We start from the raw sequence: 913,812 nt of genomic DNA on the forward strand, positions 1-913,812 counted from the left end.
CGTCGGTATCGACGCCGCTGACCTGGGACGAGGTCGAGGCCGGCGCACGCGGCCGGAAGCCGGCCGTCCGCCAGTTCACCGCCGCCGAGGTCCTGGAACGGGTCGAGGAGTACGGCGACCTGCTCGGCGACCTGCTCGACGGCGGCCCGGAGTTGCCCGCCCGTTGACGGTCGTCGGTGGTTAGGGGTGACGTTTCGTGTCGGGGCGGTAGATCGACGTCGGTCGCCCAGCGTGACGCCTCTCGGGGAGGTCGGCCGGTCTGCTCAACCCCTTTGCTCTGCTTCAATAGAGGAAACACTCGGCCTACCTGCTGCTTTGCAATTGTCCGAGGGTAAGGCGGTCAGATCCGTGGTCACTGTGCGTGCCTGTTGCCTCCGTTGAAGCAGAGCAAAGGATGTGTGCGGTGGGGTGGCTGGCCGGCCCGTGGTCACGGTGCGCGATCGGCCCGGCGCCCACCCTGTGCAGGTGGGCGCCGGGCGGCAAGCGGATCAGCGGTGTCCGAAGACCTTTCTGCTGGTGCCGAGCCGTAGGAATACCGTCTCGCCGGTGGCGTCCTTGACCCCGTCGTTGTCGGTGATCGCGTACACCTCGCCGTTGCCGGCCACGGTCAGACCCTCCAGCTTCTCCTGGGTCCAACCGTTGGTGGCCCGGAGCGCGGGCAGCACGTCGACGGCGAGTTTCTTCGGGAGCACGGTCAACGGGCCGGTCGTCGCCGCGACCGGCAGCGGCACCGTGTAGATCCGCTTCACCGTGGCGGCCGGGCCGTTGAGCTTGTCCCGCTCGATGACCGCCAACCGGTCACCGACCACGGTGATCTCGGAGAGCCCCATCCAGTCGCCCGGCACGGTGGTGCTCTCCAACTGGTAGCCGAACCAGCTCCACGTGCCCGCCGTGACGTCGTACCGGCCGAGACGCACGATCCCGGCCGGGTCGGTGCTCAGCTCCCGCTGCACGGCCACCCAGACGATCTCCCGGCCCTGCCGGTCGGTGGTCGCCGTGACGCCCTCCAGGCCCTGCTTGCCCAGGCCGGCAGCGACCTCGGCGGGTAGCGCGACGCTCTGCCGGGTCACCCCGGCCGCGTCGAGCCGGACCAGCCTGTTCTCCGTGCCCTTGGCGCCCTCGACGGCGAGCCAGAAGCCGCCCTGCGGACGGGCGAAGATGCCCTCCGCGTCGTACCCGACCGGCGCGCCGGCCGCGTCCCGCACCGGCAGCGCGCCGGTGATCACGGCGGGCGTGCGCTTCGCGTCGATGGTGAGGATCCGGGTCTGGCTGTACGCCGCGTCGGTGACGCTGTAGAGCTGGTCCCGCTTGCCCGGGACCGCGCTCAACGCGCCGAGCGCGCCCCACCCGATCGGGGCACCGGACTCCTCCGACGTGGAGACGATGCTCGGGAAGGCCGGGGTGCCCTTGCCGATCCGGAAGAGAGACACCGAGGCCCGGACGTTGACCGAGGCGTCGTCCGTCTCGCTGGAGACGGCGAGCAGGCCGCGCGACGGAATGGGCAGCAGGCCCTCCGGTCCGTTGGTGGTCGGCAGGAGCTGCCGGAACACCGGCCGGATGGGGTTGCCCAGGTCGTACACGGCGACGAAGTTGCTGCGCTCCGAGCCGACGAAGGCGTACCGCACGCCGTCGTACTCGGCGACCGCCACGCCCTCCGGCTCGGTGCCCTTCTTGCCAGCCCGGTCCTCGTTGTGCAGCCCGTACGTGACGGCGAGGCGCTCGAAGGTGTTGCCGGCGTCCCAGGCGACCCGCCCGGTCCGGCTGTCGAAGACCGACCAGCCGCGCGTGCCCCCGTGCCAGTCACCCTCGTTGGCCGTGGCCAGGTAACGGTCGTCGACCCAGGCCACCGCGTCCGGCTCGCGCGGGACGTCGGTGATGCTGCCGGTCAGGTCGATGACACCGTCCTTCTTGGTGTCGATCCCGCTGACCGTGGCGGTGCCCGCGCTGAAAACCCTCGTGATCCGGCCGGTGGGCAGGTCGATCAGGGCGACGCCGTTGTTCTCCTGAAGCGTCACGGCCAACTCGTTGCGGCTGTTGATCGAGACGTACTCCGGCTCCGGGTCGGTCGGCGCGGCCAGCCCGGCGTCGACAAGCGCGGGCAGCGCGCTGCCGTCGGTACCGGTGAGCGCGACCGGTCGCAGCCGCCAGTTGGCCGGCGACTTCCCGGTCAGGTCGACGACCTGCACGAAGCCGGCGGGCGCCTGGGGAAGGTCGCCCTCCTCGCCACCCGGCGGGGTGGCCTCCTCGTCGCGCTCGTTCTCGATGGCGATCGCGGCGTACCGCTTGTCCTTGCTGACGGCGATCGAGTCGGGCTGACCACCGAGGTCGAAGCTCGCCACCCGCTGGCGTGTTGCCAGCTCGATCACGTCGAGCCGGCCGGACGGCTCGGTGTAGCTGCTGCTGGTGTTCACCACCACCAGCACGTACCGGCCGACCACGGTCACCGAGGTGGGCTCGTCCTCGGCGTCGCCGAGCTGCGCCAGCGAGAGCGTGCCGAGGCCCTGTGGCCGGTCCGACCGGGAGATGTCCAGGAAGCCGATCCGCCGGGCCAGCGCATCGGTGTAGATCAGGGTGCGGCCGTCCTCGCTGACCGTCGAGATCTCGGCGACCGTCGCGGTCGCGGGGTCCTCGCCGGCCGGGCGGTTCTGGAAGACCGGGTACGTGGCGACCCGGTCGAAGGCGACTGACCGGCCACCGTGGTGCGCGCCGGCCGACGCGGGGGTGGCCCCGGTCAGGCTGGCGGCAGCCACACCGGCCGCGGTCAGCGCGGTGAGTGCTCTTCTGAGTGTCAAGGACTTCCTCCGTCGGTTCGTACCCGCTCGGAGGCTGGCACTCGCCGGGGAGCGTCAGCTTGCGGCGACGTGAACAGCGGGCGAAGCGCTGAAGCGACGCCCCCGCCGCGACGGCGGTCGTCCGCTGCTGACTGTGATCATCGTGCCGCCTCCGCCGGATCGGCTGGTACGAGCGACCGGGCCAGCCGGGCGTAGCTGTCGCCTCCGTGGCCCGCCGCGACGGCCCGTTCGATGATCGATTGCACGGCCTGTAGCGGCGCGGGGTCGACGCCGCCTGCGGTCGCGGCGTCGCGGACGTGGGCGACCGCCGAGGCTGCCGACGCGATGGTGGAGATGTCGGCGGTGAAGGTCCCGGACGTGAGTTGCTCGGCGAACCGGTCGGCCATGTCCGGCAACAGGCCACCGATTCCTCGGGCGAAGCGGGCGAACGCGGTCGGGGCGATGCCTTCGGTGCTGGCCAGGGCGAAGGCGTGCGCGAGCCCGCCGACGGACATGGTGAACAGGTCGAGCAACGCCATCTCGTACGCCGCCGCCGTGCCGACGTCCGCCCCGAGGTAGGCGCTGGATCCACCGAAGCTCTCCAACCAGGGAAGGCTCTCGTCGAATAGGGCCCGTGGACCGCTGTAGAGAATCGTCGCGGCCGCTGTCCCGATGGTCGGCGCGGGCGTCAGGATGGCGCCGTCGAGGTAGCTGACGCCCTGCTGCGCCGCCCAGTCCGCCATGTCCCGTGCCTCGGCGGCGTGCCCGCTGCTGAGGTTGACGAATGTTCCGCTCGGCGGGCGCTCGAGCCCCGACAGGATGGCGCGGACCGCTCGGTAGTTCATGACGCAGGCGATGACGACCGATGCCCGTTGTGCCGCGTCGGCCACCGTCGGAGCGAGCATCGCCCCCTGGGCCACCAGCGCGCTCGCCTTGGCGGGTGAGCGGTTCCAGAGCACGGTGGGGTGGCCGGCGGCCAGCGACGCGGCGGCCAGCGCCCGGCCCATCGGGCCGAGTCCCAGGACGGCGACGGCGGCGGCGTGATTGTCCAGGTTGTGGTGTGTCACGGCGACGACGCTAAACCTTGACGTTGACGTCAAGGTCAAGCCCTGATCTGCTGCCGGGGTGCGGATCAGCGAACTTGCGCGAGAGGCGGGCACCACCCCCCGCGCCCTGCGTTACTACGAGGAGCAGGGCCTCCTGCGACCGGCCCGTCTCGCGAGCGGTTACCGCCACTACGACTCCCAGGCGCTGCGGGCGGTGCGGCACATCCAACTGTTGTTGTCCGCCGGCTTGAATACCGCGGCGATCGCCGAGATCCTTCCCTGCATCCCCGACGACGTGACCGTGCTGGCCCCCACCTGCCCCGAACTCCTCGACGCGCTGGCGGTGGAGCGCGCCCGCATCACGGCGTCCATGGATCGGCTCGCTGCCGCCCGCGATGTGCTGGACCGGCTCATCCACGCCGGCCCGGCGGCCCGGCGGCCCACCCACTGACGGTCCGAAGACGTCCACGCGCCCGTGACAACCTTCTGCGGGGTCGCCGCGTGGTAGGGGCGTGACCGACCAACAGAAATCTCTGTCCGCGACGGACCGGTCCTACGTCGCGTTCGTCGAGGTGGCGTGGGAGCGACATATCCGGCTGGCCATGCTGCTCTGCGGCGACCGTTGGCGGGCCGAGGAGTTGCTCCAGGACAGCCTGGTCCGGGTCTACGAGCGGTGGCGGCGGCTGTCCCGGCTCGACGACCCGCACGCCTACCTTCGCCGGGCGCTGGTCAACAACCACACCTCGCTCTGGCGGCGCCGCCGCCGCGAGAGCCTCGTCGCGGACGTCCCCGACCGGGCCGCCCCGGGTGGCGGCAGCGACCCCGACGCCGACGTCCTGCGCCGGGCGCTGCTGGCGCTGCCGGCGAAGCAACGCGCGGTCGTGGTGCTGCGCCACTACGAGGACCTGAGCGAGCGCGAGGTCGCCCAGATCCTGGGTTGCTCGCTGGGCACCGTCAAGAGCCAGAACGCCCGGGCGTTGGGCGCGTTGCGACACCTCCTGAACAGATCCTTCGACTCGGTGAGCAGGTGACAGTCATGAACGACATCGACGACCGTCTGGTACGCGGACTGCAGGACCTCGTGGACGGCGAACCGGGTTCCGCCCCGGACGTGCCGGCGCTGCTCGAGCGCGGCCGGCGTGGTCGCCGCCGCCGGGCCACCGCCCTGGCCGGTACGACCTGCGCGCTGCTGGCGTTGGGCGTCGGCACCGCCGTCACCGTGACGACGAACGCCCCACCCGAGCGTCCCGGCGTCACCGCCCAGGCCGCACAGCCGGAGCAGGTCTCGCCGGCGCTGCGCCTGGTCTCGGCGGCCACCGCCAGCGAGAACATCAGCTACCGGATGCGGCTCACCAACTCGGGGCCGGGCGGGCTGACGTACGAGGGCGCGTTCGACCCGAGGACCGCCACGGGGTACGTGCGCGTGCCACACGACGACTCGATCCAGACCGAGCTGCTGATCGACGGCACCCGGTACGAGGGCGCGGAACGGCCGCAGGGCGAGCTGCCGCCCGACAAGGGACCGGGCGAGACGTACGGCCGCTACGGGCAGTACCCCGGTAGGTACGACCGCCTCTCCTTGCAGGGCGACGGGAACGCCGTGTTGGGTGCTGCCCAACCCGACCCGGCCGCCCTGTTCGCCGCGTTGAGCAGCGCGAACGCGACGGTCACCGAGAACCCGGACGGCAGCCTGCATTTCACGTACACGACGGCGGCCCGGGACTGGTCGAGCAGCACGGCCGGTGACGTCACGCTGGACCGTGACGGCCGGATCGCGACGGTGGCGCTCGCCGTCACCTGGGAGTCGACGGCGAAGGGCCGGCTGGACCGGGGGACGGTCACCTCGACGCTCGCGCTGTACGACTACGGCGTCGAGGTGAAGGTCGACCGCCCGACCGACATCGTCATGATCTCGAACTAGCGGCGGGTGGCCCGGCGTCCACGCTGGTGGACGCCGGGCCGGACGTGGCGGGGCGCAGCCGCCACCACGCGCCGCCGACCAGGGCCAGGGTGACGACGGTGACCGCGACGTCGCCGGCCAGGGCCGCCGCCGGGCTCGCCGGGGAGTAGGGCGGCACCAGGTACGCGAAGGCGGCGGCGCTGACCACGTTCGCCGAGGCGGCGGCGAGCACGTGCCGCTGCCCCCAGCCTGAGCCCGTCGACCAGTACACGACGACTGCTGCCACGGCGGCGGTGAGTGCCAGCGCGACGGCCACCCCCGGCCAGCCGGGTGTCGGGTCGGTGAAGAGGTGGGCGACGACGACCAGTAGGCCGACCCAGAGCGGGTGCGGCACCCGCCGGGCGCGACGCGGACGGGTACGACGCCAGCGGGGCAGCAGGGCCGCCGCGACCAGGGCGAGGACGACCACCGTCGCGAAGCTCAGTTGCAGCGGGCTGGCCAGGAAGTTCTTGCGGCCCTCGGGCGAGGTGAAGACCAGCAGGCTGCCGAGCAGGTAGAGCACTCCGACCACGGCGAGCCCGGGTCGCCCGAGCCAGGGCCGATGCCGCCGCTTCGCGCCGAGGAACGACTCGACGAACACGATCGGCGCGCAGATGGTCAGCAGGATGTGGTTACCTACGTAGTCGTACGCCTGCCGGACGCTGAACCCGAGCCCCGGCACCAGCGACGCCTCGGCGGCGGAGCGGGTGTCGGCGTACTGGGTGTCGTCGAGGTAGCCGGGGTTGAACAGCGACTGGTCCACCAGACCGGCCTGCAGGACGCCGAACGCGGCGGCGAGCAGCACGATCGTCGGCCATCCCGCGCCGAGGCGTCGGGCGGTCTCCCGGATCAGGATCGCCGCTCCGCCGTACATCGGGCCCAGGGCGATGATCACCGGGAGGAAGTCGTCGATGGCGAAACCGCCCCACGAGCACTCGGCCGCCCAGGGCGCGAGCAGCAGCAACGCCACCACCGGCACGAGCCTGCGGCGCATCGGGAGACGGTCGGCGGGGTCGGGTTCGGGCGGCACGGGCGCTCCTCGGCGGCTCGGCGGTCGTCGCCCGTCACCGTGCGCGAGCCATCCGGCCAGTCGCTACGGCCATCGGCCGACGACGACGGCGACCAAAGTCGTTGCGTAGGGTGGTGCGGACGTCGTCACCACCGGGAGCACGCGAATGCAGCCACACGCCACGGCCGACCTGCCGGTCCCGCCCACCGCCACCGAGAGCCCGCTGCTCAGCTACCGCGACGAGGCGACAGGTGAGCGCGTCGACCTCACCGCTCAGCAGGTCGGCGCCTGGTCCGCGCGCAGCGCGAGCCTGCTGCGGGACGGCTGCGGGCTCGGTCCCGGCAGCCGCGTAGCGGTGTTACTGCCTCCGCACTGGCGTACCGCCGCGGTGTTGTTGGGGGCGTGGGCGTGCGGCCTGGCGGTGTCGTTCCGGCCGCGCGCCACGGCGGGCCTGGCGGTGCTGGAGCCCGGCGGCGACCGGCCGTTCGACGCGGTCTTCGTGACGCCGGAGCGGCAGGACGACTGGTTGGAGGACGTGCCGGACGCGCCGCACCGCTACCTGGTCGGCACCGGGCCCGGCCGGCTCGCCGACGTGCCGCTGGGCTGGCTGGACTGGTCCGCCGAGGTGCTCCGCCACCCGGAAGTCACGCCCGACCACACCGCAATCCGCCCGACGGACCCGGCGAGCGCGGACGGCACAACCTACGGACAGTGGGGTGCGCTCGCCCGGGAGGTCGCCGGAATGCTCGGCCTGCGGGCCGGTGACCGGTTGCTGGTCGACGCGGCCGAGCATGAGCAGCCGCTGAAGTGGCTGCTCGCGCCGCTGTCGGCTGGCGCGTCGGTGGTCATCAGCGCCAACCTCGATCCGGCCCGACGGGACGCGATCGTCGCCGCCGAACAGGTCACCCGGATCCTCTAACCTGCCTAGATCTGCGTTCTCGCTTCTTCGATCTGCCGCACGACGGCATGGGCGCCGTGCGCCTGCGCGATGGCGTCCGCCTCGTCGAGGGTCGCGACCGCGTCCGCGTGGCGGTCCTGGGCGGCGGCGACGTAGGCCAGCCCGACCATGTTGGCGGCCACACCGGACAGCGCTCCGATCTCTCGGCGCAGCCGTGACGACTCCTCCAGCCGCTCGCGCGCCTCATCGAGACGCCCGGCCACGTGTGCCGCGATGCCCAGGTGGCGCAGTGCCTCGGCTTCGGTCGACCTGTCGCCGGCCTGCGCCGCCAGTTGGCGGGACCTTTCCAGGTGCGGGACGGCGGTCTCATTGTCGCGCCGGATGACCTGGTGCAGGCAGCCGATCCAGAACAGCGCCTCGGCCTGGCCGCGGGTGTCGGCGAGGGCCTGGTACAGCTCGCTCGCCCGCTCGAACAACGGCAGTTCCGCCGGGTCCTCGACGGGGGACGCGTCGCCCCGGGATCGTTCGTCGAGATACCGCGCGTGCAGGATCCGCCCACGGGCCAGCGCGGCGTCGGCCTCCACCGCGTCCAGGTCGCGTTCGGCATCGGCCAGTACGCGGGCGTCGCCGCCGTACACGGCCTGTTCGTAGAGTTTTTGGGCCCGTTCGATGCGATCTTCGGCGTTCATTCGCCGCCCCCGTCCTGGCATCGCCACTGCGTGCCGGATCAGCAGCCTAGTGGTCGAGGCCTGCACTGTGTGGACGGTCAGCGACAGGTGGCGCGGGCACGCCCGCAGTCGCGGAGCGACCCAATCAGCGCTGGCGGATCAGGTTCCGTTACATCGGCATATTCCCTGCTCAGAGGGGCTTTTGTCGATGTCGTCGACGTGTTCTCATACCGATGCGACGGCATCGTCGAACCCGCACCGCTCCCTCACCGAAAGGTGCACCGATGCAGAGCAGATCCCCCTTCCGGCTGGCGGTCCTCACCGCCACCGCCGCCACGTTCCTGGCGTCCGGCGGCGCGTCCGGGGCGCTGGCCACCGCTGCCCCCGTGACCGCCTCCCCGGGCGTCACGGCCTGCGCCGACGAGCCGAGCGCCGCCCGGGTCACCGCGGGCGCGACGGCCCAGGAGCCCGAGCTGTACTCGAAGAACGAGGCCAACGCCTACGGCGTGATCAAGGACGCGCCGCGCCTGCCCAACGGCAGCGTCACCGTGCCGACGGTCTTCCACATGGTCTCCGACCACCCGTTCACCGCCGCCGAGACGGCCCGCTGGAAGACCCTCATCGCGGCGCAGATGACGGTGCTCAACGACTCGTACGCCGGCCGCACGTCGGCGGACGCCTCCGACACGCCGTTCCGGTTCGATCTCGTCGACACGACGTGGACGGTGAACAGCGCCTGGTACACGGTCGAGCCGGGCAAGAACGAGCGCGACATGAAGAAGGCGCTCTACACCGGCGACTCGGAGACCCTCAACGTGTACGCGGCCAACATCGGCGGCGGGCTCCTCGGCTGGGCGTACTTCCCGAAGGGCTACAACAACGGCCGCGACTACATCGACGGCGTGGTGATGCTCGACGAGTCGATGCCGGGCGGCACGGCCGGCAAGTACGCCCTCGGTGACACGCTGACGCACGAGGTCGGCCACTGGCTGATGCTGGAGCACACCTTCGCGCACGGCTGCTCGGCTTCCGGCGACTTCGTGGCGGACACCCCGCGCGAGGCAGCCCCGCAGTTCGACTGCCCGATCGGGGCGGACTCCTGCACCGCACCCGGGCTGGACCCGATCCACAACTTCATGGACTACACGCAGGACTCCTGCATGGACATGTTCACCGCCGGCCAGGCCGACCGAATGAGCGACGCCTGGGTGGCGTTCCGCGCAGGCTGACCTGTCGGGGCCGCCGGGCAGCTCGCGCGTGTTGATCAAGAGGTTTGCGTCACCGGAAAGCTGATCGGTGACGCAAACCTCTTGGTCATCTCCGGGAGGGTGCGTAGCGCCGGGGCGCGCGGCGAGAGCAGGGCGCGGTGTGGTCGGGCGGTAGGGCACATCGGCCGCCGCCGGGTAGTCGCTGATCGCAGAAAACCCAGTGGCGTACGCACTGCTGGTCCTCGGCGGACACGGTCACCCCGCCCGGCTCGACGCGGGCGCTGAGCCGGGCCAGCACGCGGGCGGCGGTACGGGCGAAGATCCGGGCCCGGAACAGGTCGGGCGCGGTGACGGGCAGGTGGATCACCCAGCGCTCGGTCATCGGTCGTGGCTTGCTGCCGTTGGTGGTCGTTCTTCGCGTCGGCTCAGCAGCCGGCGGATCGGGTCGCGCACGGGGGACCGCCCTTCGTCGGGTCGCGTCGAAGTGGAGGGGGCGGCCTCCGCCGGTTGCGGGCGGCGGAGACCGCCCCACCCTGCGACCGCAGCCTTCATCGGCGGTACGGCAGCAGGGCCGCGCCGGGGGAGCGCGGAGGGTGGGGTCTCGGCGGCGATGCGAGACCGGTACGAGAGGCGCCAACCGACCGCAGCAGCACCGCATCACCGACAGTGACGCTACCGATGCAGCATCACCTACGTCAAGTACTGCTTTGACCTCTTCTGCCGAACCATCATCACCTTCGGCTACGTCACCACCATCACCTCTTTCAGTACATGCATTGCCTACGTCGAGAGGGTGGATCAATACTGGGTGGGCCAACCGACTGCAAGGGGCCGCATCGTGCCTATCCCGCCCACCATGGACGAGCTGCTAGACGACCTGCGAGGCAAGATCAAGGACGGTACGTATCCGCCTGGGAGCCAGTTGCCTTCGGGTCGCGCGCTCGCCGACTCCTACGATGTTTCGCACTCGACGATCCAGCGGGCGGTCGCGACGTTGCGGGAGCAGGGCGTACTGGTCGGCCGTCCGGGTCGCGGCGTCTTCGTCGCCGACTCCGCCCGCCGCTGACTTCGTGGGCCTGGTGGCCGTAGGGATAGGAATTCCCTTCGCGCCTTCTGGACGCCGACGTTTCGGAAGAGTTGTGGGTTGTAGGGGGAGGTACGAAAATGGTCAGGCAGCACTACAACGCGGACTGGGCTTTCGCCATAACGCATTGGATCCGAGAGGCCGTCGAGCGGCATTATCGAAGTGATCTCCATCGCTGGCCGGTTATTCAGGCTTTCGATGCCGAGGTTTATCAGGCGAGGCCAGATGCTCGATTGTTTATCCTGAAAGATAAGAGTGCCACTGGAGCGACCCCCACCATCAGCAGCAGCACCGATGCTAAAGAGTGGCCAAGGCACATTCCCGAGATCCAAAGCGATCCATTTGGCCCGGCTGCGCTTCTCGGGGTTGCCGACCGCCTTCACAAAGCCTTCGCGCTAAGGCAGCAGGACGTCGCTCTTCTCATGCCCGAGCTGAAGGGCCACAGCACCGACGAAGAGTGGGACATGCTCACGCCGGATATGAAGTATGCAATCAATCTTCAGATAGCCCACACCGTCGAAAGGCAGCTGCACTACATCCGAGGTTTTGACCGAGTAGGGGAATTCTTGCTTCCGCCAGGGTACGAGTTTTTGTCGCGTGAATGTGAGCGGTTCTTCAATGACCACCCACGTTACGACCGGAATGTCTTCCTCATGACTCGCTTTGACGCGGGCAGCGGCTTCCTCGTTACTCTTGACCAGGAGTTGCGGCGAGTCCTGCGTCATTACGACTTCGATCCAGTTCGGGCCGATGACAAGATGTACATGCCCGATCGAAACCTTTGGAACAACGTCTGCGTCTATATGCTTTGCTCTCAAAGAGGCGTGGCGGTTCTTGAGGATAGAGCGGCGGATGAGTTTAACCCGAATGTCGCCATCGAGTACGGCTTTATGCGGGGGTTGAACAAGCCCACGCTGCTCTTGGCTGACAAGGGTTTCAGAAACCTCCGAGCAGATGTCATCGGAACCCTGCGTGAGACCTTCGACCTTCTAAACATCGAAGGCACTGTCCAGCCTGCCATTGAGCGATGGATTTCGGACTTGAAGGGAAACTTCCAGCAGCGATAAATGTCTACTCGCCATTCTGGCCGCCCTATCAATGTATCAATTCTGACAAACTTGCCATAAGCAACGAGCACATTTCCCGCTACCGTTCGATCGGGCGGAGGCGGGCGTCAGACCCGATCGTGATCTTGGGGGTCCAGTCGTAGACGACCCCGAGCGCCCCGTTTGCACCGGCAGCCTCTCCTCCGCAATCAGGCGTCCACCAACTCGATCCTATTACCCGGTGGCGCCTAGGACGTAGTCGTTTAGGGCGACGGTGCAACAGGAAGTCGGCCCCATCCTTGCAGCACCTATCAGTCCATGGACCAGAAGCCTGGGTAGAAAATGGTTAGAGGGTTTTCGCCTTGATCGTTCGATTCCATTGTCATCCTGATCTGCGAGGCAATTTCGCTGCGATACGTATCTAGTCTAGGAACAAGGGTGTAAATCGAAGTCGTGTCTATCTGCACCGTGCGAAATTCTCTAACGTCAAACGGCAAGCGGTCCGCGATTCTGCTCAGTTGCACAATCGGTTTCCGAACGGCATGACGCAGTGCAAGTTCGTAGAAAACGTTTGGATTGTGGAAAGAAAGGTCGGCGATCACGAGAGGCGCCCGGACAATATACTCAATAACCTGCTTCGAAATGAGCCCAGGGTCGGTTATATGATCGGCGCGTACAAGTTTCATCCCGAACTCTTGAAGGGCTGGCTCGACCAGTGAGCCCATAAACAAGTCAGAGTGTTGGCGTTCCTCGGAATCCGGTTGCCCGATCGGGGCGATATAGAAGCAAGTCTCGGACATCGGGTCACGGACCTGGACATCTACGACGGTTGTTACCTCGACGGGATCCGAGGCAACGGTTCCCTCGATAACCTGCGGCGTACGTTTAGATACGGCGAGCGCTCCCAACTTCTCCATATCTTCGAGAATGTGCTCCTTGGTGAGCAGTCTTTCAGCGCCGGCGATAGTCCTAAGGAGCCCCAGGAACTTTACATTAACGACGAATGTCTCTACGCATTCATTTGCAAAATCCCTGTCGATGCCTTCGCTGAGCACATAATCTTTCAGCACGGAGGTAGTGGGGAGGCGGTTTCCCTTGAAGTTTTCGTAGACCTTCCGGAAGAGCTCGTTCTTCTCAACCGCTAACTTAAACTGTGCGGCGAATCGCTGGGAAGGGGAGGCGTCCGACGACGTTGCTACGGCACCATCAGGGGTTAGCTCTAGATGCTCTGAACGATAGCTTCCCAGCGTAACGCCATACTGGAAGGACCCAGTAATCAGCGCTCGACTGGCGTTACTGTCAGCCTCGCGGTTCATATTTTCGAACAAGGTGAGGCGGCGCACCTTCTGTCCGGCGGCATGTTCTTGTATTGCCAGTCCGAGCGTAAGAGCCTCGTCGAATGTTATTGGCGGAACTGGACGCGTTCGCCGTCTCCGCTTCTCGGCACCGGAAGCTTCGGTAGGTTCAGCTACACCGTTGGACGCGAGAGCTTCAGCAACTACTGTCTCATCCTCGACCGATGTCATTGGCAGATGGTAACTTCAGACGCGTTTGATCAACAGACATGAAGGGACCCAAAAGGGTCTGCTGACAAGGAAATGACATTGGTGATGCGGTGGTTCGAACGCGCGTTCGGAGAATTGTCGAACAGCAGTTCGATCAGCAGGCGGATCAGTGCCCTCTTCAGGTATCCAGGAACTAGACCGTTGCTGACTTAGGCCGGCACTAAAGCGCCTTATCCGCATCGAAGTAACGCGAAATCGAACAAAAGCGATATTTTGCGGGAGGGGAGTGTCGTGCTAGGACCTGAGGACTTTCCGCCGTTCCAACGTGCCGTGTCCCGTGAGTCACAGCGCGGACAAGAAGTAACCGTAAGGCTAGTTGCGGCACGGCTCTTACTCCTACTGCTGGCTGCTGCGGCGGGGGTGGTTACTTGGGAGCTTTACGACTTGGCGCTGGGTGCAGTCATAGCCGCCAGCGCTTTTGCTGCCGCCTCGACAGTCGAAGTCTTCCTACTTGCACACCACCCGAACCAGCGGTGGTATGCCGGAAGGGCTCTTTCGGAATCCATCAAATCTTTGTCCTGGCGCTATGCGGTAGCGGCAGAGCCATTCCTTCGGACCCGGGGTGGCTCGGAGTGCGTAGAAGATTTCACCGGACGACTGCTGGCGATGACCAACGACATGCAATCGGCAGGACTCGCCGCTCCGGCTGCGGCTGGGCAACAAATTACGGAGGGGATGCGCACATTGCGCTCATCCCCCCTCCATGTTCGCCGGGCTGCATACTTGAGCGACCGCCTGGAGCACCAAAGGGCTTGGTACGCTAGTCGGTCCTTGTCGAACCGGATACAAGCAACACGCTGGTCGGTTGGGCTGCTCGTACTAGAAATCGGTGGTGTAGTTTTTGCAGTTTTGCGGGCTGCTGGTTGGACGAAGATTGACTTGCTCGGAGTAGCCGCCGCCGCGATTGCGGCCGGTGCGGCCTGGACACAAACACGGCAACACGACGGCGTTGCGACCGCCTACGCCTTGGCGAGCCAGGAGCTTGCCACCATCGGATCACTCGCCAGCCGGGCCAACTCGGAGCTTCAGATGTCTCAGTTCGTAAACGACGCGGAGGCCGCGATCTCCCGGGAACACACCATGTGGCGCGCTCGTCGACGCTGAAAACGGAGGAGTGAACTTTCCCGCGTCATGGAAGATTAGGGGCGAGGGGAAGTCGGCGCGTAACGCGGTGCACACGTGGCGGACGATTTGTCGATGCGGGTAGGCGCGGGCGCGTTGGCGTAGCGCGCTCAACGCCTCCTGAGCGGTCCGGCATCCCGTGGCGCACCTGGCCGCAGTTGATCAACTAACTGTTCACCCTCGCTGCGCCCGTTCCTCATCGGGTCTGCGTGGCGAGTTCGCCAACGACCGGCAGGGTCACTGAACGGTCGCGCCCACCGGCGTGCCACAGCCCTGTAGACCCGGAGCGCTGGCATGCCCGCAACCGCTCGGTGGCCCCGCCGTGTCGTGATCTCGGCGGCGTTCACCCTCACCCTGCTCGCCACGGCGGTACCCGCCGACGCCCACCCGTACGGCTATCCGCAGACCGTGACCGTCGCGGCGGATGCGGGCCGCCCCGATGTGGTGCACGTGACGTGGAAGCCAGGCGGCGTCGACGAGCTGACCCTCCTCGGCGTCCACCTCGGCCTGTTGCCGCAGGACCGTGTCCTGCTCGACGGCGCGGTCGACACCCGGGAGAAGGACGCGACGATCCTCGCCGGATCTAAGCCGTTCGCCGACTACCTGCTCAAGCAGATGACCGTCAGCGTCGCCGGTCAGGCGTGCGCCGGCACCGTCAGAAAGGCAAGCGACCTCGCCGCCTCCGGTGTGGACGTCGACTACACCTGCGGGGGTGCCGTCGGCGTCGCCCGCGTCGAGGTCCGGATGCTGACCGACCTCGACCCTGCGTACCGGACGGTCGCGACCGGGCCGGAGGGCAAACGCCAGGTGTACGGCACCGACGAGTACTCCCACGACTGGCTGCTCGGCGACGTGCCACCGCCAGCGGCTGCCACCGGCGGGACGGGCCACGACCAGAGCACCACCCGGCGGCTCGTCACCAGCGTCGGTCCGCTGCTGCTGCTCGCGACCGTCGGGTCGTTGCTGCGACGCCAGGTGCGCCGTCGACGGCTCACCCGCGTCCGACCGTCGTCCTGAGATCGGCCGCCATCAGGGCGGCCCCTTGTGCCCGCCGCAGTCGGCATCACGGCGTCGGCGGTTCCTCGCACCAAACAAAGGAGAAACCCCGCCATGACGCACGAACAACGTGCGCGCCGGAAGCGAACACGTGGACTCCTGTCCGCGATGGCGCTCGTCCTCATCGCCGGACCGGCGACGACCCTGCATCCGGCGTTGGCCGGAGCGGAGGCCGTGCCGGCCAGCGCCACCACGCCGCTGATCAACCTGAGCGCCGGGCAGAACGTCGAGGGCACGTTGCCCGTCGTCGTCGAACCGGTCACCGAGAACGACTCGGTGACCACGCTCGCGGTCGACGGCGACAAGATCAGCGCCGAGAAGACCGCCGGTACCGCCCACTTCGCGTTCGAGATGGGCGGCAACGGCACCGAGGCCCGCTACCGCAACTACCTCACCGTCAACGGTCACACGGCCGAGGCCGACCGGGTCTACTTCCCGGACGTCCCGGGCGGGCGGGTGGGCACCCTCGACTTCCCGGGTGACTGGCTGAAGCCCGGCGCGAACACCGTCTCGGTGCACGCCGGAGCGAACTGGGTCGACACCACCACGAAGACCGCCGTCGGCTACCAGGAGCTGCCGAACGGCGAGGGTGGCCGCTGCCCCAACTACGACGACTACGCGCTGAGCAGCATCAGCCTCAGCCTCCTCGGCGTGGTCGCCGACGGCGAGCAGAACCTCTTCAGCTACAACTTCGGCGACGGCACCTGCGGCAGCTCGGCGAAGCTGCTCAACCAGGACCTGACCTTCGTCATCTCCGGCGAACCGGGCAGCACGTCCGGCCTGCGTACCGACCTCGACACCACGAAGCTCAGCAACGGTACGCACACCATCAGCGCGACGGCCCTGTCCGGCGCGAAGACGAGCGTGACGGTCGACGTCAACAACGCTCCGGCCGGCGCGGCGGTGGTCACCCCCGGCGACGGCGCCCGCGTACGCGGAACCCAGCCGGTCATCGCCGCGCTCGCGACCGCCGGCAAGGACAGCGTCGAGTCGCTCGCCATCGACGACAAGCCGGCCGAGAACGCGGAGACGCTGGCCGCCGGCACCGCCACCCTCGGCCTCGCCGTTGAGGCCGGCAACTCGATCGAGGCCCGCTACCAGAACTACGCGCTGGTCAACGGAAACCGGGTCGACCTCGGCGGCGACTACGGCGCGCTCGGCGCGGAGGCCGTAAAGCTGGCGTTCCCGAACCGGTTCCTGCACCTCGGCGACAACGTCGTACAGGTGCGCACCGGTGACTACAACGGCACGCTCAACGGCGCTACCTGCGCCAACCACGACGACTTCAAGCTCACCCGGGAGGCCACCAGCCTCACGCTGAGCACGGCGGGCACGGTGACGGCCGGCACCACGTACCTGGTCACCACCAGCGGCACGACCGTGACGAAGGCGGAGACGACGGCCGCGTCCCTGGCGCTCGGCGACGGCACCTGCGGTGCCAACAAGGACGCCGAGTTCCACTTCACCGTCGCGGACGCGCCGACGACGCGCACCGTCGACACCCTGGCCGCGGCCGGCGACGCGCACCTGAAGGTGTTCGTCGGTGGCAACGGCAGCGATAACGGGTACGACAACAAGGTGCTGGTCAACGGCATCCCGCTCGAGATCGGGATGTGGGAGAAGGAGGTCGCCGACCTCGCCTTCCCGAACGAGTGGCTGGTGCCGGGCGTCAACGCCCTGGAGTTCGTCGCGGGCAGCGACCACGGCAGCGCCAAGCCGGGTGGCTGCGACAACTTCGACGACTTCACGCTGCGGGACTTCGAACTGCTGCCCAGTGGCGCGAAGGCCACCCAGCTGACCCGGTCGGTCGCGCAGACGACGGTCACCATCGGCTCGGCCACCTACCCGGCCGGCTCGCCCGTGACCACGTACCTCGGTGACGGCACCTGCGGCAGCAGCTTCAACGGCGTCCTCACCACGATGGTCCTGTTCGACGTCACCGCCCAGGACGGCTCGGCGCTGCCGGCGCTGGGCAAGCGCGCCGACGTGGACACCACGACGATCGCGGACGGCGCACACACCATCAAGGCGGTCGTCGGCGACAAGACCTCCACCCGGCGGTTCACCACCGACAACACCGCTCCGGAGATCGCCAGCAGCGTCCCGGCGGCCGGCCAGCGGCTGACGTCGACGGTGGCGCTCGACGTCAGCGTCAAGGACGCCAGCGGGGTGGTCGGCACGCCGGTCATCACGCTCGACGGCGCGGCCGTGAAGCAGGGCGACCAGATCGGTCACGGTCTGCCGGCCGGCGAGCACACCATCGCGATGACGGCGACCGACACGCTCGGCAACACCGCGACCCGCGAGGTGCGGTTCAGCAGCGCGAGCATTCCCGACGTCCCGACCGAGCTGAACGCCACGGTCCGGAACACCGACCCGCTCTCGGCGGAGCTGTCCGCCCGGATTCCCGGCACCGAGGGTGTCGGGCTGACCGCGACCTTCACCAAGGCCGACGTCGTCCTGCCGACCAAGGGCTACCAGGGCGAGGCGGCCGACGTGCCGACCACGCTCGACGTCCAGCACGACCGGAGCGTGGACGTCACCTCGCTGCGTCCGCTCGACGGTTCGACCATCGACAGCCCGTCCAGCCGTGGGGTGGTCTTCCAGCGGTACGACCTGCCGTTGGCCGCCAGCCAGCAGGAGCCGACGCTGCGCTGGTCGGGCAGCATCGACCCGGCGCGGATCGTGGCGCTGCGGGCCTGGAACCCGGCGACCGGGAAGTGGGTCGTGCTCACCAGCTCCCGTGGGCGGGCCGGGCAGGACACCGTCCTGACCGCGCCGGTCGAGGCGGGCTACCGCGACGGCGGTGTCGTGCACGTGCTGGTCACCGGCGAGGACCCGTTCGCCGACGACCTGTCGCCGCGCGACGCGACGGCGCAGAACGACAAGGACCGCTTCGAGGACCCCGCGTCGTACGACTTCTCGTTGGCGCACTTCACCGACACCCAGTACGTCACCGAGGGCGCGGCCGGCGGCACGTACGACGACTTCGACGGCAACGTCGAGCCCTCGGACGTCGAAACCGCCGAGGAGCAGGCGATCTGGTCGGCCGCGTACCGCGACCAGATGCAGTGGATCGCCGACAACGCGGACAGCCGCAAGATCGCGTACGCGGCGCACACCGGTGACGTCATCGAGAACGACTACTACGACCCGCTGGCGAAGAACCCGGACGGCTCGCTGAAGCGGCCCGGTCTGCACGAGCAGGTGCAGAGGGAACTCGCCACCGCCTCGGGCTTCCAGAAGATCCTCGACGACAGCGGTGTCGTCAACCAGGTCATCGCGGGCAACCACGACGACCAACTCGGTGCCGAGACCGGCCCCGACTCCCGGTTCAGCCGCACCTTCAGCGCCGACCGGTACTACGGGACGGCGAAGGCCTGGCCGAAGGGTACCGAGTACCACGCCTGGGACGAGCGGACGAACGCCGACGGCTCGGTCACGCCGGGTAGGGACAACCAGAACAACTACCTGCTGTTCTCCGCCGGTGGCCTGGACTTCGTGGCGGTCGGCCTGTCGTACGGCGTCACGCCGGCCGAGGCCAAGTGGGCCGACTCGATCTTCAAGCGGTACAAGGACCGCAACGGGATCCTGCTCTCGCACGACTACCTGAAGCCGTCGGCCAACCCCGACGGCCGTGGCGCGGACTTCTCCGCCCCGGACGGCTCGCCGCTGTTCAAGCAGGTCGTCGAGACCAACCCGAACGTCTTCCTGGTCCTCGCCGGGCACGAGCACGGCGTCGGCACCAACCTGAAGTCGAAGATCGGCGTGACGGTCAGCCACGACGTCGTCGAACTGCTGGCCGACTACCAGTTCTACACGGTCTCCGCCGCCGAGCTGTGGCCGAACCAGGTCGCCGCCGACGGCACGATCGACGTGAACGGCGACGGCACGCCGGACCACAAGGCCACCGACCGGTTGCAGTTCGGCGCGAGCTTCCTGCGGCTGCTCCAGTTCGACGTGGACCGGGCCGAAATGCACATCGACACGTACTCGCCGTTCCTGAAGAACTTCGGGGCGACCGAGTACGACATCCGCCAGGACGGCAGCCAGCCCAAGCCGCGCTACAACGGCGCGGAGGACAACCTGACCCTGCCGGTGGACCTCACCACCCGCAAGACGTCGTTCACCACCGACTCGCTCGCCGCGTACGTGCCGGCCGGGACGATCGGCACCGACGAGGTGACCTCGAACGGTGTGGCCACGACGACGTGGGACAAGCTCCAGCCGGGCACCTCGTACGGCTGGGTCGTGTCGGCGAAGAGCGCCGACGGCGGCGAGGCGGTGGCGCAGCCGGCGGTGTTCACGACCGCCAAGCGGGTCCCCACGATGACCGTCACCACCACCCCGACCGCCTGGGGCACGGCGGCGACGGTGACCGTCAAGGTCGCGGCCGGCAGCACGCCGGTCACCGGCGCGGTGGAGTTGCGCGAGGGTACGACCGTGCGCGGCTCGGCCACGCTGACCAACGGCTCGGCGACGTTCACCCTGCCGGTGGGGTTGGCCGGCGGCCAGCACACGCTGACCGCGTCGTACGCGGGTGACGACCACCTCACCGCGGTCGAGGCCACCGCCACCCTGACGGTGAACCTGCCGTCGGAGTGGAGTTCGTCGACGGTCTACAACGACGGCGACCGGGTGACCTACCAGGGCCGGGTGTTCCGGGCCTCCTGGTACACGAAGAACCAGAAGCCGGGCGCGGACGCCAACGGCGCGTGGCAGGAAATCGCCATGACCGAGGACGGTACGGCGATCTGGACCGCGTCGCGGATCTTCAACTCGGGCGACTTCGCCATGTACGACGGCAGGAAGTGGCGGGCCCAGTGGTACACCCGCAACCAGAAGCCGGGTGACCGCAACGGGTCCTGGGAGGAGATCGCCCCGACCCCGCCGGACAACAGCCCGGCGGCCTGGACGCTGACCAAGGTGTACAACGCCGGCGACCGGGTGTCCTTCAAGGGCCACGTGTACGAGGCGAAGTGGTGGACGCGCGGCCAGGAGCCGGGCGACACGAACGGCCCCTGGAAGCTGATCAAGTAGTCGGGGTTCGCGTGAACGCCGGCCCGGGACCGATTGCTGGTCCCGGGCCGGTGCGCTGTGCGGTGATTGACTCAGCTTCCTGGAAGCCGGGGTGTCCCGAGCGCCCCGACACCCCGCCTTCCTGCAACACGAGTTGACCAAGGCCCGGGGCGCCTCGCTCACCGGGAGGAGCAGTTCTCGCTGACGTCGGGTCGGAGCCGGCGGAGCTGGTTCGCCAGCGTCGCGATCAGGGCCGCAGGGTGCGTCACCCGTCCGGTGGAGGCCATCCGTTCCACCCGCTATCACGTTTGCCCTGCTCCTACGCTTCGGCGGAGGCGGGCGCGTCCGAGGCGTTGGCCACTGTCGACACTGGCGGAGGGCTGATGGCGTCGAGGCGTACACCTCGGGTTGTGGTTGCGGCGGTGGCCGGCGCGCTGTTCGCGCTCGGGGTGGTCGCGCCCGGCCCGGCCGCCGCGCCGCCGCCTCGCGCGGCCCGGGCGGACGGCGACGTGGCCCCCGTGCCGCGCGAGCCGCGCCCACCGCTGCTCCCGGCCGACTTCCGGGGCACCGGCCGGTACGTCGTGCGCGACCTCGGCATCGACGTGCCGTTCAGCTGGCAGGGCCGCGACGGCAACAGCCAGATGATCGCCGGCGGCCCGGAGCACCCGATCTGGTTCACGAACCTGATCTACGAGAACACGCTCTATACGCTCACCTACAAGTGGCCCAACATCCCGCTGTTCCCGCCGCGTGCGTGCAGCAAGGTGCCAGGGTTCTTCAACCGGCAGATCTTCAACGACAAGCTCAAGACGTCGCGGTACGTCGGGCCGGAGATCCTTCAGGGTGCGAAGGACCGGCACGTGGACCACTGGCGGGTGGGAGTGGTCGGCGGCTCGACCGTGCCGGGGGAGTTCTTCCGGTTCCCGCTGGCGCTCGGCGACATCTACGTCGACCAGCGCGACCCGAGCCGGTGGGTGCAGGTGTTGCAGTTCGGCCTACAGAACCTCTTCGATCCCGAGCTGGACGAGTGGTTCACGCTCGACACCTTCGACCACCACCCCGGCGAGGTCACCCTCCCCGACCGCTGCCCACCCCCCACGTCCTGACCCCACCCCACCCCCCGCGACCAGTCTGTTGATCAAGAGGTTCGCGTCACCGATCGGGCGGAATTTGACGCGAACCTCTTGATCAACAGGGGAAGTCTGGGGGCCGGGCTTTACAGGGCGAAGAGGAGGGCGGCGTTCAGGAGGACCACTACGGCGGTCGCGAAGTGGATGCCGAAGGCGACGGCCTTCGTTCCGCCGTTGCGCAGCACGATGAGGGTGTCGCCCAGCGGGACGAGCGCGACGATCAGCATGTACCACGCGACCGCATCGGCGGTGGTGAAGGCGATCAGGGCGAGGCCGAGCAGGCCGAAGGTGACGTCCTTGAGCCCCTTGACCGTCAGGTAGGCGATATCGCCGTCCGGCCGCACCGGTACGCCGTACCCGGCGGCTGCGGCCCGCGGCACCAGCAGGAACCGTGCACCGATGAAGAGGACGAAGAGGCTGAGTACGACGGCGAGTCCGTAGGCCAGGGGTGACAACATGATCCGCTCCAATTTCTAGCGCTGCTAGATACAGGAGCGACGCTAGCAGAGCGTCGGCAGATTCGCTAGCGGTGCTAGCATTGCTGTCATGTCGACTCAGACGCGCCGGGAGCGCGAGCGGGCGGAACGGGAACGCGCCATCGTCGCCGCCGCCCGGGAGTTAGCCCTGGCGGAAGGCTGGGACGCGGTGACGACCAGGCGGCTCGCCGCCGAGATCGAGTACAGCCAGCCCGTCCTCTACAGCCACTTCAAGGGCAAGGACGCCATCATGGCGGCGGTCGCCGTCGAGGGCTTCGCCGAACTGGCGACCGCGCTGGTGGCCGCCCGCGCCTCCGCCGCCGACCCCCGGCAGGCGGTCGCCGACGTCGCGGCGGCGTACGTCGCGTTCGCCGACCAGCGACCTGCCCTCTACGACGCGATGTTCACCCTCGCGGTGGACCTGCCGTTCGCCAGCTCGGACGTCCCGACCGACCTCGCCCGGGGTTTCGCCGAGCTGGCCGAGACGGTACGGCCGTTCGCCGGCGACGGTGACCTGGAGATTTTCACCGAGACGTTCTGGAGTGGTCTGCACGGTCTGGTCACGCTGATGCGCAGCGGCCGCCTTCGCCGGGAAGGCCACGACCGCCGGCTCGCGGCGCTGGTCGACCGCTTCTCAAGCTGAGCGTCGCGCCGCTTGATCGACTCCGTTCCGCCGATGTGGGGGCATCAAACTGCTGGGGAAACCCCCACATCGGCGATGTCGAGTCGATCAAGCCGACAAAGCAAAACGCAGGTCAGTCGAAGGACGGTAGGGACGGGCCGAGGACGTCGTCGGCGTCGACGATCGTGTACGCGTACCCCTGCTCGGCGAGGAAGCGCTGCCGGTGTGCCGCGTACTCGGTGTCGATCGTGTCCCGGGAGACGACCGTGTAGAAGTGCGCCTGCCGGCCGTCGGCCTTCGGACGCAGCACCCGACCCAACCGCTGGGCCTCCTCCTGCCGTGACCCGAACGTGCCGGACACCTGGATCGCCACCGCCGCCTCGGGCAGGTCGATGGAGAAGTTGCCGACCTTGGAGATCACCAACGTGCGTAGCTCACCGGTGCGGAACGCGTCGAACAGCCGCTCGCGTTCCTTGTTGGTGGTGGAGCCCTGCACGATCGGCGCGTCCAGGTACTCGCCGATCTGGTGCAACTGGTCGATGTACGCGCCGATCACCAGCACCTGGTCGTTCGGGTGCCGGTCAACGAGGGCCTTGACCACGGGCAGCTTGGTGCGCGCGGTCGCCGCCATCCGGTAGCGCTCCTCGGCCTCCGCCGTCGCGTACGACATCCGCTCCGCGTCGGTCAGCGTCACCCGGACCTCGACACACTCGGCCGGGGCGATCCAGCCCTGCGACTCGATGTCCTTCCACGGCGCGTCGTACCGCTTCGGCCCGATCAGGCTGAACACGTCGCCCTCGCGGCCGTCCTCGCGTACCAGAGTCGCCGTCAGGCCCAGCCGACGGCGGGCCTGGAGGTCCGCCGTGAAGCGGAAGATCGGCGCGGGCAGCAGGTGCACCTCGTCGTAGACGACCAGGCCCCAGTCGCGGGCGCCGAACAGGTCCAGGTGGGTGAACACGCCCCCCTTCCGGGAGGTGAGCACCTGGTACGTGGCGATGGTGACCGGGCGGATCTCCTTGCGCTCGCCCGAGTACTCGCCGATCTCCTCCTCGGTCAGCGACGTGCGAGCGATCAGCTCGCGCTTCCACTGCCGGCCGGCGACGGTGTTGGTGACCAGGATCAGCGTCGTCGCCTTCGCCTCGGCCATCGCCGCCGCGCCGACCAGGGTCTTGCCGGCCCCACAGGGGAGCACGACCACGCCCGACCCGCCGGCCCAGAACGCCTCGACGGCCTCCCGCTGGTACGACCGCAGCGTCCACGGCTTACGCCCGTCCTTGCCGGCCTCGGCCAGCTCGATCGGGTGCGCCTCGCCGTCGACGTAGCCGGCCAGGTCCTCCGCCGGCCAGCCCAGCTTGAGCAGCGCCTGCTTGAGCCGGCCCCGCTCGGACGGGTGCACCCGGATCGTGTCGTCGTCGATCTTGTCGCCGAGCATGCCGGCGAGCTTCTTGCTCTTCGCCACCTCGATCAGCACCAGCCGGTCGAGCGCCCGCAGCACCAGCCCGTACGCGGGGTCGTTGGCGAGCTGGAGCCGGCCGTACCGGTCCATCGTCTCGGCAACGTCGACAAGCAGCGCGTGCGGCACCGGGTAGCGCGAGTACTTGATCAGCGAGTCGACCACGCCCTCGGCGTCGTGCCCCGCCGCGCGAGCGTTCCACAACCCCAGCGGGGTCAGCCGGTACGTGTGCACGTGCTCCGGAGACCGCTCCAACTCGGCGAAGGGCGCGATCGCCATCCGGCAGGCCTGCGCGTCGGGGTGGTCGATCTCCAGCAGCAGCGTCTTGTCCGACTGCACGATCAGGGGTCCACCACTCACGCCAGCGTCCTCTCCTCGGTTGGCCGTCGGCACCGCGGCGGTCGCATACCCGCCGCTGGCCGACCATCCAGTGTTGCACGACGGAGAACGTCCTAAGAAAGATGCTCACCGGATGCAACCAGGACGGCACTTACGAACGTCTAGGAAAGGGACGACTGTCCAGGGAGGGTGCCATGAGGCGTGTCCGGCACACTTCCCGGCTGTTTGCCCTGGTGGTGGTCGTGCTGGTCGGCACCGGCGCGTGCACGTTCGATCCGCGGTCCGGCGGGAGTGGTGGCGGGGGAGCCGCCCCGGTCGGTGCGGCGGAGCAGGCATCGGGGGCGAGCGGCACGTCCGGGCCGGCCCAGCACGGCCGGCCCACCACGCCGTCGCCCGTACCGAAACCCTCTCGAAAACCCACGCCGAAACCGACCCGCGCGGCGTCGACCCCGAGCACCGGCGCGCCGACCGCCGCCGGCTGCCCGCAGGGCCAGCACCAGCGCGCGGTGGAGACGTACCTCGCCCGCCTCGGCGGGTTCGGGGCCGTCACCGTCGACGGGCGGCAGTCCGCCGCCGACTGCGCCGCCATCAAGAAGTTCCAACAGAGGTACGGCATTCGCCCCGTCGAGGGTCGCGCCGGACCGACCACCCTCGACGTGGCCCAGCGCCTCGCCACCACCGACACGACCCGCTGCCAGGCCGGTGCCGGCACCACGTTCTGCGTGGACCTGACCCGGCAGACCGTCTGGGCGATGCGGGGCGGCAAGGTGGTCATGGCACCGACCGTGACCCGGACCGGAATGTCCGGCTACCGCACCCCCTCCGGCACGTACACGGTCAACTTCCGCAACCCGAAGGAGTGGTCCGACCCGTACGAGGTGTGGCTGCCCTACTGGCAGCACTTCACCCAGGGCATGGGCTTCCACGAGACCACCACCTACCTGCACGACAAGTCGATCGGCTCGCACGGCTGCGTCAACCTGCTGCACGCCGACGCCGTCCGGATGTGGGAGCTGGGCAAGGTCGGCACCCGCGTGGTGCTGATCGGTCGCCGCCCCGGCACCTGAGCGACACGCCCCCACTTCGGGGTTTTATCCCCTGTCACACCGGTCGCAGGAGTGTCACGCTGGGAGTCCAGGGCCAGACCGGGCGGGGAGGCTGGGTATGACGGTCGACCGGGAAGTGGTCGCGCAGTACGAGCAGGCGCCGCCCGACGAGGTGTCCCGCGCGACGGTGTTCGCGTACGCCTTCGCGGCAGCGCTGCTCTTCGGGTGGTTCCTTTTCGGGTGGCTGGTGCTCCAACAGGGCTTCGTCGACTCGGTCGGCGAGTCGGCCGGGGCCGGCTTCGCCCTCCTGCTGCTCGTCTCGGTGGTCGGCACCGTACGACGCAGCCGCCGCTGAGCGACCAAGGGAGAAGCTGAGCGACCACGGGAGGGACGGAGCCGTTCAGTCCGCCAGCACCGCCGCGGTGATCCGGTGCAGCGCGAAGGTGTGCAGCATCTCGGTCCGCTCGTCCTCGGCGCGCAGGTAGCCCGCCCCGATCGAGACCGGCTTCACCAGCCGTGACGCGGTCGCCCCGTGGGCGTCCACGTACCCGACCCAGACCAGCGCCCGGTCCCGGACCGCCTGTTGGAGCACGGCGAGCGCCTCGCTGTGCGTGTGCGCCGGCACCGGGCCACCGCCCAGCCCCGCCGCCCCACCCCGGACCACCGCCGGGGCGCGACGGGCCGCCCGTGCCGCCGCCTCGCCCCGCCGGATGTGCTCCACCACCCCGAGCAGCCGGGGCATCGGCAGCTTCGGGGTGGCCAGCGGGTCCAGCGTCCTGGTGGCCACCCCTACCCGTGCCGGAGCGCGGCGGACCCGTGGCCGGATCAGCATCGTGCTGCCGGTGCCGTCCTCCTGCACCGGCGCGTACCCGGCCTCCCGCAGCGCGGTGAGCATCCGGCTGACCTGGTACGGCGTGGTCAACACCGTCGGCGCCAGCCGACGCAGCGTCAGCGACTCCAGCCGCCGGTCGGCCAGCACCTCGGTGAGGAGCGCCTCGTCGTCGCTGCGCAGGTACGCCCCGGCCGAGCCGGCCCGCAGCCCGCCGTGCTTACGGGCCACGTCGTCCACCAGGTAGCTGAGCCCCTGCGGCACCGGGGTACGCGAACGGCGACGGAACAACTCGTGCAGGTCGTCGGACGTGTAACCGGCGTCCAACGCCCGCCGGATGCTCGCCGTGGTGACCCGGTGCACACTCGCCCCGCCGGCCGACTCGAGTTCCGTCGTCGCCTCCAACTCGGCGGCGAGCGCCGGCTCGGGCGGCCCGGGCACCACCACGGTCAGGTCGGCCTGCACCAGGAAGTGGTCGACCGGGGCGGGCAGCAGCGCGTCCAACGCCCGCGCCGCACCGGACGGATCGCCGCTCTCGGTGTCCGCGTGCAGCCCCAGCGGGTCGCCGCCGGACTCGTCGGTCGACGTCAGCTCGCCCAGCAACAACCGTCCGTACGAGGTGAGCGCCCCCAGCCCGGTCATGCCGAGCTGCGCCGCCTCGGCCAGCACCTCCCGGTGGGCGGCCTCCCGACCCCGGCTGCGCCGTGGCGTCCGCCAGTCCAGCAGGGCCTGCAACTCCTCCGGGGTGGGCGCGGTCGCCGGCTCCAGGTCGGCGAGCACCCCGAGCACCGCCCGGCGGGTTGCCGGCGCGCCGGCCCGCTCCGCCTCCGCGGAGAGCGCGGTGATCGGCCGGTCCCGGTCGTCACGCCGCCCGACCAACCCCACCTGCCGGGTCATGGTCATCCAGGCGCGGGCCAGGTGCTCCCACCGTTGGGCCAGTGATCCGGCCCGCCACACCTCGTACCCGCCGGTCGGCAGCACCTGCTGGTCCGCCCCGTACCGACCGGTGGTCGCACCGGGCATCTCCATCTCACCGGCGAGCCCCGCCGCGTACGCCACCTCGAGCAGCAGCGCGGTGGTCGGCTCGTCCAGGCCGGCGGTGCGGGCCAGCCGGCGCAGGTCGCGGACGCCGATGCCACCCGACCGCAGCACCGGGGCGGGTTCGGCGGCGAGCTGTTCCAGCAGTCCCTCGGTGTGCCGGACCACCTCCATGGTCTGCCCGGCGCCGGCCGAGTCGACCATCTTGGGCTCGCGGGGAGCGGCGGCCACCGACGGCGGGCTGGTCTGCAACGGCCCGAGCGGACCGCTGTCGCGCCGCAGCAGGAGGCCGACCTCGCGGGGCAGCTCGACGGTGCCGCCAGCCGTCCCCGAGCCGGCCGAGACGGTCACCAGCAGCCGGTTGTCGACCAGCCAGCGCACCGGTGAGCCGGTGGGCGCGCCGCCGTTGGTCGGGTCGGCGAGGACGTCGTCCTGCGCGCCGATCGCCGGTGCCTGCAACGCGCCCGGGGGCACGCTACCGACCGGCGGTCCGGCCGCCAGCCGGTCCAGGATCGCCCGGGCTGACGGGGCGCCGCGAGCAGCGTCCGGCGCAGTTTCGCCGGGTCCGCGCAGAGAGCGGCCGCGCGAACGTCCAGGTCCGCTGCGGGTCGACCAAGTCCAGCGGGGTACGGGGAGACCTCGTCGACGGCGGCCGCCACGTGCATGGCGTGCTCGGGGCCGTACAGCAGGAACAGCGCCCTCAGCCGACCCACGGCGGCCCGGACCGCGGTCGGCGCCGGTGGGTGCGGCCCGGCGGTCGCCATGGCGAGGATCGTGTCGGTGGCGGTCGTGCCCTCGTCCGGGTGCCGGGTGAGCCGCCCGGCGTCCAGGATCAGCAGCGTGAACTGGTCCAGCCCGTCCAGCGCGCGGGCCACCGAGACCCGGGACTGGGCGCGGATGGCCAGAGCGGAGATGTCGGCCGGTACGGGCACGACGAGGTCCGGCCGCAGTTGCAGGAGTGCGGCCAGTGACTCGTCGGGCAGCGACCGCAGATGGTCGGCGAGTGAGGTGGTCATCGTCTTTCCACGCTAGCCCGGGGTGGGCCGGTCGCGCCCCTCGGACGTACGGCCGGCTGTGCGTCGGCGAGTAGGTTTCTCGGCATGTCTGCACCGACCGTCGGATTCGACCTCGACATGACCCTGGTGGACTCCCGCCCCGGCATCGCCGCGGCGTACCGGGCGTTGACCGCGAGGACGGGCGTTCCGGTGGACGCCGACCTGGCGGTGTCCCGTCTCGGCCCGCCGCTGCGCACCGAGATCGCCCACTGGTTCCCACCGGAGCAGGTCGAGTCGGCCGTCCTGCTGTATCGCGAGCTGTACCCGGCGTACGCGATCACCCCGACGGTCCCGATGCCCGGTGCGCGGGAGGCCATCGACGCGATCCGCGCCCGGGGCGGGAAAGTGCTCGTCGTCACCTCCAAGATCGCCCGGTTGGCCCGGCTGCACCTGGACCACCTCGGCCTGGTGGTGGACGAGCTCGCCGGTGACCTGTTCGCCGAGCAGAAGGCGACCGCCCTGCGGGAGCACGGCGCGACCCACTACGTGGGCGATCACGTGGCGGACATGGTGGCGGCGGGGGTCGCCGGGGTGCCCGGAATCGCCGTCGCGACGGGCCCGTGCTCCGCGGATGAGCTGCGTGCGGCGGGGGCGAGCGTCGTGCTGGACGATCTCACCGGATTCCCAGCGGCGCTCGACGGCATGATCCAGCTAGCCTTGGAGCAGTAGCGGCTCAAGTGAAGCAGGGGTTTTCAGGTGCCTACGGGTCGAGTGAAGTGGTACGACACGGCCAAGGGATACGGCTTCGTCACCAGCGACGAGGGCGGTGACGTGTTCCTGCCCAAGGGCGCGTTGCCGGCGGGCGTCACCGACCTCAAGGGTGGTCAGCGGGTCGACTTCAGCGTCGTGGACAGCCGCCGTGGCGCGCAGGCCATGGGCGTGAAACTGCTGGACGCGCCGCCGTCGATGGCGGAGCTCCGGCGCCGGCCGGCCGAGGAGCTGCACGGCCTCGTCGAAGACATGATCAAGGTGCTGGAGGCGAAGGTCCAGCCGGACCTGCGTCGGGGCCGGTACCCGGACAAGAAGACCGCGCAGAAGATCGCTCAGCTGGTCCACGCGGTCGCGCGCGAGCTGGAGGTCTGAGGCACCAGCCCGGCGGTGGCGGCGCGGTCGAGGAGCGCCGTCACCGCGGCGAAGCCGGCCTCACCCAGATCGGTCGTGAACTCGTTGACGTAGAGGCCGATGTGCCGGTCCACCACGTCGAGTTCCATCTCCTGGGCGTGCGCGAGGACGTACTCCCGGCTGACCGTCGGGTCCGCCCAGGCCTGCCGGACGGACTCGCGGATCCACCCGGCGGCGGCCTCCGGGTCGACCGCGCCGCGACGGGCCAGGATCGCGCCGAGGGGAATGGGCAGGCCCGTGTCGGCCTCCCACCACTCGCCGAGGTCGACGAGCGCGGTCAGGCCGTGCCGGTGGTAGGTGAAGCGGGCCTCGTGGATGACCAGGCCCGCGTCGTAGCGGCCGGCCGCGACGCCCGGCATGATCTCGTGGAACGGAACCACCTCGATCCGGGCCGGCGGCCGTCCGGCCGACCAGAGCCGGAACAGCAGGTACGCGGTCGTCCGGTCGCCCGGCACGGCCACCGTGGCACCGGTCAGGTCGGCGCGGTCGCCCCGGGTGAGCACCAGCGGCCCGCACCCGCGACCGAGCGCGCCACCGCAGGGCAGCAGGTGGTAGTCGTCGAGCAGCCACGGCAGCGCCGCGTAGCTCACCTTCACCAGGTCGAACGCGCCCTGCTCGGCCGCCGTGTTGGTGACGTCGACGTCGGCGTACGTCACCTCGACCGGCGGTGCGCCGGGCACCCGCCCGTGCACCAGGGCGTCGAACACGAACGTGTCGTTGGGGCAGGGCGAGATCGCCAGGGAGAGCGCCACGCCCCTCACGTTAGCCCCGCCCGCGTGGCCGGTCGGTGCGACCCCGTGCCTGGTGATCCGCGACAACCCGGCCGGCGCCGACTCCTGCCCCTCCGGTGCCCTCGTTCAGGTGCGAGAGGTCACGTCGCTCGGTGTCGAGCTGCCCCGGATGTGGGGCGAAGGGCGTCGGCGGTGAGGGTGAACGGGTGGTTGGGTCGCGCCGTGTCGAGCTGCCCCGGATGTGGGGCGAGGGGGCACCGACGGCGGTGGTGACGGGTGGTTAGGTCGGTCCCTGTCGAGCTGCCCCGGATGTGGGGCGAGCATGGCACCGGCGGCGAGGTGGATGGTTGGTCAGGCCGCACCGCGACGAGCTGCTTCGAATGTGGGGTGAAGGGGCGGCGGCGGTGGTGACGGGTGGCTGGGTCGGTCCCTGTCGAGCTGCTCCAGATATGGGCCTATCTCGCCAACGGCGGCGGTCGTGGCGGCGTTTGATGCCTATGCCGTGCCGTGCCGTGCGGTGCCCGTGCCGTGCGGTGCCCGTGCCGTGCGGTGCCCGTGCCGTGCGGTGCCCGTGCCGTGCGGTGCCCGTGCCGTGCGGTGCCCGTGCCGTGCGGTGCCCGTGCCGTGCGGTGCCCGTGCCGTGCGGTGCCCGTGCCGTGCGGTGCCCGTGCCGTGCGGTGCCCGTGCCGTGCGGTGCCCGTGCCGTGCCTGTGCCCGTGCCTGTGCCCGTGCCTGTGCCCGTGCCGTGCCCGTGCCGTGCCTGTGCCCGTGCCCGTGCCGTGCCTGTGCCCGTGCCCTGCCCGTGCCCTGCCTGTGCCCGCGTGGTGGTCGTGCCGGCGTGGTGGTCGTGCCCGTGCGCGCTGTGGCCGTGGCGGTTGGGCGTTCGGTTATCGCGATGGCCGCGGTGGCTGCGGCGGTTAGTGGCGTCGTGGTGGTGGGTGGTGGCGATCCGAGGTGTGCCGCCCTCCGGGCGATGGCGCATGCCCCACTTCTGGGGCAGCTCGACAGGGGCCGACCACCACAGGGATACCCACAGCCCAAGCGCGTCGTCCACAGGGTTATCCACAGGCGGAGGGCACGCTGTTGACGACGCTCGCCGTGCGGAAAAGCATGGACGGATGGGGATCAGCGGGGATGCGATCGACGTGGGGGCGGTGCTGCGTGATCTTCGTCGACGTGCAGATCTGAGCCAACGGGAGTTGGCCGATCGCTCCGGGGTCCCGAAGAGCACCCTGGCCCGGATCGAGGCGGGGCGGGGTGGCGAGCCGGCGTTTCGCACGGTGGCGCGGCTCGTCGGGGCGGCGGGGGGCGAGCTGTCGATCCGGCTGCACGGCGAACCGCCGGGCGACAAGGTCGCCGATTCGGGCGGCGTGTCGCTGGGCATGCCTGTCGACGAGCCGCGGGACGAGGCCGACCGTCGGTACCCGGCGCACCTCGATGTCCGCCGGGTACGGACCCTCAAGGACTGGCCGGGTGCGTGGTGGGCGTATTCGTACACACTTCCGCGGAGATCGTGGCCTCTGCGCGTGCCGGAGCTGACCTACGACCTCGACCGGGCTCGGCGGGACCGGCGGCGGTGGCGGCAGGAGGCCCAAGCGCGGGTGACGTTCCGGCGCGCGTTCGAAGACGTGCCGGCCACGTCTTGGCGGCTCGTCGCCGAGGTACCCGGAGCAGGACCGGTCGGCGAGCTGCGGGCTCATGAACGGAGCCTCGACCTCCTCCTCGGCGAGGATCTGGACGACCTGCGTGAGCTGGTGATCGAGAGTGTTGTCGTCGCTCCGGACCTGCGGTTTCTTGGTATCGGACGGCGGCTGGTCGAGCTGTTGGCGACGGAGATGGCGCGAGTGGGCCTTCGTACCGCCCACGCGGTCGCCGAGTTCGGCAACGTCTACTTTCTCCTCGCCTGCGGCCTCGAACTCCGAGCGAGCAGACCGTCGGCGCTGATGCTCGACGTCCGAGGCGTCCCCGTCCCCGGGGTCAGCCCAGCGCAGGAGCCGCCTTCGTGAGGGCGGTGAGGGCCTCACGCAGCCGCCAGGCGTCGCGGTCGCGCGGGCCGATCGGGTTGGAGATGGTGCGCAGCTCAGCGAAGGGCACTCCGGCCTGTGCGGCGGCGACGGCCACCCCGTACCCCTCCATGGCCTCGGCCACCGCCTCCGGATGCCGCTGGCGTAGCTCCTCGGTGCCGGCGGCGGTGCCCGTGACGGTGCTGACCGTGAGTACCGGGCCGAGCGTGGCCATGGGTAGGGCGGCTCGCAGCGTTGCCAGTAACGCCGGGTCCGCGGGGACCACGCTGCCGCCGCCGAGCAGCGCCGGTGGCATGCCCAGATCTTCGATGCCGATGAAGCCGTCCGGTGAGTCGGCGCCCAGGTCGGCCGCGATGCTCGCGGTGCCGAGCACGGTGTCGCCGACGGCTGCGCGACCGGTGAAGCCGCCGGCCACGCCGGCGCTGACCACCGCACGGTACGGACGACCGGCCGCCTCGGCCAGGGTCAGCAGCCGCGCGGTGGCGGCACCCGCGACGGCCGGGCCCACCCCGACCGGGGCGACGGTCACGTCGGTGGCGGTCAGCCCGGCCTGTACGGCGTCCGCCTCGGCCGGCACCGCGGTCACCACCAGCAGACCGGTCACGAGAGCGAGCCGGGGGACTCGCGGCGGGTCTCGTCGTCCGCGCCCCCACCTGGACCGCCGACCGACGAAGAGGGCCGGTAGATGTGGTAGCCCGGCGGCGCGAGCCCCGCTTCGTCGTGCCGCTGCGACGTGGCCTGAGGTGGCGCCGGCGAGGTGGGCGCGACGGTCTCGGGCGCGACGGTCTCGGGCGCGGCGACCTCGGGCTCGTCCTCGATCAGTTCGTCGTCACCCAGCGGCCGGCCGGCCAGCTTCTCGGTGCGTAGCCGAGCGGCGACCAGCACTCCCCGGACGGCGGCCACGATGCCCACCCCGGCGGCGACCGCGATGCCGGTCCGGCCGGCGAACGGCACCAGGCCGAGCCCGCCACCGGCGACGAAGGCGAGCATGAGCACCGTCTCGGAGTGGGCGAAGGAGCTGGCCCGCAACCGCTCCGGGATGCGCTCCTGGATCGAGGCGTCCACGGCGAGTTTGGCCACTCCGCTGACCAGCGCGGTGACCAGGCAGAGCAGGGCCACCATCAGTAGCGAGAACTGGATGACGGCGAGTACCCCTACCCCCGCCACAATGATCATGCTGCTGGACTGGATGGCGGTCGGCCGGTGGATGCGCAACCGGGTGCCGACCGCGGTCGCCAGGAAGCTGCCGACGGCCAGAGCGCCGCCGATCAACCCCAGCGCCCATTCCGCGCCCAGGTCCCGACCGAACACCCCGGTCGTCAGATCGCCCTTCTTGATGGCGAAGGCGAGGAAGAGCAGCAGGAAGCCGTACACGGCACGCAGGGTCGCGGCGCCGATCAGGGTGGCGATCACCAGCCGTCCGGCGGGCCGGCCCCGGCCCAGCGGCCGGTCCTTCCGACGGCTCAGGGCGCGTAGCGCGCGGGGGACGCGCTCGGGTGGCTCCGAGTCCGCCTTCGGGGGCAGCCGCAGCGAGATCACCATGCCGATCAGGAAGATCACCGACGCGACCCGTAGCGGCCACTGCGGCCCGAACCAGAAGGCGGCCAACCCGATCGGGGCCACGAGCGCGCCCGCCACCGTGCCGTACACGCTGGCCCGGGCGCCCACCTGGGAGAGGCCCAGCCCTTCCGGCAGCAGCCGGGGTACCGCTGCCGAGCGGGCCACGCCGTAGGCGCGCGACAGCGCGAGAACACCGAACGCGGCCGGATAGAGCCCGAAGCCGTGGATGTAGTCCGAGATGAGCCAGGCCAGGAACGCCCGGCCGAGCATGGTGGCGGCCAGCGCGTACCGCCGGCCGTGCCGGAAGTGGTCCAGCAGCGGCCCCACCACGGGTGCGAGCATCGCGAACGGAACCATGGTCACCAGCAGGTAGAGCGCGACCTTGCTGCGGGCCTCACCCAGCGGCACGTTGAAGAAGATCGTCCCGGCCAGGCCGATCGCGATCAGGGTGTCACCCGCGCAGGAGAGCGCGTGCAGGTCGAACAGCCGGACCATGCCCACCTCGCCGCCGGCGCCCCACGCCCGGGCGTGACCGGCCCGGCGGGTCACCCAGCGGCCGCTGCCCACCGAACCGCGCAGGAGCAGACGGATGGCCCGGATGCCGGTGCCGACGGTCCGCCCGAGGAGGGATCGCCCGGAGTGGGAGTACGGCGGCATGTGCACCATCCTCGCCCATCCGACGCAGGTGTGCCGCATCAGTCGCGGCGAAAGGTTCCCCGGGAGTCCCTGTCACCCCTGCGGGGAGCATGGGGAACAATGGTCTGGTGACCAGGCCCGCCTCCACCCGTGCCGCCCGTCTCGACCAGGTCTGCGCCGCCGCCGTCGAGGTGGCCCGTGCCGGCATCACCGAGGTGGACGCCGACGACGTCGGCGACCACCTGCAGGTCGTGTCCGAGGGCGAACGGCTGGTCACCCACTACTTCGAGTGCCGCCTCGCCGGCTACCGCGGTTGGCGGTGGGCGGTCACCGTCACCCGCGTCCCGCGCAGCCGTACGGTGACCATCTGCGAGACGGTGCTGCTGCCCGGTCCGGACGCGCTGCTCGCGCCCGGCTGGCTGCCCTGGCAGGAGCGGCTCAAGCCCGGCGACCTCGGCCCGGGTGACCTGCTGCCGACCGCTCCGGAGGATGAGCGGCTGGTCCCCGGCTACCTGCTCTCCGACGACCCGGCGGTCGAGGAGACGGCCTGGGAGCTGGGTCTCGGTCGGGCCCGGGTGCTCTCCCGGGAGGGTCGGGCCGACGCGGCGCAGCGCTGGTACGACGGCGACCACGGCCCGACGGCGGCCATCTCCACCGCCGCGCCGGCCGCCGCCCGCTGCGGCACCTGCGGCTTCTACCTGCCGTTGGCCGGGGCGATGCGGCAGGCGTTCGGCGCGTGCGGCAACTTCTACGCGCCCGACGACGGCCGGGTGGTCAGCGCCGACCATGGCTGCGGCGCGCACTCCGAGACGCTGATCGAGGCCGCCGAGACCGCGGTCGAGGACCTACCAACGGTGTACGACGACAGCGCCGTGGAGGCCATGTCGGTCAGCCGGGCACCGGGTTCGGTCGAGGCGGGGGAGCCGGCGGAGCCGTACGGGCACCCCTGAGCGGCCTCCGCCCCGGGCCGTGGGTTCAGCTCGCCCGGCGACGGCGTCGGTTGGCGTCGTGCCGCAGCATGACGGCGAGGCCGGGGAAGCCCCACAGGAAACCGGCCAGGCAGGTCCAGAGCCAGTTCTCGTGATCGTGTTCGGTCAGCCAGCCCCGGAAGAACACCAGCAGCACTAGTCCGACGACCGCCCACGCGATCAGGCCGGCGACGGCGAACGGCACCATCGGCGGGTCCAGCGGCGCGGGGCGCGGTGGCTGGTCGTTCGGCATCGGGCAAGCGTACGCGATGCACTTCCCCTGCCCGCCAGCGATCTGGGACGATGCGCGCGACAACCGGAAGATCACCTGTGAGGTCCTCATGGCAGTAGCGCCGCCCGAGAACGACACACCTCCCAACTCCGCTCAACCGCGTAACGGCTTCGACCGGTTCTTCGAGATCTCCGCCCGCGGCTCAACGTTGAGCCGTGAGGTACGAGGTGGCCTGGCGACCTTCTTCACGATGGCGTACATCGTCGTGCTCAACCCGCTGATCCTGGGCGGCGCGGTCGACGGTGACAACAAGACTCTCCCGATTCCGGCGCTGGCCGCCGCGACGGCGCTGGTCGCCGGCCTGATGACCATCCTGATGGGTGTCGTCGGCCGGTTCCCGCTGGCGCTCGCCGCCGGTCTGGGCGTCAACGCCCTGGTGGCGTACGAGATCGCTCCCGAGATGACCTGGGCCGACGCGATGGGCCTCGTGGTGATCGAGGGTGTGATCATCGCGCTGCTGGTGCTGACCGGTCTGCGTACCGCGGTGTTCCGCTCGGTGCCCACGCAGATGAAGACGGCGATCGGCGTCGGCATCGGCCTCTTCCTGACCATCATCGGTCTGGTGGACGCCGGCTTCGTCCGGCGGCTCCCGGACGCCGCCAACACCACCGTTCCGGTCGGCCTGGGCGTCGGCGGCAAGCTGGTGAGCTGGCCGCTGCTGGTCTTCGTGGTGGGCCTGCTGCTCACGCTGGTGCTCGTGGTGCGCCGGGTTCGCGGCGCGATCCTGATCGGCATCCTCGCGTCCACCGTGCTGGCGGTGATCGTGGAGGCGATCGGCAACATCGGCCCGTCGTTCGTCGACGGCAAGCCCAATCCGAAGGGCTGGGCGCTGAACGTGCCGGAGTTGCCCAAGACGGTTGTGGACGTGCCGGACCTGTCGCTGCTCGGCAAGTTCAACGTGCTCGACTCGTGGGGTCGGGCCGGCTGGGTCGTCGTACTGATGTTCATCTTCACGCTGCTCATCACGGACTTCTTCGACACCATGGGCACGATGGTGGCGGTCGGCCAGGAAGGTGGCCTGCTCGACGAGAAGGGCACCCCGCCGAGGGCCAAGGAGATCCTGCTGGTCGACTCGATCGCGGCGGCGGCCGGCGGTGCGGCCAGCACCTCCAGCAACACGTCGTACATCGAGAGCGCGGCCGGTGTCGCGGAGGGTGCCCGGACCGGCGTGGCCAACCTGGTCACCGGCGCCCTCTTCCTGCTGGCGATGTTCCTGGCGCCACTGGTGGTGATCGTGCCGTTCGAGGCGGCCTCGACGGCGCTGGTGGTGGTCGGTTTCCTGATGATGACCGCGGTACGGACGATCGACTGGTCGGACTACGAGATCGCCATTCCCGCGTTCCTCACCATCGTGCTGATGCCGTTCACCTACTCGATCTCGAACGGGATCGGCGCCGGTCTGATCACCTTCGTGGTGGTCAAGCTGGCCCGGGGTAAGGCCCGGGAGGTCCACCCGCTGCTGTACGGGGTGGCCGCCCTCTTCGTGCTGTACTTCCTACGCGGGCCCATCGAGTCGCTGGTGCTCTGACCGGTGTCGTCCGGGCGGGGGGCCGACCGTGATTCCCCGCCCGGAACAGCACAAACATCCCCGTGAGCCTGGTCATAACGGATGTCGTTAGCCAGGCTCATTAGTTAAGCTAACTAACGTGACGGAGCGGACGGTGACGGCGGAACGCGTGCCACCGGCGCAGCTGGCTCCCCAGTTGCGAGATGCGATCACCCGACTCAACCGGCGGGTCCGACGGGCCCGGCCGGTCGGCGACCTCACGGTCACCCAGGTCTCCGCGCTCACCAGCCTGCGGCTGGCGGGCGGGATGACGCCCCGGGAACTGGCCGAGATCGAACGGGTGCAGCCACCGACGATGACCAAGATCGTCGCGAAGTTGGAGGACCGTGGCCTCGTGCGGCGGACCCCCCACCCGACCGACGGCCGACAGGTCATCCTCGCGGCGACCGAAGGAGGGCAGGCCGTGCTCGACCAGTTCGAGCGGGCCCGCGACGAATGGCTGGCCCACCGGCTGGCCGCGCTCGACGAGGACGAACGGGAGACCCTGCACAGGGCCGCCGAGATTCTCCAGCAGCTCGCTCGCGCCTGAGCCCGCGCCCGCGCCACTGGGCCGTGCCGTCACCTGACGATGACGCGTACGTCCTTGAGGAGGCGCACCGAGAGTGCAGGCCAAGCTGAGCACGATGTTCCAGTCCCTACAGGTCCGCAACTACCGCCTTTTCGCATCCGGGCAGCTGATCAAACTGGTCGGCGTCTGGATGATGTTCATCGCCCAGGACTGGCTCGTCCTCGAGCTCTCCGACAACTCGGCCACCGCGCTCGGCGTGGTCACCGCCTGTCAGTTCACGCCGGTGCTGCTGCTCACGCTCTTCTCCGGCCGGCTCGCCGACCGGTACGACAAGCGGGTCCTGCTGTTCGCCGCGAACGCCTTCTGGAGCGTGCTGGCGCTCGTCATGTCCCTGCTGGTCCTCACCGACCTGGTGCAGCTCTGGCACGTCTTCGCGTTCGCCGCGCTCCTCGGCACGGCCAACGCCGTGGAGACCCCGGTCCGCCAGGCGTTCGTCTCGGAACTGGTCGGCACGCCGCTGCTGCCCAACGCGCTGTCGCTGAACGCCGCCGTCTTCAACTCCGCCCGGATCGTCGGTCCGGCAGTCGCCGGTCTGGCGATCGCCGCCTTCGACGTGGGCCCGGTATTCCTGTTCACCGCCGTCAGCTCCATCGCGCCGCTGGTGAACGTCGTCCGGATGCGGACCGCCGACCTGCACCGCGACGCGCTCCTACCGCGCGACGAGCGGGCGTCCGCAAAGGTCGTCGACGGGCTGCGGTACGTGTGGCGGCGGCCGGACCTGCTGCTGCCGATGGCGGTGATGTCGGTGATCGGCATGTCGCTGTTCAACTTCCAGCTCACCCTGGCCGCGCTGGCGAAGACGGTGTTCAACACCGGTGCCGCCTCGTTCGGCCTGTTCAGCACCGCCCTTGCCGTGGGCGCGCTGGGCGGCGCGCTCAGCGGCACCGGCCGGCGCAGCCGCCCGTCGGTGTGGCTGGTGCTCGGCGCCGCGATCGGCTGTGCCAGCTTCGGCACCCTGGTCGGCTTCGCGTCGGCGTACTGGCTGGTCGTCGCGCTGCTGGTACCCACCGGCTTCTTCATGGTCTTCTTCGCCCAGGCTGCCAACCAGCGCGTCCAGCTCGGCGTGGACGCAGCGTTCCGGGGACGGGTGATGGCCCTGTGGGTGCTGGTGTTCCTGGGCACCAACCCGGTCGGCGCACCGCTGATCGGCTGGGTGGCCGAGCACTTCGGCGCCGGCGCGAGCATCTGGATGGGCGGGCTGATCTCGCTGGCCACCGCTCTGATCGCGCTGACCTGGCAACTGCGCCGCTCCGGTGCGCGGCTGCGCTTCCGGGTGCTGCCCATGCCCCGCTTCTACGTCACTTCCGCCGACTGCTGAGCCACGCGCTCGGGCCCCCGCCGACCGCCGGGCAGGGGCCCGCGAGCGTGGTCCCGATCAACGGATAGCGCGGATGCGGCCAAACCGCTGGCGAGGTGGCACGACGGGGCTTAGCGTCGATATGTGGGAGTCGGACGCGCGCTGATGCTGGCCCTGGCGTTCCTCGCCATGGCCAGCATTCCGGCGGTGTTCGCCCTGCTCTTCTGCTACGACGAGATTCTCGACCGGGTGGTCTGCGGCTGGGCCGAGTGGCGGGAGCGCCGGCGGGAGCGACGCACCATCGCCCGCCTGGACCGGGCCATCGAAGCCGACGCGCTGACCCGGGACATCGACCTGAGCGAGTTCGACCGCACCGATCGTCGTCCCCTGGAACAGCTCGCGGCCGACCTGCGCCGCCTCGGCGGTCAGCGACTCGGCGGCGTCGGCCGGCCGATGGTCTGGCACGGCGCGGTGGTCCAGGCGTACGACGACCGGCTCCGGCTGGCCTGCCGCGCCCTGGGGATCACCGAGCACCTGGCCGAGCTGACCGGCGTCGACCAGGAGATCGAGCGGGTACGCGTGGAGGGCGTGCTGCACGCCGCCGGGTTGACCCTGCCGGCCGCCCGAGCCGGGCACCGGCAACGCCACCGTTGACGGGCCCCCGAATGCGCCTGTTCGTCGCGGTCAACCCGCCCGCTGAGGCGGTCGACCACCTCGGTGCCCAGGTCGCCCGGCTGCGCGTCGGCGCGGCGGCGACCGCTGGTGCCCAGGTGCGGCTCAGCGACCCGGCGGACCTGCACCTCACCCTGGCGTTCCTCGGTGACGTCGAGGCCGGCCGGCTGGTCGACGTGGAGAGTGCGCTCGGGCTCGCCGCCGACTCGTTCCGCGCCGGCCTCGATGCCCCGCCCCGGCTGCGTCTCAGCGGCGGTGGCGTGTTCGGCGACGGCCGGCGCACGGTGCTCTGGGTCGACGCCCAGGGCGATGTCGAGGCGCTGCACGGCCTGGCCCGGCTGGTCCGGGACCGGCTGCGGCTCGCTGGGGTGGCGTACGACGAAAAGCCCTTCCGCCCGCACCAGACCGTGGCCCGGCCCGGGGACCGGATGGACCCGGCCGCCGTCGAAGCCGACCGCGCCGACCTGGACGAGTACGCGGGCCCGGAGTGGCCGACCACGGAGTTGCTGCTGATGCGCAGCCACCCCGGGTCGGGACGCCCGCGTTACGACCGACTCGCCGCCTGGCCGCTCTGACTCGGCGCGCCCGCGTGAACAGCCTTGATCGACTCGGGTTCGTGGAAGTCGGGGTGTTTTGCAGGTGCTGACAGCGCGACTTCCGTGAACCCGAGTCGATCAAGCGCGAAACGTCAGGAGGACTCGCGGGCGGCCGGGCCGCTGCCGAAGAGCACGTCGTCCCAGCTCGGCAGGCGCTTGCGCGGCTTGCCGCTGGCGTCGGTGGACTCGCCACCGGCCGCCGCTGCGGCCGTACCGGTCCGCCGGGGCCGCAGCACCGCCAGTGACGGCACGGCCGGGACCTCCTTGGGCGCGTCCGAGTCGTCGTCGAAGGCCGACCCCTGGCCACCGCCGAGCAGCGCGGCAGCGCCCCGCCGACCGGCCGCTGCCGGGGCGCGTCCGACCCGGCGAGAGCCGCCGGGTTACGCGGTTCGAGCCCACGACCCGACGAGGCCCCGAGTGGACGGTCCAGCGAGGCGAGCAGGGCGTCCCGCCCGGCCCGGATTGGATCGCGTCCCGGTCGCGGGTGCTCGGACGCCGCCGGCAACCCGTGCCCACCCCGACTCGGCTCACCGCGCGACGGACCGGGCAGGCCGTGCCCGCTCCGCTCCGGCGCCGGCTCCTGGCCGAGGATCGGCGTGGGCCGCTCGGCGCACAAATACTGCGCCATGTCGTCGTGCGGCGTGACCACCTGCCGGGCCTTGTCCATGTCCCAGATGGCCTGCGCGGTGGCCTTGCCCGACGGCCAGGTGGCGATGATCCGCCAGGTGCCGTCGTCGCGCCGGTACGCGTCCCAGGAGATCTTCTCGGTGTCGATGCCGTGCTGGCTCAGCCGACCGTTGACCACCTCGGCGAGCGGGGTGGGCTTCTCCGCGCCCTTGAGGCGGGTGCGACGGGCGTGCTGGGCGAGCATGGCCCGCTCCTGGAGCACCGGGCCGGCGTAGCGCAGGACCCGGTCGACCGGCACTCCGGCGATCCGGGCAACGTCCTCGGCCGACTCACCGGAACGGATGCGGGCCTGGATGTCCCGGGGGGACAGCGAGGGAATCGGGTCGACGGTGCTCGGTGCCACCGCGAGCGGCGGGGCACCTGGCTCGGGGTGCATCACACCGGCGATGCGCTCGTCGATCGGCAGGGCGAGCAGTCGCCCGACCTCGTCGGCGAGCACCAGGGCCTGGCCGTCCTCGGAGAGGGCGACGAAGCGTACTGGGCGCATAGCGTTGCCTCCGTCCCGCTTCGCTGGCCGCACGCCACGAGTCGGCCACCCAGGCGTCTCGGACCACCGTACGCGCATCTGTCTCAGGGTGGGGGAAGCGACACCCCGCATGTCGTGACTGAGCTGCGGCAATGATCACGGTGGGTGTCCATCGAGGCGTCAACGGACACCCACCGTGACGAAGGTCAGAGGCGCTCGACCACGTAGTCGATGGAGGCGGTCAGAGCCTCGACGTCGGACGGCTCGACGGCCGGGAACAGCGCCACCCGCAACTGGTTGCGGCCGAGCTTGCGGTACGGCTCGGTGTCGACGATGCCGTTGGCCCGCAGCGCCTTGGCGATCGCGGTGGCGTCCACCCCGTCGGCGAAGTCGATCGTCGCGACCACGTTGGACCGCAGCGCCGGGTCGGCGACGAACGGAGTGGCCACGGTGGACCGCTCGGCCCAGCCGTACACCGTGGCGGCGCTCTCCGCCGTGCGCTTCGCCGCCCACGCGAGGCCGCCCTGCGCGTTCATCCAGTCGGTCTGCTCGGCGGCCAGGAAGATGGTCGCCAGCGCCGGGGTGTTGTAGGTCTGCTCGAGCCGGGAGTTGTCGATCGCGGTCACCAGGTCGAGGAAGGCCGGGATGTAACGGCCGGACGCCTTGATCTCGGCGGCCCGGTCCAGCGCGGCCGGCGACATCAGGGCCAGCCAGAGGCCACCGTCGGAGCCGAAACACTTCTGCGGCGCGAAGTAGTAGACGTCGGTCTCGCCGACGTTGACCTCCAGGCCACCCGCGCCGGAGGTGGCGTCGACCAGCAGCAGCGACCCCTCGTCCGCGCCGGCCACCCGGCTGATCGGCACGGCCACGCCGGTCGAGGTCTCGTTCTGCGGCGTCGCGTAGACGTCCACGCCGGCCTCGGCGACCAGGGCCGGGGCGCTGCCCGCTTCGGCCTTGCGGACCGTCGGCTCGCCCAGGAACGGGGCGTCCTTGACCGACTTGGCGAACTTCGCGCCGAACTCGCCGAAGCTGGCGAACTGGGCCCGGTCACGGACCAGGCCGAAGGTGGCGACCTCCCAGAACGCCGTGGTCCCGCCGTTGCCGATCACGACCTCGTAGCCCTCGGGCAGGGAGAAGAACTCGGCGATGCCGGAGCGCAGCCGGGCCACCTGGTCGCGGACCGTCTTCTGCCGGTGCGACGTACCCAGGTAGCTGGTCGCCACCTCGGCGAGCGCGGACACGGCCGCCGGACGGACCTTGGACGGGCCGCAGCCGAAACGGCCGTCGGCGGGCTTGATCTCGTCGGGAATCCGGATGATCGGTGCGTCAGCCACGGTTCTGAAGATCCTTCCGCAAGGGCGAGGGCGGGCCCGGCGACACTGCCGGCCCTCATCCTCGCACCTGGGATTGGCGGCGACGGCCGGGGTCCCGACGGGCGGTCTGAGTCCTTCGCCACACCGCCACTGTCGAACGGGACGCGACGCGAAGAGGCCCCCGTGCGACGCTGAACGTCGGACGGGGGCCCCGGTGAGCAGCTCAGACGCCGTGCGGTACGGCGCCCCAGCCCTCGACGTCGGACGGCTTGCGGGTCTCCGGACCCACGTAGCGGGCGGACGGCCGGACCAGCCGCTGGAGGCGCTTCTGCTCCAGGATGTGCGCGCTCCAACCGCCCATCCGCGCGCAGGTGAACATCGACGTGAACATGTGCGCCGGTACCTCGGCGAAGTCCAGCACGACGGCCGACCAGAACTCGACGTTGGTGGCGAGCACCCGGTCCGGACGGCGGGCCTGAAGCTCGGCGAGGGCGGCCTTCTCCAGCGCCTCGGCGATCTCGAAGCGCGGTGCGCCCAGCTCCTTGGCGGTGCGTCGGAGCACGCGGGCGCGCGGGTCCTCGGCGCGGTAGACCCGGTGGCCGAAGCCCATCAGCCGCTCACCACGGTCGAGGACACCCTTGACGTAGCCCTCCGCGTCGCCGCTGCGCTCCACCGCTTCGAGCATGGTGAGCACGCGCGACGGCGCGCCACCGTGCAGCGGGCCGGAGAGGGCGCCGATGCCCGACGAGATGCAGGCCGCCGCGTCGGCGCCGGTGGAGGCGACGATGCGCGCGGTGAAGGTGGAGGCGTTCAGGCCATGCTCGGCGGCCGAGATGAAGTACGCGTCGACGGCCTTGACGTGCCGCGGGTCCGGCTCGCCCCGCCAGCGCTTCATGAACCGCTCGACGATGGTCTGCGCCTTGTCGATCTCCTTCTGCGGCACGGCCGGCAGGCCGAGACCGCGAGCGGACTGGGCGACGAAGGAGAGCGCGGTCACCGACACCCGGGCCAGGTCCTCGCGGGCCTGCTCGTCGGAGATGTCCAGCAGCTGGCTGAGGCCCCAGTACGGCGCCAGCATGGCGACCGCCGACTGCACGTCAACCCGGATGTCACCGGAGTGCACCGGCACCGGGAACGGCTCCGCCGGCGGCAGGCCCGGCCCGAACCGGCCGTCGACCAGCAGCGCCCAGACGTTGCCGAACGAGACCTGGCCGATCAGATCCTCGATGTCGACCCCGCGATAGCGCAGCGCGCCACCCTCGCGGTCGGGTTCGGCGATCTCGGTCTCGAAGGCGACGACGCCCTCCAGACCGGGTTTGAAGTCGGCCATGTCGCTCTCCTGGATCTGGTCGGTACGCCCGATCAGCTGATCCGGCCCGGTCGGCCGAGCGCCTTAGGCGACCCTCAGGGATGTGTTCGGAACATCTTGCCTGCTGGGTAACCGGATACGCGACCCAGTGCGACTGTGCTGCACGCGACATCTCAGGGCGCGCATTCTCCGCGCCGGTCGGTGAGACTGGGCGAAGCGGTCTGGCCAGCGCGGGAGGGCGCCGGTCAGCACGCCGAGAAGGAGTGGGGACGTGACGGGCGACACACCCGCCCCGGCCGCGATGCGTAACGAGTACGCCGCGGACCTGGGCCTGACCGAGGCTGACCTGGCCGCCGACTGGTACACCCAGTTCGACAGGTGGTTCGCCGACGCGGTGGCTCACGGGCTGCCCGAACCCAACGCCATGGTGGTGGGCACGGCCGACGACGCCGGCCGGCCGAGTGGGCGGACCGTGCTGCTCAAGGGGTACGACCCGGACGGCTTCGTCTTCTTCACCAACCACCTGTCCCGCAAGGGCGTCGAGGCGGCCGGCAACCCGTACGCCAGCCTGGTCTTTCCGTGGTTTCCGATGCAGCGGCAGGTGGTGGTCGCAGGATCGATCGCCCCGGTCGAGCGGGCGGTGACCGAGTCGTACTTCGCCAGCCGGCCGCGCGGGTCGCAGGTGGGCGCGTGGGCCAGCCCGCAGTCGTCCGTGGTGCCGGACCGGGCCACGTTGGAGGAGCGCTACCGCGAGGTGGCCGAGCGGTACGCCGACGAGAGCGCCATCCCGCCCCCGCCGCACTGGGGTGGCCTGCGGGTCCGGCCGGACTCGGTGGAGTTCTGGCAGGGCCGGTCCGGTCGGTTGCACGACCGCCTGCGCTTCCGTCGCGTCGACGGAAGCGACTGGATCGTCGAGCGGTTGGCGCCGTGACCGGTGTGCAGGAGGCCCGGCCGCGCGGAGCGCGACGCTGGGCGATCGACGTCCGTCCGCTGCGCGTCCCGGCGTACCGACGGCTGTGGCTCGGCAACACCGTGGCGATGTTCGGCTTCCAGTTCACCGCCGTCGCGGTGCCGGTGGAGATGTACGCCCTCACCCGGGACTCGTTCTGGGTCGGTCTGCTGGGCATCGCCGCGTTCGTACCCCTGCTGATCTTCGGGCTCTGGGGTGGCGCGGTCGCCGACGCCCGCGACCGCCGTGCGGTGCTGCTCGGCGGCTCATTGTTGCTCTGGGCATCCACCCTCGGGCTGCTGGTCCAGGCGCTGCTGAACGTGGGCAGTCCGGTGCTGCTGCTGGCGTTGATGGCGGTGCAGTCGGTGGCCTTCGCGATCACCTCGCCGGCCCGCAGCGCCATGCTGCCCCGGCTGGTCCCCGACGACCTCGTTCCAGCCGCGAGCACCCTCAACTACACGACCTTCACCGCCGCGTCGGTCGCCGGTCCGCTCGCCGCCGGCCTCATCCTCGCCGCCTCGTCGGACACGCGGGTGGTGCTGCCGATCGCGTACGGGCTGGACGCGGTGCTGTTCACGGCGATGCTCTGGGCGGCGCTGCGCCTGCCGGCGTTGCCGCCCGAACCGACCGCCGACGGGCAGGTCCGCCGGGCCGGCCTGGCCAGCGTGATCGACGGCTTCCGGTACCTGGCCACCACGCCCGTCCTGCTGCTCTCGTTCGGCGTGGACCTGATCGCGATGATCCTGGCCATGCCGCGGGCCCTGTTTCCGGAGATCGCCAACGAGCGGTTCGGTGGGGGCGGCTCGGTCGGCCTGCTCTACAGCGCCATCGCGATCGGCTCCATGATCGGCGGGCTGACCTCCGGCTGGATCGGTCGGCTGCGGCGGCAGGGGGTCGGCCTGGTCGTCGCGGTGGTCGCCTGGGGCGTCGCGATTGCCGCGGCCGGACTGGCCCACCAGCTCTGGCTGATGGTCCTGCTGCTCGCCGTGGCCGGCGCCGCCGACCTGGTCAGTGCCGTACTCCGGCAGTCCATGCTGCTGGTGTACGCGCCGGACCGCATGCGCGGCCGACTCCAGGGCGTCAACACGGTGGTGGTGGCCGGCGGCCCGCGCCTCGGCGACCTGCGGGCCGGCACCATGGCGGCCGGGTTCGGCGGCGGGGTGGCCTGGGTCGCCGGCGGACTCGCCTCGGCGGTGCTCGTCGTGGTGCTCGCGGTCGCCTTCCCGGCGCTGCTGCGCTACCGGGCCACGACGGCGTCGAGCGGCGACCGGCCGTGACCGGTTAGGGTCGCCGGCATGGACAGCCCTGAGCAGCGCCCCTTCTCCGGCGCACAGTGGACCATCGTCGCCGCGGGCCACGAGGCCGTCATCGTCGAGGTGGGCGGCGGGCTGCGGACGTACCGGCACGACGGCGTCGACCTGCTCGACGGGTACGGCGTCGACGAGGTCTGCCCCGGCTGCGCCGGACAGGTGCTCGCGCCCTGGCCGAACCGGATCCGGGACGGGCGCTACGCGTACGGCGACCGGACGCACCAGCTCGCGCTGACCGAGCCGGAGCGGCACGTCGCCATCCACGGGCTGGTCAACTGGGTGCCGTGGCGGCTGTTGGAGCAGTCCACCGACGCGGTGACCCTCGGCTACGACCTGCCGCCGCAGCCCGGCTACGAGTGGCCGCTGCGGCTGGTCAGCCGGTGGAGCGTGAGCGCGGACGGCCTGCGGGCCGAGCACGAGGTGACGAACGTGGGCACCGAGGTCGCCCCGTTCGGCTTCTCCGTGCACCCGTACCTGCAACTGCCGGGTGTCGCCGTGGACGACCTGGTCATGCGGCTGCCGGCGCGTACCCGGATCATGGTGGACGGCCGGTTGCTCCCGGTCGGCGCGACGCCGGTGGCCGGCACCGAGTACGACTGGACCAGCCCGCGCCGGATCGGCGACGCCGAGTTGGACCTGTGCTTCGGCGAGGTCGTCCGCGACGCCGACGGCGGCTCCTCGGTGAGCCTCGCGGCACCGGATTCCTCGTCCGGGGTGAGCATCTGGGCGGACGCGGAGTTCGGCTGGTGGCAGGTCTTCACCGGCGACGCGCTCACCGGCGAGCGACACCGCCGGTCGGTGGCGATCGAGCCGATGACCTGCCCGCCGGACGCGTTCCGGTCGGGCCGGGACGTGCTCGCGCTCAAGCCCGGCACGACCTGGCGGGGTGCCTGGGGCATCCGTCCCGGGGCCTGATGGAGTTCGCCGAGGTCGTCCGCCGTCGACGGATGGTCCGCAACTACGACCCGGACCGTCCGGTCCCGCCCGACGTGGTGGACCGGCTGCTCGACCACGCCGTACGCGCCCCGTCGGCCGGCTTCGCCCAGGGCTGGGGTTTCCTGGTGCTCGAGGAGGCGGCCGACCGGGAGCGGTTCTGGGCGGCCACCACGCCGGAGGGCGGAGGCCGGGAGCGTTGGTTGGCGGGGATGCGCCGCGCGCCGCTCATCGTGGTGCCGCACGCCAACGAGTCGGCCTACCTGACGCGGTACGCGGAGCCCGACAAGGGCTGGACCGACCGGTCGAAGGACCGCTGGCCGGTGCCCTACTGGTACGTCGACACCGGCTTCGCCGCGCTGCTCATGCTGCTCACCGCCGTGGACGAGGGGCTGGGTGCGTGTTTCTTCGGAATCCCTCCCCAGCGGCTGACCGCGTACCGGGAGAGCTTCGGCGTGCCGGCGAAGTACCAGCCCATCGGTGCCGTCACAATCGGTTACCGAGCGGCGGACCATCGGTCACCATCGTTGCGTCGTGGCCGTCGCGGGATGGATGAAGTGGTGCGGCGCGGCCGGTGGAGCTGAGCGCGGCGTCCCGTTCGTCGGGTTGAGGATCGGACGAGCGATGGCGAAACTGACATCAGGGAGCAGAACGTCGCGTGCGCGGGGCCGCTAGGCTGGCACGGTCATCGGCGCCGCGCCACGCGGCGTCCGCCGCGGCCCGGCTCGGCGCCGTCGGTCCGTCCGGTCTCGGGGAGGGGAGCGTGCCGTCGTGATCTTCAGAGCGGTCCGGGACGGGCGTCCCTACCCGGAGCACAACCTGACGCTCAAGCAGTGGGCGGAGATTCCGCCCCGTCCGCTGCGTCTGGATCAGTTGATCACCACCAAGCGCGAGTTGGCGCTCGACAAGCTCCTCGCGGAGGACTCGACCTTCTACGGCGACCTCTTCCCGCACGTCGTGCAGTGGAGCGGTGGCCTCTACCTGGAGGACGGGCTGCACCGCGCGCTGCGCGCCGCGCTGCAACAGCGCAACCAGATCCACGCCCGGGTCCTGGTCCTCTCCGAGCCGATCGAGTAAGCGGCGGGCCATCGAGTGAGCGGCGCGGCCTGAGGCTTCACTAAGGTGACGGCATGACTGCCCTCGATCTGCTCGACCTGGACCCGTCGTTCACCGAGGAGGAGCGGCAGATCCGCGATGTCGTCCGCCGACTGGTCGACGACCGGGTCCGCCCGCACGTCGCCGACTGGTACGAGGAGGGTCGCGTGCCGGCCCGCGAGCTGGCCCGGGAGTTCGGCAAGCTCGGGCTACTCGGCATGCACCTGAGCGGGTACGGCTGCGCGGGCGCGTCCGCCGTCGCGTACGGGCTGGCGTGTCAGGAGTTGGAGGCCGCCGACTCCGGTGTGCGTTCGCTGGTCTCGGTGCAGGGCTCGCTGGCGATGTACGCCATCTGGCGCTTCGGCAGCGAGGAGCAGAAGCAGCGCTGGCTGCCCCCGATGGCGACCGGCGAGGCGATCGGCTGCTTCGGCCTCACCGAGCCCGACCACGGCTCCGACCCGGGGTCCATGGCCACCCGGGCCCGTCGCGACGGCGACGACTGGGTGCTCACCGGCGGCAAGATGTGGATCACCAACGCGCCGATCGCCGACGTCGCCGTGATCTGGGCGCGAACCGACGACGGGGTACGCGGTTTCGCCGTACCCATGGACACGCCCGGCGTCACGGCGCGCGAGATCCGCCGCAAGATGTCGCTGCGCGCGTCGCTGACCGGCGAGATCGTGCTCGACGACGTCCGGCTTCCGGCCGACGCCCAACTGCCCGGGGCCGTCGGGCTCAAGGCCCCGCTGAGCTGCCTGACCGAGGCCCGCCACGGCATCGTCTGGGGCGCCGTCGGCGCGGCGCGCGACTGCCTGGAAACCACCCTGGCGTACGCCACCACGCGCACCCAGTTCGGCCGACCGCTCGCCGGGTTCCAACTCACCCAGGCCAAGCTCGCCGACATGGCCGTCGAGCTGGTGAAGGCGCAACTGCTCGCGCTGCACCTCGGCCGGCTCGCCGACGCCGGCCGGCTCCGCCCCGACCAGGTGAGCGTCGGCAAGCTGAACAACGTGCGGGAGGCGCTGGCCATCGCCCGGCAGTGTCGCACCATTCTCGGCGCCAACGGCGTCTCCGGCGAGTACCCGGTGCTGCGGCACGCGAACAACCTGGAGAGCGTGTTGACGTACGAGGGCACCTCGGAGATCCACCAGCTGATCGTCGGCCAGCGGCTCACCGGGCTCTCCGCCTTCGCCTGACCTGCCCGTTTACGCATTCCGGCCGCTCGCCGCGCGGCTGTCGTACGGGGGCCGTACCGTCATTGACAGACGACGTGTCTGACGAGGACGGTGAGTGTGATGGCTCGCGACGCTGACATCAACGAGCCCACGAGGGAGTTCCCCGGTTACCCGACCGGCGACGACCTCAGGGAACGCTCGGCCGCGACACCCGACCCGACTCCGGGCGGGCCGGATGGCACCGATGGTCCCGGCACCGGTGGGGGTGGGGGTGGGGGTGCGGCCCGCGGGCTGCTCCTGCTGCTCGGCGCCGCCGCGCTGGCCGTGGTGGTGCTGCTCGGCGTGCAGGCGACCGGCTTCCTGCCGGACTTCCGTAACCCGTTCGCCAAGGAGCAGACCGACCGCAGCCAGCCGCCGCTGCTGAAGTCGATCCAGGATCTGAGCCGCTACGTGGCGGCCGAAGGCAACTTCCAGGTCGTGGTCGACACCCAGAACGACCGGCGCAACGTCCCGGACTTCCTGCTCAACGAGCGCACGCTGTTCGTCGGAGCCGGCAGCATCGAGGCGTACGTCGACTTCACCAAGATCGGTGAAGGTGCCGTGGTGCAGTCCGCCGACGGCAAGTCCGTCGAGATCAAGCTGCCCGCGCCGCAGCTCGGCGAGACCAACCTCGACATGGAGAAGAGCTACGTCTTCGCCGAGCAGCGCGGCCTGCTCAACCGGCTCGGTGACCTGGTCGGTAACGACCCCAACCGGCAGCAGCAGATCTACCAGCTCGCCGAGGAGCGGATCACCGCCGCCGCCCGGGACAGTGGGCTCTCCGCCCGCGCCGAGGAGAACACCCGCAAGATGCTGGAAGGGCTGCTGCGCTCGCTGGGCTACCAGCAGGTCACGGTCACCTACACGGCCCCCTGACCCCGGCGCTCCGGCTCCCGGGCATGTCAGCACCTCGACGCCGGGGTGACCCGGTGCCCGGGAGTCCGTCGCCCGGCTTCGTCGCCCGGCAACGGTGCCCGGGAGTTCGTCGCCCGGCCTCGGTGCCCGGCGCTTCCGAATCGCAGCCGCGCCCGCCCCGACCACCGTCGGGGCGGGCGTCGTCGTAGGGCCGTCCGCGGCCAGGTGCCACCTTCCGGGCCGCGCGTGCGGTGGCTGCCCTCGCCCGACCACCGTCGGGGGCCGTGCTCTTCACCCGTCCCGCCGCCGTCCGGGTGCGCGATGAGCAGATCTTGGACAGTTTCCGTTGGCTGCTAACGGAAACTGTCCAAGATCTCGGAGTGAAGCGTCGCCGGGAGGCCACCACATCGATTGACGTGGTGGCCTCCGGTCCGCGCTGCGCTGCGCGGTGTGCTGTCGTCGTGGGTCAGTGGCCGGTCGAGGCGAGGTAGCGGTCCTCGTTCGGCATGAGGATCCAGAGGATCAGGTAGACGATCACCTGGGTGCCGGGCAGCAGCAGGGACAGCAGGAACAGCAGCCGGACCATCCCGGCCGACATGCCGAACCGCTGACCGAGGCCGGCGCAGACACCGGCGAGCATGCGCCCCTGGCGGGGCCGGACCAGTTTGCGACTCATCGTCGTACTCCCACTCTGCGGCGGTGCGCCGCGTCTGCAATCCACGGTAGAAAGGGGTGGCCATCCCGCCCTCGGTCCCGAGGAGGATTGGCGGCCCGTGGACCCGTAGGTACTTACCCGTGCGGCCCCGCTCGACGCCTCCCCACGCCCCGCCCCGCGCCGCCGCGCGCCCGCGCCCTCGCCAAGGTCGTGCTCGATCCTGGATGTAGTGGCTTCCCGTCACTCGCGAGGCCACTACAACAAGGATCGAGCGTGATCATGAAGGCTGCGCGCAGGTGGCCGGGACGCGGCCGGCGGGCGGCGGACGGGTGGCCCCGCCGCCGCACTCGGTTGAGGGGTGAGCTGGGCGGGTAGGCTCGCAGGTCGGGCACCCACACCCAGGGTGACCGGCGGCCACCCGACCGGGCGGTCACGAGCGGGGCTGCCGACCGGCGGCCACGACCGGGCGGACCCCGCACCACGGGAGCACGCCGAGGAAGCGCAGCCATGATCAGTGTTTTCGACCTCTTCAGCGTCGGCATCGGGCCGTCCAGCTCGCACACGGTGGGGCCGATGCGGGCGGCGCGTACGTTCGTCGCCGGGCTCAAGGCCGACGGGCTGCTCGCCGACACCGCGCGGGTGCAGGCGGAGCTGTTCGGGTCGCTGGGGGCCACCGGGCACGGGCACGGCAGCGGGCCGGCGGTGCTGCTGGGGCTGGCCGGCGAGTCTCCGGAGACGGTCGACACGGACACCGTCGGTCCTCGGGTCGAGCGCATCCGCGCCGAGCGGCGGATCAGCCTCCTCGACGCGCACGAGATCGACTTCGAGCCCGATCGGGACCTGACGCTGCACCGCCGCCGGTCGTTGCCGTACCACCCGAACGGGATGACCTTCGCGGCCTTCAACGCGGCCGGGGAGCAGGTCAGGACCCGCACCTACTACTCCGTCGGTGGCGGTTTCGTGGTGGACGAGGCGGCGGCGGGCGCGGACAAGATCAAGCCGGACACGACGCGGGTGCGGTACCCGTTCCTGACCGGGGCGCAGCTCTTGGACGTCACCACCCGTACCGGGCTGTCGATCAGCGAGGTGATGCTTGCCAACGAGCGCTCGTGGCGCAGCGAGGCGGAGATCCGGGCGGGCCTGCTGGAGATCTGGCGGGTGATGCGGGAGTGCGTGCAGCGCGGTTGCGAGCGGGACGGCGTACTCCCCGGGGGTTTGAAGGTCCGGCGGCGCGCGGCGGAGCTGCGGCGTGGCCTGGAGGCGGACGCCGGGACGGCCGACCCGCTGCACGCGATGGACTGGGTGACGCTGTTCGCCCTGGCGGTGAACGAGGAGAACGCCGCCGGAGGTCGGGTGGTGACCGCCCCGACGAACGGCGCGGCGGGGATCATCCCGGCGGTGCTGCACTACTACCGCCGCTTCATCGACAAAGCCGACGACGACGGGGTGGTGCGGTTCCTGCTCGCGGCCGGCGCGATCGGGGTGCTGTTCAAGGAGAACGCGTCGATCTCCGGCGCGGAGGTCGGCTGCCAGGGTGAGGTCGGCTCGGCGTGTTCGATGGCGGCGGCAGGCCTGGCCGAGGCGCTCGGCGGCACGCCGGAGCAGGTGGAGAACGCGGCCGAGATCGGGATGGAGCACAACCTCGGGTTGACCTGTGACCCGGTGGGTGGCCTGGTGCAGATCCCCTGCATCGAGCGCAACGCCGTGGCTAGCATCAAGGCGATCACGGCCGCCCGGCTGGCACTGCGCGGCGACGGTGTGCACAAGGTGTCGCTGGACAAGGTCATCAAGACCATGCGGGAGACGGGCGCCGACATGAAGGTCAAGTACAAGGAGACGGCGCGTGGCGGTCTGGCCGTCAACGTGATCGAGTGCTGAAGCCGGTCGATTCAGGGCATTCGTTCACCGACTGCTAACCTGGCGTCCGTTTTCAGGAGGCGGGAGGCGGCGGTGACCTCTGGCGTCGCGGCCCTGTGGTCGCACCGCAACTCGCTGCGCATCCTGGTCCGGCGGGACCTGGCGGTGAAGTACCAGCAGTCGGTGCTGGGCTACTTCTGGTCGCTGATCGAGCCGCTGGGCATGGGCGCGATCTACTGGTTCGTGTTCGGGGTGCTCTACTCCCGCGACACCGGCCGGCACCTCGGCGAGGCCGCCGGGTCGTACCCGCTGTTCCTGATCACCGGCATCTTCGCCTGGATGTGGACCAGTTCGGCGCTGAGCGAGGCGACGAACGCGCTGACCGGCCAGTCCCGGCTGATCACCACGATGAACGTGCCCCGGCAGGTCTTTCCGATCGGTCGGGTCAGCGGGCGGTTCGCCGAGTACGCGGCCGGCCTGCCGATCCTGGCCGCCATCGCGGTGATCTACGCGGCGCACGGGCGGATCCACCCCGGCTGGTCGCTGCTCGCCCTGCCGCTGGCGGTGGCCGTGCAGGCCGTGCTGTTGATCGGGCTGGCCCTGTTGCTGTCGGCCTGGAACGTGCTGATGCGCGACGTGGAACGGCTGATGCGGCTGATCATCCGGGTGCTCTTCTACGCCACGCCGATCATCTATCCGCTCAGCCTGGTCCGCGAGTCCGGCCTGCCGCACTGGCTGAAGGTGGTGTACGAGCTGAACCCGCTGGTCGGGATCTTCCAGCTGCACCACGCGATCTGGTACCCGGACGAGTTTCCCGACGCCCGGCTGCTCGCCACGACGATCGTCGGCAGCCTGCTGGTGCTGGCCGCCGGCTGGTGGTCGTTCCGCCGGTTGGAGCCCGCCGTGCTCAAGGAGCTCTGACGTGGCTACGCCGATCATCGAGGCGGACGGTCTGGGCATCCGGTTCGTCCGCAACCGTCGCCGGCAGCTGCGGCTGCGGGAGTTGTTCATCCATCGGGGTGGTCGCGGTGCCCTGCCCGGCCAGTTCTGGCCGCTGCGCGACGTGTCGTTCACCGTCGAGCCGGGCGAGACCGTCGGCGTGATCGGCCGTAACGGCACCGGCAAGAGCACGCTGCTGCGGCTGATCGCCGGCGTGCTCATCCCGGACGAGGGCGACATCCGGGTGCACGGCGCGGTGGCGCCGCTGCTGGAGTTGTCCGCCGGTTTCTCCAACGACCTGACCGGCCGGGAGAACCTGCACCTGGTCGGTGGGCTGCACGGGCTGTCGACGAGCTACCTGAAGCGGCACTTCGACGAGATCGTCGAATTCGCCGGCGAGCAGGTGGAACGGGCCATCGACACGTCGGTGCGGCACTACTCGTCGGGGATGAAGGTGCGGCTGGGCTTCGCGATCATCTCGCACCTGCCGCACCCGATCCTGCTGATGGACGAGGTGACCGCGGTCGGGGACGCGGAGTTCCGCAAGAAGTGTTACGCGACGATTGACCGTCTGCTCGGGGAGGGGCGCACGCTCGTGCTGGTGTCACACAACGAAAAGGACCTGACCCGGTTCTGCCGTCGGGGGTTGTACCTCGACGCGGGCCGGTTGACGCTCGACGGCACGATCGCCGAGGCGCTCGACGCGTACCACGCCGCGGTCCCGCGGTGACGCTCGCGATCGTGCTCGCCGCCGGGACGTCCGCGGCGGGCCTCACCACCGCGAGCGGCGAGCCGCTGGCCGACCGACTCGCCGACCAGCTGCGCCGGGCCGGTGCGGCCGAGGTGCGCTTCGCCGCCACCCTGGACGAGCTGGCCGCGCTGGCCGACGCCGCCACCGGTCCGCTGCTGGTCAGCGGCACCGACCTGGTGGCGCACACCGCCGTGCTGCGGCACCTCGCCACCAGCCCGGTGGGACCGACCGTGGCGCTGGTGCTGGGTGACCCGCCGGTGCCGGGCCGGACGGCCGTGCGCGAGGAGCGCGGCCAGGTGGTCGACGCGGGCCCGCTGGACGCTCTCGACGGCGAGGCGACCGGCGTGTTCGGTGGCGCGCTCCGGGTCGGCGTGGAAGACCTGCCGACCCTCGCCGCCGCCGCCCGGGCCGCCGCCGTCGGCGCGCGGCCGGTCGCCGCCCCGGTCGGCCCGGCCGGCGAGGTGTCGCCACTGCCGGCGACCGGGGCGCCGGCCACGACGACCCCGGGTCCGCCGTGGACCGGCTCGTCGCGGGTCTCGCGGCCCTCGGCACCCTGATCTTCGCCCAGCGGGTACGTCTGCTCGTGGCGCACCGGGTCGAGGACGCCCCCGCCCTGGTCGCCGCCGAGGCGGCGGTGACGTCGGTCGACGAGGACCGGGCCGAGCTGCGGCTGTCGGTGAAGGAGCGCGACGACTTCTTCTCGACGTACTTCGTCAGCACCTGGTCGCCGTACGTGGTGCGGTTGGCGGCCCGGCTACGGCTCACCCCGACCGGGGTGACGGTGATCTCGGTGCTCTTCGCGTTGGGTGCGGCGGTGCTGTTCGGGGTCGGTGGGCGGCTCGCGCTCGTCGGCGGCGCGGTGCTGCTCTACCTGGGCTTCGTGTTGGACTGCGTGGACGGCCAGCTGGCCCGCTACACCCGGCACTTCAGCGCCTGGGGCGGCTGGCTGGACACGATGGCCGACCGGGCCAAGGAGTACCTGGTCTACGCCGGGCTGGGCTTCGGCGTGAGCCACGCCGGGCTGGGTAACGGCTGGGCCCTCGCCATCGCCGCGATGACGTTGCAGACCGTTCGGCACATGACCGACACCTGGTACGGGGCGCTGCACGACGAGGCGGCCCGCCGACCGAGGACGACGACGGGTGCGAGCGGCGGGATCGGCGACCGGCTCAACGCGGCCTCCACCCGGGTGCAGGCGGACACCGGCTCGGTGTCGTACTGGCTGAAGCGGACCGTCGTCTTCCCGATCGGGGAGCGGTGGGCGCTGATCGCGCTGACCGTGGCGCTGTTCAACCCGCTGGTCAGCCTGATCGCGGTGCTGGTGTGGGGTGGGTTGGCGTTCGCGTACACCGGTGCCCTGCGGACGCTGCGGGCCCGCTGGATGTGGGTGCCGGTGCTGGACACGGTCGACGCCACCCTGCACCGCGACGACGGTCCGTTGGCCCGTCGGCTGCCGGTGGTCCGCCCGATGGGGCCGTTCACCCTGGCGGTGATCGCCGCGCTCGGTCCGGCGGCGCTGCTGGTCGCCGCCGTGCTGGGCGACGCGCCGGACGGGCTGCGCTGGGCGGTGCCGGTGGCGTTGCTGGTGCTGCTGGCCGGCGGCCTCGGCGCGGGGGCCGCGCACAACGGGCCGCTGGACTGGCTGGTGCCGGCCGCGTTGCGGGCCGCGGAGTACCTGTTCGCGATCGCGGTCGGGGTGGTCGGTGGCGCGCCGGGATGGCTGATCTTCGGGTACGTCTTCGTGCTCACCGTGCACCACTACGACCTGACGGCCCGCTTGGAGAAGCGGCAGGCGGCGCCCCCGCTGCACGCCGCCACGCTGGGCTGGGACGGACGATCGGTGCTGCTCGCCCTCCTGGCGATTGCCGGCGTCGTGAGTATCGGCATGGCTACACTCGGTGCGTACCTTCTCGTGGTTTTCGTGGTGAGCGTCGTCCTGGCCTGGTTCGTCCGGCCGGCCCGTGGCGCGCGGGCGTCGGCCGCGCCGGTGGGCGCGGGAGGTGTCGCGCCGCGCTGACGAAAGGGGCGGCCGGATGACCCTGATCAGTTTCGTGGTGCCGGCCTTCCGGGTGCAGGGTTATCTGCGCGAGTGCCTGGACTCGATCCTGGGCCAGTCGGAGACCGACCTCGAGCTGATCGCGGTCGACGACTGCTCGCCGGACGCCAGCGGCGAGATCATCGACGAGTACGCGGCCCGTGACCAGCGGGTCCGGGCCGTCCGACTGTCGGAGAACGTCGGTCTCGGTCCAGCCCGCAACATCGGGTTGGACCGGGCCGTCGGCGAGTACGTGTGGTTCCTCGACGGGGACGACTGGCTGGCGCCGGACTGCCTGTCGGAGGTGGCCGACCGCCTGCGGGCGACCCGGCCGGACGTGCTGCTGGTGGACCACGTCCGGACACACTGGAACGACACCGCCACCCGCAGCGCGATGGCCGAGGTGTTCCCCGAGTCGCCCGGTCCGGAGACGTTCGCGCTGCGGGAACGGCCGGAGGCCATGCGGCTGCTGCACACCGCCTGGAACCGGTTGGTCCGCCGGGAGTTCCTGGTCAACCTGGGTCTGCGCTTCGCGGCCGGTTGGTACGAGGATGTCTCGTTCAGCTACCCGGTGCTGATGGGGGCGCGTCGGATCGGCGTCCTCGATCGGGTGTGCGTGAACTACCGGCAGCGCCGCGCCGGCGCGATCACGAAGACCCGGGGGGACCGGCACTTCGAGGTCTTCGCCCAGTGGCACCGGGTCTTCCTCCTGATGGATGCCTGGTCGCCGACCGTGGACGCGCTACGGCCGGCGGTCTTCGAGCGGATGATCTGGCACTACCTCACCGTGCTCGGCAATGGTCAGCGCATCGCCCCCGAGCTGCGGCCGGTGTTCTTCGCGCAGATCACCGCGGACTACGCGCGGTGGCTGCCGGTCGGGGGGTACCCCGTGCCGGACGGCGTCGAAGGGGTGAAGCACCGGCTGGTCGCGAGTGGCCGGTGGCGGACGTTCAGTGCCCTGCGGGCCGCCAGCCGGGCCCGCGACACGGCCCGCCGTCAGGCGCGTACCGCCCGGCGTCGGGTCGGCCCGGTGGCCCGGCGCGGCGCCCGGCTCACCCGCGACGGCCTGCTGCGCGAGTACTACCGGGCGGAGCTGCGCCGGCCGGTGGACCCGACGCTCGCGGTGTACGCCGCCTACTGGTTCCGGGGATACTCCTGCAACCCGGCCGCGATCTACGAGGCCGCCCGCCGGCTGGCCCCCGAGGTGCGCGGGGTGTGGATCGTGCGCCGCGACCGGGTGGACGCCGTGCCGGACGGGGTGGAGTACGTGGTCGCCGGCACCCCGGCCTACTACCGGGTGCTGGCCCGCGCCCGGTGGCTGGTCAACAACGTGAACTACCCGGACTTCGTCCGTAAGCGGCCGGAGCAGGTGCACGTGCAGACCCATCACGGCACGCCGGTCAAGGTGATGGGATTGGATCAGCAGCGCTATCCGATCGGCGCGGGCCGGATGGACTTCGCCGGCCTGCTGCGCCGGGTGGACCGCTGGGACTACAGCGTCAGCTCCAACAGCTTCTCCACCCAGATGTGGGACCGGGCCTACCCGGCCACGTACGCCACCCTGGAGGTGGGTTACCCGCGCAACGACCGGCTGGTCGCCGCCGGTCCCGACGAGGTGCGCCGGCTGCGCGCCGAGTTCGGCCTCACCCCCGACGAGCAGGTGGTGCTGTACGCCCCGACGCATCGCGAGCACCTGCCCGGTTACCGGCCGCCGTTCGACCCGGACCGGTTCGTCGACGCGCTGGGTGACTCGGGTCGGCTGCTGATGCGCAGCCACTACTTCCACGACCGGGAGCGCCGACCCGGTCGTCCGTCCGAGTACCTCCGGGTCCGCGACGTCAGCGGCTACCAGCGCGTGGAGGACCTCTACCTGGTCGCCGACGTGCTGGTCACCGACTACTCCTCGGCGATGTTCGACTATGCGGTGCTGGACCGGCCCATCGTGCTCTACACACCGGACTGGGACGCGTACCGCCTGGCCCGGGGGGTCTACTTCGACGTCACGGCGGAGCCACCGGGCGCGGTGGCCGCCACGTTCGCCGACCTGCTCGATCTGTTCCGGACCGACGAGGTGCGCTCGGACGCGGCGAACAAGGCCCGCGAGCGCTTCCGCAGCCGGTTCTGCGGGCTGGACGACGGGCGGGCTGCCGAGCGGGTGGTGCGCCAGGTTTTCCTCGGCGAGCTGCCTGACCAGCCGCAGGGCTGCTGACCGCTCGCTCCCCTGTACGCCGTGTAATGGTGTCGTCATAAGCCGAACATGAGACGTTTACCCGATGTGCGGGACCAATGATCCTGGTCACAGTCATCAGGGGTTCGGCCGAGAGACGTGGGGGACTGACGGTGAGCACCGTCGCACTCAAAGATGTGACAAAGGTTTTCAAGGACGGCACACTCGCCGTCGACAGCATAAATCTCGATGTGAACGACGGCGAGTTCATGGTGTTGCTCGGGCCGTCGGGCTGCGGCAAGTCCACAGTGCTGCGCATGATCGCCGGCCTGGAGGACCCGACGCAGGGTGCGGTGCTGCTCGACGGGGAACTGGCGAACGACCTGCCGCCACGCGACCGCAAGATCGCCATGGTCTTCCAGGACTTCGCGCTCTACCCGCACATGACCGTCGGCGACAACATCGCCTTCCCGTTGCGGCTGGCCGGGGTGGAACCGGAACCGCGCGGCGAGCGGGTCACCGACGTGGCGAGTGCGCTCGGCATCAGCGACGTGCTCGGCCGCAAGCCCGGCCAACTCTCCGGCGGCCAGCGCCAGCGGGTCGCCATGGGCCGCGCGATCGTCCGGCGGCCGGGGCTCTTCCTGATGGACGAGCCGCTGTCGAACCTGGACAGCGGACTGCGCGCCGAACTGCGGGCGGAGATCTCCGGGCTGACCCGGGAGTTGGGCGTCACCACCGTCTACGTGACCCACGACCAGGCCGAGGCGCTCACCATGGCCGACCGGGTGGCCATCATGCGCCGGGGCGTGCTCCAGGACGTGGGCACGCCCACCCAGGTGTACGGCCGTCCGGCGACGCTCTACGTGGCCGCGTTCCTGGGCAGCCCCCGGATGAACCTGCTGGAGGCGTCGGTCTACGTCCACCTCGACCGGTACATCGCGCTCAACCTCGGCGAACAGTCGCTCTACCTGCCGTGGAACGACATTCGCAGCCGGGCGGTCGCGCACTACCACGGCGAGCGGATCGTGGTCGGGATGCGGGCCGAGGCGCTCACCCCGGTCGCCCCGGACAGCCCCGGTGACGTGCTGCGCGGCCGGATCCGTTACCTGGAGCACCACGGTCACGAGTCGCTGGCGTTCCTCGACATCGGGGCGACCGCGATCATGGTGGACGAGATGGGCGCGCCGCTGGACCCGCCGCCGGTGGGCCAGCGTGGCCTGCGCCGGTTCGGCGCGGTGATGCAGCGGCTCACCGGCAAGCCGGTGGAGTCCGAGGAGGCGCCGACGAACGGCGCCTCGCGGTCGACGAGCGTCCTGCCCGACCCGGGCCGGCACCACCGCCGCCCGGCGGAGCTGGCGGTACGCCTCGCGCCGTACCCGGCCGTCACGGCCGGGCACCCGCTCGCCGTGTCCGTCCGGATGGACGCGCTGCACTTCTTCGACGAGCGCGGCGCACGTATCGACGTGGGGTGGCGGTGACGCCACGCCGGAGCGGGGTGGCGGCGCGCCTGTCCGGTGTCCTACCGTCTGCGCACCTAGTCCAGTCTGTCCCTGACCGAGAGGGGTGCACCCGTGTCGGGTGACCGTCCCAGTCCGCTCGTCATCGAGCGCATCCTGCGCGACCGCCAGGGCATCTGGCAGCAGATCGTGGCCGAGGGCGACCTCAACGCCCTGACCGGGCGGATGTTGGCCAGCTCCGCCATCGCCCTCGCCTGTTACGGCGCGGTGCTCGGCGCGTTCCACAGCCCGTTGATGGCGTTGACGTCCGCGCTGAAGCTGCCACTGCTGTTCCTGGTGACGCTGGCCATCTGCCTGCCCACGCTCTACCTGTTCAACCTGGTGTTCGGCGCCCGGCTCTCGGTGCGTCAGTCGTTGGCGCTGGTGATGGTGGCGATCACCGTCACCTCGATGCTCGCGGTGGCGTTCGCGCCGATCAGCCTCTTCTTCCTGATCACCGCACCCGACTACGGCTTCTTCAAGCTGCTCAACGTCGCGATCCTGACGCTGTCGGCGCTGGTCGGGCTGCGCTTCCTGACCGGTGGCATGCAGGTGCTCAACGACCACGGCCTACTCGCCCCGGCGACGGCGGCGGCCAACGCTCCGGCTCAGGTCAGCGTCCCGGCGGCTAGTGCTCCGGCCCAGGTCAACGCTCCGGTCGCGGTGACCGCCGGCGGCACTCCGGGCACCGCGACGGCGGGCGGCGCCGAGCCGGTCGCGGTTCCGGCCGGCGCGGCCGTCGCGTCGGCGGCGAACGGTGCCGCGCCCGAGGGCACGAGCGCCACGACCACCGCGCCGGCCCCGGCGGCTGTTCCGGCGCAGTGGGGTGGGCAGCCCGGCACCGCGTTCCCGCCCGGCATGGTGCCGCCGGGCTACCCGGCGCAGCAGCGCCACTGGGGCAACCCGCCGGTGCGGCGCGGCGAGCCCACGCAGCGCCCGGCCAGCATGACGCTGCTCTACATCTGGATCCTGCTCTTCGGCTTCGTGGGCACCCAGTTGGCGTGGACGCTGCGTCCGTTCTTCGGCGACCCGGGTCAGGACTTCTCCCTCTTCCGCAGCATCGACGGCAACTTCTACGCCGAGATCCTGCGCACGATCGCCAACCTCTGACGGTTGTCGTAGTCGGGGAAAACCCTGGTTGCCGCCCTGGTTACCGAGAAGTAGCGTCGGGCCATGACCATCGACTCCCGCCAGGTGGCGGCCGGCATCCTGCAATCGGTGCCGTTCGCCCGCACGCTCGGCATCGAATTCGTCGAGGTGGCGCCCGAGGCGGACGGCGGGGTGCGGGCCGTCGTCCGGCTCCCCGACACGCCGGCCACCCACAACCACGTCGGCGGCCCGCACGCCGGGGCGATGTTCACGCTCGGCGAGACGGCCTCCGGCGCGGTCGTGCTGGCCGCCTTCGGGCAGCTGCTCGACCGGGCCGTGCCGCTCGCCGTCCGAGCCGAGATCGCCTACCGCAAGCTGGCCCTGGGGGCGGTGCTGGCGACCGCGCGGCTGAGGCGTCCGGCGTCGGAGGTGGTCGCGGAGCTGGAGGCCGGTCAGCGGCCCGAGTTCGAAATCGAGGTGGAGATCGCCACCGAGGACGGCACGCCCACGTCGGCCATGACGGTGATCTGGACCCTGCGGCCGAACTGAGCGACCCGCCGGCGGCTCAAAACGGGTTTGCGCACCCGGCCGGGTGGTTAGATTCGTACCGTGCTGGGCCTACCTGCTCATGTGACCGCCTGTCTCTTCGATCTGGACGGTGTGCTGACGCAGACCGCCCGGGTGCACAACGCCGCCTGGACCGAGACGTTCGACGAGTTCCTGCGTAAGCGCGCCACGGCAACCGGGCAGCCCTTCCAACCGTTCGACCCCGGCCCCGACTACAACCGCTACGTCGACGGCCGACCCCGTGCCGATGGCGTCCGGTCGTTCCTCGCGTCCCGGGGAATCGTGCTTCCCGAGGGCAGCCCCGACGATCCGCCGGAAGCCGACACGGTCAACGGCATCGGCAACCGCAAGAACGTCCTGCTGCTGGACCGCCTGCGCACAGCCGGCGTCGAGGTCTATCCGGGCTCGGTGCGCTATCTGCGGGCGGCGACCGACGCCGGGCTGCGCCGGGCGGTGGTCACCGCGAGCGCCAACGGGCGCGAGGTGGTGGCGGCCGCCGGCCTGGCCGACCTGCTGGAGGCTCGGGTCGACGGGCTCGTGGCCCGGGAGCAGAAGCTGCGCGGCAAGCCTCACCCCGACACCTTCCTGGCCGGCGCCAAGGTCCTGGGCGTGGATCCGGCGCAGGCCGCCGTCTTCGAGGACGCGCTCTCCGGGGTGGCCGCCGGCCGGGCCGGCGGATTCGGGTACGTCATCGGTGTCGACCGGGTGGGGCAGGCCGACGAACTGCTCGCGCACGGCGCGGACGTGGTGGTCAAGGATCTCGCGGACCTGCTCGACGCGGGCGACGCCGCCCCGCCGGCACCCCACCCCGCCGGCGAACGGGACCGCACGTGATCCGGGAACGGGCCTATCCCGTCGAGCCCTGGCACATCCGGGAGACCCGCCTGGACATGGACGTGCTGGCCCAGTCGGAATCGGTCTTCGCGCTCTCCAACGGGCACGTCGGCCTGCGCGGCAACCTCGACGAGGGCGAGCCGCACGGGCTGCCCGGCACCTACCTCAACTCGTTCTACGAGCTACGTCCGCTGCCGTACGCGGAGGCCGGCTACGGTTTCCCCGAGTCGGGGCAGACCATCGTCAACGTCACCAACGGCAAGCTGATCCGCCTGCTCGTCGACGACGAACCGCTCGACGTCCGCTACGGCGAGCTGCTGTCCCACGAGCGGATCCTCGACCTGCGGGCCGGCACCCTGCACCGGGAGCTGCACTGGCGCTCCCCGGCCGGCCGCGAGGTCAAGGTCCGCAGCACCCGGCTCGTGTCGTTCACCCAGCGGTCGGTCGCCGCGATCAGCTACGAGGTGGAGGCCGTCGACGGCCCGCTGCGGTTGATCGTGCAGTCCGAGCTGGTGGCCAACGAGTCGCTGCCCGCGCAGAGCAAGGACCCCCGGGTCGCGGCCGTGCTGGAATCGCCGCTGCTGGCCGAGGAGGAGCTGACCACCCCGGACGGCGGCCAGCTCATCCACCGCACGAAGGTGTCCGGCCTGCGCGTCGCCGCCGCCATGGAGCACGAGGTGCACGGCCCGGACCACACCACCATCGAGTCCGAGGGGTACGAGGACTGGGTGCGCACCACCATCGGCTGCGTGCTCAAGCCCGGCGAGAAGCTGCGGGTGGTCAAGTATCTGACGTACGGCTGGTCGAGCCGACGTTCGTTGCCCGCGCTGCGCGACCAGGTCGGCGCGGCGCTGGCCGGCGCCCGGTTGGACGGTTGGGACGGGCTGCACCGGGAGCAGCGTGCCTACCTGGACGAGTTCTGGGACGCGGCCGACGTGCTGGTCGAGGGTGATCCGGAGATCCAGCAGGCTGTCCGCTTCGGGCTGTTCCACGTGCTCCAGGCCGGTGCCCGGGCCGAGCAACGGCCGATCTCGGCGAAGGGGCTGACCGGCCCCGGCTACGACGGGCACGCCTTCTGGGACACCGAGATGTTCGTCCTGCCGGTCCTCACGTACACCCAGCCCAGCGCGGTGCGCAGCGCCCTGCAGTGGCGGCACAGCACCCTGGAACAGGCCCGGGAACGGGCGGCGACCCTCAACTTCAAGGGCGCCGCCTTCCCCTGGCGCACCATCGAGGGGCCAGAGTCGTCCGGATACTGGCCGGCGGGTACGGCGGCGTTCCACATCGCCGCCGACATCGCCGACGCGGTCCGACGGTACGTGCTGGTCACCGGGGACACCGCCACCGAGCGGGAGATCGGGCTGGAGCTGCTGGTGGAGACCGCCCGGCTGTGGCGCTCGATCGGGCACCACGACCGGCACGGCCGGTTCCACATCGACGGGGTGACCGGCCCGGACGAGTACACGGCGGTGAAGAACGACAACATCTACACCAACCTGATGGCCCAGCGGAACCTGCTCACCGCCGCCGATGTCGTCATGCGCTACCGGGACGACGCGTTCCACCTCGGCGTCACCGACGAGGAGGCGGCGAGCTGGCGGGACGCCGCCACGTCGATGCACGTGCCGTACGACGACGAGCTGGACGTGCACCAGCAGGTGGAGGGGTTCACCCGGTTGCAGGAGTGGGACTTCGCGCACACGCCAGCGGAGAAGTACCCGCTGCTGCTGCACTATCCGTACTTCGACCTGTACCGCAAACAGGTCGTCAAGCAGGCCGACCTGGTTCTGGCGATGCACTGGCGGGGGGACGCGTTCACCCCCGAGCAGAAGGTTCGCAACTTCCTCTACTACGAGCGTCGGACGGTGCGCGACTCGTCGCTGTCGGCCTGCACCCAGTCGGTGCTCGCCGCCGAGGTCGGCCATCCCGACCTGGCGCACATCTATCTGCGTGAGGCCGCGCTGATGGACCTGCACGACCTCAACGAGAACACCCGCGACGGCGTGCACATGGCCTCGCTGGCCGGCGCGTGGCTCGCCCTGGTCAGCGGGTTGGGCGGGCTGCGTGACCACGACGGTGAGCTGTCGTTCGCGCCTCGGCTCTCCAGCCGGCTGAACCGCCTGGAGTTCTCCCTCCAGTGGCGTGGGCTGGCGCTGCGGGTCGACGTCCGGCCGCACCAGACGACGTACTCACTGCGCCACGGTGGCCCGGACGACGTCGTCGAGCTGCGCCACCATGACCAGATGGTGCGGGTCACCTGCGACGAACCGGTGACGGTGCCGGTGCCGCCGGCCGAGCCCTCGGGGCCGCCGCCGGAGCAGCCGCCGGGACGGTCGCCCCTGCTCCGGCTCCCCGAGGCCAAGCAGCAGTGACGGCCGGGGCGGGAGTGTTCCCGCCCCGGCCGTCGCGCGCGTACGTCAGACCGGCTCGCCGGTCGAGGGGCGTCCGATCGCGTCCCGCGGCGCAGCCGCCTTGGGATCGTCGGGGAGGCGGGCCGAGGCGGCCTGGTCACCGAAGTCCTGGTCACCGACGTCCTGGTTGCGCGCGGCGTCCTGTTCACGCTGGGCGCGTTCGGTCATCTGCTGCTGCCGGGAAATCTGCTGCTTGGCCATCGTGATCCTCGCGATCCGTCGGGGCGCGGCTGCGCCTACACGGTCTGCGGTCTCCTCGTCGCGTACCCGGCGACCCACCCGGCAAACGCCGCGCTCCGGCCGCCTGCACCAGGTGCGTGCGATGCGTCGAGCGGGGTAACCCGACCGCAGGCGAGCACGGAGGTGCGGCATGGACGAGCAGCACGACGTGGTGACCATTCCGGTTCGGGACGCCCAACTCCCCGCCGATCTGCTGCTACCCGCCCAGCCGGTGGGTGTGGTGCTGTTCGCGCACGGCAGCGGTAGCTCCCGACACAGTCCACGCAACGTCGCGGTGGCCCGGGCGCTGAACGCCCGTGGCCTCGCGTGCGTCCTGGTCGACCTGCTCACTCCGGACGAGGAGGAGGTGGACACGCGGACGGCCGAATTCCGGTTCGACATCGGGATGTTGGCCAGCCGGCTGGCCGGGATCGTCGACTGGTTGGTGGCCGAACGTCCGGCGGGTGACGTGCCGATCGGTCTCTTCGGTGCGAGCACGGGTGCCGCCGCCGCGCTGGTGGCAGCGGCGTCCCGCGCCGACCGGGTGGGCGCGGTGGTCTCCCGGGGCGGCCGGCCCGACCTGGCGGGCACCGCGCTGGGTCAGGTGCGGTCTCCCACCCTGCTGCTGGTCGGCGGCCTGGACGAGGAGGTGCTCGCGCTCAACGAGCGGGCGCTCGCCGAACTGGGGGACGTGGGCGAGCTGTGGGTGGTGCCGGGTGCCACCCACCTCTTCGAGGAGCCCGGCACGCTCGACCAGGTCGCCGAGCACGCCGGCACCTGGTTCACCACCCGGCTGACCCGGACGACAACCGCGCCCCGCCGCGTGTGAGTGTCGGCTCTACCCCGCCGCCGGCACCTGCGAGGTGGATCGGCGGCGTTGGACGGTGTCGACGACGCGCCACAGGACGGCGGTGATCGGAACGCTGACGAAGGCGCCGGCGATGCCCGCGATGAGGGTGCCGGCGGTGACCGCCACCAGGATCACGGCCGGGTGCAGGCGTACCTGGCGCTTCATGACCAGCGGCTCCAGCAGGTTGCCCTCGATCTGCTGCACCGCGACCACGGCGGCGAGGGTGAGCAGAGCGGTCGTGGGCCCGTTGGCCGCCAGGGCCACCAGAACCGCGACCGCGCCCGCGACGGTCGCGCCGATGATCGGCACGAAGCCGCCGAGGAACGTGATCAGCGCCAGGGGCAGGGCCAGCGGCACCCGTAGCACCACCAGGGCCAGGCCGATGCCGATCGCGTCGATGGCCGCGATGATCATGGTCCCCCGGCTGTACGCGCCGAGGGTCTGCCAGCCGTTCCGGCCGGCCTCGGCCACCAGGGGTCGGTTCGGGCCGGCCATCCGGGACAGCGTCCAGTGCCACATCGACCGGCCGTCCTTCAGCAGGAAGAAGAGCAGCACCAGGGCGAGCAGCGCGGAGCCGACGACCTCGCTGGCCGTCCGGGCGCCGGACACCGGGTCCGGAGAGCTGCCGCTCAGCCCTTCCCGGGCCTGGTCGATCAGCTTGTCGAGTTGGGCCTCGCTGACCGGCAGGGTGGACGTGACGAAGTCGCGGCTCCGGTCGAGCCCCTGGGTCAGTTGCTGACTGAGCTGGTCGAACTGGCTGGCGGTCAGGTTCCACACCAGCGCTCCGACGCCCACGAGGATGCCGAGCAGCAGCAGGACGGTGAGCAGCGCGGCCAGCGCGGCCGGCAGACGCAGGCGACGCAGCCGGAGCAGCACCGGGTCCAACAGCGCGGTGAGGAAGATGGTGGCGGCCAGGGCAATGGCGAGCGGGGCCAGCAGGACGGCGATCCGACCCAGCAGGTAGAGCCCGGCGACGATCACCACCAGGCAGGCGCTCCAGAGCACCGCGGTCCGGACCAGCCAGGGCAGCCCCGCCCACGCGTGCCGCGCCCCGGCGTCACCGACGGCCGCCGTGCCGCCGGGTGCCGCCGTGCCTCCGGCCGTCGCCGCCGTGGTACCGGTTTCCTGCGCGCCGCCGGTTGTCGGCGGGACGTCCGCCCCCGGTTGGTCTGCCGTCATGTCGGCCCTCCTCGATCTCGGCGAGGTCGGTACCCGGCTGGCCGTGCGCCGACACCCGGCCGTCCGCGCGGATCGTACGCCGGCACGGGTCGATTGGTCGGGCTACGCCCGAACGGAAGGCGTTTGCGCTGTTGGGACGAGGGAACGCGTCAGGGAACTACCCGAGGAGGAGGAGCGCCGTGGGTGACTTCATGGACAAGGCCAAGGACTTCGCCGACAAGCACGACAAGCAGGTCGATCAGGGTATGGAGAAGGCCGGCGACGCGGCCGACAAGCGGACCGGCGGCAAGTACGGCGACCAGATCGACAAGGGCGTCGACCAGGCCCAGGCGCGTACCGGCGAGGGCGACCAGGTCCGCTGACCTAGGGCCTGTTGCCTGAGAACTGGCCGGCCTGCGGCTCGACCGCCCTTATGAAACAGGCCCTAGTGGACGTGTCCCGGGACGCCGAACGTTCGGCGACCCGGGACTGTCGTGTGCGGAGCGTACGTCGATCAGCGCTGCTGCTGCTCGCGTAGCTCGTCCATCGAGGTCGGTCGGTCACTCAGCGCGTCGCGCATCCGGTCGATCATCCCCGTGCCGGGGGCGAGCAGCTTGTTCGCCGGTGGGTGGTCCGGTGCGCTCGGGTGCGGGCGGGTCGGCGCGATCTTCTTGAACGCCGTCACCTTGTCGGCCAGCTCGACCATCTCCTCCCGGGCGGTGGCGGCGCGCAGCCGGGGGAAGAGGTCGTTCTCCTCGTCCTGTACGTGGTGACGGATGGTGCTGGTCAGCTGGGCCAGCAACTCGTCGAAGCGGGGGTCGGACGGGTCGACCGACTCCAGGTCCTTCATCGTGCGCTCGGCGTCGGCGTGCTCGGTGATCTCGTGGTCGGCGATCTGGTCGCCGTCGGGCAGCGCCTTGCGGGCCGTCGGATAGACGTACGCCTCCTCGGCCACGGCGTGCCGGACCAGCTCGGCGATCACCACGTCGGCGAGCTGACGGCGGTACTCGGGCGTACCCTGCCGTGTCTCCAACTCGACGAAGAGGGTCTCGACCGTACGGTGGTCGGCGACGAGGATGTCGACGACATCCTGCTCCCCGGTGCTCTGTGTACTGCTCATCTGGGCCCCTTACCGGTTGCGGATCGGTGGGTGTGTGGCCCCTGGTACCCCCCAACGATCGAGCAAACCTACGATCGCCGATGAATACGCACCCCGGTGACGGCTGGTGCCGCCGGTGCCGCTGGGAAGCGCGGGGTGCGACGGCACGATTGACCGCGCTTCCCGGGGGTAACCGCCGCCATGCCCGACGACCGTCCAGCCGCCGACCGCGACCAGTCGCGGCTCGACGAGGCCGCCGAGCGCAGCGGCCGGGCGGTCGAACGGGTGCGGCACCGCGGCGGCGAGGCCAGCCGGGTCCGTGCCCGGCAGTGGGAGGTCACCGTGGTGATCGCCGCCCAGGCCGGGCTGGCGGCGGCGCTCGCGGCCCTGATCGCCAAGCACTTTCTCGGCCCGGGGTCGCACGTCTTCGCTCCCGCCGCCGCCGTCGGTACGATCGCCACCGCCATCGGGCAGCGGGCCCGACGCACCTTCGAGCTGCTGTTCGGCGTCGGACTGGGCATCGTCATCGGCGACACGCTGCGTTTCTTCCTCGGTTCGGGACCGTGGCAGACGGGGGTGGTCGTCGGCCTGGCCATCGCCAGCGCACTGCTGGTGGCCGGCAAGGGTGGCCCGCTGGTCGGTCAGGCCGGCGGTACCGCCGTACTGATCGCTACGCTCGCTCCGATGGACCGGGGCCTGGAGGTGCCCCGGATCTTCGACGCGCTCGTCGGTGGGGTGGTCGGTCTGGTGGTGGTCGCGCTGTTGCTGCCGGTCAACCCCATGCGGGTGCTGGACCGGGCGGCGGCGCCGATTTTCACGGTCCTCGCAGAACAACTCGAGAAGCTGGGGCAGGTGCTCCGGCAGCGCGACAGCGATGGGACGAGGCACGTCCTGGAAACGCTGCGCGGCACCGAGGGGGATCTGAGTCGACTGCACGACGCGCTGAGCGGCGCGGAGGAGGTGGTGACGATCGCGCCGGCCCGTTGGCACCGCCGCCAGCAGTTCCACAGGTACGCGCGCAGCTCGGAGCACCTCGAACGGTTACTGCTGGACAGCCATGCCCTCGCCCGCTGGTCGACGACCGCCTTGCAGTACGACGAGCCGATCCCGCCGGAGCTGCCGGACGCCATCGGGCGGTTGGGAAAGGCGGTGACGAAGATGCGGGCGGAGTGCCGGACCGGCGGCGATCCACGGCGGACCCGGAAGCTGGTCGAGGAGTGCGCCGAGTTGGCCGGCCGGGCCGCCGCGAGTGGAGTCCGGTCGTTCGGCGACGCGATCGTCACCGGCCTGCGTACCGCGTCGAGCGACCTGCTCCGGGCCTGTGGCTACGACCCGGACGACGCCAACCGGATCGTGCGCCGGGCGGCCGGCGCCGGCGAGTCGGCCATCGCCCCACCGGCCCGGCGTGAGCTGCACCGCGCCCGGCCGACACGGGCTCTCCGCGCGCGTCGCCGGGCGCACCTGGCCAACCGCAGACGGCACGACCGGGCCGGCCCCTCCGCGCGGGAGAGGCCGGCCCGGTGAGCATCGGGTCAGGAGGAGTAACCGCGCTCGGCGATCCAGTTGGCGACCTTCGGCAGGCTCATCCAGTACTCGCCCAGCGCCGGGTCGGCCGGGTCGGCGACCCGGATGAGGTCTCCACCGTCGCGGTATCCGACAAGGGTCAGGTAGTGGCCGCCCTCGTACGAGTGCGGGTTGCCGTCGGTGTCCACGGTCGTGCCCTTGATGTTGGCCACCACCGGGCGGCCGGCGTCGATCGCGGCCAGTACGTCCCGGCGCAGCTGCTCGACCTGGTCGGGGCGGGCCACCGAATCACGGATCTCCGTGGTCCGGTAGTGACCGCCGGTCAGCTCGTTGAGCACTCGGGTGGTGTCGAGGGCGGACGGGGTGCCCGCCTCGGTGGTGCCGAGCAGCTTGGCCACGTCGTCCTGGGAGAGCGCCTTGCCCTGGGCCGAGAGCGCGATACGGGTCGCGGCCGGGCCGCAGTAGAAGAAGTTTGGCTGTGCCTGGTATTCGACGTCGAGGACCCGCTCGGCGCTGCGGCTGGTCTGGCTCGACGAGGACGGGGTCGCCGGCGCGGGGGCGGCCTGCGCGGCGACGGCGGGGCCGAGGGCGCAACCGCCGGCGACCAGCAGGCCGACGACGGACAGGCCACTCTTCTGCACGATCGGGTTCATGGTCGAGTCTCCGTTCGGGGGTAGCCGCCTCCGTGGCGGTCTCGGCCGTGGTTACCGGGGACGTAACGGCCCTGCTCCGGCCGGCATTCCGCTGCCGGCTGCCGTTGCGGGCGTCGTGACCTGGCGTAACGGCCGCCGAGGGTGGGGGATTCCGCGCGCAGGGTGGCTCACGTTCGCGGCCCACCAAAGAGCCACAAACCCGACATACGCCGTGACAGACGTCAGAGGCTGCCGAGTAGTCCCGTCACGGTGATCTCGAGGACCACCCGCTCCGGATTCGGGCGCGCGGTCCGATAGCGCTCGGCGTACCGGCGCTCCGCCTCCGCGACGGAGGCCCGGTCCGATCGGAGCACCGCCCGGCCCTCGATCGTCAACCAGCGTCGGCCGTCCACGTGGCAGACGGCCACCGGAGTGCCCTCCGGGCCGGCGGCGGCCACCTGCCGAGCCTTGCGGGACGTGCCGGAGGTGATCACGCGGGCCAGCCCGGCCACCGGATCGAGGGTGACTCCGACGGGTACCACGTGCGGGGTGCCGTCGGCGCGCAGGGTGGTCAGCGTCGCGAGGTGCCGCTCCGCGCAGAACGCCGCCACCCGGTCGTCGTGGACGTCCAGTCGATGATCACCGGCCACGTGCGTCCTCCGTCGTGTGCGCCAAACCTGATCATCGTACGGAGCGGGTGCGGTCCGGGGTCGACGGACCGTCCGGCTGCCCGGGCAGACTACGGCCCGCCGCCCGGCGCTTGTGGACGAGTCGCGTGAGGTAGATCAGCGCGCCGGCCAGGACGCCCATGTCGTCCAGGTAGATCGGGTCCGGGAGGATGTCCACCGGGAAGATCGTGTAGATCAACGCTCCGTAGAAGGCCACCTTGCCGCCCGCGCCGAGCCCGGTGAGCAGCCGCCTCGTACGCACCACACGCACCGCCAGCACCACCGCGCCGACCAGTGTGGCGAGCGCCAGGATGCCGGCGATCACCACGAGGACCCACGACTGTCGGGACATGCCGTCACGCTAACCCACCGACGCCGAGCCGGCTCGGAACGCTCGTCCCGCGCGGATCGTGCGAGTCGCTGCTCTGGGTCAGAACGCCGGCACCGCCGCCCGACCACGGGCGACCACCGTATTCTCCCGGGTCTGCTCGACGGCTGGCCGGAGGACCTCGCTGAGCGGCAGCACCGAGGCCGACTCCGCCGTGCGCCGTCCGGTTGCCGCGTGGGCCTCCGCCCGGAGACTGCGGGCCGCCGCCACGGCCAGCTCCGCGGCGCGCCAGGTTGCCTGCTCGGTCTCCACGGCGCTGGCGTGCTTGGCCGCCAGGTTGTCGCGGACGGCCCGTTGCAGCACGAGTTCCTGCTCGACGGGGTGCAGCCGCGGATCCCAGCCGTCCCGGTGGGCGAAGACGTCACTGAGTTGCTCCACCGACAGTTCCCGCCGCCAGTACGCGTCCAGCGCGGCCCGGTGCAGGTAGCGCTCGCGGTCGGCGTACTCGGCGGGTGTCCGGGCGGTCTGCGGCAACGGCATCGCGGCTGCAGCGCCGAGCCGCCGTACACCCGCCTCGGCCGCCTCCAACGCCTGCCAGGCGGCCTCGACGGTCTCCTGCGCGGCCACCCACTCGGCCCGTCGGCGCTGGGCGGTGGCGGCAGCGCGTTCGGCGGCCACCGCGATCTCCTGCGCGTAGCGGCGCTGTTCCCGCTGCTCCTGCGCCTGTTCGAGATGGCTGGGCATGGCCGCGTCGCGGATGCGGGCGGCCGGGTCGAGGCGGAGGCGGCCGGGTCGTACCAGGAGCGCGGCGACGGCGAACACGACCACCCCGAGCAGGCTCAGCCAGATGGCGGCGGCCCGGGGTACGTCGGGCAGGACGGCGGAGAGGACGGTCTGCATGATCAGCACCTCGCGGTCGAATGACGGTGTCGAGGGATGGGTCCCGACCGGAACGGCCCGTCGCTTCGACGCGTCGGACTCGGGTGGTCGGGGTGGGCTGTTCCGATGGCGGGCCGGGGCGCAGAGCCGAGCTGGCGTGCCCGAACGGGTGCGGCTGCGCGTCGGGCACCCGGACGACGACCCGGAGATGGGTCAGACGAAGCGGCGGGTGACCCGGCGGACCGGGGTCAGCGCGCGGGAGGCCCGCGTCGGGGCGGGGTGCCCCGACCGGGCATGCCAGCCGGCGCGTGCTCCGTGCCCCCGAAGACCGGGCCGGCCGGTGCGACGGTGTCTGCGTCGGCCGGCGCGGCAGGGGCCGGCTGGCTCGTACGCTCGGTGGTCGGTGCGGCTTCGGGTCGGACGGTGTCCACCCGGCTGCTCACGGCGGTGGGGCGCAGTTGCGCCTCCGCGGGCGGGGTGGCGGCGAGGGCGCCGCCGAGACCGACCGCGAGCACCAGCGCGGTGACCGCCAGCCGGGTCAGCTCCCGTAGCGACCGCAGCACGGCCCAGCGGGCCGGGCGGACCACAGCTACGGACGACACCCGACCAACCTATCGCCCGGCGCGGCGCGACGCAGCACGACGGTGGGCACAACCGGGGTGACCAGGACCACCGCCGACACTGTGGACGGTCCCGACCCGGGGTCGGGCGGCGGGCCGAAAAACGTGACCCCGCCGGAACGGGTCCGACGGGGTCACGTGGGGTCGTCTGCGGTGGCCGGCGTTCAGCTCCCGGTGCCGAGCACCGGCGGCGCGGCGTCCCCGCCGTCGCCCCACACCATCTCGTCCTCGGTCAGCCAGGTCAGCCGGTCGTCGGACTCGTCATCCTCGGCACGGCCCTGACCGCCGAGCACTCCGGGACGACCGTTGCCCGTCCGGCCGGCTGCGGCGGCCCGACCGGGCTCACCGCGCCGGCCGTCGATGCTCCGCCCGACGCCGCTGGCCGAACGGTTCTCCGCCCCGGCGGCGCCACCGGTCGGCCGGGTCGACGTGGTGGGAGTGCTGCTGGAACCGGCGAGCGCGGAGGTGCGCAGAACCCCACCGGCCGGCGCACCGCCGGGTGCCCCGAAGAGCAGGCTCGGGCCGCCTCCGGCGCTCGCGGGCATGGTGGTCGGCCCGGACAGGCCGGCCAGCCCGGCCGCCCCGCCGGCGAGCAGAGCCCCGCTGACCAGCGGGTCCGCGCCGGCTAGGGAGGTGGTGCCCTCCGCGTCGCCGGCGGAGCCGTCCGGCCCGATGACCACGACCGACGTGCCGCCGTCATGGCCGGGAACGGAGTCGCCCCCGGCGGTCGGCGGAGGAGCCACGCCCTCGGGTGTCGCGATGGTCGCGTCGCCCCGGTGCGCGGTGAGACCGGTGGCGGTCGGAGCGCCCGACGGCGTCGTGCTGGCCGGGCCGCTGCGTGGCGTCGGCCGGTCGTCGTTGACCGTGCGCGGCAACTCCACGTCCGGCGGACGGGGGTCCACCACCCGTTCGTAGGCGGAGAGGTCGTAACCGGCGGCCAGCTCGGCCACGAGGTTCACCATCCGCTGGTGGGCCTTCTCCTGCTCTTCCTTGTCCTGCTGGTGGCCCATGATCCCGCCGACCACCGCGCCGGGCAGGCCGAAGGCGGAACCCTTGAGCACGCCCGAAATGGCCTGGTCGTTGTCGTCGGTCTCCTCGGGACTCTCCGCCTTCTTGTGCGCGGTGCGCAGTTGGCCGGCCATCATGGTCAGACCCTGCTTCACGCCGGACATGCCCTCGCCCAGGCTGTCGGAGTGGTCGACGATCAGCGCCAGCCGGCGCTGGAACTCCCGGCCCGCCGGGCCCGTCCAGGTGTTGCCGAGCTTCTCGAGGTCGCCGCTCAACTCACGCCCGAGGCCGTCCAGGATGCCCTTGAGGGCGGCCCACTGGGCGGCGACCCCTTCGATCTGCTCCGGCTTGCCGACCATCACCGCGTCGTACAGCTCCTGGTGGCTCCGACCCTGGTAACGCTGGGTGTACTCAGACACGCCCATCCCCCTTCGGCTGCAACGCCCGGTCGACCCCGGTCAGCGCGGCGGTGATGTCGGTGGCGTTGGCCGCGTTCCGCGCCTCGGCGGTGCGGTAGTTGGCGAGGATGGTGCCGGTGGCCTGCTGCGCCGCCTGCACCGCCTGCCGGAGCCGCTCAGCCTGCTCCACGTACGACTGGTGGACCTCGCTGTAGCGGCGCGAATTCTGGGTCGCGTCATCGAACGAGCCCAGGGCCGGCGGAGTGCACTGCATCTCGGTGTTGAGCTTGCGCAGCACCGACTCGGCCTGACTCAGCCGCAACGCGAGGTGCTGGTGGAAGTCCTCAAGGGACAGCAGGTCGACTTCCGTACGCCCGGTCATGGCAACATCCCCGTCGTTCTGGTTGACAACCGTCAGCGGATCCAGGTTAGTCCACCTCCGCGAGCCGGGGCGACCCGTATGAACGGCTCAGTCGTCGGTGCCGGTCGATACCTCGGGGGCTCAGCCGCCGGTGCCGTCACTCGCCGGGGTGCTCGTGTCGGGCGTCGGCGAACTGGACGGCGAGGGCGGCTGTGACGGCGGGGTGGTCGCCCCCGCGTCACCCGGCGCGAACTGCGCGAGCGCGGACTCCTGGTCCAGGGTCGGCCCGGTCGGGATCAACGCGAGCAGCGAGCCGGGCACCGCCAGCGGGGTGACCCCGTCGTAGCCGAGGGCGGACCGCGCCTCGGGCGAGCCGAGCGGGTACCGGACACCCTGGGGGCTGATCAGGTAGACCGTCGTGCCGGCGGCGCCGGAGCCGCTGGTCCCGGCGCCGGGCGCAGCCTGGGCCAGTACGCCCTTGCCGCCGGGCAGCAGCACCGACTCGGCCGTGCGCACCGCGTCCCGGGCGCCCTGGCGTACGGGCACCGAACCCGGCTCGGTGCCCGCCAGCTCCGCCGGCACCCGGTCGAAGACCTCCAGCGTGGTGGTCGGCGGGCCACCGGCGGCGCCCTCCCGGTAGGTCGCGCAGAGCAGCGTCTGTCCGGCCCGGGCCGGATACAGGGTCGGCAGCGTCCTCGGCATCCCGTCCGCGTCCACCCGCTGCTCCGTCAGGAGACGCCCGGCCTGATCGGGCGTGATGTCGGTGATCCGACCGCCGCCACTGATGAGCAGCAGCGCGGTTATCTCACTGATCGAGACGAGACCCTCGCGCGCCAGCACGTAGTGCTGACCGGCCGCCTGGAAGACCTGGCCGATGGTGGCGGGCCGGCCGGCCACGCTCAACCCGCTGCGCTCACCCAGGCCGGGCAGCGACGGCTTGCGCAGCGGCGGTCCGGCCGGTACGGCGTTGAGGAGCTGCTGCCCGACCGGCAGCGGCGCCGTACCCGTCATCCGCAGCGCCGCGACGGCCTGGTCACCGCCCCGCACCTCCAGCCGGGAGTTGGCGGCGAGCAGGTGCCGCTGACCGTCCACGGTGACCAGAACCGCGCGGTCACCGAGCGGCGTGCCGCCGGGCAGCGCCCGATTGATCACGACGCGGGTGGTGGAGTGACGCGGGTCGACGGGGTCGGGCACGTCGCAGACCGACCACGGCAGGCCCGTCAACGACTTGCGGTCCGGCAGCGCGTCCGGCGCCCCGACGATGCCGACGGTGCGGCCGCGTGGCCGGTCCCGCAGCGACGCCTGCGACATGGTGCGCACCGTGGGGTCCGGCTCGTTCAGGATCAGCCGCGCCGAGGTGTAGTTGAGCGTCGGGTGCAGCTGACCCTGGGCGTACACGTAGGTGGCGCCGGTCTCCCGCTCGATGACCAGCGTGTTCTCGTCCAACGGTGCGGTGTTCCCGGTCAGCTGGCCGTACGCGCCCACGCCGCCCAGGACCACCGCGGCGGCGATAACGCTGCCGATGACCGCCATGCCGAGCCGTCGCATCGGCAGGTTGGTGGTCTCCGGATCACCCGACAGCAGCGCGGAGACGATCCGGCGGGTGACGAAGCGGTACGCCTGCACCTGATCGCGGCGGGTCCGCATGACTTACCTCCGGCGGGGTGGATCCGCGACGATGTCCTCGGGGTGCCGTCGCGGGCTTCCCTACGATAAGGGGCCGACGGCCGGTCCTCGGGGCCACCGCCGGACCACCACGGCTCAGGGCCGTACCGTCCAGGAGGGACAGTCAGCGATGACGCAGGTTCAGGCGCCACCCGCGGATGCCGTCATGCGGCCGTCCGGTGTTCCGGCGCGGGTCACCCCTGCGGCCGACCGGCCGGGCCGGGGGCGCATCGGTCCGGTGCTGGTCGGGCAGCTCGTCGTACTCGAGGTCTGTGCCGTCGCCGTCTGGGCCGCGACGGCCGGTCCGACCTGGCTGCTCGCGACGGTGGCTGTCGTGGCGGCGGTGGTCGTGCTGTCCGCGTTCGCCCGGCGCGGTGGTCGCTGGTGGTTCGAGGACGTGTTACTGCGCCGCCGGATGCGTCGCCGTCGTGAACGGGCCGCCGCGGCCCTGGCCGGCGGTGCGGCCGCGGACCCTCGGCTGGCCGCGCTGGCTCCCGAGCTGGGCGTGATCGAGCTGACCGACCGGGGCACCCGGCTGGGCATCGGGCAGGACGACCAGGGTTGGTTCGCGGCGGTCGCGTTGCAGCCGGCCACCGGCGCCGCGGTCGGCTCGGTGGAGGCGTCGACGGTCGACCGCGCGTTGCGGGTGCTCGCGGAGTTCTCGGCGCCGGTCTCCCGAGCCCAGGTGGTCGCGCACACCCTGGTCTGGTACCCGGCTGCGGGCGCGCCACCGGCCGCACACCGGACCGTGTGGGTGGCGCTGCGGCTCACGGTCCGCGACGCACGGGTCGAGACGGTGAGCCGGGGCGGCGGTCTGCCGGGCGTCCACCGCACGCTGGCGGCCGGGATCGGCCGGTTGGGCAAGGCGTTGACGGCGGCCGGGCTGGCCCACCGGCCGCTGGGCCGCGACGAGCTGCGCGCAGCGGTGGTCTCGGCTGCCGGACTGGACCTGGTGCCGGAGCCACCGGCGGAGACCTGGTCGGGGTTGCGTGGCGGCGGCTGGACGCACCGCTGCCTGACCCTGCGCGGCCGGCCGGGCGCGCCACTCGGCCCGCTGGTGGACGCGATCACCGCCACGTCCGCGCCGTCGCACACGGTGGCGGCGGCGGTGTCGCCCGACGGGCGTGTGGCGGCCCCGCTGCTGCGGGTCGCGGCCATGGACAACCACGTCGAGGCCCTGGTCAAGGTCGTCCGGGACATGGCGCACCGGGCCGGTATGCCGGCCCGGCCGATGGACGGCCAGCACGGGCCGGGTGTCTACGCCAGCGCGCCGGTCGCCTCGGCGCTCGGCGGCGTCGCCCGCCGGCAGCCCCGCTGACCGTTCCTTCCGGGCCCGATCCGGCAGGCGCATCAACCTGTAGTCAGCCGCCCAGGAAATCTGGTCTCCAAAGACTAGATTTTCTGGGCGAGGTCAGTTAATGTTTCCCTCGTTGACGACGAAGATCGGTTGAAGACGCCGACGTGACAGGCCGAGCGTCGAAGCAAGGCCCGGATGTTGTCGGGCCCGCTCGGTAACCGCGGTGGAACCACATCACCGCGTGCAAGACGGCACGTGCACGACAAGACCTTGACGTAACTCCAGGTCAGGGCGCCGCAGGCAGGGCCGATGCAGTGTTCGGGGCTCCGCCTGACGCAGCAGGGATCCGCCGCACATGCTCGGGGCCAGGAAGTCGCGTGGGGTTCCGGCATCGACGGATAGCACGGTAGATAGGTGAAAGCAGAGGAAAGGGAGGGTTTGACGCCGTTGGATCGCCCGCCGTCGGGACGTAGTTCCAGTTCTGCGGTGGACACCGTAATCACTTTGAACGCGAGGTGGTCTCCGGTCACGCTTATGCGATCCTCGCACCGCCTGCTGGTAGCGGCAGGCGGTGCGGAAACGAGAACCCGACGAACCTGTCGGTAGATGGTGTATTCAACCCGTAACCCTGGGCCCCGGCGCGACACGCGCCGGGGCCCTCGTTCACGAAGAAGGAATGAATGGCCCAACCCGACGACATGCTCAACGATGACGACTACCCCGCCTACACCATGGGCCGCGCCGCCGAGATCGTCGGCGCCTCGCAGGATTTCCTACGGCGCCTCGACGAGGCGAAACTGATCGTCCCGTTCCGCTCCGCCGGCGGCCACCGCCGCTACTCCCGATACCAGCTGCGCCTGGCCGTACGAGCCCGGGAGATGGTCGACCACGGCACCGCTCTGGAAGCCGCCTGCCGGATCATCATTCTCGAAGATCAGCTGGAAGAGGCCCTTCAGCACCACCGCGACCACGTATGCCGCCAGCAGGGCGGCGCCGCCTGAGCCCCACGCCGCACGGTCCTTCTCGGGGCGGAGAAGGACCGTCTGCCGCCCCGGCGGCAGAACGAGATCAACGGGCGGTCGAGGTCTTCGCTGAAAACTACGGCCGTCCCGTCAGGGGCGCAGGTGGACGATCCAGTCGTACATGCCGCAGACCCAGACGGCGAGCGGCACCAACGCGATGATCAGCAGGATCTCGACGATGTCGAGTAGCCGACCCCACACCGGTGAGATCCGCTTGCCGGCGACGGACAGGCCGTAGATCAGGCTGACCACGGCCGCCAGCAGCAGTCCGCCGAGGATCAGGCCGAGCCGGACCGCAAGCGCGCCGCCCGCGAAGGTCGCGGCGGCCGCCAGGCCCAGCCCGACGGTGCCGGCGAGCAGCACCGGAACACGCTGCGCCCGGCCCAGCAGCGGACGCGCCCGCAGCAACGACAGCAGGGCCAGCACCAGACACAGCAGCACGGCCGCCAGCCTGCCGTCCAGGGCCAGCACCAGCTCCGCGCCGAGGACCAGCAACGACAACGTCCACAGCAGAGCGGTGAGGAACGCGTCGGCGCGGTCGCTGCGCTCGAGCACCCGCCGCCCGTCCACCGTCTCGCTGTCGGTCTTCAGGTCGTCCGGACCGGTGGGGATCGACGGCACCGGCAGGCGGGCCAGCCGGTAGGCCACCATCGGCAGCGCCGGCACCAGGCCGAAAGCGACCGCCGCCACCACCGCGGCACCGGCCGCGGCGTCGATGCCGAGGAGCAGGCAGAGCAGCGCGCCCACGCCGGCCCCCGCGCCGAGGCCGATCGCGGCGAAGAAGAGGGGGTACCGGTCGTCACCGACGGCCAGCACGGCCACCGCACCGGCGACCACCACGGCGGTCGCCGCGAGCAGGACGTGTGGGCTGGCCAACTCGGTCAGCTTCCGGTCCCCGGCGAGCAGCAGCAGGCCACCGGTACCCGCGTAGAGCAGCCCGGCCATCGCCAGCACCGAGCCCGTGCGGCTGTCGCCCATGGCCCGGGCGAGCACCGCCGCGCCGACCAGCAGCGCCACCGCGACCAGCAGGGCGGCCAGCGCCGCGGGCAGGTGCGGAGGGCCGGTGAACAGGGCCGCCACCGCGCCCGCGCCGAACGCCGCCGCGGCGAACAGCACGGCGAACGACCGGGTCGCGTCGACCTGCCAGGAGCCGGGCCGTTGCGTGGTGGCGGTGGCGACCGCGTCCACCACGTCGTCGAAGACGATCTCCGGGGCGGCGGCGGAGCGCGGGTTGAAGTACAGCACCTCGCCGTCGCGGACACCGAGCTGCGCGGCGGTACGACCACCGTCCAGAGGGGCAGCGCCGAGGCGGGACAGCGCCCAGCCGCCGTGCCGTACCCCGTCGTCGGCCAGGTCCTCCCCCGCGTAGCGCAGCAGGGTGGGCAGCAGGTCGGCCATCGGTACGTCCGACGGCAGCGCCAGGTCCATCCGGGTACGGGGGGCCACAATGGTGATCCGGCTCAGACCGCCGGTCGCCGACTTCGTAGCCACAGTGGCCTCCTGGTGTCCATCTATGATCAGCGGGCCGCGGCGCATCGGTGCGGGTGCACCGCGCCCACGGGAGATTACCTACGATGACGGGCACGTACAGTGCCCACCCGCGAGCTTCACGTCGCGTCGGCACGACGGCAGGGCCGCTTCTGGGGAGGAGACAGCCGTGAGCACGGTGGTGTTCCGCCGACCTCCGCGTCAACCGGGGCCGGCGTTGCCGCGTGGCGAGGTGGTGCTGGAGTCCCCGCCCGAGCTGCCCGAGCAGACACCGCGCGGGATGGGGCAGCTGCTCATGATCCTGCCGATGGTCTGCGGTGTCGGCGCGATGGCGTTCCTCTACGCCGGCCGGGGCAGCGGCATGATGACGTACGTCGCCGGTGGCCTGTTCGGTGTGTCGATGCTCGGCATGGCCATCGGCTCGCTCAGCAACGGCGGCAACGACAAGGCCGAGCTGAACGCCGACCGCCGCGACTACATGCGTTACCTGGCGCAGATGCGCAAGCGCACCCGTCGTGCGGCTGCCCAGCAGCGGGACGCGATGGACTGGCGGCACCCCGAGCCCGACGCGCTCTGGTCGATCGCGGCGTCCCGTCGGCTGTGGGAGCGTCGGATCACCGAGCCGGACTTCGGCGAGACGCGGATCGCGTTGGGCCCGCAGCGGCTCGCCGTGGAGATCGTCCCGCCGGAGACCAAGCCGGTCGAGGACCTGGAGCCGATGAGCGCCATCGCGCTGCGCCGGTTCGTCCGCGCGCACACCACGGTGCCCGAACTGCCGACCGCACTGTCGGTCCGCGCGTTCAGCCGGGTGGTGCTGCGCGGTGACCGGGAGCCGGTGCTCGACCTGACGCGGGCGGCCCTGGGCCAGCTCGTGACCTTCCACGCCCCCGACGACCTGGTGATCGCCGTGGTCGCCGCGCCCGACCGGCAGCCGGTCTGGGAATGGGTGAAGTGGTTGCCGCACGCCCACCACAGTGGCCGGACGGACGCCGCCGGAGCGCGTCGTCTGGTCTTCGCCAGTCTGGCCGAGGCCGAGGCGTCCCTCGCCGCCGAGCTGGCCGGGCGACCCCGCTTCGCGGCCGAGGCGAAGCCGCTGACCACCGCGCCGCACCTCGTCGTGGTGGTCGACGGTGGCGAGATCTCCCCGACCTGCCAACTGGTGGGTCAGGGTCTGCTCGGCGTCACCCTGATCGACCTGTCCGGGACGGTGCCGCGCGACGCCGGCCGCTGGTTGCTCTGCCTGGACGCGGGCGACGGCAACGCGCTCGACCTCATCCGGGGCAATTCGACCTCGCGCCTCGGCCGTCCCGACCGGCTCTCCGCCGAGGCGGCCGAAGGGCTGGCCCGGCAGATCGCGCCGTACCGGCTGTCGCAGCAGCAGACCAGCAACGACGAGCCGCTGGCCCGCAGCATGGAGCTTCCGGACCTGCTCGGTGTCGGCGACGCCGCGGCGGTCGACGTGCACCAGACGTGGCGGCCGCGCGGTCACCGCGACCGGCTGCGCATCCCGCTGGGTGTCGGCCCGGACGGCAACGTGGTCGAGCTGGACTTCAAGGAGTCCGCGCACGAGGGCATGGGCCCGCACGGCCTGGTCATCGGCGCGACCGGTTCCGGCAAGAGCGAACTGCTCCGTACGGTGGTGGCCGCGCTCGCGGTGACCCATTCGTCGGAGGAGCTGAACTTCGTCCTGGTGGACTTCAAGGGTGGCGCGACGTTCGCCTCGTTGGAGGCGTTGCCGCACACCAGCGCGGTGATCACGAACCTGGCGGACGAGTTGCCGTTGGTCGACCGGATGCGCGACGCGCTCGCCGGTGAGATGGTGCGTCGGCAGGAGTTGCTGCGGGCGGCGGGCAACTATGTCTCGCGGTTCGAGTACGAGAAGGCGCGTGCGGCTGGGGAGCCGTTGGCGCCCATGCCGAGCCTGTTGATCATCTGTGACGAGTTCAGCGAGTTGTTGGCCGCGAAGCCGGACTTCATCGACCTGTTCGTGATGATCGGCCGGTTGGGTCGGTCGTTGGGTGTGCACCTGTTGCTGGCCTCGCAGCGGCTGGAGGAGGGCAAGCTGCGGGGTCTGGACACCCACCTGTCGTACCGGATCGGGTTGCGGACCTTCTCAGCCGTGGAGAGCCGGATCGTGCTCGGCGTACCCGACGCGTACGAGCTGCCGAGCGCGCCGGGACACGGTTACCTGAAGACGGACACCAACACCATGCTGCGGTTCCGGGCCGCGTACGTCTCGGGGCCGTACCGGGCGCCCGGCCAGCAGGCCTCCGCGTCGCAGGCCCTCGTGCAGCGTCGGATCGTGCCGTACGGGGTCAACTTCATCCCCGCGCAGGTTCCGCAGGTGTCGGTGGACACCGCGCCGGAGCCGGAGCAGCCGGCCGACGGCAAGGCCGTGGCGATGCTGGACGTGCTGATCGAGCAGCTCAAGGGGCGGGGCCGACCGGCGCACCAGGTGTGGCTGCCGCCGCTGGCCGACCCACCGGGCCTGGGCGAGCTGCTCGGCCCGCTGGCCGTCGACCCGACCTACGGGTTGTGTACGGCGTCCTGGCCGGGCCGGGGACGGCTGACGGTGCCGGTCGGCGTGGTCGACCGCCCGTACGAGCAGCGCCGCGATCCGATGATGGTCGAGCTGGCCGGCGCGGGCGGCAACGTGGTCATCGTCGGCGGTTCGCTCAGCGGCAAGAGCACCATGCTGCGGTCGCTGCTGGCCTCGTTGGCGCTCACCCACACGTCCCGCGAGGTGCAGTTCTTCTGTCTGGACTTCGGCGGTGGCGCGCTGCGCAGCCTGGAACGGCTGCCGCACATGGCCGGGGTGGCCGGGCGACGGGACGTCGAGGCGGTACGCCGCACGGTGGCCGAGGTGGTCGCGGTGCTGGACGACCGGGAGACACGCTTCGCCCAGCACGGCATCGACTCGGTGGCGAGCTACCGACGTCGGCGGGCGGCCGGCGAGTTCGCCGACGACCCGTTCGGCGACGTGTTCCTGGTGGTGGACGGCTGGAACACGCTGCGCCAGGACTACGAGGAGCTGGAGCAGACCATCACGACGCTCGCCAACCGGGGCCTCGGCTTCGGGGTGCACGTCGTGCTCACGGCGGTGCGGTGGGCGGAGATCCGGATCAACATGCGGGACCTGCTCGGCACCAAGCTGGAGCTGCGCCTCGGCGACGCCGCCGAGTCCGAGATCGACCGGCGCTCGGCGATGAACGTGCCGGAGAAGTCGCCCGGTCGCGGCCTGACCCGGGACAAGCTGCACTTCCTGACGGCCATCTCGCGGATCGACGGTCGGCGCGACATCGAGGACCTGAGCGAGGCGTCGGTCGCGCTCGCCGGGCACGTGGCGGCGAACTGGCCGGGGCGTCCCGCGCCGAAGGTACGGCTGCTGCCGCGCCGGCTGCCGGTGCCCGAGCTGGCGCGCATCATCGACCGGTCGGCGCCCGGCCTGCCGATCGGGGTCAACGAGTCGGCGCTCGCGCCGGTCTACCTGGACCTGGCGAACGAGCCGCACCTGACCGTCTTCGGCGACGCCGAGTGCGGCAAGACCAACCTGCTGCGGCTCATCGCCCGGGGCATCACCGAGCGGTACACGCCCGCCCAGGCCCGCCTGGTGATCGCCGACTACCGGCGTGGCCTGCTGGGCGCGGTCGAGGGCGATCACCTGCTCGACTACGCGCCGTCCAACCAGGCGTTCGCGCAGGGGCTCGCCTCGATCCGCAGCGCGCTGTCCAACCGTCTTCCGGGCCCGGACGTGACCACCGCCCAGCTGCGGGACCGCAGCTGGTGGAAGGGTCCGGACCTGTACATCCTGGTCGACGACTACGACCTGGTCGCCTCCGGCGGCAGCAACCCGCTGAGCGCCCTGCACGAGCTGCTGCCGCAGGCCCGGGACATCGGCCTGCACCTGATCATCACCCGCCGGGTCGGCGGGGTGGCGCGGGCGCTCTACGAGCCGGTGCTGCAACGCCTGCGTGAGCTGGACTCGCCCGGCCTGCTGATGTCCGGCAACCGGGAGGAGGGCGCGGTGTTCGGCACGTTACGTCCGAGCCCGCAGCCACCTGGTCGGGGCACACTCGTGCGGCGGCGCGACGGTCAGCAGCTCATTCAGACCGCCTGGTCCGAGCCGGCCTGATCGAGCCGTCCGGGTGGTCCGTACGGGTCGTCCCACCGGTCCGATCCACCATCATCCATCGAACCGCCCCGGTCAGGGCTGCGGTGGCTGGACGGATTCCGCTACCGTCTCTGGTGGAGTGTCCGTCGGTGGGGTGTTGCTGCCTTGCCGCGGGGGAGGGGCGCGGCAAAGCCGCAGCCACACAACATGACGGAAGGGTGTGAAGCATGGCGTTCGAGGTCTCAGCTGCGAGTCTGCATACTGCCGCGAGTGACGTGCGGTCCACGCGCAGCGAGGTCGACGGTGAGCTGAAGAAGCTGTGGAACGTGGTCGACGACCTGGCCATGGCGTGGAAGGGTCAGGCGTCCACGGGGTTCCAGTCGCTCATGACTCGCTGGAACGAGGACACCGTGAGTCTGCTGACCGCGATGGACAACATCGCGGACCTGCTCGACAAGTCGGGTACGACGCACCAGGTCAACGACGAGGAGCAGCAGCAGATGCTGGACAAGTTCCACTCTGCTCTCAACCCGTGATCCGTAGCCAGCAGAGGAGGAAGTCGTGACGATCAAGGTTGACTACGCGGTCCTCGAGAGCAGCAACCAGCAGATGCAAGCCATCTCGAAGACCATCGACGAGAAGCTGGACACGCTGCGGTCGATGCTGTCCAAGCTCGAGTGGGAGGGCGAGGACCGCACCGCCTACGAGCAGCACCAGGCGAAGTGGGACTCGTCGGTCCGGGACATCAACCGGATCCTGAACGAGATCGGTGGTGCCGTCGGCATCGCCCGCGAGAACTACGTCTCGACCGAGATGAGCAACTCCAAGGTCTGGGGCTGACACAATCACCGATGCGGCTCCGGTCCGGCTCGACCGGGCCGGAGCCGCATCGTGTTGACGTCGGCGGGATACGGGAGAGCGATGCGTACGGGGAAGCCTTTCCGATCGACACGGGCCGTGGGCGCGGCCGCGTTGGCGCTCTGCGCCGCGCTGGCCCCAGCGGTGACCGTCGCACCGGCACCGGCCCAGGCCGCTGACACGGTCCGTGGCCTCCAGTGGTACCTGGATTATCTCAAGATCCCCGCCGCGCACCAGATCACCAAGGGCGCGGGTGTCACGGTCGCCGTCGTCGACGCTGGAGTCGAAGCAGATCATCCCGACCTGCGTGGCCAGGTGCTCGCGGGGCACGGCACCAACGTCACGGCCGCCCGGGACGGCCGGCGTGACGACGACAAGGAGAAGGGGCACGGCACCTCGATGGCCGGCATCATCGCCGGGCGCGGCGGTGGCGCGACGCACGAGTTGGGCATCGCCCCGGCCGCGAAGATCCTCCCGGTCTCGATGGGTGCCAGGTCGAGCACCGACGACGTGGTCCTGGGTATCCGGTGGGCGGCGGACAACGGTGCCGACGTCATCAATCTCTCGCTGAGAATCGCGCAGCCGGTGGCTCCTCCCGAACTCGTGGACGCCATCAACTACGCGTTGAGCAAGAACGCCGTGGTGGTCGCGTCTGCGGGCAACATCGAGCAGGGCGACCGCGAGGTCACCGCGCCGGCCAACATCCCCGGCGTCATCGCCGTCTCCGGGTTCGACAAGCGGGGCGGTTTCTTCGCTGGCTCGGTGCAAGGCCCGGAGACCGTCATCGCCAGTCCGATGGAGAGCATCATCGCCCCCGCGCCCAAGGTGGTCTCGCCGAACGGCTACTCGCTGAGCAGCGGCACCAGTTCGGCGGGCGCCATCATCTCGGGTGTGGTGGCGCTGATCCGCGCGAAGTATCCGAAGCTCGACGCGCCCAACGTCATCAGCCGCCTTATCGAGACCGCCCGCGACGCCGGTCCCGCCGGTCGGGACCCGCAGTTCGGCTTCGGCCGGGTCGACCCGGTCGCCGCCCTGACCCGCTCGGTACCCACCGTGACGGCGAACCCGCTGCTGGAGGGCGAGGCCGCCGGTCCGACCCGCCCCGGCGGCGCTGACAAACCGGGTGACGACGACGGCCCGGCGGTCGAGTTCGGCGTCTCGAACAAGGCCGGCGCGATCGTTCAGGCAGCGCTCTGCCTCGGCGTACCGATCATCGGGTTGATCGTGCTGTTCGTGGTGTTGCGACGCCGCAAGCGGCGCACGCCGCCGGCGGCCGTCGGTCCGTACCCGGGTGCACCCGGCATGCCGCCACCCGGCTGGCCCGCCACCCAGCCACCACCGGCCGGCTACGGCCCGCCGCCGGGCCAGCCCGGCCCGGGGTATGGCCCGCCGCCGGGCCAGCCCGGCCCGGGGTATGGCCCGCCGCCGGGCCAGCCCGGCCCGGGGTATGGCCCGCCGCCGGGCCAGCCCGGCCCGGGGTACGGCCCGCCGCCGGGCCAGCCCGGCCCGGGGTACGGCCCGCCGCCGGGCCATCCCATCCAGGGTTATCCGCCGGCGCCGAGCGCTCCGGCGACACCGCCGGCCGGGGCCGGCTGGCCGGGCTCGGGCCCGCCGTCGCCGGGCCCGCACCAGCAGCAGTGAGCGCACACCACCAGTCAGGGTTTCGGGGAGGGGACCGATGACGGACGACAGGACCACCCAGCCGGAACGGTACGTGAACGACGACCTCTACATCCCGGTTCCGGTGGGCGGGATACCGACGTCGGGCCTCGCCGTGACCGGCCTCGAACTCGACAACGTCAACCACGCCGCCACGCCGGAGGGCCTGATCGCCGCGCCCGGTGAGGCCGGCGTCAAGACCGAGTGGGACGCGACCAGCCTGGACTCGGCCATCACCTGGCTGGAGACCCACGCCGCGTACCTGAACAAGCTCAGCTACGACATGGTCGACATCCAGGACCTGATGGGTGGGGCGGCCGGCGGCGTGGCGGGTGGGGCCGGCGGCCAGCCGAGCCCGCTCGGGGGGTTCGACTGGGCGGCCCGGCTGGCCGCCAAGCACCAGGGGCTCTACCAGGGCACCGAGTCCGGTGTCCGCAAGCTCTCGCAGAGCCTGTACGACGCGGCGGAGGCGCTGCGTCAGGTCAAGCAGAACTACGAGACGGCGGAGGAGCAGAACAGGATGTCCGCCGCCGAGATGCAGCGTGTCTTCGGCGACGTGGCCGGCAACGGCGACGGACGCTAGGACGGGGGAGGACGGCAGATGGGCCTGAGCTGGGAAGAGATGTGCCAGAAGGTCGTCATCGACGGCCGGCCGGGTGACGTGGAGAGCGCCGCCCTCGGTTGGGAGCAACTGCTCAAGAATCTCAACAACGTCAAGCAGAGCCTCGAGTCCAACATCAAGGATCTGGGTACGACCTGGAAGGGCCCGGCGTACGAGGCGTTCAAGGGCCACGTCGAGCAGATCGCCAAGGACACCGGGCAGATCGTGGCCGACGCCGAAAAGGGCAACGGCATCGTCCAGTCGCTCAAGTCCGCCGCAGACCAACTCACCGCCGCCCAGCGGGACTTCCCGATCCCGGCGACCTGCGTCAACGACGTGCTGGAGGCGCGCAACGCCAAGCTGACCCTCGGGGTCGGCTTCTTCGAGGCGAAGGTCTCGCCGGACTTCCTGGGCTGGTTCGACCCGGTGACCGCGATCGCCGACTGGATCAACGACCAGTCGGAGGACGCCGCCCGGGTCTACGAGCAGGTGCGCGGTGACTACCAGGCCACCGCCCCCGGCACCCCCGGCGAGGCTGGCAACACCCGACAAAGCACTCCGACAACCGAGACCCCTGATCTGGACACCGGTGGCGGCGGCGGTGGCGGGGGCGGCGGCGTGCCGAAGCTCGGTGGCGGTGGCGGCGGTGGTGGCCTGGGTGCCACACCCTCGATCGGTACCAGCGACATGCCGGGCACCGGCAACCTGCCCAGCGGGTCCGGCACCCACCCCGACCTCTCCGGCGGGTACGACACCGGCACGGGCGACTACCCGGGCACCGGCGGCGTGCCGAGCGTCGGCGGCGCGGACGACGAGTTCAGCAGCGGCCTCGCGGGCGCGGGCGGTGGCGGTTCACCCGGGCTGGGCTCCGGCCTCGGCTCCGGTGGCCTGGGCTCCTCGCCCGGGCTCGGCGGCGGTGGTGGCGGCCTGGGTAGCGCCGGGGAGGCGTCGGCGCTCTCGCGGGTGGCGGTGCGCTCGGTCGGGCGGTCTCCCCGGGCATGGGCCCGATGATGGGTGGCGGCGCGGCGGGTGCCGGTCGCGGTGGCGGCCGGGGTGCCGGTGGTCGGCTCGGCGCGGGCGGCAAGCTGGCCGGTGGCATGGCACCCGGTATGGGTGGCGTCGCCGGTGGTGGTGGCGCTGGTGCCGGCCGGGGTGGCGCCGGTCGTGGCGCGACGGGTGCCGGGGGCGTGGCGCGGGTGCGCGCGGCGCCGGTGGCCTGGCCGGCGCGGGTACCGGTGCCGGTTACGGCGAGGAGGACACCGCCCGCAACACCTGGCTGGAAGAGGACGAGGACGTGTGGGGCGCGGACGGCGGCGGCACCTCCGGCATCCTGCGCTGAGCGCTGCGGCACGGCGCTGGTGTGGTCGACCGCATCAGCGCCGTGACCGGGCTCAGCCGGCGACCGGCTCGTCCGTGCGGCGGCCGGCACGCCAGCCGCGTCGGCGGCCCCGCGCCACGATCGGCCGAGTGACCAGCAGCAGTACGGTGAGCAGCGCGCCGACCACGGCCGCCCAGATCGCCGCGGTGCGTTGCCAGCTCAGCGGATCCGCTGCGGAAGCAGGCGGGGCGAGCGCGCCGACCGGCGGGTTGGTGCGGGTGCCCAGCAGGCTCGACACCGCCCGGTACGGGTTGACCACGCCGTACCCGACCTCGGCGTTGCGGCCCTGCGGCGGGTTGTCCGCCGTACGCTCCAGCCGGTCGGCGACCTGCTGCGGGGTGAGGTCCGGGTAGGCGGCCCGGACGAGCGCCGCCGTCCCCGAGACGTACGCGGCGGCGAAGCTGGTGCCACCCGTCGGCTCGGCGCGGTAGCCGGCCCCACCGGGCGCGGGGCCGACGATGTTCAGTCCCGGCGCGGCGACGTCGACGTAGCTGCCACTGACCGAGGTGCCGACGTGCCCGCCCTGCTCGTCCACACCGGCGACGGCGATGACGCCCGGGTAGGCGGCCGGGTACGCCGGCTTGTCCTCCTGTGTCTCCTGCCGGTTGCCGGCGGCGGCGACCAGGATCACCCGCTTGGCGAGGGCGCGTTCGACGGCCCGGGCCAGTTCGGGGCGGGGCAGGGTCACCAGGGACAGGTTGATCACGTCGGCGCCGTTGTCGACCGCCCAGTCGATGGCTGCGGCGATCTGCCCGGGCAGCGCCTCGTCGTTGGTGCCCTTGGCGTTGGGCAGCACCCGGATGGGCAGGATGCGGGCCGCCGGGGCGATACCGCTGAACGGCGCTCCGGTGCCGTCCTGGCCGGCGATGATGCCGGCGACCATCGTGCCGTGGCCGGCCAGGTCGCACTGGCCTCGGTAGTCGGTCAGGTTGTTGAAGTCGCGCCCGGGCAGAACCTGGTTCTTCAGGGCGGGGTGGAGGGCCGAGACCCCGGAGTCGATGACCGCCACCGTCACCCCGGCGCCTCGCGAGAGCGGCCAGGCCGAGACCGGATCCAGCCGTTGCAGCGCCCACGGCATCTCCACCAGGCCGTCCTCACCGGGCGGGCCGCAGACGGGTGCCGCCGCTGCCGCCGGCACGCATGGGGCCACCACCAGGGTGATCCCGAGCAGGGTCGCGACCGTTCCACTGAGGACAGCGCGGACGGTACGGCGGGGTGGTTCGGTCGCGCTCGGCGGCAGGCATTCGCGCACCCGCAGAGATTACCGCTGCGCCGCGTCGCGCAGCGGCCCGGCGACGCCGGCGACGTCGGGGCGCACGACCGTCGTCAGGGAGTGTCGTCGCCGGGGGTGGGGGTGAACAGTGCGAGGAGGTCACCGACCTGCACCTCGGCCTCGGCGGGGTGGCGGAACCGGCCGGCGGGGTTGAGGGTGTACTCGTTGCGACGCCCGACCCGGGTGCGGTGCAGGTAACCCTCGGCCTCCAGGTCGGCGACGATGGCCTGGGCGGCCCGCTCGGTGACGCCCACCTCTGCCGCCACGTCACGGAGCCGGGCGGTGGGGTCGCGGGCGATGGCGAGCAGCACATGGCCGTGATTGGTGAGGAATGTCCAGTTCCGGCCGCCTCCGGCCGTCGTGCTCGCCACCGTGGGGCCGCCTCTCCGGGTCAACGTATGAAATCTAAATCACGCATATCTTGACGCATCTTGCCGTGCGTGTGACCGTTGAGCGCGAGCCAGCGCCCGCCGCCGGCCCGGGTTGAAAAGACCGTTGAGCAGGTCAAACGCGTGGAGACGAGGTGCGGGGATGAGCCGTTCCGGTACGCCCGGCGGGCAGCCGGGCACCCAGCGGACCGTCGAGCAGGCGCCGGTCTCGACCGAGCCGGCCCGAGCGTACGCCGAGCTGGTCTCCGGCAACCGTCGCTTCGTCGCCGGAGAGCCGCGCCATCCCAACCAGGATGCCGGGCACCGGGCCGCCGTGGCGGACGGGCAGCACCCCTTCGCGGTGATCGTCGGCTGCTCCGACTCGCGGCTGGCCGCCGAGATCATCTTCGACCGGGGGCTGGGTGACCTCTTCGTCGTTCGGACCGCCGGGCACACCACCGGCCCCGAGGTACTGGGCAGCGTCGAGTACGCGGTGGCCGTCCTCGGTGCCCCGCTGGTGGTGGTGCTCGGCCACGACTCCTGCGGCGCCGTGCAGGCGGCCCGCGAATCGGCGGCCACCGGCGTCGCGCCCCCGGGACATCTCCCAGCGGTGGTCGACGCGGTGCTGCCCAGCCTGCGACGAGCCGCGGCCGAGGGCGTGCACGACATCGACGGCATCGTCGACATCCACATCGCGCAGACCGTCGAGACGCTGCTCGGGCAGTCGCCCGTGCTGGCTGACGAGGTGGCGCGGGGGCGGTGCGCGGTGGTGGGGATGTCGTACCGGCTCGCCGCCGGGGCAGTACGACCCGTGACGCCCGTACCGGCCGGCGACGCCTCGGACGACCCGGCGGCCACCACCGCCGCCTGACACGCGACGAGGGCCGCCCCGCTCGACGCGGGACGGCCCTCGAACTGCTGAACGTCGAATCAGAGCAGCGACATGTGTACGTGGTCGGTGTGGTTCGACGGCCCGCTGTACGACTTCCAGCCGGTCGCCGGGAACCAGATCTGCCGGTTCCAGATCACGTAGTAGATGCCGAGCCGGTCGGCGTTGCGGATGAGGAACGCGGCCACGTTGTTGCCGTACATCCGGGTGTCGTCGTTGTGCCACGGGCTGAAGCCGCTCTTCTGCAACGACCAGTCACAGGCGCGGCCCTTCGGGTGCTCGTACGGTCCGCCGTTGCGGTGGCAGCCCACGAACCGGTTGAATCCGGCCCGCTTGACCTCCTTGTACGCGTGCAGCGTGCGCGGCGTGACGCAGCCGGAGGTGGTCGGGTCCTTCTCGCTGCACGACTGCGCCTTCCAGTCGCCGTCGGCGGTGCGACCCGGGCCGATCCGGGCGACCGGAGAGGTGGCGTCCACCAGGCCGCCGGTGAAGCCCTTGCCGCCGACCAGCGCGAGCGCCTTGTCCGCGTCGCGCTTGTCCTTCGCCATCAGCGCGGTCTGCTTCTGCTGCTCCCGTACCTCCGCGTCGAGCAACAGCTTGGCCTGCTCGGCGCGGGACTTCACGGCGTTGACCTCGGCGAGCTTCTTCTCGTTGACCATGTTCATCTCGTCGAGCGCCGCGGCCCGCTGGACGAACGAGTCCGGGGCGTCGGCCTCCAGCAGCATCGCGATCGCGCCGACCCGTCCGGTCCGGTACGACTGAGCGGCGATCTGCGCGACCTGCGGGGCCAGCGCGGCCAGGTCGGCCTTCGCCCGGTCGACCTCGGCCGCCAGTTCGAGCTGCCGCTTCTTGGACTTGTCCAGTTTGGACTTGGCCGCCACGTAGTCCCGGTTGGTCTGCTCGATGACGTCGGTGAGCAGCTTGGGCTCGTCGCCGTCCTCCTCGTGCCCGGACGGTGTGGGGGTCGTCGGGGCGGCGTGGGCCGGGAGGGGCCCGGCGAGCACGGTCAGCGCAGCGAACACGGCCACCACGGGTGTCAACCAGCGGCGTAGGGGTGCCGTCACAATCTTCCCTTCCGTCGACCGCCGACCGGGTTAGCTGACGGGTTCGGGGCGGAAGTGGCCCCTACCGCTGTCGCGGATTCACCCCAGGTGCCTGGGTCCCCGGCTCGCCGGTTGGCGATTGGGCGGTGGCACCGCAGGCGCCGCTGCGCGCCTTCGTCGGTGACCGGCAGCGAGGTTACCCGAGAGTCCACCGCCTGAGCTACGTCCTGATGCCGACTAAAAGCGTCATTTCGCCATGGCGTTGAGTGACCAGTGACGCGGTTCTCAGGGCGGGTGCCCGATCCGGTCACGCTGAGGAGTGTCACCATGCCGTATCCGTGCTCCTGTTCGGCTCTGGCCACCCGGTGGTGGCGGTGGATGGGGGTGCGTTCCGCTGTGGATCGGGCCGGTCGGCCCTCCCCGCCGGCGGGGAACTGAGAGCGGCGAGCGCCTCCGCGCGGTCCGCGCGGGGGCGCGGTGGCGGGGGTCCGCGCCGGGCGTGGCCGTCGACCCGGCCGCGGTCACCACGGCGGCCAGCCCGGTGGTGAGGGGTACGGCGGCGATCAGGCCGAGCGTGGCGACCGCGCTGCGGACGATCTCCTGGGCGAGGAACTCGCTGGTCAGGATCTGCCCGATGGGGCGCGAATCGGCGGTGAGCAGGAGCAGCAGCGGCAGTGACGCGCCCGCGTACGCCAGGACGATGGTGTTGACCGTGGAGGCGATGTGGGCCCGGCCGACCCGGGTGGCGGCCCGGTAGAGCTGTCGTCGACTCAGCCCGGGGTTGGCGTTCGCCAGCTCGGTGACGGTGGCGGCCTGGGTGACGGTCACGTCGTCGAGTACCCCGAGTGAGCCGATGATGATCCCGGCGAGCAGCAGGCCGCGCAGGTCCACATCCGCCTGGAACATCGAGAGCGTGGTGGCGTCCTCGCTGCCGAAGCCGGTGAGCTGGGTGGCGGCCGTGGCGATGGTCGCGAGGACACCGGTGAGCACCAGACTGCCCAGGGTGCCGAGGACCGCGACGGAGGTCTGCGCGGTCACTCCGTGTGTCAGGTAGAGCACCACGAACATGATCAGGGCCGCGCCGACCACCGCCACCAGCAGCGGTGACCGGCCCGCGCCGATGGCCGGTAACACGAAGGTGAGCAGGATGGCGAAGCTGGCGGCCAGGCCGGCGAGCGCGGCCAGGCCCCGCCACCGGCCGAACGCGACGATGGCGGCGGCGAAGACCACCACGAGCCACACCAGCGGCGTCCCGCGTTGGTGCTCGGCGATGTTCCAGGTGCTGATGGTGGGATCGGTCGGATCGGTCAGCTCGACCAGGACGACGTCGTCGCCCACCTCGACCCGAGGCGCTCCGGGCCCGGCGGGGACGGGCGTGCTCACCTGCCGGTCGGCGCGCGGCCCGTCTTCGAGGAGTACGTCCACCGTGCCGCACGGCCCGCTGCTCGGCGTGCCCTCCGGGCTCGTCGAGGGCGGGCACGGTTCGGTCACCACCCGGGTCACCGTGCCGTGGTGGCGCGGCAGGTCCGCGCCGCCGCCGCTCTTCGGTGCGCCGTCCCGGGGCCACAGCACCACGGCGGCGACGACGGTGGCCACGAAGAGCGGCACCACCGTCGCGACAAGGATCCGTCGTACCCGGGGCGGGGCGGGACGAGCGGAATGGCTGTGGTCGGAACCCAATGCGAGACTCCCAACGATCCGGTGCGGGGTACGTGCCGGCGGCCTGTGCGGTTCAGTTCCGCCGGACGAAGGCGGGCACGAGCGCGTCGGTTCGCCGCCTGACGACCCGACAATCACGGAGAGTGATGAAGTGGCCCGGTCGGCGCCGTACGGGGCCGCGCCGTGGCGGCGCCGTCGCCCGTCTCGGCGGCGGAATCCGGTGGGTCATCGCCGGACGATGCTAACCAGCGCGCCTGGAGGTTGCAGGGCGTGTGGACGCATCGGGGGAGTCGAACCGCTGACACCGCCCCGGGCGCGGCGGGATGGTGGAGTCATGCCTGAGCCACCCACCGAGCACCGACGGCACGACAAGCACGCCGGGCACGACAAGCACGCCGGGCACGACCCCGCCATGTTCCGTCGGCGGTTCTGGGTCTGTCTGGTGCTCACCGTTCCGGTGGTCCTGACCAGTGACCTGGTGGTGGACCGGCTCGGGCTCCGGCTGGACGTGCCGGGTCGCTCCTGGGTGGGGCCGGTGCTCGGTTCGGTGGTGTTCCTCTGGGGTGGCTGGCCGTTCCTGGTCGGCGCGGTACGGGAGATCCGGGACCGCGCGCCGGGCATGATGCTGCTGGTCGCGATGGCGATCACCGTGGCGTACACCGCGTCGCTGGCGACCAGCCTGGGTGCCTTCGACCTGGACTTCTGGTGGGAGTTGGCCGCGCTGGTCACCATCATGCTGCTCGGGCACTGGCAGGAGATGAAGGCCATCGGGCAGGCCCGTGGGGCGCTCGCGGCACTGGCGGCGCTGCTGCCCGACGAGGCCGAGCGGGTGGCGGCGGACGGGCGGGTCGAGCGCGTACCGGTCGACGGGCTGCGGGTCGACGACGTGGTGCTGGTCCGACCCGGGGGTCGGGTTCCGGCCGACGGCCGGGTCGTCGACGGTGACGCGGAGTTGGACGAATCGATGATCACGGGAGAGTCGCGTCCGGTCGCCCGGTCGGCGGGCGATCGGGTGGTGGCCGGCACGGTCGCCACCGATTCGGCGATCCGGGTCCGTGTCGAGGCGCTGGGCGACGAGACCGCGCTCGCGGGCATCCAGCGCATGGTCGCGCAGGCACAGCGCTCGGGCGGGCAGGCTCAACTGCTCGCCGACCGGTTCGCCGCCGCGCTGTTCTACGTGGCCGCCGGTACCGCCGTGCTCACCCTGGTGGTCTGGACCGCGCTCGGTGAGCCCGACGAGGCGGTGGTGCGTACCGTCACCGTTCTGGTGATCGCCTGCCCGCACGCGCTCGGCCTGGCCATCCCGCTCGTCGTCGCGCTCTCCACGGCGCTGGCGGCACGAAGCGGGATCCTGGTGAAGGACCGGCTCGCGTTGGAGCGGATGCGGTCCGTCGACGCGGTGCTGTTCGACAAGACCGGCACGCTGACCCGGGGCGAGCACGAGGTCACCGACCTGGTGACGGCCCCCGGCGTGGGCCGCGACGAGGCGTTGCGGATCGCCGCCGGTGTCGAGTCCGACAGCGAACATCCGCTGGCCCGCGCGATCGTGGCGGCGGCCGGGCCGGGTGGGCCGGCCCGTGCCGCCGGCTTCCGCTCGCTTCCGGGCCGCGGGGTGCGGGCCACCATCGACGGTACGGAGTACGCGGTGGGCGGGCCGGCCCTGCTGCGTGAGCGGGGTGGACCACTGCCGGACGGGCTGCGGGAGGCGACCGGGCGCTGGTCGTCACGCGGAGCCGTGGTGCTGTATCTCCTGCGGTTGCCGGACACGGTGCTCGGGGCGTTCGCGCTCACCGACGCGGTACGCCCGGAGGCCCGCGAGGCCATCGCCGAGCTGCGGGCGGATGGCGTCCGCACCATCGCCATGATCACCGGGGACGCGCGGTCGGTGGCCGAGTCGGTCGCTGCCGACCTCGGCTTCCGGGCCGGGGTGGACGAGGTCTTCGCCGAGGTGCTGCCGGCCGACAAGGACAGCCGGGTGGCGGAACTCCAGCGGCGCGGGCTGACCGTGGCGATGGTCGGTGACGGGGTGAACGACGCGCCGGCGCTGGCCCGCGCCGACGTGGGCATCGCGATCGGGGCGGGCACCGACGTCGCGATCGAGTCCGCCGGGGTCGTGCTGGCGTCGTCCGATCCGCGCGGCGTCGGGGCCGTGGTCCGGCTCTCCCGGGCGTCGTACCGCAAGATGCGGCAGAACCTGGCCTGGGCCGCGAGCTACAACGTGGTGGCGTTGCCGCTGGCGGCGGGGGTGCTCGCCGGGGCCGGGGTGGCGCTGAGCCCGGCGGTGGCGGCCGTGCTGATGTCCGCGTCCACCATCGTGGTGGCGCTCAACGCGCAGTTGCTGCGCCGGGTACGTCTCGATTCCGGGCGGAAGTGAGGCGCGCTCAGCCGCGCTTCATGAGTCGGCCGACGGCCGCCATCATCTCGGTGGCCATCTCGTCGGCCCGGCCCTCGGCCGCCCCCTCGTGCATGCAGTGCCGGGCGTGCCCGTCGAGCAGGCCCAGGGCCACCTTGTCGAGCGCGGCCTGGATCGCGGAGATCTGGGTGAGCACGTCGATGCAGTAGCGGTCGTCGTCGACCATCTTCTCGATGCCCCGGACCTGTCCCTCCACCCGGCGCAGGCGCGCGAGCAGTTGGTCCTTGCTGGCGGTGTACCCGCGGATCGGTGTGGGTGCGGTCATGGCGACGAGGATAGCCTACCCCTAGGGGGTATGGTAATGTCCGATCCTGCCGGCATACCCCCACCGGGTACCGGTACTACGAGAGGAGACGTCCGATGGTCGACACGACGTACCAGGTGCAGGGCATGACCTGCGGGCACTGCGTCAGCGCGGTCAGCGCCGAGGTGGGCGCGATCGAGGGCGTGCGCGACGTGCGGGTCGACCTCGCCACCGGCCAGGTCACCGTCAGCAGCGAGCAGCCCGTGGACACCGAGGCCGTCCGGGCCGCTGTCGACGAGGCCGGCTACGACCTCGTCGAGGCGTGAGCGGAGGTCCGCGATGACCACGGTGACCAGGCTGGGCGCGTTCGCCCTCGGTCTCGCGGCGGTCTTCGGCGCGGCGTACGGGGTCGGCCGGGTGGTCGACCCGGCCGACCCGGTCGCGCAGAGCCGGCCCGACGTCGCCCACACCTCGGGGCCCACCGGGAGCGGCGAGGTGGCCGACCTCGTTCCCGGCGGGTTGCTCGTCTCCGACCGGGGCTACACGCTCCAACCGGTCACCGTGCCCGCCGGCCAGTTCACCTTCCGGATCGACGGGCCGGACGGTCGGCCGGTCACCAGGTACGACGTCGCGCACGACAAACGGATGCACCTGATCGTCGCCCGCCGGGACCTGTCCGGCTTCCGGCACGTCCACCCCGATCTCGCCCCGGACGGCACCTGGCGGGTCGCCACCCCGCTGGCCGGCCCCGGGCAGTGGCGGGCGTTCGCCGACTTCACCCCGACCGGGGGCGAGCCGTTGACCCTCGGCGTGGACGTGACCGTCCCCGGCGAGCTGACCGAGCGGCCGCTGCCCGCCCCGACGGCCAGCACCACGGTCGACGGTTACACCGTCACCCTGACCGGTACGCCGGAGCCGGGCCGGACCTCGGCGCTCACCCTGACGGTGAGCCGTGCCGGGCAGCCGGTCACCGACCTGGAGCCCTACCTGGGTGCGTACGGGCACCTGGTGGCGCTGCGTCGGGGCGATCTGGCGTACCTGCACGTGCACCCGGACGGGACGCCCGGCGACGGACGCACCCCGCCCGGCCCCGCCGTCACCTTCCACGCCGAGGTGCCCTCGGCCGGCGCCTACCGGCTCTACCTCGACTTCCAGCACGGTGGGCGGGTGCACACCGCCGAATTCACCATCGTGGCGGGCGTTGCCCCCGCCGCGACGGGCGAGCCGACACCGACCGGCGGGGCCGACCACGGCACCCCCGGGCACGGGCACGACTGACGGGACCGGACGATGACCACCACCAGCAGCAGACCGTTGCCCGAGGCGCCGAACCGGATCGAACTGGCGATCGGGGGGATGACCTGCGCCGCGTGCGCCGCGCGGGTCGAGAAGAAGCTCAACCGCATGGACGGGGTGAGCGCCACCGTCAACTACGCCACCGAGAAGGCGACCGTCCGGTACGCCGACGACGTCACCCCGGACGACCTGATCGAGACCGTCCAGAAGACCGGCTACACGGCGGCCCTGCCGACGCCGCCGACCGCCGAGCCGCCGGTGCAGGATCCGCTGCGCGGTCCACGTACCCGGCTGTGGGTCTCGGCGGTCCTGAGCGTGCCGGTGGTCCTGCTGGCCATGGTGCCGCCCTGGCAGTTCGACTACTGGCAGTGGCTCTCGCTGACGCTGGCCGCCCCGGTGGTCGTCTGGGGTGGGCTGCCGTTCCACCGCGCGGCCTGGACCAACCTGCGGCACGGCGCGGCCACCATGGACACGCTGGTCTCGCTCGGCACGCTCGCCGCGTTCGGGTGGTCGCTCTGGGCGCTCTTCCTCGGTGACGCCGGCCTGCCCGGGATGACGCACCCGTTCCGCTTCGCCATCACCCGCGGCGACGGTGCCGGCAACATCTACCTGGAGGCCGCCGCCGGGGTCACGGTGTTCATCCTGGCCGGTCGCTACTTCGAGGCCCGGTCCAAGCGGACCGCCGGTGCGGCCCTGCGCGCCCTTTTGGACCTCGGCGCGAAGGAGGTGGCGGTGCTGCGGGACGGGGTCGAGACCCGGGTCCCGGTGGACCGGCTCGCCGTCGGTGACCGGTTCGTGGTCCGCCCCGGCGAGAAGATCGCTACCGACGGTGTCGTCGACGAGGGCACGTCCGCCGTGGACGCGAGCATGCTGACCGGTGAGTCGGTGCCGGTCGAGGTCGGTCCGGGCGACGCCGTGGTCGGCGCGACGATCAACGCGGGCGGGCGGCTGATCGTCACCGCCACCCGGGTCGGCGCGGACACGCAGCTCGCCCGGATGGCCGACCTGGTCGAGCAGGCGCAGAGCGGCAAGGCGGCGGTGCAGCGGCTGGCCGACCGGATCTCCGGGGTGTTCGTGCCGATCGTCATCGCCCTGGCCGTGGGCACCCTCGGCTGGTGGCTCGGCACCGGGGCCGGTCCGACCGCCGCGTTCACCGCCGCCGTGGCTGTGCTGATCATCGCCTGCCCGTGCGCCCTGGGTCTGGCCACGCCGACCGCGCTGCTGGTCGGCACCGGTCGCGGCGCCCAGCTCGGCGTGTTGATCAAAGGGCCGGAGGTGCTGGAGTCGACCCGCCGGGTCGACACCGTCGTGCTGGACAAGACCGGCACCGTGACGACCGGTCGGATGACCCTGGTGGGCGTGGTGCCGGCCAGTGGCGAGGACCGCGCGGAGCTGCTCCGGCTCGCCGGTGCGGTGGAGGCCGCCTCCGAGCACCCGATCGCCCGGGCCGTTGCCGTGGCCGCCGCCGAAGCGGGCGAGCTGCCCCCGGTGACCGGCTTCGCCAACCTCGAAGGGCTGGGCGTGACCGGCACGGTCGACGAGCGGGTCGTGCTGCTCGGCCGGGTCCGGCTGCTGCGCGAACGCGGTGTCGACGTACCGCCGGAGGTCGAGTGGGCCGTACGGGACGCCGAGGCCGCCGGGCGTACGGCGATCGTCGCGGGCTGGGACGGGCGGGCCCGGGGCGTGCTCGCGGTCGCCGACGTGGTCCGTCCGACGAGCCGGGCGGCCGTGTCGCGGCTGCGCGCCCTTGGGCTCACACCGGTCCTGTTGACCGGCGACAACACCACCGTGGCCCGGGCGGTCGCCGCCGAGGTGGGCGTGGACGAGGTGATCGCCGAGGTGCTGCCGGCCGGCAAGGTCGATGTGGTCAAGCGGCTCCAGGCGCAGGGCCGCTCGGTGGCGATGGTCGGTGACGGTGTCAACGACGCGCCGGCGCTGGCCCAGGCCGACCTGGGGCTCGCCATGGGCACCGGCACCGACGTGGCGATCGAGGCGTCCGACCTGACCCTCGTCCGGGGTGACCTGGACGCCGCGGTGGACGCCATCCGGCTGTCCCGGCGCACGCTCGGCATCATCCGGGGCAACCTGTTCTGGGCGTTCGGCTACAACGTGGCGGCCCTCCCGCTGGCCGCCGCCGGGCTGCTCAACCCGATGATCGCGGGCGCCACCATGGCGTTCTCGTCGGTCTTCGTGGTGGCCAACAGCCTGCGGCTGCGCCGCTTCCGTTCGGCCACTGGCGAACTGTGACGACCGCGATGGTTGGACCGGTCACGACGGGGGTACCTCTGAGTTCGTAGCGACGCTTGCGATGGAGGTTGGCAATGGGATTCGACGACAAGGTCAATAACGCCACCGAGGACGCGGCCGGCAAGCTGAAGGAAGGCGCCGGTCGGGCCACCGACAACGAGCAGCTCGAGGCCGAGGGTCGCGCCGACCAGTCCACGGCCAAGCTCAAGCAGGCCGGCGAGAAGATCAAGGACGCCTTCAAGAGCTGACGTACGACGTAATCCGCACGCCGGGCCGGTGATCTCACCGGCCCGGCGTGCTGTCGTGTCCGGGGCACCGAACCCTGAGATCCCCCTGATTCCGTCTCCGTGCCGCGCCGCAGCGTCGCCGTACCTGCTAACTTCTATTGGCATGTGCAAGGGCTGGTTATGAGCGCGGCTTCGCCGCCGACCGGCGACGACCTGGTCCGGGTGCTGGCCACGCTGGCCAACCCGCACCGGCTGCGGGTCGTCGCCGCGTTGGCCCGCGAGCGCGCGTACGTCAGTGGGCTGGCCCGGCAACTGGGCATCAGCCGCGCGCTGTTGCAGGTCCACCTACGGAAGCTGGCGGCGGCCGGACTGGTCACCGCCCGCATGGAGTTGTCGGAGGACGGGAAGGCCATGAACTACTACGAGGTGGAGCCGTTCGTGCTCACACTCACCCCCCAGGTCATCGCGGCGGCGATCGAGACGCTCACCGTGCCCGACTCGGGCGAGCAGCCGGAGGAGCGGTCATGAGCGAGCACGACTGGACCGAGGTGGTCGGCGCGTTCGGCGTGTTCGCGCTGCTGATCAGCGTGTTCACCGTGACCGTCGTGCAGCTCGCCAAGACCCGGCGGGCCCGGTACGAGGCGAACCGCGCGGACGACTACCGCAAGCTCGCCGAGACCGCCGCGCAGGCGCAGGCGGAGAACGCCCGACTGCTCGCCGCGATGGACAGTCGGCTGGGCGGGATGGAGACCCGGATGACCACGCTCGAACGTGTCCTGCGCGAGGTCGACTGACCCGCGTGTCGAGGCCCCGGGCCGTCGAGCGGCCACTCGACGGCCCGGGTGGAAGAAGCACCACCTCGCCCGCTGGGCGAGTTTCACCGGTAACGCTCCTTCGAGGAGAGGACAGCACTGCATGCTGCGCGTACGCAAATCCGGAGTCGGCTGGGCGGTGGCCCTGGCCCTCACGGCCGCCGGCCTGACCCCGGCGAGCCCGGCCGTCGCCCGACCCGCCATCGGTTGGCACCCCTGCGCCGAGGACGTCCCCGAGGAGGAGCCGCCGGACGGTCCGGCCCCGGCCGAGTGCGGCACCCTGTCGCTGCCGGTCGACTGGAACCGACCACGAGGGGAGCGTTTCGAGCTGGCGTTGGCCCGCCGGGTCGCCACCGACCCGACCGCCCGACAGGGCACGCTGGTCTTCGGTCCGGGCGGGCCCGGCGACAGCGGCGTCGACCGGGTGGTGAACGGTAGTTCCCGGTTCAGCGCCGACCTGCGCCGCCGGTTCGACATCGTCAGCTTCGACCCGCGCGGCACCGGCGGCAGTCACCCGGTGCGCTGCTCCCGCGACCTGCTCGCCCGGCAGCCCCAGGTGATCGCCGACCAGGCACAGTTCGACGCCACCCTGACCAACAACGCGCTGCTGCGCGCCGACTGCCGGACCCGTACGGGCGCGCTCTACGACCACGTGGACACGACAAGCGCCGCCCGTGACCTGGACGCGGTCCGTGCCGCGCTCGGCGAACGGCAGCTCACCTTCCACGGCAGCTCGTACGGCACGCTCCTGGGCGAGCGGTACGCCGAGTTGTTCCCCGATCGGGTGCGGGCCATGGTGCTGGAGGCCGCGATGGACCACAGCCTCGACACCCGCGCCTTCCTCGACACCCAGGCCGTCGCCGCCGAGGACGCGTTCGACGAGTTCCTCGACTGGTGTGACCGGTCCGCCGACTGCGTGCTGCGTGGTCGGGACGTCCGGGCGATCTGGGCCGGGCTGCATGACCGGGCCGAGGCCGGCACGCTTACCGACCCGGACCGGGCCGGTGCCCCGCTGGCCCCCTTCGAGCTGAGCCGCCTCGCCCACAAGCGGCTCTACGAGACCGACCGGTGGCCGGGGCTCGCGCAGTGGATCGACAAGCTGGCGGGTGCCCCGACGCCGGGCGTCACCACGCTGGCGGACGACGCCGTGGTCCCGTACCCCTTCGCGGTCTTCTGCCAGGACTGGAGCCTGCCGGTCCGCGACTACCGCGAGTACGACGCGCATCTGCGCCGCAGCGCCCGGCTCGCGCCCGACCTGCGCTACCCGCCGGCGCTGTTCGCCCTGGTTACCTGCCTGGGCACCCCGACGCCGGTCGCCAACCCCCAGCACCGGCTGCGGGTACGCACCGACGTGCCGGTGCTGATCGCCGCCACCGTGCACGACCCGGCGAGTGGCTACGCCTGGGCCCGCGCGGTGGCCCGGCAGTTGGGTCGGCACGGGGCGCTGCTCACCTACCAGGGCTGGGGGCACGGCAGCTACACCACCAGTCCGTGCGTGGGTCGGGCCGTCGACGCGTACCTGATCGATCAGGTCGTACCCGCCCGGGGCGCGAGCTGCCCAGCGGTCGACCTGTGACGGGCGGGCGGCGCGGCGGTCACCGCCGCGCCGCCACCCGGGCGGCGCGCAGCTCCAGGTACCGCCGCTCGGGCAGGCTCGTGGTGCCGCGAGCCGCCGCCAGGTACGCCTCCCGCGCCGCCGCCGGCTCGCCGGCCAGCTCCAACAGGTGCGCCCGGACGGCCGCGAGCCGGTGGTGCCCGGCCGTACGCTCGTCGGCGTCCAACGGGGTGAGCAGGGCGAGCCCGGCCCGGGGCCCGTCCACCATGGCCACCGCGACCGCCTGGTTGAGCGTGACCAGCGGGTTCGGGGCGATCCGGCCCAGCAGCCGGTAGAGCGCGACGATCTGCCGCCAGTCCGTCTCCGCCGCCGTCGCCGCCTCGGCGTGCACGGCGGCGATGGCGGCCTGTAGCTGGTACGGGCCGGGCGGCGACCAGGTCAACGCCTCGGTGATCAGTGCGACCCCCTCCGCGATGGCGGCGGCGTCCCAGCGGGAACGGTCCTGTTCCGTCAGCGGCACCAGCTCCCCGTCCGCGCCCACCCGGGCCGCCCGGTGCGCGTCGGTGAGCAGCATGAGCGCCAGCAGCCCGGTGACCTCGCCGTCGTCGGGCAGCAGCCCGTGCAGGACGCGGCCCAACCGGATCGCCTCGGCCGTCAGCTCGGCCCGGTGCAGGTCCGGCCCGCTCGACGCCGTGTACCCCTCGTTGAAGATCAGGTAGAGCACCCGCAGCACCGTTCGCAGCCGCTCCTCCCGCTCGGCCGGTCCGGGCATGGCGAACCGGGCGCCAGCCGCCTCGATCCGCTGCTTGGCCCGCCGGATGCGCTGGCTCATCGTCGCCTCCGGCACCAGGTGCGCCCGGGCGATCTGCGCGGTGCTGAGACCACCCACCGCGCGCAGCGTGAGCGCCACCTGCGCCGAGGGGGCCAGCGCCGGATGACAGCAGAGGAACAGCAGGGTCAGGGTGTCGTCCGCGTCCGGCACCGCTGGCTCGGCGTCCGCCGGAGGCGCCACCTGGGCGTACGCCGGCTCGCGCAGCGCTACCGCCACCTCGCGCTGCCGGCGGGCGCTCTCGCTGCGCCACTCGTCGGTGAGCCGGCGGGTCGCCACGGTGAGCAGCCAGGCGCGCGGGTTGTCCGGTACGCCCTGCCCGGGCCACTGCGTCGCGGCGGCCAACAGCGCCTCCTGGACCGCGTCCTCGCACCTGTCGAACTGGCCGTGCCGGCGGACCAGCAGGCCGAGGACCTGCGGCGCGAGGGTGCGCAGCAGGTCCTCGACCGTCCGGTCGTCGGTCACATCTCCGTCCCGGCCTCGTCCATGATCGGGCGGACCTCCATCGCGCCGCCGAAGCGCACGTCCGGCCAGCGGGCGGCGATCTCGGCGGCCCGCTGCGGGCTGTCGCAGTCCACGGCCAGGTAGCCGGCGAACTGCTCCTTGCTCTCCATGAACGGCCCGTCGACGACCTCGGGGTGACCGCCGGCCAGCCGGACCGTCTGCGTCTGCGACGGGTCGGCCAGCGCCTGGCCGCCGATCAGCTCACCGGTCTCGGTCAGCTCCTTCATGATCTCGTCGACCTCGCCGAACAGGGCGGTGCGGTCCTCTTCGGTCAGGCTCTCGGTGAAGCCGGGCCGGTTCCAGATCAGCAACATGTACTTCACGGGGATGCTCCTCGGTTCCTGGTCGCGCCCCGGCTGGGGTGCGGCTCACCGGAGGGTCGGAGCCGTCACCCCGTTCCCTACCGCGTACCGAAGAAAATCGCAGAAACGTCCGGCCGTGGCGTTCCCACGCCGGGCGGATCAGGGTCGGCCCGGCACCTGCCGAGGTTTGGAGCCGCCGACGACGTCCAGGGATGCCCGGTCGGCGGCCGACGTGCCGGACGACCAGCCCTCGGCGTCGCGCACGCTGAGCCGGTGCCGGGTCACGCCGGGGAACAGCGTCTCCAGCCGCTCCCGGACCGCCTCGCCCCGCGCGGCGAGCACCGGCAACAGCCGATCCGCCCCGGCTTCCGTCTGCCCCGCCGCCTCGGTCGCCGCGTCGGTGGCCGTGCGCAGCCGCTCCCCGATCCGCAGCGCGAACGCGTTGAGAAAGGACTCGTCCCACACCTTCGTCCGGCGGCCCGACCCGGGCCGGCGCTCGGCACGCCCGCGCAGCATCGCGGCCGTCGCCTGCACCAACAGCGATGTGTAGAGCAGCTCCACCGCCACGAGGTCCGCCGGCCACCCCAGCACGGTGGTGAAGCCGAGGTCGTCGGACCAGATGGCCTCACACCGATTCGCCGCCGCCACCTCCTGCACGAGCAGCGCCTTCGCCCCGGCGTACGGCGTCTCGACGCCCAGGCGCACCCCGCTCGGCACGTCGCCCCGCTCGGTGCCGGCGGCCAGCAGCGCCTCGTCGATGCTGTGCCGGGCGATCAGCTCCTGCGCCTTGCCGGTCAACGCCTCCGCCTCGGCCGGGAAGGTGGTCGACTCCGCCTTCGCCAGCAGCGCGCGTACCCGGTCCAGCATCGGCGACCCGCTGCGGGCCGTACCGGCGGCGCGGGGAGCGCCGTTCCGGCGGAGCCCGGCGGCGGACGCAGCACCGCGATCGGCGGCAGGCCCTCCACCAGCGCGAGTACGTCGACCGCCGTGCGCAGCGCGTCGACCCGGTCCAGCCCTTCAGCGCGGGTCCAGTCGGCCACCAGGTCCTCCGGGCCGACGTCGCGGCTGGCCTTCGAGCCCTGGCCGGCGTCCCGGCCCCGAGCGGGCTTCGAACCCTGACTGGCGCTTGAGCCCTGGCCTGCCGCGTCCCGGTCCTGGGCGGCGAGCACGCGGAGCTGGTCGTCCCACCAGGCGGGGACCGGCTCGGCCTGCTCGCGTCGCTGCGCGGCCAGCGCGTCGCGGACCAGTCGGGCCGCGCCGGCGTCGAGCCGCCACCTGGCGATCCGGTGTACGTCGACCGGCTGCCAACCGCGCGGCCAGAGCCGCCCGAGGCCGCGAATCAGTCGTCGGGCCAGGGCGGCGTCCACCGCCGTCGCGCCGTCCGCGGTCCCGGTGCCGACCATCAGCCGGTCGAGCTGCCGTTCGGTCTGTCGTACGTCGGTGCCACGCACCGCCGCCAGCGCCTCGGCGACGAGGTCCTCCGCGTCCGGCACCGGCACCTCCTCGGCCCAGGCGGCCCACAGCGACCCGCCCCCACCATGATCATGCCGTCCCCCACCCAAGACACCCAAAACAGGAAGGTTGACCCCGCCCGTTAGGCGGTGATCAAGAGGTTTGCGTCAGGGTGCAGCCGTTTTCTGACGCCAACCTCTTGATCAACTCCGGGGCGGGGTGGCGGCCAGCGCGGCCGAGAGTCGGCGGAGGAACGCGCGGATGTCGTCCTCGCTGTGGTGCGTCTCGGCCTGGTCGTTGAGCGGGCCCGAACAGCGCAGCGCCTGATCGATCGCTTCCCGCGTCTCGGCCCGGTCGCCCGGGTAGCTCCCGGCGTCCACCCCGTCGGCGACCCGGCTCACCACCGCGTCGTCGAGCGCGCTGTCGAACTGGACCCCGTACAGGATCCCGTTGACGTGGCCCTTCCAACTGTCCGTACCCATGCGCTGACTCCCCCCGGACCGTCGGTGCACGACCGTATCAACGCGACACCGGCACGGCTGTCCCGCCGGCTACGACCAGGCGGTCAGGATCTCCTCGACCGGCGACACGTCCCGCTCCGGATCGGGCGCCGGGACGGGCGGCCCCGTCGGCGTACGGTCGAAGCGCGGCGCCGGTGCCGGTTGCACCTCGCCGTCCACCTCGACGAACGTCCCCCGGGCCGCGTTGTGCGGGTGCCGGTGCGCGTCGCCGGGGGCGAGCACCGGGGCGACGCAGGCATCCCGCTCGGCGAAGATCGCCGTCCACTCGTCCCGCGTCCGCTCGGCGAACCGCTCGGTGAACCGCCTGCGCAGCTCGTCCCAGCCGCTCGGGTCGTACTGGTGGGGCAGGTCCGCGTCGGCGAGGCCGAGACCGGCCAGCAGTTCGCCGTAGAAGGCCGGTTCCAGCGCCCCGACAGCCATGAAGCCACCGTCGGCCGTGGCGTACGTGTCGTAGAAGGGCGCTCCTCCGTCGAGCAGGTTCCGCCCCCGCGGGGCCGCCCACCGGCCGGTGCCGAGCAGCCCGTGCAGGAACGAGGTGAGCAGCGCGGAACCGTCGACCATGGCCGCGTCGACGACCTGGCCGAGGCCCGAGCGCTCCCGTTCGAGCAGCGCGGCCAACACGCCCACGGCCAGCAGCATGCCGCCGCCGGCGAAGTCGCCGATCAGGTTCAACGGCGCGTGCGGGCGCTCACCGGCCCGGCCCAACGGTTCCAGCGCTCCGGCGACCGCGATGTAGTCGATGTCGTGGCCGGCCCGGGCGGCCAGCGGGCCGTCCTGACCCCAGCCGGTCATCCGCGCGTACACCAGGCGGGGGTTGCGGTCCCGGCAGACGTCCGGGCCGAAGCCGAGGCGCTCGGCGACCCCGGCCGGTACGCCTCGACCAGCACGTCCGCCCGCTCGACGAGACGCAGCAGGTCCGCCACACCGGTCGGGGACTTCAGGTCCAGCGCGGTCAGCCGCCGGCCGCGCTGCAACGGTCCTCCGCTCGGCGCGGCCAGCCGACCGGCGCCCGGGCCCCCCGGCCGGTCGACGCGCACCACGTCCGCCCCGAGGTCGGCGAGCACCATGCAGCCGAACGGCGCCGGCGCGAGACTGGCCAGCTCGACCACCCGTACGCCGGCCAGCGGTCCACCTCGCGACGATCCGTCCCTGCCGCGCGTGGACGCCTCAGAGGGCACGGGCGATCAGCTCCTTCATGATCTCGTTGGTGCCGCCGTAGATCTTCTGTACCCGGGCGTCGGCGTACATGCGGGCGATCGGGTACTCCGTCGTGTAGCCGTACCCACCGAAGACCTGGAGGCACCGGTCGACGACCTCGCACTGCCCGTCGGTGAGCCACGACTTGGCCATCGCGGCTGTCGCGACGTCCAGGTCGCCACGCGTGTGCCGGACGACGCAGTCGTCCAGGAAGACCCGACTGACCCGGGTACGCGTCGCGCACTCCGCGAGCACCATCCGGGTGTTCTGGTGGCCCATCAGCGGCTTGCCGAAGGCGGTGCGCTCCTTGGCGTACGCGACGGTCAGCGCCACCGCCCGTTCCATGGCCGCCACCGCGCCGACGCCGATGACCAGGCGCTCCTGTGGAAGCTGCTGCATCATCTGGACGAAGCCCAGACCCTCGACGCCGCCGAGCAGGTTGGCCGCCGGCACCCGGAACTCGTCGAAGAACAGCTCGGCCGTGTCGTTGGCGTGCAGCCCGATCTTGGACAGCAGCCGGCCGCGACGGAACCCCTCCGGGTCCCCGCCCACCTCGCAGATCAGCAGTGAGATGCCGGCCGCCCGCTGCTCGGGGTCGGTCTTGACCGCCACGATGACCAGGTCGGCCAGACCGCCGTTGGTGATGAACGTCTTCGCGCCGCTGACCAGGTAGTCGTCGCCGTCGCGGACCGCCCGCGTCCGCATCGCCTGAAGGTCCGACCCGCCGTCCGGCTCGGTCATCGCGATCGCGCCCACCAGCTCACCGCTGCACAGGCCGGGCAGCCACCGCCGCTTCTGCTCCTCGCTGCCGTACGCCACGAGGTAGCCGGTGACGATGCCACTGTGTACGGCCAACCCGAGGCTGCCCTCTCCGGCGTACGCCTGCTCGTGCAGCACCACGGCCTCGTGGGTGAAGTCGCCGCCCCCGCCGCCGTACTCCTCGGGCACGGACGGGCCGAGCAGTCCCAGCTCGCCCGCGCGCCGGTAGTGCTCGCGGTCCGGGTGCCCCTGCGCCAGCAGGCGTTCGGTGTGCGGCAGCACCTCCTTGGTGAAGAAGGCGCGGGCCAGCTCGGCGAGATCGTCGTGTTCGGGCCGCCGCCAGGGCGCGGGGGAGCCGTCGGGCGTGGGCATGGCACCACCCTCGCGCCCTGTTGGCAGCATGTCAATAAGCCCTCAACGCCTTGATCGACTCCGCTTCCATGAAGTCGGGCCATCCGCCCGAGCAGGACACCCCGCCTTCCCGGAAACCGAGTCGATCACGCAGCCCGATTGGGTGAGGATCGTGCCATGAGAGCGATGCCGCCAGCCCGGCTCGACGGAGCCCGGGTCACGATGGTCGCCAGCCTCGCGCCGGGGCAGTCGCTCACCGGCGCGACGCGGCACTCCGTCAGCAACTTCGCGGAGGTCGTCGCCCATCTCGCGATCGCCCGCTACGACGAGGCCGACAACGAGTTCTACCTCTTCTACTGCACCCATGACTGGCAGGTCTTGACGGACACCTGGCATCCGACCGAGGCAGATGCCGTGGCTCAGGCCGAGTTCGAGTTCGGGGGCGTGACGTTCACGCGTCTGTGAGGGAGGGCTGCTAAGCCCGCAAGCGACCCTCCATGGCGACCTTCGTGGACGCCTGCACAGCGTGATCCACTCCAGGTTGGCGATGTGGCGGTATCCAGGCGATCGGATACGCCCAGGTCGGCGATCTCGTGTGGATCAGCCGCCGGATGGGTGCTACTCGGCCTCGTCGCGGTCGGGGCGATCAACGCGGCGCTCTACTCCGAGACGTCAAACCTGCGGCACCTCGGCCGACACGTGGTCCGCCGTCGCCGGCTCCGGTGATCACTTGATGCTTACCAGTTGCTGGGAACGCCCGCCGAACTGGTGAGCATCAAGTGATCACTGCCCGGAAGGTGCGCACGCCCCACCGCCTCCGCCGGGCGTCGGGGGAGACGGAATCGAGACGGAGACGGTGGGGCGCGGGTCTCCTAGCGCGGGTGCTTCGGCGGCGTCGGGAACTGCCTCAGCAGCACCGCGACCTCCTGGCGCAGGTTGCCGAGGTACGGGTGGAAGGCGTCGCCGGGGCACTCGGTCGGGTCGGCCCCGATCGTTGCCCAGTCCCGGTGCCCGGAGATGACGTCGACCTTGCCACTCGCTCCGCTGACCGGGTTGACGTAGTCGGTCCGGCCGGCGGGGGCGAGTCGACCCGCGGCGGCGAGGCCCGCCAGGACGAACACCAACGACCGGTGCGCGGCGGCGCTGGGCTGCCGGGACGTGAACCGGCCCAGCAGGCAGATGCCGATGTTGCCGGCGTTGTAGCCGCCGACGTGCGCCGCGTTGACCATGAGCGGCCGGCCGTCGCTGCCGAGGCCCGGCCCGTACACCGGGAGCGGGCCCGGGTCGGAGTAGCGGCCCTCGTAGATCCGCCCCGCCTCGTCGATCAGCAGGTGGTAGCCGATGTCGCCGAACTCCTGAAGGACGCACTGGTCGTAGTAGATGGCACGGACCGTCGCGGCCGGGTCCGGGTCCTCGTTGTGCTCGTACACGCCGCTGTGGTGGACGGTCAGCGTCTGCACCGGAAAGAACTCGGCCGGCCACAGTTCGCTGCCGTCGTCGGCGAGGCGCAGTGACTCGTCCGCGCCCCACCGGGATCGGGGCAGGTACGTCGGCAGCCGGCCACCTCGCGGAACCGGAAGGCTGTTCGTTCGCGGGTTGGCGATCGTCCGCCGGGGCCCGTCGACCATGTTCAGCTCGGCGACGGTGGCGTCGGAGCCGTCGGCGGTCTGCACCTCGTACGCGGTGGCGCCGTTGGCGACCACGACGTTCGAGCGGGCCACTGACCGGCCGCCGTCCCGGCCGTTCTGGCACGCGTTCAGCTCCTGCCAGTCGCTCCACCCCTTGCCGGTGCGCAGGCGTACCGCCGCCGAGGGGCCGCCGTGCCGGATGGACAGGTGGGTCAGCGGGATGGCCGGCGAGGTCACCACCGTCCTGCTCATCAGGCGACCGCGCCGGGCGGCCAGCGGAGATGTCACTTCGGTGGAGGTGGCCGGTGCTGCCGTCGCGGAGCCAGCGAACGTGCCGGCGGCCGACAGGCCCACCGCCGCGCCGGCCGCGCCGGAGAGGACTCGGCGTCGAGAAACCACAGTGGTGCTCCCTTGCTTGGTGCGCCAGGCGTCAGCCGGTATGCCGGCCGTCGGCCCGGGGCGTGGTGCCCTGGCGAGCCCTGCGGACACATCGCCAGGATGGGGCACTACAGAGGCTAAAACGGCAGTCTGGACTTTTGGTTTATTGCCACTGAAGAGCGGCGCGAACTCGTTACCTAGCGTGATCATGGCGAGAGCGTGGCTGGGCCGGGCGCTGCCGCTAGGGTCGGGCAGATGAGTGTCGAGACCGCTCCCCGTCGCCGCCGGTTGGAGCCGGACGCCCGGCGCGGCCAGATCCTGGCCTGCGCGGTCCGCCTGTTCGGCGAGCAGCCGTACGCCGACGTGTCGACCACCGACGTGGCCCGGGAGGCGGGCGTGGCCCGAGGGCTGGTCAACCACTACTTCGGCACCAAGAAGGACCTCTACCTGGAGGTCGTTCGGGTCATGGTGACCATTCCGGAGGTCGCCCTCGAACGACTGCCCAAGGGTGATCTGCGGACCCGGGTCGACGCCAGCGTCTCGTGGTTCCTCGACGTGGTGTCCCGGCACAGCACCTCGTGGCTCGCGGCGGTCACCGCCCGGGGGATGGGCGGCGACGCCGACGTGGAGCGGGTGCTCGCCGAGGCCGAGGAGGTCGCCGCGGACCGGATGCTGGTCGCCGTCGGGCTGGCCGACGAGGCCAAGGACCACGAGGAATTGCGGGGGATGGGCCGGGCGTACTGCGGGCTGGCGACGTCCACCGCCCGGGAGTGGCTCCAGCGTGACGCGCTCACCCGCGCCCAGGTGCACCTGCTGCTCACCACCACGCTGCTGACGATCGTGGAGCAGGTCATCCCGCAGGTCATCGCCGCCGACGAGCCGCTGCACCCGGTCGACTCCCGCGTCTAGTCACCCGCCCCGCAGCAGGCAGGTCCCTGGGGGCGACGCCCGACAGCGGAGCACGCCCCCGGGCAACGCCCGACGGCCGGCAGGCCTCCCGGGCGACGCCCCGCCTCCCGGGCGACGCCCCGCCTCCCGGGCGGCGCCCCGCCTCCCGGGCGGCGCCCCGCCTCGCGGGCGGCGCCCCGCCTTCCGGGCGACGCCCCTGCCCGGCTCAGGCCGCCTGGCGGTCGCCCGTCGGGTCGGCGCTCGTGGCCCGACCGGTCCGCGCCGCCGGGGCGGCGTGCCGGTCGGCGGCCTGCGCGGGGTACGCCCCCGTGTTGACCACCCGCAGCGGCCGTTCGCCCTCGTCGGTGCCGAAGCGCCAGCGCGACGGCGTCGGCTGCCGCTGCGGGGCAGGCCCGCCGGGACGCAGCCCGGGGCGGGACAGCAGCACGGTGATCAGGTAACCGACCACCAGGAAACCGTGGCTGACCAGCCGCTCCCCGCTCACCGACCCGGTGGCCAGGTCGTTGACCGAGAGCAGCAGCAGGGTGCCGACGAACGCGCTGAGCATCGGCAGCAGACCCGCCGGTGGGCTGCGGCGTACCGCAACGAAGAGGAAGCCGGCACCGACCGCCACGTTCCAGGCGGCCGACTCGTGCCACAGGTGCTGGCCGGAGGCGTGCAGGTGCTCTGCGGTCGCCCCCTTGCCCACCTGGGCGAGGCCGAGCACCAGTTGGACCGCGCCGAGCAGCCCGAGCGCCGCGCGCAGCCCGACGACCAGGGTGCCGCGTCCGGGCAGGTGGGGCCGCCACCGCGACCGGCGGGCCGCCGGCGCGTCGTCCGCCCCGGCAGCGGCAGCGCCGCCGATGGCGGCCATGATCGTGTCGGTCCGGTCAGGGACATCGGTGACCAATCGAGTACGAATGCGGCGCGTCACCGCCACCGCCGTCGCGAACCAGGCCCGGCACGTGGCGCACTCGTCCAGGTGCCCCTGCGCCGCCGCGCGTTCGTCGGCGGTCTCCTCACCGTCCAGCTGCGCGGACAGGATCTCCCGCCACTGCTCACACCCCATGTGTGGGTAGTCGGTCCGGGCGTCGCTCCGGTTCCCGGCGGTCGTCACCCGTTGTGAAATACTCGCTCGATCATGACGCGCTACGGCCTGCTGATCCTGCCCGCCACCAACCGGGTGTACGCCCGATCCGCCATCGACCTCACCCGGGCCGAGCTGGAGATCTTCGGCCGCTCGGCGCTCGACGGCCGGATCGGCGAGCTGGACACCGAGGTCGTCGGCGGCGCGACGTACATCACGTTCGCAGGTAGCGGGCTGACCGAGCGGGACCTGGCCGTCCTGGGCAACCTCTCCGCCGGGTACGCGCTGTTCGAGATCGTCGGTGACCTGCTGCGCCCGGTCGAGTGGAGCCGGCTGGACCGGTACGACGACGACCTGCTCACCATCCAGAAGTACGTGGGCAAGACCAACGAGCAGTTCACCAAGCTGCTGCTCAACGTCACCCTGCTCGCGTCGGACTGGGCGGGCGAGCTGACCGACCGCCGGTTCCGGGTGCTCGACCCGCTCTGCGGTCGGGGCACCACCCTCAACCAGGCGCTGATGTACGGCTTCGACGCGGCCGGGATCGAGCGCGACCAGAAGGACGTCGAGGCGTACCGGGCCTTCGTCACCACCTGGCTCAAGCAGAAGCGCGTCAAGCACCGGGTGCTGGAATCGGGGCCGGTGCGGCGCGAGCGCAAGGTGGTCGGCCGGCGGGTACGCATCGAGTTGGCCCCGACCCGCGAGGACCACAAGGCAGGTAATACGCAACTGCTGGACGTGGTCAACGCCGACACCACCCGCGCGGGCGAGTTCTTCCGGCCGGAGACCGTCGACGTGGTGGTCGCGGACGCCCCGTACGGCGTACAACACGGCAGTCGTACCGCCGATCAGGGTTTGTCGCGCGACCCGCTGGCGCTGCTCGCGGAGGCCGCGCCGGTCTGGGCGCGGGTGCTGCGGCCCGGCGGCGCGCTCGGCATCTCGTGGAACACCCACGTCGCGAGCCGCGACGACGCGGCGGCGGCGCTGGCCGACGCCGGCCTGACCGTGGTCGACGACGAGCCCTACCGTGCGCTGCGCCACCGGGTGGACCAGTCGATCATGCGCGACGTGCTGGTGGCCCGCCGCCGGGCCTGACCCGCGGCCCAACCTGCGTGGCCCGCCGCCCGGCCTGACCCGCCGCCCAACCTGCGTGGCCCGCCGCCGGCCTGACCCGCCGCCGCCCACCCCCTTCGGGCCCTTTGCTCTGCTTCAACCGAGGCAACAGTGTGGGTGCCTCGCTGTCGCCTCCGTTGAAGCAGTGCAAAGGACGCGGACAGCCACCCCTCACCTCCCGGCTGCCGCGCCTCTGTGCCGCATTTCACCTGATCAGGTGCGGGTGTGAAAACGGCGTCAAGAAAAGGTTCCCGGCCGTCATGGTCGCGTTATGACCCGGGCCGACTGACGCGCACCTGGGCTTTGCTTGCCCCGCGCGACCGGAAGGCGGTCGCGACGAACCTTTCCGGTAAGAGGAGTCAGCGTGTCTGACGTGGTGTTCGTGGTCCTGACGGTGGCGCTGTTCGCAGTGCTCGCCCTGGTGGTGCGGGCGGTGGAGAAGCTGTGAACGCGGCAAACGCGGTCGGTCTGGTGCTCGCGATCGTCCTGGGCGCGTTCCTGGTGTTCGCCCTGCTGTTCCCGGAGCGCTTCTGATGACCATGACAACAGCGGGCGTCATCTTCGTGCTGACGCTGGTGGCGGCGCTCGTCGCCGTCTACAAGCCGTTCGGCGACTACATGTTCCGGGCCGTCTCCGGGACGAAGCAGTCGCGCGTCGAGCGGGGGATCTACCGTCTGGTCGGGGTCAACCCGGCCGCCGAGCAGGCCTGGGGCGTGTACGCCCGCAGCGTGCTCGCGTTCTCGGCCGTCTCGATCCTGTTCCTGTACCTGTTCCAGCGGGTGCAGAACCACCTGTGGCTGTCGCTGGGCTTCGACCCGGTGATGACCCACGGCGCGTGGAACACCGCCGTCTCGTTCGTGACCAACACGAACTGGCAGTGGTACTCGGGTGAATCGACCATGGGCCACCTCGTGCAGATGGCCGGTCTGGCCGTGCAGAACTTCGTCTCGGCGGCGGTCGGCATCGCGGTGGCGGTCGCGTTGGTCCGCGGCTTCGCCCGCAGCCGCACCGGGCAGCTCGGCAACTTCTGGGTCGACCTCACCCGGATCGTGCTGCGGATCCTGCTGCCGATCGCGGTCCTCGGCGCCATCGTGCTGATGATCGGCGGGGTGGTGCAGAACCTGTCCGCCGGCACCGATGTGAGCACGCTGACCGGCGGCACCCAGACGATCACCGGTGGCCCGGTCGCCGGCCAGGAAGTGATCAAGGAGTTGGGCACCAACGGTGGCGGTTTCTACAACGTCAACAGCGCCCACCCGTTCGAGAACCCCACCAACTGGACGAACTGGCTGGAGATCTTCCTGATCCTGCTGATCCCGTTCAGCCTGCCCCGGGTCTTCGGCCGGATGGTCGGGCAGAACCGGCAGGGCTACGCCATCGCCGCGGTGATGGGCATCCTCGCCTTCCTCAGCGTCGCCATCACCAACATCTTCGAGCTGGCCGGCCACGGCACGGTCCCGCAGGCGGTCGGCGCGGCGATGGAGGGCAAGGAGGTGCGATTCGACGTCTCCAACTCGGCCACCTTCGCCGCCGCCACCACGCTCACCTCGACCGGTGCGGTCAACTCGTTCCACGACTCGTTCACCTCGCTCGGTGGCGGGATGCTGCTGGGCAACATGATGCTCGGCGAGGTCGCGCCCGGCGGCACCGGCTCGGGCCTGTACGGCCTGCTCATCCTCGCGGTGATCACGGTCTTCGTGGCCGGGCTGATGGTCGGTCGCACCCCCGAGTACCTGGGCAAGAAGATCGGGTCGCGGGAGATCAAGTTCGCCTCGCTCTACTTCCTGATCACGCCGATCCTGGTGCTCGTCGGCACGGCTGCGGCGTTCGCCACCGGAAACAACTCCACGGCGCTCAACGTCGGGCCGCACGGCCTCTCCGAGGTGCTGTACGCGTTCACCTCGGCCAGCAACAACAACGGCTCCGCCTTCGCGGGCATCACGGTCAACACGGCCTGGTGGAACACCGCACTCGGGTTGTGCATGCTGCTCGGCCGGTTCCTGCCGATCATCTTTGTGCTCGCGTTGGCCGGCTCGCTGGCCCGCCAGGCACCCACCCCCGCGTCCGAGGGCACCCTGCCGACCCACAAACCCCTGTTCATCGGGATGGTCGTCGGCGTCACGGTGGTCCTCGTCGCGCTGACCTTCCTGCCCGCGCTCGCGCTCGGCCCGCTGGCAGAAGGGCTCTGACCATCATGAGGAACGAGGACATGTCCGTCACGTCCGCCCCGACAGAGCAGCTCCCCGGCAGCCCGGCGACACAGGGCAACCGGATCGGCGGGGGCCTGCTCGACCCCAAGCAGCTCGTCCGGTCCCTGCCGGACGCCGTACGCAAGCTCAACCCGGCCACCCTGTGGCGCAACCCGGTGATGCTGATCGTGGAGGTCGGCGCGGCCTTCACCACCGTCCTGGCGGTGACCGACCCGTCGGTGTTCGCCTGGGCGATCACCGCCTGGCTGTGGCTGACCGTGATCTTCGCCAACCTGGCCGAGGCGGTCGCCGAGGGTCGGGGCAAGGCCCAGGCAGCCGCCCTGCGGCAGGCCAAGCAGGACACCATCGCCACCCGGCTGGTCGACTGGAAGCCCGGCGCGCGGGCCAACACCTACCGCGACGAGGCGGTGCCCGCGCCGGAGCTGCGCCAGGGCGACATCGTCCTGGTCGAGGCCGGCGGGATCATCCCGGGCGACGGCGACATCGTCGAGGGCATCGCCAGCGTCGACGAGTCGGCGATCACCGGTGAGTCGGCCCCGGTCATCCGCGAGTCCGGCGGCGACCGCAGCGCGGTCACCGGCGGCACCAAGGTGCTCTCCGACCGGATCATCGTGAAGATCACCCAGAAGCCGGGGGAGAGCTTCATCGACCGGATGATCGCCCTGGTCGAGGGCGCGAACCGGCAGAAGACGCCGAACGAGATCGCGCTGAACATCCTGCTCGCCGCGCTCACGGTCATCTTCCTGCTGGCCGTGGTCACCCTCCAGCCGCTGGCGATCTTCTCCAAGGCGTACCAGGCCGCCGCGCCGGACAGCGGGGCGATCACCGGTTCCGGTGTGACCGGGGTCGTGCTGGTCTCGCTGCTGGTCTGCCTGATCCCCACCACCATCGGCGCGCTGTTGTCGGCCATCGGCATCGCTGGCATGGACCGCCTCGTCCAGCGCAACGTGCTGGCCATGAGCGGCCGGGCCGTCGAGGCGGCCGGCGACGTCAACACCCTGCTGCTGGACAAGACCGGCACGATCACGCTGGGCAACCGGCAGGCCGCCGAGTTCGTACCGGTCGAGGGAATCGACGCCGCGACCGTGGCCGACGCCGCCCAGCTCTCCAGCCTGGCCGACGAGACCCCGGAGGGGCGCTCGGTCGTCGTGCTGGCGAAGAACGAGTTCGGGCTGCGCGAACGCGAACCCGGCGTCATGCCACACGCCACCTTCGTACCGTTCACCGCGCAGACCCGGATGAGTGGCGTCGACCTCACCCCGGACGCCAGCATGGACGGCGGCGCGGTGGGCACCGCCCGCCGGGTCCGCAAGGGCGCCGCCGCAGCCGTCATGAAGTGGGTACGCGAGAACGGCGGTCACCCGACCGAGCAGGTCGGCGAGATCGTGGACGCGATCAGCGGCACCGGCGGTACGCCGCTCGTCGTCGCCGAGCACGTCGACGGTCAGGCCGCCCGCGCGCTCGGTGTCATCCACCTCAAGGACGTGGTCAAGTCCGGCATGCGCGAGCGGTTCGACGAGATGCGCCGGATGGGCATCCGGACCGTGATGATCACCGGTGACAACCCGCGTACCGCGAAGGCCATCGCCGACGAAGCTGGGGTGGACGACTTCCTGGCCGAGGCGACGCCCGAGGACAAGCTCGCGCTGATCAAGCGGGAGCAGGAGGGCGGCCGGCTGGTCGCGATGACCGGCGACGGCACCAACGACGCCCCGGCGCTCGCCCAGGCGGACGTCGGGGTGGCCATGAACACCGGCACGTCGGCCGCCAAGGAGGCCGGCAACATGGTCGACCTCGACTCCGACCCGACCAAGCTGATCGAGATCGTGGAGATCGGCAAGCAGTTGCTGATTACCCGCGGTGCGCTTACCACGTTCAGCATTTCCAACGACATCGCGAAGTACTTCGCGATCATCCCGGCCATGTTCGCCGGCCTCTACCCGAGCCTGGACGCGCTGAACATCATGCGGCTGGCCAGCCCGGAGTCGGCGATCCTGTCCGCCGTCATCTTCAACGCCCTGGTGATCATCGCGCTGATCCCGCTCGCCCTGCGCGGCGTGCGGTACCGGCCGGCCGCCGCGTCGAAGCTGCTCAGCCGCAACCTGCTGGTCTACGGCCTGGGCGGCATCATCGTGCCGTTCATCGGGATCAAGCTCATCGACCTGCTCATCCAGTTCGTCCCGGGGATTTCGTGATGCGCCTACCCACCTGGATCGCCCAACACCTCGCCGCCCTGCGCGCCCTGCTCGTCTTCACGGTGCTGCTCGGCCTGGTCTACCCGCTGGCCCTGGTCGCGCTCGGCCAACTGCCCGGCCTCCACCACAAGGCCGACGGCTCGCTGGTCACCGTGGGCGGCAGCACCGTCGGCAGCTCGCTCATCGGCCAGTCCTTCACCGACGCGGACGGCAACCCCGTCGCCCGCTACTTCCAGTCCCGCCCGTCGGCCGCCGGCGACGGCTACGACCCGACGTCCACCTCGGCCAGCAACCTCGGCCCGGAGAGCGTCGTCGACACCATCGCCACCGACCCGGAGGAGTCCAGCGAGAGCCTGCTCACCCAGGTCTGCGCGCGCAGCAAGGCCATCGGGGAGCTGGACGGCGTCGACGGCCGGCGGCCCTACTGCACCGACGACGGTGTGGGCGCCGTACTCGCCGTCTTCCGCGCCGACGGCCTGACCGGCCCGGTCACCCGGGTGGTCAGCGTCAACCAGGTCGCCCCGGCGACGCCGTTCGTTCCCTCGTACCAGGGGGTCACCGTGGAGCTGGCCAAGCCCGGCGAGGACTACGTGGCCGCGGGCGGGGTGGTCACCCCGATCCGGGGCGACGCGCCCGCCGAGCCGGCGGTGCCCGCCGACGCGGTCACCGCCAGCGCCAGCGGCCTCGACCCGCAGATCAGCCCGGCGTACGCCGAGTTGCAGGTGAACCGGGTCGCGCGCGAGCGCGGCGCGGACCCGGCGGCGATCCGCAAGCTCGTCAAGGAGCACACCGACGGACGTGGGCTCGGGTTCATGGGCGAGCCCGGCGTCAACGTGCTGGAACTCAACCTCGCCCTCGACAAGCGGTTCGCCGCGCGCTGAGCAACACCGCGGGCGGGGCCGTGCCGACCGGGCACGGCCCCGCCCGCCGCTTCGACCAGGGAGGATGGTTCCCGTGCCACGCGGAGAACTACGCATCTACCTCGGGGCCGCTCCCGGCGTCGGCAAGACGTACGCCATGTTGGAGGAGGCCCAGCGGCGGGCCGCGCGCGGCACCGACGTGGTGATCGGCTTCGTGGAGACGCACGGCCGGCAGCACACCGCCGCGATGATCGGCGATCTGGAGCAGGTGCCCCGCCGGACGATGACCTACCGGGGCGCCGAGTTCACCGAGATGGACGTGGACGCGGTGCTGGCCCGCCGGCCGGAGATCGCGGTCGTCGACGAGTTGGCCCACAGCAACGTGCCCGGCTCCCGGCATGACAAGCGCTGGCAGGACGTCCAGGAGCTGCTCGACGCGGGGATCGACGTGCTGTCCACGGTCAACGTGCAGCACCTGGAATCGGTCAACGACGTCGTCGCGCAGATCACCGGCACCACCCAGCGGGAGACCGTGCCGGACGAGATCGTGCGCGCCGCCGAGCAGGTCGAGCTGGTCGACATGACCCCGGAGGCGCTGCGTCGGCGGATGGCGCACGGCAACATCTACCGTCCGGACAAGATCGACGCCGCGCTCGGCAACTACTTCCGGGTCGGCAACCTCACCGCGCTGCGCGAACTGGCGCTGCTCTGGCTTGCCGACAAGGTCGACGAGCAGCTCGACAGGTACCGCAGCCAGCAGGGCATCGCCGCCACCTGGGAGGCCCGCGAACGGGTCGTGGTGGCACTGACCGGCGGCCCGGAGGGTGAGACGCTGATCCGCCGGGCGGCCCGGATCGCGGCCCGCAGCAAGGGCGCCGACCTGCTTGCCGTGCACGTGGCCCGCAGCGACGGCCTGGCCGGCGCCGACCCGGCCCAACTCGCCCGCCAACGGGTGCTCGTGGAGAGCCTCGGCGGCACGTACCACCAGGTGCTCGGCACCGACGTGCCGGCGGCGCTGCTCGACTTCGCCCAGGGCGTGAACGCCACCCAGCTGGTGCTCGGTGCCAGTCGGCGGGGCCGCTTCGCGCAGATCTTCGCCCGGGGCGTCGGGGTGACCACCACCGCGCTCTCCGGAGCGATCGACGTGCACCTGGTCACCCACAAGGAGGCCGGTAGGGGTCGCCGGGCGGCGGCGGTGCCGGCGGCGCTGTCCCGGCGTCGGCGGTTGCTCGGCTTCGGCCTGGCGGTGCTCGGCATGCCGCTGCTCACCCTGCTGCTGAAGACGCTGCCCGATTTGACCCTGACCAACGACATCCTGCTGTTCCTCGCCGGGGTGGTCGGGGTCGCGCTGGTCGGTGGTGTGTGGCCGGCGCTGGTCGCCGCGCTCGGCGGCACCCTGCTGCTCAACTGGTTCTTCACCCCGCCGTACCGGACCCTGACCATCGCCGAGGCCGACAACCTGCTCGCCCTGGCCGTCTTCGTCGCGGTGGCCCTCGCGGTGAGCTGGATCGTCGACGTGGCCGCCCGACGTACCCGGGAGGCCGCCCGCGCCGCCGCCGACGCGCAGACCCTCGCCGCCATCGCCGGCGGCGTGCTGCGCGGCGAACGCCCGCTGCCGGCGCTGCTCGAACAGCTCCGGGAGACGTTCGGGCTGCGCGCGGTGAGCGTGCTGGAGCTGGCCGAGGAGGCCGGTGGCCGTCCCGACCGGGCCCGCGAGGAGCACGCCTGGAACGTGGCGGCCAGCGTCGGCGAGAGCCCACCCTGCACGCCCGAGGGCGGCGAGACGACGGTACCGGTCGACGACCGGATCACCGTCGTGCTCTGCGGCCGGCGGTTGGAGGCCGCCGACCGGCGGATCGTCGAGGCGTTCGCCGCCCAGGCCGCCGTCGCGCTCCGCCAGGAGCGGCTCGCCGAGGAGGCCGCCACCGCCCGGCCACTCGCCGAGGCCGATCGGATGCGTACCGCGCTGCTCGCGGCGGTCAGCCACGACCTGCGTACGCCCCTCGCGTCGGCGAAGGCGGCGGTGACCAGCCTGCGCAGCCACGACATCGAATTCGACGAGGCCGACCGCGAGGAGTTGCTGGAGACCGCCGAGGAGTCGCTCGACCGCCTCGCCCGACTGGTCGCCAACCTGCTCGACATGAGCCGCCTCCAGGCCGGCGCGCTGGGCATCACGTCGACGACCATCGGCCTGGAGGACGCCGTACCCCTGGCCCTGGACGAACTTGGCCCGGCAGCCGCGACCGTCGCCACGGACATCCCGGCCGACCTGCCGGCGGCCACCGCCGACCCGGGCCTGCTGGAACGGGTGCTGGTCAACGTCATCGCCAACGCGCTGCGCTACAGCCCGCCCGACCAGCCGCCCACGATCACCGCCAGCGCGCATGCCGGTGAGGTCGAGCTGCGGATCATCGATCGTGGGCCCGGCATCCCGGAGGACAAGTGGGAGCACGTCTTCCTGCCGTTCCAGCGCCTCGGTGACCGGGACAACCAAACCGGCGTCGGCCTCGGGCTCGCCCTGTCCCGAGGGTTGGCCGAGGCGATGGGTGGCAGCATCACCCCCGAGACCACCCCCGGCGGTGGGCTCACCATGGTGCTGCGGCTGCCCGCCGCCGCCCAGACCAGCCGCAAGGAGCCGCAGGAATGACGCGCATCCTGGTCGTCGACGACGAACCGCAGATCCTGCGGGCTCTGCGGATCAACCTGCGCGCCCGCCGGTACGACGTGGACGTCGCCGCGACCGGGGCCGCCGCGTTGAAGGCCGCCGCCAGCCACCCGCCCGACCTGGTGGTCCTCGACCTCGGCCTGCCCGACATCGACGGTGTGGAGGTGATCCGGGGCCTGCGCGGCTGGACGGCCGTACCGATCATCGTGCTCTCCGGCCGGGCCGGCAGCGAGGACAAGGTCGCGGCGCTCGACGCGGGCGCGGACGACTACGTGACCAAGCCGTTCGGGGTGGAGGAGCTGCTGGCCCGCATCCGCGCGGTGACCCGGCGGCTCGGGGCGCCCAGCGAGGCCGTGCCGGCGCTGCGGATCGGCCGGCACACCGTCGACCTGGCCGACCATCGCGTGTGGCGGGACGACGACACCGAGGTCAAGCTGACCCCCACGCAGTGGAGCGTGCTGGAGAAGCTGCTGCGCCACCCCGGCAAGCTGGTCAGCCAACGCCAGCTCCTGCAGGAGGTGTGGGGGCCGGAGTACCAGAACGAGACCAACTACCTGCGGCAGTACCTGGCCCAGCTCCGCCGCAAGTTGGAGGACGATCCGGCCCGTCCCCGCCACCTCATCACCGAACCGGGCATGGGCTACCGCTACCGCCCCTGACCGTTGACACCCGCACGTGGAGATTGAAGAATTTCGCTAGCAGCGGCAGCGGCGTGCTTCTGTAACCGTCCCCTCCGGTTACCCCTTGGGAGTTCGCCGTGTCCCTGCCCCTGTCCCGTCGCCGGCTGTTGGCCGCCGGCGGCGCCGGCCTCGTCCTGGCCGGCCTGGCCGACCCGTTCCGCGCCGGCCCCGCCCGAGCCGCCGTCACCACCGCCGACCTGGTCGTCTACGGCGCCACGTCCGGCGGGCTGGCCGCCGCGATCACCATGCGCCGACTCGGCGGCACCGCCGTGGTGGTCGAGCCCACGAGCCACGTCGGCGGGCTGAGCACCGCCGGGCTCGGGGCCACCGACACCGGCGTCCAGGCGTCCATCGGCGGGCTGGCCGCCGAGTTCTACCGCCGGGTGTACGTCAAATACCACGGCGGGACGCTCACTCCGACGTCCCCGCTGCGGATGACGTTCGAACCGCACGTCGCCACCGCCGTGTTCGCCGAGATGCTGGCCGAGGCGGGCGTCCCGGTGGTCGTCGGGGCCCGGCTGTCCAGCCTCGGCCGTACCGGCAACCGGATCACCGAGCTGCGCACCGAGGACGGCTCGGTCTACGCGGGTGGCGTGTTCGTCGACGCCACCTACGAGGGTGACCTGCTCGCCATGGCCGGGGTGGGGTTCACCGTCGGGCGGGAGTCCAACGACACCTACGGCGAGACGATCAACGGGGTGCAGTCCCGCAGCACCCACCAGTTCGCCTACCCCATCGACCCGTACGTGACGGCCGGCTCGCCGGCCAGCGGTCTGCTGCCGGGCATCTCCTCCACCCCGCTCGCCCCGCAGGGCAGCGGCGACGACCGCATCCAGGCGTACTGCTTCCGGATGTGCCTGACCCAGGCGGCCAACCGTATCCCGTTCGCCAGACCGTCCGGCTACGACCCGATCCGGTACGAGCTGCTGCTACGCCACATCCAGGCCGGCTACACCGGGCCGTACTTCACCACCGGATCGATCGGCGGCGGCAAGACCGACTCCAACAACAACGGCGCGGTCTCCACCGACGACATCGGCTTCAACTACGCGTACCCGACCGCGAGTTGGACCGTCCGGGAGAGCATCATCGCCGAGCACCGCACGTACCAGCAGGGACTGATGTGGTTCCTCGCCAACGACTCCCGGCTGCCGGCGACCGTGCGCGAGTCCACCGCCCGGTGGGGGCTGCCCGTCGACGAGTTCACCGGCACGGGTGGCTGGCCACCGCTGCTCTACATCCGCGAGGCCCGCCGGATGGTCTCCGCGTACGTGATGACCGAGGCCGACTGCCGGGGACGGACGCGGGCCACCGACTCGGTGGGCCTGGCCAGCTACACGATGGACTCGCACAACTGCCAGCGGGTGGTGGTCGACGGCCGGGTCCGGAACGAGGGGGACGTGCAGATCAGCGTCCCGCAGCCGTACCCGGTGAGCTACCGCGCGATCGTCCCGCACCAGAACCAGTGCGCCAACCTGCTCGTGCCCGTGTGCCTGTCGGCCAGCCACATCGCGTACGGCTCGATCCGGATGGAGCCCGTGTTCATGATCCTCGGGCAGGCGGCGGCCACCGCGGCGTCGTTGGCGCTCTCCGGCGACCTCGCCGTGCAGGCCGTCTCCGTACCCGCTCTCCAGGCCCGGCTGCGCCAGGACGGCGCGGTGCTCGACTGGGGAACGCCCGGCGAGGTGATCCTGGACAACGCGGCGACCAGCGGGATCACCCGGGCCGGGACGTGGCTGCGCAGCACCAGCATCGGCGGCTACTACGGCGCGGACTACGAGCACGACGGCAACGCCGCCAAGGGCGTCAACCGGCTGCGGTTCCGCCCGACGCTGCCCACCGGCGGCTCGTGGACCGTGCACCTGCGCTGGACCGCAGACCCGAACCGGGCGACGAACGTGCCGGTGGACATCGCGTACTCCGGTGGGGTGACCACCCGGACCGTCGACCAGCGGCAGTCCGGCGGCCAGTGGGTGTCGATGGGCACCTATTTGTTCACCGCGGGCAGCGACGGGAGCGTGCTGATCCGCACGGAGGACACCGACGGCTACGTGGTCGCCGACGCCGTGCGCTTCGTACCGGCGTGAACGGGCGCGTCTCCGCTCAGTACTCGACGCCGACCAGCCCTTCGGAGACGGTCCACAGCCGGGCCGCGTCGTCCGTACTGCGGGCCGCACGGTAGACGGTCAACTCGGTTGGCGCGCCGGTGAACTGCCCCAGGCCGTCCGGCCCGTAGAACCGGCCGCCCTGCGCCCGTTCGCTGGTGGCCGCGTAGAGGGCGGGCCGCAGGCCGGCGTCCACCGACTGCACCAGGACGCCCCAGCGGGCCAGCCGGCTCATCAGGGCGTGGTGCGGCGAGGGCCGGCTGCGGCCCAGGTTCGGCCCGGACGCGTACAGGTTGGTCATCGTGGTGCCGGGGTGCGCCACGTTGCTGGTGACGCCCCAACCGCCGACCCGACTACGCCTGTCGAGTTCCAGCCCGAAGAGCAGCGTGGCCAGCTTGGAGGCGTTGTACGCGCGGACCGCCCCGTACCGCCGGGTGCTCTGCAGGTCGTCCCAGTCCAGCCTGCCGGAGCGGGCGGCGCTGCTCGACATGGTGGTGACCCGGGCCCGTCCGGCCCGCAGCAGCGGCAGCAACCGTCCGGTCAGCGCGAAGTGGCCGAGGTGGTTGGTGCCGAACTGCAGCTCGAAGCCGTCGGCGGTGACGTGTCGGGTGGGTGGCGCCATCACACCGGCGTTGTTGATCAAGAGGTGGATCGGTCGCCCCTCGCCGAGCAGTGTGTCGGCCAGTGCGGCCACCGAGTCCAGCGAGGCGAGGTCCAGCTGCCGGGTCGACACGGTGGCGCCCGGCGCGGCGGCCCGGACGGCGTCCAACGCGGCGTCACCCTTGGCCGGGTTGCGGACCGGCAGCACCACCTCCGCTCCGGCGCGGGCCAGCCGCTTCGCCAGGGCGAGCCCCAGCCCGTCGCTGCCGCCGGTCACCACGGCGAGCTTCCCGGTCAGGTCCCCAACGGTCTCATCGAGCACGACAACCTCCACGTCGCGGCGTCATCATCGGTCGCCGACAACACTGGGCCGGATCGCGGCCGGTATTCAGGGTGACCTCGTCCAGGGATCGCCGGTCCCTGGCTGGCGGACCAGTGCCCAGACAGGGCGAGTAACGTTCCGAACGGACCAAGATCGGCGTACGAGGAGGCTCGGTGCAGACGACGACGGTGGACATCCCGACCAGCGACGGAACGGCGGACGCGAGCCTGACCCGGCCCGACGGTGACGGCCCGTTCCCGGCCGTGCTCCTCTTCATGGACGCCTTCGGCCCCCGGCCCCGACTGGTGGAGATGGCCGAGCGGATCGCCGAGCGCGGTTACCTGGTGCTCACGCCCCACCTGTTCTACCGGGCCGGCCGGGCGCCGCTGTTCGACCTGTCCCGGCTCGGTGAGGCTGACCAGCGAGGGGCCCTCTTCGAGAAGATCGTCCCGCTGATCGGGGCGCTGACGCCCGATGTGATCAGCCGGGACAGCGCCGCGTACCTGGACTTCCTGGCCGCCCGCGACGACGTCCGGCCGGGCCCGGTCGTGATCACCGGTTACTGCATGGGCGGTACGAACGCGCTGCGGGCCATCGAGGCGCACCCGGACCGCATCGCGGCCGTCGCCAGCTTCCACGCCGGGCGGGTCGTCACCGACGCGCCGGACAGCCCGCACCTGGGCGTCGGCTCGATCACCGGCGAGCTGTACTTCGGGCACGCCGACGCGGACCAGTCCATGACGCCCGAGCAGATCGCCACCCTGGAGAAGGCGCTCGACGCCGCCGGGGTGCGCTACCGCTCCGAGGTGTACGAGGGCGCGCACCACGGCTTCACGATGGCCGACACCCCGATGTACCACGAGCAGGGCACCGAGCGGCACTGGGCGGCCCTCTTCGATCTGCTGGACCGTGTCCTGCCGGTGCGCTGAGGCGGGCGGCGCGCAGGTCAGCCGAGGCCGCCCTGCGCGTCACGCGGCCGGCCGGGCGTACGCGTGGTGACGCTGAACCGCCCGTCGGCCTCCATCCGCACCTCGCGGACCTGGTCGAGGTCGACGACGCCCTGCTCGCGCAGCAGGGTGTGCAACTCCTCGTCGGTGATCAGCTCCCGGCGCATGTTCTCCCGCACGATCCGCCCGTCCCGCACCAGCACCAGCGACCCGGGCCGGATCAGCCGGGCGGCGGCCGGCCAGCGGTACGCGACGGCGTTCAGCAGGTACGACCAGCCGATGATCACCCCGACCAGCAGCACTCCGTCGGTCACCGAACGGTAGCCGCCGGACATGCCGTTCTGGGCGGCGTCGGCGAGCAGCACGATGACCAGCAGGTCGGTGACGCCGGTGGTGCCGCTCTCCCGTTTGAGGATGACCCGCAGGAGGATGAACAGCGCGAGGTACATGACGCTGCCCCGAACCACGATCTCCACCAACGGGGTGTCCGGGACGAACAGCTCATGCCAGTCGGCCACCTGACGGGCTACCCGCCGCCTGCGTAGCCATGCCTACCCGGTCAGGGGCGCAGCAGCACCGGGCCGGCGTCGATCCTCACCCGGAACAGCGCGTACGGCTTGCGTCGCAGGTCCCGGCCCCGCTGGTACTGCGGCTGCCGGTGCAGCTGGTTCGCGGTCACGTAGAGGTGCCCGTCGGCGGCCACCGACATGGTGTCCGGCCACAGCAGGCGCGGGTCGTGTACGAAGGTCTCGTACTCGCCGTCCGGCAGCCGCCGCAGCACGGCGTTGTGCTCGTACGAGGTGAAGTAGAGCCGCCCCTTGTCGTCGGACTCCAAGCCGTCCGACCCGGTGCCCTTGTCCCCCTCGTCGACGACGGTCGCCGCGACCGCCGCCTGCGTCACCGACGGGTCGGCCAACGCCTCCGCCGAGACGCTGTGCAGGTGCCGGGACAGCAGCGGGGAGTAGTACAGCCGCTCGCCGTCGGCCGAGATGGCGATGCCGTCGGAACCCATCGCCAGCGGCTTCGCCGGGCCGTCCGGCGGGCGGTTCATGAGCGGACGACCCTCGACGAAGGGGCGGAAGGTCGTCACCGGGTCCGCCTTCGTGGACGGGTGATCGTGCAGCCGCCGCCAGGAGGCGCCGCTGGCCAGGTCCACCACGATGATCCCGTTCGGTCCGGAGTCCGTCGAGTCGGTGAGGTAGGCGACCCCGGCCTCGCCCCGACGCAGATCGAAGCGGACGTCGTTGAGGTACGTCGTCGGCGGCGCCACGTCCTGCGGGAAGGTGATCACCTGGGCCACGGTGTCGCTGTCCAGGTCGATCCGGACCAGCTTCGGCCCACCCGGCTTCGTGGGCTGGAGCTTCGGGCTGCCGGTGTCCACCACCCAGAGCCGGTCCGCCGGGTCCACCACGATGCTCTGCACCGACACGAACGCGCCCGCGTCGTCGACGCCCGACGGGCTGTTCCACGCCTCGTCGGGGAAGGGCACCTCCTTGCCGTCCCGCAGCTCGACCACGCCGGCCGGCGGGTCGTCACCCCACTGCGGGAAGTTGACGAAGATCCGGCCCTGGTGCGAGACGCTCACACCGGTCGGCATCGGGCCGGTGAAGGTGTGCACCAACTCCAGCTCGCCAACCGGCTCGTCGCCGACCGGCCCGTTCATGACGCGCGCTTCACGGTGCTCATCGTCCAGCCCCTTGTCGGTCGACTCACTGCCACTTCCGACGCGGCTATTCCCGCCCCGGCGTCCGATATGCCTCTGCCGCTCGCCGCGGTCCGGCGTGGGTCGTCGGTGGCCGCCCGACGTCGGGTCAGACCGGTTCGGCGTGGGTCGTCGGTGGCCGTCCGACGTCGGGTCAGACCGGCTGGGCGGGGGAGACGGGTAGGCCGGGGACGGGGATGTCGACCGCGAGCAGCGCGCCGTCCGTCGGGCCGGCCGACGTGAGGCCGACCGAGGCGGTGCCGATGAAGAGACGCCGCAGGTCGGCGCCGCCGAGGCAGATGCCGGCCGGCTGGGCCGCCGGAAGCTGGATCTCCCGGTCCAGGCTGCCGTCCGGTCGGTAGCGGCGGACCGACGAGCCACCCCACAGCGCGACCCAGAGGTGACCCGCCGCGTCGAGCGTCATCCCGTCCGGGCTGCCCTCGCCCGGCGAGAGCCGCACGAACGGCGTCCGCCCGTGCAGGTCACCGGTGACCGGGTCGACGGCGAACCGGTCGATCTCGCCACGCGGCGTGTCCGCGAGGTACATGGTGGTGCCGGCGGCGTCGAACGCCGGTCCGTTCGGGATGGACATGCCGGTCACCGCGGGCACCGGCGTCGCGCCGGGAGTCAGCCGGAACAGCGTGCCGCCGCCGGGCGTCTGCGCGTACGTCATGCTGCCGGCCCAGAAGCGGCCGTGCGGGTCGGCGACCGCATCATTCATCCGGGTCGGCTCGGGCGCGTCGGCGACCAGGTCGGCGACCGGCCGGGGAGCGCCGGCAGCGGGCAGAACGGCGACGCCGGTGCCGGCGGTGGCGAGCCACTCGCCGGGCCGGTCGGCCACCGGGGCGACCGCGCCGAGCGGGACGTCGAGCCGGCGCAGCTCCTTCAGCGGGGCGGGCCGGTCGCCGTCGGTCTCCAGCAGACGCCCGGCCAGCAGGTCGACCAGGACCAGCCGGTCGTCGACCCAGCGCAACCCCTCGCCCAGCTCCAACCGCTCCGCGTTCCAGACGGTCGGTTCGGTCAGCTCCATCGTTCCTCCTGCGGTTTCCCGGCGGTGGCAGGGGTCCGTGCCGTTGCGCGGACCGTACCGCGCCCCCACGCCATCCACGCGCCCACGCCGGCTCAGGCCGGGACCAGCTCCCGGCAGCGACGCAGCGCGGCGAGAGCGAGCGGCGCGTCCCTGCCCGCGATACCGGCCTCCAGTTCGGCGACCGCCCCAGCCGCGCGGGCCGGATCACCCGCCGTCACGGCCGCCTCGGCCAGCACCAGTACGGCATCGGCGGCCCACGCCAGGATGCCCTTGGCCCGCACCAGTGTCAGCGCCTCGGTCGCGTGCCGCACTGCCTCGTCCGGCCGCCCGCGCAGGACCAACCGAGCCAGCGCCGAGAGCGCCTGCACCAGCGGCCAGATCGCGCCGACCCGCCGCGCGTCCGTCACCACCAGACGCAGCGCGCCGTCGGCCGCCCGTACCTCGTCGTCGTCGCTGGCGCTGCGGGCCAGCACGGTGGCCAGGTCGGCCCGCGCGTCGAGCAGGGTCACCGGCATCCGCTCCGCGCTGACCACCAGTCGGGACAGCCGTTCGGCCAACCCGTCGAACCGCCCGGCGGCCCGGTCCAGCGACAGCTCGGTCGCCTCCACGAGGGAGGCGAGCCGCTGGTAACCGGTCTCCTCGACCAGCTCGCGGCCATCCGCAAGAAGCGCCGTGGCCCGGGACAGGTGCCCGGCGTGCAGCGCGCCCTGCGCCCAGTTCAGGCAGGCCCGCGCGTGTTCGCGGGGTCGGTCGACCAGGTCGGCGGAGCCGCGCAGCTCCTCGACGATCGCCCACGCGCCCGGGTCGCCCAGCTCCAGCAGCAGCGAGGCGCGGGCGATGCGTACCGCGAGGTGCGCCGCCGGGTCCCGGCTGGCGACCGCGGCGGCCTCCGCCTCCGTGCACCGTGCCAGGTGGTCGTCGACGTGCCGTCCGACCACCGTGTCGGGGGCCGCCAGCACCGCGAGGGCCGGGGCCCGGCGGCGCGGTGCCCGCAGGTACGGCACGGCTCGTTCGATCTCGGTGTACCCGCGCAGCGCCTCGCCCTGCTGACGCAGCATCCGGCCGAGCACCAGACCCAGTTCACCCCGGGTGCCGGGCGGCAGCCGGCGGTCGGCCAACAGCCGTTCCAGGACCGGGATCGCGGTCGCCTGGCTGAGCCCGTCGATGGCCGACCGGCCGAGTTTGCCGGCCAGCCGCGCCCGTACCGGTCGGGGCAGCTCGGCGACGTCCATCGTCTGGAGCAGGAAGTCGGCGGCGGTCGCGTCGTCGCCGCGCTCGGTGGCCAGGTCGGCGGCGGCTTCGGCGTTGCGGACGAAGTCGGCGCCGCTACCCGCCAGCCGGTAGTGGTGGGCGAGCTGGGCGACGGGGCGGGGCAACTCCTGTTCCAGCACCCGGGCGACGCGCAGGTGCAACCACTCCCGGGTCTCCCGGGGCACCAGGTGGTACACGATCTGGCGGGCCAGGTCATGACGGAACCGCAACCCCTCGCCGTCGTCGTGCAGCACCCCGGCCCGGTGCGCGGCGGCCAGCGCCGCGGCCACGGTCGCCCGGTCCGCAGCGAGCGCTGCGGCGAGGACACGCTGATCGGGCGCCCGGCCCAGCACGGCGGCGGCGCCGAGCACCTCACGGGTGGCGTCGTCGAGCGGGCGTAGTCGCCAGAGCAGCACATCCTGTAGGACGAACGGCACGCTGTCGTCGGCCAGGGGGTCGCCGCCGCGCTCGGCGAGCGTCCGCAGCACCTCCTCCACCACGAACGGGATGCCGGCGGTGCGGTCGAGCAGGGTGGCGGTGAGCCGGGGCGACGGCTCGTCCAACCGCAGGGTCCGGGCGGCCAGTCGACGCACGTCGTCGGCGTCGAGAGGACCCAGCGGAACGCGGGTGACCGCCCGGGGCGTACGCGAGAGCACGTCGTGGATCGGTGTGCTGCCACCCGGCGGCGGCGTGCGGGCCGTGAGCAGCACGGCCAGACCGTCCACCGGGCGGGCGCCGAGGTAGCCGAGGAATTCGCAGGTCGCCGGGTCGGCCCAGTGCAGGTCCTCGAGCAGCAGCGTGGCCGGGCTCAGCGCGGCCAGCACCGCGGCGGCGGCCCGCAGCAGGCGGTGCCGTTCGGCCGCCGGGTCGGCCAACGGTGGCGGCGCGGCGGGCAGCGCGTCGGCCAGTTCGGGCAGGAGCGGCGCCAGGGCGCCCGCCACCGGGTTGAGGGTGTCGACCGGTCCGAGCCGGTCCGCGCCCGCTCGGATGGCATCCAGCAGGACGCCGAAGGGAAAGGGCTCCGGTACGTCGTCGCACTCGCCGACCAGGTGCGGTCCGTCAAGTGTGGCGAGGAGTTCGGTGACCAGCCGGCTCTTGCCGATTCCGGGCTCGCCTTCGAGCAGGACCAGGCACGGCGGGGCCTCGACGAGGCGGCGTAGCTGGGCCAGTTCGGCTTCGCGTCCGACGAAGTCGACGGGTCCGCGCAGGCGTGCGGGGCGAACGAAGGTGGAACCCCCGCCGCCCCGCGCCGTGTTGTCGTCGCCGCCGCTCACCGTGGGGCGAGCAGATCATCCGTGCGTGGGCGGTCGGCCGCCCGGCGGGCCGGTGGTGACCCAGGTCACGCACCGGCCGCCGGGCCGTCGCCGAGGTCAGGATTGGACGGTGACCGGCACGGTCTTGAGCGACCCGTCGCCGTTGCGGAACTCCAGTACCCCGATGTAACGCCGCCCCGGCAGGAGCCCCGACCAGCGGAGGGTGAGCTTCGCCGTCGCGCCCGGCTGCACGGTGCGCTGCTCCGGGTCGATGGTGGACCGGCCGGTCGAGGTGCCCGGCGCGCCCGGCAGGTAGCTGGTGATGGTGTACGCGTTGGTCTCGTCCGCGATGTTCTCGGTGAACTCCTGCTCCACGACCACGATGTAGTCGCCGGCACCGTCCGGGAGCGTCACCTTGGCACCGTCACGGCCGCTGGCCGTGGCGGTGACGAACTTCCCGTCCTTGTCGTAGACGTTGAGGCTGAACTCCGTGCACTCCATCACCCCCTCCTCGTCGTCCCAGTCGATGTGGGAGCAGGTGGGCCGCGCCGAGGTCACCTGCACGAGTGGACTGCGGGTGCCGGACGGCACGTGCAGGGTGGTCCTGCTGATCGAGGCGGGCAGCGGGACCGGAAGGTTGTCCGACGTGCTCCAGTCCCAGCTCGGCCCGTCGCCCTTGAGGGTCACCGCGGTGCCGGTGCCCGAGGTCAGGCCGGAGAGCTGGGAGATCAGCTTGCCCTTGTAGCCGACCTCGGCGGCGATCGAAACGCTGCCGGAGGTCCCCTTGCCGACGACGGCGTCGGGGGCGACCAGCCCCGAGTTGTGCACGATCACCGGGGTGCGTACGCGGTGCTTGAACTGGTCGCTCCAGGTGAGCGAGCCGTCGGCCCAGGTGTCGAACGGGCCGCCGGTGTTGGTGACCTCCACGCTGAAGCGGGCGGACTTACCGGGACGGATCTGCATCTTCGCCGGGGTGACCTTGACCTTGTAACCCGGCGGGGCCTGCACCGAGGAGGAGTAGGTGCTGGTCTTGTCGCCGACGTTGGTGACGGTCCGGGTGACCGTCTGCTTGCCCACCATCCGGCCGAACGCGATCGACGGGTAGTTGAGCTGCGCGGTGTCGATGGCGCCCGTGGTGTCGCAGCCCTCCAGGTCGCCGAGGCCGAAGTCGCCGCCACGGTCGGCGGAGACCCCGCAGAGGTACCTGATCCAGTCCCGCTGGTCGGAGTCGTACACCAGGCCTGGGTCGAAGGCGCCGCCCGGCTTGACCTGACCGGCCCCGTAGTTGAGCGGGGTGGCGTCCCGGGTGCCGATCTTGATCGGGTTGCCCTTGTCGGTCTTGTCCGTGGCGCTGGTCATCAGCGCCGAGCGGACCGCCGCCGGCGACCAGTCGGGGTGCTTGGCCAGGAGCAGAGCGGCGATACCGGCGATGTGCGGCGCCGCCATCGAGGTGCCGGACTCCAGCGCGAAGTCCTCCCCGCCGATGGACGGCGAGAACGCCGCCACGATGTCCTGGCCGGGAGCGCTGATGTCCGGCTTGAGCAACTCGCCGGCGTTCAGGTTCGACGGTCCCGCCGACGAGAACGCGGCGACCGAGGGCGCTTCGACGATCTCCAACTTGGCCGGCGAGATGGTCGCCGTGGGGTTGCCCTTGGCGACGTACGCGGTGACCGTGGCCAGGTCCACCTCGTTGATGTGCACGGTCGGGACCGTCTGGACGTCGGCGTTGAGGGAGTTCAGCTCGTCGTTGTAGAGCACCATCCCGATGCCGCCGGCCCGGGCCACCTCGACGCTCTTGTCGGTACGCGGGATCTCGCCGCGCAGGCAGAGCACGATCGCGCCCTTGACCTTTGCCGGGTCCAGCGTGTCGTCGGCGCAGAGACCCGCGCCGTACGCGCCGTCCGGGTCGAGCGCGCTGTCCCGCGCGAAGACCAGCCGCGCCGGCCCGACACCGGTGTCACCCAGGCCCGCCCCGGTGATCCGGGTGCCGTCGCCGAGGGTGAGCGTCCGGTTGTTCTGCCGGTCGGTGGTGCTCGCGGCCACCGTGGTCACCCACGGCGTCGAGTTGTCGACCGTGTTGGGGTACGGGCCGGAGTTGCCGGCGGCGGCCGCCACGAACACCCCGGCGGCCGCCGCGTTGAAGAACGCCGCGTCGACCGCGCCGAACTGCTCGCTGTCGTCACCGATCGAGTAGTTGATCACGTCCACGCCGTCGGCGACCGCGTCGTCGATCGCGTGCACGATGTCGATGTCCGTACCGGACGCCGAGCCGGCGCCGTTGTCGTACAGCGCCTTGTAGATCGCCAGCCGGGCGGCCGGCGCCATGCCGGAGATCATGCCGAGGTCGCGGCCGCCCTGCGTCGCCCGTACGCCGTGGTTACCGGCGGCGGTGCTGGCGGTGTGGGTGCCGTGACCGTTGCGGTCCCGGGGCGATGCGTAGTCGTCCGGGAACGCGTCGGCGATGCCGCTGTCGTTGTACCAGCGCGCACCGATCACCTTGTTGTTGCAGGTGACCGGTGCCTCGACGCCGACATCACAGGTGCCCTTCCACTTGGCGTCGATGATCGCCTGGTCCGGCCGGGGCGTGGGCAACGCCGCGAAGCTCGCGCTCTCCGGCCAGTACCCGCTGTCGATGACGCCGACGATGACGCCCTCACCGGCGCGCGACTCCCCGCCGAACTCCTGCTTCCACACCCCACCCTTCCCGGTGAGGCCGAGGTAGTCGGGTGTGTGCGAGGTGGCTGCGTGCACCGTGCGGCTCTCGTACACCGCCCGCACGCCGCGCGTCGCGCGCAACCGGGCCGCCTGCGGTCCGGTCAGGTCCGCGGCGAAGCCGTTGAACGCGGTCTCCAGGGTGACCCGGGTGCGGTCGGCCGGCACGCCGACGCCGGCCAGGACGGCCGAGCGCTGCTGCCGTAGGTGCTCGCGGTAGGCGTTGGCGCTGCCGGAGGTGCGGTTCAGCTTGCCGCCGGGAGCCGGCTTCGTCGCCGCGATCCCCGGAACCCCACCGGTGTACGTCGCCAGCGGCTCCTCGGCGAGCTGGACCAGGTAACGGGCCGTCGGGCCGCTGCTGGTCGGGGCGGCGGTGGCGCTACCGGGCAGACTGGTCAGGCCGGCCGCGGTCAGCGCCACGGCGGCCAGCATGCCGACGCCGCGTCTGGTCCGTCCGGGCCGATGTGTGATCGGTTGTGGCACGTCGTTGCCTCCACGTTCGGTGCCGGCCGTCACGACTGATGACGGTGGCCGAAACGTAGGATCGGCGCCGATCTTCCAGAAGCCTTCGTAACCTCGCTGTCATCTTGGAAACAAGCTCGTAACGTAACGGGTACTTTGCGCGTCATTTCCGACGGCGCTTCCGCTGCTGCTGCCGCTGCTTCCGCTTCCGCTGGTCGTGCTCGTGCCGGGCGCTGCCTGTGTTCGTGCTCGCGCCGGATGCCTGTGTGCGTGCCCGTGCCCGTGCGTGCCCGTGCCCGTGCGTGCCCGTGCCCGTGCGTGCCCGTTCCCGTGCGTGCCCGTTCCCGTGCGTGCCCGTTCCCGTGCGTGCCCGTGCCCGTGCGTGCCCGTTCCCGTGCCCGTGCGTGCCCGTGCCGTCTCCGCGCATCCCGCAAACTGTCCGTGGCGTGCCTGTTTCCTCTTCTGCGCACGGGCGCTTCTGGTCGCGGGCATGGTTCGCCTGCTGAAGGTCTTGCTCGTCGGACGGGTTGGCTTATCTGCGTCGGTGGTAGTGGTTGCGGCGTGGGACTTGTTCGGGATCGAGCCACGCAGGTGGGACGAATACTGGGTGGCCGTCACCGCCGAGTCGGACGTGCCAGTCGCTGTGATGGATGTGGCGGTGGTGGTGGCCACAGAGGAGGACGGCGTTGTCGAGGCTGGTTTCGCCCCCGTCTGCCCAGTGTCTGATGTGGTGGGCGTCGCACCAGCGCGGTGGGCGGTCGCAGCCGGGGAATGCGCAACCACGGTCACGTAGGACGAGCGCCCGGCGCAGCGGCCCGGCGATCAGGCGACGTTGTCGACCGACGTCGAGGACCTGTCCGGCGCTGTCGAGGACGGTGGGCAGGATGGCGGCGTCGCAGGCGAGGCGACGCACTGCATCCGGGGTCAGCGTGGGGCCGGTGTCGAGAAAGCCGGCGCTGAGCTGCCGCGTCAGCGTGTCATAGGCGGTGGTGACGACGAGCTGAGCGGAGTCGCCGCCCCTGGTGGGCAGCTCTCCGGTGCGCAGGGCGAGTCGACAGATGTCGGCGAGCGCGTCATGGCGGCGCTGGCCGGGACTGCGTGTGTCGTCGAGGCCGGTTGGTGCGGTCAGTGGATCGATGGCGGCGCGGAGCAGGCCGGCGGTTTCGGCGTCGAGGGTGCCGGTGAGGCGGAGGCGGCCGTCGGTGAGGGTGGAGAGGCTGACGTGGCGGTCGCGGGCGGCGCGCCGGGCTTCGGCGTCGAGGGCGGCCTTGGCGGCGGCGTCGGCGGTCTCGGGCGCGACGTGGTCGAGGATGCGGGTGCTGAGTCTGCGCAGCAGGGTGGGTTCGAATTGCCCGGCCCAGTCGACGAGCACCGTGACGGCCTTGTCGGCGGCTTCCGGGCCGGCGGTAGCGTGAACGGCGGTGACGGTGTCGATGATGACCCGAGCCTGGTCGAGCGTGATGTCGGCGTCGGCCAGTGCCTGTCGTACCGCGGGGTGGCCGGCGTCGAGGGTGCTGGCGAGATCGACGAGGCGGCGGGCCGTCGGGTTGGTGAGGTGGAGGCGTTCGCGCAGCCATATCGCCGTGGACGACGCGCCTTGAGCGATCGCCGTTCCCCTGCCGTCCAACTCTCGAATCAGTGTCAGTTTGACGGCGGCTAGGCGTTGCTCGATGCGGTGTGCGGCGTCGAGCGCGGCGATGAGATCGTCTGCGGGGAGGGCCCAGACCGTCGTGTCGGCGCAGGCCGCGACCACAGCCTCTGCCTGCGTCAACCCTTCCAACATGACCTGAGAATAGAACACCTGTACGACAATTCTACGACCAAGATCGATGCCCGATGCCCGATGCCCGATCGCCCTGGCCGCGCCGAACGGCTGCCTGATTGCCCCGACCACGCCGAACGACCGCCCGGCCGCGCCGACCGCCTGACCGTCGCACCGCCGGGGCCAGTGGTCCCGAACCGCCCCGACTGCCCGAATCGCCCCGACTGGCCCTGACCGCCCCGACTGGCCCTGACTGCCCCGACTGGCCCTGACCGCCCCGACTGGCCCTGACCGCCCCGACTGGCCCTGACCGCCCCGACTGGCCCTGACCGCCCCGACTGGCCCTGACCGTGCCGACTGGTGCCGACTGGCCCACACCGCCCGAGCGGCCCGACCGCCTTATGCCCCGACTGGCCCTGACCGCGCGGACTGGCCCTGACCGCGTCGAGCGGCCTGACCGCCTTACCGCCGCGACCGCCCCGAGCGGCCCGACCGCCCTTACCGCTCGGAGCGGCCCGCGTAGCGGCGGTAGGCCTGGCGCAGGCGTCACTGTCGGCGGATCAGGCCCGGCCCCGCGGTGATGTCGATTTCGCCGTCTTCGACGTCGTGCCCGGCGGCGCAGCGGAGCACCGCGCGGACCGGCTCGCCGCAGTCGTGGTGGGTGGCGCGGATGCCGGGGCCGGCCTCGTCGGCGCTCCAGGTGTCGCCCCAGTTGCGCAGCGCGGTGATGACGGGCAGCAGGTCGTGGCCCTTGCGGGTGAGTTGGTACTCGTGGCGGGTGCGCTGGCCCGGCTCCCGGTAGGGGATCCGTTCGAGGAGGCCGGCGGCGACCATCTCCTTGAGTCGGGCCGCCATGGCGGGCTCGCCGACTCCGACGCGGCGGACGAAGTCGTCGAACCGTCGGGTGCCGAGCAGTGCCTCACGCATGATCAGGATGGTCGAGCGGCTGCCCACGATGTCCATCGCTCGTGCGACGGAGCAATTCTCCATCGACCAGGATTCGCGGTCGTTTCGTAGGTCCTCCATGTGGTCCAGCTTACCTGGCTTGCGTTGACGCTAGCCAGGTAGATCATCCGGAGTTACCCTGGCTTAGCAATACATAAGTCAGCTAACCTTCGACCCGAGGACGTCCAGTGACCACCAGCAGCACGGCCCCGAGCGGCCCTGCCGTCAGCACCCGCGCGGCCGTTCGCGGTTCCCGCCCGGTGACCCTGATCGCCATGTGCCTGGGCGCGATGATCACGTTCCTCCAGATCACCGCCACGGTCTCCGCCCTGACCACCATCCAGGCCGACCTCCGGGTCGATCCCACCACCGTGATCTGGATCCCCAGCGCCTACACCCTGGTCGTGGCGAGCCTGGTGCTGTCCGCCGCCACCCTGGGCAACCGCTACGGGCGCCGGCGCATGTTCGGCGCCGGCATCCTCGCGATGATCGCCGGTGGCGTCGCCGTGGCCAGCGCGCCCACCGTGGGCTGGGTGATCGTCGGGCAGTTGGTCGCCGGCCTCGGCGGCGCCCTGATCCTGCCGAACAGTCTGGCGATCCTCGGCGCGACGTTCACCGACCCGCACCGCCGTACCGAGGTCATCACCGCCTGGTCCGCCGCCTCCGGCATCGGTCTGGCGATCGGCCCGCTGATCGCCGGTGCGCTGCTGCGTCAGCACTCCTGGCACAGCGTCTACCTGTCGACGATCGTGCTCGGCGTGGTCACCCTTGTCGTCACCGCGATCGGGGTGGGCGAGTCGCGGCCCAGCGCGGGCCGACTCGACCTGCCCGGTCTGCTGCTGGGCACCGTCGCCATCGCCGCCGCCGTCTACGCCATGATCCAGGGCGGACGGGACGGCTACACCAGCGGAGTCGTGTCGACCGCCTGGATCGTCTCGGCCGTCGCGCTCGTCGCGTTCGTGCTGATCGAATTGCGCGCCAGCGCGCCGATGCTCGACGTACGGCTGTTCCGTTCGGCGTCGTTCAGCGCCGTCATGGTCGTCGCCGCGGTGTCGCTGTTCGGCTTCACCGGTGTGGCGATCCTGCTCGTCCTCTTCCACGAACGCGCCCAGGCGCTCAGTCCGCTGGACACCGGCTGGCGGATGCTGGTGCTCTTCGGCGCGTACGTCCTCGTGGCCTTCGCCGCCGGGCGGGCCATCCGGCGTACCGGATTCAAGGCGCCGCTCACCCTCGGCCTGGTGCTCGGCGCGGTGGCCGCCTTCGGGCTGGCGGCGCAGGGCCCGACCACGACGTTCGACCACCGCTGGGCGCTGTTCGTGCTGTTCGGCGCCGCCAGCGGTCTGGTGGTGGCGCCGGCGACGGCGGCGGCGCTGGCCAGCGTGGCTCCCGCCCAGGCCGGCATGGCCTCCGGCGCGGTCAACGCCTCACGGCAGGTCGGCTCGGTGCTCGGCTCGTCCCTGCTGGGCACGCTGCTCACCACCACGATGGCGGCCGACCTGCCGGACCGCCTCGCCGCCCACCAGGTGGGCGAACCCACCCGGAGCGCCGTGCAGGCGGCGGTCGCCGCCGGCGCGACCGGCGACCAGCCGCTGCCCCAACCGGTCCGCTCGGCGCTCGCGGAGGCCATGACCTCCGGAGTCCAGGCCGGTCTGCGGGTCAGCGGCATCGTCTTCCTCGTCACCGCCGTCCTCGCGCTCACCCTCATCCGAAACCGCCCCCACCAGCACTGACGCCGGCCGCGCCAGCGCCCAGCGGCCGCTGGCATCAACGCCAGCCGGCCGCGCTGGAGCGCCGGGCGGATCAGCGCCCGCCGGCCGGTCCGGCGCCGGCGCGGGCCGCGTGATCGCCGGCTCGGCCGGTCCGCCGCCGGGCGCGGGCCGCGTGAGCGCCGGGCCGGCGGCGGGCCGCCGTCCCACAAGCACGAGCCGGGGGTACGCGCCAGCGCCCGGCCCCCGATCAGTCGCCGATCGTGTTCAGATCCTCGATCGCGTCGGCCGGCAGCGTCAGGTCGGCCGCGGCGAGGTTCTCCCGCAGGTGTGCCAGCGTCGACGTGCCGGGGATCAGCGCCATGGCGGGGGAGCGCTGCAGCAGCCAGGCCAGGGCGACCTGCTGCGCCGAGGCGCCCACCCGGTCGGCCACGGCGTTGAGTGTGTCGGACTGCAACGGCGTGAACCCGCCGAGGGGGAAGAACGCAGCGAAGGCGATGTTCTCCGCCGCGCACCGGTCGACAAGCGGGTCGTCCTGGCGGTTCGCGAGGTTGTAGAGGTTCTGCACGGTGACCACCGGGGCGATGGCCTGGGCCTCGTCGAGTTGGGCGAGCGTGACGTTGCTGAGCCCCAGGTGTCGGATCAGCCCCTCCTGTCGCAGCTCCGCCAAGGCGCCGAACTGCTCGGAGAGGGGATCGTCGCCGGTGCCCTCGGCCACGCCGACCCGCAGGTTGACCACGTCGAGGACGTCCAGGCCGAGGTGCTGGAGGTTGTCGTGGACCTGGGCCTTCAGCTCGTCCGGTCGGAGCGCGGGAAGCCAGGAGGCGTCGTCGCCGCGCCGCGCGCCGACCTTGGTGACCAGGTGCAGATCGTCGGGGTACGGATGCAGCGCCTCGCGGATCAGCTCGTTGACCACCACCGGGCCGTAGAAGTCGCTGGTGTCGATGTGGCGTACGCCCCGGTCGACCGCCTCGCGGAGCACGGCGAGAGCCTGCGCGTGGTCGCGCGGAGGGCCGAAGACGTGCGGGCCGGCGAGCTGCATCGCGCCGTAGCCCATCCGGCTGAGGGTGAGGCCGTCGGCGGGAGTCAGTGCGCCGCCCGGAAGGTTGTCGCTCATGTCATCCCTCTATCCGTTGTGGTAGCGGTTATGCGCACTACGACTCTCCTTCGGTCTCCGCCCGACTGCCAGGGCGAAGGTGTGCCTGGCAGTGACGCAGCCCGGGACATAAGCTTGACGCAGCGTTGTTTGTGAGTGCACACTTACAAACATGCGATCCACCGCCGAGGCCCGTCGGGCCGTCGTTCTGAACGCCGCCGTGTCGGCCTTCGCGCGTACCGGCTTCCACGCCACGCCGGTCACCGCGGTCGCGGCCGCCGCCGGTATCTCCGAGGCGTACGTCTTCCGGCTCTTCGCCGGAAAGCTGGGGTTGTTCGTGGCGGCGGCCGAGGCGTGCTTCGAGCGGATCGTCGCGGCGTTGGAGATGGGTGCGGAGCGCGCCGGCGACGCCGGCCCGGACGAGATCCTGGACGCGATGGGCCGCGCCTACGCCGAGTTGATCGCCGACCGCGATCTCCTGCTGCTCCAGGTGCAGGCGCAGGCCGTCACGGACGTCCCCGAGGTCGCCGCGGCCGTGCGAGCCGGCTACAAGCGCGTCGCCACCTTCGTGCAGAACCGGTCCGGCGCCGGCGACGCCCAGGTGCAGCAATTCTTCGCGTACGGCCAGCTCTGCCACCTGATCGTGACGGCCGGCCTGGAGCAGGTGCCCGAGCCGTGGGCCCGGGCGCTGACCGCCGGTATCGACCACCCCTGATTCCACGTCCCACCGCGGGCCGCTTCGGCGGCCCACCTTTTCCACCCGAAATATGAGTGAGTGCACACTCACAAACATCATCGAAGGAGAGAAGCGATGACCAGCAGCGGAATGATCACCGAAGTGGTGCTGCCCGGCGTGGTGGAGCCGGACGGGCTCCAGATCAACCGACGCTCCATGCCCGTACCGGCCGCCGGCCAGGCGCTCGTCGAGGTCGAGGCAACCGGAATCTCGTACGCGGAGCAGAGCATGCGCCGGGACCTCTACCCGGGTCAGCCGGCGTTTCCGTTCGTACCCGGCTACGACCTCGTCGGCACCGTCCGCGCGGTGGGGCCGGGAGGGGACGGCTCGCTGGTCGGCACCCGGGTCGCGGTGGTCACCAAGACCGGCGCCTGGACCACGCACGCCGTGGTGGCCGTCGACGACCTGACGCCCGTACCGCCCGGCCTGGATCCGGCTGCGGTCGAGACCGTCGTCGTGAACGGGGTGACCGCCTGGCAGATGCTGGACGGTGCCCGGCTGCGGGCCGGGCAGACCATCCTCGTGCACGGCGCGAACGGCGGTGTGGGGACGGTCCTCGTCCAACTCGCACGCCACCTCGGGCTGCGGGTCATCGGCACCGCGGCCCCGCGACACCACGAGGCGCTACGGGCGCTCGGCGTCGAACCGCTCGACTACCGCACCCCGGACCTGGCCGCACGTGTCCGGGAGTTGTCTCCCGACGGTGTCGATGCCGTCTTCGATCCGGTGGCCGGACCGGGCGTACGCACCTCGTACCGGCTGCTCGCCCCCGGTGGCACGCTCGTCGTCTACGGCAACGCGTCGGCCAACGGTGCCGCACGGTCGATCGTCTGGGTCTTCGTCAAGCTGCTGGCCCGCCTCTACACCTGGAACGCCCTGCCGAACGGCCACCGGGTCGGCTTCTACAACTTCTGGGCCGGCAGTCGCACGCGCGGCGCGGCGTTCCGGCGGCGGCTGCGTGCCGACCTCGGCAGCGTGCTCGACCTGCTCCGGCAGGGCGTGCTCGTGCCGCAGATCGCCGCCCGCTATCCCCTGACCGAGGTCTCCGCCGCGCTGGCCTTCGCGGAGGCCCGCACCCGGCCGGGCAAGGTGGTGCTGGAGCCCTGAACCGGCTCAGTCGGCGTACTCGGCGAGGTGTCCGCGCAGGGTGGCCAGCGCCCGGGTGAGCAGCCGGGAGACGTGCATCTGGGAGACGCCGATCCGCTCGGCGATCTGGGCCTGGGTCAGGTTGCCGTGGAACCGGAGGCTGAGGATCCGGCGCTCGCGGTCGGGCAGCGTGGCGAGCGCCGGGGCGAGGGCGACGCGGAGGTCGACGAGGTCCAGTTCGTGGTCGTCCACCCCGAGGGTGTCGCCGAGTTCCAGGGTTCCGTCGGCGCCCATGGGCGCGGACAGGGACGTCGTCCGGTACGCCCGGGCCCCCTCCAGCCCTTCCAGCACGGCCTCCTCGGAGACGTCGAGGTGGGTGGCGATGTCGGCGACCGTCGGCGAGCGGCCCAGAGTGTGGGTCAAGGTGCTGTTGGCGGCGCTGATCGACAGCCGGAGTTCCTGGAGGCGGCGAGGAACCCGTACGGCCCAGGTGCGGTCCCGGAAGTATCGCTTGATCTCGCCGGCGATGGTGGGGATGGCGTACCCACTGAAGTCGACGCCGCGGGCGGCGTCGAAGTGGTCGACGGCCTTGACGAGACCGACCATGGCGGTCTGCGTCAGGTCATCGTCGGGCACGCCGCGCCCGGAGTAACGGCGGGCCAGGTGGCGGGCGAGCGGCATCCACGCCTCGATGGCGCGGTCGCGCAGGGCCGGTCGGCGCGGATCGTCGGCCGGGGTGGTGACCAGTTCGAGGATGAGATCTTCCGTGTTGGAGGTGCTCCGACGGGTGGTGCCGGTGCCGGTCGTGTGCTCCACAGTGGTGACCATGGGACTGGTCCTCTCCACGGGTGCCCATCAACGAGGTCGACCGGAGTGAGATCCGAACCGGCTGCCGCCGGAGCGCATGGACGGACGGATGCGCTGTCGAGGAGGGGCCACAACCCGGGCCTCGCCACCGCGTCATGTCGTTCACGTGCCGGCCCCGACGTTACCCGAAAGTTCGAGCCATTACTAGCCGAAAGTATGAGTGGGTGAAGGTAGAGGGAGGTCAGGCGCACATTGGCAGTTCGCCTCCGGGCTCCTAGGGTGGTCAGGACACGGGGAGGTGGAACGTGGTCGACGTCGGCGACGCGGCGCGTTGGCTACAGCTCAACGCACCCCGGGGAGGGCCCGACGAGCTGTCGCTCCTCGTCACCCGGGCGGCCCCGGCGATCGGCGCCACCGAGATCGTGATCTACCTGGCCGACTACACGCAGTCCTGCCTCGTGCCCATGCTGGGCGACGGTCTGATCCGGGACGAGTTGACGATCGAGACGACCCTGGCCGGTCGGGCGTTCACGACCCTCGACGTGCAGCGAGCCGCCGAGGCCCCGGATCGGCTCTGGGTGCCTCTGCTGCTCGGCTGTGAGCGGCTCGGTGTCCTGGAGGTCGTGTCGCCGGCCGCGGGTGACCCGGCGTTGGACGGGCCCGCCTGGGAGTTGGCGGTCAACGTCGCCCAGGTTCTGGTGAACCGCCGGCTCTACGGCGATGTCGTCGAGCGGATGCGTCGCCGCCTTCCGATGCAGGTCGCCGCCGAGATCGTGTGGGGACTGCTGCCGCCGCTGACCTTCGCGACCGACGATCTGGTGATCACCGCGATCCTCGAACCGTGCTACGACGTCGGCGGGGACATCTTCGACTACGCGCTGAACGGCGACGTGCTCAGCATCGGGCTCTTCGACACCTGTGGCCACGGCATCAAGGCGAGCAGCCTGGCTTCACTGGTGGTCAGCGCGTACCGCAACGCCCGCCGATCCGGCCTCGACCTCGTCGACACGGCCATCAGCATCGACCGCTGGGTGCGCTCGGAGCACCCGAACTACTTCGCGACCGCGCTGCTCGCCGAGCTGGATCGGCGGACCGGCCGGCTCAGGCTCATCAACGCGGGTCATCCCGGCGCCATGCTGCTGCGCGACGGCAAGGCGATCCGGGAGCTGCCCGGGCCGACCGCGCTGCCGCTCGGCCTCGGTCACCTGTCGAAGAGGCGGCCCCGGGTGTACGAGGAGGAGTTGCACCCGGGAGACCGCGTCCTCGCCTACACCGACGGCATCACCGATGCGCGCGGTGCCGACGGGGAGCGGTTCGGGCTGGACCGGCTCGTCGACTTCGTCAACCGTGCCCTCAACGACAGCCTGCCCAGCCCGGAGACGATGCGGCGGCTGGTGCGCGCGGTCCTCGCCTACCAGGACGAGCAGCTCGACGACGACGCGACGGCCCTGATCCTGGAGTGGCAGCCGCAGCACCTGCCGCTGGGGCACCTGCGCCACGTCACCGCGCCCCACCCCTGACCGTCGAGTGGGATTTTGCACTCCCAGTGCACTTGTCTGGGATTCGGAGGCTGTCTAGCGTCACAGCATGGCTGACTCGTGGACCTTCGCCGTGGCCCGTGACGATCTCTCCCGGACCACGCTCACCGACGGCGACGTGCCCGAGTTGCCCGATGGCGCGGCGCTGCTGCGCGTCGACCGCGTCGGCATCACCGCCAACAACGTGACCTACGCGGTGCTCGGCGGGGCGATGCGCTACTGGGAGTTCTTCCCGCCCGGCCCGCGCGGGCTCGACGCACAGTGGGGGCTCGTGCCGCTGTGGGGATTCGCCGAGGTGGTCGCGTCGACGGTCGCCGACGTCGAGGTGGGCCAACGGGTCTACGGCTATCTACCGTCCGCCGCCCACCTGGTGGTCCGGCCGGACCGGGTGGACGCGTCCGGGTTCCGCGACGCGAGCCCGCACCGCGCCGATCTGCCCTCGCCGTACAACGCGTACCGGGCGACCAACGGCGACCCGGCCTACCGGGCCGAGCAGGAGGATCTGCTGATCCTGTTCCGGCCGCTCTTCTTCACCTCCTTCATGCTGGCCGACCAGGTGGTCGACAACGACTTCTACGGCGCGCGGTCGCTGGTGCTGTCGTCGGCGTCGAGCAAGACGGCGTACGCCGCCGCGTGCGAACTGCACGGCCGCGGCGCGCGCCTGATCGGGCTCACCTCGCCCGGCAACGTCGCCTTCACGCGGTCACTGGGCTGCTACGACGACGTCGTCCCGTACGACGCGATCGACACCCTGGACGTGGTCGACACCGCGTACCTCGACCTGTCCGGTGCGCCCACGACCCGGGCCGCCCTCCGTGCGCACCTCGGCGACCGGCTCGTCCGGGACATCGCCGTCGGGCTCACCACCCAGACGCCCAACGCCGACGCCGCCGGGGAGGTCTTCTTCGCGCCCGTGCAGATGCGCAAGCGCAGCAGGGACTGGGGGCGCGACGGGCTCGACGCGCGGTTCACCGACGCCTGGCAGCGGTTCGTCCCGAAGGTGAGCGGATGGCTCGACGTGCGGGTCGGCCACGGTCCGGAGGCGCTGCGGGACGCCTGGCTCGACGTCCTCGCCGGTCGTACGCCCCCACGGGTGGGCCACGTCGTCCAGTTCTAGCCGTTACGGCACGATGGCGTCGACGTAGCCGCCGTCGACCCGGACCGCCGCGCCCGTCGTCGCGGAGGCGAGCGGAGAGGCGAGGTACGTGACCATGTTGGCGATCTCCTCCGGCTCGATGAGCCGCTGGAGCAGCGACTGCGGCCGGTGCAGCCGCATGAACTCCCGCTGGGCCTCCTCCCACGGGAGGCTGTCGCCGACGAGATCGGCGACGAGGTCCTCTACGCCGCCGGTGTGGGTGGGCCCGGCGAGCACCGAGTTGACGGTTACGCCGGTGCCGGCCGCGGCCTTCGCGAACCCGCGCGAGACGCCGAGCAGGGCGGTCTTCGAGACGCCGTAGTGGATCATTTCGGCGGGGATGACGACGGCCGAGTCGCTGGCGATGTACTGCACCCGTCCCCAACCGCGGTCCATCATCGCCGGCAGGTAGGCGCGGGTCAGCCGGACGCCGGCCAGCACGTTCACCTCGAAGTAGCGACGCCACTCGTCGTCCGAGATCTCCAACGGCTCGGTCGGTCCGAAGACGCCGAGGTTGTTGACCAGGATGTCGACGCTGGGCAGCAGGTCGAGCGTACGAGCCGTACCCTCGTCGGTCGACACGTCCGCGTCGACCTCGACGACCTCCGCGCCGGGGACCTCGTCGCGCAGCGCCTTCGCCGCCCGCTCCACGCTGGCGGCGGTACGGCCGTTCACGGCCACCCGCGCCCCGGCCCGGGCGAGCCCGACCGTGATGGCCGCGCCGATTCCCTGGGTCGAGCCGGTGACCAGCGCGGTCCTACCGGCGAGATCGATCTGAACCGTCATGTCCCGTCCCCGTCCTTGCGCACCGCACCCGCTTGCCGCAGCCTCGACCGTAACGGTGTCGGCCGGAGCCGGCAGGGTGAGTCGGACAGATCACGCCCGACGCCCGCGGCCGGTGTCCGGTCCGAGCAGAAAACCGTAATGTGACCTGCCACCGCTCGTCTCCGATCAGGAGGCGGTCAGCGCGCACAGGCGCTGGTCGGACCGAGCGCACAAGGAGTGGAACCCATGTCGTCAGCCGGTCGGGCAGTTGCCGATCCCGGGTTGGTCGTCGCGGCGCGACAGGGCGACCGGCGCGCTCTCGACGACCTCGTGGCGGCCTCGCTTCCGCTGGTCTACAACATCGTCGGGCGTGCGCTGCGCGGTCACGCCGACGTCGACGACGTGGTCCAGGAGACGTTGGTACGGGTGATCCGGCACCTGCCCACCCTCAACGACCCGGCGGCGTACCGGTCCTGGCTGGTGGCGATCACCATCCGGCAGGTACGCGACTGGGACCAGCGCCGACGGCTCGCCCTCAACCGGGACGCCGGGCTGGACGCGATCCACAACGTGCCCGACCCCGCCTCCGACTTCGCCGGAATGACGATCCTCCGGCTCGGCCTCACCGACCAGCGACGTGAGGTCGCCGAGGCCACCCGGTGGCTCGATCCGGACGACCAGGAACTGCTGTCGCTGTGGTGGTTGGAGGAGACCGGCGAGCTGACGCGTACCGAGATCGCCGAGGCCGCGAATCTGTCGCCGGGGCACGTCGCGGTACGCATCCACCGGATGAAGGAGCAGATCCAGAGCGCCCGCGGGGTCGTCCGCGCGCTGCACGAACGACCCGGGTGTCCGGACCTGCACGCCGTGACGGCCGAGTGGGACGGCAACCCGAGCCCGCTGTGGCGCAAGCGGTTGGGCCGCCACGTCCGTGACTGTGCGTTCTGCGGTCACCTGGGCGCCGCCTTCCTGCCGATCGACCGGCTGCTCGCGGGGATGTCGCTGCTGCCGCTGCCGGCCGGCCTCAGCGCCCACCTCCCGCAGGCGACCGCGCCCATGACCGTCGCACCGGCTGTCGGGTCGTCGTCGAAGGTCGCCGGCCTGGCGGCGCACGCGCCAAGTGGCCTGCTGCCGTCCCTCGCGGCTTCGGTGGCGGTGGCGGTCACCGCGGTCACCGCGTTGGTGGTGCTCCTGCCGGCTGATCCGGCCGCCGCGCCACAGGCCGCGCCCTCCTGGGCCGCAGCGCCGCCCGCCTCGCCCACCGTGGTCCCCTCGCCGAGCAAGGCTCCGTCACCGAGCGTTCGTCCGTCGCCCTCGAAGGCGCCGGTGGTGCCGGCGGTCAGCTCCGCGCGCAAGGGCGTCGGGGTGTGGAACTTCGCGGGCGCGAGTCAGGCGTTGGCCAACTCGAAGGCCGGTTGGTACTACACCTGGGGCACCCAGCATCCCGGCATCACCACTCCCAAGGGGGCGGCGTTCGTTCCCATGATCCGCAGCGCGGAGAACGTCAACGCCGGAGAACTGGCCCGAGCCCGGGCCGCCGGGCCCTACCTGCTCGGCTTCAACGAGCCGGACCTGCCCGAGCAGGCCAACATGACCGTCGACCAGGCGCTGGACCTGTGGCCGCAACTGATGGCGACCGGCAGCAAACTGAGCAGTCCGGCGGTCGCCTGGGGCGGCGCGGATCCGCAGGGTTGGCTGGGCAGGTTCATGGCCGGCGCCCAGGCCCGGGGTCACCGCGTCGACTTCATCGCCCTGCACTGGTACGGCGGCGACTTCACGACGGCCGCGGCCGTGGACCAGCTCCGGCAGTACCTGCAAGCCGTCTACCAGCGGTACAAGAAGCCGATCTGGCTGACCGAGTTCGCGCTGATCCGCTACGACGGCGGGGGTCAGGTGTTCCCCACTCAGGAGCAGCAGGCCGCCTTCCTCACCGCGGCCACCAGCATGCTCGGCCAACTCTCCTACGTGCAGCGGTACGCCTGGTTCGGCCTGCCCGCGACCGACAAGGACAAGTCCGGGTTGTTCAGCGACGGTTCCAAGGCGACGGCTGTCGGCCGCGCGTTCCAGGCCGCGCGCTGATGACCGGTTCCGCGCTCAAGACCCCCGCCTGGCGGATCGCCGGCGTCGCCGTGACCCTGGCCGCGACGACGCTGGCCGTCGGTCTGACCTGGAACGCGAGCCGCACCGACCAACCCGCCGCGCCCGCGTCGTCAGCTCCCGCGCCGGCCGCGTCGGTGCTGCTCAACGGCACCGACGACGCCTTCATCCAACTGCTGCTCCCGATGGACGAGGGCGTCCTCGCGCTGATCGACCATCTCGACGCCCGTCCGTCGGCCACCGACCCCGCGCTGCGCGCCATCCTCGGTGACATCCGGACGGCGCACCGGTCCGAGGCGTCGGAGCTGCGAAGTCTGCTGGCCGCCGGCAACGTCCCCGAACAGAACATCCACGAGGGGCACCAGATGCCCGGCATGGTGACGGACGACCGTCTCGCCGAGCTACGTGCCGCCCCCGACACCGAGGTGCCGTCCCGGGCGGTGGGTCTGCTCCGGGCGCATCTCGAGCAGACGGTGGTGCTGTGCCGGGGCGAGCAGAACGCCGGGGGCAGCCCGGAGGCGCGGGCGCTCGCCGGCCGGATCCAGGCGACGCGGGCCGCCGAGCTGAGCGCTCTGGCCGGTCGCCCCGGCGCTGCCGGCGATGCGGACCACTGACCTGTACGACACCGTCGGGGTCCGGCGCGGGTGTCGCGGGCTGCCCATCGTGCCGCGACGACCGGGTACGCGGACAGCGTCCGGCGAGGTCGTACCGGTGGGGCAGGGTCACCCCGCCGAGGTGCCGCGACCACACCGACGGCGGGCTGGCGCGGTGGGCACCGCCGGGCCACGGGTAACGCCACCCTGGTCCGGGCGAGCGCGCTGGTGGGCCTGGGGTGGCTGCTCGCGATCCTCGCCGCGCCGCACGTCACCCTCTCCCCGGGCGGGCGGATGCTCGCCCTCTTCTGCCACCTGACCTGCCTGGTGGTGGGCTTCGGCGCGGTGTTGACGGTGGACTGGTTCAGCCTGCGCTGGCTGCTGCGTCGCGAACCGCTCGACGCCGTGCTGAACGCGGCACGGGCGGCTCACCCGCTCATCTGGCTGGGCCTCGTCGGTCTCGTGGTCAGCGGCGCGGCACTGGGACCGGACACGTCCTCCGCGCTGGTGTGGGTCAAGCTGGTCGCGGTGCTCGTCGTCGGCGTCAACGGGCTCTTCCTCGGCCGGGTACGGGATCGACTCGTCGCGGCCCAGGACGGCCCACGCTGGTCCGCTCTGCTGCCCGGCGTCGCCGCCGCCCTCACCTCCCAGCTCGGCTGGTGGGCCGCGACGCTGATCGGCTTCCTCAGCGCGAATCGCTGATCCGGTGGTCAGGCGGCCGGGTGGTCGGCCTCGAAGCGGGACCGGGTGAGGAACGCGAGCTGGGCGCGCTTGTCCGGCATGTCGATCTCGGCGTCGAAGGTGAACCCCTCGATCTCCAAGCGGCGCAGCGCGACGTGGTTGCGGACGTCCGGCTCGACGACGATCCGCCGCGCGGCCGGGTCGCGGAACAGGAACCGCGCCAGGGCTGGACCGACCGCGTCGGTGAGGCCACGGGCGAGGTGCCGGGCCGGGCTGAGCAGCAGGTGCATCCCGATGTCGCCGGGCTGTACGACGTACCGCTCGCCGACCGGGTCCGCCTCGGGCTGGTAGGTCTGGAACAGGCCGACCGGCTCCCCGTCGACGCGGATCAGGTGCGCGTGGTGCGTGGGCAGGCCGTCGACGAAGGTGTAGATCTCGCGGACCTGGTCGAGGGTGTGTGTCCCCATGCCCCAGAACGAGTTCCGGGGCAGCGTGACCCAGCGGTGCAGGAGCGCCGCGTCCCGGGCGGGCGCCACGGGCGTCAGCGTGAACTCGCCGAGGCCGGTGATCTTCTCCTGGTATGTCATGTCGTGCTCCTTTGCTGCTGCGGGCTGGGATGGCGCGAGGGGGACGCGCGTTCCGCCTGCGGCGAAGGTAGGTTAGCCTGCCCTAACAAAGGTTCGCCTTACCTGGAGGGGTGCGTGAAGCGGAACTGGGAAGCCCTGGTCCTCAAGGCCATGGGAGGCCGGGACTTTCAGTTGACGGTGCGGGCCACCGAGTCGGTGGACGGGCACTACCAGCGGCTGCTCCTGGACGACGGCGGCCTACTGGCGGCGTGCGGCGTCCACCCCACGATGTGGGTCCGACTGTGGTTCGACAACGACGGGCGGGCGCACCAGCGGGCGTACACGCTTGTCGACCCCGACCCGGCCACCGGCCGGTTCAGTCTCGAATTCGCCATCCACGACGGCTGCGCCGCCCGCTGGGCGACCTCGGCGCGGGTGGGCGACACCATCGTCGCCACCGTGCAGGGCACCGCCTTCGCGTTGCCCGACCCCGCGCCGGAGCACCTCTACCTCGTCGGCGACGCGGCCTCGCTGCCGGCGGTCAACAGCCTGCTCGACGCCGGCGCCGACATTCCGGCGACGATCTGGCTCGAGTACGCCCACGAGGGCGAGAAGGCCCTCGCGCCGCGCGCCCGGGCACACCACGACGTGACCTGGGTGCCCCGGGACGCCGACGGCCAGCACCTCGTCGACACCGTCCGCTCCGATCTGCCGGCCAACGACGCGGCCCACTACTGGGTCGCCTGCGAGGCGGCCACCACCCGGGGCCTCACCCGGCACATCCGCCGGACGTTGGGCGTGGACAAGGACCGGCTGACCTCGCTCGGCTACTGGAGAGCCCCGTGAGAGGCCGGCTCGGCACCCTCACCGCGCTGTACGTCACCCAGTACCTCGGCATCGGCTTCATCACCGTCGGACTGACCGCCATCCTGCGCGACGGCGGCACCGCCGTGGACGCGACCGGGCGCAGGTCGACCGGCGTACAGGCGGCGGTGTGACGCTCACCCAGCCGGTCGCCGTACCCACGGCGTCGGTCCGCCCACCACACCGCTGGCTCGTCCTGGCCGTGCTCTGCGTCGCCCAGCTCGTCGTGGTGCTGGACAACACGGTGCTGACCGTGGCGGTGCCCGTGCTCACCCGCGAGCTGGGCGCCAGCACCGCCGACGCGCAGTGGATGATCAACGCGTACGCCCTGGCCCTGTCCGGGCTGCTGCTCACGGCCGGCGCGGCCGCGGACCGGTACGGCCGACGCCGGATGCTGCTCGCCGGGCTCGTCCTGTTCGGACTCGGCTCGCTGGCGGCGGGCCTCGCGAGCAGCAGCGGTCAGTTGATCGCCGCACGGGCCGGGATGGGCGTCGGCGGGGCGCTGCTGGTCACGTCGACGCTCGCGGTGGCGATGCAGGTCTTCGACGGGCCCGAACGCTCCCGGGCCATCGGCATCTGGGCCGCCACCAGCGCGTTCGGCTTCGCGGTCGGGCCGCCGATCGGTGGCGCCATCCTGGCCCACCTGCCGTGGGGTGCCATCTTCCTGCTGAACGTGCCGATCGTGCTGGTCTGCCTGCTCGTCGGGCGGGCGCTCGTCCCCGAGTCCCGCGGCACGGCCGGGGGCCGCCTCGACGGGTGGGGCGCCGCGCTCTCCACCGCGGGGCTGACCGCGGTCGTCTTCGCGATCATCGCCGGGCCGGAACGGGGCTGGGCCTCGATCGAGGTGGTCGGCACGGCGGGTGCCGGCGTACTCCTGCTCGGCTGGTTCGTCCGCTGGGAGCGGCGGATCGCCCACCCCATGCTGGACCTGCACTTCTTCCGCAACCGGCAGTTCGTCGGCGCGGTGTCCGGGGTCGTCCTGGTCACCTTCGGGGCGACCGGCGCGCTGTTCCTGCTGACCCAGCACCTCCAGTTCGTCCGTGGCTATCCGGCCTGGGAGGCGGGCCTGCGCATGGCCCCCTTCGCACTGTCCATCGTGCTGCTCAACGTCAGTGGGGTGGCGGCCGCCGTGATCCGCCGTCTCGGGCTGGCCGCCGCCATCGCCGTCGGCATGACCCTGCTCGCGGCCGGCCTCGCGGCGGTGACCCTCCGGTCCGACGCCGGGTACGGGGTACTGCTCGCTGGCCTGCTCGTCATGGGCGTGGGCTGCGCACTGGCCAACCCGGCGATCGTGGAGGCGGTGATGAGCGCGATCCCGGCCGAGAAGGCCGGTGCCGGCGCCGGAGTGGACGGGACCATGACCGAGGTCGGCAGCAGCCTCGGCATCGCCGTACTCGGCGCCGTCCTGAACGCTCGGTTCGCGGCGCTGCTGCCCGCCGCGCTGGCCGGCGCGGACTCGTTCCCGGCGGCGCTCGCCGCCGCGCGGGAGGGACCGCAGCGGGCGGAGGTGACCAGCGCCTTCGCCTCCGCGCTGGAGACGGGGCAACTGGTCGGCGCCGCCGCGGTCCTGGCCGGTGGTCTGCTGGCCGCCGCACTGCTGCGCCGCGCGGACACCGCACAGACGTTGACGGCCGGCAGCCAGGCCAACAGCTAGGCCGGCGGCTCGACCGCCTCGGCGAGCACCTCCAGCACGTGCCGGTACGGCTGCCCGGTTGCCCGACTCATGCCCATCTCGCAGGTGCGGTTGCAGGAGGCGTACGCGTCGTGCGGGCGCTCGTTGACCTCGGCGGCCTGGGCGGCGGTCGCGCCGGCGGTGACCTCGGGGTGCAGCAGTCCCCGGTCACCGGCGAAGGCGCAGCAGCCCCAACTGTCCGGCACAGTCACCGTGTCGGCGACCGCCCGGGCCACCGCGTGCAGATCGTCGACGCCGTCGAGGTGCACGGTCGAGCAGGTGGGGTGCAGCGCGAGCGAACCGAGTCGCCGGGCCTCGGGCAGCGCCGGCAGCAGGTGCCGCGCGGTGAAGGTGACGCTGTCGACGAAGCGCAGCCCGGCGTACCGCAACCGGTCTTCCTCGGCGAGCGCGGCGGTCAACTGAGCGAGGCCGTGGGTGCAGGACGACGCGTCGCAGACGACGGGCAGCCGGCCCTGGTCGCTGGCGGCCCAGAGCACGGCCAGGGTGCGCTCGGCCATCTCGCGGTGCCCGGCCGGGTAGCCCTTGGACTGCCAGGGCGTTCCGCAGCACAGACCCGCCGTGCCGGCCGGTACGACCACCGGCACCCCGGCCAGGTCGCACAGGCGCAGGAACGCCGCCGCCGAGCCGCCGGACGGACCATCCTGGGCCGCGAAGACGCTGCCGATGCAGGCCGCGAAGAACACCGCCTGAGCGTCCGGCGCGCTGCGCGGCGTCGGACGGGACGCTCCGGCCCGGGGGATGTCGTCGCTCCACTGTGGTACGAGTTCGGTGCCGCCGAGGGACCGGAGCACCCCGGTGGCGGCGCGGACCACCGGCGTCGGGGTGACGTGCGCGGTGTTCAGCCCGACCCGGACGCCGGTCATGGCGGCCTTCCAGTGCCGGGCGACACCGGCGGCGGTGCGCTGGGCGCGAGGGCTGTGCCGCTCGGCGCGCAGCCGCTTCATCGCAGCGCCGGTGTCGATGCCGACCGGGCAGGCGGTGACGCAGAGACTGTCGGCGGCGCAGGTGTCCACCGCCGCGTACGCGTAGTCGTCGGTCAACTCCCGGCGGCGCTCCTCGTCACCGGCGGCGGTGGCGAGGGCGATCTGCCGTTGCAGCACGATTCGCTGCCGGGGTGTGGTGGTGACGTCGGCGGTGGGGCAGACCGGCTCGCAGTAGCCGCACTCCACGCAGGCGTCCAACTCCTCGTCCACCGTCGGGACGGCCTTGAGCTGCCGCAGGTGCACGCTCGGGTCGTCGTTGAGCAGCACACCCGGATTGAGCAGGCCGGTCGGGTCGCACAGCCGCTTCAGCTCGCGCATGACGTCGTACAGCTCGTCGCCGTACTGGCGGCGGACGAAGGGTGCCATGGCCCGGCCGGTGCCGTGCTCGGCCTTGAGGGTGCCGCCCTCGGCGAGCACGAGGTCGACCATGTCGTCGGTGAACCGCGCGTAGCGGTCGATCTCGGCCGGCGTGTCGAAGGACTGGGTGAGCATGAAGTGCAGGTTGCCGTCGCGGGCGTGTCCGAAGATCACCGCGTCGCCGTAGCCGTGCCGCTCGAACAGGTCGATCAGGCCGTCGCAGGTGCCGGTGAGGCGGGACATCGGCACCGCGATGTCCTCCAGCAGGGCCGTGGTGCCGGGCGGGCGGGCCCCGGCGACCGCCGTGTAGAGGCCCTTGCGCAGGTGCCAGAGCTTGGCCCGCTCGCGCGGGTCACGGGTCAGCTCGGTGCCGGTGACGGCGGGCAGCCGGTCGAGCACCGACCGGGCGTCGGCGAGCGTCGCGGCCAGGTGCTCCGCGCTGTCCTCGGCGAACTCCACCAGCAGCGCCGCGTGACCGGTGACGGTCAGCCCGCGCAGGGTCGCGTTCGCGCCGGGGTCGCGCTGGCTGACCCGCAGCGCGGCCGCGTCCAGCAGTTCGGCGGTACGTGCGCCGGCGGCGAGCAGGGCGGGCAGCGCGTCGGTGGCGTCGGTGAGACCGGGCAGGATGAGCAGGCCGGTGGCGGCATGGGGGTGGATCTCGACGGTACGGAAGACCGCCTCGGCGACGAAGCCGAGCGTGCCCTCGCTGCCGATCATCAGGTGGGCGAGCATGTCGACCGGGCTGCTGTGGTCGAGCAGCGAGTTCAGGCCGTACCCCATGGTGTTCTTCATCGCGAACAGCCGCTCGACGGTGGACCGCGAGCCGGGGTCGGACCGCACCCGGTCGCGCAGCCGCAGCAGCCCGGCGTGCAGCTCGGGTTCGGCGGCGCGCAGCCGCACGTCGGCGTCGCGGGCGGCGGAGTCGACGACCGTGCCGGACGGCAGCACGAAACGCAGCGACTCCATCGTGCGGTACGCGTTGTCGGTGGTGCCGCAGGTCATCCCGCTGGAGTTGTTGGCCACCATGCCGCCCACCGTGCAGGCGGCCTCGCTGGCCGGGTCCGGGCCGAGCCGGCGGCCGTAGCGGGCCAGCCGGGCGTTGGCCTGCCGGATCGTCAGCCCCGGTTGGAGCCGGATGCGCCGCCCGTCGTCGAGCACCTCCGCGTCGCGCCAGTCGGTGCGCACGTCGACCAGGACCCCCGCGCCGCCGGCCTGCCCGGCGAGGCTGGTGCCGCCGCCGCGCAGGGTCAGCGGCACCCCGGCCTCCCGCGCGCCGGCCATCAGCGCGCCCACCTCGGCCGCCGACGCGGCGCGGACCACCGCCTGCGGCTCGAACAGGTACGGCGAGGCGTCGTGCGCAGCCGCAAGCCGCCGGGGCAGTTCGGCGCTGACCCGGCTCGGGTCGTCGAGGCGGGAGCGCAGCAGGTCGGCGACCTCGCGGGCGCGGACGCCGGCGGCGGTCGGCGCGGGTACGACGGTGCTCATTGGACGGCTCCTCCCGGAAAGGGGCGGTCAGTCGGACGCGACGATCAGCAGCCTGGTCGGGGCGGTGCCGCCCGGCGCGGGCAGCCGCAGCGGTTCGCGGCCGGGGGTGATGCTGCCGAGCACCGAGGCGTGCCGCGCGCCGGTGCCCGAGGGCAGGGTGCCCGGCAGCCCGTGCACGGTCAGGTAGCCCAGCAGCGCGAACGCCAGCGCCTCCTTGGCGTCCGACGGGACACCCACCTCGTCGCTGGACGTCAGGTCGACGCCCGGCAGCTCGTCGACGAGCATGCCCATCAGCGTCGGGTTGTGCGCCCCACCGCCGGAGACCACGAGCCGGGTGACGCCGTGCGCCCGGCAGGCGTCGGCCACCGTCACCGCCGTCAGCCGGGTGAGCGTGGCCAGCACGTCCCGCGAATCCGGGGTGGGCACGTCGGCCAGGGCGGCGAGCAGGTACGGCAGGTGGAACAGCTCCTTGCCGGTGCTCTTCGGGCCGGGCAGCCGGTAGTACGGCTCGTCGAGCAGCCGCCGCAGCAGCGCCGGGCTCACCTGCCCGGCGGCCGCCCCGCGCCCGTCCCGGTCGTACTCCTCGACGCCGCCGCTGAAGTGGCGCACGGCGGCGTCGAGGAGTGCGTTGGCCGGTCCGGTGTCGAACGCGAGAGGGTCGGCGTCCGGCGCGACGACCGTGATGTTGGCGATCCCGCCCAGGTTGAGGGCGGCCGGGATGCCCGGCAGGCCGCGCAGCAGCAGCGTGTCGAAGAGGGCGACCAGCGGCGCGCCCTGGCCACCGGCCGCGACGTCGCGGCTGCGCAGATCGGCCACGACCGGAAGTCCGGTGGCCTCGGCGATCCAGGCCGGCTGACCCAGTTGCAGGGTGCCCCGGACCGTGCCGTCCTCGACCCAGTGGTGCATGGTCTGGCCGTGTGAGACGACCAGGTCGGCCCGCCCCTCGCACAGCTCGGCGAGGGCTCGCGTGCCGGCCTCGGCGAACGCCTGGCCGATGCCGGTGTCCAGCACGCAGATCGCCTCGGTGCTGGTCGGCGCGGGTGGCAGGGCGGCGGCGATCCGGGCCCGCAGCTCGTCCGGGTACGGGTGGCTGAGCCGGCCCAGCGGGCGCATCCGAAGGGTGTCGCCGTTCAGCTCGAACTCGGCGGCGGCGGCTTCGATGCCGTCGTAGGAGGTGCCGGACATCAGGCCGATCACGCGCATGGCGGTCTCCCTCATGCCCGGCCCACGGGTGCCGCCGTCGTCTCGTCGTCATCGTCGACGCGGCTGTGGTCGTACGGCGTCGGGGCCGGGTGGAACCAGCTCGACACCGCGCCGACGGCCAGGGTGATCAGGACGCCGATCGGCACCAGCCACTGGGCGGCGATGGCGGTCGCGGTGGTGGTGCCGGCCGTCGTCACATCGATCTTCACGTAGCGGACGATGTAGGTCATCACCGCGATCGTGACCAGGAAGGCGATTACCGCATCGACCTGGTTGGCCCGCTTGACGAGGCGGCCGAGCAGGAACGCCCCGAGCAGCGCGCCGTAGGTGTAGCCGGCGATGGTCAGGCCGGTCAGGTAGACGTTCCCGGTGCTGGAGCTGAACGCGCAGGCGAAGATCGCCATGAACACCGCCCAGACCAGGGTCATCACCCGGGCGAGCCGGAGCATGGTGTCGTCCGACGGTACCTTCTTGAAGAAGCTGTGGATGAAGTCGGCGACGGTGGAGTTCGACATCGAGTTCAGCGCCGACGACAGCGACCCCATCGCCGCGCCGAGGATGCCGGCGACCAGCAGGCCCGAGATGCCCACCGGCAGGGCGTGCAGGATGAAGTTCGGGTACAGGTTGTCGGTGCTGTTCAGGCCCAGCTCCTTGAAGGTCTGGCCCTTGTTGTACGACCACAGCAGCGCGCCGACCAGCGAGAACGCCGCGAACTGGATGACCACGAAGATGCCCGAGGAGACCATCGCCAACTGGCCCTCGCGCAGCGTCCGGGTCGACAGGATGCGCTGGACGATGAGCTGGTCCGACCCGTGGCTGGCCATCGCGAAGATGGCGCCACCGATGATCGCGGTCGGCAGGGCGAACGGGCTGGTGAGCACGTGCGCGAGGTCGAAGTTGGTGTCGAAGAGCTGGAACTTGCCGGCGTCCAACGCCTGCGAGTAGCCGTCGAGCCCGATGGCGTGGCTGAGCACCGCGATGGCCAGGATCGCCCCGCCGAGGTACAGGCCCATCTGGATGGCGTCGGTCCAGATGACCGCCTTGATGCCACCGAGGTAGGTGTAGACCACCGTGATCAGCGTCAGCACGATGATGATCGCCTGGTAGCCGACGTTCAGCCCGAACTCGTCGAGGAGCAGCTTGATCGGGATGGCCGAGGCGAACAGTCGTACGCCTTCGGCGAGCAGGCGGGTGAAGACGAAGGTGATCGACGCCAGGCCCTGGAGTTTCAGGCCGAACCGCTCACCGAGGTACTGGTAGGCGCTGACAAAGCCACCCCGCTTGTAGAGCGGGATGAGCACCGCGGCCACGATCACGCGGCCGATCACGTAACCGAGGGCCAGTTCGACGTTGCCGAAGCCCTGACTGCTGTACGCGCCGCCGGGCACGCTGATCACGGTCAGGACACTGGTCTCGGTGGCGACCACGGAGAACGAGACGGTCCACCAGGGCAGTTTTCCCTCGCCCACGAAGTAGTCCTTGGACGACTTCTGTTTACCGGACAGGCGTAGTCCGACGGCGGCGATCACCACGAGGTACAGCACGATCACGACAAGGTCGAGTTGACGCACGGTTCACTCCCAACCAGCGGGGTTGTCAATAAGTGACGTTGGCCCACACTAACCCGAAACTTTTTGCCAGTGCCCGTCCGGTCTGGTTACGCTGTGGTCTCAGCCTGCCGATACGGGGCGGACGCGAGGCCCAAACGGTGCGTTGCCGGCGGATTCTCAACGATCTGGCGCGCGTCGCCGAACTGGTCAGGGAGCACTCGCCCGGTCGGCGACTGAGTCACCAGCGAGAGGAACGAACACCCCGTGGACCTCAGCACCCTCGGCACCGAGACCCGCAACGACAAGACCACCGACCTCGACCGCATGTCGCCCACCGAGATGCTCCTCGCCATGAACGACGAGGACCACACGGTCGCGGACGCCGTCCGCCGGGCCGTGCCGGACATCGCGGCCGCCGTCGACGTCGTCGTGGCATCGCTGCGCCGAGGCGGCCGGTTGATCTACCTGGGCGCCGGCACCAGCGGCCGGATCGGCATGCTCGACGCCGTCGAGTGCCCACCGACCTTCGGTACGCCGCCCGAGCGGGTCGTCGGTCTGCTCGCCGGTGGGGCCGGCGCGTTCGGCGTCGCCGTCGAGGGCGCGGAGGACGACCCGGACCGTGCCGTCGCCGATCTCGACGCGATCGGGGTCAGCGACCGCGACACGGTGGTGGGGCTCGCGGCCAGCGGTCGTACCCCGTATGTGGTGGGTGGGTTGGCGCACGCCCGCGCGCGGGGGGCGAGCACCGTCTCCGTCGCCTGCAACACCGACGCGGTGATCAGCCGGCACGCCGACGTCGCCATCGAGGTGCCCACCGGCCCCGAGGTGCTCACCGGCTCGACCCGGCTCAAGGCCGGCACCGCCGAGAAGCTCGTCTGCAACATGCTCTCGACCGCCACGATGGCCCGGCTCGGCAAGGTCTACGGCAACCTGATGGTGGACATGAACGCCACCAACGCCAAGCTCGTCGACCGGGCGCGTCGCATCGTCGCCGAGGCCGCCGACACCGATCTCGACACGGCCGCGGAGGCGCTGGCCGCGGCGCACGGCCACGCCAAGACGGCCATCGTGCTGCTGCTCGCGCACTGCACCGCCGAGGAGGCCGCGGCACGGCTGCGCGAGGCCGACGACGACGTCCGGGCGGCCGTCGCGGCCTGACCGGCCGTCGCGCCGGGGCGGTCAGCGGTTGACGTACGCGGCGAGGCCGCCGAGCTCCTCGCTGGCGATGAACACCGACCGCACGTTGAGGATGGCCTCCTCGACGTGCGTGTCGCAGCCCCAGGCCGAGTCGCCCCACGAATCGGCGATCTTGATCCGGGCGGGTGCGGAGCAGCCCTGGACCCCGCCGAGCTGGCAGTGCTCCGGATGCGGTCGGGCGGCCTGGGCGGCCGCGGCGTTACGCATCCGCTCGGTGAGCTCGGCGGCGGCCGCCGCTCGCTGCTCCGCCTCGGCGCGCAACTGCCGCTCCGCGCGTACCGCCCTGGCCAGCTCCTCGTGGGCTGCCCTGGCGCGCGCCTCGGCGGCCGTCTTCGCCTGCTCGACGTGGTGACGCTCGATGGCCAGGGCCGCGGTGTCGGCGAAGACCCGGGCCAGGGCCAGGTCCGTGTCCTGCGGTACGCGCGGCGTGCGGTGGTACATGGCGAAGGTGCCCAACAGGCCGCCGTCGCGGGCCAGGATCGGCATCGACCAGCAGGCGGCGAGGCCGGCGCGCCCGGCCAGATCCCGGAAGTCCGCCCAGAAGGGGTCGGTGTCGATGTCGGTGACGATGACCGGCTCCCGCCGGTACGCGGCGGTGCCGCACGAGCCGACACCCTCGCCGGTGGCGATCCCGTCGATGGCCTGGTTGTAGAACTCGGGCAGGCTCGGCGCGGCCCCGTGGCGCAGGTGCCGGCCGTCCTCGTCGGCGAGCAGCACGGAGACGAGCACCTGCTCGGGCGTCAGATCCTCGATGCAGCGGGCCATCCCGTCCAGCACCTCGGTCAGCGGCGCCTGACGGGCGATCTGCTCCAGCAGCGCGCGGTGCTCGGCCATCAACCGCTGGGCGTGCTTGACCTGGGTGATCTCCACGCCGATCACGCGGATGCCGGTCACCGTGCCGTCGGCGTCGCGGCGCGGCTCGTAGGTGAAGTCGAAGAACGCCTCCCGCGCGTGCGGCCCGACACCCAGCACGATCCGCGCGTCCCGGCCGGTGTACGGCTCGCCCGTGCGGTAGACCTCGTCCAGCAGGTCGAGGAAGCCCTGACCGGCCAACTCGGGCAGCAGCTCGGCGACCGTGATCCCGGTGCGCGCGCGTTCCGAACCGATGGCGGCGAAGAACGCCGGGTTCGCCGCCTCCACCAGGTGCGTCGGCCCCACCAGGGACGCGAACACCGCGATGGACTGCCCGAACAGCGTCCGCAGATCCTCCTGCGCCACCTGTCCGGCGTCCGAGGACCGTACGGCGGTCGCCCGCTGGTTCGGTACCGCCGTCATACTGTGGTCGCCTCTCTCCGGTACGGCTTCCGTCGCTGCACCGCTGGATCGCGGTCCGCTCACCCTGGCCAGGATACGAAGAGGGCCGCGAAGCCGCCGGGCAGGGCGCGGATCAGTCGCTCTCGTCCACGAACTTGTAGTAGCTCATGCGGAACCGTTGCAGCAGCGCGCGCATGAACTCCGGGCCGGCCTCCGGCGACACCCGCTGTGCGCCGGCCGGCACGCCGTTGTCGTAGAAGTCCTGTGCGACTGCACCCCACTCCGGATCGAGAATGGTCAGCGACACCGGTTGGCCGGGCTGCCAGTTGAACTCGGCCACCCGACGATTGGTGTGCTGGGCGAACGTGTACAGCGCCACCCTGGTCGCCGCCTGCTCGGTCATGCCTGCCTCCTGGTTCACCACGGCTCACTCACCACGGGCTCGGCGGGCGGAAGGCGTTCCACGCCTCGCCCGTGATCGTGCCCCGGGCACGGATCTCGTTGAAGCGGTCCATCGCACCGGACAACGCCTGCTCACTCAGGCCGGTGCCGCGCAGCCGGTCGGCCAGCACCGCCGGGTCGGTGTCCTGGAGCCGGGCCATCGTCTCCGGGCTCAACGGCCGGTTCATCTGCTGTGTCACGAAGTCCGAGCGCAACGGCTCGGCGTTCGACTCGGGGAACGAGTAACCGTGGTCGATCGCGACCAGGCGACCGTCGGGCCCGGTCAGGTAGTTACCCATGTGCCGGTCGGTGTTTCCGCTGATGTAGTCGAGGACCGCCATCCGCTCGCCCTCGGCGGCCGAATAGGAGTTGGTGGGGCGGCCCGGGCTCGCGTTCTCCACGAACTCCTGCATCGACCCGGCCCCGTGCGGTCCGTCCCAGCGCGCCGTCGTCGGCACCAGGCCGAAGCCCAGATCCTCGTCCAGGCGCGAGGCGGCGACCTCACGCGCGGCCAACTCGTTCTCCGGGATGGTGGAACGCACCTGGACGAACTCGTTCTCCGGCACGTTCGGCTTGTAGACGCCGTGCGTGCCGTCGGTGAACGTGACGTCGTACGCGTCGTTGACGTGTCCGCCGGGGTCGAGTTCGGTCATGCTGTGCACCTCCCTGCCGAGCAGCCGCAACTCGGCCTCGCTCGCATGATCGGGCATCAGCGGATCGGCGTTGGAGGCGGAGTCCGGTGCGGCACTCCCGTCGGGGTCCGTCGGCTCTTCACCACCGTGCGACGTGCCACCGTCGTGCGACGTGCCACCGTCGTGGCCCGGCCCGCTGCCGCCGGGCCCACCACCGCCGGGTCCGCTCCCGCCTGGTCCGCCGCCGCCGGGCCCACCACCGGCTGGCCCTGGCTCGCGATCGACGTCCGGTGGCCAGTCGTCCTGCCGGGCCCACGGCGGCGGCTGGCCGCCGCCCGCCGGGTCGGTGTAGCCGCGCGCGCCCGGACCGGGGGCCGGCATGTCGGTGGAGCGCGACCCGCCCGGGGTACGCCGCAGGCCCCGCAACGCCGTGCGCAGAGCGTCGAGTAGTTCGCCGAGCTTGGAGAGGATCGGCCGCAGACGGCTGACGCTGCGGGCCAGCGCCGTGAGGAGCCCGGAGACCTTGGCGGCCCACTTGGCGACGAGCGAGGAGACCTGCGCGGCGACCAGGGGAGTGGCCGTGCCCAGGGTCAGGCCGGCCTCGGCGAGCCACACCCACAGCCGGACGGCGAGGACCGAGACGAAGTCGGCGATGAGGTCCCGGACCAGTTCCCGGACCAGCGCCACCAGCAGGCCCGCGCCCTCGACGACGGTGCCGATCAGATCGGTGGCGTCCGCCAGGCCGGCGAGGTGACGCAGGTGCTGGTCGCTGTAGCGGCGGTACGCCTCGGACGCGGGGCCCGTCCAGGTGGCGATCTCGGTGCGGACGGCCTCGGACAGGGCGAGGGCCTGGTCACTGACCTGCCGGGAGACGTTGTGCCACGTCTGCGCGTACGCGGTGATCTGGTCCGGGTCGCCGGCCAGCCAGTCGAGGGCGTCGGAGAGCGGCTTGACGTGCTCGATGAGCCAGGCCACGCCCCACGAGACGATCGACCCGATCGGGTCGACGCAGGTCGCCAGCACCTCCATCGACGTACCGAAGCCGCCGATGGTCAGGTCGACCCAGGAGCCGCTCTCGATGCCGTTGCGCAGGTCGACCAGGCTCTCGACGAGACCGAGGCCGCTGTACGAGGTGGTGGTGTCCTGTCGGGCGGCGATCAGCGGGTTCGCCACGTCGGTGCTCACCGGTGCATCCGCCCGAGGGAGGCGGAGATCGTCGCGTCGGTGTCGTGGTAGGCGTCCACCGTCTCGTCGAGCGCCCCGGCCGCGCTGTGCAACGCCTCCTGCGCCGCCGCGAGCGCCTCGGTGGCCGGGCCCTGGAGGAAGTCCAGCAGGAAGGGGAGCGCCTGGCAGACGGGCAGGTGCCCGTACGCGCCGGCGCCCATCCGTACGTACGCCGCCGCGTCGTGTGCGACGCCGATCCCCGTGGAGATCCGGTCGACGGAACGGGCGTGCGTGGTCACCGCCGCCGTGGTGACCTCGAAGCCGGCTGCCTCAGCGCCCACGGTCACCCCACCGGCCGTACCCCTGCTCGTCCTCCTCGGGCACCTCCGGGAAGCGCGACTCGTAGCTGCCCACGACGGCGCGGGCGGTCTCGGAGTCGGCGCCCACGGTCTCGGCGGCCGCCTCGGCCACCTGTGGCGCCAACCCGCCCTGGGCCCGGCGCATCACGGCCAGCACCTCGGCGGCGATCTCGTCCGCCCGCCAGCGCAGCACCCGGTCGTCGAGCCGCAGGTCGGTCATGGCGCCGGAAGCGGCGACGGTGACCTGGACCGCGCCGTCCGCGCCCTCGGCGGTCGCCGACATCGCCGCCACGCGCTCCGACAACTCGTGCGCGCGGGCGGCCCGCTCGGAGATGCCCGCCGCCCAGGAAGCGACGAATTCTTCGGTCGCCGCGCCGAAGTCCGCGTTCGGGAACTGCGCCATCAGACCTCCCCCGGGTGACCACCGCCGGCCGCACCCGGGATGGGCCCGAGGCGGCGCAGCCAGCACACGATACGCCCTCACCCTCCGACGTGGAGCCCGCGCCGGCCGCCCGAACGGCGACTCCCGGCCGCTCGGGTGAGCGGCCGGGAGCCATCGCTCGAGGGGACGGGTCGGGCGTGGACCCGCTACCCGCTCAGCCGCGGATCCACTGCTGGTTGCTGCCGCCGGTGCACGTCCAGATCTGCACGGCGGTGCCGTTGGCCGTGCCCGCGCCGTTGACGTCCAGGCAGAGCCCCGAGGCGACGCCGGTGATCGTGCCGTCGCCGTTGACGCGCCACTGCTGACCGCCGCCGCCGTTGCAGGTCATGATCCGCGCGCGGCTCCCCGTCGAGCTGCTGGCCACGTCGAGGCACTTGTTGCCGTAGACGGTGAGCTGGTTGCTGCTGGTGAGCGTCCACTGCTGGTTGGCGCCGCTGTTGCAGTCCCAGATCTGCACGACCGCGCCGTCGGCCTGGCTCTGGCCGTTGACGTCCAGGCACCGGTTCGAGCCCGCGCCCCGGATCGTCCCGGTCGCACCCGGCTCACCGGAGTTGCCCACCGGCGTGACGGAGAGGTTGTCGAATTGGGCGCTGACTCCCTGACCCGTGCCGTACCCGATCTGACCGGCGACCCAGGTCGAGTCGGAGACCGTGCCGACGGTGGTGCCGTCGATGCTCGCCGTGAGGGTGCTGCCGTTGAGCGTCAACGCCAGGGTGTGCCAGCGCCCGGTGCCCAGCGCCGAGGTGTTCCCGCTGGCCAGCGTGCGCCAGTTGCCGCTGGTGTTGTTGCTCCGGATCGACCACGCGCCACCGTCGGTAACCCGGAAGTAGTAGCCGTTGAGGTTCTGCGGCCCCTGGTGGTTGTACGTGTTCGCCCGCCCGATGAGCTGCGCGTAGCCGGACTTCTCCAGCATGACGTCGGAGGAGAGCGTGTAGTTGCGCCAGCTCAGGTCACCCAACAGCGTGTACGGCTCGGCCTGGCCGGACGTCCAGAAGATTGGCGTCTGCTCCGACATCTGACGGACGCACCGACCCGAGTGGCCGCCCCCGCAGGTGGCGATCTCGAACGAACCCTGCTGGTCCATGAGGTACTTGGCCTCACGCCCGACGTCGTAGCTGTCGAACGTGTCGCTGTACGGCAGCTTCAGGGTGCCCTGCGCCGGGCTGGTCGCCGTGCTCTTGCCCTGCCCGCTGGTGGTGGTGATGCTGTAGACGTAGCCGGGCTGGACGGTGAGCGAGAAGCGGCCGCCGCTCGGCGTGAGGTCGCTGCCCCGGACGAAGTGGTCGGCGGTGTTGTTCGACCTGACGTTCGTCGACCAGACGTGGACGGTGCCGGTGGACAGTCCGCCGGTGACGGTGAAGTCGAGGGTCTGCGCCGATCCGGCGTCCATCGTCTCGATGATGGTGCTGTAGTCGCTGTTGTTGGTGGACTTGAGCGACACGTAGCTGCCGTTGTTGCGGTTGCCGCCGAGGTAGCCGCTCGATCCGTCGAGGTAGCGCCAGCCCGGTGCGGTGAACTGCGTGGTCTGCGCCATCACCCACGTGCTCTTGCCGATCGAGTACGCGCCGGACCAGGGCTGCTGGGCCACCGCCACGCCCGTGGTCGCCCACGGGATGTTGGGGGTGATGGCGGCGATGGCGGGCCAGTTGATGTAGCCGGTCATCTTGCCGTCGATGTAGCCACGGTTGATGCCCCGGGCGAGCGCCTGCGCTCCGGCGTTGTAGTCGTCGGAGCCGTTCTCGCTGGCCCAGAGCGCCTTGCCCGTGGAGATCGCGTTGTTCGAGCTGGGGCAGCTGCTCTGGGCGCTGCGGTAACCGCAGACGTAGTGGCTGCCGAAGACCTGTACGGCGTTGGCGAAGGCCGGGTCGCGCAGCGACTCGTCGGCGGCGCCCCAGCCGAAGTCGTCCGAGGCCACGATCTTGACGTTGCTGTAGCCACGGGAGTTGAGGGTCGAGCGGAGGTTCTTGTACCAGGTGGCGTTGTAGCCCTTCTCGTTCCACCCACCGAGGTAGTTGATGGTCAACCCGTGGGTGCCCGCGCAATCCAGCCAGGCGACCAGGTACTCGATCGAGTCGTTGGACCAGAAGTTGCCGTTGCCGATCCAGCCCGGTGCTCCCCACGCCAGGCCCGCCAGGGCGATGTTGGGGTTGCGCGTCCGCGCCTGCTCCATGAGCCACCACTCGTAGCCCCGGTTGCAGTTGATGCTGCCCCGGGTGTGCTCGTGGCTGGGCTCGGCGCCGGAGGTCGAGTTGGTGTCGCCGCCGATCTCGGTCTTCAACAGCTGCATCGCCGCGCCACGGCCCGGCTTGAACAGGTAGTCCAGGATGTCGCTGCGCTGCGGTTCCGGGTAGTCGATCAGCAGCCGGCTGTTGCCACCGCCGCCGCTGACCGCGCCGATCCCGTCGAGCGCCCTTCCACCGGATCCGCCGTTGACCGTGATGGCGGTCGCGGCCTGAGCGGGGGAGGCGACGGCCGTCAGTACGGCTGCCGCCCCGACGAGCGCCCCCACCAGTGCGGCCGTTAACCGACGTGGTCGTCGCGTGTGTCGCCATGACCGGCGTCGTGCCGCCTCGCCAGCACCGCGCCGCCGACTCTCTCTACCGAACATCTGATTCGCCTCCCGGACCGTCCCGACGCCCGAAGCCGTACGGCAGGTTGTCGGGCTGTCGCAAGGCACTGGGGCCGATGATCGAAGATCGTTGATGAGTAGACGTCATATGTTAAGCACCGCATAGATCGACGGTCAATGCCACGAGCGCGCCCAATTGCCGCCATTTGCATCGACGGACTTCGAGTGGCAGCAGAGAAAGATTCGATGAATGCCGTCTGTTGATGCCGTGCCGGGGTGACTCGGCGGCGGAGCCGGACGGTTCCGCCGCCGAGCCGGACCGTGGTGCGGCAGCACCACGGTCCTACCGTCGCTCGACCGTCGGGCTCAGCTTCGGGTCCACCGCTGGTTGGCGGCGCCGTTGCAGTCCCGGATCTCGGCACGCGTGCCGTTGGCGGTCCCGTTGTTGACCAGGGCGAGGCACCGACCGGACCCGACCCCGGTGATCGAGCCGTCGGAGTTGAACCGCCACCGCTGGTTGGACTGGCCGTTGCAGTCCCAGATGATCACCGAGCTGCCGTTCGCCGTGGCAGCGCCGTTGACGTCGAGACACTTGCCGCCGAACACCCGCAGTTCCTGCGCCGCCGTCGAGGTCCAGCTCTGGTTGCTCTGGCCGTGGCAGTCCCAGATGATCGCCGCCGAGCCGTTCGCCTGCGAGGCGCCGTTGACGTCCAGGCAGCGGCCGGAGGCGGTGTTGCGCACCGCCGACGTGCTGCTCGGTGGCGGGGTGGTCGGATTGCCGGTGGGCGACACGGTCGGGCTCGGCGTCGGGTCGGTGCTGCTGAACTGCGTGAAGAACCGCCACACCTCGCCCTTGGTCCAGGTCCGCGCGCCGCTGTCCCCGCCGCCGTCCACCGGGCCGGGGGTGTGCCCGCCGTCGAAGGCGGCCCAGACCACGGGATAGCCGGACCGGCAGCCGGAGTACGTGGTGGTGATGTGGGTCAGGCTGCCCGCTCTCGGCTCGGGTGGGCTCTGTGCCGTGCATCCGTTGTTCCGTACGAACGTGTCCCGCAGGGACCGCCCGGCGGAGATGTTGAGCACCGGGTCCCCGATGCCGTGGATGCCCATGTACGCGATCGGCTGGGTGCCGCCGCCGCAACCGCTGAGCTGGCCGCCGGAGTAGACCGCGACGGCGCGGAAGACGGTGGCGCGGGAGCAGGCCAGCGAGTAGCTCATGCCTCCGCCGTAGCTGAAGCCGAGCGCGAAGAGCTGCGACGTGTCGACGCAGAGGTCGGCCTCGATCAGGCTGATCATGTTGTCGACGAAGGTGACGTCCTGGCCGCCGGGGTTGGCCCAGCCGTTCCCGTTGCCCTGGGGGGCGACGAAGATGGTGCTGTTGTTGGCCTGCTGGCGCAGGCCGTAGTAGGACCAGGCCGCACCGTCCGACCCGCCACCGTCGACGTCGTTCATGGTGCCGCCGTTCCAGTGGAATCCGAAGATCAGCCGGTACGGGTGGTTCCGGTCGTAGTTGTCAGGGATCCGCAGGATGAAGCTACGGTTCTGACCGCTGCTCTGGATGGATCGTTGACCGCTGGTGAGCGTGGGCGCCTTACCGCACCCGGCGGTTCCTGCGGCCGCTGCGACGTTCGCGGCCGACGCGGTGGTGCTCACTCCACCGGTCACTATCGCCGCACCCACGGTCGCGACGACGAGCGCCGCCGTCGCAAGAGAACCGAGGATGGGTCTACGTCCTGTCATGATGGGCTCCCGCCAATCGGCACGAAGTGATAGGTGAGGGGATCCACGGCGACCACGACACGCCACCGCTCACCGCTGCCGACGCCGCTCGGCGCGGACGAAACCCCGATGCGGTGTGCCCACGGACCGACCGGCTCGTCGTCACGGGTCTGCACCGCTGGTACCGCCGCCCAAGCGGGACCAGAGGGTCGTCGAATCGTCGGTGGCCACGTCGTACGCCCGAACGCCACGCCCGGCCGTCGATCGGAGCAACCGGTCCACGGCCGAATCGATTCGGCCCCGACGCTAGAACTGGCAGTGAAATATGTCAATGCTGTGTCGAGTGGGTTGCGGCCCGACGCGAGGGGCCGGCGCTACGGCGCTGCTCGTACCTCGCTGAGGTTCTTGGTGATGCGCAGCAGCACCTGGTCCGGTGGTCCGTCGACGAAGGTGGCCGCGTCGGAGAGCGCGGCGATCAGCGGTAGTCCACGGCCGCCGATGGTCAGCGGCGCGGGAAGGTCGGCGTCGAGCTTGGCGGCGTCCGGGGTGCTGCCCCGGTTGCCGACCTCGATGACACAGACGTCGTCGTCGATGCTGATCGTGAGGTCGACGGCGCTGCTGGGATCGGCGTGGATCACCGCGTTCGAGCACGCCTCGCTGATCAGGACCGCCAGGTTGGCGCGAACGTCATCGCCGATGTCGGTCAGGCTCAGCAGGGTGGCGAGTATGTGCCGGGCTCGGGCCACCGCCGACGGCTGGCGCGGGAGCGACACCATCATGCCCACCCGCATCGCTCAGCCCCCTCCCAGACCCGTGCGTCGCCAGCCCGGATCACCCTGTCATACCCACGGCCGGGTGCCCCGATACCCGTGCCGCCACGATGGATCGGGAACCTTCGGAAGGCGGTCGGTGTCGGCATCTGGCACGGTAGGGGGCGAGCAGGCACCGCACAGCGGGTCGGCGCAGCGCACGTGAGGGGGAGTGGTGGATTTCGCGTTGGCAACCCGGCGAGGGCGGGTCGGCACGGTGGTGGAGGTCGCCGGCGATCTGGACATGAGCACCACGCCGCGTCTGCGGGAAGGGCTGCTGGAGGCGGTCGAGAGCGGCGCCCGGGTGGTGGTGGTCGACCTCGCTGCCGTCGGGTTCATGGACTCCAGCGGCCTGGGCGCACTCGTGATCGCCTACAAGGCGATGCGGGCGCGGGACGGCTGGCTCGGCCTTGCCGGAGTCCAGCCGTCGGTACGCAAGGTGCTGTCGATCACGTCGGTGGATCGGGTCATCGAATCCTTCGACACCGTGCAGGACGCCGAGGAGGCGTCCCCGGCGGCGTCCTGAGCGTCGCTTCAGTGGGTGCTGGCGCGGGCGATGTCAGCGCCGGCGGCGGTACGGCGTGGCCCGTGGCCCTCGTACCAGTCGATGATGAGCAGGGTCGCGTCGTCGGCCAGCACCGGGCCGGCCGTCGCCAGCACCTTGTCCGAGAGCGCCCGGACCGCCTCGCGCGGGTGCAGGTGGGCGATCTCGAGCAGCGCCGCACCCAGGTCCAGGTCGGCGGCATTGCGTTCGCGCATCCCGTCGGTGACGATCACCAGCCGGTCGCCGGGGAGCAGGGAGGTCTCCCCGCTGCGGTAGCGCTCCTCGGGGAACATGCCCAGCGGGAAGTTGCTGGGCAGCTCCACCGGTGCGACCCGGCCGCCCCGGACCAGCAGCGGCGGGACGTGCCCGGCGTTGAGAAGCTCGCAGCGACCGGTACGCAGGTCCAGCCGGCCGAGTACGGCGGTCACGTACGCGCCGGGCACGTTGGCGTGCTCGGCGACGGCCCGGCTGGCCTGGTCGGCCTGCGCGACGAGGCTGTCGCCACGACGGCGGGTGTTCCGCAGGCTGCCCACCCCGAGGGTGGCGGTCAGCGCGCTGGCCACGCCGTGCCCCATCGCGTCGGTGACGCTGACGTGCAGCAGGTCCCGGGCGAGGCTGTAGTCGAAGGTGTCCCCACCGACACTGGCCGCCGGTTCCAGCCAACCGGACAGCGCGAAGGCGCCGGCCTCGCACGTGAACGCGGCGGGCAGCAGGCGCCGCTGGATCTCCGCGGAGAGGGTGAACGGGCTGCTGCGTTGACCCCACTCGAACAGGTCGGTGTGCCGGCGGTTGGCGATGACCACGAACGCCAGCGCGTGCGCGGTCCGGGCGATCTGGGCGATCACCGACTCGTCCGGCTCCTGCGGAAGGGCGATCTCCAACAGGCCGATGGCCTCGCCGCGTTCGGTGACCGGCGCCAGCACAGTCCACCGTCCGTCGCCCGGGAGCACCTGGGTGCTCTGCTGACGAAGGACCTGCTCGCGGGGGCCGCCGTCGAACGGCAGGACCTCGGCGGCCTCCTCGTTCTGGCGACGGCCGGGACCGCCGGGGGTCGGTTGGTGGGTGAGCCGGACCAGCGCGCGACCGCTGAGGTCTGCGATCAGCAGCGAGACACTTGACGCGTGCAGCGCTGCGGCGATGGTGCCCGTGACCGCCTCGACCGCCTCCACCGGGGCGGCGTCCTCGGCCGCCTGCAACACCCCGGTCAGCACCGCCTGCCCTCGCTCGTCCACCCGTCGAGCATAAGCAACCGCTCGCCGGGCCGGGTGTGCTGCCTCGGCCCTCGGGGTGCCGTTCAGGCCCAGCGCACCACCTCGTCATGCCCGAGTCGGGGCAGTCGGGCGCATTCATCGCTGAGTGATCACACAACTACTTGTCCGGCCGATGCAACTTCCCGGTACGCCGGTTCCGTTCTACCTCCGTCACGAGGAGGCAGTCGACGTGAAAGCCGAAGACGAGCAGGCATTCCGCGAGTTTGTGACGTCAGAGATGGCGTCACTGCGCAAGCTGGCGTACGTGACCTGCGGCGACTGGCACACGGCGGAGGACGCCGTCGCCAACGCGCTGGTCAAGCTCTACCCGCGGTGGCGCAACCTGGACCGACCCGATCTGTACGTCAAGACCATGGTCTACCGGGCCGCGATCGACGAGACCCGTCGGCCGTGGCGGCGCGAGCGACCGACCGGTGACGCCATGCCGGACGTGGTGGTGCGGGATCCGGCCGCCGCGACCGACGAGCGGATGCGCCTGCGGGTGGCGCTCGACGCGGTGCCGGCCCGGCAACGGGCCGCGGTCGTGCTCCGGCACTACCTGGGTCTGAGCCTGGAGGACACGGCGGGCGTCCTCAACTGCACGGTCGGCGCGGCCAAGAGCCAGGCCTCGCGGGGCCTGGCGAAGCTGCGCGAGTCACTCGCCGGCGAACGCGTCAATCTCACCGGGAAGCCGATCGAGGAGTGGACCAATGCAGTTGCGTGACCTGGTGGACACGGTGACGAGCGACGAGCCGCCGATGGCCCGTACCGTCGACGACATCATCGCGTTGGGGCGGCGGGCCGAGCGGCGTCGCCGCGCGGGGTTCGCGTCGGCCGGCGCGGCGGGCCTGGTCGCGGTCGCGGTCGCCGGCGTGCTCGTCCTGCCCGCCCTCAGCGCCGAGAAGAAGACCACGCCGGCCCCGGCCGGCGTGACGATGTCCACGCCTGGCCAGGTTGCGTGGTCCGACGCCGAGCCGTTCACCTTCACCTTCAGCGGGTACGACGCCGGCACGCTGCACGTGCAGGACCCGATCGTCGCGTCCACCGCGTACCAGATCGCCTCCGTCTACTCCGACGGTCACGACTCGAACGACCGGCCGGTAAGCGAGGAGGAGGCCGATCCCCCGGGCGTCGGCACCGAGATGGAGAGCAAGAAGGGGGCCGCCGACGACAAGCCGAACCTGTGGGCATACCTGACCGTCTACCGACCGGGCGCCTTCGACGCCACCGGCATCAAGGGCGGCACGAGCGTCACCGTGGCGGGGCGCAAGGCCCTGCGGGCGACCCTGCCGGTCGGCCTCGACCCGCGCAACGAGCCGGACACGCGCAACAAGCTGTTCGCCTGGGAGTACACCGACAACGCCTGGGCCGTTGTCACGTCGGTCTCCACGGACGAGGCCACGCCGAGCTTCGAGGACCTGGGCGGCCTGGTCGAGGGCCTGAAGCCCAGCCGGCCGACGCCGGCCCTGGTGCCGTTCACGGTGGGCTACGTTCCGGCCGGTTACCAGCCGCTGCAGATCGGCACGCACGCCATGCCCGGCCTCAGCGGCATCGCGGCGGCCCGCGCGGGTGACTACGGAGGGGCGACGTACACCAGGCCCGCCGCGCCCACCTCGGGTCTGACCGCGCCCTACGACTCGGCCGAGGACGGCATCGAGAACGGGTTCCACATCTTCGTCACCCCGAACACCAGCTCGAACCAGTCGCCCGAGCCCGGTGCCACCAGGTGCTACGGCGCGTCCGAAGCAAGCGGCCGGAACGCCGACGGCGGCTTCTGCAACATCTGGAGCGCCGACGGCAGGGTGGTCCTCCAGGTCAGCTCCGCGGGTCTCGGTGCCCGGCTGCCCCGGGCCGAGCTGGAGAAGATCGCCAAGGGGATCACGGTGGCTGACGTCCGCAACGAGTCGACCTGGACCCCCGCCGCGACGGCCCTTCGTCCGTAGCCGTTGTTCCGCCGCGCCCCGGCGGTGACCGCACGTCCGGATGCGGTCACCGCCGGGGTCAACTCGTATCAGACGTTCGGTGCGTCCCGGGCCTCGGCGCTGGGCAACTCCTACCGGTGTTCGACGCGGTACGCGCCGTCGCTGTTCGCCGCGCGCTCGCCGAGGTCCTTCCAGGCGCCACCGTCGAGCCCGAGAACATCCAGGAGGTACGCGGAGACGGCGTCGGCGACGAGCGCCACGCGCGCCGGGTCCTCGTCGGTGGTCTCGGCGACACTCTCACCGGCGATGCCACCGAGGGTGTGCTGACCTTCGGCGATGGTCAGCATGCTCTTGGGCGCGGGGCTCAGGTGATAGGCATCGGTGAACCAGTCCGGCCCGCGGGTGGACATCGCCGATTTGTCCTCACCACCCGTGATGACGAGAGTTTGCGTGGTCATGGTGGAGTAGTCAGGTCGCATGAATGGCAGGTGCTCGGCCGCGAACGGGGTGAGGCTGTCGCCGGTGCCGGTCGCCGCGATGAGGACCCCGGCCCGGACCGCGTGGTGCGAGAAGTCCTCGCCCGGTGTGCCGTCAGCGTCAAGCACGCGAGCGCCCAGGAGGGTGCCGACCGTCTGGCCGCCCCAGGAGTGCCCGACGGCGGCTACCCGCCCCTCGTCGACGCGGCCGCGCAGGCCCGCCTGGTCGAGGATGTCCCCGAGGTTGTCGAGGACCGCGTGCAGGTCGGCGATCCGTACGCGCCAGATCGTGCCGAACCGTGGGTCGTCGAACCCGATGCCGTTGCGCCGGGAGTCGAGGTGGGTCGGCTGGACGACGACGAAGCCGGCCGCCGCCCAGCGGTCGACGAGCGGTTCGTAGCCATCCATCGACCAGGCGTTGCCGTGCGAGAAGACGATCAGCGGGAGGTCCCGGCCGGACTCCGGCGCGGTGACCTTGACCGGTAGGTCGATGCCGCGTCCCTCGGTGGGCACTCGGATGGGCTTGATCGCGACGAGTCGCTGTGTGGCTTGTTCGGTATGCATGGTGCGGTGCTTCCTCTGCGTGAGGTCGGTCTGCCGTGATTTAGCGGAACGCTGTTCCGTTAACCGTAGCGGAACAATGTTCCGCCAACAAGGCGGGGCTGGTCGGCTGCCGCCGCTGGTCCTGGCCGGTGAGTCGCTTGACCGCCTTGGCTAATACCGCTAGCCATCAGGCTATGAATGATAGCCGGGGTGTCGTCGAGGAACGCGAGCCGGTGGTCGTACGACCGGAAGTTTCGCGCACCTTGGCAGCGGCGCGCGCCTCCGCTACCTTCATGGGAACGCTCCCATGAACTTAGATACATCGATGTGATCAGGAGGAAACACGACGTGGCTATCCTCTCCCTCCGGCGACGCAGATCCACGGCCCTCAGCGTGGCCGCGGTCGCGGGCGCTGCCGCCGCCGGCGTATGCCTCGCCGTCAGCAGCGCGTCTGCCGGCACGATCTCCGGGCCGCTCTACCGCGACCCGAGTTCGGCGGTCGTACGCTGGGTCGCCGCAAACCCCGGTGACTCGCGCGCCGCCGTCATCCGCGACAAGATCGCGAGCCAGCCGCAAGCCCGCTGGTTCGCCAACTTCAACATCTCGACGGCGCAATCCGAGGCCGCCGCGTACGTGGGCGCCGCCAACGCCGCGCAGCAGATCCCGGTGCTCGCGATCTACCAGATCCCCAACCGGGACTGCGGCGGGGCCAGCGCCGGTGGGGCGCCGGACCTCAACCAGTACCAGACCTGGGTGTCCAACTTCTCGCGGGGACTGGGCAACCAGACGGTCATCATCATCCTGGAGACCGACTCGCTCGCCCTGCTGACCTGCCTGAACAGCAGCGAGATCAACGCCCGCAGCCAGGCGATCTCGACGGCCACCCGCACCCTGAAGTCGGCCAACCCCAACGCCAAGGTCTACCTCGATGCCGGCCATTCCACCTGGAACAGCGCGGGTGAGACGGCCAACCGGCTGCGGGCCGCCGGCGTGCAGTACGCCGACGGCTTCTTCAGCAACGTGTCGAACTACAACTCGACCTCCAGCGAGGCCAACTTCGGTCGAGCGGTGATCTCCTCCCTCAACGGCATGGGCATCTCGGGCAAGCGCCAGGTGATCGACACCAGCCGCAACGGTGGCGCCAGCGGAGACTGGTGCGGCGACGACAACACCGACCGGCGTATCGGTATGTACCCGACGACGAACACCGGCGACAGCAACATCGACGCGTACCTTTGGGTGAAGCCTCCGGGCGAGGCGGACGGCTGCCGCTACACCGCCGGTTCGTTCCAGCCCGACCTGGCCTACAGCCTGGCCAACGGCGTGCCCAACCCGCCCACGACGGCCCCGCCGACGACCCCGCCGCCGACGTCCGCCCCGCCGACCACGCCGCCCCCGACCACGCCTCCGCCGACGACCCCGCCGCCCACCACGCCCCCGCCCACCACGCCGCCGCCGACCGGTAACGGCTGCTCCGCTTCGGTGGCGCTCAACCAGTGGTCCGGTGGCTTCACGGCGAGCGTGACGGTCACCGCCGGTTCCGCGGACATCAACGGCTGGACGGTGACCATCACGCTGCCCAGCGGCGCCGCGGTCACCGGTGTCTGGAACGCGCAGGCCAGCGGCACGAGCGGAACCGTCCGGTACACCAACGTGAGCTACAACGGACGCGTGGGCGCCGGGCAGTCGACCAACTTCGGCTTCCAGGGCACCGGCACCGGCCCGGGCGCGACGGCCAGCTGCGCGGCCGCCTGACCCCAACCGAAGTCACGGCCCGGCGCGGAGGACCACCTCCGCGCCGGGCCGGCACCATCGGGGGTACGGGGGCCGCACCCGGCCAGCGGCGGAGCGACGATTCAGCGATCGGCACCGTACGGCGGCTCGCTGCCCGGGACTCAAGCATGAGCTGCGGACTGTCCGATCGGTCGCGGGTCGGGATCGCGACGGGCCGTTCCGTTCGCTCGTCTTCGCCCACGGGACATCTCGTGGCCGGCGAGCAACGCCAACGCGACGGCCGTCAGCAGGCCACCGAACAACGGGACGACACGCACTCCGGCCGTCGCGAGCAGGCCCGCTCCGATGAGCGAGCCCGCCGCGAGGCCGACGTTGAACGCGACGCTGAGGCTGGCCGACGCCATGTCGGTGGTCGACGGGGCGACCTGCATGATGCGGTGCTGGATCCCCGCGATCAGTGAACTGAACGACATCCCCGCCACGGCGAGCAACGGGATCGCCGCCACCTTGCTCGCGCCGATCCCGTAGAGGCCGAGCATCGCGGCGGTGAGGAGCCCGAGCAGGCCCAGCACGACACCGAGCGGAAACCGGTCCAGAACCCGACCGACCGCCCAGGTGCCGACGACGCCGAACGAGCCTTGAACGAAGAGCAGGACGCCGAGAGACGCGGTGGCGAATCCGCTCACGTCGAGGAGGAAGACGGTCATGTACGTGAAGGCGCCCATGGCGCCGGTGACCGCGAAAATGGTGGCGACGAGGAGCACGACGAAGCGCCGACGGTCCGGCATCGACCCGATGTCTCCCGCACTCTGTCGCGGTGTGACACGCGGCAGGAGCAGGGTGATCGCAAGGCAGATGGCGAAGCCGAGGACGGCCATCGCGGCGAAGGCGGCCCGCCACCCGAACTCCCCGCCCAGCCAGGTGCCCAGCGGTACGCCCAGGACCGGCCCGAGCGCGTTACCGATCGAGAGTCGAGCCACGACGCGCCCTCGAACGTTCGCCGGAAACATCGAGATCGCTACGGGAAACACCACTGCCCAGAAGACGCCGTTGGTGGTGGCGGACACCAGTCGCGCGGCGAGGAGCACCTCGTAGGAGTCGGCGAAGGCCGACACCGTCGTCGCGGCGGCGAAGACACCCAGGGTGCCGGCTAGTAGTGGACGCCGTGGCACTCGCCGGGTGACCCGGGTCAGCGGCAGGGCCACGATCGTGACCACGACGGCGTACCCGGTCACCAGCAGGCCGGCCTCGGACCTGGAGCGTCCCAGGTCTGGCGCGATCAGCGTGAGCAACCCGATCGGCAGAACCTCGGTGGTGACGTAACAGAACGTGGCGGCGGACAAGGCGACGAGGGCATGGACCGCGCGTCGAGGGTGCGCCATCGGCTACCTCCCAATCCTCACAGGTCGTCATTTGATTCCAGCTAACCATGCTTAGGCGGTAGCGTGAAGCCATAGACGCTCTCTGTTGTCGCAGGGCGAGGGAGTGAGGTCGCACGTAGGGCAACCGTCTTAATATGTATAGGTGGTAGCCTCATCGGCATGCCCCTCGATGTGTCCGAGCTACCGTTGGTCGGCGGGCACCCGGCGCTCGACCTGGTCAACACCCTTGAACGAGGCGGCAACTCGCCGCCGCACGACTTCCTGTCCGACAGCTCCGCCCTGCTGAGCTGGTCGGTCCGGGTGGGGATGATCAGCGACGCGGAGGCCGACCAGGTCGACCGGGCGTGGCACGACGAGCCGGCGGCGGCGCACGCGGGGCTCACCGCCGTGCGGGACATCCGTGAAGGACTCCACCTCGTGCTGCTCGCGGCCATCACCGACGCGGCCGGTGACACCGACGCGGCCGGTGACACCGACGCGGACGGTGACACCGTCGCGGCCGGTGCCGCGCTGGTCGGACTGCACGAGCGTTGGTCGGGCGCGGCCGCGCGCGCGAGATTGGTGCTCGGCTCGTCGCAGGTGCGGCTGGCCTATGGCACGGTGCCCGCCATGTTGGTGCCCGACCGGACCGCCGAGGCCGCCTTCGACATCATGCTGACCGCCGATCTGACCCGGGTGCGCCGCTGCCCGGTGCCTGAGGGTGGCTGTGGCTGGCTGTTCCTCGACCAGAGCCGCAACGGTTCCCGTCGCTGGTGCCGCATGGCTGACTGCGGCAACGTGGTGAAGGCGCGACGGCTCACCGAGCGCCGCCGGGCAGCCCGATCCTCGCCCTCGTAGGCATCGGTCGACGGGCCATGCGCCGCAGCTGCGCGGCCCGTTGGTCGGCCTCGCCATGCGGTGCCTACCACTGCCAGGGAGTGGTTGGCGCAGGCAGGGCTGGCAATACTTCGAGTCATGAACGCGAGAGGACAGCTCGGCGACTTCCTCCAGGCCCGGCGCTCTCAGCTGCGCCCGGAGGACACTGGCGTGCCGACGTACGGTGAGCGGCGGCGCGTTCGCGGACTACGCCGGGAGGAACTGGCCCTGTTGGCGGGAGTGAGCGTTTCGTACTACTCCCGGTTGGAGCAGGGCCAGGCGGTGAACGCCTCTCCTGAGGTGCTCGACGCGCTCGCCCGGGCGCTGCGGCTCGACGACGCGGAACGCCGCCACCTCGGCGAGCTCGCGGCGGGAACCCGCCGCCGGCCCGCCGCGCGTCGCCCGACTCCGGAGCGGGTGAGCCCAGCGGTCCGCCAGCTCGTCGCGGTGCTCGGGGACGTACCGGTGGTGGTGCTCGGCCGCCGGGCCGACGTGCTGGCCTGGAACACCGCAGGCCATGCCCTCTTCGCCGGCCACCTGCCTCGGGAGATCCCCGAGCGGCCGGGCCAGTACGTGAACATGGCGCGGCTGGTGTTCCTGGACGCCCACACCCGCGACCTGTATGCGGACTGGCCCACCAAGGCCCGCGCGGTGGTGGCGACGCTCCGGATGGCCTCCGGGCAGCACCCGGACGATCCGCTGATGGCCGCGCTGGTCGGCGAGCTGACGGTACGGAGTCCGGAGTTCGCCACCAGGTGGGCCGACCACCGCGTGAAGGCCGGCGGCGACACCGTCTACCAGATGCGTCACCCGCTGGTCGGCGCGATGGACGTGACGCAGCAGACCCTGCGTACCGAGGACGGCCAGACCGTCGTGGTCGCCACCACCGAGCCCGGCTCCGCATCCCACGCCGCGATGACGTTGCTCGTGCACGGTGCCGTCACCACCCGTGCCGGCGCTGTCCAGCCGGCTGCCCTGCGCGACTGACACCACCGCTCCGACGGTGTAGCGTCCACCGCCACCCTGCCGCGCCGCTGATCCGTCCCCGTCGGTCAGGCCGCGCCCCGGTCGACCAGGCTGAACGTCGTGTCGATCGGGGCGTCACCAAGATGCTCGACGTAGATCGCTTTCTTGGTCGGGCTCCACTGCACCACCCCGTACTCGTCACTGATGATCGAGTAGGAGGTGCGTCCCTTGTCGTCCTTGCCCTCGCGGGACAGCGCGAACACGGTTGCGGCGGAGGCGTAACACTCGGCTCCCACCAGCGACGCGTACTGCTTTGAATCGATCTTGACCCCGAGGCACGGTCGGTGGCCGATGTCCGGATTCAAGGACTTGATCATGAAGTCGACCCCGACCGGCTCGAGCACGAAGAGCGCGTCCTTGCCGGTGCCGTCGCCGGTCTCGAGCTCGCCGTGGAACGGCAGCTTCAGGTCCCGGTCGATCTCCACCAGGTGCAGCAGGATTCGCCGCTGACCGGTGAGTATCGCTTGGGTCGGGTCCGTGCTCCTCGACGCTGACGGGGTGGGCGTGCCCGAGGTGGCCGTGGACGCGGTGGTCGCCGGTGCGCTCGCCGCCGGGCTGCCGGTCGACGTCGAGCCAACGTGATCCGGTTCGGACCCGCCGTCGAGCAGTCGCGGGCCGAACACGGAGGCGGACACCAATACCGCGATCACCGCCGCGGCTGCTCCCCCCGCAGTGAGCCAGCGACGCCGGCCCCAGCCCGGGCGACCGGCGGCGGCGAGACCCGGTGGCGTCGACCGCCCGTCCTGGTCGGTACCACCCGCGGCCGCCGGCACACTCGCCGCCGGTGCCGCGCCCGGAAGGTGGGCCGACTCCCCAGCACCTCCCGCGTACCCCGCCGTCAACAACCCGTCGAGCAGGTCGCGGGCGGTGGGACGAGCAGCGGGGTCCTTCTCCAACGCCCGGGAGACCAGCTCCCGCAGCGGCCCACCGAGTCCGGTCAGATCCGGCGGTTGAGTCAGGATCCGCATCGCGGTGGCGGTAGCGGAGTCGCCCCCGAACGGGTTGCGGCCGGTCGCGGCATGGGCGACCAGGGCACCCCAGGCGAAGATGTCCGCAGCCGGGCCCACCGGATGACCAGACGCGGTGTCCAACCGCTCGGGAGCCATGTACGAGACGGTTCCAACCATCTGGTCGGTCCGGGTGTGCTGGCTCGTCGCCTCGAACGCTCGGGCGATACCGAAGTCGATGACCTTGATTCCACCCGGCGCCACCAGGACGTTCGCCGGCTTCAGGTCCCGGTGGATGACCCCGGCGCTGTGGATGGCGGTGAGCGCGGTAGCCACCCCGACCGCGATGCTGTGTAGCTGCGCCGCCCCCAGCGGCCCCCGCTCCCGGAGCACCTGGGCCAGGCTGGGGCCCTCGACGTACTCCACCACCAGGTATGGCGGGTCGTGGTCCGGGTCCGCGTCCAGAACCTCGGCGGTGCAGAACGGTGGGACCTGGCGCGCGCGGTTCACCTCGCTACGGAATCGGCCCCGGAACTCCTCGTCGTGCGAAAGTTCCGGACGGACGACCTTGACCGCCACCCGCCGTCCCTGCGGCGAGCGGGCCAGGAAGACAGTTCCCATGCCACCATCGCCGAGCCGGTCCAACACGTCGTAACCGCCGAGGCGGGCCGGGTCACCGGGACGCAGCCCGACGTTCACGCCCGATGCCCGCAGACCGCGACCACCACGCGAACCGTTCCGCCTATCACCCGTTCCCCTTAGGTCAGTCGGACGCCGACCGCAGCCTATCGTCCGCCCACCCAACGTCGTCGATGCCATCCACGTCCGGGCAGAGCCGGGGTGTCTCGGGTGTGGCCACCGCGGCGAGCGGCCGAATCAGCCGATGCCGTCGACCGCGGGCCCTGTGCGGCTCGCGTAGAGACTCCTCCAGCGGATGCTAACCGGGGTGACCCGGTGCCAACGCGGGTCACCGCGTCGACCGCCGGTCGCAAACCGGGATTCGTGTGCTCCATCTATGGTCCTGGGCTGGGCGAACGCGGGTCTGGGGAACGCGGGCGAAGGTGGGCAACTCCCTGCCACCCCAGGTGAACCCCCAGGTCGCTAGACTGTGCCCTCGCGCCCTCGTAGCTCAGGGGATAGAGCATCGGTTTCCTAAACCGTGTGTCGCAGGTTCGAATCCTGCCGGGGGCACCAGGCGAACATAGATCACCTGATCTTGCGCACAGGCTCGCGCTCCTGCCGCGGCCTCAAACGAGGTCCCTCGGCTCAAGTACGGCGAGCCTCAGAGCGAAAAGTGCGGTACGGGGCAAACCGTGCCGGTACCGCCACTACGGGGATGCGGCAGCACCGGCGCGGCGTCTTCACGCGGGCGGGGAGGCGCTCGCGTTCGGACGAAGGACGGCGCAGGTTTGCAAAGCCTTCTGCGTGACCGCATCGGTACCGGTCGGCTGGCCGTCAGTCAGCGTGACCCCGTTCTCTTTGAGGCAGTTCTCGTAGGCGGCGTTCCGCCCCCTCGCGCCGGGACGGTTGCCGTTGCCCGTGCCGGCGGTGGGACGCAGTGAGGAGCATGCTTCCTGCGCCTTCTGCCAGGTCGCGTCGTCGACGCCGGCGGGCTTACCGAATCCTGCGCCACCGAAAGCGGCGCCTCCACGCGGCCCCGCACTACCGGACGGTCGAGGGGTCGCGGCTCGGGACGGGCGTGGTCCTCGAGAGGCGCCGGCAGAGGGCCACGAACGCGGGCCACCGGAAGGCATCGTGATGGTCACACCGTTGTCCGCCATGCAGGCGGTATAAGCGGCGAAGGCGTTGGCCCCACCGCTTTCCTTGTCTGATGGCTCGTCGGCCGAGCCGCCCCCGCAGGCTGCGGTCAACGTGATCGCAGCGGACGCCAGGAACAGGGCCGCCAAGCGGCGATGCGACCGGGAAACTGTACGCACGGTGCCTCATCTCATCGGCCGAAGTACTCGCACCAGCCAATCGTCCGGACCTCGCTGCCGGCTCGCCTTAACCTCGGAATCGGCTCGGAGCTTCGCGTTCCAAGCGAACTCCGAGGCAGATCCGAGCCGCCCGCGAGGCCGGGCGGCGACAGTTTCGAAACATGGGTGAAGCACTGACCGGACGCCGCCGCTTGATCGGGGCCGCAGTGGCCGTGGTCGTGCTGGCACTGCTCGGCTATGGGGTGGCGCGGGCACTGACCGCCGACTCGGCTACGGGGCCGACCGGGCCGGCTAACGTGGCGGCTGACCGAGGCGAGGTAAGTACCGAGGTGGCGACGACCGGGGCGGTTCAGCCGGCCCAGACACGCAGCCTCTCGTTCACCGTGGCAGGCACGGTCGACAGCGTCGCGGTGCGTGCCGGCACGACGGTGACCGCAGGGCAGAAATTGGCGACGGTTGACGACACGGACGCGGACAAAGCTGTCACTAACGCACGGGCAGCTCTCGAGGACGCTCAGGACGCCTTGGACGAGGCCGAATCGCGCGCCGATAAGCCGACGGACTGTGGGGTGGACGTGGTCGCCGTCTTCGCCGAGGCGGACGCTGCGTCCAGCGCTCCCCGGTCGTCAAGCGCCTCACCCGGCCCCACGCGGAGCGGACCACCCCCGAGCAGTCCGAGCCCGACCGCGACCGCCGCGCCCGGCCGAACCACCTCGGTTCCTCGGAGCACCACCGGGGCTCCCCGAACGACTACTCCGGCTCCCCGATCCGGTGGCTCCTGCGCGGCGGACCGCCCGCAGCAAGGACAGGACGGCGACCCCGTTCTCAGCGCACGGCAGCGGGTCACCCAGGCGACCACCGTGCTGCGGCAAGCTGAGGACGCGCTCTCCGGGACCACCATCACCGCCCCGATCGCCGGGCGGATCTTGAGCGTCGCGGGCAAGGTAGGCAGCCAGGTCAGCGCCGGCTCGGCCTTCATCACCCTGGCAGACGTGTACGACATGCAGATCGATGCCGATTTCCCGGAGGCTGACGCAGACCGGCTCGCCACCGGCCAGCATGCCGTAGTGACCCTCGCGGACCGACCCGGCCAACACTTCGCAGCCACCGTCGTGCAGGTCGATCCCATCGGCACGAGCGACGGCACGATGGTCCGCTACGGAGCGCTGCTCGCCTTCCGCGAGGCACCAACCCAACTGCTGGTGGGCCAGAGTGCGGCGGTCCGGGTGACCACCGGCGCGAAGGCCGACGTGCTGAGGGTGCCGAGCACTGCTGTGCATGATGTGGCGGGAACGACCGCGACGGTGCAGAAGGACGGCGTAGCGCTGAAAGTCGTCATCGGGCTGCGGGGGGATCAATACACCGAGGTGACTTCGGGGCTCGCCGAAGGGGACGTGGTCGCCCGTTCGTGGTGACAGCGGGCGCTTACCGAATTCATAGCGAGCTCACAGCTGGCCTGGATACACCATTGCAGTGCTGTCTCAAACCCGTACCTCCGTAGCCACCGCCCGCGTGCTCGTCGTCGACGACGAGCCGAATATCGCCGCGTTGCTCAGCGCGACACTGCGGCTGGTCGAGTTCGAGGTGCGGGTGGCGAGCACTGGGCAACAGGCGTTGGCTGCCGTCGAGCAGTTCGATCCAGACCTGGTAGTGCTCGACGTGACGCTGCCGGATTTCGACGGGATCGAGCTCGCGCGCCGGCTCAGGGCTGCCGGACGCGAAGTGCCCGTGCTGTTCCTGACAGCTCGTGACGCGGTGGAGGACCGGATCTCCGGGCTCGCCGCCGGCGCCGACGACTACGTGACCAAACCGTTCAGCCTCGAAGAGGTGGTGCTGCGAATCCGCGCGATCCTGCGGCGTACCCAGCCCGAGGCCGACGTGACCGGACGGGTGCTGCGTCACGCCGATCTCGAACTGGATGAGGACGCCCATGAGGTGCGCCGCGGCGGCCGGCACATCGAGCTGTCGCCGACCGAATTCAACCTGCTCAGATACCTGCTGATCAATGCGGGCAGAGTATTGAGCAAAGCGCAGATTCTGGACCGGGTCTGGAAGTACGACTTTGGCGGCGACGGACGCATCGTCGAGTCATACGTCTACTACCTACGCCGCAAGATCGACAGCTCGGGCCCTCCGCTGATCCACACGGTCCGCGGAGTCGGGTACGCCCTGCGGCTGCCGCGCGGGGACGAGTGAAGTTCGAGCGCTGGAGGCATTGGACGCTTCGGTCACGCCTGGTTCTGGTGGTCGGCGCACTCGCCGCGGTGGGTCTGCTCATCGCAGACGTCGCCGGACTGGTACTCATCCGCGAATATCAGCTGGGGCGGATCGACGACCAGTTACGCGGCATGACGCGCCCGTTCGCCGCTGACTGGCGGCCGACCTCGGTCGCCGCACCCCCGCGCACCCGGGTTTCCCGGCTCGGCCCAGACCGAATCATCTACGTGTACCGGGCCGACGGCACGCTGGACCCGCAGCGCAGCTCGACGGCCGACCCCGGACGGCCGCTGGCCCCGGCGTTGAGCGCAGTCAACGGCGGACCGTTCACGCTGGCCGCCGCGGACGGCAACACCGACTGGAGGGTGATCGGCGTACGTGACGCGCAGACCGGCGGCGCTGCCCTGATCGGGCTGTCACTCGCCGAGGTGCACCAGACCACCGAGCAGCTGATGCTCATCGAGGGAGGTGTCTCCGTGCTGGTGCTGGCGCTGCTCGGACTGGGTGCGGCGTTCGTGGTGCGGCTCGGGCTGCGGCCGTTGACCGAGATGGAACGACTCGCCACGGCCATCTCCGCCGGCAACCTCTCCAGCCGCGTTCCAGACGATCCGCACACCGAGCCGGGTCGGCTGGGCCTGGCGCTCAACTCGATGCTCACCCGAATCGAGTCCGAAGTGGGTGCGCGCACCGCCTCCGAGCAGCGGCTACGGCAATTCGTCGCGGACGCGTCGCACGAACTGCGCACGCCGCTGACCTCCATTCAGGGATTCGCTGAGCTGTACCGCCGTGGGGGTGCTCCGCCCGGCCCGGCGCTGAACGAGACGATGAGCCGGATCGAGTCGGAGGCGGCCCGGATGGGCGTGCTGGTCGAGGACCTTCTCCTGCTTGCTCGGCTCGACCGGCAGCGGCCGCCCACGCTGCGCCGCGTGGACCTGCTGGAGGTTGCGGCGGACACCATCCGGGACGCCCATGCGCGAACGCCGGAGCGCCCGGTGCGGCTTGCCGGGCTCGACGACGACAGTGACACGTTCGAGCCGGCCACGGTGCTGGGCGACGAGCACGGTCTGCGGCAGGTCGCCACGAACTTGGTCGCCAACGCGCTACGGCACACCCCCGTAGGCGCCCGGGTAACCGTGCGGGTGGGCTGCACACCGGCCAGAAGGCCGTCTCGAGGCAGCGTGTTGTCCGGGTCGCCGGACCTGCGACACGGTCCGCTCGCGGTGCTGGAGGTCAGCGATGACGGCCCCGGGATACCCGCCGAGCACGCCAACAGGGTCTTCGAGCGGCTGTACCGTGCCGACGTCAGCCGTACGCGCGCTGAAGGCGGCTCGGGGCTCGGCCTGTCGATCGCGGCGACGATCGTGCACAGTCACGGCGGGTGGGTGGAACTCGATTCACCGGTCGACGGCGGCACGGTGTTCCGCGTGCTGCTACCAGCCGTGGACGAAGCGGCGTGAGGTTCCAAGCCATCTCCGAGGTTCCCTCGAAGCTGCTCCCAGCACCCGCGGCCAGAGTAGCCGTATGCCAGCGCGTCTCAACCTGCGACATCCCTCGGTGGTGGTCAATGCCATCCTCGGCGTCGCTCTCATTGGTGTGGGTTTCTGGGCGTACCAGAGCCTCGTAGGGCCGGACACCACCCCGACCGCGAACGGCGCGGTCCGCTCCGTGCCAGTGCAGGTCGGCACGGTGACGAAAACCGTGACGGCGGACGGCACCGTGGAGAGTGCGAGCACGGCGAGCGCCAGTTTCGTCACCGGCGGCACGGTCACCGGGATCAACGTGAAGGTCGGTCAAGCGGTGAAGAAGGGCCAGGTGCTCGCCAGGGTGGACCCGGCCGATGCGCAGCGTGGCCTGGACGCCGCCGAGGCCGACCTGGACGCCGCCCAGGACTCGCTGGATCGGGCCCAGGAGGCCGGATCGGACACCTCTGCCGCGGAGAACGAGGTCGCGCAGGCTCAGCTCGCGGTGACCGAGGCGCAGGCGGCGGTGGCCGGCACCGTCCTCAAGGCGCCGATGGCCGGAACGGTGGTGGCGGTCAACGGCACGCTGGGCAGCTCGTCGTCGGGCAGCTCGGCCTCGGGCAGCTCGTCGGCCGGCGGCTCACCCGCGGGCTCCACGCCGCAGGGGAGGGGTACGTCGTCCGGCGGCTCGTCAGCCTCCTCAGGTTCGACGTCCACCGGCTTCATCGACCTGGCCGATCTGACGAAGTTGCAGGTGTCCGCCGCGTTCGCCGAGGCTGACGCCACCAGAATCAAGGAGAAGCAGGCGGCGACGATCACCTGGAACGCGCTCAGCGGCACCACGGCGACCGGCACAGTCAGCGCTGTCGACCCGTCCGCCACCACCGCCAACAATGTGGTCACCTACGGCGTGACACTCACCCTCGGCAAGGTGCCGGCTGGCGCCAAAGTTGGGCAGACCGTCTCGGTCGCGGTCACCACCGGCAGCGTGCAGGACGCGGTCATGGTCAGCTCGGCCGCGGTGACCACGGCCGGCAACCGGCACACGGTCACGGTGCTGACCGACGGCCGGCAAGAGACCAGAGCGGTGGAGATCGGCCTGGAAGGCGACGCGGCAACCGAGATCACTTCCGGGGTCGAGGTCGGCGAGCAGGTGGCACTGAAATCCGCCTCGACGACCACCGGCACCGGCGGCGCCGGCACCGGTCGCTTCCCCGGCGGCGGTTTCGGTGGCGGGCCGGCGGGCGGCGGAGGCTTCCCCGGCGGCACCGGGGGTCGGCGATGACCCCGCCAGTCCTCGACGTACGGGATCTGACCAAGGTGTACGGCGAGGGCGAGGCCACCGTACACGCCCTGGCCGGGGTGTCACTCAGCGTGCAACGCGGGGACTACGTGGCGATCATGGGGTCGTCCGGATCGGGCAAGTCGACCTTGATGAACATCCTCGGTGCACTCGACGTGCCCAGTTCCGGCACCTACCTGCTCGACGGGGTGGACGTCAGTCGGCTCGCCGACCGTCAGCTCGCTCTGGCCCGTAACCGGCTCATCGGCTTCATCTTCCAGGCGTTCAATCTCATTCCTCGCACGACGGCGCTCGCCAACGTCGAGCTTCCCTTGGCGTACGCCGGAGTGAAACCCAGGGAACGGCGCCGCCGGGCCCTCGCCGCCCTCGACGTGGTGGGGCTGGCGGACCGGGCGGGCCACGAGCCCAACCAACTCTCCGGCGGCCAGCAGCAGCGGGTCGCAGTGGCCCGGGCACTGGTCACCGAGCCGGCCCTGCTCCTTGCCGACGAACCGACCGGCAACCTCGACAGCCGCTCCACCGACGACGTGCTCGGCGTCCTCGACCAGCTCAGCACGGCCGGCCGGACGATCGTGCTGATCACCCACGAGTCCGAGGTCGGCGACCGGGCGAAACGGCTGATCCGCCTGGTCGACGGCCGGATCGTCACCGACGTGCGGCAGTCGGCGCTACACGAGCCGCCGGTCGGGGCCCAGCTGCGATGACCTTCTACGAAGTTGTCCGGTTCGCGCTGCGCGGCTTGTCCGCGAACAAGCTGCGGTCGTCGCTGACCATGCTCGGCATCCTGATCGGCGTGGCCGCGGTGATCCTGTTGGTCGCGGTCGGCAACGGCTCGGCCAAGGCGATCAGCGACCGGATCGAGGCGCTCGGCACCAACACCATCACGGTGATGAGCGCCGGTCGAGGCGGCTCGACGAACACCGCTCTGACCCTGCAGACCTCTGACGCGCTCGTCGATCCGGTGCAGGCGCCCGACGTGAGGTCGGTGTCGCCGGTCGTCAGCAGCTCGGCGACGCTCACCTTCGACGGTGCCGACCACGAGGTCGGGTCGTTCATCGGCACCACGCCGACCTGGTTCACCGCGTCGAACACGCTCGTAGGCCAGGGCTCGGCGTTCAGCGCCGACGACGAGGTTCAGGGCCGGCGCGTGGTAGTGCTGGGCTCGACCGCCGCCGAGGAACTGTTCGGCGTCACCAACCCGATCGATCAACAGGTCACCGTCGGCGGGGCGCTGTTCACCGTGATCGGGGTGCTCAAGGAGAAGAGCTCGACGGGCTTGCAAGACGCCAACGACACAGCCGTGGCGCCGATAACCGCCGTCCGTCAGGTGCTCACCGGCTACGGCCCGATCAACTCGATCCTGGTCGAAGCCGTCTCGCCGGCAAAGGTGGACTCTGTCCAGTCGCAGGTATCGGCGATCCTGAACCAGCGGCTGGGGGCGGCCACTTCGTACCGCATCCAGAACGCGTCGCAGCTGCTGGAGACCCAGACGGAGACCGCCGACACGTTCACCACCCTGCTCGGCGCAGTAGCCGCGATCAGCTTGCTGGTCGGCGGCATCGGCATCACCAACATCATGTTGGTGACGGTGACCGAACGGACCCGCGAGATCGGCATCCGCAAGGCGCTCGGCGCTCCCCGCCGGACGATCCTGACGCAGTTCCTGATCGAGGCGACTCTGCTCAGCGTCATCGGCGGCGCTCTTGGCGTCGCGGCCGCGCTCGTCGGCAGCAGTTTCGAGATCGTCGGTGTCAAGCCGGTGATCGTGCCCAGCTCGGTTGCGCTTGCGCTCGGCGTGTCTATCGCCATCGGACTGTTCTTCGGCGGCCTGCCCGCCGCCCGCGCCGCCCGCCTGCGTCCCATCGACGCCCTGCGCTACGAGTAAGGACGATCATGAACGACGACACCGCCGTGCTCCAGAGGGTCCCGGGCGACGCGCAAGGAGGCGACGGCCTGGCCAGCGAATTGGCGAAGGCGGCCCCGCGCCGCTGGTGGAACCGGGCCACCGTGATCCTGGCCGTGGCCGTGCTGTTGGTCGGCGGGTTCGCGGCTGGCCTGCAGGTGCAGAAGAGCTATGGCGGTGTGTCGGCTGAGGCCGGCGGCGGGAATCGGCCGGCCGGCGGGCAGCGCGCAGGCCAGGGTGGCTTCGGCTCGGGCAACAGCCGCCCCGACGGCGGCGCGGCACCCACCTCCGCAGCTCCCAGGGCCGCATCGGGAACCGCCGGAACGGTGAAGCTGGTCAACGGGACCACCATCTACGTCGAGACGGCGGACGGTGACGTGGTCGCCGTCAAGACCGACGGCAAGACCTCGGTTGCCGTCGCCAGTAAGGGCAAGCTCTCCGACATCAGAGCCGGCCAGCCCGTGACCGTGCAGGGCATCGCTGGAGCAGACGGCACGGTGACCGCTACGTCGGTCACGTCACAGCCGAAGTGAACCGCCGATGACCCCCGGCAGGCGGGCGACGGGTGGCGGCCGCCTCGACCGGGTGGGCCAGGAGCGTCAGAGCGGGTCGAGGCGGCGCTTGAGCAGGCAGAACTCGTTGCCTTCCGGGTCGGCGAGGACATGCCAGGACGCGTCCGCAGGCTGGCCGATGTCGATCGGCCTGGCCCCGGTGGCCAGGAGGCGCTCGAGCTCGGCGTCCTGGTCGCGGTCGGTGGGGTTGACGTCGATGTGCAGCCGGGCAGACCCGTTCTTCGGTTCGTCGTCGCGGATGAGGAAGATCGTCGGCTGCGGGCCGCCGAACCCTTCGCGAGGGCCTACCTCGATGTAGACCCCCTCCTCGCGGTCGAGCTCCACGAAGTCGAGGACCTCGCACCAGAACCGCGCCAGCGCGTCGAGGTCGCGGCACTTGAGCACGAGTTCACCGATACGGCATGCCATTGGCGGAACCTACTCTCACCACGGGAACTGCCGGGCGACCGTACGCGGATCTCATGGTGGCCCGGCAGGGCGACCAGGCTCGCGATCGTACCGGACGGGTGAGCGGCCGCCCCTCGCCTGGCTGGTGCGACGGTGCCCTCCGGGCCGTCCCGGAGGGCACCTCGTCATCCGCAGGGGTCAGAGGAACTTGTACATCTCGGCGGAGGCGGCCTCGGTGTCGGCGGCCGGCGGAGCGGCCACGGTGACCTTCTCGCCGAAGCCGCTCATCTTCATGTCGGTGACGAGGTCACCGAGACTCTTCGTGGCGATCGTGTAGGACAGGGCGGTGAGCCGGCCGTCGGCGTCGACGGTCGCCTCGAAGGGGATCGCCTGGGGCTCCTTCGCCAGCTTGGCGGTCGATTCGAGGCCCTCGCGCATGCCGCCGTCGGTGCTGGCGGTCTCGGCGGCCTTGTTGAGGTCGGCGGTGCCGCTGTAGTGGCCGGGGCTGACCTCCTGGGCGACCACGACGCCGCCGATGAGGCCGGTCTGTGCCTTGAGGTCGAACGACTGGCGCAGCGAGCTGGTCGGCCGGAGCTTGTTCAGATCGATCTTCATCCAGGGCTTCTCGCCGTCGAGCGAGTCCGACTTGATGTAGGCGACGTCGCCGATCAGCCGGGCCTCGATCGGCTCCGGCGCGGTCCCGGTGACGTGGATCGCCTTGGCCGCGGGGTCGACCTTGCCCTTGAGGCTGACCGACTGGCCACCGGCCTTGACCGAGGCGTCCATGGTGACCGTGCCGGCGAGGCTGCGTTCCATGGCCTGCCGGACGGCGGCGGCCGGTTCGAGCTTGGGCGTGGTGGGAGCCGAGGATGGTCCGGACCCTCCGGTGTCACCGGAAGTGGTGTCGCAGCCAGCCACGAGGGCGGCGGCGAGGGCAATCGAGAGGACAGGGATCAGTCGACGCATAGACGTGACCCTAACCAAGAAGGTCCACTCTGGGGGGCCCGGCCAACACGGTGGGTCAATCCGCCGGCAGTTGTTCGGCGTGGGTGAGCACCCGGTCGACGATGCCGTACTCCCGGGCCTGCTCGGCCGTGAACCAACGGTCCCGGTCCCAGTCGCGCTGGATCTCGTCGAGGGTGCGTCCACTGTGCTGGGCGATCAACTCCTGCATGGTGCGCTTGACGTGCAGCATGTTCTCCGCCTGGATGGTGATGTCCGAGGCGGTGCCGCCCATCCCGCCGGACGGCTGGTGCATCATGACCCGTGAGTGCGGCAGCGCGTACCGCTTGCCGGCCGCTCCGGCACAGAGCAGAAACTGTCCCATCGAGCCGGCGAGGCCGAGCGCCAGCGTGGCGACGTCGTTGCGGACGTAGCGCATCGTGTCGTAGACCGCCATTCCCGCGGTCACCGAGCCGCCCGGCGAGTTGATGTAGAGGTAGATGTCGCGGTCGGCGTCCTCGGCCGCGAGCAGCAGGATCTGCGCGCAGATCTGGTTGGCCGACTCGTCGGTCACCTCGGTTCCGAGGAAGATGATCCGCTCCCGTAGCAGCCGCTCGAACACCTGGTCACCGAAGGTCGGCTGACCGTTGTCCAGCATCCGCACGTCGTACCCGATCATGTGTCGCCGCCTTCCGCGCTGCCGGCGGGCGGCGGAACCGCCTGGGGAACCGGCTCCTCCAGCGTGCGCGCGGCGGCGGTCGCGGCCCAGGGATTCTGCCGCCGGCAGATCGGCCCAGGGCAGAACCCAGCCGGCCTACACCCGGGTCAACCGCCGCCGGCCCGTCCGGGCCCGGCGGCAGGCCAGCATCTTGGAGGTACGCGGACCGGGGCGCCCGGCCGGTGCGGAGGCGATCAGTCGAACTCGCAGCCCCGCCCCTCCGACAGTCGACCCGACGGGCGAGGCTGGACCGCCGACGTGCAGGATCGGCCCGCCCAGCCGCAGCACCGGCCCGGCCGGTTGCCGTGCGGGGGCCGGAGCGGCGGCCACGGGTGGCGTCGCCCCACCGGGCTGAAAGCCGATTCGGAATGCGGGGCGGGTCTCGTTACGTGGCGCGGGCACCTGTTCGAGCCGGGCCAGAGCGGCCCGGGGCGCGGCGGGGATGCGACGCTCGACTCGGCGCAGGTCGTCGCGGGCCGCCTCGAGCAGGTCGGAGAGTTGGATGCCGAGGGCTCGGCAGATCGCCGCCAGGACCTCCGACGAGGCCTCCTTGCGCCCGCGTTCGACCTCGGAGAGGTAGGGCACGGAGACGCCCGCCGCCTCGGCCACCTCGCGCAGGGTGCGGCCCTGGCCCTGGCGTAGCCGGCGCAGCACCCCGCCGATCACTCGTCGTAGCAACGACATGCGGACCTCACTCTCGCGGTCGTCGTCGGGGACCCCTCTCATCATCATGCCGGTTGCCGCCGGTCGGGGCCGACCCGTGCGTGTCGCGTCGACCGTCGTCGTAGCCCGGGCGTGCGGAGCGCCGCGTACCCGCTATGTTGTGGACGTGCAGGCGACGGCGGCGGGGCAGGTTCGACGGTGATCCATTTTCCCGCGCAGCGCCGGGGCCCACTGAGCGCGCTGAGCCTGCGGCTCGCGGCCGCCCTCGGCCTGGTCTTCGCCGTGGTGGCAGCGGTCTACCTGGACCGGGACGGCTACCGCGACGTCAACGAGGACGGCCTCACCCTGCTCGATTCTTTCTACTACGCGGTGGTCTCGCTCTCCACCACCGGCTACGGGGACATCACCCCCGCCGCGCCGTCGGCCCGGCTGGTCAACGTCCTGTTCGTCACCCCGGCCCGGGTGCTCTTCCTGATCATCCTGGTCGGCACCACCCTGGAAGTCCTGACCGAGCAGTACCGGACCGGCCGTCGCCTGTCGCGGTGGAGGAGAACCGTGAAGGACCACGTCATCATCTGTGGCTACGGCACCAAGGGTCGCAGCGCGGTCAACGCCCTGATGGAGAACGGCCTGGACCGGTCGAGGATCGTGGTGGTGGAGCGCAGCACCGCCGCACTGCGGCAGGCCACCTCGGCGGGGCTGGTGGCGATCGAGGGCTCGGCGACCCGTTCCTCGGTGTTGAACGAGGCGCACGTCCGGCACGCGAAGGCAGTGATCATCGCGACCGACAGCGACGATGCTTCGGTGCTGGTGGCGTTGACCGTTCGGCAACTCACCGCCGGTCAGGTCCGGATCATCGCGGCCGCCCGCGAGGCGGAGAACGCCCCGCTGCTCAAGCAGAGCGGCGCGCACCACGTGATCGTCTCCTCGGCGACCGCCGGCCGCCTGCTCGGTCTCTCGACCTCGGCGCCGCCGCTGATCGACGTGGTGGAGGATCTGCTCACTCCGGGGCAGGGGATGGCGTTGGCGATGCGCTCGGCGGAGCGCGACGAGGTGGGTCGCTCACCGCGTGAGCTGGAATCACTGGTGATCGCCCTCGTGCGGCGCGGCAAGGTGGTCACCCTGGCCGACAAGGCCGGCGCGGTGATCGAGACCGGCGACATGCTGGTGCACGTCCGCGACGACCGCCCGTCCACGGCCACGGTCTGACGGACGCGCGTCAGCAGGCGTCCGCGTCCACCTCGCTGATGGCTTCGGTGCAGAGGATTGGCGTGGTGGTGGCGGCTCGCCGCAACAACTCGTAGAGCGTCTCCCGCTCGGCCGGCCCCAGCGCCCCCAACACCTCGTCCTCGGCGCCCGCGAGGGCGCATTCGGCCTCTTTGAGGCTTTTCGCACCATCTTCGGTGAGTTCGACCACGTGCCGCCGACGGTCCTGCGGTGACCGCCTCCGCTCGACGAGATTCTTCGCTTCGAGGTCATTGAGCAGCCCAACGATGTTGGTGCTGTCCATTTCCAGGGTGCTCGCGAGCGCCTGCTGACTGATGCCGCCGCCCGCGCGCAGCACCGTGAGCGCGACCAGGTGCCGCGGTCGCAGGCCCAGTGGCGCGAGCACCGACTCCGCCCGCAGTCGCATCCGGCGCGCCAGGTGGTCCAGCAGGGCACCCGAGCGGTGCTCCGAGGGATCCAGCGGCAGGGCGGACATGTGACCCAGTCTACCGACGCTGTGGAACATCTGCCTGCTATAAATAGTTGGTGCACCACAGACGATCCTTGGAGGAGGAATCATGAACCTGCTGCATATCGATTCGAGTATCCGGGGTGACTGGTCGGTCAGCCGGCAGCTCACCGCCCGGGCCGCCGCGGCCTGGCGCGCGGCGCACCCCGACGGCACGGTGACCTACCGCGACCTGGGCGCCGAGCCGCTGCCGCACCTGGACTCCGACGGCGGGTTGGCGCGGATGACGCCGCCGGACCAGCACACCCCCGCCCAGCGCGACTCCTGGGAACTCAGCGAGCGCCTCGTCGACGAGGTGAAGCGGGCCGACGTGGTCCTGCTCGGGTTGCCGCTCTACAACTTCGGAGCCCCCAGCAGCGTCAAGTCCTGGGTCGACCACCTGATCGTCGCCGGCCTCACCTACGACCCGACGACGCAGGAGGGCCTGCTCAGCGGTCGTGAGTTCGTGGTGGTTGCCACCCGGGGCGGCGGCTACGGCGAGGGCACCCCGCGGCACGGCTGGGACCACGCCGAGCAGTGGCTGCCGCACGGCCTGTCGATGACCGGCCTGGAGCCGCGCTTCATCACCGCGGAACTGACCCTGGCGCCCACCGTGCCGGCGATGGCCGAGCTGATTCCGCTGCACGAGGCCAGCCTCGCGTCGGCCGAGAAGGAGATCGACAACCTGTGGACACCGGCCTCGGCCCAGCGCTGAGACGGCACCCGACACAACGAGAGCGGCCGCCCGGATCCGGGCGGCCGCTCTCGTTTCAGGTCCGACGGGTCAGAGGATCGTCCAGGTGTCGCCACTGCCCAGCAGGCCCGCGAGCTGCTGCTCGGGCGTCTCGGTGACCTTCGCCTTCGCCGTCGCCAACTGCTCCTGCACCACGCTGTCGTAGGACGGCCGGTCCACCGAGCGGAACACGCCGATCGGCGTGTTCCGCAGGTCCAGACCGGGCAGCCGGGACAGCGCGAACGCGTACGCCGGATCGGTCACCGTCGCGTCGTGTACGACGATCTCCTCGGGGCGTACGGAGTTGGTCTCCCGGACCTCCAGCCCGAACGCGCCCGGCGGGTGCACCACGCAGAACCGACCGTCCGCGCCGAAGGTGATCGGCTGGCCGTGCTCCAGGCGGATCAGGTAGTCGTCCCGGGTGGACGGGTCCTTGAGCTGCTCGAACGCCCCGTCGTTGAAGATGTTGCAGTTCTGGTAGATCTCCACGAACGCCGAGCCCTGGTGCTCGGCGGCGGCCCGCAGCACCGACTGGAGGTGCTTGCGGTCGGAGTCGATCGTGCGGCCGACGAAGCTGGCCTCCGCACCCAGAGCGAGCGAGAGCGGGTTGAACGGCGCGTCCGCCGAGCCGGCCGGCGTCGACTTGGTGATCTTGCCGACCTCGGACGTGGGCGAGTACTGCCCCTTGGTCAACCCGTAGATCCGGTTGTTGAACAGCAAGATCTTGAGGTTGACGTTGCGCCGCAGCGCGTGGATCAGGTGGTTGCCGCCGATCGACAGCGCGTCACCGTCGCCGGTGACCACCCAGACCGACAGGTCCGGACGAGACACCGACAGACCGGTCGCGATCGCCGGCGCGCGGCCGTGGATCGAGTGCATCCCATACGTGTTCATGTAGTACGGGAAGCGCGACGAACAGCCGATCCCGGAGACGAACACGGTCCGCTCGCGGGGGATGTTCAGCTCCGGCATGAACTGCTGGATCGCCGCCAGGATGGCGTAGTCACCGCAGCCGGGGCACCAACGCACCTCCTGGTCGGACTTGAAGTCCTTGGCGGTGAGCTTGAGGGCGACGGGCTCAGACATTCTTCAGGACCTCTTCCAGCGTCGTCTCCAGCTCGGCGGCCGTGAACGGCAGGCCGCGGACCTGGTTGTAGCTGATCGCGTCGACCAGGTAGCGGCCCCGGATGACGTGGGCGAGCTGGCCCAGGTTCATCTCCGGGATGACCACCTTGTCGTAGGAGCGCAGCACCTCACCGAGGTTCGCCGGCATCGGGGCCAGGTGCCGCAGGTGCGCCTGGGCGATGGACAGGCCGCGCTGGCGGACGCCACGGCAGGCCGCGCCGATCGGCCCGTACGTCGAACCCCAGCCGAGCACCAGCACGCGGGCGTCGCCGTCCGGGTCCTCCACCTCGATGTCCGGCACCGGGATCGTCTCGATACGGGCGGCCCGGGTGCGGACCATGAAGTCGTGGTTCGCCGGGTCGTACGAGATGTCGCCGGTCTTGTCGGCCTTCTCCAGCCCGCCGATCCGGTGCTCCAGGCCCGGCGTGCCGGGGATGGCCCACGGACGGGCCAGGGTCTCCGGATCGCGCAGGTACGGCAGGAAGGTGGTGCCATCCTCGCCGTTGGGCGCGGTGGCGAAGTCGACGCGCAGGTCGGGCAGCGACTCCACGTCGGGCAGCAGCCACGGCTCGGAGCCGTTCGCCACGTAGTTGTCCGACAGCAGGATCACCGGCGTGCGGTACGTCAGCGCGATCCGGGCCGCCTCCAGCGCGGCGAAGAAGCAGTCCGACGGCGACTTCGGCGCGATCACCGCGACGGGCGCCTCGCCGTGCCGGCCGTACAGCGCCATGTTCAGGTCGGCCTGCTCGGTCTTGGTCGGCATGCCGGTCGACGGGCCGGCCCGCTGCACGTCCACGATCACCAACGGCAGCTCCAGCGCCACCGCGAGGGAGATCGTCTCGCTCTTGAGCGCCACACCCGGGCCGCTCGTGGTGGTCACACCGAGCGACCCGCCGTAGGAGGCGCCCAGCGCCGCGCCGACCGCGGCGATCTCGTCCTCGGCCTGCATGGTCAGCACGCCGAACCGCTTGTGCTTGCTCAGCTCATGCAGGATGTCCGACGCCGGCGTGATCGGGTACGCGCCGAGGAAGACCGGCAGGCCCGAGCGGACCCCGGCGGCGACCAGCCCCAGCGACAGCGCCGCGTTGCCGGTGATGTTGCGGTAGGTGCCCGGGTGCATCTTCGCCGGCTTGACCTCGTAACGGACCGCGAAGTCCTCGGTGGTCTCGCCGAAGTTCCAGCCGGCCTTGAAGGCGGCGACGTTCGCGGCGACCAACTCCGGGCGCTTGGCGAACTTGGCCTCCAGGAAGCGCAGGGTCGACTCGTACGGCCGGGAGTACATCCACGAGAGCAGGCCGAGCGCGAACATGTTCTTGGACCGTTCGGCGTCCTTCTTGGACACCTGGTGTTCGGCCAGCGCGCCGACCGTCATCGACGTCAGCGCCACCGGGTGGACGACGTAGCCGGCCAACGAGTCGTCGTCGAGTGGGCTGCTCTGGTAGCCGACCTTGGCCAGGTTGCGCTTGGTGAACTCGTCGGTGTTGACGATGATGTCCGCGCCGCGCGGCAGGTCGGCCAGGTTGGCCTTGAGGGCGGCCGGGTTCATCGCCACCAGCACGTTGGGCGCGTCGCCCGGGGTGAGGATGTCGTAGTCGGCGAAGTGCACCTGGAAGCTCGAGACGCCCGGCAGCGTGCCGGCGGGGGCCCGGATCTCGGCGGGGAAGTTCGGCAGGGTGGAGATGTCGTTGCCGAGCTGCGCCGTCTCCGAGGTGAACCGGTCGCCGGTCAACTGCATGCCGTCGCCGGAGTCGCCGGCGAACCGGATGACCACCCGGTCGAGTTGACGGATCTGCTTGGTCACTGTGCCACCTTCGTTCGCGACTGCGGGCTCGCAAGCGCTGTCGTTCCCCACCCAGAGCCTACGTCGAACGGACCCCCGGGCCTCCCCGGAGGTCCGCCGACTGAGACCGGATCAACGCCGAAATTGCTGTGGAATGCGGGGTTTCGCCCCGCCCGCCGTAATTCAGATCACCGTCCGCCGGCCCACGACGACCCCGGCCGGCGGCGGCCAGGGTCGTCGATCGATCAGTCGGTGGGCGGGGTCGGGGGCTCGCTCACCGGTCCGCCGAGCCGGCGCCGCAGCGAGGTGGTGGCCAGCGCGAGGGCCAGCACCACCAGCAGCGCGGAGACCGCGACCAGGATGACCGCGGTGCGCTGGACCGAGGTCATGCTGTCGTCGGTGGTGGCGCCCGCCGGCAGTACGCCCTGGGAGCCGGTCGGCGCGGGCGGCGAGACGACCGGCGTGGCCAGCGCCGCCGCCGCGGTGATCCGGAAACTCATCTGCAACCGCCGGGTCGCGCCGTTGCGTGGGTCGAGTTGACCGACCACGGCCCCGGACAGCGGCGCCTCCCGCTGGGCCTGTGGAGTCGCCTCCACCGGTAGCCGCAGCTCACGGGTCTCGCCGGCGGACAGCAGACCCGCGTCGCAGCGGGTACGGGACGCGTCGAGAGCCACGCAACCCGGCGGTGGGGCGGGCGCGCTCACCCCGGGCGGCAGGACCACCTCCACCAGCCCGGTGGCGTCCACCGTGCCGGTGTTGCCCAGCCGCACCGCGAGGGTGCTCTGCGCGCCACTGATGTCGAACGCGACCTCGTCGGCGGCCAGTGAGATCCCGGGCACCGGCGGACCGGGCGGGAACAGCACCGCGAAGCCCTGGTCGTCAGCCACCTCGCCGGGTGTTCCCGGCACGTCCGCGACGACCCGTACCGAGCCGCTGAGTGGCATCCGCTCCCAGGCGTCGCCGGCGATCCGCAACCGGATCAGGCTGCTGAACCGGGTGCCCGCCTCGGTCGTCCACGCCCCGCAGCGGTACGCGCCGCCGCCCTCCTCGACGCACCCGTTCGTGCCGGCGTCACTCACACCGGCCGGCAGGGTGTACGACAGCCGGACCCGCTGCGCGGAGGTGCCGGTGTTCGTCACGGTGACCCGCAGCGTGGTGGTCGTGCTGGGCGCGTTCCAGTACGACTCCGAGAGGGAGACGTCCTCGGTGGTCACCTGCACGCCGAGAGGGCTCGGCGGCGGCGCCTGCGTGCCGCCCGGCGCGGGCGGGTTGACCGGTGGGACCGGGGGTGCGGGCGGCCCGGCCGTCGGCGGACGGGTGGCGCCGCCCGGGGCGGGAGCGCTGGTGACCGGCGGCGGAGGAGCGGTGGTCGGCGGGGGCGCCGGTGGTGTGGTCTCCGGTGGGGGCGCGGTGGTCGGCGGTGCCGGGTCGGTCGGCGCGGGATCGCCGCCCGGATCTTCGGTCGGAATGGGTTCCTGCGGCGGGGTGGTCTCCGGATCCGGGTCGGGATCGGGCGCCGACTCCGTCACGGCGGTGACCGGGTGCGCGCGCGGTGCCGCCGCGCTGGCGAGGGCCGGTGCGACGGCCAGCGCCGCGAGCAGCCCGAGCGCGAGCGACGTAGCCAGTAGGGGGGTGGGATGCCGCCCTGCGGCCCAGCGATCGGGCGAAACCTTCACGCGGGCCATCTGTCCTCCGGTTGCAGGGGTGGGAGTCCAATACTCTTAATAGTTGCCCCGGTGCACTAGTCCCACCTGGAAACAAATCCGTAACGTGTTGGGGACGGTCCCTCCGGGGCGGGCGGTAGGCTCCGGGCGTGACCGGTTACCTGGGCTCGTACGCGACGCTCGGGCTCTTGCTGCTCGTCAGTGTCCTGTTCTTTGTGACGGCGTTCTCGGCCAACCGGGTGTTACGTCCCGCCCGCCCGGCCGACCCGCTCGGCAAGCGGGCAAGCTACGAGTGCGGGCTCGACCCGGTCGGCGGGGACTGGGCGCAGATGCAGATCCGCTACTACGTCTACGCGTATCTCTACGTACTGTTCGCGGTCGAGGCGGTGTTCCTCTTCCCGTGGGCGGTGGTCTTCGACCGACCCGGCTTCGGCCTGGTCACGGTGGTGGAGATGGCGCTCTTCGTGGCGGTGCTCGCCCTCGGCATCCTCTACGCCTGGCGCAGAAACATCCTCCGCTGGACCTAACCCCCCACCCCGGATCCCTCTGGCCGCGTTGATCATGAAGTTATTGTCCCGACACGCCGCACGGCAGGGCAATAACTTCATGATCAACGGGGGTCGGGCGGGGCCGGGCCGGCCGGGTGGGGTGGGGTGGGGTGGGGTGGGGTTAGGCCAGGGCTCTTCTGGTGGCTCTGGGTGGGCGGTCGCCCCGGATCGAGGCCACCATGTCCAGCACTCGGCGGGTCGGCCCGACCTGGTGGGCCCGGAACACGCGGGCGCCCAGCCAGGCGGAGACCGCCGTCGCGGCGAGCGTGCCCTCCAGGCGCTCGCCCACCGGAAGGTCGAGCGTCTCGCCGATGAAGTCCTTGTTGGAGAGCGCCACGAGCACCGGCCAGCCGGTCACGGTCAGCTCGCCCAGCCGGCGGGTGATCTCCAATGAGTGGCGGGTGTTCTTGCCGAAGTCGTGCGCCGGGTCGATGAGGATCCCGTCGGGGCGTACCCCCTCCGCCACCGCACGCTCGGCGAGCCCGGTCACCGTCGCGACCACGTCGGCGACCACGTCGTCGAAGGCGGCGCGGTGCGGCCTGGTCCGGGGGGTCAGGCCGCCGGCGTGCGAGCAGACCAGCCCGGCGCCGGTGCTCGCCGCGACCCGGGCGAGCGCCGGGTCGACGCCCGACCAGGTGTCGTTGAGCAGGTCCGCGCCGGCCGCCACGGCCTCCGTCGCCACCTCGGCGCGCCAGGTGTCGATGGAGATCACCACCTCCGGGAACGCGGACCGTACGGCGGCGATGGTGTCCACCGTGCGTCGGATCTCCTCGGTCACGTCCACGTCGGTACCCGGACCGGCCTTGACCCCGCCGATGTCGATGATCTCGGCGCCCTCGTCGACTGCCCGTTCGACCGCCCGGAGCGCGCTGTCCGCGGCAAAGGTGGCGCCCCGGTCGAAGAACGAGTCCGGCGTGCGGTTGACGATGGCCATCACCACCAGCTCACCCGGCGCGAACGTTCGCGAACCAAGCCGAAGTGCCCCGGCCATGCCGCCTCCCGCCTCCTGCGCGCCGTCGCCGCTGCTCCGGCCGCCACCGACGCTAGCCGGTCCGTACGGGCACGCGCGGGGCGGGCGTGGGCGTCGATGGCTGATCGGGGTGGTGGGGTCGCTACCGGCGGGCTGTCGTGCCACGATCAGTGCATGGGTCAGCTTCTGCTCCTCCTGGTCGTGGCGTTGACCGTCGCGGCGGTGGTTTTCGGCGTGACGGTGCTGGTCGGCGGGCGCGATCCCGGTCTCGCTCCGACGGAACCGGATTCGCAGGCCGTACCGCTGCCGGGCACCCGGCCGCTGCGCGAATCCGACGTCGGCGCGGTCCGCTTCGACACCGGTCTGCGTGGCTACCGGATGGCCCAGGTCGACCAGGCGATGCGCCGCGCCGCCTACGACATCGGCTACAAGTCCGAACTGATCGGCGTGTTGGAGGCGGAGGTTATCGCGCTGCGCGAGGGCCGGACCGACGACGCGGACGTGCTGCGCCGGGCGCGGGAGCAGTCCGCCGGTGCGGCGCCTGACGCCACGGCAGCGGAGCCCGCGGCCACCTCCTCGGCCGCCGACGCGGACGGCGTGGCACCGGCGACCGACCAGGCCGTGGACGGCGACGGCGTCGCCCCGACCACGTCTTCGGCTGTGGATGCCGACGGTGTCGCCCCGGCCACCTCTTCGGTTGCGGATGCCGACGGTGTCGCCCCGGCCACCTCTTCGGCTGTGGATGCCGACGGTGTCGCCCCGGCCGCCGACGACGCGAGCGTCCGTACGCCCGCCGACGACGCACCGACCGGGGCCTCCCGGGGCGCCGGACAGCAGGGCGCGGTGGTCCGGTCGGAGTCGGCGTGACCGGCCCGGAGGGCGCCGATGCTCTCCGGGAGGCGGCCCAACCGGGCGCCGGCGAGGTGACCGCCACGGTCATCGTCAACGCGCCGGCACCCCGGGTCTTCGCCGCGCTGCTCGCCTGGGAACGGCAGTCCGACTGGATCCCGTTCACCCGGGTCCGGGTCGTCGAGGGCGACGGGCGCGAGGGCAGCCGGATCGAGGCGGTGACCACGCTCGGCCGGGCGACGCTGCGCGACGAGATGCTGGTGGTCCGGGTGGACGAGCCGTACGAGATCGGCGTGGTGCACCACGGCCAGGTGCTGCGCGGCCCAGGTGTCCTGCGCTGCACCGAACTCGGGCAGGCCCGTACCCAGGTCGTCTGGCACGAGTGGTTCCACCTGCCCGGCGGCGCGGCCGGCCGGCTCGCGTGGCCGGTGCTCTGGCCCGGTTCCAAGCTGGGCCTCACCCAGGCGCTCAAGAGGTTCGCGCGGCTGGTCGAGCAGGGCCGCCTGCCCTGACGGCGTCGTCGGCCGGTTGAGCATGGGCTGTCGGTGCGATGGCCTAGCGTGTGCGACGTGAGTGACCTGGTGATCGGCGCCGACGGGCTGGCCCGCTGCGCCTGGGGGGCGAGCACCCCCGACTATGCCGTCTACCACGACACCGAGTGGGGTCGGCCGCTGCACGGCGATGACGCGCTCTACGAGCGGATGACCCTGGAGGCCTTCCAGTCCGGCCTGTCGTGGCTGACCATCCTGCGCAAGCGGCCCAATTTCCGGCTGGCCTTCGACGAGTTCCACATCCCCACCGTCGCCGGCTACGACGACACGGACGTGACCCGGCTGCTCGCCGACGCCGGCATCGTCCGCAACCGGGCCAAGATCGAGGCGGCGATCGCCAACGCCCGCGCCGCCCTCGAACTGCCCGAGGGGCTGTCCGCGCTGCTCTGGTCGTTCGCGCCGGAGCGGCGGCCGGCCCGTCCCGCCTCGTTCGCCGAGCTGGCGCCGATCACCGCCGAGTCGACGGCGATGGCCAAGGCACTCAAGAAGCGCGGCTTCCGGTTCGTCGGCCCCACCACGGCGTACGCCCTCATGCAGGCCACCGGGATGGTCGACGATCACATCGTCGGCTGTCACGTCACCCGCTGACTGCCGGCGTGATGGGATGGCAGGCATGACGACCGAGACCGCGTACCGGGCCGACGGGGCCGGCCACGCCGACGGGCCGGGCACCTGGGCCGTGCTGCTGCCCGCCGAGCGTTACGAGGCCGAGCGGCTCGTGCACCACGACTCGCTGAAGCTGACCGGCCTGACCGACGCGGGGCGGCCGGGCCCCGGCGACCGGGTGGCGGTGCTGGCCGACGCGCCGCCACGCCTGGTGGCCCTGGGCCGGGTCGCCGCGCCGACACAACGGCACCGTGAGGACCCGGACGACCCGCAGTCCCCGGTCGAGCCGGAGACGCTCGTGGTGGCGTACACCCGGCGGGCCTTCGACGAGCCGGTGCCGGCCGACCTGCTCACCCTCGACGGGCCGGTCACCGCACTGGATCCGGCGACCTTCCGGGCGCTGGCCGACCAGCTCGGACCGCCCCCGGCACGGCGTACCTGGCTGGTCAGCCTGGACCTGCCGATCGAGGCCGGCACGCCCGCCGAGGCGGTACGCCTGTTCTGGTCGTACGTGCAGGAGCTGGGGCCGCGTGAGCTGCCCGCCTTCGTCGCGCCGTCCGGCGACGAGCTGGCCATGCAGGCGTTCGTGCTCGGCGCGGAGGCCAACCAGGACCCGGAAGAGGACGATTAAGGGTCCGTTTTACAAGGACTGGCCGGCCTGCGGCGGGCCCGCACGACGACCGGCGGCGTTACGGTGGCGTCCGGATACAACACCGGTATCCGGACGCCACCGCGCCTTGCCGGATCGCCGCCCGGACTCCGCCTCGGCTCGACCGCCCTTATGAAACGGACCCTAGAACAGCTTGTCGAGGCGTCCGCGCCAGTCGGCGAGCACCGGGCCCGGGTCGGTGTCCAGCACCCGTTCCAGCAGCGTGGCGTAGACGTCCCGGAAGTCCGTCGTGTACTTCAGGTCCCCGTCGTCGAGGTCGGTGAGGCTGGGCGCGTCCCCGTGCCAGCCGCCGCGCACTCCCGCGCCGAGCAGCAGCATGTCGGACGCGGTGCCGTGGTCGGTGCCGTCGGAGGCGTTGGCCCGGACACGGCGGCCGAACTCGGAGTAGACGGCCACCACCACCTTGCGGCCCGCCTCGGTGCGGCTCATCCGGTCGGCGAACCTGGTCAACGCCCGGTCGAGCTGACCCAGCAGCACGGCCTGCAACTGCTTCTCGTCGGCGTGCGTGTCGAAGCCGCCGAGCGAGACCGAGAAGGCCCGGGTGGACACCCCGGCCTCCACACACTGCGCGACCAGGTCGAGTTGCGCGTCCAGGGGCGTAGCGGCCCCTCCGGTGGCGGTGGCCGGAGCCTGGTCGCCGTCCGCGTCCGTCGTGTCCGGGTCGGCGGAGTCGCGGACCTCGCGGATCATCTCGTCCACCGAGCGCATGTCCGCGAAGCAGGCGGCGGCCCGGGCGCGGGCCGGCGACTCGCCCGCCTCGGCGGCGGAGAGGGCCTTCAGCGTGTCCGCCGACAGTCCCTTGGTGGCCTTGCGGTCGGTCACCGGGACGGCTGCGCCCGCGCTGCGCTCCCCGGCGAGCAGCGGCGGCAGCGCCGGCTCGAAGGAGACCGCCAGTCGGGGGTCGCCGCCCGCCCGGTCGAGCCAGCGGCCGAGCCAGCCGGTGGTGCCGGGCCGGTCCGGTTGCGCGGTGTGCCAGATGTCCATCGACCGGAAGTGGCTGCGGTCCGGCTTCGGGTAGCCGATTCCGCGCACGATCGCGAGTCCACCGGTCGACCAGCGCTTGTGCAGGCCCTCCAGCGCCGGGTTGAGGGCGAAGTCGTCGTCGAGGCGACGCACCTCGTTGTCGGGGTACGCCAGCTCGGGGCGGGCCGCCCGGTAGGCCGGGTCGCCGTACGGGATGACGGTGTTCAGGCCGTCGTTGCCGCCGTAGAGGGTCACCAGCACCAGCGTCTGTGACTGCGGGTCGCGGTCTCCGGCGGTGTCCAGCAGGTCCCGCAGGCTGTACGCGCCCGCGCCGGCGGCCAACGCGCCCGCGCCGACCACCCCGCTGGTGAGCAGGAACCTGCGTCGGGTCAGGGTGTCCATCTTCTCGACTCCTTCCGCTCAGCTGACGGTGTACTCGGGGCTGACCAGGCCGGCAGCCAGTAGTTTTCGAGGTTCGCCGGCCAGCGGGGTGAGGGCGGCCCGGGTACGGGCGCCCCACCCGTCGACGACCAGCAGCCGGGCCAGGGCGTCCGCCCGTCCGGCGGTGGGCGCGGCGGTCAGCCGGTCCAGCACGGCCGGGGTGGCCGCGGCGGCGAGCATCCCGGCCAGCCGGAGTCGTCCCTGTAGCGACGAGGTGGTCAGCCAGGCGGGGCCGGCCGGCCAGCCACCCACGCTGGGCGGGCGCAGCGGCACCTGGTCCAGGGCGCTCAACCCGCTCAGCAGTTGCTTGCGCTGCTGCTCGGGCAGCTCCTTGGGGCGGATGCCGAGCTGTCGCAGCGCGCCGACCATCCACTCCACGGGCTGCTTCACCAGCGTGCCGCGGGTCTGGGCGAAGGCCGGTGACGAGAACAGCGCCCGCAGGGTGGCGATGGTGTCCGCGCCGGCCAGGCCGTCCGGCGTCGGGACGTCGGCGCCCGCGTAGCGGAACCAGAGCCGCCGGGCCACGAACGTCGCCGCCGCCGGTTGGGCGGCCAGCAGTCCGGCGTACGCCTCGGCGTCGAAACGGCCGTTCTGTCCGAGGATCGTCTTCTCCCCGGGGTCGTGTCGTTTGGCCTCGAAGCGGGCCACCCCGGTACGGCGGTCGACGGTCCAGCCGGTCAACGCCCGCGCGCCGGCCTTCACGTCGGCCTCGGTGTAGCCGCCGATGCCGAGGGTGAACAGCTCCATCAGCTCGCGCGCCAGGTTCTCGTTGGGTGCCTTACGGGTGTTCTTCTGCCCGTCCAGCCAGACGATCAGTGCCGGGTCGCGCACCATCGCGGCGACCAGGGGGGCCAACGGCCCGCGCCCGTGCCGGCGCAGCGTCTCCAACTGGCCCTGCATCATCCGCGCCGACTTGACCTTCTGGGCGCTGGTCGCCCAGTGTCCGTGCCAGAAGAAGAGCAGTTTCTCGGTGAGCCCGTCCTCGGCGGCGACCATCCGGTCCAGCCACCACAGGGTGACCTGCGCAAGTTGCTCCTTGCGCTGGGCGTTGGCCTTCTGCCGCTGCTCGCGGGTGGACTCCTTGGTCAGCGCGGCGTACGGGTCGGCGGGCAGGGCCGGCGGTGGCGTGGCCGCCGCGCCCCGGTCGGCTCGCCCCGGGGCGAGCAGGTTGTCCAGGGTCGCCGCCGGCCCGGCCCGCTCGGCCGCGTCCACCTCGTCGGCGGTCGGCCCGAAGGTGGCCCGACGCAGCAGGTGTGCCACCGCTTCACGATCGCTCATGGAAGCCGACGCTAGGCGGCCCGCGTACGAGGACGGTAAGGGCGGGGTGCGAATCGCGTTCAGTGTCCCTCGAAGACCGGTTTCTGCTTGGCGACGAAGGCGAGGGTGGCCGCCTTGTGGTCGGCGGTGGCGCCGCAGATCGCCTGGGCCTGGGCCTCGGCCGAGAGCGCGTCGGCGAGGGTGCCGGCGTCGGCGATCGAGAGCTGCCGCTTGATCGCCCCGTACGCGACGGTGGGGCCGGCGGCGAGTCGCGCGGCCAGTTCCTGCGCTGCCGGCAGCACCTGCTCGTCGTCGTCCATCAGGCGGGTGAGCAGCCCGAGCCGGCAGGCCTCCTCGGCGCGGACCGGTTCGGCCAACATCAGCAGCTCGACGGCCTTGGCGTGGCCGACCAGCCGGGGCAGGGTCCAGGAGGCGCCGGTGTCGGCCGCCAGACCGACCTTGGCGAAGGCCATCAGGAAGCTGGTGCTCGGCCCGCCGATGCGGATGTCGGCCAGGAAGGCCAGCGACGCGCCCGCCCCGGCGGCCATCCCGCGCACGGCGGCCACCACCGGCTTGGGCAGGTTGGCCAGCCGGGCGGCGATCGGGTTGTAGTGCACCCGGACGGTGCCCAGCGGGTCGGTCGAGCCGTTCTCCAGGGTCGACACGTGCTCGCGCAGGTCCTGCCCGGCGCTGAAGGACCCGCCCGCCCCGGCCAGCACGACCGCCCGACAGGACCGGTCGGTCTCCAGCTCCGCCAGCGTGTCCCGCAGCGCCTCCTTCAGCGCGACGTCGAACGCGTTCATCGCCTGCGGCCGGTTCAGCGTGAGGGTGACGACGGCGTCGGTCCGGTCGACGAGCAACGGCTCGGTCACGTGTCTAACGACCCTTCTGTCGAGCGATGCGGTTGCCGGCGTCGAGGCACTGCTCGACGTACCGGTCGGCGGCTGGACGCAGGCGGGCCGCGTGCCGGTCGAAGAAGCTGGCCGCGGCGGTGCCGGGCCAGCGCTCGGGCAGCAGCGCCGGGGGCAGCTGCGGGTCCCGGAACAGGAAGGTACGCCACGCGTGCACGAGCCGGAACCGGACGGCGTACGCCTCCTCGTCGCTGCTGCGCACGGTGACCGCGCTCAGGAGCGGGCGCTGGTCGGCGACGAACCGCTCGTACGCGCGGCCGATCTCGGCCAGGTCCCACGCCCGACGGACGACGCCCATCGCGCCCGGGGTGCCGGAGAAGTGCGATGCGGTGAACCGTTCGAACCGGATGCCGGCCTCGGCCAGCAGCAGGTCGACGTCCTCGGCGGGGCGGGTCGCGACCCACGTCTGCTCGTCGAGGGTGCCGTAGCCGAGGAAGCTGAGGGTGGCGGCGAGTCGTTGCCGGTCCCGCCGGGAGCCCGGCGCGTCGAGGACGAGCAGATCGAACCGGCCGTCCCAGGTGACCCGGCCGGTCCGGTAGATCCGGGCCGCCGCCTCGTCGAGTCGTCGGGCGGCTTTTGGTGTGATCGAATATCCCGGTCCGGAGGCCAGCCGGAGCGGGTCGAGCCAGCCTTGACGCACCATCCGGGACACGGCGGTGCGAACGGCGGGCGGCGCGATTCCCAACGGCGCCAGTAGCTTGACCAGGGCGGCGACCGGTGCGCGGCCACCCCTCGGTCGGAGATGGTCGCCGTACAGGTCGAAGAGTGCCGACCGTGCCTGCATGACCGCACATTGTGACAGGCCTTCTCAAGATAAGCTAGATGCTGTTACATCAATGCTGCTCCGGTTTGGGTCCGGCGGTGTTCATCAGGGAAAATCGTCTGTCGACACCCCCGCGAGCGTTGCGGGTGGTCGTGACGAAGTGGCTGTGGGGCAACCCACCGACCCTGGTGTAGGTCTGAGGGGAGACAACATGGCGGCGATGAAGCCGCGGACGGGCGACGGTCCGCTGGAAGTCACCAAGGAGGGTCGGGGCATCGTCATGCGTGTCCCGCTGGAGGGCGGTGGCCGGCTCGTCGTCGAGATGACTCCCGACGAGGCCAACGCGCTCGGTGACGCGTTGAAGGCAGCCGCCGGCTGAGTGAGGGACGACCCGGACGGCGTACGCCGGTCGGAGCGTTTCTTGGACCCTGAGCCACCGGGAACGCCGGTGGCTCAGGGTCTTCATATCTGTGCGCGGGCATGGCCCGATCCACTTGTGAAACTTCCTGGAGGTGCGGTTCCGCGTGCTCGCCATCCGTCCGCTCGCCGAGCCCGAACGGCTCGACGTCCTCGTCCTGCCCGTACGCCCCGCCGAAGCTGCGGCGGGAGGTGACGTCTCGGCGGAGCTGACGCCGACCGCGGTGACGCCGCCCGGCGATACCGCCGACGAGGCGGCCGCACTGGTGCCGGCGGCCCGACTGAGCGGACGGGCCGGCGAGATCAGCACCCAGCTGCGTCCCGGGCGCGACCCCGGTCGGCTGGTGCTGCTGGGTATCGGCGACGGCGGGGAATCCTCCTGGCGGACGGCCGGCGCGGCCCTGGCCCGCTCTGTGTCAGATGAGACGCATATCACTATCGCCCTGCCGGCCGGTGTGACCGCGGCCGCCGTGCGCGGGCTGACCGAGGGCCTGCTGCTCGCCTCGTACCGGTTCCGGCTGACCGACGCCGACGAGCCGCCCGCACTCGACGGCGTCGACCTGCTGGTCACCGACCCGGCGGCCCACGAGGACACGGTCGCCACCGCGCGGACCACCGCCGCGATGACCCGTCTCGCGCGCGACCTGACCAACACCCCCTCCTCGGTGAAGACCCCGCAGTGGTTCGCCGACCAGGTGGCCGCCGCCTCCGCCGACCTGCCGGACCTGCGCCTGACGGTCCGTGGTCCGGCCGAGCTGACCGCCGAGGGCTTCGGCGGGATCCTCGCCGTGGGCGGCGGCTCGGCCAGCGGCCCGCGCCTGCTGGAGATGGACTGGCATCCCGCGAACGCGCGCACCCACGTGGTGCTGGTCGGCAAGGGCATCACCTTCGACACCGGCGGCATCTCGATCAAGCCGGTGCCCGCCATGAAGCTGATGCGCAAGGACATGGCCGGCGCGGCGGCGGTCGTCGCCGCCACCCTCGGCGCGGCGGCGATGCGCCTGCCGGTCCGCGTCACCACCCTGGCCCCACTCGCCGAGAACATGGTCAGCGGCTCGGCGTTCCGTCCGGGCGACGTCATCCGGCACTACGGCGGGACGACCAGCGAGACCACCAACTCCGACGCCGAGGGCCGTCTGGTCCTCGCCGACGCGATCGCCTACGCGGTGCGGCAGCTCAAGCCCGACCTGCTCGTCGACCTCGCCACCCTCACCGGTGCCAACGCCGTTGCGCTGGGCAAGCGGACCGCCGCCCTCTACAGCGAGAACGACGACCTGGCCGCCGACGTGCTGAACGCGATCGAGGCGGCTGGCGAGGCGGCCTGGCGGATGCCGCTGCACGGCGACTACGTCGAGTACCTGGGCAGCGAGATCGCCGACCTCTACAGCGCGCCCACCCAGGGCGCCGGATCGGTCACGGCGGCGCTCTACCTCCGCGAGTTCACCGGCGACCTGCGGGACCGCTGGCTGCACCTGGACATGTCCGCCCCGTCCTGGGCGGACGGCGACCACGCGGAGTTGAGCCGGGGCGCGACGGGCTGGGGTGTCCGCTCGCTGCTGCGCTGGCTGGCCGCCGTCGACTGACGGTCAGCACTTCACCGCGGCGAGCACCCCGTGGCCGACCGGGAGCAGCGCGGGGATCCAGTGCTCCGACTCCCGCAGCGCCTTGATCGTCTCGCGGACCGTCACCGTCCCCGCGTCCCGGGCGGCCGGGTCGGCGATCCGGCCGCCGGCCAGCATCCCGTTGAGCGCGAGCACCCCGCCCGGACGCAGCAGCCGCAGCGCCGCCTCCACGAAGGCGTGGAACCCGGTGGCCTCGGCATCGACGAAGACGAGGTCGTACACCCCGTCGGCCAGTCGGGGCAGCACGTCCAACGCGCGGCCGGTGATGATGCGGGTACGGCCGCTGGCGAATCCCGCCTCGGTGAAGATCCGTCGCGCGATCCGCTGGTGCTCCACCTCCACGTCGATGGTGGTGAGCACGCCGTCGGCCCGCATGCCGCGCAGCAGCCAGACGCCGCTCACGCCCGTACCGGTGCCGATCTCCACGACCGCGCGGGCGTTGCCGGCGGCGGCCAGCAGCCGCAACGCCGCCCCCGCTCCGGGTGTGACCGCGTCGAGGCCCACCTCGTGGGCCAGGCTGCGGGCGGTGCGGAGCACGAGATCCTCGGTCACGTACGACTCGGCGAACTGCTGAGCCTGGCTCGTCGAACTGCCGGAACCGGCGACCGTGGCGATGGGGCACCTCCGGGCGGCGCGTGGTGCGGGGGGCGGGTTGGCACTGTGAGCGTAGAGGCGACCGGCGCGAGGCGCAGCCGCGCCTCCACCCTCTCCGCGATCACCGGAGGCAACCGCTGACTCCACCGCGCGCATCCGTGCAATCCTGGAAGCGGTATTCCGTCAGTCTCGACCGCGCCGAACCGTGGCCGGGCGAGGCCGCACGGGATCCGGGGGACGGACTGGGAGGCACCGACGTGACCGACGGCTGGGAATGGCGCCGGGACGGTGAGACTCCGGCTCCGGCGCGCCCGCCGGGGGTAGGAGCCCCGCCGGAGGGGCCGCCGGACGTGCCGGGGAGCGGCACCGCGCCCTCGGCCGCCGACACCGCATCCACGGCCGCGCCCCCGGAAGTGTCGGACCCGAATCCGCCGCCCCCTACCGCTGGCGCGTCGCCGTGGTGGTCCGACGCGCTCGGCGATCCGTGGCGTGACCCGGCGGCCCCCACCGCGGTCGTGGTGCCTTCGGTGGTGCCCGCCGGTACCGAGCCGGAGCCGGTCACCGACCCGGACGCGCCCGGCCGACCGACGCTGCGACACCTGCTGCTCATCCCGGTGATCACCGCTCTGCTGGCCGGCACCCTCGGCGGCGCGCTGGGCTACGCGTTCGCGGTGCGTGGCGGCGCGGCCGGCCCGGTGCTCGGTGCGGCTGCCGCGGATCCACCGGCGTTGGCCCAGCGCAAGCCGGAGTCGCTGGCCGGGGTCGCCGGACGTGTGCTGCCCAGCGTGGTCACCATCCGTGTCAGCAGCCTCGGCGGGACCAGCGAGGGCTCGGGGTTCATCGCCAGCGCCGACGGGCACGTGATCACCAACGACCACGTGGTGGCCGGCAGCAGCGGCAAGGCCTCGGTGGTCTTCAACGACGGCAGCTCCGCTCCGGCGACTGTGGTCGGCCAGGACCCGGAGTCCGACATCGCGGTGATCAAGGTGAACCGGACGGGTCTGCGACCGGTGGAGTTCGGGGATTCCGACGCGCTGGCCGTCGGTGACCCGGTCCTCGCCGTGGGCTCACCCCTGTCGCTGGCCAACACGGTCACCGCCGGCATCGTGAGCGCCCTGGACCGGACGATGCAGGCCGGTGAGCCGGGCGGCCCGGTGCGCTACTACGCGGCGATCCAGACCGACGCCGCCGTCAACCACGGCAACTCGGGCGGCCCGCTCGTCGACGGCGCCGGCCGGGTGGTGGGCGTCAACTCCACGATCAAGTCGCTGGTGGCCGAGGGGCAGGAGGCCGGCAACATCGGTCTCGCCTTCGCCATCCCGATCAACCAGGCCAAGCGGGTCACCCAGGAGATCATCGGCACCGGCAAGGCCCGGCGTACGGTCATCGGCGCCCAGGTCGGCGGCCCGGGCGCGGGTGGGGGCGGCGGCGTACGACTGGCCGCCGTGGAGCCCTCCGGGCCGGCGGCCGGGGCCGGGCTCAAGGTCGGCGACGTGATCCTGAAGCTCGACGGACGGCCGATGACCGAGCCGACCGACCTGATCGCGCTGGTCCGCAAGTTCGCGCCGGGGTCGGTGGTGACCGTCGAGTTCCGGCGGGGAAACGCACGACGGAACACGTCGGTGACCCTCGCCGCGGATGCCAAGTGAACAGCGGGTCACCCCCTGCCGCAAAGCCGCCCGACGTGCGTAGTCTTGCTGCTGACGCCGAGAGGAGGCCCGCGGGATGTTCGAGAACCTGAACATGTGGGAAGTCGGGGCGCTGCTGCTCCTGGCGCTGTTGATCTTCGGTGACCGGTTGCCCGCCGTGATCAACGACGGACTACGGCTGGTCCGTAACCTGCGGAACATGGCCCGCAACGCCACCGGCGACCTCAGTCGTGAGCTGGGCACCGACATCCAGCTCGAAGACCTGCACCCGAAGGCCTTCATCCGCAAGCACCTCCTCAGCGAGGAGGACGAGGCGGCGATCCGCAAGCCGCTACAGGGCGTCTACGACAATCTGCGCGCGGACGTCGACGGTGTGCACAACGAGCTGAAGGACGTGGCCAACGCCGCGGACCTGCGCTCGAACGGGACGCGACCCGGCACCGCCACCGGTACGCCCTCCGCGCCAGCGCCCCGGGTCAGCTACGACGACGCCACCTGAGCCGACCCGGCACCTGAACGAACGCGCCCCGCAGGCCTCGGATGGCCGGCGGGGCGTTCGTCGTTGTGGTGCGGCTCAGCGCCCGGCGGGCTTGAGGCCGAGCGGCTTGCCGAGCAGCGACTCACGGCGCAGCGCGAGCCGGTCGGCGACGCCGCCGAGAGCCCGCGCGGCCGGGGACTCCGGCTCGGCCAGCACGATCGGGTTACCGGCGTCGCCGGCCTCGCGGACCCGGGTGTCCAGCGGGATCTGTCCCAGCAGTGGCACTTGGGCGCCGATCGTCCGGCTCAGCGACTCGGCGACCGCCGCGCCGCCGCCGGCCCCGAAGATCTCCATGCGGGAACCGTCCGGCAGTTCCAGCCAGGACATGTTCTCGATGACGCCGACGACCCGCTGGTGGGTCTGCAGGGCGATCGCCCCGGCCCGCTCCGCCACCTCGGCGGCGGCGGTCTGCGGGGTGGTGACGATCAGGATCTCCGAGTTGGGCAGGAGCTGGGCCAGCGAGATGGCCACGTCGCCGGTGCCCGGCGGCAGGTCGAGCAGGAGCACGTCCAGGTCGCCCCAGTAGACGTCGGCGAGGAACTGCTGGAGCGCCCGGTGCAGCATCGGGCCACGCCACACCACGGCCGCGTTGCCCGAGGTGAACATGCCGATCGAGATCACCTTCACACCGTGCGACTGCGGCGGCATGATCATGTCTTCGACGCGGGTGGGTCGGCCATCAGCGCCGAGCATGCGGGGCACCGAGTGACCGTAGATGTCGGCGTCCACCACGCCCACCGAGAGCCCCCGGGCGGCGAGCGCCGCCGCCAGGTTGACCGTCACGCTGGACTTGCCGACCCCGCCCTTGCCGCTGGCCACCGCGTACACGCGGGTGCGCGAGCCGGGCTGGGCGAACGGGATGACCGGCTCCTCGCTCGCACCGCCGCCGCGCAACTGCGCCTGTAGCGACTGCCGCTGCTCGGGGCTCATCACGCCAAAGTCGATCTCCACACCGGCCACGCCCGGCACCGCCGCCACGGCGGCGGTGATGTCGGTGCGCAGCTTGTCCTTGAGTGGGCAGCCGGCGACGGTGAGCAGCAGCTCGACCCGGACGACGCCGTCCGCGCCGATCGTGGCGGAGCGGACCATGCCCAGCTCGGTGATGGGCCGGCGGATCTCCGGGTCGTTGACGGTGGCCAGGGCGGCCTGGATCGCGTCCTCGACGGTGCTCACGGGTGCTGACATGCCCGCAATGCTACGTCGCGGGGCATCCCGGCCGACCGCTGGCCGAGGGTGGTGTGAGCCAAACGATGAGCCTTCGTCAGCGCTCGGGCCGGGCGTCGCGGGCGTAGTCGCCGTCCAGGTCGTCGCGCGGCTCGTCCAGCCCCGGGCCGTCGGTCGACCGCTGGCCGCCCTTCTCCTGCTGCCGGCGCTCCAGGCGTCGCCGGCGCTGCCCCGCCTCGTCCAGCTCCTCGGCGAGGCGGGTCAGCTCGGAGCGGAGGAAGTCCCGGGTGGCCACCTCGCCGAGCGCGATCCGCAGCGCGGCGATCTCCCGGGCCAGGTACTCGGTGTCCGCCTTCTGGGCCGTGGCCCGCCGCCGGTCCTCCTCCAGGGCCAGCCGGTCCCGGTCGGCCTGCCGGTTCTGGGCCAGCAGGATCAGCGGCGCGGCGTAACTGGCCTGCAACGACAGCACCAGCGTGAGGAAGGTGAAGGTGTACGGGTCGAAGCGCAACTCGGCCGGGGCGAGGGTGTTCCAGCCGAACCAGATCGCGATCACCACCGTCATGACGACGATGAAGTTCGCGGTCCCCATGCCCCGCGCGATCCCCTCCGACCACCTGCCGAACGCCTCCGCGTCGAACCGGGGGAGGTTGATGCCCCGGGGCTCGCGGGGCTGGTCGAGCCGCTCCGTGCGCCGCTGCTCAGCCACCGTCGCCGTCCAGTACCGCGTCCGGGGTGCCCGGGGCGTTCACGGCGTCCCGGTCGCGCCAGTCCCGGGGCAACGAGTGGTCCAGGACGTCGTCGACCGTGACGGCCCCGACCAGCCGGCTGTTCCGGTCGATCACCGGCATGGCGACCAGGTCGTAGGTGGCCATCCGGCGGGTGATCTCCGGAAGTGGGGTGGTGGGACGCAACGGGTCGATGTCGTTGACCACCACCTTGCCCAGCAGGTCGGCCGGTGGCTCGCGCAGCAACGCCTGGAAGTGCACCATGCCCAGGTAGCGGCCGGTCGGCGTGTTCTGCGGCGCCCGGGTCACGAAGACCTGCGCGGCGACCGCGGGGGAGAGCTGCGGCTCGCGGATCCGCGCCAGCGCCTCGGCCACGGTGGCGTCCGGCGGCAGGATGACCGGCTCCGAGGTCATCACACTGCCCGCCGTGCCCGGCGTGTACTTCAGGAGCTGGCGTACCGGGTCCGCCTCGTCCGGCTCCATGAGGTCCAGCAGGACGTCCTGCTCCGGTGGGGGCAGCTCGTTGAGCAGGTCGGCGGCGTCGTCCGGGTCCATCTCCTCCAGCACGTCGGCGGCCCGTTCCCGGTCCAGCGCGGCCAGGATCTCCACCTGGTCGTGCTCCGGCAGCTCGCTGAGCACGTCGGCCAGCCGCTCGTCGTTCAGCGCGGCGGCCACCTCGTTGCGTCGGGCGTCCGGCAGGTCCTGTAGGGCGTTGGCGAGGTCGGCGGGGCGCATGTCCTCCAGGACGGCGAGCAGGTTCGCCGTACCCCGGTTGTCGGCGATGCCGCTGAGGCCGCGCACCCGGTCCCACTCGACCTGGTGCAGGTGGCCGCGGCGGCTGAGCCGGCCGGTCTGCTCGCGGACCGCGACCCGGGTCAGCGACCACTCGCCACCCCTGGTGCACTCCATGGCGACGTCCACCACCGCGCCGGGCTGGCCGCCCGGGTCGAGCTGTACGCGCCGGTCCAGCAGCTCCTGGAGCACCAGCAGCTCGTTCGGGCGCTTCTCGAAGCGTCGCAGGTTGAGCGTGCCGGAGCCGAGCACCACCGCGTCCGCGTCGATCGACGTGATGCGGTTGATGGAGAGAAAGATGCGCCGACGCATGGGCATCTCGGCGACCAGACCCACCACCTCGGGCGGACGCGTGGTCGCCCGCAGCCGTGCCACGGCGTCACGGACCCGGCCCACCTGGTCGCCGTTCGGATCGAAGACGGCGACTCCGGCGAGGCGGGCGATGTAGACCCGGGTCGGCGTACTCACGGGCACCAGCCTAAGCGCCTAGTGTTTATCAACATGTCGACCTTGGCCTACGAGATCGTGGACGTCTTCACCGACCGCCCGTTCGCCGGTAATCCGTTGGCCGTGGTGTTCGGCGCGGAGGCGCTGGCCACCGAGCAGATGCAGGCGCTCGCGCTGGAGTTCAACCTCTCCGAGACGGTGTTCGTGCTGCCACCTACGCAGGTCGGCGCCACCTACCGGGCCCGCATCTTCACGCCGGTCGAGGAGTTGCCGTTCGCCGGGCACCCCAGCGTCGGCGCGGCGGTCACCGCGAGCCGGCGTGGGATGTTCGGTGTGGGGCAGGTCACCCAGGAGTGCGGGGCCGGTGTGCTGCCGATCGAGGTGACGTCGTCCGGGGCGACGCTCACCGGAGGCGTACCCACCCTCGGCCCCGAGTTGGACCCGGAGCCGCTGCTGGAGATCGCCGGGCTGGGCGCGGACGACCACGACCCGGCCGGGCCCGCTCCCCGGGTGGCCGGCTGCGGGCTGGAGTTCCCCTACCTGCCGGTCCACCCGGACGCGGTGGCCCGCGCGCGGCTGAACCCGGCGGCGGCCGAACGGTTGGGGGTGGCGCACGTCAGCGTCTTCTCCTGGGACGCCGCCGCGCAAACCGCGCACGCTCGGGTCTTCGTGCCGGGGATCGGCGTCCCGGAGGACCCGGCGACCGGTTCGGCGGCCCTCGGGCTGGGCGTCTGGCTGGTGGCCAGCGGGCTGCTGCCGGCGGACGGGCTGTCGCACTATTCGGTGCGCCAGGGCGTGGAGATGGGCCGCCCGTCCGCGCTGGGCTGCACGGTGACCGCGGCGAACGGCGTGGCGGTCGGCGCGACCGTCGCCGGCCAGGTGATGCCGGTGGCCCGGGGCGAGATCGCCGTACCGCCGTTCGTGGGATGAGCGACGGCGTCGATGCGGGAGGATGCGGGTGTGACGGACGAGGACCCTGCCGGTGGCACGCCGCTGGTGGACGAGGCGATGAAGAAGGCCGCCGTGGCCTGGGTCAGCGTGTCCGGTGGGCCGGCGCTGGCGCTCTGGTGCGCCCCGCTGGAGGGCGCGCTCCTGGTGGTGAGCGGGCCGGGCGAGCAGGCGGCGCCGGGCCTCGCCGACGCGACCGAGGCGCAGGTCAGCCTGCGCGGTGACCACGGAGGGCGGATCGTCACCTGGCCGGCCCGGGTGACCCGGCTGGCGCCCGGCACCGAGGCGTGGGACACCGCCGCGCCGCTGGTGGCGGGCAAGCGCCTGAACGCGCCCGGTCCGACCACCGACCTGGTGGCCCGCTGGGTCGCCGACGGTTGCGCCCTGAACCGCCTCGCCCCGGCCGGCACGCCCCTGGCCGGTACGGAACTGCCGTCCGACGCGCAGACCGAGCCGCCCCGGGAGACTCCGGCGGTCCGCGCCACCCGCAAGCCGTTCCGCCTGCACCGGGTCCGTCGCCGCTGATCGGGTCAACTCCCCGCGACAGCGGCGGCAGTGACCTTGGCATCCACGAGGTCGAGCACCTCACGCAGCGCAACGAGCGTGGTGCCGCGCCACTGACGGTCGGCGTTGAAGACCATGTGCTCGGCCAGATCGGGCGCGGCCAGCCGGACCGCGGTCATGCCGGCCTGTTCGGCGCCGGTCAACTCCTGGCTGCCGCCGTCACCCACGTACAGGCAGGCGTCCGGCGTTAGCCCGAGTCGACGGCAGGCGGTCAGGTAGAGCGCGGCATCCGGCTTGCAGCATCCGACCTGTACGGAGAAGACCCGCACGTCCAGCAGGGGCGCGACGGGGAGTTGCGGCAGGAAGGCCGGCAGTTCGTGCGTACAGTCGCTGATCACGCCGGTGCGGACGCCGCGCTCGCGCAGCGCCGCCAGCACCGGCACCGCGTCGGCGCGCAGCCGGGTGTCCGCGCGGATCGCGCGGTGCCGGGACACCACCGCCGCCCGCAGGGCCGGGTCACTCGGGTGTACGCCCGCCTGGGCGCAGACCCACCGCATGGTCGTCTCCGCGTCGCCGAGCCGACCGGTGGCGCGCTCGTAGTAGGTGCGGTTCAGCACCTCGCTCAGCGTCTCGCTGGGACAGCCGAGCAGTTCGGCGGTGCCGAGGTGCGCGGCCCCGCGCTGCACCGAACGGGTCAGCGTGCCGAAGAAGTCGAACAGCACCGCCTGGTAGCCAGCCATGGGGGAGCGCCTTTGCGGTCGAGGGTCGTCGGCGCGAACGCGCGTGATCGTAACGGAGTGCTGACGGTCCGTGCTGTCCGTGGTCGTGTGAAGATTGCTTCCCGTGTCCCCTCGACCGCCCCTGGACCCGTTGACCACCGGCGCGATCGGCCTGGCCGTCGTCGCCGTCTCGTCGTCCGCGCCGTTGATCGCGTACGCCGCCGCTCCGGCGCTGGCCATCGCGCTGTGGCGCAACCTGCTCGCGGTGGTCGTGCTGAGCCCGTTCTCGCTGACCCGCAGGCGCGGCGAGTTCCGTGCGCTCGCGGCACCCACCGGCCGGCGGGAGGGTCTCTTCTGCGTGGTCTCCGGGATCGCGTTGGCCGCGCACTTCGCCACCTGGATGCCGAGCGTGCGGCTCACCTCGGTCGCGATGGCCACGGCCCTGGTCGCCACGCAGCCGGTCTGGCAGGGGCTCATCGCCCGCGCGCAGGGTCGCCAGCTGCCGCCGGTGGTGTGGACGGGGATCGCCGTGGCCGTCGGTGGAGCGGTCGTCGCCACCGGCGCGGACGTGGGTGTCTCCGGCAGAGCCGTCGCCGGCGACCTGCTGGCGGTGACCGGCGGCGTCTTCGCGGCCGTCTACACGGCCTTCGGTGAACGGGCCCGCGCGAGCATCAGCACCACCACGTACACGACCATCTGCTACGGCATCTGCGCGGTGATCCTGCTGGTCATCTGCCTGCTGGGCGGGATCCGCGTGGTCGGCTTCGACGGGCGTACCTGGCTGGCGATCCTGGCCCTGGTGGCGGGGGCCCAACTGCTCGGGCACTCGATGTTCAACTACGCCCTGCACAAGGTCTCGGCGACGACGGTGAGCGTGCTCATCCTGCTGGAGGTGCCCGGCGCGGCGCTGCTCGCCTGGCTCTGGCTGGACCAGGTGCCCCGCCCCTACGCGCTGGTGGGGATGATCCTGCTGCTCGTCGGCGTGGCGGTGGTGGTGCTGGGCGGCGCCCGCGCCGCTCGCCGCGCCACGCCGCCCACCCCGCTGCCCGCCGACCCCGCCCCGCTGGACAGCTGAGCACCTTCTCACCAGAAGGAGAAACGCCGCTGCGCGCCTCGCCGGTGGTATCGCGGAAGAGCTGGCGACCCTCAGGCGTCGTACGCCTCGATGACGCGGGTGGTCGGGGCGGCGTCGCCGAGGGCGGCGCGCAGCGCGGCACGCTCCGGGTCGACGAGGAACGACTCGTATCCGGTGCGGGCCGCGAACGTGATCACGTGCACCTCGCTCCGCCCGTCGCTGCCGCGCAGCCGCCGTTCCAGCCGGCCGTCGTGCCGGTCGAGCAGGGCCAACACGGTGTCCTCGTAGCGTTGCCCGGCGGTTTCGGCCCCGGCGGCGTACTCGACGATCGCGACAAGCGTCAGCATGGCGGCCACGCTACCCATCGATGCCGACGGCCGTGGCGCTGGCTTCCCAGAGCCGGGACGCGAGCTGTGGGTCCGCCGCCTTGCGGTACGGCCGACGCGGCCGGCGGTTGTAGTAGTAGCCGCCGCCGGCGAGTCGGGCCGGATCCTGGTTCGCGAGCCAGATGAGCGTCTCGGCCCCCTTCTCCGGGCTGCGGAACGGCATGAACCGCATGCCGAAGGCGACCAGCCGACTGTCGTTGGCGAACCTGGTCCGTACCACTCCCGGATGGAAGCTGTACGCGGAGATGCCCGGCCAGCGCCGCGCCGCCTCGGCGGCGAACAGGATGTTCGCCTGCTTGCTGGTGCCGTACGCGCCCATCGGGTGGTAGGCGCGCAGCGGCCTGTTGAGGTCGTCCGGATCGAGCGCGCCGAAGCGGTGCGCCCCCGAGGCGGTCACCACCGTCCGGCCCACCCGGTCGGCCAGCAGGTTCGTGAGCAGGAACGGGGCCAGGTGGTTGGCCTGGATCGACAACTCGAAGCCGTCGACGGTGGTGAGCGGTTGGAGCGCGATGGCGCCGGCGTTGTTGGCCAGCACGTCGATCCGGTCGTACGCGTCGCGCAGCCGCTCGGCCAGCCCGCGTACGTCGTCGAGGACCGCGAAGTCGGCCCGGAACAGCTCCGGGCGCTCGCCGGCTGTCTCCCGTACGCGCTCCGCCGCGGCCTGCAACCGGGCCGGGTCCCGCCCGACGAGTACCACCTGGTCACCACGACAGGCGAGGGCCACCGAGGCCGCCAACCCGATGCCGGAGCTGGCACCCGTCACCACCACCAGCCGACGCCCAGTGAGATCTTCCACAGGTCCATTCACCGCGGTCATGGCGCGAGGTTACCGTGACGTCACCACGCCCTTTGGGATCGTTAAGTTTTCCTCGGAGTCAGGTGGCGTCGGCGTGCCCGCCGGTCGCTGGAAGGAGCGCATCCATGGCCGCAGTCGGTCGTCCCCGCCGGTCGTGCCTGGCCGTGCCGGGCTCCAGTGTGAAGATGCTCGGCAAGGCGCAGGGGCTCCCCGCCGACCAGGTCTTCCTCGACCTGGAGGACGCCGTCGCGCCGCTGGCCAAGCCGGAGGCGCGCAAGAACATCGTGGCCGCCCTGAACGACGGCGACTGGGCCGGCAAGACCCGGGTGGTACGGGTCAACGACCTGACCACCCCGTGGACGTACCGGGACGTCATCGAGGTGGTCGAGGGCGCCGGCGCGAACCTGGACTGCATCATGCTGCCGAAGGTGCAGAACGCCGCCCAGGTGCAGTGGCTGGACCTGACGCTCACCCAGATCGAGAAGACGATCGGCCTCGAGGTCGGCCGGATCGGCATCGAGGCGCAGATCGAGAACGCGGCCGGCCTGGTCAACGTGGACGCCATCGCGGCCGCCTCGCCCCGGGTCGAGACCATCATCTTCGGTCCGGCCGACTTCATGGCGTCGATCAACATGAGGTCGCTGGTGGTGGGCGGGCTGATCCCGGACTACCCCGGCGACCCGTACCACTACATCCTGATGCGCATCCTGATGGCCGCCCGCATGCACGACAAGCAGGCCATCGACGGCCCGTTCCTACAGATCCGGGACGTCGACGCGTTCCGCGAGGTGGCGAAGCGGTCGGCGGCGCTGGGCTTCGATGGCAAGTGGGTGCTGCACCCGGGCCAGATCGACGCCGCGAACGAGGTCTACCAGCCGGCGCAGGCCGACTACGACCACGCCGAGCTGATCCTCGACGCGTACGAGCACTACACCTCGGAGGCCGGCGGCAAGCTGGGCGCGGTGATGCTCGGCGACGAGATGATCGACGAGGCGTCCCGCAAGATGGCGTTGGTGATCGCCGCCAAGGGCCGCGCCGCCGGCATGAGCCGTACCTCGTCGTTCACCCCACCGGCGGAGTGAGCGGCCGGGCCGGGGCGACCGCCGCCGGCTGTCGACCCGGTCCCGCATTCGGCGGTACGCCCCATCGGCGCACCGCCTCAGTAGCTACTGCTGCTGCTGGAACTGTCGTTCGTGACCGCAAAGATGATCACAGCGGCGTACGCGGCGATCGCCAGCACCATCAGCGCGGTGACGATCCAGCCGACGATGATGCCGGCCTTCGCCATCCCCTCGCCGTCCTCGCCGCTGGCCCGGATCTGCTTCTGCGCGACGTGACCGAGGATCGCCCCGATCGGCGCGGTGATGCCGCAGGACGTGAGACCGACCAGGGCCAGCACCAGCGACGCGATGGCCAGGCCGTTGGTCTTGCGCGGGGCCGGGTAGCCGTACCCGGGGTACTGCGGCGGGTAACCCGGCGGCGCGTAACCGGGCGCGGGGTATCCGGGCGGCGGATAGCCGGGCACCGGCGCACCGGGTGCCTGCTGCGCGCCCGCGTACGGGTCGGCCGGGGCGTACGGGTCAACGGGGCCGGGCTGGGCGGGTACCGGCTGACCGGTCACCAGGGTCGGGTCCGGCGGTGTGCTCGACGGCTGAGCCGACCAGGTCGGGTCGTTCCAGTCGCCGGGGGGCGGGGGATTGGTCATGCGTGATCTCCGTCGGCTCGGGTGCGCCGCCAGAGTAGCCAGGAGTGACCAAACCCGACGCCCCCGCTCCCGGGTGCCGCGTTGCCCGGGCCAGTCGTAACGGGCAGGATCCCTGGCATGGCAACTGATGCGCGTGCCGCGGACCGTTCCGGCAGCCGACCGCGACGGGACGTGAGCCGTCCGGGTGTGGCCCGGCGCGGTCGGGCGGCCACGTCGACCGGCGCGACCGACGCCGACGAGCCGGTCGCGCTGCCCGATCCGGTGACCATGCGGCTCGACGGCCGGGTCGCCCTGGTGACGGGGGCGGGCAGCCCGGACGGCATCGGGTACGCCACCGCGCGGCGCCTCGCCGACCTGGGGGCGCGGGTCGCCATCGTGTCGACCACCCGACGCATCCACGAGCGGGCCGGTGAGCTGGGCGTGACCGGGTTCGTCGCGGACCTGACCGACGAGTCCGAGGTGGGCGCGCTGGCCGACGCGGTGGCCGAACAGCTGGGCGACGTCGAGGTTCTGGTCAACAACGCCGGCCTGGCGAGCCGGACCAGTCAGGGAGTGCTGCGGCCGGTCGCGCAGCTGACCTACGACGAGTGGCGCGGCGAGATCGACCGCAACCTGTCCACCGCGTTCCTGTGCAGCCGGGCCTTCATCGGCGGAATGGCCGAGCGGGGCTGGGGGCGGATCGTCAACCTGGCGGCCACCGCCGGCCCGGTCAACGCCCTGCCCACCGAAGCCGCGTACGCCGCCGCCAAGGCCGGTGTCGTCGGGCTGACCCGCGCGCTCGCCATGGAGATGATCGCCGACGGGGTGACCGTGAACGCGGTCGCGCCGGGCACCATCTACACGGCGGCGTCCACGATGGCCGAGATCAAACAGGGTCTGGGCACCCCGGTCGGCCGACCGGGCACCCCGGACGAGGTCGCCGCCGCGATCAGCTTCCTCTGCTCGCCGGCCGCGTCGTACATCACCGGTCAGATGCTCGTGGTGGACGGCGGCAACAGCGTCCGCGAGGCCCGGTTCCGCTGATCAGTAGCCGCGGCTGTCGCCGGTGTTGCCGAGGATGACCAGCGCCAGCCAGCCGCAGCAGGCCAACAGGGTCAGCGCGGTGAACACGTAACCGAGGATCAGGCCCCAGGTGGCGAGTTGGTCGCCGTCCTCGCCGCTGGTGCGGATCTGCCGCTTGGCCAGGTGACCGAGGACGGCGCCGGCCGGGGGGAACACGAAGGCGAACACCAGCGAGAGGATCGCCAGGATGTTGGTGGGCCGGCCGGGCCCGCGCTGCGGCGGGCCGTACTGACCGTAGGGGCCCTGCGGAGGGTACGGCGGCTGCTGGCTCCAGTGCGCCGGCTGGTGCGGTCCCTGCCGCTCGTACGGCGACGGCTCGTCGGCGGGCGGCCCGTACGGCGAGCGCTCCGGCGGCCCAAAGGACGACTCGTCCGGCGGTGGCGCGTACGGCGACTGGCCGGCCGGCGGTGGCGCGTACGGCGACTGGTCCCGGGGTGGCTCGTAGGGTGACGGCGGCGGCTCGTCTCCCGGCGGGCCCGACGGCGGCGGCGGGTAGCTCACGGCTGTCCTCCTGTCGGGTGCCGGAAAAGTCCTTCTTGCCGGACGGTACCCGTAGCGGTGAACCTTTTCACAGCGGTTGTGTGGACTGGTCACCTTGGCCTGGCGGGCCGGGAGGCCGATACTTACCGAGCGTTCAGTTACCCACGAGTAGTGCGCTGATCCCCGGAGGCCGAGATGGCTCGACTCGCCCAGACGCCCGGCCTCACCGACGTGCAGCAGTCGATCCTGGAGACCGTCCGGGAGTTCGCCGACAAGGAGATCATCCCGCACGCCCAGCGGCTCGAACACGCCGATGAGTACCCCACCGACATCCTCGACGGGATGCGCGAGATGGGGTTGTTCGGTCTCACCATCGACGAGGAGTACGGCGGGCTCGGCGAGTCGCTGCTCACGTACGCCCTCGTGGTGGAGCAACTCTCCCGGGGCTGGATGTCGATCTCCGGCATCGTCAACACCCACTTCATCGTGGCGTACCTGATCTCCCAGTACGGCTCCGCCGAGCAGAAGGCCCGACTGCTGCCGAAGATGGCGACGGGCGAGGTGCGCGGCGCGTTCTCGATGTCAGAACCGGAGACCGGCTCCGACGTCTCGGCGATCAAGTCCAAGGCGGTCCGCGACGGCGACACCTATGTCCTCAACGGACAGAAGATGTGGCTGACCAACGGCGCGTACTCATCGGTGGTCGCCACCCTGGTCAAGACCGACACCGGCGCCGACTCGGTGTACGGCAACATGAGCACCTTCCTGCTCGAGAAGGAGCCGGGCTTCGGCGAGACCGCGCCCGGCCTCACCATTCCCGGCCGGATCGAGAAGATGGGTTACAAGGGTGTCGAGACCACCGAGATGGTGCTCGACGGCGTGACCGTGCCCGACTCCGCGATCCTCGGCGGGCCCGACCAGGTGGGTCGCGGCTTCTACCAGATGATGGACGGCATCGAGGTCGGCCGGGTCAACGTAGCCGCCCGCGCCTGCGGCATCTCCATCCGCGCCTTCGAACTCGCCGTCGGCTACGCCCAGCAGCGCAAGACGTTCGGCCAGCCACTCGCCAAGCACCAGGCCATCGCCTTCAAGCTCGCCGAGATGGGCACGAAGATCGAGGCCGCGCACGCCCTCATGGTCAACGCCGCCCGACTCAAGGACGCCGGGCAGCGCAACGACGTCGAGGCCGGAATGGCCAAGCTGCTCGCGTCGGAGTACTGCGCCGAGGTTGTCCAGGAGGCGTTCCGCATCCACGGCGGCTACGGCTACTCCAAGGAGTACGAGATCGAGCGGCTGATGCGCGAGGCCCCGTTCCTGCTGATCGGCGAGGGCACCTCGGAGATCCAGAAGACCATCATCAGCCGAGGCCTCCTGAAGGAATACAAGCTCTAACCCCCACCCTGAATCCCGCGATCTTGCAGTTACTGCGGTGACAAAGGGCGCATTGCGGGGCAGAACGTCGACCGAAAGTGCAAGATCGCGGGGGAAATGCGGGTCAGCGGAGGCGGGTCAGGTTTGCGGCGGCGCGTTCGATGACGAGGCAGCGGTCCTCGACGTACTCCATGCCGGCTTCCTCGGCAATCTCGCGCGCCTCGGCCGACACGATGCCCAGTTGCAGCCAGACCGCCGGCGCGCCGATCGCCGCCGCGTCCCGCACCACCTGCACGGCGTCCGCGGCCGGCCGGAACACGTCCACCAGGTCGACCGGGTGCGGGATGTCCGCCAGCGACGCGTACGCCCGCTCGCCGAAGAGTTCGTCGACGCTCGGGTTGACCGGGATGATGCGCCAGCCGTACCGCTGCATCTGCAACGGGACGCTGTGCGCGGCCTTCAACGGGTCGCGGGACGCGCCCACGACGGCGATCACGGCGGAGTCGGCGAGGATCTGCTGAGCGGTACGCACCCGCCGACTGTAGCTCCGTCGCCCGCCGCAGGCGGGCGAGGAACACCTGCGCCGAAGGGCCCGACTGGCCGCCCCCAGCAGCCAGTCGGGCCCGGCCGGCGCTTCGCGCGGAGCGAAGCAGACCGGTTACGACGTGGGTTGCCGCTCCCCGGAACCCAGGGCTCGGCAACCCACGGCGGTCAGTCGGTCGTCGGGCTGGGGACCTGCCCGGGTCCAGCGGGAAGGGTGAACGGCGAGTCGCCCTTGGTGGACTTGCTCCCGGCCTTGTCGTAGCCGGCGGGCGGAGTCAGGTCGAAGTGGCTCAGGTTCGCATCCGTGCGGGGTAGCCACTCGAAGGTGCTGACCTCTGACCTGTCGGTCACCTTCCCGCTCTTGTCGGCGACCGTCTTGTACGGCAGGAACGAGGTCGAGTCCACCCACAGTTCTGCGGTGTAGGCCGCCGTCCCCGCCGTCAACCGCAGGTGCACGGTGTCGCGCCCGTCCACCTTCTCCTGCCCCACGATCTCCAATTTGCCCCGGGCGAGCCAGGTCCGGATGCTCGCCGCGTCGTTCGGCACGAAGACCGTCCCGGTTGCCTTGTCCGGTGAGTCGACGAACTCGGAGTACGTCCGCTCGAGATGGCTGATCTGGGTGCCACGGTATTTACCGTCGGCGATGATCGTCACCAGCGTGGAGTCCGGGCTGCCGTCGCCCCGGAAGATGTCGACCCGGCGGCGTTCGGTCTGCTTGTCCTCCCAGGAGTCGATCCAGCCGCCCCGATAGGCGTCGTGCACCTTCACGACGTAGTCGTCCGCCTTGCCCAGCGCGGCCTGGGTCTGGTTGCTGACGTAGGTGACATCGCCCAGCTGCGACGGGTGGGACCCGTCCGTCGAGCTGGCGACGCCGCCCACCTGCCCGGTCCGGTCGGCCGTGCCCAGCACGACACCGCCGGCGGCGAGACCGGCCAGGGCGAAGGCGGTCGCGGTCGCGATCGCCGGACGGCGCAGATACCAGCGCTTCGCGGCCGGTCGTCGGTACGCGGTCCCGTTGAGGATCGCGTGCCGCATCCGGTCGGTCGCGTCGGTTCCAGGGCCGGTCAGGTCCTCGCGAAAGGCGACGAGCAGCTCGACGCCCGCGTTGTCAGATTCCACGTTGTCGTTCATCCGTTTTCCTCATTCGCAGCGGCGGACGGTGCGTAGTGGGCGGGCATCGCAAGGCGCAGGCGTGCCTTGGCCCGGTGAAGGCGGGAGCGGACGGTGCCCGGAGCCAGGCCGAGCGCGGATGCCAGCTCCGCATAGTCCAGACCGGCCCAGATGTGCAGCAGGAGCAGGTCACGTTGGTCGTGTGGCATCGCGGCGAGAGCGCCGGCCAGTGCCCGCGTGGCGGCCTCGGCGTCGAGCCGTTCGTCGGCCCGGTCGGCGAAGTTGTGCTGGCCGGAACCACTGAGTGGATCTCTGCCCGACTTCTCCAGTGCCCGCAGCCACCGCACCTCGGCGCGGTGGTAGTTCCGGAGCAGGTTGTTCAGGATGCCGAACAGCCACGGACGTGCATTGGGCATCGATGTGTCGTAACGGTCCCGTCGCGAGAACGCGATCAGGAACGTCTCGGCGACCAGATCCTCGGCGAGCTGCCGCCCGACCCGGCGGGAGCTGAAGTTGTACAGCCAACCGCCGTACCGCTCGAAGAGCTCCCCGAACAGTTCTGGCGCTCCCGTTACCAACAGCGAGTCGGAGCGCTCGGTCACAGTCATGTCCCGATGGCCCCCTGGTTCGACGGTGCGTTCATGCCCTGTTCTTGTCTGGCACCGCCGCCAGGTTCCGTCTTCCCGGTCCCACACCGTCGCGAGCGTCCCCGCGTCCTGCCGGCAGGTCGTCAGCGCCACGTGTCAGGGCGCACGGGGGAGGGTATCGCCGCAGTTCCGGGGGCTTTCCACCCGGCGCGGAAGGTCAGAGCAGGGTCAGTTGCTCGACGGCGAGAGCGGGCGGCGGCTCGGGCAGGCGGCGGTTGTCGCCCACCTCGCCCCGGAGCAGCCCGTGGCGACGGGAGGCGATCCGCACCCGGGCGGTCAGCTCCCGCTGGTACGCCTGCGGGGCGTACGCGCCCGAGCGGTACAGCTCGCGGTAACGGGCGACGAGGTGCGGGTGCTCCCGAGCGAGCCACTGGGCATACCACTCGCGGGCGCCAGGCCGCAGGTGCAGCGCCAGCGGGGTCACGCTCGTCGCTCCGGCGGCGGCGATCGCCGAGACCGTGGCGTCGATCGACTCCTCACCGTCGCTGAGGCCGGGCAGGATCGGCGCCATCAGCACCCCGACGGAGAAGCCGGCGTCGGTGAGCCGGCGGACCGCGTCGAGCCGTCGGCTCGGGTGCGGCGTGCCCGGCTCGACGCTACGCCAGAGCCCGTCGTCGACGAAGCCCACCGAGAAGGAGATGCCGACGCTCGTCACCTCGGCCGCCTGACGCAGCAGGGGCAGGTCGCGCAGGATCAGCGTGCCCTTGGTGAGGATCGAGAACGGGTTGGCGAAGTCCCGCAGGGCCGCGATGATCTGCGGCATCAGCCGGTAACGACCCTCGGCACGCTGGTAGCAGTCGACGTTGGTGCCCATCGCGACGTGCGCACCCCGCCACTTCGGCGCGGCCAGCTCGCGCCGTACCAACTCACCGGCGTTGACCTTGACGATCACCTGCCGGTCGAAGTCCACACCCGCATCGAAGTCGAGGTAGGTGTGAGTGTTTCTCGCGAAACAGTAAACACAAGCATGACTGCATCCACGGTACGGATTGATGGTCCACTCGAAGGGGACGCGGGACTGGCCCGGCACCCGGTTGAGGATGGACTTGGCCCGCACCTCGTGGAACGTCATCCCGGCGAACTCGGGGGTGTCGAAGGTGCGGACGACGGCGCCGGGCAGCGCCAGCGGCAGGGGTGGCGTCGCTGGCGCTGCCCTCTCGGGGTCTCCCTCGACCGGGGGAGCGGTGAGGTTGTCCCAGCGCATGGGCACTATTCGAACACGTGTACGAGGTCTGCGCAAGTGACCCGCCGGACACCCGTGCGTGATCGTCGCTCGCACGGGGGAGGATGGACCCATGGAGAGGTCGACCTTCGTCTACGACGGTGACTGCGCGTTCTGCACGACCTGTGCGGAGTTCATCGAACGCCGGATCCCCACCGGCGCGCGGGTGGTGCCCTGGCAGTTCGCCGACCTGGACGCGCTCGGCCTCACCGTGGTCGAGTGCGAGGAGGCCGTGCAGTGGGTCGGCGCGGACGGCTCCCGCGCCGCCGGCCCGGACGCCATCGCGAAGCTGCTGACCGACAGCGGTCCGGTGTGGCGGGTGGCCGGCGCGGGTCTGCGGTTCCCGCCGGTGCGCGCGCTGGCCTGGCCGGTGTACCGCTGGGTAGCCCGCAACCGCCACCGCCTGCCGGGCGGCACGGCGGCCTGCTCGCTCCCGCAGGAGGCGCGGGAACGCCTCTACGGCCCGAGCGGTCGCCCGACCGCCGGCGCCTGATCACCCACCCGGGCCCGATCATCGAGCCGGGCCGGATCGGGCGGCGTGGACGTCGGCTCGGCGTCCACCGGGCCCCGTCCGGCGAGCCGGCGTGCCCACACCAGCGGTCGCACCCGTTCCAGGGGCAGGAAGCTGGTCATCGCGGCCAGGTGTGGCGCGAACGAGATCGTGATGGTCGCGATGGTCACCACGTGGAACGAGTAGAAGAAGCCGACCATGGCCACTCGCCAGCGGGCCGGTAACAGGAACACCACGGGGCTGAGCAGCTCGAAGGCCACGATGCCGAACTGGGCGACGATCAGCAGGTACGGCACCTGGGCGATGAGGTCGGCCAGGTCGGTGCCGCGTCGGATGATGGCCCGGGCCAGCACCGAGCCGGTCAGCCAGTCCAGACCGCCGAAGCGCAGCTTGGCCCAGGCGGCCAGGAAGTACGTGCAGATGACCGCGATCTGGGTGACGCGCAGGGCCCAGCCGCCGGCCTCCGTGCGGGTGGTGTCGCCGTGGCGGGCCCGGCCGGCGGTGGGCAGCACGGCCAGCGCGACGAGCAGGCCGAACCGGTCGTGGTCGACCTTTCCGTAGCTCATCGCGATGATCATCCACTCGAGGTACAGCGCGCAGACCGTCCAGCCGAGCAGCCGGGGTGCCCGGCCGGTCGCGGCGAGCAGGGCGGCGAGCAGGAGCCCCCAGAAGATCACCGCGACGACCGTCGGCGTCGGGGTCGGCAGCGGGAGCAGGCGGCCGATCAACAGCGGCTGGTACAGCTCGCCGGGCACACTGGCTCTGGTGCGTACCCATGGGGTGAAGACCACCAGGTCGGCGGCGACGAAGAGGTAGATCAGGGTCCGGAACGCGGCGATCCGTCCGCGGGGCACCGCCTCGGTCAGCCAGCGGGTCATCGGGAGACCTGCCAACGGACGATCGTCTCGTCGGTGTGCCGCCCCGTGGGCCGGCCGGCGCGGATGCCGTGCCATCGGATGACGATGCGGACCTCGACCAGCGCGGAGGCGTCCGGGTGACGTTCGGCGTACGCGTCGGCGACCTCGGCGAGCAGCGCGGGGTCGGTCGCGTACCGGTCCTGCTGGCCCTCGATCTCGGCGCGGCGGATGCCGGTCGCGTCCTGGTCGAGGTCGACCACCGCTCCGGCGCTGTTGACGCCCTCCACCCGGGTGTCCGGGGCGGGGGCGTTCGGCGGGTTCGAGGTGGCGTACATCCGGAACGGGCCGAATGGGAAGTCGTCGTCGCTACCCCAGAACGTGCCCAACAGCAGCAGGACGAGACCGAGTGCGGTCACGCCCAACCGGGTCGTGCGCCCACGGGTGGTCAGGGTCTCCATCGGGTGGTGACGATACGGGATCTACCGGCCGTCTCGGGTCCCACCGACGGTCAGTTCCGCCTGCCCGGGTCGGTGATCATGGGCGGCTGTCGGGATATGACGAAAGGCCGGGCCCGAACCGGGCCCGGCCTTCGCGTGCCGTCGCGGGGACGGCTCAGTGGTTGTGCTCGGCCAGCTGCTTGCGGACGTCGTCCATGTCCAGAGCCTCGACCTGCTCGATCAGGTTCTCCAGGGCGGACTCGGGAAGGGCGCCCGGCTGGGCGAAGACGATGACGCCGTCGCGGATCGCCATGATCGTCGGGATCGACCGGATGTCGAACTTCGCGCCCAACTCCTGCTGGGCCTCGGTGTCGACCTTGCCGAACACGATGTTCTGGTGCTTCTCCGAGGAGCGCTCGTAGACCGGGGCGAACCGCTTGCACGGACCACACCAGTCGGCCCAGAAGTCGACCAGGACGATGCCGTCGTTGCCGGTCACCTCGTCGAAGTTCGCCGAGGTCAGCTCAACGGTTGCCATTGCACTCTCCGATCACCGCGGGTTGTCTGCGTCCCGTAGAACCAGGGCTGACCGTATCGAATTCCCGGGCCGGTGCGCGCGAAACGTACGCGGGGCTGCGCGGGGACCCTGACGAGCATCGAGCGTTGTGAGTTCATCTCGTCCTGCGGAACGCAAGTGCATGACGCACTTGCGTGACCTGCGGTAATGGGAGCGTTTCCAGGGAGATCCACCCGATCGAGCGCTACGAATCGGTAACTTGAGCCCTGACAAGGAGGTATCCGGCCTGCGGAGATCGCTGATCAACCTCGCCTTCGTCACCGAGAGTAGTGTTACGAAAAGATAAATGTGACCGCGATCTCTGTTGAAGTTACGGCACCGTAGGGCAGAATTCCTCACATCAGAGCGTGGGCGGCGGGTGCCGGGGAGGGCCCCGCCGCTCATTGCGTCTCCCCCCGGGTGAGTGACCGGTGTGACATTTCCGCCGAGGTCCCGCCCCGACCGTCGCCTTAACCAGCGGTAAGGCATGCTGTGCCGAACTCCATCGCCGCCCGTCGAAGGGGACCAGGATGCAGTTCGGCCGCTACTACGAGGAGTTCGAGGTCGGCGCGGTCTACCGGCACTGGCCGGGCAAGACCGTCACCGAGTACGACGACCACCTCTTCTGCCTGCTCACGATGAACCACCATCCGCTGCACCTGGACGCGCACTACGCCGAGACGTCCAGCCAGTTCGGGCGCAACGTCGTGGTCGGCAACTACATCTACTCGCTGCTGCTCGGCATGTCGGTGCCCGATGTCAGCGGCAAGGCCATCGCCAACCTGGAGGTGGAGTCGCTGCGCCACGTGGCGCCCACCTTCCACGGCGACACCATCTACGGCGAGACGACGGTGCTCGACAAGCGGGAGTCCGGCTCCAAGCCCGACCGGGGCGTGGTCTCGGTGGAGACCCGGGGCTACAACCAGGACGGCACCATGGTCTGCGTCTTCCGCCGCCGGGTCATGGTCCCCAAGAAGGAGTACGCGGCCAGCGCCGTGCCGGACGGGGTGGACCCGGAGCGGCCCAGCTTCCCCACGCCGCGCTGAGCGCGCCCGCCGGGTCGCCCGCCGGAGCAGGGCACCATCGGGCAACAGGTTCTGGCGGTGGCGGCCCTGGTCCCGTTTTCGGGGCTTATGCTGACGCCGGAGGTTCCGATGAGCCACTCCGTCGCCGGAGAGCCGCCCTCTGCCGGCCGCCGTGCCGCACCCTTGACCACCGCCGTCTACTCCGCCGCCGAGTGGGATCTGCTCACCAGCCTGCCCGCTCGGGTCCTCGTGGCCGCCGCCGCGCCCGGCGCCGGCCGCCCGGAGCGCGGGGTGGAGGCGGGCCTGGCCGGCCTGGACGCGGTGGCCGCCGGCCGCGGGTTCGACAGCGATCTGGTCCGTGCCGTGGTCGCCGCGATCTACGCCCGGCACGACGGCGCGCCGGCGCCCGCCGAGCGGCTCACCGATCTGGTGGACCTGCTGGCCGCGTGTCGGGCGGCGGCCCGGGTGCTGCGTCGGCGTGCCGATCCGGCCGACTCGGCGGCGTACCGCCAGTGGGTGCAGTCGGTCGCGGCCCGCGTCTGCCGGGCGGTGCCCGGCCTCGACGGGCATCCGGCCAGCCCGGCGGACCGGCGCTTCCTGGACCGGCTCGGTGACGCGCTCGGCCTGGGCTGAGATCGCAGGGCGCCGGGGTGGCCGTACTCTCTGATGACCGTGACCGACGACCAGCTTGAGGTGGGTGTGGGCCCCTGGCCGGGGGACCTGCCCGAGGATCCGCGCTACGACCCGCAACTGCTGGCCGAGGGCGATCGGCGCAACGTCGTCGACCGCTACCGCTACTGGCGGCACGAGGCGATCGTCGCCGACCTGGACCGGCGGCGGCACGGCTTCCACGTCGCCATCGAGAACTGGCAGCACGACTTCAACATCGGCACGGTGGTACGCAACGCCAACGCGTTCAACGCCGCCGAGGTGCACATCGTCGGTCGGCGTCGGTGGAACCGACGCGGCGCGATGGTGACCGATCGCTACCAGCACGTCCGGCACCACGAGACGATCGAGGCGTTCGTCGTCTGGGCGGCGGAACGGCGGCTGCCGGTGCTCGGCATCGACAACCTGCCCGGTTCCCGGCCGATCGAGACCGCCGTCCTGCCGCGTGACTGCGTGCTGCTGTTCGGCCAGGAGGGCCCCGGCCTGTCCGCGCCCGCGCGGGCCGCCTGCGCCCAGCTCCACTCCATCGCCCAGTACGGCTCCACGAGGTCCATCAACGCGGGAGTGGCCAGCGGCATCGCCATGCACGCGTGGATCCGGACGCACGCCGGCCCTCCGCCGGACTGACCGTCGCCCCAACGGCGCGATCGGCGTTCCGGCTTGACGTGCCGGCGCTACGGGGTGACGGTGGGGATGTGAGTGTCGCGGTGAGTTGTCCGAGATGCGGGGGCCCGGTACGGGCGCCGGATCTGATGCACACCGAGTCGAGGTGCCTGCGCTGCGGACCCGTGCCGCCGCTGCACGTGCCCGAACACATCGGGGCGGAGATCGTCGCGAGCGTGGTGGAACGGATCACCGCGGCTCCCGGTCCACCCGGGACACCGCTGTGGTGCCCGTGGCCGCTGCCGCCCGGTTGGACCCTCACCGGCGTGGCGTACGCCGGGGACGACCGCACCGGCGTGCGGGCGACGGCGGTGGCCTGCGCGGGGCCCGCGCCGCTCGACGACGGCCCGGCGGATCTGGTCTTCGTGGCCGAGGAGCCGGGCGTGGGCCTGGGTACGCGACTCGCCGGCCTGGCCGGCCCCGATCCCGGACCGGAGCTTGTCGACGCGCTGACCGACCCCGGCCCCGGGCACCCCGAGCACGTCGGGCAGGCCAGGATCAGGGTCGGCGGGCACCCGACTCCACTGTGGTTGGTGAATTCTCCGACGGATCGAAGCGCGTACGCCGGCGAGGCTCGGGGAATGTGGCTACATGCGATAGCCTGGCCGGCGAGTGCGGGTCATCTGCTCGCGGAGGATGTCGTGTTACACGACCTGACCGAGTGGACTCCGCCCGAACTCGTGTACGGCGCACCGTCCCCGTACCTGTCCGGGAGAGCTTGACATCTCTTCCGGGTTGACGGAGAACGGACGCAGATATTCACTGTACGACACCACACTGATACTCTGGGTGCCGCTGCGGTAATGGGACCCGGCGCCGCGCGAGAGGATGGCCCGCCATGGTCAAGAAGGTCCTCACCTGGGCCGGAATCGCATTCTTGATCTTCTTCGTCGCCTATCGGCCAAACTCTGCGGCTGATGTGTTCAAGTCGCTGGGCGGCGGGATCATGGACATCGCCCAGGGGTTCGGCGACTTCTTCACCAGCCTCGTCGCCTAGCCGCCGATGGGCAGCCCCTCCGGTCCACCCTTCGACCCGGACGACCCCGACCGGGACCGTCGCGAGCGCGACACCGAGCCGATTCCGCGGATCGGGCCCGATGACGGCCCGGGCTACGGCGCCGGCGCCGGCCTGTCCGACGGGCCATCCCTTTCGGACGACGTCGGCTACGGTGACGGGCCCGGCTATGCGGGCGAAGGGCGGTCCGGTCGGGCCTGGATCCGCGATCCCGACGCCGCCAACCAGCCGCCGCAGATCTCCGAGGAGGAGCTGGCGGGTCTGCGCGCCGACGCCATGGGGTCGACGCCCCGACGGGTCCTCCCGTTGGAGGACGAGCCCAGCTCGCTGGTCGCCCGGTACCTCTTCCCCACCGAGCGTTACCGGGGCGAGTGGAAGCGGCACTGGATCCACCTCACCAACCCGCTCCTGATCGGCGTCGCGGCGACCTTCGTGCTCGGTTACCTGTCCGGCTTTCTCGCGGGGCGGAGCGTGGGCGCGTTGACGACCATCGCGGTGCTGCTCTGGTTCGCCGTCATGGGCTGGGTGGCGTGGAAGGTCGCCGACTGGTGGTACGACCGGTTCATCCTGACCAACAAGCGGGTCATGGTGGTCAACGGGATCGTCACCCGCAAGGTCGCCATGATGCCGCTGGTCCGGGTCACCGACATGAAGTACGAGCAGACCCCGACGGGCCGGGCGCTCAACTACGGCACCTTCGTGCTGGAGTCCGCGGGCCAGGAGCAGGCGCTGCGGGAGATCAAGAATCTGCCCAACCCGAATGAGCTCTACCTACGGGTCGTCGAAGAGATGTACGAGCCGCAGGCGGTCGAGGCGCGGTTGGGCAAGGAGGCCGACGAGGCCAAGGCCGACGACGGCGCGTGAAGGTTTTCGTCCGAACATCGGAGCAAGTGCGCACCTTTCGTCATGGACCGAAACGCCGCTGACGTGGCACTCTTCCAGGACGGTTTGGGTGCGGAGGTGTGTGGTGGCGAGCAGGGATCCCCTGGAGGAGGAGTTTCGCGAGTTCGTCGCGGCTCGCTCCGCCGCCCTGCTTCGTACCGCGTATCTGCTCTCCGGCGACTGGGCGACAGCCGAGGACCTGCTCCAGACGGCGCTGACGAAGACCTACCTCGCGTGGAAGCGGCTCGGCGGGATCGAGGCGGTCGAGCCGTACGCCCGGCGTGTGATGGTCAACACGTCGACGAGTTGGTGGCGGCGGCGCTGGCACGGTGAGCGCCCCACTGAGGTGCTGCCCGAGCGCCCCGGCCTCGACGAGATCGAGCGGCAGCTCGACCGCGACCTGCTCTGGCGGCACCTCAAGGAGTTGCCCAGCCGGCAGCGGGCGGTGCTCGTCCTGCGCTACTACGAGGACCTGTCGGAAGCGCAGACGGCGGCCCTGTTGGACATCTCGCCGGGAACGGTGAAAAGCCAGGCATCCAGGGCGCTGGCCACGTTGCGCCGCCGCATGGGCGCCGACGCTCCGGATCTGGGCGCCGAGCCGACCGGGACCGGCACCGCCTCGCGGCGCGGCCGCGACGCGGCTGCCCCCGCTCCCGAGAGGCTGCCCGACCCGGCGGGACTGCCGAGGCGGTCCCGTCCGGTTCGGTCGGAGGGATGGCCGCAGCCCGCCCTGCGGCAACGCCGCATCCCAACGTCGGTCGGGCCGCGCCCCGGCCGGTCGCGCCGCGCCCGTCCGCGCCCCATCCGATCGCCCCGGCGCTCGACCTGCCCACCGCTTCGGTGGCCGTGCCTGTCGGCACCGGCCCCGGAGAGCAGCAGTGAACGTCTTTCCGCGGCTCCCCGACAACCTCACGGGCGGCCTGCGGCGTCCTAATCAGGTGCGACGTGACCAGCTCGAAGGTGCGGTGCGGGAGGCTCTCTCGCGCCAGGTCGCCGTCCCCCGTCCACTGACCGCCGACCCGGCCGGTCAGGCCATCCGACGCGCCAACCGGATCCGACGGCGGCGTGCCGGAGTCGGTATCGCGCTCGGGGTGGTCACCACCGTGCTGATCGGCGCCGGCATGACACACCTCTCCGGCGGCTCCGACCAGCAGGGGCCGCCCATCGTCGTCATCGGTGACCCGGACCTGTCGGCCCAACCGCTCGCCACGGCCAGCGCCGCCCCGCCTCCGACCTCGTCGAAGGCGCACGCCGACGTACTCTTCGCCGGCGCCTTGATCGACGCCGACGGCAAGCGTCTGGCGCTGCCCGGCGTCGGCCCCGCCGAACTCGCGCACCGGCTGCCCAACGGCACGGGTCTGCTGGTGGTCGGAGCGCCCACCGCCGCCGGGCGCTCCCTCTGGGTCGCCCAGGACGACGGCCTGGTGCAGGTGCTGCTGGCCGGCGCTGGTCAGATCGTTCTCGCCCCCGACGGCACGCAGGTCGCCTGGCGGGACGGCGAGGACCTGCTCGTGGCGGGAGTCGTCGGCACCCAGCTCATCGGCACGGTGCGTATCGCGGTCCCGGACAGCGCGCAACCCGTCCGGTTCGTCGGCAGCAGCCTGCTGGTCCGACTCGATCCGACCCGGCCGGGTCACGTCCTGTGGCGGCCCGGCGCGGACAAGCTGACCGAGGTGCCCGAGCAGGACACCCTGAACGTCTACGGTTCGCTGCCGGACGGGCGGCTGGTCAGCCAGGTGCCGGCGAACTCGGCGGACGAAACGTGCCTGGCGATCGTCGATCCGAAGCGGGCCACGAAAGCGGCACGTACCGCCTGCGGCAGCCACTTGAGCCCGGACGGCGTCGGCGGGATGTCCGACGACGGACGGTGGCTCCTGATGAACGGGAAGGTCGGGTCGACCGACCGCTCCCTGCTGGTCGACCTGGAGCGGCTGGGTACGACGCTGGACGCCGTACCCGTCGGCCCCGCGGTGAGCGGCACGGTCGCCTGGACGAGCGACTCGGACGTCGCCTACGTCGACAGCTCCGGCTGGCTGGTCCGGGTGAACGTCAAGCGGGTCCGTGGCGGCGAACAGGCCGAGCCGGTACCCGTGGCCGGCCTCGATCCCGGCGACCGGCCGGTCCTGGTCAGCGGCTCCTGACGCCGCCGGGGGGTCGGCCGGCTCGCCGGGCCGGGGCGCCGGGGACCGCCGCCACCTACGCGAGTCTGCTTCGGGTCCGCTCGGTAGCGTCGGGGGTGACCTCGCGTACCGGCTCCGCGCCCCGGATCGACCTGCACGCCCACTCGACCGCCAGCGACGGCACGCTGACGCCGGCCGAACTGGTGCGTGCCGGCGCGGACGCCGGTCTGGACGTGCTGGCCATCACCGACCACGACACCACCGCGGGCTGGGCGCCGGCCGTACGGGCGTTGCCGCCCGGCCTGCTCCTGATCCGGGGCGCCGAGCTGTCCTGCCGCTGGGAGGGTGCGGATCCGGCGATCCCGCTGCACCTGCTGGCCTACCTGTTCGACCCGGAACACCCGGAGCTGGTAGCCGAGCTGGCCCGGGTGCGGGCCGCCCGCGAGGAGCGTGGTGAGCGGATCGTGGCGCTGCTGCGCGCCGACGGCATCGACGTGAGTTGGCCGGAGGTCCTCGCCGGCGCGGCCGGCGGGACGGTCGGTCGCCCGCACATCGCGCAGGCGCTGATCCGCGCCGGCCTGGTCGCCGACACCCGCGCGGCGTTCGGCCCGGACTGGCTGGGTGAGCGGTACCGGCTGCCGAAGGAGGACATCGACGTCTTCCGGGCGGTCCGGCTGGTCCGGGCCGCCGGGGGCGTACCGGTGTTCGCCCATCCCCGGGCCACCCGACGTGGCCGGGTGGTGCCCGACGAGCTGATCGCCGAGCTGGCCGCCGCCGGGCTGGCCGGGCTGGAAGCCGACCACGAGGACCACAGCCCGGCCGAACGGGCGCACGTCCGGGCGCTCGCCGCCGAGCTGGACCTCCTGGTCACCGGCTCCTCCGACTTCCACGGCACCCACAAGACCGTCCGGCTCGGCGCGTTCACCACCGGAGTCGAGGCGTACGAGCGAATCGTCGCCGCCGGGGTGACCGAGGTCGCTTCGGCCTGATCCGCGTATTTCGCCCACCGTGGCGCGGCTAGGTTGCTCACGTGGATCTGAAGCTGTTCGGCGAGGTTTTCGTGACCCTGCTGGTGATCACCGACCCCCCGGGCATGATGCCGATCTTCCTGGCGCTGACCGGGCCGCTGCCCGCGCGCGACCGTAACCGGGCGGCGTGGCAGGCCGTCGCGCTCGCTCTCGGTGTGATCGTGATCTTCGCGGTGGCCGGGCAGACGTTGCTCGACTACCTGCACGTGGACCTGCCCGCGTTGCAGGCCGCCGGTGGGCTGCTGCTCGTCCTGGTCGCCCTGGAGCTGCTGACCGGCAAGGCCGACGATCCCAGCCAGCAGGTCACCTCGAACATCGCGCTGGTGCCGCTGGGTACCCCGCTGCTGGCCGGACCGGGCGCCATCGTGGCGACCATGCTCTTCGTCCAGCAGGCCGACGGGTTCGGCGACTACACCGCGATCGCCGCGGCGATCCTCGCCGTCATGGTCGCCGTGTGGATCGTGCTGCGCTTCTCCGGCGGCATCGTCAAGATCCTGCGCCCCGGAGGCATCGAGGTGCTGACCCGGATCGCCGGCCTGCTCCTTGCCGCGATCGCCGTCCAGCTCATCGCCGACGCGGTGGCCGCCTTCGTCACGCACTACGTGAACATGACCTGACCGGGACAGTCCGGATGTCGGGGGTTGATGGCAGGATCGCAGGCGTGCGACGAGCCTCTTCATCCGGACGATCCGCCGCTGGCGGTCGGACCCCTCAGCAGCGTCCCGGCGGCGCCGAGCAGCTCGGTTTCGAGGGGATGCCGGAGCGTCTGTTCGTCTGCACCCCGAGCAAACTCGGTACGTACGCCGACTGCCCCCGCCGCTACCGCTACTCCTACGTCGACCGTCCCGCACCGCAGAAGGGCCCGCCCTGGGCCCACAACTCGCTCGGCGCCAGCGTGCACACCGCCCTGAAGAACTGGTACGCGTTGCCCGCCGACCGACGCCGCCCCGAGGCGTTGGCCACCCTGCTCAAGGGCACCTGGGTCCGTGAGGGCTACCGCGACGACGAGCAGGAGCGGGCCGCCTACCGGCGGGCGCTGAGCTGGCTGGAGGCGTACGTCGAGACGTTGGAGCCGGAGGCCGACCCGCTCGGTGTCGAGCGGGTGGTGGCGGTCAAGACCGCCGTCCTGGCCTTCAACGGCCGCACCGACCGCATCGACTCCCGGCCCGGTCCGGAGGGTCCGGAGCTGGTGATCGTCGACTACAAGACGGGCCGCACCGGGCTGGACGCCGACGACGCCCGGGGCTCGCAGGCGCTGGCTCTCTACGCGTACGCGGCCGAGCGGGTGTTCCGCCGGCCGTGCCGCCGGGTCGAGCTGCACCACCTGCCGACCGGCACGGTCGCCGGTCACGACCACACCGTCGAGTCGCTGGCCCGCCAGTTGTCCCGCGCGGAGGACACGGCCCGCGACATCATGGCCGCCGAGCGGGTCGTCGCCGACGGCGGTGACGCCGACGAGGCGTTCCCGGTCGCGCCCGGGCCGCGCTGCGGCTGGTGCGACTACCGGCGGCACTGTCCCACCGGAGCGCAGACCCCGGGCAAGGAGCCGTGGGCGGCCGTGGAGCGAACCGTCGAGGGCTGATCGCGTCCGTCGGCCAGCTCGACGCGACGCGCGTGCGGTCGGTCAGCCGGCCAGCGCCGCTCGATCGGCCGCACGTTGCTTCGCGGCCTGAATCAACGGCCCGTCCAGGTAGCGACGGGGCACCGCGCCGAGCGCCAGTCGCAGCGCGCGAACGCTGAGATCCGCCGACAACTCGGTGGTGGGCAGCCCCAACCCGCCGTACATCCGCCGGGCCCACGGGGGAAGCAGCGCGAGCGCGGTTCCGGCGATCCCGAGGTACGCCCACCGTGGCGGACCGAGGTTGAGGCCCAGCCGGGCCGGCAGACCGAGCTTCCACGGCAGCGGTGGGGCGGTGAGGAACAGCGCCGTCTCGGCGGCTTCCCGGGTCATCCGCAGCTCCGGCCGAACGGCACGGTAGTAGTCCTGGACCTCGGCGGCGGTGCCCGGCACCGTGGCCGGGTCCAGCCCGACGAGGGCGGCCGACCGACGTTGCTCGGTGTAGTAGCCGTCAACCTCGTCATCGGTGAGCGGCAGACCGGCCCGGCGGGCGGTGCTGAGGAACGACTCGACCTCGGTGACGTGGACCCAGCGCAGCAGGGCCGGATCGTCGATCCGGAACTCCTCGCCGGTGGCGGGGTCGGTGGCCCGCAGTCGGGCGTGCAGTCGACGCAGCCGCGCGCCGGCCTGCTCCGCGTCGAGAGTCGTGCCGTAGACGGTGGTCTCCACGTAGGTGGCCGTGCGGACCAGCCTTCCCCACGCGTCCGTGCGGTAGTTGCTGTTCTGCGCGACGCCGGCCATGGCGCGCGGGTGCAACGCCTGGAGGTAGAGCGAGCGCAGGCCGGCGACGATCAGGATCGGCTCCTCGTGCACCTTCCACGTGACCGAACCCGGACCGAAGAGGCCGAGGTCATCGGAGTCCACCGACCAAGCGTGCCACGGCCGGCGCGTCGGTGCCGGCCAGCACGGCGGGCCGGGGTTCCGGCGACGGGGAGCAGGTCAGCCGTCGGCGGCGCGGCGCGACTGACAGCTCGGGCAGAGACCCCAGAAGGTCACCTCCGCCTCGTCCACCTCGAAGCCGTGTGCGACGCCCGGATCCAGGCAGGGTGCGCTGCCCACCGCGCAGTCGATGTCGGCGATCTCGCCGCAGCCCCGGCAGACCACGTGGTGGTGGTTGTCGCCGACGCGTGCCTCGTACCGGGCGGGGCTGCCGGCCGGCTCGATCCGGCGGGACAACCCGGCCCTGCTCAGCGCCCCCAGCACGTCGTAGACCGCCTGGGTGGAGACGGAGTCGAGGCGTTCCCGGACCCGCCGGGTGATCTCGTCGACCTCCAGGTGGCCACCGTCGGCGAGGACATCCAGCACCGCCAGGCGCGGTCGGGTGACGCGCAGCCCCCGCGATCGCAGCAGTTCCTCACCTCTGGACACGCGCCAATGACAGCACGCGCGACCAGCGACGACAACAGTCGGCCGGGGGCGGTGGTCACGAACACAGCTCGTAGAGATCGATCCCGGCACTGAACCTCATCAGCGTCGTGCGCGTGTCTTTCGGGGGAGAGCCCGGGGACGACCGGCGGTTCGTACGTACGCTGGCGATCCCGGGACCGTGATCCGCCTGGAGGTGTCGATGTTCGAGAAGATCCTGGGTCTACCGACACACGTCTTCGTCGTGCACGCGATGGTGGTCTTCGTCCCCCTGCTGGCGGTGCTGGCCATCGCGTACGTGGGGCTGCCACGCTGGCGGCACCGACTGGACTGGGCGCTGGGCATCCTCGCCGTGGTGACGCCGGTGACCGCCTTCGTGGCCGTCGAGTCCGGTGAGGCGTTCACCGACGCCCTGGTCGCCCGGGGCTACCAGGGGCAGATCCTCGACCAGATCTTCGAGCACTCGCGCTACGGCGACATCCTCTTCCGGATCGTGGTGCCGCTGGGGATCGTGGCCATCGCGCTGCTCGTGGCGACCAGCGGACACCCCCGGGTGCCACGGCTGCCGGCCCTGGTGACGCCGGTGCTCGCGGTGGCCGCCGTCGCGCTGTCGCTCGCTGCCCTGGTCTACGTCGCTCTGACCGGTCACTCCGGTGCCGAGGCCGTCTGGGGCACCACTCTCTGACGCCGTCGGCCGGGCGGGGGCGGCCGGTGGCGCGGTGGTCAGAAGAGGATCCGCGAGCAGAGCAGGCAGACGAGGGCCACCAACACCACGGCGGCAGCGGCCCCGAAACCGTAGGTGACCCGCTGCGACCGCTGCTCCGCCACGTCCAGGGCGGCCGTGTCCTGAGGTGGCAGGCGTCGCGGCGGCGCCGGCTCCAGGTGTACGGGGGGACGCCAGCCCGCCGGCGGCGGCACGCTCGGGGTGGCCCCGCATACGCGTCGGTGGTTGGTGTGGCCGGCGGCGGTTGGTCCGCCGGGGGACCGTCGCCGGTCCCGGGCCGACGCCAGTAGTCGTCCGGGGTGCTGCCACCGCTGGGGGTCGTCACGCCGTCCGAGGCTACCAACGGAGCCGGCGGCCTGCGCTAGTGTTGCCGCTCGTGAGCACCGAGGACCCCGGCGCCGCGGTCGCGCGCGGCGATGACGACCGCACCGTCGACCTGAGCGACGACTTCGTGGTGCTGCCCGAGCAGACCTCGGACGACACCGACCACGGCTGGGGCGAGCGCAGCGGAGGAAACGACGACTGGCTCCTCGCCCAACGCCCTCCGCACTGGGACTGAACCCCGGACGGGATGGACCGCGCCCGGGGTTCAGCGGCGCATCGCCGACGTGGCGGTCTGCGGCCGAGCGGAATCAGGACGCCGAGCTGGCCGCCGCCTTGCCGCCGCCCGACCCACCGGACGACGAGGACGACCCGGACGACGAGGACCCGGACGACGACGAGGACGTTGAGGACGTCGACGACGACGAGCCGGAGTCCCCACCCGAGGACGAGGACGACTCGGACTTGGCCGGCTTGGTCGCGCCGCCGGCCGACGTCTCCGAGCCGGACGCGCGGGAGTCGGTGCGGTAGAAGCCCGAGCCCTTGAAGACGACGCCGACGGAGTTGAAGACCTTGCGCAGCCGCCCCTGACACGCCGGGCACTCGGTCAGCGGCTCGTCAGAGAAGGACTGCACCGCCTCGAGCTGGTGACCGCACGCGGTGCAGGCGTACTGGTACGTAGGCACGTTCTCCTCCGGTATCTGGACTCGGCCAGTTGGCACTCGACGTATTCGAGTGCCAATGGTGCGTCATTCGGGCCGGGTTCGTCCAGCGGACGTGTGGGGCGCGACACCCTGCGCCGTACCCGGGCCGCCATCAAGCGTACGCATTCCGCCGGAGGGGGTGACCACCGCGCGGACCGGACGGTCATGCGGCTCGGTGGGCAGCGCCTCGACCAGCTCACCGTCGTGCAACGGCACCACGGTCAGGCCCGCCGTGGGCACCCGGGCCAGCGCCCGATCGTAGGAGCCTCCGCCGCGGCCCAGCCGCCGACCGTGGTGGTCGACGGCGAGCGCCGGCACGACCACCAGTTCCGCGCCGGAGACGGCGGCCACGCCGAGGCGGGGGCCGACCGGCTCCCGGATGCCACGGCCGGCGGCGGCCAGCGCGTGCGGACCGGTGTACACCGCCCAGTCCAGGTCGAGATCCGCGCGGAGCACCGGAAGCAGCAATTCGCCCTCGGCCGGTAACGCCCCGCGCAACACCTCCGCGAGGTCGGCCCCGCCCGGCTCGGAGCCGACCGGCACGTACGCCGTCATCCGGCGCGGGCGCAGCCGGCGTACCAGGGCGACCAGCTCGGCCTGGACGCGCCGGGCGGCTGCGGCGCGCGCCGCGTCGTCCAGGGCCCGACGGTGGGCGAGCAGCCGCCCCCGGGCGTCCCGCTTCGTCACACGGGTCACTTCCGCTTCATCAGAAAAATCTGACACGCAACACTCCTGACGCAACGCCACTCCCACGGTTGCTCTGTGTCAGCATCGCAAGCAACGGAGGCGGAACTTCCGGGGGGACCGAGTGACGCTACGCGGGCGGTTGACGGCAGCCTTCCTCGTGGTGGTGCTCGGCCCGGTCCTGCTCGGCGCGTTCTTCGTCGCCTCCACCGTCACGGCCGTCGACCGCACCCGGTCCACCGAACGCCTCGCCGTGGCGGCGTCCGCGGTGCGTACCTCGGTCGACGCGCTCTGCCAGCAGCTACGTGCCGCCGCCGACGCGGTCGCCCTCACCGGTGATCCGGCGGTCGTCGCCGGCCAGCTCATCGGCCGGGGGCTGGCCGCTGCGGTGCAGGTCAGCGACGTGGGCGGCCGGGTCACGTACGTCTCGCCGGGCGCGCCGCCGACACCCTGGCGGGACTGCTCCGAGCCGGTCACCGCGACGTCCGGTCCGGTCCGCGCGCTGGCGGCCCACGTCGACCGGCGGGACACGGCCGGCGCACTGCTGGGCAGTGTGGCCGCCGCGCAGTTCGTCGACCCGGCCTTCGTGGCCCGGCTGGCGGCCGTGAGCGGAGTCGCGGTCACGCTGCTCGACGGCGGCGCGAGCGCCGCCCGGTTCACCCACACCACCGAGTCCCGCGAGGTACGCGACGGGGTGCTGGCCGCCGCCGGCCACACCGCCGGCGGGCGGGTCACCGAGACCACGAAGGGCCGGTACGTGCGCCGGGTCGGACCGTCGGTGGGCCAGCCGCTGCCGCTGGTCCTGTCGGTGCCGAGCACCAGGCCACCGGGCCTGCACGTCACGCTGGCCGGCGTGGTCGTCCTGGCCGGGCTGCTCGCCGTGCTGACCGCGTGGCGGCTGGCCCGGGTGACCACCCGGCCCCTGGCGGAGCTGGCCGGTGCGGTCGACCGGGTGGCGCACGGCGACCTGACCGCCCGGGTGCCGGTGCGCGGCCGGGACGAGCTGGGCCGGCTCGCGGAGGCGTTCAACCGGATGACCCGCGAGACCGGTTCGTACGTCGCGGCGCTCACCAGCAGCCGTGACCAGCTCCGTGGGCACCTCGCGGTGCTCGGCGACACCCTGGCCAGCACCCACGATCTGCAACGCATCCTGCGGGTGATCCTGCACAGCGCCATCGCGGCCACCGGCGCCCGGGCGGGCGCGGTGCTGCTGGTGGAGACCGGCGGGGTGCTGGTGGCACAGTGCAGTGAGGGTCTGGACGGGCGCTGGCCGGCACCGGATGACCCGGACGGGCCACAGACCCTGCGGGTGCCGGTGGGCGTCGGCGTGGTCGGCGCGGTGGCCGCGACCGGTGAGCCGCAGCGGGGGCGGGTGGAACCGGGCGAGACGCCGATCGGCGAGCCGCGCTGCCGCACCTACGTGGCGGTCCCCTTCGCCGCCCCGGGCGCGACCGGGCTCGCCGCCCCGGGCGCGACCGGGCTCGGCGGCGGCACGACGAACGCGGGCGGCGAGCGGACCGTCGACGAGGCGGTCTCTCCGGCGGTGGCCCTCGGCGTGCTGGCGCTCTACGACCGGGTGGGCGCGGCCGAGTTCGACGACGACGACCTGGTCACCCTGCGGACCTTCGCCGGGCACGCGGCCGTCGCGGTCGAGAACGTGCGGGTCCACGAGGAGGCTCAGCGGCTCTCCCTTACCGACCCGCTCACCGGGCTGTGGAACTACCGCTACCTGCGCGAGTCGATCCGCCGGGAGGTCGAGCGGGCCAGCCGGTTCGGCCGGATGCTCAGCGTCCTCGCCCTCGACCTGGACCGCTTCAAGGACGTCAACGACACGTACGGGCACGCGGCAGGGGACACCGTGCTGGCGGAGTTCGCCCGGCGGGTACGCGGCGAGATCCGCGAGGTGGACCTGGCGTTCCGGCAGGGCGGGGAGGAGTTCGTGCTGCTCCTGCCGGAGACCGACGCCCGGGGCGCGGCGATCGTCGCGGAGCGGCTGGGCGCGGCGGTACGCGAGACGCCGATCGCCGTCGAGGCGTACGCGGGGCCGATCGTGGTGACCGTGTCGGTCGGCATCGCCGTCTACCCGGACCACGGCAGCACCGGGCGGGAGGTGCTGGAGGCGGCCGACGACGCCCTCTACGTGGCCAAGGCCGCCGGTCGGGACACCTACCGCGTCGCGGAGGTCCGCCCGGACGTGCCGACGCGGGAGATTCCGGTGCCGGCCGGCGCGGTCAGCCCACCCGACGGGCTGCCGAGAGCCGGCCGGTCCGCGCAGGTCGCGCGGGAGCCGGGCGGCCACGCCCGGTCGGAGCCGGCTGCGGGCGTACCCGAATCGAACCGTCCGGGGCCCGCGCACGCGCGGCCGGAACCGGCGGACGGCCCGGTGGACGCCGCGCGAGCGGGTCCGGACGCGGCGCGGCCGGGGCCGGGCGGCGGCGCGTCTTCTGGGCCACACCCGCCGCGGCAGAGCCGTGGCCGATAGTCTCGCGGCATGTCGGAGCACTCAGCGAACCCCTCAGCGACGGTCGCCGCAACCGGCCGTCCCCTGGCGGTCAAGGCCGTCATCCCGGCCGCCGGACTGGCCACCCGCTTCCTGCCGGCCACCAAGGCGGTTCCCAAGGAGCTGCTGCCGGTCGTCGACCGACCGGTGCTGCAGTACATCGTCGAGGAGGCCGCCCAGGCCGGCATCGGTGACGTGTTGCTGATCACCGGTCGGGGTAAGACGTCGATGGTGGACCACTTCGACCGTCGCCCCGACCTGGAGACCAGGCTGGAGGAGAAGGGCGACGCCGAGCGCCTCGCGGCCGTGCGTCGGCCCGGTGAGCTGGCCGAGATCTACACCGTCCGGCAGCCGGAGCAGCTCGGGCTCGGGCACGCGATCGGGTACGCCGAGGCCCACGTCGGTGACCAGCCCTTCGCGGTGCTGCTCGGGGACGAGTTCGTGAAGCCGTCCGAGCCGCTGCTGCCGGCCATGCTGGAGTTGCAGGCCCGCACCGGCGGCGTGGTGCTCGCCTTCTTCGAGGTCGACCCGGCCGACACCAAGCGGTACGGCATCGCCTCGGTCGAGCCCGCCGAGGGCGACCTGACCGACATCGGCGAGGTCGTCAAGGTGACCGGCATGGTGGAGAAGCCGCAGCCGGAGGACGCGCCGAGCAACCTGGCCGTGCTGGGCCGGTACGTGCTGCCCGGCACGATCTTCGACGCGATCCGGCGGACCAAGCCGGGCAGCGGGGGCGAGATCCAGCTGACCGACGCGATGGAGTTGCTGCGCACCGAGGGCACCCCGGTACACGCGATCGTCTACCGGGGCACCCGCTACGACACCGGCATGCCGCTCGGGTACCTCCAGACGGTCGTGCAGATCGCCGCCGAGCGCGAGGACCTCGGCAGCGAGTTCCGCTCCTGGCTGGCCGAGTTCGTCAAGGCCGACGCGGCAGGCGGATCTGGTACATGACCGCGACGGCCGACGCCGAGGCGGCCGCGAACGAGTTGACGCCGCTCGCCGACTACCTGGGCAGCGTGCTGCGCAGGTTACGAGCGCTGCCGCCACTCGACCTCGACCTCACCCAGGCGCACGGCAACGTCCTCGCCGACGACGTCGTCGCGCCGCACGCCTTCCCGGCCTTCGACCAGGCGGCCGTGGACGGGTACGCGGCCCGCTGGGAGGACATTTCCGGAGGGGGCCGGGGCCCGAGCTACGTCCCGGCCCCTCCGGCACGCCCGGTGGGCGGAGCATCCGGCTCAACGTGGTCGGCGACCTGGGCGCGGCGAGCTGGCGTCCGGTGCGACTCACCCCGGGCGCGTGCTTCTCGGTGGCCGCCGGGGCGCCCCTGCCGGTCGCCGCGGACGTGGTGGTCCCGGTGGAGTGGACCGACCAGGGCATGGCCGCCGTCGAGATCTTCCGCACCCCCAAGCGGGGGTACGGCGTCCGCCGCGCCGGTGAGGAGCTGCCCGCCGGCACTCTGCTCGCCCGCGCCGGCACGTACGTCTCCCCGGCCCTCGTCGCCGTGTTCGCGGCCACCGGCATCGGCCATGTGGTGGTCCGGCCGAGTCCACGGGTGGTCATCGTGGCCACCGGGGACGAGCTGGTCGATGTGGGCCGGGGCAGCCAGCCCGGTCAGGTGGTGGACGCCAACTCGCACGCGCTGACCGCCGCCGCGGCCGAGGTGGGCGCGCTGGCGTACCGGGTGGGCATCTGCGACGACGACCCGGAAGGGCTGCGTGGCCTGCTGGAGGACCAGACCCTGCGGGCCGATCTGATCATCACCACCGGCGGGACCGGCACCGGCCCCGGTGACATGGTCCGGCGGATCCTGTCCCGCCGCGAGGGCGGCCGGGCCGGGCCGGTGACCTTCACCGACGTGGCGCTCTATCCCGGCACCGCTCTCGGGTTCGGCACGGTCGGCGCCGAGGAGGTGCCGGTGGTGTGCCTGCCCGGCGACCCGGGTGCCGCGCTGATCGGCTTCGAGGTGCTGGCCCGGCCGGCGATCCAACTGCTCGCCGGCGCGGAGCCGGTCTTCCGTCCCAGCGTCCGGGCCCACCTGCTGGAGACCGTGTCGTCACCCGGCGGGCTGCGCGAGTTCCGGCCCGCGCACGTCGCCGAGCGACGCGGCGGCGGTTACACCGTGCAACCGCTGCGTGGGGGGCCGTTCACCCTCTCCGGCCTGGCCGAGGCGAACGGGCTCCTGGTGCTCGGCGAGCGGGTCACCACCGCCGCCGCCGGCTCCACCGTGGACGTCCTGCTGCTGGACCGCCGTCGGTGAGATCCCCCGGACGGGACGTCGGGGGTCCACTTGCGCGCGAACCGGTCCCGCGCGGGAGACTGTGCGGGTGAGTCTCTTCGGACCGGTCCGTGCGCCCGGCTGGCCGGCGGTGCTGGTCGACGGGCCGGTGCTGTTGCGCCCGTACCGGCGCTCCGACGCGGCGGCGTGGTCGCAGGTACGCCGGGCCAACCAGGCCTGGCTGGCCCCCTGGGAGTCGTCGCTGCCGGGCGGTTGGGACGAGCTGAACTCGCCGGCCGCGTTCCGGTGGGTGCACCGCGACCAGCGGCGCTCGGCCCGCGAGGGCGAGGGGATGCCCTTCGCGGTCTGCCTGCGTGAGGCCGACCGGGATCGGCTGGTCGGGCACCTCAACGTCGGCAGCATCGTGCGCCGCGCCTTCTGCTCCGGTTACGTCGGCTACTGGGTGGACGCCCGAGTGGCCGGGCAGGGTGTGATCCCGACCGCGCTCGCGCTCGCCGTCGACCACGCGTTCGGCCCGGGTGGACTTCACCGGATCGAGGTCAACATCCGGCCGGAGAACCGCCCGTCGCGGCGGGTGGTGGAGAAGCTGGGCTTCCGCGAGGAGTCGTACCACGTGCGCTACATGCACATCGACGGCGCGTGGCGTGACCACATCGGATACGCGATGACGAGCGAGGAGGTCGCCGCCGAGGGCGGTCTACTGGCCCGCTGGCACCGGATCCGCGCGACCGCGCGGTAACGACTGTCCCACGCACGGGATCGGCGCGGCGCTGCGGTATCCCGGTCGGTTCACCGTAACCTCAAGTAACTGCAAGCTGCGGCAAGCGCTCACCGCCCGGATGATCCACGCGCTCAGGCGTGATCGGTGGAAGATCCTGCGGTCGGGGAGCGGTTGCTCCGAATTCGGTGACGGGAGGGGTGAGGGTGCCGACCTCGGTGCTCCTCGCCGTCCTCGCCGCCGCCGGCCTGCTCGCCCTGGCCCCGGCGCTGGTCCGCCGGTACGACGCCACCGAGCGGCTGGTGGCGGAGCGGGCGCAGTCGACGGCGCGGGTGCTCCAACGCCGTCGGCGGCGTCGCACTGTGCCGGGACGGGCGCCCTGCACCCGCCGCGCTCGCTTGTCGTCACCCTCAGTGAAGACGCGACCACGGGAAAGCTGGCCGTGCCGGTCTCCGCGCCGCCGGCGGCCCGCCGCTCCGGTCGGCTGCGCGCCGTACCGCCGGCCCCGAAGCGATCCCGCCGCCGTCCGCCGCGCCGGCAGCACACTCCCGCCGTGTACCGGCGACGCCGCGTGCTCGCCGCGCTGCTGCTGCTCAACGTCGTCGAACTGATCGGCGTGCTGTTCGTCAGCCCCGGCTTCTGGATCGGCTTCTCGGTCACCTTCATGCTGCTGGCCGTGTACGTCGTACACCTGCGCAGGCGGGCCCTCGCCGCTCGCCGCCGGCGTCGCGCCCGGGCCCGGGAGGCGGCGTGGTTGGCCGCCCGCCAGGCCGAGGTCCGCCGCGAGCAGGCCCGTCGCGCGGCGGCCCGCCGGGAGGCGCAGCGTCGCCTCGCGGCCCAACGCGAGGTGGTACGCCGAGCCGCAATGGGCCTCGACCGCCCCGCGGATCTGCCGGCGGCGGTCAACGGCGGCTCGGTCTCGTACCGGCGCTCGGGTGGCCTGCGCGGCCGCCCCTACGAGGCCGGCCGCGGCGCCTGACCGCGTTGCCCGGCCCGGCCCTGCCGGTCTGGCGGCGGCCTGCCGGGTCTGGCGGCGGCCTTGCCGGGTCTGGCGGCGGCCTTGCCGGGTGTGGCGGCGCTTGATCGACTCGAGATCACCGACTTGGGGGTGTCCCAGCGAGATGATGCCCCCACATCGGCGATGTCGAGTCGATCAAGGTCGGTGTGAGGCCTGCGGCGCTTGATCGACTCGGCTTCCGGGAAGGCGTGGTGTCTGGATGCCCGGGATGCCCCGGTTTCCTGGAGGCCGAGTGGATCTCGGGGTCTGCGGGGCGGCGCACCGGGGGTGGATTCGCGGTGGAGGCGGACGACCTGTTAGCCTTGCTGCCGGCCCGCCCGGTGTAAGCCGGGTGGGACCGAAGCCGGTTCGCCGGTGGGGGGCTGTGGCGCAGACTGGTAGCGCACCTCGTTCGCATCGAGGGGGTCAGGGGTTCAAATCCCCTCAGCTCCACCAGCAGGGCAAGGGCGGTTCTCGGGTGACCGAGAACCGCCCTTGCTGCATGCCGTGGCTGTCGAGTCCTGCCGTCAGCTGACGGTGATGTCGCTGCACCACATGTACGTCTGGTCCATGTGCGACGCCTTCCACAGCACGAACAGGATGTGGTTCCCGCTGCGCGAGGACGGGATCGAGACGTTGAACGAGATGTTCTGCGCCGGCGCGTAGCGGCCGGTCGTCGCGATCAGGTCCAGGTTGCCCCACCCGAGTTTCTGGGTGGCCGGGTTGAACCCCTGCTTCGAGACGTAGACCTGGAAGTAGTCAGCGCCGTGGCTGGCCTGGTCGTACATCTGGACCGTCAGGTTGCGGCTGACGGGGGTCGACTTCCAGGCTCCGGGCTGGTTGAGCGAGTCGTTCCGGGCGAGGGCGTTGCTGCACAGCTGCCCGTCCGGGGTGCGGGCCTGGAACTGGCCGCCGAGACCGTCGCGCAGCTGGCTCATCCAGTTCCACATCGTGTCGGGGTTGGCCTGGAACGCGCGGTAGCACATCGGGTCCTGCTGCTGCATGGCCGGGTTCGTGTGCTGGTTGCCCCAGGTCTTCCAACACTGGTAGGCGCGAGTTGCCGGGTTGATGACGGTGCCGTGTGCCTGGGCCGCGCCGACCGAGGGCAGTGCGCCGGCCACCATGGCGAACAGCAGGACCAGCGCCTGGAGGGACCGACGGACGGTTGACCGGGGTCGCCCGCCGGATTGATCGGACTTGGTTGAACGCACGGTTCATCCTCCGTTCTCGGGGGTGATCGGGGTGGGAACGCTCCCAAACCCACTGTTACATCCATGTGTCTAAATATCAATGCTGATCTATCTAAAATGGGATATGAGGTGGTCAGAGTGGTCACCACCGAGCGGGGGGAACGTGCTCAGAGGCCGGCTGCGGCGTCGTACCGGCGACGCTGATCGGCCATCTCCGACTGGGTCAACGCCTCCTTGAGCGCCAACTCCTCGTACTTGTCCGGGAACATCTGGCGTAGTCGGTCGACGAACATGACATCGGCGGTCGCCTCCACCACCTGGATGCCCGGAGGGTTTGTCGACATGTCCATGATCAAAGGGCCGGCCAGCTTGACCGCCACGTCCCAGGGGCGCTTCTTCTCGGCGACTCCGCACAGGTGGAAGCCGTAGACCGTACGCACGTCGGTCAGCGCGGCGGCGTCGCTCGGCTCGTACCCGTAGACGCGGACCCCGCAGATCACCGGCGGCTTACCCTCGGTGGCCACCTGCTGGGCGCCGTGGCCGGCATGGTTGTGCTGCCCCGGGTCGGCCTGTTCGAGCGTCGTCCGCATCCGGGCGGTGATCTGGGCCTGTAGGTCCGCCGGCTTCGCGTCCTGGTCCGCCTGCCTGACCAGTACGACCGCGCCGACCGACACCGCCAGCAGGATCACCGCCACCCACACCAGGCGGCTGCGATACCACCTGGGGGCATTCTCTGGGGAACTCATCATTGCCTCTCACCTCGTCGCCGGTTCCGGCGTCCTCACGGACCGGACGGGACCGGACGCCCCGGCGGGCACGTCGGCCATCGGGGGCATGTGTCGGGGGTGCGTACGACGGGAACGGCGAGCTGTCCGTCGTCACGGAGATGGCCCGGCTGTGCGACAGGCGAGCGGCTGCCCAGGTGGCGCGCTGCCGGCACTGCGTTGCTCCCGCGCTGGCCGTCCCCAGCGCGGTTGCCCCCGCGCTGCGGCGATACGAGCCATTCCAACACGTCTGGCACCACTGTGGCAACATCGACGTACATCATTGCGAAATCGGCAAGTTCGTCAGGCGAACCGTTCGGTCGTCACGGTGACCAGCCCGTGCTGTCGCAGCAGGTTCGTCAGGTCGGCCAGGATCGCCGGCACCGCATCGGCCCCGCCGATACGCACCAGGACCGTCACGTCGAGGCCCCAGGCGAGGGTGTGGCCGACCCGGCGCAGGTGCCAGCTGAACCGGGCACCACCGCTGTCGTGGCGACCGTCGGCGACCGATCCGGCGGTGCCGCCACCCGTCGTGCGCCATCTCCTCCGCAGCGCTGCCACCTGCTCCGCCCGCAGGTCCTTCGCGAACAGGACGCGGTACACCCGTCGTTCGGAAAAGCCGTCCGGCGGCCGGCTCGGACCGAGCCGTAGCGGCGCGGCCACCGCGATCGGTTGGTGGTCGCGGAAGTACGTCCGCAGCTCCACCTCGGACGGCAGTTCGCCCCCGCCGAGGCGGCGGTAGGCGTCCGCTGCCTCGGCGGGGCCGGTGGGCACGACTCGGGCGAGGACGGCGGGGTCGGCGCGCAGGCCGCGGCTCAGCGCGGCGGAACTCCACCAGCCACCGCCCGGTGTCCAGCTCGCGCTCTGCAGGCCGGTGGCGCAGAAATCCTCCTGGCGGGTGAACTCCTCGACGAGGATGCCCGCGCCGATCGGGTCGCCCGGGGCGGGTAGGACCAGGTGGTAGTCCAGCGTGCGGCTCGGACGCGGCCGATCGATGATCACCCGCCCGATCCTGGGGCCACGACGGACCTCGGGCAAGAGCGGTCCACCCGCGTCGACCGTCCATAGCAGACCGTAGGCCGTCTGGATCAACGGCGTCGCTCATCGGACAGGCCGCAACCGTGAGGCCCTCTCAGGTGTGCATCTGGCATAAGTCGATGCCCGGGACCGCCGGGCTCCACACGGGGAGAAGAGATGACGTACACCGCTCGACGCAGGATGCTCGCCGGCACCGCCGCTGGACTGTTGACCGCCTCCCTCGGGCTCGCCCTGTCCTCGACGGCGACCGCCGCGCCCGCGAGGACCACCGCCAGCGCCTGCACCATCAGCACACTGCCCTACCCGACGGACACCTACCGCGCCGACGCGAGCGCGATCGACCCGTCGGGCCGCTTCGTCGCCGGCACGGGTCTGCGGGTCGGTGAGACCGAGAACCAGTACCTGCTGCTGGTCTGGGACAAGCAGCGGCTCACCGAGATCGTGGCGCCGGGCAACGGACTCGACCCGGTCGACGTCAACGAGAGCGGCACCGTGATCGCCAACGGCTGGGCGGAGAGCGGCATCGGACGGCCGTGGACCTACCGCGACGGCAAGCTCCAGCAGTTGCCGGTGCTGCCGTCCACCGGCATCTTCGTCACCGCCATCAACTCCGCGGGTGACATCGTCGGCTACGGCTCCGACATCGTGCCCGGCGAGTTCAGCGCCCTGCGCTGGCCGGCCGCCCGACCGGGGACGGTCGAGGTGCTCGACGCCCCGGTCGACGCCCAGGCGACCGGCATCACGCCGAACGGGACCATCGTCGGTCAGGCGGGACCCTTCGGCGACTGGACCGGATGGGTCCGCCGCCCGAACGGCAAGGTCAAGCCGCTCGCGGTCGCCGGTGGTGGGTCGACGGTGGTCAACGCCGCCGCGGGCCACTGGGCGATCGGCCAGGTCTGGCTCGGCGGTGACAACCCGGCGAAGGTCCGGTGGGACCTCCGCAACGGATCGCACACGATCCTCGACCCGGAGGCCGGGCTCGACGACGTGAACGCCAAGGGCGTCGTGGTGGGCGGTGCCCTGGTCACCCGTGGCGCCACCTCCCGGGTCCTGCCGGGCGGCGGCAACGTCGGCGCGAAGGCCATCGCCGACACCGGTGCCATCGTCGGCTTCCGGAACGCCGACCGGGTGACCCCGGTCCGGTGGACCGGCTGCTGACCTGTCGAACGCGTGGGGCCGGTCCGATCATCGGGCCGGCCCCACCAGCACGTCAGGGCCGCCAGGAACCGGCGGTCGCGAACTGGTGCTGGTACTCCAGCACCCCCGACGTGTCGTGCACGTCGAACACCACGCTGCCGGTACGTCTGCTGCCGGCGGCCAGGTCGTTGCCGGCCGGGATCGGCTTGCCGCAGCCGGAGAAGGCACCCGTCACCGCGTTGGTCTCGGTGCCGTCGGCGGCGACCCACTGGAAGAAGAGCGGGTTTGCCGAGCCGGTGCCCCTGGTCACCGTCACCGTCACGTCCGCGATCACGAACATGCCCTCGTCGGGCTTCAGGCCGTAGGTCTTGCAGGGCTTCGTGGCGGTGTGGAACTTCGTCACGGTGATCTCGACGGTGCCGCCGTTGTCGTCGATGACGAGAGTGTCCCCGACGGACATGTTCCGGGCCTTGGCGGAGGCGACGGATGGTACGGGCGAGGGCATGGCCCCGGCCGCCGGCTGCCCGGTGTCGCCGGTGACGCCGGGGGTGGGCAGCGCCTCGGTCACGTTGTTGGCGGCGTTCTTCGCGCCGATGACGACGGCCACGATGCCGCCGGCGCAGAACAGCAGGGCGAGCACGGCCGTCGTCACCGCGACGGCGACCACGGTCCGCTGCGACGTCGTCGTCGGCGGGACGGGCGGCGGCATCGTGAGCGGGTGGCCCGGCCCGTCGCCCTGCGGGTACGCGGCGCCGGAGTACGGCGGCGGGACCGGCTCGCTGCCCGCGGTCGACCAGGGGCTGGGCGTCGCCGGCGGAACCATCGGGTCGGCGGCGGACCGCTGCGGTGTGGCCGGGAGCAGCGGCTCCGGACTCGGCTGCTGAAGGTCCTGCGGTCCGACGGGGGGCTGGGGGTGGGTCACCGTACTCCTTGACGCCTCGTACGTGCGGTTCGGGAACGCGCCGACGCTACCTCGCGGCGCCGGGTGGCCGGTCGGCACGCCGGCCCGCGTCCCACGGCCCCCGTAGCCCGCGGCGGTGGCCAGCGTGGACGGTGGTGGTCAGCGCGGTGCGAGGACGGCAGCGGTGCGGACCAGGCCGTCGGCGACCACGAACCGGCCGTGGATCGTGCTCGGCGGGTCCGCGACCCCAGCGGCTTCCGCCGCGTCCACCCGCGCCGGCGCGATCCGAGCGGTGAACGTGCCGGCGTCCGGGTCGATCTCCAGCCGGGCGTCGTGGAAGTCCAGCCAGGACCCGACGACCGGGTGCCAGACCTTGTAGACCGTCTCCTTCGCGCTGAAGAAGACGATCGGCCACCGGATGCCGGAGGGGAGTCGCGCGTAGTGCTCCTGCTCCTCGGGCAGCAGCACGAGTCGGCGTACCCCCGCATCGATCTCGCGGTGCTGCTCGGCGTCCATACCGACGGACCGCACGTCGGTGGCGCGCGCCGCGGCGGCGGCGCAGTAGCCGGCGGTGTGGGTGATGGCGCCCACCACGCCCGCCGGCCAGACCGGCGCCCGGTTGGCGGCGCTGGGCACGGCCACCACCGGCAGGCCGAGGTCGGCCATGGCCCGGCGGGCACAGACCCGACCGGCGGTGAAGTCCCGTCGACGGGTCTGCACCGCCTGGTCGCCGAGACACGCCCGCTCCGCGTCGAGGAGGTCGCCGGTCCAGTCGTCGGGCGCGGCGACCGCCACGGCGACCGTTTGCGGCAGGAGCTCACGCACGGCGGGGCCCTACCGACGGGTAGCGAGCAGGGGTTCTCTGGACCGTCAAATTTCCGACTCCCACGACCGCAGAAGGTACCGCAAAGATGTAACACCGGAGGGACGCGTCGCGCTCTCCATGATGGCTCCGGGGGGACCACCATCAAGAGCTGCCAAGTCCCGTGAGCATCTAAAGGAGCTGCGATGAGCGATGGCGCCGAACGGCCAGGGGGTCGGGCCGACGACCACGCACCCACGACCCCGGGCTGGAGCTGCGGCTCCTGCGGCGACGAGTGGCCGTGCACGACGAAGCGCGACCGGCTGCTGGCGGAGTACGGGGGTGACCGCGCGATGCTCAGCGTCTACCTGGGCTCCTGTCTCGCCGCCGCCGCCGAGGATTTGCGGGCAGCGCCGGTGATGTCGTTGCAGGACCGCTTCATCGGTTGGCTGCCGCGGGGGACGCGACGAAGCTGAACCGCCGGTGGCCCCGCCCGACCGGGCGGGGCCACCGACGGGCACGGCCGACTCAGGGTCGCCGGGGCCGCCGGGTCAGAGCGAAGCCGACCACCCCGGCCACCGCGGCGAGCACGCCGCCGATGCCGGTCCAGATCCAGCGCGAGCCGAGATCCGGCAGCCAGTCCGTCAGCGAGCCACCCTCGTCGTCGGCCTCCGGCTCCGGCGTCGGTACGGCGTTGAGCACCGTGCCCGCCTTCGTGTTCGGCACCAGCGGTGCGGCCAGTTCACCGTCATCGGCTGAGGCGCCCCGGTCGTCGACGACGCCGACCAGCAGGTCCACGTCGACGGGTGCGCCCAGGTCCGGTTCGGGCAGGTCGGTGACCGAGAGCCGGACCACGTACGTGCCGGGCAGCGGATCGGCCGACCACGGTTCCGCCCAGGGACGGACCTCGCGCAGGGTGCAGCCCAACGCCACGCTGGACGCCTTGCCGTCCACCGTGGGCGTCTGCGCCCCGGCGGTGCACGCCTGCCGCCGGCGCAGCCCGTCGAACACGTCGATCGTCCACGTGGAGGCGCCGCTGCGTGCCTTCGGGAAGGTGACGGTGGCGCTGATCTCGTGGACCTGCCCGGCCGTCGCGGTGAACGACCAGTACAGGTGATCGCCGATGGAGGCGTCCACGCGTACCGGTTGACCGGCGGTGATCGGCGTGGCGGTGAGGAACGAGGTGCCGGCCCGGGTCACGGCAGTGGCGCCGGGCGACGGGCTTGGGGCGGCCACGGCCGCCGCGGGCAGTAACGCGACCCCGCCGGCGGCGAGCAGCGCCGCCAGCGACCGGAACAGTGCCGTACGCATCAGTTCTCCCTCCAGGTGGCGACCCACCAGCGGGTGAGCAGGCCGGCGACCAGGCCGGTGAGCAAACCCGCCACGGTGAGCAGGGCGAGCAGGACCCAGCCACGGCCGAGATCGGGGCCGTCCGGGGCGCCGGCGGCGGCGACCACGTCGATGGTCAGCTCCACCGGCATGCCGGGCGTCGCCGCGGTGCCCGGGCGTGCGGCGAACGAGTTGCTGACCACCAGGCAGACGGTGGTGGGCTCGACGGTCGGCGTCGGGCTCGCCTCGGCGGCATCCTCGTCGGCGTCCTCCTCGTCCGCCGTGGCCGACCAGCGCAGGCCGGCGGAGAGCACGTCGGCACGGCCGCTGCCGGCGTCCGCACCCCTCACCAGTTCCCGCCCGTCCGCCGCGGTGGCCCGCAGCAGCACCCCGTAGTCCCGGTTCACCGGCCGGTCCAACGCCATGCTCACCGACGCGCGCAGCTCCTGACCGGGGCGTACGGGCACCCGGTAGTAGCGGTGCTCGGAGAACGACTCCCGGTCGGCGTACACCCCGGGGGTGAGCAGCGGCGCGGACCCGCAGGCGTCCGTGCCGCCGACCACGGTCGGCGCCCGGGTGTGGGTGTCGCCGGCCCGCTCGACGAGCTGCTTGATCCGGCCCGTCAGCTCGTCGGCGCTCTGCGCCGCGGTGTACGTGCCGCCGGTCGCCCCGGCGATGCACAGCAACTGCCGGCGTACCTTCTCGTCGGGTGCGAGGCCGAGCGTGTCGACGACCAGGCTGGTGCCCTGCGCCGCCAGTTCCCGGGCCACCTGACACGGGTCCGGCGGAGCGCAGGTGTCCTCCCCGTCGGTGATCAGCACGATCCGTCGGGTGGTGGCCCCGTTGCCCAGGTCCTGCGCGGCGGAGCGCAGTGCCAGCCCGACCGGGGTGAACCCGGTCGGCCGGAGTGTCGCCACCGCTGCCTTGGCCGCGGTCCGGTCGACCGGACCGACCGGCACGATCTGTTGGGTGTCCTGGCAGCCGACCTTCTTGTCCTTGCCCTTGTAGGTCGCGCCGAGCACCCGGATGCCGAGCTGGGTCTCTTCCGGTAGCGCGTCCACCACGTCGTTGAAGGCCTGCTGGGCCACCGAGATCCGGCTGCGTCCGTCGATGTCCGCTGCCCGCATCGAGCCGCTGACGTCGAGCACCAGCTCGACCCGGGGTGGCTCGGCCACCTGCTCCTCGTCGGCCGCCGCCGGGACCGGCCCGGTCAGCGCGGTGGTCGCCAGCAGTCCGAGAAGGACGGCCGCCGATCGTCTGAAGTTGATCACGGCCCGCAGTGTAGTGAGATCCACTTTGGAGGGCCGTCGGGGTGGTTGGTCGTTCTGCACGGCCGGAGCGTCCCCTTTGGGGGCGCTGGGTCCACGTCAGGTCACCCTCGGTCAACGGCCGGAGGATAGTCCTCGGCCCGGCCGGAATCGGTCGGAAATCCGACCCAAGTTGACCCGTTGTGCCGGTGGCGCGCGGTGGTTAAGCTCTTCATGCGCGCCCCAATCGCCCGCTTCCCCCGTGGCAGGCGATCGGGGCGCGCGTCTTTGTCTGGAACTTCGCAAGCGAGCATCGGGCCCGCACGCGTCACGCGTGCGGGCCCGATGTCCTTCGCGCTGTGCGGCGCGTCGCCTGCCGGTGCTTATATCCAGCGACCGTCGAGCCACATCCGGGCCAGCCAGTCCGAGTACGGGATCAGTTTGCCCACGAAGATCGGGTAGAAGTAGGCGAAGCACAGCCCCACCAGCAGCACGTACGCCCCGGCCGCGATGCTGCCCACCAACCGTCGTTCGTAGCCGGCGTCGCCGGGCACCAGGGCTTTCGTCTCACCCACGTCACCCCCGGCCGGGGCGATCAACGCGCCCAGCACGTACACCACGGCGAGTACCAGGAAGGGCAGCGCCGGGGCCGCGTAGAACGAGAACATCGTCCGGCCGTCGAGGGCGAACCAGAACCAGGGCAGCAGACCCGCGGCCACGGTGAGCAGGATCGCGCCGGCCCGCCAGTCCCGACGGGCGATGCCCAACCAGACGAGTGCCACCAGAGCGGGCAGGAACGACCACCACAGCAGCGGAGTGCCCAGCAGCAGGATCTCCGAGGCGCAGGTCGGTGCGCCGCAGGCGCCGTCCCCCGACCAGTGGAAGGCGACCGGGCGGCCGAGCAGCAGCCACTGCCACGGCCACGACTGGTACTTGTGCGGGTCGTCGAGCTGGGCGTGGAAACCGTACGCGGCGCGGTGGTACTCGTAGAGGTTGACCAGCGGGCCGATGACAGGGGTGTCGCTCAGTGACCCCGTCGGGTACGCCGACGACGTCGCCAGCCGGTAGTAGCCGTCGTCGCTCAGCAACCACCCCGACCAGGTCGCCAGGTAGGTGCCGACCATCAGCACCCCCGCCAGCACCAGCCAGGGCACCTCGTCGAGCAGGGTGTCCCGCCAGGGCCTGCGGACGCCGGCCGACCGGCGGAGCCCGACCTCCCAGAGGACCACGAAGAGGGCGAACACCGGCACGAAATAGAGCGCGCTCCACTTGACCGCGCAGGCGCAGCCGATCAGCACCCCGGCGGCCAGCCGCCACCACGGCCACGTCCGCCAACCGGTCGACGGTCGGCCCGCGCGCCCGGGCAGGCTGGGGTCGAGGCCGTCGTCGAGCGCGCGTGCCCAGCGCCGACGCCGGGCGTCCCGGTCGAGTACCAGCGCGCCGAAGGCCGCCAGCACGAAGAACAGCAGGAAGATGTCGAGCAGCGCGGCGCGGGACAGCACCAGGTGGAAGCCGTCAAGCGCGAGCAGCAGGCCGGCCGCGCAGCCGAGCACCGTCGAGCGGAACAGCCGCCGGCCGATGCGGACCAGCAGCAGCACCGACAGCGTGCCGATCAGGGCCGCCGAGAACCGCCAGCCGAACTCCGGCGCGGTGGTGAACAGGTGCCCGCCGACGGAGACCTTCGAATCCGCGTCCTGGTAGCCGAAGGCCCACTCGCCGATGCCGATCAGCCACTTGCCCAGTGGCGGGTGCACCACGTACGACGGGACGTTGTCCTTGTAGTTCCATTCGACGCCCCGGCTGATCAGCCCGTACGCGTCCTTGGCGTAGTACGTCTCGTCGAAGATCTTGCCCTTGGGACTGGACAGGCCGACGAAGCGCAGGATCGCCGCGATGGCCACCACCACGGCGGTGGCCAACCACGAGTACGGGTCCATCCGGCTGTCGACGGTGGCAAACCGGCGACGGACCGCGGCGGACACACCCCCGCTGTCGGCGGGCGGCGTCGCCGCTTCCTGAGGGGGGCTGGGCTCGCCCGACACCTCGACCGTTCCTGCCGGCTCGACGCTCGGGCTCTGCGCTGTCGACGCACTCGTCACCCGGCGATCGTAGGCTGCCAGGGTGTCCTGTGGCGCCCGTCGTCCCTGATACCGGTATTCGCTGTCGATGAAGGAGACGATGTCGTGGGTGAAATGTCCGAAGCTGGACGCCTGATCCTGCTCGGCGCCCCGCTCGGCAACCCCGCCGACGCCTCGGTCCGGTTCCGCGAGGTGCTGGCCAGCGCCGACGTGGTGGCCGCCGAGGACACCCGCCGCCTCACCCGGCTGGCTCGCGACCTCGACATCACCGTGGGAGGCCGCATCGTCTCCTACTTCGAGGGCAACGAGGAACGGCGTACGCCCGAACTCGTCGAGGTCATCCTCGGCGGGTACGCGGTGGCGCTGGTGACCGACGGCGGCATGCCGAGCGTCTCCGACCCGGGATACCGGCTGGTCCGGGCCGCGCTGGACGCTGGTGCGCCGGTCACCGTGGCCCCCGGGCCCAGCGCGGTGACCACCGCCCTCGCCGTCTCCGGGCTGCCCTGCGACCGGTTCTGCTTCGAGGGGTTCCTATCCCGGGCCGGAGGCGCGCGCCGGTCCCGCCTGCGCGCGCTCGCCGCCGAGGAGCGCACCCTCGTCTTCTTCGAGGCGCCGCACCGGATCGGCGCGGCGCTCACCGACCTGGCCGACACGTTCGGCGCGGACCGGCCGGCCGCGCTCTGCCGGGAGCTGACCAAGACGTACGAGGAGGTTCTCCGCCGTCCGCTCGGTGAGCTGGCCCGCTGGGCCTCTGAGACCGAGCCGCGCGGGGAGATCACCCTGGTGGTGGCCGGCGCGCCGGTGACCGCCGCGGAACGCCCCGACGACGAGACCCTGCGCGCCGCGGTCGCCGAGCGGGAGGCCGCCGGACGGTCCCGCCGGGACGCCATCACCGATGTCGCCACCGAGTTCGCCCTCCGCCGCCGCGAGGTCTACACGATCGTGCACAGCTGACCCGCCGCCGCGCTCACCAGGCGGCCGCCAGGAAGCCGAGGGTGATCAGCGTCGGGCCGGCGAGCGCGGCGGCCACCGCCCACCGACGGTGTCGCCGGCCGGGCAGCCGGGCCGACCCGGTCCACCGGACGATGCCGGCGGCGCAGCCGAGCACCACCACCAACCCGGGCAGCCAGCGCAGGTGTCGGCTCGCGCCGGTGTCGGCGTACGCGGTGCTGCCGTCCGGTCCGGTCATCCGGGCCCGGTGCGCGGTCCCGGGCGCGTCGCCCCCGGCGGGCACGCCGCTGACGCGTACGCCGGGTGCCAGGAACCGTCCCTCGTCCGCCGTGAACATCCCCCGGCAGCGCTGGGTGAGCCCGCCGCCGGCGCAGGAGTCGATCACCACGGTGCCGTCGCGCGCGTGCCCGACGGCGAGCCAGAACGGTCCCGCGCTGACCCAGGCGAAGAAGGCGGTGACCAGGCTCAACAGCACCAGCACGGTCAGTCCGACCAGTGGGTCGGGCGGTGCGGCCGTCCGCGCGGTGGCGCGACGACCAGTCGCCGGGGTGCGGGGCCGGGAAGCGGGGTCCTCCCGTACCGGGGTGCCGTCCCAGTGCACCTCCTCGATCGGCGCCCAGAAGACACCGTCGCCGTCCGGCGGCTCCGTCCCGTCGGACCGGTGCGCGTTCCGGCCGCGGCTCTGCTGACGGACCGGCACCCGGCGCGGCAGCGCGTCCACCGGGGCCCCGGTGGTCGGCTCCACCTCGGCCGTCGCCGCCTGACCCGGTTCGACAGCGGCGGGCGTCGCACTCCCGGCCGCCGCCGTCCCGGCGTACGAACCAGCCGGTGGCCTCTCGGCGGACGAGCCGGACGCCGCCGTCTCTGCGGACGAGCCGGCCGGTGGTCTCTCGGCGGCCGGGCCCGGCGGCTGCGGCCGGGCCGGGCTGGGCGTGGGCGCCGTCGGGCTGGGGCGCGCCGGGGTCGGCGTCGGCGGACGGGGGTTGGGGCTCGGCCGCGGCCCGGCGCCGGCGCGCGGCGCGGGGCTCGGCGCGGCATCCGGCTGTGGCACCGGGCTCGGCGCGGGGTCCGGACGGGGAGCGGCGGTCGGGTCGGCGGCGGGCACCGGCCGGGGTTGGGGCGCGACCGCGCCGCCCCGGGACGCCTCGGACGCCCTGCCGGGCTCGTCGTCGACCGTCGGCCCGATGGGACGCTCGTCATGGTCCCGAGCCGCTCGTCTGCCAGTCACGAGGTTCATTGCACACCGGCAGTGGGGGCCGAACGGGCAGCTGGACCGCGTGTCGGCGACAAATCGGACCAAAGGCCGAGGGGCTCAGCCCGGTCCGTCGACCCGTCACCCCCTATTGGTTCGCGGGCCCGCCGGACGGGTCACTAGGCTTGCTGCTCATGAGTCACGTTCTCGCGGCAGTGGCCTGGCCGTACGCCAACGGCCCCCGCCACATCGGCCACGTCTCCGGTTTCGGCGTTCCCTCCGACGTCTTCGCCCGGTACATGCGGATGGCCGGCCACGACGTGCTCATGGTCTCCGGCACCGACGAGCACGGCACCCCCATCCAGGTGCAGGCCGACGCCGACGGGGTCACCCCGCGCGAACTGGCCGACCGGTACAACAGGGTGATCGTGGAGGACCTGCACGGTCTCGGCCTCTCCTACGACCTGTTCACCCGCACCACCACCCGCAACCACTACGCCGTGGTGCAGGAGTTGTTCGAGGGGATGTACCGCAACGGCTACATCGTGCCCAAGACCACCATGGGCGCGATCTCGCCGTCGACCGGGCGCACCCTGCCCGACCGGTACATCGAGGGCACCTGCCCGATCTGCGGCTACGACAGCGCCCGCGGCGACCAGTGCGACAACTGCGGCAACCAGCTCGACCCGATCGACCTGATCGACCCGAAGTCGCGGATCAACGGCGAGACCCCGAAGTTCGTCGAGACCGAGCACTTCTTCCTGGACCTGCCCGCCCTGGCCGACGTGCTCCGGCAGTGGCTGGACACCCGCCAGGGATGGCGGCCCAACGTGCTGCGGTTCTCCCGCAACCTGCTCGACGACCTCCAGCCCCGGGCGATCACCCGGGACCTGGAGTGGGGTGTGCCGATCCCGCTCGACGACTGGCGCGACCGCCCCGACAAGCGGATCTACGTGTGGTTCGACGCGGTCATCGGCTACCTGTCGGCCTCGATCGAGTGGGCCCGCCGCTCCGGCGACCCGGAGGCGTGGCGCAGGTGGTGGTCCGCCGACGGCCAGGGTAAGGACTCCCAGTCCTACTACTTCATGGGCAAGGACAACATCGTCTTCCACTCGGTGATCTGGCCGGCGCTGCTCTCCGGCTACTCCGGTGAGGGCTCCCGCGACGGTGAGCCGGGCGAGCTGGGCCGGCTCAACCTGCCCACCGAGGTGGTCTCCAGCGAGTACCTGACCATGGAGGGGCGCAAGTTCTCCTCGTCCCGCAAGGTGGTCATCTACGTCCGGGACTTCCTGGAGCGCTACGACGCCGACGCGCTGCGCTACTTCATCGCCGCCGCCGGCCCGGAGAGCAACGACACCGACTTCACCTGGGCGGAGTTCCTGCGCCGCAACAACGACGAGCTGGTCGCCGGCTGGGGCAACCTGGTCAACCGGTGCGTCTCGATGGCGGCGAAGAACTTCGGGGCCATCCCGCCGGTCGACCCGGCCGGACTCACGGAGGCCGACGAGGCGCTGCTCGCCGTCGCCCGGACCGGCTTCGACACGGTCGGTGACCTGATCGGCCGGCACCGGCAGAAGCAGGCCATCGGTGAGGCCATGCGGGTGGTCGCCGAGGCGAACAAGTACCTCTCCGAGCAGGCGCCGTGGAAGCTCAAGGCCGAGGCCGACAAGCCCCGCCAGGGCACCATCCTGCACGTCGCCCTCCAGGTGGTCAGCGACGCCAACACACTGCTCACCCCGTTCCTGCCGCACTCCGCGCAGAAGGTGTACGAGCTGCTCGGCGGCACCGGCGTACACGCGCCGATGCCCGTCATCGAGCAGGTCGACGACCTGGACGGGGGTCCGTCGTACCCGGTGCTCACCGGGGACTACACGGTGGGCGCGCGCTGGGAGTCGGTGCCGATCGAGACCGGCCGGGCGCTGACCGCGCCGACGCCGGTGTTCCGCAAGCTCGACCCGTCGATCGTCGACGAGGAGCTGGCCCGCCTGACCGGCTGAGCGTTTGGCGGCACGCGGCGGCACGTCCTGTCGCCGCGTGCCGTCAGAGCGCGTAGCGCGTGTCCATGACCTGGTCCTCGGTGACCTCGGCACCCGGCGCCCAGGTCTCGTAGACGCCCCGGTCGTGGCACTGCGCGCCGGTGATGACCACCGCCTCCGGGTCGGGTTGGCGCAGCCGTAACCGCAGCCAGCCGGCCTCCTCGCGCAACACCAGGCAGGGCACGCCCCGCCAGGTGGCGAACCGGAGCCGGCGGGCCACCGCCTCCACCGGGTAGCGGGCCGCCCGGGTCATCGCCAGCACCCGGAAACCCCCGGGCAGGTCGGCCACCGCCTCGTACTCCGTGTCGCCGTAGAGGCCGACGAGCTGGGTGGAGCGCGGGGCGTCGCCGGTCGGCACGAACTCCTGGTCGGGGGAGAGGCCCGGGACCGCGGCCAGCAGGTGCCGCCACTGCGGGCCGACCATCCGCAGCCACGCGCGCTGCTCGGCCTGGTAGCTGTAGAGCACCACCTCCGTTCCCTCGGCGGTGTACGCCAGCAGCGTCGCGTTCGCCGGCATCGGCAGGTCGGCGAAGTCCCGGGTCACGAACTCCGGGATGAGCTGGCCGTTGCTCGGCGCGAAACCGGTGCCCAGCACCGAGGGGCCCACGCGGTCCCGGGAGCTGAGCGCGGTCAGCCCACGGTGGGCCTCGCCCACCGGCACGTCGTAGTCGCCCGGGTCGGCCGCCCGCCAGCGCAGCGCGTACGCCACGTCCGACCCATCCCGCCCGACGTCCCCGTCGGTGCGCAGCACGGTGGTCGTCACCGGCGTCCGCAGGTGCGCCACGTCGTGCTCCCGGTAGCAGAAGCCGTGCGGCAGCCAGCCCCGCACGTACCCGGCGAGCTGCCGCGCCGAGAGCACCTTCACCATCCGGGTTCCGCGCCGCACCACCGCCGAGGCGCGCACCGCGGCCAACACCGGGTCGCCCGCCGCGGACGGCTGCTGGCTGAGCTGGTGTACGTGCGACCAACCGTGCTCCCGGTGCGCCGGCAGCATCAGCGGCGTCTCCGGCTCCTCGGCCGCCTCGACTGCCCCGTGCACCGCGTTCACCTCGGTGACGTGCACGAACCGATGCCAGGGCAGGGCGCTGCCCGGGCGGGGGGCCCGTTCGAAGCCGGCGACCTCCTCGGCGCTGAACAGCTCGTACGCGGCGCCCCGGGCGATCTCCTCGGCCGGGTACACGTCCCCGCCGAATGCCACACGCAGGCCGATCCGCTCGCCGGCCGCGTCGCTCGCGTGAGGTGTGACCGTCATTGCCGCGACGGTAGAGTCGCGCGGCGTAGTCGAGGTGAACGCCGGGTGGCGGGCGGATGGACGACGCCGGTGTGTGATGCTGTCGCTGATGAGCGAGCCGACTGAAACCCGCCGCGAGCGTGCCGCCCGGCGGGCCGGAGAGTTCCCGCCCGCCCCCGAGCCGCTGCCCCGGCCGGTGCTGGACAGCCACACCCACCTGGACATCACGGTGAGTGAGGCCGGTGTACCGGGTGGCGGACCGGCCGACGACCCGGTCGCCGCAGCTGTCGATCTGGCGGTCACCGTCGGGGTGGACCGGTTGGTCCAGGTGGGGGTGGACGTCGCGTCCTCGCGCTGGGGCGCGGACATCGCCGACCGGTACCGGGCCGTGCTGGCCACCGTGGCGCTGCACCCCAACGAGGCGCCCCGGCTGGCGGACCTCGACGAGGGGCTGCGGGAGATCGAGTCGTTGGCCGCCCGCGACCGGGTCCGGGGGATCGGCGAGACCGGAATGGACTTCTTCCGCACCGGCGACGAGGGGCGGGCCGCGCAGGAGGAGAGCTTCCGGGCCCACATCGCCATCGCCAAGCGGTACGGCAAGGCGCTCGTCATCCACGACCGGGACGCCCACGCGGACGTGCTGCGCATCCTCGACGACGCGGGCGCACCGGACACGGTGGTGCTGCACTGCTTCTCCGGCGACGCCGGGTTCGCCCGCGAGTGTGTGCGCCGTGGCTACCTGCTCAGCTTCGCCGGCACCGTCACCTTCGGCAGCGCCACCGCCCTGCGCGAGGCCGCCGCGCTCACACCGCTGGACCAGATCCTGGTGGAGACCGACGCCCCCTACCTCACCCCGACGCCGCACCGGGGCCGGCCGAACGCGTCGTACCTGATTCCGCTGACCGTCCGCGCCCTCGCCGCGACCACCGGCAGCGACCTGGACGAGCTGTGCGCGGCCATCTCCGCCAACGGCGAGCGGGCCTTCGGTCCGTGGTGAGCCTCCTCGGCCCGGCGGAGATCCGGGAACTCGCCACCCGGCTCGGCGTCGCGCCCACCAAGAAGCTGGGCCAGAACTTCGTGCACGACCCGAACACCGTCCGGCGGATCGTGAACGCCGCCGGCCTGACGCCCGACGACGTGGCGCTGGAGGTCGGCCCCGGCCTCGGCTCGCTCACCCTGGGACTGCTGCCGGTCGCCGGGCACGTGCACGCCGTGGAGATCGATCCCACGCTCGCCGCCGCGCTACCGGAGACCGCCACGCGGCACGCCGGAGCGGACGCCGACCGACTCACCGTGCACCGCGCCGACGCGCTGCGCGTCACCGCCGCCGAGCTGGCCGACCCGCCGCCGACCGCGCTGGTCGCGAACCTGCCCTACAACGTCGCCGTGCCCGTGGTGCTGCACCTGCTCGCCGAGCTGCCCAGCCTGCGGCACGGCCTGGTCATGGTGCAGAAGGAGGTCGCCGATCGGCTCGTCGCCGGTCCCGGCTCCAAGGTGTACGGCATCCCGTCGGTCAAACTCGCCTGGTACGCCGACGCCCGCAGCGCCGGGCGGGTGCCGCCGAACGTGTTCTGGCCGGTCCCCAACGTCGACTCCGGTCTGGTCGCCTTCACCTGTCACGAGCCGCCCCGACCCGACGTACCTCGGAAGCGGGTCTTCGCCGTGGTGGACGCGGCGTTCGCGCAACGCCGCAAGACCCTGCGCGCGGCGCTCGCCGGCTGGGCCGGCGGCCCGGACCGGGCCGAGGCCGCCCTCACCGCCGCCGGCGTCGACCCCGGCGCCCGCGGCGAGTCGCTGACCGTGGAGCAGTTCGCGGCCATCGCCGCGTCGGCTCCGGCCGGTACGCCGGCCGCGAAGTAGGCTGGCGCCGTGCCCGCCCAGGACGCCGAGGAGCTGATCGTGGCCAAGCCGTTCGACATCCGCCTGCGCGTGCGGGACATCGCCCCGTGACCGAGGCCTGGCGACCGGACGACGAGGACGAGCGGCGCGGGGCCATCGGCCCGGTACGGGTCCGGGTGCCCGCGAAGGTCAACCTGCACCTCGGGGTGGGGCCGCTGCGCCGCGACGGCTACCACGAGCTGAACACCGTCTACCACGCGATCTCCATCTACGACGAGCTGACCGCCCGCCGGGGCGACACGCTCGCCCTCACGATGGAGGGCGAGGGCACCGGCGAGCTTGCGCTGGACGACTCCAACCTGGTGATCCGGGCGGCACACGCCCTGGCCGGGTACGCCGGTGTCCTGCCGCACGCCCGGCTGCACCTGCGCAAGCAGATCCCCCTCGCCGGTGGGCTGGCCGGCGGAAGCGCCGACGCGGCCGCCGCGCTGGTGGCCTGCGACGCGCTCTGGGGCACCGGCCTGTCCCGCGACGAGCTGGCCGGGATCGCCGCCGACCTCGGCTCGGACGTGCCGTTCCTCGTCTACGGGGGCACCGCGCTGGGCACCGGGCGCGGCGAGGCGGTCAGCCCGGTGCTGGTCCGGCCGACGTCCTGGCACTGGGTGGTGGCGATCGCCGACGGCGGTCTGTCCACGCCGGCCGCGTACCGGGAGCTGGACCGGCTGCGCGACTCCGGTACCGCCAGCACGCCGCTGGGCAGCACCGACGCCCTGCTCGGTGCGCTGCGCCAGCGCGACCCCCGGGTCCTCGCCCGTACGCTCGGCAACGACCTCCAGGATGCGGCGCTCGCGATGCGCCCCGCGTTGGCCGACACCCTGAAGGCCGGCGAGGCTGCCGGCGCGCTCACCGGCATCGTCTCCGGCTCCGGCCCCACCTGCGTCTTCCTCGCCACCGACGCCGCCGACGCCGAACGGATCGCCGCCGAGCTGACCAGCGCCGGCGTCTGCCGGGAGGCGCGGGTCGCACACGGCCCGGTGGCGGGCGCGCGCGTCGTCTGACGGCGCTCCCCGGCCGGCGCGGCCGGCCGGGGCGTCCGCGTACCCTTGGGTCAGGCGTCCCGAGGTGCCCGCCGGCACCCGGACGCCTTGATCTTGAAGGGTGGAACGTGGCCAACATCGTCAACCTGGACCGGGTGTCCAAGGGGTACGGCGCCGCCGGGCGGCTGCTCACGGACGTCTCGCTCGGCCTGGACGACGCCGACCGGATCGGTGTGGTCGGCCTCAACGGCGCCGGCAAGTCCACCCTGCTGCGGCTGCTCACCAAGCAGGAGGACCCCGACGACGGCCGGGTCACCCACCGTCGCGACCTGCGCGTGCTCTGGCTGCCGCAGCAGCTCACCCTCGCCCCCGACGCCACCGTCCGGGACGTGGTGCTCGGCACCGCCTGGCTGGGCGAGGGCATGGGCGCCGAGCACGAGTGGGCCGGCGACGCCGGTGTCCGCAACATCCTCGACGGCCTCGGCATGCCGCACCTCGGCCTCGACCAGCCGGTCGGCCCGATGTCCGGTGGTGAACGGCGACGGGTGGCGCTCGCCGCGCTGCTCGTCCGCGACGCGGACCTGTTGATCCTCGACGAGCCCACCAACCACCTCGACGTCGGCGGTGTCGACTGGCTGGCCCGGCACCTCGTCGGCCGCAAGGGCGCCCTCGTCGTGGTCACCCACGACCGGTGGTTCCTGGACGCCGTCTGCACCACCACCTGGGAGGTCGCCGACCAGACCGTCCGGGCGTACGAGGGTGGCTTCGCCGCCTGGACCCTCGCCCGCGTCGAGCGGGAGCGCGTCGCCGCCGCCGTCGAGGCCCGCCGGCAGAACCTGCTCCGTAAGGAGATCGCCTGGCTGCGGCGTGGCCCACCCGCCCGCACTTCCAAGCCGCAGTTCCGCATCGACGCCGCCAACGCGCTGATCGCCGACGTGCCGCCGGCCCGCGACACCATGTCGTTGCAGCGCATGGCCGTCTCCCGCCTCGGCAAGCAGGTGTACGAGCTCACGGACGTCGAGCTGCACGCCGGGCCGAAGGAGATCCTGCGCGACGCCACCTGGCTGATCGGCCCCGGTGACCGGATCGCCATTCTCGGCGCCAACGGCGCCGGCAAGACCACGCTGCTGCGGATGCTCGCCGGCATCACCCGGCCCGACGGGGGCCGCCTCACCACCGGCTCCACGGTCCGACCGGCGTTCCTGTCCCAGGAACTCGTCGAGCTGCCCGGACACCTGCGGGTGCTCGAAGCCGTCGAGGAGGTCGCCCGCCGCGTGCAGCTCGGCGACCGTGAGGTCTCCGCCGCGCAGCTCGCCGAGGTCTTCGGCTTCGACGACCGCCGGCTCTGGACGCCGGTCAGCGACCTCTCCGGCGGTGAGCGCCGCCGGTTGCAGATGCTGCGGCTGCTCGCCGGTGAGCCCAACGTGCTGCTCTTCGACGAGCCGACGAACGACCTGGACACCGACACCCTGGCCGCGCTCGAAGACCTGCTCGACTCGTGGCCGGGCACGATCATCGTGGCGAGCCACGACCGCTACCTGATCGAACGCGTCACCGACACCGCGTACGGGATGTTCGGCGACGGCCGGCTGGTGCACCTGCCCGGTGGCGTCGACGAGTACCTCGCCCGGACCGCCGAGCGGGCCGGCTCCACCCGGGCGGGCGGCACCCCGACCGCCGCGCCCACCGGCCCGGCCACGAGCGGCATGTCCGCCGCCGAGGTGCGCCAGGCCCGCAAGGAGCTGACCCGCCTCGAACGGCAACTCGGCAAGCTCGACCAGCGCGAGGTGACCCTGCTCGACCAACTCGCCGCCGACGCCACCGACTACGCCCGGGTCGCCGACCTGGACACCCAGCTCAAGGACCTGCGCGCCGAACGGGAACGGATCGAGGAGAGCTGGATGACCCTGGCCGAGGAGCTGCCCGAGGGCTGACCTGCCCGGGCACGCCGGCGCGGGGGCCGTGTGCGGCGTCACACCGGCTCATGCGGGACAATCATCGGCGACACCTCACCCCACGGCGTTGGAGACCCAGACATGGCCCACACCCCCATCAACCACCCCGCGCGGCCGATCTACCGGGCGATCGGCGGGCTGACCGGTCTGTACCTGGTGGTCTTCGGTGTGCTCGGCATCATCGCGAGCGCCGGCAACGAGGTCCTCGCGCAGGATGACACCCGCGTCCTCGGTCAGGGCACCAACCTCGGCTTCTCGCTGCTCAGTGTGCTGCTCGGGCTCGTCGTCCTGGTCGGCGCCGCGCTCGGCCGCAACATCGACGTGGCGGTCAACCAGTGGATGGCGTACGCCCTGATGGTGATCGGCCTCGGCGGTCTCGCGTTCATCCGCACCGACGCCAACATCTTCAACTTCAGCGTCGTCACGGTGATGGCGCTGCTCTCGGCCTCCCTGGTGCTGCTCATGGCCGGCATGTACGGCAAGGTCGGCACGGACGAGGAGGCGGAGGCGTTCCAGAAGGCTCGGCTCGTTCTCTGAGCTCTTCTTGGTTGCTTTCGTGGTTGCGGCCGTGGGTTTTCGCCGGAGCCCGAGCTGCTCCGGGCGGTCAGGCTTGATCCCTGCGCAGCTCGGGCTCCGGCGAAAACCTGACCCGGTCCAGCCACTCGGCGGACCGTTCCGGCTTCCTGGTTCTTCGGACAGCCGGGTCTGCCCTGGGTGACAATCCTCCTGAAACGGTCGAACTCAGGTGGATGGGGTCTCGGGTATGCCGCACTTTCCGGTCAACCATCCGGCACGGCCGCTCTACCGGGTGCTCTCCGGGCTGATCGGCGTGTACATCCTGGTCTTCGGCGTCTGGGGGGTGGCCGAGACGATCGGTGACCCGCTCTTCGCCCGCAGCAGCACCTGGGCCCTCGGACTACGGACCAATCTGGCCTTCTCGCTCGCCTCCGTGGTCTTCGGAGTCGTCCTGATCATCGGGGCGTCCCGGCGCACCAACCTCGGCCACTACATGAACCTCACCGCCGGGGTGGTGTTCCTGGTGACCAGCATCCTGATGATGTCCGTGCTGCAGACCGACGCGAACTTCCTCAACTTCTCGATGTCGACCGTGGTCGTGTCGATGCTGTTCGGGCTGATCCTGCTCGGCACCGGCCTCTACGACAAGGTCGGCCCGGCGGAGCACGCCGAGGCGGAGTTGGAACGCCGCAAACACCCGGTGGCGGACGCGCACCGGAGCTGAGACGTGGGTCAGTGCCGGCGCGCGGTGATCAGGGTGGGTTTCGCCTCCAGGTGCGACAACCCGTTCCACGCCATGTTGACCAGGTGCGCCGCGACCGTCTCCTTGCGCGGCTTGCGCACCTCCAGCCACCAGCGGCCGGTCAACGCGACCATGCCCACCAGCGCCTGCGAATAGAGCTCGGCGAGCTTCGGGTCGTACCCCCGGCTCTTGAACTCGGCGCCGAGGATGTGCTCGACCTGGTGGGCGACGTCGTTCATCACGCTGCTGAACGTGGCCGTGCCGGACATCAGCGGCGACTCGCGGACCAGCACCCGGAACCCACTCGTCTCCTCCTCGATGTAGCCCAGCAGGGCCAGCGCCGCCTGCTCCAACAACTCCCGCGGATGCCCCGCCGTCAGCGCTGTGGTGATCCGGTCCAGCAGGGCCCGGACCTCCCGGTCGACCACGACCGCGTAGAGCCCTTCCTTGCCGCCGAAGTGCTCGTAGACCACCGGCTTGGAGACCTTGGCGCGGGCCGCCACCTCCTCGATCGAGGTGGCGTCGAAACCGCGCTCGGCGAACAGTTGCCGGCCGATCGCGATCAACTGCTCCCGACGCTGCGCCGCCGACATGCGTACCCGGGACGTGGGCTTGGGTTTCGCCGCCGTGGCCGGCGTCGGCCGCCGGCCGGCCGGCTCGTCACTCGCCTCGGGCATGTCGCCGCCTCGCTGGCGCTCCGTCACGCCCTGCCGTGGGATGGTGTCTCCGCTGTGCCCGTTCACGTCGTCGCCTCACTGGCGGGCGGCCGGACCGCCCTGCCGTGCCGTGCGACCAAACCCGGATCGGGCCCGGCCCTCGTCCGCCGAGCCGTCCGGTCCCCCCGCGTCGCTCGGTCATCCGGCCATCCTGCCAGGCGGGATCCCGTGGCACCGCCCGCTTTACCGGGGTGCGACCGGCTTCACGAGCTTGGCGGCGAGGCGCTCGGGCTTGGGCCAGCGCACCTGCGATGCCGCACCGACCTTCTCGAACAGCCAGATCACCCGCGCCGAGATGTCCACCTGACCCCGCAGCACACCGTGCCGCGCGCTGGTCGGGTCGGCGTGGTGCAGGTTGTGCCAGCTCTCACCGAACGACAGGATCGCCAGCGGCCAGAAGTTCGACGCGCGGTCTCCCTGACGCATCGCGAACGGACGCTCGCCGTACACGTGGCAGACCGAGTTGATCGCCCAGGTGACGTGGTGCAGAAGGCCTACCCGGACCAGCCCGGCCCAGAAGAACGCGGTGAGCGCGCCCTGCCAGGACCAGGTCACCAGGCCCCCGATCAGCGCCGGGCCGAGCAACGAGACGGCCACCAGCGCGGGGAAGAGCCGGTCCACCCGGCTGATGTCCCGGTCGGCGATCAGGTCCGGAGCGAAACGCTCCCGGTTGGACAACTCGCGGCGGAACAGCCAGCCCACGTGGGCGTGGAACAGGCCCCGGGTCAGCGCCCAGACGTTCGTGCCGAACCGCCACGGCGAGTGCGGGTCACCCTCCAGATCGGAGAACGCGTGGTGCCGTCGGTGGTCGGCCACCCACTGGATGATCTCGCCCTGCACCGCCAGCGAACCCGCGACCGCCAGGGTCACCCGCAGCCACCGCTTGGCCTTGAACGAGCCGTGCGTGAAGTAGCGGTGGAAACCCACCGTGATGCCGAGCCCGGAGACCACGTACCAGACCAGGCCGATGATCACGTCCGTCCAGCCCAGCCAGCCGCCCCAGGCGACGGGCACGGCGACCAGCAGCGCGACGAAGGGGATCACGACGAACGCCCACAGAGCGGCCAGGATCCCGGGGGACTGGGTGCCGTCGGTGAGCGGTTTCGGGCCGGGGCCGGTGGTGTTGGGTTCGAGCACGGTGGTGGACATGACACCTCGCAGGGGGAAGGGGAAAAGATCACTAACCTACGCCTACGTCACCGTAACTTACGGTCCGGTAGATCGCACGAGGAACTTTCGAAGAAGCGTCGTACGCCCGTACCAACCTGCTGGTCATGACCGATTCGCTCGCCGTCGAGGTGGCTCTCGTGCGTACCGTTGAGCGGCTTCCCGTCGCGCTGATGCAGGCCCGCTGCGACATCGGGCGCGACCGTCTCCAATGTCTCCTGAGCGGGTGCCGCCAGCGCCACGGGCGTGGACGATCGAGGGGATCTTGAGGGATATGAGTGCTGGCGTCGGCGGGGTCGGGCGTTAAGGTGTAGCGGCGGGACGCGCTCCTGCCGCGTCGTCCTTCTTGACGATGCGATCGGCCGTGGTGTAATTGGCAACACCCGGGTCTTTGGTACCCGTATTTCAGGTTCGAACCCTGGCGGCCGAGCTATCCCTATAAGTCCGCTTTAGGTTCTCCTGGGGGTAAGAGGGAACCGTGCCGGGCCTCGTGGTTAGCATGGCCGCGAGAGTGTCCGCCGTCCCGACGGGAGCCACGTCGTGCCCCAGCCCCACCTTCGTACCGTCGTCGTACTCGCCGCCGGTGAGGGCAAGCGGATGAAGTCGACACTGCCCAAGGTGCTGCACCCCCTGCTCGGTCGTACCCTGCTGGGCCACGTGTTGAGCGCGGCCGCGCCGCTGGCCGCCGATCGGACCGTCGTCGTGGTGGGTCACGGCGCCGACCAGGTTGGTGCGCACCTCACCGAGATAGCCCCCGACGCCACGCCCGTCCTGCAGGCCGAGCAGCTCGGCACCGGGCATGCCGTGCGGATCGCGCTGGACGCCGTGCCGGAGGGCGCCGGCACCGTCGTGGTGATCAACGGAGACGTGCCGTTGCTGCGCCCGGAGACCGTGGGCGCGCTGGTGACCGCGCACGAGGAGGCCGCCGCGGCGGCCACCGTGCTGGCCGCCGAGGTGCCCGACCCGACCGGGCTGGGGCGGATCGTCCGGGACGCCGACGGCCGGCTGGAGCAGATCGTCGAGGAGCGCGACGCCGACGCGACGCAGCGCGCGATCCGCGAGATCAACGCCGGCATCTACGCCTTCGACGCGGCCCGGCTGCGCGACGCCCTGGGCAAGCTCTCCACGGACAACGACCAGGGCGAGGAGTACCTGACCGACGTGTTCGGCCTGCTCCGCTCCGCCGGCGAGCCGGTCGCGGTGCACGTGGCCGTCGACCATGTCGAGACGCTGGGCTGCAACGACCGGGTGGAGTTGGCGTCGCTGCGCCGGCTGCTGCGCGACCGGGTCAACGAGGCGTGGATGCGTACCGGAGTGAGTCTGCTCGATCCGGTGACCACCTGGATCGACGTGACGGTGGCTCTGGACCGCGACGCGGTGGTCGACCAGAACACCCAGCTGCGCGGTGCCACGGTGGTCGGCGCGGGCGCGCTGGTCGGGCCGGACGTCACGCTTGTCGACACCATCGTCGGCGAGGGCGCGTCGGTGGTACGCAGCCACGCGGTCGGCGCCGAGGTGGGCGCGGGCGCGAGTGTCGGGCCGTACGCGTACCTGCGGCCTGCCGCGCGCCTCGCGGACAAGGCGAAGATCGGCACGTTCGTCGAGGTGAAGAACTCCGAGATCGGGGCGGGCTCGAAGGTGCCGCACCTGACCTACGTGGGTGACGCGACGATCGGCGAGCAGAGCAACATCGGCGCCGCGTCGGTCTTCGTGAACTACGACGGGGTCAACAAGCACCGTACGGTGATCGGCAGCCACGCCCGAACCGGCGCGGACAACATGTTCGTGGCGCCGGTCGAGGTGGGCGACGGCGCGTACACGGCGGCTGGTTCGGTGATCGTGGACGACGTGCCGCCGGGCGCGATGGGTGTCGCCCGGGCACGGCAGCGCAACATCGAGGGCTGGGTGATGATGCGGCGGGCCGGTACGGCGGCGGCCGAGGCCGCGCAGCGTGCCCGCGACGCGAAGGATGCGCGGCGATCCAGCGACGCGAAGGGTGCGTCGGAGGCGGCCGGGACCGCAAGTGACAGTGAGGCAATGCACGGGCGGGCCGAGACGGTGGGCGGTGCGTCCGGCGCGGGAGATACTGCAACCGAATAGTCCCCGACCCACCACCACCGGGCCGGGAACCGCCGACAAACGGGAGCAGACGGGCCCATGGGCAGCATCGTCGCCGAAAACCGCAAGAGCCTGATGCTCTTCTCCGGACGGGGTTTCCCGGAGTTGGCCAAGGAGATCGGCGAGGTGCTCGGCGTGGCACCGACGCCGGCTGACGCGTACGAGTTCGCCAACGGCGAGATCTTCGTACGGTTCAAGGATTCGGTGCGTGGTTCGGACGCCTTCGTGGTGCAGTCCGTGACGCACGGAGTGAACACCTGGGTCATGGAGACCCTGATCATGGTCGACGCGTTGAAGCGCGGTTCGGCGAAGCGGATCACCGTGGTGCTGCCGTTCTACCCGTACGCGCGGCAGGACAAGAAGCACCGTGGCCGGGAGCCGATCTCGGCCCGCCTGGTGGCGGACCTGCTGAAGACCGCCGGTGCGAACCGGATCCTCACGGTCGACCTGCACACCGCGCAGATCCAGGGCTTCTTCGACGGGCCGGTGGATCACCTCTTCGCGATGGACGTGCTCGCCGAGTATGTGGAGCACAGGTACGCGGGTCGGCCGATGACCGTGGTGGCGCCGGATTCGGGCCGGGTGCGGGTGGCCGAGCGGTGGACCGACCGGCTGGGCGGCTGCCCGTTGGCGTTCATCCACAAGACCCGTGACCCGATGAAGCCGAACCAGGTGGTGGCCAACCGGGTGGTCGGTGAGGTGGAGGGTCGGGTCTGCCTGATCGTCGACGACATGATCGACACGGGTGGGACGATCACGAAGGCGGCGGACATCCTCAAGGAGTCGGGGGCGGCGGAGATCGTGGTGGCGTCCACCCACGCGCTCCTGTCCGACCCGGCCACGGAGCGGTTGAAGAACAGCCCGATCAGCGAGGTCGTGGTGACCAACACGCTGCCGTTGCCGCCCGAGAAGCAGCTCGACAAGTTGACCGTCCTGTCGATCGCGCCGCTGCTGGCGCGGGCGATCCGCGAGGTGTTCGACGACGGCTCGGTGACCACCCTGTTCGGTGGTCTGAGCTGAACCGGGTCAGGTCCGGCCGGCAGAGCTGACAAACTGGTCGAAACGGGCTGATCCGCCAGCGGGAAACACCGCCGGCGGATCAGTCCGGTGCCGTGACCGGGGACTGCCGGAAACCTGGGAATTGGCTCGGGTAGACTGGTGCGGTTGCCACGGCGAGGGTGCCCGGCGGGCCGCTGAAGAGCGCCGCACGGAGGCACCGTCATCGACGCGGTGCTCCGGGCAGTCGTTCATGACGCATGAGCCCCAGCGAGCCCCTCGCCCCAGCACCGCCAGACGACAAGCCGCCGCAGCGAAGCATCAGGAGTTTCCCCGTGTCCGAGGTAAAGATCAGCGCCGAGCCCCGCACCGAGTTCGGCAAGGGTGGTGCCCGTCGTACCCGCCGGGCCGGCAAGGTGCCCGCCGTGCTGTACGGCCACGGCGAGAAGCCCAAGCACATCGCGCTGCCGTCGCGGGAGTTCGCCGCCGCGATCCGCAAGGGTGGCGCCAACCAGCTCTTCGCGATCGACATCACCGACGGCACCCAGGTGCTGGCGCTGCCGAAGGCGATCCAGCGTGACCCGATCAAGGACACCTTCGAGCACGTGGACCTGCTGCTGGTCCGCCGCGGCGAGAAGGTCACCGTCGAGGTCCCGGTTCAGCTGACCGGTGAGGCCGCGAAGGACACCCTGATCGTGCACGACCACGACACCCTCTCGGTGACCGCCGACGCCACCAAGGTGCCGGACCACCTGGAGGCGTCGATCGAGGGCGCCGAGGCGGGCACCACGATCACCGCCGGCGACGTCGAGCTGCCCTCCGGCGTGGAGCTGGCCGCCGACTCCGAACTGCCGGTCGCCTCGGTGACCGCCGCGCCGACGGCGGAGCAGCTCGAGGCGACGCTGCCCGAGGTCGAGGCGGCCACCGACGAGGCCGAGGCCGAGGTCGGCGAGACCACCGAGGGCTCCGAGGGCGCGGACGCCGCCCCGGCCGCCGAGGGCGACGAGAACACCGAGGCGCGTACCGAGGCCTGATCGGTTCGTACTCTGCTGGCAGGCGTCCCCGAGCTTCGGGGGCGCCTGTCGGTGTATCGGGAGTCGGCGCAGACGTTTTGAGGGGCGGATCGTGACGGACGAGGCGGGACCGTGGCTGGTGGTCGGCCTGGGCAACCCGGGGCGGGAGTACGCCGGGAACCGGCACAATGTCGGTTTCATGGTGGCCGAGCTGCTGGCGGGGCGTGTCGGCGCGCGGTTCGGTCGGCACAAGCGGGCGGTGGCCGAGGTCGCGGAGGGGCGGCTGGGGTTCGGTGGTCCGAAGCTGGTGCTGGTGAAGCCACTGACGTACATGAACCTCTCCGGTGGGCCGGTGGCGGCGCTGTCGCAGTTCTACAAGGTGCCTCCGGCGCAGGTGGTCGCGGTGCACGACGAGCTGGACATCGAGTTCGGCCAGGTGCGGATCAAGTTCGGTGGCGGCGAGGGCGGGCACAACGGTCTGCGTTCGATGTCGAAGTCGTTGGGCACGAAGGACTACGTCCGGGTGCGGTTCGGGGTGGGTCGCCCGCCGGGGCGGCAGGATCCGGCGGACTTCGTGCTGTCGGATTTCGGCGCGGCGGAGCGCAAGGAGCTCGATTTCCTGGTGGACCGGGCTGCCGACGTGGTGGAGTCGGTGATCGTCAAGGGCGTGGAGCCGACCCAGAACCTGTATCACGGGGGTTGAGTCGGGCGGTGCGTACCGGATTGGAAACGCCGGGCCGGTAGTCTGCGCCTTTCGGCGTGCCGTGACCGGCGACGCGGGTCGCGGCCGATCGGTGCGTGCGGGCACGGCCGCGGCGAGGCGACGGGAGCGGGCAGATGGGCAGTCCTCCGATGATCGACGGGGCGTTCGCCCGGTGGTTGGCCTCCCGGGCCGGTCAGGCGCTGCTGGACCTGCGTACGGAGATGGGCTTCTCGGACACCGGGGCGCTGAAGTCGGCCGGGGACAAGGTGTCGCACGACCTGATCCGTACGGAGTTGGCGCGGTGGCGGCCGGGGGACGCGGTGCTCTCCGAGGAGGACGAGGGCTCGCGGTTGGCCTGGGCGGCGGAGGTGAACGCCGGGGCGGTGTCCCGGCTGACCGCCGACCGGGTCTGGATCATCGACCCGTTGGACGGCACCCGCGAGTTCGCCGAGGAGGGCCGCTCGGACTGGGCGGTGCACGTGGCGCTCTGGGCGCGGAGCGCGCCGAGCCCGCACGGGCTGGTCGCCGGTGCGGTGGGGTTGCCGGCGCAGCACCGGGTGTTGGGCACCGACTATCCGCCGGCGTACCCGCCGATGACGGTCGAGGCGGCGACGGCTGGTGAGCGCAAGATCCGGCTGGCGGCGAGTCGGAGTCGACCGCCGGTGTTCCTCACCGATCTGGCCGAGGACGTGGGCGCGCACCTGGTGCCGATGGGTTCCGCCGGGGCGAAGATCGCTGCGGTGGTGACCGGCGAGGTGGACGCGTACATCCATGCCGGCGGGCAGTACGAGTGGGATTCGGCGGCGCCGGTGGCTGTGGCGACGGCCACCGGACTGCACGCTTCCCGGATCGACGGTTCTGCGCTTCGATACAACGAGGCGGATCCGCGCCTGCCGGACCTGCTGGTCTGTCGCAAGGATCTCGCCAGCCGGTTGCTTGCAGCGCTGCAGAGGCATTCCGGGTAGCCTGAGCGCACTTCTTGACATGTCCGACCGGAAAGGTCTGGAAATCGGATGAGCGAGCGAGTGTCATGACCTCCCCCGCGGCCTACCGCGTCTCCCACCTGGACGCCCTCGAGGCGGAGAGCATCTTCGTGATGCGTGAGGTTGTCGCCGAGATGGAACGTCCGGTGCTGCTCTTCTCCGGCGGCAAGGACTCGATCGTCATGCTGCGGTTGGCGCAGAAGGCGTTCGCTCCGGCCAACATCCCCTTCCCCGTCATGCACGTCGACACCGGGCACAACTTCCCCGAGGTGCTCGAATACCGCGATCAGCGGGTCGCCGAGCTGGGGTTGCAGCTCGTGGTGGCGAGCGTGCCGGAGGCCCTGACCAACGGGCTGGTCCGGGAGTCGGGCGACGGCATGCGCAACCGGATCCAGACGCCCGTGCTGCTGGACGCGGTGGAGAAGCACCGCTTCGACGCGCTGTTCGGTGGCGCCCGCCGGGACGAGGAGAAGGCACGGGCCAAGGAGCGGGTGTTCAGCTTCCGCGACGAGTTCGGCCAGTGGGACCCGAAGAACCAGCGTCCGGAGCTGTGGTCGCTCTACAACGGCCGGCACCACCCGGGCGAGTCGATCCGGGTCTTTCCGCTGTCCAACTGGACCGAGCTGGACGTCTGGCACTACATCGCCAGCGAGCGCATCCCGCTGCCGTCGATCTACTACGCGCACGAGCGTGAGGTGATCGAGCGCGAGGGCATGCTCTACGCGGTCAACGAGTTCTTCCGGCCGCGCGCCGGCGAGGAGCGGTTCAAGGCCCAGGTGCGGTACCGCACCGTCGGCGACGCCTCCTGCACCGCGGCCGTCCGCTCGGACGCGGACACCGTGGAGAAGGTCATCGAGGAGGTGGCGGCCACCCGGATCACCGAGCGGGGCGCGACCCGTGGTGACGACCGGGTCAGCGAGGCCGCCATGGAGGACCGTAAGCGGGAGGGCTACTTCTGATGAGCACCGAGATCATGGCCCCGGCCGCCGGCGCCGAGACCGCGCCCGAGGCGCGGGCGATGGACCTGCTGCGGTTCGCGACCGCCGGCAGCGTGGACGACGGCAAGTCGACCCTGATCGGCCGGCTGCTGTACGACACCAAGTCGCTCTTCACCGACCAGTTGGAGGCGGTGGAGGCGGTCAGCGCGGCCCGGGGCGACGAGTACACCAACCTCGCGCTGCTCACCGACGGCCTGCGCGCCGAGCGGGAGCAGGGCATCACGATCGACGTGGCGTACCGCTACTTCGCCACGCCCCGGCGCAAGTTCATCATCGCGGACACTCCCGGGCACATCCAGTACACCCGGAACATGGTCACCGGCGCTTCCACGGCCGACCTGGCGTTGATCCTGGTGGACGCGCGCAAGGGCCTGGTCGAGCAGTCCCGGCGGCACGCGTTCCTCTGCTCGCTGCTGCGGGTGCCGCACCTCGTCCTGTGCGTCAACAAGATGGACCTGGTGGACTGGTCGCAGGAGGTCTACGAGCGGATCGCCGACGAGTTCACCGCGTTCGCGGCGAAGCTCGACGTACCGGACCTGACGGTGGTGCCGATCTCCGCGCTGCGGGGCGACAACATCGTGGCCCGGTCGGAGAACATGCCGTGGTACGAGGGCCCGTCGCTGCTGCACCACCTGGAGCGGGTGCACATCGCCAGTGACCGCAACCTGGTCGACGTCCGGTTCCCGGTGCAGTACGTGATCCGTCCGCAGTCGACCACGGTCACCGACTACCGGGGCTACGCCGGCCAGGTAGCCTCGGGCGTGCTCAAGCCGGGCGACGAGGTGATGGTGCTGCCGTCCGGCTTCACCAGCCGGATCGCCGCCGTCGAGACCGCCGACGGGCCGGTCGCGGAGGCGTTCCCGCCCATGTCGGTGACGGTACGGCTGGCCGACGAGATCGACATCTCCCGGGGCGACATGATCTGCCGGCCGAACAACGCGCCCGCCGTCGCCCAGGACATCGAGGCGATGGTCTGCTGGATGGACGAGACGGCCCCGCTGCGGGTCGGTGGCCGGTACGCGATCAAGCACACCACCCGCTCGGCGCGGGCGATCGTGCGCGGGCTGCACTACCGGTTGGACATCAACTCGCTGCACCGTGACGAGTCGGCGGACGAGCTGCGGCTCAACGAGATCGGTCGGGTCCGGCTGCGCACGACGGTGCCGTTGCTGGCCGACGAGTACCGCCGCAACCGTACGACGGGCGGCTTCGTCATCATCGACGAGACCACCAACCGCACGGTAGGCGCCGCCATGATCGTCGAAGCCGCCTAACCCCATCCCGCGCCCGCTCGCGCCGCCAAGATCGCGCTCGATCCATGAAGTAGTGGCCTCCCCGAATGGGAAGGCCACTACTTCCATGAACAAGCACGATCATCCCGCCTCACCCCCGAACCGCCGGTTGATCAAGAGGTTTGCGTCAGTCCGAGCGCGGATCTTGACGCAAACCTCTTGATCACCGAGTCGACGACAGGGGGTTAGGGCAGGCGGGTTGCGCCGGGGGAGGGCAGGACCGGGGTCGTGGTGGGGGGCGTGTAATCGCGTTCGGCGTAGGCGATCCTGACTGCCTCGGCCACCGCTTCGACGCGGTCGGTGTCGACCAGGGCGAGGACGCAGCCTCCGAATCCGCCGCCCGTCATGCGCGCGCCCAACGCGCCGGCCGACAGCGCCGCCTCGACCGCCGTGTCGATCTCCGGCACGGTGATCTCGAAGTCGTCGCGCATCGAGACGTGCGAGGCGGTGAGCAGCGGGCCGATGTCCCGGACCCGGCCGGCGCGCAACAGCGCGACGGTGTCGAGCACGCGCTGGTCCTCGGTGACCACGTGCCGGACCCGGCGCCGGGTCTCGGCGTCGTCGAGCCGGGCCAGGGCGGCGTCGAGCCCGTCGACGCTCACGTCGCGCAGCGCGGGCACCCCGAGCGCCTTGGCGGCGGCCTCGCAGGAGCGGCGGCGGGCAGCGTACTCACCATCGGCGTGCCGGTGCGGCGCGCGGCTGTCGATGACCAGCACGGTCAGCCCGGCGGCGTCCAGGTCGAACGGGATGTGCTCGACGGACTCGTCGCGGCAGTCGAGGAAGAGCGCGTGCCCGGCGCGGCAGCGGATCACCGCGGACTGGTCCATGATGCCGGTCGGCGCGCCCACGTAGACGTTCTCCGCCCGCTGCGCCAGCCGGGGCTGCCGCTCGGCGGGCAGCTCCAGCCCAGCGAGGTCGAGCAGGGCGGCGAGCACGGCGGACTCGAGCGCGGCAGACGAGGAGAGCCCGGAACCCAGCGGCACGTCGGAGGCGATGGCCAGCCGGGCGCCGGGCACCGCGTGGCCGGCGTCGCGCAGCGCCCAGACCACCCCGGCCACGTACGCGCCCCAGCCGGTCACCCGGCCGGGCTCGGTCACGTCGTCCGCGTCGAAGGTGATCGTCTCGCCGGAGAGCTCGGACCAGACCGTCCAGCGTTCGTCGTCCCGCCGGTCGGCGGCGACCACGGTACGCATGGGAAGCGCGAACGGCAGCACGAACCCGTCGTTGTAGTCGGTGTGCTCGCCGATCAGGTTGACCCGACCGGGCGCGGCCCAGAGGCCGGCGGCCGAGGCGTCGTACCGCTCGGTGAAGCCGGCGGCGGCCCGCTCGACGACGTCACCGGTGGGGCTGGTCATGGTGCCTCCTTCGCGACTGCGGGGCCCGCAGACCCGGCTCACTCCCGGCGCTCACGACTGCTCCAGGACGTGTGCGCGGTAGAAGGCCCAGGCGTCGCCGACCATGTCGTGCAGGGTGGGCTTGCGCGGCACCCAACCCAGTTCGTCACGGGCCAGCGCGGACGAGGCGACCAGTTCGGCCGGGTCGCCCTCGCGGCGCGGCGCGACCTCGACCGGGAGCTGGTGGCCGGTGACCTCGCGGACCACGTCGACCACCTGGCGGTTGGTGAAGCCGTTTCCGTTGCCGAGGTTGTAGATGCGGTGCTGGCCCGCGGTGGCGGCGTCCAGCGCGAGCAGGTGCGCGCGGGCGAGGTCGGCGACGTGGATGTAGTCGCGTACGCAGGTGCCGTCCACGGTCGGGTAGTCGTCGCCGAAGAGTTGGAGCTTCTCCCGCCGGCCGGCCGCGACCTCCAGGGCGATCGGGATGAGGTGTGTCTCCGGGTCGTGCCGCTCGCCGAGCGCGACGTCGCCGGCGAGGTGCGCTCCGGCCACGTTGAAGTAGCGCAGGGACACGGCGGCCAGCCCGTGCGCGGCGGCCTCGGAGGTGAGCGCCATGTCGACCGCGAGCTTGGTGGCGCCGTACGTGTTGGTGGGCGCCTTGACCGCGGTCTCGGTGATCGGCAGCTCGGTGGGGTTGCCGTAGACGGCGGCGGTGGAGGAGAAGACCATCCGGGGGACCCGGGCGGCCCGGACCGCGTTGATCAGGGCGAGCGTGCCGACCGTGTTGTTCTCCCAGTACAGCTCGGGTTTCACCATCGACTCGCCGGCGGCGATGAGGGCGGCGAAGTGCAGCACCCCGTCGAAGCCGGCGTCGGGGGTGAGGACCTGGGCGGCGTCGTGAATGGACGCCTCGACGTGCGTCGCGTCCGGAGCGAGCGCCTCGCGGTGACCGGTGCGCAGGTCGTCCAGGACCACGACCTGGTGCCCGGCGTCGAGCAGCATCCGGGTCACCACGCTGCCGATGAAGCCGGCGCCCCCGGTGACGAGCAGTTTCACGTCGTTGCCTCCTGCCTGGCCCGCCGGGACGTGGCCCTTGGTGATCACCCTACGGCGGCGCTCGGGAGCGGTGTGGATCGCGCCGCACGCCATTCCATCATAATCTCTCACGTTTAAACAGAGCCGAACATCTCCGGTGCGGCGGGCACCCGGTGTCTACCATCTCTTTCATGCGGGAAGCAGCCCGTTCCGGGCTCCGGCGGCGGGTGCGGAAACGGTCCCGCCGTGACCCCGGGCCGCTCGCGCGGGCCGTCGCCCGGGTGCTGGTGCGCACCGCCGACGGCGCGACCCGCCTCGTCACCGATCTGCTCGGTACCGGCCCGGCGGCCGGCCGGGAACGCATCTCCGAGGCCGAGCTGCGGGACCTCGTGGCGGTCAACACGGTGCTCGACCCGGACGAGCGGCGGATCATCGACGAGGTGCTGGTGGCCGGGGCGAGCCTCGTCCGCGAGGTGATGATGCCCCGCACCGAGGTGGTCTTCCTGCCGGCTCGGCTGACCATCGCCGAGGCCGCCCGGCTGGTACGGGCCGAGACGCACTCCCGTTACCCGGTCACCGACGGCACCCAGGACGACGTGGTCGGGTTCGTGCACCTGCGGGACGTACTGCTCCGTCCGGACGCCGACCCCTGCGCCACCGTGGGCGAGCTGACCCGCGAGGTCAAGCAGGTGCCGGGGAGCAAGCGGGTCCTGGCCGCGCTGACCGAGATGCGCCGGGAAGGGCACCACCTGGCGGTGGTGGTCGACGAGTACGGCGGAACCGCCGGCATCGTCACCCTGGAGGACCTGATCGAGGAACTCGTCGGAGAGATCCACGACGGGTACGGCAGGCCGCCCGACCCGAGCCACGCCGGCCTGCCGGCCGTGGTCGACGGCCGACTCAACCTCGCCGACTTCGCCGAGCGGACCGGTGTGGCGCTCCCCGCCGGTCCGTACGAGACCGTCGGCGGGTACGTGATGGCCGTCCTGGGCCGCCTGCCGCTGACCGGCGACGAGGTGCCGGTGCCCGGCGAGCCGCCCGACGGCGGCGCGCCCGATCCGGCGGCACCGGCCGACGGTTGGCTGCTGCGCGTACTGGCCCTGGACGGACGCCGGGTCGCCCGGCTCGCGGTGACGGCGGCCCGGATGCCGGAGCAACGGCGCGATCCCGCCGTCGGCCATCAGCGCGAGGCGGACCGGGGCGCGGGACCGCAGCGGGGCACCGCGCTCGGGCCGGGCGACCCACGGCCGGGGACGGGCGGGACACGCGAGGTCAGCGCCCCGACACCGGCTGGCCGGGGCCGACGCGCCGGCCCGTCATGACGGCTCCGCATGCTTGCTGACAGAATTATCGTCATGCCCGACGTTCCCGAGCGACCCCGCGTCTTCTCCGGCATCCAGCCGACGGCCGACTCGTTCCACCTCGGCAACTACCTGGGAGCCGTGCGGCACTGGGTGGCCCTGCAGGACACCCACGACGCGTTCTACTGCGTGGTGGACCTGCACGCGATCACCGCCGGTCATGATCCGGCGGTGCTGCGCCAGCGGACCAGGGTGGCGGCCGCCCAGCTCTTCGCGGTCGGTATCGATCCGGACCGCAGCACCCTGTTCGTACAGTCGCAGGTGCCCGAGCACCCGCAGCTGGCCTGGGTGCTCGGCTGCATCACCGGTTTCGGCGAGGCCAGCCGGATGACCCAGTTCAAGGACAAGTCCCAGAAGCAGGGCAACGAGCGGGCCAGCGTCGGGCTGTTCACCTACCCGGTCCTGCAGGCCGCCGACATCCTGCTCTACCAGGCCAACGCGGTGCCGGTCGGCGAGGACCAGCGTCAGCACCTGGAACTCTCCCGCGACCTGGCCCAGCGGTTCAACTCGCTGTTCGGCGCGACGTTCACGATCCCCGCGCCGCACATCGTCAAGGACACCGCGAAGATCACCGACCTGCAGGACCCGACGGCCAAGATGTCCAAGTCGTCGTCCTCGCCGGCCGGCATCATCGACCTGCTGGAAGACCCGGCCCGCTCGGCGAAGAAGATCCGCTCCGCGGTGACCGACACCGGTCGGGAGATCGTCTTCGACGCCGAGACCAAGCCGGGCGTGTCCAACCTGTTGACCATCTACTCGGCACTCAGCGGGCGTGGCATCGACGACCTGGTGTCCGCGTTCGCCGGTCGCGGCTACGGCGACCTCAAGAAGGAGTTGGCCGATCAGGTGGCGGAGTTCGTCCGTCCCATCCAGGAGCGCACGCGCACGTACCTCGACGACCCCGCCCAACTGGACAAGCTGCTCGCCGCCGGCGCGGAGAAGGCCCGGTCCGTGGCCGGCCAGACGCTGCGGTCCGCGTACGAGCGGGTCGGTTTCTTCCCGCCGGTGCGCGGCGAATAGCGCTGCGGGGACGGGTGGGCGAGTCGGTGGCCGACGTGGCGGCACGGAGCGTGGATCGCAGTGGCGGGGTGCCACCGTCGGGCGACACCGTGCAGATCGGCATCGCGGTGGACATCCCGGAGCCGTGGGGGGCGCAGCTCACCCGGCGGCGGGTCGAGGCGGGTGATCCCCTCGCGGTGCCCGCGCACGTGACGCTGCTCGGTCCGACCGAGATCCCGACCGACGTGCTGCCGGGCATCGAGCGGCACCTCGCCGCGGTGGCCGCCGCGCACCTGCCGTTCACGCTGCACCTGCGGGGGACCGGCACGTTCCGGCCGGTGACCCAGGTGGTGTTCGTCGCGGTGGCCGCCGGCATCAGCGAATGCGAGTTGCTGGCCGCGGCCATCGCGGCCGCGCCGGGCCTGCACCGCCAGACCCGCTTCCCGTACCATCCGCACGTCACCGTCGCGCATGACGTCGCTCCGGAGGCGTTGGACAAGGTGTACGAGGATCTGGCCGACTTCTCCGCGATGTTCGAGGTCGACGCGTTCACCCTGTTCTCGCACAGTGGGCCGGCCCGGTGGCAGCCCCGCCGGGACTTCCGCCTCGGCGACTGACGTTCGGCGGCGCGCCGGCTGGCGAGCGGTCTTGTACTGGTTGCCGGGACGGCGGCGGGAGATCGGCGAGGATGATCGCGTGAACGTGATCGGCCGGATCGAGGCGGGCATCGACCGCTTGGTGGGTGCCGCGCGGGCCCGGTCGGGCCTGTTCGACCACGTGTGGCGTGCCGGGACGCTCTACGCCGACGTGTTGGCAGGAAGGCTCGCCGCGGCGATCGCCTACTACGGCTTCTTCGCCGTCTTCGCTCTCGCCCTGGTCGCGTACTCCGTCTTCGGCGCGATCCTGGAGGACAACGACGAGGTCAGCGAGGCGGCGTCCGGGTTTCTGAAGGAGAACCTGCCGTTCCTGGACGCGCAGCAGATCGCGAACTCCAGCGGCACGGTCGGTGTGGTCGGCCTGGTCATCCTCGTGTTCACCGGCATCGGCTGGGTGGAGGCGATCCGCTCCTCGCAGCGGCTGATGTACGCGCTCAACCAGCAGCCCGGCAACCTCGTGGTCCGGCGGCTGGTCGACCTCGGGGTGATGATCGGCGTCTTCGTGCTGCTCGGCCTCTCGGTGGCGGCGGTGGACGCGTTGGAATCGCTGCTGCGCTTCCTGCTGCGCAGCACCGGGTCGGTCGGCCTGACCACCGTCAGCGCCGTCCTCAGCGTGCTGGTCAACGCGGTGCTCGCCACCGCGCTGCTGCTCGCGGTGCCCCGGCTGCGGATGAGCCGGTCCCGGCTGCGTCCGGTGGTGCTCCTGGTCGCGGTCGGCATCACGCTGCTCAACACGCTCGGGCGGTACTACGTGGTGCGCACCGAGCGAAACCCGGCGTACACCGTGGTGGCCGGCGCGGTCGGTCTGCTGCTCTACCTCTACCTGCTGAACCAACTGGTGCTGTTCGGCGCGGCGCTGCTCGCGACCAGCCGGAGTGGGCGCGTGGTAGACCTGGCGGAGGGCGCTCCCGCGGTGGATGTCGACGAGGACACCGACCCCGGCGCTCCGGGCGGTGCGGGGTGAGGGTGGAGATGTCCGACGTGCTGATCACCGTCGACCAGGACTCGCCGGTGCCACCGTACGAGCAGATCCGTGTGCAGCTCGCCGAGCTGATCGGCGACGGCCGGTTGCCGGTGGGCAACCGCCTGCCCACCGTCCGGCAGCTCGCGGCCGACCTGCGACTGGCCGCGAACACGGTGGCGCGGGCCTACCGGGAGCTGGAGGCGGCCGGCCTGTTGCAGACCCGGGGACGCAACGGCACCTTCGTCGCGCCCGGGCGGGACGACGCCGTCGACCGGCTGCACCGGGTCGCCGTCGAGTACGCCGCCGAGGCGCGGCGGCTCGGCGTGTCCCCGGACCGTGCGGTCGCTCTCGTGCGGGCCGCCCTGGACGCCACCCGACACGACTGAGCCGACCGGTCTCTCATCGGCCGCCGGATGGGCGGTAACTGAACAGAACGCCACCGGCGCTCACGTTCGCGGACCATGATGAGCCCGTGGGCGCACTCATGACACTGGACCTGCCGGCCGACTCGCCGATGCTCGGACTGCCGTGGATCATCACCTTCGGGCCGCTCGGTGACCTGGACGAGTGGGAGCCGGTGGTCTGCGGGCCGTACGAACGGCCGCACGCGTTGGCGTTGGCCGAGGCGGTGGTGGCCGAGGAGCAGTTGATGGCAGTGGTGGAACCGCTGCTGCCGGCGCTGTCGGCCGACGAGATCCGCAGCGAGATCGCCGCCGCGCAGGTGGCCGCCGAGGACGAGGCCCGGCAGGTCGAGGGGGCCGACCTGTACGGGGACTTCGAGGACGTGATCGACGAGGAGTTGGACGCGGCAGCCGACGAGGCGGGTCACGGCGAGCCCGCCGAGCCGCCGGACGAGGCCGAGGTGCGCGCCGGCTTCACCCGGATCGCGGCGCTGCTCACCGCGAAGTGACCCGACCGTCGGTCGGGGGCCCGGGGCCGGAGCGCACCACGGGCGTCACACGAACACCGGCGCCGCGCGGAATCCGTTCCGCGTGGCGCCGGTGCACCTCACCCCCCACCACAAGGGGCCGGCAAGCCCAGTCGCCCGTTGGCGCGGGGCACGACGGACGACCAGGTCGAGATTGGCTTACCCGCTCAGCGCCGTTCGAACCAGGCGGCCGCGTCGACGGGCAGCAGTTGGTCGGTGAGCGGCGCGCTCGCCACGACGGGGGGGCCGTACCCGTCGACCGCCACGGGCGCCGCGCTGAGGTTGACGACGCAGGTCAGCACGGTGTCACCCGCGCTGCGGGAGAACGCCAACACGCCCGGCTCGGTCTGTGACCAGGTGACCTCGCCGGCGTCCGCGGCCAGCGCCGGATGCTCGCGGCGGATGCGCAGGGCCGCCCGGTACAGCTCCAGCGTCGAGCCCGGGGTGCCGGCCTGCGTGTCGACCGACAGGGCGCGCCAGGTCGCCGGGGCGGGCAGCCAGCTCAGCTCGCTGCCGGCCGGGCCGAAGCCGTACGGCGCCAGCTCCCCGCTCCACGGAATCGGTACCCGGCAGCCGTCGCGGCTCTCCCCGGTACGCAGGAACGCCGGATCCTGTCGTAGTTCGTCGGGGAGGTCGAGAACCTCGGGCAGGCCCAACTCCTCACCCTGGTAGAGGTAGGCGGAGCCGGGGAGCGCGAGCATCAACAGGCTGGCGGCGCGTGCCCGGCGCAGTCCGTCGGGGCCGTCACCGTAGCGGGTGACGTGTCGCTGCTTGTCGTGGTTGGACAGCACCCAGGTGGTGGGCGCGCCGACCACCGTCGCTTCGGCGAGCGCGGTGTCGATCACCTTGCGGAACGAGTCGGCCGACCAGGTGGCGTCGAGGAAGTCGAAGCTGAACGCCTGGTGCAGCTCGTCCGGGCCGATGTAGCGGGCCAGTCGCTGCGGCGTCTCGGCCCACGCCTCGGCCACCGCCATCCGACCGCCCGGGTAGCTGTCCAGGATGGGCCGCCACGCACGGTAGATCTCGTGCACCTCGTCCTGGTCGAAGTACGGCAGCCGCGCCCTGCCGAGCAGGTCGACCTGGCGCTGCCCGGTGGTCGCCGTGCTGAAGCCGACGTCCGGCAGCCCTTCGGCCTTGATCATGCCGTGGGCCACGTCGACGCGGAAGCCGTCCACGCCGCGGTCCAGCCAGAACCGCAGCACGTCCTCGAACTCCGCGCGAACCTCCGGGTGCCGCCAGTTCAGGTCCGGCTGGGCCGGGTCGAACAGGTGCAGGTACCACTGGCCGTCGGCGACCCGGGTCCAGGCGGGGCCGCCGAAGATGCTCTCCCAGTCGTTGGGGGGCAGTTCACCGTGCGCGCCCTTGCCGTCGGCGAAGAGGTAGCGGGCCCGCTCGGGCGACCCCGGACCGGCGGCGAGTGCGTCCACGAACCAGCGGTGCGCGCTGGACGTGTGGTTGGGCACCAGGTCGACGATGATCCGCAGGCCGAGGGCGTGCGCGTCGGTGATCATCGCGTCGAAGTCGGTGAGCGTGCCGAACATCTCATCGACGTCCCGGTAGTCGGCGACGTCGTACCCGCCGTCGACCATGGGGGAGGTGTAGAAGGGGGTCAGCCAGAGCGCGTCCACCCCGAGGTCGCGCAGGTACGGCAGGCGCTCGCGGATGCCCTCCAGGTCGCCGACGCCGTCACCGTTGCTGTCGGCGAAGCTGCGCACGTAGACCTGGTAGACGACCGCGGAGCGCCACCAGTCGTCGTCGGCACGGGGCAGGGTGGTGGTGCTGACGGTCATTGGTGATGTTTCCCCGTCTGTCTCAGGCTCGGGCGCGGCTGTGTGAGCAATATGCCGCCCGCCTTTGCAAGAGTCAAGCAGATCTTGCGTAAGGAAAACGCACGGCGGCCGGGGCCACTGCGGTGGAGCCGCGGACGACCAGTTCGGGTCGGAACAGGTACTCGGAGTGCGGGGCGCCGTGCCCGTTGATCTCGTCCACCAGGGCCCGGACCGCGGCCACCGCCATCGCGGTCACCGGTTGCCGCACGGTGGTCAGCGGCGGGTCGGTGAAGGCCATCAGCGGCGAGTCGTCGTAGCCGACCACCGAGAGGTCGCCCGGAACGGACAGGCCGCGTTGCCGGGCCGCCCGCACCGCGCCGAGCGCCATGAGGTCGGAGCCGCAGACCAGTCCGGTGACGCCACGGTCGAGCAGCCGGCCGGCCGCCGCCTCGCCACCCTCCACACCGAACAGCGTCAGCTCGGCCAGGGGCGAGATCGGCCTCGGCCACGCCGGCCAGCCGGGTCATCGCCGCCCGCCAGCCGGCCACCCTGCGCCGCACCGGCACGAACCGGTCCGGGCCGGTGATCAGGCCGATCCGCCGGTGCCCGAGGGCGACGAGGTGGGCCACCGCCAAGTCGGCGGCCTCCCGGTCGTCGCAGGAGACGAAGGGCGCCGCGACGTCGGGGACGTACCCATTGATCATCACGACCGGCAGCGGCCGGGCGATCAGCGCCCGGTAGCGGTCGTGGTTGGCGGCGGTGTCGGCGTGCCGGCCGGAGACGAAGACGATTCCGGAGACCTGCCGGTCCAGCAGCATCTCCACGTATTCGTCCTCGGTCACGCCGCCGGCGGTCTGGGTGCAGAGCACCGGGGTGAACCCACTCTGCGCCAGTGTCGACTCGATGACCTGCGCGAACGCCGGGAAGATCGGGTTGTCCAGCTCCGGCACCACCAGACCGACCAGGCCGGCGCTGCGCTTGCGCAGCCGCGCCGGTCGCTCGTAGCCGAGTACGTCGAGGGCGGTGAGAACGGCCTGTCGGGTCTCCGGTGCCACGCCGGGGCGGTCGTTGAGCACCCGCGACACCGTGGCCTCGCTGACTTCGGCCTGTTGGGCGATGTCGGACAGTCGAGCGCGCATGGCGGCACTTTAGCCCACCGGCAAGTTCTTGCGGGGCTCTCTGCAAACCCTTCCATTGTCTGCAACGTCTTGCTAACGTCCCCGCAACATACGAGGGCGGCAGCGCAATATCGCTGCGCCGATCAGCAAGAAATTCCAGCTTTCCACTGGCGGTCCGTCCTTCCCCCGGCCGACCGCCATGACGACAGGAGTACCGATGCGCATCCGTACCGCGGGTGTGGTTGCCGTTCTCGGCCTGGCGCTCGCCGCCTCCGGCTGCGGTGGCGACAGCGACGAGCCGGCCACGAAGGAGACCCCCACGGCAGCCGGCGGCAAACTGGTGATCTGGGCCGACGACAAGCGGACCGCAGCGCTCAAGCCGTTCGCCGAGAAGTTCGGTCAGGAGAGCGGCGTCACCGTCGAGGTGCAGGCCGTCCCGAACGAGGACCTCCAGAACAACTTCGTGACCGTGTCGAGCCAGGGCGGCGGCCCGGACGTGGTGATCGGCGCGCACGACTGGATCGGCAACCTGGTCCAGAACGGCGCGATCGACCCGGTGCAGCTGCCCGACGAGCAGAAGGCCGCCTTCAGCGAGAGCGCCGTCAAGGCCGTCACGTTCAACGGCCAGCTCTACGGCGTGCCCTACGCCCAGGAGAACCTGGCGCTGATCCGCAACACCGACCTGGCCCCCGAGGCCCCGAAGACGATCGAGGACCTGGTCGCCACCGGCAAGCAGCTCAAGGCGCAGAAGAAGGTCACCGAGACGCTCTGCCTCCAGGTCGGACAGAAGGGCGACGCGTACCACATCTACCCGCTGTACGCCTCGGCCGGCGGATACCTCTTCGGCACCACCGCGAACGGGGACTACGACCCGAAGGACCTCGGCGTCGGCAAGCCGGAGTCGATCGCCGCGTTCAAGAAGATCGCCGCGCTCGGCGAGAAGGGCGAGGGCGTGTTGAAGCGCTCCATCGCCGACACCAACGCGACTGCCACCTTCACCGGCAAGAAGTGCGCCTTCCTGGTCTCCGGGCCGTGGGCCACCGCCGACGTGAAGAAGGCCGGCATCGCGTACGACATCTCCGCCGTACCCGGCTTCGCCGGCGGCAAGGCGGCCGCTCCGTTCATCGGCGTCCAGTCCTTCTACGTGGCCGCCAAGGGCAAGAACAAGGCTCTCGCCCAGGAGTTCGTCGTCAACCACGTCGCCAAGCCGGAACTGGCGGTGGCGCTCTATCAGGCCGACCCGCGCCCGCCGGCGCTGACCGCCGCGCTGGACCAGGTCAAGGGCAGCGACCCGGACCTGGCCAAGTTCATCGAGGCCGGCAGGAACGGCCAGGTGCTCCCGGCCATCCCGGCCATGGCCGCGATCTGGGACCCGTTCGGCAAGGCGGAGGCCGCCGTCATCGGCGGCGCCGACCCCACCAGCACGGTCACCGCGGCCGGCCGGACGATCGCCGGTTCGATCAAGTAATGAGTACGCCGTCGTCCGGCCCGGGGACTGCCCAGCAGGCTCCGGGCCGGGGACCCGTGGGCACCGGGTCCCCGCGCACGTCCCGTACCGCGCGGAACCACGCGCCGATCACCGCAGCCGGCCTCGCCGCGAAGGTGATCCTGCTCGGCCTGGTGGCCGGGATCGCGATCTGGGCGGCGTTCCCGCTCGTGCAGGCCGAACAGTGGATCGGGCTGGCGGTGCTGGCGCTGACCACCGCCGCGCTGTTCTACCTGTACGCGGGCCGCCGGCACGTCCCGGCGAAGTACCTCGTCCCGGGCACGCTCCTCCTGATCGCCTTCCAGATCGTGCCGGTCCTCTACACCGCGAGCACGGCCTTCACCAACTTCGGCGACGGCCACCGGGGCAGCAAGGAGGACGCGATCGTCGCGATCCAGAGCAGCTCGGTGCGACAGGTCGCGGGCTCCGCCCAGTACCCGATGTCCGTCGCCACGAAGGGCGCCCCCGCCACCGGCGCCCTGGTCTTCCTGGTCACCGACCCGGCGACCGGCACCGTCTCCGTCGGCGACAGCGGCGGCCTGCGTCCGCTCGACCCCGGCCGGGTCACCGTCGCCCCCGGCGGGAAGGTCACCGCCGCCGACGGCTACACCGTGCTGAACGTCGGTCAGGCCAGCGCCCGCAGCAGGGACATCACCGACCTGGTGGTGCCGACCGCCGGCGGCGCGCTGCGCTCGTCCGGCCTGTCCCGGGCGTACGAGGGCCGGGCCGTGCGGGCGTACGACGCGGGCTGCGACTGCGTCCGGGACAGCGACAGCGGCAAGGCCTGGACCGCGGACGGCGGGGCCGGCGCGTTCGTCGCCGCCGACGGCGAGCGGCTGGCCCAGGGCTGGAAGGTGACCGTCGGGCTGTCCAACTTCACCCGGATACTCACCGACGAGCGGATCTCCGGGCCGTTCCTCGGCACGCTGGTCTGGAACTTCGCCTTCGCGATCGGCTCCACCGGCGGCACGTTCGTCCTCGGTCTGCTGATCGCGCTCGCGCTGCACTCGCCCCGGATGCGGGGCACCAACCTCTACCGGATGTTGCTGATCCTGCCGTACGCCATGCCGTCGTTCGCGATGCTGCTGGTCTGGCGGGACATGTTCAACACCGACTTCGGGCTGATCAACAACCTGTTCGGGCTCGGCGTCGACTGGTTCGGTCAGGACTGGACGGCCCGCGCCGCGGTGATCCTGGTGCAGCTCTGGCTCGGCTACCCGTACATGTTCCTGGTGGCCACCGGCGCGCTCCAGGCCATCCCGCGAGAGTTGACCGAGGCCACCTCGGTCGACGGGGCCTCACCCTGGCAGTCCTTCCGCGCGGTCACCCTGCCGCTGCTGCTGGTCGCGCTCTCGCCGCTGCTGATCTCGTCGTTCGCGTTCAACTTCAACAACTTCAACGCGATCTACCTGACCACCGAGGGTGCGCCGTTCCCGGCGGACAACCCCAGCAACGGCGCCACCGATCTGTTGATCACCTACACGTATCGGCTGGCGTTCGGTGGGCAGGCGGCACAGTTCGGCTTCGCCGCGGCGATCTCGCTGTTCATCTTCGCCATCGTCGCCGTGGTGTCGGCGATCAGCTTCCGGCGGACCCGACAACAGGAGGAGGTGTACGCGTGACCACGCACATCAACCCGAGCCGCCCGGCAACTCCCGACCGCCGGGTCCGAAGACGGCGGAACCATTGGTTCGCCCAGGTCGGTTGGCGGCACCTGATCGGACTGCTCGGCGTGCTGTTCAGCCTCTTCCCGCTCGTGTTCGTCGTCTCGGCGGCGCTCAACCCGCTCGGCACCCTCTCGTCCACCGAGTTGGTGCCGACCGCCGGGGTGTCGTTCGAGAACTTCGGGGACCTGTTCGCGCGCACCGAGTTCGCCCACTGGTTCCTGAATTCGCTGCTCATCGCCGGCGGCGCCTCGTTCGCCTCGGTGTTCCTCTCGGCGCTCGCGGCGTACGCCTTCTCCCGGATGCGCTTTGCGGGTCGACGGGTGGGGCTGCTGTCGTTGCTGTTGATCCAGATGTTTCCGCAGTTCCTGGCGATCGTGGCGATCTTCCTGATCTTCGGCACGATCACCGACCTGTGGCCGGCCGTCGGCTTCAACACCCCGTGGGGCCTGCTGCTGCTCTACCTGGGTGGTGCGCTGGGCGTGAACACCTGGCTGATGAAGGGCTTCTTCGACACCCTGCCCCGGGAGCTGGACGAGTCCGCCACCGTGGACGGCGCGTCGCACGCGCAGGTCTTCTTCCGGATCATGCTGCCGTTGGTGGCGCCGATCCTCGCGGTGACCGGGCTGCTCGCCTTCATCAACACCATCAACGAGTTCCTGATGGCGAGCGTCTTCCTCACCGACACGGACGCCAAGACCCTCGCGGTCGGCATGCGGGGCATGTTGCAGGGCGCCGAGCGGAACACCAATTTCGGCATCTTCGCGGCCGGCACCCTGCTCACCGCGATCCCGACCGTGCTGGTCTTCCAGTTCCTCCAGCGCTTCATCGTCTCCGGCCTCACCTCCGGAGCGGTCAAAGGATGAGCCCCTCGACGCGCCGACCGCCCGACCCCACTACTACAAACTGTCGTTGATAGGGGAGGATGGGCGGCGTGGAAGCACTGCGACTCATCCTCCTCTATGTCCATCTGATCGGCTTCGCCCTGCTGCTCGGCGGTTCGATCGCCCAGTACGTCAGCGGGAAGCTGCGGATCAACCCCGCCATGCTCTGGGGCGCCGTGATCCAGTTGCTGACCGGCCTCGGGCTCTCCGCGCCCCTGCGCGGTGGCGGTGACGACGAGCCGAACCCGGCGAAACTTGTGACGAAGTTGGTGATCGCGCTGCTGATCTTCGTCATGGTCTTCTTCTCCCGTAAGCGGGACGTGGTCAACCGTGGCCACTTCCTCGCGATCGTCGGCCTGACCCTGGTGAACGCGGCGGTGGCGGTCTTTTGGCGGTAGCGTCCGAGGGGGGAACCGCACCCCGGAAACCGGACTTCGGCGACACCTGGGGGCTCGGCTAGCAGCACGAAGAGTGACGTGCCCCACGCAAGGGTTACACCCGGGTAACAGGCACTCAACAGTCGTGCACGATTGTCGGCCGGTGGGTGGGCGCGGGCGTACGCTCCCGTCCGTAACGTGGGACAGCCGGCGGCACACCCGCAGGTCGGCTGATGGGCTGCCACCGCACTAGGCGCGGTGTGCAATGGGAAGGAGACGTCTTGCGCTCGGTGCGTGGGATGCGGATCGCCTCGATCCTCGCGGCAGGTGGGCTCGTGCTCAGCGCCGCCGCGTGTGGCGAGGCCCCGGATGATGACAACAACGCCGGCAGTGGCGCCAAGAAGTTCAGCGCCTGCATGGTGACCGACGTCGGCGGCATCGACGACAAGTCGTTCAACACCTCGGCCTGGAAGGGCCTCCAGGAGGCCAAGGCCGCCAACGACAACATCGACATCAAGTACGTCGCGTCGAAGGCCGAGGCCGACTACGAGCCCAACCTGACGCAGTACGTCAACCAGAAGTGCGACTTCATCCTGGCGGTCGGTGGCCTGATGGCCAACGCCACCTCCAAGATCGCCAAGGCGAACCCGAACCAGGTGTTCGGCATCGTCGACGCCAACCCGGGTGACGCCAACGTCTATCCGATGCAGTTCGACACCGCCCAGGCCGCGTTCCAGGCCGGCTACCTGGCCGCCGGGATGAGCAAGTCCGGCAAGGTGGGCACCTACGGTGGTCTGCCGATCCCGCCGGTGACGATCTTCATGGACGGCTTCGTCGACGGCGTGGCGTACTACAACACCACCAAGAAGAAGAACGTCCAGGCGCTCGGCTGGAACAAGGAGACCCAGAAGGGCTCCTTCACCAACGACTTCGCCAAGCAGGACGAGGGCAAGAAGGTCTCCGACGCGCTGGTCGCCCAGGGCGCGGACATCATCATGCCGGTCGCCGGCGGCTCCGGCCTCGGCACCACCGCAGCGGCCAAGGCCTCGGGCGGCAAGTACAACACCATCTGGGTGGACGTCGACGGCTGCGAGAGCACCCCGGACTGCGGCGCGATCATCACCACCGTGGTGAAGAACATCCCGGAGGCCGTCAAGGAGGCCGTGGTCAAGGCCGCCGGTGGCGAGAAGCTGCAGGCCAACCCCGGCTTCGTCGGCACCCTGGCCAACACCGGTGTCTCGATCGCCCCGTACCACGACTTCGACGGCAAGGTTCCGGCCGAGCTGAAGTCCGAGGTCGACAAGATCAAGGCGGACATCGCCGCCGGCACCATCACCGTCACCTCGAAGGCCCAGCCGACCAAGTGACGTCCGGCGGACCTCTCCGGTGAGATCATCGGGGGGTCTGCGGGGCACAGGTACGACCGATCGGCCGCTTCGGCCCCGCGGGTGACCGTGGGGGTCGGGGCGGCCGATCGCGCACCGCGTCGGCCAGGCCGCTCCGGTCCGCTCGACGGCAGCTAGGCTGCACCATCGCTCGCACTCCAGGAGGTTGCGCTGAGACTCGAACTGCGCGGCATCACCAAGCGGTTCGGTGATCTGGTCGCCAACGACCACATCGACCTGACGGTGGAGCCTGGAGAGATCCACGCCCTGCTCGGCGAGAACGGCGCGGGCAAGTCGACCCTGATGAACGTGCTCTACGGGCTCTACCAGCCCGACGAGGGCGAGATCCTGGTCGACGGCACGCCGCTGCGGCTGAAGGGCCCGTCCGATGCCATCGCGGCCGGGATCGGCATGGTGCACCAGCACTTCATGCTGGTGCCGGTCTTCACCGTGGCCGAGAACATCATGCTCGGCGCCGAGCAGACCCGGGGCGGCATCGCCGGCTTCCTGGACCGGCGGCGGGCCCGGCGCGAGGTCACCGAGGTGTCCGAGCGCTACAACCTGCGGGTCGACCCGGATGCGGTGATCGAGGACCTGCCGGTCGGCATCCAGCAGCGTGTGGAGATCGTCAAGGCCCTCACCCGCGACGTCGACCTGCTCATCCTGGACGAGCCGACCGCGGTGCTCACCCCGCAGGAGACCGACGAGCTGTTGACGGTCATGCGGTCGCTCAAGGCGGCCGGTAAGTCGATCGTCTTCATCACCCACAAGCTGGGCGAGGTCAAGGCGATCGCCGACCGGATCACGGTGATCCGACGCGGGAAGACGGTCGGCACGGCCTCGCCGGAGACCAGCCGCGACGAGCTGGCCGCGCTGATGGTGGGCCGCAGCGTGCGCCTCACGGTCGACAAGTCGCCGGCCACGCCGGGCGAGCCGGTGCTGGAGGTGGCCGGGCTGGTCGTCGACGACGACCGGCAGATCCGGGCGGTCGACGGCGTGGACCTGACCGTACGGGCGGGTGAGGTGCTCGGCGTGGCGGGCGTGCAGGGCAACGGCCAGACGGAGCTGATCGAGGCGATCATGGGTCTGCGCCCGGTGCTCGCCGGCACGGTCAGCCTGGGCGGTGACCGGATCGACGGCTGGACGCCCAAGCGGGTGCTCCGGGCCGGCGTCGGCTACGTGCCCGAGGACCGCAGCGTGGACGGCCTGGTCAAGGAGTTCAGCGTCGCCGAGAACCTGGTGCTGGACATCTACGACCGGCCACCCTTCGGTAGCGGGCTCGCCCTGAAGCCGGACGCCATCGCCACCTCAGCGAAGGAGCGGATCGAGCAGTTCGACGTCCGCACCTCATCGGCGGACGCGGCGGTGGGCACCCTCTCCGGTGGCAACCAGCAGAAGGTGATCGTGGCGCGGGAGCTGTCCCGGCCGCTGAAGCTCTTCATCGCCGCCCAACCCACCCGTGGCGTGGACGTCGGGTCGATCGAGTTCATCCACAGCCAGATCATCCACGAGCGGGACATCGGCACCGCCGTGATGGTGGTGTCCAGCGAGCTGGACGAGGTGGTCGGGCTGGCCGACCGGATCGCGGTGATGTACCGCGGACGGATCATCGGCATCGTCGGCCCGGACACCCCGCGTGAGGAGATCGGCCTGTTGATGGCCGGCATCCACCCGGACGCGGCGGGCGCGGGCGCGCCGGCCGAGCCCGACGCGACCACCGCCGGCACCGCAGCCCAGCCCGGCACGGCTACCTCTGGTGGCGCGGCCGACGGGGGTCCGGCGCGCGCCGACGGCCCCGCGAGCGAGGACGAGGCATGACCAACCCCAATCCGCAGTCGGGCTCTCCGGACAAGGAGCCGGCGAGCGAGGCGCAGGCGGCGCAGAACGCCCTCGGCAACACCGAGCGGGCCGGCACGACCACCACGGAGAAGACGCCGGAGCCGAAGCCGTCCCTGGGCCGGCTCTTCCTGGACAACCTCTGGGCGGCCAACACCTTCACGGTGACCCTGTTGTCGCTGGTGCTGGCGATCGTCGTCGGCGCGGTGCTGATGGTCGTCTCCGACCCGGACGTGCTGCACACCTACACCTACATCACCGCCCGACCCTCGGACGCGTTCAGTTCGAGCTGGACGCTGGTGAGCGAGGCGTACGCCAACCTGTTCAAGGGCTCGATCTTCGACCCCGAGGCGTTCTCCGGCTGGGTGAACGGCAGCAACGGCTGGCAGGCCGTGCTCGCGCCGATCTCCGAGACGCTGACGTACGCCGCTCCGCTGGTCTTCACCGGCCTGGCGGTGGCGCTGGCCTTCCGTGGCGGCCTGTTCAACATCGGCGCGCAGGGTCAGGCGACCGTCGGCGTCATCCTGGCCGCACTGGCCGGCTTCCTGCTGCCGCTGCCGCCCGGCCTGCACCTGCTGGTGGCGGTGCTCGCCGGCGCGTTGGGCGGGGCGATCTGGGGCTTCATCCCGGGCATCCTCAAGGCCCGCGCGGGCGCCCACGAGGTGATCAACACGATCATGCTCAACTACGTCGCCACGTACTTCCTGACCTGGCTCATCGTGCAGAACGGCGTGCAGGATCCGACCCGGACCGACGCGATCAGCAAGGCGGTGGACACCTCCGCGCAGCTGCCCCGTCTGCTCGGAGACAACCTGCGGGTGCACGCCGGCATCCTGCTCGCCGTGCTGGCCACCTGGGCGGTCGCCTGGCTGCTCAACCGGTCCACCCTCGGCTTCGAGTTGCGGGCGGTCGGCGCCAACCCGGACGCCGCGCGGACGGCCGGCATCAGCGTGACCCGGACGTACATCCTGATCATGGTTTTCTCCGGGATCCTGGCCGGTCTCGGCGGCTCGAACATGGTGCTCGGCTCCACCGCCAGCGCGTTGACGCCGCTGGTGGTGGCGCAGATCGGCTTCGACGGCATCCTGGTGGCGCTGCTGGGCCGGGTGAAGCCGTGGGGAGTGCTGCTCGCCGCGCTGCTGTTCGGTGCGCTCCAGGCCGGCGGTAACCGGATGCAGTCGTACTCCGGCATCTCGCTGGAGCTGGTGACCGTGCTCCAGGCGCTGATCGTCATCTTCATCGCCGCACCCGCCCTGGTGAAGGCGATCTTCCAGCTCCGGGCCGCACGGGCCGCCCGGTTGCAGACGAGCCTGGCGAAGGGCTGGTAACGCATGTCCACCATGGCTGTCCCCGACGTCGCGGTCGGCGTCGACGAGGGCTTCTGGACCCGGACCCGCAAGGTCGGCCTCACGCTGACGGCGCTCGGCCTGCTGGCGGCGGTGCTGTTCGGGGCGCTCGCCACCGACCAGCAGGCCCGGTTCACGCTCAGCGACGACGCGGCCGGCGCCGCCTTGGAGATCAACGGCACGATCGGCGCGATCCTGTTCGGGATCATCACGATCGCCGCCGGCGCGGCCCTGCTCGCCGGGGTGCCGAAGCGCTGGTTCCTGCCGGTGCTCGGCGTCGGGCTGGTCGCCTTCGTGCTCTCCTTCCTCTGCTGGCAGGTCTCCGCCGCGCCGACCGGGCAGAACTTCATGCCGCTGGTCAACATCATCCGGGGCACGTTCATCCTGGCCCTGCCGCTGATCTTCGGCGCGCTCGCCGGTGTGCTCTGCGAGCGGTCCGGCGTGGTCAACGTGGCCATCGAGGGGCAGTTGCTGATGGGCGCGTTCAGCGGCGCCCTGTTCGGCAGCCTCTCCGGCAGCGTCTGGGTGGGCCTGGTCGCCGCCGCCATCGGTGGCGCGTTCATCTCGCTGCTGCTGGCCGTCTTCGCCATCCGCTACCTGGTGGACCAGGTCGTCATGGGCATCGTGCTGAACCTGCTCGCGGTCGGCGTCACCGGCTTCCTCTACGAGCGGCTGATGCAGACCGACGCGGAGAAGTACAACAGCGCGCCGCGCTTCAGTAACTGGGAGATCCCGCTGCTCAAGGACATCCCGGTGCTCGGTCCGGCGCTGTTCCGCGGCAACATCTTCCTCTACCTGGGCCTGCTGCTGGTGCTGGTGATCCACATCGGGCTGTTCCGCACCCGGTGGGGGCTGCGGACCCGGTCGGTGGGCGAGCACCCGATCGCCGCCGACACGCTGGGCGTCAAGGTGCTCCGGCTGCGTTACCGCAACGTGCTGCTGGCCGGTGTGGTCGCCGGTATCGGTGGTGCGTCGTACACGCTGGCGCTCTACTCGTTCACCAAGAACATGATCGGCGGCAAGGGCTTCATCGCGTTGGCCGCGCTCATCTTCGGTCGGTGGAACCCGACCGGGGCGCTGCTCGCCGCGCTCTTCTTCGGCTTCGCCGACCAGCTCGCCACCTACCTGAGCGCGATCAACAGTTCGATCCCCAGCCAGTTCCTGGCCATGCTGCCGTACCTGGCGACCATCCTGGCGGTCGCCGGCCTGGTCGGCCGGGTCCGGGCGCCCGCCGCCGACGGCAAGCCGTACATCAAGGGCTGACACCCACCCTCGTTCTGTTGATCAAGAGGTTTGCGTCAGGAACATCACCGATCCTGACGCAAACCTCTTGATCACCGCTGCGAGGGTTGGGGGTTTTTCCGGAGAATGGTGCTATGAGCGACATTGACTGGGCGCGCTTGCGCGCTGCCGCCGTTGAGGCGATGCGGCACGCGTACGCCCCGTACTCGACCTTTCCCGTCGGCGCGGCCGCGCTGGTCGACGACGGTCGTGTGGTGGTCGGATGCAACGTGGAGAACGCCGCGTACGGCGTGACGCTCTGCGCCGAGTGCGGAGTGGTGTCCAGCCTGCACGCCACCGGTGGCGGCCGGCTCGTCGCGCTCTCCTGCGTCGACGCCACCGGCGAGCCGCTGATGCCGTGCGGCCGGTGCCGGCAACTGCTCTGGGAGAACGGCGGCCCGGAGTGCCTCATCGAGACGAAGACCCGCCCGCTGCGGATGGCCGAGCTGCTTCCGCACGCCTTCGGCGTGGAGGACCTGGAGGCGGTCACCGGTGAGACGCCGGTGCCGGTCGTCCCGGAGCGACTGGCCGCCTGGCGCGGTCGCGGCACCGTCTTCGTGCACCCGGACATGTCCGCCGGGCAGCAGGTCTGGACGGCGTACTGGGAGCGGTCGGCCGGGGACGACGCGGGCGCCGAGACCGGTGTGCTGGAGGAGGCGCCGAGCTGGGATGATCCCGCCGAGGCGATCACCTGGGGAATGGCCCGGACGCCCCGGGTCGTCGTGGTGGACGAGACCGGCACGATCTTCTGGGCGGGTGAGGGGGAGCCGCCTGCGGAGATCCCGGTTCGGTGGTCTGCCTCTTGAGGTTGGGGGGCGGGGGCCGACCGTGCCCGGCTCCGGGCGGTCAGGCTTGATCCCTCCGCCGGGCACGGTCGGCCCCCGCCCCCGACCTGGTCATCGTGCGTGGGTCGGGATCTGCAATGGACTAGGAAGATCTTCTGATGAGTTTTGCTGCTGTTGATGTTATTCGGGTCAAGCGGGACGGGGGTGTGCTGTCGGACGCGCAGATCGACTGGGTGATGGACGCGTACACCCAGGGGGTCGTCGCCGACGAGCAGATGTCGGCGCTGGCCATGGCCATCCTTCTCAACGGCATGACCGGCCCGGAGATCGCCCGGTGGACCGCCGCGATGATCGCCAGCGGTGAACGGCTCGACCTCTCGGCCGTCCGGCGTCCCACCGTCGACAAGCACTCGACCGGCGGCGTCGGCGACAAGATCACCCTGCCGCTCACCCCGTTGGTGGCCGCCTGCGGCGCGGCCGTTCCGCAGCTCAGCGGGCGCGGTCTCGGGCACACCGGCGGCACGCTGGACAAGCTGGAGTCCATTCCGGGCTGGCGGGCCGCGCTGACCAACGACGAGTTCATCAGCCAGCTCGGCGAGGTCGGTGCGGTGATCTGCGCGGCGGGCGCGGGGCTGGCTCCCGCCGACCGCAAGCTGTACGCCTTGCGCGACGTGACCGGCACCGTCGAGGCGATCCCGTTGATCGCCAGCTCGATCATGAGCAAGAAGATCGCCGAGGGTACCGGCGCGCTGGTCCTCGACGTCAAGGTCGGCTCGGGCGCCTTCATGAAGTCCGTCGACCAGGCGCGTGAGCTGGCCCGCACCATGGTGGAGCTGGGTGGCGCGCACGGCGTCCGGACGGTCGCCCTGCTCACCGCCATGTCGACCCCGCTCGGCCTGGCCATCGGCAACGCCGTCGAGGTGACCGAGTCGGTCGAGGTGCTGGCCGGTGGCGGCCCCGCCGACGTGGTGGAGCTGACCCTCGCGCTGGCCCGGGAGATGCTCGACGCCGCCGGCCTGCCGGACGCCGACCCGGAGGCCGCCCTGCGCGACGGGCGGGCGATGGATTCCTGGCGGGCGATGATCCGGGCGCAGGGCGGCGACCCGGACGCGCCCATGCCGGCCGCCCGCGAGGTCGAGGTGGTCCGGGCCGACCGGGACGGATACGTCGCGGCCGTCGACGCGTACGCCATGGGGGTTGCGGCCTGGCGGCTCGGCGCGGGCCGGGCCCGTAAGGAGGACCCGGTCAGCGTGCCGGCCGGTGTGGTGTTGCACCGGCGGCCGGGCGACGCGGTGCGGGCCGGCGACCCTCTGTACGAGCTGCGCGCGGAGGATTCGACCCGAATTCCGGCGGCTCTGGCGGAGGCAAGTCGCGCGGTGCACATTGCGCCGACCGCGCCGAGCGCGGCACCGCTGGTCATCGAGCGGATCGGCTGATCGGACCGGGGTCGGGCCGGCGTGGTGCCAGTCACCTGGGAGCGCTATTGTCGCAGGCCAAAGGCGTCGCGTGCAGACAGGAAGTTGCCCCGTGACCGTACCTGCTCCCGACCCGCGCGAGGTGCGCGATGCGAGCCTGGACGAGCTGTCCCGGCTCGGTCTGCCGCTGCCGCCGGCCCAGTTTCCGCTCGTGTGGGAGCCGGGTGACGCGATCGAGCTGCGTCCCCGGGCCGAGATCGAGGCCCGGATCGCCGTGCTGCACCTCATCCTGGCCCGCTGCTTCGGCATGCCCCCGCAGGCGGCGATGAGCTGGCTGCTCGGCTCGCACCTGGTCGAGATGGTCACCCCACCCGAGTGGCAGTTCGTGATGGGCGGCAAGGGTGACCACCGCTCGTTCGTGCTGCACCACGACGCGCTCTTCGCGCTGGCCTGGGTGCTGGGGTTGAGCAAGCAGCTCGATCCCACCCTCGCGGTGGACGAACGGCTGGTCGAGCGGCTGCCGCACATCGCCGAGGGGGAGACCTTCGGGCGCTGGCAGTCCCGCATCCTCGCCGCGCCGCAGCATCCGGCCGACGCGGCGGCCCTGCTCGACCTGCACTACTGCCTGGACTGGGCGTACCTGGAGTCCGAGCGCAACGGTCGCCCCCTGCCGGGCCTGGTCGACGCCAACGCGATCGGGCAGCGGCGCTGGGCGCTGGAGTGGGCGGTGATCCTGCGCGGGCCGTACCACGACGAGCCGCCCGGCTGGGAAGAGGTCGACCTCTCGACCTGAGGTCAGCGGGGCCGGTAGGCGTCCAGCCGGACCGCCACGGACACCCGGACGGGCTCGGGCAGCGCGGCCAGCCGTTCGGCGAGCGCGGCCGGGTCGGTGTGCCAGGCGCTCGGACCCATCCCGACCAGCGTGGCGATCTCCGGCCGGGTCAGGGTCAGCTCCGCACGGTGCACCGTCGAGCTGACCGGCGTGAAGTGCCCGCCCAGGGTGGCGGTCACCCGGTCGGCCTTGTCCGGGTCCACCCGGAGCAGGTGCAGGGCGTCCACCAACTCGGTGAGGTGCTCGTCGGCGGGCGTCACCACCAGCAGCGTCCCGGCGCGGTCGAGCACGCGGTGGAACTCCGGGCCGTTGCGCGGGGCGAACACGTTCAGCAGCACGGCCGCCGCGCCGTCGGCCAGGGGCAACCGCTGCCAGGTGTCGGCGAGGGCCGCGGCCGCCCGGGGTGCGCCCGTGCCGCGCGTCGCAGCGCCGGCTTGGAGACGTCCAGGGCCAGACCCACGGCGTCCGGCAGCGCCGCCAGCACCGCGCCGAGGTAGCGGCCAGTGCCCGCGCCGGCGTCCACCACCAGGGGGTACGCGCCAGAGCCCGCGGCCGGCTGTTCGGACCGTACCCCGGTGGTTGCGTCCTTTGCTCTGCTTCCCTCCACGCGACAGTGCGGTGCGGAAAGTGTTGCGTCGGTGGAAGCAGAGCAAAGGGCGGGCGGAGCGGCGGCGGCCGAGGTGGGGGCGGGCGGAGCGGCGGCGGTCGGCGGCGCGGAGTCGCGCGCAGGCGCGCGACGGCCTCCGTCGCGGCGGCGGCGAGCGCCGTCGAGATGATGTCGTAGTGGCCGGCGGCCTGGAACTCCGCGCGTGCGGCGACCATCTCGGCGCTGTCGCCGGCGTGCGGCGCGCGACCGGTGAGCAGGTTCACGTAGCCCTGACGCGCGACGTCGAAGGTGTGCCGGCGTGGACAGCGCAGCGCACGGGCATTGCCGGCGGTCGTCTCGGCCAGCGGTTCGCCGCAGACCGGGCAGCTCAGCCGGTCGAGAATGTGCGGGTCCACGTCAGGCCTCCAGACCCCGGCGGGGACGGGGCGCGCGGCTCCGCGCGAGGTGGTCGACGACCCGGTGGGTGAACGCGCCGAGCGCCTCGACCTCGGCCGGGGTGAGCAGGTCGAGGAAGTGCTGCCGGACGGCGGTCACGTGGCCGGGCGCGGCGGCCTCGATGGCGTTCCGGCCGGCCGGGGTGAGCACGACGATCGCGCCGCGGGCGTCGTCCGGGCACTCCTCCCGGGTCACCAGGCCGCGCTGCTGCATCCGGGTCAGGTGGTGCGAGAGTCGACTGCGGGACCAGAGCATCCGGTCCGCCAGTTCGCTGAGACGCAGCCGGCCCTGCGGCGTTTCGGAGAGGTCGGAGAGCACGTCGTAGTCCGGCTCGGACAGACCGGCGTCCTGGGTCAGCTCCCGGGCCAGTTCCAGGTCGAGCAGGCGACGCATCCGGCGGTAGCCCCGCCAGGCGCGGTCCTGGCGTTCGTCCAGCCAGCGGGTCGCTTCCACGCCGCTCACCCTAACGCCTTGGTTGACATGTCATCGAGTCGACTCCTACGGTCGATGACATGTCAACCAAACTGTGGGACCTCTTCGGCGCCCGTGGACGCGGCGTGCTCGTCACCCTGCGCCGCGACGGCCGACCCCAACTGTCGAACCTCGACTACCTGGCCGAACCCGGGCTGATCCGCTGCTCCACCACGGGCGACCGGGCCAAGGTGCGCAACCTGCGCCGTGACCCCCGGGCCAGCTTCCACGTGACCACGCCGGACGGCGGCGCGTACGCGGTCGCCGAGGGAACCGTGACGCTCACCGAGCCGGCAGCGGCAACCGGCGACGCCGAGGTCGACGAACTGGTCGAGGTCTACCGGGGGATCCGCGGCGACCACCCGGACTGGGCGGACTACCGCGCCGCGATGGTGGCCGACGGGCGGGTGGTCCTGCGACTCGCCGTCGACCGCGTCTACGGCTGGCTCGGATGAGCCGGCTGGCGTGGCCGACCCCGACAGGTGACTAGGGTCTGGGCATGGTCGCAACTATCCGGTACGAGGACATCGTCAAGGTCCCGAAGGCGCTGCTGCACGATCATCTCGACGGCGGGCTGCGTCCCGCGACGATCGTCGAGTTGGCGGCCGAGGCGGGGCACGAGCTGCCCACCACCGACCCCGAGGCGCTCGGACGCTGGTTCTCCGAGGCCGCCGACTCGGGGTCGCTGGAACGCTACCTGGAGACGTTCGCGCACACCGTGGCGGTCATGCAGACCGGACCGGCGCTGCGCCGGGTGGCACGCGAGTGCGCGCTGGACCTAGCCGCCGACGGCGTCGTCTACGCCGAGGTCCGCTTCGCTCCCGAGCAGCACCTGGAGCGGGACCTGACCCTGGACGAGGTCGTCGAGGCCGTGCTGGCCGGGTTCGCCGAGGGAACCGCCCAGGCCGTCGAGGCGGGCCTGACCATCCGGGTGGGCACGCTGCTCACCGCCATGCGGCACGCGGCCCGCTCGCAGGAGATCGCCGAGCTGGCCGTACGGCACCGGGACGCCGGCGTGGTCGGCTTCGACATCGCCGGCGCGGAGGCGGGCTTCCCGCCCACCCGCCACCTGGACGCCTTCGAATACCTCCAGCGGGAGAACTTCCACTTCACCATCCACGCCGGTGAGGCGTTCGGGCTGCCGTCGATCTGGCAGGCGATCCAGTGGTGTGGCGCGGACCGGCTCGGTCACGGCGTACGGATCGTGGACGACATCGCCCCGAACGGCACGCTCGGTCGGCTGGCCGCGTACGTCCGGGACAAGCGGATTCCCCTGGAGTTGTGCCCGTCGTCGAACGTGCAGACCGGTGCCGTGGCTTCGATCGCCGAGCACCCGATCGGTCTGCTGCGGGACCTGCGGTTCCGGGCCACCGTCAACACCGACAACCGGCTGATGAGCGGCACGTCCATGTCGCGGGAGATGTCGCTGCTGGTGGAGACGTTCGGTTACGGCTGGCGCGAGTTGCAGTGGTTCACTATCAACGCGATGAAGAGCGCCTTCATCCCGTTCGACGAGCGGCTGCGGATCATCGACGAGGTGATCAAGCCGGCGTACGCCAAGCTGCTGGCCTGATCCTCGTCAGCCGTGCGGGTGGTCCTGCCGGTGGTGGGTGTGGTGGCCGGCGAGTAGTCCGGCCACCCGGCGCAGCACCTCCCGGGCCCGGGCCGCCTCGGCGCCCAGCCCCGTCTGGCGGCGCAGCACCTCGGGTTCGGCCCGCAGCAGGGCCACGCCGCGCCGGACCAGCACCCGGGGCGCCTTGCGCTGCTCGGACAGGTCCCGGGCCAGCCGGCGCAGGAACGTCGCTCCGCGCGGGCGGCGCAACGCGTACGCCCCGGCGAGCAGCCCGCGACGCCGGCACTCCTCGACGATCTCGGCGGCGAAAATCCCTTCGGCCACGAAAAGTGGCGATCCGTCGACATCAAATGGCCGGGTGGCCACCCGTCGATCCGCGCCGATCGCATAAACCGGCACATCGGCACGTCCCTCGCGGGCCAGTCGCGCAATCGTTTCGACGGCCGTCAGAGCGTCCCAGGACTGCGGCGATTCCCAATCGACCTGGCCGTTTCGTCGCGGCAACGTAGGGTCATCGCCGTCTTTGTAGAAGTCGTCAAGGCACAGCACGGGTAAGCCGGTTTGCTGCGCTATGTACGACTTTCCGGAGCCCGAGGGGCCGGCGAGCAGGACAACGCGGTGGGGAAGATCCATTACCTTCAGTTACTCCGGCCAGACGGACTGCTATCAAATCGCATCAACATCTCATCACACTCTCGGCCGGTGACAACCTGGGCTTTCTTCTTGTCGAGCGGCGTGATGGAATCTCGGGGGTCCGACCCGCCGGGTCGGTCGCTGGGCGTTGCCCGGGGCAACGCGTTTCAAGCTGTAATCGCGAGGGCGGTGACGTGAGCAAACGGCCAAAGACGGCGGGCTCCTTCCTGTCGCGACTGCGCCGGCCGGCCAGTCGACTCCGGGACATGCCGATCTGGTCCAAGCTCGGTCTCATCATGATCGTGCCGACCATCGCCACGGTCGTTGTGGGCACCAGTGGTCTCGTCGACCACCTGGACACGCTCAACAATGCCAACCGGGCCGGCGACCTGGCCAATCTGTCGAGCTACTCGGGTGAGCTGGTCGACAAGCTCCAGGACGAGCGGACCTCCGCCGTCCTGCTGCTGCAGGCGACCGGGACGCAGCCGAAGGCGCAGTACCAGGAGGCCTACAACCGGGCGAACAGCCGGGTCGACCAGGCCATGTCCCCCTACCGGCAGCAGCGGGGCGACGTCGAGGACCTGCCGGGCAGCCTCGAGGGCGTGCTCGGCGGCATCGACCAGAGCCTCAAGGACCTGCCGGGCGTCCGCAGCCAGGTGTTCAACGGCAAGCTCAAGCTCGCCGAGGCCGTCCAGGCGTACGAGGGTCTGATCAACGACCTGCTCGCCATCCGGGACTCGGCCACCCAGCTCGCCGGCAACAACGAGCTGAGCGACCGGATGCGGGCCGCGGCGGCGGTCGCCCGGGAGAAGGAGTTCCTCTCGCTCCGGCGGGTCGTCGTGCACCGCGCGCTCGGCGTGCAGGGTGGTCAGCGACTGACCCCGGCGCTGCGCACCGACTACATCGCCAGCGGCACCGGCCAGCAGCAGGCGTTGCAGAGCTTCAAGGCGGTGGCAAGCCCCGACGAGGCGAAGTTCCACGACCAGACCGTCGCCGGCGGTGACCGGCGCGAGGCGCAGAACTACATCGGCTGGATCGACGGCAACACGACCGGCGACATGCGCGGCGCTCCGTTCGGCCCGGACCAGTGGGAATCGGCCATGACGGCCAACGCCAAGCTGATCCGCGCCGTCGAGACGAAGCTCGACGGTGACGTGGTCGCCGAGGCCGACAACATCCGGTCGGACGTCCAGCGCCAGGTGTTCCTGGAGACCGGCCTGCTGCTCAGCATGCTGCTGCTGGCCATCCTCTTCGCGTACCTGGTCGCCCGCTCGATGGCCCGGTCCCTGCGCGAGCTGCGCCAGGGCGCCCTCTCGGTCGCCCAGTACGGCCTGCCGCAGGCGGTGGCCCGACTGCGCGACCCGCAGGTCGTCGGGCAGCTCTCCCCGGTGCAGCTGGCCAACCAGATCGCCGAGCCGCTGCCGGTCCGGAGCAAGGACGAGTTCGGTCAGGTGACCGAGGCGTTCAACGCCGTCCACCTCGAAGCCGTCCGCACGGCCGCCGAGCAGGCGGCGCTGCGCGCCTCCGTCGCGACCATGTTCGTCAACCTGGCCCGTCGTTCGCAGATCCTGGTCGACCGCCTCATCGGGCACCTCGACCGGCTGGAGCGCGGCGAGGAGGACCCGGACCGGCTGGCCGAGCTGTTCCAGCTCGACCACCTGGCCACCCGGATGCGGCGCAACGACGAGAACCTGCTCGTACTCGCCGGCGCCGACTCCACCCGCGTGCAGCGCGAGCCGGCGGCGCTCATCGACGTGCTGCGCGCCGCGCAGTCCGAGGTCGAGCACTACACCCGCATCGAGTTCGGCGTCATCGACCGGGACATCGAGGTCGCGGCGCACGCGGTCAACGACCTCGTGCACCTCGTCGCCGAGCTGTTCGACAACGCCACCGCGTTCTCTCCTCCGGACTCGCAGGTCATGGTCGAGGCCCGCCGGGTCGGTGACCGCGCCTCGCTCTACGTGGAGGACCGCGGTATCGGCATCAGCCGCGAGCAGCTGCACGAGCTCAACGACAAGCTCGCGACGCCGCCCCAGGTGGACGTGGCCGTCTCCCGCATGATGGGCCTGGTCGTGGTCGCCCGCCTGGCGTCGCGGCACGGCGTGCGCGTCGAGCTGCGCCCTGGGTCCGACCGTGGCACGGTCGCCGACGTGACCATGCCCACCTCGGTGCTGGTGCCCCGGGCGCTCTCCGGCCGGGTCCAGCAGCCGCCGGCCCTGCCCGCCGCCGGCCCGCAGTCCACCCCGCCGTCGCCGGTTCTCGGCGCGCTGCCCGCGCTGGGCAACGGGTCGCGCCCCGGCGAGTCCGGCAACCAGGTCACCCTTGGCGGTCGGCCATTCGACCCGGCATCGCGCAACGGTGCCGGTACGCCCGCCAACACCGGCGCGTACCGCTCGATGCCCGCCTGGTCGGACCTGACCGGCGCGAGCGCGACGAACGGCGTCAACGGCGGTGACGGGTTCACCCCGCGCTCGGCCAACGGGCAGTCCATCGACCCACTGCCGCAGCGTCGGGCCGGCGACGAGCCGAACGGCGGTCAGCAGCCGACCATCCCCCGGCAGCTGCCCAGCAGCCCGGAGGCCCGGCCGTACTCCGCGCCGCCGGTCTCCGCCCAGCCGTACTCCGGTGCGCCGGTCTCCTCCTCGCCCGCGTCCGGCCAGCCGTACTCCGGCCAGCCCTACTCGGGTGCGCCGTACGGCGGTCCGCCGGTGTCCGCCGCGCCCGCCTCCGGTCAGCCGTACGGCGGTCCGCCGGTGTCCGCCGCGCCCGTCTCGGCCTCTCCGGCCTCTCCGGCCTCCGGCCAGCCGTACTCGGCGCCCCCGGTCTCCGGCCAGTCGTTCAGCGGCTTCACCCCCGGTCCGCCCCGCCCGCACCGGCGCCCAGCACCCCGGCGCCGCCGGCCTGGCCGCCGGTTCCCGGCGGCGAGCGGGACACGCAGACTCCGCCGGTGCCCGAGCGGCTCGCCGCCGCCCTGGACATGACGACGGAGCTGCCCCGGGTGCCGCGCCCCGGCGAGCAGCCGACCACCGCGGCCCAGCCGCCGGCTCCCGCGCCGCAGGCGTCGCCGCGCGCTCCGCAGGCGCCGCAGGCGTCGCCGCGCGCTCCGCAGGCGCCGCAGGCGTCGCCGCGCGCTCCGCAGGCGCCGTCGATGCCGGCCGCGCCGGCCCAGACGTCGTCGGCCCGCCCGGCACCGCAGCAGCCGCAGGCCCAGAACCGCCAGCGGTACGCGGACGAGACCATGGAGCTGCCGATCTTCCGGGAGCTCGAGTCCGCCTGGTTCCGTACCCGGCGGCCGGGTTCGGAGGAGACCGGCCCCACGCCGTCGACCAACGGCGGCGACGCGACCCAGCAGTTCGCCACGGTCGATGCCACCGGTCGGGCAGTCAAGACACCACCCGGAACGACAGGTAACACACCGATGGCAGACACTCCGACGGCCGGAGGAGCGCCGCGGGACAACGGGTCGACAGCGAACGGTGGCGCACGCCCCGACCTCGCCGAGGGCCTACCGAACCGCCGGCCCCAATCGCCGAGCAACGGCTGGCAGACCGCCGCCGACGACGGCTGGCGTGCCGCCTCGGCAGCGGCCAGCGCGGCGCCGGTGAACGAGACCACCACGACCGGCCTGCCCAAGCGCAAGCCGATGGCGCAGCTGGTGCCGGGCGCGGTGGAGAAGCCCGTCACCTCGGTCCAGCGGCGCTCCCCGGAGGCGGTCCGTGGCCTGCTCTCCGCCTACCATCGGGGCGTGCAGCGAGGGCGTAGCACCTCGGACAACCCGACCAGCCCGGAGGAGACTCCGGGAGGGCAGCAATCCTCGCAGTCTGGCTCAGGCTCAGCGGCCGGGAGCGGGCAGAAGGAGCAAGAAGGATGACAACTACGCAGGATCTTGGTTGGCTGCTGGCCAACTTCGCCGATCGGGTGCCGGGTGTCGCGCACGCGGTCGCCGTCTCGGCGGACGGCCTGCTCCTCGCGTCGTCACGGGACCTGCCGCGGGACCGGGCAGACCAGCTCGCCGCGATCGCGTCCGGTCTGGTCAGCCTGACCCAGGGGGCGGCCCGCTGCTTCGAGGGAGGCGCGGTGCTGCAGACCGTCGTGGAGATGGACAATGGCTTCCTGTTCCTGATGTCCATCTCGGATGGTTCGTCCTTCGCCGTGCTGGCGGCCCGCAGCTCCGATGTCGGGCAGGTCGGCTACGAGATGGCGCTACTGGTCGACCGGGTGGGCGACGCCCTGACCCCGCAGCCGCGCGCGGCCGCGGGCATGCTGGGCTGACGTCTCGCCGATCGTGCGGTCGGCGCAACTGATACGAGAAGAACGACGAGTTCCACCGGTGGGAGCCGGTACGGGGTGCGAAGGAGGTGAGCGGCGACATGTCCGATCGTGACGAACCGACCGGAGCGTTGGTCCGTCCATACGCCGTGACCCGTGGTCGAACCCGTCCCCGGCTCGACATCGCGCTGGAGGCGCTCGTCGAGACGACGGTGCGCGGCCGGGCCACTGCCAATGGCAGCGGCGGCCAGGGCCGCGAACACCAGTACATCGCCGCGCTGTGTGACGGACGCGTGCAATCGCTCGCGGAGATCGCGGCGCGGATGCAGCTGCCGCTCGGTGTGGCCCGGGTGCTCATCGCCGACATGGCGACGGACGGCCTGGTCGCGGTCCACGAGCCGACCATCCTGGACGACTCCGACGACGCGGTGGGCACTGAACTGCTGGAGAGGGTGCTGAGTGGACTTCGCAGGCTCTGACATGTCGCACCGCCCACCGACCCCGAGTGGGCGCGTGACGTCGGCGAAGATCGTTATCGCCGGTGGATTCGGCGTCGGTAAGACGACGCTGGTCGGCTCGGTCTCGGAGATCACGCCGCTGACCACCGAGGCCATCATGACCTCGGCCGGCGTGGGCGTCGACGACACCCGGCAGGTGCCGGGCAAGACGACGACCACGGTGGCCATGGACTTCGGCCGGATCTCGATCGACCGTGACCTGATCCTGTACCTGTTCGGTACGCCGGGTCAGACCCGATTCTGGTTCATGTGGGACGAACTGGTGCGGGGTGCGATCGGTGCGGTCGTGCTGGTGGATACCCGCCGGTTGGCCGACTGCTTCGCGGCGATCGACTTCTTCGAGCACCGGCGGCTGCCGTACCTGGTGGCCATCAACTGCTTCGACGGGATGCAGTACCACGACCCGCAGGACGTCCGGGACGCCTTGGCGATCTCGAGCGACGTGCCGGTGGTGGCCTGCGACGCCCGTAACCGGGAGTCGACGAAGCACGTGCTGATCTCGCTCGTCGAGTACGTGCTCACCATGCGTCGTACCCGCGCCGTCGCCCCGGCCTGACCGGGAGGCTTCCGCGCCCGGTGGTGGCCCTGGCCGCCACCGGGCGTCGAGTGCGCCCTGAAGCGGGGGCCACCTGCTACCTCGCGCCCTTTGCTCTGCTTCAGCGGAGGAAACACCGAGTGTCCGGCTACCGGACGTCAGGTGTTTCCTGGGTTGAAGCAGAGCAAAGGGCTATTCGCATACCCCGTCCGCCCGCTGAGGTAGCCCATGAGCGGTTGCGTCGCTACCGACCTGCCGCTGCGCCAGCCCTCGCGGTTCCAGCCCCGCACAGCGGCGTTGAGCACTGTGCCGCCCCCGGGTGACGCGTGGGGCGTGCTGGCAGACGTGTTCCGCCCTCCGCCTGACGGCGGAGGGCGGAACGTGACTCAGATGTCAGTGACGCTCAGGACTGGTAGCCGGCCGAACGGTACTCGTACTCGCGGTCGTCGTCGCGGTCCCCGTGGTCGCGGCTGAAGTCCCAACCACCGGCGGCCTCGCGGCCAGGACGACCGCCCACGGCGAACCCGCCGATCTCCTGACCACGACGCCAGCCACGGAAGTAGCCGGTGGTGTTCTCCGCGAGGCTCGCCGCGTCCCGCACGATCCGGAGTGGACGCTCCTCGCGCAGCGGGGAACCCGGGACCAGGTTGGCCTGCGGAACGCGCTTCGGCAGGCCGGCGTTGGTCTCGGCGCCGACCGCGGGGCGGGCGGCCTGCTCGGCGGCCTGCCATCCGGTGTCGGCGGTGGTCGACCAGTCCAGGTCGGACTCGTCCTCGCCGTGGCCCACGAACCAGGCGGACTTGGCCTGCGCGAAGATCAGCAGGTCGCCGTCACCCTCGTCGGCGACCGGCGGCGGCCGGTGCTCGACCGGGGCGGCGGCCGGTGCTCGGTGGCCCGCTCGACGAGCGGTGCCGGACGGCTGTTGCGGTTGGCCTGCTCACGGTCGACCAGCCGCAACGGCGGAGTGTCCAGGCGAGGCTCGCCCGAGGGCGGGTTGAGCCCTTCCCGCAGCGCCCGGTCGGCCAGCGGCGGCGGCTCGACCAGCCGCAGCATGGGAGGCTCCTGGGGCAGGTCGTCGGCCAGCCAGGGTGGCGTGACCCGCCCGTCGGCCCGACCCGGGTCCGTCGGGGCTTCGACGCCACGGCTGTTGCCGTACGGGTAGGCGACCGGGTTGTTCGGCGAGCTGTCGGCCGGGTCCTCCGGGTTGTTGACCAGAGGCCAGTTCGCCCGGGAGCCCGGCGGCGCGGACAACTCCTGCTCCGGCCGGGGAGCGGGCACCGGGATGCTGAGGTCGGTGACGCTGAACCCACCGGTGGGTGGGTCCTGGACCGACGGCCGCTGCGGGTGGCTCTGCCGTTCGCCGTTGGTCTTCGGGCGGGGCGGGATGACCGTGCGCTGCCGTTCGGCGCGAGCGCTGTTGATGGCGGCGGTGGTCAGCGTGGGCCGGAACGGCTCGCCCGCCTCAGCCGGTGGCACCGCGCCGCGCTGGGCCGGCGCGATCGGGGTGATTCCCGGTGGCGGGGGCGGGGGCGACGAAACCGGCCGGTTGGTCGGGCCGTCGATCCGGCTCGGGAGTGGTTCGGCACGACCGGGTGGCGCGGACACCGGCGGGCCGGCCACGGCGGCCGGTGCGACCGGGGCGGGCGCGACCGGTGGCGGGGTGACCGGAGCGGGTGCGACCGGCGGCGGGCCGAGGGGTCGAGGCGAGGCCAGGGGAGTTGCCCGGGGCGGGCTCCGGCCGGCTGCGTCGGCCACCGACGGGCGTGGGCTCGGCGGGGGTGGGGGTCGGTCGGACGGGACGCAGGCCGGTGCCCGCGCCCGTGCCGGCGAGACCGGTCAGCTCGCCGACGGTTTCGCCGCGTCGGGCGGCGGCCCGGCGGCCGGGCGCCGGCGCGGGGGTGCTGACGCGGGCGCTGAGCGCGCTCACCAGCGCCTCGCAGCCCGCGTCGCAGGCCCGTACGGAGGCGACGGCCTGCCGGACCGTCTCGGCCACGGCGGAGGTGAGCGCCCGGTTGACGGCGGCGCGACGTGGCGTCTCCGAGATGGCGACCCGCAGCGCGGTGACCGCTTCGTTGATCTCCTCGGCGTCGGCGACCCCGTCCGCCGCGAGGTGAGCGGCGATGGCGTCCGCGGCGACGGAGACCTCGCGGCCACGGGCGATGGTGCCGCCGAGCATGCCGGGCTCGGGCAGTGCGTCCAGCACGGCCAGCGACACCGGTTCGGCCGGGTCCGGGTACGCGCGCAGCGCCGCCGGATACAGCTCCCGCAGCACCTCGCGCAGCGCTACGGCGGCGGAGTGCCGCCCACTGGCCAGGGCGGCGTGGGCGGCGAGTACCTGCTTGTAGCCGGCGAGGTCCCGGGGAGCCGGCAGTGTGACGGCGGAGAGAGCGCCGGCCTGCAACGCGCGGGCCAGGCCGACGGCCCGGCGCTCGGCCGGGGGTGACTGCATCTCCTCCAGGGAGTCGTCGTCGGCGAAGCGCTCGGCGAAGTCGTCCACCGAGTCGTCGTCGGCGATCGCCAGGGGCCGACCCGCCGCGCTCAACAGCGAGGTGACCGTGTGGTCGTCGCTGTCGGCGGCGATGGCCGCACCGCTCGGCCCGCCCGACCGCTCCACGAGCAGCGCGACGAGCTGGGCGTAGCCAGCCGCGTCGTCGCCGATCTCGCAGACATGCAGCAGACGGCCTGCGTCGTCGACCACAGCGGACGTCAGCGTCGAGCCGGCCGAGGCCGGTCGGTCAGCCGGATCCGCCGAGGCCAGACCGCAGTACACGCGCACGAGCGCCACGGCGTCGTCCTCCCTCCGGGACAGGTCTTCCTACTGCCAGCAACTGATGCTCCCCGGTACGGGTCAGTCGCGCCAGTCCACCACCGCAGAGATCTTGCCGACAATGGTGCGCCAACCCAAACTCGCGGTTTGTGCCCCGATCTTCTTCAGCCGTCGCCGGCCCATGAAGGCGCCGATGCCGCCGTTGGCCGTGGCGCGGAGCGCCTCGTCCAGGTCGTCGAGGCTGGAGCCGGCGGAGAGCATGTCCAGGACCGCAGGCAGGCGCAACGCGTACGACAGGTCGCGGGCGACCTCGCCGGCCTCGATCAGCAGGGTCGAGTCCCAGGTGTCGTGGCCGCCCCGCAGGTTCTCCACGACGAGGTCGAGTTCGTAGGTGTCCTCGTCGAGCGGCACGATGTCGGCCGGCTCCACCCGTTCGGACAATTCATTCCAGCTGTCCAGTTGGGACAGATCGTTGGGCGCGCCGGATCGGACGAAACTGACCAGCGACTCGGGGGTCTTGAACAGCAGCAGCTTGCCCCGGTGACTGAGGAAGACGGGCACCTCCTCGTCGTCCGCCTCGTCGGCGGCGTCCTCGTCCTCGTCCTCGTCGACGGTCGCGTCGGTGTCCGCGTCGGCGTCGCCGTCGCGGCGACGACGCGAGGACTTCTCCTCCTCGTCGGCGTCGGCGAACTCCTCGGCCAGCTCCTCGTCGAGGATGACGACCGTCTCGTCGTCCTCGTCCTCGATGACCTGGCGGCGGGCGAGGAACGGGTCGTCCTGGTCGCGCTCGGTCACGTCGGTCGGGGTCAGCGAGCCGGCCGTCCGGTAGGCGCGCAGCGTGAAGCCGGTACCCGCCGGTAGCGCGATCTCCACCGGGTCGATCCGCAGCTCTTCCCAGAGCGACCTGTCGACGGCCGCGCGGGGGGTGTCGTCGGCCTCGTCGGCCTCGTCTGGCTCGGCCGGGCCGGTGGTGTCGTCGAGCTCGGGCTCGTCGGCGTCGGGCCGTTGGGGCGACTGGCGGGCCACGCTGACCTCCGTGTGCTTCGGGTTGCCCACCCACCGGGGTCTCCGACCGGCGAGTGACTCTGGGCACATACCCTAGTCGGCGACTCGGGAAGCCCGGAGCCCGCACCCCGGTGCCCGGCCGAGGAACGTCTCGTACCTGCGGGTGCGCGATGGTGGCGGACCGGCCGCCGGACAAGTAGCGTAGCTACGCATGAAGGCCCAGTCGCTGCACGGTCACCTCGACGCCCTTCTGCTCGCCGTCCTCGAACAGGGGGCGCTGCACGGCTACGCCATCATCGAGTCCCTGCGGGCGCGCAGCGACGGCAGCCTCGACCTGCCCACCGGCACGATCTATCCGGCGCTGCGCAGGCTGGAGCGGGCCGGGCACGTGGCGAGCACCTGGAGCACCGTCAACGGTCGGGAGCGGCGGACGTACCAGCTCACCGACTCCGGCCGCCGCGCGCTGGCCGGGGAGCGGGCCGGGTGGCAGGAGTTCCGGGTGACGGTCGGTCGGTTCCTCGACCCCGACGGCCCGCCCGTCACCCCCGCCTGAGCGGCGACCGGGTCAGCGGGCGGTGGCCCGCACCCAGCCGCGCGCCGCGCGGCTCAGCGAGAAGTTCGCCGCACCCACCACCACCATGCCGACGATCATCGGCGGCCAGGTCAGCGCCGCGTCCCACAGGTCGATCGACCACACGAAGAGGGCGCCGCCGGCCGCCATACCGAGGGCCAGCGTGCCGGTCAGGCCGATGCCCACCGCTCGCTGCGCCACCGCCAGGTGAGGTCGTGACGACCGCGCGCTCGCCGAGATCACCAGCAGACCGGTCACCGCGAGCAGCAGCCCGCCGACCCAGATCCAGTCGACCGAGGCGGACAGCAGCCGGTAGGCCGCGGGCGGTTGCGGACCGGCGCTCCAGCTCGACCCGCGCCACGTGAGGTCGCCGGCGGCCACCAGGACCCCGGCCACGGCCAGCATCCGCAGGGAGAGGCCGCGCAGAGCGGCCACCGCCAGCTCCGCCTGCCAGGAGGGCAACACCTGCGCCGGCGCGCCGAACTCGGCCACCGCCCGGCGCTGCGCCTCCGTGGGCGGCACGCCCCTTTCGCGGTACGCGTCGACGGCGTCCAGCAGGTCGGAACGCGCCTCGGTCAACAGCTCGGACTTCAACCGCGCCGGGCCCTGCAACCGGGAGCCCAGGTCCCGCAGGTGCTCCTCGACCAGGAAGTCGTTCGCATGCCGCATGCCACCACCCTGCCACGGGGGCGCGAGAGTCCACGTCGGGGAGAACCCTGGTCCGTCCCCGAATCACCTCAGGGCGCGAACGCCAGGTACCCGCGCTCCGCCGCTGCCTGGAGAAGCCACTGGTCCCGGTACCAGCCGGGGATGGCGACCAACTCGGCGTGCCGGCCCCGCTGGATCACCCGACCGCCGTCGAGGACGACGATCTCGTCGAGGCCGGCCAGCCCGCTGAGCCGGTGACTGATCAGCAGGACCGAGTGCCCGGCGGGCGTGGCGGCGAGGGCGGACGCGAGCACCGCGTCGGCGGCGGCCGGGTCCAGCCCCTCGGTGGGCTCGTCGAGCACCAGCACCGGCGGCGCGGCGAGCAGTGCCCGGGCGAGCGCGAGCCGCTGCCGCTGACCGCCGGAGAGCTGACCGCCCTCCTCGCCGACCAGGGTGTCCCAGCCGGCCGGCTGGGCGTGGACCCAGTCCAGCAGGCCGGCGGCCGTCATCGCCCCGGTCAGCTCGGCCTCGCTCGCGCCGGCCCGGCCGAGCAGCAGGTTCTCCCGGACGGTGGCGTGGAAGACGTACGCCTCGGCGAGCAGCCCACCCGCGACCCGGGGCAACTCCTCCTCGCCGTACGCGGACAGGTCGCGGTCGGCCAGGGTGACGTGGCCGGCGGTGGGGCGGACCGCACCCGTCAGCACCGCGGCCAGGGTGCTCTTGCCGGCGCCGCTCGGGCCGACGACAGCGATGCGCCGACCGGCCGGCAGGTCCAGGCTCACCCGGTCCAGCGCCGGCGCGGCGCCGGCCCGGTACCGCACGCTCACCTCGACGAAGCGCAGGTCGTGCGGGCCGGACGGTTCCACCCCGGCGGCGGAGGGCGAGTGGGCGGGCGGGGCGGCGTCGAGGAGAGCGGCGACCCGGGCCAGGCCGGGCCGCAACTGGGTCCACTGCCGGGCCGCCGAGACCAGGGCCAGCGCCACCTCCACGGCGGCGAGGGTGCCGACGGCCAGCACCCCGACGAGGACACCCCGTACGTCGGCGGCCAACGCGACCAGCACCACGGCGGCGGCGGTCAGCCCGGCGACCAGCACCCCGACCGCGTCCACCGCGAAGCCGGTGGCCGCCAACCGGCGTTCCAGGCGAGCCAGGTGGGCGGCCCGCTGCTCGGCGGCGCGCAGCGCGGCGTCGGTCGCTCCGAACGCGGCCAGGTCGGCGGCGCCGTGGGTGAGGTCGACGGCGTCGGTGGCCAACGCGCCACGCAGCGGCGCCACCTCGGCCGCGCTGCGTCGGGTGACCACGGTGGCCAGCGCCGGCAGCGCCACACCGGCGACCACCAGGCCGACGGCGAGCACACCGGCGGCCGGTGGGGAGATCAGTACCGCCCCGAACACCGCCAGCACCCCGACCAGGGCCGCCGCCGCGCCGGGCACCAGGACCCGCAGCAGCAGGTCCTGGACCGCCTCGACGTCGGAGACCAGCCGGCTCAGGACGTCCCCCGAGCGGTGCCCGATGTGGCGACGGGCCGCGAGGGTGGCGAAGACCCGGGCCCGGACGTCGGTGATCATGCGCAGGACCGCGTCGTGCCCGGCGAGCCGTTCGGCGTAGCGGAAGACACCCCGGCTGATGGCGAGGGCCCGGACCGCGACGATCGCCACCGTGAGGCGGTCCAGTGGGGGCCGGCCGGCGGCGCTCATCAGCAGCCACGTGGCGGTGGCCATCAGGGCGAGACCCGCGAACTCGGTGGCGGCGGCGAGTAGCCCGGCGCCGGCCAGGCGACCCAGGTACGGGCGGGCCAGCCGCAGTACGGCACGCTCGGCGGCGACCCGCCCGGTCGGTACGGCGTCGGCCTCCGGCGCGGGGTCCACCGGCTCTGGCACGGTGTTCATCGGGCCACCTTCGGAGTCGGCTCGGGCGTCAGCTCGGTGACCCGCCCGTCCTCGACGCGCAGGACGCGGTCGGCGTCGGCCAGCAGCGCCGGTCGGTGCGCGACCAGCAGCGCGGTCCGGCCCGCGACCAGCCGGCGGGTGGCGTCGAGCACCACCGCCTCACTGGCCGTGTCGAGCCGCGCCGTGGGCTCGTCGAGCAGCACCACCGGCGCGTCCCGCAGGAACGCGCGGGCCAGCGCCACCCGCTGCCGCTGCCCGCTGGAGAGTCCGTGGCCGCGCTCGCCGAGCAGCGTGTCGAGGCCGTCGGGCAGGCCGGCGACCACGTCGTCCAGGGCCGCGTCCCGCACCGCGGTGGCGACCGCCTCTGCTCGGGTGTCCGGAGCGCCGAGCCGGATGTTGTCGGTCAGCGAGGCGGCGAACAGGTGGGCGCGCTGCGGTACCCAGGCGAGCTGTCGACGCCAGGCGTCCAGGTCGGCGGTGGCGAGGTCGATACCGTCCACGGTGACCCGGCCGTCGGTCGGCGTCACGAAGCCGAGCAGCAGACCGAGCAGGGTGCTCTTGCCGGCGCCGCTGGGCCCGATGACGGCGATCCGTTCGCCGGGCCGGATGGTCAGGGTCACGTCGCGCAGCGCGGTGGTCCGTTCGTACGCCACGGTCACGGCCTCGAGGTGGATCTCACCGCGCCCGTCGGGGACGGCCGCGCCCTCGGCGGCGCGGGGGGTGGCCGGCGCGGCGGAGACGGTGAGCGCCTCGTCCAGCGCCGTCAGCCCCTCCATGCTGGCGTGGAAACGGCTGCCGGCTGCCCGCAGCGGCAGGTACGCCTCCGGGGTGAGCAGCAGCACCAGCAGCGCGGTGTGCAGGGCCAGCCCGCCGCCGAGCAGCCGGATGCCGACCGGCACCGCGACCAGCGCCACCGAGAGCGTGGCGACGAGTTCCAGCACCAGCGCGGAGAGGAACGCGATCCGCAGCGTCTTCATGGTGGCGAGCCGGTGCCCGTCGGCCATCCGGCGTACCACCTCGGTCTGTGCCCGGGCCCGACCGAACGCCCGCAGGGTCGGCAGCCCGGCGACCATGTCCAGGAAGTGCCCGCCCAGCAGGGCGAGCCGTCGCCACTGCCGCTCGGTGGCGGCCTGCGCCTGCCAACCCAGCAGCGCGCCGAAGACCGGGATCAGCGGCAGCGTCAACGCGATGATCAGCGCCGAGCTCCAGTCGGCGAGGACGATCCGCGCCAGCACCGCCACCGGCACCGTCACGCTGAGCACCAGCTGCGGCAGGTATCCGGTGAAGTACGCGTCCAGCGCGTCCAACCCGCGCCCGGTCAGGGTGGCCAGCTCGCCGGCCCGCTGCCCCGCCACCCAGCCCGGCCCGTGCCGGCCCACCGCGCCCAGCAGGTCGGCCCGCAGGGTGGCCTTGACCGTGGCGGCGACCCGCGCGGACACCGTGCCCTGCGCCCAGACGAGCGCCGAACGGGCCGCGACGGCGAGCACGAAACCCGCCAGCGCCGGCCGGTTCAGGCGCCCGTCGAAGGCGGTGGCCAGCACCGCCGCCAGGGCGGTGGCCTGCGCGACGATCAACGCGGCGGCGGCCACGCCGAGGAGCGCGAGCACGGCGAGATCGCGCCGGGCCGCGGGGACCCGACGCAGCAGACGCGGGTCGAACGGACGGCGGTTCACCAGTACACCGGTGCCCTACCGTCGGTCCGTCCCCGGAAAACCCACCAGCACATCGCCTGGAAGCCTAGTAGGGCCGGCAGCAGCGGCAGCGCCACCCAGCCCAGCAGCCGCAGCGTCGGCGCGCTCGCGGCGGCGTCGGCCACCGTCAGGGAGGCGCCCGGGTCGGCCGTGGACACCAGCACGTAGGGCCACAGGGCCGCGCCGACCAGCGCCACCGGCAGCGCCAGGGCCGCGCCGGTGGCGACCAGGGCCCACCCCGGCCGCCGCCGCGTCAGCGCCGTCCGGGCCGCCAGCAGCGCCGCCACCAGCAACACCGGCAGGAGTACGGCCACCGCCGGTCGCTGGACGGCGTCGCGTACCCGGTCGGAGAGCAGGCCGACGACGGTGGCGAGGCCGACCGCGGCGAGTGCCACCGGCACCAGCCGGCGGGCCGTGCGTCCGGCCACGGCGGCGGCCTCGGATGGCAGGCGCAGCGTGAGGAACGTCGCACCGTGCACCGCGACCAGGGCGAGCATGGCCAGCCCGGCGGCGGCGGCGAACGGGGTGGCCAGGTGCGACACACCGGCGACGTGCCCGTCGGCCTGGCGGGGTACGCCCTGCAGCAGCGCGGCCAGCACCACGCCCCAACCCAGCGCGGCGAGGGCGCTCCCGACCACGATCACGCGGTCCCAGCGGGCGCGGACCCGCTCGTCGCCCGGTCGGCTCCGCAGTTGCACCCCGGCGGTGACCAGGACGACCCCGACCAGCGCGCCGGCGACCGCCGGATAGCAGCCGGCGAGCAGTTCGCCCTCCAGCACCGGGAAGGCGCCGAACAGGATGCCGACGGCGGCGACCAGCCAGACCTCGTTGCCGAGGAAGAACGGCCCGAGTGCGGTGAGCGCGGCCCGCCGTCCAGCCGCAGTGCCGCCCCGGGCGAGCAGCAGTCCGACGCCGTAGTCGTAGCCGGCGAGCACGAGGTAGCTGGCGAAGAAGAGGCCGAGCAGGGCGTACCAGGCGAGGTCCACGGGTGATCTCCTCAGGCGAGCACGGGTTCCGGCTGGGCCGGTTCGGTGGGTGGGGCCGGTGGGCGGCCGAGAGCCGGGTCGGCGGCGCCGCGGCCCGCGTGCCGGGCGAGCAGCACCCAGTTGGTGACGGCGAGGGTGCCCAGCAGCAGGCTGAAGCCGATCAGCGAGGCGAGCATCACCGGTGCCCCGACCCCGGAGACGGCCTGTTCGGTGGGGAGCAGCCCGTACGCCACCCAGGGCTGGCGGCCGACCTCCCGGGCGATCCAGCCGAGGATCACCGCGACGAACGGCAGCGGCGCGCCGAGCAGGATCAGCCAGAGCGGGAAGCGCAGCCGGATGATCCAGTCCCGGAAGAGCAGCGGCAGCAGGAACCAGACACAGCCGAGCGTGAAGCCGATCAGGATCATGAAGCCCAGCCCGACGCTGGCCAGGGCCGGCGGGGTGTAGTCGCCGGGGCCGAACCGCGTCGTCCACTCGCCGATCAGCGCCTGCGCCTCCGGACTGTTCCCGCCGAACTTGGTCGGCTGTACGGCGCCGACCGGCCCGAACTGCGCGAACCCGAAGCCCTGCACGAGGCTGATCGCCAGCGCCGCGGTTACCAGGCCGATCCGCAGTGAGGTGCGGAAGAGCGCGAAGTCGGGCGTACGTCGGATCAGGTGCCACGCGCTGACCGCCGCCATCAGCATCCCGCCGACCAGGAGCGCGGCGGAGACCACGTGCCCGAACGCCATGCCGAGACTGGGATTGGTGAGCAGCGCGCCGAAGTCGGTGAGGTGGGCGATGCCGTCGCGGACCTCGTACCCGACGGGGTGTTGCAGCCAGGAGTTCGCCACCATGATCCAGAAGGCCGAGGCGTACGCGGTGAGCGCCACCCCCCAGAGCAGCGCCAGGTGGACGCCCTTGCCGAGTCGGTGCCAGCCGAAGATCCACATGCCGAGGAACGTGGACTCCAGGAAGAACGCCACGAGTGTCTCGATCGCCAGCGGGGCGCCGAAGACGTTGCCGACGTAGCGCGACAGGCCGCTCCAGTTCAGCCCGAACTGGAACTCCATCACGATGCCGGTGGCGATGCCGAGCACGTAGTTGATCACGTAGAGCTGGCCCCAGAACCGGGTCAGTCGCTCCCACTTCGGATTGCCGGTGAGCACCCAGGCGGTCTGCATGCCGACCAGCAGGGTGACGAGCCCGAGCGTGACGACCACGAACAGGAAGTGGATCGACGTGGTGGTGGCGAACTGGAGGCGAGCGAGGAGCAGCGTGTCCATGGCCGGCTCTTTCCTAGCTGTTGGCTCCCTTGTCATAGCAACCCTACACGTAGCATGACTACGTATTAATACTACTACGCCACGTAGTAATAAAGATCGCACTGCCCCCAAGATCACCCCAGGCCCCCAGACCCCCGCGATCTTGCACTTGCTGCGGTCACAAAAAGGGCTTAACCGCCTGTATCAACAACAGGAAGTGCAAGATCGGCGCGACCCCGGGGGCGGGGGCGAGGGGGGTTAGGTCAGGAAGAGGGTTAGCGGGAGGGAGACCAGGGTTGCGGCTACCGCGAGGGCGGTGGCGCCGAGAGCGCGGGGCGGTCGGTCGGTGACGAGGAGGCGCTGGACGCGTACGTCGAGATCGCGGTCGCCCAGGCCCAGCGCGCCGGCCGGAGTGACCCGGTGCCCGGCGGCCGCGAAGCGACGCAGCGCACCCGCCAGCGGGGCCTCGGCGTGCAGCTCGCGGGCCTTGTCGTCGGCGCGCATCTCGACCAGCAGGGCGACCCGCTCGTGCGCGTCACGCACCCAGCCGAACCACGGCAGCGCCCGGCAGAGCGCGGTGAACGGCAGCAGCACCAGGTCGTGCCGTTCGTGGGCGTGGGCGCGTTCGTGCGAGAGCACGGCGGCCAGCTCGGCCCGGTCCAGCAGGCTCAGCGTGCCCGCGCTGACCACCACCTGCGGCTTCACCCCGGGCAGGCAGTACGCGGCGGCGCTCGGATGGTCCAGGACGAGCGCCCCCGGGGCGGCCGGGTCGTCCCGGGCCACCAGGGTGAGCAGGTCCCGGTGCCGGCGCTGGGCGCGGATCGTGCCGTGGATGCTGCGGACGGTCGTGGTGACCAGCACCGCGCCGATGCCGAAGCCCACCCCGACGCCGGCGAGGTGCAGCGCCGTCACACCGATCGGCAGGGTGCCGTGGGCGAGATCGCTGGTCAAGGCGAGCAGGGCGCTCCCGGTGGGCCGGTCGTACGCCGCCAGCCCGAGCGCCATCGGCAGCCCCATCGCGGAGAGGCCCAACGCCAACCCGACGGCCTGCCAGCAGACGATCGCCACCCGCGGGCTGCGCCACGTCCAGGTGGAACGGGCCAGCACCTGCGCGGTCAGATAGCAGGCCAGCATGGTGGCGGCGAAGTGCACGGCGTAGGCCATGACGGGCCTACCGCTCCGCTGTCTCGTCGGCCGGCCGTCGGCCCGCCGGCGGATCAACGCGGTCCATCAGCCCGGCCTCGCCGGCGGTCGCACCCGGCCCGGTCAGCCCGGCCTCGCTGCCGAGGGCCGCCCGCAGCACCTCGGCCTCGGTGCCGGTCACCGATCGGGCGAAGCGCACCAGCGCCGCGTCCCGGCTACCGCCCAGGTCGAGGGCATCGAGCATGAGCTGGGCGATGTGCGCCTCGCGGCTGGCCGCCGGCCGGTACCGCCAGGCGCGACCCTCCCGCTCACGCTGCACCATGCCCTTGCCGGCGAGCCGGTCGAGAACGGTCATCACCGTCGTGTACGCCAGTTCGCGGCCATCGAGCGCGTCGGCGACCTCGCGCACGGTCACACCGTCCGACGTGCCCGGGACCACGTCCCACAGCACGTCCATCACCGCACGCTCAAGATCGCCCAACCGAGTCACAACCCAATCCTACCCCCGGTAGTAGACCCCGCCCCCGGGCGGCCCGGACGCTGGTCACCCACCGCAAGATCCCCACAAGAACGGGGATGTTGCTGCCTCCAGCGCTTCGGAAGCAGCAACATCCCCAAAGTTGCGCAGATCTTGGCCGCCTCGACCGCAGCAACCCCGCCGACCGGCAACTCAACGTCGGGCGGCACCCGCAAGCTGACCCACCCGACGGGCGTGGCCCACGTCAGGTTTTCCGGGGGGAGCCCGCCCACGCAGGGATCAAGCCTGACCGCCCGGAGTGGGCGGGCTCCCCCCGGAAAACCCAAGAGGCCAGGACAGAACGATCACACCCCCTTGGGATGCCACACCGTCTTCGTCTCCAGCAGGGCCGTCATCCGGGTCATCCCGGGGTCGGCGGTCCAGTCGTGGTCGGCCGGGGCCGGTCGGAGCACCCGCTTCAGGTTCTCGGCCGCCTTGACCTCCAGCTCGGTGGCGAGCGACGCGTCGGTCACCCCGGTCAGGTCGATCGCGTTGACGTCCAGGTGCGAAGCCAACGTGGGCGCGGTCTCGGTGATCGCGCCGGTCAGGATGTTGACCACGCCGCCGGGCAGGTCGGACGTCGCCAGCACCTCGGCCAGCGTCACCGCCGCCAGCGGTTCGGACGGCGACGCCGCCACGACCACCGTGTTACCGGTGACGATCGCCGGGGCGATCACGCTCACCAGGCCGAGCAGCGCCGGACGTTCCGGGGCGACTACCGCGACCACGCCGGTCGGCTCGGGCGCGGAGAGGTTGAAGTACGGGCCGGCGACCGGGTTCGCGCCGCCGTACACCTGGGCTAGCTTGTCGGCCCAGCCGGCGTACCAGACCCAGCGGTCCACGGCCGCGTCCACCTCGTCGCCTCCGATGCCCAGCGCGACGAACTGCTCGCGGCGACCCTCCAGCATCTCGGCGGCCCGGTAGAGGATCTGACCCCGGTTGTACGCGGTCGCGCCGGCCCAGCCCTTCACGGCGGCGCGGGCGGCGACCACCGCGTCCCGGGCGTCCTTGCGGGAGGCCAGTGACACATTCGAGGACTGCACGAGATACGACCGTCCCGACTCGCTGCGCGGGAACTTCCCGCCGATGAAGAGCTTGTACGTCTTGCGTACCGCGACCCGCTCAGACATTGAGGTACCCCTCCAGCCCGTGCCGGCCGCCCTCGCGACCGTAGCCCGACTCCTTGTAGCCGCCGAACGGCGAGGTGGGGTCGAACTTGTTGAACGTGTTGGCCCAGACCACGCCGGCGCGCAGCCGGTCGGCCATCCACAGGATGCGGGAGCCCTTGTCGGTCCAGATCCCGGCCGACAGCCCGTACGGCGTGTTGTTGGCCTTCTCCACGGCCTCGGCCGGCGTGCGGAAGGTGAGCACCGACAGCACCGGCCCGAAGATCTCCTCGCGGGCGATGCGGTGTGCCTGGGTGACCCCGGTGAAGATGGTGGGCGCGAACCAGAAGCCCCGGTCGGGCAGCTCGCACGGCGCCGACCAGCGCTCGGCGCCCTCGGCGGAGCCGGCGTCGGACAGCTCGCGGATGCGCTCCAACTGGGCGGCGGAGTTGATGGCCCCGACGTCGGTGTTCTTGTCCAGCGGGTCGCCGACGCGGAGCTGGGCCATCCGCCGCTTGAGCGACTCGAGCACGCGGTCGGCGACGTTCTCCTGGACGAGAAGGCGCGAGCCGGCGCAGCAGACGTGCCCCTGGTTGAAGAAGATGCCGTTGACGATGCCCTCGACGGCCTGGTCGATGGGCGCGTCGTCGAAGACGATGTTGGCGGCCTTGCCGCCCAGCTCCAGGGTCAGCTTCTTGCGGGTGCCGGCGACCGACCGGGCGATGGCCCGGCCGACCTCGGTCGAGCCGGTGAAGGCGACCTTGTCCACGCCGGGGTGCTCGACCAGCGCGCGGCCGGTGTCGCCGGCGCCGGTGACGATGTTGACCACGCCGGCCGGCAGGTCGGCCTGCTGGCAGATCTCGGCGAACAGCAGCGCGGTCAGCGGGGTGGTCTCGGCCGGCTTGAGCACCACCGTGTTGCCCGCCGCCAGCGCCGGGGCGATCTTCCAGGCCAGCATCAGCAGCGGGAAGTTCCACGGGATGACCTGCGCGGCCACGCCGATCGGCCGCGGGCCGGGGCCGAACCCGGCGTGCTCCAGCTTGTCGGCCCAGCCGGCGTAGTAGAAGAAGTGCGCGGCGACCAGCGGCAGGTCGACGTCGCGGGACTCCTTGATCGGCTTGCCGTTGTCCAGCGACTCCAGGACGGCCAGCTCGCGGGAGCGCTCCTGGATGAGCCGGGCGATCCGGAACAGGTACTTCGCCCGGTCCCGGCCGGACATCGGACCCCAGACCTTGTCGTACGCCTTGCGAGCGGCCTTGACGGCACGCTCCACGTCCTCGGCGTCGGCCTCGGCGACCTCGGCCAGCACCTCCTCGGAGGCGGGGTTGATCGACTTGAAGCTGCCGCCGTTTGTCGGGTCGACGAACGTGCCGTCGATGAACAGCCCGTACGCGGGCTTGAGGTCCACCACCGAGCGGGACTCGGGGGCGGGGGCGTATTCGAACATCGGCTATCAGTCCAGGGTGAAGTAGTCGGGACCGGAGTAGGTGCCGGTCGTCAGCTTGGTGCGCTGCATCAGCAGGTCGTTGAGCAGGCTGGACGCGCCAAAGCGGAACCAGTCCGGGTCGAGCCAGTCCGGGCCGACGGTCTCGTTGACCATCACCAGGTACTTGATCGCGTCCTTGGTGGTCTTGATGCCGCCGGCCGGCTTCACGCCCACCTGCCGTCCGGTGGCCGCGCGGAAGTCGCGGACGGCCTCCAGCATGACCAGGGTCACCGGCAGCGTCGCCGCGACCGGGACCTTGCCGGTGGAGGTCTTGATGAAGTCGCCGCCGGCCAGCATGGCCAGCCAGGAGGCGCGGCGGACGTTGTCGTAGGTGGCCAGCTCGCCGGTCTCCAGGATCACCTTGAGGTGGGCGTCACCGCAGGCGTCCTTGGTGGCCACGATCTCGTCGTAGACCTCCTGGTACCGGCCGGCCAGGAAGGCCCCCCGGTTGATCACCATGTCGATCTCGTCGGCGCCGGCCTGAACGGCGGCCCGGACGTCGGCGAGCTTGATCTCCAACGGCGCCTGGCCGGACGGGAAGGCCGTCGCCACGCTGGCCAGGTGCACAATGCCAAGTCCGGCCGGCGCGGCGCCGCCCGCATGTCCAGCTCCGCCGGATGGCCGCCCGGACCCGGCACCAGAGCCGCGCAGCACCTCGGCGACGTACGGGACCATCGCCGGGTAGACGCACACCGCGCCGACGTGCGGGCACGACAGGTCGGCCGGGTCCGGGCGCAGCGCCTTCGCGGCCAGCGCCCGCACCTTGCCGGGGGTGTCCGCGCCCTCCAGGGTGGTCAGGTCGACCATGCGGATCGCCAGGTCGATCGCCTGGGCCTTGGCGGTGGTCTTGATGGAGCGGGTGCCGAGCTGTGCCGCCCGCTGCTCCGCGCCGACCTGGTCCACGCCGGGCAGGCCGTGCAGGAAGGTCCGCAGAGCGGTCTCGGATCGTCCCAGCTCGGAGAGGTCCGACCGGGCCGACGTCGTTGTCGCCGTCATGCCGAGAAGTCTACGCACGGAACCGCTGAGTGATCTTGGTCACGGCGGCTGCGGGCGTGAGCGAGGTCGCCGGTCCGCCCGCACCCCCACCGGCACGCCGACCGGACGGGTAGGTTGAGCGATCGTGGACGTACACGTCATTGACCACCCGCTGGCCCAGTCCCGGCTGACCGCCATGCGGGACGCGCGCACCGACTCCTCGACGTTCCGGGCGGCGCTGCACGAACTGACCACCATGCTGGTGTACGAGGCGGCGCGCACCTTCCCCGTCGAGCGGTACCCGGTGCAGACGCCGGTCACCGGCACCGAGGGCACCCGGCTGGCGAACCCGCCGTTGCTGGTGCCGGTGCTGCGGGCCGGCCTGGGCATGGCGGACGCCGCGCTCGGCCTGCTGCCCGAGTCCTCGATGGGCTTCGTCGGCCTGGCCCGCGACGAGGAGACCTACGAGCCGCGCGCCTACATGGAGTCGCTGCCCCGGGACCTGGCCGGCCTGCCGGTGCTGGTGCTCGACCCGATGCTCGCCACCGGCGGCTCACTGGAGCACTCGTGTCGGCTGCTGGCCGATCGGGGCTGCACCGACATCACCGTGCTCTGCGTGCTCGCCGCGCCGGTCGGCATCGAGCGGCTGGAGCGGTCCGGCCTGCCGCTGCGCCTGGTCACCGCCTCGATCGACGAGGGCCTCAACGACAAGATGTTCATCGTCCCCGGGCTCGGCGACGCCGGCGACCGCCAGTTCGGTGGCATGCCCCGGTTCTGAGCGGGACACCCGGTCGGTGCCGGGTCCGGCGGGTCCGCGCGCCGTGGTGCGCGGACCCGCTACCGTCTCCGGCCATGACTGGTGTTGCGCTCGCCGAGGAGCTGCTGCTCCTCGCCTACGACGACTCGACCGGCAAGGCGACCATGCCCCGGATCAGCCTGGACCTGGGCATGGCTGCCGCGGTGCTGGTCGAGCTGGCACTGGCCGGCCGGATCGCGTACGCGGACGGGTCGTTGACCGTGGTCGACCCGACGCCCACCGGCGAGCCGGTGACCGATGGGGTGCTGGCCCGGATCGCCGCCGACACCCCGCACACTCCGGCGTCGTGGGTGCAGCGCCTGCGCCACGGCCTGCGCGACAAGATCCTCGGTGACCTGTGCGCCCAGGGTGTCGTCCGCGATGTCGATGAGACCGAACTGGGTTTCATCCACGTACACCGCTACCCGGTGGTGGACACCTCGGTCGAGGCGGACACCCGCCGGCGGCTCGCCGACGCGCTGGCCGGCGCGGCGGCCCCGGACGAGCGGACCGCCGCCCTCGCCACCCTGGTCGTCGTGCTGCGGATGGAGTCCGCGCTGGGCGTCAGCGGCGAGGAGGCCGCCACCGCCCGCCGCCGGTTGGAGGAGATCGCCACCGGCGCGGGCTTCTCCGGTCAGGTGAGCACCGACGACTCGGTCGTCCGCCCGTCGGTCGGCCTGGTCGTCGCCGCCCTGGCCATCGCCGTCGACCAGGCACTCGGCAAGCGCGCCTGACCGTCGGGGCCAGCCACCTCCGCTGCTCCCTTTGCTCTGCTTCAACCCACGCAACACAAACGGCTGCCGGCTGTTGCCTCCGCTGAAGCAGAGCAAGGGGAGCGGGACAGGTGGGTGGGGCGGTCGCGGTCAGATGCCGAGCGCGGCGGCGACGTCGGCGCGCAGCCGCGCGACCGCCGCGCCGGCCCGGCTCCGGGCGGCGGCGACATCGCCGTCGGGCACCGGCTCCACCACTTCGAGGTACGCCTTGAGCTTGGGCTCGGTCCCCGAGGGGCGAATCACCACCCGAGCCGTCGCGGTACGCAGGATCACCACGTCCGACTCGGGCAGCAGGTCCCGGACACTGTCGACCGGCTGGTCCAGCAGCGTGCTCGGGGTGGCCGTCCGGATCCGGGCCATCGCGTCGGCGATCTCCCGCAGGTCGTCGACCCGGACGGAGAGCTGGTCGGTCTGGTGCACGCCGAACTCGGCGGCCAGCTCGTCCAGCCGGTCGGTCAGCGTCCGACCCTGCGCCTTGAGGCCGGCGGCCAGCTCGGCCACCGTCAGCGCGGCCGTGATGCCGTCCTTGTCCCGGACGTGCTCCGGGGCGACGCAGTAACCGAGCGCCTCCTCGTAACCGAAGACCAGCGGCGCGCTTCCGCCGCCCGCCCGCACGATCCACTTGAAGCCCGTCAGCGTCTCGTCGTAGGGCAGGCCCCGCGCCGCGCACATCGCCCGCAGCAGCGACGACGAGACGATGGTGGTGGCGTAGAGCCCGGTCACGCCGCGCCGCATGAGGTGGTCGGCGAGCAGCACACCCACCTCGTCGCCGCGCAACATCCGCCAGCCCGGTCCGGCCCCGCCCTCGCGGACGACCACGGCGCAGCGGTCGGCGTCCGGGTCGTTGGCGATGGCGAGGTCCGCGCCGGTGGAGTCGGCCAGCGCGATCAGCCGGTCGACGGCCCCCGGTTCCTCCGGGTTCGGGAACGAGACGGTGGGGAACGCCGGGTCCGGCTCCGCCTGGTCCGGCACCACGCCGGGGACCGGGAAACCGGCCCGCGCGAACGCGGCGGTGAGCACCGCCGCGCCCACCCCGTGCAGAGGGGTGTACGCCACGGACAGGTCCCGTGGCCCGCCCGGGTCGATCACGGCGGTGGCCCGCTCGACGTACGCGGCGACGAGGTCGTCACCGAGCACCTCACCGGCCCGCCCCAGCGGCACCTGGGTCAGCGGGCCGACCGCCCGGATGGCGGCCTCGATGCCGGCGTCGGCCGGCGGCACGATCTGCGCGCCGGCGCCCAACTCACCACCCAGCTGCGCGCCGAGGTAGACCTTGTAACCGTTGTCCTGGGGTGGATTGTGGCTGGCGGTGACCATCACGCCGGCCACCGCGCCCAGTTGACGCACCGCGTACGCGAGGACCGGGGTGGGCAGCGGGCGGGGGAGCAGCAGCGCCGCCCGGCCGGCGCCGGTCGCCACCTGGGCGGTGCGTTCGGCGAACTGGCGGGAGCCGCGCCGGGCGTCGTACCCGATCACCAGCGGGCCGGTTCCGCCCTGGGCCGCGAGCCACGTGACCAGGCCGGCGGCGGCCTGGGTGACCACGGCGAGGTTCATGCCGTTCGGGCCGGCGCGCAGCGGACCGCGCAGGCCGGCCGTGCCGAAGGTCAGCGGGCCGGCGAACCGGTCGGCCAGCTCCGGGGCGCTCGCCGGCAGCCCGTCGAGCACCGCCGTCAGCTCGTCCCGGCTGGCCGGGTCGGGATCGTCGGCCAGCCAGCGTCGAGCCTGCTCGCGAATGTCGTCAATGTCAGTGGTGTCCGCCGCCATGCCCCTTGATAGCACGGCGGCGGATCACCGCTGTCGGTTCCCTCCGGCTCAGCCGTTTCCGGTGAGCTGGAACGTCTTCACCATCTCGTCGAAGATCGGCTTGCTCTCGGCGAACGCGTCCTCGGTGGCGGAGAGGTAGAACGAGTACGACTTGCCGTCCTTGACGACCGCGCGCCACACCCCGTGGCGCATCTCGCCACCGGAGCCGCAGGTGTACTCGAATTCGACGCCCGGGCTGCCCGCCAACTGCTGCTCGGCGATGGCCACCTGCTCGTACGGCTTCTTGCAGTTGGTGCTCTTGGTGCGGAGGAAGTTCTGCGCGCTCTCCGCCCAGCGGGTGGGCGTCCCGGTCCACTTCTCGGTGAGGATCCGGATCTTGCGACCGTCGTCCTCCGGGTCGATGTAGTCGGTGTACGAGCCGCCGGTGGCCTTCTTCCAGCCCTTCGGCACCATCACCTGGATGCCGCGGGCCGTGTGCTCCTGCATCTCGACGGCCGGGCCGGCCGGGGCGGACGGGGTCGGCTGCGCCTGCGGGGCGCTCGGCTCAGGGTCGTCCCCGCCGGAGAGCGCCACGATGCTGATCAGCAGCAGCACGACCAGGCCACCGGCTGCGGCGAGCTGGACCTTGCGCGGCCAGCCCTTCACCGTGGTGACGAGTTGACCACCGGTCGCGCGGACCTTGTCCAGGGCACTGCCGCCGCCGGCGGCCGGGGGTGGCGTCGTCGTCCAGGGCTGGCCGGTGCCCGGAACGGACCACTGGTTGCCGCCGCCGTAGGTGCCGCCGATGCGCTGGGTGGCCTCGGGCGCCCCGTAGCCGACCTGCTGGGTAGCCTCGGGCCGGTTGCCGTAGGTGACCCGCTGGGTCGCGTCAGGGTGCGCCCCGGCGTCCACCCGCTGGGTGGCGTCCGCGCTACCGCCGTAGGTGCGCCCGGCGGCGGGGCGACCCGCGCCGGGCATCGCGCCGGTGGGCGTGTGCAGCGGGCCGGCGAGCGCGTCGGCGCTGGTCTCGTCGAGGGCCGCGGCGGCGGCCGCGCCGGCCGGCTGCGGGCGTTCACCCCGGCGCAGCGCGGCCAACCGGTCGGTCAGCGACTCGCCGGGGCTGAGCATGGCCCGGCCACCGATCTGGCTGTCCGGCTTCGACTCCGGCTGGGCCGGCGCGTGGACGGGCGCCGGACGCTGCTGCACCGGCACCACGGCGTACGGGTCGGTGACCGAGTGCACGGCGGTGGCGGTGCTGCCCAGCGGGCCGGCGAGCAGCTCCCGCAGCATGCCCCGGGAGGTGTGCACGTCCAGCCGGCGGGCCGGGTCCTTCTCCAGCAGGCCCATCAGCACCCGGGTCAGCGGGCCGCTGCGCTGCGGCGGGGCCGGCGGGTCCTCGACGACGGCGTGCATCGTCTCGATCGGGTCGCCCTTGTCGAACGGCGGACGCCCCTCGACGGCCGTGTAGAGCGTCACACCCAGCGAGAAGAGGTCGCTCGGCGGACCGAACTCCTGGCCCATGGCCCGCTCGGGCGAGATGAAGTGCGGGGAGCCGAGCACCATGCCGGGCGTGGTGAGCTGCACGTCGGTGGGCATCCGGGCGACACCGAAGTCGGTCAGCACGCAGCGACCGTCGGAGCAGATCAGCACGTTGGCCGGCTTGACGTCGCGGTGCAGGACGCCGATGGCGTGCGCGACCTCCAGCGCGCCGAGCAGCGCGATGCCGATCTTGGCGACCGCGCGGGGCGCGACCGGGCCGTCCTCGATGACCATGTCGGCGAGGCTGCGGGCGTCCAGCAGCTCCATCACGATCCACGGCCGACCGGCCTCGGTGACCACGTCGTACACCTGCACCACGGCGGGGTGCTGGATGGCGGCGGCGGCGCGGGCCTCGCGCAGCGTCCGTTCGTACATGGCGTCGCGGTCACTGGGCGCCAGGCCCGGGGGCAGGACGACCTCCTTCACCGCTACGTCGCGGCGCAACAGGGTGTCTGTGGCACGCCAGACCGTGCCCATGCCGCCGTTGCCCACCGCGGACCGCAGCGAGTACCGGTCACCGATGGTGGTGCCGGGCGCTGCTCGTCCGCTGGCGGGACTTACCTGTCCGCCGCTCCACGTCGGGATCTGAGTCACAGAAAAGCCACCGGGGGAAATCGAGGGGGGCTGGGACACAACCCCCCTATCTTGCTGGTTCCGACGCCCGATGCGAAAGCCGACGCGGCGGACGTTTACCGAAGTCGACAGATCGTGCCCGACCGTTCACCTCCCGTCGACCGGTCGGGACGCACTGTGCGGTATCCCTCACCCGACCTCGAGCCGGGGCGACCTACCATCCGAAGGATGAGCGAACGGCGGTCAAGCGAGTCCGGTTATCCGATCAAGGGCGTCTACACGGCGGCCGACCTTCCGGAGGACCTGGACTCCCGGCTGGGTGGCCCGGGCGAGTTCCCGTACACCCGGGGGGTGTACCCCACGATGTACACGTCCCGTCCGTGGACCATGCGCCAGTACGCCGGCTTCGGCACCGCCACCGAGTCCAACGCGCGGTACCACCAACTGTTGCGGGCGGGCACGACCGGTCTTTCCGTCGCCTTCGACCTGCCGACCCAGATGGGGTACGACTCCGACGACCCGATCGCCCACGGCGAGGTCGGCAAGGTCGGCGTGGCCATCGACTCCATCGAGGACATGCGGCTGCTCTTCGCCGACATCCCGTTGGACCGGGTCTCCACCTCGATGACCATCAACGCTCCCGGCTCGGTGCTGCTGCTGCTCTACCAGCTCGTCGCGGAGGAGAACGGGGTCGCCGGCTCGGCGCTCAACGGCACCATCCAGAACGACATCCTCAAGGAGTACATCGCCCGGGGGACGTACATCTTCCCGCCGAAGCCGTCGCTGCGCCTGGTGGCCGACACCTTCGCGTACTGCCGCAAGGAGGTGCCGAAGTGGAACACGATCTCCATCTCCGGCTACCACATGGCCGAGGCCGGCGCGACGCCCGCGCAGGAGATCGCGTTCACCCTGGCCAACGGCGTGGAGTACGTGCGGGCGGCGTTGGCCGCGGGTCTCGCGGTGGACGACTTCGCCCCCCGGCTCTCGTTCTTCTTCGTGGCCCGCACCACGCTGTTGGAGGAGGTGGCGAAGTTCCGCGCCGCCCGGCGGATCTGGGCCCGGCTCATGCGGGACGACTTCGGCGCCCGGGATCCGAAGTCGATGATGCTGCGTTTCCACACCCAGACCGCCGGTGTGCAGCTCACCGCCCAGCAGCCGGAGGTGAACCTGGTCCGGGTCGCGGTGCAGGGCCTGGCCGCGGTCCTCGGCGGCACGCAGTCGCTGCACACCAACAGCTTCGACGAGGCGATCGCGCTGCCCACCGAGAAGGCGGCCCGGCTCGCGCTGCGCACCCAGCAGGTGCTGGCGTACGAGACGGACCTGACCGCCACCGTCGACCCGTTCGCCGGCTCGTACGTGGTGGAGGCGATGACCGCCGAGATCGAGGCCGCCGCCGTGGAGTTGATGGAGCGGGTGGCCGACCACGGCTCCGCGGTCGACGCGATCGAGGCCGGGTTCCAGAAGCGGGAGATTGAGCAGTCCGCGTACCGGATCGCCCAGGAAATCGACTCCAGCGAGCGGGTGGTGGTGGGGCTCAACCGGTTCACGGTCGACGAGGAGGAGCCGTACGAGCCGCTGCGGGTCGACCCGGCGATCGAGGCGACGCAGGCCGAGCGGTTGGCCCGGCTGCGCGCCGGGCGGGATGCCGAGGCGGTGACGCGGGCCCTGGCCGACCTGCGGGCCGCCGCCGAGGGTTCGGACAACGTGCTGTACCCGATGCGGGAGGCGCTGCGGGCCCGGGCCACGGTGGGCGAGGTCTGCGGCACGCTGCGCGAGGTGTGGGGGCAGTACCGGCCCACCGACCGGTTCTGACGCGACCGCCCTCCGGGTGTGTCCGCCCGGCTCCGGGGGTACGGCGACAGGTGGGCCGGAACGCACACGGTGTGCGGTCGGCGTCGGCGAGATTATGTGAGCGTCCTTGTCCGGCCCGTTGCGGAGCGTGGTCGTCTTATTGTCGGAGTGTCAGTTCATCACCCCGACTAATGCGACAATTCGCAGCGTAGGTCCGGGGGTGGTATCGCGACTCCTGGCCGCCCGGGTCGGTTACGCGTTGTAGGAGGTGAGGGGGCGGATGGCGGCGTTCGAACGCGATCTACCTGCGGTCCCGCACCTCGACGAGCGCGCTCAGCAGGGCATACGTGACGCTACGCGGTCTGATCATCACCGTAACGAGGTTGCGCAGCGTCACCGTCGGAGGTCTAGGCTGTCTGCTGTCCCCGATGATCCATCCATCTCTAGTGATCGAGAATTCGACGTGACGAGTGCGTTGACGCTGCCCACCGGCGGCCAGCTGGCGTCGTCCTGGCTGGAGACTCCGCCCGGGTCCCAGCCCCTGCCCCGCGACCTGGACCACCTGCTCGCTCTTCGGGTACCCGGGCTCATCGCCACGCGCCGTCACCTCCACTCGCACCCCGAGTTGTCCGGTACGGAGTTCGAGACGGCGGCCCTGATCGCCCGGGAACTCTCCCTGGCGGGCCTGAACCCCCGGCTGCTGCCCAAGGGCAACGGCGTGATCTGTGACGTCAACGGTCGTCCGGACGGCCCGGTCATTGCGCTGCGCGCCGACATCGACGCCCTGCCGCTCGACGACCCCAAGGACGTGCCGTACCGCTCCACCGTCGAGGGCGTCTGCCACGCCTGCGGCCACGACGTGCACACCTCGATCCTGCTCGGCGTCGGCATGCTGCTGGCCCAGCTCGCCGACCTCGGCGAGCTGGACGGCCGGGTCCGGCTCATCTTCCAGCCGGCCGAGGAGATCCTGCCCTGCGGGTCGTTGGAGGTCATCGAGGCCGGCGGCCTGGACGACGTGGTGCAGATCTTCGCGCTGCACTGCGACCCGAACCTGCCGGTGGGCCAGGTGGGCCTGCGCGTCGGCCCGATCACGGCGGCCGCCGACAACGTCACCGTCCGGCTCTCCGGGCCGGGCGGGCACACCGCCCGTCCGCACCTGACCGTCGACCTGGTCGACGCGCTCGGCCGGCTGGTCACCGAGGTTCCGGCCCTGGTCAGCCGTCGGGTGCCGGCCAACAGCGGGCTGCTGCTGGTGTTCGGCCACGCCTCGGCCGGCACCCGTTACAACGTCATTCCCTCCGAGGCGTGCGCCTCGGGCACCCTGCGGGTGATGGACCGGGACACCTGGGAGCAGGCTCCCAAGATCGTGGCTCAGGTGGTGCGGGACGTGATCGCCCCCACCGGCGCGACTGTCGACCTGGAGTACCTGCGCGGCCGGCCGCCGGTCAGCAACGACTCGCGGGCCATCCAGGTGCTGACCGCCGCCACCAGCGCCGCGCTGGGACCGGACGGCGTCGCCGAGACGCCGCAGAGCATGGGCGGCGAGGACTTCTCCTGGTACCTGGAGTACGTCCCCGGCGCCCTCGCCCGACTCGGCGTGGGCCGGATCGGCCCCAACGTCGACCTGCACCGCGCGTCCTTCGACGTGGACGAGCGGGCCATCCCGGCCGGCGTACGCGTCATGGCGCAGACCGCGCTGCGGGCACTGGCGGCGGCGCGCTGACCTCGGCGACCTGCGCCGGCGACCGGCGTCGCCGGCGCAGCGCCAGCAGCAGGACCGCCAGGGGTACGCCGACCGCCACCAGCCATGGCAGCAGCGCGCCCAGGACGGTGAGCAGGATGGTCATCGAGGTGACGAACGCCCCCCAGCCGCCCTTGAGCCCGACCAGGAAGCCGGTCTCGGCCTTCTCCTCGCTGGCCTCCGCCGCCGGCCCGGCCAGCGACACCGTGATCGTGGACAGCGCGGTCAGGTCGGCCAGCCGACGCTTCTTGGCCTCCAGCGAGGCCAGGTCCGCCTCCCGGCGACCCAGCTCGTTCTCCAGGGACACCAGGTCGGAGATCGAGTTGGCGCGGGCGAGCAGCCGTCGCGCGCTCTCCACACGCGCCCGCTGCGTGACGATCCGGGCCTCCAGGTCGACGGTCTCCTCCGTGACGTCCTGGGTGTTGATCTCGCGGCTCTGCTGTCGACCGAGCTTCGCGACCTCCTCCACCACCGCGCCGAACTTGGCCGCCGGCACCCGCAACTCCAGCTCGGCCACCGCGTCGGCCTCGGCGCTGCGCCGCTGGTCCCCGCCGACGAAACCACCCGCCCGGGTGACCATCGCGCTGACCTCGCGGGCCGCCGCGTCCACATCGGTCACCTGCACCCGCATCGTTCCGGTGTAGATGATCGCCCGCTGGTCGACCCGCAGATCGGGAGCGCCGGCTCCGGCGGTCCCCGCCGCTTCCGCGCCGCTGCCCTTGTCGAGCGCGCCCTGGGGGGCCTGGGCCGCCGGAGCCGCCGAATCCGCTGATCCGCTGTCGCCGGCGCTGCACCCCGCGAGGGCCAGCGCCGCCACAAGTGTTCCCGCCGCCAGGAGTGCCCACCGGCGTCGTCCTCCCCGTCCGTCCATCCCCGCTCCCATCGTCGTCAGCTTCAGTGGCGATAGTTCGGACGCGACGCGCCCACCGCCTGGTTCCGGCAGACTGCGCTGAGGACATCACGATTCGATAAGCCGAGGAGTCACGATGCGACTCACCAAGTACGCCCACTCCTGTGTGCGGGTGGAACACGACGGCGGAGTGCTCGTGGTCGATCCCGGAGTGTTCAGCGATCCCGCGACGGCGCTCGACGGCGCGGACGCGGTGCTCGTCACCCACGAGCACCCGGACCACCTCGACCCGGCCGCGGTGCGCCTCCAGCTCGACCGGCGGCCGTTCCCGATCTACGGGACCGCCGCGCTCGCCGACGCCCTGGGCGACGCGGCCGAGGCGCTGTGCCCCGTCGAGCCCGGTGAGTCGTTCACCGCCGCCGGGGTCGCGGTCCGCGCGTACGGGGGACGCCACGCGGTCATCCACCCCGACATCCCGGTGGTCGACAACATCGGTTACCTCATCAACGACGTGGTCTACCACCCCGGCGACTCGCTCGTCGTACCGCAGGAGACGCCTGTCGACACGCTCCTCGCGCCGATCCACGCACCCTGGTCGAAGTTCTCCGAGGTGCTCGACTTCATCCGGGCGGTCGCCCCGCGCCGCGCGTACGCCGTGCATGACGCCCTGCTCAACCACAACGGGCTGGGCGTGCTCAACCGGCAGTTCGCGGCGATGTCCGGCACCGAGTACCAGCGTCTGGAGCCCGGCACCCGGGTGGACGTCTGACGCGATGCCCGGCCCCTCCACGGAGCTGGTGCGGCAGCTCTACCGCATCCCACCGGACCGCTTCGTGGCCGCCCGGGACGCCGCGGTGGCCGAGGCCCGGCGAGCCGGGGACCCGACCACCGCCCGGCAACTGGCCCGGCTGCGCCGCCCACCGTCGCCGCCTGGCTGGTCAACCTGCTCGCCATCGAACGACCCGACCTGGTGGCCGACCTGGTCGGTCTCGCCGATGCGCTCCGGGCAGCCCAGCGGGAGCTGCGCGGCCCCCGACTGCGGGAGTTGTCGGCCCAGCGCCGTGCGGTGGTCGCGGCCCTGGTCGCCGAGGTCCGTACGCTCGCCGCGGCGGAGCCCGAGGCGCCACCGGCCGGCCGGCTGCCGCTGGCCGAGGTGGAGGCGACCCTGAACGCCGCGCTCTCCGACGCCGACGTCGCCGAGCAGGTACGCGCGGGGCGTCTGCTCCGCTCGGCCACCTACGCCGGTTTCGGCGAGGTGCCCCGACCGCAGTTGCGACTGGTCACCGGCGACGAGGAGGAGCCACCGGCTCGACAGCCGGGTGCCCAGCGCGAGAGCCCGGAGCCGAATCGCCGTACCGACCGGGCCGGGGAACGTGCGGCGCAGGCCGAGCGGGCGGCGCAGCGAGTGGCCCGGGCCGAGCGGGCCCGCCGCCGTCGGGCACTCGACCGCGAGTTGGACCGTTCCCGCGCCGACCAGCAGCGGGCCGAGGACGAGCTGGCCGAGGCGGTCGGGCAGGAGCGCGACGGGGTCGCCGTACTCGATGGGATCGAGACGGAGCTGGCCGAGTTGGAACGTCGGCGCGCGGTGGCGGAGCAGGACCTGAGCCGGGCCAAGCTGGCCCGGCGGGCGGCCGAACGGGCGGTGACCGTGGCCCGCCGCCGGGCGGGCGAGGTCGAGGCGGCCGTCGAGGCGTTGGTGGCCGAAGAGGGGGATGCGGACGCGGGCGGTGGGGCGGCAGACTGACATCGATGGACGACGACGAGTGGGTGGGCCGTCTGCGGGCGGCCGTCCCCGAGCCGCGAGCGCGGATGGCGTCCGGATGACGCCGGAGCAGCTCGCCGCCGCCAGCAAACCCGCCGTCCTCGACCTCGGCGACGGGTTCAGCAGGTGTCCGAGCACGCTGCGCCGGGCCCGGCTACTCGGCATCTCCGGCTGGGCCTTCTACATCAGCGGTCGGGCCGGGGCGCTCGGCGACGTACGCGCGGAGACGGCCGCCGCGGCGATCGGCTTCGTCGCGCCGGACGCCGTCGCGGACGGCTGGGACGCGGCCGCCCGGGTCCTGCCGCCGGTCGAGGTGGCCGCCGCGAGTTTCGCCGAGTGCTGCCGGTGGGGGACGGAGATGCTGGGCGTGCTACCCGGGATCGAGCGCCTGGCCGACCTCGTCGAGCGGGCGGTCGCCGCCGCCGACACCAGCGGCATGCCGCTCTTCGCCGCGTGGCGGGCCATGCCGCTGCCGGACCACTCTCCGGGCGCCCGGAGCGCGGCCGGGCTGCGACTGCTGCGGGAACACTTCACGGGCGCCTACCTGCTGGCGGTACGGGCCGCCGGCATGACCCCGCTGGAGGCGGTGCTGGCCGGGCCGGAGGGCGAGGCCGGCGCGGTGGCGTGCGGCTGGCCGCCGCCGTACCCCGCGGTCGGGCCGTTGGTGCGTCGGCGGCTGTGGGCGGAGGCGGTGACCGACCGGCTGGCCGCGCCCGCGTTCGCGGCGCTCGGCCCCGCCGACGGCACCGAACTGGTGGAGCTGCTGCACCACACCCGCGCCGGCCTCGCCTGAACGGCCCGAGCTGCGGACCGGAAGAGGTGGAAGTGTAGAACAACTGGTTCTACACTCTTGTCATGGAACGCATCGGTGTGCGGGAGCTCAACCAGAACACGAGTCAGGTACTGGCGCGGGTGAGCGGCGGCGAGACGGTCGAGATCACCGACCGCGGTCACCCGATCGCCCGACTCGTGCCCGTGAGCGACGACAGGTCGATGCTGGCCAAACTGGTAGCGTCCGGCCGGGCCGTCGCCCCTACCGGCGGCGGGCCGGTGCCCCTTCCACCGAAGCTGGGCGACGCGGAAGTCGACGTGGCGGCCACGCTCACCGCGATGCGGGACGAGGAGCGCTGGTGATCTATCTCGATTCGGCCGCCGTCGTGAAGTTGGTCAGGCAGGAGGCGTGCAGTGCCGACCTCGTCTCCTGGCTCAACACCCACCCCGACGTGCCGCTGGTCTCCTCCGCCCTGGTCGAGGTAGAGGTGCCCCGGGCCCTGCGCCGATCCGCTCCGCAAGCGTTGATCGGAGTGCCCGCAGCCGTCGGACGGCTCTTTCGACTGGAAATCGACGGTACGATCCGCGCCACCGCGGCCGCATTCGCCGAACCGATGCTCCGCAGTCTCGATGCCATCCACCTGGCCACCGCCCAGGTCCTGACCAACGAGTCCGGCACCGAACTCGTCGCCTTCGTCACCTACGATCGCCGACTGCTCGAATGCGCCAAGGAAGCAGGGTTGCCCGTGGCGAGCCCCGGCCAGAACTGATTCACGAATCAGTACGCACCGGGGCCCCGGTGGAAAATGGGCGGCGCTTCCGGCCGTCGGCTGCCAGGATCTCCTGCCGTGACCCTTCCCGCCGGCTGGACCACGCGCCGGCCCACCCTCGACGACGTCCCGGCGATCCTCGCGGTGGTGCACGCCGCCGACACCTTCGCCATCGGCCATCCCGACTTCGACGCCGAGGATGTCGAGCAGGCGCTGACCGCGCCCTACTTCGACCCGATCCGGGACTCCTGGCTGGCGCTCGACCCGGACGACACCGTCGTCGCCTGGGCGACGGTGGACAACCCGACCGGGGTCGGCCGGGAGTTCGTGGAGGTCTACGTCGACCCCGGGCGGGCCGCCACCCTTCGTGCGCCGCTGCTCGCCCGGCAGCTCGACCGGGTCGCCGAGCGCGCCGCGGAGCGGGGGTTGCCGACGCTCACCGTCCGCTGCGCGGTGTTCGCCCCGGAGCGCGACTGGGACCGGGACCTGCGGGCCGCGGGTTTCACCCTGGCCAAGCGGTACGTGCGGATGCGCCGCCCGCTGGCCGACCTGCCCGCCGAGCCGGCGATGCCGCCGGGCGTGACGGTACGGCCGGTTTACTCCGACGACGAGGCCGAGCTGCGGGAGTTCCACCGGATCCACGACGCCGCCTTCGGCGACACCCCGGACCACGAGCCGCTGTCGTACGAGCGGTGGCGGGCCCGCATCGGTGACGTGACCGCCTGGGACGAGTGGTTCGTCGCCGAGGTCGACGGGGTGCTCGCCGGCGCGTTGCAGTCCTCGGACCAGGCGCTCGACCGGCAGGAGGGCTGGGTGAAGAGTCTGTCGGTGCTGCCCGCGTACCGCCGCAGGGGTGTCGGTGCGTCGCTGCTGCGCCGCGCGTTCGCCCGCTACGCCGACAAGGGCCGGCAGTTCGCCGGCCTCGGCGTGGACCTCACCAACCCGATGGCCCCGGTGTCGCTCTACCGATCGGTGGGCCTGCGGGAGACCGGGTGGACCGACATGTACGAGCGGGCCGTCCCGGCCGCCGGTGTGTGATTGACGACCCCGGCCGGGCCCGACGGGCGTCCGGATCGGCGCCGGTTGCAGACTGGGGGTGTGGGATACGCGCTACGGGGACGCGGTGCCGGTGGGGCGGGACCGCAGCTCGGTGACGTAGTCGTCCGGCGCGCCCGCCTTCTCGGCGGCGTTCGCGATCTCGGACAGATACCACGACGTCGGCAGGCCGCCCTCGTACCCGTCGAACACGTAGATCCACGCCGTGACGTCGCCGTCGAGGGTGGAGATCCGTACGTGCAGCTTGCGGTAGGTGCCGGCGGTCACGCCCTCGATCTCGTCGAGCTGCGCCGCGTCGTACGGGTGGATGTCGTAGATCGCCACGAACACCCGGTCGCCGGGGGACTCGACGACGGTGCTCACCGCACCCTCCCAGCCGATCACGTCCTCGCCGGCGAAGGTCAGCCGCCACCCTTCCAGCCAGCCGGTGCCGACCATCGGGGAGTGCGGGCAGTAGGCCCGCATCCGGGACGGATCGAGGTTTGAGCCGTAGGCGGCGTGATGACCCACGGCGATGACGATAGCCCGGCGGATGGGTGGGGGAGAATACGACTGTGCGTGTCGGATGCGCTCGGGAGAAGAAAGTCACTGTGAGCACCAACGAAGGGCGAACGTGGTGAGCGCGAGGAGTGCAGCGCAGCGGAGCCCCGCAGTCGCGAGCGAAAGGATGGCGCTGTGAGCCGGATCGTGATCATCGGCGGTGGGCCGGCCGGGTACGAGGCGGCACTGGTCGCCGCCCAACTGGACGCCGATGTCACCGTGGTCGAGGCCGACGGCGCGGGCGGGGCCTGTGTGCTCTCCGACTGCGTACCGTCGAAGACCTTCATCGCCAGCTCCCAGGTGGTCACCGGCTATCGGGACACCGAGGAGTTCGGGGTGCACTCGGACGGCCTGGAGGCGGTGACCGTCGACGCGCAGGCCGTGCACTCGCGGGTGAAGCGGCTGGCGTTGGCGCAGTCCGCCGACATCCACGCCAAGCTGCTCAAGGCGGGTGTCACCTTCGTGGCCGGCACCGCCCGCCTCGGCGAGGACGCGCTCGGGCACACCCACCGCGTCATCGTCACGCCCGCCGACGGCGGCGAGGAGTACCCGATCGACGCGTCCACCGTGCTGGTCGCCACCGGCTCGACGCCCCGGCAGTTGCCCACCGCCGTACCGGACGGCGAGCGCATCCTGACCTGGCGTCAGGTGTACGACCTGGCGGAGCTGCCGGAGCACCTGATCGTGGTCGGCTCGGGCGTGACCGGCGCCGAGTTCGCCAGCGCGTACCTCGCGATGGGGGTGGAGGTCACCCTGGTCTCCAGCCGCGACCGGGTGATGCCGCACGAGGACGCCGACGCGGCGTCGGCCATCGAGCGGGTCTTCCGTAACCGGGGCATGAACATCCTCAACAACTCCCGGGCCGACGCGGTGCGGCGAACCGCCGACGGTGTCGAGGTGGAGCTGTCCGACGGGCGCCGGGTAACCGGTTCGCACGCTCTCATCGCGGTCGGCTCGATCCCGAACACCGCCGACCTCGGCCTGGCCGAGTACGGCGTGGAGCTGGGCCGGGGCGGTTACGTCACGGTCGACCGGGTCTCCCGGACGAACGTGCCCGGCATCTACGCCGCCGGTGACTGCACCGGCGTGCTGCTGCTGGCGAGTGTGGCCGCCATGCAGGGTCGGATCGCCATGTGGCACGCCCTCGGCGAGGCCGTCCGCCCGCTGCGGCTGCGGACCGTGGCCGCGAACGTCTTCACCGACCCGGAGCTGGCCACCGTCGGCGTCTCACAGGACGAGGTCGACGCGGGCAGGGTGCCGGCCCGGCAGGTGATGCTGCCGCTGTCCGGCAACGCCCGGGCCAAGATGGACGACCTGTCCGACGGCTTCGTGAAGTTGTTCTGCCGCCCGGCGAGCGGTCAGGTGATCGGCGGCGTGGTGGTCGCCCCGAAGGCCAGCGAGCTGATCCTGCCCATCACGATGGCCGTGGAGAACAATCTGACGGTCAACGAGCTGGCCCAGACGATCACCATCTACCCGAGCCTCTCCGGCTCCATCACCGAGTCCGCCCGCCAGCTAATGCTCCACGAGCTGGAGTAACCCCGCCCATCCTCGTCGATCATGGACTTGTGGTGGCCGTTCTGCGGTATTACACCCCTTTTGTGGGGCACCACAACTCCATGATCGACAGGTGCACGCCGGACCTGGGTCACCGCGACCGTCGCCAGGACGGCTACCTCGGTGAGGATCAGGAGGCGTTCGGCCAGGCCGATGAGCAGGCGGTCGCCGGGGTAGGCGGACCAGACCATCGCCGCCGACAGGGCCAGGCTCAGCACGACCAGGGCGCGTAGCGTCCTGGCGGTGGGCGTCAGGTCAGGGCGACGCGCGAGCAGCCAACCGCCGATCGGCAGGGCCAGGAAGGCGACCACCGACGCGTACCGGTGCACGTAGGCGGACGCGGTCATGGCGGCACCGGGCTCGTTCGTCGGCACCACGGCGGCCAGCAGCAGCCCCGCCACCCAGGCGCCGAGCAGCAGCTCGACCACCCGACCGGACCGTGGTGGGCCGGGGCGGCGCAGCCCGTAAATCAGTGCCGCGGTGGCGAGCGCCAGCACCACCATGGCGACGTCGATGACGCCGCCCCGGTCGGAGACGGCGAAGTCGCTGATGGTCAGCGCCCAGGGGTTGAGGTCGTCGTTGACCTCCAGGTGGCCGATCACGGTGAGCAGCGCCGCCACGGCGATCCCGCCGAGGGCCAGCAGGCCGGTACTTCGGGTTACAGGCATGCCTCAGCCTGTCGCCGCGAACACCCCAGCCAGATCCGGGAAGCCCACCGACCCGGCCCCCAAAATCCACCCCTAGAGGCCCGGTCCCCCTCGCCTCGCCTCGCCTCGCCTCGCCTCGCCTTCGCGATCTTGCACTTTCGGTTGCCGTTATGCGGCTATTCACCACAATTGTCGCGACCGAAAGTGCAAGATCGCGGAGAGCGGAGAGCGGAGAGCGGAGAGCGGAGAGGAGAGGGTGCACTCAGTCGACGGGGACTTCGGCGGCGGTGGCGGTACGGGCGTGCCGGGCGCTGACCAGGGTCATCGCCCATCCGGCCGCCGCGAAACCGGCCGCCGCGGCGGCGGCGATGATGGCCAACCGCCAGGCCGACTCGGTGAGCGCGGTGCCGCCCAGGTGCCCGATCAACGCGCCGTAACTGGCCCAGCCCAACGCGGCGATCATCTCGTAGAGCGCGAACAGCCGGTACGGGTAGCGGCTGCGCCCGGCCGAGAAGCAGGCCGCCATCCGTCCGCCCGGCACGAACCGGCAGAGCAGGATGACCATCGGGCCGGGTTGTCGGAGACCCTGGGTGACTCGGCTGGCGACGCGGCGGGCGCGGCTGAGCTCCGCGTGCCGGGGTGCCCGCCGGTCCGGGGCGAGACGGCCGAGCAGGTAGCAGGCCAGGTCGCCGACGAAGACGCCGAGCGCGCCGACGGCGATGGTGACCGGCAGGCTGAGGCCGCCGTAGACGGTCAGCGCGCCACTGGTGATCATGACGATCTGGGTGGGGATGACGGGTACGAAGGCGTCGGCGACGAGGAGCCCGAGCAGCACCAGGTACGCCCACGTCGGCGACGCGACGTCAGTCAGTAGTTCGGGCACGCCTGCCACCTCGCCGGATGCGGCCGATTGGGTGTCTTGAGCCTGACGGCATGGCCGGCGTCACGGTGGACGGGCCCGGGGCGTCGTGACCGCCGACACCACAGGGCCACCCTGTTCCAACGAGGCAGGCGTCGCGCTGGTGACGGTCCCAGCGTGGCCCGAGGTGGTCGCCGGATCGGTGTGCGTCGGCGTACCGTGGTCGGCGCGGCCCAGCACGTCGGGTCCCCCGTTCCTGACGATGCGGGCCGCTCAGGGCCGCCGGCGGGTCCCGCGCCGGCGGCCCGCCACTCTTCCCGCCGCCGCAAATCCGGGTGCGTCCACGACCGCCCGACGGGTAGCGTCGCGGCATGCGCAGCGCGGTAGTGATGACGACGACGCCGGGTGTCCCCGGCGTGCCGCGCTGACGTAACCACCGTCGACCAGGCCCGGGGCGATCCGCCCCCGAGGGCCGTTCGGCGTTCGGTGTCCAGGTCGCCTCCGGGTCGTACCCGATTCAGGAGCCCGACATGATCGACCACCGTAGGCTCGGCCGTGAGCTGGACCTGTTCGTCTCCGACCCGCTGGCCGGCGCCGGCCTGCCCATCTGGTTGCCGGCCGGCGCCGCCGCCCGGCACGCCGTCGAGGAGTACGTCCGGGAGTTGGAGCGTCGCTCCGGCCACCAGCACGTCTACTCGCCGCCGCTGGGTAAGCGGGAACTCTTCGAGCTCTCCGGCCATCTCGGCTACTTCGCCGACGACATGTTCCCGCCGCTGCGGCTGAGCGCCGACGACGAGTTCGTGCTCCGGCCGGCGCTCTGCCCGCACCACGCGTTGGTGTTCCGCGCCCGGGGCCGCTCCTACCGGGAGCTGCCGCTGCGCGTCGCGGAGCTGGGCGGGATGTACCGCTCGGAGCGTTCCGGGGTGCTCGGCGGCCTGTCCCGGGTACGCGCCATCTCCCTCAACGACGCGCACATCTTCTGCGCTCCGGAGCAGGTCGGCGAGGAGGTCGTCGAGATCCTCGGGCTGATCCGCGCCGCGCACGCCGCGCTCGGCGTACGCCCGGCGGGGTTCCGGCTGTCGCTGCGCGGACCGGGCGGGAAGTACGTCGGCGACGACGCCCAGTGGATCCGCGCCGAGGACCTGCTGCGGGGCGCGCTGGCCGGGGTGGAGTACGTCGAGGCGCCGGGCGAGGCCGCCTTCTACGGCCCGAAGATCGACATCCAGATCGTCGACGCGGCCGGCCGGGAGTCGACCATCTCCACCATCCAGGTGGACTTCGACAAGCCGGAGCGGTTCGACCTGTCGTACACCGACTCCGACGGCGGCCGGCGTCGGCCGGTGATGCTGCACCGCAGCCTGGTCGGCAGCATGGAACGGCTGTTCGCGTACCTCATCGAGGCGCACGAGGGCGCGTTCCCGGCCTGGTACGCGCCCGTCCAGTTGGTGGTGCTGCCGGTGGACGACGGACAGGCCGACGCGGCTGCCGACCTGGCGCGGCGGGCCGTCGACGCCGGGCTGCGGGTCGAGGTCGACGCCGCCGGCTCGCTGGGCGCCCGGGTCCGGGACGCGGCCCGCCGCCGCGTCCCGTACCTCGGGGTCCTGGGTGCCCGGGAGGCCGCAGCCGGCGCGCTCGCCCTCCGGCTGCGCGACGGCCGTGCCCTGGCCCCGATGCCGGCCGACGCCGCGCTCGCCCTGATCGGCGGGCAGGTCGCCGCCCGCTCGGCGGATCTTCTCCCGGGCTGACACGCTAGACCGACGCCGGTTGAGCGGCGGTGACCGGCTCCTCGTCGACCACCGCGCCGGTGAACTGCGAGCGGTACAGCCGGTGGTACGCGCCGTGGGCGGCGAGCAACTGCTCGTGGGTGCCCTGCTCGACGATGCGACCCTCCTCCATCATCAGGATCAGGTCGGCGTCCCGGATGGTGGAGAGCCGGTGCGCGATGACGAAGCTCGTCCGGTCCGAGCGCAGCGCCGCCATCGCCCGCTGGAGCAGCACCTCGGTACGGGTGTCCACCGAGCTGGTGGCCTCGTCGAGGATGAGCAGGGACGGCTCGGCGAGGAACGCCCGGGCGATGGTGATGAGCTGCTTCTCGCCGGCGCTGACGTTGCTGCCCTCCTCGTCGATGACCGTGTCGTAGCCGTCGGGCAGGCTGCGCACGAACCGGTCCACGAAGGTGGCCTGGGCCGCGGCGAGGATCTCCTCCTCGGTGGCGTCGGGTCGGCCGTAGGCGATGTTGTCGCGGATGGTCCCGCCGAACAGCCAGGTGTCCTGGAGCACCATGCCGATCCGGCCACGCAGGTCGTCGCGGCGCATCGTGGTGATGTCCACCCCGTCGAGCGTGATCCGTCCGGCGTCCAGCTCATAGAAGCGCATGATCAGGTTGACCAGGGTGGTCTTGCCGGCACCGGTCGGGCCGACGATCGCGACCGTGTGCCCCGGCTCGGCGACCAGCGACAGGTCGTCGATCAGGGGCTTGTCCGGCGTGTACCGGAAGGAGACGTGCTCGAACTCGACCCGGCCGTGCGGGTCGACGACCCGGGCCGGCTGGACCGGGTCGGGGCTCTGCTCGTCGGCGTCGAGCACCGCGAAGACCCGCTCGGCCGACGCCACCCCGGACTGGAGCAGGTTCGCCATCGACGCGAGCTGGGTGAGCGGCTGGGTGAACTGGCGGGAGTACTGGATGAACGCCTGCACGTCACCCAGGCTCATCGCCCCGGAGGCCACCCGCAGCCCGCCGACCACGGCGATGGCCACGTAGCTCAGGTTCCCGATGAACATCATCGACGGCATGATGATCCCGGAGATGAACTGCGCGCCGAAGCTCGCCCGGAACAGTTCCTCGTTCTTGGCGTGGAAGGCGGCCTCCACCTCGCGCTGCCGGCCGAAGACCTTCACCAGTTCGTGCCCGGTGTACGCCTCCTCGATCTGGCCGTTCAACGCGCCGGTGTGCGTCCACTGCGCGATGAACTGCTTCTGCGACCGCTTGGCGATGCGTTGGGTGACCAGCACCGACAGGGGCACCGCGACGAGCGCCACCAGGGCCAGCAACGGCGAGATCCAGAACATCACGGCCAGCACGCCGATCACGGTCAGCAGCGAGGTGAGCAGCTGGCTGAGGGTCTGCTGGAGGCTGGTGGAGATGTTGTCGATGTCGTTCGTGACCCGGCTGAGCAGCTCACCGCGGGGCTGCCGGTCGAAGTAGGGCAGTGGCAGTCGGTTGAGCTTCTCCTCCACCTCGGCGCGCAGCCGCAGAACCGTGCGCTGGACCACCCCGTTGAGCAGCCAGCCCTGCCACCACGACAGCACGCTCGACGCCAGGTAGAGCCCGAGCGCCAACAGCAGCACCCGGCGCAGCGCGTCGAAGTCGATGCCCACCCCGGGCACCACGTCCATCCGGGCCAGCATGTCGGCAAAGCTCTCGTTGCCGCTGGCCCGCGCCGCGGCGACGGCCTGGTCGGCGGTGGTGCCCGCCGGCAGTTGCCGACCGATCACCCCGCTGAAGATGAGATCGGTGGCGTGGCCCAGGATCTTCGGACCGGCCACGCTGAAACCGACGCTCACCACGGCGAGGGTGATGATCGCGCCCAGGTGCAGCCGGTGCGGGCGCAGCCGGCCGAGCAACCGTCGGGCCGACGGTCCGAAGTTCATCGACTTCTCGGCGGGCATCCCCGCGCTCATCCAGGGTGGGCCGCCGCCCGGTCGGCCCGCCGGCAGCCGCTTCGGAGTCTGCCCGCCGCCGCCGGGCTGCTGCGTGGCTCCGCCGCCGGGCTGCTGCGCGGCTCCGCCGCCGGGCTGCGCGGCCTCGCCGGTCGGCGTCCGCGGGTCGCCGGCCGGCTTCTGACTGGGTACGGCCGCGGCGCGCGGCTCGTTCTGCTCGCTCACGCCGCCACCTCCGCCGTCTGCTGGGAGGCCACGATCTCGGCGTACGTCGGGCAGGTCTCCAGCAACTCCGTGTGTCGTCCCACTCCGACGACCCCTCCGTTCTCGAGCACGATGATCTGGTCGGCGTCGACGATCGTGGACACCCGCTGGGCCACGATCACCACTGCGGACTGCGCGGTGACCGGCCGCAGCGCCGCCCGCAGCCGGGCGTCGGTGCCGAGGTCCAGCGCGGAGAACGAGTCGTCGAACAGGTAGATCTCCGGCCGCCGGACCAGTGCCCGGGCGATGGCCAGGCGTTGCCGCTGCCCGCCGGAGACGGTGCTGCCGCCCTGCGCGATCGGCGCGTCCAGCCCGCCGGGCATCTGGGCCACGAAGTCCCGGGCCTGGGCGATCTCCAACGCCGCCCACAGCTCCTCGTCCGTGGCGTCCGGGTTGCCGTAGCGCAGGTTGCTGGCGACCGTGCCGGTGAACAGGTACGGCCGCTGCGGCACCAACCCGATCCGTCGCCACAGCTCGTCGGGTTCCAACTCGCGTACGTCGACCCCGTCGACAAGCACCGCGCCGTCGGTCACGTCGACCAGGCGCGGGACGAGCGACAGCAGGGTCGTCTTGCCGGCGCCGGTGCTGCCGATGATCGCCGTCGTGGTGCCGGCGGTGGCGCGGAAGGAGATGTCCCGCAGCACCGGCTCGACCGCGCCCGGGTACTGGAACCGCACCCCGCGCAGCTCCAACTCGGCCCGGCTGGGCAGCTCGGTGACCGGCGTGGCGGCGGGGACCACCGAGGAGTCGGTGTCCAGCACCTCGACGATGCGTTCGGCGCACACGGCTGCCCGGGGCACCATCATCAGCATGAAGGTGGCCATCATGACGGCCATCAGGATCTGCATCAGGTACGCCAGGAAGGCGGTGAGCGCGCCGATCTGGATCGCGCCGGAGTCGACCCGCTGCGCGCCGAACCAGAGCACCGCCACGCTGGACACGTTGAGCACCAACATGACCACCGGGAAGATCAACGCCAACAACCGTCCGGTACGCAGGGCGGTGGCGGTCAGGTCGGCGTTGGCGACACCGAAGCGCTTCGTCTCGTACGGCTCGCGGACGAACGCGCGGACCACCCGGATGCCGGTGATCTGCTCGCGCAGCACCCGGTTGACCGTGTCGATCCGGGTCTGCATGAGCCGGAAGCCCGGCACCATCCGGCGGATGATCGCGCTCAGCGCGACGGCCAGCACCGGCACGCTGACCAGCATCAGCCAGGAGAGCCCGATGTCCTCGCGCAGTGCCATGACCACCCCACCGACGCTCATGATCGGTGCGGCGACCAGCATGGTGCAGCTCATCAGTACGAGCATCTGCACCTGTTGGACGTCGTTGGTGTTGCGGGTGATGAGCGACGGCGCACCGAACCGGGCCACCTCGCGGGCGGAGAAGCTGTTGACGTGCGAGAACAGCCGGGCGCGGACGTCCCGGCCGAAGCCCATGGCGACCTGCGCGCCCAGGTAGACGGCCGCGATCGAGCAGACGATCTGGATCAGACTGACCAGCAGCATCCAGCCGCCGGTGTGCACGATGTAGCCGGTGTCGCCCCGGGCCACACCCTTGTCGATGATGTCCGCGTTGAGGCTGGGCAGGTAGAGCGAGGCCATGGTGCCCACGAACTGAAGCAGCACCACCGCCAGCAGCGGTCTGGAGTACGGGCGCAGTTGGCCGCGTAACAGTCGGATCAGCACGACGTTTCCTCCGCGTCGGTGGGTCGTCCGGTCATCTGCGGGTCGTGGCCGCTGCCGATGACTTCGAGTAGGAACTCCCGGATCACCTGGGCCTTCGCCGGGTCGGCGTCGACAGAGGTGAGCGGGCGTCCGGAGTGCATGAGAGCGCCGAGTGCGGCCACCCGCTCCCGGCCGGCGGGGGTGATGACGAGTCGGATGCTGCGCCGGTCGCTGTCGTCGCGCTGGCGCTCGACCAGGCCGTCGCGTTCGAGGGTGTCGACGATGCCGGTCAGGGTCGCCGGGCGGACGAACCCCTTCTCGGCGACCTGGCGGTGGGGCAGCTCGCCGTGTCGGGCGAGCGTCATCAGGGTGATCATGCCGGCCTGGGTGAGGCCGTGCTCCTCGGCGAGGAAGCGGTTCCAGCGCTGCCCGACGAGGTGCCCGGCCACGACCAGTAGTCGTCCCAGCGGCACATCCTGGAGGGTGATGAGTTCCACGAGAGCACATTAGCTCCCTGATAGTCAGGGGCCAAACGAAATAGCCGCAGTGGTGGCGACGAACACGAGTTGCAGGATCGTGCGCTGACCCAGCGGGGTGACCGGGCGTCCGGCGAGGGTCAGCCTCCGGCGTGCGGCCGAGACGTTCGCCGGGAACATCGCGAGCATGAGCAGGCCGAGCCCGGCCGCGGCGAGGCGGGCGGTCGTCGGGATCAGCAGCCCGGCCGCCCCGACCAGCTCCAGTACGCCGGTGAGGGTGACCAGCAGGTCCGGCCGGGGTAGTCGGGGCGGGACCATCGCGATCAGGTCGGCGCGGCGTCGGCCCACGAAGTGCGCCATGCCGGTCAGCACGAACATCAGGGCCAGTCCGACCCGCAGCGCGGGATGCCAGCCGTCGAGCGCGGAGACGCCGGCCAGGCCGGCCAGGCGAGCCAGTGCGCTGCCGACGATCAGGGTGATCAGGGGTGCCATCGGAATCCTCCTCGCGGAAACTTGTCGGTGACAAGATTGCGGTGGCCGGTGGCATCTTGTCAATGACAAGATTAGGATTCGGGCGTGACCGAGACGCGTGCGTACCACCATGGCGACCTTCGCCGCGCCCTGCTCACCGCGGCGCTGGAGGCGATCGAGGAGGTCGGACCAACCGCGCTGAGCCTGCGCGACCTGGCTCGTCGGGCCGGTGTCTCGCACGCCGCGCCCACCCACCACTTCGGTGACAAGGCGGGGCTGCTCACCGTCCTCGCCACGGAGGGCTTCGACCGGCTGGCGCAGGCGCTGGTCGCCGCCGGCGACGACCTACTGACGGCCGGCGTCGCGTACGTGGACTTCGCCGTGGCGCACCGCGCCTACTTCGAGGTGATGTTCCGGCCCGAGTTGCACCGGGTCGACGACCCCGAGCTGACCGCCGCACGCGAGCGCGCCGGCGTGGCACTCCGCTCAGGGGTGGCCGCCCGTGGCGCATCCGGCGACACCGACCGGGACTCGCTCGCCGCCTGGTCCATCGCCCACGGCTTCGCCACCCTCTGGCTGGCCGGCGCCCTGCCAGATCGGGTAGGCGAAGACCCCCGCAAGGCAGCCCGCCAAGTCCTCGCCCGCCTAACCCCTAACCCCTAACCCACCCACCCCGCCCCCGCCCGGCCCACCCCACCCTCACCTCGACCCCGTTGATCATGAAGTTATTGCCATGAAACGCCGATGCGGGTGGCAATAACTTCATGATCAAGGCGGGAAGGCGGGAGGGCAGGGGGCGGGGCGGGTTGGTGTTGGTTACCAGCTGGTGGGGAGGGGCATTCCTTCGGTGTAGCCGGCGGCGCTCTGGACACCGACTATCGCCCGCTCGTGGAACTGCGTCAGGTTGCGGGCGCCGGCGTAGGTGAAGGCGCTCCGTACGCCGGCGATGATCTCGTCGATCAGGTCCTCGACGCCGGGGCGGTGCGGGTCCAGGTACATCCGGGCCGAGGAGATGCCCTCCTCGAACACGGCCTTGCGAGCGCGGTCGTACGGGCTGTCGTCGGCCGTACGGGCGCTGACCGCCCGCGCCGAGGCCATCCCGAAGCTCTCCTTGTACCGCCGCCCGTCCGGTTCGGTGTAGAGGTCACCGGGGGACTCGTAGGTGCCGGCGAACCAGGAGCCGATCATCACGTTCGACGCGCCGGCGGCGAGCGCGAGCGCCACGTCGCGGGGGTGGCGTACGCCGCCGTCGGCCCAGACGTGCCGGCCCAGCTGCCGGGCGGCCGTCGAGCAGTCGAGGACGGCGGAGAACTGCGGCCGGCCCACGCCGGTCATCATCCGCGTGGTGCACATCGCGCCCGGGCCGACACCGACCTTGATGATGTCCGCGCCGGCCTCGACCAGGTCGCGTACGCCTTCGGCGGTGACCACGTTGCCGGCCGCCACCGGTACGCCCGGGTCCAGCTTGCGGACCGCCTGCAACGCCGAGATCATCCGTGCCTGGTGGCCGTGCGCGGTGTCCACGACCAGCGTGTCCACCCCGGCTTCGAGCAGCGCGGCGGCCTTGCCGGTGACGTCGCCGTTGATGCCGACCGCCGCTGCGACGCGGAGCCGACCCCGGTCGTCCACGGCCGGCGTGTAGAGGGTGGCCCGCAATGCGCCCTGCCGGGTGAGTACCCCGACCAGCCGACCGTCGGCGTCCACCACCGGAGCGAGTCGACGTCGGCCGGCGGAGAGCCGGTCGAAGCCGGTACGCGGGTCCGCGTCCGCCGGCACGGTGTGTAGCTCGGTCGACATGACGTGTCGCAGCTGGGCGAACCGGTCCACGCCCACGGTGTCCGCCTCGGTGACCACGCCCATCGGCCGGCCTGCCTCGTCGACCACGATCACCGCGCCGTGTGACCGCTTGGGCAGCAGGTGGATCGCGTCGCCGACGGTCTCGGTCGGGCCCAGGGTGATGGGCGTGTCGTAGACCAGGTGCCGCTGCTTGACCCAGGAGACGACGTTCGCCACGACCTCGATGGGGATGTCCTGCGGGATCACCGTGATCGCGCCCCGACGGGCCACCGTCTCGGCCATCCGCCGGCCGGCGACCGCCGTCATGTTCGACACCACCAGCGGGATGGTGGTGCCCGTGCCGTCGCCGGTGGACAGGTCGACGTCGAGGCGGGAGCCGAGGTCGGAGCGGGCCGGCGCCATGAAGACGTCGGTGTAGGTCAGGTCGTGCGCGGGGGCCGCGCCGGAAAGGAACCGCACCCGGCCATCATTCCCGCCCACGGCCGCCCGCGCCCACCTCGGTGCCGCAAACCACCCCCACCGAGCCCCGGCCGCCCGGACAAACGAAAGGAAAGGCCCCTTCTTACACACGAGGCGTTAACAAGGTGCCCTTCCTTTCAGGAGATGGTGCAGATGGGCGCACCTGCCGTGATCACGGCTCCGACCTCGGCGGAGAGTCCGCTGACCGTACCCGCCTTGTGGGCGTGCAGCGGCTGCTCCATCTTCATCGCCTCGAGCACCACCACCAGGTCGCCCTCGGCCACCGTGTCGCCGTCGGCGACCGCGATCTTGACGATGGTGCCCTGCATGGGGGAGGTGAGCGCGTCGCCGCCGACCGGTACGCCGGCCTTTGCGCCGCCCCCGCGCCGGGTCGGCTTGCGGGAGGCGGTTGAGGCTGTGGTCGTACTCCCGCCGAAGCCGGCGGGGAGGCTGACCTCGATGCGCTTGCCGCCGACCTCGACCACGACGGTGTCGCGTTCGGCCGGCGCGTCGGCGGCGCCGGCGGCGGCGGCGAACGGCGGCACGGTGTTGTGGAACTCGGTCTCGATCCACCGGGTGTGCACGGTGAACGGCTCGGCGGTGAACGCCTCGTCCCGCACGACGAGCCGGTGGAACGGCAGCGCGGTGGCCATGCCGTCGACGACCATCTCGTCGAGGGCGCGGCGGGCGCGCTCCAGCGCCTCGGTGCGCGTCTCCCCGATGATGATCACCTTGGCGAGCAGCGAGTCGAAGTTGCCGCCGATCACGTCGCCGGCCGAGATGCCGGTGTCGACCCGCACGCCCGGGCCGCTGGGCAGGCGCAGGGCCGTGACGGTGCCGGGCGCGGGGAGGAAGTTGCGGCCCGGGTCCTCGCCGTTGATCCGGAACTCGATGGCGTGCCCGCGCGGTGTCGGGTCCTCGGTGATCCGCAGCTTCTCGCCGTCGGCGATCCGGAACTGCTCGCGGACCAGGTCGATGCCGGCGGTCTCCTCGGTGACCGGGTGCTCGACCTGGAGTCGCGTGTTGACCTCCAGGAAGGAGATCGTGCCGTCCTTGCCGACCAGGTACTCAACCGTGCCGGCGCCGTGGTAGCCGGCCTCGCGGCAGATCGCCTTGGCGCTGTCATGGATCTGGGCGCGTTGGGCGTCGGTGAGGAACGGCGCGGGAGCCTCCTCCACGAGCTTCTGGTGCCGGCGCTGCAACGAGCAGTCCCGGGTGCCCACCACGATCACGTTGCCGTGCTGGTCGGCGAGGACCTGCGCCTCGACGTGCCGGGGCTGGTCCAGGTAGCGCTCGACGAAGCACTCGCCGCGACCGAACGCCGCGACCGCCTCGCGGGTGGCCGACTCGAAGAGCTGGGGGATCTCCTCCATGGTCCGGGCGACCTTGAGGCCGCGCCCACCACCGCCGAAGGCGGCCTTGATGGCGACCGGCAGCCCGTGGTCGACGGCGAACGCCGTCACCTCGTCGGGGCTGCCCACCGGGTCCGGGGTGCCGGGGACCAACGGCGCGCCGGCACGCTGGGCGATGTGCCGGGCGGTCACCTTGTCGCCCAGGTCGCGGATCGCCTGCGGGGTCGGGCCGATCCAGGTCAGCCCGGCGTCGATGACGGCCTGGGCGAAGTCGGCGTTCTCGCTGAGAAACCCATAACCCGGGTGTACGGCGTCCGCGCCGGCCCGGGCGGCCACGTCGAGCAACTTGTCGATGCGCAGGTACGTGTCGGTCGCGCTGTCCCCGCTGAGCGCGTACGCCTCGTCCGCGAGCGTGGCGTGCAGGGCGTCGCGGTCGGAGTCCGCGTACACGGCGACGCTGCCCAGGCCGGCGTCACGACAGGCGCGGATGACCCGGACGGCGATCTCGCCGCGGTTGGCGATGAGTACCTTGCGCACCTTCGTGGCTCCTCCCGGCAGGTTACTGACGGGGAGTGTATCGGCCGGCCCGGGCGGCCCCTAACGATCGCTCAGTGTGGGATGGGGCACTGGTTTAGTCAAACTTGGCTATTACGCTTGTCTGGTGTCTGCGACTCGGATGATGATCCTCGGCCTGGTGCGGTGGATGCAGCCCGTGCACGGCTACGACGTGCGCCGCGAGCTGCTGAGCTGGAGCGCCGACAAGTGGGCGAACGTGCAGCCCGGCTCGATCTACCACGCGCTGCGCAAACTCACCGAGGAGGGGCTGCTGCGGGCCGTCGCCACCGAGCAGGTCGGCGCCCGTCCGGCCCGAACGACCTACGAGGTCACGCCGAAGGGGGACGACGAGTTCGAGACCCTGCTGCGCAACTTCTGGTGGAACTTCACCGAGCCCGTCGACCCCTTCACTGCGGCCTTCTCGTTCCTGCCCGCGATGCCCCGCTCCGAGGCGGCGGCGGCGCTGCGCAACCGGGCCAACCTGCTGCGGGCCGGCATGGAGTCGATGCGCGCCTCGCTTCAGTCGGACTGGGTGCGTAACACCAAACCGGTGCACGTCAGTTGGATGTTCGAGCTGTGGTCGGCGCGGGCGGAGGCGGAGCTGGGCTGGTGCGAGCGCATCGCCGAGCGGATCGAGTCCGGTGTGTCGTACCTGCCTGCTGAACTGCGGGACGCCGAGGGTTGGTCGGGCCCGCGGGAGGGCGAGGAGCGGTCCGACCGCGACGCGAAATAATCAACGTTGACTACAAACGCTATATCGCGTTAGCCTGCTGTCGGCACAGCGGGGGAGTGCGCCGTCCGGCGTCGTCCCACTCGACGGCCGGCCCGTTGGTCCGACCGCCACACGACGGCCGGCGCGGCCGGCCCGACCGACCAGGAGCAGAAATGATCGAGACCAGGGGGCTGCGGAAGTCGTTCCGCTCCCGCGCGGGTCGAGAGACGAAGACGGTGGACGCCGTGCGCGGCGTCAACCTCGAGGTCGCCGAGGGCGAGATCTTCGGCTTCCTCGGCCCGAACGGCGCCGGCAAGACCACCACGCTGCGGATGCTCGCCACGCTGATCGAGCCCGACGGTGGCGAGGCCACCATCGCGGGCGCCGACCTGCGCAAGGACCCGGCGGAGGTGCGTCGCCGCATCGGGTACGTGCCGCAGGGCGGCAGCACCTGGGACGAGTCGACCGCCCGCGAGGAGCTGGTCCTGCACGCCCGGATGTACGGCATCGGCAAGGCCGACGCGCAGCAGCGCGCCGTCCGCGCCCTGGAGGCTTTCCAGCTCACCGAGTACGCCGACCGCAAGTGCAAGACCTACTCCGGTGGTCAGCGTCGGCGGGTCGAGATCGCGCTCGGCATCATCCACGAGCCGAAGATCGTCTTCCTGGACGAGCCGACCACCGGCCTCGACCCGCAGAGCCGCGCCCACATGTGGGACGAGATCCGGCGACTGCGCAGCGACGGGATGACCGTCTTCATCACCACGCACTACCTCGACGAGGCCGACGCCCTCTGCGACCGCATCGCGATCATGGACAACGGCGAGGTCGTCGCCGAGGGCACGCCGACCGAACTCAAGCGGGAGATCTCCGGCGACGTGGTGCTCGTCGGCCTCGACGTGGCCGCGACCCCGCAGGCCGCGAAGGCGCTCGACGGCGAGGCGTACGTCAACAAGCTGGAGACCGCCGACGACGGCGGCCTGCGCCTCTACGTCGACGAGGGCGCCACCGCCATTCCCCAGGTGCTACGCCGCCTCGACCACGCCGGGCTCGAGCTGCGCTCGATCGAGCTGCACCGGCCCAGCCTGGACGACGTCTTCCTGACCAAGACCGGCCGCTCGCTGCGCGAGTCCTGACCCCCGGAGAGACGACTCATGAAATTCGCCCGCGACACGTGGCTGATCTTCCAGCGGCAGATCCAGCTCCTGCTGCGCAACCCGGTCTGGGTCTTCGTCGGCGTGTTCCAGCCGGTGATGTACCTGCTGCTCTTCGCCCCCCTGCTCAAGCCGGCCCTGAACGCGCCCACCCAGGCCGCCGCCTACAAGATCTTCGTACCCGGCCTGCTGGTGCTGCTGGCCATCTTCGGTGGCCTCTTCCAGGGCTTCGGCCTGATCGCCGAACTGCGCGCCGGCGTCATCGAACGCTCCCGGGTCACCCCGATCAGCCGGCTCGCCCTGCTGCTCGGCCGTTCCCTGCGCGACGTGGTCTCGCTCATCGTGCAGGCCGTCATCATCACCCTGCTGGCGCTCCTGTTCGACCTGCGGGTCTTCATCGGTGACCTGCTGCTGGCGTACCTGATGCTCGCCCTCATCGCGCTCATGACCTCGGCCGTCTCCTACGGCGTCGCACTCAAGGTCAAGAGCGAGGACGCGCTGGCCCCACTGATGAACACCGTGGCGCAGCCGGTGCTGCTGCTCTCCGGAATCCTGCTGCCGCTGACCTTCGCACCCGGCTGGTTGCAGGGCATCGCCGACTGGAACCCGTTCTCCTGGGCGGTCGACGGCACCCGGGCGCTGTTCGCCGGTGACCTGGGCAGCGACAAGGTCTGGCAGGGCCTGACCATCACCGCGGTCCTCGCCGCGCTGGGCGTCTTCTGGGCCGCCCGCCAGTTCGCCCGCAGCGTCCGCTGACGCTCGCCCCGGGGCGCGGGTTTCGGCTTGCCCCGGGGCGCGGGCTGCGGCCTGCCCCCGGGGCGCGGGCTTCGGCTTGATCGACTCGGGTTCCTGGAAGTTGGGGTGTCCTACGGCGTGGGATGCCGCGATTTCCAGGAACCCGTGTGGTTCAGGGTGCCGCTCAGCGCACCCGGGCGAGGGTGAGGCCGTCGGCGATGGGCAGCATCACCGGGTCGACCCTTACGTCGGCCAGCACCTCGTCGTTGAACGCCGCGATCGCCCGGTCGTTGACGTCCTGCGGCGCGACGACCCGCCCGCCGCGCAGCACGTTGTCGACGGCGATCACCCCGCCCGGCCGCATTCGCGGCACCAACTCGGCCCAGTAGACGGGGTACCCGGTCTTGTCAGCGTCGATGAACGCGAAGTCCAGGTGGCGCTCCTGCGGCAGCTCCCGCAGCGTGTCGCCGGCCGGGCCGATACGCAGCTCGATGCGGTCCTGCACCCCGGCGCGGGACCAGTAGCGCCGGGCGATCCCGGTGTACTCCTCAGAGATGTCGAAGCAGGTGAGCCGCCCTCCCTCGGGCAACCCCCGGGCGATGGCCAGCGCCGACAGGCCGGTGAACGTACCGACCTCGACGGCCTGCCGTACGTCGAGCAGCCGGGTCAGGAACGTCAGGAACGCGGCCTGCTCCGGCGCCACCTGCATGCTGGCGTGCTCCGGCAGCACCGACCGGGTCTCCTCGGCCAGATCTCGAATGATCTCGTCCGGCGGCGCGCCGTGCGCGACCAGATAGGCGTGCAACTCGTCGGTCAGCGGGATGGACTTCGTGGTCATGAATGGACGTTACCGAGCGGCTCGACCGTTTGGCCGCCCGGCGCGACCTTTGTCCACAGGTCCGTGATCTCCAGACCCAGTTCGGCGAGGAGCCGACGCAGCAACGGCATCGACAACCCGACGACGGTCCCCGGGTCACCCTCGATCCGCTCCACGAACGGCCCGCCCAACCCGTCGATCGTGAACGCGCCCGCCACCGCCAACGGCTCGCCGGTGGCGACGTACGCGGCGATCTCGTCGTCACTGATGTCGGCAAAGTGGACGACCGTCGAGGCGACCGCCTCCGCCCGCCGCCCGGCGACACTGTCGATCAGGCAATGTCCGCTGTGCAGGACCCCACTTCGTCCCCGCATCCGCAACCAACGGCGGGTCGCGTCCGCCGCATCGGCCGGCTTGCCAAGAATCTCCCCGTCGAACTCGAGCACCGAGTCACACCCGATGACCAGGGTGCGCTCACGGGCCGTGCCCGTGCTGGTGCTGTCTTTGCTGTTGGTGGTGGCGTTGGCGTTGGTGGTGTCTTTGGCGTTGGTGGTTGCGCTGTTCGTGGCGGTCGGATTCAGCCGGGCGAGCACCGCCTCGGCCTTGAGTCGGGCCAACTCGAGGCAGAGATCCTCAGCCCGCTCGGTCACCACCAGGGATTCGTCCACCCCGCTGACCAGCACGTCCGGCTCGATGCCGGCGGCCCGAAGCGACTTTCGGCGAGCAGGACTGGCAGAGGCCAGCACGAGGCGGAGCGGCAGAGTGTCAGACACCGGCCCGACGTTACCGGCCCGCCACGCCCGACACCCCTCCCCGGCCCTCAACGCCGCGCCGCGTCCTTGATCCACTCCCCATCGCCGATATCGCGCCATCAACCCGCACGGACACCCCCACATCGGCGACATGAAGTCGATCAAGACCACTCGCTGCCGTGATCCACTCGGCTTCCCGCAAATCGCGGCATCCCAAGCCACCGGACACCCCAACTTCAAGGAACCCGAGTCGATCGAGGCGCCCGGCATGCCTAGCGACTGATTCTGGGCGGCAGATCATCCCCGCGCCGCCGACGCCGTGCCACGAAGGCCCACCCGACGCCGACTGCGACGATCATCCCAAGGGTGGCAAGGCCGCGAACGGAAGTGCCGCCATTCTCGTCATCGGCCGTCGTGGTCGGGCCACCGCCGGCCGGCGCGGTCACTGATTCAAACCCCAACGGGGGTACGTCTGCCGTCAGTGCCGCCACAAGATCGATCACGCCGTACCCGTACTCGTCGTCCCGGCCGGGCGGGCCTTTGTCGACGGCCGTGGCCGTAAGTCGGTGGGCCACCTCCTGTGCCGGCAGGTAGGGGTACTTCGACCTGATCAACGCCGCCGCCCCGGCCACAATCGCCGTTGCACTCGACGTTCCCGTGCCCTTCGAGTACTTCCCGCCATAACTGGTGCTGTAAATATCGACCGCAGGCGCGACCACATCGACTTCCGGTCCAGTAACCGATACGGCGGCATGCTGTCCAGCGCGGTCAACGCCGCCAACAGTAATCACTCCCTCTTCGCTGGCGGGATATGCGACGTGGCTGTCCGGCGCGTTCCCTGCTGCTGCTACGAGAATAATGTTCGCTGCTAAAGCGGCCTCTATTGCCCGAACGAGTCGTGGTGTCGATGCTCCTCCGCTGGAGATGCTAATGACCTGAACTTGCTTCGATATTGCAAATTCGATAGCTGAAGCAAGGTCGTCGGCTGCTCCGAAGTTGTCCGAAGTGGAAGCCTTTATGGGGAGGATTTTAGAATTAGGTGCGATCCCGAGCGCACCCGTCTCTGCAGTCCTTCCGTGCGCTCCAATCAGCCCGGCCATGCTAGTGCCGTGACTGTTAAGGTCTGTTCGGCCATCCCCCGAACCGCCAGGAATAGTGTCAGTTCCGACTAGCAGGTTATTGGTGAGGTCAGGGTGGGGGTCAACGCCGGTGTCGGGTACCGCGACAATGACGCCGTCACCCTTGCTGATGAGTTGTGCCTGGGTTGCATTAAGAAATTGAAGATGCCACTGGTCCGCTCGAATTCTCTCGACATCAGTGGGACGAGAGGGCGCCACTGCAGGATGTCGAGGTGTTCCTGGTGTCGGTTGGAGGAGCGAGAGCGGAAGGGTCAATGCTGTTGCGGCTATCCTGGCTACAGTTGACATTACCGCGAGAAGCCGATAGCTGGCCCTGGATCGATAGGTCCTTCATCTTGCGGAGGCAGGACTATCGGGGCGACACCCTTGTTGGTTTCCCATGGGTGATCGGGATCCCAAGAAAGCATGCTGTCTGTCTGCCTTCGGTCGGTCGGCCTAAGAGTGGCGGGCTGAATTCCGTTAGGGCTCGGAGTTCCGGGCGCGCCACCCATCGGTGAGATGCCTATCGTCGGCGACAAACCACGCCCTGACCCAGGTCGCGAACCCGCACCTCCGCTCGGCGCTGTGCCTGCTCCGCCGCCGCCGATGACGCCACCGACAGGGTTAACGCGTCGAGGCGAGTTTTGAATTGGACCAGGTTGGTTCAGGCCTACGCTTGGTGTACCCCCAATCAGACCCCCCGGCGGCATGGGGCGGCTGGTAGTCGGCGGTGTGGGTGGTTGCGTAAGGCCTTTGGCTCCGATGTGGGGCCTAGCGTCCGTAGGGAGCCTTGGTGTAAAGCCACCTAGAGGTGTGGCAGAGATGCCGGATGGCAGGCTTGGGGATGTCGTGGATGGAGCTGATCCGAGTGGCGTCGGGCTGGCTGTTCCCGGCATTAGTGCCGAACCCGTTCCGCCCAGCACTGGCCCCACCCCTCCTAGATTTTGAATGGGCGTACGTCCGGAGGAAGGCGCCCTTTCAACCTTCGTGGTTGGAGTGCTGGTCGGTGTCATGGGTACGGCGACGACCGGAGGAATGACCGGGCCTTGTGTGCCGGTGCCGTATGTATCTGGGTCGTTTGGCTGATGGCCCGTTCGTGGCGGTGGGGGTGGGGGTTTTTGGAGGATGGCTTGGGCTTGTTGTAGTTCGCCACTCAGGTTGAACATCATTGCCCGCGCCTGCACGTTCAGCCGTTCCAGGTCGCTATCCGCCACGGGCGCGTCCACGATCCGATTGCCCATGACCGCCTTGGGGTCGGCGGCGGTGGCCTCGTACGCCCGCTTCTGTTGGAGCTTTGTCGCGTACTCCTCGTGGAGCTTGCGGAGCTCGGCGCGCGTGGTGCCGATGGCCTGGGTGGCGGCGGACAGCGCGGTGTAGTTGGCGGCGGCGGCGTCGTGGGTGTGGCGCACCTTGGCGATGAGGTCGTCGAGTTGGGCGAGGTACGTGCCGGAGGCGGCGCTGGTCTCGGGGGGCCAGGCTTCGGCGAGGCCCCGCCGGTATTCCTGAAGTCGGCCGAGGTGGATCTGGGCGAGGTCGCAGACCTTGCGCCAGCCGGCGACCTGTTTCCAGTGGTTGGTGGTGTCGTGGTCCTGGAGGCACGCCCACATGCTGTTGAGGTCCATCAGGTGCCAGTCGGTCTGGCTGGAGGTGCGGCCGCCACCACGCTCGATCACGGGAGGACCACCGGCCTTTCGCTTTCGGGGCCGGTGGGGTCGCTCAGTGTCGGCGTCCGGCTGCCCGGCAGGACGGTTCCCGGGTCGGCGAGGGCGTGTTGGACGTCCACGGCGCGGGCGGCGGAGAAGGCGTCGCTGTCGGCGTACTGGGTGGCGACCCGGTCGGCGACGGCGGCCAGGTGGCCGGTGGCGCCGCGCACGGCGTACACCATGTCGGTCGTGGCCTGCTGCGTCTCGTGGTGGGCATGCAGGAAGGTGACCAGTTCGACGAACGCGTCGCAGGGGTTGGGCACCTTCGCGGACATGTCTTCGGCGATGTACGGCAGGTGGGGCGCGTAGTTGCTCTCGACCTCGGCGGCGAGCCGGTCGGCGAACTCGCGGAGTTGACGGATGTCGGCCTCGATGCCGCCGTAGCCGTGCAGCCAGGGTGCCGGCTGGTCCTCTTCGGGGATCATCGACCCTCCCTGTCCGTCACCGCACCGTTTCCCTCAGTGAGATTAACGGCTACACGCCATCCTGGCAGCCCCCGGAATGGGAACCGGGGTCAGCGAGGCAGACCGGAGGCGCGCCAGGTGTCGGGGCGGGCCGGCCGGCCGCTGCGCGCCCAGGCGGACGTGGCCGCCGGCGCGGGTGCGGTGGCCGGTCGGGACCGCACGATGACCGCCCCGACCAGGGCGGCCAACTCCTCGGCGGTGGGAACGCCGCGGACGACCCGGAACAGCGGCTCTTCGGCAGGCATGCCGCCAGGGTACGCGGCCCGAAGTCACGTCACACGCACAGTGGCGTGCCGGCGGTGTGACGGTCGGCGGGTCCGGGTACCGTCTCAGCGATGTCGAACGCGCTTCCCCAACTCGTCGCTGACCGATACCGGCTTCTGTCGCCGCTCGGCCAGGGTGGCATGGGTCGGGTGTGGAAGGCGCGCGACGAGGTGTTGCACCGCGACGTCGCCATCAAGGAGTTGGTGCCGCCGCCCGGCCTCACCGACGAGGAACGCCGCGAGATGCGGGAGCGGTCGCTGCGCGAGGCGCGGGCCATCGCCCGACTCAACCACGTCAACGTGGTACGCATCTTCGACGTTCTGCGCACCGACGGCGACCCGTGGATCGTCATGGAGTACGTGGCGTCGAGGTCGTTGCAGGACACTCTCGCCGAGGACGGGCCCGTGTCGGTCGCCCGCACGATCGAGATCGGCCTGGGTGTGCTGGGCGCGCTGAACGCGGCGCACAAGGCGGGCGTCATGCACCGCGACGTCAAGCCGGGCAACGTGCTGCTGGGCGAGGACGGCCGGGTGGTGTTGACCGATTTCGGCCTCGCCACGATCCCCGGTGACCCGAACGTCACCCGTACCGGCATGGTGCTCGGTTCGCCCGCGTACATCTCGCCTGAGCGGGCCCGCGCGGGCACCGCCGGGCCGGAGGCCGACCTGTGGTCGCTGGGCGCGACGCTGTACGCGGCGGTGGAGGGCAAGTCGCCGTACGCGCGGCCGTCCGCGATCGCCACGCTCGCCGCCTTGGCCACCGAGCCGATGCCGCCGCCGAAGAACGCCGGACCGCTCAAGGCGGTGCTCACCGGGCTGCTCCAGAAGGACCCGAACGAGCGGATCACCGCCGAGGTGGCGGAGCGGCTGCTGCGCCGCGCCGCCGGGAAGCGGGCGCGGGGGATCTCACTGCTCGACGGCGTACGCCGGCCGGGGCCGAACGGTCCACGGGAGCCGCGCCCGCCGCTCGTGCCGGCACCGCGTCCCGCCGAGGAGGTCACCGACCGCCCGGTGTCGCCGCCTGCTCCGCGTACCTCGGGACCGGTAGCCGCTGCCGCGTCCGGCCCGGCGGTGGCCGACGCGACGCCGACGGAGGTCGTGCCGGCCGGCGCGGGCGCCGAGCCGACGGCCACGGTCCCGGCCGAGCCGACCGCGACGATCGACCGCCCGGTGTCGCCAGCGGCCGACCCGACCGCCGTGGTGTCCGCCGGGGGCGATGCCGGCGGCGACGGTACGCCGGCGGGCGACGACGAGCCGACGGCCGTCGACGGCCCGTCGCCGGTCGCGCCGGAGCAGCGCAAACCCTCGACGCCCACGTCGGTCATGCCGCCGGTGGGTCCGGCGGGGCGCGCGGCGGTGCCGCAGTTCGAGGGTACGAAGCCGAACAACACGCGCCGGAACGTGCTGATCGGTGCGCTGGTGGCCCTGCTGCTGATCGGCCTCGTGGTGATCGTGCCGATGCTGACCAAGGGCGACGACAACGAGAGCCCGCAGGCCGACGCGACGACCGGGGCGGCCGCGACGTCGGCGCCGGCGCAATCCTCCGCTCCGGCAGCGCCTCCACCCACCACTGGCGCATCGAGTGCGACGCCCTCGGCCACGCCCTCGGCAGACCCGAACGCGCTGCCGGCCGGCTGGAAGCTGCACAAGGATCCTGCGGGCTTCTCCCTGCCTCTGCCCGACGGTTGGGTGCGCGAGGACGCCGGTAAGAACACGGTCGTCTTCGACGAGTCCAACGGGCCGGGCGAGCTGCTCGTGCAGTGGACCCCGACGCCGAAGAAGGACGCCTACGCGGACTGGAAGAGCATCGAAGGCGGCCGAAAGGACGAAGTCAAAAACTATCAGTACGTCAGCATCAAGCGGTGCACGTTCTGGAAGACCTGCGCGGACTGGGAGTGGCTGGAGACCCGGGACGGAACCAGGATCCATGTCCGTAACCGGGGCTTCGTGACGGCCAGCGACCGTGGTTACGCGTTGCGGTGGGAGATCGCGGAGAAGGACTGGCAGGCCAACCTGCCTAACTTCGACCGGATCGCCAAGGGCTTCGTGCCCGACCGTCAGGACTGAAAGTCGCTCGCATGACCTTCCGTCATCGTGGGTACTTGACCTTCGACGACGGAAGGAGGCACGACATGGGTTACCGACGGAGGGACGCCCGGCCCGGGCTGGCACTGTGGATGCTCGTGGCGCTCGGCGACGCGATCCTGCTGCTGGTCAGCGCGGGGGTTTCGGTGCTCGTCGCACTGCTCGGCGTCGTGATCGTTGCCGGCCTCGGCGTGGCTGCCTGGCGGATGCCCCGCCGGGGTGCCCTGGCTAGTGAGGACGCTGTGGTGCCGGCCCTGAGCCGGCGACGGGCCTGACCCGTACCCGATGGTGTGGCGGTAGCCGGGCCGATTGTCGACCGTGTGGTGACCGTCGATCCCCGCTGCCGCCAACGGACTTTCCGGTACCCGCGCAATGCCAGAGGCCAAAACCTGCGCTCCCGCTGGCAGCGACGCTCGGCGACCAGCGATCAGCTCGCGGAACTGGGCGGGCTGCAGCCCCGTTAACGCGAAGATGCACTCCGTCCATCCGGCCACCGTACGGCCCCATCACAGGCGTGGCCCATCCGATCGGCGACAGTGGACAACCTGGGACCTCCGTACCGTGCCGCGATGACCTACCCGCCCACTGGCCCGGCCACCACCAGGCAAGGTACCCCGCCCCGGTCAGCCCCTACGGGTGCGGCCCGCCCTAGCAGCCGCAGGTCGTCATCACCCAGCAGCCCTCTTCCTCCGGCCTCGCCGTCACCTCCCTGGTCTTCGCCATCCTCGGGCTGATCGGCAACTGCTGCACCTTCGGCGTACCCTCGCTCGGCGCGATCATCCTCGGCCACGTCGCCCTGGGCGACCTCAAGCGCACCGGGAAGGGCGGCCAATGCGACAGCCGTCGCCGGCCTGGCGATGGGCTACGTCGTCTTCCTGCAGGCCATCCTGTTCTCTGCCTGGATGGTGTTTGGCGCCGGGTCGGCGGCCGTGACGCCGTCTCCGGCCGTGACATTAACGCCCTGAACACGAGGCAGCGCCGCACCTCGGACCGATCATGGTCGGAGGTGGGGCGCTGCGCGGCTTGGTCGGGCCTACCGCTGGCCGAGTCCGGCCGCGAGTGACAAGACCGGACCTGTTTACCTCTGGCTTAGAGAACCAGAATCGCTTTCCAGGACAAGGCAGTTTCTAGCGGCGTATCCCGAGATTGTTTCCCATCCCACCTTGAAGTAGACCTCTATCCAAGAACTTCCGCCCCCGCATGCCGTGTAAGACCCGCCAGTCTGTGACGTGCAAACCGAGGGGTAATATTCGCCCGGATAGATCACATGGGAAACATTGTATTGAGTACCTCGACCAGTCCTTATGTTTACCGCCCCAGCGCTCGGCTTGGGGTGGACGGCGCAAGTTGCAGCCACCGAAGCTGTGACTGTCTTAGTTCGTGCTCCTTCAGACTTTGCTGAGGCTTCTTCCGCAGATAGCATTGACGCAGTCATTGCCGCCAAACTAAAAGCGGCTACAGCTTGGACACGCCAACTCATGGCGACCCTCCATCCCCGTGATTCATCTAAGATGATGTATAGATCCTAAGGTCGGAGATGCAGTCGCGCAAGAGCGTTGGCCCGTCCAGACCGGCCGTGCCACTCTCCTCGAAGTTCATCCCACTTCCTCGAAGTGGGCGGTCGACTTCTCCGCGCGGTGTCCGTCGGGGTCGAGCTGATTCAGGAACCGCTTCTGAGCTGCGGTGGTGGGCGCATTCAGGCGGTACGCGCTGTTGACAGTCTCAGATTCGGCGTCGAACCCGGAATGTTGCAGATCGATGCTTCGTTTCGGCGTTAGTTGCGCTGGATCTTGAAGTTCTTCATCCTGGCCGCGGCGTCTTCTACCCCTGCTCGGACGGTGCGGTGCTCGACGTTGAGGGCTTGCTTCCAGTCCGGTAGTTCGCTGCCGTCGGTGGGCTTGCGGTACGGCATGATCACCTCCGGGTTGCCCCGGTAGTCGCCGTCGGCCATCATCGGACGCCCGTCCAAATGTCTCGGCGATGCCTGAGGTGCGGTAGACGTTGGTGTCGTTGCGGTTGCCCGGCTGCGGATCGCCGTCGGCGATGATCAGGCGGGTGGAGGCATTGATGGCGATCTGCGCGTTGCTCGAGTACCGGTAGTTCTTGCTTCGGCCGGCCAGCCGGTGATCGCGGGTCGGAACCAGCGTCCCGTCGACGATCGCGATCTGCTCGACCGGCCGTTTGCGTACCGGTGCCAGGGCCAGCAGTGGCGCGAGCGTGTCGATCACCCGATGCGCAGCGGAGTGCGACACCCCGAACAGCGCCGGGGGCGGCCGAGAAACTTCTCCAGGCCGCCCAACGGCACGGGTCAGGTGTTGTTGGCCAGCGCGATCAGTCGGCTCCGGTCACCGTTCCAGTAGTTGCGGTCCACGTTGCCGCTGATCCCGGAGACGGAACCCGTGCTGGTGTACTGCCAGAAGCTCCACACCGACGCGCCGGCCGGCAGGGCGCCCGGGGTGCTCGACCAGCGGGCCAGCCAGAGCGGGTGGTTCGCCCACGGGCCGGTCCAACTGCCGGTGCACTGGTTCCACCAGCTCGTGGTGGTGTAGATGACCGCGTACCGGCCGGTGCGCGAGCGGTAGGTGTTCAGGAAGTCCTGCACCCAGTTACGCATCCCGGTGGTGCTGAGGCCGTAGCAGTAGCCGCCGCTGTACGGGTTCGCCTCGATGTCCAGCGCGGCCGGCAGGGTGCGGCTGTCCGCCGACCACGCGCCACCGTTGGAGGCCAGGTAGTTGGCCTGGGTCGAGCCGGCGGAGATGTTGGGCCGGGCGAAGTGGTACGCCCCGCGGATCACCCCGGCGTTGTAGGCGTTGACGTAGTTCGCGTTGAAGGCGGAGTCCTTGACGCTGGTGCCCTCGGTCGCCTTGATGAAGGCGAATTCGATGCCCGCGTTCCGGACGCTGGTCCAGTTGATGCTGCCCTGGTAGTGGGACACGTCGACGCCGGCGGTGGTGGCCGCCGCCGCCGGGCCGGCGGTCGCGACCAGGGCGGCCGCCGCGGTGGCGAGGACGGTGAGGCCGGCCGCGAGCGCGCGGCGCAGCGATGATCGGGTACGGGCCATGAGTGCCTCCAGGGACGCCGGTCTATTGACGCCCATCTTTGGAGTTAAGTGCCCTTGATCGCAAGGGTTGTAGAGGAAACTTTCATCGAAGGTCGTAGGTGCTTCCGATGGCCGGGTGAGAGCGGATCAGCGCAGCGTGGCCGGGTCAAGCTGCCAGCGGAACGGCTCCGCGATGCTCAACGTCTCGCCGGCCTTGGCGACCTGATCCTCGACGTAGTGCTCGCCGTCGAGCCGGTAGAGGCGCAACGAGTGACCGTCACCGTCCTGCTCGACCAGCAGGTACCAGGGGATTCGCGCGATCGCGTAGAGCTGCATCTTGACCAGGCGGTCAGCAGCAGCGTTGCCCGGCGACAACACCTCACAGACAAGTGTCACCTCGGCTGCCTCCACGACGTTGCCCTCATCGTCGGTATCCGCGACGACGACGTCCGGGATGACGATCCGGTCCACCGCGAGCCGCACGTTGACCGCCGTGAAGACCGCAAGGACGTCGGCGGCCCGGGTGACGTGGTTGGCTAGCCGACGCGACACCAGTTGATGCCGCTTGCTTGGAACCGGACTCAGGAGCAGGCTCCGGTCGAGCAGCTCGATCCGGTCCGTGGTCTCACCCAGGGCGAAGTAGTCGGCCTCGGTCCACGGGCCGATGTGGTGCTCCACAAACACCGAAACCCCTCCAGCTCACTCGTGATCTCATGCGTCATCAGTCGGTGCCTCGGCAGCGACACGGAACGCCGCCGGTAGGCTCGCGCCCCATGATGTCGATCGACGGACTGGGCGAGATGTGGGACACGCTGTTCGGCGCGCAGCCGGACCCGCCCCCGTTGCTGGTGTTGATCACCGCGGCCGTCGCGCTGGTGGTGGTGTCCACCCGGCTGCCGTGGCGGATCGCCCGCAACGCCATCACCATCGCCCACGAGGGCGGGCACGCGCTCGTCGCTCTGCTCACCGGCCGCAAGCTGCGTGGCATCCGGCTGCACTCGGACACGTCCGGGCTGACGCTCTCCGCCGGTCGGCCCACCGGGCCGGGCATGATCCTGACCCTGCTCGCTGGGTACGTCGCCCCGCCGCTGATCGGGCTGGCCGGCGCCTGGCTGCTCGGCGGTAACCGGATCACCCTGCTGCTCTGGGTCGCGGTGGTGCTGCTGCTCGCCATGCTGGTCATGATCCGCAACGCGTTCGGCGTGGTGTCGCTGCTGGTCACCGGGGCGCTGGTGTTCGCCGTCTCGTGGTACGCGACGCCGCAGGTGCAGGCCGCTTTCGCGTACACCGGGGTGTGGTTCCTGCTGCTCGGCGGGGTGCGGCCGGTGGTGGAGCTGCAACGCCTGCGCGCGCGTGGCCGGATGCCCGCCTCCGACGCCGACCAGCTCGCCGGGCTGACCCCGTTCCCGGCGTTTTTCTGGGTCACGGTCTTCGCCCTGGTCAACCTGGTCGCCCTTGTAGCTGGCGCCCTGCTGCTGGCTGGCCCCATCCTCACCGACGCCGGCCTAACCCTCTAACCCCCGGCCCTCTCCCCGTCGATCATGGAGTTGTGGTGGGCCACCAAAGCCGCAATCCTTATGCATTCGGGCACCATGACTCCATGATCGACGGGGTGCCGCGGGGCGGCGGGCAGAATGGGCCCATGCGATACGTGATCATCGGGGCGGGCGCGGTTGGCGGGACCATCGGCGTAAGGCTGGCGCAGGCCGACCGGGACGTGACCCTGGTGGCCCGCGGCGCGCACCTGGACGCGATCCGGGAGCGCGGCCTGACGCTGCGGCAGCCCGACGGCGACGTGACCGCCCGGCTCGCCGCCGTCGACGGCCCGGACGACCGGCCGCTGCCCGCCGACACGGTGCTGGTGCTCACCGTCAAGTCGCAGGACACCGAGGCCGCGCTGGCGACGTGGGTGGACGCCCCGGTCGCCGGCGGTGGTACGGCCGGCGAGCGGCTGCCGCTGGTCACCGCGCAGAACGGGGTGGCGAACGAGCGGGCCGCCCTGCGGCTCTTCGCCGACGTGCACCCGGTCTGCGTCTGGCTGCCGGCCACCCACCTGGACCCGGGCGTGGTGGTGGCGAACGGACACCCGCACCCCGGCATGCTCCACATCGGCCGCTATCCGGGCGGCGCCGACGACACCGACCGGGCGATCGCCGCCGACCTGACCGCCGCCGGTTTCGTCGCGCCGGTCCGCGAGGACGTGCTGCGCTGGAAGTACGGCAAGCTGCTCAGCAACCTCGGCAACGGCCTTCAGGCGCTGCTCGGGGAGGACATCCCGGACGCCCTCGTCGAGCGGGTACGCGCCGAGGGCGTCGCCGCGCTCGCCGCCGCCGGTATCCCGCACACCTCCCCGGCGGAGGAGCGGGCCGAACGCGGTGACCTGGTCCAGCAGCGCCCGGTCGGCGGCGCCGACCGGTCCGGCGGCTCCACCTGGCAGAGCCTCGCCCGGGGCACCGGCTCGACCGAGGTCGACCACCTCAACGGGGAGGTCGCGCTGCTCGGCCGGCTGCACAGCGTACCGACGCCCGCCAACGTGGCCGTGCAGCGGGCCGTCCGGCAGGCCGCCCGCAAGCGGATCGCGGCCGGCGCGTTCCCGCTCGCCGAGCTGGAGAAGATGATCGCCTGAACGGGGCAACCGACGGCCCCGCCCGGTGCGTGTTCCCTGCGACCGACACGGGGAGGTAGCGGGTGCCGGACGTCGACGGGTTCGACGAGTTCTACCGGGGGAGCCGACAACGGCTGCTCGGTTTCGTCTACGCCCTCACCGGCGATCGCATCGAGGCCCAGGACGCGGTGCAGGAGGCGTACATCCGGGCGTGGCAGCGGTGGTCGACGATCAGCGGGTACGACGACCCGGAGGCGTGGGTACGGGTGGTGGCCAGCCGCATCGCCGTCAGCCGGTGGCGCAGCCTGCGCAGTCGCGCCCGCGCGTACCTGCGGCACGGCGCGACGGAGACCGTCCCCGGGCCGGGCACCGACACCGTGGAGGTGGTCGCCGCGCTGCGCCGGCTGCCCGAGGAGCAGCGCGTCGCCATCGCCCTGTACTACCTGGTGGGCATGCCGGTCGCCGAAGTGGCGAGGGAGACCGCCGCCCCGGTCGGCACCGTCAAGGCCCGCCTCTCCCGGGGGCGCGCCGCGCTCGCCGGCCTGCTCGCCGTCTCTGACCTGGAGGAGGCCACCGATGCGTGACGACCCGACGTTCATCGATCGGATCCAGCTCGACCTGAGTGACGTGCAGTGGCCGGAGCCGCAGGAGATCCGGGCCCGGGCCCGCCGCCGCAGTCGTCGTACAGTGGCGCTGGCGACCGTCGCCGTGCTCGCGGCGGTGACCGGGCCGGTATATGCGCTCAAGGAGCGCACGTCGGCTCCGCCCGATGCCGCCGTGCCCGCGTCGTCGCAGAGCCCCGCCCGGGCGGAGATCCCACTCGACTCCCTACTGCCGGTCACCGAGGTGCCGGTGGGCAGCGTCGTGCCGCTCGGTGAAGCCGGCCTCGGTGAGGCCGTCCAATTGGACCCGACATTGCAGAGGTGCGGCGACGACCGGGGCGTGCCGGCGGTTCCCGCGTACTCCCGATACTCGCGCTCGCAGACCCTGTTGTCGCCCACCAAGGAAGGCCGCGCTCCGGCGCGGGTCGAACTCAGTCAGGACGTCTATCGACTCGATCCGCTGGTCGGCGCGCGACTCTTCACTCACCTGGGGGCGCTGCTCGACGCCTGCCCCGACTGGCATTCTGTCCAGTCCGTCGTGGCGGCTGGCGAGACGACGTTGAACGAGAGCAGGCACGCCTGGGAGACGGCGGCGAGCAACTTCGCCGGTGACGAGTCGATTCTGGTGCGGCACGTCGCGTTCGCCCCCGACGGCCCGCCCACCGGTAGGACGCTCCAGCGTCCCACCCCGGTCGGGATGACCGTGGTGGTCCGCGTCGGCGACCTGGTGACGGTGCTGGAAGCCAGTCCGGACCTGGGACTGCGCGACGCGGATCTGGAGGCGCTGGGCCGGGTGGCCGCCGGACGACTGTGCGCCGCCGCCAACCCGGCCTGCTGACTGCCGGCCGCGCGGCGTGGATCCGCGCAACTTCGGGGATGTTGCTGCCTTCCGGCGCCGGGAAGCAGCAGTTTCCCCGAAGTTGCGCGGATCAAGCCGGGACGCGCGATCAAGCCGGGGCGCGACCAAGGCCGCGCCGGGAGCACGCGGCGCCGCGATCAAGCCGGGGTCAGAGCGGGATGTTGCCGTGCTTCTTCGGGGGCAGGGTTTCGCGCTTCGTGCGCAGGACGCGCAGCGCCCGGACGATCTGCGTGCGCGTCTCGTGCGGCGCGATCACCGAGTCGACGTACCCGCGCTCGGCCGCCACGTACGGGTTGGCCAGGGTGTCCTCGTACTCGGCGATCTTCTGGGCCCGGACCGCCGCCGGATCCTCGGCGCCGGCCAGCTCGGAGCGGTAGAGGATGTTCACCGCTCCCTGGGCGCCCATCACGGCGATCTGCGCGGTCGGCCACGCGAAGTTCAGGTCCGCGCCGAGGTGCTTCGAGCCCATCACGTCGTACGCCCCGCCGTAGGCCTTGCGGGTGATCACGGTGACCTTCGGGACGGTCGCCTCGGCGTACGCGTAGATGAGCTTGGCGCCCCGACGGATGATGCCGTCCCACTCCTGGCCGGTGCCGGGCAGGAACCCGGGCACGTCGACGAAGGTCAGCACCGGAATGTTGAAGGCGTCGCAGGTACGCACGAACCGGGCGGCCTTCTCGGAGGCGGCGATGTCCAGGGTGCCGGCGAAGTGCATCGGCTGGTTGGCGACCACGCCGACCGGCCGTCCCTCCACCCGGCCGTAGCCGATGACGATGTTCTGCGCGTAGAGCGGCTGGACCTCCAGGAACTCCCCGTCGTCCAGGACGTGCTCGATGACGGTGTGGATGTCGTACGGCTGGTTGGCCGAGTCCGGGATCAGCGTGTCCAGCTCCCGGTCCTCGTCGGTGACGTCGAGATCCGCGTCGACGGGAAAGACGACCGGCTCGTCGAGGTTGTTCGACGGTAGGTACGACAGCAGCGCCTTGACGTAGTCGACCGCGTCGTCCTCGTCGCTGGCGAGGTAGTGCGCGTTGCCGCTGCGCGTGTTGTGCGTACGGGCCCCGCCCAGCTCCTCCATCCCGACGTCCTCGCCGGTGACCGTCTTGATCACGTCGGGACCGGTGATGAACATGTGGGAGGTCTGGTCGACCATGACGGTGAAGTCGGTGACCGCCGGGGAGTAGACCGCGCCGCCGGCGCAGGGCCCCATCACCAGCGAGATCTGCGGGATGACCCCGGACGCCCGGACGTTCCGGAAGAAGATCTCCCCGTACCGGCCGAGCGACACCACGCCCTCCTGGATGCGGGCGCCGCCGGAGTCGTTGATGCCGATCACCGGGCAACCGATCTTCATGGCGAGGTCCATCACCTTGACGATCTTCTCGCCGAAGACCTCGCCGAGGGAGCCGCCGAAGACGGTGAAGTCCTGGGCGAAGACGCACACCTGCCGGCCGTCGACCGTGCCGTAGCCGGTCACCACGCCGTCGCCGTACGGGCGGTTGCGCTCCAGTCCGAAGGCGGTGGACCGGTGCCGGGCCAGCTCGTCCAGCTCGACGAAGGAGCCCTCGTCGAGCAGCATGTCGATCCGCTCGCGGGCGGTCTTCTTGCCCCGGGCGTGCTGCTTCTCGACCGCGCGCGCCGACCCGGCGTGCACCGCCTCGTCGACCCGGCGCTCCAGGTCCGCCAGCTTGCCGGCAGTGCTGTGGATGTTGGTCCCGGTCTCGGTAGTCACCCAGGGAATATAACGATGGTTCAGGTGGGAGCGTCTGTGTAGTACGCCTCAACGCCGGCACCGGTCGCCGCCGTAGGCTGACGGAATGCCGGGCTCCCCGTACACCGATCTGGACCGACCGCCGCTGTCGGCGGCCCGGCTGCGGCGCGCGCTGGTCGCGCCGAACGGACCCTGGGCCCGCCTGGAGCTGCACGCCGAGACGGGCTCCACGAACGCGGACGTGTCCGAGGCCGCCGCCGCGGGCGAGCCGGAAGGGCTGGTCGTGGTCGCGGAGCGGCAGACCGCCGGGCGGGGTCGGCGCGGTCGGATCTGGCAGTCGCCGCCGCGCGCGGGCATCGCCACCAGCGTCCTGCTGCGGCCCGGCGAGGCCGCGCCGGACCGTGGGTGGGCGGCCGTCGCACCCACGGGGTACGGCTGGCTGCCGCTTCTCGCGGGCGTCGCGCTGGTCGAGGCGGTGGCCCGGCTGGCGGAGCTGGACGCCGCTCTGAAGTGGCCCAACGATCTGCTGATCGGCGACGCGAAGTGTGCCGGTGTGCTGGCCGAGGCGGTGCCGGGGCGTTCGCCGGCCCAACCGCCCGCCATCGTCCTCGGCATCGGCCTCAACGTGACCCTGCGGGCCGACGAGCTGCCGGTGAACCCGACCGGGTTGCCGGCCACCTCGCTGCAACTGGCCGGCGCGGCGGCCACCGACCGGGATCCGCTGCTCCGGGCGCTGCTGCGCTCGGTGGCGGACTGGTACGACCGCTGGCGCACCGCTGGCGGGGACGCCCAGGCGAGTGGCCTGCGGGACGCCTACCTGGAGTCCTGCGCGACGATCGGTCGCGAGGTACGGGTCCTGCTGCCCAACGGCGAGACCCAAACCGGCACCGCAACCGGAATCGACGCCGACGGCCAACTCCAGCTGAAAACCCCCACCGAAACCCGATCCATCGCCGCCGGAGACGTCCTCCACCTGCGCTAGCCCCCCTGCGCTAGCCCCCTGCTCGCGGCGATCTTGCACTTTCTGTCGTGGCGTACCGGGCTCAAGGCCGCGTAACGGTGACCGAAAGTGCAAGATCGCGGAAGCTCGGGTGGGGCCGCGTGGCGGATGTCGCCGAAGGGCTTTCGGGGTTTACGGTCGGCGCGTCGAAGAAAAGGCGTTGGAGGTTGTCGTGGCGTTCCCCGAAGACGTGCTCACGAAGGACGAGCACGTCGTGCTGCACCTACACCCGCACTGGAAGGCTCTGGTCCGGCCGATCCTGGTGCTGGTCCTCGCCATCGCCGCCGTGGTGGTCGGCGTGCTCCTGCTGCCCGAGAGTTCCGGCGGTTCGATCGCGTTGGCCGTGATCGGCGCGATCGGCCTGATCGCGGTTCTCTGGCTCGGTCTGTGGCCGTTCCTGGTCTGGCGTACCACCCATTACCTGTTCACCAACGAGCGCGTGCTGTTGCAGCAGGGTGTGTTCTCCCGGGACCGGCGGGACCTTCCGCTCACCCGGATCAACGACCACTCGATGAACCAGCACTTCTTCGAGCGGCTGCTCGGCTGCGGCACCCTCACCATCGAGTCCGCCGGCGAACGCGGCCAGTCGGTGCTCAAGGACGTACCGGGGGTCGGCCGGGTGCAGACCACCCTCTACGAACTGGTCGAGGCGCAGCACGACAAGCACTCGCTCGGCGACGGGGAGATGCGCGACATCCTCGCCGACATGCGCGAGGGCAAGCCGCTGCGCGACACCACGAGCTGAGCCGATCGGCGTTGACCACTCCGGCCCGAGGACGGGGTCGGAGTGGTCAGGCCTGCTCTGCCGTAGCCGGCTCCGCCGGAGCAGGAGCAGCAACAGGAGTCGGTTCGGTCGAGGACGGCCCGGCCTCGGGGTCTGTCTCGACCGGCCGTAGCGCGAACCAGCCGCGGAAGCGCGTCCGCAGCACCTCCTGCTCGGGCCGGTTGTCCGGGCCGAGGCGGAGCATGGTGCCGGTGAGGATGACGGTGCCGAGCCCGGCGCGAGCGTCCGAGGGGCGCGCGCCCATCACGTCGACCCGGACGGCGAGGCGGTCGCCGGCACGGACCGGGGCGAGCCACCGCAACTCCTCCAGGCCGGGGGAGGCGTCCGCCGCCGCGCGGGACAGCAGGTGATCGACGTACGCCCGCATGAACAGGCTGACCGTGTAGAAGCCGCTGGCGATGACCCCGCCGTACTGACTGGCCTCGGCCAGCTCCGGGTCGACGTGGTACCACTGCGGGTCGAAGCGCCGGGCGAAGGCCCGCATCTCGTCGCCGTCCACGGTCACCGTCCCGAGGTCGACGGTGAGTCCCGGGACGAGGTCCTCGAAGAACAGCTCGGCGGGCGCTCCGGTGCCGGAGCGGGAGACGGGAGCCGTCACCGGCGGGGTGCGCGACGCGTGCCGGCGTGCAGCTCCGCGGCGAGTTCCGCGTCCAGGTCGGCGGTCATCGGTCGCCCCTGCACGGGAGCGGCGCCGGTCGGGCCGGGTGTCGGGCCGGGCCGGTCGGCGGACTGCGCCTCTTCCAGCTCGGAGACCGATTCGGCCAGCTCGGCGACCGGGTCCATCTCGGCCATGGTGTCCCACTCGTCGCGCGGGATGTCGTGCCAGGTGGGCTCGGTCTTCGTGTCGTCCTCGTCCGGCGTGACGGGCTGGAAGACGAAGGTCCGGTAGGACCAGAAGCGGAACAGGGTGGCCAGCAGGACACCGGCGGTCTTCGCCACGTTCAGCGCCAGCAGGCCGTGTACGCCGAGGCCGTACTTGGCCGCCGCGACCGCGCCCAGTTCGATGAGCAGGCCGGCACCGTTGAACAGGAAGAACAGGACGTACTCCCGACGAAGCGCCGATTTCGGGCGATCCCGGTACGTCCAGTGGCGATTCATCAGATACGACGTGATCGTGGCGACGATCGTCGCGATCACGGTCGCCTTCAACTGACCGTTGACGAAAACGGTAAGTGCAAGGACATTGAACACCGCGTAATTGATGACGGTGTTGATGCCGCCGACGATGCCGAATTTGAGCGCCTCGTGGATGAACTTCTGCCAGCGCTCAGGCAGCAGACGGACAAGACGCATGCGAAACACCTTAGGGCAGTCGGTAGAGCCGGCGGTCACCGGCCGGACGAGGTGGGCGGCAGGTCACGCCCCGTGATCCCGGTCGTCCTCCACCTGCGGAACGACCGGAGTTCCCGCTTCGACGAAGACGAACCGCCGGTAGGACCAGAATCGGAACAGCGTCCCGAGGCCGGTGCCCACGACGAAGCTGGCGATGTTGTCGGCCAGTTGGGTCTGGAAGACGGCGGGCCAGATGCTGCCGAGCCCGTAGCGGCTGATCGCGAGGCATCCCACCGCGATCCCCAGGCCGACAGCGTTGAAGAAGAAGAACAGCGCGTACTCCCGCGCCGGGTTGCTGCGCTGGCGGTGCCGCCAGGTCCAGAAGCGGTTGCCCAGGAAGGCGAAGGTCGCGGCGATCACGGTCGAGATGGTCTTGGCCGTCACCTGCTCCATGCCGCGCGCCGTCGTCAGGTAGTTGAAGAGCGCGAAGTCGACGAGGAAAGCGATCCCGCCCACCGTGGCGAACTTGCTCAACTCGCGCACGAGGTGACCGAAACGGTCGACCAGTGCGCGGACCAGACCCGGTCGGGTCTGCCGGGGGCCCGGTTGCTCCCCGGTCATCGTGGCGGCCACGGGGCGAGCCTACCGGCTGTGGACGCGTCGGCGGGGGAGCAACGGCGAGGGGGACATCGTCGCCTATGGCGGCCCTGTCAGCCGGTGTGCCGCCGTTGAACGCAGCGTAACCAGAAGGGAGGACTGACGCGGCTCGGAACGGGAATCCGCGAACCGGTCGGCAGGGTGGGTTGACGGCCCGACCGCAACACGCGTCGACCGGGGGTGCACAACAAGATTTGCGTGAAACTGCGCAGGAAAGCGGGTATCAGATCGTGATGCCGCAGCGTGGCCGTACCTTGTGCAGTTCTTCACAACCAGTCCCACTGACTCGGAAGGCTGCCCGGTTTACGCTGAGCCCAATCCCAGGTTTCCACGAAGGCGGCGCTTCGCGTCGCTGAGACTCGTGCATCCCATAGATCGGTCAGCGTCGACCACAAGGAGATGTGTCATGGTTGCTCCGGCTGTAGTGCGGGGTATCGATCAGGCCCCGACGTCCCACCCGAAACTGCTTGCCTGGGTCCGTGAGGTCGCGGAACTGACCACCCCCGACCGGGTCGTGTGGGTGGACGGGTCCGACGAGGAGTGGCGTCGCCTCACCGATGAGCTGGTCGAGGCCGGCACCCTCATCCGGTTGAACCCGGAGAAGAAGCCGAACTCGTTCTACGCGCGCACCGACCCGTCCGACGTCGCACGGGTCGAGGAGCGCACCTACATCTGTTCCGTCGACGAGGCGGACGCCGGCCCCACCAACAACTGGATGGCGCCGGCCGAGATGAAGCGGACGATGACCGAGCTGTACCGCGGATCGATGCGCGGTCGCACCATGTACGTCATCCCGTTCGTCATGGGCCCGGTCGAGGCCGAGAGCCCGATGTTCGGCGTCGAGATCACCGACAGCCCGTACGTGGTGGCGTCGATGCGCATCATGACCCGGATGGGCGCGGCGATCCTCGAGGCGATGGGCGACGACGCGGACTTCGTGCACGCGCTGCACTCGATCGGCGCCCCGCTCGCCCCGGGCCAGCAGGACGTGCCGTGGCCCTGCAACGAGACCAAGTACATCTCGCACTTCCCGGAGACCCGCGAGATCTGGTCGTACGGCTCCGGTTACGGCGGTAACTCGCTGCTCGGCAAGAAGTGCTACTCGCTGCGTATCGCCAGCGTGATGGGCCGGGACGAGGGTTGGCTCGCCGAGCACATGCTCATCCTCAAGATCACCTCGCCGGAGGGCAAGGTCCACCACATCGCCGGGGCCTTCCCGTCCGCCTGCGGTAAGACCAACCTGGCCATGGTGGAGCCGACCATCCCGGGCTGGAAGGTCGAGACCATCGGCGACGACATCGCCTGGATGCGGTTCGGCCCGGACGGCCGGCTCTACGCGGTCAACCCGGAGTACGGCCTTTTCGGCGTCGCGCCCGGCACCGACTGGAAGACCAACGCCAACGCCATGCGCACGCTGGACCGCGGCAACTCGGTCTTCACCAACGTGGGCCTCACCGACGACGGTGACGTCTGGTGGGAGGGCATGGGGGAGCCCCCGGCGCACCTGATCGACTGGAAGGGCAACGACTGGACGCCGGAGAGCGACAGCCTCTCCTCGCACGCGAACAGCCGGTTCTGCACCCCGATCACGCAGTGCCCGATCCTCGCCGACGAGTACTTCGACCCGAACGGCGTACCGATCGACGCGATCCTCTTCGGTGGCCGTCGCAAGGACACCATCCCGCTGGTGACCGAGGCCCGCGACTGGGTGCACGGCGTCTACATGGGCGCGACGCTCTCGTCCGAGACGACGGCCGCCGCGTCCGGCGCGGTGGGCGTGGTCCGCCGTGACCCGATGGCGATGCTGCCCTTCATCGGCTACCACGCGGGCGACTACTTCCGGCACTGGATCGAGATGGGCAAGGGCACCGACGGCGACGAGGCCAAGCTGCCGAAGATCTACTACGTCAACTGGTTCCGCAAGGACCCGGACGGCTCGTTCCTGTGGCCGGGCTTCGGGGAGAACTCCCGGGTGCTCAAGTGGGTCGTCGAGCGGATCGAGGGCACGGCCGACGCGGTCGAGACCCCGGTGGGCATGGTGCCGGCGCAGGACGCGCTCGACGTCGAGGGGCTGGACATGACTCCGGAGGACGTCCGGATCGCGCTGAAGGTCGACCCGGACGAGTGGCGCAACGAGCTGCCGATGATCACTGAGTGGTTCGAGAAGTTCGGTGACAAGCTGCCCGGCGTGCTCTGGGCCGAGCTGGACGCGCTGCGTGCCCGGCTGGACGCGGCGCAGCCCCAGCGCTAGGTGTGAACATCGCCCGCCGCGGGCAACAACGGATCCCATGAGGACGGCCGCCGAGACCGAGGTCCGGCGGCCGTCCGCCGTCCGGGCGCTCACCCTCCTGTTCGCGACGACAGCGGCGGCCACCGTCGTGGTCGAGCTGCTCAATTGGTGGTACGCCCCGGAGCAGGGCTTCGGTCTGGCCGTCCGCACCGGCTGGGCCATGCTGCGCTCGTTCGGCTTTCTGCTGCTGATCGGGCACGTGCGCAGGGGCCGGACGGCGGCCCGCCCGTTCGGGTTGATCCTCGCGGTCACCACGATCTTCGCCGTCGGCCGGCTGATCGTGCCCCGGCAGGCAGTGCCGCCGCTGCCGGGACTGCTCGGTTTCGCCGCGCTCACCGCGCTGTGTGTGGCGGTGGTCTGGCTGCTCTACCGCTCGTCGGCGCTCGCCGGGCACCTGGTTCGGCACCGGCCCCGACTGGTCATCGACAAGACCGGCATCTCGTGGCGGGAGACGCCTCCGCGCCGGCCGCAGGCGAGCGCGTGGTTGTTGACCAGCCGCGTGGCGGCGTTCACCTATAGCCCGCTGATGCTGGTGCCGGCGCTGGTGGCCGGGGGCGCCATCCTGGACGATCGCCTCTCCGCGGTGCCGGCCGTGCTGTTCTGGTTCGGCGCCGGCATCGCGGCCAGCTACGCCGTGCTGTTCTGCACCGCGTTCCTGATGCGCGGCAAGGACTGGGCGCGGACCCTGCTGGTCGTCGTCACGCTGGGCGTACTCGCGGTGGACCTGCCGCTGTGCTGGTGGCTGCTGGGCCTGGACGGCCTGATCCGCGACGGCGCCCCGCTGGTGGCCGCCGCAACCCTGACCCTCTACGGCCTACGCCGGGCGGCGCGGGCGTCCGACGCTGCCATCCCCGTCTGAAAGCCCGCGCGAGGCATTGGGGCTGGCGGGGTTGGCCGGATATGGACCGTCGCCCCCGTACCCCCAGCGGCAGCGCGCGGTCGGGGCCCCTGCCCTGCCCCATCCATGGGGCAGCCCGACAGGCAGCGCACCAGACGGCACGGGTGCCGGTGCGAACCCGCCGGTCCGGGCGACAGGTCACCCGGTCGCGCCCGGGGGTGCGGGTGGTGGGTGCGCACCCTTTGCTCTGCTTCAACGGGCGCAACACCTGGCGTCCGGTAATCGGACGCAGAGTGTTGCGTGGGGGGAAGCAGAGCAAAGGACCAAGGGGAGGCCGGCGGGCGGCAGCGCGGCAGCCGTGTGGGCGGGTGGCAGCCATGCGGCAGTGCGGCGGCCGTGTGGGCGGGCGGTCAGGGGGCAGGATGGCGGGTGACGTCGGTCACCGTGGCCGGTGTCGACGGCCCAGGTGATCGCCGGGCGGGACGGGTACGAGCCGTGCCGCCCCGGTCGGAGGGAGGCGCGCGGTGAGCGACGAGTTCGACGTGGTGGTGGTCGGTGCCGGGCCGGCCGGGGCGGCCGCCGCCCTGACGGCCCGCCGGGCGGGTGCCAGCGTGTTGCTGCTGGACCGTGCCGACTTTCCCCGGGACAAGGCGTGTGGCGACGGGATCGCCGCGCATTCGGTGGACGTCCTCACCGAGTTGGGCGTGACCGAGGCGGTGGCCGGGTACGCCCCGCTGCCCGCGCTGCGGATGGTCGCGCCGGGCGGCCAGGCGGTGGCTCGGGCGCTGCCCCGGCCGGCGTACACCGTGCCCCGGAGGTCTTCGACGCGCGGCTGGTGGCCGCGGCGGTGGCCGCCGGCGCGCAGCTGCGTCGGCACAGCGTCCGGCGGGTCCAGCCGCGTGGCGACCGGGTGGTGCTCGACGGCGAGGTATCCGGCCGGGTGGTGGTGGGCGCAGACGGCGCCGGGTCGGTGGTGCGCCGGGCCCTCGGCCACCCCGTCAACCCCGACCGGCACCTCGCGCTGGCCATCCGTGGGTACGCGCCCGCGCTGCCCGGCCCACCCGAGCAGCTCATCGTGACCTCCAAGGCGCGCTGGCCCGCGTACGCCTGGTCGTTTCCGATCGGCGACGGGCGGGCGAACGTCGGGTACGGGGAGGTGCTGCGCGGCGAGCCGCTGAGCCGCGCCTACCTGCTGGATCGGTTGGCCGCCCTGCTGCCCGGCACCGACCTGTCGACGGTGACCGCGTTGCGCGCCCACCATCTGCCGCTGTCCACGCACCGGCCGGCGCCGGGTCGGGACCGCACCCTGCTGGCCGGCGACGCCCTGTCGCTGATCAATCCGTTCACCGGGGAGGGCATCTTCTACGCGCTGCTCTCCGGGGCGTTGGCCGGGGCCGCTGCGGCTCGCGAACCGGAGGCGGCGGCTCGCCGCTACGCCGCGGGTCTGAGTCGCCGCCTCGGCACACATCTGCGCCACAGTTCGGTGGCCGCCTGGCTGGCGCGGCGGCGACGAGTGGTCGACGCCGCTGTCCGCGCGGCCCGTCGGGACGACCGGGTGTTCGACGACGTGGTCGAGTTGGGGCTTGGCGACGGGCGGCTCACCGCTCGTACGCTGGGCATGATCGGCATCGAACTGTCCGGCGGGGATCGCCCTCCGAAGGGGTGATCCGGCGGGCGGGTCGCTACGCTGCTAGGTGATGACGCTGCGGAACCTTATCTACTCCGTGTACGAGCGCCGGCTCACCGCGAAGCTCGCGGGCAAGCCGGTGCCCCGGCACGTCGGGGTGATGTGCGACGGCAACCGCCGGTGGGCCCGCGAGATGGGCTACGTCGACCCGAACGACGGGCACCGGGTCGGCGCCGCGAAGATCAAGCACGTCCTCGGGTGGTGTGACCAGGCCGGTATCGGCCACGTCACGCTCTACCTCCTCGCCACCGACAACCTGCGGCGCCCGGCCAGCGAGCTGGACCCGCTGCTGCAGATCATCGAGGACCTGGTGGTGGAGCTGGCGGAGGAGGGCAACCCCTGGCGGTTGCGCATCGTCGGCGCGCTCGACCTGCTGCCCGCCCAGACTGCCGCGGCGCTCAAGGGCGCCGAGGAGCGTACCCGGGACCGCAGCGGCGGCGCGGAGGTCAACATCGCGGTCGGCTACGGCGGCCGGCGGGAGATCACCGATGCCGTCCGCTCGCTGCTGCTGGAGCACGCGGCAACCGGCGGCACCCTGGAGGAGCTGGCCGAGGTGCTGGACGTCGAGCACATCGCCGAACACCTCTACACCCGTGGCCAGCCCGACCCCGACCTGGTCATCCGCACGAGTGGGGAGCAGCGACTGTCCGGGTTCATGCTGTGGCAGTCCGCGCACTCGGAGTTCTACTTCTGCGAGCTGAACTGGCCGGACTTCCGGCACATCGACTTCCTGCGGGCACTTCGCTCGTACGCCACCCGCCAGCGCCGCTACGGCGCTTGAGGGCCTCAGGGCAGCTGGTCCAGGGCCCGGGTCAGGAAGTCCCCCAGCGCGGCCGGTGACTCGATGGTCAGGTCGGCCGCGTCGGCCACCTCCTGGCCGGTCTCCGGGTTGGCCACGGCCACACAGACACCGAAGAAGTCCGGGTCGCCCTCGGCGCGGGCGCGCAGCGCCGCGAACGCCTTGATGTCGGAGACGTCGTCGCCGAAGTACCAGGCGCCGCTGGCGCTCTGGACCACCTCGCCGATCACCATCCCCTTGTCCCGGTCGACCGGTGGCTTGAGCTCCAGCACCATCCGACCGGCCTGCACCCGCAGCCCCAGGCGGTCGGCCTGCGCCTGACCCCACTGCTGCACCGTCGCACCGAGCTGCGGGGCCGTACGCCAGTGCAGCGCGACGGAGAGCCGCTTGAACTCGACGAGGGCGCCGGGCGGCAGCTCCTCCCGAGCCAGGTCGGCCAGCTCGGCCATGGTGGGCACCCAGGGTAGGGCGGTGGGCTCGGTGACGGTCTCGCCACCGGAGTGGCTGTGCTCCAGGCCGTAGAGGCCGTACAGGTCCACGCCACTAAGCTCGCCGAGGCGGTCGCGGAGGAACTCGACGGGCCGCGCGGAGACGATCGCGATCCGCTGCACCACCGGGGCCAGCGCCTCGATCGCGGCGAGCGCGTTGGGCGCGGGACGGACCGCCGTCGGATCGTCGTCGACGGGCGCGAGTGTGCCGTCGAAGTCGAAGAAGAGCACGGTCCCACCGGCCCGGCCGGCGGTTATCTGCCATGCCTGGTCGGCGTTCAACGGGGTCCTTGGCTGGTGGTTGCCCAGATTCAACGGCGGCACGCGCGTCAGCGTACCCCGGCGTTGGAGGCTCATTCCTGGCCGAGCGGACCCACTCGGCGGCGCTCGGTCAGCGTTCGGCGGCCCCTCGTCCACGGCGGCCGAACGGCACCACCGCCGCCTCCTGTCCGTGGCTGAGCAGGTAGCCCTCCACGAACCCGGTGTTGCGATCCCCGGTGTGGGTCTCGATTTCGTTGAGGCGCGCCACCAGGAACTCGGTGAGCGCGCTGATCCGGTCGTTGAGCCGCTCGTGCAGTTCCGCGACGACGGCCAGGATGACCGCCGTGCCGGCGCTGGTGAGCGCGAGAAGGTTGACGAGCAGCGGCAGCTGCCCACCGTTGACCGCGAGGGTCACCACGTTGCCGGTCGCCCACAGTGTCATCGACACCGTGGCGACCACGACTCCCCACCACTTCAGGGTCATGGACAGACCCCTCCTTCTGTCCCGCAGGGCTAGGTTCGGCCTTGTCCCGTCCCCCCGCCGATGACGAGCCCAAGCAGTACGAATAGGGACGCTAGCGTGCCCGTTCCTGCCCCGGAGCGAAACGAATGAACCTGACCAGGCGTTCTTTCGCCATCTGAGGAACTACCCGGCCTGATTGCCTCTTTTTCGGACATCGACCGGCAACGTTGGGCGGTATGCGAGGTATCTAATGGTTTCGCGGATGTGGAACTTCTCCGCGTCCGACACGTTCGGGTCGACCAGGCGGCGCAGCAGGGCCTCCACGTCCGGGTCCATCGGAGGGGCCGGCTGTCCGGCGCGGGGGCCGCTGGCGGTGCGGTCCCAACCCAGCGCGGCGAAGGCGGCGGCGGGGTTCAGTCCCAGGCCCTCGCAGAAGGCGACCACCCGTTCGGCCTCGGGGTCGCTGGCCCAGTCGCCCCGGACCCACCGGTTGATGGTCTGCCGGGAGACGCCGGTGCGCCGTGACACCTCGGTGCCGCTCCAGGCGCGCGTGGCCCGCGCCTCGTCGAGGGCGCGCCGAACGAAGGTGGCGAAGGCGATTTTTCGCGCGTTGGCCGTCTCGGTCACCCCGTGACGGTACGACCACCCGTCGGCGGGTGTTTGCCCAGGCACGCTGCTGTCACGCGGACGTGACGGCGCTCTCGGATTCGTAACCAACGATCCAGCGCCGCTTTCGAGGGGTGTCACCCGGGCAGAATAGATGCCCGTCGTGGCGAATGTAAGGGGACGAAAAGCTGATACTGTCACGCTCATGGGACAATCTACGGTGTGTCACGTGCATGAGACGACTGGTGCTCACATGCGTCATGCCCCCGGTGCCGAGGGGGTGTGGTGACCGAGCTCGCCACCCGAGCCCAGGCCTTCGGGCTGATCGCCGAGGGAGTGGCAGCGGGGCTGAGTGCCCCGTGGCGCCTCTACCTTGCCCGAGGTTGCCGATACCTGTCGCTGAGCGTCGGCGACCGCACCGAGTGGAACGCCTGGCGTACCCACCTCGGCTGCCCCGAGTTGAGCGTCCGGGTCTACGACGCCGGCGGGGAGATCCGTCGATCCTCGGTCGCCGAGGTCGTGCTGGACGGCTGTCGGATCACCGTCGAGCTGGTCGAGGAGGTCAGCACCGACGACCTGGACCGGCTGCTGGTCGCGGACCCCACGGCCGACCCCACCACGGTCGAGCCGGAGGAGCGATGAGCCGGCGTCCGGGCCGGGCGGGGGGCGCCCGATGAGCCCGTTCCTCGTGGTCTTCCTCGTCCTGGTGCTCGGTGCCACCAGCTACGCCGCCGGCCGCCTGCACGGCCAGCTCAGCTACCGCATCGGCTATCGCTTCGGCTACCGCCAGGGTTACTTCGACGGGGACCGGGGCGCCTGGAACCGCCGCCGTCGCGACGCCCAGGCGGCGATCGCCTCCGCGTTGTCGGTCGCCTCCCCGGGGGCCGTCCGCTCCGCCGGCACGGTCGTCCGCCCCGACGCGGTGGCCCGCCCCGGCACCACCTACACCGGCTCGTCGTTCACCGCGCCGGCCGCCCCGATCACCGGGCGGCACCCGACCGGCACGCTCGTCCGACGAACCGGCTGAGCCGGCTGGCGGGTCGCCCCCGAGCGTCCCGCCGACCGGCCCGCGGGAACGCGGTGCGTCGTCCGTGGCGGACACGCACCGTCGGGGCCACGTCAGACCGGTGACGGCGGCCCCGCCGGCCGGGATGCGCGCAGGGGGCATGCATCCCGGCCGGCTCGCCGCGCCCTGCCGCCACGTTGACGGACACGCGCGTCGTCCCGCGCCGGCTCGTCCGTTCGGCGCTGTTCACACGGCCGTCTCCGGAGATCCACGATCGCCCCTAGCCGGGACGGTCCTGCGCCGCTAGCGTCTAGGCATGGCGCGGGGTTCTCCCGAGCCAGCCGGTCCACCCGGATCTGCGACCTCGCGCACGGGGTTCCGCATCCGACCCCTCCGGGCACCGGACGAGGCGGAAAACGGGTGGCCGGGTGCCCATCCGTCGGAGCAGGCCTGTGACGACTCGCCGTACCACCGCCGGTGCCGACCAGACCCCGGCCGCGACTGCCACGACCCGCCGCGCCGCCCGGAGCCGCCGTGCGGCGGACGCCGCGCCGGCCGAGAACAAGGAGCCCCGACCAGCGGGGCAGGCCTTCGTTCTCGACACCTCTGTGCTGCTGTCCGACCCGGCGGCGTTCCACCGCTTCGCCGAGCACGAGGTGGTGCTGCCACTGGTGGTCATCACCGAGTTGGAGGGCAAGCGGCACCATCCGGAGCTGGGCTGGTTCGCCCGGCAGTCGTTGCGGATGCTCGACGAACTGCGCGTCCGGCACGGCCGCCTCGACCGACCGGTACCCGCCAACGACGCGGGCGGGACGCTGCGGGTGGAGCTGAACCACACCGACGACGGCGTACTGCCCCCCGGGTTCCGCACCGAGAGCAACGACGCCCGGATCCTGTCGGTGGCGCTCAACCTCGCCGCCGAGGGGCGGGACGTCACGCTGGTCAGCAAGGACATGCCGCTGCGGGTCAAGGCCGCCTCGGTGGGTCTGCGCGCCGACGAGTACCGCCACGGTCAGGCCAGTGACCCGACCTGGACCGGCATGTCGGAGATGGAGTTGAGCGAGGAGCAGATCGGCCAGTTGTACGCGGGCGAGACGCTCGACCTGGACGAGGCGGCCGGGCTGTCCTGCCACACCGGGCTGGTGCTGCACTCGGCGCGCGGTTCGGCGCTCGGGCGGGTGCTGCCCGACAAGTCGGTCCGCCTGGTCCGGGGCGACCGTGAGGCGTTCGGGCTGCACGGCCGCTCGGCCGAGCAGCGGATCGCCCTCGACCTGCTGCTCGACGAGACGATCGGGATCGTCTCGCTCGGCGGCCGGGCCGGCACCGGCAAGTCGGCGTTGGCGCTCTGCGCCGGCCTGGAGGCCGTGATGGAGCGTCGCCGGCACAAGAAGGTGATCGTCTTCCGCCCGCTCTACGCCGTCGGTGGTCAGGAGTTGGGCTATCTGCCCGGTTCGGAGTCGGAGAAGATGTCGCCCTGGGCGCAGGCGGTCTTCGACACGCTCGGCGCGGTCGTGCACGAGAACGTGCTGGAGGAGGTCACCTCGCGGGGCATCCTCGAGGTGCTGCCGCTGACCCACATCCGGGGGCGCAGCCTGCACGACGCCTACGTGATCGTGGACGAGGCCCAGTCGTTGGAGCGCGGGGTGCTGCTCACTGTGCTGTCCCGGATCGGGCAGGGGTCCCGGGTGGTGCTCACCCACGACGTGGCCCAGCGGGACAATCTGCGGGTCGGCCGGCACGACGGTGTGACCGCGGTGATCGAGGCGTTGAAGGGGCATCCGCTCTTCGCCCACGTCACGCTCAGCCGTTCGGAGCGGTCGCCGATCGCTGCGATGGTGACGGATCTGCTTGAGGACATCCCGCAGTGATGGGGGTTTCGTAGCCTTTCGTCCCTATTTTTAGTGTGGCGCAGGTCACAAATGGCGCGGTCGGTTTCCCATGTGCCTCACTGTGCGCGATGGTGTCCCACGAGCGCCCACGCACCACAGGCATCGCTGATGATCGCTTGCCCGAGGTCAGGGCGGCATCAGTGGCGATCGGTGCGTCGGCGCGACCGGCTCACCGGTCGGGGCGCTCACGGCACGGCCGAGGGCTGACGTGGCCCGGCGCCGCGCCGTGTCCTTGCCCCCGACGAAGGGACCACTTCGTGAGTCGGCTGTGGAGCCGGTTGGGTGCCCGTACGGCCGCTGTCGCGTTGCTCTCCGTGGGCGTCGCGGGTGGCTTCTACCTGGGCGAAGATCGGGAAACTCAGCAGCAGGGCCTGACCGCGCAGGTCGGCGTCGAGGTCGACCGCGTCGACCTCTCCTACCAGCGTGAGCGCCAGGCCAACCACCAGGTCGCGTTCGCCCGGCAGCGGGCCGCCGAGTACCAGGCCAAGCTGCGGGCGGCCCAGGCGGCCAAGGAGGCCGCCGAGCGGGCCCGCAGGGCCGAGGCCGCCGCCGCGTCGCGTAAGCGCGAGCGCGAGGCCGCGGAGAAGGCCGCCAAGCCGTACGACGGGCCGATCCCGGCGTCCTGCGCGGAGTACAGCGGCAACCGCAAGATCGGTTGTGCGCTGATGCTCGAGAAGGGCTTCGGCATCGCCGAGTTCCCCTGCCTGGAGAAGCTCTGGACCAAGGAGAGCGGCTGGAACCACAAGGCCGCCAACCCCATCGGCGCGTACGGCATTCCACAGTCACTGCCGGGCAGCAAGATGGGCACGGTCGCCGACGACTGGCGGACGAACCCGGCCACCCAGATCATCTGGGGCCTGGGCTACATCAAGGGCAAGTACAAGACGCCCTGTGGCGCCTGGACCTACTTCCAGAACAACAACCACTACTGACGACGTACGACGGCGGGGCGGGTGGGCGACCACCCGCCCCGCCGTCGCGCGTACCCCGGTCGGGACGTGAGTGGCGGTCGGCCCCTTTTGCTGATAGCAGTTGGGGGGTGAGCCTGCACCCGCCAAGCGGCGACCCTTTCCGGTTCGGCACCGAGGCGTTCTACGCCTCCCTCGGCCGGGCCTTCGTCGCCATGTGCGCGGTGGTCCCGTTCCTCTTCCTCATCGAGGCGATCGACCAGGGGCTCGCGTTCGGTCTGGACGCGACCGCCGGCATCATCCCGCACCGTATCGACGGCCTCGACGGTGTCTTCTTCTCGCCGTTCCTGCACCACGGCTTCGACCACCTCTACAGCAACAGCATCCCGCTGATCCTGCTGGGCACCTTCGTGCTGGCCGCCGGCGCGCGCCGGTTCCTGTGGTCGACCCTGGTCATCATCCTGGTCTCCGGCCTCGGGGTCTGGTTCACCGGCTCGCCCAACTCGGTGGTGGTCGGCGCGAGCGGGGTGATCTTCGGTTACCTGGGCATCCTGCTCACCCGCGGCATCGTCGAGCGCAGTTGGTGGAACTTCGCCGTCTTCCTGCTCGTCGGCCTGCTGTACGGCTGGCAGCTCGTCGGCATCCTCCCCACCGACGAGCGGATCTCCTGGCAGGGGCACCTGTTCGGGCTGCTCGGCGGCGTGGTGGCCGCGATCCTGTTCCGTCGCCGTCGGCCCATGGTGGACGGTCCGGACTACTCGGGGTCGACCCTCAGCCTGCCCTGACGCGCTCGTCGGCGCGCCTCTGGGACATGCTTGCCCGACCGCTGTGCCCCGCCTACCGTCGAGATCAGCACGCGTTGATCCGCGAGCGGAAAGCGACGGTACGCCATGCGCGAGGTCGATGTCGCCGTGATCGGGGCCGGTCCCGCCGGTCTCTTCGCCGCGTACTACGCGGGGTTCCGGGGCCTGTCCGTGGCGGTGATCGACGCGCTTCCCGAGCCGGGCGGCCAGGTCACCGCCATGTATCCGGAGAAGCTGATCCTCGACGTGGCCGGTTTCCCCGCCGTCAAGGGCCGTGACCTGGTCGCCAACCTGGTCGCCCAGGCGGCGCCCTTCGCTCCGCGGTACCTGCTCGGCACGCGGGCCGAGAAGCTGTCGTACACCGATGACCGGCCGGTGCTCGGCCTGGCCGGCGGTGAGCAGCTGGGCTGCGGCGCGGTCGTGGTCACCGGCGGGCTCGGCAGCTTCAGCCCACGGCCGCTGCCCTGCGCCGACGGCGCCCCCGGTGCCGGCATCGTCTACTTCGTGACCGACCCGGCGGAGTTGACCGACCGGGACGTGCTCATCGTCGGCGGCGGCGACTCCGCCTTCGACTGGGCGCTGGCCCTGCAACCGCTGGCCCGCTCGGTGACCCTCGTGCACCGCCGGGAGAAGTTCCGGGCGCACGCCTCGACGGTCGCCCGGGTGCTGTCGCTGCCGGTGCGGGTGATCGTGAACGCCGAGGTCACCCGCCTGATTGGGGACGCCACGGTGACCGGCGCCGAGGTGACCGTGCGCGGCGGCGCGGCCGAGACCCTTCCGGTGGACACGGTGGTCGCCGCCCTCGGCTTCACCGCCGACCTCGGCCCCCTCGCCGAATGGGGGCTCCGGCTCGACCGCCGGCACATCGTGGTGGACAGCGCGATGGCGACGAACCTGCCGCGGGTCTTCGCGGCCGGCGACATCACCGAGTACCCGGGCAAGGTGCGCCTGATCGCCACCGGCTTCGGCGAGGCCGCCACGGCGGTCAACAACGCGGCGGTCGCCATCGACCCGGGCGCGCACCTGTTCCCCGGGCACTCCTCCGACGCGGGCTGACCGTCGGTATCGCACACTGACCGGTCCGTGTCCGGATCGAGACGGATCGAATGGACCCTGAGGTGATGACGGGGACCGGGAAGGCACGTGATGGCGCGCCCACGACGCTGGCGTGGCTCTGCCATCCGACGACCCTGCTCGCGCTGGTCCTGCTGGTCCTCAACGACCGTCTGTGGAAGGCGGCGTTTCCGGGGCTGGTGACGGGCAAGCTGAGCGACGTGGCGGGCCTGGTGCTCGCTCCGCCGCTGGTCGCGGTGCTGCTCACGCTGCTGGTGCCGCGGCTGCCGGCCCGCAGGGCCGCGCTGGTCGGCCTGGTCGCGGTGGGTGCCGGGTTCGCGGTGGTCAAATCCAGTGGGTACGCCGCTGAGCTGGCCTCCTCGGCCTGGACCGCGCTGGCGGGACCGTCACTGGTCCGGGCCGACCGGACCGACCTGTTCGCGCTGCCGGCGCTCGGCCTGGCGTGGTGGAGCTGGATCCGGGCCCGGGTGCGGCCGGTGCGGCACCGGACGGCCCGGCTGGTCCGACTGCTTGTCGTGTTGCCGCCGGCGGTGTTGGCGGTGGCCGCCACCAGCATGGCCCGCTACCCCTATGCGCTGGGCGTCACGACGCTGGACGGTGCCCCGGCGATCGCGGCCGGCATGGGCTCCGAGGGGAACTGGCCCGACGGCCCGGCCGACGGCGTGTGGTCGGTCAGTGACGACGGGGCGACCACCTGGCGAATCCCCACTGAGGCCGAGGTGCAACTACTGCGGGCCCAGGACTCCCCGCGCCGGCAGGCGTGCGCGCCGGACGAGCCCCGGCGCTGCTACCGGGTGGTCCCCGGGCACCTGCGGGTGGAGCAGAGCGACGACGCCGGAGTCACCTGGCAGATCGCCTGGGAGGTGTCGGACGAACGGCGCGAGGCGCTGGCCCGCCGATACCCGAGCCCGGACGACGTGCGTCGGCACTTCTCCTCCCGGGAACTGGCCGTCTATCCACACTCCGGCGGGGGCCACGAGGTGCTCGTCGCGAATGGTCGGGACGGCTTCCTGCGCCGCCTGTCCGACGGCGAGTGGCGGCGTGACGGCCACCTCGGCCCGTCCGACGGCAGTGTCTACCAGAGCGATCCGCCGGCTCTCGACGACGACGGGCTGGTGCAACGCGAGACGGATCTGCTACTCGCCGTCACGCTCGCGTTGCTGCTCGGCTGCGCGGTCACCGTGGTGGCCGGTCACCTGGCGATCCGACGTGGTGGAGGAAGCCGCTGGTGGGGAATCGCCGGTAGCCTGCCGATCCTGCTGGCCGCGCTCGTGCTGGAGTCCGTCTGGCCCCGTGGCGACGACACCGGCGTCGTGGTCGTGACGCTGTTCGTCATCCTGCCGTTGGGCGCTCTGGCAGTGACGGGCCTGCTCCTGGTCCCGTGGCTCGGCAGCGCTCCGGGCCGTTGGGTCGGATGGGCCGTCGGCAACCTCATGTTCACCGCGTTCCTGGCCGGACTGCCCCTCGCCGGCTGGCTGAACGGCACCCCAGGTCACGCCCGGGTGCCGGTCGCGCTGGCCCTGCTGGCCGCCGTGCCGGGCCTGCTACTGGCCGTCCGGCTCGCGAGGCTGGCCGACCCGGCCCGGGAAGAGAACCGGCGCGACTCGCCGCCCTACCCGCCCTACCAACCCCTACCGCCGCGGGTTGCGCCTTGATCGACTCGGGTTGTTGAAGATCGGGGCGTCGGAGGCGGTGGGACAGCGCGGTTTCCCTGAACCAGGGTGGGTCAAGCCGCCAACGGTCACGGCTGGGCGGCGGGTGGGGCCAGGGCGGCTATCAGCACGGCCACCAACGTCAGTGCGGCCCCGAGCAGGCTGTTCACGCTGGGATGCGAGGCCGCTGTGGGCAGCACCAGGTCCAGCAGCACGGCCCCCACGATCTGGCCGGCGATGGTGGCCAGGCCGAGCAGCAGCACACCTGTCGTCCGTACGATCGCGGCGGCGATCGCGATGAACACGATGCCGATCGGGCCGCCCAGGTAGAGCCACGGTTCGCTCGGTGCGTGACCGGTCGGCCAGCCGCGTACGACGATGTCGACCGTGAACGCGACCAGCAGGGTTGCCGTGCCCACGGCGAAGTTCACGAGCGTGGCGGTCAGCGCGCTGTCGGCCGCCGCCCGGACCTGCCCGTTCACCGCCTGCTGCCAGGCGATGCCCACACCGGCCAGCAGGGGCAGCAGCGCCAGCGCCAGCCCGCCCGGGTCGCCGAGCCGGTCACCGACCGCCAGGACGACCGCGAGCACCGTGAGCACCGCGCCGGCCAGGCGCTGTCGGGTGACCGGCTGCCGACCGGTCGGGCCGATGCCGGCGCGGTCCACGGCGAGGCTGCTGCCGGACTGGCCGGCCACGACCGCCACGGTGAAGACCGCCACCCCCAGCGAGCCGATGGTGAGCCCCTGCGTGGCCACCAGCAACGCCCCGCACATTCCCCCGAGGCACTGCCACGGGCGCAGCGTGCCGGCCGTGAGGGCCCGCCGTACGGCGAGCAGCCCTCGCCGCCCACCAGGGGTGGCCGGGACCAGCACCAGCAGTACCACCAGGCCCAGCCCGAACGAGACCACCGCGGCCGCGAAGCCATCGGCCAGGCGTACGCCCAGCTCGCCGTTGATCCGAGACTGCGCCGCCACCGCGACCCCGGCGACCGACGCCAGCGCGACACCGATGATCCGGCGGGTGGCTGGCAGGGTCGGCGGAGCCGCGGTGCCGGTGCCGCTCACTCCTGTTCGGCGAGCGGACGACCGTCGAAGTCGACCGCGGAGTAGAGCGCCAGCTTCTCCAGCCGGTGGTACGAGTCGATGACCCGGATGGTGCCGCTCTTCGAGCGCATGACGATCGACTGGGTGTACGCGCCGCCGGCCCGGTACCGCACCCCGCGCAGCAGGTCGCCGGAGGTGACGCCGGTCGCCACGAAGAAGCAGTTGTCCCCGGTGACCAGGTCGTCGGTGCCGAGCACCCGGTCCAGGTCGTGCCCGGCGGCGAGGGCCTTCTCCCGCTCCTCGGCGTCGCGCGGCCAGAGCTTGGCCTGCATGGCGCCACCCATGCACTTGAGCGCGCAGGCCGAGATGATGCCCTCCGGGGTGCCGCCGATGCCCATGAGCACGTCGACGTCCGACTCACCGCGGGCCGCCAGGATGGAGCCGGCGATGTCGCCGTCGGAGATGAACCTGATACCCGCGCCGGCCCGGCGGATCTGGGTGACCAGGTCGTCGTGGCGGCTGCGGTCCAGCACGCAGACGGTCACCTCGGAGACGTCGGTGCCCTTGATCTTGGCGATCCGGCGCAGGTTCTCGCTGACCCCGGCGTTGATGTCGATCACGTCGACGTAGGCGGGGCCGACCGCGAGCTTCTCCATGTAGAAAACCGCGCTGGGGTCGAACATCGCGCCTCGCTCCGAGACGGCGAGCACCGCGAGGGCGTTCGGCATGCCCTTGCTCATGAGGGTGGTGCCGTCCACCGGGTCGACCGCGACGTCCACCTCCGGGCCGGTGCCGTCGCCGACGTGTTCGCCGTTGAAGAGCATCGGGGCGTTGTCCTTCTCGCCCTCGCCGATCACCACGACACCGCGCATCTGGATCGAGTTGATCAGTTTGCGCATGGCGTCGACAGCGGCGCCGTCGCCGCCCTCCTTGTCACCCCGGCCGACCCAGCGGCCGGCGGCCATCGCCGCGGCCTCGGTGACCCGGACCAGGTCGAGGGCCAGGTTACGGTCGAGATCCTGTGGGATGCGGGTCCTGGTGTTCGTCATGACGGCTGCTCCTCCTCGCGACGGTGCGGGGACGGCCGGCGGCGAAGTGGCGTCGCTGCCGGCTTTGTCGCTGATCCTCACACGATGGCCGACCGAGCGCCGGTGCGGGGCGGTGATGGGCCGGATACCGCCGGTCGGGCGGCTGCGAAGATGGCAGGGTGGAACCCGCACAGCCTGCTGACCGCGTACCCGCCGACCAGACGCCGCCCGACGGCCAGCCGCCGGCCGACCTCCCGGACGCCCCCGGCGCCGGGCCCGCCGCGACGGGCCCGGCGGATCCGACGGCACCGACCACTGGCGAGCCGGCCCTGGTCGCCGACGAGGCGACACCCGTGGCCGAGCCGGGGCCGGCGGCCCGGCCGTCGCCGCCCCGGGCGGCCGCGACGGCGGGCAAGTCCGAGCGGTCACCCAAGGACATGGCGATCTCGCTGCTGGTGCTGCTCGTCCCGATCGCGCTGCTGCTGGCGTTCTACCGGGGTTTCCTGGGCGGGGACCAGGCCACCACCGTCGACCCCGCGCCGGCGTTCGAACAGGCGCGGTCCGCGAACACGTTCCCGGTGAGCGAGCCGCAGGGGCTCGGCTCCGGCTGGCGTACGGTCAGCGCCCGCTACCAGAGCGTCGAGGGCGGCGCGACGCTGCGGATCGGCTACCTGACGCCGGAGGGCAGGGGTGTGCAGCTCGTGCAGAGCAGCGTGCCGGCCGAGCGGCTGCTCCCGGCCGAGCTGACCGACCAGGGTCAGCCACAGGGGCCGACCGAGTTGAGTGGGCGCACCTGGCAGCGGTATACGGCCCGGGGGAACCAGCAGGCGCTGGCCCTGCTGGAGCCGACCCGTACGGTGCTCGTGATCGGTGACGCGCGGGACAACGAGCTGCGGGAGTTGGCCGGCGCGCTGCGCTGAGGAGTCCACAGTCGATGGGGCGCACGTTGCGGGGGTCGGTCCGGTACGCTCCCTCGGCTCGGTCCGGCGCGTACGCCGTGGCCGGGCCCTGTCCCCCTTTCGTGAAGTGAGAACTCAGTGAACATTCGACGGTGGAGCTTCGGCTTCCTCGCCGCCACCCTGCTCATCCCCGGCCTGACCGCGTGCAAGTCCGACGCTGCCGAGCCGGCCGCCGCCCCCAGCGCGTCCGCTCCGGCCGTACCGGCCGACCCGAAGGAGGCGTTGCTCGCCTCCACGAAGGAGATGGCCAAGGGCGACTTCACGTTCACCATTGCGGGCGCCGACCTGACCGGCGGTGGCCTGGTGCACAAGCCCAGCAACAGCGCGCAGTTGACCATGAAGATGGGCGACGCCTCCCAGGACGTGTCGATGGAGATGGACCTCATCTACATCGACTCGGAGAGCTGGGTGAAGATGGAGCTCGGCGGCGAAATGGCGGCCATGGTCCCCGAGCTGGCGAAGAACAAGGGCAAGTACCAGCACCTCGACAAGACCAAGGCCAAGGAGATCAAGGACTTCCAGCTCGACCCGGAGACGTTCGACCCGGTCGACAGCGAGACCCTGGTCAAGGGTGTGACCGAGGTGCAGAAGACCGGCGAGGGCAGCTACGCCGGCAAGATCGACATCAGCGCCTCCGCGGAGTCGGTCGCCCTCGACGAGGACGTGGTCAAGGCGCTCGGCGCGCAGGCCAAGTCGCTGCCGTTCACCGCCAAGCTGGACCCGCAGGGTCGCCTCACCGAGCTGGTCATCTCGGTGCCGGCCGCCGGCGAGACCGCCGCGCACGACATCAAGATCGGATACGCGGGCTACGGCGCCGGGACCGGCGCGCAGAAGCCGCCGGCGGACAAGGTGGTCGAGGCCCCGGCGGAGACGTACGAGATGTTCAAGTAAGCCGCACGGCGGGCCGGGGCGACCACGGGTCACCCCGGCCCGCTCTGTTCCGCACCGGTTGTCCGCAAACAACCGGACAACAAGGGTGATTGTCCGACGCGTCGACAGGGAACAAGAAGGGAGCGATCCGGGCGCGCCGCTCGGCCCGGATCGTGCGACGTGGCCGAAGGGCTGCCGCGTCGCCCGGTTTCCGGCGCCGACCAGGTCGTCGGGTGACCCCCTTGGGAGACACGTATGACTGTTCGACGACTGGGTGCCGGCCTGGTAGCCGCCGCCCTGTTCACGCCCGCCCTGGCCGCCTGCGCCGGTGGCACGACCGGCACGGCCGGGTCAACCGCGTCCCCGACGGTGAGCGCGTCCGGGGCGCCGAGCCAGTCCGGCGGTGCGCCGGTGTCCGGCGACGCCAAGCAGGCCCTGCTCGACTCCACCAAGGCGATCAGCGACGGCAACTTCCGGTTCACCCTCTCCGGCGCCGGGTCCACGGCCGAGGGGCAGGTGCACCAGCCGAGTCAGAGCGCCGCGATGAAGTTCGCCATCGGTGGCCCCTCCTCCGACCTGGCCATGAAGCTCGACGTGATCCACGCCAAGCCGGACAGCTGGGTGAAGTTGGAACTGACCGGTCCCACGGCCGACAGCCTGCCCGCGATCAAGCAGCTCAACCTGGGCAAGTACCAGCACCTCGACCAGGCCCGTATCAAGGGCAACAAGAGCCTCGGCTTCGACTTCGAGAAGGTCGACCCGGCCGGCAGCGCGGTGCTGACCCAGGGCATCACCGAGGTCCGCAGCACCGGCACCGGCACGTACGCCGGCACCATCGACGTCACCAAGGCCGCTGAGGCGGGCTCGCTGAACGCCGCCACGATCGCCGCGCTGGGCACCCAGGCGAAGACGGTCCCGTTCACCGCGAAGGTCGACCCGCAGGGCCGGCTGAGCGAGCTGGCGCTGCAACTTCCGGCCTCCGGCCAGACCGCGGCCCAGGAGATCAAGATGACGTACTCCGACTACGGCTCCGCCACCCCGGCTCAGAAGCCGCCGGCGGACCAGGTCGTCGAGGCGCCCGCCGAGCTGTACAGCCTGTTCAACTGACCGATCCCGGGTGGGGTGGCTCCGGCCATCCCACCCGACGATCAGGCGGAGGGGTCCTGGCGGGCGGCGTCGATCCGCGCCCGGGCACCGTCCAGCCAGCGCTGGCAGATCACCGCCAGCGCCTCGCCGCGCTCCCACAGCGCCAGCGACTCCTCCAGGGACGTGCCGCCGGCCTCCAGCCGCTCGACCACCGAAGCCAGTTCGGCGCGGGCCTGCTCGTAGCTGAGCCGCTCGTCCGGCCCGGCCTTCGTGTCGTCAGTCATCGCGTCCATCTCAGCACACCCCGGTCGGTGTCACCGCGTCGCCACGTCCCCGTCGACCGTCGCGGCCAGCTCGCCCTCGGCGAGGCGTACCCGTAGCGGGTCGCCCTTGCCGACCTCGGCCGCCGCCCGGACGACGTGCCCGTCGGCGCGCTGCACGATCGCGTACCCCCGGTCGAGCGTCGCGGCGGGGAGAGGGCGCGCAGTCGGGCGAGGGTGTGCCGCAGGTCGTCGTCGGCGGCCGCGAGCCGGTGGTCCAGGCAGCGCCCGGCGCGTTGACGCAGTGCGGCCAGCTCGGTCGCGCGGTGCTCCACCATCACCTGCGGCCGGGCCAGCACCGGCCGAGACCGCAGGCTGTCGAGGCGGTGCGACTCCCGGTCGACCAGGTTGCGCACCGCCCGCTGGAGGCGGTGCCGGGCCTGACCGATGAGGCGTACCTCCTCGGTGAGGTCGGGGACCACCCGCTTGGCCGCGTCGGTCGGGGTGGAGGCCCGCAGGTCGGCGACGTAGTCGATCAGCGGCGTGTCGGTCTCGTGGCCGATCGCGCTGACCACCGGGGTACGGCAGCCGAAGACGGCCCGGCACAGAGCCTCGTCGGAGAACGGCAGCAGGTCCTCGATGCCGCCACCACCCCGGGCGATGATGATCACATCGATGCTCGGGTCCGCGTCCAGGACCTTGAGCGCGTCCACGATCTGCGGCACGGCGGACGGGCCCTGCACGGCCACGTTGACCGTCCGGAACTCCACGGCCGGCCAGCGCCGCCGCGCGTTCGTCAGCACATCCCGCTCGGCGGCGGACGCACGGCCGGTGATCAGACCGATCCGGCCGGGAAGGAACGGCAGCCGGCGCTTGCGGGCCCGGTCGAACAGCCCTTCGGCGGCGAGCAGCTTCTTGAGTTTCTCCAGCCGGGCCAGCAGCTCACCGAGACCCACCTGGCGGATCTCGTCGGCCCGCAGGCTCAACGTGCCCCGGGCGGCGTAGAACTCCGGCTTGGCGTGCAGCACCACCCGGGCGCCCTCGCGCAGCTCCGGCGCGCCGGCGTCGAGCACGTCACGGTTGGTGGTGACGGTCAGGCTCAGGTCGGCGGACGGGTCACGCAGGGTCAGGAAGACGGTGGTGGCCCCGGGACGGCGGCTGATCTGCGCCACCTGCCCGTCCACCCATACCCAGCCCAGCTTGGCGATCCACGCCCCGACCTTCTGCGAGACGACGCGAACAGGCCAAGGCTCCTCAGCGCTGCTCCTGCCCTCACTGCCCCCACCACCCACACCACTCACCCCCCAACCCTACGGAGGCCCCCGGTGATCAAGAAGTTTGCGTCACATCCGGGCGCGTTTCTGACGCGAACCTCTTGATCACCGGGATTTGGGCCCGGGTGCGGTGGAACGGTCGGCACGTAGGATGGGGGAGTGACTGATCTCCGGAGCGGTAAGCGCGTGCTTTTGGCCAAGCCTCGTGGCTACTGCGCGGGTGTGGACCGTGCGGTGCAGACCGTCGAGGAGGCGCTGAAGCTGTACGGCGCCCCGATCTACGTCCGCAAGCAGATCGTGCACAACAAGCACGTCGTGCAGACCCTGGAGTCGCAGGGCGCGATCTTCGTGGAGGAGAACGAGGAGGTGCCGGAGGGCTCGACCGTGATCTTCTCCGCGCACGGCGTGGCGCCCGAGGTCTACGAGCAGGCGCGGGAGCGTTCGCTGAAGGCCATCGACGCGACCTGCCCACTGGTCACCAAGGTGCACCAGGAGGCGAAGCGGTTCGCCGCCGAGGACTACGACATCCTGCTGATCGGCCACGAGGGGCACGAGGAGGTCGTCGGCACCGCCGGTGAGGCGCCCGCGCACATCCAGCTCGTGGACGGCCCGGACGGCGTCGACAAAATCACCGTGCGTGACCCGGAGAAGGTGGTCTGGCTCTCCCAGACCACGCTCTCGGTGGACGAGACCCTGGAGACGGTCGCCCGCCTCAAGCAGCGGCTGCCACTGCTCCAGTCCCCGCCCAGCGACGACATCTGCTACGCCACCTCCAACCGGCAGCACGTGGTCAAGGAGATCGCCCCGGAGTGCGACGTGGTGATCGTCGTCGGCTCGACGAACTCGTCCAACTCGGTGCGCCTGGTCGAGGTCGCCCTGGACGCCGGCGCCCGCGCCGGACACCTCATCGACTTCGCCCACGAGATCGACGACGCCTGGCTGACCGACGCCCGCACGGTCGGCGTGTCCTCCGGCGCGAGCGTCCCCGAGGACCTGGTCCGCGATGTGCTGGCGCACCTGGCCGAGCGCGGCTTCGCCGACGTCGAAGAGATCACCACCGCCAACGAACGGCTCACCTTCTCGCTTCCGCAGGAGCTGAAGCGGGACATGAAGGCCGCCGCGGCCCGCGGCTGACGAGCCGGGCTCCGACAGGACCGCCGCACGTCGACCACGCCACCGGCCGCGCGTCGCGCCACGGCCGCCCGCCGGCCAGTTCGCAGACGTCGCGGTGGAACGCCGGGCCCGTGCCGTACGTCGAAGACGGCATGAGGACCCTTCGGCTCGTCGTCCCCGCCCTGGTCGTCTGCGCGGCGCTGAGCGCCTGCGGTGAAACCGGCGGTCCCGCCACCCCGGCGGACCGTCGGCGACGACCGGGCAGCCCGCCTCCGCGTCGCCGAGCACCCCCGAGTCGCCCAGCACCCCCGCCCCGCCGATCAAGTCGCCGGGCGGGCCCACCGTCCCGCCGCCGGTCGGCGCCACCGAACTCACCGGCACGATCACCGCCGGAGTGGAGCCGAACTGCGTGCTCCTCGACGGGTACCTGCTGGTGGGCGGGCCCCGGGACGTGCTGACCGCCGGCGCCCAGGTGACCGTCACCGGTCGGGTGGAGAAGGGCACGATGACCACCTGCCAGCAGGGCATCCCGTTCGTCGTCGAGAGCGCCAACCGCCGTTAGGGAAACGGCCCCGCGTCAGCGGTCGGCGTCGTTTAGCAGCTCCGGGGCCTGCGGCTGGCGCGGGGTCAGCTCGACCTGGGCGGGGGCCGCCAGATCCTCGTCCGAGACGCCCAGCTCGGCGAGCTTGCGGGCGCTGACCAGCACCCGCGCCTCCAGTGAGCCGACCGCCCGGTTGTACGCGGTCACCGCGCCGGTCAGCGACGATCCGAGCTTGCCCACGTGGTCGCCGAGGGTGGCGAGCCGGCCGTACAGCTCCCGGGCAAGGGTGTGCACTGCCACCGCGTTGCGGGCCAGCGCCTCCTGCCGCCACGAGTAGGCCACCGTGCGCAGCAGCGCGACCAGGGTGGCCGGCGTGGCCAGCACGATGTTGCGGGCAAACGCGTGCTCCAGCAGCGTCGGATCGCGTTGGAGCGCGACGTCGAGGAACGGGTCGGCCGGTACGAACAGCACCACGAACTCGGGCGAGCTGTCGAACGCGGCCCAGTACGACTTGGCGGCCAGGGCGTCGACGTGCCCGCGCAGGTGTCGGGCGTGCGCGTCGAGGTAGGTGTCCCGGCCGCGCTCGTCGCGGGCCTCCATGGCCGTCAGGTACGCGTCGAAGGGCGCCTTCGCGTCCACCACCACCGACCGGCCGCCGTGCAGGCGTACCACCAGATCCGGGCGGACGACCTGGTCGTCGGTGGCGGCGGTCACCTGCTCGGAGAAGTCGCAGTGCTCCAGCATGCCGGCCGCCTCGACGATCCGGCGCAGTTGGTGCTCGCCCCAGCGGCCCCGCACCTGCGGCGCGCGCAGCGCGGCCACCAGTTGCTTGGTCTCGGTGCGCAGCTCGCCGGAGACGACGTTCATCGAGCGGACCTGCTCGCGCAGCTCGGCGTACGCGTCGACGCGGTCGTGCTCCAGCTCGGCCACCCGCTGCTCGTAGCGGCGCAGGCTGTCGTGCAGCGGCGCCACGGCCCGGGCCACCGCCTCCTGCGACTGGGCCGTCGCCTCGTAGCTCAGCGCCCGCATGGACTGCTCCAGCCTCCCCTCGCCCTCGCGGGTGGCCGTCAGGGTGGCGTCGAGCCGGGCGATGTCGGCCGCCGACCGGGACCGGGCCGCGTACCAACCCACCGCCCCGCCGGCACCGAGGCACACGACCACCACCAGCAACGTCGAGACGTCCATCACCGGAGCTTGCCAGACGGGTGCGACGTGACACCCGGGGGTACGTTCGTTGACATGGAAGCTCTGCTGTGCCTGCTGGTCGTCTTCGCCGCCGTGGTGGGTGCCGGCCTGCTCGCCTACTCCCGGTCCAACGCCCAGCGGCGTGTGGCGCTCGGCGACGCCCGCGCCGAGGCGCAACGGTGGTACGAGCGCCTCGGCGGCCAGTTGATGACCCTGCAGGGTGAGGAGCCCGCCGTGCGGCAGGCGCTCGCCGACGCGGGGGAGCGCTACAACGCGGCCGGCTCGCAGTTGGAGCAGGCGCGGACGCCGAACCAGTTCGCGCTCGCCCGGGAGACCGCGCTGGAGGGGTTGGCGTACATCCGGGCGGCGCGGACCGCGCTGGGCATCGACCCCGGGCCGGAGGTGCCGGCGCTGGCCGCCGCGCGGGGCGTCGGGCAGCTCACCAAGGAGCGCGAGGTCGACGTGCAGGGCCAGACCTTCCGGGCCGGCCCGCAGCCCGGCCGGGACACGCCCTACTACTACCCCGGCGGCCGGTACCAGGGCCGGCCGGTGCCGGCCGGTTGGTACTCGACGCCGTGGTGGAAGACCGCTCTGGGCGCGGGCGCCGGCGTGCTCGGCGGCATGCTGATCGCCGACGCGCTGTTCTCGCCGGCCTTCGCCGATCCGGGGTACGGCTACGACCAGGGCTACCAGGAGGGCTTCGGCGACGGCGCCGACTACGCCGGCGACCAGGGCGGCGACGCCGGCGACCAGGGCGGCGACTTCGGTGGCGGCGACCAGGCGGGTGACTTCGGCGGCGGAGACTACGCCGGCGGCGACTTCGGCGGCGGAGGTTTCGGCGGCGGCGACTTCGGCGGCGGAGACTTCGGTGGTGGCGATTTCGGCGGCGGCGACTTCTGACCCCGCTCGATCCGACGATCATGGAGTTGTGGTGGCCGCTTCGCCGCTGTTGGCGGCTTTTGTGGGGCACCACAACTCCATGATCGACCAGGCCTGATCGGCCTGACCGGCCGGGCCTGACCGGCCCGCTTTGGGGCTGGTTTTGTTCCTCTGGTCAGCCGGTGTTGCGCATGCCGGCGGCGATGCCGTTCACGGTGGTGAGCAGCGCCCGTTCCAGGGCCGTGCCGTCGCTGGGAGCGCGTCGACCACCCGGTGCGGTGGCGACCGCCCGGCCCGCCGCCCCGGACTCCCGGTACTGGCGCAGCAGCGCCACCTGGAGGTGGTGCAGCGGTTCCAGGTAGGTGTCGCGCACGGCCAGGGTGCGCTGGAGCACCGGGGAGTTCTCCAGCAGGGCCGGTGAGGCGGTCACGGCCAGCACCTCGCGCTTGGTCAGCTCGTACTCCTGCTCGATCTTCTCGAAGATCGGGTGCAGCTTCTTCGGCACGAGGGTCTCGACGTACCGGCGGGCGATGCTGAGATCGGTCTTGGTCAGCATCATCTCGACGTTCGACAGGAACGTGCGGAAGAAGTGCCAGTTGCGGTGCATCTCGGCCAGCACGTCCGCGTGTCCGGCCTCGCGGGCGGCGGCCAGGCCCGAGCCGACGCCGAACCAGCCCGGCACGATCTGTCGGGTCTGCGTCCAGCCGAACACCCACGGGATGGCCCGCAGCCCGGAAAGGCCGGCGCCGGTGTTGGGACGCTTCGCCGGCCGGGAGCCGATGTTCAGCGCGCCGAGCAGTTCGGTGGGGGTGGACGCCCAGAAGTACGCCGGCAGGTCCGGGTCCTCGACGAGCGACCGGTACGACCGGAACGCCGACTCGGACACCACGTCCATCGTCGCGTCCCAGCGTTCCAGCATCTCGGCCGGCTGCCGGGGCGCGGTGTGCAGCAGCGTCGCCTGGAGCACCGCCGCGAGGGTCAGCTCCAGGTTCTCCCGGGCCAGCGAGGGCAGCGTGTACTTGTCGGAGATGACCTCGCCCTGCTCGGTCACCTTGATCGCGCCGTCCAGCGTGCCGTACGGCTGGGCCAGGATCGCCTCGTGGGTCGGGCCACCGCCGCGCCCGACCGTACCGCCGCGACCGTGGAAGAGCCGCAGGTGTACGCCGTGCCGGGCGGCCACGTCACGCAGCGCGCGCTGGGCCCGGTGGATCGACCACTGGCTGGTGGTGATCCCCGCCTCCTTGTTGGAGTCGGAGTAGCCGAGCATGACCTCCTGCACGTCGCCCCGGGCCGCGACCAGCGCCCGGTACGCGGGCAGCGACAGCAGTTCGTCGAGGATCTCGCCGCCGGCGTTCAACTCGGCCGGGGTCTCCAACAGCGGCACGAAGCCGATGCGGGCCCGGCCGCTGTGCACGTCGACCAGTCCGGCCTCGCGGGCGAGCACCACGGCGGCCAGCACGTCGTCGACGCCCAGGGTCATCGAGATGATGTACGACTCGATGACCTCCGCGCCGAACCGGTCCTGCGCCTCGCGGATCGTGCTGAACACGTCGAACGTCTTGCGGGCCGACTCGGTCAGCGGGGTGTCCAGGGTGGACAGCGGCCGCCGGCCGGTCAGCTCGTCGGCGAGCAGCTTGGTGCGCTCCAACCGGCTCAACGCCGGGTAGTCCGGCACCTCGCCGACTGCCTCGTAGAGCTGGGTGAGCACCTCGTGGTGCTTCTCGGCGTGCTCCCGCACGTCCATCGTCGCCAGGTGCAGGCCGAACGCGGACACCGTACGGATGGTGGAGGCCAGCCGGCCGACGGCCGTGAGCTGCCCCGAGTTGCGGGCCAGCGACGCGCGCAGCAGGTCCAGGTCGGCGATCAGCTCGGCCGAGCCGCGGTAGTCCCGACCCGGTACGTGGGCCGTGCCCTGGCGCAGCCGCTGCCGGGTGTTGGCCAGCTTGGCCTTCACGCAGCGTGCCTTCAGCCGGTAGGGCTCCTCGGCGTTGACCCGGCGGAACCGGGGCGCCACCTCGGGCAGCGCGTCGAGGTCGGCGGCGAGGCTGGCGGAGAGGTCGAGCGACACCCCGCGCAGCCGGCGCGAGACCGAAACCTCGTTGATCAGGTGGTCCATCGCCTTCTCGGTGGCGGCAATGCCGTGTTCGTGCTGAATGGTCAGCACCTCGCGGGTGACCGCCGGGGTGACGAACGGGTTGCCGTCACGGTCGCCGCCGATCCAGGTGCCGAAGCTCAGCGGGCGGGCCGTCGGCGACGTCTCCACGCCGAGGGTGCGCAGCGTGTCGGCCAGGTCGTCGAGCACCTGCGGCGCGGCCTCGGCGTACAGGTCCCGCAGGTAGTAGATGGCGTTGCGGGCCTCGTCGGTCGGATCCGGCCGGTCCAGCCGCAGCTCGTCGGTCTGCCACATGAGGTCCAGCAGCTCGGCCAGCCGGCGGTTGGCCGGGCCCTCGTCGCTCGCGCCGTAGAGGATCGCGTTGGCGGTCTCGGTGTCCAGCTCGTCGGCGATGGCCCGCAGCTTCGACAGGATCGAGCGGCGGGCCGCCTCGGTGGGGTGGGCGGTGAAGACCGGCCGGACCGCCAGCCGGCGAGCGACGGCGGCGATCTCCTCGGCCGGGACGCCCCGCTCGGCGATCATCTTGGCTGCCTGGTCGAGCCAGCCGCCCTGTACGGCGCGGCGGCGGCGCAGGTCCCGTGCTCGGTGCACCTGCTCGGTGATGTTGGCCAGGTGGAAGTAGGTGGAGAAGGCGCGGGCCAGCTTGGTGCCGGTGGTCACGTCGAGCCCGCCGAGCCGCTGGGCGGCGGCGGGGACGTCGGAGCGTACCTGGGCGCGGATCTCCTCGACGAGGTCGAGCAGCGGGCGGCCCTCCTGGCGGGCCAGGGTCTGGCCGAGGAGGGTGCCGAGCCGGCGGATGTCGGCGCGCAGCGCGGCGTCCGGGCCGTCGTGGTCGTGCTGGTCGGTCACGATGCGCTCCTTACGTGAGTACGAAGGACAGCGCTGTCCGACTCCCTGGATGGTATCCGCGTCTGGCCCTCCGGCAGGAGGGGCTTCGGGCGTGCCGCGTCGTGAGACGGAACACCCCGGAGATCACCTCAGGGTCTTGCGCGGTTGAATCCCCGACCTCCCCGCACCACCGTCGCGGTGAGCAGGGCCGCCAGGGCGAGCACCGCCCACAGCGCCAACCCGGTCAGCGGCCAGCCGATCGAGCGCCGGTCGAAGTACACCGCCGACTTGACCAGATCGGTGGCGAGTCCGGGCACGTTCCACCGGTGCATACCGCGCAGCCAGGTGGGCAGGAACTCCGGGGCGTAGATGCCGCCGGAACCCGGATTGCCGAGCACCACCAGCAGCAGGATCACCAGTCCGGTGCCGAGCACGCCCAACCAGCCCTGCACGGCGGCGGCCACCATCGCGGCCGCGAAGGCGGCGAGCATGCCGGCGCCGGCGACGGCCGGCAGGTCGTGGTGCCAGACGTCCAGCACCGGGCCGACGATCACCGCGCCGGCGATGCCGAGCACGACGCTGTAGACGGCGAGCGCCCCGATCCGGACGCCCGCGCGGCGCAGGGTGCGCGGAGTGGTGCCGACGGAGATGCCGAGCGCGGTCGAGGCCAGGTACCCGCCGAGGACGCACCCGATGGCCAGGTAGAACGGGACCAGCCCGCGCGGGTCGGTGTCGGCGACCGGCACCTCGTCGGCCACCCGCAGTGGCATCCGGGCCTGCTCGGCGGCGGCGGTGAGGACCTGGACGACGACCTCGGTGGCGGCCGGCGCGCTGGCGCTGGCGGTGGTCAGGACGAACCCGCCGTCGGGGGTGGAACTGACTACCCCGTACACCTCGCGGCCGGTCAGGCCGTCGTCGGCGGCGCCCGGATCGGCGTACTCGATGGCCTTGATCGTGTTGGTCCGGTCGCGAGCGGCGGTCAGGACCGTTCGTGCGGCCTGGTCGCCGCTCGCCACGCCGACCGGCACGTCGCGGGGGTGGGGTTGGTGCAGGGCGCCGACGTAGGCGGCGATGAACCCGACGGCCAGCGCCAGGGTGCCGAGCAGCAGGCCGGCGGTACGGGGGATCTGGTCGCGTATCCGGACCTCCGGCGACTCGTCCACCAGCCCAGCCTAGGGTGCGGTTTGCCCTGATTGAGCCGTTTCTGCCGGTGGGCGTCCGATCCTGACCGCCGTCCGGCGCAGACGAGCAATTTTCTTCAAGACCTGTTCAAGCTTTCGCGGCGACGATGGTTCTCGTCGGTCCGGAGGTCGCCCAGCCGGGATGACCGAACCGGGGCACGCGGGCCTGTTCGGGGAGGCCCGAAGCCCGGTGCGGACCCGCGCCCGTGGAGGTGCCGTACGCCCCCAGGTACGGCACCTCCACGCCGCGGTCCGAGGTCAGGCGTTGACGGTCGGGTCCTTCCCGGCGGTGGCGAGCAGTCGACGGAGGCGCGCGGGAGGATGACCCACCTGCTCGCTCACCACCCGGGTCAGGTGCGCCTGGTCGGCGAAGCCGTACTCGGTGGCGAGCGTGCCCAGCGGACGACCGTCGGGTTCGGCGAGGGTGTCCAGTACGGCGCGCACCCGCAGGCGGTTGCGGTAGGCGGTCAGGCTGCCGCCGGTCACCCGCTGGAACACCCGGCTGAGGTGGTGCGGTGAGCTGCCCACCTCCCGGGCCACCTCGCTCAGGCCGAGCGTGAAGTCGGAGTGGGCCAGCACCTCCCGCGCCCGGTCGGCGAGCCGCCGGTGCGCGGCCAGCGTCGCCGGCCGTCGGCGGACGGCCCGCTCGACCTCGGCGTCCACCACGTCGGCGGCGAGGTCGCTGTGGTGCAGCAGGCGGGCGAGGAACCGCTGGAGCCGTTCGGCCATCTCGAACCGGTCGAGCCCGCGCCGGAACTCGGCCACCAGCAGCCGGTGCGCCAGGTCCAGCGTGGCGTCCGAGGTGCCCGCCCATCCGCTCCGGTCCATCCAGCGCTGGGCGTCCGGCCGTTCCGCCAGCACCGACGGATCGATCTCCAGGCAGGTGTACGAGTCGCCGCAGCCGAACGGGTGCGCCACGGCCAGGTCGTCCCCGGGCCGGGTGAGCAGCACCGAGGTGGCGTCGGAGAGTTCGACCCGCCCGTTGAGCCGACGCCGGTACGCCCCGGACCGGCCCAGCATGATCTTGTGATGGTCCTGGGTGACGGTCTCCGTCCACCCGTGGTTCTCGACGATGCAGCGCGCCTGGTAGATCAGCATCCCGTCCGGGTGCCCGAGCACCCGCCAACGGGCCGGGGTGGTGTGCCGACGCGGATCACTGCCGATCCCCTCAGCCGGCACAGCTTCCCCCGACTCCCGACCGGCTCGGCATCGCACAGCGTCCCGTGACCGCCACGGCGTCAGCTCTCGACCACGGCGAAGGCGCGAACCGGGAAGGTGCCCATCCCGGCCACCATCGGCGGTGCCGCAGTGAACCGGAACCCGGTCGGCGGCAGCGCGTCCAGGCCGGTCAGGTGCTCCACGACCGGGATGCCGGCGGCGAGCAGGACGCTGTGCGCGGGGCGTACGCCGTTCGCCGCCGGGGTCATGTCGTCGATGTTGATCGAGTCGATGCCGACCAGGGTCGCGCCCGCGTCGGCCAGTGCCCGGGCGCCGTCCTCGCTCAGGTACGGCGCCTCCGGCGCGGCGTACCGCTCGGTGCCGAAGTGCGCGTCCCACCCGGTGTGCAGCAGCACCGCACGCCCGGCCACCTCGTACGGTGCCAGCATCAGCCGATCCACGGCTCGGGTGTCGGCCGGTACCCGGACCACCACCCCGGGCAGGTCGGCGAGGCGGTCCAACGACACCCCGGTCAGATCCTCGCGACCGGCCCAGCGGTGGGCGGGGGTGTCCACGTACGTGCCGGTGTTGGCGATCATGTCGATCCGGGCCACGTGGAACTCGGTGCCCGGCGCGTACCGCTCCCGGGACGCCGCGTACGTCAGCCAGTCGGTGATCCGTGGCCCCGGCCACCCGGGCAGGGTGGTCATCCCGTCGCTGATGACGTGGCTCAACTCCACCAGCCGACGACCGCCGCGGGCCGTGGCGACGGCGCGGCCACCCTTGTGCGGTTCCTCGATCATCGTCTTCGCGCTGATCCGGACCTCGGCGACCATGAGCAGCCCGAGATGCCGAACGAAGAGCGCGGCGAGGTCGTCGTCGCTGATCTCGTGCCCCGGCACGTCCAGCCGGAACCCCTCGGTACGCAGCCTGCCGCCGTTGGCGAAGCTCACCTCCGCGTCGAACTGCGCCCGCCACTGCTCACCCATCCCCGCACTCGACCACGGCGCCCCGCCCCGGTCAAGATCCCCGCTGGCGGGCCGCACCCCGCGCCAAGATCCGTCGCGGTGGGCTCCCCATGATCGGGCAGTGAGGCGCGCGGGACCTGGGCGGAACGGGGTGGGTGTCGGTGGACGGAGATAGGCTTGGTCAGGCGCGTACCCCCCGTCCGGCTGGGCGAGGGGCCCGCCGTCGTGTGCGTCGACTCCCCGGAAGGACTCCCTTGCTCACCGGTCTGTTCTCCGCCGCCCTGGCCGATCCCGGGCTGGCCCGGGCGCGTGACCTGGCGCGCTCCGGTGCCGCCCAGGTCGACGGCCTCGACATCACCGCTCCCGCCGCGCTGCGCCCGTTCGCCGTCGCGGCCGTCGCCGCGGACACCACCGACGCCGGCCCCGGCAGCACCGCCGCGGGCAGCGGTGGCGGCGCCGGGCGACCCGTGCTGGCCGTGACCGCCACCACCCGCGAGGCCGACGACCTGGCCGCCGCGCTCGGCGGGCTGCTGCCGCCGGAGCAGGTGGTGGTCTTCCCCTCCTGGGAGACGCTGCCGCACGAACGGCTCTCTCCCCGCTCGGACACGGTGGGCCGACGGCTGGCCGTGTTGCGCCGCCTCGCGCACCCCGAGTCGGCCGACGCGCACGGCCGGACCGGCCCCCTGCGGGTGGTGGTCGCCCCGGTCCGGTCGCTGCTGCAACCGCAGCTCAAGGGCCTCGGTGACCTGGAACCGGTGCAGCTCGCGGCCGGCGAGGAAGCGGACCTGGAGGAGATCGCCCGCCGACTCACCGACATGGCGTACGCCCGGGTCGACCTGGTCACCAAGCGCGGCGAGTTCGCGGTGCGCGGCGGCATCCTGGATGTCTTCCCGCCCACCGACGAGCACCCGTCCCGGGTCGAGTTCTGGGGCGACGAGGTGGAGGAGATCCGCACCTTCGCGGTCGCCGACCAGCGCACCATCGAGCAGGTGCCACTGCTGTGGGCGCCGCCCTGCCGGGAGCTGCTGCTGACCCCGGCGGTGCGCGAGCGGGCCGCCACGCTCGCCGAGCAGCACCCCGAGCTGGCCGAGATCCTGGACAAGCTGGCCGAGGGCATCCCGGTGGAGGGGATGGAGTCGCTGGCCCCGGTGCTGGTCGGCCCCGACTCGCTGGAGCTGCTGCTGGACGCGATGCCGGCCGGCACCCACGTCCTGCTGTGCGACCCGGAGCGCATTCGCACGAGGGCGCACGATCTGGTGCGTACCTCTGAAGAGTTCTTGCAGGCCTCCTGGGCCGCCGCCGCGGTCGGCGGCCAGGCCCCGGTGGACGTCGGCGCCGCCGCCTTCCGCACCCTGGCCGAGGTACGCGCCACCGCCGGCACGCTCCGCCAGCCCTGGTGGACGCTGTCCCCGTTCGGCCTGGTGGAGGCGGAGACGGCCGAGGCGCGGCAGCCCTGGGAGGACGCGCCCGAGCAGGCCAGCGTCACCCCGGACGACGCCATCGCGGTGACCCTCGCCGCCCAGCCCGCCCCGCTCTACCACGGCGAGACCGCGCGGGTCGTCGACGACCTCAAGCGCTGGGCCGGCGAGGGCTGGTCGATCGCGCTGGTCTTCGAGGGCACGGCCCGGCCCAGCGTGCCGTGGAGGTCCTGCGCGACGCGGGCCTGGGCGCGCGGCTCACCGAGGAGGTGCCCACCGCACCCGCGCCCGGCGACCTGGTCGTCACGTGCGGCGCGCTGACCAGCGGCTTCGTCGACGAGGCGTCCCGTTTCGTGCTGCTGACCGGCAACGACGTGACGGGTGGCCGGGGCACCTCGACGCGGGACATGCGCAAGATGCCGAGCCGCCGGCGCAACACGATCGACCCGCTGGAGCTCAAGGCGGGCGACTACGTGGTGCACGAGCAGCACGGCATCGGTCGGTACGTCGAGCTGGTGCAGCGCACGGTCAACGGCGCCAGCCGGGAATACCTGGTCATCGAGTACGCGGCCAGCAAGCGTGGCCAGCCCGGTGACCGGCTGTTCGTGCCGACCGACCAGCTCGACCAGCTCTCCCGTTACGTGGGCGGCGAGCAGCCGACCCTGCACAAGATGGGCGGCTCGGACTGGCAGAAGTCCAAGGCCCGGGCCCGCAAGGCGGTCCGGGAGATCGCCGCGCAGCTCATCCAGCTCTACGCCGCGCGTAAGGCGTCCAAGGGCCACTCGTTCGGCCCGGACACCCCGTGGCAGCGGGAGTTGGAGGACGCGTTCCCCTGGCAGGAGACGCCGGACCAGCTCGCCGCGATCGACGAGGTCAAGCGGGACATGGAGCAGACCGTCCCGATGGACCGGTTGATCTGTGGCGACGTCGGCTACGGCAAGACCGAGATCGCGGTGCGGGCGGCGTTCAAGGCCGTGCAGGACGGCAAGCAGGTGGCGGTGCTCGTGCCGACGACCCTGCTGGTGCAGCAGCACTACAACACGTTCGCCGAGCGGATGAGCCAGTTCCCCGTGCAGATCCGGCAGCTCTCCCGGTTCCAGACCGCCAAGGAGACCGAGCGGACGCTGGAGATGGTCGCCGACGGCACGGTCGACATCGTCATCGGCACCCACCGGCTGTTGCAGACCGCCACCCGGTTCAAGCAGCTCGGGCTGGTGATCGTCGACGAGGAGCAGCGGTTCGGTGTCGAGCACAAGGAGCACCTGAAGACGCTGCGTGCCTCGGTGGACGTGCTGAGCATGTCGGCGACCCCGATCCCGCGCACCCTGGAGATGGCCATCACCGGCATCCGGGAGATGTCCACCATCGCCACCCCGCCGGAGGAGCGGCACCCGGTGCTCACCTTCGTCGGCGCGCAGGACGACCGGCAGGTCGCCGCGTCCATCCACCGTGAGCTGCTGCGCGACGGGCAGGTCTTCTACCTGCACAACCGGGTCGAGTCGATCGACCGGGCGGCGCGGCGGCTACGCGAGCTGGTGCCCGAGGCGCGGGTCGCCGTCGCGCACGGGCAGATGGGCGAGGAAGCCCTGGAGAAGGTCATGGTCGGCTTCTGGGAGAAGGAGTTCGACGTCCTGGTCTGCACGACCATCGTGGAGTCGGGCATCGACATCCCGAACGCCAACACCCTGATCGTCGAGCGGGCCGACCTGCTCGGCCTGGCCCAGCTGCACCAGATCCGCGGTCGGGTCGGCCGGGGGCGGGAGCGGGCGTACGCGTACTTCCTCTACCCGCCCGAGAAGCCGCTCACCGAACACGCCCACGAGCGGCTGGCCACCATCGCGCAGCACACCGAGCTGGGTGCCGGCATGTACGTGGCCATGAAGGACCTGGAGATCCGGGGCGCCGGCAACCTGCTCGGCGGCGAGCAGTCCGGGCACATCGAGGGCGTCGGCTTCGACCTGTACGTGCGCATGGTCGGCGAGGCGGTGTCCGCGTTCAAGGGCGAGCGCCAGGAGGAGGAGACCGACGTCAAGATCGACCTGCCGGTCGACGCGCACCTGCCGCACGACTACGTGGGCGTGGAACGGCTGCGCCTGGAGATGTACCGCAAGCTCGCCGAGGCACGCGACGAGGAGCGTCTGCGCGAGGTCGTCGCCGAGATGACCGACCGGTACGGCGAGCCGCCCGCCCCGGTGCAGAACCTGGTGGCGGTGGCCCGGTTCCGCCTGCTGGCCCGGCGGTACGGCCTGACCGACGTGTCCGTGCAGGGCAAGCACGTGCGGTTCGGTCCGCTGCCGCTGCCCGACTCGAAGCAGTTGCGGCTCAAGCGCTACCACCCGGACGCGGTCTACAAGCTGGCCACCGACCAGGTCAGCGTGCCCCGGCCGAGCACCCGTCGGATCGGTGGCGAACCGCTGCGCGACCAGGCGTTGCTCGAATGGTGTGCGCAACTGCTCTCCGACGTCCTGGGCGCCCCCGCCCCGCTCGCCGCTGCGGGTGCGTCCACCTGAGTCGGTGGTGTCTCCTCGATCGGGGGCGGTGTCGCGCGGGCGCCGTCCCTGGTCGCCGTCGAGCGGAGGTGGGGGGCGTCACAACCTCGGGTGACGGCGTGAGAGAGTGACCGCTATGCGTGCTCGCCGTCTTGCCGCCGTCGCCACTGTGGCGCTCGGCCTCGTCGCCCTCTCCGGTTGCCGTGCCGAGCCTGGTGTCGCCGCTTACGTCGGTGACCAGCGGATCACCGAGCTCCAGGTCGCCAACGTGATGAAGGACCTGCGGACCAAGAACCCGACGCCGAGCGCGGAGCCCTCCGCCAATGGCCAGCCGGCGGCACCGCAACCGACCCTGCCCGAGGCCGCCGACGTGGTTCGGACGATGGTGCTGACCAAGGTTTGCGAGCGGCTTTCCGCCGACAAGAACTATCAGCCGCGCGGCCAGGCGACGGCCGACCAGGCAGCTCAGCAGCTCGGCCTCAACCCGGAGACCGGATACGCGCGCGAGGTGGCGAAGTTGCTCACCTGCATGTCCGGGTTGCCGACCGAGCCGGTCGAACCGACCGCGCAGGAGATGGCCGACGTGATCGCCGCCGGACGCGCATCCGGCAAGATCCAGCCCCAGGTGACCGACGAGGAAGCCGCCGGTCAGCTCAACGGCGAGCAGTTGCAGGGTGCGCTGGCGACCAAGCATCTCCTGAACGACGCGGCCGACCGGTACGACGTCACCGTGAACCCCCGATACCGTCCCCTGGAGTTCCCGCTGCTCAGCTTCACCGAGGACACCGCTGCGGTGAGCATTCCGCTGGGTGGGGCGGGTTCCGGAACGGTCACCGACGTCTCCACCCCGGACGCGTCGCCGTCCAGCCCCAACCCGGACGCCGAGGGCACGGCCAGCTGAGCATGACGGCGCGGATCGTCCTGCTGGTCACCTCGCCCCGGCTGCCGGCCGGTCTGCTGACCTCGGCCGCCTGGGACGTCGTACGCCAGCATCCGGTGCTGACCGGCGCGGAGAGCGAATTGACCACGGCCGTGCGGCAGGCGGGCGCCGAGGTGACCGTGGTGGCCGGCCCGGCCACGCAGGCGCTGCTGGACACGGTCGCGGCGCACGGTACGGCGGTCTGGCTGGCCGGACCGGCCGGGGACGAGTCGCTGGCCCGGGAGTTGGGTCTGCGGCTGGCCCGGGAGCCGGGGCTCGCCGAGATGGAGCTGATGTACGGCTCGTGGGATCCGCCGGGGGCGCGGCTGCTCGACGCGGTGGCGGTGCTGGACCGGCTGGCCTCGCCGGGCGGCGACCCGTGGAAGCGGGCGCAGACGCACCGTAGCCTCGCGGGTTACCTGCTGGAGGAGAGCTACGAGGCGTACGACGCGATAAGCGCCGACGACACCGACGCGCTCCGCGAGGAGTTGGGCGACGTGCTGCTCCAGGTGGTGCTGCACGCGCGGCTCGCCGAGGAGCTGCCCGAGGGTGAACGGTGGAGCATCGACGACGTGGCCGGCGGCCTGGTCGACAAGATGATCCGGCGTAACCCGCACGTCTTCGCCGGTGCGGAGGCGGGCACGTTGGAGGAGATCACCGCCAACTGGGAGCGGATCAAGCGGGTCGAGAAGGCGCGCGACTCGGTGTTGGACGGCGTGGCGCTCAGCCAACCCGCCCTGTCCCTGGCCGCGCAGATCCTCGACCGCGCCGCCCGCGCGGGGCTGACCGTGTCGCCCCCGCCGACTGACACTCAGGCGGACGCCGAGGCGAGGCTTGGCGCCACCCTCCTGGCCCTGGTGACCAAGGCCCGCGAGGCCAACCTCGACCCGGAGGCAGCCCTCCGCCGAGCGACCCTGACCCACGCCGAAACCATCCGCGCCGCCGAAAACCGACCCCCATCCCCACCCGCCTGACCTCGTCGATCATGAAGTTATTGCCGTGACACGCCGAGACGGCGGGCAATAACTTCATGATCAACGAGAGAAGTGTGGGGTGGTCGCTAGGGTTGGCGGGTGGAGGAGTTTGGGGTACTTGCTGAGCGGGTTGTCGAGGCACTGCTGGAAGCGCGGCCGGGGGTTGCCACCGCTGCCGGGGACCATCGGTTCGACGACCGGCTTCCGGATCTGTCCGCCGACGCGTTGGCTGCCGACCGGGTGATGCTCACCGACGCGGCGAACGCGCTGTCCGAACTGGACCCCGACGCGCTGGACGTCGACGAGCAGGTCGACCACGCGCTGCTCACCTCCTTCGTCGACCGGGAGCTGTTCGAGCTGACCGAGATCCGGTCGCACGAGTGGGACCCGCTGGCCCACAACCCCGGCCCGCTGCTGCACCCCCTGCTGGCCCGCCCGTACGCCCCGGCCGAGGTGCGCCTGACGCAGCTCGCCGGCCGGCTCGCCGCCGTACCGGATGCCCTCGCCACCGCACGCGCGACGCTGCGGGACATGCCGCGGATCCACGCGGAGACGGCGGTCGGGCAGTTCACCGGCACGGCCGCGCTCATCCGTGACGAGCTACCGGGGCTGATCGCGCAGGCGCCGGGCGGCTTCGAGAGGGTCGAGCCGGCGGCGACCGACGCGATCGCCGCGCTGGACGAATTCGTGGCCTGGCTGCGGACTCGGTTGGCCGCCGACAGCGGTCAGGGCCGCGACCCGCGCCTGGGCCGCCGCCGCTGGGAGGCGCGGCTCTGGCACACCCTCGACACCGAGCTGGGCGCCGCCGAGATCCAGCGCCGGGCCTGGGCCAACCTGGATCGGGTCACCGAGGAGATCCGCGCGGCGGCCGTCGAGCTGGTCGGTGGTCCGGCCGACGACGAGACGGTACGCCGGGCGCTGGACCTGCTCGCCGCCGAGCACCCGGACAACTCGACGATCGTCGAGCTGGCCGGTGTGACCCTGGACGAGGCGACCGATTTCGTCCGGCTGCACGACCTGGTCACCCTTGTCGACGACCGGTGCGTGATCCAGGAGATGCCGGAGTTCGCGCGGGGCGTCGCGGTGGCGTACTGCGACTCGCCCGGCCCGTTGGAGACCGCGGCGGTGCCGACGTTCTACTGCATCGCGCCCACCCCGGCGGACTGGTCGGCGCAGCGTGTCGACTCCTTCTACCGCGAGTACAACGATCACATGGTCCGCAACCTGACCGTGCACGAGGCGATGCCCGGCCACTTCCTCCAGCTCGCCCACGCCCGGCGTCACGTCGGCGGCACACGCGTGCGGGCGTTGGCCCGCTCCGGCCCGTTCGTCGAGGGCTGGGCCGTGTACGCCGAGGAGCTGATGGCCGGTCTCGGCTTCGGCGGTCTGCCGGTGCGGATGCAGCAGCTCAAGATGCAGCTCCGGATGACCATCAACGCACTGCTCGACCAGTTGGTGCACGCCGAGGAACTGCCCGAGGCCGAGGCCATGGCGTTGATGACCGGTCGTGGCTTCCAGGAGGAGGGGGAGGCCGCCGGCAAGTGGCGTCGGTCCCTGCTCACCTCGACGCAGCTCTCCACGTACTTCGTCGGGTACAGCGAGGTGGCCGAGATCGCCGCCGCCCGCCCGGAGGGCGTGTCGGCGCGAGACCGGCACGACGCGATGCTCGCCCACGACTGCCCGCCGCCGCGCCACCTGCGGGCCCTGCTCGGCGTCTGACGCACGCCGGGCGGTCACCCGCCGCGTCGGCACAACCCGCAGGAGCCGGGGGTACGGGGTTCAGGAGCCGCCGGGGCGGTTGTCGATGACGCCTGCTCCGGCGGGCGGGTCGAACGCGTCCTTCTCGACCGACTCGGAGTAGTCGCTCAACGCCAGCTCCATCGGTTTGCCGTCGACCGAGCCGAGGAAGCTGCCGAGTACGCCCTCGGTGGTGACGCAGGCACTGAAGTCGCCGTCCGAGCGCTGCACCTCGACGCAGGCGGCGTGGTGCCCGGCGACGGTGGTGTCGCTCTGCTTGATCACCGCCTGCGGGTCGAGGGCGGCGGCGGTCAGCAGGCCGACCACCACGGGTGGGGTGACGAGGCCCTGCTGGTTCGCCTCGTCGAACAGGGCCACGGTGGGCTTGGTGCCGGGGGTGGGTGGCGCGACGAGTGTGCACGCCATCCGGCCGCCGGCCGCCGTGCAGCGGGTGACGGCGTCGGGGGTGACGGTGAGCCGCCCACCCGGGTAGGTGTAGGAGGAGCGGGCCGGGTCCTGCGCCTGGACGATCGCGGCGGTCTGGCCGCCGGGCAGTTGGTAGTCGGCCGTGTAGGTCAACTCCAGTGCCCGGTCGAGGCGGGCGGCGAGGTCGTTGACGAGATCCGAGCGACCCATGGCGCTGCCGGCGTCCTCGACTGTTTGACAGCCGGTCACCGTGAGCGACGCGATGACCGACACGGCGAGCATGCGGAGGGTGGTCGTGGCGGCGGGCATGGCGACCAGCCTGGTGGATCTAGTCGGCGCAGCGCAAACCCGTTGCCGGTTGACGCCCGGAAATACGGGAATGTCCGTCACTGCGGGGCGACTCGGGTGCGCGGGCGACGCCGTGTCCGATCTCGTCGCCCGATACGCTGCGTTCAACACCTGCCTCAGCCGCACCGTCGCGGCCCACCCACGGACCGGATCACAACAACGAGGAGCGACTCAGTGGCAACCATCGAGGGAATCGTCGCGCGGGAGATTCTCGACTCGCGGGGCAACCCGACGGTCGAGGTCGAGATCGGCCTGGACGACGGCACGGTGGCCCGCGCCGCGGTGCCCTCCGGCGCCTCCACCGGCGCGTTCGAGGCGATCGAGCTGCGCGACGGTGACGCCGACCGTTACCAGGGCAAGGGCGTGGAGAAGGCGGTCTCCAACGTCGAAGACAAGATCGTCGACCAGCTCATCGGCTACGAGGCCAGCGAGCAGCGGCTCATCGACCAGAAGATGCTCGACATCGACGGCACCGACAGCAAGTCGGAGCTGGGCGCGAACGCCATCCTCGGGGTCTCCCTCGCGGTGGCGAAGGCCGCCGCCAGCAGCGCCGAGCTGAGCCTCTTCCGCTACCTGGGCGGCCCGAACGCGCACCTGCTGCCGGTGCCGATGATGAACATCCTCAACGGTGGCGCGCACGCCGACTCCAACGTCGACGTCCAGGAGTTCATGATCGCGCCGATCGGCGCGCCCACCTTCCGCGAGGCGCTGCGCTCCGGCGCGGAGGTCTACCACGCGCTGAAGTCGGTGCTCAAGAAGAAGGGCCTGTCGACCGGGCTCGGTGACGAGGGTGGCTTCGCGCCGAACCTGCCCACCAACGCGGCTGCCCTGGACCTGATCGCCGAGGCGGTCGAGAAGGCCGGCTACCGGCTCGGCACCGACATCGTGTTCGCGCTCGACGTGGCGGCCACCGAGTTCTTCGAGAACGGCACCTACACCTTCGAGGGCGCCGCGAAGTCCGCCGAGGACATGAGCACCTACTACACCAAGCTCGCCGACGAGTACCCGATCGTGTCGATCGAGGACCCGCTGGCCGAGGACGACTGGTCCGGCTGGCAGACGCTGACCGCGTCGATCGGCGACCGGGTGCAGATCGTCGGTGACGACCTGTTCGTGACCAACCCGCAGCGCATCGCCCGTGGCATCGCGGAGAAGGCCGCCAACGCCGTCCTCGTGAAGGTCAACCAGATCGGTTCGCTGACCGAGACCCTGGACGCGGTGGACCTGGCCCACCGGGCCGGCTTCAAGTGCATGATGAGCCACCGCTCCGGCGAGACCGAGGACACCACCATCGCCGACCTGGCGGTCGCCACCGGCTGCGGTCAGATCAAGACCGGCGCTCCGGCCCGCTCGGACCGGGTCGCCAAGTACAACCAGCTGCTCCGGATCGAGGAGGAGCTGGCCGACGCGGCGCGCTACGCGGGCGCGGGTGCGTTCCCGCGTTACCGTTCGGCCTGAGTGTGGTTGCCGGGAGGCCCCACGTGGGGCCTCCCGGCGCACGTACGCGACAGACGTAGCCTCGGGGGAGGGGTGTGACGATGCAGCGCCGCACACCGGGTGGTCAACGGCCCGCCCGCCGACCGGGTCAGGCCGGCCGGCCGGGTGCCGGGCGGGCCACCCGCGGGTCGCTCCGGGACGCCGGCGTACGCGCCGAACCACGCGGTGCCGCCGGTCGCGCCCCGGGCACGGTCCGGGGCGCCGAGGGTGGGCGCTCCGCGAGTCGTCCGGCCGCCGCCCGGCGTACCGCCGCCGGTGGCGGTGCCGTCAAGCGGCTCGCCGCACCCCATCCCCGTCGCTTCACCGGCCGGGCCACCGTCCTGTTCGCGGTGCTGATCGCGCTCGCCCTGGCGTACACCTACCCGGTGCGGGTCTACCTCGACCAGCAGGCCGACATCGAACGGATGGAGGCCGCGCAGACGGCGCAGGAGAAGGAGATCGCCAAGCTCGCCGCCGAGGCCGCCAAGTGGCAGGACGACGAGTACAAGATCACCCAGGCCCGGGAGCGGTTCTTCATGGGTCGACCGGGCGAGAAGATGATGGTGGTCATGAACGACGCCGAGGGCGCGGCCCGCGACGCCGGCAAGCCGGCCGGTTCGGGTGCCCCGGCCGGGCCTTCGACCTGGTACGACACCCTCTGGTCGAGCGTGCGCGCGGCGGACAGCCAGCAGCCGGGCAAGTGACCCACCGACCAGCACACCAGGAGAGACGAGCACCGTGACTGTCGTACCCCCGTCGGAGCCGGCGGCGGATTCCGTACCCCTGCCGCAGCGGGAACCGGCGACCGAGGCCGACCTGGCCGCGGTGGCCGCGCAGCTCGGCCGACCGCCCCGGGGCACCCGGGCGGTGGCCCACCGCTGCCCGTGCGGCCTGCCCGACGTGGTGGAGACGACGCCCCGCCTCGCCGACGGCACCCCGTTCCCGACGCTGTTCTACCTGACCTGCCCCCGGGCCACCGCGGCGTGCAGCCGGCTGGAGTCGGCGGGTCTGATGAAGGAGATGGCCGACCGGTTGGCGACCGATCCGGAGCTGGCCGCCCACTACAAGGCGGCGCACGAGGACTACCTCGCCCGCCGGGACGCGATCGGCGAGGTTCCGGAGATCGCCGGCATCTCGGCCGGTGGAATGCCGGGCCGGGTGAAGTGCCTGCACGTGCACCTCGGCCACGCCCTGGGCGCCGGCCCCGGCGTGAACCCGTTCGGCGACGAGACGTTGGCGCTGGTCGAGCCCTGGTGGACGGCCGGGCCGTGCGTGGACCTGCCCGACAGCGAATGACCACACAGGCCGAGGGGCAGATCCTGGTGCGGCGGGCCCGCACCCGGGACGTGCGGGGCATCCGCCGGCTGGTCGACACGTACACCGACGACCGGCGCCTGCTCAGCAAGGCCACCGTGACCCTGTACGAGGACGTGCAGGAGTTCCGGGTCGCGGTCCGGGCCGACGACGGCGTCGTGGTGGGCTGCGGGGCGCTGCACGTGATGTGGGAGGACCTGGCCGAGATCCGTACGGTGGCCGTGGATCCGTCCTGCCGGGGCCAGCGGATCGGGTACCGGCTGGTGCGCGAGCTGATCGACGCGGCTCGCGAGTTGGGCATCGCACGGATCTTCGTCCTGACCTTCGAGACCCAGTTCTTCGGCTCGTTCGGTTTCCGCGAGATCGACGGCGCGCCGGTGCCGCAGCCGGTCTACGAGCAGCTGTTGCGCTCGTACGACGAGGGCGTCGCGGAATTCCTGGACCTGGAGCGGGTCAAGCCCAACACGTTGGGCAACACCCGGATGCTGCTGCGGTTGTAGTGCTCACCGGCGTCGGTGGCGGGCTGTCGTAGGGTTGCCGGGTGACGACGCGTGTGGCGGCCATCGACTGCGGGACCAACTCGATCCGACTGCTGGTCGCCGACCTGCCGGCGGAGTCGGCCGGGCCGCAGGCCCCGCTGACCGACGTGACCCGGCGGATGGAGATCGTCCGGCTGGGGCAAGGCGTGGACCGGACGGGCCGGCTCGCTCCGGAGGCGATCGAGCGGACCCGGGTGGCGCTCGCGTCGTACGCCGCCGACATCGAGAAGTTGGGTGCCGAGCGGGTACGGATGTGCGCGACCTCGGCCTCGCGGGACGCCGCCAACGCCGCCGACTTCACCGAGATGGTGCGGCAGACCCTCGGCGTCGCGCCCGAGGTGGTGAGCGGCGACGAGGAGGCCCGGCTGTCGTTCACGGGCGCGGTGCGCGGGCTGCCGGCCGACGCCCAGGAGCCGTTCCTCGTCGTCGACATCGGCGGCGGCTCGACCGAGTTCGTGGTCGGTGACCGGGCCGGTGTGCGGTCGGCGATCTCGGTGGACATCGGCTGCGTCCGGATGACCGAACGACACCTGGCGGGTGATCCGCCGACGCCGGAGCAGGTCGCGGCTGCGGAGGCCGACGTCGCCGCCGTCGTGGACCGGGCGCTCGCGGCGGTGCCCGGCCGCGAGGCGGCCACCCTCATCGGCCTCGCCGGTTCGGTCACCACCGTGGTCGCGATCGCCCAGAACCTTCAGGGGTACGACCCGGAGCGCATCCACCACGCCCGGGTGTCGTACGAGGAGGTGGCGCGGGTGACCACGGACCTGCTCGCGCGGACCAGCGCGCAGCGGTTGGAGATCCCGGTGATGCATCCCGGACGGGCCGACGTGATCGGCGCGGGGGCGCTGGTGCTGCGCGTGATCATGGAGCGGGCCGGCATGCCCTCGGTGGTGGCGTCGGAGCACGACATCCTCGACGGCATCGCCTGGAGCCTCCAGTAGCCCACCGCTTTGATCCACCCCACATCGCCGATATCGCGGTATCCCGCCGGTCCGGACACCCCGACATCGGCGACCTCGTGTTGAGGCCGAGTCGTTGACGCTACTTCGCATTGCGCACTAGTGTGCAATGCGTGGACACCACACAGTTGTTGAAGGGCGTGCTCGATCTGGCCGTCCTGGCCGTCCTCCGGGAGGAGGACGGTTACGGCTACGACATCCTGCGCCGGCTCCGCGAGGCCGGCCTGGAGGAGATCGGCGACGCCTCGGTCTACGGCACGCTGCGCCGTCTCTTCGCCGCCGGCCTGCTCACCACGTACGTCGTGCCGAGCGAGACCGGCCCGCACCGCAAGTACTACTCGCTCAACGCCGCCGGGCGTGACCAGTTGACCCGCTCCGGCAAGCTCTGGCGCTCGTTCGCCACCACCATGGACACGCTGCTCGACGATCGGGGGCTGGCGGCATGACCGTCACGGAGCAGGAGATCACCGACTATGTGGCGCGGGTCCGCGCCGCCCTGGCCGACGTGCCGCCCGACCGGCGCACCGAGCTGACCGAGGACCTCGCCGACCACCTCACCGAGGTCGCCGCCGAGGGTGAGGGCACCCTCGTCGAGCGACTGGGTGAGCCGGAGACGTACGCCGCCGAGCTGCGCGCCGCTGCCGGCGTCGGTGTCGGCGGCGGTCGCAACCTGGACCACCGGGTCGCCGCCGCCGTGGTCCGGGTCCGCAGCCGCCTGCGCGCGATCGACTCCCGGCTCGGCCCACCCCTGGGGTACGCGACGGCGAGCGACTTCCTCCGTCTGCTGCGCCCCGGCTGGTGGGTGCTGCGCGGCTACCTGGCGGCCATGCTGCTCACGGTGATCAGCACCGGCGGCAGCTTCGGGGTGCTGCCCCGCTTCGGTGGGGAGTTGCTCGCCGGTCTGATCATGCTGGTGGGCTTCGTGCTCGCCTCGATCTGGCTCGGCCGCCGTTCGGCCCAGCTCACCCGCTGGCCGCGCTCGGCGGTGCAGGTCGGCAGCGCGGTGCTGGTCGTCTTCGCGCTGTCCGCCCTCGTGCAGGCGGAGGACCGGATGCGGTACGGCGACTACGGCTACAACCCGACCTCGGTGGACAACCCGTACGACCGGATCCGGGACGTCTTCGTCTACGACAGCGACGGTCGGCTGGTGGAGAACGCCCGGCTCTTCGACGAGAACGGCAACCCCATCCGCCTCGGTTACCCGGACTGCCTCGAACTCGCCGAGGCGTACAGCAATCCGCTGTTGCGGCCGTACCCGTACTGCCCCGACCGGGCGCCCTTCGGGCCGCCCCGGGGCCCGGACATGCCCGGGGCGCCAGCGGTGCCGACCAGCACGCCGTCAGCAAGCGAGTCACCGACCGTGGCGACGCCGACGGCGAGTCCGAGCGCGACGTCGAGTGACGAGCCGACCCCGACTCCGACCCGGACGAGCTGAGGGGCGATGTGAACCAGATCATGCACACGATGCTGGGAAATAGCTGAACGGACGAGGCGAGCGGGACGGCACCGGAAATCAATGATCGTTACGGTGTCGTCTGCTCATTCATCCCTCGGAAGGAACCCCCGTGTCAGAGCAGGTCGCACCGCCCCCCGCGTCCGACGCAGCGCCGGCCCAGCCGGCCGCCGAGACGCCGGCCCAGCCGGCCGTCGGTACGCCGGCCCAGCCGGCCGTCGAGACGCCGCCGCCGGCCGAGCCGGAGGGTAAGTCCGGTGGGAAGAAGGCACTCGGCATCATCGGCGCGATCGTCATCTTCCTCGTCATCGCCGGCCTGAAGTTCGGCCTCGGAGCGGCCATCGGCAACTTCGTGAACAAGGACGAGACCGCCGACGCGAAGGCCGGCGACTGCATCGCCGAGCTGCCCGAGATCAAGGGCGACAAGGAGGAGGAGGTCGACGGCGCCAAGGTCGTCGAGTGCACCTCCACCGACGCCGCGTACAACGTGGTCGGTCGGCTCGACGGGCAGACCGAGACCCAGGCCAAGTCCGAGACCACCTGCAACGAGTTCTTCAAGGAAGGCGAGGAGGGGTACGTCTTCTACAGCATCGAGTCGGGCAAGAAGGGCTACGTGCTCTGCCTGACCAAGAAGGCCTGATAACACGCCTGAAGCACCGATGACGGCGGCGGGGAACATTCCCCGCCGCCGTCGGCGTACCTGCGGTCACCAGCCGGCGAACGGGAGGTGAATGCCACTGTTCCGACGTCTTCCCGGCCGGGGTCACGGCGTGGCAGGCTACCGGCACGTAGGACCACTGGGCGACCAGCCAACGATGACTGACCGCTAGGAGGACGGCCGATGGGCGACATGGTGAGCTACCGCAGCAACGGGGGCACGAGCGAGGGGTATCTCGCGATACCCGCGAGCGGCACGGCCAGCCCGGCCGTCATCGTCCTGCAGGAGTCGTGGGGCCTGGTCCCGCACATCCGGTCGGTCGCGGACCGGTTCGCCGAGGCCGGCTTCGTCGCCCTCGTGCCGAACTTCCGGCACGACACGGAGACCAGCCAGGCGGCCGAGGCGCAGCACGAGTTGGCGACGCGAGTGGCCGAGGCGGCGAAGGACGTCGCGGACGCCGCCGACTACCTCGCCGGGCGTCCCGAGGTCACCGGCAAGGTCGGCGCGGTCGGGTTCGGCGCCGGTGGCAGCCTGGCTCTCAAGTCGGCGACCCGCTCCGAGCGGATCGTGGCCACCGCGGGCTTCTATCCCGCCCTGTCGTGGGAGTCGATGCGTTCCGACTGGGTCGACTACGCCGGCAAGGCGGCCATCGTCCACTGCTCCGATCAGGACGGCACCTCCACCGACGAGGGTGTGCAGGCCGTACGTCGGGCCGTCGAGGAGGCCGGCGGCACCTGCCAGCTCTACGACTACCCGGGCACCTCGCACGGGTTCTTCGACGACGACCGGCCGGAGGCGTTCGACCAGCGCGCCGCCGCCAGCGCGTGGGCACGCACCCTCGAACTCTTCCGGGCCAAGCTTGGCTGAGTCCCGTACCCCCGATCAGGTCGTCGCCCGTGCCGCGCGGGCGGCGGACCTGGCCGATCTCGACGCGGCGGTCAGCGACTGTTTCGCCTGCCCCCGGCTGGTCGGATGGCGGGAGGAGGTGGCCCGCACCCGGCGGGCCGCCTTCCGCGACCAGGAGTACTGGGGTCGGCCGGTGCCCGGATTCGGGCCCGGCGACGCGCGCATCGCCATCCTGGGCCTCGCGCCCGCCGCGCACGGCGGCAACCGCACCGGCCGGATCTTCACCGGCGACCGCTCGGGCGACGTGCTCTTCGCGGCCCTGCACCGGGCCGGACTGGCCAACCAGCCGACCAGCGTCGCCGCCGACGACGGGCTCACCCTGCGGGACACCCGGATCTTCTCGGCCGTCCGCTGCGCGCCGCCGGACAACAAGCCCACCCCGGACGAACGGGACACCTGCGCGCCCTGGCTGCACCGTGAGGTCACGCTGATCCGACCCACCCTGCGCGTCGTGGTCGCGCTGGGCGCGTTCGCCTGGGCCGCGTGGTGGCCGGTGCTCCGCCACGTGTACGGGCAGCGCCCGCCCAGCCCGCGACCCGCGTTCGGCCATGGGGCACACTGGTCCGGCGCGGCCGTGCCGGAGTTGCTCGGTTGCTACCACGTCAGCCAGCAGAACACCTTCACCGGGCGGCTGACACCGGGGATGTTGGACGACGTCTTCGGCCGGGCCAAGCAGCTGGCCGAAGTGGACTGAGGACGCGTGGGGTGGTGGCGATGACGACCGGAACACGCCCGCCCGCGCCGTCGCCGCCCGCCGCGTCGGGTGTGGTCCGTCCGGTGATCGGCCTGCTGCGCCGTTGGTGGCCGGTGGGTGTGGTGGCGGCCCTGCTCGCGGCGGCCGCGCTCGCGTCCGCCCACTCGTCGATCGGCGCGAGCCGGATCCCGCCGGCCGCCGAGAACGTGCCGTGGGTACCGGAATATCCGACGGACGTGCCGTCGCCGTCGATCCCCGTCGAACCCAGGGACGCCGGCGAGGCCACCCAGGCGCACATCCCGCAGTGGATCGCGACCGTGGCGATGGTCCTGCTCGGGCTGGCGATCCTCGCCGTGCTCGGCTACCTCACCTGGATCCTGCTCCGTGGCGCGCTGCGTCGCACCTCGCGGGCCCTACCGGCGCAGCGGGCCCGGCGTACGGCCGAGGGCACGGCCCGTGAGGTGGTCGCCGCCCTGGACGCCGGCCTGGTGGAGTTGGACGACCAGTCCACCGATCCCCGGGTCGCGGTCATCGCCTGCTGGGTACGCCTGGAGGAGGCCGCCTCCGCCGCCGGTGTGCCCCGGCATCTCGGCGACACACCGACCGACCTGGTCACCCGGTTGCTGCGGGGCGACGAGTCGACAGGTGTCCCGGCGATCGTCAGCGCCGACGTGCTCGCCGAGTTCGCGCACGTCTACCGCGAGGCCCGGTACGCCACGCGTGAGGTCGGTGCGGGCACCCGCGACCAGGCCCGTGCCGCGCTACGGCGGTTGCGTGGCGAACTCACCATCGTCACGACTGGCCCGCCCGGGGTGCCGGCATGAGCGGCAGCGCCAGCATCGACGACCTGCTCACCTTCGAGGAGGAGCGGCCGAGGCACGACGACGGGCGGTCCGGTGGCCGGGCCGGGCGGGTGTTCCGGGCCCTTCTCGGCAACGCGGCCCTGGTCGCCGTACTCGTCGTCGGTCTCCGGGCGGTCGGCCTGCAGATCTCCCTGGCGATCCTGATCGCCGGGGTGTTCGCCGTGTCCGCGGTACGCCGGGTCGCGGCCGCGCTCGCCCCGCCACCCGCGGCGAGGTCCCGTACCCGGCTCGCCCAGGATGACGACGGCACCTGGAACTGGGGTGCCCGGGACGCGCTGCGCGCCGCGATCAACGGCTGGGAACTGCCGCTGGACTGGTCCACCACGCGACCCGAACGCTTCACCGGGGTGATCCTGCCCCGGCTCGCGGAACTGGCCGACGAGCGGCTTCGCCTGAAGCACTCCGTGACCCGTGAGTCGGATCCGGTCCGCGCCCGCGCCCTGCTGGGCGACCGGCTGTGGACGTTCCTGGAAACCCCGCCCCGACGCCCCCCGTCGCCGCGCGACCTCGCGGTGATCGTCGCCGAACTGGAGAAGATCTGATGAACGACGTGGACCGGAGCATGCCCGCCACCGAGGTCGGTCGCCTGGCGCGGGCCGTCCTGGACGCGGTCGGTACCGTCGTGGTCGGCAAGCGCGACGCGTTGGAGCTGGTCCTCGCCGGGATCCTGGCGGGTGGGCACGTGCTCCTGGAGGATCTGCCCGGCCTCGGCAAGACGCTCACCGCGCGCTCCTTCGCGCAGGCGCTCGGGCTGGACTTCCGCCGCCTCCAGTTCACCCCCGACCTGCTCCCCGCCGACGTCACCGGCTCCTTCCTCTACGACCAGCGCAACGGCGACTTCACCTTCCGGGCCGGGCCGGTGTTCACCAACCTGCTCCTCGCCGACGAGATCAACCGGACACCGCCGAAGACCCAGTCCGCGCTGCTCGAGGCCATGCAGGAAAAGCAGGTCTCGGTCGAGGGCGTCACGTACAAGCTGGACGAGCCGTTCCACGTGCTGGCGACCGCCAACCCCATCGAGTACGAGGGCACCTACCCGCTGCCCGAGGCGCAGCTCGACCGGTTCCTGCTGCGGGTCTCCTTCGGCTACCCCCACCAGGAGGAGGAGTGGGAGGTGCTGCGCCGCCGGATGGGCCGCCGCCGCGAGGAGGCGGACATCAAACCGGTGGTGGACGCCGCCACCCTGCGGGCCATGCAGGCCGCCCTGGAGGACGTGGTGGTGGAGGACTCGATCGGCCGGTACATCGTGGCGCTCACGGCGGCCACCCGGGAACACCCGTCGGTGCTGGTCGGCGCCTCGCCGCGTGGCTCGTTGGCGTTGCTGCTGCTGTCCCGGGTACGCGCGGTGTTCGACGGCCGGGACTACGTGGTGCCGGAGGACGTCAAGGCGGTCGCCGCCCCCGCGCTCGCCCACCGGATCACCCTGCGCCCCGAGATGTGGCTGCGCCGCGTCGACCCGGCGTTCGTGGTCGGAGAGGTGTTGGAGGGGACGCCGGCTCCGGCCAGCGGCGCCCTGCCCAGCTACGCCGCCGGCGGGCCCCGGCACTGATGACCGGTCCGACCGCGTCCGCGCCGCGATCCACCGAGCCGGAGTCGAGCGCCGGCTGGGCGCCCACCCCCGCGCTCGGCCGCGCCGTGCTGCTCGCCGGCCTGTTGCTGGTGGCGGGGGTGCTGCTCGGCCGGGTCGACCTCGTCGTGCTGGCGGCACCGATCGCGCTGGGCACCGCGTACGCGCTGCGTCGCCGGCCCACCGCGCTGCCGCAGGTCTGGATCACCAGTGCCGAGGACGGACCGCTGGTCGAGGGCGGCGAGGTGTCGGCGGCGGTGAGTGTCGGCAACCCGGACACGGTCGACTACGACCTCGTGGTGGTGCGGTCGCGGGTCTCGCCGTGGCTGCGGATCGCCCGTGCCGGTTTCGCCGGTGTCGAACCCGTCGCCGCGCCGCCGGCCACCGCCACCTCGCCCGCCTCCGGCCGGAGACGTTCGGCCGCCGACCGGCCGTTCGTGACCTCGGTGCCCAGCGGGGCGGCGGTGGACCTGGAACTGGCCGGGCGGGCTCTGCGGTGGGGTCGGCACCCCGTCGGCCCGGCCGGGGCGCGGGTCGCCGCGGCGGGTGGCCTGCTGGTGTCCCGGGCGGTGATCACCGAACCGGTCGGGGTGCGGGTCTACCCGCGTACCGAGCCGTTCGAGGCGGTGGAGGCGATGCCCCGCGCCGCCGGTCTGGTGGGCGCGCACCACTCCCGCCGTCCCGGAGAGGGCGGTGAGCTGGCCGGAGTGCGGGTCTTCGCCCCGGGCGACCGACTCCGCCGCGTCGACTGGCGGGTGTCGCTGCGCGCCCGGCAGTTGCACGTGGCGGCGACGCTGTCGGACCGCGACGCCGAGGTGGTGGTGCTGCTCGACGTGCTCGCCGAGGCGGGCCGTTCCGGCGGTGTGGACGGTGCCGCGTCCGTACTGGACACCACCGTGCGGGCCACCGCCGCGATCGCCGAGCACTACCTGCACCGGGGCGACCGGGTGTCGTTGTTGGAGTACGGGCCGGGCGCCCGCCGACTGCGGCCCGCCGCCGGCCGCCGGCAGTATCTGACGGTGCTGGAATGGCTGCTCGACGTACGCGCCGAGGCGGCCCAGCACGAGCCGTACGACCAGGTCTTCGGCCCGCAGCTCCTCTCCTCGGACGCGTTGGTGGTGGTCCTCACCCCGCTGCTGGACGAACGGTCGGCGCAGATGCTGGCACGGCTGGCGCGCGCCGGCCGGTTCGTGGTGGCGGTCGACACGTTGCCGGCCGACCTGACTCCGCCGAAGGACCGGGGGTGGGCCGAGGTGGCGTACCGCCTGTGGCGACTGGACCGGGAGACGATGATCGGGCAGCTCCGGGAGCACGGTGTGCCGGTGGTGCGCTGGGCTGGCGCGGGCAGCCTGGACCAGGTGCTGCGGGACGTGGCGCGGCTGGCGACGGCCCCGCGGGTCGGTGCCCGATGAGTGCGATCGGGGAGCGGGTTCGGGCTGTTCAGGACGCCGTGACCCGGATCAGCGCCGTACCGCTGCTGGTGCGGGTCGCCATCTTCGTCACGACGCTGGCCGGTTTCGCGGTGGCGTTTCCCGCCGAGGTCTTGACCGGTCGGCCGCTGCTGTTCCTGGCGGTGGCCGCGCTGCTGCCGGCCGTGGGTCCGCGCCGGTTGTGGCCGACGTTCGCGGCGCTGGTGATGGTGGGTGGCTGGCTGCTCGCGACCGACGGGTACGGCCGGCCGGTGGCGTTGTGGCGGTTGCTCGCCGTCGCCGCGCTGCTGTACCTGGGGCACTCCCTGTGCGCGCTGGCGGCGCTGCTGCCGTACGACGGGGTGGTGGACGCGGGACTGATCACCCGGTGGTTGTCGCGGGTGGCCGCGGTGCTCCTGGGTACGGCCGTGCTGGGGGTGCTGCTGTTGCGGGTGGCGGGTCTTGGTGGCGAGACCGGTCACCAGTGGGTCACCGTGCTCGGGTTGCTGGTGGCGGTGGGTGTCGCCGCGTTGCTGGGTTGGCTGCTGCGACGTCGGTGAACCCGTGATGCAAGAGGGTTACGCAGGTCACAGGGGTTGTGTTCCGTCACAGATGGGGGGCGCGAGCGGGATTACCTGAGCAGGGCGGGGAAAGATAGACGACGTGAATCCGAAGCGGATCCTTGTGGTGGGTGCCGGGCACGTCGGTCTCTACGCCGCCCTGCGCCTGTCGAAGAAGCTCAGCTCCCGTGAGGCTGAGGTCATCGTCGTGGACCCCCAGCCCCACATGACCTATCAGCCGTTCCTCCCCGAGGCCGCGGCGGGGAACATCTCCCCCCGGCACGCCGTGGTGCCGCTGCGCCGTGAGCTGCGCCGGTGCACGGTGGTGGCGGGAACTGTCACGCGGGTCGAGCACGACCGCAAGGTGGCGACCGTGCAGCCGATCGCCGGCCCGGCCCGGGAGATCACGTACGACCACGTGATCGTGGCCCCGGGCTCGGTGTCCCGGACGCTGCCGATTCCGGGCCTGCACGAGCAGGGCATCGGGTTCAAGACCATCGGCGAGGCGATCTACCTCCGCAACCACGTGTTGGACCGACTGGACATCGCGGCCGCGACCCCGGACGCGGAGGTCCGCCGTTCGGCGTTGACCTTCACGTTCGTCGGCGGTGGGTACGCCGGCATCGAGGCGCTCGCCGAGATGGAGGACATGGCCCGGGACGCCCTGCGCTACTACCCGGAGCTGAAGCCGGAGGACATGCGCTGGGTGCTCGTCGAGGCGACCCAGCGGGTGCTGCCCGAGGTCGACCGGGACATGGGCGCCTACACGGTGCAGCAGCTCACGAAGCGCAACATGGACATCCGGTTGGACACCCGCCTGGAGTCCTGTGTCGACGGGGTGGTGAAGCTCTCCGACGGGGACAGCTTCCGGTCCGACACGATCGTGTGGACGGCGGGTGTGAAGCCGTCGCCGATGCTGGACGCGACGGACTTCCCGCGCGACGATCGCCGGCGGGTCACCTGCATCCCCACCCTTCAGGTGGTCGACGGTGACCGGGTGATCGACGGCGCGTGGAGCGCGGGTGACTGCGCCGCCGTGCCGGACCTGACCAAGGAGCCGGGCAACTTCTGCTCGCCGAGCGCGCAGCACGCGGTGCGTCAGGCGGCGCGGATGGCCGACAACATCGTCGCGGTGATCCGTGGTCGTGAGCCGGTCGACTACAAGCACAAGCACGCCGGCAGCGTGGCCAGCCTCGGCCTGCACAAGGGCGTCGCCCAGGTGTACGGCATCAAGATGACGGGTTGGCCGGCCTGGTTCATGCACCGGACGTACCACATGAGCCGGATCCCCTCGTTCAACCGGAAGGTCCGGGTCGTGGTGGACTGGTCGCTGGCGTTCTTCCTCAAGCGTGAGGTGGTCGCGCTGGGCCAGTTGCACGACCCGCGTGAGGAGTTCGTCGAGGCGTCCCAGCCGGTCGGCGCTCCGCGCGTCTGACCCGCGCTGCGGTCCCGCAGCCCCCGTTCCACCGCCGATCTTGCACTTTCTGCGGCGACAATGGCCCCCAAAGCGGTCATTGCGCCATCCGAAAGTGCAAGATCGGCGTCGTTATGGGCGGGGTCGGGGTGGGTCAGACCTTCCAGGTCCAGGCGTCGGCGATCCTGGTCGCCGGGCCGTAGAGCTGCTCCAGGGTCGCCCGCAGGCTGTCGGCGTGCGGGGCGTCGTCGGTCAGTGCCACGCAGGACGCGCCCCAGAAGTCCGCGTCCTTCGCGGCCTGCCGGCGCTGCTCGTCACCGATGGCCGGTTGGTCGCCGCGGCGGGCGACGTCGGCCAGCAGAGCCGAGGTGGGCTGCTTGAAGGTGCCCATGGCGGCGGTGCCACCGCGCCCGTAGGGGCCGATGAAGAACCCCTCGGGCAGGCCGAAGCCGGCGTCGGCGGCGGCCGCCCAGCGCATCGGCCACGGCTCCTTGGGGGTGGGCAGCGGCACCGGGACCAGCACACCACCGGGCTCGACGCACTGCCGCCAGTGTCCGCCGGTGACGAACTCCGGCAGGGCGGGCCGCCCGGCGGTCGGCAGCGGGGTCGGGAAGATCGGCAGGAGAGCCGCGACGACGGCCAGCGGCACCAGCCGACGCGCCCGCCCGGTGCTGCCGAGTGCCCGGTCGACGGCGAGGGTCAGCACCGTCGCGACGATCGGCAGCAGTGCCAGCCCGAACCGCATCGGCAACGCGCCGTCCACCACCGGCAGGCCGGCCAGCAGGGCGTACGGGCCGGGCAGCGCGGTGCGGGTGCCGCCGAGCACCACCTCCGGGCCGAGCGAGAGGGCGCCCATCACGAGGGCCGCCGCCACACACGCCAGGACCAGCCGACGTCGCCCGGCCCAGATCGCGCAGACGGCGGTGACGAGCAGCAGCGGCCAGCCGAGGAAAGTGTTGTACTCGGCCGGGCCGGTGGTGAGGCGCGACGCCTGGTCGCTGCCGGCCACCGACAGCGGTGAGACCGCCCACCAGCTGCTCAGGTCGGCCGAGAAGTAGGCCGGGCTGAACATCCCGTCGGCGACACCCTGCGGTCCGGCGAACTGGAACCACAGCGGGTAGCCGAGCACCAGCATCGCCAGACCGGCGGCGATCGCCAGTCCGCCCGCGAACCCGGGCAGCGCTCTCCGGGCGAGGTTCCGGTCCGCGAGGGCGTACGCGATCGCCATCACCAGCAGCGTGACGGCGCTGAGGAAGAGCACCTCCTCGCCGATGAAGACCTGTGCGGTCACGGCGACCGCCAGCCCGGCCGCGGAGCTGATCATCCGCCGTCGGTCCGGGCCGGCGGGCCGGCCGCGACCCTCGCCGGGGTCGGACGCCCGCAGCAGCCGTACCACCAGCCAGACGATCACCGGCACCAGCCACTGCGCCGTCATGTGCAGGTGGCTGTTGGTCTGCGAGACCATGCCGGGACCGAAGCCGCACAGACCTCCGCCGACCGCGGCGGCGAGCCGGCGGACGCGCATCGTCCGGTGGAACAGCAGGTACCAGGCGAGGGCGGTGCCGGCCAGGTTGGCGGCGGCGAGCAGCGCGAAGGAGGTGGGCGCACCGAACAGCAGGGTGACCGGGGCGCAGAGCACACCGAGCGCGATGATCGTGGTGTTGGCCATCAGGTTGACGCCGTCCGGAGCGTTGAGCCGGTCGGTGAGCAGGTGGAAGTCACCGAGCAGCGCCCGTGCGTCGACGGCCAGGAACCATTCGTAGAGCGTCTGGTCCTCGGGGTTGAGCGCCAAGGTGCGCCCACCCGGGTCGGGCCACAGCCCGTGGGTCAACCAGCCGGCCAGCGCCACCCACACGAGGGCGACCAGTAGATCCGTCCGATGGTGGCGGACGGCCGTGCGCAGCCGTCCGGCCCCGCTCGCGCGCTCGACCGGATCGGCGAGGCGGACCGCCTGGTCAGGGGCGGCATCGGGGGCCGTGGGGGCTGCGCTGCTCACGGCATCGACCCTAATGTGGCCAAGCCGGCGGGGTACGCCGGGTCGCCGCAGACCGGCTACGGTGACACTGCACCGTGCGTGTCGACGCGCGGGTGCCACCCGCCCGGGTGGTGGAACGGCAGACACGGCCGCCTTAAAAGCGGCTGCCGAAAGGCGTGCGGGTTCGACCCCCGCCCCGGGCACCATCCGCCACGGCCTCGCGTTCCCATTCGTGATCACCAGGAGTGGGTCGGGCAGTTTACTCTTGGGGGGCACGTTCACGTGCAAACGACCCCCTGAGGGAGGCCAGACAGTGAAGACCTCGAACCCGGTGCTCGCCCGGCTCGGCCAGGCGGCCGAGCGGGAGCGCTCCGCCGGGTACGCACCGACCGGGCCGTACGGACAGCCCGGCATTCCGCAGCAGTACCCGTCCCAGGCCGGCTACCCGGCCGCGCCGCCCGCCGTGGCGCCGATGACCGTCGACGACGTGGTCGTCAAGACGGTCGCCCTGCTCGGCATCCTCGGCGTCACCGCCGCGGCCGCCTGGGTGCTCGTGCCCGACTCGCTCCTCGGCGCCGCCTGGATCGGCGCGGCGGTGGTCGGCCTGGTGCTGGGCTTGATCATCTCGTTCTCCCGGATGGCCAACCCGGCGCTGGTCATCGCGTACGCGGTGGTCGAGGGCGTCTTCGTCGGCATGGTCAGCAAGGCGTTCGAGACCTTCTACGACGGCATCGTGCTCCAGGCCGCCGTGGCGAGCTTCGGCATCTTCTTCGTGATGACGATGGTCTACAAGGCGAAGATCATCCGGGCCACCCCGATGTTCGTGAAGATCGTGTCGACGGCCATCATCGGCCTCGCCGCGGTGATGCTGATCAACCTGGTGCTGGCGCTGTTCGGCGTCAACACGGGTCTGCGGGACGGCAGCCCGCTCGCGATCGGCTTCAGCCTCGTCTGCATCGTGGTCGCGTCGCTGAGCTTCGTGCTCAGCTTCAAGGAGATCGAGGACGGCGTCCGGATGGGCCTGCCCCAGCGCTACTCCTGGGTCGCCGCGTTCGGCATCCTGGTCAGCCTGGTCTGGCTCTACATCGAGATCCTGCGCCTGCTGAGCTACTTCCAGGGCGACGACTGACCTCGTCCGCCCCGCTGACCGGCGCCCGCTCCCGCTTCCTGCGGGGGCGGGCGCCGTCGTCCGCGCCGTTTCGCCGCCACCGCCGGGCCGTCCGGGGCAGAGTGAATCTCCTGGGGGTACGGGCGGAGGAGGCGACGGTGCGCAGCGACAACCCGGTGCTCAAGCGGCTGGACGAGACCGGCCGGTTGGAGTCCCGGGTGGTCAGCTCACGCGACGTCGAGCCGATGACGGTCGACGACGTCGTGGTGCGTACCGTCGGACTGCTCCTGCTCACGGGCGCGACCGCCGCGGTGTCCTGGGCGGTGGCGCCCGACGCGGTGTGGTTGGGCGCGGCCCTGGCCGGCACCGCCCTCGCCTCGATCGTGCTGGTCCTGGTCATCTCACTGCGGGGGATCACCAATCCGGTGCCGATCATCGGCTACGCGCTGCTCCAGGGGCTGCTGCTCGGGGTGGCCAGCCGGGCCTTCGAACAGGTCTACCCGGGGATCGTCGTGCAGGCGGTGGCCGGCACCTTCGGTGTGTTCCTCGGCATGGCCGCGCTGTACCGGGCCCGGGTGATCCGCGCGACCCCCCGACTGGCCCGGCTCGTGATCGGCACGCTCCTCGGCATCGCGGTGCTGAGCGTGGTCAACCTCGTCTCCTACCTGATCTCCGGCCGGTCGGGGTTGGCGGTCTACAGCGTCAGCGGGGAGGTCGGCTGGTTGCCGTACGCCTTCTCGGTGGTGGCGATCATCGCGGGCGCGTTCAGCTTCATCCTCGACTTCGACCTGGTCGAGCGTTCGGTGCGCGACGGTCGACCCCGCCGGTACGCGTGGCTGAGCGCCTTCGGTCTGCTGACCGGCCTGGTGTTCCTCTACTGGCAGTTGCTGCGGCTGCTCAGCTACCTGCGCCGCTGACCGACCGTCCGCCGTTCGGCCGTAGACTCGGCGCGGTGAGCGTAACGGAGTTGGAGCAGGCCGTGCGGTCGCTGGTCGGCCAGGTCGGGCACTGGGAACAGCCGCGCTGGGCCGCGACCGCGACCACCGGCAACGTGCCCCGCGCCGACCTGGTGCACCGTCTGGTGCAGGAGGTCGCCAACCTCGCCGCCGACGCCGAGGGGCAACCACGTCGCACCGTGCCCCGGCTCGACAACGACCTGGCCCTGCCCGACCAACTGCGGGTGGTGACCGCCGACCTGCTCGCCACTGGGGCCGACGCCGAGGTGCTGGCGCGGGCCGCCGCCGAGGTGACGGCGACCCGCAACGCGCTCTGAGCCGCTAGGCGCACCCGGTGCCGCGCGCCGGGCGCGCTCGAATCGTCAGCTCAGCCGTTCGAGGACCATCGCCATGCCCTGGCCGCCGCCGACGCACATGGTCTCCAGACCGATCGTCTTGTCGTGCCACTCGAGGGCGTTGAGCAGGGTGCCGGTGATCCGGGCGCCGGTCATGCCGAACGGGTGCCCGACCGCGATCGCGCCGCCCATCACGTTCAGCTTCTCCTCCGGGATGCCCAACTGGCGGTAGGAGGGGATGACCTGCGCGGCGAACGCCTCGTTGATCTCGACCAGGTCGACGTCGTCGATGGTCATGCCCGCCCGGCGCAGTGCCTGCCGGGACGCCTCGACCGGTCCGAGGCCCATGATCTCCGGCGACAGCGCGGTGACGCCGGTGGAGACGATCCGGGCCAGCGGGGTCAGACCCAGTTCCTCGGCCCGCTGGGCGCTCATCACCACGACGGCGGCGGCCCCGTCGTTGAGGGGGCAGCAGTTACCCGCGGTGATCCGGCCGTCCGGGCGGAACACCGGCTTCAGCCCGGCGACCGCGTCGAGGGTGACGCCGGCCCGGGGACCGTCGTCGGTGCTCACCACGGTGCCGTCGGGCGTGGTGACCGGGGTGATCTCCCGGGCCCAGAAACCGTCGGCGATGGCCTTTTCGGCGAGGTTCTGGCTGCGTACCCCGAACTCGTCCATGTCGGCGCGGGTCACGTCGTACACCTGGGCCAGGTTCTCCGCGGTCTGTCCCATGGTCAGGTAGATGTCCGGCAGGTCGCCGCTGTCGCGCGGGTCGGTCCACACCTCGGCGCCGCCCTGGGCGCGGCGCTTCGAGCGCTCGGCCGCGGACGCGAAGCGCGGGTTCTCCCAGCCGCCGCCGACCAGCGCCTGCGCATCCGGCGGCAGACCGTCGGAGCTGCCGCGCGCGTACCGGGAGACCATCTCGACCCCGGCGGAGACGAACACGTCGCCCTCGCCGGCGCGGATCGCGTGCAGGGCCATCCGGGTGGTCTGCAACGACGAGGCGCAGTAGCGGGTCAGCGTCGCGCCGGGCACGGTGTCCAGGCCGAGCAGGGTGGCCACCACCCGGGCCATGTTGAAGCCCTGTTCACCGCCGGGCAGGCCGCACCCGAGGTAGATGTCGTCGATGGTGCTCGCGTCGAGCTGGGGGATCTTGTCCAGGGCGGCCTGGACGATGGTCGCGGCGAGGTCGTCGGAGCGGACATCGCGCAGAGACCCCTTGTGGGCCCGGCCGATGGGGGAGCGGGCGGTAGCGACGATGACGGCGTCGCGGGACGACTCAATCGGCATGGGCCAACGTTAACCCGCCGGTAACATGGCGCGGAAGAAGCGGGCGCGGCGGGAAATGTCACCCTCGCCGGACGCGCGTCACCGCCGGGAGGCGACCGCCGCGGCGGCCACGATGGCCGGTAGCAGGGCGTGCGCCCACACCCGGTAGCCGTCGGCCGACGGGTGAAAACCGTCGTGGCACAGCGTGCCCGCGTCGGCTCGGAACACCGGACCGGTCTCGGTGGCCAGGTCGACCACCGTCCCGCCCGCCTCCAGCACCGCCGTGGTCTGCGCGCGGGCCATCCGCCGCCCGGACCAGCCGACGAGCTGCCGCAGCGGCGGCGCGATGGCGCGTACGGCCCCGAGGTCGGGGCAGGTGCCCACCACCACCTCGACGCGCGCCTCCCGCAGCCGGTGCACCGCCGCTCCCAGGTACGCGGACGCGTCGCCGGGCCGGCGCAACCCGGTGGCGTCGTTCGCACCGATCAGGATCAGCGCCACGTCGGGTCGCTCGCCGAGCAGGGCCCGGGCGACCTGGGTGGTCAGGTCGGTGGAGCGGGAGCCCGAGACGCCGACGCTGGACAGGTGTACCCGGCGGCCGGACGGTCCCTCCGCGAGCAGATTGGCCAACTGCCCGCCGATGGTGTCGTCGAGGCGGTCGACGCCGACACCCAGCGCCGACGAGTCACCGAGCAGCACCAGGCGCAGCGGCGCGGCGTCGGCCCGGCCGATCGTGGCGCGCAGGGCCAGCCCCAGCTCCGGCTGGGCGTAGCGCCGGTGCCGCGCGACGAACGCCTCGCCGGCCAGGACGGCGGCGCCGCCCACCGTGCCGGCCAGCAGCGAGAGCACCGCCGCCCGACCCAGCCGGCCGGGGAAGCCGGCGGTCACGCCTCGCTCGCTGCGCTCGTTCATGCCAGTCCCTCCAATGTCGAGGTGTCCGCGGAACCAGCCTGCGGCACCGCGTGCACACCGAAGAACGCCCGGCGACGCAACTGCGCCCACCGGCCGGCCGGCCCCCGGTCGTGGCCCCGGACCTGGGCGCCGCTGACCTCGGTGCCGGCGTGCCGGGCCGCCTCCTGCGCGGCCTCTGGCAGCGACCGTACGCCCTCGCCCCGCGCCGGTGTGACCCGTCGTTCCTGCCCCGCGCCGAGCGCGGACAGCATCGTCGGCAGCAGGGCGGCGGCGGCCATGGCGTACCCCTCGGCGGAGGGGTGGAACCGGTCCCAGGCGAACATCCGCAGCGGCTCCGCCGCGAACCGCGGGCCGAGCAGGTCGCCCAGGGACACCGTCCAGCCGCCCGCCTCGACCACGGCCACCGTCTGCGCGGCGGCGAGCTGGCGACTCCACCGGTGCGCCAGCCAGCGCAGCGGTGGCTGGATCGGCCGGATCGCGCCGAGGTCGGGGCAGGTGCCGACGACCACCTCGCATCCGGCGGCGCGCAGCGAGCGGACCGCCTCGACCAGGTAACGCACGGCCAGGCCACGCGGGGTGCGGTTGGTGATGTCGTTGCCGCCGATGAGGATCACCGCGATGTCCGGGGAGCACTCGAGCGCCGCCTCCACCTGGTGACGCAGGGCCGCGGAGATGGCCCCGACCACCGCGAACCGGCGCAGCTGCACCGGCCGGTGCAGCCGCCGGGAGAGGCCGGTGGCGAGCAGCGCTCCGGGTGTCTCCCGGCGGCGGTGCACGCCGTAGCCGGCCGCCGACGAGTCACCGAGCACGACCATGGTGAGGGCGGGGCCGGGGAACTTCGCGCCGTACGTCCCGTCGCAGCGTGGCGGGGGCGCCTCGGCCATCGGAATGGTGCGCCGGGCCTGGCGGGCCTGGCCGAGCAGCACGCCGCCGGTCGCCATCGCGGCCGCCGCGGTGGCGCCCGTGCCGATCGCCGCCAGTCGGGCGATCCGCCAGGCCTGCCGCCAGCGCGGACCAACGGGTACGACAGAACCAGCCACCCCCATATGGCGACATTATCGCGCCGGCCCGACACACCGCTGTCGTCGTCACGGCTCGCGGATGCCTGGAAACCGACGCGACGGGGTACCTGTCCGGTGGAGGCCGGCCTACTTGCGCCGACCCGCCACGCTGATCCGGCGGAGAGGAGCGCGACGATGGGGAAGACACTGAAGCGCAGCGCGGCGTTCGCGGCCCTGGCGCGGGCATTGATGGCGGGGGCGCGGGGCGGGCCCTCGCTGGGCGCCCGGCTGGCGGCGCTGCCCCGGATGATCCGTGCCACCACCAGGGGCGAGTACGACGGTGGCCTCCGGCTCGCCCTCATGACGGCGGCCACGGCGTACATCGTCTCGCCCATCGACTTCCTGCCGGAGATCCCGCTGGCGATCTTCGGGCTGGCCGACGACGCCGTCATGGTCACCTGGCTGGCGGGCAGCGTGCTCTCGGAGACCGACCGTTTCCTGGAGTGGGAGGCCCGGCGCAGCTCGGTCATCCCCGGGGGTCTGGTGCACTGACGGCACGTACGCTGGGCGGCGAGGATACGTCTGCCCGGCCGCCGTCGCCGGCGCCGCAACGAAGGGCACACCGTGCAGTACTACGACAACGTCGTCGACATGATCGGCAACACTCCGCTGGTCCGCCTGCGGAGCGTCACCGAGGGCATCCAGGCCACCGTGCTCGCCAAGGTGGAGTACGTCAACCCGGGCGGCTCGGTTAAGGACCGGATCGCCCTGCGCATGGTGGAGGACGCCGAGGCGGCCGGCCTGCTCAAGCCCGGCGGCACCATCGTCGAGCCGACCAGTGGCAACACCGGCGTCGGGCTGGCCCTGGTGGCCCAGCTCAAGGGCTACCGGTGCGTCTTCGTCTGCCCCGACAAGGTCAGCCAGGACAAGCAGGACGTGCTGCGGGCGTACGGCGCCGAGGTGGTGGTCTGCCCGACGGCGGTCGCCCCGGAGGACCCGCGCTCGTACTACAACGTGTCCGACCGGCTGACCCGCGAGATCCCCGGCGCGTGGAAGCCCGACCAGTACAGCAACCCGGCGAACCCGCGCTCGCACTACGAGACCACCGGTCCGGAGCTGTGGAAGCAGACCGAGGGCGGGCTCACCCACTTCGTGGCGGGCGTCGGCACCGGCGGCACGATTTCCGGCATCGGGCGGTACCTCAAGGAGGCCTCCGACGGCCGGGTGAAGATCGTCGGCGCCGACCCGGAGGGTTCGGTCTACTCCGGCGGCACCGGCCGGCCGTACCTGGTGGAGGGCGTCGGCGAGGACTTCTGGCCCGAGACGTACGACCGGGGCGTCGCCGACGAGATCATCGAGGTGTCCGACAAGGCGTCGTTCGAGATGACCCGGCGGCTGGCCCGCGAGGAGGGGCTGCTGGTCGGTGGCTCCTGCGGGATGGCCGTGGTGGCCGCGCTGGAGGTGGCGCGCAGGGCTGCCCCGGAAGACGTCGTGGTGGTGCTGCTGCCGGACGGCGGCCGGGGCTACCTCTCGAAGATCTTCAACGACTCGTGGATGGCCCGGTACGGCTTTCTCGACAACTCCGGCGCCGAACCCACCGTTGCCGACGCGCTGGCCAGCAAGCCGGGCGGCCTGCCCGAGTTGGTGCACGTGCACCCGACCGAGACGGTCCGCGACGCGATCGACTACATGCGCGAGTACGGCGTCTCGCAGTTGCCGGTGCTCAAGGCCGAGCCGCCGGTCGTGACCGGCGAGGTCGCCGGCTCGATCGCCGAGCGGGACCTGCTCGACGCGCTGTTCACCGGCCAGGCTCACCTGCACGACACCATCGAGCGGCACATGGGCGACCCGCTGCCGATGATCGGTGGTGGCCAGCCGGTCAGCGAGGCCGTGGGCCTGCTGGAGAAGTCCGACGCCGCCCTCGTCCTGGTCGACGGTAAACCCAAGGGCGTGCTGACCCGCCAGGACCTCCTCTCCCACCTGGGCGCCCACTAGCTGCCTCCTGCGCCACACACTGCCCGCTCGCCCGCCCCCGCCTGCCCGCCCCCGCCCCCGCCGGCGGCGGGCGGCGGGTAGCCGGGTGGGCGCCGGACCCCCACCCCCTCGCGCCTCCTTTGCTCTGCTTCAACCCAGGCAACACAAACGCCCGGTAACTGTCGCCTCTGTTGAAGCAGAGCAAAGGGGCCGAGGTAGGGGTGGCCGCCTGCTGCCGGATCGTGGTCAGGGGCGTTGGGCGGGCCTGCCGCCAGGACTTCGTTAGAGGGGTCGGGTGTAGCGGAGTTGGGGAGCCAGGGCGGTGCCCATGTGCTCCTCGCGTTCCGCTCCCGTCGACGTCCAGCCGCCGCGTTCGTAGAAGGAGCGGGCGCGGGCGTTGTCCCGCAGCACCCAGAGCACCGCGCGACGCCAACCACGGTCACGCATGGCGTCGAGCGCGTCCACCATCAACGCGCGACCGGTGCCCCGCCCCTGCTCGGCCGGGTCCAGGTGGATCGCGTTGAGCAGTCCGGTCGTCGGGTCGTCCTCGTCGTCCGGCCCCACGTAGCTGAACCCGACGAGCGCGCCGACTCGTTCCGCCACGATCAGCCGGTGGGTGTCGCGCTCCCAGCTCCACCGCTCGACCCAGTACCGTCCCATCGCCTCGCCGGTCGGTTCGGCCAGCGCCTCGGCCGGCAGGAACGAGGAGTATGCGGCCACCCGGGACCGTTGGTGCAGGGCACCGACCCCCATCATGTCGTGATCGGTGGCGGGACGGAGCGTGACAGTCACCCGGCCGAGGCTACCCGGCGCGGCGGCACCTGCACGGTGGTCAGGTCCTCGGCGATGACCAGGTCCCCGTCGAAGTGCGCGCGAGCCTCGTCATGGAACCGGCGCGGGTCGGGATAGCGCTGGGAGAAGTGCGTCAGCACCAGCGTGCGTACCCCCGACTCGGTCGCCACCCGCGCGGCCTGCGCCGCGGTCAGGTGGCCGACCTCGGCGGCCAACGCGGCCTCCGACTCCAGGAACGTCGACTCGATGACCAGCAGGTCGGCGTGCTCGGCCAGGGCGTACACGCCGTCGCAGAGGCCGGTGTCCATGACGAAGGCGAACCGCTGCCCGGGTCGGGGCTCGCTCACCTCGTCCCGGGTGACGCGACGCCCGTCGAGGTCCAGGTGGCCGACGCGGATCAGCTCGCCGACGGCCGGGCCGGCGATGCCGTACGAGGCCAGCCGCTCCGGCAGCATCCGGTAGCCGTCCGGCTCGACGAGCCGATAGCCGTACGTCTCGATGGGGTGCCGCAGCCGGCGGGCCTCCAGCGTCCCGCAGCGCAGGGCGATCCGCTGCCCGTCGGTCTCGATCGGCGTTACCGCCAGCTCGGCGCTCTCGTAGAAGGAGGTGGCGTGCCGCAGCCGGGCGAAGTACTCGGTGCCGCCGGCGGGGAAGTGCACGGCGACCGGATGCGGGACCCGGTCCAGCGAGAGCCGCTGGATCGTGCCGGGCAGACCGAGGCAGTGGTCGCCGTGGAAGTGCGTGACGCAGATCCGGGTCAGGTCGCTGGCGGTGACGGTGGTGTGCAGGAGTTGGCGCTGACTACCCTCGCCCGGGTCGAAGAGGATCACCTCGTCGTCCCAGTGCAGCACGTAACCGTTGTGGTTGCGCTGCCGGGTGGGGGTCTGGCTGGCCGTCCCGAGAATCACCAGCTCGCGCATCGACACGCTGATCTCCCACCGATATGAAGCGACCCCCGGGGCGCTCCACGCTGTCGCGTGGGCCGGCTGGACTAAGCCGGCACCCCGGGGGTCGGGTGGCTGTCGTGGTTTTCGCCGCACCGCTGCCACACGGTCTCGACGGTCGTACTGGTTGCCCGCCTCGCGGCGGACGATCACTGTCGAGGACAGCGGCTAGCGGACAGCCACCTCACGAGTCCGATTGCTATACAAGTCTGGACCACCTCCTTTCACGTGTACTGCCACGCTATCGAGTCCCCGAGGGGCTCGGCAACGGATTTCGATCACAGGGCCGAACGGGAATGCCCGGCCGCCGTGTCGGCGGCCGGGCATCAGGTGGGCGACGGTCGGATCCGGGGACCCGCGCCAGGTCTCGGTCAGGCGGTACGGGCCACGCCGACCGGGCAGCTCATCCCGTTCGGGCCGTGGTTGCAGTAGCCGTTCGGGTTCTTGGTCGGTGCCAGGTACTGCTGGTGGTAGTCCTCGGCGAAGAAGTAGCTGCCGAGCGGGGCGATCTCGGTGGTGATCTCACCCTTGCCGGCCCGGGTCACGATCGGCTGGAAGGCGTCCCGCGACGACTCCGCGATGGCCCGCTGCTCGTCGGTGGTCGTGTAGATCGCCGACCGGTACTGGCTGCCCACGTCGTTGCCCTGGCGCATGCCCTGGGTCGGGTCGTGGTTCTCCCAGAAGACCTTGAGCAGGTCCTCGTACGTGATCTTGCTGGGGTCGTACACCACCTGGACGACCTCGGCGTGCCCGGTACGGCCGGAACACGTCTCCTCGTACGTCGGGTTGGTGGTGAAGCCGCCCGCGTAGCCGGCGGAGGTCGTGTACACGCCGGGCAGCGTCCAGAACAGCCGCTCGGCGCCCCAGAAGCAGCCCATGCCGAAGACGGCCACCTGGAGGCCCTCCGGGAACGGACCCTTCAGCGGGGTGCCCAGAACCTCGTGGCGGTCGGCGACCGGCATCGAGATCGGGCGGCCCGGCAGGGCCTGCTCGGGCGTGATCATCTCGGCGTTCATACGGCGCAGGAACACGGTGGGACTCCTCTCATGCGTCTCCCAGCGTGTAACACCGGTGGGTTCTGCTTCCTTACCCGCGCCACTGTGACTCAGGCCCCGCCAACGAGGGCGGTGGCGATCCGGTCGGCGTAGGTCTGTGCCTCGGCGTCGTCGGCGTACCGGGTGCGCGGCCAGAAGAAGCCGCGCAGCCCGTCACCCTTGGTGCGGGGGACCACGTGGGTGTGCAGATGGGGGACGGACTGGGACACCCGGTTGTTCATCGCCACGAACGTCCCACCGGCCCCCAGACCAGCCTCCACCGCCACGGCCAGCCGCTGGACCAGCGCGAAGTAGCCGGGCAGCAGGTCGGCCGGCAATTCGGCCAGGGTCACCAGGTGCGTCCGGGGCACCACCAGCACGTGTCCCGCGAAGACCGGGCGGGTGTCCAGGAACGCCACCCCGTCCGGCTCGTCGGCGACCCGGAACGCCGGAACGTCACCCGACACGATCCCGCAGAATACGCACCCGCTCATCGCGCCAGGCTATAGCGCCCATCTGCGGCGACGTGCCCCCCACGTACGCATCGACTGTGGTACTCATTTACGAGTCTGGATCAAGAACATGGGGGGAACGCACGTGTACAGCAAGAGAGGCACGACCCTGGCACTGGCCGTACTGGCCGCCGGGTTGCTCACCGCCGGTCTCCCGGGCCCCGCCCAGGCCGCCCCCGCGCCGACGGCCACCCCGCTGTCGTTGCCGGCGGTGGCCGACGTGGTCTCGGCCGGTGACCGGGTCTTCGTCAGCGGAGGGTCGTCCTCGACCGACGTCGTGGTGGCCAGCGCGACGGGTGCGGTCGTGGGCACCCTGTCCGGCCTGCCCGGACCGTCCGACCTGCTGCTCAGCGCCGACCGGCAGACCCTCTACGTGGCGCTGCCGACCGCCAACGCCATCGCCGCCTTCGACACCGGCACGCTCGTCGAGTCGGCCCGGTACGACACCGGCGCGGGCGAGTGCCCGTCGTCGCTGGCGCTGACCGGGCGGTACCTGTGGTTCGGGTACGGCTGTGGCGGTTGGGACGGCAACATCGGCCGGATCGACCTGGGTCGCCAGCCGGCGCGGGTGACCACGGGTCTGGACACCGGCAGCGGCTTCTACGGCGCTCCGCTGCTGACCGCCGCCAGCCAGAACCGTTCGGTGCTGCTGGCCGGGCAGCCCGGCCTGAGCCCCGCGTCGGTGTACACGTACACGATCGGCGCGGGGGGTGCGCTCAGCGCGCCGGGCACCAACGAGTTCATGGCGATCGGCAGCAACCTGCGCGACATCGCCCTCGACCCGACCGGCGCCACCGTGTTCACCGCCTCCGGCGCCCCGTACGAGGTGCAGGCGTTCCCGTTCGCCGACATCACCACCCCGTCGGCGACCTACCGCACCGGCGCGTACCCCAATGCCGTCGAGGTCTCGCGCGACGGCACCCGGATCGCCGGCGGCGCGGACGCCTCCTACGACCCGGACGTGTTCGTCTTCTCCACGGGCGGCACCGAGCTGGCCCACTTCGAGCTGGGCGACGAGCTCAGCCCCGGCGCGCTGGCCTGGGCCCCGAACGGCGCCCGGCTCTACGCGGTCTCCTACGACTGGACCGGAACCCACCCGGTCACTCTGCACGTCCTGCCCGTCCCGGCCGCCTGAGGGCCGTTCCCGACGCTGAACCGGAGCGTGGGGTCGGGCCGGACGGTCCGACCCCCGCCCGGAGCGCGGGTTCCGTGCCAGGTCGCCGGGGCGGGGCACTAGCCTCACCAGAATGAGTCACGGCTTCGAGACGCTCGCCATTCACGCCGGTCAGGACCCTGAGGCCCGGACCGGCGCGGTGATCCCGCCGATCTACCAGACCAGCACGTACGCCCAGGACGCCGTCGGTGCGCCCCGCCTCGGCTACGAGTACAGCCGCTCCGGCAACCCGACCCGCGACGCCCTTCAGGAGTGCCTGGCCGCGTTGGAGGGCGGGCCGGTGGGTCTCGCCTTCGCCAGTGGCCTGGCCGCCGAGGACACCCTGCTGCGGGCGGTGTGCCAGCCGGGCGACCACGTGATCATTCCGGACGACGCGTACGGCGGCACGTACCGGCTCTTCGCCCGGGTGGCCCAGCGCTGGGGGCTGGAGTTCACGCCGGCCAAGGTCTCCGACCCGGCCGCGGTCCGGGCCGCCGTGCAGCCCGGTCGTACGAAGATCATCTGGGTGGAGACGCCGACGAACCCGCTGCTCGGCATCGCCGACATCGCCGTCCTGGCCGGTGTGGCGCACGACGCCGGCGCGCTGCTGGTGGTCGACAACACCTTCGCCTCGCCGTACCTCCAGCAGCCGATCGCGTACGGTGCCGACGTGGTGGTGCACTCCACCACGAAGTACATCGGCGGGCACTCGGACGTGGTGGGCGGCGCGCTCGTCGTCGCCGACGCCACGCTCGGCGAGGAGTTGCGCTACCACCAGAACGCGATGGGCGCGATCAACGGCCCGTTCGACGCGTGGCTCACCCTGCGCGGCATCAAGACCCTCGGGGTACGGATGGACCGGCACTGCGACAACGCCGAGCGCCTCGCCGCGTACCTCGACGGGCACGCCAAGGTGTCCGAGGTGATCTACCCCGGGCTGCCCTCGCACCCTGGTCACGAGGTGGCGGCCAAGCAGATGCGCCGGTTCGGCGGCATGATCTCGTTCCGGGCCGCCGGCGGCGAGGAGCACGCCGTCGAGATCTGCAACCGGGCCAAGCTCTTCGTGCTCGCCGAGTCGCTGGGCGGTGTCGAGTCGCTGATCGAACACCCGGGCCGGATGACACACGCAAGTGCTGCCGGCTCGCCGCTTGAAGTTCCCGGCGATCTCGTGCGACTGTCTGTCGGCATCGAGACGGTCGACGACCTGCTCGCCGATCTGGAGCAGGCGCTGGGCTGACCGCTGGGGAGGACGGCCGTGCAGGACATCATGGCGACCTGGGTCGGGGCGACCGCCAAACAGATCGCCCGGGGCGTACGGCGGGGTGACGTCTCGGCCACCCAGGTCGTCGCCGACCACCTCGAGTACATCGCCTCCGCCGACCGCGAACTGGCCGCGTTCCGCGCCGTTCGCGGCGGCGAGGCGATCACCGAGGCGGAGAAGGTCGACGAGCAGGAGGACCTGGCCAACCTCCCCCTGGCCGGGGTGCCGGTGGCCGTCAAGGAGAACACCCCGGTCGCCGGCCTGCCCACCTGGAACGGGTCGGCCGCCGCGCGGACGGAGGTCGCGGAGGCCGACCACGAGGTCGTCCGGCGGCTGCGTGGCGCCGGCGCGGTGATCCTCGGGGTCACCCGGATGCCCGAGCTGGGGCTCTGGGCGCTCACCGACGACGACAGCGCGGTGACGCGCAACCCGTGGGACAACACGCGTACCCCCGGCGGTTCCTCGGGCGGCGCGGCCGCCGCGGTCGCCGCCGGCCTGGTGCCGATCGCGCACGGCAATGACGGCCTCGGCTCGATCCGCATCCCGGCGGCCTGTTGCGGCCTGGTGGGCCTGAAACCCGGTCGCGGTGTGGTGCCCTGCCAACTCGGCGCGGACGACTGGTTCGGTCTCACCGAGCACGGGATGCTCGCCAGCACGGTCGCCGACGCCGCCGTCGGCTTCTCGGTGCTCGCCGGCCGACGCCCGGAGAAACTGGTCCCGCCGCAGCGGCTGCGCGTCGGTGTCTCGCTGCGCTCGCCGGTGCGCGGAGTCTCGCCGGACGAGCCCAACCGGGACGCGGTGGCCGCCGCCGGTCGGCTGCTCGCCGCCGCCGGCCACGACACCGTACCGGCCGATCCGGTCTACCCCACGGCCCTGGGCCTGCAGGGCCTCGCCACCTGGTTCGCCGCGGCAGCCGCCGACGTCCGGGCCGCCGGGCTGGACCGGCGCGGTCTGCAACGCCGTACCCGGCGGCACGTCGCGCTGGGCGAGTGGGCACAGCGGCGCGGCTACGTCCGGGAGGCCGACCGGGCCGCCTGGCGGCAGCGGTCCGTCGACTTCTTCACCGACCACTCCGTCGACCTGCTGCTCACGCCCGCCCTGGCGAGCGCGCCGCCGGAGGCCGGCCGCTGGTCGCAGCGGTCCTGGCGGGCGAACCTGTCGGCCAACATCAGGTACGCCCCGTACGCCGCGCCGTGGAACGTCGCCGGCCTGCCGGCGATCGTCGTGCCGGTGGGACGCCGCCCGGACGGCCTGCCGGTCGCCGTGCAGATCGTCGGTCCGCCCGGCTCGGAGTTGCTGCTGCTCGGCGTGGCCGGTCAGTTCGAGATGACCGCCCCGTGGTCGCGCCATGCCCCCGGCTATCCCCTCGTCGGAACGGGGTCGCCGGCCAGCGCATGATCGTCTAGCGTGTGCGCGCACCGTCGCGCGAACCACGGGGGACACCAATGCGCTGCCAGACCTGCGGAGACGCCACGTCCTCCGAGCACAACGAATGCCCGCGTTGCTACACGCCGCTCGGCCAGCCGGCGGTCACGCCGGGGCTGGCGACCTACCGCGTACGGGGGATCGGGCTGGCGGCCAGCGTCGCCGTCGGCGCGACCGCCGTGCTCTACCTGGTGGTGGCGCTGTCCCCGCTGATCGGGATGGCGCTGGCCCGGCGGGCCATGGCCGACGACGACCCGGACCTGCTCCTCGGTGCGGTGCTCGTCGAGGTGGTGGCGGGGCTGGCCATGACGGTGGTCTACCTCACCGCCGCCGTCCTGGTGATCATCTGGACCTGGCGGGCGCGCAAGAACACCGATGCCTTCCCCGGCGCACTGCCCACCCTCGGAGCGGGCTGGGCGATCGCCGGCTGGCTGGTGCCGTTCGCGAACTTCGTGGTGCCGGCCCGGGTCGTGGCGGGCGTGGCGCGGGACAGCCTCTGGCGGCGGTTCACGCCGACCCTGGTGAGCGTCTGGTGGTGCTCCTGGCTGGTGTTCAGCGTCGGCGAGCGGCTGAGCAGCCGCGTCGGTGACAAGGCGTACGCGAAGCTGCCGGAGACCCCGTTCAACGACGCCGGCTACCAGGCGTACGTCGACCACTACCGGGACTCGCTACTCCGCAATGCCCTGCCGGCGCTGGGCTGCGCGGTCGCGGCGGTGACGCTGATCCTGCTGATCCACCGGATCTCCGCCGCCCAGGAGGCCCGGATCGCCCGCGCCGCCCCGGCGTGGCCGACCGCCCCGGTCTGGCCGGCACAAGCATGGCCGCCGGCCCCGCCGGTCGTGCCGGCGCAGTCCTCGTCGCCTACCCCGGTGTCGCCGACGGAGCAGCCATCCTCGGGTGGCACGATCGGGGCATGACGGAACTGGTCGGCCTCGACGACGTACGGGCTGCGCGGAAACTGCTCGCCGACGTCGTTCGGACCACCCCGCTGGAGCCCTCCCGGCCGCTGAGCGCGGCGCTGGGCGGGCCGACGTGGCTCAAGTGCGAGAACGTGCAGCGCGCCGGCTCGTACAAGGTGCGCGGCGCGTACGTGCGGATCTCCCGGTTGTCGGCGGCGGAGCGTGAGCGTGGCGTGGTCGCGGCGAGCGCCGGCAACCACGCCCAGGGCGTCGCGCTCGCCGCCGGGCTGGTCGGCACGCACGCGACGGTCTTCATGCCGGTCAACGCGCCACTGCCGAAGGTCGCGGCCACCAAGGGGTACGGCGCACAGGTCGAGCTGGCCGGCAACACCGTCGACGAGTCACTGGTGGCCGCGCAGACGTACGCCGAGCGGACCGGCGCGGTGCTCATCCACCCGTTCGACCACCGGGATGTGATCGCCGGGCAGGGCACGGTCGCCCTGGAGATCCTCGACCAGTGCCCCGACGTACGGACGATCATCACGGGGGTGGGCGGTGGGGGCCTGATCTCGGGCATGGCCGTGGCCGCCAAGGCGCTCCGCCCGGACGTACGCATCATCGGGGTGCAGGCGGCGGGCGCGGCGGCCTTCCCGCCCTCCCTGGTGGCCGGCGAGCCGGTCCGGCTGCCGGCGTTCGCCACCATCGCGGACGGCATCGCGGTCGGACGGCCGGGGGAGATCACCTTCAACCATGTCCGCAAGCTCGTCGACGAGATCGTCACGGTCTCCGAGGAGGACATCTCGCGGGCCCTGCTGATGCTGCTGGAGCGCGGCAAGCAGGTCGTCGAACCGGCCGGGGCGGTCGGCGTGGCCGCGCTCCTGGCCGGCGTGGTGGAGGTGGAGACGCCGGTGGTCGCGGTCCTCTCCGGCGGCAACATCGATCCCCTGCTGATGATGCGGGTGATCGAGCACGGTCTCGCCGCGGCCGGCCGCTACCTACGGGTGACCGTGCGCTGTACGGATCGGCCTGGCCAGCTCGCGTCACTGCTCACTCAGATCGCCGAGCACCGGGCCAACGTGGTGGACGTGGAACACCAGCGGGCCAACCCGCACCTCGGCCTCGGCGAGGTGGAGGTGGCGCTGTCGGTGGAGACCCGTGGTGTGGAGCACTCGGACACGTTGATCAGCGCGCTGCGGGCCAGTGGCTACCAGGTGGTGTTCGCCGCCGAGGCGTGACAGGCGGTGCCACGCCCCGGCGGCGTCACACCGTGGGGGAGTTGCCGCTCAGCCGGAGAACGGCTCGAAGCTGACCACGGTCACCTTGATGTCGGCGCCACTCGGTGCCGTGTAGGTGCAGGTCTGCCCGGCGCGACCACCCAGGATCGCCTTGCCCAGGGCCGACTCCGGGCTGTAGACCGTCAGGTCGGTGGTGGCGGCGATCTCCCGTGAGCCGAGCAGGAAGGTCTCGGTGTCGTCGGTGTCGTCGTCGAAGTAGATCGTCACCACCATGCCGGGTGACACCGCGTCGGCGGTCGGCGCGGCGCCGACCTTGGCGGTGCGCAGCAACTCCTGCAGGTAGCGGATGCGACCCTCGGCCTTGCCCTGCTCCTCGCGGGCGGCGTGGTAGCCGCCGTTCTCACGCAGGTCGCCCTCCTCGCGGCGGGCGTTGATCTCGGCCGCGATAGCCGGACGGTTGGCGATGTGCTCGTCGAGCTCGGCCTGGAGGCGGTCGTACGCGTCCTGCGACAGCCAGGTGGCGGGCGCCTCGTTGCCAGTGGACACAGGCGTTCTCCTCGGTTGTGCGTGGCTGGCTGACAGGTGAACTACCAAGTTACCAGTGCGGTACGACACAGCGTGTCGGCGATCACCGGCGGTGTCCGGATCCGACACCCACGGTCGATGCCCGACGACGGCCGCTACCGGGCGATGTCTCCGCAGCTCAGGACGGCGCTCGGCAGCGCAGCACCTCGCCGATGAACGGTCGGGCGCTGGTGTTCAGCCGGTGCCGGGCGCTGACGTGCCGCTCACCCGGGGCGGCGGTCACCGTGACCTCGTCGCGGGCCACCTCGACGCCGGCGCGGTCCCGGGCGCGCAGGACGCAGACGGCCGAGCCGCCCTCCGGCACACGTACCCGGAAGTCGACCACCACCTGGTTGTCCGTGATGTCGGTGTACGTGATCACCTGGGCGTCGTAGACCGGGTCGCCGTACTGCCGGTAGAGCCGCAGCGAGATCAGGCTCAGCCCCACCACCAGCACCAGGAGCACCAGGGCGGCCAGCAGCGTACGACGACGGCCTCCGCCGGGCGCCCGGCGTCGGCCGTAGCGCCCGGCCGGGAAGACCGGCGCGCCCGGTGAAATTGTGGCGTGCGTCTCGGTCACCGGCGGGTATCTCCTGGCGTTGTTGTCGGCGGCATCGGCAAGAATGGCAGGAGTCCATCCTCCCAGCCCGGCCGAATGCCAGGAACGGCAGGTCGGGTCCCGCAGGTGCCGACCGGCGGCGGGGCGGGGGAGGTTCCTGGCAGGTCAGCCGGTCGAGCCCGGCCGGGTCCACCGGCCGACACAGACGAGGAGCGCCGAAAGTTGGCAGAGCAGCTGCGTCTCATGGCCGTCCACGCGCACCCGGACGACGAGTCGAGCAAGGGTGCGGCGACCATGGCGAAGTACGTCGCCCAGGGGGTCGACGTGCTGGTGGTGACGTGCACCGGCGGTGAGCGCGGCAGCGTGCTCAACCCCAAGCTCGACCGGCCCGACGTCTGGGCCAACATCGCGGACATCCGGCGGGCCGAGATGGACGCCGCGCGGGCGATCCTCGGCGTCGACCAGGCCTGGCTGGGGTTCGTCGACAGCGGCCTGCCCGAGGGCGACCCGCTGCCGCCGCTCCCCGAGGGCTGCTTCGCCCTCCAGGACGTCGAGGTGGCCGCCGGCCCGCTGGTCCGGCTGATGCGGGAGTTCCGTCCGCACGTGGTGACCACGTACGACGAGGAGGGTGGCTACCCCCACCCCGACCACATCATGTGCCACAAGGTGAGCGTGGCCGCCTTCGAGGCCGCCGGGGACGCGGAGCGCTACCCCGAGCTGGGCGCCCCCTGGCAGCCGCTGAAGCTCTACTACGACATCGGCTTCTCCAAGGCCAAGATCATGGCGCTGCACGAGGCGATGCTCGCCACGGGCGCCGAGTCGCCGTACGAGGACTGGCTCAAGCGCTGGGACGAGCGTCCGGACAAGGGCCCGCGGATCACCACCCGGGTCGACTGCGCCGAATACTTCCCTGTGCGGGACGACGCGCTGCGCGCCCACGCCACCCAGGTCGACCCGGACGGCTTCTGGTTCCACGTGCCCATGGAGATGCAGCAGCGGGCCTGGCCGACGGAGGATTTCGAGCTGGTCCGCACCATGGTGGAGAGCCCGCTGCCCGAGTCCGACCTCTTCGCCGGAGTGCGGGAGACGGCGCACGCGCGCTGATTCCGGCCGGGGCTACCCTGGTAGGCAATCGCACATCGGAGGACGACCATGCTGACCGCTGCCCAGGTGCTCGCGGAGAACAACTTCGGGGACACCCGCACGGGTGGTCTGGCCGGCCCGATGGGCCTCCTCCTCATCCTGCTGCTGTCCACCGCCACCATCCTGCTGATCCGCAACATGAACGCCCGACTGCGGCGTCTGCCCGACCGGTTCCCGCAGCCGGGGCGGGCGGTCGATCCGACCAGGGCCGACGCTTCAGTCGTCGATCCGACAGACGGGACCAGCGCGCATGATTCCTCCGCGCACGCTCCCAATGGGCACCAGCAGCAGCGGAACGGGTAGTCCGCGCGTGATTCACGCCGAACCGGGTGGCGGACCCCTGTTGCGACCACCCGGTTTGGCTTAGCCTTCCGCCGGGGGACCAAAAGTCCCCGAGACGTGCGCGGAAGGGGGCGCCGATGGCCAGCACAGCACCGGCTGCCCGCCGTACCGTTGGTCGGTCGGCTGACGGGGAAGGTCGATGACCTCCGGTCCGGCCGGCGACCCGTTCGACCGGCTCGGGGCGCACGGCATGCCGGTCCGGCTGCGCGTGCTGACGGTCGCGGTGACGCTGACCGCGCTGGTCGCCGCCGCGGTCGGGTTGACGGTTCCGTCCGGGTTGCCGGCCGACGACCCGCTGGGTGGTCCGGCCCGCTTCGGCATCGCGGTCGGTGTCCTGGCCCTGGCCCAACTCGCCCGGCTCCGGTTCCGCGGCGCCGCCGGCATGGTCAGCATCACCTGGGGTGAGGCGGCCCTGATCGTCTGCCTCTATCTCGCTCCGGCCGGCTGGCTTCCGTCGGCCACGCTGATCGGCGCCGGGCTGGCCTGGACGGGGTTGTCCCTGCACAGCGACCGCCGCCCACCGCTGGAGATCGTCCGGATCGCCGCGTCGCTGGCCGCCGCGTCGGCGCTGGCCGTGTCCGTGACCACCGCGTTGGGGCACCCCCTGCTCACCCCTCCCACCCCGATGCTCGCGCTTGCCGTGATCGCCGGGTCGGTGACGTACCTGATGGTGACGGGTTGGCTCGGCGCGGTGAGCCTGAGCCTGCGGCACGGGCTGCCGATCGGGCCGCCGCTGCTGGCCGCGCTGCGCGGCAAGTTGCTGATGTTCGTCGGCAACGTGGCGGTCGGCCTGGTCGTGATCGCGCTGCTGGAGCTCGACCCGCGCTGGTTGCTGCTGCTCCCCCCGCTGCTCTGGCTGCTGCAACAGACCTACCGTTACCGCCTCCGGGCGGACCAGGAACGTCGGACGTGGCGCGCCTTCGCCGAGGCCACCGCTGCTCTCAACCAGCTCGACGAGCGGGGCGTGGCCAGCGCGGCGGTGACGGGCGCGCTGGCGCTGTTCAGCGCCGAGTTGGTCGATGTCGAGGTGGCCCGGCCGGACGGCAGGTGGCGTCGCTACCGGGGGGACGCCGGGGGCCAGCTGCTCGACCGGGAGGTCGGCCCGCCCGACAAGTCGGAGCCCGACGAGTACGAGTTGGTCCGACCCCTGTCGGTGGGCGCCGTGCCGGTCGGTCGGCTCCGGGTCCGGTTCCCCCGCTCGGCCCCGCCCACGACCCGCGAACGGGACGCGGTGGCCGCGTTCGGCGACGCGCTCGCCGCCGCGCTGCACGACGCCGCGACCCACCGCGAGCTGCGCCTGGTCACCGCCCGATCGTCGTACGAGGCGGTGCACGACGCGCTCACCGGGCTGGCGAACCGTACGGCCATGCTCGGCAAGGGTGACCAGTCGTTGCGGCAGCTCGCACACGACCACCCGGTGGCCCTGCTGCTGTTGGACATCAACCAGTTCAAAGAGGTCAACGACACCCTCGGGCACGCGGCCGGCGACCAGTTGCTGCGGCTGACCGCCAACCGGCTCAGCGCGTTGGCCCGCCCGGGTGACCTGCTCGGCCGGCTCGGAGGCGACGAGTTCGCGCTGCTGCTCACGTCGGTTCCCGTGCTGGGTGACCGGGCCGCGCCGATGGCACACGCGCTGCGTCAGGCTCGTGAGATCGCCGAGCGGCTGGCCGCGCCGACCGAGGTGGCCGGGGTGCGGATGTCCATCGAGGTCTCGGTGGGCGTGGTCGTGGCCGACGCCGGCACCGCCGACCTGACCGAGCTGCTGCGCCGCGCGGACATCGCCATGTACCAGGCGAAGGAGGGCGGCGGCAGCGTCGCCGCGTACGACAGCACCCGGGACGCGGCCAGCACCGACCAGCTCGCCCTGCTCGCCGAACTGCGCGAGGCGCTGAAGGTCGACGACCAGTTGGTGCTGGCGTTGCAGCCGGCGGTCGACCTGGCGACCGGCGCGCCCACCGGGGTGGAGGCGCTGATCCGCTGGCAGCACCCCCGGCGCGGCTGGCTGGGCCCGGCCGACTTCATCCGCCCGGTGGAGAACAGCGAGCAGCTCGGCACGTTCACCCGGTACGTGCTCGACAAGGCGCTCGGGGTGGCCGCCGGCTGGGCCCGCGAGGGGCTGGACGTTCCGATCTCGGTCAACCTGTCCGCGCGTAGCCTGCTCGACCCCCGCCTCCCGGCGGAGATCGGCGACGCGCTGCGCCGCCACCAGGTGCCACCCCGCCGGCTGGTCCTGGAGATCACCGAAACGGTGGTGATGAGCGAGCTGGAGATCATCGACGAGGTGCTCGCCAACCTCCGGTCGATGGGTGTGCAGCTCGCCGTGGACGACTTCGGCACCGGCTTCTCCTCGTTGACCTTCCTGACCCGGATCGCCGTGGACGAGTTGAAGGTCGACCGCTCCTTCGTGATCCGGATGGCCGACTCGCCGGAGGCGGCGGCGATCGTCCGGACCACCGTCGGGCTCGCCCACGAGTTGGGGCTGCGGGTGGTCGCCGAGGGCGTGGAGACGGCCGAACAGCGGCTGGCCCTGGCCGAGCTGGGCTGCACGTCCGCGCAGGGCTACCACTTCTTCAAGCCGATGCCGGCCGACAAGATCGGTGCGGTGCTGGGCACGCTGCGCGACTCGGCCGAGTCGAACGTCTTCCGGCTGCGCGCCGACGGCGCCTCCTGACCGCTCGGCGCTCCCGTCAAGCGGGTCGCCGCAGCAACTCCCACATGACCGGCACCGGCAGCGCCGGATGGGCGCAGGCCGCCCGGAGCACGTCCCGTTCGACGTCGCCTCGGGCCAGCTCCGCCAACGCCTCCGGTCGGGTGTTCCGGTGCTCGGCGATGGCGAGTCGGGTGACGTGGTCGGCACCGTCGAGCAGCCGGGCCAGCAGTTCGCCCGACGCGCTCCAGTTCCGTGCCAGAAGGTGGGGTTTGACGGGCAGCCGGCTTAGCACGTCGGGCGGGGTCCGCCAGTTGGTCGCCAGCGCCGCGCCGATGCCCCGGACGGGCGTCTCGGCGAGTCGGCGCAGGATCTCGGGATAGGCGCAGTGCCGGGCGAGCCAGCGGCGGACCATGGGGCTGCGATCCTGGGCCAGGAGAGCGGCGGTCTCCTCCGACAGCGACCAGTTCGCGGCGGCGGCAGCGCGTACGCGTGCTGATCGGGACCCCGCGCACTGCGTCAGGAGGGTCTGGAGCGCTTCCTTCGCGTCTTCAACCGGCCACGGCCTCGGACCGGGCTCGCAAACCGACTTCCACCTGCCGAGCAGGTCCTGGAGTTGCTCGACGGAGAGCCGGTCGGCAACTGCCTCCAACCGCCTCAGGCTGGGCAGCGGCCGGAAGCTGTCCTTCGTGAACCGTTCGACAGCCGTACGGGCCACCGTCTCGTCGACATCGCGGGTCAGCGTCGTCAGGGTCTCCGTCGACGTGGCGGAGTGGAGCGCGACCGCTCGGCGGACCTCGGGATCGCTGTCCCGGGCGAGAACCGCCAGCAGGGGGCTGGAGACGTGCTCCGACCAGGTCAGCGCGCGACGGACGGCGACGACCGGGTCCTCGGACAGCGCCAGCATCGCCGCTGGGGACAGGCGTCCCCACTGGGCGGCCCTCGCGCGGGCCTCCGGGTCGGCGCTGACGGCCAGCTCCTCGCCCAGCCAGTCTCCGGCCTGTTCGATGGCTTCCGCCCGGATGGCGGGGACCTCGTCGTGCGCCAGGATCTCGGCGATCTCGGCTGAGAACTCGCGTTGGCCGATCCCATCGCGTACGGCCGGGTCGGGGTCGCGGGCCAGCTTGGCCTGGATTTCCGGGCTGGTATCGCTGCGGAACGCGATACTCCGTCGCACCTCGGGGTGGGGATCGTCGGCGAGCGCGGCCACGGTCTCCGGTGGGCACGCCTTCAGCCAGGGGACCTCGGACCGCAGCCGGTGGTCGGACGAGGCGCTGAAGGCCGCGATCGCGTCGGGCGGGAAGTCGCCCTCGAAAAGGAGGCGTTGCAACAGATGCGGGTCGCCGGTCTCGACCGTCACCGCCACCAGCGCCGCGACGACGTCAGGAATCTCCTGCGCCAGCACCGAGTCCTGGTAGAGGCGCTCGGCGAGTACGAGCCGTGGCAGGCGACCGCCGTCCCGAACCAGGGCGAGCAGGACGTCGGTCGGGGCGGCCGGGTTCATCGCGAGTCCGGCGAGTCGGTTCTGGTCGCGGGTGTTGTCCGGGCCGGGTAGTTCGAGCCGCCAGCGCGATCCCTCGCAGCAGCCGGTCCGGATGACCGTCGGCTCCGCCCAGTTCCCCGTCTCGGACATCCGAGCACCATAGCGACACCGCAGCCGAACCGCGCTCCCTCTCTCTGTGCAAGGCTGGAACGGTGAATCGACTCGCCGACGCGACCTCCCCGTACCTGCTCCAGCACGCCGACAACCCGGTCGACTGGTGGCCCTGGTGCGACGAGGCGTTCGCCGAGGCGAAACGACGTGACGTGCCGGTGCTCATCTCGGTGGGCTACGCGGCCTGCCACTGGTGCCACGTCATGGCGCACGAGTCGTTCGAGAACGAGCAGGTCGCTGCCCTGCTCAACGACAACTTCGTGTCGATCAAGGTGGACCGCGAGGAGCGTCCCGACGTCGACGCCGTCTACATGACCGCCACCCAGGCGATGACCGGTCAGGGCGGCTGGCCGATGACGGTCTTCGCCACCGGAGACGGCACCCCGTTCTTCTGCGGCACCTACTTCCCGCGCGCCAACTTCACCCGCCTGCTCCAGTCGGTCACCACCGCCTGGCGGGACCAGCGGGACGAGGTGCTGCGCCAGGGCGCCGCCGTGGTCGAGGCTATCGGTGGCGCACAGGCCGTGGGCGGCCCCACCGCGCCGCTGGACGGCCCACTGCTCGACGCCGCGGCCGGCAACCTGGCCGGTGAGTACGACGAGACGAACGGCGGTTTCGGGGGTGCCCCGAAGTTCCCGCCGCACATGAATCTGCTCTTCCTGCTGCGCCACCACCAGCGCACCGGCGACCCGCGCAGCCTGGAGATCGTGCGGCACACCGCCGAGGCGATGGCCCGGGGCGGCATCTACGACCAGCTCGCCGGCGGTTTCGCCCGATACTCGGTGGACGCGCACTGGACGGTGCCGCACTTCGAGAAGATGCTCTACGACAACGCGCTGCTGCTGCGCGTCTACACGCAGCTCTGGCGGCTGACCGGTGATCCGCTGGCCCGGCGGGTCGCCCGGGACACGGCCCGGTTCCTCGCCGACGAGCTGCACCGGCCGGGGGAGGGGTTCGCGTCCGCGCTGGACGCCGACACCGAGGGCGTGGAGGGGCTCACCTACGCCTGGACGCCCGCGCAGCTCGTCGAGGCGTTGGGCGAGGACGACGGCCGCTTCGCCGCCGACCTGTTCGCCGTCACCGAGGACGGCACCTTTGAGCACGGCACGAGCGTGCTCAAGCTCGCGCGGGACGTCGACGACGCCTCGCCCGAGGTCCGTACCCGCTGGCAGGGGGTGGTCGGGCAACTGCTCGCGGCCCGCGACACCCGGCCGCAGCCGGCCCGCGACGACAAGGTGGTGGCCGCCTGGAACGGCCTGGCGATCACCGCGATCGTCGAGTTCCTCCAGGTCGCCGCGTTGACCCTGGAGAAGCGGGACGAGGGCGCCAACCTGTTGGAGGGCGTCACCATCGTCGCCGACGGCGCGATGCGGGACGCCGCCGAGCACCTGGCCAGCGTGCACATCGTCGACGGCCGGCTGCGCCGGGTCTCCCGCGACGGCAGGGTCGGCGAGCCGGCCGGGGTGCTGGAGGACTACGGCTGCGTGGCCGAGGCGTTCTGCGCCCTGCACCAGCTCACCGGCGAGGGGCGCTGGCTGGCCCTGGCCGGTCAGTTGCTGGACACCGCCCTGGAACGCTTCGCCGCACCCGGCGGCGCCTACTACGACACGGCCGACGACGCGGAGCGGTTGGTCGCCCGGCCGGCCGATCCGACCGACAACGCCACCCCGTCGGGGAGGTCCGCGCTGGTCGCCGGGCTGGTCGCGTACTCCGCGCTGACCGGCCAGACCCGCTACCGCGAGGCCGCCGAGGCCGCGCTCGCCACCGTGGCGCCGATCGTCGGGCGGCACGCCCGCTTCGCCGGGTACGCGGCCACGGTCGGCGAGGCGTTGCTGTCCGGGCCGTACGAGATCGCGGTGGTGACCCACGACCCGGCCGGCGATCCGCTGGTGGCCGCCGCCCACCGGTACGCCCCGCCCGGAGCGGTGGTGGTCGCCGGCCTTCCGGACCAGCCCGGTGTGCCGTTGCTCGCCGACCGGCCGTTGGTCGACGGGCGGTCCGCCGCGTACGTCTGCCGGGGTTTCGTCTGTCAACGGCCGGTCACCTCCGTCGACGAGCTGGTCGCCGAGCTGGGCTGAGTCGGGCACCGGTAGGCTGGCCGCGCTATGGATTCCCGTACCGGTCTGCCTGTTGTCGGCATGGTGGGTGGCGGCCAGTTGGCCCGGATGACCCACCAGGCCGCGATCGCCCTCGGCCAGTCACTGCGTGTGCTCGCGAGCGCCCCCGACGACGGCGCGGCGCTGGTCGCCGCCGACGTCCAGTACGGGGACCACACCGACCTGGCCGCCCTGCGCACCTTCGCCAAGGGCTGTGACGTGGTCACCTTCGACCACGAGCACGTGCCCAACGAGCACATCCGCACGCTGGCGGCCGAAGGGGTGACCCTGTACCCGCCGGCGGACGCGCTGCTGCACGCCCAGGACAAGCAGGTCATGCGGGAACGCCTCACCGAGCTGGGTGCGCCCAACCCGGTCTGGCGGCCGGTCGGCGACCCCGCCGACCTGGTCGGGTTCGGCGAGCAGGTCGGCTGGCCGGTGGTGCTCAAGGCGGCCCGAGGTGGCTACGACGGTCGCGGCGTCTGGATGGTGGACGACGCCACCCAGGCCGCCGAGCTGGCCGCGACGCTGCTCGCCGGCGGCACCCAGCTGATCGTCGAGGAACGGGTGCCGCTGCGTCGCGAACTCGCCGTGCAGGTGGCCCGCTCGCCGTTCGGCCAGGTGGCCGCGTACCCAGTGGTCGAGACGGTGCAGCGCGACGGCATCAACGTCGAGGTGCTGGCCCCGGCGCCCGGTCTCGACGAGGAGCTGGCGGTCTCCGCCCAGCAGCTCGCCATCGACCTGGCCACCGCGCTCGGTGTGGTCGGGCTGCTCGCCGTGGAACTCTTCGAGGTGCGCGACGACGCCGGTCGACCCGCGATCGTGGTCAACGAGCTGGCGATGCGTCCGCACAACTCGGGGCACTGGACCATCGAGGGTGCCCGGACCTCGCAGTTCGAGCAGCACGTGCGGGCGGTGCTGGACTACCCGATGGGCGACACCGCGCTGACCGCGCCGGTCGTCGTGTCGGCGAACGTCCTCGGCGGCGAGCCGGACGGGATGTCGATCGACGAGCGGCTGCACCACCTCTTCGCCGCCGAGCCGGGGGCCAAGGTGCACCTCTACGGCAAGCAGGTACGCCCCGGTCGCAAGATCGGGCACGTCACCGTGCTCGGTGACGACCTGGACGACGTACGGGCACGGGCGGCGCGGGCCGTGCGCTGGCTCCAGGTGGGGCACGAGTGACCCGGGTGGCCGCGAACCAAGGAGGACTCCGGTGACCACGGTTGGGCTGATCATGGGCAGCGACTCGGACTGGCCGACCATGCGAGCCGCCGCCGAGGTGCTCGACGATTTCGAGGTGTCGTACGAGGTGCGGGTCATCTCGGCACACCGGACCCCGGTCGCGATGATCGACTACGGCCGGGACGCGGTCGACCGGGGGCTCAAGGTGATCATCGCCGGTGCCGGTGGCGCCGCCGCGCTGCCGGGCATGGTCGCCTCGGTGACCCCGTTGCCGGTGATCGGCGTGCCGGTGCCGCTGAAGCACCTCGACGGCATGGACTCGCTGCTGTCCATCGTGCAGATGCCGGCGGGGATTCCGGTGGCCACCGTGTCGATCGGCAACGCTCGCAACGCCGGCCTGCTGGCCGTCCGGATCCTCGGCGCGTCCGACGAGACGCTGCGCACTCGGATGGCCACCTACCAGCAGGACCTGGAGAAGCTCATCAAGACCAAGGACGCGGCCCTCCAAGCCACCCTGCCCTAACCCCGCACCCCGGGCACCCCCGCGCCCTCCCGCCCACGCGATCTTGCACTTTCGGTGGTCGCTAAGCGGCATTTGTCCAACTATGCGGCGACAGAAAGTGCAAGATCGCCGAAAGCCCCGGCGGGCCCGGCGCGCTCACCGTGCCCACTCACGCGCGCCGCAGGGACCCTCCGGTTTCATCTCATGCCGCGTAGCGCGGTCTGGAGGCGTTCCTGGGCGCGACGACGGCGTTCGTTGCTGGCCCCGAGGACGAGCAGCAGGATGCCCACGGGGATCAGCACCAGCCACGGGCCGAGGCTGAACAGCGCGTGGATGGCGGCGATCGCGGTGACCGACGCGCCGACGATCACCGGTGCCTGCTGCCGGCTGGACGAGCCGAAGATCAACACCGCCACCGCACCGAGCAGCAGCAGCATCTGCCGCAGCGTGCTGGACTCGGTGGCGAGCACGATCGCCAGGGTCGGCAGGAACGCGGCGACCAGCGCCGGCCCGTACGCCACCCAGCTGCTCAGGTCCGGGCGGTGGCGCAGTTCCAGCACGCCGACCAGCAGGGCCAGCGCGGCGAACGGCAGCGTGTACGCCTCGGGCAGCGCCACGTCGGCGACGCGCATCAGGATCCACCAGGCGGTGATCTCGCAGAACACCACGGCCCAGAAGAGGATCCGGCGCTCCACGGGCCGTCGACCGGGCCGGGTCGCCGCCACCCCGAGAACGGCGCCCCAGGCGGCCAGCAGGGCGGCGATGTGCCGTGGAGAGTCGAAGGCGAGCGCCAGCGCGATCAGGGCCGCGGCGTACCCGGTCCACTGCACGGTGGACGCCTCGCGCTGCGCCTCGGGGCGGCGCAGTTGGGGCAGGGTCGCGGCGAGCACCTGGAGGACCGCCCCGACGGCGAGCACCCCGAACGCGGACCAGACCGGGGCCAGCCCGGCGACCAGGCCGGCGGTGAGCACGAAGAGCTGGGCCATGATCGAGGCGAACAGCCAGCCGAGGATCCGGGCGCGCTGGGTGGTGCCGAACAGGGCCGCCACCGCGCCCACGCCCACCGCGCCGCCGAGGGTGAACAGGGTCAGTTGCTCCTCGGCCAGGCTGCCGGACAGGCCGGCGCCACCGGCGGCCAGACCGATGACGAACACGAGCACCCGGGCCAGCCGCAACGAACGGGCCGGCTCGACGAGCGGCGGTGGCGGGGTGAGGGCGAGACCGAGCATGGAGATGGTGAACACGGACAACGCGGCGAGGGTGCTCGCCGGCCACCTGCTGCCCAGCGCGATGGGCGCGATCAGCAGCGTGACGGCCGCGCCGGGAAGCACCACCGGTACGGCACGGGACCGCCGTCCGCCGCTGAAACCGGTGGCGGCCAGAGCCGCCGTCGCCGTGAGCAGCAGCGCGGTCAGCACGTGGGTCGGATTGACCAGTTCCGGCGGCGGGGTGCGCAGTTCCGGCGGCGGACCCTGCCAGATCCGGTTCAACGTGCGCTGCGGCTCGACCAGGGCGAAGACCAGCGCGGGAGCGATCGAGACGAGGGCCAGGGCGGTCGGCAGGGCGGCGGCCGCGAGCGCGCCGGCGGAAGGGCTGACCCGCCACCGCCGCCGATCCGGGTCGTCCGGCAGCCGGCGCAGCGCGCCGTCCAGCAGCACCGCCCAACGGCGGACCGGCTGGGCGGCGGCGGTGGGCGGCACGGTCGCCGCGCGGATCAGCTCGGCGAGGACACCGAGCAGCGCGGCGGCGGCCGCGTAGACCCCGACGGGCAGGCCTGTCGGGATGGCGGCGACGGCGCTGATGCTCGCACCGCCGACCACGGCCACACTGACCCAGGGCAGGTACTGCGGCACGTGCCGGCGTACGGCGGCCACCCCGGCGAGACCGAGGCTCGACGCGGCCAGCGCGGCGGTCAGCACCACCTGCGCCGAGTGCTGGAACTCGACGGCCAGCGCCGCCACCGCGCCGGGCAACGCCAGCAGCGCGGCACCGGCCGCCGCGCCGCCGATCTGCGCCAGGTGCGGCGGCATGCCCTCGGTCTCCAGGTCGGTCACCCGGGGCCGGGCGAGGACGCGTGCCAGCGTGGCGACGACGACGCCGATCAGCGCGATGCTGCCCAGCGCGAGCGCGGTGGTCCACGGGCGGACCAGGCCGGCGCCGGCCCCGTGCAACGCGACCACTCCGGCCACGGTGGCCCGGGACAGCCCGGCCCGGGGCTCCTCGGTGGCCACCGCCGCCATCCCGAAGACGGTGGCGACCATGGCCCCGACCAGCACCGGCGACCACCAGGGCAGGTCGAACGCGGCCGGCGCGCCGATGGTGGCGAGCACCACGGCCACGCCGGACGCGTCCCAGCGCCAGGGCGGTGGCAGCAGGACGCCGGCAGCGACGGCCAGCAGCAGCAGCGCGATCGGCGCCTGCCAGGTCGAGCCGCCGGTCGGCGCCGCCGGCCAGTTGCTCAGGTCGCCGTTCCAGATCGGCCCGGGCGTGGCCAGCACGCCCACACCACCGCGCAGCGCCGTCCAACCGGCGAGCACCCCGATGAGTACGCCGCCGACGGCGATGCCGAGGATCGGGCCGCGTCGCCACTCCTCGGGCATGGCGCGGGCGGCCACGGCAACGACCAGGACCAGTCCGGCGGCCACCGCCAACTGCCCACCCGGGGCGAGAACCGCGGCGATCCGCACCATCGTGGCGATCAGTGCGGTGGTCACCGCCGCGGCGGCCAGGTCCGAGCCGTCCAGGGTGAGGTCGGAGCGGCGGCCGGCGTCGATCGAGGGGGCCAGGAAGAGCAGCACCGCGGCGATCAGCAGGAGCGCCCCGACCCACGCGTCGGCGACGGTGGCGCCGGGCGCGCCGAAGGCGGCGGCGGTGACGACGAGCGCGCCCATCCCGGTGCCGACCGACAGGGGTACCGGGATGCGCCGCTGGGAGACCTGCACCATCGCGGCGTACCCGAGGGTCACGCAGACGGCCAGGAAGCTCGCGGCGAGCACCGGGACGGTCGCCTCGCGCAGGCTGGCCGGGGTGGGAGTCTCGTCGACGGGGACGGTGGCGGCCACGAACGCGGCCACCGCACCGGGCAGCGCGAAGGCCGCGCCTCCGGCGGCCCAGTCGGTGACCGTCTCGGCGGCGGCCGAGGCGATCCGGACCCGGGGCGCCAGCGCGACCAGCGCGCCGGCCGCGAAGAGGGCGAGCAGGACCGCGGCCGTGAGCGCGGGCCGGGACAGGCCGGCGCCCGCGCCGAACAGGCCCACCACGGCGGCGCCGACTCCGTGGGCCAGGGCGGCCCGGGGGGTACGCGCGGAGAGGCCGATGACTCCGATGCCGATCGCGGTGACCACCATCGGCCAGGGGGCGGCCGCCCAACCGAGGCCGAACGACGCCGGTACGGCGAGCGCCGTCAGCGCGGCTCCGGCGACCGCGAACTCGCGGCGGATCTCCGGTGGCAGGGCCAGCATCGCGGCGATGGTGAGCAGGAACGCGGCGGCGGCGAGCTGCCATGTGGTGGGGCCGACGGCGGCGGCCAGCTCGGCGGCGTGCCGGTCCAGGTCGGCGTCCCAGGCGGGCAGTGCCGCCCGGACGGGGGCGACGCCGGCCCGCAGGGCTCCTCCGGCGACCACCAGCCCGCTGACGGTGAGCGCCACCGCCGAGGCGATCTGTGGGCCGCGCCGGGCGGCCTCGGGGATCGCGCGTACCGCGAGGCCGGTCGCCGTGATCACCGCCGCGATCAGCAGCAACGCCTGGCCGGGCAGGGCTACGGAGGCGACCCGGCCGAACGCGCCGATCACGGCCAGGGTGACGATGCCGGCCGCCACGTCGGGCAGCGGTGGGCGGCGCAGCACCAGCGCGCCGGCCAGCCCGACGGCGGCGGCCAGCAGCAGCACCAGCCCGGCACCGGTCGCCGTCGGCACGGCCTGTGCCCGAAGCAGCGCGGTGACCGCGTACGCCAGGGCGACCGCGACGGCCACCGCGTGCAGCGACCAGGTCAGCTCGCGCAGTCCGGGCACCGGGCGGGCGGACGGGGTGTCGGCGGCGCCCGCGCCAACGTCGACCACCTCGCCGGCCTCCTCCGGGTCGCCCTCGGGTCGGGCCTCGGCGTCGCGTTGCCGGGGCGTCGTCGAGGGCGGGGTCGGCTGCGGCAGGTCCTGCGCGACGGCGCGCTCCACCACGATCGGCGAGCGGGCCAACCAGAGGTCGAGCAGGGCCACCAGGGTCAGCACCAGCGCCCAGCCACCCGGCCCGGTGATCCGGTCGTACGCGAGCAGCGGCAGTACCGGCTGCGCGGCGACCACGGTCGCGAAGCGGGGTGCGCGCAGACCCGTCCAGGCCGCGTACCCGACGGACACGGCGGCGGTGGCCGCGAAGATCAACCCGGCGAAGACCGCGCCCGAGGTGCCGCTGCCGATCCGGTCCACCGCCCAGAGCGCGTAGCCGGCCAGCGGCACGAGCAGCAGACCCACCGCCGAGATCGTCTCCGCGGTGGAGGTGAGCCCGCGTCGCACCAGCGCCGGTGGGGCGAGCAGCATCAGCGCCGTGGCGAGCAGCAGGACGCCGAGGCGGGCCAGCGCGTCCATCGAGCTGGTCGCCACCGCGGCGAAGACCACCGCGGCCACGGCGAGCAGCAGCGCGCCCAGCCCGAGCGGGATGTTCTGCACCTCCCGGCTGGACGCCTCCGGCGGGTGTTCGGGATCGTCGGCGTCCAGCCAGGACGGCCGGGGCGGGGGCGGCGGCGGGTCCTCCGGAACGGGCGGCGTGCCCTGGCGTGGAACCCGGGGCGGCGGCGCGCCGGTGCCGGGGCTGGCCGTCGGCGGACGGCGGCCGGGCCGGCGGCGCAGCACCCGGCGGGGCCGGGTGGCCTGCTTGATCCGCTCCTCACCGGCGTGGGCGAGGATGTCCCGCTGAAAGAGCGCGGCCTGCATCTTGGCGGCGATCTGCCGCTGCTCGCTGGCGATGGCGGCGTCGCGCCTCTTCATCTCCGCGATCGAGCGCTCGATGTCCGCCAGGTGTTCCACCCACTGCGGCTGTTCGGCCCCGCAGTGCGGGCAGTGCACGGCCGGTTTGATCTCCCGGCCGCACGAGGAGCACTGAAAGGTCGCCACGACACCCCTCCACCCGCCGCACTGTGGACTCCCACTGTCGCAGCATGCCCAAAGCTGGCGCGGATTTCGACACTTGACGGCGGGTCCGGGGCAAACAACATCACCGGCCGGCCGCGTGGAGCGCTTCGCGGCCGGCCGGTGAGTGGTGGATCGTCAGGGGCGGCCCATGCCCCGGTACTCCCAGCCGGCCTGGGTCCACAGTGCCGAGTCGAGGCAGTTGCGCCCGTCGACGACCTTGCGGCCGCGGACCAGCTCGCCCAGGGCGACCGGGTCGGCGTTGCGGAAGTCCGCCCACTCGGTGAGGACGCAGACCAGGTCGGCGTCGGCGACCGCCTCGTTGATCCCGGGCTCGTAGGTCAGCTCGGGCACCGCGCGGCGGGCGTTCTCGGTGCCCTGCGGGTCGTACACGTGGACGTCGGCCCCGGCCTTCTGCAGCAGCGCGGCGACGGCGAGCGCCGGGGCGTCGCGAACGTCGTCGGTGTTGGGCTTGAAGGTCGCGCCCAGCACGGCGATCCGGGTGCCGGAGAAGTCCGGACCGGCCGGCCCGGAGCGGCGGCCGAGCAGGTCCGCCGCGAGCTGGAGCACGCGGGTGCGGCGACGCAGGTTGATCAGGTCGACCTCGTGCAGGAAGCGCAGCGCCTCGCCCGCGCCCAGCTCCTGAGCGCGGGCCTGGAAGGCGCGGATGTCCTTGGGCAGGCAGGCGCCACCGAAGCCGAGGCCGGCCTGGAGGAAGCGGTTGCCGATGCGGGGGTCGTACCCGATGGCGCGGGCGAGCTGGGTGACGTCGCCGCCGCTGGCCTCGCAGACCTCGGCCATCGCGTTGATGAACGAGATCTTGGTGGCCAGGAAGGCGTTCGCCGCGACCTTGACCAGCTCGGCCGTGGCGAAGTCGGTGACCACCAGGGGCACCTCGCGGTCCTCGGTGGCGGCCAGGTCGAAGACGCCCTTGTGCGCGGCGTAGAGCATGCCGTTGGCCCACTCGCTCTTGACGCCGACCACGATCCGGTTGGGTCGCAGCACGTCGTCGACGGCGAAGCCCTCCTGGAGGAACTCGGGGCTCCACGCCACCTCGACGGCCAGGTCGTCCGGGGTGTGCTTGCCGACGAGCTGCTCGACCCACTCGGCGGTGCCCACCGGCACGGTCGACTTGCCCACGATGAGCGCCTTGCGGGTCAGGTGCTGGGCGAGGCCGGTCACCGACGCCTCGACGTACGACAGGTCGGCGCCCATTCCGTCGGCCCGCTGCGGGGTGCCGACGCAGATGAAGTGCACGTCACCGAAGTCGGCGGTCTCGGCGATGTCGGTCGAGAACCGCAGCCGGCCGGCGGCGAGGTTGCGCTTGAGCAGCTCGTCCAGGCCGGGTTCGTGGATCGGCACCTCGCCGGCGTTCAGCATCGCGATCTTGTCCGCGTCGACGTCGAAGCCGAGCACCTCGTAGCCCAGCTCGGCGTAGCAGATGGCGTACGTCGCACCGAGGTAACCGGTCCCCAGGAACGTCACCCGCGGCCGAGACGCGCCCGAGGGCGGCGTCACCGCGGCGATGGCGGGGGTCGGCTGGATGGTGGGGTAGGGGATCGTCACGCCTGTCTTCTCCGCTCGCACTGGCGGCGCGTCGTCGCGTCGCATTCTGCTGCGGCGCCTGGGCGGGCACCGGAGGGGTGGCTCACTGTCTGCCTTCCATCATCGCCCAGCGGCGCGGGTGCTCCGTCATGCCCATACCTACGCGCCGGTAACATCACCTGAACTGCAGTCGCTATCCTTCAGTCTGCGCGGTCGGCGGTCAGGGGAGGCCACAGACTGCGCATGATAGCGGTGAAGGGGAGGGGCCGACATGGCCGCAGGGGAGTCGTTCGACGTCTACCGGTTGCCCGAGGAGCACGAGGCGATCCGGGAGGCGGTCCGGGAGGTCTGCGCCGCCAAGGTGGCGCCGCACGCCGCCGAGGCCGACGAGACCGGGGAGTTCCCGAAGGCGTCCTACGACGCGCTGCGGGCAGCCGACTTCCACGCCCCGCACATCCCCGAGGAGTACGGCGGCGCGGGCGCGGACGCCCTGGCCACCGCCATTGTGATCGAGGAGGTGGCGCGCGCCTGCGCGTCCTCCTCACTGATCCCGGCGGTGAACAAGCTCGGCACGATGCCGCTGTTGCTGGCCGGCTCCGACGAGATCAAGCGCCGCTACCTGACGCCGGTCGCGGCGGGCGATGCCATGTTCTCGTACTGCCTCTCCGAGCCGGAGGCCGGCAGCGACGCGGCGTCGATGACCACCCGCGCGGTGCGTGACGGGGATCACTGGGTGCTCAACGGCGTGAAGCGGTGGATCACCAACGCCGGTGTCTCCGAGTTCTACACCGTCTTCGCCGTCACCGACCCCGCTGCGCGTTCCCGAGGCATTTCGGCCTTCGTGGTCGAGAAGTCCGATCCGGGCGTCAGCTTCGGCGCGCCGGAGAAGAAGCTCGGCATCAAGGGCTCGCCGACCCGCGAGGTCTACCTCGACAACGTGCCGATCCCCGCCGACCGGATGATCGGCGCGGAGGGCACCGGCTTCGCCACCGCCATGAAGACCCTGGACCACACCCGGGTCACCATCGCCGCGCAGGCCGTCGGGATCGCGCAGGGCGCGCTCGACTACGCCAAGGGGTACGTCGCCGAGCGCCGGCAGTTCGGCAAGGCGGTCGCCGAGTTCCAGGGCATCCAGTTCATGCTCGCCGACATGGGCATGAAGCTGGAGGCGGCCCGGCAGCTCACGTACGCCGCCGCCGGCAAGTCCGAGCGGGGCGACGCCGACCTGACCTACTTCGGCGCGGCGGCCAAGTGCTTCGCCTCCGACGCCGCCATGGAGATCACCACCGACGCGGTGCAGTTGCTCGGCGGCTACGGCTACACGCGGGACTACCCGGTCGAGCGGATGATGCGGGACGCCAAGATCACCCAGATCTACGAAGGAACGAACCAGGTGCAGCGGATCGTCATGGCAAGGCAGCTCCTGAAGGGCTGATCGCGGCCTGTTTCCGCAGCTCAGGGCGGATGTAGCCGAGCCGACCAGTGCGGTAGCGAAGCGTGACTGATCGGTTACCTTTCGGGATATTTTCGGTCACCCCAGAACGCTTTCGGTTGGCGTTCTGGGGAAATCCTGGGGAACCCTATCCGTTCATTCGCATGGATCATTTCCATAGTGGACCTTCGGGCGCCGTTGGAACGTGGGCTGGTTCATCGAACGATGCGCTTGAGTTCGATCGATGGCTTGCGCGGTGTGGATCGGAGCGGCGGTCACCTAGAGTGAGGGCGGCCGGCGATGGTCGCCACGCCGAGTCTGAGGCGAGGAGTGTCTGCCGAATTCGCCGAACGGGCAGTTGTCGTGGCAGGCGTCCGTGCGCGCACCGTCAACCTTTGTCGACAGGGAGCGGCAGGCTTCGCCAAAAGTGCTGTGATCGGCTGAGCGACGCCTGGCGGAGGGGCGGTAGAGAAGCAGGCGGGCCCGCGTCAGCGGCACCAGACGACCCTCGTAGCTCACCGACGGCGAAAGGGCTGGCGCAGGAGGCAGCGGTGAGTCGAGGTGAGCCGTGCGACCGCCTGCACCCACTACTATGCATAGGTGATCGTCTGGGTGTCCTCCTTCCCCCGGTCAGGCAACACCTTTCTTCGGATTGTCCTCAACCGGCTCTACGGCGTAAGGACATCCGTCGTCTATGACGTCGATGGCGTGGCTCAGCGCTTGGGTGCCGATCTGGTCGGCTTCACAGAACGTCCCGCACCAACCGAGGCCATGCGCGAGTCGGGTGAGCTTCACTTCGTGAAGACGCACCGACAGCGCGACGACCAGATCGACGAGATGGATAAGGCTATCTGCCTGGTCAGGGATGGCCGCGATGCGCTTGTCTCGTGGGCGCGCCAAACGAGCGAAACAGATGCCGCGAGGTTCGAGACGGAGTTGTACGCCATGATCACCCGGCGGAGCACGGCCGGAACCGGCAGTTGGGGACGCAACGTACTGAGCTGGCTGCTGCCGGAGGCACCTCACCGAGTGGTACTGCGGTACGAGGAACTCGTCCTGCACCCGAGGGCTGCCATCGAACGAGTAATGCAGACGTTGGTACCCCAGCTCGGGCCCCTCGCCGACGCCCAGATCCCGTCGTTCACCGAGCTTAAACAATCTGACGACCGTTTCTTCCGTAGAGGCGTAACCGACACCCACCGCGACGAACTGCCCGCCGAGCTTCACCAACTCTTCTGGGCGCAGTCCGACAACGTCGCCGCGATGCAGCTACTCGGCTACAGCACCAAGGCGAGGCATTCGCACTGAACGTCAGGGTTTGTCCCTTGCTCAGTGGATGACCGCCGACGACCGGCGCCAAGATCGACGTTCAGCTGATCGGGAGCGTCGATGCCGAGCAGGTAAGGCCGGTGCGCAGTACCGGGTAGCGCTCGTAGGAAGTTGTGAAGGCCTGCGCTAGGCCGTAGCGATGGCCGCAGAGCCGGCGCATTGCTGGTGTGCGACTCGCGGCGGTGTGGCATGGCGTTCCAGCGACCATGGGGACACAATGCGTAGGTGACGCATCACGGTGAGCGGGTGCCTGATCACCTACTGGTCAGGATTGAGCAGCGGGACGACCCGGTGTCGGTGGTCTCGGAGGACGACGCCCGGGAACGCTCGATCGCCTACCCGACGCTCATGTGGAGCATGCCAACCTTTGGCTTCGCCCAGCAGGTCGATGGCCGATGGCGGATTCTTCGGCTGACCGCCGACGAGCCTCAGCACGCCCGCGACGGCCTCGCGTCCCACTTCCGCAAGCTGCACAGCGAACTGCCGGAGACCGACGAGCACGCAACCGAGCGGGCGGCGTACGAGGCGGCGTACGAGCTGCTCGACTGGGAGCCGCTCGATGAGCTCACCGTCAACGGTCTGCGCTATCGGATCATTCGCGCCCAACCGTTCATCCGGATGGGCCCGGATGGGCCCGAGCCGCCCCGACCTACCGACCCCGACCCGTACCCGCCGGGCAAGGCGGAACGGGTCGCGTTGCCCATCGACGGGTTCGTCATCGACCCGACCGTGGGCACCGGGCTCACCGACGGACTCGTCCGGATGGAAATGATCTCGGGTCACCTAACGTCGAAGGTCGTCTCGGAGAGTGTGCGCGCGGACTCCCGGCGGGCGCTGACCACCCATCCGAACGTGGTGCTGCTCCCCGTCTGTTACACCATCGGGGGTTACGTCGACGGCGGTTGGCGGCCCCGAACAGCGGCCATGTACCCGACGCCGCAGGCGGCACGGGACGCAGGTTCCTTTTCCATGGGAGACGTCGCGCTTGACGAGAACACCCCGTTCGAGAAGGTCATGGCGGCGTATGAACGCGCCCGCGCAGCGCACCAGCCGCCACGTACCGACGACTTCGAGGTGCAGGGGGTGCCGTGCCGGGTGACCCGGGTCGAGATCTTCGTCCGGGTCGGTCCCAACGGTCCGGAAGGGCCCCGCCCTTCAGACCGGGACTCGTATCCACCGCCCGCTCGGCAGGTCCACGACCTTCGCGAGCAGGGCCTGATGCCCGATCCAGACTGACCCGGCTACAGCCGCGTACGGCAAACCGCGCGGCGTACCGCTGCGACTGGCGGCCGCCTCTGCCTCACGTCGAGTGGATTTGCCGCACCTGTGCGTACCGAGGAATCCTGTGATCCATGATCAACTCAAGCGGACACCGCGAGCGGCCATGAATGCGAAGGGCTCCGTAGCGTTGGCGCTGCTTGGCGGGTTGCTGGTGTGGGTTTCGAAGTGCAGGTGAGGGCCGCTGGAGTGGCCGCTGGTGCCGACCACGCCGAGCTGTTGTCCTGTGCTGACGGTTTGCCCAACGGCAACGTATGGGCGGTGGAGCATGTGGCAGTAGCGGGTTGCGGTGCCGTCGGCGTGGCGGATCTGGACGTACCATCCGCAGCCTGACGTGTTGAGTGAGCCGTCGATGTCGCAGTTGGCGCTGCCGCACCTGGCGGTGATGACGACTCCGGCGCTCGCGGCGTAGATCGGGGTTCCCTTGGGTGCGGCGACGTCGACTCCGTTGTGCGTGGGGCGTTCGGGTGTGCGGAAGCCGCTGGTGAAGGTGCCGTTGACCGGCTTGACCCAGGTGCCGGCTCCTGCTGAGCAGGTGAGGCTGCCGTCGGTGAGGGCGTTGACGATGGCGGTGGCGAGGGGTTCGTGTTTGGCGTAGGCGTCGGGGAAGGCGCTGACCTGGACGCGCTGGGCCACGACGGTGAGGGGGAGGGACTCCCAGCCGGGTATGCCGCGCATCTTGGTGAAGAACTTGGTGGCGGAGATGGCCGGAGTCATGAGTTCTTGGACGGTGCCCCATCCGCCTGCTCCGTCGGGCGGGAGTGGTCGTTGTTGGAAGAGCCCGACGCTGTCATGGTCGGCGCCGACTCCGTCGTGGGGGAGAGTCAGGGACCGGGGGACGTTCGCGTTGGCGAGGTTCCTGAGGTGGGACTCCTGCAGGGCGGTGGCAATGCCGATCACGGCGGCCCTGGCGGGAAGTTTCATCTGAACGGACGCCGTGTAGATGCTCTGGGCGTGCGCCAAGGCGGTCGGCGCGAGGTCCTTCAGTTCGGTCTGTGCGGCGCTTCCGGGTGCCAGGGCGGGTAGGCAGCCGGTGGCGGAGGCGGCGGGCTCGAGGCTGCCGCTGCCGGTGGCCGCGACGGCGACGCTGAGGGCGAGCGCTAGGGGTACGAGGGGTGCGAGGGTGAGCGGTCTCATCGCCGCCTCGGCAGGGGCGTAGGCATGGGGCACCTCGGACGGACGCAGGTCAGCCTGTATGCGATTGCAAACGGCATGAAGTGTCGCCGAGGATAGCCGAGCGAGGCGTTCGGCTGTCAACTATCGCAAACGGGTTCAGCTGAGGCTGGCGAAGATCAGGCCCGCGACGATGGTGCCGAGGAGGCCACCAGCGACGACCTGCGCGGTGGTGTGGTCGCGCAGCGCGACGCGGGACCATCCCACTGCCGCCACGACGACGGCCAGGGCGGCGATCGTGATGGTTGGTAGCTGGCTGGCGAGCATGGCCGTGGCACCAGCGGCCACGGCGGTGTGCACGCTGATCTTCCAGCGCAGAGTGACGGCGGCGAGTGCGGCGAGGGTGGCGAACATGGCCAGGGTGAGGGCGATGACCGCGCGGGGTGCGTCGCCGACGGCCATGGCGCCGATGCCGATCACGACCGAGGTGAGGATGAGGGTCATGACGCTGAGGCGGTGGCTGCGTACGCCGAGGTGCCGGTCCGCCCACCGCCCGGCGGTGACGCCGCGCTTGATGACCAGGACCGGGATGACCGCGGCGAACACCGCGCTGACGATGCCCCATCCGAGGCCCGCCCACCGGCCGGCGGTCCAGCCGGTGATGAGGCTGACGGCGACGATCCAGGTCTTCGGGTCGAGCCAGTCGGTGACCCGGCGGGCGGTGCGGGACTCGTTGGTGAGGGCGGCGGTCATCGGTGCGGCTCCGGTGCGGTGTTTACGTGGGTCAGGGCGTCCCGGACCGCCGTGGTGTCCCAGACGTGGGCGAGGTCGAGCAGCCGGGCAAGCCGCTCGGCCGGGTTCGGCGACGTGGGCGGCGGGGTGCAGGGGGCGGCGGGCGTCACCGTGGGCGGCAGAGCTTGGGCGACGCGGAGCAGGCTGGCTTCGGTCGCTGCCGCGAGGTCCTGGCTGGTGAGCCCCTGGGTAGTGAGGCGGTCGTGGACGCGATGGACGAGGTGTTCGTCGGTACGGCGGTAGAGGTCGTGGATCGTGTCGTGGAGTTCGACGACGTGACGGGAGAGCCGCTTCTGGGGACTGAACCCGGGTGGATCGAGGCGGTGGTCGGCAGGTACGAGATCGCGCCAGAGCGGATGCAGTGTCCGTAGATGCCGGCGGGCTCTCAGGTTGGCTCGCGTTCCGGGCGCACCGGCGATGGTGAGCCCGGCCGCGATGAACAGCATCGCGAGGTACTTGATGTCGTCGGAGAGGTCGACGTAGAAGATGTCACCGCGGTCTGGTGGGCCGACGGCGAGACGTGCACCGAAGTAGGCGACCCGGTACAGGGCGTACCCGGTGCCGATGGTGCATCCGACGACGAGCACCAGTTGACCCGCGCGTACGACACGGTGTCGGCTGGCCTGGTGAGCGCGGCGGAACAGCCGGGCGGACAGGGCCATCGCGACGCCGAGGTACAGCGTCCAGGCCAGGATGTACGCCGTGGCAAGGGGTTTGCCGGCGGCCTGGTCGGCGAAGTCCTCGGAGTCGACGCGGGGCATCGTCCAGAACAGGCCGGTCATGATGACGACGGTGACCCCGAGGCCGGCCAGGGGAATACGACGTCGGACATGGGTGGCCGTGCCGAGGACGGCAAGGTCAAACAGGGCCGCCGCCGCCACGAGCCCGGCGAGGTGTTTGACCAGGACGCCGGCGCCGTGCACGTCGGTGAGCTGGTCGATTGCGTGCGCGATCGGCTCGACACGGACCGTCATCGACACGGCCAGCCCGGTGATCGCCGCCCAGAGCGCCCGGTGAGCGGGCCCGCTGCGCAGGGAATGTGCCCGCGCGGCCGACACGATCCACAGCGCGGCAACCACGACGAGTTCGGCGCTGGAGGGCTCAGACATCGTCGAGCGCGAGGGCGGATGCCACCCGGGACAGCCCGGCGGGTGCACCAGGTGCGGCGCGGCCGGCGCGGTCGATGATGACGGTGGCCATCATCTCGGCCTCGCGTTCCTGATCGCTGGTGAAGTTGTGCCGGCCAAGCATGGCGCGCACGACGGTCATGTCGAGGTCCGGCAGCAGGATCTCGCCGAGGTCGACGTCGGATGCCTCGTGGCCCCACAGCATGTGGCCCACCTCGTGTGCGGTGATGTGGTCCTGCTCCCACGAACTGCGCGTGGGGTCGACGAAGATCAGGTCCTGGGTGGCGGTGTGCACCCACAGGCCGGAGTGTTGACCTGATCGTGGGGGCGCGGGAAGGTCGCGCAGGGTGACGGGCCGTCGCCGGTGCCGGGCGATGGCGGCGGCGAGAGCGTGCCGATCGAAGGGGGACGGGACCACGATGCCGTTGTCATCGAGTAGCTGCTCGCACCGCCGCCGCAGATCGCGTAGGTGTGCCTGACTCTCGGGTCCGGCGGCCCATGGTCGGCGCATTGCCTCTCCCATCGACTGGCGAGCCGGGGCGCAGGGCGGTCCGGCTGTGGTGCGCTGAGCCAGGCTAGTGCGCTGCGGTAGTCCTACGTCAAGCCGAAGTCGCAGGTCAGAGGCATTTCACACTCGGTTGGCCGACAGCGTCCCATCGCTGTCGACCTCCGGCAGACCCTCAATGCGGCGGGCGTACCGCAGCTGTGCCTTGATGGGTTCGAGCGCCTCCACGGAGAGCCCAGCGGCGAGCCGGGCGAGTTCCCGCACCCCGTCGTCGCGCAGCTCGGTGACGATCTCCAACTGAGCGTCGACACGTTCCGCGGTGGCGTCATCGCTGAAGTAGGTCACCGGGACGCCGAACAGCCGGGCAACCCAGGCGAGCTTGTCCAAGCTCGGAGTCTTTCGCTGGCCGGTCCGGATCTGCTGAAGGTAGACCGGGGAGATCACCGCCGCGCCGCCGGCCAGCTCGGCGATCTTCGCCGCCGCCTCCCGGTAGCTGTAGGGGCGGCCCAGCGTCGCGGGGTAGACCGTGCGGAACAGGTGATCCAGGCGCGCGGCGACGCGGTGGGTCCTGTCGTCGGTCGTCATCCCGGCATTGGCCTTCCTGTAAGCGCGTCGGTCAAGCCTGCAATGACAGCAATCGCGAACGCAAGTTGCCACATGACCTATGTCACCCAACGGGGTCTACCGCTGCAGACGGCGGGCTGCTTAAAGTCTGACCCTGCTGTACGCGATTGCTAACACCGCTGGTCAGGTCGCGGCGGCGTGTCCCTCCGCTCTGCAAGGAGTTCGTCATGCACACCCTTCCCTCCGCCCTGTCCGTGCTCGCCGACGTGCCCAACCCGGCCCCGGCCGATCCGACCGGCGGTAGCAACGGCATCTCGCTGCTGTTGTCCTACGTCAAGTGGGGCGCGCTGATCGGGTGCGCCATCGCCGCCCTCGCCTCGGGCGGCCTGATGGCCGTCGGGAAGCTCTCCAACCGGCCCGGCACCGCCGAGATGGGCAAGAGCGCCTTCATCTGGTCGCTCGGAGGGGTGATCGTCACCGCCATGGCGATCCCCCTGGTCAACACCGTCTTCGGCGCAGCGAACTGAGCCGAGCCGTGAACGACTTCATGAACCCGGAGCCGCGCCGCGCCCGGTGGGCCGTCATTGCCTGCGGAGCACTCGCGACCCTGGTCGCGGCCACCGGGCTGATCGTCTGGGTGCTGAAACCCCATTCCGGCGACGCCAAAACCGCGACGCCGGGCACGCTGCCGCCCACGGCCACCGGCTCCTCAACGTCAGTTCCGAGCGGGCCCGTGCGGCTGGGCGCCGGCAGCCAGACGGTGCAGGGCATCGCGGTGGGCCACCCTCACTCGCCAGCGGGTGCGGTGGCGGCCGGCACGGAATACCTCACGCAGGTGCTGTCGAACCTCGACCCGGCTCGCGCCCGGACGATCGCCACCGTCATCGCCGACCCCTCGTTCGCCGACGCCAGCGACTACCTTGCCGAGGGGGCGGCGAATCTGCGGCGCACCCTCGGCGTGGCCACGACCGGGCCGGTGCCGCTGGGCGCGTCGCTCACCTTCGGACCAGCCGCCTACCAGCTTCGCGACGCCACCCCGGACACGATGACCGTGCTGGTCCTCGGCTACCTGTCCACCACCGCGCCCGGCCGGCAGGTCGCCTCCACCATCGGCGTGTACCCGATCCGGCTGCACTGGGCCGCCACCGACTGGAAGGTCCTCCCACCGGATCCGGCGGACACCACCGACTACACCAGCCTCGCGACCCAGCCCGGCAGCGTCGAGGCCGCTGCCCGAGGCTGGCAGGAAATCACCTCGTGAACGCCGCTGCCTGCGACCCGCTCAACGGCCAGATCAGCGGCTGCACCCCCGGCGGCATCATCGACGGCGCGGCGGCCAACGCGTGGGAATCAGTCTGCCGCTCGTTCGCCGACGCCGCGACAACGCTGCTGAAGACCTTCGCCGACGCGTTCGTCGCGTTTCCCAACCTCGACCTGATGAGCATCGACCAGCCACTGGCGATCTCGCGGTGGCTGGCGATGGGCATCGCCGCCCTACTGCTGTTGCTCCAGGTCGTCCGGACCGTCGCCACCCGCGACGGCTCCCCGCTGGCACAGGGCCTCGTCGGCGCGGGTAAGGCGGTGCTGGCGTTCCTCGTCACGATGGTCGTCGCCAACGCCGCCCTGATCGCCGCCGACGAAATCACCCGCGGCATCATCAACCGATCCCTGGGCGGCAACGACGGCCTCAAGGCCAAACTCACCGTCCTGTTCCAGATCGGCTCGGTCACGGGCTCCACTGGCTCGCTGATGCTCATCCTCGCGCTGGTCGGCATCGCGCTCACGCTGGTGCTGTGGTTCGAACTGCTGCTGCGCAACGCCGCGATCGCAGTACTGCTGGCCACCTCGCCCATCGCCGCAGTCGGCAACATGTCGGAGACGACGAAGAGTTGGTGGTCGAAGCTCTGCGGCGCCACCATCCAGCTGATCATCCTCAAGCCGGTGATCGCGCTGGTCTTCGCGATCGGCTTCGGCGTTCTCGGAGACCCGACCGATCCCACCCGGGCCAAGGACGTGACCACCCTGCTGACCGGCATGCTGGTGCTGCTCATGGCCGCTGTCGCGTGGCCGGTCATCGCCCGCTTCTTCACCTTCGCCACCGTGCAGGCAGCCGCCGGTGGAGGCCTCGCCGGAATGCTCGGCTTCGCGGCCGGTAGGGCGAATGCCGGCGGCCCACCGAGCGGCGTGAACCCGGCCCAGTTCAGCCAGGCCAGTGAGGCACGCACCCTCGCCTCAGCTGCCGGCAAGAGCGGCGCCGCCGGCAGCGCCGGTATGGCGGGCGGCGCAGCGTCAGCGCTCGGGGCGGTCGCCGCGCCGGTCGCGGTCGCCGCCGCAGGTGTCGACCTGGCCCAGCGGGCGGTCAACTCCCTGGCCGGGCGGATGGAACAGACCGCCGGGCACGCTGGCGTACACGGCGCGAACCCGCACGCCCGCCCAGCTGGCTACTCCCGGTACGCCGGCAGCTGGACGGGCGCCCTCACCGGCACCGCCGGCCGATCCGCCGCACCAACCGGCACCACCGGAAGCACCACCGCACCGGCTGAAGCGAAACCTCGGATCCCGGCCGCCTCGGGCGACACGACCGGACCCGCTCCGGCACCTGCGCCGAGTCGAACGCCCGAACGTGTCTCGCCGCTGCAAACGCCTGCACCGGCCACCGAAACCCACGAGATGCCAAGGCCCCCGGCCAGCGCCGCGAGTTCACCCGTGCCTCCGGACCACCCAACGGGTGCGCACGCATCCGATCCAGAGCCGCCGCCGGCCCCGCAGGACGTCCCATCCGCTAGCCCGACCGAGGAGGTCGACCGGTGAGTACGCCCACCGCCGAGCACCGCACCCGCAGCTACTTCGGGTGGCAGCACGAGAAGGTCGCATTCCTGTTCGGGATGACCCTGCAACGGGTCACGATGCTCGCCGGCGCTGTCCTGGCGGGGATCTGGCCGCTCGCCGCCGCCCGCCCCGCCGCGGGGGCGGTGCTCTGGCCGCTCGCCATCGTGTTGGCGACGTTGGCGTTCCTGCGCGTCGGAGGCCGCACCACCGACGAATGGGTGCTGGCGTTTACCTCCTACCACTGGGGCCGCTCCCGCACCCGCCACCGCTTCCTCTCCGCCGCGTTCGCTCCTGCCCCGGCCGACGCGACGGCCGCGAAACCGATGGACCTGCCCGGAGTCCTGGCGCCGCTGACGATTCTGGAGGCGCAGGGACCTTCGGGGCAGCCGCTCGCGGTGGCGTACCACCGTCTGGACCGCACCTACACGGCGGTCGCGCGAGTCCGATACTCCGGAATCAGCCTGGTCGACTCCGCCCGCCGGGACCAACGCGTCGCCGGCTGGGGCGCGCTGCTGGCCGGGCTGTGCACAGAGGGGAACCCGATCGTGCGGGTGCAGGCGCTGCAGCGCATCGTCCCGGAGTCCGGAGCGGCGCTGCGGCGCTGGCACGCCGACCACGTCGCCGCCACCGCCCCGGCCGAGGCGGTCGCGGTCACCAGCGATCTGCTCACCGCCGCCGCCCTGTCCAGCAGCGGCCGGGAGGCGTACCTGGCGTTCACGATGGACCACCGCCGGGCCGCCGGGGCGATCAAGAGCGCAGGTGGGGGCAGCGTCGCCGCGGCGGACATCCTCACCCGGCACCTGCGGGCCCTGTCCGCGTCGATCGCCGGCGCGGACCTGCAGGTCGAGTCCTGGCTGGGCCCCCGCGACCTCGCCGAGGTCATCCGCACCGCCTACGACCCGCACGCCGGGCGGCACCTCGCCGAACGCCGCGCCAACGCCACCACCCCGGGTGCCGACGGTCTGCCCGCCGGCGTCGATCCAGCCGTCGCAGGCCCCGCCGCAGCCCTCAGCTCCCCGGGCAGCTACGCCCACGACGGCGCCCACTCCGTCACGTACTGGATCCACGACTGGCCCCGCAACCAGGTCTACTCCACCATCCTCGCCCCGCTACTCGGCGACGGCGTGCACCGACGGGCGTACTCCATGCACATCGAACCCCTCGGGCCGCGCGAGGCGTCCCGCAAGGTGATGGGGGAGCGGACCCGCCGCTCCGTCGCCGTGGGGATGCGGCACCGCACCCAGCAGATCGTGCCCGAGCACGAGCGGCAGGCCCTGGCACGCGCCGAGGCGCAGGACGCCGAACTCGCCGCCGGACACGGCCTGGTCCGGTTCACCGGCTACGTCACCGTGACCGTCACCGACCCGGCCGAGACCGAGGACGCCTGCGCGGCACTGGAGGCCGACGCCGCCGCAGCCCGCATCGAGCTGCGCCGCATGTGGTACGCCCACGACACCGGCTTCGTGATGGGTGCCCTCCCGCTCGGCTTCGGCCTGCCCCGGAAGCGGTGGTGAGCCTGATGCTGCGGCGTACTCGACGCAACAACCTGCCGGTCGCCGACCTGAGCGGCCTCCTCGGCGACCTCCCGACCCCGACCACGCCCGCCGCCGCCCCTTCGAAGCAGGGGCGGACCCGACCGGAACCGACGCCGCCGCGGCGCGGATGGCCGCGGCCGTTCGCCGGGCAGGCCGCCCGCGCCCCGCAGATCCCCGTCTTCCGGGCCTCCACCGGCCAGATGCAGGGCCTCTACCCGTGGCTGTACGGGCAGACGATGCCCCCAGCTGGCACTTACATCGGTATCGACACCCAGTCCGGAGGCAGCTTCTCCTGCCACCCCATCGAGTGGCTACGCCTACAACTGATCACTAATCCGAACTTCCTCATCACCGGCGTCCCCGGCTCCGGGAAGTCCGCCACCATCAAACTGCTCTGCTACCGGCTGATGGCCTACGGCGTACGCGCCTTCGTCCTCGGTGACATCAAGAACGAGTACGCCACACTCGCCCGCCACCTCGGCGTAGAACCCCTCGAACTCGGACCGGGCCTCGGCAACCGACTCAACCCCCTCGACAGCGGACCCCTCGGCCGCAACCTCCCCGGCGACACGGAGAAGCTCCGCGAGCGGCTGGACGAGATCCACCGCAGGCGCATCACCCTGCTCTCCTCGCTACTGGTGATGCGCCTCGGTCGGGCACTGTCCCCGACCGAGGAAGCGGCCCTGTCCCTGGCCATCAAGCACGCCTCCGGCGAGGCCACCGGCGACAGCGACCTCACCGACCCGACCATCCCCGCCGTCTGGGCGCTGCTACGCGACCCGCTGCCGGACATGGCCTCCGAACTGCGGGTCCGTGGCGACGACACCGGGGAACTACGGGAGATGATCCGCCCGACGGCCGACGCCCTCGGCAACATGGTCCAGGGGTCGTTGAGCGGCCTGTTCGACGGGCCGACGACCATCCGCCTCGACTTCGACGCCCCCATCCAGACTGTCGACCTGTCCCGCATCGACGGCCGCGGCGACGAGACCGTCGCCATGACCCTGGCCTGCGTCTCCTCCTGGGGGCAGGCCGCCATCGACGAACCCGGCGGGCCCGTCCGCATGGTCATCCGCGACGAGCTCTGGCGGGCCATGCGCGTCCCCGCCATGATCCGCAAGGTCGACTCCGACCTGCGGCTGTCCCGCGCCCAGGGAACGATCCAGGTGCTCAGCACCCACCGACTGGCCGACTTCGAGGCAGTCGGCCCGGCTGGCAGCGAAGAGGTCACCATCGCCAGCAACCTCATCGCCTCCTGCGACGTGCGGGTATGCCTGCGGCAGGACACCGCGCCGCTGGCCATGACCAAGGACCAGATCGGACTCACTGACACCGAGTGCGCCCACATCGCCTCCTGGTCCGGCGAGCACGTCGGCCGGGCGCTGTGGAAGATCGGCCGGCAGCCCAGCCAGATCGTGCAGACCATCCTCACCCCGCAGGAACGGCAGCTGTTCTACACCAACGAACGAATGGCGGTGTAGATGAGCGGCAACACCACGCGGCTCGGCGGGAGTCTCACCAGCGGCTCTGACTGGGTGGTGGGTGCCATCGTCGCGGTGGCAGCTGGCGCCATGATCGGCATCTGGCTGACCGGCCAGGTCGCCGGGCTGCTGGCGCTGCACTGGCCGGCGACCTCCCCAGCCGACGCGTACGGCATCGCTCCTGCCCTGCCCCGGCACCTCAGCGACCCTCGACTGGCCTGGCCCCCACCCGTCCAGGGCCAGATGCCGGGTCCGATCCGCTTCTACACCGCCGCTGTGCTCGTCACCGGCGCCCTCTCCACAGCCGGAGCGGTGCTGTGGCGGCGGCGGGGCAACGGACGTCAGGCCCGGGGGATGGCATCACGGCAGCAGCTGCGCCGCACCCTCTCCGCCGAGGCCGTCCTGCGGTCGGCTCCACGCCTGCGGCCTGGTCTGGCTCAGAAGCCGAAGCTGACGGACGTCGCGGTGCCGTTGGGCGACGCCGGCCCCATGCGCCTGCACGCGGGCCTGGAATCCTCCGTGCTCCTGGTCGCACCGCCCCGGCAGGGCAAGACCAGCCAGGTCATCATCCCGTGGCTGCGCGGCTTCCCCGGCGCCGCAGTCGTCACCTCCGTACGTCCCGATGTCATGGAGAACACCGCCACCCTCCGGGCGGGAACGGCGTGGGTGATGGAGCTGACCGGCGACCTCACCTGGCCGCACCGCATCGCCTGGAGCCCCATCGCCGGCTGCGACCGGTACGACGTCGCCCGCAAGCGGGCCGGCGTGATGATCCAGGTCGGCAAGCAGGAGAGCACCGACACCACCAACGCCGGGTTCTTCGGCATGACCGCCACCAACCTGATGGCCGCCTGGCTGCACACCGCCGCCCTCACCGGCCGGACCATGACAGACATCCTGGCCTGGTCAACCGACGACACCAACGACCAGCCCGTGAAACTCCTCCGCGATGCCTACGGGGCCCGCGACGGGGTCCTGAAAATGCTCGACGGGTTCTACCGCCAACCGCACACCACCCGGTCCAACCTGTGGGCCACCGTCCAGACCGGCACCAGTTGCCTCTTCGGCGAAGCCGCCCACCACGTCTTCGCCGGGACGGTCACCGAATCCTTCGACATCGAGGCGTTCCTGCGCTCCGGCACCGACACCGTGTACCTGCTCGTTGACGAACAACAGGCCGAAGCCCTCGCTCCGCTCGTCACCGCCTTCGTCGACGAGATCACCACCACCGCGAAACGCCTCGCGCTACGCGCCCCCACCGGCCGACTGGACCCGCCCCTGGGCCTGATCCTCGACGAGGTCACCAACGTCGTCCCGCTGCCCGACCTGCCGCAGCTGATGTCCTACGCCGCCGGCAGCGGCATCTTCGTCACCGCCGTCCTGCAGAACCTCGCCGCCGCAGAACAACGCTGGCGGGCCGTGGGCCGCCGAATGCTCTGGGCCAACTCCACCATCAAGATCGCCCTCGGCGGCCTCGCCGGTGACGACCTCGACGATTTCTCCCAGCTCGCCGGCACCTACCGCGAAACCCTCCTCGTCCCGCAACGCAACGACCGTGGCGTCACCGTCCAGACCACCGTCACCGACCGCAAGACCATGTCGCCCGAAGCGATCCGCACCCTCAACGAGCAGCGCCGGGAGGCGCTGGTCATCCATGCCACCACCCCGGCCGTCCTCACCCGCATGGCCCGGCACTACGAGAGCCGACACGCCAGGGAGTACGCGGACGCGGTCCGCCACGCCCGCACCCTGATGGGCCACACCCCGGAGACCCCGCGATGACCATCGACCCACCGGCCGCTGCGGCATCAGACGCTCCCGTACGGCCCATCCGCGAGTGGCACGTCCTGACCCTCGAAGAGCAGGCCGCCGAGTGGACAGCGCTGGTCAGCTGGGTCACCTGGATCCACGACCTCTACGAACTCTCCCGAGAAGAGCGCCTGCCGCTGTGTTGGCCACAGCACCCCGGGCTCGTCGAAGAACTGCGCAGCCTCAAGTTCTGGCGCGACGTCATCTACACCAGCCGCGACAGTGCTGCCGCCCATTCCCCCCGCTCCTGGCACGGAGAACTGCGCCAAACCCTCGCTGCCGCAGGCAACTTCTGGGCCCCGACCTGCCGGGCGGGTCACACCAGCGCCGCTCTACTGAGCGAGGCGCACCCTGACCTCGCCCAACGCTGGCAGACCCACGGGCCGCCGCTGATGGCCTCCAGCCCCGCCCTCGGCCCGGCCCGCGGCCTTCCCGACACGATTGCCGACGCGGAGATGGCCACGGCTCTCGACCAGGGCGAGGCCCGTCCGCACAGCCGCAACATGCCCTACTACGCCCACCTCGCCGGCGCGTGGTGGACCCGCAGCAGCGACGGCGCGACGTGGCTTCGGTGTACCGACCCCAACCACCACGCACACCTCGACGACACGAGCGCCCGCATGCGCGCCGCCGACACCGTCCGCGACCAGCTCACAAAGCAGTAAGGACCCGCCATGAGTGACCTGATCATGCGCGCGGAGCAGGGCGTTCTCGGTGCCCTCCTCGCCGATCCGAACCAGCCCCTCATCACCGACAACCTCATCAGCGACGACTTCAGCCACCCCGCCCACCGAGCCATCTACAGCGCCATCCTGGACACCCCCGCCACCGGCGAGGACCCCGGACGGATCGTTGCCGCTGTCGTCGCGATCGTCGACCGGCCCGACGTAGACACCAACCTGCTTGACGCCCTCGCTGCCGCCGCCCCGGATGACCAGTGTGTTCGGGCCTATAGCCAGATCGTCATCCAAGCGGCCTTCGACCGCGACACCATCGACTTCGCCGAGCCCTACCTCACCGCCGCGACGCAGACCACCGATCCGGTCGCCCGGGACGCACTTGCTCGCCTCGGCCAAGCCCTCACCGCCCAAGCGGAGATCTTCGCCCCCGCCAGCACGATCGATCCGGACCAGGCACTGTCCCTGCCCACCGTCGTGGCCTTGGCTGCCGCCGACCTGCACCCCGAAGACGCGATCATCGCCGACCTTCTACAGCACCCCGAACAAGCCCGCGACGTCGCGGCCTGGCTGACCTCAGACGTCTTCACGACCGACGAACGGCGCCTCACCTACGAACTCGCGGTCTCGATCGCCTTTGACCACGACCCCATCGACGCCGTCATCCTCGCCTGGAACGTCGAACGCGCACGGGAGATCCAATCACTCTGGGGCCCACACCAGCAGCTTCCAGAGACCCTGAACCACTACACCCACCTCGCCCGCCTGGAGATCACCGCCGTCGCAGTCGGGACCGCCGTCACCATCGGCCACGACCTTGTCTCCGAACACGTCACGGTCACGCTCACCCGCAGCGCCAGCGCAGCCGAGGCTGCCCCTACCACCCGCTCCGCGGAAGTCGAACGCCCAGTTGCCGGGCTGGAACCGCCACGCGAATCCAGCCCAACCCTCGACGCCCCTCGTATCGAGCTGTGAAGGGAGTGCCAGCCATGAACACGAACCCCGAACCCGCGACCACCATTAGCGCCGGCGCCCCGCCCCGCGTACCGCGGACCATGAGCCACGACGAGATGCGTCATCACGAAGAGCAACAGCGGGCCAGCCGCCTCTCCCCGCGAGACCGACACCACATGTTCGTCCACCACGACGGTGTCTGGTGGATTGGCGACCACGACGGCTACGTCGAGATCACCAGCGAGGAGCAGAACATCAGGCTCGACCGGTGGCACGAGCGGCTCACCAACGGCGCGCTCTGGACCTAAAGGCAATCGGTGTCGATGTACTCAACGTGCCTACCAGGCACGGCCGAACGTACAGATGATCGGCGAGTGTCCGGAATGCCTTGGGAGCGATCTTGCGCGGTCAGGATTACCTTGCGAGCGTTCCTCAGTCCGGCGATTACCGGGGCGTTTGCTGACGACCCGGCTCGCCAAGTGCCGGCGCCACCCGGAATCCGCAAGGCAGGTCCGGACAACCGGCTCCGCCGCCGTCGCGACCGACCTTGCGAGCCCCTGGTCGGCACAAGGTCATCTCCGACCGGCAGGCAACCCGTCCACCAGGGCCGACCGCGTCTCGAACGCCCTTCCCAGAAGCCGAAACGTCCAACAAACAGCGTCACCGGCTCTTGGGCACCGACGGCCAGCCCGCGCGTCGTGGGCCCGACCGGGTACGGAGCGAGCGCCCACCCGTAGCCACTCAGGGTGGGCGCTCAATATCTTCCTGGCTTGCTGTACCGACCTCTCGTCGCTAGCGGGCCGCCTGCTCCAGCCGCCTGACGTCCCGTGCGCTCATCCCGAACAGCGGGTTCGGGGCGGTGTGCTTGTACGGGTAGCCGGCGATCAGTGCGGCGGCGATGAACTCACCGTTGGTGACGTACCAGCCGCCCGGTGACCGCTCCAGCACGTGCTTCAGGCCGTAGCTGCTGAACGTGGGCGTCTTGATCGGGGTGATGTTGTCGCGTAGCCAGGCCACGATCTCCATAACCCTGCCCTCGTGGGAGGCCAGCACCACGCGGTCGGCGGCGATTTCCTCGCGGCGCTGCTGCGCGGTCTTGCGCCACGGATCGTGAGCGCCGATGCCGAAGTCGTTGAGCAGCGGGTGCTCTTCCATCACCTCGGCCAGGGTGGGCAGGGTGGTCTGGCGGCGGGCCTCCATGTACGGCACGCCGGTGGCGGCCTGGTAGGTCCGGATCTCAGCCTTGCGACGGCGGTTGCTGGTCATCGTGCTCTCCAACTTGCGGAACGTCCCACGCCCGTTCCGCCATGGGTATGGATGACCTGGCGAAACCATGTCGCGCGATTCGGAGAACCTTGTCTTCGGTGCCGGGGGGCGTGGGCCACAACGGCTCGGAGCGGGCAGGCGCGACTGCCGCATCCATTCTACGACAGACCCCCGCCCACTGACATCAACCCTCTGCTCAACACGGACTTATCCTGCGGCTGGCCCTGTGAAGTCCGAACCTAGGTTGCGGGACTGAACGATGGCCAGGACGTTCAGCGATAGCCCGGTTCGCTGGCGTCGGCACACAGGAACACCCTGAGTTGGTAGTTCTCCGTCCGCCGCTTGCCGCCGTCGGTGGGTCGGGGCGGTTCCGGCCCGTCCGGGCCGAACCGCGCGAACGTGTCCACCCGCACGATGCGGTGCACGCGGCCGGTGATCACCACCTCGCTTACCTTTCCCGCTCCAGGACGCCGAGCGCGGTGGTCAATTCCGCGGCCAACGGGGGGTCAGTGGTCTCGTCGAGCTGCTCTATGAGGTGGTGCGCCAGGTCGTCCCGCGCGGCCTGCGGTGTGTCCGATACGACGGCGTATACCTGCCACCGCCTGCCGTATGTCTGCACGGCGTGGCCGAACAGTGGGGCGCCGATGCGGATCTTCGGGTAGGCCGCCGTTCGCCGTGCCGCGTCGTCCTCGGTGACCGCGCCGATTGGGTCGCTGCGCTGCTGCACCCGAAGGACTACCGGCGGCTGCACTTCGTCACTCACGCCATGGATTGTGTGACGGCTTGATGGCTTTTGTCACGGCGGCGGCCCCTTCACTGCGGCGACTTCACCGGTGCGGCCTGCCTCGATTCAGGCTCGCGGCCGTGCCGGCGCCGCAACGCCTGGCGATGGTGCTCTTCCCGGCCCTGGAGTTGCCGCGGATGCTGATGAGGGATCGTCTCGGAGGTGCCGGTGGGGGTCGCGTGGTCCATGGCGGTTCTTCGACATTTCCGGGAACCCCGCCACACGCCTTAATGGTCGGTACCGGACGGACCGCGACAGCAAAGGGCAACTCGAGTTCACCCCAGCATCACTACAAACTGGCGACGACTTCGTCGAAGCAGCCACATATTTTCCATGACCTATCGGGACAGAATTCCGGCGGCGTTGGCGTGTAGCGGGTCGGCCGCGGCCGGGCTGCATAGTCGACCGGCCGGTCTGCGCGGCGCCAGCCCTCGGCATGTCGGTAGCCTCATCACTCACAACGCGTTACTTCCTGACGACGGAACGGAGAGGTCGGATGAGCACGGACCTCACGGCCACCGACCTCGACGAGTGGTCCCGCCGCCGGGACGCCGAGGGGCACCTGCCCACACTGGTACGCAAGCTGATCATGGCTTCGGTGCGGCCTGACCGCATCCGGATTCCCGCGGCCGAGGGTGTCGCTCTCCCCGGCCTCGACGGTGTCGTCACGGTCGCCGGTGGCAGCCCGCCGTACGTGCCCTCCGGCACGTCCGTCTGGGAGATGGGCACCAACCAGAACCCCAAGTCCAAGGCGAAGAAGGACTACGCGAAGCGGACCAAGGACACGCTGGAAGGCGACAGGGCGGGCGCGACCTTCGTGTTTGTTACGAGCCGGACCTGGAACCAGTCGGCCGTCTGGGTTGATGAGACGAAGGAGCTCGAAGACGGTTGGAAGGACGTCGTCGTCCTTGACGCGCAGGACCTGACGACCTGGCTCGAATCGTGCCCAGGGGTGCAGGCGTGGCTTGCTGAGCACGTCGGGCGCGGTCCGATCGGGGTGACCGGGCTGGCAGACTGGTTCACCCACTGGTCGGAGCAGACCATGCCCACCACTCCGGCGGGCGTGCTTATCGCCGGGCGGACGGAGGCCGGGGCCCAGCTGCTCGATCAGCTCGCCGGGCCCCCGCAGTCGATCGGGATCTCCGCCGGCAGCCTGGAGGAAGCCGTCGCCTTCGCCGCCTCGGCGCTACTTCAGCTCGATGCCGGCCCGTCGGCCGGTCCTGGCGCGACCGGGGAGCTGGTCGCTCAGGCTGTCACGCTCGGCGGCGATGTTCCGCAGCGCCGGCAGTTCCCTCCTGAGGAACGGGAGGCGCTCATCGGACGTTGCGTGGTCATCGAGGACGTCGACGGCTGGCGCCGCTGGAGCAACCACGAAGCGCCGCACATCCTCATTCCCATGTTCGTCCCCGGCACGGTCACCGCGGCGCTCGCGGCCGGCCATCACGTTCTTCTGCCCAGTGTCGCGCGAACCGCCCGGTCCGCGGGCCGGCTCGCCCCGATCGACATCGATTCGGCCTGTACCGCGTGGGAAGCGGCTGGGGCCGAACCCCGTCACGCGGCGGAGTTCGCCCGCGCGTCGCGGCGAAACCTGGGTTCGCTGCGCAGGCGGATCAATCGACACGGACACCGGCAGAACCCGGCGTGGGCGACCGGCACCTCCGCCTCCCTGCTGGCGGCGGCGCTGCTCGCGGGAGAATGGAATGCCACAGCCGAGGGCGACGTTTCCGTGCTGCTGGAGTTGACGGACCGGGCGTCGTGGCGTGGGCTGGCCCGTGACCTGACGATGCTGACCGTTGGCGAGGACGCGCCCCTGGCCGAGAACGACAGCCGCTGGGAGTTCACCGACGTTATCGACGCCTGGGAATCGACCGGCAGCTACCTGACCGCGGAGGACCTGGAGGTCTTCACCCGGAACGTACCGGTGACCCTCACCGAGCCTGACCCGGCCCTGGGCGTGCCGATGCGCGACCAGCTGGCGATGCTGGTCGACGACAACCTGCCGCAACGCCGGTACTCGCGGACGCTGCAACGCGGCATCGCTACCACCCTGGCCGTCCTCGGATCGGTCATTGGCGGCCGGGTCGTCGCAGCCGGACGGACCGGCCAGGAGATCGCCTCGGCCAGCGTGCGGGAGCTGCTGGCGGGCGCGGACGCCGAACGCTGGCTGGTGCTCGCCGACTTGCTGCCGCTGCTGGCCGAAGCAGCACCGGAGGTGTTCCTGGACGCGCTCGAGCAGTCCCTGAGACAGCCGGATCCGCCGGTGCTGGCACTGTTCGAGGAGACGACGGGGTCGTTCGGGCCGCCGAGCAGCAGACACTCCCCGCTGTTGTGGGCCCTGGAGACCCTCGGGTTCTCCACCGCGCTGGTGTCACGGGTCTCGGTCGCGCTGGCCCGCCTGACGCTGCTCGACCCTGGTGGCCGGTTGGCGAACCGGCCGGACGAGTCGCTCACCGCGATGCTGCACCTCCGCGTTCCTCAGAGCGCCATTAACGCGGCCACCCGGCTGGAGGTGCTCGACGCGATCCGCCGGACGGTTCCGCTCGCGGCGACCAACCTCATGATCTCGTTGATCGGCAGTGTCGATCGGGGCCTGCTGATTCGCCACGGCCCCCGATACCGCGACTGGCCCGTCCCGCGGGCGTACTCAGCGGTGAGCACCGCCCTCCGCGCGGTGGATGACATCTGCGGCCGGCTGATCGACGACGTGCCCGGCGACGAGTGGGCGAAGGTCGCCGCCTTGCTCGGTCGGGTCACACCCGCGAGCCGCACGGCGATCGTCGCGGCGTTGGATACGGCCTGGGAGGACCTGGGCGAGCACGGGGCCGGCGTCCTGGCCGCGGTGGCCGAGGTCGCCGACCTACATCGGCATCACCCTGACGCGGACTGGGCCATGACCCCTAGCGACCTTGCCCTGCTCGACACGTTCCTCACTGGCCATGGCGCTCCGCCCAGCCAGGTGTCGCGCGCGGCGGTGTTCTCCTGGATGCCCGAGGGGACTGACATCACCACCGCGCAGGGACGGGCCGAGGCCGCGCGACGGCGCACCGAAGTGGTCCACGAGGCAGCCGGCGCCGGTGTCCGCGACATCGCTGCACTAGCGCGAGAAGCCGAGCTGCCGCGCCTGGTCGGGGCCACCCTCGCGGCTACGACCGGGGATCTCGATGACCCCGTCCTCGACCTCCTGGCCAGCGATGACCCCCAGGAACGGGAGCTCGCGTCCGGGCTGGCTCAGGTGCGGGCCCGAACCCAGGGCTGGGCCGCTGCTCAGCTTCGACGCCGACCGGAAAGCGCCGCCCGGCTGTTGCTTTCCTGCGATCTGACTCCTGACACGCTCGACCTGCTTACCGCAGCCAGCCCCGAGCAACAGCTTCTCTTCTGGAGCCAGGTGCCGCCCTACCAGGCGGTCGGCGACGTTCTCGAGCGGTTCTGTGACGGCCTAATCACCGCAGGCCGTCCCCTCGCCGCGATCACCGCGTTGTCGGGACCCAGGGCCGACAACGTCGCGACGGAACTGGCGCTGAGAGTCCTTCAGGCGCCCATGGCCGCCACACGCCAGGAATCCGACAGTTCCCGATCGCTCGAATACGAGGTCGGGCGGCTCCTGGACCAGGTGCGAGACGCCTGTTCGTTCGAGGACGAACTGATCCGCCTGGAACTCTTCTACATGCCGTTGCTGGCCGGGCAACGACGACCCACGGCTTTGTACCGCAAAATGGCCGCCGATCCGGAGTTCTTCGCCGACGTGGTCAGCTACGTCTACACGCCCGACGCCACCGACGCCACCGGCGGCTCCGAGAACGACACCGACGACGGCGCGGGCAACGACGACGCTCCGGAGCCTGAGTCGCAGTTCTCCGAAAGCTGCTTTCGGCTGCTGCGCGGCTGGCACGACCCGCTGCCGACAGCGGCTGCAGGCTCGGCGCCCAATGCCGAGGCGCTGCAGACCTGGACCAACCGTGCGCGCACCGCTCTCACCGCTAGGCGTCGCGCCGGCGTAGCATCACTCGCCATCGGCGCGGCAGTCGCGGGACCGGCCACCGACGAGGACGGCACTTGGCCGTGCCTGGCCGTCCGCGCGCTGCTCGAGCAGGAGCAGGACGGCGCCCTAGAGGACAACCTGCTGATCTCTCGCATCAATCAGCGTGGGGCTACCGTCCGCGGCGCCTACACTGGCGGGCGGCAGGAACGCGTCGGTGCAGCGCAATACCGCACCTGGGCCGACTCCGTCCGCCATGGGTGGCCTCGCGCCGGGGCGCTGCTTGACCGGCTCGCCGGGGTGTTCGAGGCCGAAGGGCGCCGTGAGGACAGCATCGCTGACCGCCGCACTCGTCAGTAGCTGTCGGCATCGAAGCGAGGCTATGCAGAGAATCGATGACTGAAACCCCATTGACGTTGGCCTGGGTACTGGCAGGCGACGCGAGGCATCCCAGTCACCAAGTCAAGTGCAACTATCTGTCACGGCTCACCGGGGGGTGCCTATGAGCCGTCTGCTGGGCTGCGGTGGGCCATTGCGCTGGCCGTCGTTCGGTTCATGCCCATCGGATCAGCGCCTGAACGTCGTGGCGTGCCTGGTTCAGTAGCTGTCGCAGGTACGCGAGCCGGGACGTGGTCGCGCCGGCTGCTGGCAGCACAGTGTGCAGACGGATCTCTCGGCAGGTCAGCAGGAGCAGGTTGACGTGGTAGGCGGTGGTGATGTCGGCGGTGTGCACGCGTTCGGCGATCGCGGCGGCGAGGGTCGGGCTGGCGGCGGCGACGATGTGCAGCAGCGCGAGGTCGTAACCGGGTAGGTAGCTGCCGGTGTGCTCGAAGTCGATGAGGGCGCAGTGCTCGCGGTCGAGGAGCAGGTTCGCGGGTAGGGGGTCGCCGTGTGCGGTCACCCGGCCCAGGCCGAGCTGGTCGACGAGGGTGTGCAGGGCGTGCTGGTCGGCGTCGTCGAGGAGCCCGGCGGCGTGCTCGGCGTCGGTGCGGCCGTGGTAGTCGACAGGTTGCGGCAGTGGCGGTGCCGGCGTCCAGCCGGCGAGGCTGTCAAGGGTGTCCAGGACCAGCTGTGCGTCGGCCGGACTGACGTCGCGAGTGAGGTGACGATGGTCGTCCAGACGCTGCCCAGGTAGCTGAGTCAGGACGGTCAGGTGGGCATCGGCGTACAGGACCCGCGGCATGCGCACGGGGGGCGGCTGATCGGTGAACAGCTCGTACATGCGCAGCTCGTGCTGGCGCCGGCCTACCCAGTACGGGTCGTCAGTGGTCAACAGCTTCACGATCACCGGTTGGCCGTCGCGGCGGCCGGTGGCGACGAGGGCCTTGTCGGTGCGGTGCACAACCCGGCCGGTGCCCACCCCTGCGGCAGCGGCACGGGCGACCAGCGCCGGGAACACGTCATCCGCCCCGAGACCGGCGTTGTCTGGGGTTACTCTCGGTGATGCGGTCATGGAACTGCCGGGAGCAGGTCGTTGTCGCGGCCGGTCAACGGCAGGCCGGCGACGGTGGCGATGCGCTCGATCGCTTGCTCCAGCGTGGTGGTCTCGGGGAGGACGAGTTCGTCGGGCCAGCCGAGGACGTCGCGCGGGGTGTACCAGCTGCGCAGGTTTTCCGGCGATACCTCCGCCGCTAAGGGACGCGTTTCGTGGCGTCGCAAGGTCTCGGGTAGTGACACGTCGAGGTAGGCGAAGAGCGTTCGCCCGCGGTGCGCGTCGCGCAGCTCGGTGAGCATGCTCCGGTACCGGGCGGTGTGCATGATTCCTTCGAGGATCACGTGGTAGCCGTGGTCGAGGCAGAAACGAACGTTCTGCGCGATGAGTGCGGGCGCGAGCCCGCCTGGCTTGTCGCGTTCTCTGAGCAGGATCCGACGGATGTGGTCTTGGCCGACCATGGCGCAGCCGCGGCCGTGCCGGCGCCGCAACGCCGTGGCGATGGTGCTCTTCCCGGCGCTGGAGTTGCCGCGGATGCTGATGAGGATCGTCTCGGAGTTGCCGGTGGGCGCCGCTTGGTCCATCACGGTTCTTCCTATCGCGAGGCGGGCTGGTGCTGTTGCGGGATGGGGCTGCCTTCGCTTGGGGTGGCGTCGTAGCCGGCGGCCTGGAGGGCGAACAGTTCGGCGTACCGGCCGCCGGTGGCGATGAGGTCGTCGTGGTTGCCGGCCTCGACGAGCCGGCCGTGGTGCAGGACGAAGATCCGGTCGGCGTGGCGGACGTTCGCGAGCCGGTGGGTGATCAGGATCGTGGTGGCCCGGCCCTTGCGGTCGCGAATGGCCTGGAACAGGGCGTCCTCGGCGCGGGGATCGAGCGCGGAGGAGGGCTCATCCATGATGAGCAGTTCGGCGTCGCGCAGGAAACCGCGGGCTGCGGTGATGCGCTGCCACTGCCCGCCGGAGAGGTCCTGACCTCGGGCGAAGGTCCGGTCGAGCAGTGTCTCGTACCCGTGGGGCAGTTCGGTGATCATGTCGTGGGCGACCGCGCGTGCGGCGGCGGCCTCAATGCGGTCCTGCTGGGCGTCGATGTCGACGTTGCCGATAGCGATGTTCGTGGCCGCAGTGAACGGCCACTTGTGGTACTCCTGCGTCACTACCGCGATCCGGGCTCGCAGCCCGTCGATGTCGCACTCCGACATGGGCTGGCCGTTCCACTCGATGACGCCTTCGCTCGGGCTGCGGAGGGTGGCGATCATCGCGGCGAGGGTCGTCTTGCCCGAGCCGTTCTCCCCGACGAACGCGACGGTCTGCCCGGCGGTGATGGTCATGGTGACGTTGTCGACGGCGGGTGTGTCGCGGTCGGGGTAGCGCATGCTCACCCCGCTGACGGTCAGTTCCCGCAGCCGTTCGGGGCCCGTCGCGGACACCGGTCCGCTGCTGCCCGGGAGGTAGGCGGCGGCGCGGGTCATGAACCCGGTGTAGTCATTGAAGTGCTGACCCTCGGTGTAGACGCGGTCGACCTGGAAGGTGACGACGGCGAGGGAGCGCTGCGCGGACTGCACGGCGATCACGCAGGTCGCCGCGGCGGCGAGGGGGATGTGCCCGTCGATCAGCAGTAGGCCGAGCAGGACGTACACCGCAGCGGTGGCTACTCCTCCGATCATCGCCCCGACCGAGGTGGTGGTGGTGACCCGCCGCGCAAGGACGAGCTGGATGTCGGTCTCGACCTGCATGACCCGGTCGTACTGGTCGAGCAGGAACCGGCGCAGCCCGTACGACCGCAGCTCCGGCGCGGATGCTCGCTCGGCCATCAGGCGTTGCAACAGCCACAGCCGGCGCCGCCGTACCGACCCGGCGGTGTACGTCTGATACCGCAGGTGGCCCGCCCGCAGCGCGGCCCACCCGTTCGGCACTGTCGCCACCAGCAACGCCACCAGCAAGAGCGGGTGGATCACCACGACGGCGACGGCCACCGCGAGTACACCGGCCAGCCCGGCGAGGAGGTTCATCGAGGACTGCACCAGGCCGATCGCCGATTCGGTGCCTCGGGAGGCGCGTTCCATGTCGTCGGCGAACGCGTCGGCGTCGAACGCCTCCAGCCGCACCTGCGTGGACACCTCGAACAGGCCCCGCTCCACTTCCCGGCTCACCTGCGGCGTCAACGCGTTCTGCGCGTACCCGGTGGCGATGCCCATCCCCGCACGCAGCGCGACCGCGACCGCCAGCACGGCCAGTGCGGGCAACGCCGCCCGGACCTTGTCCGCGGTCGGCCCGCCGGCGAACAACTCCACCAGCACTCGCTGCGTCGCCAACAGGCCGAAGGCCGCCATCACCCCGGCGCCGACGGTCGCTACCGCGACCACGCCCGTGCGGAGTCGGTCTGCGCGCCAACTGACGCCCAGAGCGGTCCGGACGAGCCGGGGGAGTTCCGCGAAGACGGTGAACACGCCCGCTTCCGCCCGGGCCCGCACTCCTGTCTCCCACCATGTGGCCCGTAGCTCCGGCAAGACCGACTCCGGTCGCGCGGTGCCCGGCTGGCCCGCTGTACTGGGGCTCTGTGCGGTGGTCGTCTGAGTCATGGACAAATCTCCTCAAAGTTATGTAAATGGATGGCAGTGGGACGTGTGTGAGTCGGGCCGGTCGCCCGAAGGCGACCTCCCGCAGATCGGATTTTCAGCAGAGGGGCTATGAGTCGAATCGTGGATGCGGCTGGCCCGTGTAGGGGCGGGCTCAGGTGACCGGCAGCCCGTTCTCCAGGTAGCTGGTGAACCCGTGACCGCGTGCTTCCCGGGCTGCGGCGACGCGTCGGGCCAGCAGAGCCGATAGGCGTTGGTCAGCCTCCGGTGGGTCGCACCAGGACCAGCTGCGCAACTCGGTCGGCGGCAAGACGATCTGGTCCGTCTGCTCGGACGTGAGCGTGCCCGCGTCGAAGACGAACATGACCCCCTCGGTGCGGCCAGGCTGCGGTGGCACCCAGTCCATGACCAGCAGCCGGCCGGGCGTCAGGGTCAGCCCGAGTTCCTCACGGCACTCCCGGACCGCCGCCTGGTAGGGCGACTCGTCGGCCTCGACGCACCCACCGGGGATCTCCCACGAGGCCTTGTATGCCGGCTCGACAAGCAGCATCCGACCGCGGGGATCGGTCAGGAGCAGCCCTGCGGCCATCCGCTTGCGAGGTAGATCGGCGGTGAAGTCGAGGCGTTCGGCGGGCATGAGTCGACCGTAGGACGCCAGCCGTCCGACACGCCCGCCGCGCCGTGCCACGACATTGTCGGCAGATTCCGCTGCCGACGCCGACAAACGGCGACATCGTCGGCCGCGCGTGACCTCTACCGGCGGCCGACGCAGCCGCTAGGCTGCCCGGCTGTCGACCAAACCCCGTTCACCCCCGACAGCCCTCAGTAACCGACCCAGGAATTGTCGGAGGCGGCGGATACGGTCTGCCCGCACCGTGACCGCATCTCGGCACCGCCAGGGGGTGGCAAACCATGGCCGACGACGAGATCACGACAGCACGGCGCGCGCTCGGCCGCCACCTCGCACAGCTGCGCAAGGAAGCCAACCTCACCCAGCAGGGCCTCGCCCGGCTCGTGCAGTACGGCCGCAGCTCGGTCGCCAACACCGAGACCGGCCGCCAACACCCCGAGCGCGAGTTCTGGGCACGCTGCGACACCGCCCTGCACACCGACGGCATCCTCACCCAGGAGTACGACCGCCTCACGAAGCGAGTCCAGCGGCACCAACCACAGCCACCGTCGGTCCCGTCGGGGAAGAACCCGCACCTGCCGCAGTCCGTCGCCAGCACCGATTCCGGTGAAGCCGAATCAGCTTTCTGGGAAGACGAGACCAGCATCAACGCCCGCCGAGCCGCGCTGAAGTCCTGCAACGACGAAGACGCCCGACTCGGCTACGTCGAAGACGAGATCCGTCGCGCGATTGCCGACGATGAACGCCTTCCGCCAGCAGTCCGCCTGTCGCGCCTGCGGCCGCTGCGTGCCTGTGTGGATGAGCTCATGGCCGGGCAGCAGCATCCCCCGCAACGCGCCCGGCTCTACACCGTCGCCGTCCACCTGTCCGGGCTGCTCGGCGCCCTCGCCCTGGACCTGGGCGCGACCCGTGTCGCGCACGCCTACGCCGCCGAAGCCTTCGACCTCGCCGAAGCCGCTCAGCAACCTGAGGTGCGGGCAACACTGATCGCACTACGCCGAAAACATCACGCCTTATCGATGGACAGTCGGGCCACGGCTTACCCGCGCGATGATGCGTCGGGGGTCGGCGGTGCCGGGTAAGCACCGAGTCGGAGGACGGCAATAGACCCGGCCGTACGAGAGCTCGGAATTGTGGGAAGGTGGGCCATATGGGCTTCTTCGACCGCCAGGTAGCGGCATCGGACGTCGAGCCAGAACCGATCAGACAGCCCCGTCCCGCCTGGATGAAACCCGAGGCGGTGATCCCCGGTGTCGTGGCGGAAAGCCACGTGCTGGTCCACACCGATCGCGTCGCGGTCGCGATCAGCGGTCTGCTCGCCTACCCCGCAGGCTTCGAGTTCAGCGTGACCGCGGTGCTACGTACGCCGGACCGACGGGCTGATCTGTTGCACCACCACCGGATCGGGTACTGGGCCGGGCAGCCCGTGCCAGCGGATTTCCTCCGGGTGGGTGTGCAGTTCGCCGACGGGAGCACCGTCACTAACATGGATCGACACTCACTCACGCCGCTGGATGCTGAGCCCCCTGGCCGGTTGTTGTTTCCGGGCAACGCTGAGTCGAACGCCCGGCGGCACGCGGCGCACTACTGGGTTTGGCCACTGCCGCCGTCCGGGCCCGTCACCTTCGTCTGCGAGTGGCCGGCGTACGACATGCCCGAGTCGCGGCTGGAGGTCGACGGCCAGGTGATCCTCGACGCTGCCGCGCGGGCGGTCCGGCTCTGGCCCGACACCGACGAGACGACCGGCTAACCACGCTCGGACCCGACGGCACGCTTTGGTACCCGGGAGTGGCTGAGGTCTGGGGGAGGGTCACGCCTCTGCTGTCACCTCCGGCCGATGTCCGCAGGTCGGGCAGGCTTCGTCGAGGACTCGTCGACGTACGGTCCGGTGTCGTGCGGCCTGACCGGCGAGCGCCGCGGTGAGCAGCGATGCACCGGCGAGGAGGATCGATCCGGTTGTGGTGGCGAAGGCCGCCGGGGTGGGTCCGCCGCCGCTGGTACCCCAGATCGCCTGGCTGAGCTGGTCGGCACCGAACAGGCCGGCTGGGGTGGCGAGCAGCAGGGTCGCCCAGAGGCCGGTGTCGTCGGCGCGTAGGGCGCGGCCGAGGCCGACGAGCAGGACCAGCGCGAACATCAGCCCACCAGCCATCGCCAGCAGCTCGGGAGTCGAGCCGTACGAGACGAACATGTTGCCGCCGTTCTCGACTGCGCTGAATGCCACGGATGCGGCCGTTATGCAGCCGGCCGTGAGCAGCGGCAGGCTACGTGCGACCCAGCCGGGATGGGAGGGCAGCGCGAGGGTTGCCAGACCGAGCGCGGCGGCGGGGAGCAGCACGAACAGCGGCGGCCCGGGTTGTCCGATGAGGGCGGCCACGGGCGGCACGGCGACAGTCAGCAGGAGACCGCCGGCCGCGGCGGTGCGGGTCCAGGATCCGGGCAGCGCCGTGGCGGTGAGGCCGACGAGCAGCCAGCCCAGCCAGATGACGGCGCCGAGGGTCTGGACCGGGCCGACCGGGTCCAGTCGGGCGAAGCGGGGGTCTTCGAACTCGACCTGCAGGAGCAGGAAGGTCGCGACCGCGATGAGGGTGTTGAGCGCGGCGGTTGCGGCCAGTGGGAAGGCGGCGGCCAGTCCGAGGGCGCCGTACCCGCGCAGTCGCTCCCGGAGTCCGGCGCCGAGCAGGTCGAGGGCGTCGTGGGGGGATGGCCAGCGCCGCCCAGGTTCGACGGTGTCGAGGTACGTTCCGACGATCTCGTCGCCCCGCTCGACCTGGTAGGCACCCGGGTAGGCCCGCAGCAGTCGCCGGTAGCGGGACTCCAACGGCGACCCCACCTGTTCCCGCGCAGGGTTGGGCTGGTTCATGCCGGGCCTCCGGTCGGTCGAAGGGTGGGGCGGGCCGCAGCCCCGGGAAGGTTGAGTCGGCCACGTGATGTGCCGCCGGCGGCGGGGAGGCCGGCGGGCCAGGCCCGCAGGCGCTGGCTGGCGGCCTCGACGTTGCGGCGTAGCCGTTCGGTCTCGGCGGTGAGCACGGACCGGCCGGTTTCGGTGAGCCGGTAGTAGCGGCGTAGTCGTCCCTCGACGACCTCCTCGTGGTCCCGCTCCACCAGCCCCTCGTCAGTGAGGCGATCGAGTGCGCCGTAGAGGGTGCCGGGCCGCAACGCCAGCCGCCCACCGGAAAGGGCCGCGACGTCGCTGATGATGCCGTAGCCGTGCATGGGCTCCCGCGCGAGCGCGGTGAGGATCAGGAAGGTGGGCTCTCGAAGTGGCGTGGGTGTGGCCATGCCCTCAATGTATCGGTGATGAAGCTATACCGGTGACAAAGTCGTTAGAAACGCCGCGCCGGTTGGCGCCACCTCCTAGGTGCGATCAGTCACGGTCATCTCGCGGCTCGGTAAACCGGCCGTGATCTTCTCGCAGATGCCGAGCAGCTCAGAGTGGTTGCGCAGCTTGGTGTACCCCTGCGGAGGATGGAATGCGCCCAGCTGAGCCCTGAGCTGCTCCAGCGACAACCCGGGGTACTCCGCAACTCGTTGGATCGGGATAGCGAAGGCCTGATTCAGGTCCTGTACGTACTCGAGCACCGATGCGCCGTTGCCGGGGCGAGCCCGTTCGGCGATCTCGGCAATTCGCTCCGGAGTGTCGATGATGGCGGGTCCGAGGTCGATGACCGCGTCGAGCCGGGCGACAGGCCAGGTGAGGTAGACGTACCAACGCGCCGACTGGCCGGTCAGGAACCGGCGTCGGAACTCGTGCGTCTTCCCGCCAGTCCAGAGGAGGTCGTAGTACAGGGGATTGAGCGACATGAGGATGGGCTCGCGGCTGTCGTCAGCCGTGTCGCCGTTCCCGAACAGGCTCGGTTGGCCGCTACGAGAGATCATGTTGCTGACCGTGCCCGGACCTCCGAGGCCAACTGCGTCACCGGCAGCTGACCATCCAGCACCACCGTGTCGGCCGGCAGCAGGCAGACAGTCGCAGCGCAGCGGGCTACCTGCTCCAGCCGCCAAGCACGCACCTGCGCATCCCGAACCGGGTCATCCGGCCAGACCGACTGCGCCGCGATGCGCGTCCGTAGGACGCCGGTGGGCACGTCGATGAAGAAATGGTCGACAAGCACGTTGTGGGCGCGCAGCCGGCCGAAAATCTCGTCAAGATACGACGGCACCACGACGGTCATCGGTACGACAAGCGTGCGTCCGTACTCCTCAAGCAGTGCGATAGCTGTGTCCGAGACGGTGCGACGCCACACCCGCAGGTCTTGAAAATCGCCGCTCACGGGCGGCGGAACGATCTCGCGGAGCATGAAGCCTGGCAACTCCGCATCGAACATCAGCAGCCGGGGATCCTCCGTCGTCAACTGCTGCGACAGAGTCGTCTTCCCAGCGCCGAACGCACCGTTGATCCAGATCACGCGCACGTGTCGCTCCTCAGGCATCAAACGGCTGCACTACTACTTGACCTAACGAGGGGGTGGCTCGCCCAGTTGGGGGCGGCCGGTTCACCGCCAGCGAGGAGATCGTAAGAAGACCATGAGTCTCTGCCAGCACCGCTATCTTCTCGGCGTGGGCATCCCGGGGCTGGTGCCCGTTGGCCAGTAAGCGAACTCGGACTTGGCCCGCGGCGAGCCCGTTGGTCCCATGCCTGGATCTGTTCCGTCACAGCCGCAGCGGCGTTCTTGCCCTGCGGCCCGAACGTGTGGGCACCGAGTTCGGCCTCCGATTCAGTGTCGGTCGGACGCCATGCCCGGTAGGCGATCAAGTCGCCGCGGGCAACCTCGAATGAGAACCACCGGCGCTCGGCAGCCAGTTCGGTACCGTCATCGGCCTCACTCGCCCGTCGTGCGACGATGGTTCTGTGAACCACCGCAGCGCCGGCTTGGTGATCTGGGACGTTGACGGGACGCTCATCCCCGCGGACTTGCGCTGGCTGAGGCGCGCCATCGCTCGCGCGTACGGTTTCGCGGAGTCCGCGGTCATCTTTCCTGACAAGAAGGTGCATGGGTATACGGACGAGTCGATCGCCGTCGACACGGCGATCGCTTCGGGCGTCGACCCGTTAGCTGCGGAGGCGGGCATACCCGCCTTCCGTCAGGCCATCGCCGCAGTCATGCAAGAGGGCCGGCAGGAGTTTGCTGAGGTCCAGCCGCTGTATCCAGGTGCTGCGGCGAGCATCGCGGAGTTGCACGACCGAGGCTTCATCCAGACCGTGCTGACCGGCAATCTGCGTTCGGCAGCCGAGGTGAAGCTGCACGTGGCGGGCTTGGATGAGTTTCTTGATCTCCGCATCGGCGGGTTCGGTTCAGACGAGCGCGATCGCTTTCAGCTCCCGGCAGTCGTCGCCCGACGCTACTCCGCGATCTACGGTGATCAGCTCGATTCTGCGCGCGTCATCGTCATCGGGGATGCGCCCAACGATATCGCCTGCGCGCGCCATGCCGACTTTCATGTCGCCGTCGTCGCTCACCGAATTGGACGGCAAGAGTTGACTACCTACGAACCTGACCTGGTGCTCGACAGTCTTGAACCAATCATGGTGATGGCCGCCGTCAGTTCGCTGTTGGTCTCGGGTGGGTCGTCGACTGCCTGTTAGCCGCTCATCTGCTCTTCGAGTTCGAGCATAACCAGCGTCAGTTTTCGCCGATCCGCAACAGCGGCACGTCGTAGAGGCTCGCCTCGGGGATACGACGCATGACGGGCGCAGCGACCTCGAGAATCAGCATCTCGGTCAGGAACTGGACCGTAGCGGCGAGCAGGTGGCTGGTGTGGCCGGTCGCGCTGTGCTCCTTGAGTCCGACGCTGACGTGGATGTGCGGCGAGATCCGGTCGTGGGCGTCGTCGTAGGCGATGGTGCCGCCGCCGAGCGCTTCGACGTTGGTCAGGTGCACCCGGTCCCAGACCGGGGCTTGGGGGTCGTCCAGACGCTGGCAGGTGCCGACGATCTCGACCGTGCTGAACCCGGCGATGAAGACGGGGATGTAGCCGTGCCGGATGCCGTTGGTGCGGCAGGCGTCGGCGAGGGCGGTGAAGAAGTCCTCGCCATGATCGCAGGTGACGCCGATCATCCGTCCGGGCGTGAGGTCATGGCTGCGCATACTGAGGCACTTCCGGTCGGGGTGGTCGGGGGAGTGACTGTGGTGGATCCAGCCGGGGACGCACGCCCGTCAGAGCTGAAGAATCCTGTCGTAGTCTTCGTCGTACCAGCCGTCAGTGTTGTGCTTCTGGATGGTCCCCGCGACGCGCGTCAGCATCAGCACGTCGCCGTTGAGGGTCAGGGCGGCGTCTTCAGCTCTGCCGGTGAGGATTCTGGCCACGGTCGCCAGCATGTGTGGTTTGCCCTTGTCGACCAGGGTGTCCTTGCGCATGTAGAAGCTGACGTCGAGGTAGGTCTCCGGCTCCCACTGCCACAGAGCGCCACCGTCGTCCTCGGCGCTGTAGTAGCCGTGCCGGCCGCCGGTGATGTCCACGACGTACCCGTGCTCGTCGTTCAGGTCGGCGCTGAGCATTCTGCCGCCGGACGCCGTGGACGTCTCGACTGCTCCGGGAGCAGCCAGTTCCGCCACCTGCTCCAGTGGAATGTCGCCCGCCAGTGTCAACCGGTACTCGACAGCCATTTGCACCCCTTCGTCAGTCTCGCCGGATGATCTGAATGATCGCACCGTCGCGCGTTACCGCCGCCAGTTCCTTCAGCCCTGCTACGGGCCAGTCCTGGAACTGCTTGTGCAGGGCGGCGAGGTTTCCTCGCCAGTCGTGGAGGTTCAACATCACGCGTTGGGTCTGCTCCGTGTCGACCTTCCTGGACACGGCGCTCCAGACGGCGCGGGGCGGCACGGGAGCAGTGGGCGCGTAGCAGTCGAAGACATGCCCCTCGATGAGGAAGTCGGGTGCTTTTTCCGGCCTCCCAGAATCCCCGGTCTCGCGTCGCGCGTCCGCGACCTCCTGCCTCGTGGGGTTCTGGTGAACCCGGTACCCCTTGCCGGCGACCCTGTCGGCACACTCGTCCTCCAACTCCAGGGCACGGCGCTCCCGTGGCTTCTCGTTCGCGGAGATCCGGGTTCGGCGTCCGGTAGGCGACCCGCCCACGACGCCGGTGGGACGCCTGGTCCACGGGGTTGACGCGTCAGTCTCCTTGGAGAGAGTTCCGCCAAGGGTGGGGGTCGTCGGGGATGAGCTGCCGGTGGTAGCAGGGGCAGGGCTGGCCGGTGGATGACCGCCAGCCCCCGTCAGTTTCCCGACGACCCCAACTGCCGGGCCTGCGCGATCGCCCCTTCGATGGCCTGCCGGGCTCCACCGGTGCGCTGAACGACCAGTACCAAAACCTGCTTGATGGCCTCCAGGGCCTGCAACAGCGGCCCGGGCTGCCCACCCTGCAGGACCACGGCGACGAGCTGCTGCGCCTCACCGACTCCGGTGATGGCCCCGGCCGCCGCGTCACGAGCGGCGTCCACGGCGCTCAGCACAGGCGCCAGCCCGGCGATCGTCTCCTGCGGGGTGGCCTCGTTCGGCACCGCCGCGGTCGCCTTCGTCGCATCACCGATCGACCCGGCAAGACTTCCCAGGCCGCCCTGGATGCCCGTGATCGCGTTACGCACCCGCGCCACACCCGCCGCCACGGCGACGAAGCCCGCGCCCGCGGCCCGCAACGCCACCTCCTGCGCCTGACTGTCGGCGGCGGCTGCCAACCCCTGCGCGCGTTCGACCCCGGTCATCAACGCGCGGAATTCACCGGTGATCTTCTCGATGTGCGACACGTGGCCGGCATCCCCAATCGATGACAGTAGAAGTGCTCGACAGCTGAAGCTACCTGGCGTTCCTAGGGGCCCACCGCCCCGTGTCAGCCCGTCGCCGCTAACAGTGTCGACGAGGTCGAGGAGGCGGTGGGCCGCGTTGATCGCGGGGCGCAGGACCTCGGCGGCGGCTTGGTCGACGCGTTCGTCGAGGATCTGCCGCAGCGTGACGATCTCGACGCCGGATGGATAACCCAAGTGTCGAGTGACGGCGGCACAGCGCGGTCGATCACAGCGGGCCTTGCGCTGGCTTCATCTCCGCCAGCCCCGTCTGTTTGCGGATACTCCTGCTCCTACGTCGGCGCGGCCGTTCCTGGGACTCGGGAGGCGGAGAGACTCGAGGATCGCCGCGCAGTTGGATTCGGCCGACATGGAAACGTCAAGTCGCTGCGTTGGCAGGCCCGGCCAGTCGCCGAAGGTATGCATCTCTGTGGCCAATGCTTGCAAATACCCCAGGTATCCGGGCGTCACGGTCTGAGACGATGTGAGGCGCGGAAGGACCGTCCGGAGCACTTCCACGCCGTCCCCAAGTTCGATCGCCACGCACGGGTGGACGTCGGTGAGCGCTCGGACCGAGGCGGCCAGACGTTCCCGAAGGGGTTCGATTGCCGTGCGTGGTTCGTAAGCGTGGGCGCGGGCGGATGCGTAGACGGTCTTCGGCCCGCGATCAACCAGGTGCACGTGGTCTTGTGCGACGCTCAGGTCGCGGAGGTCGTCGAGGCGATCAATCATTGCCGTGATGAGCGCTTCTGCGACGTCCAGACCAGTGGTACTGACGACCCAGGAGGCGAACTGTTCCGCTGCGGCGATCGTGGGGAGGTAACGCCACAGTGGGTTGGAGACGACTGCTTCGGCGCCACTGTCGTTCAGGGCGGCGGCAAGGTGTCCGATGAGAGTCGTCTTCCCGCTACCATCGATCCCGTCGACGAAAATGATCATAGGGATGCCGATTCGTCGAGCATGCTCCTCACGGCCGCGAGCGCACCTGGCACCCGTGCGGCGAGCCGCTCGGCCTGTGCTACGTCGTCCGCGCCTGCACGGCGGTAGGCGTCGTAGTCTTCAAGGAGCGATCTGAGCTTGGTGACCGGCCAGTCGCGCAGCGCCTCGACCACCTCAGGAAGGCGCAGGCCGACCTCTGGCGCTCGATGTGCGACAAGCAGCCGACCGGCACTCGACAGCACCGACAACACCCGGCGTGCGGAGTCCTCGCGCTCCGAGTCTGTCTGGTGGCTCGCGGCCAGACGGGCGACGGCGAACTCGTGCAGCACGGCAACGTCACCAGCGAGATCGGTCAAATCCGAGGCGGCGGCCGGCGTAGGCGCGGCGACACCTGCGATCACGGCGGTGTCGAGCCCTACGCGACGCAGCACCACCCGCATCTTCATGTCGTACAGCCGACCGAGGCGACGGGCGTCGCCCCCGTGGTTGTCCGCGAGGTGCAGCGACGCCCGAGAACCGTGACGTCGGGCCGCTTCACTGACGATCTCGTGGAGCGACGTCACGGCGGCCGACATGGGGGGCAGGCTCCAAGCGACGAAGTCGACGTCACTCCAGCCCTCGATGAAATCTCCTCGTGCAGCGGATCCGCACAGCCCCACCCCGGCATCCGGATGTCCGGCGATGACGGCCTCGGCCTCTGCCGCCACCTGGTTGACCAGGTAACTGAGCTTTCGGCTGAACGGCAGGGGATGAGCGGCACGCCAGGTGACGACGGCAAGGGCGCGATCCAGCACCTGCTGGAACTGGGGATGGCTGGCGGCCTGCCGGGCGGCGGACACCTCGAGCCAGCGGGCCTGGACGAAGCCTTCGTCCCGGGCCGGAGTCGTGGCGGTAGTGGACGTCGAGAAGAGGAACCAGTCGACGATCTTCGCCGCTGGCGTGCCGTCGTTGTCGGTGAACGTGTACGCCTCCTGCCCGAGATACGCGCTGTAGTGCGTGTCGGTGAGGCCGGCTTCCTCGGCCACCTCCCTCCTGGCTGCCTGAAGTGGCGCCTCGCCCGGCTCCAGTCGGCCTTTCGGGGCGACGGTCTGTCGTTCACCGGTCTTGCGGACCTGATCGAGGAGCAGGACCTGTGGAGAGCTGAGGTCGTCGGTCGCGACGACGGCACCGGCGGAGGCGTATCGACGTGTCATGGCTGGATGCCTCCTGAGGATGTCTGCATGGTCTGGAACGCGTCTCGGAGACGAGCCCTGAAGGTGATGATGTTGGCAGTGTTGTCGACCCAGTGATCGGCAATTGCGCGCCAGGCCGGAAGCTGTTCGTGGACGCGTTTCCGCTCGTCTTTGCGTCGGATGATGCGCCGGGCCTCGTCGGCGGTCAGCCCTCGGGCATGCGCGAGGCGTCTGACGCGGACGAGTTCTGGTGCGGTGATGAAGATGATCGAGCATGGTGCCGGCCACGTTCGCTTCACAGTCATAGCCAAAGCGGCATCGATGAAGCTCTCGACTGCCAAGGGGGCCTCGCCGCGGTCGGTTAGTGCGAGGAGTTTCGAGACGAACTCGTTGTACCCGAAGCCTTCCCGCGTCTCCACGCCCTCGTGGTAGGCCTGCCGGCCTGAGCTGAGTTGCACGAGGACCGTCCTGATCTTGACGCGGCGGGAGCCGAGGGCGGCCAGGTACTCGCCCGCGCTCGACTTTCCGGCCTCGCTGGTGCCGGCGAGGAGGAGCATCGGTGGCGCGGCCAGCTGCCGCATCACGAATCTCCTCTTGTCCGACGGATCACCGCGGCAACACTGGTGGGCAAATCGTCTGGCTTGCCGATGCCGACGCGGATGACCGGTACAGCGGCAAGCGCGTCGAGCGCCTTCTCCCCGAAGTTGAATGCGGGAAGACTGCGGCTGATGGTGACCTCGTCAGCCGAGGAGAAGATCGAGACGTGGTCGAGAGTCGGGTCGCGTAGCTTCGCCTCGTGGTCGGTCACCGCCGCGCGCAGCAGATCCCGGGCTGCGGGAGTAGGCGTCTCGCGCAGTTCACCCGCCGCAAGTCCCTGATCCGGAATGACGATGAGGCTCAGCGGCAGCGGGCGGTGTCCGGCCGTGGTGGGGGCGGGAAGATCCACCGCGTAGAGGAGCCGTTCGGCGGCTTGAGGTGCCAGCAGCGGCGCCATGTCGGCACGTACGTGCCAGGGCAGGGTGGGCATCGGCACCACGCAGGGCTGACGGCAGGAGAAAGCGGTGAAGGTGAACTCGTCGACCAGGAGGCTGCCTCCGTGAGCGGCGACGCCCAGCGCGAGTGATGTCTTGCCCTGCCCGCGTCCGCCGTCCAGCACCGCTATGGCCGACCGTCCGCCGTCTATAGTCACCGCACTCCCGTGCAGGAGCGTCAGCTCGCCGCCCCCCATGACGGCCAAGGAGCGTGCCGCGGCCTGGAGCACTCCGATCTCCAACGTGGGTGGATCGCCAGCCAGCTCTGCGGCCAGTTCCAGGAGGACCTCACCTCTGTTGACGTCGACGGTCAGCCGGGTTCGGTGCCCATCACGTACCTGCATGACCTGCCCGGCCGGCATGGTCGGCAGTTCCGTGTCAGCGAGTCGGGCGACGAACCGCCGCAGGCAGCGTGGTGCCGACTCAGCGATCCGGATCTCCAGCGCGTGCTTGCCGACTCTCAACAAGCTCATGACCGCTCCCCGGGCTTTCGGAGGGCGAGCCACATCGAGTACCGGCGGTGTCTGCCGCGTATCGCGGGCGCGGGTGCCGACAGGACACCCTCCTCAGATGTCACGGTCGCGTACTGCCGGATCCCGCATGTCGCCGTGAGGAGGTACAGCTCGTGGGCGGTGGTGAGGTGGGCGTAGCCGGGTGCCGCTCCGCTGGTCTTGTTGGCGAGGTAGATGATGTCGCGCGCTGGCAGGGGCCGCGAGCCGGTGCGGCGCTGCCCCCGCCATCGCGCGGCGCGGGCGGCCAGGTCCAGCAGATTGGCGATACGGACAAGCCCGAGCCGGCCGGCGTAGTGCCAGTTGAACGTCTCTACCAGGACGGTGCCTCCCGGGGCGCACACCCGCCACATCTCGTGCAGGGTCTCCACACGTTCGGCCTCGGTTGCCAGCGCGTTGAAGGAGAAGCGGAGGCACCACACCTGGTCGAAAGTGTCCGCTGGTAGTGGCAGGGCATTCATGCTGCCGTGCACGAAGGTGCCGTTCGGGCACGCAGCCCGGGCAACTGCCAGAGCCACCTCGTTGATGTCGACGCCGACGATGTCGCCGCCCAATACGGTTATCGCTTGGGTGACGCGACCGGCACCGCATCCCACATCGAGGATTCGCGCCCCCGCACCGAGCCGGTGATAGAGCGCCTCCTCGCAGGGGCGCAGCGGTGCTGTGTTGTAGAACGACGTCTCGCCCGCGTAGTGGACCTGGTTCAGGGCGCGGATCATGGCTGCGTAGTCGATCTCGGCGATGCCGCCGTGGGTAGTCGTCATCGCAGTCCCAGTCCTCCGTCGACGTGCAGCGTGCTGCCGGTGATGTACGACGCCTTCGGCGACAGCAGGAACGTGATCGCGTCCGCCACCTCTTCCGGTTCACCGCAGCGCCCGAGGAGGCAGCGGTGACCGGCGGCCTTGTCGGGGGTCATCTGGGTGGCGATCGCACCCGGCACGAGCATGTTGACGCGGACTTCGTGCTCCACTGGCGCCTCCCAGGGTCGTGGAGAACCAGGGCGGATCTGACGAGTGGTCGCGCCCCGTTCTCCTCACACTCGCCCTCAAAGTTGCCGTCGTGAATGCCAGGCATGCGGACGAAGGCATTGTCCGCATGCGGCGCGCCTTCTGGGTCGACGGTCATGCAGCGCAGTTCCCGGCGATCCTGGTTGCGCCGCGCTGAACACTGGGTGACCCTATGTGCGCGATGTCCACGCTGCTCAATGCCATCGGCGACACACAGCCCGAAAGGCGGTGTCATGGGCCAGACCCCGCGGGCGCTCCAGCCGTCCCTGTCCGAGCGCCACTTCTTCGGCGCCGAACTGCGCCGACTGCGCGAGCGCGCCAACCTCTCGCAGGCGCGGCTCGGAACCATGATCCGCTTTAGTGCCGATCTCGTCCGTCGGGTGGAGACGGCCGATCGGTTTCCCTCCCGCGAGTTCGTCGAGGCCTGCGACAAGGCGCTGGAGACCGGCGGCTCCCTGATGCGCCTGCTACCGCTGCTCGGCAGTAACCGGACCAGCGACGGCAAGCCGAGCACCCCCTCACCGGCCGGCGGCAGCCTCAGCAGCGCGCTGTCCAATCGCCCGACAGGAACGTTGGGGCTGGTTGAGATGGTCGCTCGGGTTCCGTTCCAACCCGGCGTCCTGGACAGCGCCGCCCTTGACTGGCTGAACGCTGCGGCGGGACCCCGGCCGCCCGTGGCCGGACGACCCGGCTCGCCTGACCATGTTGACGAAGAGGATCTTCATTCGGTGGAGACGGCCCTGGCGATGTTCCGGCAGTTGGACCACACCCACGGCGCCGGACGAGTCCACGCGCAGGTGCAGCGGTACGTCGAAGGCGAGCTGAACCGGCTGTTGGCGAATACTCCCACCTCTGACGCTGTTGGCCGCCACCTCTACACGCTGGCGGCGGGATTCTTCGAGCTCTGCGGGTACCAGGCGGTTGACACTGGCGCCCATGGCCTCGCCCAGCGCCGTTACCTTCGCGGTCTGCGTCTGACGGAAGCTGCCGAGGACCGCCCGTACGGCAGCTACCTGCTCGCCGTGAACATCGGTCACCTCGCGCTGCACTGCGGGCACCCCGAGCCGGCACGCAGGATGGCGCTGACGGCGGTGAGAGGAAGCGAGACCCAGGCGACTCCCGCTGTGGCAGCCGCACTGCACGCGGTGGTGGCGCGCACGCACGCCCGCCTCGGACGCGAACGCGACTGCCTGACCCACTTCGACATCGCGGAGAAGCAACTGGCCCGTAGCAAGCCCGAGGACGAGCCTCCGTGGATCCGGTACTTCGACGCGGCGTACCTCGCCGACGAGATCGCCCACTGCTTCCACGACCTGGGCCGACCGCAGCACACCCAGCAGCACCTAGGCGAGGCCCTCACCGCGCTGAGTCCCACCCATGTCCGGCGACTCGCCATCGACACCGCGCTCCTGGCCTCGTCGCTGGCCGCCGCCGGTCGCATCGACGAAGCCTGCGCCGCCGCACGCGAGGCAGTCGACTACGCCGCACGAACCACCTCACACCGTTGCCTGCAGCGCATCGTCGAGGTACAGGTCGACCTCGAGCCCTATCGGTGTGAGCCCGAGGTCCGCGAGTTCGGCGAGTACGTGCGTCACCGACTACCGCTGGCGGCTGTGTAACCCCTGTCGATCGTTGGCTGCATCCGCCATCACCGAGCGGTAGTGAGCCAACTCCGCTTCCAGCGCCGCGCCCGCTCGACGGGACGACGCCACATAGTGGCCGACATCAGCAAGAAGCAGCACCTCAGGCGCCATGCCGAGAGACGTTAGCTCCTCGGCGAGTTCGCGCACATCTTCGACCACGGCCACCTCGTCGGCGGTGCCGTGAATGAGCAGCACTGGCCGTTGGACATCGGCGGCTCGGACCCGGCCGGCGCCACCTCGGAGCCGCATTGCGTGCGCGCGCTGGAACCGGGGCGCCGTCTTCGCCCACCGCTCCGGATCCACGATCGCCGACACGGCGGTGGCGGCGGTGAACGGGCCGTCCTGGGCCACCGCGTGCAACGCGGTGTATCCGCCGGCACTGGCGCCACGGATGAACACCTGCCCCGGCACCGCCTGCCCCGCCGACAGCAGGTGAACCGCCACCGCCGCGCAGTCATCGACATCGTCCAGACCCCACCGGCCGTACAGCGATTCCCGGAACACCCGGCCGTACCCGGTGCTACCCAGGTAGTCGACATCCACGACGGCGAACCCGCGACTGGTGAAGAACTGCGCCTGCCAGTCCAGGCGTAGCAGGCAGGAGGCGGTAGGCCCAGGATGGGCCCGCACGATCACCGGTGCCCGCCAGTCCGCCGCCGCGCTCGTCGGCGGATACACCAGGGCAAGCACCTCCCGACCATTGGCCACTGGAACGCGAAGCTCCGTCGGCGCCGATACTCGCGCCCCGTCGAGTCCGGCGTGCTCCGACCTGGCAAGCACCTCCACCTGAGGATCGGCGTCAGACAGGTCGATCAGCGCGACCTGCGGGGCCGCGGTCGGTGATGATCCGATCAACGCCACCGTCGTCCCTTGCACGGCCAGGTACGGCTTGATCGACGTGTATGGAAGGTCGACCGGGCGGACAGTGCCGTCGGGCTCGATGATGACGAGGCGGTGTCGCGGCCCCTCCTGCACCGCCACGACGATCCGACCGTCGTCGAGGAAGCCGTAAGAGGCGTAACCCAGCTCCCATGGCTCCGCGGCGCACTCGCCCGCGATCGGCGCCACCGCCTCCACCTTGAGCCCGTTCCACCGGTAGAGGTTCCACCAGCCATTGCGGTCCGACACGAAGTACAACGCCCCGTCGGGTCCCCACCGCGGCTCCACCGCAGACTCATCAGGACCGCCGGCGAGCCTCACTGGGTCCTCGACCCCACCGTGCGGTGAGTAGGCAGCGGCCCACACCTCACACGCGTCCCAGGGCATGTCGTACTCACTCCACGCGGTCCAGGCCAACGAACCCGGACCCGGCCGAGGCGCGCCGAGAAACCCCCGGGTCGAGACGAGAGTTCGCATCTGCGGACCACCGGTGAGCGACACCGCGACGAGTTGGTCACCCTGCTCCGACTCCCGCACAGCCAGCAACTCACCGTCGCCGATCGTCAGGTCACCGAGGGATCCATGGCTGACCAATTCGAGTTCATCGCCGTGACGGCGGCTCCGGTAGAGGCCATCTCCGCCGACGCACCACAACGTCCCCTCGGCGACAGCGAACGATCCGCCTCCGTACGCGTGAACGCCGCTGGCGACATCGAAGCCCTTCGGACTGATATCACGTTTGCCCTCGCCGGGCCGCCACCGTGTCACCGTCGTACCCACGCCGGCGTCGGGGCGAGTCTCCAGCCAATACAGGCCGTCATCAGCGGAACGCAGCTGGTCATAGCTCACGGAGGCGCGGACGGCGTCGTCCACCGACACCTCAGCGATCCTGTCGCCCAGCATCACAGGTCCTCCTCGAACAACTTCCACGCGGGCCGGACGACGGCGGGCTCGTCGACCGCGTCCATCCGATCGCTCTCCCGGGGGCAATGTCGATGCGAACAGAAGCTCTCGTCCAGCATCATTCCTGATCATGCCTAGGGTCTCGGCAGGAGGCCGTAGTGGTCGGCGAAGGAGCGAACAAGGTCTTCGAGTACGGCTTTGCCCTTGGCCGCGGTGCCGTGGGACGGCAGACCAATGACGCCGCTGGTGGTGTAACCACTCATGCCCCTCGTGAGGAGGTGACGTCGATCGTCCGCTAGGTGGTCGGCATGCTGGAAGCCATCACGCACCACTTCCGGCGCAACGTGCAGAAGCAGCGAAACCTCGAGCTCGCCAGCGTGCATGTCCTGGTGGGCTGTGCTGTGCAGGCCGGCGGCAACGCGAGCGTCGTCCCAGTCGGCCCGAGCGGGGAACAGGGTCATCGCCGGTCCGGCGACGTTGGCTTCCTGAACGATGTTGGCAAGCGCGTAGTTCCCGCCGTGTCCGTTGATCACAGCGAGCCGGTCGACGCCCGATTCACGCAGGGAGTCAGCGATGTCAACGACCACGGCGGCGAGGGTGGTGGCGCTGATACTGACCGTTCCACGCCACGCGGCGTGCTCGTGGGAGCAGGAGATCGTCACGGGCGGCAGCAGAAAGAGGCCGTAGCGCTCGGCGACTGCCTTCGCAATCGCGCATGCCACGATGGTGTCCGTCAGCAGCGGGAGGTGGGCGCCGTGCTGTTCGAAGCTCCCGACTGGGAGGACCGCGACGGACGCTGCTCGTTCGGACTCGTCGGTGCTCGTCGCCGTGGTGATGAGATCCACGGGCTAATGGTTGCACGCTTCGAGGGTCGCTCGCCGATAGGCGAGCACGAAGGCCGCCGCCTCGGGAATGGCTGTCTGCTGGCGCAGGGCCACCGCCGTCGGGTTTAACCAGCGCAGAGCTCGCGCGGAGGAGGTGCCAGTGGCCAAGGCCAGGGCGTTGGCGGCCTCGGTCGCCGCGCGCTCGACGTCGCCACTGTTGAGATAGGCGGTGGACAGGGCCGATCGCCAAAGGGCCTCGTCGACACGCCACTGAGCTGGCCAGTGGCGCAGGAGTTGCTCGTAGAGATCGGCAGCAGCCGCCGGTTGGCCGAGGAGCAGGCGGCATTGCGCTTCGTGGGCAGCCACGTACACCGCGTCGCAGTGGACGCCGACATCGATCGGCAGTTCCGAACCCCAGTCGGCGCTGCCGGCGACCCTGTGCGCCTTGTCGATGCTGGCTGCACAGGCGTTCTGGTCACCTCCCATCGCGTAGGCCTGGGCTTGGCGGATCAGCAGTAGAGCGCGGATACGGCCTGGTAGCCGGACCTCCTCCAGCGCCCGCTGCGCCAAGGCAATGGCATTACGCGGATCGAAGCGTTCGAGGGCGCGTTGGCTCTGCCTCATCAGGACGTAGCTGGCGAGCGCCGGCGCGTTGGCTTCGACGGCCTGCTGCTGGGCGCGTCGCAGCCAGGCGTCAGCCTCGGCGGCGTCGCCCTGCTCGTCGATCCAGCTGAGAAACTCCGCCCACAGTGCCTGCGCGATGAGTACGTCTCGGCGATCGCCTGAACGGCTTCGCCGCCCGACCGCGGCCGCGATGCTGATCTGCGCATGGGCGGTGGACGCCATCCCGGCGTATCCGGTGCGGTTTCCGGCAATGGCCAGACCGGCGAGCTGCTCGTGCCACGAGCGGAGCAGGTAGGGCCTGTCGGGATGATCGATGGAGGCCCGGAGTTGGCCCTCCGCACCGTCGACCAGGCGGTAGCCGACGCTGGTGAGGCGACGCCCACTCTCGAGGTCTGACAGAAAGCGGACCAGCTCACCACCCGTCTGCAGTGCCCCCTCACACGACTCGACGAAGCGGGCGGACGGCCAGCGTTCGGCCTTCTCCACCTTGCCGACGAGGTCCCCACTGACGTGCACCAGCCTGCCTAGAGCGCGCTGGGACAGCCCGCGGCACTCGCGCCACTGCCGAAGCGCGGCCCCGAATCCATGCAGCGCCGATCGGTGCGGGGTCAGCCGTCGTGGAGTTTGCGCCACCGGTACTCCTGAGTGCTGTCTGTCCGTCACTGCCGCAGCCGGAAAGGTCTGACCGTACGTGGTCGAACGCTACGCGGACAGTTGCATGCGGACAACACCCTGTGTCCGCATCAGCGCTATCGACTCATCTGTCTCGGTGAGCAAATCTCGTTGCTGAGATACCCGTCCGCTTGCTGGTCGAAATCACTAGCAGCGGTTCAGGTCCGACGAAGCAGTTGCCTTCGCTGACGAGTCAGCTGCGAGTCGCGAGATTGGCCAGGACGCAGACATTTGAGGAGTGTGATGAGTTTTCAGAACGACCTCTCCCGATATGGATATCGACAGGAACTGAGCCGCCAACTCCGGTTTCGGGACTTGGTCGCGTATGGGTTGGTGTACATGGTGCCGATCGCGCCGATGGCGATCTTCGGCAGCGTGTACACCGGCTCCGGCGGGATGGTGGCCCTGGCGTACGCGGTCGGTGTGGTGGCGTTGGTGTTCACCGCGTTCTCCTACGCGCAGATGGTCAGGGCGTTCCCGATGTCGGGAAGCGTCTACAACTACGCCGGCCGGGGCATCAGCGCGCCGGTCGGGTTCCTGGCCGGCTGGGTGATCCTGCTCGACTACGTCCTCGTGCCGGGTCTGCTGTACCTGGTGGCGTCGGTAGCGATGCACGCCACCGTCCCGGCGGTGCCGGTCTGGTTGTGGCTGCTCGGGTTCGTCGCGGTCAACACGGTCGTCAACTCTGTCGGGATGCGGATGACCGCGATGGTGACCCGGGTGATGCTGGTCGGTGAGTTGGTCGTCCTGGCGGTCTTCCTCGCTGTCGCCGGTTGGGCTCTTGCCTCGGGTAGGGGCAGGTTCAGTTGGGACGCGTTCTACAACTCCGACACGTTCACCTGGTCGCTTGTCGCCGGTGCGGTGTCGATCGCGGTGCTGTCCTTCCTCGGCTTCGACGGCATCTCCATGCTGGCCGAGGAGACCAAGGGCGGTTCCCGGCAGATCGGCCGGGCCATGGCCGCTGTCCTCATCCTGGCCGGGGTGCTGTTCATCGCCCAGACCTGGCTGGCCGCGATGCTCGTCCCCGAGCCGGCCTCGCTGCTCAGCGACGGGGATCCGAACGGCACCGCCTTCTACGACGCCGCGCAGGTGGCTGGCGGAGGGTGGCTGGCGACCTTGTGCGCGGTAGCAACCGCGATCGCGTGGGGCCTGCCGAACTCGATGGTCGCCCAGGTCGCCACGTCCCGGCTGTTGTACGCGATGGCGCGGGACCGGCAACTGCCTGCCTTCTTGGCGAAGGTGTCGATCCGCCGGAACGTGCCGATCAACGCGACCCTGCTCACCGGCGCCGTGTCCCTGGTGCTCGGCCTGTACATGGCCACCCGCGCGGACGGGATCACGCTGCTGTCGTCGCTGATCAACTTCGGGGCGATGGTCGCCTTTCTGGTCCTGCACGTCTCCGTGGTCGTGCACCACCTCATCCGCCAGCGCAGCGGGAACTGGTGGGCGCACCTGGTCATGCCCGGTATTGGGTTCGCGATCCTCGCCTACGTGGTGGTCAACGCGAACATTGCCGCGCAGCGCCTCGGTCTGGCCTGGCTCGCCCTCGGCGTGGTCGTTCTCGCCGGCCTCTACCTGGCCGGCCGCCGGCCCGCGCTGTCGGGTTTGGCACCCTCGCAGCCGCAGGCCCGCCACGTGGAACGGGTGTGACCGCCATGGACACGATCACGTACCGTCCCGCCCGCGACGAACTCGCCTACACCTTCGGCGGGCGGATGCCGGTGGCCCACGTCCGCTCCGGCGACATCCTGCAGGTGCACACCGAGGACTGCTTCGGCGGCCTCGTCCGCGGGCCGGCGGACCTGCCGTCGCAGGTGTGCCGCATGCCGTACCTGAACCCGGTGTCCGGGCCGTTCTTCGTCGAGGACGCCGAACCCGGCGACACCCTCGCCATCCACCTCGCCGCCGTCACCCCTGCCCGCGACTGGGGCGTCTCCTCGACGTTTCCGCACTTCGGGGCGCTGACCGGTACGTCCCACACCGCCACCCTGCAGCCGCCGCTGCAGGAGCGGGTGTGGGTGTACGACATCGACCGGCAGGCCGGCACAGTCCGCTTCCACGCCACGGCCAGTGACCACTCCATCGACCTGCCGCTCGACCCGATGATCGGCACGATCGGCGTCGCTCCCGGCGGGTTCGAGGCCCGCTCCACGATCGTTCCCGACCTTCACGGTGGAAACCTGGACACCCCGGAGCTGCGTGCCGGGACCACTCTCTACCTGGGGGTGAACGTGCACGGCGCAATGTTGGCCGTCGGCGATGGGCACGCCCGTCAAGGTGAGGGCGAGGCGTGCGGCGTCGGCGTCGAGATCGCCACGATCACCACCCTGATCGTCGAGGTGATCAAAGGGGTGTCGACGGCCTGGCCGCGACTGGAGACCGACCGGGAGATCATGTCGATCGGCTGCGCCCGGCCGTTGGAGGACGCCTACCGCATCGCCCACCGCGACCTCGTCGCCTGGACGAGTCAGCTCACCGGCCTCGACGACCTCGATGCCTACCAGTTGGTCTCGCAGGCAGGCAGGGCACCGATCGGAAACGTCTGCGACCCCAACTACACGGTCCTCGCCACGGTGGACAAGGCGCTGCTCCCGCAGCCGCAGCCCGTCCACGACGGCGTGCACGCCCGGCTGCGGCAACGGGCCGCCGGGCTGCGGTAGAGCAGGAATGACCTGATGACCGCCCTGCCTCCCCAACTGCCGTTGCGCGACGAGTTGTTCCTGCTCGGGCACGACGACGACACCGGCCAGCTGCATATCCACCGTCAGGCCCTTGCCCTCGGCCTCGCCGGCGCGGTCCTGATCGACCTGTTCCTCGCCGGTCGCGTGGCGTTCGACCCCGCCGTTGGTGACGACCAGCCGGGCACAGAGCGGAGGTTGTGGCTGCGCCTGCACGAGCCGGTCGGCGACCTGATTGCCGACAGCGCGCTCTCCTCGATCCGACACGCGCGCCCGGCCCCATCCCTGCGCGGCTGGGTGCGGGGGTTCGCCGACGCTCTGTACGAGCGCACCCGCGCGGGCCTGGTCGCCGGTGGGATCCTGCGCCACCAGCAGCGCCGCCGATTTGGTGGGCTCGCCCGTACCGACCGCTACCTGCTCCTGGACGTCAAGTGGCCGGTTGTCGCTCGCGCCCGGCTGCACTACATCGCCACCGGCCGCAATCAGCCTGACAACCACACCGCCGCTCTCGCCGGGCTGGTCACGACCCTCGGGCTGCTCAACCATCTGTACCTCGCCGACGACACCACCGTGCTCGCCGCACAGCTACGCACCATCGCCGAACAGCACTACCAGCCGGTACGCGACATCACCGCGGCGGTCGACGCCGCAGTGGGGGATCTCGCCACCGCCGCATACCGCTGACACCGGACACCACCGGCAGCTATCCATCTGCCCGCCGTGCTTGGAGAACTCATGGACGTCATTCCGCGCATCCGTACCGCCCGCTGGGCGGACAAAGATCCGGTCGCCGCACTTGTTGCCGACGCCGTTTACCCCACCCCACTCGCCCAGTGGCTGGTGCCCGACCCGGCCGCGCGCCGCCGTGTCCTGGCCGACGTCGCGGCGATCTGGGTAGAGCACGCCATGTTCCACGGCGACATCCAGATCACCGATGACCTGAGCGCTACCGCCGTCGCATTTCACCGCTACCGGCCCATCCCGCCACCCGCGAACTACCAGAGCCGCCTCGACACCGCCGCCGGCACCCACGCCCAGCGCTTCGACATCCTCGACCAACTACTCACCACCCACCGGCCCACCGACCCGCACCACCACCTGGCGATCCTCGCCGTGCGCCCTGACGCCCAGCGGCGTGGCCTCGGCGCGGCGATGCTCACCCACCACGAAGCCCGCCTCGACCGCATCAACCTGCCCGCCTGGACCGAGACCCTTCCCACCACCCAGGACCTGTACCTCCGGCACAGATACCGTCCCCGACCGGCGCTCACCCTCCCCGACGGGCCCACGGTGACCTTGATGCACCGCGCCCCACGCCCAGCTCACGAACCGGGGCAACTCAACGCCACCACCGTCGCCCCGACGCTCGCGAGGCCCGTCGCCCCACGGTGAGCCGGATGCCTACGCGGAGGCGACAGCTCAGCCATCACGCCGCGTCTTCGTCTCACGGTCGTGCGCGTCATCGCCGGCCAGTCGCGCTGAGCTCGCGCCGGGGCGCACAAGCCGGTCGCCCGCCCAGGAAAGGGGAGGGCCGCGGCGACCGACGTGGCCGACGGCGATAGGCCCCCACTGTCGCCGTCGGCCACACCAGCCACCTTTGCCCAAGATCGAAGATGACTAGGAGCTTGAACGGACATGCCGACGCGGACGCCGATGCCCCGGGTACTTGAACCGGCGTACGGGCCACACCAGACGCCCGCTCGTACGGCGATCGACCACGCCGCGGCGCGGCAGACGCTCGGCGACCTTACGGACGCCTACCAATGGGCCGTCTACGCCCGCACGCTCGCCCACCGCGCCACCCCACCTGCCGAGCAACTCGACGCGGCGGCGCTCCTGGCACCCCTGGCCGCCGTGAACGGGCACGCAGACCAGGCTGTCACCGCCTACCGCGACCTGGTCGACCTCGCCACCGCGCACCTCGGCGCCAGCCACGAGCGGACCCTGCACGCCCGCGCCGGCCTAGCCCAGGCACGCCACTGCGTCGGCTGTTGTGACCAGGCGATCCGGGACCTCGCCGAGGTCTACACCACCGCCGCGCACCGGCACGGCCCCGACGCGCCAGTCAGCCTGAACACCCTCACCGCACTCGCGTGCCTCTACCGCGATTGCGGGTGGCCCGACGTTGCTCACCGCTGCCTCACCGCGGCCACGACCATCGCCAACAGGTACCTGTCTTGCGGCGATCCTCTCCGCGCCCGCATCACCGACACCGCGGGGACGCCCACCAGCTCGAACCATCGCGCCGTCTGCACCCAGGCGAGGTGGTCATGACAAGCATCGACCGGGTCGTCAACCACGGAAGCACGGTTGAGCACCTCCCCGCCAGTCGGCATCGCCCCGCTGCATCGGTCGCCTCCGGGCCATGTCGCCGCGCCCGGCTACCCCTTCGACTCGCGGACCGTGCTTCTAGAGGAGACCGCTACGCCATGTCCTTGAACTTCGATCCCCAGTGGCTATCTCGATACCCGGCACAAGATTCGGTCGGCGACGCGTTGTCCTCCTGCGTGTTCTGCGGCATTGCGTCCGGCGACGTGGAAGCGCACGTCATAGCCGAGACAGCGGACACGTTGTGTTTCCTGGACCATCTCCCGGCGACCTACGGGCATGTCCTGGTTGTGCCCAAGCAGCACTTCCAGGATCTGCTCGACATCCCGGAAGAGCCGTTCCAGCAGGTCATGGCGACCGCGAAGCAGGTGGCGAACGCGCTGCGGGACTCGTGCGGCGCGTCCGGCATCAATCTGGTCCACGCCACCGGTCAGGCCGCCCATCAGACCGTCTTTCACTTCCACGTCCACGTCGTGCCGCGCTACGACGGCGATTCGATCGTCGTCTTCCCTCGGCTGGCCGATCCGGCCCAGAAGCACGAGGTCGCACAACGACTGCGCACGGCCCTCAACGCCCCACAGCCGTCCATGACCAAGGCAGAAGGCAGCCAACCATGATGACCTCACCGATCGACGCCGTAGCCCAGTTCAGCGAGCAGGGCTTCGTGCTCCTCAAGCAGGCCGTCCCGGACAGCGTCGTCAGCACGCTGGACGCGGCCGTCCGCAGGCTTACTGATGACCGCGGCCCCGACCTGACGCACAGTTCGTTCAATACGAACCCGGCCCTGACCCACGTGCGTGACGCCGTGAACCTCATCGCCGAGTACCAGCTGCTCTTCGAGTGCGGCGCCCTGATGTCCGTACCCCACCGGATCCTCAACGGGTCGCTCCAGCTCCTGGGCACTGAGGTGCTGCGGCGGGGGATCTACCAGGAGGCCCACGAGCCGTGGCACCGCGACTCCGGGCCTTACCTGGAGCGTCCGTACGACGAACTCAACGGACCGCTGCACCTCAAGGCCCAGGTGTTCTTCACCGACACACGACCCAAGGACAGCGGCAACCTCGTGCTCATCCCGGGCTCACACCGATGGCCGGCCAACTACACGGACGACGCCTACTGGAAGGCGGCGAATGACGCCCTCGCCCAAGGTGCTCTTCCGGAAGGCGCCTTGAGCATCCACGCGGAACCAGGCGACGCGGTCGTGTTCGGCAACACCATGTGGCACGCCGTGCTGCCCAACCGGACCCAGGAGCGACGCAGCGCGATCATCCGCTTCGGGCAAGCGTGGCTGCGCCCGTACGACCACACCTGCGACCCCGCCACCGCGGCCGACCACCTCACTTCCCAGAGCCGTCGGCTGCTGGGCTACCACCCCAACACGGTCAACCCGGTGGACCTGTACAAGGACACGACGAGCAGCGAGAGTTGGGGCGCGTGATGACGGACTTGCCGCAGGTCGTCACCGTACTCGGGGCGACCCGGAACTTCTTCAAGGTCGGTCACTACACGCTGCGCCGACTCGCCGCCGACGCACCGCAGCTGACGCTACGCCTGGCCATTCCTGAAGCCCGGATCGCCGGGCGGGCCGTGCGCGACATCGAGGTTCAGCTCCGGGACTGGGAGCCGGCGGAGCCCGCCTCGCTGGTCGAAGCGCTGGCCGGCACGGAGACCATGCTGATGGTGCCTCCAATCGACCGGCGGCTCGACATCGGCGGCATGTACCTGCAGGCGGCGCAGAGGGCCGGTGTGCAGAGGATCGTCTGCCTGGGCATCCAGTTCGCCCCGGAGCAGTGCGCGATGGCCGACGAAGCAGCAGCGCTGGAAGTCCTCCTGGAGAAATCCGGGATCGCGTTCGACGTCGTCCAGCTGCCCATGTTCCTGGAGAACATTCTCTACCAGTGCCAGTCGATCGCCGAGACGCGGTCTTTTACCTTTCCCGTCGACGCGGACACCCCGTTCTCCTACATCAGCTGCGACGACGCCGCCGATCTGTTCTGCCGCAAGATCCTGTCTCCCGACTCAGTGGATCTGAGCGGCTCCCTGATGAGCCATCACACGCAGGCGACCTGTGCCCAGTGGGCCTCGGCCCTGAGTCGGGCATGCGGGCGGCCGATCAGGTTCGTGCGGCAGACAGACGAGCATTTCGTGACGAGCCTGGCCAAGTACGGGATGCGCCGCAGTGCCGCAGCGCAGGTCCTCGGCCTGTGGGGCCGCATCGGCACTGAGGGGGACGCCCCGGCGACCCGGACGGCCGTACAGCTCCTGGGGCGATCCTCCACCGATCTTGAGACGTGGACGACGGCCCATGCCTGCTGCTTTGGCCCCGGGTTCACCTCGTGCCCCCACCCGTACCCACCCATTCAGCACATGTTCGGCCCAGGCTGAGAGGCGGAGTGCCAGGGCGCAGCGCGAGCCCTTCGCCGGGCCCGCGCTGCGCCTGACCGCCAACTGCGGCCCGCGTTTCGGGGCACGACGGCGCGGCCGAGTAGAGGCATTCGGCACCAGGCGGTGACGGGTGCTCTCCGCCCCGAGCACAGACCGAGACAGCTGAGGACTCCTGCAATGACTCTCACCAACTGGGACGGCAACGTCGCCATCGCCGCCGAGTGCGGCTGGACGCGCATCACGTCCCTGGAACAGCTGGAGTCGATGCTGACGCGCGAGGAAGGACCAGTACGCGTCCTCGGATCCAGGTTCACCTACCCGGCTCAGCTGCGGTGCCCGGACGGGACTCGCGGCATCCTCCTCGACCTCCCCGGTCGCGGAGCCGGTGAGCTGCGTGGCGAGAACTTGTACGTCACGGGAGACACGCTTCTCGAAGACGTGTGGCGGGCTTTCGGCCGCCGCGGTTTGGAGCCGGCCGCATGCCCGCCGGTGATCACAAGCCAGACGATCGCCGGCGCGCTCGCCACCGGTACCCACGCACAGGGTCTGTCCGGGGGCACCTTCTCCGACTGCGTGGCCGCCGTCGAGCTCATGGACGGGACCGGCACCCTGCACCGGCTCACCCCCGCTGACGCCGAGTTTGACGCGGCCGTGCTCAACCTCGGGTGCCTCGGCGTGGTCGTCGGCCTGGAACTTCGTGGCCGACCGGCACAGGAGTTGCACTGCGCCCGTTTCACCGTGGCCGAGGACGGCCTGCCCGAGCGCTACGCCGCCTGGAACCGCGAATCCGTGGCCGCCAAGAGCTGGTGGTTCACCGAGCACCAGGTCACGCACACCTGGATCGTCCACGACGACAGCTGGACACCCTCGGGCGACGAGACCCACACTCGGGCTGACCTGGACCACATCGTGACCCGCACCCGACGCCAACTGATGGCCGACATCGGCGACGGCCGGGGCCGGACGCCTGCGGCCCAGACGCTGGAGAAGTTCCTCAGCGCGACGGGCTCCACGGGGACACTCCACGGGATCTTCAAGAACGGCATCCCGGCCCCGCAGCTGAACATGGAGATCGCCGTTGCCCTGGACGCCGTCCCCGCGGCGTACGCCGGTCTCAAGAAACTCCTGCGCGACTCTCCCTACAAGCTGCACTACCCCGTCATCCTGCGCACCACCGGCCCAGCCCGCGGCCACCTGAGTCCCACGCAGTCAGCCCCGGCCACCTACTTCGGCTTCGTGTCCTACATGAGCGCCGCCGGGTCGATCACCGCCGTGCGTCCATTGTTCGACGACATCCAGCGCCTGCTCTACGGCCTGGGTGGCAGGCCGCACTGGGGCAAGTACTTCACTCCGGAGCTGCTGCCCGCCTCCAACACTGACGGCTTCCACCGGTTCCGGCGGGCCCTCCGCACGTTCGACCCGCACCGACGTTTCGAGAACGACACCTTCTATCGCACGCTCGGGCTCGCCCCGACGCGACCCGGAGTTGATGGACCGGCGCCACTCAGCCGCCCCCGCCTGGCGGCGCCGACGCGACACCAGGGATGAATCCCACCAGCGCTACCGACGTGCTGTCAGGGGCAGTCAGCAGAATGGGCGGCATGACGACACCTTCCGCAGCGGCGTTCGCTGTCGACCTCGCTGACGAGGCCGCCTACCTTGAAGCCGTCGGGCAGGCGCGGAAGGCCGCCGATGCCTACTACGGTTCCGGCGAGTCAGACTTGGACGACGAGACCTACGATCGGCTGCTGCGCGGTATCACCGCGTGGGAGGACGCGCACCCCGGGCAGATCGCGGTCGACTCCCCGTCCCAGCAGGTCGCGGCGGGCGTGACAACGGGCGACGTCGCGCACCCTGTTCCGATGCTCAGCCTGGGCAACGTCTTCTCAGACGAGGAACTGACGGCGTGGGCCGTCTCGCTGGAGCGGCGGCTGGGCGGAGTCGCGGTGGCAGGCTGGGCGGTGGAACCCAAGCTCGACGGTGTGGCCCTGGCAGCCCGCTACCGGGAGGGCCGGTTGGTTCAACTCGTCACCCGCGGCGACGGGATGACCGGGGAGGACGTGTCCCACGCGATGGGGGACATCGTCGGCCTGCCCATGACCCTGACCGAACCGGTCACGGTCGAGGTGCGGGGCGAAGTCCTCATGACCGAGGACCAGTTCGCCGCTGCGAACGAGCTGCGGATCGCGCACGGCGCCACGGCATTTGCCAACCGCCGCAACGCCTCCTCGGGCTCACTGCGTGCCAAGGACCGTGCCTACCGAATCGGTCAGACCTTCCTGGCCTACGCCGCATTAACCCACCCCGAGCACACCGACGATCCCGGCCTCGCCGCGCTCACTCACACCCAGCTCATCGCCCGCCTCGCCGATCTCGGGCTGGGGACGATGACCGACACCCCGCTCGCCACCCGGACCTACGTGACCCTTGACCAGGTGGTGAACCGGGTGCGCGAGATCGGCGCACTGCGTGCGGGACTCGACATCGAACTCGACGGTGCCGTGATCAAGGCCGACAGCCCTGCCGACCAGATCCGGGCCGGGATGGGATCTCGCACGCCGCACTGGGCCACCGCCTTCAAGTTCCCGGCCGCCCAGAAGATCACCGTGCTGCGCGCCGTGGAGTGGAGCGTGGGCCGCACCGGTGTGATCGCTCCACGGGCAGTCCTCGACCCCGTGGACGTCGCCGGCACCACCATCACCTACGCCACGCTGCACAACCCGGCCGACATCACCCGTCGGGGCCTGATGCTCGGAGACCACGTCATCGTCTACCGAGCCGGCGAAGTCATTCCCCGTGTCGAAGGCGCGGTCGCTGGCCTCCGCACTGGCACCGAGCAGCCCATCGACTTCCCCGAACTCTGCCCGCGCTGCGGCTCCGGCATCGACCGCAGTCAGGAGCGCTGGCGCTGTGCGCGGGGACGCTCCTGCGGCCAGAAAGAGGCGATCCGGTACGCCGTGGCCCGCGACGCGCTCGACATCGACGGCCTCGGCGAGAAGATCATCGTGCAACTCGTCGACAAGGGGCTGATCGAGGACTTCGCCGACCTGTTCACCCTCACCCGCGATCAGTTGCTCACCCTGGACCGCATGGGGGCCAAGAGCGCCGACAACCTCCTGGCTGCGATCGAGACGGCCAAGACCAAGCCCCTCAATCGCGTCTTCTGCGCCCTTGGCGTCCTGGGCACCGGCCGTTCCATGTCGCTGCGCATCGCCGCGCACTTCGGCTCCATGCAGGCCATCCGAGACGCCGACGCCGTCGCCCTCGAGCAGGTCAACGGCATCGGCAACGAGAAGGCCCCAGTGATCGTCGAGGAACTGGCCGACCTCGCCCCGGTCGTCGACAAGCTCGTCGCCGCAGGCGTGAATATGAACCAGCCTGGCTTCGTTCCCGCTGCTCCCACAGATGCTGAGGGCGATGCCGAGACGTCCGTCCAGGAGGCGAAGAGCGAGCTGCCCTTGGCGGGGCTGACCGTGGTGGTAACCGGTGCGATGACCGGCCCTCTCTCGGACCTATCCCGAACCGAGATGACCGAGCTGATCGCCAGGGCGGGGGGACGCGCATCCTCAAGCGTCTCTGCCCGCACCCACCTCGTCGTCGCTGGAGAGAAGGCCGGCAGCAAGCTCGACAAGGCCCGGGCGCTGGGCATCGAGACCATCACACCCGAGGAACTCGCCCAGCGCCTCGCTGGCATCTGACGAAGGCTGCCGTCGCGACCGAGGACTCCGGTGCGAGGCGTGCACGCCGCGCACCAGCGATACAGCCCCGGCGCGCGTGCCTCGACACCTGTCTTGAGCTTCGGCTCACCAAGACACCTGAACGTCCGGCTGACTCTGGACTTGGTCAAGAGGTGGCTCAGGCGCGGTGTGCTGTAGGCCGACGCGCTGCTCAGGCGAGGTGGCAGCCAGCACGGCTTCGGGCGTGCCCGCGGAGATGCGATAGCCCTCGGCGATGAGTTGAGCGTTGAGATGCGTCGCGTACATGGGCGTGGTGAGGATGCTGTCCGGATCGCCGTCGCGGGGGCCGAGCCAGTCTTTGCCCAAGTCGTCGGCGATTCGGGCGGCGATGTGTGCCCGTTGTTCGTCGCCTAGGGCGAGGTAGATGTCGCGTGCGATTCTCACGGTGGTGGGGTCCGCGGGGGTGGTGTGCGGGTGCCGGGCGGCGAGAACGGCGTCGGCGGCGTGGAGGTATGCCCGGTGCCCGGCGTGGTGCTGGGGAACGTAAGGGCCGATGGGTTGGTCGGGGTCATCGCCGGTGATCTGGTACTGGTCGCGGTAGGCCGCAACAGTCGCCACGTGGGTCCTCCACGTCGTGTGCACGTTCGGCTGGGTGACGTCGCCCTTAAGCCCGGCGAGCCAGGCGGGTTGCTTGGTGAGGGCGCGGTCGGTGACCTCGTTGACCCGCTTCTGGATGAGCCGGGTGGCGTCTTCGAGGTAGGCCGTCAAGGCGGTGTCAGCGGTGCGCGGAGTGGCGTCGAGCCAGGGAACCGGCCCGGCCTCGGGGGCGGGGCGGGTGAGGCTGTGGAGTTGGTGGCGGACGCTGTCCATGTCGCTACCGGGACGGGAAACGGGGAGGAGTTGTTCAGCGGGGTGGCCGTGGGTTTCGGCGGCCTTGAGGGTCCAGGCGAGGGTGCGCCAGCCGTCGGTGGTGCCGGCTTCGACGGGTGGTGGGGTGGAGTCGAGGTGCTGGTTGAGGCGCCAGGCGAGGACTTCGGAGAGGGACCGAGCGTCGTGCAGGGGCCGAGCGAGTGCCGCGGTAGCGACGGCGGTGAGGGCGTCGTGTCCGGCGTGTTCGGCGCGGCGGATCGCGGCGATGAGGGCTGGCCAGGCGGGCTCGCCAGCAGCCCGGTCGGCCTTTCGGTCGCCGAGAACGGTGGCGATCAGCTGTCGATGGTCGCCGTCGTGCGAGGTGGGCTCGCTTGCGAGAAGCCGCGGTGAGCGGGTCGCGTCGATGGGGTCGAGGGGCTCGGCCGTACGCAGGATCGGTCCCAGGAGAGCGGCGTACCTCGCGGTGTCGTCGATGCTGGGTTGGGTGAGGGCGGGGCTCGGGCTGCGGCCGTCCAGGTGGTCTTTGATGCGCCAGGTGAGAAGTTGAGCGGGGGATTCGGCGTCGACGAGGGTGCCGCGGCGGGCGGTGTTGGCGAGGACTTGGGGCAGGTCCCAGCCGTTGCTCTCGGCGGTGCGCAGCGCGCGGACGACGGTAGGCCAGGCGGCGTCACGGTGCACCGCGCCAGCGTCTGGGCCAAGGGCGTCGGAGACGAGGGTGTGCAGGCGCTGGCTGTCGGCGAGTTCGGTCGCGTAGCGCAGTCGGGGGACCAGGGTGGCGAGGCTGTGGGCCTGGTCGGCGGCGTGGGCGATGGCTTCGGTGGCGGAGGTTTGCGCGCCTTCGGTGGCGAGGACGGTTTCGAGGACTTCTCGGGCGGCGCGGGCGTGTGGGTCGTAGCCGGCGCGGTCGAGGCGGGCGTCCTCGTCGAGGGGCAGGATCCGGTGGGTGACGGCGTAGAGGGTGGTGTGCTGGCGGGCGCGGGTGGCGGCGACGTAGAGCTGTTCGCGGGCCATGTCGTCGGTGATGAGGGCGTGGGAGGTGTCGACGGTGGCGCCCTGGGCGCGGTGGACCGTGGTGGCGTAGAGCAGTTCGACGTGCGCGCCGACGTAGGCGGCGGGGAGAGTAAGGGTGCCGCCGTGCTGTTGGTGTTTGACGGTGAGGGCCCCGTCGGGGCGGCGGTGGGTGATGGTCCAGGCGTCGCCGTTGCGGACCCAGTCCTTGCCCCGGTTGCTGGTCATGGTGCGGCTGTTGAGGCGGGTGACGATCCAGTCCCCGCGGCCGGCGCGGTTGCCGTCGTGCAGGTTGACGCCGTCGGGTTCGACCTGCCCGGCGGTGACGCGGTCGGCGCGGGCGCGGGCGGACAGGGCGGTGACGCCGGCGCTGGTGGACGACGACATGAGGGTGGTCAAGCCTGCGGTCATGTCGGTGTGCCAGGCGGTGTATGCCTGTTCGACCATGGCCTCGTAGGAGCCGCCACGTATCCGGCCGCTGCTCTGGTAGTGGTCGAGGGCGGTGGTGTCGCCGTCGCGGAGGCGGCGGGTGGCGTCGGCTTCGGCCGGGGTGGTGAAGCGGTGCAGGGCGGTGAGTTCGACGGCGCCGGCCTCCGTTGCGAGCAGGCGCAGTGCGCCGCCGGACTCGACGGCGGCGAGTTGCCGGTGGTCTCCGAGCAGGCGTACGAGGGCGCCGTGCCGTGTGGCGATGTCGCGTAGGGCGTCGAGGTTGTGGGTGCCGGCGAGGCCGGCTTCGTCGACGAGGATGACGTCGCCGGGCCGTACCCGGAAGAAGTCTTTCCCAGCGGGGAAGGTGCTGTCGGCGTGCCGGTGGTTGCTGTGTTCGTGGACGAACTTGTGCAGGTTTTCGGCGGGGACGCCGAGGTCGGCGCTGAGGACGGCGGACGCGGCGGCGGAGGTGGCCAGGGCGATGAGTCGCTGGCCGTGGGCGGCGACGACGTGTTGGTACGCGCGCATGGTGGTGGTCTTTCCGGCGCCAGCGGGGCCGAGCCCAACGGCGATCAGCCGCGCGTCGGTGGCGAACGCGACGACCATGGCCCGCTGCCCGGCATCGAGCGTGGTGCCGGTGGTGGCCTCGTAACTATCGAGCATCGCCTGCACGGCGGGGGCCGCGTAGCCCAGGACGGTCGGGGTGCGGGCGGCGTCGAGGAGGCGTTGTTCCGCGTCGAGGACCGCCTGGCTGGTGTAGCGGGCGGCGCCGTGCTGCACGAACACCGACGTTCCGTCCTTGCGGCGCAGCCCGGCCGGCTCGACCAGATCCGGCTCGGCTGTCACGGGTACGCAGAGCGCGCTGACGGCCTGGTGGACGACCTGCCGCAGCACCTCCGCGCGATCATGCTGATCGGTGAAGCGCAGCCCGCGAGGGGCGACGGTGGTGGGCGGTTCGCGCAGCAGCCGGTCGGCTTCGGCACGCAGGTTCCACACCGTCCACGTCGACCGGGATCCCTCCGCCCGCCGCACCGCCAGAGCTGCAAAGGCCCCGATCTGGTCTGTGGATAACGTTGTGGAAACCGTCTCGTGTCTGTGGGTGGGGCCGGTGGCGGTGACTACCTGGGCAAGGGATCGCGCGGCCGATCGGCCGTGTTCGGCGTGCAGTCGGGCCGCCCACTCCTCGCGCAGCGCGGCGAGGGAACGGGGAGCGGGTTTGGGGCCGCGGGTGTCGAGGTTGGCCTGGCCCGCGAGGCGGAACGCGGTCTGGTTGTCGGGGTCGCGGCCGTGGGCGCGACGGAAGTCGACGACCAACTGCTCGTAGCGGGCCTCGATCTGCGACCGCCGCGACGAGAACGTCCCGATCACGTCGCGCGGAACACCGGCGACCTCACGGACCGGATGCCGCTTGCCCACGGTGTCGGGGCGGACCGCGAACTCCACCCCGAGGTGTTGTACGGCAAGGGTTTCGATGGTGGAGTTGTAGTGCTCGGACGCGGCGACCGCGACGCGGTGCAACGGGCCGCCGTCGAGGCTGCGCCACTTCCCATCCGCTCCCTGGATCTTGTTGCTGATCGCGACGTGGGTGTGCAGGTTCGGGTCGCCGTCGCGGGAGTCGTAGTGGTCGAACATGGCGTAGACCAGGCCGCGGGTGTCCAACTGCGCCTGCCCGGTATCGCCGCTGCGTGTGAACGCTGCGTGCTTCTCCAGCAGCTCCAGTGCGGAGTCGCGGGCCTGCTCGTGGATCGCCTTCACCGTGTCGCGGACCCACGCGCGTTCGTCGAGGGCCCACAGCAGGACGAGGCTTTTCACGGGGGTGAAGACGAGGTCGTAGCCGGCAACGGCACCGCGGGCACGGCGGGCCTCCTCGGCGCGTACCTTGCCTGTCTCGGCCTGCGTCGGCTCCCGGCCCGTCTCGGCGCGCACCACGTCGAGCCGCTGCTCGACCCGGGCGTCGAAGTCCTGCAGTGTCGCGTAGACGGGGAAACGGCGCCCGAGGGTGGCCTGACGGATCGCCTCCTGCGTAAGCCGCTCGACCTCCTCGTCGTCCATGCCGGGCCGAACCCGGGTAGCGAGATGTCGGGCGATGATGGCATCGGCATCGGGGTGCATCCCCTGGCCAAACAGGTGCCGCATCTGCTCCTCGGACACCTGCCCGACCAGACCGAGCGGGGCCAGACCTCGGCCGCCCCACCGACCGGGAGGGTTACCGGGGGCGGTGTAGTAGTCGGTCGCGTCCTGCCCGGGAAGCCGGTCGCGGTCTCCGCCGACGACGTGCCGGGTGAGGTAGGTGTAGCCGTCGCCGACCGACAGCTTGTGCAACGTCATCACTGGGCGACCACCCCCTTCCCCCTGCGTCGAATTCGCCCCCATCCGCCTTCGTTGGCGCGATTGTTTGCATCGCTTATTTGAGCGGGAGAGGGGACGGTACCCGCCGCAGGCGATCCATGGCAAGAGCATCTGCAAGAGGTGTGTGGGCGTTCTCTTTGGAAGCTGTGGATCCACGTTTGGGCTGGTAGGGGCGGTGTTATGTCTGGGTTGAGGCCGCTTTTCTTTTCGGTTGTTTGTGGTTGGATTGACGTGGCTTGAAATTGCGACTTGGTCTTGTTGGAAATGGGTTTACGTAGCTAGGGTTTCGGTATGGCTAAGCGAATTTCTGGTGCGGGAGTGAATCGGATGGCGGCGCGGAAGGCGTCGGAGGTTCGGGCGGCGCGGGTGGCGAGGCTCGCGGCGTACGAGGCGAACGTGACGGAGGCGGTGCGGGTCTACTTCGACCGGGTGACACGCGCGGGTCAGGTGCGGGACGAGGCGGCCCTTCGGGCTCAGCGGATCCTCGCTGCCGGACAGAGCAGGGCAGGAGGGCTGGCCCGGGAAGCCGATGCGGCGGTCGCCCGGCTTCGGGAACTTGGTGAGCCGGTCGTGGAGATCGCGGCCATGATCGAGCTTCCTGTCGCCGGGGTGCGCGCCGCCCTCGCCCGCGCCAGCGACCAACCGACCCCCGTGGGCGACCAGCCGGCCCTCGTCGATGAGCCAAAGGAGATGCCCATGCAGGAGGAGTCGGCATTGTCGACGGCATGAGGTCGGCGCGGTCTCCACCACGGCGCAGCGGGCGCGGTCGACAGAGGCGGGCGATGTCGCCACCGTGATGGCGCGGCGGGGCCGGACTCGACAGTCCGGCCCCGCCGCGCGTGGCGTGTCAGCGGTCGCCGTAGCGCAGGACGGTCCGGTACTCGGCGGCGTCGGCGGCGCTGTACGGGTCGTAGGCGTCCTTCTGCCCGACCAGCACGAGCCGGCGGCGGACGGACGCCGTGGTGAGGGAGCGGTGCTGCGGGGCAGTGGGAGTGGCGGTGGTGCTCATAGGTGGGTCCTCCTGACGGTTCGGGTTGGTGCGCTGCTGCCCGGGTGGGGCCGGGGTGCCGCGCTGACAGGCCGGTGAGGGACCGGCCGCGGCCGGCGGCGGGCAAGCGGGAAGGCCGCGAGATCTTGGGAGCGCAGCGGTCCGGGGAGCGCAGCGAGCCGGCCAAGATGTTGGGGTCGACGCTTGCCGGACGCGGCCGGGTTGGTCACCACTGGGGACTGGCCAGCGCGCAACACGGACACCGGCGAGAGCGAGACCCAAGCCGGGGTCAGGGCGCAGTGGCGATGCGCCGACGTCCCCTACGGGAGGGCGCGTCGTCCGGTGAGCCGTAGGCGCAGATGCCTGACCGGTGGGGTGGGGTAGGCGCGGAGGTAGGTCACCAGCGTGTAGGCGAGGTCGGCGGTGCGCTTCTCGACATCGCCGAGACCGGGCTGACCCTGCATGCGGGCGTTGAGGACGCCGAGGAGTTGGTACCAGCCGTAATAGAGCTCCTTGATGGCGATGACGTTGCCTGCCGTCAGGTGGGTGCAGGTTGGGTCGCGGTGAGCCACTGCGGGTTCACCGCTTGGGCGTGCTCGTCGAAGAGGTTGCCGGTGAGCATGTCGAGTTGGCGGCGTACGTCGTCGGCGTCCTGCGGGAGGCTGATCGCGGGCAGGGGCAGACAGGCTCCCGACTGGGGGTGGGCGGCGTAGACGACCTGGGTGATGGTCGCGCAGCCGCGGACCAGCTTCCGATAGGCGTCGGCAAGGGCGTGGCCGGCTGGAGAAGTCATCACAGGTTCTCCGGGGCGTCGGGCGGGTGCTCGGTGTTCGACCAGGCGGATGGACTGATCCCCGGGCGGGCCGTGGTCAGCGGCCCGCCCGGTGTGGTGGTCAGCGGTGCAGGAGCTGTGGGTCGGTGGTGACCTCGGGGTAGAGGTGCGCGGCGTACTGCTCGCCGTCGGGGGTGGTGACGATGTCGCCGCGGCGGGCCTTGACCGCAGTGCCGGCGTGGGCGTCGGTGAACCGCATGGAGACCGACAGGTTGCGGGCCTGGACTTTGAGGCTGGGCATGTCGGAGTCGTTGAGGTAGGGCAGGAGTTGGCCGGCTTCGACGAGGACCTGGTCGCCGCGGGTGAGGTTGCGGGCCCGGGCGGCGAGGTCGCCCCAGCACATGACCTCGAAGAACATGGCGCGGGTGTCGACCCACTTGCCGCTGTGGTCGCGGTAACGGTCGCGGTGCACGATCGGGAACTGGACGTACTCGCGGCCGTCGCGGGTGTGGCCGGTCTGCGGTGAGACGGTGAGCCGGCCCTCGACGATGCAGGTGAACAGGGACATGACGATGCTCCAGACAATCGGGTCGGGTGGGGGGTGATGGGCGGGGCCGGCCCGTGCGGCCGGCCCCGCCTGCGGTGAGGGCTAGAAGGCGGGCTGAAGCTCGCGGTCGTCGGCGTTCCAGGGGTCCTCGACCTGCTCGGCCTTGGCGGTACGGGCGGACTGGGCGCCGGCGAACCGCATCGAGACGGCGACGTTGCCGGCGGTGACCTGCAACTGCCCGGCCGGCTTGTCGTTGTTGGGTGACTGGTAGGCCCAGACGGAGAGGTCGTCGCGGGCCTCGACGATGACCGTGTCGCCCTTGCGCAGGTGCTCGGCGCACCGTTCGGCGAGGCTCTCCCAGCAGGTGACCGTGACCCACATCGTCGGCCCGTTGGTCCACTCACCGCTGTTGCTACGGCGGCGGGTGTTGTGGCCGACCCGCAGCTTGCAGACGGCCTTGCCGGAGGGGGTGACGCGCAGCTCGGGCTCGTCGGCGAGGTTGCCTTCGAAGGTGAGGTTGAACAGCATGACCGTGCTCCCTGTCGCTTGCTGTGCGGCGGGCGGGCCGGTCGGGTGACCGGGGCGCCGGGGTGCCGCGCTGACGGGGCCGGTCAGAGCCCGCCCTGGGCCGGGGCTGCAAGCAACCGGCCAAAAGATCTTGGCGTCGAGCGGAGCGAGACAAGGGGGCCAAGATGTTTTGGAAGGGGGCTTAGCGGCCCCGGCCCGGGTGGGCTGACCTTCGGGTCCCTCAGCAGCGGACACCCGGCCGCCACCCGGGACACCAACACCGCCAGTGCGCCTCATCCGTGACAGCTGGACCCGGACGTCGTACCGACCTCGCGGGGCTGCCAAGCTCGGGCGCTGGCGGCGTGCATGAACAGGACCCCGTACGTGTGGGGGCCTCCTGCGCCAGCCAGCGCTGTCCGATGCGAGGTATGTGGGTCGCGCTCGTCGCAGGGCGGGGTTGCCGCGACCACCGCCTGCGCCTGGCATTCGGTACGCGGAGTGCCTTCAAGCCGCACGGGAACCGAGTCAGACGCTAGATGGAACGCGACTCGGGTGTGGTTGAACTCGGACAGCCAGGACGCGCTCAACGGTGGACTGAACGTGCTGGTTCGGTCATGCGTCTTCATGGAGAAGCGCTGCTCGCGCTGTGGCCCGACGTACCAACCTGACCGCAGGTAGTTAGTTCCTTGGCGGGGGCGGGAGGCCAGCGGCGCGGAACGCTCGGGCAACGCGGCGGTAGTCCCGGTTGAGGTAGCGCAGGGTGGGCTGTTCGAGGTCGGCGGTGTCGGCAGTGTCGGCGGTAGCGTCGATTCCGGCGTGTTGGAGCGCGGAGGCGATCCGCTGGACCTCAGTCGGGTTATCGGTCCAGCTGTAGGTGGTGGGCATGTTGGCCCACTTGCGTCGGTCTGCGGCGAGCACGGCGGCGAAGGCGGCTGCGGCACCGGCCGGGGTGGTGAGCCAGGACGGGGTGCCGGTTAGGCGTGTGGCAGCCAGCCCGGTCGCGGCTCCGATAACGCAGATGGCGGCAACGGCGGCCCAGCCGGCTGCGTTGAGCTGCGCGGTCCGCAATAGGTCCCGACGGCGGCCCGAGGGCGAGGCCGTCAGGCGGGCCGAAGATGGGCGATCGGGCATACCTCGACCATGCCATTCGGGGCGACGACATGGTGAGCCGATTTGCATGGCCGTCTCGGGCTTTAGCCGGAGGGTCAGGTGTGCCGAAGTGCTGTACCGATCATCGCTGTGCTGATCCGTCGAAGGCTGACCTTCGACTACGGCCTGCGGATCGTGATGGACGAGTTGGTGTGGCGTCGGCACCAGTTCACCGCGCGGGGTCGGTGGAGTCCGGCCCGCCAGCCGGAGGCAATTGTCGCTCTGGCTTCTGTCGCCGTCAGGCCGACCGTCTGTGCCGCCTCGGTGAGTCGGGGCCACACGACGGTGGCGTCGAGTCCGTTGCGGGCGGCGAGTTGTCCGAGGCGGAACGCTGCGAGGTGCAGGGCCGTGTTGCGTCCGCCAGCGGTGATCCGCTGTCCGCCGCGGATGACCGGCCGGGGTGCGGCCAGGATTCTGCCGATCTCGCCATTGAGGGCGGCGAGCCCGTACCGGTCGGGGTCGTCGATCCGACCCGGGATAGCCGTAGTCGGTTCGGGCACCGGGGCCGGCGGTGGTGACAGCAGTCGCTGTAGGGCTGGTGGGCAGTCTGGCAGGACGCGGTCGAACTGTTGGGTGAAGGTGTATCGGCGGCCGGTGTGGTGCAGCGACGGCGGTGCGACGACGAGTCCACCGGGTCCACGCCAGTCCACCCCGGGAATCAGGCCGACGCGGTTGGCGTGCCCGGTCGCGGCGAACCAGAGATGCCACCCGGATCCGGTTCGTACGACGGGCCCCGTCGGTTGGGTGTTGTCGAGGATGGTCGTGACCGTTCGGAGTCCGTCTGCCGTGTCGATGTCGCAGACGTCGAGCAGGGTGCCGGTGGCGAGGCCGATGTTCGCGTCGGGCCACCTCGTCCACCATCGCCGTACGAGAGCGGGGTCGGTGGAGGCATCTCGCAGCCCGTGCCGCAGCCTGGGGTGTTTGCCGGGTGACGGGCAGGCGAGTGCCCGCCGGCAGTTGCAGCCACCAGCAGTCTGGGGAGTGTGCAGGGGCATCACGGGGATACCGGCGGTGGCGTAACGAAGGGCCACGTGGAGGACCGGCTCGAATCGCAGGTCCTGCGGTGGGGGCGGTTGGGTGGCTGGTGCGGCGGTCGGCCCCTGGGCTTGGGTCGGGGTGGTCATCGGAGGGTCCTCAGGTGGTCATGGGTGCGGTTCGGGCCCGACGGATCTGTCGCGGCCGGGCATGGCACCAGGACGGCGGGATGGTGGACGGGGTGCTGGTTGACCGTGAGGTCGAGGCTGACGTACTCGCCGTTCTCGGTGGCGATCGCGACGCTGAGCGGCGCAGCGGTGCCGGGGACCGGGGTGACGGTGAGGGTGACGGGGCCGGCGGTGATCGTGGCGGTCGGGACGCCGTATCGGTCCTCGCTGACTGCGGCGGTGACGTCCCAGGTGTCGTTCAGCAGCGGCCGGTCGCTGCTGTCGATGAGGCTGCTCATCAGTTCCAACGCGTCTGCGCCGGATGGCTCGGCTTCACGGTTGAGGAATGCGGTGAGCGCGTCGACGATCGCTGTGTCCGGGTGTTGCTGTCCGTTCGTCGTGTGGTGCGAACGCAGATCCCCGTCGTCGGCGACTGTCGGGGTGCGATGGCGCTGCATCAGGCCGGTGTTGATCAGGGCAGCTTGCGGCGTCACGAGTTACTCCAGAGGCAGTGGTGTGGGCGGGAGGGATCAAGGTCGGGGCATGGTTGCTTCGGCCCGGAGGGCTGGCTGTGGAGGCGCGACGGAGAACGCGTCACTCGGCGCGCGCGGCGTCGAAGTCGCGGGCTCCGAGGAAGGCCAGGTTGCGGGCGGGTATGTGCCTGCCGGCGGCGAGCGCCACGATGCGGCTTATCCGGTCCTGTGGGTCGACGGTGAGTGCCCGCCGGGCCGCGGCGAGAGCGAGGGTCTCGTCGCCGAGTCGCCACGCGCACCAGGCGGCGAGACCTGCCGGGGCGGTGACGTACTCGTCGGGGATACGGCGGGTCAGATCCAGCCACAGATCGCGCTCCCACATCGCCCCCGACGTGGCCCGCCGTACCGCGTCTTGGTTGTGCGGATCGGTCAGCAGGATCGCCAGGCGGGCGGCCTGCTCGACGGTGAGGCGGTGGCCGTTCCGGGCCCGGTCGAGCAGCGCTCGCAGCGTCGCCGGCTCGTCGGAGGCGGGCTCAAGGGCGGCAATGGCTGTGGCGACCGCGGCCTGTTGTGCCGGGTCGGGATCGGTGAGCGCGAGCAGGGCGTCGCGACTCGGTAGCGCGACGAGGCCCTCGACGGTCGACTGGGCGGCAGTCGCGGTCGCCTTCGCGTCGAAGCTGACACCCTCGGTGGCGTCGCAGGGACAGTCGAGGCAGAAGTAACGGTCGGTGATCACCAGGAGTGTCTGGCTGACGGTGAGGTGCGCGGCCAGGGCGGCACCTGCCGCCGTGACCGTCGGTGCGACGTCCCGGTTGCCGTAGCCGACGAGGACGAGGGTCTGCGCCGCCGTCCGATCGGCGACGTCGCGGAAGGCCTCGACGACCTGCGCCATCGGGGCGGCAAGGTCGACCCGGGCCGCGACGGCGACTCTCCGGTCGGCCTTCATGAAGAGTGCGACGAGACTCTGCTCGGGGTGGTAGCCCAGCAGGTAGGGCACCAGGCCCAGCAGCCCCGCCTGCGACCGGACTGTGAAGGTGGGGACGTGAGACACGACAAACTCCTTGATCGAGTACGGGTAGAAAACGAGACCGGCTGTGGTCGCCCGGACCACGGCAGGGGACGCCGCTCTACTGCGGCTTCGGGCGTCGCCGCTCACCGGCGAGGACCCGGACAGTGGTGCTCGCGGCGATAGGCGCGTCAGCGGGGCCGCGGAGGTAGGCGAAGACGTAGATGTCCTTTCGCAGCGCCCGCCCGGGACCGTGGGGCTGGGAACGCCAGTAGCCGCTGATCCACCGCCGCTGCGCCTGCGGCTCCCGCGCCTCACCCCGCCTGGTCTCCCGCGGGCCGGTGGCCTGCCGGCCGCGGATGCGGACCAGCCGGACCTCCGGTGCGGGCCGCCGGGTCCGTGCGTACGCCTTACGGATCGAGCGATCCGCCGCGACGGAGACGGTTTCGCCGGTGCGCTGCGCGATGAGCAGCCACGTCGCGGCCAGCACCGCGAGAGCACCGTCAACGCATGTGATCGCCTCGCCGTGGACGAGGAGGCGGTGGCTGACGGGGATGAGCCAGCCGACCTGCTCCCGCAGCGCCTGCACCGCCGGCCCGTCGGCGACGCCAGCCGAGCCACCGACACCGCGGTAGGAGACGATCCGAATCCCTTCATCAGTGCTGGCCCACGATGCGGCGCAGACACCCCCGGCGACCGGATTGGCCCACAGGAGCAGCCCATGGGGTGCGGGGAGGTCTTCGACGTCGAGGACGGTCGCCGGGAGGTCCGTGGCCGCGGTGCAGGCGAGGTCGGTGAACTCGTCGTCAACGGCGAAGAGCCGCCCACCCTGCAAGCTCACCGCGATGTCCTGCCGCTGGCGGACCTCCAGCAAATCCATGCGGTCTGGTCCGGTAAGCAGCGCGGTCAGCCGGTCACGGACCTTCGGCAGCGCCGTGGCCGTGGCCGTGACTGGGCTGTGGGGCCAGTGGACGTCGGTGAGCAGGGTCCGCCCTGGCCGCAGGGTCCCCACGACACCGGCATGAATCGCGCGCACGGCTTCGGCCGCGATCGTCGGATCCGCCCACCCCATCCGGGTGACCGCCCGCTGGGTCAGGGCTTCGCTCCTGCTGGCCTGGGCGAGCAGAGTGCAGGTGATACACGCCGACCAGGTGGTGCCGAAGTCGTGGACGCTGCTGTCGTCCTCGCCGAGAGCGAGGGCCTGTACGGGGCCGCTGTCGAGCCGGAAGACGGGATATCGGTCGCTGCAGAAATCGCAGGACCGCGCTACCCCGGCCACCTCTGCGCTCGGCACAGGGTCCGGGTCGTGGTCGTATGAGGTGCGGGCGGCGGGGTGTAGGTGCCGGAGCCGGCCGGTCGCGTCGAAGTAGGTGTTCAGGATCCGCCGACAGACGCGGCACGCCATCTCTCGCCGCAGGCCGATCGATGTACCAATGGCGGCATTCGGCCTGTACGCCGGGGATGGATCGTCGTGGGAAGGGATGGAGTGAGACATCAGTTGAGGGATCCTCCGGTCGGGGTGGGCCGGCTCGTCGTAATCGGGCGCGGGCCGGCGGGGGCGACGACCTTGACGGATCGGCGTGGGTCGACAGCCATGTGGAGCCGCTGCCGGCTTGGGGCTGATCCGGCCGGTGGCACAGCTATCAGGGCAGGTCAGGGCGGCAGATGTGCGCGACGTGGTCACCGAGCAGTGCCCCCACGCTCATCCCGGGCGTGACCATCACGGTTTCTGGTCGCAGGTCGGGCAGGTCAGCCAGTCGCCCTCGTCGTCAGCCGTGACGTAGATGTCCGGGAGACGCAGGGAAGCTCGCCTGCGCAGGCGCATGCTGGCGGCGTCGGGAGCGGCGGTAGCAGTGACCACTGCTGCAGCGCTTCCGCGATCGGGTCCGCCGCAGCCAGCTCTTCGCTGGTATCGCCGTGAATCTGATGTGTGATGCGGGATCAGGATCTGCTGGTGCACCCAGTGTTTGAGGCGGGTCTGGCGATGTCGTGATCTTGGAACACATGCCGGCCCATAGGTCTGGCGTACGGTCGCGAACCGGGCGACGGACATTGCTGCGCCAGCAGCCGCCCCGCCAACCCGCAACGACGTTCTGACCCGGCGAGTTCCGCGCCGAGGGGCACAGCATGCACCAGCACGGTCAGCCGACGCCGCCACTTGCGACGGCGGGGATTCTTCGGCCGAATTCTGCCGCGGGGGCGTGACGAGCATGCCCCGGATAAGCTGCCTGCCGCAGAGATCCCTACTGGACGGGCGAGGCGTTCTATGGACGTTGGCGGCGAGGACGAGGTCAAGCGACTGCTGGGCATTACCGACTGGCGCGGACTTTCCAAGGAGAAGTTCCGCCAGTTCGTCGCGATGATGCCGGACATGGACAAGGAAACGCGGATCAAACTGATCGAGCAGCTTCCCGAAGTCATGCGATTCGCCGCTGAAGTCGTGGCCGGTATGACCAAGGTGCACGACGCGACCCTCGCGGCCAACGAGGGAAGCCAGGCCCGCGTTCAGCAGACATGGGACGAGATCAGGGCGACGATCAGCGCTCAACTCGACCGCGACGACCTCGACACGGACGGGCGCGTTGCCTTGGCCGACCGGCTCATCCTGATCGGTGATCGGCAAGCCGAGGCCGACGCTAGGAACAAGACGTATCTGGACCGATGGGACAGCAAGAGGACGTTAGGGCTCCTCGCCGCAGCCGTCATCCTGACGACCCTCGCCGCCGGCGGCAAAACGGCACTTCAGAACGGCTCACTGCTGCGCCGGTAGTACGGACACAGTGCCGTGCTGCGGTGCCCTGAGGCTTGCCTAGTCCTGCGGTGACGGGATGACTGCCGCCTCTTCAGCCGGTTCGTCAGCCCGGAGCGCTGCGAGGAGAGCCGTGGCACGGTCGGTGGAAACGCGGACCCCATCGGTGCGCAGCCCTTTGATCAGGACCGACCGGGACAGCGTCACGCCTTGAGCGCTCAGGCGGTCCGCGACTCGACGTCCGGGGTCCATCAGGTCCGTAACGTCGGGGACCGACCGTGGCTGCAGCTGGCCGGCACCGTCCCGGCGTGTCGAGCGCCCGGCTGATTCCGTGGGCTGCGGGCCGGAAACCGTCGAGGGAGTCTCTCGCGGTCCCGGTCCGCTGTCGCCGACGCTCCGGACCTCGACCCGGTCGTTCGTCTCGACGGCCGACGACGCAGGAGTGCCCCCTGGGACGGAGGGCGGAATCGACGTCCGCTGCGAGGACCACTCGGCGTTGACCTGGTCCGGGAGATCGTGGCCTTGGTCCTGTTCACTGCTGTCCCTGTCGACCGCGGTCCGGTCCTGCGCCGGGGCTGTCCGCGCTGCCGGGTCCGACCCTGCGGATAGCGCAGCGTCCGGCGCTGGCCGGGTCCGGGCCTGCGCCGGGAATGCTTGCTCTGAAGCCAACGTGGGGTCCAGTTCGGTGTCGGCGCGGTCCTGTGGTGATGAGGACTGGTCCGGGACCTGTCCCGTCTCGTGGTGGACCTGTGGGTGGGGCAGGGCGGGGACCGGGCGGCTGATCCCGTGTTCGGCGAGCCAGGTCAGAGATGCGAGGACCGCGCCGGTGTCACCCCGCCGGGATGCGACGCGGACCGTGCGGCGTGCCAGCCGGCGGACCTGGTTGCGCCTCGCGGCAGTCCGCCGGGCCTGTCGTTCGGCTGCGGCCCTCCGCAGCAGGTAGGCGGCGCGGGGGCTGACACGGTCGCGGACATCGACGGACCAGGCTGCGGCGGTGCTGGGCAGGTATCGGAGCCAGCGGCGCCAGCCGAACGCGGCCGGCGGATCGGGTAGGAGCCTGCGGCGACGCAGTTCGACGCGGTGTCGGGCACCGCTGCGGATCTCCCAGACCACGATCCCGGCGAGGGACAGGACGGCGAGGAGCCCGGCGCCGACGCGGCTGGCATGTTGGTGGCCGAGGTAGTTGATGCCGGCGGCGGTAGCGGCGCAGAGCCAGGTCAGGGCGCGTGGGGTGCGGGCGGCTTCCCCAGCGAGGCGCATCTTCTGCGCGGTCAGCGCCATAACCAGTGCCAGACCCTCGATCGCGACGGCGACGACGATCCCAGCGAGCATCGGCCAGCCGCGGGCTTGGGCTGCGGTGATCTGTCCGTAGACGGCGCCACCGACGGCCAGCAGGTACATGGTGGCGGCGTAGACGTCATCGGCGTGCCCCCGCACGTACCCGACGAGCGAAGCGGCTCGGTGCCGCCAACGCGCTGCCCGCTGCCGGGCGGCGCGGGCGCGGGCCTCGCGGCGGGCCCGCTGATCGGCGGCTCTCTCCTCGGCCTCGCGGCGCTGGGTGGCGCGGGTCTGGGCGGCGAGGTGCTGCTGCCGCTCTGCTGCCTGGAGTTGACGCTGCATCGCGGCGTCAGCGGCGGCGATCCTCGCTTCCTCGGCGGCCTGGGCCTGCTGGGCGGAGAGGACCTGGCGGGCCAGTCGCCGGTCGCGGCTCGCCAGGTGCACGACGGCCTCCAGGTCGACACTCACCGGCCCCGCCCTCTCTCGCCAACGGCATCGCGGTAGCTGTCGAGGGGAGTCACCGCGGCCCCTGCGCGGGGAAGTCCGCCAGGGTGCCGCGGACGATGGTCGTCGGGTGGTGGGCGCGGGCGAGGAGTTCGTAGACCAGGTGCGGGTGGCCGCCGGCGAGACGGAACCCGACCTCATCGCAGGCCGCGCCGCGAACCGGCCGCCGGACCTCGCCGGGTGCCTGGACAGCGATGACCCACGTACGCGCCCGGTTGACGTCGTAGGTCAGCTGATACACGGCCCCATCGTCGCCGACCACGGTGAGCAGCGCAGGTCCGTCCGTGGTGAACAGGATTCGGTCGACGCGGGCAGGACCGTGCGCCAGGGCCGCGCCGACGGCGAGACGGAACTGCATCCAATCCATGATCACGAACGGCTCCGTGTCCTGCTGTCGGGCGTCGTCGGATCGGGAGCGAGGAGATGTGTGGTTCATAAGGATGGCTCCTGGGCGAGTACACGGCGCGCGCCCGGACCTGCGAATGGGTCCGGGCGCGCGAATGTGCGAGAGAGGTGGTTTCAGGCGGTGGTGGCGGCGAGGTGCAGGGCCTGGACGGCCGTGGCCTCGAGACCGTGGGCGGCATCAGCGTCGGAAAGGGTCTGGGCGACGGAGGTGACGGCGTGCATGACCCCACCGGCGGTGGGGTCGGCACCGGCGATGAAGTGGGCGAGGATGTCGCGTTGCTGCTCCTCGGAGTACTTCAAGCGCTGCCCGACGATCTTGAGGGTGGCGTTGGGGTCGGTGACGGGGGTGCCGGCGGCGGTGTCGAGCTCGCGCAGAACCTCGGCGATGTAGTCGGCGTCGAGGAAGGCGGTGACCGCGTCGGTGGTGCGGGAGGTGATCAGGTCGAGGGTGCGGCGGGTGGTCTCCTCGGAGGCGGTGACGACCCCGTCTGAGCCGGTCATGCGGGAGCCGATGTGGGTACGACGCAGGGCGTTGCGGCGGATGACCATGCCGTTGCGGCACACCTCGAAGCGCACCCACGGAGCGATGCTGAACGCACCCGCCCCGGTCTCCGAGTTCGAGATCAGGAACCCGGCTGAGACGATCGGCAGCTCGGAGCCGGCCCGGCCGTCGAACGGGGACCGGTAGCGGGCCAGCAGGCGGGGCGCGGCGACCTGCACCTGAGGGGAGTAGACCCGCAGGTACATCCGCCGGTCGGTCAAGTCGCAGCCGGCGAACTGGACCCGCACGTTCGCGCGCCGGATCCCGTCGAGAGCGGCGAAAAGGACATCGAGGTTGTCGATGCGGTTGTATCGGTCGGACAGGACCGCTCGCACGATGCCGCCGCCAGTGTCGTTGCGCAGGCAGCGGATGAGGAAGCTGCGGGGGTCGCGGGCAAGCCAACCGTTGACGTTGTCGTCGAACAGGTCGGGGTGTTCGGCGGCGAGGCGCCGTAGGTACGCGACGGGGATGCCGAGCTTGTCGGCGAGGCCGGCGGTGGCGACGTCGTTGACTGTGTACGTGCCGGAGGTCATCGTCACCCCCTCCGGGCCGAGTTGCGGCTCGGTGCCGTCCAGGACGAGGTTGCCGGCGACGGCGCGCATCCGCCCGGCGCCGGCCTTGACGTCCAGGGCCCGGGTGGACTGGTCGGTGAGCATGCGGCGTAGCTGGTCGAGGTCGACGTTGCGGTGCGCCGGAACAGTGATCATCGAAGACATGAGGGATGGGTCCCTTCGAGGAGAGTCGGGGGGTGGGGACTTCGTTGAGGGAGTCAGCGGGCGCCGTCAGCGGTGGTTATGACGGCCAGGCGTAGTCGCTCCCACTGCTCGGGCCCGATGGCGCCGAGCGCGTGGGCCTCGTCGAGGAGGTCAAGGGCGGCGGCGGTGTCGCCGGCGGTGAACGCGGCGTCGGCGGCGCGGAACGCCGCTTCGCCCTGCTCGCGGCGCAGCTCTCGCCATCGCGCGGGGTTGCGGGCCGGCCCAGCCTGGATCAGCACCTCGGGATGGGTCCGGGCATGGGCGTAGATCCACTCCCACTCGGCGGGGGTGGCGTTGACGATCTCGGCGACGTACCGGCAGCCGTCGCCGGTGACCCGGTGATAGCGGGTCCGTACTCCTCGAACGCCAGCAGGATCTCCCGCTGGCGGATCAGCGCCAGACGGCGCTCAGGGTCATCGACCTCGGACACCAAGTCGGCGTCAGTGGACACGGGGCACCAATCGGAAATGTCGAGAGCTGGCGCGGTGAGTGACCTCGCTCCGCTGCGGAGTCGGGTTGGCACGCGAGTCGGCGGGGGCCTACGCGCAGTGCGTGGACCCCCGCCGATAGCGGATTTTCAGATCAGGACTTGCCGCTTACGGGTCCGTCGTCAAACGTCTGCCTCTCGACGTCGGCCAGCTCATCGGCGTCCGAGAGGTCATCGGCCTCGGGGCCCGTTGCCTCGGGTTCCGTCGCCTCGGGCTCGGGCTCGGGCTCCCGCGCGGTGTGCGGTGCGGCGAGCACGTCGTCGTCCGCAGCGACGCCGTCGGCCTGCTCGGTCTCCGCATCGACATCGCCGAAATCTGGATCCTCGGCGTCTGCGGCCGTGGACTCGTCGGTGTCTTCGTCGTTGGGCAGCTCGTCCTGCGGGTCACGGCCGAGCGAATCCCGCAGCGTCGTCTCCGCCTCGGAGAGGGTGTAGCCGTCGGCGACGAGCTGGTCGAGCCACGCCACCGCCGCCTCGTCATCCAACGCCCACGTCTCGTCGCGGGCCGCGTAGCCGAGGTTGCGTTCCTGGACGCAGATCCACTGCGCCACCAGGCAGCGACGCAGCTTGTCCTCCCGAGCCACCACGGCAGCGGCACCATCGACGCCACCAAGAGTGGCGTACAGGCCGTCGACGTCGCGGAACCGCAACCCGTCCACGACAGTTGCCCGAAGCGCCTCCAGGAAGAGCCGCTTCACCGCCCGCGCCGACCCGTACGCGGTGCGGTAGAACTCCCGCCGCACCTCCGCCGCGACTGTCAGACCAGCAAGGTACTCGGCGCGTGCCTGCTCGGCTGCCTCCCGGCGGGCACGCTCCTCTCCCGTGACGCCCCGACGACTGCCGTAGCTCAGGCGCCGGTAGCCATACCGGTCCGGCTCCGCACAGTAGAAAGTCGTCTGGGCATGGTCGCCGATCTTCTCGACGAACGCTGCGAGCCCGGCCAACGTGGGATACACGTCTGGATCGAGCGGAATGCCGTTGGCGTCGGCGAGCTGCGTGGCGGCCACGGCCGTACCGCTGTAGGGGTAGCCCTTCGGCTTCGACGTCACCTTCACCCCGGCGAGCACCAACTCCGCCTTCGCCCGCTCCTTCGCCGCCGCGAAGGTCCGCTTCGACCGCTCGGCGGCGATGGCGTGCCGGAATCCCCAACTCGACCCGGTGCCCTTCAGGATTCGATCCAGGGCAGCCGGATCCTCGGTGAATTCGGTGAGCGCGGAGGCATCCTCCAGCGTCAGGGTGCCGGCGTCGGCCGCGCCGCGCGCCGCCTGCGGCAACTCCCGCAGCTTCAAGGTCTGCTTTACCTTGGCCGTCGGAATCGCCCGCACGGTGGCGATCTGCTCCGGCGACCAGTCCAGCAACGTCAGCTGGTGAAACGCCTCAGCCTCCTCGGTGGGGGTCAGCCCCACCCGGTGGCCGTTCTCGGCAAGCTGCGCGACGATCTGCGCCGCAGCACCTTCGTCGGAGGCGACCCATACCGGCACCTGCTCCATGCTGAGCTCGATCGCCGCGTACTTCCGGCGGTGCCCGATGATCAACTGAAACGCGTTCGGCTGGTCCGGCACCGGAATGACCACCAACGGGCAGAGAACTCCCACGACCGCCATCGAGGCGGTCAGATCGCTCAGGTCACCGACGTCCGTGCGCAGGTTACGCGGGTTATCGACCAGGTCACGAGGGTCGAGGTACTGGGCCCGGAGCGTAGGGCCCGCAAGGTCCGCAGGTGCTGTGACCTCGGCGATGCTGAGGTCGTCTGATACGGGTCGGGACAACAGAGTGGTCGTCATTGCAGAGAACGTCCTTCCTGAACACAAGGACGCCCTACCCGGCGCGGGAACGGCCGGGTGGGCGGTGTTGGCCCGATCCGCCCGGCCGGCCGATCGGCGCAGCCCCGCACAGGCCCACCCACGCTCTGTACGACGCGCAGACGCGGCCGCGACGGTGGGCCTTGCGGGGCCAGCCGCGGCCGGTCAGGATCGAGGGCCAGCAACCGCACCCGCGGCCTCCCGCCCGAGAGCAGGTCAACGTCAACAACGAAGCTGCGCGAAGGCAGGCCGCTATCACCGGGGGTGCTGCCGGGCGGAACCTGGGGGCGGTCAGCGGGTGCTACGGTCGGAAGGCGGACCTGCCCCACGTTTGTGGATCGGCAGGTCCTGCTGTGTTCGGATCACCGTCGCTGGCTGGTCACCGTGGTCCTGAGGATCACGCATCGAAGTGACGACGGCCGGCTGGCCCGTCTGAACGGCAGCCTTATTCGTTGGCGGGCGTGGCCATTGCGGTGTCGATGGCGGTTCTGCCGCGTTCGGGCGCTTCGGGCATGAGGTGGCCGTAGTACTCGTCAGTGACCTTGGAATTACTGTGGCCCAACCAGACCGCGAGGTCGGTGATCGGCACCCCGTTGCCGAGCATCGAGGAGGCGAAGAAGTGCCGAAGCGCGTGGGTCTTGGTGAACGACACCTTCGACTCCGTGAGCGCCGGCTGCCAGATCTGGTTGCGGAAGTAGTACTGGTACAGCAGGCCGGTCCGGCTGTGGTTGGGAAAGAGCAGGTGGACCTGACCCTGGCTGCTCTGCCATGCGAGGGTGCCGAACTTCTTCAGGTGTGCCCGTACGACCGCGGCGACGATCTTGGGAAGCGGCACGGCCCGGCCGGGGGACTCGGCATCGCGGTGCTTGGTGTACATCTTGAGATGCAGGCTGGCGTTCTTGCCACTGTCGCTTTCGCCGTCCTCGGTGATTTGCCGGTTGACGTGCAGCAGTCCCCGGCGGAAGTCGATCTGGTCGCGACAAAGGCCCATCGCCTCAGCGACGCGTAGCCCGCAGCCAGCCATCAACCAGGCCACCGCGGCGTATCGGGGGTCGAAGGCAGCGATGAGCGCTTCGATCTCGACGCGTGTCGGTACGACGATCTTCTCTTTCACCACGCGGCGTACATTGGCGCGGCGACCGGGGAGTTTGGCCCGCTTGGCCGGGTTGCGGCCGAGTTCGTCGTTGTCGACCGCCCACTGCAGTGCCGAGCTGAGGTACCCGAACCGGGTCTGGATGGTCTGCGGTTGGTACTTCTTGGTGTCGCGCATCCACAAGATCCACGCCTGGATGTCGGCGAGCTTGAGCGCCCCGGTCGTCCTGGCCTTGAAGTATGGCCGGACCGCCTGGTTGAGCATGCTGCGGTACTGCCGGACGCTGGAGTTCTCCAGGCCGCGTGTGGTGGCCCACCGTTCGAACAGCGTCGCGACGGTTTCGGCGCCTCGCTCGGTTTCCAGGTATGTGCCGGTGTCGAGTTCGCGCTCCTTGCGGGTGCGGAAGTTCTCCGCGTCGACCTTGCGCCGGAACGTCTTCTGTCGTTGCCGGCGGTCTGGATCCATCCAGAAGCAGGTGTGGCCGGGACCGTCGGCGCTGGGCTTGATCCATGCTCGTGCCATGAGGGGAACTCCTTGGTGCATTGCGAAGCCGGCTGGCGTCGGGGCGCACGTCATCGCCCCGGCTCGTGCACAGCGAGCGGGTTGAGGACAGGGGGTATCGCCCCGGCGGCCGGACCAGGCTGCGGGCTGCGGGCTGAAGGGTGTGTGCGGTATCGGCCGTCGGTGCGAGTGGCGCGCCGCGGATTGTCGGGTACGGGCTATCGGCTCGTGACCAAGCCGCAGGTCACGAGTGGTCTGTTACGCGCAGAGGCGTTGGTGCCGGTTGGCTACTCCAGCCGGCCGAGGAAGCCGTCGATCATCGCGAGTAGTTCCTCAGTGGGTGCGCCGTCGGCGGCGGCGGTGCGGACTTTGCCCAGTACCTCGCGGACCTGCTGGCGCGTCTTGCGGCGGATCTCGTCGCTGTCGGCGAAGAAGCCGTCGAACGCGGCCTGCGCCCTGGTCAGAAACTCGTCGCGCAGTTGTTGCGGGACCCCGCGGCCGGACGGTTCGAGTGACTCAGCCGCGGCAGTCTCGTACTGCGCCGCGTCAGTGCCGTTAAGTGCTTGCTCGCCGCGTATCCATCGCAGCAGTTGAATCGAGTCGACCACCACGCCGGGTGCGACCTGCACCTGCTGGCCGGCGTCGGGCACCAGCAATGTCTCCGGCGGAACGTTCAGCGCGTAGGCGAAGCGCAACAGCTCGTCGACCGTGACCGGGGTCCGGCGGCGACCCGCCTCGATGTTCATCAGCACCGTCGGCGACATTGCCGGGTCGTCATACAGCTCAGCAGCCTTGTCCGGATTCAGGCGGCGCTTCTTCCGGATCTCCTTGAGGCGTAGCCGCACCACCTCACCCGGCGTGGCCTCGCCACTGAGCTGCTCACTTGTCATGTTCGTAAGTTCTACTCGCTTGGTTGACAAGCCGCAAGCTTGCTGGTCATATTACTTCTCCATCCAGCAAGTAGCGTGAGTCTACTTGCCAAATTGACAAGTTGGTTGATGATGCGAGAAGAGCCGACAGGCATGTGGACCCACGAACAGGCGGCTCGATATTTGGGCGTGCAGCCCCAGACCTTGTACTACATGAATTACACGGGCAAAGGACCCAAGTCGTACAAGGTGGGCAAATATCGCCGCTACCGCAGGCGCGATATCGACGCTTGGCTCGAAACCCACAGCTCCGAACGCTGACCGCTCCCAATTACCGTTACTGCACCCTGTTCGGAGCGAGCCGATACGACCATGACAACCGGCACCAACTTCGCCCTGTACTACGTCGACGACTCCGGTAGCGAAGCCCACGGCCTGACCACGTTTAGCTGGATCCGGATCGATCCAGCACAGTGGGCTGACGCGACCCAGCGATGGTTGAGATTCCGCGCAGCGGTCTACCGCCGCTATGGCATCCCCGCCGATATCCGGCTGCATGCCACCGAACTGGCGGGCGGCCGAGGAACCTGGGCGCAAGACCCTGTCCGCAGGACCGCGCGGATTGGCCTGAGCGTCATCCAGGAAGGTCTGACCGCGATGGCTGGCCTGCCGGGCGTCACGCTTGGCAGCGTCTATCGCCGTACCAACGCCCGCGGACGCAACTTCGAACGCGACAAGCAGGACCTCTACCGCTGCATGATCGCGAAGCTCGACGCCGACCTCCACGATGCTGCCACCTTCGGCACCGTCGTAGTTGACGGCGACGGTACCAACGGCGGTTACAACCGCGCACACCGCGCCCTGGCTAACGGCAGCCGCGCCCACATCGAGGACCCCTTCTTCCGGCACGCAAACACAAGCCAGTGGGTCCAGATCGCTGACCTCGCTGCCTGGACCGGATATCGGTCTCTACGTCCCGGCGGGAGACGAGACAGGACCACGACGTGGTACGGCCAGATCCTCCGGCACCTTGATGAGGAAGGAGGGCCGGTCGAACTTTGAAACCAACGGACCAAGAATGCGATCTATTCAGACCCTGCGACGGGGAGGTTGCACAGAGTGAGTTTGGCGGTTGAGGAGGTGGGCGTGCGATCGATCGCGGCCCCGTAGCAGCGCTGGCGCAGGAGCAGCATCCGCCCCCGGCGCGAGCGGTGTCATAGCCCCACCTTGGCGACTCCGGCAGTACGGCGAGAGCGGCAAAGTCTTTGGCTTATCGGCCGCTGGGGCTTGACACCGGCAGGCGGGGGAGGAGCGTCGCTCCTCGCCCAGCGCCATGCGTACCGCACGAATTCGCAGGCCTCGCCGCCAACCCCCGGCCTTGCGAGCAATACGGTGACGCGTAGCTTGGATCACCCATAGGGTCCACTCATCGTTGGCCGGGGAGCGGTAGTCATGGGTCTGGTGCTGACCCAGGGCGGCCATCCTTCTCAAGGGCAGGGGACGACGGGGCCGCATCTTCCGGTGATCATCGCGCGGTGTCCGTGCCTCGCTTTACCAGGAACAGGTAACCTGACGCAGCCGTTGACCATGGACCGGGATGCCCACCCTGCTGGCGACGGCGGGATGATGCTTCCGTGACTGTCACCCAGACTATCGATGAGATTCAGGCGATTCTGGATCGCCTTCAGGGCGGGGAGATCGCAACACTCCAAGTGCTCGGGATCAACTCGCTCAAGTCGACCGCACCCCTCCTGCAGGCCATCGTTGGCGACGCGATCGAGAGCACGTCGGTCGAAAACCGGGTCGTCGCCATCACCACCACCCGCTACGCCATCGTCTTTGACCTTCAGCGGACGGGCAAGTTGGTCTGGTTGGACGGGGTTCAGCCGTTCCTGATGGTTGCAGGTTCCATGCGCCCCACGGCGCGTCTCCTGCTCGCTAGTGGGCAGGGGGTCGACCTGACCGAACCGGCCAAGACGAAGCGCATCACCGTGACCTTAACGACTCGTGTGTGAGGCGGCGATCAAGCGCAGATGCCCAGTGCATCGGACCCTCTCGAGCAGCTACTCTGAGCCTGGAGGGTTTCGCGTCGACGCACGGAGGATCATGAGCCGACAACATCACCCAGTTGACGACCTCGTGGTTCCCTCGAACTTCATCCGGGCGGTCCGCGAGTCTGGGTATCTGAGCTTGTCCACAGCTCTCGCCGAACTGGTCGACAACTCCTTGCAGGCGGGGGCGACGAACATCGCCATCACCATCGAGTGGCCCAGCGATGCTCTGCCGGAGATTGTCGTCGAGGACAACGGCATGGGAATGTCCAAGGGCGAACTGGAGGCTTGCCTGCGGTTCGGGGGCTCGTCACGGTTCGACGCCCGGCAGTCGTTTGGTCGGTTCGGGATGGGGCTACCCGCAGCCAGTCTCAGTCAGGCGCGGCGCGTCGAGGTGACGACTTGGCGCGGTAGTGGAGCGGAGTACTGCGTCGCGCTCGACGTCGACGCGGTTGCTGCGGGAGCCAGCCCGAACCTAACCGCTAGGCGTGGGTCATCCACGAGCAACGGTGCGTCAGGCTGCCGCGTTCGTTGGTCGCAGTGTGATCGGATTGAGTACCGTCGGCTGGGGTGGCTGGAGCGCTCCCTGCACCGTGCATTGGGACGGATCTACAGGCGGTTTCTCGCTTCCGGTACAGCTATGACGATCAATGGATCCCAGGTGGACCCGGTAGACCCGATGCTGCTGAGCACAAAGGTCGAGCGTGCAACCGCGCGGCTCGAGTTTCAGCCGCTTGAGTTCGAGTTAGAGACAGGAACCGGCGAGACGTCCGCTGTGACCGTGCGGTTTGCGATGCTGCCCGTCCATCGATGGCATGGTCTGGACAACGCGACCAAGCGCCGAATCGGCATTGTTGGTCAAGGTGGCGTTTCAATTCTTCGGGCCGGGCGTGAGATCGCGAGCGGCTGGCATCTCATGGGCGCGAAGCGTAAGGAAAACTATGACGACTGGTGGCGCTGCGAAATCGAGTTTGAGCCGATGCTCGACGAGCACTTCGGCATCACGATCAATAAACAAGGGGTCCGCCCGTCGGCCGCACTGCGCGAGGCGGTTGAGCCGGAACTCGAGTCCATCGCGCGCCTGCTAAACGCCCGTGTTCGTCAGGCATTTGAGGAAGTTAAATTCCAGACGGCAGCTCAGGCTTCCTGTCGGATCGCCGCCGCTGCGGATCGCGATCTCCCCGTCATCGTTTCCGGGCGCCAAGGGGGTGCGCTGAACTATAGAATCGGGTCAGAGCCAATGCCCGTGGAGTCGATGTTTCGTTCGACCCTCACGCAGCGGATGCTCGACCTCACGCTCAACGTCGACCATCCGGCTTTTGCTGCACTGTTTCGGCCTCTTCAATCCATCGAAAGCGAAGCCGCCACGGAGCTTCGGACCTCCCTAGAACTCTTCTTGCTCTCCTTTGCGCGAAGCGCTGCTCAGATGGAGCGGTCTGGCCAGCACTTCGACGACCTGCTCCAAATCTGGAGTAGCAACTACGGACGGATGCTGCGGAAGTCATGACCGACGACGTAAAGTACCTGCCGCTTGTTCTTCCGCTGGGCGCTTCCCGGAAGGAGAGGCAGGGATTCAGCCGACTCTGCCGGCTGCTGGCTGCGACTAATCTTGATCCAGGCGCTCCACTTGAGCACGCCTATTGGCTTAAAGCCGCCGAACTGGGCGACCTTTATAACCAGCCACGGCTCGCTGCAGCTGCGCACACGATCATCGATCTCGTGGACCAGGGCTGGACCATCGACGTCGACAAGTTAGGTCCGTTGGTGTGCCCGCCGCAGACCCATACCGAGCGCGAGACGGAGAAGGCACGCGTCCGGCGACAAGAACACCTTCGGCGCGACGCGCAACTTCGCCAGCCAAGCGTGCGGCGCTTCGTCGAGAGTATGGAGCGCACGCATCAACGCGGTGACCGACTCATCTCAATCTTTAACCTCATGCGCGACGGCCGCGAACTCGCGGCCTCTCTGGAGGCCAGCCCGGATGTGACAGACGCGATCCGGCCTTACGTGCAGATCGTGAACTCTGCCGCGACGTGTGAGCTGACCGGCTTCAAGCTGCACGACATCTGGCGCTACTTTCGCCACACGTGGTCCAACGCCTACTCGACGATCCCTGGCCGCTCGATGCCAATCCTGATCCGTGACGCGGCGACCGAGTATCACGCAGTGATCGGACTTGCGGCGATCTCCAGCCCTGTCGTTCAGATTGCGGAACGCGATTCCTGGATGGGATGGGACACCAAACAGGTCCTCGCCACTATCGAGAAAGCCCCCACAGACCGCCTAGCCCGCTGGCTGGCGCGACGGATTGAAGTACAGCAGGATGGGATTTACGTTGAGGATCTCTTGCGGGATGCCATTCTGCAACCGGATGACCTGAAGCGTCCAACGAATGACGTGATCGCTCGACTGCGCGCCGATGCCGAGCGACACCGCGCCAAGCATCACCGCGGCGGACCTATCCGAGAAGTGCGCAACATCGAGACGGATGCGTGGGTCGAACGAGCCGAAACCCATCTATTCCGCTCGAAGCGCTCAGCTCTGCTTGCTGAAACGCTGGAAATTAGGAACATTCTAGGAACCCACTTCGCCCCGAAGCCAACAGCCGCTCGCCTTCGGCGAGCACTGGATGACTCAAGAGCGAGGACGCAGATTGGGCGCCTCGTTCGGCGGGCTCGAGGCGAGCGCGTCGGGACCGTCATCGCCGACTTGACCATCTGTGGCGCGGTCGCACCCTATAACGCCTTGGCCGCCGGCAAGCTGGTCGGAGCTCTGGCTGTCTCACCCACGGTGCTCGCGGCATACAAGGCCAAGTACCGCCGACCGAGCGAGATCGCCTCGGCGATGGCTGGACGGCCGATCACGCGTGAGGCTCGGCTATCGCTCGTCACTACAACCTCGCTCTACGGGACAGGGTCGAGCCAGTACAACCGCCTATTCTGGCCGACCAGCGTGATGGGTGGCTCCGAGCACGCGCGCATGGGGTTTAATGAGCTAGGGCGCTCACGGTCGTTCGGCACGTCGCACTTTTCTGACGAGACTGTAGAGGCAATGGTCCGCCTTTCAGAACACACCGGCGCGCGCGTCCGAGTGAATAGTTTATTCGGTGAGGGCGTCAGTCCTCGGCTCCGCAAGGTACGCCTCGGTCTTGCTGCTCTCGGATGGCCAACCAATGAGTTACTTAAACACGGACGTGAGCGGATCTTGTACGGCGTTCCGCTCGTCGCCAACGTGCGGGACTACTCCCTTGGAATCGACAAGGAACCTGCGTACTTGGTCGATCCTGAGCCAAACGACGAAGGACAGGCGGTGGCACAGTGGTGGTTCGAACGTTGGGGACGGAACCGTGCCGCGCAGGATCGTGTCCGGGAGTCAATGCAACAGCACCGGCTGGTCCGTCCGATTCGTCACGGCGCGCGGGTGCCACTTTCCACAGACGACGAGTTGCTGCCTGTGGCCTTTCAAGGATATGCGATCGCACGCCAAGCCTAGCGCTCGACGAGCGAGGTAGGCGTGGGCGGACCGAACCAGTATTGTCGGCGGTGCGAGGCGTCGTACCGCCGCACCTGGTAATGGTACAAGCCGACCCGGTTTTGGTGGTCTGGAAGCACTCCTCGATCGCCCACCGGGTCCCGGTGATCCGGATCAGGTCCTCGTCCTGGGTGCCCGCGGGGGCCGGAGCACAGGTAGTAGGCCAGGTCGGTGGGGTGCGTCGGATCAGCAGTCAGTGGCCTTATCCGTCGACGGCGTCGGGCACGTAGGCCGCATGTCGCCGTACGAGTGAACGTGCCCAGGTAGTACGGATGAATGCGGCCAAATTCCGGCCCCAGACCCAGGCCCGGCCGGGCGCACGTTCTCACTGTCAGGCGGTAGAGGGAACCCGCACCACTACCGCGCCGCTTTCGCTCCTCGCCGCTGCGGTGCGGGTCGGCTTGGTCTCGACCAACTTCCGGCAGCGCTCGCGGGAGACCTGTGTATGGTCCTGGGCGCCGGATGAGCGCAAGCTTTGACCCCTTGCCAGGTTGCGACGGCAGGACAAGCAACAACCCGCCGTTGTCACCGAGGCGCTCGCCCACGTAGGCGAGCAGGTCATCGCGGCCCGCGTCCGGGTCCCACGCTGACCGGTTGAGCAGCCGCCGCATTCGACCCAGCGTCACATCGCTGGCCGCCGCGGCCAAGGGTCCAACCGTTCTTGCTCGCCAGCGGTGACAATGACCCAACCAAGGGTAGGTCAGCGCCTGCTGGCGCGGCTCCGTACGCCCAAACCGGTGCGCGAACCGCGCCAGCAAGTCATCCAGACCCGCCCGCCACCCCACGACCTCATCGATCAACACAAGCGCGACTCGTCCGCCCCCGAATTACCGAGACAGGCAAAACTGCGATCACCCAACCCATCGCACATGAGCATTGTCACGCGCAGATGCGCAGCCTGCGTTGCGCAGGCGTCGATCATGCCAAGGAGCTGCCGCAGCTACAGATCAGGCAAGTTTAGCTGCGGCATTAGACTCAGAGGAGCCATTTCAGCACCTGCTGACTCGCGACGGGCAGGTTGTGCATGACGATCATATCATCGACTGGGTGTACCGGCACCGTGCCCAGTTCTTTAGCCTCCCACAGTTCTTGGTTGGGCGGAACGTCGCGGGTCAACGGGCTTTGGATGTAGAAGATGCGATCGTTTCCATGAGCGCGAGCCAGGATCGGCGCGGTGATCGTTCCAATACCGTCGATCTCGACAGGTTCGTTCTTCCTGAACTCGATTTCTCCGATATCCCGGCTCTGCAGGTCGGCCAGAAGCTTGTCGATCGACTGGTTTACCCGCACGTCGTCAAGTGCCGGCATCGTGCCGTTCAGGACGTACTTCAGCAAGGCCGCGCCAATTCTTCGGTCGAGCAGGCCGTGCTCGAATCGGTTGCGGAAGCTCCGCAGACACCGATAGCAGGACGCGTCACAGTCCGCTGGGCACTTCTCCAAACGATCGAGTGCCTTCTCGAAGATCGATCGGCCGTATCCGTGGACTCGGCGGGTGAACCCAGCACCGCCCGCCAAGGTGTCGTAGAGATAGATTTCAGCCTCGAGGCCGTCGTTGCCGGCTTTAGTTAGCGCAGGACGCCATTCAGCTTGAAGCTCAGTAGCATCGACATCGAGTTCACCGGTTGCCGCAAGCGTTAGGGCTTCAGCAATCGTTCGCAGCGCTACTTGGGTCGACAGCAGTTCTGGTCGCAGAGTAATCGGCTGCTTGACCTGGAGCCGAACCAGCAGCACGTCGGAGATGAAATCGGTGCCAAGAACCAGGCCGCGCGATGATGCCGACCCCTGACAGTCCGGCTCGCGCTCGTCCGGATATGGCTTGGGATGAGTACCAACCACGATGCCGGTCGCGCCCTTCGTGGGCTCGATTATGCCGCAACGAGTGCAGTAGCTGTAGCCCTCGCTTTTCGGCCCAGTATTGGTGACCAAGAGAGTATCGCGACGGTAGGTCTGCTCGAGGCGATCCGTGACTTGGTCCCAGGCGTCCTCCTCCTCTGGCCCCTCCGCGACCAATTTGGCCCTTGTTGCGTAACTGTTTGCCGGTGCGTCGTCTGGGCTCGTGCCGGGCTCTTCGCTCGCACGGTGAGCAAATCCAGGGGGACGCATCCAGTTCATCGCCTTGCCAAACTTGCCTGCAGCACCGCAGGCCGGACAATCACGTTCTTCACCGCGTTCCGCTTGGTCATACGGGAAGTGCTTTGCGTAATGGCAGACTTGGCACTCAAAGTAGAGCCAGCGGTCACGCCACGCCTGAAAAAGGTCCTTACGGATGGGCGCATATATTGCGCCCGAAGTCCACTCCTTGTTGTCGATCCACACAACCTTGCCCGGGGCGTATTGGCTGAGCGCGATCGGCAATCCCTGGCTGGGTTCGTAGCGGAACACTGTGTGGAACGGCTCTGACTTGTCCCGGTCGAAGACATGGAATGAGACCACGTCCGTGGGAAAGGCATACCGCGGCAGCACCCCTTTGTAGAGCAGTCGATCGAGCAGGTTTTTCTGGCTGCGCTGTTCGGTCGGCATTACCGACTCGTCTTCGGCGGGGCCACCATCTTCGGCCGCCTGTTCCGCTGGTGCTGCGTCTCCGGCTTCGGCCCGCGCTAGGCTGCCATCGGCCTCAAGGTTGAGAGCCGCGTCGATATCTTCAAGTGTCCTGGTGACCAGGCCATCGAGGACAGCTTCGCGGTCAGTCGGCATCAGTTCGGACGGTAGCCAAGAGTCGACGTCGCGGCGCAGGACCGCTTCATGCTGCTTCAACCAATCCTCGAAATCAGTGCGGTTGAGCGGCGAGGTTGTCCCGGCGAACCCGCGCACCGTGCCCAGCACCTCGAACAATTGCGGTTGATCCTCGGGATCGATGGTGGGTAGTCGATCTTGGTTGTAGCGCTGCAGTAGATAGGCAGTGACGTGGCGCCGCGCAATCTCATCGTTGTCTAGTGTCAGGACTGGGTCGTCGACCTGTCCGCGGATCATAAGGGCGGGGTTGCGAAAATAGTGATCGTCGTGGGTGTCGGCGCTGCCGAACGCGATCACCGTTGCCACCGCGTTCCCGCGACGTCCCGCGCGGCCAGCGCGCTGCTGATAGTTGGCACGTGAGGGCGGCATGTTCCGCAGCGCGACGCCGGAAAGGTTGCCGATGTCGATGCCGACCTCCATTGTGGTCGTACATGACAGCACGTCGATGGCGGCCCGCTCCGGCTCGCCCGGTCGAGGTAGGCCTACGTTCACGTCCTGGAACAACAACTCGTACTCCTCGGCACGTGAAAAAACAGCGTCGGAATGCGAAGCGTTAAGCTGGGCGGTGTGCTCGGCAGCGATGATGCTCATGGGTGGATCGGGCGGCGTCTGCAGGGCGCGCGAGGTGCTGGCCCGATAGTAGCCCTTGCGCGCCTGGAAGACTCCGTCAGTCTCTGGGTCGAGAGTGCGAACTTTGTTGGTGCCGCAATTGATGCATTTTTCCGATCCGGGAAATGGGCGCTGTGTGAACCGGCAGCGTTCGCAGTATCCCCACTGGCCGCCAGTCTCGAGTGCGACGTTGCCAGCAAGCAAACGGAACTTCTGACCGGTGCGCTCGCAGAATCTGCTCTGAAGAGTCGGGAGCCAGCTCTGCTTGAACGTCTTTTTTGATGCGGGCGTGCCAAGCCAACGCTCGATCGCCTGGAAGCTTCCCGAGTGCGGTTTGACTCCGCCCTTCTGGCGCCACCATTCCTCGGTCATCGATGGGAACCAGATGCCGCGGGCGGGAGTGCCCCACTGCGCTAACCACATCCGCAGCAGAGCAAGCCTCTCGTCCTCGGTGGCCGCGATGCCGTCGATACGCGGAAGTTCTGCGAGCAAGTCACCGGTTAGGCTCGCCTTCTCTCGCAGTGATGCTAGCCCGAGCGATGTTAGACCGTAGTACTTATCGGTAAGGGTTGCGTATATAGCGCGTAGCAAGGCCTGCGGTGGAACTGTCGTCAGCATAAGAAGTTCCAACGTCGCAGGGAGGTTACCGGTCAGGGCACCCTTATCGATGGCCTTGCCGACATCTTTGAGGACGTGGAGTGACTCAGCCTGTCGGAGCTCGGGTCGCAGCCGAACTTTGAGCTCCTTGGCGCCGGCCAGCACGGCGAGGTAGAGCCGTTCCAGGCTCAACTGCGGCCCGATGCCCGGCTGTGCTGCGAGGTCAGTCCACCCTCGAAGAATTAACGGACGAATGACGTCCCGCATAGAGTAAGCCTGCAAATTCGGTGCCAACCGTGCTGCAACCTGGCGCGAGTCGGAGAACGCTAGTACTTTGCGACCGCGCAAGGGCGCGAAATCAGTGTATGGCGCGCTCGGGGGCTGCACCTCGATCTGCCGGGCGACGAGGGCCTGGAAAGGCTGGTCGCCTTTGGTCTGATGGTCCTGGACGGACGAGCGGCCGAAACCGGCAAGTTGGCCACAGACGCCGCAGGGTTTGAACTCTCCGTTCGCCTCAGCCTGGTCATCACCGTCGTCATCGCCGTCGTCGCTCGTCACGGTCTCGCCGCTCCGCAGCTTTGGGATAAACACGACTCGCCCGCGAGTCGGAGCCTTCGACGGGTTAAGGCAGCCCGTCACGAGGTCTATCTCGGCGACTTGCACCTGACCGGCAGTGGGCTCCTCGAGGAGTAGATCGAGTGCGAATAGCTCCGGGATCGAGCCGGCGGTGCTGTGGAATGCGCCCCCTTGCTCGTGCCAAAGGAACGATGGGTCCGCCAAGTCGTCGGTGTAACCGCGGGCATACGCTGAGCCACAGTGGCGGCATGTGTAGAACTCGAATACCCGAGCGCCGCAGTCGCAAGTCGCTCGAGGCTGAGCGTAAAGCTTCCCGATCGGCCCCAACCCGGGCGGCGGCAAGGTACCTCGGTTGACGGCGCCGCACTCAGAGTCGAGGCACGCCCATAGTCCGGGAAGCCCACGGAAGAAGGCGTGAATACGGCAAGGGAGCAGGCCTGGCTCATCAGCTGTTCGTCTCGCGGCACTTCCTAGGGCGACGAGCGTCGTCACAGCTTGGTCGGCGACGGAGGGCTTGACACCAGGGAAGATCGCCTGACCAAGCTCGCTTACCGGCTGCGCCTTCTGCATGGTCTCGTTGACAAGGAGGCTCATCGGTCCAAACGATGCAAGCGTTTCGTCGAGTAGCGCACCGATGCCGCGATCATCGTCGTGAACTCCCCGATACGTCAGCAGATCAGTGATTGCCTCGGTACGGTCTGCATCGGTCTCGCCGTTATAGAAGTCCTCGAGCGGAACGGCTGCGAGCGTTATCGCATCCGTATCGGTGCCAGTGCTGGCGCCAGCCCGGAGGGCCCACTTGCTAGTAACGGTGCGGAAGTCGCTCACGTCCTTGCCGGCGAGCTGGGCCGCGAAGTCGCGGGCGTAGTCAGGACTCGTAAAGCTAGCACTGGTACAGATTACCTGGAGCCGCTCTGGTGGAATTCCTAGCCGAGAGCGGAGCCGACGCAATAGCAGAGCAACCTCTGCCCCTGCTGCCCCACGGTAGAGGTGCGCCTCGTCTACGATCAGAAGGAACTTCTCGTCCGGGTTCTTGCCCAGCCACTGGCGTGTGGCATCGAAGATGGGCCGTTCGAGCGGCCGCATCAACATGTACTCGAGCATCGAGTAGTTGGTGATGAGAGCGTCCGGCGGCGCGGTAATCACCTCATGGCGCGTCAGCAACTCCGGGTCGTCGGCCTGCGTGACCGCCCGGAGGAAGTTTCCATGCGTGTCCTGCCAGCGGGAGCCCTTGGGGCCGTACCAGGCCTTGAGGTCCGGCTTGGCCGGCCATTTGCCCCTCGCTTCGAGCTTCCCCCTAAGCGCCCTTGCTTGCTGATGCCAGGGTGATGTCGGGTCGTCGGCCTGGTCGATAAGGGACACATAGAATTCTTCGATTGAGTTGAGGCGCTGCTGATCCTTCTTCGCCGTGCGGACGCCCGGGTACAGAGTGCGGCTGGTGTAACGCGCGAATCGCGCCGGCCGACCCGCCCACGCGTCGAACTGGGTCGTTACCCGCGGGTCGCCGAGCAGGAGCCGTAGACGACCGAGTTGATCGTTCACCAGCGCGTTCATCGGGTATAGGATCAAGGCGCGGACGGCAGGCGCTTTAAACGATGATGGCCTATGTGCGGCCTCGGCCGCAAACTTAGCCAGCATCGGCAAGAGGAATGACTCAGTCTTGCCGGAGCCGGTACCGGTCGTGATCGCGAGGCTCATGCCGTCGCGCGAGGTCCACTCCAGCGCCTCAGCCTGGTGAGTGTATGGCGGGTCATGGAGCAGCCGATCGAGATTGCCAGCCTTCGTGGTCAGCATGCCGAAGAGTTGGTGTACTGCAGGATCAAGATCCAAATCGGCGAAACGCCGATTCGTCTGGTACCTCGGCGTGCTCTCGATGAAAGGTTCCTTAAACAGTACGCCCTCAGTTTCCAGCAACTGGCGACGCTGCTCGATGATTACGGCGTGACCGACGTGATACGTCGCCTCTATGTAGTCCCTTAGCGCCGTTTGGATCTCAGCGATCGTCTCGGCAATGGTGGGCGCTTCAGACCCCACTTGTTTCCTCCTCTTGAGCCATCCACAGCATGTCTGCTAGAAATGCCGCAACGTCGCCAGTGGCAGAATGCGGAACTCGATAGGAGAACAAAGCTCCTGGCGTCTTGCCGAGTGATAGGCCAACCAACTGCATGTAACGCTCGGCGAATCCTGGCAACGGCGAGAAGAAGTCGAAGATGGCGTCAGGGGTGGCGCCTCGCCGAATTCGGAATAGCTGTCGGACGCCGGCTAGCGCATCGGCGGCGGCTTGGTACCGCCACGCTTCGTCGCGTCCGGAAGCGAGAGGATCGTCAACTGGCAGTTCGATGAGGCGCTGAGCGACACCCGCCTGGAGGCGAAGCAGGCACCACAGGTCGGCGCCATAGGCCTGTGGCCGGCGCGCGATGAAATCGTGTGCGTCAGAGGGCGCTGGCGACCGCCAGCGACCCCGGTAGTAGCGGACGGACGACGACGGATCAAGTATCGAAAGGCCATCGAGCTGGCCGGATTGGCCTGCGGCGTCGAGGCGCGCGCGGTACCGGCCGACCAATTCCGCTGGCGGTTCCGATGCCGGACTAGCCACCCAGCGGTCCTTCGGAAGGGACTGAAGTCCGAGCGTCGCGAGTCTCGGTCTAGCATTCGAAGGATCGAGTTTCAAGACACGTGTGTGGTTCTCGTAGTCGATGTTGAGCGCGAGTTCGTCCTCGATAAGCGGTGCACCGTACGGCCGGATGCCCATAAGCAGGTAAGTGCCGGGTACGCGCTCGATGTACGACGGAGGCGCTAGGTAGAGCAGCCGCGTCGATCTGCCACTGTCACGCCGCAGCTCAAGCAGATCACCGGATGCCACCAATAATTCAAGAACGTCAACCACATCGTCGCGGCCAAGCTCGCAGGCACTCACTGGGCGGATCGCGTCAAGTACGGCGTCGATCAGGCGGCTGGGACTCGTTGGACACATGAAAGACGCGGCTCGGCGCAGCGATGCCGCTACTCCCTCGCGCGACCCAAGATCGACGCTCTCTGCGTCCATTCTTAGCGTCGCAATAGCGATGCGCGACGCTTCATCAGGAGACAATCTGGTGAGTTTCACTAATACTCCCACCGCACACCAGCGGCGTCGCTAAGCGCGTGAGTTCCGAGTACGGCGAAGCGTGCTGCTCGGTAGAGTATCGGCGACTTGAGCACGCACTCGAGAATGAACTCTGCCTCCGATGTTTCCCACTCCGTTATGTAACCTGGGCGACCTGCGAGCATGAGAAGAAGACGGGGCGTTGTTGGCCGTCCGGCGATGCCGTAGCCGTCGAGATGTGGCATGATGACCTGTTCGAAGCCGGACAGTAAACTATTGGGCGTGAGCCATTTGTAAAGGTTTAGGGCAATGGTAGAAGCGATCGCCTTTTGCGGGCCGCTGACGCCGACGGCGTCCTGCATGGCTTGGAGGTGGTCGGCAGGTTCGCTAGCCGCGGCGATTCGCCACTCTAGCCGAGCCCAGTAGCCGCCGCCGATAGCGGCGCCAATCGATCGGGCGATCGCGTCCCCGACCATCTGCTGCTCGTACGCCGCGAAGATATCCGCCGGGAGATCAGCGTTTAGCCACCGTTGGTGTGCTCGGGCGAGGTGAAGGATCGCATTAGCTGACCGTGTAGGAGACGGAATTGCCGGTTGCGCAGGAGGTAGCCGAAGGACCGCGTTAGGATTCGTCGGCAGGACGATAGCGGCGGCCACATCACCCGACCTTGCGATCGCTAGGCCACCTCGGGCGGGAACGCCGAACGGTTCAGCAGGCGCCTTGGGAATGGGGACCAGCGGCGCCTCGATGTCGAAGACCTCGACCGTGGTGCCTCCCCCGTCGGTGCGGTCGATCAGGCTCGCAACGACCTGACCATCGTGCGACCGCGCGAAGCGCCAACGAAGTGCCTGGAAACCGCGTTCGCAGGTTAACGTCGCAAACCCGATTCCGTCTCGCCGCACAGTGACGACGCATGACTCGGACTGGTCGTATGCATTCCTGAAGCGTCGGTCAGTTCGGATTGCCTTCGCCGTCGCCTTCCACGAGGCCTCATCGACAGGTAGGCGAACCGACCGCTTCAGTTCGGCCACGGCTCTGTCGTCACTGCCGCGTAGCGTTATGAGCAATTCTGCACTGCTCCCGGACGGCCCGTCGATCGTGACAGTTGCGCGATCATCCCAAAGTTCACTCAACGTTGGGCGGGCGGGAGCGGTTAGCATGCGGATACCCTCACCCACTGAAGCAACTTCGGGACGTACCTGCGGATCACGGATCGTAACTTCGAGCGAGCCTGCGGCGAGTTTCCGGCCGCCCTCGCCAAGCAGCACGACGCTGAGATCATGAGTGCCAACACTCAGGTTGTGTAGAGAAAACAGTAGTTCCAATTCACCGAGCGCCCAGTCGAGGAAGTAGGTGACGCCGTCGACAGTCACCCGGCAACGCTGCGGAAGTAGATCAGACCTGACACCGAGCATGGCCGGCTCGCCCGCGAGCCACTCGACCTCGCCGTCCCCAGTCCAAGCGCTCGCAACGACCCCTACCGGGCGGATGTCGACGTGTGACGCGACGGTGATACCGCTGGCATTTAGCGCAATCGCGTCAGACTCATTGATTTGCTCGGGAATCGATAGCTCGTACGCGTTGACCCCCTGCACGTCGATTGCGACCTGTGCACACCACGGGACGACGGGCGGCGTTGCGGCCTGAAGCATGACCAGAACATACCGGTGACCAGGACGTACGAATTTACCCTTGACCTCAAGCGCGACACCGCCGCTCTGGCGGCGAAATAGCCAGTACGGTCCGCTGGTGATGACGCACTGATCAGCCAACAATAGATTGGTCTTCTCGTCGCCACGCTCCAGCTGAAGGAATGGCCGGTCGGGCTGCGGCCACCTGGCGAGCCTGACGTCCTGACCGCTGTAAAGCAGGGCGCTCGGCGGTACAGCCCGGGCTGCCCCGTTTACGGTGCCCCGCGATGATCGGAGTTGCTCGTACACAGCCGGCAGTCCGGCGCCAAGAGAGGTCAGGTCGGGCAACTCCGCATAGGCGGTCCAAGCAGCCTCGAGCCGCAGAAACAGGAGCGGATCAGTCGCTCGCGAGACGACTTTGGTTCTAGTCTGCCCGGTCGTGTCGGCCCTTTGTCGCTGGAAGCCACGCACGCAGCTCGCACTTCTCTGAGCCGACTTAAGCCAATGACGGGCTTGCCGCTCTTCGGACAAGCTATCGACAATCCGCTTCAATGTCGACGGCAGTAGGTAGGGCGTTTGCTCCTCATCGCCTGACAGCAGCGCAGCGGCGACTTGGCCGACGAGGGTTCTATTCTCGCAGAAGATCCTGAACCTCTCCGTGTAGTTTGAGGCCCGACGAGCCAACCGTGCGCCGAGGTTGGCCGGATCATCCAGCAAATCAGATGTGAGTGCGTCCCTAAATTCAAACAACAACTGGGCGAGCTGGCGTTGCAAGTAGGTCGGCAAGACCGCGTGGGTGATTGGCCAAGCGATAATCGTGAAGTTGGACGCAAAGGCCCCGGTTGGCACAGCGCCGCCATAGTCGGTCCCGAACTTCTGGAAGCAGGTTTTCAGCCATGGGCGTTGGTCACCGCGCCATCCTGGGGTCGACCGTTCGAAGCTTGGCCAGTACTCATCGCCGACGTAGCGGTATCCAGATTCGGCAGCGTAGACGACGAACGGTAGCCACCATTGGCGCTGAGCGGCACCCAGGCCCTTCCGTACCTCGAGACGGACGGTGGACGTCAGAAGGTCGAGTTCGTCTCCAGCTAGGTCGTGTTCCAGTGCGAAAACTGGTGAAGTATGCTTGAACTGCCGCCTCGATTGGTGTAACTCTGAAAACTTGGTGTGCAGCGACTCGTGCAAGTATTGCAGTAGCTCCGCGGTGCTACTTGACTCGATGCTGTACATAGCTGCCGCAGCCTCCCTGCAACTCCTCGAACTAACTAAGGGTTAGCAGTGCAGTTATCGCTAAGCTTTCGCTTTCTACTAAGAAATTCATGTCAGCTCGGTCTCTGCGGCGCCTGAAGAAGTTGCGGATCGGATATTTATTAAGTCGTCATCGCGCGTCGGACTGAGTAGTGGGGCAGCGACAGTGGCGAGTTCGGCTAGGAGGAACCGAGCATTGCCATTTCCGGCACCGGTGCGGGTGTCGAAAGAGCATCGCACGCTTCGCGATCCATTGCCGATTTGCACTTTGACGCTAGCAACGAAGCCGTTGCTGAGGAGAGCGGCGATGGCGCCCAAGAAGTCGTCTTGGGCTACGTCAGGTCGTTCAATCGAGGCATAGGTCACGGTGGCATCGCCGTTCGATAGACGTACCTCGGCAACGTCGACTCCCGCGGTGTCTGCTCGCCTCTTGAGTTCTGCAGCTGATACCGTCTGATAAATCGAATTGTTTTCGGGTAGTTCCATCACCGACCGTGGCGCGAAATGTATGCGATAGCGAGGTAAATGTAGCGTGAGAGTGCTCGACGTGATTGACCAGCGTGGCGGGGCACTCGTCGAATGCTCCGAAGCCGCGATCAGGCGACAGGCCTTGGCGGTTAGGCGATGTGCACTGTATTTCAACAGTCGTTGAAGATTTGCGTTGGGTGGAAAGTCGATTAGTTGGCAGAGCCGCGAAGTAGTAAGACTTAGACCAAGGCGGCTCCAGAAGGCGTCGTCCTCAAGGTCAGGCAGTTCAAGAACAAAGCGCAATGCTTCTTCGTCCAAGCTGGCCGTCGCGTCGTTGTCACCGGGAAATTCACTCGGGGGGGCGCCCGAGCCAATCCACAGCGCGTGAAGCAGGCGGTTCAGCTGGGATGCGCGGTGTGAGTCGAGATTGCGTTCACTCGCGTCTAGGGCTGTGCTGGTGGCTTCATAGGCGGCATTGCGTGCCCCGGAGAAGCCGGCCGCAACTTGACTGCTAATCTCACGGGCCCGGCGGGTCGTAATGACCCCACGCCCACCTTGAAGTATCGCGTGAGTGAGCAGCCCTACGACTGGCGCGGCATCGCGTCCTTCGGCGAAAACCTCTAATCCGTATGGATCGGCGACAAGGGTCCGGCTTTCTCGAGTACGTTCATTCAGCGCAGAGGCATCTGCGTCTTCCTGTTCGCGCATTGGAACCAGCGGCATAAGGATAGGTTTATCGCCAGCGAGAAGGTCGACATCACGAAGAAGGTCTTCAATGCGATACGAGGTTCGTAGGAAAACGCGGCGTTTCTCGGTCTGGCCCGGCCAAGATAGAATGAGATCCGGCACGAATGAATGGTTGAAGTGGTCAGTGGTGTCGACCCTCATTCGACTGTCGGCGGCGCGTAGATTGTCCGCAACTGCTGCCTTGATAGCGCCGATCCGTTCCGAGGGACTTTGGCCCACCAGGGCGGCTATGGCGTCACCGAACTGGCTCACATCAGTCCCTTCTCGATACGCGAAGACACGATCAGGGCGCGATCCTGGTCAGATATTAGAAGTTGTTCCTGCTTTTCAGAAAGCACGACTAGCCAGAGGCGATTTTTAAGCTCGTCTATGAGGGAGTTGTCGACGTGTGTCCGGGCTTCGATCTCGTCATCGACGCCGAACAGTCGCCGACGGTTAGCAACACATCCCTTGATGATCGCGTCCGGGTCGCGCAGCTGAGTCCAGGTCTTTATGCGAAACGGGTGCCACGTTAGAAACATGAATTGATTCGCCCAACGGGTATTGTCCCGCCAGGTGAGGTAGCATTTTGCAAGAAAGTCGTCATAGTCGTTGCCGAGGTTGTCGCCTGAGTAGTTCTTGACTTCCGCCATGAATGAATGGTTGTCAAAAGGTTGTCCGTAAAGAAATCCCCCGACATCGAAAGAGTAAGGCTCTTGGCCGGCGTGCGGCCAATGAAACTCGAGTCGGCCGCCGGCTACTTCGTCTTCGTTCGTCCATGACGCACGAGTCCGGGTGGTCGCGTCGAGCCAGCGCTTGGCGCGCTGCGCCCCGTCAGCACCTTTTTTGTGCATCGCTTCGCCGGGCATGGAGGGAGGTTACCGTGCAACAGGGAGCGACCACAGCTATGGTGCTCCACTGATTATGTGCTGGTGCCCAAGTGGCCCCTGCCTGCGCCCTGCGCCGCTACTGCAGAGGCTTAGGTGACGACCGTGGAGGACCAGCAGCAGCCTGATCGCGGCCCTTCCTCAAGTGGCAGATGACGATTGAGGCGCCACGGTTTCAGGACCAGCGCGTCCGGCAGGGCTATGCCGTGTCTGGTTTGTGCCTAACTGTGCAGACGCGCCCTTGCTGGGTTGTTCGGCATGGAATCGGTCGCTCAATGGTCATCGAGGACCCGAGGCGTCGGTTGCCGTCAGAAACGGGTCATGCTCGCGTCGCCTTGACCGATGGGCCGTCAGGGACAGGGCGTAGATCGACCCGCGTCTCTTCTGCGCCATGATGTGGTCGTCGATCTGGTGTTTTGGCTGGAATTTTCGTCGGTACGCGCCGCGCTGACTTCGCCGGGAGGCGCGCAGCCCGCTGAATTCTGCAAGCATCCGCTCCGACTGAGTGTGACCCTGAGTGGCGGCTGAAGCTCCTCGGGCGGCCTGCGGACACCGAACAGCCTGGCGTGGAGTACCAAGTCAGTGCTATTCGGTGTTGGATGGTGCTGGTTGTTGCTCCGACACGAAGTGACTCGTAGTGCGCCGATACTGGTGGACGAGTCCTGCGCGGGGGTCTGGGGAAATCCTGGTGCGAGGGTCAGACCAGCGAGTTTTACCAGCTAAGAAGCCATGCCCTCGTTGTTCACCCAGATCTACGAGGGCACCAACCAGGTGCAGCGGATCGTCATGGCCCGTCAACTCCTCGCCAACGTCGTCTAGGCCCTGCCTCGGGTCCCTGGCCGGCCTGTCCGCGCCTCGGCCTGTCCGCGCCTCGGCCTGTCCGCGCCCCGGCCTGTCCGCGCCTCGGCCTGTCCGCGCCCCGGCCTGTCCGCCCCCGGCCCGTCCACGCCCCGGCCGCCGCGCCCCGACGCGGCGTTCGGGGGCGCTGTCGATCCGTCCCACGACGGTCGCCGGTGCGGCCGGTCATCCGATCGCCGTTCGCAACGCGGCGCCCAGCCCGGCCGTCTCGATCCCGGCGGAGTCCAGCAGGGCCCGGTGCGGGTTGCCGACCGGGGTCGGCTTGCCGACGGCGTAGCCCTGGGCGAAGTCCACCCCGTAGTCGCGCAGCAGGCGCAGGGTGGCCTCGCTCTGGACGAACTCGGCGGCGGTCCGGATCCCCAACCCCCGGCACATGTCGACGAAGGACTGGACGATCACCTGGTCGGGACGGGACTCCTCGATCTTGCTGATGAAGTCGCCGTCGATCTTCACCAGGTCGATCGGGAAGTACTTCAGGTGGGTGAACGTGCCGTATCCGGAGCCGAAGTCGTCCAGGGCCAGCCGACAGCCGATGTCCCGGATTCCGCAGGCGAAGTCGATCGCCTGCGTCAGGTTGCCGATCAGCGCCGTCTCGGTGATCTCGAAGGTGACCTGGGAGGGGTCGATGGCGTGCCGCTTCATGACCTCGTGGACATGCTCCAACAGGTGCGGATCGCCGAGCGACCGGCCCGACACGTTCACCTGGTAGTGCGAGGTTCGTGGTCCGTGGGCGATCAGCTCCATGGTGTGGTCGATGACCCAGCGGTCTATCGGCCAGATCTCGTCGACCCGTTCGGCGACGTCCAGGAACGCCGACGGCGGTACCGGCTGGCCCGTGCCGTCGAGGACGCGGAGCAGGATCTCCTGGCGGGTGATCTGGTTGAGGCTGAGGTCGAGAATCGGCTGGGCGTAGAGCGTGAAACTGTTGCCGGCGACCGCCGCCCGGATTCGGCTCCGGCAGGTCTCCTGCCGGTCCTCGGGACGGGCCGGCTGTCGCAGCACGGTCAGTGGCACCTGCTCCCGCTTGGCCTGTCGCCACGCGCTCTCCGCGTCCACCAGCAGGTCGAAGCCGCTGCTGTCGTCGCCGTCCTGGTACCGGACGAGACCGCCCCAGGCGTCGAGGCGTACCCGTTCCCGGTCCTGGCCGACGACGAACGAGTGACCGCGCAGGCTGTCGATGATGCTCTCCGCGATGGTCGTGGCCGACCTCATCGTGGTGTTCTGCAGCAGCACGCCGAACTCGCCCGGGCCGACGAGCCCGCACACGGCGGTCCGGCGGGCCACGTTCTTCACCACACCGGCTATCGCGGCGGCGAGTCGATCCTGGGTCGCGTGGTCGTGCCCGGAGGTCGGTAGGTTCAGTGGCTCGGCGGCCACCACGAGCAGGGCGCCCGACCCGCCGCGTTGGGTCCGGTCGACCTCGTCGGCGAAGCGGGGGCGGGTCAGCAGGCCGGTGGCCGGGTCGCGGCTGATCAGTTCGGTGCGTGCGGTCTCGCACCGGCGGGCGAGCCGATCCCGCTCCTGGCGGGCCAGCTCCAGGTCGGTCACGTCCTGACCGGTGCCGATGATGCCGTGCGGCCGGTCGAACCGGTCGATCAGGACCTCGATGTAGCAGTGCACGTACCTGGTCGCTCCGTCCGGTCGGACCACCCGGTACGTCGTCTCCTTGACCGTCTGCTCCCGCCACGCCAGGTGGATGGTCCGACGAACGGCCTGTGCGTCCTCGGGATGGACCAGCTCGAAGAGCAGATCGGCGGAGGGCCGGATCGTGCCGGGGGCGCAGCCGAGGATCAGCGACATCTCGTCGGACCAGGAGATCTCTCCGGTGGCGGAGATCCAGGTGATGGTGCCCAACTTCGCCAGCTGGGCCGCGCGGGCGATCCGCGCGGCCTCGTCGGCGTCGGCGTCGGCGTTCAGCGGGTCGTGCGGGTCGACATCCACGACGAGATCCCGCCCGGCCGTCACGGCGTGGGCGTAGGCCTGCTGGATCTGCCGGCTGGCGCGTCGGGCGCGCGCGCGTTCGAGGGGGGTGGGAGCACGTTCGGCCGCGAGTGCCAGGACGTCGTCGAGGTTCACGATGGCCTCCCCGTGGGCTTGTTGAAACCGGCCTGTTCCGCGAGGCGCTGCAGATGCTGACGCGCCTGCTGCTTGTAGGCGCGAACGGTGGTGTGGGCGAGACCCAGCATCCTGGCGATGTCGAGGTCCCGCCAGCCGTCGAAGAAGAGGACGAACACCTCCGCCTGCCGGGGCGGCAGTTGCTGCAGCCACGCGACGAGCAACTCGTCCGCCTCCCGAGGGTCGGTCGGCTGGGTGAGGAACTCGGGAGGCACCTCGTCCAGGTTCGTCGTGGTGGTGCTGGTCCGGGTTCGCCGGCTCTGCTGCCCCTGGAGCTTGTGCCGCGCCGTCTTGAGTACCCAGGCCAGGGGCTTCTCGAAGGTGCGGATCTGCGCCCACTTGGCCCGAGTGGTGATGAATGTCTCCTGGACCGCCTCGTCCACGAGGTCCCGATTGGCGCAGCGGGCCCGCAGGAAGCGCTCGACCCGCAGGAAGTTGTCGTCGCAGAAGGCCGTGAAGGACGCCTCCAGCTCGGCCGGGGTGGGTTCGGGCGAGCGGGTTGCGGCGCGGGCCGCGGCAGAACTGTTCCGGTTCACGCCGCCTCCTCGTCGCTGGTCTGTCGAGGTCCACGTAGCTCCACGACGCGGTGACCGTCACGGTCGCGCTCGTCGACAGTGATGTTCTCGTGGCGACCGCTGACCAGGGTGATCAAGCCCGCCGCCCGGGCCGCTGTCCGTGCGGACAGCTCCCGCTCCGCGTGGAGCCGGGTGCGGTGCCGGAGGTAGGCGCGGACCAGCCCGATCACCGCCCCGGCCACCAGTCCCAGAACCACTGCGGTCGAGCTGTCGGGAACAAGCCCTCGCAATTGATCGATCATCCTCGCCTCACGCATCCGTAGTGGCCTTTCCGCATATAACTCTCTGTGGAAGGGCGGAATGTAGATGGGGATGCTCGTGGAATCTGTGTGCATGATCGACTCATGGCCCTGAGCTGTTACTATTCCACCGTTCGGCCACAATAGAGGGTCCGTTCGGGCGCGTGACGGCGGAAACGCGAATATAGCGCTCTGTAGTCGAGCTGCGGCTGATGGTGCTCGACCGAAAATGGGATTTGCATTGAGCGAAAATCGCGACTCGGTTGATCCCGATGCCTTCCCCGACTCGGGGCGACTACCCGGTCGAGCGGACGCTGCGGGACGCCCGGATCACCCAGATCTACGAGGACACCAACCAGGTGCAGTGGATTTGTCATGGCGCGGCAACTCCTGAAGGGCTGACAGCGCCGGTCAGCCGGCCCGGCGATGCGGTACGCGGTTGTTCGGCGTTGTGCGGGATTGATTGACCGGTGCCGTCGTCAGCGGCGATCAACTTCGCTCTTCCGTAGAAGTTGACGGCGGGACGGCTCTCAACCAACCCCGTCCCGGAGGAGTGGAAGTCATGATGCTGCGCAAGGCGTTCGGAGCGCTGCTGGCGTTGCTGACCTTCGGCACGGTCCTGGTCGTCACGGCAGCCCCGTCGCAGGCGGCGGTGGCCTGCTCGGGCACGGTCACCTACAGCTACGCGTACCCGCCGAGCAAGCCCGTTGCCGAGCTGGTCATCTACTACAACAGCACCAACGGCGGCACGAACAGCGCCTGCATGTACCACCGCGGCGCGGCGTACGGCTCCTCGGCGCGGACCTCCGTGCAGATCGCCCGGTGCGCGGAGACCTCCGGCACCGGCTCGTGCACCGCCACCGCGATCTCCACCAAGGACAACGCCGACTACCTGTACTACGCCGGTCCGCGCGGAGTGACCGGCACGGCGAACAACTGCGTCGACGCGTACGGCGAGATGGACTGGGCCGGCACCACCTACTGGATCCACTCCGGTCGCCAGGGCTGTTGAGTTCGGTGACGCCGAACCGGTGGCCCGGTGGGATCCGTCCCGCCGGGCCACCGGTGACGTCCGTCCGCGTACGCCCCCTCAGGGGTAGAGGCAGGCGGTACGGCGGGCGGCGAGCCTCTGGTCGGCGGCGAGCGGCAGGGCCTCGGCGGTGCTGGAGCCGTCGGGGCGGGCCACCCGCACGTCGAGCACGTCGGTCGGCGCGCCACCGCCGAGACAGGCGACCGCGGCCACCGGGATCTCAGCAGTGGATCCGGGTTGCACGGACCGGCGGTCGAGCTTCCAGACGAGGTCGAACGGCGGGGCGGCCAATCCGGTCATTCCGATCTGGTGCCAGCGGCGCTCCGCCGGCAGCGCGGGGTCGTCCGCGTAGTAGGCGGCGAAGCCGACGATCTCCACGTGCGTGCCGGTCGCGCTGAGCCGCCACCCACCCGGGCCGGTCAGATCGGGGGCGATCGCCAGGGCGATCGCGGCCGGCCCGGGTAGGTCGCCCCGGCAGCGGGACGGTTCCACGCCCGGGGGCGGGTTGCCGTGCACCACCCCGGACGCGATCAGCCCACCGTCGGCCAGGGTGAACCAGCGGATGTCGGGGGTCTGGGAGGTGGAGTCGGCGATCCGCTCACCCAGGCAGTAGCCGGTGAGCCCGATCACGCAGCCGGGCGGAATGGTGTAGAGGATGCCCTGGTCGCGGCGGGGCTCGGCCCGGACATGCACGCCACTGCCGTACGTGACGGCGGTGAAGGCGGCGTCCGTGGTGGTCGCCGGGCAGGCTGTGGTGGTCGTCGTGCCAGCCGCCGCCGTCGCCCCGCTGGCCGGCCATTTCAGCTGGGTCATCGGCACCACGGCGACCGTACCGGCGAGGCCGGCGACCGCCACCGCCGCCAGCACCAGTCGCCGTCGGAGTTTCCGGTGCCGCGGAGGGCTCGCGGGCCGGTCGTGGGTCGGTCCGGCTGCGCCGCTGGCGCCGGTTGGCTCAGCAGTAGCCGGGGCGGGTATATCCCCGGCAGTCACCGCGGATGGTGACTCCGCGAGGGGCGCGGCGATCGGTTCGGCCGGTATTTCTGCCCTCGCCGGGTGGGCTGGTGCGCCGGGCCGCAGCTCCTCGTCCAGTTCGAGCCAACGCTGCCTCCATTGGGCGGTGTCTCCGCCGCAGGCCCCGACGTACGCGAGCAGCACGTCGAGGCTGGGTTGCCGGATTCCGCTGGCCGCGGCGGAGAGGGTCGAGGCGCTGTAGCCGGCGATCTCGGCCAATCGCCGGTAGGTGGGGTTGCCGGCTTCGACACGTAACTTTCGTAGCTCATGGGCGAAAGACGACAACGGTCCAGCGGTCGGATCTACGGGCCGCTCGTGCCGAGCCATGCCGCTCCCTTGTCTCGGTAAGTCGTCCAAAGTAGGGGAATGATATTGAATTCCTCGATCGGCAGACGACGGCTACCAGTGGGCGGGGGTGGCCTGGGCACCGGGGCCTGATCGACCCGGTGCGGGCGTGCTCCCCGGGTACGTGAGCCCCGCGCGGGAATCTTGATCCACCTCCATGGCGTTGCAGCCGGGAGAGTCACCCCGCCCCGGCCTCGTCGACCTCGATGACGGCGCTTCCGCACCCGGAGAGAGATCAAGTTGGCGAAGACCACCCCCGAGCAGGACGCGCTGCCCGGCGACCTGATGACCAACCGCCAACGCACGCAACTCGTGCTCGTGCTCGGTGCGTTGATCGCCATCGGCCCCCTGACCATCGACATGTACCTGCCGGCGCTGCCGGCCATCACGACCGGCCTGCAGACCACCGAGACCGCCGTGCAGTTGACGCTCACCGGCACGTTGGTCGGCCTCGCGCTGGGCCAGTTGCTGATCGGGCCGGTCTCCGACGTGGTCGGCCGACGTCTGCCGCTGCTCGCCGGCCTCGCCGCGCACATCGTGGCGTCCGTGCTGTGCGTCGTCGCGCCCAACATCGCCGTGCTCGGCGCACTACGCGTCCTGCAGGGCCTCGGCGTCGCCGCCGCCACCGTGGTCGCCACGGCCGTCGTCCGCGACCTGTTCAGCGGCGCGTCGTTCGCGCGGATCTTCTCCCGGTTGATGCTGGTCATGGGTCTCGCCCCGGTCCTCGCGCCGACGCTGGGCAGCGGGCTGCTGCGCTGGACCGAGTGGCGCGGCGTGTTCGCGGCGTTGGCCGTACTGGGCGCGTTGCTGATCGTCGTCGCGGCCATGAAGTTGCCGGAGACCCTCGACGTGTCACGCCGCCGGCATGGTGGTGTCGCGGCGACCCTGCGGGACTACCGAGGACTGGTGAGCGATCGGGCCTTCGCCGGTCTGGTGCTGGTCGCCGGGCTGGCCATGGCGTCGCTGTTCGCGTACGTCTCCGGGTCGTCCTTCGTCCTCCAACGGGAGTACGGCCTCGACGAGCAGCAGTTCGGCCTGGCCTTCGGCGCCGGCGCGGTGGGCCTGATCGGGGCCACCCAGTTCAACGTCCGGCTGCTGCGGCGCTACACGCCACAGCAGATCCTCGTCCTGGCCCTGATCGCGGGAACGGCGGCCGGCCTGCTGCTGGTGCTGTTCGCCGCCACCGGCATCGGGGGCCTGGGCACCCTGCTCGCGTCGCTGTGGCTGGTGCTGGCCGCGGCCGGTCTGGCCCTGCCGAACGCGCCCGCGCTGGCGATGAGCCGGCACAGCGAGGCGGCGGGCACGGCCGCGGCACTGCTCGGTGCCGTCCAGTTCGGTGTCGGCGCGCTGTCCGCGCCCCTGGCCGGCCTGTTCGGGACGGGGAGCGTACCGATGGCGATCGTCATCGCGGGCGGCATGGCCGCAGCGCTGGCGGTCATGATCCTGGTCGTGCCCCGCGCCACCCTCGGCGCGGTCGACCCGGACCTGGCCGTCGCCGTGCACTAGGCAGCGGGTCTGGTCGGGCGGGCCGGGTTTCCGGCCCGCCCGACGGTCAGCGGATCTCGGTGGTGTCCTCGGGCCGCGACTGGCCGCGCGGCGGCGCGGACCACGGCGATTCGCCGCCCACCCGGCGGGGCAGCGGCTCGGTCGGCGTCGGATCGGCCGGGTAGCCCAGGGTGAGCGGTGCGGTGTCGCGCTCCGCCGGCTCGGACGACGACGACGACCAGTCGGTCAGGGTGAAGTCGTCGCCGCGCGGCGCGTCCGTCGGCGCCGGGGTGGTGGCCGGCTCGGTCACCGGCTGCGGCCACCGCCGCCAGCGTTGACCGCTGAACGTCGCCATCAGCAGCAGCAGACCGATCAGGAAGAGCGTGCCGTTCTCGACCGGCAGCCGCAGCGGCAGTGGGTCGCCGAACACCTTCCACTCGTGTGGGATGGCGTCGCGCACCTCGAACGGCGCCACGAACATCCCGATGTACGGGGTGACCAGCAGCAGCCCGGCCACCAGTGGGCCTGCCGGCGAGAAACGCAGTGTGCCGAGCAGCCCGAGCAGGACACCGCCGACGCCGAGGTACACGGCCGGTTCGATCAGGTTGGCGGTGTTGAAGGTGCCGATCTCCACCCAGCGGTCGACCGTCCGGCTCGACCCGTCCTGCCCGAGTGTGACAAGCACCCACGTGATGGGTGCCACCACCAACCCGGCGAGGAAGCTCCAGAGATGTCGCATCCGCGCACCGTACCGTTTCCGGCATGACCGAGCACCTCTCCGCCGCTCCGACCGGCAAGCCGACGTCGTACTCCCGGGTCACCCTCAGCAAGATCATGACTGCGGTGGACGTCAACCTCTACGGAACCGTCCACGGCGGCGTCCTGATGAAGTTCGTCGACGACGTGGCCGGCGCCGCTGCCGCCCGGCACAGCGGCGGGACGGCGGTCACCGCGGCGATCGACGAGATCGTCTTCTCCGAGGCCGTCCGGGTCGGTGACCTGGTGCACGCGCACGCACAGGTCAACTGGACCGGGCAGACCTCGATGGAGGTGGGGGTGCGGGTGGTCGCCGAGCGGTGGGACTCGGCCGAGGACGCGCCGGTCCGGGTCGCCACGGCGTACCTGGTCTTCGTCGGGGTGGACGTCGGCGGCGCGCCGCGCACGGTCCGCCCCGTGCTGCCGGAGACGCCGGACGACGAACGCCGGTACCGGGAGGCGGAGATCCGCCGCGAGCACCGCCTGGCCCGCCGCAAGGCCATCCAGGCGCACCGGGCCGGCTGAGCGTCAGCGTGAAGGAAGGGCCCCTTACTAACGCTCAGCGTTAGTAAGGGGCCCTTCCTTCACCCACATGGGTTGGCGCGGTGGAGTGTGGGCCGGGCACGCGTCGATCGGCCCACCCGGTGCGCAGAATGGCGCTTCGAGGTAGGGCAAGATGGCGCCACGGCCCATGCACAGTGTCGTGCGGCCGGGGGGAGGGTGGAGCAGTGGGAGACGTGCTGTGGACGCCGCCGGCGGACGTGCTCGAGCGGTCCCGCATCGGCGACTACCTGCGCTGGCTGCGGGAACACCGAGGGCTGGACTTCGCCGACTACGACGCGCTCTGGCGCTGGTCCGTCACCGACCTGGACGCCTTCTGGCGTTCCATCTGGGACCACTTCGAGGTCGTCGCGCACACCCCGCCGACCGCCACCCTGGCCGAGCGGGCGATGCCCGGCGCCCGCTGGTTCCCCGACGCCACCCTCAACTACGCCGAGAACGTGCTGCGCATGCCGGGCCGCGCCGACGACGACCCCGTCGTCATCGCGCACGGCCAGACCCGACCGCCGGTCACCCTCACCGCCGCCGAGCTGCGCGAGCAGGTTCGCCGGGTGTCGGCCGGCCTGCGCCGGCTCGGCGTCACCGCCGGGGACCGGGTGGCGGCGTACGCGCCGAACATTCCCGAGACGTACGTCCTGCTGCTCGCCACCGCCAGCCTGGGCGCGATCTTCTCGTCCTGCGCACCCGAATTCGGCACCCGCAGCGTCACCGACCGGTGGCAGCAGATCGAGCCGACGGTGCTGGTCGCCGTGGACGGCTACCGGTACGGCGACAAGCCCGTCGACCGGCGGGCCGAGGTCGCGGCCATCCGGGCCGCCCTCCCGTCGGTACGGCACACCGTCGGCATCGCGTACCTCGACCCGAACGGCCCGACGCCCGACGGTGTCCTCGACTGGGCGGACCTGGCCGCGCCCACGGACGAGCCGTTGACGTTCACGCCGGTCCCGTTCGACCACCCGCTGTACGTGCTCTACTCCTCGGGCACCACCGGGCTGCCCAAGCCGATCGTCCACGGCCACGGCGGCATCCTGCTGGAACACCTGAAGATGCTCGCCCTGCACCACGACCTCGGCCCGTCCGACCGGTTCTTCTGGTTCACCACCACCGGCTGGATGATGTGGAACTTCCTGGTCTCCGGGCCGGCGGTGGGCGCGGCCATCGTGCTCTTCGACGGCAACCCCGGCCACCCCGACCTCGGCGGCCTGTGGCGACTGGCCGCCGAGACCGGCACCACCTACTTCGGCACCTCGGCGCCGTACCTGCTGGCCTGCCGCAAGGCCGGCGTGGTGCCGCGCGAGATCGCCGACCTGTCCGCGCTGCGCGGCGTCGGTTCCACCGGTGCGCCGCTGCCCGCCGAGGGCTTCCAATGGGTGTACGACACGGTCGGCGACCAGGTGCAGCTCCAGTCGCTGTCCGGCGGCACCGACGTGTGCACCGGCTTCGTCGGTGGAGTGCCGCTGCTGCCCGTGTACGCCGGAGAGATCGCCTGCCGCGCGTTGGGCGCCAAGGTTGAGGCCCGCTCGGCCGACGGCACCCCGGTTATCGGTGAACTGGGCGAGTTGGTGATCACCGAGCCGATGCCGAGCATGCCGGTGGGCTTCTGGAACGACCCGGACGGCGTCCGCTACTCCGAGGCGTACTTCTCCGTCTACCCGGGTGTGTGGCGGCACGGCGACTGGATCACCATCAACGCCCGAGGCGGCTGCGTCATCACCGGGCGCTCCGACGCCACCCTCAACCGCGGCGGCGTACGACTGGGCACCGCCGAGTTCTACTCGGTGGTCGAGGGGCTCGACGAGGTCGTCGACTCGGTCGTCGTGCACCTGGAGGACGACGAGGGCGGCGCAGGCGAGCTGCTGCTCTTCGTCGTGCTGGCCGACGGCCTGGAACTGGACGACGCGCTGCGCACGAAGATCAGCCGTGAGCTGCGTACGGCGCTCTCCCCCCGACACGTGCCCGACGAGATCCACCAGGTGCGCGCGGTTCCCCGGACCCTCTCGGCGAAGAAGCTGGAGGTGCCGGTCAAGAAGATCCTCACCGGCACCCCGGTCGACGCGGCGGCCGCCAAGGGCGCCTTGGCAAATCCCGAGTCCCTGACCGCCTTCGCCACCTTCGCCCAGTCCCGCCCCCACCCCTGACCCCGACCCCCCTGACCCCGGAGCTCTGGACCCGGAGCTCTGGACCCGGGGCTCTGGACCCGGAGCTCTGGACCCGGGGCTCTGGACCCGGAGCTCTGGACCCGGGGCCCTGGACCCGGGGCTCTGGACCCGGGGCCCTGGACCCGGCGCCCCGGCGCCCCGGCGCCGACCTAGGACCCGGCGCCCCGACCCTGACCTCAGTGCTCCGGAGCCTGCAGGCCCCGGCTCCCGCCCCCGGTAGGCGTCGATCATGGAGTTGTGGTGCCTCGCAAAGGGTGCATATCCCTGCTATTCGTCCACCACGACTCCATGATCGACCCAGTCATGCCCTGGAGCCCCGCGATCTTGCACTTTGTGTCGCCGCTTAAGGGGCATTCCACGCGTATCGGCCACCGAAACTGCAAGATCGCGGGCGCGGGCGCGGGCGCGGGCGCGAGCGAGGGCGAGGGCGAGGGCGAGGGCGCGGGCCGGGCGTGGGCGTGGGCGTGGGCCGGGCGTGGGCGCGGGCGCGGGGCGCGACCGTGGCGGCCCGGCTGTCCCTCGAGAGCGGCGTGGGCGCGGGCGGCACGGGCACGGGGCGGCTCGGCTCGGCGCAGGGCTGGGCGGCACGGGCGCCGGCGCGGAGCGGGGCGCACCGGCGCGGCGCGGGGCGGGGGCACGGGACTGGCGGCGGGAGCAGGGTGGGGGCGGGGTTCGGGGCGGAGTCAGGGAAGGGGTGGGTGACCTTTTCGGCGGTCTGGCGGGCGGTTAGGCGGGCCGGGTCCGGGTTGGCGCAGAGGACGACCGTGGCGGCTCGGGTCAGCGGCGCGAGGAGCCAGTCGACCGGGTCGGGGTAGCGGGCGGCGTCGACCAGGAGACGCGCGCCCCGCTCGATGCCCAGCTCGTCGGCGCGGGCCTCGGCTCGGCTCAGCAGGTGCGCGTCGGTGGGGCCTGGGCCGGGCTGCGGGGTGAAGTGGTCGCCGTGCCCGCGTACCTCGACCACGTAGTCGGCGAAGCCGGGCGGCACCTGGCGCAGTGGGGCGGCGAGCGGGGCGAGGCCGAGGGCGTAGCGTTCGTCCGCCGCCCAGGACTGCGCCTCGTCGAACCGGTCGGCGGCGGCGAAGAGGACATCCACGGTTCCCGGCGTGTCGAGGACGCTCAGCTTGGCCGACCAGCAGCCCAGCAGCACGGCGGCGGTCTGCCAGTGCGGAGGGAGCAGGACGCCGGCCGGTGTGCCCGGCGCGAGGCCGACCTCGTCGACGAGGAGATTGGCGGTCTTCGACACCCAGTTCGCCAGGGTCGCGCCGGAGAGTTCGGTGCGGTCTCCGGTGGAGTCGTCGTACCAGGTCAGCAGCGGTCGAGTCGGGTCGGTCGCGATCGCGTCGGCGAAGACCCGGGCAATGTTGTCGGCCATCGGCGCGAACGATACGCCTCCGCGCCCCGTACTCGATGACGATGACAAGTCGGCGTACGGTCGGGTCGCAGTCAGCGTCCGCCCCGTACTCCGGCGTAGGCTTTACCCCCGGAGTGTTGTTCCCCACAGACCCACCCTCAAGGAGTCGCCCCGTGACCGCCGGTCGCCCGCCCCGCGTGCTCATCGACGCCACGAGTGTCCCCGCCGACCGTGGTGGTGTCGGTCGATACGTCGACGGTCTGCTCGGCGCCCTCGGCAAGGTGTGCGGGTCGGGGGTGGAGTTGGCCGTGGTGAGCCTCCGCACCGACCAGGAGCGCTACACCCGGATGCTGCCCGGCGCGGAGATCATCCCCGCTCCGGCCGCCGTCGCGCACCGCCCGGCCCGCCTCGCCTGGGAGCAGACCGGCCTGCCGCTGCTCGCCCAGCAGGTCGGCGCGCACGTGCTGCACTCGCCGTTCTACACCTGCCCGCTGCGGGCCGGGTGCCCGGTGACGGTCACCGTGCACGACGCGACGTTCTTCACCGAGCCGGAGCACTACGACAAGTCGCGCCGGACGTTCTTCCGGAGCGCCATCAAGACGTCCCTGCGTCGCGCCGACCGGGTGATCGTGCCCAGCAAGGCCACCCGCGACGAGCTGATCCGACTGCTCGACGCCGACCCGACCCGCATCGACGTGGCCTACCACGGCGTCGACCACGCCGCCTTCCACGCGCCGAGCGAGGAGGAGAAGGCCCGCGTCGGTGCCCGGCTGGGGCTGGGCACCAGCAGTTACGTCGCCTTCCTCGGTGCCAAGGAGCCGCGCAAGAACGTACCCAATCTGATCCGGGGTTGGGCTCGTGCGGTGGCCGACCGGGCCGACCCGCCGGCGCTGGTGATCGCCGGCGGCCAGGGGCACGACGACGACATCGACCGCGCGGTTGCCGAGGTTCCGTCGCACCTGCGCCTGCTGCGCCCCGGCTACCTGCGGTACGGCGACCTGCCCGGCTTCCTCGGTGGCGCGCTGGTCGCCGCCTACCCGTCGTACGGTGAGGGGTTCGGCCTGCCGATCCTGGAGGCGATGGCGTGCGCCGCCCCGGTGCTGACCACGCCCCGCCTGTCGCTGCCCGAGGTGGGCGGCGACGCGGTCGCGTACACCTCGGAGGACCCGGACCAGATCGCTACCGACCTGGCCGCCCTGCTCGACGACGAGCAGCGCCGGTTGTCGTTGGCGAAGGCCGGCTTCGACCGGGCCAAGGAGTTCACCTGGGAGTCCAGCGCCGAGGTGCACATCGCCGCGTGGAGTCGTGCCCGTTCGTGACCGTTCGGGCACCCTCGTGGTGACCCGTGCCACTGCGGGACGATGCGTCGGGCATGATGTGCGGATGCTTTATGCGGTCATCCCGGCAGGTGGCAGCGGCACAAGGTTGTGGCCGTTGTCCCGCGCCGGCCACCCCAAGTTCCTCCACCCGCTGACCGGCACCAGTTCCTCGCTGTTGCAGGCGACCGTGGAGCGGCTCGCGCCGCTGACCACGCCGGATCGGACCCTTGTGGTCACCGGCGCCGCGCACGTCGCGGCGGTCGCCCGGCAGCTGACCGGGCTGCCGGAGGAGAACATCCTGGTCGAGCCGTCCCCGCGGGATTCCTGCGCGGCGATCGCGCTGGCCGCCGCGGTGATCGCGCACCGCGATCCGGAGGCGGTGATGGGCAGCTTCGCGGCCGACCACCTGATCCGTGACCCGGACAGCTGGGTTCGTACGGTCCAGGAGGCGGTCCGGGGCGCCGAGCAGGGCATGCTGATGACCGTCGGGATCACGCCGACCAGGCCGGAGACCGGGTACGGCTATCTGGAGACCGACGACGCCACCGACGGTGCCCCGTGGCGTCAGGTGGCCGAGTTCAAGGAGAAGCCGGCGGCCGAGGTCGCCGAGGCGTACGTCCGCTCGGGACGACACCTCTGGAACGCGAGCATGTTCGTCTGGCGGGTGGACGTGTTCCTCGCCGAGCTGGCCCGTCAGCAGCCGGCGCTGCACGCCGGGGTCACCGCGATCGCCGCTGCCTGGGGCACGCCGGAGCAGGACGACGTCCTCGGCACGGTGTGGCCGACGCTGCCGAAGATCTCCGTCGACTACGCGGTGATGGAGGGCGCGGCCACCGCCGGCCGGGTCGCCACCGTACCGGGTGACTTCGGCTGGAACGACGTCGGCGACTTCCACACCCTCGGTGAGGTGCTCCCCGCCGACCACGCGGGCAACGTGGTGCTCGGCACGGACGCCAAGCCGGGCGTGCTGCTGCGGGACACCGCCGACCTGGTCGTGGTGCCACAGTCGGGTCGGCTGGTGGCGGTCATCGGTGTGCGTGACCTGATCGTGGTGGACACCCCGGACGCGGTGCTGGTCTGTCCGCGCGAACGGGCCCAGGACGTCAAGCTGCTGGTCGACGAGCTCAAGGAGCGCGGCGAAGAGGGCTACGTCTGACGTCCGGAGCGTGACGCTGGCGACGGGAGCTCTCGTCGCCAGCGCCGTGTCACCACCTGCGCAGGGCCGCGAGGGCCGGTTCGACGAGTTGTGCGGTCCCGCCGGCCAGTGGCTCGGGCAGCCGGTCGGGCGGGAACCACCCCAGCGCCTCGGACTCGTCGCTGACCTGCTCGACCGCGTCGGCCGGGGCGACCACGGCGAACCGGACGTCGTAGTGGCGCGAGCCGCCCTGGCACTGCACCTCGTGCACGTCGATGTCGATCGGCGTCGGGTCGATGCGCAGCCCGGTGATGCCGGATTCCTCGGTGGCCTCGCGCAGCGCGGCCCCGACAAGGGTCCGGTCGACCGGTTCGCAGTGCCCGCCGAGCTGCACCCACCGGCTGAACTTGGCGTGCAGGCAGAGCAGCACCCGCGCCCCGGTCGGGTCCAGCACCAGCGCGCTCGCGGTGACGTGGCCGGGACGGTGTTGTCGGCTCATCGCGATCGGCCCGGCGGCGAGCAACGCGAGGGTGTGGTCCCGTGCCTCGGCCGACGCCGAGCTGGTCGGCTGCCAACCTTCGAGCAGCGCGACGGCGTCGGCGTGCAGTGCCGCGAACGTCGTGGGATCGATGGGGTCGACGCTGGGTTCGGTCATCGCGGTGTCGGGCATCCCGTCACTCTACGAGCGGGCGGCTCTCCGCCTGGTCGGCGACGCGTACCAGTGCGGCGGGGTGACCGGACGACACCTCTGCGGAGCAAGGGCCGCAGACCCTCGTGGTGCCGCCCGATCACCGGTCCTCCCCAGTCCCGGTGCCCCGGCGTCGAACGCGTCAAGGACGCGTCGGTGCCGTGCGCGGGCACTCGAAGCATGCCCAACCGTCCCCGAGGGCGTCGAGGTTTTTCAGCCCAGGCTTAAAGATGGAGATAACTGCCGGCCAGGTAGAGTCGAAATGGCCGTCCGGCATCCCTCTGCCGGCGGCACGGGAGTGCTCCATGCTGAAGATCCACTTTTCCGGCGAGGACATCCTCCGGACCCGGGTGGCACCGGCGGCCGACCCGGTCTGGGAGCTGGTCCTCAGCCTGCACGCGTTGCAGAGCCGCAACCGCGACCCGCTGACGTCGGCGTGGCGGCACACCGTGACCCGCGGGCTACGCCGGGACATCGCCTCCGACCAGCTCCGACTGCTCTTCGCCCTGAATCCGCCGCGCGGCTACTTCCCCGACTTCCTCACCCCGTACGCCAGTGTGGAAGGTTTCGAGGCAGGCTTGGATGCGGTTCGCAGCACGCCGATCGAGGTGCTCCAGCGGGACCTGACCCTGGTGGCGGCCGAAAACCAGCTGCCCGCCTCGGCCGCCGCGCTGGCCCGTGGCGACGTGGCGACACTGCGGCACCTCGCGGATTCGATGGAGCAGTACCGGGCGTTGGCGATCGGCCCGTACTGGAGCCGGATCCAGGCCGCCGTCGCGGCGGACCGTAACCGTCGTGCGCGCGCCCTCCTCGACGGCGGCGTCGAGGGCCTCCTGACCAGCCTGCGCCCGACCATGCGCTGGGCGGGCGGGGTGCTCGAGGTGCGCGACTACCCGCACAGCCGCGAGTTGCACCTGGACGGGCGAGGGCTGCTGCTGGTGCCGTCGTTCTTCTGCGCACCCACACCGGTTGCCCTGCTCGACCCGGCGCTGCCGCCCGTCCTGGTCTATCCCGTGGACCGGTTGGGTGGCCTCGCCGCCGCCGCCGCCGCCGACGGCGAGGCGTCGGCCGCGACCGGTGCCGGCCGTGACTCGCTGGCCGCGCTTCTCGGCCGCACCAGGGCCGCGGTGCTCCAGGCCAGCGACGACGGCTGTACGACGGGCGAGATGGCCCGTCGGCTCGACATCTCCCCGGCGGCGGCGAGCCAGCACGCCACCGTTCTGCGCAACGCCGGCCTGCTCGTCAGCCACCGCGACCGCAACACCGTGCTGCACACGCTGACCCCGCTAGGCCGAGCCGTCCTAGAGGCCTAACCCCCAACCCACCCCGGCCCTCACCGGTCTCTCCTCGCCCCGTCGATCATGAAGTTATTGCCCGTCGCCTCGGCGTGTCCCGGCAATAACTTCATGATCGACGCCGGGGCGGCCGGGGGCGGCCGGGGGGCCGGGGGCCGGGGTGGGGTGGGGGTTACAGGGCTAGGGCGGCGCTTGCGGGGCTGCCGGCGGGTGGGGGCAGCAGCGTCGAGCCGACGCCCTCGGCGGCCAGGGCGACGCGCAGCCGGTGCAGGTCGGCGCCGAAGCGGACCAGGTCCATCGGGTCGACCGGCGCCGGGGCGGTGCCGAGCACCAGCGCGGTGGCGTCGGCGGGCCAGCCGGGCACCTCGGCGACCAGGCCGGCGCGTACCTCCGCCTCGTCGACAAGCGTGAAGACCGTGCCCGGGGTGACCACCCCGGCCACCGCGTCGAGCGCCCGCCGCACCGCGGCGGGGTCGATCGGCTCGGGGCCGACGGTCTCGACGAGGGTCGCGGCGTCGGTCAGTCCGGCGGCCCGGGCCTCGGCGGTGCCCAACGAGAAGAGGTCCTGCGCGGCGTCCCGGACCAGCGCACGCGCGCCGCCGGAATCGTCCGCGCCGGTGGCGGAGTCGTCCGCGCCGGTGCCGGGGAGGTAACCCCGCACCACGGCCACCGGTACCTGGTCACACTTACCCTTGATCAACTCGCCGGCGCCCGCCAGCTCGTCCACCACGGCCATCTGGGTGAGCTGGAGCTCGTTGCCGTACGGGTCGACCTCTCCCCGGTGATCGCGGATGGCCGGCATGCCGGCGACCCCGAGCGCGACGTCGGTCAGCCCGTTGCGCCAGGGCCGGCCCATGGTGTCGCTGACGATCACCGCGACGTCGAGGTCGTACCGTTCCCGGAGCGCGGCGCGCAGCTCCCGGGCCGACGCGTCCGGGTCCACGGGCAACAGCACCAGCCGGGTCTTGTCGACGTTCGACGCGTCGATCCCGGCGGACGCCATCACGAACCCGTGGTGGGTCTGCACGATCCGGGTCGCGCCCCGGCTGGCCACGACCCGCGCGGTCTCGCCCGCCAGCACCTCGTCGCGTGCGGCGAGCCGCTCCGGCCCGTCCGCCGGGACGTCGACCAGGCACCCCTCCGCCTTGGAGACGATCTTGCTGGTCACCACCAGCACGTCGCCGTCGCGCAGCCACGGCGCGGCGTTAGCGATCAACGCCGCCAGGTCGTCGCCCTCGGTCACGTGGCCGATGCCCAGCACCGGCAGGATCTCCAGCCTCACGTCAACTCCACCGCGGCGCGGACCATCGCCGCCGTCGCCGCCTCGTCGGTCATCCGCAGCGGCACCGCGCGGACCGTCACCTCCGGCACCAGCGTGTCGGCGTCCTCCTCGGCGACCAGCCAGCCGTCCAGCAGGCCGCCGGCCGACCGGCCACCGTACAGGCGGCCCACCCCCGCGGCGCTGCACTCGACCCCGAGCACCTCGAGACAGCGGTCGGCCATCCCGCGTACCGGCGCGCCGCCGATGATCGGCGACACACCCACCACCGGTGCCGGGCCGTCCACCACGGCCTCACGCATCCCGGGTACGGCGAGCACGGGCGCGACGCTCACCACCGGATTGCTCGGGGCGACCAGCACCAGGTCGGCTGCCCCGATGGCGTCCAGCACACCGGGGGCCGGCTTCGCCGTCTCCGCGCCCACGAACACGAAACGGTGGGTCGGGATGTTCGCCCGGTACCGCACCCACCACTCCTGGAAGTGGATGGCCCGCTGACCCTCGTCGCCGTCGGTAGCGGGTTCACCGCCGCCGCTGACGATGGCGTGGGTCTCCAGCCGGTCGTCGGTCGCCGGCAGCAGGCGTACGCCCGGTTGCCAGCGGCTCGCCAGCGCCTCGGTGACCGCGCTGAGCGGGTAACCACCGTTGAGCATGGTGCTGCGGACCAGGTGGGTGGCGATGTCCTTGTCGCCGAGGCCGAACCAGGTGGGCTCGACGCCGTACCCGGCCAGCTCCTCCTTGACCGTCCAGCTCTCACCGACCCGGCCCCAGCCCCGCTCCGGGTCGGCGCCGCCGCCGAGGGTGTACATGACGCTGTCCAGATCGGGGCAGATCTTCAACCCGTGCAGCCACAGGTCGTCGCCGACGTTGACCACGGCGGTCACCTCGGCGCCGACCTCGCGGGCGTACGCCCGGACGCCGAGCAGGAACCGGGCGCCCCCGATGCCGCCGGCCAGAACCACGATGCGCATGTCGACCATCCTCGCGTACGTGACGCCTCCGGTCCGCCGGTGCCCGGGGAGACTAGGCTCACGTGCGCCCTGTCCGTCAATGCCCCGAGGGGGAGCTCGTGACCAGCCCCGCCGAGCCCGCGTCCGCCGACGCGACGCAGGCCCGCCAGCTGACCAAGCCACTGCGCGAACTGGGTGCGCTCGCCCTGCTCGGCGCGAACGCCGTGTTCCTCTTCGTGGGGCTTCTCCGGCTGCTCATTCCTGCCGACTACACCGACTTCACCGGTCGGGCGGGCAGTTCCTTCTTCTCGTTCGTCGGGGTGGAGGCGGTGGTCCTGCCGTTGCTGGCCGTGCTGCTGGCGACCCACGTCGCGCCGGTGCTGCCGAAGGCGAAGCTCATCACACAGGTGGCGCTCGGCGAGTACGCGGTCAGCGCGCTGTTCGGCACGCTCACCATGCTGATCTGGACGGTCGGCCGGCTCGCCGAGGGGGAGCTCCTCGACGCGCTGCTCGGCGTGCTCACCCGGTTCGCCTGGCTGGTGATCTTCGCGGTGGCCGCCTGGGTGGTGTTCACGATCTGGCGGGCGTTCTACTACGTGCCCAAGCCCAAGCCGCAGCCGGGCGTCTACGGGCAGCCGCCGCAGGGCTGGCCGCAGCAGCACGGTGGTTGGCCGGCTCCGGGTCAGCCCGGTGGTCAGCCGCAGGCCGGTTGGCCCGCCCCCGGCCAGCCGGGCGGCTACCCGCAGGCGGGTCAGCCGGGCGGGTACCCGCCGGCGCAGTTCCCGGGCCAGTACGGCCAGCCGTCGCCGCCGTTCCAGGCCCCGCAGTCCGCGCCGCCGCACCAGCAGTCCGCCCCGCCGCACCAGCAGTCCGCGCCGCCGTTCCCGCAGTCCGCGCCGCCGGCCAACCCGGGTCCGCAGTCCGCGCCATCCGCGCCGCCGTTCGGGCAGCCGCCGTCGGCCGACCCGACCCAGACCATCCCGCGTCAGTCCGCCGAGCCGACCGAGGTCATCTCTCGCCCCGCCGACCCGGACAACGACCGCACCCAGCAGATCAAGCCGGGGGAGCACCCCGACCAGCCGCGCTGATCCGACGCCTGCACGGCCCGCCGAGCAGGGCGGGTCGCGCGTCGGCGGCTGGCACCTTCGCGTCGTCCTTTGCTCTGCTTCAACCCACGCAACACCCCGTGTCCGGTATCCGGACACGGGGTGTTGCCTCCGTTGAAGCAGAGCAAAGGCGGCAACGGAGGTGGGTGCCCGCCGTTCGCCGGGCGGCTGGCGGCCACGCGTGGCGGCGGGAAGGTCCGGCGACCGACGATCGTGTGCCGTTTCCCGCCCTGCGGGCCGGGTCGGGTGGGGCGGGCTCGCGCTGCGCATAGGGTGGGCGGATGGTTGATCGCACCCACTCCGGTCCGAGCGAGGCGAGCGTTCGGCGGGCCCTGGGCCGGGCCGCCGCCGGCCGGGCGCTGGACCTTGACGAGGCGACCGCGCTGCTCGCCGCCCGTGGTGAGGCGCTTGGCGAGCTGCTCCGGGTGGCCGGTCAGATCCGCGACGCCGGGCTGCGGGAGGCGGGGCGACCGGGTGTCGTCACGTACTCGAAGAAGGTCTTCATCCCGCTGACCCGGCTCTGCCGGGACCGCTGCCACTACTGCACCTTCGCCACCGTGCCGCACCGCCTGCCGGCGCCGTTCCTGGACCGCGACGAGGTGCTGGCCATCGCCCGCGAGGGTGCCGCGCAGGGCTGCAAGGAGGCCCTGTTCACCCTCGGTGACCGGCCGGAGGAGCGGTGGCCGGCGGCCCGTGCCTGGCTGGACGAGCGCGGCTACGACTCCACCCTGGACTACCTGCGCGCCTGCGCGGTGGCCGTGCTGGAGGAGACGGGCCTGTTGCCGCACCTCAACCCGGGGGTGCTGTCCTGGTCGGAGCTGCAACGGCTCAAGCCGGTCGCGCCGAGCATGGGCATGATGCTGGAGACCACCGCCACCCGCCTGTGGTCCGAGCCGGGCGGCCCGCACTACGGCTCACCCGACAAGGAGCCGGCGGTCCGGCTGCGGGTGCTCGACGACGCGGGCCGGGTCGGGGTGCCGTTCACCACCGGGCTGCTCATCGGCATCGGGGAGACGCCGGCCGAGCGGGTGGACGCGCTGTTCGCGATCCGTCGCGCCCACCGGGAGTACGGCCACCTCCAGGAGGTGATCGTGCAGAACTTCCGCGCCAAGCCGGACACGGCGATGCGGGGGATGCCCGACGCGGAGCTGCACGACCTGGCCGCCACGGTGGCCGTCGCCCGGTTGCTGCTCGGCCCGAAGGCCCGTATCCAGGCCCCGCCGAACCTCATCGCCGGCGAGTACGACCTGCTGCTGCGGGCCGGTATCGACGACTGGGGCGGCGTCTCGCCGCTCACCCCGGACCACGTGAACCCGGAGCGTCCGTGGCCGCAGATCGAGGAGCTGGCCCGGCACACCGAGCTGGCCGGGTTCACGCTGCGGGAGCGGTTGACGATCTACCCCGAGTACGTGCGGGCGGGCGACCCGTGGCTCGACCCGAGGCTGCTGCCGCACGTGTCCGCCCTCGCCGACCCGGCGACCGGCATGGCGGTCGAGGCGGCCCTTCCGCAGGGCCGGCCCTGGCAGGAGCCGGAGGAGGTGTTCGGCGGGCGGACCGATCTGCACGCCACCATCGACACCACCGGCCGGACCGACGACCGGCGCGGTGACTTCGACAGCGTCTACGGCGACTGGGCCGAGGTCGCCGGCAAGGTGACCCCGGAGGCGGCAGCGCGCCGGGTCGCCGTACCCCCGATGACGGCCGGCAGTGGCGCGGACCGTGACCTTGCGGCCGGGCTGCGGCTCGCGGCCGACGACCCGGCGGCGCTGCTCGACCCGGCCCACACCGACGCGGCGTTGGCGCTGTTCGCGGCGGACGGGCCGGCGCTGGACGAGCTGTGCCGGCTCGCCGACGACGTGCGCCGGGACGCGGTCGGCGACGACGTGACCTACGTGGTCAACCGCAACATCAACTTCAGCAACGTCTGCTACGTGGGCTGCCGGTTCTGCGCGTTCGCGCAGCGTGAGCGGGACGCCGACGCCTACCGGCTCTCCGTCGACCAGGTCGCCGACCGCGCCCAGGAGGCGTGGGCGGCCGGAGCCAGCGAGGTCTGCCTCCAGGGCGGGATCGACCCGAAGATGCCGGTCACCGGGTACGCCGACATCGTCCGCGCCATCAAGGCCCGCGTGCCCGAGATGCACGTGCACGCGTTCTCCCCGATGGAGATCGTCACCGCTGCCGCCAAGGCGGGCGTGCCGGTCCGCGAGTGGCTGACCCAGCTCCGCGAGGCCGGCCTGGACACCATTCCGGGCACCGCCGCGGAGATCCTCGACGACGACGTGCGCTGGGTGCTGACCAAGGGCAAACTGCCGGCCGCCGCCTGGGTCGAGGTGGTCAGCACGGCCCACGAGCTGGGCATCCGGTCCAGCTCCACCATGATGTACGGCCATGTCGACCACCCTGGACAGTGGCTCGCGCACTTCCGGGTGCTGGCCGGTGTGCAGGACCGTACGGGTGGGTTCACCGAGTTCGTGGCGCTCCCGTTCGTGCACACCAACGCGCCCATCTACCTGGCCGGCATCGCCCGTCCCGGGCCGACCTGGCGGGAGAACCGGGTGGTGCACGCGATGTCCCGGCTGCTGCTGCACGGCCGGATCGACAACATCCAGTGCTCCTGGGTGAAGCTCGGCGACGAGGGCACGGTGGCGATGCTCCAGGGCGGCTGCAACGACCTGGGCGGCACGCTGATGGAGGAGACCATCTCCCGGATGGCCGGATCCGGCAACGGTTCGGCGCGTACCGAGGAGCAGTTGCGGTCCATCGCGACGGCCGCCGGGCGGCCGGCGCGTAAGCGGACGACCGCATACGGTCACGTTCGGCGCTGAGGTCGAACCTTTTCCCGCCGTCGGCCGTACCAAGCGGCATGACCAGTGATCAGCGGAAGCGGCCCTGGCCGCGACTGACCCGCCGGCAGACGTTGACCGCCGCGGCCAGCGCCACCCTCGGCGCCGCCGCGCTCACCGTGCCGGGCCTGTCGGCCGCCCAGAACGCGCCGGGCGCGGCGGGTCGGGCCGACGAGCCGATCGTCGTGCACCTGCGCGACGCCGCGTCGGGAACGATGGACGTCTTCGTCGGTGAGTCCCGGATCGAGGTACGCGACCGCGGCCTCGCGGACCGGCTGCGCCGCGCCGCCAAGCGCTGACCACCGCCTTCGCCCGGCGCTGACCAGCGCCCTCCGTTCCGCCATCAGTCCCCGCCCAGTGAGGTTGGTCCGCCATGTCTTCCCACCGCGAGGCCCCGGAGATAGCCAAGGATCCGGTCGCCGACAGCTCCGACCTCTACGCGTTCGTCAGCCCCGACAAGCCCGACACGGTCACGCTGATCGCCAACTACGTGCCGTTGCAGCTTCCGTCCGGAGGGCCGAACTTCTTCGAGTTCGGCGACGACGTGCGCTACGAGATCCACGTCGACAACAACGGTGACGGTCATCCCGACGTCACCTACCGGTTCGAGTTCACGACCGAGATCACCAACCCGAACAGCTTCCTCTACAACACCGGGCCGATCGAGTCGCTCGACAGCAAGAACTGGAACCGCCGGCAGTTTTACAGCCTGACCCGGATCACCGACGGCAAGGAGCACCGGCTCGCGCACAAGCTCCCCTGCCCGCCGTGCAACGTCGGACCGCTGTCCACGCCGAAGTACGCCGACCTCGTACGCCAGGCCACCTACACCCTTTCGACGGGGGAGCGGGTCTTCGCCGGGCAGCGCGCGGACGGCTTCTTCGTCGACCTGGGAGCGATCTTCGATCTCGGCACGCTGCGGCCGTTCCAGCAGTTGCACGTGGCCGGCAAGAAGATCTTCAAGGCCGAGGGGGAGCCGGTCAACGCCACCGACCGGATGAACGTGCACAGCATCGCCCTGCAGGTGCCGCTGAAGCAGGTGCGTCGCCGTGCCAACCGGTACGGGCCGGCGGACGCCGCGTCGGTGCTGGGCGTGTGGACGTCCGCGTCGCGCCGGCAGGTCCGGGTGCTCGGCGACCGGGGTGGGGCGGACACCTCCACCGGTCCGTTCACCCAGGTCTCCAGGCTGGGCAATCCGCTGTTCAACGAGGTCATCGTGCCGATGTCCAAGAAGGACCTGTGGAACTCGCTGCCGCCGTCGGAGGACAAGCGGTTCGCCCGGTTCGTCGAGCAGCCCGAGTTGGCCGCCCTGCTGCCGGCCCTCTACCCGGACGTCTTCCCCAACCTCGACAAGCTCAACAAGTCCAAGAAGGCGCGGGCCGACCTGGTGGCGATCCTGCTCACCGGCGTGCCGGCCGGTCTGATCGACGGCTTCACGAACGCCACCGGCGATGTGCAGGCCGACATGCTGCGGTTGAACACGGCCATCGCGCCGAACCGCCGGCCGGACCGGTTCGGGGTGCTCGGCGGCGACCTGGCCGGCTTCCCCAACGGGCGGCGGGTCGGTGACGACGTGGTCAGCATCGCGCTGCGGGCGATCGCCGGGGTGACCGTACCGCTGGTGGACAAGACGTTCCGCCCGGACGCGGCGGCCGGCGCGGTCACCCCGGGGCTCAGCGCCGCCGACGTGACGGCGCCGTTCCTCGCGAACTTCCCCTACCTGGGTACGCCGTACGACGGGTTCAACAACCCGCCGGCGTCGTCCTGACGTCGGGCGGGGGAGTGGTGGTGCACGAACACACGTATGGGCCGTCGGAGACGGGGAGTGTCGTCCTCGACCTGGGCGGCGACACCGGTGCCCTGATCGTCTACACCGGTCGGGATCTGCACGGCCGGGAGATCGAGATCAGCCGCGGTGACGATCGGCGGGTCCACTCGGCGGTCCGGGAGCGCCGGGTCCGGGACGGGTCGTTCCACAGTGCGGTCTATCCCGACCTTCCCGCCGGGATTTATACCGTCTGGTGGGACGAGAACACGTCCGCCGGCACGGTTTCTGTCCACGGTGGAGGGATAGCCGAGTTCGCCTGGCCGAGCAGCGGTTTTGGGGCTGCCGGCTGACCTCGACGCACCCTGTTTCCCCTCGCACCCCGTCCACATCGTGGGCGGGGTGCGAACGCTGTCCACGGCTCGACGGGCAGTCTGCGTCGCGCCGCGTTAACCTGTCCCCCACCAAGATCAGCTTTGCGGAGGAGGTACCGGTGCTCCACGGTCGACGGGTCGTCCGTTGGAGCGCCACGGCAGAAAAGTCGGGCAACTCGCCGGAGAGGGCGTTACTCGGCCGGGGTCTGAATCGATAGGGCAGGTTGCGAGGCTGGACGGTCCTGGTGGCCGGCCAGGGTTGTCGGGAGGGCGACTCCATTATCAAGTTTGGCTTGACGGCGCACGCATTACACGCGTGTAATTTGAATGGGGTTGTTCGCACGGAACGCAACAAAACGGGACCGGACGGACACGCACGCCTTTCGCGTGGGGGGTTGCAGCGGCGATGACGCCGGTGCGCGACAAGGAGGCATTTGATGGACGGCCAGCTTGAGGTGGCCGACCTGCTCGGAAACGCGCCGGAGTGGCAGGAGCGGGCCTTGTGCTCGCAGACCGACCCCGAGGCGTTCTTTCCCGAGAAGGGCGGCTCGACCCGCGAGGCGAAGCGAATCTGCTCGCGCTGCGAGGTCAAGACCGAATGCCTCGAATACGCTCTCGGCCACGACGAGCGGTTCGGTATCTGGGGTGGGCTCTCGGAGCGGGAACGGCGCAAGTTGAAGCGGCGCGCCGCCTGATCGGTACGGCGTCGGGGGTGGTGCGGAGTCGAGGCGGTGGGGGCCGCCCGGCTCAGGCCAGCTCGTCGGGGTCGACCCCGAGCAGGTTCGCCACCTGCTCGATGATCACGTCATGGACGAGGTCGGCGAGATCTTCGCGGTCCATCGCCCGGAACTCCAGGGGTCGGCGGTACAGCACGATCCGGGGCGGCACCTCCTGGCGGCCGGGGCGACCCGGCAGCAGCCGGGCCAGCGGCACCTCGCCGTCCTCCAGCACATCCGAGTCGTAGACGTTCAGGTCCGGCGGAACGTCCTCGACCGCGAACTCGACGCCGGCCAGCTCCTTGGCGAAGCGTCGCTCCAACGTCTCGACGGTGTCCAGCACCAGGTCGTCGAAGACCTCCGCCTTGGTCCGCGCCAGCGGCACGGTCGCCGGCACCAGGCGCCCGCGCAGGCCACGCCCGTGCCGGTCGCGGTGCGCACGCCGGCCGGGGCCGGGGCGGCGGTGTTCCGGGCTCGTCATGAGGCAAAGGGTAGCCCCCGTCCCGGGTCGGCCAGCGGCACCGCCGCCAGCGTGGCGCGGCGCGACCCGAGCCGCGAATTGTGATCACCACGACGGGCGTGTCGCAACGCGAACCGGTGCGCCGGACCCGGTAATGGGGATACCCTGCCGCACGTGAGGTCACCACGGCGCTGCTCCCGTAACGGCTGCCCCCGGCAAGCGGTCGCCACATTGACCTATGTCTACAACGAGTCCACCGCCGTGGTCGGCCCGTTGGCGGCGTTCGCCGAGCCACACACGTACGACCTGTGTGAGCAGCACGCCCGCAGCCTCACCGCGCCGCGCGGCTGGGACGTGGTCCGGCACGAGGGTGAGTTCGAGCCGCCCCCGCCCACCACGGACGACCTGGTCGCGCTGGCCGAGGCGGTGCGCGAGGCGGCCCGCCCGGCGCCCCGTCCCCCGGAGCCCGACCAGCCCCACCCGGAGAACCCCCACCAGACCGGCCGCCGAGGCCACCTCCGCGTGATCCCCCCCAACCACTGAGCCGCAGCGGTTACTGGCCCAGGAGGCGGGCGAGGGCCTTGGCGCTTCTGGAGGGGCGATCGGTTCGGGTTTCCTTGGCGTCGGCGCTGGTCATGACGCGCAGGGCCGCGTTCATCGCCAGCCAGCGCAGGGGTTCCGGTTCCCAGCTCGGGGAGCGGTGGTCCACCCAGGGCAGCCTGGTCAGCTCGGTGCGCTCGCCGCGGATCAGGTCGGCCAGGGTCCGGCCGGCGAGGTTGCTGGCACCCACCCCGTCCCCGACGTAGCCCCCCGCCCAGGCCAGCCCGTTGGCCCGGTCGAACCCGACGGAGGCGGTCCAGTCCCGGGCCACCCCGAGCGGTCCACCCCAGGTGTACGCCACCGGAACGTCCGGCCCGAGCACCGGGAACAGCTCGCCCAGGGTTCGCCGCAGCGCCGCGAAGACCCGTGGCTCCCGGTCGTGGCCGGGAGAGATCCGGGACCCGAAATGGTACGGGGCACCGCGCCCGCCGAAGGCCAACCGCCCGTCGGCGGTCCGCTGGCCGTAGATGATCACGTGCCGGTGGTCGGAGAACGTCTCCCGTTCCGCCAGGCCGATCCGCTCCCAGGCGTGCTCCGGCAGCGGCTCGGTGGCCACCATCAGCGAGTACACCGGTGCCACCGTGCGGCGCAGACCAGGCAGCATGGGCGTATACCCCTCGGTGGCCCGCACCACCACCGACGCCCGCACACTGCCCGCCTCGGTGACCGCCGCGCCGGCCCGGATCGCGGTCACCGTGGTCCGCTCGTGGATCCTCACCCCGAGGCGTTCCACCGCCCGTGCGAGACCACGCACCAGCTTCGCCGGGTGCACGGTCGCGCAGTGAGGTGTGTACGTCCCACCGCGTACCCCCTCGGCGGCGCAACGGGCGGCGGCCTCGCCGGTGCCGAGGAGCGTCAGGTGGTCGTCGCCGAAGCCGAACGCGCGGGCCTCGTCCACGGCGGCCCGGGCCCGGGCGAGCTGCGGACCGGTCCGGGCGAGCGTGACGGTGCCGCCGTCCGCCCAGTCGCAGTCGATGCCCTCGGCCGCGACCACCCGTCCTACCGCGGGGACGGTGTCGTGCATCGCCCGCTGCATGGCGACCGCCGCGTCGCGCCCGTGCCGCCGGGCCAACCCGGTCAGCGACGTGGGAAGGAGCGCGGAGCACCAGCCACCGTTGCGCCCCGACGCCCCGTACCCCGCGATCTCCTTCTCCAGGACGACGACCCGCAGCGTCGGGTCGGCCCGAGCCAGGTGGTACGCCGTCCACAGCCCGGTGTAGCCGCCACCCACGATCACCACGTCGGCGTCCGTGTCGCCGGGCAGCGGGGGCCGAGGGGTCAGCGGCTCGTCCAGGCTGGACAGCCAGTACGACAGCTCCTGGTAGCGCACGCTCAGAGCCGTGTCCACGCCTCGGTCAGCACCGTGCGGAGGATCTGCTCGATCTCGTCGAAGTGTCGCTGCTCGGCGATCAGCGGCGGGGCGAGCTGGATGACCGGATCGCCCCGGTCGTCGGCCCGGCAGTAGAGGCCTGCCTGGAACAGCGCGGTGGACAGGAAGCCGCGCAGCAGCCGCTCCGACTCGGCCTCGTCGAAGGTCGCCCGGGTGGTCTTGTCCTTGACCAGCTCGATGCCGTAGAAGTAGCCGTCGCCCCGGACGTCGCCGACGATCGGCAGGTCGTGCAGCTTCTCCAGGGTGGCGCGGAACGCGTCCTCGTTGGCGCGTACGTGCCCGACGAGGTCCTCGCGGGCGAACACCTCCAGGTTGGCCAGCGCCACCGCGCAGGACACCGGGTGCCCGCCGAAGGTCACCCCGTGGGCGAACATGCCGGTCTCGGTCAGGAACGGCTCCATGAGCCGGTCGCTGGCGATCATCGCGCCGAGCGGGGCGTACCCGGAGGTGATGCCCTTGGCGGTGGTGATGATGTCCGGCTGGTAGCCGTAGCGGACCGCCCCGAAGTACTCGCCGAGCCGACCCCACGAGCAGATCACCTCGTCGGAGACGAGCAGCACGTCGTACGCGTCGCAGATCTCCCGCACCCGCTCGAAGTAGCCGGGAGGGGGCGGGAAGCAGCCGCCGGAGTTCTGCACCGGCTCCAGGAAGACGGCGGCGACGGTGTCCGGCCCCTCGCGCTCGATGGCCCGGCCGATCTCGTCGGCGGCCCAACGGCCGAACGCCTCGGGGTCGTCGCCGTGCTCCGGCGCCCGGTAGAAGTTGGTGTTCGGCACCTTGATCCCGCCGGGCACCAGCGGCTCGAAGTCGCTCTTGATGCCGGGCAGGCCGGTGATCGACAGCGCGCCCATCGAGGTGCCGTGGTAGGCGATGTAGCGGCTGACAACCTTGTACTTGTTGGGCTGGCCGGTGCGCTTGAAGTACGCCCGGGCCAGCTTCCACGCCGCCTCGACGGCCTCGGAGCCGCCGGTGGTGAAGAAGACCCGGTTCAGGTCGCCGGGCGTGAGCGAGGCGATCTTCTCGGCCAGCTCGACGGCCGTCGGGTGGGCGTACGACCAGAGCGGGAAGTACGCCAGCTCGCCGGCCTGCTTGGCGGCGGCCTCGGCCAGCTCGGTGCGGCCGTGACCGGCGTTGACGACGAACAGCCCGGCGAGCCCGTCGAGGTAGCGGCGGCCCTGCGCGTCCCAGATGTACGCGCCCTCGCCGCGCACGATGGTCGGCACCTCCCCGGCGGAGTAGCTCGCCATCCGGGTGAAGTGCATCCAGAGGTGGTCGGTGGCGTCGGCCATATCAGCCCCATCGATCGTCGGGCCGGTCAAGGGGTGAAGCCGGCCGCTCTGCCCACGGTTATCGCACAGTCCGGTGCCCTTCGGCAAGTGGTATCAGTGGTCCAGATGGCCGGGTGCGACGAATTCAGCGAGCAGTGGCAGTCTGAGCAACGGATTTCGCATCGGCGTGTGGGGCCGGACGGTATGAGGTGGGACGCTGTCGAGCTGCCCCAGATGTGGGGCGGCAGGCTTGAGTCCCAGTGCCGCCGTGCACCCGCGTCTGGCCCTGTGCGCTGGCGCTCGCCCTGTGCCCCCTGGATTGATCCACTCCGGTTCGCTGAAGTCGCGGTATCAGGGCGTGGTTAATGCCGCGACATCGGCGAAGTCGAGTGGATCAACGGCAGGGTCGGCCCGCGTGTGCGGCGGCACGCTGGTGGGACACCTTCGGGGCGGTTCGAGGGCGTCCCGGGTGCGTTGCCAACACGTCTCACCGCAACACGCCGGCAGGCCGGAGACATCGACACTCAGCGTGGCTATCGTGCGGCGCAAAGTGCACCGGACAGCGCGGCTTTGCGCGTGCCGGGTAGTGCGGCGCGGCGTGCACCGAGCGGCGTGGCCTGCGGCCGCGGTGTGCACCGGATTGTGCGGTGCGGCGTGCATCGAGCGGCGCGGCGTGCGCCGGGTTGTGCGGCCCGCGGTGTGCACCACTTCGCGCCGGCCAGTTGGCGTTCGTTCGTCGAGCAGTTGCGGCAGGCGTGAGATGACCGACGCGCGCTGGCCCACCGCGACCCGCAGCAGCAACAACGGCGGAAATTGCGTCGAGGTGGCCGACAACCTGCCGGGCCGGGTGCTGGTGCGCGACAGCAAGGACCGCGACGGCGGCACCCTGACCTTCGAGCCGGCCGCCTGGGCGTCGTTCGTCGCCGCGGTGGGCACGGTCGAGGCGGTTCGCCGCTGATCCACTCGGGATCACGGAAACCGGGGTATCAGAGCGACCCGGACACCCCGACTTCCTGAAAGCCGAGTCGATCAAGCGCCGCCGAGCCGCGGAGCGTCGTCGAGCCGCCGAGCGTCGTCGAGCCGCCGAGCCGTCGAGCCCCGCCCGATCAAGAACGGGCCGTCAGGCCGTACCCCAGGTGTAGGTCTGTTTGCGGAGCTTGAGGTAGACGAACGCCTCGGTGGAGAGCACCCCGGGCACCGCGCGTAGCCGTTGCAGGATCTCCAGCAGGTGGTCGTCGTTGCGGCAGACCACCTCGGTGAGCAGGTCGAACGACCCGGCGGTGATGACGACGTAGTCGACCTCGTCCAGTTCGGCGAGCCGGTCGGCGACGGCTTCCAGGTCGCCGTCGGTACGCAGCCCGATCATCGCCTGGCGGGGGAAGCCGAGCTGGAGGGGATCGGTCACGGCGACGATCTGCATGACGCCGGAGTCGAGCAGTCGCTGTACCCGCTGGCGGACCGCCGCCTCGGACAGGCCGACCGCCTTGCCGATGGTGGCGTACGGCCGGCGGCCGTCCTCCTGGAGCTGCTCGATGATCTGCTTGGCCACGTCGTCCAGCAGAGCGTGGTTGGCACCTTCACGCACAGCGATGCGGCGACCGCCGCCGCCGCTCTCGTGCTGCCGGTTCGTCATCGTGCGCTCCCCATGTCCCGAATCGTGATGTCGCGCGTGTGTCCCCGCGCAGTCTGGCGTATTTCGTCGTCAACTGCTAATCCTGCAACGGAATCCCTTGTAAGGGAGGTTTCCTCATGTCAGGATCAGTGCTCCCTGGCACTTGACCCTCCCGACATTCCCGCCGGCGCGCCTCCCCCGTCCCGCCGCCGACGATGACCCCCTAGGAGTCGTCATGCGTACTCCCCTCCGGCCCCTCTCCCGGCGTGGACTGCTCACCGGCACCCTCGGTTCGGCCGCCCTCCTCGCGGCGGGCGGCAGCCTCGCCGGCTGTGGCACCAAGGGCGCCCAGCAGACCGAGGCCGGCTGCGTCAGCGAGGACCTGTCCGGCACCGAGAAGAAGCTGGCCTTCTCCAACTGGCCGCAGTACATGGACGTCGACGAGAAGGACGAGTCCAAGCGGCCGAGCCTGGACGAGTTCATCACGAAGACCGGCATCCAGGTGACCTACACCGAGGACATCAACGACAACAACGAGTTCTTCGGCAAGGTGCAGAACCAGTTGGCGGCCTGCCAGAGCACCGACCGGGACATCATCGTGCTGACCGACTGGATGGCGGCGCGGATGATCCGGCTCGGCTGGATCCAGAAGCTCGACCCGGCGAAGATCCCGAACGTGGCGGCGAACCTGCTGCCGTCGCTGCTCAAGCGCCCCTTCGACACCGAGAACCGGATCTCGATCCCGTGGCAGTCCGGCCTGGCCGGGTTGGCCTACAACGGCAGCGTCACCAAGGAGCTGCGGACCGTCGACGAGCTGCTGACCCGCCCCGACCTCAAGGGCAAGGTAACGGCGCTCAGCGAGATGCGCGACACGATGGGTCTGCTGCTCGGCTCCAACGGGCACGACCCCTCCAACTTCACGGCGGCCCAGTTCGACGACGCGCTCAACAAGCTCAAGAAGGCCGTCGACTCCGGGCAGATCCGCAAGTTCACCGGCAACGACTACGCGCCCGACCTGGCCAAGGGTGACATCGCCGCGTGCATCGGCTGGTCCGGGGACGTCATCCAGCTCTCCGGTGAGAACGAGAAGGTGCAGTTCGTCGCGCCCGACTCCGGCGTGATGCTCTACAGCGACAACATGTTGGTCCCCAACAAGGCCGCCCACAAGGGCAACGCCGAGGCGCTGATCAACTACTACTACGAGCCGGCCGTCGCCGCGAAGCTCGCCGCGTACGTCAACTACATCTGCCCGGTCAAGGGCGCCCAGGCCGAGATGGAGAAGATCGACCCGGATCTGGCCGCCAACCCGCTGATCTTCCCGGACGACGCGCTGCTGGCGAAGTCCAAGGTCTTCATGGCTCTGGACGAGAAGCAGGAGAAGGAGTACGAGGGCAAGTTCCAGCAGGTCATCGGGGCGTGACGGGGATGACGCGCGAGACACCCGCGGGCGATCTGCGCCTGGCCGACCTCACCAAGCGGTTCGGCATCTTCACCGCCGTCGACGACCTCAGCCTGACCATCGGCCAGGGCTCGTTCTTCGCGCTGCTCGGCGCGTCCGGCTGCGGCAAGACCACCACCCTGCGGATGATCGCCGGGCTGGAGGAGCCGACGAGCGGTCAGGTGCTGCTCGGCGACACCGACATCGCCCGGCTGCGGCCGTACAAGCGGCCGGTCAACACGGTCTTCCAGAGCTACGCGCTCTTTCCGCACCTCACCATCTTCGAGAACGTGGCCTTCGGACTGCGCCGACGCGGCATCCGCTCGGTCGACGACGAGGTCCGGCGGATGCTGTCGCTGGTACAGCTCGACGGCTTCGGTCCGCGCCGCCCGGCTCAGCTCTCCGGCGGCCAGCAGCAGCGCGTCGCCCTGGCCCGCGCGCTGATCAACAAGCCGCAGGTGCTGCTGCTCGACGAGCCGCTGGGCGCGCTCGACCTCAAGCTGCGTCGGCAGATGCAGATCGAGCTGAAGCGCATCCAGACCGAGGTGGGCATCACCTTCGTGCACGTCACCCACGACCAGGAGGAGGCCATGACCATGGCCGACACCGTCGCGGTGATGAACGCCGGCCGCATCGAGCAGCAGGGTGCCCCGGCCGACATCTACGAGTTCCCGGCCACCGCGTTCGTGGCGAACTTCCTCGGCCAGTCCAACCTTCTCGCCGGCGAGGCCGCCGGCACCAGCGGCGGCGAGGTCGCGGTGACGGCGCACGGTTCGCGCTTCACCGTGCCCGCCGGCCGCTCACGCGCCGACCGGGGTCCGGTCCACCTGGGGGTACGCCCGGAGAAGCTGCAACTGGTCGGCTCCGTCAACCAGGTCCCCCAAGGACACCAACACGTCACCGGTGTGGTCACCGATGCCTCCTATGTGGGTGTCAGCACGCAGTACCTGCTGCGCACCGGCTGGGGCACCGAACTGTCGGTCTTCGCCGCGAACAGCGGTGCGGCGACCCGGGTGCCGGTCGGCGGCGAGGCCGTGGCGTACTGGGATCCACGGCACGCGTTCCTGCTGCCGCGCGACGCCGCCGACACCGACCGGACGTCCCCGGTTCTGGACGAGCCGGTGGGTGCGTCGTCGTGACCCTCCTGGCGCCCACCAAGGCGGGTCAGCCGCCGCCCACGACACCGGCAGCCCGGTCCGGGCGGTACCGCCTCCTGCCGTACCTGCTGCTGTTGCCCGGCGCGGCCTGGCTGCTCGTCTTCTTCGGTGTGCCGCTGGTGCAGCTTGCCGCCGCGAGCCTGTACGACCCCGGCGGCTCACTCTCCACCGGGTACGCGATGACCTGGGCGTTCGGCAACTACCCGGACGTGGTGCAGGCGTACTGGCCGCAGCTTTTGCGCTCGTTCGGCTACGCCGGGCTGGCCCTGGTGGTGGCGCTGCTGCTGGGCTACCCGTTGGCGTACGCCATCGCGCAGAAGGCCGGCCGGTGGAAGAACCTGCTGCTGGTGTGCGTCGTCGCGCCCATGTTCACCAGCTTCCTGGTCCGCACGCTGGCCTGGAAGACGATCCTGTCGGACAACGGCGCTCTGGTCGGCCTGCTGCGTGACCTGCATCTGCTCGCCCCCGACGGTCGGCTGTTGGCCACGCCGTTCGCGGTGGTGCTCGGCCTCACGTACAACTTCCTGCCGTTCCTCGTGCTGCCGCTGTACGCGAGCCTGGAGCGGCTCGACGGGCGGCTGCTGGAGGCGGCCGCCGACCTGTACGCGAGCCCGGTGCAGGCGTTCCGTCGGGTGACCCTGCCGCTGTCGATGCCCGGCCTGGTCGCCGGCACGCTGCTGTTCTTCATCCCGGCCAGCGGCGACTACATCAACGCCGAACTGCTCGGCACCCCCAACGAGTACATGGTCGGCAACGTCATCGACTCGGCGTTCCTGGTCCGGCTGGACTATCCGCAGGGCGCCGCGCTGTCGTTCCTGCTGATGGCGGCGATCCTCGCGGTGGTCTTCGGCTACCTGCGGCGGGCTGGCACGGAGGAGGTGCTGTGAGGATTTCGCGCTGGCTGGCGGACCGCTGGGTGATGATCGTGGCGCTGCTGGTGCTCGGCTACCTGTCGCTGCCGATCCTGGTGGTGGCGGGGCTGTCGTTCAACCGCCCGTCGAGCCGGCTGTCGTACGACTTCAACGAGTTCACCCTGGACAACTGGCGGCAGCCCTGCGCCACCTCGGACATGTGCGACGCGGTCGTCCGGAGTGTGCAGATCGGCTTTCTCGCCACGGTGGTCGCCACCGTGCTCGGCACGCTGATGGCGTTCGCCCTGGTCCGGCACCGCTTCCGTGGTCGGGCCGGCGTCAACGTGCTGATCTTCCTGCCGATGGCCACGCCCGAGCTGGTGATGGGCACGTCGCTGCTGGCCCTCTTCGTGTCGGCGGGGGTGCCGCAGGGCTTCTGGACGATCGTCATCGCACACGTCATGTTCTGCGTCTCGTTCGTGGTGGTCACCGTCAAGGCGCGGCTCGCCGGGATGGACCGGCGGCTGGAGGAGGCCGCCATGGACCTCTACGCCAACGAGTGGCAGACCTTCCGGCGGATCACCCTGCCGCTGGTGCTGCCCGGCATCGTGGCCGCTGCCCTGCTCGCCTTCTCGCTGAGCTTCGACGACTTCATCATCACGAACTTCAACGCCGGCACCACTGTCACGTTCCCGATGTACGTCTGGGGCGCTGCCCAGCGGGGCATCCCGCCGCAGGTCAACGTCATCGGCACCGCGATGTTCGCGATCGCGTTGCTGCTGGTGGGGCTCAGCTCGCTGCGCGGGCGGCGGGAACGCCGCGCCAACCTGCTGGCCGTGCCGACCCCGCAGGCGCGGCGGTCGTCATGACCGCGGCCCGGCGCGCCGATCGGGATGGCCGTTCCGCCGGGGCCCGGCGCGTTGATCGGGGTGGCCGTTCTGCCGACAGCCTCTCGTCCCGGGCATCGGGTCGGCCGTCATGACGTCCGCGCACGTTGGCCGGGCGCTGGCCGACGCGGCGCCCGTGCCGTACTGGCTCGACCGCAGGGAGCGCCCCGACCCGCTGCCGCCGCTCACCGGCGCGCAGACCGCCGACCTGCTGGTGATCGGCGGCGGGTACGGCGGGCTCTGGGCCGCCCTGGAGGCCAAGCGCGCCGACCCGGAGCGGGACGTGCTCCTGGTTGACGCGGGCACCTGCGGGTGGGCCGCCTCCGGACGCAACGGCGGGTTCTGCGCCGCCTCGCTCACCCACGGTCTCGCCAACGGCGTCGACCGGTTCCCCGACGAGATCGGCGAGCTGGAACGCCTGGGCCGGGAGAACCTGGACGCCATCGCCGCCACCGTCGCCGAGTTCGACATCGACTGCGACTTCGAGCGCACCGGTGAGCTGGCCGTCGCCGTCGAGCCGTACCAACTCGACGGGCTGGTCGCCGACGCGGAGCTGGCCCGGCGGTACGGCCACCGGGTGCGGTTGCTCGACGCCGACGAGGTACGCGCCGAGGTCAACTCGCCGACCTACCTGGGCGGGATGGTCGACGCCGACCGGGTCGCCATGGTGGACCCGGCGAAACTGGCCTGGGGGCTGCGCCACGCCTGCCTCGCCCTTGGCGTACGCGTGCACGAGCACACCCGGGTCACCGGGCTGCGCGCCGACGGCGTCGCGCTACGGGCGGACACCCTCGGCACCGATCCCGCCGACCTGGTCGGCACTGCCGCACCCGTCGGCCTGGCCGGCTCTGCCGTAGCCGCCCCGGGTCGTCCCGGCGTCGTCCGCGCCCGCCGGATCGTGCTGGCCACCAACGCGTTCCCGCCGCTGCTGCGCCGGCTGCGCGTGTACGTGGTGCCCGTCTACGACCACGTGCTGATGACCGAACCGCTCAGCCCGGCGCAGCGCGACACGATCGGCTGGCGCAACCGGCAGGGGCTCGCCGACACCGGCAACCAGTTCCACTACTACCGGATCACCCGCGACGGGCGGATCCTCTTCGGCGGCTACGACGCCGTCTACCACTACGGCAACCGGGTCGCCCCGGAGCTGGAACAGCGCCCGGCCACCTTCACCACCCTCGCGCAGCACTTCTTCACCACGTTCCCGCAGCTCGCGGACGTGCGCTTCAGCCACCGCTGGGGCGGTGTCATCGACACCTGCACCCGGTTCTGCCCGTTCTACGGCACCGCCTTCGGCGGTCGGCTGGCGTACGCGGCCGGATACACCGGCCTCGGCGTCGGCGCGACCCGCTTCTCCGCCCGTGTCCTCCTCGACCTGCTGGCCGGCGGGGACACCCCGCTGACCCGGCTCGACCTCGTCCGCCGCAAGCCCCTGCCGTTCCCGCCGGAACCCGTCCGCGCGGTCGGCATCAATCTCACCCGCCGTTCGATGGCCCGCGCCGATGCGCGTGGGGGCCGGCGTGACCTGTGGCTCCGTACTCTCGATCGTCTTGGTTTGGGGTTTGATTCCTGATGCGTGTCCTGCTCGTCGGCGCCGGTGGCGTCGGCTCCGCCGCCGTAGCCATCGCCGCCCGACGGACCTTCTTCGAGACGATGGTCGTGGCCGACCACGACCCGCAGCGCGCGGCCCGCGCGGTGGCCGGGCACGGCGGCCGTTTCGTCGCCGCCCAGGTCGACGCCTCCTCGGCCGACGCGATCACCGCGCTGTGCCGGGAACACCGGATCACCCACGTGCTCAACGCCGTCGACCCGCGCTTCGTCATGCCCATCTTCGACGGCGCGTTCGCGGCCGGCGCGGACTACCTGGACATGGCGATGTCGCTCTCGCACGCCGACACGGGCGTGCGGCTCGGCGACGAACAGTTCGCGCAGGCCGACGCCTGGTCGGCGGCCGGTCGGCTGGCGCTCGCCGGCATCGGCGTGGAACCGGGACTGTCCGATGTGTTCGCCCGGTACGCCGCCGACGAGCTGTTCAGCGAGATCGACGAGATCGGTGTGCGGGACGGCGCGAACCTCACCGTCGACGGCTACGACTTCGCTCCCTCCTTCTCCATCTGGACCACGATCGAGGAGTGCCTCAACCCGCCGGTGATCTGGGAGGCCGACCGCGGCTGGTACACCACCGAGCCGTTCAGCGAGCCGGAGGTCTTCGACTTCCCGGAGGGGATCGGCCCGGTCGAGTGCGTCAACGTCGAGCACGAGGAGGTGCTGCTCATCCCGCGCTGGGTGAAGGCCCGTCGGGTCACCTTCAAGTACGGGCTCGGCGAGGAGTTCATCGACGTCCTCAAGACGCTGCACAAGCTCGGCCTGGATTCCACCCGGCCGGTCTCCGTGCGGGGTGCCTCCGTGTCTCCCCGGGACCTGGTGGCGGCCTGCCTGCCCGACCCCGCCACCCTCGGCGCCCGCATGCGCGGCAAGACCTGCGCCGGCACCTGGGTACGCGGGCTCGGCCCGGACGGGCGACCCCGGGAGGTCTACCTCTACCACGTGGTCGACAACGAGTGGTCGATGAGCGAGTACGGCCACCAGGCGGTCGTCTGGCAGACCGCCGTCAACCCGGTGGTGGCGCTCGAACTGCTCGCCACCGGCACCTGGACCGGCGCAGGGGTGCTAGGCCCGGAAGCCCTACCCCCGAAGCCCTTCCTCGACCTACTAACCGCCTACGGATCACCGTGGGGGATGCAGGAACGTTCAACAGCGTGAACTCCCCGCCCCCGCGCCCATAGTCGCGTCGATCATGGAGTTGTGGTGGGCGGAAGACACCAATTCGAGGCCTTCCGTAGGCACCACAACCCCATGATCGATCCCGTTGGCGAGGCGGGCCATAGCACGATCGACTCCTCTTCGGGGGTTTTGCACAGGGCTGGACTTTATCCACAGGGTGCTGGGGCGGGGTGGAGGGTTCGGGGCTCGGTGACGCAGATTCCGCGGCATGGCAGAGCGTCTTTATCGATACTCCGAGCTACTCAGTGCCGGCCTCAGTCGCGAGCAGGTGCGCAGGATCGTTGGGCTATCCCAGTTGCACCGGCTGTCGCGGAGTATCTACGCGCCATCGGCCGACCGGAGTGGGCACCTGCCGGCGATCTTCCGGCGTCTGCCCGACACTGCTGTGGTCGGATATCACACCGGCGCACAACTGCACGGTTTCGGCGACCTCCGCAGCCCCGACGTGCACGTCATCGTTCCAGCGGGGGAGCCCGTGCCACACATTCGGGGAGTCGTGGCCCACGAGTCGGTGTTACCCGTAGGTGATCCGGTGCTTCTGGATGGTGTGCCCTGTGCACCCGCTGCTCGATGTGCCGTGGATCTGGCGCGATCCGTGCGCCGGATGGACGCGATGCCACTGCTGGACCTGTGTCTTCGGGTCGGCGCTTGCCAACCTGACGAACTCCTGGTCGAAGTCGCTCGGCACGAGCGCCTGCGGGGGATCTGTCAGGCGCGCGAACTGGTCAGCCGCGCCGATCCCCGGGCGGAGTGCCGACAGGAGAGTCAGCTTCGCCTTGTGTTGATCGATGGCGGCCTGCCACCGCCAGAGCCTCAGCTGTGGGTGTCGGACAACAACGGGATACCGCTCTACCGCCTCGACCTTGGTTACCGGCTATACCGAGTCGGTATCGAGTACGACGGTTTGTCCCATCTCAACCGCGCCCGCCTCCAAAGCGATCGATCTCGAATGAACTGGCTCGCAGCAAACGGGTGGCAGATGCGCTACTTCACCGATCTTGACCTCTACCGTCGCCCGACCCACATCATCCGAACCCTAAGCCCCCTCCTCCACCCATAGCCACTCCACAAACCACCCGCCCCCGCCCCCGCCCCCGCCCTCGCCCTCGCGTCGATCATGGAGTTGTGGTGCTTGTTGAGAAGTGCAAATCAGCCCGTAACGCCCACCAAAACTCCATGATCGACGGGCTTGGTGGTGGGGGCGAACTGGTGGGAGGGGTGAACGGTTGGGGGGGTGGTTTCCGTATCAGGCGGTGAAGACATCGGCTAGGGCGGGAGTTTCGGCGATGAGGGTGCAGCGGAAGCATGTGCTGGCGGCGACCGTGGCGGTGGTTGCCGCCGCAGGGGTGGCGGTGGGGACCGGGTTCGGGTTCGCCGACACCGCCCCGGCACGGTCGTCCGCCTGCTCCGGCTCGGTCACGTTTTCGGCGGAGGCCGGTGCGCCGGCGGCGACCAGCGACCGGTTCCCGGTGGGTACGCGGCTGCGGGTGACGAACCTGGACAACAACCGCGCGGCCACGGTGACGGTGACCGGCCCGTCGGGAAGCTGTGTGCTGCTCAACGCCGCCGCCATGGAGTTGGTGCGGGAGCCGGGCAAGAACGTGATCCGCCGCAACGTGGTGGAGAGGCTGGACGGCGCGGCCGCCCAGCCCGCCCCCGGTGGCGTACGCCCCGGCGCCGCCTCGCCCGCCGCGCCACGCCCGGTCCCCGGCTCGGCCTGCTCCGGCGCGATCACCTTCTTCGCCGAGAGTGCCGCGCCGGCGGCGACCAGCGGGAAGTTCCCCGTCGGCACGCGGCTGCGGGTGACGAACCTGGACAACAACCGGGCGACCACGGTGACGGTGACCGGCCCGTCGGGGAGCTGTGTGCTGCTGAACACCGCCGCGATGGACCAGATTCGCGAGCCGGGCAAGAACCTCGTGCGCAACAACACGGTCGAGGTGCTGCGCTGACGGCGGTGCAGGGGCCCGGTCCGGGCCCCTGCACCCATGTCAGCCGAACGCCGCGTCGAGGATGTCGGCGCCCCGGGTGAGCTGCGTGTCGGAGATCACCAACGGCGGTAGGAAGCGCAGCACGTTGCCGTACGTGCCGCAGGTCAGGGTGAGCAGGCCGGCGGCGTGACAGGCCGCCGAGATGGCCGACGTGGCGCTCGGGTCGGGGACGAGGGTGCCGGGCTGGACCAGTTCGACGGCGAGCATCGCGCCGCGTCCTCGTACCTCGGCGATCCGGGGATCCCGCTCGGCGATGGCCCGGAGGCGGGGTGCCAGCACGGATTCGATCCGGCGGGCCGCACCGGCCAGGTCCAGTTCGTGCATGGTCTCGATGGTGGCCAGCGCGGCGGCGCAGGCGATCGGGTTGCCGCCGTACGTGCCGCCGAGCCCGCCGACGTGCACCGCGTCCATCAGCTCCGCCCGACCGGTGACCGCCGCGAGGGGTAGCCCACCGGCGATGCCCTTGGCGAGGGTGACCAGGTCGGGTTCGACGCCCTCGTGCTGGCAGGCGAACCAGTCGCCGGTCCGGCAGAAGCCGGTCTGGATCTCGTCGGCGACGAAGACCACCCCGGCCGCCGTCGCCCACGCGCGCAGCGCCGGCAGGAAACCCGGAGCGGGTACGACGAACCCGCCCTCACCCTGGATCGGCTCGATGAGCAGCGCGGCGACGTTCTCCGCGCCGACCTGCTTCTCGATCGTCTCGATGGCCCGTGCGGCCGCCTCGGCGCCGGAGAGCCCGCCGTCGCGCAGCGGGTACGACATCGGCACCCGGTAGATCTCCCCGGCGAACGGCCCGAACCGGTGCTTGTACGGCATGTTCTTCGCCGTCAACGCCATGGTCAGGTTGGTCCGCCCGTGGTACGCGTGGTCGAACACCACCACCGCCGGTCGTCCCGTGGCATGCCGGGCGATCTTGACGGCGTTCTCCACCGCCTCGGCGCCGGAGTTGAACAGCGCCGACCGCTTCTCGAATCCGCCCGGCGTCAACGCGTTGAGCTGTTCGCACACCGCCACGTACGACTCGTACGGTGCGACCATGAAACAGGTGTGGGTGAACCGTTCGACCTGCGCGCGGACGGCCTGGACCACCCTCGGCGCGGAGTTGCCGACGCTGGTCACCGCGATGCCGGCGGCGAAGTCGATCCACTCCCGCCCGTCGACGTCGGTGAGCGTCCCGCCCGAGGCGGAGTCCACGTAGGACGTGACGACGCTGCCGACCCCGCGGGCCACGGCCGTGCCCCGCCGTTTGTGCAGCTCTTCCGAGGACGGCATGGGTCAGCCCTCGATGTTGTGCATGACGTGCTTGATCCGGGTGTAGTCCTCCAGGCTGTAGACCGACAGGTCCTTGCCGTGCCCGGAGTGCTTGAAGCCGCCGTGCGGCATCTCGGAGACGAACGGTATGTGCGTGTTGACCCAGACGCAGCCGAAGTCGAGCCGTCGCGTCATCCGCATCGCCCGGCCGTGGTCGCGGGTCCAGACCGACGCCGACAGCCCGTAGTCGACGCCGTTGGCCCAGCGCACCGCCTCGTCCTCGTCGGAGAAGCGCTGCACCGTGATGACCGGACCGAACACCTCGTCCTGGATGATCTCGTCGGCCTGCCGCAGCCCGGACACGACGGTGGGCGTGTAGAAGTAGCCGCGATCGCCCTGTCGAGAGCCGCCGGTCTGGATCGCCGCGTGGTCGGGCAACCGGTCGACGAAGCCGCTGACCCGGGCGAGCTGGTTGGCGTTGTTCAGCGGGCCGTAGAGCACGTCGGCGTCGTCCGGCGCGCCGGTCTTCGTGGCGCGGGCCTGCTCGGTGAGCGCCGCCACGAAGTCGTCGTGGACGCCGGGACCGGCCAGCACCCGGGTCGCCGCCGTGCAGTCCTGCCCCGCGTTGAAGTAGCCACCGACCGCGATGGCCTCGGCCGCCGCCGCCACGTCCGCGTCGTCGAAGAGCACCACCGGGGCCTTGCCGCCCAGCTCCAGGTGGGTGCGCTTCAGGTCCGGGGCCGCCGCGGCGGCCACCTCCATGCCCGCGCGGGTCGAGCCGGTGATCGACACGAGCTGTGGGGTCGGATGCGACACGAGGGTACGACCGGTGTCGCGGTCGCCGCAGACCACGTTGAACACCCCCGGCGGGAAGAACTCGGCGGCGATCTCGGCGAGCAGCAGCGTCGACACCGGCGTGGTGTCCGACGGCTTCAGGACGACCGTGTTGCCGGCGGCGAGCGCGGGAGCGATCTTCCAGATCGCCATCATGAGCGGGTAGTTCCACGGGGTCACCTGGGCGCAGACACCGATGGGCTCGCGCCGCACGTACGAGGTGTGTCCGGCCAGGTACTCCCCGGCCGAGCGCCCCTCCAGCAGCCGGGCGGCACCGGCGAAGAACCGGAACTCGTCCACCGCCGGGGGCAGCTCCTCCTCGGCGGTGAGTTGGCGGGGCTTGCCGGTGTTGCGGACCTCGGCGTCGACCAGCTCGGCGGCCCGTGCCTCCACGGCGTCGGCGAGCTTGAGCAGCGCCCTCTGCCGCTCGGCGGGGGTGACCTCCCGCCAGCTCTCGAAGGCGGTGGCGGCGGCGTTCATCGCCGCGTCGACGTCGGCGGGGCCGGAGACCGGCGCCTGCGCGAACACCTCCCCGGTGCAGGGGTCGACCAGGTCGGCGTAGCCACCGTCGGCCGGGTCGACGTAGGAGCCGTTGACGAAGTTGCGCAGCTGCTGCTGGTCACTCATGACGGGATCACTCCGAGGGGGCCGGGGGTGAGGTCTGCGGCGGTTATCGCAATCTGCCTGCCATCTTCGCTACTGAATCCGCAGCAGACAAGGGCTGCGGCGACTGTTTCCGTCGACTGCTGACTCGTCTACGCTGCACGGCGTGGAGCCCGCACCCTTCTTCGTCGCCTCCCGTCCCGCCTCCGGCACGGGCGGGTTGACCGTCCACCACCCGTACGACGGTCGCGCGGTGGGGCGTACCACCTTTGCCACCGGCGGCCAGGTCGAGGCCGCTGTCGCGGCAGCGGCCGGGGTGGCCGCGCAGGCCGCGGCCCTGCCCGCGCACGCCCGCGCGGCGGCCCTGGACCACGTGTCCCGGCGGCTCGCCGAGCGTGCCGACGAGGTCGCGGCGCTGATCACCGCCGAGAACGGCAAGCCCGTGAAGTGGGCGCGTGCCGAGGTCGGACGGGCGGTCTCCACCTTCCGGTGGGCCGCCGAGGAGGCCCGACGCTTCTCGGGAGAGCTGCAACGCCTCGACACCGATCCGGCCGCCACGGGCCGGATCGCCCTGGTCCGACGGGTGCCGAAGGGCCCGGTGCTCGGCATCGCGCCGTTCAACTTCCCGCTCAACCTGGTCGCGCACAAGGTCGCTCCGGCCATCGCGGTCGGTACGCCGATCATCGTCAAGCCGGCCCCGGCGACGCCGCTGTCCGCGCTGCTGCTCGGCGAACTGCTGGCCGAGACGAACCTCCCGGCCGGCATGTTCTCGGTGTTGCCGCTGCCCAACGACCGTGCCGCCGAACTGGTTGCCGACCCACGGCTGCCGGTCGTGTCGTTCACCGGGTCCGGGCCCGTCGGGGCGGCGATCCGGCGGCAGGTACCGGAGAAGCACGTGACGCTGGAACTGGGCGGCAACGCGGCGGCGGTGCTCTGCGCGGACTGGACGTCCGCCGACGACCTGGACTTCGCGGCGCAGCGCATCGCGACCTTCGCCAACTACCAGGCCGGTCAGTCGTGCATCGCCGTGCAGCGGGTGTACGTGCACCACGCGCGGTACGCCGACTTCCTGCCCCGGCTGGTGGCGGCGGTACGCGCGCTGCGCACCGGCGACCCCGCCTCGGAGTCGACCGACGTCGGCCCGATGGTGTCCGAGGACGCGGCCCGCCGGGTCGAGGCGTGGGTCTCCGAGGCGGTCGCGGCCGGCGCGACGGTCGAGGTGGGCGGCGTACGCGACGGCGCGACGTACCCGCCGACCGTCCTCACCGGCGTGCCGGCGGACACCAGGGTCGTCGCCGAGGAGGTGTTCGGGCCGGTGCTGGTGGTCACCCCGGTCGCCGACGACCAGGCCGCGTTCGCCGCCGTCAACGATTCGGCGTACGGGTTGCAGGCGGGCGTGTTCACCCGGCGACTGGACGTGGCCTTCGCCGCCGCGCGAGTTCTCGAGGTGGGCGGCGTGATCGTCGGCGACGTGCCGTCGTTCCGGGCGGATCAGATGCCGTACGGCGGGGTGAAGGGCAGCGGCGTCGGCCGGGAAGGGCTGCGCAGCGCGATGGACGACTACACCGAACCGCGTGTGATGGTGCTGACCGGGCTCGACCTCTAGGCCCGCTCGGCTCGAGCTATTCGATGAATACCTTCACGGTGTCGGCGAGCCCGTCGTTGCGGTTGATGCCGACGAAGAATTCGCTTCCCACATGGGTGACATCTTCGATCTCATCGACCAGGTTGTTGCTCGGAACGCCGATGTCGCTCTCCACATCGCTTCCCGACCAGTTGTACTGGTACACCCAGTTCCATCCGGTCGAGGGCGTCGAGGTGTTGATTGACTTGGTGTTCCAGATGTAGTTCTCCGAGCAGTCGATGCCCTGGTCGGACCGATTGTCGTGACTCGTCAGGTTGCTCTTGACCAGCGTCCATCCACTGGTGAGGGCGCCCGCGCCGGGATGGGTCCACAGGCTGCCCAACCGGCGGGCCGCATATTTGCCGGCACCGCCCGCAGCCGTCGCGCTGTAGCAGAACCCGCTGATGTCGCCGGTCGGCAGACGAACCTCACTGGTTGTGCCGACAGTTCCGTCGGCGTTCAGGCGAATGACCGTCACCTTGTCGCTCAGGAACGCGGACTGACTTCCCTGGGCGGCAATCAGGGCCGGGCCCTGGCCCAGATAGTTCGCGTTGTAGGCGAGGTCGTTGCCGTGGCCGAGCGTCGGTATGGAGGTGGGGGCCCCGGAGCAGACCCAGCTGGCGCCGTCCCAGGTCGAGCCGTCACGGAGCCACCGGGACAGGACCGGCTCCGCGCCGGCCGCCTTCGTGAAGACGATGTAGAGCTGACCGCCCGGCCCCGCCACCATGCCCTGCATGACCGTCCGACCGGCCTTGCACGCGCTGCTGTTCGGGATGTCCAACCGGACCGCGCCACTCCGGTCGGTAGCGGCGAAGGCCGCCGAAGCCGGTGCGATGGCGATTCCAACCGAGAGTACGAGCACGGTGGCGACGCTCGACAGTTTCGTCAATTCGGTGTCTCTTCTCCAGAGGGGGGCGAGAAGAGTGTATCGGTTAGTGCCGATCTGTCTATGTCACGCTAGCGAGCCCAGGTGCCGTCGTCGCGAACCCGGGCGGGGGCGCGGCCGAGCAGCAACGTGGTGAGCGCCGCGTCGACGCCCTCGCCGAGGAACCAGTCGCCGGCCTGGTCGAGGGCGAAGACCCGGCCCCGCTCGTCCACGGCGAGGATGCTGTCCTGCTGCTCGGTGCCGATCGGAAAGAGACGCACGCCGAGCACCGCGCCGAAGTCGGCGAGCGTGTCGGCGGTGTGCGCGATCAGGTGCGGACGGATGTCGAAGCGGGAGATCCACACCTGCTCGCCCGGGCCGCGCCGGGCGCCCACCAGGCTCGGGAAGGCCGTCAACGCCTCCACGGCGGCGGGGAACGCCTCGTGGCGGTGCGTCCTCCCGGGCACGGCCGTGACGTCCCGCACCCCGGCCGCCGCCATGATCTGGTCGCCGATGTGCGGACGCCAGCCCGCTGCCACCAGCGCGTTCGCCACCTCGGGCGGAAAGCGTCCCGGGTCGGGGTCGGGCGCGGCCGGTGCCCGCCACGTCTCGGTGTAGGCCCGCGCCGCCTCCGGAAGGACGTTGGCGCGTACCAGGAACGTGATGCACGAGTCGCAGGGCAGTTCGGCGACGCCGCCGGCCGGGTCACCCGGCTCACGGATCCGGAAGATCTCGAAGCGGGCAGCGTCCAGCAGGGCCGCCGCCTCGGCCCGACCCATCGGCTCGATGCCCTCGGCGGCCCGTCGGTGGTCGTACTCGTGCAGCACGTCGGAGACCACGATCAGTTCGGCGTGACACTCGACGCCGCGTACCAGCTCGCCCGGTGGCCTCTCGTCCAGGTAGGCGCGCACGAGCGGATGGTGGTTCAGGGTGGCGGGGCCTCTCGTGCCCTGGGCCGTCCAGATGCGACCGTCGAGGGTCAGGTGCGCCACCGTGTTCGGCGTCGGACCCCGGTGGATCTCCCGGATCAGCAGGCTCGACGCGTCGATCGTGCGCGGCGCGGTCGGTCCGCTGGGCTGACTACGCCGGTACAGGTCGGCCACCACCGTGGCCGGCACCCGGGGCCAGGTGGTGACCTTTCCGGTGCGCTTGTCGATGACGGTCGTCGGCAGGTCGCCGGGGATCGCCCGTGCTCCGCCCGACACGATCGAGGTGACGACGAAACCGAGGTCGAACTCGTCGACCACCGGGGTGCACTCGTGGCCCACGCGCTGTGAGTCGCGCCGAGCCCAGGCGGACGCGAGCTGCTCGGCCTGCTGACGGTCGATCACACATCGAAACTACCGGACGACACGGATCGATGGCGGCCGGTATGGTCTTGGATACCGACGGTGACGGGAGGAACGACGGTGAGCGAACGCGTGGACCGGGACGCCAATCGCGAGCTACGAGCCCGATTCGACGACGTGTACGGCCAGTACCAGCAGCTCAGGTCTGGTTTGGACACTCTTACGGCACGGCTCGCCGAGCTACGGGTGACCCGCCGCTCATCCGATGCGCACGTCACGGCGACGGTCGACGCGCAGGGCCAGGTCATCGAGGTCGTCCTGACGCCGGCCGCCTACCGGGCCCGGGACGCCGAGGCGCTGAGCCGGAAGATCACCGAGACGATCCGGGCCGCCGTGGCCGCCGCCACCCAGGCCACCCAGGCCCTGGTCGCCGAGACCATGCCGGCCGGCTCCGGCTCGGCGGACTTCCTGCGTAACGGCGACTTCGGCGCGTTGCTCGGCCGCGCCGACGCGTTGCTCGGCCGCCGGGAGGGGTCGGCATGACCGACGGGCAGCTCTGGCTGGACGTGTCCCGTGCGCGGCGTGGCGGCGCCGACCTGGCCCTGTCCGGCGAGGCGGTGACGGCCCGTCGCGCGGCGGAGGGCGGCGAGATCGAGGCCGCCAGCGGCGCCCTCCCGTGGGGGCGCGACGACATCGGCGCGGCGTTCGAGCGGAGCTACCGCGGCATCGAGCAGACCGTGCTGCGCGCCTGGGCGGGCGTCGGTCAGCGGCTCACCGAGTTGGGTGTCGACGTGGTCAGCGCGGTCGACGCCAGCGTGCAGACCGACCAGAGCAGCGCCGCCCGGCTCGACCGGGCCGCCGACCAGCGCTGACGGCGGGGCGATCCGGATGAGCGTGCTGCCCAGCCCGATCCCGCACCCACTCGACTACGCGCCCTGGGACGTACCGGGCTGGATCTACGAGGCCCTCGACTGGGCCGTCGGCGTGCAGTGGCCGGAGGGCGACGAACGGGCCGTCTGGGACGTCGCGGACCGCTGGTACGCGGTCGCCTCCGTCCTCGCCGGCCCGCACGCCGACGCCGCGGCGGCCGCCACCGAGGTACGCAGCGGATACGGCGGCGTGGGAGCTGTCGACGCCGCGTTCGAGGCGGCCTGGCGAGGCATCGCCGAAGGCGACGACGCGCCCCTGCCGGTGCTGCTCGCGGTCACCGCCGATCTGGGCCGCCTGGTCGAGGAGTGCGGCTGCGACATCGAGGGCGCCAAGATCGAGGTCTGGATCGAGCTGGGGATCCTGGTCGTCGAACTGATCTCGGTGGCGGTGGCGGCGCTGCTGACCGCCGGGGCGGCGTCTCCGGCGGCCGGCGCGGCCGTCACCGCGACCCGGCTGCTCATCCAGCAGATCTTCAAACGCCTCATGGGGCAACTGGCCAGCAAGGCTCTGCGGCGCGGGCTCAAGGAGGCCGGTGAGCGCGCGGCCAAGGAGGTCGCCAAGGGCGGCGTACGTGGGCTCGCCAAGCGCGCCACCCGGGAAGGGTTGGAGGAGGCGGCCGAGGAGTCCGGGATCAGCCTCGCCACGCAGACGTACCAGAACTCGACGGGCCGGGCACACGGCGTCGACCTGACCGATCTGGGCGCTTCGGCGGTCGGCGGGCTCGCCGGCGGTGCGGTCGCGCCGCTGGCCGCCCTGGGCCGCCACGCGACCGGCCGCGCGGCGCGAATCGGCGAGCACCTGGGTCGGGAGATGACCGGCGAGATGTTGGCCGAGAGCGCCGCCAGCGTCGCCACCGGGCAGGGCATGGCCTCGGTCGACGACGTGGTACGCGCCGCCGCGTCCGGCGTCACCGGCTCGACGACCGCCCAGACCGACCACGCTCTGCAGGCACGGCTCCGCGCACAGGCCGACGCTCTGGCCGGAGCGTCCCTCGCCGGCCCGTCGCTTCCGATCCCGCCCCCACCACCGGAACTCGCGACGTCCACGCCCGTGTCGCCTGGGCCGGTTCCGCCAGGGCCGGCCACTGGGACGGTGTCTTCTGGGCCGGCGGGCTCCGGGGCGGTGTCTTCTTCGTCGGGTCTGACGGGGAATGGCGCCGGAGCGGTGGGCGCGGACGTCGCCGGTTCGTCGGTGTCGGCAGCAGCCGGCGCGCCTGGGCTGCCAGCCGACGGGCCCGGGGCGAGTGCAGCCCGGCCGGCGGTGGGGGTGATGTCGGGCTCGCGGGCGTTGCGGAGCCGGGACATCACGCGGCTGCGCCCACGCTCTCGGGGGTCACCGCGCCCGTCGCCGGTGTCGTCGACCCGGCCGGCGGCCCAGGGGTCGGCGTCGCCCCGGCGGTCGCCCCGGCGGTCGAGCCGGCCGGCGTCGCCCCGGGCGTCAGCGGCCCCGTACCCTCGTCGACCGGTCTGCCCGGGGCCGCCGCAGCCGTCTCGTCGCCGGTTCCGGTGACCTCGGCGGCTTCCCCGCCCACAGTGGTCGGGCCGTCGTCGGGTCCGCTGCCGTCGGCGCTCGCATCCCCCTCGACTTCCGTGACCTCGACGACCGGGCCGGTGTCGGCCGTGGGGGCGGTGCCTCCGGTCGGCCCGGCGGCCGCGAGCACTGCCGGGCTCTCGACGCCGCTCGCGTCCGCCGGCCCTGCCCCGGCCATCGCGCCCCCGCCGGCGTCCCCGTTCACGCCCACCGGGCCGACGGTCGGCGCGTCACCCGACGACGTCGGCAGGAACGGCGCAGCCATGACCCCGGTGGACGAAAGCGCGGTGGCCGCGCCGGCCGGCCGCCACTCCGCACCCGAGCGGACCGCGACGCGAGAGTCGATCGCGCCAGCCCGCGTACCCCGGCAGAGGACCGGCGGCCGCGCGTCGGCGTCCGTCGACGTGGTCGCGTTCGGCGACCCGGTGGAGTCCGCGACCGACGCCGACGACTGGTACGCGGCCCAGTGGCTGGCCCAGGCGGAGGCCGCCGAGCGACGGCGCTACCAGGGCCACTTCGAGGCACAGCGGATCGGCTTCGAGAACAACCGCCGGCAGGCCGAGGCCACCCGCCTGCGGGCGCGGGCGGCGGAGCACGACCGCCGGGCTGTCGAGTACGCCAACTACGCCCGACAGTTGCACCAGAGCGGTCACCGGCAGTGGGCCGACGGCTGGCAGCGGGCGGCGAACGACGAGACACGCGCGTACGCGCACTGGCGTGACCTCGCCAACGACGTACTGGCGGGCATCACGGCGCCGCCGGTCGTCGACCTGGCCGACGGGGCCTTCGCGCACGCCAACAGCGACGTGGGCGCTCTCGCGCTCGGCGCGGTGGAGACCAGCGGCCCGTCCCGCCTCACCGGCGACGACGTCCCCCCGCCGATCGACGACTCCCGCCCGTACGGGCAGCCGGGCGGGCTTCGGCCACCACTCGCGCTGCACCAGGTCGACGTCGAACGACAGATGCCGCGCGAACGCGATGGCACCGTCAGACGTACCGCCGATCCGCGCCGGGGCGGCTGGTTCCGCCTCCTGAACGACGGCGGCCCCCAGGCCGACGCCACCCGTGGCATCAACTGCCTGGACTGCACCCTGTCGCTGTTCGAGACGTGGGTGCACGGGCGACCGCGGGTGTCCGCGCCGCGCACCTTCGACGGCTACCTCGACGGCGACATCCGACGCCCGATCCGTGGTGAGGCGGGTGGTCCAGGCCGGGTGGAGGACGCCACCGGCGGCCGCTTCCAACGCGTACTCACCCCCGGTCAACCGTCAGACCCGGCGCAGGCCCGGCAGGGGTATGCCAATCTGCGTGACCAACTGCTGCTGGGCGGCCACGGCAGCTACGCGTTCCTGATCACCGAGTGGGCCGGTGGCGGCTCGCACGCCTGGGTGGCACTCAACCAGAACGGCACCGTCCTCTACGTCGACCCGCAGACCGGCCTCGTCCGCGACCATCCGCTGTATCCCGACGTGGTCGGCATCGACGCGCTCGTACTGGGCGGAGACGGCCGGCCGATGCCGCTGGGTGGACTGCCCCGGGGCCGGTTCAGTGAACGCCCCGACCTGCCGACCCACCCACCCGGGTACGACGACGGCGGCCACGGCGACCCGTACGTCAACCGCATGTACCTGCTGCTGGACGGCCCCGGCTCGGTGCCGGACGGCCCGCCGTCTGACGCTCGCGTAAGTCAGTCTCCGACCCGGTTGCTCGCGCAGGCCGGCAGTCTGGACGAGGTCTTCTCGGCCGGGTTGAGTCCCGTCGACTTCGCGCGGGCGGTGGATCCTCCGACCCTCCGGCGGCTGGTGCCCAGCCTCGACGACGCGGCCGCCCAGGACGTGTCGAGGCTGTTCGCCGACACCCGCGTCCGCGACATGTTGGACACCGCCCTGCGAGAGCCGCCCCCGAACGAGCCGAAGCTGGCCGAGACGTTGGCCCGGCAACTGGCGCAGGCACCGGATCTGGCACGAATCATCCTGGCCACGCCCGAACTGGCGAACTCACTGACGGCCCGACCGCTGACGCTGCACCACCTGGCGAGCCACCAGCAGGCCATCGACGCCCTCGCCGACGTACTCGACGACATCAACGGGCGGGAAGCCGTAGGAGTGGACGCGGAGCCGGGAGAGCCCCTCAGAGTTGTGACCTCTCCGCAGCAGACACCTCTGACGGACGATCAGCGGATGATCAGCGCGGGTATTCAGGTGCCTGATGACCTGCCTGTTCAACCCGGATTCGACAAGCGTCGCCAAGCTGACCCAATCTATCGTCAGCACTACCTCGACGGCCTCTACGCGATGGCGGCGGTTGCTCAGACGGAGCTGAATCAGCTCGCGGTGTCTCTCGCCCACCTCGATGATCGCCGCGTTGGCGAGCCTGGATGGCGTACGCAGCCAAAGGATCGGAGGCGAGCCGAGGACAAGGTGGCCAAGCGCCAGGGCGACGCATCCCGTTTGCTGGATCTGGCCGCTGCAAAGGTCGAATTTCGGTCGCTCGACGACCTGTACGGCGCTCTGGAGCGGTTACGCGCTCACCCTGATGTTGAGATCGCGAGTTGTGATGATCGATTCCTGTCGCCGGAGGACAGCGGCTACCGGGATATTCAACTCGTGCTCAAGACGCCGAGCGGCCACCTCGCGGAGTTCCGTCTCCACCTGGCAGCGCTTGATGCGGTAGCGGTCTGGGAACATGCGCTCTACGAGGTACGCCGCGACATCGACGCCCTGGCCCGCATCGAGGCCCGAGAGTTGACGGGGCGCGAGGCCGCGATTGTGGACGGCATCCTCCAACGCGAGCAGCAGTTGTTCTGGCAAGCGCTCCAATCGACTTACGAGGAGAACACCTAGTGGTGCAGATGCCCGGTCTGGTGCTTCCGTCCTACTACCTCTACCACCAGTCTCCCGTCAAGATCGTGAAGACGCCCGACGGCGGTGCCCGGGTGTGGCGAGTTGCAATCGACACGGGAGGCTGGCAGGCGAAGAACGACCTCTTCACGGAGATTGTCTTCGACGTCGGTGGAGATATCTTCCGGCGCACCCCGGAGGAGTTTGTGCAGGAAGTCGAGCGGTTCCGCGCTCACTACCTCGAAGGCGAAGGTCCGGTCTTCGCTCTCTACGAGACCGTGCAGGCACTCAGGGACGCGGCGAAGGCTCAAGGGCGACCGTTGTCGCCCAAAGAGCAGGCTCTCATCCGGGGGATTCGGCAGCGGTCGTTCGTGATGTTCGAGGAGCAACTCCTTGCAGCCGGCGATCCGGGTGCCGATCCCGATTTGGCTGCCCGCTAGTTGAGGATCGTCGCGCTCGGCGCGGGCCTACACGGGGGAGTGCTGCCGGCTCTCCTGTCAGGGTGTCCCGCTGACCAGCCTGGGCGACCGAGCGGGTTCCCGGTTGCCGGTGTGGGCGGGTATCGACGAGAGTCGCCGTATGGCTGATTCACGCGACGAGGAGGCGACCTCCGGCGGCGAACCCACGCGGACCTTCGGTTGGTCGTACCTGTTCGTCCATCCGGACGACGACCCACGCTCGGACGGTAACTTCGCAGACGAGCGGGCCGTTCTCGTCGAGTACCTGCGCGACCAACGCCTCACCTTCGAGTTGAAGTGCGACGGCCTGAACGCTGAGCAGTTGGCCCGGCGGTCGGTGCCACCGTCGACGATGTCGCTGCTCGGGTTGATCCGTCACCTGGCCGAGGTGGAGCGCGGCTGGTTCCGCAGGACGATGGCCGGCCAGGCGGCACCCCAGAGGTACTGCTCGGACGACGATCCGGACGGCGACTTCGACGGCGCGGTCGCCGACCCGGCGGTGGTCGACGAGGCGTACCGGGCCTGGCGTGCGGAGGTGGCGTTCTCCGAGCAGTTCGTCAACGAGGCTGCGGATCTCGACGTGCAGGGGCGGCAACGCGACGGCAACGTCATCGTGCTGCGCAGGCTTCTGGTGCACATGATCGAGGAGTACGCGCGGCACAATGGCCACGCCGATCTCCTGCGCGAGCGTATCGACGGAAGGGTGGGTCAGTGATGGCCGAGGGGTTCGACGTCCGGTTGACGCGGGCGCGGGAGCGCTACGAGCAGGCGGTCTTCGGCGGTGACGGCACGTCGTTGGACGAGGCCGAGCGGGATCTCGTCGCGGTGGAGGCGGACACGGCCCTGGCTCGTGGACGGCTGTTGCACGCCCGTTTCCTCGAGACCGGCGCGGAGGACGCGGCTGAGCTGTCGCTCTTCGAGCGGGCCGCGCAGCTCTACCGCGAGGTGGGCGACGCCCGTGGCGAGGGTGAGGCGCTGTTCTGGGTGGGCACGGTCCACCAGGTGATCCGGCAGGACCAGGCCGCCGCCGATCCGGCCTTCGCGCGGGCGCGTGAGTTGGCGACGGAGGCGGGGGACGAGCTGACCCTCTCGTACGTGTTGCGGCACCTCTGCTTCGGCGAGCAGGCCGCCGGCCGGGTCGAGGCGGCGCGGGAGTTGCTGGAGGAGTCGACGCGGTTGCGCCGGAAGTTGTCCTTCACGCCGGGGGTGGCGGCGAATCTGATCGGTCTGGCGGACCTGGCGGCGAGCGGCGGTGACCGGGACGCCGCCCGTGGCCTGCTCGACGAGGCCACGTCACTGGCTGCCAGCAGCGGCGCGTACGGCATCGTCCGGTGGATCGACGAGGCCCGCGACGAGCTGAAGCTCGCCTGAGCACCCTGTGGGCGCACCGGTGCGCGGCGCGGCCCTTTCCGTAGCGCCGAACGGCGGTTGACCGTGTTTATTAACATCGCTCCATGGCGAGATCCACTACGGGCAGCAGCAGCTCCGGTTTCTGGGCGTGGGCGGTCGGCCTCCTGTTCGGCCTGGCGATCGGTATCCCCTCGTTCGGCCCGAAGGGAGGGGTGGCGTTCGGTGTCGCCATGGCGGTCGTCGTCGGTGTCGCGTTCGGTGCCACCCGGAGGCGGGTCGACGACGGTGCCGATGGGGAGCCTGCCGAGGCGTCGACTCCGGCCGAGGACGGCGACGCGAGTCGGTCTTCCCGCTAGGGCAGGTCGGGCGACGAGGTGACCGGTATGGAGTCGCCGAGCGTGATCGACTCGACATCGCCGATCTCGGGGCGTCCGGGGGCGCGGGATAGCGCGACATCGCCGAAATCGAGTGGATCAAGGGCGGTGCTGACCCGGACTCCGCGCTCGGTCGCGGAGGCGGTGGCCGTACAGGAGGAGTTGCGGCCCCTGGTCGACCTGGTCGGGCCCGGCCCGCTCGCGCCGGAGACGGTGGCCGGCCTGGACGTGGCGTACGCCGAGAGCGGTGACCTCCTCGCGGCGGCCGTGACCGTGTTGGATGCTCGGACGCTGGCCGTGGTGGATTCGGCGGTCAGCCTGGGTCGGCCCGCGTTCGACTACGTGCCGGGGTTGTTCGCCTTCCGCGAGGCGCCGGCTCTGCTCGCCGCCCTGGACGCGTTGAAGACCGTTCCGGACCTGCTCGTCTGTGACGGGCACGGGGTGGCGCATCCGCGCCGGTTCGGGCTGGCTTGTCACCTCGGGGTGGTCACCGGCCTGCCCGCGATCGGAGTGGGCAAGACGCCGCTGGTCGGCGAGTGGGAAGCCCCGGCCGCCGAGCGGGGCGCCTGGTCGGCGCTGCGCGACGGGGGTGAGGTGCTCGGCCGGGTGCTGCGTACCCGGGACGGAGTCAAGCCGGTCTTCGTGAGCGTCGGGCACCGGGTGAGTCTGGAGAACGCCACTGCCCGGGTGCTCGCGTTGACTCCGCGCTATCGCCTTCCCGAGACGACGCGCACCGCCGACCGGCTCTGCCGCGAGGCTCTCGCCGGGGCCGGAAACGGGTCGTAGACCGTAACGCCGCACACATACCGACCGCTCTATGACCGGTGGTGGGAGTGGCCCGGTAGTAGCCTGTCCGGCGGACCCCACCCGGGGAGGAACGGTGAGGTGATCATGACGCTGCGTCGACGTGCCGCACGGCTCGCGACGGTCTGCGGTCTGTTGGTCGGCCTGGTGATGCTCGGTGCGTCACCCGCGCTGGCCGACGAGGACTCGGTCCGTGTGGGTGCGGCCAGCAGCTTCGCCGCCGGAGGTTCCCCTCAGGGAGTGAACGTCGCGGTGCGCAAGCGCTCCGAGGGATGCGTCCTGCTGCGTACCGCTCTGGGTCTGAGCCTTGAGGGTCTTCAGCCGGATCAGGTGGCGGTCCAGGTCAACGCGGGCGGACGCTGGTTCCCGGTGGGTGTGTCCGGTGGCGGTGGCAACGTGACGACCGCGCAGACCTCGCCGGCCAAGCCGACGTTGTGCAAGGGCAAGGGCATCACCGTGCGGTACCGGGTGGCGTTCGCCGCCGGCACGCCGGGGGGTCGGCTCTCCGTGACCGGTGTGGGTCTCACCGCCGCCGGACAGCAGTTGGGGCAGGGCAGCGACACGGCCAAGGTCGCCGGGCGGCTTTCCCCGTCGCCCACGCCGACGCCGTCGAAGAAGCCCACCCCGACCCCGACCCCGACCCCGACCGAGGTCGCGGCGGCGGGCGAGGTGGTGGACCCGGCCGCACTGGGCCCGGCCTCCGTCGCACCCTCGACGACGGCGGTGGCCGCCGAGTCCGGTGGTGGTGGTTCGCCGATCATGTTCTTCGGCATCGCGATGGTGGCGGTGGGTGTGCTGTTGATCGTGCTGCTGGTCCGCCGTTCCCGGCAGGACCGCACGCCGACCGACGAGCCCGGCCCGCTGCCGGGCAACCCCGGTGGGACCACCTACCGCGCCGGTGGTGGGTCGCCGGCCGTGCCCGGTCACCCCGGCCCGGTGTACGGCCAGCAGCCACCGGCGGTGCCCGTTCCGCGACCCGCCCCCGGCGGCGTCTACGGGGCACGACCCGCCACGCCCTCGCCGGACGCCACTCAGGTCATGCCGGACGCCACTCAGGTCATGCCCGGCGCCCCCGGCGATCCGGGTGCTCGGCCCCGGCCGGACGACCCGGACGGCGGCGACCGCACCGTGTTCATGCCCCGGCTCCCCGGCTGAGCGGGGCGCGGCCCGGTCGCTCCGATACGCTCAGGTTCGTTGGAAACCTGCGGCCAAGGAGCGGAACTAGTGTCTGATCTGTCCCAGATCGTGAAGGCGTACGACGTCCGAGGGACGGTGCCGGACCAGTGGGACGAACGGGTCGCCGAGGCGCTCGGGGCCGCCTTCACCCAGCTGCTCAACGCCACTGACGAGCCCGGTGACGCCGTCGTCGTCGGGTACGACATGCGCGCCAGCTCGCCCGGCCTGGCGGCCGCCTTCGCCGCCGGGGTACGGGCCGAGGGGCGCTCGGTGATCGAGATCGGGCTCGCCTCCACCGACCTGCTCTACTTCGCCTCCGGTTCGCTCGGCCTGCCCGGAGCGATGTTCACGGCCAGTCACAACCCGGCTCAGTACAACGGCATCAAGATGTGCCGCTCCGGCGCCCGGCCGATCGGCCAGGACAGCGGCTTGACGGAGATCCGTGACCGGGCGCAGGCGATGCTGGACTCGGGGGCGTCCCGCCCGGCGGGCGAGCCGAGCCGGCCGGCCGAGCGGCGCGACCTGCTCCCCGACTACGCCGCGTACCTGCGCAAGCTGGTCGACCTCTCCGGCATCCGGCCGTTGAAGGTGGTGGTCGACGCCGGCAACGGAATGGGTGGCTACACCGTCCCCACCGTGCTCGGCGAGGCCGCCCTGTCGGCCCTGCCGCTGGAGATCGTGCCGCTCTACTTCGAGCTGGACGGCAGCTTCCCCAACCACGAGGCGAACCCGCTGGACCCGGCGAACCTGGTCGACCTCCAGCGCGCCGTGGTCGAGCACGGCGCCGACATCGGCCTGGCCTTCGACGGCGACGCCGACCGGTGCTTCGTGGTCGACGAGCGCGGCGAGCCGGTCTCGCCGTCGGCGATCACCGCGCTGGTCGCGGCGCGGGAGCTGGCCAAGCACCCGGGCTCCACGGTGATCCACGGTCTGATCACCTCAAGCGCGGTCGCGGAGATCATCCGTGAGCACGGTGGGGAGCCGGTGGTGGCCCGGGTCGGGCACTCCTTCATCAAGGCGGAGATGGCCCGCACCAACGCCGTCTTCGGCGGGGAGCACTCCGCCCACTACTACTTCCGGGACTTCTGGTTCGCCGACACCGGGATGCTCGCCGCGATGCACACACTGGCCGCCCTGGGCGAGCAGTCGCTGCCGCTGTCCGTGCTGGCCGGCGAGTACGAGCGCTACGTCGCCTCCGGCGAGATCAACTCGACGGTCGTCGACCAGGCCGCGGCGGTGGCCGACGTGCGGGCCGCGTACCCGGACGCGACGACCGACGAGATGGACGGGCTGACGCTGCGCTTCGAAGACGGCGCGTGGTTCAACCTGCGTGCCTCCAACACCGAGCCGCTGCTGCGGCTCAACGTCGAGGCGCCCACCCGCGAGCGGATGGTCTCGCTCCGGGACGAGGTGCTCGACCGCGTTCGCCGATAAGATCGCCTGCGCCGGTCGGCACCGCCGTCGGTGACCCGCACTCGTGGAAGGAGCCGTGCCATGGCCCTGGATCCGCAGTTGCTCGAGATCCTCGCCTGCCCGGACACGCACCACGCCCCGCTGACCTACGACGCGGAGGCGCAGACGTTGACCTGCACGGAGTGCGGTCGGATCTTCGAGGTCCGCGACGACGTGCCGGTGCTGCTCCTCGACGAGGCGCGTGGCGGCCCCGGGCAGCAGTCATGATCGACGGTACGGCCGGGGTGAGCGGTCGGCGCGACGCCGACGAGGCCCTGCTCGACAACCCGAACGCGCTGGCCGAGCACGACCCGGGCGACATGCTGCGGCACACCGCCTCGGGTGGCGCCCAGGTACGCGAGAGCGCGGCGCTGGCCGCCGAGGCGAACCTCGCGGTGCTGGCCGACGACGGGCGGCCCCGGGCCGTGGTGATCGCCGGCATCGGCACGGCCGGGCGTACCGGTGACGTGCTGGCCACGGTCGCCGGGCCGCGCTGCCCGGTCCCGATCATCGGGCACCGCAGCTCGGGCGTACCCGGTTGGGTGGGCGCCGCCGACGTGGTGATCGCGGTGAGCGCGTCGGGTCGCAGCCCGGAGGCGCTCGGCGCCGCCGAGGCCGCGCACCGACGCGGCGCTCGACTGGTCGCGGTGGGCGCACCGGACTCGCAGTTGCAGTCGGTGGCCGAGCGGGCCCGGGCGCCGTTCATCCCGGTGCCCCGACGGGCGCCGGCCCGGGCCAGCCTCTGGGCGCTCACCGTGCCGGTCCTGCTGGCGGCGCGGTCGCTCGGCCTGGTGAAGGTCAACGAGGCGGACCTGGCGGAGACGGCGGCCCGGCTCGACGCGGACGCCGACCGCTGCCGGTCCACCGCCGAGTCGTTCGTCAACCCGGCCAAGTCGTTGGCGCTGGGCCTGGCCGGCTCGATCCCGATCGTGTGGGGCTCGTCGCCGCTGGCGACCGTGGCGGCCCGCCGGTTCGGCGACACCCTGTCCGCGAACGCCCGCTACCCGGTGGTCACCGGCGCGCTGGGCGAGGCCGGGCGGGGGCGGGTCGGGCTGCTGGACGGCGTCTTCGGCGGCCTGGCCGAGGGGAGCGGGACATCTTCGCCGACCCGTCGGAGGACGACGGCGAGGGCACCCGGCTGCGGCTGGTGCTGCTGCGCGACGGTGGGCTCAACGCCGACGACGACACGGACGAGCCGCTCGCCGTCGAGGAGCGCCGCGCGGACGCGGTGCAGACCCTCGCCGAGCGCCGTGGCGTGCGGTGCGACGTGGTGACCGCCGAGGGCGGGTCGGCTCTGGAGCGGCTGGCCTCGCTGATCGCCGTACCGGACTTCGCCTCGATCTATCTTGCTCTGGCACACGGGTTGGACCCGATGGCCGTACCGGCCATCACCGAGATGAAGGAGCTGTCGAACCAGTGAACGAAAGCAGGGGGCGGCGCGGCACGAACGTCACCACCACCCGAAACGGAGTGGCGGCGTGAGCGCGAACGGCGGGACGAAGGCGATCGTCGCCGCCCTGCTGGCCAATGTCGGCATCGCCGTCACCAAGTTCATCGCGTTCCTGCTCTCCGGGTCCTCGTCGATGCTGGCCGAGGCGGTCCACTCGGTGGCCGACTCCGGCAACCAGGGTCTGCTGCTGCTCGGTGGCAAGCGGGCGAAGCGCGCGGCCACGCCGGAACACCCGTTCGGGTACGGCCGGGAGCGCTACATCTACGCGTTCATCGTGTCGATCGTGCTGTTCAGCATCGGTGGACTGTTCGCCCTCTACGAGGCGTACCACAAGTGGTCGGATCCGCACGGCATCACCGAGTGGCAGTGGCTTCCGGTGGCGGTGCTGCTGGCGGCGATCGCCATGGAGTCGTTCTCCTTCCGGACGGCGATCAAGGAGTCCAACCACATCCGGGGCAAGCAGTCCTGGGTGCGTTTCATCCGGCGGGCCAAGGCGCCGGAGCTGCCGGTGGTGCTGCTGGAGGACTTCGGCGCCCTGGTCGGTCTGGTCTTCGCGCTGTTCGGCGTCGGCATGACCCTGGCCACCGGCGACGGTCGGTGGGACGCCGCCGGCACCGCGATGATCGGCGTGCTGCTGGTGGTCATCGCCATCGTGCTGGCCATCGAGACCAAGAGCCTGCTCCTCGGTGAGGGTGCCGAACAGCAGGACCTGGCGGCCATCGAGCGGGCCATCACCGAGGGCCCCGAGGTGGAGCAGATCATCCACATGAAGACGCTCTACCTGGGCCCGGAAGAGCTGATGGTGGCCGCGAAGATCGGCGTACCGGCCTGCGAGAGCGCGCACGACCTGGCCCGCGGCATCAACGCGGTTGAGGCGCGCATCCGTACCGCCGTGCCGATCGCCCGGGTGATCTACCTGGAGCCGGACATCTACAGCGTCGCCGCCGCCAAGGCCGGCACCGGCGCCGCTGCCGACACCGCCGTACCGCAGCCGGAGGAGTCCGCGGGCGAGGCGGTCGGACGGCCCGGGGTCTGAGACGGTGGAACCGCTGTACGGACCGATCCGGGACTATGCCTGGGGGTCCCGCTCCGCCATCGCGCTGTTGCAGGGGCGACCGGTGCCCAGCCCCGGCCCGGAGGCGGAGCTGTGGTTGGGCGCCCACCCCGGCGCCCCGGCCAGCGTGGAGCGCGCCGGAGCCCGGGTGAGCCTCTGTGACCTGGTACGCGACGAGCCGGGGCAGTGGCTGGGCCAACGGGTGGCCGGCCGTTTCGGCAGCCGGCTCCCGTTCCTGCTCAAGGTCCTCGCCGCCGACTCGCCGCTGAGCCTGCAGGCCCATCCGGATGCCGAGCAGGCCCGGGCGGGGTTCGCCGCCGAGGCGGATCTTCCTCCCGAGGAGCGCAACTACACCGACCCGCACCACAAGCCGGAGTTGTTGGTCGCGCTCACCCCCTTCGAGGCGCTGTGCGGCTTCCGCGATCCGGTGGAGTCGGCCGAGGCGCTCGCCGCGTTCGGCGTACCCGAGTTGGGGCCCGTGGTCGACGCGCTGCGCACCGGCCCGGCGGGCCTGCGCACGGCGGTGGGGACGCTGCTCGGCTGGCCGGTCGCGGAGCGCGACGGGCTGCTGCGGGCCGTCCTGGCGTCGGCGGCCGACGGCCCGGACGCCGAGTTGGCCCACCGGCTGGCGAAGGCCTATCCGGGCGACCCGGGGGTGCTGGTGGCCCTGTTGCTGCACCACGTGCGGCTGGTGCCGGGGGAGGGGATCTGGATGCCCGCCGGCAACCTGCACGCGTACCTGAGCGGCTGCGGCGTCGAGATCATGGCGGCCAGCGACAACGTGCTGCGCGGTGGTCTCACCCCGAAGCGGGTCGACGTGGACGAGTTGGTGCGGGTGCTGCGCTTCGAGGTGCTCGACGAGCCGGTCCGTGCCGCCCGACCTGTCGCTCCGGGGGTGGACTGTTGGGCGGTGCCGGTGGACGACTTCGCGTTGCACCGGGTGCGGGTCGGCGCGGACGTGCCGGAGGCCACCCTGGCTCTGCCCGGTCCCCGGGTGGTGCTCTGCGGCGCGGGCACGGTGACGGTCGATGACGGGGCGGGCGCTCTGACATTGACGTCCGGCCAGGCGGCGATCGGCACGGCGGCCGGCGAGCCGCTGCGGATCAGCGGTGACGGCGAGGCGTACGTGGCGACGTCGGGCCTACGCTGACCCGACACAAGTCCGACTTTCCCGGAATAGCTTGACTCAGCTTTGCCTGAGTGTGACTCTATGAGTACGCAGCGTTATCGCGACGACGGTCCGGCAACGTGCGGGGAACCAAACCGGGGGGATGCGCGGGGCGGGCGGAGGTGGGCAGCGGGTCTGTCCACCACCGACCGCCCCGTGCGCTGTCCGCCGCCCGTCCCCCGGCGGCCGTCGCTGGCGCGCGTAAGGTGGAGGATCGGCGCAGACATCGTTCGACAGGAGCTTTCATGACCAGCACCCTCCCGGCGGCCGCCAGCGGTACGCCGTCCGAGGCCCGGCCGAGCACGCTCGCCGAGGGCGACTTCAAGGTGGCGGATCTGTCGCTCGCCGAGTTCGGGCGCAAGGAGATCCAGCTCGCCGAGCACGAGATGCCCGGCCTGATGGCGATCCGGCGGGAGTTCGCCGAGGCGCAGCCGCTCGCCGGCGCGCGGATCACCGGCTCGCTGCACATGACCATCCAGACCGCCGTCCTGATCGAGACGCTGGTCGCCCTCGGCGCGCAGGTCCGCTGGGCGTCCTGCAACATCTTCTCCACCCAGGACCACGCCGCCGCCGCGATCGTCGTCGGCCCGGACGGCACCCCCGACGCCCCTGCCGGCGTTCCGGTGTACGCCTGGAAGGGCGAGACGCTGCCCGAGTACTGGTGGTGCACCGAGCAGGTGCTCCTCTGGCCGGACGGCCAGGGGCCCAACATGATCCTCGACGACGGCGGTGACGCCACCCTGCTCGTGCACAAGGGCGCCGAGTTCGAGAAGGCCGGCGTCGTGCCGCCGGTCGAGTCCGCCGACTCCGAGGAGTACGCGGTCATCCTCGAGCTGCTGCACCGCTCGCTGGGCGAGGACGGCCAGCGCTGGACCGGGATCGCGGCCGGCATCAAGGGCGTGACCGAGGAGACCACCACCGGCGTGCACCGCCTCTACGAGATGCACCGCGCCGGCACGCTGCTCTTCCCGGCCATCAACGTCAACGACTCGGTCACCAAGAGCAAGTTCGACAACAAGTACGGCTGCCGGCACTCGCTGATCGACGGCATCAACCGGGCCACCGACGTGCTGATCGGCGGCAAGATGGCCGTGGTCATGGGCTACGGCGACGTGGGCAAGGGCTGCGCCGAGTCGCTGCGCGGTCAGGGCGCCCGGGTCGTGGTGACCGAGGTCGACCCGATCTGCGCCCTGCAGGCGGCGATGGACGGCTACCAGGTCGCCACCCTGGACGACGTTGTCGAGCAGGCGGACATCTTCATCACCGCCACCGGCTGCTTCGACGTCATCACCAACGAGCACATGGCCCGGATGAAGCACCAGGCCATCGTCGGCAACATCGGCCACTTCGACAACGAGATCGACATGGCCGGCCTGGCCAAGCGCTCCGATGTCGAGCGGGTCAACATCAAGCCGCAGGTCGACCTGTGGCGCTTCGCCGACGGGCACGCCGTCATCGTGCTCTCCGAGGGGCGTCTGCTGAACCTGGGCAACGCCACCGGGCACCCGAGCTTCGTCATGTCGAACTCGTTCGCCAACCAGACGATCGCCCAGATCGAGCTGTTCACCAAGACCGAGGAGTACCCGATCGGCGTCTACGTGCTGCCCAAGCACCTGGACGAGAAGGTGGCCCGCCTGCACCTCGGTGCGCTGGGCGCGAAGCTGAGCACCCTCACCAAGGAGCAGGCCGCGTACCTGGGCGTGTCCCCCGAGGGCCCGTTCAAGCCGGACCACTACCGCTACTGATCAAGCTCTGCTGAACCGGGCCGGCTGCGAGCAGCCGGCCCGGTTCGTCGTTCCCGCCCCCGCTCCATGCCCGGTCCCGCGATCTTGCACTTTCTGCGGCGACTTAAGCGGCAATCGCGCTCATATCGACAACAGGAACCGCAAGATCGGCGGGAGCGTTCCGTTGGCTCGGCGTCGAGGTCGATCTCGGGGCTCAAGATCGTGCCTGAACGTTGTTGTAGTGGTGTTGGCGCGGCGGGGAGGCCACTACTTCCTGGTTCGAGCACGATCTTGGCGTGGGGCGCGGGGCGCGGGGCGCGGGGCGCGGGGCGCGGGGCGCGGGGCGCGGGGCGCGGGGCGCGGGGCGCGGGGCGCGGGGCGCGGGGCGCGGGGCGCGGGTTAGTTGCGGCGGCGGGTGGGGCGTAGCCAGGTCCAGGCGCACCAGGCCAGCCAGCCGAGCGACACGACGGTGGCCAGGGTTCGCTGGCGTAGCGCGCTGAGCAGCAGCACCACGGCCAGCACCGCCAGCCATGGCAGGAAGGCTTTCACGACGGGGATCCTCGCACGGTCGGACGGTGAACGGTATGCGGCCGGTCGTCGAAGACCAGGTCACGGGGAGAGTGAGCTTGCCATGAACAACTTGACGAGGCCTGTGAACAGGAGGAAGGTATGGCTGCCCTAAGTTAGTGAAGACGTGCCTAATGAACACGGAGCGGGGATGTTCGCCACCTACCTGATCGGCCTGCGGGAGGGCCTGGAAGCGACCCTGGTGGTCAGCATCCTGGTCGCCTTCCTGGTGAAGTCGCAGCGCCGGGACCGGTTGCCCCAGGTGTGGGCGGGCGTCGGCCTGGCCGTAGCGCTCTCCGTGCTGTTCGGCTGGCTCATCGAGTACACCTCGACCTCACTGCTGGCGCGTTCCGAGGATCGCGAGTTGTTCGAGGCGATCACCTCCGTCGCCGCCGTGGTGTTCGTCACCTGGATGATTTTCTGGATGCGCAAGGCGGCCCGCACCATCGCGGGTGAACTCCGCGGCAAGCTGACCGAGGCGCTCGCCGTCGGGTCGCTCGCCGTCGCGGGGATGGCCTTCCTCGCCGTGATCCGCGAGGGCCTGGAGACCGCACTGATCTTCTACTCCGCGGCTCAGGGCGCGGCCGGGGACAGCGGACCGCTGCTCGCGCTCATCGGCGGCATCGTCACCGCCGTGGTCCTCGGCGTGCTGCTCTACGCCAGCGCCCTCAAGATCAACCTCAGCAAGTTCTTCACCTGGACCGGCGCGCTGCTGATCCTGGTCGCCGCCGGCATCCTCAAGTACGGCGTGCACGACTTCCAGGAGGCCGGTGTCCTGCCCGGCCTCGGCGACCTGGCGTTCGACATCACCGCCGTGCTCGACCCGAGCACCTGGTACGCGGCGTTGCTGGCCGGCATGTTCAACGTGACCCCCGCGCCCACCGTGCTCGAGACCATCGCCTGGATCGGGTACGCCGTTCCCGTCCTGCTGCTCTTCCTGCGCCCGACCCGCCGTACCCCGGCATCGGGAGCGGCCACGACGGGCCCGGCGGCACCCGCCACGCCGGCGCCGGCCGCGGCCTCGGGGCCCGGTGTCGAGGCGTCCGGGCGCACGTCGCCGTCCACCACCACCGTCACCGAACGCGGGGCCGACACCGGCGCCGAGGCAGAGGCGGCATCCGCGCCGCAGCGTGCCTGACCCCACGAGGAGAGACCGCACAGATGCGTACCACCCGATTCTTCGCGCTGGCCGCTGCCGGCGTGCTGGCGACGGCCGGCGTCGCCGCCTGCTCCAAGGCCGACTCCGACAAGTCCGACGCGGCGGGCGGCCCGATCGTGGTCAAGGCCACTGACACGGCCTGCGATGTCGCCATGACCGACCTCGGCGCCGGAACGGCCACCTTCAAGATCACCAACTCGGGCGCGAAGGTCACCGAGTTCTACGTGTACGCCTCCGGCGACCGGGTGATGGGCGAGGTGGAGAACATCGCCCCCGGGTTGAGCCGCGAGCTGCACGTCGAGCTGCCCGCCGGCACGTACGAGACGGCCTGCAAGCCGGGCATGAGCGGCAAGGGCATCCGGGGCGCGCTCAAGGTCAGCGGGTCCGCGCAGCCGCTGACCGCCGACGCCGCCCTGGCCGGCGCCACCGACAACTACCAGCGCTACGTCAAGAGCCAGACCGGCGCGCTGCTGGAGAAGACCGAGGATTTCGTCGCCGCCGTGAAGGCCGGCGACGTGGCGAAGGCCAAGACGCTGTACCCGGTCGCGCGCACCTACTGGGAGCGGATCGAGCCGGTGGCGGAGATCTTCGGCGACCTCGACCCCAAGATCGACGGCCGCGAGGAGGTCATCGAGGAGGGGATGGAGTTCACCGGCTTCCACCGGATCGAGAAGGACCTCTGGCAGTCCGGCGACATCAGCAAGGACGGCCCGATCGCCGACCGGCTGCTGGTCGACGTCAAGGAGATCGTGGCGAAGGCCAACGCCGAGAAGCTGTCCCCGCTCCAGCTCGCCAACGGCGCGAAGGAGCTGCTCGATGAGGTCGCCAGCGGCAAGATCACTGGCGAGGAGGACCGCTACTCGCACACCGACCTGTGGGACTTCGCCGCCAACCTGGAAGGTTCCAAGGCGGCCCTGTCGGCCCTGCGGCCCGCGCTGGAGCAGCGTTCGCCGGAGCTGGTCAAGCAGCTCGACACCGAGTTCGCGAACGTCGAGGCGCAGCTCGGCAAGCACCGCGACGGCGACGGGTGGAAGCTGCACACCGCGTTGAGCAAGGCCGAGCTCAAGGAACTCTCGGACGGCATCAACGCGCTCGCCGAGCCGATCAGCAAGGTCGCCGCAGTCGTCGCCAAGTGACCGGGACGCAGGGGGAGTCGAGTCGATGAGCGTACGCAGGTTGACCCGTCGGCGGGCTATCACGCTCGCCGGCGCCGGGGTGGCCGGAGTCGCGGGCGTCGCCGCTGGCGCGGGGGCGCTGGTCGGCGACTCGCGTGGTCCGGCGGCGGCCAGCGACCACCCGGCGGGCGCGGTGCCGTTCTTCGGCGAGCACCAGGCCGGCATCGTCACCCCCGCCCAGGACCGGCTGCACTTCGTCGCCTTCGACGTCATCACGAAGGACCGGGCCCGCCTGGTCGCGATGCTCGAGGAGTGGACGGCCGCCGCCGCCCGGATGACCTCCGGCCGGGACGCCGGTGTCCTCGGGGCGGTCGGCGGGATGCCCGAGGCCCCGCCGGACGACACCGGCGAGGCGCTCGGCCTCCCGCCGTCGCAGCTCACCCTGACCATCGGTTTCGGGCCCACGCTGTTCCGCGACACCGACGGACGGGACCGGTTCGGCATCGCCGACCGCCGCCCGGCCGCGTTGGCGGAGCTGCCGAAGTTCCCCGGCGACGCGTTGCAGGCCCCGATCTCCGGTGGCGACCTGTGCGTGCAGGCGTGCGCCAACGATCCCCAGGTGGCGGTGCACGCGATCCGCAACCTGGCGCGGATCGGCATGGGTGTGGTCAGCGTCCGCTGGTCGCAGCTCGGTTTCGGTCGTACGTCGTCGACCTCCCGGGACCAGGCGACCGCCCGCAACCTGTTCGGCTTCAAGGACGGCACGGCCAACCTCAAGGCCGAGGAGACCGACCTGCTGCGCGACCAGTTGTGGGTGCAGCCCGGCGACGGGCCGGACTGGATGGCGGGCGGGTCGTACCTGGTCACCCGCAAGATCCGGATGCTCGTGGAGACCTGGGACCGGACCTCGCTGGCCGAGCAGGAGGAGATCGTCGGCCGGACCAAGGGCAGCGGCGCCCCGCTCGGGCGGAGCAAGGAGTTCGACGAGCCGGACTTCGCGGCGCGCGGTGACGACGGCAAGCCGCTGATCGCCGAGCACGCCCACGTCGCCCTCGCCCATCCGAGCCGCAACAACGGCGCGCACCTGCTGCGGCGGGGTTACAACTTCGTCGACGGCTCGGACGGTCTCGGCCGGCTCGACGCCGGTCTCTTCTTCATCGCCTACCAGCGGGACCCGCGCAAGCAGTTCGTGCCGATCCAGACCCAGTTGGCCCGCCACGACGTGATGAACGAGTACCTGCGGCACGTCTCCAGCGGTCTGTTCGCCTGCCCGCCCGGCGTGCGCGACGGTGGCGACCACTGGGGCCGGGTGCTCTTCGGCTGACCGGCGACGCGACCCGTCCGAGCTGTGGTGGCGGCGGACCGCGTCGAGGGGGGATCATGAGGCTGTCCGTGCCGGGTGACGCCGGTCCCACCGAACTGAACGGGGATGCAATATTAATCCCATGAGAGCCCGGGTCCTGGTGGTCGACGACGACCCCGCACTCGCCGAGATGCTCGGCATCGTGCTGCGCAGTGAGGGTTTCCTGCCCTCGTTCGTGGCCGACGGCGAGCGGGCGTTGGCCGCGTTTCGTGACAGTCGTCCGGACATCGTCCTGCTCGACCTCATGTTGCCCGGAATGAGTGGTATCGACGTGGCCCGGTCGATTCGTGCCGAGTCTGGCGTGCCGATCGTGATGCTGACCGCCAAGAGCGACACCGTGGACGTCGTCCTCGGTCTCGAATCCGGCGCCGACGACTACGTGGTCAAGCCGTTCAAGCCCAAGGAGCTGGTGGCCCGGATGCGGGCCCGGCTGCGCCGCGGCGAGGACGTCGCGCCGGAGATGCTGACCATCGGGCCGCCCGGCAACCAGATCAGCATCGACGTGCCCGCCCACACCGTCAGCCGCAACGACGAGGAGGTGAAGCTGACGCCGCTGGAGTTCGACCTGCTGGTCGCGCTCGCCCGCAAGCCGCGTCAGGTCTTCACCCGCGAGGTGCTGCTGGAGCAGGTCTGGGGCTACCGGCACGCGGCCGACACCCGACTGGTCAACGTGCACGTGCAACGGCTGCGCGCCAAGATCGAGCCAGATCCGGAGCGACCGGAAATCATCCTCACCGTGCGGGGCGTGGGCTACAAGGCGGGCACCGGATAGCCTGGTCGCACTGTGTCGACCTCGCCGCCCCCGCAGAACACCACAGCCCGCCGGCTCGCTGCCGGCCGGGAGGTCTGGCGTGTGCTGAGCGGCCGGGTCGCGCGGCTGCTGGCCCGGGCGCACCAGACCTGGCGGCGTTCGCTCCAGGTCCGGGTGGTCACCATCACGTTGGTCGCCTCCAGCCTGCTGGTGGGCGGATTCGCGTACCTGATCGCTGACAAGATCACGACGATCCTGCTCGACAACGCGCGCACCGACGTCCAGATACGCCTCAAGGGCGGCGCCGGGTACGCGGCCAAGCAGGTCTCCCTCTACGGCCAGCCGCAGGAGGCGCAGCTCCAGGAGACCATCGAGGGCACGGTCAACTACCTGGCCGGGGGCGACCCCCAGCAGACCAGTGGCGTGGTGGTGGCCATCACCGCCGCCGACTACCCGACGATGATCCAGACCCGCACCGCGCCGGCGGCCAACGTCCAGCCCCTGATCAGCAAGGAGTTGCGGGCCGCGGTCGCCAGCGGCAAGGTGGCCAGCCAGATCCAGACCGGGCGGCTGACGGGCGAGCCGACGAAGTACCTGGTCTACGGCTCGCCGGTGCCGACCCGCTTCGGGCAGATCGAGCTCTACTACCTGGTGCCGCTGACCCGTCAGGACGCCACCGCCGCCGACGCCCGGGCCACCGTGGTCGGCACCGGCATCGCCCTGGTGATCCTGCTGGGGCTGCTCGCCGCACTGGTCACCCGGCTGGTGGTCAACCCGGTCCGGGTCGCCGCGCGGACCGCCCAGCGGCTCTCCGCCGGCCTCCTCGACCAGCGGATGGTGGTCAACGGCGAGGACGACCTCGCGTTGCTGGCCGCCTCGTTCAACCAGATGGCGACGAACCTGCAACGGCAGATCCTGCGCCTGGAGGAGATGTCCCGGTTGCAGCGCCGCTTCACCTCCGACGTGTCGCACGAGCTGCGGACCCCGTTGACCACGGTCCGGATGGCCGCCGACCTGATCTTCGCGGAGCGCGACGAGTTCGATCCCGCGGTGGCGCGCAGCGCCGAGCTGCTCCAGGCCGAGTTGGACCGTTTCGAGGAGCTGCTCACCGACCTGTTGGAGATCAGCCGGTTCGACGCGGGCTTCGCCATGCTGGACGCCGAGCCGACCGACCTGGTGCCGGTGGTGCACCGGGTCGTCGACCGGTTGGCCGGGCTGGCCGAGCGGGTGGGCGTGGAGATCGAGCTGGACCTGCCCAGCACCCCGGTGATCGCCGAGGTCGACCCCCGCCGGGTGGAGCGGGTGCTGCGCAACCTGGTCGGCAACGCCGTCGAGCACGGCGAGGCCCGGCCAGTGCTGATCACCCTCGGCATCGACGAGACCGCCGTGGCGATCACCGTCCGCGACCACGGGGTGGGGCTGAAGGTGGGCGAGGAGAAGCTGGTGTTCAACCGGTTCTGGCGGGCGGACCCGTCGCGGGCCCGCCAGACCGGCGGCACCGGGCTGGGCCTGTCGATCAGCTTGGAGGACGCCCGCCTGCACGGTGGTTGGCTGGAGGCCTGGGGAGCGCCCGGTCAGGGCGCCCAGTTCCGGCTCACCCTGCCGGCCCGCGCCGGTGACCGGCTCACCACGTCGCCGCTGCGGCTGGTGCCCGCCGACGCGGCGTTGCCGTTCGGCGGCCCACGCGACGGTGGCCCGCTGGCCATCGGTCCGGGCAGCGGCGGAGCGTTGGCGATCGGCCCGGCGCCGGCCGACAGCGGCGAGCGGGAGGAGGTGCGATCGTGAGGGCTCGGCCACTGCTCGGCGCTTTCGGCGCGGCGCTGCTCCTCAGTGCCGGTTGCGGCATCCCGGCCTCGTCCGACGTGCGGGTCGACGGCAAGGCCGGCACCGCGACCGAGGCCGGATCGAGCAACGGCCGCAGCAGCGAGCCCCCGTCGCGGGCCGCCAGCGGCAGCGACAACGCGGCCTTCGTGCGCAACTTCCTGTCCGCCGCCGCCGGTGAGCCGGACCGGGCATACGAGCGGGTGAAGGCGTTCATCGCCCCCGAACACCGGCCCCGCCTGCAGGACAAGAAGGGCAGCGAGGTCGCGCTGAACGTGGTGCGGCTGCGCGAGACAATCTTCACCTTCAACAGCGACTCCACCACCACGGTCAAGATCACGGTGCAGCAGATCGGCGTGCTGCGGACCAACGGCACCCTGGCGCCCCCGGTCGCGACCGAGACCGAGTACGAGTTCCGGCTGCGCAGCGCGGCCCTCGGCGGCGCCGGCAGCGACGAGCGCGCCGGCCAGTACCTGCTCGACCCGCCGAGCGTGCTGCTGCTCAGCGACGTCGCCCTCCAGCAGTACTACCAGGACGAGTCGATCTACTTCTGGAGCTCCGACCGCACCCGGCTGGTGCCCGACCAGCGCTACCTGCCGTACGCGGTGCCGGACGAGCGCCGTGTCAACGAGGTCGTGCGGTGGCTGGTCGGCGGCCCGTCCGACTGGCTGCGGCCGGGTGTCGTCGGGCTGCCCGACGGCACCGAGCTGATCAACAACGCCACCGGCGCGAACAACCGGTGGGAGGTCAACCTGGACATGTCCGGCGACGACCAGAGCCGGATCGACCAGGTGGTGACGCAGCTCGCCTGGTCGCTGGGTGACCTGCCGGGCGAGCTGGAGCTGAAGATCCGGAACAACTCGCAGCCCGTGCAGGACCTCGGCGAGCGTCGGACGGCTCAGCGGCTCTACCCCGTCCGGGAAGAGCCGCAGCGGTACGGCGTCTACGAGGGCGCGATCCGCCCGCTCGACTTCGCCGGCGAGCCCAGCGGCGCGGTGCCCCTCACGCCGGAGGTCAACCGCGGCATCGTGTCGGCCGGTCTCGCGCGGGGCGTCAACCGGGTGCTCGCCGCGCTGGTGGTGACCAGCGGCAAGGACCGGCAGCGACTCGCGGTGGGCACGGGCGCGGACACGGTGGCCACCCTCGGCCGCAGCGCCGGGGAGTACGCCTCGATCGGCCGCCCGGTCTGGCTGCGTACCGTCGACACGCGTCCCGCGCAGGGGCTGGTGGTGGCCGACGGTCGCCTCCACCGCTTCGACGAGGCCGCCGGAATGGCCGAGGTGCCACTCAACCTGCCCTCGCCGGAGGTCACCGCGGTCGCCTCGGCGCTGGACGGTCAGCGGGTCGCGTTGATCGCCGGTGGGCGGCTCTACGTCGCGGCGCTCAACCTCGACGGCTCCGGCAACGGGGTGTCGATCGGCCCGCCCCGGGCGCTGGTCACCTCGTTGACCAACCTGACCGCGGTGGACTGGATCGGGGAGGACCGGCTGGTGGTGGCCGGCTCGGCGGGCCAGCCGGCGATCTACGAGATCAGCGTGGACGGTGCCCTGGAGACGCCGCTGCGCACCGATGTCGGCGCCAAGGTCAACCACCTGACGGCGTACCCCACCAACCGCAGCGTGCGCGTGCCCACCGGGGCGTACATGTACGAGGCGAACAAGGTGGCCTACCGCAGCAGCCCGTTCGAACGGATCGCGCCCGAGCAGGTCCGCGACGTTCCCACGCCGCCGGCCGGAGTCCGCCCGAGCAACCCGTCGGCCCCGTTCTTCCTCTACTGACGTCGTGCGCGGGCTCTGGGCGGACCTCGCCGACCTGGTCCTCCCCGCAGACTGCGCCGGCTGCCGCGAGCGTCGCCAACGGATGCGACAGGGGGTCTGTCCCTCCTGCGTCGCGGCGCTGAGCGCGCTGCGTCCCCGGGTGACCCGCCCCACCCCCGCCCCGGCCGGCCTGCCGCGCTGCGTCGCCCTCGGCCCGTACGACGGTCCGCTACGGGAGGCGCTGCTGGCGTACAAGGAACACGGCCGGCACGGTCTGGCCCGTCCGCTCGGCGCGCTCCTCGCCGAGGTGGTCGCGGCGGCGGTCGGTGAGGTGCGTCCGCTGGCGCTGGTGCCGGTGCCGGACACCGCGGCTGCGGCGCGTGCCCGCTACGGCGACCACCTGGACCGGCTGGCCCGGCACTGCGCGGCCCGGCTGGGCCGGTGCGGCTGGCCCGTGAGGGTGCACCGGCCGCTGCGTGCCCTGCCCCGGCCCGACTCTGTGACCCTGGACAGCGCGGGCCGTGCGGCGGCCGCCGAGGCGGCGTTCCGCCCCCGTTCCGGCGCGTCGGATGGGCCGCGCCCCTCGGACGGCGGACCCGCCGTGGTGCTGCTCGACGACATCGTCACCACCGGTGTGACGCTGGCCGCGGCGGCCCGGGTGCTGACCGCGACCGGATGGCAACCGGGTGTCGCCGCGGTTCTCGCCGCAACCGAGAAAAGACTCCGTCTGTAACAGACCGTGTTTCCGTTTCACCCGTTGGTGTATGAGGTGCGAAAAATACCGGGCGGTCTTGGCGACAAGGGGTGACTGCCGGGCGAACAGGAGTTAGCGTTTCGCTGTCGGGGGTAGGAGGTCGTTCCATCCCGCCCCTGGCGGTGAGAGGAGGCGTAGCCGCACTGACCGGTCGACGCCAGCGGGTCTTCCTACGGCGCACGACCGGGAAACCGGATCGAAGACGTCCGAGCAAGGGAGGTCACGTGGACATCGTGGTCAAGGGCCGCAACGTCGAAGTGCCGGACCATTACCGGGTACACGTAGCCGAGAAACTCGCAAAGGTCGAACGTTACGACCACAAGATTATTCGCATCGATGTCGAGCTGTTTCACGAGCGCAATCCGCGCCAGGCCGACCACTGCCAGCGGGTGGAGATCACCTGCGTCTCGCGTGGTCCGGTGATCCGGGCCGAGGCCTGCACGAACGACTTCTACAGCGCGCTCGACGCCGCCATCGCGAAACTCGACACCCGGCTACGCCGCGCGGCGGACCGCCGGCGCGTACACCGTGGTCGGCACGCGCCGATCTCCGTGGCCGCCGCCACCGCCGACCTGCCGGTCACCGACCTGGTGGCCGCCCCGCTGTCCGCGTCGAACGGCCGCGCCGGCACCGCCGTCGCGGAGCGCGTCGAGGAGGAGTACGACCAGCCGTGGCACCTCGCCCGGGAGAAGGTGCACCCGGCCGAGCCCATGACCATCGACGACGCGTTGTTCCAGATGGAACTGGTCGGTCACGACTTCTACCTCTTCCAGGACAAGGAGACCGGCCGCCCCAGCGTCGTCTACCGACGTCACGCCTACGACTACGGCATCATCTCCCTCGACACCTGAAGCGGGTTCGACCCCGTTGAGCACGGGGGCCGGTCACGGCCCCCGTGCTCCGTCAGCCCACGTCGGCGGGGAGCAGGGCGAAGGTCAGATCGTCCACGCGGGTGCCGTCCAGGCCGGGCAGGCGCCCGCGTTGCAGGCCCTCGCGTTGGAAGCCGACCCGCTCCAGCACGCGGTTCGAGGCGGTGTTGTCCGGCACCGTCCCGGCGGTCAGCCGAGCCACGCCGACCGACCCGAACGCCCAGTCGACGAGCAGCCGCAGCGCACGGGTGGCGTACCCCCGGCCGCGCCACTCGGGCAGCAGCGCGTAGCCCACCGACGCCTCACCGGCGGCCACGTCCGTGTACGACAGCCCGCAACTACCCGCCCGCTCGCCCGTGGTCGCGTCGATGATCAGGAGCCCGGCGAGGTCACCGGTCAGCCAGGCGCTCTCGGCGAGCCGGCAGCGCCGTGCGATGGACTCGGGCGTCGGGGGTACCGGCGGCGCCTGGTTCGCCACCGTCTCCGGCCGGCTGTGCAGGGCGTACATCATCTCCGCGTCGTCCGGGCCGCGCCGGCGCAACGTCACCACCTCGTCGGTGAGCACCCCGTCGGGCAGGTCCGGCAGCAGGCGAGGGGTCGGGCCGGGCGGGTCGCCGGCGAGGCGTACCCAGGTCAGCAGGTCGTGTCGGCCGCCGTCGCGGCGCTGGCCGGCGGATCGACGCAGGCCCTCGTAGCGGAACCCGGCGGCCAGCGCGACCCGCTGGCTGGCCGCGTTCTCCGGCTCGGTCTGCAACTCCAGCCGGACCGTCCCGGCGGCGAAGGCGTGCTCGCTCAGCGCCCGGGTCGCGGCGGTGGCCAGTCCGCGCCCCCGCGCCGCCGGCCGCAGCCAGTAGCCGATGTCCGCCTGGCTCCGAGCGGGCACCGGGTTGCTCAGGCCGGCGCCGCCGAGCAGCCGGTCGGTGGCCGGGTCCGCGATGGCGTACGCGGCGCCGCCGCCCGCCCAGACCGCCGGCGCGCCGGCCTCCACCCACCAGCGGGCGTCGACCTCGGTGTACGGGGACGGCATGGTGGAGACGAACCGCTGGCTGAGCGGGTCCGCGCAGCCGTCGACCAGGTCCGCGATGTCGTCGGCGCGGAACGGCCGCAGCCGTACCCCGTGCGCCTCGACGACCGGCGGCGTGCCCGTCATGTCAGGTCCTCGGCGAGCAGCGCGGCGACCCAGGCGTCGATCCGTTCACCCCGGTGCTGGACCCCGCCCCGGGCCGTCCCCTCGAAGGTGAAGCCCGCCTTCTCGGCGGCCCGCCGCGAGGAGGTGTTGCCCACGTTCGCCTTCCACTCGATGCGCGCCAGGCCGAGGGTCGTGAAGCCCCAGGCGCTGAGCGCGAGGAGCGCGGCCGGCAGGTACCCCCGCCCGCGTGCCACCGGGGCGACCATGAAGCCCACGTCCGCGAGTAGCGGGTCGGCGGGGGAGAGCCGCAGGTCCAGAGTGCCGACGTAGCTGTCGTCCGGCTCGGCGATCACGAAGCAGGCGGAGTCCCCCCGTGCCCAGGCATCCTGGGCGTAACCCCGGTAGCCCCGCGCGTCGGAGAGGTCGTACGGGTCGGGGACCGTGGTCCAGCGGATCGTCTCCGGGTCCCGGCAGGTCTGCACCACGGCATCCAGGTCGCGCTCCTCCATCGGTCGGAGTCGCAGCTCAGTGCCGGCCGAGGTGGCGAACAGCGTCGGCTGTGGGCGACCGAAGACGGCGGCCCGGCGAGCCACCAGGGTGCCTCGGGCGGCCGGCCCGGTCGAACCGGGTTCGGGTACCTCGCCGGGCAGCAGCGTGCCGATCCAGCCGTCCACGCCGCCCTCCGGCGCCGGATTCGCCCGGCGCACCCGGCCGTCGATCCGGAACCCGGCCCGCAGCGCGACCAGCCGGGAGGCGTGGTTGCCCACCTCCGCCTGCCACAGCAGCCGGCGCAGCCCCAGCTTCTCGAAGGACCAGCGGGACACCGCCCGGGTGGCCCGCACGGTCACCCCCCGGCCGCGCGCCCACGGGGCCGTCCAGTAGCCGATCTCGCCGGTGCCGGCGTCGTCGAATGAGATCAGCCCGCACGAGCCGAGCAGGTCGCCGTTGGCCGCGTCGCAGACGGCGAACGGTGCCCCGGTGCCGTCCGCCCACGCCCGTGCGCTCACCCCGGTGACGAAGTCGTGGGCGTGTTCGGGACGGTAGGGGCGCGGTACGGTGGTCCAACGCTGAATGTCCCGGTCCTGGCAGGCGCGGTACACGCCGTCGGCGTCCGCCTCCCGCCAGGGCCGCAGCAGGACGCCGTCCTCGATGATCTCCACAGGCTCCACCCGTGCATCGTGCCGGAACGTTCGCCCTGGGCGTAACCGGATAACGTCCCGGGCGCGGCCCGTGCGCGTGTTATGTCGGGTTCGGCGGAGCGGACCGCCGCCACCAGTGACCATCGCGCCGATGTTGCGCCTACGATGGTTCGAGACTGTCTAGGGGAGCGTTGATCCGTGTCGATTCTGGAAAAGGTCCTTAACGCGGGCGAGGGCCGCATGGTGCGCCGGCTCAAGGCCATCGCCGCCGCCGTCAGCTCGATCGAGGACGACTACGTCAACCTCACCGACGAGGAGCTGCGCGGCATGACCGAGCAGTTCCGAGAGCGGCTCGCCGACGGCGAGACCCTCGACGACCTGCTGCCGGAGGCGTTCGCGGTGGCCCGCGAGGCGGCCGCCCGCGTGCTCGGCCAGCGGCCGTACGACGTCCAGGTGATGGGCGGCGCGGCGCTGCACTTCGGCAACATCGCCGAGATGAAGACCGGTGAGGGTAAGACGCTGACCTCGGTCATGGCCGTCTACCTCAACGCGCTCTCCGGCGACGGCGTGCACGTGGTCACCGTCAACGACTACCTCGCCCAGCGCGACGCGGCCTGGATGGGCCGGGTGCACGAGTTCCTCGGGCTGACCGTCGGCGTGGTGCTGCCCAACCGGCCGGCCGCCGAGCACAAGGCCGCCTACGAGTGCGACATCACCTACGGCACCAACAACGAGTTCGGCTTCGACTACCTGCGCGACAACATGGCCTGGTCGAAGGACGAGCTGGTCCAGCGGGGCCACAACTTCGCGGTCGTCGACGAGGTCGACTCGATCCTGATCGACGAGGCGCGTACCCCGTTGATCATCTCCGGCCCGGCCGAGCACTCGGCCCGCTGGTACGGCGAGTTCGCGGGCGTGGTCGCCCGGCTCCAGCCCGGCACCGACGGCGAGGGCGACTACGAGGTCGACCACTCCAAGCGCACCATCGCGGTCACCGAGCGCGGTGTCGCCAAGGTCGAGGACCGGCTCGGCATCGACAACCTGTACGAGTCGGTGAACACCCCGCTGGTCGGCTACCTGAACAACGCCATCAAGGCCAAGGAGCTCTACAAGCGCGACAAGGACTACATCGTCAGCGACGGCGAGGTCCTGATCGTCGACGAGTTCACCGGTCGCATCCTGCACGGCCGTCGCTACAACGAGGGCATGCACCAGGCGATCGAGGCCAAGGAGGGGGTGGAGATCAAGCAGGAGAACCAGACCCTGGCCACGATCACCCTCCAGAACTACTTCCGCCTCTACAACAAGCTGTCCGGCATGACCGGTACGGCGCAGACCGAGGCGAGCGAGTTCAACAAGGTCTACAAGGTCGGCGTCGTGAGCATCCCGACCCACCGTCCGATGGTCCGCGAGGACCGGCCCGACGTCATCTACAAGACGGAGAAGGCCAAGTTCAACGCGGTCATCGAGGACATCGCCGAGCGGCACCAGATGGGCCAGCCGGTGCTGGTCGGCACCGTCTCGGTGGAAAACTCGGAGATCCTCTCCCAGCTGCTGCGCCGCCGGGGCATCCCGCACAACGTGCTGAACGCCAAGTTCCACGCCCGCGAGGCCGAGATCGTCGCCCAGGCCGGGCGCAAGGGCGCGGTCACCGTCGCCACCAACATGGCCGGCCGTGGCACCGACATCCTGCTCGGCGGCAACCCCGAGTTCCTGGCGGCCAACGAGCTGCGCCAGCGCGGTCTCGACCCGCTGGAGAACGAGGAGGACTACGCCAAGGCGATGGAGGAGGTCCTGCCCACCTGGAAGCAGGCCTGCGACGCCGAGGCGGACGAGGTCGCCGCCGCCGGTGGCCTGTACGTGCTGGGCACCGAGCGGCACGAGTCCCGGCGGATCGACAACCAGCTGCGCGGTCGTGCCGGCCGGCAGGGCGACCCGGGCGAGTCCCGGTTCTACCTGTCCCTGCAGGACGAGCTGATGCGCCGCTTCCGGGCCGGCGCGGTCGAGGCCGTGATGGAGCGCTTCAACATCCCGGAGGACGTGCCCATCGAGTCGAAGATGGTCACCCGCCAGATCAAGAGCGCCCAGGCCCAGATCGAGGGCCAGAACGCCGAGATCCGCAAGAACGTTCTGAAGTACGACGAGGTGCTCAACAAGCAGCGCCAGGTCGTCTACGCCGAGCGGCTGCGGGTGCTCAACGGCGAGGACCTGTCCGACCAGGTCCGCAACATGATCGACGACACCGTCGAGGCGTACGTGCGGGGCGCCACCTCGGACGGCTACGGCGAGGACTGGGACCTTGAGCAGCTCTGGTCCAGCCTCAAGCAGCTCTACCCGGTCGGCGTGACGATCGAGGAGTTGGAGGAGGAGGCCGGCGGCTCGCGGGCCGGCATGGACGCCGACTTCCTCGTCGCCCGCCTCAAGGATGACGCCAACGCCGCGTACGACCGCCGCGAGGAGCAGCTCGGCACCGAAGGGGTGCGCCAGCTCGAGCGGATGGTGCTGCTCCAGGTGATCGACCGCAAGTGGCGCGAGCACCTCTACGAGATGGACTACCTCCAGGAGGGCATCAACCTCCGGGCGTACGCCCAGCGTGACCCGGTGGTGGAGTACCAGCGCGAGGGCTTCGACATGTTCGCCACGATGATGGAAGGCATCAAGGAGGAGACCGTCGGTTTCCTCTACAACGTGGACGTCCAGGTCACCGAGCCGGAGCCCGAAGCCGACTCGGAAGAGGTCACGCTGCTCGACAAGCCGGTGGAGATCCGGGCCAAGGGTCTGAACCGTGCGCCGCAGCGGCAGGGTCTGCAGTACTCCGCTCCGACCATCGACGGCGAGGCCAGCCCCGGTGCGGTCGCCTTCGAACAGGAGCAGCAGCAGGCGCCGGCGCTCGGCGTGGGCCGCCCGGCCCAGGGCGCTCCGGCGGCCCCCGGGCAGAGCGCGCCGTCCGCCCCGCAGCGGCCGGCCTCGGGGCTGCGCGGCCCGACGCTCCCGTCGGCGGGGTCCCGGCGTCCGGCCTCCAACCAGGCCGACGCCGGCAACGGCCCGTCCCGCAACGCGCCGTGCCCGTGCGGTTCGGGTCGCAAGTACAAGCGCTGCCACGGCGCACCCAACGGCGGCAACTGACCGACAGCGCGTCCCGATGGGCCCCGGCCGACAAGGCCGGGGCCCATCGGCGTCTCCGGTCCCGGTCGGCGCGGCGTCTCCGGCCCGGGGTGTGATCGACTCCGCTTCCGGGAAGTCGGTGTGTCAGCGGCCGGTTGATGCCGCGCTTTCCTGGACGTCGAGCTGATCAACGCGGTCAGAGGACGTGCAGAGCGGTGCACAGCCAGCGGCCACGCCGGTGCTCCAGGCGCACCGCCATGGCCCAACTGCGGCCACCGGGACCGCTCACCACGGCGGCTGCCTCCACGGCTGCCTCGCGAGGTTCGCAGACCCGCAGCCGGGTGAGCCGCAGTGCCGGCCGGGTCGCCCGACGCCGCGCCGGCCCGGCCCGCCCGGTGGCCCGAGCGACTTCGGTGAGCAGGTCGGTGGCCCGGGCCGGGTCGAGCAGAGGGCGTACCTGAGCCGGCGAGCGGTAGCCGTTGACCACCTCGAGGCAGGTGCCGACGAAGCGGTGCGCGGCCCGGGTGGCCTCGCTCGCCGTCGTCGGGGGCAGGGGAGCGCCCGGGTGGTTGGCCGGATGCGCGGGCGTACGGCGTGGGGTCGTGCGGCGCACCGCGGGCCGGACCGGATCCGGTCGTGTCGAGGCGAAGAGGTCGAGGGCGAGCTGACCGTGGGTCGGCCCCGGCCAGTAGGTCTCGTCCTGGTACGGCGGGTCGATGGGCGGGACGGGACGCAGGCGCACGGGTGGTCGGGAGACTCCGGGTCGCCGCTCGCTCATCGCTGCCTCCCCATGATCTTGCGTTTGCCTTCGTTTGCCTTCGACTCACTAGATTCTCGGTCACCGAGTGGTCCCGGTCAATGGCCCCTGCGGCGAATGGGCCGCGCACCCCGCATGGTCGGCTCGGGATCGCGGATGTGGCGGTATCCCCGCCCTTCGGACGGCACGACATCGGTGATCTGGAGTGGATCACCGCAGGGAGGGCCGGGCCTGGCTACTCGGGATCACGGTCGACGAGGGGGTTCTCGCGTACCCAGTCGGCGGTCTCGGCGTACTTCTTGGCGATGTACTCCTCCAGTCGAGCCCGCTCGACCCGCCACTGACCGCGCCCGCCGACCTTGATCGCCGGCAGCTCCCCGCTGCGGACCATGTGGTAGACCTGCGAGTCCGACACGTTCAGCTCGGCGGCCACGTCGGAGAGCAGCAGGAACCTCGGCTCCACAGGAACTCCCGGGGTTGACGTCGTTTGCCTCAGTTTGCCACCGACAGTGCTCACTGCCCAACAGCGCCGTGGCCATCGGTGGCGGACACACCGGCGGGAAACTTCCACCGGCCGGAGGTGAGGTGTATGACGGTCACGGCGTGCGGCATGATCTGCGCCCGTGCCGGCTACCGTCGGCACGGAATCGAGCGGGGAGACGACCGGTGACCGACGAGCTTGTCCGGGTGTACGTGCCGGCGACCGTACCCATGCTGGCCCGCCTGCGCGAGCAGGGGCTGACCGCCGACACCGCGCATGCGGTGACGCCCGCGCTGCGCGAGTGGTACGCCGAGGGCGACGAGGAGGAGTTGGAGTACGTCGCGTTCACCCGGGCCGCCCAGGACGCGCTGCACCTGCTCCGGGAGGATCCGGCCGCGCCCCGCCGCCGCGTGGTCGTCTCGGTCGACCTGTCGCCCGCCGCGCTCGGTCGTGGCGACGGCGAGCTGGGCTCCAGCCTGGTGACGTTGACCGACACCGTGCCGGTGGGGGCTGTCGCGGCGATCCACGTGGACGGCACGGACGCCGTCGAGGAGGTCGCCGCAGCGGCCGACGTGGTGGCCGAGGCCGCCGCCGGTGACCCGGACGCGCAGTTCACCGTCGACGGCGCCGAGGATCACGAGCTTGAGTGGTACGACGTGACGGAGTTGGACATCCTGCTGCGCGCCGCCGACTGAGCCGGCGCCCGTAGCCGGTCAGCGGACGGCGCGCTGTGGTCAGTGGGCCGCGTCGGCCTGGGCCGGGTCGGCGTCCGTGTCGCGGGCCGCCGCGGCGGGTTCGTCCTGCGGGTCGTCACCGACTCCGCTCGCCTCCGCCGGCTTCCGCGCGGCAGGGCCAGCGGCCGTTGCCGGTGCCGAGTCGGCGTCGGCCCACGTCGCCGTGCTGGCCGGCTCGGAGCGGGGCTGGTCGGCGGTGGCCGGCTCGTCGTCGGTGCGGGCCGGGCCGAGCGTTCGGCCGAACGCGACGAGCGCGGTCAGCGCCCCCACGAACAGCACCCAGATGCCGTTGTCCACCCGCGAGGTGCCCAGCGACGTCTGCGCCACCGCGTCCGCCTCGCTGAGCGCGCTGGCCAGGTCCAGCAGTGAGCGACCGCCGATCCGGATGATCACTTCGGCGAGCAGCAGGAGCAGGCCCGGTCCGGCGCCCGCGAGCAGGTACGCCGGCCAGCGCAGCACGCGCGTCTGCGGATCGCGCCGCAGGGCTCGACGCCGCGCCCAGGTGAGGTAACCGAAGGCCAGTAGTCCGGCGACCAGGCCGCCGAGGAGCGACTCGGTGCGGGACACCCACTTGGCCGCGTCGACGAGCGACTGCTGGGTGTCGCCCGCGCCGAAGAGGTCGAACAGCGGGTCCCGGGCCCGGCTGAACGCCACTACGAAGACCAGCGTGCCCAGTGCGGCGGTCACCACCGCACCGACCGCCGGGGCGGTCCGGGCGCCCGCGATCGCTCCGCCGATGATCGCGGCGGCCGCGGTGGTGCCGGCGATCACGTTGGTGGTCGAGGTGTCGAAGTAGGTGAGGTTGATCGCCACAGCGGCGAGCAGCCCGACCACCATCCCGGCCCCGATCGCGCCGACGAAACGCAGGGTGGTCCCGTCGCCGTACCGGCGGAACAGCAGGTTGCCGAAGGCCAGCGCGGTGGCCGCGCCGGCCACCAGCGCGGCCGAGATCACGCCGGGCAGGGCGAACGCGGACAGGCTGATCGCGGTGATACCGGCGGCCGCCGAGGTGATGGCCTCCCGGGTCGACCAGAGCATGGCGGCCAGCCAGCCGAGCGCCAGCAGCGCGAGGACCGCCGCTCCGGGTGCCGGGACGGGCCCGGCCGTCGGGGTGGTCGCGTCGACCTCCGGCTGGTCCGACTCCGCGGCTGAGTCGCGGCCGGGCTGCTTGGTCATCGTCTCCCCTTCGAGGCGCCAGGTCACCGACCATTCAGGGTACGCGGACCGCCGCGCCCCCCACCGAACGAGCCACACCCCCGGGGTACGCCGACCCGCCCAGCCGAGCATTGGGACCAGTCGAGCCCCACGACAAGTCGAGCCCTCAGGACAAGTCGAGCCCTCAGGACAAGTCGAGCGCCGTCGAACTGCCCAGGGGCGGGACACGGCGCAGATCCGCAGGACAGGCGGCGCGCCCAGTTCGCAGGACGGGTGGCGCGTCGAGGCGTACCCCAGAAGGAGCCGCAACGGCTGCGCGGACCGCGACCAACGTCGGGGCTGGGGCGAGCGTCCCCGGCGGAGGGATCAAGCCTGACCGCCCGGAGCCGGGGACGCTCGCCCCAGCCCCACCACGGCGAGCCGCACGGCGAGCCGCGACCGGTAAGGAGAGGAGAGCCAGTCGGTCCTTCGTTAGGCAGTGACGGCGGCGGTAGGGCCAGGACCGACGCGTGAAACAATCGCGGGAGGTCCCGCCGCTGCTCGGCTACCCCGCGCGGCGTCCGGTGTCCGACTATCCGGTCGGTGCCCGCGGGTCCGGTTTCGCCACCGCTGTCGAGATCGCCAGGAGCCTTGATGGATGCCGTGTTCTCCGTTCCCGAGCCGCGCAACGAGCCGGTTCGCAACTACGAGCCGGGCAGCGCAGACCGGGAGCGGCTGCGGCGGCGGCTGACCGAGCTGGCCGCCGAGCGCATCGACCTGCCGATGACCATCGGCGGGGAGCAGCGGATGGCGGCGGGCGACCCGATCAACGTGGTGCAGCCGCACAAGCACGCGCACGTGCTGGGCGTGACCGCGCACGCCTCGCACGACGACGCCCGTGCCGCGATCAAGGCGGCCAAGGACGCCGCGCCGATGTGGCGGGCGTTGCCGTTCGAGGAGCGCGCCGCGATCTTCCTGCGCGCCGCCGAGCTGCTCGCCGGCCCCTGGCGGGACACCCTCAACGCCGCCACGATGCTGGGCCAGTCGAAGACCGCGATCCAGGCGGAGATCGACTCGGCCTGCGAGTTCATCGACTTCCTGCGCTTCAACGTGCACTTCGCGCGGCGTCTGCTCGAGGAGCAGCCGGCGTCGTCGCCCGGCGTGTGGAACCGCCTCGACCACCGGCCCCTGGAGGGCTTCGTCTACGCGGTCACCCCGTTCAACTTCACCGCCATCGCCGGCAACCTGCCGTCCGCGCCGGCGCTGCTGGGTAACACCGTGATCTGGAAGCCGGGCCCGACCCAGCAGTTCGCCGCGCACTTCACCATGCGGCTCTTCGAGGCCGCCGGCCTGCCGCCCGGCGTGATCAACATGGTGACCGGCCGGGGCGAGGAGGTGTCCGATGTCGTGCTCGCCGACCCGGACCTGGCCGGTATCCACTTCACCGGTTCGACGAAGGTGTTCCAGCACCTGTGGAAGACCGTCGGCGACAACATCGCGCGCTACCGGGGCTACCCGCGGCTGGTCGGCGAGACCGGCGGCAAGGACTTCGTGGTCGCGCACACCAGCGCCGACGTGGACGCCCTGCACACCGCGCTGATCCGCGGCGCGTACGAGTACCAGGGCCAGAAGTGCTCGGCCGCCTCCCGGGCGTACGTGCCGCGCTCGATCTGGGAGGGTGGCCTGCGTGACCGTCTGGCCGCGACCGCCGACTCGCTGACCTACGGCGACGTGGCCGACTTCGGCAACTTCGGTGGCGCGGTGATCGACGACAAGGCGTTCGCCCGGCACACCGCGGCGCTGGAGCTGATCAACGGTGACGACAGCTGCCGGGTGCTGGCCGGTGGCACGGCGGACGACTCGGTCGGCTACTTCGTCCGGCCGACGCTCTTCGAGTGCTCCGACGCCGCGCACGAGACGTTCACCACCGAGTACTTCGGGCCGATCCTCGGCGTGCACGTGTTCGACGACGCCCGCTTCGACGAGGTGGTCGCGCAGGCCGAGTCGATCGCCCCGTACGCGCTGACCGGGTCGGTGTTCGCCACCGACCGCCGGGTCGTCGACGCGGTCGGCGAGCGCATGCGGTACGCGGCCGGCAACTTCTACATCAACGACAAGCCGACCGGCGCGGTCGTCGGGCAGCAGCCGTTCGGCGGTGCCCGTGCCAGCGGCACCAACGACAAGGCGGGCTCCTGGCTCAACCTGGTCCGCTGGGTGTCGCCGCGCACGATCAAGGAGACCTTCGTGCCGCCGACCGACCACACCTACCCCCACATGGGCTGAAAGGAAGGGCCCCTTGTTAACGCCTGGTGCATAACAAGGGGCCCTTCCTTTCTCGGGCGGTCCATCGATAGTCCTCTACGGACAGTCTGTCGCCGACAGTGCACTTAGGAAGTCCTTCTTGGGTGGCAAACCGCCAAATCCTGGACGCCGGCAGCGCAAAGTGGCAGCGTAACGGGCATGGCGGAATCCGGAGTCAACCCCACGGCGGCGGCCCTTCTCGGGCTGCTCCACGAGGGTCCCATGACAGGCGGTCAGTTGATGGCCGCCGCAGAGCGCCGGCTGGCGCCCTACTGGTCGATGACCCGCAGTCAGGTCTACCGCGAGTTGCCGGTCCTGGCCGAGCGGGGCTACGTACGGCTCGGCAAGCCGGGCCCCCGAATGAGCCAGCCGTACGCGCTCACCGCCAGCGGGAAACGGACGTTTTCCCGCTGGCTGGCGGAGAACCCGGGGCGGGACACGATCCGCAACCCGATCGCGCTCCGGATGGCCTTCGGCAACCTCCACTCGTCCAGCCAGCTCAAGAGCCTGTACGCCTCGGCCAACGAATACCACACCGAGGCCCTCGCCCAGGTGCGGGAGCAGGTCAAGAACGCCAAACGGGACGGCGAGACGTACGACGCCAGCGCGCTGGAGTTCGCCGTCGCCTACCATCGGGCGGCCCTGTCCTGGCTGAAGTCCGCCCCCGCCGGGTGATCGTCGGCGGGTTCACGGACACGGAACGGGCCTCGGCTTCCACCACGCGGAGCTTATTTGGCGCGGACCTGCGGGGCTCGCAAGCTCACTCCTCGTCCGCGCGGAGCTTATTTGGCGCGGACCTGCGGGGCTCGCAAGCTCACTCCTCGTCCGCGCGGAGCTTATTTGGCGCGGACCTGCGGGGCTCGCAAGCTCACTCCTCGTCCGCGCGGAGCTTATTTGGCGCGGACCTGCGGGGCTCGCAAGCTCACTCCTCGTCCGCGCGGAGCTTATTTGGCGCGGACCTGCGGGGCTCGCAAGCTCACTCCTCGTCCGCGCGGAGCTTATTTGGCGCGGACCTGCGGGGCTCGCAAGCTCACTCCTCGTCCGCGCAGTACGCTTGTCTGTCGTGACCGCTGCCGATTACGCCGAACAGCTCAAGGAACTCGACGCGACCCTGCGCAACATCGAGGCCGTCCTCAATCTGGACCGGCTGCACGAGGACAAGGCCCGTCTGGAGCAGGAGGCGTCCGCCCCCGACCTGTGGGATGACCAGGCCAAGGCTCAGCAGGTGACCTCGCAGCTGTCGTACGTCAATGGCGAGATCAGCAAGCTGGGCAGCCTGCGCTCGCAGCTCGACGACGCCCGGGTGCTGCTGGAGCTGGCCGAGGCCGAGTCCGACCCGGGTGTGCTGACCGAGGTCGAGTCGGAGATCACCGGGCTGACCAAGGCCATCCAGGAGATGGAGGTCCGCACCCTGCTCTCCGGCGAGTACGACTCCCGGGAGGCGCTGGTCGCCATCCGCGCCGGCGCGGGCGGTGTGGACGCGGCGGACTTCGCCGAGATGCTACTGCGGATGTACCTGCGCTGGGCTGAGCGGCACGGCTACCCGACGGAGGTCTACGAGACCTCGTACGCCGAGGAGGCGGGCCTGAAGTCGGCCACCTTCGCCGTCAAGGTGCCCTACGCCTACGGCACGCTCAGCGTCGAGTCGGGCACCCACCGGCTGGTCCGGATCAGCCCGTTCGACAACCAGGGCCGCCGGCAGACCAGCTTCGCGGGCGTCGAGGTGCTGCCGGTCACCGAGCAGACCGACCACATCGACATCCCGGAGAACGAGGTCCGGACCGACGTCTACCGTTCCTCGGGCCCCGGTGGGCAGAGCGTCAACACCACCGACTCGGCGGTCCGACTCACCCACATCCCCACCGGCATCGTGGTGACCTGCCAGAACGAGAAGTCCCAGCTGCAGAACAAGGCCTCCGCGCTGCGGGTCCTCCAGGCGCGGCTGCTGGAGCGCAAGCGCCAGGAGGAACAGGCCAAGCTGGAGGGCCTCAAGGAGAACGCCGCCGGCTCGTGGGGCGACCAGATGCGCTCGTACGTCCTGCACCCGTATCAGATGGTGAAGGATCTCCGAACCGAGCAGGAGACCGGCAATCCGAGCGCCGTCTTCGATGGCGAGCTGGACGGTTTCATCGAGGCCGGTATCCGTTGGCGTAAGCAGCGGCAGCTCGCCAGCGACAGTGCGTGACGATGCGTGGGCGGAGCGCGTCATCGATCTCCAGGTGAAAGCCTGATTCGACGACGCGCGCCCCATCTGCGGGGCGTGGGGCTTGGCTCAGTTGTTACACCGCGTAGACTCACGACCCGTGATTCAGCTTGAGCAAGTGACGAAGACGTACCCGAAGGCGTCCCGGCCTTCGCTCGACAACGTGTCCGTCTCGATCGAGAAGGGCGAGTTCGTCTTCTTCATCGGTCCATCCGGCTCCGGCAAGTCCACGATCATCAAGATGCTGCTGCACGAGGTGACCCCCAACAAGGGACGCGTCATCGTCAACAGCAAGGACGTCACGTCGATGCGCTCCTGGAAGCGACCCCACTTCCGGCGTTCGATCGGCTGCGTCTTCCAGGACTTCCGGCTGCTGCCGAACCGCACCGCCTACGAGAACGTGGCGTTCGCTCTCGAGGTGATCGGCAAGACCAAGGCGGTTGCCCGCCGGGTCGTGCCGGAGGTGCTGGAGCTGGTGGGGCTCGGTGGCAAGGAGCACCGCTATCCGCACGAGCTCTCCGGTGGTGAGCAGCAGCGGGTCGCCGTCGCCCGGGCGTTCGTGAACCGTCCGCTGATCCTGCTGGCGGACGAGCCGACCGGAAACCTGGACCCGGACACCTCGATCGAGATCATGCGTCTGCTGGACCGGATCAACCGCACCGGCACGACCGTCGTGATGGTCACCCACGACTCCAACATCGTGAACCAGATGCGCCGCCGCGTCATCGAGATCGAGAGCGGTCGCATCGTGCGTGACCAGGCCCGCGGCGTCTACGGGTGAGCCGGCGCTTCACCCCTTTCGCAGCCTGACGACGAACACCTCATGCCGGAGACCCGGAGGAAATCCCGATGCGCGTGAAATACGTCCTGTCCGAGGTACTGGTCGGACTGTGGCGCAACGTGACCATGACCGTCGCGATGATCATCACGATGGCGGTCTCGCTGACCATGCTCGGTGCCAGCGGTCTGATGTACCGCCAGGTTGACGACATGAAGGACCTCTACTACAAGAACATCGAGGTCTCGATCTTCCTGACCCAGGAGGTGAGCGAGCAGCAGCGCACCGACCTGAACGACAAGCTGAAGAACGACCCCCTGGTCAAGGACGTCATCTACGTCAACAAGGACGAGGCGTACAAGAAGTTCCAGGAGATGTACCAGGACGCGCCGGACCTGGTGAACGCGGTCAAGCCGGATCAGCTTCCGGAGTCCTTCCGGCTCAAGCTGAAGAACCCGGAGCAGTACAAGAACATCTACGACCAGTACAAGGAGACCGAGGGCGTCGACGAGATCGTCGACCAGAGCCGGCTCCTGGACAAGATCTTCGACGTCCTCACCGCGATCCAGAACATCGCCCTGGCCGCCGCGGTCGTGATGGCGATCGCCGCGCTGCTCCTGGTGGCCAACACCATCCAGGTCGCCGCGTACAGCAAGCGGCGCGAGGTGGCGGTCATGAAGCTGGTCGGCGCGTCCAACTGGTTCATCCAGGCGCCGTTCGTGCTGGAGGCCGTGGTAGCCGGTCTGATCGGCGCACTGCTCGGTCTGGTGGCCCTGGTGGCAGCGAAATATCTGCTCTTCGACGGGTCACTCAAGGCGTTGCAGGGTCTGCTGTCGCCGATCAGCTGGGGCGACATCCTGGTCATCTTCCCGCTGATGGCCTTCGTCGGTGGCCTGGTCAGCGCCGCCACCGCCTGGATCACCCTGCGCTTCTACCTGCGGGTCTAGTCAGGTTTTGCCTTTTGACAAGGACCCTCCCGCGGCCGGAAATAAACGGCGCGGGAGGGTCCTTGTTACTCCGGTAGCATGATCGGTTGTCCGGCCGGGGTGACCCGCAGTCGGATCAACCAGGGAGAGGGGGTGGCGCCGATGCCACGGGAAAAGGGGCGCAAGGTGGTCGCCTCCAACAAGAAGGCGCGCCACGACTACGCGATCCTCGACACGTACGAGGCGGGCATGGCGCTGACCGGCACCGAGGTCAAGTCGCTGCGGGCCGGGCGGGCGTCGCTGGTGGACGCGTTCGCCCAGGAGCGCGACGGCGAGCTGTACCTGCACGCGATGCACATCCCGGAGTACACCCAGGGCACCTGGACCAACCACGAGCCCCGGCGTACCCGCAAGCTGCTGCTCAACCGTGGTGAGATCGACAAGCTGGTCGGCAAGACCCGCGAGGGGGGTCTGACCATCGTCCCGTTGCAGATCTACTTCTCCGACGGCTGGGCCAAGGTGGAGATCGCCCTGGCCAAGGGCAAGAAGTCGTACGACAAGCGCCAGGACCTCGCCAAGCGCGACGCGGACCGGGAGATCGCCCGGGTGTCCGGTCGGCGCGGCAAGGGGATGGACGACTGATTCATCCCTTTTGTCGGGTTCGGTGTGCCGGACCGGGCCTCGGGATGAAAGCCGTTGCGGCAGGCGTTAGTCTTGTCAGTGCCGCCACAAGGTGGCCTGTCGAGGGGGTGACTGGTTTCGACTTCGTACGCAGCGACAGGGGAAGCGAGCCGAGGAAGCCGACGTCGTCTCGAGAATCGGTCGTCGGAAACTTATAAGCGCCAAGAACAATCGCGCTGACTTCGCTCTCGCCGCCTGAGGCGAGTAGCTAAGTCTGTCGGCCTGGGAACGCCTTCGTCCCAGTAGCCGGCATCAGCTAGAAGGCTGGCCAATCGGACCCGGTCGCGGGGTCCGTGCGGCGAGATCAATCAGCGACTGGGCCCGTCACACCAACTTGCTCGCGTGAGCGGTGGGGCCGAGTAGAGGCACAGCGAGCTGCGCTCGGAGAAGCCCTGACAAACCGGCGAAGGACCCGGGTTCGATTCCCGGCACCTCCACCACCTCGAAGCGATGCGCCCCGGCCACCGGCCGGGGCGCATCGTCGTATGTGACGAGTGGTTCGCCACCGCCTACGCTGCCGCTGTGACGAACCAGGGACTGCGCCTGTCGGTCGGCGCCTCGGCCGGTCACCGTACGCTCGCGATGGTGACGGGGGTGCTCGTCGCGGGTGTCGGTGCGGCCTTCGTGCTGGGGCCGGTGCTCGCGGGTGGGCTGTTGCGTCGCCTCACCGGCCCGGGTGACGGGTTCGCCTCCTACGAGGAGGCCCGCGACCTGCCGCCGGGAATGCGGCCGCCCGCGCTGCGGGAGTCCGCCAGCGGTGCGGAGCAACCCGGACTCCTCCTCGGGCTGTGCGGGCTCCCGTTCGTGCTGCTCGGCATCTACCTCGTGCTGCGGGTGCTGCGGACGGCCGCCTGGTTGGACGGCACCCGGGTGCTGGTACGAGGTGCGCTTCGCAGCCGTACCGTCGATCTCGCCACGGCCCGCGTCGACCCCGCGTCGTACCGCGACCCGGAGGGCCGTGGTGGTCTGTCTGCTCTCGTCGTCACCGACCGGGTCGGCGGGCAGCGGGCCACGATCCCGCTGCGGGGCATGGGTCTGCCCGTCCTGCCGCCGTCCGAGCTGCGCGCCCTGGCCGACGCGTTCTCGGTGGCTGGACCGGACGCCGCGCCCGACAATCGCGCCGTCGCCGCCGAACTGCGCCGACTGGCCGACGGCAACCGCTGAGGCGACAGCCAGCGCGAGACCTGAGCCGACACCGGAACCGACGCCACGGCGGCACCGTCGAACCCGTCATGCGTCGACCGGTCCTGCTGCTCATCCTGCCCCTGCTGTCCATGGCGGCGTGCGCCGCGCCCGTCGCCGACCCCGCGCCCGGTCGCGGTCCCACCACGTCGGCCCATCGTGCGTTCGACGACCGGGCCGCCGCCGTCGCCGCGGCCTGGCGGCCCGGTCCCGGCTGGCGTGACGGGTACGTCCCCCTCCAGGGACCGACCGTGCTCACCGGTGATCCGCGATTCACCCCGGACACCGAGACGGCCTTCCGGTCCGGCTGGTACCGCGCGCAGGTCGCCATCCCGTCGACCGGTGTCAGTGGCGAGATCCGGTTCCCGGACGGTCGGTTGACCCTGCCGCTGGTCAGCGCCGCCGAGGCGTACCGGCAGCTCGCTCAGGGTGATCCGCTGCCGTGCCCGGGTCGGCCGAAGCGGCCCGGACTGCCGAGCCCCGGCGGTCCCACGGTCGAGCCCGGACCGGACGGTTGGGCCACCAGCACGACGCAGACGGCCTGCCTCCCGCTGACCGTCACCGGGGTGACCCTCGGTGCCGTGCCGGTCCGTACGAGTCGGGGCGAGGCGCAGGTCCCGGCGTGGCTGTTCACGGTGGAGGAGTTGGCCACCCCGGTGGCCCGGCTCGCCGTCGCGCCGACGGCGGTCACACCGGTCCCCTCGGTGTCCCCACCGACGCAGCCGCCACCGGACGGCGTGGTCGCCGCACCGGACCTCGTGGCGGTGGACGGCGCACGGCTGACCGTCCACCTGGGCGTCGGCTCCTGTGACACGGGCATCACCCCGCTGGTGTCGGAACGGCCGGACGTGGTCGTGGTCGGCGGCACGGTCACCCGCGCCACCGGCGTCTGCAACGCCATGCTCAAGCTGCAACCGGTCACCGTCACCCTGGACGCGCCGCTGGGGGCGCGGCCCGTGCTGGACGTCGTCAGCGGCGCTCCGCTGTCGATCGCCGCACGGTGACGACGGCCCCGTACACCGGTCAGAGGATCGTGGGCACGTCGGTGCTGATCGGCACCGGCAGCACGGTGGGACCCCCGGCCCGTAGTCCGGCCGCGAGGGCCGCGCCGAACTCGTCGGGGGTTCGCACCACCTCGGTGGCGCAGCCGTAGCCGGCCGCGATCGCCGTGACGTCCAAGCCCGGCAGGTCCAGCCCGGGTACGCCCGGAGTGTGCTTCAGCTCGGCGAACGCCTTGAGGATCGCGTACTGCTGATTGATCGGGACGACGACCACGACGGGCAGGGACAGGCGCGCGGCGGTCCAGAGCGCCTGCACCGAGTAGTGGAACGAGCCGTCGCCGATCACCGCGACCACCGGTCGGCCGCGCCCGGTGTCCCGCTCGGCCAGCGCCACGCCGATCGCGGCCGGCAGGCCGTAGCCGAGGCCGCCGCTGGCCATCGTGAAGTACGACGCGGGTCGGGTGATGCGCAGGTTGCGGCGCAGCGCGGCCAGGTTGGACGGTGACTCCTGGACCAGCACGCCGTCGGCCGGCCAGTGCGCGGCCAACGCGGCGAACATCGCGTCGGCGCTCAGCGGCATGGTAACCTCCGGCGGCGGCGGGACGGCCCGGGGTGCCGGCGGCTGCCGGCCGGCGGGCGGAAGCAGGTCGAGCAGGGCGGTGAGGGCCAGTCCGGGGTCGCCGAGCAGGCTGTCCCCGACCGGGGCTCGGGCGGCCTCGTCCGGGTCGTCCGTGACGTGCAGCAGCCGGGCGCCCTCCGGCAGGTGGTTGCCCGGCACGTGCGGGTAGTAGCGGAACACCGGGGCGCCGACGACCAGGACGGTGTCGTGCCCGTGCAGCGCCTCGGCGAGTGGTCCGATGGCGAACGGCAGGACCCCCCGGAACTGCGGGTGGTCCTCCGGGAAGACGGCCCGCTCCGGTGCCGGTGCCGACCAGACCGGTGCGGCGAGTCGCTCGGCCAGCGCGACGGCCGCCGGCCAACTGCCGGAGCGGTCCACGCCGGGGCCGAACACCAGGACCGGGTCGCGGCTGTCGGCCAGCACCCGGGCGAACATCTCCAACCGCTGCGGGTCCGGCCCGAAGCGGGTCGCCACCGAGCGCGGCGCGGGCGGCGGCTCGGCGGGTTTGGCCCAGTCGTCCATCGGCAGGGAGAGGAAGACCGGCCCGACCGGGGGCTGTACGGCGGTCGCGTACGCCCGCAGCAGCGCCGCCGGGATGTCCTGCGCGCGGACCGGCTCGTAGCTCCACTTGACGTACGGCTCGGGCAGTTCGACGGCCCTTCGGTTGGTCAGCCGGGGCTCCAGCAGCAGCATCTCTCGGGTCTGCTGACCGGCGGTGACGATCAGTGGCGTCTTGTTGTGCCAGGCGGTCACCAGGTTGCCCATGCCGTTGCCCATGCCCGGTGCGGTGTGCAGGTTGACGTGCGCGGGTCGGCCGGCGGCCTGGGCGTACCCGTCGGCCATCGCCACGGCCGTGGCCTCGTGCAGCGCGTGGACGTAGTGGAAGTCGGCCGGGAAGTCCTGCAGGAACGGCTCCTCGGTGGAGCCGGGGTTGCCGAAGACGGTGGTCATGCCCAGGGTGCGGAGCACGTCGTACGTCGCGTCCCGGACCGTTGCCATCGTCGCCTGCCTCCGCTCGCGCGCAGGGGCGACCGTGGGCCGCCCTCCCGATCAGCCGAATCTATCGGGATGTGACAGACCTTTCGGGCTTTTCCGGCGTCCGGGAGGTCGTCCGGGAGCGCTCAGGGGAGCGCGAAGGGCAGTTTGATGCCGTCCAACGCCCGACCACACGCGCAGTCCTGCTCGGCGGGGAGCGCGGCCAACGCGTCCAGCAGCACGTCCCGCAGTCGGTCGGTGTTGGCCGCGAACACCCGGAACACCTCGTCCTGGGTCACCGTCTCGCCCGCCTGCACCCCGGCGTCCAGGTCGGTGATCAGCGCGATGGAGGAGTAGCAGAGGGCCATCTCCCGGGCGAGCACCGCCTCCGGATGGCCAGTCATGTTCACGACAGTGCCGCCGATCGACGCGTACCAGCGGGACTCGGCACGGGTGGAGAACCGGGGGCCCTCGACCACCACCACGGTCCCGCCGTCCACCGCCGTGACGTCCCGCCCGGCCGCCGCGGCGAGCAGGGCGTGGCGGCCCTTCGGGCAGTACGGGTCGGCGAACGGCACGTGCACCGCGCCCTCGTCGTAGTAGGTCTGCACGCGTCCGCTGGTGCGGTCGACGAGCTGGTCCGGCACCACGAACGTGCCCGGGCCAAGCTCCGGGCGCAGCCCGCCGACCGCGCACGGCGCCAACACCTGGCGTACGCCGAGCGAGCGCAGCGCCCACAGGTTGGCCCGGTACGGAATCCGGTGTGGCGGATACCGGTGGTCGGAACCGTGCCGGGGCAGGAACGCCACCCGGCGCCCGGCCACCTCCGCGATGGTCACCGCGTCCGACGGTGGACCGTAAGGGGTGCCCAGCTCATGGGGGGTGCCGTCGAGGAGCGCGTACAGCCCCGAGCCGCCGATCACCGCGAGGTCCGCCGTCGGTGCCATGGAACCTCCGTCGCAACTGTCCGATCACCCGCCGCTCAGACCTTAGCCAGCGCCGGGGACGCAGGCTATGGTGCCAGGCATGGCGTTGACAGCGCGGCTGACACCGATGCACCGTGCGGAGGCGGCGGATGACGGAACCCGGGTGCGGGCTCACGGCTGACGGGTAGGTGGGATGCAGGGAGAGGGCCAGGCGATCGGCGGACGAGCGATGGAGTTGATGACCGGGCGGCTGCTGGTCGCGACTCCGGCGCTCAAGGACCCGAACTTCGACCGTACGGTGGTGCTGCTGGTCGCCCACGAGCCGGGCGGCGCACTCGGCGTCGTCCTGAACCGGGCGACCGAGGTGCCGGTGGCCGAGGTGCTGGGCGACTGGAGCGACCTGGCTCGCCACCCGGCGGTCCTCTTCGAGGGCGGCCCGGTACAACCCGACTCGGCGATCTGCCTGGCCCGGATGCGGCAACCGCTACGGCGGCTCAAGGGTTTCCACCAGGTGTCCGGGGCGGTCGGCACGATCGACCTCTCCGTCGACCCGGAGAAGCTGCGGGAGAGCATCGGAGGCATCCGGGTGTTCGCCGGCTACTCCGGCTGGGGCAGCGGCCAGTTGGAGCAGGAGATCGCCGACGGGTCCTGGTTCGTGCTGGACGCCCTGCCCGGCGACGCCTTCGTCGACCGCCCCGACGACCTGTGGCCGATGGTGCTGCGCCGGCAGGGCGGGATGATGGCCGCCGTCGCCCACTTCCCGCCGGACGTGGCGCTGAACTGACCCGGCCGGGTGGGGACCCCGCGAGATGACCATGCGGGCGGGTCTGTGTATAGTTTCCGAGTGCCCGGGCGACCGGGACGACAGCAAGGGGCCGTGGCGCAGCTGGTAGCGCACCACACTGGCAGTGTGGGGGTCAGGGGTTCGAGTCCCCTCGGCTCCACCCTTGTTTGTGCAGGTCAGCGGCTTGGTCGGGAATACCGGTCAGGCCGCTGACCTGTTTCATGTCGCACCTCTCCCCCCACCGAGGCGGTCAGGACAGCCCGGGGCGGAACCGTCGGTAGCCGGACGATGAAGGTCGCCCCGGCGCCGGGCCGGCTGTCGGTGGAGATCGTCCCGCCGTGGCTGGTGACCACCTCCTTGAGGAGAGCCAGGCCCAGACCGAAGCGCCGGTCCGCAGCCCCGGCGCCGCGGTGGAAGCGGTCGAAGAGGTGTGGCGCGTCGGCGGGGTCGAAGCCGGCTCCGCTGTCCATGACCACCAGGTCCGCGCTCCGGCGGGAGGTGTGCAGCGCGACGTCGATGCGACCGCCCCTCGGGGTGTGGGTGAGGGCGTTGGCGAGCAGTTCGCCGACCATGCGGCGCAGGGCCGAGGCGATGCCGCAGACGAGAACCGGGGTGTCCGGGACGCTCATGTGCAGCTGGACGCCCTGCTCCGCGGCGCGGTCGGCCTCGCAGTCGACGGCCTGGGCGGTGAGGAGGGTCAGGTTGACGGGCTCGGAGGGGTGGCGGTCGACCGGGGTGGCGGCGAGGCGGGCAGAGAGCAGGAGCTCGTCGACGATCTCACCGAGCCGGCCGGTGGTCTCGATCAGGCGGTCGTAGTCGGCGCGGTCGGCGCCGGCGCGGCGGGCCAGGATCTGGGCGCGGGTGTGTACCTGGGCGATGGGGGTGCGCAACTCGTGGCTGGCGTCGGCGACGAACCGGCGTTGCCGGCCGAGCGCCTCGGCGAGCGGCGCCACGGCTCGGCGGCCCACGGCGATGCCCGTGAGCGCTGCCGCGGCGAGGCCGACGATCGCGGCGAGGAGGAAGGCGGCGAGCAGGTGACGCCGGTCGGAGATCTGGAAACGCGCGTCGAACACAGCTTGCACGACTCCCGTGCCGCGGGGCTGGGTGCGGACGTAGTAGGTCGTGCCGTTGCGGTCGATCTTGTCGCTGTGGACCTGGCCGTCGAGGGCCGCCGCGTCGATGGCGGACCGCAGGGGGAAGCCCGGCGGGGGCGGGTTCCGGCCCAGGTCGATGCGGCCGCCGTCGGACAGGATGATCCAACTGCAGGCCGGCGGTCCGTTGATGGTGCCGTGGACCACGCCGTAGCTGAGCTCGCGTTCGATCTGTTCGTGCTGGTTGTGCAGCAGAGCGACGTAGGAGATGGCGGCGCCCAGGGCGAGCAGCGCCGTCATCGTGAGTCCGACGAGCAGGCTGACCCGCGCCCTGGCCCGGCGCAGCATGGTGTCCTCGAAACTCACAGCGTCCCCAGCTTGTAGCCGAGACCGTGGACGGTCCGGATCACCGAGCGGCCGAGCTTGCGACGCAGGTAGTAGACGTACGTGTCGACCAGGGACGCCGCGGCAGCCTCGTCGAAGACCCGGCTGCGCAGCTCGGAGCGGGAGTGGACGGTGAGCGGACGGGCCGCGAGCACCCGGAGCAGCTCGAACTCGCGTGCGGAGAGGGCGACCCGGGTGCCGTCGGGCAGGACGGCGTCGCGCGCGGAGAGGTCGAGCTGGCCCGACCCGAATCGCAGCACCTCGGTGGAGTCGGTGACCCGGCGGCAGAGTGCCCGGATGCGGGCGCTCAGCTCGTCCAGGTCGAAGGGTTTCGTGAGGTAGTCGTCGGCGCCCGCGTCGAGGCCGGCGATCCGATCCTCGACGGTGCCGAGCGCGGTCAGCAGCAGCGCCCGGGCGGCCACCGCCCGGGAGCGCAGCCGGACGACCAGGTCCAGCCCGTCGAGGGCGGGTAGGCGGCGGTCGATCACCATCACGTCGTACGGCCGGGTGAGCCCCAGGTGCAGACCGCGCTGGCCGTCGGGGGCCTGGTCGACGACGTATCCCTCGCCGGTCAGCGTCTCGGCCACCATGCCGCGGAGCTCCGAGTCGTCCTCGACGAGCAGGAGTCGGTTCATGGGTAGATAGTGACACCGACTCATCGACATGTCTCTATGTTCCGGAAAACTTGTCGTCGCAAACAACAATCTACGGGGTTCCGGCGGTCACAAGCGAGGGTTCAGCGGCGCGAGTGCGGGCCTCGCGCCGTTCGATCCAGCTCAGCAGCGGTGTCGTCATCAGCGTCGTGATGAGCGCGACCAGCACCAACACCGTGAAGAGCGACGGGTTGACGATGCCCGCCTCGAGACCCACGTTGAGAGCGATCAGCTGCATCAGGCCACGGGCGTTCATCAGGGCGCCGACGCGCAGGGCGACCCCGTTCGGCTCGCCGCGCATCCGGGCCGCGGCCCAGCAGGCGCCGTACTTGCCGGCGATCGCCACGGCCACACACGCGGCGGCGAATCCGAGGACGGCGGGATTGCCCAGCAGCGCGAACTCGGTGCGCAGCCCGGAGTAGGTGAAGAACAGCGGCAGGAACACCGTCGCGGCGATCGGCGACAGCGTGTCGACCACCTTGTCGGTCTGCTCGGAGCGCGGCATCACCACACCGACCGCGAAGGCGCCGAAGACCGCGTAGAGCCCGATCTCGTCGGTGTACCAGGCGACCAGGAAGAGCAGCGCCACCGTGCCGAGCAGCCGCGCGCGGTCGCTCGGGAACCCCATCAGGTAGCCGGTCACCCGCCGCCCACCCAGCCACAGCGCCACCCCGAACAGCACCGCGCCACCCGCGGTGACCACGGCCGGGCCGGCTTCGCCCGAGGCGAACGCCAGCACCACCGCCAGCATGATCCACGCGACCATGTCGTCAATCGCGCCGCTGGCCAGGGCGACCATGCCATGCCGGGTACCGGTCTGGCCGCGCTCGGTGATTATCCGGGCGAGCATCGGAAAGGCCGTGATCGCCAGGGCCACGCCGACGAACGCCGCGGACACACCGAGCGACACGTCGTCCGCGCGGATCGGTACGGAGCCCGCCACGCCCAGGACCAGCAGGATGCCCAACACCAGCGGTGCCGTGACACCCGCGAGCGACACCGCCCCCGCCGTGCCGGCGAGATTGTTCAACCGGTGGGAGGTGAAGGCGTACCCGGCCTGGAACATGAACAGCACCAGGCCGACCTGGCCGACCACGTAGAGGATCGGCAGCAGCGGCGCGGGAAAGAGCGCGGCCTGCGCGCCCGGCCAGAGCAGGCCGAGCAGCGACGGGCCGAGCAGCACCCCGGCGAGCATCTCGCTCACGACGGCGGGCTGGCCCACCTTGCCGAGGAGCCAGGCGACCAGCTTGCAGAAGAGCAGGATGACCGCGACCGCGATGAAGAACCGCGGGGCGAGTTGAGTGGGCGTCACGAGCCGACCTCCTCGAAGAATCGGGTGCACAACTTCTGTCGTCGGGCGTCGACGACCATCCACGTCCCGCAGACCAACTGCTTGACCGAGCGGCCCACGTCGAAGAGTCGGTCGCGCTGCCGCATGAGAGCGAGCCGGTTGCGGCCGGGCCCGGCAAGGCCCCGGGGCGTCAGGTACGCCGGACCGCGGCTGGGCAGCGAACGGGTGTGCGCTGCCGACGACGCGACCGAGAAGCGCCGCAGCACCTCCCGGGTCGCCGCGCGGAGCTGGACCGGTGCCGAGCCGCGCGCTGGACAGGCCCGGTTGGCGTTCACGCCGTACGGGATGAAGTGCGCGTCCTGCCGACGCAACGACAGCCAACGGTCCGGGTCGAACTTGTCGTCGGCGGCGGGACCGGTGCGCTGGTAGGCCCGGTAGTTGAAGAGCAGCACCGATCCGGTGGGGAGAGCGTGATTTCCCACGGTGATCGGTGCGGAGGTGATCCGGTGTGCGATACCGAACAGCGGGTACACGCGGAGCGTCTCGTCGATGATCCGATCGAGGGAATCGTCCGAGGTGTCCTCGACGGACCGGGCACACAGCAGGATGTGTGTCATGGCCTCCGACATCTGCACCACGGCCGTGTTGAAGAACGCGCCCTGGAGGTACCAGGCGGTCTCCAGAGCGGTGAAGGGCGGCGGCAGCACGACCGGGCACGTCCCCGCGTCGATCCGGTCCAGCAGGTAGCGCGTCACGCGATCCCGCCGGGACATGTGCCGCAGACTCATCCCCTTCAGCGCCGTGACCACGTCGTCCGCGTTCGCCACGATGAGGTCCCGCACCTCGCGCGGGCAGGATGCGCCGAACACCAGCTCGTACGAGACCTCGGCCCAGATCGGCATCATCAGGTCCCGTAGCCGTACGTGACTGGTCCGGCCGGTCGGGAGTGCGTCGAGGATCCGCCGGGTCGCGGCCGTCGCCAGCTCGTCGGAGCGCGGGTGGGGGACGGCCAGCACCTGACGCGTCGTCCGCGCGACCGTCCGGTACGCCTCGCCGGGCTCCAGGTGCTCCTGATGCATGTGTGGACCGGGCGCGAGCCAGTACCAGAAGAGGTCCGACAGGGCCGCCCCGCGGCTGCGCCCGTCGGCGGCCGGGTGGCTGTAGACCCGCTCGAAGTCCTCCGGCCCCACCAGCGGCCCGGGCACCGCGATGCCCTCGCTCCCGTTGATCCGCTGGAAGATCCACTCCCGGAGGTCGACCACGGCCTTCACCGGGTCACCACCTGATCGGGCGTCAGGTCGGCCGGTCGCCGCGCTCCGGCCAGGGCGAGGGCATGATCCAGCTCACCGGTGATTCGGTCGAGCACCTCCCGTACGCCCACCGCCCCGGCCGCCGCGAGCCCCCGCACCACCGGCCGCCCCACCAGTACCGCCCGCGCCCCGAGCGCCAGCGCGATCACCACGTCGGTGCCGCCGCGCACACCCCCGTCGAGCAGCACCGGAAGCTGCCCTCGCACCGCTGCCACCACCGCGGGCAGCGCGTCGAGCGTGGGAATCGCCCCGTCGAGCTGTCGTCCGCCGTGGTTGGACACGATCACACCGGCGGCACCGTGTTCGACGGCGAGGCGGGCATCCGCGGGATGCAGGATTCCTTTGAGCAGGATCGGTAGTCCCGTGACACCGCGCAGCCACCCGATCCGGTCCCACCCCGCCGTCGCGTCCATCGCGATCGAACGCACCCGGCCCGTCGCGTCGCGCATGTTCTCGCAGGCGTAGCCGGGCGGCAGGTCCGTGAAGCCGTTGCGCAGGTCACGCTCGCGCCTCCCGAACACCGGGGAGTCCACGGTCACCACCAGCGCCTGGCAGCCCGCCGATTCGGCGCGCTTGACCACGTACTCCGTGAAGTCGAGGTCGGGTTGCGGGTACAGCTGGAACCACAGCGTCCCGCCCGCCGCCGCGATCTCCTCGACCGGCTGGGTGGCGGCCATGCTCACCACCATCGCCGTGCCGGCCGCCGCAGCCCCCCGCGCGGTGGCCACCTCGCCCTCGGGATGCGCGAGCCGATGGAAGGCCGTCGGAGCGACAAGCACCGGTGCGGCCAGCGACGTACCGGTCACCGTGGTCCGCAGGTCGCGCTCGCCGGTCGCCCGGAGCACCCGTGGCACGAGCCACCGTCGCGCGAAGGCCTCCTCGTTGGCGGCCAGGGTGCGCTCCCGCCCGGCGCCGCCCTCGAAGAAGTCCTGGTGGACGGGGTCCATCTCAGCCCTCGGCACCGGACAGGCAACGGCCGAGGAACTCCTCGAGCGGCCGAACGTGGACGTCGGGCCGATCCCACCGGTTCTCCAGGTTCTCGGCGAGGTGATGGGTACTGATCAACTGGCCCTCGCGGCGGTAACGGACCACCGGGTGCAGGTACGCCGCGTCGTGCGCCTGCCCGATGGAATCCTGGGCGATGCGGGACACGGTGATGTCGAACGGGTCCACCTGGTCGTGGTCGGGCCCGTACTCCAGCGTGACGACGAACGCCTGGTCGTACTCGTGGTCGGCGGTGTGCAGGCCCGTCGACACGAGGTAGTCCACCGGCACCTCCTCGTGGTACCGGGCCTCGTCTCCGGCGACGGTGAGCACGTCGGCGAGGAACCCGAACTGCTGCCACAGGGCCGAGCTGCGGTTGACTCTCCCGATGACGGCCGCGGTCATGGCCGCCGGCTCGGCGGTGAGCTTGTCCGACGGCCACTCCGTCGCGTCGTACCGGCGGGCGAGGATCCGGTGCAGAGCGCGGACGGCGTAGCGGAAGCCGTGCACGAAGCCGCTCGTGGACTTCTTGAAGTCGCGTACCTGCGAGATCGTTCCGGCGAAGAACAGCCCCGGGACGTTCACCGACTCCCACGCTTCGGTCTGTGCCGGGAATCGGTCCCTGATGGCGAGCTGGGGTCGGGCCGAGGAATCGAAGATCGAGTCGTCGAACCGGAATCCCGTACACGCCAGCACCCGGTCGTAGTGCAGCTCCTTCACGACCTCGTTGACCCGGGAGAAGCTGAACGTGACCTTGTAGCCCGTACCGTCGCGCTCGATGCTCTTGATCGTGCCGTCGAGGATCGCGTTCGCCGACTTGAGCTGATAGGTGTCCAGGAAGTTGTTGTTGACCGCGCGCAGATGCCCGACGTAGTGGGTACGCCACGCCATCCGGACCGAGCTGGGGCCTGCGACGTGGATCAGTGTCGTGGTCTCCATGAGGCTGTCGGCGGTCTCGAAGGCGGAGTTGCCCTTGCCGATGATCAGGACCTTCTGGTCGAGATAGTCACGCGGCTCGACGCTCATCACGTCGTACCCCTCGGCCAGCTCGAATCCGGCGATGTCCGGCTCGTAGGTCTTCGAGACGCCGGTGGCGACGATCACCGCGCGGGCCTCCCAGCGCCGGTCGCCGGCCTCGACCGTGAAGACGTCGTCGTGCTTGGACACGCGGGTCACCCGGGTGCCGTACCTGACCTTGACGCCCGTCTTCGCCGCGAAGTCGGCGAGGTACCGCACCATCACGTCGGCGTCCGGGAAGTACCGCTCGGTGTACTGCGTGAACAGCAGCGCCGGATCGTCGGTGAGGAGGGAGTTCCAGTCGAGCCGCAGGTTCAGTTCGGGATCGTCCGTGCCGGTGTGCGGCTTGTTGATCGAGATGAGTGTCCGGTGCCGCGGATAGGTGGCGAAGAAGGCCCCCGGCCCGTCGGCGCCCTCCAGCACCAGATAGTCGCGCTTGCCGTCGGCCTCGAGCAGGGCCGCGAGCTGAAGCCCGGCCGGCCCGGCCCCGATGATCAGGTAATCAAGCATCACGGCGCTCACCGTACGAGTGGGAAATCAGAGATTTTTCAAGCTTTTCCAGAATCGCGACCGCCGTTCGCACGTCACCGTCGAGTGGTCGATCCGGATCGATCGGAGCGATTACCTCTTCCAGGGCCTGGAGAGCGCGGTCGCAGCCCGCCGCCGTGGGACGGCGTGCTCCCACGTGCACCGCCTGGCGCAGCCCCAGCCCCAGCGAACCGGTGATCAGCCGCAGGAGCTCCGCCTGGTCCAGGGCGCGGAGCGCGGCCTGCGTGCCGAGCGGGATGACATCCTGGTTGTGCAGGTTGGTGGGGAGGCTCTGCGCGCTCGCGGGCACGGTGTCCCGCCTGATCTCGGTGATGAGCGCCGTCGACGCGAGCTGGACGCCCTGTAGCCCGTGCTGCTGACCCGGCCCCGCCGCGAGCATCGGCGGCAGTCCGCCGTTGCGACCCGGATCCACCAGCAGGTCGAGCTGGCGTTCGGCGAGATTGCCGATCTGGGCGATCACCATGGACAGGACGTCGGCGGCGAAGGCGGCGGGCTGACCGAAGAAGTTGCCGCCGTGCACGACCTTGTCGTCGTCCGGAAAGAACAGCGGGTTGTCGCTCACCCCGCCGAGGTCGGCCGCCACGACGCCGTCCACATAGCGCAGGGCGTCCTCGGCCGCTCCGAGCAACTGCGGCGCGCAGCGGATGCTGTACGGCTCCTGCAGGGGTCTGCTGCCGGACGGCCGCAGCCCGGCGCAGGTCGCCCGCATCGCGGCGCCGACGTCGATGGCGCCGGAGTGACCGTAGGCGGCCAGCAGGGCGGGGTCGAGGAACTGCGGGTCGCTGCCGAGAAGGTCGGCGAGGAGGCACGTCAGCATCTGCACCACGCGGTGCGCGGCGCGGACCCGGTCCAGGGCGAGGGTCAGCGCCGCGGTGGTCAGCGACGTGCCGTTGACGAGCGCGAGCGCGTCCCGGCCGTCGAGCGGCAGCGGCTCCAGCCCGGCCTTCGTCAGCGCGTCCCCGGCGGGCATCCGTACGCCGTCCACATAGGCGTGTCCACGGCCGCGCAGCGCCTGGGCGGCGGCACCGAGCGGGATCAGATCGCCGCTGGCGCCCACCGAGCCGAGCCGGGGCATCGCCGGCGTGAACGTCGTGCCGAGCATGGCCGCGAGCGCGTCGATCACGTGCGGGGAGACCCCGGACGCGCCCCGGGCCAGGGACCAGGCGCGCACCAGCAGCGTCGCGCGTACGACATCCGGGGCGAGGTCGGGTCCCTGACCCGCGCCGAGGTGGGCGAGGGTGTTGTCGGCCTGGTCGCGTTGGTCGGCTCGGCCCGCGTACCCCACGAGCGCCCCGAAGCCGGTGGTGGCGCCGTAGATGGCCCGGTCGTCGCCGAGTGCCTTGCCGAGGAATGTCCGGCCGCTCGTCACCCGGCCGCGCACCTCGTCACTGATCACGAGCGTGACCGGGCCGGCCGCGAGGCGCAGGTCGGCGGGGTGCAGCGGTGCTGCCAGATCCACCTGAATCGTCATGCAAGCGGATGCTAGAAACAGTTTCTCAGAGCGCTCTGAAATCGCCTCAGTACATTTCGCCGCATGACGCACGATTGCCTGATCATCGGAGCCGGGCCGGCGGGTTTGCAGCTCGCGGCCCTGCTCGAGCGCGACGGTCACGACTACGTGGTGCTGGAGGGCGGCCCCCGTCCGGGCATGTTCTTCGAGACCTATCCCCGGCACCGCCAGTTGATCTCGATCAACAAGGTGTGGACCGGCTCGGAGGATCCCGAGTTCAATCTACGGTCGGACTGGAACTCGCTGTTGTCCGACGATCCGGCGCTGCTGTTCAAGAACTACAGCACGCGTTACTTCCCCGCCGCTGACGATCTGGTGCGTTATCTCGCCGACTTCGCGCGAGGTCTGCGGGTCCGTTACGACACCCGGGTGACGGCGGTGTCGAAGACCGGTGACGTGTTCACGGTGCGGGCCGGCGACCAGGTCTTCGAGGCCCGCAGAGTCGTCGTCGCCACCGGGGTCTCCCAGCTCTACGTGCCGCCGATCGAGGGCGTGGAGTTGGCCGAGCGCTACGACACCGTCTCCGTCGACCCCGCCGATTTCGTCAACCAGCGGGTGTTGATCGTCGGTAAGGGCAACTCGGCGTTCGAGACCGCCGACGCGCTGATCGAGACCGCCGCGACGATTCATGTCGCCGGGCCGCACTCCATCAGGCTGGCCTGGCAGACCCATTACGTCGGGCACCTGCGCGCGGTGAACAACAACTTCCTGGACACCTATCAGTTGAAGTCGCAGAACGCCGTCCTGGACGGCACCGTGGAGCGGATCAGTCCGCGGGAGGGCGGCGGTTACCGGGTGCTCTTCCGGTACGCCCGGACGGTCGAGAATCTGCGCGAACTCGAGTACGACCGGATCATCCTCTGCACCGGGTTCCGCTTCGACGCGTCACTGTTCGCCGAGTCGGCCCGGCCGGAGCTGGTCATCAACGATCGGTTCCCGGCGCAGACCCCGGCCTTCGAGTCGGTGAACGTTCCCGGGCTCTACTTCGCCGGCACCCTCAGCCAACAGCGTGACTTCAAGAAGTCGACGAACGGCTTCATCCACGGCTTCCGCTACGCCACCCGGGCACTGCACCACATCATCCGCGAGCGGCACCACAATGAGCCCTGGCCGTCCCGGCAGATCGCGCTGACGCCGGAGGCGATCGCCGCCTCGATCATCGCCCGGATCAACGTGACCTCGGCGCTGTGGCAGCAGTTCTCGGTGCTCGGCGACGTCATCACCGTGCAGGGCGAGGCCGCCCGCTACCGGGAGGAGGTGCCGGTCGCCTATCTGCGGGACGCGGAGCCTGACGTGTTCGCGTTCGTGATCACCCTCGAGTACGGCCCCGACCACGACCACGTCGACCCGTTCGACATCACCGTGCCGCGCCCGGCCGAGAACGACGCGACAGCCGCCCAGGACGCCACCTACCTCCACCCGGTGGTGCGGGTGTGGCGCGACGGGCAGGTCGTCGCCGAGCACCACCTCGCGGAGAACCTGGAGAACACCTGGAACCTGCCGAGCGTGCATCAGCAACCCCTCGAGGTGTTCGTCAAGGGTGTCCTCGCCGATGCCCGCTGACATCTGGCCGCAGCCAGTCCTGGACCTGCTGACGGCCGGCGGGGACCGGCCGGTCTTCGAGGACGGGCCGGTCGTCACGACCGCGTCGGAGATGTCGGGTCTGATCCGCCGTATCGCGGCTGGGCTGCGCTCGTGCGGCGCGGGACCGGGCGTAGGTGTCACGCTCGATCTGCCGGTCACCGCCGCGGCCTTCGCCGCCACGATGGCCGCCTTCGCCGTGGGCGCGCGGGTGTCCGGCTGGCGTGCGGACCTGAGCCCCGCACAACTGTCCGGCTCCCTCGTGGTCGACCCGACCCGGCTGGCCTCGTTCACCGAGCAGCCCGACGACGGGCTGCCACTCGTCGCGGCGGGACGCCCCGAGGATCCCGCACGGATCATCTGGACCAGTGGGAGCACGGGAACACCGAAGGGTGTGGTGCAGACCTACGCGGCCATGTCGGCGTCCTGGGTCCCGTACCCGGACCGGTGGCCCCCGGCCGTCGCCGAACTGGCCACCCGGATGCAGCGCTACCTGGTCTTCGGATCGCTGGCCAGTCAGGTGATGCTGGAGTACGGCATCCTCACCCTCGTGGCGGGCGGCACCCTCGTCGTGGCCCCCCGGCCGGTCTTCCCGGACGCCCTGGTCGAGCACCGGGCCACGGCGAGCGTGATCACGGTCGGGAAGCTGCACCAGCTGATCCGGGACCAGCGCGCCCACCCGGTGGACCTGCGTCACCTGCGGGCGCTGATGGTCTCCGGGTCGCCCCTCGCGCCGGGCCGACTGGCGGAGGCGCTCGACGTGCTGGGTCCGGTGCTCTTTCACGGCTACGGCCAGACCGAGACGTCGATGATCGCCATGGCGACCCCCGCCGAGATGCTGACCGACCCCGCCACCCTCGCCACGGTCGGCCGCCCGGCCGTGGAGGTCGCTCTCCGCGACGGGGAGATCTACGTCCGCACCCCGGCGCAGGCATCGTCGTACTGGCAGGACCCGGCCGAGTCGGCCGAGGTGTTCGTGGACGGCTGGGTGCGGACCCGTGACCTGGGGGAGTTCGACGCCGACGGTTACCTGCGGCTGCTCGGACGCACCCGGGACGTGATCATCGTCAACGCGCAGCTGGTCCACGCCGGAGTGGTGGAGCGAGCGCTCGCCGCTGACCCCGCGATCGCCGAGGCGTACGTCGTCGGCGATTCGGACGAGGTGACCGGCGAGGCCGTGCACGCGTTCGTGGTGCCGGCGGCCGGGAGGACACCCGATCCGGACCTGCTGCGCAAGCTCGTGGCCGTACAGGTGGGCGACCTCGCGGTGCCGCGCACCGTCACGGTCATCGACCGGGTTCCGCTCGCCGCCAGCGGCAAACCCGACAAGAGTCAACTCCGACAGCTCCGGTAGCGGGGTTGCGCGAGACGCCCTGACCGAGGCGGCGGTCAGGGCGTCTCGCCGTCGGGCTACTGGCCGAAGCGCGCCCGGATGTCGTACACGTAGGACGCCTTCTGCCAGATCACCGAGAAGCGACCGGTCGGGCTGGACGCCGGCTGCGCGTACCGCCCGTCGGGGGCGATGATCTCGTCCGCCCCGAACGTGCCGTCCTGTGCGACCGTCCGGGCGTGCACCTGGGTGGTGGAGACGTCCGGACCCCAAGCCTGCCAGGTGACCAGGCCGTCGCCGTCGTCGTCCAGGGCGACCTTCGGCCAGTCGCCGACGCCGAGCCGGGTGACCGTGCCCAGCACTCCGGTGGAGGAGATCGAGCGGGCGAAGACCTGGATACCCTCGGGAGTCCAGCGGCCCCAGGTCAGCACCGCGTCGCCGTCGAGGTCGCCGGCGAGCTCGTCGAAGAGGCTCAGCTCGTGGGCGGCCGGTGACACGCTGAAAACGCTGCCCAACGTGTCGGTGTGGCTGTAGTGCCGTGCCCGCAGGCGGGGCGGCTCGCCCGCCCTGGACCACCGGTAGCTGATCACCGCGTCCCCGTCCCGGTCCACGGCGAGCGAGACGCCGGCGTACCGCACGTCGGTGGCCCGCCCGGCGATGACGCGTAGCGGCGCGACGCCTTCAGGACTGACTCGGCGCGCGACGACCCGCTCGTAGCTCTCCGTCCAGGCGACGACGGCGGTCCCGGCGCGGTCGATGCCCACGACGGTCTGGTCCACGCCGACACCGAGGGTCAGCTCCGGGCCGAGGGAGCTGTCCGCGCCGAAGTAGCGGGCCTTCGTCGTGTACGCGCCGTCGCGGATCTCGGTCCAGGTGACCAGCGCCAGTCCTGACGGGTCGACGGCGACGGCCGGACTGACCCCGTGCCACGTCGTGATCATCTGCAACGGACCCAGCTCGCCGCTGGCGGACACCCGCCGGCCGGCCACAAGGCCGTCCTGCGTCCACACCACGGCCGAGTCGCCGTCGTCGTCGGACGCGACCTTGGGCCAGAAGGCGGACGGGCCGAGCGGCGAGAGCGTCTGGACCGGGCCGGCCGTGCCGTCGACCGAGACGAGCTGCGCCTTCACCTGGTCGTTGCAGCTACTCGCGTTGTTGTCGCAGCCCGCCCAGGCGAGCAGCGAGTCGCCCTGCCGGTCGACTGCGGCGAAGGGCTGGTCCAGCCCGCTCCAGCCAGCCTCCGACACGACCTGGATCGGCGACCACGTGGCCGCCCACGCGGGTGCCGGAACGGCCGCCAGGGCCGCCAACACGCCGACCAAGCCGGCGGTGAACTGTCGCGTACGCCGTCGGTTGGCTGTTCTGTCTGGTCCGTGCACCGTCGCCCCCTCGATCGATGAACATGCTTGATCAGGAGGGATGATGCCATCGAGTCGCGCGCACCGCTCGTCGAGAACGGCTACGCGAAACGCCCCGACCGGATGGTCCCGGTCGGGGCGTTCTCGACTGTATGTCCGCTAAGGGGCGTATCAGCCCTGGCGGCTCTTCCACTGCGGGTTCGCGCGGTTCACCACGACCACCCGGCCGCGACGGCGGACCACCACCGAACCGGGCTTCTGCTTGAGCGCACGCAACGAGCTACGTACCTTCATGTCTGCCTCCTCGGCCTGGGGGTCTGGCCTTTACCGGTACCGGTTATCGGAACGCCGGGGACCGCCGCGCGATTCCCGCGCCCCCGGGCGTCGAACCTTTGACCTCCCGCGCCCGTACCAGTGGCGGGAGGTTCAAGCCATGAGGGTGCGTCGGATGCTCGTCGTGGTGCTCGTCGTCGTGGCGGCGGCACCGCTGGGCTCGGTGCCCGGCTGGGCGCACGGCGCCCCCACCGATCCCGTCAGTCGGGCGGCGGCCTGTGGGCCCGAGGGCCGGTACGCGTCCACCAGCGCCTGCCGGGCGGCCGTGGCGGCCGGCGCGGCGGTGCGCGAATGGGACAACGTACGCGTGGCGGCCATCAACGGTCGGGACCGGGAACGGATCCCGGACGGGGAGCTGTGCAGCGGAGGGCTCTCCGCGTACCGGGGGCTGGACCTGCCGCGGACCGACTGGCCGAGCACCCGGTTGACCACCGGCACGACGTTCACCTTCCGGTACCGGACCACCATCGAGCACCGGGGCACCTTCCGGCTCTACGTCACCACGCCCGACTACGACCCGCGTAAACGGCTCACCTGGGCAGATTTGGAGCCGCGGCCGTTCCTGACGCGGACCGACCCGCCCGTGCGAGCCGGCGCGTACCAACTGGCGGGTCGGCTGCCCACGGGCCGTACCGGCCGTCACCTGATCTACACGATCTGGCAGAACTCCAACACCCCGGACACCTACTACTCCTGCTCCGACGTGGTCTTCGCGGCCCCGCCCGGAACCGAGAAGCGGGCTGCCACGACGAAGGCCTCCGCGCGTACCCCCGCGAGCCGGCCGGTCGCCAGCGAGTCGGCGGTGGCGGCAGCGGCCGACCCCGGCGTGCCGGTGGCGTCGGTGCGCGACCTCGACGGCCGGTGGCCGGTGCTGGCCGGCGCGGCCGTCGTGCTGGTCCTGGCGGTACTTGTCGGAGTGGGTCGGCGTCGCCGCGACACCGTCGCGCCCACGGGACCACGGTGCGAGGTGCGCAACCACCGGGCCGGGCGGCGCCGGATCTGGTGACCCGGGCCGCCCGTGATCCCGGCGGTCAGCCCAGCAGGCGGTCGATCTCGGCCAGGTCGTCGGCGTCGAGGTCGAGGTGGTGTACGGCGGCGATGTTGGTCTCCAACTGCTCGACGCTGCTCGCCCCGATGATGAGGCTGGTCATCCGCGGATCGCGCAGCGCCCAGGCCAGCGCGAGCTGGGCCAGGGACTGACCGCGCCGCTCGGCGACCGCGCCGAGCCCCCGGATGGTCGCCATCTTCTCGTCGCCGAGGTCGCTCTCGTTGAGGAAGACGCTGGTCCGCACCCGCGAGTCGGCCGGGATGCCCTTGAGGTAGCGGTCCGTCAGCAGGCCCTGCGCGAGAGGGCTGTACGCGATGCAGCCGGCGCCGACCTGCTCCAGCGTGTCGAGCAGGCCGTCGTCCTCGGTCCAGCGGTTGAGCATCGAGTACGACGGCTGGTTGATCAGCAGCGGCGTGCCCAGGTCGCGCAGGATCGCCGCGGCCCTCGTGGTCTGCTCCGAGTTGTAGTTGGAGATGCCCACGTAGAGGGCCTTACCGGAGCGGACGATGGCGTCCAACGCGCCCATCGTCTCCTCCAGCGGCGTGTCCGGGTCGAACCGGTGCGAGTAGAAGATGTCGACGTAGTCGAGGCCCATCCGGCCCAGCGACTGGTCCAACGACGAGATCAGGTTCTTACGCGATCCCCACTCCCCGTACGGGCCGGGCCACATCAGGTATCCGGCCTTGCTGGAGATGACCAGCTCGTCCCGGTACGGCTTCAGGTCGGTGGCGAGCATCCGGCCGAAGTTCTCCTCCGCCGAGCCGGGCGGCGGGCCGTAGTTGTTCGCCAGGTCGAAGTGGGTGACGCCGAGGTCGAACGCGCGCCGGACGATGTCCCGCTGGCGCTCGTACGGGCGGTCCGGGCCGAAGTTGTGCCACAGGCCGAGAGAGACGGCGGGCAGCCGGAGGCCACTGCGTCCGCTGCGCCGGTAGGTCATGGTGTCGTAGCGGTCTTCCGCGGCGAGGTAGGTCACGATCATGAGCCTAGCCCCGCTCCGGCGTGCCCGAGATCGGGCGTGGAAAGCCGGACATCGGGGTAGTTTCGACCCGACGACCGGCCCAGCACCGCGGAAAGTGAGCGACGTGGACGACATCACCGCACTGATCCTGGACGACCACGCCGCCTTCCGGCGCGGCTTCGCCCGCCTCGACGACGCCCGCGACGAGCAGGAACTGCTGGCCATCTGGGACGCCCTCGCCCTGCACCTGGACATCCACGCCGAGGCGGAGGAGGCGATCCTCTACCCGCACCTGGTCAAGCACGGCGACGACGGCGAGGACGAGACGGAAGACGCGATCGGCGACCACAACAAGATCCGGGACGCCATCGCCGAGTCCAAACTGCACCCGGTCGGCTCGAAGCCCTGGTGGGAGGCGGTCGGTACGGCCCGCCGGGAGAACAGTGAGCACCTGGCCGAGGAGGAGGACGAGGCGCTGCCCGACTTTCGCCGGCACGCCAGCTTCGAACTGCGCGCCGAGCTGGGCCAGCGCTGGCTGACCTTCTACGGCGAGCACAAGAACGGCCGCGACCTGCCGTTCCGCGACAAGGACCCGCAGGGGTACGTGGCCGACCACCGCTGAGATCTCCCCGCTGCGGGGGAGTCGCGCACCCGGTCCACGCCAGCAGAATGACCGGATGACCCTCCGCGCGGCGCTGGCCCCGCTGGTCGCCGGCAGCACCTGGCGACGCGGCGTGTTCCTGCTGCTCGGCGGCGTGCTGGCCCTGCCGTACGGGGTCCTCGCGGTGACCTTCGCGCAGATGCTCACCGACTCGGAGATCCCCCGCCCGCTGGTCTACGTCCTGCTGGTGGTCGCGGCGCTGATCGCCGTGGTGCCGCTGCTGCTGGACGGCAGCCGCGCGCTGGAGATCGCCGCCGTACGGGCGCTGCTCGGCGTCGACCTGCCCGACCCGGCCCCGGGACACCGGGGCGACCGGGAGAGCCGCCTGCGCAGCGCGCTCTGGATCGCCACGCACCTCATCGTCGGCGCGCTGGTGATGACCGCGCTGTTCAGCGCCCTGCCGATGGCGCTCGCGTTCATCGCGCAGCAGTTCGGTGTGGGCGACGAGCTGACCAGCCGCGAACGGTTCGGGCCGCTGGACGGGCGGGACAGCGGCTGGCTCACCCTCGCTGGGGTCGCCCTGCTGGTGGGCCTCGGCTACGCCGTGGCCGGGCTCGGCGCGCTCGCCGTGTCGATGGCCCCGGTGCTGCTCGGCCCCGCCCAGGCCGAGCGGATCGCCGCCCTGGAAGCGCGGGCCACCCGGCTCGCCGAACGCAACCGGCTGGCCCGCGAACTGCACGACTCCGTCGGTCACGCGTTGACCGTGGCGACCCTTCAGGCCGGCGCCGCCCGTGAGGTGCTCGACACCGACCCGGAGTTCGTCCGGCGCGCGCTGACCGCCATCGAGGACGCCGGCCGGACCGCGATGGACGAGCTGGACCACGTGCTGGGGCTGCTCCGCGAGACCGGCGGTGGCCGGCCCTCGGTGGCGCCACAGCGTACGCTCGCCGACCTGGACCGGCTGGTCACCGACGCCCGGGCGGCCGGGCTGACGGTCCACGACAGCCGCGCCGGCGATCCCACGGCGGTGCCCGCGGTCGTCTCCCGGGAGGGTTACCGCATCGTCCAGGAGGGACTGACCAACGCCGCCCGCCACGGCCACGGGCCGGTGACGCTGCGGCTCGACCTGCACCCCGATGCCCTGGAGTTGGAGATGGAAAATGCCCTCGGCCGACAGCGCCGCTCCGATCCGGGTCGGGGTGGGCGCGGCCTGGACGGCATCCGGGAACGGGTGCTGCTGCTCGGCGGCCGGCTCACCGTCGGCCCGGACGGCGACCGGTGGCTCGTCCGAGCCCGCCTGCCGTACGAGGACGCGCGATGAGCACCGGCGTGCTGATCGTCGACGACGACGAGCTGATCCGGGTCGGGCTACGGGCCATCATCGACGCGCAACCCGACCTGCGGGTGCTCGCCGAGGCCGCCGACGGCGCCGAGGTGCCGCCCCTGGTCGCCCGGCACCGCCCGGACGTGGTGCTGATGGACGTGCGGATGCCCGGCATCGACGGCATCCAGGCCACCCGCCATCTGCTCGCCACCTCCGCCGACCCACCCCGGGTGCTGGTGGTCACCACGTTCGCCAACGACGAGTACGTCTACGAGGCGCTGCGCGCCGGCGCGTCCGGCTTCCTGCTGAAGCGGGCCCGCCCGGCGGAGGTCGTCGAGGCGGTCCGGGTCGTCGCGGCCGGGGAGTCGCTGCTGTTCCCGGCGGCGATCCGCCAGCTCGTCGGGGCGTACGGGCCGGTGGGCGGGGACCGCCTGCAAGCCGCACGCCTCACCGAGCGGGAGGCCGAGGTGCTGCGGCTGATGGCGACCGGCCGGTCCAACCCGGAGATCGCCGCGCACCTGGTCGTCGGGGTGGAGACGGTCAAGACGCACGTCGGCAACGTGCTGGCCAAGCTGGGCGTCCGCGACCGTACCCAGGCGGTCATCGCCGCGTACGAGTCCGGCTTCGTCACCCCGTCGAGCTGACCGGCCGGCCCCCTCCCGGCTGATCCCTCGGCCAGCCCTTTCCGGCTGATCCCTCGGCCGGGGGAGTGGGTTCACCGCCGCCCGGGAGGGGATCGGTCGCCGATCGGTCGAGGCTGGGAGCATGACGACGATCAATGACCTTCGAGCCCGTACCGAATCCCGCTGGCCCGACCGACTCGCCCCGCTCGCCGCCGGTTGGCTCGGCCTGTGGGGCGTACTCGCCCTGCTCGGCACGCTCACCGGCGCCGGCTACCCGTTCGGCCCGAACGACCGGCACGGCGGTGATGTCAGCCTGCTGCGCCTGGTGCCGGCGGACGTGGCCACCCCGCTCTTCGCCGGAATCCTGCTGAGCGCCGCCGTGGCCGCCCTGGCCATGAGCCGCCCGGCGGTCCGCCCACCCGGCCCGCTGCGGGCACTGCTCGCCGGCTACGGCTGGGCGGTCGCGTTCCTGCTCGCCGTGGTCGTGCCGGACGTCCGCGTGCTGGTCATCCTCGGCTACCTGCCGATCCTGATCGTCGGAGCGCCGTTCGGCTGGCCCCCGGTCGACTACGCCGACATCTTCAACTGGGCCCTGTTCGGCCGCTTCGCCGCGCTGCTCGGCGGGCTGCTGCTGGCCGGCGCGGTGCTCGCCTGGCAACGCCGTACCGCCGCAAGCTGCGTCTCCTGCGGGCGGGACGGCACCGACCGCGGCTGGACCACCCCGGCCGCCGCCGCCCGCTGGGGTCGGTGGGCCACCGGCATCGCGGCGATCATCCCGTTGACGTACGCGGCGATCCGTTTCGCCTGGGCCGCCGGCATCCCGCTGGGCATCTCCCGGGAGTTCCTGACCGAGATGCAGGACAGCGGGCTGGTCTGGGCCGGGTTCGGGCTGGCCGCCTTCGCCACCGCGGGCGCGATCCTCACCCTCGGCCTGGTACAGCGCTGGGGTGAGCGGTTCCCCCGCTGGATGCTCGGGCTCTCCGGTCGTCGGGTGCCGGTGAAGCTGGCCGTGGCGCCGGCGACCCTGGTCGCCATCTCCGTCACCGCGGCGAGCCTCGGCCTGCTCAGCAACCCCCAGTTCTGGGAGCTCACCGGCGGGACCAGCCTGACCGGGGCGCCGATGCTGCTCTGGCCGCTGTGGGGCGTGGCGCTCGGCGCGGCGACCTACGCGTACCACCTGCGCCGCCGGGGCGCCTGCCGGCGCTGCGGCCGGGGCTGAGGGTGGCCGTGGGGGTGCCACCCGAAGCCGGAGGCGCCCCCGAAAATGTGAGCTAGCGTTACTCGGGTGACTGCGCCTACCCCGGTAATCCCGGTTCCACCGGCCGACCTGCCCGGCACGCTCGGCGCGCTACGGGCGGCCGGTCACCAGTACCGCACCGTCAAGCAGGAACTCCGCGACAACCTCCTCGCCCGGATGCGCTCCGGCGAGACCCGTTTCCCCGGCATCGTCGGCTACGACGACACCGTCCTGCCCGAGGTCGAGCGTGCTCTGCTCGCCGGGCACGACATGGTGCTGCTCGGCGAGCGCGGCCAGGGCAAGACCCGACTGATCCGCGCCCTGGGCTCGCTGCTCGACGAGTGGACCCCCGTCATCGCCGGCTCGGTCCTCAACGAGCACCCGATGCGCCCGCTCACCCCCGCCTCGGTCGCCCAGGTCGCCGAGGCCGGCGACGACCTGCCGATCGGCTGGCTGCACCGCTCGATGCGCTACGGCGAGAAGCTCGCCACCCCGGACACCAGCGTCGGCGACCTGATCGGCGACGTCGACCCGATCCGGATCGCCCAGGGTCGCACCCTCGGTGACCCGGAGACCATCCACTTCGGGTTGGTGCCGCGTACCAACCGGGGCATCTTCGCCGTCAACGAGCTGCCCGACCTGGCCGAGCGCATCCAGGTGGCGCTGCTCAACGTGTTGGAGGAGCGCGACATCCAGGTCCGCGGCTACCAGCTCCGCCTGCCGCTGGACCTGCTCCTGGTGGCCAGCGCCAACCCCGAGGACTACACCAACCGGGGTCGGATCATCACTCCGCTCAAGGACCGGTTCGGCGCGGAGATCCGTACCCACTATCCGGTCGACCTGGAGTTGGAGCTGGCGCTGATCCGCCAGGAGGCGGACCTCGTCGCCGCCGTCCCGGAGCACGTGCTGGAGGTGCTGGCCCGCTTCGCCCGCGCCGTGCGGGAATCTCCGTCGGTGGACCCGCGCTCCGGCGTCTCCGCCCGGTTCGCGATCGCCGCCGCCGAGACGGTGGCCGGTGCCGCGCTGCGTCGGGCCGGCCTGCTCGCCGCCTCCGACGATCGCGATGGCCGACCCGAGGCCGCGGTGGCTCGCGTTGGTGACGCGGTGTCGGTGACCAGCACGCTCCGCGGCAAGGTGGAGTTCGAGAGCGGCGAGGAGGGACGGGAGACCGAGATCCTGGCCCACCTGCTGCGGACCGCGACCGCCGAGACGTTCCGTGCCCACCTGGCCGGCCTCGACCTGTCCGGGTTCACCGCTCTCGTCGAGGACGGGACGGCGATCGAGACCGGCGAGCTGGTCGGTTCCGCCGAGCTGCTGCGGCAGGTGGGCACGGTGCCCGGTCTGGCCAAGGTGCTCGACCGGCTCGGCCTGGGCGACGCGCCCACCCCGGAGGAGGCCGCCGCGGCCGTCGAGTTCGTGTTGGAGGGGCTGCACCTGACCCGCCGGCTCGGCAAGGACGTCACCGAGTCCGGGCGCACCGTCTACGGCGGCCGGGGCTGACCGTGGCCGGCAACCGGTTCCGGTACGGCCAGTGGAACGGCGGGCCCGACCCGCTGGCACCCCCGTACGACGTGCGCGAGGCGGTGGACGCGGTCGGCGCCGAGGTGCTGGCCGGCGGCAGCCTGCGGCAGGCGCTGCGCGATCTGCTGCGTCGTGGACCGCAGGGGCGCGGCGGGTTGGACGACCTGGCCGCCCGGGCGCGACGGCTGCGTCGCGAGGCGCTTCGTCGCGGCGATCTCGACGGCGCGGTGACCCGCGCACAGGCCCTACTCGATCAGGCTCTCGCCGCGGAACGTGACGAGCTGCGGAGCCGCGACGACGACGACGCGCGGTTCGCCGAGTCGGTGCTGGATAATCTGCCCCGCTCCACGGCCCGGGCGGTCGAGGAGCTGTCCGGCTACCAGTGGGCCAGCGAGGACGCCCGTCGTTCGTACCAGCAGATCCTCGACCAGCTCCGGGACGACGTGCTCGGTCAGCGGTTCGCGGGCCTACGGGACGCGGTGCGCGCGTCCGCCGATCCGGCGGCGCAGCAGCGGCTCGCCGAGATGATGCGGGATCTGAACGACCTGCTGGCCCGGCACGGCCGCGCGGAGGACACCACCGACGCGTTCGCCGAGTTCATGCGCCGGCACGGCGACTTCTTCCCGGAGCAGCCGGAGACGGTCGACGAGCTGATCGACGTGCTGGCCCGCCGTTCGGCGGCCGGTGAGCGGCTGATGAACTCGCTGTCCGAGCGGCAGCGCGCCGAGTTGGCCGGTCTGATGCAGCAGTCCCTCGGCGACCGGCTCGCCGGTGAGCTGTCGGCGCTCGACGCGAACCTGCGGGCTCTGCGGCCGGATCTGCGCTGGGGGCGCGGCGAACGGGTCCGGGGCGACCAGCCGTTGGACTACGCCGACGCGGCCGGCGCCCTCGGCGAGATCGGCGAGCTGGACGACCTGCTGGACCAGCTCGACCAGGAGCACCCGGGGGCCACGCTTGACGACGTGGACGTCGACGCGGTGGCCCGGACGCTGGGCCGGGACGCGGCCGACGACGTCCGCCGGCTTCGCGAGCTGGAACGCGAGCTGCGCCGGCAGGGCTGGGTGGGCCGGGACGCGGACGGGCTCACGCTCAGCCCGAAGGCCCTGCGCCGGCTCGGTGGCACCGCGCTGCGGCGGGTCTTCGCCGACCTGACGGCCGGTCCGCGTGGTCAGCACGACCTGCGCTCGGCGGGTGCGGCCGGCGAGGTCAGCGGGGCGTCCCGCCCCTGGGAGTACGGCGACGAGCAGCCACTGGACGTGGTCCGCACGCTCACCCGGGCGGTACGCCGGGCCGGGCCGACGGTTCCGCTGCAACTCGAAGCGGACGACTTCGAGGTGGTGGAGACCGAGAAGCGTGCCTCGGCGGCGGTGGTGCTCTGCGTCGACCTGTCGTACTCGATGATCTCGCAGGGTCGTTGGGGGCCGATGAAGCAGACGGCGCTGGCGTTGGCGCACCTGATGGAGACCCGTTTTCCACAGGACGCCCTGCAGATCGTGGGCTTCGGTCGGGAGGCGACGACGCTCACCCAGCAGGAGTTGGCGGCCGTGGAGCCGGACCTGCAACAGGGGACGAACCTGCAACACGCGCTGCGGTTGGCCGCTCGGCACCTGCGCCGCCATCCGGATGCCGAGCCGGTGGTGCTGGTGGTCACCGACGGGGAGCCGACCGCCCACCTCGATCCGGACGACGGGGAGGCGCTGTTCCACTGGCCGCCGCTGCCGGAGACGATCGAGGCGACGGTCCGCGAGGTGGACCGGCTCAGCCGCTACGGTGCCACGCTCAACCTGTTCATGCTCGGCGATGACGAGGGCCTGCGCCGTTTCATCGACGCGGTGGCGAGACGCAGCCGTGGCCGCATGTTCACCCCGGACACCGACGACCTGGGCGAGTACGTGGTCTCGGACTACCTCCGCTCCCGCCAGTCCCGCCGCTGACCTGACCACCACCGTCGATCATGGAGTTGTGCTGGGTGGCAAATGCCGCTCGTCCGGGTGAATCGGGCACCACAACGCCATGATCGACGGGGTGGGGCGGTGGGGTGGGGGTGTGGTGGTGCGGAATGGTGAGCTGCGGCGGGCTTATGACTCGGTGTTTGCCGAGATTGACGGGGCTTCCTTTGGGGCTGCCCCTCGGGGGCAGTTGAGCGCCGAGCAGATCGTGGCGCACCTGGTGGCCAACGACGAGCTGATGATCCAGGCCAGCGAGGCGTTGCTCGCGGGGTCGCCGTTCGCCTACTACGAGCTGGAGGAGGACATCCACCGTCCGCAGCTCGACGCGTTGGCCGCCGAGCAGGGCGGTCTGCGCGGTCTGGCGGCGCTGCTGCACGGCACCAGTGAACGGCTGTGCGGGCTGGTCGACCAACTCGGCCTGGCGGCGGAGGCGCCGGTGGAGACCCACCTACGCGAGGGCTTCGACCTGATCGTCGACGAGCCGCTGCCCTGGTCCCGCACGTTGGACCTGCACGCAAGGGTCCACCTCCCCAAACACCAGGCCCAGCTCCACCTGCTCCGAACCTGACCCCACCCCGGCGGACCTCGTCGATCTTGCACTTTCTGCGGCGACAAAGGCGCGCGTAAGGGGCATCTCGACGACAGTAAGTGCAAGATCGCGGGGGTCAGGCGGGGGTCAGGCGCGGGTCAGCTCTTCGCGGGGGTGGAAGGTGCGGCGGTAGGTGGACGGGGCCACGCCGATGCGTTGGTGCAGTTGTTGACGCAGGGCTGCCGTCGTGCCGAAGCCGCAGCGGCGGGCGATCTGGTCGACCGTCAGGTCGGTCGTCTCCAGCAGCAGCCGGGCGTGGTCGGTGCGCTGCCGTAGCAGCCACTGCGCGGGGCTCAGTCCCGTCTCCAGCCGGAAACGTCGGGTGAAGGTGCGGACGCTCATCCGGGCCTGCTCGGCGAGGTCGCGCAGGGCGATCGGCTCGTGCAGGCGCTGCCGGGCCCACTCCCGGGCGGCGGCGGTGCTCGCATCGGTGGCCCGGGGGACCGGCTGTTCGATGTACTGCGCCTGCCCGCCGTCGCGCCACGGGGGCATCACGCAGCGCCGGGCCGCCCGGTTGGCGATCTCGCTGCCGTGGTCGAGGCGGATGACGTGCAGGCAGAGGTCGATGCCGGCGGCCACTCCGGCCGAGGTGAACACCCGGTCGTCGACGATGAAGAGCACGTCCGGGTCGAGGTCCACCCGGTCGTACAGGCGGCGGAACCGCTCGGCGTACGCCCAGTGGGTCGTCGCCCGGCGTCCGTCCAGCAGGCCGGCCGCGGCCAGCACGAACGCGCCGGTGCAGATCGACATGATCCGAACGCCCCGCTCGTACGCCGACCGTAGCGCCTCGGCCACCTCCGGCTCGATGGCGCCCGAGGTGAGCGCCGCACCGTCCTGGATGCCCGGGACGATCACCGTGTCGGCGGTGTCGAGCAGCTCCAACCCGTGGTCCGGGAGCACCTGGAAGCCGGCGGTGCTGCGGACCGGCCGGCCGCCCGGGGTGCACACCCGTACGTCGTAGCGGTACGCGTCGTCGGCGCCCCGGGCGGTGCTGAAGACCTGGGACGGGGTGCCGAGGTCGAGGCCGACGACCTGGTCGAGGGCGAGGACGGCGATCCGGTGCGGGCCACTGCTCATGGCCCGATTATTGCGCACGATGGCTTTCCGGCCACTCGTCCTGGACGCAGGCGCGATCCAGACTGGTCGCGTGAGCAAGAATCGTCGCCTGCACCCCGCCTGGCTCGTGGCCGGTGTCGCCTTCGTGGCGCTCGTCGGCGCGGCCGGGTTCCGCGCCACCCCGTCGGTGCTGCTGCACCCGCTGCACGCGGAGTTCGGCTGGCCGCTCGCCACCATCTCCGCGGCCGTCTCGGTCAACCTGCTCCTCTACGGGCTCACCGCGCCGTTCGCCGCCGCGCTGATGGACCGGTTCGGCATCCGCCGGGTCGTCTCGGTGGCGCTGCTGCTGGTCGCCGCCGGCAGCGGCCTGACGGTGTTCATGACCGCGAGCTGGCAGTTGCTGCTGTGCTGGGGCGTCCTCGTCGGCCTGGGCACCGGCTCGATGGCGCTGGCCTTCGTGGCGACCGTCACCGGGCGCTGGTTCGTCCGTCGTCGGGGCCTGGTCACCGGCGTGCTCACCGCGGGCGGGGCCGCCGGGCAACTGATCTTCCTGCCGCTGATCGCCGTGCTGGTACGCGACCACGGCTGGCGCACGGCGGCACTCGTCGTGGCCGGCGCCGCCCTGGCTGTCGTACCCCTGGTGGTGTGGCTGCTGCGCGAACACCCGGCGGATCTCGACCTGCCCGCCTACGGCGCGACCGAGGTCGTCGCGGCGCCGCCGCCGACCGGCGGCGCGGCGACGCGGGCGCTCGGCGCGCTGGCCGCCGCGGCCCGCACGCGGCCGTTCTGGCTGCTGGCCGGCGGATTCGCGATCTGCGGAGCGACCACGAACGGCCTCGTCGGTACGCACTTCGTGCCGGCCGCGCACGACCACGGCATGGCCGAGACCACGGCGGCGGGACTGCTCGCGCTGGTGGGGCTCTTCGACATCGTCGGCACGATCGCCTCCGGCTGGCTGACCGACCGGGTGGACAGCCGGCTGCTGCTCGGCGCCTACTACGCGCTGCGCGGGCTGTCGCTGCTGGTGCTGCCCAGCCTGTTCACGGGTACCGCCGAGCCGAGCATGCTGGTGTTCATCGTCTTCTACGGCCTGGACTGGGTGGCCACGGTGCCGCCGACCGTGGCGCTGTGCCGGGAGTACTTCGGTGGCGCGGGCGCGGTGGTGTTCGGCTGGGTGTTCGCCGCCCACCAGTTCGGGGCGGCGCTCGCGGCCACCGGCGCGGGGCTCGTCCGCGACCAGCTCGGCGACTACGCGGTGGCCTGGTACGTGGCCGGCGCGCTGTCGATCGGAGCGGCGGGGCTGTCGCTGCTGCTGCGCCGACGGCCGGGTCGACCGGTGCCGGAGGCCGTCCTCGTCGCCGCGACCGCACCCCGCGCGTGGAGCTTCCGGGGTAGGGCGGGTGTCGAAGCCCCTGGCCGGCCTGCGGCGGGCCCAGACGACGGCCGGCGGCGTTGGAGATGGGCTCGGATACAACACCGGTATCCGAGCCCATCTCCGCCTTGCCGGACCGCCGCCTGGACTCCGCCTCGGCTCGACCGAGGGCTTTGACACCCGCCCTAGCCCACCGTCCACTGTTGGGCGGGCCGGCCGTCGCAGGGGCGCTGCCGGATGTCGTTGCCGGCTTCGACGCCGTCGTCGTCGGCCTGCGCGCACTTACCGCTGTGCACCGCGACCAGCAGCAGGGGGCCGGCGCCGGTGGGGGTCAGCCGCCACTGCTGGTTGGCCTGACCGTGGCACGGGAACTGTTGCAGCCGCGCGCCGTCGTCACCGCTGCCGCCCTCGACATCGAGGCACTGCCCGTGGGCGGCGTTGGTCAGCGTCACCCCTCCCGTCGCGACCGGGTTGACCACCCACTGCTGCTCCGGGCCGCCGGTGCAGGCGGCCAGTTCGGCCTCGGCCTTCTCGTCGTCGCCATCGAGCCCGAGGCAGAGCCCGGAGGGCGACCGCAGCACGTGGGCGCCGCTGGTGGGAACGGCCGGGGTGGCCGACGGGGTCGGCGACGGCTCGACCGAGGGCGTCGGGGTCGGCTCGGCCGCCGGGGTGGCCGGCTCGGCCGCGCTGGACGGCGTGCCGACGGCCGCCGGCACCACCGGCTCGTCGTCACCGTCGAGCAGGCCGGTGGCGAAGACCACCCCGAGGAGTACGCCCACCAGCCCGACCGCCAACGCCACCCGCAGCAGCGGGTCGGCCAGCGGGCCCGAGCTGGCTCGGCGTCGCCCGCCGTAGACGGTGCCGACGGGGTCGGGGCGTTCCTCGGGGGCGGGCATAGCCGCCATCCTCACCCACGGCGGCGCGCCGGAGCCAGTCGGACGACGGCAGCGGCGGAGTTCAGCGGGTGGGCTGCGGGTCGGTGACGTCGGCCACAGTGGCGTCGAGGGCGGCTATCGCGGCGTCGGCGTCGACCGCCACGGCGAGACCCCGCTCGCCCGCGCCCAGGGTGATCTGGCGACCACGTAGCCGCTCGTCGGCGATCACCGGCCAGGCCGTGCTCGCGCCGAACGGGGTGATGGTGCCGCGCTCGTACCCGGTGGCGGCCAGCGCGCCCGCCGCGTCCGGCATGGAGATCCGCTGCACCCCGAGCAGGGCGCGCAGCTTGGGCCAGGAGACGACCCGGTCACCGGGGGTGAGCACGAACAGGTGGTCGTCCGCGCCACGGCGGACGACGATCGTCTTGACCACGTCCGGGATGGCCACACCACGGGCGGCGGCGGCTTCCGCGAGGCTGCCGACCGCGCCGTGACTGACCAACCGGTACGGCAGTCCGGCGGAGTCCAGGGCGGCGATCGCGGGCGACGGCATGACCGCCACGGTAACCGCCGGGCCTGCTGTGAGACGGGAAACGGCAGGCGAGGACATCCCACGATTTTCCGGGGGCAGGCGTAAGGTGATCACATGCGCGCTGAGCGTGTGGATCACCCAATTGACCATGATCAAGCGGTGGACACGCTGCGGCGGTCGTACGCCGCGGTGCCCACGGGCGAGCCTGTCCGGCTGGCCAAACGCACCTCCAACCTGTTCCGCCCCCGATCCGCTCCCCGCACCCCGGGCCTCGACGTGAGTGGCCTGAACGGGGTGCTCTCGGTCGATCCGACCGGGCGTACGGCCGACGTGCAGGGCATGTGCACGTACGAGGACCTGGTCGACGCGACGCTGCCGCACGGGCTGATGCCGCTGGTGGTGCCGCAACTGCGCACCATCACCCTGGGCGGCGCGGTGACCGGCCTCGGGATCGAGTCGACGTCCTTCCGCAACGGCCTGCCCCACGAGTCGGTACGCGAGATGGACATCCTCACCGGCTCCGGCGCGATCGTCACCGCCAGCCCGGACTCCGAGCACGCCGACCTGTTCCGCGCGTTCCCCAACTCGCTGGGCAGCCTCGGCTACGCGACGAGGCTGCGCATCGAGTTGCAGCCGATCGGCCGGTACGTGGCGTTGCGCAACATCCGGTTCACCCAACTGGAGGCGCTCACCGACGCGATCGCCGAGGTGAGCGCCACCCGGTCGTGGGCCGGCCAGCCGGTCGACGTGCTGGACGGCGTCATGTTCAGCCCCGGTGAGGCGTACCTGGTGCTGGGGACCTTCACCGACACCGCCGATCCGCCCAGCGACTACACCGGCCAGGCGATCTACTACCGGTCGCTGCGTCAGCGCACCCGCGACGTGCTGACCGCGTACGACTATCTGTGGCGCTGGGACACCGACTGGTTCTGGTGCTCGGCGGCGTTCGGCGCGCAGCACCCGGTCGTCCGCCGGATCTGGCCGGCGCGGTACCGGCGCAGCGACGTCTACCACCGACTGGTCCGCCTCGAACACCGGCACCAGGTGGCGGCCCGGATCGACCGGCTGCGCGGCCAGCCGGCCCGGGAGCGGGTCGTGCAGGACGTGGAGATCCCGCTGGACCGTATGGCGGACTTCCTGCGCTGGTTCGCGGCCGACGTGGGGATGACCCCGGTGTGGCTGTGCCCGCTGCGGTTGCGCGAGCCGGAGGGGCCCGGTTCCGCGCAGACGTGGCCGCTGTATCCGCTCCACGCGGGGCAGGACTACGTCAACATTGGTTTCTGGGGGAGCGTGCCGATCGCGTCCGGCGCCGCCGACGGCGACGTCAACCGCACGATCGAACGCAGGGTGTCGGAGCTGGGTGGGCACAAGTCGCTCTACTCCGACGCGTACTACGACCGGGACGCCTTCGATCGCCTCTACGGCGGCGAGACCTGGCGCGCGGTGAAAGACCGCTACGACCCGGACCACCGGCTGACGGGACTGTACGAAAAGGCGGTAGCACGAGCATGAGCCTGACCGACCGAGATCAGGGGGCGGCGAGCGTCCCCGCCACCCCGCCGGCGGGGGGCCGGCGCACCGGTCCGACCGTCGCGGACGTCGTCCGCGCGGTCACCGCCGGGCCGTTGCCGATCCGCATCACCGGGTACGACGGCAGCGCCGTCGGCCCGGCCGATGCCGGCATCACCCTGTCGATCCGTACCGAGCGGGGTCTGTCGTACCTGCTCACCGCCCCCGGCGACCTGGGCATGGCCCGGGCGTACGTGAGCGGCGACCTGGCGTTGCAGGGGGTGCACCCGGGTGACCCGTACGAGGCGTTGCGGGTGCTCAAGGACGAACTGCGGCTGCGCCCGCCGTCGGTGGCCGACGGCGTCGCGCTGGTGCGGGGGCTGGGTTGGGAGCGGCTGATGCCGCCACCGGCGCCTCCGCAGGAGGCCCAGCCGCGCTGGAAGCGGGTGATGAACGGGCTGCGGCACTCCCGGGTCCGCGACAGCACGGCGATCTCGCACCACTACGACGTCTCGAACGCCTTCTACGAGAAGGTGCTCGGCCCGTCCATGACGTACACCTGTGCGGTCTTCCGGTCCCCGACCGACACGCTGGAGCAGGCCCAGGCGGCGAAGTACGACCTGGTCGCCGGCAAGCTGGCGCTCAAGAAGGGCATGCGGCTGCTGGACGTGGGCTGCGGTTGGGGCGGCATGGTCCGGCACGCCGCGCGCGAGTACGGGGTCAAGGCGCTCGGGGTGACCCTGTCGAAGGCGCAGGCGCAGTGGGCGCAGGCCGCGATCGAGCGGGAGGGGCTGACCGAGTTGGCCGAGGTGCGACACCTCGACTACCGGGACGCGCCCGCGGAGAAGTTCGACGCCATCTCCTCGATTGGGCTGACCGAGCACATCGGCGTGCGCAACTACCCGTCGTACTTCGGGGCGCTGCGGTCGCGCCTGCGGACGGGTGGACGGCTGCTCAACCACACCATCACGCGCGCCGACAACCGGGCGCCGCACCGCTCGGGCGCGTTCATCGACAGGTACGTCTTCCCGGACGGCGAGCTGGCCGGCCCGGGTCGGCTGATCAGCGAGGTGCACGACGCCGGGTTGGAGGTGCACCACGAGGAGAACCTGCGCCAGCACTACGCGCTGACCCTCGCCGCCTGGTGCCGCAACCTGGTGGAGCACTGGGACTTCTGTGTCTCGGAGGTCGGCGCGGGCACCGCCCGGGTGTGGGGTCTCTACATGGCTGGTTCGCGGATGGCGTTCGAGCGCAACGGCATCCAACTGCACCAGGTGCTGGCCACCCACAACGGCCCGGACGGTGTGAACGGCTACCCCCTGCGACCGGACTGGTTGCCCTGATCATCCGCTGAGAGTCGCCTGAGGCTGAGAGTCGCCTGAGGCTGAGCGTCGCCGGAAGCCGCGTCGAGAAAGTCGGCGCGGCTTCTCGCGAAGCGATTGACAAACAAGTTTTGTACGTACAAACTGATTTTGCCATGAGAGACGTCCTGTACCTGGAGCAGATTGAGCAGGCCGAAGTCCTGCTCAAGCCGCAGCGCGTGGAGGTGCTGCGGCAACTGGCCGAACCGCGCACCTGCACCGAGGTCGCGGCCCGACTCGACCAGACGCCACAGCGCGTCTACTACCACGTCAAGCAGCTCGTCGCGGCCGGCCTGGTCGAGCTGGTCAACGAGCGCAAGGTCCGCGGGATCACCGAGGGCATCTACCAGGCCGCCGCCCGGTCCTACTGGCTCTCGCCGCGGCTGGTCGGCCGCATCGGGCTGCGCCGGGCCCGCGACGAGCTGAGCCTGGGCTACCTGCTCGACCTGATGGAGGAGGTCCAGGCCGACATCGCCGCCCTGGATCGGGCGGCGCCCGAGCTGCCCTCGATCGGGGTCTCCGGCGAGATCCGGGTGCCCGCCGAGCAGCGCCAGGAGTTCCTGCACGACCTGCAAACCGCACTTCAGGACCTGTTCACCCGCTACGGCGGCAGCGAGGGAGATGCCTTCAAGCTGGCCGTCGCCTGCTATCCGAAAGGGAACGACAATGAGTGAACCGTTGAAGGTGCAGGCCCGCCTCGCCGCGCCCGTGGCGCGCGTCCGTCAGGCCCTGACCGACCCGGCCGAGCTGCGCCTCTGGCTGGCCGAGCACGCCGAGGTCGAGCTGCCCGAGCGGTACGAGTTCTGGGGCCGCTACACGCCCGAGGGCGACGCCCCGCACCAGCGGCTCCTGCACGCCGACGACGACTCGCTGCGCTTCGGCTGGCTGCTCGACGGGGTCGAGACCACCACCGGGTTCCAGCTCGCCGCCGACGGCCCGGACGCCACGGTGCTCACGCTGACCCAGAGCCACTTCGACTTCGCCGAGGCGATGGACGGCTCCAGCATCCGGGGTGTGCTCCAGACGTACTGGGCGCTGTCCATCGCGAACCTGGCCTCCCACCTGGAGGGCAAGCCGCTGCTGCCGCGCACCGACTTCACCTCCGCGGACCTGCGCGGCGAGCTGGTCATCGCGGTCCCGGCCGACAAGGTGTGGGAGTCCCTGACCGACTCCGAGCAGGCCAGCGCCTGGTTCGGCTACCCGATCGGGATCGAGCCGTGGGTCGGCGGCCGGTACGCCATGGGTGGCTTCGAGCACGGGTACGCCGCCAAGATCGTCGACCTGGAGCCCGGCCGGCGGATGTCCGTCGACTGGGGACCGACCGGCGTCACCAGCTGGGAGCTGGCCGAATCCGGTGGCCGCACCACGCTGACCTTCGTGCAGAGCGGCTTCGACGAGACCAACCCGCCGTACGCCGCCTGGTCCGGGTCGGTGGCCGGCCTGTTCGAGCTGCGCCGCTTCCACGAGATGACGGCCTGGCAGCCGATCTGGCTCGCCGAGGAGGTCCCCGGCCTGGAGCCGGCCAACTGATCCGGTAGCACTCCCACTTGATCGTGCTCGATCAAGGATTTAGTGGCCTCGTTCGCACCTCGAAGGCACTACATCCTGGATCGAGCACGATCTTCAACGGCCTCCTCGCCACCGGCCCGCTGTACCGCATCGTTGTGGCTGTCGTACCGATCTGTGGGGGCGGGTTCGGTGACTTTTCGGGGTGGAGTGGGTACTGCCGGGCGATGTTCTTCATCTTTGGTCTGCGCACCAAGGTCGACCGGTCCGGTGTCGTGCAGGAGGTCTGCCGTCACTGCGGCAACCACGCCGCGCAGGTGATCACCCGTCGGTCGACGAAATTCACCCTCTTCTTCATCCCACTCATTCCGATCCGCACCCGGTACGCGCAGCAGTGCACGTTCTGCGGGGCGGAGTACGAGATCGCCAAGTCCGACGCCCAGCGTCTCCCGGTCGGCTGAGCCGCAGATGGCCCGCTTCCTGTGCTGGCTGATCGGCCGACCGTCGTCCGCCGGCCCCGACGTGCACACCGCCGCACGCCCGCCCTGCACCCCCGGGCGGCGTCGACGTCGACCCGTCCGTCGCCCGCTGGCCGGCACCGCGCTGCCCCGCTCACCCTGGAACCGCTCCGCCGGCCGCTGACCTGACCCGTCGGCGGGCAGCGGACACCGGCCGCTGACCTGACCCGTCGGCGGGCAGCGGACACCGGCCGCTGACCTGACCTGGCGGCCGGCAGCGGACACCGGCCGCTGACCTGACCTGGCGGCCGGCAGCGGACACCGACCGCCAGGACAGTCCGGGGAGACCGCATCGGCCTGGATGTTCGGCCCTGGCGGCGTTCCCGGGCGCTGGCTAGGCTTTCGAGGTTTGCCGTGGACCGGTCCGCCCGACTGTGCACACCCGACGAAGAGCCGGAGCGACCGTGTCGCGACAGGACGTGAAGCAGGCCGCGGGGCAGCTCAAGCCCATCGGCCCGATCGTCGCGATCGCGGTCCTGGTCGTGGAGGCCGGCTGGTTGGCCGCCGCGCTGCCCGGCGCCGCGCTGGTCAGCGACGTGGGCGCGCTCCTGGTTGCCGGCTGGGCGACAGTCGCCTGTGCCGGCGTGGCCCGTCGACACCCGGCCCCGTTGCGCAGGTTCTGGACACTGCTCGCCGTCACCATGGCGCTCGCCGCGCTGGGTCGGGGAATCTGGACGGCGCAGCGTCTCGTCGGTGGCGACCTGCCGCACAACGCGCTGATCGGGGTGGTCTTCAGCGCCGGCATCCTCACCGGCACCGCCGCGCTGCTCAGCTCCCCGTCCGGGCCACGGACGGCCGTCGGGCGGGCCCGGACGCTGCTGGACGGCGTGATCGTCGCGCTGGCGCTGGTGCCGGTCGGCTGGGTGCTGGTGTTCCGTGGGGTCGCCTCCGCCGAGCTGGCCGATCCGGCGCGCACGCTGGGGCTGCTCTACCCGATGTTCGACCTGATGCAGCTCACCATCCTGGTGGCGGTGGCCGGCCCGGCGCGACCGCTGTGGCGGCCGATGCGCCTGCTCGCGGCGAGCCTCACCCTCCGGGTCGTGGCCGACGTGGTGTACGTCTCGCTGGTCGCCCGTGGTGACTACACCGCCGGTCACCCCGTCGACCTGTGCTGGCCGCTGAGCTACCTCCTGATCGGCCTGGCCACCGGCAGCCGGCCGCCGCCGGACTGCGACGGCACCGACGAGACCGCCGAGTCCCCGCTGCCGCCGTGGTGGCGGGTGGCGCTGCCGTACCTGCCGGTCGGCGGGGCGATCATCGCGGTGCTGCTGGCCCGCCGGCCGACCGGCCAGACTCCACCGCTGGTCTTCGTGACCATGATGGCCCTGCTCGCCGCCCTCGCCGTACGTCAGGGGCTGGCCGCCAACGAGAACCTGCGCCTGGTGGCGCGACTGCGTCGGCTCGCGTACGGCGACCAGCTCACCGGGCTGCCGAACCGGCTGCTGTTCAACCGACTGCTGCGGCTGGCCCTGCGGGACGGTCGGCCGGTGGCTGTCCTGCTGCTCGACCTCGACGGGTTCAAGCAGGTCAACGACCGGTTCGGGCACGCCACCGGCGACGCCCTGCTGACCGGGTTAGCGGCCCGGATGCGGGCGGCCGTGGACGGCGACGGCACGATCGCCCGCCTCGGCGGCGACGAGTTCGCGGTGCTTGTCGAGAGGGACCGGCCGGTGTCACCGGAGCACCTGGCCGAACGCCTGCTGGACGCCCTGCGCCCGTCCGAGGGGGAGGAGGACGTGGGTGTGCACCCGTCGGCGAGCATCGGCATCGCCGAGTACGGGCCGCAGCACGCCTCCCACTCCGACCTGCTGCGCGACGCCGACATCGCCATGTACGCGGCCAAGGCCTCCGGCAAGTCCGCGTACCGGACCTGCACCCCGGCGCTGCGCGAGTCGGCCGTGTCGCGGGCGGAGCTGATCGCGGACCTGCGCCGGGCCGTCGACGAGGAGCAACTGCACCTGGAGTTCCAGCCGATCGTCGACCTCGCCACCGGTGCGGTCCGCAGCGCCGAGGCGCTGGTGCGCTGGCGGCACCCCCGGCTGGGGATGTTGCCCCCGGCGCGGTTCCTGCCACTGGCCGAGGAGACCGGCCTGATCCTCCCGATCGACCGTTGGGTGATCCACGAGGCGTGCCGGGCGGCGGCCACCTGGCGGGCCCGCGCGCCGGAGGCGACGGTCGCGGTGAACATCGCCGCCGCCCACCTGCGCCGGCCCGACCTCATCGCCACGGTCACGGCGGCCACGGCCGGCGCGGGGCTGGCGCCCCGGGCGTTGACGCTGGAGCTGACCGAGTCGGCGTTGATCGAGGGGACCGACGCCGTGCTGGAACGGCTGCACCAGCTCCGGGAACTGGGCATCCAGATCGCCATCGACGACTTCGGCACGGGCTATTCGTCCCTGAGCTACCTGCACCGCATCCCGGCCACCGAGTTGAAGATCGACCGCTCGTTCGTGGCCCGCCTCGGCACGGACGAGCGGGCGTACGCCACGGTGGAGATGGTCACCCGGCTGGCCGGCGCGTACGACCTGGCGGTGATCGCCGAGGGGGTGGAGACCGAGCGCCAGCACGACGCGGTCACCGCCATCGGCTGCCCGCGCGGCCAGGGCTATCTGTACGGGCGCCCGGACAGCCCCGCCACGGTGGGTCAGAATCGGGCTTGACCCTGACGTAGCGGCAGGTAGGAGCCTGGTTTCCGGAAGGGAGGGGAACCATGGCGTACACGGTGGGTCAGGTGGCGAAGATCGCCGGCGTGACGGTACGGACGCTGCACCACTACGACGAGATCGGTCTGCTCTCGCCGAGCGGCCGCACGTCGACCGGTTACCGCCGCTACGACGACACGGACCTGCAACGGTTGCAGCTCGTCCTGTACTACCGCGAGCTGGGTTTCCCGCTTGAGGAGATCACCGCGATCATCGACGACCCGGCGGCCGATCCGGCCGCCCACCTGCGTCGTCAGCACGAACTGCTGACGGTACGGATCAAGCGGTTGCAGGAGATGGTCACGGCGATCGAGTTCGCGATGGAGGCGAGCAAGTTGAACATCCAGCTGACACCCGAGGAGCGGTTCGAGGTCTTCGGTGACTTCCGGCCGGAGGAGTACGAGGCCGAGGCGGAGCAGCGCTGGGGCGACACCGAGGCGTACCGGGAGTCGAACCGACGGGTCGCGCGGTACACCAAGGAGGACTGGCTCCGGAACAAGGCGGAGAACGAGGACTGGGGTCGGCGGATCGTCGCTCTGCTGACCTCGGGCGTACCGGCGGACAGCCCGGAGGCGATGGACCTGGCCGAGGAGCACCGACAGCTCATCAGCCGCTGGTTCTACGAGTGCCCGTACGAGATGCACACCGGGCTGGCCGACATGTACCTGGCCGATGAGCGGTTCACCGCGTACTTCGAGAACATCGCCCCCGGCCTGGCCGCCTACGTGAACGAGGCGATCCACGCCAACGCGATCAGCCGGGCCTGACCGGGGCTCACTCCTCGACCGCGCCGTCGGATGGCGGGACCAGGAAGTCGTAGACGGTCCTGGCCATCCGGCGGACGGTCTCGTCCCCGGTCGCCATCGGCCCGGCGGTGAGGAACGCGACGGCGGTCTCCGTGCCGGGGATCAGGTAGTAGCCGACGTCGTGGGAGGCGTCCGGCAGGTCACCGGTCTTGTGGGCCACCGGCACGCCGGGTGGCAACGCCGCTGGGATCTTGGTGTTCAGCGTCTGCTCGCGCATGAAGCCGATCATCAGGTCCCGGGAGGCCGGGGTGAGGACCTCGCCGTCCCAGACCGCGCCGAGCAGCGACACGACGTCGTCCGGGCTGGTGTAGTTCTCCTCGCCGCGCTGCGCTGCCGCGCTGTCGAGCATCCGCCGGGCCAGGATGGTGGAGCGTTGGTTCATCGAGTCGATCAGCGCGTTGACCGGGGCGAACCCACCCAGGTAGGTGATCAGCACGTTGGCCGCGACGTTGTCGCTGTACTTGATCAGATAGCGTGCGAGCCGGTACAGCGTGACCACCTGCGGGAACGTCTCGAACTGGAGCTGGCCGGTGCCGCCCACCACGTCGGCCGGGGTGACCAGCACGCCGTCGTCGAGAGAGACCTGTCCACAGTCGACCCGGCGCAGGAGTTCGACCAGGATCCAGAGCTTGATGACGCTCGCGGCCTTGGGGCGCAGCGACCCGTTGACCGAGACCTGCTGGTCCCCGTACCGGCCGGAGAGGTCCCGGACGGTGGCACCAGCCGGGTTGAGGCTGGCGTCGGCGACAACCCGGGCGAGCTGCCCGCTGAGCGGGAACAGCCGTGCTCCCGCGACCGGGTCGGTGGGCGGCTGCGGGCCGGTGACCACGACGCCGGTGAGCGTCGTCGGCGGGCGGTGCCGCTGGATCACCTCAAGCGTGCCCTCGCTGCGCCCGACCAGCGGCACCCGGTAGCGGTAGGCGGTCCCCCCGACGACGACCGCCCCGCTGGCCACCCCGGCGGCGACCCGCATGTCCGGGTCGGCGACCCGGCCGGTGTCGCCGTCGCACGCCCGGTACCGCACGGTGTGCCCGAGCGAGTCCACCGCGAACGCCCCGCCGGGGAACGACAGCCAGGACACCTCGCTGGTCGGCGCCCGCTCCGGGGCCGGCTCCACGCCCGGCTCGTCGCTCCGCCGGCCCTCGTCGCTCCGCCCACCCTCGTCGTTCGGCCCGTCCGAGTCGCTGGGGTCGTCCGCATCGCTCGGCCCGTCCTCGTCGCTCGGGCCGTCCGTGTCGTTCGGCCCGCCCTCGTCGTTCGGCCCGCCCTCGTCGTTCGGCCCGCCCTCGTCGTTCGGCCCGTTCATGTCCTTCGGCCCGTTGTCGGCGGTGAGGCCGTCGGCCGCGTACCCCAGGATTGTTCGGTGGTTCGGGTCGGGACCGTCGGCGGTGGCCGGGCCGGTCGTCGCCGCGACGACCATCGCGATCGCCGCCGCGAGCAGGGAAGATGAGCGCTTCTTGTCCCTTTTCCTCACGTTTGTACGATAAGAAGCGCCGGCGGCGGATGGGGCTGCCGGGGCGTGAGTCACCCGTCCGGGAGGCCGCGCCCCCGAGAGCGTGATGCCTCAGTGGCATCAAGATGACTCACCGGCATCACGCTCAACAGCGAGCGGCCAGCCCCGCGCCGAGCCCGCCCGCCGATCGCGCCGCCGGTCGCCGACCGCGTCGCCCGCCGATCGCGTCGCCCGCCGATCGCGTCGCCCGCCGGTCGCCGGTCGAGCCGGTCACAGGTCGAGCTGGTCGCCGGTCGCGCCGGCTACATCGGCGGTCCGGGGGTGGGCGGCTCGGCGGGCAGGCCGGGCGCCAGGCGGCGCATCGACGTGAAGGTCGGTACCAGCGCCTCGTACAGCTCGGCGAAGAGGGGCAGCAGCGCCGCGTAGGTGGCGGCGGCGGCCGGGTCGGGACGGATGGTCTCCTCCATCTGGACCAGGTCGGCGGCGACGTCGATGCTGGGGATCAGGCCCAGCGCCTGCATGCCGAGCAGCGCCGCGCCGAAGCTCGACCCCTCGCGCCCGGCGGGGAAGCTCACCGGCATGCCGAGCACGTCGGCGAGCATCTGTCGCCACAGGCCACTACGGGCGAAGCCGCCACCGGCCCGGATCTCGCGCACCTCGTTACCGGCGGCGCGGACCGAGGTGAGGACCAGTGCGAGTTGCTGGCAGACCCCCTCCATGGCGGCCCGGACGAGGTGTTCGCGGCGGTGCCCGTGGGTGAGCCCGACGTACGCGCCGCGGGGCAGGGCGCTCCAGTGTGGAGCGCGTTCGCTGTGCAGGTAGGGCAGCATGATGAGCCCGCCCGAGCCGACCGGCGCCCGGGCCGCCAGGGCGACCAGGTCCTCCTCGGGGTGCTCGCCCAAGTCCGGCGCGAGCGCGGCGCCCGCCCACTTGAGGACAATGCCGCCGTTGTTGATCGCGCCACCGACCGCCCAGCGGTTCTCGGTCAGCGCGTAGCAGAACACTCCGCCCAGCGGGTCGACGCCGGGGCGCTCGACCATGACCCGCATCGCGCCGCTGGTGCCGATCGAGCAGGCGACCATGCCGGGGTGCACCGCGCCCAGGCCCAGGTTGGCCAACGGCCCGTCGCCCGCCCCGACCACCACGGGCGTGCGCTGCGGCACGCCGATGGCTTCGGCGGCCCGCGCGGTGAGGCCGGGCAGGACGGCGGTGGTGGCGACCAGTCGAGGCAACTGCTCCTCGGTGACGCCGGCGATGGTCAGCGCCTCGGCGTCCCACTCGAGGGTGTGGATGTCCATCAGGCCGGTGGCCGAGGCTATCGAGTGGTCGGTGACCAGTTCTCCGCAGAGTCGCAACAGCACCCAGTCCTTGATGCCGACCCAGTGCGTGACGCGTTCGAAGAGCTTGGGTTCCTGCTCGGCGAACCAGAGCAGCTTGGGCAGGGGCGACATCGGGTGCATGGGCGTACCCGTGCGCCGGTGCAGCGCCAGCCCGGACGGCACCGCCCGCAGCCGCTCGGCCTGCCGGGTGGCCCGGGAATCGGCCCAGGTCACCGACGGCGTGAGCGGGTTGCCGGCGCCGTCGAGGCCGATGAGGCTGTGCATGGCGGAGCAGAACGCGAGGCCGGAGATCGGCGCGGCCAACTCGGCCACCACGGTCCGGAGCGACTCGACGACGGCGGCGAGGATCACGTCCGGGTTCTGCTCGGCGTAACCGGGGTGCGGGTCGTCGAGGGGATAGCCGACGGAGTGGCTGGCGATCAGCCGCCCGTCGGTGTCGTACGCCATGGTCTTGGTGCTCGTGGTGCCGATGTCGATCCCGATCACCACACCGGGCGGGGTGTCTGGCGGCATGACCGTCAGTATCGCCCTATCGTCCGGGTTGGTCCGCCGTTCGGGTAGTTCGCCCGTCCTGGCGTGTCCCGGCCGGCCGTCACAACTGTTAATCCGAGTGCACCCCAGATTGGTGGCCTACGCGGCGAAGGAGTCGGCGTGGCAAAGACTGATTCGACGGGTTCCACATGGCGGTACCGCTGGGCGCAGCGGCAGAACGTGCGGCGGATCAGCACGTACCGCGGCGCGGAGACGGCCTGGCGGCGACGCGACGACGAGTTACGGCGGCTGCGCGCCCTGGCCGCCGACTTCCACGGTTCCGCCGCGGCCGGCGCGGGCCTTCCACTCGAACTCCTCGACGACGAGGTGGTGCTGTGGGCGCTGCCCGCCGCGCAACTGGTCGAGGTGCGACACACGGCCGTGCTGCCCGCGCCGGACCTGACGGTCGCCGTGCCGGCCGCGCCGCTGCGTCCGCGCCGACCCGACGGCGTCCGCGTCACCGACGCCGGCATGGCCGTCATCACCAGCCGTCGGTTGGTGCTGCTGGGCGGGCGCGGTCGGCGCGACTGGGCGTACGGCCGGATCACCGGGCTGGCCCACGACCCGGTGGGGCCGGTCACCCTGATCCAGGTGCTGGACCGACGTCGTACCTCCGGACTGTTGCTCCCCACCGACGCGGCGGCGGACTTCCGGTTCAAGCTGACGCTGGCCTTCGCCGACTCGATCGAGCAGCGTGCCGCGGTGCTCGCCCAGCTCGACGAGTTGATCGCGGAGCACGACCAGCTCATGCCGTTCCGGCCGGCGGTGGCCACCCCGGCGCAGGCCCGACTCTCCGCGCTCGTGCCCGGCGGTCGCCGGTCCATCGCGGTGGCGGCGGCGGTCGCGCTGCTCGTACCGGCGGCGCTCTTCGAATCGAACCCGTCGGACCCGACCGGGGGCGCGGAGGTCGCCGTGGCGGCCACGCCGGCACCGGCCGCCAGCGCGCCTCCCGCGCTGCTGCGGCCGGCGGTCCCGCCGCCCGCGCCCAGCAGCACGCCCAAGCGCAAGCCGTCGCCACGTCCGTCGCCGAGCGCGACGTCCGGGCCGCGCTGCGGGGCGCCGGAGAACCCCCTGGGGTACGACTTCTGCGGCGGGACGCGGATTCGCCGGCCCGCCGTCGAGGTGTGCGACTGGTTCGACTGCGTGCCGCAGTTCTGGGCGGGCCGGGGCTACCTCGTGCAGTGCCGGGACGGCTCGGTCAGCCTCGCGGGTGGCCGGGCGGGCGCGTGTGCCGAGCACCGGGGCGTCCGGCGGACCGTCACGAAGTAGCGCGTTTTGACCCGAACGCTCGTTCAGGTCAGTCAGAATGATCGAGTGGAGATCCGTTCCGACGACGGTGCCCGGGTGCGGATCCGCCCGGTCGGCTACCAGCCTGGCATCGACCCGCCCGACGACCCCGAGCTGGCGACGCCGGGCTGGCAGGACTGGCTGCTCATCGAGGTGGACGCCCGCACCGCCGATGGTCAGCTCTGGTCGCACCACTACCCGAGCCTGCTCGTCGAGGAGGCCCGCGCGCTGGGCAGTTGGCTGCACGGCCAGGCGGCGGCGGCCGGTGGTCCGAACCCGCCACCGGCGATGGTCCGCTTCACCGAACCCAACCTGGCACTGCGTACCCGGGTGATCCGTCGACGTCGGCTGGAACTGATCGTCGAGTTCTCCGCCGAGTCGCTGCCCCCGTGGATGCGCCGGCCGGCCACCGCCATCTACCCGCTGGTGCTCACCGTCTCCGCCGACGCCCTCGCCGTCGCCGCCGCCCAGTGGGTCGGGCACTGCGAGGCGTACCCGCCGCGTACGCGATCGCGGTTTCCGGCCGACGACCCGCTGCTGCGCTGGCGCCGCGTGGGCTGATCTCTATTGCATCAAATCAGTTTGATGTAATCTGCGGGAGTGACGTCGTCCGGCACCAGCGCGCCACCGGGGTTCGTGACCGCCGCCGGGCACCCCGTGCGGTGGGGTCTGCTCAACGAACTGGCCCGCGGTGACCTCGCCGTGCATGAGCTGACCGCACGTCTCGGCCAGCCGCAGAGCCTCGTCTCGTACCACCTCGGCAAGCTCCGTAGGGCCGCCCTCGTGACCGCCCGGCGCAGCAGCGCCGACGGGCGGGACACCTACTACTCGCTCGACCTGGCCACCTGCGCGGGCCTGCTGTCGGGTGCTGGCGCGGCCCTGCATCCCGGGCTGCGGCTCGCCACGCCGTCGCCGGCCACCCCGGTGACCGGACGGGTGTTGTTCCTGTGCACCGGCAACAGCGCCCGCTCGCAGATGGCCGAGGCGCTGCTGCGGCAACGCACCGCCGGTGCCGTGCAGGCGTACAGCGCCGGGAGCCGACCGAAGCCCGTCCACCCGCACGCGGTGACCGTCATGTCGGCGCGCGGCATCGACCTGCGCTCGGCCCGACCCACACACCTCGACGAGTTCACCGGCCAACCGTTCGACGCCGTGATCACCCTCTGCGACCGGGTCAAGGAGGTCTGCCCCGACTTCCCCGGATGCCCGCGCAGTGCGCACTGGAGCATTCCGGACCCGGCCGCGGACCCCGACGGGCTCCCCGCGTTCGAACGGGTCGCCGACGACCTCGCCCAGCGGATCGACTTCCTGCTGCACACGCTCGCCATCCCAGGAGAGAGGGCATCATGACCAGCCCCATCGATGACAGCACGGTCAGCGTGCGCTACCTCGTCGACGACGTGGCCGCCGCGATCGACTTCTACACCGTCCACCTCGGCTTCACCTCGGCCAGCGCCTTCCTGCCCGCAATCGCCGACGTACGGCGCGGCAACCTGCGGCTGCTGCTCTCCGGTCCGGCCAGCTCGGCGGGCCGGGCCCTGTCCGACGGCCGCCGTCCCCAGCCGGGCGGCTGGAACCGCATCCACCTGATCGTCGCCGACATCGACGCCGAGGTTGCCCGGCTGCGGGCGGCCGGCGTCGCGTTGCGCAGCGACGTGGTCAGCGGCCCGGGCGGCCGGCAGATCGTCCTGGACGACCCCTCCGGCAACCCGGTCGAGCTGTTCGAGCCCGCTCAGGTACGGTGATCCCCGTCAGCGACGAGAAGGAGGTGAGCCCCGTGAACACCCGTTGTCACGCCTGGGCGCCCTTCTCGTCCGTCCCCCTCAGCTGACGCCTTCGGGTCGGGGAGTGCGCCCTCCCTTATCGGAGGATCAATGTCTGTCTCCCCGTTCCGCATCGACGTGTCCGATGCGGTCCTCGATGACCTGCGGACTCGACTGGCCCGCACCCGCTTCACCGACCGCAGCGGCCACCGACCGTGGCAGGGCGGCGTCGATCCCGACTACCTGCGGGACCTGGTGTCCTACTGGCACGACGAGTTCGACTGGCGTGCCCGGGAGGCCGCGCTCAACGCGTACCCCCAGTATCTGACGCTCATCGGCGGCCGGAAGCTGCACTTCGTGCACGTCCGCGCGGACCGTCCGGCGGGTACGCCCGCACCGCCGCCGTTGCTCCTGAGCCACGGCTGGCCCAGCAGCTTCGTCGAGATGCTGTCCCTGGTCGACCGGCTGACCAGCCCGCTCGGGGGCGCGTTCGACGTGGTGGTGCCGTCCCTGCCCGGCTTCGGCTACTCGGAGCTGCCCGACGAGCCGCTGACCCGGGCGGTCCTCGCCCGGACGCTGCACGAGTTGATGACCGACGTGCTCGGCTACGAGCGCTACGGTGCCTTCGGCGGCGACGTCGGCGGGGTCGTCACCGGTTGGCTCGGTGCCCGGTATCCGGAGCGGGTGGCCGGCATCCACATGATCCATCCACCGTTCCCGGCCAGCTTCGACGACCGACCGCTGTCGGCGGCCGAGCAGGCGTTCCTGGACGCCGAGGCCGCGTACGACGAGACCGACGGCGGCTACAGCGCCATCATGGGCACCCGTCCGGACACCCTGGCAGCGGCGCTCGCCGACTCACCCGCCGGGCTGGCCGCGTGGATCGTCGACAAGTATCGGGACTGGAGCGACAACCACGGTGACCTGGCGAACAGCATCGACCGGGACACCCTGCTCACCATCATCACGCTGTACTGGGTGACGGGCACGATCGGCTCGTCGTTCCGGCAGTACGCCGACTTCGACCACAACACGCCGCGACCCGACATCACCGTGCCCGCCGCGTTCACGGTGAGCACCGAACCCTCGCAGGCGAACTTCCCCCGTTCGATCGCCGAGCGGGCCTGCACCGACATCCGGCACTGGAGCGAACCGGGCCGGGGCGGGCACTTCATGCCGCTGGAGGAACCGGACCTGCTCGCCGCTGAGCTGAGGGAGTTCTTCACCTCGCTGCGCTCGTAGGGCTGCCCCGGCGGCTGCTCCGGTCCATCGGAGCAGCCGTCGGTGTCCGTCAATTCTCTCCTTTCGGGCGCAACGGGAGACATCGAATCGATCGGCGTTGCCTGTCACGTACGTGAGCGGTTGTACCGCGTGTGACCGTGACCGCACTGGCACCTTCCTCATGGCGGCTCGCCTGGGCCGAGCGCGAGAACGAGCGGCGTCGCCGCGCGTACCGCGACGCCACCGACGCCTGGCAGCGCCGCGACGACCACCTGGTCCGGCTCCGCATCGAAGCCGCCAGCTTCATCGGGTGTACGCAACCCCGCGCCGGACTGCCCGTCGACCTCGACGTCGACGAAGTCGTCTTCCGCGTCCTTCCCGTCGCCACGCTTGTCGAGGCCGAGGCGCGACACATCCCCGGGCTACCCACACCGGGCTCGTGTTCCTTCGCTGAGCCGTCTTCCGAGGCGCTGCCGCCGGGCCTGCGGGCGGTCGACACCGGCATGGCCGTGGTGACCAGCCGACGGGTGGCCTTCGCCGGCCGCGAGCACCGGCGTGAGTGGCGGTACGCGGACCGGCTCGGCGTCGCCCACCACCCGGACGTACCCGTCACCCTGCTGCACGACGATAGTCGGCTCTCCGGGCTGCGGGTCCCGGCGAGCGCCGCCGTGAACGTCCGCTTCTACCTCACCCTCGCGGCGGCCTCGGCCGCTGGGGATCGTCTCGCGGTTGTCGGACAGCTCGACGCACTGCTGGCCGCGCACCAGGCATCCCCGCCCGTGCCGCTGCCGACGGTCGGGCCCTCCGACGCGCCGCTGACGGCGGTACGCCCCGACCGCCGTGCGCTCGCCGTAGCCGCCGTCGCCACGGTGGTGTTCGCGACGCTGGGCCCCGGCGCGGTGGGCCCGTCGCCGGCCGGTCCGATGCGACGTGCCGAGGCGGCCACGATCGTGCGGGACCCGGCACTTCGTGAATCCGGCCTGCCGCCCGCCACGTCCGCTCTTGTGGTCGAGCCGGCGCGACCTCCGGCAGTCGGCCCGCAACGCCCCGCGCCGAACCCGCCCGTGCCCACGGTGCCAGCCACGACACCAGCCGCCGAAGCCGCCCGCGCGACGTCGCCGACCGTCGCGGCCGCGCCGTCCGTGTCGCCCGCCGCGTCTGTCGACCCGTCGCCGTCACCGTCGGTCGAGGTGGCGCAGGAGCCCTCGATCGCTCCCACCCCGACGTCCGAGGCGATGCCGACGCCCGCGACGACGCCGACGGGGAGCCCACCGCGACGCCGTCGCCCGCGCCGACCACGACGCCCGACCCCGCGCTGCTGACGGCCTGTCTGGATTCGCTGCTGCCGCTGGTGGAACGGCTGCTCTGCCCGCCGACCGCGCCGTGACCCCTCGGGGACGCGCCGCGTGATCGCCGTGCCGTGTGTGCCGTGCGCAGGGCCTTGGCTCGACTCGACGATGCCGATCGAGATCTTGGACAGTTTCCGTCAGCAGCTAACGGAAACTGTCCAAGATCTCACGGTCGAGGTCAGGTCGCGGTACCGAAGTCGGGGAGGGTGAGGGTGCCGTCCGGGCCCAACGTGAAGCCGGGATTCCAGGCGATCTCCCAGACGTGGCCGTCCGGATCGCTGAAGTAACCGGCGTACCCGCCGTAGAACGTCTCCCGCGCCGGCTGGGTCACCTCGGCACCGGCCTCGGCGGCGGTCGCGATCACCTCGTCGACCTCGGCCCGTGAGCGCACGTTCTGGGCCAGGGAGATCCCGCCGAAACCGCCGGTGTCCGGGTTGGGCACGCCCGCGTCGGCGGCCAGCTTGTCGCGGCTCCACAGGACGAGGGCCAGGCCGCCGGCCTGGAAGAAGACCGTCCCCTCGACCTCCTGGCCACGCCAGCCGAGGTGCTCATAGAAGGCCTTGGCGCGCGCCAGGTCCGAGACGCCGAGGGTGATCAGACTGATCCGCTGCTCCATCTCCGTAACCTAACGCGTGATCATCAAACGCATGCGGAGCAGCGGCATGCTAGGCGAGAGGGTCGCCTCTCGCTTGGTTCAACAGGTTATGCCGCGATTGCTCGGGCAGCGGCGTAGACGTCGGCGGGTAGGGCGTGACGGAGTCGCCAGAGAATCCGCATCGGCCGGTCACCGGTGTGCGACTCGTACGTCATGGTGCCGGCGTAGAGGTACGGCGGTGCTCCCAGGTCGCGGTCGGCGACCCGGGTCTCCCGTACGAACAGGTGCACGGCCGAGGTGCCAGACGTGTAGCGCTGTCCGGTCGCCGAGGCCGCCGAGGTGGTGCTCTGCGACTCCCACTGGAACAGCGTGTCGGTGATGGCGCGGTCGGCGTACATGGTGGTGGGGGAGTAGTGCGCTTCAGACTTGACGAGGGTGACGAAGAACAGGTCGGCCTGGGCGTCCGGTAGCCACTTCACCCCCTCGCGCAGGGAGCCCGGATTGGGCATTCCGAAGGCGGCGCACGCCTCGTTGCGGCTGTACCGGGCGTGCACCCGCAGCGGCACCGCCCCCGCGGCGAGCGCGGGCGTGACCCGGTGGATGCGGTCCCGCAGCACTTCTGCGACCTGTTGTAGCTCGGCGCAGCGTGCCGGCTCCTTCCACAGTCGTGCCAGCCGCTCTTCGCGCATGGCGAGGGGCGCGGAAGGCCCCCAGAGACTGAAGTGCAGCATGTCGAGCAGGCGGCTGCTGCCCGCGTACACCTGCTGACCTGGCGCGGGCGGTCCGGCCGCGACCTGGGTCAGCAGTTCGAGCCGGTCGGTGCCGTCGGTGTGCAGCATGCGACCGATGGCGCGGCCCAGCTCGCGGTCGTCTTCGCCGGGCGCGGACGTCTCGATGCCGGCGAGGCGACGCAGACCGGTCCAGCCACCGAGGCTGGCCGACCGGTACACGTCCTCGATCTCCAGGCCGGTCTCCCGCAGGAACGTGGCCAGGCTGACGTCCCCCAGGTGCCGCAGCTCGGACACCAACCCAGCCTTGGAGGTGGGCAACGCCGACTTCAGGTTGGCGAGCACCTTCTCCTTGGCCACCCGGTCCAGCTCGACGTGGCAACCACTCGGCAGGCTCGGGAAATCGTCTCGGACCGCCTCGGTGATGGCCCGTCGACTCACCCCGGTCAGCGCACGCCAGCGCAGGTCGAAGCGGAAGTTGGCGTTCTGGCCGCCGATGAAGTCGAGCACGGTCAGGCAGGGCTTGTCGTCGTCAAGACGCAGACCACGGCCGAGCTGCTGCAGGAAGATCGTGGCGCTCTCGGTGGGCCGGAGCATGAGGATCGTGTCGACCATCGGCAGGTCGACGCCCTCGTTGAACAGGTCCACGGTGAAGAGCACCCGCAGCTTGCCGGCCTTGAAGTCCCGCAGCAGCCCCGCCCGGTCGGTGCCGGGCCGGGACGTTACGGCCGCCGACGCCACACCGTGCTGGTTGAACCAGTCGGCCATGAACTCGGCGTGCCTGATGCTCACGCAGAACCCGAGTGCCCGCATCCGCCCGACGTCCACCTTGTCGCGGACCGCGTGCAGCACCAGCCGTGCCCGGGCATGGTCGGCGGTGTAGAGGGTGGTGAGTTCGGCAAGGTCGTAACCCTGGCCGCGTTTCCAGGTGACCTGCGACAGATCGACGTCGTCGTGCAGCCCGAAATACTGGAACGGCGCCAACAACTGCCGCTCCAACGCGTCCCACAGATGCAGCTCAACGGCCGCGCGCCCGTCGAACCACCGGCGCACGTCGCCGCCGTCGGCCCGGTCGGGGGTCGCGGTCAGTCCGAGGAGTACGCGGGGACGCAGCCGCTCCAAAAGCCGGGTGTACGTGGGCGCTTCAGCGTGGTGGAACTCGTCCACGATCACCATGTCGTACGCCTCGGGATCGACCTCCCGCCGGTGCAGCGACTGGATGGAGGCGAAGACGTGCTTCCAACCGTTCGGCTTCTCGCCCGCGACAAGTGTCTCGCCGAAGCTGCCGTCGCCCATGACCTGCCGGAACGTGGACAGGCTCTGCCGCAGAATCTGCTCCTGATGCGCGACGAAGAGCAGCGAGTCCGCTCGCTTCGCCCTGTGCAGCCGGCGGTAGTCCAGGGCAGCGACGACGGTCTTGCCGGTGCCCGTCGCCATCACCACCAGATTGCGCCAACGCCCGTGCACCAGACGCTCGGCGTCCAGGTCGGCAAGGATCTCTGCCTGGTACGGGTACGGGCGCACGTCCAGGTTCGAGATCTCGGTGGGTGCCTGGTCACGGCGTTCCCCGCTCAACGCATGCCGAAGCCGCTCGGCGTCCCTGGCCGCGTCGTACGCCTCGAACGCCGGGTCGTTCCAGTAGTCCTCGAACGTCGCCGTGAACGTGTCGATGACGTGCGGCTGCTCCATGTTCGAGATGCGCACGTTCCACTCGACGCCGTCCACCAACGCGGTCTTCGACAGGTTCGACGAGCCGACGTACGCGGTGGTGGTGCCGTTCTTGCGGCGGAACAGCCAAGCCTTGGCGTGCAGGCGGGTGGTTCGCGTCTCGTAGGACACCTTGACCTCGGCGCCCAGCTGCTTGAGCCGGTCGAGCGCTCGCTGATCGGTCGCGCCGAGGTAGGTGGTGGTGATGACCCGGACCTTGCCGCCTCGGTCGATCAGGTCGCGAATCGCTGGCTCAACGATGCGCAGGCCGTACCACTTGATGAACGCGCAGAGCAGATCGACGCTCTCGGCCGATGCCATCTCGTGGTTGACCTCGTGGCCGATGCGGGGCTGGTGACGGCCGTTGACCAGCAGCGCTCCGGTGGAGAGGGGAGTGGTGGGGCGCTGCGGGAATGCTGGTAGCGCCGGTGGTGTGGGCGGGGCGGCGATGGCGTGGAGCAGGTGCTTGGCGTCGGTGACCTGGTCCTGTTCCGTTGCAGCCTTGGGGCTCAGGGTGGTGATGGCGTCAGCTATCTGGTTCGCCATTGCGATCTGGTGGTGGAGCTTGTCGTCACCGTTGGGGACGGACTGGAGGGCTCGGGCGGCCAGGGTGGCGATGTGCCGGGCGAGGGCGGTATGCGCGTCAGCTGGGTCGAGGTTGTGGTGCTGGATAAGGGCGGGGTCGACGTGCTGGAGGCGATCAGCCAGCTCACGGGTGATCAGGTGCTCGTACACACCCCGCTCAAGATCCGTCATTCAGGCAATCTAATCGGTCGTAGCGCTTCGAGACCGCCCCTGGTTCATGTCTCTTTACGTGTGTCGGCTCGTCGACAGACGCGTTTGACCACGGCTTGAAGTGAGATCGGCGAATGGCTTCCAACGGGCTTGGGTTTCACCGTCTCGCACTGATTGGAGGCGGTCCGCGAACTCGCCCGCCACCTCGGGCGAGTTGCCAATGAGTGGTGCTGCGGCAGCGATCATCTTCAGCTCACGGGCTTCTCGCAAGACTGGCCATGACTGGTCCGAGGTCACGTCGTATCCATATGCGGCGGCCAACCCTTCGTGGAGGCCTGTGCCTCCGAACCGCGCCTCGCCTACCGCCACCGCTGCCAGGTCAACCTGCCACGGCCCAATGCAGGTGGCATCGAAGTCACACATCACCGTCCGGCCCGATGTCTCCCGCAGCAGGTTGCCGACATGCGCATCTCCGTGGACGAGCTTCGGCCCTTCCCGGTCGTTGAGCGCAACCAGTTGCGGCTCCAAACGATCGCACCACTTCACGAGAAAGTCGCGGTCGTGCGGATCGAGACATTCGGCGTCGGCCAGGCGTCGTCGGGCGTCGCCGACAGGATCCCAAGCCGGGAGTGCGATGGGCGTCGGGTCCAGAGCATGGAACTCGCGCAACGCAAGGCCGAGGTCCTCCACCGTCGGAGCAAATGGCGACGGCTGAACGTAGGACCAGATTGAGGCGACGAATTCGCCGACTCGCATGGGCTGCTCGACATCGGGCGCGAGCCGGATCGTCGGTGCGTCGATCCGAGCAAACCAATGCCCAAGCTGGACTACCTTGGTCACCCGGTCAAGGAGCTGGTGGGTTCGCGCGATCCGGATGACGATTCCGGATCGGGGCAACGCGAACACGGCGTTGTTGGTCAATTGCAGCAATTGTGCAGAATCGGCAGAAACGCCAAGGGCAGCGGCGATGTTTCGCATTGCCGCCGTCATTGCCTCCTCGGAGAACCGCCCGCTCATGCGGCCAGCGCAGCCCTGGCGGCGACCACCCGCTCGAACGCGGCCACCTCCGGAAGCTCCCGGTGTCGAACGAGATCGCGACGCAGGTTCACCACCCGATCGAGTACCCGTTGTGAGCTCATCGCCTGTGCCTGCTTCAGCACGCGCGCCCCGACGGCGAGCGCCTGTTTGGGCTCATCGGCCAGGAACAGTGCGCTGCACAGTCCGACCTCATTGAGCACGGCGCTGCGCACGTTCCCCGCGCCAAAGGCCGCGATGGAATCCCTGCCCCAGCGCACCGCCTCCGACGCGTGCCTACGGTCTCTCCGTGCCATGTCCCGGTACACCCGCCCGTACTGGGCAAGCAACTCGCCGCGGTCGTAGAAGCCCATCCAGGCCGGCTCACGCTCCTTGTCGATGCGGTCGAATTGGTCGCTCGCCTTGCCGAGGGTTCTCAAGGCGGTCTGATGGTCTCCGAGCGCCGCGACCGAGGCCGCCTGAGCGCCCCAGAGCAGGGCTTTGGCCGCTGGTGTGGCATGCGATCCGAGCTGCGCGTAGGTGAGTTGCAGTGTCGCGAGGGCATCCCGGTTGTGCCGTAGGTGTTGGAGCTGCTTGGCCTGCGCGTACCGAATCATCGCGACCAGAGGGGCGTTATCAGCAGTTAATGCGGCCCGCTCACCGGCGACGAAATGCCGCTGCGCGTCGCCGTGTCGCCCAGCGTCGAGCGCGGTCCAGCCGGCCAGTTGCCGGGCTGTCGCCACCGCTGCGATGAGGGATGGTGTGACTTCGGCCGGGTGCGACCAATCAAGCATCCGGTATACCGATTCGGCGAACCGGGCCACCTCCCCATACAGCAGCCCACCCCCAGTTTCGCGGTCCACCGACCGGTACAGCTCCAGCACGGCGTTCAGCCTCGCGATATCCGCCGTGCCGATCCGTCGAGGCTGGACAAATTCGTTGCTGCCGAGCAGGCCCGCGCCCGCAGCGACAGCGGCGATACCGGCCAACAGAGCCCGCCGACCCTCGTCTGGCCCAGCACAGTGTGGATTGGTTGAGGCGCGAGCAAGTTCGGGTCGCTCGACCGACCGCTGAGTCTGACCAGGGAGGGCGAACCAGAGGCAGGAGGCCGGTATCCCGAGAAGCTTCGCCCAGTGCGCCAGCCTGTCCAGATGCACGAGCGGCGGGCCGTTCTCCACCCGACTCAACTGCGCCTGCGTGATCCCCAGCCACCCCGCCACCACGCTCTGCGGCAACGCGACCCGCCCGTGGTACGGATGGCAGCGGTACGCCCGGATCACCCGCCCCAGATGCCGCTCGGCCAGTGCGAGTCGCACCGGCTGGTGGTCCCAGAAGCTCGCCGGTACCACCGGCGGCGCGCTGAGCCGGTCCCGCTCGGCGGCCTGGCACGGCGTGCACCGTCCGGTGTCGTTGTCCCGGGCCAGTCGTCCGCCGCACCGAGGGCAGTTCGCGTGTGTCACCGGCGGCTCCGTCCGTCTCGCCTCATCGAGCCTATCCATTGAACACGCTGCGTGGAGCACTGGTATACGCGCGACGCATATCGCCAATGGACCGCCCAATAAGCGGCGACCGTTCAGGACGGGCGTACCGCCCGCAGCGCCTCGACGACCACGCCCCAACGTCCCGGCCCGTTCACCGAGTTCAGCGGCTTTCCGTCCGCCATCCTCACGCCGGCAGCGCGCAGGACCGCCAGGTGACCCGCATAGGCGGGATGCGCGGCCAACTCCTCCTTGGTGTGCGGGAACGCGATGATCGGCAGCCCCGCGCCCAGCGACTCGTTGAGGACGCCGAGCGCCAACGTGTCGTTGATGCCCAACGCCCACTTGGTCACCGTGTTGAACGTGACCGGGGCGGCCACCACCACATCGGCGGGCGGGTGGGGCTCGGGGTCGCCGGGCATCCGCCACTCCACGCGTACCAGATAGCCGGTTTTTTCTTGTAACGCCGCTCGATCGAGCCATGGCGCGGCGGTCGGGCTGACGATCATGCAGACCCGCCAGCCGTCGGCGATCAGGAGGTCGACCAGCTCGTCGACATTTTCCGCCGGACCCGCGGCGCAGACGACCAGGTACAGCACCGGGTGTTCCGTCATGCCCGCAGTCTGCCCGATTCGAGGGTCGGAGCGTGGAGCGCATACCGATCGTGTATGCCGTTGACGATCACCGTGACATGCCGTTGTGCCTGGTCAGGCGCGACAGTCGACGCATGGCCCGGGGCGGGTGTTCGGCACCGGAACTGCGCCGGCCCTCAACGGCGCAGCTCCTCCCGCCCCGGTGCCAGCCCACGATTCAACGAATTGGAGCCGGTATGCCCACCGTGATCGACGACGACCACCCGGCCCGCGTGAGCCTGGCCGCCGCCTGGGAGTCGGTCGACGTGCGGGCCGCCGCCGACTTCTGGTGCACGGTCGAAGACCGCCGTACCGGGCTGCTCCCACACCGCGACGCGCCGCTGTTCTTCACCGCGCTGGGCCGCCTCCTGGTCGGCGGCGACGACCCGGCGAATCGGGCGGCGCTGCTCCAGGTGCTCGGCCACGCGTACCGTCACCTCGACCTGCTCCCGCACGCCAGCACCATCGGCGACGCGTTGCTCGCGACAGTGGCCCGCCATGCCCAGCCGGTGTGGACGCCGCAGCTCACCGTCGTCGCCGAGCGCGCCCTGTGCCGCGCCACGCAGGCCATCCGCCGCGCCGCCGCCCTCGCTGGCGACGGCCGGGCCTGGTGGCACGTCGAGGTGATCGGGCACGATCGGCCGTCGCCCGACATCGCCATCCTGACGGTACGTCCCTTGCGGCGACTGCCGTTGCAGCCAGGTCACGCCGTGCCGGTCTGCACGCCGCGTCTGCCGGGGCACTGGCGCTGGCTGTCGCCGGCCAACGCCCCACGCGCAGACGGCACCGTCGAGCTGCACGTCCGCGCCGTACCCGCCGGCACCGTCTCCCACCGCCTGGTTCATCGGGTACGCCCCGGTGAGCTGCTCTGGCTCGGCCCACCCGTCGACACCGGGCTGAGTCTCGACCCGGCGGGCACCAACGATCTGCTGCTCGTCGCCGGTGGTACCGGGTTGGCGCCGCTGCGCGCCCTGGTGGAGCAGGTCGCCGCCGCACCGGACGGTCGGCGGGTGACGCTTGTCGTCGGCGCGCGTACGTTCACCGACCTGTACGACGCGGTCGCCCTCGACAAGCTTCAGTGCGCCCACGACTGGCTGACGATCGTGCCGGCCCTCTCCGACGACCCCTGCGCCGAGCCGGACGAGCAGGGCGACGCCCTGACCATCGCCCTCGACCATCACCGGCCCGGCCAGGACATCTACGTCTGCGGCCCACCCGCGATGGTGGCCGACGCCCGGGCGCGGCTGCTGGCCCTCGGCATACCGAACGCCGGGGTCCACATGCCCCAGAGCTTCGGCCGGGCCGTGTGGTCCCTGAGTGGGTGATGCCGGTGAGTCATCAAGATGACGCACAGGCATCAGGCCCGTCAGGTCGGGGCCGACCGGCGCCGCCTGCGGACAGGCCTCCCGCGCGTGTCAGGTGTTCGTGTCGCCGAACTCGCGTACCCCGTCGACGTCGAGCGTGATCCGCCCGTTCTCGGTCCACTGCCCGGTGGCGGCGAGCCAGCTCGGGTCGTCGCGCTCGTCGATGTCACTCCAACTGTGCCGGTGGTGCCGCAGCTGGATCGGCCCGGTCGACTGGCCCGGCGCGAGCGTACCGTCGGTGAAGGTCAGCTCCACCCAGCCGGGGACGGCAGTGCCCGGCTGGGGATTGGGCGGCGCCGGCGTCGAGAGCCCGGCCGGCCCGCCTGGGGGGACGAAGAACTGCACGGTCTGCCGGATCCTTTGGCAACCCAGCGCGGCCCAGTCGCAGTTCGGCACCAGCGAGGTGTTGCCGCCCTCGAAGCGCAGGTGGTAGCGCACCCGCACCGTGCTCAGGTCCAGCGGCGCGGTGCCGGTGTTGGTGACCTTCAGGAGGTGCTGGATCTGGTTGTTCGTCGGTGACCAGTCGAGGTTGAGGTAGCTGACCGTCGCGCGACCGCTGGCGGTGCGCACGGTCGTCGTGAGCGAGGTGTCGGAGTAGCCGCCGAGCGCGCGGGCGGCAACCGCGATCCGGTACGTCGTGCCGGGTGCCAGGTCGGTGAGAGTGATCGTGGTGTCCGTGGTGGAGCCGAGGAAACGGTACGTGTTGGGCCCCAGCGGCACCTGCACCTCGTAGTTGATCGGCTGCTCCGCCCCGGGCTCGACCCAGGCGGAGGGCGCCCAGCTGAGCGTGAGCCGATGCGGCTCGTTGGCGATCACGGTCGGAGTGCCGGGGGTGCTGATGGCCGGGCCGTCGGCACGGGCCGCGCCGACGGCGAGCAGGCTCGCCAGCGCGGCAAGGGCGATGGCGGCGGTGACGCGGCGAGCGGGCATGGCCGAATGGTAACCGCCATTCATCAAAACCAATAAATGTCTCCCTCGGAGGTGAACCGCCGGGTCGTCCCGGGCGTAGTGGTGGCGCGCACGACACCACTCCCACCGGAACAGAAAGGACCCCGCGTAGATGAAGACGCGCGTCAAGAAGATCGCCCTCGGTGCGGTGGCGGGCCTCGCCCTGACCATCGCGCTCCCGGCCAGCCCCGCCCTCGCCATCAACTCGGTCAGCTGTGGCACCCGGACGGACTTCCTCAAGCTCGACATCACGCTCGGCACCGTCGGCATGGCCAGGTGCTTCGCCAGTCGGGGCGTCACGGCCGTGAACATCGGCGGCGTCCACCACTACACCTCGGGCAACAACAAGGTGACTGTCAACTACGAGGCCGGCGGCCAGTACCACACGAGCACTGTCGACAAGTGGTACGGAGTGGACTTCGGCCGCACGGTAAGGGTGTACGAGGTGCGGATCTGGTGACCACTGGCCGGCCACACCGGCCGCGTCCGTGATCGAGGGGCGTCCTCACCGCACGTCAGCGCGGCAGAGGGCACCCCTCATGGTCCGTTACGCGACGTAGTCGGCTTGGAGATAATGCCTGGTCAGGTGGCTACCTAGCGTGAACCCGTCATCACGAACGGCCTCGACGTCGGCGTCGCACTGCCGCCCCGTCCGGCCTCAGACGGGAGAAACACATGCGTACTCAGAACACGACCCGCCGGTTCGACGCTCGCGCGTCCGTACCCGTGCTCATTCTTCTCGCGACCGGGGCGGTGCTCGCCCCGGCGAGCCCGGCGTCCGCCGCGGTCCCCGGCCTGGTGCGGGTCGCCGCGACAAGCGTCAGCGACTCGGCCGACTTCCACAGCGTCACCGCGACGTGCCCGGCCGGCAAGGTGCTGACCGGCACCGGCTACGAACTCAACGGCGTCACCGGCGAAGGTGTCGTCGACGACCTGCGCCCCAACGGCGGTGTCGCCACGGCACCGACAGCGGTCACCGTGGGCGCCTACGAGACCGAGGCGTTCGCGGGGAACTGGTCGGTGACGGCGTACGCGATCTGCGCCAACCCGCTGCCCGGCCTGGTCCGGGTCACCACGGCCGGCGTCAGCAACTCGGCCGACTACCGCAGCGTCACGGCGACGTGCCCGGTCGGGAAGGTGCTTACCGGCACCGGTTATGAATTGAACGGCGTCACCGGCGAAGGTGTCGTCGACGACTTCCGCCCCAACGGCGGTGTCGCCACGGCACCCACAGCGGTCACCGTCGGCGCGTACGAGTCGGACGCCACGGCCCTGAACTGGTCCGCTACCGCGTACGCGATTTGCGCCAACCCCCTCGCGGGCCTGGTGCGTGCCTCCACGGTGGGTGCCAGCACCTCGGCCGACTTCCGCAGCGTCACGGCGACCTGCCCGGTTGGGAAGGTGCTGACCGGTGCCGGCTACGAACTGAACGGTGTGACCGGCGAGGGCATCGTTGACGACTTCCGTCCCAACGGCGGCCCCGCGACCGCCCCGACGTCCGCCGCGTCCGGCGCGTACGAGGAGGACGCCTTCGCCGGCAACTGGTCCGACACGGCGTACGCCATCTGCGCCACGCCGTAACGCCGACGTGCGGTGGCCGTCCCGAAGCCAGGGGCGGCCATCGGCCGTGTTCGTTCCCCCGATATGGCGTCAGCGGGCTGTCGTCGGTGTGGCTCGGCCATAGCGTCATTGATCCTCGACCGTGTGGTGGCCGGCCAACTCCCCGCCGAGGCGGGTGTCGGCCGCCGCAACGGGTGGTCGTCCGAGGAGTGGCTCGCCTACCTGCGCTGGGCGGCCGAGGCGGCTCGGGTCAGGGGGGTGGAGCCGGACGCGGTGGAGATGGCGGTCCGGCCCGACCGGTGAGCTGGCTATCGGGCGGCGCGCAGTCGATCGTCGAGGGCGTCGAGGTCCGGCACGAACCAGATCTGCTCGCCCCGGTTCGACTCGTGTACGAGAGCGCGCAGCGCCGAACTTCCCGCGAGTTGCGTCGAGATGTCGCCGACCACGGCGAGCCGCAGCCGGTAGTTGACGAACTTCTGCATCACGTCACCGGCGAAGCGGGTGCCGAGCGAGAAGAAACGGTCGTCGAGCCGGTGGGCCGGCACGGCCACCACCTGGGCGCCGAGGAAGGCCGCGCCGATCAGGTCCAGCGCGTCCTGCTCGGTGGCGATCGGCGGCCCGGCCGGGTCGCAGACCAGCACCGGCACTCCGGCGCGCTGCTGCATCTCGTCAGGCATCGGGGACCTCCCGGTCGAGCAGGCCGTTGTCGGCGGTGAGGACGGCGTCGAGCAGGTGGAGCAATTCGGCGGTGCCGGCGGGATCACCGATGATGATGATCTTCAGACGGTGTCGCTGGTCGTCGTAGATGGTCTGCACGCGCAGTGGCCGGGTCGGGTCGTGCCCGGTGTTGGCGCTGGCGAGCACGAGCGTGCCGAGCCGGTCGGCGGCGGCCCGGTCGACACCGTCGATCTGCACGATGCTCGACACCTCGGCGTGCCCGGCCACGACGGCGGCGGGCGGCCGTCCGGTGAGCGCGTCGAGATCGCTGGCGGCGATCCGATACTGCTTGCCGATCCGGACGGCGCGCAGCCGGCCGGAGCGGATGTAGCCGCGCACCGTTCGCACATGCAGGCCGAGCCGGTCGGCGACCTGTTCAACCGAGTACATGTCTTCCGTCATCGTTCCTCATCCTACCCTGATAGGGAAGGATGAGGACTAATAGGGGTGGCCGCAGCAGCGTGACTGGAATCAGCGTCAGGTGGTGACCGGCCATCGGCCGTGGTCAGGTCACCCCGCGGACCGGATGGTGTCCGCGACCGGGCGGCGTGCCGCGGCGACGGCGGGAATGGCGGTGACCATGGCGACCGCGAAAAGTACTCCGAACGCCGTGGTGAGCGTCCAGGCAGCGGGTGGGTATCGCTCGCCATCGAAGAACAGGTAGAGGCCGATGCCTAACGGGATCCCGAGCGCGACGCCGGGCACGGCGGGGAGGAGTTGTGCCACGGCCAGGCCCAAGCCGGTCTGGGCGGGGGTCGCGCCGAGCGCGCGGGCGACCGCCAGCGGTTGCCGGGTGTCGAGGACCGCCGTCCACGTGCTCACGATGGTGTTGAGCAGCGCGAGGAAACAGGCCATCCCGGCGACGATCAGCATGGCCTGGAGGGTTCGTTCGTTGCGGGGGTCGGGGAGTTCCGCGTAGCCGAGATTCAGCGGATCGTCGTCCTGCGCCAGGATCGTGAGGACGGCGGCCAGGGCGGCCGTGGTGATCAGGGTGTTCACGGTGACGAGCCGGGCGCGGTGTGCCCGCCGCGCGTTGATGCGTACGCCGATCAGGAGGGCGGTGGGCAGCCGGCGCGACAGCCAGATGGCCCAGCGTCGACGGCGCGGTGGCGTGGGCGCGTCGGCCAACGCGTGCACGGTGGTGGTGACGGCGGCGCGGAGCACCGGTGCCAGGGTCGCCGCGACGGCGATCGAGAGGGCGAGCGCGGTGCTGGCGATCACCACGCGCAGCGGCGGGCTCATGACGCCGACGCCGACGAATCCGGCGCTGGTGCGGAACAGCAGAGGTGCCGCGACCCAGCCGGCGGCCAGGCCGGCCCCGGCGGCCGCGAGCCCGATCACGAGGTATTCGGCCAGGTGGACGGCGGCGATCACGGCGGGCCCGGCGCCGACGGCCTTGAGCAGCCCCACCCGGCGGCGGCGGGCGATGACGCGGCCCGCGACGATACCCGCGACGCCGATCACCGCGAGGCCGGTCAGCAGCCAACTGCCGACCACCAGGGCCGTCTCGGCCTGGCCGTTCTGGCGACCACTGCTGTCGGCGATGTCCCGCGCCGAGCGGAAGCTCCAGCCGCGGTAGTAGGGATTGCTGCCCGAGGGGTCGACGACGCCGGCGCCGACCTCCGGGTCGGCCAGTTTGAGGTTCAGCGTGTACGACAGCGGCTGGTCCCCGGCGATGGTGGCGATGTCACGACGATCGACCCAGACCAGGCCGCCCTTCTCCACCAGGTTCGAGCCCGGCAGGTGCCAGTGGACCTGCGGGTACACCGGCCGGGCGGCGGTCACCGCGAATCCGGTCACGTGCAGGGGGTGGCCGCCGACGCTGACCGTCTCGCCGAGGTGTATGCCGAGCGCGTCGGCGAAGGTGCGCTCGACGACCACGCCGTCGGGGCGTACCCAGGTGCCGTCGGTCACGGCCGGTCGGTTGACCGCGGCCGGCGTGCCGTCGCGGCCCTCGACGATGACCCGGACGGTTGTGTCGCGGGCGGTCAGCGCCAGGAAGGCCAATGGATACGGTCCGCTGTGGTCGGTGACGCCGGGCAGGGTGGTCAGTGGCGCGAGCGCGTCCAGGGCCCGCGGACCGGGGAAACCCGTCTCCACCACGAGGTCCGGGCCTGCGGTGGCGTCCCGGGTCCGCTCGTACGGGCGGGTCACGAGTTCGTTGAGTGTGAGGCCGAGGGTGAGTGTCGCGGTCGCCGCGGTGATGGCGACCAGCAGCAGCACGGTCTCTGTCCGGTGCCGACGCAGGTCCCGCACCAGCAGTCGCCACACGAGCAGCAGGCGGCCCGCCACGTCAGCGCACCCCGCCGTGGACGCCGGCGAGCATGCTGTCGTCGGCGAACGCCCCATCACGCATGGAGATCACCCGGTCGGCGACCGCCGCGATGCGGGCGTCGTGCGTGACCACCACGAGGGCCTGCCCGGCGCTGCGCAGGTCCTCGAAGAGCCGCAGCACCTCCAGGGTCGCGGCGCTGTCGAGGTTGCCGGTGGGTTCGTCGGCCAACACGACCTGCGGCTCGTTGCTCAACGCGCGGGCGATGGCGACGCGTTGACGCTGACCGCCGGACAGCGCCGAGGGCAGGTGCGTGGCGCGGTCGGCCAGCCCCACCTGGTCGAGCAGGTGCAGGGCGCGTCGGCGGGCGCGGCCGGGCGACCGACCGGCCAGCAGCGCGGCCATCTCGACGTTCTCCACGGCGGTGAGTTCGTCCATGAGGTGGAAGGACTGGAAGACGAGACCGATGTGGTCGCGCCGCAGCCGCGCCAGGGCGCGCTCGCTCATCGTGTCGATCCGGTGGTCGGCCAGCCACACCTCGCCGTCGGTGGGACGCTGGAGGCCGCCGAGCAGGTGCAGCAGGGTCGACTTGCCGCATCCGCTGGGGCCCATGATCGCCACCGCCTGGCCGGCGGGCACGTCCAGGTCCACCTCGTCGACCGCGCGGACCAGCGCGTTGTCCCAGCCGTACCACCTGCTCAGCCCGCGTGCCCGCAGCGCCAACGACCCGTTCATGCCCCCGCCTTCCGTTCCGCGCGACCGCGCTCGGTCCACATGCGCTCGCACGCCTCCAGCCAGTCCAGGTCAGCCCGCAGCCGCAACACGACGCCCTCCAGCAGCAATCCGGCGACCGGATCCACCGACCGCTCCAACGCCGCCCGTTGGGCGTCGCGCAGCCTGCGCAGCACCTCGCGCCGCTGGGCGTCCACCAACGCGACCGGATCGGCAAGCCGGGCAGCCGCAGCGGCCACCAGCTTCAGGTGAAACTCCGCGAGGTCCGGCTTCGGCCAGCTCACCTCGATCAGCCAGCCGGCGACCCGCTGCTGTCCGGCGGGCGTCAACGCGTAGACCCGGCGATCCGGCCGATCCGGCAGGCCGTCGGCCCGCTCGGAGGTGACCAGGCCGGCCTTCGCCAACCGGGCCAGCGTCACGTAGATCTGCCCCGCGTTCATCGTCTCGCCGAGAGAGCCGAGCGCGCCGCGCATCCGGTTGCGCAGCTCGTACCCGTGCGCCGGCTCCTTGGCCAGCATGGCCAGCACCACGTCCTGCACTCCGGCACGCTCCTTGAGATAGACCGCTAATAGATAACCGCTAGCTATGGCACTGTCAAATCTCGACGCTCAGCGTCGGTGGGGTCCAGTACCGTCTGGGAACCATGGACGCGCGGGCCGGCGACGCCATCATCGGGCGGGATCACCCCGCGGGTTTGCTGCGCGCCGAGCTGGACCGGGCCGCCACCAGCCACGGCGGTCTCGTCCTGGTCACCGGTGAGCCGGGCATCGGCAAGACCACCCTCGTCACGTCGGCGGCGCGGGAAGCCCGCCGAGGTGGCGCGCTCGTGCTCGGCGCGGCCTGCTGGGACTCCGACAGCGCTCCCGGCTACTGGCCGTGGGTGCAGGTGTTGCGCTCCCTACGGCGTTCCGCCGACGACTGGGCGCTCGCCCGCCCGGCCGCCGAACCGGCCCTCGCGGCCCTGCTGGGCGAGACCGGCACCGGTGACGTTCCCGGCCTCACCGCCGCGTGGTCGGCCCGCGACGGCCAGGACGTGGCCGACCGGGAGGCGTTCGCCCTGTACGACGCCGTGACCGCCGCGCTGGTCGCCGTCTCCGCGCACCGGCCGGTGGTGGTCGTCCTCGACGACCTGCACTGGGCCGACCCGGCCTCGCTGCGGCTGCTGGGGTTCGCCGCCCAGCACACCTGGTTCGAACGCCTGTTGCTGATCGGCACGTACCGCGACGCCGAGGTCGAGGCCGGCGACCACCCGCTGCGCCCGCTGCTGCTGCCCCTGGTCGCCAAGGCCACCACGATCACCCTCACCGGCCTGGCCCGCGACGAGGTGGCCGCGCTGATGGCGCGTACCGCCGGTCGGGAGCCCGACCCCGACCTGGCGGACGAGGTGCACCGCCGCACCGGCGGTAACCCGTTCTTCGTCGAGGAGACCGCGCGGCTGTGGCACGCCGACGGCACCACCGGCGCGATCCCGCCCGGCGTACGGGAAGCGGTGCGACAGCGGCTCGCCCGGCTGCCCGCCCCGGTGGTCGAGGCGCTGACCGTCGCCGCCGTACTGGGGCGTGAGTTCCACCGGCAGGTCCTGGCGGCCAGCGCGGCGGTACCGGTGGCGTCTGTCGACCGGCTGCTCGACGACGCGGTGACCGCCCGGCTCGTGGTCGCCCGGGGTGGTGGCCGGTTCACCTTCGCCCACGACCTGGTCCGCGAGACCCTGTACGACGGGCTCACCACCGACGACCGGCAGGCCCGCCACGCCGCGGTGGTCCGGGCGGTGGATCCGCCGACCGCGCTCACCGACCGGCTCATCCCAGCCGATCTGGCCCGCCACGCCTACCTGGCCGGTGCCGCGCTGGACCGGACCCGGGCCGGCGAGCTGCTGGTCGCCGCCGGGCGGGACGCGTTCGCCCGGCTCGCCGCCGACGAGGCGGGGGTGCACTTCCGCCGCGCACTGGAGATCGTCGAGGACCCCGCGCAGCGGATTCGCCTGCTCGTCGACTTCGGCGAGGTGCAGTACCACCACGCCGGCCGATCCGAGGCCGCACGCCTGCTGGCCGAAGCCGCGACGCTCGCCCGTACGCTCGACGACCCGGTGCCACTGGCGCGCGTCGCGCTCACCGTGCACCGCGCCCGTCAGGTGGACACCACTGTCGCGGTCGACACGACGGACCTGGTGCGCGAGGCGTACCAGCGGTTGATCGGCGAGCCCGCCCCCACCGCGTCGACGGGCGCGCTGGTGGCGGACCTGATCACCGCGACGGAGACCATCGCCCGTCGTGGTCGCGACGACGAGGCGCTCACCTTCAGCCTGTGGGCCCGCCACGACACCACCTGGGGGCTGGGCACCGCGGCGGCGCGGGCCGCGCTCACCGCCGAGATCCGGGACGTGGCCCGTCGCGCGGGCGACCGGGAGACCGAGCTGTGGGCCACCTCGCTGCGCTGGGTGGCGTTGCTCGAACTGGGCGACCCGCGCTTCATGGAGGAGTTCACCGCCTTCGTCACCGTGGGTCAGCAGGGCGAGTTGGCCCGTCCCCGGATGGCGGCGGCCGTCGACGGCGGGATCATCGCGGCGTTCCGGGGCGACTTCGCCGAGGCGGACGAGCGGTTCACCATCATCGCCGAGCTGTCCGACCCGGGGCACGCCGAGTTCGCCTTCATGGGTCACCACCTGCGCTGGGCCCGGCTGCTGTTGCAGGGGCGCTTCGACGAGATCGACACGCTGCTGCACGAGTGGGCGCCGACCGACTACCCGTACCGGGAGCTGCTGTCGGCCATCACGGCGGCCGAGCGTGGCGACGACGAGCAGGCGGTGCGGTTGACCGCCGGCATCGAGGCGGCCGGCATCCACTACCCGCGTCCGGTGTCGCCGCTGTGGCTGCGGCTGCGCGCCCAGGCCGCCGCCGCGTCCCGTGATCCGCGGCGCTGCGACGACGCGCGGGCCGCGCTGATCCCACACCGTGGGCAGTGGGCGGTGGGGCTGTTCGGCTGCGACATCAGCGGGCCCATCGACCACTGGCTCGCCGTCGTCGACGCCGCGCAGGAGCGTTGGGACGACGCGATCACCGGATTCACGGCGGCCCGCGACGCCGCCGACCGGATGGGCTCCCGACCCTGGTCACTCATCGCCCGCGCCGGGCTGGTGGACGCCCTCGCCGGCCGCGACCAGCCGGGCGACACCGCCACGGTTGCGCAGCTGCGTGCCACCACCGTCCGGGACGCCGCCGCCCTCGGCATGAGGCAGGTGCTCCTCCGGCTCGCCGATCCGGCACCAGCCCACGCCGAGCCGGGCCAAGGCGGGCTGGCTCACGCCGTGTCGGGCCACGCCGTGTCGGGCCACGCCGTGTCGGGCCACGCCGTGTCGGGCCACGCCGTGTCGGGCCACGCCGTGTCGGGCCACGCCGTGTCGGGCCACGCCGTGTCGGGCCCCGACACGGCGTGGCCCGCCGTTGGGCGGGCCGAGGGCAGCATGCTGGGCGATGTCGCGCTCGCTGGCCAGGCCGGCGGGAGAGGCCACGCAGGCGAGGGCGACCAGGTGGTCGGGGGCGGCCAGGCCGTGGGCCGGCGTCAGGTGACGCCGGCCGACCCGACCATCGAGGGGTACGCCTTCCGGCGCGACGGGCCGGTCTGGCGGCTCGCGTACGCGGGAGTGGTGGCGCACCTGCCCGACGCCAAGGGCCTGCACGACCTGCATCTGCTGCTGGGCCGCCCCGGCAGCGACGTACCGGCGGTGGAACTACTCGACCCGACCGCTGGGCCGGTGCTGGTGGCCGCCCGTCGGATGGGAGGCGACCCGGTCCTCGACGACGAGGCGAAGGCCCGCTACCGGCGGCACCTGACCCGCCTCGACGACGAGATCGACCGGGCCGCCGCACGTGGCGACACGGCGAAGGTCGGCGCGCTGGACGCCGAGCGCGGCGCGTTGATCGAGGAATTGCGCTCTGCGGTGGGGCTGGCTGGTCGGAGTCGACGGCTGGGCGACGAAGCCGAACGGGCCCGCAAGACGGTCACCGCGCGAATCCGCGACACCCTACGCAAGCTCGACGACAACCATCCCGCGCTGGCCGACCACCTGCGCGAGGCGGTCTCCACCGGCGCCACCTGCCGCTACCTCCCACAAACCCGCCTCCCCTGGCACCTCTAACCCCCGCCCCGCACTTCCCCCCGCCCCCGCGCCCTCCCCGCGCCCCGCGCCTCCGCGCCCTCCCCGCGCCCCGCGCCCCGCGCCTCCCCGCGCCTCCCCGCGCCCCGCGCCCCGCGCCCCGCGCCTCCCCGCGCCCCGGCGCCTCGGCGATCTTGCACTTTCGGTGGTGGATTTGGGCGCTCTCGTGGCCTATGTCGCCACGGAATGTGCAAGATCGCGGGGCAGTCGTCGTCAGGTCTCGTCGATCATGAAGTTGTGGTGCCCGGTTTGGGGGTCTTCTGGCGACTTTGTCGCCCACCACAACTTCATGATCGACGGGGTGGGGTGGGGTGGGGTGGGACGGGGCAGGGCGGGACGGGGCAGGGCAGGGCAGGGTGGGACGGGGTGGGGTGGGACGGGGTGGGGGGTGGGGTTAGCGGCGGTTGTAGCGGTGCATCGTTAGGGTGCCGAAGACGATGACGAAGCCGGCGCTCCACACCAGGAGCCACATGGTGGCGGACGCGTCCGAGGTGCCGGACATGACGGCACGTACCGCGGCCACCAGCTGCGTCACCGGGTTGACCTTCACGAACGCCTGGAGCCAGCCGGGCATGGTGCTCGGCTCGACGAAGACGTTGCTGAGGAACGTCAGCGGGAACAGCACCATCATGCTGACCCCCATCACCGACTTCTCGCTGCGCAGGATCAGGCCGAAGAACGTCCACACCCAGGAGAACGCGAACGAGAAGACCACCAGCAACCCGATCCCGGCGGCCACCCCGGCGACGCCGCCGGCGGGGCGGAAGCCGAGCGCCAGCCCGACACCGAGGATGACCAGGGCGGCGAGGATGTAGCGCAGCACATCGCCGAAGATCATGCCGACCAGCGCGGCGGGCCGCCAGACGGGCAGCGTCCGGAAGCGGTCGAAGATGCCCTTCTCGATGTCGGTGTTGAGGCCGACCCCGGTGTACATGGTGATCATCACGACGCTGGTCACCATGATGCCGGGCAGGAAGAACTGCAGGTAGTCACGCGGGCTGTCGGCGAGGGCGCCACCGAACAGGTACGTGAACATCAGCACCATGATGATCGGGAACGCGGTCACGTCGAAGAGCTGCTCCGGCACGTGCTTGATCTTCAGCAGGGCCCGCCAGCCGAAGGTGAGCGACGCGCCCAACGCGCTCGGCCGGGCCGGTCGGGTGCCGGGCGCGAGGACGGTCGCCAGCGCCTCGGCGGACGGTACGTAGACCGACGGCGCCCGCTCGGCGGTGCCGGCGGTCGTGGTCGTGTCACTCATCGGGCTGCCTCCAGCTCGTCGTCGCGCTCGTCGGCCGACACGGCCGGGTGGTCGGTCAGGGCCAGGAAGACCTCGTCCAGGCTGGGCTGGCCGAGGGAGAAGTCGTCGACGACGATGCCGGCGCGCGCCAGGTCACCGAGCGCGCGAGCCGCCTGCGCGCTGGCGTCCAGGTCGGTGCCGGCCTCGCCGACGCGGGCGGTCAAGGCCACCGGATCGGCGGCGAGCTGCACCGGCACGTTCAGCGCCTCCCGGAGCACCTGCTCGGCCTGGGGCCGCTGGCCGGGATCGCGTAGTCGCAGGTGGACGGTGCCGGAGCCGACCGACGACTTCAGCTCGCCCGGCGTGCCCTCCGCGATCACCCGGCCGTGGTCGACGACCGCGATCCGCCCGGCGAGCTGGTCGGCCTCGTCGAGGTACTGCGTGGTCAGCAGCACGGTCGTGCCGTGCGACACCACGGCGCGGACGATCTCCCACACCTGGTTGCGGCTGCGCGGGTCGAGGCCCGTCGTCGGCTCGTCGAGGAAGAGCAGGTCCGGGGTGTTCAGGATGCTCGCGGCGATGTCGATGCGTCGTCGCATGCCGCCCGAGTACTTCTTGACCTGGCGGTCGCTCGCCTCGGTCAGACCGAACGCGGCCAGCAGCGCCGCCGCGCGGTCGCGGGCTTCCGGCTTGCGCAGGCCCAGCAGGCGGGCCAGCAGCACCAGGTTCTCCGTGCCGGTGAGGTCCTCGTCGACCGAGGCGTACTGGCCGGTGAGGCTGACCCGGCTGCGGACCTTGTCGGCCTCGGTGACCACGTCGTGCCCGAAGACCCGCGCCGTGCCGCCGTCGGGACGCAGCAGCGTCGCGAGCACCCGGACCGCCGTGGTCTTACCCGCCCCGTTCGGGCCGAGCAGGCCGTAGACGGTGCCGGCGGGCACCCGCAGGTCCATGCCGGCCAGCGCCCGGGTCTCCCCGAACGTGCGGGTGAGCCCTTCGGCCTCGATGGCCAGGCCGGTGGCGCGTCTGTTCATCATTCATACCTCTCGTCCGATGGCCGGCGACGTCGTGGTCGGTGTGACCAACGACCCCGCCGTCCTACAGGCGCGAGGTGGCGACCGCCGGTCCGCTAGATCGGAACTAGCGAGTGCCGTTTCGGGACGGAATGTCGGTGGGACCGGCTTGACTGGAGCCGACGAGGGGGCCGGAATGACGCAGGTACGCATCGAGCCGTGGCACGAGGATGATCTCGACCTGCTGCGGCAGCTCAACTCACCGGACACCCGCCGACACACCGGCGGCCCGGAGACCGACGAGCAGGTGCTCGCCCGGCACGACCGGTATGTGCACTTCGCCGAGGGCGGGCAGGGGTGCATGTTCACCGTGGTGCTGCCGGACGGGGTGCGGGCGGGCAGCGTCGGCTACTGGGCGCGCGAGTGGCGCGGCGAACCGGTGTACGAGTTGGGCTGGGCGGTGCTGCCCGCGTACCGGGGAAAAGGGCTGGCGAGCGCCGCGGTGCGCGCGGCTCTCGACGTGGCGCGCGCCCGACGGGACCGGCGGTACGCGCACGCCTACCCGTCCGTCGACAACCCCGCCTCGAACGCGGTCTGCCGCAAGGCGGGCTTCACGCTGCTGAGCGAGACGAATTTCGAGTACCCGCCCGGACACCTGATGCGGGCCAACGACTGGCAGCTAGACCTGACCGCCCCGCCGGCCGACGGGTGAGGTCGGCGGGACGGCCGTCGCACGTCACCAGGTGGTGTCGAGGCGGTGCCGCTGCTCGGCGGTCAACTCCAGCTCCACGGCGGCCAGGCTCTCCTCGAGCTGGGCCACCGAGGAGGCGCCCACCAGCGGAATCGTCGGCAGGTCGCCGCCCAGCAACCAGGCGAGCACCACCTGGTTCACCGTCGCGCCGGTCTGCCCGGCGACCTCCCGCAGGGCGGCCAGTCGCCGGGGCGCGCTCGGCAGGTCGTACGCGGCGCCCAGCGGCACGTCCGGCCGGCTGTACGCCCCCCTCAGCAGCGGCGAGTACGCCACCAGGGTCAGGTTCGGCTCGGCGCGCAGGTAGCTGAGCAGGTCCGGGCCGACGCCGCCCGGATCGCCGTCCGGGTCCAGCTCGCTCACCAGGTCGGTGCGGTTCAGCAGGTAACTGCGGCGGTACTGGAGCACCTCGTACCCCGGGAGGCCGGCGGCCGCGGCGAGCGCGCGGGCCCGCTCCACCCGCCAGGCGCGGTGGTTGCTCGCGCCCAACAGGCCCACCGTCCCCTCGGCGACCAGCTCGGCGAAGCCCTCCACGGTCTCCGCGAGCGGCACCGTCCGGTCCTCGATGTGTGCGTAGAGCAGGTCCAGCCGTTCCACGCCGAGCCGGTCACGGCTGCGCTCCGCCGACTCGCGGATGACCTTCGCCGACAGGCCCTCGGCGTTGTCCAGGTAGCTGGTGCCGGGGGCCAGTGGGCGGGCGCCCAGCTTGGTGGCGATGACGATCTCGGTGCCGATGCCCCGGCTGCGCCGCCACCGCCCCAGCAGCTCCTCACTCTGGCCGCCCTGTGAGCCGTCGACCCAGAACGCGTAGTTGTCCGACGTGTCGATGAAGGTGCCGCCCGCCTCGACGTACCGGTCGAGGATCGCGTACGAGGTGGCCTCGTCGGTGGTGCTGCCGAACAGCATGGCCCCGAGGCTGAGCACGCTGACCTCGCGCCGGGTCGCCGGGTCGGCGCCGATCGAGCGGTACCGCATGGGATCTCCTTCCGGGCGTCCTGCCGGTGGACGCCCGAGGACCACCCTGCTACCTGGAGCGCGCTCCAGGTCAAGCGTCCGTCTCACCAGGGGAGGACGCCGTACCCGCCGCCGGCGTCCATCTGGAAGCCCCAGAGCAGTCCGCTCGGCCCGTCCGCCGGCAGGGTCGCCAGGTGCACGCTCACCTCGGCGCCCTGCTCCGGCGTACGGAAGCCGCTGTTGCCGTTCAGGTCGGTGGCGCAGTAGCCGGGGTTCGCCGCGTTCACCTTGATCGGGGTGTCCCGGAGTTCCTTGGCGTACATGGCGGTGAGCATGTTCAGCGCCGCCTTCGACGACGGGTACGGCACGGAGGTCAACTCGAACAGCGCGCCGTCCGGGTCGGTCATCGCCGCGATCGAGCCGACCTCGCTGGAGACGTTGACGATCCGCGCCGCCGGTGCCCGGCGCAGCAGGGGGAGCAGCGCGTTGGTGACCGCCACCGGGCCGAAGACGTTCGTCTCGTACAGCCGGCGCATCGTCGCCACGGTCGTCTCGCTGGGCAGCCCCCGCGTACCGTCGGCGAGCACGATGCCGGCGTTGTTGACCAGCACGTCGAGCCGGTCGTACTCGGCTTCGACGAATTTCGCGGCGTCGGCCACCGACGTCGGGTCGGTGACGTCCAGCGGCACGAACACCGCGTCCGCGCCGCCGTCGCGCAGCTCCCGCTCCGCGGCGCGGCCCCGCTCGACGTCCCGCGCGCCCAGCAGCACGGTCATCCCGAGGGCGCCGAGCTGCCGGGCGGTGGCGAGGCCGATTCCCTTGTTGGCCCCGGTGACCAGGGCGATCATGTTCGTCATGCCGTCGAGCCTGTGCCCGACAGCGGCCGGTGGGGAGAGACGCCGCGAGGCTGGGACCGGCGGTACCACCCTGGCCGACCCGACAGACGGCATGCTGGGGGCATGACGAGCAGGGGCCTGCGACGTGACGAACTGGCGGCGTTCCTGCGCGCCCGCCGCGCCCGCCTGCGGCCCGCCGAGGTCGGCCTCCCCGACGGGGTACGGCGGCGTACGCCCGGGCTGCGTCGGCAGGAGGTCGCCCAGCTCGCCGGCATGTCGATCGACTACTACATCCGGTTGGAGCAGGGCCGGGGCCCGCACCCGTCCCGGCAGGTGCTCGCCGCTCTGGCGCGGGCGCTGCTGCTCAACCGCGACGAGCGGGAGTACCTGTTCCGGATCGCCGGGGAGAACCCGCCCTCGGCCGTCGGCCCGAGCCGCGAGGTGCCGCCCGGGCTGCGGCACCTGCTCGACGCCATGACGGAGACCCCGGCGTACCTCGTCGACGCCGCGTACCACGTGCTGGCCTGGAACCGGCTTGCCACGCACTTCGTGGGGGATCTCGCGGCCGTGCCGCACACCGAGCGCAACATGATCCGCTGGACCTTCCGGCAGCCGATGACCGACGCGCACTGGTCCGATGCCGACGCGCGTCGGTTCGTGCACACCACGGTCGCGGACCTGCGGGCCGCCTACGGCCGCTACCCGGCCGATCCGGCTATCCGCGAGCTGGTCACCGAACTGCTCGGCACCTCGCCGCGCTTCGCCCAACTGTGGGCCGAGCACGAGGTCGGGGAGCGCCGTCCCGTCGTGAAACGGGTGGCGCATCCCGAGCTGGGGTCGCTGGAGTTCGAGTGTCGGGTGCTGCTGGTGCCGGAGACCGAGCAGCGGTTGATCGTCTACGTCGCCACGCCCGACTCGCCGACCCAGGCGGTGTTCCGCCGACTCGCCGAGCGTGTCGACAGCTGACCCGCCCGCGAACAGCGCGCTGCCCCGGAATCAGCACCCCGGGGCAGCGCTGTCCGCTGGTCAGCGGGGCACGTAGGCGAAGGTGTCCGGGTTCGGGCCCTGCCGCCCGGCCTCGCCCTTGTCCAGTCCGGTGATCCGCTCCATCGCCGTGTCGTCCAGCTCGAAGTCGAAGATCCCGGTGTTCTCCTCGATCCGCCTCGGCGTGGTCGACTTCGGGAAGATGATGTCGCCGCGCTGCACGTGCCACCGCAGCACCACCTGCGCCGGGGTGCGGCCCACCTGCTCGGCGATGTCGACCACCGTCGGGTCGTCCAGCACCTTGCCCTGCGCGATCGGCGACCACGCCTCGGTGAGGATGTTGTGCTCGCGGCCGTACGCGCGGACCTCGTCGTTGCCGAAGTACGGGTGCGCCTCGATCTGGTTGACCGCCGGCACCACGCTCGCCTCGTCGGCCAGCCGCCGCAGGTGCGACACCTGGAAGTTCGACACGCCGATCGACCGGGCGCGGCCGTCGCGCTGGAACTCCTCCAACACCTTCCAGGTCGAGACGTAGTCGCCGTCGTACAGGGTCGGCAGCGGCCAGTGGATCAGGAACAGGTCGATGTAGTCCATCTTCAAGGCCGACAGCGTCGAGTCGAACGCCTTGCGGGCGTCGTCCGGGCGGTGGAAGCCGTTGTTCAACTTGCTGGTCACGTACACCGAGCCGCGGTCGAGGCCGGACGTGCGGATCGCCTCGCCGACCTCGGCCTCGTTGCCGTACATCTCGGCGGTGTCGATGTGCCGGTAGCCCACCTCCAGCGCCGTGGTCACCGCTGCGGCGGTGTCCTTCGGCTCGATCTGGAACACCCCGAAGCCGAGCTGCGGAATCGTGGTGCCGTCGTTCAGGCTGATGTCAGGAATCGTGAGTGCCACTGCGGCTCCTTCGCGTCTTCGTTACCCGTCATCCATACCCGGGCAGGTGGACGATTCACCGCCCAAAGCGGGGTGACGAACGCAACGGCGATCCGGTTCACCCGGTCGTGTCGAACAACACCGGCCAGGGCCGTGCCGCCGGCACCGAGGGCGACGTGGGTGGCGCCGGCTCTGCGGCGGCCAACACCTCGGCGGCGAGCTGCCCGACCATCGCCGCCGCCGGGTGCGCCGACCGCTGCGGCCAGGCCGCCGACGTGCGCCTGGTCAGCGACGCGTCGGCGAGCGGTCGCCAGGCGATCCGTGGTTCCCGGCGGGCCAGGGCCGCCGGCTCCACGGCGACGCCGCCGCCGGCCAGCACCAACCCGAAAAGGAACTCCGGGTTGCGCGCCGGCCGCACCCGTGCCGGCCGCCACCCGTGCTGTCGACACACCCCGAGCAGGTGGTCGTGCCATCCCGGCGCGGTGGCCCGGGGCGCGGTCACCAGGTCCAGGCCGGCGAGCGCGGCAAGCGGCACCTCCCGTCGGCGTGCCAGCGGCGAGGTCCGCGGCAGCAACACCCCCAGGGGTACGTCGACCGGGGCGCCGAAGCGCAGCCCGTCCGCCTCGACCGGATGGTGTACGAGCCCCACGTCGAGGCTCCGCTCGGTGAGCATCCGTACCTGCTCGGCGGTGGTCAGCTCGTGCAGCTCCACGTCGAGGCCGGGCGCGCGGGTGGCGAGCTGGTCCAGCAGCGCCCGCAGCGTCACCGCCGGCGTCTCCGGCGGCACCCCGGCGCGCAGGACGCCCAGCTCGCCCGCGCGGACCTGACCCATGAGGTTGCGCAGCCGACCCTCGCCGGCGAGCAGCTCCTCGGCCTCGGCGAGCAGCAGACCGCCGGCCGTGGTGAGCCGCACCTGGCGGCGGGAACGGTCGAACAGCTCGACGGCCAGCTCCCGCTCCAACCGCTGGATCGACTGGCTCAACGGCGGCTGGGCCATTCCGAGCAGCTCGGCCGCCCGCCCGTAGTGCAGCTCGTGGGCGACCACCACGAAGTGCCGCAGATGTCGGAGCAGGTCCACGGCCGGACCCTACGGCAGCGATGGAGTGTCACTGGATACCGTGCCGGGGTGGACGTGGGGGAGCGGATCGAGGCCATCTTCGCCGACGCGGGGGTGACCGGCAGCTTGCACGTCGTGGAACTGGACGCGGCGGGCCGGGAGGTCGGGCTGCGGGCCGACGAGCAGGTGGTGATCGCGTCGATCTTCAAGATCCTGTTGGTGCTGGAGTTCGCCCGGCAGGTTGAGGCGGGCCAGGTCGACCCGACCGAACGGGTCCTGGTCACCGCCGCCGACCGGCTCGGCGGGTGGGGGTTGGCCGGCTGCGCCGACGACGCCGAGGTGTCATTGCGGGACCTCGCGTACTTCGCCATGTCGGTCAGCGACAACACGGCCGCCGACCTGCTGCTGCGTCGGGTCGGTCCGGACCTGCTGCCGATGCTCGCCGCCGAGTTGGGCCTCGGCCGAACCCGCGTTCTCGGCGGCCCCCGGGAGCTGGTCGAGATGATGCTCGCCGACGTGGGGGCGCGTACCGAGGCGGAGTTCGCGCGGATCTTCCCGACCCTGCCGGCGGACCAGGTCCGGGCCATGCGGGTCTTCGACCCGCAACGCACCACGTCCAGTACGGCGCGGGACATCACCCGGCTGCTCGGCCTGATCTGGCGGGACGAGGCCGGGCCGGCGTCGGCGTGCGCGATGGTCCGCGCCTGGATGGCCCGGCAGCTCTTCTGGACCCGCCTGGCCGCCGGTTTCCCGCCCGCCGTGCGGGTGTCCGGCAAGACCGGCAGCCTGCCCGGACTGCACCTGGAGGCCGGAGTCGCCGAGTACCCCGACGGCGGCCGGTACGCGATCGCCGTCTTCGCCCGCGCCGAGGACCTCGCCCCGCGCCGGATCGACGTGGACCTGGCCGTCGGGCGGGCCGCCCGTACGGCGGTGGAGGCGTTGCGCGGCGACTGATTTCCGGCGGTGTCGAGCGACGGGACACCACCGTCGAGCAGGCCCGATATGCGGTGACGTATCGGAGGCGATCGCGTTCGATCTTGGACCTGGGCCTGATGGCGCTGGTTGGCTCGGGTCGACCGATCAACCGACACGGGGAGCAGATCCACATGTCCCACCTCGACCGTCGTCGCTTTCTCCGCGACGCCGCAGCCACCACCGCCCTGGTCTCGGCCGGCGGACTCGCCGCCTCGACCACCCCGGCCCAGGCCGCGCCCCCGGCCGCCGCGCCCGCACCGTCCACGCATGGCAAGGGGGCGGTCAGCTTCCGCTGGTGGGGTACGGCCGGCTGGCGCATCGACATCGCCGACCGGACCATCCTGGTCGACCCCTTCCTCAGCCGGATCGACACCGGCCTGTTCGCTGGCGCGTTCAAGACGGACACCCCGTTGACCGTGCGCACCGACGTGATCGACCAGCGCGTCGAGAAGGCCACGACCGTGCTGGTCACGCACACGCACTGGGACCACTACATGGACGTGCCGTACATCGCCGGGCGGACCGGCGCGCGGGTGTTCGGCACCCTCACCGCGTACCACCTGGGACTGGCGTACGGGGTGCCGTCGGCGCAGCTCAGCGCCGTCAAGGGCGGGGAGGTGCTCGACTTCGGCGACCACACCGTCGAGGTGGTCGGTTCGCTGCACAGCCGCAACGCGTCGTACTCGGTGGCCTTTCCCGGGGTGCGGGTGAGCCAGCCGGCGCGGCCGGCGACCATCGCGGACCTGCCGGAGGGCGACACGCTGGGCTACCTGCTGCGGGTCGCGGGCGGCCCGTCGGTCTACTTCACCGGGGCCAGCGACGTCGCCGAGCGCAACCTCAGCGGCCTGACGCCGGACGTGGCGATGGTGGCCATGCAGAGCGCCACCACCACCGCCGACTACCTGCCCCGGCTGCTGGCCGGTCTGGACTATCCGAAGGTCGTGGTGCCGGTGCACTGGGACAACTTCGAGACGCCGTTGCGGAACCCGCCGGCCGTCGCACCGGCCGACCGGGCCCGGCTAGACGACATGATCGCGGCGGTGCGGCGGATCTCGCCGCGCAGCCGCGTGCTGGTGCCCGAGTACGAGACCGCGTACCACTTCTGACCGGTGCCGGGCGGGCGTCCGCGCCCGCCCGGTCAGCCGGCCGCCATCTCCGCCAGTGTGCGCACCGACTTCCAGTTGCGGGTGGTGCCCACCACGCCGAGCTGCTTCTCCAGGTACGCGTTGGTGAACTTCGTCCGCCCGTAGCCGCCGTCGGGGAAGTGCAGGAAGACCTCGCGGCCGGTCACCGTGAACGCCACGTTCTCGCCACCGGGCACGGTGAGCGCGTCGACAAGCGACTTCTTCGGAGCGGTCGCGAGGAAGGCCACCAGCAGCCGCTTCGGGTCGTCGTCGATCTCGGCGTACGGGTTTCCGCCGGCCACCGCCGCCAACTCCCGGCCGCTGCGCACCAGCACCGGCACGGTGAGCCCCAGCTCGTCGGTGAGCGCCCGCTCGATGCCGGCGGCGAGCTTCTCCGCGTCGCGCACCGTGCTGCCGAAGACCACGTTGCCGCTCTGCAGGTACGTCGTGACGTCGTCGTGGCCGAGGTCGGTGACGATCCGGCGCAGGTCGGCCATCGCGAGGCGGGTGCTGCCGACGTTGACTCCGCGCAGCAGCGCGACGTACCGGGTCATGGCTCCTCCTGGGTCTGCACGGCCGACCGGCTCAGCGTAGGCCGCCCGGCCCCACCAGGCCCGTCTCGTACGCCACGATGACCAGTTGCGCGCGGTCGCGGACCGCGAGCTTGGTCAGCAACCGCCCGACGTGCGTCTTGACGGTGGCCTGGCTGAGGTTGAGATGCGCGGCCAGTTCCGTGTTGGACAGGCCTCGGGCGATCAGCGCCAGCACCTCCCGTTCCCGGTCGGTCACCCCGTCGAGCCGTCGGGGCACCGGCCGGCTCGGCTCCGGACGTCTGGCGAACTCGTCGATCAGCCGGCGGGTCACCGTCGGCGCGAGCAGCCCCTCACCGGCGGCGACCACCCGGATCCCGGCCAGCAGGTCCGCCGGCGGGGTGTCCTTGAGCAGGAAACCGCTGGCCCCGGCGCGCAGCGCCCCGTAGACGTACTCGTCCAGGTCGAACGTGGTCAGGATGATGACCCGGCAGCCGGCCGTCGCCGGGTCGGCGCAGATCCGACGGGTCGCCTCGATGCCGTCCATCTCCGGCATCCGGACGTCCATCAGCACCACGTCCGGCCGGTGCCGCCCGGTCAACGCCACCGCCTCGACCCCGTTGCCCGCCTCGGCGACGGTGGTGCAGTCCCCGCTGAGGTCCACCAGCAACCGGAAGCTGCCACGCAGCAGCGCCTGATCGTCGGCGATCAGTACGCGGATCACGCGGCGACCCGGTAGGGCAGGCTGGCGGTCACCGCGAAGCCGCCGTCGGAGCGGGGACCGGCCCGGAACTCCCCGCCGTGCAGCGCCACCCGCTCCCGCATGCCGATCAACCCGTGCCCCCCGCCGACCGTCGACACCGGGCGCCGGCCGTCGTCGGTCACCTCCACCCGCACCTCGGTCGGCAGGACTGTCACCGTGGCCCGACAGACGGCCGGAGCAGCGTGCTTGACCACGTTGGTCACCGCCTCCTGCACGATCCGGTAGACCGCGAGGCCCACCGACTCCGGCACCGCTGCGGCCGGCTCCTCCCGCCGTACGTCGAGACGCACGTCGACACCCCCGATCGCCGCCTGCTCGGCGAGCACGGGCAGCTCGTCGAGGCCGGGTGTCGGGGCGTACGGGGTTCCCTCGCGCAGGACGCCGAGGACCCGACGCACGTCCGTCAACGCGCTGCGGCCGGTCTCCTCGATCACCCGCAGGGCGGCGCCCGCCTGTCGGGGGTCCGCCTCGGCGACGTGGTTGGCGACCGAGGCCTGCACCACGATGAGGCTCAGCGTGTGCGCCACCACGTCGTGCAGCTCGCGGGCCACCCGCAGGCGCTCCTCGGTGGCGGCCTGCCGGACCAGGTGGTCGCTCTGCCGGGTGGCCAGGGCGCGGCGCTCCCGGACCAGCCAACCGATCAGCCAGGCCGGCGCGATCATCACGAGGGCGTAGCCGACCGCCCCCGTCCGGGACCAGAGGTCGCCCGCCGTGAACACCAGCGCCACGCTCACCAGGGCGAGGCAGGCGGCGGCGCTGAGCATCGATCGGCGCGCGGTCGTCGACACCGCCACCGTGTAGAAGGACAGGCCGATGGCGAGGGCCGGCGCGGCAGCGGCGAAGTTGGGGATCACACCGGTGATCAGGGCGGCCGTGGCGACCGCGCTGATCACGGCCGCGACGGTGACCGGCCAGCGTCGCCGGACCGCCAACGGCAGCCCGAGGGCCATCCCGACCAGCACGGACACCCAGAGCGGCTCGCGGACGCCACCGTGCAGCGGCGACTCCAACGCCGCGTACGGGCAGAGCAGGCCGCCGACCGCCACGGCCAGTACGGCGTCCACGACGTACAGGTCCGCCGGCCGTAGTCGCCGGGACAGCAGGTGAGCGATCACGGCACGAAGGTATCGGCCAGCGGCGGCGGGCGCGTCCACCCGTGGGCCGTCATCCTCGGGGAGGACGTCGGGTCGCCGTTCGCGCCCGAGGTCCACCCAGGGGCGGGTCGGAAAGTGTCCGCGCTGGCACGACGCGTACCACCTGCCGGAATTGGCACCGTGTCGGCCATGACAACAGACACGGTGACCCTGACGGGGCTGCGCGCGGTGTACGGCACGTCGAAACGGCCGGTGACGGCGCTGGACGGCGTGACGACCAGCTTCGCGAGCGGCACCTTCACGGCGGTGATGGGCCCCTCCGGCTCGGGAAAGTCCACCCTGCTGCACTGCGCGGCGGGGCTGGACAGCCCGACCGGGGGGACCGTCACGATCGACGGCGTACGCCTCGACGACCTCGGCGAGGACGAGCTGACCCGACTGCGGCGGGACCGGATCGGCTTCGTGTTCCAGGCGTTCAACCTGGTGTCCACGCTGACCGCCGCGCAGAACGTCGAGTTGCCGTCGCGCCTGGCCGGTCGCCGCCCGCCGGCCCGGGACGTCGCCGCCGCGCTCGACGCCGTCGGACTGGCCGACCGGGCCGGGCACCGGCCGAGCGAGCTGTCCGGTGGCGAGCAGCAGCGTGTCGCCGTGGCCCGCGCGTTGCTCACCCGTCCGGCGGTGCTCTTCGCCGACGAGCCGACCGGCGCGCTGGACAGCGGGGCGTCGCGTCAGGTGCTCCGGCTGCTGCGCGCACTCGTCGACGACCACGGGCAGACCGTGGTGATGGTGACCCACGATCCCGCCGCCGCCGCGTACGCCGACCGGGTTCTCCTGCTCGCCGACGGGCGCGTGGTCGACGAGTTGACCGGCGGGATCACCGCCGCCGTCGTCGCCGCCCGGATCGCCGAGCGGGAGACCGTCGGGGAGCCGTCGTGGTGAGCGTCCGGCGTTCGGCCAGCGCGTTCGTGGCCGTCGCTCTCGGGGTCGCGCTGGTCGCGGCGGCGACCCTGCTGCTCGCCTCCGGACGTCCGCAGGTGCCGGACCGGCTGGCGCGGGCGGCGGTGGTGGTGCAGAGCCCGGAGGCGGGAGCCTCGGCCGACTCGTTCGTGCCGACCCGCCCCTGGTCCGCCGATGTGGCGGCGACGCTCGTGGGTCGACTCGGCGCACTGCCCGGCGTCGCGGCGGCCGTTCCGGACCGGACCTTCTACGCCCAGCCGATCGTGGACGGTCACCCCGTGGCCGCTGACAGTCGGCGCGAGGACGCCCACCAGGGGCGCGGGTGGTCCAGCGCCCAGCTCGGTGGAGTGCGTACCACGGCCGGCGGTCCGCCGCGCAGGGCCGGCGAGGTGGTCGTCGACAGTGCGCTCGGGCTGCCGATCGGCAGGTCGGTCACCCTTCTCACCGCCTCGGGTCCGGAGCCGTACACCGTGAGCGGTCTGGTCGACGCGCCCGGCGTCCACGTCGCGGACGAGGTGGCCGCCGCGCTGGCGCCCGGTGTCCGGACGATCGGGCTGCTGCTCGCGCCCGACGCCGACGCGGAGCGGGTCGCGCTCGCGGCGCGCGGAGTCGTCGGGGGCGACGGGCGGGTGCTGACCGGCGAGGACCGGGGCGCGTTGGAGCCCCGTGGTGACGCCCGCACCCGGTGGATCGGCATGCAGGTGCTCACCGCCACGGCGGCCCTCGCCGGCTTCGTCACGGTGTTCGTGGTCGCCTCCACCTTCGCGTTCACCGTCGCGCAGCGCCGCCGCGAGCTGGGTCTGCTGCGCGCCGTGGGCGCCACCGGGCGTCAGATCCGCCGCCTGGTGTACGCCGAGGCGCTCGCCGTCGGGGCCGGCGGTGGAGTCGTCGGCCTGCTGGTCGGTGCGGCGCTCGCCCCGGCGGTGGGGCGGCTGCTGGTCGACGGCGGTCTGGAGCCGGTGACCTTCGCGGTCCGCTACAGCCTCTGGCCGGTCGCGGTCTCGCTCGTCGCCGGACCGGTGATCGCGCTGCTGGCGGTCTGGTCGGCGTCCCGACGGGCGGCACGGGTCCGCCCGCTGGAGGCGTTGCGCGAGGCCGCGGTGGAGCAGCGGCCGATCGGGCGGGTGCGTGTCGCCACCGGCGTGCTCCTGGTCGCGGTCGGGATCGCGCTCAGCCTCGGAACGGCGACGGCCGACGAGGCCCGGATCGCCGCCCAGTACGCCCTCTACGCGGTGATGGCCCTGGTGGCGGGTGCCACCGTGCTCGCCCCGGCGGTGGTCGGGCCGGTCGTACGGCTGCTGCGGTCACCGGTGCGGCGGCCCGGGGGCGCGATCGGGATGCTGGTCCGGGGCGGGGCGTTGACCGCCACCCGACGGACCGCCTCCATCGCCGCGCCGGTTCTGCTCACCGTCGCGTTCGCGGTGCTGGTGTCCGGGATGGTGCGCACCACGACCGCCGCGTACGCGGCAGGTCGGGCGGACAACGTGAACGCCGGTTGGATCGTCGTGCCCGAGCGGGGACCGGGTCTGTCGGACGCGGCAGTCGCCGAGACCGGCGGGACCGCCCTCCTGCCGACCACGGTCTACCGCACCGACCCTCGGGCGCTGCCGGCGAACCGTCCACTCACCGCTCTCGGCGTGGACCCGGTGGGCTTCGCCGCCGCGAACCGGGTGCTCACCGTCGTCGCCGGCACGCTCGACGACCTACGGGGCGACGACACGGTGGTGGTCACCGCCGCGACGAACCTGCGCCCGTCCGCGCCGTACGACGTGGTCTTCGCCGACGGGACGGCGGTGTCGCTGCGCGTCGTCGCCGTGGTCACCGACGACTCCCTCCCCGGTGACCTGCTGGTGCCCCGGGCGGTGGTGCGGGCGCACGACCCGTCGGCCCTGACGTCCACGGTGTACGTCCGGGACCGGATCGCACCGCCCGTCGGTGGGCGGGTCGTCGACGTCGCCACCTGGGCGGCCGAGGCGGACGCCGCCGAGGACCGCCTGGTCTGGCTGTTCACGGTGCTGCTGATCGGGGTGTCCGCCGGCTACGGGGCGATCGCGGTCGCCAATACGCTGCTGCTGGCCGCCGCCGGTCGGGCCGCGGACCTGCGGCTGATCCGGCTGGCCGGGGCGACCCGGCGGCAGGTCGTCTGGCTGGTGACGGCGGAGTCCGCCCTGGTGGTGCTGATCGGCGCGCTGCTCGGTGGCGCGGTCGCGTTCGTCGGTCTGCTCAGCATCCGCGCCGGTCTCGCCGAGCAGGTCGGCGCCCCGGTCGACCTGGTGGTGCCGTGGACGGTCGTCGGTGCGGTGGTGGGGCTGTGCCTGCTGCTGGCCGTACTCGCCAGCGTGCTGCCGACGTGGCGGGCACTGCGGCACCGTCCCGGTCGGTCCCCGCTCGGCTCGGTCGGATGACCGCCCGCCGGACCGCCGCCCGGTCACTCCACGACCGGCAGCACGACCTCGTTGCGGCGCAGGAACCACGGCTTCCACGGCGGATCGAAACGCGCGTACCGGATGGCGCCGGTGGGTTGCAGCCCGGCGGCGGTCACCGACCGGCCCAGCATGGTGGCCCGCTGGCTGAACGCCCGCTCCGTCCACCGGCCGGAGAACCGCGTCGCCGCCGCCAGCTGGGCCGGAACCTCATGGATCCGTACCCGGGCGTCCACCGGCTCGGGCACCGTCGCGGCGGTGACGGTGGCCGGCAGAACGAACTGGATCAGGTACGCGCCCGGCCACTCGCCCTCGACCTGGACGACCGGCAGCGTCATCGGGATCTTCGCCGCGCCGTCGGCCGTGGACGTCGCCGGCACCGCCGACCCGACCGGCTGTCGGGCCCGGTTGGCGCCCCCGACGTACGCGGCCAGCGGCCGGAACGCCTCGATCGGCGCCCGGGTGAACGACGCCTGGATCCGCATCTCGGCCACCAGGTGGGCCGGATAGCGGCGCAGCTCGAAGCCGGGGTGTCGGGACACCACCCGGTACGGCTGCTGCTCGGTCATCGCGCACTCCCAGGATCTCCTGGGACTGACGCTACCGCCCCTCCGGCTCCCGCTCGGCCGAAGTCGGCCGTCCTGCCCCGGGGGCGACGGTTCGCCAGTACTGGCGTGCCCTCGTCGCGCAGCACCACTCCGAGCCGGCCGAGTTCGCGGCGCAGTTCCCGTACGTCGTCGCGACGGTCCCGTTCGAGAGCCCGCTCGCGGGCGTGCAGCAGGGCGTCCGCGCCGACCGGCAGCCCCGGCAGGTCGGGCACCCACAGCCGGTACGCCGAGCGGTGCGGGTCGTCGTCCGTCCAGGCCCAGCCGTGCGCGCGGAACGCCGCCGCCAGGTGGGCCGCCGGGAGGTCCGTCGACTCCCGGACGAGTTCCGCGCCGTCGCCGTCGAGCAGTACCAGGTGCTTGTCGGCCAGGAAGGCGGCCCGGGTGTCGGCCCGTGCGACGCTGCGGGACTGGTCGGCGCGGCGCAGCCGGACCTGCGTGGAGTCCACGGTGACGATCAGCCGCTCGGCAGTGCCGACCCCGGCGACGACCAGGCCGGCCAGGACGCCGACGGCCACCGCGCCGAGGGTCGCCTGCGGCTCGGGCAGCCGGTCCAACCACCTGATGAGGTCGCCGAACGGCACCCACGACAACCGGGCCAGCCACCCCGTCGACGCGGCGAGGAGCCAACCGGCGCCCGCGCCGAGCAGCGGAAAGCCACCCCACAAAACGACCAGTTCCAGCGGGCCACCGGTGACCACTGTGCGGGGGCGGTAGTCGGCCGCGTCCATGGTCAGGACACCTCGCGGCGCAGCGTCCGGACCAGGCCGGCGGCCAACGGAACGACCATCCAGACGAGCAGGGACACCGCCAGCCGCCCCCACTGTTCGCCGGTGAGCGCATCGCTGCTGAACAACGGGTCCATGGTCCGGCTGGTGTCCAGCCACCCGGCCGGACCGCGCAGGGGCCGGACCATCCCGCCGAGCACCGACCAGAGGGTCGGCAGCAGCAGGTAGCCGACGATCGCCAACGGCGTGTTGAGCAGCAGCAGGCCGAAGGCGGCACCCATCAGCGCCACGGCCACCTGGGCGATCACCCCGTTGACGACCAGCGTCGCGCCGACCTGCCAGGTGCCCGCACCGCCCGTGGCCGACGCCACGAGCGTCCCGATGCTGGCGACGGCGAGGGCGACCAGCACGGAGGCGATCGCGGCGAGCACCACCGCGATCAGCTTCGCGGTCACCACCCGTTCCCGCCGGGGGACCAGCGCGTACGTCGTGAGGGCGGTGCGCTGGGACCACTCACTGGTGATCGACAGGATGCCCAGCACCGGCAGGAGCACGTTGGCGGGCAGCAGCGAGGTCACGAAGAAGGTGCCGAAGGTCTGTTCGGCGTCCTCCGCGTAGATCAACAGGAGGGTGACGACCGCGACGACGACGAGGCCGATGGTGATCAGCAACCAGCGGCCGGCCCGGGTGTCGACGAGCTTGCGCAGTTCGACGGCGGTGAGCCGGAGCAGTGACGGTCGGCGTACCGGGGAATGGTGCCGGGGCGCGACGACGCCGGCGGTGGGTGCGGTGGCGGTGGTCATCGGACGGCCTCCCGGGTGGATTCGCCGGCGGTCAGGGTGAGGAAGAGCTGTTCGAGGCCGCCGCTGCCGGCCGGGCGTAGCTCGGCCAGCGCGACGCCGGCGTCGGCCGCGGCCTGGCCGACCGTCTCGGCGTCCGCCTGCACGAGCAGGCCGTCGGGGCTGTCGGTGGGGGTCAGGTCGGCCGCCTCCAGCGCCCGACGCAGCGCCACGTCGTCACGCGCCCGCACGACCGTGCCGCCGCCGGCCAGCAGCTCGTCCTTGCGGCCCTGGGCCACGATCCGGCCACCCCCGATCACCACCAGCCGGTCCGCGACCGCCTCCACCTCGCGGAGCAGGTGGGAGGAGAGCAGCACCGTGCCGCCCCGGTCGGCGAAGTCGCGCAGCAGACCCCGCATCCAGAAGATCCCCTCCGGGTCCAGGCCGTTCGCCGGCTCGTCGAGGATCAACACCCGGGGGTCGCCGAGCAGCGCCTGCGCCAGGCCGAGCCGCTGACGCATGCCCAGCGAGTACGCCCGTACCCGACGCTTCGCCGCCACCGCGTTCAACCCGACCAGGTCGAGCTTCGCGGCGACCTCGCGCTTGTCCAAACCCATGGTGTACGCGGACAGCGTCAACGCCTCGCGGCCCGTGCGGCCCGCGTGCTGGGCGGAGGCGTCCAGCAGCACACCGACCTCCCGCCCCGGGTTGGGCAACTCCCGGTAGAGGTGCCCGGCAACGGTTGCGCGGCCTGCGGTCGGCGTGGTCAGCCCGCAGATCATGCGCATGGTGGTCGACTTGCCGGCCCCGTTGGGGCCGAGGAAGCCGGTGACGGTGCCGGGCTCGCACCGGAACGACACGTCGTCCACCGCCGGGTGCGGCCCGTACCGCTTGGTGAGGTTCTCCACGGTGATCATGCGGTCGAGCCTGCCCGCGCCGTCCGGTCATCCGCTGCGGCCACCGGTCGGCGCCGCAGCTACCTTGGTCGACGCCCGGGTCGAGACTTTGGTAGCTGGTTGTCCGGGCCGGTAGCTGCCTAGCATGGGCGCGTGACCAGCATCGCCGTGCCCGAGCACCCCTGGCTGCTGCCGGGGGAGCTGGTGGTGCCGGCGGAGCCCGAGCGCGCTCGTCCGCGTCGCACCACCCGTGACTGGGTGGTGGACAGCGTCGCATTCCTGATCAGCCTGCTCTGGGTGCTGTTCGCCACCGTCGACGGCCTGTCGCCCAACCCCGAGGCGGCGGTTCCGCTGCCGCACGACTGGATGGTCGGCGTGGACGCGCTGATCGGACTGGTGTGCTGCGGGCTGCTCTGGCTGCGCCGCCGGTGGCCGCTCGGGTTGGCGGTGCTCACCCTTCCGTTGAGCCTGTTCTCGCTGGCCGCCGCCATCCCGCTGTTGATCCTCTACTTCACCGTGGTGGTGCACCGGCGGACCGCTGTCGCGATCGCGATCACCGCCGCCGGCCTGGTCTGCAACCTGGTCTTCAGTTGGACGCGCCCGGACCCGAAGTGGCCGTACTGGCTCACCGTGGCGTGGGGTGTCGTGATCACTCTCGCCGTGTTGGCCTGGGGGATGTTCGTGCGGGCCCGGCGGCAGTTGATCGTTTCGCTGCGCGAACGCGCCGAGCGGGCCGAGGCCGAACAGCAGTTGCGGGTCGCCCAGGCCCGCCACCTCGAACGCACCCGCATCGCCCGGGAGATGCACGACGTGCTGGCCCACCGGATCTCCCTGCTCAGCCTGCACGCGGGAGCGCTGGAGTTCCGCCCCGACGCCCCGGCCGACGAGGTCGGGCGGGCGGCCGGGGTGATCCGAGCCAGCGCGCACGCCGCTCTGCAGGACCTGCGGGAGGTCATCGGGGTGCTCCGGGCCGAGGGCGACGGCGCCGGTGACGCGCCCGAGCCGCCCCAGCCCACCCTCGCCGACCTGCCGGCCCTGATCGACGAGTCGCGGACGGCCGGAGTGCGGGTCAACGTCAGCGACAGCGTGGGCCGGTCGGCGGAGGCGCCGGCGGCGCTGGGCCGGGCCGCCTACCGGATCGTGCAGGAGGGTCTGACCAACGCCCGCAAGCACGCGGCCGGCGCGGCCGTCACCGTGGACGTGACCGGTGGCCCGGGCGCCGGGCTGACCGTGGCGATCGCCAACCGGTGGCCGGTGGGCACTCCGGTCGGCGGCACGCTCCCGGGCGCGGGCACCGGCCTGGTCGGCATCAGCGAACGGGTCGCCCTGGCCGGCGGCCGGCTCGCCTACGGGCGGGACGACACCGGTGACTTCCGGCTGGCGGCCTGGCTGCCGTGGCCGGCGTGACCGCGCCGCCCGGCGGGCCCGGCTCTCCGGACGTGCCCAGCGCCCACGGCAGCCTCGGTTCGACCGGCGGGGCGGGGCCGGAGCCGGTGCGGGTGCTGATCGTGGACGACGACGCGCTGGTCCGGGCGGGGCTCTCGATGATCCTCGGCGGCCTGCCGGACCTGTTGGTGGTGGGCGAGGCGGCCGACGGCGGCGAGGTGCCCGCGGCGGTCGCCGCGTACGCCCCCGACGTGGTGTTGATGGACATCCGGATGCCCCGGGTGGACGGGCTGGCTGCCACCGAGGCGCTGCGCACGCAACCGCACCCGCCCGAGGTGCTGGTGCTCACCACCTTCGACGCCGACGAGCAGGTGCTCCGGGCGTTGCGCGCCGGAGCGGCCGGTTTCCTGCTCAAGGACACCCCGCCGGTGGACATCGTGCACGCGATACGCCGGGTCGCCGGGGGCGAGGCGATGCTCTCCCCGTCGGTGACGCGCACGTTGATCAACCACGTGACCGCCGCCAACCCGGGCCCGCCCGGCCCCGATCCGCGACGCGAACGGGCGCTGCGCCTGCTCGCCGCGCTCAGCGAGCGGGAACGGCAGGTCGCCATCGCCCTGGGTCGGGGCTACACCAACGCCGAGATCGCGGGGGAGTTGTTCATGAGCGTGGCGACGGTGAAGGCGTACGTCTCCCGGCTGCTGACCCGACTCGACCTCAACAACCGGGTCCAGGTGGCCCTGCTCGTGCACGACGCCGACCTCGTCTGAGCTTGCGACCTGGCTTGCGCCACTGTCATTGATACACTCATTTTTGAGTGTTCCAAAAATGACAGCATCAAGGGTGGTTCATGGACGGTTTCGTGGGACGAGAGCGAGAACTGGCCCTGCTCGACGGAATGCTCGCCCGGGTAGCTCGCGGTGGTCGTGCTGGTCGGCCGGGGCGGGCGCTGCTCATGCGCGGCCGGCGCCGGGTCGGCAAGTCCCGGCTCGTGGAGGAGTTCGTCGAGCGGGGTGAGGTCCCCCACCTCTTCTTCACCGCCTCCGCGCAGCCCTCTGCCGCCGCCGACCTCGCCCTCTTCGTGGAAGCGGCGGCCGCCTCCACGTTGCCCGAAGCCCACCTGCTGAGCGAGCAGCAGCCGCGGACCTGGGACGCCGCGCTCACCCTGCTCGCCGCCGCGTTGCCGGCCGATCGGCCGAGCGTCGTCGTCCTGGACGAGATGCCGTACCTCATCGCGAGCGATCCGGGTTTCGAGGGCACGCTGCAGAAGGTCTTCGACCGCGAGCTGTCCCGGCGGCCGGTCCTGCTGATCTGCGTCGGCTCGGACCTGGCCATGATGGAAGCCCTGAACGACTATGGTCGGCCGTTCCACCAGCGGGCCACCGAGATGGTCGTCCCTCCGCTGAGCCCGGCCGATGTCCGCGACATGCTCGACCTCTCCGCCGCCGACGCGTTCGACGCCTACCTGGTGTCCGGGGGTCTGCCGCTGATCCTCGACGAGTGGCCGACCGGTGCGTCGGTGCACGACTATCTGGCCGACGCGGTACGCGATCCGACCTCAGCCCTGCTGGTCAGCGGCGAACGCGCGCTCGCGGCGGAGTTTCCACCCCAGTCCCAGGCGGGTCTGGTGCTGCGGGCCATCGGCTCCGGTGAGCGGACCTTCACGCTGATCTCCCGTGCGGCGGGGGACCTACCGCAGGCGTCGCTGAACCGTGCCCTGGGTCTGCTGACCCAGAAGCGGGCCGTGGAGGTCACCGTCCCGCTGTCGACCAAGCCGTCACGGGAGACGAGGTATGCGGTGGCTGACCCGTACCTGCGTTTCTGGCTGTCGTTCCTGGGGCCCCACCTGGCCGAGATCGAGCGTGGGCGAGGTGACCTGACCCTGCAGCGGATCCTGCGATCGTGGACCTCCTGGCGGGGCCGGGCGATCGAGCCTGTCGTCCGCGAGACGATGCGCCGGCTGCCCGGAGACACGCTGCCGGCCGAAGCGTCGGCGATCGGCGGCTATTGGACGCGTACGAACGACCCGGAGATCGACATCGTCGGTGCCGATCGGGGCCCCGTCGCAGAGCGCATCTGCTTCGTCGGCTCGGTGAAGTGGCAGGAGAACCGTCCCTTCGATGCCCATGACCTGGGCCGACTACTTCTGCACCGGTCCCGGCTGCCCGGAGCGGACGAATCGGTACCGACCGTTGCCGTGTCGCGTAGCGGCACCGCCGTCGATGGGCTCCGTGTGCTGTCGCCGGAGGATCTGCTTACCGCGTACCGGAATTGAACCTTCGTCCGATGCCGGCCGTACCACTGCCCGAGGATGTCGGTGCGGTCAGTCCGCCGTACCGCTGCCGAGCTGCGGGAGGCCTGCCGTGCGTGTTGGTGAGCAGTCGACGGATCCCATCGACCAGGTGCTGGGTGAGGTGCCGATGCCGGCGCCACTGACCCCCGAGGATGTCCGGCTCGCGGTCCGGGCGGTGGTCGTACACACCGCCGAGGAGTGGCCGACCGGACCGTTGTGCCGCAACGACGGCGCGTCCTACCCGTGCCGCCTGCACCGCTGGGGGCGTCGGGTCCTGGAGGCGCACGGGCTCAACGAGCGGCAGATCGAGGCGCTGATCCGGCACGGCAACCCGTTCGTGCACGTGCCGTTCCCGTTCACCGCGACCGGGCCGTCGTCCGCGCGTCCCGCCGGCGTCCGGCCGGCCACGCCCGCCGGCTATCCGGCGCCGCCGCCCGGTCGGGCCGGACTGCCCTCGCGACACCAGGCCGCGCGGGCCACCCCCACGGGGTACGACCCGCGCCTGCCAGCCGCCCGGTGAGTCCCGGTGTCACCGCGCCGCGCTGGCCCCGGGCGAGCTGAGCGGCGTCACCCCACGGCCCGCTCGGCCCGCTCTGCCCGGGGCGACAGGGCGTCGGCCCGACGCGGAGGTTTCCCCACCGCGTCGGGCCGACGTCACGCCGACCGGCTGGTTCAGTCGTTGCCAGCGCCGATCCCACAGTCCGGCGCGGACCAGTTCGTCGTGTTCGAACTGCTGTCGCTGTTGTTCTCGCGCCGCGAGTCGACGTGCACGTGGTCGTCGTGGTCGGGATAGCCGGGTCCGTAGATCCCGCTGAAGCCGTGGTTACGGGCGTCCCGCGCGACCGTGCACAGGGACGACGTCCGTGAGGTGACGTCGGCCGCGTGGCCGTACAGGTGCTGGCTGTCCGACGCGCCGCCGACCTGGTTGTTGCAGGCACGGCTGCGGAAACCGCTGGTCACGTTCAGCGGCTTGTCGCCGAGGCTCTTGCGCAACGCCTCCAACTTCCACATGGTGCGCAGCGCGTTCTGCTTGGTCTGGGCCGCCGACAGCGGACCGCCGCTCCACCCGCTGCCCCCGCACCCGTTGTCCAGCTCGTTGTAGCTGAAGTGCGCGGGCGTGCAGTCGTTGTCCTGGAGTTGGTACAGCTTCGCGTACGTCTGCGGGCCGGCGATGCCGTCGGCGCGCAATCCGTACGCCTGCTGGAACCGCTTCACCGCGGCGGCGGTCTTCGGTCCGTAGCGGCCGTCGTTCTCGACGATGTCCCGATAGCCGGCCCAGCCGGCGACCCGGATCTGCAGCTGACGGACGTCGTCGCCCGAGCGCCCCTGGTAGAGGTTGCGGTTCCAGGTGTAACAGCCGTCCGCGTACGCTGCCGGCGCGGCGACCACCGAGGCGATCGCTGCCCCGGGCAACGCCAGGGCGAAAGCGACAGCAACTCGCTTCAAGGTGTTTACGCGCACAGAAGTCCTCCCGATAGGAGAGCGAATGGGGTGGCTCGGGGACATCGACCGGGACGTCCCGCGATTTCCACCATCGCACTGATCAGTGCGGTTGGCGGCAATAACGAGAATTGTCCTCACGATTGGCCCGTTCCTGGGCACCGCCTGTGAATTCGGCTGATTTGCGAAACAGCCATTTCCCCCGATCGGCCCGGGAAAGCGGGAACGGCACCGAACGTCGCATTCCGGCGCACCCAGGGTGATGTTCCTCCTCCCTGGGAGGGCGGTAACGTCAGGCCCGGGCGGCGAACTGGCGGAGGTGCACGTGGCACGCGGTGGCGTCTTCTGTGTCGAGGGTCAGTGGCACCGTGACCTCAACGAACGCGGTTCCGTGCTGCCCACGCTCGAACTGCTGGAACGACTCGGCAAGATCCGCTTCATCCACAAGGACGCCGCCACCCGCGACGAGTTGTTCTACTTCCTGGACCGCTGGCTGCTCAAGCAGTACGCCGACCACCGCGTCGGCTTCTTCGCCATGCACGGTGAGCCGAGCCGGCTCTGCCTCACCGACTGGCAGTCGGTGGAGCTGAACGAGGTGGCCGAGTTGATGGCCGGCCGCTGCGAGGGGCGGCGGCTCTACTTCGGCAGCTGCTCGGTGCTGCGCGCGTCGGACGCGGTGCTGCGCGAGTTCCTGGAGGTCACCGGCGCCGCCCTGATCTGCGGTTTCACCCGGGACGTCGACTGGGTTGAATCGGCCGCCTTCGAAACCGTCCTGCTCGACGTGCTGGCCAACGGGCAACGGCACAACGCCGCCGAACTGCGGATGGGCTCGGCGCACTGGGCGCCACTCGCCTCGTACCTCGGCTTTCGGGTGATATATGCCAACGGCCGGGCGTGGCGCCCGGCCGGCCGGCCCCGCGTGCCCACCCAGGCGGTGCACCGGGCGGCCGCCGACCCCCGCTGACCCCCACCGCCCGCGGGCCCGCCGCCGGCCTGGTAGGAACGAGTGATGGCACGCAGCATCGCGAAGAACACCCGGGTCGACCGGGACACCCTGCTCGATTTCCTCCGACCGCGACACCGTGTCGTGCTGATGACCACCCGGGCCGACGGCCGGCCGCAGTCCTCCCCGGTCTCCGCCGGCATCGACGGCGAGGGTCGGCTGGTGGTGTCCACGTACCCCGAGCGGGCGAAGGTGACGAACATCCGTCGCGATCCCCGGGTCTCGGCGTGCGTTCTCTCCGACGACTGGAACGGCCCGTGGGTGCAGATCGACGGCACGGCCGAGGTGCTGGACCTGCCCGAGGCGCTGGAGCCGTTGGTCGAGTACTTCCGCAGCATCTCCGGCGAGCACCCGGACTGGGACGACTACCGGGCGGCGATGGTGCGCCAGGGCAAGTCGCTGATCCGGGTGACCATCGACGCCTGGGGTCCGATCGCCACCGGCGGTTTCCCGGCCCGCCTGGGCGACTGACCGCCCGCTTGAACCGACCGCTGAGGGCCGAGCCGTCCGCCGATCGTCGCGCTGGTCAGTACGCGGCGGTGAAGCGCGTGTTCAGGTACCGGGGCTGCTCGATCTCGTCGACGATCGCGACCGCGAGGTCCTCGTAGGTCAGCACCGACCGGCCCTGGTCATCGGTGACCGGCTCGTCGGTGCCCGTGCGGTAGTGCCCGGTGCGGTCGCCGGGATGGAACTCCAGCGGCGGCGGCGAGACGTAGGTCCAGCGCACCCCGTCGGCGGAGCTGCGGTAGTAGTCGAGAGCGTCGGCCTGGCCCATCGCCGAGTCCCGGTACTGCTCGGGGAAGTCCGGCTCGTCGAGGAAGCGGGTGCCGCGCGGGGTGAGCAGGGTGGACCCGCCACCCAGATGGATGATCCGGGGCGCGGCCGGCATGGGCCGCAGGGTGGTCACCAGGGTCTCGGCGGCCGTGCGCCAGAGCCCGCGCTCGCCGCCGCCGATGGCCACCACCAGCGCGTCCGCGTCCGGCGCCAACTCCCGGACACTGCGTTCGCTGGTGGCGTCGCCGGTGACCGTCCGCACCCCGTCCGGCAGGTACGAGGTCGCCTCCGGGCGACGGACCGCGGCGATCACCCGGTGTCCCCGGTCGACGGCCTCGGCGGCGATCCGCGACCCGGCGGTGCCGCCCGCGCCAAACACGACGATGGTGCTCACCAGCCCAGGCTAGGGCCGGCTCGCCCCGGAGATGCCGTTATGACGAACCCGGTCGGGCGTTCAGGGGAGCGGCCGACTGGCGTGCGTCCACTACGGTGAGCCGAACAAGATCCATTGACTGAACGGGGAATCCATGAAGCACCTCTCCGCCCGCCGGCTGCTCGCCTGGACGATGCCTGCCACCCTGGCGCTCGCCGTCGTCCCGGCCCTGCCGGCCCAGGCCGCGCCGGTCAACACGCCGACCACCGCCGTCGCCGGCACGGTCGACAAGGACCTCAACGGTGACGGCGTACCGGACCTGGTGACCGCCGGCGGCACCACGACGGGCCTCGACTCCGGCGTCTGGACGGCGCGGGGCCGGATCAACGCGACCACCGGCGTCGGTACCGGCCGGGTGAAGGTCCCAGCGGTGAACATCGGCATCTACGGCAATGGCGTCACCGGGAACGAATCGCCGGCCGACTTCGACGGCGCCCAGATGATCACCGGCACCTTCTGGGGCACCGCGAACCAGGACTTCCTGGCCTACTACCCGGGTGGCGACAACGCCGGTGGCGGCGTCATCATCAAGGGTCTCGGCGACGGCACGATGGCCAAGCCCTACAACGCCAATGTCGGTCTCACGCGCGATCTCATGCTCGACGAGTACGGCAACGCTCCGATCCAGCTCATCAACGGGTACGTGGCGGACGGTGCCGGCGACTACATCCCTGACCTGGTCGGGATCGTCGGCGACACGACGAACGGCTACCGACTGGCCTACTACCCGAACGCCTGGGCGGCGGGCCTCTACTTCCGGGTGGCGTTGAACACCGCCACCCCGACCGGCGGCAGCGACTGGCAGAACTGGACCCTGGCCAGCACCGAGTTGGCTTCGGGCGTGGCCCTGGTCCTGCGCAACGCCACGACCGGCGACCTGTACCTGTGGCAGGGCGTGACGATGACCGACAACGGCGACGGGACCGGCGCGCTCGCCTACAGCCAGTACCGGCTCGCCTCGGGCTGGAACACCGGCGTGGCGATCAGCAGCCTCCTCGCCGCCGACATGAACGCCGACGGTGTGGCCGACCTGTGGGCCGTGTTCCCCGACGGCAGCGTGCAGGCGTACCTGATTTCGAACCTCTCCGTCAGCAAGCCGGCGAAGATCCGCGCGATCCAGCCGCAGCAGCTCGGCTGAGCTGCGGTGCGGGGTCCGTCAGCCGTGGGCGACGGACCCCGCCCCCTCAGTCGACGAGTGCGGCGTAGACGAGCTGGCGCAGCTGGGAGCGGAGGGGATGGGTGCTCGACGGCAGGAGCTGGGTGAAGAGCATCGCGGTGATCTCCTCGGTCGGGTCCACCCAGAAGGCGGTGCTGGCGACCCCGCCCCAGTAGTACTCGCCGACGCTGCTCGGCACCCGGCTCGGAATCGGGTCCTCGACGACCGCGAAGCCGAGGCCGAAGCCGACCCCGTCCAGGGTGCTCTCGGCGAAGCCGCCGGTGGACAGGGTGCCCAGGTCCTGCCCGCCGGGCAGGTGGTTGCGGGCCATGAAACGCACCGTGCGCGGCCCGAGCAGACGTACGCCGTCCAAGTCGCCGACGCGCAGCAGCATCTGGGTGAAGCGGTGGTAGTCGGCGGCGCTGGAGATCAGGCCGCCGCCACCGGAGAGCAGGTCGGGCTTGTGGTGCGCCAGAGCGCCGAGCCGGTCGTAGCGGAACGCCTGCCCGGTGCGCGGATCCGGCGCGTAGAGCGCGGCCAGCCGCTCGGCCTCGTCGCCCTCCACCCACCAGCGGGTGTCCGTCATGCCCAGCGGGGCGAAGATCCGGTCGGCGAAGAAGGCGTCGAGGCTCTGCCCGGAGACCACCTCGACCAGCCGACCGAGCACGTCGGTGGCGACCGAGTAACCCCAGGCCGTGCCGGGCTCGAAGAGCAGGGGGAACTCGGCGAAGGCCGCGCAGGCCGTGGCCAGGTCGACGCCCGCCGGCGGATACATGTCGTAGCCGGCGGCCCGGTAGAGCCCGTCGACCACCGACGTCTGCATGAAGCCGTACGTCAGGCCGGACGTGTGGGTGAGCAAATGCCAGACCCGGATCGGCTCGGTCGCCGGCACCGTGTACGGCTTGAGCGTCGAACCCTTCGAGTAGACCCGCAGGTCGGCGAACTCGGGCAGCCAGCGGCTGATCTCGTCGGTCAGCTCGAAGCGGCCCTCCTCCCACAGCATCATCGCCGCGACCGAGGTGATCGGCTTGGTCATCGAGTAGATGCGCCAGAGCGTGTCCGCCCCGACCGGCGCACCCGACTCGCGGTCCCGCAGGCCGTACGTCGAGGAGTGCGCCACCTCGCCGCGGCGGGTGACCACCACCTGCCAGCCGGCGAGCCGGCCGTCGTCTACGTACCTGCCGAAGTGTTCGTCGATCCGGGCCAGCCGTTCCGGGTCGAAGCCGATCTCATCCGGGTCCTTGCTCCGCGCCACACTCACGCCGCCGAAACTACTCGCCGGTACGCCGCTACCGGAAGGGGCGGCTCCCCGGTGGTGTCGGTCGGCGGCACTAGCCTGGCCGAATGCCGGAGTTGACCGAGGACGTGACCTTCCGCAACGAGGACTGGTACGGCGAGGAGTTGGCCGACCGCCACTTCGTTGCCTGCGAGTTCTTCGACGTGGACCTGACCGAGGCGGTCACCCGGGGCGCGGTCTTCACGGGATGCACGTTCGGCAACGTGCGGTTCAACGCGTCCCGGCACCTCGACTCCGCGTTCACCCGCTGCGTCTTCAAGCGCTGCAACTTCTTCGAGGCCGAGTTCACCGGTTGCAAGCTGGTGGGCAGCACCTTCGTCCAGTGCGAGCTGCGCCCGTTGCGCGTCGACGGCGGCGACTGGTCATTCGTCGCGCTACCTGGCGCGGACCTGCGCGCCGTCCGGTTGAGCGACGTGCGGATGCGCGAGGCCGACCTGACCGGCGCGAACCTCACCGGGGCCACCGTGACCGGCGTCGACCTCTCCGGAGCGCAACTTCAGCGCTGCCGCCTCGGCGGCGCCGACCTGCGGCGCAGTGATCTCACCGCGCTCGACCCGACCTCGGTCGAGCGGGCCGGCGCGCTCGTGGACGCCGAGCAGGCTCTCGTCATCGCGCAGGCGCTCGGCTTCCGCATCGGCTGACCCGGGGTGACCACCGGACGGTGAGACGGCCGTCCCATACCGTCCCGATCCGGACTGGACACGTCATGCTGTCCCGATTTAGCGTGTCGACCACGCCGGTGCAATCGTGAACGACCCACAGTGGACGGTCGATCCGTCACGTGCGGTGGCGGTCGGGCGGCAACGTGGAGGAGTCGGTGGCGGACGAGGACCGTACGCGGGATGGTTCGCGGGCCGGGGACGAGCCGGCCGCGCGACCCGCGTCGCACCGGCCGCGATCCGCCGCGGCTGGACTGGGTCACCGAGCGCTGCGCCGGCTCGCCCGCGCCCGGCAGCGGCGACGTTGGGCCCTGGAAGGGGTCGGCGCGGTCGTCTGCCTCGTGGTGCTCGTGGCGTACCTCGGTTCGCGGTCCGGCCCGGATTCGGGCGACGCGACGGTCGGCGGCCCGGGCGGCGTGCCCGCCGGCGCCGCCCGTCCGACGGGCCTGCCGGGCGCGGACGGACGTACCGGCGAGGCCGGCCCGGCGCTGCCGGGTCTGCGGCCCCGGCAGCGGCCACCCTCGCCCGAGCCGACGCCGTCGACCAGCCCTCCCGCCCCCGAGTCGGAGAAGCCGGCCGCGTCGCTGCTGTCGGTGACCCGCGCCGAGGTGCCCGCCGAGGTCGACCTGACCGCCGTGGGCACCCGGGACTGGATGCACTGGGGGCCGGGCGGCGGCAACTCGACGGTCCGCAAGCAGTCCGGCTCCGGGGAGATCGTCGACGGGGGCGGAAAGGGGCGCCGGATCGGCTGGGACGGCAACCAGGAGGTCGTCCGCTGGTCCGACGGCGCGCCCGACCGTTGGGACCGGGGCACCTCCGACGGTGTCTACACCTGCGGCGTGGGCAACGGGTTCAGCCTGACGGTCGTCGGCAGCGGTGCGCCGCGCACGGTCCAGGTGTACGCCGGAATCTGGATGGCGCGCGGCCGGCTCGACGTGCGGTTGTCGACGGGCGGGCCGGTCAGCACCCTCCGCCTGGAGGACCCGTACACCAGTCAGAGCGCCCAGTTCGTCATCCGGTTCGCGGCGCCGAAGGACGCCCGGCTGGTGGTGAGCTGGACGGTCGAGAAGGTCTACACCGAGCACTGCGGGAACGTCGGCCTCCAAGCCGTCGCGCTGCGCTGAGCGGGACAGTTTGTCCGTCGCCCTCCGTCGGTGACGACGTAACTTTCTGCTGTCCCCGTTCACGTTCCACTGTGGAGGCAGCGCAGATGAGCAGCAGTACCGCCCACCGCGTCCGTCCTGCCGTCTCTCCCGGCGTCGACGAGCCGGAGGTGCTCCGCGACATCCCCCTGCCGCCGTACGTGACGGGCGAGGATGCCCAGTTCGCGGTACGCGCGGTGGTGGTACACGCGCCCCGGCGCTGGTCCGGTGGGGTGGTCTGTCGCAACGACGCCAGCCCCCACCCGTGCCGGCTGCACCGGTGGGGCACCCGGGTGTTGACGCTCCGCGGCCTGCACGCCGCCGAGATCGCCGCGCTCATCGAGCGCGGCGACCCCGCGGCGGTACCCCCCACACCGAAGCGACCCGCCTGACCTGCGTGCTGATCAGCAGGTGATCGGCTTCACCCAGGAGCACTCCACGCCCTCCGGCGTACGCGGAGCCTGGGGCACCTCGGGCGCTGCGACCCGGGCCGCGCTCGCGCCGTCCTCGCGATGGCTGGCCAACGTCACCGCGATCTGGTCCTCCAGCGCCTTCACCGACGCCGTCAGGTAGTTGTTGAGCAGGATGGAGAACGCGAGCAGGTGGCCGTCGGCGCTGGTGACGTAGCCGGACAGCGCCGATACACCGGTCAGGCTGCCGGTCTTGGCGTGGACGTTGCCCGCCGCCGGGGTACCGGCCATCCGGCTGCGCAGCGTGCCGCCGACGAACCGCTCCGGTTGCCCCGCGATGGGCAGCGCCGCGTACCAGGTGGGGAACCAGGGCTGGGCTCGCACGGCGGCCAGGAGGTCGACGAACTCCGCCGCTGGCACCAGGTCGCGGCGGGACAGGCCCGAGCCGTCGCGCTGGCGCAGCGTTCCGGTGTCCATTCCGGTGTCGGCGACGTACTCGCTGATCCCGGTGAGACCGGCGGACCAGGTGCCGGTGCCGGAGAGCACCCGGCCGATCTCCTTGGTCAGCACCTCGGCGTGCCCGTTGTTGGAGAGCTTGAGGAAGGGTGTCATCAGCTCACCCAGGCTCATCGAGTCGTGTCTGGCCACCGGGTTGGCCGTCTCCGGCGTGGGCTCGCCGAGTACGGTCCGGCCGAGCACCCGTACGCCGTGCCGGCGCAGTGCCGCCCGGAAGACCTCGGCCGCGAGCCCGGTGGGCTCCCAGACGGTCACCCAGTCGCTGGTGGGCTCGTCGCCGACGGCGATCTGGCCGGTCACCACGACCGTGTTGTCGCCGTGCGCACGCTCGATGGAGATCGAGGTCTCGCCCTCGCTGACCGTCTCGGCCCGGTTGTCGATGCGGACATAGCTGGTGGGTGGTGTGGTGGTGACCACCGGCCGGGCGCCGGCCCGGTCGGCGGGCGCGGCGTGCACGATCACGGTGCCCGCGTCGTAGTCGGTGTCCGGGGCGACCGTCAGCGCGGAGACCTGCGCCGCGTAGTAGTAGGGCTCGTCGTCCCACGTCCAGTCCGGGCCCAACCGGGCGCGGTCGTAGCGGGTGTCGTCGGCCACCAGGTTGCCGGTGACGACCCGGACACCGGCGGCGGCGACCTGCGCGGCGAGCGCGTCGTAGTCGGCCGCCAACATGGTCGGATCGCCGCCGCCGCGCAGGTACAGATTGCCGGAGAGCAGCCCGCCGCGGCGCGGGCCGGTGGTCTGCACGTCGGTGCGGAAGTGGTGGCCCGGCCCGAGCAGTCCCAGGGCGGCGGTCGAGGTCAGCAGCTTGGTGTTGGAGGCCGGGATCAGCCGCCGGTCACCGTTGCGGTCGTAGAGGGTCTGCCCGGTGCTGGTGTCGACGACGACCACCGACGTCTGCGCGCCGGCCAGCCGGCTGTCGGCGAGGATCGCGTCGATGGTGGCGCGCAGTCGGGTCGTCGCGGGGGTGGGCGACTCGGCGGTGGCGCCGGACGCGCCCACGGTGGCCACGGTGGCGACCAGCGCGAGCAGGGCGACGGCGCGCGGAAAGAGACGACGATGCATGCGCCGATGCTGCCATGAAGATAATCGCCGGAGAAGACTCTCCTGCGAAGGTTATTGCCCTTCGTGATGTCCCGGGCGGCCGAGCGCCCGTTCGTGGCCGCCCCAGTAGTGCCGTTGCCCGCCCATCACCAGCGGTGCCACCAACGCGGCGAGCGCCCCGCCGAGCAGCGGAAAGACGATGAACACCCAGAGTTGGCGGAGCGCCACCCCGCCCTCGAAGACGGCCGGGCCGAAGGCGCGGGCCGGGTTGACCGCCGCGCCGGTCAGCGTCACGCCGACGAGTTGGGTCGTGGCCAGGGCCAGACCGATGGCAACCCCCGCGATGCCGGGGTTCTCGCTGCGACTGGTCACCACGAGCACGACCAGGACGAAGAGGAAGGTCAGCACGATCTCCAGTACGGCCGCGCCACCCCGGTTGATGTGCGCGCCGTACCCGTTCGAGCCCAGCGCCCCGGTCTGGTCCGCGACGTCACCCCACCGGGTCAGTGCCCAGAGTAGGAAGCCGGCCACGGTCGCCCCGGCGAACTGCGCGATCCAGTAGGCCACAGCGCCGATCACCGAGATCTTGCCGGAGAGCAGGACGCCGAGCGTCACCGCCGGATTGACGTGACTGCCGGAGAGCGGGCCGATCGTGTAGACGAGGGCCAGCATGACGAACCCGAAGGCCAGCGCGACGACCACCACGCCGCCCTGGACCCGCCCGGCGACGGCGGCGCCCACGCCGAAGAAGACCAGCAGCAGCGTGCCGAGGAATTCGGCAGCCGCACGGCGGGCGTCATCCATCATTTACTCAGCGTAAGGATAGTTCCGCGCGCTGGTGGGCAAAACAGCGCCGTGACCAGCGCGGAAGCGAGAGCGGGACTGATCCGGCTCTATTTGACGTATCGCTCGGTAGCGGGCACCGTGGGCTGGGAAGGGGCCCGTCAGCCGCCCCTATTCGACGCGACGGCGATGACCGTCCGTATCTCCCGTCGCCTCCCACGCGTGCTCGTACGCGGGCCGTTCGTCCGCCTCTGCGCGAGAAGCGACCGCGAGCCGAGAAACCACGAGGAGTTCCACCAATGCTCACCATGACCGACAACGCCGTGCTCGTCATCCGTGACCTCGCCAACCAGCAGGACGTGGCCCAGGACGGTGGCGTGCGGATCGCCGCCGACACCGACGCCGGATCGCTCACCGTGGAGCTGGTGCCCGAGCCGGAGCAGGGTGACCAGGTCGTCGACAACCAGGGCGCGCGGATCTTCCTCGACCCGGACGCCGCCGAACTGCTCGGCGACGCCTCGGTGGACGCCACCGTCGACGACGAGGGCATCATCCAGTTCGGTTTCACCGAGAAGCAGTAGGGGCTCTCACCGGGGCGGTCGCCCACGCTGCGGTGGCCCCGGCCGGGAGTCCCAACCCGACCGGTGGGGGTCGTCGGGTCGCAGCAGTGCGGCGAGCACGTGCGCCAGATGGTGCGACGTGCTCCACGCCGTCCAGTTGGCGGCGGAGCCGGCCCCGGCTCCTCGCCGTGCGCGGCGGAGCAGCTCGTGGTCGCCCCAGGAGAACGCCGCGCCGACGCCCGACCAGTGCGGTGCCGTCACCAGCGTTCGGCACAGGTCGGCGAAGCGGTCGTCGCCCCGGCCGCCCCGGCGCGACCAGCGGTAGACCCACCAGCCGTCGTCGGCGGTGTACCGCACGGTGGGTAGCCGGTCGCCGGGGTCTCCCGAGTCGGGCAGCGCCGAACCGACGCCGTAGTCGCCGTAGTCGACTCCGACGTCGGCCAGCCGCTGCCAGAGCTGCCAGTCCCAGCGTTCCAGCCGGACCGGCTCGTCGGTGGGCAGCCGGGACAGCGTCGGCGGCATGCCGCCCGCCGCCACCGTCGCCGAGCGCCAGGCGTGGCGACGGGCCCAGTCCAGCAGCCGCCGAATCCGGGGCTCCGCCACCCGTACGTCCGCCGGACAGCAGACGTCACCCGCGTCCACCAGCAGGTCGCACTCCTCCGGCGCGAGGCCGGTGTACCGCCAGATCCGCTCGACGGCGGTCGTGTCCGCGTCCGGGCCCGCCCGGTCGTGCGCGGCCCGCACCCGGACCAGCGCCCGCCGGGCGTACGCCCGGGCTGCCGCGCCGTGCGCGACGAGCCGCCGCTCACTCTCCGCGAGGGCGATGACGGGCATCAGCGGTACGCCCCACCGGATCAGCTCGGTGTCGACCGAGTCGGGCTGTGCGGTCACGTCGACGGCCGGCAGCAGGCCGACCGGTAGTCGGCGCAGGCCGTCCCTCGTGGAACGGTCGACGGCGTCGACCTCCAGGATCGGCGCGACCAGTGGGGCGGCCGCGGGATCGAGGTGGGTCAGGGCTTCCAGCTCGCCGCGTCGGCGGCTGGCGAGGATGGGGCGGTAGACCGGCGCCACTGCCCGGCCCCCGTGGGCGGGCACCATACTTCAATCTAGTCAGGCATTCGCATGCCTCCACACTTTCTGGTACCGAAAATCCGCTGTCTGGCTGTCGGTTCGGCGACTACGATCGCCCGATGTCCGCGTCGCCGTACCGTTACCGCTCCACCGACGAGGACAGCGCCCGCTGGGTCGGCTTCGGATTCCGCGATGGCGACATCGTGATCAGCACCCGCTCCAAGAGCGGCACCACCTGGATGCAGATGATCTGCGCGCTGCTGGTGCTGGGCACTCCGGAGCTGCCGGCGCCGCTGTCCGAGTTGTCGCCCTGGCTGGACTGGTTGGGCGAGCCGCGGGACGTGGTGTACGAGCGGTTGGCCGCGCAGCCGCACCGCCGGTTCATCAAGACGCACACCCCGCTGGACGGGGTACCGCTCGATCCCCGGGCGCACTACGTGGTGGTGGCGCGGCATCCACTGGACATGGCCGTCTCCCTCTACCACCAGGCGGGAAACCTGGACCGGAACCGAGTCGCGGAGCTGACCGGCCAACCCGCGCCGGCGGGACCGCCGCGTGACCGTCCATCGCTCGGGCAGTGGCTGGCGAGCTGGGTCGACCACGAGGTCGACCCGCGCGTCGAGCTGGACTCGCTGCCCGGGGTGTTCTGGCACCTGCGCGACGCCTGGGCCCGCCGGCACGAGCCGAACGTCGCGCTGGTGCACTACGACGACCTCCGCGCCGACCTGGGCACACAGATGCGACTGCTGGCCGACCGCTGGGGTGTCGAGGTGCCCGCCGGACGGTGGCCCGCGTTGGTCGAGGCGGCCACGTTCGACCGGATGCGCGAGCGCGCCGACCAACTCGCCCCGGACACGCTCGGCGTGTTGCGGAACCGCCAGGCCTTCTTCCGTCGCGGCGGCTCGGGGCAGGGGCGTGACCTGCTCGACTCGGCCGCGCTGGCCCGCTACGAGCGGCGGGCGCGGGCGCTGACCCCGCCCGACCTGCTCGCCTGGCTGCACCGCGACACCTGAGACGTACGGGAACGAGCGCGCGGCGCCGCTGCGTTCGTGGTCGCAACGTCGCCGCGCTCTGGCCGTCTCCCACCACCGCAGCCGTTCGGCGGTACGCCAGCGGGGACCTGGCTCGACCGGCCGTTCGCGCCGGTCAGCGTTGTCGATCCCCGGTCGGCGCGGATCCAAACCTGCCGACCGTGGGGAATTCCACCATCTGTCAGTCCCGGCGTGACGCGTGACCGAACGGGGTATGAGCGGGCCATGGAGCATTTCACGATCGCGACCGTCGCCGAGAAGAGCCCGGACTTCCGGCGGGTGCTGTGGACTGGCGAGCACACCCAGTTGGTGATCATGACGATTCCGCCGGGCGGGGAGATCGGTGAGGAGGTGCACGAGGGCATCGACCAGATCCTGACGTTCGTCAGCGGGACGGGCGAGGCCCGGGTCGCCGGCGAGAAGCGGGAGGTCGTCGCGGGTGACCTGGTCGTCGTCCCGTCCGGCACGAAGCACAACTTCGTCAACACCGGTCCGAATCCGCTCGTGCTCTACACCGTCTACGGCCCTCCGGAGCACGCCGACCAGGCGGTGCACCACACCAAGGAGGAGGCGGACCGGGCCGAGGAGGCCGGCGAGGACGAACCGCCGACCGCGTGACGGCGTTGGCCTGAATCGGGCCGATCCGGGTACGCGCGGCTGGTGACGCAGCCGCCGATCTCCGACTACGGGTTCCTCTCGGACTCCCGTTCCGGAGCGCTGGTCGGTGTCGACGGCTCGATCGACTGGTGGTGTCCGCACCGGTTCGACGGTGCCTCCGTCTTCGGTCGGCTGCTCGACCCGGACGGTGGGCACTTCCGGTTGGCGCCGGCCGACGCCGGTGGCCCTGGTTACCGGGTCGAGCGCGCCTACCGGCCGGACACGCTCATCCTGCGGACGGTGCACCACACGCCGCACGGCAGCGTGTCGGTGACGGACGCGCTCGCCGCCGAGCCCGGGGCCCGCGCGCACGAGTTGGGTGTGAACTCGCCCGCCGTACTCGTCCGCGTGGTCGAGGGCCTGTCCGGGCGGGTACGGATGGCGCTGGACTTCGCCCCCCGCCCGGAGTACGGCCTGCTCACGCCGTACCTGCACGAGCAGCCCGACGGCGCGGTGGTGGCCGATGCCGGCCCGGTGGTGCTGGTGCTGCGGGCCGGGGGGATGCCGCTGCGGGCGAGCCGGGACCGGGTGACCCACGAGTTCGAGGTCTCCTCCGGTCAGGTGGTGGGGTTCGACGTGGCGTTCGGGCAGGCGTACGGCAAACCACCGGTCCAGATGGACCCGCTGGCCGCCCTCGCCGACACGACCCGGGCCTGGGAGGCGTTCCGGGACACGCACACGTACTCGGGCCGGTACCCGGAGCTGGTGCGGCACAGCGCGACCGTGCTGACCGGCCTCACGTACACCCGCAGTGGCGCGGTGGCGGCGGCGTTGACCAGCTCGTTGCCGGAGCAGATCGGCGGTGACCGCAACTACGACTACCGGTACTCCTGGTTGCGGGACTTCTCGCTGACGATGCGGGCGCTCTGGGTGGCCGCCTGTCCGGACGAGGCGTCGCGGCTGTTCGCCTGGGCGGCCCGCTCGATCGGTCAGTTCGGCGACGAGCCGGTGCCGGTGCTCTTCGGGTTGGAGGGCGAGCGTGACATCTCCGAGCACCACTGCACCCACCTGCGCGGATACCACGACAGTCGCCCGGTGCGCGTCGGCAACGACGCCTGGAAGCAGCGGCAGCTCGACGTGCCGGGTGAGGTGCTGTCGGCGGTGTGGCGGCTGCGCGACTACCTCGGCACGACGTTCGAGTCGGAGCTGCGGGAGATGGTCCTCGGCCTGACCGAGCAGGTGGCCGCGACCTGGCACCTGCCGGACCGGGGCATCTGGGAGACCCGGGACGACGAGCGGCACTACCTCTCCTCGAAGGTCTCCTGCTGGTTGGCCATGGATCGGGCGGTGGGGCTCGCCGACCGGCTCGGTGAGCGGGCCGACCCACGCCGTTGGATCGGCATCCGCGACGAGATCCGTGAGACGGTGCTGCGCGAAGGCTGGAACGACCGGATCGGCGCGTTCACCGGCTCGTTCGGCTCGGCCGAGCTGGACGCCTCGGTGCTCGCCCTGCCGGTGGCGCACTTCCTGCCGGCGACCGATCCCCGGATGCGCTCGACCATCGCCATGGTGGAGCGTGAGTTGGGCACGGAGGACGGCCTCGTCCGGCGCTGGACGACCGACCCGGCCGGCTTCCTGCTGTGTTCGTTCTGGCTGGTGGAGTGTCTGGCGATGGCGGGTGAGCCGCGGCGGGCCGAGGAATTGTTCGAGCGCGTGGTGGGTCGCTCCAACGACGTGGGCCTGTTCAGCGAGCAGATCGACCTGACCACCGGGGCGCAGCTCGGCAACATGCCGCAGGCGCTCTCCCACATCGGGCTGATCAACGCGGCCTGGCGGCTGACCGAGCCGAACAGCTTCTGATTCCGGCGCCGAAATCCTGCAACAGACCTGCAAGCGTCAGGCATTGACGCTGATATGTGCGTAGTCCTAGCCTCGGAGAGACGGGAAAGCCCTTTCCCACGGCTTTCATCCCGCTTCACCCCGCTGTCGGATCCGGGCGTCCGACGGGGCACACCGATCCCGCTCTCGCGTCAGCGCGCCGTGCCGGCACGTCTCCGCGTGTCCGCGTCCCGGGATCACCACCACCCGCGTCAAGGAGGACAACCGTGCACAGGAGACGACGACCACTGGTGCTGGCGGTGTGCGCCGGCGTGACCGTGGCGGCCCTCGCCGCCAGCATGACCTCGGCCTTCGCGGCCACCATCTTCACCGACACCTTCAGCGACGGCGACGCCTCCGGCTGGTCCAAGTCCGGTGGCACCTGGGCGGTCGACGGCGCGGGGGTGTTCCAGCAGTCCAACGCGGGCAGCGAACTGGCCCGGCAGTTCGCCGGCGACACCGGGTGGACCGACTACGCCGTGCAGGCCCGCGTCCGGCCGGGGAGCTTCGGCTCGTCCAGCGCCCTGGTCGGGCTCGCCGCCCGCTCCACCAGCAGCACCAGGATGTATCGCCTCGCCCTGCTCGGCTCCGGCCGGGCCGAACTCCAGGCCGTCAACGGCAGCAGCGTCACGGCGATCGGCTCGGCCCCGCTCGGCGTCACCACCGGCACCTGGTACACCCTGCGCGTCGAGGTCAACGGCAGCACCATCCGGGGCTTCGTCAACGGCGCGCAGATCGCCTCCGGCAGCAACAGCCTGGCCGGCGCCGGGCGGATCGGCCTGGTCACCGCGTACGCCAGCGGCGGCTTCGACGACGTGGTCGTCGACTCCTCCGGCGGCGGCACCCCGACCACACCGCCGGCCACCAGCACGCCGCCCACGACGTCGAGCCCGACCGCCCCGCCACCCTCCGGGTGGCCGACGCCGACCAGCAGCCAGAAGGTGGACGCGACGATCCCGGTGTCCGGCACCTTCGACGGAGGGCTGAGGCGCTACTACGGCATCGGCGACGGTGGGCAGAGCGAGAGCCAGGACCCGATGTTCGAGCTGGCCGCCGGTGCCACCCTGCGCAACGTGATCATCGGCACGCCGGCCGGTGACGGCGTGCACTGCGAGGGCGACTGCACCCTGGTCAACGTCTGGTGGGAGGACGTGGGCGAGGACGCGGCCACCTTCCGGGGCGGCACCACGTACACGGTCGACGGCGGCGGCGCGCGGTCCGCCAGCGACAAGGTCTTCCAGCACAACGGCCCGGGCACGGTCCACATCAGGAACTTCCAAGTGGAGAACGCCGGGAAGCTCTACCGCGCCTGCGGCAACTGCTCCACCTCGTACCAGCGGCACGTGGTGATCGACAACGTGGTCGTCCGCGACACCGACACGATCGCCGGCATCAACACCAACTGGGGCGACACCGCCCGCTTCAGCCGCGTCACCATCGTCGGCGACCCGGACCGGGAGACCTCGATCTGCGTCAAGTACAAGGGCGTACCCAAGGGCAGCGAACCGACCAAGATCGGCGAGGGCGCCGACGGCGTCAACTGCCTCTACTCGCCGTCCGACATCGCCTACCGGTAGGCGCGGCACGCCGGCATCCCGCGCCACGCGGGATGCCGGCTCAGGCCAGCACGGGTACGCCGGAGACGTCGATCGTCTCCGGATACTTCAGGCCCGCGCCGGTGTTGAGCACCACCACCCGTTCCCCGGCCCGGATCCAGCCACCGGCGCGTAGCTGGCGTGCCGCCGTCAGGCAGGCCGCGCCCTCCGGGCAGAGCAGCAGCCCCTCCCGGGCCGCGAAGTCCCGCAGGTCGGTCAGGATCTCGGCGTCGTCGACGGCGACGGCGGTGCCGGCGGACGCCCGCAACGCCGCCAGGATCAGCTCGTCACCCAGCGGCGACGGGACGGTGATGCCGAACGCCACCGTGTGCGCGTCCTCCCACGGGCGGGCCCGGGACTCACCGGCGGCGAAGGCCCGCACGATCGGCGCGCAGCCGGTCGACTGCACCGCCACGAGCCGGGGCAGCTTGTCGCCGACCCAGCCCAACTCGCGCATCTCGTGCAGCGCCTTGTGGATGCCGATGAGGCCGACCCCGCCACCCGTCGGATAGATGACCACGTCCGGCGCCTGCCAGCCGAGCTGCTCGACGATCTCGTACCCCATCGTCTTCTTGCCCTCGAGCCGGTAGGGCTCGCGCAGCGTGCCGGCGTCGAAGACCGCACCGTCCGACTCGGCGACCAGCTCGGCCACCCGTCGGCCCGCGTCGCTGATCAGCCCGTCCACCAGCCGCAGATCGGCGCCGGCGGCCACGCACTCGCGCCGGCAGATGGTCGGCGCCGCCAGCGGCATGACGATCGTGGCGCCCATTCCGGCGCGCGCCGCGTACGTCGCCCAGGCCGACCCGGCGTTGCCGTTGGTGGGCATCGCGATCCGCTTGACGCCCAGCTCGCGGGCCCGGCTCACGCCGACCGCCGCGCCCCGCGCCTTGAACGAGCCGGTGGGGATCAGCCCCTCGTCCTTGACCATCAGGTCCGCGATGCCGATCTCGGCGCCGTACGAGGGAGCGCGCAGCAGCGGCGTCCAGCCCTCGCCGAGCGTGGTGACGTGCCGGGGGTCGGCGACCGGCAGCAGCTCCCGGTAGCGCCACAGGTCGGCCGGGCGCAGCGGAAAGCGCTCCGGGGTGACCGCCTTCGCGACCGCCGGCAGGTCGTACCGGGCCAGCAGCGGCGAACCGCAGTCGCAGAGGTTCTGCACCTCGTCGGCGGCGTACTCGAGGCCGCAGCGCGGGCAGTCCAGGTGGGTCAGGTACACGTCGCTCCTCGCCGTCAGGCCGCGTCGACACTCAGCCAGCGCCGACTGCGTACCCCCGGCTCGTAGACCGAGTCGAGCCGCTTGGCGACGACACCGGGCAGCCCTTGCTCCCGCCCGGTGCGCAGGGCCTCGTCGCCGGCACCGGAGAACCACGGCGGAGTCTGCCAGTGCGTACCGGCCAACGCCAGCCCATCGAGCAGTTCGCGGCGTTGCGCGTACGGGACGTCGACGCTGCTCACGCCCTCCAACCACAGCAGGTCGACAAGAAGGAACTGCGCGCCGGCCGGCACCCGGCCCCCGCTGGTCGGGCGTGCCGGACGCACCCGGCCCGAGCCGTCGATGCGCACCAGCACGCCGTCGAGCACCGCCTCGGTCGGCGCCAGGGCCTCGGCCATCGCGCGCAGCCACGGGTACCCGCCGGTGATCTCCTCGTCGGTCTCGGAGAGCAGCCGTAACCGCCCGCCGGAGACGTACGCCACCGCGCGGACCCCGTCCCAACGCAGCTCGTACCCCCATTCGCCGGCGTCGCGCGGCAGCCCGGCGGCGGGCGTGGCGTGCATCGGGCGGACCAGCTCGGGCATCGGCGTCCAGCCCGGCGGCGCGGGATCGGTGCGGCGGATCATCCAGTCCCGACCGCCGGTGGCGAACAGCGCGTACCGGCCCTCGGTGCGCGCGCCGGAGAGCGTCACGATGACCTCGTCGTCGCGCCACTTCTCGCAGCGGTACGTGCCCCGGTCGTGGATGATCATCCGGCCGCCCCCGTACTCGCCGGCCGGGATCTCGCCGGCGAAGTCGAGGTACTCCATCGGGTGGTCCTCGGTATGGACGGCGAGGTGGTTGCGGCCCGGGTCGCGGGGCAGGCCGCGCGGCACCGCCCAGGACGCGAGCACGCCCCCGTGCTCCAACCGCAGGTCCCAGTGCAGGCTGCGGGCGTGGTGCTGCTGGATGACGAAGCGGGCCCGGTCGCCGTCGTCACCGGCCGGCCGGGGCGTCGCCCGCGGCACGGGCTCCGGCGTGCGGGCCGCGTCGCGCCGGCGTCGGTACTCGTCCAGCCGGTCCGTCACACCCGCATTCTCCGGCAGAACGGGCCCTTGCGCTGGCCGCCGGAGTGTCCGATTCGCTCGGCGGCCGGGCATGAGGCGGGGTAGAACGGACTCCATGGACCTCCGCGACCAGCCCACCGCCCTGCTTCCGGGTGACGTGCGAATGCCCCTGCTCGGCTTCGGCACCTGGCAGGCCACCGGCCAGGCGGGCTACGACGCCGTGCTGGCCGCGCTCGACACCGGCTACCGGCACCTCGACACCGCCACCGTGTACGGCAACGAGCGGGAGGTGGGTCGGGCGGTCCGGGAGAGCGGGCTGCGTCGGGAGGACATCTTCCTCACCACGAAGCTGCCGCCGGACCGGGTCGGCCGGGAGCGCGAGACCCTGGAGGCCAGCCTCGAGGCGCTCGGCGTCGACCAGGTGGACCTCTGGTTGATCCACTGGCCGCCGTCGTCGGCGGCGGACAGCATCCCGCTGTGGCGGGAGTTGCTGGCTGCCCGGGACGAGAACCTGACCCGGGCCGTCGGGGTCAGCAACTACAGCACGAGCGAGATCGACGAGTTGATCCAGTCGACCGAGGAGAATCCGGCGGTCAACCAGATCCGGTGGAGTCCCGCGCTGTACGACCGGCAGCGGCACGCCGAGCACCGGGACCGGGGCGTCGTGCTGGAGGGGTACAGCCCGTTCAAGACCAGCGATCTCAGCGATCCGGTGCTGACCAGGATCGCGGCGGCGCATGGCGTCTCCCCGGCGCAGGTGGTGCTGCGCTGGCACATCGACCACGAGATCGTGGTGATCCCCAAGTCGGTGACTCCGGAGCGGATCACCGCCAACTTCGACGTCTTCCACTTCTCGCTGACGGCGGAGGAGATGCGCGACATCGACGCGCTCGGCGACGCCTGAGGCGGCGAATTCCTTCAGGCCTCGGGTGGCAGGTGAAGGGTATCGACATCGACGCAGGTGACGGTATAGCGTGCCGTCATCACGTCCGTCGATCCCTTCCCCACCCGCCTCAGCTGGAGGATCGCCATGGCCCGATCACCGTCCATCCGTCTGCGCCGCCGTGGGGTGCTCGGCATCCCCGCCCTGGTGGCCGCCGCCCTGACCGTCGTGGTCCGGCCCACCCCGGCGAGTGCCGCGCCAAAGGCTCCCGAGTGCCTCGCCGACCTGCTCGGAGAGTCCTGATGGCCACCATTGGATGGCTGGTGGACGTGCTGCGCGCCGCCGGGGTCCAGGTCGTCGTCGAGGGCGACTGGCTCAACCGGATGCGGCCCGGCTCCTTCGACCCGATCGGGGTGCTCTGGCACCACACGGCCTCGACCTCCAGCGCCAGCAACCCGCACCCGGCGCTGGGCATCTGCATCAACGGCCGCCCCGACCTGGCCGGCCCGCTCTGCCAGGCCCTCGTCGACTACAACGGGGTCTTCCACGTGATCTCCGCCGGCCGCTGCAACCACGCCGGGGTCAGCGGCGGCAGCGGGCCCATCCCCGCGGGCGACGGCAACACCCTGATGATCGGGTGGGAGATCGACTACAACGGCGTCGACCAGCAGATGACGACCGCGCAGTACAACGCGTCGATCGCCGCCACGGCCGCCGTGCTCACCCGGCTGGGTCGGGACAGCAGCTACGCCCGCGGTCACCGGGAGACCAGCACCACCGGCAAGATCGACCCGTCCTTCATCGACCTGAACGTGATGCGCGCCGACGTCGCCGCGAAGATGGCCGGCGGCAGCACGGCCTGGTCGTCGATCGTGGACAACACGACCTCCGGGCGCTTCACCGCGAGCGCCAACTGGGGCGTGTCGACGTTCTCCACCCAGCGGTACGGCGCCGACTACCGCTACGCCGATCCCGTCGCGGCCAGCGACCCGGCCTGGTACCGGTTCAACGTCCCGGCGACCGGCAACTACCGGGTGGACGCGTGGTGGCCGACGAACAGCGGCTACAACAGCGCCACCCCGTACATCGTCGCCACCACCACCGGCAACCGCACGGTCTACGTCGACCAGCGCGCGACCGGCGGGCAGTGGCGCGTCCTCGGCACGTTCACCCTGCCGGCCGGGGACGCCAACCGGGTGGCGGTGAGCCGGTGGAGCAACGCGACGGGCCTGGTCATCGCCGACGCCGTACGCCTCACCCGGGTCTGACCCGCCGGCTTCCGGGCGGTCGGGGTGTCCCCGGCGCGGGGATGCCCCGACCTTCCGGAGCCGGAGGGGTCACGCACAGGGCGGTGCGTTTGCCGGTGCCGAGCCCGTCGGTGTCCGCCCGATGGAGCCACGAGCCGTGCACCTCGCTGACCTGCGCGCTGCCACCGGACCGCGGGTAAGACGCCTGCCAGTCGCGGATGGTCTCGTAGGCGCCGTGGTCGAGATAGTCCAGGTGCAGCTCGACTTCGACTCGCTGCCCCGGGGGCAGGGCAGCGAGTCGGCGGGTGAGCCGTCCGCAGGCGACGAAGGCGAGCGTTCCGGTGATCGAGACGTGCCAGGCGCCGGGCTCCGGCTCGGTGACGTGGATGTCGCAGCGGGCCAACCGCCACAACATGAACAGCGCCGCCGTCGCCATGCCCAGCCCGACCCCGATCAGCAGGTCCGTCGCGGCCACGCCGACCGCGGTGACCACGTAGATCGGCAGCTCCCGGTGCCGGGCGTACGTACGGATCTGGGCGAGGCTCACCAGCCGCAGGCCGACCACCACGAGAACGGCGGCGAGGGCGGCCATCGGGATCATCTCCAGCAGCACGGAGCCGGCCAGTACGAACCCGGCGATCCAGACGCCGTGCAGGATGGTCGACGCGCGGGTGCGTGCCCCGGCGGCGACGTTGGCCGAGCTGCGCACGATGACGCCGGTCACCGGGAGGCCGCCGAGCGTTCCGGACACGGCGTTCGCGGCGCCCTGGGCGATGAGCTCCCGATCGAGGTTCGCGCGTGGGCCGTGGTGCATGCGGTCGACGGCCACCGCCGAGAGAAGAGATTCCACGCTCGCCACCAGGGCGATGGTGACGACTGCCGGCAGGACCTCCCACGGCGGCGAGTCGGGCCAGCGGGGGAGGGCGAGCGCGCTCAAGGGGTTGGCGGGCAGATTCACCCGATCCACGTCGGCGCCGAGGACCGTCGCCAGCACGGTGGTGACCACCACCGCCACCAGGGTCGCCGGCAGCAGGGTGGTCTTGACCAGGCGTGACCAGACCAGCAACAGCCCGATGGTCAGCGCACCGAGCAGAACGGACACGCTGTGGTGGTCGGCGACCTGGCCGGGCAGGTCACGCAGGTTCGCCCACGCGGAGCTCTGGGGTGCGCCGCCGAGCGCGACGTGCACCTGGCTCAACGCGATGACCAGGCCGATGCCGGCCAGCATTCCGTGTACGACCGTCGGCGACAGCGCGAGCGCGGCCCGCCCGAGGCGGGTGATGCCCAGCACGATCTGCAGCAGCCCGGCGACGGTCACGATCGCGGCGGTGCCGGCGAAACCGAACTCGGCGATGGTGCCCGCGACGATCACGGTGAGCCCGGCCGCTGGTCCGCTGACTTGAAGCGGCGCTCCGCTGAGCGCGCCGGCGACCACCCCGCCCACGACGGCGGCGATCAGCCCGGCCAGCAGCGGTGCTCCGGAGGCGGCGGCGATGCCCAGGGACAACGGGATGGCGATCAGGAAGACCACGATCGACGAAGGGATATCGTGCCTAAATGACGCTAAAGCCGACATCCTCGGAAAGCTACCGAGATAATATTAATGCATAGTTAAGCGTGATTCTTTCACCCGTAATGGGGACGGGGCGCGACCGCTCGGTCGCGCCCCGCCGCTGTGCCGTCGACTCAGTTGCGCGTGCAGCTCCTGCCGTTCAGCGAGAAGCTGCTCGGGGACGAGTACGACCCGTTCAGCGTCCCCTGGTAGCCGAAGCTGGCCGTGCCGCCGGGGGCGATCGATCCGTTGTGGCTCACGTTCCGGGCGGTCACCGCGGAGCCGCTCTGGCTGACCGTCGCGTTCCAGGCGTTGGTGACCGTCTGCCCGCCGGGCAGGTTGTAATTCAGCGTCCAGCCGTTGATCGCGCTGGAGCCGGTGTTGGTGATCAGCACGTCGGCGGTGAAGCCGTTGTTCCACGAGTTGGCCGTGTACTTGACCGCGCATCCCGAGGTGCCGCCCGGCGGCGGGGTGGTCGGCGGCGGGTTGGTGGGGTTGCCGCCGCCGTTGACGTTGGCCGAGAACGAGGTCACCGCGAGCCCGACGCCGCCCTGCCACGGCTCGAAGCCGGCCTGGATGCTCGTCAGGTACCAGGAGTTAGTGATCGCGCCCCGGTTGCGGGTGTCGTTGATGAAGTCCATGACGCTGAAGTTCAGGCTGGAGACGGCCGACGACGCGACGTACGAGATGACGTTGTTGGAGCCGTTGCTGCCCCGCCAGACCTCCCAGGTGCGGCCGGCCAGGTTCGTCGTGCCGACCACCGAGCCGATGGGCTGGATCGGGCCCTGGCGGTTGAGCCAGATCATGATCTCCATCTGGTTCACGCCGTCCCGCTTGGGCGACGGGTCCAGCCAGATGTCGTACGAGGCGTTGTAGGTCGCGCCGCTCACGTACCGGTAACTGATGCTGCTGGTGGCGCTGCTGATCTGCGACACCTGGATCGGCAGGTTCGTGCCGGGGGAGCAGTTGGTGTAGTGACAGCCGAAGAAGATCGAGGGGTACGCCGTGGGCGCGCCGTTGGTGGGGCTGCTGCCGTTCAGCGTGGTGATCTCGAAGCCGTTGCTGGTGGCGTTGATGCACTGCTGGGCGGTCGTGCCCCACCGGTTGTTCTGCACCACGTAGCGGCCCTGGATCACGGTGGAGCCGTACTGCTCGCAGATCAGGGTGTCGGCGGAGGCGCTGCCCCCGAGGGCCACGGCCACGAGGGAACTGGTGAGCAACAGCCCGGCGGCGGCCAGGGCTCGAAGGTGACGCTTCATGACGCTCCTTGACTCGGCGCAAGCTGGGCGCCGGCTGTGGTGGGGTGGTGCGGGAGCGCTCCCACGCTCAACGACACATTTACATGTCTGAAACTGTGGCGCAACCGCGTGCGACAAACTGGCGGATTGTGAGGATTGCCATGCCCCTCCGGTCGGCTGTCGGCCCACCTCCCGGTCAGCGGCAGCGGCCGACGGCGAGCGCTTCGCGCCGGGCCGATCGGCTCTGGTGTGCGTCGATCGCTCCGAGTAGCGTGTTGCCTCCAACGCGTGCCGTTCCCCTCCGGAGGCGTACACCACCATGCGTAGCTCCCCCCTGCGCATCCTCATCGTCGGTGCGGGCATCGCCGGCCTGGCCGTGGCCCGGGCCCTGCGCCTGGCGGGCTTTCGGCCGGATGTGACCGACAAGCTGCCGGCGGGAGAGTCGACCGATGTCGGCCTCTACCTGCCCGGCAACGCCGCCCGCGCGCTGCACCGGCTGGACCTGCACGATCCCGTCCGTCCTCTCGGGCAGGTGATCCACCGGCAGCGCTTCTTCGACGCCTCCGGGGCCCCGCTCTGCCAGGTCGACCTGGACGCGCTCTGGGCCGGCGTCGGGGAGTGCCGGGCGCTGCCCCGGAGCGACCTGCACCGGGTCCTGCTCAGCGGCGCCGGCGGCGCCGTCCGCCACGGCGCCGAGGTCCGCACCCTCGAGCTGCTGCCGGGCACCGTCGGCGTCACCTTCACAGACGGCACCCGCACCGAGTACGACCTGGTCATCGGCGCCGACGGACCGCGTTCGTCGGTCCGGACCCTGGCCGCGCTCGGTGGGCCGCCCCGCCCGGCCGGACACGTCGTCTACCGGGCCGTCCTGCGCGACGGTCCGGCCGTCACCGACTGGACCGCGCTGCTCGGGCAGCGCTGCGGCCTGCTGCTCGTGCCGATCGGGGAGGGTCGGCTGCACTGCTACGCCGACGAGGCGGGCACCGAGCCGCCCGCCGACCCGCTGGCCCGACTGCGGGAACTCTTCGCCGACTACCGGGGCCCGGTGCCCGAGGTGCTCGACACACTCGACCGGGTGGACGTCGGGATCACCGACGAGGTCGAGCTGGGTCGCTGGCACCGGGGGAGGGTGCTGCTGGTCGGCGACGCCGCCCACGCCACCGCGCCCACCCTGTCGCAGGGCGCGGCGATGGCCCTCGAGGACGCCGTGGTGCTGGCCGAATCACTGCGCGCGGCCGGCAGCGTCGAGGCGGCGCTGATGGCGTACGAGAGTCGTCGTCGCCCCCGTACCCGATGGGTGGCCGACCGGACCCGGGACCGCAACCGGACCAGGGACGTCCCGCCGGCGCTGCGCGACCCGCTGCTGCGCGGACGCGGCGGCCGGATCTTCGGGGAGCACTACCGGCTACTGGTCGGCCCGCTGTAGGCCCGTTGTAGATCGTGTCACGCCACCCCACGCGGCGCTGCGACCTGCCGGGGACTATCCTCCTTGCGGATGACGGCCCGCCGATAACCAGCGTGAGCCGAGCGGGACAACCGAGAACCGGAGGCCACTCGTGACCACCGTCGCACCCAAGCCGGTCGTGACCCGGCCCTGGCCGGTCCGGGAGCCGGTCAAGGGGTCGGCCATCGCGCGGCTGCTGCGAACCACGGACGCGAAGCAGATCGGGATCATGTACATGATCACCGCATTCGTGTTCTTCCTGATCGGTGGCGTGATGGCCCTGATCATGCGGGCGGAGCTGGCCCGACCCGGGCTGCAGTTCCTGTCGCCCGAGCAGTACAACCAGCTCTTCACGATGCACGGCACGATCATGCTGCTGTTCTTCGCGACGCCGATCGTGTTCGCCTTCGCGAACTACATCGTGCCGATCCAGATCGGCGCGCCCGACGTCTCCTTCCCCCGCCTGAACAGCTTCGCCTACTGGCTGTACCTGTTCGGCGGCACGATCGCGACCGCCGGCTTCATCACCCCGGGCGGCGCCGCTGACTTCGGCTGGTTCGCGTACGCGCCGCTGAGCAGCGTCGAGCACTCGCCCGGCGTCGGCGCCAACATGTGGATCATGGGTCTGGCCATCTCCGGTCTGGGCACGATCCTCGGCGCGGTGAACATGATTACCACGGTGCTCACCCTGCGCGCGCCCGGCATGACCATGTTCCGGATGCCGATCTTCACCTGGAACATCCTGGTCACCAGCCTCCTGGTGATCCTGGTCTTCCCGCTGCTGGCCGCCGCGCTGTTCGCGCTCGCCGCAGACCGCATGATCGGCGCCCACGTGTACGACCCGGCAACCGGCGGGCCGATGCTCTGGCAGCACCTGTTCTGGTTCTTCGGGCATCCCGAGGTGTACATCGTCGCGCTGCCGTTCTTCGGCATCATCAGCGAGATCATCCCGGTGTTCTCCCGCAAGCCGATCTTCGGCTACAAGGGCCTGGTCGCCGCGACCGTCGCCATCGCCGCGCTGTCGATGAGCGTGTGGGCGCACCACATGTTCGCCACCGGCCAGGTGCTCCTGCCGTTCTTCAGCTTCCTGAGCTACCTGATCGCGGTGCCCACCGGTATGAAGTTCTTCAACTGGATCGGCACCATGTGGCGGGGCCAGATCAGCTTCGAGACGCCCATGCTCTGGGCGGTCGGCTTCCTGGTCACCTTCCTCTTCGGTGGTCTCACCGGCGTGCTGCTGGCCAGCCCGCCGCTCGACTTCCACGTGTCGGACTCGTACTTCGTGGTGGCGCACTTCCACTACGTGCTCTTCGGCACCATCGTGTTCGCGGTCTTCGCCGGCATCTACTTCTGGTTCCCGAAGATGTTCGGCCGGATGCTCGACGAGCGCCTGGGCAAGGTGCACTTCTGGCTCACCATGATCGGCTTCCACACCACCTTCCTCGTGCAGCACTGGCTCGGCGCCGAGGGCATGCCCCGTCGGTACGCCGACTACCTGCCCGGCGACGGGTTCACCACGCTGAACACGATCTCCACGGTCGGCGCGTTCATCACCGGTATCTCCACGCTGCCGTTCATCTACAACTGCTGGAAGTCGTACAAGACCGGTCCCGTGGTCGAGGTGAACGACCCCTGGGGTCACGGCAACTCGCTGGAGTGGGCGACCAGCAGCCCGCCGCCGCTGCGCAACTTCGACCGGATGCCGCGCATCCGCTCCGAGCGGCCGGCGTTCGACGCGAAGTTCCCGGAGCTGGCCGCCGGCCAGAGCGTGGCCGGCCCGCCGGAGGGTGGCGCCAAGCCGCTCACCAGCGAGTCGGACGGCGGCGCCACCTACACCGAGGACACCGCCAGCAACCTCGACCGGCACTGACGCTCGACCAAGCTCGTACGACGGGCGCCGCCCCGGACCACCGGGAGCGGCGCCCGTCGCGTTACCCCCCCGCGCCGAGCGCCCCACCCCGCCGAGCGCCCCACCCCGCCCCGCGCACCTCGCGTGTCGCGCGTCGCGTCGCCCCGGGCACCCCGCGCCTCGCCTCGCCCCGGGCACCCCGCGCCTCGCCCCGCCCCTCGCCCCGCCCCGCCCCGCCCCGCGCACCCCGCGCGTCGCTCCGCTTCGCGCCGCGCTCTCTCCGCGCCGATCTTGCACTTCCTGTTGCGACCAAAGGGGTGAAGGCTGACAAAACGGCAACAGTTTGTGCAAGATCGGCGGGGGAGACGCTGGCTTCCTGCTCGCGAGCGCACTCCTGGGGGCAAGATCCGCGCAGTATCAGGGATGTTGCTGCTTCCCAGGCTTGTGAAGCAGCAACATCAGGTAAGTTGCGCGGATCTTGGTGCCGGGGTGTCGGGGTGTCGGGGTGTCGGGGTGTCGGGGTGTCGGGGTGTCGGGGTGTCGGGGTGCTAGCGGGTTGTGGCGGCTAGTTCCTGCTCGGTGGGTGTCGTCGGGGGGTGGGCGGTGGCCTTACGACGGCGGCGCAGCTCCAGGGGGAGCACGGCCACGGTGACCAGGGCGCCGAGCGCCCCCGTCACCACGAAGCCCCACAGTGGCGCACTGGCGTCGATGACCGCGCCGGCGAGTGGCGCGCCGACCGCGATGCCGACGGTGACGGCCGAGCCGTGCAGGCCCATCGCCTCACCGCGTACCTCGGCCGGGGCGAGCCGGCTGACGGCGTCGGCGGAGGCCGCGATGGTCGGCGCGCAGACCCGCCGCGCCGTAACCCCGGTCGAGGTCGAGCACCACGTGGAAGGTCAGGGTGACCCCGGTGGCCGTGAGCGGAATGCGGGCGAGGACGGCGACCAGCAGCAGCGACCGCAGGCCGGGCAGGGCGAGCGCTGTCCGGTAAGGCTTGATGTTCACGTTGGTCCGTACCTCCGGCGACATCCTCGACGGGTCGCGGACCGTTGGCCAACCAATTACCGCCTCATGCGGCCCTGATCACAGGCTCGCCGTGCAGCACCACGCCAGCGCCGTCCATCGCGCGCAGCGCCACGTCGGTGGTCTCCGGCGCGACCGCGGCGGTCAGCTCCAGCAGGACCGTGGTGGCGAAGCCCTCCCGGGCGGCGTCGAGCGCGGTGGCGCGAACGCAGTGGTCGGTGGCGATGCCGACCACATCGAGGGTGTCCACGTCGTGCCGGCGCAGCCAGTCGGCAAGGCACTCGCCGTCGTCGGCGTGGCCCTCGAAGCCGGAGTACGCCGCGGCGTGCTCACCCTTGTGGAAGATCGCTTCGACCCGTCCGGTCTCCAGCTCCGGGTGGAACTCCGAGCCGCTGGTGCCGACCACGCAGTGCCGCGGCCAGGACTCCACGAAGTCCGGCGGATCGCCGAAGTGCGCCCCCGGATCGATGTGGTAATCCTTCGTGGCGACCACGTGCCGCCACCGGTCCGGCTCGGTGGCGAGTAGCCGGGAGATCCCGGCGGCCACCCCGGCGCCTCCCGGGACGGCCAGCGAGCCGCCCTCACAGAAGTCGTTCTGCACATCCACGATGATCAGCGCGTTGGCCATCGGGGGTCCCTTCGAGGTCGGGTCAGCGGGCTCAGCCGGCGGGTACGACGGTGACCGGCACGGCGGGGTCACCGGCGGAGAGCTTCAGCCCCTCCCACGGGATGGAGATGAGGCACTCGCGCAGGTGTTCCCGGGACTCGTCGAGGGTCGGCAGGGCCACGGCCTCGCCGTCGACCACGTACGAGCGTTGGAGCATCCGGTCGTTGGCCTGCCGGTCGGGCACGCCCTGCGGGACGATGATCTCCTCCGTGGCGGTGCCGGTGGGCTTGTGTCGGCGGACGGCCACCTTGCGCCCCCCGATGGTGGCCTTGTGCTCGGACCGCTTCACCACCGGCCGGCCGTCGACCTCGACGAGCTTGTAGACCAGCCCCGCCGTGGGCGCTCCGGAGCCGGTGACCACGGCCGTACCCGCGCCGTACATGTCGACAGGTTCGGCGGCCAGCGCGGCGATCGAGTACTCGTCCAGGTCACCCGAGACGATAATCTTGGTCTCGGTCGCGCCCAGGGAGTCGAGCAGTTCCCGGGACTGCTGCGCGATCACCGCCAGGTCGCCCGAGTCGATCCGGACCGCCCGCAGCTCCGGCCCGGCCACCGCGATGGCGTTGCGGATGCCCTGCGAGATGTCGTACGTGTCGACCAGCAGCGTGGTGTCCTTGCCCAGCGTGGCGACCTGTGAGGCGAACGCCGCCCGCTCGTCGTCGTGCAGCAGCGTGAACGCGTGCGCCGCCGTACCCGCCGTGGGGATGCCGTAGCGCTCACCGGCGGCGAGGTTGGAGGTGAACCGGAAACCGGCCAGGTACGCGGCCCGCGCCGCCGCCACGGCCGCCTCCTCGTGTGCCCGTCGTGACCCCATCTCGATCAGGGCGCGACCCCGGGCGGCGGTGACCATCCGTGCCGCGGCGGCCGCCACCGCGCAGTCGTGGTTGAGCACGGAGAGCGCCACCGTCTCCAGCACCACACACTCGGCGAAGCCGCCGGAGACGGTCAGGATCGGCGAACCGGGAAAGAACAGCTCACCCTCGGCGTACCCGTCGATGTCGCCCGTGAAGCGGTAGTCGGTGAGCCAGGCCGCCGCCGCGTCGTCGACCACCCCGGTGCGGCGCAGGAAGTCGACCTCGGCCGGATCGAACCGGAAGTCGCGGATCAGCTCGATCAGTCGCGCGGTGCCGGCGACGACGCCGTAGCGTCGGCCGCTGGGCAGCCGACGGCTGAACACCTCGAAGACGCAACGGCGGTCGGCGGTGCCGTCCTTGAGTGCCGCGCTGACCATGGTCAGCTCGTAGTGGTCGGTCAGCAGCGCGGGGCGGAGGGTGCTCACCGTCCCAGCCTAAGGTTCAGGCCGAGTCGTCGCCCTCGTGGCCCGGGATCGACCGCAGCGCGGCCCACAACTCGGCCCGGCCGGTCACGCCGAGCTTGGTGTAGATCCGCTGGAGGTGGTTCTCCACGGTGCGGGCGGAGAGGTACAGCCGTTCGGCGATGGCCCTGCTGGTCGCGCCGTGCGCGGCGAGGCGCGCCACCTGCCACTCGCGTTCGGTCAGCACCGGCGCTCCGGCCCGTAGCGCCGGCGTCCGGATCAGATTGCACCGCCCGAGCAACCCCGCGAGCCGTTCGCGTGCCTCGCCGGCCGCCACCGAGTGCTGCTGACGCAGCAGGTGCAGGGCCTGGGCGGTGGCCTCGGCGGCGTACACCGTCAGCTCCAGCGCGGCGTAGTCGTCGGCGACCGACAGCAGGTCCGGGGCCGAGTCGGTCACCGCGGCCCGGGCGTGCCGGGCCAGCAGCGGCGGCAACACCCCGTCCACCCGCTCGGACAGTTCGGCGAGGCGCTGCGCCACGGTCCGCCGCCCGCCGTCGGAACAGGTGGGGCCGATCGGCGCACCGGCCTGGTCCAGCCGGACCAGATCGTGCAGGACGTGCACCTCGTGCCCGGCGAAGCCGTCCGCGCGCAGCCGGTCGGCCAGGTCGCTGAGGTGCTTCACCGCGCCCGGCAGGTCACCCGACACGGCCAGCACCGCTCCCCGGGCCTGCTCCAACCACGGGTAGAGCACCGCCATCCCCGGCGCCTGGGTGCGGTCGGCCTCGGCCATCGCCTCGGTGGCCTGCGCCGCGTCGCCGCGCAGCGCCGCCGCCTGGGCCCGTTCGGCCTGGGCCAGGCCCGCGTAGACCCGGCTGGTGGCCAGCACCGCGCAGGCGCCCAACGAGGTACGCATGGCCGCGTCGCTCTGACCCCGCAGCCGCGCTGCGTACGCCGCCAGGATCGCCAGGTAGCCGGTGCCGAGCCGGAAGTCACCGGCCCCCGCGAGGTCGGCGAACTCGTCGGCCACGATCGCGTCGATCCCGACGAGGTCGCCGGTGAGCATGAGCCGGGTGCCGCGCGCCAACTCCAGGGCCAGTTGCAGGTACGGCATGTCGGTGCGCCAACTCGCCGCAGCCGAGTGCACCTGCGCGATGGCCGCGCCGCTGCGCGTCAGCTGACCCTCGGCGGCCTGGACGTACGCGATGGTGCTGCGGGCCAGCTCGCGGGCGGCGATGCTGGCCGCGGGCCGGTCGAGTACGGTCTGGCTGAGCCGTACGGCGGTCGCCGTGTCCAGTCGGTGCAACCGCATGATCGCCTCGAAGGCGTGCACCCGGGCCCGGTCGGCCGAGTCGCCGAGTTGCTCGACGCGGCTCGCGATCTCCTCCACCGTGGACTCCCGACTGAGCCCCCAGTAGCTGACCATGCCACGGACGGTCAGCCATCGGCAGAGGCGGCGCTCGTCGCCGGGCTCCAGGGTCACCGCGTCGAGAACGCTGAGCGCCTCGTCCGGTCGGTCGGCGAACATCAGGATGGTGGCCAGCAGCTCCGCGGCGTCCGAGCCGCCGTCGGCGTGCAGCGCGGCCCGCGCCAGGCGGGTCGCCAACGGTACGTCGTACCGGGTGAACGCCTGCATCGCGGCGTCCACGAGCAGGGCGGCGTCCTGCGCGGTGCCGGAGTCGAGTCGCCAGACCGCCACCCGCAGCAGGTCGTCGCGGCGGCGCTTGCCGACCTGCTCCAGCAGCTCGGCGAGGTGCGCCTGGAGGCGTCGGGTGCGGCTGACCGGGCATCGGCGGCGCATCACCTCGCCGTAGAGCGGGTGCGCCAGGCGTACGTTGGTCCGCCGGTCGTGCTGGACGACGGTGATCAGCCCGCGCTCCTCGGCGCACTCCACATCGGACTGCTCGGCGGCCTGGTTGAGCAGGTGCAGCCCGAGCGGCTCGCCGAAGGCGACCAGCTCGACGACCGTACGGACGCCGTCGGTGAGCTGCCCGACGCGGGTGTCGATCAGATCGGTGAGGCTGGGCGCCAGCTCCAGTCGCCCGGTCCACTTCCAGAGGCCGTAGGTGCGCTTCAACTCCTCGCTGCCGTTGGCGGCATGCACCAGCTCGCGCAGCAGCAGCGGGTTGCCGGCCGACAGCCGCCCGAGCCGGTCGGCGGAGTTGGCGTCGACGGGCCCGCCCAGGATCGCCGCCAGCAGGCCGGCGGTCTCCGAGGGTGGCATCGGGGTCAGCTCGACGTGCTCGACCAGGTCGTCGGTCCACAGCGCGCGGATCGGCAGCGGGATCTGCTCGCCGTCGCGCAGGGTGCCCACCACGGTGGCGTTGTCCGCGCGGGCGACCAGGTGCACGAGCGCGGCGGACGGCGGGTCGAGCAGGTGCGCGTCGTCGATGGCGAGCACGATCCGCCGGCCGGCGGCCTGCTGTTGAAGGACGCCCAGCGCCCAGCGCAGGATGCCGGCGGGGGAGAGCCCCTGGGGCTGCTCCGCCGGGAGGACCTGCACCAGCCCGCCGAACGGCAGAGCCGCGGTGGTGGCGCTCGCGGCGATGGACCAGATGGCGTACCGGTCGGTGGGCAGGGTGTTGACGCCCTCCCGCAACAGCCGGCTCTTGCCGATGCCGGCGCTGCCACTGAAGAAGAGCCCCCGGCCGGCCTCGCCGGTAACCGCCGCCAGCAGGCGGTTGAGTTCATCGGTCCGGCCGACGAACTTCCATCGACTCATCCGCGCAGCATATCCATCGAATTCCGTCTGCGCCCGCACCGTCACGCACCGAAGTTGAGTAGTCGCACAATTACCCGTGAGTACCCGCGGTATTCCGCCTGGTCGGCAGGCCACACGTACGCTTCGGTCATCCGGGTGGTGTCACCGGAATTTCCAACCGACCGGCGTGCCGGTCGTCAGCCCCGGGAGGCCACCCGATGCAGCAGGGCCCTCTCCCCTCGCTCGACTCGCCCGGCGACATGGCCAGCTCAGCCGACCCGCCGAGTTGCGCCCCGCTGCCCACCGAGCTCGAGGTTCCCGATCCCCGATCGGACGAGCCGCTCGGCGTCGTCGCCGTCGGTCCCGCCGGCGCCGACCGGCGTGCCGTGCTCGCGACCCTCGTCGGTCTCGACCCGGTGATGCTCACCGTGCCGGCCGGCAGTTGGCTGGTGGTCCGGCACGCCAAGGTGCCGACGCGGGCGGCGTTCGTCCCGGGCTACCGTCAGCCGCACTCGTACGGCGCGGACCGGGACGCGGCCGGCCCGGCACTGGCCCGCCCGCCCCGACGGGTCGAGCTGAGCGTGCCCGAGCCGCTGCTGCGCCACTTCACCCTGATCGACACGCCGGACACCGGCGCGCTCGGTGTGGCCGGCGTCCGGGTGCTGCGGGACGCCGTCGGCCGGGCCGGCGCGCTGCTCTTCGTGATCGCGGCCGATCAGGCGTTCACCGCCCAGGAGTTGAACCTGCTCGCCGAGGTGGCCGCGGCCCCGGTGGAGGTCGTCTTCGCGGTGACGCCCGGCACGGCCGGTTGGGCGCCGGTGGCCGACGGCACGGCGACGACGGAGGACGCGAGGGCGTCCGTCCCGCCGGCGGTCGGTCGTTCGGGGAGGTGGACCCGATCGCGGTGACCGTCGCGGCGCACCGCGCGGCACTGTTGGCCGCCGTCCCCGCCCTGGCCGCCGCGCGCTGGTTCCCGGTCGACGGCGTCGACACCGCGGCCGACCTGCGCCGGGCGTTGGTGGGATGGTCGGCGACCGAGGGGTTGCAGCGGGCCAGCGCCGAACCGCCCGTTCTGCCGGGGCAGCACGACCGGGTGGCGGTGGCCGCCGACCCGGGCGACTGGTCCGAGCGGCTCGACCGGCAGGCCCGCTCCTGCGCCCAGCGGATCCGCCAGCACCTGGCCCTGGAACTGGCGAACATCCATCTGCGGGCCGTTCAGGAGATCGTCTTCGGGGTCGGCTGCGCCGGCCTTCCCGATCTGCTCGACCGGGAGATGGCGGCACTGTCGCTGCTGGCCACCGCGCAGTGCGACCGCGCGGTGCGGGGCATCGTGGCCGACAGCACCGCCCAGGTGCTCGGCACACCGCCCACCGAGGGCGTACGCCGTCGGATCGCCACGGCCGTCCAGTACGGCCTGGCCGACCACCGCACGGGACGTGACCTGGACCGGGTTCTGCTGGTCACCAGTACGGCGGGGGTGGCCGGACTGACCGGCGTCGAGGCGATCGACGCGCTCGCCGGTTATCCGACGGCAACCCGTGACGAGGTGCTTCCGCCGATCGCGGTGGCGCTCTCCGGCGGATGCTGGCAGCAGTGGCGTACGCCGGGAAACGACGACCACAGCGCCGCGCGGGCCTGGTCGCAGCGAGCGCTGCGGGAGGTCGAGTTGGAGCTCTCCCGCGAGATCTCCCGGCGGTTCGAGGTGATCCGTCTCTCGCTGGGCGTGGTGCTGTCCGATGCGATCGACCACGGCATCCTGCTTGCCTGACAGCGTGCCCGCCGTGCGGCTCGACCTCGCCCCGCGTCTCGCCTCCGCCGAGGTGCGAGGCGGTTTCGCGGCGCGCACGACGGGCGATCCGGGTTCGTCCGGCGTTCCGGTTCCTCGGTTCCGGGAAACCGGTGGCACGATGGGGGGCATGGCGGCTCCACAGGTTGCACCGGTCGAGACGCCGGCCACTGACGACGTGCCGGCGCCCGACCGGCAATGGGTGACGATCGTGTGGGACGACCCGGTCAACCTGATGACGTACGTGACCTGGGTCTTCCAGAAGCTCTTCGGCTACAGCCGGGAGAGGGCGGAGCAGCTCATGCTCGACGTGCACCACAAGGGCCGCGCCGTGGTCTCGACGGGCGCCCGCGAGCGCATGGAGCACGACGCGTCGCAGCTGCACGCGTACGGGCTCTGGGCAACGGTGGATCGCTCATGAGCATGTTCCGGCGGCAGGCGGGCCGCTACGTCGCCACGTTCGCCGTCGACGAGGTGCGGGTGCTGCGCAAGGTCGCCACCGAGGTGGTCGGTCTGCTCACCGATGGCTTCGACCACACCGACCCGGTCGTCGGCCGGCTGTTTCCGGAGGCGTACCCGGAGGACGCGGCCAGCGCTGCGGAGTTCCGCCGCTACACCGAGGGTGACCTGAAGACCGCGAAGATCGACCAGGCCGGGGCGATCCTGGCCGCGCTGCCCGACGATGCCGGCGGCGAGGTGCGGTTGGACGCCGAAGCGGCCGAGGCGTGGCTGCGGGCGCTCAACGACGCACGGCTGGCGATGGGCGTCCGGCTGGAGATCAAGGACGGCACGGACCTGGGCGAGGAGTTGGACGACGCGGTGACCGAGGATCCCGGGTCGAGCCGGGTGTTCCAGCTGTCGGTCTACGCGTATCTCGGATATCTCCAGGAGTCGCTGCTCAACGCCTTGATCGACTAGGCGTGACCCGCACCACTTCAGGCCCTGCCTGGGAGGCGTTAGGCTGGTGCACGTGCTGAGCATCGACCGGTCGATCATCGACGCGATCGTCGCCCACGCGCGCCGGGACCATCCCGACGAGGCGTGCGGCGTCGTCGCCGGTGCCGTCGGCAGTGACACCCCGACCCGGCACATCCCGATGGACAATGCCGCGCGGTCGATGACCTTCTACGAGTTCGACTCGATGGAGCACCTGCGCGTCTGGCGGGAGATGGACGACCGCGACGAGGAGCCGGTGGTCATCTACCACTCGCACACCGCGACCGAGGCGTACCCGTCACGTACCGATGTGTCCTTCGCCGGCGAGCCGAACGCGCACTACCTGCTCGTCTCGACCCGCGAGCCCGACTCGGAGGAGATCCGCTCGTTCCGGATCGTCGACGGCGTGGTGACCGAGGAGCCGGTCCAGGTCGTGGAGGCCGGGGTCGACCCGCACGCCGTGCAGTCCTACATGTTCGGGCAGAGCCCGGCGACGGTCGACTACGAGTGTTCCGGCCGCTGACCCGTCAGCGTCCGCACCCGTTTCTTCCCGTCACCGTTGGCACACCCGATCAAGGAGCACGACATCATGGCCATCGAAGTTCGCATCCCCACCATCCTGCGTAGCTACACCGGCGGCGCCAAGGTCGTCGAGGGCGCCGGCGACACGCTGGCGGACCTGCTCACCGACCTGGACTCCCGGCACGCCGGCCTGCGTGGCCGGCTGGTCACCGACGCCGGGGCGCTGCACCGCTTCGTCAACGTCTACGTCAACGACGAGGACGTGCGCTTCCTCGGCGCGCTCGACGCCAAGCTCTCCGACGGCGACAGCGTCACCATCCTGCCGGCCGTGGCCGGCGGCGCGTTCGGCTTCGCCGCGGCAGCCGCGATCAGCTCGCACAGCGCCGCGGCAGCCGCGATCAGCTCGCACAGCGCCGCGGCAGCGGCGATCAGCTCGCACAGCATCAGCCGGGACAGCGCGGCAACGGCTCGCGACGCCGTCGCCGCTCGCTGAGGGCGGTCGTCGTGGCGCGGTACGACAGCCTGCTCGACGCGTGCGGAGGTACGCCGCTCGTCGGGCTGCCCCGGCTCTCCCCGACGGTGCCCGACGGGGCGCCGCCGGTGCGGCTCTGGGCCAAGCTGGAGGACCGGAACCCGACGGGCAGCATCAAGGACCGCGCGGCGATGTTCATGGTCCGCGCGGCGGAGGAGGCGGGCCGGCTCCGGGCTGGTGACACCATCCTGGAGCCGACCAGCGGCAACACCGGTATCTCGTTGGCCATGGTGGCGAAGCTGCGCGGGTACCGGCTGGTCTGCGTGATGCCCGAGAACGTCTCGACCGAGCGGGTTCAACTACTCCGCATGTACGGGGCGGAAATCATCTTCTCGGAGGCGGCGGGCGGCTCGAACCAGGCCGTCGCGACGGCCAAGCAGATCGCCGCCGACCACCCGGACTGGGTGATGCTCTACCAGTACGGCAACGAGGCCAACGCGCGGGCGCACTACGAGACGACCGGCCCGGAGCTGCTGCACGACCTGCCCACCATCACGCACTTCGTGGCCGGACTGGGCACCACCGGCACCCTGATGGGCACCGGGCGCTACCTGCGCGAAAAGGTCGAGGGCATCCAGGTCGTGGCGGCCGAGCCGCGCTACGGGGAGCTGGTCTACGGGCTGCGCAACATCGACGAGGGGTACGTGCCGGAGCTGTACGACGCCTCGGTCCTGTCCCGGCGTTTCTCGGTCGGCACGCGGGACGCGGTGCTGCGCACCCGTCAGCTCGTGGAGGTGGAGGGCATCTTCGCCGGGTTCTCCACGGGCGCGATCCTGCACGCCGCGCTGGCGGTGGCCCACGAGGCGGTTCGCGCCGGCCGCCGTGCCGACGTCGCGTTCGTGGTGTGCGACGGCGGCTGGAAGTACCTGTCCACCGGCGCGTACGGCGGCACCCTCGGCGACGCCGAGGACGCGTTGGAAGGTCAGCTCTGGGCCTGAGGGCCGGGTCCCTGCGCGAACGGGCCGTCGACGTGTGCGTCGATGGCCCGTTCCGCGTCCCGGCTCGCCGTGAGCGTGTGTCACGTTCGTGACAACTTCCAACGGATGATTCTTGTCCTCGGGTACCCCGGCGTAGGCTGCGCAGCGTGGCGTACGCGTCGGTAGAGATCATGGCCGGTACGACCGCCGGCAGAGATACTACCGACAGTGACAGTGAGAAAACCCGATGCGACTGACTGTCCTTGGGTGTGCCGGCAGCTTCCCGGGCCCCGAGTCACCGTGCTCCGCCTACCTCGTCGAGGCGGATGGTTTCCGTCTCCTGGTCGACTTCGGCTCGGGGTCGTTGTCCAGCCTCCAGCGGTACGTGGGGCTGCACGCTCCGGACGCGATCCTGCTGACCCACCTGCACTGCGACCACATCCTCGACGCGGTGACGTACGTGGTGGTCCGCCGGTACGCCCCCGAGGGCCCGTACCCGGCGCTGCCGGTGTACGCCCCGGCCGGCGCCCCGGACCGGCTCAGCGCCGCCTACGGCGACGACGGCACGGTGGACGACGTCTACCAGTTCTACGCCCTCCAGCCGGGAACGTTCCCGATCGGGCCGTTCACGGTCACCGTCGACCGGGTCAACCATCCCGTCGAGACGTACGGCGTGCGGCTGGAGCACGGTGGGCGGTCGCTGTGCTACTCGTCGGACACCGCCGAGTGCGACGCGTTGCTGCGACTGGCCCAGAGCGCCGACGTGTTCCTGTGCGAGGCCAGCTACCTGGACGGCGTGGACAATCCGCCGGATCTGCACCTGACCGGCCGGGAGGCGGGTGAGATCGCGACGAAGGCGGCGGTGGGTCGTCTGCTGCTGACCCACCTGGTCGCGGCCTGGGGCAGCGAGGCGCACACGCTGGAGTCGGCGGCCGCCGCGTACAACGGGCCGCTCGAAGTGGTCCGGGCGGGCGCCAGCTACGACATCTGACCGCATCGTGGCCACCCGGCGCTTCGTGGGTGTCGATGGCCCGGTGTTGTGCCGTACTGTTCGCCGGCCGGTCAGCGGCTGGTCGTCTGGCGCACCCCCGGCACCCGCACGGTGTGGACATGCGGATCGCCATCGTGACCGAGTCGTTCCCGCCGGACGTCAACGGCGTCGCGCACTCCGTGGTGCGTACGGCCGAGCACCTGCTGGCCCGTGGCCACGAGCCGGTCGTCATCGCACCCGCGCCTTCCGGCGCGGCCCGGCGGGGCGTCGACCGTCTGGCGTACCCGGTGGTGCGTATCCCCAGCGTGCCGTTGCCCCGCTACCAGGGCTTCCGGCTGGGCGTGCCGACCGGTACCCGGCTGGCGGGGGCACTGCTGTCGGCCGCGCCGGACGTGGTGCACCTGGCGAGCCCGTTCGTTCTCGGCGCGCGGGCGGCCACCCTCGCCGACCGGTACGGGCTGCCGATGGTGGCGGTCTACCAGACCGACGTGGCCGCCTACGCCCGGGCGTACCGGGTGAGCTGGGGTGAGGCGGCCGCGTGGCGGCGACTCCGGGAGATCCACAATCTGGCCCAACGGACGCTCGCGCCGTCGACCCGGGCAGCGGCCGACCTGATCGCCAACGGCGTGCAGCGGATCTGGTTGTGGGGCCGGGGCGTCGACGCCGTCCGGTTCGACCCGGCCAAGCGCTGCGCCGACCTGCGGCGTCGGCTGGCCCCGGGCGGGGAGCTGCTGGTCGGCTACGTGGGCCGGTTGGCCCCGGAGAAGCGGGTCGAGTTGTTGGCGGCGACGTCCCGGCTGCCGGGCGTACGGGCGGTGGTGGCCGGTGACGGCCCGGCCCGTCGTCAGCTAGAGCGGGCGTTGCCGGGGGTCACGTTCCTGGGTGTGCGGCACGGCGAGGACCTGGCACGGCTCTACGCCAGCCTGGACGTGTTCGCGCACACCGGTCCGCACGAGACGTTCGGCCAGACCGTGCAGGAGGCGTTGGCGTCCGGGGTGCCGGTGGTCGCCCCGGCCAGCGGCGGGCCGGTCGACCTGGTCGACTCGGGCCGGACCGGGCTGCTGGTGCCGCCCGGCGACGGGGACGCGCTGGCCGCCGCCGTGGCCGAGCTGACTGGGGACGCCGACCGGCGGCGGGCGTACGGGGTGGCGGCCCGGGCCGCGGTGCGCCGGCGTAGCTGGGCGGCCGTCGGCGACGAGCTGGTCGGGCACTACCACGCGGTACGCGCCAGCGCCGCCACCGTCGGCCTGCCGGCCGCGTCGTGACGGCGACGGCCGGTGGGCTACGGATAGTCCGGCTCGCGAACTTCGTGACCGAGCGCTCCGGCGGCCTGCGTACGGCGCTGCGGCACCTCGGTGAGGGCTACCGCGCGGCGGGACACGATCCGGTGCTGGTGGTGCCCGGCCGACGGAACACCCACGAGTGGCACCCGTGGGGTCGAGTCGTCACCCTGCCGGGCCTGGAGCTGCCGGGCACGGGTGGTTACCGGCTGCTGGCCGGCCGGCAGCGGCTGGCCCGGGTGCTCGCCGAGCTGACGCCGGACCGGCTGGAGGTGTCCGACCGGTCCTCGCTGCGCTGGACGGGGGCCTGGGCGAAGGCGCACGGGGTGCCGTCGGTGATGGTCTCGCACGAGTCGCTGACCGGCCTGCTCGGCCAGTGGGGAGTGCCGGACGTGCTGCGCCGGCCGACCGCCGACCGGCTCAACCGGGCCACCAGCCGGGCGTACGACCGGATCGTGTGCACGACCCGGTGGGCGGCCGAGGAGTTCGCTCGCATCGGGGCCGACAACGTCCACCTGGTGCCGCTCGGCGTGGACCTGGACACCTTCGGACCGGGGCGGGCCGACCCGCGGCTGCGGGAACGCTACGCCGACCCGACCGAGCTGCTGCTCGTACACTGCGCGCGGTTGTCTCCGGAGAAGCGGCCGGAACTGGCGGTCGAAGCCCTCGCCGAGCTGCGCCGGGCCGGTGTGCCGGCGGTGCTCGTGCTGGCCGGGGACGGCCCACTGCGCGCGTCGCTGGCCCGTCGGGCGGCCGGCCTGCCGGTCACGTTCACCGGCTTCCTGCCCGACCGTGCCGCGGTGGCCGCGCTGCTCGCGAGCGCGGACGTGGTGCTGGCGCCCGGCCCGGTGGAGACCTTCGGCCTGGCCGGGCTGGAGGCGCTGGCCTGCGGCACTCCCGTGGTGGTGAACGCCGCGAGCGCGTTGCCCGAGGTGGTCGGCTCGGCGGGGCTGGCCGCGTACGGCTCCGGGGCGTCGCTGGCCGAGGCCGTGCTGCGCCTCGTGGCCCGTCCGGAGGCGCAGCGGCGGCGGGCCGCCCGGGCGCGGGCCGAGGAGTTCGGGTGGCCGGCGGCGGTCGCCGGATTCCTGGCGGCACACGGCGCGGACGTGCCGCAGGGCACCCGGGGCGAGGTGGATCCCCGCACCGCATAGGGTGCAGGAATGGCGCGACCTGACGGGCGAGGGCCCTCTCAACTCCGACCGGTGACCCTGACCCGAGGCTGGAGCACCCACCCGGAGGGGTCGGTGCTCGTCGAGTTCGGCGGCACCCGGGTGCTCTGCACGGCGAGCGTCACCGAGGGCGTGCCCCGCTGGCGCAAGGGTTCCGGGCTCGGCTGGGTGACCGCCGAGTACGCGATGCTGCCCCGGGCCACCAACACCCGATCCGACCGGGAGAGCGTCAAGGGCCGGGTCGGTGGGCGTACCCACGAGATCTCCCGACTCATCGGTCGCAGCCTGCGCGCCTGCATCGACCTCAAGGCGCTCGGCGAGAACTCGATCGTGCTCGACTGCGACGTGTTGCAGGCCGACGGAGGCACCCGGACCGCCGCGATCACCGGCGCGTACGTGGCGCTGCACGACGCGGTGGGTTGGTTGGCGGCCCGTAAGTCCCTCGCCGGCAAGCCGGAGAAGGTCATGCACCGCTCGGTGGCCGCCGTCAGCGTCGGGATCATCGCCGGGGAGGCGCGCCTGGACCTCTGCTACGAGGAGGACGTGGCCGCCGAGGTGGACATGAACGTGGTGTGCACCGGCACGGGCGACTTCGTCGAGGTGCAGGGCACCGGTGAGGCGGGCGTGTTCGCCCGGGACCAGCTCGACAGCCTGCTCGACCTGGCCGTGGCCGGGTGCGCCGAGTTGGCCGAAGCCCAGCGGAAGGCGCTTTCCTCATGAACAAGGTTTTGCTGGCCACCCGGAACCGTAAGAAGCTGGTGGAGCTTCAGCGGATCCTGGACGGCGCGCTCGGCGCGCACCGGATCGCCCTGCTCGGCCTCGACGACGTCGAGGAGTACCCGGAGCTGCCCGAGACCGGCCTCACCTTCGGCGAGAACGCGCTGATCAAGGCGCGGGAGGGATGCCGGCGGACGGGGTTGCCGACCATCGCCGACGACTCGGGCATCGCCGTGGACGCGCTGAACGGGATGCCCGGGGTGTTCAGTGCCCGGTGGGCCGGTAAGCACGGCGACGACCAGGCAAATCTCCAGCTCGTGCTGGACCAGATCGCCGACGTGCCGGACGAGCACCGGGCGGCGTCCTTCGTCTGCACGGTGGCGCTGGTGCTGCCCGGCGGCAAGGAGCACCTGGTCGACGGCCGGCAGCCCGGTCGGGTGCTGCGCGCACCGCGCGGCGACGGCGGGTTCGGCTACGACCCCATCTTCCTGGGCGACGGCCAGGACCGGACCAACGCCGAGCTGACCCCGGCCGAGAAGGACGCGGTCAGCCACCGGGGCAAGGCGCTGCGCGAGCTGGCCAAGCTGGTCGCCAAGGTGCTGCCGCCCGCCGCCTGACGGGCGCGAGATGCTGCCGCCCGCCGCCTGACCCGCGGCGGACGACAGCGACCCGTGGAGGTCAGCCCAGCGGGCCGACCTCCCGCTCGATGGCGGCGCGCAGCTCGGGGCCGGCCACGACCGCACGGGCCGCCTCCATCACCGGGGCGAGGAACACGTCCGGGCCGGGGTCGCCGGCCGCCGCACCGAGCGCGGCGACGGCGGCCCGACCGGCCGGCGACGGCACCAGCGGTTCGCGCAGTTGCAGGCCACGTACTCCGGCCAGCAGCTCCACCGCGAGCAGGCTGGTGAGGTTGTCCAGCACGGTACGCAGCTTCTTGGCCCCCGCCCAGCCCATCGAGACGTGGTCCTCCTGCATGCCGCTGGTGGGCAGCGAGTCCACCGACGCGGGCGCGGCCAGCCGCCGGTTCTCGGCGACGATGCCGGCCGCCGTGTACTGGGCGATCATCAGCCCGGAGTTGACCCCGGCGTCGGGGGAGAGGAACGCCGGCAGCTCCCGCGAGCGGGTCACGTCGAGCAGTCGGTCCACCCGCCGCTCGGCGATCGCGCCGACCTCGGCGGCGGCGATCGCGAGGAAGTCGGCGGCGAAACCGAGCGGAGCGCCGTGGAAGTTCCCGGTCGACTCGACCCGACCGTCCGGCAGCACCACCGGGTTGTCCACCACGGACACCAGCTCCCGGGCCGCGACCGTGCGGACGAAGTCCAGGGTGTCGCGGGCCGCGCCGGCCACCTGCGGCGCGCAGCGCATCGAGTACGCGTCCTGCACGGCGTGCGCCAGGTCGTCGCGGTGCGAGTCCATGACCCGCGAATCCTGCAACAGTCGGTGGATGTTCGCCGCCGACGCCGCCTGACCGGGGTGCGGTCGGATGGCGTGCAGCTCGGGCAGGAACGGCCGCTCCGAGCCGAGCATCGCCTCGATGGCCAGCGCGGCGGTCACGTCCGCCATCGCGAAGAGGTGCGCCGCGTCGTGGATGGCCAGCAACAGCATGCCGAGCATGCCGTCGGTGCCGTTGATCAGCGCCAGCCCCTCCTTGGCGGCCAGCTCGATCGGCTTGAGCCCGTTGGCGGCCAGCACGTCGGCCGCGTCCTGCCGCTCGCCGGCCGGGCCGAGCACCCAGCCCTCACCGAGCAACACCAGCGCGCAGTGTGCCAGCGGCGCCAGGTCGCCGGACGCGCCCAGCGAGCCGTGCTCCGGCACCCACGGGGTGATGTCGTGGTTGAGCAGGTCGACGAGGGCATCGGCGACCAGCGGCCGGACCCCGGAGCGGCCCAGGGCGAGCGAGCGTACGCGCAGCAGCATCATGGCGCGTACCACCTCGCGGGGCATCGGTGCGCCCACCCCGGCGGCGTGCGAGCGGATCAGCGCGTGTTGCAGCTCGGCCCGCCGCTCGGGGGCGACGAACGTGTTCGCCAGGGCCCCGAACCCGGTCGAGACGCCGTACACCGGTCGTCCGGCGGCCTCGATGCCGTCCACGATCGCGCGGCTGGTCGCCATCGCGTCCCGGGCGGCCGGGTCGAGGACCACCGTGGCGGTGCCGCGGGCCACCGCGAGCACGTCGTCGGCGGTGATCCCGGTTGGTTGGATGGTCACGTTCGTCACTGCGGTACTCCGTTGCGAATTACCTGGCGGATCAGGGGGACACCGGGCCGGTAGGCCAGGTGCAGGTAGGACGGCGCGTCCAGGACGACGAGGTCGGCCCGCGCGCCGGGAGTGAGCACGCCGATGTCGTCGCGGCGCAGCGCCCGCGCGCCACCGGCGGTGGCGGCCCAGACCGCCTCCGCCGGGGTCATCCGCATCTCGCGGACCGCGAGGGCGATACAGAAGGGCATCGACGAGGTGTACGACGAACCGGGGTTGCAGTCCGTCGCCAGGGCCACGGTGACGCCCGCGTCGAGCAGCCGGCGCGCGTCCGGGTACGGCGAGCGGGTGGAGAACTCGGCGCCCGGCAGCAGGGTGGCGACGGTGGTGGTGTGCGCACCTTCGTGGCACATGCAGTCGAACCGGTTCGAGGCGAGCGCGTCGACGTCGGCGTCGCTGAGGTGGGTGCAGTGGTCGACGCTGGCCGCGCCCAGCTCCACCCCGAGCTGCACGCCCGGCCCGGGGCCGAGCTGGTTGGCGTGCAGCCGTACGCCCAGCCCGGCGGCCTGCCCGCAGGCGAGGATGGCGCGGGCGTGGTCGACGTCGAAGGCGCCCCGCTCGCAGAACACGTCGATCCACTTCGCGTACGGCGCGGCGGCGGCCAGCATCGGCCCGCAGACCAGCCCGACGTAGTCGTCCGGCCGGTCGGCGTACTCGGCGGGGACCACGTGCGCGCCCAGGAAGGTGGTCTCACTGCTGGTCTCGGCGGCGATCCGGAGCGAGCGGGCCTCGTCGGCGACGTTCAGCCCGTACCCACTCTTGATCTCCATGGTCGTGGTGCCCTGGCGCAGCGCCTCCCCGCGTAGCCGGCGCACGGTGGTCCGCAGCTCGTCGTCGGTGGCGGCCCGGGTCGCGCCCACGGTGGTCCGGATGCCGCCGCCGGTGTACGGCTCGCCGGCCATCCGCGCGGCGAACTCGGCGGCCCGGTCCCCGGCGAAGACCAGGTGGGCGTGGCTGTCCACGAAGCCGGGCAGTACGGCGGCCCCGCCGACGTCGATCCGGTGTTCGGCGGCCGGCGCGTACGCGGACGGCCCGACCCAGGCCACCCGATCCTCCTCGACGAGCACGGCCGCCTTGCGGCGGATTCCCAGCGGATCGGCGCCGATGCCGTTGGTGACCAGCTCCCCGATGTTGTCGACGAGCAGGCTGCTCATGAGGGAGTCACCGCCTCGATCGACGCCGACAGCTCGGCCGGCACGTCGACGCTGAGGTGCCGGCCCTCGGCCACCACCACCCGGCCGTCCACCACGACCTGGTCGACGTCCGCCGCGACGGCCGCGAAGAACGCCCCCACCGGGGGTACGCCGGCGGTGCGGGCGCTGTCGAGCCGTACCGTCACCAGGTCGGCGCGGGCGCCGGCGGCGATCCGACCGGCGTCGGTCCACCCCAGCGCGGCGTGCCCGGCGGCGGTGGCCGTGGTGAACAGCTCGACCGGGGTGAAGTGGCCGCGCCGGCGGGTGCGTAGCCGCTCGTCCAGCTCCACGGCACGAGCCTCCTCGAACAGGTCGACCACGGCGTGACTGTCGCTGCCCAGGCTCAGCCGGATACCCGCGTCGGCCATCCGGCGGGCCGGACCGATGCCGTCGGCGAGGTCCCGCTCGGTGGTGGGACAGAGGCACACGCCGGTCCGGCTGTCGGCGAGCAGGGTCAGGTCCGCGCTGGTCGGATGGGTGGCGTGCACGGCCGTGGTGTCCGGCCCGAGCACTCCGTGCTCGGCGAGCAGCGCGGTGGGCGTACGCCCGTGCACGGCCCGGCACTCGTCGTTCTCGGCGGGCTGCTCGGAGAGGTGCACGTGCAGCGGGGCCCGCCGGTCGCGGGCCCAGTCGGCGACCGTGCGGAGCTGGTCGGCGGGGACCGCCCGGACCGAGTGCACGGCCGCGCCGACCCGCACGTGGGAGTCCGTCGGCTGGAACGCCGCCGCGCGTCGCGCCCAGCCGTCCGCGTCACCGTCGCCGAAGCGCCGCTGCGGCCCGGCGAGCGGCTGACCGTCCACCGTGGAGGCCAGGTAGCAGGTGTCCAGCAGGGTGAGCCGGACCCCGGCGTGCGCGGCGGCCTCGACCAGCGCCGCGCCCATCGCGTTCGGATCGTCGTACGCGCCGCCGTCCGGCCGGTGGTGCAGGTAGTGGAACTCGCCCACGCAGGTGATCCCGGCGAGCGCCATCTCGGCGTACACCGCCCGGGCCAGCGCCAGGTAGGTGTCCGGGTCGAGCCGGTCCGCGACCGCGTACATGCGGTCCCGCCAGGAGAAGAAGTCACCCCGCCCGCCGTGGGTGCGCCCCCGCAGCGCCCGGTGGAAGGCGTGCGAGTGCGCGTTCGCCAGGCCCGGCAGGGTCAGGCCGGGCAGCGGCACGGCGTCGGCGTACACGTCGACCCCGGACGGCGGTCGGCTCCCGGGGGTCAGCGGCGTCACCGCGCTGATCCGGCCGTCCTCGACCTCGATCAGCACGTCGGGGGTGGGCTCGGCGTGCGCGGGCAGCCAGGCGTACTCGGCCAGCCAGCGGGCGGTGGTCAGCGACATGTCAGCTCCTCCAGCACGCGGGCCAGCGCGCGAATCCCCGCCGCGCAGTCGTCGTCGCTCGCGGCCTCGGCGGGGGAGTGCGACACCCCGGTCGGGTTGCGCACGAACAGCATCGCCGTGGGCAGGTAGGCCGCGAGCACCCCGGCGTCGTGTCCCGCGCCCGTGGGCAGCACCGGCGCGTCGAGCAGCGTCGCCAGCCGGGCGGCCAGATCGCCGTCGAAGGCGACCAGCGGGGTCACCGACTCCTCGGTCACCAGCACCTCCGTGCCGTCGCGGCGGGACCGCTCGGCGAGCTTGGCCCGGACCGCGTCGACCAGCCCGGTCAGGGTCTCCGGGTCGGCCGCGCGCGCGTCCAGCCAGCCGGTCACCCTCGACGGGATCGCGTTGGTGGCGTTGGGTTCCACGGCGACCCGACCCACGGTGGCGTGCGCCCCACGCACCCGGGCCTCCTTGTTCGCGGCCAACACCCCGAACGCGTAGGTGAGCATCGGGTCGCGCCGGTCGGCCATCCGCGTCGTACCCGCGTGGTTGCCCTCACCGACCACGTCGAACCGCCAGCGGCCGTGCGGCCAGATGGCGCTCGCCACCCCCACCGGCGCGTCCGCGTCCACGAGCGCGCGGCCCTGCTCGACGTGCAGCTCCACGAACGCGCCGAAGCGACCCAGCAGCTCCGGTCGGGCGCCCGCCGGCCGCCCGCCGAGCGCGTCGGCGAAGCTCACCCCGGCCGCGTCGCGCAGGCCGGCCGCGCGGTCGGCCGCCAGCACGCCGGTGAGCAGCCGCGACCCCAGGCAGGGTACGCCGAAGCGCGCGCCCTCCTCCTCCACGAACGCGGCCACCACCAGCGGCCGGACCGGGGTGACACCGGCGGCGCGCAGCTCGTCCACAGCGAGGAACGCGCTGACGATGCCGAGCGGCCCGTCGTACGCCCCGCCGTGCGGCACCGAGTCGAAGTGACTGCCGGTCAGCACGGCGTCCGTGCCCTCCGGGTCACCCCAGTGGGCGAACAGGTTGCCGTTGCCGTCCTCGGTGACCGGCAGGCCGCGACGGTCGGCCTGCCCGTGGAACCAGGCCCGCAGTTGGTGTTCCGGCTCGGTCAACGCGTACCGCAGATAGCCGCCGCTGTCGGCGTTCCGCCCGACCGGCGCGATCTCGTCCCACAGCTCCCGGAACCGGCCGGGCAGGTCGTCACTCACGCGCTCTCACCCTCGGTCATGGGGACGCGGACGCCGGTGCGCTCGGCGACCTCGCGTGCGCTGTCGTAGCCGGCGTCGACGTGCCGGATGACGCCCATCGCCGGGTCGTTGGTGAGCACCCGCTCGATCTTCTGGCCGGCCAGGGCGGTGCCGTCGGCCACACAGACCTGCCCGGCGTGGATCGACCGGCCGATGCCGACACCCCCGCCGTGGTGGATGGACACCCAGGACGCCCCGCTGGCGGTGTTGACCAGCGCGTTCAGCAGCGGCCAGTCCGCGATCGCGTCGGAGCCGTCCGCCATCCCCTCGGTCTCCCGGTACGGGCTCGCGACGCTGCCGGTGTCCAGATGGTCCCGGCCGATCACCACCGGCGCGGAGAGCTCACCGGAGGCGACCATGTCGTTGAACCGCACGCCCGCCCGGTCGCGTTCACCCTGGCCGAGCCAGCAGATCCGGGCTGGCAGGCCCTGGAACGCGACCCGCTCGCCGGCCAGTTTGATCCAGCGGGCCAGGGACTCGTTCTCCGGGAACAGGTCCAGGATGGCCCGGTCGGTGGCGGCGATGTCGGCCGGGTCGCCGGAGAGCGCCGCCCACCGGAACGGGCCCCGGCCCTCGCAGAACAGCGGGCGGATGTACGCGGGTACGAAGCCCGGGAAGTCGAACGCCCGCTGGTAGCCGCCGAGCTGCGCCTCGCCCCGGATCGAGTTGCCGTAGTCGAAGACCTCGGCGCCGGCGTCGAGGAACCCGACCATCGCCTCGACGTGCTTCGCCATCGACGCGCGGGCCCGATCGGTGAACTCGGCGGGCTTCGCCGCGGCGTAGTCCCGCGCGTCGGCCAGCTCGACCCCGACCGGCAGGTACGCCAGCGGGTCGTGGGCGCTGGTCTGGTCGGTCACGATGTCGATCTCGACGCCCCGGCCCAGCAGCTCCGGGAAGACCTCGGCGGCGTTGCCGACGACCCCGACGCTCAACGCGCGCCGGTCCCGCTTCGCCGCGCGGACCCGCGCGACCGCGTCGTCCAGGGAGTCGGCCACCTCGTCCAGGTAGCGGTCGTGCACCCGGCGGTCCAGACGGGTGCGGTCGACGTCGACGATCAGGCAGACGCCGTCGTTCATGGTGACCGCGAGGGGCTGCGCGCCACCCATTCCGCCGCAGCCGGCGGTGAGCGTCAGCGTCCCGGCCAGGGTGCCGCCGAACCTCTTGGCGGCCACGGCGGCGAACGTCTCGTAGGTGCCCTGGAGGATGCCCTGCGTGCCGATGTAGATCCACGAGCCGGCCGTCATCTGCCCGTACATGGTCAGGCCGAGCTGTTCTAGGCGGCGGAACTCGGGCCAGGTCGCCCAGTCGCCGACCAGGTTGGAGTTCGCCAGCAGCACCCGGGGCGCCCACTCGTGCGTACGCATCACACCGACCGGTCGCCCGGACTGCACCAGCATCGTCTCGTCCGCGCGCAGGTCGGTCAGCGTACGCACCAACGCGTGGTACGACGGCCAGTCCCGCGCCGCCTTTCCGGTCCCGCCGTAGACCACCAGGTCGTCGGGGCGTTCGGCCACCTCCGGATCGAGGTTGTTCATCAGCATCCGCAGGGCGGCCTCCTGCTGCCAGCCACGGGTGGTGAGCTGGCTGCCCCGTGCGGCACGGATGGGCTGGGTCATCTCCGGTCTCCTCCTCATCCGAGGAACAACTGTCGGCGGGCCGCGGAGGCTTCGAACGCCTCCAGGCGGCGCTGGGTGTCGGCCGGCGCGGCGTCGCAGATCGCCTGCAACAGGACCATCGCCAGGGTCATCGGGGCGGTGTGCAGGTCGAAGACGAGTTGGGCGCCGACGGCGGCCGGCAGCACCACGTCGGCGTGTTCGGTGGCCGGGCTGACCGGCGAGTCGGTGATCGCCACGACGGTCAGCCCGGCGGCGCGCGCGTCGCGCAGGGCGTCCAAGGTCTCCCGGGGGTAGCGGGGCAGTACGAAGGCGAGCACGGCGGACGCCCCGGCCTCGGCGGCCTGCTCCAGCCGGTCGGTGAGCAGGCTGCCGCCGTCGTTGAGCACCCGCACGTCCGGGTGGACCTTGGCGGCGAAGTAGGCGAAGTACGCGGCCAGCGGCGCGGCGGCCCGCAGGCCCAGCACCGGCAGCGGCCGGCTGGACGCGAGCAGCCGCCCGGTCCCGGCGATCCGATCGGTGTCGGCGAGCTGTTCGGCCAGCCGGTCCAGGTTGCCCATCTCGGCGCGTACCGCCTGCTGGAGCTCGTTGGCGGTGTCCGCCGGGCCGCCGGTCGTGCGGGCGGTGAGGTCCCGCAGACGGCGGCGCAGCGCCGGATAGCCGTCGTGGCCGAGCGCGACGGCGAAGCGGGTGACCGAGGGCTGGCTTACCCCGGCCAGCTCGGCGACCTCCGCGGCGGAGAGGTACGCGACGGTTGGCGCGTGCTGCACGAGACAGTGCGCGATCCGGCGCTGGGTCGGGGTGAGCCGTACCCCGTCGAACAGGTCGAGGACCTGCTCGGCCGTCGCCTCGGCAGCACTGTCATTCACACTTGGACTCTATGCATGAAAACTTTCAGAGGCAATGCTCGACCGGTCGGACACATCGCCGACTATCGAGGACGTGACATCAACCGATTCGATGGTTATTGCCCTGGTTGGTGGTCCCAACGGTGACGCACCGCGCTGGAGCGGTGATTGTAGGATCCGCACGGCGGTTGGACAGAGGAGTTGCGGATGCAGCCGGAAGGCCCCTACCGGTTCACCCACGCGCTGGGCGGATCTCCGGTCGGCAAGGCGTGGGCTGCCATCGACGAACACGGTCGACTTGTGACGGTCGCGGTGCTCGACGCCGCCGTCGCCGGGACCGCGGGTTGGCGGGAGGCGTTCGCCGGTACGGCCAACTCCCTGGCCCAGGGCCCCGGAGCGATGTCGTTCGCGTACGCCGACTTCTCGGCCACCGCGCCCTGGGTCGCGTATCCCGCCGAAGCGGGCCCCGGCGCCGAGAAACTGTTCCGCGCCCTCGGCGTGGAGTACACGCCCGCCCAGGCGCCGCCGGTCTCCGCCTCCCCGGCGTCGACGTCGCCGGTCTCCGGTATGCCCGTGTCCGGTACGCCGGTCTCCAGCACCCCCGTGTCCGGTACCCCCGTGTCCGGCACTCCGGTGTCCAGCCCGCCGCCGGTCTCCGGCGCGTCCGGCCCGGTGTCCGACATGCCGCACGCGCCCTGGGCCGTGCACGCGAACCCGGTGTCCGCGTCCCCGCAACCGGTCTCCGGCGCCCCCACGTCGCCCCCGCGACGGACCCGACCGCGGGCGACCCCGTCGAGATCCCGGCGCCGCCGATCGCGCCGACCCGCCCGGTGGTGCCGCCGGCCGACCCGTTCGCCGCGCCCGTACGCCGCATCAAGCCCTCCGAGCCACGACCACCGCGTACCCGGCTGTGGGTGGGCGTCGCGGCGCTGGTCCTGGTGGTGATCGCCGCGGCGGGCGGCCTGGTGCTCTGGGGCGGGTCGGACGATCCCGGTGCGCCGCAGACCGCGCCCACCACGAGCATCCTGTCGCCGGCGATCCCGACCACACCGCCGCAGTCGCCCGGTATCGAGCCGCCCAAGCCGGGCGCGTGGCCGACGCAGTGGCCCCGGTTCACCGAGCGGGACACCGTGCGGACGCTCACCGATCTCGACGGCCTGGGCTTCCCGGTGAAGGTCCCGACGACCTGGCAGTGCACGCTCGCCGAGCGGGCCGAGGGGTTCGTCAAGTACCAGTGCGGCACCGCCGCCTCGGGCAACCAGGCGGTCGGCGGCGACGTGATCGTGCGCGAGTGCCCGCAGCCGTGCACCGACCAGTGGCAGAACGCCATGCGCTCGGTCGAGGAGGCGTGGGGCGCGCAGTGGATCCGCAGTGGCCTGTACGGGAGCTACGCCGAGCAGATCATCGAGGCCGACGGCGCGCAACGGCACGGCCTCGTCGTGGTCGCCTACTTCCGCAGCGGCGAGGACGGCGCCATCAACCGGCAGCTCGTCATCCGGATGACCTCGCCCGTGCCCGAGGCGTACCAGCTGCGGCGCTTCGCCAGCTACATCCGTGACGTGGTCGTCTTTTGACCAGGGCGAGCGGAGAGGCGTCCACAACGGACGCCGATCCTCGACCGCTCGCCGGGCGGTCGGTCGCGCTGATCCATGAGTGGTTCGGCGCCACCGGCGGATCCGAGCAGGTGTTCCTCCAGATGGCCGAACTCGTACCGCACGCCGATCGCTTCGTGCTCTGGAAGGACCACGACGCGACGGTGGACGGGGACGTCCACGAGTCCTGGCTGGCGAAGACCCCGCTGCGGCACAGCAAGGCCCTCGCGCTTCCGTTCATGCCGCTGACCTGGCGGACGCTGACCCGCCAGAAGTACGACGTGGTCCTCTCGTCGAGCCACGCGTTCGCGCACACCGTGAAGATCGGCGACCCGGAGCGCACCCGCCACCTGAGCTACGTCCACTCGCCGGCCCGCTACGTCTGGAGCCCCGGTCTTGACCAGCGGGGCGCCAGCGCCGCGCTCGCGCCGATGCGTGCCGCCCTCCAGGCCGGCGACCGGCGGCTGAGCCGTCACGTGCACGGCTACGCGGCGAACTCGCGGGAGGTGCGGGCCCGTATCCGCCGCTACTGGGGACGGGACGCCACGGTGATCAACCCGCCGGTGGAGGTGGACTACTTCGCGTCCGCCCCGCCGGCCGTCCGCGACCAGGAGCGCCGGTACCTGCTCGGCGTCGGCCGCTGGATCCCGTACAAGAACTTCGATCTGATGATCGAGATCGCGGCGGCGGCCCGGCTGCCGCTCGTGATCGCCGGCGGAGGTCCCGAGGAGGCCAATCTGCGTCGGCTCGCGGCCCGCGTCGACGTGCCGGTCGAGTTCGAGGTCAGACCCACCACCGAGCGGCTCCGCGAGCTGTACTGGGGCGCGAGCGTGCTGCTCTACCCCGCTCTGGAGGACTTCGGGATGATCCCGGTCGAGGCCCAGGCCTGCGGGACACCCGTCGTGGGCTGGGCGCGCGGCGGCCTGCTCGAAACCGTGGTGACCGGCGAGACCGGCTTCCTCCTCGACGCCGACGACCCGGGCGCGTACGTGGATCCGATCCGTCAGGCGTCGCGGCTGCCGACGCAGGCGGCGATGACCAACGCCCAACGGTTCACGCCGCAGGTCTTCCGGGAGACCATGGCCGGGTGGCTGGCCGAGCAGGCGTCATCGTGACCGGGTCCACGTCGACGCATCCGCCGGCGGGCGAAGCTTCCGTGGCGAACGTGCTGATGCTGGGCACCGCCGAGTGGGACTCTCCGATCGCGACGAACCAGCACTACGTCGCGCGGGAGTTGGCCCGCACCGCGAACGTCACGTTCGTCGAGTCACTGGGCCTGCGCCGGCCCACGCTGCGCCGCGACGACGTCGTCCGGATGGCGTCCCGGGTTCGCCGTGCGCTGGGCGACCAGGAGGTCCCGGCGCAGCGACCTCGCCCGGCCGGAACGCGGATCGTGTCTCCGCTCGTGCTGCCGGTGCACCGCACGCCCACCTATCCGGTCAACCGCGCCCTGCTGCGTCGGGCCACCGGCGACTGGCTCCGCAGCGCACGTCCCCGGGTGCTCTGGACGTTCACGCCGGTCACCTACGGCCTGGAAGAGGCCGCCGACCTCGTCATCTACCACTGCGTCGACCTGCTGGCGACGTTTCCCGGCGTGGACGCCGTAGCGGTGGGCCGGGGCGAGCGTTCGCTGTCGACGCGTACCGCGGTCGCCGTCGCCACCAGCGCGGCCGTGCGGGAGCATCTCGCCGCCGTCGGCTTCCCCCGCGTCGAACTCCTGCCCAACGTCGCGGACGTGTCGGTCTTCACGGCGGCAAGCCGGCCGGCCGCGCAGCGCCGACCCGACGTCCTCTTCTCCGGCAACCTCACCGTCCACAAGCTCGACCTGCGACTCCTCGAATCGATCGCCACCGCCGTACGCGGTCGGGGCGAGCTGCTGCTGGCCGGGCCGCTCGCCGCCGGCGGGGGCAGCTTCGACGCGGAGCTGCGGCACCTGGAGGCCCTCGGCGCCCGACACCTCGGCGTCCTCTCCCCGGACCAGCTCGCCGCGGTGGCCGGCGCGTGCGCCGTGGGTGTCATCCCGTACGCGATCAACGACTACACCCGGGGCGTCAGCCCGCTCAAGTGCTTCGAGTACCTGTCCTCCGGGCTGGCCGTGCTGAGCAGCCCACTGCCGGCGGTGGTCGAACTCGCGCGGGCCAATCCCCACGTGACCGTGGACGACGCGCAGGACCTGCCGACCCACCTGCCCGGCCTGCTGCAACCGGTCACCGACACCGTCGTCGACGCCCGGATCGCGAGCGCTGCCGAACACGGGTGGGAGGGGCGTGGCGCGCTGCTGCGCGACCTGTTGCGGACCGAAGTAGCGCCGTGACCCGCGTACTGGTCGTGACCGTCGAGCCGCCCTGGCCGGCCCAGCACGGCGGCCGGATCCGCACGGCGCGGGTCGCCGAGGCGCTGGGGCGCGACGCCCAGGTGCTGGTCGCCTTCCCCGACCACGGCGATCGGCAGCCGGACGCCCCGGTCGCCACCCGTCCGCTGCCCTGGTCGCCACCGCCGGCCGTCCGTACCCGGGCGTCGGGCCGGCCCCACCTGGGCGGGCACTACCTCGCGCCGATCGCCGAACCCCTGGCGGGGCTGTGCGACGAGTTCCGGCCCGACGTCGTCTACTGGTCGCACTCCTACCTGGCCGCGTGGGCGCCCCCGGCGGCGCGGCGGGCGCCGCAGGTCGTCGAGTTCGCCAACATCGAGAGCCGACGACTCGCGACGATGGTGGACTCGGCCCACGGTTGGCAGCGCGTGGCCCGCCGCGCCGAGGCCGCCAAGGCAGCCTTCTGGGAACCCCGGGTGGCCGCCCGTGCCGCCCTGTGCGTCGCGCTGTCCGCACCGGACGTGGACGTGTTGCGGGGGTGGGCCAGCAACGTCGTCCTCGTCCCCAACGGTGTGGACGTCTGGCCGTACGAACCCTCGCCGGCTGACGGGTACGTCCTCGCGCTGGCGTCCTACGACTACGAGCCCAACGTGCGCGCGCTCCGGACGTTCCTGCGGGAGATCTGGCCCCTCGTTCGCGCCGCGCTCCCCGTGGCGCGGCTCGTGGTGGCGGGCCGGCGGAGCGAGGCGCTGGCTCGGGAGTGCGCCGACGCACCCGGGGTCTCGGTCCTCGGCACGCTCGACGACGTGGCCGACGCGTACGCCGGAGCTGCCGTGACCGTCGCTCCCGCCACCACCGGCGGCGGCGCCCAGCTCAAGCTGACCGAGTCGATGTCCCGGGGCCGAAGCGTCGTGATGAGCGCGTTCGCGGCGCTGGGCCTGCCGGCCGCCGTACGCGACGCCGACTCCCACCGGGTGGCCGACGACCCGCGCTTCTTCGCGGACGCGGTCGTCGACGCCCTGCGGGACCCGTCCACACGCCACGCCCGGGAGCTGGCGGGCTGGCGACGGACCGCCGCCCTCGGCTGGCCCGAGACCGTCCGCGAGTTGGCCGCCGCCATCCGCGTGCTCGCCGAGCGGACGGCCGCATCGTGATCCGCCGCGTCCACCTCATCGAGTCCGGCGGTCGCGGCGGGGTCTTCAACCACACCGTCGAGGTCGCCGCCGGCCTGCGCGAACTCGGCGTCGACGCGGTCGTGCACACCGCCGACGACTGCGATGCGGCACCGACCTCGGTGACGCTCTGTCGGTGCGTGACCTGGCACCGCGCCTCGCCCCACCGACGGGTGCGCCAGGCCCGGACGTCGACGCGCTACCTGCTGCGCACGTTGCCGCACCTGCGCCGGCTGATCGGTCCACAGGATGTCGTGCACGTCCAGGGGCTGTTCGCGCTCACCCCGGAGCTGATCTCGATCGCCCGGCGGCGTCGGGCCACGGTCGTCACCAGCCCGCACAACACCTTCGTCCGGTCGAACGCCCCCGGTGGCGGGCGGGCGCTACGAAGTGCGCTGCGGGACGCCGACCGGGTGCTCGTCTACTCCGAGGCCGACCGGCGACGCCTCCTCGACCGGGGTGTGGCGAACGTCGACCGGGTACCCCTGACGCAGTGGACGCCGGCCCCGGAGCCGGTGCTCGTCGACCGGTGGCGGACCGAGCTGAATCCGGGCTCGGTGAAGCTCGCCCTGCTGCCCGGCCAGGTGCGGGCGGACAAGAACCCCGAGCTGTTCGTTCGGGCCGTCGCCCAGTTGCCCGGTTGGCGGGGCGCGGTGGTCGGGGAGGACCTCGGGCCGGGCCGGCGGGTCGACGCGCTCGTCGAACAGACCGGCGCGGCGGTGACGACGGCGTACCGCTACCTGAGCGTCGACGAGTTCACCGCGCTGGTGGCAACGGCCGATGTCGTCGTCGCGCCGTACGAGGTCGCCAGCCAGTCCGGCGTGCTCGCCGTGGCGGCCCGTCTGGGGGTGCCCACCGCGGTGGCCCCCTGTGGTGGTCTGGGCGAGCTGGCCACCGCCGTCGCCCGGGACACCGGCGTCGAGGCGATCGCGGCCGCCATCGCCCTCGCCCACGAACGCGGCGTGCGGCCGGTCGACACGACGGACGCCCCGGCCCGGTTCCTCGCCGCGTACACCGCCGCCCAGCAGGGTCGGACGTCATGATCGTCACGATGGTGTCGGTGTCGGACACCGCCGGAGGCGCCGAGGCGCACACGGTCGCGCTCGGTCGCGGGCTACGCGACCGTGGCCACGACGTCGCGCTGTACGGCCGGTGCCCAGGGTGGGAGGAGCAGGGTCTCGTCCGCGGCGACATCCGTCTCGGCCCGAAGTGGTCCCGTCGGACGATGGCCGCCGGGTTGCTGCGGGTGCCCATCGAACGGCACCGGACCCAGGTCATCGCCGACGCATCCGTCTACCACCTGCAGTTCAAGCGGGAACAGATCGCACTGACCGCGCCGTTGTCGCGCCGGGCGCCCGTGGTGTGGACGGAACACGGACGGTGGATGGGCGGACCGGTCGGTCGCCTGCTGCTCGCCGGCTACGCGCGCGCGGCCGAGCACGTCTCCCGGGTGGTCTGCGTGAGCGATGCCGTCGCCGCCGACCTCGAACCGGTGGTCGGCCGGGAGAAGCTGGTGGTCGTGCCCAACGCGATCGACACCGACCGGTACGCCGCGCCCCCGGACGCGACGCGGGCAGCCCTGCGCCAGCGGCTGCTGCCCAGCCGCTTCCACGGCCGCCGGGTCGCCGTCCTCGCGGCGCGGCTGCACCCCGCCAAGCGGCACGACCGGGCGATCGCGGCGGCGCTCGCCAGCGGCAGCGCCCTGGTCGTCGTCGGCGACGGCCCGGACCGCGAGCGGCTGGAACGACTCACCGGCGGCACCGGCGACGTGCACTTCACCGGCCACCGTGAGGACGTGCCCGACCTCCTCGCGGCCAGCGACTTCTACGTCTACTGCGGCGCCGAGACGGACGGCACGCCCACCTGCGTCCTCGAGGCCGCCGCCGGTGGGCTGCCGATCGTGGCGTTCCGCGGTGATCCCGGCGCGGAGTTGATTCCACACTGCGGGGGCGTCGTGCTCGGTGGGCCGGCCGAGCTGACGGCCGACGCGGTGTCGGCGATGCTCCAGCGGCGGGGCGCCGGTGTCGCCTACGTCGAGCAGCGGCACGGGCGCGACAGGTGGCTCGACGCGTACGAACGGACCTTCGGGGAGTGCCTCCGATGACCTCACCGGGACAGACGACGACCGAGGATCTCGCTCCGACGGGCACGGCGGACGCCACCCGGTCGGCGCGCGGGCTCAGTACCGCCACCGCCGTGTCGCTGGGTCTCCGTCTGCTCGGCATGGCCGTGGGCATGGCGACCACCTCCGTGCTCGCCCGGTACCTGAACCCCGGCGGCTACGGCGTCTTCGCCCTCGCGCTCACCCTCGGCACGGCGGCGGCGCAGGTCGCCGACATGGGCACCACGATCACGGTGAGTTCCCGGATCGCCCGGGAGAAGGCGGCGGCCGGCCGCATCCTCACGACCGGCCTGCTCATCCGTACGTCGGTGGCGCTGCTCGCGACCGTCGCCCTGCTCGTCGCCGCCGCCGCAGGGCTGTTCGGGGAGTCCAGCGCCGTCGTCAGTGTCGTCGCCGTCGCGACGCCGTTGTCCGCGGCGTCCGTACTCACGGCGGGAGCCACCGCCCGCTTCCGTCCCGAGGTGTCGGCGGTCCTGGCCCTCGTGCAGGGCGTCCTCTGGCTGGTGGCGGTCGTCTTCATCGCCCGGACCGGCGGGGACGTCGTCCTGCTCGCGTGGTTCTTCGTGGCCGTCGTGGTCGTGCAGACCAGCATCGGGGTCGCGATCAACCGGCGGCTGGTGCCACTGGGCCGGCCGTCCTGGGCGGAGGCGGGCCGGATCTTCGCGCTGAGCTGGCCACTCGCGATCAGCTCGCTGGCGGTCATGGCCTACTACCGCCTGGGCTCGGTGATCCTCTTCCACCTGCGAGGGGCGGCGGAGCTGGGCTACTACTCGGCGGCGTACAAGTTCCTCGACGTCGCCCAGCTCGGGCCGGCCATGCTGGTGGCCCCGCTGCTGCCGATCGTGGCGACGAGTCTGAGCATGGACGCGCACCGCCGACAGCTGATCTTCAGCCTGGCGACCCGTACCGGCGTCGTGATCGGCGCGGGTACGGCGGTGCTGCTGATCGCGTTGGCCCCCGCCCTCGTCAGCTACCTCTACGGCGACGACTTCGGCCCGGCGGTCACGCCCCTGCTCCTGCTGGCGGTCGCCTTCGTGGGCGTGACCCTCGGCTACGTCGGTACGACGATCTGCTCGGCGCTGGGCCTGGTACGCCCGATCGCGGTGCTGACCGTCTCGGTGGCGGTGGTCAACCTCGTGGCGCAGTTCTGGGCCTGTGCCCGGTGGGGCGCGACCGGCGCGGCGGCCGTCGCCGCGGCGACCGAGTTCGTCATCGGCGTCACCACGTGTCTGCTGGCCGCGCGCGCGATGACGGCACGGCTTCCCCTGCGGGAGCTGGGGAGTGTCCTCGCCGTGGGCGCCGCCACCGTGCTGGTGCTGTGGCTGGTACGGCTCCCGTGGCAGGTCGAGGGCGCGTTGGCCGCCGGCATCTTCGGTGTGGCGGTGCTGGCCACGCGGGCGATCACGACGGCGGACCTGAGGCGGGTCCTGTCCCGCAAGGCCATCTGAACCCACCGGCTGGCGTTACCAGGTCGCCCCGGTCCGCAGGTGCTGCCAGGTCAGGCCGGTGCACTCGACCGGCCCGGTGCCGCAGGACAACGCGGCGTTCGTGTTGGTGGCCCGGCTACCGTCCGCCCGCACGAGTTCGCTGACGTCGACGGCCAACTCCAGGGCGTACGAGACCAGGGATCCTCCGGCGGCGACCGTCGCCCCCCGCGAGCCCCGCCCGAACCGCAGCCCGTTCCCGCGAACCACGGCGGCGCCCGAGTTGCGCACCCGCGCCACCCCGCCGTTCGTGCCGTCGATGGTCACGTCCGACACCGACAGCTCGGTGGTGGTGTTGAGGTCGACCAGCCAGGGCGTCCCCACCGTCCGGGTCCGGTCGACCGTCAGCAGGGGCAGGACGTGCGTGGCCGCCGGAGCGGAGACCAGGGCCCCGCCCCGGCCGGCGATCCGCACGTCCGTCACGCTCGCCCGCCGTACGGCGGCGCGCGCCGCCCACCCGGGCAGCTCCAGCAGGTAGCTGTCGCCGCTCGCGGTCAGGCTGACCCCGCGTACGGTCAGGTCGTTCACCACCCCCGCGACCTGGGCGACAGCGGTGCCGGCGGACGAGCCCGCGACGGTGACGCCGCCCAACAGGAGTTCACCGACCGTCGCCGTCCCGGCTATCAACAGCAGCGGCGCGGCATCGAGTTGTTCGACGTTCACCTCCTCGACGGTGAGACCGTCGAGGGTGGCCGGCCGGAAGGGCGCGACCCGCACCAGCGGCTCGTTCCCGCGCGGCCCCTGAATTCGCAACCCGCGAAGTCGTACGCGTCCCACCGCCGAGCCGTTGATGTGCACCATGCCGCCCCGGCCCGGCAGCGTACCGGCCGTCACCTGCTCGACGACCAGATCGTCGACGCGGCCGCCGGTGGTGCGCCAGTCGGCGGTGTCGTCACCGATCCAGATGACGTTGTTGCCGGCGATCCCCGCGACACCCCGGACGGTCGTGCGTAGCGCGGCGGTCTCCGGCGACCCGCCGAGCACCTTGACCAGGGCGGCGAGCGAGGCGGCGCCGATGTCCTCGATGACCGTGTCGGTCACCGGCCCCGACACGTCGTCGTACGCCTGCCAGTCGCGGGGGGTGATGGCGACGGTGTCGTCCCCCGTCGAGCCGCGGATTCCCGAGATCCGGGTCCGTGCGGCGGGTCCCTGGATGTGGACGCCGTCGGAGTGCACCGCGAACTTGATCTCCGTGACGGTGGTGTCGGCGACGTCGCCCAGCGAGATGGCGTACTTGTCGCTGGCGGTCCGTACCGTGAGCCCCTTGAGCGTCAGGCCGTCGACCCTTCGCCAGCGCAGCGTGTGCAGATCGGGACCCGTGCCACCGACTCCGCCCGCACGGACCCAGGTGCCGCCGATGACGCTGATGTCCCGATCCCGGCCGCCCTCGGTCACCGCCGTGTTGGTGAGCAGGTTGCAGGCGCTGCCCGCCGCCAGGGTGACCGTGCAGCCGGACATGATCAGCGTCGTGCCGCTGGGCACCACGAGGGGCGCGCTGACCCGGTAGTGCGCGTTGTCCGTGCCGCGTACCACGCCGCCCGCCGCCCTGCGCAGGGCGGCGTTGAGGGCGGCCGTGTCGTCGTCCCCGGACGGAGGTGGCAGCGAAACGGTGCCCTTCGGCGGCGGGGCGTCACCGGCGAGGACCAAGCCGCCGGCGGCGGCGAGGAAGGTGCGGCGGGTGATCATCTGCGGCTCCGGGGGTGATCCCGGGTTACCAGACCGGGTGGCGTACGCCGACGAGGCGTACGCCGTGTCAACTCTCCGACCGAAAACGATAAGCATCGTACTGATGGCCCGGCAATCATCCGTCCGGCGCTCCCCGTTTCACCCCGCTGGCCGGGGTCGTCCAGGGCGAGATTCCGGCGACGCTCGTGTGCGTCGCTGCTGATACTGTGTGCCGCGGCGGCCGACGTGCCGTGCCGCGCGACCCACCACAGTGTACGGCCGCGCTGGTCACCGGGCCGCCCCTGGCTGTGGCCGCCCGCGGTCGTCACGGCAGCCGGTTCGGCGTTGTTGTCAGCAGGGTTCGGTGTCAGCGTAGGCGGGCCGAACCCGATCTCGGGGCAAAGGCAGCGATGGGTTCCAGAGGAACTGTGACTGATTCCGGCACGGACGACACGGGCATCCGTTCCCCCGAACGGCCCACGGCCGACGGGGCCTCCCACCTGACCCGCGTCCTCGGCGGGGTGCTCGGTCCCCGACCGCCCGCGACCGGCGTCCCGCGCCTCATCTGGTGGGCGGCCTGGGGATGTGCCGCGTTGTCGGCCCTCTACATCGTCGCCACGGTGCCGACGCTCCTGGGCGTCGTCTTCGCCGTCGCGTTGCCGCTGCTCGTACGCCGGCTTCCCCTGAGCGGGATCGTGCTGGTGGCGGTGCTCGCGCAGGAGATCAAGCCGAACGGGCGCTTCGGCGAGCTCACCACTCTCGGCTATCCGGCGTTCATCAGCCCCGGCAAGGCCCCGATCATCCTGCCGCTCGCGGTGACGGCGGTCCTCGCGGCGGCCGTACGGTGGTGGCCGTCGGCCCGCCCGCAGCTCCGCTCGGTGGGCGTCACCCTGCTCGGACCGGCGGCCGGCCTCATCGTGTTGGCCGTCGGCAGCGGCCTGGTCCACGGGCAGTCGGTCTTCTCCGCCGTCAACCAGAACGCCCGCCCCTTCGTCCTGCTGGCGCTGGGTCTCCTTCTCGGCCTGAGCTTCCGCTGGTTGCGGGACGACCAGCGGTTCACCACGCCGACGGTCTGGGCCGCGCTGGTCGGCCTGCTGGTCGCGGCGGCCGTCGCCATTCCGCTCGGCGAAGCTGCCGACGACCGGCTCAGCGCCTACTTCGTCTACTACGACTCCGCACTACCGGCGATCGCGGCGGCGGTTTTCATCGGCATGCTCGGGGACAACGGGTGGCGCTGGGACTGGCGGCACATGACGCTCGCCGCCGCCACGCCACTGTTGATCCTGATCAGTTTCCGCCGGAGCGTCTGGGTCGCGGCACTGGTCGCGCTCGTCGTCGTCCTCGTCCTCACCTGGCGGCGCTGGCAGCCGATGATCCGGCAGTTCGGGTTCGCGGCGCTGGTCGTGGCAGTGGTCGTGCTGGCCGCGCCGGGCTTCGCCGCGGATCTCGGCCTGCGCAGCGCCGGCAGCTTCGACCTGGCCGACGGCGCGCCGAGCCCGAGCGCCAAACCGAGCATCAGCGCCAAGCCGACCGCGAGCGCCAGCGCCGGGCCGACCGCGAGTGGCCTGCCGAGCGCCAGCGCCAAGCCGACCGCGAGTGGTCAATCGACTCCGACCGGCAAGTCGAGCCCGACCGGCAGGCCGACCCCGAGCGGCAGGCCCAGCGCCAGCGGCACGCCGGGCGTGACCGGCAGCCCGCGACCGGGCGGTGGGGTGAGCGCGAATGGCAGTCCGAGCCGGTCCGCCAGCGCCTCCACGACGCCGAGCCCGCCGGCGCGGACCCCACCGGCCCAGGCGAGCGCCCAGCACCAGGCGGCGTCGACGAGCGGACACCTCAGCGACCTCCGCCTCGGGTGGGACTACGTACGGGCGAACCTCTGGACCGGCGTGGGCCCCCTCGCACCTCAGCTTCCGGGTCTGGCCGCCAACAACTCCGAGCGGGTGTACGTCCACAACGAGTTGTTGCAGGACTGGCTCCGGTACGGCCCCCTGGCGCCCCTGCTCGTCCTCGTCTTCCTCGCGGCAGCCGCGTTGGCGGCGCTGAACGCGGTCCGCGATCCCGACAGCGACGTGGTCGTCCGGTCGGCGGCGGCGTTCTGCCTGATCGCGCCGCTGTGCCTGATGACCGCGCCGTTCCTGTCGGAGACGAGCCGGTGGCCGCTGGTGCTGGGCATCGCCGCGGGGATCGTCGTCCCGGTGTTCCTCGGTCGAGGTCGGCGCGACGGACAGCCCGGTGAGTGAGATGTCGCGGCGCGCCCTGCGGCTGGCCCTGTGGGCGCAGCGTCAGGCCCACGTCGTGCCCGGGCCACTGCGCCGCGTGGGTGGGCGTGCCCTGCGCCGGTTCGCGCACCCGGGCGAGCAGACGTCCGGCCCCAGCGAGGACTGGTCGGTGCCGTTGGTGCCGGGTCGGGGCGCGGGCGACCTGGAGGCGCTCCGGCCGATGGCCGCCGACCCGCGCCCGTCCGTCTCGCCGCGTGCCGTCGACGTCACCGGTTCCCGGCGGGTGCGCTGCGCCATCGCCACCGGGGTGCTCGACGTGGGCGGCGCGGAGGAGGTGGCCGCCTTCCTGGCCCGACGGCTGCCGGGCCACGCCGTCGACACCGCGGTCATCTACTCCGGAACGCGACTGCCCGGGCAGGACGGTGCCGGCGGTCGGCTGGCCCGGGCCCTCGCCGACGAGGGCGTCGTGACCCACCTGATGTCGCCGGACGACGCCGCCGACTGGATGCGCTCCTGGCGCCCGGACGTGATCAGCGGCCACAACGCGGACGACTGGCTGCTCGACGCGGCCGCCGGGGTCGGCGTCCCGTGGGTGGAGACGCTGCACGACATGCACCGCTTCTACCACCCGGAATCCTGGGCCCCGGAGGGCCAGCGGGCACAGAAGATCACCGCGCAGGTCGCGGTCAGCGACCTCGTCCGCCAGCAGTACCTCGCCCGGAACCCGGGTTACCCCGACGACCGTCTGGTCACCGTGCCGAACGGCGTCGACGGCTCACGTGTCCTGCGCGTGGACCGGGAGCGGGCCCGCGCCGCGCTGGGGCTGACCGACGAGTTCCTCTTCGTCTCGCTGGCCCGGTACTGCCTGCAGAAGAACACGTACGGTCTGGTGACGGCCTTCGCCGAGGTGGCCGCCGCGCATCCGGACGCCCACCTGCTGGTGGCCGGCCGGGCCAACGACGACCTGCTGTACTACGAGCAGACTCGACAGGCCGCCGCGGCGACCCCGGGCGCCGACCGCATCCACCTGCGTGGACACTGCGCCAACCCGATGGCGCTGCTGGCTGCGGCGGACGCCTTCGTTCTCGACTCCTTCTTCGAGGGCTGGTCGCTGGCGTCGATGGAGGCGCTGGCGGCCGGGGTGCCCGTCGTGCTGACCGACGTGGGTGGCGCCCGGGAGCAGTTGGCGAACGGCCGGCGCGGCCACCTGGTCGCCAACCCGGCCGGTAACGCCGAACTCGTCGACTGGCAGGTGATCAACGAGCTGCGGTATCGGCCGCAGGGCAACCGGGCCGATCTGGTCGCGGCCATGTCGTCGATGATCCGCGAACGCGCGGTGTGGGCCGCGGCCCGCGAGCGACTGCGCGAGGAGGCCATCGGCCTGTTCTCGCCGGACGACTCCCTGGCCGGGCACGCACGGGTGCTGCGCGCCGTGGCGCTCGGCGAACGCCTGCCCACCGAGGACCGGCCCGCGAGCGACGCCTGACCGTCGGCGAGGGCCGGTCCGGGGGAACTACCCCCGACGGACCGGGGTCACCGGCCACCACCCCGGAACACCTCGGCGACGGTACGCAGCACGACCTTGATGTCGAGCCACAGCGACCAGTTCTCGATGTAGTAGTTGTCGAACCTCGCCCGGTCGGAGATCGGGGTGTCGCCGCGCAGGCCACTGACCTGTGCGAGGCCGGTGAGCCCGACGGGTACCCGGTGACGCATCGCGTAGGTGGGGTACTCGACGGAGAACCTCTCCACGAAGTGCGGCCGTTCCGGGCGGGGGCCGACCACACTCATCTCGCCGCGCAGGATGTTCCACAGCTGCGGTAGTTCGTCGAGGGACGTCCGACGCATGAACCGACCGACCACGCCCACCCGCTGGTCGTGCGCGATGGACCAGTTCGTCTCCGATTCGCTCTCGTCGGCGGGCTGCATCGAACGGAACTTGATGACCTTGAATGGTCTGCCGTACCGGCCGATCCGTTCCTGGTAGAAGAAGATGCCCCGGCCAACGGCGAGGAACGTCGCCATCGCGCAGAGCAGCAGCACCGGGCTGAGGACGAGCAGCGCCACCGCCGCGAAGACCACATCGGACGCCCGTTTGACGGCCCATCGTGGCCCGGAGAGTTTGGTATCTCCGATCTTGACGATTGGTATGGCGCCAATGTGATCGGGATACCCACCCAGCGACCGGGAGCCCCAGAGACGCGGCACCGCCCAGAGGTCGGGGCGTGAATCGACCGTCCGCAACAGATTGTCCATCAGCTCCGACTCGGAACAATCCGGGTCGGCGATGACCAGCACGTCGCATTCCAACATCTCGACGAGCTTTCCGAGATCGTTCAGCGTGCCGATCAACGGAACAGACCCGACGCCCTCGCTCGGCGCGACGTCGACGCAGCCGACGAATCGCAGCCCGTACTGCGGATAACGCCGCAGCAACCGGGCGAGTTCCAGACCGACCGGCCCGCTGCCGATGATGATCGTGTTGTGCTCCACCCATCGGCGCTTCCGGGCGACGATGGTGAACGCCCTGCTGAAGGCCCGGCCGACGATCACCAGACCGGCGGAGAGCGCGACACCGCGCATGAATCCGCCCACGTAGTGCACCGAGTCGTGCCGCTCGGCCGCGATGATTGCCACCACCGCCGCGGACGCCAGCAACCGTCCGCAGATGCTCGGCAGCTCATCCAGGATGCCGACGTGCCGGCGGGCGCGATACAGCCCGCCGGACGCGAAGATGGCCACCGCCAGCACCGCGTTGGACAGGGTCCCCCGCCAGTAGTCCTGGCTCAACAGCAGGGGAACGAGCAGCGCGACGACGTCGATGGGCGCAGTCAACATCCAGGCCCGCAGCCAGCGCGTCCGCTTCGAGGCCCGGGACCCGGCGTACGGCAGGACCGCTGTGGTGTCCATACCGGACCGTACGGGCACCGTCGCCGACGCCCTCGTCGGCTCGGTGGCAGCGCCGCTCTCGTCGCGCTGCTGTGGCACCGCCGGTGGCGGCGCGTCGCCGAACTCCGTCCGTCTCGCACCCGGGTAACTCATGACCGGTCGGCTCGACATGGTGATCCTCCCCCGTGAGCCCTCCGGCGAAATTCATGCCAGGGGGCGATCGCAGGTTACGACCGCGTCAGTTACACCACCAGAGCCGGCACGGCATTCCTGTCTCCTACTTTGCGGCGGACGCGATGTCGGCTACCGCGTCGCGGCGAACGGCGTCGAAGACGCGTTGCGCCTTGCCCTTGTCCGCGAGCACGACGCTTTCACTGCCGATCATTCCCGTCCCCTTGGTGGGGCAGGTGTAGAACGCGAGGTTGCCGCCCCGGAGGTGACGAAGCTCCATCGCCAGATCGACCAGGGACAGGGAACGGTCGACGGCGACCGAGTTGGCCGTGGCCTTCACGAACGAGTTCAGCTTGGTGGGATTCGCCAGTACGCCACCGGAGGCCGCCTTGTCCAAAATGGCCTTGATGACCTGCTGCTGATGCTTGATCCGCGCGAAGTCGCCATCGGCGAAGGCGTAACGCTCACGGGCGTAGTCCAGAGCGGCCGCGCCGTCCATCGTCTGCCTTCCCTTGGTGAACTCGCGCCGCCCGTCGGGGTTCAGCGAGTGCGTCGAGGTGAAGCTCTGCTCCACATCGATCTCGACACCACCCAGCGCGTCGACGATCTCCTTGAAGCCGGAGAAGTCGACCATTGTCACGTGGTCGATGCGGACGTTTGTGAACTTCTCCACCGTCTGCACCATCAGCGGAACGCCGCCCCACGCGTACGCCGCATTGATTTTGGCGTCGGTGCCGCCGCGCCCCTCCTTGGACTTGGGCACGTTCACCCACGTGTCACGAGGGATGGAGATCAGCTGTGCGCTGGAGCGGTCCTTCGGAAGGTGCGCCAGGATGATCGTGTCCGATCGGGAGCCCGACGAGTTCTCCGTGTCGCGGGAGTCGCTGCCGAGGATCATGATGTTCATCGCACCGGTTGCCACGGGCTCCGGACGCGACTCCTCCGGCACATCCTCGAACGCGTCCACCCGTTCGATGTTGGAGTTGATGGACCGGTAGTAGAGACCACCCGCGACCACACCGCCACCGACGAGCAACGCCAGGACCACGAGGATGATCAGGACGATCCGCTTCCACCGTCGCCGGGGTCGGGGCGCCGGGGCGGTGACCTGCTCACCACCGTCTGGCTGCCCAGGATCGACCGGCCCCCCGTTCGTCTGGAGGTTCAGTTCTGCGGTCTGGTCTGCACGCGCCATACCGGCGATGCTACTGATTCACGTTCTGCCCCGCGTACCCTCGACCGGCCAGGAACGCCCGCCGATGGTGGGAGGATCGTCCGCGACGCACTCGGCGTGTCATGGTTACCGGGTGCGGCTGACCTCGATCCACACGTACCCCGTCAAGGGTTGTCACCGGCTCGACCACGACGGCGCGTTCGTGCAACCGTGGGGCCTGGCCGGCGACCGACGCTGGATGGTGGTGGACGCCGACGGCGTCGGCGTCACCCAGCGGGACACGACCCGCCTGGTCGGCCTGCGGGCCAGCGTGCGCCCGGGCGGCCTGGTGCTGCGCGCCGACGGGAGGCCCGACCTCGACGTGCCGAAACCGGCCGGCGACGAGCCGGTGCGGGTGCGGACCTTCCGCAGCCGGACGACCTCGGTCCCCGCGCTGCACGCCGGCCCGGCCGCTGACGCCTGGCTCGGCGCGCTCCTCGGCCAGCCCGTCCGGTTGGTCTGGTTGGCCAGTCCGACGCGACACCTGGCCGCCGCCGATCGCGAGTACGACACCGGCGACCAGGTCAGCTTCGCCGACGCCTACCCACTTTTGCTGACCAGCACCGGCTCCCTCGACGCCCTCAACGGCTGGCTCGCCGACGCGGGTAAGGAGCCGGTGCCGATGACGCGGTTCCGGCCCAACCTGGTCGTCGACGGCGCGCCGGCCTGGGCCGAGGACGGGTGGGCGGGCCGGTCGCTGCGCGTCGGCGACGTGCGGCTGCGCGCCGCCGGGCCGTGCGACCGCTGCGTGGTCACCACCACCGACCAGGAGACCGGGGTACGCGCCAAGGAGCCCCTGCGCACCCTCGGCCGCTACCGCAACATCCGCCAGAAGCTCCTGTTCGGACTGAACGTGGTGCCCGTCGACAGTGGACCCATACGGATCGGAAACACGCTCGTCGTCGAACCCTGACCCGCCAGCGGCGGGCTCGTCACCGTCCGTCGATGCTCTCTTAGCTTTCGCTTAGCCGCCTTGTCCGGCCGTACGCCGTTCCGGCAGCATCGCGACGTGACCGACGGAAGCGCTCCCGGCGGCGTCGAGGATCCCGCCCTCGCCGTCAAGGACGTCGACATCGACCTCGACCTGGACCGCGCTCCGGACGATCGGCCCGCGTCCTCGTCCGGCCCGGTGCCCTGGCTGGTCGCCACCGGCGTCACCGTCCTCGCGGCGGCCCTCGGACTCACCCTGGCCCTGCGGTCCGGCTCCACCCCGGCCTGCGCCGCCGGGCGGACGCTCGCCGCCGCGCCACCCACCGGCACCGCCACCCACAGCGGCAAGGCCACCTTCTACGACTCGAAGGGCGCCGGCGGCAACTGCTCGAACCCGGCGGCGCCGGCCAACCGGCTCTACGTCGCCCTCGGCCCCACCGAGTACGCCGCGGGCGCCGCCTGCGGCGGTTTCCTCGACGTCACCGGCCCGAAGGGCACCGTCCGGGTCCTGATCATGGATCAGTGCCCGGAGTGCGAGCCCGGACACCTCGACCTGTCCCGGGAGGCGTTCGCCCGGGTCGCCGACCCGGTCCAGGGGCTCGTCCAGGTCACCTACCGCGCGGTCGTCAACCCGCCGCTGCCCGGCCCGCTGACCTTCCGCATCAAGGAGGGCGCGTCGCAGTTCTGGTTCGCCGTCCGGATCGGCAACCACGGCAACCCGCTGCGCGCCGTCGAGGTACGCCAGGGCACCAGCGGCCCGTGGCGGGCAACCGCCCGGCAGGACTACAACTACTGGCTGCTCGCCTCCGGCGCGGGCCCCGGCCCGTACAGCGTGCGGATCAGCGACGTGTACGGACACCGGGTCACCGTTTCCGGCATCCGCATGACTCCGGGCCAGGTGCAGACGAGCGTGGTGCGGATGTACGAGCGCGGCCTCGTCGCCGCGACGACGCGTCCGCCCACGACGACCCGTCCGCCGGTCGCCCGACCCAACGGCACGCCGACACCGGCCCGCCGCGCCGACAAGGTGGCCGTGGCGAACGCGCCGGCCACCCCGGCCGCCGACGGGCCCTCCACGCGACCCGCCGGGGCGACCGCCCGCTGGTGCGGCTGAACCTGCGCGGCGCTCCGGTCCCTCAGCCGGTCGGGCTCAGGACCAGCCACATGAGGATCTCGTCCCGGTCGTCGCCCGGCGCCACCCGCAGCGCGCCCGGCAGTCGGCCGATCTCCCGGTATCCGAGACGGCGGTAGAACCCGTCCAACCCCAACCCGTCGCGCACCGTCACGTGCAGCGCCTCGTGGCCCATCTCGCGGCCCAGCCGCGCTGCCTCGCGCATCAGCGCCGACCCGCAGCCCGTGCCCTGGGTGTCCGGGTGGACCATCACCCGTTTCAGCACACACCAGTGCGCCTTGAGCCCGAACCGGTTGTCGCAGAAGACCAGCACCGCGACGGGCCGGTCACCGTCGTATCCGACCAGGAGCCGGTCCGGCCCGTCGGCTACGCCCGCGAACGTCGGGTCGGCGATCGTACGGACGTCGATGGCGGTCACCGGTGGGACGAAACCCACCGCGCCGCCGGCGTTGCTGACGTCCACCCAGAGGGCGACGATCTCGGCCCGCAGCCGCGGGGTCAGCTCGGGGTCCAGGACGAAGCGCAGAGTCACGGCGCCCATCCTGACCGGTCGACCGGGCTCGTGACCCACCACGGTGACGCGGTCGACAACCAGCTCCCGCGCTCGCGGTGGTGGTTCATTGGTGCGGGAGAGGGGATTCGAACCCCTACGCCCTTTCGGACAATAGGACCTAAACCTATCGCGGCTGCCGTTACGCCACTCCCGCCAACTCGCTGAGTCTAGAGCGTCTGGCTTCAGCGGTGTTGAGCCCGGCCTCCTTCAGGATGGCTGAGACCGTGCCGTGACTCACCCGGCATGTTCCGTTGGGCGCGGTACGCAGGATCTCCGCGAGCCGTTTCGGGCCGACGTCCGGATTGGCCAGCGCCTGCTGTATCACCACGTCCCGATGCGCCCTCGAACGCCAGCTACGATCCGGACGCGGCGTCAACACGCCTTCCTGCTCAAGTAGTCGCCGGACCTTGTGCAGGTATGCCGGGCGGTAGCCCAATTGCTGTGCCGCCTTCGATGCGGTGATCTGCTGCGCGGCGATCCGGCCGAACACATCGAGGAGTTCCTGCCGCGTCGGTGGGCGGTCGGAACCAGCTATCTCGACGGAGCGTTCCTCGGCGCTGTCCGCGCTGAAAAGGGGAGCGGCGAGACTGCGGGCCCGGTTCCGTCGGCCGGCGAACGTCTCGGTCTGACTGTGGCAGTTGGGGCAAAGAAGCCGGAGGTTCGGCGGTCTGTTGTCGAGGAAGTCCCCGTTGATGTGGTCCACGTGCAAAGTCAATGGCGCACCTCGCCAGACTGGCCCCGTCCCGCATGCTTCGCACTCTTGCGGCAGGCCGAGATCCGCGAGGGCCCACTTCAAGCGCACGCCGGGCGTACGCCGGGATCCTTGCGGCAGTTGAATCAGCAACTGGGCCGATGTCGTCCGACGTGCGCTGCGGTTGTGCGCCTGGCCGGTGAAGTGCGACGTGTCGATGCCGAACTTCTTCAACTGCCGGCTGATGTGCGCGTGCGAGCCGCCGCTGACGCGTACGCCGAGCATCCGCATCACCTCGGTGATGTTGCGGGCGGCGGCGGCCGCCTCGGCGAGCAGCTCCGGTGTGTATTTGTATCGGACCATTGACGCACGGTAGCGGTCCGGTGTGACGGTCTCAGTCGAGCCCGAGGTCGCGGCGGAGCTTGGCGACGTGCCCGGTGGCCTTGACGTTGTAGAGCGCCCGTTCGATCTTGCCGTCGCCGTCGATGACGAACGTGGAGCGGATCACGCCGGTGACGGTCTTGCCGTACAGCTGCTTCTCGCCGTACGCGCCGTACGCGGTGAGCACCGCCTTGTCCGCGTCCGACACCAGCGGGAACGTGATCGCGTCGCGGTCGCGGAACTTGGCCAGCTTCGCCGGCTTGTCGGGGGAGATGCCGACCACCTCGTAGCCGGCCGCCTGGAGCGAGGCGAGCGAGTCGCGGAAGTCGCAGGCCTGCTTGGTGCAGCCGGGGGTCATCGCGGCCGGGTAGGCGTACAGGACCACCTTTCGGCCCCGCAGGTCGGCGAGGGAGAGCTGGTCGCCGGTGTCGGTGGGCAGGGTCCACTCGGGCGCGGGGTCACCGGGGGAGAGACGATCGGGCGCGGTCATGGCCCCGACCCTACCGCCGGGCATGCGCGCCCCGCGTCGCCGGCGCGCGCCGGCTCGTGTTCCTGGAAAGCGTGGTGTCCCGGAGCCGCGGACACCCCGACATCGGAAGGGCCGGGCCGTAAAGGTGATCAAGACCATGCGTTGTTGCCAGACTCTGGCAACAACAAGTCACAGGAAATAGGCTGACCCCCGCCGGGTCCGGAGGGGTCCGCTGACGCGTGGGAGGTCGCGTGGAAACACTGGCGATGCACATCTCGAACGGGATCATCGACGGTCCCGTGGCGGCGATCTTCGCTGCGCTCGCCCTCGTCGCGCTCACCTACTGCGTCCTGCGCGGCCGGCGGGACCTGGACGACCGGCTCGCCCCGATGGCCGGCCTGGTGGCGGCGTTCATCTTCGCCGTGCAGATGCTCAACTTTCCGATCTTCACGGCGGGCGTGAGCGGTCACCTGCTCGGTGGCGCGCTCGCCGCGATGCTGGTCGGCCCGTGGGTCGGCGCGCTCTGCGTGGCCGTGGTCCTCGTCGTACAGGCCCTGATCTTCGGTGACGGTGGGGTGGCGATGCTCGGCCTCAACATCACCAACATGGCGCTGCTCGGCACCGCCGCCGCGTACCTGTTGATCTCGGTGCTGCTGCGGGTGCTGCCCCGCACGCGGGCGGGCCTCGCGGTGACCGCGTTCGTCGCGGCCCTGGTCAGCGTGGTGGTCGCGTCCCAGGGCTTCGTCCTGGAGTACTGGCTGGGCGGCACCACCGACCTGGGCAGCAACCTGGCCGGCCTGGCCGGCACGATGGGCGGCGTCCACGTGCTGATCGGCATCGGCGAGGGTCTCATCACCGCGACCACCGTGCTCACCGTCGCGAAGGTCCGCCCCGACCTGGTGTACGCGCTGCGTTCCCTGCGTACCCCGACCACCACCCCCGCCGTCCCGGTCACCGGAGGTGTCCGATGAAGAACCGTTCCTGGGCCTTTCTGGCCGGTGGCCTGCTGGTCGCCCTGCTGCTCGCAGGCATCGTGAGCAACTACGCCTCGTCGCACCCGGACGGGCTGGACTCCTCCCTGCTCAAGGGCTGCACCGTCGATGCCGACGACAACATCGTCGGTGGCAGCTGCCCGGCGCAGCAGGCCAAGGACCACGAGCTGGGCGACAGCCCGCTGGCCGACTACGGCGTGCGGGGCGTGGAGAACAGCTTCCTCTCGACCGGTCTCTCCGGGGTGCTCGGCGTGTTGGTGACCTTCGCGATCGGCCTGGGCGGCTTCTGGTTGCTGCGCCGCCGGGACACCGTGCCGGCCACGGGCGACGGCGGCACGTCCGCCGAGGGCACGGCGGTCGCCGCCGGGCACGGCCGCCCCGGCGCGAGCGACTGAGCAGGGGGTACGCGATGGGCGCCGGTCACGGGCACGTGCTGTACCGCGACTCTGCCTCGCCGGTGCACCGGCTCCCACCCGAGGTCAAGATCGTGGCGATGGTGGTCTTCACGGTCGCCGTGGTGGCCACCCCGCGGGAGGCGTTCTGGGCCTTCGGGGCGTACGCCCTGCTGGTGGCGCTGGTGGCGGCGCTGGCCCGGGTGGGGCCGCGCTGGCTGCTCAGCCGCGCGTTGATCGAGGTGCCGTTCGTGCTGTTCGCGGTCGCGCTGCCGTTCCTCGGTGCGGGCGAGCGGGTCGAGGTGCTGGGTCTGCGGCTGTCCGAGGACGGCCTGCACGGCGCGTGGAACATTCTGGCCAAGGGCACCCTGGGCGTCCTCGCGTCGCTGCTGCTGGCCGCGACCACCACCACCCGGGACCTGATCGTCGGGCTGGACCGGTTGCACTGCCCGCAGATCCTCACGCAGATCGCCACGTTCATGCTGCGCTACCTCGACGTGCTGGTCGGCGAGGCGCGGCGGATGCGGGTGGCACGCATCTCGCGGGGCGACGACCCGCGCTTCCTGTGGCAGCTACGTGGCTTCGCCGCCGGCATCGGCGCGCTGTTCCTGCGCGCCTTCGAACGTGGTGAGCGGGTCTACCTGGCGATGCTGTCGCGGGGCTACACCGGGCGGATGCCCGCGGTGTGGCAGGGCGACGGCGCCGCGACCGCCGGTCAGTGGCTGGTCGCGGCGACCGTGCCGGTGGTGGCGGCCTCCATCGCCGCGACCGCCGTCGTGCTGACATGATCGGAGTCGTGCAGACCGCCCTCTCGCTGGACGTTCGTGGCCTCCGGTACGCGTACCCGGACGGGCACGTGGCCCTGCACGGCGTGGACCTGGCGGTCCCGCGCGGCGACCGGGTGGCGCTGCTCGGCCCCAACGGTGCCGGCAAGACCACGCTGGTGCTGCACCTCAATGGCATCCTCACCCCGGCCGAGGGCAGTGTGAGCGTGGGCGGCCTGTCGGTCACTCCGGACCGGGCGACGCTGGCCGAGGTACGCCGCCGGGTGGGCATCGTCTTTCAGGACCCGGACGACCAGCTCTTTCTGCCCACGGTGGCGGAGGATGTCGCGTTCGGGCCCGCCAACCTGGGGTTGCGCGGGGCGGAGTTGGCGGCCCGGGTCGACGAGGCGCTGGCCGCCGTGGGGATGAGCGAGCACCGCGGCCGAGCCCCGCAGCACCTCTCGTTCGGGCAGCGCCGCCGGGTGGCGGTGGCGACCGTGCTGGCCATGCACCCGGAGATCCTGGTGCTGGACGAGCCGTCGTCGAACCTGGACCCGGCGGCCCGCCGTGAGCTGGCCGAGATTTTGCGGGACCTGCCGGTGACCCTGCTGATGGTCACCCACGACCTGCCGTACGCGGCGGAGCTCTGCGAGCGCTCGGTGATCCTGGACGGCGGCCGGATCGTCGCCGACGCCCCAACCCGCACGCTGCTCGCTGACGCCCCGCTGCTGGCGAAGCACCGCCTGGAGCTCCCGTACGGCTTCACCCCGCACCCCTGACCCCCGCACCCCTGACCCCCGCACCCCTGCCCGCGATCTTGCACTTTCTGTCCCGGCAAATGCCGCGAACGCCTGCACTTCGGCGACACAAACTGCAAGATCGCGGGAGGTCAGGGGGTGGGGGTGAGGGCGGCGGCTCGGGAGGCCGCGTGTAGGCGTAGGACGCCGGCGGCGGTCGCGCCGACGCCGGTGATCAGGAAAACCGCCACCATGACCCGGGCGACCCCGGGCGACCAGGGCACCGGGGCGACGGACCGGGCGAACACGGCGGCGTTCGCGACACCGGCGAAGAGCGCCAGGCACGCCCCGGCCAGCGCCACCGCGAAGTCGGCTGCCGGGCGGCGGCGCACCGCGTACCAGCCGGCGGCGACCGCGCCGAGACCGGTGAGCAGCGACCAGATCTGCCCGGACAGCAGCCCGGACAGCACCCCGCCGACGCCCTGGGCGCCCGCGTCGATCTCCCGTCCCACCGGATAGACGACCGCGACCGCGCCGCCGACGACGAGCAACGCGCCGAGCGCGGCCAGCGCCCGCGTGCCGGCGGGCGCGGCGGCGGCGAACAGGCCCAGCGCACCCACCGCGAGCAGGCCGACGATGCTCACCGCCCACCAGGTGTACGCGTCCGGCGGCGGCACCCAGTCCAGGGTGCCGCCGATCGTCAGCGGGTCGGTGCCGTCGCGCAGCGGGACCGTCCAGTCCCGGACGCGGTGCTCGCTTTCCGGCGCGGCGCGGACCTGCGCCGGTGGCGTCGACTCCCGCCACAGCGCGCGCTGGTCGTGCCAGCGCGCCGTGGTCCCGTCGTCGACCCGCCGCCAGGACGGTGGGGCGGCCGGGTCGGCGTCGACCGGAAGCGCGGTGTCACCGGCGAGGGTGCGGTTCAGGTAGGTGGCGGGGGAGTGGGTGTTCTCGAAGACACCGTCGGGACCGATCCGCAGGTACGGCTCGCCGGAGTAGCCGATCACCTCGACCGCCCGGCCGGTGTGGTTGGTCAGTTCCAGGCGCGCGCCCGCCTCGATGACCCGGACCGTCAGACCGGGCCGGGCCGGGGTGACGCCGGTGACGCGGGCGCGGTAGTCGGTGCCGTCCGGGGCGTCCGCGCCGTGTGCGGCGGCGGGCGCCGCGCCGAGCAGCGTCGCCGCGCACGCGGCGGCGGCGATCAGGCCGGCGCGAGCCAGGGCGGTACGGATCACTTGCCGGCCGCCGCCACGGCTGCCGTGAGGCCCTGCGGGGTGCGGTCGGCGAGTGGCTGACCGTTGACCAGGATGGTGGGCGTGCCGGTGACGTCGCTGCGGCTGGCCTCCTCGGTGACGTGCTCGGTCCACGTCTTGTACGTGCCGTCCTTCACGCAGCCGCCGAACGAGCCCCGGTCCAGCCCCACGCCGACGCCGATGTCGATCAGTTCGTCGTCGCTGAGCCCGGCGCTGCCCTCGGGCGGCTGCTTGGCGAAGAGCGCCTTGGCGTACTCGCGGAACTTGCCGCCGGCCGCCGCGCAACCGGACGCGGCCGACGAGCGGGTGGAGTACCCGGTGCTGGAGAAGCGGTTGAGGTAGGCGACCGGGTGGTACACCACCTTCGCCTTGTTCTCGGACGCCAACTGCTCCAACGTCGCGCCGCTGCTCTGCTCGAACTGGTTGCAGACCGGGCAGAGGAAGTCCTCGTAGACGTCGACGGTGACCGGCCCGCCGCCGGTGACGATGCCGGTGCCCGGCCCATTGGCGCCGGGCGGCGTCGTGAAGCTGTCCGAGCGCTGGCTGGACCAGACGCCCCAGCCGATCAGGCCGGCGATGACCAGTACGGCGACGGCGGCGGCGGACACCCAGATCGTGCGGCGGCGGCGTCGTTCGCGGGCCAGTTGCTCGCGGACGACCCGGGCCGCGTCCCGCTGACCCTTGCGACTACTCATCCTCGTCCTCCACGACGGGCTCGGCGGACAGCCACCCGTCCACTGATACGGGCGTACGCGGCCAGATCACCAGAAATCCGGCCAGTACCAAGAATCCCAGGTCCCGCAGGATCTCCGGGAGGTAACTCGGGGCCTGCCCCTCGGCGAGCTGCCCGCCGCTGCCGAAGCAGCCGCAGTCGATGGCCAGGCCACGCGCCCAGGCCGAGGAGATTCCCGCGATGAAGACCAGCAGCAGGGCCGTCGAGATCGCCGCGGTGAGCCGGGTGGCCAGCCCGAGCAGCAGGAGCACGCCCAGGGCCAGCTCGACGAAGGGCAGCGCCGCGCCGATCACGGTCGCGGCGTCGTACGGCAGCACCTGGTACGCGTTCACGGCCCGACCCGAGGCGGCTAGGTCACCGACCTTCGACGCCCCGGCGACGAGCCAGACGGCGGCGAGGCCGAGGCGGGCCGCCGTGCCGAGCCAGGGCCGGACGGCCGCCCAACGGCCGACCCGCGTGGGGGTGCAGTCACGCTCATTTGTCGTCCCGTCGCAGCCGGAAGTTCCCGGCTCAGCCGGTGCGGGCGTCGTCGACCGCCGCGACCAGCTCGTCGCGGGCTCGGGCGACCCGGGACCGGATGGTGCCCACCGGCACTCCCTCGACGGCGGCGGCCTCGGCGTACGAGAGACCGAGCAACTGGGTGAGCACGAACGCCGCCCGTCGCTCGGGGCTCAGCCGCCGCACGAGGTCGTCGGCGCCGAGCTGCCCGGCGTGGTCGGGGTGCGGACGGTCGGTGTGGGCGTTCGCGACCAGCCGCTCGTCGAGGCGACGTCGGCGGATCACCGTGCGCAGGTGGTCGGCGCAGGCCCGCCGGGCGATGCCGAGCAGCCAGGTACGGGCGCTGGACCGACCCTCGAACGCGGGCAGGGCCTTGAACGCCCGCAGGTACGTCTCCTGGGCGAGGTCGTCGGCGCTGTCCGGGCCGACCAGGGCGGCGGTGAAGCGCCAGACCTCGGCCTGGGTCAACCGCACGAACACCGCCTGGGCGGTGGGGTCGCCGTCGCGCGCGACCAGGGCCGACTCGGTCGCCGGGTCCGGACCGGCGTCACCGGACGGACCGGTGGGGCCGGCGGGGCCGGTGTCGCGCGGGACGGGGATCACGACAAACCAGGTTACGCGGCGTCGGGTGCGACGTCAGGGTCCTTCGGCCCTTGGATGGTCTGCGACACGTCGGGAACTTTTCCCCGTCGTCAGCCGACTACCTGCTCATGACACGCGACCTCTCCCGCGCGGCGATGGCGGCTGAGCGGAATTGAGCCGTTCGCCCGACTCGGTTCGCCGAGATCCAGTGAGGTCGGCGACCATGGCAGGCATGACTGTCGCCCCCCGCCGCTGGGCCGCCCGGTTGGCTGCCGCCGCCGGCCTCCTGGTCACCGTCGTCGCCCTGTTGATCGCGCCAGCCACCCCGGCCAGCGCCCACGCGGTGCTGTCCAGCAGCAGCCCGGCCGCCTCCTCGGTGGTGCCGAACGGCCCGTCCGAGGTGGTGCTCACCTTCAGCGAGTCGGTCCGCAAGGTCCCCGACAAGGTCCGGGTGATCGCTCCGGACGGCTCCCGGGCCGACCGGGGTGAGCCGTCGTTCGCGGGCTCGGTGGTGACCATTCCGGTGGATCCGGCCGCCGGGCGTGGCACCTACCTGGTGAGCTTCCGGGTGATCTCCGCCGACAGCCACCCGGTCTCCGGCGCGTTCACCTACTCGGTCGGCGCGCCCTCGACGCCGCCGGTCGACTCCGGCAACGACAGCCGCGCCAACCCGGTGGTGGGCACCGCCGTGAAGGTGGCCCGGTTCCTCGGGTACGCCGGTCTGGTGCTGCTGGTCGGGCCGGTCCTGGTGCTCGCCGCGCTCTGGCCGCAGCGGCTCTCCCGGCGGGGGCCCGCCCGGCTGGCCTGGGCCGGTCTCGGCCTGACGGCGCTGGCCACTCTCGCCGACCTGTGGTTGCAGGTGCCCTACACCGCCGGTGGTGGCCTCTTCGACGTGACCGGCGCAGGGTTCGGCAGCGTCTTCGGCAGTACCTTCGGCGCGGCCCACCTGGTTCGGCTCGGCCTGCTGGCCGCGGCGGCGTTCCTGCTGCGGCCGCTGCTGGAACGTCCGGCCGGCCGTACCGACGCGATCATCCTGGCGGTGCTCGGCGGGGCGGCCCTGCTGACCTGGCCGCTGGCCGGGCACCCGGCGGCCTCCCCGGCGCCGGCGGTGTCCGTGGTGGTCGACGCGGTCCACCTGGGCAGCATGGCGGTCTGGTTGGGCGGCCTGCTCATGCTCGCGGTCTTCCTGCTGCGCCAGGCCGACGAGCGGGAGTTGAGCGCGATCCTGCCCATCTGGTCGCGCTGGGCCGCGCTCGCCGTCGCGGCCCTGCTGCTGGCCGGCACCGTGCAGGCGTTGATCGAGGTGGCGACCCTCGACGCGCTGTTCAGCACCACCTACGGACGGCTGCTGCTCGCCAAGATCGGGCTGTTCGCGATCGTGATCGCCGTGGCCGCGTACTCCCGGCAGTTGGTCCGTCGGCGGGTGGCCGCGCAGCGACCCGCGCCGGTGCGCCGGGCGGTCCTGGTGGAGTTGGCCGTCACCGCCGTGGTGCTGGCCGTGTCCGCGACCCTGGTGCAGACCCCGCCCGCGCGGACGGCGGCGGCCGAGTCGTCCGGCGTCGAGGCCGGCCTCTTCACCACCACCCTGAACAGCTCGCTCTTCTCCATGCAGGTCGAGCTGAGCCCGGCCGAGCGGGGCAACAACTCGGTGCACCTGTACGCCTACAGCAAGGACAACCTGCCGCTGCCGGTGGTGGAGTGGCGGGCGACCGCCGCGCTGCCGTCGGCCGGTATCGAGCCGATCGACGTGCCGCTGCTGCCGTTGACCGACAACCACGCGTACGGCGACATCAGCCTGCCGGCCGCCGGCGAGTGGCAGTTGAAGATCACCGCTCGCACGACCGACATCGACCAGGCCACGGTGACCGCCACCGTGCCCATCCGTTAGAGAGGTCCACGACACCCATGACCCGACTCCGGCGCACCGCATCCGCCGCTGCCGCCCTGGCGCTGACCGCCGTCGCCACCGCCGTGCTCGGCTTCGCCGGTCCGGCCTCCGCCCACGTCACGGTGAACCCGAAGGAGGCGACCCAGGGCGGCTACGCCCGGGTGGCGTTCCGGGTGCCCAACGAGAGCGACACCGCCTCGACCACCAAGCTCGAGGTGGTGCTGCCGGAGAACGCCCCGGTCGGCTCGGTGTCGACCATCCCGGTGCCGGGCTGGACGGTGGCGACGGAGAAGCGCAAGGTGGAGCCGCCGATCGAGGTGCACGGCAGCCAGCTCACCGAGGCGGTCTCCAAGATCACTTGGACGGCCACGGGTGACGCGGCCGTCAAGCCGGGGCAGTTCCAGGAGTTCGGCGTCTCGATGGGGCCGCTGCCGAAGGTCGACACGATGGTCTTCAAGACCCTCCAGACGTACTCCGACGGCAACGTCTCGCGCTGGATCGACGAGCCGCAGCCGGGTGGCGAGGAGCCGGAGAAGCCCGCACCGGTGCTCACCCTCACGGCTGCCGCGCCGTCGGCGTCGGCCGCCGCGCCGTCCGCCGTGGCCGTCGCCGACAAGGACGACGACGACGAGGGTGACGGCGCCGCGATCGGTCTCGGCGTCGCGGGTCTCGTCGCCGGCCTGGCCGGCCTGGTGCTGGGCGGCCTGGCCTTCGCCCGGACCCGCCGGGAGCCGGTCGCCAGGTCCTGATCCCGTCGCTCACCCGCTGGCCCGCCGGAAAATCCGGCGGGCCAGCGTGCGTCCGGGGCCGGGAGCGGCCGTGCCGTGGATATCCCCTGATCAGCGGGTGTACGTCGGTAAGGTCGGCCGGGTATCTGGCTACGGAGGGGGACAGTGCGAATGCGGTTCGTGCGGGTGATCGCCGGAATGCTGCTGTTGGTCATCGGGATTCCGGCGCTGCTCGCCGGTGGCGGGCTGTGGCTGGTCGCCCGGCACGCCGATCCCGGTGGGGCCTACGCCGCCCGGTTCGAAACCGTCCGCACACCGGGCCACGCGGTCGTGGTCACCGACCTTGACCGGCTGCTGCGGCGGGAGGTGCCCTTCGCGCGTGGCACGCAGACCCGGGTGCGGCTCGACGCCCGGACCCCCGACGGCCCGGCGTTCGTGGGGCTCGCGCCGACCGCCGAGGTGCGCCACTGGCTGGAGTCCGTGCCGTACGCCTCGGTCCGCCGGGTGGCGCCGGCCCGGGGTCCGCTGCCGGTCCGTACCGAAGCCGCCGTCCCACCCGTGGCCCCGGCCGCCGATGCGGTCCGCCCGCCGCTGGGCCTTCCATTCTGGGTACGCGAGGGGATCGGCACCGTCGAGTGGAGCGCCGACGACCTCGCGGGCGAGCCGATGAGCCTGGTGGTGATGCGCCCGGACGGTCGTGCCGACCTGACGCTGGATCTGCGCGCTGAGCTGCGGGCGGGCTGGGTCGGCCCGGTCGCCTGGGGACTGCTGGTGGCGGGGGTGCTGCTGGTGGCGTGCGCGGTGCTGCTCCTGCTGCGCCCACCGCGTCCGCGTGAGGTGGTCTTCGTGGTCGAACCGGACCAGGTGCCGGTCCTCGCCGGCCGGCTCGGGGTCACGTCGCTCAGCGGACTGGGCGCCCGCGATCCCCATCCCGCCAGGTCGGTGCCGGCCGTGCGGCAGCTCGCCCCGGTCGGCTCCGGCGTGTCCGAGTGGTCCCGGTCGGCGATCGGCGCGGAGCCGGCCCGGCCGACGCCGGAGGACTGACGTGGCAAGTGGCCCTTCGCGCTGCCGACGCGAAGGGCCACTCTCACCGGGGGAGCGGTGCTACCCGAGCGACGCTTGAGGTAGATGGGTTCAGATTAGCGGCGATGGACATTACTGGGGACTTGTGTCCATTTGGCGCGAATTTTCCTCCGTGCGGACCGGGCGGTACACGCGCACCGGCAGCGCCACCAGCAGCAGCAGACTGAGCAGGACGTAGGGGTTCTGCAGGACGAAGTCGACCGGATCGTGGGTGCGGACCGGCGCCGTACCCCACTTCTGGAACGTCACCACGCCGTAGACGATCACGGCGGTGGTGCCCACGGCGAGCGCGGCGGACCACCACCGCCGGCGTGCCTCGTCCGGGCGCTTCGCGCTGAGCGCGGCGTCGGCGAGCAGCACCACCGCCGGCACGAACCAGTAGATGTGGTGGGTCCAGGTGATCGGACTGATCAGAGCACCGACCAGGCCGGTCAGGGTCAGGCCGGTCAACGCGTCACCAGCCCGCGCGGCCCGGGCAGCCCGCCACAGTCCGTAGCCGGCCACCGCCGCCACGATCACCAACCACAGCAGCCGGTCCGGCTTCTCCGGAGCGGTGAACCGGCTCAGCAGACCGAAGACCGACTGGTTGCCGACATAGTCGGTGCGTCCCACCCGATCGGTGTCCCACAACTCCTGTGTCCAGAACCGCCAGGAGTCGCCGGGCGCGACCGCCGCCGCCAGCAGGGTCGCCGCCGCGGCCGTCACGCTCGCCACCGCGGCGGCCCGCCACCTGCGGGTGGCCACCAGGTACACGATGAAGATTCCCGGAAAGAGCTTGAGCGCCGTCGCCAGCCCGATGCCGACCCCGGCCCAGCGCCGCGCCTGCGGTACGGCGAACAACAGGTCCGCCAGGATCAGCACGACCAACAGCATGTTGATCTGCCCGAGGGTGATCGTCTCGCGGGTGATCTCCACGGCCAGCACCAGCAGCACGGCGACGGTCAGGGTGAACGTGCGGGGCAGGTCATGGCGGACGATCACGGGCATCACCAGCCACCGGGTGGTCAGCACCACCGCCGCCACCGTGAGCACCGTGAAGATCGTCACGGTGACGCCGAGCCGGAGCAGCCCGAACGGCCACAACAACAGGGCGCTGAACGGCGGGTACGTGAAGTACAACTCACCCTGCACCCGGTCCGGCTGGACGTAGTCGTAGAGCGGGTGACCGGCCGTCCACCAGTCCATCGCCGACATATAGATCTTCAGATCGAAGAAGTTGTGCACCAGGTTGCGCAGGTAGAGCGCCGGCAGCACGGCGACCAGCGCCACGATCGCGACCAGCCGACGGACCGTACGGCCACCGGGGTCGTCGTCGGTGACGGCGGGCGGTGCGATGGGTTCGGCTGGCACTTGAGAAACCCTAGCGGTCCACCCCCTGAAGAGCGCGCAGCAGCGGGGCGTGGGCTGCGCGTAGGCTGTCCCGGTGGCTGACCTCCTCGTCTGGATCGACTGTGAGATGACCGGGTTGGACCTCGGCAGTGACAAGCTGATCGAGGTCGCGGCGCTGGTCACCGACCCCGACCTCAACGTGCTCGGTGATGGTGTCGACGTGGTGATCCACGCCGACGAGGCGGCGCTGGAGGCGATGCCGGAGATCGTCCAGACGATGCACGCCAAGTCCGGCCTCACCGAGGAGGTCCGTCGGTCGGCGGTCACCCTGGCCGAGGCCGAGGACCGGGTGCTGGAGTACGTGAGCACCTTCGTGAAGGACCCGCGCACCGCGCCGCTGTGCGGCAACTCGATCGCCACCGACCGCGGCTTCATCGCCCGGGACATGCCCCGCCTCGACGCGCACCTGCACTACCGCATGATCGACGTGTCGTCGATCAAGGAACTCTGCCGCCGCTGGTACCCCCGCGTGTACTTCGGTCAGCCGCAGAAGGGCCTGGCGCACCGGGCGCTCGCCGACATCCGCGAGAGCATCCGCGAGCTGGAGTACTACCGGCGCACCATCTTCGTGCCGCTGCCCGGCCCGGACGTCGAGACTGCCAAGGGCATCGCCGCCGAGCTCTGATCCGGCGCCGCTCGGCCGGCGGGGAACCCGCTGGACGCCGCGCGCGGTGGTGGGGCTATTATTGGTCCGCACGACGCCCGGGGCGACAGACCTGGTGTCGGAGGCATGGTGGCTGTAGCTCAGTTGGCAGAGCACCGGGTTGTGGTCCCGGTTGTCGTGGGTTCAATTCCCATCAGTCACCCGGTTGGTGGATTTACCCCACCGCAGCTCAGGCCCCCTCTTCGGAGGGGGCCTGAGCCGTTGTGGGGGACTGGTAGGGGAACTCAGTCCACCGGTATCCGGTAGATCAGCTCGTATCGCCCGCGGGGCAGCACGATGATCGCCGTCTCGACCGGCATGCCCGCCGCGTAGTACGTCCGAGCGATCTCGTACACGTCCGCCGGTCTGCCTGGCAGGCGCAGCGCGTCCGCCTCGGCGTCCAGCGCGGGCCGACTACTGATCCGCTCTTCGAACTCATCGACTCGAACACCGATCGCGTCCATCCGGGCGACCACGCCCACGGCCGCGCCGTCCTCTGGCCACTCGATCGACGTACCGCCCGTGATGCTCAACGGCTCGTACGACGTCGAGAGTTGGACCGGCTCGTCGTCGGAGAGGAACCGGTAGGTCGTTCGCATTACCGGTGTTCCCGGCTCGACGCCGAGGCGTACCGCGATCAGCTCGTCGGCCTGGTCGTGGCGACTTTCGTGCTCCCAGGTGGCCTGCTGGCCGGCGCGGGCCGCGTCCCGGGCGAACGGCGACGTCGGTCCAGCGTTGCTCCGGACGTCGCGGCTTGGCGCACGTCGCTCCAGTCGGCGGCCGGCTTGGACGTAGACGCCGGAACCGGGGCGGCCCACGACGAGGCCTTCACCCTTGAGCACGCTGATCGCCCACTTGGCGACGGTGCGGCTCACGCCGAACCGGGTCATGAGTTTGGACTCGCTCGGCAACTTGGCACCCGCCGCCAACGCGCCGGACTGGATCTCGGCGCGCAACTCGGCGGCGATCGCCAGATAGGCAGGCGTCTTGGCCATGGGGACTAAACCTCCGGTCAGCGCGACCAGTCGATCACAGACAACCTGGTGTGCCAAGTTTGCGCGACAAGCTTGTCTCGGCATACCTAGTGCACTAGCTTTTGAATGACTACTCGCTACCGAATGGCTCCGGTCAGCAACCATGCCGCCGGCGGCGGGTAGCCCAGATGCCGCGTGGCCAGCGATATCTCGACCTGCGGCCCCCTCCACGGGAAGGAATGGCGATGTGGCACATGATCAAACGAATCATTCGGCGGTGCCCCCGTTGCGACCCCACGGCCGGCCGGGCCTGGGAAGCCGCAGACCGGCTGGCCGCACAGCGGCGCCTGCTCGATTTCGCGGCCCGTCAGCGGGCCGAGCATCTCGCCGATGGGCCGAGACCATGATGGAAGAAGCGACCACCGCTCGGGCCGCTGTAGTGGCCCGCCACCAGCAGGCGATCCGCGAACTGACCGCGCTTGAGGCGCGGCTCGCTGACGAGCACGTACCGCACCGCCCCGAGTGGGAGTGCAAGAGCTGCGCGCCGGGCACGTCGTGGCCCTGCCCGCCCGCACAGGCCAGCCTGTTCGAGCTCTACGGCCGCGATCGTGTCGGTCTTTCCATGCACGTCGGTGCCCTGTATTACGTCGCCAGCCAGGAGCGACCCGACGACGAGCCGAGTGAACTGTATGACCGGATCGTGGGCTGGATTCGGTGACGAACCGCTAGCCCATCAAACGGTGAAGGTTGCCGGAATCGGGGTGTCCCCGCTGATGGGACACCCCGATTCCGGGAAGCCCGGTGTCGGTCTGGATCAGGCGGTCGGCGTGGGCGACGGGGTGCCGGCGGCGTCCGGGGCCGCCGGGGCGTCCGGGTCGTACGGGAGGGCACTGCCCTTGACGTACTCGTCCCAGCTCATGTTCCAGTCCGTCCAGCCGTTGCCGTTCTGGAGCTTGCGTTCGGTCCCCTTGACGGTGATCGGGTCACCGACCTCGGTGTTCTTGAACAGCCAGTCGCCGTTCGCCATCGACACGTTCACGCAGCCGTGTGAGACGTTGACGCTGCCCTGCTGGCCCTCGGACCAGGGGGCCGCGTGGATGAACTCGCCGCCCCAGGTGAGGCGCTGCGCGAAGTCAATCTTGGTGCGGTAGCCGTCCTCGGGGCCCAGCTCCTCGAACGTGTCGAAGACGGTCTTGCGCAGCTTCTCGATCACGATCATGGTGCCGCTGGACGAGGGGGTGCTCTTCTTGCCCAGGCTGACCGGGATCGTCTTGATCACCTTGCCGTCGCGGGTCACCGTCATCCGCTTGGTCTTGTTGTCGACCGTCATGATCAGCTTGGGGCCGATCTTGATGTCCACCGACAGGTCCGCGCGGCCGTAGTAGCCGTCGCCCATCGGCAGGCCACCCGCCTGGACGCGGTACGAGACCTTGCTGTTCGCCTTCCAGAACTCCTTCGGCCGGTACCGGACCTCGGTCGGGCTGACCCAGTGCCAGATGCCCTCCTGGGCCGGCGTCGAGGTCACCGTCATGCGGCGCTGCACGTCGTCGCGGTAGTCCTCCGGGATGTCCCGGCTGAACTTCACGATCAACGGCATCCCGACACCGACCTGCTGGTTGTCGCCGAGGAAGCTGCTCACCCGGATCTGCTTGTCGGGCTTGGCCATCGTGGTGAAGGTGCTGGTCGCGGTGGCCGGCAGACCGTCGTCGCCGGTGGCCGTGACCGTGGCGGTGTAGCTGGTGCCGTATTCCAGGGCTTCGCTCGGCAACCACGACTTGCCGTCCGCCGCGAGGGTCCCCTTGACCGCCTTGCCGGCCGCGTCCTTGAGCTCGACGGCGGTCTCCTGGGCATCCTTCGTGGTGAAGGTGATGCCGGTGGAGGCGGGGACGTCCTTGGCGTCGGCCGCCGGTTCGGCGATGGTCGCCGCCGCCTTGGGCGCGGGTGTCTCGGCCCCGCCCTGCCACGAGGACGGCTTGCCGCCGCCGTCGCCGTCGGTGCAGGCGGAGGTGAAGGCCAACGCCACGGCGAGGAGCCCCGCCGCGAGCACGCGGCGTCGTCCGCGGGGCCGGATCAGCTGGTCCTGGCTAGCTCGCATGATGTCCTCACAGTCGTGGTCGCTGACCCATCGTCTCTTAGAGACGTGTCAGAACCGGTCCTGGTTGCCGAGGGTGGGCAGGAACACGCCGAACACGATGTCGGATTTTTGTTACTATCCGGCGTTTCGTGATTGGGGTTCGTCTTCCTGCCGAAGCCGAAGGGTCTCCGCCGCCGTCGTCACGTCGCGGCAGTGCAAGGGTACGCGCCGGCCCGTGCCATCGGCAGGGCCGGCGCGACGACGCCGGACGCTCAGAGCGCCGCGCCGGATCCACCCTTGGGCACCGGCAGCGCGCTGCCCTTGATGAACTCCGACCAGCTCAGACTCCACGCCGTCCAGCCGTTGCCGGCGACGATCTTGCGCTCGGTGCCCTTGATCGTGATCGGGTCGCCGATCCGGGTCTTGTCGAACAGCCACTTGGCGTTGGCCGTCGACACGTTCACGCACCCGTGCGAGACGTTCTGCCGTCCCTGCACGTGCTCCGACCAGGGCGCGGCGTGGATGTACTCGCCGCCCCAGGTGAGCCGCTGGGCGAACTGGATGTCGGTGACGTAGCGGTTGGCCGGATCGGGATCGTCACGGGTGTCGAAGACCGTGGCTTCCTTCTTCTCCATCACGACCATCGTCCCGCTGGACGACGGGGTGCTCTTCTTGCCCAGGCTCACCGGGATGGTGCGCGTCAGCGCGCCGTTCTCGTACACCGACATCTTCTTCGTGGCGTTGTCGACCTTCATCACCAACGACCGGCCGATCTTGGCGGTGGCCTTGCGGTCGATGTCGCCGTACCTGCCGTTGCTCAACGGCACCCCGGCCAACGCGATCCGGACGCTGATGGTGGTGCCCGGCTTCCAGTACTCCGGCGCCCGGTAGTACGCCTGCGTGCCGTTGTCGACCCAGTGCCAGGCGCCCGGCTGCGGCGGGTCGGTCTTGACGAACATCCGCTTCTGCACCGCCGCCCGGTCCTTCTTGGGGATGCCCGGGTGGAACTCGGTCACCACCGGCATCGCGACGCCGTAGCTCTTGTCGTCGAAGAGGTACAGGCCGGACCCGATCGTCGACTTCGGCTTGGCCATCGTGGTGAAGGAACTGGTGCCCTGGCTGCTCGTGCCGTCCGGCGTGCTCGCCGTCACCGTGGCCGTGTACTTCGTACCCCACTTCAGGGGCGCGGACGGCACCCAGGCCGAGCCGTCGGCGCGGAGCTTGCCCTCCACGGTCGCGCCGCTGGCCGCGGTCAGGGTGACCGTGGACACCTTCCCGCCGCTCGGCAGCTTGGCGCTGATCTCCGTACTCACGGGCTTGTTCTTCGTGCCGTCGGCCGGGCTCAGCGTCAGCGCCGGCCCACTGGGCGCGCTGGGCTCGCCGCTCGTCGACGGCGCGGCCGAGTCGGGTGCGGTACCCGCATCCGCCGACGTCCCGCCGACGAATTCCGGTTTCTTCTGCTCGTCGCCGCACCCGGTCAGTGCCAGCGCCGCCGCCAGGGTCAGAGCGCCCACCACCGCCCCGGCTCGCGTGAACCGTGCCATCCCCACCTCTGTTCTCGCGTACCTGGCGGACATCGTGCCGTATCAGTGGCCGGACCCACGCCCCCGTCCCAGCCCCGAGGGCTGGTTTGTGGCTGTATGCCCGTTAAGCTCGACCGAAGGGGGGAGTCGGGTAACCGGATTGGAGCCCGCAATGGCGGGGTGCTAATGTTCTCTCCGTTGCCGAACGAGCGCCGCTAGCTCAACTGGCAGAGCAGCGGACTCTTAATCCGCGGGTTCGGGGTTCGAGTCCCTGGCGGCGCACCAACGAGCAAGGCCCTGACCTGGTGGTTCACACCGCGTCGGGGCCTTCTTCGCGTTTCCGGCCCGAACTGCGAAGATGGTTCGATGCGGGGAGCGGAATGAGCATCACGTCCGTGATCAACTACAAGGGCGGCGTCGGCAAGACCACGATCACCGCGAACATCGGCGCCGAGCTGGCCGCCCGCGGTCGCCGGGTCCTGCTGGTCGACCTCGACCCCCAGGCCAGTCTCACCTTCTCGTTCTACTCGGCGGAGGACTGGGAGCGGAACCTCGCGTACGAGAAGACGATCCTGCAGTGGTACGGCTCGTTGCTGGCCGACGGACCCACCGATCCACTGCACCCGTACCTGCTCACCCCGGAGCCGGTCAACGCCCTGCTGCCCGACGGCGGCCGGCTCGACCTGGTCGCCTCCCACCTGCAACTCGTCGACGTCGACCTGGACATCGCCGCGGCACTCGGCGGTTCCCGCTTCCAACACGGCAGCCCGCACTTCCTGCCGCTGCACCGGTCGCTGGCCGACGCGCTCGGCACCGAGGAGTTCGCCGATTACGACGACATCCTGATCGACTGCGCGCCCAACTTCACGATGGTCACCCGCACCGGCATCGTGGCCAGCGACCACATCCTGACCCCGGCGAAGCCGGACTACCTGTCCACCCTCGGCATCGACTACCTGCGCAGCAAGGTGTCCGAGTTGGTCCGCGACTTCAACCGGGTCGCCGCACCCGGGCCGACCATCGACCCGCAGTACCTGGGCGTGGTGTTCACTATGATCCAGTACGCCGGGAGCGGCCCGATAACGGCGTCCCGAAACTACATGGCGCACACCGACAGCCTCGAGGTCCCGGTGTTCCGGCAGACCATCCGGGAGAACAAGACCCTGTTCGGCACCGCCGGTGAACGGCGGCTACCCGCCGTTCTGGTGCCGAACGCCAACGAGAAAGTGCAGTACGAGCTGCAGCAGCTGGCCAGCGAGTTCCTGGCCCGCACCCGCCCCTAGAAGGAGTACCACCGGTGACCGACCCCGCCGACCTCGCCCACGCCGTACTCCTGCGGGTGGCGGAGTTCGTCCGCACGCTTCCCGTCGACCGGATCGCCGCGCTGGCCGACGGCACCGCGAAGCTGGCCGTGGTCGACCGGGCCCGGCCTGCGGCCCGTTCGGCCGCCGCCCCGGCGTCGGCCGGGGTGGACGCCGACCGGGTCCGGACCGATCTCGCGGCGATCGGCGATCGGGCGGCCGGCACCCGCTACCTCGCCGATCTGAAGCTCACCGTCGTGAAGCTGCGGGCGCTGGCCCGGGAGTTGGGTATCGCGGTGCCCAGCAAGGCCAAGAAGGCCGACATCGAGCACGACATCCTCCAGTGGACGGTCGGCCGCCGCCTCGACTCGGCCGCCGTCAGTCGTCCGCCGGCTCTGCGGAGCTGATCGCGCCGTCCGGCAGCAGCGTCGCCCGCACCTCGGCCAGCACGTCGGCCCAGAACTCGGGCGGGGCGGCTCCGCGCAGCTGACCGGCCAGGTGCTCGGCCAGCCGGCGCGTCTCCCGCCGGGAGAACGCCGCGTCCGGCTCGCCGTCCACCGGTGGGCGAGAGCGGACCGGGGCGTCCAACGGCACCGGGTCGCCGGTGCAGACGATGTCGAGGTATCCGGTGGTGCGCGTCAACGCCACGTAGAGCAACCGGTGCCCCCGCTCGTCGCTGGCCACGATCTCCACCGGCTCGACCACCACCACCGCGTCGAACTCCAGGCCCTTGGCCTCCTGCGGGCTGATCAGGTTGACCGCGCCGCCCAACTCGCCCCGGTCGGCGCTGCTCCACGCCATGCCGTTGGCGGCCAGGGCTGCCTCCACGGTCCGGCGCTGCCGGGGCGGGCAGACCACCCCGACGAACCGGCCGGCCTCTGCGTGCTCCCGCGCCACCGCTACCGCCCGGCCGGGCAGTTCGGCCGGGCCGACCCGGTGCACGCCGGTCTCCGCCGGACCGTCCCGGACCACCTCCACCGGCGTCACGCCCGGCGCGGCCACCGGAAGCAGCGGCGCCGCCGTCGCGTACGCCTGTCGGGGTACGCGGTAGCCGTACCGCAGGTGCGTGATCCTTGCCGGTTGGACTGTCGGCAGGTGGGCAAGCACCTCGTCCCACGAGTCACGGGCCCAGTTACCGGTGGACTGGGCGAAATCGCCGACCACCGTCAGCGACCCGGTGGCGCTGCGCCGAGCCACCGCGCGCAACTGCATCGGCGACAGATCCTGCGCCTCGTCGACCACCACGTGGGCGTACCGCCGGCCCGGCCCGTCGATCAGATGCGCCAGCTCGTCCAGCAACGGCAGGTCCGCCGCCGACCAGGTCTCGTGGGACAACCGGTCCGCGCCACGCCGGTGCAGCGCCGTCACCTCCGCCGGGGTGAACTCGTCTCCGGCAGCCGCCCGCAGCCGCGCGTTGGAGCCGAGCAGGCCGCGCAGCAGAACCGCGGCGGTCTGCTGGGGCCAGAGCCGCTCGACGAGGTTGCCGACCGCGTCCGCCCCGGCCCTGGCGACCCCGGCCCGGTCGGCCACCAGCGCGGCGAGCCGGTCCCGCAGCAGTCGGCGCCGGCCCGCGTACGGCAGGTCGGCCGCGCGCGCCACGGCCAGCGCCTCCGCGACCTCCGCGCCGGGCAGCGTGACGAACCGGCCACCGACCAGCAGCCGCTCGGCCGGGTCCGGTGTGCCCACCCGGGCGTTGAGCGCGCGGGCCAGGAGACCCGCCATCCGGGCCTCGCCCTTGATCCGGGCGACCGCGTCGGGCTCGGTGCGGCCCCGCGGCACGTCCGGACCGAGCCGGCCGACGTCGAGCAGCTCCACCCCGTCATCGCCCAGCGCCGGCAGCACCTGGCCGATGTACCGGACGAAGGTCGGGTGCGGCCCGACCACCAGCACGTCGGCCGCAGACATGTCCTCGCGGTGGTTGAACAGCAGCCAGGACACCCGGTGCAGCGCCACCGCGCTCTTGCCGGTGCCCGGACCGCCCTCGATCACCAGCACCTGGTCGCGCGGGGCGCGGATCAGCGCGAACTGGGCGGCCTGGATGGTGGCCACGATGTCCCGCATGCTGCCGGTACGTCCCCGGGCCAGATCGGCCAGCAGCCGTGCGTCCACCGCCTCGGCGATCTCGGTGAGGATGGTGTCGGCGATCTCCTCGATCGTGCTCCCGGCGCAGACGAAGGCGCGCTTGCGGCGTACCCCCGCCGGGTTTTCCGGGGTTGCCGCAAACCAGCCCGCAGCGGCCGGGGCGTGCCAGTTGACCACCAGCACCTCGCCTTCGGCGTTCCGGATCAGGTGCCGTCCGACGTAGCAGGTCCCGCCCGTCTCGGCGTCCACCCGGCCGAACGCCACCGCTTCGTCGGCCGCGCCCAACGCCCGCTGCGCCGCGTCCGCGTACCGGCGCAGGTGCGCGGCCGCGCCGGCGTGGGCCGCGGCGGACGGCAGGTCCCGCAGTCCGTCGCGGCGCCGCTCCCGGTGCGCCGCCGCCGCATCGAAATACGCCTGCTCGGCGGCGATCTCAGCAGCTCTGGACGTCACGCACCCTCCCCAAACCTGAGCCGGCTGGCGGGACCGACAGGATTCGATCCGGCCACCGTACCGGTCGGGCGCGACCGCGTGTCGACCGTGGACGGATGGCCGCCATCCGTGCCGGAGCCGCGATACTGGGGTCTCGGAGTGGAGTGGCGCTCCAGGACGACCTGGTCGGGGCGCTGTCAGGCCGGGTCGGCAGCTCGCAACCGGGGCCACTGCTGCTCGGTCCAGGCCCGCAACAGCCACTCCATCGGCCCGTACCGGAACCGGGTCAGCCACGCCGCGCTGGCCGCGACCTGCACCCCGTAGATCGCGACCGCGACGAGGAGCACGACCGGGGGTGCGACGGCACCGGCGAGGCCCAGGCCGACGCCGGTGAAGACCAGTACGCAGAGCACCGACTGACCCAGGTAGTTGGACAGGGACATCCGTCCGGCCGGCGCGAGCACGGTCACGACCCGTCGTCCCCGGTCGGTCGCGAAGAACTCCAGGAGCGTGGCGGCGTACGCGGCCGCGAGCAGCGGCGCGGTCAGGACGCCCACCGTCACTCCGGTCAGGTTGCCGGTGCCTCCACCCGAGGCGAAGACCACGGCGCCGGCCAGGCCGATCGGATAGCCCACGCGCTGCACCCGGCGCAGGAGCTGCCGGTTTCCCGCGACGTCGGTGAGGAGCCGGCGACGTCCCGCCGCGTACCCGAAGAGGAACGCCGAGAGGGCGAGCGGCCCCTGCACGAGGAGCGTGCCGACCATCGCCGGCAGTTGACGTACGTGCTCGGCGATCACCGATCCGAGCCCGCCCTGGAGCGCCTCGGTGGACCGCTGCCCCGCGGCGAGCGCCGCCGCCGGGTCGGTGACCAGTTCGGTTCCGCCGACGGCCGCGAGCGCGAGGACGAAACCGATCCCGGCGGTCAGCAGTACGGCTGCGCGCAGCGCGGTCCCGACCGCGACTCGTCGCATGGCGAGCAGGACCAGGCCGAGCAGCGCGTACGTGGTCAGGATGTCGCCCTGGAACAGCAGCACCGCGTGCAGGACGCCGAGGACGAAGAGCCCGACCAGCCGTCGCCGGAACCGGGGCACGATGTCGACGCCGCGCCGGGCGGCGGAGTCGAGTTGGAGGGTGAAGCTGTAGCCGAACAGGAAGGCGAAGAGAAGGTACGCCTTCATCGCGAACAGCAGCTCGACCGACCACAGTGCCGCCTGGTCACCCCACGAGTCGTGCGCGGGATCGGGAACCAGGTGGAAGGGGTAACCGGAGGCGAAGAAGGCGATGTTGACGAGCAGGATGAGCAGCAGTGCCACGGCGCGCAGGGCGTCGACGTCGGCGATCCGGGACGACGTCCCGGGCGGCTCTGCGACCACGACTGGCGGGTCTTTGCTGGAGAACTTCACGACTACCCCCGTAAGCGACAGAGAACCTGTTCGTAGGCTATGAAGCGGCCCGTCCAGGTGACAGCCGGTGAGCGGGACTGTCGCCGGTGGGGCAGGCCCTACCCCCGCAGCGACCGGTCCCCGACAGAGCACGGGAATCCCGTCGCCGCGCCCCTACAGTCCCCACCATGAGGTGGACGCGGAGATCGGCTACCGGACTCGCCGTACTCGTGACGGCCCTGGTGGCCGGGGCGGCGAGCGCCGCCGCGGCGCCCGACGGCGGTGGTCTCGGCCTGGCCCTGCGGCCCGGGCAGGCGGACTACCGCGCCGGTGACCAGGTCCGCCTGGACCTCACCGTCACGAACTCCACCGGGGCGGCGTGCGCGCTGCCCACCACCGCCGTCGGCACCGTCCAGATAACCGGGGTACGCCGGGACGGGCGCGATCTCACGCCCACGCTCGCCCGCAGCTTCCACGACGACGGGATCGCCGCGGCGGCCACCGCCGGTCTGACCACTGTCGAGCCTGGTGCGACCGCGATCGTGACGCTGACCGGGATCCGGTTGGGTGACCCGCCCGGCGAGGTCGTGCTCCGCTCGGTGGCCGCCACCGGGGACGGCGGCGGTCTCGACTCGCTGTGGCCGGTCGGCGCTCCCGGAAGGTACGAGGTGACGGCCGGCTACGTGCCTCTGCCGGTCACCGGCGCGGTCGACCCCTGCCCGGGCGCGACGGCCCTGCGGAGCGCCACGTTCACGGTCGGCGACGGCGGCGCGTCCGGTCGTCGCTGGCTCTGGCCGGCGGCCGGCGTACTGCTGCTGGTGCTGCTCCTGGCCGCGCTGGTGATCCTGCTGCGGGTACGACGCCGGCCGACCGCCGCGACCGTGGTCCTGCTGTTGGTGGCCGTCGGCGCGCTGGTCGGCGGCGGGGCCCGATCGGCCCGCGCCGATTACACGGTCGACCCGACCTCCGGCGTGCCGATCAAGGGCGTCGACTTCCAGGCCGCCGTGGACGGCTGTCTGAGCGGGTTCGCCGCGCCGGGCGGGGATCCGTCCGGGATCCTGCCCCGGCTCAAGGACAAGAAGAGCCCGAAGGTGCGGATCATCCCCACCCCGGGCGGCTCCGGCGCGTTCGAGACGCCGGACAGCCCCGACGGCAAGGGCTCGTCCACCGTCACCTGGAACCCGACCTCCACCGACCCGTACGAGGACGGGGTGGCCCGGGATCCCTGCGCCGCGCTCTACCACGAGCTGAACCACGCCGACGACATCTCCCGTGACGCGGTGCCACCGGGCGAGTGCGGGAGCACGGGCATTCCCACCGCCGAGGTGCGGGCGACGTTGGCGGAGAACCGTTACCGGGCGGCGAAGGGCCTGCCGCCGCGCAAGGACTACAAGGGCAAGCCGTTGCCGAAGAGCCTCGACGAGTGCAAGAAGCCGCCGAAGAAGACGCCCCCGCCGAAGGGGCCGGTGAAGATGTGTGAGGACGGCGCCGACTGCGGCGGCAGCAACGGCGACCCGCACCTGGTCACCTTCGACCGGGTCGCCTACGACTTCCAGGCCGTCGGCGAGTTCACCCTGGTCGCCGCGACCGGCGGCGACCCGCTGGAGGTCCAGGTCCGGCAGTCGCCGATGGCGGGCTCCCGCTCCGCCTCGGTCAACTCGGCGGTCGCGTTCCGGATCGGCGTCCACCGCGTCGCGCTGACCCTCACCGACGGCGCCACCCGCGTGCACGTCGACGGCACGCCCGTCGCCGCGCCGCCGAAACGGACCGACCTGCCCGGCGGCGGCAACCTCACCCGCCGTCCGTCCGACACGGGAGAGACCGACGGGTACGACGTGACGTGGCCGGACGGCTCGGCGGCGGCGGTGGACCAGATCGGCCGTTACGGCTACCGGGTGCTCGTCCGGCTCGCCGACGGCCGGGCCGGGAAGGTACGCGGCCTGCTCGGCGACTTCGACGGCGACCCGGCCGACGACATCGCCCCCGCCGGCGGCGCGGCCCTCGCCCAGCCCGTGCCGTTCGCCACGCTCTACCCGTCGTACGCGGACAGTTGGCGGCTCACCCAGGACCGCTCGCTGTTCGCCTACGGCGACGGCGAGGACACCGGCACGTTCACCGACCGGACCTTCCCCGAGCGGGAGGTGACCGTCGCCGGCCTCGACCCGGCCCGGCGTGCCGCCGCCGAACGGATCTGCCGGTGGGCCGGCGTCACCGCCGCGGGCCCGCTCGCCGACTGCGTCTTCGACGTCGCCGTCAGCGGGCGTGGTGAGTTCGCCGTCGCCGGGGCCACCACCGAACGGATCGCCCCTCCCACCGCCCCGTCGATCACCGCTGTGCCGATCGCGGCGGCCAGCCTCACGCCGGGCGGTGAGCCGCTGACGTTCACGGGCCGCGCGGGCGACGCGGTCTTCGTCGACGTCACCGCGCCGGGAATGGCCGACCGCTGCTCGCCGTACGTGCTCACCGACCCGACCGACCGGCTGATCGGAGCCGGCTGCGTCATCGGCGGCGTCGGGTACATCGACCGCGTCGACCTCACCACCACCGGCACGTACGCCGTGCGGGTCACCGCCGCCCCCGGTGACACCGGACGAGCCTCCGTCCGGGTGTACGCGGCCCGGGACGTCGACGGCACGCTCCAGGCGAACGGCCCCGAGGTCACCGCGACCCTGGAGCAGCCTGGCGCGGCGGCCCGGTACCGGTTCGCCGGCCAGCAGGGCGAGCGTGTCTTCGTCGAGGTGCCCACGAGCACGCTTCCCAACCAGTGCACCCCGCTGGAACTGCGCGACACCGAAGACCGGTTGCTGAGCGGCGGCTGTGTGATCAACGGCGTCGGCGAGATCGACGGCACGCTGTTGCCCGCCGGCGGGACGTACACGGTGGTGGTCGATCCGACGGGCCGCACCACCGGCACGACCACACTGCGGCTGGTCAGCAGCCGCGACCGGGACGCGACGATCGCGGTCGGCGGTCCGCCGGTCGTCGCGGACGTGGACCGCCCCGGTGCGGTCAGCGGCTACCGGTTCACCGCGACCGCCGGCGCCTCCGTGACGGTAACCGCGACCGCCGCCACCCTGCCCGACCAGTGCGGTGTGCTGGAGCTGCGCGCCCCCGACAACAGCCTGATCACCAGCGGCTGCGTGATCAATGGGGCTGGCGGGATCACGGCGGCCACGCTGCCAGCAACCGGGGAGTACACCCTGCTGGTGGACCCGTCCGGGCCCGCGACCGGCCGGGTGACGCTGGCGCTGCGGTGATCGGTGGCTGCTGAGCGGTACGACACGCCGGGCGGCGTGCTGCTGAGCAGCCACCGATCGACTCGGGACCGAGGCTCGTCGCATCATCGACACCTTCCGAGTGCCGCCGGGTCTGGTTCGCCGAGCGGAACCGTCTAGGTTCTTCGCGGTTGGTATCGACGACGACGGGGGTACGGGGTGGGCGACGAGAAGCTCGACGATGCGGGCATCGGGGACGGGTTCGACCTGCTGGTCACCCCCGACGTCCGGTACACGCGGTCGCGGCGACGGGATCTGCGGCCGCTGAGTTTCCTGTTCGTGATTTCGGGCCTGCTGTTGTCGATCACGAGCCTCGGCACGGTCACGGCCGATGGTGGCTGGCTTCTCGCCGGGCTGTTCGGCCTCCCGTTCGGGGTGATCTGGTTCATCGCGGGGTTGATCAGCGGCTCGGCGTACCTGCGACGCCATGCCGAGTTGAGCGCGCCGGTGCGGTACGTGTTCACCGCGGAGGCCATCGAGTGGCACACCGCCCATGTGGCCTTGCGGTTGCCCTGGACGTCGATCACGCACGCCGTTCGGATGCGGGAGGCGTACCGTCTGGACTGCGCAGACAAGCAGCCTCGCTACCTGTGCCGGACGACACTGACGCCGGCTGAGGACGCGCGGGTGACGGCGTACCTCGATGAGCGGTTGGCCGCGCGGCTGGCCACCGAGGCGTCCGTGCGGCCGATGCCACCGGTCGGCACCGGCTCGTAGTCGGGCCGCCCGGAGTCGCGCCAGCCGAGCATCCGCACGAGCGGTGCGAAGGTCAGGCCCTGCCCGACGAGCGTCACCAGCACGACCGCGACCGTCCGGCCTTGCCCATGCATTGGTGCGCTTCTATAGTTGCGCGATCACCACATTCATGGCCGTGGTTACGCGGCCGGGTCGTCGAAGCGTTTCGACGATTCGTCGTTCAGGCCCGTCAGCCGGGTGTCGAGCCTGGCCACGCCGGTCTTGGCGCTGAATCGCGCCTGTCGTACGACATGAGGAGAACCGCATGCGGAAGTGGCGCCTTCGGCGCGGAATCACCGCGCTCGCGCTCGCCCTGCTCGCCCTGCCGACCGTCCCCGGCACGGCACACGCCGACCCCACCTACCCGTTCCGTGACCCCCGCCTGCCCGTCCAGGTCCGGGTCGACGACCTGCTCGGCCGGCTCACCCTGGACGAGAAGATCTCGTGGCTGCACCAGTACCAACCGGCCGTTCCCCGGTTGGGCATCGGCCTGTTCAAGACCGGCACCGAGGCGCTGCACGGCGTCGCCTGGTCGACCGACATCGACAACAACGGCGCGGTGGTCAAGGCCCGTGGGACGTCCTTCCCGCAGCCGGTGGGCATGGCGAGCACCTGGAACTCCGACCTGATCCAGCGGGTCGGCTCGGCCGTGGGTGACGAGGCGCGCGGCTACCACGCGCAGAACCCGCGGGTCTGGGGTCTCAACCTCTGGGCGCCGGTGGTCAACCTGCTCCGCGACCCACGCTGGGGTCGTAACGAGGAGGGTTACTCCGAGGACCCGCTGCTCACCGCGAAGATCTCCACCGCGTACGGCTCGGGGATGACCGGCGGCGACCCGGACCACCTCAAGAGCGCGCCGACCCTCAAGCACTACCTGGCCTACAACAACGAGGTCCGGCGCGACGTCACCTCGTCGAACGTCCCGCCGCGGGTGCTCAACGAGTACGACCGGGCCGCCTTCAAGCCGGCCATCGCCGCCGACGCGGCGACCGGCGTGATGGCCTCGTACAACCTGGTCAACGGCCGCCCGGCGACCGTCGATCCGGACCTGGCGACGGTGGTACGGAGCTGGACCGACCAGCCCCTGATGAACGTCACCGACGCCTGGGCGCCGAACAACCTCGTCGCCTCGCAGGGGTACTACCCGACGCAGGCGCAGGGGAACGCCGCGATCGTCAAGGCCGGCCTCAACAGCTTCATCACCGACGACACCAACGCCCAGCCGACCGTCACCGCCATCAAGCAGGCCCTCGCCAGCGGCCTGCTCACCGAGGCGGACATCGACGCCCGGATCGCCGAGATCCTGAACCTGCGCTTCCGCCTGGGCGAGTTCGATCCGGGCGGCGGCCGGTACGGCGGCATCACCCCGGACGTCATCAACAGCCCGGAACACCAACGGCTGGCCCGTCAGGCCGCCGGCGAGGCGATGGTGCTGCTCAAGAACTCGCGGCAGGCCCTGCCGCTGAACCCGGCCCGGACCCGCAAGGTGGCCGTGCTCGGTCCACTGGCCGACACCCTGTACACCGACTGGTACGGCGCCGACCTGCCGTACCAGGTGACCGCGCTGGACGGCATCCGCGAGCGGCTGGGCAGCTCCGCGAGCGTCGACGGGCTCGACGGCGCGGACCGGATCGCCCTGAAGGACCCGTCCACCGGCCGGTACGTGACGGCTACCGGCACCACCGACGCGGACCCGGTCGCCGCCACCGGCACCGACGCCTCGCTCGCGGCCCAGTTCGACAGCGTCGACTGGGGACAGAACGTGGTGACCCTGCGCAACGCCGCGAACGGCCGTTACCTCGGCTACAACTGGGGGCCGTTCGTCACCCGGGACGAGCAGCCGAACGGTTGGTACGTCCAGCAGCAGTTCACGCTGGAGCCGCAGGCCGACGGGACGGTCGCATTGCGCTACGCCGGCTACGAGACGACGGAGAGCTGGTTCGGCGTCAACACGTACGTCACGGTCGGCGACGACGGCGCGCTCAACCTCGGCGCGTCCACCGCGGCGGACGCGACCCACTTCCAGCGTGAGCTGATCAGTAGCGGAGTCGACCGTGCCGTGGCGGCGGCCAAGGCGGCCGACACCGCCGTCCTGGTCGTCGGCAGCAACCCGTTCATCAACGGGCGCGAGGCCCACGACCGCACCTCGATGGCGTTGAGCGCGGGTCAGGAGGCGCTGGTCAAGGCCGTGACGAAGGCCAACCCGCGAACGGTGCTGGTGTTGCAGACCAGCTACCCGGTCACGATCGGGTGGGAGCAGGAGCACGTGCCGGCGATCGTGTGGACCACCCACGCGGGCGCGGAGACGGGTCACGCCGTCGCCGACGTCCTGTTCGGCGACCGCAACCCGTCCGGCAAGCTCACCCAGACCTGGTACCGCTCGGACCGGCAACTGCCGCCGGACCTGCTGGAGTACGACATCATCTCGTCCGGGCAGACCTACCTGTACAGCACCGCGAAGCCGCTCTACCCGTTCGGCCACGGGCTGTCGTACACCGGTTTCCGGTACGGCCAGCTCCACGCCGACGACCGTCCGGTCGCGGCGGACGGCACCATCACGGCCCGCGTCGACGTGACCAACACCGGTAGCCGCGCCGGCTCCGAGGTCGTCCAGCTCTACAGCCACCAACGCACCTCGCGGGTGAAGACGCCGATCCGGGCGCTCAGGTCGTTCCAGCGGGTCGACCTCGCCCCCGGGCAGACCCGCACCGTGACGCTGCGGGTGCCCGCCGCCGACCTCGCGAACTGGGACGTCACCCGGAGTCGGTGGGTGGTCGAGTCGTCCGCGTACGACCTGACGGTCGGCGCGAGCGCCACCGACGTCCGGGCCCGCACGGCGGTCACGGTCCGCGGTGAGACGATCCCGGCCCGGGACCTGACCCGGACGACCCGCGCGGAGAACTTCGACGGGTACGCGGGGGTCCGGCTCGTCGACGAGACGAAGGTACGCGGTACGGCCGTGGGTGCCACCGCCGCCGGTCAGTGGATCTCCTTCGGGAAGTCCGCCCTGCGTCCGGGCGGCCACACCTTCACGGCGCGGGTCGCCAAGGCCACGGCGGGCACCGGCACGATCCAGGTTCGGCTGGGCTCGCCCACCGGCCGACTGCTCGGTACGGCCACCGTGCCGAGCACCGGCGACGACTACCGGTACGTCAGCGTGAGTGCCGAGGTTGCCCGGGTTGCCGGGACCCACGACGTCTACCTGGTGTTCGACTCTCCACTGCGGCTGGCGGACTTCTCGCTGCGCTGATCCGGAGGGCTCGGGCCGGGGTGCTGGTGCGCCCCGGCCCGACCCGGTTGTGGATTCATCGGATGATCGGTGATCAAGCCTCGGGCTACCCGTCTGCTTTGCGCTTTTGATTGGCATTTAGACATAGATGGGCCCCAATCTCGTATTGCATTCGTCACACGTCTGACATACGCTCCGCCCAAGACTTCGTAGCGATTGGCAAAAGAGTGCGGTCGGGCCGCACCACGCGCCCCCCGCCGATCCTTGGTGGCGTCGCTGTTCCCTGCTTGTCGCTCGATGCACGTCCCAGGCACCACGTCGACGACAAGTGAGAAAGGACAGCACGTGAGACCAGCCGTATCCACCACCCGCACGGCACTGCTCGCGGCGGCGCTCGTCGCCGCCACGCTGCCGGCCGTAGTGATCAGTCAATCGCCCGCCTCGGCCGCGGTCCAGGAGACGTACTACGTCGCCCCCGACGGTAACGACTCCAACGCCGGCACGCAGGCGTCACCGTTCAAGACGGTGCAACGCGCGCGGGACGTCGTCCGTACTGTTAACGCGAACATGTCCGGCGACATCAATGTCTACCTGCGTGGCGGCAGATACCCGGTCACCAGCACCGTCGAGTTCGGCGCCAGCGACTCCGGCACCAACGGGTACCGGATCAGCTACGCCGCCTATCCCGGCGAGACCCCCGTCCTCGACGGCGGTGTCCCGGTCACCGGATGGACCCAGCACAGCGGCAACATCTGGAAGGCGCCGCTGGATCGCAGCACCAAGCTGCGCACGCTGTACGTCAACGACAAGCGGGCGCAGATGGCGACCAAGACCGTCAGCTCGGGCGGGTGCTACGGGACGTACAACGTCACCGCCGGTCAGGCGTCCTGGGCGTGGGAGTCGGGCTCCCAGTGCGACGGCGCGAAGTACAGCCAGAACGACTTCCCCGCCATCCCCCGCAACCAGGACGACATCGAGATCGAGACGGGCACGACCTGGACCACGGCCATCGTCGGGGTCCGTCAGGTGACCACCGACGGCTCGAACCGGGTCGCCCTGTTCCAGCAGCCGGGCGCGGCCATCGCGCAGGGCGCGTTCAACGGCAACGCCCAGGTCGGCGGCAGCCACAAACTCATGAACGCGTACGAGTTCCTGGACGCCCCCGGTGAGTTCTACTTCGACAAGGGCACCAAGACGGTCTATTACTACAAGGCCAGCTCCGAGGACATGACGAACGCGTCGGTGTACGCGCCGAACAACGTCACCACCGTGCTGCGGGTCGCCGGCGCCTCGACCACCAGCCACGCGCGCAACATCACGTTCTCCGGCCTGACCGTGCAGCACTCCGACTGGAACCTGTTCAACGTCGCCGGCTCGTCCTTCAAGCAGGCGCAGCAGGGCAACCTCGGCGCGCAGGCGTACGCGAAGGGCAACTTCCACGTCTACTACTACCGCAACGTGGACGTCACGCCCGGCATCGTCCAGGTGCAGAACGCCGACGGGATCCTCCTGCAACGCAACCGGGTCCAGCACACCGGCGCCGACGGCATCAGCATGGTCAACGACGTGCAGAACTCGCAGTTGATCGGGAACTACACGAACGACATCGCCGGCTCCGCCATCGACGTCGGCCATCCCCAGCACGTCTACATCGGAGACGGCACGTCGAGCAACCGGGAGAAGTACCTCCCGCAGGTCGAGGGACTACCGAAGAACATCGAGATCAAGAACAACTACCTGTACGACAGCGCGGTGCTGTTCAACGGGCACAGCCCCATCTCGGCGTACTTCGTCGACACCCTGACGATCCAGCGCAACCGGATCGAGAAGGCCCCCTGGTCGGGCATCACGATGGGCTGGGGCTGGTGGAACTTCGACGGGTCATCGGGCTCGATCGCGCCCAACCGGCCGACCACGACGGCGCGGAACAACACCATCAGCTACAACCACATCATCGACACGGTCCAGCGCCTCAGTGACACGGCGCCCATCTACACGCTGGGCAGCCAGCCCGGGACCACGATCACCAACAACTACCTCCAGGGCGTGCCCTCGGGCCACAAGTACGGACTCCACCCCGACGAGGGCTCGGCGTACATCACCTTCCGGGACAACGTCCTGAGCATCGACAAGAACGTCACCTGGATGATCAACTCCGACGACTTCGGTCGGAAGCACGACCTGAGCATCACGCAGATCTACGGCCCGATCAACAAGGTGTCGAACAAGAACCTGCCGAACAGCACGGTCGCCGACATCCTCGTCTCCTCCGACTACGTCTGGCCGGCGGCGGCGTACGGCATCGCGGCCAACTCCGGCCTCGAGGACGCCTACCGGGACATCATCCCGGCCAGTAGGTTCTCCGTTTCCAACTACGTGCTGCCGGCCAGCACGTACGTCACCAGCGCCACGGCGACGATCCCGATCCGGAGCACCGGCGACGCCGGCAAGTCGGTCTGGCTGGCCCCGTTGGGCACGACCACCTTCACGGCCGGGGCGACGATGACGCGGGCGGCCGGTAACGCCACGTCCATCGCCGTGCCGTCGACCCAGGGCGAGTACCGCCTCTACGTCGTCGACGCCCAGGGCAACCGCTCGGCGGAGTCGACCTCCCTCGTCCGGCAGCAGAGTGGCGGCGGCACCCAGCAGGGCGGCCAGCTCGTGGGCGGCCAGTCCGGCCGCTGCGTCGAGGTCCCCAACTCCTCGACCACCAACGGCACCCAGGTGCAGCTCTGGGACTGCGGCAGCGGCACCAACCAGCGGTGGACCTCCACGTCCAGCAAGCAGCTGATGGTGTACGGCAACAAGTGCCTGGACGCCTCCGGGGCAGGCACGGCCAACGGCACCCAGGTCATCATCTGGGACTGCCACGGCGGCGCCAACCAGCAGTGGAACATCAACAGCAACGGCACCATCACGAACGGCCAGTCCGGGCTCTGTCTCGATGCCAACGGCGCGGCCAGCGCCAACGGCACGAAGATCATCCTCTGGTCGTGCAACGGCGGCGCCAACCAGCAGTGGACGCTGCGTAGCTAGGCGATCGTCAGTCGGGGCCGGGCCGTTCTTCGGTCCGGCCCCGACTACTTCTGGTAGCCGTAGTTGTCGCAGGTCCGGCGTCCCAGGACACAGTTCTTGGTGCGCTTGTTCATGGTGTTGACGTCCCACATCACGAACGCGTCGCCGTGCATCGACGAGGCGCTCTTGCCCGCCTTGTCGGAGGAGAGGTAATAGCCCGCCGGGGTGCCCTTGGCCGGGTACTGGATGTCGAAGGTGATCGCCGGGATCCGAACCGGGTGGCCGGGCGGGCAGGTGCCACCGCTGCCGTACGCCACATGGTCCTTGTGGTTGGGGCTGTCCAGGTGCTTGCCGTCCCAGCAGTCCGGGAACTGCAGCATGAAGTGCAGCGTCGCGGTCCCGCCGCAGATCGGCCAGTTGCCGTTGGTGCTGCGGGCGACGCCGTCGAGGTCGCCGGGACCGTAGAAGGCGCAGTAGAACTGGCCGGTCGCGCCGCGCGGTGTCGGTTGCTTCTTCTTGGCGTCCCCGGAGATCATGCGCAGGCCGTTGGGCATGGGCATCTGACCGGTCGAGTTCTTCGTGAGCGAGCGGTAGTAGACCCGGAAGCCGCTGGTCTCGACCGGCTTACCGGTCGCGTTGTCGTAGAGCGTGGGCACCCAGTACGCGGAGTGATCCTGGATCGGCTTGCAGGACGTGGCCGTGAACTCCGTCAGGTCTCCGGCGACGGTGTTCGCGTCGACGGCCTTGTTGCCGACGAAGGAGTGCATGTGTGAGGCGCCCGGGAGGCCGGGGGCGACGATCGGGTCGTCCGGCCGTCGGTGGCTGTACTGGCAGTCCGCCCGGAACTCCGGAAGGTCGCCGACACCGGCCGGGGCGGGGTCGATCTTCAGCGCCTGGTACGCGTCGGCCTGCGCCTTCCAGGCCGCCCGGTCGATCGGAACCCAGCCGGTGGTGGGAACCTTCGGTGCGGTAGCGGCCGACGGCGTCGCGCCGGTCGACGGAGTAGCGGAGACCGAAGGTGTCGCGGGGGCCGACACCGCCGTTCCGGACGGCTCCACCGGCCCGGCCGACGGCGATGGGTACTCGGCGGCGTTGGCCGCGTTCGACGGCTCGGACTGCGCGGCACCGTTGCCCAGGTACACGGCCCCGGCCGCGACGACGAGCACGACGGCCGCGCCCGCGGCGACACTCAGTCTCTTGTGGGTGGCCCATCCCGGGGGACGATGACGCGACGGCGGCGGGCCTTCGTACGACACGGGTCACTCCCAACGAACACACGACAGGCTGACCCAAACGGTCACGGGTCGCCGTATGGTAGGCATTCGCCGCGCGTGCCGGACATGGTCTTTAAACACTCTTAATCAAGCCGGTCCGGGCGTACGTCTGGACGAAAAATGGGTAATGGTGGGCGATGAAGTCGACCTGGAAGCCCCACGAGAAGCACGGCGGCCTGACCGACAAGGACAAGCGCGAGCTGCCGGAGACCGTCTTCGCCTTCCCCGGCAAGCGCAAGGAGCCGATGACCGACGCGAGCCACGTCCGCAACGCCATCGCCCGCTTCGACCAGGTGCAGGGCGTCACCGACGCGGACCGCGACTTGGCCTTCCAGAACATCCTCGCCGCCGCCAAGCACTACGGCGTGGACGTCGCCGAGACGAACTGGAAGCAACTCGGCAAACTGCCGCACACGCCCAATCCGGCGCACTGAACGCGGGCCGGGGATGGGTTCCGGGGCCGGTCCGCGGGCGTGTTAGCGTGCTCGTCGTTGTCAGCGAGCGCCGCTAGCTCAACTGGCAGAGCAGCGGACTCTTAATCCGCGGGTTCGGGGTTCGAGTCCCTGGCGGCGCACCAACGATCAAGGCCCTGACCTGGTGGTTCAAACCGGGGCGGGGCCGTGTCGTTTTTGCGGGTCGGTCCTGGAAGGTCGTGGTCCGGCAACGCCGCGCCGTCAGGACGCCCGCCGTTCGTCGAGGCCAAGGCGCTGACGCTCGACCATGATGATCCGCCGGTCGAGCGGGATCGCCTCATCGGTGAGGAGGTCGTGGTCGACGTAGCTGCCGTCAGTCGCCGACGGGTCAGCCATCTTCGCAACGCTGTCGTGGGTGTATGCGCGGATCAGGGCGCTCTTGCGTCCGAGCATCTCCACCAACCGCTGATCCACGGTGTTTCTGGCCAGTAGGCGGTGAACCCGTACACCGCGGGTCTGACCCATCCGGTAGCACCGCCGGATGGCCTGCTCCTCGTGTGCCGGGGTGAGCTGCGGCTCGACGAGCACGACCACCGACGCCGCTGGCAGATTGATACCCACCCCGCCAACGCCGATCTGGCTGACCAGGACCGCGTGGCCGTCCGTACCGCTGAAGTCGTCCACGACCTGCTGCCGAGCGGCGACGGGGACGGTCCCGGAAAGCAGGAACGTCGGCGTTCCTTCTTGCAGGCTCACGCGTACGCGGTCCAGGACCTCCAGAAAGAAGGAGAAGACCACGACCTTCCATCCGTTGTCCGCGGCCTCCTGGACGACCTCGCGCAGGCGCTCCACCTTCGCAGGCATTCGTGATCCGTCGGCGACCACGGCGGCACGACGCATGTCGGCGAACCGCCGGGCCGCGACCGCCCGCTGGTACGTGCGTGTCTCTGCCTGACCCATCTCGACCCAGTCCGCGACCTCGATCAGGTCCGGAAGTTCGTCGAGGACGTCCTTCTGGTTGCGGCGGAGATACACGTTGGCGACCTTGCGGCGGAAGCTGGCGGCGCCGGCCAATCCGTCCGTGACGTTGATAGTGGCGGCCACTGGGGGGTTCAGGTAGCGGATCAAGTTTCGGAACTCGTCGACGCGGTTCAGCATTGGTGTGCCGGTCAGGAACAGGGCTCGGGGCGCGTGGGCGAGATGCACGGCGACGGCCTGGGACCGCTGGGCCGCAGGATTCTTGATCAATTGCGCCTCGTCCACGATGACGACTCCGGGGCGGAGATCTTGGGGTAACGACAGCCGGCTCAACGTTTCGAAGGTGGTGACCGCCACTCCGCCGTCGGCGTGCCATCGGCGAATCGCTTCGTCGCGTTGCGGCCCGTGTAGCCGGTGGGCGGGCAGTGTGCTGTGGGATGCGATCTCGTTGAGCCAGTTCACGATGACGCTGGCCGGGCAGACGACGAGGAAGTGACGCCCTCCGGCGGCAGCGAGGTGGGCGCAGACCGCGATGGCTTCGATCGTCTTGCCCAACCCCATCTCGTCACCGAGGATGCAACGCCGTTGCAGGAGCGCGTACCGGACTCCGAAAGCCTGATAGCCACGCAACGTGACGCGTAACCTCCTCAGGTCCAGCCCGATCTGCCCGGCCTGGTTCTGCAGAGCCTGCGGCAGATGTCCATGCGCAGCGGCACCGTCTGTCGTGCTACCGCTGACCCGCTCAAGCAGCGTGTTGTAGACCGCGGCGTGGCGTGCGAAGTCGGCCCACAGGGCATTCCGGCCGGCAGTTAGCGCGTGGGTGCTCAGTTGGTCCCGCCGGGCAAGAAGCGTCGCCGCTGCGTCTGCTTGGCGACTAGTCAACAGTCGCTCCACCTCCGCTACCGCTGACCACGCCGCCGCCTTGGTGGCTGCCCGAGCGAACAGCAGCCCGCCTCTGTATGTGGCGCGCTTCGCCCTACGCAGAGCGTCGTCCAGGTCGTCAGCGAGAGAGCCCAGGCGGGCGCTGCCATCGGCGTGCAACTCGGTGACAATGCGAAGCACCCACAGAGCCCGCAACAGCGGCTCCAAGGCCGGGTTCCTGCGGGTGGCATCCAAGCGCACTGAGGCACTCTGCTCGAAAAGGCGCCGGAGCGTCTGCGCCGCATCGACTATGGCCGCAGCGCTGTGGCTCCCTACTCCGGGCAGTCGTAGGAGATCACCGTGCGATGCGAGCAACACGTCCAGGACTGTGCGATAACCTCGCCGCTCCAGGCTCGGCGCGAGTCGCAGACCCGGCCGTACGGATCGGAGTTCCTGGACCGGCGTGCCCCGCAATCCCTCGATCACGGCATCCTGCTGTCGTTGGCGGTACAGCTCTGCCGCCTCAAGCTCGGCGGCTGTTCGAGCCGACCCGAAGGCGGTGAGCTGCTCCTGCAGCAAGTGCCCACGACGCCACACGTCGAGTGCGGCTTGTCGATTGAAGGATGCCTCTGTTGCGTTCCGGGGCTCTGGTCGTGCCGCCTCCCGTTGGCCCAAGCGTCTGCTCCTTCCCGCAGCATCCACCCTCCGTCACGCCAGCAGGCGAAGACAACGACGGCGCGGTGTCAGAACGCTGATAGACAAGCATCATCTCGGTCCCGAGGTTGCCCGGCCACCCTCTCAGGCACGACGACGCTCTTCTGCCGACAGCGAAGAGGGCGTGGTGAGGTCCTGACCACCGGCCATGCTGGCTGGATGAACTCGCCGGCACAGGCCCTGCTCACCAACCTCTACGCGGCCTTCAACGAGCGTGACGTCCCCGCCCTGCTGGCCGCCCTGACGCCGGACGTCTCTTGGCCCAACGGTTGGGAAGGAGGCATGGTCCACGGCCGGGAGATGGTGGCTGCCTACTGGCGTCGACAGTGGGAGCAGATCGAACCCACCGTCACGCCGACCGCGTTCAGTACGGAGGCCGACGGCCGTATTGCCGTCACCGTTCATCAGGTGGTACACGACAAGGCCGGAGCCAAACTCGCCGACCACACCGTGACGCATGTGTACCGCTTCGACAGGGGTCTGGTGACCGACATGGAGATCCGGGAGTGATGTGAGCCGAGGAGGCATCGTGGTCGCTGAGCCCGTCGGCAGCCGGGACACGATCCTCGTCTGCCTCCGAGGGAACTCCGGCTCGGGCAAGAGCAGCATCGGCCGCGAGCTACGACGCCGGCACGGCCGGGGCTGCGCCCTCGTCGAGCAGGACTACCTGCGCCGCATCCTGCTTCGCGAGCGGGACAAGCCCGGCGGGGCGGCGCCGGCGTTGATCGGGCAGACCGTGCGGTTCGCGCTGGACCACGGCTATCACGTGGTCCTGGAAGGCATCATGCACACCAGCCGGTACCGAGACATGCTGACCGCGCTGCGGGACGACCACCGCGGCCGGTCGCTGTTCTGCTATCTCGACGTGTCGCTGGCTGAGACCCTGCGCCGGCACCTCACCCGCCCGCAGGCCAGTGAGTTCACCGCTGATCACATGAGCGGCTGGTACGCCGCTCACGACGTCCTGGGCTGGCCTGACGAACTCGTCCTGCCCGAGACGACCGGGCTCGACGAGGCCGTCGAGGCCATCGCCGCTGCATCCGGGCTACCCCAGACCGGATGCGAAGACGACCGGCTTCCGAATATGCCCTACTCGTAGAGCAGATCAGCCGGCCATCCGTAGCGTGCAGTACGCCAACTCCGATCCCGAGTCGGAGACTGTCCGTCAAGGTGCAACGACGACGGCGTTGGGGTCGCCCTACAGCGCCCGGCTGAGCCAGCTCTCGATAACTGCAAAGTCGTGCTCGGTCAGCCCGCGGCGTGGGTCGACTCGATGGAGCAGGGCCGCCCCGTGGTGATGTGCCGACACCCACTGCTGATCGGCGTGGGAAATCTCGTCGTCAACCCAGACGAAGGGGCGCCCCTGCGCCCACTCGACCAGTCCGCGGGTCTTCCAGTGCAGCAGCCCCATCTCGTCGGAATCGGGCCAGTCCACGACGGGCAGTGTCGGCAGACCAAGCAGTGGCGTGAGCAGGTCGTTCGCGTCGGTCATCCAGGTCGTCGCCCACACCAGATCACACCGCAGGGATGCCAGCCGTCGGCCGTGTTCCGGATTGACCCTGTACAGCAGGGGATGAGTGTTGGCCGATAGGACCGGCGGCTCCATACGGCCCTGCGATATGCCCGGCTGAGCCGCCGTGGGAGTGCCGAGTGGGATCAGAGTGCCGTCCACGTCAAGGAACAGCAACGGACGTGTGGCAGGCGCGGGCATGACCCAGAGGCTAGCCCCACCCCGCCGCCAACCATTGACGTCTTCAGGTACGCAGTATGGGGATGCTGTTGATCTGATCTTGTCGAAGACTCGATTCGATGATGCCGGACGGCCTCGCCCGTCCCGCCTCGCATGCCACCACTTCCTCGATCGACAGATTGAGTGCTGCGGCCAGGCGCGGCCGGTGCCAGGGCTGCGGGTCGGTCTCCGCCCGTTCCCACCGGGCGACGGTGGAGCGGTCGACGCCGAGCGCCTCTGCGAGGCGTTCCTGGCTGAGCCCGGTCGCCTTGCGGCGCTGGGCCAGCCGGCGCCGACGTCTATCCGTCATGCGCAGCCTCCCTTCACCGCGACCCTCACTGAACCATTCATCCAGCTCACCCTCTGTGACGCAATGGGGATGCGCCAGTTCTGCGCCATCGACGCGCTGGGATCCAGCGCCTACCGGGGTTTGTGTGGACACATGGTCGGAACACTCAAGAGCAAGAGTCGCGAAGTAACACGCCACGCGCGAGAGAGCAGGCGTGATGAGCGATGAGTCGCCGTACCACGCAGTCCCAACGCCCCAACGCCGGGCAAAGAGCGCACGTCCCGTTGCGCCCGATCTGGCTCTGCCGTGCGTGCGGCCAACCGTGGCCGTGCGGCCGGGCGAAGCTTGCTCTTGTCGCCGGGTACGACGGGAATCCGGTCAGCCTGTTCCTCAGACCGAGGAGACATGACAGGCCGACCCCCCACGCGGATCGTTAGGCCTTGGCGAACCTCGTGGTGAGTCGTGCAGTTGCCTTGACCTCGTACTTCAGGTGGTAGCCGGCGGCGATCACCATCGCTTCGGCGACCTTCGCCGCGTGCTCGTGGCCCTTCACGGCGGCGTTGGCGGCCAGGTCGACCGGCTGCCCGGTGGCGAGGCTGCCGGCCAGGGCGAGCAGTCGTTGGTCGTCGGTGTGCAGGTGCTCGACCGCCGGTAGCGCGAGCAGCGCGGGCCAGTCGCGGATCACCGCCACCTGGATGTCGTGGCCGTCGTCGTACTCGGGGATCTGCACGACCTCGACCAGGTCCGCGAAGCCGGGTTGGTCCGGCAGCTTGGTGAAGGTCAACAGGTGTACGGCGGCCTTCTCGGTGTCGGCGCGGCCGACCCAGGCGCCGGCGCGGATCAGCGTACGGAGGGCGTCGGGGCTGAACTCGGAGGTGGACATGGCGGTGCCTCCTTCGCCGAGGGAATCCTCGTTGTCAAGTAGAACAGACGTCGACAAGCATGGATCCCAGGCAATTGACGCGGCCGGGATAGGTTTTCCCGCGCCGGGTAAGCGGCGCGGGTGTGTGCCCACCAGGAGTCGGCGGACCACCGGGATGCCCGGGTGGACCGCCTACGGGCGTGGGCACAACGGGCGCTGCGCTCGCGTGCCTGGCGGCTGCGTCTGTTCGGGCTGCTCGCGGTGCAGGCCGGCATCGCCGCGGCGATCGCCTGGTTCGTGGCGTACCAGTTCCTGGACAATCCTTCCCCGGTCCTGGCGCCGACGACGGCGGTCGGCATCGTGGCCGCGTCGATGGGGTCGCGCCTGCGGCGCACCATCGAGCTGCTGGTCGGGGTGACCCTGGGGCTCGCGGTCGGTGACGTGCTGATGCCGTTCTTCGGCATCGGGTTCTGGCAGACCGGTGTGGTCGTCGTGCTGGCGATCGGGGTCGCCATCCTGCTCAAGGGGGGCGGTTCGCTGCTGACCCAGGCCGGCGGCACGGCGGTGCTGATCGCGACCCTGGAGCCGCCGCTACGGGACCTGTCCGTCCCCCGCTTCGTCGATGCGGCGGTCGGGGGGCTGGTCGGGCTGGGGGTCGGTCTGCTGCTGGTGCCCATTCATCCGCAGCGGACGCTGCTGCGGCTGGCCGAGCCGGTGGTCGGGCCGGCGGCCGACATCATGCGCGAGCTGGCGATGGCGCTGCGCAAGCGCGACCTCGCGGAGGCCGAGCGGAGCCTGCGCGGGTTGCGGGAGCTGGATCCCCGCCTGGCCGCTCTCAACGACGGGCTCAGCGCCGCCCAGGAGGTGACGCGGCTCGCGCCCCTGCGGTGGCGCGAGCGCGACTCACTGGACTTCTACACCACGTCGATCCGGCATCTGGAACGGAGCCTGCACGGTTGCCGGTCACTGTGCCGGCGACTGACCACCGCGCTGAAGGACGGCGAGCCGATTCCCGAGGAGTTTCCGCAGGCCATCGACCTGCTGGCGGACGCGCTGCCAACGCTGCGCCGGGCGATCCAGGCCGCTGCCGAGCCCCGGGAGGCGCGCGAGAAGATCCTGGCGGGCGTCGACCTGGTCGGGCGCGCGCAGGGAGCCGTCCGGGACTCCACCCGCCCGCACATCCATCGTCTCGGCTATTCCGGGTTGGTCGCGGTGGGAGAGTTCCGAGCAGCCGCCCACGATCTGCTGATCGCCAGCGGAATCGAGACCGAGCGGGCGGCGGCGCTGGTGCGACAGGCGGTGGATCAGGACTACCAGGATCGAGCGGCGGAAACGGGGACGCCGAGCTCAGGTCGCCCGGAGTGAGGCGAGGATGTCGAGGTAGTGCGGGTTGGTCATGACGCCCAGGACGTTGCCGAAGGGGTCCACCACCGACGCCGTCACGAAACCAGTGTCTCCGCGAGGCGTGATCGGTTGGTACTCGGTGGCGCCCAGGGCCAGGAGCCGTTCCACGGTGGCGTCGAGGTCGTCGACGTGCCAGTGCATGATCGCCCCGCCGGGCCCGCTCGCCGCGCCCGGGGGCGCGTACCGGCGGTCGATGATGCCCAGCTCCGCCTGGTAGTCGCCGAGGCGGAACTCGGTGTAGGCGGGACGCCCGTCCGGGCCGGGTCGCGAGAAGTAGGCCTCCTGGCCCAGGAATCCGGCGTACCAGTCGGTGGCCGCCGCCACGTCGTCGGCCCAGATGTTGAGGGTGGCGAATCCGCGCAGGCTCATCCGGTGTCCTTCCGTCGATGTCGTCGAACGGTCACGCTATCGGCGGCCACCGACACCCCTCGCCGGATCTCGGGGCGGCGTTCGTGTAGCGAGCGGTTTCCCGGGTAGTCGCCGTCAGCCTGACGAGGGGGCTCAGTGTGCAGACGCGATATCCGGGGATCGAGGAGCACGGCCTGATCGGCGACCTGCAGACCGCCGCGCTGATCAGTAGGGACGGAACGATCGACTGGTTCTGCGCGCCGCGCTTCGACTCGCCGAGTGTCTTCGCCGCCCTGCTCGACCGCGACAAGGGCGGACACTTCCAACTCTCGCCCGACGAGATCGAGTATTCGAGCAAACAGCTCTACCTACCCGGCACGCCGATCCTGATCACCCGCTTCCACAGTGCCGACGGCGTGGGCGAGCTGTTGGACTTCATGCCCGTAACGGGCGAGCAGGCCACCGACCGGCACCGGCTGGTCCGGCTGGTCCGGATGGTTCGGGGAAGCATGCGCTTCCGCTTCGACTGCCGGCCCCGGTTCAACTACGGGCGAGATCCGTACGAGTTGGAGGTCCATCCGGAGGGCGACGTCTTTCGCAGCTCGACCCTCTCGCTCACCCTGACTGCGTTCAAGGACGCGAAGCGGCTTGTCGACAACGGGGCGATCCACCGGGACGCGGAGGGCGTCTGCGTCCGTTACGAGTTGCACGAGGGCGACATCGGTGGGGTCGTGCTGGAGACGGCCTGCCCCCACCCACCCCGGGCTCTCACCACCGGAGAGGCCTGCGATCTGCTCGCCGAAACCCGGGACCACTGGCGTCGGTGGGCCCTGCGAACCTCGTACACCGGTCGCTGGCGGGAGAATGTCGAGCGGTCGGCCATGACCCTCAAGCTGATGACGTACGCCCCGACGGGCGCCCTGGTCGCCGCGCCGACGGCGGGGTTGCCGGAGCAGATCGGCGGCCCGCGGAACTGGGACTACCGCTACACCTGGATCCGCGATGCCTCGTTCTCGGTGCACGCGTTGCTCAGCGTCGGTTTCACCGATGAGGCCCAGAAATATCTGTCGTGGCTCGAAGCACGCATCCAGGAGGCCCACGACGGCGGCCTGCCGCTGCAGATCATGTACCGCATCGACGGCTCGCCGGACCTCCCCGAGGAGGTGCTGCCCCACCTGGAGGGGTATCGCGGGTCGGCGCCGGTGCGGATCGGCAACGGCGCGGCGGGCCAGTTACAGCTGGACATCTACGGCGAGGCGCTGAACTCGCTGCACTTGGCCGACCAGAGCGGACTGATGACGTCGTACGAGGGGTGGCGCAAGACGGCCGGCCTGATGGACTGGCTCTGCGACCACTGGGACCAGCCCGAGGACGGCATCTGGGAGACCCGATCCGGCCGGCAGGACTTCACCTACGGGCGGATGATGTGCTGGCTCGCGTTCGACCGTGCCATCCGCATCGCGCACAACCGGGGGCGTCCCGCGAGCATCACCCGGTGGGCGGACCAACGCAACGCCGTCTACGAGCAGGTCATCGCGCGGGGATTCCATCGGGGACGGCAGGCCTTCGTGCAGCACTACGGCAGCGACATCACCGACGCCTCGCTGCTCGCGATGCCCGGGGTCGGATTCATCGCGCCGAACGATCCGATGTGGCTGTCGACGATGCGGGCGATCGACAACGAGTTGGTCTCGGACAGTCTCGTCTACCGGTACGACCCGAAAGCCTCGCCCGACGGTCTCGCCGGCTCCGAGGGCACCTTCAGCATGTGCACCTTCTGGTACGTCCAGGCCCTCGCTCAGTCCGGACGGCTCGACGACGCCCGGTTGACGTTCGAGAAGATGCTGACCTACAGCACGCCGTTGGGGCTCTACTCGGAGGAGATCGCCCCCACCGGTGAACAGATCGGCAACTTCCCGCAGGCGTTCAGTCACCTCTCGCTGATCAGCACCGCCCATCACCTCGACACGCTGCTCGACCGACAGCCGTGACGTGGGTGGTCAGAAGAGGGTCAGCGGCTCGACGGCAATCGGGTCGGGCAGCGGGTCGAGGCCCGGCACGTGGGCGCGTACCTCGTCGTGGAACCGCCGGGCGAGCCGCGGCGCGTCGGCGTTGTCCGGTGTGTGGACGAACATGGTGGGGGAGCGCCCCTCGCGCAGCCAGCCGGCGGTGACCTCGACCCAACGCTGCCACCCCCGCACGGTCCGGGTGTCGTCGTCGCGGCCCAGGTAACGCACGATCGGGCGGTCGGTCAGCGCGACGGACCGCAGCGGCACCCGGGGTTTCTTCATCCAGGCGTCGCGTTCGGCGTCACTTGTCGGCGGGCGGCTGAAGAACGCGGTGGTGTCGAAGGGGATCCACTCGGCCGACGCCCCGGTGAGGGTCTCCTCGAGCAGCCGGGTCGCGCGGGGTTCGGTGAAGAACGCGGGATGGCGGACCTCCACGGCGTAGCGGTGGGAAGCCGGGAGTTGCGCGAGGAACCGGCCGAGCATGGGTACGTCGGACGGCGCGAACGACCCCGGCAGTTGAATCCAGAGGGCGTGGACGCGTGGGCCGAGGGGCTCGATCGCGTCCAGGAAGGCGTGCAGCGGCTCGTCGGCGTTGGTGAGCCGACGTTCGTGCGTGACGACCTTGGGCAGCTTGAGGACGAATCGGAAGCCGGCCTCGGTCTGCGCGGCCCAGGATGCCACGGTGTCCCGGGTCGGGGTCGCGTAGAAGGTGGTGTTGCCCTCCACGGCATCGCACCAACTGGCGTAGTGCCGGAGGCGCTCTCCGGACGGCAGCGAGTGCCCCGGCCACGACCGGTGACTCCACATGGCGCACCCCACGTGCAGACGCATGCCGGCTCCCCTCCGCTGTGCGGCCGCGCCCACCCTAGCGGGCAACTCGGCGACGGATGTCGTCAACCAATGGTTGACGAAACGTGGGCGTCAACCTATGGTTGACGCATGACCGAGCCATTCCAGATGAGCAACCCCGTCAAGCTCGACGACCTGATCCAGGCGATCAAGAAGGCGCACACCGACGCACTCGACCAGCTCACCGACGCGGTGATCGCCGCCGACCATCTCGGTGAGGTCGCCGACCATTTGATCGGCCACTTCGTCGACCAGGCCCGGCGCTCCGGTGCGTCGTGGACCGACATCGGTCGCAGCATGGGGGTCAGCAAGCAGGCCGCCCAGAAGCGCTTCGTGGCCAAGGGCTCCAGCGACGCGGGGGCGCTCGATCCCAACGCCGGCTTCGGGAGGTTCACCCCGCGAGCCCGCAACGTGGTCATGGCCTCGCAGGAGGAGGCCCGCGCCGCCGGGAACCCCGAGATCGGCCCCGCGCACCTGGTGCTCGGGCTGCTGGCCGAGCCGGAGGGCCTGGCCGTCCGGGTGCTGGTCGGTCGGGGCGCGACCCCCGAGGCGGTACGCGAGGCCGTCGGCGCCGTCCTCCCGGCCGCCAGCGGCGACGTCCCCGACCTGATTCCCTACAACGCCGACGGCAAGAAGGCGTTGGAGCTGACCTTCCGGGAGGCGCTGCGCCTCGGGCACAACTACATCGGCACCGAGCACATCCTGCTCGCCCTGCTGGAGCAGGAGGACGGCGCCGGAGTGCTCACCGACCTCGGCCTGAACAAGGCGGCGGTCGAAGCCGACCTGGCCGCCGCCCTCGCCGCCGCCGTCGCTCAGCAGTAGGAACCGGGGTCAGGACGCCTCGGGGAAGCCGTAGCGCAGGGCGTGCTCCGGATCGGCCGGGTCGATCTGGCGTACGCCCGCGTCCGCGAGCCGCTTGTTGACCTCGTCGAGTTGCTCGCGGACCAGCCGGGCCTCCTCCTCGGTGACGCGGCCCCGGTGCGGCTTGCCGGCGTGCTCCAACGTGCCGTAGTCGATCTTTTCGGCGCTCTTGCGGGCCTTGGGCGGGCGGACCCGTTCGGCCGTCTTCAACAACTGCGCCATCGGGACGTCGGTGGCCATCGCGTCGAACTCGCTCGCCGTCAGGACGACCCGCCGGGGCTCGCCCCCGCCGTGCCGGTCGTGGATCTCGACCACCGCCACGTCCAGCGCGGCGTCGTCGATGTTCTCCACCTCGCCCGGTGTGGCGTCGAGCTGCACGGGCCCGGCGACCAGGTCCGGGTGCTCCAGGACGACGACACGAACCACCTCGTCGTCCTGCTGCAGAACGGTTCCGGTGAAGTCGGAGACGTGGATCGTCTTCTTGCCCATGCGCGGAGCTTCTCCTGTCGTAGGCCGGGGTGCCGGACCTGCACGAAATTACCCGACAGGTGTGCGAATGCCGTCGCTGGTCCTCCTGCGGTGTGTCGTCCCCGACGCTGTCCGTCGCAGCCGCCGCGTCGGTGGGTTCAGCGCCGGTTGAGGCCGTGCCGGCCGGAGCTGGCCGGCAGCTCGTTCAGCGCCGCCCAGGGCAGCCCGCCCGTCGCACGGACCACCCGGTACCCCGCCTGCGTCGGGGTGTCCGTGGCGGCCTCGCCTGCTCGCCAGAGTCGCGCGGGGTGCTGGTGGAAACGGTCGTTCGGCTGAATCGGCATGCCCATACCGTGGCAGAGAAAGGTGTCCAGGTATGGAAATACCTATGACGGTCGATGTGGCGAGCTGATTCCCGGATCTCGGGCAGCGTCCCACGCCGGCGCGATGGTCCGCCCGGTCGAGCCGCCCAGGCGTACGGTGATCACGACGTGTGGGGCGACGGGAGGTACGCATGCTCGACCGGCGGTTGCAGCTGCACCTCGCCTCCTGGCTCGGCCAGTGGCCGGCCGGGCCCGGGCTGCACGTGGTCGCCTCGCGCCGGCGGGCACTGCCGGCCTGGGACGGCCGGCTGCGCCCGGCCCTCGCCGTGGACACCGGCCGGAGCGCGGTGCTCTCCGTCGCGCCGGAGCGGGTCGCCGCTGTCCGGGCGTTGATCGAGCGCGCGCCGGAACGGCTGCTTGCCGTACTGCCGGAGGCCGTCGGGCAGCCCGCCTTCTGCATTCACGACGGCCCCTTCCGCTGGACTCTCTCGCCCGCGCCCCTGCCCGACGTGGGCGAGTGGGTCGCCTCGACGACCCCTGGGCTGCCGCCCTGGCTGCGGCTGTTCGACAGGCCGGTGCTGGTGGTGCGCGATGTCGACGGGGCCTACCTGGCGGGCGCCGCCATCAAACGCCACGACGCGTACGGGCACGAGCTCGCCGTCGGCACCGCGCCGGCGGCCCGCGGCCGGGGCCTCGCACGTCGGCTGGTGGCGCAGGCGGCGCGGCGGGTCCTGGACGAGGGCGCGGTGCCGACCTACCTGCACGAGAGGGACAACCAGGCCTCGGCCCGGGTGGCGGAGGCGGCGGGCTTCCCGGACCGGGGTTGGCGGGCGTACGGGGTGTATCCGCGCTGAGGTGGGCTCAGTGCGCGGACCGTGGATCCCGGGCCGGATCCACGGTCCGCAACCTGCCCCCAGGCCCCGGCTCTCTCCGATCGGCCGTACCACTGACGCGCCGATCCGATATCGATCACGCTACGTATCGAAACTGCAAGCTGCAAGATGCGAGCAGTCGGGTCGGAGTGTCGAATAGTGGACTTGACCTGCGACGAAGCGCGGTGACGTTGGTGAGCCGATCAGTAACGCAGGGTCAACCCGCCAGGCCGAGCGCCTCGGCCGCCGCCCGTCCGTTGGCGTGACTCGCGCCGTACGTGGTGACGAACGCCCGTGCGGCGGACGGTCGCCACGCCCCCGGCCAGCCCATCTCCACGACGGTCACCGGATGCGCGGCGGCCAGCGCGTCGACCAGTTCCGGGCCGCCGGGCAGCCGATGCAGGTGCCGCCCGACCAGCACGATCGGCCGGTCCCCGGCCAACTCGCGGACGGCCGCCTGATCGGTCTCGCTGGCCACGACGCGGATCTCGCGTCCACCGTCGAGGTGCGGGCCGAGGCCCCACGGCACCCGGCCCTCGGCCATCGTGGACTCGGTGTGCAACTGCACCACCAGCGGCTGGTCCAGGCCGGTGAGAAGTCCCTCCACCCGCACCGCCCGGCGAGCCGCCGCGTACCCCAGATCGGGGTCGGGGGTGGCCGACGACCGGCCGGCGGCCCGGGTCCAGGCGGCGAGCGCGGCGGCGCGGCCGGCCGCCTCCTCCACCCGCGCGAGCGGCAGTCGACCGTCGGTGGTCGCCTCGACGATCTCGGCGGCCACCCGTTCGACCAGGGCGGCGTCGACCTGTGCGCCGATGCAGAGCAGGTCGGCGCCGGCCGACAGCGCCCGTACGGCGGCCGGCCCGACGCCCCCGGCGGCCACCGCCGCGCCCTTCATCTCCAGGGCGTCGGTGATCACCGTGCCGGTGAAGCCATACTCGCCCCGCAGCAGGTCGACCAGGACGGCCCGGCTGAAGGTTGCCGGCCCGTCGCCGGTCAGCGCCGGCACCCGGATGTGCGCGGTCATCACGGCCTGCGTGCCGGCCGCGACGACCGCGGCGAACGGCGGCAGGTCGCGCTGGCGGAGCAGTTCCAGCGGTACGTCCACCGTGGGCAGCTCGTGGTGGGAGTCGGTGACCGTCGCGCCGTGTCCGGGGAAGTGCTTGGCGCAGGCGGCCACACCGGCGGCCTGGAGGCCACCGACGGCGGCGGCCGAGTGTGCGGCCACCCGTAGCGGGTCGGCGCCGAACGAGCGGGTGCCGATCACCGGGTTGTCGTCGGCGGTGTTCACGTCGACCGTGGGGGCCAGGTTGACGGTGACGCCCAGCGCGGCCAGCTCTGCGCCGATCGACTGGTAGACCCGGCGGGTGAGCGCCACGTCGCCGACCGCGCCGAGGGCGGCGTTACCGGGGTACGGGCTACCGGTGGCGTGGGCCAGCCGGGTCACGTCGCCACCCTCCTCGTCGATGGCGATCAGCACGTCCGACCGTCCGGCGCGCAGCGCCGCCGTGCTCGCCGCAACCTGCGCGGGGTCGTGCACGTTCGTGCCGAAGAGGGTGTGCCCGGCCAGGCCGTCGGCCACGAGGTCGACCGCCCACTGCGGCGGGACCGCTCCCGGGTACGCGGCGAGCAAGGTGCCCAGCGCGAGCCGGCGCAGTCCTGGATCGAGCCCCACGAGATTTCCCCCTTCGCTTCCCGTGGATACGAACGTGTACCCGCGGTGGTCGTCGCCCTGCCGGGTTGGCCGAGCGCTCTGCCTCCGGGTGACCGTTACGCTACGGCTACCCGTTCGCAGGTCGGTTACAGTTAGCAAAGTTTACTAAAACTAGAGGACGTGGCATGAGTGCGACCCGGCTGCCCGGCACCCCCCGCCTGTTGCGGGCGCTCAACGACCGTGCGGCGCTGGAACTGCTCCTCGAGCGGGGACCGCTCACCCGGGCCCGCCTCGGCGAGCTGACCGGCCTGTCCAAGGTCACCGCCTCGCAGCTCGTCGAGCGCCTGGAGGAGCGCGGCCTGGTCAGCCGGGTCGGCGAGCAGGCCGGCGGGCGAGGGCCGAACGCCCAGCTCTACGCCGTACGCGCGAGCAGCGCGCACGTCGTCGGGGTGGACGTCGGGCCGGACCGGGTGGTGGCCGCCTGCGCCGACATCACCGGTGCCGTCATCGGCCGGGTGGAGCAGTCGACGCGGGACACCGACGATCCGGTGGGCGTGGTGCACAACGCCGTGGTGCAGGCCGCCAGTAGCGCCCAGGCGCAGCTCAGCAGCGTCCGACGGATCGTGCTCGGCACGCCGGGCCTGGTCGATCCGCAGACCGGCGACATCACCTTCGCCTTCAACCTGCCGCGCTGGCACAGCGGTCTGCTGGCCGCGCTGCGGGACGACCTGCACACCCCGGTGGTCTTCGAGAACGACGTCAACCTGGCCGCGGTGGCCGAGGCGCAGTCCGGCGCCGCGCAGGGCGTGGCGGACTTCGTCCTGGTCTGGGTGGGCGCCGGTGTCGGCCTGGCGATCATGCTGGGTGGGCGGCTGCACCACGGCAGCAGCGGAGCGGCGGGCGAGATCGGCTACCTGCCGGTGCCCGGCGCACCCATCCCACGCGATGTCTCGCGGCGCGCGAAGCCCGCCTTCCAGCAGGTGATCGGCGGTGACTCGGTGCGCTCGGTGGCCCGTGAGCACGGCTTCTCCGCGCCGGACGCCGCCGGCGCGGTGCGTGCGGCGGTCGCGGCCGGCGCCGCCGGTGGTTCGATGCTCGACGAGTTGGCCCGCCGGCTCGCGCTCGGCGTGGCCAGCACCTGCGTGGTGCTCGACCCGCCGTTGGTCGTGCTGGCCGGCGAGGTCGGCCAGGCCGGCGGCACGGCGCTCGCCGACCGGGTGCAGCGGGAGGTCGCCGCGATCACCCTGGTCCGGCCGCGGGTGGTGCCCACCGGCCTCACCGAGGAGCCGATCCTGCGGGGCGCCCTGCGTACCGCGTTGAACGCCGTCCGTGACGAGGTGTTCGGCTCCACCGTCGGCTGAGCCCGCTGCGGCGGTCATGTGAAGGAATATTTCACCGCTGGCCGCCCGGCTGCAAGCTCTTGCCACCGGGCGGCCGTTGCCCCCTCAGTTCAGATCACGGCGGCGGAAGGCGGCGAAGGCCAGCACGGTCAACCCACCGGCGACCGCGAGCAGCACCGCCAGCGACGGTCTCCAGGTGAGGGTGTAGAAGCCCTCGCAGGACGTGCCGCTGAAGTTGCGCCGACAGAGCTGCGAATCCCAGATCCGCACCTCGCCACTGAGCCACGCCCCGACGTACGTGGAGAGCATCAACTGTTCCGGCCGCCGGGCATCGACGATCGCCAGCACCAGCCGGGCGCCGAGCTCCCACACCACCGCGTATGCGGCGACCACCCCGAGCGCCGCCGACGTGTGCCGGCCCAGCGTCGCGATGGCGAAACCCGACGCGGTGGCCAGCAGCACCAGCACCAGGCCCCGGCCGTGGATGGCGCCCAGCGAGCTCCAGAAGTCACCGTCGAGCCGACCGGCCAGCCCGGCGGTCTGCCCGATCACCCAGAAGGTGGCCAGGTAGGCCACCGAGGCGACCACCGCCAGCGCCAACATGGCGGCCAGCAGCGTGCCCAGCTTCGCGCCCAGCACCGTCAGCCGGCGTGGCCGCCACAGCAGCAGGTTCACGACCCCACCGGAGTTCAGGTCCGCCCCGATGTACGAGGCGCCGACCAGGAAACCGAACAGCACCAGGAACGCGATGAGGAAGAACAGCAGCGGTTTGGCCTGCTCGGCGAAGTTGAACACCCCCGACAGGTAGTCGGACGTGATCGGCAACCGGTCCTGCTGGGCCGGGTCCATGTCGGAACAGTCGGCGGGCAGGTAGTCCTGGGTGTCGGGGGTCGAGATCCCGTCCCGCCGGGCCAGGCACTGCTGGTAGCTGACCTCCATGCTCCGCCGCGCCTCGATGGCCTGCTGCCGTGCCGAGGAGAGTTCTTCGGCGCTCGGCTGGTGCGACCCGGCCAGCGTGGTCGCGGCCGTGATGCCGAACGCCAGCACCAGCAGGACGATCATGAGCTGCACGAAGCGGCGTGCGGAGAGCCGCTCCAACTCGGCCCGGACCAGGTTCACGCGTCCACTCCCCGAACGTCGAGATCGATCACCGGCGCGCCGTCGGCGTCCACCGGTCGTGCCGCCTCGTCGACCTGACGGGGCACCGAGGGGTGCTCCCCGGCCCCGGTCAGCTCCAGGAAGACGCTCTCCAGGTCGGGTCGCAGCGGCGTCAGCTCGGCGACCCACAGATCCTGTTCACCGAGGGCGCGGCTGATGACCGTCGGGTCGGTCGCCCCGCTCACCACCAGCGTCTCGCCCTCGACGGCGGCCGTCAGCTCCGCCGCGCGTAGCACGTCGGCGGCACGCTCGGGCTCGGCCACCCGGACCAGGAACTCGTGCCGGTCGTGACCAGCCAGCACCTCGTCCACCCGGCCGGTCGCCACCCGACGCCCCCGCGAAATGATCGTGACGTGGTCGCAGATCAGTTGGATCTCGCCCAGGATGTGGCTCGACACCAGCACGGTCACCCCGGCGGCGGCGAGTGACCGCATCAGGTCGCGCATCTCGCGGATGCCCGCCGGATCGAGGCCGTTCGCCGGCTCGTCGAGAATGAGCAGACGCGGATCCTTCAGCAGCGCGGACGCCACCGCGAGGCGCTGCTTCATGCCCAGCGAGTAGCCCTTCACCCGCTCGTCGCCCCGGTCGCGCAGGCCCACCAGCTCCAGCGCCTCGTCCACCCGCGAGATCGACACCCCGCCGGCGCGGGCCAGCAGTCGCAACGTACGACGGCCGGTGAAGTTGCCGAAGAACTGCGGACTCTCCACGATGGCGCCGACCTGGCCCGCCACCCGGGGCAGCAGCTCCGGCGACGGCTCGCCGAACACCGTCATCCGCCCGCTGTCGGCGCGGACCAGCCCGAGCAGGGCGCGCAACGTGGTGGTCTTACCCGAGCCGTTGGGCCCCAGGAAACCGTGGATCTGTCCCGCCTCGACCAGCAGGTCGAACCCGTCGACCGCCACCCTCCTGCCGCTGCGCAGACTGCGGAAGGTCTTGCGCAGACCCTCGATCTCGATGACCGCGCTCATCCGCGCGGCGCCAAACCTCGACCGGGCATGGGCCGTCCCTGGGTTGTGGTGATCAACGACACGGTGCCTCACCCTATGGCCAGAGCGCCGCCCGTGGGGGGCACGCCACTCCTGCGTGGTTGGATGGTCGGGTGACTGGTGACCTGATCCCCGGCGCTGCCGGCGCCGCGCCTGCCGCCGCACCCGTGGACCCGGATCTGGTGGTCAGCCTCGACAGCGTGGGCGTACGCCGCTCCGACAACGCCCTGTTGCAGGACCTGACCTGGCGCGTCGAGCTGGACGAGCGCTGGGTGGTGCTCGGCCCCAACGGCGCGGGCAAGACCACCCTGCTCAACCTGGCCGCCGGTCGGCTGCACCCCACCACCGGCGTCGCGTACGTCCTCGGTGAGCGGATCGGGCGCACCGACATCAACGAGCTGCAGACCCGCATCGGGCTCACCACGGCCGCGCTCGCCGCGCGGGTGCCCGCCGACGAGCAGGTCAGCGATGTGGTGGTCACCGCAGCGTGGTCGGTGGTCGGACGCTGGCGGGAGAGCTACGAGCACGGCGACGTGGCGCGGGCCCGGGCGCTGCTCAGCCAGCTCGGCGTCGGCAACCTCGCCGAGCGCCGCTACGGCACCCTCTCCGACGGAGAACGCAAGCGCGTCCAGATCGCCCGGGCGCTGATGACCGACCCGGAGCTGCTGCTGCTCGACGAGCCCACCGCCGGGCTCGACCTCGGTGGCCGCGAGGACCTGCTCGGCCGGCTGGCCGAGCTGGCGTACGACCCGGACGCCCCCGCCATGGTGCTCGTCACCCACCACGTGGAGGAGATCCCGCCCGGGTTCACCCACGCGCTGCTGCTGCGCGAGGGCGCGGTCGTCGCCCAGGGCCTGCTGGCCGAGACGTTGACCGGCGACAACCTCTCCAAGACCTTCGGTCTGCCGTTGGTGGTCGAGCGCTCCGGCGACCGCTACACCGCGCGCGCCGCCTGAGCGGGTGACCATGTCGCCGACGCGGGTGGTGGTGGTGGGCAGCGCCAACATGGACCTGGTCGCGATGGCCCCCTCGCTGCCCCGGCCGGGCCAGACCATGCTCGGCACCGACTTCGTGATGGTGCCCGGCGGCAAGGGCGCCAACCAGGCCATCGCCGCCGTCCGGGCCGGCGCCTCCTGCACCTTCCTGGGCGCGATCGGCTCCGACGCGTTCGGCGTGACGCTCCGCGCCCGCATCACGGCGGCCGGCGTGGACACCGGTCACCTGCGGGTGGTGTACGGCACCTCCGGCGTGGCGCTCGTGATGGTGAACGGCCAGGGGGAGAACGCCATCGTCGTCACCCCCGGCGCGAACGACGCGCTGGTCGGCCTCACCGACGAGGAGTTGGCCACGGTACGCGAGGCGGACGTCCTGGTCGCCCAGTTGGAGGTCCCGGTGCCCACGGTGACCGCCGCGGCGCTGGCCGCCCGCGCCGCCGGCACCCGGGTCGTCCTCAACGCCGCACCGGCCCGGGACCTTCCTCCGGAGCTGCTCGAAGCCGTGGATTTGCTCGTCGTCAACGAGGGTGAGGCGCAGGCGTTCACCGGCCGGGGCCGGGACGACCCGAGGGCGCTGCTCGACCTGGTGCCCCGCGCGGTACTCACCCTCGGTGACGCGGGGGCCTGGTACGTCGACCGGGAGGGCGCCGAGGTGCACGTGCCCGCCATCCGGGTGGACGTGGTCGACTCCACGGCGGCCGGCGACGCGTTCACCGCCGCGCTGGCGGTCGGCTGGGGCGAGGGGCGGGACGTCGTCGACGCCGTACGCTGGGCGGCGGCGGCCGGCGCGGCCTGCGTACGCAAGCTCGGCGCCTCGGTGGCGCTGCCGCAGCGGGCCGAGATCGACGCGTTGTACGCGCCGGGCTGACCCGTCGTCGAGGGCCGCGAGGTCGACCGGCCCGGCCACGTCACGCCGGCCGGCCGGCGCCCGTCCGAAAGGCCCGCCGGTAGGCCGATGGCGACGTCAGCATGATCCGTCCGAAGTGGTGGCGGTAGGTGACCGGGGTGTCGAAGCCCACCGCACCCGCGATCTGCTCGATCGCGGCGTCGGTCTCCTCCAGCAGCGCCAAACTGGCCCGAACCCGCTGGTCGATGAGCCACCGGATCGGACTGGTCCCGGTGGCGCGGGTGAAGTGCCGCAGATAGGTGCGCGGTGACATGTGTGCCCGTCCGGCGAGCCGGGCGACGCTCAGCGGCTCGGCGAGGTGTGCGAGCGCCCAGTCGATGCTGGCGGCGATCCGGTCGTCGTCCGGGTCGGCCGTCACCGGCGCCTCGACGAACTGGGCCTGGCCGCCGTCCCGGTGCGGCGGGATGACCAGCCGCCGGGCGACCGCGTTGGCGATCGCCGCGCCGTGATCGCGCCGCACCACGTGCACGCTGAGATCGAGCCCGGCGGCACTGCCGGCGCTGGTGAGCAGGTCGCCGTCATCGAGGTAGAGCACGTTCGGATCCACCTCGACGCGCGGGTACCGCCGTGCCAGCAGCTCCGCGTACCGCCAGTGGGTGGTGGCCCGCCGCCCGTCCAGCAGCCCGGCGCCGGCCAGCGCGAACGCGCCCGAACAGATCGACATGATCCGAGCGCCGCGGGCGTGCGCTGTCCGCAGCGCGGCCACCAGCGCGGGCGACGGGTCGGCGGTCACGTCCGGCACGCCGGGCACGATCACCGTCCGCGCCGCCGCCAGCTCCGCCAGGCCGTACGGGGTGTGCAGGCTGACCCCGCCGACCACCGGCACCGGCCCCGGCCTCTCGGCGCAGATCACCAGGTCGTACCAGTCGACGTCGAACTCGGGGCGGGGCAGCCCGAACACCTCGGTGACGATGCCGGTCTCGAACACCGACATCCCCGGGTACGCGAGCACCGCGACGCGGTGACCGGCGGCCGGCCGTCGCGGCGACGGCAGCGCCCTCGGACGGCTACCCACCGCACTGCTCGACATGGCGGGATGTTAGCGCAGGACGTCGTTGCCGCCACTCGTCTTGGACCGTCCGGCCGGCCACGATCAGTGGCATGACCTTCACCCTTGCCGTCCCGCCAGCCGCTCCGGACGTCGCGGCCGCCCACTTTCTCGCCCGACTCAGCGTCCAGACGGATGTCAGTGACGTGCACGCCGACCTGACCGCCCGTACCCCCGGGCTCGTGGTGGTCGACTCCCGGGGAGTGGCCGCGTGGGCGCAGGGCCGCCTGCCGGGAGCGGTGCACCTGCCCACCGCCGAAATCGCCGCCCGCGCACCGGAGGAGATCCCCGCCGGTACAGCGGTGGTCACCTACTGCTGGGGCCCGGGCTGCAACGGCGCGACCCGGGCGGCGCTGGAGTTCGCCCGGCTCGGCATTCCGGTCAAGGAGATGCTCGGCGGGTTCGAGTACTGGGTACGGGAGGGGCTGCCGGTGGAGACCGAGAGCGGACTGACCCGACGTCCCGTCGACGACCTGACCGCACCCACGAAGGCAACCTGCGACTGCTGATCCGGCCGTCTGCGCGTGGGTCAGTCGGCGGGTTCGTCGCTCAGCTTCTCGCCCCGCCGACGCAGCATGCCGAGGCCGGGGATGCCGGCCACGGCGAGCTTGAGGTCACGGGTGACGTCGAGCAAATCGTGCAGGTCGGGCCCGACCCGGTCGAGGGTCGCGAGGATCGGCAGGATGTCGGCGGTCAGGTGCTCCTTGAGCTTGGGCAACTCGTCGATCAGGTGGATCGCCGCCGTGATCTCCTCGTGGCTCAGCTCCGCCACGAACCTGTCGGCCATCGGCGCGGCCCGGCGCAGCGCCGGCTCGTACGCCGCCAGCAGTTCGGCCGCCGTGGCCGCGGCCCGCGCGGCCGTGTCCACGGTGACCGCGGCGTTGCCGGCCACCGCGTCGGCCCCGGTGACCACCGTGCCCGCGAGGCGCGCGACCTTGTCGGCCTCGTTCACCACCACGGCGGCGGCCGCGGCCACCTCGGTGGCCGTGTCGACGGCGGTGGTCGCGGCGGCGCTGATCACCGCCACCTCACGGACCGCCGTCTCGGCGTCGGTGAGTACCCCATCGGTCCGGTCCAGGGTCGTCTCGATCCGATCGACCACGCCGTTGATCCTGGCCAGCAGCGCTTCCACCCCGTCCAGCACCGCGAACGCGCGGGCGGGCACGGCGGCGAACGAGGCGGCCGAGCCGAGCGCCTGGTCGAGGGCGGAGCGGGTCAGGCCGACCACGGCGGTTGGGGTGGGGAGGGGAAGTGCCATGGGACCAAGTGTGCGTCGGTCCTGCCACAACCGCTCGTTCGCGGCTGTCGGCCCGGTCCGGGACGCGGTGCTCGGCGGTAGGGTGCCGGCATGTCGGCCGTACCGCCGCGCCACCCGCCGAGCACCCGGATCGCCGTCCTGCTCGCCGTGCTCGCGGCGGTCACCGCCGCGCTCGGCGCGACGGTGCTGGTACGCGCCGACGCCGGCCTCACCGTGCGGCAGATCACCGTCGACGGGGTGCCGATGACCGAGGTACGCGCCGGCCCGCCGAACCCGGACGTCCGGCGACCCGGCGTGGTGATCGCACACGGCTTCGCCGGCTCGGCACGGCTGATGCGTCCGATCGCCGACACCGTCGCCCGTCGCGGAGCGGTCGCGCTGGTGTTCGACTTCGCCGGGCACGGTGCCAACCCGGCCCGGCTCGGTACCGGCACGTCGCCCCCGACGCTCGCCGCCGACCTGGACATCGCCGTCGGACACCTGCGTACCCAACCGGACGTGGACCCGACCCAGATCATGCTGGTCGGCCACTCGATGGGCGCCGGCGCGGTGACCCGCTACGCGGCCGGGCATCCCGAGATCGCCCGGACCGTGGCGATCTCGCTGCCCGAGGCCGGCGAGCTGCCCCCCGGTCGGCCGAGCGACCTGCTGCTGATCGTGGGCGGCGCGGAGTTCCCGGGGTTCCGGCGGGCAGCCGACGACGCCGCCCGGCGGGGCGCGACGGTGGGTCGCCGGCCCGCCGTCGTGGTGCCGGGGGTGGAGCACACCTCGGTGCTCTTCGCCCCGCGCACCCACGAGGAGATCGCCCGCTGGCTGCCCAGCGTGGACCGGGACGGCCCGCCCCGTCCGTTCGCCCGTCTCACCGGCGCGGCGCTGCTGCTGGTCGCGTTCGCCGTCGGCCTGGTGCCCCTGGCAGCGCTGCTCCTGGGCCGACGGCCTGCCGTGGCGCCAGCGGTCGGCGGGCGCGGTGCTCCGGCGCACGCTCCGGGCGGGCGGTACGCGGTCGCGCTTCCGGGGGCCGAACGGGTGCCGGTGGGGCCGGCGCTGCGCGGTTGGGCCCTGCTCGGGCTCGCCGTCGTCGCCAGCGGTCTCGCCGCGGCTGCCGCGGTCGTCCTGCCGACCAACCGTCTCCCGCTGGCGGTCGGCGGTTACGTCAGCGGATTTCTGCTGCTCACCGGCATCCTGACGATCGGCGGGCAACGCTGGCTGCCGGGCGGCACACGGATGCCCGTCGACGCCGAGATCGGCAGGCGGACACCGGCGCGGATCGCCGTCGCGGCCGTGGCGCTGGCGGCGTACGCGATTCTCGCCGTGGCGCTGCCGATCCACCTCGGCCTGACCTCGGCGCGGCCGGTCGGCGCCCGCTGGTGGCTGCTTCCCCTGGTGCTGGGTGCGTGCCTGCTGTTCCTGCTGGGCGTGGAGCAGGTCGCGGCCGGCCGGACGTGGCGTCGCGCGCTGGTCGTCGCGGTCACCGTGGTCGTGCTGAGCACGGCGGCGGTGGTGGGCCTGGCGCCCGGGTTCGTGCTGCTGGTGGTGCCGCTGTTCGCGGTACTGCTCGGCTGGCACGTGCTGTGGGCCGCCGTCCTGGATCGGTACGCGCCCCCGCGTTGGCTACCGGCCATCGTCGGCGCAGCCCTGCTGGGCTGGCCGATCGCCGCCACCCTGCCGCTGACCTGAACTGACCGGGGGCTCTAGCGGGTGGCGCGGGCGACGCGCAGCGCCCACCAGATCAGTGGCACCTGCATCGGCACCCGGCCGTAGGCGATCGCCCGCCTCGCCGGCCGCCGGTGCCGCCAGTCGACCGCCATCTTCACGTTGGCCGGCAGTACGGCGACGAACAGCGCGGCGGCGGCTCGACCACCTGTCCGCCGGGTGGCAGGGTGCGCCACCGCCGCAGCCAACGCCAATTCGGCGACCCCACTGGCGTACGTCCAGAAGCGGGCCGGACCGGGCAGCGTACGAGGCACGATCGGGTCGTAGTAGCCGGGACGCAGCAGATGGGTGACGCCGGCCGCGGCGAGCAGCCCGGCCAAGCCGACGGCCTCGCCGTGTCGGGTGGTCATCGATGGTCCCCCTGCTGTTCGACGGCGCGCTGCACGGCCCGGTAGATCTGTCCGAACCGTAGCGCGTCCGGTGTGCGCAGGAGCATGTGCTCCTGACCGTGGTGCTGCACCCACAGTTCGTGCACGTGACTGCCGCGCTCGTAGGAGCGGTCCAGCCAGCCGAGGGGGATCTCCAGGAAGGGCGCCAACGCCAGCGCCCCCACCGCGCAGGCGGCGAGGATGATCAGCGCCAACTGCCAGTTGCCCCGGTCCTGGGCCGACCACGCCAGCGACACCACGCAGACCAGCGCGACGAGGGGCGGCAGCGACAGCAGCAGGACCAGCACACCGCGACCCAGCACCCGGCCGCGTACGGCGAGCGTCTTCGGCCCCCGTTGGTGCCAGACGAACGTCACGTCGGGCAGGGCGATCACCTGACCGCCCGCCCGGATCGACTCGGATGTCACCTGCACCGCGTCGTCCCGGTAATAGAGGGTCATCACTAAGCCTAACCACCGCCAGGCAACCCCGCGCGCCCTCCGCCCCGCGCGCCTGCCCCGCCCCCGCCTCGCCGATCTTGCACTTTGTGCTGCGACATAAGGGGGCATAGCAGTTGCTCTCGACAGCAGAAACTGCAAGATCGGCGGGGGAGAGGGGCGCGGGGGCGGGGTGCGGGGGCGAGGGTGGGCTAGCGGCGGGCGGCGGGGCGGGCGGGCTGGCTGGCCTCCATGGCGCGCTGGACCGCCCGGTAGATCTGGCCGAAGCGCAGCGCGTCGCGGGTGTGCAGCAAACGCACCGGCTGGCCCCGCCAGCGGGCCCAGATCTCCAGTTGGCGGCTGCCCCTGGCGTACGAACGGTCCAGGTGCTCGAAGAGGAAGTCGGCGACCGGACCGACGGCCAGCCCGACCAGCACCGAGGCGCCCACGATCGCGATCGTGACGGTGGGTGAGCGGTGCAGCCAGACGGCCACGCCGATGCCGAGCACCGCAGCGACCAGCGGGCCGGCCAGGGCGGCGCCGATCGCGCCTCGCCCGGCGAGCACCCGCCAGGAGCGGCTGCCACGGCGGTGCCAGACCATGGTGATCTCGGCCAGGGGATAGCTGCGCCCGTCGACCTGGACGGCGTTGGAGGTGACCCGTACCGACCGGTCGTCGTAGAAAGTGATCATGGCTGGACTCCCGCCCGCGGGGCTGACACCACACTACTTACCCCAACGACCCGGGTCGTAAGGTTGGCACGCGACTTCGACGAGGAAGTGAGGGCAGCGTGGGCGAGTTCGTTCGGCTGGAGACCACTGACGGCATCGGCACCATCCGGCTGGAGCGGCCGCCGATGAACGCGCTCAACACGCAGGTGCAGGAGGAGTTGCGCGCCGCCGCCACGGCGGCCACCGCCGATCCCGAGGTCCGCGCCGTCATCGTGTACGGCGGGGAGAAGGTCTTCGCCGCCGGGGCGGACATCAAGCAGATGGCCGAGATGTCCTACGTGGACATGGCCGACCGGGCCGCGGCCCTGTCCAGCGCGCTCGGCGCGATCGCCCGCATCCCGAAGCCGGTGGTGGCGGCGATCACCGGGTACGCCCTCGGCGGCGGCTGCGAGCTGGCGTTGGCCTGTGACTGGCGGGTGGTCGCCGAGGACGCCAAGCTCGGCCAGCCGGAGATCAAGCTGGGCGTCATTCCCGGTGCGGGCGGCACGCAGCGGCTGGCGCGTCTCGTGGGTCCGGCGCGGGCGAAGGATCTGATCATGTCCGGGCGGATGGTCGACGCCCAGGAGGCGCTGCGGATCGGTCTCGCCGACCGGGTCGTACCGGCCGCCGAGGTGTACGACGCAGCCGTCGCGCTCGTCACGCCGTACCTCAAGGGTCCTGTGCAGGCCCTGCGCGCCGCGAAGCTGGCGGTCGACGGCGGCCTCGACATGGACCTCAACTCGGGCCTGGCCTGGGAGAGTCAGCTCTTCGCGGCGCTGTTCGCGACCGACGACCGGCGCGAGGGGATGACCGCGTTCGTCGAGAAGCGCAAGCCGGACTTCACCGGCCGCTGACCGGTCGGGTCGACGGCAAACCGAGAGCGGTTCACATTCTGCCTACCGGCCAGTAACGTGTGACGTCGGCCATCTGCGACCAAAGGAGCGGCGATGACGGAGCGGATCGAAGGTCACGGCGGGGAACTGGCGCTCGCTGCGTTGCGGGCGCACGGGGTACGGGAGATGTTCACCCTCTCCGGCGGCCACGTCTTCCCGCTCTACGACGCCGCGCACAAGGCCGACTTCCCGATCTACGACGTCCGGCACGAGCAGTCGGCGGTCTTCGCGGCCGAGGCGGTGGCGAAGCTTCAGCGCCGACCCGGCCTCGCCGTGCTCACCGCCGGCCCCGGTGTCACCAACGGCATCTCCGGCCTGACCAGCGCCTTCTTCAACGCGTCCCCGGTGCTGGTGCTCGGTGGCCGGGCACCCGCGTTCCGGTGGGGGTCGGGCAGCCTCCAGGAGATGGACCACCTGCCGCTGGTCGCCCCGGTCACCAAGCACGCCGAGACGGTGTTCAGCACCGACGACATTCCGCGTGCGGTGGGTGCCGCCCTCACCGCCGCGCTCACCCCGCACCGGGGCCCGGTCTTCCTGGACTTCCCGCTGGAGACGGTCTTCTCGGTCGCCGAGACCGACCTGCCCGCGCCGTCCGGCGTCGACGCCGTCGAGCCGGACCCGGACGAGGTCAGCCGGGCCGCGACGCTGATCGCCGGCGCACAGCGACCGGTCATCATCGCCGGCTCGGACGTGTACGCGGGCGACGCGGTGGCGGCCCTGCGCGAGGCCGCCGAGGCGTTGCAGGTGCCGGTCTTCACCAACGGGATGGGCCGCGGCTCCCTGCCCCCGGAGCACCCCCTCGCCTTCGCCAAGGCCCGCCGCGCCGCGCTCTCCGGCGCCGACGTCGTCGTGGTGGTCGGCACGCCGCTGGACTTCCGGCTCAGCTTCGGTGACTTCGGCGACGCCAAGGTCGTGCACATCGTCGACGCCCCCAGTCAGCGCGCCACGCACGTGCAGCCGGCCGTCGCCCCCGCCGGTGACCTGCGCCTGATCCTCTCCGCGCTGGCCGACCACGCCGGTGACCGGGCCGACCACACCGACTGGATCGCCGACCTGCGGGTCGCCGAGGACGCCGCCCGCGCCCGCGACGCGGCCGAGATGGCCGCCGAGACCGACCCGATCCGGCCGGCCCGGATCTACGGCGAGCTGCGCCGGGTGCTCGCCCGCGACGCGATCACCATCGGCGACGGCGGCGACTTCGTCTCGTACGCCGGGCGCTACCTGGAGCCGTCGCAGCCCGGCACCTGGTTGGACCCGGGCCCGTACGGCTGCCTGGGCACCGGCATGGGTTACGCGATGGGGGCCCGGGTCAGCCACCCGGACCGGCAGATCTGCGTGCTGATGGGCGACGGCGCGGCCGGCTTCTCGCTGATGGACGTCGAGTCGCTGGTCCGCCAGAAGCTGCCGGTGGTGATCGTCGTCGGCAACAACGGCATCTGGGGGTTGGAGAAGCACCCGATGCGGGCCATGTACGGCTACGACGTGGCCGCCGACCTCCAGCCGGAGCTGCGCTACGACACGGTGGTCAGCGCGCTCGGTGGTGCGGGGGAGACGGTCGCGAAGGCGGCCGACCTTCAGCCGGCACTCCAGCGGGCCTTCGACTCCGGCGTGCCGTACCTGGTCAACGTGCTCACCGACCCGACCGACGCGTACCCCCGCTCGTCGAACCTGGCCTGAGTCGAGCCGGCAGCCGCCGTCGTCCCGCGCGGGGCGACGGCGGCGCTGTCACACCTCCGGCCGGTCGCCCTCGCGGGGCGGCTCACCGTCGCGCCGGCGCAGGTCGTCCTCACGCCGCCGCAGGTCCTCCTCCCAGCGGCGGAAGAGTTCCTGGTCCTGCTGCTTGGCGCGGTCCTGCACCGAGCGGAGGAACTCCGGGTCGTCGTCGGGAGCGAGTGGACGGCGCGGCTTCCGCTCGGCGGCGCTCGTGCCACCCGGCCACACCGTGCGGGTCGCGGCGCCGGGCTCGCGCCCGGCGACGAACCAGGCGATCGACCCGACCAGGGGGAAGAACAGGATGATCAGCACCCAGGCGATCCGGGGCAGGGCACGGATCTGACCCTCCTCGGCGGACAGGCAACTGATCAGCGCGCAGACGGCGAGGACGATCTGCGCCAGGAAGAGGAGAACGTACAGCCGGGCCATGCACCCATCATGGCGCACGGCGTCGCGTCAGCGTAGTCCGCGAACCGTCAGCAGCACGCCGAGCAGCGCGAGCCCGACCGTGCCCAGGGCGACCACCGGCAGTGTCCGGCCGCCGGTACGGGCCGCGCCGACGCCGGTGGCGCGCGGCCAGCAGAGCACGAGCAGGCCGCCCCAGACGAGCACGGCCGCGCCGACGACGAGCGCGCCGAACAGGCCGCCGTTCGACGCCAGCCGGACCGCCAGCGCGGTCACCACGGTCAGCGTCAGCAGGGTGCGCCGCCAGGCCAGCCGGGTCCGCTCCGGTTGCAACCCCGGGTCGCGTACGGCGCTCACCGTTCCCCGATCGCCCGGGCCAGGACCGCGAGCACCAGCAGGATCGCCCCCGCGCCCACGGCGAGGGCGAGGATGGCGGGGAAGCGGGAGGCGGGCAGCTCCTGACCGAGCCGGATGGCCCGTTCGGTACGCGCCCAGTGGTCCACGGCGCGGATGGCGACGGCGCCGCCGAGCAGCAGCAGCGCGACCGCGATGACCTCCCGCAGGTGGCTCATCGGCAGCGGCGGCAGGAACTGCGCGGCGGCCAGCCCGCCGCCGACCAGCGCGAGACCGGTGCGCAGCCAGGCGAGGAAGGTCCGCTCGTTGGCGAGGGAGAACCGGTAGTCCGGTCTCTCACCGACGGCGCGCGCCTCCGCCGGGTCGAACCATCGCCTGATCGCTTCCCACACGTGGGCAGATTATCCGTTTCCCCCGGACCGTAGCCTGGTCTGGTGACCGATCTTGATGTGAACACCCTGCGTGACGCCTACGACAACCAGATCCGCCCGGAGATCCCCGACCCGGTCCCGGCCGGGGTGACCGTGGAGCGCGACGGACCGCTCGTCCGCATCATCGGGCTGGACGCGGGCGGTTTCCTCACGTACCGCGACCTGGGCGGGCTGACCGGCGACGCGTTGGACGAGCTGATCGCCCGGCAGGTGCGGTTCTTCCGCGAGCGCGGCATGTCGGTCGAGTGGAAGCTCAACGAGCACGACGAGCCCGCCGACCTGGCGGACCGCCTCCGCGCCGCCGGCTTCGTGCCGGAAGACCGGGAGACCGTCGTGGTCGGGCCGGTCGCGCCGCTCGCCGCCGCGCTGCCGGTGGTTCCCGAGGGGGTACGCCTGCGTGAGGTGACCGCCCGGGAGGACCTGGAGCGGATCGCCGCCATGGAGGAGGAGGTCTGGCAGGCGGACCGTTCGCACCTGGTGACGGGTCTGGCCAAGGAGATCGACGCCGACCCGAACTCGATCACCGTGGTGGTGGCCGAGGCGGACGGGGTGGTGGTGAGCGCCGGCTGGGTGCGGTACCTGGCGAACACCGGCTTCGCCACCCTCTGGGGCGGCTCGACCCTGCCGCAGTGGCGGCGCAGGGGCATCTACCGGGCGTTGGTCAACTACCGGGCGCGGCTGGCCGAGCAGCGGGGTCGGACGCTCATCCAGGTCGACTGTTCCGAGGACAGCCGGCCGATCCTCCAGCGACTCGGCCTCGTCGCGGTCACCACGACCACGCCGTACGTCTACACTCCGTGATCATGGAGCAGCGGTTGACGGACGAGGAGCGCCTGACCCTCAAGACGGGCGCGTTCGGCGCGGTCTTCCTGGTCTCGAACGCCGACCCGGGGATGCTGGGCGTGATCCGGGAGAGCGTGGCCGCCTCCGGCGCGCTGGCCGACGCCAGTGGCGTGGTCAAGGAGGCGCTGACCACCGGCCCGCTGCCCCGCCTGCCCCGGGACTCCCAGTTGGAGATCGAGTCGGTGGTGCTGCCGGCGCTCGGTCGGGCGGTGCGGATCCTGCGGGAGAAGTCGCCGGACGACGTCGAGGCGTACCGGTCGGTGGTGTTGAACGCCGCGGACCGGGTGGCCCACGCGCACGACGGGGTGGCCCCGGCCGAGGCCGCGGTCATCGACCGGATCCGGGGCGCGCTGGCCGAGTCCGTCTGACCTGCGCCACGCCGGTGACCTGTGTCACTCTGTGTGCCCGGCAGCGGTAACCTACTGGCAGGTAACATTGCCGCGTGGGCAACTGCACAGCAGCCCGCGGTTGACCGGGCGTCGACCGACACGCGAGGCTGCGGCCCAGACCGGGCGAGCCAATCGCAACACCACACAGGAGGGTCGTCGAAGCGCGATGAATATCGTCGTACTCGTCAAGCAGGTGCCTGATTCGGGCGCGGACCGCAACCTGCGCAGTGACGACAACACCGTCGACCGCGGTTCGGCGAACAACGTGATTAACGAGATGGACGAGTACGCCATCGAGGAGGCGCTGAAGATCAAGGAGGCGCACGGCGGCGAGGTCACCATCCTGACCATGGGTCCGGACCGGGCGACCGAGTCGATCCGCAAGGCGCTCTCCATGGGTCCCGACAAGGCCGTGCACGTGGTGGACGACGCCCTGCACGGTTCCTGCGCGGTGGCGACGTCCAAGGTGCTCGCCGCCGCCCTCGGGCAGCTCAACGCCGACCTGGTGATCTGCGGCGCGGAGTCCACCGACGGCCGGGTGCAGGTCATGCCGCACATGATCGCCGAGCGGCTCGGCGTCGCGGCGCTCACCGGCGCGCGCAAGCTCACCGTCGACGGCGCGACGCTGACCGTCGAGCGGCAGACCGAGGAGGGGTACGAGGTCGTCACGGCCGCCACCCCGGCCGTGGTCTCCGTCTGGGACACCATCAACGAGCCGCGCTACCCCTCCTTCAAGGGCATCATGGCCGCGAAGAAGAAGCCGGTGCAGACGTACTCCCTGGCCGACCTGGGCGTCGCGCCGACCGAGGTGGGCTTCGACGGCGCGACCAGCACCGTCGTCGAGCACACCAAGCGCCCGGCGCGTTCCGGCGGCGCCAAGATCACCGACGAGGGCGAGGGCGGCGTCAAGCTGGTCGAGTTCCTCGCCACCGAGAAGTTCGTGTGAGAGGGGCTTTGAGACATGTCTGAGGTTCTCGTCGTCGTCGAAGCCACCAAGGAATTCGGCGTCAAGAAGGTCACCCTCGAGATGCTCACCCTCGCCCGTGAGCTGGGCACCCCGAGCGCGGTGGTGCTCGGTGGACCCGGGGCCGCCGAGGCGCTGAGCGCCAAGCTGGGCGAGTACGGCGCCCAGAAGATCTACGCCGCCGAGGGTGACGACATCGACGGCTACCTGGTCGCCCCCAAGGCGAGCGTGCTGGCCGAGCTGGTCCAGCGGGTGCAGCCGGCCGCCGTGCTGCTGGCGTCGGCGCAGGAGGGCAAGGAGATCGCCGCCCGGCTCGCCGTCAAGCTCGACAACGGCATCCTGACCGACGTGGTCGGCCTGGACGCCGACGGCACCGCCACCCAGGTCGCCTTCGCCGGCTCCACCATCGTCAAGTCCAAGGTCACCAAGGGCCTGCCGCTGGTCACCGTGCGGCCGAACTCGGTCACTCCCGCCCCGGCGGCGGCCACCCCGACGATCGAGCAGCTCGCCGTGTCGGTCACCGACACCGACAAGCTGGCCCGGGTCGTCGAGCGGGTCGCCGAGCAGAAGGGCTCCCGGCCCGAGCTGACCGAGGCCGGCATTGTCGTCTCCGGCGGTCGTGGCGTCGGCAACGCCGACAACTTCAAGCTGGTCGAGGAGCTGGCCGACCTGCTCGGTGGCGCCGTCGGCGCGTCCCGCGCGGCCGTCGACTCCGGCTTCTACCCGCACCAGTTCCAGGTGGGCCAGACCGGCAAGACCGTCTCCCCGCAGCTCTACGTGGCGCTGGGCATCTCCGGCGCCATCCAGCACCGGGCCGGCATGCAGACCTCGAAGACGATCGTCGCAGTCAACAAGGACGGTGAGGCGCCGATCTTCGAGCTGGCCGACTTCGGCGTGGTGGGCGACCTGTTCAAGATCGTCCCGCAGGCCGCCGAGGAGATCCGCAAGCGCAAGTGAGCGTGTGACGCAGAAAGTGGCCGCCCGTCGCGACGGGCGGCCACTTTCTTCTGCGGGGAGCTGATCGGCGGGCCGGGGAGCTGAGCCGGCCCGCCGATCAGCCCGTCAGGGTGCCCCTCAACAGGCTGTCGCCGGAGTGGCGGGTGTTGTTGTCGTACTGCTCGGCGGACACGTCGACCACCGAATAGCTCTTGAGATCGACGTTCGGGGGCAGGGGCAGTAGAGCGTCCGCGTCGCCACCGAGGGTGCCGATCGAGAACATCTCCATGGTCGTCGGGTTGATGAGCCAGACCTCGTAGTACCCCGGCACGCGCGGGAGATTCGCCACATGCAGATGTAGTTGACCGCCCTGCAGGACGCGCGCGTCGCCCTGGGCCGACTTCGGCGTCGAGCCGAAGGCCGCCAGTGGCGCGCTGGCCAGCACCGTCGGCGTCTTCGCAGGCGTCGGCTCTGTCGGCTCGAGCACCGACACCGTGCCCACCACCCCGATCGCCGCCGCCGCGACGGCGGTCACCGCCGTGGCCGCCCACCGGGACCAGCCGCGAGATCGGCGGGGCCGGCGCGTCGCGTCCAGCCGGGTGACCGTCGAGGAGGCGGCGCTGTCGTCGGCGTCCTCGGCCGTCGTCCCGTGGGCCTGCGCGGGCACCTGCGGCCGGCCGGCCCGGGTCAGCGCCGCCACGGCCCCCACCGTGCGGGCCTGGACCACGTCGCCCTCGGCCGCTCGGATCTCCGCCTCGATGCCCTGCCAGATGTGCTCCGGCGGGTCGGGCAGGTCGCCGAGGCCCTGCGTCTCGGCGCCGAGCCCGGCCACCTGCCGCAGGGTCGTCAGCTCCGTGCGGCAGTGCGCGCAGGTGTCGAGGTGGGTGTGCTCCCCGTCGTCCGCCTCGCTCTCACCGAGCGCCAGAAAGACCAGCCGCTCGTGCTCCAGGTGCTGCACCATCCACCTCCCATCTGCGTTTCAAGCTCGCCATGCCGCGCCGGATGTGACTCTTCACGGTGCCCAGCGGCACCCCGGTCACCGCGGCGATCTGCTGGTGTGTCAGGTCGTCGTAGAAGGCCAACTCCAGCATGCGTCGCTGGTCGCCCGGGAGGCGTGCCAGCTCGTCGGCGATCACCAGCCGATCCACCACCCGGTCCGGGTCCGGCCCGGTCTGCGCGGGCTCGGGCAGTTGCCGGACCGTCTCCACCACCCGGGTTTCCCGCGCCGAGGCGCGCAGGCGGTCGATCACCTTGCGTCGGCCGATGCCGAGCAGCCAGCCGACCAGCGAGCCCTTGGCCGGGTCGAAGGTCTCCCGGCCCAGCCACGCGCCCACGAACGTCGCCTGGGTCACGTCCTCGGCGTCGGCCCGGTTGGCCAGCATGGTGGTCGCCAGGTGCAGGACGGCGCGGCCGTAGCGCTCGTACGCCGCACGCAGCGCCGCCTCGTCGCCGGCCCGGAACCGGGCCGCGAGGTCGTCCGCCGGTGGGTCCGGTTGCGGTGGCAGCGCCGTCACGGGGTGGCCCGCCTTCGATGGGGCATGCCCGACTGTAGCTGCCACAGCCCTCGCCCCACTCTCCCGGTCACAGTCATCTCACCTGCTCTTCGGCCGCCGACGGTGATCTGGATGCGCTCGGAACCGAGAAAAAGAAACGCGTCGAGAGCGCATCCGCCCGTCGCGAAGCCGGCGTAACCCGTTCTGCAAGCCAGGCCTGACGAATCAGCACCAATCACCAGGAGGCAGACATGCAGCTCTCGTACTTCCGTCGGGTCGCCGCGGGCGGCGCGGTCGCCGCGCTCGCCTTCGCCGGTGTCGGCGCGTTCACCGCCACCCCCGCGTACGCCGCCACGTCGAAGGTCTCCGTCGTCCACGGCATCCCGGACACCCCGGTCGACGTCTACGTCAACGGCAAGAAGACGCTTGACAACTTCAAGCCCGGCAACGTCGCCGGTCCGTTGAACCTGGCCGAGGGGGAGTACGACATCGCCCTCACCAAGCCCGGCGATCCGGTCGGCAGCGCGATCCTCAAGGCCGACGACGCCAAGGTCCCGGGCGGTGCGAACATCAGCATCGCCGCACACCTCGACGCCGCCGGCAAGCCGACGATCACGCCGTTCGTGAACGACGTCTCCAAGGTCGACGCCGGCAAGGCCCGCCTGATCGTCCGGCACACGGCGGCCGCCCCGGCGGTCGACGTACGGGCCGGCGGCACCCCGGTCTTCAAGGGCCTGACCAACCCGAACGAGGCCAAGGGCGACGTCGACGCCGGCGCGGTGAAGGCGGACGTGGTGCTGGCGGGCACCGACACCGTGGCCATCGGCCCGGCGGACCTGAACCTCAAGGAGGGCACCGCGACGATCGTCTACGCCATCGGCTCCGCCGAGGGCAAGACTCTCGACGTGGTGGCCCAGACGATCACCGGCCTGCACTCCGCACCGGGCGGAGTGCCGAGCGGTGACGGTGGTCAGGCGGGTACCGGCGTGGGCGCCTGGTGGTACGCGCTCGCCGGCGCCGGCGTACTCCTGCTGGTCGGTGGTGGGGCGCGGATGGCGACCGCGCGGACCGGCCGCAAGTGACGGTGCGCAACCGCGGCGCGCTGGCGGCCCTGGCCGCCGGCGCTGCCGCGCTCACCGTCGCCACCCTGGTGGCGTGCAACTCACAGCCGGCCGGAAACGTCGGTACCGAAGAGGCGACCGCGCTGGCCAGCCCCACCCCGACCGTGGCCCTCCCGTCGGTGCCGGTGACCGTCGGCGACCTGCCCGCCGGCGCCGAGGCCGTCCCGCCGGTCCGGCTGGTCATCCCGGAGATCGGCGTCACCGCCACGGTCAACGCGGTCGGCATCAACGAGCGCACCAACGAGTTCGAGGTGCCGCCGAGCGTCGACGAGATCGGCTGGTACCGCTACGGCCCCGGCCTGGAGGCCGACGTGGGATCGGTGGTCATCGCCGGGCACGTGGACAGCGCCAGACAGGGCAAGGGCGCGTTCTACCGGCTGCGCGAGCTGGACCAGGGCGACACCCTGACCGCGACCGGCAGTGACGGCAAGCCGCGGCGGTACCGGGTCGTCGCCCGGGAGGAGTACGCCAAGACCAAGATCCCGTTGGACCGCTACTTCGCCCGGGACGGCAGGCCGCGACTGACCCTGATCACCTGCGGTGGGCCGTTCGACGCCAAGGCCCGTAGGTACCGCGACAACATCGTCGTCACGGCGGTGCCCGCCTGAGCGGGCCGCGTCCGCTGCGTGCCGGGGTGGCCGTCACACCCCGGCACGTCGCGCGGAGTCCACTCCGCCCTCGGGTCTCCGGCCGGTCGGCCGTACGCTGAAGGGTGATGGCTTACCTGGATCACGCGGCTACCACCCCCATGCTCGACGAGGCACTGGAGGCGTACGTCGCCACCGCCCGCGAGGTCGGCAACGCGTCCTCACTGCACGCGGCCGGTCGTCGTGCCCGTCGCCGGGTCGAGGAGTCGCGCGAACGGGTGGCCGCGGTGCTGGGCGCCCGGCCATCCGAAGTGATCTTCACAGGCGGTGGCACGGAGAGCGACAACCTGGCGGTCAAGGGCATCTTCTGGGCCCGCCGGGACGCCGTCGCCGACCGTCGGCGGGTGGTCTCCAGCGCCGTCGAACACCACGCCGTGCTCGACTCGGTCGACTGGCTGGCCGAACACGAGAACGCCGGGGTCGGCTCGCTGCCGGTGGACTCCAACGGCCGGCTCGACCCGGATGACCTGCGCGCCGAGCTCAGCGCGCACGCCGACCGGGTGGCCCTGGTCACCGCGATGTGGGCCAACAACGAGGTCGGTACCGTGCAGCCGGTGGCCGAGCTGGCCGCCGTCGCCGCCGAGCACGGTGTGCCGTTCCACACCGACGCCGTCCAGGCCGTCGGCCAGGTGCCGGTCGACTTCGCCGCCAGCGGGGCCTCCGCGCTGACCGTCACCGGTCACAAGCTGGGCGGCCCGATCGGGGTGGGCGCCCTGCTGCTCGGCCGGGACGTGGCCGCCGTACCACTGCTGCACGGCGGCGGTCAGGAGCGCGACGTCCGTTCCGGCACGCTGGACACCGCCGGCATCGTCGCCTTCGCGGTCGCCGTCGAGAGGGCGGTCAAGGGCCAGCAGGAGTACGCGGCCCGGGTGGCCGCCCTGCGCGACGACCTAATCGAGCGGGTCCGCCGGGCGGTGCCCGAGGTGATCTACAACGGCGACCCGACCGACCGGCTCCCCGGCAACGCGCACTTCTCCTTTCCGGGTTGCGAGGGTGATGCCCTGCTGCTCCTGCTCGACGCCCAGGGCATCGCGTGCTCGACGGGCTCGGCCTGCTCGGCCGGCGTCGCCCAGCCCTCGCACGTGCTGCTGGCGATGGGTGCCGACGACGACCGCGCCCGATCGTCGCTGCGCTTCACCCTCGGCCACACCAGCACCCAGGCGGAGATCGACGCCCTGGTGTCGGCCCTCCCCGCAGCCGTGGAGCGAGCCCGAAGAGCCGCCGCCTCCCGACCCCCCCGCTAAACCCGCTGCCCCTCCCCGGCCCTGCCCCGCCCCGGCGCTGTCCCCGTTGATCATGAAGTTATTGCCCTGCGGATCGGCGTGTCGTGGCAATAACTTCATGATCAACGGGGGTGGGTGCGTCGGTGTGGACGTGGACGTGGTGGGTTGGGGTGGGTTGGGGGTGGGGGTTGGTTCGGGGTGGTGGTTAGGGTTGGTGGGGAAGGGGGTTCGCTGGTGAGAGTTCTGGCGGCGATGTCGGGCGGGGTTGACTCGGCCGTGGCGGCGGCGCGGGCGGTGGCGGCCGGGCACGACGTGACCGGCGTGCACCTGGCGTTGGCCCGTAACCCGCAGACGTACCGGACCGGGGCGCGCGGCTGCTGCACCCTGGAGGATTCCCGCGATGCCCGCCGGGCCGCCGACGTGATCGGCATCCCGTTCTACGTGTGGGACATGGCGGACCGGTTCCACGAGGACGTGGTGGACGACTTCGTCGCCGAGTACGCCGCGGGTCGTACGCCCAATCCGTGTCTGCGCTGCAACGAGAAGATCAAGTTTGCGGCGGTGCTGGACCGGGCGATCGCGCTGGGCTTCGACGCGGTGGTCACCGGTCACCACGCCCGCCTCGGCCCGGACGGGCTGCTGCGCCGCAGCGTCGACATCGCCAAGGACCAGTCGTACGTGCTGGCGGTCCTCACCCGCGAGCAGCTGGACCGCTCGATGTTCCCGCTCGGCGACTCGACCAAGGCGCAGGTCCGCGCGGAGGCCGCCGAGCGCGGCCTGGCGGTGGCCGACAAGCCGGACTCACACGACATCTGCTTCATCGCCGACGGTGACACCCGTGGCTTCCTCGCCGGCCGGCTCGGCGAGGCGCCCGGCGACGTCGTAGACGCGAGCACCGGCGCGGTCGTCGGTAGCCACACCGGGGCGTACGCGTACACGGTTGGCCAGCGTCGCGGCCTGCACCTGGACCGGCCCGCCCCGGACGGGCGGCCGCGTTACGTGCTCTCCATCACGCCCAAGACCAACACCGTGACGGTCGGTCCGGCCGAGGCGCTGGAGGTGTCCCAGGTCCGCGCCGTCCGCCCGGTCTGGACCGGCGGCCCCCGCCCGGACGCGCCGGTCGAGTGCGAGGTGCAGCTCCGCGCACACGGCGACGTGGTGCCGGCGACCGTCGACCTCGACGGCGACGCGCTGCACGCCGAGCTGCGCCGGCCGGTCCGCGGCGTCGCCGCCGGCCAGGCCCTGGTGGCCTACCGACCGGACCCGGCCGGCGACATCGTCCTCGGCTCGGCCACGATCGCCGGCTGAACGGGCGGCTGCTGGCCGGCGACCGACGTCGGGATCGGCACGGCGCCCAGCCGATCGGCGTGCACGTCTGCTGGTCGTTGGCGCGGCGTGCAGGTCGGGCGGTCGTCGCACGGCCGGCAGGGGCGCCGGGATAGCCTTCGGCCGTGACAGATCAGGCGTGGCCCTGGCCGGCCGGCGCGGCGACCGGTATCGGTTCGCTGCCCGGCACCGACATCGCCGAGGCCCAGCGGGTGGTTCTCGGCGAGCTTCCCGACCTGCCGCACCTGCCCGAGCTGCCGGCCCGAGGCCCCGGAGCCGACCTCATCGGGCGCAGCGCCGGGCTGCTGGTCGAACTGCCCGTCGAGCTGTACACCGGGCGTTGGCGGGTCGCCCCCCGCGCCGGCCGCGACCTGCGCCGGGCCCGGGACCTGATGGAGCGGGACCTGGACCAGCTCGCCGAGCAGGCCGAGGGGTACGCCGGCCCGATCAAGGTGCAGGCCGGCGGCCCGTTCACTCTGGCCGCCGCGCTGGAGCTGCCGATCGGTGGCCGGCTGCTGCGCGACCCCGGTGCCGTGCGCGACCTCACCGGCTCGCTCGCCGAAGGGTTGCGCGAGCACGTGGCGGCGGTCGCGCGACGGCTGCCCCAGGCGTCGGTGCTGCTGCAACTGGACGAGCCGTCGCTGCCGACCGTGCTGGACGGGCGGGTGCCGACCGAGAGTGGGCTGGGCGCGTACCGGGCGGTGGACTCGGTCGACGCGGCGGCCCTGCTGCGCACGGTCGTCGACGCGGTGGCCGTACCCACGGTGGTGCACTGCTGCGCTCCGGACGTGCCGCTGGAGCTGATCCGCTCCACCGGGGCCGTCGCGGTCGCCCTCGACCTCGATCTCGTCCGGGACCTGGATCCGCTGGGCGAGGCGATCGACGCCGGCCTCGGGCTGTTGGCCGGCGCCGCGTCGACCCGGCCGCCGTCGGCCGGTGGCGCACCGACCTCCGGGCAGATCGCCGATCGGGTACGCCACATCTGGGACCGCCTCGGCTTCCCCCGCCGGCAGCTCGCCCAGCAGGTGGTCGTCACCCCGGCGTGTGGCCTGGCCGGCGCCACCCCGCAGTACGCCCGAGCGGTGCTCGCGGCCTGCCGGGACGCCGGCCGCCGGTTCGCCGAGGAGTGAGGTTTTTCTGTCGTACGCGGTGGGCAGGATGACCGTCATGATTGGACAGCTACGTTCAGTGGTGATCGACTGCCCCGATCCGCGGGCGCTGGCCACGTTCTACTCCGAGCTGCTCGGCATCCCCTTCGCCGAGGCCGCCTCCAAGGACGACGACTGGGTGGTGCTCGGTGGTTCGCCCGGTCACCAGCCGCGACTGGCCTTCCAACGGGCGCTCGGCCTGCGTACGCCGTCCTGGCCGGACCCGGAGCGCCCGCAGCAGTTCCACCTGGACGTGACCGTGGACGACATCGAGAGCGCGGAGAAGGCGGCGCTCGCGCTCGGTGCGCGGCGGCTGCCCGGCGAAGGCGAGGGTTTCCGGGTCTACGCGGATCCGGTCGGCCATCCGTTCTGCCTCTGCTGGGACTGACCGCACCCGACGGCGGTCGCGGCGGCCGGGCATGATGGCCGCCGTGACCTCCACCGCCGTGCTGCGCGCCTCCGGTTCGCTCTTCGGTCTCGCCTACGGCGACGCGCTGGGCAAACCCACCGAGTTCCTGACCGTCGCCGACATCGAACGCCGCTACGGTCCGGCCGGCCCACGTGAGCTGACCGGCGACCCGGCGCTGGTCACGGACGACACGCAGATGGCGCTGGCGGTGGGCTGGGCGCTGCACGAGGCCCCGACGTTCACCCCGGACGCGGTGGAGCCGCTGCTGCGCCGCCGCTTCGTGGCCTGGTCGGTCAGCCCGGACAACAACCGCGCCCCCGGGATGACCTGCCTACGCGCCTGCGCCGACCTGGATCGCGGGCTGCGCTGGCAGCAGGCGACGGTTGCCGGTTCGAAGGGCTGCGGCGCGAACATGCGCGTCACGCCCGTGGGGCTGTTGGACGTCGACCTCGACACGATGGCCGGTCTGGCCCAGTTGCAGGCCGGGCTGACCCACGGCCACGCGACCGGTCTGGCCGCCAGCGAACTCACCGCGTACGCGGTCGTCGCCCTGCGCGGTGGCGTCACGCTGCCCGAGCTGCCCGCGATCCTCACCGAGCGGGCGCGAGCCCAACGCCGCGTCTACCGACAGGACTGGCTGGGCGACCTCTGGCGACGCCCGGGGGTCGACACGCCGGAGGAGTTCATCGCCCACGGTTGGGACGAGTGCCTGACCGCGCTGCGCCGGCTGACGACCGCCCTGGATGCGCCGGACGACGGCGGCGATCCGTGCCGGGCCACCGGCCAGGGTTGGGTGGCCGAGGAGGCGCTCGCCACCGCGCTGTTCTGCGCCGTACGCCATGCCGACGACCCGGTCGCGGCGCTGGCCCGGGGCGCGAGGACCGCCGGCGACTCCGACTCGATCGCCGCCCTGGCCGGCACGTTCGTGGGCGCGGCGGCGGGCATGGCCGCCTGGCCGTCCGAATGGGCCGAGCGCATCGAGTACGCCGAGCAGCTCGCCACCCTCGGCGAGAGCTGGGACTGACCGCGCGGCCTGGCCCGGCCCGGCTGCCCATGATCGACTCGATTTCCTGGAAGTCGGGGTGCTACTGACAGGTAGATAGGCCGGTTTACTGGAAGTCGAGTGGATCATGGCGTGCGGTCGGGGCGCCTTCGGCTCGGCTGGCCTCAGCTGGTGGGCAGGTGGCGCAGGCTGCGGACTTTGCGCCACAGGTCGGCGTCGCAGCGGCCGGCGCGGTCGGCGAAGTCGGCCGAGCTGATCCGGACCGGCTCGGTCAGGCTGAGGTAGCTGTCGTGCTCGGTACCGGGATCCCAGTCCCGGGTGGGAATCCGGACGTGGTCGTCGCGGTCGCTCTTGTCCTGGCTGGTGATCTTCAGGACGTCGGCGCCCCGCGAGTCGGCGCGTAGCACCAGGCAGGGGCGGATCTTCGAGCCGCTGCCGTCCGCGTACGGGACGTTGGCCCACCAGATATCGCCCGCCGCCGGAGCGTCGGTCGCCCGATCGGTGTCACGGGAGCGGGGCGTCGCGCCCGGTCGATCGGTGCCGCGCGGCCTTGGAGGGCCGGGCCGACGCCCACCCGCGCGGGTCGTGGCACCCGGACCGGTTCGGTCGGACGGTCGGCGCGTGGCCGCCCGGTGCCGCCAACTGTTCCACGCCCAACCGGCGGCCACCGCGAGCAGGATCGCCGCCGCCCAGAGCAGCGTCTCGTTCATCGCCACCTCCGTGCCCACGCGGCACGCCGGCCGCTTCGTGCGGCGATCCTCGCACGTCACCGCCCCCGCCGCCCGTCGGCGACACCGCCGCTCGTGGCGCAGGGGTCCCCGCCGTCCGGGGCGGTCGGAACCGCCACGGTCAGCAGCCATCCCCCTCCCGCCCGCGCGTCCGCCCGCGCGCCGGCCCGCGCGCCGGCCCGTCCGCCCGCGCGCCGGCCCGCGCGCCGGCCCGCCCGCCCGCGCGCCGGCCCGCCCGCACCCGCGCCGATCTTGCACTTTCTGCTGCGACATTCCGGGCATCCCACCCGTATCGACGACCGAAACTGCAAGATCGCCGGGAGGTTGGCGACGGGCCCGCCTCCGCCTCGCGGGGGCACCGCCGCTGGGGCTGCCGGGGTCCCCGCGAGGCCGGCGTTCACCCCGCTGGCGGCACCCCCGGCCGGGTTGCGCGCACGGTCCCGCCGGGTCCCCGGGGGTACGGCGGGCCTTGATCCACTCCACATCGCCGATGTGGGGGCATCTGGGCGGCGGGACACCCCGACATCGGCGATCTGGAGTTGATCAAAGTCGCGGGGGTTCGGCGGCGAGGCGCAGCGGGGCCCGGGACCGGGAGCGCGGGGCGTCACCGTCGGCGCGGGTGGGCGGCGGATTGTCAGCCCGGACCGATACCGTGCCTTAGTAGCGTGATCAGGGAGGTCGCAGGCGTGTCCGAAGGTGGCGGGGTGTCCGAGGAGCAGATCGGTCAGCAGGTCAGCCCGGCTCAGGAGGCGGCGGCCGGCGCGGAGCCGACGCCGCAGGCGCGGGAGCGGCACGCCACGCTGAGTGGCGAGCTGACCGAGCATCAGTACCGCTACTACGTGCTTGATTCGCCGATCATCACCGACGCCGAGTTCGACAAGCAGCTGCGCGAGCTGGAGGCGTTGGAGCAGGAGTTTCCCGCGCTGCGTACGCCGGATTCGCCGACCCAGCGGGTGGGCGGCACGTTTTCCACCGACTTCACCCCGGTCACGCACGCCGAGCGGATGCTCTCGCTCGACAACGCCTTCGCCGACGAGGAGCTGGCGGCCTGGGCCGAGCGGGTCGAACGGGACGCCGGCGGGCCGGTGCCCTACCTCTGCGAGTTGAAGGTCGACGGTCTGGCGATCAATCTGACGTACGAGGCCGGGCGGCTGGTTCGGGCCGCCACCCGGGGCGACGGCCGCACCGGCGAGGACGTCACCGCCAACGTGCGCAGCATCCGGGATGTGCCCGGCCAGCTCACGCCGTCCGCCGGGTTCCCGACGATCCCCGAGCTGCTGGAGGTCCGGGGCGAGATCTACTTCCCGGTCGCCGCGTTCGCCGACCTCAACGCGGGCCTGGTCGAGCAGGGGCGCGCACCGTTCGCCAACCCGCGCAACGCCGCTGCCGGCAGCCTGCGGCAGAAGGATCCGCGGGTCACCGCCTCCCGGCCGCTGCGTCTCGTGGTGCACGGCATCGGCGCGCGTCGGGGGTTCCAGCCCGCCGCGCAGTCCGAGTCGTACGCGGCGCTGAAGGCGTGGGGGCTGCCGACCAGTGACCGGTGGCGGGTCGTGCCCGACCTGTCCGGCGTCGCGGAATACATCGCCTACTACGCCGAGCACCGGCACGACGTCGAGCACGAGATCGACGGTGTGGTGGTCAAGGTCGACCCGGTCTCCATCCAGGGCCGTCTGGGCTCGACCAGTCGAGCCCCGCGCTGGGCGATCGCCTTCAAGTACCCGCCGGAGGAGGTCACCACCAAGCTCCTCGACATCGATGTCAACGTGGGGCGTACCGGTCGGGTCACCCCGTTCGCCGTGCTCGAGCCGGTGCGAGTGGCCGGCTCCACGGTCGCGCTCGCCACCCTGCACAACGCCCGCGAGGTGGAGCGCAAGGGTGTGCTGATCGGCGACACGGTGGTGCTGCGCAAAGCCGGCGACGTGATCCCCGAGGTGCTCGGTCCGGTGGTCGACCTGCGGCCCGCCGACGCCCGCCCGTTCGTCATGCCGACCACCTGTCCGTCCTGCGGCACCCCGCTCGCGCCCTCCAAGGAGGGCGACGTCGACATCCGGTGCCCCAACACCCGCAGCTGCCCGGCCCAACTCCGCGAGCGGGTGTTCCACCTCGCCGGCCGTGGCGCGTTCGACATCGAGGTGCTCGGCTACAAGGGCGCGGGGGCGCTGCTCGATGCGGAGATCATCGCCGACGAGGGTGACCTCTTCCAGCTCGACGCCGACCAACTGTCCCGGTCGCCGTTCTTCGTCAACAAGGACGGCAGTCTCGGCAGCAACGCGGTCAAGCTGCTCGACAACCTGGCCGTCGCTCGGGAACGTGACCTGTGGCGGGTGCTGGTGGCGCTCTCCATCCGGCACGTCGGCCCCACCGCCGCACAGGCGCTTGCCCGGCACTTCCGATCCATGGAGGCCATCGACGCGGCCAGCGAGGAGGAGCTGTCCTCGGTCGACGGCGTCGGACCGACCATCGCGGCCAGTATCCGGGAGTGGTTCGCCGTCGACTGGCACCGCGAGGTGGTCCGCAAGTGGGCCGACGCGGGCGTACGGATGGCCGAGGAGGCGGTCGACGAGGGCCCGCGTCCGCTGGAAGGGCTGACCGTCGTGGTGACCGGCACCCTCGCCGGCTTCTCCCGGGACCAGGCCGCCGAGGCCGTGCAGACCCGGGGCGGCAAGGTCAGCGGGTCGGTCTCCAAGAAGACGAGCTTCGTCGTCGTGGGGGACAACCCGGGTTCCAAGGCCGACAAGGCCGCCAGCCTCAAGGTGCCGGTGCTGGACGAGGACGGGTTCCGGCTGCTGCTGGACGCGGGTCCGGACGCCGCGCGGGAGGTCGCCCGAGTCGAGGGCTGACGCCGCCACGTCGCCGAGATTGGCCGCCGCGTATACCAACTTAATTACGACTACTACCGATTCGTGACTGTCGTACCGGGAAACTTGGGGCCGAGGGCGTTTCATTGGGTCACGGCGTGCTCACCGACACGTCGACGGTTCCTCGGGAGGTGTGATGGAGGTCGCCGACCCGCGCAACTCCCTCCCACCTGGGCGGGTGGCGCCGTTCGCCACCTTCGTCGTCGGCATCCTGGTGGTGGCGGCGCTGACCGCCGCCGGTCCACTCGCGACGCTTCCCGGGGAGCTGTCCCGGCTGCCGGTGGCGTTCTGGACGATGGCCGCGCTCGCGGTGATCTGCGACGCGCGCCCGTTCGTCCCACCCGGGCGACGGCAGACCTCGGCGGTCTTCCCGTCCACCTGTTTCACCTTCGCGATCCTGCTCGGTTGGGGGCTCGGCCCGGCGGTGGCGGTGCAGGCCCTCGGAGTGATCGTCTCCGGCTGGCGGATGGGCAACGCCGCCTGGCGGACGGCGTTCAACGTCGGCCAGTACGCCTGCGCGCTCGCCGCCGCGTACGGGGTCGTCCAGCTCGGGCCGGGCACCATCTTCTCCGGGGGACGCCTGCACTGGACCGACGTGGTCGCCGTCGGCGGCGCGACGCTCGCCTGGTTCTCGGTGAACTACGGGTTGGTGAGCTGGGCCGTACGACTGCGTTTCGGCGGTCGCTGGTGGCCCACCGTCCGCCAGGGCGTCGGTTTCGAACTGCTCTCCACCGGCTCGCTGCTGCTGCTCGCGCCGGTGCTCGTCGCCGCCGCCCGGCTCAGTGCGGCGCTGATCCCGCTGGTGCTGGTGCCGCTCTTCGCCGTGTACCGGATGGCCCGGTTGACCGTCGAACAGCAGCACCTCGCCGCCGCCGACCCGCTGACCGGGCTGCCGAACCGCAAGGCGCTGCTGGCCGAGGTGGCGGAGCAGGTCCACCTGCACGCCGAGCGGACCGCCCGCGGCGAGCCCGGTGGACATCTGGCGCTGCTGCTCATCGACCTGGACCGCTTCAAGAACGTCAACGACGCGCTCGGGCACGCGGTGGGGGACCGGCTGCTGGTCGAGGTCAGTGCCCGACTCGCGGACGTGGAGCCCCGACCGCAGATGATCGCCCGGCTGGGTGGGGACGAGTTCGCCATCGTGATGACCGGGCTGTCCGACGTCGGTGAGGCGCGTGAGCTGGCCGACCGGGTGGTCGGGGCGTTGGCCGAGCCGGTGCCGTTGGACGGGTTGCCGCTCGACGTCGGCGGCTCCATCGGGATCGCCCTCTTCCCCGAGCACGGTGAGGACTTCGCCACCCTGATGCGGCACGCGGACGTGGCAATGTACGACGCCAAGCACCGTAACGACACGGTCGCCGTGTACGCCCCGGAGTCCGACCACAACTCGGCCGAGCGTCTCGGGCTCCTCGCCGACCTCCGACGGGTGCTCGAATCCGGCTCACCCGCCGCCGAGGCGGATGACGCGGCCGACGCGAGCCACGCGGCCGACGGGAGCCACGCGGCCGACGCGAGCCACGCGGCCGACGGGAGCCACCCGGGCGACGCGAGCCACGCCGTCGAGGCGGCGCACGCCGTCGAGGCGGGGCACGCCGTGGACGCCGCGGAGGTCGTACCAGCGGGCGAGGCCGCGCCTGCCCGGCACGCCGAGCGGGGTGGTTCGGAGCGGACGGCAGACGTACCCCTCGCGGTGGAGGCCGAGGTGCGCGGCGGTGACGGCGCCGCGCTGCCGGCCGGGGCCGCGCCGGTGATCGCCCTGCCGCCGGTGACCGGCGGGCGGTGGTGGGGTCGCCGTCGGCGTGCCGGCGACGAGGTGGCGCACGCCGATGAGTTGATCAATCGGATCGCCACCGGGGCCGATCCGATCCGGGGCCGCAACAGCCGCGCGACGATTCCCGGTACCCGTCCCGGCCCGAGCCGGGACCGGCGTGCCGGCGGCCACGGGCGGCGCTCGCCGAACGGTGGTGCGCCGTCGGCGGCGGGCGACCGCCGTCCGGGGCGCGACGGCGGGTCCGCTACGGGCGGTCGGACGATCGGGCCGACGATCGGGCCGACCGGGTGGGCACGCGACGGTGAGCCGGTCGACGACGCCGGTGAGATCACCATGTACTACCAACCGCAGATCGCCATCGCGACGGGCGAGGTGGTCGGCGTCGAGGCGCTGCTGCGTTGGCGGCATCCCCGCCGGGGCATGGTCGACCCGGAGGAGCTGATCCGGGTCGCCGAGCAGAGCGCGGTGATGCGGCTGCTCACCCGCCGGGTCGTGGACGACGTGGTGGAGCAGCTCGCCAAGTGGTCGGCGGCCGGCATCGGGCTGCGCGCGGCGCTCAACGTGAGCGTGCGCGACCTGCACACCGGCGAGATCGCCGACCAGATCGCCGATCGGCTGGCCCGCTACGGGGTGCCGGCCGAGCGGCTGCAACTGGAGATCACCGAGGGCGCCCTGATGGCCGATCCGCGCCGGGTGCTGGCGACGATCACCCGGTTGCACCAGATCGGGGTGGCCATCGCCCTCGACGACTTCGGCACCGGCTACTCGTCCTTGCAGCACCTGCGCCGGCTGCCGCTGTCCGAGGTGAAGGTGGACCGCTCGTTCGTGCTGGGCATGGCCGAGGACGCCGACGACGCGGCGATCGTCCGCTCGACGATCGAGCTGGCGGGGGCGTTGGGCCTGCGGGTGGTCGCGGAGGGTGTGGAGGACGAGCGGACCTGGCGGATGCTCTACGCGGCCGGCTGCGACGCGGCCCAGGGGTGGTTCTACGCCCGTCCGATGCCCGCCGAGGAGTTGGTCACGTGGCTGGCCCGCTACCGGCCGGTGCGCCCCAGCGGCGGCCCGGAGACGGACTCCGGCCGCCGGCTGACGCGCTGACCCACCCGAGCAGCCGGCGCGGGGCGCGGAACAATAGACTCGCTCCGGTCACCGCGCGTCACTCTGCACCCGTCGCGCGGCCGGCACACCGCCCGACCAGCAGGACATCAGAAGGGGGCACGGATGGCCGCCATCTCCCGCGAGGAGGTCGCGCACCTGGCGCGCCTGTCGCGGCTCGCCGTCACCGAGGAGGAGCTGGACACGTTCGCCGGCCAGCTCGACGTGATCCTCCAGGCGGTCGCCCAGGTCGGCGAGGTCGCCGCCGCGGACATCCCGCCGACCTCACACTCGGTGCCGCTGACAAACGTCTTCCGCGAGGACGTCGTCACGCCGTGCCTGACCCCCGAGGAGGTGCTGTCCGGTGCGCCCGACGCCGAGGAGCAGCGGTTCCGCGTACCCCGGATTCTGAGCGAGGACGTGGCGTCATGAGCGATTTGACCAAAATGACCGCGACGGAGATCGCCGCCCTGGTCGCCGGCGGGGAGATCTCCGCCGTCGAGGTGACCCAGGCGCACCTGGACCGGATCGCCGCGGTCGACGACCGGGTGCACGCGTTCCTGCACGTGGACAGCGAGGGCGCGCTCGCCGCCGCCCGGGCCGTGGACGAGCGCCGGACCGCCGGCGAGGAGTTGGGCCCGCTCGCGGGCGTGCCGGTCGCGGTGAAGGACGTGCTCGCCACCCGTGGCGTGCCGACCACCGTCGGCTCGAAGATCCTCGAAGGCTGGCGCCCGCCGTACGACGCGACGATCGTGCAGCGACTGCGCGACGCCGGCACGGTGATGCTGGGCAAGACGAACATGGACGAGTTCGCGATGGGCTCCTCCACCGAGTACTCGGCGTACGGCCCGACGCACAACCCGTGGGACCTGAGCCGCATCCCGGGTGGTTCGGGTGGTGGCAGCGCCGCCGCGCTGGCCGCCTACGAGGCGCCGCTGGCGATCGGCTCGGACACCGGTGGCTCGATCCGCCAGCCCGGCGCGGTCACCGGCACCGTCGGGGCGAAGCCCACCTACGGCGGGACCTCCCGGTACGGCCTGGTGGCGTTCTCCTCGTCGCTGGACACCCCCGGCCCGTGCGCCCGTAACGTGCTCGACGCCGCCCTGCTGCACCAGGTGATCGGCGGGCACGACCCGCGCGACTCGACCTCGATCCCGCAGCCCGTACCGGACGTGGTGGCGGCGGCGAAGCTCGGCGCGACCGGCGACCTGACCGGCGTACGGCTCGGCATCGTCAGCGAGTTCGTCGGCGAGGGCGCCGAGCCGGGCGTGATGACGGCGTTCCGCGAGTCGGTGGACGCGCTGACCAAGATGGGCGCCGAGGTCGTCGAGATCTCCTGCCCGACGTTCGCGTACGCGCTGCCGGCGTACTACCTGATCGCCCCGAGCGAGTGCTCCTCCAACCTGGCCCGGTTCGACGGCGTCCGGTTCGGCCTGCGGGTCGGTGACGACGGCAACCGCTCGCTGGAGGAGGTCATGTCGCTGACCCGCGAGGCCGGCTTCGGCCCCGAGGTGAAGCGCCGGATCATGATCGGGACGTACGCGCTGTCGTCGGGCTACTACGACGCGTACTACGGGCAGGCGCAGAAGGTCCGTACGCTGATCACGCGGGACTTCACCGCCGCGTTCGAGCGGGTCGACGCGCTGATCTCGCCGACCACCCCGTTCACGGCGTTCCCGATCGGCGCGCGCACCGCCGACCCGTACCAGATGTACCTGGCCGACCTGTTCACCATTCCGACCAACCTGTACGGCGGGCCGGGCATCTCGGTGCCCTGTGGTCTCTCCGAGGGGCTGCCCGTGGGCCTGCAGGTGATGGCCCCGACGATGGCCGACGACCGGATGTACCGGGTCGCGGCCGCGCTGGAGTCTGCGGTCGGCACGTTCACCCCACCGGCACTGTGAGGCAGGAGCCCAGATGACGACGACGCTGCCCGCGTACGACGAGGTCGTCGCGCGCTACGAACCGGTGATCGGCCTGGAGACCCACGTCGAGTTGGGCACGAACACCAAGATGTGGTGCGGCTGCCCGACCGACTTCGGCGGCGAGCCGAACACCCGGGTCTGCCCGGTGTGCCTGGGCCTGCCCGGGTCGCTGCCGGTGGCCAACAAGGCCGCCATCGAGGCGATCATCCGGATCGGTCTGGCGTTGAACTGCTCGATCGCCGAGTGGTGCCGGTTCGCCCGGAAGAACTACTTCTATCCGGACATGCCGAAGAACTTCCAGATCAGCCAGTACGACGAGCCGATCTGCGTCGATGGTTACCTGGACGTCGAGGTGAACGGCGAGACCGTCCGGATCGAGATCGAGCGGGTGCACCTGGAGGAGGACACCGGCAAGACGCTGCACGTCGGCGGCGCCACCGGGCGGATCCACGGCGCGACGGAGTCGCTCGTCGACTACAACCGGGCCGGCATCCCGCTGGTCGAGATCGTCACCAAGCCGGTCACGGGCACCGCCGCGCTCGCCCCCGACGTGGCCCGGGCGTACGTCGCCGAGCTGCGCGACGTGATCCGTACCCTCGGCGTCTCGGACGTGCGGATGGAGGAGGGTTCGCTGCGCTGCGACGTGAACACCTCGCTCAACCTGCCGGGGCAGGAGTGGGGCACCCGTACCGAGACGAAGAACGTCAACTCGCTGCGGTCGGTGGAGCGGGCGGTCCGCTCGGAGATGTTGCGGCAGGCGTCGGTGCTCGACGCGGGCGGCCGGATCACCCAGGAGACGCGCCACTTCCACGAGGACACCGGTGACACCACCCCGGGTCGCTCGAAGGAGACGGCGACCGACTACCGGTACTTCCCGGAGCCGGACCTGGTGCCGGTCGCACCGGACCCGGCCTGGGTCGCTGAGCTGAAGGCCGCCCTGCCGGAGCTGCCCCGGGTGCACCGGCGTCGGCTTCAGCAGCAGTGGGGCCTGTCCGACCTGGACATGCAGTCGGTGCTCAACGCCGGCGCGGTCGAGCTGATCGAGGCCACCGTGGCCGCCGGCACCACGCCGGCGGCGGCCCGCAAGTGGTGGTTGGGCGAGTTGTCCCGCCGGGCCAACGAGAGTGGTGTGGAGTTGGCCGACATCGGCGCGACCCCGGCGCAGGTTGCCGAGCTGCAGGGCCTGGTCGACGCCGGCAAGCTCAACGACAAGATGGCCCGCACGGTGCTGGAGGGCGTGGTCGACGGTGAGGGCTCGCCCACCGAGATCATGACCAACCGTGGCCTGGAGGTCGTCTCGGACACCGGCGCGCTCACCGCCGCCGTGGACGAGGCCATCGCCGCCAACCCGGGCATCGCCGACAAGATCCGCAGCGGCAAGGTCGCGGCGGCCGGCGCGCTCGTCGGCGCGGTGATGAAGTCGACCCGTGGTCAGGCCGACGCCGCCGCCGTCCGCACGCTGATCCTGGAGCGCCTGGGCGTCCAGGGCTGACCCGTTGTCAGGAAGGGCCCCCTCCTATGCACCAGGCGTTAGGAAGGGGCCCTTCCTTGCATCCCTCTGCACCCCTTTGCTGCGGCGTCAACGGCGACGCCTGAATGGAGCACCGTGAACGAGCACGACCTTGACGTCCTCGACGAGATCCAGCGGCGGGTGCTCTGGCTCGCCACCCGGATCGTGGACGCCGCCAACCACGACCGGGCCACCGGCGACGGGGTGAAGGTCGGCGGCCACCAGGCGTCCAGCGCCTCGCTCGTCACGGCGATGACCGCGCTCTGGTTCGCCCACCTGGACGCCGAGGACCGGGTGGCCGTCAAGCCGCACGCCTCCCCGGTGTTCCACGCCATCCAGTACCTGCTCGGCAACCTGGACCGGTCGTACCTGCCCCGGCTGCGGGCACGGGGTGGCCTCCAGTCGTACCCGTCGCGCACCAAGGATCCCGACGAGGTGGACTTCTCCACCGGGTCGGTCGGTCTGGGCGCGGCGGCGCCGCTCTTCGCCGCCGCCACCCGCCGGTACGTCGACGCGCACTTCGGCGCCCGGCCGCACTCCCGGTTCGTGGCGCTGATCGGCGACGCCGAGCTGGACGAGGGCAACATCTGGGAGGCGGTCGCCGACCCGGCCACCACCGGGCTGGGCAACGTCATGTGGCTCGTCGACTTCAACCGGCAGTCGCTGGACCGGGTGGTGCCCGGCATCCGGATCAACCAGTGGCGGGGGCAGTTCGAGGCGGCCGGGTGGCACGTCGTGGAGGTCAAGTACGGCCGTCGGCTCGCCGAGGCGTACGCCCGGCCGGGCGGCGGGGCGCTGCGCGACTGGATCGACGCGATGCCCAACGAGCAGTACCAGTCGCTGTTCGGGCTGGCCGGCGACACGTTGCGCAAGCAGTTCCTGGACGGCGCGCCGGCCGGCATCGCCGAGCTGATCGAGGGCATCACCGACGAGGACCTCGGCCCGCTCGTCACCGACCTGGGCGGGCACGACCTTCAGGCGATGCTCGACGCCTACGCCCAGTGCGACGCGGTGACCGACCGGCCGAGCGTCGTCTTCGCGTACACCGTCAAGGGTTGGGGGTTGCCCATCGCCGGCAACCCGCGTAACCATTCCGCGTTGCTCAGCACCGAGCAGGTCGACACGCTGCGCGCCGCGCACGGGTTGACCGCCGAGACCGAGTGGGACCGCCTCGACCCGGCGTCCCCGGCCGGCGTCCGGGCCGGCGCCCGCCGGGAGGCGCTGTCCCGCGCGCCGCGCGAGCGCGCGCTGGGGGTCACCGTTCCGGAGAGCACGGGAGTACGCGCCAACAAGCCCATCTCCACCCAGGAGGTGTTCGGTCGGGTGCTGGTGGACCTGGCGCGGGACCGGGAGGTCGGCCGTTACCTGGTCACCACCGCCCCGGACGTGGCCACCTCCACCAACCTCGCCGGGTTCATCAACAAGACCGGCGTGTTCGCCCCCACCGAGCAGCGTTCCTGGACCGAGGACCGGATGCTGCGCTGGACCGAGAGCCCGACCGGGCAGCACATCGAGCTGGGCATCTCGGAGATGAACCTGTTCCTGCTGCTCGGTCAGCTCGGCCTCTCCTGGGACCTGTCCGGTCAGCCGCTGCTGCCGGTGGGCACGGTCTACGACCCGTTCGTGCTGCGGGGCCTCGACGCGTTCCTCTACGGCACGTACTCCGGTTCGCGGTTCGTGGTGGCCGGCACGCCGTCCGGTATCACCCTGGCCCCCGAGGGCGGCGCCCACCAGTCCACGATCACCGCGTCGGTCGGCTTGGAGCTGCCCGGGGTCACGTTCGTCGAGCCGGCGTACGCGGGCAGCCTCGACTGGCTGCTCTGCGACGCGCTGGGGCAGATCGCCGGCGGGGCGACCCCGGCCGCGACCGCCGCCCCCGCGGAGGACGGCGCGTACTACTTCCGCCTCAGTACCCGTCCGCTGGACCAGACGCCGTTCGAGGCGGCCCGGGCCCGGCTCGGTGACGCGGTGCTGCGCCGGCAGGTGGTCGCCGGGGCGTACCGGCTCGTCGACGCGCACCAGGCGTACCCACACCTGGCCGACGCGCCGGTGGTGCAGCTCGCCGGTTCCGGCGCGGTGCTGCCCGAGGTGTTGGCCGCCGCCGCCGAACTGGCCGAGGAGGGCATCGCCGCGCACGTGGTGGACGTGACCAGCCTCGACCGGCTCTACCGGGCCTGGCAGCGCACCCTGCGACAGGGCGTACGCACCGCCACCGTGCCGAGCGTGCCCGGCGCCCTGCGGTCCGCGTTCGCCGACCGGGTGCCGGTGGTGACCGTGCACGACGCGGCCTCGCACGCCATGGCCTGGCTCGGGTCGGCGCTCGGCGCGCCGGCGGTGCCGCTCGGGGTGGACGAGTTCGGCCAGTCCGGCAGCGTGGCCGACCTGTACGAGCTGCACGACCTGCTCCCCGGCAGCATCGTCAACGCGGCCCTGGCCGCCCTCGCCCTGCGCTGACCGCGCCAGCGAGCGCGGGCTCCGCCCGCCTGCCGGCGGCTGCCGGCTCGTGCGTGGCGGTTCGTGCGTGGCGGTTCGTGCGTGGCGGTTCGTGCGTGGCGGCTCGTGCGTGCCGGCTCGTGCGTGCCGGTTCGCGTGTGGCCGGTTCGCGTGTGCCGGCCATCGTGTCGCAGCGCCGCCGCGACTGACAGTGAGGGGTGTCCGCCCACCTACCGGGCTCTCTTCGCCCTTTGCTCTGCTTCAACATAGGCAACACCGTGCTGAGCTGCGGAAATTCGGGTGCGCGCGGCGAGAGCGGAGTAACCCGCCGTAACTGTTGCCTCCGTTGAAGCAGAGCAAAGGCTGCGCACGCACCTGCGGCTCCGGCTCCCGGATCAGCTGGGTGGGTGGGCGGGCACCGCCGAACCGGTGGGCGGTTGGCGGTAGCCGGCGCTCAGCGGGTCGGCGTGGGGGTGACCGAGGCGGGCGCGCCGGCGCTCGGGTCCTGCACGATGTGGCGTTCCAGGTTGACCTGGGCCTGACCGGTGCCGCCGACGGTGATGTCGTCGTACGCCTGGAGCATCTTCTGCTGGTCGAAGTAGAGCACCGTCATCGACAGCGGGGTGGGCTTCTCGCCCTCCAGACCGCGCAGCCCGGCCCCGCCCGTGGAGCCCTCCACGAACAGGGCGGTCGGCTGCTGGCCGGGGGCCTGCGGCAACTTGGAGACCTGCCGGGCGTGCGTGTGCCCGGCCAGCACCAGCGGGCAGGTGCCGGCGAGCGGCCCGGCCGACGCCGGGTCGTGCACGAGGGCGATGTTGACCGGCCGCGGCGAGTTGCGGATCGTCGCGGCGAGCTGCTCACCCGCGCCGATCACCTGATCGGCGACCTCCTGGGTCAGGCCGCTGCCGGCCGGCGAGGTGTTCTTGTCCGGGGTGAAGCGCGGGTCGCCGATGCCGGCGATGGTCAGCCCCGCGACCGTGGTCGTCGAGTTGTTCAGCACGATCGCGTTCGGCTGGCGCGCCACCGCTGCGCCGGTCTTGCCCGAGTCGTGGTTACCCCGGATGAACACGTACGGCTTCTTGAGCAGGCTGATCGAGCCGACGAACGAGGCCTCCGGCTCGCTGCCCCAGTCGGTGATGTCGCCGGTGTCGATGACCACGTCGATGCCGAACTGCTCTACCACCGTGCGGATCAGTTGCCAGCCGGTCGGGTTGAGGTGCATGTCGGAGACGTGCAGGACCCGGGTGGTGCCGGGCGCGGGATCCAGCACCGGCAACGCCGACACCGTCGTGTAGAGCTGACTGACGTTGCCGACGATGCGTTGCAGCTGCTCGGCGTACTTCGTGTAGTCGTTGGCGATCCGACGGGCGTCGCCGACGATCGCGGGCGCGTTGACCAGCAGACCCTCGTAGCGCGGCTCCTCGATCGCCTGCGGGCGCAGCGTCGCGGCGGCCGTGCCGAGGCTGCCGGCGGTGACCAGCAGCGCCAACCCGCCGGCCCAGGCCGTACGGCGCACGTCCCGGAAGACCAACGCGGCCAGGATGAGGGTGACCAGCACCGCCGAGGCGAGGGTACGCAGACCGAGCCGCATGACCCCGGAGCGCACGTCCTCGACGGCGCTCTGGCTGGCCCGACTGATGCTCGCCGGGTCGTCGAGCAGCGCCTCGGTGCGCCCCTGGTCCAGCGCGCCGAGTCGTACCGTGAGGTGCGTCGGCCCGCTGTGGCTGTCGAGCAGCAGCGCGCCCAGCGGCGGTACGTCGATCGTCGTCCCGCCGTCGGTGGCCGGCGAGAGGGTGAGGTTGGCCCGGAACGGCCCGATGTCGGTGTTCACCCGACCGCCGGCCAGCACGCCGAGCGCCGCCCCGGCCAGGGCCACCACCAGCACGGCGAGGATCATGCCCGTGCGCCGCACCGGCCCGCCGGGGCGGCCGATCCGTCGGCGGGCCGGGCGCGACGGCTCGCCGCCGGTCACCGGGTCGTCCCGGCCCTCGGCGTCGCCGTGCTGCTCGTCGCGTTGCCCGTCCATGCTGAGATTCTGACCTGCCCGTCGAAGGATCTTGGCAAACCTGGGCGGAAGGTGACGCAGGTCAGCTGCGGCCGCCGTCGCCGCCGGCGAAGACCACCCGCAGGAGGCGGTCGTCGTCGGCCGCCGGGTCACCCCGCCCGTCGTGGTTGGAGGTGCTCACCCAGAGCGAGCCGTCGGGCGCGGCGGCCACGGCGCGTAACCGCCCGTACCGGTTGGTCAGCAGCTCGCTCGGCTGCCCGAGCAGTGTGCCGGTGTCGGTCAACTCCATCACCCACAGTCGCTTCCCACGCAGGCAGCCGGTGACGAGCAGCCGGTCCGTCGCGGCGAGCCCGGAGCAGGACGCGTCGGACGTCGCCCATTGCGTGATCGGGTCGGTGTAGCGCTTGTCGCCGGCCCGCCCCTCGACCTCCGGCCAGCCGTAGTTACCGCCCTTGGTGATCTGGTTGATCTCGTCCCAGGTGTTCTGGCCGAACTCGACGGCGTACATGCGCTTGGCCGCGTCCCAGGCGAACCCCTGCACGTTGCGGTGGCCGAACGACCACACCGGCGAACCGGGGAACGGGTTGCCCGGCGCGGGCTTGCCGTCGGCGGTGATCCGCAGGATCTTGCCGCCGAGGCTCTTGGTGTCCTGCGCGTTGGGCCGCTCTCCCGCGTCACCGGTGCTGACGTAGAGCTGCCCGTCCGGCCCGAACCCCAGGCCGCCGCCGTTGTGCACGTTCGCCTTCGGGATACCGGTGAGGATCGGGGTGGGCTGCCCGCCGATCTGCAGGCGGGCGACCCGGTTGTCCTGCTCGGCGGTGTAGTAGACGAAGACCGTCCGGTCCTGGGCGTAGCCAGGGGACAGGGCGATGCCGAGCAGGCCGCCCTCACCCGCCGCCGCCACGTCGTCGATCGTCTGCACGACCCGGACCCGAAGCCCGTCCGGACCGGACTCCGGGCCCACCTGGAGAATCCGGCCGGTGTCCCGCTCGGTGACCAGCGCCCCGCCGTCCGGCAGGAACGCGATGGCCCACGGCACCCGCAGTCCCTTGGCCAGCACGGTGGTCACCGCCTGCTGGCCCGCGCCGCCCGCGTTCGGCGACGCCGACGGGGTCGGCAGGTTGGGTGGCTCGCCCGCCGGATCGGGGTCCGGCTCGCCGAAGCTGCAACCCGAGGCGAACAGCAGCGCCGCGCAGGACGCCGCGAGGACCGCCCGGAAGCGGCGGACGCGAGGGTACGGGGGACGGGCTCTCACCCGGCCCAGCGTAGCCCGCCGATCGGGCCGGCCGGGGTCCTCCGCTCTCAGCGGGCTCGGACCGCCAGCAGCGCCGTGTCGTCCTCGCGGTGGTGGATCGAGGCGAGCAGCAGGTCGCACAGCTCGTCCAGGGGCATCGTGTCGGTGCCGGCCAGCCGGCCCACCAGCTCGGCGAGGCCGTCGTCGATGGACCGGTCCCGGCGTTCGATCAGCCCGTCGGTGTAGAGCAGCAGGGTGTCTCCGGCAGCGAGGCTCGTCGAGTGGCTGGTCCGCGGGGTGGGTCGGGCCAGGCCGAGCAGCGGCTCCGGCGTCGCTTCGAGCACGTCTACCGAGCCGTCGGCGCGGACCACCAGGGCCGGCGGGTGCCCGGCGTTGCACCACGTCACCTCGTGGACTTCAGAGCGCGCCGGGCCGATCCGTACCAGTGTGGCGGTGGCCGCGATGGGCAACCGCAGGCCGCGGATCGCGCCGTCCAGGTGGCTCATCAGCGCCCCGACCTGGTCCGGCCGGCCGAACGCGTTGCCGCGGACCAGGTTGCGGAGCTGACCCATGGTCGCGGCGGCCTCGATGTCGTGCCCGGCCACGTCCCCGATCGCCACGATCACGTCGCCGTCGGGCTGCACGAAGGCGTCGTACCAGTCGCCGCCCACCTCGACCCGGTCGGCCGCCGGCTGGTAGCGGGCCGCCAGCTCCAGCTCCGGCACGAGCGGTAGACGCGGCAGCATGCTGTGTTGCAGGACCTCGGCGACGTGCCGCTGCTCCCCGTACATCGAGCTGTTGCCGATGGCCTGCCCCGCGCGGCGGCCGATGTCGACGGCGGTGAGCAGGTCGCGGTCGTCGAACTGTTGGCGGCCCGGGCTGTTGACCAGGGTGATGGCGCCCAGCACGGTGCCCCCGGCGGCCCGCACCGGCACGCTGAGGTACGAGGCGAGGCCCAGCCGCTCGGCGATCACCGGCAGCTCCGGATCCGTGGTGCCCCGGGCCACGTCGGCCGGCGACGCCACCCCGCCGAGCCGGGGCTGGCCGGTCCGCAGCACCGCGCGGATCGCCGACTCCTGGTTCAGGCCGGTCCGCAGCAGCGCGGCGAAGCGGTCGACGTCCGGCGTCCGGGCCTGGTCCTGGTGCGCCGCGACGACCTCCCGGGGCTGTCCCGTGGGTCCGGCGAGGATGAGCAGGCACCAGTCGGCGAGCACCGGCACCATGGCGTCGGCGAGCCGGCGCAGCGACGTGCCCACGTCCAACGTGCCGGCCAGGGTCTCGCTCACTCCGGCCAACAGTTCCAGGCGCTCGTGCGCCTGCACCACCCGGCGACGCGCCTCCTGGGCCCCGTCCAGCGCGATCCGCAGGCGCAACTCCGACGAGCAGGCCGCCGCCAGGTCGGACAGCGTCCGCAGTTGTCGGGCGGTCCACGCCCGGGGCTTGTTGTCGATGGCGCACAGCGAACCGAGCACCCGGCCGGAGAGGTCGGTCAACGGCATCCCGGCGTACGCGACGACGCCGAGGTCGTCGATGGCCAGGTTCTCGCGTACGCGCGGGTAGAGCCGGGCGTCCGGCAGGACCATGGGCACCTCGATGTCCACCACGTGCTGGCAGAACGAATGGCTCAACGGCGTCTGCCGACGCTGCGACCACGGCTCCGGCAGACCGACCGCCCCCGGGAAGAACTGCCGGTCGGCGGAGACCAGCGAGACCAGCGCGACCGGCACCTCCAGCAGGTCACTGACCAGTCGGGCGAACCGGTCGAACGCCTCGTCCGGAGTCGCGTCCAGCCCCGTGTCGGCGAGCGCGCGCAGCCGCGCCGCGTCGCCGAGCGCTCCGGGTGGAGCCGTCGAACGCCGCGCGCTGGCGGGGGAGCCGTCGGTCATCGAGCACCTGTCTGCCTAGGCGGAGGCCGACCGGCCCTCCGATCCGTGGTTTATACCTCGTCGCTGCCGGCCGAAAACCGGTGTGTTGCGTCTCGCCCGGGGTGCGGTTACGCCGTGCCCGCGCCGGCCGTCGTGGTGACGGCTATCGTCGGCGGACGTGAAGGTATGGATTCCGCACCACGCTGGCCTGGATCTCGTTGGCGAGCTGCCGTCGGGCGTGACGGTGGAGGTCGCCGAACGCGCCGACCGCCTGCCGTCCGCCGCGGCCGACGTCCGTTTCTGGGTGCCGCCGTTCCTGAGCGGTTCGAACGCCACCGCACTGCTGGGTGAGCTGCCCGACCTGGCGGTGGTGCAACTGCTCTCCGCCGGAGCGGACGCCTGGGTCGGCCGGGTGCCCGACGGGGTCACGCTCTGCGACGCCCGGGGGGTGCACGATCCCTCCACCGCCGAATGGGTGGTCACCGCGATCCTGGCCCAGCTCCGGGCGTTTCCCGCCTTCGCCCGCGCCCAGGGGCAGCGGCGGTGGGCGTACGACGGCAACGCGCCGACCGACGAGCTGACCGGCAAGCGGGTCCTGATCGTCGGGGCCGGCTCGATCGGCACGGCGGTGCGCGACCGTCTCGCGCCGTTCGGGGTGAGCTTCACCCTGGTCGCCCGCAGCGGCCGGCCGGAGCAGTCGGTGCACGCCGTCGCGGAGCTGCCGAGACTGCTGCCCCACGCCGACGTGGTGGTGGTGCTGGTGCCGCTCACCGACCAGACCCGTGGTCTGATCGACAAGGACTTCCTGGCCGCGATGCCCGACGGGGCGCTGCTGGTCAACGCGGCCCGAGGCCCGGTGGCCCGGACCGACGCGCTCGTCGCCGAGCTGGCCACGGGTCGGATCTCGGCCGCGCTGGACGTCACCGACCCGGAGCCGCTGCCCGCCGAATCTCCGCTGTGGACAATGCCGAACGTGCTGCTCACACCGCACGTGGCGGGGTCGGTGCGGGGTCTGCTGCCGCGTGCGTACCGGCTGGTCGGCGAGCAGGTACGGCGGTTCGCCGCCGGTGAACCGCTCGTCAACACGGTGGTCGACGGCTACTGAGCCGGCGGGCGGGAGCGGCCGCCTACGCGCCGGGTGTCTCGGCGGACTCGTCCGGCATCCTCTGGCCGGTGGCCGAGACCAGGCGGGGCAGGTCGGTGCCGCGTACCGCCGGCAGGACGACCTGCTGGCCGTCGTCGAGTCGGGCGACGGCCCGCCCGCGTGCGTCGGTGGCGAACTCGACGACGTGGTCCCAGTCGATCCGGCGTTGCCCGAACAGCGCCCGCAGGCGCAGCTCCCGCGAGTCGGCGTCGGTGCCGGCCCGCCAGGCCCACACCCCGACGCCCAGTGGAACGAGCAGCACCGGCAGCAGGTACGCCCGGGCGTTCGCCAGCGGCAGGGCGCCGATGAAGGCGATGACCGAGGCGACCAGGATGGCTTGGTTGAAACGGAAGCGGACCGTGTCGGGCGTACTCACCCCGCGATGATCCCACCCCTGGTCGGCCGGGGTCGCGGCGGGCGGTGTCACGGGTGCCCGCACGCGTACAGTGACACGGGTCACTGCTTCGCGTCGATGACCGACGCGTAACCAATCCGGTCTCCGGTCGTTTCCCAATGTTGGGTTGCGGACTCGCAACATCCGCCACCCGGCGCCACCGCAGCACCACCCGTACCGCCCGCACCGTCGCACCGCCCCGTGCCCCCTCACGAAGGCGACCGCCGTGCTCCTCGCGTATCCGTTCCGTTTCCTCGTCCCCCGCCGGGCGGCCCCGGAGACCGCCGTGTCCACGGCCGTGGCGCTGCTCGTCCTCGCCGGGGTGGCGGGGATGGTCCCGCCCCCGGTGGTGATCGCGCTGGCCGGTGGCGCGGGCGCCACCCTGGCCGGCGTACGACTCTCCCGGCTGGCCGCCGGTCGGTCCGCACCGCCGTCGAGCGACTCCTCGGGGCGGGTGCGGCTGGTCCTGCTCGACGCGGCGGTGGTGGCCGCCGGCTGGGTCGCGGCCGCGCTGCCGCTGGTCGACACCCGGCAGCGCGCGGTCGCGCTGCTCGGGTCGCTCACCGTCGCGGCCCTGTCCGTGGCCGGGCTGCGCGGGCTCCCGGCGCGGACGCCCTCGCCGACCCGATTGCGGGAGTTGGTCGAGGCGACGGGACCGACGATCGGTCTGACCCTTGCCGGGTGGTTGCTCCTGCCCGTGGACACTCTCCCCGCCCCGGCCCGGCTGCTCGCGGCTCTGGTGTTGGCCGCGTTGGGCATCGCCGCGCTCATCGCGTTCACGGGCGCCGGGCGGCGCTCGGGCCACGCGATCTGTCGGGGAGGCCTCCTGCTCACCCTGGTCGGTCTGGCGCTCTTGACGATCCTGCCGCCCACGTCGTCGGGGCGCGCGCCGCTCCTCGCGGTGCCGCCGCTGGTGGTCGGCATGCTGCTAACGGCCCTGGGCGCGACCTCGGCGGTAACGTCGGCCAGCTCGACGCCGCCGTCCGGTTCACCGAACACGACCTGGCCACGGGCGGTTCTCCCAGCGTCGGTGCTGCTGCTCGCGGCGGGCCTGCACCTCGGCTCCGGTCGCACTCCGGACCGGACGAGTCTGTTGCTCGCCCTGGCGGCGGTGCCACCTCTGGTCCTGCGGGAGCTCTTGCGCGGCGGTGACGGGGGTGTCCCCGAGCGGCCCGCCGCGCACCGTCGGGCCGCCGACCACACGGTTCGCCGGCGGGAGTCGCAACCGCCGTGGCAGGCCCCGACAACCGACTCGTGGACTCCTGCGGCCGACGTCGACGCGACGTGGCCCGACACGGGTGTCTCCTGGTCGCGCCATGGTTTCGGCCCGGCCGGCGAGGGGCCGGGGGACCGGGCGGCCCTGCTCGCCGCCCTCGCCGCGATCGGCGACGTGCCCGCCCCGGCCGGCGCGCTGCTGCTGGTCGAGCTGCACGGCATCGAAGGGCTGGGCCCGGTGGCCCGCGAGGACGCGCT

815 protein-coding genes, 9 tRNA genes, 1 other RNA gene, 27 pseudogenes and 1 riboswitch (2 of these 853 cut by a window edge) are annotated in these 913,812 nt (G+C 71.4%); of the genes and pseudogenes, 484 read left to right on the forward strand and 368 right to left on the reverse strand.

Annotated elements, in window-relative coordinates:
* On the forward strand, nt 1–167 hold the end of the coding sequence (gene ligD / locus ACQP0N_RS02500; protein WP_433117223.1) for a non-homologous end-joining DNA ligase. It extends 748 nt beyond the left edge of the window; only the last 167 of its 915 coding nucleotides appear in the window; its start codon lies beyond the left edge, outside the window; the stop codon is at nt 165–167.
* Between the two features lie 321 nt (nt 168–488).
* Here the strand turns inward: ligD and ACQP0N_RS02505 are convergent, their stop codons facing one another.
* Together ACQP0N_RS02505 and ACQP0N_RS02510 are read right to left on the reverse strand one after the other, a co-directional pair.
* The gene (locus tag ACQP0N_RS02505) at nt 489–2,792 is read right to left on the reverse strand and encodes an esterase-like activity of phytase family protein (protein WP_433117226.1); all 2,304 of its coding nucleotides are present in this window, start codon (nt 2,790–2,792) and stop codon (nt 489–491) included.
* Between the two features lie 137 nt (nt 2,793–2,929).
* The gene (locus ACQP0N_RS02510; RefSeq protein ID WP_433117228.1) at nt 2,930–3,838 is read right to left on the reverse strand and encodes an NAD(P)-dependent oxidoreductase; all 909 of its coding nucleotides are present in this window, start codon (nt 3,836–3,838) and stop codon (nt 2,930–2,932) included.
* Nucleotides 3,839–3,896: 58 nt separating this feature from the next.
* On the opposite strand from ACQP0N_RS02510, the gene ACQP0N_RS02515 reads away from it, so the two are divergent.
* The 3 genes from ACQP0N_RS02515 (at nt 3,897) to ACQP0N_RS02525 (ending at nt 5,738) form a co-directional block, all read left to right on the forward strand.
* Complete coding sequence (locus ACQP0N_RS02515; protein WP_433117230.1) at nt 3,897–4,268, forward strand: MerR family transcriptional regulator; 372 nt, start codon at nt 3,897–3,899, stop codon at nt 4,266–4,268.
* A 61-nt stretch (nt 4,269–4,329) separates the two neighbouring features.
* On the forward strand, nt 4,330–4,848 hold the full coding sequence (locus ACQP0N_RS02520; protein ID WP_433117232.1) for a SigE family RNA polymerase sigma factor: 519 nt from the start codon (nt 4,330–4,332) through the stop codon (nt 4,846–4,848).
* A 5-nt stretch (nt 4,849–4,853) separates the two neighbouring features.
* Nucleotides 4,854–5,738, forward strand: a complete 885-nt coding sequence (locus tag ACQP0N_RS02525; protein ID WP_433117233.1) for a hypothetical protein — start codon at nt 4,854–4,856, stop codon at nt 5,736–5,738.
* Here ACQP0N_RS02525 and ACQP0N_RS02530 read toward each other — a convergent pair.
* Entirely contained in the window at nt 5,722–6,750 is a 1,029-nt protein-coding gene (locus ACQP0N_RS02530) for a hypothetical protein (protein WP_433117235.1), read from the reverse strand. The two genes, ACQP0N_RS02525 and ACQP0N_RS02530, sit on opposite strands and share 17 nt — an antisense overlap.
* Nucleotides 6,751–6,931: 181 nt before the next feature.
* Between ACQP0N_RS02530 and ACQP0N_RS02535 the strand changes: the two genes are divergently transcribed.
* The gene (locus ACQP0N_RS02535) at nt 6,932–7,684 is read left to right on the forward strand and encodes a TIGR03089 family protein (RefSeq protein ID WP_433117237.1); all 753 of its coding nucleotides are present in this window, start codon (nt 6,932–6,934) and stop codon (nt 7,682–7,684) included.
* Between the two features lie 5 nt (nt 7,685–7,689).
* Here the strand turns inward: ACQP0N_RS02535 and ACQP0N_RS02540 are convergent, their stop codons facing one another.
* The gene (locus ACQP0N_RS02540) at nt 7,690–8,418 is read right to left on the reverse strand and encodes a tetratricopeptide repeat protein (protein ID WP_433117239.1); all 729 of its coding nucleotides are present in this window, start codon (nt 8,416–8,418) and stop codon (nt 7,690–7,692) included.
* A gap of 197 nt (nt 8,419–8,615) precedes the next feature.
* On the opposite strand from ACQP0N_RS02540, the gene ACQP0N_RS02545 reads away from it, so the two are divergent.
* Nucleotides 8,616–9,560, forward strand: coding sequence for a zinc metalloprotease (locus ACQP0N_RS02545; protein ID WP_433117241.1), 945 nt, complete (start codon nt 8,616–8,618; stop codon nt 9,558–9,560).
* Nucleotides 9,561–9,645: 85 nt separating this feature from the next.
* Here the strand turns inward: ACQP0N_RS02545 and ACQP0N_RS02550 are convergent, their stop codons facing one another.
* Nucleotides 9,646–9,921 carry a hypothetical protein gene (locus ACQP0N_RS02550; RefSeq protein WP_433117243.1) on the reverse strand — a complete coding sequence of 92 codons (276 nt, stop codon included), beginning with the start codon at nt 9,919–9,921 and terminating at the stop codon, nt 9,646–9,648.
* Between the two features lie 474 nt (nt 9,922–10,395).
* Between ACQP0N_RS02550 and ACQP0N_RS02555 the strand changes: the two genes are divergently transcribed.
* Together ACQP0N_RS02555 and ACQP0N_RS02560 are read left to right on the forward strand one after the other, a co-directional pair.
* The gene (locus ACQP0N_RS02555) at nt 10,396–10,605 is read left to right on the forward strand and encodes a winged helix-turn-helix domain-containing protein (RefSeq protein ID WP_433117245.1); all 210 of its coding nucleotides are present in this window, start codon (nt 10,396–10,398) and stop codon (nt 10,603–10,605) included.
* 98 nt (nt 10,606–10,703) lie between these two features.
* Nucleotides 10,704–11,690 carry a hypothetical protein gene (locus ACQP0N_RS02560; protein WP_433117248.1) on the forward strand — a complete coding sequence of 329 codons (987 nt, stop codon included), beginning with the start codon at nt 10,704–10,706 and terminating at the stop codon, nt 11,688–11,690.
* 290 nt (nt 11,691–11,980) lie between these two features.
* Here ACQP0N_RS02560 and ACQP0N_RS02565 read toward each other — a convergent pair whose 3' ends face one another.
* Nucleotides 11,981–13,195 (reverse strand): hypothetical protein, encoded by a 1,215-nt coding sequence (locus ACQP0N_RS02565; protein WP_433117249.1) that lies wholly within the window; start codon nt 13,193–13,195, stop codon nt 11,981–11,983.
* Nucleotides 13,196–13,504: 309 nt separating this feature from the next.
* On the opposite strand from ACQP0N_RS02565, the gene ACQP0N_RS02570 reads away from it, so the two are divergent.
* From ACQP0N_RS02570 to ACQP0N_RS02585, 4 genes are all read left to right on the forward strand, one after another.
* Entirely contained in the window at nt 13,505–14,338 is an 834-nt protein-coding gene (locus tag ACQP0N_RS02570; protein ID WP_433117251.1) for a DUF4231 domain-containing protein, read from the forward strand.
* A 312-nt stretch (nt 14,339–14,650) separates the two neighbouring features.
* Nucleotides 14,651–15,373 (forward strand): hypothetical protein, encoded by a 723-nt coding sequence (locus ACQP0N_RS02575; RefSeq protein ID WP_433117253.1) that lies wholly within the window; start codon nt 14,651–14,653, stop codon nt 15,371–15,373.
* Nucleotides 15,374–15,466: 93 nt separating this feature from the next.
* Entirely contained in the window at nt 15,467–20,452 is a 4,986-nt protein-coding gene (locus ACQP0N_RS02580) for a carbohydrate-binding protein (RefSeq protein WP_433117255.1), read from the forward strand.
* A 389-nt stretch (nt 20,453–20,841) separates the two neighbouring features.
* Nucleotides 20,842–21,537, forward strand: a complete 696-nt coding sequence (locus ACQP0N_RS02585) for a hypothetical protein (protein WP_433117257.1) — start codon at nt 20,842–20,844, stop codon at nt 21,535–21,537.
* A gap of 110 nt (nt 21,538–21,647) precedes the next feature.
* Here ACQP0N_RS02585 and ACQP0N_RS02590 read toward each other — a convergent pair whose 3' ends face one another.
* A complete protein-coding gene (locus tag ACQP0N_RS02590) occupies nt 21,648–22,019 on the reverse strand; it encodes a DUF4267 domain-containing protein (protein WP_355049204.1) in 372 nt (123 codons plus the stop codon).
* An 88-nt stretch (nt 22,020–22,107) separates the two neighbouring features.
* Here ACQP0N_RS02590 and ACQP0N_RS02595 point away from each other — a divergent pair, with 88 nt between their 5' ends.
* The gene (locus ACQP0N_RS02595) at nt 22,108–22,680 is read left to right on the forward strand and encodes a TetR/AcrR family transcriptional regulator (protein WP_433117259.1); all 573 of its coding nucleotides are present in this window, start codon (nt 22,108–22,110) and stop codon (nt 22,678–22,680) included.
* A 112-nt stretch (nt 22,681–22,792) separates the two neighbouring features.
* Here the strand turns inward: ACQP0N_RS02595 and ACQP0N_RS02600 are convergent, their stop codons facing one another.
* The gene (locus tag ACQP0N_RS02600; RefSeq protein ID WP_357123874.1) at nt 22,793–24,472 is read right to left on the reverse strand and encodes a DNA repair helicase XPB; all 1,680 of its coding nucleotides are present in this window, start codon (nt 24,470–24,472) and stop codon (nt 22,793–22,795) included.
* 173 nt (nt 24,473–24,645) lie between these two features.
* Between ACQP0N_RS02600 and ACQP0N_RS02605 the strand changes: the two genes are divergently transcribed.
* On the forward strand, nt 24,646–25,518 hold the full coding sequence (locus tag ACQP0N_RS02605) for a L,D-transpeptidase family protein (RefSeq protein WP_433117262.1): 873 nt from the start codon (nt 24,646–24,648) through the stop codon (nt 25,516–25,518).
* Nucleotides 25,519–25,615: 97 nt separating this feature from the next.
* Nucleotides 25,616–25,852: a hypothetical protein gene (locus ACQP0N_RS02610; RefSeq protein WP_355049200.1), complete on the forward strand. Its 237-nt coding sequence runs from the start codon at nt 25,616–25,618 to the stop codon at nt 25,850–25,852.
* 45 nt (nt 25,853–25,897) lie between these two features.
* Here ACQP0N_RS02610 and ACQP0N_RS02615 read toward each other — a convergent pair.
* Nucleotides 25,898–28,380 (reverse strand): annotated as a pseudogene (locus ACQP0N_RS02615) (helicase-associated domain-containing protein).
* Between the two features lie 84 nt (nt 28,381–28,464).
* On the opposite strand from ACQP0N_RS02615, the gene ACQP0N_RS02620 reads away from it, so the two are divergent.
* Nucleotides 28,465–29,088, forward strand: a complete 624-nt coding sequence (locus tag ACQP0N_RS02620; protein ID WP_433117264.1) for an HAD family hydrolase — start codon at nt 28,465–28,467, stop codon at nt 29,086–29,088.
* 27 nt (nt 29,089–29,115) lie between these two features.
* Complete coding sequence (locus tag ACQP0N_RS02625; protein ID WP_088986676.1) at nt 29,116–29,502, forward strand: cold-shock protein; 387 nt, start codon at nt 29,116–29,118, stop codon at nt 29,500–29,502.
* Here ACQP0N_RS02625 and ACQP0N_RS02630 read toward each other — a convergent pair.
* The gene (locus ACQP0N_RS02630; RefSeq protein ID WP_433117266.1) at nt 29,463–30,293 is read right to left on the reverse strand and encodes a 1,4-dihydroxy-6-naphthoate synthase; all 831 of its coding nucleotides are present in this window, start codon (nt 30,291–30,293) and stop codon (nt 29,463–29,465) included. The genes ACQP0N_RS02625 and ACQP0N_RS02630 overlap by 40 nt on opposite strands.
* Before the next feature lie 1,097 nt (nt 30,294–31,390).
* Here ACQP0N_RS02630 and ACQP0N_RS02635 point away from each other — a divergent pair.
* Complete coding sequence (locus ACQP0N_RS02635) at nt 31,391–32,278, forward strand: GNAT family N-acetyltransferase (protein ID WP_433117267.1); 888 nt, start codon at nt 31,391–31,393, stop codon at nt 32,276–32,278.
* Here ACQP0N_RS02635 and ACQP0N_RS02640 read toward each other — a convergent pair.
* Both ACQP0N_RS02640 and ACQP0N_RS02645 read right to left on the reverse strand, forming a co-directional pair.
* The gene (locus ACQP0N_RS02640) at nt 32,250–32,900 is read right to left on the reverse strand and encodes a futalosine hydrolase (RefSeq protein WP_433117269.1); all 651 of its coding nucleotides are present in this window, start codon (nt 32,898–32,900) and stop codon (nt 32,250–32,252) included. The genes ACQP0N_RS02635 and ACQP0N_RS02640 overlap by 29 nt on opposite strands.
* Nucleotides 32,897–34,513 (reverse strand): MFS transporter, encoded by a 1,617-nt coding sequence (locus tag ACQP0N_RS02645; RefSeq protein WP_433117271.1) that lies wholly within the window; start codon nt 34,511–34,513, stop codon nt 32,897–32,899. The genes ACQP0N_RS02640 and ACQP0N_RS02645 overlap by 4 nt, the downstream gene beginning before the upstream one ends.
* Before the next feature lie 89 nt (nt 34,514–34,602).
* Here ACQP0N_RS02645 and ACQP0N_RS02650 point away from each other — a divergent pair, with 89 nt between their 5' ends.
* Entirely contained in the window at nt 34,603–35,442 is an 840-nt protein-coding gene (locus tag ACQP0N_RS02650; RefSeq protein WP_433117273.1) for a DUF3027 domain-containing protein, read from the forward strand.
* 25 nt (nt 35,443–35,467) lie between these two features.
* On the opposite strand, the gene ACQP0N_RS02655 is transcribed toward ACQP0N_RS02650, so the two are convergent.
* Nucleotides 35,468–35,713, reverse strand: a complete 246-nt coding sequence (locus ACQP0N_RS02655; protein ID WP_355049193.1) for a DUF2530 domain-containing protein — start codon at nt 35,711–35,713, stop codon at nt 35,468–35,470.
* Nucleotides 35,714–35,801: 88 nt separating this feature from the next.
* Here ACQP0N_RS02655 and ACQP0N_RS02660 point away from each other — a divergent pair, with 88 nt between their 5' ends.
* The 5 genes from ACQP0N_RS02660 to thpR all read left to right on the forward strand — a co-directional run bounded on the left by ACQP0N_RS02660 (nt 35,802) and on the right by thpR (nt 40,431).
* The gene (locus ACQP0N_RS02660; RefSeq protein WP_433117275.1) at nt 35,802–37,280 is read left to right on the forward strand and encodes an NCS2 family permease; all 1,479 of its coding nucleotides are present in this window, start codon (nt 35,802–35,804) and stop codon (nt 37,278–37,280) included.
* Nucleotides 37,281–37,398: 118 nt separating this feature from the next.
* On the forward strand, nt 37,399–37,848 hold the full coding sequence (locus ACQP0N_RS02665; RefSeq protein ID WP_355049191.1) for a MarR family winged helix-turn-helix transcriptional regulator: 450 nt from the start codon (nt 37,399–37,401) through the stop codon (nt 37,846–37,848).
* 73 nt (nt 37,849–37,921) lie between these two features.
* Nucleotides 37,922–39,205 (forward strand): MFS transporter, encoded by a 1,284-nt coding sequence (locus ACQP0N_RS02670; RefSeq protein WP_433117278.1) that lies wholly within the window; start codon nt 37,922–37,924, stop codon nt 39,203–39,205.
* Nucleotides 39,206–39,328: 123 nt separating this feature from the next.
* Entirely contained in the window at nt 39,329–39,838 is a 510-nt protein-coding gene (locus tag ACQP0N_RS02675) for a hypothetical protein (protein WP_433117280.1), read from the forward strand.
* 11 nt (nt 39,839–39,849) lie between these two features.
* A complete protein-coding gene (gene thpR, locus ACQP0N_RS02680) occupies nt 39,850–40,431 on the forward strand; it encodes an RNA 2',3'-cyclic phosphodiesterase (RefSeq protein WP_433117282.1) in 582 nt (193 codons plus the stop codon).
* A 113-nt stretch (nt 40,432–40,544) separates the two neighbouring features.
* Here the strand turns inward: thpR and sepH are convergent.
* From sepH to ACQP0N_RS02695, 3 genes and pseudogenes are all read right to left on the reverse strand, one after another.
* Nucleotides 40,545–41,626 (reverse strand): annotated as a pseudogene (sepH, locus tag ACQP0N_RS02685) (septation protein SepH).
* A 185-nt stretch (nt 41,627–41,811) separates the two neighbouring features.
* On the reverse strand, nt 41,812–42,939 hold the full coding sequence (serC, locus tag ACQP0N_RS02690) for a phosphoserine transaminase (protein WP_433117284.1): 1,128 nt from the start codon (nt 42,937–42,939) through the stop codon (nt 41,812–41,814).
* A gap of 202 nt (nt 42,940–43,141) precedes the next feature.
* Nucleotides 43,142–44,248 (reverse strand): citrate synthase 2, encoded by a 1,107-nt coding sequence (locus ACQP0N_RS02695; protein WP_357123927.1) that lies wholly within the window; start codon nt 44,246–44,248, stop codon nt 43,142–43,144.
* Nucleotides 44,249–44,528: 280 nt separating this feature from the next.
* On the opposite strand from ACQP0N_RS02695, the gene pdxH reads away from it, so the two are divergent.
* The 7 genes from pdxH (at nt 44,529) to ACQP0N_RS02730 (ending at nt 50,604) form a co-directional block, all read left to right on the forward strand.
* Nucleotides 44,529–45,158: a pyridoxamine 5'-phosphate oxidase gene (gene pdxH, locus ACQP0N_RS02700; protein ID WP_433121378.1), complete on the forward strand. Its 630-nt coding sequence runs from the start codon at nt 44,529–44,531 to the stop codon at nt 45,156–45,158.
* The gene (locus ACQP0N_RS02705; RefSeq protein ID WP_433117287.1) at nt 45,155–46,453 is read left to right on the forward strand and encodes an MFS transporter; all 1,299 of its coding nucleotides are present in this window, start codon (nt 45,155–45,157) and stop codon (nt 46,451–46,453) included. The genes pdxH and ACQP0N_RS02705 overlap by 4 nt, the downstream gene beginning before the upstream one ends.
* An 18-nt stretch (nt 46,454–46,471) precedes the next feature.
* A complete protein-coding gene (locus tag ACQP0N_RS02710; protein WP_433117289.1) occupies nt 46,472–47,401 on the forward strand; it encodes an aldose 1-epimerase family protein in 930 nt (309 codons plus the stop codon).
* On the forward strand, nt 47,401–48,003 hold the full coding sequence (locus ACQP0N_RS02715; protein WP_433117290.1) for a nitroreductase family protein: 603 nt from the start codon (nt 47,401–47,403) through the stop codon (nt 48,001–48,003). The genes ACQP0N_RS02710 and ACQP0N_RS02715 overlap by 1 nt, the downstream gene beginning before the upstream one ends.
* Nucleotides 48,004–48,190: 187 nt before the next feature.
* Complete coding sequence (locus ACQP0N_RS02720; protein WP_278124939.1) at nt 48,191–48,496, forward strand: type II toxin-antitoxin system VapB family antitoxin; 306 nt, start codon at nt 48,191–48,193, stop codon at nt 48,494–48,496.
* A 53-nt stretch (nt 48,497–48,549) separates the two neighbouring features.
* Nucleotides 48,550–49,710, forward strand: coding sequence for an acyl-CoA dehydrogenase family protein (locus ACQP0N_RS02725; RefSeq protein WP_433117292.1), 1,161 nt, complete (start codon nt 48,550–48,552; stop codon nt 49,708–49,710).
* A gap of 99 nt (nt 49,711–49,809) precedes the next feature.
* Nucleotides 49,810–50,604: a DUF4230 domain-containing protein gene (locus ACQP0N_RS02730; RefSeq protein ID WP_433117294.1), complete on the forward strand. Its 795-nt coding sequence runs from the start codon at nt 49,810–49,812 to the stop codon at nt 50,602–50,604.
* A gap of 445 nt (nt 50,605–51,049) precedes the next feature.
* Here ACQP0N_RS02730 and ACQP0N_RS02735 read toward each other — a convergent pair whose 3' ends face one another.
* Nucleotides 51,050–51,259, reverse strand: coding sequence for a PspC domain-containing protein (locus ACQP0N_RS02735; RefSeq protein WP_007454856.1), 210 nt, complete (start codon nt 51,257–51,259; stop codon nt 51,050–51,052).
* A 486-nt stretch (nt 51,260–51,745) separates the two neighbouring features.
* Between ACQP0N_RS02735 and ACQP0N_RS02740 the strand changes: the two genes are divergently transcribed.
* The 10 genes and pseudogenes from ACQP0N_RS02740 to ACQP0N_RS02785 all read left to right on the forward strand — a co-directional run bounded on the left by ACQP0N_RS02740 (nt 51,746) and on the right by ACQP0N_RS02785 (nt 65,345).
* A complete protein-coding gene (locus tag ACQP0N_RS02740; protein WP_433117296.1) occupies nt 51,746–53,116 on the forward strand; it encodes an L-serine ammonia-lyase in 1,371 nt (456 codons plus the stop codon).
* A 72-nt stretch (nt 53,117–53,188) separates the two neighbouring features.
* Nucleotides 53,189–54,016 carry an ABC transporter permease gene (locus ACQP0N_RS02745; protein ID WP_355049176.1) on the forward strand — a complete coding sequence of 276 codons (828 nt, stop codon included), beginning with the start codon at nt 53,189–53,191 and terminating at the stop codon, nt 54,014–54,016.
* Between the two features lies 1 nt (nt 54,017).
* Nucleotides 54,018–54,764: an ABC transporter ATP-binding protein gene (locus ACQP0N_RS02750; RefSeq protein WP_355049175.1), complete on the forward strand. Its 747-nt coding sequence runs from the start codon at nt 54,018–54,020 to the stop codon at nt 54,762–54,764.
* Nucleotides 54,761–56,802 (forward strand): annotated as a pseudogene (locus ACQP0N_RS02755) (DUF5941 domain-containing protein). Before ACQP0N_RS02750 ends, ACQP0N_RS02755 begins: the two are co-directional and overlap by 4 nt.
* 16 nt (nt 56,803–56,818) lie before the next feature.
* Nucleotides 56,819–59,029 carry a bifunctional glycosyltransferase/CDP-glycerol:glycerophosphate glycerophosphotransferase gene (locus tag ACQP0N_RS02760; protein WP_433117299.1) on the forward strand — a complete coding sequence of 737 codons (2,211 nt, stop codon included), beginning with the start codon at nt 56,819–56,821 and terminating at the stop codon, nt 59,027–59,029.
* A gap of 131 nt (nt 59,030–59,160) precedes the next feature.
* Nucleotides 59,161–60,465, forward strand: a complete 1,305-nt coding sequence (locus tag ACQP0N_RS02765; protein ID WP_355049173.1) for an ABC transporter ATP-binding protein — start codon at nt 59,161–59,163, stop codon at nt 60,463–60,465.
* 93 nt (nt 60,466–60,558) lie between these two features.
* Nucleotides 60,559–61,593, forward strand: coding sequence for a hypothetical protein (locus ACQP0N_RS02770; RefSeq protein WP_433117301.1), 1,035 nt, complete (start codon nt 60,559–60,561; stop codon nt 61,591–61,593).
* A 63-nt stretch (nt 61,594–61,656) separates the two neighbouring features.
* On the forward strand, nt 61,657–62,121 hold the full coding sequence (locus tag ACQP0N_RS02775; protein WP_355049171.1) for a DUF4442 domain-containing protein: 465 nt from the start codon (nt 61,657–61,659) through the stop codon (nt 62,119–62,121).
* A gap of 60 nt (nt 62,122–62,181) precedes the next feature.
* A complete protein-coding gene (locus ACQP0N_RS02780; protein ID WP_433117304.1) occupies nt 62,182–62,973 on the forward strand; it encodes an HAD family hydrolase in 792 nt (263 codons plus the stop codon).
* Nucleotides 62,970–65,345: a glycoside hydrolase family 65 protein gene (locus tag ACQP0N_RS02785; protein ID WP_433117305.1), complete on the forward strand. Its 2,376-nt coding sequence runs from the start codon at nt 62,970–62,972 to the stop codon at nt 65,343–65,345. The genes ACQP0N_RS02780 and ACQP0N_RS02785 overlap by 4 nt, the downstream gene beginning before the upstream one ends.
* Before the next feature lie 45 nt (nt 65,346–65,390).
* On the opposite strand, the gene ACQP0N_RS02790 is transcribed toward ACQP0N_RS02785, so the two are convergent.
* Nucleotides 65,391–65,585: a hypothetical protein gene (locus ACQP0N_RS02790; protein WP_355049168.1), complete on the reverse strand. Its 195-nt coding sequence runs from the start codon at nt 65,583–65,585 to the stop codon at nt 65,391–65,393.
* Between the two features lie 169 nt (nt 65,586–65,754).
* Between ACQP0N_RS02790 and ACQP0N_RS02795 the strand changes: the two genes are divergently transcribed.
* A complete protein-coding gene (locus ACQP0N_RS02795; RefSeq protein WP_433117307.1) occupies nt 65,755–66,432 on the forward strand; it encodes a dienelactone hydrolase family protein in 678 nt (225 codons plus the stop codon).
* A 9-nt stretch (nt 66,433–66,441) separates the two neighbouring features.
* Here ACQP0N_RS02795 and ACQP0N_RS02800 read toward each other — a convergent pair whose 3' ends face one another.
* Nucleotides 66,442–67,632: an AI-2E family transporter gene (locus ACQP0N_RS02800; RefSeq protein WP_433117309.1), complete on the reverse strand. Its 1,191-nt coding sequence runs from the start codon at nt 67,630–67,632 to the stop codon at nt 66,442–66,444.
* 191 nt (nt 67,633–67,823) lie between these two features.
* On the opposite strand from ACQP0N_RS02800, the gene ACQP0N_RS02805 reads away from it, so the two are divergent.
* Entirely contained in the window at nt 67,824–67,994 is a 171-nt protein-coding gene (locus tag ACQP0N_RS02805; protein WP_433121381.1) for an antitoxin, read from the forward strand.
* A gap of 131 nt (nt 67,995–68,125) precedes the next feature.
* Here the strand turns inward: ACQP0N_RS02805 and ACQP0N_RS02810 are convergent, their stop codons facing one another.
* Complete coding sequence (locus tag ACQP0N_RS02810) at nt 68,126–68,731, reverse strand: hemerythrin domain-containing protein (protein ID WP_433117311.1); 606 nt, start codon at nt 68,729–68,731, stop codon at nt 68,126–68,128.
* Between the two features lie 180 nt (nt 68,732–68,911).
* On the opposite strand from ACQP0N_RS02810, the gene ACQP0N_RS02815 reads away from it, so the two are divergent.
* Nucleotides 68,912–70,234 carry an FUSC family protein gene (locus tag ACQP0N_RS02815; protein ID WP_433117313.1) on the forward strand — a complete coding sequence of 441 codons (1,323 nt, stop codon included), beginning with the start codon at nt 68,912–68,914 and terminating at the stop codon, nt 70,232–70,234.
* A gap of 8 nt (nt 70,235–70,242) precedes the next feature.
* Here ACQP0N_RS02815 and ACQP0N_RS02820 read toward each other — a convergent pair whose 3' ends face one another.
* The 8 genes from ACQP0N_RS02820 to eccB form a co-directional block, all read right to left on the reverse strand.
* Nucleotides 70,243–70,887, reverse strand: coding sequence for a C39 family peptidase (locus ACQP0N_RS02820; RefSeq protein ID WP_433117314.1), 645 nt, complete (start codon nt 70,885–70,887; stop codon nt 70,243–70,245).
* 221 nt (nt 70,888–71,108) lie between these two features.
* Nucleotides 71,109–71,516, reverse strand: coding sequence for a pyridoxamine 5'-phosphate oxidase family protein (locus tag ACQP0N_RS02825; RefSeq protein WP_433117316.1), 408 nt, complete (start codon nt 71,514–71,516; stop codon nt 71,109–71,111).
* 31 nt (nt 71,517–71,547) lie between these two features.
* Nucleotides 71,548–71,886: a YkvA family protein gene (locus ACQP0N_RS02830; RefSeq protein ID WP_355049160.1), complete on the reverse strand. Its 339-nt coding sequence runs from the start codon at nt 71,884–71,886 to the stop codon at nt 71,548–71,550.
* A gap of 78 nt (nt 71,887–71,964) precedes the next feature.
* The gene (locus ACQP0N_RS02835) at nt 71,965–72,762 is read right to left on the reverse strand and encodes a hypothetical protein (protein WP_433117318.1); all 798 of its coding nucleotides are present in this window, start codon (nt 72,760–72,762) and stop codon (nt 71,965–71,967) included.
* 227 nt (nt 72,763–72,989) lie between these two features.
* The gene (locus tag ACQP0N_RS02840; protein ID WP_433117320.1) at nt 72,990–73,343 is read right to left on the reverse strand and encodes a hypothetical protein; all 354 of its coding nucleotides are present in this window, start codon (nt 73,341–73,343) and stop codon (nt 72,990–72,992) included.
* Between the two features lie 182 nt (nt 73,344–73,525).
* The gene (locus ACQP0N_RS02845; protein WP_433117322.1) at nt 73,526–74,788 is read right to left on the reverse strand and encodes a WXG100 family type VII secretion target; all 1,263 of its coding nucleotides are present in this window, start codon (nt 74,786–74,788) and stop codon (nt 73,526–73,528) included.
* Nucleotides 74,781–75,149: a hypothetical protein gene (locus tag ACQP0N_RS02850; RefSeq protein WP_396801259.1), complete on the reverse strand. Its 369-nt coding sequence runs from the start codon at nt 75,147–75,149 to the stop codon at nt 74,781–74,783. Before ACQP0N_RS02850 ends, ACQP0N_RS02845 begins: the two co-directional genes overlap by 8 nt.
* A gap of 120 nt (nt 75,150–75,269) precedes the next feature.
* Nucleotides 75,270–76,775: a type VII secretion protein EccB gene (eccB, locus tag ACQP0N_RS02855; protein ID WP_433117325.1), complete on the reverse strand. Its 1,506-nt coding sequence runs from the start codon at nt 76,773–76,775 to the stop codon at nt 75,270–75,272.
* A gap of 148 nt (nt 76,776–76,923) precedes the next feature.
* Here eccB and ACQP0N_RS02860 point away from each other — a divergent pair, with 148 nt between their 5' ends.
* Together ACQP0N_RS02860 and ACQP0N_RS02865 are read left to right on the forward strand one after the other, a co-directional pair.
* Complete coding sequence (locus ACQP0N_RS02860; protein ID WP_433117327.1) at nt 76,924–78,111, forward strand: type VII secretion protein EccE; 1,188 nt, start codon at nt 76,924–76,926, stop codon at nt 78,109–78,111.
* 659 nt (nt 78,112–78,770) lie between these two features.
* The gene (locus ACQP0N_RS02865) at nt 78,771–79,091 is read left to right on the forward strand and encodes a MerR family transcriptional regulator (protein ID WP_357124019.1); all 321 of its coding nucleotides are present in this window, start codon (nt 78,771–78,773) and stop codon (nt 79,089–79,091) included.
* A 111-nt stretch (nt 79,092–79,202) separates the two neighbouring features.
* Here the strand turns inward: ACQP0N_RS02865 and eccD are convergent, their stop codons facing one another.
* Nucleotides 79,203–80,603: a type VII secretion integral membrane protein EccD gene (gene eccD / locus ACQP0N_RS02870; RefSeq protein WP_433117329.1), complete on the reverse strand. Its 1,401-nt coding sequence runs from the start codon at nt 80,601–80,603 to the stop codon at nt 79,203–79,205.
* A 166-nt stretch (nt 80,604–80,769) separates the two neighbouring features.
* Between eccD and eccCa the strand changes: the two genes are divergently transcribed.
* From eccCa to ACQP0N_RS02900, 6 genes are all read left to right on the forward strand, one after another.
* Nucleotides 80,770–84,732, forward strand: coding sequence for a type VII secretion protein EccCa (eccCa, locus tag ACQP0N_RS02875; RefSeq protein ID WP_433117331.1), 3,963 nt, complete (start codon nt 80,770–80,772; stop codon nt 84,730–84,732).
* 254 nt (nt 84,733–84,986) lie between these two features.
* Complete coding sequence (locus tag ACQP0N_RS02880) at nt 84,987–85,247, forward strand: WXG100 family type VII secretion target (RefSeq protein WP_433117333.1); 261 nt, start codon at nt 84,987–84,989, stop codon at nt 85,245–85,247.
* 25 nt (nt 85,248–85,272) lie between these two features.
* Nucleotides 85,273–85,551 (forward strand): WXG100 family type VII secretion target, encoded by a 279-nt coding sequence (locus tag ACQP0N_RS02885; protein WP_007454922.1) that lies wholly within the window; start codon nt 85,273–85,275, stop codon nt 85,549–85,551.
* 117 nt (nt 85,552–85,668) lie between these two features.
* Nucleotides 85,669–87,210 carry a S8 family serine peptidase gene (locus tag ACQP0N_RS02890; protein ID WP_433117335.1) on the forward strand — a complete coding sequence of 514 codons (1,542 nt, stop codon included), beginning with the start codon at nt 85,669–85,671 and terminating at the stop codon, nt 87,208–87,210.
* A 37-nt stretch (nt 87,211–87,247) separates the two neighbouring features.
* On the forward strand, nt 87,248–87,811 hold the full coding sequence (locus tag ACQP0N_RS02895; RefSeq protein WP_355049149.1) for a hypothetical protein: 564 nt from the start codon (nt 87,248–87,250) through the stop codon (nt 87,809–87,811).
* An 18-nt stretch (nt 87,812–87,829) separates the two neighbouring features.
* Nucleotides 87,830–88,840: a WXG100 family type VII secretion target gene (locus ACQP0N_RS02900; protein ID WP_433117337.1), complete on the forward strand. Its 1,011-nt coding sequence runs from the start codon at nt 87,830–87,832 to the stop codon at nt 88,838–88,840.
* Between the two features lie 380 nt (nt 88,841–89,220).
* Here the strand turns inward: ACQP0N_RS02900 and mycP are convergent, their stop codons facing one another.
* Together mycP and ACQP0N_RS02910 are read right to left on the reverse strand one after the other, a co-directional pair.
* Nucleotides 89,221–90,459 (reverse strand): type VII secretion-associated serine protease mycosin, encoded by a 1,239-nt coding sequence (gene mycP, locus ACQP0N_RS02905; RefSeq protein WP_433117339.1) that lies wholly within the window; start codon nt 90,457–90,459, stop codon nt 89,221–89,223.
* 74 nt (nt 90,460–90,533) lie between these two features.
* On the reverse strand, nt 90,534–90,851 hold the full coding sequence (locus ACQP0N_RS02910; RefSeq protein WP_357124040.1) for a helix-turn-helix transcriptional regulator: 318 nt from the start codon (nt 90,849–90,851) through the stop codon (nt 90,534–90,536).
* A gap of 160 nt (nt 90,852–91,011) precedes the next feature.
* Here ACQP0N_RS02910 and ACQP0N_RS02915 point away from each other — a divergent pair, with 160 nt between their 5' ends.
* Nucleotides 91,012–91,719, forward strand: a complete 708-nt coding sequence (locus ACQP0N_RS02915; RefSeq protein ID WP_433117342.1) for a carbonic anhydrase — start codon at nt 91,012–91,014, stop codon at nt 91,717–91,719.
* A gap of 59 nt (nt 91,720–91,778) precedes the next feature.
* On the opposite strand, the gene ACQP0N_RS02920 is transcribed toward ACQP0N_RS02915, so the two are convergent.
* Together ACQP0N_RS02920 and ACQP0N_RS02925 are read right to left on the reverse strand one after the other, a co-directional pair.
* Nucleotides 91,779–92,801: a coiled-coil domain-containing protein gene (locus ACQP0N_RS02920; RefSeq protein WP_433117344.1), complete on the reverse strand. Its 1,023-nt coding sequence runs from the start codon at nt 92,799–92,801 to the stop codon at nt 91,779–91,781.
* 4 nt (nt 92,802–92,805) lie between these two features.
* Nucleotides 92,806–92,936, reverse strand: a riboswitch (cyclic di-AMP (ydaO/yuaA leader).
* Between the two features lie 166 nt (nt 92,937–93,102).
* A pseudogene (locus ACQP0N_RS02925) lies at nt 93,103–94,460 on the reverse strand (YibE/F family protein).
* Between the two features lie 313 nt (nt 94,461–94,773).
* Here ACQP0N_RS02925 and ACQP0N_RS02930 point away from each other — a divergent pair.
* Nucleotides 94,774–96,813 (forward strand): heavy metal translocating P-type ATPase, encoded by a 2,040-nt coding sequence (locus ACQP0N_RS02930; RefSeq protein WP_433117346.1) that lies wholly within the window; start codon nt 94,774–94,776, stop codon nt 96,811–96,813.
* A gap of 7 nt (nt 96,814–96,820) precedes the next feature.
* Here ACQP0N_RS02930 and ACQP0N_RS02935 read toward each other — a convergent pair whose 3' ends face one another.
* Nucleotides 96,821–97,117 (reverse strand): metal-sensitive transcriptional regulator, encoded by a 297-nt coding sequence (locus ACQP0N_RS02935; protein ID WP_030329541.1) that lies wholly within the window; start codon nt 97,115–97,117, stop codon nt 96,821–96,823.
* 95 nt (nt 97,118–97,212) lie between these two features.
* On the opposite strand from ACQP0N_RS02935, the gene ACQP0N_RS02940 reads away from it, so the two are divergent.
* The 7 genes from ACQP0N_RS02940 to ACQP0N_RS02970 all read left to right on the forward strand — a co-directional run bounded on the left by ACQP0N_RS02940 (nt 97,213) and on the right by ACQP0N_RS02970 (nt 103,254).
* Entirely contained in the window at nt 97,213–97,422 is a 210-nt protein-coding gene (locus tag ACQP0N_RS02940) for a heavy-metal-associated domain-containing protein (RefSeq protein ID WP_396801239.1), read from the forward strand.
* Nucleotides 97,423–97,435: 13 nt separating this feature from the next.
* Nucleotides 97,436–98,374: a hypothetical protein gene (locus tag ACQP0N_RS02945; protein ID WP_433117349.1), complete on the forward strand. Its 939-nt coding sequence runs from the start codon at nt 97,436–97,438 to the stop codon at nt 98,372–98,374.
* A 12-nt stretch (nt 98,375–98,386) separates the two neighbouring features.
* Nucleotides 98,387–100,639: a heavy metal translocating P-type ATPase gene (locus ACQP0N_RS02950; RefSeq protein ID WP_433117351.1), complete on the forward strand. Its 2,253-nt coding sequence runs from the start codon at nt 98,387–98,389 to the stop codon at nt 100,637–100,639.
* A gap of 74 nt (nt 100,640–100,713) precedes the next feature.
* Nucleotides 100,714–100,887 (forward strand): CsbD family protein, encoded by a 174-nt coding sequence (locus ACQP0N_RS02955; RefSeq protein ID WP_278150219.1) that lies wholly within the window; start codon nt 100,714–100,716, stop codon nt 100,885–100,887.
* A gap of 159 nt (nt 100,888–101,046) precedes the next feature.
* Nucleotides 101,047–101,394, forward strand: coding sequence for an ArsR/SmtB family transcription factor (locus ACQP0N_RS02960; protein ID WP_355049138.1), 348 nt, complete (start codon nt 101,047–101,049; stop codon nt 101,392–101,394).
* Nucleotides 101,391–101,660: a hypothetical protein gene (locus ACQP0N_RS02965; RefSeq protein WP_357124071.1), complete on the forward strand. Its 270-nt coding sequence runs from the start codon at nt 101,391–101,393 to the stop codon at nt 101,658–101,660. Before ACQP0N_RS02960 ends, ACQP0N_RS02965 begins: the two co-directional genes overlap by 4 nt.
* 121 nt (nt 101,661–101,781) lie before the next feature.
* Nucleotides 101,782–103,254, forward strand: a complete 1,473-nt coding sequence (locus tag ACQP0N_RS02970) for an alpha/beta hydrolase (protein WP_433117354.1) — start codon at nt 101,782–101,784, stop codon at nt 103,252–103,254.
* A gap of 19 nt (nt 103,255–103,273) precedes the next feature.
* On the opposite strand, the gene ACQP0N_RS02975 is transcribed toward ACQP0N_RS02970, so the two are convergent.
* The 7 genes and pseudogenes from ACQP0N_RS02975 to ACQP0N_RS03005 form a co-directional block, all read right to left on the reverse strand.
* On the reverse strand, nt 103,274–104,527 hold the full coding sequence (locus ACQP0N_RS02975) for an RNA polymerase sigma factor (RefSeq protein WP_433117356.1): 1,254 nt from the start codon (nt 104,525–104,527) through the stop codon (nt 103,274–103,276).
* Nucleotides 104,524–104,880: a YciI family protein gene (locus ACQP0N_RS02980; RefSeq protein ID WP_355049324.1), complete on the reverse strand. Its 357-nt coding sequence runs from the start codon at nt 104,878–104,880 to the stop codon at nt 104,524–104,526. Before ACQP0N_RS02980 ends, ACQP0N_RS02975 begins: the two co-directional genes overlap by 4 nt.
* Nucleotides 104,881–105,027: 147 nt before the next feature.
* The gene (locus ACQP0N_RS02985) at nt 105,028–105,735 is read right to left on the reverse strand and encodes a DUF2786 domain-containing protein (RefSeq protein WP_433117358.1); all 708 of its coding nucleotides are present in this window, start codon (nt 105,733–105,735) and stop codon (nt 105,028–105,030) included.
* Nucleotides 105,663–106,361, reverse strand: a complete 699-nt coding sequence (locus tag ACQP0N_RS02990) for a hypothetical protein (RefSeq protein WP_433117360.1) — start codon at nt 106,359–106,361, stop codon at nt 105,663–105,665. Before ACQP0N_RS02990 ends, ACQP0N_RS02985 begins: the two co-directional genes overlap by 73 nt.
* Before the next feature lie 162 nt (nt 106,362–106,523).
* Entirely contained in the window at nt 106,524–106,802 is a 279-nt protein-coding gene (locus ACQP0N_RS02995) for a hypothetical protein (RefSeq protein WP_433117362.1), read from the reverse strand.
* Between the two features lie 69 nt (nt 106,803–106,871).
* Nucleotides 106,872–107,908: pseudogene (locus ACQP0N_RS03000) on the reverse strand (CaiB/BaiF CoA transferase family protein).
* Between the two features lie 100 nt (nt 107,909–108,008).
* The gene (locus ACQP0N_RS03005; RefSeq protein WP_433117364.1) at nt 108,009–109,169 is read right to left on the reverse strand and encodes an acyl-CoA dehydrogenase family protein; all 1,161 of its coding nucleotides are present in this window, start codon (nt 109,167–109,169) and stop codon (nt 108,009–108,011) included.
* Between the two features lie 156 nt (nt 109,170–109,325).
* Here ACQP0N_RS03005 and ACQP0N_RS03010 point away from each other — a divergent pair, with 156 nt between their 5' ends.
* A complete protein-coding gene (locus ACQP0N_RS03010; protein ID WP_433117366.1) occupies nt 109,326–109,613 on the forward strand; it encodes a hypothetical protein in 288 nt (95 codons plus the stop codon).
* A gap of 407 nt (nt 109,614–110,020) precedes the next feature.
* On the opposite strand, the gene ACQP0N_RS03015 is transcribed toward ACQP0N_RS03010, so the two are convergent.
* Nucleotides 110,021–111,175 carry a peptidoglycan recognition protein family protein gene (locus ACQP0N_RS03015; protein ID WP_433117367.1) on the reverse strand — a complete coding sequence of 385 codons (1,155 nt, stop codon included), beginning with the start codon at nt 111,173–111,175 and terminating at the stop codon, nt 110,021–110,023.
* Nucleotides 111,176–111,409: 234 nt separating this feature from the next.
* On the opposite strand from ACQP0N_RS03015, the gene ACQP0N_RS03020 reads away from it, so the two are divergent.
* A complete protein-coding gene (locus ACQP0N_RS03020; protein ID WP_433117369.1) occupies nt 111,410–112,063 on the forward strand; it encodes a TetR/AcrR family transcriptional regulator in 654 nt (217 codons plus the stop codon).
* A gap of 205 nt (nt 112,064–112,268) precedes the next feature.
* Here the strand turns inward: ACQP0N_RS03020 and ACQP0N_RS03025 are convergent, their stop codons facing one another.
* A complete protein-coding gene (locus ACQP0N_RS03025; RefSeq protein ID WP_433117371.1) occupies nt 112,269–113,159 on the reverse strand; it encodes a zf-HC2 domain-containing protein in 891 nt (296 codons plus the stop codon).
* A 24-nt stretch (nt 113,160–113,183) separates the two neighbouring features.
* Between ACQP0N_RS03025 and ACQP0N_RS03030 the strand changes: the two genes are divergently transcribed.
* From ACQP0N_RS03030 to ACQP0N_RS03065, 8 genes are all read left to right on the forward strand, one after another.
* A complete protein-coding gene (locus tag ACQP0N_RS03030) occupies nt 113,184–114,224 on the forward strand; it encodes a TRM11 family SAM-dependent methyltransferase (RefSeq protein WP_433117373.1) in 1,041 nt (346 codons plus the stop codon).
* Nucleotides 114,225–114,686: 462 nt separating this feature from the next.
* Nucleotides 114,687–114,776: a K(+)-transporting ATPase subunit F gene (gene kdpF / locus ACQP0N_RS03035; RefSeq protein WP_355049123.1), complete on the forward strand. Its 90-nt coding sequence runs from the start codon at nt 114,687–114,689 to the stop codon at nt 114,774–114,776.
* Nucleotides 114,776–116,431 carry a potassium-transporting ATPase subunit KdpA gene (gene kdpA, locus ACQP0N_RS03040; RefSeq protein WP_433117376.1) on the forward strand — a complete coding sequence of 552 codons (1,656 nt, stop codon included), beginning with the start codon at nt 114,776–114,778 and terminating at the stop codon, nt 116,429–116,431. The genes kdpF and kdpA overlap by 1 nt, the downstream gene beginning before the upstream one ends.
* A gap of 20 nt (nt 116,432–116,451) precedes the next feature.
* Complete coding sequence (gene kdpB / locus ACQP0N_RS03045) at nt 116,452–118,647, forward strand: potassium-transporting ATPase subunit KdpB (protein ID WP_433117378.1); 2,196 nt, start codon at nt 116,452–116,454, stop codon at nt 118,645–118,647.
* Nucleotides 118,647–119,528: a potassium-transporting ATPase subunit C gene (locus ACQP0N_RS03050; RefSeq protein WP_433117380.1), complete on the forward strand. Its 882-nt coding sequence runs from the start codon at nt 118,647–118,649 to the stop codon at nt 119,526–119,528. Before kdpB ends, ACQP0N_RS03050 begins: the two co-directional genes overlap by 1 nt.
* A 73-nt stretch (nt 119,529–119,601) precedes the next feature.
* Nucleotides 119,602–122,154 carry a DUF4118 domain-containing protein gene (locus ACQP0N_RS03055; protein ID WP_433117382.1) on the forward strand — a complete coding sequence of 851 codons (2,553 nt, stop codon included), beginning with the start codon at nt 119,602–119,604 and terminating at the stop codon, nt 122,152–122,154.
* On the forward strand, nt 122,151–122,831 hold the full coding sequence (locus tag ACQP0N_RS03060) for a response regulator (protein ID WP_355049118.1): 681 nt from the start codon (nt 122,151–122,153) through the stop codon (nt 122,829–122,831). Before ACQP0N_RS03055 ends, ACQP0N_RS03060 begins: the two co-directional genes overlap by 4 nt.
* Nucleotides 122,832–122,929: 98 nt before the next feature.
* Entirely contained in the window at nt 122,930–124,939 is a 2,010-nt protein-coding gene (locus tag ACQP0N_RS03065; RefSeq protein WP_433117384.1) for an FAD-dependent oxidoreductase, read from the forward strand.
* Between the two features lie 16 nt (nt 124,940–124,955).
* Here the strand turns inward: ACQP0N_RS03065 and ACQP0N_RS03070 are convergent, their stop codons facing one another.
* Nucleotides 124,956–125,879, reverse strand: a complete 924-nt coding sequence (locus tag ACQP0N_RS03070) for an SDR family oxidoreductase (RefSeq protein WP_433117386.1) — start codon at nt 125,877–125,879, stop codon at nt 124,956–124,958.
* A gap of 173 nt (nt 125,880–126,052) precedes the next feature.
* On the opposite strand from ACQP0N_RS03070, the gene ACQP0N_RS03075 reads away from it, so the two are divergent.
* The gene (locus tag ACQP0N_RS03075; RefSeq protein ID WP_433117388.1) at nt 126,053–126,808 is read left to right on the forward strand and encodes a dienelactone hydrolase family protein; all 756 of its coding nucleotides are present in this window, start codon (nt 126,053–126,055) and stop codon (nt 126,806–126,808) included.
* Nucleotides 126,809–126,825: 17 nt separating this feature from the next.
* On the opposite strand, the gene ACQP0N_RS03080 is transcribed toward ACQP0N_RS03075, so the two are convergent.
* From ACQP0N_RS03080 to ACQP0N_RS03110, 7 genes are all read right to left on the reverse strand, one after another.
* Nucleotides 126,826–127,344, reverse strand: coding sequence for a DUF421 domain-containing protein (locus tag ACQP0N_RS03080; protein ID WP_433117389.1), 519 nt, complete (start codon nt 127,342–127,344; stop codon nt 126,826–126,828).
* A gap of 41 nt (nt 127,345–127,385) precedes the next feature.
* Nucleotides 127,386–128,489, reverse strand: a complete 1,104-nt coding sequence (locus ACQP0N_RS03085; protein ID WP_433117391.1) for an L-dopachrome tautomerase-related protein — start codon at nt 128,487–128,489, stop codon at nt 127,386–127,388.
* Between the two features lie 193 nt (nt 128,490–128,682).
* The gene (locus ACQP0N_RS03090) at nt 128,683–129,558 is read right to left on the reverse strand and encodes an SMP-30/gluconolactonase/LRE family protein (RefSeq protein WP_433117393.1); all 876 of its coding nucleotides are present in this window, start codon (nt 129,556–129,558) and stop codon (nt 128,683–128,685) included.
* A gap of 92 nt (nt 129,559–129,650) precedes the next feature.
* On the reverse strand, nt 129,651–132,083 hold the full coding sequence (locus tag ACQP0N_RS03095) for an ATP-binding protein (protein ID WP_433117395.1): 2,433 nt from the start codon (nt 132,081–132,083) through the stop codon (nt 129,651–129,653).
* Nucleotides 132,084–132,179: 96 nt separating this feature from the next.
* Nucleotides 132,180–135,194 (reverse strand): S8 family serine peptidase, encoded by a 3,015-nt coding sequence (locus ACQP0N_RS03100; RefSeq protein WP_433117397.1) that lies wholly within the window; start codon nt 135,192–135,194, stop codon nt 132,180–132,182.
* Nucleotides 135,195–135,768: 574 nt separating this feature from the next.
* Nucleotides 135,769–137,019 (reverse strand): DUF222 domain-containing protein, encoded by a 1,251-nt coding sequence (locus tag ACQP0N_RS03105; RefSeq protein WP_433121383.1) that lies wholly within the window; start codon nt 137,017–137,019, stop codon nt 135,769–135,771.
* A gap of 525 nt (nt 137,020–137,544) precedes the next feature.
* Nucleotides 137,545–138,024, reverse strand: a complete 480-nt coding sequence (locus ACQP0N_RS03110) for a winged helix-turn-helix transcriptional regulator (RefSeq protein WP_355049105.1) — start codon at nt 138,022–138,024, stop codon at nt 137,545–137,547.
* A 107-nt stretch (nt 138,025–138,131) separates the two neighbouring features.
* Between ACQP0N_RS03110 and ACQP0N_RS03115 the strand changes: the two genes are divergently transcribed.
* Nucleotides 138,132–139,673: an MFS transporter gene (locus tag ACQP0N_RS03115; RefSeq protein ID WP_433117399.1), complete on the forward strand. Its 1,542-nt coding sequence runs from the start codon at nt 138,132–138,134 to the stop codon at nt 139,671–139,673.
* Between the two features lie 226 nt (nt 139,674–139,899).
* On the opposite strand, the gene ACQP0N_RS03120 is transcribed toward ACQP0N_RS03115, so the two are convergent.
* Nucleotides 139,900–140,766: an oxidoreductase gene (locus ACQP0N_RS03120; protein WP_433117401.1), complete on the reverse strand. Its 867-nt coding sequence runs from the start codon at nt 140,764–140,766 to the stop codon at nt 139,900–139,902.
* 151 nt (nt 140,767–140,917) lie between these two features.
* Between ACQP0N_RS03120 and ACQP0N_RS03125 the strand changes: the two genes are divergently transcribed.
* Both ACQP0N_RS03125 and ACQP0N_RS03130 read left to right on the forward strand, forming a co-directional pair.
* The gene (locus ACQP0N_RS03125; protein WP_433117403.1) at nt 140,918–141,460 is read left to right on the forward strand and encodes a TetR/AcrR family transcriptional regulator; all 543 of its coding nucleotides are present in this window, start codon (nt 140,918–140,920) and stop codon (nt 141,458–141,460) included.
* A 96-nt stretch (nt 141,461–141,556) separates the two neighbouring features.
* Entirely contained in the window at nt 141,557–142,588 is a 1,032-nt protein-coding gene (locus ACQP0N_RS03130; protein ID WP_433117405.1) for a medium chain dehydrogenase/reductase family protein, read from the forward strand.
* Between the two features lie 6 nt (nt 142,589–142,594).
* Here ACQP0N_RS03130 and ACQP0N_RS03135 read toward each other — a convergent pair whose 3' ends face one another.
* On the reverse strand, nt 142,595–143,395 hold the full coding sequence (locus tag ACQP0N_RS03135; protein WP_433117407.1) for an RNA polymerase sigma factor SigF: 801 nt from the start codon (nt 143,393–143,395) through the stop codon (nt 142,595–142,597).
* Nucleotides 143,396–143,679: 284 nt separating this feature from the next.
* Between ACQP0N_RS03135 and ACQP0N_RS03140 the strand changes: the two genes are divergently transcribed.
* Both ACQP0N_RS03140 and ACQP0N_RS03145 read left to right on the forward strand, forming a co-directional pair.
* Nucleotides 143,680–144,894 carry a PP2C family protein-serine/threonine phosphatase gene (locus tag ACQP0N_RS03140; RefSeq protein WP_433117409.1) on the forward strand — a complete coding sequence of 405 codons (1,215 nt, stop codon included), beginning with the start codon at nt 143,680–143,682 and terminating at the stop codon, nt 144,892–144,894.
* Nucleotides 144,895–144,961: 67 nt separating this feature from the next.
* A complete protein-coding gene (locus ACQP0N_RS03145) occupies nt 144,962–146,029 on the forward strand; it encodes a DUF2855 family protein (protein ID WP_433117411.1) in 1,068 nt (355 codons plus the stop codon).
* Between the two features lie 3 nt (nt 146,030–146,032).
* On the opposite strand, the gene ACQP0N_RS03150 is transcribed toward ACQP0N_RS03145, so the two are convergent.
* Entirely contained in the window at nt 146,033–146,833 is an 801-nt protein-coding gene (locus tag ACQP0N_RS03150; protein ID WP_355049097.1) for an SDR family NAD(P)-dependent oxidoreductase, read from the reverse strand.
* A 225-nt stretch (nt 146,834–147,058) separates the two neighbouring features.
* Between ACQP0N_RS03150 and ACQP0N_RS03155 the strand changes: the two genes are divergently transcribed.
* Genes ACQP0N_RS03155 through ACQP0N_RS03165 form a run of 3 tightly spaced genes read left to right on the forward strand, consistent with a single transcriptional unit; the run spans nt 147,059 to nt 150,204 of the window.
* On the forward strand, nt 147,059–148,891 hold the full coding sequence (locus ACQP0N_RS03155) for a sigma-70 family RNA polymerase sigma factor (RefSeq protein WP_433117413.1): 1,833 nt from the start codon (nt 147,059–147,061) through the stop codon (nt 148,889–148,891).
* Nucleotides 148,891–149,523: a DUF305 domain-containing protein gene (locus tag ACQP0N_RS03160; RefSeq protein ID WP_433117415.1), complete on the forward strand. Its 633-nt coding sequence runs from the start codon at nt 148,891–148,893 to the stop codon at nt 149,521–149,523. The genes ACQP0N_RS03155 and ACQP0N_RS03160 overlap by 1 nt, the downstream gene beginning before the upstream one ends.
* A 30-nt stretch (nt 149,524–149,553) precedes the next feature.
* Nucleotides 149,554–150,204: a hypothetical protein gene (locus tag ACQP0N_RS03165; protein ID WP_433117417.1), complete on the forward strand. Its 651-nt coding sequence runs from the start codon at nt 149,554–149,556 to the stop codon at nt 150,202–150,204.
* Nucleotides 150,205–150,212: 8 nt separating this feature from the next.
* Here the strand turns inward: ACQP0N_RS03165 and ACQP0N_RS03170 are convergent, their stop codons facing one another.
* The gene (locus ACQP0N_RS03170) at nt 150,213–150,770 is read right to left on the reverse strand and encodes a GNAT family N-acetyltransferase (protein WP_433117419.1); all 558 of its coding nucleotides are present in this window, start codon (nt 150,768–150,770) and stop codon (nt 150,213–150,215) included.
* Nucleotides 150,771–150,884: 114 nt separating this feature from the next.
* Between ACQP0N_RS03170 and ACQP0N_RS03175 the strand changes: the two genes are divergently transcribed.
* Genes ACQP0N_RS03175 through ACQP0N_RS03185 form a run of 3 tightly spaced genes read left to right on the forward strand, consistent with a single transcriptional unit; the run spans nt 150,885 to nt 153,267 of the window.
* Nucleotides 150,885–151,595, forward strand: coding sequence for a siderophore-interacting protein (locus ACQP0N_RS03175; RefSeq protein ID WP_433117422.1), 711 nt, complete (start codon nt 150,885–150,887; stop codon nt 151,593–151,595).
* Nucleotides 151,592–151,747, forward strand: a complete 156-nt coding sequence (locus ACQP0N_RS03180; RefSeq protein ID WP_433117424.1) for a hypothetical protein — start codon at nt 151,592–151,594, stop codon at nt 151,745–151,747. Before ACQP0N_RS03175 ends, ACQP0N_RS03180 begins: the two co-directional genes overlap by 4 nt.
* Nucleotides 151,744–153,267 (forward strand): MFS transporter, encoded by a 1,524-nt coding sequence (locus ACQP0N_RS03185; RefSeq protein ID WP_433117426.1) that lies wholly within the window; start codon nt 151,744–151,746, stop codon nt 153,265–153,267. Before ACQP0N_RS03180 ends, ACQP0N_RS03185 begins: the two co-directional genes overlap by 4 nt.
* On the opposite strand, the gene ACQP0N_RS03190 is transcribed toward ACQP0N_RS03185, so the two are convergent.
* Genes ACQP0N_RS03190 through ACQP0N_RS03200 form a run of 3 tightly spaced genes read right to left on the reverse strand, consistent with a single transcriptional unit; the run spans nt 153,264 to nt 158,905 of the window.
* Nucleotides 153,264–156,131, reverse strand: coding sequence for an FAD-binding and (Fe-S)-binding domain-containing protein (locus tag ACQP0N_RS03190; protein WP_433117428.1), 2,868 nt, complete (start codon nt 156,129–156,131; stop codon nt 153,264–153,266). The two genes, ACQP0N_RS03185 and ACQP0N_RS03190, sit on opposite strands and share 4 nt — an antisense overlap.
* 27 nt (nt 156,132–156,158) lie before the next feature.
* Nucleotides 156,159–157,334, reverse strand: a complete 1,176-nt coding sequence (locus tag ACQP0N_RS03195) for an anhydro-N-acetylmuramic acid kinase (protein ID WP_433117429.1) — start codon at nt 157,332–157,334, stop codon at nt 156,159–156,161.
* Nucleotides 157,335–157,345: 11 nt separating this feature from the next.
* Entirely contained in the window at nt 157,346–158,905 is a 1,560-nt protein-coding gene (locus tag ACQP0N_RS03200; protein ID WP_433117431.1) for a sodium:solute symporter, read from the reverse strand.
* 243 nt (nt 158,906–159,148) lie between these two features.
* Here ACQP0N_RS03200 and murQ point away from each other — a divergent pair, with 243 nt between their 5' ends.
* Nucleotides 159,149–160,042, forward strand: a complete 894-nt coding sequence (gene murQ, locus ACQP0N_RS03205; protein WP_433117433.1) for an N-acetylmuramic acid 6-phosphate etherase — start codon at nt 159,149–159,151, stop codon at nt 160,040–160,042.
* Between the two features lie 21 nt (nt 160,043–160,063).
* Here the strand turns inward: murQ and ACQP0N_RS03210 are convergent, their stop codons facing one another.
* The 8 genes from ACQP0N_RS03210 to ACQP0N_RS03245 form a co-directional block, all read right to left on the reverse strand.
* On the reverse strand, nt 160,064–161,356 hold the full coding sequence (locus tag ACQP0N_RS03210) for a GAF domain-containing protein (protein ID WP_433117435.1): 1,293 nt from the start codon (nt 161,354–161,356) through the stop codon (nt 160,064–160,066).
* A gap of 112 nt (nt 161,357–161,468) precedes the next feature.
* Complete coding sequence (locus ACQP0N_RS03215; protein WP_433117437.1) at nt 161,469–161,738, reverse strand: hypothetical protein; 270 nt, start codon at nt 161,736–161,738, stop codon at nt 161,469–161,471.
* Between the two features lie 28 nt (nt 161,739–161,766).
* Nucleotides 161,767–163,593, reverse strand: coding sequence for a hypothetical protein (locus tag ACQP0N_RS03220; RefSeq protein WP_433117439.1), 1,827 nt, complete (start codon nt 163,591–163,593; stop codon nt 161,767–161,769).
* On the reverse strand, nt 163,590–163,913 hold the full coding sequence (locus ACQP0N_RS03225; RefSeq protein ID WP_433117441.1) for a hypothetical protein: 324 nt from the start codon (nt 163,911–163,913) through the stop codon (nt 163,590–163,592). Before ACQP0N_RS03225 ends, ACQP0N_RS03220 begins: the two co-directional genes overlap by 4 nt.
* Nucleotides 163,903–164,334: a YbaB/EbfC family nucleoid-associated protein gene (locus ACQP0N_RS03230; RefSeq protein ID WP_355049081.1), complete on the reverse strand. Its 432-nt coding sequence runs from the start codon at nt 164,332–164,334 to the stop codon at nt 163,903–163,905. Before ACQP0N_RS03230 ends, ACQP0N_RS03225 begins: the two co-directional genes overlap by 11 nt.
* Nucleotides 164,335–164,527: 193 nt before the next feature.
* Complete coding sequence (locus tag ACQP0N_RS03235; RefSeq protein WP_433117443.1) at nt 164,528–166,981, reverse strand: ricin-type beta-trefoil lectin domain protein; 2,454 nt, start codon at nt 166,979–166,981, stop codon at nt 164,528–164,530.
* A gap of 327 nt (nt 166,982–167,308) precedes the next feature.
* Nucleotides 167,309–168,679 carry a ricin-type beta-trefoil lectin domain protein gene (locus ACQP0N_RS03240; RefSeq protein WP_433117445.1) on the reverse strand — a complete coding sequence of 457 codons (1,371 nt, stop codon included), beginning with the start codon at nt 168,677–168,679 and terminating at the stop codon, nt 167,309–167,311.
* Between the two features lie 353 nt (nt 168,680–169,032).
* Nucleotides 169,033–169,449, reverse strand: coding sequence for an ATP-binding protein (locus ACQP0N_RS03245; RefSeq protein ID WP_433117447.1), 417 nt, complete (start codon nt 169,447–169,449; stop codon nt 169,033–169,035).
* A gap of 205 nt (nt 169,450–169,654) precedes the next feature.
* Here ACQP0N_RS03245 and ACQP0N_RS03250 point away from each other — a divergent pair, with 205 nt between their 5' ends.
* Nucleotides 169,655–169,993, forward strand: a complete 339-nt coding sequence (locus tag ACQP0N_RS03250) for an STAS domain-containing protein (protein ID WP_433117449.1) — start codon at nt 169,655–169,657, stop codon at nt 169,991–169,993.
* 8 nt (nt 169,994–170,001) lie between these two features.
* On the opposite strand, the gene ACQP0N_RS03255 is transcribed toward ACQP0N_RS03250, so the two are convergent.
* Complete coding sequence (locus ACQP0N_RS03255; protein ID WP_433117451.1) at nt 170,002–171,243, reverse strand: PP2C family protein-serine/threonine phosphatase; 1,242 nt, start codon at nt 171,241–171,243, stop codon at nt 170,002–170,004.
* Nucleotides 171,244–171,451: 208 nt separating this feature from the next.
* On the opposite strand from ACQP0N_RS03255, the gene ACQP0N_RS03260 reads away from it, so the two are divergent.
* Together ACQP0N_RS03260 and ACQP0N_RS03265 are read left to right on the forward strand one after the other, a co-directional pair.
* A complete protein-coding gene (locus ACQP0N_RS03260) occupies nt 171,452–171,985 on the forward strand; it encodes a SigE family RNA polymerase sigma factor (protein WP_433117453.1) in 534 nt (177 codons plus the stop codon).
* Nucleotides 171,972–173,204: a hypothetical protein gene (locus ACQP0N_RS03265; RefSeq protein ID WP_433117455.1), complete on the forward strand. Its 1,233-nt coding sequence runs from the start codon at nt 171,972–171,974 to the stop codon at nt 173,202–173,204. The genes ACQP0N_RS03260 and ACQP0N_RS03265 overlap by 14 nt, the downstream gene beginning before the upstream one ends.
* 110 nt (nt 173,205–173,314) lie before the next feature.
* On the opposite strand, the gene ACQP0N_RS03270 is transcribed toward ACQP0N_RS03265, so the two are convergent.
* Nucleotides 173,315–174,223 (reverse strand): alpha/beta hydrolase family protein, encoded by a 909-nt coding sequence (locus tag ACQP0N_RS03270; protein ID WP_433117457.1) that lies wholly within the window; start codon nt 174,221–174,223, stop codon nt 173,315–173,317.
* Nucleotides 174,224–174,550: 327 nt separating this feature from the next.
* Here ACQP0N_RS03270 and ACQP0N_RS03275 point away from each other — a divergent pair, with 327 nt between their 5' ends.
* Nucleotides 174,551–175,957, forward strand: a complete 1,407-nt coding sequence (locus tag ACQP0N_RS03275; protein WP_355049070.1) for a glycoside hydrolase family 6 protein — start codon at nt 174,551–174,553, stop codon at nt 175,955–175,957.
* Nucleotides 175,958–176,097: 140 nt separating this feature from the next.
* Here ACQP0N_RS03275 and ACQP0N_RS03280 read toward each other — a convergent pair whose 3' ends face one another.
* Entirely contained in the window at nt 176,098–177,318 is a 1,221-nt protein-coding gene (locus ACQP0N_RS03280) for an MFS transporter (protein ID WP_433117460.1), read from the reverse strand.
* A gap of 159 nt (nt 177,319–177,477) precedes the next feature.
* Here ACQP0N_RS03280 and ACQP0N_RS03285 point away from each other — a divergent pair, with 159 nt between their 5' ends.
* A complete protein-coding gene (locus ACQP0N_RS03285) occupies nt 177,478–178,155 on the forward strand; it encodes a CGNR zinc finger domain-containing protein (RefSeq protein WP_433117462.1) in 678 nt (225 codons plus the stop codon).
* A gap of 117 nt (nt 178,156–178,272) precedes the next feature.
* Nucleotides 178,273–179,160, forward strand: a complete 888-nt coding sequence (locus ACQP0N_RS03290; RefSeq protein WP_433117464.1) for a helix-turn-helix transcriptional regulator — start codon at nt 178,273–178,275, stop codon at nt 179,158–179,160.
* A gap of 65 nt (nt 179,161–179,225) precedes the next feature.
* Here ACQP0N_RS03290 and ACQP0N_RS03295 read toward each other — a convergent pair whose 3' ends face one another.
* Nucleotides 179,226–180,845 carry a serine/threonine-protein kinase gene (locus ACQP0N_RS03295; RefSeq protein ID WP_433117466.1) on the reverse strand — a complete coding sequence of 540 codons (1,620 nt, stop codon included), beginning with the start codon at nt 180,843–180,845 and terminating at the stop codon, nt 179,226–179,228.
* 419 nt (nt 180,846–181,264) lie between these two features.
* Between ACQP0N_RS03295 and ACQP0N_RS03300 the strand changes: the two genes are divergently transcribed.
* From ACQP0N_RS03300 to ACQP0N_RS03335, 8 genes are all read left to right on the forward strand, one after another.
* Nucleotides 181,265–181,340, forward strand: a tRNA-Arg gene (locus ACQP0N_RS03300).
* A gap of 904 nt (nt 181,341–182,244) precedes the next feature.
* Nucleotides 182,245–183,498, forward strand: a complete 1,254-nt coding sequence (locus ACQP0N_RS03305; protein ID WP_433117468.1) for an efflux RND transporter periplasmic adaptor subunit — start codon at nt 182,245–182,247, stop codon at nt 183,496–183,498.
* 58 nt (nt 183,499–183,556) lie between these two features.
* Nucleotides 183,557–184,279 carry a response regulator transcription factor gene (locus ACQP0N_RS03310; RefSeq protein ID WP_433117469.1) on the forward strand — a complete coding sequence of 241 codons (723 nt, stop codon included), beginning with the start codon at nt 183,557–183,559 and terminating at the stop codon, nt 184,277–184,279.
* Between the two features lie 47 nt (nt 184,280–184,326).
* Nucleotides 184,327–185,757 (forward strand): sensor histidine kinase, encoded by a 1,431-nt coding sequence (locus ACQP0N_RS03315; protein WP_433117471.1) that lies wholly within the window; start codon nt 184,327–184,329, stop codon nt 185,755–185,757.
* A gap of 64 nt (nt 185,758–185,821) precedes the next feature.
* A complete protein-coding gene (locus tag ACQP0N_RS03320; RefSeq protein WP_433117472.1) occupies nt 185,822–187,045 on the forward strand; it encodes an efflux RND transporter periplasmic adaptor subunit in 1,224 nt (407 codons plus the stop codon).
* Nucleotides 187,042–187,767 carry an ABC transporter ATP-binding protein gene (locus tag ACQP0N_RS03325; protein WP_433117474.1) on the forward strand — a complete coding sequence of 242 codons (726 nt, stop codon included), beginning with the start codon at nt 187,042–187,044 and terminating at the stop codon, nt 187,765–187,767. The genes ACQP0N_RS03320 and ACQP0N_RS03325 overlap by 4 nt, the downstream gene beginning before the upstream one ends.
* A complete protein-coding gene (locus ACQP0N_RS03330) occupies nt 187,764–188,948 on the forward strand; it encodes an ABC transporter permease (RefSeq protein WP_433117476.1) in 1,185 nt (394 codons plus the stop codon). The genes ACQP0N_RS03325 and ACQP0N_RS03330 overlap by 4 nt, the downstream gene beginning before the upstream one ends.
* Nucleotides 188,949–188,956: 8 nt before the next feature.
* Nucleotides 188,957–189,499, forward strand: a complete 543-nt coding sequence (locus tag ACQP0N_RS03335) for a hypothetical protein (protein WP_433117479.1) — start codon at nt 188,957–188,959, stop codon at nt 189,497–189,499.
* A gap of 66 nt (nt 189,500–189,565) precedes the next feature.
* Here ACQP0N_RS03335 and ACQP0N_RS03340 read toward each other — a convergent pair whose 3' ends face one another.
* From ACQP0N_RS03340 to ACQP0N_RS03355, 4 genes are all read right to left on the reverse strand, one after another.
* Nucleotides 189,566–189,946, reverse strand: coding sequence for a VOC family protein (locus ACQP0N_RS03340; protein WP_433117481.1), 381 nt, complete (start codon nt 189,944–189,946; stop codon nt 189,566–189,568).
* 177 nt (nt 189,947–190,123) lie between these two features.
* Nucleotides 190,124–190,891, reverse strand: a complete 768-nt coding sequence (locus ACQP0N_RS03345) for a hypothetical protein (protein ID WP_355049047.1) — start codon at nt 190,889–190,891, stop codon at nt 190,124–190,126.
* 55 nt (nt 190,892–190,946) lie between these two features.
* Complete coding sequence (locus ACQP0N_RS03350) at nt 190,947–191,546, reverse strand: ATP-dependent Clp protease proteolytic subunit (protein ID WP_355049046.1); 600 nt, start codon at nt 191,544–191,546, stop codon at nt 190,947–190,949.
* A 135-nt stretch (nt 191,547–191,681) separates the two neighbouring features.
* Nucleotides 191,682–192,269 (reverse strand): helix-turn-helix domain-containing protein, encoded by a 588-nt coding sequence (locus tag ACQP0N_RS03355; protein ID WP_433117484.1) that lies wholly within the window; start codon nt 192,267–192,269, stop codon nt 191,682–191,684.
* A gap of 177 nt (nt 192,270–192,446) precedes the next feature.
* On the opposite strand from ACQP0N_RS03355, the gene ACQP0N_RS03360 reads away from it, so the two are divergent.
* On the forward strand, nt 192,447–193,457 hold the full coding sequence (locus tag ACQP0N_RS03360; protein ID WP_433117486.1) for a potassium channel family protein: 1,011 nt from the start codon (nt 192,447–192,449) through the stop codon (nt 193,455–193,457).
* 10 nt (nt 193,458–193,467) lie between these two features.
* On the opposite strand, the gene ACQP0N_RS03365 is transcribed toward ACQP0N_RS03360, so the two are convergent.
* Complete coding sequence (locus ACQP0N_RS03365; protein WP_433117487.1) at nt 193,468–193,950, reverse strand: MarR family winged helix-turn-helix transcriptional regulator; 483 nt, start codon at nt 193,948–193,950, stop codon at nt 193,468–193,470.
* Nucleotides 193,951–194,032: 82 nt separating this feature from the next.
* On the opposite strand from ACQP0N_RS03365, the gene ACQP0N_RS03370 reads away from it, so the two are divergent.
* Nucleotides 194,033–194,677 carry an FMN-dependent NADH-azoreductase gene (locus tag ACQP0N_RS03370; RefSeq protein ID WP_355049042.1) on the forward strand — a complete coding sequence of 215 codons (645 nt, stop codon included), beginning with the start codon at nt 194,033–194,035 and terminating at the stop codon, nt 194,675–194,677.
* A gap of 69 nt (nt 194,678–194,746) precedes the next feature.
* Here the strand turns inward: ACQP0N_RS03370 and ACQP0N_RS03375 are convergent, their stop codons facing one another.
* The 3 genes from ACQP0N_RS03375 to ACQP0N_RS03385 form a co-directional block, all read right to left on the reverse strand.
* Nucleotides 194,747–195,781, reverse strand: a complete 1,035-nt coding sequence (locus tag ACQP0N_RS03375) for a 2-oxoacid:ferredoxin oxidoreductase subunit beta (RefSeq protein WP_355049041.1) — start codon at nt 195,779–195,781, stop codon at nt 194,747–194,749.
* The gene (locus ACQP0N_RS03380; protein WP_355049040.1) at nt 195,774–197,621 is read right to left on the reverse strand and encodes a 2-oxoacid:acceptor oxidoreductase subunit alpha; all 1,848 of its coding nucleotides are present in this window, start codon (nt 197,619–197,621) and stop codon (nt 195,774–195,776) included. Before ACQP0N_RS03380 ends, ACQP0N_RS03375 begins: the two co-directional genes overlap by 8 nt.
* 224 nt (nt 197,622–197,845) lie before the next feature.
* A complete protein-coding gene (locus ACQP0N_RS03385; protein WP_433117490.1) occupies nt 197,846–199,285 on the reverse strand; it encodes a hypothetical protein in 1,440 nt (479 codons plus the stop codon).
* A gap of 128 nt (nt 199,286–199,413) precedes the next feature.
* Between ACQP0N_RS03385 and ndhC the strand changes: the two genes are divergently transcribed.
* On the forward strand, nt 199,414–199,791 hold the full coding sequence (gene ndhC / locus ACQP0N_RS03390; protein ID WP_355049038.1) for an NADH-quinone oxidoreductase subunit A: 378 nt from the start codon (nt 199,414–199,416) through the stop codon (nt 199,789–199,791).
* A 142-nt stretch (nt 199,792–199,933) separates the two neighbouring features.
* Here ndhC and folP read toward each other — a convergent pair whose 3' ends face one another.
* The gene (gene folP, locus ACQP0N_RS03395; RefSeq protein ID WP_433117492.1) at nt 199,934–200,803 is read right to left on the reverse strand and encodes a dihydropteroate synthase; all 870 of its coding nucleotides are present in this window, start codon (nt 200,801–200,803) and stop codon (nt 199,934–199,936) included.
* Nucleotides 200,804–200,956: 153 nt separating this feature from the next.
* Between folP and ACQP0N_RS03400 the strand changes: the two genes are divergently transcribed.
* Genes ACQP0N_RS03400 through ACQP0N_RS03415 form a run of 4 tightly spaced genes read left to right on the forward strand, consistent with a single transcriptional unit; the run spans nt 200,957 to nt 203,419 of the window.
* Nucleotides 200,957–201,649 (forward strand): DivIVA domain-containing protein, encoded by a 693-nt coding sequence (locus ACQP0N_RS03400; RefSeq protein ID WP_433117494.1) that lies wholly within the window; start codon nt 200,957–200,959, stop codon nt 201,647–201,649.
* Nucleotides 201,646–202,143: an SRPBCC family protein gene (locus tag ACQP0N_RS03405; protein WP_355049035.1), complete on the forward strand. Its 498-nt coding sequence runs from the start codon at nt 201,646–201,648 to the stop codon at nt 202,141–202,143. Before ACQP0N_RS03400 ends, ACQP0N_RS03405 begins: the two co-directional genes overlap by 4 nt.
* 57 nt (nt 202,144–202,200) lie before the next feature.
* Nucleotides 202,201–202,770, forward strand: coding sequence for a DNA-3-methyladenine glycosylase I (locus ACQP0N_RS03410; protein ID WP_433117496.1), 570 nt, complete (start codon nt 202,201–202,203; stop codon nt 202,768–202,770).
* 25 nt (nt 202,771–202,795) lie between these two features.
* Nucleotides 202,796–203,419: a hypothetical protein gene (locus ACQP0N_RS03415; protein ID WP_355049033.1), complete on the forward strand. Its 624-nt coding sequence runs from the start codon at nt 202,796–202,798 to the stop codon at nt 203,417–203,419.
* Between the two features lie 162 nt (nt 203,420–203,581).
* On the opposite strand, the gene ACQP0N_RS03420 is transcribed toward ACQP0N_RS03415, so the two are convergent.
* Genes ACQP0N_RS03420 through ACQP0N_RS03435 form a run of 4 tightly spaced genes read right to left on the reverse strand, consistent with a single transcriptional unit; the run spans nt 203,582 to nt 207,814 of the window.
* Nucleotides 203,582–204,823 (reverse strand): DUF1501 domain-containing protein, encoded by a 1,242-nt coding sequence (locus ACQP0N_RS03420; RefSeq protein ID WP_433117498.1) that lies wholly within the window; start codon nt 204,821–204,823, stop codon nt 203,582–203,584.
* Nucleotides 204,824–204,841: 18 nt separating this feature from the next.
* Nucleotides 204,842–206,140 carry a DUF1800 domain-containing protein gene (locus ACQP0N_RS03425; protein ID WP_433117499.1) on the reverse strand — a complete coding sequence of 433 codons (1,299 nt, stop codon included), beginning with the start codon at nt 206,138–206,140 and terminating at the stop codon, nt 204,842–204,844.
* A gap of 59 nt (nt 206,141–206,199) precedes the next feature.
* Nucleotides 206,200–206,991: an enoyl-CoA hydratase-related protein gene (locus ACQP0N_RS03430; RefSeq protein WP_433117501.1), complete on the reverse strand. Its 792-nt coding sequence runs from the start codon at nt 206,989–206,991 to the stop codon at nt 206,200–206,202.
* 4 nt (nt 206,992–206,995) lie between these two features.
* On the reverse strand, nt 206,996–207,814 hold the full coding sequence (locus tag ACQP0N_RS03435) for a PaaX family transcriptional regulator (protein WP_433117503.1): 819 nt from the start codon (nt 207,812–207,814) through the stop codon (nt 206,996–206,998).
* A gap of 190 nt (nt 207,815–208,004) precedes the next feature.
* On the opposite strand from ACQP0N_RS03435, the gene ACQP0N_RS03440 reads away from it, so the two are divergent.
* On the forward strand, nt 208,005–208,172 hold the full coding sequence (locus tag ACQP0N_RS03440) for a DUF3117 domain-containing protein (protein ID WP_007455245.1): 168 nt from the start codon (nt 208,005–208,007) through the stop codon (nt 208,170–208,172).
* A gap of 145 nt (nt 208,173–208,317) precedes the next feature.
* Nucleotides 208,318–209,793 (forward strand): leucyl aminopeptidase family protein, encoded by a 1,476-nt coding sequence (locus tag ACQP0N_RS03445; RefSeq protein WP_433117505.1) that lies wholly within the window; start codon nt 208,318–208,320, stop codon nt 209,791–209,793.
* 3 nt (nt 209,794–209,796) lie between these two features.
* Here the strand turns inward: ACQP0N_RS03445 and ACQP0N_RS03450 are convergent, their stop codons facing one another.
* Nucleotides 209,797–210,384 (reverse strand): O-methyltransferase, encoded by a 588-nt coding sequence (locus tag ACQP0N_RS03450; RefSeq protein ID WP_355049028.1) that lies wholly within the window; start codon nt 210,382–210,384, stop codon nt 209,797–209,799.
* Between the two features lie 284 nt (nt 210,385–210,668).
* On the opposite strand from ACQP0N_RS03450, the gene ACQP0N_RS03455 reads away from it, so the two are divergent.
* Nucleotides 210,669–212,075, forward strand: a complete 1,407-nt coding sequence (locus ACQP0N_RS03455; RefSeq protein ID WP_433121385.1) for a trypsin-like peptidase domain-containing protein — start codon at nt 210,669–210,671, stop codon at nt 212,073–212,075.
* Nucleotides 212,076–212,151: 76 nt separating this feature from the next.
* Nucleotides 212,152–212,574, forward strand: a complete 423-nt coding sequence (locus tag ACQP0N_RS03460; RefSeq protein WP_355049027.1) for a preprotein translocase subunit TatB — start codon at nt 212,152–212,154, stop codon at nt 212,572–212,574.
* A gap of 75 nt (nt 212,575–212,649) precedes the next feature.
* Here the strand turns inward: ACQP0N_RS03460 and ACQP0N_RS03465 are convergent, their stop codons facing one another.
* The 3 genes from ACQP0N_RS03465 to ACQP0N_RS03475 all read right to left on the reverse strand — a co-directional run bounded on the left by ACQP0N_RS03465 (nt 212,650) and on the right by ACQP0N_RS03475 (nt 215,762).
* Nucleotides 212,650–213,798, reverse strand: a complete 1,149-nt coding sequence (locus ACQP0N_RS03465; RefSeq protein ID WP_433117508.1) for an Mrp/NBP35 family ATP-binding protein — start codon at nt 213,796–213,798, stop codon at nt 212,650–212,652.
* Nucleotides 213,799–213,874: 76 nt separating this feature from the next.
* Entirely contained in the window at nt 213,875–214,483 is a 609-nt protein-coding gene (locus ACQP0N_RS03470; protein WP_355049025.1) for a DUF1003 domain-containing protein, read from the reverse strand.
* On the reverse strand, nt 214,476–215,762 hold the full coding sequence (locus ACQP0N_RS03475) for a magnesium transporter MgtE N-terminal domain-containing protein (protein ID WP_433117510.1): 1,287 nt from the start codon (nt 215,760–215,762) through the stop codon (nt 214,476–214,478). The genes ACQP0N_RS03470 and ACQP0N_RS03475 overlap by 8 nt, the downstream gene beginning before the upstream one ends.
* 33 nt (nt 215,763–215,795) lie before the next feature.
* Here ACQP0N_RS03475 and ACQP0N_RS03480 point away from each other — a divergent pair, with 33 nt between their 5' ends.
* Both ACQP0N_RS03480 and ACQP0N_RS03485 read left to right on the forward strand, forming a co-directional pair.
* Complete coding sequence (locus tag ACQP0N_RS03480; RefSeq protein ID WP_433117512.1) at nt 215,796–216,671, forward strand: PhzF family phenazine biosynthesis protein; 876 nt, start codon at nt 215,796–215,798, stop codon at nt 216,669–216,671.
* A 12-nt stretch (nt 216,672–216,683) separates the two neighbouring features.
* Nucleotides 216,684–217,214 carry a hypothetical protein gene (locus ACQP0N_RS03485; RefSeq protein WP_396801098.1) on the forward strand — a complete coding sequence of 177 codons (531 nt, stop codon included), beginning with the start codon at nt 216,684–216,686 and terminating at the stop codon, nt 217,212–217,214.
* Between the two features lie 5 nt (nt 217,215–217,219).
* Here ACQP0N_RS03485 and ACQP0N_RS03490 read toward each other — a convergent pair whose 3' ends face one another.
* Nucleotides 217,220–217,933 carry an HAD family hydrolase gene (locus tag ACQP0N_RS03490; RefSeq protein WP_355049021.1) on the reverse strand — a complete coding sequence of 238 codons (714 nt, stop codon included), beginning with the start codon at nt 217,931–217,933 and terminating at the stop codon, nt 217,220–217,222.
* 94 nt (nt 217,934–218,027) lie between these two features.
* On the opposite strand from ACQP0N_RS03490, the gene ACQP0N_RS03495 reads away from it, so the two are divergent.
* On the forward strand, nt 218,028–218,987 hold the full coding sequence (locus ACQP0N_RS03495) for a DMT family transporter (protein WP_433117514.1): 960 nt from the start codon (nt 218,028–218,030) through the stop codon (nt 218,985–218,987).
* 71 nt (nt 218,988–219,058) lie between these two features.
* On the opposite strand, the gene ACQP0N_RS03500 is transcribed toward ACQP0N_RS03495, so the two are convergent.
* Entirely contained in the window at nt 219,059–219,334 is a 276-nt protein-coding gene (locus tag ACQP0N_RS03500) for a hypothetical protein (protein WP_433117516.1), read from the reverse strand.
* Nucleotides 219,335–219,344: 10 nt separating this feature from the next.
* Entirely contained in the window at nt 219,345–220,169 is an 825-nt protein-coding gene (locus ACQP0N_RS03505) for an SDR family NAD(P)-dependent oxidoreductase (RefSeq protein WP_433121387.1), read from the reverse strand.
* 125 nt (nt 220,170–220,294) lie between these two features.
* Here ACQP0N_RS03505 and ACQP0N_RS03510 point away from each other — a divergent pair, with 125 nt between their 5' ends.
* Nucleotides 220,295–221,251, forward strand: a complete 957-nt coding sequence (locus ACQP0N_RS03510; RefSeq protein WP_433117518.1) for an HpcH/HpaI aldolase/citrate lyase family protein — start codon at nt 220,295–220,297, stop codon at nt 221,249–221,251.
* A gap of 77 nt (nt 221,252–221,328) precedes the next feature.
* Here the strand turns inward: ACQP0N_RS03510 and ACQP0N_RS03515 are convergent, their stop codons facing one another.
* Nucleotides 221,329–221,874, reverse strand: a complete 546-nt coding sequence (locus ACQP0N_RS03515) for a DUF4190 domain-containing protein (protein WP_433117520.1) — start codon at nt 221,872–221,874, stop codon at nt 221,329–221,331.
* A 117-nt stretch (nt 221,875–221,991) separates the two neighbouring features.
* On the opposite strand from ACQP0N_RS03515, the gene ACQP0N_RS03520 reads away from it, so the two are divergent.
* The gene (locus ACQP0N_RS03520) at nt 221,992–222,897 is read left to right on the forward strand and encodes an SDR family NAD(P)-dependent oxidoreductase (RefSeq protein ID WP_433117523.1); all 906 of its coding nucleotides are present in this window, start codon (nt 221,992–221,994) and stop codon (nt 222,895–222,897) included.
* Here ACQP0N_RS03520 and ACQP0N_RS03525 read toward each other — a convergent pair whose 3' ends face one another.
* Nucleotides 222,898–223,437: a DUF4190 domain-containing protein gene (locus ACQP0N_RS03525; RefSeq protein WP_433117525.1), complete on the reverse strand. Its 540-nt coding sequence runs from the start codon at nt 223,435–223,437 to the stop codon at nt 222,898–222,900.
* Between the two features lie 174 nt (nt 223,438–223,611).
* Here ACQP0N_RS03525 and ACQP0N_RS03530 point away from each other — a divergent pair, with 174 nt between their 5' ends.
* Nucleotides 223,612–224,808 (forward strand): acyl-CoA dehydrogenase family protein, encoded by a 1,197-nt coding sequence (locus ACQP0N_RS03530; RefSeq protein WP_433117527.1) that lies wholly within the window; start codon nt 223,612–223,614, stop codon nt 224,806–224,808.
* A gap of 103 nt (nt 224,809–224,911) precedes the next feature.
* Here ACQP0N_RS03530 and ACQP0N_RS03535 read toward each other — a convergent pair whose 3' ends face one another.
* From ACQP0N_RS03535 to ACQP0N_RS03550, 4 genes are all read right to left on the reverse strand, one after another.
* Complete coding sequence (locus ACQP0N_RS03535; protein WP_433117529.1) at nt 224,912–225,319, reverse strand: CoA-binding protein; 408 nt, start codon at nt 225,317–225,319, stop codon at nt 224,912–224,914.
* A gap of 179 nt (nt 225,320–225,498) precedes the next feature.
* Complete coding sequence (locus ACQP0N_RS03540; RefSeq protein WP_433117531.1) at nt 225,499–226,461, reverse strand: DUF2092 domain-containing protein; 963 nt, start codon at nt 226,459–226,461, stop codon at nt 225,499–225,501.
* A complete protein-coding gene (locus ACQP0N_RS03545) occupies nt 226,458–227,048 on the reverse strand; it encodes an RNA polymerase sigma factor (protein WP_355049010.1) in 591 nt (196 codons plus the stop codon). Before ACQP0N_RS03545 ends, ACQP0N_RS03540 begins: the two co-directional genes overlap by 4 nt.
* A gap of 196 nt (nt 227,049–227,244) precedes the next feature.
* Entirely contained in the window at nt 227,245–228,291 is a 1,047-nt protein-coding gene (locus ACQP0N_RS03550) for an Rv2578c family radical SAM protein (RefSeq protein WP_433117533.1), read from the reverse strand.
* 91 nt (nt 228,292–228,382) lie between these two features.
* On the opposite strand from ACQP0N_RS03550, the gene ACQP0N_RS03555 reads away from it, so the two are divergent.
* Nucleotides 228,383–228,802: a thiol-disulfide oxidoreductase DCC family protein gene (locus ACQP0N_RS03555; RefSeq protein WP_433117535.1), complete on the forward strand. Its 420-nt coding sequence runs from the start codon at nt 228,383–228,385 to the stop codon at nt 228,800–228,802.
* Here the strand turns inward: ACQP0N_RS03555 and ACQP0N_RS03560 are convergent.
* The 3 genes from ACQP0N_RS03560 to trxA form a co-directional block, all read right to left on the reverse strand.
* The gene (locus ACQP0N_RS03560) at nt 228,766–229,698 is read right to left on the reverse strand and encodes an MFS transporter permease (protein WP_433117537.1); all 933 of its coding nucleotides are present in this window, start codon (nt 229,696–229,698) and stop codon (nt 228,766–228,768) included. The genes ACQP0N_RS03555 and ACQP0N_RS03560 overlap by 37 nt on opposite strands.
* A complete protein-coding gene (locus ACQP0N_RS03565) occupies nt 229,695–230,135 on the reverse strand; it encodes a hypothetical protein (RefSeq protein ID WP_433117539.1) in 441 nt (146 codons plus the stop codon). The genes ACQP0N_RS03560 and ACQP0N_RS03565 overlap by 4 nt, the downstream gene beginning before the upstream one ends.
* Before the next feature lie 154 nt (nt 230,136–230,289).
* Nucleotides 230,290–230,652, reverse strand: a complete 363-nt coding sequence (gene trxA, locus ACQP0N_RS03570; RefSeq protein ID WP_030329190.1) for a thioredoxin — start codon at nt 230,650–230,652, stop codon at nt 230,290–230,292.
* Nucleotides 230,653–231,200: 548 nt separating this feature from the next.
* On the opposite strand from trxA, the gene ACQP0N_RS03575 reads away from it, so the two are divergent.
* From ACQP0N_RS03575 to ACQP0N_RS03625, 11 genes are all read left to right on the forward strand, one after another.
* Nucleotides 231,201–231,716, forward strand: a complete 516-nt coding sequence (locus ACQP0N_RS03575) for a MaoC family dehydratase (protein WP_396801075.1) — start codon at nt 231,201–231,203, stop codon at nt 231,714–231,716.
* Nucleotides 231,717–231,803: 87 nt separating this feature from the next.
* Nucleotides 231,804–232,328 (forward strand): hypothetical protein, encoded by a 525-nt coding sequence (locus ACQP0N_RS03580; RefSeq protein ID WP_425732993.1) that lies wholly within the window; start codon nt 231,804–231,806, stop codon nt 232,326–232,328.
* Nucleotides 232,329–232,367: 39 nt separating this feature from the next.
* A complete protein-coding gene (locus ACQP0N_RS03585; protein WP_433121389.1) occupies nt 232,368–232,991 on the forward strand; it encodes a TrmH family RNA methyltransferase in 624 nt (207 codons plus the stop codon).
* A gap of 125 nt (nt 232,992–233,116) precedes the next feature.
* A complete protein-coding gene (locus ACQP0N_RS03590; RefSeq protein ID WP_433117542.1) occupies nt 233,117–233,749 on the forward strand; it encodes a DUF6758 family protein in 633 nt (210 codons plus the stop codon).
* Between the two features lie 116 nt (nt 233,750–233,865).
* Complete coding sequence (locus tag ACQP0N_RS03595; RefSeq protein WP_007455302.1) at nt 233,866–234,024, forward strand: hypothetical protein; 159 nt, start codon at nt 233,866–233,868, stop codon at nt 234,022–234,024.
* Between the two features lie 6 nt (nt 234,025–234,030).
* Nucleotides 234,031–234,906, forward strand: coding sequence for a PH domain-containing protein (locus ACQP0N_RS03600; protein ID WP_433117544.1), 876 nt, complete (start codon nt 234,031–234,033; stop codon nt 234,904–234,906).
* Nucleotides 234,907–235,009: 103 nt separating this feature from the next.
* Nucleotides 235,010–235,858 (forward strand): SigE family RNA polymerase sigma factor, encoded by an 849-nt coding sequence (locus ACQP0N_RS03605; RefSeq protein WP_433117546.1) that lies wholly within the window; start codon nt 235,010–235,012, stop codon nt 235,856–235,858.
* A gap of 31 nt (nt 235,859–235,889) precedes the next feature.
* Nucleotides 235,890–237,065 (forward strand): hypothetical protein, encoded by a 1,176-nt coding sequence (locus ACQP0N_RS03610; RefSeq protein ID WP_433117548.1) that lies wholly within the window; start codon nt 235,890–235,892, stop codon nt 237,063–237,065.
* Nucleotides 237,066–237,160: 95 nt separating this feature from the next.
* Complete coding sequence (locus ACQP0N_RS03615; protein WP_433117550.1) at nt 237,161–238,033, forward strand: PHP domain-containing protein; 873 nt, start codon at nt 237,161–237,163, stop codon at nt 238,031–238,033.
* Between the two features lie 41 nt (nt 238,034–238,074).
* A complete protein-coding gene (locus ACQP0N_RS03620; protein ID WP_355048999.1) occupies nt 238,075–238,689 on the forward strand; it encodes a MarC family protein in 615 nt (204 codons plus the stop codon).
* A 44-nt stretch (nt 238,690–238,733) separates the two neighbouring features.
* Nucleotides 238,734–239,654 (forward strand): RecB family exonuclease, encoded by a 921-nt coding sequence (locus ACQP0N_RS03625; RefSeq protein ID WP_433117553.1) that lies wholly within the window; start codon nt 238,734–238,736, stop codon nt 239,652–239,654.
* 42 nt (nt 239,655–239,696) lie between these two features.
* Here the strand turns inward: ACQP0N_RS03625 and ACQP0N_RS03630 are convergent, their stop codons facing one another.
* Both ACQP0N_RS03630 and ACQP0N_RS03635 read right to left on the reverse strand, forming a co-directional pair.
* On the reverse strand, nt 239,697–240,554 hold the full coding sequence (locus tag ACQP0N_RS03630) for an oxygenase MpaB family protein (RefSeq protein ID WP_433117555.1): 858 nt from the start codon (nt 240,552–240,554) through the stop codon (nt 239,697–239,699).
* 75 nt (nt 240,555–240,629) lie between these two features.
* The gene (locus ACQP0N_RS03635) at nt 240,630–241,058 is read right to left on the reverse strand and encodes a Fur family transcriptional regulator (protein ID WP_355048996.1); all 429 of its coding nucleotides are present in this window, start codon (nt 241,056–241,058) and stop codon (nt 240,630–240,632) included.
* Between the two features lie 199 nt (nt 241,059–241,257).
* Here ACQP0N_RS03635 and ACQP0N_RS03640 point away from each other — a divergent pair, with 199 nt between their 5' ends.
* Complete coding sequence (locus ACQP0N_RS03640; protein ID WP_433121391.1) at nt 241,258–241,740, forward strand: DUF2231 domain-containing protein; 483 nt, start codon at nt 241,258–241,260, stop codon at nt 241,738–241,740.
* Between the two features lie 38 nt (nt 241,741–241,778).
* Here ACQP0N_RS03640 and ACQP0N_RS03645 read toward each other — a convergent pair whose 3' ends face one another.
* On the reverse strand, nt 241,779–241,973 hold the full coding sequence (locus ACQP0N_RS03645; protein ID WP_433117557.1) for a hypothetical protein: 195 nt from the start codon (nt 241,971–241,973) through the stop codon (nt 241,779–241,781).
* Nucleotides 241,974–242,155: 182 nt separating this feature from the next.
* On the opposite strand from ACQP0N_RS03645, the gene ACQP0N_RS03650 reads away from it, so the two are divergent.
* The gene (locus ACQP0N_RS03650) at nt 242,156–242,338 is read left to right on the forward strand and encodes a hypothetical protein (RefSeq protein WP_355048993.1); all 183 of its coding nucleotides are present in this window, start codon (nt 242,156–242,158) and stop codon (nt 242,336–242,338) included.
* Nucleotides 242,339–242,411: 73 nt separating this feature from the next.
* On the opposite strand, the gene ACQP0N_RS03655 is transcribed toward ACQP0N_RS03650, so the two are convergent.
* Nucleotides 242,412–242,786, reverse strand: a complete 375-nt coding sequence (locus tag ACQP0N_RS03655; RefSeq protein ID WP_433117559.1) for an FmdB family zinc ribbon protein — start codon at nt 242,784–242,786, stop codon at nt 242,412–242,414.
* Between the two features lie 63 nt (nt 242,787–242,849).
* Nucleotides 242,850–243,500 (reverse strand): 5-formyltetrahydrofolate cyclo-ligase, encoded by a 651-nt coding sequence (locus ACQP0N_RS03660; protein ID WP_433117561.1) that lies wholly within the window; start codon nt 243,498–243,500, stop codon nt 242,850–242,852.
* 112 nt (nt 243,501–243,612) lie between these two features.
* Here ACQP0N_RS03660 and ACQP0N_RS03665 point away from each other — a divergent pair, with 112 nt between their 5' ends.
* From ACQP0N_RS03665 to ACQP0N_RS03690, 6 genes and pseudogenes are all read left to right on the forward strand, one after another.
* A complete protein-coding gene (locus ACQP0N_RS03665) occupies nt 243,613–245,970 on the forward strand; it encodes a diguanylate cyclase (RefSeq protein WP_433117563.1) in 2,358 nt (785 codons plus the stop codon).
* 9 nt (nt 245,971–245,979) lie between these two features.
* Nucleotides 245,980–246,942, forward strand: coding sequence for a UTP--glucose-1-phosphate uridylyltransferase (locus ACQP0N_RS03670; protein ID WP_357124495.1), 963 nt, complete (start codon nt 245,980–245,982; stop codon nt 246,940–246,942).
* A pseudogene (locus ACQP0N_RS03675) lies at nt 246,939–248,251 on the forward strand (molybdopterin molybdotransferase MoeA). The gene ACQP0N_RS03670 and the pseudogene ACQP0N_RS03675 overlap by 4 nt, the downstream one beginning before the upstream one ends.
* Nucleotides 248,252–248,318: 67 nt before the next feature.
* Nucleotides 248,319–248,969 (forward strand): GNAT family N-acetyltransferase, encoded by a 651-nt coding sequence (locus ACQP0N_RS03680; RefSeq protein WP_355048988.1) that lies wholly within the window; start codon nt 248,319–248,321, stop codon nt 248,967–248,969.
* A gap of 185 nt (nt 248,970–249,154) precedes the next feature.
* Nucleotides 249,155–249,927: pseudogene (sepX, locus tag ACQP0N_RS03685) on the forward strand (divisome protein SepX/GlpR).
* Nucleotides 249,928–250,324: 397 nt separating this feature from the next.
* Nucleotides 250,325–250,401 (forward strand) — tRNA-Ala (locus tag ACQP0N_RS03690).
* A gap of 71 nt (nt 250,402–250,472) precedes the next feature.
* Here the strand turns inward: ACQP0N_RS03690 and ACQP0N_RS03695 are convergent.
* The 3 genes from ACQP0N_RS03695 to ACQP0N_RS03705 all read right to left on the reverse strand — a co-directional run bounded on the left by ACQP0N_RS03695 (nt 250,473) and on the right by ACQP0N_RS03705 (nt 252,901).
* A complete protein-coding gene (locus tag ACQP0N_RS03695) occupies nt 250,473–251,156 on the reverse strand; it encodes a lytic polysaccharide monooxygenase auxiliary activity family 9 protein (protein ID WP_433117566.1) in 684 nt (227 codons plus the stop codon).
* A gap of 146 nt (nt 251,157–251,302) precedes the next feature.
* Nucleotides 251,303–251,881, reverse strand: a complete 579-nt coding sequence (locus ACQP0N_RS03700; protein WP_433121393.1) for a hypothetical protein — start codon at nt 251,879–251,881, stop codon at nt 251,303–251,305.
* 321 nt (nt 251,882–252,202) lie between these two features.
* Nucleotides 252,203–252,901 carry a hypothetical protein gene (locus ACQP0N_RS03705; RefSeq protein ID WP_433117568.1) on the reverse strand — a complete coding sequence of 233 codons (699 nt, stop codon included), beginning with the start codon at nt 252,899–252,901 and terminating at the stop codon, nt 252,203–252,205.
* A gap of 192 nt (nt 252,902–253,093) precedes the next feature.
* On the opposite strand from ACQP0N_RS03705, the gene ACQP0N_RS03710 reads away from it, so the two are divergent.
* The gene (locus ACQP0N_RS03710; protein ID WP_433117570.1) at nt 253,094–254,095 is read left to right on the forward strand and encodes a hypothetical protein; all 1,002 of its coding nucleotides are present in this window, start codon (nt 253,094–253,096) and stop codon (nt 254,093–254,095) included.
* 52 nt (nt 254,096–254,147) lie between these two features.
* On the opposite strand, the gene ACQP0N_RS03715 is transcribed toward ACQP0N_RS03710, so the two are convergent.
* Entirely contained in the window at nt 254,148–254,996 is an 849-nt protein-coding gene (locus tag ACQP0N_RS03715; protein ID WP_433117571.1) for a DUF4352 domain-containing protein, read from the reverse strand.
* Between the two features lie 138 nt (nt 254,997–255,134).
* A complete protein-coding gene (locus ACQP0N_RS03720) occupies nt 255,135–255,800 on the reverse strand; it encodes a 4'-phosphopantetheinyl transferase family protein (RefSeq protein WP_433117573.1) in 666 nt (221 codons plus the stop codon).
* Nucleotides 255,801–255,983: 183 nt separating this feature from the next.
* On the opposite strand from ACQP0N_RS03720, the gene ACQP0N_RS03725 reads away from it, so the two are divergent.
* The gene (locus ACQP0N_RS03725) at nt 255,984–256,253 is read left to right on the forward strand and encodes a hypothetical protein (RefSeq protein ID WP_433117575.1); all 270 of its coding nucleotides are present in this window, start codon (nt 255,984–255,986) and stop codon (nt 256,251–256,253) included.
* 52 nt (nt 256,254–256,305) lie between these two features.
* Here the strand turns inward: ACQP0N_RS03725 and ACQP0N_RS03730 are convergent, their stop codons facing one another.
* From ACQP0N_RS03730 to ACQP0N_RS03740, 3 genes are all read right to left on the reverse strand, one after another.
* On the reverse strand, nt 256,306–257,088 hold the full coding sequence (locus ACQP0N_RS03730; RefSeq protein ID WP_433117577.1) for a peptidase: 783 nt from the start codon (nt 257,086–257,088) through the stop codon (nt 256,306–256,308).
* Nucleotides 257,088–258,377, reverse strand: a complete 1,290-nt coding sequence (locus ACQP0N_RS03735) for a VWA domain-containing protein (RefSeq protein ID WP_433117579.1) — start codon at nt 258,375–258,377, stop codon at nt 257,088–257,090. Before ACQP0N_RS03735 ends, ACQP0N_RS03730 begins: the two co-directional genes overlap by 1 nt.
* A 359-nt stretch (nt 258,378–258,736) precedes the next feature.
* Complete coding sequence (locus ACQP0N_RS03740) at nt 258,737–260,290, reverse strand: dolichyl-phosphate-mannose--protein mannosyltransferase (RefSeq protein ID WP_433121395.1); 1,554 nt, start codon at nt 260,288–260,290, stop codon at nt 258,737–258,739.
* Nucleotides 260,291–260,545: 255 nt separating this feature from the next.
* Here ACQP0N_RS03740 and rsmI point away from each other — a divergent pair, with 255 nt between their 5' ends.
* The gene (gene rsmI / locus ACQP0N_RS03745) at nt 260,546–261,385 is read left to right on the forward strand and encodes a 16S rRNA (cytidine(1402)-2'-O)-methyltransferase (RefSeq protein WP_433121397.1); all 840 of its coding nucleotides are present in this window, start codon (nt 260,546–260,548) and stop codon (nt 261,383–261,385) included.
* Between the two features lie 13 nt (nt 261,386–261,398).
* Here rsmI and ACQP0N_RS03750 read toward each other — a convergent pair whose 3' ends face one another.
* The gene (locus ACQP0N_RS03750; RefSeq protein WP_433117581.1) at nt 261,399–262,610 is read right to left on the reverse strand and encodes a hypothetical protein; all 1,212 of its coding nucleotides are present in this window, start codon (nt 262,608–262,610) and stop codon (nt 261,399–261,401) included.
* Between the two features lie 158 nt (nt 262,611–262,768).
* Between ACQP0N_RS03750 and metG the strand changes: the two genes are divergently transcribed.
* Nucleotides 262,769–264,571 (forward strand): methionine--tRNA ligase, encoded by a 1,803-nt coding sequence (gene metG / locus ACQP0N_RS03755; protein WP_433117583.1) that lies wholly within the window; start codon nt 262,769–262,771, stop codon nt 264,569–264,571.
* Nucleotides 264,572–264,614: 43 nt separating this feature from the next.
* Here the strand turns inward: metG and ACQP0N_RS03760 are convergent, their stop codons facing one another.
* Complete coding sequence (locus ACQP0N_RS03760) at nt 264,615–265,862, reverse strand: hypothetical protein (protein WP_433117585.1); 1,248 nt, start codon at nt 265,860–265,862, stop codon at nt 264,615–264,617.
* A 76-nt stretch (nt 265,863–265,938) separates the two neighbouring features.
* Between ACQP0N_RS03760 and ACQP0N_RS03765 the strand changes: the two genes are divergently transcribed.
* The 6 genes from ACQP0N_RS03765 (at nt 265,939) to ACQP0N_RS03790 (ending at nt 271,912) form a co-directional block, all read left to right on the forward strand.
* On the forward strand, nt 265,939–266,838 hold the full coding sequence (locus ACQP0N_RS03765) for a TatD family hydrolase (RefSeq protein ID WP_433117587.1): 900 nt from the start codon (nt 265,939–265,941) through the stop codon (nt 266,836–266,838).
* Entirely contained in the window at nt 266,832–267,701 is an 870-nt protein-coding gene (rsmA, locus tag ACQP0N_RS03770; protein ID WP_433117589.1) for a 16S rRNA (adenine(1518)-N(6)/adenine(1519)-N(6))-dimethyltransferase RsmA, read from the forward strand. Before ACQP0N_RS03765 ends, rsmA begins: the two co-directional genes overlap by 7 nt.
* 86 nt (nt 267,702–267,787) lie before the next feature.
* Entirely contained in the window at nt 267,788–268,738 is a 951-nt protein-coding gene (locus ACQP0N_RS03775; RefSeq protein WP_355048971.1) for a 4-(cytidine 5'-diphospho)-2-C-methyl-D-erythritol kinase, read from the forward strand.
* Nucleotides 268,739–268,845: 107 nt separating this feature from the next.
* Nucleotides 268,846–270,651 (forward strand): ABC-F family ATP-binding cassette domain-containing protein, encoded by a 1,806-nt coding sequence (locus ACQP0N_RS03780; RefSeq protein ID WP_433117592.1) that lies wholly within the window; start codon nt 268,846–268,848, stop codon nt 270,649–270,651.
* A gap of 102 nt (nt 270,652–270,753) precedes the next feature.
* On the forward strand, nt 270,754–271,209 hold the full coding sequence (locus ACQP0N_RS03785) for a DUF4383 domain-containing protein (RefSeq protein WP_433117593.1): 456 nt from the start codon (nt 270,754–270,756) through the stop codon (nt 271,207–271,209).
* Nucleotides 271,210–271,435: 226 nt separating this feature from the next.
* Nucleotides 271,436–271,912 (forward strand): DUF4383 domain-containing protein, encoded by a 477-nt coding sequence (locus ACQP0N_RS03790; protein WP_355048968.1) that lies wholly within the window; start codon nt 271,436–271,438, stop codon nt 271,910–271,912.
* An 8-nt stretch (nt 271,913–271,920) separates the two neighbouring features.
* Here the strand turns inward: ACQP0N_RS03790 and ACQP0N_RS03795 are convergent, their stop codons facing one another.
* Together ACQP0N_RS03795 and ACQP0N_RS03800 are read right to left on the reverse strand one after the other, a co-directional pair.
* A complete protein-coding gene (locus ACQP0N_RS03795) occupies nt 271,921–272,607 on the reverse strand; it encodes a TetR/AcrR family transcriptional regulator (RefSeq protein WP_355048967.1) in 687 nt (228 codons plus the stop codon).
* A gap of 222 nt (nt 272,608–272,829) precedes the next feature.
* Nucleotides 272,830–273,795: an acyl-CoA desaturase gene (locus tag ACQP0N_RS03800; RefSeq protein ID WP_433117596.1), complete on the reverse strand. Its 966-nt coding sequence runs from the start codon at nt 273,793–273,795 to the stop codon at nt 272,830–272,832.
* A 376-nt stretch (nt 273,796–274,171) separates the two neighbouring features.
* Here ACQP0N_RS03800 and ACQP0N_RS03805 point away from each other — a divergent pair.
* The 8 genes from ACQP0N_RS03805 (at nt 274,172) to ACQP0N_RS03840 (ending at nt 281,898) form a co-directional block, all read left to right on the forward strand.
* A tRNA-Gln gene (locus ACQP0N_RS03805) sits at nt 274,172–274,243 on the forward strand.
* 167 nt (nt 274,244–274,410) lie between these two features.
* Nucleotides 274,411–275,913, forward strand: a complete 1,503-nt coding sequence (gene glmU, locus ACQP0N_RS03810) for a bifunctional UDP-N-acetylglucosamine diphosphorylase/glucosamine-1-phosphate N-acetyltransferase GlmU (protein ID WP_433121399.1) — start codon at nt 274,411–274,413, stop codon at nt 275,911–275,913.
* Nucleotides 275,914–275,970: 57 nt separating this feature from the next.
* Entirely contained in the window at nt 275,971–276,951 is a 981-nt protein-coding gene (locus tag ACQP0N_RS03815; protein WP_355048964.1) for a ribose-phosphate diphosphokinase, read from the forward strand.
* 311 nt (nt 276,952–277,262) lie between these two features.
* Nucleotides 277,263–277,961 carry a 50S ribosomal protein L25/general stress protein Ctc gene (locus tag ACQP0N_RS03820; RefSeq protein WP_433117598.1) on the forward strand — a complete coding sequence of 233 codons (699 nt, stop codon included), beginning with the start codon at nt 277,263–277,265 and terminating at the stop codon, nt 277,959–277,961.
* A gap of 91 nt (nt 277,962–278,052) precedes the next feature.
* The gene (pth, locus tag ACQP0N_RS03825) at nt 278,053–278,643 is read left to right on the forward strand and encodes an aminoacyl-tRNA hydrolase (protein ID WP_355048962.1); all 591 of its coding nucleotides are present in this window, start codon (nt 278,053–278,055) and stop codon (nt 278,641–278,643) included.
* 134 nt (nt 278,644–278,777) lie between these two features.
* The gene (locus ACQP0N_RS03830) at nt 278,778–279,608 is read left to right on the forward strand and encodes an inositol monophosphatase family protein (protein ID WP_355048961.1); all 831 of its coding nucleotides are present in this window, start codon (nt 278,778–278,780) and stop codon (nt 279,606–279,608) included.
* 65 nt (nt 279,609–279,673) lie between these two features.
* Nucleotides 279,674–280,585 carry a sulfate adenylyltransferase subunit CysD gene (gene cysD, locus ACQP0N_RS03835; RefSeq protein ID WP_433117601.1) on the forward strand — a complete coding sequence of 304 codons (912 nt, stop codon included), beginning with the start codon at nt 279,674–279,676 and terminating at the stop codon, nt 280,583–280,585.
* Nucleotides 280,585–281,898 carry a sulfate adenylyltransferase subunit 1 gene (locus ACQP0N_RS03840; protein WP_433117603.1) on the forward strand — a complete coding sequence of 438 codons (1,314 nt, stop codon included), beginning with the start codon at nt 280,585–280,587 and terminating at the stop codon, nt 281,896–281,898. The genes cysD and ACQP0N_RS03840 overlap by 1 nt, the downstream gene beginning before the upstream one ends.
* Nucleotides 281,899–282,101: 203 nt before the next feature.
* Here the strand turns inward: ACQP0N_RS03840 and galK are convergent, their stop codons facing one another.
* Complete coding sequence (galK, locus tag ACQP0N_RS03845; RefSeq protein ID WP_433117604.1) at nt 282,102–283,271, reverse strand: galactokinase; 1,170 nt, start codon at nt 283,269–283,271, stop codon at nt 282,102–282,104.
* 51 nt (nt 283,272–283,322) lie between these two features.
* Nucleotides 283,323–284,252 carry a UDP-glucose 4-epimerase GalE gene (galE, locus tag ACQP0N_RS03850; RefSeq protein WP_433121401.1) on the reverse strand — a complete coding sequence of 310 codons (930 nt, stop codon included), beginning with the start codon at nt 284,250–284,252 and terminating at the stop codon, nt 283,323–283,325.
* A 224-nt stretch (nt 284,253–284,476) separates the two neighbouring features.
* Here galE and ACQP0N_RS03855 point away from each other — a divergent pair, with 224 nt between their 5' ends.
* From ACQP0N_RS03855 to ACQP0N_RS03880, 6 genes are all read left to right on the forward strand, one after another.
* Nucleotides 284,477–285,607 (forward strand): hemolysin family protein, encoded by a 1,131-nt coding sequence (locus ACQP0N_RS03855; protein ID WP_433117606.1) that lies wholly within the window; start codon nt 284,477–284,479, stop codon nt 285,605–285,607.
* A 33-nt stretch (nt 285,608–285,640) separates the two neighbouring features.
* On the forward strand, nt 285,641–286,666 hold the full coding sequence (trpS, locus tag ACQP0N_RS03860; protein ID WP_433117608.1) for a tryptophan--tRNA ligase: 1,026 nt from the start codon (nt 285,641–285,643) through the stop codon (nt 286,664–286,666).
* 26 nt (nt 286,667–286,692) lie between these two features.
* Nucleotides 286,693–287,262, forward strand: coding sequence for a 2'-5' RNA ligase family protein (locus tag ACQP0N_RS03865; protein WP_433121404.1), 570 nt, complete (start codon nt 286,693–286,695; stop codon nt 287,260–287,262).
* Nucleotides 287,263–287,341: 79 nt separating this feature from the next.
* Nucleotides 287,342–288,265, forward strand: coding sequence for a YhjD/YihY/BrkB family envelope integrity protein (locus tag ACQP0N_RS03870; protein WP_433117610.1), 924 nt, complete (start codon nt 287,342–287,344; stop codon nt 288,263–288,265).
* 8 nt (nt 288,266–288,273) lie between these two features.
* A complete protein-coding gene (locus ACQP0N_RS03875) occupies nt 288,274–288,651 on the forward strand; it encodes a GntR family transcriptional regulator (RefSeq protein WP_355048954.1) in 378 nt (125 codons plus the stop codon).
* Nucleotides 288,652–288,737: 86 nt separating this feature from the next.
* Nucleotides 288,738–289,175 carry a hypothetical protein gene (locus ACQP0N_RS03880; protein WP_089017805.1) on the forward strand — a complete coding sequence of 146 codons (438 nt, stop codon included), beginning with the start codon at nt 288,738–288,740 and terminating at the stop codon, nt 289,173–289,175.
* Nucleotides 289,176–289,360: 185 nt separating this feature from the next.
* Here the strand turns inward: ACQP0N_RS03880 and ACQP0N_RS03885 are convergent, their stop codons facing one another.
* Both ACQP0N_RS03885 and ACQP0N_RS03890 read right to left on the reverse strand, forming a co-directional pair.
* Nucleotides 289,361–290,983: a glycoside hydrolase family 13 protein gene (locus ACQP0N_RS03885; RefSeq protein WP_433117613.1), complete on the reverse strand. Its 1,623-nt coding sequence runs from the start codon at nt 290,981–290,983 to the stop codon at nt 289,361–289,363.
* A gap of 73 nt (nt 290,984–291,056) precedes the next feature.
* Nucleotides 291,057–292,101: pseudogene (locus ACQP0N_RS03890) on the reverse strand (LacI family DNA-binding transcriptional regulator).
* A gap of 196 nt (nt 292,102–292,297) precedes the next feature.
* Here ACQP0N_RS03890 and ACQP0N_RS03895 point away from each other — a divergent pair.
* From ACQP0N_RS03895 to ACQP0N_RS03945, 11 genes are all read left to right on the forward strand, one after another.
* Nucleotides 292,298–293,548, forward strand: coding sequence for a sugar ABC transporter substrate-binding protein (locus ACQP0N_RS03895; RefSeq protein WP_433117615.1), 1,251 nt, complete (start codon nt 292,298–292,300; stop codon nt 293,546–293,548).
* Complete coding sequence (locus tag ACQP0N_RS03900; RefSeq protein ID WP_433117617.1) at nt 293,548–295,188, forward strand: ABC transporter permease subunit; 1,641 nt, start codon at nt 293,548–293,550, stop codon at nt 295,186–295,188. The genes ACQP0N_RS03895 and ACQP0N_RS03900 overlap by 1 nt, the downstream gene beginning before the upstream one ends.
* 8 nt (nt 295,189–295,196) lie before the next feature.
* Nucleotides 295,197–296,096 carry a sugar ABC transporter permease gene (locus ACQP0N_RS03905; RefSeq protein ID WP_433121406.1) on the forward strand — a complete coding sequence of 300 codons (900 nt, stop codon included), beginning with the start codon at nt 295,197–295,199 and terminating at the stop codon, nt 296,094–296,096.
* Nucleotides 296,097–296,164: 68 nt separating this feature from the next.
* The gene (locus tag ACQP0N_RS03910) at nt 296,165–296,512 is read left to right on the forward strand and encodes a hypothetical protein (protein WP_355048948.1); all 348 of its coding nucleotides are present in this window, start codon (nt 296,165–296,167) and stop codon (nt 296,510–296,512) included.
* Nucleotides 296,513–296,790: 278 nt separating this feature from the next.
* Complete coding sequence (locus ACQP0N_RS03915; RefSeq protein WP_433121408.1) at nt 296,791–297,858, forward strand: BMP family lipoprotein; 1,068 nt, start codon at nt 296,791–296,793, stop codon at nt 297,856–297,858.
* 261 nt (nt 297,859–298,119) lie between these two features.
* The gene (locus ACQP0N_RS03920; protein WP_433117619.1) at nt 298,120–299,694 is read left to right on the forward strand and encodes an ABC transporter ATP-binding protein; all 1,575 of its coding nucleotides are present in this window, start codon (nt 298,120–298,122) and stop codon (nt 299,692–299,694) included.
* Nucleotides 299,691–301,040 carry an ABC transporter permease gene (locus ACQP0N_RS03925; protein WP_357124626.1) on the forward strand — a complete coding sequence of 450 codons (1,350 nt, stop codon included), beginning with the start codon at nt 299,691–299,693 and terminating at the stop codon, nt 301,038–301,040. The genes ACQP0N_RS03920 and ACQP0N_RS03925 overlap by 4 nt, the downstream gene beginning before the upstream one ends.
* Nucleotides 301,041–301,043: 3 nt before the next feature.
* A complete protein-coding gene (locus ACQP0N_RS03930) occupies nt 301,044–302,321 on the forward strand; it encodes an ABC transporter permease (RefSeq protein WP_433117622.1) in 1,278 nt (425 codons plus the stop codon).
* Between the two features lie 113 nt (nt 302,322–302,434).
* The gene (locus ACQP0N_RS03935) at nt 302,435–303,145 is read left to right on the forward strand and encodes a cytidine deaminase (RefSeq protein ID WP_433117624.1); all 711 of its coding nucleotides are present in this window, start codon (nt 302,435–302,437) and stop codon (nt 303,143–303,145) included.
* A gap of 134 nt (nt 303,146–303,279) precedes the next feature.
* Nucleotides 303,280–304,560 (forward strand): thymidine phosphorylase, encoded by a 1,281-nt coding sequence (locus tag ACQP0N_RS03940; RefSeq protein WP_433121410.1) that lies wholly within the window; start codon nt 303,280–303,282, stop codon nt 304,558–304,560.
* Between the two features lie 91 nt (nt 304,561–304,651).
* Nucleotides 304,652–305,332 carry a DUF4272 domain-containing protein gene (locus ACQP0N_RS03945; RefSeq protein WP_355048943.1) on the forward strand — a complete coding sequence of 227 codons (681 nt, stop codon included), beginning with the start codon at nt 304,652–304,654 and terminating at the stop codon, nt 305,330–305,332.
* A 2-nt stretch (nt 305,333–305,334) separates the two neighbouring features.
* Here ACQP0N_RS03945 and ACQP0N_RS03950 read toward each other — a convergent pair.
* A pseudogene (locus ACQP0N_RS03950) lies at nt 305,335–306,373 on the reverse strand (putative RNA methyltransferase).
* 1 nt (nt 306,374) lies between these two features.
* Nucleotides 306,375–306,866, reverse strand: coding sequence for a MarR family winged helix-turn-helix transcriptional regulator (locus ACQP0N_RS03955; RefSeq protein WP_433117626.1), 492 nt, complete (start codon nt 306,864–306,866; stop codon nt 306,375–306,377).
* Between the two features lie 59 nt (nt 306,867–306,925).
* Between ACQP0N_RS03955 and ACQP0N_RS03960 the strand changes: the two genes are divergently transcribed.
* Both ACQP0N_RS03960 and ACQP0N_RS03965 read left to right on the forward strand, forming a co-directional pair.
* Nucleotides 306,926–307,339: a PPOX class F420-dependent oxidoreductase gene (locus tag ACQP0N_RS03960; protein ID WP_355048940.1), complete on the forward strand. Its 414-nt coding sequence runs from the start codon at nt 306,926–306,928 to the stop codon at nt 307,337–307,339.
* Nucleotides 307,340–307,383: 44 nt separating this feature from the next.
* Nucleotides 307,384–308,457 carry an adenosine deaminase gene (locus ACQP0N_RS03965; protein WP_355048939.1) on the forward strand — a complete coding sequence of 358 codons (1,074 nt, stop codon included), beginning with the start codon at nt 307,384–307,386 and terminating at the stop codon, nt 308,455–308,457.
* Nucleotides 308,458–308,463: 6 nt separating this feature from the next.
* Here ACQP0N_RS03965 and ACQP0N_RS03970 read toward each other — a convergent pair whose 3' ends face one another.
* Nucleotides 308,464–308,781 (reverse strand): hypothetical protein, encoded by a 318-nt coding sequence (locus tag ACQP0N_RS03970; RefSeq protein WP_355048938.1) that lies wholly within the window; start codon nt 308,779–308,781, stop codon nt 308,464–308,466.
* A gap of 503 nt (nt 308,782–309,284) precedes the next feature.
* Between ACQP0N_RS03970 and ACQP0N_RS03975 the strand changes: the two are divergent.
* The 4 genes and pseudogenes from ACQP0N_RS03975 to ACQP0N_RS03990 all read left to right on the forward strand — a co-directional run bounded on the left by ACQP0N_RS03975 (nt 309,285) and on the right by ACQP0N_RS03990 (nt 314,433).
* A pseudogene (locus ACQP0N_RS03975) lies at nt 309,285–312,961 on the forward strand (nitrate- and nitrite sensing domain-containing protein).
* Nucleotides 312,958–313,362, forward strand: coding sequence for a roadblock/LC7 domain-containing protein (locus tag ACQP0N_RS03980; protein WP_007455462.1), 405 nt, complete (start codon nt 312,958–312,960; stop codon nt 313,360–313,362). Before ACQP0N_RS03975 ends, ACQP0N_RS03980 begins: the two are co-directional and overlap by 4 nt.
* Nucleotides 313,363–313,460: 98 nt before the next feature.
* A complete protein-coding gene (locus ACQP0N_RS03985) occupies nt 313,461–313,838 on the forward strand; it encodes a DUF742 domain-containing protein (protein WP_355049313.1) in 378 nt (125 codons plus the stop codon).
* Between the two features lies 1 nt (nt 313,839).
* On the forward strand, nt 313,840–314,433 hold the full coding sequence (locus ACQP0N_RS03990; RefSeq protein ID WP_334628720.1) for a GTP-binding protein: 594 nt from the start codon (nt 313,840–313,842) through the stop codon (nt 314,431–314,433).
* Nucleotides 314,434–314,815: 382 nt separating this feature from the next.
* Here ACQP0N_RS03990 and ACQP0N_RS03995 read toward each other — a convergent pair.
* A pseudogene (locus tag ACQP0N_RS03995) lies at nt 314,816–317,197 on the reverse strand (transposase).
* A 63-nt stretch (nt 317,198–317,260) separates the two neighbouring features.
* Nucleotides 317,261–318,235 (reverse strand): DNA primase, encoded by a 975-nt coding sequence (locus tag ACQP0N_RS04000; protein WP_433117630.1) that lies wholly within the window; start codon nt 318,233–318,235, stop codon nt 317,261–317,263.
* Between the two features lie 160 nt (nt 318,236–318,395).
* On the opposite strand from ACQP0N_RS04000, the gene ACQP0N_RS04005 reads away from it, so the two are divergent.
* Nucleotides 318,396–318,737, forward strand: a complete 342-nt coding sequence (locus ACQP0N_RS04005; RefSeq protein ID WP_433117632.1) for a PadR family transcriptional regulator — start codon at nt 318,396–318,398, stop codon at nt 318,735–318,737.
* 12 nt (nt 318,738–318,749) lie between these two features.
* Here the strand turns inward: ACQP0N_RS04005 and ACQP0N_RS04010 are convergent, their stop codons facing one another.
* From ACQP0N_RS04010 to deoC, 10 genes are all read right to left on the reverse strand, one after another.
* Nucleotides 318,750–319,424: a permease prefix domain 1-containing protein gene (locus tag ACQP0N_RS04010; RefSeq protein WP_433117634.1), complete on the reverse strand. Its 675-nt coding sequence runs from the start codon at nt 319,422–319,424 to the stop codon at nt 318,750–318,752.
* A 68-nt stretch (nt 319,425–319,492) separates the two neighbouring features.
* Nucleotides 319,493–321,292 carry a thiol reductant ABC exporter subunit CydC gene (gene cydC / locus ACQP0N_RS04015; protein WP_433117636.1) on the reverse strand — a complete coding sequence of 600 codons (1,800 nt, stop codon included), beginning with the start codon at nt 321,290–321,292 and terminating at the stop codon, nt 319,493–319,495.
* The gene (gene cydD / locus ACQP0N_RS04020) at nt 321,289–322,965 is read right to left on the reverse strand and encodes a thiol reductant ABC exporter subunit CydD (RefSeq protein ID WP_433117638.1); all 1,677 of its coding nucleotides are present in this window, start codon (nt 322,963–322,965) and stop codon (nt 321,289–321,291) included. The genes cydC and cydD overlap by 4 nt, the downstream gene beginning before the upstream one ends.
* Nucleotides 322,962–323,969 carry a cytochrome d ubiquinol oxidase subunit II gene (locus tag ACQP0N_RS04025; RefSeq protein WP_433117640.1) on the reverse strand — a complete coding sequence of 336 codons (1,008 nt, stop codon included), beginning with the start codon at nt 323,967–323,969 and terminating at the stop codon, nt 322,962–322,964. The genes cydD and ACQP0N_RS04025 overlap by 4 nt, the downstream gene beginning before the upstream one ends.
* A gap of 11 nt (nt 323,970–323,980) precedes the next feature.
* Entirely contained in the window at nt 323,981–325,234 is a 1,254-nt protein-coding gene (locus ACQP0N_RS04030; RefSeq protein ID WP_433117642.1) for a cytochrome ubiquinol oxidase subunit I, read from the reverse strand.
* Between the two features lie 237 nt (nt 325,235–325,471).
* Nucleotides 325,472–326,377: a M56 family metallopeptidase gene (locus ACQP0N_RS04035; RefSeq protein WP_433117644.1), complete on the reverse strand. Its 906-nt coding sequence runs from the start codon at nt 326,375–326,377 to the stop codon at nt 325,472–325,474.
* A 7-nt stretch (nt 326,378–326,384) separates the two neighbouring features.
* On the reverse strand, nt 326,385–326,846 hold the full coding sequence (locus tag ACQP0N_RS04040; protein WP_433117646.1) for a BlaI/MecI/CopY family transcriptional regulator: 462 nt from the start codon (nt 326,844–326,846) through the stop codon (nt 326,385–326,387).
* A gap of 332 nt (nt 326,847–327,178) precedes the next feature.
* Nucleotides 327,179–328,003, reverse strand: a complete 825-nt coding sequence (locus ACQP0N_RS04045; protein WP_433117648.1) for an aldehyde dehydrogenase family protein — start codon at nt 328,001–328,003, stop codon at nt 327,179–327,181.
* Complete coding sequence (locus ACQP0N_RS04050; RefSeq protein ID WP_433117650.1) at nt 327,996–329,426, reverse strand: aldehyde dehydrogenase family protein; 1,431 nt, start codon at nt 329,424–329,426, stop codon at nt 327,996–327,998. The genes ACQP0N_RS04045 and ACQP0N_RS04050 overlap by 8 nt, the downstream gene beginning before the upstream one ends.
* 6 nt (nt 329,427–329,432) lie before the next feature.
* Nucleotides 329,433–330,461 carry a deoxyribose-phosphate aldolase gene (deoC, locus tag ACQP0N_RS04055; RefSeq protein WP_433117652.1) on the reverse strand — a complete coding sequence of 343 codons (1,029 nt, stop codon included), beginning with the start codon at nt 330,459–330,461 and terminating at the stop codon, nt 329,433–329,435.
* A gap of 124 nt (nt 330,462–330,585) precedes the next feature.
* Here deoC and upp point away from each other — a divergent pair, with 124 nt between their 5' ends.
* Both upp and ACQP0N_RS04065 read left to right on the forward strand, forming a co-directional pair.
* A complete protein-coding gene (gene upp / locus ACQP0N_RS04060) occupies nt 330,586–331,218 on the forward strand; it encodes a uracil phosphoribosyltransferase (RefSeq protein WP_357130340.1) in 633 nt (210 codons plus the stop codon).
* Nucleotides 331,219–331,292: 74 nt separating this feature from the next.
* The gene (locus ACQP0N_RS04065; protein ID WP_433117654.1) at nt 331,293–331,970 is read left to right on the forward strand and encodes a GOLPH3/VPS74 family protein; all 678 of its coding nucleotides are present in this window, start codon (nt 331,293–331,295) and stop codon (nt 331,968–331,970) included.
* Between the two features lie 129 nt (nt 331,971–332,099).
* Here the strand turns inward: ACQP0N_RS04065 and ACQP0N_RS04070 are convergent, their stop codons facing one another.
* Both ACQP0N_RS04070 and ACQP0N_RS04075 read right to left on the reverse strand, forming a co-directional pair.
* Complete coding sequence (locus tag ACQP0N_RS04070) at nt 332,100–333,773, reverse strand: phospho-sugar mutase (protein WP_433117656.1); 1,674 nt, start codon at nt 333,771–333,773, stop codon at nt 332,100–332,102.
* Between the two features lie 48 nt (nt 333,774–333,821).
* Nucleotides 333,822–335,885, reverse strand: a complete 2,064-nt coding sequence (locus ACQP0N_RS04075; RefSeq protein ID WP_433117658.1) for a serine/threonine-protein kinase — start codon at nt 335,883–335,885, stop codon at nt 333,822–333,824.
* 207 nt (nt 335,886–336,092) lie between these two features.
* Here ACQP0N_RS04075 and ACQP0N_RS04080 point away from each other — a divergent pair, with 207 nt between their 5' ends.
* The gene (locus ACQP0N_RS04080) at nt 336,093–337,676 is read left to right on the forward strand and encodes an acyl-CoA mutase large subunit family protein (protein ID WP_355048920.1); all 1,584 of its coding nucleotides are present in this window, start codon (nt 336,093–336,095) and stop codon (nt 337,674–337,676) included.
* A 442-nt stretch (nt 337,677–338,118) separates the two neighbouring features.
* A complete protein-coding gene (locus ACQP0N_RS04085; RefSeq protein WP_433117660.1) occupies nt 338,119–339,378 on the forward strand; it encodes an amidohydrolase in 1,260 nt (419 codons plus the stop codon).
* Here the strand turns inward: ACQP0N_RS04085 and ACQP0N_RS04090 are convergent.
* Complete coding sequence (locus tag ACQP0N_RS04090; RefSeq protein WP_433121413.1) at nt 339,335–340,288, reverse strand: DUF4349 domain-containing protein; 954 nt, start codon at nt 340,286–340,288, stop codon at nt 339,335–339,337. The two genes, ACQP0N_RS04085 and ACQP0N_RS04090, sit on opposite strands and share 44 nt — an antisense overlap.
* A 94-nt stretch (nt 340,289–340,382) precedes the next feature.
* Here ACQP0N_RS04090 and ACQP0N_RS04095 point away from each other — a divergent pair, with 94 nt between their 5' ends.
* The 6 genes and pseudogenes from ACQP0N_RS04095 to ACQP0N_RS04120 all read left to right on the forward strand — a co-directional run bounded on the left by ACQP0N_RS04095 (nt 340,383) and on the right by ACQP0N_RS04120 (nt 344,587).
* Nucleotides 340,383–341,015 carry an MBL fold metallo-hydrolase gene (locus tag ACQP0N_RS04095; RefSeq protein ID WP_433117662.1) on the forward strand — a complete coding sequence of 211 codons (633 nt, stop codon included), beginning with the start codon at nt 340,383–340,385 and terminating at the stop codon, nt 341,013–341,015.
* 4 nt (nt 341,016–341,019) lie between these two features.
* Nucleotides 341,020–341,990 (forward strand): annotated as a pseudogene (locus tag ACQP0N_RS04100) (hypothetical protein).
* A 76-nt stretch (nt 341,991–342,066) separates the two neighbouring features.
* Complete coding sequence (locus ACQP0N_RS04105; protein ID WP_433117664.1) at nt 342,067–342,801, forward strand: SCO6745 family protein; 735 nt, start codon at nt 342,067–342,069, stop codon at nt 342,799–342,801.
* Between the two features lie 62 nt (nt 342,802–342,863).
* Nucleotides 342,864–343,142 carry a type II toxin-antitoxin system Phd/YefM family antitoxin gene (locus tag ACQP0N_RS04110; protein ID WP_433117666.1) on the forward strand — a complete coding sequence of 93 codons (279 nt, stop codon included), beginning with the start codon at nt 342,864–342,866 and terminating at the stop codon, nt 343,140–343,142.
* Entirely contained in the window at nt 343,139–343,549 is a 411-nt protein-coding gene (locus ACQP0N_RS04115; RefSeq protein ID WP_433117668.1) for a type II toxin-antitoxin system VapC family toxin, read from the forward strand. The genes ACQP0N_RS04110 and ACQP0N_RS04115 overlap by 4 nt, the downstream gene beginning before the upstream one ends.
* Nucleotides 343,550–343,627: 78 nt before the next feature.
* Nucleotides 343,628–344,587 carry a GNAT family N-acetyltransferase gene (locus ACQP0N_RS04120; RefSeq protein ID WP_433117669.1) on the forward strand — a complete coding sequence of 320 codons (960 nt, stop codon included), beginning with the start codon at nt 343,628–343,630 and terminating at the stop codon, nt 344,585–344,587.
* 72 nt (nt 344,588–344,659) lie between these two features.
* On the opposite strand, the gene ACQP0N_RS04125 is transcribed toward ACQP0N_RS04120, so the two are convergent.
* Nucleotides 344,660–345,115, reverse strand: a complete 456-nt coding sequence (locus tag ACQP0N_RS04125) for a gamma-glutamylcyclotransferase (RefSeq protein ID WP_355048912.1) — start codon at nt 345,113–345,115, stop codon at nt 344,660–344,662.
* A gap of 165 nt (nt 345,116–345,280) precedes the next feature.
* Here ACQP0N_RS04125 and ACQP0N_RS04130 point away from each other — a divergent pair, with 165 nt between their 5' ends.
* Nucleotides 345,281–346,684, forward strand: coding sequence for an NAD(P)H-quinone dehydrogenase (locus ACQP0N_RS04130; RefSeq protein ID WP_433117672.1), 1,404 nt, complete (start codon nt 345,281–345,283; stop codon nt 346,682–346,684).
* Here the strand turns inward: ACQP0N_RS04130 and ACQP0N_RS04135 are convergent.
* Both ACQP0N_RS04135 and ACQP0N_RS04140 read right to left on the reverse strand, forming a co-directional pair.
* The gene (locus tag ACQP0N_RS04135) at nt 346,618–347,370 is read right to left on the reverse strand and encodes a DUF998 domain-containing protein (protein WP_433117674.1); all 753 of its coding nucleotides are present in this window, start codon (nt 347,368–347,370) and stop codon (nt 346,618–346,620) included. The genes ACQP0N_RS04130 and ACQP0N_RS04135 overlap by 67 nt on opposite strands.
* Nucleotides 347,371–347,611: 241 nt before the next feature.
* A complete protein-coding gene (locus ACQP0N_RS04140; RefSeq protein ID WP_433117676.1) occupies nt 347,612–348,232 on the reverse strand; it encodes a DedA family protein in 621 nt (206 codons plus the stop codon).
* Between the two features lie 506 nt (nt 348,233–348,738).
* Here ACQP0N_RS04140 and thrS point away from each other — a divergent pair.
* Nucleotides 348,739–349,953 (forward strand): threonine--tRNA ligase, encoded by a 1,215-nt coding sequence (gene thrS / locus ACQP0N_RS04145; RefSeq protein WP_433117679.1) that lies wholly within the window; start codon nt 348,739–348,741, stop codon nt 349,951–349,953.
* Nucleotides 349,954–349,957: 4 nt separating this feature from the next.
* On the opposite strand, the gene ACQP0N_RS04150 is transcribed toward thrS, so the two are convergent.
* The 4 genes from ACQP0N_RS04150 to ACQP0N_RS04165 all read right to left on the reverse strand — a co-directional run bounded on the left by ACQP0N_RS04150 (nt 349,958) and on the right by ACQP0N_RS04165 (nt 354,770).
* Nucleotides 349,958–351,877 carry an ABC transporter ATP-binding protein gene (locus ACQP0N_RS04150; RefSeq protein WP_433121415.1) on the reverse strand — a complete coding sequence of 640 codons (1,920 nt, stop codon included), beginning with the start codon at nt 351,875–351,877 and terminating at the stop codon, nt 349,958–349,960.
* A 212-nt stretch (nt 351,878–352,089) separates the two neighbouring features.
* Nucleotides 352,090–353,823, reverse strand: coding sequence for an ABC transporter ATP-binding protein (locus ACQP0N_RS04155; RefSeq protein ID WP_433117681.1), 1,734 nt, complete (start codon nt 353,821–353,823; stop codon nt 352,090–352,092).
* Nucleotides 353,817–354,299, reverse strand: a complete 483-nt coding sequence (locus ACQP0N_RS04160; protein WP_355048907.1) for a MarR family winged helix-turn-helix transcriptional regulator — start codon at nt 354,297–354,299, stop codon at nt 353,817–353,819. The genes ACQP0N_RS04155 and ACQP0N_RS04160 overlap by 7 nt, the downstream gene beginning before the upstream one ends.
* Before the next feature lie 24 nt (nt 354,300–354,323).
* Nucleotides 354,324–354,770 carry a DoxX family protein gene (locus ACQP0N_RS04165; RefSeq protein ID WP_433117683.1) on the reverse strand — a complete coding sequence of 149 codons (447 nt, stop codon included), beginning with the start codon at nt 354,768–354,770 and terminating at the stop codon, nt 354,324–354,326.
* 84 nt (nt 354,771–354,854) lie between these two features.
* Here ACQP0N_RS04165 and ACQP0N_RS04170 point away from each other — a divergent pair, with 84 nt between their 5' ends.
* Nucleotides 354,855–355,412, forward strand: a complete 558-nt coding sequence (locus tag ACQP0N_RS04170) for a TetR/AcrR family transcriptional regulator (protein ID WP_433117685.1) — start codon at nt 354,855–354,857, stop codon at nt 355,410–355,412.
* A 153-nt stretch (nt 355,413–355,565) separates the two neighbouring features.
* Here ACQP0N_RS04170 and ACQP0N_RS04175 read toward each other — a convergent pair whose 3' ends face one another.
* Together ACQP0N_RS04175 and ACQP0N_RS04180 are read right to left on the reverse strand one after the other, a co-directional pair.
* A complete protein-coding gene (locus ACQP0N_RS04175; RefSeq protein ID WP_355048904.1) occupies nt 355,566–357,005 on the reverse strand; it encodes a GuaB1 family IMP dehydrogenase-related protein in 1,440 nt (479 codons plus the stop codon).
* A gap of 137 nt (nt 357,006–357,142) precedes the next feature.
* Nucleotides 357,143–358,894, reverse strand: coding sequence for an acetyl/propionyl/methylcrotonyl-CoA carboxylase subunit alpha (locus tag ACQP0N_RS04180; RefSeq protein WP_433117687.1), 1,752 nt, complete (start codon nt 358,892–358,894; stop codon nt 357,143–357,145).
* A 139-nt stretch (nt 358,895–359,033) separates the two neighbouring features.
* Here ACQP0N_RS04180 and ACQP0N_RS04185 point away from each other — a divergent pair, with 139 nt between their 5' ends.
* The 3 genes from ACQP0N_RS04185 to ACQP0N_RS04195 all read left to right on the forward strand — a co-directional run bounded on the left by ACQP0N_RS04185 (nt 359,034) and on the right by ACQP0N_RS04195 (nt 361,531).
* The gene (locus ACQP0N_RS04185) at nt 359,034–359,645 is read left to right on the forward strand and encodes a PadR family transcriptional regulator (RefSeq protein ID WP_433121418.1); all 612 of its coding nucleotides are present in this window, start codon (nt 359,034–359,036) and stop codon (nt 359,643–359,645) included.
* Nucleotides 359,646–359,797: 152 nt separating this feature from the next.
* On the forward strand, nt 359,798–360,757 hold the full coding sequence (locus ACQP0N_RS04190; RefSeq protein ID WP_433117689.1) for an ATP-binding cassette domain-containing protein: 960 nt from the start codon (nt 359,798–359,800) through the stop codon (nt 360,755–360,757).
* Between the two features lie 18 nt (nt 360,758–360,775).
* Nucleotides 360,776–361,531 (forward strand): ABC transporter permease, encoded by a 756-nt coding sequence (locus ACQP0N_RS04195; RefSeq protein WP_007455563.1) that lies wholly within the window; start codon nt 360,776–360,778, stop codon nt 361,529–361,531.
* Nucleotides 361,532–361,694: 163 nt separating this feature from the next.
* Here the strand turns inward: ACQP0N_RS04195 and ACQP0N_RS04200 are convergent, their stop codons facing one another.
* From ACQP0N_RS04200 to ACQP0N_RS04210, 3 genes are all read right to left on the reverse strand, one after another.
* On the reverse strand, nt 361,695–362,348 hold the full coding sequence (locus ACQP0N_RS04200; protein ID WP_433117691.1) for an O-methyltransferase: 654 nt from the start codon (nt 362,346–362,348) through the stop codon (nt 361,695–361,697).
* Entirely contained in the window at nt 362,345–363,100 is a 756-nt protein-coding gene (locus ACQP0N_RS04205; protein WP_433117694.1) for a Maf family protein, read from the reverse strand. Before ACQP0N_RS04205 ends, ACQP0N_RS04200 begins: the two co-directional genes overlap by 4 nt.
* A gap of 251 nt (nt 363,101–363,351) precedes the next feature.
* Nucleotides 363,352–364,506, reverse strand: coding sequence for a S8 family serine peptidase (locus tag ACQP0N_RS04210; RefSeq protein WP_433117696.1), 1,155 nt, complete (start codon nt 364,504–364,506; stop codon nt 363,352–363,354).
* A gap of 930 nt (nt 364,507–365,436) precedes the next feature.
* On the opposite strand from ACQP0N_RS04210, the gene ACQP0N_RS04215 reads away from it, so the two are divergent.
* Nucleotides 365,437–365,574, forward strand: a complete 138-nt coding sequence (locus ACQP0N_RS04215) for a hypothetical protein (protein WP_357130258.1) — start codon at nt 365,437–365,439, stop codon at nt 365,572–365,574.
* A 292-nt stretch (nt 365,575–365,866) separates the two neighbouring features.
* Here ACQP0N_RS04215 and ACQP0N_RS04220 read toward each other — a convergent pair whose 3' ends face one another.
* Together ACQP0N_RS04220 and ACQP0N_RS04225 are read right to left on the reverse strand one after the other, a co-directional pair.
* Nucleotides 365,867–366,325 carry a hypothetical protein gene (locus ACQP0N_RS04220; RefSeq protein WP_433117698.1) on the reverse strand — a complete coding sequence of 153 codons (459 nt, stop codon included), beginning with the start codon at nt 366,323–366,325 and terminating at the stop codon, nt 365,867–365,869.
* A gap of 89 nt (nt 366,326–366,414) precedes the next feature.
* Nucleotides 366,415–366,609: an acyl-CoA carboxylase epsilon subunit gene (locus ACQP0N_RS04225; protein WP_433117700.1), complete on the reverse strand. Its 195-nt coding sequence runs from the start codon at nt 366,607–366,609 to the stop codon at nt 366,415–366,417.
* A gap of 90 nt (nt 366,610–366,699) precedes the next feature.
* On the opposite strand from ACQP0N_RS04225, the gene ACQP0N_RS04230 reads away from it, so the two are divergent.
* Both ACQP0N_RS04230 and ACQP0N_RS04235 read left to right on the forward strand, forming a co-directional pair.
* Nucleotides 366,700–368,694, forward strand: a complete 1,995-nt coding sequence (locus ACQP0N_RS04230; RefSeq protein WP_433117702.1) for a protein kinase domain-containing protein — start codon at nt 366,700–366,702, stop codon at nt 368,692–368,694.
* 65 nt (nt 368,695–368,759) lie between these two features.
* Nucleotides 368,760–368,987, forward strand: coding sequence for a hypothetical protein (locus tag ACQP0N_RS04235; protein WP_433117704.1), 228 nt, complete (start codon nt 368,760–368,762; stop codon nt 368,985–368,987).
* A 373-nt stretch (nt 368,988–369,360) separates the two neighbouring features.
* Here ACQP0N_RS04235 and ACQP0N_RS04240 read toward each other — a convergent pair whose 3' ends face one another.
* Nucleotides 369,361–369,492: a hypothetical protein gene (locus tag ACQP0N_RS04240; protein ID WP_433117706.1), complete on the reverse strand. Its 132-nt coding sequence runs from the start codon at nt 369,490–369,492 to the stop codon at nt 369,361–369,363.
* Between ACQP0N_RS04240 and ACQP0N_RS04245 the strand changes: the two genes are divergently transcribed.
* Entirely contained in the window at nt 369,446–369,775 is a 330-nt protein-coding gene (locus ACQP0N_RS04245; protein ID WP_433121421.1) for a DUF4190 domain-containing protein, read from the forward strand. The two genes, ACQP0N_RS04240 and ACQP0N_RS04245, sit on opposite strands and share 47 nt — an antisense overlap.
* 714 nt (nt 369,776–370,489) lie before the next feature.
* Here the strand turns inward: ACQP0N_RS04245 and ACQP0N_RS04250 are convergent.
* From ACQP0N_RS04250 to ACQP0N_RS04260, 3 genes and pseudogenes are all read right to left on the reverse strand, one after another.
* Nucleotides 370,490–370,979 (reverse strand): annotated as a pseudogene (locus ACQP0N_RS04250) (transposase family protein); the annotation flags it as partial.
* Between the two features lie 41 nt (nt 370,980–371,020).
* Nucleotides 371,021–371,773, reverse strand: coding sequence for a GH25 family lysozyme (locus ACQP0N_RS04255; protein ID WP_433117707.1), 753 nt, complete (start codon nt 371,771–371,773; stop codon nt 371,021–371,023).
* A 126-nt stretch (nt 371,774–371,899) separates the two neighbouring features.
* Nucleotides 371,900–372,436, reverse strand: a complete 537-nt coding sequence (locus ACQP0N_RS04260) for a Uma2 family endonuclease (protein ID WP_433117709.1) — start codon at nt 372,434–372,436, stop codon at nt 371,900–371,902.
* Nucleotides 372,437–372,525: 89 nt separating this feature from the next.
* On the opposite strand from ACQP0N_RS04260, the gene ACQP0N_RS04265 reads away from it, so the two are divergent.
* From ACQP0N_RS04265 to ACQP0N_RS04280, 4 genes are all read left to right on the forward strand, one after another.
* A complete protein-coding gene (locus tag ACQP0N_RS04265; protein WP_433117711.1) occupies nt 372,526–373,269 on the forward strand; it encodes a M50 family metallopeptidase in 744 nt (247 codons plus the stop codon).
* Between the two features lie 125 nt (nt 373,270–373,394).
* Nucleotides 373,395–374,378: a ketopantoate reductase family protein gene (locus tag ACQP0N_RS04270; protein WP_433117713.1), complete on the forward strand. Its 984-nt coding sequence runs from the start codon at nt 373,395–373,397 to the stop codon at nt 374,376–374,378.
* A gap of 62 nt (nt 374,379–374,440) precedes the next feature.
* Nucleotides 374,441–374,941, forward strand: a complete 501-nt coding sequence (locus tag ACQP0N_RS04275) for a SigE family RNA polymerase sigma factor (RefSeq protein ID WP_433117715.1) — start codon at nt 374,441–374,443, stop codon at nt 374,939–374,941.
* Nucleotides 374,934–375,797, forward strand: a complete 864-nt coding sequence (locus ACQP0N_RS04280; RefSeq protein WP_433117717.1) for a hypothetical protein — start codon at nt 374,934–374,936, stop codon at nt 375,795–375,797. The genes ACQP0N_RS04275 and ACQP0N_RS04280 overlap by 8 nt, the downstream gene beginning before the upstream one ends.
* Nucleotides 375,798–375,966: 169 nt before the next feature.
* Here the strand turns inward: ACQP0N_RS04280 and ACQP0N_RS04285 are convergent, their stop codons facing one another.
* Nucleotides 375,967–377,550 carry an acyl-CoA carboxylase subunit beta gene (locus ACQP0N_RS04285; RefSeq protein ID WP_433117719.1) on the reverse strand — a complete coding sequence of 528 codons (1,584 nt, stop codon included), beginning with the start codon at nt 377,548–377,550 and terminating at the stop codon, nt 375,967–375,969.
* A gap of 85 nt (nt 377,551–377,635) precedes the next feature.
* Here ACQP0N_RS04285 and ACQP0N_RS04290 point away from each other — a divergent pair, with 85 nt between their 5' ends.
* A complete protein-coding gene (locus tag ACQP0N_RS04290; protein WP_433117721.1) occupies nt 377,636–378,511 on the forward strand; it encodes a biotin--[acetyl-CoA-carboxylase] ligase in 876 nt (291 codons plus the stop codon).
* Nucleotides 378,512–378,701: 190 nt separating this feature from the next.
* The gene (locus ACQP0N_RS04295) at nt 378,702–379,274 is read left to right on the forward strand and encodes a PH domain-containing protein (protein WP_355048886.1); all 573 of its coding nucleotides are present in this window, start codon (nt 378,702–378,704) and stop codon (nt 379,272–379,274) included.
* 46 nt (nt 379,275–379,320) lie between these two features.
* Here ACQP0N_RS04295 and ACQP0N_RS04300 read toward each other — a convergent pair whose 3' ends face one another.
* The 3 genes from ACQP0N_RS04300 to ACQP0N_RS04310 all read right to left on the reverse strand — a co-directional run bounded on the left by ACQP0N_RS04300 (nt 379,321) and on the right by ACQP0N_RS04310 (nt 381,206).
* Entirely contained in the window at nt 379,321–379,911 is a 591-nt protein-coding gene (locus tag ACQP0N_RS04300; RefSeq protein WP_433117723.1) for a MaoC/PaaZ C-terminal domain-containing protein, read from the reverse strand.
* Nucleotides 379,908–380,606 (reverse strand): GtrA family protein, encoded by a 699-nt coding sequence (locus ACQP0N_RS04305; RefSeq protein ID WP_433117725.1) that lies wholly within the window; start codon nt 380,604–380,606, stop codon nt 379,908–379,910. Before ACQP0N_RS04305 ends, ACQP0N_RS04300 begins: the two co-directional genes overlap by 4 nt.
* A gap of 63 nt (nt 380,607–380,669) precedes the next feature.
* Entirely contained in the window at nt 380,670–381,206 is a 537-nt protein-coding gene (locus tag ACQP0N_RS04310; protein WP_425733697.1) for a GtrA family protein, read from the reverse strand.
* 442 nt (nt 381,207–381,648) lie between these two features.
* Between ACQP0N_RS04310 and ACQP0N_RS04315 the strand changes: the two genes are divergently transcribed.
* From ACQP0N_RS04315 to ACQP0N_RS04330, 4 genes and pseudogenes are all read left to right on the forward strand, one after another.
* The gene (locus ACQP0N_RS04315; RefSeq protein ID WP_433117727.1) at nt 381,649–383,493 is read left to right on the forward strand and encodes a phosphoenolpyruvate carboxykinase (GTP); all 1,845 of its coding nucleotides are present in this window, start codon (nt 381,649–381,651) and stop codon (nt 383,491–383,493) included.
* 37 nt (nt 383,494–383,530) lie between these two features.
* Complete coding sequence (locus ACQP0N_RS04320; RefSeq protein WP_433117729.1) at nt 383,531–384,391, forward strand: hypothetical protein; 861 nt, start codon at nt 383,531–383,533, stop codon at nt 384,389–384,391.
* A 503-nt stretch (nt 384,392–384,894) separates the two neighbouring features.
* Nucleotides 384,895–386,036: pseudogene (locus ACQP0N_RS04325) on the forward strand (NAD(P)/FAD-dependent oxidoreductase).
* A gap of 31 nt (nt 386,037–386,067) precedes the next feature.
* Nucleotides 386,068–386,838 carry an isoprenyl transferase gene (locus tag ACQP0N_RS04330; protein WP_355048880.1) on the forward strand — a complete coding sequence of 257 codons (771 nt, stop codon included), beginning with the start codon at nt 386,068–386,070 and terminating at the stop codon, nt 386,836–386,838.
* 5 nt (nt 386,839–386,843) lie between these two features.
* On the opposite strand, the gene otsB is transcribed toward ACQP0N_RS04330, so the two are convergent.
* The 3 genes from otsB to ACQP0N_RS04345 all read right to left on the reverse strand — a co-directional run bounded on the left by otsB (nt 386,844) and on the right by ACQP0N_RS04345 (nt 388,695).
* Entirely contained in the window at nt 386,844–387,668 is an 825-nt protein-coding gene (gene otsB, locus ACQP0N_RS04335; protein WP_355048879.1) for a trehalose-phosphatase, read from the reverse strand.
* Between the two features lie 67 nt (nt 387,669–387,735).
* Complete coding sequence (locus tag ACQP0N_RS04340) at nt 387,736–388,089, reverse strand: hypothetical protein (protein ID WP_355048878.1); 354 nt, start codon at nt 388,087–388,089, stop codon at nt 387,736–387,738.
* 162 nt (nt 388,090–388,251) lie between these two features.
* The gene (locus tag ACQP0N_RS04345; RefSeq protein WP_355239439.1) at nt 388,252–388,695 is read right to left on the reverse strand and encodes an XRE family transcriptional regulator; all 444 of its coding nucleotides are present in this window, start codon (nt 388,693–388,695) and stop codon (nt 388,252–388,254) included.
* A 264-nt stretch (nt 388,696–388,959) separates the two neighbouring features.
* Between ACQP0N_RS04345 and ACQP0N_RS04350 the strand changes: the two genes are divergently transcribed.
* The 7 genes from ACQP0N_RS04350 (at nt 388,960) to ACQP0N_RS04380 (ending at nt 396,009) form a co-directional block, all read left to right on the forward strand.
* Entirely contained in the window at nt 388,960–389,316 is a 357-nt protein-coding gene (locus ACQP0N_RS04350; protein WP_355048876.1) for a hypothetical protein, read from the forward strand.
* A 31-nt stretch (nt 389,317–389,347) separates the two neighbouring features.
* Nucleotides 389,348–389,701 carry a hypothetical protein gene (locus tag ACQP0N_RS04355; RefSeq protein ID WP_396800923.1) on the forward strand — a complete coding sequence of 118 codons (354 nt, stop codon included), beginning with the start codon at nt 389,348–389,350 and terminating at the stop codon, nt 389,699–389,701.
* A 431-nt stretch (nt 389,702–390,132) separates the two neighbouring features.
* Nucleotides 390,133–391,548: a PhoH family protein gene (locus tag ACQP0N_RS04360; RefSeq protein ID WP_433117733.1), complete on the forward strand. Its 1,416-nt coding sequence runs from the start codon at nt 390,133–390,135 to the stop codon at nt 391,546–391,548.
* Between the two features lie 278 nt (nt 391,549–391,826).
* Complete coding sequence (locus tag ACQP0N_RS04365; RefSeq protein WP_355048873.1) at nt 391,827–392,501, forward strand: lytic transglycosylase domain-containing protein; 675 nt, start codon at nt 391,827–391,829, stop codon at nt 392,499–392,501.
* A 107-nt stretch (nt 392,502–392,608) separates the two neighbouring features.
* Entirely contained in the window at nt 392,609–393,262 is a 654-nt protein-coding gene (locus ACQP0N_RS04370; protein WP_355048872.1) for a rhomboid family intramembrane serine protease, read from the forward strand.
* A gap of 105 nt (nt 393,263–393,367) precedes the next feature.
* Nucleotides 393,368–394,336, forward strand: coding sequence for an NAD(P)/FAD-dependent oxidoreductase (locus ACQP0N_RS04375; RefSeq protein ID WP_433117736.1), 969 nt, complete (start codon nt 393,368–393,370; stop codon nt 394,334–394,336).
* A 65-nt stretch (nt 394,337–394,401) separates the two neighbouring features.
* Nucleotides 394,402–396,009: a hypothetical protein gene (locus tag ACQP0N_RS04380; RefSeq protein ID WP_433117738.1), complete on the forward strand. Its 1,608-nt coding sequence runs from the start codon at nt 394,402–394,404 to the stop codon at nt 396,007–396,009.
* An 86-nt stretch (nt 396,010–396,095) separates the two neighbouring features.
* Here the strand turns inward: ACQP0N_RS04380 and ACQP0N_RS04385 are convergent, their stop codons facing one another.
* Together ACQP0N_RS04385 and glpX are read right to left on the reverse strand one after the other, a co-directional pair.
* Nucleotides 396,096–397,070, reverse strand: coding sequence for a DMT family transporter (locus ACQP0N_RS04385; protein WP_433117740.1), 975 nt, complete (start codon nt 397,068–397,070; stop codon nt 396,096–396,098).
* Nucleotides 397,067–398,098 carry a class II fructose-bisphosphatase gene (glpX, locus tag ACQP0N_RS04390; RefSeq protein WP_433117742.1) on the reverse strand — a complete coding sequence of 344 codons (1,032 nt, stop codon included), beginning with the start codon at nt 398,096–398,098 and terminating at the stop codon, nt 397,067–397,069. Before glpX ends, ACQP0N_RS04385 begins: the two co-directional genes overlap by 4 nt.
* Before the next feature lie 158 nt (nt 398,099–398,256).
* On the opposite strand from glpX, the gene ACQP0N_RS04395 reads away from it, so the two are divergent.
* The 3 genes from ACQP0N_RS04395 (at nt 398,257) to ACQP0N_RS04405 (ending at nt 401,013) form a co-directional block, all read left to right on the forward strand.
* Nucleotides 398,257–398,997, forward strand: coding sequence for a DUF4245 family protein (locus tag ACQP0N_RS04395; protein ID WP_433117744.1), 741 nt, complete (start codon nt 398,257–398,259; stop codon nt 398,995–398,997).
* A 117-nt stretch (nt 398,998–399,114) separates the two neighbouring features.
* Complete coding sequence (locus ACQP0N_RS04400) at nt 399,115–399,927, forward strand: hypothetical protein (protein ID WP_433117746.1); 813 nt, start codon at nt 399,115–399,117, stop codon at nt 399,925–399,927.
* 234 nt (nt 399,928–400,161) lie between these two features.
* Complete coding sequence (locus ACQP0N_RS04405) at nt 400,162–401,013, forward strand: hypothetical protein (RefSeq protein ID WP_433117748.1); 852 nt, start codon at nt 400,162–400,164, stop codon at nt 401,011–401,013.
* A gap of 41 nt (nt 401,014–401,054) precedes the next feature.
* On the opposite strand, the gene ACQP0N_RS04410 is transcribed toward ACQP0N_RS04405, so the two are convergent.
* Entirely contained in the window at nt 401,055–401,276 is a 222-nt protein-coding gene (locus ACQP0N_RS04410; RefSeq protein WP_421474551.1) for an exodeoxyribonuclease VII small subunit, read from the reverse strand.
* A 30-nt stretch (nt 401,277–401,306) separates the two neighbouring features.
* A pseudogene (xseA, locus tag ACQP0N_RS04415) lies at nt 401,307–402,553 on the reverse strand (exodeoxyribonuclease VII large subunit).
* Between the two features lie 132 nt (nt 402,554–402,685).
* Between xseA and ACQP0N_RS04420 the strand changes: the two are divergent.
* A complete protein-coding gene (locus tag ACQP0N_RS04420; protein WP_433117750.1) occupies nt 402,686–403,660 on the forward strand; it encodes a 4-hydroxy-3-methylbut-2-enyl diphosphate reductase in 975 nt (324 codons plus the stop codon).
* Between the two features lie 131 nt (nt 403,661–403,791).
* Nucleotides 403,792–404,201, forward strand: a pseudogene (locus ACQP0N_RS04425) (hypothetical protein).
* 15 nt (nt 404,202–404,216) lie between these two features.
* Here ACQP0N_RS04425 and ACQP0N_RS04430 read toward each other — a convergent pair.
* Nucleotides 404,217–405,365 (reverse strand): DNA recombination protein RmuC, encoded by a 1,149-nt coding sequence (locus ACQP0N_RS04430; RefSeq protein WP_433117752.1) that lies wholly within the window; start codon nt 405,363–405,365, stop codon nt 404,217–404,219.
* 54 nt (nt 405,366–405,419) lie between these two features.
* Here ACQP0N_RS04430 and ACQP0N_RS04435 point away from each other — a divergent pair, with 54 nt between their 5' ends.
* Entirely contained in the window at nt 405,420–406,265 is an 846-nt protein-coding gene (locus ACQP0N_RS04435; protein ID WP_433117754.1) for a hypothetical protein, read from the forward strand.
* Between the two features lie 154 nt (nt 406,266–406,419).
* Here the strand turns inward: ACQP0N_RS04435 and ppc are convergent, their stop codons facing one another.
* From ppc to ACQP0N_RS04455, 4 genes are all read right to left on the reverse strand, one after another.
* The gene (gene ppc, locus ACQP0N_RS04440; protein ID WP_355048859.1) at nt 406,420–409,206 is read right to left on the reverse strand and encodes a phosphoenolpyruvate carboxylase; all 2,787 of its coding nucleotides are present in this window, start codon (nt 409,204–409,206) and stop codon (nt 406,420–406,422) included.
* A gap of 128 nt (nt 409,207–409,334) precedes the next feature.
* The gene (locus ACQP0N_RS04445; protein WP_433117756.1) at nt 409,335–410,348 is read right to left on the reverse strand and encodes a hypothetical protein; all 1,014 of its coding nucleotides are present in this window, start codon (nt 410,346–410,348) and stop codon (nt 409,335–409,337) included.
* Nucleotides 410,349–410,624: 276 nt separating this feature from the next.
* On the reverse strand, nt 410,625–411,545 hold the full coding sequence (locus tag ACQP0N_RS04450) for a helix-turn-helix domain-containing protein (protein WP_433117758.1): 921 nt from the start codon (nt 411,543–411,545) through the stop codon (nt 410,625–410,627).
* Nucleotides 411,546–411,604: 59 nt separating this feature from the next.
* Nucleotides 411,605–412,513 (reverse strand): cyclase family protein, encoded by a 909-nt coding sequence (locus ACQP0N_RS04455; RefSeq protein WP_433117760.1) that lies wholly within the window; start codon nt 412,511–412,513, stop codon nt 411,605–411,607.
* A 233-nt stretch (nt 412,514–412,746) separates the two neighbouring features.
* Here ACQP0N_RS04455 and mfd point away from each other — a divergent pair.
* From mfd to ACQP0N_RS04475, 4 genes and pseudogenes are all read left to right on the forward strand, one after another.
* Nucleotides 412,747–416,420 (forward strand): annotated as a pseudogene (mfd, locus tag ACQP0N_RS04460) (transcription-repair coupling factor).
* Between the two features lie 115 nt (nt 416,421–416,535).
* Nucleotides 416,536–417,300, forward strand: a complete 765-nt coding sequence (locus ACQP0N_RS04465; protein WP_433117762.1) for a hypothetical protein — start codon at nt 416,536–416,538, stop codon at nt 417,298–417,300.
* Nucleotides 417,301–417,302: 2 nt separating this feature from the next.
* Complete coding sequence (locus ACQP0N_RS04470; RefSeq protein WP_433117763.1) at nt 417,303–418,292, forward strand: nucleoside triphosphate pyrophosphohydrolase; 990 nt, start codon at nt 417,303–417,305, stop codon at nt 418,290–418,292.
* A 99-nt stretch (nt 418,293–418,391) separates the two neighbouring features.
* On the forward strand, nt 418,392–420,011 hold the full coding sequence (locus ACQP0N_RS04475; protein ID WP_433117765.1) for a DUF885 domain-containing protein: 1,620 nt from the start codon (nt 418,392–418,394) through the stop codon (nt 420,009–420,011).
* 60 nt (nt 420,012–420,071) lie between these two features.
* Here ACQP0N_RS04475 and ACQP0N_RS04480 read toward each other — a convergent pair whose 3' ends face one another.
* Nucleotides 420,072–420,764: a hypothetical protein gene (locus tag ACQP0N_RS04480; protein ID WP_433117767.1), complete on the reverse strand. Its 693-nt coding sequence runs from the start codon at nt 420,762–420,764 to the stop codon at nt 420,072–420,074.
* A gap of 213 nt (nt 420,765–420,977) precedes the next feature.
* Between ACQP0N_RS04480 and eno the strand changes: the two genes are divergently transcribed.
* From eno to ACQP0N_RS04560, 16 genes are all read left to right on the forward strand, one after another.
* Nucleotides 420,978–422,261, forward strand: coding sequence for a phosphopyruvate hydratase (gene eno, locus ACQP0N_RS04485; protein ID WP_355048850.1), 1,284 nt, complete (start codon nt 420,978–420,980; stop codon nt 422,259–422,261).
* An 80-nt stretch (nt 422,262–422,341) separates the two neighbouring features.
* Nucleotides 422,342–422,983: an FtsB family cell division protein gene (locus tag ACQP0N_RS04490; RefSeq protein ID WP_433117769.1), complete on the forward strand. Its 642-nt coding sequence runs from the start codon at nt 422,342–422,344 to the stop codon at nt 422,981–422,983.
* A gap of 34 nt (nt 422,984–423,017) precedes the next feature.
* Nucleotides 423,018–423,575 (forward strand): DUF501 domain-containing protein, encoded by a 558-nt coding sequence (locus ACQP0N_RS04495; protein ID WP_433117771.1) that lies wholly within the window; start codon nt 423,018–423,020, stop codon nt 423,573–423,575.
* A complete protein-coding gene (locus ACQP0N_RS04500; RefSeq protein WP_433117773.1) occupies nt 423,572–424,093 on the forward strand; it encodes an amino-acid N-acetyltransferase in 522 nt (173 codons plus the stop codon). The genes ACQP0N_RS04495 and ACQP0N_RS04500 overlap by 4 nt, the downstream gene beginning before the upstream one ends.
* A 53-nt stretch (nt 424,094–424,146) precedes the next feature.
* On the forward strand, nt 424,147–425,073 hold the full coding sequence (locus tag ACQP0N_RS04505; RefSeq protein ID WP_433121423.1) for an exopolyphosphatase: 927 nt from the start codon (nt 424,147–424,149) through the stop codon (nt 425,071–425,073).
* Between the two features lie 131 nt (nt 425,074–425,204).
* Nucleotides 425,205–425,537 carry a PadR family transcriptional regulator gene (locus ACQP0N_RS04510; protein WP_007455685.1) on the forward strand — a complete coding sequence of 111 codons (333 nt, stop codon included), beginning with the start codon at nt 425,205–425,207 and terminating at the stop codon, nt 425,535–425,537.
* Nucleotides 425,534–426,526: an HAAS signaling domain-containing protein gene (locus ACQP0N_RS04515; protein WP_433117776.1), complete on the forward strand. Its 993-nt coding sequence runs from the start codon at nt 425,534–425,536 to the stop codon at nt 426,524–426,526. The genes ACQP0N_RS04510 and ACQP0N_RS04515 overlap by 4 nt, the downstream gene beginning before the upstream one ends.
* A 130-nt stretch (nt 426,527–426,656) precedes the next feature.
* Nucleotides 426,657–427,184, forward strand: a complete 528-nt coding sequence (locus tag ACQP0N_RS04520; RefSeq protein WP_433117777.1) for an LppU/SCO3897 family protein — start codon at nt 426,657–426,659, stop codon at nt 427,182–427,184.
* Between the two features lie 201 nt (nt 427,185–427,385).
* Nucleotides 427,386–428,069, forward strand: coding sequence for a dienelactone hydrolase family protein (locus tag ACQP0N_RS04525; protein WP_433117779.1), 684 nt, complete (start codon nt 427,386–427,388; stop codon nt 428,067–428,069).
* On the forward strand, nt 428,062–428,802 hold the full coding sequence (locus ACQP0N_RS04530; RefSeq protein WP_357130111.1) for a uracil-DNA glycosylase: 741 nt from the start codon (nt 428,062–428,064) through the stop codon (nt 428,800–428,802). Before ACQP0N_RS04525 ends, ACQP0N_RS04530 begins: the two co-directional genes overlap by 8 nt.
* A 20-nt stretch (nt 428,803–428,822) precedes the next feature.
* Nucleotides 428,823–429,626, forward strand: a complete 804-nt coding sequence (locus ACQP0N_RS04535) for a DUF4129 domain-containing protein (protein ID WP_433117781.1) — start codon at nt 428,823–428,825, stop codon at nt 429,624–429,626.
* Nucleotides 429,623–430,207, forward strand: coding sequence for a hypothetical protein (locus ACQP0N_RS04540; protein WP_357130105.1), 585 nt, complete (start codon nt 429,623–429,625; stop codon nt 430,205–430,207). Before ACQP0N_RS04535 ends, ACQP0N_RS04540 begins: the two co-directional genes overlap by 4 nt.
* Nucleotides 430,207–431,214 (forward strand): AAA family ATPase, encoded by a 1,008-nt coding sequence (locus ACQP0N_RS04545; protein ID WP_355048839.1) that lies wholly within the window; start codon nt 430,207–430,209, stop codon nt 431,212–431,214. The genes ACQP0N_RS04540 and ACQP0N_RS04545 overlap by 1 nt, the downstream gene beginning before the upstream one ends.
* On the forward strand, nt 431,214–432,644 hold the full coding sequence (locus ACQP0N_RS04550; protein WP_433117783.1) for a DUF58 domain-containing protein: 1,431 nt from the start codon (nt 431,214–431,216) through the stop codon (nt 432,642–432,644). Before ACQP0N_RS04545 ends, ACQP0N_RS04550 begins: the two co-directional genes overlap by 1 nt.
* Complete coding sequence (locus ACQP0N_RS04555) at nt 432,641–433,201, forward strand: hypothetical protein (protein ID WP_433117785.1); 561 nt, start codon at nt 432,641–432,643, stop codon at nt 433,199–433,201. The genes ACQP0N_RS04550 and ACQP0N_RS04555 overlap by 4 nt, the downstream gene beginning before the upstream one ends.
* Nucleotides 433,202–433,304: 103 nt before the next feature.
* On the forward strand, nt 433,305–434,636 hold the full coding sequence (locus tag ACQP0N_RS04560) for an NAD(P)/FAD-dependent oxidoreductase (protein WP_433117786.1): 1,332 nt from the start codon (nt 433,305–433,307) through the stop codon (nt 434,634–434,636).
* 133 nt (nt 434,637–434,769) lie between these two features.
* On the opposite strand, the gene ACQP0N_RS04565 is transcribed toward ACQP0N_RS04560, so the two are convergent.
* On the reverse strand, nt 434,770–436,611 hold the full coding sequence (locus tag ACQP0N_RS04565) for a hypothetical protein (protein ID WP_433117788.1): 1,842 nt from the start codon (nt 436,609–436,611) through the stop codon (nt 434,770–434,772).
* Nucleotides 436,612–436,712: 101 nt separating this feature from the next.
* Between ACQP0N_RS04565 and ACQP0N_RS04570 the strand changes: the two genes are divergently transcribed.
* The 4 genes from ACQP0N_RS04570 to ACQP0N_RS04585 all read left to right on the forward strand — a co-directional run bounded on the left by ACQP0N_RS04570 (nt 436,713) and on the right by ACQP0N_RS04585 (nt 438,971).
* Nucleotides 436,713–436,796: transfer RNA gene (locus ACQP0N_RS04570), tRNA-Leu, on the forward strand.
* A gap of 107 nt (nt 436,797–436,903) precedes the next feature.
* The gene (locus tag ACQP0N_RS04575) at nt 436,904–437,719 is read left to right on the forward strand and encodes a Bax inhibitor-1/YccA family protein (RefSeq protein WP_433117790.1); all 816 of its coding nucleotides are present in this window, start codon (nt 436,904–436,906) and stop codon (nt 437,717–437,719) included.
* A 137-nt stretch (nt 437,720–437,856) separates the two neighbouring features.
* Nucleotides 437,857–438,615: a Bax inhibitor-1/YccA family protein gene (locus ACQP0N_RS04580; RefSeq protein ID WP_433117792.1), complete on the forward strand. Its 759-nt coding sequence runs from the start codon at nt 437,857–437,859 to the stop codon at nt 438,613–438,615.
* A gap of 35 nt (nt 438,616–438,650) precedes the next feature.
* Nucleotides 438,651–438,971 carry a hypothetical protein gene (locus ACQP0N_RS04585; protein ID WP_433117794.1) on the forward strand — a complete coding sequence of 107 codons (321 nt, stop codon included), beginning with the start codon at nt 438,651–438,653 and terminating at the stop codon, nt 438,969–438,971.
* A 45-nt stretch (nt 438,972–439,016) separates the two neighbouring features.
* Here the strand turns inward: ACQP0N_RS04585 and ACQP0N_RS04590 are convergent, their stop codons facing one another.
* The 3 genes from ACQP0N_RS04590 to ACQP0N_RS04600 all read right to left on the reverse strand — a co-directional run bounded on the left by ACQP0N_RS04590 (nt 439,017) and on the right by ACQP0N_RS04600 (nt 442,216).
* The gene (locus ACQP0N_RS04590) at nt 439,017–440,279 is read right to left on the reverse strand and encodes an acetyl-CoA C-acetyltransferase (RefSeq protein WP_433117796.1); all 1,263 of its coding nucleotides are present in this window, start codon (nt 440,277–440,279) and stop codon (nt 439,017–439,019) included.
* Nucleotides 440,280–440,357: 78 nt separating this feature from the next.
* Nucleotides 440,358–441,146: an SGNH/GDSL hydrolase family protein gene (locus ACQP0N_RS04595; RefSeq protein WP_433121425.1), complete on the reverse strand. Its 789-nt coding sequence runs from the start codon at nt 441,144–441,146 to the stop codon at nt 440,358–440,360.
* A gap of 20 nt (nt 441,147–441,166) precedes the next feature.
* Nucleotides 441,167–442,216, reverse strand: coding sequence for an SGNH/GDSL hydrolase family protein (locus tag ACQP0N_RS04600; protein ID WP_433117798.1), 1,050 nt, complete (start codon nt 442,214–442,216; stop codon nt 441,167–441,169).
* A 150-nt stretch (nt 442,217–442,366) separates the two neighbouring features.
* On the opposite strand from ACQP0N_RS04600, the gene ACQP0N_RS04605 reads away from it, so the two are divergent.
* Together ACQP0N_RS04605 and ACQP0N_RS04610 are read left to right on the forward strand one after the other, a co-directional pair.
* Nucleotides 442,367–442,723, forward strand: a complete 357-nt coding sequence (locus ACQP0N_RS04605) for a YkvA family protein (protein ID WP_355048830.1) — start codon at nt 442,367–442,369, stop codon at nt 442,721–442,723.
* A gap of 72 nt (nt 442,724–442,795) precedes the next feature.
* Entirely contained in the window at nt 442,796–444,166 is a 1,371-nt protein-coding gene (locus tag ACQP0N_RS04610; protein ID WP_433117800.1) for a cystathionine beta-synthase, read from the forward strand.
* A 261-nt stretch (nt 444,167–444,427) separates the two neighbouring features.
* On the opposite strand, the gene ACQP0N_RS04615 is transcribed toward ACQP0N_RS04610, so the two are convergent.
* The 4 genes from ACQP0N_RS04615 to ACQP0N_RS04630 all read right to left on the reverse strand — a co-directional run bounded on the left by ACQP0N_RS04615 (nt 444,428) and on the right by ACQP0N_RS04630 (nt 447,409).
* Entirely contained in the window at nt 444,428–444,937 is a 510-nt protein-coding gene (locus tag ACQP0N_RS04615) for an N-acetyltransferase family protein (RefSeq protein WP_433117802.1), read from the reverse strand.
* Entirely contained in the window at nt 444,934–445,863 is a 930-nt protein-coding gene (locus ACQP0N_RS04620) for a ribonuclease Z (protein ID WP_433117804.1), read from the reverse strand. The genes ACQP0N_RS04615 and ACQP0N_RS04620 overlap by 4 nt, the downstream gene beginning before the upstream one ends.
* A 389-nt stretch (nt 445,864–446,252) precedes the next feature.
* Nucleotides 446,253–446,912 (reverse strand): peptide-methionine (S)-S-oxide reductase MsrA, encoded by a 660-nt coding sequence (msrA, locus tag ACQP0N_RS04625; protein ID WP_433117805.1) that lies wholly within the window; start codon nt 446,910–446,912, stop codon nt 446,253–446,255.
* Nucleotides 446,913–446,986: 74 nt separating this feature from the next.
* On the reverse strand, nt 446,987–447,409 hold the full coding sequence (locus ACQP0N_RS04630) for an HIT family protein (RefSeq protein ID WP_433117807.1): 423 nt from the start codon (nt 447,407–447,409) through the stop codon (nt 446,987–446,989).
* A 103-nt stretch (nt 447,410–447,512) separates the two neighbouring features.
* Between ACQP0N_RS04630 and ACQP0N_RS04635 the strand changes: the two genes are divergently transcribed.
* From ACQP0N_RS04635 to ilvA, 5 genes are all read left to right on the forward strand, one after another.
* A complete protein-coding gene (locus ACQP0N_RS04635) occupies nt 447,513–448,562 on the forward strand; it encodes a hypothetical protein (protein WP_433117809.1) in 1,050 nt (349 codons plus the stop codon).
* A 112-nt stretch (nt 448,563–448,674) separates the two neighbouring features.
* Nucleotides 448,675–449,817, forward strand: a complete 1,143-nt coding sequence (locus ACQP0N_RS04640) for a cystathionine gamma-synthase (RefSeq protein ID WP_433117811.1) — start codon at nt 448,675–448,677, stop codon at nt 449,815–449,817.
* A gap of 30 nt (nt 449,818–449,847) precedes the next feature.
* Nucleotides 449,848–451,239 (forward strand): amidase, encoded by a 1,392-nt coding sequence (locus ACQP0N_RS04645; RefSeq protein WP_433121427.1) that lies wholly within the window; start codon nt 449,848–449,850, stop codon nt 451,237–451,239.
* A gap of 47 nt (nt 451,240–451,286) precedes the next feature.
* Nucleotides 451,287–452,183 carry a DUF4328 domain-containing protein gene (locus ACQP0N_RS04650; protein ID WP_433117813.1) on the forward strand — a complete coding sequence of 299 codons (897 nt, stop codon included), beginning with the start codon at nt 451,287–451,289 and terminating at the stop codon, nt 452,181–452,183.
* Entirely contained in the window at nt 452,180–453,400 is a 1,221-nt protein-coding gene (gene ilvA, locus ACQP0N_RS04655; RefSeq protein WP_433117815.1) for a threonine ammonia-lyase, read from the forward strand. Before ACQP0N_RS04650 ends, ilvA begins: the two co-directional genes overlap by 4 nt.
* 48 nt (nt 453,401–453,448) lie before the next feature.
* On the opposite strand, the gene greA is transcribed toward ilvA, so the two are convergent.
* Both greA and ACQP0N_RS04665 read right to left on the reverse strand, forming a co-directional pair.
* Nucleotides 453,449–453,946, reverse strand: coding sequence for a transcription elongation factor GreA (gene greA / locus ACQP0N_RS04660; RefSeq protein ID WP_355048818.1), 498 nt, complete (start codon nt 453,944–453,946; stop codon nt 453,449–453,451).
* Nucleotides 453,947–454,103: 157 nt separating this feature from the next.
* Nucleotides 454,104–454,544, reverse strand: a complete 441-nt coding sequence (locus ACQP0N_RS04665; protein ID WP_355048817.1) for a DUF4307 domain-containing protein — start codon at nt 454,542–454,544, stop codon at nt 454,104–454,106.
* A 201-nt stretch (nt 454,545–454,745) separates the two neighbouring features.
* Here ACQP0N_RS04665 and mca point away from each other — a divergent pair, with 201 nt between their 5' ends.
* From mca to ACQP0N_RS04680, 3 genes are all read left to right on the forward strand, one after another.
* Entirely contained in the window at nt 454,746–455,627 is an 882-nt protein-coding gene (mca, locus tag ACQP0N_RS04670) for a mycothiol conjugate amidase Mca (RefSeq protein WP_433117818.1), read from the forward strand.
* Nucleotides 455,628–455,675: 48 nt separating this feature from the next.
* Nucleotides 455,676–455,969 (forward strand): hypothetical protein, encoded by a 294-nt coding sequence (locus ACQP0N_RS04675; protein WP_433117820.1) that lies wholly within the window; start codon nt 455,676–455,678, stop codon nt 455,967–455,969.
* A 229-nt stretch (nt 455,970–456,198) separates the two neighbouring features.
* Nucleotides 456,199–458,679 carry a putative bifunctional diguanylate cyclase/phosphodiesterase gene (locus tag ACQP0N_RS04680; RefSeq protein ID WP_433121429.1) on the forward strand — a complete coding sequence of 827 codons (2,481 nt, stop codon included), beginning with the start codon at nt 456,199–456,201 and terminating at the stop codon, nt 458,677–458,679.
* 16 nt (nt 458,680–458,695) lie between these two features.
* Here ACQP0N_RS04680 and ACQP0N_RS04685 read toward each other — a convergent pair whose 3' ends face one another.
* On the reverse strand, nt 458,696–460,288 hold the full coding sequence (locus tag ACQP0N_RS04685) for a hypothetical protein (protein ID WP_433117822.1): 1,593 nt from the start codon (nt 460,286–460,288) through the stop codon (nt 458,696–458,698).
* 62 nt (nt 460,289–460,350) lie between these two features.
* On the opposite strand from ACQP0N_RS04685, the gene ACQP0N_RS04690 reads away from it, so the two are divergent.
* Genes ACQP0N_RS04690 through purE form a run of 3 tightly spaced genes read left to right on the forward strand, consistent with a single transcriptional unit; the run spans nt 460,351 to nt 464,113 of the window.
* The gene (locus ACQP0N_RS04690) at nt 460,351–462,387 is read left to right on the forward strand and encodes a thioredoxin domain-containing protein (RefSeq protein ID WP_433117824.1); all 2,037 of its coding nucleotides are present in this window, start codon (nt 460,351–460,353) and stop codon (nt 462,385–462,387) included.
* 27 nt (nt 462,388–462,414) lie between these two features.
* Nucleotides 462,415–463,590 carry a 5-(carboxyamino)imidazole ribonucleotide synthase gene (locus tag ACQP0N_RS04695; protein WP_433117826.1) on the forward strand — a complete coding sequence of 392 codons (1,176 nt, stop codon included), beginning with the start codon at nt 462,415–462,417 and terminating at the stop codon, nt 463,588–463,590.
* A gap of 31 nt (nt 463,591–463,621) precedes the next feature.
* Nucleotides 463,622–464,113 (forward strand): 5-(carboxyamino)imidazole ribonucleotide mutase, encoded by a 492-nt coding sequence (gene purE / locus ACQP0N_RS04700; protein WP_396800849.1) that lies wholly within the window; start codon nt 463,622–463,624, stop codon nt 464,111–464,113.
* Between the two features lie 176 nt (nt 464,114–464,289).
* Here the strand turns inward: purE and ACQP0N_RS04705 are convergent, their stop codons facing one another.
* Together ACQP0N_RS04705 and ACQP0N_RS04710 are read right to left on the reverse strand one after the other, a co-directional pair.
* Nucleotides 464,290–469,194, reverse strand: coding sequence for an SCO7613 C-terminal domain-containing membrane protein (locus tag ACQP0N_RS04705; RefSeq protein WP_433117828.1), 4,905 nt, complete (start codon nt 469,192–469,194; stop codon nt 464,290–464,292).
* A 153-nt stretch (nt 469,195–469,347) separates the two neighbouring features.
* Nucleotides 469,348–470,775 (reverse strand): UDP-glucose dehydrogenase family protein, encoded by a 1,428-nt coding sequence (locus ACQP0N_RS04710; RefSeq protein WP_433117830.1) that lies wholly within the window; start codon nt 470,773–470,775, stop codon nt 469,348–469,350.
* Between the two features lie 250 nt (nt 470,776–471,025).
* Here ACQP0N_RS04710 and ACQP0N_RS04715 point away from each other — a divergent pair, with 250 nt between their 5' ends.
* The 3 genes from ACQP0N_RS04715 to ACQP0N_RS04725 all read left to right on the forward strand — a co-directional run bounded on the left by ACQP0N_RS04715 (nt 471,026) and on the right by ACQP0N_RS04725 (nt 474,751).
* A complete protein-coding gene (locus ACQP0N_RS04715; protein WP_433117832.1) occupies nt 471,026–472,189 on the forward strand; it encodes an acyl-CoA dehydrogenase family protein in 1,164 nt (387 codons plus the stop codon).
* A gap of 597 nt (nt 472,190–472,786) precedes the next feature.
* Complete coding sequence (locus ACQP0N_RS04720) at nt 472,787–473,494, forward strand: sulfotransferase domain-containing protein (protein ID WP_433117834.1); 708 nt, start codon at nt 472,787–472,789, stop codon at nt 473,492–473,494.
* A gap of 246 nt (nt 473,495–473,740) precedes the next feature.
* Nucleotides 473,741–474,751 carry a DUF5954 family protein gene (locus ACQP0N_RS04725; protein WP_433117836.1) on the forward strand — a complete coding sequence of 337 codons (1,011 nt, stop codon included), beginning with the start codon at nt 473,741–473,743 and terminating at the stop codon, nt 474,749–474,751.
* A 120-nt stretch (nt 474,752–474,871) separates the two neighbouring features.
* On the opposite strand, the gene ACQP0N_RS04730 is transcribed toward ACQP0N_RS04725, so the two are convergent.
* The 5 genes from ACQP0N_RS04730 to ACQP0N_RS04750 all read right to left on the reverse strand — a co-directional run bounded on the left by ACQP0N_RS04730 (nt 474,872) and on the right by ACQP0N_RS04750 (nt 478,915).
* Complete coding sequence (locus ACQP0N_RS04730) at nt 474,872–475,930, reverse strand: M23 family metallopeptidase (RefSeq protein ID WP_433117839.1); 1,059 nt, start codon at nt 475,928–475,930, stop codon at nt 474,872–474,874.
* 135 nt (nt 475,931–476,065) lie between these two features.
* On the reverse strand, nt 476,066–476,659 hold the full coding sequence (locus tag ACQP0N_RS04735; RefSeq protein ID WP_433117841.1) for a phosphoesterase PA-phosphatase: 594 nt from the start codon (nt 476,657–476,659) through the stop codon (nt 476,066–476,068).
* Nucleotides 476,656–477,807 (reverse strand): MAB_1171c family putative transporter, encoded by a 1,152-nt coding sequence (locus ACQP0N_RS04740; protein WP_433117843.1) that lies wholly within the window; start codon nt 477,805–477,807, stop codon nt 476,656–476,658. The genes ACQP0N_RS04735 and ACQP0N_RS04740 overlap by 4 nt, the downstream gene beginning before the upstream one ends.
* The gene (locus tag ACQP0N_RS04745; protein WP_433117845.1) at nt 477,800–478,336 is read right to left on the reverse strand and encodes a hypothetical protein; all 537 of its coding nucleotides are present in this window, start codon (nt 478,334–478,336) and stop codon (nt 477,800–477,802) included. Before ACQP0N_RS04745 ends, ACQP0N_RS04740 begins: the two co-directional genes overlap by 8 nt.
* Nucleotides 478,337–478,453: 117 nt before the next feature.
* Nucleotides 478,454–478,915 (reverse strand): XRE family transcriptional regulator, encoded by a 462-nt coding sequence (locus ACQP0N_RS04750; RefSeq protein WP_433117846.1) that lies wholly within the window; start codon nt 478,913–478,915, stop codon nt 478,454–478,456.
* A gap of 206 nt (nt 478,916–479,121) precedes the next feature.
* On the opposite strand from ACQP0N_RS04750, the gene ACQP0N_RS04755 reads away from it, so the two are divergent.
* The 9 genes from ACQP0N_RS04755 to ACQP0N_RS04795 are packed head-to-tail and all read left to right on the forward strand — an operon-like array spanning nt 479,122 to nt 488,487.
* Nucleotides 479,122–479,421, forward strand: coding sequence for a hypothetical protein (locus ACQP0N_RS04755; protein WP_355621940.1), 300 nt, complete (start codon nt 479,122–479,124; stop codon nt 479,419–479,421).
* An 8-nt stretch (nt 479,422–479,429) separates the two neighbouring features.
* Nucleotides 479,430–480,155 (forward strand): hypothetical protein, encoded by a 726-nt coding sequence (locus ACQP0N_RS04760; RefSeq protein ID WP_433117848.1) that lies wholly within the window; start codon nt 479,430–479,432, stop codon nt 480,153–480,155.
* Nucleotides 480,152–481,705, forward strand: a complete 1,554-nt coding sequence (locus tag ACQP0N_RS04765) for a type IV secretion system protein (protein ID WP_433117850.1) — start codon at nt 480,152–480,154, stop codon at nt 481,703–481,705. Before ACQP0N_RS04760 ends, ACQP0N_RS04765 begins: the two co-directional genes overlap by 4 nt.
* Nucleotides 481,702–483,237: an SCO6880 family protein gene (locus ACQP0N_RS04770; protein WP_433117852.1), complete on the forward strand. Its 1,536-nt coding sequence runs from the start codon at nt 481,702–481,704 to the stop codon at nt 483,235–483,237. Before ACQP0N_RS04765 ends, ACQP0N_RS04770 begins: the two co-directional genes overlap by 4 nt.
* 5 nt (nt 483,238–483,242) lie before the next feature.
* The gene (locus ACQP0N_RS04775; protein WP_433121431.1) at nt 483,243–484,739 is read left to right on the forward strand and encodes a VirB4 family type IV secretion system protein; all 1,497 of its coding nucleotides are present in this window, start codon (nt 483,243–483,245) and stop codon (nt 484,737–484,739) included.
* Nucleotides 484,740–486,521 (forward strand): type IV secretory system conjugative DNA transfer family protein, encoded by a 1,782-nt coding sequence (locus ACQP0N_RS04780; protein WP_433117854.1) that lies wholly within the window; start codon nt 484,740–484,742, stop codon nt 486,519–486,521.
* Nucleotides 486,518–487,213 carry a hypothetical protein gene (locus tag ACQP0N_RS04785; RefSeq protein ID WP_433117856.1) on the forward strand — a complete coding sequence of 232 codons (696 nt, stop codon included), beginning with the start codon at nt 486,518–486,520 and terminating at the stop codon, nt 487,211–487,213. The genes ACQP0N_RS04780 and ACQP0N_RS04785 overlap by 4 nt, the downstream gene beginning before the upstream one ends.
* A gap of 9 nt (nt 487,214–487,222) precedes the next feature.
* A complete protein-coding gene (locus ACQP0N_RS04790) occupies nt 487,223–488,200 on the forward strand; it encodes a DnaB-like helicase N-terminal domain-containing protein (RefSeq protein WP_433117857.1) in 978 nt (325 codons plus the stop codon).
* A gap of 14 nt (nt 488,201–488,214) precedes the next feature.
* Nucleotides 488,215–488,487, forward strand: a complete 273-nt coding sequence (locus tag ACQP0N_RS04795) for a hypothetical protein (RefSeq protein ID WP_433117859.1) — start codon at nt 488,215–488,217, stop codon at nt 488,485–488,487.
* Nucleotides 488,488–488,971: 484 nt separating this feature from the next.
* On the opposite strand, the gene ACQP0N_RS04800 is transcribed toward ACQP0N_RS04795, so the two are convergent.
* On the reverse strand, nt 488,972–489,445 hold the full coding sequence (locus tag ACQP0N_RS04800) for a hypothetical protein (RefSeq protein WP_433117861.1): 474 nt from the start codon (nt 489,443–489,445) through the stop codon (nt 488,972–488,974).
* A gap of 272 nt (nt 489,446–489,717) precedes the next feature.
* Nucleotides 489,718–490,208 (reverse strand): annotated as a pseudogene (locus ACQP0N_RS04805) (DUF5954 family protein).
* Between the two features lie 517 nt (nt 490,209–490,725).
* Here ACQP0N_RS04805 and ACQP0N_RS04810 point away from each other — a divergent pair.
* Nucleotides 490,726–494,565 carry a hypothetical protein gene (locus tag ACQP0N_RS04810; protein ID WP_433117863.1) on the forward strand — a complete coding sequence of 1,280 codons (3,840 nt, stop codon included), beginning with the start codon at nt 490,726–490,728 and terminating at the stop codon, nt 494,563–494,565.
* A gap of 193 nt (nt 494,566–494,758) precedes the next feature.
* Here the strand turns inward: ACQP0N_RS04810 and ACQP0N_RS04815 are convergent, their stop codons facing one another.
* From ACQP0N_RS04815 to ACQP0N_RS04830, 4 genes are all read right to left on the reverse strand, one after another.
* Entirely contained in the window at nt 494,759–495,604 is an 846-nt protein-coding gene (locus ACQP0N_RS04815) for a phosphotransferase (RefSeq protein ID WP_433117865.1), read from the reverse strand.
* A gap of 50 nt (nt 495,605–495,654) precedes the next feature.
* A complete protein-coding gene (locus tag ACQP0N_RS04820) occupies nt 495,655–496,221 on the reverse strand; it encodes a kinase (RefSeq protein WP_433121433.1) in 567 nt (188 codons plus the stop codon).
* An 11-nt stretch (nt 496,222–496,232) separates the two neighbouring features.
* Entirely contained in the window at nt 496,233–498,215 is a 1,983-nt protein-coding gene (locus ACQP0N_RS04825) for an ABC transporter ATP-binding protein (protein WP_433117866.1), read from the reverse strand.
* A gap of 151 nt (nt 498,216–498,366) precedes the next feature.
* Complete coding sequence (locus ACQP0N_RS04830) at nt 498,367–498,849, reverse strand: NUDIX domain-containing protein (protein ID WP_433117868.1); 483 nt, start codon at nt 498,847–498,849, stop codon at nt 498,367–498,369.
* A 275-nt stretch (nt 498,850–499,124) separates the two neighbouring features.
* On the opposite strand from ACQP0N_RS04830, the gene ACQP0N_RS04835 reads away from it, so the two are divergent.
* Nucleotides 499,125–499,925, forward strand: a complete 801-nt coding sequence (locus tag ACQP0N_RS04835; protein WP_433117870.1) for a helix-turn-helix domain-containing protein — start codon at nt 499,125–499,127, stop codon at nt 499,923–499,925.
* A gap of 143 nt (nt 499,926–500,068) precedes the next feature.
* Entirely contained in the window at nt 500,069–500,593 is a 525-nt protein-coding gene (locus ACQP0N_RS04840; RefSeq protein WP_433117872.1) for a hypothetical protein, read from the forward strand.
* Nucleotides 500,594–500,653: 60 nt separating this feature from the next.
* Here ACQP0N_RS04840 and ACQP0N_RS04845 read toward each other — a convergent pair whose 3' ends face one another.
* The 4 genes from ACQP0N_RS04845 to ACQP0N_RS04860 form a co-directional block, all read right to left on the reverse strand.
* Entirely contained in the window at nt 500,654–501,703 is a 1,050-nt protein-coding gene (locus tag ACQP0N_RS04845; protein WP_433117873.1) for a GlsB/YeaQ/YmgE family stress response membrane protein, read from the reverse strand.
* Nucleotides 501,700–502,122, reverse strand: a complete 423-nt coding sequence (locus tag ACQP0N_RS04850) for a PadR family transcriptional regulator (protein ID WP_433117876.1) — start codon at nt 502,120–502,122, stop codon at nt 501,700–501,702. The genes ACQP0N_RS04845 and ACQP0N_RS04850 overlap by 4 nt, the downstream gene beginning before the upstream one ends.
* A 75-nt stretch (nt 502,123–502,197) precedes the next feature.
* Nucleotides 502,198–502,719 carry a hypothetical protein gene (locus ACQP0N_RS04855; RefSeq protein WP_433117877.1) on the reverse strand — a complete coding sequence of 174 codons (522 nt, stop codon included), beginning with the start codon at nt 502,717–502,719 and terminating at the stop codon, nt 502,198–502,200.
* Nucleotides 502,716–503,255 carry an AAA family ATPase gene (locus ACQP0N_RS04860; protein WP_433117879.1) on the reverse strand — a complete coding sequence of 180 codons (540 nt, stop codon included), beginning with the start codon at nt 503,253–503,255 and terminating at the stop codon, nt 502,716–502,718. Before ACQP0N_RS04860 ends, ACQP0N_RS04855 begins: the two co-directional genes overlap by 4 nt.
* Nucleotides 503,256–503,692: 437 nt before the next feature.
* Here ACQP0N_RS04860 and ACQP0N_RS04865 point away from each other — a divergent pair, with 437 nt between their 5' ends.
* Complete coding sequence (locus ACQP0N_RS04865; protein WP_433117881.1) at nt 503,693–504,427, forward strand: HAD family hydrolase; 735 nt, start codon at nt 503,693–503,695, stop codon at nt 504,425–504,427.
* 37 nt (nt 504,428–504,464) lie between these two features.
* Here the strand turns inward: ACQP0N_RS04865 and ACQP0N_RS04870 are convergent, their stop codons facing one another.
* The 10 genes from ACQP0N_RS04870 to ACQP0N_RS04915 all read right to left on the reverse strand — a co-directional run bounded on the left by ACQP0N_RS04870 (nt 504,465) and on the right by ACQP0N_RS04915 (nt 511,242).
* On the reverse strand, nt 504,465–504,929 hold the full coding sequence (locus tag ACQP0N_RS04870; RefSeq protein ID WP_433117883.1) for a PPC domain-containing DNA-binding protein: 465 nt from the start codon (nt 504,927–504,929) through the stop codon (nt 504,465–504,467).
* Between the two features lie 69 nt (nt 504,930–504,998).
* Nucleotides 504,999–505,448, reverse strand: a complete 450-nt coding sequence (locus ACQP0N_RS04875) for a SitI3 family protein (RefSeq protein WP_433117885.1) — start codon at nt 505,446–505,448, stop codon at nt 504,999–505,001.
* 13 nt (nt 505,449–505,461) lie between these two features.
* Nucleotides 505,462–505,884 (reverse strand): hypothetical protein, encoded by a 423-nt coding sequence (locus tag ACQP0N_RS04880; protein ID WP_433121435.1) that lies wholly within the window; start codon nt 505,882–505,884, stop codon nt 505,462–505,464.
* Between the two features lie 173 nt (nt 505,885–506,057).
* On the reverse strand, nt 506,058–506,585 hold the full coding sequence (locus ACQP0N_RS04885; RefSeq protein WP_433121437.1) for a DUF6244 family protein: 528 nt from the start codon (nt 506,583–506,585) through the stop codon (nt 506,058–506,060).
* Nucleotides 506,586–506,873: 288 nt separating this feature from the next.
* Nucleotides 506,874–507,560 carry a hypothetical protein gene (locus ACQP0N_RS04890; RefSeq protein WP_433117887.1) on the reverse strand — a complete coding sequence of 229 codons (687 nt, stop codon included), beginning with the start codon at nt 507,558–507,560 and terminating at the stop codon, nt 506,874–506,876.
* Nucleotides 507,557–508,753, reverse strand: coding sequence for an NUDIX domain-containing protein (locus ACQP0N_RS04895; RefSeq protein ID WP_433117889.1), 1,197 nt, complete (start codon nt 508,751–508,753; stop codon nt 507,557–507,559). Before ACQP0N_RS04895 ends, ACQP0N_RS04890 begins: the two co-directional genes overlap by 4 nt.
* A complete protein-coding gene (locus ACQP0N_RS04900; RefSeq protein WP_433117891.1) occupies nt 508,750–509,313 on the reverse strand; it encodes a dephospho-CoA kinase in 564 nt (187 codons plus the stop codon). Before ACQP0N_RS04900 ends, ACQP0N_RS04895 begins: the two co-directional genes overlap by 4 nt.
* Nucleotides 509,313–510,236 carry a hypothetical protein gene (locus tag ACQP0N_RS04905; protein ID WP_433117893.1) on the reverse strand — a complete coding sequence of 308 codons (924 nt, stop codon included), beginning with the start codon at nt 510,234–510,236 and terminating at the stop codon, nt 509,313–509,315. Before ACQP0N_RS04905 ends, ACQP0N_RS04900 begins: the two co-directional genes overlap by 1 nt.
* Nucleotides 510,233–511,036, reverse strand: coding sequence for a class I SAM-dependent methyltransferase (locus ACQP0N_RS04910; RefSeq protein ID WP_433117895.1), 804 nt, complete (start codon nt 511,034–511,036; stop codon nt 510,233–510,235). Before ACQP0N_RS04910 ends, ACQP0N_RS04905 begins: the two co-directional genes overlap by 4 nt.
* A complete protein-coding gene (locus ACQP0N_RS04915) occupies nt 511,033–511,242 on the reverse strand; it encodes an SDR family oxidoreductase (protein ID WP_433117897.1) in 210 nt (69 codons plus the stop codon). The genes ACQP0N_RS04910 and ACQP0N_RS04915 overlap by 4 nt, the downstream gene beginning before the upstream one ends.
* A gap of 270 nt (nt 511,243–511,512) precedes the next feature.
* Here ACQP0N_RS04915 and ACQP0N_RS04920 point away from each other — a divergent pair, with 270 nt between their 5' ends.
* Nucleotides 511,513–512,898, forward strand: a complete 1,386-nt coding sequence (locus ACQP0N_RS04920; protein ID WP_433117899.1) for a helix-turn-helix domain-containing protein — start codon at nt 511,513–511,515, stop codon at nt 512,896–512,898.
* Here ACQP0N_RS04920 and ACQP0N_RS04925 read toward each other — a convergent pair.
* The 3 genes from ACQP0N_RS04925 to ACQP0N_RS04935 all read right to left on the reverse strand — a co-directional run bounded on the left by ACQP0N_RS04925 (nt 512,878) and on the right by ACQP0N_RS04935 (nt 516,785).
* Nucleotides 512,878–514,674, reverse strand: a complete 1,797-nt coding sequence (locus tag ACQP0N_RS04925) for a S9 family peptidase (RefSeq protein ID WP_433117901.1) — start codon at nt 514,672–514,674, stop codon at nt 512,878–512,880. The genes ACQP0N_RS04920 and ACQP0N_RS04925 overlap by 21 nt on opposite strands.
* A gap of 164 nt (nt 514,675–514,838) precedes the next feature.
* Nucleotides 514,839–515,549 carry a creatininase family protein gene (locus ACQP0N_RS04930; protein WP_433117902.1) on the reverse strand — a complete coding sequence of 237 codons (711 nt, stop codon included), beginning with the start codon at nt 515,547–515,549 and terminating at the stop codon, nt 514,839–514,841.
* Between the two features lie 3 nt (nt 515,550–515,552).
* Nucleotides 515,553–516,785 (reverse strand): helix-turn-helix domain-containing protein, encoded by a 1,233-nt coding sequence (locus tag ACQP0N_RS04935; RefSeq protein WP_410814881.1) that lies wholly within the window; start codon nt 516,783–516,785, stop codon nt 515,553–515,555.
* A gap of 282 nt (nt 516,786–517,067) precedes the next feature.
* Here ACQP0N_RS04935 and ACQP0N_RS04940 point away from each other — a divergent pair, with 282 nt between their 5' ends.
* The 10 genes from ACQP0N_RS04940 (at nt 517,068) to ligA (ACQP0N_RS04985) (ending at nt 527,913) form a co-directional block, all read left to right on the forward strand.
* Complete coding sequence (locus ACQP0N_RS04940; protein WP_433117904.1) at nt 517,068–518,474, forward strand: APC family permease; 1,407 nt, start codon at nt 517,068–517,070, stop codon at nt 518,472–518,474.
* Nucleotides 518,471–519,484, forward strand: a complete 1,014-nt coding sequence (locus tag ACQP0N_RS04945; protein WP_433117906.1) for an acetamidase/formamidase family protein — start codon at nt 518,471–518,473, stop codon at nt 519,482–519,484. Before ACQP0N_RS04940 ends, ACQP0N_RS04945 begins: the two co-directional genes overlap by 4 nt.
* A gap of 15 nt (nt 519,485–519,499) precedes the next feature.
* Nucleotides 519,500–520,186: a GOLPH3/VPS74 family protein gene (locus ACQP0N_RS04950; protein WP_433117908.1), complete on the forward strand. Its 687-nt coding sequence runs from the start codon at nt 519,500–519,502 to the stop codon at nt 520,184–520,186.
* Between the two features lie 51 nt (nt 520,187–520,237).
* On the forward strand, nt 520,238–520,894 hold the full coding sequence (locus ACQP0N_RS04955) for a GNAT family N-acetyltransferase (protein ID WP_433117910.1): 657 nt from the start codon (nt 520,238–520,240) through the stop codon (nt 520,892–520,894).
* Nucleotides 520,895–521,137: 243 nt separating this feature from the next.
* Nucleotides 521,138–521,776, forward strand: coding sequence for a hypothetical protein (locus tag ACQP0N_RS04960; protein ID WP_433117912.1), 639 nt, complete (start codon nt 521,138–521,140; stop codon nt 521,774–521,776).
* A 155-nt stretch (nt 521,777–521,931) separates the two neighbouring features.
* The gene (locus ACQP0N_RS04965; protein ID WP_433117913.1) at nt 521,932–522,447 is read left to right on the forward strand and encodes an HIT family protein; all 516 of its coding nucleotides are present in this window, start codon (nt 521,932–521,934) and stop codon (nt 522,445–522,447) included.
* Nucleotides 522,444–523,268, forward strand: a complete 825-nt coding sequence (locus tag ACQP0N_RS04970; RefSeq protein WP_433117915.1) for a phytanoyl-CoA dioxygenase family protein — start codon at nt 522,444–522,446, stop codon at nt 523,266–523,268. Before ACQP0N_RS04965 ends, ACQP0N_RS04970 begins: the two co-directional genes overlap by 4 nt.
* Entirely contained in the window at nt 523,268–524,215 is a 948-nt protein-coding gene (locus ACQP0N_RS04975) for an NmrA family NAD(P)-binding protein (RefSeq protein ID WP_433121439.1), read from the forward strand. Before ACQP0N_RS04970 ends, ACQP0N_RS04975 begins: the two co-directional genes overlap by 1 nt.
* Nucleotides 524,216–524,392: 177 nt before the next feature.
* Nucleotides 524,393–525,763: a D-arabinono-1,4-lactone oxidase gene (locus tag ACQP0N_RS04980; RefSeq protein WP_433117917.1), complete on the forward strand. Its 1,371-nt coding sequence runs from the start codon at nt 524,393–524,395 to the stop codon at nt 525,761–525,763.
* Between the two features lie 53 nt (nt 525,764–525,816).
* Nucleotides 525,817–527,913, forward strand: coding sequence for an NAD-dependent DNA ligase LigA (gene ligA, locus ACQP0N_RS04985; RefSeq protein WP_433117919.1), 2,097 nt, complete (start codon nt 525,817–525,819; stop codon nt 527,911–527,913).
* Between the two features lie 105 nt (nt 527,914–528,018).
* Here ligA (ACQP0N_RS04985) and mobF read toward each other — a convergent pair whose 3' ends face one another.
* The gene (gene mobF, locus ACQP0N_RS04990) at nt 528,019–532,527 is read right to left on the reverse strand and encodes a MobF family relaxase (RefSeq protein ID WP_433117921.1); all 4,509 of its coding nucleotides are present in this window, start codon (nt 532,525–532,527) and stop codon (nt 528,019–528,021) included.
* A gap of 348 nt (nt 532,528–532,875) precedes the next feature.
* Between mobF and ACQP0N_RS04995 the strand changes: the two genes are divergently transcribed.
* The gene (locus ACQP0N_RS04995) at nt 532,876–533,277 is read left to right on the forward strand and encodes a hypothetical protein (protein WP_433117923.1); all 402 of its coding nucleotides are present in this window, start codon (nt 532,876–532,878) and stop codon (nt 533,275–533,277) included.
* Between the two features lie 118 nt (nt 533,278–533,395).
* On the opposite strand, the gene ACQP0N_RS05000 is transcribed toward ACQP0N_RS04995, so the two are convergent.
* The 11 genes from ACQP0N_RS05000 to ACQP0N_RS05050 form a co-directional block, all read right to left on the reverse strand.
* Nucleotides 533,396–533,557 carry a hypothetical protein gene (locus tag ACQP0N_RS05000; protein WP_433117925.1) on the reverse strand — a complete coding sequence of 54 codons (162 nt, stop codon included), beginning with the start codon at nt 533,555–533,557 and terminating at the stop codon, nt 533,396–533,398.
* 299 nt (nt 533,558–533,856) lie between these two features.
* Nucleotides 533,857–534,108 (reverse strand): hypothetical protein, encoded by a 252-nt coding sequence (locus ACQP0N_RS05005; RefSeq protein ID WP_433117927.1) that lies wholly within the window; start codon nt 534,106–534,108, stop codon nt 533,857–533,859.
* On the reverse strand, nt 534,075–534,329 hold the full coding sequence (locus ACQP0N_RS05010; RefSeq protein WP_433117929.1) for a hypothetical protein: 255 nt from the start codon (nt 534,327–534,329) through the stop codon (nt 534,075–534,077). The genes ACQP0N_RS05005 and ACQP0N_RS05010 overlap by 34 nt, the downstream gene beginning before the upstream one ends.
* A 100-nt stretch (nt 534,330–534,429) precedes the next feature.
* Nucleotides 534,430–534,876 (reverse strand): single-stranded DNA-binding protein, encoded by a 447-nt coding sequence (locus ACQP0N_RS05015; RefSeq protein WP_433117931.1) that lies wholly within the window; start codon nt 534,874–534,876, stop codon nt 534,430–534,432.
* A gap of 81 nt (nt 534,877–534,957) precedes the next feature.
* Entirely contained in the window at nt 534,958–535,383 is a 426-nt protein-coding gene (locus tag ACQP0N_RS05020) for a single-stranded DNA-binding protein (protein ID WP_433117933.1), read from the reverse strand.
* Between the two features lie 657 nt (nt 535,384–536,040).
* The gene (locus tag ACQP0N_RS05025) at nt 536,041–536,493 is read right to left on the reverse strand and encodes a hypothetical protein (protein ID WP_433117935.1); all 453 of its coding nucleotides are present in this window, start codon (nt 536,491–536,493) and stop codon (nt 536,041–536,043) included.
* A 137-nt stretch (nt 536,494–536,630) separates the two neighbouring features.
* Nucleotides 536,631–537,635 (reverse strand): bifunctional DNA primase/polymerase, encoded by a 1,005-nt coding sequence (locus ACQP0N_RS05030; protein WP_433117937.1) that lies wholly within the window; start codon nt 537,633–537,635, stop codon nt 536,631–536,633.
* On the reverse strand, nt 537,632–538,147 hold the full coding sequence (locus ACQP0N_RS05035) for a hypothetical protein (protein WP_433117939.1): 516 nt from the start codon (nt 538,145–538,147) through the stop codon (nt 537,632–537,634). The genes ACQP0N_RS05030 and ACQP0N_RS05035 overlap by 4 nt, the downstream gene beginning before the upstream one ends.
* A 100-nt stretch (nt 538,148–538,247) precedes the next feature.
* Nucleotides 538,248–539,177, reverse strand: a complete 930-nt coding sequence (locus ACQP0N_RS05040; protein ID WP_433117941.1) for a DUF4192 domain-containing protein — start codon at nt 539,175–539,177, stop codon at nt 538,248–538,250.
* A 76-nt stretch (nt 539,178–539,253) separates the two neighbouring features.
* Nucleotides 539,254–540,627, reverse strand: a complete 1,374-nt coding sequence (locus ACQP0N_RS05045) for a hypothetical protein (RefSeq protein WP_433117943.1) — start codon at nt 540,625–540,627, stop codon at nt 539,254–539,256.
* Nucleotides 540,628–540,852: 225 nt separating this feature from the next.
* A complete protein-coding gene (locus ACQP0N_RS05050; protein ID WP_357132235.1) occupies nt 540,853–540,993 on the reverse strand; it encodes a hypothetical protein in 141 nt (46 codons plus the stop codon).
* Nucleotides 540,994–541,398: 405 nt separating this feature from the next.
* Here ACQP0N_RS05050 and ACQP0N_RS05055 point away from each other — a divergent pair, with 405 nt between their 5' ends.
* Nucleotides 541,399–541,902 (forward strand): hypothetical protein, encoded by a 504-nt coding sequence (locus ACQP0N_RS05055; RefSeq protein ID WP_357132232.1) that lies wholly within the window; start codon nt 541,399–541,401, stop codon nt 541,900–541,902.
* A 39-nt stretch (nt 541,903–541,941) separates the two neighbouring features.
* Here ACQP0N_RS05055 and ACQP0N_RS05060 read toward each other — a convergent pair whose 3' ends face one another.
* The 7 genes from ACQP0N_RS05060 to ACQP0N_RS05090 form a co-directional block, all read right to left on the reverse strand.
* Complete coding sequence (locus ACQP0N_RS05060; protein WP_433117945.1) at nt 541,942–543,627, reverse strand: DUF2637 domain-containing protein; 1,686 nt, start codon at nt 543,625–543,627, stop codon at nt 541,942–541,944.
* A 49-nt stretch (nt 543,628–543,676) separates the two neighbouring features.
* The gene (locus tag ACQP0N_RS05065; protein ID WP_433117947.1) at nt 543,677–544,021 is read right to left on the reverse strand and encodes a hypothetical protein; all 345 of its coding nucleotides are present in this window, start codon (nt 544,019–544,021) and stop codon (nt 543,677–543,679) included.
* Nucleotides 544,022–544,182: 161 nt separating this feature from the next.
* A complete protein-coding gene (locus tag ACQP0N_RS05070) occupies nt 544,183–545,316 on the reverse strand; it encodes a DUF932 domain-containing protein (RefSeq protein ID WP_396818280.1) in 1,134 nt (377 codons plus the stop codon).
* A 62-nt stretch (nt 545,317–545,378) separates the two neighbouring features.
* On the reverse strand, nt 545,379–545,603 hold the full coding sequence (locus tag ACQP0N_RS05075; protein WP_433117949.1) for a hypothetical protein: 225 nt from the start codon (nt 545,601–545,603) through the stop codon (nt 545,379–545,381).
* 343 nt (nt 545,604–545,946) lie between these two features.
* Entirely contained in the window at nt 545,947–547,635 is a 1,689-nt protein-coding gene (locus ACQP0N_RS05080) for a ParB/RepB/Spo0J family partition protein (RefSeq protein WP_433117951.1), read from the reverse strand.
* Between the two features lie 463 nt (nt 547,636–548,098).
* Nucleotides 548,099–549,211 (reverse strand): tyrosine-type recombinase/integrase, encoded by a 1,113-nt coding sequence (locus ACQP0N_RS05085; RefSeq protein WP_433117953.1) that lies wholly within the window; start codon nt 549,209–549,211, stop codon nt 548,099–548,101.
* 323 nt (nt 549,212–549,534) lie between these two features.
* Nucleotides 549,535–550,137, reverse strand: a complete 603-nt coding sequence (locus tag ACQP0N_RS05090; RefSeq protein ID WP_433117955.1) for a helix-turn-helix domain-containing protein — start codon at nt 550,135–550,137, stop codon at nt 549,535–549,537.
* Nucleotides 550,138–550,329: 192 nt separating this feature from the next.
* On the opposite strand from ACQP0N_RS05090, the gene ACQP0N_RS05095 reads away from it, so the two are divergent.
* From ACQP0N_RS05095 to ACQP0N_RS05115, 5 genes are all read left to right on the forward strand, one after another.
* Nucleotides 550,330–550,437, forward strand: coding sequence for a hypothetical protein (locus tag ACQP0N_RS05095; protein ID WP_433121442.1), 108 nt, complete (start codon nt 550,330–550,332; stop codon nt 550,435–550,437).
* A gap of 51 nt (nt 550,438–550,488) precedes the next feature.
* A complete protein-coding gene (locus ACQP0N_RS05100) occupies nt 550,489–551,178 on the forward strand; it encodes a DUF3800 domain-containing protein (RefSeq protein ID WP_433117957.1) in 690 nt (229 codons plus the stop codon).
* Nucleotides 551,179–551,750: 572 nt separating this feature from the next.
* Nucleotides 551,751–552,131 (forward strand): hypothetical protein, encoded by a 381-nt coding sequence (locus ACQP0N_RS05105; protein WP_433117959.1) that lies wholly within the window; start codon nt 551,751–551,753, stop codon nt 552,129–552,131.
* 91 nt (nt 552,132–552,222) lie between these two features.
* Nucleotides 552,223–553,674, forward strand: a complete 1,452-nt coding sequence (locus tag ACQP0N_RS05110) for an ATP-binding protein (protein ID WP_355624458.1) — start codon at nt 552,223–552,225, stop codon at nt 553,672–553,674.
* Entirely contained in the window at nt 553,671–555,659 is a 1,989-nt protein-coding gene (locus ACQP0N_RS05115) for a Druantia anti-phage system protein DruA (protein WP_433117960.1), read from the forward strand. The genes ACQP0N_RS05110 and ACQP0N_RS05115 overlap by 4 nt, the downstream gene beginning before the upstream one ends.
* A gap of 47 nt (nt 555,660–555,706) precedes the next feature.
* Here ACQP0N_RS05115 and ACQP0N_RS05120 read toward each other — a convergent pair.
* From ACQP0N_RS05120 to ACQP0N_RS05160, 9 genes and pseudogenes are all read right to left on the reverse strand, one after another.
* Nucleotides 555,707–555,880 (reverse strand): annotated as a pseudogene (locus tag ACQP0N_RS05120) (IS701 family transposase); the annotation flags it as partial.
* Nucleotides 555,881–556,673: 793 nt separating this feature from the next.
* Nucleotides 556,674–562,247, reverse strand: a complete 5,574-nt coding sequence (locus tag ACQP0N_RS05125) for a DEAD/DEAH box helicase (protein ID WP_433117962.1) — start codon at nt 562,245–562,247, stop codon at nt 556,674–556,676.
* Nucleotides 562,237–563,319 (reverse strand): hypothetical protein, encoded by a 1,083-nt coding sequence (locus tag ACQP0N_RS05130; RefSeq protein WP_433117964.1) that lies wholly within the window; start codon nt 563,317–563,319, stop codon nt 562,237–562,239. The genes ACQP0N_RS05125 and ACQP0N_RS05130 overlap by 11 nt, the downstream gene beginning before the upstream one ends.
* Nucleotides 563,319–566,159, reverse strand: coding sequence for a hypothetical protein (locus ACQP0N_RS05135; RefSeq protein WP_433117965.1), 2,841 nt, complete (start codon nt 566,157–566,159; stop codon nt 563,319–563,321). Before ACQP0N_RS05135 ends, ACQP0N_RS05130 begins: the two co-directional genes overlap by 1 nt.
* A gap of 87 nt (nt 566,160–566,246) precedes the next feature.
* Nucleotides 566,247–567,644 (reverse strand): hypothetical protein, encoded by a 1,398-nt coding sequence (locus ACQP0N_RS05140; RefSeq protein ID WP_433117967.1) that lies wholly within the window; start codon nt 567,642–567,644, stop codon nt 566,247–566,249.
* Nucleotides 567,641–568,240: a hypothetical protein gene (locus ACQP0N_RS05145; RefSeq protein WP_355624447.1), complete on the reverse strand. Its 600-nt coding sequence runs from the start codon at nt 568,238–568,240 to the stop codon at nt 567,641–567,643. The genes ACQP0N_RS05140 and ACQP0N_RS05145 overlap by 4 nt, the downstream gene beginning before the upstream one ends.
* Nucleotides 568,241–569,281: 1,041 nt before the next feature.
* Complete coding sequence (locus ACQP0N_RS05150; RefSeq protein ID WP_433117970.1) at nt 569,282–571,192, reverse strand: EAL domain-containing protein; 1,911 nt, start codon at nt 571,190–571,192, stop codon at nt 569,282–569,284.
* Nucleotides 571,189–571,767 (reverse strand): RNA polymerase sigma factor, encoded by a 579-nt coding sequence (locus ACQP0N_RS05155; RefSeq protein ID WP_433117972.1) that lies wholly within the window; start codon nt 571,765–571,767, stop codon nt 571,189–571,191. Before ACQP0N_RS05155 ends, ACQP0N_RS05150 begins: the two co-directional genes overlap by 4 nt.
* Nucleotides 571,764–572,048, reverse strand: coding sequence for a hypothetical protein (locus tag ACQP0N_RS05160; protein WP_433117974.1), 285 nt, complete (start codon nt 572,046–572,048; stop codon nt 571,764–571,766). Before ACQP0N_RS05160 ends, ACQP0N_RS05155 begins: the two co-directional genes overlap by 4 nt.
* Before the next feature lie 290 nt (nt 572,049–572,338).
* Here ACQP0N_RS05160 and ACQP0N_RS05165 point away from each other — a divergent pair.
* Both ACQP0N_RS05165 and ACQP0N_RS05170 read left to right on the forward strand, forming a co-directional pair.
* Nucleotides 572,339–572,447 (forward strand): annotated as a pseudogene (locus ACQP0N_RS05165) (acyl-CoA dehydrogenase family protein); the annotation flags it as partial.
* Nucleotides 572,448–572,607: 160 nt separating this feature from the next.
* Complete coding sequence (locus ACQP0N_RS05170; protein WP_357130005.1) at nt 572,608–573,057, forward strand: hypothetical protein; 450 nt, start codon at nt 572,608–572,610, stop codon at nt 573,055–573,057.
* Nucleotides 573,058–573,135: 78 nt separating this feature from the next.
* Here the strand turns inward: ACQP0N_RS05170 and ACQP0N_RS05175 are convergent, their stop codons facing one another.
* On the reverse strand, nt 573,136–574,305 hold the full coding sequence (locus ACQP0N_RS05175) for a hypothetical protein (protein WP_433117976.1): 1,170 nt from the start codon (nt 574,303–574,305) through the stop codon (nt 573,136–573,138).
* 411 nt (nt 574,306–574,716) lie between these two features.
* Between ACQP0N_RS05175 and ACQP0N_RS05180 the strand changes: the two genes are divergently transcribed.
* Nucleotides 574,717–575,937 carry a multidrug effflux MFS transporter gene (locus ACQP0N_RS05180; RefSeq protein WP_433121445.1) on the forward strand — a complete coding sequence of 407 codons (1,221 nt, stop codon included), beginning with the start codon at nt 574,717–574,719 and terminating at the stop codon, nt 575,935–575,937.
* Between the two features lie 46 nt (nt 575,938–575,983).
* Here ACQP0N_RS05180 and ACQP0N_RS05185 read toward each other — a convergent pair whose 3' ends face one another.
* On the reverse strand, nt 575,984–576,655 hold the full coding sequence (locus ACQP0N_RS05185; RefSeq protein WP_433117978.1) for a hypothetical protein: 672 nt from the start codon (nt 576,653–576,655) through the stop codon (nt 575,984–575,986).
* Nucleotides 576,656–576,678: 23 nt separating this feature from the next.
* Here ACQP0N_RS05185 and ACQP0N_RS05190 point away from each other — a divergent pair, with 23 nt between their 5' ends.
* Both ACQP0N_RS05190 and ACQP0N_RS05195 read left to right on the forward strand, forming a co-directional pair.
* A complete protein-coding gene (locus tag ACQP0N_RS05190; protein ID WP_433117980.1) occupies nt 576,679–577,197 on the forward strand; it encodes an acyl-CoA thioesterase in 519 nt (172 codons plus the stop codon).
* A gap of 203 nt (nt 577,198–577,400) precedes the next feature.
* Nucleotides 577,401–579,371 (forward strand): acetoacetate--CoA ligase, encoded by a 1,971-nt coding sequence (locus ACQP0N_RS05195; protein ID WP_433117982.1) that lies wholly within the window; start codon nt 577,401–577,403, stop codon nt 579,369–579,371.
* Nucleotides 579,372–580,077: 706 nt separating this feature from the next.
* Here the strand turns inward: ACQP0N_RS05195 and ACQP0N_RS05200 are convergent.
* A pseudogene (locus ACQP0N_RS05200) lies at nt 580,078–580,764 on the reverse strand (TIGR03089 family protein); the annotation flags it as partial.
* Nucleotides 580,765–580,916: 152 nt separating this feature from the next.
* Between ACQP0N_RS05200 and ACQP0N_RS05205 the strand changes: the two are divergent.
* Both ACQP0N_RS05205 and ACQP0N_RS05210 read left to right on the forward strand, forming a co-directional pair.
* Entirely contained in the window at nt 580,917–582,062 is a 1,146-nt protein-coding gene (locus ACQP0N_RS05205; protein ID WP_433117984.1) for a glycosyltransferase family 4 protein, read from the forward strand.
* 64 nt (nt 582,063–582,126) lie between these two features.
* Nucleotides 582,127–583,218, forward strand: coding sequence for a mannose-1-phosphate guanylyltransferase (locus ACQP0N_RS05210; RefSeq protein ID WP_433117986.1), 1,092 nt, complete (start codon nt 582,127–582,129; stop codon nt 583,216–583,218).
* A gap of 49 nt (nt 583,219–583,267) precedes the next feature.
* Here the strand turns inward: ACQP0N_RS05210 and ACQP0N_RS05215 are convergent, their stop codons facing one another.
* Entirely contained in the window at nt 583,268–583,867 is a 600-nt protein-coding gene (locus ACQP0N_RS05215; protein WP_433117988.1) for an NUDIX hydrolase, read from the reverse strand.
* Between the two features lie 323 nt (nt 583,868–584,190).
* On the opposite strand from ACQP0N_RS05215, the gene ACQP0N_RS05220 reads away from it, so the two are divergent.
* The gene (locus ACQP0N_RS05220; protein ID WP_433117990.1) at nt 584,191–585,198 is read left to right on the forward strand and encodes a winged helix-turn-helix domain-containing protein; all 1,008 of its coding nucleotides are present in this window, start codon (nt 584,191–584,193) and stop codon (nt 585,196–585,198) included.
* A gap of 154 nt (nt 585,199–585,352) precedes the next feature.
* Here the strand turns inward: ACQP0N_RS05220 and ACQP0N_RS05225 are convergent, their stop codons facing one another.
* Nucleotides 585,353–586,462: a coenzyme F420-0:L-glutamate ligase gene (locus tag ACQP0N_RS05225; RefSeq protein ID WP_433117992.1), complete on the reverse strand. Its 1,110-nt coding sequence runs from the start codon at nt 586,460–586,462 to the stop codon at nt 585,353–585,355.
* On the reverse strand, nt 586,459–587,430 hold the full coding sequence (gene cofD / locus ACQP0N_RS05230; protein ID WP_433117994.1) for a 2-phospho-L-lactate transferase: 972 nt from the start codon (nt 587,428–587,430) through the stop codon (nt 586,459–586,461). The genes ACQP0N_RS05225 and cofD overlap by 4 nt, the downstream gene beginning before the upstream one ends.
* A gap of 98 nt (nt 587,431–587,528) precedes the next feature.
* Between cofD and ACQP0N_RS05235 the strand changes: the two genes are divergently transcribed.
* From ACQP0N_RS05235 to ACQP0N_RS05260, 6 genes are all read left to right on the forward strand, one after another.
* A complete protein-coding gene (locus ACQP0N_RS05235) occupies nt 587,529–588,497 on the forward strand; it encodes a hypothetical protein (protein ID WP_433117996.1) in 969 nt (322 codons plus the stop codon).
* A gap of 299 nt (nt 588,498–588,796) precedes the next feature.
* Complete coding sequence (locus tag ACQP0N_RS05240; protein ID WP_433117998.1) at nt 588,797–591,340, forward strand: bifunctional FO biosynthesis protein CofGH; 2,544 nt, start codon at nt 588,797–588,799, stop codon at nt 591,338–591,340.
* A 38-nt stretch (nt 591,341–591,378) separates the two neighbouring features.
* Nucleotides 591,379–591,657 carry a hypothetical protein gene (locus tag ACQP0N_RS05245; RefSeq protein ID WP_355053582.1) on the forward strand — a complete coding sequence of 93 codons (279 nt, stop codon included), beginning with the start codon at nt 591,379–591,381 and terminating at the stop codon, nt 591,655–591,657.
* A gap of 74 nt (nt 591,658–591,731) precedes the next feature.
* Nucleotides 591,732–593,126 (forward strand): DUF4331 domain-containing protein, encoded by a 1,395-nt coding sequence (locus ACQP0N_RS05250; protein ID WP_355053581.1) that lies wholly within the window; start codon nt 591,732–591,734, stop codon nt 593,124–593,126.
* Nucleotides 593,127–593,146: 20 nt separating this feature from the next.
* Nucleotides 593,147–593,476 (forward strand): phospholipase, encoded by a 330-nt coding sequence (locus ACQP0N_RS05255; protein ID WP_421474622.1) that lies wholly within the window; start codon nt 593,147–593,149, stop codon nt 593,474–593,476.
* A gap of 458 nt (nt 593,477–593,934) precedes the next feature.
* Nucleotides 593,935–594,192 (forward strand): WhiB family transcriptional regulator, encoded by a 258-nt coding sequence (locus tag ACQP0N_RS05260; RefSeq protein ID WP_007455784.1) that lies wholly within the window; start codon nt 593,935–593,937, stop codon nt 594,190–594,192.
* A 52-nt stretch (nt 594,193–594,244) separates the two neighbouring features.
* Here ACQP0N_RS05260 and ACQP0N_RS05265 read toward each other — a convergent pair whose 3' ends face one another.
* Nucleotides 594,245–594,694 (reverse strand): metallopeptidase family protein, encoded by a 450-nt coding sequence (locus tag ACQP0N_RS05265; RefSeq protein WP_007455785.1) that lies wholly within the window; start codon nt 594,692–594,694, stop codon nt 594,245–594,247.
* A gap of 153 nt (nt 594,695–594,847) precedes the next feature.
* Here ACQP0N_RS05265 and ACQP0N_RS05270 point away from each other — a divergent pair, with 153 nt between their 5' ends.
* Nucleotides 594,848–595,216, forward strand: a complete 369-nt coding sequence (locus ACQP0N_RS05270) for a DUF3499 domain-containing protein (RefSeq protein ID WP_355053579.1) — start codon at nt 594,848–594,850, stop codon at nt 595,214–595,216.
* 10 nt (nt 595,217–595,226) lie between these two features.
* Here the strand turns inward: ACQP0N_RS05270 and ACQP0N_RS05275 are convergent, their stop codons facing one another.
* Entirely contained in the window at nt 595,227–596,621 is a 1,395-nt protein-coding gene (locus ACQP0N_RS05275) for an NAD(P)/FAD-dependent oxidoreductase (RefSeq protein WP_433118001.1), read from the reverse strand.
* A complete protein-coding gene (locus ACQP0N_RS05280; RefSeq protein ID WP_433118003.1) occupies nt 596,606–597,952 on the reverse strand; it encodes an aspartate aminotransferase family protein in 1,347 nt (448 codons plus the stop codon). Before ACQP0N_RS05280 ends, ACQP0N_RS05275 begins: the two co-directional genes overlap by 16 nt.
* A gap of 739 nt (nt 597,953–598,691) precedes the next feature.
* Here ACQP0N_RS05280 and ACQP0N_RS05285 point away from each other — a divergent pair.
* Nucleotides 598,692–598,889 (forward strand): DUF397 domain-containing protein, encoded by a 198-nt coding sequence (locus ACQP0N_RS05285; RefSeq protein ID WP_433118005.1) that lies wholly within the window; start codon nt 598,692–598,694, stop codon nt 598,887–598,889.
* 162 nt (nt 598,890–599,051) lie between these two features.
* Here ACQP0N_RS05285 and ACQP0N_RS05290 read toward each other — a convergent pair whose 3' ends face one another.
* On the reverse strand, nt 599,052–599,564 hold the full coding sequence (locus tag ACQP0N_RS05290) for an Lrp/AsnC family transcriptional regulator (protein ID WP_433118007.1): 513 nt from the start codon (nt 599,562–599,564) through the stop codon (nt 599,052–599,054).
* Nucleotides 599,565–599,778: 214 nt separating this feature from the next.
* On the opposite strand from ACQP0N_RS05290, the gene ACQP0N_RS05295 reads away from it, so the two are divergent.
* From ACQP0N_RS05295 to ACQP0N_RS05330, 8 genes are all read left to right on the forward strand, one after another.
* Nucleotides 599,779–600,963 carry an extracellular solute-binding protein gene (locus ACQP0N_RS05295; RefSeq protein WP_433118009.1) on the forward strand — a complete coding sequence of 395 codons (1,185 nt, stop codon included), beginning with the start codon at nt 599,779–599,781 and terminating at the stop codon, nt 600,961–600,963.
* Between the two features lie 5 nt (nt 600,964–600,968).
* Complete coding sequence (locus ACQP0N_RS05300; protein ID WP_433118010.1) at nt 600,969–602,120, forward strand: ABC transporter ATP-binding protein; 1,152 nt, start codon at nt 600,969–600,971, stop codon at nt 602,118–602,120.
* Nucleotides 602,117–603,025, forward strand: coding sequence for an ABC transporter permease (locus tag ACQP0N_RS05305; RefSeq protein ID WP_433118012.1), 909 nt, complete (start codon nt 602,117–602,119; stop codon nt 603,023–603,025). Before ACQP0N_RS05300 ends, ACQP0N_RS05305 begins: the two co-directional genes overlap by 4 nt.
* Nucleotides 603,022–603,858, forward strand: a complete 837-nt coding sequence (locus ACQP0N_RS05310) for an ABC transporter permease (RefSeq protein WP_433118014.1) — start codon at nt 603,022–603,024, stop codon at nt 603,856–603,858. The genes ACQP0N_RS05305 and ACQP0N_RS05310 overlap by 4 nt, the downstream gene beginning before the upstream one ends.
* Before the next feature lie 109 nt (nt 603,859–603,967).
* The gene (locus tag ACQP0N_RS05315) at nt 603,968–605,449 is read left to right on the forward strand and encodes an NAD(P)/FAD-dependent oxidoreductase (RefSeq protein WP_433118016.1); all 1,482 of its coding nucleotides are present in this window, start codon (nt 603,968–603,970) and stop codon (nt 605,447–605,449) included.
* Nucleotides 605,449–606,639, forward strand: coding sequence for a saccharopine dehydrogenase family protein (locus ACQP0N_RS05320; RefSeq protein ID WP_433118018.1), 1,191 nt, complete (start codon nt 605,449–605,451; stop codon nt 606,637–606,639). Before ACQP0N_RS05315 ends, ACQP0N_RS05320 begins: the two co-directional genes overlap by 1 nt.
* A 229-nt stretch (nt 606,640–606,868) precedes the next feature.
* A complete protein-coding gene (locus ACQP0N_RS05325) occupies nt 606,869–607,720 on the forward strand; it encodes a hypothetical protein (RefSeq protein WP_433118020.1) in 852 nt (283 codons plus the stop codon).
* A 226-nt stretch (nt 607,721–607,946) separates the two neighbouring features.
* Nucleotides 607,947–608,612, forward strand: coding sequence for a hypothetical protein (locus ACQP0N_RS05330; protein WP_433118022.1), 666 nt, complete (start codon nt 607,947–607,949; stop codon nt 608,610–608,612).
* 39 nt (nt 608,613–608,651) lie between these two features.
* Here the strand turns inward: ACQP0N_RS05330 and gabT are convergent, their stop codons facing one another.
* Together gabT and ACQP0N_RS05340 are read right to left on the reverse strand one after the other, a co-directional pair.
* Complete coding sequence (gene gabT / locus ACQP0N_RS05335) at nt 608,652–609,923, reverse strand: 4-aminobutyrate--2-oxoglutarate transaminase (protein WP_433118024.1); 1,272 nt, start codon at nt 609,921–609,923, stop codon at nt 608,652–608,654.
* A 3-nt stretch (nt 609,924–609,926) separates the two neighbouring features.
* Nucleotides 609,927–611,363: a gamma-aminobutyraldehyde dehydrogenase gene (locus ACQP0N_RS05340; RefSeq protein WP_433118026.1), complete on the reverse strand. Its 1,437-nt coding sequence runs from the start codon at nt 611,361–611,363 to the stop codon at nt 609,927–609,929.
* A 142-nt stretch (nt 611,364–611,505) separates the two neighbouring features.
* Here ACQP0N_RS05340 and ACQP0N_RS05345 point away from each other — a divergent pair, with 142 nt between their 5' ends.
* Entirely contained in the window at nt 611,506–612,945 is a 1,440-nt protein-coding gene (locus ACQP0N_RS05345; RefSeq protein WP_433118028.1) for an aldehyde dehydrogenase family protein, read from the forward strand.
* Between the two features lie 16 nt (nt 612,946–612,961).
* Here ACQP0N_RS05345 and ACQP0N_RS05350 read toward each other — a convergent pair whose 3' ends face one another.
* Entirely contained in the window at nt 612,962–613,825 is an 864-nt protein-coding gene (locus ACQP0N_RS05350) for a hypothetical protein (RefSeq protein WP_433118030.1), read from the reverse strand.
* Nucleotides 613,826–613,920: 95 nt separating this feature from the next.
* Nucleotides 613,921–615,159 (reverse strand): SUKH-3 domain-containing protein, encoded by a 1,239-nt coding sequence (locus ACQP0N_RS05355; RefSeq protein WP_433118032.1) that lies wholly within the window; start codon nt 615,157–615,159, stop codon nt 613,921–613,923.
* Nucleotides 615,160–615,237: 78 nt separating this feature from the next.
* Between ACQP0N_RS05355 and ACQP0N_RS05360 the strand changes: the two genes are divergently transcribed.
* The 16 genes and pseudogenes from ACQP0N_RS05360 (at nt 615,238) to ahcY (ending at nt 631,448) form a co-directional block, all read left to right on the forward strand.
* Complete coding sequence (locus ACQP0N_RS05360; RefSeq protein WP_433118034.1) at nt 615,238–615,660, forward strand: YbaB/EbfC family nucleoid-associated protein; 423 nt, start codon at nt 615,238–615,240, stop codon at nt 615,658–615,660.
* A complete protein-coding gene (locus tag ACQP0N_RS05365; RefSeq protein ID WP_433118036.1) occupies nt 615,657–615,989 on the forward strand; it encodes a hypothetical protein in 333 nt (110 codons plus the stop codon). The genes ACQP0N_RS05360 and ACQP0N_RS05365 overlap by 4 nt, the downstream gene beginning before the upstream one ends.
* Before the next feature lie 16 nt (nt 615,990–616,005).
* Complete coding sequence (locus ACQP0N_RS05370; RefSeq protein WP_433118038.1) at nt 616,006–617,556, forward strand: hypothetical protein; 1,551 nt, start codon at nt 616,006–616,008, stop codon at nt 617,554–617,556.
* Nucleotides 617,557–617,636: 80 nt separating this feature from the next.
* Complete coding sequence (locus ACQP0N_RS05375) at nt 617,637–620,420, forward strand: toxin glutamine deamidase domain-containing protein (RefSeq protein ID WP_433118040.1); 2,784 nt, start codon at nt 617,637–617,639, stop codon at nt 620,418–620,420.
* A gap of 8 nt (nt 620,421–620,428) precedes the next feature.
* Entirely contained in the window at nt 620,429–620,857 is a 429-nt protein-coding gene (locus ACQP0N_RS05380) for a hypothetical protein (RefSeq protein ID WP_433121448.1), read from the forward strand.
* A 139-nt stretch (nt 620,858–620,996) separates the two neighbouring features.
* Nucleotides 620,997–621,590 carry a DinB family protein gene (locus tag ACQP0N_RS05385; protein WP_433118042.1) on the forward strand — a complete coding sequence of 198 codons (594 nt, stop codon included), beginning with the start codon at nt 620,997–620,999 and terminating at the stop codon, nt 621,588–621,590.
* Nucleotides 621,590–622,246 (forward strand): tetratricopeptide repeat protein, encoded by a 657-nt coding sequence (locus ACQP0N_RS05390; RefSeq protein WP_433118043.1) that lies wholly within the window; start codon nt 621,590–621,592, stop codon nt 622,244–622,246. The genes ACQP0N_RS05385 and ACQP0N_RS05390 overlap by 1 nt, the downstream gene beginning before the upstream one ends.
* A gap of 83 nt (nt 622,247–622,329) precedes the next feature.
* The gene (locus ACQP0N_RS05395) at nt 622,330–622,581 is read left to right on the forward strand and encodes a hypothetical protein (RefSeq protein WP_433118045.1); all 252 of its coding nucleotides are present in this window, start codon (nt 622,330–622,332) and stop codon (nt 622,579–622,581) included.
* A gap of 126 nt (nt 622,582–622,707) precedes the next feature.
* Complete coding sequence (gene nfi, locus ACQP0N_RS05400; RefSeq protein ID WP_433118047.1) at nt 622,708–623,385, forward strand: deoxyribonuclease V; 678 nt, start codon at nt 622,708–622,710, stop codon at nt 623,383–623,385.
* A gap of 105 nt (nt 623,386–623,490) precedes the next feature.
* The gene (locus ACQP0N_RS05405) at nt 623,491–624,558 is read left to right on the forward strand and encodes a hypothetical protein (protein WP_355052024.1); all 1,068 of its coding nucleotides are present in this window, start codon (nt 623,491–623,493) and stop codon (nt 624,556–624,558) included.
* Between the two features lie 69 nt (nt 624,559–624,627).
* The gene (locus ACQP0N_RS05410) at nt 624,628–626,013 is read left to right on the forward strand and encodes a phosphomannomutase/phosphoglucomutase (protein ID WP_433118049.1); all 1,386 of its coding nucleotides are present in this window, start codon (nt 624,628–624,630) and stop codon (nt 626,011–626,013) included.
* A gap of 60 nt (nt 626,014–626,073) precedes the next feature.
* The gene (locus ACQP0N_RS05415) at nt 626,074–626,259 is read left to right on the forward strand and encodes a Trm112 family protein (RefSeq protein ID WP_007455824.1); all 186 of its coding nucleotides are present in this window, start codon (nt 626,074–626,076) and stop codon (nt 626,257–626,259) included.
* Nucleotides 626,256–627,451: pseudogene (locus ACQP0N_RS05420) on the forward strand (SIS domain-containing protein). Before ACQP0N_RS05415 ends, ACQP0N_RS05420 begins: the two are co-directional and overlap by 4 nt.
* Nucleotides 627,452–627,509: 58 nt before the next feature.
* Nucleotides 627,510–628,517 (forward strand): cation diffusion facilitator family transporter, encoded by a 1,008-nt coding sequence (locus ACQP0N_RS05425; protein WP_433118051.1) that lies wholly within the window; start codon nt 627,510–627,512, stop codon nt 628,515–628,517.
* A 4-nt stretch (nt 628,518–628,521) separates the two neighbouring features.
* Nucleotides 628,522–629,685 carry a mannose-6-phosphate isomerase, class I gene (gene manA, locus ACQP0N_RS05430; protein ID WP_433118053.1) on the forward strand — a complete coding sequence of 388 codons (1,164 nt, stop codon included), beginning with the start codon at nt 628,522–628,524 and terminating at the stop codon, nt 629,683–629,685.
* Nucleotides 629,686–629,948: 263 nt separating this feature from the next.
* Nucleotides 629,949–631,448 (forward strand): adenosylhomocysteinase, encoded by a 1,500-nt coding sequence (gene ahcY / locus ACQP0N_RS05435; RefSeq protein ID WP_433118055.1) that lies wholly within the window; start codon nt 629,949–629,951, stop codon nt 631,446–631,448.
* A 378-nt stretch (nt 631,449–631,826) separates the two neighbouring features.
* Here ahcY and ACQP0N_RS05440 read toward each other — a convergent pair whose 3' ends face one another.
* Nucleotides 631,827–631,976, reverse strand: a complete 150-nt coding sequence (locus ACQP0N_RS05440; protein WP_355052018.1) for a hypothetical protein — start codon at nt 631,974–631,976, stop codon at nt 631,827–631,829.
* A gap of 169 nt (nt 631,977–632,145) precedes the next feature.
* On the opposite strand from ACQP0N_RS05440, the gene efeU reads away from it, so the two are divergent.
* The 8 genes from efeU (at nt 632,146) to hpf (ending at nt 641,565) form a co-directional block, all read left to right on the forward strand.
* Nucleotides 632,146–633,132 carry an iron uptake transporter permease EfeU gene (gene efeU / locus ACQP0N_RS05445; protein WP_433118057.1) on the forward strand — a complete coding sequence of 329 codons (987 nt, stop codon included), beginning with the start codon at nt 632,146–632,148 and terminating at the stop codon, nt 633,130–633,132.
* 23 nt (nt 633,133–633,155) lie between these two features.
* Nucleotides 633,156–634,289: an iron uptake system protein EfeO gene (efeO, locus tag ACQP0N_RS05450; RefSeq protein WP_433118059.1), complete on the forward strand. Its 1,134-nt coding sequence runs from the start codon at nt 633,156–633,158 to the stop codon at nt 634,287–634,289.
* A gap of 25 nt (nt 634,290–634,314) precedes the next feature.
* A complete protein-coding gene (efeB, locus tag ACQP0N_RS05455; protein WP_433118061.1) occupies nt 634,315–635,592 on the forward strand; it encodes an iron uptake transporter deferrochelatase/peroxidase subunit in 1,278 nt (425 codons plus the stop codon).
* A 121-nt stretch (nt 635,593–635,713) separates the two neighbouring features.
* Nucleotides 635,714–636,403 (forward strand): MtrAB system response regulator MtrA, encoded by a 690-nt coding sequence (mtrA, locus tag ACQP0N_RS05460; RefSeq protein ID WP_355052014.1) that lies wholly within the window; start codon nt 635,714–635,716, stop codon nt 636,401–636,403.
* Nucleotides 636,404–636,415: 12 nt separating this feature from the next.
* Nucleotides 636,416–638,167, forward strand: coding sequence for an MtrAB system histidine kinase MtrB (gene mtrB / locus ACQP0N_RS05465; RefSeq protein ID WP_433118063.1), 1,752 nt, complete (start codon nt 636,416–636,418; stop codon nt 638,165–638,167).
* Nucleotides 638,164–639,981, forward strand: a complete 1,818-nt coding sequence (locus tag ACQP0N_RS05470) for an LpqB family beta-propeller domain-containing protein (protein ID WP_433118065.1) — start codon at nt 638,164–638,166, stop codon at nt 639,979–639,981. Before mtrB ends, ACQP0N_RS05470 begins: the two co-directional genes overlap by 4 nt.
* A 4-nt stretch (nt 639,982–639,985) precedes the next feature.
* Nucleotides 639,986–640,693, forward strand: coding sequence for a ComF family protein (locus ACQP0N_RS05475; RefSeq protein WP_433118067.1), 708 nt, complete (start codon nt 639,986–639,988; stop codon nt 640,691–640,693).
* Nucleotides 640,694–640,938: 245 nt separating this feature from the next.
* On the forward strand, nt 640,939–641,565 hold the full coding sequence (hpf, locus tag ACQP0N_RS05480; RefSeq protein ID WP_355052010.1) for a ribosome hibernation-promoting factor, HPF/YfiA family: 627 nt from the start codon (nt 640,939–640,941) through the stop codon (nt 641,563–641,565).
* Nucleotides 641,566–641,617: 52 nt separating this feature from the next.
* Here the strand turns inward: hpf and ACQP0N_RS05485 are convergent, their stop codons facing one another.
* Together ACQP0N_RS05485 and ACQP0N_RS05490 are read right to left on the reverse strand one after the other, a co-directional pair.
* Nucleotides 641,618–642,733, reverse strand: coding sequence for a GNAT family N-acetyltransferase (locus ACQP0N_RS05485; RefSeq protein ID WP_433118069.1), 1,116 nt, complete (start codon nt 642,731–642,733; stop codon nt 641,618–641,620).
* Entirely contained in the window at nt 642,730–643,881 is a 1,152-nt protein-coding gene (locus ACQP0N_RS05490; protein WP_433118071.1) for a GNAT family N-acetyltransferase, read from the reverse strand. Before ACQP0N_RS05490 ends, ACQP0N_RS05485 begins: the two co-directional genes overlap by 4 nt.
* 168 nt (nt 643,882–644,049) lie before the next feature.
* Between ACQP0N_RS05490 and secA the strand changes: the two genes are divergently transcribed.
* Entirely contained in the window at nt 644,050–646,977 is a 2,928-nt protein-coding gene (gene secA / locus ACQP0N_RS05495; RefSeq protein WP_433118073.1) for a preprotein translocase subunit SecA, read from the forward strand.
* 175 nt (nt 646,978–647,152) lie between these two features.
* On the opposite strand, the gene ACQP0N_RS05500 is transcribed toward secA, so the two are convergent.
* Both ACQP0N_RS05500 and ACQP0N_RS05505 read right to left on the reverse strand, forming a co-directional pair.
* The gene (locus ACQP0N_RS05500; protein ID WP_433118075.1) at nt 647,153–647,734 is read right to left on the reverse strand and encodes an Rv3235 family protein; all 582 of its coding nucleotides are present in this window, start codon (nt 647,732–647,734) and stop codon (nt 647,153–647,155) included.
* Between the two features lie 214 nt (nt 647,735–647,948).
* Nucleotides 647,949–648,176, reverse strand: coding sequence for a helix-turn-helix transcriptional regulator (locus ACQP0N_RS05505; RefSeq protein WP_355052005.1), 228 nt, complete (start codon nt 648,174–648,176; stop codon nt 647,949–647,951).
* Nucleotides 648,177–648,379: 203 nt separating this feature from the next.
* On the opposite strand from ACQP0N_RS05505, the gene ACQP0N_RS05510 reads away from it, so the two are divergent.
* Entirely contained in the window at nt 648,380–648,889 is a 510-nt protein-coding gene (locus tag ACQP0N_RS05510) for a DUF6912 family protein (RefSeq protein WP_355052004.1), read from the forward strand.
* Nucleotides 648,890–649,132: 243 nt separating this feature from the next.
* Here the strand turns inward: ACQP0N_RS05510 and ACQP0N_RS05515 are convergent.
* Nucleotides 649,133–650,104 (reverse strand): annotated as a pseudogene (locus ACQP0N_RS05515) (hypothetical protein); the annotation flags it as partial.
* A 612-nt stretch (nt 650,105–650,716) separates the two neighbouring features.
* Here ACQP0N_RS05515 and pruA point away from each other — a divergent pair.
* The 9 genes from pruA to ACQP0N_RS05560 all read left to right on the forward strand — a co-directional run bounded on the left by pruA (nt 650,717) and on the right by ACQP0N_RS05560 (nt 659,137).
* Nucleotides 650,717–652,345, forward strand: coding sequence for an L-glutamate gamma-semialdehyde dehydrogenase (gene pruA, locus ACQP0N_RS05520; protein WP_433118078.1), 1,629 nt, complete (start codon nt 650,717–650,719; stop codon nt 652,343–652,345).
* 177 nt (nt 652,346–652,522) lie between these two features.
* Nucleotides 652,523–653,038: a PadR family transcriptional regulator gene (locus ACQP0N_RS05525; RefSeq protein WP_266249116.1), complete on the forward strand. Its 516-nt coding sequence runs from the start codon at nt 652,523–652,525 to the stop codon at nt 653,036–653,038.
* A gap of 388 nt (nt 653,039–653,426) precedes the next feature.
* Entirely contained in the window at nt 653,427–654,548 is a 1,122-nt protein-coding gene (gene prfB / locus ACQP0N_RS05530) for a peptide chain release factor 2 (RefSeq protein WP_396801312.1), read from the forward strand.
* A 118-nt stretch (nt 654,549–654,666) separates the two neighbouring features.
* Nucleotides 654,667–655,347, forward strand: a complete 681-nt coding sequence (gene ftsE, locus ACQP0N_RS05535; RefSeq protein ID WP_007455859.1) for a cell division ATP-binding protein FtsE — start codon at nt 654,667–654,669, stop codon at nt 655,345–655,347.
* 68 nt (nt 655,348–655,415) lie between these two features.
* Nucleotides 655,416–656,291: a permease-like cell division protein FtsX gene (ftsX, locus tag ACQP0N_RS05540; protein WP_355052001.1), complete on the forward strand. Its 876-nt coding sequence runs from the start codon at nt 655,416–655,418 to the stop codon at nt 656,289–656,291.
* Nucleotides 656,292–656,432: 141 nt separating this feature from the next.
* Nucleotides 656,433–656,912, forward strand: coding sequence for an SsrA-binding protein SmpB (smpB, locus tag ACQP0N_RS05545; RefSeq protein ID WP_433118082.1), 480 nt, complete (start codon nt 656,433–656,435; stop codon nt 656,910–656,912).
* 103 nt (nt 656,913–657,015) lie between these two features.
* Nucleotides 657,016–657,391: a transfer-messenger RNA gene (gene ssrA / locus ACQP0N_RS05550) on the forward strand.
* A gap of 82 nt (nt 657,392–657,473) precedes the next feature.
* Entirely contained in the window at nt 657,474–658,115 is a 642-nt protein-coding gene (locus ACQP0N_RS05555) for a hypothetical protein (protein ID WP_433118084.1), read from the forward strand.
* Between the two features lie 68 nt (nt 658,116–658,183).
* Entirely contained in the window at nt 658,184–659,137 is a 954-nt protein-coding gene (locus ACQP0N_RS05560) for a hypothetical protein (protein ID WP_433118085.1), read from the forward strand.
* Nucleotides 659,138–659,156: 19 nt separating this feature from the next.
* Here the strand turns inward: ACQP0N_RS05560 and mdlC are convergent, their stop codons facing one another.
* Together mdlC and ACQP0N_RS05570 are read right to left on the reverse strand one after the other, a co-directional pair.
* Nucleotides 659,157–660,752, reverse strand: a complete 1,596-nt coding sequence (gene mdlC / locus ACQP0N_RS05565; protein ID WP_433118087.1) for a benzoylformate decarboxylase — start codon at nt 660,750–660,752, stop codon at nt 659,157–659,159.
* 122 nt (nt 660,753–660,874) lie between these two features.
* Nucleotides 660,875–661,675: an S-methyl-5'-thioadenosine phosphorylase gene (locus tag ACQP0N_RS05570; RefSeq protein WP_433118089.1), complete on the reverse strand. Its 801-nt coding sequence runs from the start codon at nt 661,673–661,675 to the stop codon at nt 660,875–660,877.
* Between the two features lie 172 nt (nt 661,676–661,847).
* Between ACQP0N_RS05570 and ACQP0N_RS05575 the strand changes: the two genes are divergently transcribed.
* Nucleotides 661,848–662,438, forward strand: coding sequence for a YqgE/AlgH family protein (locus ACQP0N_RS05575; RefSeq protein ID WP_357127995.1), 591 nt, complete (start codon nt 661,848–661,850; stop codon nt 662,436–662,438).
* 87 nt (nt 662,439–662,525) lie between these two features.
* Nucleotides 662,526–662,598 (forward strand) — tRNA-Ala (locus ACQP0N_RS05580).
* Between the two features lie 16 nt (nt 662,599–662,614).
* On the opposite strand, the gene ACQP0N_RS05585 is transcribed toward ACQP0N_RS05580, so the two are convergent.
* The 7 genes from ACQP0N_RS05585 to ACQP0N_RS05615 form a co-directional block, all read right to left on the reverse strand.
* Nucleotides 662,615–663,895 carry a sensor histidine kinase gene (locus tag ACQP0N_RS05585; protein ID WP_433118091.1) on the reverse strand — a complete coding sequence of 427 codons (1,281 nt, stop codon included), beginning with the start codon at nt 663,893–663,895 and terminating at the stop codon, nt 662,615–662,617.
* The gene (locus ACQP0N_RS05590) at nt 663,892–664,548 is read right to left on the reverse strand and encodes a response regulator transcription factor (RefSeq protein WP_433118093.1); all 657 of its coding nucleotides are present in this window, start codon (nt 664,546–664,548) and stop codon (nt 663,892–663,894) included. Before ACQP0N_RS05590 ends, ACQP0N_RS05585 begins: the two co-directional genes overlap by 4 nt.
* A gap of 70 nt (nt 664,549–664,618) precedes the next feature.
* On the reverse strand, nt 664,619–665,878 hold the full coding sequence (locus tag ACQP0N_RS05595) for a cation:proton antiporter (RefSeq protein WP_433118095.1): 1,260 nt from the start codon (nt 665,876–665,878) through the stop codon (nt 664,619–664,621).
* A complete protein-coding gene (locus ACQP0N_RS05600; RefSeq protein ID WP_433118097.1) occupies nt 665,875–667,128 on the reverse strand; it encodes a cytochrome P450 in 1,254 nt (417 codons plus the stop codon). Before ACQP0N_RS05600 ends, ACQP0N_RS05595 begins: the two co-directional genes overlap by 4 nt.
* Nucleotides 667,125–668,114, reverse strand: coding sequence for an alpha-hydroxy acid oxidase (locus ACQP0N_RS05605; RefSeq protein WP_433118099.1), 990 nt, complete (start codon nt 668,112–668,114; stop codon nt 667,125–667,127). The genes ACQP0N_RS05600 and ACQP0N_RS05605 overlap by 4 nt, the downstream gene beginning before the upstream one ends.
* A 1-nt stretch (nt 668,115) precedes the next feature.
* Nucleotides 668,116–669,678, reverse strand: coding sequence for an FAD-dependent oxidoreductase (locus ACQP0N_RS05610; RefSeq protein WP_433121451.1), 1,563 nt, complete (start codon nt 669,676–669,678; stop codon nt 668,116–668,118).
* A complete protein-coding gene (locus ACQP0N_RS05615) occupies nt 669,671–671,188 on the reverse strand; it encodes an aromatic amino acid ammonia-lyase (protein WP_433118101.1) in 1,518 nt (505 codons plus the stop codon). Before ACQP0N_RS05615 ends, ACQP0N_RS05610 begins: the two co-directional genes overlap by 8 nt.
* 63 nt (nt 671,189–671,251) lie before the next feature.
* Here ACQP0N_RS05615 and ACQP0N_RS05620 point away from each other — a divergent pair, with 63 nt between their 5' ends.
* Nucleotides 671,252–672,790, forward strand: a complete 1,539-nt coding sequence (locus ACQP0N_RS05620; RefSeq protein ID WP_433118103.1) for an NAD(P)-binding domain-containing protein — start codon at nt 671,252–671,254, stop codon at nt 672,788–672,790.
* Nucleotides 672,780–674,162: a class I adenylate-forming enzyme family protein gene (locus ACQP0N_RS05625; protein WP_433118105.1), complete on the forward strand. Its 1,383-nt coding sequence runs from the start codon at nt 672,780–672,782 to the stop codon at nt 674,160–674,162. Before ACQP0N_RS05620 ends, ACQP0N_RS05625 begins: the two co-directional genes overlap by 11 nt.
* Nucleotides 674,163–674,218: 56 nt before the next feature.
* Here ACQP0N_RS05625 and ACQP0N_RS05630 read toward each other — a convergent pair whose 3' ends face one another.
* Nucleotides 674,219–675,517 (reverse strand): hypothetical protein, encoded by a 1,299-nt coding sequence (locus tag ACQP0N_RS05630; RefSeq protein WP_433118107.1) that lies wholly within the window; start codon nt 675,515–675,517, stop codon nt 674,219–674,221.
* A 150-nt stretch (nt 675,518–675,667) separates the two neighbouring features.
* Entirely contained in the window at nt 675,668–675,790 is a 123-nt protein-coding gene (locus ACQP0N_RS05635) for a 50S ribosomal protein L36 (RefSeq protein WP_030490864.1), read from the reverse strand.
* 139 nt (nt 675,791–675,929) lie between these two features.
* Here ACQP0N_RS05635 and ACQP0N_RS05640 point away from each other — a divergent pair, with 139 nt between their 5' ends.
* Entirely contained in the window at nt 675,930–676,835 is a 906-nt protein-coding gene (locus ACQP0N_RS05640; protein WP_433118109.1) for a lytic polysaccharide monooxygenase, read from the forward strand.
* Nucleotides 676,836–676,860: 25 nt separating this feature from the next.
* Here ACQP0N_RS05640 and mgrA read toward each other — a convergent pair whose 3' ends face one another.
* Nucleotides 676,861–677,856 carry an L-glyceraldehyde 3-phosphate reductase gene (gene mgrA, locus ACQP0N_RS05645; RefSeq protein WP_355051985.1) on the reverse strand — a complete coding sequence of 332 codons (996 nt, stop codon included), beginning with the start codon at nt 677,854–677,856 and terminating at the stop codon, nt 676,861–676,863.
* Between the two features lie 103 nt (nt 677,857–677,959).
* On the opposite strand from mgrA, the gene ACQP0N_RS05650 reads away from it, so the two are divergent.
* The 7 genes from ACQP0N_RS05650 to ACQP0N_RS05680 all read left to right on the forward strand — a co-directional run bounded on the left by ACQP0N_RS05650 (nt 677,960) and on the right by ACQP0N_RS05680 (nt 685,658).
* Nucleotides 677,960–678,457 (forward strand): hemerythrin domain-containing protein, encoded by a 498-nt coding sequence (locus ACQP0N_RS05650; RefSeq protein WP_355051984.1) that lies wholly within the window; start codon nt 677,960–677,962, stop codon nt 678,455–678,457.
* A 55-nt stretch (nt 678,458–678,512) separates the two neighbouring features.
* On the forward strand, nt 678,513–679,757 hold the full coding sequence (locus tag ACQP0N_RS05655) for a histidine kinase (protein ID WP_433118112.1): 1,245 nt from the start codon (nt 678,513–678,515) through the stop codon (nt 679,755–679,757).
* Nucleotides 679,754–680,404: a response regulator transcription factor gene (locus ACQP0N_RS05660; RefSeq protein WP_433118114.1), complete on the forward strand. Its 651-nt coding sequence runs from the start codon at nt 679,754–679,756 to the stop codon at nt 680,402–680,404. Before ACQP0N_RS05655 ends, ACQP0N_RS05660 begins: the two co-directional genes overlap by 4 nt.
* Nucleotides 680,405–680,525: 121 nt before the next feature.
* Entirely contained in the window at nt 680,526–681,602 is a 1,077-nt protein-coding gene (locus tag ACQP0N_RS05665) for a hypothetical protein (protein WP_433118116.1), read from the forward strand.
* Nucleotides 681,603–681,668: 66 nt separating this feature from the next.
* Nucleotides 681,669–683,120 (forward strand): magnesium chelatase, encoded by a 1,452-nt coding sequence (locus ACQP0N_RS05670; protein WP_433118117.1) that lies wholly within the window; start codon nt 681,669–681,671, stop codon nt 683,118–683,120.
* A gap of 2 nt (nt 683,121–683,122) precedes the next feature.
* Nucleotides 683,123–685,075 (forward strand): VWA domain-containing protein, encoded by a 1,953-nt coding sequence (locus tag ACQP0N_RS05675; protein WP_396801342.1) that lies wholly within the window; start codon nt 683,123–683,125, stop codon nt 685,073–685,075.
* Nucleotides 685,076–685,154: 79 nt separating this feature from the next.
* A complete protein-coding gene (locus ACQP0N_RS05680; RefSeq protein ID WP_433118119.1) occupies nt 685,155–685,658 on the forward strand; it encodes a hypothetical protein in 504 nt (167 codons plus the stop codon).
* Nucleotides 685,659–685,766: 108 nt separating this feature from the next.
* On the opposite strand, the gene ACQP0N_RS05685 is transcribed toward ACQP0N_RS05680, so the two are convergent.
* Nucleotides 685,767–686,756 (reverse strand): GlxA family transcriptional regulator, encoded by a 990-nt coding sequence (locus tag ACQP0N_RS05685; RefSeq protein WP_433118121.1) that lies wholly within the window; start codon nt 686,754–686,756, stop codon nt 685,767–685,769.
* A 19-nt stretch (nt 686,757–686,775) separates the two neighbouring features.
* Here ACQP0N_RS05685 and ACQP0N_RS05690 point away from each other — a divergent pair, with 19 nt between their 5' ends.
* Nucleotides 686,776–688,284, forward strand: coding sequence for an MFS transporter (locus tag ACQP0N_RS05690; protein WP_433118123.1), 1,509 nt, complete (start codon nt 686,776–686,778; stop codon nt 688,282–688,284).
* An 8-nt stretch (nt 688,285–688,292) separates the two neighbouring features.
* On the opposite strand, the gene ACQP0N_RS05695 is transcribed toward ACQP0N_RS05690, so the two are convergent.
* Complete coding sequence (locus ACQP0N_RS05695; RefSeq protein ID WP_433118125.1) at nt 688,293–689,003, reverse strand: RICIN domain-containing protein; 711 nt, start codon at nt 689,001–689,003, stop codon at nt 688,293–688,295.
* A 61-nt stretch (nt 689,004–689,064) separates the two neighbouring features.
* Entirely contained in the window at nt 689,065–689,535 is a 471-nt protein-coding gene (locus ACQP0N_RS05700) for an aminoacyl-tRNA deacylase (protein ID WP_433118127.1), read from the reverse strand.
* A gap of 93 nt (nt 689,536–689,628) precedes the next feature.
* On the opposite strand from ACQP0N_RS05700, the gene ACQP0N_RS05705 reads away from it, so the two are divergent.
* The 8 genes from ACQP0N_RS05705 to ACQP0N_RS05740 all read left to right on the forward strand — a co-directional run bounded on the left by ACQP0N_RS05705 (nt 689,629) and on the right by ACQP0N_RS05740 (nt 697,877).
* A complete protein-coding gene (locus ACQP0N_RS05705) occupies nt 689,629–691,026 on the forward strand; it encodes an FAD-binding oxidoreductase (protein WP_433118129.1) in 1,398 nt (465 codons plus the stop codon).
* The gene (locus ACQP0N_RS05710; RefSeq protein WP_433118131.1) at nt 691,023–692,366 is read left to right on the forward strand and encodes a class I SAM-dependent methyltransferase; all 1,344 of its coding nucleotides are present in this window, start codon (nt 691,023–691,025) and stop codon (nt 692,364–692,366) included. Before ACQP0N_RS05705 ends, ACQP0N_RS05710 begins: the two co-directional genes overlap by 4 nt.
* 134 nt (nt 692,367–692,500) lie before the next feature.
* Nucleotides 692,501–693,058: a helix-turn-helix domain-containing protein gene (locus ACQP0N_RS05715; RefSeq protein ID WP_355051970.1), complete on the forward strand. Its 558-nt coding sequence runs from the start codon at nt 692,501–692,503 to the stop codon at nt 693,056–693,058.
* Entirely contained in the window at nt 693,051–693,914 is an 864-nt protein-coding gene (locus ACQP0N_RS05720; RefSeq protein ID WP_433118134.1) for an SRPBCC domain-containing protein, read from the forward strand. The genes ACQP0N_RS05715 and ACQP0N_RS05720 overlap by 8 nt, the downstream gene beginning before the upstream one ends.
* A 23-nt stretch (nt 693,915–693,937) precedes the next feature.
* Nucleotides 693,938–694,351 (forward strand): zinc-ribbon domain-containing protein, encoded by a 414-nt coding sequence (locus tag ACQP0N_RS05725; protein ID WP_433121454.1) that lies wholly within the window; start codon nt 693,938–693,940, stop codon nt 694,349–694,351.
* A gap of 7 nt (nt 694,352–694,358) precedes the next feature.
* Nucleotides 694,359–694,532 (forward strand): hypothetical protein, encoded by a 174-nt coding sequence (locus ACQP0N_RS05730; RefSeq protein ID WP_396801361.1) that lies wholly within the window; start codon nt 694,359–694,361, stop codon nt 694,530–694,532.
* Between the two features lie 280 nt (nt 694,533–694,812).
* Nucleotides 694,813–697,068, forward strand: a complete 2,256-nt coding sequence (locus ACQP0N_RS05735) for a putative bifunctional diguanylate cyclase/phosphodiesterase (protein WP_433118136.1) — start codon at nt 694,813–694,815, stop codon at nt 697,066–697,068.
* Nucleotides 697,069–697,118: 50 nt separating this feature from the next.
* Nucleotides 697,119–697,877: a MerR family transcriptional regulator gene (locus ACQP0N_RS05740; RefSeq protein ID WP_433118138.1), complete on the forward strand. Its 759-nt coding sequence runs from the start codon at nt 697,119–697,121 to the stop codon at nt 697,875–697,877.
* 7 nt (nt 697,878–697,884) lie between these two features.
* On the opposite strand, the gene ACQP0N_RS05745 is transcribed toward ACQP0N_RS05740, so the two are convergent.
* Nucleotides 697,885–699,390 (reverse strand): serine hydrolase, encoded by a 1,506-nt coding sequence (locus ACQP0N_RS05745; RefSeq protein ID WP_433118140.1) that lies wholly within the window; start codon nt 699,388–699,390, stop codon nt 697,885–697,887.
* Nucleotides 699,391–699,671: 281 nt separating this feature from the next.
* The gene (locus tag ACQP0N_RS05750; RefSeq protein WP_433118142.1) at nt 699,672–701,222 is read right to left on the reverse strand and encodes a gluconokinase; all 1,551 of its coding nucleotides are present in this window, start codon (nt 701,220–701,222) and stop codon (nt 699,672–699,674) included.
* Nucleotides 701,223–701,360: 138 nt separating this feature from the next.
* On the opposite strand from ACQP0N_RS05750, the gene ACQP0N_RS05755 reads away from it, so the two are divergent.
* The 6 genes from ACQP0N_RS05755 (at nt 701,361) to ACQP0N_RS05780 (ending at nt 706,833) form a co-directional block, all read left to right on the forward strand.
* A complete protein-coding gene (locus ACQP0N_RS05755; RefSeq protein WP_433118144.1) occupies nt 701,361–702,509 on the forward strand; it encodes a hypothetical protein in 1,149 nt (382 codons plus the stop codon).
* Nucleotides 702,510–702,554: 45 nt separating this feature from the next.
* Nucleotides 702,555–703,088 (forward strand): WapI family immunity protein, encoded by a 534-nt coding sequence (locus tag ACQP0N_RS05760; protein ID WP_433118146.1) that lies wholly within the window; start codon nt 702,555–702,557, stop codon nt 703,086–703,088.
* Nucleotides 703,089–703,127: 39 nt separating this feature from the next.
* Nucleotides 703,128–703,877: a MarR family transcriptional regulator gene (locus ACQP0N_RS05765; protein WP_433118148.1), complete on the forward strand. Its 750-nt coding sequence runs from the start codon at nt 703,128–703,130 to the stop codon at nt 703,875–703,877.
* Nucleotides 703,874–704,272, forward strand: a complete 399-nt coding sequence (locus tag ACQP0N_RS05770) for a VOC family protein (protein WP_433118149.1) — start codon at nt 703,874–703,876, stop codon at nt 704,270–704,272. The genes ACQP0N_RS05765 and ACQP0N_RS05770 overlap by 4 nt, the downstream gene beginning before the upstream one ends.
* Before the next feature lie 129 nt (nt 704,273–704,401).
* A complete protein-coding gene (locus ACQP0N_RS05775; protein WP_433118151.1) occupies nt 704,402–705,532 on the forward strand; it encodes an epoxide hydrolase family protein in 1,131 nt (376 codons plus the stop codon).
* Nucleotides 705,533–705,669: 137 nt separating this feature from the next.
* A complete protein-coding gene (locus tag ACQP0N_RS05780; protein ID WP_433118153.1) occupies nt 705,670–706,833 on the forward strand; it encodes a hypothetical protein in 1,164 nt (387 codons plus the stop codon).
* 205 nt (nt 706,834–707,038) lie between these two features.
* Here the strand turns inward: ACQP0N_RS05780 and ACQP0N_RS05785 are convergent, their stop codons facing one another.
* From ACQP0N_RS05785 to ACQP0N_RS05805, 5 genes are all read right to left on the reverse strand, one after another.
* A complete protein-coding gene (locus ACQP0N_RS05785; protein WP_433118154.1) occupies nt 707,039–707,476 on the reverse strand; it encodes a VOC family protein in 438 nt (145 codons plus the stop codon).
* A gap of 86 nt (nt 707,477–707,562) precedes the next feature.
* The gene (locus ACQP0N_RS05790; RefSeq protein WP_433118156.1) at nt 707,563–710,646 is read right to left on the reverse strand and encodes a DUF3427 domain-containing protein; all 3,084 of its coding nucleotides are present in this window, start codon (nt 710,644–710,646) and stop codon (nt 707,563–707,565) included.
* Between the two features lie 54 nt (nt 710,647–710,700).
* Complete coding sequence (locus tag ACQP0N_RS05795; RefSeq protein ID WP_433118158.1) at nt 710,701–711,642, reverse strand: aminoglycoside phosphotransferase family protein; 942 nt, start codon at nt 711,640–711,642, stop codon at nt 710,701–710,703.
* Nucleotides 711,639–712,955 carry a helix-turn-helix domain-containing protein gene (locus ACQP0N_RS05800; RefSeq protein ID WP_433118160.1) on the reverse strand — a complete coding sequence of 439 codons (1,317 nt, stop codon included), beginning with the start codon at nt 712,953–712,955 and terminating at the stop codon, nt 711,639–711,641. Before ACQP0N_RS05800 ends, ACQP0N_RS05795 begins: the two co-directional genes overlap by 4 nt.
* Nucleotides 712,956–713,212: 257 nt before the next feature.
* Entirely contained in the window at nt 713,213–713,731 is a 519-nt protein-coding gene (locus tag ACQP0N_RS05805; RefSeq protein ID WP_433118163.1) for a flavoprotein, read from the reverse strand.
* Nucleotides 713,732–713,946: 215 nt separating this feature from the next.
* Here ACQP0N_RS05805 and ACQP0N_RS05810 point away from each other — a divergent pair, with 215 nt between their 5' ends.
* Nucleotides 713,947–715,074: an FAD-binding oxidoreductase gene (locus ACQP0N_RS05810; RefSeq protein WP_433118165.1), complete on the forward strand. Its 1,128-nt coding sequence runs from the start codon at nt 713,947–713,949 to the stop codon at nt 715,072–715,074.
* Nucleotides 715,075–715,164: 90 nt separating this feature from the next.
* Here the strand turns inward: ACQP0N_RS05810 and ACQP0N_RS05815 are convergent, their stop codons facing one another.
* The gene (locus ACQP0N_RS05815) at nt 715,165–716,043 is read right to left on the reverse strand and encodes a cellulose binding domain-containing protein (RefSeq protein WP_433118167.1); all 879 of its coding nucleotides are present in this window, start codon (nt 716,041–716,043) and stop codon (nt 715,165–715,167) included.
* A gap of 130 nt (nt 716,044–716,173) precedes the next feature.
* On the opposite strand from ACQP0N_RS05815, the gene ACQP0N_RS05820 reads away from it, so the two are divergent.
* From ACQP0N_RS05820 to ACQP0N_RS05830, 3 genes are all read left to right on the forward strand, one after another.
* Nucleotides 716,174–716,521 carry a beta/gamma crystallin domain-containing protein gene (locus tag ACQP0N_RS05820; protein WP_433118169.1) on the forward strand — a complete coding sequence of 116 codons (348 nt, stop codon included), beginning with the start codon at nt 716,174–716,176 and terminating at the stop codon, nt 716,519–716,521.
* A gap of 215 nt (nt 716,522–716,736) precedes the next feature.
* Complete coding sequence (locus ACQP0N_RS05825) at nt 716,737–717,642, forward strand: hypothetical protein (RefSeq protein ID WP_433118171.1); 906 nt, start codon at nt 716,737–716,739, stop codon at nt 717,640–717,642.
* 108 nt (nt 717,643–717,750) lie between these two features.
* Nucleotides 717,751–717,924, forward strand: coding sequence for a hypothetical protein (locus ACQP0N_RS05830; protein WP_433118173.1), 174 nt, complete (start codon nt 717,751–717,753; stop codon nt 717,922–717,924).
* Nucleotides 717,925–717,929: 5 nt separating this feature from the next.
* Here the strand turns inward: ACQP0N_RS05830 and ACQP0N_RS05835 are convergent, their stop codons facing one another.
* The 5 genes from ACQP0N_RS05835 to ACQP0N_RS05855 form a co-directional block, all read right to left on the reverse strand.
* Entirely contained in the window at nt 717,930–718,298 is a 369-nt protein-coding gene (locus tag ACQP0N_RS05835; RefSeq protein ID WP_355051942.1) for a DUF4180 domain-containing protein, read from the reverse strand.
* Nucleotides 718,291–718,740, reverse strand: a complete 450-nt coding sequence (locus ACQP0N_RS05840) for a helix-turn-helix domain-containing protein (protein WP_433118175.1) — start codon at nt 718,738–718,740, stop codon at nt 718,291–718,293. Before ACQP0N_RS05840 ends, ACQP0N_RS05835 begins: the two co-directional genes overlap by 8 nt.
* Before the next feature lie 108 nt (nt 718,741–718,848).
* The gene (locus ACQP0N_RS05845) at nt 718,849–720,630 is read right to left on the reverse strand and encodes an FtsX-like permease family protein (protein ID WP_433118177.1); all 1,782 of its coding nucleotides are present in this window, start codon (nt 720,628–720,630) and stop codon (nt 718,849–718,851) included.
* 1 nt (nt 720,631) lies between these two features.
* Nucleotides 720,632–721,345 (reverse strand): ABC transporter ATP-binding protein, encoded by a 714-nt coding sequence (locus tag ACQP0N_RS05850; protein WP_433118179.1) that lies wholly within the window; start codon nt 721,343–721,345, stop codon nt 720,632–720,634.
* Nucleotides 721,342–721,881 (reverse strand): PadR family transcriptional regulator, encoded by a 540-nt coding sequence (locus ACQP0N_RS05855; protein WP_433118181.1) that lies wholly within the window; start codon nt 721,879–721,881, stop codon nt 721,342–721,344. The genes ACQP0N_RS05850 and ACQP0N_RS05855 overlap by 4 nt, the downstream gene beginning before the upstream one ends.
* 104 nt (nt 721,882–721,985) lie before the next feature.
* Here ACQP0N_RS05855 and ACQP0N_RS05860 point away from each other — a divergent pair, with 104 nt between their 5' ends.
* On the forward strand, nt 721,986–725,477 hold the full coding sequence (locus ACQP0N_RS05860; protein WP_433118183.1) for an ATP-binding protein: 3,492 nt from the start codon (nt 721,986–721,988) through the stop codon (nt 725,475–725,477).
* 412 nt (nt 725,478–725,889) lie between these two features.
* On the opposite strand, the gene ACQP0N_RS05865 is transcribed toward ACQP0N_RS05860, so the two are convergent.
* Together ACQP0N_RS05865 and ACQP0N_RS05870 are read right to left on the reverse strand one after the other, a co-directional pair.
* A complete protein-coding gene (locus ACQP0N_RS05865; RefSeq protein ID WP_433118185.1) occupies nt 725,890–726,753 on the reverse strand; it encodes an ABC transporter permease in 864 nt (287 codons plus the stop codon).
* On the reverse strand, nt 726,750–727,763 hold the full coding sequence (locus ACQP0N_RS05870; RefSeq protein WP_363661175.1) for an ATP-binding cassette domain-containing protein: 1,014 nt from the start codon (nt 727,761–727,763) through the stop codon (nt 726,750–726,752). The genes ACQP0N_RS05865 and ACQP0N_RS05870 overlap by 4 nt, the downstream gene beginning before the upstream one ends.
* 175 nt (nt 727,764–727,938) lie before the next feature.
* Here ACQP0N_RS05870 and ACQP0N_RS05875 point away from each other — a divergent pair, with 175 nt between their 5' ends.
* Nucleotides 727,939–728,454, forward strand: coding sequence for a GNAT family N-acetyltransferase (locus tag ACQP0N_RS05875; protein ID WP_433118187.1), 516 nt, complete (start codon nt 727,939–727,941; stop codon nt 728,452–728,454).
* 24 nt (nt 728,455–728,478) lie between these two features.
* Here the strand turns inward: ACQP0N_RS05875 and ACQP0N_RS05880 are convergent, their stop codons facing one another.
* On the reverse strand, nt 728,479–729,465 hold the full coding sequence (locus tag ACQP0N_RS05880; protein ID WP_433118189.1) for an aldo/keto reductase: 987 nt from the start codon (nt 729,463–729,465) through the stop codon (nt 728,479–728,481).
* Between the two features lie 83 nt (nt 729,466–729,548).
* The gene (locus ACQP0N_RS05885) at nt 729,549–730,301 is read right to left on the reverse strand and encodes an SDR family oxidoreductase (RefSeq protein ID WP_433118191.1); all 753 of its coding nucleotides are present in this window, start codon (nt 730,299–730,301) and stop codon (nt 729,549–729,551) included.
* A 102-nt stretch (nt 730,302–730,403) separates the two neighbouring features.
* Here ACQP0N_RS05885 and ACQP0N_RS05890 point away from each other — a divergent pair, with 102 nt between their 5' ends.
* The gene (locus ACQP0N_RS05890) at nt 730,404–731,246 is read left to right on the forward strand and encodes a helix-turn-helix transcriptional regulator (RefSeq protein ID WP_433118193.1); all 843 of its coding nucleotides are present in this window, start codon (nt 730,404–730,406) and stop codon (nt 731,244–731,246) included.
* A gap of 60 nt (nt 731,247–731,306) precedes the next feature.
* Here ACQP0N_RS05890 and ACQP0N_RS05895 read toward each other — a convergent pair whose 3' ends face one another.
* Entirely contained in the window at nt 731,307–732,158 is an 852-nt protein-coding gene (locus tag ACQP0N_RS05895; RefSeq protein WP_433118195.1) for an aldo/keto reductase, read from the reverse strand.
* Nucleotides 732,159–732,255: 97 nt separating this feature from the next.
* Nucleotides 732,256–733,215, reverse strand: coding sequence for a LysR family transcriptional regulator (locus ACQP0N_RS05900; protein ID WP_433118197.1), 960 nt, complete (start codon nt 733,213–733,215; stop codon nt 732,256–732,258).
* 48 nt (nt 733,216–733,263) lie between these two features.
* Here ACQP0N_RS05900 and ACQP0N_RS05905 point away from each other — a divergent pair, with 48 nt between their 5' ends.
* Together ACQP0N_RS05905 and ACQP0N_RS05910 are read left to right on the forward strand one after the other, a co-directional pair.
* Nucleotides 733,264–734,148 carry a serine hydrolase gene (locus tag ACQP0N_RS05905; RefSeq protein WP_433118199.1) on the forward strand — a complete coding sequence of 295 codons (885 nt, stop codon included), beginning with the start codon at nt 733,264–733,266 and terminating at the stop codon, nt 734,146–734,148.
* Nucleotides 734,149–734,300: 152 nt separating this feature from the next.
* Entirely contained in the window at nt 734,301–735,275 is a 975-nt protein-coding gene (locus tag ACQP0N_RS05910; protein WP_433118201.1) for an MBL fold metallo-hydrolase, read from the forward strand.
* A 32-nt stretch (nt 735,276–735,307) separates the two neighbouring features.
* Here the strand turns inward: ACQP0N_RS05910 and ACQP0N_RS05915 are convergent, their stop codons facing one another.
* Genes ACQP0N_RS05915 through ACQP0N_RS05925 form a run of 3 tightly spaced genes read right to left on the reverse strand, consistent with a single transcriptional unit; the run spans nt 735,308 to nt 737,701 of the window.
* On the reverse strand, nt 735,308–735,847 hold the full coding sequence (locus ACQP0N_RS05915; RefSeq protein ID WP_433118203.1) for a DUF1697 domain-containing protein: 540 nt from the start codon (nt 735,845–735,847) through the stop codon (nt 735,308–735,310).
* 31 nt (nt 735,848–735,878) lie between these two features.
* Complete coding sequence (locus tag ACQP0N_RS05920; RefSeq protein ID WP_433118205.1) at nt 735,879–736,547, reverse strand: response regulator; 669 nt, start codon at nt 736,545–736,547, stop codon at nt 735,879–735,881.
* Nucleotides 736,544–737,701: a sensor histidine kinase gene (locus ACQP0N_RS05925; RefSeq protein WP_433118207.1), complete on the reverse strand. Its 1,158-nt coding sequence runs from the start codon at nt 737,699–737,701 to the stop codon at nt 736,544–736,546. The genes ACQP0N_RS05920 and ACQP0N_RS05925 overlap by 4 nt, the downstream gene beginning before the upstream one ends.
* Nucleotides 737,702–737,869: 168 nt before the next feature.
* On the opposite strand from ACQP0N_RS05925, the gene ACQP0N_RS05930 reads away from it, so the two are divergent.
* Both ACQP0N_RS05930 and ACQP0N_RS05935 read left to right on the forward strand, forming a co-directional pair.
* Nucleotides 737,870–738,619 (forward strand): ABC transporter ATP-binding protein, encoded by a 750-nt coding sequence (locus ACQP0N_RS05930; protein ID WP_433118209.1) that lies wholly within the window; start codon nt 737,870–737,872, stop codon nt 738,617–738,619.
* Entirely contained in the window at nt 738,616–741,042 is a 2,427-nt protein-coding gene (locus tag ACQP0N_RS05935) for an FtsX-like permease family protein (RefSeq protein ID WP_433118211.1), read from the forward strand. Before ACQP0N_RS05930 ends, ACQP0N_RS05935 begins: the two co-directional genes overlap by 4 nt.
* 23 nt (nt 741,043–741,065) lie before the next feature.
* Here ACQP0N_RS05935 and ACQP0N_RS05940 read toward each other — a convergent pair whose 3' ends face one another.
* From ACQP0N_RS05940 to ACQP0N_RS05955, 4 genes are read right to left on the reverse strand one after another with little or no spacing between them, the layout of a single operon-like run.
* Nucleotides 741,066–741,629 carry an SOUL family heme-binding protein gene (locus tag ACQP0N_RS05940; protein WP_433118213.1) on the reverse strand — a complete coding sequence of 188 codons (564 nt, stop codon included), beginning with the start codon at nt 741,627–741,629 and terminating at the stop codon, nt 741,066–741,068.
* Entirely contained in the window at nt 741,626–742,396 is a 771-nt protein-coding gene (locus ACQP0N_RS05945) for a YqeB family protein (protein ID WP_433118215.1), read from the reverse strand. The genes ACQP0N_RS05940 and ACQP0N_RS05945 overlap by 4 nt, the downstream gene beginning before the upstream one ends.
* Nucleotides 742,397–742,398: 2 nt before the next feature.
* Nucleotides 742,399–743,196 (reverse strand): ABC transporter permease, encoded by a 798-nt coding sequence (locus ACQP0N_RS05950; protein WP_433118217.1) that lies wholly within the window; start codon nt 743,194–743,196, stop codon nt 742,399–742,401.
* Nucleotides 743,193–744,089 carry an ABC transporter ATP-binding protein gene (locus ACQP0N_RS05955; RefSeq protein ID WP_433118219.1) on the reverse strand — a complete coding sequence of 299 codons (897 nt, stop codon included), beginning with the start codon at nt 744,087–744,089 and terminating at the stop codon, nt 743,193–743,195. The genes ACQP0N_RS05950 and ACQP0N_RS05955 overlap by 4 nt, the downstream gene beginning before the upstream one ends.
* A gap of 132 nt (nt 744,090–744,221) precedes the next feature.
* On the opposite strand from ACQP0N_RS05955, the gene ACQP0N_RS05960 reads away from it, so the two are divergent.
* From ACQP0N_RS05960 to ACQP0N_RS05975, 4 genes are all read left to right on the forward strand, one after another.
* Nucleotides 744,222–745,475, forward strand: a complete 1,254-nt coding sequence (locus ACQP0N_RS05960; protein ID WP_433118224.1) for a sensor histidine kinase — start codon at nt 744,222–744,224, stop codon at nt 745,473–745,475.
* A complete protein-coding gene (locus ACQP0N_RS05965; protein WP_433121457.1) occupies nt 745,454–746,224 on the forward strand; it encodes a response regulator in 771 nt (256 codons plus the stop codon). Before ACQP0N_RS05960 ends, ACQP0N_RS05965 begins: the two co-directional genes overlap by 22 nt.
* Before the next feature lie 92 nt (nt 746,225–746,316).
* Nucleotides 746,317–747,729 carry an ATP-binding protein gene (locus ACQP0N_RS05970; RefSeq protein WP_433118226.1) on the forward strand — a complete coding sequence of 471 codons (1,413 nt, stop codon included), beginning with the start codon at nt 746,317–746,319 and terminating at the stop codon, nt 747,727–747,729.
* Between the two features lie 88 nt (nt 747,730–747,817).
* Complete coding sequence (locus tag ACQP0N_RS05975) at nt 747,818–748,267, forward strand: hypothetical protein (RefSeq protein WP_433118227.1); 450 nt, start codon at nt 747,818–747,820, stop codon at nt 748,265–748,267.
* Nucleotides 748,268–748,419: 152 nt separating this feature from the next.
* On the opposite strand, the gene ACQP0N_RS05980 is transcribed toward ACQP0N_RS05975, so the two are convergent.
* Nucleotides 748,420–749,208 carry a D-Ala-D-Ala carboxypeptidase family metallohydrolase gene (locus ACQP0N_RS05980; RefSeq protein WP_355051917.1) on the reverse strand — a complete coding sequence of 263 codons (789 nt, stop codon included), beginning with the start codon at nt 749,206–749,208 and terminating at the stop codon, nt 748,420–748,422.
* Between the two features lie 304 nt (nt 749,209–749,512).
* Between ACQP0N_RS05980 and ACQP0N_RS05985 the strand changes: the two genes are divergently transcribed.
* Together ACQP0N_RS05985 and ACQP0N_RS05990 are read left to right on the forward strand one after the other, a co-directional pair.
* Nucleotides 749,513–750,151, forward strand: a complete 639-nt coding sequence (locus ACQP0N_RS05985) for a DUF6642 family protein (protein ID WP_007456059.1) — start codon at nt 749,513–749,515, stop codon at nt 750,149–750,151.
* Nucleotides 750,152–750,196: 45 nt separating this feature from the next.
* A complete protein-coding gene (locus ACQP0N_RS05990) occupies nt 750,197–750,661 on the forward strand; it encodes a PPOX class F420-dependent oxidoreductase (RefSeq protein WP_433118230.1) in 465 nt (154 codons plus the stop codon).
* Between the two features lie 55 nt (nt 750,662–750,716).
* Here the strand turns inward: ACQP0N_RS05990 and ACQP0N_RS05995 are convergent, their stop codons facing one another.
* On the reverse strand, nt 750,717–751,358 hold the full coding sequence (locus ACQP0N_RS05995; RefSeq protein ID WP_433118232.1) for an NAD(P)-dependent oxidoreductase: 642 nt from the start codon (nt 751,356–751,358) through the stop codon (nt 750,717–750,719).
* 133 nt (nt 751,359–751,491) lie between these two features.
* Here ACQP0N_RS05995 and ACQP0N_RS06000 point away from each other — a divergent pair, with 133 nt between their 5' ends.
* Entirely contained in the window at nt 751,492–752,535 is a 1,044-nt protein-coding gene (locus ACQP0N_RS06000) for a hypothetical protein (RefSeq protein ID WP_433118234.1), read from the forward strand.
* Between the two features lie 46 nt (nt 752,536–752,581).
* Here ACQP0N_RS06000 and ACQP0N_RS06005 read toward each other — a convergent pair whose 3' ends face one another.
* On the reverse strand, nt 752,582–753,814 hold the full coding sequence (locus ACQP0N_RS06005; RefSeq protein ID WP_433118236.1) for a serine hydrolase domain-containing protein: 1,233 nt from the start codon (nt 753,812–753,814) through the stop codon (nt 752,582–752,584).
* 83 nt (nt 753,815–753,897) lie between these two features.
* Between ACQP0N_RS06005 and ACQP0N_RS06010 the strand changes: the two genes are divergently transcribed.
* From ACQP0N_RS06010 to ACQP0N_RS06020, 3 genes are all read left to right on the forward strand, one after another.
* The gene (locus tag ACQP0N_RS06010) at nt 753,898–754,491 is read left to right on the forward strand and encodes a pentapeptide repeat-containing protein (RefSeq protein ID WP_355051912.1); all 594 of its coding nucleotides are present in this window, start codon (nt 753,898–753,900) and stop codon (nt 754,489–754,491) included.
* A gap of 176 nt (nt 754,492–754,667) precedes the next feature.
* Nucleotides 754,668–755,633: a hypothetical protein gene (locus tag ACQP0N_RS06015; protein WP_433118238.1), complete on the forward strand. Its 966-nt coding sequence runs from the start codon at nt 754,668–754,670 to the stop codon at nt 755,631–755,633.
* A gap of 86 nt (nt 755,634–755,719) precedes the next feature.
* A complete protein-coding gene (locus ACQP0N_RS06020) occupies nt 755,720–756,043 on the forward strand; it encodes a hypothetical protein (RefSeq protein ID WP_355051910.1) in 324 nt (107 codons plus the stop codon).
* Between the two features lie 12 nt (nt 756,044–756,055).
* On the opposite strand, the gene dacB is transcribed toward ACQP0N_RS06020, so the two are convergent.
* Complete coding sequence (gene dacB / locus ACQP0N_RS06025) at nt 756,056–757,639, reverse strand: D-alanyl-D-alanine carboxypeptidase/D-alanyl-D-alanine endopeptidase (protein ID WP_433118240.1); 1,584 nt, start codon at nt 757,637–757,639, stop codon at nt 756,056–756,058.
* 51 nt (nt 757,640–757,690) lie between these two features.
* Nucleotides 757,691–758,425: an MIP/aquaporin family protein gene (locus tag ACQP0N_RS06030; protein WP_433118242.1), complete on the reverse strand. Its 735-nt coding sequence runs from the start codon at nt 758,423–758,425 to the stop codon at nt 757,691–757,693.
* 275 nt (nt 758,426–758,700) lie between these two features.
* Here ACQP0N_RS06030 and ACQP0N_RS06035 point away from each other — a divergent pair, with 275 nt between their 5' ends.
* Entirely contained in the window at nt 758,701–758,982 is a 282-nt protein-coding gene (locus ACQP0N_RS06035) for an adhesin (RefSeq protein ID WP_355051907.1), read from the forward strand.
* Between the two features lie 6 nt (nt 758,983–758,988).
* On the opposite strand, the gene ACQP0N_RS06040 is transcribed toward ACQP0N_RS06035, so the two are convergent.
* On the reverse strand, nt 758,989–760,059 hold the full coding sequence (locus ACQP0N_RS06040; RefSeq protein ID WP_433118245.1) for a beta family protein: 1,071 nt from the start codon (nt 760,057–760,059) through the stop codon (nt 758,989–758,991).
* 92 nt (nt 760,060–760,151) lie between these two features.
* Between ACQP0N_RS06040 and ACQP0N_RS06045 the strand changes: the two genes are divergently transcribed.
* The 4 genes from ACQP0N_RS06045 (at nt 760,152) to ACQP0N_RS06060 (ending at nt 765,115) form a co-directional block, all read left to right on the forward strand.
* The gene (locus ACQP0N_RS06045; protein WP_433118246.1) at nt 760,152–761,045 is read left to right on the forward strand and encodes a sulfotransferase domain-containing protein; all 894 of its coding nucleotides are present in this window, start codon (nt 760,152–760,154) and stop codon (nt 761,043–761,045) included.
* A gap of 243 nt (nt 761,046–761,288) precedes the next feature.
* Nucleotides 761,289–761,681 (forward strand): cupin domain-containing protein, encoded by a 393-nt coding sequence (locus ACQP0N_RS06050; protein ID WP_355051904.1) that lies wholly within the window; start codon nt 761,289–761,291, stop codon nt 761,679–761,681.
* 42 nt (nt 761,682–761,723) lie between these two features.
* A complete protein-coding gene (locus ACQP0N_RS06055; RefSeq protein ID WP_433118249.1) occupies nt 761,724–763,520 on the forward strand; it encodes a glycoside hydrolase family 15 protein in 1,797 nt (598 codons plus the stop codon).
* A 245-nt stretch (nt 763,521–763,765) separates the two neighbouring features.
* On the forward strand, nt 763,766–765,115 hold the full coding sequence (locus ACQP0N_RS06060; RefSeq protein WP_433118251.1) for a pectate lyase: 1,350 nt from the start codon (nt 763,766–763,768) through the stop codon (nt 765,113–765,115).
* A 40-nt stretch (nt 765,116–765,155) separates the two neighbouring features.
* Here the strand turns inward: ACQP0N_RS06060 and ACQP0N_RS06065 are convergent, their stop codons facing one another.
* Complete coding sequence (locus tag ACQP0N_RS06065) at nt 765,156–766,346, reverse strand: threonine synthase (RefSeq protein ID WP_433118252.1); 1,191 nt, start codon at nt 766,344–766,346, stop codon at nt 765,156–765,158.
* Between the two features lie 14 nt (nt 766,347–766,360).
* Entirely contained in the window at nt 766,361–767,410 is a 1,050-nt protein-coding gene (locus ACQP0N_RS06070; RefSeq protein WP_433118254.1) for a DNA polymerase ligase N-terminal domain-containing protein, read from the reverse strand.
* 94 nt (nt 767,411–767,504) lie between these two features.
* Between ACQP0N_RS06070 and ACQP0N_RS06075 the strand changes: the two genes are divergently transcribed.
* From ACQP0N_RS06075 to ACQP0N_RS06085, 3 genes are all read left to right on the forward strand, one after another.
* Nucleotides 767,505–768,293: an aldo/keto reductase gene (locus tag ACQP0N_RS06075; protein WP_433118256.1), complete on the forward strand. Its 789-nt coding sequence runs from the start codon at nt 767,505–767,507 to the stop codon at nt 768,291–768,293.
* A gap of 126 nt (nt 768,294–768,419) precedes the next feature.
* Entirely contained in the window at nt 768,420–768,575 is a 156-nt protein-coding gene (locus tag ACQP0N_RS06080) for a hypothetical protein (protein ID WP_433118258.1), read from the forward strand.
* Nucleotides 768,575–769,540 carry an N-acetylmuramoyl-L-alanine amidase gene (locus ACQP0N_RS06085; RefSeq protein WP_433118260.1) on the forward strand — a complete coding sequence of 322 codons (966 nt, stop codon included), beginning with the start codon at nt 768,575–768,577 and terminating at the stop codon, nt 769,538–769,540. Before ACQP0N_RS06080 ends, ACQP0N_RS06085 begins: the two co-directional genes overlap by 1 nt.
* On the opposite strand, the gene ACQP0N_RS06090 is transcribed toward ACQP0N_RS06085, so the two are convergent.
* Nucleotides 769,527–771,050 (reverse strand): SulP family inorganic anion transporter, encoded by a 1,524-nt coding sequence (locus ACQP0N_RS06090; protein ID WP_433118262.1) that lies wholly within the window; start codon nt 771,048–771,050, stop codon nt 769,527–769,529. The two genes, ACQP0N_RS06085 and ACQP0N_RS06090, sit on opposite strands and share 14 nt — an antisense overlap.
* Nucleotides 771,051–771,205: 155 nt before the next feature.
* Nucleotides 771,206–772,330: a GH12 family glycosyl hydrolase domain-containing protein gene (locus ACQP0N_RS06095; protein ID WP_433118264.1), complete on the reverse strand. Its 1,125-nt coding sequence runs from the start codon at nt 772,328–772,330 to the stop codon at nt 771,206–771,208.
* Between the two features lie 298 nt (nt 772,331–772,628).
* Here ACQP0N_RS06095 and ACQP0N_RS06100 point away from each other — a divergent pair, with 298 nt between their 5' ends.
* Nucleotides 772,629–773,735 carry an FAD-dependent monooxygenase gene (locus tag ACQP0N_RS06100; RefSeq protein WP_433118266.1) on the forward strand — a complete coding sequence of 369 codons (1,107 nt, stop codon included), beginning with the start codon at nt 772,629–772,631 and terminating at the stop codon, nt 773,733–773,735.
* A gap of 130 nt (nt 773,736–773,865) precedes the next feature.
* Nucleotides 773,866–775,623, forward strand: coding sequence for an aa3-type cytochrome oxidase subunit I (gene ctaD, locus ACQP0N_RS06105; protein WP_433118268.1), 1,758 nt, complete (start codon nt 773,866–773,868; stop codon nt 775,621–775,623).
* A 527-nt stretch (nt 775,624–776,150) separates the two neighbouring features.
* Here the strand turns inward: ctaD and ACQP0N_RS06110 are convergent.
* The 5 genes and pseudogenes from ACQP0N_RS06110 to ACQP0N_RS06130 form a co-directional block, all read right to left on the reverse strand.
* Nucleotides 776,151–776,468: pseudogene (locus ACQP0N_RS06110) on the reverse strand (MFS transporter); the annotation flags it as partial.
* Complete coding sequence (locus ACQP0N_RS06115; protein WP_433118270.1) at nt 776,383–776,607, reverse strand: hypothetical protein; 225 nt, start codon at nt 776,605–776,607, stop codon at nt 776,383–776,385. The pseudogene ACQP0N_RS06110 and the gene ACQP0N_RS06115, both read right to left, overlap by 86 nt.
* A gap of 64 nt (nt 776,608–776,671) precedes the next feature.
* Complete coding sequence (locus ACQP0N_RS06120; RefSeq protein ID WP_433118272.1) at nt 776,672–777,253, reverse strand: isochorismatase family protein; 582 nt, start codon at nt 777,251–777,253, stop codon at nt 776,672–776,674.
* Between the two features lie 31 nt (nt 777,254–777,284).
* On the reverse strand, nt 777,285–778,571 hold the full coding sequence (locus ACQP0N_RS06125) for a nicotinate phosphoribosyltransferase (protein ID WP_355052044.1): 1,287 nt from the start codon (nt 778,569–778,571) through the stop codon (nt 777,285–777,287).
* 16 nt (nt 778,572–778,587) lie between these two features.
* Nucleotides 778,588–781,266 (reverse strand): LuxR C-terminal-related transcriptional regulator, encoded by a 2,679-nt coding sequence (locus ACQP0N_RS06130; protein WP_433118275.1) that lies wholly within the window; start codon nt 781,264–781,266, stop codon nt 778,588–778,590.
* 197 nt (nt 781,267–781,463) lie between these two features.
* Here ACQP0N_RS06130 and ACQP0N_RS06135 point away from each other — a divergent pair, with 197 nt between their 5' ends.
* The 12 genes and pseudogenes from ACQP0N_RS06135 to rdgB all read left to right on the forward strand — a co-directional run bounded on the left by ACQP0N_RS06135 (nt 781,464) and on the right by rdgB (nt 790,712).
* On the forward strand, nt 781,464–782,153 hold the full coding sequence (locus ACQP0N_RS06135; protein WP_433118277.1) for a hypothetical protein: 690 nt from the start codon (nt 781,464–781,466) through the stop codon (nt 782,151–782,153).
* Nucleotides 782,135–783,013, forward strand: coding sequence for a hypothetical protein (locus ACQP0N_RS06140; protein WP_433118278.1), 879 nt, complete (start codon nt 782,135–782,137; stop codon nt 783,011–783,013). Before ACQP0N_RS06135 ends, ACQP0N_RS06140 begins: the two co-directional genes overlap by 19 nt.
* A gap of 148 nt (nt 783,014–783,161) precedes the next feature.
* A complete protein-coding gene (clpS, locus tag ACQP0N_RS06145) occupies nt 783,162–783,452 on the forward strand; it encodes an ATP-dependent Clp protease adapter ClpS (protein ID WP_039905549.1) in 291 nt (96 codons plus the stop codon).
* Nucleotides 783,449–783,949 (forward strand): DUF2017 domain-containing protein, encoded by a 501-nt coding sequence (locus ACQP0N_RS06150; RefSeq protein WP_433118280.1) that lies wholly within the window; start codon nt 783,449–783,451, stop codon nt 783,947–783,949. Before clpS ends, ACQP0N_RS06150 begins: the two co-directional genes overlap by 4 nt.
* Before the next feature lie 52 nt (nt 783,950–784,001).
* Nucleotides 784,002–784,490: a Mov34/MPN/PAD-1 family protein gene (locus ACQP0N_RS06155; protein WP_433118282.1), complete on the forward strand. Its 489-nt coding sequence runs from the start codon at nt 784,002–784,004 to the stop codon at nt 784,488–784,490.
* 66 nt (nt 784,491–784,556) lie between these two features.
* Nucleotides 784,557–784,856 (forward strand): annotated as a pseudogene (locus ACQP0N_RS06160) (MoaD/ThiS family protein); the annotation flags it as partial.
* Between the two features lie 137 nt (nt 784,857–784,993).
* Nucleotides 784,994–785,959, forward strand: coding sequence for a PLP-dependent cysteine synthase family protein (locus ACQP0N_RS06165; protein ID WP_357127683.1), 966 nt, complete (start codon nt 784,994–784,996; stop codon nt 785,957–785,959).
* A gap of 226 nt (nt 785,960–786,185) precedes the next feature.
* On the forward strand, nt 786,186–786,929 hold the full coding sequence (locus ACQP0N_RS06170; RefSeq protein WP_396801472.1) for an MBL fold metallo-hydrolase: 744 nt from the start codon (nt 786,186–786,188) through the stop codon (nt 786,927–786,929).
* 119 nt (nt 786,930–787,048) lie between these two features.
* The gene (locus tag ACQP0N_RS06175) at nt 787,049–788,194 is read left to right on the forward strand and encodes a glycosyltransferase family 4 protein (RefSeq protein ID WP_433118285.1); all 1,146 of its coding nucleotides are present in this window, start codon (nt 787,049–787,051) and stop codon (nt 788,192–788,194) included.
* On the forward strand, nt 788,191–789,360 hold the full coding sequence (locus tag ACQP0N_RS06180; protein ID WP_433118286.1) for a glycosyltransferase: 1,170 nt from the start codon (nt 788,191–788,193) through the stop codon (nt 789,358–789,360). The genes ACQP0N_RS06175 and ACQP0N_RS06180 overlap by 4 nt, the downstream gene beginning before the upstream one ends.
* A gap of 9 nt (nt 789,361–789,369) precedes the next feature.
* A complete protein-coding gene (rph, locus tag ACQP0N_RS06185) occupies nt 789,370–790,098 on the forward strand; it encodes a ribonuclease PH (RefSeq protein ID WP_355052053.1) in 729 nt (242 codons plus the stop codon).
* On the forward strand, nt 790,095–790,712 hold the full coding sequence (gene rdgB, locus ACQP0N_RS06190; protein ID WP_355052054.1) for an RdgB/HAM1 family non-canonical purine NTP pyrophosphatase: 618 nt from the start codon (nt 790,095–790,097) through the stop codon (nt 790,710–790,712). The genes rph and rdgB overlap by 4 nt, the downstream gene beginning before the upstream one ends.
* Before the next feature lie 61 nt (nt 790,713–790,773).
* Here rdgB and hutH read toward each other — a convergent pair whose 3' ends face one another.
* Genes hutH through ACQP0N_RS06220 form a run of 6 tightly spaced genes read right to left on the reverse strand, consistent with a single transcriptional unit; the run spans nt 790,774 to nt 798,583 of the window.
* A complete protein-coding gene (gene hutH, locus ACQP0N_RS06195) occupies nt 790,774–792,312 on the reverse strand; it encodes a histidine ammonia-lyase (protein ID WP_433118290.1) in 1,539 nt (512 codons plus the stop codon).
* The gene (gene hutI / locus ACQP0N_RS06200) at nt 792,309–793,505 is read right to left on the reverse strand and encodes an imidazolonepropionase (RefSeq protein WP_433118292.1); all 1,197 of its coding nucleotides are present in this window, start codon (nt 793,503–793,505) and stop codon (nt 792,309–792,311) included. The genes hutH and hutI overlap by 4 nt, the downstream gene beginning before the upstream one ends.
* Nucleotides 793,502–794,869 (reverse strand): formimidoylglutamate deiminase, encoded by a 1,368-nt coding sequence (locus ACQP0N_RS06205; protein WP_433118294.1) that lies wholly within the window; start codon nt 794,867–794,869, stop codon nt 793,502–793,504. The genes hutI and ACQP0N_RS06205 overlap by 4 nt, the downstream gene beginning before the upstream one ends.
* Entirely contained in the window at nt 794,860–796,062 is a 1,203-nt protein-coding gene (locus ACQP0N_RS06210; RefSeq protein WP_433118296.1) for an allantoate amidohydrolase, read from the reverse strand. Before ACQP0N_RS06210 ends, ACQP0N_RS06205 begins: the two co-directional genes overlap by 10 nt.
* The gene (gene hutU, locus ACQP0N_RS06215; RefSeq protein ID WP_433118298.1) at nt 796,059–797,717 is read right to left on the reverse strand and encodes a urocanate hydratase; all 1,659 of its coding nucleotides are present in this window, start codon (nt 797,715–797,717) and stop codon (nt 796,059–796,061) included. Before hutU ends, ACQP0N_RS06210 begins: the two co-directional genes overlap by 4 nt.
* A 14-nt stretch (nt 797,718–797,731) precedes the next feature.
* The gene (locus ACQP0N_RS06220; RefSeq protein WP_433118300.1) at nt 797,732–798,583 is read right to left on the reverse strand and encodes a MurR/RpiR family transcriptional regulator; all 852 of its coding nucleotides are present in this window, start codon (nt 798,581–798,583) and stop codon (nt 797,732–797,734) included.
* Nucleotides 798,584–798,769: 186 nt separating this feature from the next.
* Here ACQP0N_RS06220 and ACQP0N_RS06225 point away from each other — a divergent pair, with 186 nt between their 5' ends.
* Genes ACQP0N_RS06225 through ACQP0N_RS06260 form a run of 8 tightly spaced genes read left to right on the forward strand, consistent with a single transcriptional unit; the run spans nt 798,770 to nt 807,207 of the window.
* On the forward strand, nt 798,770–799,507 hold the full coding sequence (locus tag ACQP0N_RS06225) for a hypothetical protein (protein WP_433118302.1): 738 nt from the start codon (nt 798,770–798,772) through the stop codon (nt 799,505–799,507).
* The gene (locus ACQP0N_RS06230; protein WP_433118304.1) at nt 799,477–800,136 is read left to right on the forward strand and encodes a hypothetical protein; all 660 of its coding nucleotides are present in this window, start codon (nt 799,477–799,479) and stop codon (nt 800,134–800,136) included. Before ACQP0N_RS06225 ends, ACQP0N_RS06230 begins: the two co-directional genes overlap by 31 nt.
* Complete coding sequence (locus ACQP0N_RS06235) at nt 800,133–801,269, forward strand: glycosyltransferase (protein ID WP_433118306.1); 1,137 nt, start codon at nt 800,133–800,135, stop codon at nt 801,267–801,269. Before ACQP0N_RS06230 ends, ACQP0N_RS06235 begins: the two co-directional genes overlap by 4 nt.
* 41 nt (nt 801,270–801,310) lie before the next feature.
* The gene (locus tag ACQP0N_RS06240; RefSeq protein ID WP_433118308.1) at nt 801,311–802,468 is read left to right on the forward strand and encodes a glycosyl transferase family 1; all 1,158 of its coding nucleotides are present in this window, start codon (nt 801,311–801,313) and stop codon (nt 802,466–802,468) included.
* Nucleotides 802,465–803,619 carry a glycosyltransferase gene (locus tag ACQP0N_RS06245; protein WP_433118310.1) on the forward strand — a complete coding sequence of 385 codons (1,155 nt, stop codon included), beginning with the start codon at nt 802,465–802,467 and terminating at the stop codon, nt 803,617–803,619. The genes ACQP0N_RS06240 and ACQP0N_RS06245 overlap by 4 nt, the downstream gene beginning before the upstream one ends.
* Nucleotides 803,616–804,680: a glycosyltransferase gene (locus ACQP0N_RS06250; RefSeq protein WP_433118312.1), complete on the forward strand. Its 1,065-nt coding sequence runs from the start codon at nt 803,616–803,618 to the stop codon at nt 804,678–804,680. The genes ACQP0N_RS06245 and ACQP0N_RS06250 overlap by 4 nt, the downstream gene beginning before the upstream one ends.
* Nucleotides 804,677–805,741 (forward strand): glycosyltransferase family 4 protein, encoded by a 1,065-nt coding sequence (locus tag ACQP0N_RS06255; RefSeq protein WP_433118314.1) that lies wholly within the window; start codon nt 804,677–804,679, stop codon nt 805,739–805,741. The genes ACQP0N_RS06250 and ACQP0N_RS06255 overlap by 4 nt, the downstream gene beginning before the upstream one ends.
* Nucleotides 805,738–807,207 (forward strand): oligosaccharide flippase family protein, encoded by a 1,470-nt coding sequence (locus tag ACQP0N_RS06260; protein ID WP_433118316.1) that lies wholly within the window; start codon nt 805,738–805,740, stop codon nt 807,205–807,207. Before ACQP0N_RS06255 ends, ACQP0N_RS06260 begins: the two co-directional genes overlap by 4 nt.
* Before the next feature lie 15 nt (nt 807,208–807,222).
* On the opposite strand, the gene ACQP0N_RS06265 is transcribed toward ACQP0N_RS06260, so the two are convergent.
* The gene (locus tag ACQP0N_RS06265) at nt 807,223–808,929 is read right to left on the reverse strand and encodes a hypothetical protein (protein WP_433118318.1); all 1,707 of its coding nucleotides are present in this window, start codon (nt 808,927–808,929) and stop codon (nt 807,223–807,225) included.
* A 407-nt stretch (nt 808,930–809,336) separates the two neighbouring features.
* Between ACQP0N_RS06265 and ACQP0N_RS06270 the strand changes: the two genes are divergently transcribed.
* Nucleotides 809,337–811,148 carry a hypothetical protein gene (locus ACQP0N_RS06270; protein ID WP_433118320.1) on the forward strand — a complete coding sequence of 604 codons (1,812 nt, stop codon included), beginning with the start codon at nt 809,337–809,339 and terminating at the stop codon, nt 811,146–811,148.
* A 1-nt stretch (nt 811,149) separates the two neighbouring features.
* Nucleotides 811,150–812,613: a glycosyltransferase gene (locus ACQP0N_RS06275; protein WP_433121460.1), complete on the forward strand. Its 1,464-nt coding sequence runs from the start codon at nt 811,150–811,152 to the stop codon at nt 812,611–812,613.
* Between the two features lie 47 nt (nt 812,614–812,660).
* On the opposite strand, the gene ACQP0N_RS06280 is transcribed toward ACQP0N_RS06275, so the two are convergent.
* Nucleotides 812,661–814,187, reverse strand: a complete 1,527-nt coding sequence (locus ACQP0N_RS06280; RefSeq protein ID WP_433118322.1) for a sugar transferase — start codon at nt 814,185–814,187, stop codon at nt 812,661–812,663.
* A 106-nt stretch (nt 814,188–814,293) separates the two neighbouring features.
* Nucleotides 814,294–815,382 (reverse strand): LCP family protein, encoded by a 1,089-nt coding sequence (locus ACQP0N_RS06285; protein ID WP_433118324.1) that lies wholly within the window; start codon nt 815,380–815,382, stop codon nt 814,294–814,296.
* A 112-nt stretch (nt 815,383–815,494) separates the two neighbouring features.
* On the opposite strand from ACQP0N_RS06285, the gene ACQP0N_RS06290 reads away from it, so the two are divergent.
* The gene (locus ACQP0N_RS06290) at nt 815,495–816,313 is read left to right on the forward strand and encodes an MOSC domain-containing protein (protein ID WP_433118326.1); all 819 of its coding nucleotides are present in this window, start codon (nt 815,495–815,497) and stop codon (nt 816,311–816,313) included.
* 96 nt (nt 816,314–816,409) lie between these two features.
* The gene (locus tag ACQP0N_RS06295) at nt 816,410–817,444 is read left to right on the forward strand and encodes an expansin EXLX1 family cellulose-binding protein (RefSeq protein ID WP_433118328.1); all 1,035 of its coding nucleotides are present in this window, start codon (nt 816,410–816,412) and stop codon (nt 817,442–817,444) included.
* Nucleotides 817,445–817,466: 22 nt separating this feature from the next.
* On the opposite strand, the gene ACQP0N_RS06300 is transcribed toward ACQP0N_RS06295, so the two are convergent.
* From ACQP0N_RS06300 to bcp, 4 genes are all read right to left on the reverse strand, one after another.
* The gene (locus ACQP0N_RS06300) at nt 817,467–818,003 is read right to left on the reverse strand and encodes an N-acetyltransferase family protein (protein WP_433118330.1); all 537 of its coding nucleotides are present in this window, start codon (nt 818,001–818,003) and stop codon (nt 817,467–817,469) included.
* Nucleotides 818,004–818,083: 80 nt separating this feature from the next.
* Nucleotides 818,084–818,169 (reverse strand) — tRNA-Leu (locus ACQP0N_RS06305).
* Nucleotides 818,155–819,069, reverse strand: a complete 915-nt coding sequence (locus tag ACQP0N_RS06310) for an HNH endonuclease signature motif containing protein (RefSeq protein WP_433118332.1) — start codon at nt 819,067–819,069, stop codon at nt 818,155–818,157. The genes ACQP0N_RS06305 and ACQP0N_RS06310 overlap by 15 nt, the downstream gene beginning before the upstream one ends.
* A gap of 31 nt (nt 819,070–819,100) precedes the next feature.
* Nucleotides 819,101–819,577: a thioredoxin-dependent thiol peroxidase gene (gene bcp, locus ACQP0N_RS06315; protein WP_357127616.1), complete on the reverse strand. Its 477-nt coding sequence runs from the start codon at nt 819,575–819,577 to the stop codon at nt 819,101–819,103.
* Nucleotides 819,578–819,807: 230 nt separating this feature from the next.
* On the opposite strand from bcp, the gene ACQP0N_RS06320 reads away from it, so the two are divergent.
* Genes ACQP0N_RS06320 through ACQP0N_RS06335 form a run of 4 tightly spaced genes read left to right on the forward strand, consistent with a single transcriptional unit; the run spans nt 819,808 to nt 822,483 of the window.
* Entirely contained in the window at nt 819,808–820,527 is a 720-nt protein-coding gene (locus ACQP0N_RS06320; RefSeq protein WP_433118334.1) for an energy-coupling factor ABC transporter permease, read from the forward strand.
* Nucleotides 820,524–820,943 (forward strand): PDGLE domain-containing protein, encoded by a 420-nt coding sequence (locus ACQP0N_RS06325; protein ID WP_433118336.1) that lies wholly within the window; start codon nt 820,524–820,526, stop codon nt 820,941–820,943. The genes ACQP0N_RS06320 and ACQP0N_RS06325 overlap by 4 nt, the downstream gene beginning before the upstream one ends.
* A 14-nt stretch (nt 820,944–820,957) precedes the next feature.
* Nucleotides 820,958–821,728 (forward strand): cobalt ECF transporter T component CbiQ, encoded by a 771-nt coding sequence (gene cbiQ, locus ACQP0N_RS06330; protein WP_433118338.1) that lies wholly within the window; start codon nt 820,958–820,960, stop codon nt 821,726–821,728.
* Complete coding sequence (locus tag ACQP0N_RS06335) at nt 821,725–822,483, forward strand: energy-coupling factor ABC transporter ATP-binding protein (RefSeq protein WP_433118340.1); 759 nt, start codon at nt 821,725–821,727, stop codon at nt 822,481–822,483. The genes cbiQ and ACQP0N_RS06335 overlap by 4 nt, the downstream gene beginning before the upstream one ends.
* Nucleotides 822,484–822,593: 110 nt before the next feature.
* Here ACQP0N_RS06335 and ACQP0N_RS06340 read toward each other — a convergent pair whose 3' ends face one another.
* The 4 genes and pseudogenes from ACQP0N_RS06340 to ACQP0N_RS06355 form a co-directional block, all read right to left on the reverse strand.
* Nucleotides 822,594–823,673 (reverse strand): hypothetical protein, encoded by a 1,080-nt coding sequence (locus ACQP0N_RS06340; protein ID WP_433118342.1) that lies wholly within the window; start codon nt 823,671–823,673, stop codon nt 822,594–822,596.
* Nucleotides 823,670–824,386, reverse strand: a complete 717-nt coding sequence (locus ACQP0N_RS06345) for a DsbA family protein (protein WP_355052081.1) — start codon at nt 824,384–824,386, stop codon at nt 823,670–823,672. The genes ACQP0N_RS06340 and ACQP0N_RS06345 overlap by 4 nt, the downstream gene beginning before the upstream one ends.
* Nucleotides 824,379–824,882: pseudogene (locus ACQP0N_RS06350) on the reverse strand (MauE/DoxX family redox-associated membrane protein); the annotation flags it as partial. The pseudogene ACQP0N_RS06350 and the gene ACQP0N_RS06345, both read right to left, overlap by 8 nt.
* Before the next feature lie 52 nt (nt 824,883–824,934).
* A complete protein-coding gene (locus ACQP0N_RS06355) occupies nt 824,935–825,525 on the reverse strand; it encodes a sigma-70 family RNA polymerase sigma factor (RefSeq protein WP_433118344.1) in 591 nt (196 codons plus the stop codon).
* Nucleotides 825,526–825,727: 202 nt separating this feature from the next.
* Here ACQP0N_RS06355 and ACQP0N_RS06360 point away from each other — a divergent pair, with 202 nt between their 5' ends.
* From ACQP0N_RS06360 to ACQP0N_RS06370, 3 genes and pseudogenes are all read left to right on the forward strand, one after another.
* Entirely contained in the window at nt 825,728–827,392 is a 1,665-nt protein-coding gene (locus tag ACQP0N_RS06360; protein ID WP_433118346.1) for a copper resistance CopC/CopD family protein, read from the forward strand.
* A gap of 17 nt (nt 827,393–827,409) precedes the next feature.
* Entirely contained in the window at nt 827,410–828,141 is a 732-nt protein-coding gene (locus ACQP0N_RS06365; protein WP_433118348.1) for a YcnI family copper-binding membrane protein, read from the forward strand.
* A gap of 678 nt (nt 828,142–828,819) precedes the next feature.
* A pseudogene (locus tag ACQP0N_RS06370) lies at nt 828,820–829,155 on the forward strand (hypothetical protein); the annotation flags it as partial.
* Nucleotides 829,156–829,275: 120 nt separating this feature from the next.
* Here ACQP0N_RS06370 and ACQP0N_RS06375 read toward each other — a convergent pair.
* The gene (locus ACQP0N_RS06375; RefSeq protein ID WP_433118350.1) at nt 829,276–830,553 is read right to left on the reverse strand and encodes a glycosyltransferase 87 family protein; all 1,278 of its coding nucleotides are present in this window, start codon (nt 830,551–830,553) and stop codon (nt 829,276–829,278) included.
* 106 nt (nt 830,554–830,659) lie between these two features.
* Here ACQP0N_RS06375 and orn point away from each other — a divergent pair, with 106 nt between their 5' ends.
* Together orn and ACQP0N_RS06385 are read left to right on the forward strand one after the other, a co-directional pair.
* Nucleotides 830,660–831,217 (forward strand): oligoribonuclease, encoded by a 558-nt coding sequence (orn, locus tag ACQP0N_RS06380; RefSeq protein WP_234581559.1) that lies wholly within the window; start codon nt 830,660–830,662, stop codon nt 831,215–831,217.
* Nucleotides 831,218–831,325: 108 nt separating this feature from the next.
* Nucleotides 831,326–831,398: transfer RNA gene (locus ACQP0N_RS06385), tRNA-His, on the forward strand.
* An 82-nt stretch (nt 831,399–831,480) separates the two neighbouring features.
* On the opposite strand, the gene ACQP0N_RS06390 is transcribed toward ACQP0N_RS06385, so the two are convergent.
* Nucleotides 831,481–832,230 carry a GntR family transcriptional regulator gene (locus tag ACQP0N_RS06390; protein ID WP_433118352.1) on the reverse strand — a complete coding sequence of 250 codons (750 nt, stop codon included), beginning with the start codon at nt 832,228–832,230 and terminating at the stop codon, nt 831,481–831,483.
* Nucleotides 832,231–832,612: 382 nt separating this feature from the next.
* On the opposite strand from ACQP0N_RS06390, the gene ACQP0N_RS06395 reads away from it, so the two are divergent.
* Nucleotides 832,613–832,927 (forward strand): hypothetical protein, encoded by a 315-nt coding sequence (locus ACQP0N_RS06395; protein ID WP_433118354.1) that lies wholly within the window; start codon nt 832,613–832,615, stop codon nt 832,925–832,927.
* 96 nt (nt 832,928–833,023) lie between these two features.
* Here ACQP0N_RS06395 and ACQP0N_RS06400 read toward each other — a convergent pair whose 3' ends face one another.
* Nucleotides 833,024–834,304: an Ig-like domain-containing protein gene (locus ACQP0N_RS06400; RefSeq protein ID WP_433118356.1), complete on the reverse strand. Its 1,281-nt coding sequence runs from the start codon at nt 834,302–834,304 to the stop codon at nt 833,024–833,026.
* 251 nt (nt 834,305–834,555) lie between these two features.
* A complete protein-coding gene (locus ACQP0N_RS06405; RefSeq protein WP_433118358.1) occupies nt 834,556–835,827 on the reverse strand; it encodes an Ig-like domain-containing protein in 1,272 nt (423 codons plus the stop codon).
* A 188-nt stretch (nt 835,828–836,015) separates the two neighbouring features.
* Here ACQP0N_RS06405 and ACQP0N_RS06410 point away from each other — a divergent pair.
* The 3 genes from ACQP0N_RS06410 to ACQP0N_RS06420 all read left to right on the forward strand — a co-directional run bounded on the left by ACQP0N_RS06410 (nt 836,016) and on the right by ACQP0N_RS06420 (nt 837,514).
* Nucleotides 836,016–836,091, forward strand: a tRNA-Lys gene (locus ACQP0N_RS06410).
* Between the two features lie 95 nt (nt 836,092–836,186).
* On the forward strand, nt 836,187–837,089 hold the full coding sequence (locus tag ACQP0N_RS06415) for a ParA family protein (protein WP_433118360.1): 903 nt from the start codon (nt 836,187–836,189) through the stop codon (nt 837,087–837,089).
* Between the two features lie 14 nt (nt 837,090–837,103).
* A complete protein-coding gene (locus ACQP0N_RS06420; protein WP_433118362.1) occupies nt 837,104–837,514 on the forward strand; it encodes a hypothetical protein in 411 nt (136 codons plus the stop codon).
* Here ACQP0N_RS06420 and ACQP0N_RS06425 read toward each other — a convergent pair.
* Nucleotides 837,486–839,639 carry a HelD family protein gene (locus ACQP0N_RS06425; RefSeq protein ID WP_433118364.1) on the reverse strand — a complete coding sequence of 718 codons (2,154 nt, stop codon included), beginning with the start codon at nt 839,637–839,639 and terminating at the stop codon, nt 837,486–837,488. The genes ACQP0N_RS06420 and ACQP0N_RS06425 overlap by 29 nt on opposite strands.
* A gap of 176 nt (nt 839,640–839,815) precedes the next feature.
* A complete protein-coding gene (locus ACQP0N_RS06430; RefSeq protein WP_433118366.1) occupies nt 839,816–841,021 on the reverse strand; it encodes a DUF418 domain-containing protein in 1,206 nt (401 codons plus the stop codon).
* Nucleotides 841,022–841,188: 167 nt separating this feature from the next.
* Between ACQP0N_RS06430 and ACQP0N_RS06435 the strand changes: the two genes are divergently transcribed.
* From ACQP0N_RS06435 to ACQP0N_RS06450, 4 genes are all read left to right on the forward strand, one after another.
* Nucleotides 841,189–844,257, forward strand: a complete 3,069-nt coding sequence (locus tag ACQP0N_RS06435) for a VWD domain-containing protein (RefSeq protein WP_433118367.1) — start codon at nt 841,189–841,191, stop codon at nt 844,255–844,257.
* Between the two features lie 177 nt (nt 844,258–844,434).
* The gene (locus ACQP0N_RS06440) at nt 844,435–844,992 is read left to right on the forward strand and encodes a hypothetical protein (RefSeq protein WP_433118369.1); all 558 of its coding nucleotides are present in this window, start codon (nt 844,435–844,437) and stop codon (nt 844,990–844,992) included.
* Nucleotides 844,993–845,275: 283 nt separating this feature from the next.
* Nucleotides 845,276–848,260, forward strand: a complete 2,985-nt coding sequence (locus ACQP0N_RS06445) for a glycoside hydrolase family 3 C-terminal domain-containing protein (RefSeq protein ID WP_433118371.1) — start codon at nt 845,276–845,278, stop codon at nt 848,258–848,260.
* A gap of 324 nt (nt 848,261–848,584) precedes the next feature.
* A complete protein-coding gene (locus ACQP0N_RS06450) occupies nt 848,585–851,275 on the forward strand; it encodes an RICIN domain-containing protein (RefSeq protein ID WP_433118372.1) in 2,691 nt (896 codons plus the stop codon).
* A gap of 44 nt (nt 851,276–851,319) precedes the next feature.
* On the opposite strand, the gene ACQP0N_RS06455 is transcribed toward ACQP0N_RS06450, so the two are convergent.
* Nucleotides 851,320–852,510, reverse strand: a complete 1,191-nt coding sequence (locus tag ACQP0N_RS06455) for a DUF1996 domain-containing protein (protein WP_433118374.1) — start codon at nt 852,508–852,510, stop codon at nt 851,320–851,322.
* 155 nt (nt 852,511–852,665) lie between these two features.
* Between ACQP0N_RS06455 and ACQP0N_RS06460 the strand changes: the two genes are divergently transcribed.
* Together ACQP0N_RS06460 and ACQP0N_RS06465 are read left to right on the forward strand one after the other, a co-directional pair.
* Nucleotides 852,666–852,962 (forward strand): DUF6582 domain-containing protein, encoded by a 297-nt coding sequence (locus ACQP0N_RS06460; protein WP_357173115.1) that lies wholly within the window; start codon nt 852,666–852,668, stop codon nt 852,960–852,962.
* Between the two features lie 67 nt (nt 852,963–853,029).
* A tRNA-Lys gene (locus ACQP0N_RS06465) sits at nt 853,030–853,105 on the forward strand.
* Nucleotides 853,106–853,202: 97 nt separating this feature from the next.
* Here ACQP0N_RS06465 and ACQP0N_RS06470 read toward each other — a convergent pair.
* Entirely contained in the window at nt 853,203–855,359 is a 2,157-nt protein-coding gene (locus tag ACQP0N_RS06470) for a DEAD/DEAH box helicase (RefSeq protein WP_433118378.1), read from the reverse strand.
* 294 nt (nt 855,360–855,653) lie between these two features.
* Between ACQP0N_RS06470 and ACQP0N_RS06475 the strand changes: the two genes are divergently transcribed.
* Nucleotides 855,654–856,004, forward strand: coding sequence for a nuclear transport factor 2 family protein (locus ACQP0N_RS06475; protein ID WP_433118380.1), 351 nt, complete (start codon nt 855,654–855,656; stop codon nt 856,002–856,004).
* Nucleotides 856,005–856,023: 19 nt separating this feature from the next.
* Nucleotides 856,024–856,593: a kinase gene (locus tag ACQP0N_RS06480; protein WP_433118382.1), complete on the forward strand. Its 570-nt coding sequence runs from the start codon at nt 856,024–856,026 to the stop codon at nt 856,591–856,593.
* A 99-nt stretch (nt 856,594–856,692) separates the two neighbouring features.
* Here ACQP0N_RS06480 and ACQP0N_RS06485 read toward each other — a convergent pair whose 3' ends face one another.
* The 3 genes from ACQP0N_RS06485 to ACQP0N_RS06495 all read right to left on the reverse strand — a co-directional run bounded on the left by ACQP0N_RS06485 (nt 856,693) and on the right by ACQP0N_RS06495 (nt 858,395).
* The gene (locus tag ACQP0N_RS06485) at nt 856,693–857,205 is read right to left on the reverse strand and encodes an HAD domain-containing protein (protein WP_433118384.1); all 513 of its coding nucleotides are present in this window, start codon (nt 857,203–857,205) and stop codon (nt 856,693–856,695) included.
* A 43-nt stretch (nt 857,206–857,248) separates the two neighbouring features.
* Nucleotides 857,249–857,533, reverse strand: coding sequence for a helix-turn-helix transcriptional regulator (locus ACQP0N_RS06490; RefSeq protein ID WP_433118386.1), 285 nt, complete (start codon nt 857,531–857,533; stop codon nt 857,249–857,251).
* Between the two features lie 412 nt (nt 857,534–857,945).
* Nucleotides 857,946–858,395: a hypothetical protein gene (locus tag ACQP0N_RS06495; protein ID WP_433118388.1), complete on the reverse strand. Its 450-nt coding sequence runs from the start codon at nt 858,393–858,395 to the stop codon at nt 857,946–857,948.
* 162 nt (nt 858,396–858,557) lie between these two features.
* Between ACQP0N_RS06495 and ACQP0N_RS06500 the strand changes: the two genes are divergently transcribed.
* Complete coding sequence (locus ACQP0N_RS06500; RefSeq protein ID WP_433118390.1) at nt 858,558–859,739, forward strand: FUSC family protein; 1,182 nt, start codon at nt 858,558–858,560, stop codon at nt 859,737–859,739.
* Here the strand turns inward: ACQP0N_RS06500 and ACQP0N_RS06505 are convergent.
* The gene (locus ACQP0N_RS06505) at nt 859,722–860,147 is read right to left on the reverse strand and encodes a VOC family protein (RefSeq protein ID WP_433118392.1); all 426 of its coding nucleotides are present in this window, start codon (nt 860,145–860,147) and stop codon (nt 859,722–859,724) included. The two genes, ACQP0N_RS06500 and ACQP0N_RS06505, sit on opposite strands and share 18 nt — an antisense overlap.
* A 137-nt stretch (nt 860,148–860,284) precedes the next feature.
* On the opposite strand from ACQP0N_RS06505, the gene ACQP0N_RS06510 reads away from it, so the two are divergent.
* On the forward strand, nt 860,285–862,117 hold the full coding sequence (locus ACQP0N_RS06510) for a glycoside hydrolase family 15 protein (RefSeq protein WP_433118394.1): 1,833 nt from the start codon (nt 860,285–860,287) through the stop codon (nt 862,115–862,117).
* A gap of 9 nt (nt 862,118–862,126) precedes the next feature.
* Here ACQP0N_RS06510 and ACQP0N_RS06515 read toward each other — a convergent pair whose 3' ends face one another.
* On the reverse strand, nt 862,127–862,942 hold the full coding sequence (locus ACQP0N_RS06515; protein WP_433121463.1) for a DUF72 domain-containing protein: 816 nt from the start codon (nt 862,940–862,942) through the stop codon (nt 862,127–862,129).
* Nucleotides 862,943–863,074: 132 nt separating this feature from the next.
* Between ACQP0N_RS06515 and ACQP0N_RS06520 the strand changes: the two genes are divergently transcribed.
* Nucleotides 863,075–863,806 carry a Clp protease N-terminal domain-containing protein gene (locus ACQP0N_RS06520; protein WP_433118396.1) on the forward strand — a complete coding sequence of 244 codons (732 nt, stop codon included), beginning with the start codon at nt 863,075–863,077 and terminating at the stop codon, nt 863,804–863,806.
* A 9-nt stretch (nt 863,807–863,815) separates the two neighbouring features.
* On the opposite strand, the gene ACQP0N_RS06525 is transcribed toward ACQP0N_RS06520, so the two are convergent.
* Nucleotides 863,816–864,334 (reverse strand): hypothetical protein, encoded by a 519-nt coding sequence (locus ACQP0N_RS06525; RefSeq protein ID WP_124771885.1) that lies wholly within the window; start codon nt 864,332–864,334, stop codon nt 863,816–863,818.
* A gap of 137 nt (nt 864,335–864,471) precedes the next feature.
* Nucleotides 864,472–864,657 (reverse strand): DNA repair protein, encoded by a 186-nt coding sequence (locus ACQP0N_RS06530; RefSeq protein ID WP_433118398.1) that lies wholly within the window; start codon nt 864,655–864,657, stop codon nt 864,472–864,474.
* A 170-nt stretch (nt 864,658–864,827) separates the two neighbouring features.
* Here ACQP0N_RS06530 and ACQP0N_RS06535 point away from each other — a divergent pair, with 170 nt between their 5' ends.
* On the forward strand, nt 864,828–865,490 hold the full coding sequence (locus ACQP0N_RS06535; protein WP_433118400.1) for a GNAT family N-acetyltransferase: 663 nt from the start codon (nt 864,828–864,830) through the stop codon (nt 865,488–865,490).
* A 235-nt stretch (nt 865,491–865,725) separates the two neighbouring features.
* Here the strand turns inward: ACQP0N_RS06535 and ACQP0N_RS06540 are convergent, their stop codons facing one another.
* On the reverse strand, nt 865,726–867,180 hold the full coding sequence (locus ACQP0N_RS06540) for a glycoside hydrolase family 3 protein (RefSeq protein WP_433118402.1): 1,455 nt from the start codon (nt 867,178–867,180) through the stop codon (nt 865,726–865,728).
* Nucleotides 867,181–867,344: 164 nt separating this feature from the next.
* On the opposite strand from ACQP0N_RS06540, the gene ACQP0N_RS06545 reads away from it, so the two are divergent.
* Complete coding sequence (locus tag ACQP0N_RS06545; protein WP_433118404.1) at nt 867,345–868,520, forward strand: ROK family transcriptional regulator; 1,176 nt, start codon at nt 867,345–867,347, stop codon at nt 868,518–868,520.
* A gap of 84 nt (nt 868,521–868,604) precedes the next feature.
* Here ACQP0N_RS06545 and ACQP0N_RS06550 read toward each other — a convergent pair whose 3' ends face one another.
* Both ACQP0N_RS06550 and ACQP0N_RS06555 read right to left on the reverse strand, forming a co-directional pair.
* Nucleotides 868,605–869,618 (reverse strand): ABC transporter permease subunit, encoded by a 1,014-nt coding sequence (locus tag ACQP0N_RS06550; protein WP_433118406.1) that lies wholly within the window; start codon nt 869,616–869,618, stop codon nt 868,605–868,607.
* Complete coding sequence (locus ACQP0N_RS06555) at nt 869,615–870,625, reverse strand: ABC transporter ATP-binding protein (protein ID WP_355052120.1); 1,011 nt, start codon at nt 870,623–870,625, stop codon at nt 869,615–869,617. The genes ACQP0N_RS06550 and ACQP0N_RS06555 overlap by 4 nt, the downstream gene beginning before the upstream one ends.
* Nucleotides 870,626–870,756: 131 nt before the next feature.
* On the opposite strand from ACQP0N_RS06555, the gene ACQP0N_RS06560 reads away from it, so the two are divergent.
* A complete protein-coding gene (locus ACQP0N_RS06560) occupies nt 870,757–871,599 on the forward strand; it encodes an ABC transporter ATP-binding protein (protein WP_433118408.1) in 843 nt (280 codons plus the stop codon).
* Between the two features lie 10 nt (nt 871,600–871,609).
* Nucleotides 871,610–872,506, forward strand: a complete 897-nt coding sequence (locus ACQP0N_RS06565; RefSeq protein WP_433121466.1) for a ribokinase — start codon at nt 871,610–871,612, stop codon at nt 872,504–872,506.
* 40 nt (nt 872,507–872,546) lie between these two features.
* Here ACQP0N_RS06565 and ACQP0N_RS06570 read toward each other — a convergent pair whose 3' ends face one another.
* Nucleotides 872,547–873,479, reverse strand: a complete 933-nt coding sequence (locus tag ACQP0N_RS06570) for a helix-turn-helix domain-containing protein (RefSeq protein WP_433121468.1) — start codon at nt 873,477–873,479, stop codon at nt 872,547–872,549.
* A gap of 167 nt (nt 873,480–873,646) precedes the next feature.
* On the opposite strand from ACQP0N_RS06570, the gene ACQP0N_RS06575 reads away from it, so the two are divergent.
* On the forward strand, nt 873,647–874,102 hold the full coding sequence (locus tag ACQP0N_RS06575) for a rhodanese-like domain-containing protein (protein WP_433118410.1): 456 nt from the start codon (nt 873,647–873,649) through the stop codon (nt 874,100–874,102).
* Nucleotides 874,103–874,122: 20 nt separating this feature from the next.
* Here ACQP0N_RS06575 and ACQP0N_RS06580 read toward each other — a convergent pair whose 3' ends face one another.
* A complete protein-coding gene (locus tag ACQP0N_RS06580) occupies nt 874,123–874,851 on the reverse strand; it encodes a hypothetical protein (protein WP_433118412.1) in 729 nt (242 codons plus the stop codon).
* 90 nt (nt 874,852–874,941) lie between these two features.
* On the opposite strand from ACQP0N_RS06580, the gene ACQP0N_RS06585 reads away from it, so the two are divergent.
* A complete protein-coding gene (locus ACQP0N_RS06585; RefSeq protein WP_433118415.1) occupies nt 874,942–876,528 on the forward strand; it encodes an alpha/beta hydrolase in 1,587 nt (528 codons plus the stop codon).
* A gap of 14 nt (nt 876,529–876,542) precedes the next feature.
* Here the strand turns inward: ACQP0N_RS06585 and ACQP0N_RS06590 are convergent, their stop codons facing one another.
* From ACQP0N_RS06590 to ACQP0N_RS06600, 3 genes are all read right to left on the reverse strand, one after another.
* Nucleotides 876,543–876,914 carry a DoxX family protein gene (locus ACQP0N_RS06590; RefSeq protein ID WP_433118417.1) on the reverse strand — a complete coding sequence of 124 codons (372 nt, stop codon included), beginning with the start codon at nt 876,912–876,914 and terminating at the stop codon, nt 876,543–876,545.
* Nucleotides 876,911–877,393, reverse strand: a complete 483-nt coding sequence (locus ACQP0N_RS06595) for a DUF6232 family protein (protein ID WP_355052125.1) — start codon at nt 877,391–877,393, stop codon at nt 876,911–876,913. The genes ACQP0N_RS06590 and ACQP0N_RS06595 overlap by 4 nt, the downstream gene beginning before the upstream one ends.
* Before the next feature lie 188 nt (nt 877,394–877,581).
* Nucleotides 877,582–878,061, reverse strand: coding sequence for a DUF6232 family protein (locus tag ACQP0N_RS06600; RefSeq protein WP_433118419.1), 480 nt, complete (start codon nt 878,059–878,061; stop codon nt 877,582–877,584).
* A gap of 98 nt (nt 878,062–878,159) precedes the next feature.
* Here ACQP0N_RS06600 and ACQP0N_RS06605 point away from each other — a divergent pair, with 98 nt between their 5' ends.
* Together ACQP0N_RS06605 and ACQP0N_RS06610 are read left to right on the forward strand one after the other, a co-directional pair.
* Nucleotides 878,160–878,933 carry an enoyl-CoA hydratase/isomerase family protein gene (locus ACQP0N_RS06605; RefSeq protein ID WP_433118422.1) on the forward strand — a complete coding sequence of 258 codons (774 nt, stop codon included), beginning with the start codon at nt 878,160–878,162 and terminating at the stop codon, nt 878,931–878,933.
* Nucleotides 878,934–879,026: 93 nt separating this feature from the next.
* Nucleotides 879,027–880,649: an acetolactate synthase gene (locus ACQP0N_RS06610; RefSeq protein WP_433118424.1), complete on the forward strand. Its 1,623-nt coding sequence runs from the start codon at nt 879,027–879,029 to the stop codon at nt 880,647–880,649.
* 48 nt (nt 880,650–880,697) lie between these two features.
* Here the strand turns inward: ACQP0N_RS06610 and ACQP0N_RS06615 are convergent, their stop codons facing one another.
* Genes ACQP0N_RS06615 through ACQP0N_RS06625 form a run of 3 tightly spaced genes read right to left on the reverse strand, consistent with a single transcriptional unit; the run spans nt 880,698 to nt 881,836 of the window.
* Nucleotides 880,698–881,114, reverse strand: a complete 417-nt coding sequence (locus ACQP0N_RS06615) for a PLD nuclease N-terminal domain-containing protein (RefSeq protein WP_433118426.1) — start codon at nt 881,112–881,114, stop codon at nt 880,698–880,700.
* Between the two features lie 27 nt (nt 881,115–881,141).
* Nucleotides 881,142–881,447: a DUF202 domain-containing protein gene (locus tag ACQP0N_RS06620; protein ID WP_433118429.1), complete on the reverse strand. Its 306-nt coding sequence runs from the start codon at nt 881,445–881,447 to the stop codon at nt 881,142–881,144.
* Nucleotides 881,444–881,836: a YidH family protein gene (locus ACQP0N_RS06625; protein ID WP_355052131.1), complete on the reverse strand. Its 393-nt coding sequence runs from the start codon at nt 881,834–881,836 to the stop codon at nt 881,444–881,446. Before ACQP0N_RS06625 ends, ACQP0N_RS06620 begins: the two co-directional genes overlap by 4 nt.
* A 42-nt stretch (nt 881,837–881,878) precedes the next feature.
* Here ACQP0N_RS06625 and ACQP0N_RS06630 point away from each other — a divergent pair, with 42 nt between their 5' ends.
* From ACQP0N_RS06630 to ACQP0N_RS06645, 4 genes are all read left to right on the forward strand, one after another.
* Nucleotides 881,879–882,676: a GNAT family N-acetyltransferase gene (locus ACQP0N_RS06630; RefSeq protein ID WP_433118432.1), complete on the forward strand. Its 798-nt coding sequence runs from the start codon at nt 881,879–881,881 to the stop codon at nt 882,674–882,676.
* Between the two features lie 2 nt (nt 882,677–882,678).
* Nucleotides 882,679–883,086, forward strand: coding sequence for a hypothetical protein (locus ACQP0N_RS06635; RefSeq protein ID WP_357173157.1), 408 nt, complete (start codon nt 882,679–882,681; stop codon nt 883,084–883,086).
* A 187-nt stretch (nt 883,087–883,273) separates the two neighbouring features.
* Nucleotides 883,274–884,053, forward strand: coding sequence for an electron transfer flavoprotein subunit beta/FixA family protein (locus ACQP0N_RS06640; protein ID WP_433118435.1), 780 nt, complete (start codon nt 883,274–883,276; stop codon nt 884,051–884,053).
* A 15-nt stretch (nt 884,054–884,068) separates the two neighbouring features.
* Nucleotides 884,069–885,028, forward strand: a complete 960-nt coding sequence (locus ACQP0N_RS06645) for an electron transfer flavoprotein subunit alpha/FixB family protein (RefSeq protein WP_357173161.1) — start codon at nt 884,069–884,071, stop codon at nt 885,026–885,028.
* Nucleotides 885,029–885,125: 97 nt separating this feature from the next.
* Here ACQP0N_RS06645 and ACQP0N_RS06650 read toward each other — a convergent pair whose 3' ends face one another.
* Both ACQP0N_RS06650 and ACQP0N_RS06655 read right to left on the reverse strand, forming a co-directional pair.
* The gene (locus tag ACQP0N_RS06650) at nt 885,126–885,965 is read right to left on the reverse strand and encodes an anti-sigma factor (RefSeq protein WP_433121470.1); all 840 of its coding nucleotides are present in this window, start codon (nt 885,963–885,965) and stop codon (nt 885,126–885,128) included.
* Entirely contained in the window at nt 885,919–886,521 is a 603-nt protein-coding gene (locus ACQP0N_RS06655; protein WP_433118439.1) for an RNA polymerase sigma factor, read from the reverse strand. The genes ACQP0N_RS06650 and ACQP0N_RS06655 overlap by 47 nt, the downstream gene beginning before the upstream one ends.
* Nucleotides 886,522–886,751: 230 nt before the next feature.
* Here ACQP0N_RS06655 and ACQP0N_RS06660 point away from each other — a divergent pair, with 230 nt between their 5' ends.
* The 7 genes from ACQP0N_RS06660 (at nt 886,752) to ACQP0N_RS06690 (ending at nt 893,398) form a co-directional block, all read left to right on the forward strand.
* Nucleotides 886,752–887,582, forward strand: a complete 831-nt coding sequence (locus ACQP0N_RS06660) for a DUF4397 domain-containing protein (RefSeq protein WP_433118442.1) — start codon at nt 886,752–886,754, stop codon at nt 887,580–887,582.
* Entirely contained in the window at nt 887,579–888,229 is a 651-nt protein-coding gene (locus ACQP0N_RS06665; protein WP_433118444.1) for a class F sortase, read from the forward strand. The genes ACQP0N_RS06660 and ACQP0N_RS06665 overlap by 4 nt, the downstream gene beginning before the upstream one ends.
* Nucleotides 888,230–888,336: 107 nt before the next feature.
* Complete coding sequence (locus ACQP0N_RS06670; protein ID WP_433118446.1) at nt 888,337–889,512, forward strand: cysteine desulfurase family protein; 1,176 nt, start codon at nt 888,337–888,339, stop codon at nt 889,510–889,512.
* Nucleotides 889,513–889,725: 213 nt separating this feature from the next.
* Nucleotides 889,726–890,799 (forward strand): tRNA 2-thiouridine(34) synthase MnmA, encoded by a 1,074-nt coding sequence (gene mnmA / locus ACQP0N_RS06675; RefSeq protein WP_396801615.1) that lies wholly within the window; start codon nt 889,726–889,728, stop codon nt 890,797–890,799.
* Between the two features lie 143 nt (nt 890,800–890,942).
* Nucleotides 890,943–891,947, forward strand: coding sequence for a methionine synthase (locus ACQP0N_RS06680; protein ID WP_433118449.1), 1,005 nt, complete (start codon nt 890,943–890,945; stop codon nt 891,945–891,947).
* Between the two features lie 37 nt (nt 891,948–891,984).
* Nucleotides 891,985–892,353 (forward strand): VOC family protein, encoded by a 369-nt coding sequence (locus tag ACQP0N_RS06685; protein ID WP_433121472.1) that lies wholly within the window; start codon nt 891,985–891,987, stop codon nt 892,351–892,353.
* A 31-nt stretch (nt 892,354–892,384) separates the two neighbouring features.
* Complete coding sequence (locus ACQP0N_RS06690) at nt 892,385–893,398, forward strand: ADP-ribosylglycohydrolase family protein (RefSeq protein WP_433118452.1); 1,014 nt, start codon at nt 892,385–892,387, stop codon at nt 893,396–893,398.
* 143 nt (nt 893,399–893,541) lie between these two features.
* On the opposite strand, the gene ACQP0N_RS06695 is transcribed toward ACQP0N_RS06690, so the two are convergent.
* Complete coding sequence (locus ACQP0N_RS06695) at nt 893,542–894,087, reverse strand: type II toxin-antitoxin system PemK/MazF family toxin (protein WP_433118454.1); 546 nt, start codon at nt 894,085–894,087, stop codon at nt 893,542–893,544.
* A gap of 722 nt (nt 894,088–894,809) precedes the next feature.
* On the opposite strand from ACQP0N_RS06695, the gene ligA (ACQP0N_RS06700) reads away from it, so the two are divergent.
* The 6 genes from ligA (ACQP0N_RS06700) to ACQP0N_RS06725 all read left to right on the forward strand — a co-directional run bounded on the left by ligA (ACQP0N_RS06700) (nt 894,810) and on the right by ACQP0N_RS06725 (nt 905,718).
* Nucleotides 894,810–896,945, forward strand: coding sequence for an NAD-dependent DNA ligase LigA (ligA, locus tag ACQP0N_RS06700; protein WP_433118455.1), 2,136 nt, complete (start codon nt 894,810–894,812; stop codon nt 896,943–896,945).
* A 154-nt stretch (nt 896,946–897,099) separates the two neighbouring features.
* Nucleotides 897,100–899,832: an EAL domain-containing protein gene (locus ACQP0N_RS06705; protein ID WP_433118458.1), complete on the forward strand. Its 2,733-nt coding sequence runs from the start codon at nt 897,100–897,102 to the stop codon at nt 899,830–899,832.
* Nucleotides 899,833–899,955: 123 nt separating this feature from the next.
* On the forward strand, nt 899,956–900,261 hold the full coding sequence (gene gatC, locus ACQP0N_RS06710) for an Asp-tRNA(Asn)/Glu-tRNA(Gln) amidotransferase subunit GatC (RefSeq protein WP_355052147.1): 306 nt from the start codon (nt 899,956–899,958) through the stop codon (nt 900,259–900,261).
* Nucleotides 900,258–901,733 carry an Asp-tRNA(Asn)/Glu-tRNA(Gln) amidotransferase subunit GatA gene (gatA, locus tag ACQP0N_RS06715; RefSeq protein ID WP_433118460.1) on the forward strand — a complete coding sequence of 492 codons (1,476 nt, stop codon included), beginning with the start codon at nt 900,258–900,260 and terminating at the stop codon, nt 901,731–901,733. The genes gatC and gatA overlap by 4 nt, the downstream gene beginning before the upstream one ends.
* A 13-nt stretch (nt 901,734–901,746) precedes the next feature.
* Nucleotides 901,747–903,246: an Asp-tRNA(Asn)/Glu-tRNA(Gln) amidotransferase subunit GatB gene (gene gatB / locus ACQP0N_RS06720; protein ID WP_433118462.1), complete on the forward strand. Its 1,500-nt coding sequence runs from the start codon at nt 901,747–901,749 to the stop codon at nt 903,244–903,246.
* Between the two features lie 114 nt (nt 903,247–903,360).
* Entirely contained in the window at nt 903,361–905,718 is a 2,358-nt protein-coding gene (locus tag ACQP0N_RS06725) for a transketolase-like TK C-terminal-containing protein (protein ID WP_433118463.1), read from the forward strand.
* A 433-nt stretch (nt 905,719–906,151) separates the two neighbouring features.
* Here the strand turns inward: ACQP0N_RS06725 and ACQP0N_RS06730 are convergent, their stop codons facing one another.
* From ACQP0N_RS06730 to ACQP0N_RS06740, 3 genes are all read right to left on the reverse strand, one after another.
* The gene (locus ACQP0N_RS06730; RefSeq protein ID WP_355052151.1) at nt 906,152–907,723 is read right to left on the reverse strand and encodes a metallophosphoesterase; all 1,572 of its coding nucleotides are present in this window, start codon (nt 907,721–907,723) and stop codon (nt 906,152–906,154) included.
* Between the two features lie 61 nt (nt 907,724–907,784).
* Nucleotides 907,785–908,957 (reverse strand): PQQ-dependent sugar dehydrogenase, encoded by a 1,173-nt coding sequence (locus tag ACQP0N_RS06735; RefSeq protein WP_433118466.1) that lies wholly within the window; start codon nt 908,955–908,957, stop codon nt 907,785–907,787.
* Between the two features lie 47 nt (nt 908,958–909,004).
* On the reverse strand, nt 909,005–910,822 hold the full coding sequence (locus ACQP0N_RS06740; RefSeq protein WP_433118467.1) for a SpoIIE family protein phosphatase: 1,818 nt from the start codon (nt 910,820–910,822) through the stop codon (nt 909,005–909,007).
* A gap of 157 nt (nt 910,823–910,979) precedes the next feature.
* On the opposite strand from ACQP0N_RS06740, the gene ACQP0N_RS06745 reads away from it, so the two are divergent.
* On the forward strand, nt 910,980–911,906 hold the full coding sequence (locus ACQP0N_RS06745; protein WP_433118469.1) for a 2-hydroxyacid dehydrogenase: 927 nt from the start codon (nt 910,980–910,982) through the stop codon (nt 911,904–911,906).
* Between the two features lie 22 nt (nt 911,907–911,928).
* On the opposite strand, the gene ACQP0N_RS06750 is transcribed toward ACQP0N_RS06745, so the two are convergent.
* A complete protein-coding gene (locus tag ACQP0N_RS06750; RefSeq protein ID WP_433118471.1) occupies nt 911,929–912,321 on the reverse strand; it encodes a PH domain-containing protein in 393 nt (130 codons plus the stop codon).
* A gap of 244 nt (nt 912,322–912,565) precedes the next feature.
* Here ACQP0N_RS06750 and ACQP0N_RS06755 point away from each other — a divergent pair, with 244 nt between their 5' ends.
* Nucleotides 912,566–913,812, forward strand: the 5' portion of a protein-coding gene (locus tag ACQP0N_RS06755; protein ID WP_433118473.1) for an EAL domain-containing protein. 1,099 nt of this gene lie beyond the right edge of the window; only the first 1,247 of its 2,346 coding nucleotides appear in the window; the start codon lies at nt 912,566–912,568; its stop codon lies beyond the right edge, outside the window.

The sequence above is a fragment of the Micromonospora sp. CA-246542 genome (assembly GCF_050942905.1).
In the GTDB taxonomy this organism is placed as follows: Bacteria; Actinomycetota; Actinomycetes; order Mycobacteriales; family Micromonosporaceae; genus Micromonospora.

Excerpts from the sequence above, each read along its gene's own strand:
- ACQP0N_RS02525 (WP_433117233.1), top strand. The coding sequence starts at position 4,854 with ATGAACGACATCGACGACCGTCTGGTACGCGGACTGCAGGACCTCGTG.
- ACQP0N_RS02530 (WP_433117235.1), bottom strand. The coding sequence starts at position 6,750 with ATGCGCCGCAGGCTCGTGCCGGTGGTGGCGTTGCTGCTGCTCGCGCCC.
- ACQP0N_RS02535 (WP_433117237.1), top strand. The coding sequence starts at position 6,932 with ATGCAGCCACACGCCACGGCCGACCTGCCGGTCCCGCCCACCGCCACC.
- ACQP0N_RS02545 (WP_433117241.1), top strand. The coding sequence starts at position 8,616 with ATGCAGAGCAGATCCCCCTTCCGGCTGGCGGTCCTCACCGCCACCGCC.
- ACQP0N_RS02550 (WP_433117243.1), bottom strand. The coding sequence starts at position 9,921 with ATGACCGAGCGCTGGGTGATCCACCTGCCCGTCACCGCGCCCGACCTG.
- ACQP0N_RS02555 (WP_433117245.1), top strand. The coding sequence starts at position 10,396 with ATGGACGAGCTGCTAGACGACCTGCGAGGCAAGATCAAGGACGGTACG.
- ACQP0N_RS02560 (WP_433117248.1), top strand. The coding sequence starts at position 10,704 with ATGGTCAGGCAGCACTACAACGCGGACTGGGCTTTCGCCATAACGCAT.
- ACQP0N_RS02565 (WP_433117249.1), bottom strand. The coding sequence starts at position 13,195 with ATGACATCGGTCGAGGATGAGACAGTAGTTGCTGAAGCTCTCGCGTCC.
- ACQP0N_RS02575 (WP_433117253.1), top strand. The coding sequence starts at position 14,651 with ATGCCCGCAACCGCTCGGTGGCCCCGCCGTGTCGTGATCTCGGCGGCG.
- ACQP0N_RS02580 (WP_433117255.1), top strand. The coding sequence starts at position 15,467 with ATGACGCACGAACAACGTGCGCGCCGGAAGCGAACACGTGGACTCCTG.
- ACQP0N_RS02590 (WP_355049204.1), bottom strand. The coding sequence starts at position 22,019 with ATGTTGTCACCCCTGGCCTACGGACTCGCCGTCGTACTCAGCCTCTTC.
- ACQP0N_RS02595 (WP_433117259.1), top strand. The coding sequence starts at position 22,108 with ATGTCGACTCAGACGCGCCGGGAGCGCGAGCGGGCGGAACGGGAACGC.
- ACQP0N_RS02605 (WP_433117262.1), top strand. The coding sequence starts at position 24,646 with ATGAGGCGTGTCCGGCACACTTCCCGGCTGTTTGCCCTGGTGGTGGTC.
- ACQP0N_RS02610 (WP_355049200.1), top strand. The coding sequence starts at position 25,616 with ATGACGGTCGACCGGGAAGTGGTCGCGCAGTACGAGCAGGCGCCGCCC.
- ACQP0N_RS02620 (WP_433117264.1), top strand. The coding sequence starts at position 28,465 with ATGTCTGCACCGACCGTCGGATTCGACCTCGACATGACCCTGGTGGAC.
- ACQP0N_RS02635 (WP_433117267.1), top strand. The coding sequence starts at position 31,391 with ATGGGGATCAGCGGGGATGCGATCGACGTGGGGGCGGTGCTGCGTGAT.
- ACQP0N_RS02645 (WP_433117271.1), bottom strand. The coding sequence starts at position 34,513 with ATGCCGCCGTACTCCCACTCCGGGCGATCCCTCCTCGGGCGGACCGTC.
- ACQP0N_RS02650 (WP_433117273.1), top strand. The coding sequence starts at position 34,603 with ATGGGGAACAATGGTCTGGTGACCAGGCCCGCCTCCACCCGTGCCGCC.
- ACQP0N_RS02655 (WP_355049193.1), bottom strand. The coding sequence starts at position 35,713 with ATGCCGAACGACCAGCCACCGCGCCCCGCGCCGCTGGACCCGCCGATG.
- ACQP0N_RS02660 (WP_433117275.1), top strand. The coding sequence starts at position 35,802 with ATGGCAGTAGCGCCGCCCGAGAACGACACACCTCCCAACTCCGCTCAA.
- thpR (WP_433117282.1), top strand. The coding sequence starts at position 39,850 with ATGCGCCTGTTCGTCGCGGTCAACCCGCCCGCTGAGGCGGTCGACCAC.
- ACQP0N_RS02695 (WP_357123927.1), bottom strand. The coding sequence starts at position 44,248 with ATGGCCGACTTCAAACCCGGTCTGGAGGGCGTCGTCGCCTTCGAGACC.
- pdxH (WP_433121378.1), top strand. The coding sequence starts at position 44,529 with ATGCGTAACGAGTACGCCGCGGACCTGGGCCTGACCGAGGCTGACCTG.
- ACQP0N_RS02710 (WP_433117289.1), top strand. The coding sequence starts at position 46,472 with ATGGACAGCCCTGAGCAGCGCCCCTTCTCCGGCGCACAGTGGACCATC.
- ACQP0N_RS02715 (WP_433117290.1), top strand. The coding sequence starts at position 47,401 with ATGGAGTTCGCCGAGGTCGTCCGCCGTCGACGGATGGTCCGCAACTAC.
- ACQP0N_RS02725 (WP_433117292.1), top strand. The coding sequence starts at position 48,550 with ATGACTGCCCTCGATCTGCTCGACCTGGACCCGTCGTTCACCGAGGAG.
- ACQP0N_RS02730 (WP_433117294.1), top strand. The coding sequence starts at position 49,810 with ATGGCTCGCGACGCTGACATCAACGAGCCCACGAGGGAGTTCCCCGGT.
- ACQP0N_RS02735 (WP_007454856.1), bottom strand. The coding sequence starts at position 51,259 with ATGAGTCGCAAACTGGTCCGGCCCCGCCAGGGGCGCATGCTCGCCGGT.
- ACQP0N_RS02740 (WP_433117296.1), top strand. The coding sequence starts at position 51,746 with ATGATCAGTGTTTTCGACCTCTTCAGCGTCGGCATCGGGCCGTCCAGC.
- ACQP0N_RS02760 (WP_433117299.1), top strand. The coding sequence starts at position 56,819 with ATGACCCTGATCAGTTTCGTGGTGCCGGCCTTCCGGGTGCAGGGTTAT.
- ACQP0N_RS02775 (WP_355049171.1), top strand. The coding sequence starts at position 61,657 with ATGACCATCGACTCCCGCCAGGTGGCGGCCGGCATCCTGCAATCGGTG.
- ACQP0N_RS02790 (WP_355049168.1), bottom strand. The coding sequence starts at position 65,585 with ATGGCCAAGCAGCAGATTTCCCGGCAGCAGCAGATGACCGAACGCGCC.
- ACQP0N_RS02795 (WP_433117307.1), top strand. The coding sequence starts at position 65,755 with ATGGACGAGCAGCACGACGTGGTGACCATTCCGGTTCGGGACGCCCAA.
- ACQP0N_RS02800 (WP_433117309.1), bottom strand. The coding sequence starts at position 67,632 with ATGACGGCAGACCAACCGGGGGCGGACGTCCCGCCGACAACCGGCGGC.
- ACQP0N_RS02805 (WP_433121381.1), top strand. The coding sequence starts at position 67,824 with ATGGACAAGGCCAAGGACTTCGCCGACAAGCACGACAAGCAGGTCGAT.
- ACQP0N_RS02810 (WP_433117311.1), bottom strand. The coding sequence starts at position 68,731 with ATGAGCAGTACACAGAGCACCGGGGAGCAGGATGTCGTCGACATCCTC.
- ACQP0N_RS02815 (WP_433117313.1), top strand. The coding sequence starts at position 68,912 with ATGCCCGACGACCGTCCAGCCGCCGACCGCGACCAGTCGCGGCTCGAC.
- ACQP0N_RS02820 (WP_433117314.1), bottom strand. The coding sequence starts at position 70,887 with ATGAACCCGATCGTGCAGAAGAGTGGCCTGTCCGTCGTCGGCCTGCTG.
- ACQP0N_RS02830 (WP_355049160.1), bottom strand. The coding sequence starts at position 71,886 with ATGTCCCGACAGTCGTGGGTCCTCGTGGTGATCGCCGGCATCCTGGCG.
- ACQP0N_RS02835 (WP_433117318.1), bottom strand. The coding sequence starts at position 72,762 with ATGCAGACCGTCCTCTCCGCCGTCCTGCCCGACGTACCCCGGGCCGCC.
- ACQP0N_RS02850 (WP_396801259.1), bottom strand. The coding sequence starts at position 75,149 with ATGACCGGGCGTACGGAAGTCGACCTGCTGTCCCTTGAGGACTTCCAC.
- eccB (WP_433117325.1), bottom strand. The coding sequence starts at position 76,775 with ATGCGGACCCGCCGCGATCAGGTGCAGGCGTACCGCTTCGTCACCCGC.
- ACQP0N_RS02860 (WP_433117327.1), top strand. The coding sequence starts at position 76,924 with ATGACGCAGGTTCAGGCGCCACCCGCGGATGCCGTCATGCGGCCGTCC.
- ACQP0N_RS02865 (WP_357124019.1), top strand. The coding sequence starts at position 78,771 with ATGGCCCAACCCGACGACATGCTCAACGATGACGACTACCCCGCCTAC.
- ACQP0N_RS02895 (WP_355049149.1), top strand. The coding sequence starts at position 87,248 with ATGACGGACGACAGGACCACCCAGCCGGAACGGTACGTGAACGACGAC.
- ACQP0N_RS02900 (WP_433117337.1), top strand. The coding sequence starts at position 87,830 with ATGGGCCTGAGCTGGGAAGAGATGTGCCAGAAGGTCGTCATCGACGGC.
- ACQP0N_RS02915 (WP_433117342.1), top strand. The coding sequence starts at position 91,012 with ATGAGCCGTTCCGGTACGCCCGGCGGGCAGCCGGGCACCCAGCGGACC.
- ACQP0N_RS02930 (WP_433117346.1), top strand. The coding sequence starts at position 94,774 with ATGCCTGAGCCACCCACCGAGCACCGACGGCACGACAAGCACGCCGGG.
- ACQP0N_RS02935 (WP_030329541.1), bottom strand. The coding sequence starts at position 97,117 with ATGACCGCACCCACACCGATCCGCGGGTACACCGCCAGCAAGGACCAA.
- ACQP0N_RS02940 (WP_396801239.1), top strand. The coding sequence starts at position 97,213 with ATGGTCGACACGACGTACCAGGTGCAGGGCATGACCTGCGGGCACTGC.
- ACQP0N_RS02945 (WP_433117349.1), top strand. The coding sequence starts at position 97,436 with ATGACCACGGTGACCAGGCTGGGCGCGTTCGCCCTCGGTCTCGCGGCG.
- ACQP0N_RS02950 (WP_433117351.1), top strand. The coding sequence starts at position 98,387 with ATGACCACCACCAGCAGCAGACCGTTGCCCGAGGCGCCGAACCGGATC.
- ACQP0N_RS02955 (WP_278150219.1), top strand. The coding sequence starts at position 100,714 with ATGGGATTCGACGACAAGGTCAATAACGCCACCGAGGACGCGGCCGGC.
- ACQP0N_RS02960 (WP_355049138.1), top strand. The coding sequence starts at position 101,047 with ATGAGCGCGGCTTCGCCGCCGACCGGCGACGACCTGGTCCGGGTGCTG.
- ACQP0N_RS02965 (WP_357124071.1), top strand. The coding sequence starts at position 101,391 with ATGAGCGAGCACGACTGGACCGAGGTGGTCGGCGCGTTCGGCGTGTTC.
- ACQP0N_RS02970 (WP_433117354.1), top strand. The coding sequence starts at position 101,782 with ATGCTGCGCGTACGCAAATCCGGAGTCGGCTGGGCGGTGGCCCTGGCC.
- ACQP0N_RS02980 (WP_355049324.1), bottom strand. The coding sequence starts at position 104,880 with ATGTTGCTGATCTGGAACCGGCCCGGCTTCACCGAGAGCCTGACCGAA.
- ACQP0N_RS02985 (WP_433117358.1), bottom strand. The coding sequence starts at position 105,735 with ATGCTGGACCGGGTACGCGCGCTGCTGGCGAAGGCGGAGTCGACCACC.
- ACQP0N_RS02995 (WP_433117362.1), bottom strand. The coding sequence starts at position 106,802 with ATGGGTACGGACAGTTGGAAGGGCCACGTCAACGGGATCCTGTACGGG.
- ACQP0N_RS03005 (WP_433117364.1), bottom strand. The coding sequence starts at position 109,169 with ATGCCCACGCCCGACGGCTCCCCCGCGCCCTGGCGGCGGCCCGAACAC.
- ACQP0N_RS03010 (WP_433117366.1), top strand. The coding sequence starts at position 109,326 with ATGAGAGCGATGCCGCCAGCCCGGCTCGACGGAGCCCGGGTCACGATG.
- ACQP0N_RS03020 (WP_433117369.1), top strand. The coding sequence starts at position 111,410 with ATGAGTGTCGAGACCGCTCCCCGTCGCCGCCGGTTGGAGCCGGACGCC.
- ACQP0N_RS03030 (WP_433117373.1), top strand. The coding sequence starts at position 113,184 with ATGACGCGCTACGGCCTGCTGATCCTGCCCGCCACCAACCGGGTGTAC.
- kdpA (WP_433117376.1), top strand. The coding sequence starts at position 114,776 with ATGACCATGACAACAGCGGGCGTCATCTTCGTGCTGACGCTGGTGGCG.
- kdpB (WP_433117378.1), top strand. The coding sequence starts at position 116,452 with ATGTCCGTCACGTCCGCCCCGACAGAGCAGCTCCCCGGCAGCCCGGCG.
- ACQP0N_RS03050 (WP_433117380.1), top strand. The coding sequence starts at position 118,647 with ATGCGCCTACCCACCTGGATCGCCCAACACCTCGCCGCCCTGCGCGCC.
- ACQP0N_RS03060 (WP_355049118.1), top strand. The coding sequence starts at position 122,151 with ATGACGCGCATCCTGGTCGTCGACGACGAACCGCAGATCCTGCGGGCT.
- ACQP0N_RS03085 (WP_433117391.1), bottom strand. The coding sequence starts at position 128,489 with ATGAACGGGCCGGTCGGCGACGAGCCGGTTGGCGAGCTGGAGTTGGTG.
- ACQP0N_RS03090 (WP_433117393.1), bottom strand. The coding sequence starts at position 129,558 with ATGGAGCTGACCGAACCGACCGTCTGGAACGCGGAGCGGTTGGAGCTG.
- ACQP0N_RS03105 (WP_433121383.1), bottom strand. The coding sequence starts at position 137,019 with ATGTTGGAAGGGTTGACGCAGGCAGAGGCTGTGGTCGCGGCCTGCGCC.
- ACQP0N_RS03110 (WP_355049105.1), bottom strand. The coding sequence starts at position 138,024 with ATGGAGGACCTACGAAACGACCGCGAATCCTGGTCGATGGAGAATTGC.
- ACQP0N_RS03120 (WP_433117401.1), bottom strand. The coding sequence starts at position 140,766 with ATGAGCGACAACCTTCCGGGCGGCGCACTGACTCCCGCCGACGGCCTC.
- ACQP0N_RS03125 (WP_433117403.1), top strand. The coding sequence starts at position 140,918 with ATGCGATCCACCGCCGAGGCCCGTCGGGCCGTCGTTCTGAACGCCGCC.
- ACQP0N_RS03130 (WP_433117405.1), top strand. The coding sequence starts at position 141,557 with ATGACCAGCAGCGGAATGATCACCGAAGTGGTGCTGCCCGGCGTGGTG.
- ACQP0N_RS03135 (WP_433117407.1), bottom strand. The coding sequence starts at position 143,395 with ATGGTCACCACTGTGGAGCACACGACCGGCACCGGCACCACCCGTCGG.
- ACQP0N_RS03145 (WP_433117411.1), top strand. The coding sequence starts at position 144,962 with ATGGCTGACTCGTGGACCTTCGCCGTGGCCCGTGACGATCTCTCCCGG.
- ACQP0N_RS03150 (WP_355049097.1), bottom strand. The coding sequence starts at position 146,833 with ATGACGGTTCAGATCGATCTCGCCGGTAGGACCGCGCTGGTCACCGGC.
- ACQP0N_RS03155 (WP_433117413.1), top strand. The coding sequence starts at position 147,059 with ATGTCGTCAGCCGGTCGGGCAGTTGCCGATCCCGGGTTGGTCGTCGCG.
- ACQP0N_RS03160 (WP_433117415.1), top strand. The coding sequence starts at position 148,891 with ATGACCGGTTCCGCGCTCAAGACCCCCGCCTGGCGGATCGCCGGCGTC.
- ACQP0N_RS03170 (WP_433117419.1), bottom strand. The coding sequence starts at position 150,770 with ATGACATACCAGGAGAAGATCACCGGCCTCGGCGAGTTCACGCTGACG.
- ACQP0N_RS03190 (WP_433117428.1), bottom strand. The coding sequence starts at position 156,131 with ATGAGCACCGTCGTACCCGCGCCGACCGCCGCCGGCGTCCGCGCCCGC.
- ACQP0N_RS03195 (WP_433117429.1), bottom strand. The coding sequence starts at position 157,334 with ATGCGCGTGATCGGCCTGATGTCCGGCACCTCCTACGACGGCATCGAA.
- ACQP0N_RS03210 (WP_433117435.1), bottom strand. The coding sequence starts at position 161,356 with ATGACGGCGGTACCGAACCAGCGGGCGACCGCCGTACGGTCCTCGGAC.
- ACQP0N_RS03215 (WP_433117437.1), bottom strand. The coding sequence starts at position 161,738 with ATGACCGAGCAGGCGGCGACCAGGGTGGCGCTGTACACGTTCGCCCAG.
- ACQP0N_RS03230 (WP_355049081.1), bottom strand. The coding sequence starts at position 164,334 with ATGGCGCAGTTCCCGAACGCGGACTTCGGCGCGGCGACCGAAGAATTC.
- ACQP0N_RS03235 (WP_433117443.1), bottom strand. The coding sequence starts at position 166,981 with ATGTTCGGTAGAGAGAGTCGGCGGCGCGGTGCTGGCGAGGCGGCACGA.
- ACQP0N_RS03240 (WP_433117445.1), bottom strand. The coding sequence starts at position 168,679 with ATGACAGGACGTAGACCCATCCTCGGTTCTCTTGCGACGGCGGCGCTC.
- ACQP0N_RS03245 (WP_433117447.1), bottom strand. The coding sequence starts at position 169,449 with ATGCGGGTGGGCATGATGGTGTCGCTCCCGCGCCAGCCGTCGGCGGTG.
- ACQP0N_RS03265 (WP_433117455.1), top strand. The coding sequence starts at position 171,972 with ATGCAGTTGCGTGACCTGGTGGACACGGTGACGAGCGACGAGCCGCCG.
- ACQP0N_RS03270 (WP_433117457.1), bottom strand. The coding sequence starts at position 174,223 with ATGCATACCGAACAAGCCACACAGCGACTCGTCGCGATCAAGCCCATC.
- ACQP0N_RS03280 (WP_433117460.1), bottom strand. The coding sequence starts at position 177,318 with ATGGCGCACCCTCGACGCGCGGTCCATGCCCTCGTCGCCTTGTCCGCC.
- ACQP0N_RS03285 (WP_433117462.1), top strand. The coding sequence starts at position 177,478 with ATGCCCCTCGATGTGTCCGAGCTACCGTTGGTCGGCGGGCACCCGGCG.
- ACQP0N_RS03290 (WP_433117464.1), top strand. The coding sequence starts at position 178,273 with ATGAACGCGAGAGGACAGCTCGGCGACTTCCTCCAGGCCCGGCGCTCT.
- ACQP0N_RS03305 (WP_433117468.1), top strand. The coding sequence starts at position 182,245 with ATGGGTGAAGCACTGACCGGACGCCGCCGCTTGATCGGGGCCGCAGTG.
- ACQP0N_RS03320 (WP_433117472.1), top strand. The coding sequence starts at position 185,822 with ATGCCAGCGCGTCTCAACCTGCGACATCCCTCGGTGGTGGTCAATGCC.
- ACQP0N_RS03325 (WP_433117474.1), top strand. The coding sequence starts at position 187,042 with ATGACCCCGCCAGTCCTCGACGTACGGGATCTGACCAAGGTGTACGGC.
- ACQP0N_RS03330 (WP_433117476.1), top strand. The coding sequence starts at position 187,764 with ATGACCTTCTACGAAGTTGTCCGGTTCGCGCTGCGCGGCTTGTCCGCG.
- ACQP0N_RS03335 (WP_433117479.1), top strand. The coding sequence starts at position 188,957 with ATGAACGACGACACCGCCGTGCTCCAGAGGGTCCCGGGCGACGCGCAA.
- ACQP0N_RS03340 (WP_433117481.1), bottom strand. The coding sequence starts at position 189,946 with ATGGCATGCCGTATCGGTGAACTCGTGCTCAAGTGCCGCGACCTCGAC.
- ACQP0N_RS03345 (WP_355049047.1), bottom strand. The coding sequence starts at position 190,891 with ATGCGTCGACTGATCCCTGTCCTCTCGATTGCCCTCGCCGCCGCCCTC.
- ACQP0N_RS03350 (WP_355049046.1), bottom strand. The coding sequence starts at position 191,546 with ATGATCGGGTACGACGTGCGGATGCTGGACAACGGTCAGCCGACCTTC.
- ACQP0N_RS03355 (WP_433117484.1), bottom strand. The coding sequence starts at position 192,269 with ATGTCGTTGCTACGACGAGTGATCGGCGGGGTGCTGCGCCGGCTACGC.
- ACQP0N_RS03365 (WP_433117487.1), bottom strand. The coding sequence starts at position 193,950 with ATGTCCGCCCTGCCGCTGGATCCCTCGGAGCACCGCTCGGGTGCCCTG.
- ACQP0N_RS03370 (WP_355049042.1), top strand. The coding sequence starts at position 194,033 with ATGAACCTGCTGCATATCGATTCGAGTATCCGGGGTGACTGGTCGGTC.
- ACQP0N_RS03375 (WP_355049041.1), bottom strand. The coding sequence starts at position 195,781 with ATGTCTGAGCCCGTCGCCCTCAAGCTCACCGCCAAGGACTTCAAGTCC.
- ACQP0N_RS03385 (WP_433117490.1), bottom strand. The coding sequence starts at position 199,285 with ATGGCCCGCGTGAAGGTTTCGCCCGATCGCTGGGCCGCAGGGCGGCAT.
- folP (WP_433117492.1), bottom strand. The coding sequence starts at position 200,803 with ATGGCCGGGGCACTTCGGCTTGGTTCGCGAACGTTCGCGCCGGGTGAG.
- ACQP0N_RS03400 (WP_433117494.1), top strand. The coding sequence starts at position 200,957 with ATGGGTCAGCTTCTGCTCCTCCTGGTCGTGGCGTTGACCGTCGCGGCG.
- ACQP0N_RS03415 (WP_355049033.1), top strand. The coding sequence starts at position 202,796 with ATGACGACCGAGACCGCGTACCGGGCCGACGGGGCCGGCCACGCCGAC.
- ACQP0N_RS03420 (WP_433117498.1), bottom strand. The coding sequence starts at position 204,823 with ATGGACACCCTGACCCGACGCAGGTTCCTGCTCACCAGCGGGGTGGTC.
- ACQP0N_RS03425 (WP_433117499.1), bottom strand. The coding sequence starts at position 206,140 with ATGAGCGATCGTGAAGCGGTGGCACACCTGCTGCGTCGGGCCACCTTC.
- ACQP0N_RS03435 (WP_433117503.1), bottom strand. The coding sequence starts at position 207,814 with ATGCAGGCACGGTCGGCACTCTTCGACCTGTACGGCGACCATCTCCGA.
- ACQP0N_RS03440 (WP_007455245.1), top strand. The coding sequence starts at position 208,005 with ATGGCGGCGATGAAGCCGCGGACGGGCGACGGTCCGCTGGAAGTCACC.
- ACQP0N_RS03460 (WP_355049027.1), top strand. The coding sequence starts at position 212,152 with ATGTTCGAGAACCTGAACATGTGGGAAGTCGGGGCGCTGCTGCTCCTG.
- ACQP0N_RS03465 (WP_433117508.1), bottom strand. The coding sequence starts at position 213,798 with ATGTCAGCACCCGTGAGCACCGTCGAGGACGCGATCCAGGCCGCCCTG.
- ACQP0N_RS03480 (WP_433117512.1), top strand. The coding sequence starts at position 215,796 with ATGTCGACCTTGGCCTACGAGATCGTGGACGTCTTCACCGACCGCCCG.
- ACQP0N_RS03485 (WP_396801098.1), top strand. The coding sequence starts at position 216,684 with ATGCGGGAGGATGCGGGTGTGACGGACGAGGACCCTGCCGGTGGCACG.
- ACQP0N_RS03490 (WP_355049021.1), bottom strand. The coding sequence starts at position 217,933 with ATGGCTGGCTACCAGGCGGTGCTGTTCGACTTCTTCGGCACGCTGACC.
- ACQP0N_RS03500 (WP_433117516.1), bottom strand. The coding sequence starts at position 219,334 with ATGCTGACGCTTGTCGCGATCGTCGAGTACGCCGCCGGGGCCGAAACC.
- ACQP0N_RS03510 (WP_433117518.1), top strand. The coding sequence starts at position 220,295 with ATGGCCGCAGTCGGTCGTCCCCGCCGGTCGTGCCTGGCCGTGCCGGGC.
- ACQP0N_RS03515 (WP_433117520.1), bottom strand. The coding sequence starts at position 221,874 with ATGACCAATCCCCCGCCCCCCGGCGACTGGAACGACCCGACCTGGTCG.
- ACQP0N_RS03520 (WP_433117523.1), top strand. The coding sequence starts at position 221,992 with ATGGCAACTGATGCGCGTGCCGCGGACCGTTCCGGCAGCCGACCGCGA.
- ACQP0N_RS03530 (WP_433117527.1), top strand. The coding sequence starts at position 223,612 with ATGGCTCGACTCGCCCAGACGCCCGGCCTCACCGACGTGCAGCAGTCG.
- ACQP0N_RS03540 (WP_433117531.1), bottom strand. The coding sequence starts at position 226,461 with ATGAACGACAACGTGGAATCTGACAACGCGGGCGTCGAGCTGCTCGTC.
- ACQP0N_RS03545 (WP_355049010.1), bottom strand. The coding sequence starts at position 227,048 with ATGACTGTGACCGAGCGCTCCGACTCGCTGTTGGTAACGGGAGCGCCA.
- ACQP0N_RS03550 (WP_433117533.1), bottom strand. The coding sequence starts at position 228,291 with ATGCGCTGGGACAACCTCACCGCTCCCCCGGTCGAGGGAGACCCCGAG.
- ACQP0N_RS03555 (WP_433117535.1), top strand. The coding sequence starts at position 228,383 with ATGGAGAGGTCGACCTTCGTCTACGACGGTGACTGCGCGTTCTGCACG.
- ACQP0N_RS03560 (WP_433117537.1), bottom strand. The coding sequence starts at position 229,698 with ATGACCCGCTGGCTGACCGAGGCGGTGCCCCGCGGACGGATCGCCGCG.
- ACQP0N_RS03565 (WP_433117539.1), bottom strand. The coding sequence starts at position 230,135 with ATGGAGACCCTGACCACCCGTGGGCGCACGACCCGGTTGGGCGTGACC.
- trxA (WP_030329190.1), bottom strand. The coding sequence starts at position 230,652 with ATGGCAACCGTTGAGCTGACCTCGGCGAACTTCGACGAGGTGACCGGC.
- ACQP0N_RS03575 (WP_396801075.1), top strand. The coding sequence starts at position 231,201 with ATGCAGTTCGGCCGCTACTACGAGGAGTTCGAGGTCGGCGCGGTCTAC.
- ACQP0N_RS03580 (WP_425732993.1), top strand. The coding sequence starts at position 231,804 with ATGCTGACGCCGGAGGTTCCGATGAGCCACTCCGTCGCCGGAGAGCCG.
- ACQP0N_RS03590 (WP_433117542.1), top strand. The coding sequence starts at position 233,117 with ATGCACACCGAGTCGAGGTGCCTGCGCTGCGGACCCGTGCCGCCGCTG.
- ACQP0N_RS03595 (WP_007455302.1), top strand. The coding sequence starts at position 233,866 with ATGGTCAAGAAGGTCCTCACCTGGGCCGGAATCGCATTCTTGATCTTC.
- ACQP0N_RS03600 (WP_433117544.1), top strand. The coding sequence starts at position 234,031 with ATGGGCAGCCCCTCCGGTCCACCCTTCGACCCGGACGACCCCGACCGG.
- ACQP0N_RS03640 (WP_433121391.1), top strand. The coding sequence starts at position 241,258 with ATGTTCGAGAAGATCCTGGGTCTACCGACACACGTCTTCGTCGTGCAC.
- ACQP0N_RS03670 (WP_357124495.1), top strand. The coding sequence starts at position 245,980 with ATGTCGGAGCACTCAGCGAACCCCTCAGCGACGGTCGCCGCAACCGGC.
- ACQP0N_RS03700 (WP_433121393.1), bottom strand. The coding sequence starts at position 251,881 with ATGAGTTCCCCAGAGAATGCCCCCAGGTGGTATCGCAGCCGCCTGGTG.
- ACQP0N_RS03710 (WP_433117570.1), top strand. The coding sequence starts at position 253,094 with ATGACGTACACCGCTCGACGCAGGATGCTCGCCGGCACCGCCGCTGGA.
- ACQP0N_RS03725 (WP_433117575.1), top strand. The coding sequence starts at position 255,984 with ATGAGCGATGGCGCCGAACGGCCAGGGGGTCGGGCCGACGACCACGCA.
- ACQP0N_RS03730 (WP_433117577.1), bottom strand. The coding sequence starts at position 257,088 with ATGCGTACGGCACTGTTCCGGTCGCTGGCGGCGCTGCTCGCCGCCGGC.
- ACQP0N_RS03740 (WP_433121395.1), bottom strand. The coding sequence starts at position 260,290 with ATGGACCCGTACTCGTGGTTGGCCACCGCCGTGGTGGTGGCCATCGCG.
- rsmI (WP_433121397.1), top strand. The coding sequence starts at position 260,546 with ATGTCCGAAGCTGGACGCCTGATCCTGCTCGGCGCCCCGCTCGGCAAC.
- metG (WP_433117583.1), top strand. The coding sequence starts at position 262,769 with ATGAGTCACGTTCTCGCGGCAGTGGCCTGGCCGTACGCCAACGGCCCC.
- ACQP0N_RS03760 (WP_433117585.1), bottom strand. The coding sequence starts at position 265,862 with ATGACGGTCACACCTCACGCGAGCGACGCGGCCGGCGAGCGGATCGGC.
- ACQP0N_RS03765 (WP_433117587.1), top strand. The coding sequence starts at position 265,939 with ATGCTGTCGCTGATGAGCGAGCCGACTGAAACCCGCCGCGAGCGTGCC.
- ACQP0N_RS03785 (WP_433117593.1), top strand. The coding sequence starts at position 270,754 with ATGGCCCACACCCCCATCAACCACCCCGCGCGGCCGATCTACCGGGCG.
- ACQP0N_RS03790 (WP_355048968.1), top strand. The coding sequence starts at position 271,436 with ATGCCGCACTTTCCGGTCAACCATCCGGCACGGCCGCTCTACCGGGTG.
- ACQP0N_RS03795 (WP_355048967.1), bottom strand. The coding sequence starts at position 272,607 with ATGCCCGAGGCGAGTGACGAGCCGGCCGGCCGGCGGCCGACGCCGGCC.
- ACQP0N_RS03800 (WP_433117596.1), bottom strand. The coding sequence starts at position 273,795 with ATGTCCACCACCGTGCTCGAACCCAACACCACCGGCCCCGGCCCGAAA.
- glmU (WP_433121399.1), top strand. The coding sequence starts at position 274,411 with ATGAAGTCGACACTGCCCAAGGTGCTGCACCCCCTGCTCGGTCGTACC.
- ACQP0N_RS03815 (WP_355048964.1), top strand. The coding sequence starts at position 275,971 with ATGGGCAGCATCGTCGCCGAAAACCGCAAGAGCCTGATGCTCTTCTCC.
- ACQP0N_RS03830 (WP_355048961.1), top strand. The coding sequence starts at position 278,778 with ATGGGCAGTCCTCCGATGATCGACGGGGCGTTCGCCCGGTGGTTGGCC.
- cysD (WP_433117601.1), top strand. The coding sequence starts at position 279,674 with ATGACCTCCCCCGCGGCCTACCGCGTCTCCCACCTGGACGCCCTCGAG.
- ACQP0N_RS03840 (WP_433117603.1), top strand. The coding sequence starts at position 280,585 with ATGAGCACCGAGATCATGGCCCCGGCCGCCGGCGCCGAGACCGCGCCC.
- galK (WP_433117604.1), bottom strand. The coding sequence starts at position 283,271 with ATGACCAGCCCCACCGGTGACGTCGTCGAGCGGGCCGCCGCCGGCTTC.
- galE (WP_433121401.1), bottom strand. The coding sequence starts at position 284,252 with ATGCTGCTCGACGCCGGGCACCAGGTCGTGGTCCTGGACGACCTGCGC.
- ACQP0N_RS03855 (WP_433117606.1), top strand. The coding sequence starts at position 284,477 with ATGCGGGAAGCAGCCCGTTCCGGGCTCCGGCGGCGGGTGCGGAAACGG.
- trpS (WP_433117608.1), top strand. The coding sequence starts at position 285,641 with ATGCCCGACGTTCCCGAGCGACCCCGCGTCTTCTCCGGCATCCAGCCG.
- ACQP0N_RS03875 (WP_355048954.1), top strand. The coding sequence starts at position 288,274 with ATGTCCGACGTGCTGATCACCGTCGACCAGGACTCGCCGGTGCCACCG.
- ACQP0N_RS03885 (WP_433117613.1), bottom strand. The coding sequence starts at position 290,983 with ATGACCGTCAGCACCACCACCCTGCCCCGTGCCGACGACGACTGGTGG.
- ACQP0N_RS03895 (WP_433117615.1), top strand. The coding sequence starts at position 292,298 with ATGCGCATCCGTACCGCGGGTGTGGTTGCCGTTCTCGGCCTGGCGCTC.
- ACQP0N_RS03900 (WP_433117617.1), top strand. The coding sequence starts at position 293,548 with ATGAGTACGCCGTCGTCCGGCCCGGGGACTGCCCAGCAGGCTCCGGGC.
- ACQP0N_RS03915 (WP_433121408.1), top strand. The coding sequence starts at position 296,791 with ATGCGGATCGCCTCGATCCTCGCGGCAGGTGGGCTCGTGCTCAGCGCC.
- ACQP0N_RS03925 (WP_357124626.1), top strand. The coding sequence starts at position 299,691 with ATGACCAACCCCAATCCGCAGTCGGGCTCTCCGGACAAGGAGCCGGCG.
- ACQP0N_RS03930 (WP_433117622.1), top strand. The coding sequence starts at position 301,044 with ATGTCCACCATGGCTGTCCCCGACGTCGCGGTCGGCGTCGACGAGGGC.
- ACQP0N_RS03935 (WP_433117624.1), top strand. The coding sequence starts at position 302,435 with ATGAGCGACATTGACTGGGCGCGCTTGCGCGCTGCCGCCGTTGAGGCG.
- ACQP0N_RS03960 (WP_355048940.1), top strand. The coding sequence starts at position 306,926 with ATGTCAACCAAACTGTGGGACCTCTTCGGCGCCCGTGGACGCGGCGTG.
- ACQP0N_RS03965 (WP_355048939.1), top strand. The coding sequence starts at position 307,384 with ATGGTCGCAACTATCCGGTACGAGGACATCGTCAAGGTCCCGAAGGCG.
- ACQP0N_RS03980 (WP_007455462.1), top strand. The coding sequence starts at position 312,958 with ATGACAACTACGCAGGATCTTGGTTGGCTGCTGGCCAACTTCGCCGAT.
- ACQP0N_RS03985 (WP_355049313.1), top strand. The coding sequence starts at position 313,461 with ATGTCCGATCGTGACGAACCGACCGGAGCGTTGGTCCGTCCATACGCC.
- ACQP0N_RS03990 (WP_334628720.1), top strand. The coding sequence starts at position 313,840 with ATGTCGCACCGCCCACCGACCCCGAGTGGGCGCGTGACGTCGGCGAAG.
- ACQP0N_RS04005 (WP_433117632.1), top strand. The coding sequence starts at position 318,396 with ATGAAGGCCCAGTCGCTGCACGGTCACCTCGACGCCCTTCTGCTCGCC.
- ACQP0N_RS04010 (WP_433117634.1), bottom strand. The coding sequence starts at position 319,424 with ATGCGGCATGCGAACGACTTCCTGGTCGAGGAGCACCTGCGGGACCTG.
- cydC (WP_433117636.1), bottom strand. The coding sequence starts at position 321,292 with ATGAACACCGTGCCAGAGCCGGTGGACCCCGCGCCGGAGGCCGACGCC.
- ACQP0N_RS04030 (WP_433117642.1), bottom strand. The coding sequence starts at position 325,234 with ATGGACACGCTGCTCCTCGCTCGCCTCCAGTTCGCCACCACCACGTCG.
- ACQP0N_RS04035 (WP_433117644.1), bottom strand. The coding sequence starts at position 326,377 with ATGGCCTACGCCGTGCACTTCGCCGCCACCATGCTGGCCTGCTATCTG.
- ACQP0N_RS04045 (WP_433117648.1), bottom strand. The coding sequence starts at position 328,003 with ATGTCTGAGCGGGTCGCGGTACGCAAGACGTACAAGCTCTTCATCGGC.
- ACQP0N_RS04050 (WP_433117650.1), bottom strand. The coding sequence starts at position 329,426 with ATGTTCGAATACGCCCCCGCCCCCGAGTCCCGCTCGGTGGTGGACCTC.
- deoC (WP_433117652.1), bottom strand. The coding sequence starts at position 330,461 with ATGACGGCGACAACGACGTCGGCCCGGTCGGACCTCTCCGAGCTGGGA.
- ACQP0N_RS04065 (WP_433117654.1), top strand. The coding sequence starts at position 331,293 with ATGACTGGTGTTGCGCTCGCCGAGGAGCTGCTGCTCCTCGCCTACGAC.
- ACQP0N_RS04070 (WP_433117656.1), bottom strand. The coding sequence starts at position 333,773 with ATGGCGGCGGACACCACTGACATTGACGACATTCGCGAGCAGGCTCGA.
- ACQP0N_RS04080 (WP_355048920.1), top strand. The coding sequence starts at position 336,093 with ATGAGCGAACGGCGGTCAAGCGAGTCCGGTTATCCGATCAAGGGCGTC.
- ACQP0N_RS04095 (WP_433117662.1), top strand. The coding sequence starts at position 340,383 with ATGCGACTCACCAAGTACGCCCACTCCTGTGTGCGGGTGGAACACGAC.
- ACQP0N_RS04105 (WP_433117664.1), top strand. The coding sequence starts at position 342,067 with ATGACGCCGGAGCAGCTCGCCGCCGCCAGCAAACCCGCCGTCCTCGAC.
- ACQP0N_RS04110 (WP_433117666.1), top strand. The coding sequence starts at position 342,864 with ATGGAACGCATCGGTGTGCGGGAGCTCAACCAGAACACGAGTCAGGTA.
- ACQP0N_RS04135 (WP_433117674.1), bottom strand. The coding sequence starts at position 347,370 with ATGCCTGTAACCCGAAGTACCGGCCTGCTGGCCCTCGGCGGGATCGCC.
- thrS (WP_433117679.1), top strand. The coding sequence starts at position 348,739 with ATGATCGACCACCGTAGGCTCGGCCGTGAGCTGGACCTGTTCGTCTCC.
- ACQP0N_RS04150 (WP_433121415.1), bottom strand. The coding sequence starts at position 351,877 with ATGCCCGCCGAGAAGTCGATGAACTTCGGACCGTCGGCCCGACGGTTG.
- ACQP0N_RS04165 (WP_433117683.1), bottom strand. The coding sequence starts at position 354,770 with ATGGCACCCCTGATCACCCTGATCGTCGGCAGCGCACTGGCTCGCCTG.
- ACQP0N_RS04185 (WP_433121418.1), top strand. The coding sequence starts at position 359,034 with ATGATGATCCTCGGCCTGGTGCGGTGGATGCAGCCCGTGCACGGCTAC.
- ACQP0N_RS04190 (WP_433117689.1), top strand. The coding sequence starts at position 359,798 with ATGATCGAGACCAGGGGGCTGCGGAAGTCGTTCCGCTCCCGCGCGGGT.
- ACQP0N_RS04195 (WP_007455563.1), top strand. The coding sequence starts at position 360,776 with ATGAAATTCGCCCGCGACACGTGGCTGATCTTCCAGCGGCAGATCCAG.
- ACQP0N_RS04200 (WP_433117691.1), bottom strand. The coding sequence starts at position 362,348 with ATGACCACGAAGTCCATCCCGCTGACCGACGAGTTGCACGCCTATCTG.
- ACQP0N_RS04210 (WP_433117696.1), bottom strand. The coding sequence starts at position 364,506 with ATGTCAACTGTAGCCAGGATAGCCGCAACAGCATTGACCCTTCCGCTC.
- ACQP0N_RS04215 (WP_357130258.1), top strand. The coding sequence starts at position 365,437 with ATGACCGCCTTGGGGTCGGCGGCGGTGGCCTCGTACGCCCGCTTCTGT.
- ACQP0N_RS04220 (WP_433117698.1), bottom strand. The coding sequence starts at position 366,325 with ATGATCCCCGAAGAGGACCAGCCGGCACCCTGGCTGCACGGCTACGGC.
- ACQP0N_RS04225 (WP_433117700.1), bottom strand. The coding sequence starts at position 366,609 with ATGCCTGCCGAAGAGCCGCTGTTCCGGGTCGTCCGCGGCGTTCCCACC.
- ACQP0N_RS04230 (WP_433117702.1), top strand. The coding sequence starts at position 366,700 with ATGTCGAACGCGCTTCCCCAACTCGTCGCTGACCGATACCGGCTTCTG.
- ACQP0N_RS04235 (WP_433117704.1), top strand. The coding sequence starts at position 368,760 with ATGGGTTACCGACGGAGGGACGCCCGGCCCGGGCTGGCACTGTGGATG.
- ACQP0N_RS04240 (WP_433117706.1), bottom strand. The coding sequence starts at position 369,492 with ATGATCGCGCCGAGCGAGGGTACGCCGAAGGTGCAGCAGTTGCCGATC.
- ACQP0N_RS04255 (WP_433117707.1), bottom strand. The coding sequence starts at position 371,773 with ATGGCCCGTACCCGATCATCGCTGCGCCGCGCGCTCGCGGCCGGCCTC.
- ACQP0N_RS04265 (WP_433117711.1), top strand. The coding sequence starts at position 372,526 with ATGATGTCGATCGACGGACTGGGCGAGATGTGGGACACGCTGTTCGGC.
- ACQP0N_RS04270 (WP_433117713.1), top strand. The coding sequence starts at position 373,395 with ATGCGATACGTGATCATCGGGGCGGGCGCGGTTGGCGGGACCATCGGC.
- ACQP0N_RS04280 (WP_433117717.1), top strand. The coding sequence starts at position 374,934 with ATGCGTGACGACCCGACGTTCATCGATCGGATCCAGCTCGACCTGAGT.
- ACQP0N_RS04290 (WP_433117721.1), top strand. The coding sequence starts at position 377,636 with ATGCCGGGCTCCCCGTACACCGATCTGGACCGACCGCCGCTGTCGGCG.
- ACQP0N_RS04305 (WP_433117725.1), bottom strand. The coding sequence starts at position 380,606 with ATGCGTCTTGTCCGTCTGCTGCCTGAGCGCTGGCAGAAGTTCATCCAC.
- ACQP0N_RS04310 (WP_425733697.1), bottom strand. The coding sequence starts at position 381,206 with ATGACCGGGGAGCAACCGGGCCCCCGGCAGACCCGACCGGGTCTGGTC.
- ACQP0N_RS04315 (WP_433117727.1), top strand. The coding sequence starts at position 381,649 with ATGGTTGCTCCGGCTGTAGTGCGGGGTATCGATCAGGCCCCGACGTCC.
- ACQP0N_RS04320 (WP_433117729.1), top strand. The coding sequence starts at position 383,531 with ATGAGGACGGCCGCCGAGACCGAGGTCCGGCGGCCGTCCGCCGTCCGG.
- ACQP0N_RS04330 (WP_355048880.1), top strand. The coding sequence starts at position 386,068 with ATGACGCTGCGGAACCTTATCTACTCCGTGTACGAGCGCCGGCTCACC.
- ACQP0N_RS04340 (WP_355048878.1), bottom strand. The coding sequence starts at position 388,089 with ATGACCCTGAAGTGGTGGGGAGTCGTGGTCGCCACGGTGTCGATGACA.
- ACQP0N_RS04355 (WP_396800923.1), top strand. The coding sequence starts at position 389,348 with ATGAGCCCGTTCCTCGTGGTCTTCCTCGTCCTGGTGCTCGGTGCCACC.
- ACQP0N_RS04375 (WP_433117736.1), top strand. The coding sequence starts at position 393,368 with ATGCGCGAGGTCGATGTCGCCGTGATCGGGGCCGGTCCCGCCGGTCTC.
- ACQP0N_RS04380 (WP_433117738.1), top strand. The coding sequence starts at position 394,402 with ATGACGGGGACCGGGAAGGCACGTGATGGCGCGCCCACGACGCTGGCG.
- glpX (WP_433117742.1), bottom strand. The coding sequence starts at position 398,098 with ATGACGAACACCAGGACCCGCATCCCACAGGATCTCGACCGTAACCTG.
- ACQP0N_RS04405 (WP_433117748.1), top strand. The coding sequence starts at position 400,162 with ATGACTGTTCGACGACTGGGTGCCGGCCTGGTAGCCGCCGCCCTGTTC.
- ACQP0N_RS04410 (WP_421474551.1), bottom strand. The coding sequence starts at position 401,276 with ATGACTGACGACACGAAGGCCGGGCCGGACGAGCGGCTCAGCTACGAG.
- ACQP0N_RS04430 (WP_433117752.1), bottom strand. The coding sequence starts at position 405,365 with ATGGACGTCTCGACGTTGCTGGTGGTGGTCGTGTGCCTCGGTGCCGGC.
- ACQP0N_RS04435 (WP_433117754.1), top strand. The coding sequence starts at position 405,420 with ATGGAAGCTCTGCTGTGCCTGCTGGTCGTCTTCGCCGCCGTGGTGGGT.
- ACQP0N_RS04455 (WP_433117760.1), bottom strand. The coding sequence starts at position 412,513 with ATGGGTGAGCAGTGGCGGGCGCAGTTCGACGCGGAGGTGAGCTTCGCC.
- ACQP0N_RS04465 (WP_433117762.1), top strand. The coding sequence starts at position 416,536 with ATGCGTGCTCGCCGTCTTGCCGCCGTCGCCACTGTGGCGCTCGGCCTC.
- ACQP0N_RS04470 (WP_433117763.1), top strand. The coding sequence starts at position 417,303 with ATGACGGCGCGGATCGTCCTGCTGGTCACCTCGCCCCGGCTGCCGGCC.
- ACQP0N_RS04480 (WP_433117767.1), bottom strand. The coding sequence starts at position 420,764 with ATGCCCGCCGCCACGACCACCCTCCGCATGCTCGCCGTGTCGGTCATC.
- ACQP0N_RS04490 (WP_433117769.1), top strand. The coding sequence starts at position 422,342 with ATGCAGCGCCGCACACCGGGTGGTCAACGGCCCGCCCGCCGACCGGGT.
- ACQP0N_RS04500 (WP_433117773.1), top strand. The coding sequence starts at position 423,572 with ATGACCACACAGGCCGAGGGGCAGATCCTGGTGCGGCGGGCCCGCACC.
- ACQP0N_RS04515 (WP_433117776.1), top strand. The coding sequence starts at position 425,534 with ATGACCGTCACGGAGCAGGAGATCACCGACTATGTGGCGCGGGTCCGC.
- ACQP0N_RS04525 (WP_433117779.1), top strand. The coding sequence starts at position 427,386 with ATGGGCGACATGGTGAGCTACCGCAGCAACGGGGGCACGAGCGAGGGG.
- ACQP0N_RS04535 (WP_433117781.1), top strand. The coding sequence starts at position 428,823 with ATGACGACCGGAACACGCCCGCCCGCGCCGTCGCCGCCCGCCGCGTCG.
- ACQP0N_RS04540 (WP_357130105.1), top strand. The coding sequence starts at position 429,623 with ATGAGCGGCAGCGCCAGCATCGACGACCTGCTCACCTTCGAGGAGGAG.
- ACQP0N_RS04545 (WP_355048839.1), top strand. The coding sequence starts at position 430,207 with ATGAACGACGTGGACCGGAGCATGCCCGCCACCGAGGTCGGTCGCCTG.
- ACQP0N_RS04550 (WP_433117783.1), top strand. The coding sequence starts at position 431,214 with ATGACCGGTCCGACCGCGTCCGCGCCGCGATCCACCGAGCCGGAGTCG.
- ACQP0N_RS04555 (WP_433117785.1), top strand. The coding sequence starts at position 432,641 with ATGAGTGCGATCGGGGAGCGGGTTCGGGCTGTTCAGGACGCCGTGACC.
- ACQP0N_RS04590 (WP_433117796.1), bottom strand. The coding sequence starts at position 440,279 with ATGCCGATTGAGTCGTCCCGCGACGCCGTCATCGTCGCTACCGCCCGC.
- ACQP0N_RS04600 (WP_433117798.1), bottom strand. The coding sequence starts at position 442,216 with ATGGGGGTGGCTGGTTCTGTCGTACCCGTTGGTCCGCGCTGGCGGCAG.
- ACQP0N_RS04605 (WP_355048830.1), top strand. The coding sequence starts at position 442,367 with ATGGGGAAGACACTGAAGCGCAGCGCGGCGTTCGCGGCCCTGGCGCGG.
- ACQP0N_RS04630 (WP_433117807.1), bottom strand. The coding sequence starts at position 447,409 with ATGAGCGGGTGCGTATTCTGCGGGATCGTGTCGGGTGACGTTCCGGCG.
- ACQP0N_RS04640 (WP_433117811.1), top strand. The coding sequence starts at position 448,675 with ATGAGTCACGGCTTCGAGACGCTCGCCATTCACGCCGGTCAGGACCCT.
- ACQP0N_RS04645 (WP_433121427.1), top strand. The coding sequence starts at position 449,848 with ATGGCGACCTGGGTCGGGGCGACCGCCAAACAGATCGCCCGGGGCGTA.
- ACQP0N_RS04650 (WP_433117813.1), top strand. The coding sequence starts at position 451,287 with ATGCGCTGCCAGACCTGCGGAGACGCCACGTCCTCCGAGCACAACGAA.
- ilvA (WP_433117815.1), top strand. The coding sequence starts at position 452,180 with ATGACGGAACTGGTCGGCCTCGACGACGTACGGGCTGCGCGGAAACTG.
- ACQP0N_RS04675 (WP_433117820.1), top strand. The coding sequence starts at position 455,676 with ATGCTGACCGCTGCCCAGGTGCTCGCGGAGAACAACTTCGGGGACACC.
- ACQP0N_RS04680 (WP_433121429.1), top strand. The coding sequence starts at position 456,199 with ATGCCGGTCCGGCTGCGCGTGCTGACGGTCGCGGTGACGCTGACCGCG.
- ACQP0N_RS04685 (WP_433117822.1), bottom strand. The coding sequence starts at position 460,288 with ATGTCCGAGACGGGGAACTGGGCGGAGCCGACGGTCATCCGGACCGGC.
- ACQP0N_RS04695 (WP_433117826.1), top strand. The coding sequence starts at position 462,415 with ATGGATTCCCGTACCGGTCTGCCTGTTGTCGGCATGGTGGGTGGCGGC.
- ACQP0N_RS04715 (WP_433117832.1), top strand. The coding sequence starts at position 471,026 with ATGGCCGCAGGGGAGTCGTTCGACGTCTACCGGTTGCCCGAGGAGCAC.
- ACQP0N_RS04730 (WP_433117839.1), bottom strand. The coding sequence starts at position 475,930 with ATGAGACCGCTCACCCTCGCACCCCTCGTACCCCTAGCGCTCGCCCTC.
- ACQP0N_RS04735 (WP_433117841.1), bottom strand. The coding sequence starts at position 476,659 with ATGACCGCCGCCCTCACCAACGAGTCCCGCACCGCCCGCCGGGTCACC.
- ACQP0N_RS04740 (WP_433117843.1), bottom strand. The coding sequence starts at position 477,807 with ATGTCTGAGCCCTCCAGCGCCGAACTCGTCGTGGTTGCCGCGCTGTGG.
- ACQP0N_RS04745 (WP_433117845.1), bottom strand. The coding sequence starts at position 478,336 with ATGCGCCGACCATGGGCCGCCGGACCCGAGAGTCAGGCACACCTACGC.
- ACQP0N_RS04750 (WP_433117846.1), bottom strand. The coding sequence starts at position 478,915 with ATGACGACCGACGACAGGACCCACCGCGTCGCCGCGCGCCTGGATCAC.
- ACQP0N_RS04755 (WP_355621940.1), top strand. The coding sequence starts at position 479,122 with ATGCACACCCTTCCCTCCGCCCTGTCCGTGCTCGCCGACGTGCCCAAC.
- ACQP0N_RS04775 (WP_433121431.1), top strand. The coding sequence starts at position 483,243 with ATGCTGCGGCGTACTCGACGCAACAACCTGCCGGTCGCCGACCTGAGC.
- ACQP0N_RS04780 (WP_433117854.1), top strand. The coding sequence starts at position 484,740 with ATGAGCGGCAACACCACGCGGCTCGGCGGGAGTCTCACCAGCGGCTCT.
- ACQP0N_RS04785 (WP_433117856.1), top strand. The coding sequence starts at position 486,518 with ATGACCATCGACCCACCGGCCGCTGCGGCATCAGACGCTCCCGTACGG.
- ACQP0N_RS04790 (WP_433117857.1), top strand. The coding sequence starts at position 487,223 with ATGAGTGACCTGATCATGCGCGCGGAGCAGGGCGTTCTCGGTGCCCTC.
- ACQP0N_RS04795 (WP_433117859.1), top strand. The coding sequence starts at position 488,215 with ATGAACACGAACCCCGAACCCGCGACCACCATTAGCGCCGGCGCCCCG.
- ACQP0N_RS04800 (WP_433117861.1), bottom strand. The coding sequence starts at position 489,445 with ATGACCAGCAACCGCCGTCGCAAGGCTGAGATCCGGACCTACCAGGCC.
- ACQP0N_RS04810 (WP_433117863.1), top strand. The coding sequence starts at position 490,726 with ATGAGCACGGACCTCACGGCCACCGACCTCGACGAGTGGTCCCGCCGC.
- ACQP0N_RS04820 (WP_433121433.1), bottom strand. The coding sequence starts at position 496,221 with ATGGACCAAGCGGCGCCCACCGGCAACTCCGAGACGATCCTCATCAGC.
- ACQP0N_RS04825 (WP_433117866.1), bottom strand. The coding sequence starts at position 498,215 with ATGACTCAGACGACCACCGCACAGAGCCCCAGTACAGCGGGCCAGCCG.
- ACQP0N_RS04830 (WP_433117868.1), bottom strand. The coding sequence starts at position 498,849 with ATGCCCGCCGAACGCCTCGACTTCACCGCCGATCTACCTCGCAAGCGG.
- ACQP0N_RS04835 (WP_433117870.1), top strand. The coding sequence starts at position 499,125 with ATGGCCGACGACGAGATCACGACAGCACGGCGCGCGCTCGGCCGCCAC.
- ACQP0N_RS04840 (WP_433117872.1), top strand. The coding sequence starts at position 500,069 with ATGAAACCCGAGGCGGTGATCCCCGGTGTCGTGGCGGAAAGCCACGTG.
- ACQP0N_RS04845 (WP_433117873.1), bottom strand. The coding sequence starts at position 501,703 with ATGAACCAGCCCAACCCTGCGCGGGAACAGGTGGGGTCGCCGTTGGAG.
- ACQP0N_RS04850 (WP_433117876.1), bottom strand. The coding sequence starts at position 502,122 with ATGGCCACACCCACGCCACTTCGAGAGCCCACCTTCCTGATCCTCACC.
- ACQP0N_RS04855 (WP_433117877.1), bottom strand. The coding sequence starts at position 502,719 with ATGATCTCTCGTAGCGGCCAACCGAGCCTGTTCGGGAACGGCGACACG.
- ACQP0N_RS04870 (WP_433117883.1), bottom strand. The coding sequence starts at position 504,929 with ATGCGCAGCCATGACCTCACGCCCGGACGGATGATCGGCGTCACCTGC.
- ACQP0N_RS04875 (WP_433117885.1), bottom strand. The coding sequence starts at position 505,448 with ATGGCTGTCGAGTACCGGTTGACACTGGCGGGCGACATTCCACTGGAG.
- ACQP0N_RS04890 (WP_433117887.1), bottom strand. The coding sequence starts at position 507,560 with ATGATCATTTTCGTCGACGGGATCGATGGTAGCGGGAAGACGACTCTC.
- ACQP0N_RS04895 (WP_433117889.1), bottom strand. The coding sequence starts at position 508,753 with ATGACACGTCGATACGCCTCCGCCGGTGCCGTCGTCGCGACCGACGAC.
- ACQP0N_RS04900 (WP_433117891.1), bottom strand. The coding sequence starts at position 509,313 with ATGCGGCAGCTGGCCGCGCCACCGATGCTCCTCCTCGCCGGCACCAGC.
- ACQP0N_RS04905 (WP_433117893.1), bottom strand. The coding sequence starts at position 510,236 with ATGAGCTTGTTGAGAGTCGGCAAGCACGCGCTGGAGATCCGGATCGCT.
- ACQP0N_RS04910 (WP_433117895.1), bottom strand. The coding sequence starts at position 511,036 with ATGACGACTACCCACGGCGGCATCGCCGAGATCGACTACGCAGCCATG.
- ACQP0N_RS04920 (WP_433117899.1), top strand. The coding sequence starts at position 511,513 with ATGGGCCAGACCCCGCGGGCGCTCCAGCCGTCCCTGTCCGAGCGCCAC.
- ACQP0N_RS04940 (WP_433117904.1), top strand. The coding sequence starts at position 517,068 with ATGAGTTTTCAGAACGACCTCTCCCGATATGGATATCGACAGGAACTG.
- ACQP0N_RS04950 (WP_433117908.1), top strand. The coding sequence starts at position 519,500 with ATGACCGCCCTGCCTCCCCAACTGCCGTTGCGCGACGAGTTGTTCCTG.
- ACQP0N_RS04955 (WP_433117910.1), top strand. The coding sequence starts at position 520,238 with ATGGACGTCATTCCGCGCATCCGTACCGCCCGCTGGGCGGACAAAGAT.
- ACQP0N_RS04960 (WP_433117912.1), top strand. The coding sequence starts at position 521,138 with ATGCCGACGCGGACGCCGATGCCCCGGGTACTTGAACCGGCGTACGGG.
- ACQP0N_RS04965 (WP_433117913.1), top strand. The coding sequence starts at position 521,932 with ATGTCCTTGAACTTCGATCCCCAGTGGCTATCTCGATACCCGGCACAA.
- ACQP0N_RS04970 (WP_433117915.1), top strand. The coding sequence starts at position 522,444 with ATGATGACCTCACCGATCGACGCCGTAGCCCAGTTCAGCGAGCAGGGC.
- ACQP0N_RS04975 (WP_433121439.1), top strand. The coding sequence starts at position 523,268 with ATGACGGACTTGCCGCAGGTCGTCACCGTACTCGGGGCGACCCGGAAC.
- ACQP0N_RS04980 (WP_433117917.1), top strand. The coding sequence starts at position 524,393 with ATGACTCTCACCAACTGGGACGGCAACGTCGCCATCGCCGCCGAGTGC.
- ligA (WP_433117919.1), top strand. The coding sequence starts at position 525,817 with ATGACGACACCTTCCGCAGCGGCGTTCGCTGTCGACCTCGCTGACGAG.
- mobF (WP_433117921.1), bottom strand. The coding sequence starts at position 532,527 with ATGACGTTGCACAAGCTGTCGGTCGGCGACGGCTACACCTACCTCACC.
- ACQP0N_RS04995 (WP_433117923.1), top strand. The coding sequence starts at position 532,876 with ATGGCGGCGCGGAAGGCGTCGGAGGTTCGGGCGGCGCGGGTGGCGAGG.
- ACQP0N_RS05000 (WP_433117925.1), bottom strand. The coding sequence starts at position 533,557 with ATGAGCACCACCGCCACTCCCACTGCCCCGCAGCACCGCTCCCTCACC.
- ACQP0N_RS05010 (WP_433117929.1), bottom strand. The coding sequence starts at position 534,329 with ATGACTTCTCCAGCCGGCCACGCCCTTGCCGACGCCTATCGGAAGCTG.
- ACQP0N_RS05015 (WP_433117931.1), bottom strand. The coding sequence starts at position 534,876 with ATGTCCCTGTTCACCTGCATCGTCGAGGGCCGGCTCACCGTCTCACCG.
- ACQP0N_RS05020 (WP_433117933.1), bottom strand. The coding sequence starts at position 535,383 with ATGCTGTTCAACCTCACCTTCGAAGGCAACCTCGCCGACGAGCCCGAG.
- ACQP0N_RS05025 (WP_433117935.1), bottom strand. The coding sequence starts at position 536,493 with ATGCCCGATCGCCCATCTTCGGCCCGCCTGACGGCCTCGCCCTCGGGC.
- ACQP0N_RS05030 (WP_433117937.1), bottom strand. The coding sequence starts at position 537,635 with ATGACCACCCCGACCCAAGCCCAGGGGCCGACCGCCGCACCAGCCACC.
- ACQP0N_RS05045 (WP_433117943.1), bottom strand. The coding sequence starts at position 540,627 with ATGTCTCACTCCATCCCTTCCCACGACGATCCATCCCCGGCGTACAGG.
- ACQP0N_RS05055 (WP_357132232.1), top strand. The coding sequence starts at position 541,399 with ATGGACGTTGGCGGCGAGGACGAGGTCAAGCGACTGCTGGGCATTACC.
- ACQP0N_RS05065 (WP_433117947.1), bottom strand. The coding sequence starts at position 544,021 with ATGCAGTTCCGTCTCGCCGTCGGCGCGGCCCTGGCGCACGGTCCTGCC.
- ACQP0N_RS05070 (WP_396818280.1), bottom strand. The coding sequence starts at position 545,316 with ATGATCACTGTTCCGGCGCACCGCAACGTCGACCTCGACCAGCTACGC.
- ACQP0N_RS05080 (WP_433117951.1), bottom strand. The coding sequence starts at position 547,635 with ATGACGACCACTCTGTTGTCCCGACCCGTATCAGACGACCTCAGCATC.
- ACQP0N_RS05085 (WP_433117953.1), bottom strand. The coding sequence starts at position 549,211 with ATGGATCCAGACCGCCGGCAACGACAGAAGACGTTCCGGCGCAAGGTC.
- ACQP0N_RS05090 (WP_433117955.1), bottom strand. The coding sequence starts at position 550,137 with ATGACAAGTGAGCAGCTCAGTGGCGAGGCCACGCCGGGTGAGGTGGTG.
- ACQP0N_RS05095 (WP_433121442.1), top strand. The coding sequence starts at position 550,330 with ATGAATTACACGGGCAAAGGACCCAAGTCGTACAAGGTGGGCAAATAT.
- ACQP0N_RS05100 (WP_433117957.1), top strand. The coding sequence starts at position 550,489 with ATGACAACCGGCACCAACTTCGCCCTGTACTACGTCGACGACTCCGGT.
- ACQP0N_RS05110 (WP_355624458.1), top strand. The coding sequence starts at position 552,223 with ATGAGCCGACAACATCACCCAGTTGACGACCTCGTGGTTCCCTCGAAC.
- ACQP0N_RS05115 (WP_433117960.1), top strand. The coding sequence starts at position 553,671 with ATGACCGACGACGTAAAGTACCTGCCGCTTGTTCTTCCGCTGGGCGCT.
- ACQP0N_RS05135 (WP_433117965.1), bottom strand. The coding sequence starts at position 566,159 with ATGTACAGCATCGAGTCAAGTAGCACCGCGGAGCTACTGCAATACTTG.
- ACQP0N_RS05145 (WP_355624447.1), bottom strand. The coding sequence starts at position 568,240 with ATGCCCGGCGAAGCGATGCACAAAAAAGGTGCTGACGGGGCGCAGCGC.
- ACQP0N_RS05160 (WP_433117974.1), bottom strand. The coding sequence starts at position 572,048 with ATGATCGATCAATTGCGAGGGCTTGTTCCCGACAGCTCGACCGCAGTG.
- ACQP0N_RS05170 (WP_357130005.1), top strand. The coding sequence starts at position 572,608 with ATGATGCTGCGCAAGGCGTTCGGAGCGCTGCTGGCGTTGCTGACCTTC.
- ACQP0N_RS05180 (WP_433121445.1), top strand. The coding sequence starts at position 574,717 with ATGACCAACCGCCAACGCACGCAACTCGTGCTCGTGCTCGGTGCGTTG.
- ACQP0N_RS05185 (WP_433117978.1), bottom strand. The coding sequence starts at position 576,655 with ATGCGACATCTCTGGAGCTTCCTCGCCGGGTTGGTGGTGGCACCCATC.
- ACQP0N_RS05190 (WP_433117980.1), top strand. The coding sequence starts at position 576,679 with ATGACCGAGCACCTCTCCGCCGCTCCGACCGGCAAGCCGACGTCGTAC.
- ACQP0N_RS05210 (WP_433117986.1), top strand. The coding sequence starts at position 582,127 with ATGCTTTATGCGGTCATCCCGGCAGGTGGCAGCGGCACAAGGTTGTGG.
- ACQP0N_RS05215 (WP_433117988.1), bottom strand. The coding sequence starts at position 583,867 with ATGCCCGACACCGCGATGACCGAACCCAGCGTCGACCCCATCGATCCC.
- ACQP0N_RS05220 (WP_433117990.1), top strand. The coding sequence starts at position 584,191 with ATGCTGAAGATCCACTTTTCCGGCGAGGACATCCTCCGGACCCGGGTG.
- cofD (WP_433117994.1), bottom strand. The coding sequence starts at position 587,430 with ATGCGCATCGTGGTTCTGGCCGGCGGCATCGGGGGCGCCCGGTTCCTG.
- ACQP0N_RS05240 (WP_433117998.1), top strand. The coding sequence starts at position 588,797 with ATGGTTGATCGCACCCACTCCGGTCCGAGCGAGGCGAGCGTTCGGCGG.
- ACQP0N_RS05245 (WP_355053582.1), top strand. The coding sequence starts at position 591,379 with ATGACCAGTGATCAGCGGAAGCGGCCCTGGCCGCGACTGACCCGCCGG.
- ACQP0N_RS05250 (WP_355053581.1), top strand. The coding sequence starts at position 591,732 with ATGTCTTCCCACCGCGAGGCCCCGGAGATAGCCAAGGATCCGGTCGCC.
- ACQP0N_RS05260 (WP_007455784.1), top strand. The coding sequence starts at position 593,935 with ATGGACGGCCAGCTTGAGGTGGCCGACCTGCTCGGAAACGCGCCGGAG.
- ACQP0N_RS05265 (WP_007455785.1), bottom strand. The coding sequence starts at position 594,694 with ATGACGAGCCCGGAACACCGCCGCCCCGGCCCCGGCCGGCGTGCGCAC.
- ACQP0N_RS05280 (WP_433118003.1), bottom strand. The coding sequence starts at position 597,952 with ATGGCCGACGCCACCGACCACCTCTGGATGCACTTCACCCGGATGGCG.
- ACQP0N_RS05285 (WP_433118005.1), top strand. The coding sequence starts at position 598,692 with ATGACCGACGCGCGCTGGCCCACCGCGACCCGCAGCAGCAACAACGGC.
- ACQP0N_RS05290 (WP_433118007.1), bottom strand. The coding sequence starts at position 599,564 with ATGACGAACCGGCAGCACGAGAGCGGCGGCGGCGGTCGCCGCATCGCT.
- ACQP0N_RS05295 (WP_433118009.1), top strand. The coding sequence starts at position 599,779 with ATGCGTACTCCCCTCCGGCCCCTCTCCCGGCGTGGACTGCTCACCGGC.
- ACQP0N_RS05300 (WP_433118010.1), top strand. The coding sequence starts at position 600,969 with ATGACGCGCGAGACACCCGCGGGCGATCTGCGCCTGGCCGACCTCACC.
- ACQP0N_RS05315 (WP_433118016.1), top strand. The coding sequence starts at position 603,968 with ATGACGTCCGCGCACGTTGGCCGGGCGCTGGCCGACGCGGCGCCCGTG.
- ACQP0N_RS05320 (WP_433118018.1), top strand. The coding sequence starts at position 605,449 with ATGCGTGTCCTGCTCGTCGGCGCCGGTGGCGTCGGCTCCGCCGCCGTA.
- ACQP0N_RS05325 (WP_433118020.1), top strand. The coding sequence starts at position 606,869 with ATGGCAGAGCGTCTTTATCGATACTCCGAGCTACTCAGTGCCGGCCTC.
- ACQP0N_RS05330 (WP_433118022.1), top strand. The coding sequence starts at position 607,947 with ATGAGGGTGCAGCGGAAGCATGTGCTGGCGGCGACCGTGGCGGTGGTT.
- gabT (WP_433118024.1), bottom strand. The coding sequence starts at position 609,923 with ATGCCGTCCTCGGAAGAGCTGCACAAACGGCGGGGCACGGCCGTGGCC.
- ACQP0N_RS05340 (WP_433118026.1), bottom strand. The coding sequence starts at position 611,363 with ATGAGTGACCAGCAGCAGCTGCGCAACTTCGTCAACGGCTCCTACGTC.
- ACQP0N_RS05365 (WP_433118036.1), top strand. The coding sequence starts at position 615,657 with ATGACCGACGGGCAGCTCTGGCTGGACGTGTCCCGTGCGCGGCGTGGC.
- ACQP0N_RS05370 (WP_433118038.1), top strand. The coding sequence starts at position 616,006 with ATGAGCGTGCTGCCCAGCCCGATCCCGCACCCACTCGACTACGCGCCC.
- ACQP0N_RS05380 (WP_433121448.1), top strand. The coding sequence starts at position 620,429 with ATGCCCGGTCTGGTGCTTCCGTCCTACTACCTCTACCACCAGTCTCCC.
- ACQP0N_RS05385 (WP_433118042.1), top strand. The coding sequence starts at position 620,997 with ATGGCTGATTCACGCGACGAGGAGGCGACCTCCGGCGGCGAACCCACG.
- ACQP0N_RS05390 (WP_433118043.1), top strand. The coding sequence starts at position 621,590 with ATGGCCGAGGGGTTCGACGTCCGGTTGACGCGGGCGCGGGAGCGCTAC.
- ACQP0N_RS05395 (WP_433118045.1), top strand. The coding sequence starts at position 622,330 with ATGGCGAGATCCACTACGGGCAGCAGCAGCTCCGGTTTCTGGGCGTGG.
- ACQP0N_RS05405 (WP_355052024.1), top strand. The coding sequence starts at position 623,491 with ATGACGCTGCGTCGACGTGCCGCACGGCTCGCGACGGTCTGCGGTCTG.
- ACQP0N_RS05415 (WP_007455824.1), top strand. The coding sequence starts at position 626,074 with ATGGCCCTGGATCCGCAGTTGCTCGAGATCCTCGCCTGCCCGGACACG.
- ahcY (WP_433118055.1), top strand. The coding sequence starts at position 629,949 with ATGACCAGCACCCTCCCGGCGGCCGCCAGCGGTACGCCGTCCGAGGCC.
- efeU (WP_433118057.1), top strand. The coding sequence starts at position 632,146 with ATGTTCGCCACCTACCTGATCGGCCTGCGGGAGGGCCTGGAAGCGACC.
- efeO (WP_433118059.1), top strand. The coding sequence starts at position 633,156 with ATGCGTACCACCCGATTCTTCGCGCTGGCCGCTGCCGGCGTGCTGGCG.
- efeB (WP_433118061.1), top strand. The coding sequence starts at position 634,315 with ATGAGCGTACGCAGGTTGACCCGTCGGCGGGCTATCACGCTCGCCGGC.
- mtrA (WP_355052014.1), top strand. The coding sequence starts at position 635,714 with ATGAGAGCCCGGGTCCTGGTGGTCGACGACGACCCCGCACTCGCCGAG.
- ACQP0N_RS05485 (WP_433118069.1), bottom strand. The coding sequence starts at position 642,733 with ATGACGGGCACGCCGCCGGTCGTCGAGGCGCACGGGGTACGGCTGCGG.
- ACQP0N_RS05500 (WP_433118075.1), bottom strand. The coding sequence starts at position 647,734 with ATGAGCGAGCGGCGACCCGGAGTCTCCCGACCACCCGTGCGCCTGCGT.
- pruA (WP_433118078.1), top strand. The coding sequence starts at position 650,717 with ATGGATGCCGTGTTCTCCGTTCCCGAGCCGCGCAACGAGCCGGTTCGC.
- ACQP0N_RS05525 (WP_266249116.1), top strand. The coding sequence starts at position 652,523 with ATGGCGGAATCCGGAGTCAACCCCACGGCGGCGGCCCTTCTCGGGCTG.
- ftsX (WP_355052001.1), top strand. The coding sequence starts at position 655,416 with ATGCGCGTGAAATACGTCCTGTCCGAGGTACTGGTCGGACTGTGGCGC.
- smpB (WP_433118082.1), top strand. The coding sequence starts at position 656,433 with ATGCCACGGGAAAAGGGGCGCAAGGTGGTCGCCTCCAACAAGAAGGCG.
- ACQP0N_RS05560 (WP_433118085.1), top strand. The coding sequence starts at position 658,184 with ATGCGTCGACCGGTCCTGCTGCTCATCCTGCCCCTGCTGTCCATGGCG.
- mdlC (WP_433118087.1), bottom strand. The coding sequence starts at position 660,752 with ATGGCAACGGTCCGGGACGCGACGTACGACGTGCTCCGCACCCTGGGC.
- ACQP0N_RS05570 (WP_433118089.1), bottom strand. The coding sequence starts at position 661,675 with ATGGCACCGACGGCGGACCTCGCGGTGATCGGCGGCTCGGGGCTGTAC.
- ACQP0N_RS05575 (WP_357127995.1), top strand. The coding sequence starts at position 661,848 with ATGCAGGGAGAGGGCCAGGCGATCGGCGGACGAGCGATGGAGTTGATG.
- ACQP0N_RS05590 (WP_433118093.1), bottom strand. The coding sequence starts at position 664,548 with ATGAACCGACTCCTGCTCGTCGAGGACGACTCGGAGCTCCGCGGCATG.
- ACQP0N_RS05605 (WP_433118099.1), bottom strand. The coding sequence starts at position 668,114 with ATGGACCCCGTCCACCAGGACTTCTTCGAGGGCGGCGCCGGGCGGGAG.
- ACQP0N_RS05610 (WP_433121451.1), bottom strand. The coding sequence starts at position 669,678 with ATGCTTGATTACCTGATCATCGGGGCCGGGCCGGCCGGGCTTCAGCTC.
- ACQP0N_RS05615 (WP_433118101.1), bottom strand. The coding sequence starts at position 671,188 with ATGACGATTCAGGTGGATCTGGCAGCACCGCTGCACCCCGCCGACCTG.
- ACQP0N_RS05620 (WP_433118103.1), top strand. The coding sequence starts at position 671,252 with ATGACGCACGATTGCCTGATCATCGGAGCCGGGCCGGCGGGTTTGCAG.
- ACQP0N_RS05625 (WP_433118105.1), top strand. The coding sequence starts at position 672,780 with ATGCCCGCTGACATCTGGCCGCAGCCAGTCCTGGACCTGCTGACGGCC.
- ACQP0N_RS05635 (WP_030490864.1), bottom strand. The coding sequence starts at position 675,790 with ATGAAGGTACGTAGCTCGTTGCGTGCGCTCAAGCAGAAGCCCGGTTCG.
- ACQP0N_RS05640 (WP_433118109.1), top strand. The coding sequence starts at position 675,930 with ATGAGGGTGCGTCGGATGCTCGTCGTGGTGCTCGTCGTCGTGGCGGCG.
- mgrA (WP_355051985.1), bottom strand. The coding sequence starts at position 677,856 with ATGATCGTGACCTACCTCGCCGCGGAAGACCGCTACGACACCATGACC.
- ACQP0N_RS05655 (WP_433118112.1), top strand. The coding sequence starts at position 678,513 with ATGACCCTCCGCGCGGCGCTGGCCCCGCTGGTCGCCGGCAGCACCTGG.
- ACQP0N_RS05660 (WP_433118114.1), top strand. The coding sequence starts at position 679,754 with ATGAGCACCGGCGTGCTGATCGTCGACGACGACGAGCTGATCCGGGTC.
- ACQP0N_RS05665 (WP_433118116.1), top strand. The coding sequence starts at position 680,526 with ATGACGACGATCAATGACCTTCGAGCCCGTACCGAATCCCGCTGGCCC.
- ACQP0N_RS05680 (WP_433118119.1), top strand. The coding sequence starts at position 685,155 with ATGATCGACGGGGTGGGGCGGTGGGGTGGGGGTGTGGTGGTGCGGAAT.
- ACQP0N_RS05685 (WP_433118121.1), bottom strand. The coding sequence starts at position 686,756 with ATGAGCAGTGGCCCGCACCGGATCGCCGTCCTCGCCCTCGACCAGGTC.
- ACQP0N_RS05690 (WP_433118123.1), top strand. The coding sequence starts at position 686,776 with ATGGCTTTCCGGCCACTCGTCCTGGACGCAGGCGCGATCCAGACTGGT.
- ACQP0N_RS05695 (WP_433118125.1), bottom strand. The coding sequence starts at position 689,003 with ATGCCCGCCCCCGAGGAACGCCCCGACCCCGTCGGCACCGTCTACGGC.
- ACQP0N_RS05700 (WP_433118127.1), bottom strand. The coding sequence starts at position 689,535 with ATGCCGTCGCCCGCGATCGCCGCCCTGGACTCCGCCGGACTGCCGTAC.
- ACQP0N_RS05705 (WP_433118129.1), top strand. The coding sequence starts at position 689,629 with ATGCGCGCTGAGCGTGTGGATCACCCAATTGACCATGATCAAGCGGTG.
- ACQP0N_RS05710 (WP_433118131.1), top strand. The coding sequence starts at position 691,023 with ATGAGCCTGACCGACCGAGATCAGGGGGCGGCGAGCGTCCCCGCCACC.
- ACQP0N_RS05715 (WP_355051970.1), top strand. The coding sequence starts at position 692,501 with ATGAGAGACGTCCTGTACCTGGAGCAGATTGAGCAGGCCGAAGTCCTG.
- ACQP0N_RS05720 (WP_433118134.1), top strand. The coding sequence starts at position 693,051 with ATGAGTGAACCGTTGAAGGTGCAGGCCCGCCTCGCCGCGCCCGTGGCG.
- ACQP0N_RS05730 (WP_396801361.1), top strand. The coding sequence starts at position 694,359 with ATGGCCCGCTTCCTGTGCTGGCTGATCGGCCGACCGTCGTCCGCCGGC.
- ACQP0N_RS05740 (WP_433118138.1), top strand. The coding sequence starts at position 697,119 with ATGGCGTACACGGTGGGTCAGGTGGCGAAGATCGCCGGCGTGACGGTA.
- ACQP0N_RS05750 (WP_433118142.1), bottom strand. The coding sequence starts at position 701,222 with ATGCCGCCAGACACCCCGCCCGGTGTGGTGATCGGGATCGACATCGGC.
- ACQP0N_RS05770 (WP_433118149.1), top strand. The coding sequence starts at position 703,874 with ATGACCAGCCCCATCGATGACAGCACGGTCAGCGTGCGCTACCTCGTC.
- ACQP0N_RS05775 (WP_433118151.1), top strand. The coding sequence starts at position 704,402 with ATGTCTGTCTCCCCGTTCCGCATCGACGTGTCCGATGCGGTCCTCGAT.
- ACQP0N_RS05785 (WP_433118154.1), bottom strand. The coding sequence starts at position 707,476 with ATGGAGCAGCGGATCAGTCTGATCACCCTCGGCGTCTCGGACCTGGCG.
- ACQP0N_RS05790 (WP_433118156.1), bottom strand. The coding sequence starts at position 710,646 with ATGACGGATCTTGAGCGGGGTGTGTACGAGCACCTGATCACCCGTGAG.
- ACQP0N_RS05795 (WP_433118158.1), bottom strand. The coding sequence starts at position 711,642 with ATGAGCGGGCGGTTCTCCGAGGAGGCAATGACGGCGGCAATGCGAAAC.
- ACQP0N_RS05805 (WP_433118163.1), bottom strand. The coding sequence starts at position 713,731 with ATGACGGAACACCCGGTGCTGTACCTGGTCGTCTGCGCCGCGGGTCCG.
- ACQP0N_RS05810 (WP_433118165.1), top strand. The coding sequence starts at position 713,947 with ATGCCCACCGTGATCGACGACGACCACCCGGCCCGCGTGAGCCTGGCC.
- ACQP0N_RS05815 (WP_433118167.1), bottom strand. The coding sequence starts at position 716,043 with ATGCCCGCTCGCCGCGTCACCGCCGCCATCGCCCTTGCCGCGCTGGCG.
- ACQP0N_RS05820 (WP_433118169.1), top strand. The coding sequence starts at position 716,174 with ATGAAGACGCGCGTCAAGAAGATCGCCCTCGGTGCGGTGGCGGGCCTC.
- ACQP0N_RS05825 (WP_433118171.1), top strand. The coding sequence starts at position 716,737 with ATGCGTACTCAGAACACGACCCGCCGGTTCGACGCTCGCGCGTCCGTA.
- ACQP0N_RS05835 (WP_355051942.1), bottom strand. The coding sequence starts at position 718,298 with ATGCCTGACGAGATGCAGCAGCGCGCCGGAGTGCCGGTGCTGGTCTGC.
- ACQP0N_RS05840 (WP_433118175.1), bottom strand. The coding sequence starts at position 718,740 with ATGACGGAAGACATGTACTCGGTTGAACAGGTCGCCGACCGGCTCGGC.
- ACQP0N_RS05850 (WP_433118179.1), bottom strand. The coding sequence starts at position 721,345 with ATGAACGGGTCGTTGGCGCTGCGGGCACGCGGGCTGAGCAGGTGGTAC.
- ACQP0N_RS05860 (WP_433118183.1), top strand. The coding sequence starts at position 721,986 with ATGGACGCGCGGGCCGGCGACGCCATCATCGGGCGGGATCACCCCGCG.
- ACQP0N_RS05865 (WP_433118185.1), bottom strand. The coding sequence starts at position 726,753 with ATGAGTGACACGACCACGACCGCCGGCACCGCCGAGCGGGCGCCGTCG.
- ACQP0N_RS05870 (WP_363661175.1), bottom strand. The coding sequence starts at position 727,763 with ATGAACAGACGCGCCACCGGCCTGGCCATCGAGGCCGAAGGGCTCACC.
- ACQP0N_RS05875 (WP_433118187.1), top strand. The coding sequence starts at position 727,939 with ATGACGCAGGTACGCATCGAGCCGTGGCACGAGGATGATCTCGACCTG.
- ACQP0N_RS05880 (WP_433118189.1), bottom strand. The coding sequence starts at position 729,465 with ATGCGGTACCGCTCGATCGGCGCCGACCCGGCGACCCGGCGCGAGGTC.
- ACQP0N_RS05885 (WP_433118191.1), bottom strand. The coding sequence starts at position 730,301 with ATGACGAACATGATCGCCCTGGTCACCGGGGCCAACAAGGGAATCGGC.
- ACQP0N_RS05890 (WP_433118193.1), top strand. The coding sequence starts at position 730,404 with ATGACGAGCAGGGGCCTGCGACGTGACGAACTGGCGGCGTTCCTGCGC.
- ACQP0N_RS05910 (WP_433118201.1), top strand. The coding sequence starts at position 734,301 with ATGTCCCACCTCGACCGTCGTCGCTTTCTCCGCGACGCCGCAGCCACC.
- ACQP0N_RS05915 (WP_433118203.1), bottom strand. The coding sequence starts at position 735,847 with ATGACCCGGTACGTCGCGCTGCTGCGCGGAGTCAACGTCGGCAGCACC.
- ACQP0N_RS05930 (WP_433118209.1), top strand. The coding sequence starts at position 737,870 with ATGACAACAGACACGGTGACCCTGACGGGGCTGCGCGCGGTGTACGGC.
- ACQP0N_RS05940 (WP_433118213.1), bottom strand. The coding sequence starts at position 741,629 with ATGACCGAGCAGCAGCCGTACCGGGTGGTGTCCCGACACCCCGGCTTC.
- ACQP0N_RS05945 (WP_433118215.1), bottom strand. The coding sequence starts at position 742,396 with ATGGACGCGGCCGACTACCGCCCCCGCACAGTGGTCACCGGTGGCCCG.
- ACQP0N_RS05950 (WP_433118217.1), bottom strand. The coding sequence starts at position 743,196 with ATGACCACCGCCACCGCACCCACCGCCGGCGTCGTCGCGCCCCGGCAC.
- ACQP0N_RS05955 (WP_433118219.1), bottom strand. The coding sequence starts at position 744,089 with ATGATCACCGTGGAGAACCTCACCAAGCGGTACGGGCCGCACCCGGCG.
- ACQP0N_RS05990 (WP_433118230.1), top strand. The coding sequence starts at position 750,197 with ATGGCACGCAGCATCGCGAAGAACACCCGGGTCGACCGGGACACCCTG.
- ACQP0N_RS06000 (WP_433118234.1), top strand. The coding sequence starts at position 751,492 with ATGAAGCACCTCTCCGCCCGCCGGCTGCTCGCCTGGACGATGCCTGCC.
- ACQP0N_RS06010 (WP_355051912.1), top strand. The coding sequence starts at position 753,898 with ATGCCGGAGTTGACCGAGGACGTGACCTTCCGCAACGAGGACTGGTAC.
- ACQP0N_RS06020 (WP_355051910.1), top strand. The coding sequence starts at position 755,720 with ATGAGCAGCAGTACCGCCCACCGCGTCCGTCCTGCCGTCTCTCCCGGC.
- dacB (WP_433118240.1), bottom strand. The coding sequence starts at position 757,639 with ATGCATCGTCGTCTCTTTCCGCGCGCCGTCGCCCTGCTCGCGCTGGTC.
- ACQP0N_RS06030 (WP_433118242.1), bottom strand. The coding sequence starts at position 758,425 with ATGATGGATGACGCCCGCCGTGCGGCTGCCGAATTCCTCGGCACGCTG.
- ACQP0N_RS06035 (WP_355051907.1), top strand. The coding sequence starts at position 758,701 with ATGCTCACCATGACCGACAACGCCGTGCTCGTCATCCGTGACCTCGCC.
- ACQP0N_RS06040 (WP_433118245.1), bottom strand. The coding sequence starts at position 760,059 with ATGGTGCCCGCCCACGGGGGCCGGGCAGTGGCGCCGGTCTACCGCCCC.
- ACQP0N_RS06045 (WP_433118246.1), top strand. The coding sequence starts at position 760,152 with ATGTCCGCGTCGCCGTACCGTTACCGCTCCACCGACGAGGACAGCGCC.
- ACQP0N_RS06050 (WP_355051904.1), top strand. The coding sequence starts at position 761,289 with ATGGAGCATTTCACGATCGCGACCGTCGCCGAGAAGAGCCCGGACTTC.
- ACQP0N_RS06075 (WP_433118256.1), top strand. The coding sequence starts at position 767,505 with ATGGACCTCCGCGACCAGCCCACCGCCCTGCTTCCGGGTGACGTGCGA.
- ACQP0N_RS06080 (WP_433118258.1), top strand. The coding sequence starts at position 768,420 with ATGGCCCGATCACCGTCCATCCGTCTGCGCCGCCGTGGGGTGCTCGGC.
- ACQP0N_RS06085 (WP_433118260.1), top strand. The coding sequence starts at position 768,575 with ATGGCCACCATTGGATGGCTGGTGGACGTGCTGCGCGCCGCCGGGGTC.
- ACQP0N_RS06095 (WP_433118264.1), bottom strand. The coding sequence starts at position 772,330 with ATGAAGCGTCACCTTCGAGCCCTGGCCGCCGCCGGGCTGTTGCTCACC.
- ACQP0N_RS06100 (WP_433118266.1), top strand. The coding sequence starts at position 772,629 with ATGCGTAGCTCCCCCCTGCGCATCCTCATCGTCGGTGCGGGCATCGCC.
- ACQP0N_RS06120 (WP_433118272.1), bottom strand. The coding sequence starts at position 777,253 with ATGGCCAACGCGCTGATCATCGTGGATGTGCAGAACGACTTCTGTGAG.
- ACQP0N_RS06130 (WP_433118275.1), bottom strand. The coding sequence starts at position 781,266 with ATGAGTCGATGGAAGTTCGTCGGCCGGACCGATGAACTCAACCGCCTG.
- ACQP0N_RS06135 (WP_433118277.1), top strand. The coding sequence starts at position 781,464 with ATGCAGCAGGGCCCTCTCCCCTCGCTCGACTCGCCCGGCGACATGGCC.
- clpS (WP_039905549.1), top strand. The coding sequence starts at position 783,162 with ATGGCGGCTCCACAGGTTGCACCGGTCGAGACGCCGGCCACTGACGAC.
- ACQP0N_RS06150 (WP_433118280.1), top strand. The coding sequence starts at position 783,449 with ATGAGCATGTTCCGGCGGCAGGCGGGCCGCTACGTCGCCACGTTCGCC.
- ACQP0N_RS06170 (WP_396801472.1), top strand. The coding sequence starts at position 786,186 with ATGCGACTGACTGTCCTTGGGTGTGCCGGCAGCTTCCCGGGCCCCGAG.
- ACQP0N_RS06175 (WP_433118285.1), top strand. The coding sequence starts at position 787,049 with ATGCGGATCGCCATCGTGACCGAGTCGTTCCCGCCGGACGTCAACGGC.
- rph (WP_355052053.1), top strand. The coding sequence starts at position 789,370 with ATGGCGCGACCTGACGGGCGAGGGCCCTCTCAACTCCGACCGGTGACC.
- rdgB (WP_355052054.1), top strand. The coding sequence starts at position 790,095 with ATGAACAAGGTTTTGCTGGCCACCCGGAACCGTAAGAAGCTGGTGGAG.
- hutI (WP_433118292.1), bottom strand. The coding sequence starts at position 793,505 with ATGAGCAGCCTGCTCGTCGACAACATCGGGGAGCTGGTCACCAACGGC.
- ACQP0N_RS06205 (WP_433118294.1), bottom strand. The coding sequence starts at position 794,869 with ATGTCGCTGACCACCGCCCGCTGGCTGGCCGAGTACGCCTGGCTGCCC.
- hutU (WP_433118298.1), bottom strand. The coding sequence starts at position 797,717 with ATGACCCAGCCCATCCGTGCCGCACGGGGCAGCCAGCTCACCACCCGT.
- ACQP0N_RS06225 (WP_433118302.1), top strand. The coding sequence starts at position 798,770 with ATGCAGCCGGAAGGCCCCTACCGGTTCACCCACGCGCTGGGCGGATCT.
- ACQP0N_RS06255 (WP_433118314.1), top strand. The coding sequence starts at position 804,677 with ATGATCGTCACGATGGTGTCGGTGTCGGACACCGCCGGAGGCGCCGAG.
- ACQP0N_RS06260 (WP_433118316.1), top strand. The coding sequence starts at position 805,738 with ATGACCTCACCGGGACAGACGACGACCGAGGATCTCGCTCCGACGGGC.
- ACQP0N_RS06265 (WP_433118318.1), bottom strand. The coding sequence starts at position 808,929 with ATGATCACCCGCCGCACCTTCCTCGCCGCCGCCGGCGGCTTGGTCCTC.
- ACQP0N_RS06275 (WP_433121460.1), top strand. The coding sequence starts at position 811,150 with ATGTCGCGGCGCGCCCTGCGGCTGGCCCTGTGGGCGCAGCGTCAGGCC.
- ACQP0N_RS06280 (WP_433118322.1), bottom strand. The coding sequence starts at position 814,187 with ATGTCGAGCCGACCGGTCATGAGTTACCCGGGTGCGAGACGGACGGAG.
- ACQP0N_RS06285 (WP_433118324.1), bottom strand. The coding sequence starts at position 815,382 with ATGGCGCGTGCAGACCAGACCGCAGAACTGAACCTCCAGACGAACGGG.
- ACQP0N_RS06300 (WP_433118330.1), bottom strand. The coding sequence starts at position 818,003 with ATGGGCGCCGTGACTCTGCGCTTCGTCCTGGACCCCGAGCTGACCCCG.
- ACQP0N_RS06310 (WP_433118332.1), bottom strand. The coding sequence starts at position 819,069 with ATGGTCCGATACAAATACACACCGGAGCTGCTCGCCGAGGCGGCCGCC.
- bcp (WP_357127616.1), bottom strand. The coding sequence starts at position 819,577 with ATGACCGCGCCCGATCGTCTCTCCCCCGGTGACCCCGCGCCCGAGTGG.
- ACQP0N_RS06325 (WP_433118336.1), top strand. The coding sequence starts at position 820,524 with ATGAAGAACCGTTCCTGGGCCTTTCTGGCCGGTGGCCTGCTGGTCGCC.
- cbiQ (WP_433118338.1), top strand. The coding sequence starts at position 820,958 with ATGGGCGCCGGTCACGGGCACGTGCTGTACCGCGACTCTGCCTCGCCG.
- ACQP0N_RS06335 (WP_433118340.1), top strand. The coding sequence starts at position 821,725 with ATGATCGGAGTCGTGCAGACCGCCCTCTCGCTGGACGTTCGTGGCCTC.
- ACQP0N_RS06345 (WP_355052081.1), bottom strand. The coding sequence starts at position 824,386 with ATGAGTAGTCGCAAGGGTCAGCGGGACGCGGCCCGGGTCGTCCGCGAG.
- ACQP0N_RS06360 (WP_433118346.1), top strand. The coding sequence starts at position 825,728 with ATGGCAGGCATGACTGTCGCCCCCCGCCGCTGGGCCGCCCGGTTGGCT.
- ACQP0N_RS06365 (WP_433118348.1), top strand. The coding sequence starts at position 827,410 with ATGACCCGACTCCGGCGCACCGCATCCGCCGCTGCCGCCCTGGCGCTG.
- orn (WP_234581559.1), top strand. The coding sequence starts at position 830,660 with ATGACCGGGTTGGACCTCGGCAGTGACAAGCTGATCGAGGTCGCGGCG.
- ACQP0N_RS06390 (WP_433118352.1), bottom strand. The coding sequence starts at position 832,230 with ATGGCCAAGACGCCTGCCTATCTGGCGATCGCCGCCGAGTTGCGCGCC.
- ACQP0N_RS06395 (WP_433118354.1), top strand. The coding sequence starts at position 832,613 with ATGATGGAAGAAGCGACCACCGCTCGGGCCGCTGTAGTGGCCCGCCAC.
- ACQP0N_RS06400 (WP_433118356.1), bottom strand. The coding sequence starts at position 834,304 with ATGCGAGCTAGCCAGGACCAGCTGATCCGGCCCCGCGGACGACGCCGC.
- ACQP0N_RS06405 (WP_433118358.1), bottom strand. The coding sequence starts at position 835,827 with ATGGCACGGTTCACGCGAGCCGGGGCGGTGGTGGGCGCTCTGACCCTG.
- ACQP0N_RS06415 (WP_433118360.1), top strand. The coding sequence starts at position 836,187 with ATGAGCATCACGTCCGTGATCAACTACAAGGGCGGCGTCGGCAAGACC.
- ACQP0N_RS06435 (WP_433118367.1), top strand. The coding sequence starts at position 841,189 with ATGAGGTGGACGCGGAGATCGGCTACCGGACTCGCCGTACTCGTGACG.
- ACQP0N_RS06445 (WP_433118371.1), top strand. The coding sequence starts at position 845,276 with ATGCGGAAGTGGCGCCTTCGGCGCGGAATCACCGCGCTCGCGCTCGCC.
- ACQP0N_RS06460 (WP_357173115.1), top strand. The coding sequence starts at position 852,666 with ATGAAGTCGACCTGGAAGCCCCACGAGAAGCACGGCGGCCTGACCGAC.
- ACQP0N_RS06475 (WP_433118380.1), top strand. The coding sequence starts at position 855,654 with ATGAACTCGCCGGCACAGGCCCTGCTCACCAACCTCTACGCGGCCTTC.
- ACQP0N_RS06485 (WP_433118384.1), bottom strand. The coding sequence starts at position 857,205 with ATGCCCGCGCCTGCCACACGTCCGTTGCTGTTCCTTGACGTGGACGGC.
- ACQP0N_RS06490 (WP_433118386.1), bottom strand. The coding sequence starts at position 857,533 with ATGACGGATAGACGTCGGCGCCGGCTGGCCCAGCGCCGCAAGGCGACC.
- ACQP0N_RS06495 (WP_433118388.1), bottom strand. The coding sequence starts at position 858,395 with ATGTCCACCTCCGAGTTCAGCCCCGACGCCCTCCGTACGCTGATCCGC.
- ACQP0N_RS06505 (WP_433118392.1), bottom strand. The coding sequence starts at position 860,147 with ATGAGCCTGCGCGGATTCGCCACCCTCAACATCTGGGCCGACGACGTG.
- ACQP0N_RS06515 (WP_433121463.1), bottom strand. The coding sequence starts at position 862,942 with ATGTGGAGTCACCGGTCGTGGCCGGGGCACTCGCTGCCGTCCGGAGAG.
- ACQP0N_RS06520 (WP_433118396.1), top strand. The coding sequence starts at position 863,075 with ATGACCGAGCCATTCCAGATGAGCAACCCCGTCAAGCTCGACGACCTG.
- ACQP0N_RS06525 (WP_124771885.1), bottom strand. The coding sequence starts at position 864,334 with ATGGGCAAGAAGACGATCCACGTCTCCGACTTCACCGGAACCGTTCTG.
- ACQP0N_RS06530 (WP_433118398.1), bottom strand. The coding sequence starts at position 864,657 with ATGCCGATTCAGCCGAACGACCGTTTCCACCAGCACCCCGCGCGACTC.
- ACQP0N_RS06535 (WP_433118400.1), top strand. The coding sequence starts at position 864,828 with ATGCTCGACCGGCGGTTGCAGCTGCACCTCGCCTCCTGGCTCGGCCAG.
- ACQP0N_RS06545 (WP_433118404.1), top strand. The coding sequence starts at position 867,345 with ATGAGTGCGACCCGGCTGCCCGGCACCCCCCGCCTGTTGCGGGCGCTC.
- ACQP0N_RS06555 (WP_355052120.1), bottom strand. The coding sequence starts at position 870,625 with ATGAGCGCGGTCATCGAGATCGAGGGTCTGCGCAAGACCTTCCGCAGT.
- ACQP0N_RS06565 (WP_433121466.1), top strand. The coding sequence starts at position 871,610 with ATGTCGCCGACGCGGGTGGTGGTGGTGGGCAGCGCCAACATGGACCTG.
- ACQP0N_RS06570 (WP_433121468.1), bottom strand. The coding sequence starts at position 873,479 with ATGTCGGTGTTCGAGACCGGCATCGTCACCGAGGTGTTCGGGCTGCCC.
- ACQP0N_RS06575 (WP_433118410.1), top strand. The coding sequence starts at position 873,647 with ATGACCTTCACCCTTGCCGTCCCGCCAGCCGCTCCGGACGTCGCGGCC.
- ACQP0N_RS06580 (WP_433118412.1), bottom strand. The coding sequence starts at position 874,851 with ATGGCACTTCCCCTCCCCACCCCAACCGCCGTGGTCGGCCTGACCCGC.
- ACQP0N_RS06585 (WP_433118415.1), top strand. The coding sequence starts at position 874,942 with ATGTCGGCCGTACCGCCGCGCCACCCGCCGAGCACCCGGATCGCCGTC.
- ACQP0N_RS06590 (WP_433118417.1), bottom strand. The coding sequence starts at position 876,914 with ATGACCACCCGACACGGCGAGGCCGTCGGCTTGGCCGGGCTGCTCGCC.
- ACQP0N_RS06595 (WP_355052125.1), bottom strand. The coding sequence starts at position 877,393 with ATGACCCTCTATTACCGGGACGACGCGGTGCAGGTGACATCCGAGTCG.
- ACQP0N_RS06600 (WP_433118419.1), bottom strand. The coding sequence starts at position 878,061 with ATGATCACTTTCTACGACGACCGGTCGGTACGGGTCACCTCCAACGCC.
- ACQP0N_RS06610 (WP_433118424.1), top strand. The coding sequence starts at position 879,027 with ATGACGGAGCGGATCGAAGGTCACGGCGGGGAACTGGCGCTCGCTGCG.
- ACQP0N_RS06615 (WP_433118426.1), bottom strand. The coding sequence starts at position 881,114 with ATGGCCCGGCTGTACGTTCTCCTCTTCCTGGCGCAGATCGTCCTCGCC.
- ACQP0N_RS06635 (WP_357173157.1), top strand. The coding sequence starts at position 882,679 with ATGGAGCAGCGGTTGACGGACGAGGAGCGCCTGACCCTCAAGACGGGC.
- ACQP0N_RS06640 (WP_433118435.1), top strand. The coding sequence starts at position 883,274 with ATGAATATCGTCGTACTCGTCAAGCAGGTGCCTGATTCGGGCGCGGAC.
- ACQP0N_RS06645 (WP_357173161.1), top strand. The coding sequence starts at position 884,069 with ATGTCTGAGGTTCTCGTCGTCGTCGAAGCCACCAAGGAATTCGGCGTC.
- ACQP0N_RS06660 (WP_433118442.1), top strand. The coding sequence starts at position 886,752 with ATGCAGCTCTCGTACTTCCGTCGGGTCGCCGCGGGCGGCGCGGTCGCC.
- ACQP0N_RS06670 (WP_433118446.1), top strand. The coding sequence starts at position 888,337 with ATGGCTTACCTGGATCACGCGGCTACCACCCCCATGCTCGACGAGGCA.
- ACQP0N_RS06685 (WP_433121472.1), top strand. The coding sequence starts at position 891,985 with ATGATTGGACAGCTACGTTCAGTGGTGATCGACTGCCCCGATCCGCGG.
- ACQP0N_RS06690 (WP_433118452.1), top strand. The coding sequence starts at position 892,385 with ATGATGGCCGCCGTGACCTCCACCGCCGTGCTGCGCGCCTCCGGTTCG.
- ACQP0N_RS06695 (WP_433118454.1), bottom strand. The coding sequence starts at position 894,087 with ATGAACGAGACGCTGCTCTGGGCGGCGGCGATCCTGCTCGCGGTGGCC.
- ACQP0N_RS06705 (WP_433118458.1), top strand. The coding sequence starts at position 897,100 with ATGGAGGTCGCCGACCCGCGCAACTCCCTCCCACCTGGGCGGGTGGCG.
- gatC (WP_355052147.1), top strand. The coding sequence starts at position 899,956 with ATGGCCGCCATCTCCCGCGAGGAGGTCGCGCACCTGGCGCGCCTGTCG.
- gatA (WP_433118460.1), top strand. The coding sequence starts at position 900,258 with ATGAGCGATTTGACCAAAATGACCGCGACGGAGATCGCCGCCCTGGTC.
- gatB (WP_433118462.1), top strand. The coding sequence starts at position 901,747 with ATGACGACGACGCTGCCCGCGTACGACGAGGTCGTCGCGCGCTACGAA.
- ACQP0N_RS06730 (WP_355052151.1), bottom strand. The coding sequence starts at position 907,723 with ATGGACGGGCAACGCGACGAGCAGCACGGCGACGCCGAGGGCCGGGAC.
- ACQP0N_RS06740 (WP_433118467.1), bottom strand. The coding sequence starts at position 910,822 with ATGACCGACGGCTCCCCCGCCAGCGCGCGGCGTTCGACGGCTCCACCC.